The following is a 922,746-nucleotide window of genomic DNA, read 5'->3' as shown; positions in this document are numbered from 1 at the left end:
TTTCGCTGTTTGCGATCCCTATGCCAGATGCCTACAAATTTTCACCGGACGGTGAAGAGCAAGGCACTCCCAAAATTCATGTCGACACCCTCATCAACTTCGCCAAATCACTGTATGACCTGAAGTCTTCGGCCAGCCTCACCAGTGATGACCGCTTCAACAAGTTGCTGAAGGAACCAGGTGACGTGCACGTTTGGGTCAGCTCCGACAACTTCACCGGCGATCTGATGGGAGACGTACTGTCTGCCACCAAGATCAGTGACCTGATCAAAGGCAATATTTCAGCCTTCACCCTCAGCTTCGAAAATGGTAAGATCGATGCCAAATCGACCAGCTATTACAACGAAGAAATGGGCAAGCTGCTCAGCAAATACAAAATGAAAGATATCGACGCCGACATCCTTTCCCGCCTGCCTTCCGAGAACCTGGTAGGTGTTATGTCTTTCAACTATCCACCAGATGGTCTTCGCGAATTCCTGAAAGTGGCTGGCTTTGAAGGCATGGCCAATGGGGGCCTGGGCAAAGTAGGTTATAGTCTCGACGAGTTCGTAAAAGCCAATAAAGGCGATCTGCTGATAGCGGCTTCCGACTTCACATTGACAACCGAACAACGCTCCATTCCCAGCTATGAGGAAGGTGGTACACCATATACCTATACCAAGAACAACCCCAAGGTCAATGTGTTGTTTGCTACCTCGATCAATGATAAGGCAGCATTCGAAAAGCTGGTGAGTGTGGTAAAAGAACAAACAGGTGGCTGGAGCGGCGACAGCACCTTCCCCATCACTTACTCACTGAATGATAAGTGGTTTGCCCTGGGCAATTCGGTAGACCAGGTCAACAAGTTCCTCGCCGGCGACGCGAAGAACAAGCATGCCGCCATCGGCAAACTGGCAGGCCATCCTGTTGGTTTCTATGTAGACCTGAAGAAGATCCTCACCACCTGGGACAATGCCACACCGGCCACTGATAGCACCACCAAAGCTTACCTGACAGAGTCGGTAAACATGTGGGAAGATGTGATCGCTACCGGCAATGGCTATAGCGGTGGATCGGTAACCGGCCACTTCGAGATCAACCTCGTCAACAAGAGCGTGAACAGCCTGAAACAACTGAACCAATACATCGACAAGATGGCGGCGCAGGGCAATAGCGGCAGGACCTTCTCGTTCTAAGCACAACTTATACGAAAAAGGCAGGGCTAACCCCCTGCCTTTTTTTGTTGATACCTTAATGCCTGACTACCGGATTATTATCACCAATCGATTATTTTTGGTTCCTCATGACTATAACCCTACAGGAAGTATTGCCCACCTATTTCGAAGAAAGCCGCCGGCACCAATCGGAAATATGGGGCAAGCAACTCACCTTCAACAAGGGTGAGTACATCAAGATCGTGGCGCCTTCGGGTAGCGGCAAGTCATCGCTGACGCATTTCCTCTATGGACTGCGCAACGAGTACAACGGCAAGTTGTTGTACAACGGCCAGGACCTGCACGGCTATTCGGTAGAAGATTTTGCCCGTTACCGCAAAGACCATGTCAGCATCGTATTCCAGGACCTGCGCCTTTTTCCCGAGCAGAGCGTACGCGATAACCTCGAGCTCAAGCGACAACTGAATCCCTACCATGGTCCGGAGAAGATCACCGAGATGGCCGAGCGCCTGGGCATCGGTAGCAAGCTATCGGTCAAGAGCCGCATCTGTTCGTATGGAGAGCAACAACGGGTAGCCATTATTCGTGCTTTGCTGCAGCCATTCGATTTCCTGCTGCTGGATGAGCCCTTCAGCCACCTCGACGACAACAATTCGAAAAAGGCGATGGAATTGATGCTGGAAGAAGCCGCCGCACGCGGGGCAGGTATTTTATTTGCCGACCTGGAGCGGATCGACTTTTTCCCCTGGCAACGTTTGTATCATTTATAGATCATTAGAAAAACCTACACTGTGGCATTATCCTTTCAGCCCATAAAGCCGCTACTGCAAACAGGCACCAATGCTGCCTCCCGCTGGTTCTCGTATATCGGCCTGGGCATCGGCGTACTGTTGCTGCTTTGTTCGATACAGATGTACATCAACATCCAGCAATTGCTGGGTGGCGATTCACCGCGCAAAGATGGACATGATTTCATCTCGATATCGAAGACCATCACCGACGAAACGATGGGGCAACTGGAGAAAAACCTGTTTACCGAAGCGGACATCAAAGATCTGGAAGGCAAGCCCTTTGTGAGTGGGGTGTCGCCTTTGCTGGCCAACAATTTCCGGTTTCAGCTGAGTGGCGGGTCACTGGTACCCTTTGTAACGGACTTCTTTGTAGAGTCACTCGATGACACGTTTATCGATACAGTACCACCTACCTTCCATTGGCAGGAAGGCGATGAAGTGGTGCCCATCATTATCGCCTCCGACTTCCTCGAGATCTACAATGTATTTGCGCCCAGCTATGGGCTGCCACAGATCTCCGAGTCGACGGCTACCAACCTGGGTTTGCAATTGATCTGTTATTACCCCGATGGCAACCGGGCTACTTTTCGCGGGCGGGTTGTGGCCTTGAGCGATCGCATCAACTCGATCATCGTTCCCAAAACCTTCCTCAACTGGGCCAACCAGCGTTTTGCAACTACGAAGGAACTCCGCGCTTCCCGGCTATATGTAAAGACAAAGGACGCCAACAGTCCGGACTTCCTCAATTACCTCACCGAGAAGCATTATAAGGTCAATAAGGACAAGACGAAATTTGGCCGGGTGAAGCAGGTATTGCAAGGCATCTTTAGTGGGCTCGGGATATTTGGCTTGCTGGTGGTAATACTGGCGTTGATGTTATTCTCCTTTTACCTGCAATTGATGATTGCCCGGAGCAAAGACAACCTGCAGTTGTTGCTGATGCTGGGTTACTCACCCAATTGGCTAAGTACCAATGTAGCAAGGCGATTTATTCCGGTCTATATTCTGGTGGTATTGTTTGCTGTAGCCGCGACGCAGTTGATGCAGTGGGCCTTTCACCACTTTGCCATGTACGATCGCGAGGAGCTCACTACCTGGCTGCACTGGAGTGTATTTGCCACGGCCGGTTTCCTGATCGCCTTGTCGCTATTCACCAACTACCGGATGGTGAAGCGATTGTTGTACAGGATGGCGTGACGGGTTACTCCCCAAACACCTGCCGCCAATGATGTTCCATATGATCGAGGTAATCGATGACAAGCCATTCGAGGGTCTGGTGCTCACCGGCAGAGGTGATGACCTGGTAAGCGAGTTTATCGGCGGGAATGGCGCTGATCACGTATACGATCTGTTGGTTGAGTGACTTCCACACATGCAACAGGTGATCGAGCGGAAGATCCTGGTAGCGGTTGATGATCACCAGGTCGTCTTGCCGGTAAGACTGTATCGTATACGGCTGTGGTTGCGCCTGTACATCCACAAATCGCTTGAGGTTGTTGATGGCCGAATCGATCAGGTGGCCCAGGATCTCCTTTCTCGACCATTTGCCGGGAGCCGGGCGCTCCAGCAATACCTCGTGATCGATCTCGCTATAGCGAAAGGGAATGTTGTTGATGTGTGCAGTAAGTCCGATGACAACTTGTTCTACAGCCATATCTTCTAATTTTGATGAAGGTGCATTTGCTGCCGGATATAATCCCGGGAAAATGCCTCTTTCAATACAAAAGATTTGCCACTGTTTTTCCAGACATCGATAATATGGCAGATGGTCACATAACTGTGGAAATCGCGGATGAAGAACTCAACGCTCCGCGTCTTGCCCTGATGACGGAATGCCAACACGTTATCGTCTCCATTCACCGGCGTATCCTGACTACCCCGATAGTGCCGGAATCCTTTATAACCACCCAGGTAGATGGCCACCGTTTGAATATCGGTAAAGTCGAATTGCTCGGCACCGATGCGAATAAATTCGGGTGTGATCACCAGGGGCCGGTCATCCCAGTAACGGAGATTAAAAATGGATTTTCGCTTCACCGCGGCAATAAGGGGTGGTATCAGCAGGGATAAGGCCCAGATCACCATCAGCCAGGTATTGCCCAGTGCGATAAAAAAGAAGACCACGGCAAATACCATATACAACACCAGTTTACCCGCAGCATAGCGCTGGTTCTTGTAAAAAACGGTATTCAGTTGATGTTCGGCCATATGGTGTTGCGTTGGGTGCAATCCTCTAACGCCGCAGTCCCTATCCTTGGTATACGCTACAGGCCTTCGTAAACGATGGCAGCCCCCTGCCCCACCCCTACGCACATGGAAGCAAGCCCGCGCTTCACATCCCGGCGTTTCATTTCGTGCAGTAAGGTAGCCGAGATGCGTGCCCCACTGCAACCCAATGGATGACCAATGGCAATGGATCCACCATTGACATTCACCCGGGCAGGATCGAGCTCCAGGTCGCGCATACAGGCAATGGATTGTGCGGCAAACGCCTCGTTAAGCTCTACCAGGTCCAGGTCATTGACTGTGATACCGGCACGTTGCAAAGCCTTGCGCGAAGCAGGTACCGGACCAATGCCCATGATAGCTGGATCAACCCCGGCCACGGCCAACGAACGGATAAGCGCCATCGGCTGCAGGTTGTATCGTTTAACGGCTTCTTCACTGGCCAGCAGCAAGGCAGCCGCGCCATCGTTGATACCGGATGAGTTGCCAGCAGTAACAGTACCTTCTTTGATAAAAGCAGGGCGCAATGCCGCCAGTTTATCGAGCGAAGTCTTACGGGGAGCCTCATCTGTTTCGAGGTAGATCTTTTCATTCTTACCACCCAGTATCTCTACCCCGCTGATCTCTTGTTTCCAAAGCCCCTTCTCCAGCGCAGCGAAATACTTCACCTGGCTGCTGAGTGCAAACACATCCTGCTCCTCCCGGCCGATGCCCCATTGCTTCGCCACATTCTCGGCGGTTTCGCCCATGGAGTAGGGATAGTATTGATCGGTGAGTTTCTTATTAACAAAGCGCCAGCCGATGGTGCTGTCGTGTACTTCTGTTTGCCGGCTCCAGCCGCTGGCCGCCTTGGCCATCACGAAGGGGGCACGTGTCATACTTTCAACGCCACCGGCAATGTACAGGTCGCCTTCATTGCACATGATGGCGCGCGCTGCATCCATGATGGCTTGCAGGCCCGAAGCGCAAAGGCGGTTGACTGTATTACCCGCTACGGTAACGGGTAGGCCCGCCAGCAGCGCCGCCATGCGGGCTACGTTGCGGTTGTCTTCACCGGCCTGGTTGGCATCGCCGGCAATCACATCTTCGATGGCGTTGATATCGATAGCCGCATTGCGGGTAACCAAAGATCGTATCACATGGGCCAGCAGATCGTCAGGACGGATAGTGCTGAGGGTTCCACCATATTTTCCAATAGGGGTACGCACAGCATCGATCACATATACAGGTTTCATATTTTAAGCAGATAAGCCGGCAAGATAATGAAATTGGGATTGGCATTGGGCAGTCACACTATTGACCCGTTTCGGCCGGGTGAGTCACCTGTTAACGGTATAACAATTAACAAGGCTATGGCTCCACAACGGGCGAAAGAGCGGTTCCCGATGGAGTATATTTGGTTCCATTAAACCTCTTTTATGAAATTAACACTACACATTGCTTTACTGCCTTTCCTACTCATCGGCGTGGCCTGCAACAGCCTCAAAGACCAGGTAGCCGACTCCCGTCTGCATCATAAGTGGCAATTTAGTTCGGGCGAGATCTTTTATGACAGTGCGCTCAGCATGCCTACGGGTAGAGTAGCCCTGTTGCCGCTCGGCTCTACCTACGACTTCAGCAAGCATAACCTGCTGTACCGGTATATGCCGAACCAACGTGACACGGCTGCATTCAGGTTAGCTGCCGGCGATTCGATGCTGCTGACCTTCGCCTACATCAAGGGCGAATTATGGCAGGAAGCGGACACCAGTTATATACGCAGTCTCACCGATCACCAGTTAACCCTCGCTTATTGTTCCAGAACCGACTCGGTAGTACAGTGGATAGCCATGACCTTTACCAGGAAATAACGGTCATCCGTTTCGATATGCTTATCTTCAAGGACCAAACAACCGCCATGAGAATAATCACCTTATCAGCCTTCCTGTTCCTATCCCTTTTTGCCACTGCCCAGGAGAAAAGGATCGTCTTACACCAGATCAACGTCGTAGATGTAGAGAAAGGCAGCATTCAACCTGCCCAAACCGTCGTCATCAGCGGCGACCGCATCAGCACCATCAGCAAAGCCACCAGCTTCAAGCCAGCCGCCGGCGACAGCGTCGTCGACTGCAAAGGTCAATACCTCATCCCCGGCCTCTGGGATATGCATACCCATGTCTGGGCCCCGGACTACTTCTTTGCCCTCTTCATCGCCAATGGCGTAACCGGCATCCGTGGCATGTTTGAACAACCCTTTATGGCCGATAAATGGCGCACGCAGGGCCTTACCGCTGGCGAGCTGGTGCCCCGCGGTTATTATGCCGGTCCAATCGTGGACGGTCCCAAACCCATCTGGCCCGGTAGTGTTGCAGTAGGCGACGCCGCCCGCGGCCGCAAGGTGGTCGACTCCCTGAAGAACACCCTCAAGGTGGACTTCATCAAAGTCTATTCGTTACTGGAGCCAGACGTCTTTGCCGCCATTGCAGACGAGAGTAAAAAACAAGGCATCGTTTTCGCCGGCCATGTGCCCAATAAAGTGCGCCTGCTGGACGCCGCCAAAGCCGGACAGAAAAGTACTGAACACCTGTATGGTTTCCTGGAGATGGCCTCCGACAGCAGCGACTATTATTATTCGCTGGTCCTTGGCACCATCAAAGACACGGTACGTTATCCCAACAGCCTCGCCCGCCGCGCCATGCTGCAACGGACCTTCAACGAACAAAAACTGACCGATGGCATCAAGGCCCTGAAACAATATGACAGCTATGTATGCCCTACCATGACGGTCAACCGCGGTATCGCCTATATCAACGATACCGCGTTCACCAATGATCCCCGGAAGGTATACCTCGTGCCGATGATGAAGAATATGTGGGACCCTAAGAATGATTTCCGCCTCCGCACCGCCGGACCGGAATTCTTCCAGAGCCAGCAGGCTGAATACGCCCTGAAGAAGAAGGTGGTTACGGCACTGCACAAAGCTGGCATTCCCATCCTGGCGGGTACCGACACCCCCAACCCCTACTGCTTCCCCGGATTCTCCCTGCACGACGAACTGGCCATCTTTACCGAATGTGGCCTTACACCGGCCGAAGCCCTCCAGACCGCCACCCTTAATCCCGCCCGGTACTTTGGCCTCGAAAAAGAGACCGGCACCGTCGCAAAAGGCAAGGCTGCCGACCTGGTGATATTGAAAGCCAACCCTTTAGAGCAGATTTCCAACACCAAACAAATCAGTGCGGTGGTGCTGAAAGGGAAGTTTCTGGGCCCGGAAACGGTCAGCGGACTGCTCCAGAAAGCCCGGAAGATCGCCGGTAACTAATATGTGCCCGGGTTAAAGTACCTTTGCAGCGATGAAAACGGCGACGAAAAATATCCGGCACCTGACGCTGGAGGAATTGAATGGTTATTTTGAAACACTGGGGGAGAAGAAGTTCAGGGCCAAACAGGTATACGAATGGCTGTGGCTGAAGCAAGCACAATCATTCGATGCCATGACCAACCTCAGTAAAGACCTTCGCGCCAAACTCGCCGATAACTTCACTTTGCCCGCACTGACAGTAGACGCTACCCAGTATTCCGCAGATGGTACGGTCAAATCACGCTTCAGGACCCATGACGGTCACCTGGTGGAAGGCGTATTGATACCTGCCGAAGAACGTAAGACGGCTTGCGTATCGAGCCAGATCGGCTGTTCGCTGAGCTGTAAGTTTTGCGCCACCGGCTATATGGCCCGTAAGCGAAATCTTGATTACGATGAGATCTTCGACCAGGTCGTACTGATCAACCAACAGAGCGAACGCGTATACCAGAAAAAGCTTACCAATATCGTATTCATGGGTATGGGCGAACCCCTGCTCAACTACCGCAATGTGCTGAAGTCGATCGAACGCATCACTTCACCCGACGGACTGGGCATGAGTCCCCGCCGCATTACGGTATCGACGGCTGGCGTGGCCAAGCAGATCAAGCAACTGGGCGACGACGATGTACGTTTCAAACTCGCCCTGTCACTGCACGCCGCCAACGATATCAAGCGTAATGAGATCATGCCCATCAATGAAAGCAACAACCTGCAGGCATTGATCGAGTCATTGAACTATTTCTATAAGAAGACCGGGAACGAGATCACGTTTGAATACATCCTGTTCAACAATTTCAACGACAGCCTCAAAGATGCCGATGAACTGATCAGGATCTATCGCCAGGTGCCTGCCGACCTGGTCAATATCATCGAGTACAACCCGATCGATATGGCTACCTTCCGCAAACCGGAAGAGAACGTGGTGAACAATTTCATGGCTTACCTGGAGAAGAACCGGGTAAATGCACGCCTGAGAAGAAGCCGCGGTAAAGACATCGACGCAGCCTGTGGCCAATTGGCCAACAAGGAAGGAATTCTGTAAAGCCATCGATGCAGGAGGCGCCATAAAAGATCGCCACCAGGCAATAGTAATCATACAAGGGCATAGCCCTTTGACTAGTATCTATATTTAATCATACTGTTGTAAAACAGCAAACTACCATCATGAAGGGCAAAAAATCAGCCGCAGGATTCGGAAAATTCATCCAGCAAAAAGAAACAGGCTCCCAGAAAAAAGAAAGGATCCGCCAGGAAAAGAAAGTGGTGCGTAAAGAAACGCAGGCCTACTTCGAACAGAAGAAAGCGGAGGCGCGTGCACAACGTGCTCAATATCGTGCCCAGCAGGCCGATGATCCCCGCAACCGCAAAGGTGCTGGTAGAAAGACCGGTGGGGACGACCAGGGCGAATGGGAAAGCGGCCGCGCAGCAGCAGCCCGTACCCCCGGCAAGAAACCCGCCAACAGAGGCTACAACGTGATGAGCTATCACGAGCGCAAAAAGAAGCAGGCCGATAAGGTCGCCCAGCGCCTGGAAGACATGGAAGGAGGTCGTCCTGCACCCATTAAGAAAACCTTCAAAGGTGCTGGTACCAAACCAGCCGGCCCCAGCGGTTTAGGAGCAAAAACCACCTATAACAAGACTGGTGGCGACAGACCCGCAGCGAAAGCCGGCGACAAAAAGCCTTTTGCCAAAAGCGCTCCTGCTAAAACAGGCTATGATAAAGCAGGCAGCGATCGCAAACCTTTTGCCAAAGGACGCGAATTAAGCATCACCCCGGCCAAAAAAGGCCTTACCAAAGCAACCCCTGCCATTGCAGCCAAGGGCAGCACCATTAAGGCAGTACCAGCAGGCGGCAAGAACATCGCCAAAGCAGAACTTGCTACCGGCAAAGGCAAAGCAAAATCAGACATCATTCCACTGAATAAATTTCTGGCCCACTCGGGTATCTCCAGCCGCCGCGAATCGGCCGATATCATCAAATCGGGTCTGGTGAAGGTGAATAACGTAGTCGTTACAGAACCTGGTACCAAAGTCAGCGAAGCAGATACGGTGACGGTCAATGGCAAACCCATCGCCATCCGCCGCACGATGGTGTATATCCTGATCAACAAACCGAAAGACTTCATCACCACTACCGACGACCCGCAAGGACGTAGAACGGTGTTGGACCTCATCAAGAACGCCACTACCGAACGCGTATACCCCATCGGCCGCCTCGACCGCAACACCACCGGTGTATTGCTGTTAACGAATGACGGCGAGCTGGCGCAAAAGCTTTCGCATCCCAGCTACCAGGTGAGGAAGATCTATGAGGTGAAACTGGATAAGCCCCTGTCGAAAAAGGATTTCGACACCATCCTCGCCGGTGTTACGCTGGAAGACGGTGTCGTAGCACCCGACGTACTGGCCTATGCCGATCCCAAAGACAAAAGTGTGATCGGTATCGAGATCCACAGTGGCCGTAACCGGATCGTACGCCGCATTTTCGAGCACATGGGTTACGATGTACGCAACCTCGACCGGGTGATGTATGCCAACCTGACGAAAAAGAACGTAGAGCGTGGCCGCTGGCGTTTCCTGAGTGAAAAAGAAGTGCGCCTGCTGAAGTTCCTCAATGCTTCGTACACCAACAAAAAACCTGCTACCCGTGGTAAAGACATCTCCTGAAATATTACTGGAAACTGATCAGTTCATTGTACTCAACAAGCCATCGGGCCTGTTGAGTATTCCCGACCGTGAGGGCAAAGAGATCTCCCTGAAGCAGATGCTGCTGGAGCGGTACGAGCAGATCTTCACGGTACACCGCCTCGACCGCGATACCAGCGGTATCATCGTATTTGCCAAAGACGAAACCACCCACAAATTCCTGTCACAGGCTTTTGAGGAAAGAACGGTGGAGAAGTACTACCTCGGTATTGTGCAGGGTGTACCCCCGATCAAGCAACAAACCATCGACGCACCGATCGCCGAGAACATGGCCCGCCGCGGCCAGATGCTGATCCACCAACGCGGCAAACAGTCGATTACCGATTATGAGGTAATAGAAGAGTTTGGCAAGTTCTCGTTGGTACGTTTTCGTATCCATACCGGCCGCACCCACCAGATCAGGGTACATATGCATCACGTGGGGCACCCGATCGTGGTAGACCCGCTGTATGGTGATGGCGCACCGATCCTGGTATCGTCGTTCAAGCGCAACTACAACCTGTCGCGCAGCGAAGAAGAAGAACGCCCTATCCTGGGTCGCCTGGGCCTGCATGCGGAGAGGCTGCTCTTCAAAGATGCACAGGGCAAATCCTATACGGTAGAAGCGCCCTTGCCCAAAGACATGCGGGCATTGGTGCAGCAACTGGGAAAGAAGAAATAATCACGTCAGTTTACTGATAGTAAGGGCTATCTGCGTCGCCGCAGATAGCCCTTTCGCTGTATAGCTTTCGAAACATATCGCTATTCGCTCTTGTACACGACCCCATCCTTCATCACGAATTTCATTTTCCCCATCGCCTGTACATCTTTAACAGGATCGCCTTCAACGGCCACGATATCGGCCAGCTTGCCTTTCTCGATGCTGCCCACGAGTTCACTCATGCCCAGCAAGTCGGCAGCCGCTACTGTAGCTGATTGAATGGCTTCGATCACGGGCATGCCAGCCTCGGTCATATACACAAATTCCATCCAGTTCTTGCCATGCATAAACACACCCGCATCGGTACCAAAGGCAATCTTCACACCTGCCTTATAGGCCTTGCCAAAAGTGCCTTGTATTTTGGGACCAATGGCCAGTGCCTTGGGGGTTACCAGGTCGTGGTATTAGCCGGGCTTTTTAGCAGAGTCAGCGACCGACTTACCGGCCGTGATCGTTGGCACGTGATAGGTGCCGTGTTTTTTCATGAGTGCTATTACTTCATCATCCATATAAGTGCCATGTTCAATGCTGCTGACGCCACCACGGATGGCCCGCTTCATGGCTTCGGCGCCATGACAATGGGCAGCCACCTTAAACCCGTAGTCTTTGGCGGTTGACACGATGGCCTTGATCTCCTCTTCGGTGAATTGGGGGTTCTCACCGCTCTTGGCCATGCTCAATACGCCACCGGAGGCGGTGATCTTGATCAGGTCTGAGCCTTCTTTATAACGTTGGCGTACTGCTTTCATACAGTCATCGGCCCCGTTGACGACGCCGCCTAAAGGTCCCAGATCGAACATCAGGTCTTTGCGGTAACCGTTGGTGAAATCGGCATGTCCGCCCGTGGTAGCGATCGATCTGCCGGCCGTTACGATGCGCGGCCCTTCGATCAGTTTCTTAGCGATAGCATTGCGCAGGGAAATATTTACTCCTGTGCCGCCCAGGTCGCGAACGGTCGTAAACCCGATGGCCAGGGTCCGCTTAGCAAATACCACTGACTGGAAAGCGTAATCGGAGGGATTGAAAGTGATCTTCTGCAAGTACTGACTGGGCGTGGTTTCATCTTCGAGGTGTACGTGACAGTCGATCAAGCCTGGCATCACTGTCTTTTCTTTGAGGTCGATGACTTTATCGGTACCGGTGGCTTTGGTATAGCCAGCTTGTACATCGGCGATCTTATTACCTTCTACGATGATGGTGTATTGGGTGAGCACCTGACCTTTGGTAACATCGACCAGGCGGCCGCAATGAAGCAGGGTGCGCTGGGCGCAAAGGGCTACCGGGATGGTTAGGCCCAGCAGCAGCAGTAGTTTTCTCATACAGTTATTTCCAGTAAGATATTGGGAATTTGGGGGAAAAACAAAAACCTTCCTGCTTGCGCGGGAAGGTTTTTGAACGATGTCAGTTATTGCGACTAAAGACTATTTATCGATATTGGGCTGTGGTGTATAGCGCAGGTAAGGCTTTACCACTTGTACGCCCTTAGGGAATTTCTTGATCGCGTCTTCGGTAGAAACTGCGGGCACAACGATCACATCTTCGCCATGCTTCCAATCGGCAGGTGTTGCCACGCTGTAACCGGAAGTCAGCTGCAGTGATTCGATTACGCGCAGTACTTCGTGGAAGTTGCGGCCAGTAGAAGCGGGGTAAGTGATGGTGAGCTTCACCTTCTTATCGGGTCCGATCACGAACAGGGAGCGAACGGTGAAAGTTTCAGAAGCGTTGGGGTGGATCATGTCGTACAGGGTCGCAACATTGCGATCGGTATCGGCGATGATGGGGAAGCCAACACTACAGTTTTGTGTTTCGTTTATATCGTTAACCCAGCCAATGTGCTTGTCGAGAGAGTCGACAGACACGGCCAGTACTTTTACATTGCGTTTTTCAAATTCACCCTGGAGCAGCGCGGTTTTGCCCAGTTCGGTGGTACAAACGGGGGTATAGTCGGCGGGGTGAGAGAACAGGATACCCCAGCTATTGCCGAGATATTCGTAGAAATCGATATCGCCAGCAGTCGTTTTCGCCTGAAAGTTGGGGGCGATGTCGCCTAATCTTAAACTCATATCAAAGAAATTTATGGTTAAAAAAATCCGCGAACGGAGAACGAAGATACTAATTCCCTACTTACAGAGTAGACTGCTTTGTTAAATTATTCTTGCATTGGGGCGACTGGCGGATGGGGCTGGCTTTCACCGGATTGAATCATTTTTGGGGCTGATTGTTAAAGGACCCCGGCCACGTAGCCGGAAACGAACGTTGGGTAGTTTGGGGAGCGATCGGCAGGGTGCGATTTAGGCATGTTGGTGGAGCTCGCTGCATGTATAGACTATAACCGTTTTCATATTGGTTGACTACATGAGTGTGACATGGTGTGATCTTGCTCCCAATCCTGAATCTGTTATGATTCGATAGATTCCAGCGCAGAGGAGCAATCTTGACCCCATCCTGGCACACACAAACTCTTCGCGATTCTTTTAACAAGATGCAATTTCCCAGTTAGGCACTCGTACCCAATCAGACCTATCTTCAAATGGCTATCGCTTTATCTTACGAACACCTTTCCGCTAATTCGTATCAATATACCCGATCGGGATCCTTTTAGCAGATAACATAAAAAATACACCCGATCGGGTATACTTTTGTATATTTATACATATTTCATCCCGATCAGGTATAATTTTCAATCAATGGGAAAGTTTATAATATCTACGAAGGCAAACGGTCAGTATCAGTTTCGGCTGGCTGCAACGACTGGTGAAATAATTCTGACCAGTGGAAGTTACTCTTCAAAGAGCGGCGCTCTAAATGGCATATCCGCAGTTAGAAGCAACAGTTTTCGGGACGATCGCTACGACAAAAAGGTAGCGGCAAGCGGCAAATATTATTTTAACCTGAAAGGCGCAAACGGAGAAGTAATTGGCACCAGTGAAATGTATGAAACAGAGACTGGAATGAAAGCTGGCATTAAGAGTGTGGCAACAAATACGATAGACTCAGTTATCGATGAAGGCGATAGTGAGGCAAGTGTTGAAACACCTCATGTTACCATTTCAGAGTTTGTTAAAAATAGGCGGAAGCAATCGAACCTGAGCCAGGAAGAATTGTCGTTGAAAGCAGGTGTCGGGGTTCGGTTTGTGCGCGAGCTGGAAGCAGGCGACAAGCAAACACTTCGGATTGACAAAGTAAACCAGGTGTTGCAGTTGTTTGGATTCAGATTGGGACCGGTACCTGGCACAAAAAAATAGTAAGCCATGAGAAAGGCAGAAGTGTTTATGGGAGATATACTTGCAGGGTGGTTGGTTGAAACCACTACAGGCTATGAATATATTTATGACGAGCAATACCGTTCCGATCCAGTCAGTAGACCAATTAGTAGAACGCTGCCTCTTCAGGAAATGCCATTTAAAAGTAAGACCATGTTTGCTTTTTTTGACGGTCTAATCCCAGAAGGGTGGTTATTGGAAATTGCCGAGGCAAGCTACAAGCTTAACCCACGTGACAGGATGGGATTGTTACTTGCCTGTTGCCGGGACTGCATTGGCGCCGTTAGTGTTCACCCTGTAAACGATCCAACTGATGAGCTCTAGAAGATGTCTCTATTGCTACAATGAGCTCGCAGCATCCGAGGTTGATTTTCATACTCGGTGCAGCAAAAAGATATTCGGCTCACCCAAGCCGCCGGAACTTCCGTATACAGAGATGCAGATGCGGGAGCTAGCCGAGAAGATCATCCAGAGTCAGCATGCCGTAACAGGTGTGCAGCCCAAGTTGTCGCTAAAAGTAACAGAGGACACGGTAAAGCACAAAGAACGATTCACCATCGTAGGGGCACTGGGAGAGTACATTCTGAAGCCCCATACGAAAACCTTTCCTACCCTGCCGGAAGTAGAGGATCTGACAATGCACCTGGCTAAATTGACAGGAATAAAAACGGTGCCCCACAGCTTGATCCGTATGCGTTCCGGCACGCTGGCCTATATCACAAAAAGAATTGACCGGCATAAAGGGAAACGCATACACATGGAAGACATGTGCCAAATATCCGGGCGACTTACGGAAGACAAATACAAAGGATCGTATGAGCAGATCGGTAAACTGATTAGTGAACATACCGACAACCCGGGGCTCGATTTGGTGAATTATTTCGAGCAAGTTGTGTTTTGTTTCTTGACGGGTAATGCGGATATGCACTTAAAAAACTTCTCGTTGATTGAAACTTCGAACGGTGAATTTGAGCTTACACCGGCGTACGATATGGTGTCTACCGCACTGGTGATGCCGGAAGATAAAGAGGATCTGGGCTTGACACTGAACGCAAAAAAGAAAAAGATTAAACGTTCGGATTTTGAAGCTGCTTTTCTAACGGTAGGCTTGACGACAATACAAGGGCAAAACATTCTGGCAAAAATGCAGAAATTACTTCCCAAGTGGTTTGCCTTTATTGACAAAAGCTTTTTGAATTTAGAAGAACAGGCTCTGTACAAAGAGATTATTACCGAACGTTCTGCTCGCCTTCATAATTCTTAAAGATAACTCTGTGGAGCTACTCATTATTTGCCTCACTTCCCCCCTTGTACCTACCCGGTTGAACCACACATGAACCTCGAGTCCTCCCCGGCAACCGAGGACCTAACGAGGACCTATCGAGGACCAATCGAGGACCTATAGCTCGGCACCAGCTCGGGATGAGCTCGGCACGAGCTCGGCAGTAACCCGGCAGCCCCTCCCCCATCAGCTGACTACCACTACAATATCCCGGCAGCAATTTCCTAAGGAGTAGGTACGCCAGCCTTTCGCTTTCCCCTCCCTCCACCGCTGTACCCGCCAAAATCTGTAGCTGAAAGCGGTATTAACTAGCTATGGCAGGCATTTCGGCGAATTTGGGTGCGCGGAAAAATTTTCCCTGCCTATACGCGTAACCATCGCAATAATTTCTTATATTTGATTGTAAGGATTTCCGTATCAATAGTTTACTGGATTGTCCTTGGATTGCCTGCTTTATGCCTACACATTGCCTGCACTCTAAGGAAATATTGCCTCTGCTCATTGAGCGGCCAGGCAATACGTAGGCAAGCTGTAGGCAATATGTTGGCCATGTGGAGACAAGGCATGGGCGTACCATGGGCCAATGAGTAATCAGCCAATGATTGCTATTCCCCTTGAAGAAATAGCCAAGTTTTCCAATCTTACCATTAGGATTATTTACCGGTAGCTTTGGAGATGGCAGCTTTGCCAAACCGGTTCTTGACATCATCGATGGCCTTGTACAAACCATTCTTCTTTTCAGTATCTACAAACAGGTTCGTCTGCACCGCTTCATCAGTAAGCTCGCTCAGGCGCACACCCAACAGGCGCACCGGCTGGCCTTTACGCCACAGCTTATGGAAGAGGTCTTTTGCCTGGGGAATCAGCTCATCATCATAGAACGTATAGGGGATGGTCGTTTGCCGGGAAGTCGTCTCAAAATCCGGATAGCGGATCTTCACCGCAATGCATCCGGCGGTTTTATTATCCTGCCTTAATTCATGCGCCACCTTCTCTGTCATATGCACCAGTTCGGTCATCAGTTGCGCGGGATCTTTGATGTTCTCATCAAATGTACTCTCTGTAGAAATGGACTTCGCTTCGTGGTAAGGCGTTACCTCGCCATGATGTATACCCTGCGATTTATTCCACAAGTCAATACCATATTTGCCCAAACGCTTCTCCAGGAATTCAGGTGATTGCTCGCTCAGGTCGCGAATAGTGAAGATGCCCATCGACTTCAGCGTCTCATAGGTAGAGTCGCCAACACCGGGAATTTTGTTGACGGTCAGTGGTGCCAGGTATTCTTTTTCTTTTCCAAACGGGATATGCAGGTAACCATTGGGTTTGGCCTGATCAGTGGCGATCTTGGCGACCATTTTGTTGGAAGCCATCGCAAATGAAATAGGCAATTGCGTTTTATCAATGATCTCCTGGCGCAGGTCGATCGTCCACTGGTAAGGTTGAAAATACTTATCCATCCCAGTGAGGTCGAGGTAGAATTCATCGATGGAAGCTTTCTCAAATAGTGGCGCCTTTTCGGCGATAATATTGGTAACAATGCGCGAGTACTTGCTGTAATCGGCGCGGCTGTTATTGGTAACAATCGCCTGCGGGCAAAGCCGCAGCGCCGTCTTCATCGGCATAGCGGAATGGATGCCGAACTTGCGCGCCTCATAACTACAAGCCGCCACCACGCCGCGTTCGCGGCCACCTACCAGGATTGGTTTCCCCTTCAGGGAGGGATTATTAAGGCACTCGACCGACACGAAAAAAGCGTCGAGATCGAAGTGGGCGATTATACGTTGCGGGACGGCGGACATAGTGGCGCAAAGGTACGGAAATGAATACAAGGCACCGAGGCACCGAGGCACCAAGCCATCTAGGCAACGGGGGAAATACAAGGGCAACCAGGCAACAGAGGCAAAAAGGCAACGCAGGGATACAGGTGAACAGGCGACAGAGGCAAAAGGTAACGCAGGCAAGACCAATAGAAAGACAGAGGCATTTCCCTATTTTTACCATATGGAGCAGGAACTGGCACTATTACGGAAGCAGATCTTCGCCTTGCATCCTTTATCGGACGAAGAATGGCAGGCTTTTTCCGCTATCTGGCAACCCGTACAATACAAACGCAAAACCATTCTTACTACAGCCGGTGAAACCGAGCGGCACCTGTACTTCGTCACCGAAGGTGTACAACGGGCTTTCTACCTCGATGACAAGCATCCGGAAATTACGGTGGTTTTCACCTATGCGCCTTCTTTCTCGGGCGTGGCAGACTCCTTCCTGACGCAACAGCCTTCTCGCTTTTTCCTGGAAACCCTCACCACCAGCAAAATGCTACGCACCACACATCAGCAGGTGCAAGCCTTGATGGACAAGTACCACAACATCGAACGGTGGATCAGGTTGTCGACCTCCTGGGTGATGATGGGATTGCTGGAAAGGCAGATCGAGCTGCTAAGCTATAGTGCAGAAGAGAAGTTCCGGATCCTGCTGAAACGAAGCCCGCATGTGCTTCAATTGATACCGCATAAATACCTGGCCTCCTACCTGGGCATCGATGCGAGTACCTTCAGCAAACTGATGTCGACCGTGAGGATTTGAGAAAGGCATATAGGCATCAAGGCATATAGGCAATCCCGACATCCGTCGGGACAGGCTCCGGGGAAGGCCAGAAGAAAGGCAGCGAGGCAGATGAAAGGCTCCGAGGCATTAAGGCAACCAGGCATCGAGAGAAAGCCAGCAGAATGGCGACGAGAAACAAAGGCAACCAGAGATATAGCTCGATGCGCTCCCTTTCAACGGCGTCAGTTTGAGCGCCCCCAGCAACTGTTCATACCCTCATTCCGGCACTTCATCTGTTTTACCATTTCCCTTTGCCCTACCAGCCGTAGCATTGACCTTCACAATAATCAACCCATGACCCGAACTTTTACCTGCGCTTTATTACTGTTGATCGCTACCGGCACCCACGCCCAGGACAAGACCCTTATCGGCGTGGAGGTCGCCTACTCTGCCGATGTGTTCAAGATCGCCGATCCGGGCGCCCGTATGTCGAAACCCGATGTCAGCGCCGCACTATGGGGCGTCAATATCCGGCGGTCCATCCATAAATATGCTTTCTTTGAAACCGGTGTATATATGCGCGCCTATAAGGTGGGTCTCGCTTTCGATGGTTATTATGGTTCCCAATCCACCGACCGCACGGCTTACCTGCTCCCGCTACGTATTGGCGCCCGGTTGCCCCTGCTCAAAAGTGCCGTCGCCATTTGCCCCGTTGCCGGATTTACTTTTGGCATCACCGATGAAGGCAGTTTGATAAAGTCCGATGGAATCTTTGGCTGGGATGGCGTTGAGAAAATCCAGTACAAATACACTGTGCAGTATCCCTCGCAGGTACTTACACTCGTACAGGTTGGCCTGGGCGTCGATATCAAACTCTGGCCCAAAACCCTGTTACACCTGAACACCAATTACTACGCTGGAATTTCTCCCGCTCTCCGGCAAACGATCCAGTACCAACCACAAAACGGCCAGGTTCACTACGATGCTATCCAGACCTCCAAAGGAAGTTTCGTAGCGGCTGGTATTGGCATCAAATACGCCGTGAACTGGTTTTAGGAAATCTTGGCCTACACCAAGATTTTTCCCGCTGGCCCCGGCTAGCTTTGTAGCATCAAAAAAGTATAGCCATGAAAAAAATGTCCAGCAATCAATTACTCGAGCAACTCACCGCCGATACCAAACGCATCGTGCTGACCATTCACTACCTGCTGCAGGAAGACCCGGCGGTACTGGTAGCGCAGCCAGCGGCCGGTAAATGGAGCGTAGCCCAGGTCATCGAACACCTCAACTCTTATGGCCGCTATTACCTGCCCCTGATGGAGCAGGCACTGAAAGCCTATCGCGGCCCCGCCAGCAAAGATTTTAAACCCGGCTGGCTCGGCGACTATTTTACCAGCTCGATGGCCCCCAAAGAAGATGGCCGGATAACCCATAAGATGCAAGCTCCTAAGGATCACCGGCCATCACGTGATATCGATAGCTATACGGTATTGCAGGAATTCCTGGCGCAGGAAAAACTACTGTTGGAATTACTACAGCTGGCTGGCAAAGCCGATCTCAACCAGATCAGGATTCCCATTTCGATCGCAAAATTCATCAAGATCAAACTGGGTGACACTTTCCGCTTCCTGATCGCGCATCACCAACGTCATTTTGTACAGATCAACAACACCCTGAACGCTGTGAAAGGAAATCATGGCTATACTTATCCTTCGGGTGTCGTGGCGTAGCACAAAACTTAGTGTTTATCGTAGTAGGTCAACCATTTCAGCGGCGACCAGGTATCGCCGATCGCGGTCTCCAGTATTTGTCCGGTCGCGGGCTCAAAATTGTCGCTGTTGCTCAACAGCACGACTGAAATTCCTTTCTCAGGATAGCTGACACAGTAGTTCTGCCATCCTTCTGAGTGCCCACCATGGAAAAACGCCTTACCATGGGGCGTTTTGATCAATCCCCAGCCTAGTCCCCAGGAAAGATCGATGTTGCGAAATTCAGACTTGTTGGTCAGGCTATCGCGCAAAGGACCAAAGCCGCGTTTGCTCGTTACCCTGATCTGTGGTTTGAGGTATTGCTCCTGCAGTTTCGCAGAAAGACCTTTGCCACTGAGCACGCTGGCTACAAAACGGCTGTAGTCTGCGGCCGTCGTCACCATCGATCCTGCACCACGGGCACTGCTGCGCTTTTCAGCACCCAATACTTTGCCGGTATTGTCATGCCCCACCGCATAATCGGCTTCGTATGCCGACTGCCATACCATGGCGGTATGTTTCATACCGAGGGGATCATAAATGTATTCTTTGGCGAGTGTTTGCAGGTCGGTGCCCGTATGATCTTCCACGACAAAGCCAAGCAGGTTCATGCCTTCATTGGAGTAATACATGGCTTTGCCGGGCTTGTTGATCAGCGTGAGCGTAGTACTATCTCCATAGAAGTAACGCAGCACGGGAAGACCTGCACTATGACTCAGCAACATGCGTGCGGTGATCTTTTTGAAGTCAGGTTGCTTATCGAGGTCTTTCCATTTTTCATACTCGGCAATAGGTTTCTTCAGGTAGGTGTATACTGGTTTGTCGAGGTCGAAGAGGCCTTTGTCGACCAGCTTAAGAAATAAATAAGAGAACAAAGGTTTGGTCAGCGATGCGGCATAGGACACCGTGTTGTCGGTAAATGGCTGATTGGTGGAAGCGTTGCGTACACCAAAATAGTTGCGGTAGATGATCACGCTGTCTTTCATCACCACCATCGACAAGCCGGTAACGCGCTGTGCTTCTACAATTGCTTTTATCTTTTGGGTGAGCTGTTCGTTGGTGATGGAAGAACGACCATCGAGCATAGGTACGGTTTCTGTGCGGGGAGCAAATCCTGTTGTAGCGATTGCCATGGAACACAACAGGAGGGCGAACGATTTCATAAAGTTTGTTTTGTTAGTAAAGTTAGAAAAGCGTGCCACAAAAGTCACGCATTGATTTACTGCACGTTACAAAATTACTAGAAAAGAACTGTACGATTACGGACAGTTGTTGTTCTCTTTCGCAACAATACCTGTCGTCATGCTTTAACCGCTTCATAGCCCTACGACCCGAGCAGGGCTCAGGTCGCTCAACGAGGGCTTGTGGACATCAACAAAACCGGAAACTTTTATTGGTATCGATCAGTTGGCTGCTGTTGTTATTCGAACCTGTGCGGCTTATCGGCAATTGTTGTGTGCCGGGTTACGAAGTCTCTATTCCATCTACTGCATCCGGCGGCTTTCACTTTCGATCGCATTCTTACGATTGGTGTTTGCTTTTACATTTTTGTTGCCAAAGCGATACGTGAAAGTGGCTTTTACAAAGCGGGTTTCGGGTTTCACATTGTTATTGGCCTCTACCCCAAAAGACGACACCTTAAACCGTGCATCATACAAATTGAATGGATCTGATACTCTGAGGCTGACGGTACCACTGCCTTTCAGGACCGATTTGGAAGCGCCCAGTTCCATATTGATCCGTGACCGGGTTGTTACCACCCCCAGTGCCATGGGCGACATATAGCTGGCCGACACCTGTACCTTAAAGCTCTTTGGCAGCACGATCGTCTGGTCGGTGTTGACCATCATGGCCAGTTGTGCATTGTTGAAGTCGGGACCACCTGCATTGAATTTTGCATAAGCCAGGCTCAGGTTGACATTCGAGATCCATTTGTTGTTGAAGAAGCTTTTGGAATGGCTGACAGCCGCTTCATAATAATCGGCACTGGCGAGGTTATCGTAGGTAGTCACGACGGCCAGGGAGTTGGGGTCTTTGCGAAACACTTCGGTGACCACATCGTTGTAGCGGGTGTAGACGAGCGAGGCCATCCATTCGTAGTTATAGGAATAAGACAGTTCAAAATTGTGCTGTATGCCGGGATTCAGGTTAGGATTGCCCTGGTAATAGCTATACTGGCTCTTGTACACGATGAAGGGATTGACCACATCGTATTTGTAACGCTCGATGCTCTTGCGGTAAGACAGTCCAAACACATGGGCTTCGGAGGCCTGGTATTGCAGCGCCGCATTGGGGAAGATATTGAAATAGTTGTTCTTATTGACCTGGTCGGCCGTAATAGAATTTCCTTCGGTATAGGTTTGCTCGGCACGCACACCAGCCATTACACTCCATTTCTTTAAACGCTTGTTCATGCTGACGTATCCTGCATAGATGTTTTCGGTATAGACGAAGTGATTGGTACGGGCAGGGTCCTTGGCCCAGTTGCCATTGGCGGCCCGCTCCCACAGTGCATCATTATCAGTAGTTGCCAGTGATGCTTTGAGGCCTGCTTCAATAGCGCCGTTTTTGATCGGGTTGGTATAATCGACCGAAAAGGATTTGATGTCGTTGGAAGCAGGGGCCGCTGCGCGCAGGTAGTCGGCGGTATACTCGGCACCTTTGGGATCGCTGTAGCGGGTGATTATCTGGTCATTCCATTTCTTTTCATACCCCAGGTAGTCGGCATTAAAGCGCAATTCTTTTCCGGTAGAATCGAGGATAGCTTTGTAGTACAGGTTGACCGAAGGCATCAGGTAGCGGATACGTCCGGTTGCGGCCGCAATAGAGAATGAATCGATCGGTGCAGACTGGATGTCTGAAAGAGAACGGATGGCAGACCGACGATCGATGTTGTTGAGCGTTCCTTTCACGAGCCCACCAAAGGTGGAGCGTTTACTGAGGTCGTAATCGAGACCGAGCTTGATGTTGTGGCTGGTGCGGTGATCAAAGCTGTTGGAATGATCGGAGATTTGTTTATCGGCACTCACAAAGCGGGTAAACTGGCTTTCGGTAGACTGCTGGTTGTCGAGGTAATCGTAGCCACCGTATACATTGAGTTTTTTGCTGCGGTAGTTGAGGGTGCCGCCCGTATTCCACGAACCATATTTACCGGCCCGGCCCGAAATAAGGGCGGTACCGTTGGTGCCCAGTTTGGTGTTCTTCGCCATAACAATGTTGATGATGGCGCCGCCCTGTGCTTCGTATTTGGCAGAAGGGTTAGACATCAGCTCGATGCGTTCAATTCCATTAGCGGCCATCGCACTGAGCATATTTTTCAAGTCTTCACCGCTCAGGTTGGAGTAACGCCCGTCGATGAGCACAGTGATCCGTTTTCCTTTCAGCTTGAGGCCGCTGCCTTCTTCAACTACTCCCGGAGCACGCAACAATACTTCCCAGGCAGTGCCACCAGCAGCGATCGGGCTACCAGCGATATTGACAATCGTTTTATCTATTTTTTGTACGATATAGGGTTTGGCTGCCGAGACCGTCACCACCTGCAGGTCTTTCTGGTCGAGTACCAGTCGTACGGCCTGGTTGCTTCCCGGCTGAATTCCGGCGAGCAGGATTGTTTTGTATCCAACGTAGGCTATCTTCAGCGCATAAACGCCTGTGCTGCGGTCTTTAAAACGGAACTGGCCTTTGTTATCCGTAGTGATGGAGGCTAGGACCTGGTCTTGCTGTACCAGGGAAACGGTGGCCTGGGGCAATGCCTGTTTGCTGAGGCTGTCGGTAATGGTACCTGCGATATCCTGGGCGGTAGCAAAACTTACAAAGAACAAGGTCATTACGTAAGCGATGGTTAGTTTAGTATTCCGGTTCATGGTTGGTTGTTTTTCGTTTGTTGATGACACAAACCTACAGCGGGATACCAGGGAGGAGAAGGTGGTTTCGTTGAAGCAAAGGGGTTCTGCGACGTAAAAAGCAGGCTTTTATTTCGTCGAAGAAAGGGCTTATTACATCGAAAGCGGCTATTGGGCCAAACAGGTTATTATATTCTTGCATCTATGTTCAAAGCAATTAAACAACGGCTGGAAGGGCTCAATACCTTTCCGTTCTATTACGAGATAGCCATGTGGTTCATCTTTATCTGTATCTATAAATACAGTGTATTACTCGACCTGGCAGGACTGCCCAATCCCAACCGCGACGATTTCCCCAATCCGGAACTGATCCTTTTCGCCATTGCCCTGTCTCTGTACGTAATTCCCTTTTACCGGTGGATCGCCCCCACCCTGCTCAAAAAGAAGAAACATGGATGGCTGGCCCTGGCGATCATATTCTATTTTGGCATCGTGTGCAAGGTGAGCAACTGGGTCATGTCGAGCATCTTTTACTATATAACAGCTCCCTCGCCCCTCAAGGACTTCTACCATAAGTCAATGCTGTTTACCCGCGGCCTGCTTACCCGGCCGTTTGGCTGGTCACCCAATCCGTTACTGGCAGATATCATTGTGTTCTTATCTGTCAGTTTTATCTGGTTTGCCTATGAGAATGAACGCAAGAAGCATTTACTGGAAAAAGACAATCTCGTATTACAGCTCGAATCGCTGAAAGCGCAGTTGCATCCGCATTTCCTGTTCAATACCCTAAACAATATCTATGGGATGAGCCTGACGGGCAATAAAGAAACTCCCGCCTTCATCCTCAAACTGTCGGACATGATGCGGTTTATCCTGTACGATTGCCAGCGCAACCTGGTATCGCTGGAAAAGGATATAGAATTCCTGGAGAATTACCTGGAGATGGAAAAGCAGCGGTACCCGGCTGCCGAGATTCAATTTACCGTTAGCGGAGATGCCACCGGCAAGCAGATAGCGCCACTCCTGTTTATCCAATTCCTGGAAAACAGTTTCAAGCATGGCGCCCACCGGCTCAATGATACCGGCTTTATTCATGGCTCCCTGCGGGTGGAAGGCAATAGCCTGCATTTTGAGCTACGCAATGATGTATTTGCAGTGGCCACCCCTGCCTCGAATTCGCCCTATGGCGGTGTTGGGATCGAGAATGTGCGGAAACGGCTGGTGTTGTATTACCCCGGGCAACATGACTTGTCGATCGGGAAGACCGACGACGTTTTTGAAGTAAAATTGACCATAACCTCCTTATCTTCATAACTATGACCGCCGCCCAATTTTCTGGCCCTGTGATCCGCTGCCTGGTGGCCGACGATGAATTGATAGCCCACCAGATCCTCGAACAGTATATCCTGCAAACGCCCGGCCTGCAGCTGGTGGCCAAATGCCGCAATGCCCTCGAGGCCTTTGCCAAGCTGGAGCAACACACCATCGACCTTATTTTTCTCGATATTGAAATGCCGCTGGTGAATGGCATCACTTTTCTGAAAACCCTCACCAAACCTCCTCGGGTGATCTTTACCACGGCCTATGCCAATTATGCGCTCGACGGGTTCGAACTGAATGTGACGGATTACCTGCTGAAGCCTTTTTCGTACGACCGGTTTGCGAAGGCGGTGGAGAAGGTAAGGCAAACGCTGCCGGTAGTTGCCGAAGCTTCCGGGGAGCCCGATAGCAGCTCTTTTTTGCTGATCAAGGAGAAAGACGGGTTGATGAAGATCCCGTACGATGACATTGTATACATCGAGGCATCCCGCGATTACATGAAGGTGTTTACGGTGTCGGGGCACCACCTGGTGCACCAGACCATGAAAAAGCTGGAGGAAATGCTCCCGGCCGAAAGATTTGTGCGGACCCACAAATCGTATATCGTGGCGTTGCCACAGATCAAGCTGCTGAAACCAGATGCGGTATTGCTGATGAACAAGGTGGAAGTGCCGGTCAGCATCAACTACGCCGACGCCGTGAAAGGAAAGTTCACCCGGCAATAAACCCTACCGGACGGGCATAGTTTTTATATCACCGAATATAGCTGCCTGTTTACAGGAAATTTCTTAATTTACTGCTGCTTCCTCTTGACCCTTTACGTGGCCCTTTCGTAAAGATATTCAGAACCACCGTACATCTTAATATCGTTACTATGCGGATTATGTCGTTGTGTATTATTGGGTTATTGTCGCTCACCAGCTTCAGGCAGGATATGCCTGTTGTGATCCTGAAGGAAGCAACCGTCCATCTGAAGAATGATTCCCGCCCGGGAAAGGAGTTGAAGATCTATCCCAATCCAGTTATTGACAACCAGTTCAGGATCAACCTGGGCACGCGGTACACGGGTGCCGTGGAGATCCTGGTATTCAGCAGCACGGGCAAGGTGGCACACCAGGACCGTTTGCAGAACACCGGAGAACAGGTGGTGCAGGTAACCATGCCTGCCAAGCTGGCCGGTGGGGTATACACCGTACATGCGGTGATGGGTGATACAGTACTCAAAGGCCGGTTGATCGCCTCCAACTAGGTTCATCGTTCACCCGGTGTGTACCGGCTAAATGCTCAACGAAATACGTCCAGCAGCCCGTCGGGCAATTGTACCAGTACCTGTTTTTTACTGTTGTCTATTTTCTGCAGTGTATCCTGGTGAACAGGGATAAGGGCTTCTTTGCCGTCGAGGTCGATGCGGCAGAGTACCTGGTGGGGCTGCTCTATTACTTCCAGGATCTCTCCGATATCTTCCCCATTATCGATGATATGATAGCCCAATAGGGAGATGGGGGCCGATTTGCCGGCATATTGGTGGAAAGCTTCTTCTACGAGCCATACCTGGCGTTGTACCAGCTTTTGAGCCGCTTCCTTGGTATCGATGCCCTCGAGTTTGATGTATAGCTCCTGGTCGGCCTTGGAGCGGGCCGCTTCGATAAAATAGGGCAGCAGTTCTTCCTTTTTGTCTTCGAGGTATAAAACTTCCAGTCCCTTGAGGGCTGTTCTTTTGCCGAGTTCGTGCCGGAGGATGAGTTCACCGCCGACACCGAAGGTGGCTACGAATTTGCCGATGCTACAGTAGTTTGTCATATAATTAAAAATCCCGACGACAAAGATAGTCATCGGGATTTAATGCGTTTGGCTTTTGGCTATACCGCTTAGGAGGCTTCTCCCTCGCTTCTCCTTCTGATAGGAGCGCCAACACCACCACGGCGAATTCTTCTGTCCTTCGCGTTTGCTTCCTGGCGTTTCTTCACCTGTACCTCATGTTCTGAGTGCCAGGTTTGGAATTTCACCATCGCAGCAGCTTCGTCGAACAATCCCAGCTTCACACCACGTAACAGGTGTTTCAGATACAGCACTCCTTTGAACGACAGAATCCGGCGTACAGTATCGGTAGGCTGAGCACCTTTGTGCAGCCAATCGAGTGCCTTCTGACGGTCGAGCTGAATGGTAGCCGGAACCGTAAGAGGATTGTACGTACCTAATTTCTGGATGAATTTACCATCTCTGGGAGAGCGGGCATCTGCCACTACGATGAAGTAAAACGGTCTTTTCTTAGAGCCGTGACGTTGCAGTCTGATTTTAACTGGCATTTTAAATAGACATTTAAATGCGTGAACAAATAGGGTTACTTTCTACTTTTCAAGGAGTGCAAAGGTAGCAATCCCCTTGATTTTTCCAAATATAATAATTCGCCTGAAATCGCAGCCCGGTTACCTAAAAATTAAAATTAAAAAAATCTTAATCGGTTATTGGGGTCCTTTTTTGAATGTTCTCAAAGATTTCAGCCCTTCTTTACTTTCTGCCTAATCCCATGCGTCCCATGGGCATTTTATTCATCATCTTCATCATCTCCTTCATTTGCTCAAACTGTTTGAGGAAGGCGTTGAGCTCAGCCAGGTCCTTACCGGCCCCCTTGGCGATCCGCGCTTTGCGGCTGGGGCTGATAATATCAGGATTGGCGCGCTCCTGCGGTGTCATGGAGTTGATGAGGGCTTCGATGCCTTTGAAGGAATCGTCGCTGATATCGATGTCTTTTACAGCTTTGCCGACACCGGGTATCATACCCAGCAGATCCTTGATGTTACCCATCTTCTTGATCTGGTCGAGCTGTTGCTTAAAGTCTTCAAAATCAAACTGGTTCTTGCGGATCTTCTTTTCCAGCTTTTTCGCCTGCACTTCGTCGAACTGGGCCTGGGCCTTTTCCACGAGGGTGGTGATATCACCCATGCCGAGGATACGCTGCGCCATCCGCTCGGGATAGAAAACGTCGAGGGTGTCCATCTTTTCGCCGCTGCTGACAAACTTGATCGGCTTGTTGACGGTGTACTTGATGGAGAGGGCGGCACCACCGCGGGTATCACCATCGAGCTTGGTGAGTACCACACCGGAGAAGTCGAGGCGGTCGTTGAAGGCTTTGGCGGTATTGACGGCATCCTGACCGGTCATAGAGTCCACAACGAAAAGGATCTCTTGTGGATTGACGGCAGCCTTTACATTGGCTACTTCGGTCATCATGGCCTCATCGACGGCCAATCGGCCGGCGGTATCGATGATCACGAGGTTCTTATTCTTGCTCCTGGCCTCTTTGATGGCGTTGGTGGCGATGGATACGGCGTCCTTATTCTCCGGTTCGCTGTATACATCTACGCCGATCTGGCCACCCAACACTTTCAGCTGGTCGATGGCCGCAGGGCGGTAGATATCGGCTGCTACAAGCAGGGGGCTGAGTCCTTTCTTGGTTTTGAGGTAATTGGCCAGTTTGCCGGAGAAAGTCGTTTTACCGGAACCTTGCAGACCTGCGATGAGGATCACTGCCGGGTTACCTTTGGTATTGAAGGTACTTTCGGTGCCGCCCATGAGCTCTACGAGCTCGTCTTTCACGATCTTCACCATCAACTGACCGGGGCTTACGGCGGTGATCACTTTCTGACCAAGCGCGGTTTCCCGGATCTTATCGGTAAAATCCTTGGCGATCTTATAGTTTACGTCGGCATCCACCAATGCGCGGCGGATGTCCTTTACGGTAGCAGCAATATTGAGTTCGGTAATCCTGCCTTCGCCTTTTATCTGTTTAAAGGCGGATTCCAACTTCTCCGATAAAGACTCGAACATATTTCAGCGTATTAAAAATGAACCAATTACCGTGGTGATCCTAAAAAAATCAAAGGTGAATGTAATCATACATTCACCTTTGAACGGACTGCAAATCTACAGTAGAAATCAGTATTAAAGTGTAAAGTTTTTCTGCGGGTGGCTTTCTATTTTAAGGTTAAACGCCCAAATAACCGCGTAATTCCCTCGACCGGGAGTTGGTGCGCAGCTTGGTAATGGCTTTGTCTTTGATCTGGCGCACACGTTCGCGGGTCAGGTTGAACTTGTCGCCGATGTCTTCGAGGCTCATGGGATGATCTACGCCGATGCCGAAGAAATAACAGATCACTTCTTTCTGGCGTTCGGTGAGCATTTTCATGGACCGTTCGATCTCCTGTTTCAACGAATCGATGTGTTCGATCTGTTGGTTGGCCCTTTCGGCATTTGGATTTTCCAGCACATCTACCAGGGTATTGTCTTCCCCTTCGGAGAGTGGTGTGTCCATGCTGACGTGGCGGGCGGCAATGCCCAGGGTGGCGGATACTTCTTCGGTCTCGAGTTCGAGCAGTTCTGCCAGCTCTTCGGGCGAAGGTTCGCGTTCATACTCCTGTTCCAGTTGCGAAAAAGCCTTCTGGATCTTGTTGGTGAGGCCCACTTTGTTGAGGGGCAGGCGTACAATGCGCGATTGCTCGGCGAGGGCCTGCAAAATGCTTTGACGAATCCACCAGACTGCGTAGGAGATGAATTTGAAGCCGCGGGTTTCATCGAAGCGTTGTGCTGCTTTAATGAGGCCCAGGTTGCCTTCGTTGATGAGGTCGGGCAGTGAAAGTCCCTGGTTCTGGTATTGTTTTGCAACGGATACCACGAAACGCAGGTTTGCCTTGGTGAGTTTGTCGAGCGCTGCCTGATCACCTAGCTTGATCTTTCGTGCCAGGCGCACTTCTTCTTCGGGGCTGATCAACTCGACTTTACCAATTTCCTGCAGGTACTTTTCAAGACTCTGAGATTCACGATTCGTGATCGATTTCGTGATCTTGAGTTGACGCATACTCATAGGTAGGTCATTTAAAGGGTTTTTAAGGTTTAAAGGCTACTTACTAGGTACCCGGCTACACCTTGTGGCGTGGATCCTTGTACCCGGACTGCCAACTTATAAAAATCGGCCTTCAGCAATTTAATGGTTTCCGGCCCGGAAACCAAATAATTTGTGGGTAAATTACTGGTTGTCAGTAGCTTTAAAGTTTTTCGGGTTGTATTCGTTTTCCCCTACCTTTAACGGGGTTTGCAACAAAAAAATTTTGGGGGTTGCATTATTTTTCTATTATTGCGCATTGGTATTATAAAAAGATCAATTCAAGGAGTAGATGAGTAAGAAACAACAATTTACGTTAGAGTATCCTTTAAGATGTTCTCCTTCCATTTTATACGAATTTCTTAGTACTGCTGCCGGATTGCAGGAGTGGTTTGCTGATAAAGTGGATGAAAGGGATAATGTTTTCAGTTTTTCCTGGAATGGGACAACTGATAAAGCGGAAGTAACAGAAAGTGAGACGGACAAATTCATCCGCTTTCACTGGCTGCATGCACCAACTGAGGAATACTTTGAATTCAGCATCGAGAAATCAGAAGTGACCAACCAAACCATACTTGTCATTAAAGATTTTGCAGAGAAAGGAGAGGTCAAGGATCAAAGCCAACTGTGGGGATACCAGGTAAAAGACCTGTTTCACCGCCTGGGCAATTAATCGTGGCCCAACGCCTGCAAAAGCACCTGATATAGCTGCACCAGTTTCTCATTGGCCGTTTCCCAATGCTCCAAAGAAATTTTAGCAGACAACTTACAGAAATCGTTACCCGATAGCAGCTCATTTATCGAATGATCAGTCATTTGATGTAGCGGTAAATAGTTGCTTTCCCCGAAGTGGTGCTGCCACTCGTCATCTGCAATGCAGATATAGAATGCATGCTCTTTCAATAACGACCAGTGCTTCTGTATTGAACTTTCATACTGTCGTTTCCAGGATCCGCGCAGGTGGAGGGTAATGCTGAAAAAATGTCCCCACCAGAAAAAGGTACGGATGGCCCAGGTATCTTCCCGGCCAAAAAGACGCGGAAAATCGAGCATGACCCAGGGCAATCCTTCATATTTTTCTCCTTTGGATATTTTGGGTGACAACTGCGCCACAGGCTCTGGCAAGGGGTGCTGCAGGCGCCGGTGCAGGTCCTGCATCTGCTCCACCTGCTGCCCCATGAGCGCAACCGCTTTTTCCATGATGTTATTCTTTGTTAAAAGCCAGGCTGCGTTTCTTACCAGGGTTGATTCCTCTGCTGAAAGCTGTATTTTTGCCGCGTTCATTGAATAAAGTTAAACAACCGTTCTGGGTTTAAAGTAAGCGCCGTGTTGATGATAGTTGGTGTGTTGTAACACCAACAGGATGCGGCGACACTGCTGAGCGCCCGGAGCATGAAACGAGAAATTCAAGATAGTGATCAAAAAACTGGATATACTGGTTCTAAAGGCATTCATTGGCCCCTTTATCGCCACCTTTTTCCTGACCCTGTTTGTATTGATCTTACAGTTCTTCTGGCTGTGGATCGACGACTTTGTGGGCAAGGGCATCGATGGCGCCACCATCCTGCGGTTGATCACCTACCTTAGTGCCACGCTGATCCCTCTGGCCATGCCATTGGCTGTGTTATTGTCATCGATCATGACTTTTGGTAACCTCGGTGAGACTTTTGAACTAGTGGCCATTAAATCGGCCGGTATCGGTTTGCTGCGTTTTATGCGCCCCCTGCTCGTAACCTCCTCCTTACTGGCTGTTCTTGCCTTCTATATCAACAACAACGTTATTCCGGTGGCGAACCTCCGGATGAAAACTTTACAGTACGACCTGGTCAACAAGAAACCAGCCTTTGACCTGAAAGAAGGCACTTTCTACAATATGATCCCCGGCTATTCGATCAAAGTGGCCAAAAAAGTGAACGACTCTACACTGAATGACATTATCATCTATGAAAGCAGTCCGAATGTGCAGGACAATATGATCTCTGCCAAGCGGGGCATCATGCGTATTTCGGAAGACAAACGCTACCTGCAGTTCATTTTACAGGATGGCTGGCGGTATGAAGAAGAGGGTGACCGTACTGGTATCAACAGCCGTTTTTATCGCCTGGGCTTTAAGGAATACAAAAAAGTACTCGACCTCAGTGCTCTTCAATTCAACAAGACCTCCGACAGTGTATACAAGGACCGGGCTGAAATGCTGACCGTGAGCCAGCTCAACAAATCGATCGATTCGCTGGAGCGGATGTTAACCCAATTCGAACAAAGACACAAGCAGGAACTGAAAACCTATCTGCCGTTTGTGCAGTACATCGACAGTGGCTGGACCAACGTGACCATTCCCCCCGCCAAAGAAGATACTACCGGCGCCTATAAAAAAGTGCTGGCTGCTAAGCTGCAGCGGGAAACCGATTCTTTGCTGAAGCGGAAGGCTGACTCCACAGCGAAGAGAGATTCGATTGCTATGCGGAAGAAAGGCCTGGCAACTGCGCTGACGAAAGATTCAGCAGCTACTTTGAAGAAGGATTCAGCTGTCCCTGCTAAAGACGTGACTATGGCTGCTGTGAAGCAGGATTCACCGGTTACCAGGAAGACAGCAGCCGCTTCCACGACGAAAAAAGATGCTGACCAAAAGCCTGAACTTACTTTCATCAAGACCCTGCCCGATAGTGCGCGGAACATGGTGGTAGAGCAAAGCACTTCCTATGTCAACTCCATTAAATCCACGTTTGACAGCGCGTTGCCGGAGTATGACAACCGGCGTAAGGAGTTGCGCATACACCTGATGACCTGGCACGAGAAATTCACGATGTCGATCGCTGTACTCGTGTTGTTCCTCATCGGAGCCCCGCTGGGTTCAATTGTACGTAAAGGTGGTATCGGTACCCCTGTGGTGTTTGCCGTTATCTTTTTCGTGATCTTCTTCCTGCTGAACAACTTCGGTAAAAAGTTTGTGAAAGAAGATGTGCTGCAGCCGATTGCCGGTATGTGGCTAGCCACCATCGTATTGCTGCCCATTGGGTTTTTCCTCATCTATAAAGCGCTGCACGACTCGCAGCTATTCAACAAGGAATTCTACGCGCGTTTCTTCCGGCGTATTGGTCTGACCAGGCGCAGCAAGAAAAATGAACAGGCAGCTGCCCCTACGCTCGCCGACGACGCTACCGACTTCGACGACGAAGAGCCGGCAACAGTTTCAGATCCCGAGCGGGATGATCGTAAGGAAGCTTAACAATGGATCGGTAGTATCGTATTGGGATGCAGCGTTACCACTGCATCAGTAACGGATTTTTGCGAAAAAACCTCGCACAGCTAACATCAAGAGCCGGGCTGGAAAGGTTGTTCCACATATCCCTTAGCAGGCACTTTGAGGATGTTCTGGTCGATCTGTTTATTGCTGATGGAGGTAGCGGTGTAAGTGATCTTACCCTTTTTGTATTCGTAGATATATTTCAACACCAATCCGGGTACACAGGCAAATACCGGTTCTACGGAAGCAGGTTCCGGCCGCTGAATCTGTTTGGTATACCAGGCAGTAATTCGCCTTCCATCGGATAATTCAATCACAGCCTTATTGCAGCTATAACCAGACAACTGCACCGTATCATCCGACAGGCTGCAGATCGCATCCTGGTACTTCAAATTATAAGTCCTCCAGTCATCGGATGAGAGATACACCTTGTGCTTGTTCTTGCCGGATTCTTTGACGATGACCGCCATTCTTTCGTCATTCCCCGGGGGCAGTATGAAGATGCTTTGCATGCGCATGAGACTGACGAGGCGCAGCCGCACCAACCCGTTGCTGATAAAAAGGGTCTTGGTGCCTCCGTTATAGGTTTCGCCGATGCCTACACTCCGGTTTCTCGATTTATTCAACTCGATCGTATAGGTGACGGTAAGGTCATCCCCGGAACGTTGTGGAGCGGGTTGCTGTCGGGGTGACGGCGGTGTTTGCGGTGGCCTGGTCAATGCCAGTCCACAAAGTGCCATTAGGACAATACCTATAATCCGCACTGGTGTCATATCTGTAGTTGGCTGTAAAGCCGGTAAGATTGTTTAATAATCGAAAATGAACTCTGCCAGGTCAACCGGATCGAGCGGGTTGCCGGCCCGCTTTTTATCGAACTGCTCTTCGTCTGCTTTCTTCCATTTCTCCAACCTGGCCAGTTCGCGTTTTGCTTTCCGGGTAGGCGCTCCTTTGGCTTTGCGCTGGTACATCTTCCGGAGATTGTTCATCATGTTCTCCGAAATCGTGAAATAACTGTATTGATCGAGGCGCACTGTCAGCTCACTTTCCTCCTCTTCGTACAGGAAGGCAGGCAGATCCTCCCATTCGTAACTGGCGAAGGTCGCCATGAAATCATTGTCGACGAGCGGAAGACCACTGCCATCGGCTACAAAGACATCATTCACAAAATAGTTTTCGGTCCGCGGATTGTCATAGAGCCGGTAGCGGGCCATGGCATTGGTATTGGCCGGCTTGGTGGCGGGGGTACGTTTTGCGGGCTGCTTGGACTGCTTTGGATCCTGAAATGAGGTATGAGCAGGTGTTGTGGCCTTATTGCTGACAATATTGTAGATGGTGTAGGCGCCCATCATCAACAGGATGACGGCTGCTACCGCCCTGAACCGGGGCATGAGCGACCTTACCGGTGCAACACGAACCTGGTTTTTATCAATCGTCTGCGAAGCGATACGGTCATACAGGGTGGCCGGTGGCGTAACGACATGATCCTGCAGCGCAATAAACAACGGTTTTTCCATCGCCGCTTTTGCGACGATGCCCAGTAAGGCAGCGGGAGGTTCTATTTCAAACTCCCGTAAGCCCTGCCAGGCGCCGGGTATTGCTTCTGCACGACCGCTTGCGGCATCCTCCTGCCCCAGCCTGTTCATCAACTGGCTGAACGCAGCATCGGGCGGCGCTACCTCGTAGGCCTGTAAACGGTTCCATATGTCGGTTCTATTCGCCATGTGCCTCTCTGAATGTTTTTTGCAGGTATACCCTGGCCCGGAACAATTGTGACCTGCTTCCTTCTTCAGAGATGTCCAGCATCTCACCGATCTCTTTATGATTATATCCTTCCACCAGGTACAGATTGATCACAGTCCGATAACCATCGGGCATCGTGCTGATCATTTTCATCAACTCATCATTGGTAAGTTTATCGTACCCACTCAATACATCGGCAGCGATATCCATATCGTCTGTGATGGCTGTCAGTACGATCCGCTTCTTTTTGATAAAGTCTATACAACAGCCTACGAAGATGCGGCGCGCCCATCCTTCAAATGAGCCTTCTCCCCGAAATCCGGCGAGGTGCCTGTACAGCTTTACAAAACCTTCCTGAAAACAATCATTGGCATCTTCTGCATTGCCCGCATAACGTAGGCATAGACTGTACATCCTGCCAGATATGTGATTGTAAAGTTCCTGGAAGGCTTTTTCATCACCATTCGCAGCCTTTTGAGTTAAGACCTCAAAAAAGGGTGAGGCGTTGCGTAGAGGTTCCATGGCGCAAATATCTGATTTTTTCTATGTAAGGATTCTTACTATGGGCATTATCCGTGCCAGTAACTGGTAAAAATCCGGGACCACAGATGACGCTGTCATAGCCAATGCAAAAAATAGTTGATTTTTTTTACTGGACGCGAAACGTTTGGAATATCAGGCCGGTCTAACGAATAGACGGCGCCTTATCCATTACGTAGCTTGTTGATCAAACCCTTGCACTTCGGTGCTTACCTCCTTTTAGCAATTGGTATGTTTATGTTAAACAGCGGTCGGATGCTGCCTGTTTCCGGGATAGAACTTGTTTGGCCTACCCGGAATAGGGACGTAGACAATAATAACCCGAGTGGTGGTTTTTCAGGATGTATTAGTTCTCTGGTGAAAAGAATGCCGGTCGGCGGGTCGAGTGGTTTCCCTGCTCCGGCATCTTTTTCACGGTTGTCTTCCTATTGATCCTTCTTTAAAAAAGTAATGCTCCTTCAATAGATTACGGAATAGAATAATCTCTACTTTTACGGCAAATTGGCCGGTTTGGAACAAGGAAAGGAAAATCTTCGCTTACAGAAATGGGTGGTATCGATCGGCGTGTGCCTGTTTCTGATCAAGATCGTTGCGTACTTTCTTACCCGCTCTGTAGCCATCCTCACTGATGCTTTGGAAAGCACGGTCAATGTAATAGCCGGCCTCATCGGCCTTTTCAGTTTATTTATAGCCGCCAAGCCCCGTGATGAAAATCACCCCTACGGTCATGGCAAAGCCGAGTTTCTTTCCGCTGCTGTAGAGGGCACGCTGATTGGTGTTGCCGGGCTGTTCATTATTTACGAAGCCACCGATAACCTGATCCATCCCCGCGCCCTGCAAAAACTCGATTATGGTATCATGTTGGTGGCCTTTACAGCCATCGTAAATTTTGCCCTGGGTAGCTATAGTGTGAAACAGGGCAAGAAAAACAACTCGCTCGCCCTGATTGCCAGTGGCAGACATCTTCAATCAGATACTTACTCCACCTTTGGCATCATCATTGGCCTCGTCCTGATCTACCTTACCGGTATTCAGTGGATAGATGGCGCTGTAGCCATACTCTTTGGGTTTATCCTGATCTTTACCGGGTACCGAATCCTTCGCCATTCCATTGCCGGCATCATGGATGAAGCCGACCAGGAGCTATTGCAGAAAATGGTGGCCTTGTTGAATCAACACCGCCGCGAAAACTGGATCGACGTGCACAACCTGCGGGTGATCAAATATGGCGGTCAGCTACATGTGGATTGTCATCTTACGGTACCCTGGTATTTCAATGTACATGAGGCACACCGGGAGATCGATGCCTTGTCGGAACTGATCAGGGAGGAGTTTGGGTCAACCCTCGAATTATTCGTCCATTCCGACGGGTGCCTGGAATTTTCCTGCCCTATCTGCACGAAGGAAGATTGTACCGTACGCAAACGTCCTTTCCAACAGCAGATCGCCTGGACCCTGGACAATTTATCCCAGAACAAAAAACATCAGCTGGCTGACCAACCCTGACCCAGCCTGCGTTGTACGCCGCCGGGGTTCGGGAAAAGGACCTATATTCGCTTCCCAATCACCTAATTCAGTAAATAAAATCTGTCAATATGCAAGCCTGGAAAGAGTATCAGGAGAAAAATAAGGACAAGTTCCTTAATGAATTGCTGGAGTTGTTGCGTATTCCTTCGATCAGTTCGAACAGCGCCAACAAAGAGGATATGAGACGTTGCGCGGAGGCCGTGAAAAAGAGTTTACTGGAGGCAGGCGCCACTACTGCTACCGTTTATGAAACAGCGGGGCACCCGGTGGTATATGGTGAAAAGATCATTGATCCCAGCAAACCCACGGTGTTGGTATATGGACACTACGACGTTCAACCCCCTGATCCGCTGAATCTGTGGCATAGCGGTCCTTTCGAACCAGTTATCAAAGATGGTAAGGTATATGCCCGTGGATCGGCTGATGACAAGGGCCAGTTCTACATGCACGTGAAGGCCCTGGAAGTATTGACCCAAAGTAATTCGCAAACCACCAATATCAAATTCCTGATCGAAGGTGAAGAAGAGGTAGGATCACCCAACCTGGGCGATTTTGTAGCTTCCCATAAAGACCTCTTGAAGTGCGATGTGATCCTGATCAGTGATACGGCGATGATCAGTATGGAGAACCCATCCATCGATATCGGAGTACGTGGCCTGGCTTATATTCAGGTAGAGGTGACAGCTGCCAACCGTGATCTGCATAGCGGTGTATATGGTGGAGCAGTGGCCAATCCAATTACCATCCTGGCCCAGATGATCGCCTCCTGCCACGACGCAAACAACCACATTACCATACCCGGTTTTTATAACGATGTCATCGAGCCCGGTCAGGAAGAGCGCAACCTGATGGCGCAGGCGCCGTACAGTGAAGACGAATACAAGAAGGACCTGGGCGTAGAAGAGCTTTGGGGCGAAAAAGGATTTACGACCAATGAACGTACCGGCATTCGACCTACCCTCGAGCTGAACGGTATCTGGGGTGGCTATACCGGCGAAGGCGCCAAGACTGTGCTTCCTTCCAAGGCTTACGCCAAGATCTCAGCCAGGCTGGTACCCAACCAATCTTCCGAGAACATCACGGAGTTGCTGTTGAACTATTTCAGGAAGATCGCTCCAACTTCGGTTACCGTGCATGCTGAAAACCTGCATGGTGGCGAGCCTTATATGACCCCCATCGACTCACTGGCCTACCAGGCAGCTGCCAAGGCCATCGAAACCACTTTTGGCAAAAAACCTGTACCCGTACGGGGCGGTGGCAGCATTCCCATTTGCACCATCCTGGAGCGTGAACTGGGCGTGAAGATCGTGTTCATGGGCTTTGGCCTCGACAGCGACAACCTGCATTCGCCCAATGAAAAGTTTGACCTCGCCAACTTTTACAAGGGAATCGAGACCATCCCCTATTTCCATCAGTATTTTGCGGAATTGAATAAAGCATAGTTTATGGGCCGCCCCGGGGCGGCCCTGGGAAATAATACGCGTCCCGGAGTTTTTAAACTCCGGGATTTTTTAATTTTACGGTATGGGTAGTGAAAAAGAAAAATTACGGATAGACAAATACCTGTGGGCCATTCGCCTGTTCAAGACAAGGGCGTTGGCCGCCGCCGCCTGTGATGCCGGCAAGGTAAAGCTCAACGACATGGGGGTCAAGCCTTCCAAAACCGTCAACATTGGCGATGAATACCATGTAAGAACCGAAGCCCGGCGCTGGCGTGTAAAGGTGACAGCGCTGTTGCACAACCGGGTGGCCTACACCGAAGCGATCAAATATTATACGGACATCACCCCACCGGAAGAGTTGGAACGGATAGAGTTTCAGGCAGCCAGCTTTCATACCGGCAAGCGCCTTAGTAAGATCGGACGCCCCACCAAAAAGCAACGCCGTGAACTGGGCGGCCTATTGGACGATGGTGAGTAAATAATAAAGAAGCCCCCGTGTTATCGGGGGCTCTTACCTATACCTTTGAACTAAAAACTACTACTACTTAGTTTCTTCTGCGGCCTTTTCTTTCTTCACTTTCTTCTTGCCGGCCTTGTTCTTGTGCAACACCCCAAAGCGTACGCCGATGTGTGCATCCAGTTGTTTGGATTCATCCAACAAAGCGGTGATAGCGCTGCCCGACCCGATAAACACGGGACCGAACCGGACGGAAATACCTGCATTAAACTTTGTAAGCTCATTGTAATTCAGTGGCAGGAAAGCACTGAACAACCTCGACTCGTACCGTGGTGTAACGGTAAAGGCATTTTGATACTGGCTGTTGTAGGGTTTGTTGTCGCTGCTTACGAGCGAAAATTGTCCTGCGGCGCTTACATAGAACCCATTGTGAATATTGTAATCCACATCGAGTTGGATGGTGGTAGGCAAAGCAACTTTGTATTCATTTTCTGCACTTCCTGCTACCGGTGTAAAGAACTGCGGACGGCTATCGAAATGCTGCTTGTAATCGTCGAGGTCAACATCGTTCAGTTCGGAGAGATAATAACGCTCGGAACCGGTAACGCCCAGGTCATAGGCTGCGCTGCGCGAAAGATCACGTTTGTACCGGATCGATCCGATATCGAGGAGCGCGACGCCTACCCGTAATTTGTATTTGTTCTCATTCCTTTTCCAACCATAGTTATCACTGGTACGGTGTTTTGCATGATCGGGGCGGAACTCGTACACAAATCCCAGGTCGAATCCGAAACCTGAGCTTTCAAATTTGGTCAGGTTGCTGGCTTCGAAATCATCGAAGCTATTACCACCAAACCCTATTCCGATACGACCGGTTGTGTTGGAAAGATAGGCTCTTGAAGAGGCCTTATCTTCATTGATGGTAGCGGCAAAATTCTTGAGTTGAATATAGTTGTTGGCGACCCCTGCGAGGTATTTGAGGGTCAACCCGCCCTTCAGAAAATGTTTATCGCCATCGTACAGGACCTGACCTACGCTGGCGCCGAATTCGGCCCAGGCATTCATATTCACAAACATATTCTTGCCCGACGTAATCGAGTAGGGCAATCCGGCATCGCTGGTATATCCATCTACCACCTGCTGCAGCAAGGTGCCATCTATATCCTGTACATTGGCCATTACCCTGGCCCGGCTGGTAAGTGCTATGGATGTTTTGGGACTTACATTGAATAGGAAGGAGGGGGCCAGAAATCCTACGTTCATAGCTCCACTGGTGCCGCCTGCGTTTTTACCATACAACTGGTTCTCCAGGCTATCTGCATTGAACGAGTCGCCAATTTTGCTAAGTTTGAAAGACGCCTGGTTGTTGCCTGCCAATACACTTACAGAAAACAGATTCACATCCCAACGGTAACGGCTGTCGGCGATATTGGCCGGATTGAAAAAAACGCCGTTTACGCCGGTGTAATTGCCGGTACGGTATCCGGTAAAGTCTTGTGAAAAAACAGGCAGAGAGCTGGTCAACAGAGCGGGCACGATCATTTTACGCAAAAACGATTGACCGTTTAATTGCTTAAACATGTGGTAAGAGGGGGTTTAGGGGTTAAATGGTCAGGTGGTTGCTGACTTTCCATGGCTTAAACGCAAAAGCAGGTAGAATATTTGATAAAGCAGCCAGGTAATTTACTCCATCACATAGCTAAAAATATTAAGATCAACCATTTACGATAAGCAACTCAGGTAATCCGGCAGCGTGCTAAACGGTTACACTTAGTTATCTTTGCGCCATGCGCATCGATATTATTTCAGTTATCCCGGAATTACTGGAGAGTCCCCTGGCCCATTCCATCATGAAGCGAGCCAGAGACAAAGGTTTGCTGACAGTACATATTCACCATCTCCGCCAATGGGCCGTGAATGAATATGGCCAGGTGGACGACTATCAATATGGTGGCGGCGCAGGTATGGTGATGATGCCGGAGCCATTGGCCAATGCCATCGAGTCGCTTTCGAAAGAAACACGATACGATGAGATCATTTATATGACACCGGATGGAGAGGACTTTTCCCAGGGCACTGCCAACCAATTGTCGATGAAGGAAAACCTGCTCATCATTTGCGGCCACTACAAGGGCATCGATCAGCGTATACGCGATCATTTTGTGACCAAAGAAATATCTATCGGCAACTATGTATTGAGTGGTGGAGAACTGGCGGCGGCGGTCGTAGTGGATGCCATAGGACGCTTGCTACCCGGCGTTTTGAATAATGAGACCTCTGCCCTGTTCGATTCTTTCCAGGACAACCTACTGGCCCCTCCGGTATACACCAGGCCATCGGACTTCAGAGGCTGGAAGGTTCCCGACATTTTATTGAGCGGCGATCTGAAAAAGATTGAAGATTGGCGTTATGAACAGGCTGTTCAACGCACTACAGAACGCAAGCCTGACCTGCTAAAAGATTAAGTAGATAGTTATACAAAGCCTCCGGCATTTCCATTCGGTGCTCAGCCCTGTTGACGGAATGCCGGAAGCTCTTTCCCCAGGCACACCCAACTACCAGGCGGCTACCAGATAAACCAATGCATAAAAAACCAGTTGCATAAGCAGGTTGATCATGATTGTTTTTTTCATAGAGGTGGATTTTGGTTGCTCTTTAAATGCATGCTTCGTGCCAAAAGCTTCTTTTCCACATCGCAAAACTACCAGTGTGGGTCAGGTTATATACGCCGTGAACTCCCGCTGATTATTCCCCGTTTGGGAATAGGCAAAAAAAAGTCCGGATAGACATCCAGACAATTTTATAATCCAATATCCTATGAAAAACCGAGGAGAGTATGTCAAATGGTGTACCAAAATGATTTTCAGGCTTCACGGTGAGGAAAAACCGTTTTTAGCTGAAAGTTTTGCGTATTTAGTTCCGCATTGTCCATCCCAGGTCTATTTTATTGTTCAGATACACCCCCACATTCATATTATATTATCACACTATTTAACCAGATCGACTTTGATGGGCTTGCCGGTAAACTCGATCTCCGCTCCGATAAACTTACCAATGGTTACCGTTAGCCCTTTCACATTGGTCGCCGGAGTTGCTGGTTTCCCGTTTACCCGGATATTATTGAAACCAGCCTGGACAGGGATGAGCAAGGTGAATTTTCTGACATTTTTGCGCTTGTACATTGCCTCGTTGTTTGTTTTAATATCGATCGTCACGGTGGCTCCCTGGGGCTGCGCCGAAAAAGTGACCAATTCATAGTCAGCTTTTTCCAGGGTGCGCGTACTCATGCCATCATCATCATAAAACACATAAGAAGAAGCCACTTCACCAGGATAATACAGCAGGCCAAGTTCCTTCGCGTTGTAGGCTTCGGTAGACCTGATCGTATCGGCACGCCATATGGGAATAAAACCACCGGCCCGGGCAAATACAGGGATGCTTTTGATATCGGCCGGATGGTTGATCCATTGCTTACCGTTGGCCGGTGTATTGTCATACAGGTTGTACCATTTGCCTTCGGGTAGGTAGATCATCCGCGCTGTGGCTCCCTGACCAGTGATGGGGGCTACCAACAGGTTATCGCCCCATAAATATTCGTCATCAGCTTTCAACGCATCCTGATCGTTGAAGCTATAGTAATAGAGGGGGCGCATCAGCGGCTTGCCCAACATCGACTGTTCGTATCCCAGTGTATAGTTATAAGGAAGCAGCTGGTATCGCAGGTTTATAAAACTGCGCACGATGGACTTAGCCGGTTCGTCCCAATAAGCGGGTTCTGATGGAATGCTCTTGACTGTTTTGTCGTAATCACCCAGGGCTGTGCCATGTGGCCGGAATACCGGCGTAAAGGCGGCAAATTGTAACCAGCGCGTATATAGTTCTGCATCGGCCTGGTCTGCCGCTGCAAACCCGCCGGCATCGGAATGGACATAAGGCAAACCACTGGCACTCATCCCTAGCAATACCGGTAGCTGCGATTTTAAGCCACTCCAGCTACGGGCAACGTCGCCGGTCCAGGGAAATACACTGTACCGCTGGCTACCGGCAAAACCTGCCCGGTTGAGGTGAAATAACCTGACCGAAGAATAATCGCTCTGGTATTTCTCATACAGCATTTTGCTCCAGTAGTGGCCATACAGGTTGTGTACTTCATCGGCACCCATCAACCGGGTGATGCCCTGGTCTTTGAGGTTGTGCATGATCGCCGAAGGGTGTTTCTCTGGTTCTCCCAGATCAGACCACCAGCCTGCAGCACCATTACCTATTTGTTTTTTGTAGAATTTCCAGATCCAATCCTGTGCGGGTTTACGGAAAACGTCGAGCAAACCACCATTACCGAAATAGAGGTCAGTCAACTCAAAAGGTTTACCCGCTGCATCGGTGGCCAGAAAGGGTGCTGCTTCCGTGTAGTTCTTGGAGCTGCGCAGGATAAACGGCTCGGTAATCAACACCGACTTCAGGTTGTTGGTCGTACGCTGGGTTTCCAGCATGAGTTTGGGATTGGGCCACTTTGTCGTATTCACCCAATCGAGATTACCCAAGGTACCTTTGATATCGTCGCCAAACCAAAAGAGATCAAACACGAGGCCGTCCATCGGAAAACGTTGTTCCTTCATTTTACCTACAACTTCCTTTACCTGTTCTTCGCTGCGATAACCAAAGCGCGATACAAAATTACCCAGCGCCCAGCGTGGCGGTAAGGGTTGGCGCCCCGTGATAGCGGTATAGTTGTTCAGCATCTCGTCCATGTTCTTTCCGAATACTACATAGAAGGTGAGTTCTCCGCTTACAAAGCCGGCTTCCAATACTGACTTATCTGTGAGACCAATATCAAAATAGCCCTTAGAGGGATTATCAAAAAACAAAGCATAGCCATTCGATGAGAGCAGCACGGGTACCGAGAAATTGAGGTTATCAGCACCTAATCCATATCCATAAGCAGGAGCATTGTAGAGATTAAAACGATAACCACGACGATCCATCGGGAGCGCTCGCTCGCCACCCCCAAAGAACTTCTCCTGATCGCTCAACTGAAACCGGAATCCATTGTAATCGCCCTGGGCGAAATGATAAGCGGCTTTCACTTTTATTTCCCGCCCGGTTCTGAAATACAGTCGGTCTTTCTGAATGATCACACTGGAATTGTTCTCCCACTCTACCGTTTGTGAAGTAGCGACGGTAATTTTTGTATTAACGGCCTGCAGTTTTGCGATGGCTGCATCCGATGCCTGCTCGCCCCGGGTATAACCATTTGGCTTATACGTTACTTTGATAACCGGAAATGAATAAGATTGAAAGGTCCACTCTCCTTCTTTTGCCTTATAGATTACCTCTTCGGCTTTTCCATTAAATGGATCTTTACCAACGGTATTGACAGTCACCTTTTGGGCCAGGGAAGCGGTGGTAAACGAGAGTAAGAACAGTGCAACAGTGGTTTTCCGCATAGTTTGTGTGAATATGATGGGTCAATTTATAAAAACAAAAGGGTGCCGTCAAAAAAATTGACGGCACCCTTTTGTTAAAGAAATGATCAGCCGATTAAGGCTTGTCGAATATCTTAGGATCGATCGTGGGGTTGATCGTTACTTTCTTCACGGTTACATTCAAGGTCATGCCGGTAGGAATTTCAATAGCATAGGCAAATGGCATCACATTGCCGGCTTCAGTTTTCTTATAGTCTGTGAAATTGACGCCTTGTTCCATGGGAGTACCTCCCATATCAATCTTGGCAACGGAACGTACTATGTAGTAAGTGGCAGGATCGATATAGTGTACGAAGTTGCCCCCTTCTTTTGTGGTGACCAACAGCTTCCAGGCTTTTACGCCATTTACTTCTTCCTGGCCAGCCAGCTCTACTTTATGGCCATTCGCCGCATAGTCGAACAGGGTGCCACCTGCAGAGAGTTGGGGCAAACTGGCTTTCACCTGTGCATCGGGCATGGGTTCGGCCGAGGTGGAACCAGCCATGGGGTTGATGGCCCAACCACCTTTATCCACCGTAACACAATTGACGATCTTGGTTCCGTTGAAATTGATCTCACTCAGCTGAGCCTTGCCAAATATGATCGTGGTGGTGCTGGGAGCAGCATTACCCATGACATCGATCTCTGATTCGATGATAGCCGATTTAAGCGCATTGATCTTGTCTTTTCCGCCAATTGCTTCAACATGCTTGTTGACTATCTCGTCAACAGATTGTGCCTGTGTGGAAATGCTCAAGGTTAAGGCCGCCAATGCAGCAACAGGCATGCGTAAGAACTTCATGGTTTTTATTTTTTATTTGATAGTAATATAGAACTGACCGGATCAGGGTGGGGTATCCAGGCCCTGCAGCACAGTGGCCGGATGTATCGATCGCCTTGTTAGACGTTAAAGACAGACCAATATTACAATTCATTGACTATTTCACCTTAATAATTAGCACGGCGGGATATGAAATGATCCTATTTTTACCCACAAACCTTTTTTCATGGCTCGTTTTACAGTTACCGGTTTCCTGGCCGACGTATGGCAAAAGAAAGTATATCCTGCTTCCATTACCGTAGAGGATGGGATCATCCGGGGTATTGACCCCGTGCCAGACGGTGCCCTGGTAACAGAGCAGTTTATTTTGCCAGGATTTGTCGACAGCCATGTTCATATTGAAAGCTCCATGCTGATCCCTGCCGCCTTTGCCAGACTGGCAGTAGTTCATGGTACGGTTGCTACCGTCAGCGATCCGCACGAGATCGCCAATGTGTGCGGTATACAAGGTGTTGAATTCATGATCAGCAACGGCCGCACCACACCATTTAAATTCAATTTTGGCGCCCCCAGCTGTGTTCCTGCCACGATTTTTGAGACAGCGGGCGCTTCCATTGATGTACAGCAAGTTGAAAGTTTATTGCAACGCAGGGAGATCAAATACCTGACGGAAATGATGAACTTTCCGGGTGTCCTGCACCAGGATCCTGTCGTCATGGCCAAGATCGCTGCGGCTCAACGTGTGGGAAAGCCGATCGATGGCCACGCCCCGGGCTTACGCGGAGAGCAGGCCAAACAATATATCGATGCCGGTATTTCAACCGACCACGAATGCTTTACCAAAGCAGAGGCGCTGGACAAGCTTCATCATGGTATGAAGATCCTAATCCGCGAAGGCAGTGCTGCCAAGAATTTCGAGGCGTTGATCGACCTTTTGCACGATTATCCCACGCAGATCATGTTCTGCAGTGATGACAAACACCCTGATAGCCTGGTAGCCGGACATATCGATCAGCTATGTGCCCGAGCAGCAGCCAAGGGTGTCGACCTTTTTAAAATACTGCAGGCAGCCTGTGTAAACCCTGTATTACATTATTCACTGGAAGTAGGTCTGCTCCGGGTGGGCGACCCAGCCGACTTTATCCTGGTTCAGGATATCGAGCATTTCAGGGTCCTTGCCACCTATATCGATGGTATCGAGGTTACTGATCCTGAAATCAGCCGGCAATGGCAACTATCGTCCGGCGATGACAGCTTTCCCACACCCCGGTCCGTCAACAATTTCGATTGTAAGCCTGTAACAGCGGCCAATTTGGCCGCGCCTTACGATGGACAGGAAACCGTGCCTGTGATTGAAGCCCTGGACGGACAGCTGATCACCAACCGGCTGGAAATACCTGCGGACCTGTTGCTCAACACGCAGTCTAATACACTAACAGCCAATGTACAGGAAGATATTTTGAAGATTGTTGTGGTGAACCGGTATCAGCCGGCGAAGCCCGCCGTTGCGTTCATCCGGAACTTTGGTTTGAAAACAGGCGCCCTGGCTTCTTCAGTTGCTCATGACTCGCACAATATCGTGGCGGTGGGTACCGACGATGAAAGCCTGGTGCATGCGATCAACCAGGTGATCGAATGCCGGGGTGGCGTAAGTTGCGTAAAAGGAGGTGCCGGCGCCGAATCGCTTGTTATTCCCCTACCCGTTGCCGGGTTAATGAGCGACGAAGATGGCTATGCGGTTGCGGCGGCCTATACCGACATCGATGCCATGGCCAAGGCGCTGGGTTCACCCCTGACGGCTCCTTTCATGACCCTTTCTTTTATGGCGCTGCTGGTGATCCCCCACCTGAAATTAAGCGACCTGGGACTATTTGACGGCGATCAATTTAAGTTTGTATAGTCAAAAAAGACCCCAGGGTCTCCTTCACATGCAGAGAGGGACCGCTTCTTTGCCCCGGTGACCCTACCAGGCTGGTAGATTAATGTTGCAGCGCGGATTTGAAGGGACCGGGACTTTTTAGCCGAACCGGAATACCCCTCATTTAACTGGGTATTTTTCGACTAAAGGCCCCAGTGATTTCAATGGTTCAGCCTACAGACTACCTCTTATGCTTTCAAATTCCCCTGGCTTGACAAACATCATAATCATTCTTTTTATATCTTTAGTACAGTTACGACTATCTCTATAAAAACCCGCCATTTCCATTTACAATACCTCTGAAAATAATTGACTGGCCCGTACCCTCGTGTCAATGAATGCCTGTTTGTGAACCCCAGACTAAACCCGAACTATAGTATGTCATTTAACCATCAGCTTTCAGGTGAATCAGGTATTGTTATTAAAGACTCTCCCCTGGTCAGTTTTGCACTTGCTGTAAATACATTGAGCGAGGAGGCCAGGGAATACGCCAACAAAAAATGCTTTTCACACAGGGTCAAAAAAGGAGAATTTCTCGTTCGCTCGGGCGAGTTATGCTCTTATGTTTATTTCATTCAAAAAGGTATTCTGCGCGGCTACGTACAGGATGGTAAAAAGGAGATCACTACCTGGATCACGGCAGAGAATGAACTTGCCACTTCCATTACCAGTTTTCATACACAGCAAAAGTCTTTTGAAAATATACAGGCCATCGAAGAATCCGAGTTGACCGGACTTCATTATGATGACCTGCAATACCTCTACAACAATCACCCGGAAGTCAATATTACCGGCAGACTATTGCTGGAAAAGTACTATCGTGATGCCGAGGAACGGGCTTATATAGCACGACTCACCGAAGCTACTTCCAAATATCAGCGCTTCATTGCTACCAAGAGCTTTATGCTCAACCGGGTGCCTTTAAAATTTATTGCCTCTTACCTGGGTATGACACTTGAAACCCTAAGCAGGATCAGGAGTAAGTTGTCACACGCCAAATAACAGGACTGCTGCTACCGGCTTCCCCGACTAAAAACCCGGTTTTACCGGTAAAAAGTACGCCGTAACCCAGTCAATATTGCGGGCGGGCTTTTACCTACCTAGTTTTGTGTAAAATAAAGGTTATGCAAAACGAGGATATGGGTCAAGAAGCTGGTAAGCCAATACGTCCGCGAAAAAAGAACAATGTAGTAGCCGGTGTCTTGTTACTGATAGTCGGCTGCGTGCTGATGATGCGCCAGGTAGAACCGGCTCTCATTCCCGGTTGGCTTTTCACCTGGCCGATGATATTGATCATTGTAGGCTTCTTTGTGGGTTTACAAACTAAATTCCGCGATTTTGGCTGGTTGATCCTCATGGGCATTGGCACTTTTTTTCTGTCAGACTATATATTCCCCTATGGCGATACCAGCCGGTTTGCCATTCCGGTCGTCGTTTTCTGCGTGGGATTGGTGCTCATTTTCTCGCCTGGCCGCAGAAAAAAACGACACCGCGATCAGGATATCGTCGATTACTCGAAAGTACCTGCCTATGGAGAAACAGGACAGTCTTCACAAAGCGTACTACGGGACGATGTTATTGAAGTGGTATCTATCTTCGGTAATGTAAAAAAGGTCATCTATACCAAGTCTTTCAGGGGAGGTGAGATCGTATCGATCTTTGGTGGGGCCGAGATCAACCTGAGTCAGGCCGATTTTAAAGGACCAATTGTGGTAGAGATCGTGCAGGTATTTGGAGGTACTAAACTGGTTGTTCCGCCAGATTGGGTGATCCGCTCGGAAGCTGTGGCTATCTTTGGCGGTATAGAAGATAAACGCCCCTCCCAACCGGTGCCCAGCAGCGACAAGGTGCTGATCTTACAAGGCACAGCACTCTTTGCCGGCATCGAGATCCGTAGTTTCTAATGCAAGCTTTATTTCCCGTTCCTTTAATATTGATGCTATGAGTTGGTTTCTATCGAAGATCGTATACCAGATCATTTGCGGAGAGGGCGACCATACGCCCCAATTTGACGAACAACTTCGCCTGATCGAAGCCGATGATGAAGCCACTGCTTTTACCAAAGCACAGACCATTGGCGAACTCGAACAGGAGATCTTCTTCAACCAGCAACAGAAAATGGTACAATGGAAGTTTATCAATGTCAGCGAATTGTACAAACTGTCTGCACTGATCGATGGAGCCGAACTGTATTCGAAAGTGCAGGAAACCGACAATGCGGAACTGTACACCGAACTAGTACATAAAAAGGCGGCACATATCCGATCCAATATTTCTCACCGGTATATTGAACTGTTTTAGTTATCATTATTGATCGAAAAAACCAGCTACCATTGTCTTCTCTACCACTGGGACCCAATAAGAACAAGATGATCTTTGCCGGCTGCTGGCTGGTCTGGAGCCTGGTGCATGTAGCTATTTTGCGCAACTGGCTCCTAAGCTGGCCATCTGCTGTAAACGATGCTTTGATCAGCAATGGCTTGCTCGCAGCGGCTTGCTGGCTCGTCAGCAACAACCTGCGGTATTACCGGCCACGTAAAGGACGGTATGCCTACATGCTCATCCTTTGCGCGGCGCTGAGTGGTCTCTGGGTGTTTATCGTAAAGCTGGTCATGCAGGAGCTGTATGCGCAGGACACCACTTACCTTAACTTCTTGCACGTATCGATGCCCATCCGGTTTACGATCGCCCTGCTGGCAACAGGTTGTGTGGCATTGCTCAGTTTACTGTGGTATTCACAGGAGGAGCAAAAAGAGATTGAAACGCGAAGCGTGGCAGCTACTCAACTGGCGAAAGATGCGGAACTGTTTAAATTACGGCAGCAACTTCAACCTCATTTTTTATTCAACAGCCTGAATTCGATCAGCGCCCTGGTTACCAGTCGCCCCGATCAGGCAAGGAAAATGATTCAGCAATTGTCCGACTTCCTTCGGGGCACGCTTAAAAAGGAAGAAAACCAATGGACCTCCCTGGAAGAGGAGATAGAGCACCTGGCCTTGTACCTCGAGATCGAAAAGGTACGATTTGGTCATCGGTTGCACACAGCGGTTCATTACGACAACGAGGCAGCCAGTTTCCGCATTCCACACATGCTGCTACAGCCGGTTGTGGAAAATGCCATCAAGTTTGGATTGTATGATACGACCGGAGAGGTGACCATTGAACTCCATGCAGAGGCTACGGGGGATGGCCTGTTGGTAACCGTCCGTAATCCTTTTGACCCGGCCACCTCATCACCCAAACAGGGAACGGGTTTTGGACTCACCTCCGTACAGCGCAGATTGTACCTGCTATATGCGCGAACCGACCTGTTACAAACTATCGCCGAAGCATCCATATTTACCACAGTGATCAAAATTCCGACTGCATGATCAAAGCACTGATAATAGACGATGAACCGCTCGCCCGCTCTATCATTCTGGAGTACCTGCAACAGCATCCGGATATTGTAGTTGCGCAGGAATGTGGTGATGGTTTTGAAGGCCTCAAATCAATCCAGGTGCATCAGCCCTCACTGCTGTTTCTCGATATACAGATGCCGAAGATCAATGGATTCGAAATGTTGGAACTGATCGAACAACCTCCTGCCATCATTTTCACGACTGCCTTCGACGAATATGCGCTCAAGGCTTTTGAAAGCCATGCTATCGACTACCTGTTAAAGCCCTTTAGCCAGGAACGATTTGACAAGGCGCTTCAAAAATGGCGGGATCATCAGCAGCCCGCAACGACTATGGCTCCATTGCTGGAAAGCGCTGCTCTTTCACCGCAGCAACAAAACAGGATCGTAGTGAAGACCGGAGGCAGGATCAGGATCATACCTACCGAGGAAGTTGATTACCTGGAAGCCGCCGACGACTATGTGAAAATTCATACGGCAGGAGGCACGTACCTGAAGAATAAAACGATGGGGCATTTTGAGCAATCGCTGGATGCAGCTCAATTTGTAAGGACCCACCGGTCTTACATCGTCAACGTGCAAAGGATCACCCGGCTGGATGTACATGAAAAAGAAAGCTGGCTGGCTTTGCTGACGACCGGTACACGCGTACCGGTCAGCAAAACCGGTTATCTGAAACTAAAGGCTGCGCTTGGCATTTAAGGATAAGGTATAATGGCCGATGGTATCAGACAATATCATATATACTGCTGGCTCCGCTATCAGCAGGCAGACTACAACCCAGCATGTTCTCTGGCAGAATAGATGGTCTACGTGGGATAGAAACAAAGGGAAGCCGGCAATAATACAACCGTTCTTTTGGAACCACCTGTGTCATCCAGTGCGGAATGATCACTTTGGGATCGTATTACTTGTACGGAGCTAACGTGGAATAAAGGGTCCTCAATTGCAAAAAGGATTTTTGTTACGCATTAACCCTCGCACCGCCGGCTACCCAGTTTGTTACAGCTACTTGCGTAGCTATGATTCGATCGACCAAGACTAATTTTTACAAACACCGGAACCAAACCGACCGATCGGGTGTCAGCCAGTCCCGTTTGCTCAGCTGCCGCCTGACGCGGCAAATAAAATACAGAGCCCAACCTCAACATTCGAAACTTTATTACGTGCATGAACTCCAGAGTTGTGTGATCCGGTTCAGCAACTCGATGATGCGTTCCGGATCTGTCGACCGGTTATCATCAACCGGTCATTGCCATCAGCGTTGAGCAAATATACCTGCATCGGATAGCCTGATGTTTTAGGCAACAGGAGTATTTTTTTTATAAATGACCTATATCATTTCTTTCTCCTGTTTGCAACACCATCAGGGCTGCTGCTGATTACATAACAAATATACTTTCGGCATCAGGTGTCTGTTTTAGCTATCAGGATTCTTTTTTCTATAATTGACCAATAAGCCAAAAAAGATCTATCTGCTCCTGAAATATTTGGGAGGATGGCCATAGTATTTTTTAAAGGCCGTAGAAAAATTGGCGAAACTTTGGTAACCAGTCAGTACAGCAATGTTTTCGATGGATGTATCTGTCTCTTGCAGCAACATACCTGCCTGCTTCATACGGATGTCGAGCAGGAAATTATAAAGCTTGGCGCCGAATAAGGTCTGGAAACGTCTTTTGAGGGTCCTGGGTGTAATTCCGTACATTTCAGAGATCACGGCCAGGTCTAACGGCTTTTCTACATTGGCGACCAGGTAGCGCTTCAGATCGTACATGCTTTCTACCTCCCGTGTAGTAAAACGGATGATCTTTTTCAAAGGACGCGCAGCGGTTTCCTGCAGCACCAGGATCAGCAACTCCCTGACCAGGGCATCGTACTGTAATTTCCGTGGGGTACCGGTATAAGGCGAATGCAGCAACTCCTGTATACAATGCATCATTCCGGTGGTGGCTACCTGGTTTACCTTGCACAGCCTTGACAGCGCTGGCCGCTCAGTAATCTGAAGCCATTCAGCCAGGTGCGCAAATCCATCTGCAAATTCACACAGGTATTCTTTGGTGAAGTGTATCTCCAGGCTGGAATAGGTACGGTCCTTAAAACTTACTCTTTCCTGATAACCAGGGGTAAAGACGAAATTGTATCCCCGCTCATGCATCGGAGAGATTGTCCCGGTGGTGTCATAATAATTAAAGCTGTTCTGCAGGGCAAATTGTAAGCGGTAAGTAGGGACATGGCTTATAATCGTCAGTCTGTCACCTCGTTTTACCTGATAGTTGTTGTACCAAACGGAATATTGGTCTCCTAAGGTTTCCTGCAGCAGCAGTTCTCCAAAGGAGCCGGTTCCTGTGATACAACTTGAGTCGGGCAGTTTAAACTCCCACAATCCGATCGGTTCAGCGTCGGTCAGCAGAATAGTACCCTCACTATCCGAAAGGATATGAACGTTCATAAAGAAAGGGTTTAATGGTCAATTGACTGTACAATTTCGGTTATCCTCCCCAATTTTGTGGGTATAAAACGTCGAAATTATTTTGACGACGGTACGATACCCACACTAATGCCTTCGGATAACCGACCTAAGAGTTTACTTGTACACCGATCTAATCATTTAAAAGTATTTCTTTAAAAAAAGATAAGTAACCGATTGAATATCTCTGAAAAAGGATCAAATTCCTTTTCGATTGTCAGCATATCGCATTAGTCGATCGGTTCTCTTGTTGATAATGACCACAACCAGGCATTCGCTTCACTATAACGAGATCACCTAACGACCGTCACCCTTTCATTTTTACATATTGGTTAAGGCTCTGGCTAACATTATTAAAATCAATTGTAATGTCCGCCAGTTTATTATTATCTACGCCGGTAGCGTTAAAAGACCTGGCAGGTCAATTTAAAGAGTCTGCCAAACCTGCTACTATGAATGTCGAGCGCAAATTGTTGTGCAAACCTGTTTCCTACGATTCGGTTCAAAACATTGCTTACAGCAAACATTTTGAGCCCGAACAGGCTATTATTTCCTTGCGGCTGCTATGCCTTTCTTCCGACCTGCCGGTCGTCTATCACTGGCTACCCTGGGAGTATACGCGGCACCTGAAGAAGGAAGCCCATGTCGATCATTTACAGGAGATCTATACCCGGATCGCCAGTTCGGGCACAGCTCAGTCGTTCATGGTGCTGAATAACAATTCCACCTTGGCGCAGGCAGATGTGTACCAGGCGTCGACTGATGATATCAGCCTTCAATACAAAGTCAGTCCGGGAGACTTCAGGTTACAGTTCCTGATCAAGCCAGAGCGGCTGTTGTCCAACAATCATTCCCTCTGTGCCATGTACACTGTACTGGAATTTCTTTTTACGTTCGTAGAGGTCAACCGCGTCGTGATGCTGTTGGATGAGCATGATTTCTTGAATAATAAAATAGAGAAAGCAGGGTTTAGCTTCCACACCCAAACAGGTAGCCGCCAGAAAACTTCGAGGCTCTATATCTGTACAAAAGAAAGTCACCAGCGCTCGGCAGGGGCGCCCAAGCCGTAATGCGGTGGTATTTTACCACCCTGTTGTATTACGTGTGAAAGCTTCCTGAACCTGGCTTTTGGCTTTATCAATGGTGCTATGGGTGCTTTTTCCGGCACCTGTAACGGGAATGTCTTTGGTAGCTTCCAGCGCAGCGAGGTACCAATTGCGCCACACTTCCAGGATATGCTTTTCCTCGCCGGCATTGCCCCCTTTTTGTATGGCCGCTTTACTAAGTTCACCTTCTATATCAAGGCGCTTTACAGCATTGGCTGCGATATCCCGGATCAATGCCCGGGCAGTTTTTTCATTGGCCTGTGTAAGCAGTAACGCCGTAACCATGGAACTTACTCCCACGTGTTTCATTTCATCAGCCGAAACCATGTCGAGCCGGTCACCGTCTGTATGATAGAACACGTCCGTGAAATGCCACATTAATAAGCCTGGAATCTTCGCCTGCAGAAACGGGGTATGGTCGCTACCCCCTTCAAATGGGTTGGTATTGACGACCCATCCGGTGGCCCTGGATTCTTCGAGGCAGCGGTTCAGGAGGAGGTCATTGAAATAGTGCGGAAACATATCAGCTTCTTTCAGTGGTGAGCCGCCCCATTCTGAATGTTTTTCTTTTCCGCGGGTCCAGATGGCTGAAGGATCTGGCATCTTTTCGATGAGGAAGGTGCCACCGGTCTTTTCGGTATTTTCTCCGACCATGTCCAGGCTGAGCCCCCATTTAATACCTTTTGCCCGCACAGAATCGTCTTTGATGTATCGTCCGGTAGAAATGATCTCATCACCCCACAGGAAGGTGATGGTTCGTCCAGGTTTTACTTTACCAGCCTTTACCAGACTGGCTGTTACGCGGGCCATTTCCGCCAGGGTACCAACTCCGGTGGCATTGTCGTTGGCACCCGGTTCCTGCACATGGGCGCTGAACACAAACCGCTCAGCAGGATGAACCGTACCCCGTACATTGGCTACGATCGTCAATTCTTCAGCAGCATATATATTGGATGCCGTAACCACCCGCAGTTTTACGGTACCCTTTGCCAGGGCATCTTTCAGCTTTTGCCGGGCTGCCGATGACAATAGTATTCCCCATTTGCGTTTGGCGCTATCTGTCTCCAGGCGAATAGACTGGAACTGTATGGAATTAATGTGTTTTTCCGGCTGCGTATAGCCAGGCAGCGAATAGGCCAAAGCCCCCAGGGCACCCGTCTTCATGGCTTTTGCATAAGCATTTCCAATGCCGCCATCCGCCAGGAGGATCTTGCCGGAATAGTCTTTCCCCTCAAGGTCTTTTTCCGTGGCTTTGCCGATATCGACCAGCTCACCCGTTATCCCTCCAGGAACCGTGGAAGCAGAATACATGGCCAGCATATTGCGATTGGTAGCAAATTCCAGTAGAGGCTTGCTTTCCCCTTCGATGAATAATTGCGCCTGAAGGGGCTCCCAGGTAGGTCTTTTGAGCGGACGTTTTTCGATCCGGTAGGTCAACACAGCATCCCCCTCACCAGTGGTTTCTTTTACAAAACCGGCCTGTTGCAAGATCTGCTCCACCTGCCATATACTTTCGTTGAACCCTTTGTTACCGGCCACCCGCCAACGCTGCTCCACAAAGGCCACTGTTTTGTACGCGTTGTCTGCGATGAACTCTTTCCGCAGCAGCTTGAATAGTTTTTTTTCTGTCGAAGAGGCATTTTGTCCGTAAGAGGATATACAGATCAGCAATAACAGCAGCATCCCTGGGAATGCAGAGGGTTGAATGGTTCTACGCATTTGATAAGCTATTGAATGGCGACTAGCACGTACAAGATACAAAACTGTAGGGAGTTGTGAGAACTGAAAGCGGGTCCGTGATGACTGACCTCATAAAATGCACCGGACGGCTGATGCGTGCTCAACACTTGCCAGCCGTCCGGAACCAATTATTATTTTATGGAGGCCACTAGGCTTCCTGACCAATCCATACCGCACCGCCGATGCTGTTGCGGCGTGCGCCAGTGACAGAGGCCAACACATTGTTCTCTTCACGCCAGCGCAGTACGCCGATCAACCCCATGATGATGGCTTCTTTAAAATCGACCAGGTCTTTATCAGGAACAGTAACCTCGATATTGTCTTCAAGCAATAATTCGGTTAGGCGCTCTACCAGAAAAGTATTGTGGGCACCCCCACCCGTTACCAGCAGCGAGCGCGTGCCGGCCTCTTCAGCTGTCGCAGCATGCGTGACCACCGGCGGCAAAGCCCTCTTTACCTGCAAAGCGATATGCTCTACATACGTACGCAAAGCATCCTGTATCCAGGTATCCTTTTTGCCAAACCGGAAACCTGCCACCAGGGGATAGATGACATCGGTTCCAAAATCATTGGCCAATGACTTGGGGCCTTTCAATTGATAGTATTCGAGCGAATCGAGGGTTTTAAGCAATTCGGGTTGTAGTGTACCCGACGCCGCCAGCTGGCCGCTTTCGTCAAATGCCTTTCCAGCCTTATTGGCGAGCATATTCAATACCCGGTTGGCAGGGCACACATCGAAAGCTGTGTAAGCATCCGTCATATTACAGGAAACATTGGCAATGCCGCCAAGATTCAGAAATAATGGATACGCTTTCAACAACTGTTTTTCTCCAATCGGTACGATGGGAGCCCCATGTCCGCCCAGGGCTACGTCCATTGCCCGCAAATCGCTCACCACGTTGATGCCCGTAATGGCGGCAATCGCGGCACCGTCACCCAATTGGGCAGTCATTTGCCGGGCGGGCACGTGAAAAGTGGTATGTCCATGGGAAGCAATTAGTTGGACCTTATACTCCAAGCCATTTTCCTCAATAAATGAATTCACCAGCTGACCGGTATAATGCCCATAGGCAGTGTGGAGCAGCTGATAGTCGAGCGCATTAAGGGAGGTCGCCTTTTTTAATTTTTCGATCCACTCTTCGCTGTAGGCATAGCAGGCGGTGGCTTTCACCTCGTAGCTCCAGGTGCCTGCCTGCTCGTGAAATTCTACAAATGCGATATCCAACCCATCCAGTGAACTCCCGCTCATGAGCCCTATTACACGATATACCATAATTTTATTATTTCTGATTTCAGAACGTAGGTTTTAGTTTTGTCCACCAAATGTCAGGCTTCGCCACCAAAATCCAAAACTTAAAGCATGGTAATCAATTTAAGTGATCAAAGTTCACTGGTAACCCAATGGATCAGCGAGTTGCGCGATGTACAGGTGCAAACGGACAGGATGCGCTTTCGTCGTAACCTGGAGCGTATTGGTGAGGTCGCGGCCTATGAGATCAGTAAAGTACTTGATTTCGAGGAGCGGGAGGTTCAGACGCCGCTGGGTATTTCAGTTTGCGATGTTCTCCAAGAACAACCGGTTTTGGCCACCATTCTCCGAGCTGGTCTGCCTCTGCACAACGGATTGTTGAATTATTTCGATAAGGCCGACAATGCCTTTATTTCCGCCTACCGGAAACACAACCGTGACGGCTCCTTTGAAATTAGCCTGGAGTATGTTTCCTGCCCGGAACTGGAAAACCGGGTGGTGATCATTTCCGACCCGATGCTGGCCACCGGCTCGTCGCTGGTCAAAACGATCCAGTACCTGCGCGAAGAGGGGCATCCCCGGGAGATCCATATCGTTGTGGCCATTGCCTGTACTGTAGGGATCGAATACGTGATCCGCAGCGAACCCAATGTGAAATTATGGTGCGGAGCCATCGACGAGGAACTTACCGCCAAAGGCTACATTGTGCCCGGTTTGGGAGACGCAGGCGACCTTTCGTTTGGAGTAAAGGTCCAAATGTAAATTTCATATTGTCTTTCCCTCTTTTTGTCGTATTTTGTAGTCACTAGTAAGTACCAACTATGCGGATGAGGATCTTCACAATTATTTCGGCTGTTTGCCTGATTTTGGCCAATGCGTCTGCAATAGCCCAGGATCCTAATTTTTCCCAATTCTTTGTGTCTCCGCTTACCCTTAATCCTGCCTTGACCGGCAAGTTCAACGGTACCTTCCGCGTTGCAGGCAATTACCGCGATCAATGGCCTGCCATCAGCAATGCATTTGTTACCTCCACCGCCTCTTTCGATATGCCCATTTTGACCGGACGTATCTCGGAACTCGATACCTGGGGGGTGGGCGTCATGGCGATGACTGATAGAACAGCAAATGGAATACTGACCACCAATACGATATCGGTAACCACCGCCTACCACAAGGGGCTGGATGAAAACGGGCTGCATCAACTGGGTATCGGCTTTCAGGGTACGTATTCCAACAAACGCCTGGACGGAACCAAGCTTCATTTCGAAAACGAGCTCGATCCTTTTGGTGGCTGGAGTTTCCCCAGTGGAGAAGCTGTCGATGACCAGGTAGTGAACGTAAAGTATTTTGACTTCAGTCTCGGCGCTTTATACAACGGTTCTACCGACGGATACAATAACTTTTATCTTGGCCTTTCGGCTTATCATATCAACAAACCCCAGGAAAGTTTTACTGGTGTGTATTATACGCTCAACCCCAGGATCACGGCCCATGCCGGTGGTGCTATTCCGTTGGGCGACCGCAGCAAAACGATCTACCTGAGCTCTCTTTTCAGCAGACAAGCCGCAGCCAACAATATCGTACTGGGCGGTGCCGCTGGGTTCAACGTCAATGGGGATGAAGAAAACCCCACCAACTTCTACGCTGGCCTCTGGACGCGTTTCAACAATGTCAACGACGCAGTGATTCCTTATATTGGTCTCGAGTTTGGCGGTTTCCGGCTGGGAGCCTCTTATGATGTCAATATCTCGAGCCTCAAAACTGCATCCCAAAGCCGTGGCGGAATAGAGATCTCCCTCATTTATATTAACCGACCACCAGAATACAAAGGAATTCCCTGTCCCCGCTTCTAAGGCAGTTTATTTTCCTGTACGCTTCTTAGCCAACCCAATCTTCTTTCCACTAACATAGGGATTGTCAGCTATAATAAACCTGTAGGGCAAAGCGGCATCATCGCCGGCATAATCCACCCCTATACGTGGGGTAGCCAGTATGCTGCTTTTCTTTACCTGGTAGCTATCATCGGCAATGTAAATTTCAGGCCCTAACAGGCTGAGTCCCGTATGCCGGGTATAAAACCCCAGCGCCTTCCCCACATTGCCTGGTCCTTTGGTTAGCGTATAGTCTACCACTTTTTTACCGGTACGTTGCATCATGGTGGCTATGCCTTCCATCGGATCCACCGCTCTTATCAGGATGGCGTGGGGAATGTCTTGCTGGTTGGTCACTACATTGAACATCTGGTGAATACCATAACAGAGGTAGACATACGCGGTGCCGCCTGCCTGATACATGACTTCTGTACGATTGGTACGACGGCCGGCCCAGGCATGCGAAGCCCGGTCGATCTCTCCAGCATAGGCTTCCGTTTCTACGATCCTGCCCGAAGTAAATAAGCCATCGAAGTTAGTCACCAGCACCTTCCCGAGCAACTCCCGGGCAATCCGTATTACATCGGCACGCTCATAAAAATCCTGCTCCAGTTTTTTCATTGCCAATTCAATAGATATATTTGTTAAGTTTGACTGCACAAGCATTTCCTTATCCTGTGAGTCATAGCCCAGGGCACCTCAAATTTATTAAACTTGCTGAAAGAAATCGTAATAGCTATCCAGTCCTATTCAAGGGCACACAAGTTCATTTCAAAGCACCGGTTATGGAAGTGGATTATCATTCCAGGTATTTTGTATACCATCCTGTTTATGGTAGGCATGTACTTTTTCTGGACTTCGTCTGGTGCCGCAGTTACTTACCTGAGCCATAGCCTGGGTATAGACCGCTGGTTACACCGCCAGAGCAGTGGTTTTCTGAGCTTCATTTTTATGATGGGCGAGATCATGGTGCGCCTGATCCTGGTACTTTTTTACTTTTCCCTGTTCAAATATCTTTTCCTGATCATCGGCTCGCCGCTGTTTGCTTATCTCAGCGAAAAAACCGAATCGATCATTGCCGGTAAGGACTATCCATTCAGTTGGTCACAGCTTTTCAAGGATATGGCACGTGGTATCAAACTCGCTTTGCGTAATACATTGTGGCAAACAGTGTATTCCGTTTCATTATTGATCCTGTCATTTTTCCCCGTGGTAGGCTGGGTAACACCGGTCATTGTGTTGTTTGTAGAGTGCTACTACTATGGGTTTTCCATGCTGGACTACAGCTGCGAACGTCACAAACTGTCTCCCACAGAAAGTATTGAATTCATTGGTAAACATAAAGGCCTTGCAATCGGAAATGGGATCATATTTTACCTGATGCACCTGGTACCCATACTGGGATGGGTGCTGGCCCCCGCCTATGCCGTGATCGCCGCGACGATCAGTTTGTATTACCAACATAAAGAAGTATAAGTCATGTCTTCAGCGAAAGTATACCTGATACCCTGTTTCCTGCACGAAACAGCCACACAGACCATTCCCGCTTATGTACTCGATGCAGTAAAAGAATGCCAGGTTTTCTTTGTGGAAAATGAGCGTAGCGCAAGGCGATACCTCAAAGTATTGTGGAAGGAAATGGTGATCGACGACTATACCTGGGTTACAATCCACAAAGCAGAAGATGCCGTACGCAACCAGTTCAGGCAACACCTGAAAGCAGGGCGTACCATTGGTATAATCAGCGAGGCTGGTTGTCCGGGAGTGGCCGATCCGGGTCAGATCCTGGCTGGCCTGGCCCATGAGGCCAATGCCGTGGTAAAGCCCCTGACAGGACCCAGTGCTTTATTACTGGCCCTGATGGGTAGCGGCATGAATGGTCAGCAGTTTCAATTTGTCGGCTACCTGCCGATCGATACCGGACACCGTTTCAAAGCGATCCGTGAGATCGAAGCAGCCTCAGCCCTCAAACAATGTACCCAGATTTTTATCGAAACACCCTACCGCAACAATCAATTGCTCGAGGCCCTACTCAAAGGCTGCCAGCCCAACACCCGTATCTGCGTTGCCACTGACCTTACCTCGACTACAGAATTCATTCAAACCAAAACGGTGGCCGAATGGAAGAAAGGCGTGCCCGATCTTCATAAGCGCCCTACTGTATTTTGCCTCCTCGCAGGTTCCAGGTAATAAAAAGCCCGGCAAGGATGCCGGGTGGTTAGTACAATTTTGTTATAAATGCAGGAACTCATGCCTGTTGTAGCACCATAAAACCTAGTTGTTCTTCGGCCGTATGATCGTTTCGCCATTGGCATTCCGGATCTGGTATATACTGTCGACAATGAACGTCTGCATACCACGCCAGGGCAGCGCTCCGAAATAACTCTTATAATGTAACTCCACCTCACGTCCCGAATTCTCCATCAATGTCTTGGCGACACGCTCATTCACTACACTAAATTCAAACTCATTGCTCTGGATATTCGCTTTGAAACCACTTTGTATGATCTTACCCTCATAGGTTTTCCAGATGTACCCTTTTCGTTGGAAGGTGTTGAGTACGCCCGCCTTGGTACCGTCGGCAAAGACCCAATAATAACGGAAGTATACGAACCCTACGATAATAAGCAGTACCGTAATAGTAATGTAGTGTTTGGCTTTCATTTTACAACCCGTATTTATCGACAAGATAAATCAATGCAGCCATATTGACTGCACCCAGCTCCAATTCCCTTTTGTTGACAGCTTCGAATACATCGCTGCGGGCATGATGAATATCAAAGTAACGCTGAGAATCGGGTTCCAGTCCGGCCAACGGCGTCTTGAAGGTTCTGTTGAGCGGACCAATATCTGCACCACCACCACCAGCATTCAATTCAAAAACGCCATACGGCCTGAACAAGGGTGCCCACTGTCGGATCTTCGCCAACTGCTCTTCTGAAGCAGTAAAACCAAAGCCACGCGGCGTGAAACCGCCTTCGTCACTTTCAAGGGCAAAATAATGTTGCTCCCCTTTCTCTTTTGCCTCCTGCGCATATTTAGTTCCACCGCGAAGACCATTCTCTTCATTGGCAAATAATACGATCCGAATAGTTCTTTTGGGTTTGTAGCCGATGGCCTTCAGGGCTCTTAATACTTCAATCGACTGCACGCAACCTGCACCATCATCGTGTGCTCCTTCCGCAGGATCCCAGGAATCCAGGTGCCCGCCAATGGTGATGATCTGGTCGGGAAATTCGGTGCCTTTCCATTCACCAATAACATTATGACCAATCGTATCTGGCAACATCTGCGCGAGGGTCTTTAAGTAGACGGTAGTATTTTTATTAGCGCTTACCAGGCTGGCCAGCTTATCAGCATCGTGTAAGCCAACCGCTGCAGCAGGAATTTTGGGAAATGAATCGTTGTAGTTAGTTCCACCAGTATGGGGATTGTTGTCGGCCGCATTGCTCATCGAGCGTACGAGTACTGCCACGGCCCCATATTTAGCAGCCCGGCTAGGTCCCTGTCCGCGATATTTACCCGCATCGCCGTAGGCCTGAAAGGTTTTGACCAGTTTGTTGTTGAACTTATAGTTGTAAAAAACGATCTTTCCTTTCACCTCTTCTTTCCGTAGCTCCAGTTCATCAAAAGAATTGATGACGATTACCAGGGCTTTGACGCCTTTGGGTCCTGTACCTGCCGAATTGCCGAGGGCCAGTATATCGAGGGGCGTATTGCGGGGCTGTCCTACGATGTATGCTTCATCTTTGCCACCACGCACCCAATGCGGTACCATACAGGCCTGCAGCCACACTTTGTCGGCGCCAGCCTGTTCGAGCGTCTTTTGCCCCCAGGCTTCTGCTTTGTACATGCCCGCCGATCCGGAGAGGCGCGCGCCTACCTGCTTGGTCAACACCCGTAGGTTTTCGTATGCCTTTCCGTTGACTAATATTTCGTCCGAAATGGACCTTATCAGGAGTGAATCGTCCTGCCTGGCCAGCGCCGGAAGGGTAACGATCAGCAAACACAAAGTGAACATTCTGTGCATCATAGGTGTTATTTGGGGCTAAAGTTATTTGCAAACTAATTCATTTACCTTCACATCCTCAAATATAAAAGCAGCGTATGCGTATTGGAATTGTATGTTATCCAACGTTCGGAGGTAGCGGTGTTCTGGCCACCGAGCTGGGTAAAGCCCTGGCCGACAAGGGTCACCAGGTTCACTTTATCACCTACCAGCAACCGGTCAGACTGAGTGAGTTTCACGCAAACATATTCTATCATGAAGTGCGGGTTCCGCATTATCCCTTATTTGACTATCCCCCCTACGAAACGGCCCTGTCGAGCACGATGGTGGACGTGATCGTCAACAGCAATATAGATCTGCTACATGTGCACTATGCCGTACCGCACGCGTCTGCCGCCTATATGGCAAAAATGATCCTGGAAAAGCAAGGCAAGAAGATACCGGTGATCACTACGCTGCACGGCACCGACATCACCCTTGTGGGTAAAGACAAGACTTTCGCCCCGGTGGTCACCTTCTCCATTAATGAAAGCGACGCTATCACCGCCGTATCCAACAACCTGCGCGACGAGACCTATAAGAATTTCCGCATCGAAAAGGAGATCGACGTGATCCAGAACTTTGTCGATGTAAAGCGTTTTAATAAAAAGCCCATTGATGCCTTCCGTCGTGTCATTGCGCCCAATGGTGAAAAGATCCTGTTGCATGCCTCCAATTTCCGCAAGGTGAAGCGTGTGCAGGACGTGGTCAAGATCTTTGCTGAAACGGTGAAAGAAGTACCGAGCAAACTGTTGTTTGTGGGTGATGGCCCTGAAAGGCCTGCCGCGGAAAGCATGTGTCGTGAACTTGGCATTTGTGACGATACCCGATTTGTGGGCAAGCAAGAGCAAATGGAAGATATCCTGGCCATCGCCGATCTGTTCCTGCTCACCTCCGATTATGAGAGTTTTGGTCTTGCTGCGCTGGAAGCCATGGCGGCCGGTGTACCGGTCATTTCAACCAATGCTGGCGGCCTGCCGGAGATCAATGTTCATGGCAAAACAGGTTATCTGGCCAATATAGGCGACATACACACGATGAGCCGCTATGCCATCAGCTTATTGTCGGATGCCGATAAATTGCAGGAGTTTAAAAACAATGCGGCCGCCCACGCACGGCTGTGGGACATCGATAATGTCGTACCACAATATGAGGCCCTGTACAACCGATTCTTATAGTTTTTCCTACATAAATATTATAAAGAACGAACCCTGCCGATGGCAGGGTTTTTTCTTTATGTCAGTTCTTTAAGTTGATTATCTTCTTCTGATCCAGGGCTCGGGATCGAGGTTGCGTGATTCCTGCATCAACAGGAATTCAATTTCGCCATTGCCATCTCCATTGGAAGAGGCTTTCCCCAGCACCTGGTTGGCCCTCACCCGTTGTCCTTTCGATACCGTAATACCGTTCAGGTTGCTATACGAAGTAAAGTATTTACCGTGGGCGATCACCACTGCGCTGGTACCTTCAATCTCGAATACGGAGATTACATCTCCATCAAAGACTGCTTTTACCGGCGCGCCTTCATCTGTTTCCAGCGTAAGTCCCGGATTGTTGCCGGAAATACCTTTCAGTGACTCTACGCGATAAGGCCCGAAGTGGATCTTGATCTGTCCTTTATCTATTGGCCAGGGCAGTTTGCCACGGTTCTTCTCAAAATTATCCGAGATCAGCTCACCCTCTGGTGTAGCAGCAAATACACTCTTGGGCTTTTCAGCAACAGGTTTTGTGGGCACTGGTTTGGCTGGACTGGTAACTGCGGCCGTATTGTTGGGATTGGTAGCAGCGGCCTTTTCAGCAGCGGCCTTCTCACTGGCGCTTCTTTCATTTGCGGCGGCCCTTTCCGCAGCAGCCCGGTCCGCAGCGGCAGCCTTTTCTGCAGCCGCTTTTTTCGCCGCCAGTGCCGCAGCTTCTTTTTCCCGGCGTAGTGCTTCCGCTCTGGCTTTTTCCGCCTCACGCCGAATAGCCGCCATGATACCATCTCTCAGTTTTTTATCAGCCCTTTGCTTGGCAGTTAATTCGCTGGTCAGTTCCTTTTCCCGTGCCTTCAGTTTGGTCACGATCTCATCTTTTTCTTTACGCTCCACAACCAACACCCCTTTTTCCTGCTCTTGTTTTTGCAACGCATCGCTTTTGCTCTTCTGGGAGGTCTCCAGTCCGGTAATTTTCCCCTGCAGTTCCAATTGCTTATTCTTGATCGAAACCGCATTTTGCTCGCGGTACTGGCGATAAGACTTGAGGTATTCAATGCGCTTCAAGGCATCGTTGAAGTTGGACGCGGAGAAAATGAAGTTCAGAAAGTCGTAGTTGCTCCGGTTCTTATAGGCATAGACTACACTTTTGGCATACTGCACCTTCAGGGTATCGAGGTCCTGCTTCAATTTGGTGATCTCATTCTTCGACTGACCAATGTTATTTTGGATCACATCGATCTGGTCATTGATGTTGTTGATCGCCTGCTCGCGCAGCTTGATCTTCCTGTTAACAAGTGATAACTGGCCCAAACCCGCTTTCTTATTCTTTTTGGTGTCGGTCAACGATTGCCTTAATTCATCTATTTCCCGCTGAATATCGGCTTGTTTCTTTTTCAGGTCATCACTGGTTTGAGCCAGCAGGGTGCCGGAAAACGCGAGCACCGCTAAGCAGGAAAATAGTGTTTTGAGCATTACTGATCCATTTTCAAGTTAAAAAAGCGTTTATCCCAAGGCGCAATCTATACAGCAACGTTCCAAATGCGTAAAAGATTGTACTCTCTAACGTTTATTGACGCTTATAATTTTTCGGAATAGGGAAAGGAAAGCTTAATTGTTCGTTAAAGTCAAATTGCTTGAACTGCAATTCAATTTCGAGCTTGGATTTTTCCGAAGCCACGATCTTACGATACTTGGCAAAATTCATCCCATTCTTCGATTCATAGTCTCCGTAGGTAATGTCGCAGGTACGTGCCCTGATCATATCCACATCATCGAGCTTGCTGTGAAGCGGGGCATAATCTCCCCGGTTTACCGTGAGAAAATGCTTGAACAAGGTTCCCACGCTCATCAGGGAAACCGCTCTTTCTTCATTTTTGTAGGATACGATATTGCTATCGAGATAGATGGGATTGCCTATCAACAGGTCTTGCAACTCTTTAAAGGAGAAGGGAATTTTAGTTACTTCCTGTATATACTCGATCGACCGCAACTGCACTGTTTTGTCCAGCTTGTACAAAACCTTCACGCTGTCCTTTGTCACCATGGCCCGGAGGGCTTCGCCCAGAATAGAGCTGATGCTGATCCAGATCGCACTGTCTTTTTGAAGCCGTACGTTGGCTGTAAAGTCGAGTTTCTTGCCATCGGCCCCTTTGTAATCCACTTTTACCTTGGCAGTCATGGTGCGGAAACCGGTAATCCGATTGGCCTGTATAGCCTGGAAAACCTGGTGTATGTATTGGGTCGAATCGGCTTTCCGGTCCACCTCAGGTACCACTACCACGATAGCCGTATCCTTCTTGGTAATGGCTGTTTGGATCTTGCGGGTAGACCGACAACTACTCATTTGTATGCCGAGAACGATAAAAGCCAAGACCCCTAACCACTTGAAATATGTCATAAATGCGAATATGTAAATCTACTATTGGAGTAACTGCTTAGGATTTGCCGGTATGTCCAAAACCACCGTCACTGCGCTGGGTGGAACCAATGGCCTCGACCGTTTCCCAGGCCACCTGCTGTACTGTTTGCACCACCATTTGAGCGATCCGGTCGCCGTGTTGGATGGTTTGTGGTTCCTGTGACAGGTTAATCAATATCACCTTCACTTCTCCCCGGTAATCGGAATCTATGGTGCCGGGTGTATTGAGGCAGGTGAGCCCTTGCTTGATCGCGAGGCCACTTCTGGGGCGCACTTGTGCTTCATATCCTTCAGGCAATTCCATAAACAGGCCGGTAGGAATCAGGGTGCGTTCCAGTGTCTGCAATACGACGGGGGTTTCCAGGTTGGCACGAAGGTCCATACCTGCTGATCCTGGGGTACCGTACTCGGGCAAAGGGTTGCTGGATTGATTAATTATTTTGACTTGAATTTTTGACATGGCGCAAAGGTAAAGTATTTAGGATTTTTGAAGCAGCACGTTGGCATACGCTACCAACCCTTCCTCGCGGCCCACAAAGCCCATTTGTTCGGTTGTGGTAGCCTTTACGGAAACATCCTCCACGGTTATCTCCAGTATCGAAGCAATCACCTGCCGCATGTCGCCGGAATACTTCTTGATCTTGGGAGCTTCCAGGCAGATGGAGGAGTCCACATTCACCACCTTATACCCTTTCGATTTTACCAGCGAATAAGAATGTTGTAAGAGAATCTTGCTATCGATGTCTTTATAAGCAGGGTCGGTATTGGGAAAATGGATACCAATGTCGCCCAATGCCAGCGCCCCCAATAAGGCATCACAAATGGCGTGCAACAGCACATCGGCATCGCTGTGGCCCAAAGCTCCTTTGTGGTGTGGAATATTGACACCACCTATCCATAACTGCCTGCCCTCTACCAACTGGTGAAAATCTATGCCAAAGCCAATCCGGAACATACGCTTGAAATGTATTTAATGGTAAATGAAAAAGCGCCCCAATTGCTTGGGGCGCCCAAATATATTTAATAAATACGTTCTTAGATTAATTGCCGCTGTCGCTGTCCAGGTCAAATATCAGGCCGAAGCGCAATGTGTTGGACAAGGGGTTCCGGTTTACACCAGAGCCTGAAGGCACCAGGTAAGAGAAATTCAAACCAAATACATTGTATTTAAGACCCAAACCTACCGTGAAGTATTTGCGGTTGCCCTTATCCTTGTTTTCGTAGAAGTAGCCGGCACGTGCAAAGAACTGGTCATTGTAGCTATATTCTGCACCTACCGAAACCTGGAACTCTTTTAATTCTTCGCTAAAGCCACCGGGAGCGTCTCCGAAAGAGCTGAACCAGCTGCTGACAACACTCTTGTCCCGATACTGTACGATTTTCAGAGAATCTTCAGAGCTACCATCTCCTTTTAAGCTGGGGGGCGTTGGTACCAGCAATTTGTGCAGGTCCAGACCAAACTGGATCTTATTGGCATCATCAATCGCTGCTGTATACGTAGTACCCAGGCTCAGATTCGCCGGGATATAATCTCTTTGTTGTGCATCGTTGGTATAACCGATCTTGCCACCGAGGTTGCTTAATACAGCACCAAAAGCCCAGCCATTACCAGACTCGAGAACACCATTATAATAGAAAGAGATGTCACCAGCTACCGTGCGACCAGGCTTGTAGGTAGTACCCGTAGAAGGGGCACCTGCTGCCAGGTTCGAATTGATAAAACGCAAGGCGATACCCAGACCCATTTTATCAGAAAGTTTACGGGAGTATCCGGCATCGATGCCGAACTCACGCGGACGACCATCTCCCCAATAATCACCGTTTCCATTGGTGAATTGGATATTACCCAGGCTGAAGTAGCGTACAGAGGCAGAAATTGCCTGCAGATCGTCTAACTTGTAATAGCCTGCCAATGCCAATAAATAAACATCGTTGAGGCCAAGGTCCTTCAACCAGGGAGTATAGGTCAAACCAGCACTAAAATTCTTTTGAGCAAAAGGCGTTTTCGCCAGATTCCAGAAAGCAGAATTTGCATCTGGGGTAGTGGCTACGCCCAAATCGCCCATGCCACCTGCCCGAGCATCGGGTGAAATACGAAGAAATGGAACTGCTGTCGTAACTACATTGATGGGCTGCGTATCCTGAGCAATCAATGAGTTGGCCCCCACCAATAGGCATAGAACGGCAGTCAGTCTTAAGGTCTTAAATTTCATACAAGAGTAATTTGTCGTGTTTTAAGGTAATTCCGCCAACAGCAAATGCAATCAAATAATAAAAAAAAGAATCAGGTTTCGGATCAGGTTAGTTTTGGCAAGATGGCCTTGCTGAGGCAAATAAAACTTTCAGAGTAGAATGTCAATTCAATAGGCGGTTGAAATATGAAGGCCAAAAATACAAATACTAATTACAAAATAAACAATTTTTCTATTTTTTGGGCGGTTTTACCGTCCACTGTTTGTACCCGTAATCGGTAAATGTATACACCACGACCAATTTTGCTTCCATATTCATCGCGCCCATCCCACTCCACCTCACTCGAACGGCTACCGGGGGAAAATATTGTACGGCGGATGTTCTTTACCAGCTTGCCGGTTACGGTATATACCTGAACATCTACCAACAGCTCTTCACCAGGCCGATTGTGCTCAAACCAAAACGTGGTGCGGGTTGTGAACGGATTCGGGTAATTCAAAACATGGTCCAAGGCCAGCTTTTCCTGATTCAATACCCTGAATTCCAGGGTAGCTTCATTGGAGTTATTGACCACATCCCACGCTTTGATCGTAAGCGTATGCGCGCCTTCTGCCATCACCGGCAATTGAAAACGCACCATGCCTGACCGGTAGTTATCCAACTCACTTTCATAAAATTCATTCAGGATATATCGCTGTTGCTGATCATGGTCGAGTATCGCTACCAGATCATGACCAATGCCCGTACCCATGATATTGATGCCTGACGAATCGTTTAGCCGTACCAGCAATATCGGTCTGGCATTGCTGATACTTCCGTTGATAAATCGTTCATCGTTCAGGTAGGCTTTAATATGCGGACCTTCCCGGTCGCGCGTACTATCGCCCGACCCGCCTACAATGATATTCGTAAACACACCATTGCCATCGACCTTCCCATCTTCCGTGTAATAGCTGATCTTTCCATGACCAAATTGATAATTAATGTCTTTGGGCACAACGAACCGGAATGAGAAACTCCCATCTTTCACCGATGCCTTTCCTTTGAAAAGCGTATTCTTCTGCAAGGGAAACGCCACCACCTGGCTACCCGGATCATTACCCAGCGTAGTCATGGTTTGCGATTTGTCGAACACTGTTGCATAAAGAGTGCCATTGAATGATGGAATGGCGGTTCCAGATGCATCTGTGACGACACCGGTGATCGTATACTCCGAAAGCGCCTTGAGCGTATCCGGCCTGGACGCTACCGGTACTCCATTCAACGCGGTGGTCGATACAGCATTGACCGGATAGGACAGGGTCATGGCCGGATCACCCAACAGGGTAAATTTCCGGTTGTTGATCACATCGCCGGATAATGTATAAGTAAGGTTCTTCGCCCGGCGTACGGCATTACCCAGGGAAAGATAGCTACCATCCGCTTGTCGCTGCAAGGCCGTTTCTATATAGTTCTTGTTCATCACCCGGTTACTGAATGCAAACACCAGTCGGGTCGTAGTCATCAAGGCTATAGCGCCGGTCTTCTCGCGCAACAGCAGGTTTTCGCCGATAGAGCTGATCAATGGATTATCATAAGGAGCCACGTCACAGGTCGCTGTGATGAACAGGGGCAATTTAGTGGGGTTATTGATGGTATTAATAATATCCTGGTCCAATACCACTTCCTCTGCCAGCCTGCGGTAGCCACCATGCCCGCTGTAGTTCCAGATCAGTGTACCATTAAATAGCCCATCACTGATGGCCTGGTTGACAGCAGGATAACGACTGCCTCCGGCTCCACTTTCCTGCCTGAAGGCATCGAGGTAGATCTTGTCTATATTAAATACCGGAGCAGTGGCAGCAGCCGATTGTGTAATGATTTCCGCATCCTGCAAGTGCAGGTTGTTGTCTTCATCATCCGCTATAAAACTGAGTTCATTGCGCCAGGGGCCCAGGGAAGAAGGCAGATGATACGCCAGGATCTTGTCTACAATGGCCCGGGCCTCCCGTTCGTTCCGGGCCGGTATGCGGCCAATTCCTATATCCAGCAAATAAGTGCCGTTACCATTAATATGGTCATTGTCATCCAGCAGGCCAAAAAAATCATCCGAGGTGTAAGTGGCCAATGGATCGAGCGAATTGGGGCTTTCCCAGGCCGGGACCAGGTTGGTATTATTGGTGATCCGGTCCTTGTAATCGAAAGAGGCGTCACCCAGCAACAACAGGTATTTCGCACGCTTTGTAGTGTCTGCGCCAGCCCTGTCATGATACATCTTCATGAAATTCCTGATCGCCGAAGGGTCGGGCGATCCCGAAGAAAATTCATTGAACACTTGTGAGGCTGAAACGACCGTAACCCTCAATTGGTTGTTTTGCCGGTGAAAGGCAGCCAACCGCTGAGCCTGTTCCCACAGCGACTCATGAGCAACTATTACATAGTCGACATCGATCCGGGCGTGAAGGTTTTGGTTGGCCACACGACCAATTGCCGTAGGCAACAATAAACCACTGGTATTGAAGGCTATATACTCGCGTAATACGTTGCAGTCATTTACAAACTGCTGACTGGAACCATTGGCCGTCAGCCGCATCCGTATGGGCTCCCGGGCGTTGGTGACCTCCCAAACCTGTGTAGCAGGAGCTGTATTATTAACTACAAAACTGCCGGTATTGCCAGTACCTACACTGAGCCAGTCGCGAAAATGTAATTGCTCATTACCTGCCATTGCCAGGGGCCGACGCGCAAACAACTCAAACCAGTCGAGCCACCCTTGCGCATTGGCACTTCCCGGGGTATAGTCAAACCGAACTGCCAGTTCAGATTGAGTCGCAACAAAGGAACCGGAAGCTTCCCCTATTCGGGCAAATTGATCGTAGGGTCCTGTAGCTACCGGAGGTATATCCATATTTAATACCGATTGGCTATTGACCGACACCTGAAAACGACCAGATGCCCCGAAGGCACGGGATAGGCAATTGGCTTTGACAGTAACGGCCTGGCCGGATATACCGGGTATTGAAATGTTGTAAACGCGGCTTTTGACCTTACCCGGACCATCGGCAAAATCATCTCCAAACCATTGGCGGCCACTGCTTAACAGGTTTACCGTATCGTGCTCGTAGTAATATCTTTCAGAAAAACTATTAATATTGATATTGGCTCCTCCTGACGGATTCGCTGTGGTAATACGCTTGCCCGTTCCGCCTACCTGCAAATAATAAAAGGCCTGGTCCGTATACACATTCTTGGTGTGCGTAAAGCTGCGATTGAGGGGATCCGGTTGCCAGGTATGGGGGCCAGGCGCATAGAATAATAAATAGTCCGGACCATTCAATACCCCATCACCGCCATCTTCGACCCAAAGGGCGTTTTCGGAAAGGTCATCCACTACAGGGGTAATATTATCCTCCGGCAACATTTTACCGCTATTACCAAACAGCCGGATGGAGGTAGAGGCCAGCGAAGCTGTATTGACACCCAGGGATGCCAGAAAAGGGAGGTCTATTTTATAGATTCCGGGGCCTTTAACAGCAATTTTGTACCAACTCCCAACCGCCAACACGGATTGTTCCGTATATGTTCTCTGGCCGGTAGCAACAAAAGTCCCTCCAAAAAGGGCAAAGACCAACAATAGGGGGAAGCAGCAGCGGGGACGCATTACCTCAAAAATAGCTCATTTTAAAGGGAATAAGTGTTCGGCGAAAAAGCTTGGTTACCTGAAAGTGACTATATTCGCCTCTGTGTCAACCCTGTGGATAAACGGCCCGAAAAACTGTACAATATTTGCTTTTAAAGCACGTTTAACTTAATTGAACCAAAGGCAAAAGTTATCAAAATGAATCTGAAAAACCTATTTATCCTGCTCTCCTGTACTGCGGCGGTGTCTTCCTGCAAAAACGGGGGCCTCTTTGGCAAAAAGCAGGAGAAATCTGACGTCACCGGTTGGAATTATAATGATAAGAACATGGGCGGCTATCAGGTATCCCGCGAAAAGGAACAACGCACCGGTCCCGGCCTCGTGTTTGTGCAGGGTGGTACCTTCCAGATGGGCGCTGTAGAAGAGGATGTAATGTCCGACTGGAACAATATCCCTAGTCGTAAAACCGTCAACTCTTTTTACATTGACCGTAGCGAAGTAGCCAATATTCACTATCGTGAATATTTGTACTGGATCAACAACGTGTTCGACGCAGACGAGTACAAAGCCGTTCGTGAAGGCGCCCTCCCCGATACGCTGGTATGGCGTAGTGAGCTGGGTTACAACGAACCTATGGTGGAGTACTACTTCCGTCACCCTTCTTATAACTACTACCCCGTGGTAGGTGTTACCTGGAGACAAGCACACGATTTCTGTCTTTGGCGTTCAGACCGGGTAAACGAAAAAGCCCTGATGGACAAAGGATTTGTCAACAAGAACAGCTTCAAGAATATTCAAGGTCAGGGCGGCGAGTCCTTCAATACGAAAGCGTATTTGCTGGGTCTTACCACACCAACACCGGGCAATCAGGTACGTTCTAAAAAGAACCCGCTGAAAAACCCCAACGGTACCCCTCGTACTACTGTAACCTTTGAAGATGGTATCCTGCTGCCTTCTTATCGTCTGCCCACAGAAGCAGAGTGGGAATATGCAGCCCTCGGCCTGGTAGGTCAAAACCCTTCACCCAGCAAAAAAGAAGGCAAACGTGGTGAAGAGTTGATCACCAACAAACAGGTATACACCTGGAGCCAGAATGTAAACGGCCTGCGTGATAACCGCCGCGGTAGCTGGCAAGGTACCTTCCTCGCCAACTTCAAACGTGGTAATGGTGATAACATGGGTGTTGCCGGTGGTCTGAACGACCGTGCGGTATACACGGCGCCTGTTAACTCTTTCTTCCCGAACGCTTTTGGTTTGTATAATATGTCTGGCAACGTAAACGAGTGGGTGGAAGACGTTTACCGCCCGCTGTCTTCTGTTGACCAGGATGACGTAGCTCCTTTCCGCGGTAACTACTTCCAGAACGATTTCAAGAACGCCGATGGCGAATTTGAAAAAGACAGCCTGGGTCGTGTGAAGAGAGTATACGCAACCGACGAAGAAAGCAAGAACCGTCGTAACTACCAAAAGGCTAATGTAATCAACTATCTGGATGGTGACTCTCTGGTAAGCGGTGTAACCTATGGTACTACCGATGTGGCAGAGAACCTGAAGAATGGTGGTCGTGGTTATGGCTTTACTACCCTCATCAGCGACAAGTCGCGTGTGATCAAAGGTGGTAGCTGGAACGATCGTCCTTACTATCTGTCGCCCGGTACACGCCGCTTCCTGGAAGAAGATCAGGGTAGCAGCACCGTTGGTTTCCGTTGCGCTATGGACCGCGTAGGAAGCCCTGAAGGTAACGGCCGCAAGACCGGTATCGACTACCCACAAAGAAGACAAAATACCAGAAAACGTTAATCAACGCGTTTTCCATCATACTGAAAAACATCCCGTCAACAGCGGGATGTTTTTTTTGCCCCTGCTATATCCTCCCGTATCCGAATCTTTCAACCGATCTCCCAACAAGACCTTCCGGTTTTATTATATTTGTCATATGACGATCGAACAACTCTATAGCATATTCAAACAATACCCCTCAGTTCAAACCGATACACGTAGCCTGAAAGCAGGCGACCTGTTTTTTGCCTTGAAAGGACCCAACTTCAATGCCAATCAATTTGCCGAAAAAGCACTCGCCGCCGGCGCAGCCTACGCTGTCGTTGACGAGGCTCCTACTACTCCCAATGACCGGATCATTCTCGTGGCTGATGTACTGGACACACTTCAGCAACTGGCCAAATACCACCGGCAACAGTTCAGGATACCTTTCATCGCTATCACCGGTAGCAATGGTAAAACGACAACCAAAGAACTGGTCAGTACGGTACTGTCGACTACCTATAAAACCTATACAACCCAGGGCAACCTGAACAACCATATTGGCGTTCCCCTGACCATTCTGCGTGTGAAGGAAGATGCAGAAATGGCGGTCATCGAAATGGGCGCCAACCACCAACAAGAGATTGCCTCATACTGTGCGTATACATTGCCGACCCATGGCATCATTACCAATGCCGGCAAAGCACACCTGGAAGGATTTGGGGGCGTAGAAGGTGTACGCAAAGGAAAAGGTGAACTCTTCGACTACCTGCGCGCACACAACGGAACCGCCTTCGTCATGTGGGACTACGACTACCTTCATAAGATGAGTGAGGGGATTTCTCATATCATTAAATATGGAACTTCCAATGCCGACGTCACTGGCGAACTATTGCAAAGCGAGCCCTTTCTGTCCGTTGCGATCACGGCGGGTACGCCTTTATCCATCCAGACGCAGTTGGTCGGCGCTTACAACCTGCCCAATGTATTGGTGGCGGCCACAGTAGGCAGACACTTTAAAGTTAGCGACACCAATATCCGGCAAGCCATCGAAAGCTACACACCGTCCAATAGCCGTTCACAGCTGATAGAAAAAGGAGACAACAAGATCATCCTGGATGCCTACAATGCCAACCCAAGCAGCATGAAAGCGGCCATTGAAAACTTTGCCGGCATCAAGGCCGACCATAAAATACTGATGCTGGGGGCCATGGCCGAACTCGGTCCCGAAAGTATCGAAGAGCATCGGCAGTTGGTGGACCTCATCAAACGTCACCAATGGGATGCGGTCATACTAGTAGGTGGAGACTTCATGAAGATCGAACACCCCTTTATCCGCAAAGAGAATGCGCAGGAAGCAGCAGACTGGTTTAAGTCACAAAACCTGCACAATAGTTTTTTACTGATCAAAGGCTCACGCAGTATGCAGATGGAGAAAGTACTGGCATAATCAGGTAATAGAGTATATCGCATAATGCAGCAGGCCCCGGAAGTTCCGGGGCCTGCTGCATTATAGTTGCCTTTCAAAATTGGCGACAAGTTGTAGTTGTGAGAGTTGTTCCCCGACCTGTTGCCTGATGACTCCTTTTTCAAAGGACAGATCTGCCCGCCAGGCACGCAACAGATCCTTCTCCACATCGGGCAGTGTATAGATCATGCTTTCGGAAAGAAATGAAAGCGCACGGCAGCGATCATTGTAGTCACCCAACAATGCAGCCACGTCGGTCAGTTTCTTTTCGCTGCGCCAGGCTGTGACGGGAAAGCTGATACCCCAGTCACTGTCAAACAACCGGATATTGAGGAGTATATCTTTTAATTGTTTTCGGATCGAATGTAGCTCCCGATCTTGTTCCAACGCCAGCAGGATCACATGCACCGAAGCGATCTTGCGATGAATGAACCGGCGGATGACCTTATCATCCAACGAGGCAGGTAGTGCCCTCGTCAGCTGTTCAACACCTTTGCCGGCATGCATGTGCTCGATCACCCTGACCAGTGACTCTTTCGCCCGAAACAATCGTTGCTGCAGGTAAGCGCTATATTCCCCCAACACGATACCGTTCAAGGCTTCCCTGTCTGCCACTTGCGGCACGAAGAGTTGCAGATCACGCACCCGGCCCGCGGCATGGTACATATTCTTGATATCGGCAGGCATGTCCAGATCCTTCCCTTTTTTGCCTTCCTGCAGCAAGCGGATAAACGCCCGAAGCTTTTTATACTCTACCCGCAGGTCGTGCACCATTTCCGGATCAAAGCTACCAGGCAGCTGTTTCCCATAGCGCCGTATTCGGCGGCCATGCTTCTTGATCACATCTGCCAGGTAGGCCTTTTTCATACTCCCCGTTTGTAATTAAGGTACACTATTTACACCGGCAATTTAGCTTTTGTCCAAGGCCTGCAGAATGTCCTGGATGATGTCTTCAGCATGTTCAAGACCGGTAGAAATACGGATCAGTCCCGGGGTAATGTTTACCGCCAGGCGCTCCTCCTCTGTAAGCTTGGCATGAGTAGTGCTGGCAGGATGCGACGCAATGCTACGGGTATCACCGAGGTTTGCAGTCAGGGAAAGCATCTGCAGGCTGTCGAGGAATTTACGGCCACTCTCCAGGCCCCCCTTCAATTCAAAACACACAATTCCACCCCCATTTTTCATCTGCTTAACAGCAATGCCATGTTGCGGATGGCTGGCAAGAAAGGGGTACTTGGTCCAGGAAACTTTTGCATGGCCTTCGATAGCCTGCGCCAGTTTGAGCGCATTGTTGGCATGACGCTCCATGCGCACATCCAACGTCTCCAGGCTCTTACTCAACAACCAGGCGTTGAATGCAGACAAGGAAGGTCCAGTACTGCGACAAAACAAGTAAATATCCTTGATCAGATCGGGACGACCTACTACCACACCGCCCAGTACCCTACCCTGGCCATCGATCCATTTGGTGGCAGAATGCACGACGATATCGGCTCCCAGATCGATCGGCCTTTGGCCGATTGGCGTGGCGAAACAGTTGTCGACATTGAGGATGATATTGTGCTTTTTTGCAATAGCCGATACCATTTGCAGATCGATGATCTCGAGGCCCGGATTGGTAGGCGTTTCGATATAGATCATTTTAGTATTGGGACGAATAGCAGCTTCCCAGGTAGCTGCGTCTGCTGCAGCACTCACGTACGATGACTCGATGCCATATTTGGGCAGGAATTTCGTTACCACGGTGTGCGTGCTTCCAAAGATGGCGTTGCAGGACAACAGGTGATCGCCCTTTTTCATCAATGCCATAAACGAAGCAAAGATGGCGCTCATGCCCGATGCAGTAGCATAGCCAGCCTCGGCACCTTCCAATGCACAGATCTTATCTGTAAACTCCTTTACATTAGGGTTGGTAAAACGACTGTATATATTGTCATCTGTCTCATCAGCAAAAGCTGCGCGCATATCTTCCGCCGTATCAAAACAGAAACTGCTTGTTAGAAATAAAGGGGTAGAATGCTCCATTTCGGGCGTTCTGTCAGTCTGCGTACGTATTGCTTTTGTAATGGGATGTTGTGACATGATGATATTTACAAATTGCTCCAAAGCAGCATTGCCTGGAAGTTAAATGGAATGATATTAAATGTAAAGGTAACTACTGAACCGTCGTTTGACCGGCGTTGACCACTACCTCCCATTTCAGGTTACCCCCCGCGCGGCGAAGCGTCTCGGCCACGGAACAGTATTTGTCCATAGACAACTGGCAGGCTTTACGGGCCTTTTCAGGGTCGATATTTCCGGCCAGCTCGAAAACGATGGTAATATCCTGCCAGATAGAAGGCTCTTTGCCGGGTTCCCGCAGTCCTTCGATCTTCATGGTAAAGCTATCGATCGTTTGTTTTTGTTTCTTCAGAATTGACACGATATCGATCCCACTGCAACTTCCCAACCCCATGAGTAACAACTGCATAGGTCTTACGCCAAAGTTGGTACCGCCCGATTCCGGGCTGCTGTCCGTATGTACAACATGGCCGTAAGCGTCTTTCGCAGCAAATCCGTAATCGCCTGCAACCCTTTCTAACTCAATTTTGATCATGGCAAAGATTTTTGCAAATGTAATTCATGCAGACATTTACTTTGCACCCTGAATTAGCTATTCGGTAGAATGAAGTATTTCCATTTTCATCAACGATTTCCGCTCGAAAGCGGCCAGTCATTACCAGGCATCACCATTGCCTATCACACCTACGGCACTTTCCAGGCCGATAGTAAGGTAATCTGGATCTGCCATGCCCTTACCGCCAATTCCGATGTAGCCGACTGGTGGAAAGGCGTTGTGGGGTCAGACTATGCCGTCAACCCGGAAAAGTATTTTATAGTTTGCGCCAATATTCTCGGGTCCTGTTACGGCTCCACAGGACCGCTCAGCGTCAATCCGGAAACAGGGCATCCCTATTACCACGATTTTCCCCTCATCACCATACGCGATATGGTGCAGGCCCATATATTGCTGCGTAAGCACCTCGGCATCGACAGCATTTACCTGCTGATGGGCGGAAGCATGGGCGGTTACCAGGCTCTGGAATGGTGCGTGGCAGAAAAAGAAGTCATCCAACGTCTCTTCCTGCTGGCTACTTCTCCTACCGAAAGTGCCTGGGGCATCGCTGTGCATGCTACCCAACGCCTGGCCATCGAAGCGGATAGCACCTGGCCCGAATCTTCTCCCCAAGCAGGTAGCAAAGGCCTGAAGGCAGCCCGTGCTGTAGGGATGCTTACCTATCGCAACTACGGCATTATGGTCAAGCAGCAAACGGATACCGACGGCGAGAAACTCGACGACTACCGTGCAGCCTCCTATATCAATTACCAGGGTGATAAACTGGTAAAAAGGTTCAATGCCTTCAGCTACTGGACACTCACCAAAGCCATGGATACACACCACCTGGGACGTGGACGCGGTGGTAATGCAGAAACAGTATTACAGAGCATACAGCAAAAGACATTACTCATCGGCATCAGCAGCGATATTCTGTGCCCGCTCGAGGAGCAGCGGCATATGCAATCACACCTGCCCCATGCCACCCTGGTAGAGATCGACTCCTCCTATGGCCACGATGGATTCATTGTAGAAGGTGCTAAAATATCCCAATGCCTGCAAAACTGGCTGAACGACTAGCTTACTAGTATTAATAAACGAAAAGTCCTTGCACCGGTATTGAACCCTGCAAGGACTTTTTTTTATTTGATCAGTAATTATTTCAACAAACCGTCTACCGTAATGGCCACATAATACAGGCCGCCGAGAGATGGACCTCCTGCATATTGCAGGTAACGATGATTCAGCAGATCGGTGCCGCCAGCTTTGATCGAGCTATGCAAAGCAGGAAGCCTGAAAGTTACCTGTGCATCGATTGTCTGATAGGCAGCCACACGACCAGTCACGAGCGGGCTTTCCCACAAGAACGCGTCCTGCCACCTCCAGGTTACATTGAAACCGATATTCGGGGTAATGGCGCGGTTGCCCAATGACAGGTTGCTGGTCCACCTGGGAGTATTAAAGCCAGTCACAAAAAGGTCAGGTGTAGCATTCCCCTTGATATCATTGTAGTTCAGGTTACCCGAAATCGTAAAGGTGCGGATGAAGTTATAGGTAATGCCGAGTGAAGAACCATATGTGGTATACTTGTTCTTGGCATTGGTATACACGCGATAGCGATCCTGACCCTTGCTACCGGCGTTGCCACTACCTGGATTCGTCGCATCACGGTTTCTGTCGATCATGGCAATCACAGCAGCGTCAGAACCGACTGTTTCACCTTTCGGCACATATACCTGCACCTGCCCCAGAAAACCATCATACACATTCGCATAGGCATCGATATCGATCAGGAGTTTATTGTTCAGCAATACGCTCTTATACCCTACTTCAAAAGAATTGATCCCTTCAGGTCGTCCGTCGGGCAGACTGGCGACTTCCAGCAAGTTGCGATTGGCAAGCGCGGCAGCGTCGGTATTACCAGCTGCTTTTACCGCCGTATTGAAAGCTGCAACAGAAGGTTGCGTATAACTGTTCTCACGGAAACCCAATCCTTCATTAATAACAGGCAGGATACCCACACGCTTTACACGACCGTTGTTAACGTAAGAGAGCGCCTCAAACAATGCAGGGAATCGATATCCTTGCTGGAAGGTAGCGCGCAGGTTATGACGTTCATTGAGCGTGTACACTGCCGCCAACCGGGGCGTGAACTTCGGATCAAATTCAGGATTGTAATCCAGGCGAAGCGAAGCAAAGATCTTCAGCTTCTCATTGAAAAAGGTCTTGGTGGCTTGTGCAAAACCGCCAAACTTCTTGTAATAGGTATTGTCACCATAGCTTCCATCCTTTTCGGGCAGGTTACGCTGATCGATCGGGCGGCTAAAATCTACAAAATTATTACCATCAGGGATCAGCTCGTACACGCGCGCATCGGCACCCACCAGCAGGTTCAGCACCTTGGTGTATTTAGTAAGGTCCCACTGACCCTCGATGTGGTAAACATTACTTTTCTGGATCAGCGCAGCACCACCTGTAGCTGGGGCATCGGGAATCAGCGTTGATTTGATATCCCAGTTGTTGATCCTGATGATGGAATCTTTTACCCGGGCAAATCTTTCTGTACCAGGCTCGGCCCGGCCAGCATCTGCCTGTTGCCGCGCATAAGCGGTAGCGGCAGCCAGGTTGGCTGAAGTGAGCTTGCCCCCATTGGCCGCGGCGTAATTGTTCAAGGCCGTTTTATACTTGGCACCCCACGCGTTACCACTACCCCCGGTATACAGATCCATATTGTCTGCCAACGGCTTTACGTTATAAGAATCGCCCGTCCGCTCCCTAATTACATAAGCTTTAATATTGTAGTTCTCGCCTTTCAGCTCCAGGTGATGGTTTTGAACCACCACATTATCCAGTTTAACTTTATTACCACGTTGAAATACACCATCCATTTTACCGATCCGGTAGGTGTACGACAGCAGGGTTTTACTGTTGAGCCGGTAATGCAATGCCAGATCGGCTTTGAGGTTGTCTACTTTCGGGTCTACCAAATCTTTCTCCCAATAGCCAGTACGAGCCACCGTGAGTGTTCGATCGGATACGTTGTCGATAGTAAGTCCGGTGACGGATACAGTATTGCTCAATTGCAAGGCATCATCGCCGTATTTGTTCCAGCCATCGAATGCTGCATTGTTCGCGCCATTCAGGGTCGGAAAGGCGGGGTTTGCAGAGTTCTTGTTGTTGGGGTTTTGATCAAGTCGGGTATCGGAGATCCAATCGATACCTTGCAGGTAACTGAAGTTTACTTTAAAGGCAAACTTGTTGTTGAACGCTTTTGCATATCGAAAGGCGCTTTCGGTCAGGATACCGGCATCGTGGTCTCTGTTGTCGACATGGTTCACTCCCGTCTTCTGATAAAAACTCAGTCCCTGGGTAGTAAACGGGTCTTTGGTGATCAGGTTGGCCATGCCATTGATGGCATTCATGCCATAGAGTGCCGATGCTGCACCCGGCGTGATCTCCACACTTTGGATATCCAGCTCAGTGGGCCCGATCGCATTGCCCAGCGGTACACCCAGTGTAGCCGCCTGCATATCTACCCCATCTACCAATTGCATAAAACGGAAGTTGTTGGGGATATTGAACCCGCGCGTATTGGGCACCTTGAATGTCAGGCTGGAGGTCGTCATTTGCACTCCTTTGATATTCTCTAGGGCATCGTAAAAACTAGGCGCGGCTGTTTGCCGGATCGCCCGAATGTCGAGTTTATCGATCGCCACCGGCGATTTGAGGATGCTTTCCGGTACACGGGAAGCCGTGACCACCACTTCGGTACCGATATAGGTTTGGGTAGCCAAAGCCACTTGCAGGTTAGAACCGAGGCTGGTCACTTCCAACTCCTGGTTCTTATACCCAACGGAAGAAAATATGAGCGTAAAGGGAAGTTTGGTCTTGGTGCGTAAAGTAAACTCACCCGATCGGTTGGTTACAGTGCCTTGAACCGTACCTTTGATCTGGATGCTGACATCGGAAAGCGGCTCATGCTTTTCCTGGTCGGTTACGCGCCCCGCTATCTCTATCAGCGTAATATTCTGGGCATTCAGGGAGCCCAGACTCAACAGGGCTGCGAAGAATAAAACAAAAGGTTTCATGTTGTCGTTGATATTTGCAGGTTAAAGTCTATTTATTTAATAGACTTATATGGTCTAATAAAACCCGGACAAGGGTGTTGATCCGGGTTACGGGATTGAGTAATTATGTTGGAATGATGAACCTGGGCGGCTGCTATTTGTTAGTACAACAATAGCACTCCAAAGCATGGATCGTAGCCACGTAGTATAGTCGTGAGGGAGTCGAATGGTATTGCATCATGGCGCTAATTTAAAGGATATTTTCGAAATACAGTCTATTATTTTAATGGACTATTAATATATAAGAAAGCCCCGGGCGCATGGCCGCGGGGCTTTTTATTTAGTGAAATATCTTCATGCCGTAAATAATCCGAACGCTCCAGAAAATAACCAGTGCACCCAACAGTACCATGGCAGTCTTTCGCGGTAGCTTACCAGCCAGCCTGGCCGCCAGCGGTGCAGCCAGTAAACCTCCAATGATCAGCGCAGCGATCACCTGCCAGTGCGACACCCCTTGGAGGGTGAAAAAAGTGAAAGCACTCGCCAGGGTTACAAAAAACTCCGTCAGGCTCACCGACCCGATTACAAACCGGGGGCTTCTACCTTTGTCGATCAGTGTGGTCGTAACAATCGGGCCCCAGCCACCGCCACCGAAAGAATCCAAAAACCCACCTGCACCCGCCAGGGTACTGTATCGCTTGAACTTCTTTTTTTGTTGCTGGCTACGGAACGCATTGTACAGTATTTTCAAACCCAGGAACATGGTATAGGCAGCCAGTATGGGGCGAACATATTCAATATGCGTCTCTCCAAACGTGGAGAGCAATACAGCCCCCAAAACGGCCCCGATGACCCCAGGAATGACCAAAGCTTTGAAAAGCTTTTTATTGACGTTGCCAAACTTGTAGTGGCTATAGCCAGAAGCGCCACTGGCAAACATCTCCGCCGTGTGGATACTCGCACTGATGGCTACCGGACTCACACCCGCTACCTGCAGCACGGTGGAACTGGTAACACCATATCCCATGCCAAGCGCTCCATCCACCATCTGGGCCAGAAATCCTGCGCCCACCATCCAATGAAAGTTCTTGTCCAGCGTCTGGTACCAGGCAATGGTATCATCGGCGATCTCCTGTAAAGGCAGGTACGAAAAGATAAAATGCCCTACCAGCATCAAGGCAAAAGCCACCAGTGAATAGGTGGCAATTTTACGCCAGCGCCGTTCCTTCTCCGCATTGTCACGCTCTACCAGTATTTTGGTCAGCTCATTGAGCTTCTTAACCTTAAATTCGAAATTTCCGTTCAACTTGTTACGAACCGTATGCAGGTTATTGATCACGTCATTCAACTCAGCAGGCAAAGCCTTGTTCAGCACCTCTTTGATGCGCTTTGCAGCTGTTGGTGACTTACCGTTAGTAGAAATGGCTATTTTCAGATTCCCTTTCTGTACGACAGAGCTCAGGTAAAAATCACACTGATCGGGCTTATCGGCGGCATTGACCAGGATCTTCCTGGCACGGGCAGCTTCACGGATGGCCTGGCTGGCAGCTTTATCATCCACCGCAATGACCACGAGATCTTTGCCGTCTAGGTCGGCTTCTTCAAACGCCCGCTCTTCAATATGAATTTGGTCAAATTGAGCAGCCAGTTCACGCAGTTCGGGCAACACGTTGATCGCCACTACCAGCACCTTCGCCTGCGGCGAATTGTTGAGGATAGCCGTCAGCTTTTCCAACCCTACTTTTCCGCCTCCCACCAACAGCAGTTCCAGGACCTCGAGCCGCAGAAATACAGGGAATAGATGGTTGCCATCCTGCCCATTGGCGGAAGTTCCCTGAACCGGCGTTTGTTGCATTTCCGTCGACATCCTTCAGCTATTGAGTTTAATGATGATCATATACTAAGCGGAAACCCATTGTTCACGTACAGCAAAATCACCAAACGTCTCGCCTTTTTTCCGCTTCTGGCTATAGGCTTCAAATAAACTATCGAGTTCACGCAAGATAGCCGATTCATCCAGGCTCTCCTTGTACTTTTTATTCAGGCGCATACCATCACGGTCACCACCCAGGTGCATATTGTATTGTCCGTAAGCCGTGCCCACAAAACCAATTTCGGCAGCATAGGGTCTGCCACAGCCGTTCGGGCAACCGGTCATGCGTATCGATATCTGGTCATCGGCAATCTTATGCTTCTCCATCAGCGGCTCGATCTTACCGATCAACGTTGGCAGGTACCGTTGGGCTTCTGCCAGTGCCAGCGGGCAGGTGTTGAACGCTACACAGGCAATAGCAGCCTTCCGTACCAACCCGGCTTTGTCTGTATGTGCAATGATACCGAATTGCTCCAAAATAGCTTCTATCGCCTTTTTGTCTTTCGGATCGATATCACTGATTATGACATTTTGATTACAAGTAAAACGGAAATTGGCCTTGCCAGTTTTGGCTACTTCCAGCAGGGCAGTTTTCATAGCTACCTGCTCATCGTCGAGGATTCGGCCGTTTTCGGAGAACACCGTATAGTACCATTTCTTCTCATGGTTCTGGTGCCAGCCATAATAGTCCGGACGATGATTGAATTCAAAGGGTTTAGCTTCTTCCAGTGCAAAACCACAACGCTTTTCCAACTCAGCTTTAAAAGCTTCTACCCCCATACGGTCAACCGTATATTTGAGGCGCGACAATTTACGGTCGCTGCGGTTACCGTGATCCCGTTGAATCGTAATCACTTCATACGCCGCCTTCAGGGTATTCTCTTCACCGCGTACAAAACCAAGGATAGAGCCCAACCGAGGATAGGTACTGGCATTTCCATGCGTAGCACCCAGACCGCCACCAACGGCAATATTGAAGCCGATCAACTTTCCTTTCTCCACAATAGCGATCAGGCCAAGGTCATTGGTAAATACGTCCACATCATTATGTGGAGGTATGGCCAGGGCGATCTTGAACTTACGGGGCAGGTAACGCTCCTGGTACAGCGGATCTTCTTCCTCTTTCTTATCGATCAGCGGCTTCTCATTCAGCCACACTTCATAATAGGCTTTTGTCTTGGGCAACGCCAGCTTACTCAGCTTGTCGGCGTAAGCAAACACTTCTTCGTGCACCGGTGATTGTTTCGGATGCGCACCGCAAACGACGTTACGATTCACATCACCACAGGCAGCAATAGAATCGAGGTGGATAGTATTGAAAGCCTGCAACGTAGGCTTGATATGCGATTTTAGGATGCCATGCAGCTGAATCGTCTGCCGGGTTGTAATTTTGAACACACCGGTAGAATGCTCTCCGGCAATATGGTGTAATCCCACCCACTGCTCCGGTGTCAGGAAACCGCCAGGCAGGCGCAATCGTACCATGTAGGAATACAACCATTCCAGTTTCTTGGCACTCCGCTCCTCGCGACGATCGCGGTCATCCTGTTGGTACATACCGTGAAACTTGATTACCGATTGATCATCTTCACGAAGTGCTCCGGTAATATCATCATGCAAGCTTTGCTTCAGCGTGCCACGCAGTGCGTCACTTTCGGCCTTGATCTTTTCTACGGGCGACAAATTCTTATTCGTACTCATATATTCTGTGATGAATGGTCGTTAGCTGATTAATAAACATCTTTCAGGTACCTGCCTTCCTCTTTCAACTGATCGAGGAATTCGAGCGCTTGTACATCCGTCTTGCTGCCGTAGCGTTGTATCACCTGCAGCAGGGCATACTCCACATCTACACTCATAGGCTCTTTGGCACCGCAGATATAGATGTAAGCACCGCCACTGATCCATTTCCACAGTTCCGCTGCCTTTTCCAGAATACGGTGCTGCACATAGATCTTGTATTGCTGGTCGCGTGAAAAAGCGAGACTGATATTCGTCAATGAACCGGTTTGTAACCAGTTCTGCAACTCCGTTTGATACAGAAAGTCAGATACAAAGTGCTGATCACCGAAGAACAACCAGTTGCGGCCTTCCGCACCGGTAGCATCGCGCTCGGCAATAAAGGAACGGAAAGGTGCAATGCCGGTACCCGGCCCCACCATGATCACATCTTTGCCTGCTTCGGGCAACCTGAACTGGCTATTCTTGTGCACATAAAACTCGATCTCCCTATCGACAGCGAGCTGCTGCGACAGGTAGTCCGAACACAAGCCAAACTTGAGCTCCTGGTTGATGTAGAAGGTATCGCGGGCTACGATAATATGTACTTCTCCCGAATGCGCATTGGGCGAAGAAGAGATCGAATACAACCGGGGCGTTATCGGCTCCAGGATCGACACCACTTCATGAAACTGCTGCAGGTCCTTGACCGGGTAGATCTTCATCAGGTCAACCAGCCCGATCTTCGTTTCAGGAATATCCTGTTTCACGATCGCAGCATACTGCTTCACAACGCGTTCCGGCAGCCAGGCAATATTGATCCGCTTCAGGAGGTGATTGTAGATCGAATCCGACTCGTTGCGGAAAGTGAAAGGGGTATTATTGTTGCTGAACCCCAGCGCAAGAATGGTATCCACCGCTGTTCTGGGATTTTCAGGAATGATTCCGATGGAATCGCCCGGCAAATAGTCTACCTCGTCATCAACACCAATCTCGATGTGATAGGTTTCTTTGGAAGAATCCCGGTCATTCAGGTTGAGGTTGGTCAGTATCTTTCCGGTGTATATTTTCTTACCAGTCGTTTTTTTAGCAACGGGTGCGCCAACAACAGCTACCGCCGCCGCAGGACTGGCCGTTGTCAGCTGGGTCAGCACGTCGGAGAACCAGCTGGTCGCTTCCGAATGATAGTCCGTATCACAACGCTGCAACGTCGCAATGCGCTGTCCACCCAATTTCAGCAACTGTGCATCCACATCTTCGCCGGCCTTACAAAATAGCGGATAAGAGGTATCACCCAATGCCAGTACGCCAAATTTGAGCTGGCTCAGCTTGAAGCCATTCTGGTGAATATGGTCATAGAACTTCTTAGCAGTGGCAGGTGGCTCACCCTCACCTTGTGTACTTATGATGGTAAAGAAGTACTCTTCCTTCGACAGGTCATTGAGCTTATATTGATCAAGGCTCACCAGCTTGGCATTGATGCCTTTCTTCTTCGCTTGTGAAGCGAAATCAGCAGCCAGCTTTTTGGAGTTACCGGTCTCCGTACCGTATGCTATCGTAATTTTCTGTACGGCCGGCTTGGCGTCTGCTGCAGCGACAACCGCGGCTGCCGGAGCCGCAATAGCAGCTTGCGCCGTTTGCGGCTGCGCCAACAAGCCTGCCAGGTACCCGTTCATCCAGATCAGTTCATCCCTGGAGGAACCGTTTACCAGGTCAAGCAACAACTTCAATTTAGGCTCTACTAACATGGTCTTTTACTTTTTCAGTATGGTCAGTAATGGTTGTAAATAATTTGGCTACGGGCTTAAAGTACTCCTCCCGGCTATTGCTGTTGGCCAGCCAGCCAAACTGCTCATGCAGTCCTACTACCCGGCCTATGATCACCAGTGAAGGAGAAATGAATTTCCTGCCTTTCAACTGTTCATTGTAATCGTAAATATTGCACACCTGTAGGTTCTGCAGCGGGGTTGTTGCCTGCTCCACCACAGCCAGTAATTTATCGCCGTTGATACCATGCCGGGTCAGGTTGGCTACCACCCCTTCGAGGGTTTCCGACGACATATAAAATACCAGGGTATCATCCGTGGTCGCCAGTTCCTTCCAGTAAGCGTCGGTAACCACATCGGATTTATAATAGGTCAACAAGCGAACCGCGGTTGAATATCCACGGGCGGTCAACGGAATACCGGCATAGGCCGCGGCGCCCAGGGCCGACGTCACTCCCGGAATGATCTCATAAGGAATTTGATGAGCAGCCAGTATTTGCAGCTCGTCCAGGATATTGGAAAAGATAGATACATCGCCCCCTTTCAGGCGCACTACCAGTTTGCCTTGTTCGGCATATTCCACCAGCAGCTCGTTGATCGTTTCCTGCGGTGTAGAAGCACCGCGGCGACACTGCTTGCCCACATAGATCAAAGTTGCATCCTGCCGTACATAGGCCTTCAGGATATCCTCACTCACCAGCCGGTCGGTCAATACTACATCCGCCTGTTGCAGGTATCGGGCCACCTTGATGGTCAGCAGTTCGGGATCACCCGGACCGGCACCTGCCAGAATCACTTTACCTGTGTGGTTTGCTTTCATTATGTCTACTTTTTTAGTAGATTAAAGGGGCATAAAAATATACTTCCTACTTATCGTATTTTTCAAAGGCCCGGGCAGCGCTGCCGCCCGGGGCAATAATTTTACTGGATCATACAGGCACCAACCGTCACATGACTGGTCTCGTCGATCAGAATAGCCCCACCATTCGCCCGCAGATCCTGGTAAGCATCGTACGGGATGGGGGAAGCCGTCTTGATCGTCGCCTTGATCACATCATTCAGTACTGCCTGCGCCGGCGCTTCGTTACGCTCGAGGGTATTGACATCGAGTTTGAATTCGATGTTCCGCACCACCGAACGCACTACGCGGCTATTGAGTTGTAATAAATACTTGTTGCCGGGCACCAATGGCTTATTGTCCATCCAACACAACAGCACTTCCAACTCCTGGGCTATTTTTACCGGTTGCGTACTGTTGACGATCACATCGCCCCGGCTGATATCGATATTGTCTTCGAGGTGCAGGATCACGCTTTGAGGAGCAAATGCCTCGGGCACTTCCTTGCCGCCCAATTCAATGGCTTTGATCCTGGTGGATATGCCGGCAGGCTGTATAGTCACCGCATCACCCACTTTGTAAATACCACTGATGATCTTACCGGCGTATCCCCGGTAATCATGCAGATCTTCTGTTTGAGGACGGATTACATATTGCACCGGGAACCGGCCATCGGTCAGGTTGATGGTATCCTGAACCTGCACTTCTTCCAGGAAATGGAGCAGCGAAGGACCTTCATACCAACTCATCTTTTCCGATTTCTCCACGATATTATCGCCTTGCAAGGCACTCAGCGGAATATAGGTTACCTGCTTCAGGCCCAGCGATTGCGCAACCTTGGCATAATCGATCACGATATTGTTGTATACATCCTGAGAGAAATCGACCAGGTCCATTTTATTGATGGCCACCACGATATGCGGAATATTCAACAGGGAGGCAATGATCGAGTGACGGCGTGTTTGTTCTGCCACCCCATTGCGCGCGTCGATGAGGATGATCGCCAGGTCGGCATTGGAAGCGCCGGTCACCATGTTGCGGGTATACTGAATATGCCCGGGCGCATCGGCAATGATGAACTTCCTTTTGGGAGTAGAGAAGTATTTATAAGCGACATCAATGGTGATGCCCTGCTCACGCTCGGCACGCAAACCATCAGTCAGCAAGGCGAGATCGATCTCCCCTTCTTCTTTGTTCTTGCTTTGCCGTTCGATCGCTTCCAGCTGATCGATCATGATGCTCTTACTATCATACAGCAGCCGGCCAATCAACGTGCTTTTGCCATCATCAACGCTACCGGCAGTTATGAAACGAAGTAAGTCCATGTTTATAATTTGTTGTGTTTTCTTAATGATTGTTCATCGATTCGCAACGGCCTTCAACGGCCAGGTGCATTAGAAATAACCGTTCTTCTTTCTGTCTTCCATGGCCGCTTCCGATACCCGGTCATCGATCCGCGTCTCACCACGCTCACTGGTCTTGGTAGCCGTGATCTCATTGATGATATCGTCGATCGTGGAAGCACCCGATTCAACAGCTGCCGTACAGGTCATATCACCCACGGTACGATACCGTACTTTACGGGTAAATACCTTATCGGTAGGCTCCAGTTGAATAAACTCCGACATGGCCACCAATTGCCCCTGGTGTTCGATCACTTCACGATCATGCGCAAAGTAAATAGAAGGCAATTCGATCTTCTCGCGACGGATATAGTTCCACACATCGAGTTCTGTCCAGTTGCTGATCGGGAATACCCGTACATTCTCTCCCTTGTGGATCTTACCATTGTAGGTATTCCACAGTTCGGGGCGCTGCAGTTTGGGATCCCATTGACCAAATTCATCCCGTACAGAAAAGATCCTCTCTTTGGCCCGGGCCTTTTCTTCATCGCGGCGTGCACCACCGATGCAGGCATCGAACTTAAATTCCTCGATGGTATCGAGCAGGGTAAACGTTTGCAAGGCATTCCGGCTGGCAAACTTGCCCTTGGGCTCAGTCAGCTGTTTGGCTTTGATGGTATCACCCACATTGCGTACTATGAGCCTTTCGCCAAGTTGAGCTGCCAGGGCATCACGGTAATCAAGCGCCTCCTGAAAATTATGGCCGGTATCGATGTGTACCAGCGGAAAAGGAAACTTACCAGGCCTGAAAGCTTTCAATGCCAGGTGAACAAGTGTAATAGAATCTTTACCTCCCGAAAACAACAAAGCGGGCCGCTCAAACTGACCTGCCACTTCCCGGAAGATATGTATCGCTTCCGCCTCCAACTGATCCAGGTAATCTAATCTGTAAGCACTCATTCGTTCAATATTTTTATTCCTTCAAAAGTATTTCAATTCATAGATGCGATCGTGCCCTTTTAGAGGGCAAACCGCGCTTCAACTGCCCCCCGTCAGGAGTGAACGTGAAGTCCACATTCCTTTTTGCTGGCATCTTCCCACCACCAGCGTCCGGCACGGAAGTCTTCGCCCGGCCTGATTGCCCTCGTACAGGGCGCACATCCGATACTCACAAAACCCTTATCATGCAATGGATTGTAAGGCACATTATTGCTATCGATGTACTGGCGTACCTGCTCGGTATTCCAGTCCAGCAAAGGATTGTATTTGATGACCTGATTGCCTTCATCCCACTCCCACACCGTCAGGTTATTCCTGTCGGGAGAATGCTCGGCACGCAAACCGGTGATCCAAACAGCATTGCCTTGCAACGCTCTTTTCAATGGCTCTACTTTCCGGATAAAGCAACATTTCTTGCGGTGATCGACCGACTCGTAAAATGAATTGGGTCCGTTTTCCTGCACAAACTCTTCCAGCAGCACATTATTGGGATAATAAGCCTTTACGTTCGACCCATATTTTGAATTGGTACTATTCCAAACAGAATAAGTCTCCGCAAACAGACGCCCGGTGTCCAGCGTGAATACTTTCACAGGCAGGCTATTGCTGAAGATCTCATGAGCTACCACCTGGTCTTCAAAGCTGAAGCTGGTAGAAAAAGTCACCTGTGCCGGAAAGGTCCTTGCCAGCAGCGCGATCGTCTCTCCAATCGATAGTCCACTCGACTGGTAGGTTAAATCAGGAATATAATTCTGGAGTGACATATGCATGTAGGTTGACAATTCAGCGGTAATCAATAAAAGTTAGCAGAGAAACAAGCAACAAAATGGAGAATAATGAATCAACAGCAACAACAATAGTTGTAACAATAGGAGGTAATATTGTATTGCATCGCGAAAGAGTGTAGCATGAAAAAATAATCGTTGACTCCAAACAAAGATAAGGTCTGAGGCGGAAACAGACAATTTTTTCTACCCATAAGGTAGACTAATCGGGATTTTAACAAATACGACCACTAATGAATGTTAGTTTGACTACTAAACACATTATCTGGATGCTACGCATCGAAATCCGGTATGCTCCAAACCCGTATCGGGCGAGGTTTTCATGCGGGAAGTAACCCGGTATCCTTTGCAATAAGAGGCATTACAAAGGAAGGATCCGCCACGCACTACCCGCTTGGGGGTAGCAGGCTCCATAGGATCATTGCTTTGCGATGGGCCTTGCGGATTGGTAGACTGTATGTTCTTTTGGGTATTGTACCAGTTGGCATCATACCAGTCGCTGCACCACTCCCATACATTACCCGCCATGTCGAAAAGGCCAAACTTATTAGCCGCAAACGATCGCACTGGTGCCAGCAGGTTGAAATGATCCCAATTGGTGTTCTTATCCGGGAAACTACCCTGCCAGGTATTGGCTTTAGGCTTACCTTTCTCTACATCCTCCGTACCCCAGGGATACAGAACCTGTTGCTGACCGCCACGCGCTGCCAGCTCCCACTCCGCTTCGGTAGGCAATCGCTTGCCTGCCCACCGCGCATACGCATTGGCATCATACCAGGAGATATGAACGACGGGATAGTTGTCTTTGCCTTTGATATCGCTGCCCTCCCCCTGTGGATGTCGCCAGCTCGCTCCTTTTTTCCAGGCCCACCACTGCGAAGCGTCTTCCAGCGGTACCGGCTGTGTAGGAGGCGTAAACACCAATGACGCAGCTACCAGCAACTCTTCCTTTGGCTTGGGGGTACCAGGAGGAAGCTGTTTTTTCATTTCCTCCCAGTCGGGTTTCTTTTCAGCCGTGGTTACATAACCAGTAGCGGCCACGAACCTGGCAAATTGGGCATTGGTCACTTCGGTGGCATCCATCCAGAAGCCACTGATAGTCACCGTATGTTGTGGATATTCATCGGCCCTACCCTCGGGGTCAGTGGCGCCCATGCCGTAAGTAGTGGCGGGTATCCATACCATGCCTTCATGCGATACACTGTCTCCCTGCGGTGCGAGCGAGTCGACGCCCACGGTGGGGAACCTTGCCGGCAAGTTGGCTTCGCACGACATCGCCGTGTCTTTGTGCTCAGCGACAGTCGCCACCTTGTCTGGATCAGTACACGCAACAGCCAACAGGAGGAGGTACAGAAAGCCCTTTTTCATCGGCACAAGTTAAGGGTTCCGGTCGTTTTTAAGAACAGGCAACTTCAATGGTCAGGAGGTTTCCATAGCCTAATTATCCGGCGGGGCGACGACAGCCAGGTTATAGACCACAAACAGGCCCGCCATCATTTACGCTTGCGTTGCCGGGCTATATCGATGGCCTGCAGCAAGCCTTGCTCCGGTTTATCGAGGGTAAGTTCCCAGAACATGATACCATTAAGCCCTTTGTCAAGCGCATACCGGGTTTTCAGGTCGAGGGAAAGACTATCGTCGAAAGTCGCGAATAACTTTTTATCGGCATTGTAGGCATAGGGAGCTTTGGCCACATCATCCCAATAGAATGTATAACCCAGCTCAGGGGTAATTGAGGTAGAGAAATGCTTATAGGGGATAAAGCTCTTGAATTTACCCGGCCTGTTTAGCCCATGACCCACACTATCCACTCCCTCAAACACACGGGCATAAAACGCAGCACCGATCACCAATTTATTGGCAGGTATACCCAAAGCAAGCAGGTAATGAACCGCGTTATCGGCCGACTCCTTTTGCACAGCTGTTGAATACAATCCCGGGTGATGACCGGTAACCGTGCTATAACCATTGATCAGGTCATAACTCATGATGTTGACCCGATCAACCACCGCCATCACCTTCTTCCACTCGATCGACTCCTCGAGGAATTTAGTAAACCCTCCTGCCGCAAAACTGATCTCCTGTTTTTTGCCGAGTGCCTTGCGCAGACTAATGACCAGCTCCGTAAAATTGGCCCGGTCTTCCACCTTGTAAGGATGACCGGGATGCCCTTCGATGGCCGGATACTCCCAGTCGAGATCGATGCCATCCGTTCCCAGCTTATCGGTCCACGCTTTTACAGATCTTGAAAATGCGTCCCTGCCAGCAGCGGTAGCAAATACATCCGAGCAGGTTTTACAGCCGCCCCACCCACCGAGCGACAACAGGATCTTCAGTGAAGGATTCTTTTGTTTGAGTGATACCAGTTTACGGATGATGGACTCTCCCTTGCCAACGAGCAGCTCATTACCATCGAGATGGCAAAAGCTGTATATGATGTGCGTGAGCTGTTGCACGTTGTAAGCATCGATCTCGGTGGCATCGCCGGAGTAATAGGCCAGCACTGCCAGCGGGCGCCTGGCAGTACTATTAGCAGATGGCTGCGCCTGGCATTGGCAGACGATCAGCAGCAAAACAAGCAGTTGGTATAGGCGTAATGGCATCATACAGGGAATTTACAAAAAATATGTGCTCTCCCGTAACGGTTTGTAATGTCATCTCCCCATAGAATCACGATAGAAAGGCGCAAATACCCTTCGTCAAAAATTACTGTGATGACTCTCACGCTCCCAAAATAACCCTCGCCCCGGTTGCGTGTTACCTGCCACCAAAAGAACATCCCCCGCCGATGGCGAGGGATGCGGTATATCATACCAGCATTTTCTTATTGGCCGGCAAACTGCTTCCGGATCACGTTCAAGGCACCACCTGCCTTGAACCATTCGATCTGCTGCTCATTGTACGTATGGTTCATCACCATCGAATCCTGGCTGCCGTCTTTGTGGTGGGCAACCAGCGTCAAAGGGGTACCGGGCGTGAAGCTGGTAACACCCAGGATATCGAAAATATCATCTTCCTGGATCTTATCATAATCTTCCTTGTTGGCAAACGTCAACGCCAGCATCCCCTGTTTCTTCAGGTTGGTTTCGTGAATACGGGCAAAGCTGCGCACGATGATGGCACGCACCCCCAGGTGACGGGGCTCCATTGCGGCATGTTCCCGGCTGCTGCCCTCGCCATAGTTCTCATCACCTACCACCACACTACCTACACCAGCTGCTTTGTAAGCACGCTGCGTGGCAGGCACAGGACCGTATTCGCCAGTCAGTTCGTTCTTAACCGTATCGGTCTTATCGTTGAAATAATTCACGGCGCCGATCAGCATGTTGTTGCTGATGTTGTCGAGGTGACCACGGAATTTCAACCAGGGGCCAGCCATCGAGATATGATCGGTCGTACATTTTCCTTTCGCCTTGATCAGGAGCTTCAGGCCCTTGATATCGGTACCTTCCCAGGGTGTGAAGGGTTCCAGCAATTGCAGACGCTGTGAATCGGGCTTCACAATGACCTGCACACTGCTACCGTCGGCTGCAGGACCCTGGTAACCGGGATCATCTACCGAGAAGCCCTTGGGAGGCAACTCCATGCCCGTAGGCTCGTCGAGCATCACCTCTTTGCCTTCCGTATTGGTCAGCTTGTCACGCAGCGGATTAAATGTGAGGTCGCCAGCGATCGCAAAGGCAGTCACCAGTTCGGGTGATGCCACAAAAGCGTGGGTAGAAGCAAAACCATCATTGCGCTTGGCAAAGTTGCGATTGAACGAAGTGATGATCGAGTTCTTACGGTTGGGGTCGTCGATGTGACGGGCCCATTGACCGATACAGGGACCGCAGGCATTGGCGAGCACCACACCACCGATCTGGTCGAAAGTTTTCAGGAATCCATCTTTCTCGATGGTATACCGTACTACTTCGGAGCCAGGCGTGATGGTGAACTCTGCCTTGGTCTTTAATTTTTTATCGATGGCCTGTTTTGCCAGGGAGGCAGAACGGCTGATATCTTCATAAGAAGAGTTGGTACAAGATCCGATCAGGGCTACTTCCAGCCGCTCGGGCCAGTTGTTGGCTTTTACCGCCTCGGCAAATTTGCTGATGGGCCATGCCAGGTCTGGCGTAAACGGTCCGTTTACGTGCGGCTCCAGCTCGTCGAGGTTGATCTCGATCAGCTGGTCGTAGTAAGCAGCAGGATCGGCATACACTTCCGGATCGGGACGCAGGTGCTCGCGGATACCGTCGGCCAGGGAAGCTACTTCTTCGCGTCCTGTGGCCTTCAGGTATTCGGCCATTTTGGTATCATAGGCAAACAACGAGCAGGTAGCACCAATCTCTGCACCCATATTACAAATGGTTCCTTTACCGGTAGCACTCAGGCTATCGGCACCTTCGCCGAAATACTCCACAATAGCGCCGGTACCGCCCTTTACTGTCAGGATGCCGGCTACGCGCAGGATCACGTCTTTGGCAGCCGTCCAACCACTGAGCTTGCCGGTCAATTTTACACCGATCAGCTTGGGCATCTTGAGTTCCCAGGCCAGGCCAGCCATCACATCTACGGCATCCGCACCGCCTACACCGATGGCCACCATACCCAGCCCCCCAGCATTTGGAGTATGTGAATCGGTGCCGATCATCATACCACCAGGAAAGGCATAATTCTCTAAAACAACCTGGTGAATAATGCCAGCACCTGGTTTCCAGAAACCAATGCCGTATTTATTGGAAATAGAGGCCAAAAAGTCATATACTTCTTTATTTACATCCAATGCCGTCTTCAAATCTTTAGCTGCACCAGTCTTGGCTTGTATCAGGTGATCACAGTGTACGGTCGACGGAACGGCTACCTGCGAACGGCCACAGGTCATGAATTGCAACAGGGCCATTTGCGCAGTCGCATCCTGCATGGCAACACGGTCCGGTGCAAAGTCAACATAGTCTTTTCCACGGGTATAAGCAGCTTTGGCGGGCTCAAACAGGTGGGCGTATAAAATCTTCTCAGATAAGGTCAGGGGCTTTCCAGTCAACTTACGGCCTTCTGCAATGCGGGCAGGCATTGCACCATACAGCTTTTTGATTAGATCCAGATCAAAAACCATGTTAAATATTTTATATTTTAATTATACGATCTACGCTTACAACCCATTTTCCTCGAATCGCGTCATATTGTACCAGTCACATAAAATCCGATACCAAATTTACCTAAAAAATAAATCAATAGGGATAAACAGGGATTAGGACATTGCTTGAAAATGTATAAATTAGTAGTATGAATCGCTTGAGATTTTTCATAGAATGGCAGGCCTACGGTGTATGCACCGCAATCGGTGAACGCATGGGCATTGCCACCTCACGCATTCGTACCTGGTTCGTTTACATTTCTTTCCTAACCATGGGATCCCCCCTTATCGTGTATTTTGTACTGGCTTTTTGGATGAACATCAAACGGTACATCCTGTCCGTGCGCCGTAACCCATTGAAATACCAATAGCAGGTACATTTTCTCTGTATCCAACCGACCGACTTAACAGCTCATCCTGTGATTGAATTGTATTGCGCTTCATTCACTTTGTAAAGCTTGTATTTTGTTTCAATTTGATTACAACACATCGAATTATGAGCAATTGTTGCTCAAACTGTCCGGCCAATTAGGAATGCCGGTACACAACAACCAGGTGGCTTTTCCAGCAGAGGTTGGCGAAGGAAGTTTTCTATTCCTTCCCCTACCCAATGGATTACATGCCTGCATTACAGATTGTAAGTTTAACCAGGATTGGTTGATCCACCGAAAGCGAAGTAACCACGAAGAGTTTTACACGCTGCGGTTTGATGAGCTGTCGATCCCGGGTAGCCTGACGATCACCATCGACGATGAAAAGGTAAAGGAGAACAACACGAGTAAATCGATTGCCTACCTGACCAGCTCCTTGTTCGATTGGTCGTACCTCGGCACCCAGGGTGGCACTTATCACTCCATCGCTGTTATGCTCAACAAGGAATGGCTGGCCAAGTACCTCGACATTCAAACCGTCGAAGATGTCTTGTCCACCTACATCACGCTCAAGGCGGAGAACTTCAACATCGAGCCGCTCGACAGCAAGTATCGCCAGTGGATGCGCACGATCCTCGATACGGATGAAGACAATCCGCTCCGGCTGACGGTGATCCAAAACAGGATCATGCTGATGATCGAGCGTTTCTTCCTGCACCTGATCGAAAAGATGAAGAACCCCGCGTTCCGCATCCCCTTGTCGCAGGAAGACATCAACCGCGTTATGCAGATCGAAGGCATCCTGACGAAAGACATCTTTCAACCCGCCCCCTCCATCCAGCAACTGGCCAAGATGGTCTCCATCAGCGAATCGAAGCTGAAAAAAGACTTCAAGACCATGTATGGTTTTCCGATCTATGAATATTATCAGAAAGCCCGCATGCAGGCCGCGCAGGATAAACTGCTCACCCGAAAGTATTCGGTGAAAGAAGTGGCGATGGAATTAGGCTATGCCAACCTGAGCAATTTTACGATTGCTTTTAAGAAGGAATTTGGTGTATTGCCCAGTCAGTTATTGTCATAATGGAAAGGTTCCGTACTTCCCTTTAACAAACTGTTTCAAACCAGGAACAACTGCAAACGTTTTTATAAAATGTCGTGCAAACGATTGAGTAAATACTTTGTAGGGTGTGTTCTGCCTATATCAGTTAGCTAAACCCGTAATTCGGGTATAGTTTTGTATACAAGAAGGACCACCGAAAGGTTTTGAGCTGAAGTCCCGTTTTTGATCCTGGCAGAAACTATGATAAAACCACCGCTGGTCTGTTTTCATCTGACTGAAACCACGGATTTACCTTTGAAAACTCTTTGAAAGCTTCCTCTGTGGAAGCTTTTTTCGCGGCTAATTTTTAAAGTGCTATAAATGTTCACATGAGAAAAAAGCTACTCGCAACGAGTAGCTTTTTCTTTTATAGCTTGTATTCCTGCCAGCTCATCCGGGAGATGAGCGAGGCAGTCGTAAGGGAGCCCCCTCAACGATTATAGTATCCTTACTACAGTTTTAGACCACCGCTTTGCGCAACTTCACCAGCTGCTCCAGCAGGCCTTCTAACCGGTCCAGTTTCAGCATGTTCGCACCATCGCTCAGCGCCACGGCTGGGTTGGGATGCGTTTCGATAAACAAACCATCTGCACCGGAAGCGATCGCCGCCTTGGCAATGGTACCGATCAATTGGGGATTGCCGCCGGTAACACCAGACGTTTGATTGGGCGTTTGCAGGCTATGGGTACAGTCCATTACCACAGGCGCGCCGTGCTCCTGCATCCAGGGAATGTTGCGGTAGTCGACCACCATATCCTGGTATCCAAAGCTATTACCCCGCTCGGTCAGGATCACTTTATCGTTACCTGCTTTACGGATCTTTTCGGCAGCAAACTTCATCGAAGGACCGCTTACAAACTGTCCTTTCTTCACGTTGACGATCTTACCAGTCTCGGCAGCTGCGACCAACAGATCCGTTTGGCGGCAGAGAAACGCGGGAATCTGGAGAATGTCGATATATTTCGCAGCCAGGGCTGTTTCGTCATGAGCATGTACGTCTGAAGTCACGGGCAGTTTATAGGCTTCGCCGGTCTTTTTCAGCAGTTTCAGGGCTGTTTCATCGCCCAGTCCGGTAAAGGAAGAGGCACTGGTGCGATTGGCCTTGCGGTAGGAGGATTTAAACACATAGGGAATACCCAGCTTTTTGCAGATACCGCTCACTTTATCAGCCACTTCCATCAATAATTCCTCACTCTCCACTACACAGGGGCCAGCTATCAGAAAAAAGTTCTTCTCGTCGTACTGTTGATTGGCAAACAGGTCTTTAAGCATTTTTTCCATGGCGCAAAGATACGAAAGTGCCGGGTTCCGGCAGCATGTACCCCCTCCCCCCCCCGCGACGGTCAATTTGACCAATATGGGTCGCTTCTTCCTACTGGATGGAACCTTCCATCCTAGGGTCATCCTAGGGTCATCCTTGGGTCATCCTAGGGTTTTCCTTGGGTTTTAAGCCTACCATGACCCTGAGATCACCCCAGGATGCCCCTATCAAGGGAGGAGGAAGAGAGGCTCCAGCAAGGCGCTTTATTATGGCTATCCGGCTGCACTCCAACAAGCACCCTAAACCGGTCAATTGCCTACCAGGTTCGGGTAGTACAACCAACCAGACCGCTGTTCAGGATCAGTTTACGCAGGCAACTGTAAATCAATTGTAAATACGGCTCAAGCAGAGCGCTCCGTTGCGCAGTATTTTATTGTTTCCATCAAAATTTTGCGTTCTTTTGCTGCCATTAAAATGCAACCCTATTTATGATCCGCGAAAGAATTCTCGTTATTGGCGCTTCCGGGCAGATCGGTGTGGAACTGACCTTGGCCCTTCGCAAAATATATGGCAATGCCAATGTGATCGCATCTGACCTCCGTGAGGAAAATGAATTATTGAAAGGCACCGGACCTTATGTAAGCATCGATGTTATGAACAAAGAGATGTTGCACGTACAGGTGATCCGCCAGAATGTAACCCAGATCTACCTGTTGGCAGCGATTCTTTCCGCAACCGGCGAAAAGAACCCCAACCTTGCCTGGAACCTCAACATGCAAGGCTTGCTCAACGTATTGGATATTGCCCGTGAAGAGAAGATCTATAAAGTATACTGGCCCAGCAGCATTGCGGTATTCGGCCCTACTTCTCCCAAAAACAATTGTCCCCAACAAACGATCATTGAGCCTGCTACCGTATACGGTATCAGCAAATATGCCGGCGAGTTCTGGTGCAACTACTACCACCAGCGCTTTGGTGTAGACGTACGCAGCATCCGCTACCCCGGCTTGATCAGTTACAAATCTGCTCCTGGTGGCGGCACCACTGATTATGCGGTGGAGATCTTCCACGAAGCATTGGAAGAGAAGAAATATACAGCCTTCCTGAAGGAAGACACTTACCTGCCGATGATGTACATGCCGGATGCTATCCGTGGTACCATCGAGCTGATGGAAGCCCCCGCCGCCAAGATCGGCATTCGCCATTCCTACAACTTGTCGGCTATGAGCTTCTCTCCTAAAGAGATCGGTGCAGAGATCAAGAAACACATTCCTGATTTCAAGCTGGATTATCAGCCCGATTACCGCCAGGCCATCGCCGATGGTTGGCCAGCCAGTATCGATGACAGCGTTGCCAGCAAAGATTGGGGCTGGAAGCCAGAGTTCGACCTGGCGAAGATGACCAAAGACATGCTCGAAAACCTGAAGATCGAATTGGGCGGCGTAGGCATCAAATCCTAATTGACCTAATCACCTGATAAAGAGAAAGGGTTAAAGCACATGCTTTAACCCTTTCTCTTTTATAATATACGCTGTCGCTTAGAGCGGTCTGATCCAGATATTGCGGAAGCTCACGGGATTGCCGTGATCCTGCAGAATGATCGGCTCCTTATCACCATGCTTTTCATAGTTGGCGATACCGATATATTGCGTGGCACCCCAGATGCTCATATTGTTCTGCACCAACACACCGTTGTGGATGACTGTGATGCGGGCCTGTGTCTTTACATTACCATCGGGATAAAACGCGGGAGCTGTGAAGATAACATCATAAGTCTGCCACTCACCGGGTCCGCGGCTGGCATTGACCATGGGCGGCAATTGCTTGTAGATACTGCCAGCCTGGCCATTTGAATACGTTCTGTTGTTGTAAGAGTCGAGCACCTGCAGTTCGTATTTACCCATCAGGAAGATACCGCTGTTGCCCCTGCCCTGTCCGTCGCCTTTCACGACTTCAGGGGTTCTCCATTCGATATGTAACTGGCAATCGCCAAAGCCTTGTTTGGTATGAATTTCACCAGCGCCCGCTGCTACGGTCATAGCACCGTTCTCTACTTTCCATTTGATGGGGCCACCACCCTTGGCTTCCCAGCCGCTGGCGTCGGTGCCATTGAACAACACTACTGCATCTGCCGGAGCATCGGAAGCTGTTTTGCCGGGCGCCACTACTTTCACTTCGGGCTCCCAGTATTCTGATAATTTAGGATCGCCACCATTGCGGTTTACCTTCTGTGCCTGTGCAAACACTGCTGCTGATAGCAAGCAAGCCGTTAGCATTAATCGTTGGGTCATGGTACAAAATATTTTAGGAATAGGGGGTCAAGATAGGGAAATGTCGGGAATCGACAATAGTAATGCAGGAGGATGAGACACCGTTAACATAAATCGACCGGATCGGGACCCGGCAGTTGCTGTAGATGTACACAACACGCCATTAACGCAGAATGGTAAATCCAATAAAGGCCATGGGTTCGATCGTTTCGACCTGTACACTGGTCACGTCGGCGCGGGCAGGTCCCTGCCTGCACCAGGCAACCAGTTGATTCACGGCGGAGGAAGGTCCGGAAGCATAGATGAGTACGCTCCCATCTGCCTGGTTCCTGACAGTGCCGGTAAGGCCGAGTTCAAGTGCCTTGCCGTGTGTGCTCTGGCGGTAATAAACACCCTGCACCTTTCCCGATACTACAATCGTAACTGTCTGGATCATGACGCAAGATACGAAGAACGGCGCTGGCTTCTAATTGATCAGTCCATGTTGGCGCATCACCTTGTCTTCATCACCGGTGATGTACGCAAATATCTTCAGTTCACCTTCCCGCAATTGCAGGAAATAGATCACATCGAATTCAATCTCGAGGTCTGAATTGTCTTTGTTTTTATAGGTGGCCTTCCAGTGGATCTTGACCATAAAATGCAGGTTATCGAGCTGGGTGACATCCTGCGACAACACTTCCATCGAATAGGTTCCGATGGAACGATAGAAGTCCATGCCCTGTGGGATCTTTTTACGAAACTCCGAGTCGTTGCTGCCCCCATGTACGCCGGCCGGACTGGCCTCTACAAAAAAGGGCGCAAAGGCACTGGCCGTACCTTCTACATCCGTATCTCCCTTGAGGGCAGCGTTGAAACGTTGTTCATAAGCGGCAAAGAAATCGTAGATACTGCTTTCCATAGTTCTCGTTTTAAACTATGGTTAGAAGGGCAAATTCTTTGCCATCCGCAGGATCAGGCCATTAGACATCGAAACGACATATTGGGGATGAAAAGCAACAGGCAATATCAGCAGGTAATGTACACGGACGGAACGTTTCGGCCTGCCAGAAGCCGCGCCCATCACTCAGTAAACCAGCTTTTCGGACCAATGCAGCGGCGATGGCAAGGTCGCCTTACTGCATTCGATATGTATCACCCGGCGACGTGCCTCGTTGACCGTACGATTGGAGGCATGTAGTAACAGCGGCCGCATGATCATTACGCCCCCACGCCGCAGTTCACAGCTGTATTCGCGCTCTACCGCCCAGTCGATCGTTTCGGGACGATAAACACCTTTGGCATGCGAGCCAGGCACTACCCGCAGGGCACCATTGTCGCTATTGGTATCGTCGAGATGTATGCGGAGGGTGAAGTTCTGTTGCAGGATTTCTAATGGCGGCTGTACGGCGTATTGTTCCTGCTTCACCGTCCAGGGACCAAAGCCCGGCACATCTGCCTTCTCCCCCACGGAGATGGTCAGGTCCTGGTGCCAGGCCACAAACCAGTTCGACTGTGGCGGCTTGTCGAAGTAAATGGATTTCACAACAAAATAGCCCTTACCAAAGAGGTGATCGATCAGCGCCCGGAGCCGGTCATTGAAAACGTATGGGTGAACACCCGTCACCTGCTTCAGAAACTACCGGATGGCAAACAGGTCTTTGGTTTTACGAAATACAGGCCCGGAATGGTCCGCAGTTTCGATGGCATCGATGATGGCCGCCACTTCGGCTTCGGTATAGATATCGTTAACCAGGGCATAGCCATCCTGCTCAAATTGTTGCATGATCGGGTAATTGAGCTGCATCATTTCTCCTCCTTCTTTTTTGCCTTTGCTTCTTTATAATCAAGGTACATCTCAGTCAACTGATCGAAGTTCAAAATTCCATACAACACCAGTATACCCAGGCCAATAAACTGTATGGCAGGTGTATAGACACGGTGCTCCACCGGACCAATACCCAAGGAGTGGCTGGTCGTAGCAGGAGTAATAGAGAGCAGGTTGAAGGTGAGCAACAACAGGTAGATGCCTGTAAACACCACGCACCAATTACGCCGGGTAAAATAAAAATAGTGCAAAACAATCAACAGGATCAGTGCCAGGTCTTTTTGCATACTGTGTGGGTATCCCTCCAAAACGATCAACGCCCAGGTATATAGTACAAAACCGGTAATGATCAGCAAGGGTATCAGTATGCGCAGTTTGGGGCTCATGCCTTCAGGGATTTAATGGCTGTCAATATACAAAAAAAGCGCTCCGTTTTACGGGAGCGCCTTCTTATATAGCTCAAAAGCGGAATTAAATTCCTACTTTCTTCTTCAGGTTCTGGTCGATCGCGTCGAGGAACTCTTCTGTATACAGGAAGTGCTCACCGTGCTTCACCTTGTTACCATGGATACATACTGCCAGGTCCTTGGTCATCTTACCGCTTTCCACGGTCTCGATACATACAGCTTCAATCGCATTACAGAAGTCGATCAATTCCTGGTTGCCATCAAGCTTGCCACGGAAGGCCAGGCCGCGTGTCCATGCAAAGATAGACGCGATGGGGTTGGTGCTGGTGGGCTTACCGGCCTGGTGGTCGCGGTAGTGGCGGGTAACGGTACCGTGCGCTGCTTCTGCTTCGAGGGTTTTGCCGTCGGGCGTAACCAGTACGGAGGTCATCAGACCCAGTGAGCCAAATCCTTGTGCTACGGTGTCGCTTTGTACGTCGCCGTCGTAGTTCTTACAAGCCCATACGAAGTTACCGTTCCATTTGAGGGCAGAAGCCACCATGTCGTCGATCAGGCGGTGCTCATACACGATACCCGCTGCTTCGAACTGTGTCTTGAACTCAGTTTGATAGATGTCTTCGAAGATATCTTTGAAACGACCATCGTATTTCTTCAGGATGGTGTTCTTGGTGCTGAGGTACAGGGGCCATTTCTTGGCAAGGGCCATGTTGAAACAGCTGCGGGCAAAACCGATGATGCTTTCATCGGTATTGTACATGCTCATGGCAACGCCGTCGCCCTTGAAGTTGAACACCTCGAAAGTCTGTGGTTCACCACCACCTTCGGGGGTAAAGGTCATGGTTAATTTACCCTTACCTTTGATCACGGTGTCGGTAGCCCGGTATTGGTCGCCGAATGCGTGACGGCCAACGATGATGGGAGCAGTCCAGTTGGTGACCAGGCGGGGGATATTATTGATCACGATGGGTTCGCGGAAAACGGTTCCGTCCAGGATGTTCCGGATGGTACCATTCGGGCTTTTCCACATCTGTTTCAGGTTGAATTCTTTTACGCGTGCTTCGTCAGGCGTGATGGTAGCACACTTGATACCTACACCGTACTGCTTGATAGCATTGGCAGCGTCAACAGTTACCTGATCGTTGGTGGCATCACGATACTCGACACCCAGATCATAGTATTTAATATCTACATCTATGTACGGCAGGATGAGTTTATCTTTAATGAATTTCCAGATGATGCGGGTCATTTCGTCACCATCCAGCTCGACTACAGGATTTGCAACTTTGATTTTTTGTGCCATGTGCTGAATTTTTAAGCTATGTTAAGGTTTGCAAACCTAATGCAAATGAAGGTAATACACAAAGCATAGTTGGCCGGGCAGGAGGGCACAGGAAGGTGCAGGAAGGTACAGGAAGCCTGGCTGTTTGGGGGCATTACGTAAATACACGTATTTTTCCAAGGAAAAGGGTGCAAGTGGGGCCGGTTGGTGTTTATAATATCTGATAACCTTTAACTTGCAAGCATGCTGAATATGTTACAACAGTATATCGGCCGTTTCATCACCCTCACCCCGGACGAGCTGGCTGCCCTCACGAAGGCCATGGAAGTGCGTTCGTATGACAAAAAAGTACGACTGATCGAACCTGGCGAAAATGAAGAATACCTCCATTTCATCAACAAAGGATTGTTGCGCAAGTTCTTTTATAAAGGTGGCCAGGAAGTGATCACCCAACTGGGCCGCGAAGGCGAACTGATCTGCTCCTCCGTATCTTTCTTTACCGGGCTACCCTCCACGTACGCTGTTGAAACAATCGAACATTCGATTTTGCTTTCGCTCCATAAACGGGAGCTGGAAAGCCTGTATGACCGGTATCCCCGGATCGAAACCCTCGGGCGATTACTGATCACCGACCTCTTTCTCCAGAAAGAAATGTGGGAGCTGGATAGGATACGGTACGACACCAAAGAACGGTTTGTACGGTTTGTACTGGAAAATACCGACCTGTTTCGCCGTGTACCGCAAAAGTACCTGGCGTCCTATTTAAATATTAAACCCGAAACATTCAGCCGCTTAAAACATCATCTGTCCAAAAGGGTGGCAGAGACGGCTGCTTCGAACTAACCGAGAACTAACCCATTTCATGAGAGAGAGAAAGTTGGATATTAAAAGCTATCTGGAACATGTCTTTGCTTATCTCCAGCGCTTTATGGAGCTAAGCCGTCAAGACTTCGATTTGCTATGCCCCTACCTTGAATTACGCGCCTTCGACAAAAAAGTTGCCCTCCTGAAAGAGGGGGAAGTAGAAGACACCCTGAATATCGTCATGAAGGGAATGGTCAGAAAATACTTCAAGACCAAAAAAGGAGAAGCCACCCTGCAATTGGCTACAGAAGGCCATATCGTACAATCGGAAGTGTCTTTTCATACCCGCCGTCCGTCGGACCTCATCCTCGAGACCGTTGAGCCGACTGTCATGATCACCATCCGGTACGACAACCTGCAGGAAGTACTTAAACAATCCATTGCCCTGGAAAGGCTGGCCAGGACCATTGTCACGCAAATGTTCGTAAAGAAAGACATCCGCTATTTCGAGAACCTGCAGATGACCACCCGCGAGCGTTTTCTGGCCTATGTCACCAATCACCCGCACATGCTGCAGCGCGTGCCGCAAAAGATACTGGCCTCTTACCTGAACATCAAACCCGAAACTTTCAGCAGGCTTAAACACCTGCTCAGACGTAAATAAAGATCATCTACCTGCTTAATCAATGCAGCCGGCGGTAGTACCGCCGGCTGTGTCGTATATTGTATGTAAGCCGCTATAATAGCGCCCTGGCTTGTTGGTTATAATCCGGTCACGGTGACTGCCGGCGGTACTACCCAATCTTTTTCTACCCGGTCTATGGCTGTCGTGTCTGGCATTTGCTGATGGATATAGTAACGATACTGCTGGCGGTACCAGGTACCGGGATTGATCGTAAAGGCGCCATCCACCACCGGCGAATACACAAAGTACGGCATGGTGGGATGCACCCGTACGGGCTGCGGATACCGGAAGTTGACGGGGTGGTCGAATACGGTAACACCCGCTGCCTGACCGTTGATGAGCCCGGATGCATCGATCCAACGGGCATGGGTATGGTTAGCCGCCGAATCCTTTGCCCCTTCACTGGTGAGTACATGCCAATATTGCTGAAAATTCTTTTTATCGTGGTCGTTCCAATGCTTGCTACCCCGGAAACCGAATCCGCCATAGTGGTATTTCTCCAGGAACAGCGTATCGGTTGTCACATTGCGCTCTTCCGAGATCAGGTCAAACAGGTAATAGTCGCTGTACGGATACACCCGCACGATCCACATTTCGCGCAACACTTCGCCATGCAGCAGACTTTTATGGCGCAGCTTTACCCGCAATTCGGTCACGACGGGACCTTCTTTCACCCGGTCTACTTCAATATGCTCCACCGTACCTTTTTTGGAATGCTGGTTCCAGAAGTCGACAAACTCCTTACGGAAAGTTGTTTTGGTCCAGGCATTGAACAAGGCATGCTGGTGCGTATGGCCCGACGGGAAATCATCCGTCAGTACCTGCCCGCCCGGACTGTATACCGGATGAATAAACCCGCTACGCCGGTAATAGGTCGGGGTATCGCCTGGCGGCATCGCCTCGGCCGTATGGTAAAAGAACAAGGGTTTTGCTTTGACATTGACCTGCAACCCATTCTTTTCGCGGGCCACCGTCACCGTATTCTTTGGCGCTGTACCGGTCAGCCTGGTCACCGTATAGGTTTGCCAGGACCCCGGCACCATGCTATCGGGTAATATGAACACCAGGGTAACACTGTCGAGCAGCTGCCCCACGGCGGTTTTACCACTCTTGGTATTTTTCAAGGTGAAGAGGGAAGCGTCTTTGAGTGGCTTGGGCAGGTTTACCTGTACCGGTGTCTGGTAGCGGGTATATTTACCGGCTTTTACTTCAATCGTAAAGGGGTTGGTTTGGGCGGTCAACAACTGGCCCACGGCCAGGAACAGTAAGCACAATACGCCGGTGCGTTTCATCCGAATAGCTTTTTAATGATCGATTAGCTGGGTTGTGCCTACGCCCGCCACTTCGGCGGGCCCTGCACAGGGTCCGCTATAAATGTACACAAAAATGCCACAGTTACTTCTCAGCAGAAGTTAAACTGTGGCAGGTTCCAATTAAAAAGTATAAACGGCTTACAGCTTCACATTCACGGCAATGATAAAGTTGGTGCCCGCTTGTGGGAAGTAATAGTTTTCGGTGATCAACGAACCATATTGATAACTGAACGTATAACCGCTGGCGCTATACTTACGGTTGAAGAGGTTGTTGACCTGGCCGGTCAGGGTAATCTCCCGGGCAACGATATTGCGCAGTGTATAGGAAGCGCGGGCATCCTGTACAAAATAAGCGCTGATGCTGCGCTGCTTGTTGGAGGTATTATCGAGGTACTGACGACCTACATATTTTTCCAGGAAAGCGATCTCCAGATCCTTCACCGGCAGTACACTGATCGTACCGCCGCCTATCAGGTTGGGAGAAAAGGAGATATCGGTATTGCCATGGGCAAAAGCCTTCTGGCCGCCATTGTCATAGTCTTCGTAATACTCGGTGAAGTCTTTGATACGATTACCACTCACGGTTAGGTTGGCACCGATCTGCAACCACTGGGCAGGGCGAACCGATCCCTGCAACTCCAGACCAATCCGGTAGCTGTCATCTACATTTGTACGGGCATTGGCGCCCACATCGTTGATCTTACCGGTCTGCACCAATTGGTCTTTGTACAGCATATAGTAAAAATTACCACTTACCGTATACCAGTCCCCTTTTTGCGAAACGCCTGCTTCGAAATCATGGAGCTGCTCGGCTTTGGGCTGGCTTTCCATCCCCGCTTCGAAGTCATCGCGGTTAGGCTCTTTGTTGCCCTGCGCGTATGAAGCATAAGCCATGAAACCTCCGCGGGCATAGGTAAGTCCCAGTTTGGGGTTGAAGAAGTCGAAGGTGTTACGCACCTGCAAGGTGGGGTTCTTACGGAAACCACCAATATTATACAGTACCCGACGGTATTGCAGGTCAGCAAACACTTCCAGTTCGGGTGTCAGCTTCCGTTGGTATTTCGCGTAAGTGTTCACATCCGTTTTATAGGCTTTCAGGTTGTACCAGCGATAACGGTTGTCGATACCACCTGCCTGCGCCCAAATGATCTCGCCGAAATGTTTACCATCGTAGCGGTTCCAGCCACCACCTACGGTCAACTGGTCTGCTACGCCTTTATACTGCAAAGAGAATATTTGCCCATAGAAACTGTTATCGAGCCATAACTGGCGGATGATATCAGTCTTCTTAATGGCGGTGCCACCACCTGGGCTATAGTTCGGTAATCCGTAGTCGGCATACTCCTCCTGGGGTTTGTATTCTTCATAATACCCTTTCCCTTTGGTGAGCCAGAAGGCGGTATTGAAGGTTAGCCTGGTCGACAGCTCCTGGTTGAAGAAGAGCTGGTAATGATCTTGCTGGTAGTTATCGGTTTGGTTACTGTAGGTGAAATAATTGTACTTGCGCGGATCGGAATTGAACAGGTTGAGCGAATCCTGCGGAGTGAAATAAGCAGTACCAAGGTTGTTGTAATAATGCTCCAGCAGTTTAACGGGGTCATTATTGAGCTTGGCCTCTGGTACCCCATTCCACGATTGGTAGGTCTTCTCTTTACCCGAGAACACGTTCACGCGGATGGAGGTTTTGGGTGCCAGGTAAGCGCCGCTGAGGTAAAAAGACTTCAGGTCGCTGGCGCCACGGTCTACAAAGCCATCGCTCTTGATACGCGACACCCGGGCGTCGATGGTGAAGTGATCGGCAATCAATCCGCTGCCCACTTTCACGGTATTCTTCCAGGTATTGAAAGAACCATAGCTGTTGTTGATCTCTGCGTAGGCCCGGGTATTAACCTCATTGGTGCTGAGGTTGATGGTGGCGCCGAAAGCACCGGCACCATTGGAGGAGGTACCCACACCACGTTGTACCTGGATGTTGTTGACCGAGGACGTAAAATCGGGCATATTCACGAAGAAGCTGCCTTGAGATTCCACATCGTTGTAGGGGATACCGTTCAGGGTAACGTTGATCCGGGTACCATCTGTACCACGAATTCTTACGCCTGTATACCCTACCCCATTGCCGGCGTCTGAACTCACCACGGCCGATGGCAACTGATTGAGCAACATGGGCAGGTCTTGTCCGGTGTTGATCTTTTCGATCTCCTTTTTGCTGATATCGGATTTCGCAAACGGGGCTTTTTCGCCGGCACGGATAGCACGTACCTCTACCGGCTGCATGAACAAATTGAGCTTTTGCAGTTTAATGGCAATGTTTTCACTGCCGGGCGACACCTTGGTTTCTACGGCCTGGTAGCCAATGCTGGTAATACGCAAGGTGTACGTGCCCTGTCTGATGCGATTGAATGCAAACTGGCCCGATTCGTTGGTGACCAGTGTGGCAATGTTGGAAAGCTCTACGGTGGCCGATGCTACGGGGCCTCCGGTGGATGCGTCGGTTACGTGGCCCTTAATCTGCTGAGCCAGTAACCCGTGGGAAATCAATAAGTAGCAAATCCCCAAAAGCATTTTTCTCATCTTCGGAAAGATTTTGAGTGAAAAAATGATTTTAAGAGAAAATGCTGCGAAAGCGAAGTGTAGACAATAGAAGAGGACCTACCTTCCCTGCGCAGGCATTACCCTGGTCAGGTTCTACGGGTATAATCTCAGCCTTTGCCATCCTGCCGCCGGCAGTCTGGGTCAAGCACCCCGGGAATCTGAAAAAACCTCTTTGGCCAAAGAGAGTGCAAAGATAGTGTCAAAAAAACTTTTTTAAAAGATTTGTAACATTCCCGGGCCGATGGCCGTCACACTTTTACACGCACCGGCAGGCAGGAAAACGAGGCCGGATGCAACATTCAACAAAAATTACTGACCATATTTAAAATGCTAATTATGAAAAAGATCGGACTGTTAGGTGTCAGCATTCTTTTCTCCCTGGTACTGTTTGCCCAAAAGCAGATCAATGATCCGCTGGCCCAGGTACGTAAGGTATCCGGCTTCCATTCCATCAAGGTGTCTAATGGTATCAAAGTATATTTGACGCAGGGAGCGGAGGCGGTAGCCGTCAGCGCTTCCAAAGAAGAATACCGTGACAAGATCGTGACCCGTGTTGAGAATGGGGTACTGAAGATCTACTATGACCAGGAAACCCTGAAATTTTGGAAGTACAAGAACATGAAGGGAGTGAATCCGGTCGCCTATGTATCGATCGATAAGGTAGATGGCCTGGATATTGCATCTGGAGCCAGCGTGGTAACAGACGGCACGATCAAAGGCGATAAACTGGACCTCGATGTATCAAGTGGCGGCACGTTCAGAGGCGCAGTTACTTTTGACGGTGTATCAGTGGATCAGAGCAGCGGAGCTGTTGTTAATATCTCCGGTACCGCCAATTCACTGAGCGTGGATGGCAGCAGCGGCAGTGCATTTCACGGATTCGAACTCGTCGTTAATAATTGTAGTGCCGACGTAAGCAGCGGCGCAAGCATACAGATCACGATGAACAAGGAAATGTCGGCCGAAGCCAGCAGTGGTGGATCGGTTACCTACAAAGGCAATGGCGTGATCAGGAATGTAAAGACCGGCAGCGGCGGTGCAGTAAGAAAAGGATAGTCAAGCGTACAACCCACAAATACAGCAATGATGAAAAAGATAGTATTGTTCTTATTGATGACATTGCCACTGGCCTTGCTGGCACAAAAGCAGATCATCAATGATGAAAATGCAGAACCCCGCCAGATAGGAAGTTTCAGCGCCATTCGCGTCTCTCATGCTATCGACGTGTACCTCTCGCAATCGGATGAAGAAGCGTTGGCAGTGAGTGCCATTACTCCCGAATTCCGTAACCGTATCAAGACTGTGGTAGAAGACGGTGTGCTGAAGATCAGCTATGACGATGACGGCAAATGGTGGAAGGGCAATAAGAAGCTGAAAGTATATGTTGCGTTCAAAAACATCAACAAACTGACGGCTACTGGCGCCAGCGATGTGGTGATCAACGGTACACTCAAAGCGGGCGACCTGTATATCTCGATGGGTGGCGCCAGTGACTTGAAGGGAACGATTGAAGCAGAGTCGCTGGAGATTACGCTCAGCGGCGCTTCAGATGCCTCGGTAACCGGGAGAGTAAATGTGCTGCGGATCGATGCCAACGGTGCCAGCGATTTCAAAGGCTTTGAGTTGGTGGCCGACAAATGCGATGCAGACGCCAGTGGTGCATCAGACATCCGGGTAACGATCAACAAGGAGTTGAATGTGCGGGCCTCCGGCGCCAGTAGCATTCACTACAAGGGCGACGGTGTGATCCGTGACATGAAGTCGAGTGGAGCCAGCAGCGTGCGCAAGAATTAGTATGTTTTTAGGCTAGTTATACGGGCCGCCCCATCTGGGCGGCCCTTTTCATATTAAGGATGGAAGGCCCAAACCAGAAATCCGGGCAAGGCACTGCGCCAATCGGGCCAGTCATGACGCCCCCCAGGCAGGATTTTCAGCATTACCGCTCCTGGCGTGCTGATCCGTTTTTTTACCAACTCTATTACATCCTGCGTATCGTCGATGACATCGATGATACCATCTCCGTCGCGGTCGGACGTTTCTTCTGCATCGCCTGCATAGAACCAGTACCGCAGCTGGGGCTTCTTGCGGGAGGCTTTGAGTTTGGCGATCATGATCCTGTTGACGTCGTCATTGTAGCTGCTGTCGGTCGCTTCTTTATCCCGCCACCAGAAAGAACCGGAGAAGATGCCGGCCATATCGATCTTGTCGGGATGATTCCAGGCGATATCGAAGGCCGACAGGCCACCCAATGAGCAACCGGCGACGGCCACGGCCTTGAACTTCCTGACGCCCGTTTTCTTTTTGATGAAGGGATACAGCTCATTGTTCACAAAGGCATCATAATAGCCGGCACGGCTGCCGCGGCCAGCCGCATCGGGTTTGTCGGCGACACCGTATTCCTGCATGCGGTCGTCGGTATGGATCGCCACTACGATGAGCGGACCAATGGCGGATGCTTTATACAGGCTATCGAGCATGGCGGGTAGCTGCAGCCTGTCTACCTCCTGGCCATCGTTGAGCAGGAGGAGATTCAGTTGAGATTTATCATCGGGCAGTGGCGTATTGAAAATGGTGAGGGCTATATTTTTTTTCAGGTGCCTGGAATAGAGCTTATCCTGCTGCACCTTGGGGGCTCTGTTGCAGGCCAGGAGCGTGCTGAGGAGGAAAAGAGCAGTTATCTTCTTCATATCCGTGAAAGTACGATTTGTAAAAAATAGTAAATCAAATTTGGCAGGAATGAATAAAAGCGTACATTTGCACTCCACTACATCGCGAAGTAGAGCAGCGGTAGCTCGTCGGGCTCATAACCCGAAGGTCCCAGGTTCGATCCCTGGCTTCGCAACAATATGAAGAAAACCCGCTTATAGCGGGTTTTCTTCATATTAGGGATCCTCCCCCACCTTCTTCACTGATACCCAACACCACCATTTAGCGCTACATAATATATATGGATGAATTCCGCCGGTGCTTTGCGCCGTCTTCCCGATCTGTTACTGCCCTTCCACCGCGTACAAATAACTACTCCATTTCAGCAATACTGATAAAGTACGACTCATTACAATTAACTACATGTTTTCATTCTATCCATTCAAGAAGGATTTTGATCCAAAATCAGGGTCTTTTCCACACAATACTTCACATAGAATTATTTTACATAATTAAACATTACCAAACAAGCATCCATCGTCCTAATTATATTCCGCTAAACTTTCTTATCAAGTTCTTACGTTCATACGCGCTATGTAACCGCTTAGTCAACGATTTGACCGGCTTTCAGCATGGAAGGTGTAAAAATTAACCTGACATAATCAAATTTTAGCCATGCAATGGTTAAAACATGTTTTTCTTGATAATTAGATTTATATTTCAGTTCGATTTATACTAGTTATTCAACTCAAACCAAAACTCACATGAGAAAAAAACTGCTTAGTTTTTTACTGGCAATGTTGTGCTTTGTCATTGCTGGTAAGTCTCAGGTCCTGACCATCTCCGGCAGGGTAGAAGACGAAAAAGGAGCGCCCATTCCTTTTGTTTCCGTAGTTCTCAAAAACAAACAATCTTCAGGTACCACCTCAGATCAACAAGGTAACTTCAAGGTCGCTGCTTCCAAGGGCGATATTTTGGTGTTTACCGGCGTTGGTTATGCTACCAGAGAAGTAGTGGTAGGCAACAATGCTACCATCGAAGTCAGGTTAATGCCTGGCAAAACCGACCTGTCGGAAGTGGTAGTAACCGCGATGGGTATCAGAAAGACAGAACGTGCCCTGGGTTACGCTGTATCAAAAGTAGATCCTACTACTATGTTGCAGAAATCTGAGTCAAACGTGTTGAACACACTGGCTGGTAAAGTACCTGGTGTGGACATCCGGGCGGGTCAGGGAGCTCCTGGTGCCGCTTCCCGTATCCAGATCCGTGGTGTATCCTCCTTCAGTGGTGGCGATCCGTTGATTGTAGTGGATGGTGTGCCTTACAGCAACCCCATCGTCAACACCAGCAACCCCTTCAGCGGCGGTGGTACTTACGGCTCCGGTATCAACAACATCGACCCCAACGACATCGAGTCGATCAGTGTACTGAAAGGTGCAGCTGCCGCCTCACTGTATGGATCACGTGCATCCAACGGCGTGTTGCTCATCACAACCAAATCCGGCAGTCCCAAGAAAGGCGCTAAGTCATTAAACGTTACTTACCGTGCAGGTTACGCTATCGAAAAGGTGGCCAACATTCCTGAATTCCAGAACCTCTACGGTGCCGGTGCCAATTTCAGGACGCAGGGCTCTAATGGCTCCTGGGGAGCGAGGTTTGGTAAAGGCGTTATTTATGATGCAAACGGTCAGGTGATCGGTCAGTCAGCCTCTGGCGTTGACTCTATTCCCGCTGCTACCTGGTTAACCATGAGTACTGCCTACCCCGAATTGTTCCCGAACGGAAGAGCTCCTTACAAAGCTTATCCCAACAACGTGAAGGACCTGTTCACCACTGGCAACATGATGGAGCATTCAGTAGGCATTAACGGTGGAGAAGGCAAATCACTGTTCAATGTGACGATGTCACATCTTGACCAGAATGGATACATTGTTAATTCCAGCTACCGTAAAAGCAATATCAGCGTAGGCGGACAAACTGCCATCGGTAACCTGACTATCGGCGCCAACGCCACTTACACCCGGTCTAAACAGGTGGGTGGCTTTATTGGTGCGGCACAAAATTTCGTATCGCAGTGGGGCCGTACCTACACCATGGCCCGTAACTGGGATATTGTAGGCTACCCCTCCGTCAACAAAGCAGGTGCGCAAATTGGTTTCAACGATGGCCAGTACACCAACCCGGTATGGGGAGCGTATCACAACGTGATCACCTCCTTTGATGATCGCATCGTGGCCAATCTCCGCGCTTCTTATAAATTCAATAACTGGATCAGAGCCGACATGACTGCGGGTGTCAATAATTATGCCCTTTACCGTGACCAGATCATCGACAAATCATCTTACGGTGGCGCTGATAACCCCGGCGGTAACATGACAGAAGTGGTAAACAGGCAGCAGGAGATCAACGGAAAGTTCCTCGTTGCACTGAACCCAAAAGTCGCTAAAGATTTTACCCTCGACATCAACGTAGGTATAGATATCAACGAACGCAATAGCCGCAACCAACAGATGTATGGAGCGGATTTTGTAATCCCCAATCTATTTGCCGTTTCCAATACCCGTCGCCAAAGGATTGACAGCGACCGCAGGACCAAGAGAAGACTGGTAGGTATTTTCGCTGATGCATCGCTCGGATACAAGAATTTTGCCTTTATCAACTTGCTGGGCAGAACTGACCTTACTTCAACGCTTCCCTATGCAAATGCCCAGTATTTTTACCCTGGTGTTTCCGGTTCGTTGGTTTGGTCTGAGGCGTTTAACCTTAAATCCAACTGGTTCGATTACGGGAAAATACGTGTAGGCTATGCCCGTGTAGGTAATGACGCCCCTGCTCACAGTATTGATCCCATTTTCAACCTCAATGCGACCGGCTTCCTGGGACAACCAACTTCCACAAGAGGTGGTACGGCGATTGACCCAGGCCTTACGCCTGAATTCACCACAGAACTGGAGTTGGGTACAGATGTCCGTTTCTTCCACAGCCGTGTAGGCATCGAAGCAACCTGGTACGACAAGAAATCTACCGATCTTATCTACGGGATCGCCTTCCCCCAAACAACAGGTTATAGCAGTTATCTTACTAATATCGGCGAGATCCGGAATACCGGATGGGAAATTGCCCTGGACGTAACTCCTGTAAGAACAAAAAATGTGGAGTGGAATATCCGTGGTGCATTTACCAAGAACGACAACACGGTCGAGGAACTGGTGGAAGGTCTTACCCGCAGCCAATTGGGTGGTTATAACTGGATCGAAGCCGGTAAACCTTATGGTTACCTGCGCGGTAGCTATTCCGCCCGTTCCGAAGACGGCCAACTGCTGATCAGCCCAGTTTCTGGTATGCCATTGGTTGATCCAAACGACGGTATGGTGGGTAATCCCAATGCCGATTTCAAATTGGGTCTTACCAATACTGTGTCTTACAAAGGGTTTACGCTGAATGTACTCGTAGACTGGACACAGGGTGGTGATTTCTACTCCGAAACCATCAACGGTATGCTGGGGCGTGGTGTAACCAGGGATACTGAAAACCGCGAGAGAAATGCAGTGATCGACGGTATCTACGGTAACTCATCAGCCGTTGTAGGCGCAGATGGTCTTTCCCACTTTACTCCTTTACTGGTAGGTGGTAAAACCGTTCCTAACCAAACAAGGGTTACTTACAATGACTTGTTCTTCACCAGTGGTACGGGTGCGAGCTTCGCTACCAATGGTGCCTTTGAATACTCTGTATTTGATGGTACTGTTTATCGTTTGCGCGAAGTCAGCCTGGCTTACAACCTTCCCAAAACCTGGTCATCCAAGCTGAAGCTGTCCAATATCAACATCTCCCTCAGTGGCCGCAACCTGTGGTACCTGGCCCCCAATGTGCCTAAGTACACAAGGTTCGACCCGGATATGAACTCAGTGGTGGGCAGCGCTACGCAAGGTGTTGAAACCGGTGGTGCACCCAGCTCCAAAAGATATGGTGTGAACTTAAACGTAACCTTCTAATTTCAAAGCAACACGTTTATCATGAGAAGAAAATCATTTATATACGCATTTGCGGCTTCTGTAGCCCTCGCGACAGCAGGATCTGGCTGTAAGAAATTTCTGGATGTTAACAAAAACGTCAACGACCCATCACCTGCTTCGGTAAACCTGGCTTTTGTATTGAGTGCAGCTGAACGCAACATTTCACAAAACCTGGCGCTGGGCAGCGGCCTCGGCAACGTTATGTCGGTTTACACACACCAGCAAACGGGTCGTGTTGGTGCTGACAGATATGGAGCCGGCTCTGCAGGATGGGATGGTCTATATGCCGCCCTCTCCAACCTCAATGTGATCATTAAAAGAGGTATGACAGAACAGAATACCATTTACGCAGGTATAGCCAAGGTACTCAAGGCTTATACAGTTAGTATGCTGGTAGACGTTTATGGCGACGTACCTTATTCTGAATATGACCGGTTTGATGAAGGTATCAGCCAGCCAAAATTCGATAAAGGTGCCGAAATCTATCCGCAGCTTTTCAAGTTGCTCGATGAGGCTATTGTCGATCTCAACAACACAGCCGGTAACCTGACGAAACCTGGAGCCGACGACTATATCTATAAAGGATCAACCACCAACTGGATCAAAGCGGCCAACACCCTGAAACTGAAAATGTATACGCAGGTAAGATTGGTACAGGATGTAAAAGCTCAGGTGGCAGCTTTACTCGCAAATCCTGCTTCGCTGATCAATTCACAAAGCGAAAGCCTCATGATGCCTTATGGTCCGCTCGGGGTTACAGATGACAGACACCCTGCCTATGGTGACTATACAGCTACCCAGCGTGGTGGTCAACTGTTCAGCCCCTGGTTGTATGAGATCATGAAAGGACGTAATCCTAACATTCTGAATGGTCTTGCAGATCCCCGGGTGCCCTACTACGTCTACAACCAACGTTCAGCTACCGGTACTACAGAATCCTGTACCGAATACCGTGACGGTGGGTTTATTAGCATCCTCTTCGGATCATCCGGCTCCTGCCGCGATGGCTCCAACAGCTCAAGCTATTCTTTATTTGGCGTGTTCCCTGCAGGTGGCCGCTATGAAGATGGTGGAGCAAGAACCATCACTGCACTGGGCACTACCGCTGCCGCTACCGGTGCACGTCCGCATGAGTTAATTACGTACGCGGATCGCCTTTACCTGGAAGCAGAACTTATCCTGGCCGGAACAGTTACCGGTGATGCCAAAGCGACGCTCAGCAAAGCATTAGATGCCTCTTTTGGCCACGTAGACAATGTAGTAGCGAATTTTGTAAAACCAGGCACCGCTGGTGCGGCTCAGGTGGTTCCTTTGATCGCCACGCTGCCAGCCACGACTACCTATAAAAATGGTGTATTGGCGGAATATGATGCAGCGAGTGATGCGAAGAAGATGGAATTGGTGATGACGGAAAAATGGATCAACCGCATCGAGAATCCTGTTGACAATTATACCGATTACAGAAGAACCGGCTATCCCGTGCTGTTTGCTCCTGCACCACAAGGCAATGTAAGCATTGTAACTGGCCCCGATGGCAAGCAGACGCCTGTCAGCAACGATCGCAAATACCCCTTGTCCCTGCCTTTCAGCACCGGAGAGATTGGCTTGAACAAAAATGCACCACCACAAAAAGTACCTGAATCATTCAAAGTGTTCTGGATGCCTTAATCGCTCTATCACCTATCTAAACAAAAGATCATGAAACTTAGCAAAATAAACATAATAACAGCCATAGCCTTCGTAACTGCTATTACGTTCACTTCCTGTAGCAAGGACGATGGAGCGATTCCAGACAATGTTTCTTTTCAGGATATTCCGATGATCAGCATCAACCTGGAATCGAGCAGTACCGTTTTCACCGCCCTGATCCCATTTACCGATCAGGCTTCTTTCCAGGGGAAATACAAGTTCTCAATGTACTTTCCTGATAAAACGCCTCCTACCAAGATCGATGTGGTAGCGCGGAAAAGAAATGGTACCACGAGTGCCGTTAAATTGATCAAGGCAGACGTTACCAGCTTACCAGCCAGCTTTACTATTACGGCGGCTGAACTGGTGACCTTGTTTGGTGGTCCGCTGGTGTTGAAAGACTCTATCGACATTGCCCACGACTTTTATGTCGGTTCGAAGAAGTATGAGGCCTGGCCCGCTTCCGGTGTCGTTGGTTCCGGTCCTGGCGTAGTCGGCATGTCCGGCGTAGGCTTCGGAGAAAAGATCACTTACATCGTACGATAATTACAGCCCCACCCCGGATTTTTCGAGCGTGTATCAATTGATACACGCTCTTTTTTTGTCCACCAGGCTATCCTGGCATTTCGCCTGGAAGGCGCCCCAGCATCCGGACCGCCCTATCAACAATTTCCACCACCTACGCAACAATAAGAATATCAAATACTTGCAACACTCCTGAACGATTTCTTTCCAGTTCACTCCAGACAAAGCCTCCCTTCCTTCCCCGCTCGCCCAGCTTTCATTACCTTTGCACTCTTTATGAAATCAGGGTTTGTAAGCATATTCGGTCGCCCCAACGCAGGCAAGAGCACTTTACTGAACGCCATCATGGGCGAAAAACTCGCTATTGTATCACCGAAAGTGCAAACGACCCGGCACCGCATCAAGGGAATTCTTACCACCCCCGAGTACCAGATCATCTTCTCCGATACACCTGGTATCATCGAACCCAAATACAAACTCCAGGAAAAAATGATGCAGGCGGTACAACAGGCCCGGGAAGACACCGACGTGGCTGTTTTTCTTGCCGACATCAACGACAACCTGGAAGAACTCAACACCCTGTTCAGCTCCATTAAACTCAAAGCCCCAGCTATCGTAGCGATCAACAAGATCGATACCGCCAAGGCCGACAAGAAAGAGGCTGCTTTCAGCTTTTTTCAAAGCCAGCCTTACTGCAAGGAAGTAGTGGGAACCTCAGCCCTCAAAGGGTTGGGCGTGGATGTTTTGCTGCAGACCATTGTAAAGTTCATGCCGGAGGGCGAACCCTTCTTTGCCGAAGACGAAATGACTGATCTGCCTACCCGCTTTTTTGTGGCAGAAATGATCCGGGAAAAGATCTTTTACCTGTTCAAAGACGAAATCCCCTATCACACCACCGTCATCGTTCGGGAATTCAAAGAAAAGAGTAGCCTGGTAAAAATCACGGCTGACATCGTCGTACAACGTGAATCACAAAAGGCCATCCTGCTGGGCGAAGGCGGGAAAATGATCAAACAACTTGGCACAGATGCACGCAAAGACATCGAACAGTTCATCAATCAAAAAGTATTTCTGGAGCTCTTTGTGAAAGTGAGGCCCAAATGGCGCGACAACGATTTCATGCTCAAAGAATACGGATATCATTAAAAATAAGAAGCAGTTATGGCTGGTTTTACGGTAGCAATAGTTGGTAGACCCAACGTAGGGAAGAGTACATTTTTTAATCGCCTGCTCGAGCAGCGCAAGGCCATCGTGGATGATGTGAGCGGTGTAACCCGCGACCGCCAGTATGGTGTAGCCGACTGGAACGGTAAATCGTTCAACGTGATCGACACCGGCGGATTTGTACCCCAGAGTGAAGATGTATTTGAACGGGAGATCCGCAAGCAGGTGATGATTGCCCTCGATGAGGCCAATGCCCTCATCTTTATGGGCGATGCCGCGACCGGCATCACCGACCTCGATGAATCGATGGCCGATGTACTGCGCCGTACCTCCAAACCTGTTTTCCTCGTGGTGAACAAAGTCGATAATCCCGAACGCATGCTTGAAGCCACCGAGTTTTACGGACTTGGGTTCGACAATGTGTTCTTTCTGTCTGCCATGAGCGGCAGCGGCACCGGTGAATTACTGGATGCGTTAACAGAATTGATTCCCGCCTCACCCGCAACCGAATCGGAAGAAGATCCAGGGGATACCGGCGAAGAGGGGGATGAAAAACCAGTCGTACCTACCATTCCCAAGTTTGCCATCATCGGTCAGCCCAATGTGGGTAAATCCTCGCTCCTGAACGCGCTGATCGGGCAGGAACGCACCATCGTCAGTGATATCGCCGGCACTACCCGCGATACTATCCATACGCATTACAACCTGTTCCAAAAGGAATTCGTTCTCATCGATACAGCGGGTATCCGTCGTAAGACCAAGGTGAGCGAAGACCTCGAATTCTATTCCGTGATCCGGGCCATCAAGGCCATGGACGAAGCGGATGTATGCCTCCTGCTGCTCGATGCCGAGAAAGGTATTACCGCGCAGGACCTCAGCATTTACAGCCTCGCCGTACGTAAGGGGAAAGGCATAGTGGTACTGGTTAATAAATGGGACCTGATGGAAAAGGTTACCAACACAGCCCGGGACTATGAAAAGGAATTGAAAAAAAGGCTGGCACCTTTCAATGACGTGCCCATTCTTTTCGTTTCTGCCAAGGATAAATTGCGCATACACAAGGCCATTGAAATGGCATTGGATGTATTTGAAAGCAAGCAACGCAGGATATCGACTTCCCAGCTCAACGAGGTGATGCTGAAAGCCATCGAGTCGTACCATCCTCCTGTAGTGCGCGGCAACTCGATCAAGATCAAGTTTGTGACACAGTTGCGCACCCATGTACCAACCTTTGCATTCTTCTGTAATTTTCCGGACGAAGTAAAACAGCCGTATAAGAATTACCTGGAGAATCAGTTGCGGGAAAACTTTAATTTCAAAGGAGTACCGGTAAGATTGTTCTTCCGTAAGAAATAACAACGGCTTATTGTAATATCAACACGTGTCATTGGTCGGTATCAAACGACCAATTGCAAAATGTTTGCATAATAACAAAAAGATATTACTTTTGCGCCCATCTCATCAAACTCAAAAAAGCAATTCCAAATGAAAAAGTTACTCGCTATTTTAGCTGTTGCTGGTTTTTTAACTGCTTGCAGCGACGGTGGTACTGCTGAAGAAGCAAAAGGTGATTCTGTTACAGCTCCTGCTACTACCGCTACTACAGACAGCCTGACTACACCTACGCCTGCTGCAGACTCTCTGATCAAAGCTGACAGCCTGAAACCCGCTGGTGATACAGCCGTTAAGCACTAATAGTAGTCTACCAAGATATTTTACTATTGCACGAATTTGGCCTTCCCCCGGGAAGGCTTTTTTTATTGAGAACCAGTTACCTGAATATGGTTTCCACTACTTATACATTTATAATAACCTGCTGAAAATCATTATTTTCCGAAACATTGCCAAGGATCATAAATTTTTGCCTATATTGTTTCGCTGAAACACAAAGGTTAACCCATAACCCCTTTAAACCTCTGGAATCCATCTTCCTGTGTGTACCATTTCTGGTTACATTATTCTTTGCCTGTAAACTACACTATGTATGAAGCAATTCTACCTGCTCTTAACGGCATGCCTGTGCTTGGCTATGTCCGTCAATGCCCAAACGAAATATTGGATCGGCCCCTCTGGCGGCACCTGGAGTAATCCAGCCAACTGGTCCTCGTCGACCGGCGGTGCTCCGGAAGCAGATGTGCCCAATGGAAACACCTACAATGTTATCCTCGACAAAAACGTCACGATCGACGTCAACATCGGCACCATCAATCTTAACTCCTTATCGGTTACTGGTTCCGTTACGGTTCGTCTGCAGACCACCACTACCGCAAGCGAAATTGTTGTGCGCAATACAGCCGGCAATGCCCTCGATATCGCTAGCACTGCCACACTGGAGCAATATGCCGCAGCGGGTTTCGATTTAGGTATTCGCTTTTTTAACAACGCCAAAGGCCTCGTGGCCGGCAACTGGAATCTCCAGGGCGTCTCTACCCCCGCCGTGGGTGCTGCCTACACTCAACTGCCAGGCACCACCGGCCTGTCTAACCTGGTGACGGTCAGCGGCAGCATTAAAATAGGGACCGAAAGTATTTTCCAATCGAGCGTTCCTGCCTACGTGGCATTTACCAACACCTCCACTTTGGAAATTGCGCGCGATGGCGGCAGTATTCCCCGCGTGACCTGGGATGCGGCTTCCACCTTGTTATTGTCCGGAACTACCACCTCGGCACCAGCCTGGAGCACCCCTGTGGTAGCCACCGGCCTGGGAAACGTCGTGATTAACTGCCCGGGGGCCATAGATGAACTCTCGCTCAACTTGCCCAACAATCTCCTGGTAAAGGGAAACTTCACGGTCGTCAACACCAATAACCAACAATTAATATTGGGTAATGGGGTTACTACAGCAAGCATGAGCTGCACCATTGAAGGCAATCTCGATTTATACGATGATACGTATGTGTCTGTCGGGGGCGATAACCTGCTGAACAGCTACACCCTTCAGATTGGGGGCAACATCCTTATGATCGGAGGTATTCTGGACCTTCAAAGTACCACCGCCGCCGCCACGCAACCGGTTACCCTGCGGGTTAAAGGAGATATTATTCAGTCAGGTAGTTCTCAATTCATCTGCTCTAATAATACCGTTAGTACCACCACCGAATTATTTGTCGTGGAGCTGAATGGAACGGCATCTGCTCAACAGGCATCTTTCGGATCGGAAATCCTCGACAATACCAATCACCAGGTGGTGCTGCGCCTGAACAACGCCCTTGGTGCTACCTTACAATCCAACCTCCAGGTAGGCAAACTCAGCTGGAACTCGGCAGCAAAAGGCATCTTAACAGTAGCTACCGGCAACTATCTCTATGTAGCCAATCCGGATCTGGCCGACCCATTGGTGGTGAACGGCCCTTCGTCCACCGGTTTTGTAGCCGGCAAAATTCGTCGTGCAGTACAAACTACAAGCTATTTCTCTTTGCCGACTGGTAGTGGAACTACCTTAAGAGCTTGTGAGCTGCAACCAGCCTCCAATGGTTTGTCTGTCTATGAAGCAGAATATGTAGCTGGCGCCTACCCCACCACTACAGTAACCGCTCCGCTGACAGCAGTCTCTAACCAGGAATACTGGAACATCTCCAAAATAGCTGGCAGCAATGCCGTCGTACGTCTCACACTTGCAGGTGCAGTGCCTGGCGCCTCAGCCACCGATACGATCGTGATTGCTCATTTTAATGGTAGCACCTGGACCGATGTACGTGGCAGCCAACTCACGCCAGGTAACAGCACCACAGGGAGCTTGACGACCGTTGAAATGTCAAGTTTCAGCCCCTTTACATTTGCCTTCACCGCCAATAGCGCATTACCGATCTTCCTGACCAGCTTTACCGGTCGCCAGGAAGGTACCGGCACCTTACTCAACTGGGCCATCACCGACAATAGCACACCCAGGGAGTTTGAGATATTGCGTTCTACCAACGGCACCAATTACACCAGCATCGGTACTGTACAAGGTGAAGAAAGAAAACTGAACTACAACTTTACGGATACCAAGCTGCCCAATGGGACCGTATATTATCGCCTGCGCATGGTCGACATCAACGGTTCTGCCGAATTGAGCCGGATCGTCACCATCATGAACGGTAGTAAAGGAGTAGTGATCACTTCCATGATGCCAACGCTGGTAACCAGCAGATCCAGATTGCAGATCACCTCTTCCGACAACAACAATATAGAGTTGGTCGTAACGGATCTATACGGGCGCTCGGTACACCGCCAGGTTCATGGAATTACGAGAGGAAATCAGGAAATTTGGCTCAATCTCGCCAACCTTCCTGTCGGCACCTACCAGGTAACCGGTTATCTCCGTGGTGGAGAGAAGACCAGCACACTCCGGTTCATCAAACAATAAATACAGACATCTACATACGAAAATCCTCCGGCTTAAATCGCCGGAGGATTTTTTTTCGTAGCTATGGCTGGCAACATAACTGCCAACCATATACTATGTCAAAATCCAAAACACTGCTCATTTTCTTAATCGCTGCCCACTTTATGGGCATTGGCCAGGTACGTTGGACAGGTCTCGGTGGCGATGGCCGTTGGAACAATGCCGCCAACTGGGTCAACAATTTACTCCCTGCTACCACCAGCGACGTAATTCTTGACAACTCGCAGCAAACGGGCAACTATTCGGTCACGCTGCCCAATGGAAGCACTACCGTCCGTTCTGTTACGATTTCTCCTGCCGGCAGCAACACCATCGAATTGATACTACCAGTCACCAACACCAGCAATCCCACACTCACGCTGAGTAGCAACAGCAATTCGCTAATACTTAACAAAGGCGCAGTTTTCAGGAATTCATCCGGCGCAACCACGGGAGATCCACTATCGCCAGCCGGCACCATCTGGATCGGCAATGGAGGTCGTTACCTGCACAATACAACCCGGTCACATACCCTGGTCGTAAGCAAACTGTCAACTGCTACCGGAACGGAAACAGGCATTTTTGAATTCGACGTGAAAGGAGGAGGCCCCATCATTTCATTTGCAGGCAGAACCTTTGGGACTTTAGTATTATCTGCGAAGGCCAATGGCACCACCAAGGCCTACAATGCTTCCGGCTCCACGGCCACCCTGATCCGCGGCGACCTGGTGATCAATGATGGGGTAAGCTTCAACCTCGATCTGAAAGCGGTCATCACCATCAAGGGAAATTATCAGCAACTGGGTGGCCGGTTCAACCTGGGTTCCAATGCCAACCACACCCTGGTCAAAATAGCCGGACACCTGGAGCAAACAAAAGGAGACATCACAACGAATACCACCGGCGACCTGCCTACCCTCGAACTGAATGGAACGGCACCGCAGCAGGTTACGACTGCCAGCAAAGGCATCGTTGGTACCGTCACCTGCAAGGTCAATAACCCATCCGGTATTGTATTACAAACCCCACTATCGTTACCCTACCGCCTGCAATTGACAGCCGGCCGGATCAGCACCAGCCACACCAACTTATTGACGTTACAGGCAACCGCTTCCATCCAGGCAGACACGCTGGCTACCGGCAATTTCATTGAAGGCCCATTGAGGAAAGAGGGACTGCTGAATACCCCTCAATTTCTGTTTCCCGTCGGTCAGGGCAAAACACAACGTTGGCTGACGTTGATGCAGGCAACGGGTAATTATACCGTAGAATTTCATAGATCCACACCCTATGCCAAAAGCAACAAATACCTGGCGCCGATCCATCACCTATCCTCCATCGAGCACTGGTCAGTCACTGCAGATCTTACCAGTGCTCCGCAGGCAGCCATCAAGCTATCCTTTAACGACCCCAACAGTGGTGGGGTCACCGATCTTTCAGCGCTGCGGATTGCGCGGCTGTTGGCCGGTAACTGGATAGATGCCGGCCTTGCCGGGTTTGCCGGTAGTGCAGGCTCCAACGGGTTTGTAGTCAGCGATCCCATCACCGGGCTGGGAGGCAGTACCCAATACTTTACGCTGGCCAGTACTTCCGGCAGTTTCAATCCGTTGCTGCAAACGCATCGCCTCGCCGCAACATACGAAAGCCACTCTATTACCGGCGCCGTACAACCTACCGTGACGAGCAGCCATACACAACTGAGGCTACACAGCAGCATGAAACTACCCTGTCAGGTACAGGTCATCAATTACATGGGGCAGGTTTGTCAACAGCTCTCCTGGCCATTGAACAAGGGAGTCAATAGTATCCCACTCGACGTATCCGGATTACCGGCCGGCATCTATACGATACGACTGGCGGGCATGAAAGAACGGATGGATCCGATACGGTTGATCAGGCAATAGATTACCCGGTCAATGGGCAGCATCGTTTGAACGCAGCAGCCAGCATACCGCGCTTCCCGGATAACACACAAAAAAACGGCCGCCTCAACGAGTAAGGCGGCCGTTTAATACTATAAAGTGTGTTTACACGAGTTTAAATGTCTCGAGGAACTTGGTATTGAAGTTACCCTTGATGAAGTCTTCGTTCTTCATCAGTTGTTGGTGGAATGGAATGGTCGTCTTCACCCCTTCAATAACGTATTCATTTAATGCACGGCTCATGGTGTTGATCGCCTCTTCCCGCGTACGGGCTACAGCAATGATCTTGGCGATCATGGAGTCGTAGTAAGGAGGGATAACATAGCCTGCATACACGTGCGAGTCGATACGGATACCGTGACCGCCGGGCTGGTTCAATACAGTGATCTTTCCGGGACTAGGACGGAAGTCATTGTAAGGATCCTCGGCATTGATACGGCACTCGATCGCGTGCATTTGTGGTTCATAGTTCAAACCACTGATGGCTTCGCCGGATGCTATTTTGATTTGTTCTTTGATCAGGTCAAAGTTGGTGACTTCTTCCGTTACGCAATGCTCTACCTGGATACGGGTATTCATTTCCATGAAGTAGAAATTGCGGTGCTTGTCGACCAGGAATTCGATGGTACCCACACTTTCATACCCGATGGCAGAAGCCGCTTTGATAGCAGCATCACCCATGCGCTGACGCAGTTCGGGCGTCATGAAAGGAGAAGGAGACTCTTCCACCAGTTTCTGGTGACGGCGCTGGATCGAACAGTCACGCTCGCTCAGGTGACATACTTTACCATAACGATCACCAGCTACCTGGATCTCGATGTGACGGGGCTCTTCCACGAACTTCTCCATGTAGATACCGTCGTTCTTGAAGGAAGCGGCAGCCTCCATCTTGGCAGTTGTATAAGCTTTTTCGATCTCTTCTTCGTTCCATACTACCCGCATCCCCTTGCCACCACCACCGGCAGTTGCTTTCAGGATGACAGGATAGCCAACTTCTTTTGCCAACACCTTGGCCTCATCGAGGCTTTGGAGCAATCCCTCGCCACCAGGTACCACAGGTACGCCGGCTTTGATCATGGTTTCTTTGGCAGTGATCTTGTCGCCCATCGACCTGATCTGGTCGGGTGTGGGTCCGATGAACTTGATATTGTGTTCGCCACAGATCTCGGCAAAACGGGCATTCTCTGCGAGGAATCCGTAGCCGGGGTGAATACCGTCGGCATTGGTGATCTCGGCAGCAGCCATGATGTGAGGAATATTGAGATAAGAATCGGTACTGGCAGCTCGACCAATACAGACGGCTTCGTCGGCAAATTTTACATGCAGACTGTCCTTATCAGCCGTAGAATAAACTGCTACAGTTTTGATACCCATCTCGCGACAGGTACGAATAACCCGTAAAGCAATCTCTCCACGATTGGCTATTAAAATCTTTTTGAACATTCTTTTGGGTTGAGAATTTGAGGACCTGAAGACCTGAAAATGGCTATTCTCCGATGATACACAGGGGCGTCATTCGCACATCAGCACACTTCCAAATATCCGATTAATTAGGTTCTACGAGGAACAGCGGTTGGTCGTACTCTACCGGTGAAGCGTCTTCAACCAGCACTTTCACGATACGGCCTTTTACTTCGCTCTCGATCTCATTGAAGAGTTTCATCGCCTCGATGATACAAACCACTTTACCAGGCAGTACTTCATCGCCGGGTTCTACAAACACAGGCTTGCCGGGTGAAGAGCTACGGTAGAATGTACCGATCATGGGGCTCTTGATGGTGATTAAATTGTCGGCAACAGCTTCAGCCGCTTTGGGCTTATCACTTGTTCCCTGCGCTGCTGGTGCTGCAATGGCCTGGGGTTGTGCAACCGCGGGCAAAGCCACAGGCGAATGAAGAGGAGCAGCAATTACGTGTTGAGCAGGTTCTTCTTTTTGTTTGATGGTCAGTTTGAATCCCTTTTCTTCTATGGTCACTTCACCGATGTTGGACTTGTTGATCATCTTGATCAACTCCTGAATTTGTTTAAAATCCATCTGTTTAATAGTTTATGTTGACGGTTGGTTCGGGCAAAACAGGCGGCTAAGATAAGGATAACACACTAAATATACCCAAAACCCCTTTTTAAATGCTAATATTCAATACAATGCAATAAAAAAATGGACAACAGATAGCTCCATTATCCATTCGAATATGCTAGTATAAGAACACAATAGTGATCATTGTTATTCCTTCACACGCTCCACATACTCACCGTTCTTGGTGTTGACGCGGATCAACTCTCCTTCGTTTACAAACAGGGGCACGTTTACGGTAGCACCGGTTTCAACAGTAGCAGGTTTCAGCGTACGGGTGGCTGTATCGCCTTTCATACCTGGCTCGGAATAAGTTACTTTCAACACGATCTTATCGGGCAATTCCACACTCATGGGCTGCTCGGTTTCTGTGTTAACCAGCATGGAAACTTCCTGTCCGTCTTTCAGAAACTGCGGAGCATCAATCAGTTCTTCGCCCAGCGCGATCTGCTCGAAGGTTTCGTTATCCATGAAGTTGTAACCACTGTCGTCTTTGTACAGGAACTGGAAGGTCTTCCTTTCCACACGCACCGGATAGATCGAGTCACCGGAGTTCCAGGTCTTTTCAATACTGCGTTTGTTGTCAACGCCTTTCAGTTTAGCCCAAACTTTGGCAGCGGCACGGGCGGTTTTATTTTCACCGAAATCAACGATGGAGTACAAGCTGCCATCCAGTTTAATGATCATACCACGGCTGATATCTGAGGTACTTGCCATAAAATAGCTGAAATTTATTAATTACTAATTTTTCGACCTCCGCTCCCAGGCCTAAACCGGGCGGTAGGGGCAGCAAAACTACGGCAAAATTGTCACCACACAAAAGGGAAGTAAAAGTTGGGAATCCGCTCAAAATGAGCCCTTCGGGATCATTGGGGAGGGTTGGAAACAGTCTGCAGAAATCGGCCAGCCATTTGTCAGCACATTTGCCCGTCACTGGAAACCAACAAACGGCAAAGCCGGCGGAATACATCCGTCCGGCCACCCGTTGACTTAATACTAACTGAAAAACTATCGGAACGATCGACCCCTGCATAGGTCAATCGATGAAGTTCAAAAGGCCTGCCTACAGATAAACTGCCCGGAAAGCTTCCATTGCATTGGGAGCCGGAAGAAACTTAACTGCATAGGTCCTGGTTTCCAGCACAACAGGCTTGCTGTTATAGCTGGTTTGCCGGGAAATGGTCAACCTGGCAGTGCCCGGACTAATAGGTTTTATCGAAACGATGCTTCCTTTCATCGATACATGGCCCTGGTCAAGCGATGCCACGAGTTGATCATCGGGTACACCTTTGTATTGAACCGGCAGGTGATTTTCAAGACCAACAAACAGGATATTCTTTTTTTGCGCATCTTCTACCAGCGATTTGATGGCAGAGATCCTGTCTTCTGTTTGGCTCTTTTCCTCCCTGGAAGGCGCTATAGTGATCTTTTCATCTTTCTTCAGGGTAATAAATATCACTCCATTTTTAGCACGGGCACCATAGATGGCTTCCGCATCTGGTCCCTTTACCACCTGCATCGACTGGATACGTTCGGGCTGCAGGTCCAACGCACGAAAACTGGTGCTGTCATATGCTTTGCCTTCTACAATGATCAAACCAGGGAATCCAGGTTGGCCGCTTTTTAACTCGTTGCCATTGATCACGATCCTGGTTTTAGAACCGGGCTCTGAAGAAACACCTCCATCTATCCGGCCATACCCTATCACTTTGAGATCAGTCGCCGGTGATGTGGTAGTCTCGGCGGGATGCCCTTCACGCGTGATCAATTTCAACTTAATGGGCTCTTTGGCTGGTACCGGAGTGGATTTTTCTTTGGCACCTCCTTTCTTGGTCGTAATCAGGATCACCCCATTACGTCCCTTTTCGCCGTATTGAGCAATGGCCGACGCATCCTTGAGAACGCTGATGCTTTCAATGTCGTTGGGATCGAGCGTCTTCAATATATCGTCGTTATGCGGCTGCTCCTCACCATCGACAAAATACAACACTTGGCCGGGGGTGCGCAACCGAACTGTATGCGGGTTAGCTGGCCCATTCCGGCTGGCATCGATAAATATCCGTGTAGAGTCTCCTCCCCTGCCAGTTAGCTGTAACACGATATTACGGGTAGTATCAACGCGTTTCAGTTGCAGGTTCACGGGAACAGTGTCACCGGGCAATGCCTGCATCAGCTTTTCCGATGCCGGATAAGCAGGTACCGGCCCGGCAATCGCTGCCACTTCGGGCGTCAGGATCGTCATCTCTCGCAAGTCCTCCTTGATCGCAGCATTCCGGAAAGCCAGCAACGAAACGGTTACCAAGGGTAACACGAAAAGGAATTTGACCAAATGCACTTTGGCACTACGCATCTTATTCATCATCGCAATACGTTTTTTAAGAGAAGAAAAATTGAACTGGCTGGTAATGGCAAAGGCAGGTACACCAACCACTTTCAGTAACAGGTATTGATATTGTTTCCGATCGAGACCAGCCTTCAGGACATGGTGGTCTGCAATGAATTCGAGGTTCTGACGAATGGCCTTCCGGATCAACCAGGCGAATGGATTGTACCAGTTGAGCAGGCAAAGCAGTTCACTCCAGAGAATATCGGCCGTATGCCGTTGCTTCACGTGGATGAATTCGTGGCGGATGATCTCTTTCAACTCCAGTTCATTGTGCTGGTGCTGGTTGATAAAAATAGAGCGGCCAAATGAAAAAGGAATGATCATCTTATTTACCTGATAGATCTTCACCTGCTCATCGGAAATCAATTCCGAACGTCGCCTGATCTTACGGAGAGAAATATATTGAATCAACAACCTCGTCAGCATCACCAGCATGCCAATGACCAGTACGCCCGATAGCAGTATCCATACATTGGGTATCGAGGTACCACCCTCACCTCCCTGGTAGTGCCCTACAATGGGGATCAACTGTACCACCATGTTCTCATTCCAGGCGCCTTTTTCCAGCAAAGGATTGATATCGACAAAAGGAATAAAGAAACTGATCAAAGAATAGCCCAGCAGGTACCATCGGTTCAACGTATAAAAGGTCAGGCGGCGCAATACGAGAGCATAGAACAAGTAAACCACCGCAAAACTGATCGCTAACTTTAGTAAGTACTGGGCTATGTATGGCATAACTGATCTTTTACTGAATCAATAATTGAGCTTTTGATGGAACGATACCCGTCCATTGGCCACTTTAATGAAATATTTTTCAGGATGTGCTTCGTAGGTATAGATGCCAATCGATGAAAAAGATTCGACTGAAAACATTTCCCGGCTATCTCCATAGCCGATCACACCATCGATGGATACCAGCAAACCATCCTTGAACACCATATTTTTCCACTCCATCGAGTAACCTTTTTTGTTGAGCGTTTGGATGATCTCATCCAGTTGCTCACGGGTGGCGGTGCTTTTGATCTCTACCAGCGGATGAGCGCTCATCGCACCAAAAGCATCCCGCGACGTAGCATCGGGTTGAATTTCCAGTACCCTGCCCGAAATGGTTACCTGCTCGAGCTTAGGGAGTACATTACGCACCTCCACCACATCCGCCACAATTGCAGTACCGGTGACCTGTGTCTTAGCAGGCTGCCCGGTAATAATGACTTCTTTTACTTCCCCGGGGCGTACGGCCTGGCTACCATCTGCCTTTCTCGCAGCCAACACTTTATTGACCAGTTGCGAAGCGCTGGCAGGCTGCTCAGTTACGCTACCCGTACCAGTCACAGCGACATCCTGTACGCTGGCCCTGGCCTGTATGCTTTCACCAGTAGCCTTCGGGAGCGCCACCCGCACATTGGTCACCTCTATTACCTGCCCCTTTCCAGTAATGGCCACATCCTGCACAACAACCGGTGGTTTAGGTGGAGGCGGTGGTGTTGCCCCGTTTTTACCAGGAGCAGGAGGAGGAGTAACGGCCTCTTTGATCAGTACAGGCGGGGCCGGTGGAGCAGGCGGATGAACACCCTTTACAGGAGCTGGTGGCTGTGGCGCTACAGCATCCCGGATGATGACGGGAGGCGTTGGTGGAAGTGGCGGAGTCGCCAGTTCACCATATTCTTTCTCGAAAGCAGCCTTCACGTCGGACTTGGTGAGATCGTATGTTTTGGTGGTACCATCGGCCAGGGTTACCCGGGCCGTTTTTCCATCTTCTTTGATGTGGATATACCTAATGCCCTTTTCTTTGAAGGCTTCTTCAATGGTTTTGCTTTTTTTAGGCAGGGTATCGTTTGTAACGATAGCAACAGGTGCGTTGTTGAAACTGACATTCCGGAAAGCCAGCAATACCACTGCCAGCAATGGAACGATAAACAGGAAGCGCACGAGGTGCACCTGGGCTGTTTTATTCTTGTTCATCATGACAATTCTTTTTTTTAAGGATGAAAAATTGAAATGTGAGGTGAAGCTGAACGGCGCAACGCCAGTTACTTTCAGTAAAAGCAGCTGATATTGTTTTCGATCCAAACCGCTTTGCAACACCTGGTGATCGGCTATGTATTCAAGATTTTGCCGGATGGCTTTCCGGATAAGCCAGGCAAAAGGATTGAACCAGTTGAGCATACACAAGACCTCCGTCCACCAAAGGTCTATCGAATGACGCTGTTTGATATGAATGAATTCATGGCGTATAATTTCCCTTAACTCATTGTCGGCATGAAGATGACGGTTGATGTAGATCGCATTCCCTGTGGAAAAAGGAATGATCTTCTTATCTATATGGAACAAACGTACTACCCCGTCGGATAACAGTACCGCAGATGATAGCAACCTCCGCAGCGAAAGATATTGCAACAGCAACCTTCCCAGCATCAGTACACTGCCAGCCATGATCAGCAGCAGGGTCAAAACACCCCAGCTAATGGCCTGCTGAACCGGTGTGGCCTCCCCACCAGTCACCACGATCACCGGTATGTAGCTGACCATTGGCGCATCCTGCAGGCCGTGTCTTTGCAGCAGATCCCCGATATTGATAAAAGGGATCAGGAAACACGCGGCTGGATACAGCAGCAGGTACCAGCGGTTCCAGTTGTAGAAGGTGAGCCTTCTCAGCAACACCCAATAAAACAAGTACACCACGGCCAACGCTATGGACAATTTCAGAATGTACTGCTGCATGATGGTTTTTAAGGCTTCTTTCCTTCAATCATACTAATGATCTCCTGCAGCTCTTCCGGGCTCAGATTTTTCTGCTCCACGAAAAAGTTGACCAGCTCTTTGTAGCTGTTGTCAAAGTAATTCTTGACAACCCCACTCAAAAAGCTCTTTTTGTATTCCTCCTCCGACCTGGCGGGTGTATACAGATAAGCGTTGCCCACCAGCCTGCTACGCACCATTCCCTTTCGTTCAAGGTTCTTGATCGTAGATGCCAGTGTCGTGTAAGGAGGCTTGGGCTCATCCATATTATCGAGAAATACCTTTACATTACCTTCTCCGGCCTTCCACACAGCCATCATCGCTTCTTCTTCCTGAGGTGTTAATTTCTCCATCTATACGACGTTTTCGTAAACCTACGACAATATCGTAGACCATCCAATTATTTTCTTTTCCATTTTGTTAAAACTGCCTTATCATTGACCAGTCAAATGGTTTACAGGTACTTTTGACGTCTCATCCTTACTGATCAAAATTTCGCCCGCATGAAGAAATGGTACTTATCCGTAGTCTCGCTGTTTGTTGTGTTAATGACTGTCGCCCAAAGCGATACCTCGTCACCTTATAAAAAATTTCCGACCGTCCCCCCCTTTACCCTGCTGCAGGCGGATAGCACCAAGTTTACCAAAGACCAATTAAAAAAAGGGCCCGTTCTTTTAATGTTCTTCAGCCCGGGCTGCGATCATTGCCAGCACCAGATGGAGGATATCATGAAGAAAATAGAGGATTTCAAGCATACTCAGCTGGTACTCGCCACCTATGAGAAATTTGAAGATATGCTGGAGTTTATCAAGTATTTCGAGCTGGAAAGGCATCCCAACATCAGGATTGGCCGCGACGAAAAATTCTTCCTGCCGCCCTTTTTTAATATCAAAAGCCTGCCCTACCTGGCTGCGTATAACAAAAAGGGCGACCTCGTGGATACCTGGCAGGGCAATGTTCCCGTGGATACCCTGATCAAAGCCCTGCAGTAATTCCGGAATTAGATTGCATCTTGTAGTTTCATGGCCTACCTTTGCCCCCGCCTGCCAGATCCGTCTGAAACGGACAGACAGGATTATACATTGATCAACTTTAAAATTGTTTTCTGATGAAAGTAACCGTTGTGGGTGCAGGTGCCGTAGGTGCTACCTGTGCCGATAATATCGCCCGCAAAGAACTCGCTACCGAACTGGTTTTATTGGACATCAAGGAAGGATTTGCTGAAGGCAAGGCCCAGGATATGATGCAGACAGCTACCCTGCTGGGTTTCGATACGCGCATCACTGGCAGCACCAATGACTATTCCAAAACTGCAGGTTCTGATGTAGTAGTGATTACTTCCGGTCTTCCCCGCAAACCTGGTATGACCCGCGAGGAACTGATCGGTACCAACGCAGGCATTGTAAAAGGCGTTTGTGAAAACATCCTGAAATACTCTCCCAACGCGATCATCATCGTGATCAGCAACCCCATGGATACCATGACCTACCTGGCACTGACTGCCACTGGTCTTCCCAAAAACCGCATCATCGGTATGGGCGGTACCCTGGATAGCTCACGTTTCAAATATCAATTGAGCCAACACCTCGGCTGCAGCCCTTCCGACCTGAATGCTGTAGTGGTAGGCGGTCATGGCGACACCACCATGATCCCCCTCATCCGTCTCGCTACCTGGAACAGCGTTCCCGTTACCAACTTCCTGAGCGCTGACCAACAAAAGCAGATCATTGCCGATACCATGGTAGGCGGTGCTACACTGACCAAGCTGATTGGTACTTCTGCCTGGTATGCACCCGGGGCTGCCGGCGCTGCCCTGGTAGAAAGCATCCTGCGCGACGAAAAGAAACTGTTCACTTGCTGCGTATCACTCGAAGGAGAATACGGTCAGAAAGATATTGCACTCGGCGTACCAGTGATCATTGGCCGCAATGGCTGGGAAAAGATCCTGGACTTTGGTCTGAATGCAGAAGAGCAGGCACTCTTCAACAAGAGCGCAGATGCCGTAAGAAGCATGAACGACGTTCTGAAGACTTTATAATACCCTGTTACGGATATCAAAAGGGCGCCATGCGGCGCCCTTTTTTGTTGGTAACCGGGCCACCAACCAGTAGTTGATCACTGTGGCAGCCCTATTCATCTGAAAACAACTTATCGCTTCAGCAGCTTCTGCTGATGTATCTCAGCGTTACCTGCCAGTACCTGCATGACGTAAGTACTCCCCACCAGGCCGGCCGGAAGTTCAATGGTCAGGGCATGCACACCCTTACCCAGCGACTCCATCTGGTGATAGACTACCCGGCCAAACATATCCAACAACCGGAACTGCACCTTTTCAGCCGTCTTCAATTGCAATTGTACAGTCACCTGCTTGTCGAAAGGGTTCGGCAATATCCGATTCACCTGCAGGGTACGCATACTTAACCGGATTACGGAGGAATACATGCTGCCGCCGTTGACACCATATACCTTGATCCGGTAATACCGTGCCACGGCTACCACATTTACTTCGTCGGCAAATTCATAGGTGCGGGTACCTACCAGGTCTCCCTGGCTATTGACCCTGCCGAGCGCCTTAAACTCCTTTCCATCCATTGAATACTCGACCTCGTAGCGATCGACACCATTTTCATCTTGTACGATCCATTGAAGTAAAGATTTATCATCGACTAAACTGGCTTTAAAAGTTAAACTGTTTTCCGGCAATACCCCGTTGGCATAGTAACAGGTGGGTTGCGCACCTGCGCCCGGTAGCGTAGGGTCGTCGGTGTTGATAAAGATGGTATTCCCATTGATATCGAAGAGCGTCACCCGCGATTGATTACACACATAATTATTGGCCGTCGTTTTAACGCGGAAGGTCATCACCACCTTGTGTTGATCGCCCGGCCTTACGATACCATTGGGCTGACCTAGCGTGTTGATCAGGCGCCCACCAGTTAACGAAAAAGGCATTTTCCCACTGACGTCAGGAACTGTGATACCGTTGAGCCTGGTCGAATTGGGAATATAATTGGTAGTGGCCGGAATAGCATCATACAACTTCACCCCGGCCGCGTTGAGGTTACCGGTATTGATCACCTCGATCACATACTCGACCGTATCACCGCCCACAACACCCAAATGACCATTGATGTTATGGTAGGTCTTGTTGGCCACGAGGACAGGCGCCAGCACAGGAAATCCACAACTCGTATAGTCGCCGTTGGTCCACACATTGTTCAAGGAATCACTAACGATCGAAACGCCGCCCATACTCGCCAGGTTCACATTGAATACATTGCGGTAAGCTCCACCTATATAAACATTACCGGCAGGGTCTACCGCCATGGAGTTGGACGTTCCGGGAAAAGGACTTACAGAACCCAGAAACGTAGCCACCTTATTATTGGGATTGATCTTATACAACTTACTGGAATTGGCAATCAGGTACAGGTTACCCGAGCCGTCGCCAAAAATATCACCACCACTTTCATTCAGGATATTGTTCGCACCGTTGTTGGCATCATTGCTCAACGAACCAAGTCGGTTGATAATGGGTGCGCCGGTAACCGGGTTAATAGAAAAACGGATAATGTCACGTCCATTTTGGGTAATGGCGTAGCCATACCCATCCGAACAGAAAGACATCCGGTTGATGTTGTAGCCATCGTTGAGGTTTGTTTCCAGTGGGTAACCTACGAATTGCCGCGCAACAGCGGGCGATACATTGAGATCGATATAACTCAGGTCCTGGTAGTTGTTGCGATAGTTGTTGACAAAATAGATACGGTTGGTATTCTTGTCATAGGCCAGCGCAGAGGCGTAGGTCAATACAGAACCGTTGGCCAGGGCGTTGCCGGTGATGGCATCGAAACAAAGGCCATTGGCGCCATCGTAGATCATCGGGCCTGCTGTACCATCTGTGGTATTGACAGTACGGATATACCGGTAAGGTTTGCTGGGACTACTTTGTGGCAACCCATTGGTAACCTCGGCGGTGGATTGATAGACGATGGTACACTGCGGATCAGGTGCCAGGTTGGTGAAAACAGTATTGGAGCTTTGCGAAAGAGTGGTACTACCACTCTTACACTCGAGCATTGCAAAATTATTGATGTTGCCACCGTTGGCCGTAACCCGTACCCGGAACTTCACGGTAGCTGCATTGTTCGGTAACAAAGTACCGAGCGATGCAGCGGGAGATTGTATCACATTACCGGTATTGGCATAAGGCATCTTGCCACTGGCATCGGCCACTGGATTGCCATTCAACGTGGTAGAGCCAGCAATGTAAGCACTACCTGCCGGAATATTGTCATACAGGATCGCATTGGTATAGTTACCGGTCGAAAGGTTTTTCGCGACAATGGTATACTCCAGGATATTGCCTTCACTGCCACTGGTACCATTACCGCTGGTGCTGATATTGGCCACCGTTTTACTGAGGTCGATGGTTTGGGCCGAGGCGCGCTCCGTCATTCCCCAGAGCAGTAGTAATAAAATAAGAACAATCAGGATAGTAGATCTGGTTTTCATGAGCATGGATTTTCGGTTATTGAATAATCCGAGCAGACTGCCCACCGGGCAGCCCGCAATGAACGTTATTGTTTGATCACCTTGAATATGGCTGTTTCACCCGTCTGGGCATTGCCGGTGTGGATCAGGTACACCTGCGGCGGCAACTGGCTTACTTCGATGCGGTGGTTCACAGTACCCTTGGGCAATTCCACCTGCTGCGCAACATACTGCCGGCCTGCCAGGTCAGTAATCCTCACCAATACCACCGACCGTACAGCATTGTTGAAACGAACAAACACAGCCTGCTGCACGGGGTTGGGATATAACCGTATGCCCGATACGCTCTGATCGACAGGAGGAGGCTGCGCGGTTCCTGTACCCGACGACAATACCAGCGACGTAGCTTTCACGAGTTCTACATTATCGATGTAAAAGCCATCCAGTACGCCCGACCCGTTTGACGTGAACCGAAACCGGAAGTTCACCGATGCATTACCCAGGTAATTGCGCAGGTTGATCACTTCACGAGTCCAGGCATCCCGCATACCTGTCAGTGCAGGCTGGCTACCCAGGGTACCAACATCTTCCGACACCGTTTGCTGCCCGCACAACGATTGATACGAACCACCGGTAGACACCTGCACCTGCAGTTTGTCAAAACTGTTCTCAGCCCGGTGCTTCACCCAAAAAGACAGGTAGGCCGAAGTCGCGTCCGACAGGTCAAACGCATGATTGTAAGTAGCCGTGGAGGTAGTGTTATTGCCATAGTTTCCCCCGGGTGATTCATTGAGCGCGCGCGTACCCTGGTAGGCTGTTGAACTACTGGTGCCCCAGGAGCCAGACAAAGTCCAGCTGGCATTCGCATTCCACTCCATATTGTCCGACAACAAGGAAACAGGTTGCAATAGCTTGGTAATCGTATCCCGCAAAGTGATGCCACCGGCACTGATCTCATACACAAACCGGATGGTAGAACCAGCCGGCAGCAAGGGCGGTAAAGTATAACCGATCCGCCTTTGCACGGTATCGAAATAATTACCCAGGCTGGCTTCGGTGACGCTGTTGGTGATCGACGCGATATTTTCGAGCGGGACGATGGAAACCGACACCGGGCCATCCGTCAGCCCGATGCGCCGCAAACTGAAATCGAAGTAACCGGTTGAGCTGGTGATCGCCACCGGTTGCATATCCTGCAACTCATAATAGGCTCCCGCCATATAGGCCATCTGCATATTGGCAAAGAACATGCTTTTCGCAATTGGAATGATATACTCCGGATCGGGCCAGAAACCAAATCCCGTATTGCCCGAGCCCACTTCTACCGTATAACCATAGGTTTTTTCCTTGGTGCCCATACCGATATCGCCGGAGATATGCCAGTCGCGTGAATTGCCTACGGCATAATAGCCTACCGTAGCCATCCCATCGCCGGTAAAATAGCCGTTGTACCGCGACATCAGGGCCGAAGCGTAAGAATAAAACGACTGGTCAGCCACAGTAAGCGGATGCAAAGCCGGACGACCGTAGGGAGTAACATAATAGTTACCGTAAGCATGGTGATCGATCGCCACCTTGAAATGACGGGTGGCAGAGAAGGCGCGGATAGCCTGCGTTTCCAATTCAGAAAACGCAGACGGACCAACGTACGCGTCATTGACGGGACTATGTGAAGTACTGATATTGGTACCCGTTACGCCCCAGTCAACATTGTAGTTTCTATTCAGGTCTACACCATATTGACTGCCACCGTTGGGCCGGCGGTTTTTACGCCACATACCACCACCACCTGGCTGGCTCACCTGGTTGTAGTAGTAGCCATCGGGGTTTACACAGGGCAGGAAGAACAGTTCCCGGTTATCCACCAGGTCCCTGACACGGTTATCGGTGGCATAGTTCTCCACCAGGTATTGCATAAAGAAAAACAGGTTCATCATGCTCATACCTTCACGGGCATGGTGCAGGCCGGTGTAAAAAGCTTCCGGCTCCGCTTCGTCGATACCCGGGTTATCGGAGATCTTCACCACGATCAGCGGCCTGCCTTCCAGCGTAGGGGTTGGCAAAATGATCTTTTGCACCAGGTGCGGATAGTGATGCACCAGGGAATCTATTCGCTGTTGCATTTCCTGCCAGGTATAATACCCGCCATACGAACCGCTGATAAAGCCTGCAGGTACAGCAATACGATCATAATGTGAACCGCAGGGATTTTCAAATTGCAACTGGCCGTTGAGCATCACGGCATCACGTTGTTTATAGAAATCCTCCTTCCTGGCCGTTTTGGCAAACCGGGCTGCTTCATCATCGATCAGCACGGAATAGGCAATGCCAGCCTTTTTGAGATTGGCCAGCGATACCTCATCGATCGTTGTAATAAAAGTCTTTTCTTCTTTATTCACTTCTCCATGATCAAATTCGACGCCTTGCGTTTCCAGCCAGCCCAAGCCTTCGGGCGGTATTTTCAACACTACACGGCTATAGACCGCTTGAGCATTGACCGACAGGGAAATCCCGGCAAACGATAAGGCAATCAGGTAATGAAAGGGTTTCATAGCTACAGCAATTAGGGTCGTTAAGGAGTTGATGGGGTTAGGTAATGACATGCAGTTGCCCTTACGGTATCAGAACCGTTTCAGCACAGGATGCTGCAATAATTACCAGGGTGTACTAAAAGCCTATAGACACCGATAAAAAGGAGGATGACAGTATTGTACGGTATGACCCTTAAGCCGGTGTCGTGTCCGGATGGAATGAATGGTGAGCAGGTAAACGTGTTTCATAGTACAGATTTTGTACGGGACTAATTGATTATAATGGTTGCCTGTTGGCAGGTCAAGCGGGGGTTATCAGGCCATAAAGATCAGCCTGCGCTCAAGTCTAACAAGCATCTATGTACCACCTCAGTGACCGGGGGAACGGTATGAGGGCTTTCTACGGAAGAGGGTTACCACAAGAGTACTCAATTAACCTGGCGCCTGCAAGGTAAAAGCCCCATCGGAAAAAAACGAAGGAGCTCACACTAGTCGTAAAACACCCTCCACACACCCTATTACGAATGTAACCAGCTGACCGCCGATAGGCTGAGTCTCCGTTTAAAAAAAATATTCCCTTATTTTCTGCGATCATTATCAACCACTTATACGCTGTTTCGTGTAAAACCAACCCCGAAAAAGGCAATTAGCTTTACAACATCATTTGGTTTATGATATAAACTACTTTAGCTTCGCTGTACAAACTACCGCTAACATGATTAAGTTGCTCCCACTCATCCTGCTGCTCCTCACCTGGCTCTGTGGTTCTGCCCAAACCACCGTTTCCGGGAAAGTAAAGGATGCCAAAGGCCGGGTTCTCGCCGGCGCCAGTATAGCCATTAAAGACACCTACGATGGAGGTACCAGCGACTCGACCGGTATCTACCGTTTCCAAACATCAGAAAAGGGCGATCAAACGATCCTGGTCACTTCCATCGGATTTAAACTCTTCGAACAAAAGATCAATATTACCGGTAATGCCATCACCGTCGATGTCTTGCTGAAAGAAGAACCCAGCGAACTGAAAGCCGTAGTGATCACCGCCGGCTCTTTCGAAGCCAGCGATACCAAAAGAACGACCGTCCTGAACCCACTCGATATAGTGACCACCGCCAGTGCCAACGCAGATATCACCGCCGCCATCAAAACCTTACCCGGCGCCCAACAGGTAGGTGAAAGCGAAGGACTTTTTGTGCGGGGTGGTACTGCCCAGGAAACAAAAGTCTTCATCGATGGTACCCTGGTCAACAACTTCTTCTTCAGCAGTGTACCAGATATTGCACAACGCGGTCGCTTTTCGCCGTTTCTGTTCAAGGGAACCGTGTTCAGTTCTGGTGGTTACTCAGCCTTGTATGGACAGGCACTTTCTTCCGCGTTAATCCTCGAATCCATCGACCTGCCAGAACAAACATCTGCCAGCCTCGGTATCTCCACCGTCGGTCTCAATGGCGGCTACCAAAAGCTGAACAAAAAGAAAACCGCCAGCTGGGGTGTCAACTACAACTATACCAACCTCATCGCCTACTTCGCGGTGATCAAACAACGGGTAGATAACTTCCACACCCCCGAGTTTCACAATGGCGAAGGCAATTTCCGGATCAAGACCTCCAAAACAGGTATGCTGAAATTTTATGGTTACTTCAACTACAACCAGCTGGGTGTTCGCCGGGCAGATATCGATTCGGCTAACCTGAAGAATGCCTTTGGCCTGACCAACTTTAATGTATACGCCAACCTCTCGTACCGGGAAAAACTGAGCCGCAACTGGCGGGTGAACCTGGGCGCCTCCTATAGCGAGAACACCGACAAGATCAATAATGAATTGCAAAACCAGGACAATGTTCCGCAGCATATCGTCGACGAGCCGTTTGGCGGCAAGAGTTTCCACGTACAATCAAACGGAAGCCTGTCGCAGGTAAAAGCAGTGTTTGAAAGAAAGTTCCCCGGCCTGAGTGTACTGCGCCTGGGTGGTGAGTACCTCTACTTCCGTGACAAGAACGACTTCACGAACCAGTTCGTTCCCAAAAGCCGCACCGGAACAGACGATCATTTCAAAGCAGCCTTTGCAGAAACCGATATCTATATTACCAATGACCTCGCAGCCAAGATCGGCGGCCGTGTAGAGCACTCCTCACAACTGGAAAAAGCCAATATAGCTCCCCGCCTGTCGCTCGCTTACAAGCTCGGTGACAAAACACAAGCATCGCTGGCTTACGGCGTCTTTTATCAAAAACCAGAAAAAGACTTCTACCTGCGCAACTACGTATACGATAACCTCGCCTATACCAAAGCAACACACTATATCCTCAACCTGCAAAAGGTAACCAAAGATTACACCCTGCGTTTCGAAGCTTTTTACAAAAAATACAATGAGCTGACTAAAACCTTTTCAACGGCCGGCACCAATATCATCGACAGCGTAGGTGGTGGTGGCTTTGGTCACGCAAAAGGCATCGAAATATTCTGGCGCGATCGCAAAACCTTTAAAAATTTCGATTACTGGATCTCTTACTCCTACCTGGATACCAAACGTGATTACCTCAACTTCCCATATGCGATTCAGCCCAACTTTGCTGCCAACCATACGGCCAGCCTGATCGTGAAGAAGTTTGTCACCAAACTCAAAACACAGTTCAACGGTTCCTACACCTTTGCATCCGGCAGACCTTACTACAATATCCGGTACAACAACAGCAGCAACAAGTTCACGATCGCAGATGAAGGAAAGACCATCCCCTACCACAGCATGAGCTTTAGTGTCAACTACCTGCCCAATATCGGCAACCAAAAAGCCAAAAGCTTTGCGGTATGGGTGTTCTCAGTCAACAACGTGATCGGCAACAACCAGATCTTCGGATACAATTACTCCGCCAACGGAATGCACAAAGAGCCTGTGGTACCTACCGCCAAAAGATTCTTCTTTCTGGGCTGCTTCCTGAGTTTCGGTATTGACAGAAGCGATGAAGTCATCAACAGCAATCTTTAAATAAACCAACATAAAACATTCTATATGCAAAACGAAAAAGATCCCCAGGTATGGGAAATTGCCAAACGCCGCGCCAGCTTTAAATACCACCTGGCAGCGTACATCGTCTTCAATGCCTTCTTTTGGATCATCTATACATTTGCCAACGGTCAGCACCGCGAACACAATGGCTTGCCCTGGCCCGTATGGCCCATGCTGGGATGGGGTATTGGATTGATCTTCCATTACCTGGGCGCCTTTGTTCTCTCGAAAGAAGATGCGGCAGAAAAAGAATACCAGAAACTCATGCAGAATAAAAACAAATAACTCATTCCATAAAAAAAGCAATATGAAAAAGATCATCACAGCCATAACCTTCACCGTACTGACCATTGCAGCAAGCGCCCAAAGCGAAAGATATACCAAGGCCATGCAGACCAATGTCGCCAGCCTCGACACCTTGCGTTCTGCAGAAGGCTGGACAACAGCCGCCAACGCCTTTCAACGGATCGCCGATGCAGAAAAAACACAATGGTTGCCCTACTACTACGCGGCCCTGGGTAACATCATGACCGGATTGATGCAGAGCAATCCATCCAGTGGCGGTGGCGGCGAAAAGCTGGATCCTCTTGCCAACAAAGCAGAAGAACTGCTGAACAAAGCAGAGGCGTTGAACAAGGAAAACTCCGATATTTACTGCCTCAAAAAGATGATCGCCACCCTCCGCCTCACCGTAGATCCCATGAACAGGTATATGACCTACGGCCCCATCGGAGCAGAAGCACTGCAAAAAGCAAAGGCACTGAACCCTGAAAACCCACGCGTGTACATGCTCGAAGGCCAGGATAAATTCTATACACCGGAGCAATTCGGCGGCAGCAAGGCAGAAGCCAAAACACTCTTCGAGCTTTCCCTGAAGAAATTCGAGACGGCCAAACCTGAATCAGACATTCACCCACACTGGGGCAAGTCGCAGGTGCAGTATTTCCTGACCCAGTTCAACTAAGTGTATATCATGTGCATTGTCCACGGCCTGCCTTGCGCAGATTTGCCGTGGACAACTTTATATTTGACCCATGGTTAAACACCATAATTAATGCCAGCATGGAACAACAACCTGAATTTACACACGCGCAAAGCCTTGAGCTCATCCAGTCCATGATCGACAAGGCGCGCAACAAGTACAGCGAAAACGGGTTTGCCTACCTGTTGTGGGGTTGGGCCGTATTTGTGTGCAGTGTTACACAGTTCATTTTACTGCGGATGCACTTCGCGCACCATTATGTTGTATGGTTTACGATGTGGATAATACTGATTTTCCAGTTGATCTATGCCCGCAAACGGAAAAAGCAAAACAAGGTACGCACCTATACCGATGAGATCGTTTCCTATGTGTGGATTACATTCGCCATACTCATGTTCCTCTTTGGATTCATGTTTGGGCAGATCATGGGCAAGGAATACTACAAGTATTTTAATACGGCCTTGCTGGCGCTTTACGGAATGCCCACCTTTTTGTCGGGCGTCATCCTCAAGACCAGGGCGCTGGTGATTGGCGGCATCGGCTGCTGGGTGCTTTCGCTGGTAGGCCCTTTTGTTCCGTACGATTACCAGTTATTGATGATCTCGCTGGCAGTAGTGATTGCCTGGATCATTCCAGGGTATATCCTGCAGTCGAAGTACAAAAAAGACAATGCATAAGTAATGGAAGAGAATAAACTATCCGGAGAAGACAGCCTTCAGTTGATACAACAGATGATCCAGTCGTCCAGAGACGAACACCAGGAAAATGGTGATGGCTGGCTGCTGTGGGGCTGGTTATTGTTTTCAGCCTCCGTCATTTCGTGCATTATGGGATATATGGGCTATGGCCGTTATGTGGGAGAAGTATGGCTGGGTATGCTGGTGGTGGGATTGATAGCGTATGCCTTCAATTGGCGCTCAAAAAAAGCCAGAACCAACCGGGTGCAAACTTATATGCAGGGACTGTTGAACAAGATCCAAAGTGCCTTTTTCATCAGTTTGTTGGCCATCCTGGCTGGCTCCTACCTGGGCAATCATTCCTTTTCGTTTGGCTATTTCTATATCCTGTATGCTTTCTGGATGTTCATCCATGGCAGCGCTATCCGATTCAAGCCGTTGATCGTGGGCGCCTGGGTCAACTGGGCTGCTGCGTTGGGTATCTTCCTGGCCACCGATTTCAGGCATGATATGATGATCTCTGCACTGGCGGTATTAATAGGCTACCTGATCCCAGGGTACATGTTGAGAAGTGAATTCAGGAAAAAGATGCAGTCAACAGACAGAATCGCAGCGTAATGGAATTTAAAGATCTAGATCCGATACTACACTCACAGCTCCGGCTGGCCGTTATGTCACTCCTCATCAGCGTGAAGGAAGCAGAATTTACCTTCATCAAAGAGAAGACCAACGCCACAGCCGGCAACCTGAGTGTGCAGATCAACAAGCTCAAAGAGGCCGGATATATAGAAGTGGCCAAACAATTCAAAGACAATTATCCGCAGACAACCTGTAAGATCACCCCCGTTGGGGTAAAGGCCTTCGAAGATTACGTCAACAACCTGCAATCCTACCTCGGTGTAAAAAAATAAACCGGCCATCGCTGGCCGGTCTGCATTTGTAAAACCACTTAGTATTCCCCGTAGTCTTTGTCCCCATTTGTCAGGCAGGCACCTCCCCCGCACTTCACATGTACACCTATTCCTGCCCTCATCCGCTTCTTGGTACTCGTAACCTTTCTTCCCCTCGTTGTCCCGACGAATGTCGCGATTGCCTCTATGCCCCGATGCATTCTTTGCCTCTACGTCATGTTGCCTTCAAAAAAAAGTCCCCCCTTATCCTAACCGTAATACTAAGCAGGACAGGGGGGATGCTTTCTTACCTCTGTTGAAACCTAACCAATTATTCTTTGATCAGCTTAACGACCATGCGTTCTTTGCTGTTGATAGTTACTTCCAGTACATACATACCAGGCTTGAGGCTGCTGCTACCGTCCATGAGGTAGCTGTTGGAACCAGCACCAGCTTTAGCCGATTTGCGCAACACTTCCGTACCAGCTGCATTCAACACTTTCATCACGATGAAAGATCCTTCATTCAGTTGCACATTGACAGCGATGTCGTTCTTCGCAGGGTTCGGGCTCACACTCACACTCTTCAGCGCCTGGGTATTGTACACCCGAACGATCAATAATTTGCTGTAAGCAGAGCGCCCATCGAGGTCAACTTGCTTCAGGCGATAGTAGATATCACGCTTAGCAGCTGTGTTGCGACCTACCTTATCGATGAACGAATAAGCTTTTCTGACGCTGGAGTTCTCACCGGTCTTCTTCGTACCAACTACTGTCCATTTTTCACCGTCGAAGCTTCTTTCAATCTCGAAACGATCACTGTTCTGCTCGAAAGTAGTTACCCAGCTCAGCTCAACCTCACCGTTGTCCTGGTACAATCCTTTGAAGTCTACCAGACTCACAGGCAGTGTGGCAGCCTGGAAGGTAAGCTCTACAGTTACTTCTTCAGAGCACTGAGGTGTGTAACCAAAATCACAGATACGGTACTTGAAGGTCGTGGAAAGGCCCAGGAAACCAGCGTTGGGGGTAAAGGTGAACTGACCATTGGTTTGCAGCTCTACAACACCATCGGGCGATTGCTCGGTCAGGTAGGCATCGAACCACTCAGATTCCGGGTCATTGTCATTGAGCGTTACGTCGCCGGAAGCCGTGCGGTTAGCAGCGCCGTTGAAGTTATCTGCAACTGCAACGGGCGCTGAGTTACAACCTGCTGGATAGTAAAGCGGGACTCCTAAATAAACCTTATCGATCGCCAGTTTGGTGTCGCCACCAGTACCTTGATAAAGCCAGTAAACACGGTATGGACCAGAACCTACCGGACCAAAGTTTTGGTCGAAGTTGATCGTTTGGCCAACCGGCGTATTTTGATCCAGTGTAATCGTAGCCAGTTCAGCACCTGCAGGGATCAGGTCAGCAGTAGCCAGGAAGATCTTGATCGTCCGGGTTTGACCTGCCTGCAGCGCGTCGCTCAGCTTGTAGCTGAATTTCACCTGGATAGAACCAGGTACATCCACTACCTGAGAAAAAATACCAACGGACTGGTCGGTAGAACCGGTAGTAACAGTAGATACCATCGCGCCATCGCCTTCGATACCAGGCGTGTATCCATCATTGATATTAAAATTGTTGAAGATCCAGCATTTGCTCTCGAGGTGTGGTTTTACCATGTACAGAGAAGTGCCTTGACGGGAGTTGAAGTTTTCAGTTACCTGAGCTGTCGCCCCAAGTGAAGTGAGCATCCATGCGGACGCAAGGAGTGTAGAAATTCCTTTCATTGATGTAAGTTTCAGAGTTTAGATAATCGAGATACAGCTGATGAAGAACATTCATCGGGGCATTCAAAGGAAGGAGAATACGAATACGTTGGTTAAAGGGGATACGATCGGGGGAATATGACTCCACTCCAAGCTCACATAGCTATTGGAAAATATACTATAAGTAATAACCTGATAACGGTTATAATTCAGTCTGTTGTCGATGTTGGAAATTGGTGCAAGATTGGAAATCGTGTGGTCTTGCAGGTAACGGAATTGTCAGAGGATGGTGGGAGATGAGGCAAAAGTATAACGACCTCCTGGATTATGCAAGTAATTGAGACATTTTTTTTGGCATGCTACATTGACAAATCGACACTTCACGCACTAATTCTTTTTTAATGCCGCTAACAATTTGGGTTGTAACTTGTAACGCAATATCATTATGTCTGCTATCATTCAGGTTACCCACCTCAGTAAAAGCTACAAAGATCTGAAAGCGGTTGATGACATTTCATTTACCGTTGAGCAAGGCGACGTTTATGGCTTTCTTGGTCAAAACGGTGCCGGTAAATCGACTACCATTCGCATGTTGCTGACACTCATACAACCTTCAGCCGGCAAAATCGAACTATTTGGAATGGATCTCTACAAACACCGGAAAGACATACTTCGACAGGTAGGCGCCGTTATTGAAAGACCCGACCTCTACAAGTACCTGACGGCTTATGAGAACCTCTCCTTGTTCGCCCGAATGAGTGGTATCAGACCTACCAGGCAGCAACTCCTGGATCAACTCGAGCTGGTTGGTTTAAAAGATCGCGTAAACAGTCCCGTTAAGACTTTTTCACAGGGCATGAAACAGCGGCTTGGCATTGCTGTGGCCCTCGTACACGATCCACAACTCATCATGCTCGACGAGCCCACCAATGGACTTGATCCCCAGGGCATCGCCGACATCCGGCAACTGATCATCAACCTTAGTCACCAGCGTAAGAAAACAGTGTTGGTCTCCTCCCACCTCTTGCACGAGATCGAGATGACCGCCAACCGGATGATCATTATCGACAAAGGCAAAAAAGTAGCGGAAGGGGGTGTACATGAACTGTTTGACCCCTCCAGGATGCTCATCCGGGTCGGTATCGATAACCTGGCGACGGTATTGCCGGCCATCCGCAAAAGCCGTTGGCAGGCATTGATCAGGGAGCAAACGGCCGACTCGATCCTGCTGCAGATGGACCAGCAGCAGGTGCCCGCACTGACTACCGAGCTGGTACAAATTGGCGCGGCCATCAATGCCCTGCAACCGCAGCACTCGCTGGAAGCCTATTTTCTTGCTTTAACAACTGCCAACCGACATGTGGACCCTCTTACAAATTGAGCTATTCAAGATATTTAAAAGGCCCCGCACCTATATAGCCTTTGCAGCGATCGCGGCGATCGTGTTATTGATCCAACTGGCCCTTTACGTCGATGCCGATTCTTATATCGATCTGCTGTTGCAATCGATCCGGTCGCATTTCTCCATCGAAGGCAAGATCGCCAACGGCTATTTCGTTTGCTATTTCATCCTGCAGACCTTATTGATACATGTGCCCCTGCTCATCGCCCTCATTGGCGGCGATATGATCGCGGGAGAAGCGAATATGGGCACGTTGCGCCTGCTGGCGACCAAACCGATCAGCAGAACTTCGCTGATGCTCTCCAAGTTCCTGGCAAGCACCATATATACGCTGTTGTTATTGGTGTGGATGGCCTTTCTCTCCTTGTTCCTATCGATGCTTGTTTTTGGTGTCGGCGACCTGGTCGTCGCCAAAAGCCAGGAGATCATATTGCACCGCCAGGCAGATGTGATGTGGCGTTACATTGCGGCATTTGGTTTTGCGGCCATCGCCATGACCACGGTTGCTGCCCTGTCGTTTTTCCTGTCGCTCTTCGCAGAAAACTCTATCGGCCCCATTGTGGCCACCATGAGTATCGTGATCGTGTTTACCATCTTGTCGACGGTCGACCTGCCCTTGTTTGGCCTGATAAAGCCCTTCTTGTTTACCTCCCACATGCTGGGCTGGAAAGGCTTTTTCGACAACCCGGTCAACTATGGCGCCGTGGCACGCTCGGCAGGTATACTGTTATTTCATATTGCTTTTTTCCTGGGCACCTCCATCTATATATTCCGCAGAAAAGATATTCTGTCCTAAGCTGCAAGCAGGCAGCCAATAAAAAAGAACCCGATAGGCAACGCACAGGTGCGTGATCTATCGGGTTCAACTATTTAACAAGCCTGCTTATTTCAGCCGGGCAGTTCAAATCAATTAAGCGGTCGCCAACTTTGCCTTCCGGCGGCGTTTTGTACCTAGCTCTTTCAGAGAAACCATACGACCCAGCTCCTGGTCCCAGGCCTTGAGGCGCAGACAGGCGATAATAGCGCTGGGGCGCAGCGAAGTGGTACGCGCTACCTGCAATTCAGGAAACTTAGCCATCACCTCCGGCAACCGGTAAAAGGGGATCTTGGCATTCAGGTGGTGGATATGGTGGTAGCCGATATTGGCGGTGAACCAATGCATCACGGGATTCATGGTCATATAGCTGGAAGATTCCAGGGCCGCTTTGTCATACGCCCAATCCGCGTTGCTGCAGAAAGTAACACCGGGAAAGTTATGCTGCGCATAGAACAGGTAAGACCCCAGCGCAAACGCAATCAGGAAAGGGACGAAGAACATAAAGAACCAGGCATCCCAACCCCAGAACATAAAAATAGCCACTGCGGCACCTATGTGCAGCAACAGGGCAATCAGCGCATCGAAATGCTTACGCGGGCTGCTGAGAAAAGAACTTACACACATGCCCAGCATAAACATGGTAAAATAGCCCAGGCCAATGGTGAGCGGATGACGGATAGCCAGGTAGCCGATCCGTTCTCCGGCCGACATGCTCAAAAACTTCTGACGCGTAGCAATCGGGAAAGAACCAATGCTGGCGCTGAATAATTTAGAGTTATGCTTGTGGTGATGGTCATGCGAACGCTTCCAGATACTGGTAGGCGCCAGCATATAAATACCAAACACGGTAAAGATCCCGTCTGCGATCACCGATTTATGCAAAATAGTATGATGCTGATGATCATGGTAGATCACAAACATCCTGACCAGCAGCAGCCCGCTGATCACACTGAGTACCACCTTGGCAAGCAACCACGGCACCAGCACCGTAGCAGCCAGCGTGGCAATCAATATCGCCAGGGTTGATAAGGTATACAACCAACTCTTACGTCTGTCCTCTTTGGCATACGGTTTCGTAGCAAGGATCAGCTCTTTTCCACACAGCATATTTGACATTTAATTACTTTAAAATTGATTGATGTTCGGGTCTCTTGTGTTTCCACCGGCGGTGCGTCCATAGCCAGGTATCCGGCTGTGCTACAATATCCGCTTCCAGTCTTTTCGTATGAGCCTTTGTAATATCTCCTTCCTGTGTGCTATTAAAGGGCGGTAACATCAACACATCTGCGCCAAACGTATAATAGCCCCTTTTTATTCTTCTGATGGTAACATAAACTATCGGATAATTCATTTTCTGCCCAATCTTCTCCGTTCCCGGAAACACGGGTGTTTCCTGGTGCAGAAAATTCATCCAGAAAGCCCTGTCCGGAGCCGGTGTCTGGTCCGCTATAAAGGCCGTGGCCGATAAATGGGACCGGTTAGCCACCATTTCCCGGAAAGTGTCCTTCATCGCGATCAGCTTAGTTCCAAATCGCGTGCGCATTTTTATGATCAGGTTGTTAAAATAAGGATGAGAGAGGGGGTGATAGATCACATACAACTGGTGTTTACACAACAGGCTGAAGGTATTACCAGCCCATTCCCAGTTGCCATAGTGCCCCATGACGATCATCAGACTCTGGTCGTTTGCGGCAAAATCTTTGAAAAGCTGTTCAGTCGCAGGCTCCATCTGGCAATGCTTCAGCATGCTGGCGGGGCTGATCGTAAGCGTCTTGAACGTTTCCAGAAACAGATCACAGAAATAACGGTAAAAACGCTTTTCGATCGCTTTGATCTCTGCTGCGGATTTATCGGGGAAAGAATTACGCAGGTTGCTGTTCACTACCTTCTTGCGGTAGCCGATAACACGGTACAATACAAAATAAAAGAAATCCGATACCAGGTATAACACAGGGAAAGGAAGTACAGAAAGCAGGTAAATAAAGGGTAGGGCTATATAATAGCTCAACTTGGCCAAGGTAGCTTGTTGTTTAGTTTTAAAGGTTTGCGCTAAAGATAGGGGAATTATACCTGTTTAACCCGCAAACAGACAACAAAAAACTGTCAGATTAACAAGATATAAGGATTTACCACTATGCGGAAGCCTATGGCAGGCATCGCTAACCGTATACGACCAATAAAAAAGACCACCGCTGAGGTGGTCCTTTTGTCACTATTCGGTAAAACGATTAGAAACCGTATTTGGTAGCACCTGGTACAGCCACTGGATACCAGCCATCTGCATTGGGTAATACGGGTGGCGCTGCCGCAAAATCGTATTGTTTGGGTTGCAGGTTCAGGCCCGAATTGATGGCCTTGTCCCACTCGATCACCTGTCCGGAATAAGTAGCCATACGACCGAGGATAGAGGTCATCGTACTCTTAGCACCGTTTTCCGCGTCGGCGAATTTGTATTGTCCGTTTGCAATCGCTGCAAACAGTTCGTCGTGCTCCGTCTGGTAAGGATTGTTCTCCTGTGCCCTGTCATACTGGTACAGTACCTTTCCTTTATAGTTCACAATATTGGCATCACCGGTGTAGATCTTGCCTTTGGTGCCGATCAGCAACTCATCGACCTTGCTCATGGTGCCGGGAATGTGGCGGCACTGGCTGTTGAGGATAGAGCCGTCGGCATAATGGAATTCTACATAGTGGTGGTCAAAGATCTCACCATTGTCTTTCCCCTTTCGTACCTCGCGACCACCCATACCCTGGGCTTTGACGGGATAGCCACCTTTGAACCAGTTGATCACATCGATATTGTGGATGTGTTGCTCGGCAATATGATCACCACAAAGCCATACGAAATAATACCAGTTGCGCATCTGGTACTCCATTTCCGTTTGGCCGGGCTGACGTTTATTCACCCATACGCCGTCATTGTTCCACCAGGCTTGTGCCGAAGTGATATCGCCGATCAGGTCTTTCCTTTTGAACAGTTCACGGTAGCTGTTCTGGTAATGCCGTTGAAGGCCTACTACCACATTGAGCTTTTTCGCCTTGGCCTGCTCGGCAGCAGCCAGTACTTTCTGCACACCGGCCGGATCGGTAGCCACCGGCTTCTCCATGAACACATGTTTATTTTGCTTGATCGCTTCTTCGAAGTGAATGGGCCTGAAACCCGGAGGGGTGGCCAGGATCACGACGTCTGCCAGGGGAATGGCTTTGAGATAACCATCGAAACCCACAAACCTTCTTTCGGCTGGTACATCGACCTTGTCTTTCACCGATTTATCGCCCGATTTGGAATCGGCCGTCAAAGACTTATAGCATTTCTCCAGGCGATCGCTGAAAGCATCGGCCATGGCTACCAGCTTTACATTTTGCTTGCTCAGCAATGCCTGCATGGCTGCACCGGTACCGCGGCCACCGCAACCCACCAGGGCTACTTTGATCACATCATCGGCGCCGGAAAAATAATTGGCTTTCGAAAACAGGGGAGCAGCGATCAGTCCGCCGGCGATGAGCGAAGACTGTTTCACAAAATCACGACGGGAGGATTGGTTGGGTGCATCTTTGTGCATGGTTGTTATTTTATGATGGAGCAATCTAGTTACCAAGGTGTTTTTTATAAAATGCTTCTGCTTCTTCCGCAGTAGGTGCTTTTGCCGGCCTTACCAGGCGGAACCCCACCTGCATGCCATCTGTCAGCCACCATTTACTTTTAGGTATCTGCGGATCACGTTTGTTCCAGGAAGGGTCGGATTTGCCACGGGCTGCACTACGTGCCGCTTCCGGCTTGTCGAGGTAGCCACCGCCACGTACCACTTTCGGATATACATCTTCTTCCGATAAGGAAGGATCTGTTGCCCCATCAGCCAGATTGTCCAACGCTTTGTCGTTGTACTGATCGAGCGTCCATTCGGCCACATTACCGATCATATCATACAGTCCCCAGGCATTAGGCTTCTTCTGCCCTACCTTCTGGTACTTGTTCTTACTGTTGACAGCCAGCCAGCCATAGTCTTTCAACTGCTTGGCATCGTTGCCATAATAATAAGCGGTATTGCTACCGGCGCGGCAGGCATACTCCCACTCCGCTTCCGTGGGCAAACGGTAAAACACGCCTGTTTTCTTATACAGCCAGCGGCAATACATCAGCGCCGTGCGCTGCGACATACTGTTGACCGGAAATCCACCTGCCTTACCCATACCCCAGCTGAGGTCGATGTACTGCGGCGTAGGCCGTGTAACACCATCCACCTCCGAATTGCGACTGGTATTCTCATCATTGAAGAATAACAGGAACTCATCATATGTCACTTCATAACGGCCCATCCAGAACGCAGATATCTTAACATTTTTTTGTGGGCCTTCATCGGCACTCCTGCCGGGCTCCTTGTCACCGCTACCCATCAGAAACTGTCCCTCCGGAATAGGTTGCATCTTGAAAGAAACCGAAGAGCCTTGGATCGTCGTCTCGTAGGGTTCGAAAGTAGAACTTTGTTGTGCCGTTGCTATGCCCGCTGTGGCAGCACCGCAAAAGAATAGGGCCAGTCTTTTCACGCAATTATGTTTAGATGCTCGAAAGATAAGAAAATAATACCGTACACCCCTGTCCTCTTACAGGAGCGCAATGTGAAAACGTTTGCATTAAAAATAAATTCTCCGCTACAGCCAATAGGTCATACATTTAACCAAACACTCAGAACATGAAACGTAGACAATTTATGCGTAATTCCTTGTTCGCCGGCGCCTCCATCGCAACCTCGACGGTAGCTTTGGGTAAGTCGAACGAACAGGCGGATACCCTAACGACTGCTGAAAAAACATTCAACCTTGACTATGCCTTTCACGATGGTATGTTCAGAAACCACGCCGGTAATGACATCATCGACCAGATCAAATTTGCCCACAGCATGGGTTTCCGCTCCATCGAAGACAATGGCATGATGAGCCGTCCGGTGGAGCAACAAAAAAAGATCGGCGAAACCCTGGCCTCATTGGGTATGCGTATGGGAGTGTTTGTGATCACTTCCGACAACTGGCACTGGAAAACATCCCTCACCACCGGCAAGCAGGAACACATCGACCGCATGATCAAAGACTGCAAAGAAGCGGTGGAAGTAGCCAAACGTTGCGGCGCCAAATGGATGACCGTAGTACCCGGTAACTACGAAAGAAGTCTTTCCTTCGAATACCAGACCGCCAATGTGATCAATGCTCTCCGTAAAGGCAGCGCCATCCTCGAGCCACATGGCCTGGTTATGGTACTGGAAGCCCTCAGCGACAATCCCGACTTGTTTCTCCGCCACTCCGATCAAACCTATATGATCTGCCAGTCGGTAGGCAGCCCCAGCTGTAAGTTCCTGTTCGATATGTACCACATGCAACGGAATGAAGGAGACATTATCAATAACCTCAATAAGTCGTGGGACGAGATCGGTTACCTCCAGATTGGTGATAACCCCGGCCGCAAAGAACCAACGACCGGTGAAATGAACTATAAGAACATCTTTAAACATATACATGCCAAAGGCTGGAAAGGCATCCTGGGCATGGAACACGGTAATGCCAAGCCCGGTAAGGAAGGTGAAGTAGCCCTGATCAAGGCTTATCGCGAATCCGACAGCTTCCTGTAGATCCGGCCAACCGGCTGCACAAACCATAAGGGATGCATTTCTTTGCTGTTTCGTTAAAGTCTTTCAAAGAGCGGCAGCAAGGAGGCGCATCCCTTAACTTTGCTCCGGCAACGGCTTCATGCCTTGCTTCAAAGTACACCCTCGATGAAAAAAATACTCCGGCCGCTCCTCCTTGTAGCCACTTGTGCCTGTATGGCTGTCGCCGGCCAGGCCCAGGAAGCTGACGCCCTCGTAAAAAAGGTAAAAGACAAACTGGCCACCGTAAAAGACTACCAGGCCAGTGGCACCATGAAAGTAGATGTATCGTTTATGAAGATCCCCGAGTCGAAAGTGGTGATCTATTACAAGAATCCCGATAAGTTTCGCATTAAAAAAGAAGACGGCATCGCCATCGTTCCCAAGGGCGGCGGCAATGTGAACCTGGGCGGCCTCTTTGCCTCCAGCAATTACACCGCCGTACCGGCCGGTAAAGGCACCGCTGGTGGGGTGGCCGTTAGCATCGTCAAACTACTGCCCCTCGACGAGAACAGTGATATCGTGGTAGCCACCCTGTACATCGATGAAAAACAATCGGTGACCCGCAAGGCTGTCATGACCACCCGCAGCAATGGTACCTACGAAATGGAAATGACCTATGGCCAGTACATCAATTGGGGGCTTCCCGATAAAGTGGTATTCAGCTTCAGCACCCGCGAATACAAATTGCCCAAAGGCCTTGCCTTCGACTATGATACCGGCGAAAAACCAGCCGCCCCCGCCGCGTCTGACAAAGAGCAGAAAGGACAATTGATCATCACCTATGCCAGCTACACCGTCAACAAAGGCGTAGCCGACAGCCAGTTCAAGCAATAACATAGGCGGTCCGCATTGACCGGTCTATCCTGCAAGGCATCCATGCCCTGTGCAGGTTGCCTTACCGGCCTGCACGCCGTAACTGAATAACAAAAGAGCCCGTATCAGTATCCGATACGGGCTCTTGTTGTATACAACAACGAATGAAAATTATTCGTCAGTTTCTTCCATTTCGATCGCCTCATCCACCGCATTCGCAAGGATCACCGAGGTCATCTTCTTCAGCGGATTACGGCGGTATTCAATATAACCCGCACGGCGGTTGATGATATCGATACACTCGAAGATGGCTGCCATAAACGAGCTGTGGTCGGCTTTGTTCTTACCGGCAATATCGAACGCGGTACCATGATCGGGAGAGGTGCGGATACCCGGCAGACCCGCCGTATAATTAACGCCATCGCCCAGCGCCAGTGATTTGAAAGGGATCAGCCCCTGGTCGTGGTACATGGCCAGTACGGCGTCGAACTTCGTATAATGGTGGCGGGCAAAGAACGCATCGGCGCTGAATGGTCCTGTCACCAGCATCTTGTGTTTGGCGTCCTTGATGGCTGGTTTAATGATATCGTTTTCCTCACTGCCGATCAGCCCTTCGTCGCCGGCATGGGGGTTGAGGCCCAGTACCGCGATCTTGGGTTTTTCGATGCCAAAGTCTTTGATCAGCGATTGGTTGAGAATATAGAGTTTGGACAGGATCCTTTCGCGGGTGATATGCTGGGCAGCTTCGCGCAGGGGTACATGTTCGGTCACCAACCCTACCCGGAAGTTCTCGGCCACCATCAGCATCAGTACATCCTGTACGTTGTAAAAGCTTTTCAGGTAAGGGGTATGCCCGGTGAAATCAAATTCGGCCGACTGGGTGTTCTTTTTGTGAATGGGAGCAGTTACCAGCCCCTGGATCTTACCTTCCTTCAGGGCCTGAACCGCCATGGTAAGCGACTTGATCGCATATTTCCCACCCGTTTCAGACAACTGCCCGGGCGTAATGCCCACCTCTTCTTCCCAGCAATTGACGATATTGACCTGCTTGGGCGTAATGCGTGTCAGGTCTTTCAGACTCTGGTAGTTGAAATTGAGATCAGCCAACCCTTTACGGTAAAAGTTGATCACTTTATTGGAAGCGAAAATGACGGGGGTGCAAATTTCAAGGATGCGATGGTCGGAAAAGGTTTTGATGATCAGCTCGGTACCAATGCCGTTAAGGTCACCAACAGTGATCCCAATAATCGGTTTTTGTTGCGGTGCATTCATATTTTCAAGATTCTGGATGGCTAAAGTACGAATAATTACGCCTTTAGCACTTGCTTTAGCGGGCCAGCTTTTGCCAGCCGGCCACATTACTCGGTCCGCCGCCGTACCTTTGCCCTATGTACACGCTCAAAAAATCACTGGGTCAGCACTTTTTGAAAGATGAGAACATCAGCCGCCGCATTGTGGAAGAACTGCAGAAACATCCGTTCAAACAGTTGCTGGAAGTAGGACCAGGTGGAGGAGCCCTGACCAAATACCTGATCGACCTGCCGGGTGTCGACTTGCAGTGCGTGGAACTGGATGATGAAAAAGTGACCTGGCTCAAGAAAACCTACCCGGTACTGGATGGAAAGATCATTCACCAAAGCATACTCGACATCGACGCTCCTTTTGAAGGACCATTTACCGTCGTGGGGAATTTCCCCTACAACATCTCCTCCCAGATCCTGTTCAAAATGCTGGACTGGAAAGATCAGCTGGAATCGATGACCGGTATGTTTCAGAAAGAGGTGGCCCAGCGGGTAGCGTCAAAAGAAGGATCGAAGGTATATGGTGTGACTAGCGTATTGATGCAGGCTTTTTTCAGTGTGGAGTACCTGTTTGAGGTGAGCGAAGAGGCTTTTAACCCGCCTCCCAAAGTAAAAAGTGCGGTGATCCGGATGGTGCCCCTGGCCGAGCCGGTACCGATGAAAAGCCAGAAAGCATTTTTTGCGCTGGTCAAAACAGCTTTCCAGCAACGTCGCAAGACGTTACGGAATGGGGTAAAATCAATGTTTTCGGCTGAAGTATTACAGGAAGATATCTTTAATAAGAGAGCCGAACAATTGTCGGTGCAGGATTTCGCGGCGCTGAGCTTTAGAATGGGGTCATAGTGGGTAGCCTACCCTACAACGATTTCTCCATAATAAAGTGGGGAATGGAAACTTCTTCAAACTCCTCACCACTAACGGCATAGCCCAGTTTTTCATAAAAACCGACGGCCGACTGCCGGGCATGCATGGTGATTTTCCGGAAACCACGGTCGCGGGCAATGTTTTCGGCAAACTGCATGAGCGCCCGGCCAATGCCTTTCCCCTGCACATTGTTCAGCACGGCCATTTGCCGCAGCCGTACGGTAGCCGGATCGAGGGTGATCAGCATACAACATCCCAGCATTTTCTCTTCTTCGAATGCCCCTATCAGTATTTCCAGTTTTTCTTTTTCCAATTCTTCGGGAGAGAAATGAAGGCCGAGTGGTTTGCGGAGAATATCAGTCCGCAACTGCACCATTTGCTGGTATTCTTTGGTACCGTGGTCAATGATTTTGAGTGCCATGCAACCAATTTTGAGAGGTGTGTCGACATCTGCAATATAAGGATTTACCCTTTACCAGCTGGCCCATATATTACAATTTAAACCAATAACAGGCCGGTCAATCTTCCACAAATGCCATTATTGACGGCCAGTTCCGGCTTCCCCAGCGACCATATATAAATAAGGACAGCTGCCAACCCATCGCCGGTGATGCCCCCGGGCATTGATTTTGACGGAATACGGGGGCGGATAGTACTACAAAACATTGAAACTAAAAAATATCTGCGCCATAATTAAAAACCAGCGATCTATTGTCATTATGCCAAAATCTATATTTTTGCAGCCGTAACTAAACTTTACAAAAATGTCAGACATTGCAACCAGAGTAAAAAAGATCATAGTTGACAAACTAGGTGTAGAAGAAGCAGAAGTTACCAATGAGGCTTCTTTCACCAATGATTTGGGTGCCGACTCTTTGGACACCGTAGAACTGATCATGGAATTTGAAAAAGAATTCAACATTTCAATTCCTGATGAGCAAGCTGAGACCATCACTACTGTAGGTCAAGCTGTTGCTTATTTAGAAGAGCATGCAAAGTAATCTGAACGATCGTTCAGGTGTAATAAATTAAATCCGCCCTTCGATAGCTATGTAACGCCCGAAGGCGGATTTGTTACTTAAAAAACTTCCGGACAAGAATCCTATGCAATTAAAACGCGTTGTTGTAACTGGTATTGGTGCTTTAACTCCCATTGGAAATAGCTTAGAAGCATATTGGAACGGCCTCCTCAATGGCGTTTCCGGTGCAGATTTTATTACTTTATTTGATGCATCGAAATTCAAAACGCGTTTCGCGTGTGAGTTAAAGGGCTTTGATCCTTTACAATACCTCGATAAGAAGGAAGCCCGGAAGCTTGACCGCTTTACACAGATCGCCATCGCCTCCAGCGATCAGGCCGTAGCCGACTCCGGCATCAACAAAGAGACCATGAATCCCGATCGTATCGGCGTGGTGTATGCCAGTGGTATCGGCGGCCTTATTACTTTCCAGGAAGAAGTGATCAACTTTGCCAAAGGAGATGGAACACCCCGTTTCAATCCTTTCTTCATCCCCAAGATGATCCTCGACATCGCAGCCGGTCATATCTCTATGCGGCACGGTTTCCGCGGACCCAACTTTGCGGTGGTGAGTGCCTGTGCGTCTTCTACCAATGCTATCATGGAAGCCTTCAACCTCATTCGCCTCGGTAAAGCCGATATCATCCTCGCCGGTGGTTCGGAAGCTGTGATCAGCGAAGCGGGTGTAGGTGGTTTCAACGCCATGAAAGCGATGAGCGAGCGCAACGACGATCCCAAAACTGCCAGCCGCCCTTACGACAAGGACCGCGACGGCTTTATCATGGGAGAAGCAGCAGGTGGTATCATGCTGGAAGAACTGGAGCATGCCCTGGCCCGCGGCGCCAAGATCTATTGCGAGATCGCCGGTGCCGGTGCTACAGCCGATGCGCATCACGTTACAGCCCCTCACCCGGAAGGACTCGGCGCCAAAAATGTCATGCTCAGCGCCCTGGACGATGCCGGAATGAAGCCCGAAGACATCGATTATATCAACACACACGGCACCTCCACCCCGCTCGGTGACGTAGCCGAAGTGAAAGCCATCGTCGACGTTTTTGGAGAACATGCCTACAATGTAAACATCAGCTCCACCAAATCCATGACCGGTCACTGCCTCGGGGCCGCCGGTGTGGTAGAAGCCATTGCCTGTATCATGGCTGTTCAACATGATATAGTTCCTCCTACGATCAACCACTTCACAGACGATCCAGAGCTGGATCCACGCCTTAATTTTACCTTTGAAAAACCCCAGAAAAGAATTGTGCGGGCTGCCCTCAGTAACACGTTTGGCTTCGGCGGTCACAACGCCTGTGTCATCGTAAAGAAGTACTAATAACAGCTAGCTGCATAATTTTTCACTAACCTTGTTCGTTGTTTGGTATCTTAGTACCAAACCATAGGCCCTATCCCGGTATTGAATTTTTGGCTTAATGAAAAAAATGTAGCTTAACTATTGTGGGAATCCTGGACCGATTTATAGGCAAGGAAAGCAATCTTGCTTTCAAAAAAAATCTCCGTAATGTACTGGGTTTTACGCCGGGCAAGTCTGCTTTGTACCAGGCCGCCCTTACGCATCGCTCGGTACGCGACACGGCAGACGAAAACAACGAGCGACTCGAATACCTCGGTGATGCCATCCTCAGTGGCATCGTAGCCGACTTCCTTTTTAAGAAATACCCTTACAAAGAAGAAGGTTTCCTCACGGAAATGCGTAGTAAAATGGTAAATCGCAACAAGCTCAACGAGATCGCCATCAAGATGGGCTTGAAAAAGATCACCTTCTACAACAAGTTCGACAATTCACTCAAGATGAGCCAGATCTTCGGCAACACCCTCGAAGCCGTAGTAGGAGCCATCTATCTCGATAAAGGATTTGTAAAGACCAAGAAATGGGTGCTGGAATGCATCATCATTCCCCACCTGTACATGGAAGACCTTGAAGCCCTCGAGATCAATCACAAGAACAAACTGTATGGCTGGGCCAACAAGAACGGCAAAAACCTCGAGTTCGAAACCCTCGACGAGCGCATCGAAGGTGGCCGCCGCCTCTTCACCATCGGAGCAGTGGTAGACGGCGCCCTGCTGGCAGAAGGCAAGGCCTACAATAAGAAAGACGCCAGTCAGATCGCTGCCGCCATCGCCATCGACAAACTCGGCCTCAACAAAACGGAAGTAGAAGAAGAATAGCCCGTCCTTTTCCGGTCCGAACCATCCCTCTCCTTTTCATTCATATCCTTGATAACTATTTATTGTAGCTGACGCGGTATACGGCGCCCTGCTTATCGTCGCTGATGAGCAAAGCACCATCTGCTGCCACGATCACATCTACCGGACGACCAAACGCTTCTTTATCGTCGGTACCAGGCAGCCAGCCCGTAGCAAACTCTTCAAACTTCGCCGCTTTATTGCCGTCCAGGCTCACGGTCATCACACGATAGCCTGAAGCAATCTTCCGGTTCCAGCTGCCATGCTGCGCTATGAAGATCTTGTTCCTGTACTCCGCCGGGAACATAGATCCGGTGTAAAAGCGCATACCCAGGGCTGCTACATGTGGCCCCAGTTTCTGAACGGGCGCTGTGTAGTCGGCACAGTTCTTTCCCTTGCCAAATTCCGGATCGAGGTCTGTACCCTGGTGGCAATACGGAAACCCAAAGTGCATATCCTTCTTAGGCGCATAATTCAGCTCATCTTCAGGAATATCCTCTCCCATATTGTCGCGCCCGTTCTCCGTAAACCAAAGCTCTTTGGTATCGGGGTGCCAGGCAAACCCCACCGAATTACGGACACCCTTCGCAAAGATCTCCATACCCGTACCATCGGGATTGAGCCGGGTGATGGTGGCAAATACCGGGTCCTTTTCTTCACATACATTACAGGGCGCGCCTACCGGTACATACAGTTTATCATCGGGACCAAAAGCAATGAACTTCCAGCCGTGATGAGCTTTGTCGGGGTATTTATCATATACCACCACTGGTGCGGGCGGACTGGCCAGGCGGCTTTCGATACTATCCAACCGGATGATCCGGCTCATCTCGGCAATGTACAGACTGCCATTGCGAAAGGCCACACCATTGGGCATGGTGAGTCCTTTGGCAATCGTATACACCGAATCTGCTTTGCCATTCTTGTCGGTATCCACCACCGCATACACATTGCTTTCATCTTTGTTGCCGACAAACAAAGTACCATTGGCGCCCCAGGCCAGGCTGCGGGCATTGGGCACGGCAGCATACACCGATATGCTGAAGCCAGGCGGTAACTTGATCTTATCGAGCTGGAATTTGGCCGCCAGTGAATCCTGCTGTGCGGGTGTTTCAGCCGGTTTGGGTGTCTCATTCGATCCGCAGGCGACCAGCATCAGGGCTGGCAGCACCCACAACAATCTTTTGCGGTTAAAGACGGGAATAAGGGCGGGCTGCTTGACAGATGGGAACAGCCATTCGATCCAGGCAGACATGATTGCATTCATATTTACGATTTAGCTGGTGTATCAATGGGGTGGCCGCTGCAATTCTGAAGCCAGCATCAATTTTATGGGTATTTCTAAATTATTTTCTCGTTTTTCTAATCCCTTGATAATGTGGTTCTCGTATGTATCGTGAAATGATCCGATCATTGTAGCCGGCAAGCAATTGCCCGGCAATGGTTATGGTCAGGAATCCTCTCCGATCTCACTCAAAAAAGACATCATGAACAAGCTGCAGGAACCGATCGCAGGTTATACCTATGGACAGGCAGGCACTTCCCCCATCTCCTTACAGGAGCTCGAATTGTTGAAAGCCACTGTATTATATACCCCGGACGATGAAAAGTATTTACGGATGGCGGGAGAGATCCTGGCAGAGCAAGCCGAGCAGGTGATCGATATCTGGTACGAGTTGGTGGGCAGCCACCCACACCTGTTACAATATTTTAGTAGGAATAATCTGGCAAATCTGGAATATCTTACAGCTGTCAGGAAGCGATTTATTCAATGGGTCAAGGATGTTTGTTACCGCCCAATTGACCAGGACTGGTTGAATTATCAATACGAGATAGGCCTTCGGCATCACCGGATCAAGAAGAACAAGACAGATGAAGTAGAAGCTTCCCCCATCGTCCACTATCGCTATATCACCGCATTCATATATCCTATTACCGCCACCATCAAGCCACTGCTGGCCAATAAAGGGCATAGTCCGGAAGAAGTAGAACGGATGCACCAGGCCTGGTTCAAAGTAGTCGTGCTGACGGCCGTGTTGATGACGTATCCTTATGTTCGTGCCGGAGAATTCTAGCGGCACGCGTTGAGCTACCCGATATACACTATCGACTATGTCATCATTCGATCCTGCACAGCAGTTAGTCAACCTGGACAGTAAGATCATTGCTTCGCTCGGGAAACTGGGAGAAGTATTTCGTGTATTGTACCAGTCCAGCGCCCAGCACCACGGGCTCAGCGCTACGCAACTTCAGTTGCTGCATTATATCCATTACCATCCCGATCCGGCGCACCGCCGCGGTGCGTTCATGTCGCGCGAATTCAACGTGACCAAAGCGACCGTCTCCGACAGCATCAAAGCCCTTGAACAAAAAGGGCTGGTACAAAAGATCACCGATGAGCGCGACACCCGCAGTTTCATACTGTCGTTGACGCCCCCGGGAGAAACCCTGGCCATCGCCACTGCCGGCATTACCCGCCCGTTCGAAACGACGGTGGGCCTTTTGCCCCTGGAGCAGAAAGAGATACTTACCCATACCTTGTTTGAACTGATACATCGCCTCAACCAGGCGGGCGTCATCACTACCCAGCGCATGTGCCTCAATTGCCGCCACTATAGTGGCGATCACCGCCAGGATCATTACTGCAACCTGGTACAACAACCCTTGCTGGCCTTCGATCTGCGGCTGGAATGCCCGGAGTTTGTGGGATGAGGGCAGGCAATGAGGCAACCAGGCATATAGGCAACGGAGGGAGAATACAGGCATGAAGACAAATGTGGATGTTCACCAAAGAAAACGGGCAAATCTGGCCAGGATCGTAAAGGGTAGTAAAGTAAAAAGGGTGATAACGCCTCACGGCATCACCACCCGGTATATATGATACTTATTAAGTCGTAGGAACGCTCAAACTATTGCTATCGGGAGATTAGACGTACACTTCTTCAACAAGGAAACATGTTCGCCTAGATCTTCCGCGACTTCATGGCATCCAGCACTTCCTGTTGCTTCGTCAGCTCTTCAGATTGCTTCTGCTGCTCCACTTTGTTGGCATCGAGCTTCAGCTGCAGGGCTTTGATCTTTTCTTCGAGTTGTTTTTGGTCATCGATCAGCTGGAGGTTTTTCTTCACCGATTTCGACATTACTTCTTCCTGGGCCTTGATCTGTACATCGAGGTGATGCGATTCTACCGAAGGCGTCAGTTGGTTGAGAAATGCCTTTGCCTCATTGATCTTGTGGCGGTCTACCTCCGAACGGGCTCCTACATTCTCGCTGGGACGGCCTACCAGCAGGTATACCAGAGTTATATTACTCTCCTTGCGGCTTTTGCGTTCCACTTTAAAGTGCAGGTCGTTGAGCTCCACTTCTTCATCGCTCACCTTCATATTACGGTAGATCTGGTATCCTTTTACCTTATCGCCTTTGCCACCTTTTTTGGAAAAATGGCTGGCGATGGCCTCCTCCACTTCTTCTACCGGGTAAGGCAGTTCAATCACCGCAGCGATCTTCTGACCTTTTGTATGTTCTACTTTCGCTTCTGTAGCCGCCACCTGGGCCTCTACACGGGCGCCGCATACTGTAATAGCCAGTACGAGCAACAAGGGTAAAGTTCTCTTCATTGTAGTTTAATTTGATATAAGAATAGACACTATAACATAAACGTATAAACCCGGCGTTATACTATCTTTTAGTCGCAAAGTGTGCCTAAAAATTACAGCCGGGGGCCAAAACCTGCACCAGGATAAGGATTAACGATCACTTTGCGACTTGAACCCTTAATTTTGGCATTCAAAATCCTTGTAGTTGAGCATTAAGAAATTAGCAGGTCAAACACTCTGGTACGGCGTACCCCGCATCGTCAGCCGGTTCTTGAACTTTGGCGTCAGCCTGCTGGGCTTCCAGTTGTTTGACCCGAATGGCTCCTACCCTTTCACACAGATCTATGCGGTCATCCCTTTTTTGACCGTCCTCTTTACTTATGGACTTGAAACGAGCTTCTTTCGTTTCGCGCAGACCACCGATAAAAAGAAATTATTTAATACCCTTAACATTTCCATCTGGATAACCACCCTGGCGATGACACTGCTGCTGTTCGCATTCAAAGGGCCGCTTACCCGGTTCATTGAAATGGAAAAATACCCGCAGTTCGTGACCTGGATGATCTGGATCGTCTTCTTCGATACCCTGTACACCATACCGATGGCCAAGCTGCGGCTGGAAGAAAGACCCCGGAAATACGCGTTCATCAACGTCTTTTCGATACTGCTTAATATTGCGATCATCCTGTTCTTCTATTATGTGGCCAAGCCAGCCCATGATGCCGGAGAGAACTCCTTCTTTGCTTTGCTGTACAACCCCGAAATTGGTATCGGCTATTTCATCATCGCCAATGTCGTCGCCAGCGCCGTGTCCCTGCTGCTATTGTACAAAGAGTTTGCTTCCTTCAAATTCGAATTCGATGGCAAGCTCTGGAAAGATGTGATCCATTATTCGTATCCCCTGATCATCGTTGGTTTTGGCGGGCAGATCAATGAAATGCTCAGCCGGGTGATCTACCGCAAGGTGTTGACCGATCCCCGGGCCGATGCCGAAGCAGAGCTGGGTATTTTCGGGGCCAACTATAAGCTGGCCGTACTGGTGACCATCTTTATCCAGATTTTCCGGATGGCGGCCGAGCCTTTTTTCTTCAACCAATCGCGCAATGAAGGGGTGCAGAAAATGTATGCACGGGTCATGAAACTGTTCGTGATCGCCTGTTGCTTTATGTTCCTGATCGTGTCGCTTTTCCTGGACTTCTGGGTGAAATTGATTGCGACCAAGCATCCTGAATATGCAGAAGGTGTACACATTGTACCGATCATTACCATGGCCAGCATCTTCCTGGGCATCTATTATAACCTCAGCATCTGGTACAAACTCACCAACCGCAATATGATGGGCGCTTATGTGACCATCGCCGGTGCCGTGATCACCATTATACTCAATATCATTTTTATTCCGCAGTGGCATTATACAGGTGCCGCCTGGGCCACTTTTATCTGCTATGCCTTTATGATGGCCATCAGCTACGCACAAGGACAGAAATACTATCCAATCCCGTATGCCAAAAAGAAACTGATCACGTATATGGTGATCGTCAGCCTGCTTTACATCATTCATGAATATGCCATCTCACCATTCCTGACCCGTGTTCAAAAACCCAAACACCTGCCAGCGCTTACAGGCGGTTCATTCCTGATCTATTATGGCAGTTCTCTCCTGCTGATTGGCTTGTTCACCTTGCTGATCGTAAAAGTGGAGAAGAAGGAAATGCAAAAACTGCCTTTTATCGGCAAATACTTTTAGTTGTCATAGAGGGTACTTTTTGTAGACCCGCAGCGAGGCGCCGCTCCCGACAAATTTCTTGCTGACCGACAGGATGGACTATAGCACACCTATTAACGCGCTACGATATCCCTACCTTAGGTTGACTTCCGTACTACTCCTATGCTACTGGTATCCCACTGGTGTAGATTCCCTATGTAGCAGTACCAGTTCAGTAGGAGTTCCCGGCCTATCGCCTGGGTATACGCCAGCATATACAGACCAGTAACCATGCACTACTGGCATAAGGCCCCCATATTGCCTGCATTATGCCTACGGATTGCCTACGCATTGCCTGGCTGCACTATGACAGGAGGCAATGTTTTCCCGGTGTGTAGGCAATATGCAGGCATACCGCAGACCATCACCGGGCCGTTTGTAAGCTACTGATCCGTAAAAGCTTACACATAAATATACGAAATTATCACAATGGATGGAAAGAAATTTTGCTAAAAACCTGATTAAACCCTCAAAAAGGGCATTTGTGCCTTTTACAGGTTGTTAATGCCGCTTTTAGCTATAAATAAAATCCGGGGTGGCCCGATCCAACGACTTCTGCGACCTGAGGGTGAGATGGGCTCCCCCTCAGCCGCGGCCGCCGACTACCGAGCACGGCCGCTAACACCACGGTGCGCACCTGGTGGTAGAAAAGAAAATGCGGAATGCTCCGACAGTCGTCGCGGGTTACTGCAAACTCACCATAATCAAATATTAATCAAGCCTTTACAAATGGATTGTGTAATTTCTCGGCGCCGATGGTGGTTTCATCGCCATGGCCGCTGTATACCACGGTTTCATTGGGCAGGGTGTACAGTTGGGTGCGGATGCTCTGGGCCAGCACCTCGAAATCGCCCCCGGGCAGGTCGGTACGACCAATACTGCCCTGGAAAAGCACATCCCCACTCAGGATAAAATGCTGGGCAGGGCAATAGAAACTGATGGAGCCGGGAGAATGGCCGGGCGTAAACAGGATATTCAGGGTATCGTTACCCAACCGAATTGTATCGCCCTCACGTAAGTAGATCAGGTCGCCCTTGTAAGGATCAAAAGGCAACCCCCATTTCAAGCCCGACGTAGGGGCATAATCCAAAACCACCTTTTCCATTTCGTGCAGGTGTAAGGTTAATCCCCAGGTATCGTGGACAAACTTATTTCCAAACACGTGGTCAAGGTGGCAATGGGTATTTAACAGGTATACCGGTTTGAGATGGTGATCTTCGATGTATTCTTTCAGCGCTATTCGTTCGTTACCGAAATAGCAACCCGGATCGATGATACAGCAATCTCCCTGTTCGTTATACACGATATAGGTATTTTCCTGAATAGGACTGAAAGTGAACTTTTCTATTGTCAACATAAAGGGTATCGTATTTTAGCCAATTGATTTTTTTTCACCCGGTAACAGGGTTTGTTTTAACTTTAAAACATTAATGACAGGCTATGCAATTTCAACAGAATAAGGCATCCACAAAAGTATTACTTGGTTTGTTAGTTTCCGTACTGCTTTTGCAAATGGATGTGCGTGCACAGGTGAACACGGTAGAGTTTGGCAAGAACCGGGTCCAGTATCGCAAATTCAAATGGCAGTATTATCAGTCCACTAATTTCAATACCTATTTTTACGAAAACGGGCAGACGATCGCGAACTATGTACTGCAGATAGCCGAAGAAGAACTCCCTGCCATCGAACAATTCGTGGAATACGGCCTCCAACGCCGCGCCAATATCGTTATCTACAACAATTTTAATGAGCTCGAACAGTCGAATATCGGCCTCAACCTCGACTGGCAGACCACGGGCGGCATCACCAAGCTGGTCAACAATAAAATGATCGTGTACTTCAACGGCGATCATTCCGACCTGCGCCGGCAGATCCGTCAGGGTATTGCCCGCATCCTGGTCGATAATATCCTCTTTGGTGACGACCTCGGCGAATTTGCCGCCAACCAGGCCTTGCTCGATCTGCCCAAATGGCTGGTAGACGGCTACGTAGATTATGTGGCCGAAGACTGGAGCACCACCCTCGACGAGCAACTGAAATCGGCCATGCTGGCCGGCACCTATAAGAATTTTTACCAGTTCGCTTTCGAAAAGCCCCTGCTGGCCGGCCACGCCTTCTGGTACTATATCGCCGACAAGTACAAAAAGGAAAATGTTACCTATTTCCTGTACCTCGCCCGCGTATACCGTAACCTCAACAGCGCCTCACAGCGCATCACCAAAAAGAAGTTCAAAGATGTACTGCGCGACTTCATGGAGCAGGTACCAGAAAAATATTACAAAGACATCACCGGCCGTCGTAATGCCCCCAAGGGCAATGTGATCCTGACAGAAGACGTGAAACCCAACCGCGACTTCATCCGCTTTACCCCCAACCCAGCCCCGCGTAGCATGACCTATGCCGTGGTGGAATATGTAAAGGGACAAAACCAGGTCGTGTTGTACGAGAATTTTGTAGAGCGCCGCGTATTGCTGAAAAATGGCATCCGCTCCGTCGACAACCAGGTGAATCCTGCCTACCCCCTGCTTTTCTGGGATGGCAAAGGCACCCGCCTCGGCTGTATCTACTGGGAAGCCGGTAAGGTAAAACTGTTTGTGTATGACGTCGTGAAGCGCTACAAGCCCATCAAAATGGAGATCACCCATTTTGAGCAGATCCAAAGCGCCAGCTTCATGCTCAACTCCAACACCATTCTCATGAGTGCGGTGCGCAAAGGCCAGCCCGATATCTTCATTTACAAAATAGAAGAAGACACCTATGAGCAGGTAACGAACGACGGCTATGCCGATCTCGACGCCTCCTTCGTGGCATTCCCCAACAAAACAGGGATCATCTTCTCCTCTAACCGTCCGGACGCTACCACCATAGGTAAGGATACCGGCGTTGCGACTACCAAATTCAATATTTTCCTGACCGATACCTACAACAAAAGCGATTTCCGGCAGATCACTCAGCTGAGTAAAATGAAGTACGGCAACGCCCGGTTCCCGGTGCAATACAATACGTCGCACTTCACCTTCATCAGTGATGAAACAGGTATCGCCAACCGCTTTGCGGGTTTCTTCACGACCCGCCGGGCAGGTCTCGACAGCGTATACATCGTAGGCGACGAAATCCTCCGCAACCCCAGCGATGGGGAGCTGGACTCGACCCTCAAGGTTTGGGGTAAGCCCGCGCCCGATTCTGTGTTTGCGTTTTCCGTAACGAAAGACTCGGCCTATGTATTCCCCATCACCAACTATCAAAGTGGACTGGTAGAGACCAAGGCAGCAGGCGACAATGGACAGGTAAGTGAAGTGCGCCAGGAAGGCGATCTGAAATTGGTGTATCGCCTTAAGGTAGACCAGGCAGCCCTGCAACGCCGCAATGTGAACCCCAAGCCGACCGAATACCGTCGCAAGACAATCACGAGTGCCAAACTCGCGGGTGGCCAGGATATGCAAACCATTATCCCCGGCGATACCAACCAGCCGGCACGTAAAAAGAACGACGCCTTCGAAACCGGCTTCGAAACGGAGAAACCGGACTCAGTAAGCGCCAATAAACCCGCCACAGTGGTAGACCCCTTCCAGGAGGTGGAACCCGAAAAGGTGTCGGTATTGCAAAAAGCCAAGCTGTTTCCCTACCGCTTGAAATTCTCTATGGATAATTTCACGGGAGGTTTCAATAACGACGTATTGATCACCAAATACCAGCCGTATACAGGGTCGCTGCCTGTTCAATTGCAGAGCGGTGGCGCTTTCAACGGTATGCTGAAAGCATCTGTATTCGATCTGTTTGAAGACATTCGCTTCACGGGCGCTATCCGTCTTCCACTGATTGGTGGTGGCGGCAGTTCTTCCATCGTGGGTGTTGGCACTGGTGGTACCAACCTCTTCATCCCTGCCAGTTCCTCCCTGTTTGATGGTGGCGGCGAATGGTTTGCCCGGGTAGATTACCTGAAAAAACGGATGGACTACTCGCTGGTATACTACCGCAAAACGGAGATCGGTGCGGTAGGCTTCGAGAATGGCAACGTAGTCACTGGCTACGAGGGTAAGTCGTACAGCAACCTGTACCAGGCTGTGATCAAGTATCCGTTCGATAAGGTGCGCAGTCTGCGTCTATCGACCGGTGTAAGGCTCGATCGGGTTACCGTACGTGGTGTTGATACATTCTCCCTCAAGCAGACGGATGTCAACAAGCAGACCTGGGCTGTCAACCGCCTCGAATACGTGCACGACAACGTGATCGAGAAAGCCATGAATATCTGGAATGGTTTGCGTTACAAGGCCTATATGGATGTCAACGCCTTGCTCAACAAGCCTACCCATGCGCAGGTGAAACCTGGCCGTATGATGTTCAACCTTGGCTTTGATGGTCGTATGTACGTACCCATCTACCGCAACTTCATCTGGGCCGGCCGTTTAGCTGCAGACTTCTCCTGGGGCAATGAAAAGATCGTTTATTACCTCGGAGGTGTTGACGGCTGGATGTTCCCCAAATACAACCAGTTCCCTACGGTTGATCCCAGCCAGGATTATTCGTATCAGTCACTCGCGGTCAATATGCGTGGCTTCCGCCAGAACCTGACCAATGGTAACAATTCCCTTGTATTTAATAGTGAGTTCCGTTTCCCGGTATTTTCTACGTTGATCAACCGCCCCATCAACAATGCGTTCATCCGTAATTTCCAGGTGATACAGTTCATCGATCTCGGCAATGCCTGGGATGGCGACCTGTTTAGTGGTGGCCTCAATAAATTCGAGCGTCCGCAACAGATCTATGTTCCTTCCGATCCCAATGGCCCCATCCCCGATCCTACAGCAGTTGTTCGTCTGAAGGCAGGCGGTATTGGTCCTTTGGCCGGCGGTTATGGTTTCGGTGTACGCAGCACCTTGCTGGGCTATTTCCTCCGCCTGGATGCAGGCTGGGAAATGAACGGCATCTTCCGCGGCAAGCCGATCCTGCACTTCGCCATGGGTGTAGATTTCTAAGCACAATCTATTTTACAATAGTGAACGGGGCTCCTGGTGGAGCCCCGTTCTTTTTTTGAGGTTGCCTGATAAGCATTAACTATGGATGGATAGCGGATATCATTGCTGCTGAAAGAGAAAAAGAGGCGTCGTAAGAATACGACGCCGTTGTCCAACTTAAACCAACCGTCATATTTGGAAGGGTATAACGGGCGTATGATTACCAGATCGTCCGACTGATCTTTTTAAGCGTGGTATAGGCGATGTACATGAGTATGGTAAAACAAATGACCATGGCCCAGGCTTCGAGGTATTGCAGTGGATGAATGACCAGGTTGACGATATCGATGACCAAGGCAAAGGGATTGGTCAGCACATCCCAGCTATTGAAGCGCAGGTAACGGCCGATGTATACACCCAGACCATTGAGCAACATGACGGGATACAGAAAACACCATTGCGTTTTGCCCGGTAACCAGGTCTCTACGATCTTTTCCATCTGGCGAACTGACAATACACCGAGCAGCAAGCCATTCCAGGCGAAGGACAGGATTAGCGCCATATCGAACCAGAGTGGCGCGCCATCATGACCACCCAGGTGAAAAAGATCGGTCAGGATATAGAAGGTATTGGGTACAAATAATATCCATACTGCCAACGTTGGCAGGAACCTGCGCTTGTAGGCCGCCCAGTAAGAATTATGGGTGAGGAAAGTGGTAATACCATAGGGAATATATGCCAGGAAGAGATTCCAGATCATGAAGAGAAAATCCCTTTCGCCCGAATAAAGAATACGGGTAGCGACCATGCCCACGCTGCACAGCATAGACAGGCTGAGGATCTTGTCGACCTCACTACGTAACAGGAATTGGCGGTAATGCCAGATAGGTTTCAATATACTTTTCATACAATTAATTTTTAAGTGGGCGTGGCCCGGTTAAGGCCACAGTTTGGGAATGAAAAGGAGGCAACCGGTCATCAGTGCCGCGATGGCGGCTACCAACACAGCTCCGGCAGCTACGTCTTTGATGAATTTGACTTCCGGCTTGCGCTCGGTGGTCATATAATCCATCATACGCTCGATACAGGTATTGATCATTTCAGTGATCCATACGAGGGCGATGACCAATACCAGGGCCAGCCATTCGTGTTTGGAGAGGCCAGTAACCACTGCTAGTATGACCACACCGATGGCAGCCACCGCATGAATCCAGGCGTTGTGCTCACTGCGCAGGAAGGCGCTGATACCCTGCCCGGCGAAACGAAAACTTTTGATACGTGCGCGTATGGAAAACGATTGATGTTTCATGATGCAGAGTTGGTGGGTGACGATGCGACAATCGGGGCATCCGTGCTGGCCGCGGTGTCGGTCTCTTTGTTTTCGAAACCTTTTCGGTTGAGCCATAGCGAAACGAGGAAGGCTGCGATGGTTGCTGCCGTGTAGACCCGGGCCAGATGGCTTTGCAGACCAAAATGATCGTCCGTCACGTATTCGAACAAAGCAAAGTACAACGCCACAACGATCGATTCTATCACGAATACCCATAGCAACCTGCCTATGGCGCTAAAAGGCAGCCGTCGTATAAAACTAACGAACATGAGGGTCAGCAGCAGGAAAGGCAAGCCCAGGAAAAAACCTCCAACCAGCGATGCAAATGCCACACCCAAAGCGATCGCCACGTCCCAATGAAGTTGGTATAAAGTGACCAGTCCTACCAGGAATGCAGTCAGCAGAACCGTTTCGCACCAAACCCCGACACTTGTTTGTGATGAGTCCATATAAGTTCATTTTAGTGTAAGGATTGTTATTGCAGGTGTTGGAGGGTATAGGCATCGGCATAGTTCCAGGATAGCCAGGTCAGCTTCTTTTGCTGCTCCAGGTAATGACTGGTACGCATCCGGATCCTGGCTTCATAACAGGTATCGCAGGCATCCCGGTTACCACTACTCCAGGAATCGCTCTCCGAACCTCGTGAAGAACCATCAATGGCCGCTTGCCTTTGTTGAAAGGCACTCACATTCCCCTGCAGCAAAGGCAGTGTCTTATCCGACAAGCTCAGCAGGAATTCCGCATCCAGGGGCACTTTGTCTTTGTGTTGGAGATTGTATCCGGCGATCAATTCATCCCAATGAATGGTAGAGGCAAGCACGAGTAATATGATACCAGCCCAGGCATTGACACGGAAGAGGAAATAGGTGGTACGTTGTTTCCAGATCTTGATAAAGACGGTTGACAATCCGATGAGCACCATCAGCAAAAAGAACAGTACACCAATCCTTTTATAGGCCAGGCCATAGCGGGCGATATAATAATAGTCGCGCAGCAATACCGATAGCACGAGAATGCTGTTTTGCACGATCCAGGCATAGGCGCCATAGCGCAGCCACTTATTGTTGCGGTAAAAATTAAGATTGCCTTTGAAGAAGAAGAGCAATACGAGCATCGCCAGTACAATGGATACGATCAACAACTCGGTACCATCGTGTACCATCTTCGTCAGGAAGACATCGCCCATATAATCGAAATTGAACCAGAGCAAACTGATATCGATGGCATTGATCACCAGCAACAATACATTCAGCAGCAGCAGGCTGATGACGCCGGTGGTGTTCTCATTTTTGAGTGCCAGCATACCTTTGGCAAAACGTCCCATGACGGTTTCTACCAGCGCATAAAAAGGTGTCTGGTTTCTTTTCTTCCAGCTCATCCGGGTACGCTGTAAGGTATCCTGACTTTTCTTTTCCCGGTTCACGAAATAATCGAGCCGGCTGCGCAATAAAAGGGCTCCAGTCACAAAAATGCCCAGTACCAGGAAGAGGAACCACTCGATGGAGACAGTGCCGAATAGTGCGTTCAGCAAGCGACCGATGTACAGGTCGATGCGCTGGGTCATGGCCTGAAACACGCTGTTGGAAGAAGAGTAGATGATGAAAAACACCGTCAGCAGCAAGAGCGGGAAGATGGCAAATCGAAGGATGGTCGAAAAGCGTTTCGTTTTGGGGCCACGGGTTTTGACACTCCTGAGCTGGTCGCCGAAGGAGGCAAAGCAGAAGATAAAATTCAACAGTACCGAACCGCCGGCAAACCAGGCCGACCGGTGCATGTACTCTGCAAACCCTACGATGAGCAATAGCGTGGTCGCAAAGGCGATCTTGCTCAACAAGGTGTTGTGAATAACGATCATGGCCAGGCAGATGAGATGGCCAACGAGTAGCCACCTCACCACAGCGCTTTGCCGGGCCTGGGCGTATAAGTAGAAAATGGCTGTGAGGATGAAAGCATCAAAAAATACGGTATTGACGCCGAGTTTTTCCTGCCAGAATACGAGGCTGAACAGGATGCCGCCTGCGATAACAAGCAGGCTTTGTGAGATCTTTTTGTTCATAACGGTTGATTGGTGGACAATAGTTGGTTGATCCGCCCCCAGCGTTGGCTGCGGGAGGTTATTTATTAAGTTGCCGGGATTGCTATTGACTTCTTATAAGTTGGCAGAATCGATTGTCCGCGAGGACAGCCATAATTTCCTGTTCCAGCTGCTTTTTGCTGGCAGCAGTTATATTCACCAGACTGAATCGTTTTCTATGGAGGAGTGCATCCGTGCGCCAATCCCATTGACTAATCGTACGCAAAAGGCCGTCGTCGTACCACCAGGCTGTATATAATCTATCCCGCTCCTTTTGTAAAGATGCCCGGTACACGGTTTGCGTTCCTATCACCGCCTCTTCCGTTTGCTTCAATTGATAACCACTTCCTCGCCAACAGATCATCGGATTATGGTCAGCACTGTAGAAACCGGGAATTGGCTTGATGTATACCAGCGACTGGTCATTTTCTAGTTTAACAACATCAGTCCCTATTTTTTGCTGTTTATAACCTGGTACCGGCTTTGACACTACGTCGATGGCCCCTGATTCATTACGTTGCACCAGTTGACGCACCGCTACTGCCATCAGTATAAGCAGGATTGCCTGTATCAACCAGGAAAGTGGCCAGCGCGTGGTAGCTGCCGTAGCCATTATCGTCTGATTGCTGCGGCCAGCGCGCCTGATCATCCACTTTGTGATGAACACAGCAGGCACCAGTACATATGCCGTCCAACACAACAACCCCATTATTTCGTGCATGATGTTATCAGGCAAAATGCTGAAATTCACCAGCATCACGATCCGCAATACATTAGCCACCAGATTGAAGATGAAAACCAGCATAAGCAGTATGCCCGTTTGCCACCAGGCCAGTCTTCTGTGCAGCTTTTGCTGATAAATAGCAATGAGCAATACCAGTAATACCAAGGAGGTAACCATCATATTGAGCCCCATACAGGCAGGGTCTACCGTAAATTCTTTGCCACCCTCGATCAGCATATTCCCTTGTACGGTCACGTTGCTTCCCATCTTTTGCATACCTGCTGCTGTCCAGGCGGTCAGCTTCAATCTTATAGGAAAAGTGAAAACACTGGATACGAACTGAAACAGGGGTGACATCATAGCGGTAATGATGAACGGCAACGAATTCGTTTTCCCCACAAAGGTTTCTATCACGAAAAATATTGCTAACACAGTGGCTTCAAAGAACAGGGTATTTACCGGCAACAGACAACAGACCAAGGCCAGTAGGATAGCCCAGTAACCATATCGTCTATGACCAGTGTCGCCGTAGCGGATGATGGTTACAAATGGCAGCGATAACAGCCCCAGCCAGGTATTCATCAGGGTCCACATGATATGCTGGTGAAGCACGAAATACATCATGGCAGCATAGGTAAATACACCAATCACCAGTGGCAGGCTTTTCCAGGCACCTGTATTTGCGGTGGTCAGCTCAGGAACAGGTTGCCGCCCATCAGGCACCATCGCGTTGGTTTTCTGTACCAGGTTATTTATCCAGATCGTGATCATGCCTGCCTGCTTATAGAAGGTTTATATTTGATGACCAGTATAGCCAGCACACCGATAATGATAAGCGCCCACTCGTGTGGCTCCGGTACAGCACCGTTGGAGTGCATGGATGCATTTTGAAGGCTGTTGTCAGCGCCTTCGATACCGAACCGCTCATAATCTTTTTTCGTTTCCAGCACCACCAGACTGGATACCGGGCTAACCACATAGGCCGTGCGCGCCTCGCTGATAAGCGAATCTTCCACCGGCCGGTCTACGAGCAATCCACTACCAACTTGTTGCATAATGTGATTGTAGGCAAAAAGACGCATCAGGTGGTCAGGTGCTTTCGAAGGTTCAGCACAGGGTCTTTTACTGATCAGCAATCCTGCATCATCGATCACCACCTGTTCGCTGTTTTCAATGCATTGAACAAAATGCCTTTGTTGCATCAGGGATTTCAATTGTTGGAGGTTGCCAAATTCGTAATTAAAAACCCTGTATTCCTTTAACGATTTTAGGTAAGGTGATAGCTGGGAGCCGATATTGAACAAGGCAATCCGCTCCTTATCCGGCAGGTAGGCTTTTAGCTGTTCAGCGAAACGACTATCTCCCAGGTCCTTTAGGTTGGGGGACACTGCGTCACTTTTGCTGATGAGCAGGCTCTGCGCGGGATGGCTGATCTCGAACAGCGGGAACATACTGAATTGTTGCTGCTGCAACTGCTCGAAAATCATACCCCGGTTGCCGGGTGTAACACGCACCATACCGGACAGATACACCAGTACTTCTTTGTCCTTCAGAAGGTCGATCACTGTTTCAAACTCGGGGCGGGTCCAGGAGCTGTTGATATCGAGGTAAACCTGTTTGGGATTGAAAGCCTGTCTTTGCGGTGTGTAGGGATGCACCGTATAGGAACTACCCTCAAAACAGAAGGGAGACAAGGACAGCGGTTGTTCACCGAGCGATATCTGCCAGTTGGGATCATAGGCACCAGACCGTTTCCATGATTTTTCGGTATAGCTGCTAAACACGGCAGCATCGAGGTGATGGGGTGGATGAGCAAACTGCAGTTCTGCATCTTCGGTAGCATGCTGGAAGCCGGGGCCGTCGAACCAGACGTTTTCATAGATCAGCTTGCCTTGCTGGCGGAGCAGTGGGGCTGTGATGCCCAATTTGAACTGGCGGCTCTGACCAACAGGTACGGGGAATACCCGAACGGTAACGGTATTACCTTCCTGCCAGTGTAAAAGAGACGGATCGCGTCTTTCGCGGCCAACAATGGTACGATAGGCCGTATCGGCTTTCCCTTTGGAGGTCAGGATACCTTTTTCTTCCTTCCCTTCTATCCAAAGCGAGAGCGCCGTAACAACGGCCCCTTCGGGCAAGTGAAAGGTGTACAATGCTTCTTCGTCGTTATTACGCCATCCGTCACCCAGGCTTTTATTGCGTACCAACAAGCTCTTTTCCGTATAAGAAAGACCAAACTGTGGCCATATTCGCACGATTGTATTAATATGGTCTGTAACCAGGTTTTCTCCGCTCCAAAAACGTTCCTGGGTAATATGGCGCGCGTCGTAATTCGCTTCCAGTATTTGAATGCTTTCTTCCCGGGTAAGGGCTGGTGCAGGCCGGAAGAGTGCAGCGATCATGACGAGCGGGTCATGTTGTTTTTCCATTTGATTGAAACCAGTCCACCTGAATGAGAAAAAATTGCCGGGAGAAACACTGGGCAGGTCATACAGCATGCCGGCTTTGAATACCTTTTCCGAGTAGTAATTATTGGGCACTTGCCGGGCCACTTCAATAGCTGGTGGCAGACCGCTTCCATCGGAAGCACCAGCCATTCGATAGGCCTTATTGATGGCCGACACAGATACGCTCCATTGGATCACAAATACTATACATACCGTCAGCGCGATGCCCACTCCTGATAGAAATCCAACAACCAGCCGCTTGTTTTGGCGAATGTGATAACGCATGAATTTGAGTACGATCAGGAACAATACCAGTGGTACAAAGATGTGCAGCGAAAAACCCAGGGCCCAGAATACGACCACGGCCTCCGGATAATGTGGCAACAGGTAGCAAGCCAAATACAGGTAAACGGCGGTACCAAGGCCAAGCAGGAGCATACTTACCTGCTGCAACCAATAGGGAAATAGATGAAAAAAGAACAGCAATACCAGATTGATGGATACGATTACCAGCAGTGCAGAGAACCAGGCGGTCGACTCACAAAAGACGTTCATTTCCCGGTTGAGCGCATAACAGCTGATAAGGCAGATAACCGCGAAAAGAAGGAGGGGCATCATTTTGTCAATACCTACTTCTTCCCGGCGGGCGGCAAGCATCACAAAAAAATAGATAACAGCCAGGACAAAATTGGCGATAAAGACTTTATCGGCATTCCCGGAAGACATACGGGTCAGCAACGGAAGGCAGAAAAATCCCGTTGAAAGAAGTATCATGACTACCCCGGTCAAATAATAGGGTGTTTTAAGCCTTGTAATGAATTCACTCATAGTTTATGGTTTGGAAAGCACTTTGCGTTTCAAAGTGTAGGGGCAAAAAAAATAGACCTTACCGTACCCCCTTGATCATGTTCTCCAATGCCTCGATATGCTCCTTGAAGGCCTTCTCTCCAGCCTTTGTAATAGAATACGTTGTATTGGTCTTGCGGCCAATGAACCCCTTGTGCACTTTAATGAATCCATTCTCCTCCAGGTTGACCAGGTGCGACGCCAGGTTGCCATCGGTCACCTCCATCATCGTTTTGAGGTCATTGAAGCTCACTTCCTCATTGACCATGAGAATACTCATGACCCCGAGGCGTATGCGGCTGTCGAATATTTTATTCAGATTTCCAATCGGGTTCTTCATACATCACATATAATTATGGGAAATGTACCTGCCGTTCGCATTTATCGCTCGTATTTATACCACATCACGATCCCATATACGATGTGCAATACACCAAAACCGGCAGCCCAAAAATACAACCCTTCGTTTATTATCCAGAGATTCAGAATGCCCAGCATGATCTGACCGTATCCCAGGTAGCGAATTTCACCCAGCGTATATTTGGAGGCATTGACCAGTGCCAGCCCGTAAAAGATCAGGCAACCAGGCGCCACCAACTCATAATAGCCGAATTCCAGCGCGCGCCAAATAACGATACCACCCACCGCCATCGGCAACAGGGTATTCCAGGTCAATCGCTGAACCGTACGGTCCCAAATGGGTACACCATTCTTCCTGCTGCGTATATAAGTGAATAAAAATGCAGATATAAGGGCTGCGATAAAGGTGATCACAGCAATCCAGATAAGATCGATGAACAATTCGGTAGATGCCTGCCCCGCATTGTAAAGACCACCATCATGGCGATGTTCGCGGTAATACACATTGAAACGGCCCAGGCGGCTGTAGGCGGCCCAGGCCCCAATCAGCGCGCAGACGCCCGCACAAATACCGCTCCACCCGCTTAACGAGATAAAACGCGACGAACGCTCCATCATCCGCTTTATATCCTGTAAGGTCTCCAATGGTTGGTGTTGGCTATCCATAAAAAGCACTTTGTGATACAAAGTAGCGTCAAATTTTTCACATTTGCAAACTTTTGTCCGGATACTGCCATTTTTGGCATTTTTTAACGTCTCAGGATAGGGGTCTTAATCGTATTTTTGATCATAGAACAAAACGCGCGCGTGAAGAAACTTCTACTGAGTATAGCCTGGATAAGTTGTTGTTTTCTATTGTCTCAAGCTACCCAAGCACAAACCAAGATCCTGCGGGGTATCATCAAAGATGCCCACAGCGACGAGCGCATCCCCTTTGCCTCCATGCAGTTCACCCATGCCGGAACCGGTAAACTCAGCGATTCTGCCGGCAGTTTCAGCTTCCAGTTCGACCAATGGCCACTCGATACCATCAGGATCACCTACGTCGGCTACCAGGATTTTCTGCTGGTGATCGACTCTGTGCTCATCCGTAAGGCCAAGAACCAGGTCATCGACATCAGCATTCTACTGGAACGCGGCAAGTATACCGATGAGGTGGTGGTCAAACAAAAGATCGACCGGGGCCTGCTGATGTGGCGTCGCATCGTACGCCGTAAACCCCACAACGACCGTTACCGCTTCGACAATTTCAGCTATGAATTGTACAACAAACTGGAAGTCGATATCAAGAACATCAAACGCGACAAATGGCAGAACCTGCCTTTCATCAAGAAGTTCAACTTCGTTTTCAACAACATCGATACCACCGAAGAAGGTAATCCCTACCTGCCCGTATACCTCACGGAAGCCATATCCAATTACTACTATCAGAAATCACCCAAAAAACGGCGGGAAGTATTTCAGGGTACCAAAACCATGGGCATCAACAATGAAAGTGTGTCCCGCTTTCTGGGAGGTATGGACCAGAACATTAATTTCTACGCCAACTTTATCCCCGTATTCGATAAACAGTTTGTAAGCCCCATCAGCGACAACGGCGATAACTACTACCGGTACAAAGTACTGGATACACAATACGTGAATGGACGACGCCTCATCCATATGTCCTTTACCCCCAAGCGCCGGGGTGAAAACACCTTCGAAGGCGATTGCTGGGCACACGACACCACCTGGGCCATTCAGAAGATGAACCTGCGCCTGTCGAAAGATGCGAATATCAACTACGTCGACCGCCTGAGCCTCGTGCAGGAGTTTAGCCTGCTCAATGACAGCACCTGGTTCCTCACCCGCGATAAATTTGTGGTAGACCTTTCCCTTACGGGCGAAAAATCACTCGCTGCCATCGGCCGTAAAAACACGACCTACCGCAACATTACCGTAAATGACGAATCGGTGGCACGGGAACTGGCCAAAAACCAGATCATGGAAGAGACCATCCTGCCCCCCAATGCACAGCTGGCATCCGATTCCTTTTGGGTGGAATCCAGGCACGAAGAGTTGAATAAAACCGAGCAGGCCATCTACCAAACCATCGATACCCTGCTGAAGATGCCCGCTTTTAAACGGGCCACCAAAACCCTCAATTTTCTCGCCACCGGCTACATGAATATCGGCAACTACGAGATCGGTCCGTGGTTCAACTGGGCCACCGCCAACGTACAGGAAGGCTTCCGTACCCGCTTTGACCTGGCGACCAACAAATACTTCAGCAAGAAGATCCTGCTGCACGGCTACCTGGCCTATGGTTTCAAAGACCAGGAGTTCAAATACATGGCTGATGCGATGTACCTCTTCAACAAAAATCCCAGAACCTATATTGCCGTATCGCATAAACGCGACTTCGACCGTGGCCAGCAATACTATGACGCTATCAGCCAGGATAATATCTTCGCCCTCGCCATCCGTAAGAATGGTGTACCCATCAAGTTCCTGATGGCGGAGGAAACTAAGGTCGACCTGTTTGGCTCCACCAAATCGGGTTTCTCGGTCACCCTCGGCGGTGCGCACAAAAACTTCGATCCTGTCCTCAATCTCCCCTATAAATCATTGTTTGTCGACGACAAGGGCGATTCCTCCATCCGTACCACAGAAGCCACGATCCGCTTCCGGTATGCAAAGCTGGAAAAATTCCTGGAAACGACCTTCAACCGCTATAGCCTGGGCAGCGACTACCCGATCGCAGAAGTCCGCTATACCAGGGGCATCAGTGGTGTACTGCACAGTAAGTACGACTACCATAAGCTGAGTGCCAGTGTTTCGCATTATGCCAAGATCCCGCCTTTCGGGTTATTGTATTACAATGTATTTGCCGGCCGCACCTGGGGCAAGCTGCCTTATATGTTGCTCGATGTGGCTCCGGGCAATGAGATCTATTATTACGATAAGTATGCCTTCAACCTCATGAACCGGTACGAGTACCTGCATGATCGCTATGCCGGTTTGAATATTGAACACAATATCGGCAACGGTCTTTTCCGCTACATTCCCCTTACCCGCAAATTGAAGTTCCGCCAATTCTGGACGGCGAAAGCGCTGATTGGCAGCCTGAGTAAGGAGAACCACGATTACAATATGCCGGCCGGCTCCGACTACCAATTCGAATCGCTGAATGGTAAAACCTATATTGAAGTAGGCACGGGTGTAGACAATATATTCCGACTGTTTCGCGTCGACCTCATCTGGCGGCTGGCGCCCCGTCCCCTGCCGCCAGAGAACGTTAAAAGGTTTGGCGTCTTCTTCAGCTTCCGCCTGGCTTTCTAAACAACCGGGCACCAGCGCAACGGGCCAGGCTCTTCATTCCCCATGCATTCAACGAATAAAAAATGCCTTCCGCGGGGAAGGCATTTTTAGTTTGACTATTATTTCGTTTAGTTATTTCATTGTTCATATTCTTCCCATTCTTTCAGGAGGGCCTTAAAATCGGCATTGACCGTTTTAGCATTGTATTCTTTTGTCCAGTAGATGCCGACCCGATCAGACTCCGTGAGCAGCTTGCCCGCTTTGCTGTTGTAAGGACCGGCAACGCCCAGGTGTACTGCCGTTTCATCTTCATTACTCATTTCCACCTTAAAAAGAAAATATTGCTGACTGACCCCTTTTACGATAATCGTTCGTTCGCCCAGGTAGGTCAACTTCGCATTTTCAGTTTCATCGATGGCCTGTGCATACAAGGCAGCTTCTGCCAGCGCTTTTTGGGTACGGTACTTTACCGGGAAGAGGGTGGTTTTCTTATGTTCGACCAATAAGTCGTACAATTCATTCCGCTGTCCCAGATCAGCAGCCAATTTGAGCAACGCGTCCGGAGCAACTGGCTGTTTGCCTTCCAGCAGAGCTGTTGTGGCTATAAACTTCATATCCAGGTCAGACTGTGCCAGGAATCGGTTGATCAGTTGGTAGGCAGCCGGATCTTTCAGTTTGGCCAGTACACGGATCAGGGAAGGATCGGTGATCCATTGCATTTCACCAGTTTCCCGGGATTTGCCGAGCGCCTGGTGAGCAAGCTGGTACAACTGCGGTTTCCAGGTCGTCAATAATTTCAGGTCCATCAAACTGCTATCGATCAGGTCTTCGATCACCCTTACCAGGTGAGGCCCAGCCAGCGAATCTTTGAGTAATGGCAACATGGAAGGAAGCAAAGGAGCTACCAATTGCAGGGAATCCGACAGGCTCGAAAAATAATAAGAAGCCCTGCCACGCGTAGGTGGCCTTTGCAGGAGGAGGTCGCGGGACAGGGTGACCGAAGCCTGTGTTTTGCAATCGACCAGCAGGTCCAGCAAATCGTACCGGACCGCTTCACGGTTAGCAGGAAGCTCCTGCCACGTTTTTTTCACCATGTCCAACGTACTTCCATCATGCAGTAGTACGATCTCCCGTTGTAGCTGTTTGCTTGTATTGTTGTAATCGGCAGAATCCGGATACACATACGTGAACGCTTCCTGCAACAGGGGCAGTTCTTTTTTCGTAAACGTCACCTGCCCGATGGCTTCTTTGGCCTTTTCGAAGGTCAGCGAGTCGCCCGACCGCAACGCCTTGAACAGGTCATCTGCCTTATTGTTGAAGAGCGTAGAAGCAGTTTGATGCGCCACCGAAAGGTCTGTAAATACCCGACGGCTATCCTCCTGCTCCAGCGCCTCCCGGGAGGTAATACTGTACAGGGTAAAAAGCGAATCACCTACGATGAGCAGCCGCATCTTTTTCAGGTTGTGGTTGCCGGGCAGGCCGATCATCACTTCCACGCCTTTGTAGGAACCATTGGTCACGTGCTCGTACGAGAGCAAGGTATCGGAGTACTCCAGGGTATTCCGCACCATCTGCCGGAGCAAAGCGGTATCGCTTTCATACCAGCTGTAGGGATTGTACGCCTCTTTGCGCAGGTAATAGGTGGCGGGAGCAGCTGGGTCGAATATTTCATATATCGGTACCGTTTCTTCCCCTTCTGCTGCTGTTGAGTCGACATATCGTGAAAGCGGCGTGGTAGACCAGAGGGAAAAGCTCTTATCAGGCGCTTGGTGCAACTGCCATTTTCCCGGATCGACCGGACTTAATGTAAATGATTGAAAGAAATTATTGAGCAGCTGCCGGTGTTTGATGCTGTCTGCCGTCGTGGCCACGACATAGTAGGCCCTGTTACCCCGGTGTATTCGCAGCACCTTGTTGTAATAACTTCCCTGGTTATTGCTGCGAATGAACGACGACCACATCACCGGATAGTCTCCCATATGATCATAGGTATGGGACAGCACCTTACAATCCTTACTATTGTCCAGCAATGAACGGTAACTTTCAAATAAGGCAGTGTCCTTTTCGAGAAAATAACCTTTTCCCATATCCTCCACAACGATCTGGAAATAGATATCATTGACCCCATCGAGCGAGGAATAGACGACCATCGAGGAATTGGGATTGTTTTTGGCAGGCTTTGCAGTCGGCTTGCCCGGGAACCGCACCGAGAATCCATGCTTACCGTTCCGGTATACAGACCAGGGCTCATAAGCCGGCGTGGTCTTGTGGTGCATGACCAGCGACCCCAGAAACCGACCTGCATCTTTCGATTGCAGCAGCGTATCGACGGATGAACCTACCAAGGCCATATAAATGATGGGGCTACGGTAATAACATTGTATGCGGTAATGGGCATCATCACCTTTGGCCAGTACCTCACGCCCTTCTACACTGTCTTTGCGAATGGGCTTGATCGATAACACTTTTGCTTTTTTGGCCACATTTTGTATCGCCATCGCCACCACGCTGTCTACACTCAGATTCTCCCGCCCGGTTGCGCTAACAGTAATGTAAAACAGGTTGGAGCCAATATCGGCATGGATCTTCATGTCCATATTCTCGTCGGTGGCACCCATATCCTGGGGTGCACCGGGCATCTGTACGGTATATTGCCCGTTACTAGCCTGCACAGTGATCCAGGGCAGTTCTTTTTCTTCGAAGTGGTAGGCCGTAGCATGAATCGTACTCCCAGAACGGATGGGTTCTACCGTAAACCCGCGCCTGCGCAAGTGGCTGATCACGCCCGAGTCGCCAGGCAGGTGCGCAGTGCCCACTGCGAAAAAGCTGCTGCGGACATGCGCCAGGCTATCCATCCGCCGGGCCATCTTTCGGTTGCGGCGCAACATCACACTGTCCATTAAGAACTTTTCACTGTCGTCGAAGCCGGCAATGGCCTCCAGGTCCTGGCGTTTGTAGATCGCGATCATCTTCGACAACATTTCCTTGCTCTTGCGGTTGTCGTCGAGGAAATCATCCACATAGTCACTGAGGGAAACGAAATTGTCGGCCCCATCCTGGTCATGCACATCCTCTACCCCTCCCACCCATTTTCCCTGGCGGCGCATAGCGTCGTAGAACCAGGCATCCATGATGGTATGCATCGAGTTCTTATCGATCTTATTGACCTTGTTGATGAAATAGGTCCTGAATTCCTTTACGGTGATGGTAGCGGGATCTTTCTTAAACTGCTCGCGCAACTTCTTCTGTATGCGGGCATAGTCGGCTGCTGACAATTCCTGCTTCAGCAATACCTGATCGTCGCGCAGCTCCTGGAAGGCATTGCTGATGATCGAATCCGGCGCTATTTCCATCGCATATCCCTCACAGCTTTCGAGCGCGGCGTAAACAGCGTCGCCAAAGTCAAATACCTGCTTGTCTGTGAGGTGGATGGTGCCGTATAACCAGGAAGGCTTGGAAAGGCCGTTACCAGTGATGCGCCACAACAGACAATTCTCCATTTTTTTCGGCTGCGCTGCTGCCGTTAGGGTCAGCAAGAGGGCCAGGCACAGCGCCTGGTAGTACAAAGGGGTCGATCGTTTCATTGTAAATAACTTACAACGAAGAAACGGAAACGTTATTACCCGATAAAATTATTGTGGCCTATCGCACGGGAGTGCCCGCCGGAAGCCGCCACCGCTCCCGGAACATTGGGGCATAAAAAAGACCCCGTCTGTGCTAACGGGGTCTGGAATCTGGTTCGCTCAAAATCGCTCTTACTCTTTAATTCCGGTCGTATTGGTTGGTTTTTCGTATGTCCATTCGCTGCGGTCCAGTTTGCGGACCGTGGGATATACTTCGTCGAGGGTATTTCCATTGTAAAGGCGGCCATTCTTCATCACCATCCCGATGGCGTTGGTATTCCGGATATTATCCAGTGGGTTGTTGTCGAAGATGATCAGGTCGGCGAGCTTACCGGCCTGGATGCTACCCAGGTCATTGTCGAGGCCGAGTGCTGTGGCACCCAGGATCGTGGCCGTCTTCAGGGCGTCGTGGGTACTCATGCCCCCGCTCTGCATGGACCACAGCTCCCAATGATAGCCCAGCCCCTGCAGCTGACCATGACTACCAATGCCAGCAATTGCGCCATTTTCCACCATCGCTTTCATCGACCGGGCATGCTTGGTAAATACATGCTCTTCGGGCATGAACCAGGCAGCGCGGCGGCGGGTTTTGGGCGCCAGCTCGTCATAAGGCGTAAAGTTCTGCAGCTTTTTATCGTTGTAAGGCGCTTCTGTTTCATAATAAAAATTTTCCGCCCAGGGGCCGCCGTACGACACCAGCAAGGTGGGCGTAACCGCCATATGCGACGCAGCGATCGACTTGTACACGTCTTTGTACAACGGGTAGATCGGAATGGAATGTTCATGACCGGGATACCCATCGAGCAGGTTGGTCAGGTTCAATTTGTAATTGAGCCCCCCTTCGGTAGTGGGCATCAGGCCCTGGTCTTTCGCCGCCTTGATCACCCACTGCCGTACGCGGCGCGGGCCCGTCAGGTACATTTTGATGTAATTGGTATGATAGTACTTGCTGTACTGGCGCAGGATATTGCTGGCATGTGCCGAGTCGCGCACATTGTACATCCAGAAGCCAACACCGGGCCCCGTAGAATATACGCGGGGGCCTACGATCTTACCCGCATCGACCATATCGGCATACGTGAGCACATCGGTAGTACCGGTTTGCGGATCACGGGTGGTGGTTACACCATATGCCAGGTTGGCCGCGTAGATCCATACCTGGTTTTTATGCAAGCCCCAATTGGGCCACATATGCGAATGAGTATCTATAAAACCCGGTACGATGGTCTTACCTGCTACCTCGATCACTTTGGCATTGGCGGGCACCGTCAACGTACCGGTAGCGCCCACAGCTTTAATACGGTTGTTGACGACCAGTACATCTCCTTTTTCGATGATCTCGTCGCCCTTCATCGTGACGATACGGGCACCTTTCAGCAGCACCGCTGCCTTGGGTATATCTTTCTCGAAATAGACCTTGATGGCAAACTCTTCGGGCTTGTACTTGTACTCCTCTTTCTTCTCCACTACTTTTTTAGCGAGGGTATCGATCAGCTTTTTGGTGGTGTCGGTCTTGATCTTCACCACATCGGTGATCGCTTTGGCCAGCGAATCTTCTTTGCGTTTGGCCTCCTGTTTCTTGGCCAGCTTTACGCTGTCTTCCTGCGCTATGGCTTTGTCTACATCGTACACGAAATGGGCATTGCCCAGCGACCAGTGTATCTTTTTACCATCGGCCTCCCAGGTGGGAAACTCGCCGCCGAGTTCGGTCAGCTTGCGTGCGGGGAAAGCGGCACCGGCTGCATCAGCTACGGAGATGGAGGCTGTTTTACCGGTATTGGGAAGGGTGATCACATAGATATCATTATTGACCTGCGCCAGCGCACGGCCACCCGTGGGCGATATATTGACCTGCGCAGCAGTAGAAGGCATCTGCACTTCCATCGCGGAGGCAATCTTTTCGGTGAGCAGACAGAAGTCGGAGGCGTTGAGTTCGTGCAGGTGTTCGGCATCTTTCCAGTTGCTGATACCATAGGTCGTGGCGCCGGTGATGCGGGCGTGGACCTTTTCATCTTTACCCTGCCAGTTGATGGAGACCAAAGCACCTCCCTGGTTGAGGTAAATGCGATCTTCCTCCCCTTTTACAAAATGCGGGTTATCGCGAAAATCGGCCCGGTGAATGAGGGTGATGTCGCCGCCATTAGCGCTCATCCAGCACAGTTCATTTTCGGTATTGTTGGCGCTGGGTGAAATGGCTTCCTGGTAGCGCTGTAATTTACCGCGTACAAAAACGATGCGGTCGTTCTTGGGATTGAATACGGCGGAAGAATAATAACCCGGCTCCTTCGTCAGCTTTTGTACCACCGGCTTTCCGTTCACATTCACCTTGTACAGATGGCCCCCTTCCGGCGTCCAGGAAGTAAACAGGAGCTGGCTACCATCGGGCGACCAGGCAGGTTCTGCTTCGGTAAACTCGTGGGTGGTCAACCTTTTCGGCGTGCCGTTGGGATAATCCATCAGGTAGAGCCGGTTGAGCACGGTGAAGGCCAGCTTCTTGCCATCGGGAGAGGGCACGGCGCCCCGGATCTGTGTGGCCAGTAGGTGTGAGGTATCGGTAACCGGGTATTTGAAATCGAGTTGTGGGCCCAGTTCGAGGGCAATATCTGCCGAGAAGGGAATCTCTACCGGTTTACCCTGCTCGATGGGAATGCGGAAGAGTTTACCACCATACGACGCGATGAGCGACTTGCTGTCGGGCGTAAACGACATACCGGGCAATACACCCATCACAGCCATCGACTCCTGGTCATCACGCTGTACCGGCCAGGCCAGCCAACGCTCTTCCCCACTGGTGATGTTGCGGATCACGAGGCCTGTCTTGTCTTCATACCGGGAACCATAGACCAGCCATTTGCCATCTTTTGATAACACCGGCGTAAAGGCCGATCCATAGCGCGAAGTGATGGTGCTGGTTTTACCGTTCTCCCGGTCGTATACACTAACCTGGTATTGCGGCATCGGCGCATTGTAGGTCCAGGCGCCATTGCGGGATGAAAAATAAATATACCTGCCATCGGGGCTTACCGCCGGGTCGATGGTCTTGAAGCCGGGCGCATCGATGAGTTGGGTACCGCTGCCTGCATCTTTGTGCATCATCCACAACTTCACATCGAGCCTGCCGCGGGCAGCAATGATGTAGTTGCCATCGGGCGTCCACGCTGCGCCTGGAAAGTTCTGATCCTGGTCTTTGGTCACCTGTACGGTATCTTCTTTCTCCCGGTCGATGTACCAGATATTCTCGGAACCACTGCGGTCGGAAGTAAACAACAATTTCTTACCATCGGGGCTATAGCGCGGGTGGGTGTCGAAAGCCAGCCCCCTCGTGATACGGGTGGCCTTGCCGCCCGTGATGGGCACGGTATAGATATCACCCATCAGGTCGAAGGCGATGGTTTGTCCATCGGGACTTACATCCACACTGATCCAGGTGCCTTCTTCAGTCGGGAAGTTGATGGTGCGCTCGGGTTTGAGCGGCAGGTTCCTGTATTCGGTATACTTAGTGGTGTCTTTGCGAACGGTATCGACCCGTACTTTGGCAGGGGAAACCGGGTAAAAGGCGTGATGGTTTCCTGTGGCGGACCACACAGCACCTGCCAGCAGCAAGGCGGGCATGACGACCAACCCACGGTTGCGGTTTTTTAACAGCGCATTACGCATATACAGTTAGTTTTTTCAGTGATAGACGCAGGAATTTACAACAGCTCCGTCATTCGCCATTTTTATTTGTTATGAATGGCACCAATTGCTTGTTATTTTTCATGAACAGCTGCTGCAAGGCTACCCGGCAAGGATTAATTTGCTTATCTTTTGACATAAATCGATTGCATGTCGTCAAAGTATATCCTGGCCCTCGATCAGGGCACTACCAGCAGCCGGGCCATCCTCTTCGACCGCGCCGGCAGCATCATCTCCATAGCCCAAAAAGAGTTTAAACAATGGTATCCCCAACCCGGTTGGGTGGAGCATGATCCCGAAGAAATATGGGCTACCCAGTTCAGCGTCATGGCGGAAGTCATCGCGCGCAAGGGCATCACCACCGACCAGGTGGCTGCCATTGGTATTACCAACCAACGCGAAACCACCATCGTGTGGGACCGCGAAACCGGAGCGCCCATTGCCCGTGCCATCGTGTGGCAGGATCGCCGTACAGCCGAGTTTTGTGATCACCTCAAAGCCACCGGGCATGGCCCCCTCATTCAGGGCAAGACGGGCCTCATCATCGATGCCTATTTCTCGGCTACCAAGCTGAAATGGATACTGGACAATGTACCCGGTGCCCACGAAAAAGCCGACCGTGGCCAGCTCGCCTTCGGCACCGTAGATAGCTGGCTGATCTGGAAGCTGACCGGTGGTAAACTGCATATCACCGATGTGACGAATGCTTCGCGTACCATGTTGCTGAATATACATAGCTGCGAATGGGATGAAGAACTGCTGAAGCTCTTCAACATCCCCGCGAGCGTGCTGCCTGAGGTAAGACCATCCAGCAAGACCTATGGCGTTACAGAAGCCATCGTGAAGCATGCCAATATTCCCATCGCCGGTATCGCCGGCGATCAGCAAGCAGCCTTGTTTGGCCAGATGTGTACGCAGCCGGGCATGGTGAAGAACACGTATGGTACCGGTTGCTTCATGTTGATGAATACAGGCAGCAAGGCTGTCGTATCGACCAATAACTTACTGACCACCGTAGCCTGGAAGATCCACAACAAAGTGGAATATGCGCTCGAAGGCAGCATCTTTATTGCCGGCGCCGTGGTGCAGTGGCTGCGGGATGGTCTGCACATCATTCGTAATTCGGGCGATGTGGAAGCCCTGGCCGCGAGTGTACCCGACACCAATGGCGTGTACATGGTGCCTGCTTTTGCCGGCCTGGGGGCACCTCACTGGAACCAACATGCCCGAGGCTCCCTGTTTGGCGTTACACGTGGTACCACCAAAGCGCATATTGCCCGTGCGGCACTGGAAAGCATCGCCTACCAGACCAACGATGTACTGAAGGCGATGGTGTCTGATGCCGGTATCGACATCAGGGAACTGCGGGTGGATGGTGGCGCTACCATCAACAACGGGCTCATGCAATTCCAGAGCAACATCTTGCAGGTTCCGGTGTTACGGCCTAAGGTATACGAAACCACCGCGCTGGGGGCAGCCTACCTGGCCGGCCTCGCAGTAGGTTATTGGGACAGCATCGAAGAGGTGCAACAGCAATGGCAGGTAGATGCCCGCTTTACGCCCAATGCTCCTGCAGACCAGGTACAACAACTATTGAAAGGATGGCACCGGGCTGTTAAAGCATCGATCGCCTGGGCCGACGATAAATAAAGGACTCCATCAGCACCATTGTAACCCGTATAGCATGAATCGAAAAGACCTTATAGCACAACTCGAGTCGAATCCAACACCCTGGGACATCATCATCATTGGTGGCGGGGCCACTGGTCTGGGCGCGGCCGTAGATGCTGCTGCCCGCGGCTACCGTACCCTGCTCGTGGAAGGCGCCGACTTTGCCAAAGGCACCTCCTCCCGCTCTACCAAACTGGTACATGGCGGTGTACGTTACCTGCAACAAGGTAATATCAAACTGGTGATGGATGCGCTGCGGGAGCGCGGCATCATGAAGCAGAATGCGCCGCACCTGGTCAAGAACCAGTCTTTCATTGTACCCAATTACAAATGGTGGGAAGGACCTTATTATGGGCTCGGCCTGAAAGTATACGACTGGATGAGTGGAAGCCTGGGGCTGGGCACTTCCGAATGGCTGTCGACCGAAGAAGTATTGCGCCTCGCCCCTACCCTCGATGCCGAGGGGCTGCGCGGTGGCGTATTGTACCACGATGGTCAGTTTGACGATGCCCGGCTGGCCATCAACCTGGCGCAGACCGCTGTAGAGCAGGGCGCCGTCGTACTCAACTATTTCAAAGTAAGCGGCCTGCTGAAGGCTAACGACAAAATAGCCGGTGTACAGGTGAGGGATGAGATCAGTGGTAAAGCATATGAAATAACTGCGAAAGTCGTGATCAATGCTACCGGTGTATTTTCCGATTCGGTACAACAGATGGATGATCCGCAAAAGCCGGTCAGCATTGCGCCCAGCCAGGGCATTCATGTGGTACTGGATAAAGAATTTCTGCCGGGCGAAGCGGCCATCATGATACCCCACACGGATGATGGGCGTGTATTGTTTGCCGTACCCTGGCACAACAAGATCATTGTGGGCACCACCGATACGTCGGTCAACCAGATCGATGCCGAACCCATTGCCCAGGAGGAAGAGATCCGTTTCATTCTCGAACATGCGGCGCGCTACCTGACCAAGGATCCGGCACGCAGTGATGTGAAGAGCATCTTTGCCGGTCTGCGTCCGCTGGTGAAAAGCACCGCAAAGAAAACGGCCGAGATCTCCCGCGACCATTCCATCATCGTATCCGACAGTGGGCTGGTGAGCATACTGGGCGGTAAGTGGACTACCTACCGGAAGATGTCGGCCGATGTGATCAATATTGCAGCCGTACAGGGCGCGTTACCCTACCAGGAGCCGGTGACGAAAGAATTGCCGATCCATGGCGCGATGCCCACCAGCGATTACTCCACGGCCGATTATTACTACGGCACAGACAAAACGGAGTTGCTGCAACTGATCGACAACCAACCGGCGCTGGGAGTATTATTGCATCCCAAACTCCCTTATCAACAAGCTACCATCGTATGGGCGGTGCAGCAGGAGTTGTGTATGACCGTGGAAGATGCCCTGAGCCGCAGAACGCGGGCCCTGTTGCTCGATGCGCAGGCAGCCATCGAAGCGGCACCCCTGGTAGCACAGTTGATGGCAGACACGATGCAGCACGGACCGGATTGGATCGAACAGCAGCTGCGCGACTTTCACGAGGTAGCGAAACACTACCTGCCAAATGGGTAGCCCGGCAATCAGGCCTAACGAGGCGGACAGGTCTTCCGCCACCACGACCAAGCTTAAACCATTGTAGTCATCTATAAACCTTCATCAACCAACTATGGATACGATTGCGCCATACAACCATTTTGTAGGAGAATTCATCGGCACCATGCTGCTCATCATCCTGGGCAGTGGTGTCGTAGCCAATGTAGTGCTCAGCAAAACCAAGGGCAACAACGGCGGACTCATCGTCATCGCCTTTGGCTGGGCCATGGGCGTTTTTGTCGGCGTGTACAGCTCAGTCAAACTGGGCGGCAGCGGCCACCTCAACCCGGCCGTAACGCTGGCACTGGCCTACCTCGACATGTTTCCGAAAGAAGATGTATTGATCTACCTCCTTGCCCAGTTTGCTGGTGCCATGGTAGGCGCCACACTCACCTGGTTGGCCTATCGCCAGCATTTTGAGCAAACGCAGGATGGCGACTTGAAGCTGGCGGTATTCAGCACCGGGCCTGCTATCCGCAGTACGCCCAACAACCTCATCACCGAGATCATCGGCACGTTTGTATTGATGCTGGGGGCCTTGCTGTTCAGCAAACCCGTTAACGGGCTCGGCACTCTCGATGCACTACCGGTAGCGCTGCTGGTACTGGGCATCGGCGTTTCCCTGGGTGGGCCTACCGGTTATGCCATCAACCCCGCCCGCGACCTGGGGCCACGTATTATCCATTTCCTGCTTCCTATTGCACGAAAGCGGGATAGTGACTGGGGGTATGCCCTGGTACCGGTTGCAGGCCCTATTGCAGGCGCGCTGCTGGCTGCTGGTGTGTACAAATATTTTCTATCTTAACGGGATGAAACAATTCCTCCTCACTCTATTTATTTCTTCCGTAGCTATGGGTATTCAGGCACAAGACGTCGAACAAAAACTAAAAGACAAAGGCATTGTATTGACAGCTCCTTCTTCGCCGATCGCCAACTACGTGAATGCGGTGCGGGTCGGCAACCTGCTGTACCTCTCGGGCAAAGGACCTACCAAAACAGATGGCACCAATATTACCGGTAAAGTAGGCAAGGACCTGACGATCGAACAGGGCTATGAAGCAGCGCGCGTAACAGGCATCAACCACCTGTCGGTATTGAAAGCCGAACTGGGCAACCTCAATAAAGTAAAACGCATTGTGAAAGTGCTGGGCATGGTCAATTGCGAAGGCAACTTCACCGACCACCCCAAGGTGATCAATGGCTACTCGGACCTGATGGTGGAAGTCTTCGGCGATAAAGGCAAGCATGCCCGCTCCGCAGTAGGCATGGGTTCCCTACCGGGCAATATTGCCGTGGAGGTGGAAGTGATCGTAGAGGTGGAGTAAGACCCTACGCCGGCACTTTGGCCGTAATGGCTGCCAGTATAATCTTGCAGGCTTTTTTGATCTCTTTGGGTGATATGGTCAATGGTGGTACAATGCGCATACAATTGGCCGCAAAGAGAAACCAGTCGGAGAGTACACCGTTGGCAATACATGCATCGATCACTGCTTTATTGCTTTCATAGCTATCGAATTCGATGGCCATCATCAATCCGTTGGAGCGTATGGCTTTGATGGCCGGATGGTGCAGATGGTCGAGAAACAACTGTTCTTTCTTTTTTACTTCCTGGATCAGCGACTCTTTCAGCAATACTTTCAAGGCCGCGTGGCCTGCCGCGCAGCACACCGGGTGACCGCCAAAAGTGGTGATATGCCCCAGCACGGGGTTATCGGCCAGGTTCATCATCAGTTCCTTGCCGGCAATGAAAGCGCCCATCGGCATACCGCCACCCAATGCTTTACCCAGCAACAACACATCAGGCGTAATATTGAATTGCTCAAAGGCCCAGAGGGTGCCGGTACGGCCAAAGCCTGTCTGAATTTCATCGAGCACAAGCAGGGTGCCAGTCTCCGTACATTTTTTACGCAGGGCCTGCATCCAGGCTTTGGTGGGCGTATAAATACCACGCTCTGCCTGTATGGGTTCCGCGATCACACAGGCAGTTTGCTCTGTAATCGCATCGAGCGCCTCCTGGCTGCCATGATCCAGGTGCAGGATATCGGGCAGCAGAGGCCGGTAAGCCTGGCGCCAGTATTCATCGCCGATGATGCTGAGCGCCCCCTGAGTAGATCCATGATAACTATTTTTGAAGGCTATGATCTGGGTACGTCCTGTAGCGCGTTTGGCCAGTTTCATGGCCCCTTCCACCGCTTCGGCACCGGAGTTGGTGAAATAAACGGAATTCAGGGAACCAGGCAGGTGCTGGGTGATGGCGGTAGCATATTGCACTTCCGGCGACTCGATGAATTCACCGTACACCAGCAGGTGCAGGTATTGATCGGCCTGTTTCTTGATGGCCTTCACCACCCGTGGATGGCGGTGCCCCACGTTACACACGCTGATACCGGCGATCAGGTCGATATACTCCTTACCATCTGCATCCCATAACAGCGATCCTTCCGCTTTCACGATCTCCAGCGCCAGGGGGGCGGTAGAGGTTTGCGCCACATGACTATAGAACAGTTCCCGTTGATTCATGCCGCAAAGATACTGGTTGCAGCGTTGTTGGTGGCAGCCTCCCGCCCGTTGCGACGGGCGACCCGTAGCCGGCCCGCCATTTCAGCAGCAGCCTTCCTATATTTGTACAAATAATCATTTATGCCTGTCATATTACATGTAGAAGGAACCTATCCCAGTTTTGGAGAGAATAATTTTATTGCGCCCAACGCGACGATCGTAGGAGATGTAGTGACGGGCAAAGATTGCAGCATCTGGTTCAATGCCGTGGTGCGTGGTGATGTAAACAAGATCCGCATGGGCAACAAGGTGAATGTACAGGATGGCGCCGTCGTGCATTGCACTTATAAGAAAACAGAAACGAATATCGGCAACAATGTATCCATCGGCCACAATGCTATCGTACATGGTTGTACTATAGAAGACAACGTGCTCATCGGTATGGGTGCTATTGTGATGGACAATGCCGTTATCGGCCATCATAGCATCATTGCTGCCGGAGCTGTCGTACTGGAAGGTACCCAGATACCCTCGGGAACAATTTGGGCAGGTGTGCCAGCGAAAAAAGTAAAAAATATTGACGAATCTCAAATACACGGTGAAATAGACAGAATAGCAAACAATTACATGAAGTATGCAGACTGGTTTCGTGACCAGGTAACCGGGGAATAGTAAGTTCCCTATTGCAACTACCGAAGTTTCGTTATAGTTTACAACAGCGTTTAAAATCCACGGCACCAAGAATATGAAGACCCAAAAACTTGTACTTGTTTCAGCCAGCATTATGATACTCCTGTGCAGCAGTTCCTGTAGCCTGTTCAAGGCTAAATCTGGTTGTCCTTCCAATGGCAAGAATGTGGGTGCCGAACGGATTCTCAGTGGCGAGAAGGTTCCGAAAGCGAAAAAATTCAAGGCGTAATTCCCGATACGAATTCGATTTCGTACCCAATAGATAAACCTCTAAATCCATACTGTATGAGCCTAACGCTACGTACCGACTTCGGCTGCACCGAAGCGATCATAGACGACGATTGCGGTCTGAAACGCTTTTACGAAGTGGCCAACATTCTCTCCGACAACCTGGAGATCCGCTTCACCCAAAAACAGGACGATTTCGATACGCTCACCTGGAGTTTCCTGTACAAGAACCATATACTCACACTGCACTACAACATTTACACCGGCATTTCCCTCTACCCCACCAAGTTTCGTGAAGCCGTGCGCAAAGACAACGACGCGGTAGTGGAAGTCGCCAATTTCCTGGAAAGCAAATTACTGGTACACCAAACCAGGCGCTACGTATCATAGGCCTGTGCTTACCTCTGTCGCTTGCATGCCATAAAAAGTTTTACCGCCCGACAAGCTGATCCCAGGTCATGCTTTGCCTATTGCCTTTGTGGAGGCGATAGCATAGTAGGTTATTGGGCCAGCGTTGGCTTAGCATACAGTTTTTACTTCTGAAACAAAAAAGAGGTCGTTATTTCCATAACGACCTCTTGCTTTTTTTAGCCACTACCCGGCTATTGGTTAATATCCTTTATCGTCGATCGTTTCGACCAACTTAAAATAACTGAAGTATCGTTCTTCGTGAATAATACCTTCTTCCACGGCACGCTTCACGGCACATCCCGGTTCATTGACGTGCAGGCAATTGTTGAACTGGCAATCGTTGATCAGCTTGGCCATCTCCGGAAAATAATGCGATAGCTCCTGTTTGGATATATCCACCAGGCCAAACTCCCGCATACCCGGTGTATCGATGATACGGCCGCCAAAGGGCAGGTCAAACATCTCCGCAAACGTAGTGGTGTGCATCCCCTTTCCGCTCCACCCGCTCACATCCTGTGTCTTCAGGTTGAGATGCGGGAAGATCGAATTGATAAACGTCGACTTACCCACCCCCGAATGACCACTCATCAGGGTCGTTTTATCCTTCAGCATGGCTTTCACTTCCTCCACGCCCTCACCTTTCGGCACCGACATCAATATCGTCGTATAACCGATCTCCTGGTACATGGCACTGAGCTCTTCATATAGCTCCTGCTCTTTCTTTTTGTACAGATCGGCTTTGTTGAACACCAGTATGGCGGGCACATGATAGGCCTCGCAGGTCACGAGAAAACGATCGATAAAACCCGTGGATGTTTTGGGATCACGCAGGGTAGCAAACAACAACGACTGATCGAGGTTGGAAGCAACGATGTGGTGATGCTTTTTATGGGAAGGTGATTGCCGCGTCACATAATTGCGCCGGGGCAGGATATCGGTAACCATGACCGCGCCTTCGGCATCATCTGCTTTTTGGACGATCACTTCATCGCCTACAGCAATGGGATTGGTAGAAGTAATACCATCGATCTTGAAGATCCCTTTGATACGGGCATTCAAGACCTCGCCTGTTTCGGTCTTCACCACATACCAGCTACCAGTGGATTTGTACACCAATGCTTTCATAACTGGTTATTGTAGGTGGTCAATACGATCATATTATCCTGGCGCACGCTGCTCATTACGGAAACTTTTTAAATAGGGTGTACCGAAGTACAATTTCCAGCAAAAGTAAGGCAGCGGCAGCCAATGCGAACGGAAAGTATCGTTCTGTATAGCGTTTCAGGGTCGTGATCTCTATTTTGGACTTCTCCAGCTTATCGATCTCGCGGTAGATACTCTTGAGGCTCTCGTTGTCTCTGGCGCGGAAATACAGGCCCCCGGTCTCCTCTGCAATGAGGCGCATGAGCTTTTCGTCGATATTCACTTTCTGCTGGCGCATCACCGTACCGCCCATGCCATCGGGCACCGGCACCGGTGCGTAGCCATCTGTACCTACACCGATACTATAGACCCGGATCTTATGCGCCCGGGCCATGTCCTTGCCCACCAGCGGACTGATCAAGCCGCCCTGGTTCTCACCATCCGTGAGCAGGATAATGATCTTGGTTTTCGCCGTAGAGTTCTTCAACCGGTCTACACTCAAGCCCAATCCATCACCGATGGCGGTACCATCTTCCAGCAGCCCGCGCTGTATATTGAATATTTGTGCTTTTAAGATCGACTTATCCGTCGTCAGCGGCACCAGGGTAAAGCTTTCACCCGAGAAGATCACAACCCCAATACGGTCGGTGGGCCGCAGGTCCACAAACTCGGCGGCCAGTGCTTTACTGGCTTCCAGGCGGTTGGGTAGCAGGTCCTGGGCCGACATACTGCCACTTACATCCAGGCAAAGGATGATATCGAACCCCTCTCCCATTTTCAACTCCTCGTCGTTGCGCGTTTGCGGCCGGGCCAGTGCCACGATCAGGCAGCTCAGCGCCAGCAGGCGCAATACCAGCTGCAGGTGACGCAGGTTCTTCTTCCAGGAGTTGGCAGGTCGGAAGAAAGCCGTGGACGACACCATGATGGCTCCCTGTTGCTTTTGGTATCCCTTGAAATACCAATACACCAGTGCAGGTAGCAGCAGGAAGAGCGCAAATACCCAGGGATAAGCAAATTCAATATGTTGAAGCCAATTGTACAACAAAGCTTATGCGATATTATTAAGTGTTTTAATAGCCGATTCTATGATAGTATGGTTCTTGTCGTTGTCTTCTGCCGTTGGCTGGTAGCGTGCAAACTTTACGAAATCGGCTACTCGTAAAGCATTCGACAACTCCTGGTAATACTCTTCATGCATCCGTTGCTTTTTCAACTCGCGGATCAGCTCTTCATTGGTCTTCTCGGCAGTCGCGATCTGCAGTTTACGGTGCACGAAGGCGCGCAGGATATCATTGAGGCGGGTATAATATGTTTTTACCTCCCCCTTATTGGGCAGGTCTTCTTTTTTAAGATCGGCCAGCGCTTTCAGGGCTTCGTCATACGGTGTCAACCGGGCAACGGGTGCAGCCACCGGAACTGTTTTCTTCTTCTTTCGCAGGAAGATAAACAGCAGTAGGATAATAGCAAGCAATGTAACACCGCCGATCACCCAGGGGATATAATTGGTGTCGGTATTGGGTACCTCCTGTATCTCTTTGATGTCTTTGTAATCCTGCGTCAGGTCGGCATTGGCATAACCCACTTCTACGGCCACCGAATCGGAGTAGTAGGTCTTATCACCGATCCGGATGGGCAACATGGGAATCTGCCAGGAACCGGAATCATAACTGGTGAGCACTACCTGCTGTACCCATTTCTTACCATCGGCATTATCGGCCGTATCGATCTTGCCTTTGCCGATAAACTCAAAATGGGGAATGGAATCGATGGCAAACCAGGTGATCTCCTGGCCCAGAGGCGCACGCACATCGAGGGTCACGATCAGCGAATCACCTACCACGATTTTATCGCGGTCGATGGATGCCCTGACCAACACCTGGGCTTGCAGGCCCAGTGAAACGGTGAGTAAACAAATCCCAGCTATTATATTTCGTACCAACCGGCTCATGTATAAATTAGTCCATTACTTGTTTCGTCCTACAAAGAATTTCTTGAACACCTTCACATAATCTTCGTCGGTGCGGATGTGCAACAGGTCGCTGCCGGCACTCGTAAAGACACCCTTGCAATAATTGGTATGTTGAAAGAAAGCGCCCTGGTATTGCTGCCGCACACGGAAATCACTGGTATCGATCAACTGCTCTTGTCCCGTTTCCGCATCCTGTACCTGCAACATCCCGGCCGCTGGCAACTCCATGTCGAGTTTATCATACACTTTGATGCCTACCAGGTCATGTTTTTTGCCAGCCACTTTGAGGTCATCGCCAAATTTATCATCGAGAAAATCGCTCAGCAGAAAAGCAATACATTTCTGGCGGGTAGAGTTGTTGAAACGGCGCAGCGCTTCACCGATCCTGGTGCCCTTTCGGGAAGGCTCCATCGTGAGCAGGGTACGCACCATGTACAATACATGGTCTCTCCCTTTTTTGGGTGGAATGAATTTCTCGACCTCATCGCTGAAAAAGATCAACCCTACTTTATCGTTGTTGCTGATCGCCGAAAATGCCAGCACGGCGGCCATTTCGGTGATCATGTCTTTTTTGCGGGCTTTGGAAGTGCCGACCAGCGAACTGGCGCTGACGTCCACCATCAGCATCACCGTCAGTTCCCGCTCCTCTTCAAATACCTTGCTGTAAGGGTGGTTGAACCGGGCGGATACATTCCAGTCGATAAAACGGATATCGTCGCCTGCATGGTAATCACGCACCTCTTTGAACAACATACCTCGGCCTTTGAAAGCGCTGTGGTATTCGCCCGTAAAAATGTGGCGCGTGAGCTTCTTGCTTTTGATCTCGAGCTCCCGAACCTTCTTTAATATTTCGGCGGTGGTGAGACTCATGGTACAGGTATTACGCGGAGGATATCGTCGATCACAGCTTCTACATTCACATTTTCAGCTTCCGCCTCATAGGTAAGTCCGAGGCGGTGACGCAGTACGTCTTTGGAAATGCTGCGTACATCTTCGGGTATCACAAAACCGCGCTTGTTGAGGAAGGCATGGGCTTTGGCTGCCAGTGCCAGGTTGATGCTGGCGCGGGGCGAACCACCATAAGCAATGAGCGGCTTCAGTTTATCCAGCTTGTACCTTTCGGGGAAGCGGGTGGCAAATACGATATCGAGGATATAGTTCTCTACTTTTTCGTCAAGGTATACCTGGCGCACCAGGTCACGGGCCTGCAATACTTCCTCCATGGTCACTACCTGGCCAACTTCCGGTGGGCGGATGCCCATCACATTCTGCCGAATGATAATCTGTTCTTCTTCCTTGGTGGGGTAGTCGACGATCACTTTCATGATAAAGCGATCCTGTTGCGCTTCGGGCAGCGGGTAGGTACCTTCCTGCTCCAGCGGGTTCTGGGTAGCCAGTACGAGGAAAGGCTCATCCAGTTTATAGGTCGTATCGCCGATGGTCACCTGTCTTTCCTGCATGGCTTCCAGCAGGGCGCTCTGTACTTTGGCAGGAGCGCGGTTGATCTCGTCGGCGAGGATGAAATTGGCGAAGATAGGCCCCTTACGCACCATGAACTCGTTTTTGGGCTGATTGTAGATCATGGTACCGATGAGGTCGGCAGGGAGCAGGTCAGGTGTAAACTGGATGCGGCTGAACTTGGCGCGTATGGCCTGGGCCAGCGACTTGATGGCCAGGGTTTTTGCGAGGCCGGGCACACCTTCCAGTAATACGTGGCCATTGCTCAACAACCCGATCAACAATCTGTCGAGCATGGTGTGCTGGCCAATGATCACCCGGGCAGTCTCGTCGCGGAGGCGATCGATAAAGGTGCTATGGTATTGGATCTTCTCGTTGAGTTGACGAATGTCGTCGGCAGTAGCCACCATAAAATGCTTTTAGTATGAACGATTGATAATCAGGTTATGAAAATACGAACAAAGCCGATGCAAGTTACTTGCCAACTTATTAAATCCCTTTAAAAAAACCAAATAACACCGTTGATAAACAATAAAATAGCCCCTAAATCGTTCGTAACGGACCGATATTACTCATAAAACACCAATACATGAAAAAGACCTCTATCCGCCTCGGTTTGGCCGTAGCATTTTCTGCCCTGTTGTTTACTGCGTGTAAAAAGGACGATGAAGCAGCACCGGCAAGCCTGACAAAAGAAAGCATTGCGGGTAAATATAAATTGACAGATGCACAAATCGTACCGCCAGTAGGGCCAACTTACAGCGTGTATACTACCTACCTGAAAGAATGTGAGCGTGACGATATCTATACCCTGAATACTGATTTCTCGGCCAAATATGAAGATGCCGGCAAAGCCTGTGAAGGAACTAGCCCTAAAACCACGACCTGGAAACTGGAAGGCAAGAACATTACCGTACAAGGCGGCACCCTGGAATTCATTGGAGTCGTTAACTCCTGGGACGGAAGCACCTTGGTCATCGATGGTGGTTATGAACTGGGCGGCGTCACGGTAAAGATCCGCGGCACCCTCGTAAAACAATAACTTTTTTCCCTTTCTACTTTGCGAAAGGCCCCAGCTTTATGCCGGGGCCTTTTCGTTTCGTTATGCGAGCACCATCAGCTCAGGTACTTGCCGACAATGGGCAATCTTCTTCCCACTCCAAAAGCCTTGCAGCTCACGCGAATGATGGGGCAAAACTGGTTGCGCTTGTATTCATTGTTGTTGACCATCTTCAGGATACGCGCCACAAGCGCTTCATCGATACCCATCGCAATGATCTCTTTAGGCCCCTGACGCCGCTCGATGTACTGGTACAACACCTTGTCGAGCACCTCATATTCCGGCAGGCTGTCACTGTCTTTTTGATCGGGACGCAGCTCGGCAGACGGTGGCTTTACGATAATATTCTCTGGAATAATAACGCCATTGCGGTTGATGTATCGCGCCAGCGCATATACCTGCATTTTATACACATCACCCAACACACTCAGCCCACCAGCCATATCACCATACAAAGTTCCATAACCTGTCGCCAGCTCACTTTTATTGGACGTGTTAAGCAGAATGTAGCCAAACTTGTTGGCAATGGCCATCAGCAGGTTGCCGCGGCTGCGGCTTTGGATATTTTCTTCGGCCAGGCTGAAAGGCAGGTCCTTGAAGATCGGTTTCAAGGAAGACAGGAAAGCATCATACACCTCCTTTATAGGCACAATATCGTAGGGATTACCCAGTGCCTTGCTCAATTGTTCGGCATCACTCACCGAATGACCGGTAGAGTATTGCGAAGGCATCAGGATGGCGCGTACATTGTCTTTGCCCAGCGCTTCACAGGCAATGGCCAGCGTCACTGCGCTGTCGATACCACCGGAAGAACCCAGGATAGCTTTGGTAAAGCCCATCTTACGGAAGTAATCGCGGATACCCAATACCAATGCCTGGTGTATCTCGCGTATGTTTTTATCGGCTGTGAGGTAATCGATGATCTTATTGGGATCGCTGATCTTCGATACCCGCATTTCTTTGTCGAAGTCGGCATCATGAATGACAGCGGGCCGGGTAGCGCGGGCCTTTACGGCGGTGGTCGTCTTGGCACCGGCATTAGGCTCGAAGCCTGCCTGCGTGGATTTGGCCACATCGTCTTCGTCGAGGATCGCAAAATCCTCTTCAAAGTATTTCATCTCTTTCACTACAGCACCCTGCGCATTCATCACCACGCTGCCGCCATCGAATACGATCTCCGTTTGCGAACCCACCGCATTGCAATAATACAGGGGCAGGTTATACTTCAATACATTGGCGCGCATTACCTCGATTCGGTCTACGTCATGGTCATAATCGAAGGGCGAAGCAGAAATATTGATCATCAGGTCGGGTTGCTGCTTGATCAGCTCGTCCATCGGGGCGATGCGGTAAAGCGGGTTATCGCCCAGGTTCCAGATATCCTCACAGATGGTGAGGGCAATCTTGCGGCCTTTGAAGGGAATCACCGCATGCTCATAGGCCGGTTCGAAATATCGGTATTCGTCAAATACATCATAGTTGGGCAGCAAGGTCTTTTTAGCTACCCCATGCACTTTCTTTTCATACAACAACCAGGCGGCATTGAACAGGTCTTTCCCGGCTACTTCTGGGTTGCGCATCGGGCTACCCACGATCACACCAATATCTTCCGTATGCTCTTTGATGATGTCGATGGCCCGGTAACATTCATTGATGAAATCATTGAATTCGAGAAAGTCGCGTGGTGCATATCCACAAATGCTCAATTCCGAAAAAACCACCAGGTCGGCCCCACGGGATTTGGCATACTGAATGGCACCAATGATCTTCCAGGTATTGTCTTCAAAGTTGCCAATATGATAATTCTGTTGGGCTAGTGCTATCTTCATGTTGCAAATTTAATCAATGTAGCCATAGGCACAAACGCCGCCCGACTACCCGTTACAGACGCAAAGGACTGCAAATAAAGGATGTATAACGAATATTAGGTTTATGTTTACAACATAGTTGTCTCCCAAACGTTTGTCACACATGAAAAGAACCGGATTTTTGGCCCTGGTACTGTGCACCTTGCTCGCCTGCGGCGATAAAAACGCCCCCGACGTATCGCACATCAACGTCACGCTTAACGAGGAGCGTTTTGACCAGGACTTCTTCAAAATCGATACCAACCAGTTACAGCCATCCCTGCAAAAACTGGGTCAGTTATACCCGCATTTCCTGCCCGACTATAGTCAAAACATCCTGGGCCTGCCGGGCTCCCCATTCATGGATGCCCAGTCGGCCGGGTTGCTCGTGCAATTCATCCACGACTATGCACCCGTGCGGGATTCTGTCAACAAAGTATTCCGGTCTACCAAAACCTACGAAACAGAGGTCAAGAACGGCCTTCAATACGTGAAGTACTATTTCCCCGAATATAAAACGCCCGAGCGCCTTATTTTTTACATCGGCCCCATGGACGCCGTTTACCAGGCCTCCCTTGGTTCCTACGGCGATGCGATCACGTCGGCGGGGCTGGCAGTAGGCCTGCAACTGCACCTGGGCCAGAACAATGGCCTTTACACCAACGATATCGGCCGTTCGCTGTATCCGGCGTATATCTCACGCCGGTTTACGCCAGCTACCATTACGGTCAACTGCCTGAAAAATGTGATCGACGATATCTACCCGGAGAAGGTGGCGGGCAAAACCCTGATCGAACAGATGGTGGAAAAAGGCAAACGCCTCTTTGTCCTGGACAAGGTACTGCCCAACACACCCGATACGTTGAAGATCGGTTACACGAAATTACAGCTGGAGGGCTGCCAGAAGAATGAAGGCCTGATCTGGAATCACTTCCTCGCCAATAGCCTGTTGCTGAACAATGATCCCTCTTATACCAAAAATTACATCGGAGAAGCGCCCAACACGCCCGAGTTTGGAGAAGGGTCGCCCGGCAGCATCGGGTATTTTGTAGGCTGGCAACTCGTAAAGAAATATATGGAGCAACACAAAGACATGAGCCTACCTGCCTTGTTGCAGACGCCCGCCATGAACATCTACCAGCAAAGCAAATACAAACCGAAATAAGTGGTCAACCTGTATATAAAAAAAGGCGCCGGATGGCGCCTTTTTTTATAGATATCATTTGTCAGACCATTCTTACTGCCATAGCGGATCGATACGTATTACCTGTTTGGAGCAGCGACCCTTACTTTTTGGCAATCCGGGAGCGGAACATTTCCCGCACCTGCTGCAGCTCGGTAATGTCTTTGAAAGCTTCTTTCGGTACCAGGAAAAAGGAACGTGCGTCGAAATACAGGTGAAAGAAGTAGTGGCTTTCTACGAAATGACTGAAAGCATTCCAGGGCCAGCCTTTGGCACCACGCTCGGTTTCCAGCACCACGGCATCGTCTTCAAAATGCATGATGAAATGGTCTTTAAAAGTAGCGGAGCGCCGGTAAATGCTGCCAGGCAGCAAACGCCAGATGACGAGCATCAGCAGGAACCAAAGCAGCGAGAAAGCCAGGAAACTGATCGGCTGGATCTTCTTGAGGCTGAACATCACAGCCGACAGGATTGCAAACACATTCACCAATACCAGTAATATTTTGATCTCGGGACGGGATAAGAAATGATAGCGCAGCGCCTGGATCACCTCTTTTTTATCATAACCAAATTGGATACTCATTCATACTAGGTTAAGGCGGTAAAAATAAGGAATAGAGAGAAACTGCCATGGCGTAATTTTGAGCCCGCATGAAAAGCATTCACCTGTGGTGGCTATTGTTGCCACTGATATTGACGGCCTGCCAGCCCGCTGCGCAGCGTAAAACCATCACACGCGCATTCTATTACTGGAAATCGACGATGCATTTTACAGCCAGCGAAATGCAGGCCCTGGATACCCTGCATGTACAAAAAATGTACATCAAATGCTTCGATGTGGCCTGGGATCCGGTGGCGCAAAACGCGATGCCCCTCGCCAAAGTGCAGCTGACAGGCTCCGCCACCAATTGGCTGTCCGCACACCCCATCGCTATCATCCCTACGGTATTTATCACCAATGAATGTATGCAGCGCATAGCCCCAGGCCAGGTTGCCGCGCTCGCCAACAACCTGCACGCACTGATGCAGCGTCTGGCACAGCAATTGCCGGCTACTGTACAAATTCCCGAAATTCAATTGGACTGCGACTGGACGGCTACCAGCCAACAAAACTATTTCGCCCTGCTCACCGCACTGCAGCAGCTACCCTTCTTTCAACAGAAGCAGGTATCCGCTACCATTCGTCTCTATCAATGCAAATACAAGGAAAAGACCGGGGTGCCACCTGTAAACCGTGGCCTGCTGATGTGTTACAATATGGGTAACCTCAAGAACCCCGACACCCACAATTCCATCCTCGAGGCCAACGAACTCGCGAAGTACATCGGCAACCTGCAGCATTATCCGTTGCCACTCGATGTAGCCTTTCCGCTATTCGACTGGAAGGTGCTGTACCAGGACAAGACCTACAAAGGACTGATCCAGGGTCTGTCCGACACAGCACTGCAGCAACCCGGCATTGCAGTGCAACAAGGCAATCGATACACCCTGCTCGTAGATACCACTTTACAGGGGTATAGCCTGAAAAAAGGAGACATGATCCGGCAGGAAGATGCTACTTTTGCCGAAGTCATTCGGTCCGCCCGGTTACTCAGATCAAAACTGGTTACTCCTCAGATTACGGTAGCACTTTATCATCTCGATTCATTAACCCTTCATAAGTACTCGACGAATGAACTGGAAACTATGTTTAGTAGTATGTATTAATGTGGTTTGCCTCGCCCTTCCCTACAACATCATTGGTTGTGCTGGCGGCGATGCTGATCCCTATGATTATTACGTGTCTTTCTTCAGCAAGCGTAATACCGATGTGAAAGGCTATGAGCCCTTTTACTACACCAATTACCAGTTTCTCTACCAGGAAGAGGAACCGGTAAAAACGTCCGACGTCACCGCGGCCGAGTGGGTAGGTTACGGCAACAACAGCTTTACAGCCAAAGAAGCGCAGGCGTTTGTTGTGGACTATGCCCGCAAGGACCTTTCCAACCTCTATTTTCATATCGAGAAGAGCCAGCCGCTGCAGGTGCCCGATTCGGTCAGGAATAACGGCATGTCGAAGTTCTTTATGAACAATAAGGACCTCGAAGCGCTCGGCTACATCATGTATGCAAAACAGGTGGAGCCCAATGTCACCGGCAACTGGCAGGCCTGGGAACCCATCGAGCGGGATACCGCCAAAATGGGTAAGCTCATCAAGAATGGACAACAGCTGTATGCCGTGGCAAAAAACAACGCGATCAAACTGCGCTTCGCCTACCAGATCGTACGGCTGGCGCACTATAGCAAGCGTTACACAGATTGTATCCGCTGGTATGATGAACTGGTGCAAACGAACAGCACACCCAGCATATTACACGACCTGTCGCTTGGACTGAAAGCCGGTGCGCTGATGCGCCTGGGCAAAAACAACGAAGCGGCGGTGCTCTTCAGCCAACTCTTCAGTAAAAGCGAAGTAAAGCGTGTATCGAACTATATGAGCTTCGACTGGAGTGTAAAGCGCTTTGATGAACAAAACCGCAACGCCTGCCTCGCCTTGTGCAAGACCAACGAAGACAAGGCCAACCTGCTCGGCCTCTTCGCCCTCGGCAGTCCGCAACGCGAGATGGCCACCTTGAAGAAGATCGCCCAACTTTCCCCCAATGCAGCCATGCTACCCATCCTCACCATTCGCGAGGTAAACAAGGTAGAGGAGAATTATTTCACCCCGGCACTGGAGTTCAACAAGGGCAAAGCATCGGTATCGCTCAACTACAACACGATCGACAAGAACGATACTACCTACAACGCTTATCGCAACGAGGCCAAGGAACTGGCAGCCTTCTGCCAACAGACGGCGGGCAACAAAGCAGTAACCGACAAGGGAATCTACCTGTTGGCAGCAGCGCACACCTCGCTCATCAGCGGCGATTATGCAGCAGCGCGCAAACAATTGGACGAGGCCAAAAAGCAATCGCTCACCACTGCCCAGCAAGATCAGTGGGCGATGAGCAACCTGTTACTGACCATCAATGCCAAAGAAACCATCGATGCTGCTTTCGAAAAGCAAATACTGCCTTCCATACAATGGCTCGAAAAGAAATCGGCCGATGATGCGGAATATGGCCAGTTTTACCGCCGCCTATTCAGCGATATCCTCAGCACCAAATACCGCAAGACCAGCAATGCCAAAGATGTATTGTGCATCGGCGTGGCCGACTGGGCCAACAACCAGTTTGTAAAAGATGGCTGGGGTTATTACAGCAGCCCCCATGCCATCACCATGCTGCGGTACGAGATGACGGCACAGCAGGTAGAAGGATTGATCGCCCTGATCGAATCGAAGAAACTCACCGATTTCGAGCAATACCTGGTGAAGCATAATTCTTTCTCGAAAGACGATGTGAACGATGTGGCCGGTACCACCTGGCTGCGCCAGTTCGATTTCGCTACGGCAGAGAAATGGTTTACCAAAGTGAGCCCTGACTATTACAAGAAAGAAGTGTACACGACTTACCTCGCCGGCAATCCGTTTGCCGACCTGATCGACGATACCCACGCGCCCACCAAACAGGATACGGTGACCTACACCAAACTCAGCTTCAGCCGCAAAATGCGCCAGTTGGAACAGGAAGTGACCACCGGCAACAACCTGGAGAAACAGGCGAAAGCATATTATGAGATGGCCAAGGGCCTGTACCAGATGAGCTACTGGGGCAATAGCTGGATGCTCGTACATTATGACTGGAGTGGCAACGACGGCATCAAAGGCCCCGACGCCATGAAGCCTGGCGATAAAGAATATTACGGGGTGTACAAGGCCGAGGAGTTTTACCAGAACGCTTTCAATCTATCGCAGGACCGCAACTTCAAAGCACGTTGCCTGTTCATGATGGCCAAGTGCGATCAGAAGCAGATAGCCGTTCCAACCTGGGCACAGGCCAAGGACTACAACGAGTATGAGAAGCTGCAAAAGATCTATAGCCAGAACATCCAGACCAATAAGGATCACTTTCCACAGTTGGCCAAAGAATACAGCAATACAGCCTTTTACAAAGAGGCTTTCAATACCTGCAGCTACCTGAAAGACTTTGTGACAAAGAAGAAGAAATAACAGCAATGATCAGTCGGCAGTTTGGCCGGCGACACTTGCGGGTGGTGGGTGAAACGGTAAACGCAGAGGATACTGCTCCCAACAATGGCCGCCTGGTCTTAAACATCATGAACCGCCTGTTAGGCACCTGTTATAAATCAAAAGCCCCGGCTCCGACAAACATCGGGACCGGGGCTTTTTCGTATCTCACACATTTTTCCATTGATTAATCCCCCAACGAAAAGATGCTATCAAGTCGATCTATGGAACACGATGATCGGTAACCTCTATTAGCGCAGACCGCGACCACATTTAGCTTTACCATTAGCAGCCTGGAAGGGGGAGATGAAACGGCTGCAAGAGGTAGAAGTGATTAGGGTGATGACGGCGATGGCGAAGAGTAACTTTTTCATGATGTCCAGAGTTGATTTATTTTATAACAAGGTTTACGAATCCAATAAGTCCAGGTGTAGTTGTGAAAAGTAGGCTGCGTCCAATTAGCGCAGACCACGACCGCATTTAGCTTTACCGTTAGCAGCTTGGAAGGGAGAGATGAAACGGCTGCAAGAAGTAGAAGCAATCATGGTGATAACGGCGATGGCGAAGAGTAACTTTTTCATAACGTCCAGAATTGTTTTTTGTATCAGGGTTAACGAATCCAATTGTACCAGCATAGTTGTGAAAAGGGTGCCAGTTTTTCGACGCATTGCCAGCCGGTACCTAACTGCCTGAAATCGTTTTGGTTCGCCAACCCTATTTGATAAATGATAAACGTGCCAGAACCCGGTTTATTTCCCACACCGGGAATTGGATGGGAAAATGGGAAGCTGGGAATGGGTTCCAGGGCCGGGATTGGCCCCTTTTCAAAGGTACCCTGGGGTTTTTGACCGCCTCCAACCCCATCCCCGGCCGCACCCCCATAGGCCCATAAAAAAATCCGCCCATAGACATGAGCGGATGTAGTTTATGTTTTATAAACCGTCCAATATATTGAGTGGCCTGGCGGCCGGGTGACCATTTCCTTTCAGCCCCTGACAAGCCAGGTCATAGGTTCGTTGCTTAACTGCAGCCCATGCTGTTGCCGCAGTTCAAACACTTGTAGCAGGTACCACTGCGAATGGTAATATGACCACAGGTGTTACAGGCCGGTGCATCGCTCTGCATACTCTTCGCTGCCGCATTTACCGCATCCATGCTGGCCTCCGCCTTGACCGGGCGATAGGAAGACTTTACCGGATCGACATCCGCAGGTTTGTTGCTCCTGGACCCCGCCAGTATCCGCACATCGCTCAACTCCGGTTTCGCCTGATCGTACTCCAGGGAAGTAGGAATATCATCCCAGTCATCAGCACCCGTATTCATCACTTCCGGCTTATCCAGCACATGTACCAGGTCGGTACGGTTCAGGTATTCATAAGCCAATGCCCGGAATATAAAGTCGACGATCGAGGTCGTACTCTTGATATTGGGATGGTCTACCATACCGGCTGGCTCGAACCGGGTGAAAACAAATTTCTCTACAAACTCCTCCAGCGGAACACCATATTGAAGACCAATACTGATCGAAATGGCGAAGCAGTTGAGCATGCTGCGCATGGTAGCTCCTTCTTTGGCCATATCGATAAAGATCTCCCCTACCGTGCCATCGGCATATTCTCCGGTGCGCAGGAACATGGCCTGGCCGTTGATTTTTGCCTTCTGGGTAAAGCCCCGGCGCTTGGCCGGCAGCTTTCTCCTTTCCACTATACGGGCCAGTTCGCGTTTTAGTTTGGTATCGGGAGAGGCTTGTACACGTTTTTGTACTTCTTCTAACAATTCCTCGATCGTAAGCTTACTCATATCGACGATCTGCGACAGCGGCTGCTCTTCGGTCAACACGTCTGCGGCCTTCGCTTCTTCGGCGACATCCGTTTTCTTTTTCTTGTCGCTCTTATTGCTCAGCGGCTGGCTCAGCTTGGAACCATCACGGTACAGGGCACAGGCTTTGAGGCCCAGCTGCCAGCTCATCCTGTAAGAATCGGAAATCTCTTCTATCGAGGCCTCGTTGGGCAAGTTGATGGTCTTGGAAATAGCGCCGCTCAGGAAGGGTTGCGTACCCGCCATCATACGGATGTGGCCATGCGCATGGATATATCGCACCCCTTTCTGACCGCACTTATTGGCGCAATCAAATACGGGCAGGTGCTCATTCTTTAAATAAGGAGCGCCCTCTACCGTCATGGTACCGCACACATAATCATTGGCTGCTTCGATCTGCTCGTCGCTGAAGCCCAGTGCTTCCAGCAGACTCCATTCGAAGTTAAAATATTGCTCGGGCTTGAAGCCCAGGCGTTGCAGGCATTCTTCGCCCAGGTTGTATACATTGAATACAAAGCCGATCTCGAAAGCCGAACCCACCGCCGCATCGAGCTTTTTGATCTCGTCGGCGATAAAGCCTTTTTCGCTGAGGGTCTGGTGATTGATGTGCGGTGCACCGGCAAACGAGCCAGCACCTACCGCATATTTCACGATCGCATCGATCTCATTGTTGCGGTAACCCAGATTTTTCAGCGCCGTAGGCACCGACTGGTTGATGATCTTGAAATAACCGCCGCCGCTGAGCTTCTTGAACTTGACCAGGGCAAAGTCGGGCTCTACGCCGGTAGTATCGCAATCCATGACCAGGCCAATGGTGCCGGTGGGCGCAATCACCGTGGTTTGGGCATTGCGATAGCCATATTGCTCACCGAGCTGTACGGCATCGTCCCAGGCCTTGGTGGCAGCTTTCAGCAGGTATGCCGGGCAATATTGTGCTTTGATACCTACGGGTTTGATGCTCAGCTTTTCGTACTCGCTGGCATCGTAGGCAGCCAGGCGGTGGTTGCGCATAACGCGCAGCATGTCTTGCTTGTTTTCTTCATACTTCGCAAAAGGCCCCAGGATAGAAGCCAGCTCGGCCGAAGTCTTGTACGCCACCCCCGTCATGATCGCAGTGATAGCGCCGGCGATGCCGCGGGCCTCTTCGCTGTCATAAGGGATACCCATTACCATCAGCATGGAGCCCAGGTTGGCATAACCCAAACCGAGGGTGCGGTAATCGAAGCTGAGCTGCGCCACTTCCTTGGAGGGGAACTGCGCCATGAGCACCGACACTTCGAGTACCACTGTCCAAAGGCGACAGGTGTACTCGAATCCTTCTACATCGAACGTGTTGGTTGTCTCATCGTAAAACTTACGGAGATTGGCAGAGGCAAGGTTACAGGCCGTATTGTCTAAGAACATATACTCGCTGCAGGGGTTGGAAGCATTGATGCGACCACCCTGCGGACAGGTATGCCATTCATTGATAGTAGTATCGTATTGCGTACCGGGATCGGCGCAACGCCAGGCGGCGTAGGAGATCTGGTTCCAGACTTCCTTGGCGGGTATACGCTTCATCACGCGGCCATCCATGCGGGCTTTGAGCTCCCAGTCTTCCCCGGCATCCAGCTTGGCAAAGAATTCATTGGGGATACGAACCGAGTTGTTGGAATTCTGGCCACTAACGGTACGGTAGGCTTCGCCCTCATAATCGCTGGCATAACCGGCATTGATGAGCGCGCCTACTTTCTTTTCTTCTTCTACTTTCCAGTTGATGAAATCCATGATCTCGGGATGGTCGAGGTCGAGGCAGACCATCTTCGCTGCACGGCGGGTAGTGCCACCGCTTTTGATAGCACCGGCAGCACGGTCACCAATCTTCAGAAAACTCATGAGGCCGCTGGAAGTACCGCCGCCACTGAGTTTTTCGCCTTCACCACGGATCTGGGAGAAATTGGTGCCTACGCCGCTACCATATTTAAAGATGCGGGCTTCACGCACCCAGAGGTCCATGATACCGCCATCGTTGACCAGGTCGTCACTAACACTGAGGATAAAGCAAGCGTGCGGCTGGGGACGTTCATAGGCAGACGTAGACTTTTTTAATTGTCCATCTTTCTCATCAACAAAATAGTGCCCCTGTGGCTTACCGGTAATGCCGTAGCTTTCGTGCAATCCGGTATTGAACCATTGCGGACTATTGGGGGTACAGGCCTGGTTGATGATACAATACACCAGCTCTTCATAAAAAACCTGTGCATCTTGCGCAGAAGCGAAATAGCCATATCGCTCGCCCCATACCCGCCAGCAATTGGCCATGCGATGTGCCACCTGCTTGATAGAAGTTTCGCGGCCCAGCGAGCCATCGGGTTGTGGTACACCGGCTTTACGAAAATATTTTTGTGCAAGGATATCTGTTGCGATCTGGCTCCACTGCTTGGGCACCTCCACATTTGTCATTTCAAAAACAACCTCACCACTCGGATTACGGATAACCGACGAACGATAATCGTACTCAAACTGATCAAACACGCTGATATCATCCCGCGTAAAACGACGGCTGAACGGCAAGCCCTTCGGAGATTGCTTTTTGGTAGACATAAGGCTAGTAATTAATGAGTTTACATTAAAGAAAATAGTTGCTATCAGGAGGGTAGGAGGAGACGAAAGTATCTTCCTATACCCATAATCCAATCCCATAAATATGCACACTTTGTGGAAAAAGGAACCGTAGAATTCCGTAGCCCACACTGGCAGTGCGTTTCTCGCGACACGCGCTTCTGGCAAGGGTTTCAGCAAAAAATAGATTTGGCTGAGAACGATAAAAAAGTTATGTTATAAGAACCCGATCATAGTAAAATCACTGTCTGCGAAACGTAGATCTTCGACAATCAAAACAGCTCCTCTATCATATTGTTTACCATCATGCACCTTACCAGTGTCATCATCTATTGACGCATTGTATCGTTAGTCGGTGAACATAGGTTGGAGTAAGAAAACGTATGCTGCAATATTGAGGCTAGAAAAACGAAAAGGCCGGTCACCCGCCTAAAGCAGACGCCGCAATGCAGTAAATACGCAGAACCTTAACAGTATTTTAATTGATCACCCAATATTCATGTCGATGCATTAGCCGTTTTATTGTTTTTTTGCACGCATGAACTACCGGAACCTAACTACGCTTGTTTTATTGCTGGCTACCTTCCATGGCCTGCAGGCCCAAACGCCACCGCAAACCCAATTATCCGGCTGGCTGGCCGATTTCAATACCGTCAAGATCAATACCAGGTTCAGCATACATTCCGACTTCCAGTTGCGCAGTACCGACCAGCTGCAGCATGTATCTTCCCTGTTGCTCCGTGCCGGGTTGAACTACCACGCCAGCAAAAAATCGGTTTTTACCGCTGGCTACGCCTATATCCATTATCGCCGCACGGTAGGTCAGGTTACCGGGTACGCTCCTGAACACCGCATTTGGGAACAATTCTTGCTCTCACATCCTTTGACGATCGGGAAGGGTGCCCATGCCAGAAAGGGGACCCTGGCACATCGTTTTAGGGTAGAACAGCGATTCCTCCTCAAATCACAGCCTGATGGCCAGGATTTGAAACACGATGGCAATCTCTACGCTAACAGACTTCGCTATTTCATCAGAGACGTGACGCCCCTGATTCCCTGGTCTGCCTCCGGGAAAGCCCCCTTTCTCGCATTACAGAATGAACTATTTTTCAATTTTGGCGATAAATCGGCGGTAAATGGTAAGTTTTTCGATCAAAACAGGGCCTATATTGCTTTAGGATATCGGTTCCATAAGAGCTTCGATGCTGAAATGGGCTATATGAATCAGTACATAAATGGCCGTGGAGACAACTTTGTAAACAACCACATCGTTCAGCTGGCCACTTACGTACGTTTATAAAGGATTATCCACATACTTAATTAACTGCGTGAAAGCCAAAAACTTTTCGCATTTTTGTAATAGATCCAATAGCTAAGGCATGACGAATCGCATCTATCAATCTTTACTACTACAGAAAGCGAAAGGACATAAGTCGTTTGCCGTACTCATTGATCCCGATAAGGTGAACGCGACAAAAATTGACGAGCTGACCACCCTGGCGGTGGATGCAGGCGTAGATTACCTTTTCGTAGGCGGTAGTTTGGTCATTTCCAATCAGTTGGATGAAGTGGTGCAGCAAATCAAGCGCAACTGCGATATCCCTGTACTTTTATTTCCCGGCAGTCCCTCCCAGGTTACCCGGTATGCGGACGCCCTTTTATATCTCGCGGTCATTTCCGGACGCAATCCCGAATTACTGATCGGTCAACACGTTATTTCTGCCCCTTTCGTGAAGCAAAGTGGCCTGGAGATCATTTCTACGGGCTATATGGTCATCGATGGCGGGGCCCCTACCACCGTTTCTTACATCAGCAATACGGCACCCATACCCGCTGACAAGAACGAAATTGCCATGTGCACTGCCATGGCCGGCGAAATGCTGGGTATGAAAGTCATCTATATGGATGCCGGCAGCGGCGCCCGCCGCCCGATCACCGAAAGCATGATCGAAAAAGTATCCCAGGTGATCGAAGCTCCCCTCATTATAGGCGGCGGCATCACCAACCCCGAAAAAGCTTACCTCAATTGCAAGGCCGGCGCCGACGTTATCGTCATTGGCAATGCCATTGAAAAAGACGCTTCGCTGATCCGTGAAATGAGCGCAGCTATCCACTCGGTTCCCGTAAAGACTTCTTAATCAACGAGCATATACCTTAATAGCAGCGATCTCCCGATCGGCTGACCACTTGCTGCCTGGCCTTGGTAATCTCTCTTCCTTTTCTTACCAATTGTTGAATGGTGGGTATGCTGCAGGTATTCCTGATCCTGCTTGTGCCCACAGCACATTCGCACTGACAATCGCCCCACATTCTTTTTCTGTCAGGCTGGCATTGACCAGCCCGCTGCCTGCTGCTTACCAATAAACCTATGCTGGTATACATGCCCAGGTGCCTTTTCGGGCATCGAACGCCATAGCGGAAGCTACCAGAGTACCCGTACCGCTATCAAGGCGGCCGGTTACGGGCCTTTTTTCGACCTCTCTTCCTTCGCTGTAGGACCTTCCATCCCAGGGTCATCCCAGGGTCATCTTAGGGTCATCCTAGGGTTATCCTAGGGTTTTCCTTGGGTAGAAAGCCTGGCAAGACCCTAAGATGACCCTGGGATAGCCCTAAGAGCGTAGGACCAATCCAGGAGGAACAGGCTTCCTAGCGGGGAATTCGGCAATCCTAGGGAAATCTTATCCGCCATCCATGGCCCCTTTCAAGCATCCTTCCCATACATGCCCTCCAGCCCTTCCGGCAGGTCGCAAATAGCCCTGGCCGGGGATTGGCGAACAAATCTCGCCCGGCCGATGTTTGAATTTTGCAATAGACTGTTTGAAAAGCGTAAGCCGGTGCGCAACCCCGCATCGTAGCTTTGTAGCGCATAGCCACCTCGGAACTCCGCATTATACACCGCTAAAATGTTCGTATTATGATCATGGAGAAAGCAGAAACCTTAGAGGACTTTTACCAAAATAAATTCCAGCACCTGCCCAACAACCTGAAGCAGGATATTGGCCACTTTAATGTGTTCACCATTGAAGACAATATTTATCCCAAGGGGGTGCCGCCCAAATATAGCCGCCGTGAATTTTACAAGGTGAGTATGATGCGGGGCAACAATGTCTGTCACTATGCCGACAAAAGCATCGAGGTATCGGGCACTACCCTTATGTTTTTCAATCCCAATGTGCCTTATGCCTGGGATTGTGCTACGGAGGGCGTCACCGGCTTTTTCTGCATCTTTACCGACGGCTTCTTCAATGGTCGTATGCGGGGCGGTATCCAGGATTTCCCCATGTTTGCCCCGGGCGGAAAACCCGCTTACCCGCTAACGCCGGAACAGGACCGCCAGGTGTCGGATATCTTTCGCAAAATGCAGGAAGAGATCAATTCCGACTACGTGTACAAATACGACCTGTTGCGCAATTATGTGACGGAACTCATCCACTTCGCCCTGAAAGTACAGCCTACCGAGTCGCTGTATCAACATGCCAATGCCAAGGCACGTATAACGGCCGTGTTTACAGAATTGCTGGAAAGACAGTTTCCGATTGAATCGACCTCACAACGATTCACCCTTCGTTCGGCGAATGATTTTGCACAGCAACTGGCGGTACACGTCAATCACCTCAACAGGGCGATCAAGGAAACGACAGGCAGAACGACCTCCGAACATATATTCGAGCGACTGGTGGCAGAAGCCAAAGCCCTGCTCAAGCACACCACCTGGAATATATCCGAGATCAGTTATTGCCTGGGATTTGAAGAACCAGCCCACTTCAATAATTTCTTCAAAAAGCAAGTGGCGTTGACACCGACAGCTTACCGGAATGCCTAGTAGCGGAGTGTTTCGTAATGGGCGCGGTTGACATCCTTAGCTTATCGAAGCAACTAACACCAGAGCATCTCGCAACCGGCTTGCTGGTCAGTAGACACCTGGTCCACACCTGCCCGGAACTCAGGGATCAATCCGGATACCGACGCCCTCGTTCCACTGTTTTTCTTCGGGTGTATAGTATAGATACACATTGCTGGCTTTGCCTTTGAAGGTACCTCCTATTTCGGCCTTCAGGTCGAGACTGATCTTTTTCACTTCAGCCGGTTTGAAATCTGTCCAGTAAAATACCAGCCAATTGTCGAAGATCTCATAATACGACACCTGCTGCTTCTCCGTCATCTCCTTGAGCTGCCAGGTTTGCGCCGTCAACCCCGCCGGAATACCAATGCGGGCTACTACCATGGGCTGTGCGTTTTGCTCCAGGTTGGTTACGGCCACCTCCATGCGCACGGTCGATCCCACCCGGGCAACGGTATCACCAAGTTGTGTAGTCAATGCGACCACCGTGCGGTCGCGGGAAGGCGGCCGGTAAGTATGGTATTGCGCTTCAAACTCATAGGGTACAAAACTGCTGCCCTTGTCATACCGCACCGTCAACACGTTGTCGCCAGTCCGCAACATGAAATTGGAAAAACTGCCCACACTGGTGTAATTCTCATTGACCGAGAAATCGATCACCACATCGTCGGTAAGATCCCTGATAAAGTCCCTGTATTGGGTAACGGCCTCGAGCGTAAGAACGATCGATTGTGTAGAGCCATAAAATCCAGTCACCCGTTTCTCCAGCATTCCCCCAAAGACCTTGTACAGTACCTCCTTGTCGGTCAGCTTGTCGTGCATCAGCGCCATAGCATACAAAGCCAGCACTTCCGTCCGGAGCGATTCGCCATAACTGCCCACCATACCCGTGGAGGCTTTCAACCCGCTATCGCGGTATAGCCTGTTGGCCAGTTTGATCAGCCGCTGGTAATCACTTTCCTTCTTCTGGTAAACAGCTGCATTGGCCATCAACGTCACCAGGTAGCCGTCTTTCAAACGCAACGCCTTTTGCACGGCCGTATCGTACTGTTGGGTGATCTCCGCGCCCATACCTGCGTTGCTCAGGGCATACACAATGTAAGCGTCTGCGGCCGCCGACTGCATGTGCGCGAACCGGCCATAGGCGCCCTTTACATGCTGAAAGCCACCTATCGAATCGCGGTGACGAAACAGGAATTCCCTGGTTCGCCGCAGCATCTTATCATCTACCTCTGTAAACGCTTTCATATCGGTAAACTGCAGCACACCATAAGCCGTAAGGCCCAGGTGACCCGGTGCCCGGCCAAACCATTCAAAGCCACCACTGCTGGTTTCAAATGACAGCAGCTTCCGGTACCCCGAGCGGATATACTTCAGGGCTCTCTGTTCAATGGCCGCAGTGGCCCTGCCCCTGCTTTTCAGGTATTTCAGGATAAAGATATTGGGGTATAGCGTGGAGGAGATGCGCCTGATGACACCATTACACAAAGCCTTGCAAATAAAAATCAGCCCCCGGTTTGAATTTCGTAATGTTTGCTTTGAAAGCCGCAACAACAGCGGCGCCAGGCCATTGTAGCTTTGTATTCATAAAACAAACAACTATGGCAAATTCAAAAGTATGGCTCGTAACAGGCGCCTCCAAAGGCCTGGGTCTTGCACTGGTGCAAGAATTATTGACACAAGGTTATGCAGTAGCAGCCACCTCCCGCAACAAACAGGAACTGATCGATGCGGTCAATACCACCGATCACCATTTTCTTCCCTTACAGGTAGATTTGAACAATGAAGGCAGCATACAGAAAGCCATCGATGAAACGATCAACCTGTTTGGCCAGCTGGATGTAGTGGTCAACAACGCAGGGTACGGATTGGCCGGTAGCCTGGAGGAGCTCTCTGATACAGAAGCCCGCAAAAATTTTGATGTGAATGTATTCGGCACCCTCAACATCATTCGCAGAGTGATGCCTTACCTGAGAGCGCAACAATCCGGTCATATCTTCAACATCTCTTCCATCGGCGGCTTCACCGGCAATTTCCCCGGCTTTGGTATTTACTGCGCCACCAAGTTCGCCGTAGAAGGATTGACGGAATCGCTGTCGGCTGAGATCAGGTCCTTCGGCATACATGCCACCATCGTATCGCCTGGTTATTTCAGAACACAGTTCCTGTCGCAAGGTTCCTTCGCGGTACCCTCCAATCCCATCGAGGCGTATAAGGTAGTCCGTGAAGTACAGGCAGCACACCAGCACCAGATCAATGGCAACCAGATGGGCGATCCTGTCAAAGCAGCAAAAGCACTCATTGAAGTGGCTACCAGCAAAAATCCTCCCCTGCACTTGTTTCTCGGCAGCGATGCCTTTCAACTGGCGGTCGACAAAATCAACGCCGTACAGACCGAAATGGAAACCTGGAAAGCAGTAACCGTCTCCACCGCCTTTACAGAACAACCGGCAGAAGCATAGTCGTTACCTAAAATGTAAAAGATGTATGCAAAGCCGATCTATGTGTTCAGGCTGGAAGAGGAGGATCGGATAGTCCGGTATCCACCTGAAAGCAGCTACTACGCGATCAGTCTGATAGCAATGCCCGCACCGGGCGCTGGTGGAATATTGTGTTTCCATCCCCTGCAAACTCCACAGACAGGAGAAGCCCCGGCTATGCCGGCGACGGGCTTCTCCTGTCTGTTTAATGCGGCGAAGTTGTCACACCACCTGCAGCGCAGTCTACCACTATTGCCCATGTTTAAGAAAGATGGCATCCCCGTGTACTGGTTGCTGCCGGGCCTGCATGCCAACTTGCACGCCTTATTTGAAAAAATGCTGATGGAGCTCAACAACAATTACGCGTTCAAATATGAGCTGCTTGCCAACTACCTGTCGCAGATCATTCACCAGGCATTGAAGTTGCAACCCGAAATGCACCGGCTGCCAACTGATGGATGTCAATTTTAGCCAACCTTACTGGCGGAAACTAGCAGATGCGGCCTTCATTTTTTAGATTTGAACCCTATGGCGCGTTTTCACTATTTTATCATTTTATTACTGATCGGACTTTGTTGTACAGGCTGTTTCCGTCGCTGGGTAATGACCGATAAACAGGTGAAGAAATACTACGCCAATAAACCCGTCAAGCCCACCTATTTTACAATACAGAACGATTCGGCCTCGCTCTTCTGCGCCGCTACCGGCGCCGATACCTTGCCTCCGCTGCTGCTGATCCACGGCGCACCCGGTGCCTGGTACGGCAGCCGCATCTTTCTCGATGACCCCATCCTGCAACAGCATTTTCACATCATCGCCGTCGACCGCCCCGGCTACCACAAATCGCGCTTCAAAGGCAAGCGGAAATCGGTGACCTCCATCAGTACGCAGGCGCACATCATCCACGAAGCGCTGCGCATCAACCGGTCGCACCAACCCGGTGTGGTATTGGGCAGTTCCTATGGAGCGCCCATCGCGGCCAAAGTGGCGCTTTTGTACCCCGAAAACTTCAATCACCTCGTCATGCTGGCTGCAGCCATCGACCCGGACAAGGAAAAATTCTGGTGGTTTCATCCCTGGGTACAAAGTGGTGGCCCACCCTATATTTTCTTCCCCCGGTTTCTGAAGAGTGCTACCGACGAAAAATTTGCGCATGCCGAAGAGCTCCGCAAACTGGCTCCCGAGTGGCATAACCTCTCGATACCTGTTACGGTGGTGCAGGGAGGTAATGACGACATCATCGAACCTTCCAACCTCGACTATGCCCGCGAAGTACTAAACGGCAAGCCCGCTAAGTTCATTTTCCTGCCACGGGCGGGTCACCTGATCCGACTGCAGGCACCCGACCTGGTGCGTTCTATCCTGCTCGATCCCCTGCCCGACAGCAGTGGTACACGAAAAAGCGGCCAGGGCGCCAGGTAGTAGTGACTGTTGGCTGGGACGGTCGATTGTCAACCTGACGCAGCATGACGCCGTACCAGGATGGCCTTAGCCCATGGCCACCTTCCGGAAGCATTCCGGGCGTCGCAGGGAGTGCCTGTATGGTCAGCCGCTCCCGTCCCCTTCGGCAGCCTCTTTTTCTTGAGGACACCTGACCGTGTTTACAACCGGTCGCATCACCAAAGTATCAGTCCAAGCAACTGATTGTTACCCCATTGTGAGACCTTGAGCCTTCATTTATGGGTCGGTTCCAGCATCTGCAAAAGGCCTTTTATGCCCACAACATTGCGGGTTAGTACGGCTGTTGCACGAACGCTTGTTTACTGGTTTTTACGGAATTAGCTAAAATTTTACATTAAAAACTTCCCCACATTTAAAAAATATAGTTTTCTTTGCGGTGACAAAATTGAATCTGACTCAAATACTCATTCAGAGAAACGAAATGCAAAAAAATCTCACCATAATACTCGCTGATGTAGTAGCACAAGTTGCTGGTACTATAGTGCGTGGGGTTTTTCCTGTACAGCTCCGTACAGTTTTTGTTAGCCCCGTCCCCGTCAGGGTACGACGTTGATACTCACTTACCATAGTATCCCCTTTTTTGGAACTATGCTCCCGCCCCGCGGGATTCGTGTCTTCAGCAGTGTACGTCACTGCATTCTTTCACATTTATAGTCTTGTCAAACAATGGAAACGCAACACAAGTTCCAGATACTGATAGCCAATGAAAGCCATTTCGGTTTCGCACAGATCATTTGCGACGAAATGCTTTCTTCTGCCAAAGCACGTGGTACCGGCATCGCCAAGCGCTCACCTGATTATATCAAGGAGAAAATGCGTGAAGGCAAATCGGTGATCGCGTTTAGTGAAGATGGTATATGGGCCGGTTTTTGTTATATCGAGACCTGGAGCCACGGTGAATACGTAGCCAACTCGGGTCTGATCGTATCACCTCACTTTCGCAAAGGCGGATTGGCCAAAGCCATCAAGAAGAAGATCTTCGAGCTCAGCAGAAAGTTGTACCCCGATGCAAAGATCTTTGGCTTGACGACCGGCCTCGCCGTGATGAAGATCAACAGCGAGCTGGGTTACGAGCCCGTTACTTATTCCGAGCTCACGCAGGACGACGCCTTCTGGGCGGGCTGTAAAAGCTGTGTGAACTACGAGATCCTGATGAGCAAGGAAAGAAAGAACTGTATGTGTACGGCCATGCTGTACGATCCCAAAGATCACTATGAGCCTGAAGAGACCAAACAATATTTTGAGGAAAACAAGAGCATCCTCGAAAGACTGCTGCGCATCAAGCAGTGGAAATTCCTACAGCCCTTCCTGAAGAAAGACAAGGAAGACAACATGAAGAAAATGGTACCTGCAACAGTCCGGCGCAAGTCGATCCTGCAGTACTTTTTCAACTTGTAGTACCAGGCGCCTTATCAGTAAACTAGATTTAACACCATAATTACGATACATCAGCAATGAAAAAAGTAGTATTAGGATTCAGCGGCGGACTCGATACGTCCTTCTGCGTAAAATACCTGGGTGAAGACAAAGGTTATGAAGTACACAGCATCATCGTTAACACCGGTGGCTTCAGCGAAGAAGAACTGAAACAGATCGAAGCTCATGCTTACAAGCTGGGCGTGAAGACACACACGACTGTAGACGCCGTAAAGACCTATTACGACCGTATCATTAAGTACCTGATCTATGGCAACGTGCTGAAGAATAATACGTACCCCCTCAGCGTAAGTGCAGAAAGGCTGAGCCAGGCTGTACACATCGCCGAGCATGTACAAAAGCTGAAGGCCGATGCAGTAGCCCATGGCAGCACCGGCGCCGGCAACGACCAGGTACGTTTCGACATGATCTTCCACATCATGATCCCCGGCGTAGAGATCATCACCCCCATCCGCGACCTCAAGCTGAGCCGCGAGGCCGAGATTGAATACCTCAAGGGTAAGGGCGTCGACATGAACTTCGCCAAAGCCATGTACTCGATCAATAAAGGACTCTGGGGTACCAGCGTAGGTGGAAAGGAAACCCTTTCTTCCAAAGGCATGCTGCCCGAAGAAGCCTGGCCCACACAGGTTACCGCTACCGGTAGCCAGGAAGTGAAACTGACTTTCGAAAAAGGGGAGCTGAAAGCCGTTGATGGCAAATCATTCGGTCACCCCACAGAAGCCATACAGTACCTGCAAACCATTGCAGGCCCTTACGGTGTAGGCCGCGACATCCACGTAGGTGATACCATCATCGGTATAAAAGGCCGCGTAGGTTTCGAAGCAGCCGCCCCCATGGTGATCCTGAAAGCACACCACGCACTGGAGAAACACGTGCTTACCAAATGGCAGCTGAACTGGAAAGACCAGCTTGCCCAATTCTACGGCAACTGGCTCCATGAAGGACAGATCCAGGACCCCGTGATGCGCGACATCGAAGCCTACCTGCAGAATAGCCAGCAAAGCGTGACCGGCGACGTATTCGTACACCTGCAGCCTTACCGCTTTCAGGTGATCGGTATCGAATCGCCCTATGATCTGATGAGCAGCAAGTTTGGTAAATATGGAGAGATGAACACCGGCTTTACCGGAGAAGATGTACGTGGCTTCAGCAAGATCTTCGGCAACCAGACCTCTATCTGGACTGCCGTACAGGAAGACAACAAGAAGTAATTAGAATGCGGCCCTTGTGATGATCGATTGACAAGGAATCGCCTGCACAAGGGCCGCATGATTATATCCAGCCGGGCCAACTGGCCCATCGCTACAAACAGGAGATATATGAGCAAGCAGATTAAAGTTGGTATCGTAGGAGGAGCAGGTTATACCGGTGGTGAGCTGATCCGTTTATTGGTCCACCATCCGTATGTAGCTGTTTCTTTTATCCATAGCCGCAGCAATGCCGGCAAACCCGTATACGCCGTTCACGAAGACCTCGTGGGCGAAACCGATTGGCAATTCACCGGCGACCTCAGCCAGGATGTAGACGTGGTGTTTCTCTGCGTGGGCCACGGAGAAGCGAAGAAATTCCTGACCGAAAACCCGTTCGACGCGCGCGTGAAGATCATTGATCTCTCACAGGACTTCCGCCTCACCAGCAACGCCACCCTGGGCGACCGCCAGTTTGTATACGGATTGCCCGAACTCAACCGCGAAGCCATCCGCCAGGCCAACAACATTGCCAATCCCGGTTGCTTTGCTACGGCCATTCAGCTTGGCTTATTGCCCTTGGCGAAAGCAGGACTGCTGCAGAATGTATATACCACCGGCATCACCGGATCGACCGGTGCCGGCCAAAGCCTGAGCGCGACCTCTCACTTCAGCTGGAGAGCCAATAATATCCAGGCCTACAAAACGCTGAACCACCAGCACCTCAACGAGATTGGCGAATCTTTGCTGCAATTGCAGCCGGCCGGTCAGATCGATGTAAGTTTTGTTCCCTGGAGAGGAGATTTCACCCGCGGTATCTTTATCAGCTCACAGCTCGATCTCGATCTGCCGGCGACTGAAGTGACCAGCCTCTATAAGAACTTCTTTGATGGTCATCCCTTCACCACGGTGAGCGACCAGCCCATCTTCCTGAAACAGGCGGTGAACACTAATAAGTGTATCATTCAATTGGAGAAAGTAGGTAGCAAACTGGTGGTACACTCTATCATTGATAACCTGCTCAAGGGAGCATCCGGACAAGCCGTACAGAACATGAACCTGCTTTTTGGTCTGGACGAACGTGCAGGCCTCAAACTGAAGGCTAATTATTTCTAATAAGCTGTGAGCCTGGGGTAGCGGGCGTCGATCACACCCCACCCCTGGTAGCCATCTCGCAGCGCAAACCAGTAGACCATGAAGTTATTTGACGTTTATCCCATCAACGACATCACCATCGTAAAAGCACAGGGCTCCAACGTATGGGATGCAACCGGCGAAAAATACCTTGACCTGTATGGAGGTCATGCGGTAATATCCATTGGCCATACCCATCCGCACTACGTAAAACGCCTGACCGATCAACTTCAGCAAGTAGGATTCTACTCCAACTCCATCCGAATACCCCTGCAGGAAGAACTGGCCACCAAGCTTGGCAAAGTATCCGGCAAAGAAGACTATCAGCTGTTTCTGTGCAACTCGGGCGCCGAAGCCAACGAGAACGCGCTGAAACTCGCCTCCTTCTACAACAACCGCAAGAAGATCATCGCCTTCAAAAAAGGCTTCCACGGAAGAACTTCACTCGCTGTCGCCGCGACGGACAATCCATCGATCGTAGCCCCCGTGAACCAAACCAGCAATGTGATCTTCCTGCCTTATAATGATGAAGCCTCCCTCGAAGCCTGTTTCAAGGCGCAGGGTAGCGACATCTCTTCCGTGATTATCGAAGGCATACAGGGCGTAGGTGGCATCAATGTGGCTACCGAATCCTTCCTGCAAAAGATCCGCACCCTCTGCGACGAATACGGCGCCGTATACATTGCCGATAGCGTACAATGTGGTTATGGCAGAACGGGCAAGTTCTTCTCCCATGACTTTGCCGGCGTAAATGCTGATATCTACACCATGGCGAAGGGCATGGGCAATGGTTTCCCCGTTGCAGGTATCATCATCGCTCCTAAATTCCAGGCAAAGCACTCCATGCTCGGTACTACGTTTGGTGGCAACCACCTGGCTTGTGCAGCGGCACTGGCGGTGCTGGAAGTGATCGAACAGGAAAACCTCCTGCAGAATGCTGCTGAACTGGGCGAATACATCACGGCACAGTTGAAAGCCATCCCCGAATTAAAGAATGTACGAGGCCGTGGCCTGATGATCGGGTTCGATGTTCCTGAGGAGTTGAAAGACCTGAAAAAGAACCTGCTCTGGAAACAGAAGATCTTTACCGGCGAAGCAAAGCCCAATGTGATCCGCCTGCTTCCTTCACTGGCCCTGCAAAAGAAAGATGCAGACCAGTTTATCGCAGCAGTGAAAGAAGAAATAGCTGCACTCGTTGCCGTAGCACAATAATGAACAATAATGGCCCGGCTTCGCCGGGCCTCTTTATATTTCAATCATCATACTTAAAAGTTCTTCCGGGTAAATGAGAAACTTTATTTCAGTACATGATGTTGCCAACATCAACGAACTGGTGGCAAAAGCGTTGAGCTACAAAGCCAACCCGCTTAAAGACAAAACATTGGGATCCAACAAGCGGATCGGCCTGTTATTCCTGAACCCCAGTATGCGTACACGTCTGAGTACTCAGATCGCTGCGCAGAACCTCGGTATGGAAGCCATCGTATTCAATGTGGGCCAGGAAGGCTGGGCATTGGAGTTTGAAGAAGAAGCCATCATGAGCGGCAGTACCGTAGAGCACGTAAAAGATGCAGCACCCATCATGGGCAAGTATTTCGACGTACTCGCGATTCGCACCTTCCCATCCCTGAAGAACCGTGAAGACGACTACAGCGAATTGTTCATCAAACAATTCATCAAATATGCAGGCATACCGGTGGTGAGCCTGGAGAGTGCTACCCTGCACCCGTTGCAGAGCCTGACTGATGTGATCACCATCAACGAGCATGCTACCGCAACGGCTGGTGGCCCCCTGTGGGGCAACAAAAAGAAACCCAAGATCGTATTAACCTGGGCACCACACGTAAAGCCCCTGCCACAATGCGTGGCCAACAGCTTCTCGCAATGGATCAATGCCTGGGGACAAGCCGACTTCGTGATCACCCATCCCGAAGATTACGAACTCGATACCCAGTTCACCAATGGCGCTACCATTACCCACAACCAGGATAAAGCCCTGAAAGATGCCGACTTTGTATATGTGAAGAACTGGAGCACTTTCAACAACGAATACGGCCGTATTTATACCAATGACCCTGCCTGGATGCTCAACAACGCCAAGCTGGCGCTGACCAACAATGCCAAGGTTATGCATTGCCTGCCTGTACGGAGGAATGTAGAGCTCAGCGATGAGATCCTCGATGGCCCCAACAGCATCGTAACACAGGAAGCCTCCAACCGTATCTGGGCTGCCCAGGCGGTACTGTCCGAGATCTTACAAGCAAACTATTAAACTGGCATGTTGGAAAAGCTATTCGTAGTAAAAATAGGCGGCAATATCATCGACGATGAAGCCAAACTGGCTTCTTTCCTCGCTTCCTTCGCGGCCCTGCCCGGTAAGAAAGTGTTGATCCATGGCGGAGGCAAACTCGCCACCCGCCTGGCAGAAGAAATGAAAGTGCCCCAGCAAATGGTAGACGGCCGCCGCATCACCGATGCGGAAACCCTCAAGATCGTCACCATGGTTTACGCTGGTTATATCAACAAGAACATCGTAGCCCAATTGCAAGCCAAAGGCAGCAACGCCATCGGCCTCAGTGGTGCAGATGGCAACGTGATACAGGCGCATAAGCGGGTACATCCAACGCTCGACTATGGTTTCGTGGGTGACGTAGACAGCGTCAATGCCCCTTTGCTGAAGGCCCTGCTCGATCAGGACCTTTCTATCGTGCTGGCGCCCATCACGCACGACAAGCAAGGCTTGCTGCTCAATACCAATGCCGATACCATCGCACAGGAAACGGCCAAGGGGCTCAGCAGCCACTTCGATGTTCAACTCATCTACTCCTTTGAAAAAAGCGGCGTACTGCTCGATGCCAATGACGATAGCACCGTAATCGCTTCCATCACCCCCGACTACTATCAACAGCTGAAAGCGGAGCAGAAGATTTTCGCCGGCATGATCCCCAAGCTGGACAATGCTTTTGCGGCCCTCAATAGTGGTGTGAAGAAAGTGATCATCGGCAAAGCCGAGCAGTTAGCCCAGTTAATTACCGGCCAGGCCGGCACAACTATTCTCCATGAGCAATAATGACCGCATAACCATATTGCAGGACAAGGCCATCGCTTTGTTGAAGCAACTGATTGCTGTGCCTTCTTTCAGCAAAGAAGAAGAGCATACCGCAGAAATACTGCATCAATTTTTGCAGGAACATGACGTACCTGCAGAAAGACACCTGCACAATATCTGGGCTGTCAACCGGCACTTCGATGCCAGCAAGCCTACCCTGCTGCTCAACTCGCACCACGACACGGTAAAGCCCAACAGGGGCTATACCCTCGATCCCTTCAAGCCCATCGAGCAGGACGGAAAACTGTTTGGACTCGGCAGCAATGATGCCGGCGGTCCCCTGGTATCCCTGATCTCCACCTTCCTGTACTACTACGAGCGCACCGACCTTCAATACAACCTGATGCTGGCAGCCACAGCAGAAGAAGAGATTTCCGGGCGAAATGGTATCGAAGCCCTGCTTCCCCACCTCGGCAACATCGAGTCGGGTATCGTAGGGGAGCCTACGCAAATGCAGATGGCGGTGGCGGAAAGAGGACTGATGGTTCTCGATTGCCTCTCCCACGGCAAGGCAGGCCATGCCGCCCGCGAAGAAGGTGAAAACGCTATCTACAAGGCCCTGACCGATATAGAATGGTTCCGCAACTACAAGTTCCCTAAGGTCTCGAGCCTGCTGGGGCCGGTGAAAATGAGCGTAACCGTCATTGAAACAGACAACAAAGCCCACAACGTGGTACCTGCCCAATGCAAATTTGTGGTAGACGTGCGGGTCAATGAGCTTTATACCTTTGAAGAGGTGCTGGACGTGATCCGTGCGCATGTACAATGCGAAGTACAACCCCGTAGTACCAGGTTGCGCTCCACCTCCATTGCACTCGATCATCCGCTCACCCAGGCGGGCATTGCCCTGGGGCGATCCTATTACGGGTCTCCCACCACATCAGACAAAGCCCTGATGCCCTTCCAAACCCTCAAGATGGGTCCCGGCGATTCGGCCCGCAGCCATACCGCCGACGAATACATCCACCTCAACGAGATCAAGGAAGGCATCGAACTATATATAACGTTGTTAGATAAGGTCATTTTTTCCCACCCGGTATCCGACAACCGGTAACCGACAATTATTTTTTATGAAGCTTTGGCAAAAAGAAAATACTTCCGTTTCAGCACAGATCGAAAAGTTCACGGTAGGTCGCGATAAAGAATTCGACATACTGTTGGCCAAATACGATGTGCAGGGCTCCATCGCCCATGTCACCATGCTGGGCGAAGTAGGATTGATGAGTAAAGAAGATGCCGCTAAAGCTGTCAAAGGTCTGCAGGATATCGCACAAGAGATAGAAGCTGGCCAGTTCAGCATCGGAGAAGGCGTAGAAGATGTACACTCCCAGGTTGAATTGCTACTCACCCAGCGCATCGGCGAAGCCGGCAAGATGATCCACAGCGGCCGCAGCCGCAATGACCAGGTAGCAGTCGATATCAAACTGTACCTCCGTGCGGAAGTGCTGTCCGTAAAAGAAGAAGTAAAACAACTCTTCGACCTGCTGATCGCCCAAAGTGAAAAGTTTAAACAGCATTTACTACCGGGATATACCCACCTCCAGATCGCTATGCCCTCCTCATTTGGCCTGTGGTTAGGCGCCTATGCGGAAGGTCTGGTCGATGACCTGGAATTGCTGGCCGCGGCCTACGCCGTTGCCAACAAAAACCCCTTGGGCAGTGGCGCCGGATATGGCTCCTCTTTCCCGCTTAACCGTACCCGCACCACCGAGCTGCTGCAATTTGGGGCACTCAACGCCAACTCTGTGTACGCACAAATGAGCCGTGGTAAAACCGAACGCGTCGTGGCCACCGGCATCGGAGCCGTAGCCGCCACCTTGAGCCGCCTGGCGATGGACTGCTGCCTCTATATCAACCAGAATTTTGGCTTCATCTCCTTCCCGTCCGAGCTGACTACCGGTAGCAGCATCATGCCGCATAAAAAGAACCCGGATGTATTTGAGCTCATCAGGGCCAGGTGCAACCGCATCCAGGCAACCCCCAACGAACTCATCCTGCTCGTCAACAACCTGCCATCCGGCTACCACCGCGATCTGCAACTGACCAAAGAAATCCTCTTCCCCGCCATTGAAACCCTCAAGGATTGCCTGCAAATGACCAGGCTGATGCTGGAGAATATGTCAGTGACGGAGAATATCCTCGACCATGAGAAATACAAATACCTGTTCAGCGTAGAAGCCGTGAATGACCTGGTCAACAAAGGGATTCCCTTCCGCGATGCTTACAAACAGGTCGGTAACGATATCGAAGCAGGTACCTTCAACTTCGACTACAAGCAGCAATTGCACCACACGCACGAAGGAAGCATCGGCAACCTGTACAACGATTATATCAGTGCCGCAATGGACAAAGTGATCGCGAAGTTCTAGTCAAGTAAAGTCTGCCACAGACATAAAAGAAAAAGCCTCCCTGTTTACAGAGAGGCTTTTCTATTCAGATAAGCGCCATAGGCGCTGTTAATGATCTTATACGTCGAGCTTGGCGTATTTAGCGTGGCTCTCGATGAACTCGCGGCGGGGCGCTACTTCATCACCCATCAGCATGCTGAAGATGCGATCCGCTTCTGCAGCGCTTTCGATAGTCACCTGCTTCAGCGTACGCGTGTCCGGATTCATGGTCGTATCCCAAAGCTGGGTAGCGTTCATTTCACCAAGACCTTTGTATCGCTGGATATTGACGCTCTCTTCCTTGCCGGCGCCAAATTTGGCCACCCATCCCTTACGCTGCTCCTCATTCCAGGCATAAGCCTGGTCTTTACCCTTCTTCACGAGGTACAGCGGAGGTTGGGCAATGTATACATACCCTTGCTCTACCAGGGGCGCCATATAGCGGTAAATAAAGGTCAGGATCAGGGTAGCGATGTGGCTTCCGTCCACATCGGCATCCGTCATGATGATCAGCTTGTGATAGCGGAGTTTGACAAGGTTCAGTGCCTTGGGATCTTCAGGCGTACCTACAGTAACACCGAGGGCAGTGTACATGTTCCGGATTTCCTCGTTCTCATAGATCTTGTGTTCCATCGCTTTCTCTACGTTCAGGATCTTACCACGCAGGGGCAGGATAGCCTGGAACGAACGGTCGCGGCCCTGCTTGGCAGTACCACCGGCCGAGTCACCTTCCACCAGGAACAGCTCACAACGCTCTGGGTCACGATCCGAACAGTCGGCCAGCTTACCCGGTAATCCGCCGCCGCTCAGTACACTTTTACGTTGTACCAGCTCACGGGCCTTGCGGGCAGCCGCTCTCGCCTGGGCAGCGAGGATCACCTTGGAGATGATATTCTTAGCTTCTTTGGGATTCTCTTCCAGGAATTTTTCCAGGGCTTTGGACACGGTGCTATCTACCACACCCATCACGTCGCTGTTACCCAGCTTGGTTTTGGTCTGGCCCTCAAACTGAGGCTCTGGTACCTTTACCGAAATGATGGCACTCAGACCTTCCCGGAAGTCATCACCTTCGATCTCTACTTTCGCTTTCTCGAACAGGTTCTCGCGGTCGCCGTATGATTTGAACATACGGGTAAGCGCCCGGCGGAAACCGGATACGTGCGTACCCCCTTCGATCGTATTGATGTTGTTGACGTAGGAGTAGATATGCTCGTTATAACTGTCGTTGTACGTAAGCGCTACTTCTACCGCCACATTGGTCTTCTCATCGCGACCCTCAACATAGATAATGTTTGGGATTAGGGCAGTACGGCCGGCGTTCTTGTCGAGCATGCTGACAAACTCGGTAATACCGCCTTCGCTATAGAAGTTCTTGCTGTAGGTAGCGTCGTTTTCATCCTTCTCGCGCAGGTCATTCAGAGTAATGCTGATACCCCGGTTGAGGTAAGCCAGCTCACGAAGACGACCTTCGAGGATATCCTTTTTATAGATCCCGGTAGTGAAGATGCTGGTATCGGGCCAGAAGTGAACCTTCGTTCCTGTAAGCTCAGATACGCCGATTTCCCGAACCGGATATTGAGGTACACCGATGCGGTATTCCTGTTCGAAGATCTTGCCTTCACGTTGTACTGTTACCTGTAGTACAGTACTGAGGGCGTTTACGCAACTCACACCCACACCATGCAAACCACCCGACACCTTGTACGTATCCTTATCGAACTTACCCCCGGCGTGCAACACGGTCATTACAATTTCCAGGGCACTTTTCTTCTCTTTCGTATTGATACCGGTGGGGATGCCACGACCGTCATCTATCACAGAGATAGAGTTGTCTTCGTGGATCGTAACAATGATATTCTTACAATATCCGGCAAGAGCTTCGTCAATCGAGTTGTCGACTACCTCATATACCAGGTGGTGCAGGCCTTTTTCGCCAACATCGCCGATATACATGGCAGGACGCTTACGAACCGCTTCCAACCCTTCCAGAACCTGAATGCTATCTGCTCCATATCCATTGGTAGCGGGGGTAAGAATTTCCTTGATTTCTGTATCCATAAATGCTTGAGAAAATGCTTGTGAGAGTTAAGAATGTTGATTCCGGCAAATGTACGGAAAATAAGGCTTTTAGCCGCTTTCAGGGCCCCATTTTATACACCTTTTTCCACCATTTAACACCTTGTTTTTGAGCCCCTCAACGCCCCTTTTTTATCCCCCTCACAGATAGCCTTCCAAAGCCTTTTTAAAGTACGTAATTTTACAGCACGATATTTGTTACGGAACTACCGCTATCCCTTTAAAAAAACTATGGAATCCAAGAATCAGTCACAGATCACATTTGACTTTTCCGAAGCACAGGCGGCGGAACACGCAGCCGTAGGGGTACGGGTTAAATCCATCAAGCCCATTGAACAACCGCGGCTCGAAGAGCCTGGGGTAACCGAACCCGAAGTGGAAGAACCGGTGGCAGAAGAAACGTTCACCACACCGGTAACGCTGGAAGAACCACCTATTGCGGCGGTCATCAGCCGGTCGGAACCTGACGTTGCAGAAACCGTACAAAGCAAGCCGCAACCCGTTAAAAAATCTACCCGCGGCCGTAAATCACTCAAGACCCTTGACGCCGAAGCTGATCTTGTCCATATACCAGCCGACGAAGTACTCTTCCAACGGCAGTATTACGCAATCGGCGAGGTGGCAGAAATGTTTGGGGTAAACCAGTCGCTGCTCCGTTTCTGGGAGAATGAATTCGATATCATCCAGCCCCGCAAAAACCGCAAAGGCGACCGCCATTTCAGGCCGGTGGATATCAAGAACCTGGAGCTTATCTATGACCTGCTGCGCCGCCGCAAGTTGACCATCGAGGGCGCCAAAGACTTCCTCAAGAAGAACAAACAAAGCAAAGAAAACTTCGAAATGATCCAGTCACTCCAGAAAGTAAAGGAGTTTCTGCTGGAGATCAAGGCATCGCTTTAAAATCACCCTCTTTTACGACGATCACACCTGGCTCCTTGGCTGCCAGCTTGATGTTCATGTCCTTCATCATACCGATGATCGACAGGTTTACTTCCTGCCGTAAGGCATTGAAGTCGGCGATGGGAATGGTGGCCGTAAAGAACTCCACATTCACCAGTAAGGTATCTTTCACGATGTCCGACATAAACACCGTATAACTCTCTACTACCTGGTTGCGTTGTTGGAAAAACTGCTGAATACGCAATACCAGTTGTTTGATCGACTCTTGCGGGGTTTCACTGCCCAGCTCCAGCTGAACAAAGGCGCGGCGTTGCGTACGCAGGGTCAGGTTGTCCATGATACTGTCCACCATCTGCTTATTGGGCATCGTCACGTAGGTCTTTTGGTCGGTACGGATACGCGTACTGCGCAAACCAATCTTCTCTACCGTACCCGTGACCGATTGCACTTTCACGAGATCGCCCACCATAAAGGGCTTGTCAAAGAAGATGATAAAAGAAGCGATCAGGTTCTCCAGGCTTTCGCGGGTTGCCAGCGCGATGGCGGCACCACCGATACTCAAAGCTGTGATCAGGTTGGTGATCGGATAGTGGAAGGCCAGCTTCAGCACCATCAGCACACCCATGATCACAATGACCGCTTTAAAAAAATCCTTGAAGAAAACCACCAGCTGGTTATCCGTCTGGTCGGCAGTAAGATCAGCCTTGTGTTGCAGGATCATGGCCACAAAGTCTATAATGCGCAACAAAAGCCAGATAAACGTGATGATCAGCACGATAATCGCCACACCATCGATGAAGCTATGCAGCTTCAACTTATACAAGGAGATATCAAAAAGGGAAGGAAAATCAAGCTTGTCAAACGACACGATCACCACCAGCAACAGCAGAAAGGTTTCCAAAGGCGACACCACCAGGTTCACAAAAGATTTCTTGTCTACACCACTGGCCAACCGGCGGATCACACGGTACAAAAGACCAGCAATATATCTTGACAAATATCGCTTGAACAACAGGGCTAACAGTATAGAACCACCTACCAGTAAATAACTCCGAATCGAATTATCAAGAAAAATGATGTCCAGGATCTTCTCCATGGTGCAAATGTAATGAAACCACTAGCGGTAAGTATATATTTCCAACTGCCGGTCTCGCAAAAGATAGAGATAACCAGGCATGATCTTGATCTTACGGGCACTGCGCATCGTAGCAGGAATAGGATATTGCTGCAGGTTGAGTGTACCGGGTTCGTAGCGATACAGGATATCGGCATCACGACCGAAAATAGTATTGTTGATCACGGAGAAATCAGTCCAGCCAATGAAACGGATACGGTTCTTAAAAGCACCGTAATAATCGAACAGGTAAACTCCCTTGGCCGCATCATAGAGATACACTTGCTTGTTCTGGTCAACGATGAACCTCGGCGAGGGCATAGAGTCAAACAGCAAACGGAAATCTGCGGTCTGATCGATAATACGACCATCCTCACCTACCCGCTTCAGCTTGCTTTCCAGTTCGTCAAACACCCAGATGTTATTGTCATAGGCCTGACCAATAGCCTTCACCTGAAACAATTGTCTTCGCCGCAGATCCAGTGTAGAGCGGGTATTGAGAAACCGGTCAAGTGTTACCACCGTACCATAATCCTTGAAGTACAACAATACTTTCAGCGGGTTCGATACATCGATGAACTGGATCTTCCCATACTGACGAACATTGTTGAATACAGCGACCGAGTCACCCGCTGGTCCCATCTTTTTTAACTGACCCGATGCGTTCAACACATAGATATTGCCCAGGTTATCGATCGTAAAATCAGTAAATTCTCCGGCAATGACCTGCTGCAATACAAAGAAACTATCGATGACAGGAGCGGCTTTCTGTGCGCGCAGGGACAAGTTATTGCCCAATAGGCATAGCAGCAGCAGAAAAGATGATATCGTGAACTTGTGTAGCATTATTGAGCAACCTCGCCCCGTACGATCTTGACCTCCTGTTCCGGAAACCTCGATTTCAGTACCATATTGGAACCATCAAACTCAGCATAGGTGTAATAACGGATCCAGTCACCCAGGTTGATATACCGGCTATCCTTATTCATCCTGAAATCGATAGGCAGGTGGCGGTGACCGAAGATCAGGTATTTATAGAACTTTTGCTGCAACACTTCTTTACAGTAGATGATCAGCCACTCTCCCTTTTCGCCAAAGAATTTTTCATCCACAGCGCCCGTCATACGACGGCTGCGCCGACTCAGGTAATTGGCAAGTCCAACGCCCACATAAGGAGGCAGAATGCCAAACAACCATTGGCAAACCGGGTTCCGAAATATCTTCTTGATAAACTTGTAGCCATGATCACCGGGTCCCAGACCATCGCCATGGCCCACGAGGAAGGGCTGGCCGTTGAACTCAAATTCTTTAGGCTCGAAATAGACGGGGATATTCAGCTCCTGCTGAAAATAATCTTTCATCCACATATCATGGTTGCCCACGAAGAAGTGAACAGGAATACCAGCATCCGTAATCTCAGCCAGTTTGCCCAGCAAGCGTACATATCCTTTGGGAACCACCAACCGGTACTCGTACCAGAAATCAAACATATCACCGACGATAAAGATCACCGCCGCATCCTTCCGGATCTCTTCCAGGAACTCAACAATGAGTTTTTCCCTTTGTAAACTGGCAGCCGCATCCGGCGCACCAAGATGAAAGTCGGAAAGAAAATATACTTTTTTACCAGCGGGTATGTTCATAGCAAAACTTAAAAAAATCCGGACTGCCTTTTCTGTTGATCATCGCGGTATTGAAGCACACTACCCGACACGATCGCCGGTTTATCATTAATGTTTCTGTTGTACCAATAGATCCAGGCCAGCGTATCCCGCTCGTTGACCACTACATTCACCGGCTCCCGTCGATAGAGCGGCGTTTCGCCCGGGTCGGGCACTACACCTTCATAATCATCAAGCTGACTGAAAGCCCAGTCAAACTCATCCTTGCTGTTAAGCTGGTAAAGTTCGCCTACGATCCAGGCATCTTCATTGACGGGAATGGCGGCAGGATATTCGCCCATATCGTACAGTTTACCCTGCACCTTAGCAGGGCCGATCAGCGTAAAATAACCACTGATGTATTCGTAAGCCGGGTGATGAAAACCGCTCAGGAGCGATCCATACACAAAGAGTTGATAGATTTCGGAGGCCATAGGAAGTAAAATAGGCTGCACACACGTTGGCGCCGGCACCGCCGGTCCATAGTCGCTCAGCACGTAAAGATAATGGCAAATACAGAATTATGCGGGCAGCATCTATTTATCGACCAGGAATACATAAACTTCCTTGGGGCCATGCACCCCTACCACCAACGTCTTCTCGATATCGGCCGTACGACTGGGACCCGAAGCAAAAGTGATCAGAGTTGGAAGGTCGTTGCCGTACTTTTCCCGGGCCGCCTGCAGGCCGTCACGGATATCGTACACCAGTTGGCTGGTATAGGCAATGCAAATATGGATAGGAGCATAAACGCTGACGGTACGACCACTTTGCTGACCGGTACTCATGACGATGGTACCCGTCCGGGCCACCAACCACTCACAAGTGGTGATCGCCGCATCGCAACTCGCTACGTCACCGTGCTGATGTTGCTGAAAGCCGTTGGCCGACAGCCGCTGTTTCAACGCCTGTTCACGGCAGTAAATATTGGCCCATTGGTTGTGGGACACCACATGGTTCAATTGAACGGCCAGCTCTTGTTCGTTGAGACAGAACACAAACTTGCCCTGGAGCTTTGAAAACTGTTCGGCAAACTGCACTTCCAACTCTTGTTGACTGGGCTGGAATACCGAACTGCTTCCTTCACTTTGCGGAAAAGGAAGAGGCGTTGACTGAGTCAACGCCTTCCGTATTTTCTTGAGAATACTTTCCCTTGCAGGAGAAATCTTCATAATATCAATTAAGAGGCGGAAGTCGCCGGGTGCACATTGCTGTCGTAAGGCGGCACTCCCTGGCTGATGGAACTTTCTTCCGCACCATGACCAGGATTACCATCTACATCGAGCAACTTCTTTTCACCATAAGGACGCTTTCCGATGAGGGATTCAACGTCGCTTTGGAACAATACTTCCTTGCTCAGCAAAGCTTCTGCCAGTTTTTCAACCTGACCTTTCTTTTCAGTCAGCAAACCCTTGGTCTTTTCGTAAGCGTCATCGATCAGTTTTCTGACTTCCTCATCGATCAGCTTGGAAGTTTCTTCCGAATAAGGCTTGGTGAAAGAGTTTTCTGAAGCGGGATCGTAGAAACTTACATTACCCACCTTTTCATTCATACCGTATACGGTGATCATGGAGTAGGCAATGCGGGTCACCTGCTGCAGATCGTTCTGCGCACCGGTCGATATCTTGCCGAAGAAGATCTCTTCGCTGGCGCGACCACCAAGTGTCATGCAGATCTGATCGGTGAGTTGATCGGTATTGTACAGGTACTGCTCTTTCGGCGTGTATTGTGCATATCCCAGTGCCGCCACACCGCGTGGTACGATGGTCACTTTCAACAGCGGATAAGCATGTTCCAGGAACCAGCCGCAAACAGCATGACCGGCTTCGTGGTAAGCAATGATCCGCTTTTCATCGGGAGAAATGATCTTATTCTTCTTTTCCAGACCACCAATAACGCGATCTACAGCGTCCTGGAAGTCTTCCATCTCAACCGATTGCTTGCCTTTACGGGCAGCGATCAGGGCAGCTTCATTACAAATATTGGCGATATCGGCACCGGCAAAACCAGGTGTTTGTTCGGCCAACTTGTAAATATCAACTTTATCGGAGATCTTGATTGGCTTCAGGTGCACCTTGAAAATGTGCTCACGGCCTTTCAGATCGGGTTTGTCGATAGAGATCTGACGATCAAAACGTCCGGGACGCAGCAGGGCGGAGTCGAGTACATCGGGACGGTTGGTAGCCGCCAACACGATAATGCCACTTTCGCCGCTGAAGCCATCCATTTCTACCAGCAACTGGTTCAGCGTACTTTCTCTTTCGTCATTGCTCATCATGGCATTTTTACCACGTGCACGACCAATGGCGTCGATCTCATCGATGAAGATGATACAGGGAGCTTTTTCACGGGCCTGCTTGAACAGGTCACGTACACGGCTCGCGCCTACCCCTACAAACAATTCCACAAAATCGGAACCGCTCATCGAGAAGAAAGGCACCTGTGCTTCACCAGCCATAGCCTTGGCCAGCAAGGTTTTACCTGTACCGGGAGGGCCTACCAGCAACGCGCCCTTGGGAATTTTACCACCCAGGGAAGTATACTTTTTGGGGTTCTTCAGGAAGTCCACGATCTCCATAACTTCCACTTTCGCTTCGTCGAGACCAGCTACGTCTGAGAAGTTGATGTTGACCTTGGTTCCTTTATCGAACAGCGTAGCACGTGATTTACCAATGTTGAAGATACCACCGGGACCACTGCCGCCACCGGCGCCACCACCCATCTTACGCATCAGCATCACCCAGATCAGGATGATCACCACCAGCGGAAGCAGGAATTGGATGATACCGGTAAACCATTCGCCTTCCGTAGCAGGCTTGTTAGAAACCGGCTTTACAGTTGGGTGGTCTTTATACCAGGCTTTCAGTTCTTTGTCAAACTCGTCAGCCTTGATAACACGGAATTCGAAATGAGGTCCTTTTTCAGATACACCGGGCCATTTCTTGGAAAGCTGGTCCTTGTATTTTTGATATCCCTGAGCAGTCAGGGTTACTCTGATAAGGTTCTTATTGGTGATGGTAGTCAGCTTATCGACGTCTCCTTTTTCCAACATGGAGTAAAACTCGATGTCATCAATTTCTTTGGCATCAGGGGCAAAGGAACCGAATAATTGAAAAGCTACCAGTACAGCAAAGATGATCGCCCAAACCCAATAGATATTGAACTTTGGACCTTTACGCTGGCCATTATCATCACCTCGGGGGCGTAGGCGCGGAAAACCGCGTTCATTCTGTCTTGAATCGTCCTGTGACATATTGTACTTGCTTCAGCTTGTTTTTCTAATTAAGGATTATAGCGATGAAATTGTTCAAAAAAACCTGTTGAAATGGCAGATTCTGAACAGCTTCGGGTACACAATATCAAACATCCGGCTTTAAGAATCAAATTATTTATGCTCTTCGGCCTCTGCGTCGCTCCACATTTCTTCCAATTTGTAGAAACCGCGGGTCTCTGGCAACATGACATGAACCACGATATTAACGTAGTCTACGATCACCCATTGTGCACCGGAGTGCCCTTCCTGGTGATAAGGTGCTTCTTCAGCAGCCTCCCGTACATGTTTATCTACAAAATCGGCAATGGCCTTGACCTGGGTGGTACTGCCAGCCTCACAAACGACGATGAAATCAGCAATTGCTTCGGGAATTTTCCGGAGATCGATCGAAATGATATTACTACCTTTTTTCTCCTGGATAGCGTGGATGATAGCTTTGAAAATCTTAGAATTTCTGGTTAACCTGGCTACACTGGTTCGTTTACGACGGGTAGCTAACGTTGAAATTTGTTCCAATAATGAATACTTTTTTTAGATGGTCAATGATGATCCTGAAAGCCCTCAGGATGCGTTGTATCCTGCTTTTACCACCGGGCTATTCCATTATCCCAATATAACAGCACAGTAGCTTAAACGTTCAACAGATATATCTATTTTCGTGCAATCCAAAAATAGTGATCTTTTGCCACATCCTACTATTGGCCAACAGCTTATTATATTACCGGTAATTGACAGCACCAACAACTATGCCATGGCGCAGGCCGTCGCTGGCACGGCCACACATGGTACCGTCTATTTCGCCCTGCAACAAACAGCCGGCAAAGGACAACGTGGCAAAACCTGGCATACCACCGTGGGAGAAAACATCATGATGAGTGTCGTTATTCAGCCTGAAGTACTGAAAACCAGTCAACAATTCCTCCTTTCGGCTGCTATTGCACTCGGCTGTTATGATTTCTTTAAAAATTATGCCGGGGAAGAAACCAGCATCAAATGGCCCAACGACATTTATTGGCGTGACAGAAAGGCAGCGGGAATATTGATAGAATCACGCATTGGAAGGCCCACCCAGCACCTGGCTGTAAACACAGCTGATGCCATTTCCGGACAGTTAGCACCTGAATTGCCCGGCAACGATACAGCCAATCGCAACATAGATGCATCAGGCCCGGGCACCCCGCCCACCGAAGCCGGTACGGGCACTGCCCCAGGCGACACCCCCACCTGGCTATTCGCCGTCGCCGGTATGGGCATCAACATCAATCAGACTGATTTTGCCCCCGGCGCCACCCGGCCGGTATCCCTCAAACAAATTACCGGCAAAACCTATGACATACATGCCCTCGCACGGGAGTTGTGCCAGGCCCTCGAAGAACGTTACCAAAGCCTCAACGATCCCCAACAACTGTTTGCCAGCTATCACCAGGCCCTCTATAAGATCGACCAGCCGGTAAAACTCAAAAAAGACAACTACCTGTTCGAAACGACCATCACCGGCGTTACGCCCACCGGGCAACTGACCACCCGCGACGTCGTGGAACGGCAATTCGATGTAGGAGAAGTAGAGTGGGTACTATAAACAAAAAAGAACCATCTCGAATGGATGATCCTGTCCGTGAAAATTCCCCCAATATTATTTGGTTGACTTTTTCCTGATCGTGAATACCCGCGATAGATTGAAGCCAAACCTGATCTCTCCTTTCCAGAAATCGTCGGTGGTAGTAGTCAGGAATGCCCGCTCATTCATACCCGTAGCATTGGTGAAATGCAATTGAAAGACGTGACCGCCCGTTTCAATATCAAATCCCAGCGCCAGGGGATCCTTCGTTCCGGGCTGCCGCCCCGCAAGGATCGGCGTATAGTCCACCACAAAGGCAGTGCGTTTCGTTAGTTTGATACGGCCGCCAATACCCAATGCCCAGGTATTGTTGTCATCCTCTGCGCCAGGTACGAGGTTGCGGTGCAGGAAGATAGGATTCAACTGCATACTGAAGCCGTCGCTGAATTTGCGGCCTACAATGACCTCCTGAAAGAAAGCCAACCGGTGCTTGAACGCGTACAGCTCCTTGGGTTCGGGAAAATCCTGCGTCCGCAAGGTCATACCGGTGATCAACACCACGGAGAAGGGAAAGCCGTCCGGGCCCGTCGATTGCCATACCGGCCGATACTTGATAAATCCGTCCAGCTCTTTGTTTACGTTACTGCGGCCAATACCCACAGTGAGGCTTTTCCCCAAACCATAATCAAAACCAAAACGCATATTCGCTTCGTCGAGACCAAACAGATCTTTGAACCCATGATTGATGGTACCAAACCGGTGGAGAATGCGTACATCGAGCACCCCCTTACCAATAAACTCCATGGAATGGCTATGAACGATCCGTGAAGATTTAAAAGCATTTTTCACATACTCCTTGCGGACAGAATCCGTCCCCAGTTCCTTTAAAAGATCCTGGTCCTGAGCACGAGCGGCGAGGCCGGCGGTCAACAACAACACAACCGACACGATGCTATAGATTGTTCTTTTCATATTACAGTATGAAATTTGGTTAAGGCTTAAGCGGCTCCAGGGCACAATCGACTGTGATGGCTACCGTGTTCGAAATATTATCCTTCACTACAGCCGGTATCTTGATATGGTAGTCCGACAACAGGATACTGAACGATGCATTGAGTTGCGGCTTGCCGCCATTGACGACAATAGTGCCAGGCACCTCGATCTCTTTGGTCACACCATGCAACGACAAGGTTCCTTTCACCTTTGCCGGATAGCTCCCATCCTGCCCATACCTGATCTCGCTATTATTGGAGACCATGCCTTTGAAATCAGCCTTCGGATATTTGTCACTCTCTACATAATTCTCATTGAAATGCTCTTGCATAAGCGCCTTGGCAAACTCAAAGCCTTTCATAAGCACCGCATACTGTATAGCCCCCGATTTAGAATCGACTACACAGGTCACGCCTTTATGTTTTGCAGTGATCGTTTCGACGGTACCCTTGGAGACAAAAGATATTTTGCCACTCTTCGTAAAGAATTTGTCTTGCGCGTTACCCAGTACGGATAGTAATAACAAAATGGCTACGCCCATCAACCTGTTGTTCATAGTTATGATCAGTTTTAGTAAAGGATCTATTGTTTGGAATCCAGCACACAGCGGTTAAGCTCTACGTCGGACCCCAACAAACCCGTTTCATCTTTTTTAAATCCTGTAATAGCACCTTTGATGGTAATGACATCACCCCGACGGATGTTGCCAACGAACGCAGCCTGGGCACTATCGAGCAAACATCGCACGGACGAAGACATGCCTGTCGTATCTCCCATCACCACCGTACAATCGCCCTCGCTGGTCGTTACTTCTTTTACGACACCTTGTACTGCCAGAATTTTATTTTGATATTTGACATTGGCGACGCTGTCATTGGCTAAAAACTCATTCACCAACGGTACAGCCCCTACGGTTACGTCAGCCTTCACCTCCGCAAGATTTGTGTTGGTGCGGTGAAATTCACGATACGCATAGATTGCCACCACGGCCAGCACCAGTGCGATGCCCAGCAGTATACCAGTCCTTCTTCGCATGATTTAGTTATTGGGAGTTCCTGAATTGACCCAGCAGCGGATGATCCTGATCTGGGCCGACGGTAGCGGCCCACCCCCTTTGGGCATGATGCCACTTTCAACGGCCGCCTGGATACGGGCCGCAACATTGCTGATCTGGGTATAGTTGGTCAAAGGGCCCGGACCATTCGTAGACCCCGCTCCGTGACAGCCCTGGCAATTCGCCTGAATGATAGGCCACACATCGTTGACAAAACTGGCGTTTACCCCCGCACAATCGTGTCCTGAAGGATTCAGTAGTTCTTCTTTATCACTGGTACAGCCAACTAGCAAGGCCAGGCATACAGACAAAGTGATCAGCACTTTTTTCATCATAGTACAAACGTTTCCTATGATACCCTTACGGGCAACCAGCTGCACAGGTTGCCTGTAAAAAAAATCCCTGTCCTGGACAGGACAGGGAACCAAACCCTTAGAACTTTAGATAACCCATGAAGAAGCCTGCTCTCCAGGAGAAAGCTTATCGCCGGCACTCTTCACGTTTATTATTTATTATACGATAAATCTATTTACAGGGTTTCCTTCAGCGACTTATTCATACATGAATTACCATCACCCCGCCGACAAACCTCAGCCAGCTGGCAATATAGCTACGAAGAACCTGGTTAGTATTTTCGGGAAGAGGTGATTCGGATATCGGCCCATTGCCAGGCTTTTTCAAACCGCTGGCGCACAGCTTCCGCTTCCTGGTGTTTTTGCTGCCCTACAAGACTGCTGTACAACCCGCGTAATGCCCAGCCATTTTCCGGAAACGTTTTAAAATCTTCCAGGTATACCTGTTCAGCCTGCACGTACTTTTTGGCCTGCACCAATACATGCCCCAGCGAATGACGTACGGAAAAGAACCAATCCGGTGGCTCCTGGTAACTCAACCGGTCTTCGATGGCTGCTGCTTTTCGGAGCAGTTCAATGGCCGGTTCATACTGCTGCTCACGTGCGAGCAATTCAGCTTCCAGGGTAAGCGCCGCAATACTGATCAGGTCAAGCGAGCTATTGGTTTCCCAAACGAGTAAGGGTCGTAGCGTGGTGTCAGCCGCGTAACCTTGTAATGATGTCAATTCCTGTTGGGCAGCAGACTTATTCCCCTGGGCAGTATAAGCCATACCGCGTGCATAATGCCAGATGGCACGGGGGTACTGTAGCGACTCGCCTGGGGTAGGTATCGACAGGATCTGCTGCCATTCTCCCAAATGCACCAATACATAATAAGGAATAATATAATAATGCTGCACGGTAACATTGGTGGCAAGGTATCGTCGGTCTGCCAACCTGGATACGTTCCAGGCAGCTGCAATGGCTTTTTGACTATTGCCCTCGAGGAAAGCACAGGCCGCGAGGAAGTGAACGTTGTGCGGATAATATAATAAGGGATAAGTGCCCTGTGATTTGCATTGCACGATATAGCTGCTGTCGGAAGCCTGCGCTAGTTCGGTCGACAACACCCCATCATGATAATGCCCGGTACGTATATAGATGTGAGCAGGCATGTGCACCAGGTGCCCCGCCGCCGGCAACATATTGAGCAATCGCCTCGCGGCCGGTAAAGCACGGCTGGCCGTAGGTGATGCCTCTACAGCATGCAAATACATGTGAAGCGCACCGGGATGATCAGGAAAGCGGGCCATCGTTTGCTCAAGTACCTGCTCCACGCCTTTCGTCCAGGGTTGGGGTTGTCCATCCTTCAGGTAAAAATTCCAGGGATGCTCATTCATCAGGGCATCAGCATACAATACAGCTATGTCTGCATCTTCGGGAAAACGTCGGTTCACTTCGCGCATGCCATCAGCATAGGCAGCAGCAAAAGGCCCCATATCACTGACAGGTTCAGCCGGAAAGCGCTTGGCCAAAGCCGCAATCAGTGCCTGCTCTTTAGGGGTCGCTTTGGCCGCATAACGTTGTGCATTGCGCATCGTGGTATTGATCTCTGCGAGACTCGCAGGATTCAACGCTGCGTTGTAATTCGGCCCAAGCACCATGGCCATCCCCCACCATCCCATAGCAGCAGTGGAATCAATACGCAGCATTTCCTGGAACGAACGTGCCGCCTCACCATGATTGAAAGCATAAACGAGGGTGAGCCCCTGGTTGAAATAACGTTGGGCCAGCTTCGATCGGGTCGTCACGGCAAAATGCAGATTGCCCAATCCGTCGATCAAAGGCGCTTTGCCGTTTTTAAAGTTGGTGGTATCGAACGAGGGGGAGCAGTAAACGGCAACGGGGCTATTACCAGCCTGCTCAGGTCGTGCCGCCGGGGTATACCCCAACAGCACGACCACAAAGGCCAGCACCAGGAGTGCCGGGCCCAAAACATAACTACTTCTCATACAATTTTATTTTCAGGTTAAAGTCCGGTGTTGGTAGGTCGCCCAGCCATCTGCGCAGCGGATTCCAACTCCTCGATACTTTTTCCCCTTTTACCGCCTTACTACGGATACACTCTTCCCTTATTGGCCCAGTGCCCTGTTGCCTTGTTTCCGCCTCCACGGGCCTGACCACATTACCGGGCTGTAGCTTTACTGTTTCCATCTGCCCGCAATTAATGATGATACATCGCAATGAATCGGGCAGTGTGGTGCAAGCCTGCTTCCAGTATCCACGCTTGCGCAGTCAACAACTCGAGCGGCAACTTCAAAAGCTCTTCTGTATGATCTTTCTTTTCCTTTCTGCAAGCCGCGAAGGCCAGCAGGCATATCGCATAAAGCAATATCTTTTTCATGGCTAAAAAATTGACAGGTGATACAATGAGGCACAAAGTTGCTCATAGATACCTGTCCATACAATCACCGAACCGAGCCAGGGCCTCCCCGGATAGGGTGATAGCTGCACACTAAACGATCCGCTGATGAATAGCCTTGGCCACCGCCTCCGTCAATGAGGCGACATGCAGCTTCTCGTAGATTTTCTTAACATGGCTGCGTACCGTTTCATAACTGATCGTCAGCCGATCGGCAATCATTTTATAACTGAGCCCTTCCACGATACAAGCCAATACTTCCTTTTCGCGCACCGTGAGCCGGTAATCAGGCGCCTCCTCGGGTTTCACATGCTGCGGGATCTGCTGCAGCTTACCCAACACTTTACGGGCGATCGACGGCGACATGGGCGAGCCGCCATATTGTAATTCCGTGATAGACTCCACCAGCTTCGTATTAAGATGGTTTTTTAATATATACCCCGAAGCCCCAGCGCAGATCGAATCGAATACACGATCATCATCTTCAAACACCGTTTGCATCAACACCTGGATATGCGGCAGCTCCTGGCGGATGGCCCCCACCGCCTCGATACCCGTCATACCCGGCATTTCAATATCCATCAATACGATGTCCGGTTTGCAATGCCGTACATCATCCACACAATCCAGTACATGCGAAAACGCTCCCACGACCTCAAAAGAGGGCACCGTGCTCAGCAAAAGCGTAATACTTTCCCGGATATTCCTGTTGTCATCAAAAATGGCAATACGCAAGCTCATAATATGGAGTTTATCAAATTTCAGATTTATTGACAGCCGGCGCAATCCCCTTTTGTGGTTAGCCGGCATGCCCGTTTCAGACCGTCAAATCGATGCACCCATGCCGTTAGCGCCGTGGGGGCGGCCAATCCCTCGTTTGTGAATCCCTATGCGGACCAACACTCAGACCACCGGAAATCGAAGATGAACCGTAGTTCCCCGACCTGCCAGGCTATCGATATGCCAAAGCCCCTTCATTTCCTCCGCCCGCATTTCCATATTGCGCAAACCATTGCCCGACAGCGACTGGGCTGCCCGGAGCTGAGCCTGCTGCATATCGAACCCAACCCCGTCATCCACCGTCACCAGGTGTAGCTGGTGCTGCCGCAGCCCGATCTTCACCCACAGGTTCTTGCACTGCGAATATTTCAGGGCATTGTTTACCGCCTCCTTATATATAAGGTAGAAGTTCTTGCGCCGGCTCATCTCCAGGTTTACCATCTTCACCGAAGGCTCTACCTCAAAATGGAAGTGAATGCCCTGGGACGCAAGTAACGGCCGGGCAAAAGATTCCATCCTTTGCAATATGGTATCCATACTGTCATGGCGGGGATTGATGGTCCATACGATATCGTTCATTTCGGAGATCATTTCTACCGAAGTAGCACTGATTTTCTCCAGCGTTTGTTGTAATTCGGTCCGGCGAGACTGCTCATGGTAGATCTTGGCCACCTGGCTGTATACGGAAATACTACTAAGCGTAGACCCAACGTTGTCATGCAGGTCCTGCGCAATCTTATTGCGGATGGTCTGTTGCTTCAGCAACTGATCGATCCGGTAGCGGCATATAAAATAGAAGATCACCCCGATCGAACAGCCACAAATGGCGTAAAACCACCAACGTTGCCAGAAAGGAGGCACGATGGATATGGACAGGTGAGCTGCCTGATTATTCCATCGACCGGTATGGCTGGTGGCCCGCACCTTTAAAAGATAGTCCCGGGCTTCAAGATTCGAAAACTCCAACGTATTCCGGGTGCCAATATCGATCCAATCTTCATCTCGGCCCTCGAGCTGGTATTGATAACGCATCGTTCGGCCCGGTTGAAAGTCGGGCGCGGCAAACATCACCGTAAAATAGTTCTGCCCATAGCTCAAGCGGATACAGCTATCCTGCAGCAACTCATTATTCGATTCATTGAAGATCCTGAAATCCGTAAACTGCACCTGCGGGTTGGAATGTAGCTCCTGTACAGCCAGCGGGTCGAAAACAATGAAATAATTGGTACCGGCAACGTACAGCTTACCCTTCCTGTCCTGGAAAATATTGCCGCGTACCCCACCCGATTTATCGATATCTGGCAGTCCGAAAGAAACATAGGAATGCAATTGAGGGTCATACTTGTGCAAATGACCATTACTGATCATCCATACCTGACCACGACCATCGACTTGCAGGCCTTCCAGCAGGTTATTGGAGGCAGATATATGCGCAAAGTGCCGATGATCCTGGTCCAGATAATGCAGTCCGCCCCCATAGGTACTGACCCAAAGCCCGCCCGAAGCATCTTCCTGCACATCCGATACATGGTTACTGGGGAGGCCACGCGCTTCTCCCTCCTGGTTCGAGAAAAACCGAAAAGCCGGCGGATCTTTGCTGACATCCATACCGAGGCCGCCCGACACGGTAGCCAGCCAGAGACGCCCATCACGGGTTTTGAAGGCTTTCCGGATCAGGTGATTATTGCCCAGATTAAACCGGCCGGTGATATTCGCCACCGAATCGTACCGGGAAACCCATCGTTTGGTGACCAGGTCGTAGTAAGCGATATAATGGCCATAGGGAGCCGTCAGCAAAACAGGATGCCCGCCGATCGTATCGCGCACAATCGATACGATCCGGGAATCGATCAGTCGATGCATGACACGATCCTTGCGGGTATTGGGCAGTAGCGTCACTTGCCAACGGGCGATATCAAGCCGGAAAAGAGAGTAATCCGTACCCAGGTATACAGCACCATCAACATCTTCAAAAATGCAGGTGATACGAAGCGGTATACTATTATAAGAAACGGGAAGCAGGATAAAGGACGTACTCCCCGGCCGCCGGACGAAAATGCCCGCACTGGTACCGATCCAGAGCTCATCCCCCCTTTCATAAAAGTCATACAGGATGATATCGCTATTGGAATGACACTTCGATGGCGATGTTACCGGCGCTGGTACTAAAGACCTGGCATAACTATCCCCGGCCCCGGTGCCGAATACCGTAGAGGCCAGACTGGCAGACTGCCGGGAGAGAAAGGTTTGCTCAAACTGCTGTTGTGCAGGACGATGAATACTGATACCCCGGTCGGTGCCAATCCAACATACACCCTCAGGATCGGTATACAGGTAATTGATATGATTGTCCGCCAGGGAACCTTCACGGGCAGGGTCATACCGGTATTGGTAAAACCTGCGTGACCAGGGCTCATAAATATGAAGCCCTTCCTGTCTGCCGCCAATCCATATCCTGTTGCGCGAGTCTGCAGTAAAAGAAGTGATCTCGTCGTTACTGAACGAATAAGCATGGTCCTTCGACCAGGTAAAATGAACCTCTTCGTGTGACAGCAACGATCGCCGGTAAAGTAGCTTATCCCATGAACCAAACCAGAGCTGATTCTGGCGATCAGCATACATAGCCGTAACAGCAGCATGCGGCAATTTCGCATAGAGATCGTCATAACCGGGAGCGGTTGAATACTGTAGTGTACTTGTGTTGATTTTGAGGATACCGCCCCCAACACGACCTACCCACAAGGTATCATGCAGACCAAGTGCCAAAGCCAGTACAGTCCGCGTTCCCGTCAGTACAGGCTGGCTGAATTGCTCCCTACGCCGGTCAAACCGCAGCAAGCCCGCGCCGCCCGACCCGATCCAGAGTAAGCCTTGCCGGTCGAGCAACAGTGTATTCAGCGAATTGACGGGTATCGATTGCGGATTGTTGGCCTGGTGGCGATATTGCCTGAACTGGCGGCTGGGACGTTGCCGGTAGTCATAGCGGCAAAGGCCGCCGTCCGCCGTAGCGATCCACAATACCCCCCGTTCATCTTCAAGTATACTATTAATAATATTACCCGATATAGAAGAACTGTCGCCGGGTCGGTGTTGAAAAATGGTAAATTCGTGACCATCATACCGGTTCAGGCCATCGTTGGTACCAAACCACATAAACCCTCGCTGATCGCGCAGAATACAGTTTACTTTATTGTGAGAAAGGCCGCTCTGTACATTGAGTTTGTCGAAGTACAATGCGGGAGACTGAGCACGCAGCTGATCCTGGCATACCAGGAATAGAAAGCAAAAAAACGTTAGACGGCGATACATAACAGGTAAATTGGTGCGCGGCTCGGAAGAATAAAAGTATTGCAGGCAGGCAGTACGATGTCAGGTGTTTGAGCCAACAGCGCCCCTGCTTGATTGGATAGCCCTGGTAACAAAATACCGCCGGATGCTGTTGACATGCCGGCGGCTCGATAAAACCCCTACCTGAAAAAACGATTGGAATAATATAGTTAAGCTGAGATACGATACCTGTCTCGTTCAGGCGCTGCCTCCTCCTGGGTACTTATAAAATATAGTAGGTCAGCAGCACGACACAAAAGTGCTGAAAAGGCGGCCCCTTACCAATCCCCACAGCCGAGCAAAGGCATCACCATATTCGGGGAGGCGGGAACTCCTCCGATCGCAATGAATCCGGTAAAAACGGCATAGGTGACACCCCATGCTGGCGCCCCTATACCCCACAGCGAAAAGGGCAACGCAAGCTCACCACGCATGAGATAAAGCCCATGATGAGACTAACTTTCCAACGGTACGAGCGGCCGCCGGCCCCCGCCGTTGAAAGACGGGTTATCGTACAGGTTGCAGAGACTCCCAGGCAGCGACTATCTCTTCAGCATGCTGCTTGCTTTTGGGGCGTAGGAAGATTTTGCGAATAACCCCTTTTTCGTCGATAACGAAAGTGGTACGCAACAACCCCATGTATTTGCGGCCATAAAGCTGTTTCTCGCCCCATACGCCGTATTTGTCGATGATGGTATGCTTGGTATCAGCCAGGAGCGTGAAGGGAAGCTGATGTTTTGTTCCAAATCGCTTGTGCCGGGCCATTTCGTCCGGGCTAACGCCCAACACCGCAAAACCGGCCGCTTTCAGCAAAGCGTAGTTGTCGCGTAAGTTGCAGGCTTGCACCGTGCAGGTAGGGGTATCGTCTTGCGGATAGAAATAAAGCACTACTTTTTTCCCTTTCAGATCCTTGAGCGCCACAGCATTGCCATCCTGATCGGTTCCTTTGAATGCCGGCGCTTTATCGCCTTCTTGTAATGTAACCATATAGCCTTTCGAAATTGAAATGGGGTGACAGGTAAAACCTGGCGGTAAAATTGAATGAGGAGCATCACCACCGGGAGCATTGATAGCTGGCGAAACCTTCGCCGCAGGCAGCTGCAGAGTCTACCGGGTTAACCGGAAAGAACGCTCCACGTGGTTGCCCGCCTCGTCATCGGCACTGATAGTAAGAATATGATCGCCGGGAGGACATTGTTCGTCAAACTTGTAGATAAAATAGCGGCCTTTATCATTGGTAAAACGTAACCATTTCCCATCCAGAAGGGTTCGTACGTTCCGGCACTTGCCCAGATTATCAGTCACGGTAAATACGATGCGACTGGCATTCCCCAGATTGGCACCATCCACAAATCCGGAAGGTACGATCACAGGTGGCGTATCATCTGTCAACAGCCGGAAAGAACCGAAATCTCGGTAGCGGGCAGATGCCCAGCCATTCTTCCATTCGACTTTCTGCACGTCATTTTTAGTACCGGCATACCATTGCATCACCGTACGCTGCTGCTCGGCAGCAGAGAGGGAACGCCCGGGTTGAATGCGCACCAGGAAAGATTCCTGCAGGGGAATATTGGGCGCGCCGATGGAATGTACATCCGAAACACCCTGCGGGTGCGTATTCGCCGACCGGCTATGCCGGATGTGCACCGAATCGTACAAGCAACGCTCCCCAATGTAGAATTCGCACTGCTCCGTTTCGAACCCGTCCAGCATAAAAGGGTAAAACATTTTATCTGCAGTCACCAACGGCACAGGATGTTCACCGTTGTATTGAACTGAGTATTCCAGGGTGGAAGCGTTCCCGTAGGCATCCCGTACCACGATCCTGACCGGGTGAACCTGCTGATCACTGATGTCGATCGCGCCGTCGCCCTTGGCTTTCTTATAAATGGAGTTGATATAACCCGGCGGTTCCGACAGGTGTTGCAACCAGGCGCCACCATTGGCCTTGGTCCGGTAGTCGATATGGGCATTGAGGTACCGCGTGTCGTTGTAACTGATATTATCCATGCGGAAACCCACTACCTGCTCATTATCGACATACAGCAGGGCTTCATAAATGCCGTTCAGGTTGGTAGAGCCGGTATGCGTATCGAAAGATGTTATAGCGAAGCTGACTTTGGGAGAACCTACCTTCAACAAACCTGGCGTGGTCGTATAACTGCTGCCAGCTGCTTTGACCGGGATGATCTTGGGCGCCTGCTCATAAATGCTTTTGGTACGGTCGTAAACGGCCAGGCGTAAAATGGTTGGGCGGGTATTGTCAGCCAAAGGGAATCCAAACAGCATAGGGTTCAGGTTCACATCATCCGGCGTGCGCCGGATCTCAAAATGCAGGTGTGGTGCCTGCGAGCCTCCAGTATTCCCACTGTAAGCGATAAAGTCCCCTTTTTTAATAGGGAATTGGCCAGGCGCTAATTCGAGAAAAATATTCCACAATTCCTTGGCGTACTGTTGCTCTTTTACCCATTTCTCCAAAGTAGCATTGAAATCGTTGAGGTGCGCGTAAAGCGTAGTATAACCATTCGGGTGATTGATGTAGATTGCTCTGCCAAAACCAGCCGGCTCGATCTTGATCCGGGAGATATAGCCGTCCGCAGCAGCGTATACCGGCTGATTTTCCACGCGTCGGGTCTTCAGGTCAAGCCCCATATGATAGTGATTAGGGCGCAACTCTCCGAAATTGCCGCTAAGATCCATAGGCAATGCAAGCGGGTTGCGGAAATAGCCCTTTGGATAGTTCACAGAAGGGAACAATTGAGCCTGTACACTTTGAAAGCCGAACAACAGAACAAACGCCAAAACACGCATCAGGACAATACTTTTTTAGGTTAGAAGAGCAGCAAAACTACGTCGAAACTGGTTTATGCTACCGGATAGCACAATTATCCTCGAAAGGGGCAACGAATACTATGATCGGAACAACTATTCACACAGGATATATCTGTTGCCATGGGTTAAATTTGTAGCACATTAGAAGTAGATTATTACCGGCTCGTAAACTGGTCTCAGCAAACGGATTGATGTAGATTGAGTAGTCTTTTAGCCAGCCAGACCAGGAAACTATTGAACACAAGATCCAGCCTTGGTAATAGCCATCGCCAAGGTTCCGGTAAAGGGTCAGGCAAGGGTAATCGAACAGGCCGCGCAGACGTTGAAATCCTGGGATGAATTCCCACCGCTAGAAACCGCTGGGAAACCTTCCAAATACTGGAAACCTCAGTTCACTGGAAATACCATACAATTCACTCGAATTGTTTACTACGGTAACTGAAAAAGCGACTAATTGCACAACAATTCAATGCCTTACAAACCCGATCGAATGACCAGTATTAAACTAATATTAAAAGTTCAGGAATTGGGTTACCCGGCACGCCGTTTTGTATAAAGAATATAGAGATTTTTGATTCGCTATAAGTCTGTTAAGTTTTTGAAAATACCCACTTAGTTGTATAGATTTTTGTGAACCATGAGACAGCGTTTAGCGTATATAAAGTGTCTAAGTAAGTATGAAATGATAGTATAAATCTACAACCTTTGTTTTATGAGTATGATACGTAATAGGACGGTGTTACTACTGGCAGTAGCAGTAGGGTCCATAGTTGGGATGTTTAAAGGCACAGAAGCGAAGCAGAAATGGGTATTCCGTATCAAGAGTCGTTTTGAGGAAAAGCGTCAGGTGGCAGCTGAAAAGAAGTTTGTCCGCCAGGGAGGTGTACCTCTCGATGACATCGAGATCGCTGCTTTTCACAATTCTTAAATCATTAATTTCCGACCAGCAAAATATAGCCCCTGCCAGTCGGCAGGGGTTTTTTGTTGCCCGGTAGGAAAAACAGATGTACCGATCACGACAACGTTATCAAGGCCGCACAGTCGCCTCCCAGGCGACGCGGCATGCTATTGCCCTAACCAATGTCCTGCAGTTAGAGGGCAGCCTCATTTTGCGCGTAGGCTCCGAATCACGCGATATAAAGCGCAGCTACTCCGACGGGATTAACACCCGAATCATTTCACCACTTGCCTTTTTCGGGTTCTTTTCGGCCATTTCCTCCAACCGCCTGACAATCCTTACAGAGACCTTATAGAGACCTTATAGAGACTTTGCTCCCTGTCGGCTCCTTACTGGCTCCGTGTCGCCCCCCTATCGGCCCTATATCAGACCTGTATCAGACAGCATCAAACCTGCCCGGCCAGCAAGTCCACTCCACGGCCCTCATCACCTTCTCTCCGGAATCTCCTCCACCGAAACGCTCGAACTGCTGCAGATCTCCTCACACACTGATATATCATAACTATGAATATCCTATGAAACCAGTATCCTTTCATAGAAGATCCATACCTGTAGTATACAAGCAGTCTAGGTGTAGTAACAACCATGGCATACAGCTGGATAGCTCCCTTAGTACATTCGGCCTCGCCGGAGCTTGACACCTTTTCTGCCAATCGCCTGGTACAGTACGGCCGATATACTGAAACAGCACAGGCAAAAACAGGGATTTAGAGCAGTGCCAGAACTGTGACAGAACTATGCCAGAGCCGTGACAGAGGAATCAGGAACAGATCGCACACTGGTCGACACGTCCGTAGCGCCCCACACACACCACGTAACCCAGACAGCCACCCCCTCCCACTTCATCGATACAAAGCCCCCCCGATCGGAGGTCAAACTTTTCCTAACTCGCTCTAAATGACCACCTTCCTCTGTCAACTTTGCCCTGCATCAAAAAATAATCCGCAGATATCCCCTCATCACCTTACTTTTGCGCAATTTATCCCGCCAAAAAGAGACGGGAATTTTATTAAAAAAGAGAAAAAACAGCGTAAAAGAAGATGCCCAAAGACACCTCGATCAAGTCAGTACTTATCATCGGTTCAGGCCCAATTATCATCGGACAAGCATGTGAATTTGACTACTCTGGTTCCCAGGCTGCCCGCAGCCTGAGGGAAGAAGGGATCAAAGTCATCCTGATCAACAGTAATCCGGCTACCATCATGACCGATCCTATGATGGCCGACAAAGTGTACCTGTTACCCCTAACAGTAGAAAGTATTGAGCAGATCCTGGAAGAAAACCAGATCGACGCCGTGTTGCCCACCATGGGTGGACAAACGGCCCTCAACCTCGCTAAAGAAGCCGAGGAACTGGGAGTTTGGGAAAAATACCACGTACGCATGATCGGCGTGGATGTAGCAGCAATCGACACCGCAGAAGACCGTGAAAAATTCCGTCAGCTGATGGTGAAGATCGGCGTAGCCGTGGCCCCATCCAGAGTGGCCAACTCCCTCCTCGAAGGAAAGGAATTTGCCCAGACGATCGGCTTCCCCCTCGTTATCCGCCCTTCCTTTACCCTGGGTGGTACAGGTGGTGGATTTGTACACGACAAATCAGAACTGGAAGCAGCCCTCGACAAAGGCCTGAAAGCTTCTCCCATCCACGAAGTACTGGTAGAAAAAGCGGTACTTGGCTGGAAGGAATATGAACTGGAATTGCTCCGCGATAAGAACGACAACGTAGCCATCATCTGTACGGTAGAGAACGTAGACCCCATGGGTGTACATACCGGCGACTCCATCACCGTAGCACCCGCCATGACCCTGAGCGATACCGCTTTCCAGGACATGCGCGACCAGGCCATCATGATGATGCGCAGCCTCGGCAACTTCGCCGGCGGTTGTAACGTACAGTTCGCCCTCAATCCCGCCACAGAAGAGCTGATCGCTGTAGAGATCAACCCCCGCGTGAGCCGCTCTTCCGCACTGGCCTCCAAAGCCACTGGCTACCCCATCGCCAAGATCGCCGCTAAACTGGCTATCGGCTATAACCTCGACGAACTGAAGAACCAGATCACCATGACCACCTCCGCGTACTTCGAGCCTGCGCTCGACTACGTGATCGTGAAAATGCCCCGCTGGAACTTCGACAAGTTCAAAGGCGCCAACGACACCCTCGGCCTGCAAATGAAGAGCGTAGGAGAAGTAATGGCCATCGGCCGCAGCTTTACCGAAGCCATCCAGAAAGCTTGCCAGAGCCTCGAGAACAATGCAGTAGGCCTTGGCTACTACGGCCACAGCCGTATGCATGCCGAAGACCTGATCGAATACATCAAAACCCCGAAATGGGATCGCATCTTCCGTATCAAGGACGCGCTGACACTCGGCGTATCCGTAGGTACCATCTCCAAAGCAACCGGCATCGACCGCTGGTTCGTGAACGAGATCCTGAAGATCGTGAACATGGAAAAGGAGATCGCTAAATACAAGCTGACCACCCTGCCCGATGAACTGCTGAAAGAAGCCAAATTCCTCGGTTTCAGCGATCAGCAGATCTCGATCATCATGAACGACGGCAACGACGAAGCCGTCTACGAAAAAAGAAAGGCAGCCGGCATCACCCGCGTATACAAAATGGTGGATACCTGCAGTGCAGAATTCGAAGCCAAAACACCTTACTTCTACTCTACTTTCGAAAGCGGTAACAACAGCGAAAGCAAGCGGAGCGACAAGAAGAAGGTAATCGTACTTGGCTCAGGACCCAACCGTATCGGCCAGGGTATCGAATTCGACTACTGCTGTGTACACGGCCTGCTCGCCCTCAAAGAAAGCGGCTACGAAGCCATCATGATCAATTGTAACCCCGAGACCGTTTCTACCGATTTCGATATGGCCGATAAGCTGTACTTCGAACCCGTATTCTGGGAGCACCTCTGGGAAATCATCGAGCTCGAAAAACCCGAAGGCGTGATTGTACAGCTGGGTGGCCAAACAGCCCTCAAACTCGCAGAACGCCTGAACGAAAAAGGTATCAAGATCATCGGTACCTCCTTCGATAGCATGGATATCGCCGAAGACCGCGGCCGGTTCAGCGACTTGCTCAAAGAACTGAAGATCCCTTATCCTGATTACGGCACCGCTTTCGATGTTGACGAAGCCATCGAAGTAGCCAACAAAGTAGGATATCCCGTACTCGTTCGCCCCAGCTATGTATTGGGTGGCCAGAGAATGCGGATCGTGATCAACGATGAAGAAGTAGAAAAAGCAGTAGTTAGCCTGCTGAAACATATTCCCGGCAACAAGATCCTCATCGACCACTTCCTCGACCGTTGTCAGGAAGCAGAGATCGATGCGATCTGTGACGGCGAAACTGTACACATCATGGGCCTCATGGAGCATATCGAGCCCGCTGGTATCCACTCCGGCGACAGCAACGCGGTACTGCCCCAGTTCAACCTGTCTCCGCTCATCGTAGAGACCATGGAAGAATACGCCAAGAAGATCGCCTTTGCACTGAAGATCAAGGGGCTCATCAACATCCAGTTTGCCATCAAGGATGGTAAAGTGTATGTGATCGAAGCCAACCCCCGCGCATCCCGTACCACACCGTTTATCGCCAAAGCTTACCAGATCCCGTACCTCAACATCGCCACCAAAGTGATGCTCGGTACGCAAAAGCTCCGTGACCTCAAGGTGGTAAAGCGCCTGAAAGGTTATGCGATCAAGGAACCAGTGTTCAGCTTTGAGAAATTCCCCGGTGTAAACAAAGAGCTCGGGCCCGAAATGAAGTCGACTGGCGAAGCCATCCGCTTCATCAAAGACCTGCGCGATCCTTACTTCCGCCAGCTTTACAAAGACAGAAGCATGTACCTGAGCAAATAAGCCAGGCACAAACTATAGGCAAAGGGGCTGACCAGCTGGTCAGCCCCTTTGTATTTCGATACACCTCATTTAAACAGGGAGAAACGATCCCATCAGGCGTACACCCCGATTCCACGATCCCTATGGCATATAATTTTACCACACTACAGTTTATATTTACATAAACCGATGCCATGAATACAGCCATTCAACAAATCAGCAATCACCTGACCGAAATACTGGAGGGAAATCCCTGGTACGGGCGCTCCGCCTACGCGGTGCTGGAAGAAATAGATCCAACCCTGGTATACGTGAACCCCGACGAAAAAGGCCACGCAATGATCGAACTGCTGTACCATATGATCACCTGGGCACGGTTTGTACAAAGCAGGTTGGAAGGAGATCTGGAGAAAGACATGAACTACTACGAAGTATTCGATTGGCGCGAGATCGATCCCACCGTGCATACCTGGCGCAACGGTATACAGGAATTCAAGTCAGCCAACAAGCGTATTCTTGAACTGCTGCAAACAAGAAAAGACGATATCCTCGAAGAACCGGTAGCACTTCGAACCTACAACGTGGGCTTCATGCTAAAGGGGTACCTCGAACACAATATCTATCACCTGGCGCAGATCATCTATGTAAAAAAGTTACTCCAATAAGCCACCAGCCCGGTATCGATCACACAGGACCAGCACCAGGAGCCATATAGAATAGCAGGGCGTCACCAACCTTGGTTACGCCTCTACCATGCCATTGCGGATAGCATACAGTACCAGCCCTACCCGGGTCTTTACTTTAAGTTTTTCGAAGAGGGAATTCCGGTAATCATCCACCGTACGGGGGCTAACGAACATCTTAGCGGCGATATCCTTATAGGTCAACTCTGAGCAAACCCACTGCAAAAACTCCTTTTCCTTTTCGGTCAGGGAAACGGGCTCCTCGGGCTGATCTATATCCTTATGCAAACCGCTGATGATCTTTCCGGAGATGTATTCAGAGAGATAGAAATTCTTTTCCATGACGGAATCCAGGGCCATCTTCAACTCTTCCGGCTCGGTATTCTTCATGATGTAACCCTTGGCGCCAAGACGCAGCATACGAATGATCGTACTTTCATCGCTCGACATAGAAAGCGCCAGTACCTTGATATGCGGATGATTCTTGAAGATCCATTTTACCGTTTCATATCCGTCCATACCTGGCATATTCACATCCAGCAGGAGCACATCGGGAATAATATGCCGGCCGATCTTTTCCTTCACATCGGCGCCATTATCGGCTTCAAAAAGAATGGTGTAATTGTCGAATGTGCTGATCAACCGGGCCAGTGCTTTACGCATCAGCGTGTGGTCGTCGGCAACCGCTACCTGTATTTTTTTTCCAACTGTCATTGAGAGCTGCTTAACTTTCTTGAGGCAAAGATAGTTGAATGGTGACTGTAGTGCCTTTTCCGGGGATACTTTTCATGTCCAGGTCCGCACCGATCAATTTTGCCCTATTGAAGATACTCTTTAATCCAACACCGGAAGAGGAAGACACTGAATTTCTCTTGGCCTCAACATCAAACCCCACCCCATTGTCAGCCAGAATAAGGCTAAACTTGTTGTCGTCTGAGAACAACAAACGCACATCCAGCTGACTGGCCTTGGAGTGCTTTAGCGTATTATTCAGCATCTCCTGAAACATACGAAAAAGGAAGGTGGACTTTTGTCCGTCAAAATGATACTCTGACCCGACCGTTTCAAACTCAACATGCAACACCCCGCTTTTCCGCATATTCTCCACTTCATGCCTGATAGCTTCCACCAACCCAATCTGGGCAATACGGTCGTTGTGCATGCTCTTGGTAAGATCGGAAAGATCCTGGGCCGCTTTGTTCAATATCTGCCGGGAAGTAAAAATAGGCTCATACGCTTCATGGTCTTTGCGAATAGGCAACATGGACAAAGACAGCTTAACAACCGACAAAACCTGCCCGATATTATCATGAAGCTCCTGGCCGATCATTTTAAAAGTCTCTTCCTGGATCTCCAGTTGTGAACGCAGCACTTCCTGTTCATACTGATCTTTCATACGCGTCAGCTCCTTTTCGTGACGGTGCTGCCTACGCTGATATTGCAGTACAATGATGACAATGAACGTTACGACCGCAATTGCCAGTATTCCACCAGCCAGTAACATTACCAGTAATTCCTGTTCCTGATTCTTCATGCGGTTATTTGTATTGACTGAACTAGTGTTGACATGGCTGACGGCAAATTACAAAAAGTTAGGGGCTGTTTGAAGCATGATCTGTTTATGATCGGGAGAGTAACCTGGGAATCCGGACTACACAAAGAAACGCAGCCGTAAAAATAGTGTATAGGAATACATTCATCACCGTCAGGATGACCGATATATTTTCCATAATGCCGGGCGAAACTTTGTACATCAGGTTGTACAAACCAAAGAACGGCAAACTGCATATGTAAAAAAACAACAAAGCCGTACACACCCAAAACGCAGGCTCCTGCAACAAATTACCAATGCCTGGTAAATGAAACAGTTCGTAAAAATAATAGATACAGATCGTCACGATCAATATGCATCCCAGCAGGTAACTGTTGGAGGGAAAAGCGCCTGCCTGCAAATAGTAGATATTGAATACCGCCAGTACCGGGTACAAGAACACGATCCACAATACGACACGCCTGATCCTGGGGGTTTGAATAATGTTGTACAAAGTGAAGATATAGAATTCGATCTCGAAGGCCGAGGAGGGAAACATCAAGGCAGCAGATTCAGCACTTTTTTCATTCATGTTCAACTGCCAGCTCGTGATCTCAAAAGCAAGCGTCAACAACAGGTATGGGGTAAACAACTTTAGAAACAACGGCGTATCCTTCCGGAAGAACAGATTGAAGGAAGCCAGTAAGCTGATAAGTTCTACGTATAGATAGCCGGGAATGTACATCGGTACCAATATAGCATATATTTTGACGGCATGCACCAAAATGAAGAGCCCCTGTTGGGGGTCAACAGAGGCTTTTCAATATGTTCGGGTAAATTAAACGATGGTGAGACCTTTAGCACCACGATCAACGATCGTAACACCAATACCGCCCCAATCATCAGCACTTGGTTCTTCGCCGGGCTTGGTAGGAGGCTTGGTAGAACCACCAGTACCGCAGTTAGGAGGACACAGGCTGCCAAGGTTGTAGGCCAGGATCTGGCCAGGATTGGTATAAAGATCTTTATTGGTAAGACCAGCTTCACTTTCACGGCTGCGGGTAGCAACCATTACAATAGTCTGGCGATTGCTGTATTCAGGTTTTTTATCGAAATTCTCGGGGTATGCTGCGAAATACATCTTAATACCATCTCCTCCGTGTTCCTTGATCTTCGCGATGAATCCTTCCAGTTCCTCTACGCTGTACCAAACACTCAGCGAATCTTCCTTGCCAATATGCTCGGAATTGCGCACCCACCTTTCTTTCTTGTAATTGCGGATTACAGAGTCTACATGGTTCGTGTCAACGTAGCGGCCAACCTTTAAGGATTTTTTTTGAATAGTTGTCATTGCTTTGGGGGATTTAAACATGAATGATTTTGATACCGATGTAAAAGTAATCCCCAAAGGCGCTCGATTTCGGCTACAATAGAATGTTAGCCATATAATTATAAATTAGTAATATTCATAACGTGAAGCTAGTCAAGGAGTCGCGTTGAAAACACCGTCAAAAATCCGTCAAAGCTGCGCATATAAAACCGCAAAAACAACGTAATACTACCCCGTAAAAAAACGGGGGTCCAGACCCCGTGATTGAACTGATGAAAAATCCGTATTTAATAAATCGCCCATTGTATTGGCAGCTTAGAATTTTGTCTGAAATTAGATACCGGAGAGTTGCTATCATCCCGTTTTTCAAAATCCAATACTCCTGTGGAAGCCAGCCGACAGATTTCCTCAAGGCCTTTGTTCTAGAACAAAAACTTGAGGAAATTTTATTCTGATCTTCCCCAACCTGTTTAAAGCACCGCAACTACCTGTTTTTCCATTACCATTGCCTTATCCTTCTATTTCTACCGGAATCGGTGGAAGTGGTGCTTTCTTTTCCTTTCTCAAGATCATAACTATCTTCTTGCAGGCTCTGTTTTCATAACAGCGAATCGTCATTTTTATTATGCACCCAAGCACAATAATTGCCTGGAAAGAAGTACCTTTTTTACGTCTTATAATACCGTTTACAGCGGGCATTCTGGCACAATACAAACTGGCCCTATCCCCACGCCCGGCGTGGATCTTGGCCGCCTGGTGCATCTGCCTGCTGTTGCTGACGGCCCGCCTTTCCGTCAACCTGCGTTTTCGTTATCGACATGCCCCTGCTATTTTATTAAACCTATTGCTTTTTGCAAGCGGTATGCTGGTTGCGTGGTATAACAATCCGGCACATCAAAAAAATTGGTTTGGCTATCATTATCAACCGGGCGATACGATCATGGTACGGATTGCAGAACCGCTTACTGAAAAAGCTAAATCGTACAGTACGATCGCAACCATTGAAGTAGTTAAAGGAAAACAGCACCTGCATCGCGTAAAAGGCAGGCTGGTACTGTATTTCGACAAGCAGCACCTAGCTGCGGGCATAGATTATGGAACAGTCTTAACATTTGTCAAAACACCTGAGCCGATTGGCAATCCAGGCAACCCAAACGCATTCAATTACAAACAATACTGCGGATTTAAAGGAGTATTTCATCAGGTATACCTCCGTGAACACAACTACTTTGTGGCAGAAAAAAAACAAATATTCTCCGTTAAAAAACTACTGTTTGATACCCGTAAAAAAATGCTGGCCATACTCCGGGAAACAATTCCTGACAAAAAGCAAGCCGGATTGGCAGAGGCACTCCTCATCGGCTACAAAAATGACCTCGATAAACCACTGCTGCAATCGTATATAAATACCGGACTCGTCCATATCATCGCCATCTCGGGCATGCACCTGGGCCTCATATACGCCCTGTTACTCTTCTTCGGCAGTCGGCTACCCAGTTCCTGGCAACGATGGGCGGTGCCCGGTGCTATACTGGTGATCCTCTGGTGTTTCGTTTTATTGACTGGCGCCTCTCCCTCGGCACTCCGTTCAGCCATCATGTTTTCTACATTGCTGATTGGGAGCCGCTTACCCATTCACCAATCACCCACTAATGCACTCGCCGTATCAGCCTTTCTCCTCCTTTGGTACGATCCCTGGCTTTGTTTCGACGTAGGCTTTCAGTTGTCTTACGCCGCCGTATTGAGTATTCTATTGTTCTTGCGTCCCATAACCGGGCTGCTCGATCCCACCAATAAATACCTGCGGCAGGTATGGCAGCTAATTGCTTTAACCCTTGCAGCCCAGATTTTGACCCTGCCGATCAGCCTCTACCATTTTCACCAGTTTCCCAATCTCTTCCTCATCGCTAACCTCGTGGCGGTCCCGTTATCTGGGGTCATACTCGTCGGAGAGGTCATTCTTTGCTGTGTTGCCTGGCTCCCCGACCTGGCGTCCTGGCTGGGCTGGCTATTGTCTCAAATGATCGCGTGGTTGAATCGTTTTGTAGAAATGCTTGACCACATCCCGTTCAATACTACCGACAACATTCCCTTCAATCTTCCCCAATTGCTGTTTTTCTATACAATGATCGCTGGTTTCGTTTATTGGCGGTACCAGCAAACGGGCCGTCCGCTCCTGGTTAGCCTATCCGCCGTCTGGGCAATAGTAGCGATAAATTGCTTTTATGCCTGGCAAGCGAATCGTCAGCAGGAGATGATCATATATAATACCCCACGGATGCAGGCACTTGATTTTTTCGCCGGTAGACAGTACCTGTTTCAAGGCGATAGTGCACTTCGGGCCAACACCGCACTCACTTCCTTCCATTTGCAGCCCAACCGCATAGAACATCGGGTTAAGCCGGTTAGCACTTTGCCAGGCATACGACAGGAAGGAAAACTTACCCAGTTCGGCACCCACACCATCCTGCATATCGATACTTCTTTTCAGGCCACCCCCTTTCGAGGTTATACAAGATTGCCGGTCACGATGCTCATCCTCACAGGCAATCCCAGCATCTCCATCGGCCAATTGGCCAACCTTTTTGACTGTTCGCATATAATTGTTGACGGCACCAATTCTCCCTGGAAAACAAGGACTTGGCAACAGGATAGCCGGCGTTTAGGCATCCCCTGTCACGCGGTAGCCACCCAGGGCGCCTTTGTTTTCCCCCGTCATTAAGTTACCTTTGCGCCTCTCAAAGCATTTATTATTCAATTCTGTCGCAGGCCCCCATCCTGCTCCGGAATTCTTTTTAGAAAACTTAAAGATTTATGACAAAAAAGATTCAGTCTGCCCTCATTTCCGTTTTTTACAAAGACGGCCTGGAACCAGTGGTACAGCAACTGCATAAGTTGGGTATTACCATCTACTCCACCGGCGGCACACAAGCTTTCATTGAAAAGCTTGGCATCCCCGTAACCCCCGTGGAAAACCTGACCACTTACCCCTCCATCCTGGGCGGACGGGTCAAAACCCTTCACCCCTCTGTATTCGGAGGAATCCTAGGTCGCCGGGATAATGAAACCGACCTGCAGGAGATGAAACAATACAACATTCCCGAGATCGACCTGGTGATCGTAGATCTTTATCCCTTCGAAGAAACAGTGGCTACTACCAACGAAGAGAAGCTCATTATCGAAAAGATAGATATCGGCGGCCCCTCCATGATCCGTGGTGCAGCCAAAAACTTCCGCGACCTGGTAGTGATCGCCGCTAAATCCGAATACGCACACCTCGAGCAATTGCTGAGAGAGCAGGAAGGAACCACCACCATCGAACAGCGCAAGGCCTTTGCCGCTAAAGCATTCGAGATCGTTGCACACTACGATGTGGCCATCGCCAAATATTTCAACAGCACCGATGCACTCTATTTCGTCGAGTCGATCCCCCACCCCAAGACGATGCGTTATGGAGAGAATCCACACCAGACAGGTGTATTCTTTGGCAACCTGGACGAAATCTTCAACCAGCTCAACGGAAAAGAGCTGTCGTATAATAACCTCGTGGATGTTGACGCTGCCGTACAACTGATCAACGAATTTACCAGCGACACAGCCACCCCTGTATTCGCCATCATCAAACACACCAACGTGTGTGGTATCGCTTCCCGTCCAACGGTAAAGAGTGCCTGGGATGCAGCCCTTGCCGGCGACCCCGAAAGTGCCTTCGGCGGCGTACTCGTTTGCAACGGCACCATCGACAAAGCAACAGCCGAGGCCATCAATGAGATCTTTTTTGAAGTATTGATCGCTCCTGCATTCGATGAAGATGCGCTGACCATCCTGAAGTCAAAGAAGAACCGGATCCTCCTGCAACAGAAAGCAGCCTTCAAAAAAACCAAAGAATACAAATCAGTATTGAATGGTGTTTTGATACAAGGGGCAGACGAAGGCAACTTCGTTGAATGGAAAGAAGTAGGTGGCCGCGAAACGACCGCCACAGAAAAAGCAGACCTGGAATTTGCCAACCTCGTATGCAAGCACCTGAAGTCCAACGCTATCGCATTGGTGAAAGATAAACAACTCATCGGCAAAGGTTGCGGACAAACAAGCCGAATCGACTCCCTGCGCCAGGCAATTGAAAAAGCAGGTCAGTTCAAGTTCGACCTGAACGGAGCCGTGTTGGCCAGCGACGCATTCTTCCCCTTCAATGATTGTGTGCAGATGGGACACGCCGCAGGCATCACCGCTTATATACAACCGGGAGGCAGCGTACGCGATAAAGATTCTATCGAATACAGCCAACAAAATAAATTGGCCATGGTTATGACAGGCATGCGCCACTTTAAGCACTAACAAACTGAATGACGAACCCCTTAACCAAAACACCTTTCCTACATCACCGGGGTAGCCGCATTAAGGCCCTGGTAGCATTGGGAATGGTATGTTTTTTCTGGGGTACCACCTGGATCGCTTCCAGACAAGGCGTCAAATATATGCCCGCAATACAACTGGCCGGCATTCGTCAATCGATTGGCGGCCTGTTGTATGTGTGCTTCTTTCTCAGTAAAGGCCGCGCCTGGCCGCGCGGCAAAGAGTGGGGTCCCATCATCATCCTCAGCCTGCTCAACTTCTTTCTCACCAATGGTCTCTCAACCTGGGGTGTTAAGTATATCTCCGCGGGATTGGGCGCCATTATCGCTGCCACCTTTCCCTTGTGGATCGTGATCATCAACCTCTTTACAGCACGCACCAGGATACCCCTGATGGCCCTTGCCGGGCTCGTACTGGGTTTTGGAGGCGTTTGCGTCATCTTCTACGAACACCTGGCCGACTTCTTTGATCCGGAATTCCGCTTCGGTATCCTCTTATCACTGACAGCATCCTGGACATGGGCCTTCGGAACACTTTATACCAAACAACAGGCGACCGCTTTCAACCCTTATTTCAGTCTCGGATTACAAATGCTGATCTCCGGCATACTGACCAGTATCATCGCCTACAGCACTGGCAACACAGTACCGATACAGGAAATACCCTGGCAGTCCTGGACAGCTATCGCCTACCTGGCCACCTTTGGTTCCGTCATCTCTTTTCTCGCTTACCTATATGCTTTACAGAACCTGCCCACCGAACAGGTATCCATTTATGCCTACATCAATCCAATGGTCGCAGTATTATTTGGGGCTTTGTTGTTTGATGAAAAGCTAACGATATTCATAGCCGTAGGAGGTGCTATTACACTGCTGGGGGTCAACCTGATCAACCGGGCTTACCGGCGATCGAAATAGCTTAAATGTGGGGAAGCGAAGTATTACCTGGCCAACTGTACCATATGCCTGCTACAACTGGTTATCCTCTAATCGGAATAAGCATCCCAATACACCGTCTCGCGCATAAATAACTCAAACATTTCACGCCAACCGGCAAAACGACGGTCTGTGCCTAATATTGAATTGTGCCAAATAGAGATCATCATGCCGTTCAGTTTTCGTATCTGCTCATGGTATAAGACCAATTCGGCGTAAGCCTGTTGCGGTGTGTCTTTCTGTTCATAGTAAGAGTTGGCGTCCATAAAACAGAAAGGATAAAGCACCAGGGAAGTGCTTTGCTCGAGGTTCAGGTCGTACCATACAAACGATGAACAAACAGATGCCCTGAAACCGTTGATACTGCCATAGCCCATGGAAAAATCTTTCTCGATACCAGCTTTTACGAGCAGCCGGTAGGTATCGGGCAATTCAAACCGTATATAGTGCTGACGGCTTCTGGTGATCGGCGTATCGGCCACAACTTCCAGCCACTCCTTTTCCTCCACCAGTAGGTCGGGATCGTCACCGCTTTGCCACGAAGGATGAATGCCCGTCTTATAGGTGTTGGAATAATACTCGATCAGTTGCCGGAAAGCTTTCACATCAGTAGGTGTATTTTTGTCATACCCTACTTGCTTACGCGCCACGAGGAAGAAATAGTAGGGCCGCAACCGGCAATACAAATGCAGCGCATCGAGCCATTCAAAACAGTCATAGGGGTCTTTCTGCAGTCCTCGTAATACATTCCAGCGGTCTTTCACCTCTGTCCATTGCCCCTTGATAACAGAACGGGCAAATCCGCCCGCCGTTCGTACAAACCCTTTATGTAGGTATGACCAGGCGATGTCGATATCGTAAGAGAGAATACATTTAAAATTCTTCTTGCTGAAAGTCAGATTCGGAAACCGTTGCAGCAAGGCCTGCTTGAACTGAAGCAACCAGTAATTGACCAGCGGCTGATCAAGAAACCCCTCCCGGAAGGCCAGGGAATTGGTATGCGCATACCGGCCGTATTCATCCTTATCATGTGGCAGGTATTCTTCGTAGCGGCTGAGCACGTAGAAGGTGGCAGCTAAAAGATCGAAGGGGAGATCTCCCTCGCTCGCAAAAAAGGCTGTCCGCCCCTGCGAGGTAAAGCAATGTATGTCCTGCGGCCGGATGCCTTTTTCAAACAAAAGTCTTACAGGCCGTACAGAGAACACCTCAGCATCGAATGGCTCGGAAGAGTAATTGATACGCGGCCCGACAGCCGTCTGGAAGTGGTGAAGATCAGTGGTGATGGTCACAGTTGTTTCAAACAACTCTTTGTTGAGAAAATCAACAACATATTGCAGTCGGGGGGTGATGGTATAACTAAAAAGCAGCATCCGTAGCACAAAATAAAAAAGTCAACCGATAAAGTTGACTTTCTATATAAAATGTTCTCATTTTTTGACCGAAGGGGGGGCGTGCTTTTCCTGCCATTGCTCATTGAAGGTTTTAGGTGCAAAATCAAGATCACCGCGGTGTGCGGTCCATCCCTTGAAGACCTTGTTAACCATCCAGTTCTTCGTCTTTTGGCTGCCCTTGTTCATCCACTTGCGGTGAAGGCTGGCCATCTTCCAGGCCTTCCAGGCCATGCGCTCCGACCAGCCAGCTGCCCCCTGCTCCACGGCTTCATGCCTGTTCTCCAGCAGCAGCTCATGCAGATTGATCTTCACGGCACATACTTCGGTACAATTACCGCAAAGGGAAGAAGCATAACTCAGGTGCTTCCAATCATCCACGCCCTTCAAATGTGGCGTGATCACAGAACCAATAGGACCACTATAAGTGGTACCATAGGCGTGACCGCCAATATTTTTGTAAACGGGACAGGCATTCAGGCAGGCCCCGCAGCGAATGCAATAAAGGCTTTCACGTGTTTTCTCGTTAGCCAGGATGTTCGTACGGCCATTGTCCAGCAATATTACATACATTTCTTCCGGCCCGTCGGTTTCGCCGGGCTGTCGTGGCCCACTAACAATAGTATTATATACCGTCACATTTTGACCCGTTCCGTAGGTGGCCAGCAAGGGCCAGAACAAGCCAAGATCGTTCATAGAAGGAATGATCTTCTCAATGCCTACAATCGCTATATGAGTCTTTGGATAGGCACAACTCAACCGCGCATTCCCTTCATTTTCTGTGACAGCAATGCCCCCGATATCGGCAATGATAAAATTAGCACCAGTTATACCGACCTCAGCTTCTACGTATTTGGTACGCAGCTTTTCGCGTGCTACCAGGGTAAGCTGGCTTGGCGAAAGATTAGGAGCCGTGTTGAGTTTGTTGTAAAATAGTTTGGCAACGTCTTCCTTACTTTTATGCATGGCAGGCGTTACAATATGGTAAGGAGGCTCTCCATCAAGCTGCTGAATATATTCTCCCAGATCCGTTTCGATACTTTCAATGCCTTTCTTTTCCAGGTAGTCATTGAGATGAATCTCTTCGGTAACCATACTTTTGCTCTTCACCACCGTCTTACAATTCTTGGCAGCGCAGATCTTACCGATTTCCTCCAGGGCTTGCTCAGTCGTCTCGGCCCAGATCACTTTTCCGCCGCGCTTGATCAGGTTGGCCTCAAATTCCTCCAGATATACGTCCAGCATTTCAATGGCCCGCCATTTCACATTCTTCGCACGCTCGCGCGCCAGGTGCACATTGGCAAACTGTTGCTTGCCAACAGGCACCGTTGCATTGTACTTGCTGATGTTGAAATTCACCTTGCGGCGATGCTCCAGATCAGCCGCTTTGACGGTGCTTTTGGCTATAAACGACGAAACGATATCATTCATGCTTCCGGTTGTGAAGTGAAAAACAAGCTTAATGTTACTTGCTGCTCTTGTAAAGCTTTGCAGCAGTATCGAGCGCTTCATAAAAGTCCTCTCCGTATTTCCGGATGATCGGCTCCTTCAGGAATTGATAAACAGGAACTTTCAGCTTTTTACCCAAACCGCATGCCGGTTTGCACAACACCTCGCGTGGCTCGTAGTTCATACGGTCGAAGTCTCCTTCGCGGCCGGTCTTTTGTATAATGGGGAAGAAATGACAACTGATCGGCTTTTTCCAGCCGATAATACCGTCGTTATAGGCCTGTTCAAAAGCACATTTGATAGTACCTTTCGAGTCACGGTAACCGTACACACAAATCTCATTATCGTTGCCCAAAGTAGGGGTAACCCAACCAAACTCGCGGTGATAAACGTATTTACCTTTGCGCTCGATCTCTGCAATCGACTCGGGGGTCAGGTAGGGAAGAACCTTATCGTACAGGTCAACGATCAGGTCCAGTTCAGCATTTTCCAACGGGGCACCAGCATCCCCTTCCTCACAACATCCGCCCTTACACTTCGAAAGGTCGCATACAAATTGCTCCTCCACCACGTCGTTACTGATCAATACATTATCAACTGCTATCAAGGGAATAAATTTTACATCGCAAATTTACGATGTTGGCAGCATCCCGGGCTCATATATTTTGCCCGCCAAAACAACGGGGAACGTCGCCTGTTCTGCACCGCAAAACAAGGAAAGGCTTGGCGGTTGTGCTCCCGCCCAACTTTTAGCCCGGCTCGTAAGTAGTTGACAGTAATAGGAATTATCAATGTTTTACCCCGGGATCGACAGGAGTAGGCTGCGGCTTGGGTGCGGCAACAGTTGGCTTGCTGCTGGTTCCACCCTTCCATTTCAGTGTGTTGATCAGGTGCTTCATATCCTCCTGCAGAAACTGGTTGACAATGCCCAGCGAGTCTTCATTCGGAGAGGCATCAAAGTACAGAGCCCCCCGCAAAAAATGTTTGACAGAATCAGTCACAAAGAACTGCTTGGCAGTAGCAGCATTGCCACCGACATGAAAAAAAAGGCCGCTGATACCATTGGGAGTAAGCATGGCCGAATCGGTGATCTCTGTAGCCTTTTGGGTGTGTTTATAGGTCATCTGAAAAGCGTCATTCACCAGCTTTGTCAGCTCATTTTTACCAATTTCTTTGTAGCTCATATAGATCTTCCCATCGAATTGGGGAAAGTCGACATTGACCCAGTAGTCGTTCTCCGGTTTACCATCAAAGAAAGAGGTGTCCTTTACAACCCTGGCATAAACCGGGTATTCAAAAGTATAGGGATAACCTGGTTGGTCAAACAGCTTGTATTCATGCTTGGGAAAATCTATCTGATAATAACCCTTTTTCCTGATCGTATAGTCGCTGTTGCAAGCAGCCAGAAAAGCTAACACAAGGAAGGGTAAAAGGAAACGCTTAACCATAATACGTATAATAAATCAGGAGTCTACAATAGAAACAGTACTGTTACAGAGGACGAATTATACTGTGCCGGGCTTGATGGTTACCTGCACCTTTTTGATCCGGTTACGGTCCACTTCAAGAATGGCAAATTCAAAGTCACCGATAGGTACCACATCACCAGCCTTGGGAATTTCACCCGCCAGCTCCAGGATCAGACCTGCCAGCGAATCACTTTCCCCCCTTACCTGGTCAAAGGTATCGGCAGGCAGGTTCATGGTATTACAGGCGTCATAGATCATCGTGCGGCCTTCAAAAACATAAGTAGCATCGTCAATCTTCTTATTGCCCGACTCTTCTTCGTCAAACTCGTCCTTGATCTCGCCAATGATCTCTTCCAGGACATCTTCCAGGGTAATGATACCACTCGTACCGCCAAATTCATCTACCACCACCGCAAAATGGATACGCTTGCTTTGGAACTCGGTAAGCAGGTCCTCAATAAACTTCTGTTCATGTACAAAATAGGGCGGTCTCAGCAAACTTTGCCAGTCGTAATTATCGGGTTCGTTTAGGTGTGGGATCAGGTCTTTGGAGTGAATAATACCCTGAATATCGTCCAGGCTGCCTTTGAAAACCGGCATGCGGGAATAATGCGTATCCTTGACAATCTGCTTCAATTCCTTGAAGGATAAATTGTGTTCTACACCATGCACATCAAGGCGGGTACACATCACTTGCTTCACCGTAATATTTGCAAACTTATAGATCCCTGCAAGGATACGCTGCTCCTCTTCTTCATGAATGGTAGAGCGGATCTGCTCTTCCAGTTGTTTTTGAGTAAGTGCCCGCGAAGCTTTACCACCAAAGATCTTTTCCACCCTGTCAGACATGCTGACCATCCACCCCGCCATCCGTTTAAAAAGATAAAAGGTAACTTCAACCAGGAAAGAGGCTTCGTAAGCAGAGCGAAGGTTATTCTGATTGGCCCGGACTTTAGGCAACACTTCGCCAAACAATACGATCACAGCGCTGATCACGATCAGTTTGATGAAAAAGATAACCAGACCTACTATCCAGCTGTCATCTTTGAAAGTAAATATGGGATCGATCAGGAAATTAGCCAGGATAATGATGGCAATATTGATCAGCGTATTGGCAATCATCAACGATGCCTGTAACTTACGCGGCTCATCGAGCAGGTTGGCAATCCGCTTCCAGCCAGAATCCTGCTTCGTCTTCAGCATGTTCACATCCCGGTAAGTAAGGGAAAAGAAAGCGACCTTGGCCCCCGAAATAAAGAAAGAAAGTAGCAACAGGAATAAAACTACTGCAGATAGAATGGTTGTGGCTTGTACATTCACAGCCAGGAAAACGGGCTGCCCTGCTTCGCCTGGTAACAAACACCTGAAAGGATTATCCAAAGCAAAATTGGTTTTTGTTAAAAATGATCGATCAACAGTTTAGGCTGAGCCGCATCAATAAAGGCAGGCCTCAGCCCGCCGGGAAAAACTTGACTTATGCAAAAATATTGTTGCGGGTCGGAATGATCAAAAATGGATTTAGGGGGACTTTATTGCCCTGACACCCCATTAAATCTTGGAAATCCGGAAAATGGGTAATCTAAAACGGAAGGTCTTGCGAAGGCTCGCCCATGGGTGGGATATCGGTATTGCTGAATCCTTCCACATTTTCACCGTGTGAATTGGTATGATTACCGTGGTGTGTACCATCAGTACGTTTATCTAGCATAATGAGGTTATCCCCCACTACTTCGGTAGCAAACTTTTTATTACCTTCTTTATCTTCCCAGCTGCGGGTACGCAGGCGTCCTTCGATATACACCAGGCTCCCTTTATGCAGGTATTTCTGGGCCAGCTCGGCCAATCCTCTCCAAAGTACCACCGTATGCCATTCGGTCTGTGAAATAAGCTTACCAGCCCTGTCTTTGAATGTTTCCGTGGTTGCCAGTGGAAACTTTGCTACTGCAATATTGCCTTCCAGGTACTGCACATCCGGATCCCTTCCCAAATTGCCAATGAGCATAACCCTGTTAACGCCTCTCATAAATGGTGAGTTTATTGTTAGAAATCGTCTACCGGTTTTATTTACTCTTAAAGTTAATTTTTTTTCAAGATATTTTCCATTTTTTTGACCCTACTAAGTGTTAATATAGGGCGCCGATCCTCATCATTGTGAATGCATTAAAATAACTGTGCCAACGACGTTTTTTCGTCCAGAAAGGTGTTAATGATACGCGGAAAGGCCAGACGTTTAAATTGCTTCTTATCGGTGAGCAAATAATCTTTTAAAGCCGTGACCGGCTTTAACGTTGTAACGGTTATAAACTGACCATGAATGAGCTGATGCGTAAGTTGCTGATGATAAACTTTACTAATATGACTGACCGAATAGGAATGTTTGCCAAACAGCTTCTTTAGATAAGGAAGGTCTTGAAACATCGTTTGTACAGGGGTAGCTGATTCAAACAACACAAACTCGTGCAGGTCTTGCCAGATATCTTTCTCGCTACGCTGCCGAACATAAACTTTGTCCTCGTACTGAATGATGAAATAATAGAACCAACGCTCTTTTTTGGCCAGGCTTTTTTCCTTGACGGGCAGCTGTTTGATCAGGTTGTGCTTAAACGCTTCACAATCGGCCTGTTGCGGACACTCGCCGCATAAAGGGTTCTGCGGTTTGCATATAACAGCACCAAAATCCATGATTGCCTGGTTGTATTTACCGGGTTCGTCATAATCCAGTAACGCGGTAGCCAGTTCCTGGTACATCTTCTTACCGGCAGTAGTATCGATCGGCGTAGAAATACCGAAGTAACGTGCAATCACACGTTGCACATTTCCATCCACAACAGCATGTGGTTCATTGAAAGCAAAGGAGGCAATAGCAGCAGCAGTGTAAGGACCGATGCCTTTCAACTTTTTAATCTCATCGTATGTATTAGGAAATATTCCCTTGTAGTCATTCACTACGATCTGTGCAGTGGCGATTAAATTTCTGCAGCGTGTATAATATCCCAGACCTTCCCACAATTTAAATACCTTTTGCTCAGGAGCTTTGGCAAGCTGTTGTATAGTAGGAAAAGCTTTGATAAATTTTTGATAATAAGCCAGCCCTTGCTCTACTCTGGTCTGTTGTAAAATAATTTCACTCAACCAGATTTTATACGGGTTTTTCTCGCCTTTCCATGGCATGGAACGGTCATTTTTGGCCTTATTCCACGCCATCAGCTTCTCAGTGAATATTGGTTTCATGGTAAATATTGAATATATAACCTTTTGATAATGAGTACAGTTAAGGGTAACCGGCACGGAAATTGATACCCCTCAATATCAATTATTTATACCTTTTCTTGCAAATGTGCGAATTAACATTTAATTTGAGTAATGAATTGATTTTGTGACAATTGCCGTTTATCGTAAACATATTTTCAAACCCGTTAAAAATTCAACGACATGAGAAAGGCAGACCTCGTTAACCAAATATCTGAAAAAACAGGTATTCCCAAGGTTGATGTTTTGGTTACGCTGGAGACCATGTTCAAGGAAGTGAAAGATACCTTATCCCAAGGAGAAAACATCTACATTCGTGGGTTTGGCAGTTTCATCACTAAAAAGAGAGCTGCTAAGATCGGCCGCAACATTAAGAAAAACATTGCGGTACACATCCCTGAACATTACATTCCAGCCTTCAAACCTGCCAAAGAATTTGTGGCAGAAGTTAAAAAGTTGCAATCAGTAAAAGAAGATCAACCAAACCCCGACGATGAAATGTAATTTTGCTGCTCATTAAATTGTTCTGATTCGTGAAAAAGCAGCAGATGATCCTCGTTGGCAGTGGAGTTGTTCTTCTTTGCCTGTTATTCTTCTTTGGCCGTACAATCCCCCCGAAAGATAAGACCGTGCCTGTAGCAAGCGCAGCCGCTACAGGTCAGTTGGACATTGAGACTATTCTGACGGCCTCCCGCCAGAAGCTAACCCCGTCCCAGCAAGCTCACGTCAGCAAGCTGGAATCGGCCGTTGTCCGTGGAGACGTTAAAGACCAGCAAATCAAGGTGTACAGACAGCTTGCCGAGTTCTGGAAAGACTCGGCTCATATGCTCCTGCCCTTTGCCTGGTATAGCGGAGAAGCTGCTAAATTGGAAAATTCTCAAAAAAACCTCACCTTTGCTGCCCAATTCTATTTAGACGGTGTTCGCCGCCAGGAAGAACCCGCTCTGAAAAGATGGATGGCCTTAGAGGCTAAAGAGTTGTTTGAGAAGGCTTTACAATTGGATCCGAATGATGATTCACTGAAGATCGGACTAGGTAGCTGCTACCTCCTGGGAGGCATCAGCGACAACCCGATGCAGGGAATTCAAATGATCAGGGAGGTCTCAGAACGCGATCCGCATAATATGTATGCACAATTTATGCTCGGAATCGGCGGTTTGGTCTCCGGTCAATTGGACAAAGCCATTGAACGTTTGAAGAAAGTAGCAGAACATGAACCCAACAACCTGGAAGCAATCCTGATGTTGGCCGATGCCTGCGAACGCAAAGGTGACAAAGCCGATGCGATCAAATGGTACACAGCAGCCAGGCTCTTACTGAAAGATCCAGGCTTTGTAAAGGACATTGATGATCGTATCGAGTCGTTGAAGAAATAAACCTTTTCCAAAGAACTGAAGGAGAGAAATTCGAAATCCCTGTACTATCCGTAGCTATCAAGCGGATTTCGGGTTTTTCACTGTAGATCAATAAAGCAACCCTTTCACTCGGATTTGTTAATCATTGAAAGAAAGCTGAAAATTATTAGTTAATTAAAAATCATTGGTGTTTTATGCCTTGTGGTAAAAAAAGAAAGCGTCATAAGATTGCGACGCACAAACGCAAAAAGAGACTGAGAAAGAACCGTCATAAGAAGAAAAATCGCTAATTTATCTTCTTGCAACGGGTCCCGCTAAAACGGGGCCCCTTTCCTTCTTTAGCTGAATTTATTATTTGTCTTTTATTTTCGGACGTGCTGCTTGCATAACTGACCGCTAGATATTTGACAAATAATGCTGCTTCAGCAAACTTCCTTGTAGTGATGATTGGTAAGACGGTAAAAGATGTAACGCTTGAATAAGGAGCTAATTATAAATGTTGCACCTCAGGGGGTGGAAATCGCCCTATTAGAGGACAAGAAGCTGGTAGAATTGCATCATGAAAAAGCAGATGCAAGTTTTGCCGTGGGAGACCTTTACCTCGGTAAAGTGAAAAAACTCATCCCCGGTCTCAATGCTGCATTTGTTGACGTTGGCTTCGAAAAAGACGCTTTCCTCCACTATACCGATCTTAGCCCCTACGCTCGCTCGTTGTTGAAATTCACCCAACAGGCCATCAACGACAATGGAAAAGACTTCGACTTTGGCACTTTCCAGGTAGAACCCGAGATCATCAAGACCGGCAAAATCAACGAAGTACTCAGCGGTAAACCCAACATTCTCGTACAAATTCTCAAAGAGCCTATCGCCGCCAAAGGCCCACGCCTTAGCTGTGAAATTTCTTTGCCAGGACGATTTGTTGTAATCACCCCCTTCAATGACATTGTAGCCGTATCCCGGAAGATCCATTCCGCCGATGAACGCAAAAGACTCCAGAAGATCGTAGAGGCCATCAAGCCTAAGAATTTCGGCGTCATCGTACGTACCGCCGCAGAAGGAAAAAACACTGCCGAACTACACGAAGACCTTTCCATGCTGGTAGAAACCTGGAAAGCCATCCAGAGTAACCTGAAAGGATCAGTCGCTCCTGCCAAGATACTTAGTGAGCAAACCAAGACCACCAGCATATTGCGCGACCTGCTTAATGAAGACTTTAACAAGATCGTCATTAACGACCGGAATATCTACAACGATACCCGTAGTTACATCCAGCGCATCGCTCCCGAGAAAGCCGATATCGTAGCATTTTACCAGAACGGATTGCCCATCTTTGATCAGTTTGGTATCACCAAGCAGGTAAAAGCAGCATTCGGAAAAACCGTCAACCTGCCCAGTGGTGCTTATCTGATTATTGAGCACACCGAGGCATTGCACGTAATCGACGTAAACAGTGGCTACAAAAGTGTTGGCAACAACCAGGAGCTGAATGCACTGGAAACAAATCTCGAAGCCGCTGCCGAAATATCACGCCAGCTCCGTCTGCGTGACCTGGGCGGCATTATCGTGGTTGACTTCATCGATATGAAGCTGCCCGATAACAAGCGCAAGCTGCTCGAGGCCATGGAGGAATTCATGAAGCCCGATCGGGCAAAACATGCCGTACTACCTATCTCCAAATTTGGTATCATGCAGATCACACGTCAACGCATGAAACCGGAGATGAACATCAATACACAGGAAGTATGCCCTACCTGTGCAGGCACCGGAAAGATCTCCTCTACCCTTCTCCTCGAAGACGAGATCGAAAAGAACCTTAGCTATCTCATCACCCATCAGCACAAAGACCTTACATTGGTGGTTCACCCCATTATGTACGCCTACCTGACAAAAGGTGGATGGCTCTTCAAATCCAAGCAGTGGAAATGGAGAATGAAATATGGGCAAAAGATAAAAATGAGCGAGAACACCAATTACCACCTCACAGAATTTCACTTTTTCGACAAACACGAAGAAGAGATCAAACTCTAACTGATCTCTCTATTCATCGTATTCTGCGTATTGCATACACAATACTGCCCTTCCTATGCCCACCAGTCAACGGTAAGAAGCATTCAGCCGCCATCCCATGGTTGGGCTGAGCCTAATGGCTCAGTAAAGTTTATGTAGAACTGCTCTGCCACTTCATATCCCGCGAAGACTTGGTTCAAAATATTGGAGAACACGCAGTGCTTCCTGGGGCATATTATCCCCTTAATTGCTGACAGGTAGGGCAAAAAAAATCGGGCACCGTAGGGAGGGCACCCGATAGACTATAGAAAGGCGAACCAGAAACGCGTTGTAATCAATCTGTGAAGTGTGAAATTATATACCGCCGCGCATTGCTCCAACAACAAACCAATAGGCGTGTCGATTTCGCCTATAAGTGTGTCGATTTGGCCTGTAACTGTGCAAAGCACTTCCCGAAAAATGACTGTTTTTTCCCCTCCGCTGCAGATTATGGAAGCTTGCCACCCTCAATCAGACAGTGCAGTCCAAAACCCATAAAAAAACTCCGGCTCGAGGGCCGGAGTTCGCGTCACAGTTAGCATTGGTTATTGATAGCCAGGTAAATAGTAGCAGTTTTAACCCGGCGCAGTTAGATATGGTTCCAATCAGGGCAAAAGTCCTAAAAGGGAAAAATTCTTAAATGATTTTGGAGGTATGCGCCCATGGCTGCAGGCGCTGCACGACCAAAAGACAAAAAAGCTGTGCAGGATGCTGCACAGCTTTTTATCATTTTGTCAAATTGTTTAAGAAAAAGTTCTTGTTAGTCCCTGCTACGGCTACCGCTGGCATAGATCAACACATATTGAACCAGGGTCGCGATAGAGGCCAAAGCCGCCACCACATAGGTCAGAGCCGCCCATTTCAGGGCGTCCTTAGCCTTGGGAAATTCTTGCTGGCTGGTCACATTCGTACGCTCCAGCCAGGCCAAAGCCCTGCGGCTTGCGTCAAATTCAACCGGAAGCGTTATCACCGAGAAAAGCGTGGTCAACGCAAAAAGAATAATACCGCCCAATAATAAGGCAGGGAAAGCATTGATCATCAACACTCCAGCCAATAATACCCATTGTACGATACCCGAACTGAATTGTACAAAAGGAACCAGTTTGCTGCGCATCGTAAGCCATTGATAAGCAGTAGCATGCTGAACAGCGTGACCACATTCGTGAGCAGCAACGGCCGCTGCAGCTATTGAAACGCCATTATATACATCCGGACTCAGGTTAACTGTTTTGTTTGCAGGATTGTAGTGATCACTCAGAAAACCATCAACAGAGACCACTTTTACGTCATAAATGCCGTTGTCCCGCAACATTTTTTCGGCCACTTCCCGACCACTCAAACCAGAATAAATAGGCACCCGGCTGTAGGTCTTAAACTTACTTTTCAGTACCCCGGAAACCAGCATACTGATGCCCAAAAAGATCAAAGAAACGATTAAAATAGATGGTGTCATTTTCTACCAGTTTAATAAGATATAACACGTGAACATCAAAACAGTTACCAGCTTTTTTTTGACAATTTTTGGCTGGTTTTATGCAAAAATAAGAGGCATTTTGTCACCATGAAATTTGATCAAAGATAAAGGCTGACATTTTATCACAAAGACTTACCCTTAAATATTAATATGTTTCTAATCTACTGTTTATCTGTTAGTTACAAGGCTTCAATACACCGCCCTCGCACACCTGAAAAGGGGGTTAAAATTTATTCACAACCTCAAAAAATAATTTTGTTATGTGGTGCTTATTTGTAATTTAGTGCAAGAATTTAATGGGTTAGTAAGTAAGGGGTCAACAGCAATGTTGGCCCTTTTACTTTGAAAAAATACTGCCCCCCAATACCCCTCCAAATACTTCATTCCACGACTCTCTTTTGATAAAATAATTGCCCCTATCAATTTCATGATTCATCTGTTTATTCAACAGCCTTTCTATTCCAAAAAGAGACACTGATTTCTACAAGCAAGACATGTCAACGCAATCAAATAAAAAGTAGAATCGGAATTGCAACAACTACAAACCATTCCCGCAACTCACGACGTCACGTTTCTTTTTATACTACTACCTTTATTGAATGAGTAAAGTGAAAACTGCGTTCTTCTGTTCCAACTGTGGTTATGAAAGTGCAAAGTGGTTAGGTAAATGTCCCTCATGCGGATCATGGAACACCTTTGTACAGGAAGTCATACACAAAGAATCTTCCCAGAAAGAGAATAATTGGAAAACATTTCAGGACGATAAAAAAGATAGCAAGACAATAGCGCTCCATGCCGTTACAACCCCCGAACAAAAAAGGATCACTACACCAGATGCTGAACTGAACAGGGTTTTAGGCGGAGGTATCGTTCCGGGTAGCATTACACTGATAGCAGGTGAACCGGGTATAGGCAAATCAACTTTATTCCTACAGGTCGGCCTGATGCTAAAAGATATAACCATCCTATACATAAGTGGAGAAGAGAGCGATCAGCAGATAAAGATGCGGGCCGACAGGTTAAAGATTCAAAACGACAACTTTTACTTGTTGACTGAAACGTCTACCCAAACCATCTTCCAGGAAATAAAAAAGCTAAGGCCGCAACTCGTAATCGTCGATTCCATTCAAACCATCCAGTCGCCCTATATCGACTCATCACCCGGTAGCATATCCCAAATACGGGAATCAGCTTCCGAATTCCAACGATTCGCCAAAGAGACCAACATACCCGTGTTCCTGATCGGCCATATTACCAAAGACGGCGCCATTGCCGGGCCCAAAATTCTTGAACACATGGTGGATACGGTATTGCAGTTCGAAGGAGACCGGCATTATACCTACAGGATCCTCCGGACGATCAAAAACCGGTTTGGCAGCACGGCGGAATTGGGTATCTATGAAATGTCGGGCGACGGCATGCGGGGCGTCAATAACCCGAGCGAGCTCCTCATCAGCCAAAAAGAAGACAGCCTCAGCGGAATTGCCATCGCAGCCTCCATCGAAGGCATGCGCCCCCTCTTGATCGAAGTACAGGCACTGGTTACCCAGTCGGTGTACGGTACACCCCAACGCACAGTTTCAGGATTCGACCTGCGTCGCATGCAGCTCCTGTTGGCCGTACTGGAAAAACGAGGCGGTTTTCATTTTGGCGTCAAAGATGTATTCCTCAATATCGCCGGAGGGCTTAAAGTAGAAGATCCCTCGATCGACCTTGCCGTCCTTTGCGCACTGCTCAGCTCCTATGAGGACATACCCCTTCCCCCACTTACCTGTTTTGCCGGCGAGGTTGGTCTCAGCGGGGAAATAAGAGCCGTGAACCGGATCGAGCAGCGTATCGCGGAAGCGGAAAAACTTGGATTTGAAAAGATCCTGGTCTCACGATACAACCAAAAAGGACTCAACCTGCAAAAGTTCAATATCGAAGTCATCAGCATGGGCCGGGTGGACGAAGTGTATCAATATCTTTTCGGATAGGAAATCTAAAAACGTCAATAACGGGTATATTATGCCATACATACTTAGAGCGGTGAAAATCCGCTCTAAGTCTTCTTACAATGATAGCCGTATGCATATATCCAATATCGCCCGATCACTGTGGCATCTATTCTTTCCCCATACCTGTGCAGGATGTGGAAATGATGCAATCTCCGACAAACAACTACTTTGCCTCTCCTGCATCACCGAACTACCCCTCACCAATTTTCACCTGTATGCCGAAAATCCCGTTCAGCATATCTTCAGGGGCCGACTGCCGGTAAGTTACGCAACCAGTTATACCTACTTCAGCAAAGGATCGCTGGTACAGCACCTGCTGCATGAATTCAAGTACAAAAACCGCAAAGACATAGGCACCTGGTTGGGGCATCGCCTGGGAGAAGCGTTGAAGGCCAGCCCGCATTTTGCACAACCAGACGCGCTGGTGCCAGTCCCCCTGTATCGGTCAAGAGAAAGAAAAAGAGGATACAATCAATCCGAGGTGCTGTGCTCCGCCATGGCCAATTACCTGAATGTTCCCGTACTGGAAAACATAGTCATGCGCAACAGCCCCACCGAATCGCAAACCCGCAAAACACGGATCCAACGCTGGCAGAACATAGAAGGGAAATTTGAGGCCCGCAACCTGAGCTCTTTTGGAGGTAAACACCTGCTTTTGGTCGATGATATCGTTACTACAGGGGCCACCCTCGAATCCTGTGGCAGGGCCTTATTAGCAGCTGGACCGGTTACCCTCAGCATAGCCACTGTGGGGTTCGCAACGAAGTAGAATGGCAATTATTCCCTTCGCCAGCCGTTATTAAAAAGAAGAACAATCATCCCGCCCTGCTCACGCATAGCCGGGATTTCGTATTTTCAAAGATCAGGTATACATTAGCAATTCATGAAGCAAGTACTGATTTTCCTGGTGATCGTAGCCATCGCAGGCACTGCCTGCAAAAAAGATTCCTTTATTACAGGAACTGTCAATCTCAGCACATCTGCAGATACCCTGCATTTTGATACTGTTTTTACGACAACAGGGTCAGTGACTCATTACTTCCGCATCTTCAACAACAACGACCAAAAGCTCCGCATCCACAATGTATCCCTGGCAGGTGGTAACAATTCCTTTTTCCGGATCAATGTCGACGGTACGCCTGGCCCCATCGTCACCAATATAGAAATTGACGCCAACGATAGTGCTTATGTATTCGTTTCTGTAAAGATCGACCCCAATGCGGCCAACCTCCCGTTCGTAGTAAGAGACAGTATACATATCCAATATAACCAGCAGGAACAATGGATACAATTGGAGGCTTGGGGACAAAATGCCCATTTCCTGCGCTCGCATGTAGTAAGCTCCGACGAAGTGTGGACCAACGACAAACCCTACGTGATACTGGGCGGCCTGCAGGTCGACACCAATGCCATACTATCGATAGCCCAGGGATCACGCATCTATTTCCATGCCGACGCGCCATTGGTGGTGGATGGCACCCTGCATGTCGAAGGCGACAGATATGACAGCACAAGGGTGATTTTCCGGGGTGACCGTCTTGACGATCCTTATCGCGACTACCCCGGCGCCTGGCCAGGTATCTATTTCCGCGGCGAAAGCAGTGACAATATACTCCGGTATACTACTATCAAAAACGCCTATCAGGGTATTACCACGATTGGACCTTCTCCCAATAGCAACCCCAAAATCGTTATGTCCGAAACGATCATCGACAATTGTTACGATGCGGGTATACAGGCCGTCCAATCTTCCGTTTGGGCACAGAATTGCCTTATTAGCAATTGCGGCAAGAACATCATCCTTGCCCTGGGTGGCGATTACAACCTGAATCATATTACAGCAGTTGCCTATACCAACAGCTACGCGCAACACAAAGACCCGGTGATACAGATCACCGATTTCATACGGGAGGGCAACACCATTGTTACGGCCCCCTTATATGCCAAAATAACCAACAGTATCTTCTGGGCCGATAACAGTATTGTCGAAAACGAAGTGATCACAAGCAAACAAGGCAGTGATGCCTTCAATGTAGACTTTCAGAACTGTTTGTGGAAAGTGAAGACCAATCCCGCCAATGCAGCCATGAAAGACATCATTGCCAACCAGTCTCCTCTCTTCGACAGCGTAGACAACCAAAAGAGATACTATAACCTTCGCTTGAAAGAAGGCTCGCCGGCACTAAACAAGGGTTTTGCCAGCTCCCTTCCCATAGATCTCGACGGCCTGCCGCGTCCGGTCGGTCTTCCTGATCTGGGTTGTTATGAAAAGCAACAATAGCCAACCAGTCATTTCAGGCAGCTGTAAAATCCTTGTAAAACCAATCAGAACCGCAGCTATTTGCGCTGGTTTGTGCCCAACCAGCCGGCCAAAGGTTAATCAATCGTTATCAGCATCGGGCCCGGTAAATTTTTCACCCTTAGCAACCATTTAACCGCCATCTTTGTATTAGATTTATTGTCATCTTAAAACTTACGTCTATGATACGCCTCTTACTAGCGTCTTTACTGCTGATTGCAGCCAACTCCATTTACGACTTCAAAGTTCCCTCGCTGGAAGGTAAGGAACCCATTAATTTCGAGAAATACAAAGGCAAGAAAATCCTGATCGTCAATACCGCCTCCAAATGCGGCCTGACGCCACAGTATACCGAACTACAACAACTGTATGATAAATACAAAGACAAACTGGTGATCGTTGGTTTCCCTGCCAATAACTTTGCCAACCAGGAGCCCGGCACAGCAGAAGATATCCAGGAAGTATGCCGCAAGAACTACGGTGTTACTTTCCCCATGGCAGAAAAAGTTTCTGTAAAAGGCGATGATATTCACCCCCTCTTCAAATACCTCACCGAAGAAGCGAAAAAGCTGGGTGTGGAAGACCCGATCAAATGGAATTTCACCAAATTCCTGATCGACGAGAAAGGTAAGCTGATCGCTGTTATTCCCAGCAGAACCAAACCCATGAGCGAAGAATTGACTAAGTACCTGAATTAATCGAACTAACACATACAAAGAAAAGCGGATACACACAGTGTCCGCTTTTTTATTGCATTCACTGACCAACCTGGCCTGATTATCCACAATCAAATCTCAGCTCAATCCTTACCGGACCATCATTCCAAAATCGAGCATAAAAGTCCAAAAATCGGACATCTGCTACCACTCGCCGAATAGATTTATTGTTCTCATGACAATTAAACAACTTTATACCAGCAAAACGATCCAACCTCCGAAAAGCCGAAGAACCCAAGATCCAACTGTCCGGAAAAGCCGCAAAGACCGCATCCTTGTGAAATGAGCATCAGTCCATGTCCACCAATTCCTTTGAAATGGCCGCAACCAGAAAAACTGCCAATCCAATGCCCGTGAATCGCTAAAGAAGGTATCCTCGATGAAAAACCACAGAAGATCCAAATACCTACTGACGAAAGCCTATCCTGGAGCGAAGACCCTCAAGAGCAGACTGTACAATCATTAGATAGTAAGTCCGGGATATCCTGTAGTAAGACCCAAGTTGACCCGTTCCGTACAGGAAGATTTTTAAACCGTTCGCGACCACTGCGAACGGTTTATTTTTTACGCCTATCTTCGCCCCATGTCTTTCAAGGATATTATCGGCCAACAGGATACCAAGGAACACCTGGTGGGAATGGTACAACAAAATCGCCTCAGCCATGCTTTGCTTTTCCTCGGCAAAGAAGGCAGTGGTGCCCTTCCCCTCGCTATCGCATTTGCCCAATATATAGTATGTGAAAAGGTGAATGGCAAAAAAGAGGCAGCCCAGGCTGGCCCCTCCCTGTTTGGCGATGCCCCCGCAGCAACCACCGACCTGAAGACTACCCTCTCCGACGCCTGCGGTGTATGTCCCAGTTGTCAGAAAGCGCAGCAGTTGGTACACCCCGATATCCATTTTTCTTATCCTGTAATCCCCCGCAAGCCCGGCGACAAACCCATCAGTACCGATTACATTACCGAATGGAGGGAGTTTATCGTAGAACAGCCGTACGGCAACGCCTACGACTGGCTTCAGTTTATCGGCGCAGAGAACAAGCAGGGGAATATCACCGCTTACGAATGCAATGAGATCATCCGCAAACTAAACCTTAAAAGCTTCGAAAGCGGCTTTAAAGTATTGGTCATGTGGATGCCCGAATACCTCGGTAACGAAGGCAATAAATTGCTGAAACTGATCGAGGAGCCCCCACCGGATACGCTTTTCGTGCTCGTAGCCGAAAACGAGTCCCAGATCCTGGCCACCATCCTGTCCAGAACGCAACTCGTTAAAATACCGGCGCTTACTACGGAAGCCATCACCGAAGCGCTCATGTCGAAGGCCAAATGCACCGAAGAGCAAGCCCGGCCCGTAGCCTCCATCGCAGCTGGCAACTACCGCGAAGCGCTACACCTCATCAAGCATTCGGGCGAAGATTGGCAGGTCATGTTGCGTGAGTGGCTGAATGCTATCCTTAAGAATGGTCCAATTGCCCAGGTCAAATGGATCGAAGACGCCAGCAAACTCGGCCGGGAAAAACAGAAACAATTCCTCCTATACTTCAATCACCTGCTGGAACAGGCCATCCGGCTGCAAGCTATGGGAGCCAATGCAGTATATATGCCTGATAATGAGCGCGATTTTGCGTTAAGGCTGAACAAGATTGCCAATTTCGAACAACAGGAGGCCATCATCGAAGAGCTCGACCGGTCGGCTTACTTCATCGAACGCAACGCCAACGCCAAAATGCTCTTTCTCGCCCTGACGATCAAATTGTACCATATTATTGCCCATAAGCAGACGACCCGCATCATGTGACGGTTTTACACTTAAAAACCTATATTTGTAAATCGGCCTGTGTAGTAGGAGTTTGTGGAAGAGGCTGTAGCAAGTGGATTTGTGTAAGAGGAGCGTTTTACGGGTTATCTTACTTCGCTATATAATTGTGTTGCATTTGCGTATTGATCTGACTATTCCTGCGGTGGATTTCAACCCCATTATCACAGGAGGCAGATTTTGATATTATTTTTAGTCGTTAAAAGGGCTGGATATAATGTATTAATAGCGCCTACGCAATACGATCCCTCCACAAGGTGTTGAACAGCAGCCGTCAACAATTTTTTTCATCGTCAATTACGGATAGAATGGGATGTAGTTCATGTGGAACCACAGGAAAAGTGGCTGGCTGTAAAAGCAATGGCGGCTGCAGCACAGGTAGTTGTAACAGGATGAATGCGTACGATTGGTTGAGAAACCTGCCAATCGCCGACCAGGATACAGCTTGCAAAGTGGTCGAAGTCAGCTTCAATAAAGGAAGCCGGAAAGATTTCTACCGCAACACATCGGTACAGCCTTTTGAAAAAGGAGACTATGTAGCAGTGGAAGGCATCAGCGGATTCGACCTGGGAGAAATATCGCTGACCGGTGAGGTGGTACGCATTCAAATGAAGAAAAGGAATGTGAGCGAATTCGATTCCGACTTCAAAAAAGTACTTCGCCGCGCCAGCGATAAAGATCTTGAGATCTGGCAACTAAATAAAGCCCGCGAAAAAGAGGCCCTCATCCAAAGCCGCGCCATCACCAAACAATTGAACCTCGACATGAAGATGAGCGAGGTAGAAATTCAGGCCGATGGGCGAAAAGCGACTTTCTTTTACATCGCTGATGACCGGGTCGATTTTCGCGAACTGATCAAAATACTCGCCCGCGAATTCAAGGTCAAGGTGGAAATGCGCCAAATCGGTGCCCGCCAGGAAGCCGCCAAGGTGGGCGGTATTGGCAGCTGCGGACGCGAACTTTGCTGTAGCACCTGGCTCACCGATTTCAAATCGGTCAACACCACCGCAGCCCGGTACCAAAACCTTTCCATCAACCAGAGCAAACTGAGTGGCCAGTGCGGTCGCCTCAAATGCTGCCTCAATTACGAACTGGATACGTACCTCGACGCCCTGCAGTCATTCCCCGACAACGCAGATATGCTCCAGGTAGGCAAAGGCAACGCCACCCTTATCAAAAAGGATATCTTCAAGAACCTGATGTGGTATGTATTGCCCGATAGCAATAAACAATACCCCGTATCCATCGAACGGGTGCGTAAGATCAAGCAGCTGAATGCACAGGGTATTACGCCCGACCAACTGGAACCCGTAGAGGTTACCAGCAGCAAACCCAAAGAGGCAGAACCAGCCTTTGTGGACCTGGTTGGTCAGATCAGTTTGCGCAGCCTGGAGAGAGCCGAGAAAAAGAAAAAACATAGCCAGAAAGAAAACCGCCAGCAACAACAACGCCCTCAACAGCCCCGCGGTCAGCAGGGAGGTCAACAAGGTGCACAACAAGGCGGCGGAGGCCAGCAAGGCAAATCACAGCAACCCAACCAACGCCCCCAAAATCAGCAAGGCGGTCAGCAACCCAAGCAACAGGGCGGTCAACAAAACCGTTCGCAGCAAGGCGGCGGCCAGCAGAAAGAAGGTGGTCAACAACAAGGGCAACAAAACCGTCCCCGCCAGGGTGGTGGTAACCAACAAGGCGGAAGTCAGCAAGGTGGCCAACAACGCTCCCAACAGGGCGGCGGCCAACAACGATCACAACAAGGCAGTGGTCGACAAGGTGGCCAGCAAGGTGGTGGTCAGCAAGAAGGTGGCCAACAAGGAAGCCAGCAAAACAGACAACAGAACCAGCCCCGCAGAGACAATCGCCAACAACAACAGCAACCTAAGAAAGATGACCAGCGGCCACCCAATCCGCCGCAGGAAAATAAGAGCTAAATAAATACTTACTACATACAAAACGGAACATCGTGATTCGATGTTCCGTTTTTCTTTTTACACACCTCCCCATTTCATGCTCCACGAATCCTCTGATTTTACCCAATCACACGATACATTATTTCAGCAGAAACACCAGCTAACTACAACCCGGATTAAATACGCATCCATTGTTGCTTTTTAATACCCGTATGAGTTCCATCTACAGTAATTCTTATATATCTTCGCTGGCCAACAGAACACCCTAACGGCGCTCAACGCTCGTACTTTCCCCATAGCCCGCCCCGTTCAGCTATCCAACTTATGAATCTCCTCTTTTAAAATTCGGATGCCGCCACGCCGGTAGCCTGTGGACTTCCATGCCTGAACATAATTCGTTTCACCCAAATCTTTTACATGAGATCTTGTTTACTCATTCTTTTATGTATTCCACTCCTCACACGATCACAGGTTACCACCTACAACGCCGGCCAATCATTTACCTGCATCACCATCGACTCCAATTACAACGTATGGGCCGGTAATGTCAGCGGTGTGTACTACCTCAACAAATCCGGCAATGCCAATGCAACCTTCGCACAAATTGGCGGCACCGACCAATTCAATATCCAGGCACTGGCCGCCGACCACTCGGGCAATGTATGGGTAGGCCATAATGGAAGAGGCGGCCTCACCTCGTCACTGGGCGGCATGGAGCGCATCAACGTCAACACGCTCGATCGCCAGCATCTATCACCCGACCGTAATGCCCAATGCTTCGACTTTCTTTTAAGAGACGGCATCGGCACGCTCAATACAGCTGGCCTGGCTGTAGACATCCAGGGGGGCATCTGGAGCGCACACAAATACCACCAGATCAATACCGGCGACCAATACATCCTCACCCCTGGCACCATCTCATTCAAAGCAGCCAGCAATAATACGTTTTGGTCCAAAGGAACCTGGGTACAATACCAGAACAACATAGACCCTGTTGAGTTTCCTTACCCTGCCGCTACCTGTAACCCTGGCCCTACAGAAACACCACAGGCACGCAATGTATATTCCGTGGCAGCCGACAGCACAGGCGTATGGGCCAATGTGGCCGCCTTCACCGCCAGGAACGGAACTTTCTTCCCGGCAAGACTGATCAAATATGACCTCTTAGGCAACTTCACCGGCCTCTCTTTCAGCTTCGCCGATATCGGCATCCCGGCAGGGGGCATTTTCAACGGATTGTATGCTGCCCCCAATGGTGATGTATGGACCACCATCAGCGCTGGAAAAGGATTTGCCGTACGAAGAGGCGTTAATTGGATATTCCTGAATAGTCAAGCCCTATCCTGCATCATTCCCGCAGGCACCACCTTTAACCCCAACGCCATCTGGGGCAACAAGCTGGGCCAGGTTTTCATAGGTACAACACAGGGGCTAATTGTATACAATGGCATCGGCCCTGTAAACAGCGTCAACTCCTACACCCTCTATACAACGGCCAACAATGCCCTGATCAGTAACAATATTCTCGGTGGAGCTGCTGAAAGAGACTCCGTTCAATGGATCGCAACCAGTGCCGGCATCATGCGCAGCACCCTCGGCAGGAATTACCCGCTGTCCATCGATTCGGTCAATTACACTTCTTGCAACCAGCCCGGCCTTAACAGGATCGAAGAAACATTAAAGCTTTACAACGCATCCTTCCAGGATTACCATGCTTATAAACTGGAAACAGAGGTCTGCTCACAGGAAGGACCCAACGGTGCCAATTGTAATGCACAGTACGTCTATAAGTTGATCAAATCGAATGTTGCACTCAACGCCCCTACACCCATCGACTTCCCCTACGACAACCTCTCACCGATCTTCCTGAATCGCACCAACCGCGAGGAAGTAACACGTGTCGTAGAAGAAAAGATAGCAGCCTGGAAACCTGAAAACTTTGAGACCAATCCGCAGGGTGGTATCAAGTACATCTCCGATATATTGACACCCGGCCTGGCCGCCCTGAACGCACTCTCACCCAACAACGCCAAGATTCCCTTCCTGAGTGAATATGTAGATGCACGTACCAGAGATCATTGGATGAACGAGCAGTTGGCCATTAATCCCAAAGGAGTCGAGGCCTGCGCCAGCTATCGCCTGTACAACAGTCCCTTTATGATCAATGATCGCGCACTGTACGATGGTACGCTCGACAACCAGCTTTGTGGCGACAAACTCCACTCATCTATTTACGATCTGGTTTGGATCTTTCCCGACGACAAGAACCTCACATTTACCAACTACACACAGCCTGGCCATTTCCTCTATCCCGGCAAAGTATTCCGCTATCTCGTGGAAGAATGTGGCAAGGTCAAGATGGTAACCCTGGGTACAGGTGCCAGCTATTGCGGTCCCACTTTCGTAGGCCGTATGAACGCCATCGGGAATGTAGTGGTAGGCTCCATCCTCTTTAAGAACATTGACCTGCGCCTGAAAAAGACCTTCGAAGCAGCAGGCAACTAATCACCACCCAACCATACAACAATGAAATTTATATATACTATACTTTGCCTGTTAGCTGCCGCTACCGTCGCGCAGGCACAGCAGCAATCACTGCTCAATAAAACCTGGAAGATAAAACAGGTCAACACCCTTTTCCATGCTACAGCAACCAACCTGTACCATAAAGACTCTACCAACAACAAAACCGACTACTCCACGCTGGAATTCAACTTCCAGCCGACGAATACTTATTCGGTAAGATCAGCTACCACCAGCAACCAGGGTTCTTATGTATTCAATGCTGCCGGCGACTCGGTTACCATCGATCAGGTCCCTTACAAGCTCATGGGGATTAATGCAGATACATTCGTGACGCGTAGCTACGCACTCCAGGTAGCCAATGAAGCCGGCGACATGGATACGGCCTACATTTTCATGAAAATGTATTCACTCGCTGCTCTGCCCGTCAACTGGCTCAGCTTTACAGGTCAATACCTCAACAGGCAAGTCGCCCTGCATTGGAGTACGGCGCAGGAACAGAACAACGAAGGCTTTGAAATACAACACAGCACCACAGGCGCCGATTTTGAAACCATTGGCAAAATAGCAGGCAAAGGGAATACAACCACGGTCAGTCAGTATAGCTTCAAAACCGGTCATTACCAGGCAGGCAACAACTACTACCGTTTGAAGCAGATCGATCTCGATGGCCGCCTCGAATATAGCCGGGTCGTAACCATCGCCGTAGCAGACGCAAATACAAGCATCACCCTAGCGCCCAATCCGGCGACAGGTAAGGTCACCCTGCGCTTCGGACATCCCCACAGCAAGCCGGTCACAGTGGTGATCACCGATGCCAGTGGACGCCAGGCTAAACAGCAGGTTATCCAGCCAGGCAATACAACAAGCACAATCTACCTCAATAGCTTGAACAAAGGCATCTACTCGCTTACCGTGAAAGATCAGCAAGGCGCTCGGTTATACCAGGAAAAACTGATTGTCCAGTAGTCACGTAATCGCCCCATACCGAATACCCCACCCTGAAAACCGGAACAAGATGGAAAACAAAGTTGCATCCAATGTAATACGCAAAAGCTGGCAATCGTGCTGCATCACGCTGTTACTTTTGCTATTGGGTGCAACTGCCTTTTCCCAGACAGTTGCCAACTTCACCGTTAATAAAACCGCCGGATGCGTCCCGCTCAGCGGTGTCAACTTTACCGATGCCTCCACTGGTAGCACGGTCGTGAATCGTCGATGGGACCTCGGCAATGGCACCATTATCCCCAACGGCGGATCAGTAGCAGGCACCAATTACCTGACCGATGGCACCTACATCATTATCCTCACCACCACCTTCGCGAATGGTGACATACGAACAGCGCAGCAAACAATTACGGTACACCCCAAACCGGTAGCAAAATTCTCGGCCGTTGAAAGAGAAGGTTGCTCACCTCATGCGGTCCAATTTACAGAGGAAGCTTCCAGCAAAACGGGTACCGTTACTAATTACCTCTGGGACTTTGGAGCCGGCGGCAGCAATCAGCCCGACCCGGCCTTCACGTACAATGTGAACGGCAATTACAACGTATCGCTCATCGTCACCAATAGCTGGGGTTGCGAAAGCGAGGCAGCCATACAGCCTCAGTACATAAAAGTTTATCCCAAAGTAGCCGCCTCCTTCAACATCCCCAATAACAGTAGCTGCGAAACACCCTTTACCACCAGCTTCGTCAATACTAGCACCGGAGGGGGTAACATTACTTATCAATGGGATTTTGGCGACGGACAAACCTCCACCGATCCCAACCCCACACACACCTACACTACTACCGGTGCCTATAACGTCACACTCACCGCACGTAATGGTACCAATTGCGTCAGCACCTTTACCCGCTCGGGCAACAATGGCATCCTCGCGGGTAAACCAGTACCCTCCATCACCGCGCCCGCTACCGTATGCGCCAACAACAATACCGCATTCAGTGCTGGCATTACACCCGCGGCTTTTATCTATACCATCAAATGGTTGTTTCCCGATAACGGAGCAGTTCAGTACGGGCAAAATGTAAATCACCTCTTTACCGTCCCCGGCACCTACGATATAAAAATGGTGGCGTTTAATTATGCAGGCTGCAATGATACAGCCACCCACACGATCACCGTACGCCCAGGGCCACAACCCAACTTCACGGTCGACAGGGCCATTGGTTGCGATACCCCTTTTGTAGTCCGGTTCACCAACACCACCTTACCGGCAACGGGGCTTACCTACGAATGGAACTTCGGCGATGGCACACCACGAAGTACAGATCCAGCTCCCGTACATACGTATAAACTCCCCGGGTATTATACGGTAACGTTGGTAGCTACCGATCCCCTTACCGGCTGCCAGACCACCATGCAAAAGAGAGACACGATCCGCATCGTAAAACCGATCGTAGACTTTACCTATACGCCACCGGCAGGTTGCCGCCCGCTACCAGTTAAAGCAACTGCCCGGCTAAGCAATATCGTAATCCCCGTGGCGACCTATATCTGGAACTTCGGCGATGGAACTATCCTAACCACCACCGCCGACAATGCTACACATACCTATACAGTAGCAGGCGATTACAATATCAAACTCACCATCATCACCCAGCAGGGCTGCAGGGATAGCTCGGTAGCAAAGAAAGTGACCATCATTGACCTTTGTGATGACGACGGTTCTGGCGGGGGCGGTGGAGGAGGTGGCGGCGGAGGCTTTACCATCGGCAAGGACTGCGACGATAAATATACCATCACGTTCACCGATACGGTATCCAACTCAGAAACCCTGAGCTGGGATTTTGGCGATGGCTCTCCACTCTATGCCACCCCGCCAGCCAACCCGGTTACACATACCTTTCCCACTACGAATAAAAAATACGTAGTAACCGTATCCCGTCGCAACAAAACCACCAATGTCCCCTCAACAGGACAGGTCCGCGCCGTCATCATTGACGAAAAAGCTAACTTCGTCCCCTCCATTACGGATATATGCCGCAATAAGACGGTTAACTTTTCCACCTTGGGCATCGACTCATCCAATATTGCCCGGTTTATCTGGAACTTCGGAGATGGCACGCCCCGCTATACCATCAACAACCTGAATTACTTTCAGAATTACGGCCAATACCTCAATGGCAACACCACACATACCTATGCCGACACCGGTACCTTTTATGTGAAGCTTATTATCTGGGATAAACTCAATTGCGCAGATTCCTTCCAGTACGCCATACCCGTTCGTGTCAAAGGCCCGATTCCCGGCTTCGAGGCACTACCACGCACTACCTGCGAAAAAGACCTCCTCACTATTTTCCAGGACACTTCCGTCCAAAACGGCAGTACGCCCATTGTAGAGTGGACCTGGAACTTTGGCGATGGCACACCCGCCTATATCACCACACAGGATACAGCCATCAGCCATGCCTACTCCAACAACAGCTATTACCGCTTCTGGACGGTAACACTTAATGTGAAAGATGCCGCCGGCTGCGAAGCACAGGCGGTCTACAACAACTACATTCGCAGCTATCGGCCCAAGGCGGACTTCTTCAGCTACGATACCCTGAAATGTGGCAGCACCAATGTATACCTGTACAACCAGTCGTCGGCTTATAATGCCACCTACACCTGGTATTTTGGTGATGGCACCAGTTCCAGTAGCTACAGCGCCTCTCATACCTACAGCACCAATGGTGAGTACGATATCAAATTGGTGGTGACGGATGAGAACGGGTGTGCCGACAGCATCACCACCGCAGCTTATATCAAACTGGTAAAACCCAAAGCCAATTTTACCGTAGGTGATACCAGCAAATGTGCGCCCATCGCTATTAACTTCTTCGACAGCTCTACCTATGCCAAACAATATGTATGGGATTTTGGAGATGGCGGCACCGGTGCCACCGACAAAGATCCGGCCCCGCATATTTACGCCATGCCTGGCTATTATCCTGTTACACTGATCATAACCGGGGTTAGTGGCTGTATGGATACCGTGGTAAAGACCATTCGGGTAAAAGGCCCCATTGGGCAGCTTACAGTAGGTCCTGCCATCGGCTGCACACCTTATACGTTGCCACTGAAAGTGACAGGTAGTAACATCAGTTCTTATGCCTGGGACTATGGAGATGGTACGCCTGTACAGGCATCGCTCGACGATGTCGTCAACCACGTATACCCCTTGGCCGGCAAATACCTGCCCAATGTCGTATTGACCAGTCCCGAAGGTTGCCCTTACACCCTCAAAGCAACCGACACGGTTATTGTCGACTCTGCACGGGCAAAGTTTTCGGTAGACAGACCGCTGCGCTGTCTCACTGACCGCACCATACAATTCAACAACCTGTCCGAAACTGCTTTTGGGGCTGTGTCCTATAAATGGTTGTTTGGCGACAATCAGACATCGGCCGACGAGAACCCTACACATACCTATACCACCAATGGCGATTATGAAGTGTGGGCGATCGTACAAAGCAGGTATGGTTGTATCGATACGCTAAAATTGCCCAAGGCAGTAAGCATCCGTCAGCAACCAGAAGCCTTGTTCCAGGCAGATAGCATGTATTGCAGTCCCGGCATCAAAACTTTCAACAACCAGGTGCGCAGTGCCGATCCCATCGCACAACTGAAATGGTACGTTGATGGCGCTTTTGCGGGCAATACCGCTCAACTTACCCATCCATTGACGCCGGGTATCCATACCATCGCACTCGCAGCCACCACCATACATGGCTGTGTAGATTCCGCTGCCCATCGGGTGCAGGCAGATCTGCTGTCGGCCGACTATTCCATCAACAAACCGATTCGCTGCGGCGACGACCGCACCATCCCTTTTACCAACCTGTCGACGGCTCATTTCGGAGTGGCGGCCTGGAAATGGCAAATGGGCGATCAGAGCAATGCTACAGATCAGCATCCCGTACACACCTACACAGCTCCGGGAGAGTACCACACGTCGCTCATCCTGTACGGCAACAGCGGTTGCAATGATACCGTTAGCCTCGCGCAGCCCGTGAAGATCTACGCCAAACCACTTTTCAACATCATCGGTGAAATGGAAAAGTGCGCAGAAAACAACATGGATTTCCGGTCGGCCATCTTATCGGAAGATAAGATCACCAGCTATAGCTGGACCCTGAACCAGGTACCTATTGGCACAACAGATCAGGTTAGTCATTATTTTGATCGGGCGGGTAGGTACAACCTGTCGTTTACCGTCAACACCTTGTATGGTTGCCGGGAAACGGCCGACACGACCATCACCATTCACCGTCTGCCGGTGCCGACCGTATCTCCACGGGATACGACCGTCTGTATAGAAAGCCTGGTACCCCTGCAGGCACACGATGGTACACAATACCAATGGTCGCCGGCAATCAACCTGCAATACACAGACAGGCCCGATGCACTGGCCACCGCACTGGTCAATACCCAATATTTTGTACAGGTCACCAATCAATATGGTTGTGTGCAGAAAGATAGCGCCACTATCCGCGTCGATCATAAAGTAGCCTTGCAACACAGTGATAATGCCATCATTTGCCGTGGTCAGCGAACACGCCTCACGGCCAGCGGCAATACCAACCGTTTCGCCTGGTTGCCCGTCATTGGCCTTGACGCACCCCAATCACCAGTTACCTGGGCATCACCCCACCAAACCACCGATTACCAGGTGGTGGCTTACAGCCTCAACACCTGTCCCAATGATACAGGCCGCATCAACGTATTGGTAGGCGATATCCCTACAGTCGACCAGGGTCCCGACTTATCGGTAGATGCAGGGCGTCCTGTTGTACTCAATCCAATCACAAGTTCCGACGTGATCAGCTATCAATGGCAGCCAGCGACCGGACTGAACTGCATCACTTGCAGCACGCCACAATTCATTGCCGATAAGGATGTGGCGTACCGGGTGTCGGTTCGTACGCAATACAACTGTGAATCGTCGGATGAGATCAGGATTACCGTAACCTGCGGCAAGGGGGCCGTATACATCCCCAATGCCTTTACACCAAACGGCGATGGAACAAACGATATATTCTTCATCAAAGGATACGGCATTCAGCAGGTGAATAGCCTGCGCATCTACAATCGCTGGGGTCAAAGCGTTTTCAGCCGCGAAAATTTTCTACCCAATGACAGGAATGCTGGCTGGGATGGCAAGGTAAATGGACAGGTACCGGAATCAGGCGCCTATGTGTACATTGCAGAAGTGATCTGTGCCGAGGGTAAACCATTACCGCTGAAAGGAACAGTGATGCTGATCAAATAAGTGCCCCCTGCTGAAAAGTAGGCTAGTCATTTTTTGCTATACGAGGGAGTTTCACACGCGGAGAGGGTCACCATTACGCACCCACACTTCAAAATCATAATAATATTGTGTTAATATCCATACAGTTATGATACTGCACCTACTTGCAACATCCACCAATTCTACTAATTTTGTATCTTGATCAAACTAAACAGAACCCATATGTCCTTTTTTAAATCTGGCAATCCGACCCTAAGTGAAAAGATCTTCGATCGCACCATGGGAACACAACACGCGGAGGTAATGACTGTACGCGGAACCCTTAACAAATTTGGCATCCTCTTTATCCTGACACTTGGCACAGCAGGCCTCGCCTGGAAAATGGCGAATGACGGCGTCAACATCACTACGTATATGTGGGTGGCCGTGTTTGCGGCATTGGGGATCGCAGTATTGACGACATTTAAACCACAGCTGGCAAACTATACGGGTCCGCTGTACGCATTGGCAAAAGGATTTGCGTTGGGTGGTATATCTGCATTTTACAATTACCGGTTTGATAAAATTGCACCAGGTATCATTACCCAGGCAGTGACGATCACCTTTGGGGTAGCACTGGCCATGTTCGCCTTGTACCATTTCCGAATCATTAAAGCCACGGAGCGATTCAAGTCAATCGTCATCACCGCAACAGTAGGTATATTCTTCTTTTACCTCATAGCTTTAGTACTCGGTGCTTTTGGGGTTACCATTCCCTTTTTGCACGAAGGAAGCACGATCGGAATTATCTTCTCACTCTTTGTAGTAGGCCTGGCTGCGCTCAACCTTATCCTCGACTTCGATATGATCGAGCAGGGAGCAGCTCAGGGAGCCCCCAAATACATGGAGTGGTACGGAGCTTTTGGATTATTGGTAACCATCGCATGGCTCTACCTCGAGATCCTGCGACTGCTGGCGAAACTATCCGACAGGAAGTAACCAACGAATTCTACATAACAACAAGGGCCGTATCGAACGATACGGCCCTTTTAGGTAAAAAGTATACACAGATAAACCACTAAAAAAATGCTTCTGCCAATTCTTTGTTGATCCAGGCGCCCGCTTTATTACCACCAGCAACAGCAGCCGCCACCGAGCGCATCATACTCACAGCGTCACCCACCACAAAAACACCCGGCACATTCGTCTTACCCATATCATCAGCCTGTAAGTAACCATGATCCGTTAACACGCAGCCCAGCTCCACAGGTAAAGGACAATGCTGTTTAAAGGCCGGCCGGTGAAACAAGGCATCGACCCGCTCCGCCTGGCCATCTCCCAATTCGACCGCTTTAATAGAACCACCTTCCTGCTGCAATTCCGCAACCGGCGACTCGATCACAGGTATCCGATACTGCTGCAGTTTATCCCGATAAGCATCAGTCATGGTCGAGGGCCCATTGGTAAACAACACGATATTTTTACTCCATTGGTGAATCAACCGCACATATTCAAAAGCCATATCCCCGTTGGCCATAATGCCGAGTTTTTTACCATGCACTTCATAGCCATGGCAATACGGGCAATGCAGCACAGAAATACCCCAGCAGTCGGCGAAACCCGGTAGATCCGGTAGCTGATCATTGAGCCCGGTAGCAAACAATAGCTTCAACGCAGAAAACTGCTCCCCCGCCGCTGTACCGATCACAAACCGATCACCGTCCCGGCGAGCTTCCGTAGCTAGCCCCTGCTTCCAGGCAACAGTAGGATAAGCCAGCACCTGCTCCTTCGCCTTTCCGGCAATCACGGCGGGAACGACGCCATCCTGGGTAATAAAGTTGTGAGAATGGGGCGTTTGCCGGTTACACGGCAATCCACTGTCAATCACCAAAACCCGTCGCAGAGACCTCCCCAGGGCCATCGCCGCCGATAGACCGGCATAACTTCCTCCAATAATTACTACCTCATAATCCGGTTGTTGCGTTTGCAGTGTCGCTTCCATGGCTCAAAAATAGGGGATTTTTTTATTTGCAACAATATTGCATTTACACAATTTCCTAATACCTCCCGCCCACCCTGCCCACCCAGGCAAAAAAGCGCCAACCTTTACTCACTCAGGTCCGTCAATTATCCCGCAACAACGCAAATAGCTCATTCTGCCCGGTACAATCCTGCAGAATTAGGTAGTTTTAATGCCGGGAACTGCAAGCTTCTTCGGCGAACCCGGGAACTGAAACTTATGCTGCGACTCATATCACTAATATTTATACTATCGCTGACAGCCATCAGCCTATCGGCCCAACAGCCCGATAGACCTACCATAGACGCACTGAAAATCCAGCTCCCCACCTTAACAGATAGTGATAAAGTAACCTGCCTCAACCGCATTGCATCCCGCTATACCTATGCAGGTGTCATCCGGTCAGACTCCGCTATTGTATATGCACGACTAGCAATAGAAGAGGCGCAACGCATCGGCTTTAAACGAGGATTATGCCGCGCCTACGATCTCTACGCTAATATCTGCCTGCAGCAATCGAAACCAGACGAAGCCATTCGCTATTTCCGATTATCCACACAGGTGGGCACAGAGATCAGGAATGATACCATGGTAGCACTTGGCTACCGCGGCGTAGGACAGTCGCTTTGGTACCGCGGCGATTTTGAGGAGGCCATCCCCACCATTGGGATTGCCATCAATTATTTCAGGCAACTGGGCATGAAACGAGATATCACCGACGCCACCATGACCATCAGCAGCATCTACGGCAACCAGGGCAATTATGAGAAAGCCTTCGAAATCGCCCAGGAAGCACTGGCACTTAGCCTCGAAATACGTGACCGCTCCAACACCGTATTGTCACTGGTAGAGATAGGAAAAGCTTACCGGAACATTGGCGATCATACCAGCGCACTCGACTATTACCGGAAAGCAGCAGCCTGGCAACCGGAAAAAGTATATTGGGCCTATCGTCACCTTTCCCAATCCCTCGGCGATCTCTACTGCGACAGAAAACAATATGACTCCGCCTGGTATTATTACCAGGAAAGTTTCACCGGCAATGCCGCCAGCAAATCCACCAAACACAGACTGGCAGAGTATTACTACCAGCGCCAGCAATACGACTCTGCCCTCGTACTGTTTAGCGAACTGGCCAGTGTCCTGAAGGCAGGAGGAGAAGGTCATATCTATACATACGCCATCCTTGGATTGGGAAAAGTACACCTGGCTCAGCAACACTACCGACAGGCAAAGCAATATGCAGAACAAGCACTCGCCTGGTCGACGGAGAAGAATGCGCGACTCAACAAGCTCCATGCCTGCGAACTGCTGGCCAATATCTACGACTCGCTGCACCAGCCTACACAATCCTATTTTTACTACAAACAATACGTACAACTGAAAGAAGCCGTATTGAATGACCAGCTGAAAGGTAAGCTATACGAATTCCGGCGTATCGCAGAAGATGAAAAACGCCTCGCCCAGATACAATTGCTTAAACAGGAAAAGCAGATCAACGAACAGGAACTGAAATCGAACCAGTGGTTGAAAAACATATTATTGGCTGGCCTGGCATTGCTTGCCTTTCTGAGCATCATGGTATTGGGCAATATATCGCTGAAGCGGAAAAACGAAAAGCTGCGAACCGACAAGATCCAACGTGACCTCGAGCTCCGCACCACCGAATTGGAGATGCAGGCGCTACGCGCCCAGATGAACCCACATTTCATCTTCAATTGCCTCAGCTCCATCAACCGCTTTATATTAAAACATGAAGCCGAAAAGGCGTCCGACTACCTCACCCGCTTTTCGCGTTTGATACGGCTAGTACTTATCAACTCACAAAAACCGCTGATCGTACTCGAAGACGAGGTTGAAATGTTGCGCCTCTACCTGGAGATGGAACAATTGCGTTTTAAAAATGCATTCGACTACAGCATCACCTACAACAACGACATCGAGCCAGCCAACATCCTTCTCCCTCCTATGCTGCTGCAACCCTTTTGCGAAAATGCTATCTGGCATGGCCTCATGCACAAAGAAGGACACGGGCAGCTATCGGTCGCATTCAACATGCAGGGCAGCACCCTGCAATGTATCATTTCCGACAACGGTATCGGCAGGGCTCGTGCCGGGGAGATTAACAACAGCTCAGGAGAGAAGATCAAATCGATGGGTATCAAACTCACTGCCGATCGTCTCGCCTTATTCAACGAACACAGATCAGTGCAACATTACTATAAAATAGAAGACATTACCGATGCTCAAGGCAATATCACCGGCACCCAGGTTATTCTCGAGATCAGGTACAAAGAATATATGAACGCCACCATTTGAAAAGACAGCCATGATCAAAGCAATTATCGTAGACGACGAGCCGTACTGTTGTGAAATGCTTAGCACATTGCTGGAGAAATACTGTCCCAATGTCAGCGTCGAGGCCGTTTGCGGCTCGGCAGCAGAAGCACTCAGGGCCATCGAGGCACATCCCGTTCAACTGGTATTCCTCGATATAGAAATGCCACACATCAACGGATTCCAGTTTCTCGAGCGGGTGTCCACAATCGACTTCGACCTGATCTTCACCACCAGCTACGATCAGTATGCCCTCAAAGCTATCAAGTTCAGTGCCCTGGACTATTTGCTGAAACCCATTGACCGCACCGAACTGCAGGCGGCCGTCCGCAAAGCACATGACCGCCTTCATAAACCGCTGCCACAGCAACTGCAAATACTGTTGCAAAAGATGCATCAGCCGGCTCAACAGGTCAATCAGATTGCCTTACCAACCATGGAGGGCCTCCAACTCGTACCATTAGAGTCGATCATCAGCTGTGCTTCGAGTAGCAACTACACGATCATATCCCTTAAAGAGCAGCAGAAGATCACCGTGTCCCGTACCCTCAAGGAGGTAGAAGAGATGCTCGAAGATTATATGTTCATGCGTGTACACCATTCGTTCCTGGTAAACCTGAATGAGATTAGAAAATACATCAAAGGAGAAGGCGGCAACCTGGTCATGAGTGATGGATCATCGGTCGATGTGTCCCGGAGCAAAAAGGACCAGCTGCTCAGAAAACTCCAGCCGCATAAGAGTTGATAAGTAGGCAACCCCCATCCGACCCTGGAATCTTTTAACAATTACAATCCGGACAGTATGTTCAAGAAAGAAAGGCAAGCCTTTATACTCCGCCAGATCACCGAACACCAGAAGGTGATCTCTGCCGACATCTCCACACAAATGAATGTATCGGAAGATACCATCCGCCGCGACCTGCAGGAGCTGGCCAGCAAAGGCAAACTCATCAAAGTACATGGAGGCGCACTTTCACTCGACTATACCGAAGCCATGGTACCCGCCCCCAGGGAGGAAAGATCAGCGGCAGAAATGCCCCTCGAATTGCCTGAGCAGATCATTGCACAAAAAGTAGCCAGCCTGATACACCGCGGCATGTTTATCATGACCAGCGGAGGCAGTACAACAAGTCAACTGGCGCGTACCCTACCGGAAGACCTGAAAGCAACCATCATCTCCGGAAGTATACAGGCAATCGTAGAGTTCACCCGCCACCCCTCTATCGATGTGATCATCATTGGCGATAAAGTATCCAAGAACGGTAAGCTTACCGTGGGCAGCGAAGCTATTTCCAAGATCAGGCAGATCAAGGCAGATATTTGCCTGCTGGACATTCAGGCCATCGATGCCCAACACGGCGTCAGCGAAGTCGATTGGGAAATTGCACAGATCAAAAAAGCCATGCTGGAAAACGCTCAAAAAGTAATTGGCCTATGCAAAACAGAGCGCATCAACCAGATAAAACCAGTGCAGCTTTGTCCTGTCAGTTCCCTGCACTTGCTGATCACGGAACAAGACCCAAACGATGAGGTCTTCCGCGCCTACCGCTCGGCCGGGCTTACGATATTATAGGCAACTTACCTACCTTTACGATCCTATGCCACCCACCTCAACAGGTAAGACGCAGATCGTTTTCGTGGTACCGCCACAGGTACACCTGCTCGATATTACCGGGCCTGTCCATATCTTTTATGAAGCTGCCTGTTATGGCGCTCCGGTCAATCTCGTATATACCAACCTACAGACCAGCCAGCGACAGATAGACAGCAGCAGCCAGCTCTCCCTCGCCGGCATGATCGATTACAACACCTTATCACTCCAGGCGGGCGACATCATTTTTGTTCCGGGCCTGGCTGCCGAACTGCTGCTCGACGAACAATTCCTCACACACACTACCCTTCCATTTCAGCAATGGCTGGTTCAGCAACACCAACAGCAGGTAACGATCTGCTCAGTATGCACCGGCGCTTTCTTACTGGCAGCAGCAGGCCTGCTCGATCACCGGCCTGCCACCACGCATTGGAAATACCTCGATCGCTTTACGCAACGCTATCCACGCATTCAGGTACAGCACAATCGTTTATTTGTGCGTACAGAAGGGCTGTATACCAGCGCAGGCGTGGCCTCCGGCATCGACCTCGCACTCTTTCTGCTCGAGCAACAATTCGGATCCCGCTTTGCGGCCAACATAGCCAAAGAAGTCGTAGTGCATATACGCCGCACCAATCTTGATCCGCAGCTGAGCGTTTTCATGCAATACCGCAACCACCTCGATGACCGCATACACCAGGCACAGGACATCCTGGCTCAATCACTGGACAAGAAACTCAATATCGAACAACTCGCTGCACAGTTGCATATGAGTGGCCGCAACCTAACCCGCCTGTTCAGGAAAACCACGAATATATCCATCAGTCAGTATATCAATAAACTGCGTACCGAACGTGCTCACCAATTGAAGCAGGAAGGGCATACCATGCAATCCATCGCAACCGTCTGCGGATTAAAAAGTACCAACCAACTCAGGCAATTGCTTAAAAAGGTCAGCTAACCACAGGCGTCTGCCTGTTTTACCTCCTGCCCCTCTGCTCTGCGGCTAATCCATCCATACTCCGCCGTGCTTGTCCCAAAACTGCGCATAGATGGCCGGGACCCAACAGCGCAACCATCCTACTTTTGTGGAAAGTAAAGCCATGAAACACTTCATCAACTTACTGCTGGTCGCCTGCCTGATCGTATCCGGCCAGCCAGTAACAGCCCAAGCCGCCAAAGCGTGGTATTGCATGCCCTGCAACAGCGCCTGCGATAGTATACAATTCTCCCAGGCAGGTAAATGCGCCCATTGCGAAATGGCATTGGTTGAGCAAACAGCAGCCGAACACCAAAGAACCATGACAAACACAAAAACACGGATCGCCTTCTACCTGCAAAATGGCGTAGAGGTGCTCGACTTTGCCGGCCCTATGGAAGTATTCTCCTACGCCCAGTTTGAAGTGTTTACCGTTTCGAAGACCAAAGACCCGATCACCTCCCAGGGAATCCTGAAAATATTACCCGACTACAGCATTGATGATGCGCCACCCGCAGATATCATCGCTTTCTTCGGTGGCAATGCAGGGGTAGCCTCCAGCGACCCCAAAGTCATTGCCTGGCTAAAGCGTCAACCAGTACCCGACTACTATTTCTCTGTATGTACAGGCGCCTTTATTTTGGGAAAGGCCGGCATACTCGACAACCTGACCATCACCACTTTTCATGAAAGCATTGACAACCTGAAAAAAGCAGTACCCACAGCGAAGGTGCTGTCCAACGTCCGCTTTGTCGACAATGGAAAAGTGATCACCACGGCAGGCATCTCTGCCGGTATCGATGGAGCCCTGCACCTGGTAGCTAAAATGAGGGGAGAACAAACGGCGCGCAATGTAGCCACCTATATGGAATACGATAAATGGGTTCCTGGCCAGGGCTTGGTATTGAAACGTGCAGCCAGCACAGCGAAGCAGTAAAATAAATGCCCCAGTCATCCGACCGGGGCACCCTATACAATGAAGGTTAAGCACGCAACATAATATCCCGGATCTCGCGGATGCACTCAAAGTGTGCCGGCGTCAGGTTTTCATGCCAGGCCAGGCCCATTTTCTTCAGGTCGAAATGCCGTAGCATCGTCCCCGCCTGAATAGGTTGACCATTGTCGTCGGCTGCATATCCCAAAATATAAATGGAATCGGCCAGCTCCACGGCCAACTCTATATCATGCGTACTGAAGATGATGGTATTGAGATCATGTCGTTGACTGATCAACTCAAACGATTTCTTCACACTCATGATATTACCAATATCCAGACCGGAGAAAGGTTCATCCAGCACCATGTAAAACCCTGAACTCAGCAACTGCTCCAGGATCGCCGTTCGTTGCCGTTGACCGCCCGACAAAAAACAGGGATACTGGTCTTTATGTGGCTCCAGGCCCCACTCTTTCAGGTAATGCATGATCTCCTCCTGCTTCTCTGCAGCAGAAAACTTGCTTTTGCGCAAAGCAAACCACAAGGCCTGGTAAACTGTTTTGTGCCGGAACAAGGTGTATTTCTGGTTCACAAAACCAACATCCCCTTCTTCCACCAGTTTTGCCGGCTGCCGGCCATTACTGACTGCCTTCGCGAAATCGGGAATCAACACACGGCCATCACTGGGTTTCTCCAATCCGGTCAATGCACGAAACAACGTAGACTTACCCCGGCCCGAACGTCCCAGCACCGCAATCACCTGGCCTTGCGTTTTATCTTCACGGATCGTATCTTTTTCCAGCATGTTTACCTGATGCAGAATGAGCCGGTCTCCATACTTTACCGTGAGGTTCTCCACATGCAGGATCGTATCTTTTTGTTCGTAAGGAATCATCTTCAGCAGTTTTAGAAAGTTGAGTATTTAAAGAAAGCCTTGCGCCCCAGGTGCAATACCCGGTCCAGTAAAAGCCCCACCAGTAATATCACCAGCTGCAGGGCCACGATGCGGCCATGGTTCATAAACTTATCGCTGTTCTTGATCAATACACCCAAACCACCGGCCGCTACCAGGATCGACTCCACTGTCACCAGCATCATCCAGGTGATCGACAGGTTCTGTCGCAGTACATCGATCACATAATCCAGCCTGCCCTTGATCACCACTTCCCACAAAACCTCCCAGCGGCTGCATTTCAAACTGCGTGCATGATCGATCTCTTCTGCCGGTATGTCCTTTAGCACCGACAACAGGGAAGTAATAAAATACAAGCTCATGAAGATGAACAATACGCTGACCTGCATGGTACGCGCATCCTTCACCAGTATCGCGAGATAGAAAGTAATGCCGGTCAAAGGCAGGTACCGCAGCTTGCTGAAAGCTTGGGCCACCGGCCGAATGACCGGCAAGGGAGACAGGTATACAATGAGCAACGAAACCAGGATCGACAACAACGTAGCCTGCAAACAAAGTCCCAGTGAACTGACCACATGCACCACCAACCCTTCGTTGTACAGAGAACGGAATCCCTCCCACACTTGTCCCGGCGTGGGGAACAAATGCTTGCTCCCCGCCGACGACAAGAACCAATAGCCCATCACAAGCAACAACCAAACGCCCGCGATCAACAACTGCTGCTTACGATCAACCGACTCGAAAGGCCGCAGCCATCTTTTTATATCCATTAGTTTGAATAAAATTTAAATAAAACAATCCCTACACGTTGAAGCCTACAATCAAGGAATCACCGTCTTTCGCAGCCAACTCTTTGCCCTTGATCCGGAATCACCCCGCCGTTGGCTCCCCAAAGCCTCTCGCACAGTCATTCCTACTTCAACGATCTGGTCACTTCCTTGCTAACAGCCGTTTTGTAATCGGCAGCAGGTGCATCCACACTCTACCCTACTTCAACAAGCTGATCACTACCCGCCTGTTCTGCGCCTTGCCGGCCGCCGTATTGTTATCAGCAGCAGGCTCATCCTGACCACGGCCATCGATCTTCTGGAATCGGTCAGCAGGAATACCCTTTTGGATGAGGTAGTTCTTCACGGCTTCCGCCCTGGCGGTCGACAGTGCATAGTTACCGTCCTGCGTACCGGTATTATCCGTGTGACCTATCAATTCCAACTTCGAGTCTTCTGCCTGTATCAACAGGTTGTAGATCTGCTCCAATACATCTTTACCCTCCGGCCGGATGGTGGCACGGCCCGACTCGAAGTTGATCCGCCATTCGCCCGACGCCATCACACTCGTCGCCTTCTTCGAATAGTCGGTGACATAAGTCGCACCGGCATCGATGTCTTTTACTTCCTTCAGGAACGAAAGGTTCACCGCTTCATCATATGGCACAATGCGCTTCACGTTCTGGTTGAAACCAGCAGGATTCAACTCCTTCAGGTAACGCGACACCTGCTCATACACCGCCTTGTAACGATTGGTACCATCCGATACCCCGTAATACTGATTCGCATCGGCCAGGTTGAAGACACGTGACCCACCCATATTGTAGGAGATCCCGCCTTTTTCACCCTGCTGTCCCTTGAACATGGCATACCAGTAAGCCGCGTTCTCTACATTGAAGGCCTGCGTTGTGGTTTCAGATGCCCGCTTACGCCAGCTATCGTATTGCTTCATTTGGTTGGAAGCCGTGTACGATGCCTTCAGGATACTGCTCACCATCGCTTTGTTGCTCTCCGCCCATTGACGCAGGAAGATCAGCGAAGTAGCCATCTGGTTATTGAACTCTTTGGTAGATACCACATCGGTAAAACCAGTGAGCGCATCAAACACCATTTTATCGCCAGGCGTCCAGGTAGCACAACCATCTACCTTCTTATTGATCGACTTACCGGTCAGCTTACCATTCTTAACCTCTTTCAGCGGAACGGTCCATCCCTGTGTTTGCGACTTGATCAGTTCCTTGGCCGATTCGATATAGTCGTCATTGGCAGAAGCCAGGAAGTTCAAGGCTTCCGCGTCGTAGGTAGCAGGATCGGGGTTGACTTTGATACCATTGGCCGAAGCATAGTTCACTGCCGTCACCCAGTCTCCATCACCGATAACAGCCGACACCAGGGCTCCCTTCATCGATTGTGGATTCATCTTCCAGCTCGGTGGCCCGATCAGTTTGTCTTCACCATAGCTTAAGCCCACAGCACCGATCACCTGCAACTGGTACTTACCCGCACCATATTTATCATCGAGCGCCTGCTGGGCCGAACTGATATAGAAAGGCACTCCATCACCCATGATCATGATGCCGGCAACACCCTCTTTGGGATAGTTGACACCCTTGTCGTATTCATCCACAAACTTCATTTGCAGGTTGCGCAATTCCGACAACCAGTCCTGGCGAACGATCTCCAGATTCACACCGCTCTTTTCCATCATCGAACCCGCTGCCGTTTTGGCACCACCATTGGCTACGATGATACCCGACTGCGCATTCCAGGCATAACCCGCAATACGTACCGCAGGTTTGGAAGCTACCGTTTGCGACAACGCATCGCCTGGTAAAGGCAGCTCTGCCGAAGTGACCATATTATTCACATCCTTACCTGCTACTTCCAACTTCTCCAGTTGTTTCGACTCATCTACCCGTAAGCCGGGAGAGAGATAGTAAACAGCGCCACCAATACCACCGGCCAATGCCAGCGCGATCAGTGATTTAGAAAACAGGGTTAAACTTGACCATTTCATTGTTATAATTATTTACGTTGTTAGTTAAAAATGTCTCCAAAGCCTTTGCTCTCCAGTTTATCATCCTGCGAAAGCTTGTAGTTTGGATTGCTGTACTGCTTGGAGGCAGGTACTTCATAGTTATCGGTTCTGATTTGATCGGCCAGCTTGTCCAGCTTCGAATACAATTCATCACTGTCCAGCGAATACTGGCTCGTCAACGAGTCGAGGTCGAGCAGGTTCTCACGGGTGGTGGCCAGGTCGAGCGAGATGGTATCGGTGACCACATCCAGCGCATACTCCAGTTCCCATCCCTTGGTAAAGAGCATCGCACTCTTTGCCTGATCCGTAGCATGCCGGGCAGCCTGCGCAAAAGCGTACTCTTTCTTCAGCATATCAATGCTGACCTCAAAGTCGGCCACCTTGATCTCCATGGCAGTATCTACCATATTGAGCTTGCGGTCGAGTTTGCCGATCACATGGGCACGGCTACCGTACTTGCGTACCAGGCCGGTGCTTTGGTTCAGCATATGACTTACGCGCTGCGCTTCACTCAGCGTTTTCATCAGGTTGGTTTGCATGTCGACGTATTCGTCCGACTCTTTGGCTGCGGCCTCGCCCTTGCGTTGCTCCAACTCCTGCATCTTCTGCTTGGTGGTAGCAGCACGCGATTGCAAGGTGATCACCTTGTCCTGGTAGTCCTTAGCCTCCTTCTCGGCCTTGATCGATTCCGACTCCATACTGGACTTGATCGCCTTGATCTTAGCCTTTGCTTCTTTAAACTCAACCCGGTTCTGGATCATCTTCTGCTTTTGTACTTCCAGCTCACCAAAAGGATCATGTTTAATCAGCATTTTGTGCGTGGCACGCGCTGTCTTTTTAAGTCCTTTGATGAGTACCGGCAGCATGATGAAGAATGCAATCACCAATACCGCGGCTGAAATAGCGCCCAGGGCCTGACCTATCCAGGTAAATACAATGGGCAAGATGAACTGGTATAAGCCCCAGGCAATGGTCCCGAGTAATACAAGGGCCACTATCCACGCTATACCTTTTTCCCCCTTTCGCCAATTTTTGGGATTGAGGGTGATCTGATTTTTTTCAAAGTGTTTGAGAATAGGTAACTCAAGCACTTTGTTTGATTCTGCTGACATGTTTATGTGGGTTATTATGGTTACTGTTTAATATACCGGGCAATCCCCTCCCGTATCTGTTGCAGCTTGCCGATACTCAGCGAACGCGCCGAATCGTTGGCCTGCAGCTTTCCACGAATAGCCTGCTCCTGCGGACGAAACCCGTCATCGATCTTCCCCAGCATCCCCTGCTTTTGCTGCAGGCCCGATTCCAGTTGTTGCAACTCGGCTTTTAACTGCGTGATACGGGCCGTAGCATGATCGATCTCTCCCTGCAACTGTCCTTTCTCCTGTCGCTTCTGCTCTTCAAGCGCCTGCAGCTTCGATTGCCCCTGACCTACATATTGACCATGCACCTCGTTAATCTTACTGATGTAGAACTCGGCGTCCTGCAGCAGCTTCTGTACGGTGATGGTTTTATCCATCGAACGTGCCATCTGGAAAGCCAGTTGGTACGTATGTTCACTCGTTTGTCCGGTGCTCGAGATGGCTTTATAAAATTCATAGAAGTCATATCCAGGCATATTGATCGACTCAAGGCCCGATTCATAAACCTCGATCACTTCACTCACCACCGCGTCTGCTACTGGTGTCGCCGGCAGCGGTGTGTTGCTGCTTTTGGCCGCAGCAGGCACAAAGGTTTCATTGGCCGGGAAAGAGATAGCGTCGTTGGCTTCCTCTTTTCCAGCGGTGGGTTCATCTGTTTTCACAAACAGATGTTTCCAACTTTTAAGCATGGAATGGAATGTTTATGTAAAAATTAGCGTGTCATAGTTGCGAAGTATTCATACTGAACTTATGCATCATCAGTGTGGAGTGTTACAGAAATGTTACAAAGAAAATATCTAATTATTTATTTACAACCGCATGCAACCCACACCGTTACGTCGCAGTAAAAACAAAATATTACAGTTGCCGGGTAAAATATTTTACTACCGTGCAAGTGGCTCATCACGAGCAGATTCCACAGGCATGGACAAAAAAAGCCGCCCGACGCACATGGCGCCGGGCGGCTATCTATTTTTTCCTGCAGGAAAGAATATTCAAATGCGATCACCGTACACGTTAGTGCGGCAACCGCTCTCTAAAGCGGCCATATACCCAGGTGCCTACCACGGCACTCAGCAGCACCACCACAATGACCGTCGCACCTGTACCGATCTGGGCGAATAGCGGCCCCGGACAAGCGCCCGTTATTGCCCAACCCAGTCCGAACAACAAACCGCCATATACCTGTCCTTTATTAAACTTTTTAGGCAGGAACACCACCGGCTCTCCGTAAATAGTTTTGATGTTAAAGCGCTTGATCAACAGCACCGAGATCATACCTACTACCACGGCAGACCCGATCACACCATACATATGAAAGCTCTGAAATCGGAACATCTCCTGGATACGAAACCAGCTAATGATCTCCGCTTTTACAAACACGATCCCAAACAGGATACCTACAATAAGGTATTTGATATTGTGGTACCACTTGTGTGTCAGTTGTGATTCATTCACACATCCTGTATCCTGTGTACGTATTTCAAAATCCGTATCGATCATTGGTGTCATAGTTTATAGAGATAAGAGGAAGGGCAAGATAAAATTGGCCATTACAAGGCCGCCTACCATGAAACATATCGTCGCCACCAGGGATGGCCATTGCAACATACTGAGGCCGGTGATGGCATGGCCGCTGGTACAACCACCGGCATACCGCGTACCGAAGCCAACCAGGAAACCACCACCGATCATCATCAACAATCCACGCACAGTCAGCAATTGACCCCAGCTGAAAAGATCAGCCGGCACCAGCTGGCTGTAATTGGTGATGCCATACCCCGCCAGGTCATTGGCCAACAGCGGGTTTACCTGCACGGGTTGCGGATTGCTGAGCAAACCGGCAGCAATCACCCCGCCCAGTAAGATGCCAGCAACAAATACCAGGTTCCATACTTCCTTTCGCCAGTTGTATTGGAAGAAGGGGATTTTGGCAGGCAGACAGATCGCGCAGATATGCCGCAGATTGGCGGAGATGCCGAAGTTTTTGTTACCAAGCAACAAGAGGGCGGGTACTGTCAGCCCGATCAAGGGGCCAGCCACATACCAGGGCCAGGGTTGCCGGATCCAGTCGATAAATGAATGCATGTATTCAAGTAGGTTTTTATAACATGGTCGTAGGACAAACGTAATCGGTGATCGTAAAACGGCCGCTATCTTTCATCGCTTTAAAGCCACCTTTCACATCGATCAGTTGATCAAAGCCTCTGGCCCGCAAGATAGAATTAAAGATCATCGAGCGGTAGCCTCCGGCACAATGAATATAATAGGTTTTGTTTTTATCCAGTTTCGCCACCTGGTCATTGATATAGTCCAGCGGCAGGTTTTCCGCACCCGACACGTGTTCAGATACATATTCACTTTCTTTCCGCACATCGGCAATGGCCAGCGACGGATCTTTCGCCAGGCGCTCTGCCAGTTCGTCGGCTGAAATACTGGTGATCGAATCGATCTCTTTTCCGGCCTGTTTCCACGCGTCGATGCCACCTTGCAGGTAGCCAATCGAATGATCATATCCCACCCGCGCGAGCCGGGTCACCACTTCTTCTTCACGGCCGGCATCGGCGATGATCAATATGGGTTGGTGAATATCCGGGACCAGCGCACCCACCCAGGGAGCAAAGCTGCCATCGATACCAATGTTGACCGAGTTGGGAATAAACCCTTGCGCAAACAGCTCGGGTGCCCGCGTATCGAGCAGCAAAGCACCGGTTTCATTCGCCGCCACTTCAAATGCCTCGACACCCAACGGCTGTGTACCTTGTTTCAACACATCGGCAATATTCTCATACCCTTCTTTGTTCATCTTTACATTGAGTGGGAAATAACCTGGCGGCGGCATCAGCCCCCTGGTCACCTCGCGTATAAATTCCTCCCTGCCCATATTGGCACGCAAGGCGTAGTTGGTTAACTTCTGATGACCCAGCGAGTCCGTTGTTTCTTTCGACATGTTCTTGCCACACGCAGAACCTGCCCCATGCGCCGGGTATACGATGATGTCATCCGCCAGCGGCAGGATCTTGTTGCGCAAAGAATCGTACAAGGTACCCGCCAATTCCTCCTGCGTCATGTGTGCTGCTTTCTGGGCAAGGTCTGGCCGTCCTACGTCGCCGATGAAAAGGGTATCGCCCGAAAACAGGGCAATGTCCTTACCCGTTTTATCCGACAACAGGTAGCAGGCTGATTCCATCGTATGACCGGGGGTATGCAATACCTTGATCGAGAGATCACCCAGCTTCAACTCTTCCCCATCGGTCGCAATATGTGCCGCAAAAGCCGGAGCTGCCAGTGGGCCATACACGATCGTGGCGCCTGTTGCTTTTGCCAGGTCGATATGGCCCGACACAAAATCGGCATGAAAATGCGTCTCAAAAATATACTTGATGGTGGCGCCGTTGGCCGCCGCCTTGGTGATATAGGGTTGAATTTCCCGCAACGGATCGATAACAGCGGCCTCGGTACCCGATTGGATATAATAAGCACCTTGTGCAAGACATCCCGTATAGATCTGTTCAATTTTCATCATGACGATTTAAGTTGATAATAATTCTATGGGTAAAATTGTTCAATTCCTACCAGTCAAACCATGACCTGCGTCAGGTGGTCAGCTAAGAATCAATCAATTGAACAGAGAAATGCAGCATCTGCCCTGGAAATGGCAGACCGATCCGGATGGAAGGAAGCGTTGAGGTGGCATGGACAGCCCGTTGCCTGAAGTTACAACTAATCACGGGTTCAACCCTACGCGCCAAAAAACAGAAAAGGCCACCCGGGGGCGGCCTTTTCAACGGCGCTGATTATCATTCATTCATTCATGGCTATGAGGAGGGGGAATAAGCCGCCTTCAACTGTTGCCGGATCTTTTCCTTCGTCGCTTCATTGGTAAAGGCATGATCGATGGCTTCCAGGTTACAACGCAGGAAGCGATCCTTTTTCCAGCCAAATAGTTGTTCCAGCAAGGTATATTCCGAAGACAGCGTTACGTCCGAGATGGTACGAGCATCGGTATTGATACTCATCGATACTCCCGACGCATAGATCTTATTAACCGTATGGTTTTCGAGCCTATCGTAAATGGCTGTTTGAATATTGCTGGTCAGGCATACCTCCAGGTGAATCCCTTCCTTTTTGAGGTGGCGCATCAGCGCTTCATCTTCCGTACTGCGTACCCCGTGACCGATCCGGCTGGGCTTGAAATATTGTAAGGTTTCCCACACACTGGATGCTCCTTTGGCCTCACCGGCATGTGCCGTACAGGGAATGCCTTTTTGATGGGCATAGTCAAAAGACGCAATATGATTCGTGATCGGAAAACCTGCTTCATCGGCCGCGATATCAAAACCTACGATATGCGTTCCCTTAAACCGCTCCACCAGTTGCACCGTCTGCATACTCTGATCAGCCGAGTAGTGCCGCAGCGTACAGAGGATCACGCCTACTTCAATGCCTGTTTCACGCATGCCTTCCGTTACTGCGTCATTCACCGTTTTCACCACCTGCGCCGGCGTCAATCCTTGTTGCAGGTGCAGCAAAGGCGCAAAACGTATTTCGGCATAGATCACCTGGTCGTGCTTTAATTGGCGTATTACATCGAGGGTCACCAACCTGAGCTGCTCTTCGGTCTGCATCAGGTTTACCGCTTTGATGGCGCGGGAGATATAATCGGCCAGGTCCATACATTTGGCGGGCGCTACAAAATCACGACGCCAGGCTTCGTAGGTCACCGTAGGATCGAGCTGCTTGACGACAGCATAACTCAGGGAGCAGTCGAGGTGGTGATGCAGTTCTACTTTGGGCAGTCCTGCCACCGAGCTGTCTTTTATCTGAGCCATTGAAAAGAGGGGGAATAATAAGGATACCATGATCAGGGAAGTAATCACCGGGCACCCATGGGTTGTTTTCATTACACGCATAATTTCTCCGCAAAAATAATGGCCGCTCCAAAAAAAGATGGGACATTTGTCCCGACCACTATGATTAGGACCAACCAGGAATTCCTGCAGCTCATCAAGCAATTGCCGGATATGCAAATGCTGACGGTACCGCCGGGCAAACAACTATTCAAACAGGACGAGCGCGCCCATCATGTTTATTTCATCAGCAGGGGTATTGCCAAATGTTATATCACGGAAGACAATGGCAAAGACTATATCCTCGAATTTTTCGGAGAAGGAGAGATCATCGGCGAACTGGAGCTGTTGCGGGATGCTCCTATTTTGAGCAATGTAGATGCCCTGACCGAGCTCACTTTATACAAAGCCGATAAGTATACCTTCTGGCAACTGATCGATACCAACAAAGATTTTAACCGGGTCATGCTGAAAGAGCTGGCTACCCGCGTCAGTCAGCTGGCCATCAGGGTATCTTACCAGCAATTGTATCCCGTTGAATACTCGGTATTGAAACTATTGTCGCTCTTTTCGCACGAGGAATTACCGCTGTCCAAACAAGACCTGGCAGATTATATGGCGATCACGGTGCGCAGCCTCAATCGCTCCCTGAAACAGTTGAAGGAAAGGCAATTTACGCCTCCCGAAGAACTCGAACTCTCGATCAGCAGCCAGGAAATAGAGAAACTGTTGCGGCGGTTTGAGGAAGCGTAGATGAATTCACCCCATGACCTCCTGAAAGGCCGACAGGTACTTATCGATGTACAGCTGCTTCGATTTTGATTTATACTGCACGATAAAGCGCGGATGCTCCAGCGCTACGATCTTCCCAAAGAAGTGTTCCTTGTCATTCAACTGGCGGAGAAACTTTTCATTCTTGCCGGTGCCAAAACAAAAACACACATCGGTCTTCACGCCCAGCGCAATCTGTTTGCGGATATTATCCACTATGAAATCATACACAGCATCCGTCAGCGCCGCGCTGTCGTAATAATTGTAGTTGACCTCTTTTCCATTCGGCGCTACCGAAGTAAACCCCAAGGGGCTCATGGAGTTGATATACATCTGCCCATAGAATTTCTCTACGCCGCCAAAAGCCTCGATCATCTCATACACAAATACCGAAGAGGGTTCATGCGTTTCTTTGCCTTCATAGGGAATACCACACTCTTTTTTCAATCGCTTCGTATCGGTAAAAGGAATACCGGTTACGCCGCCACCAAACCGGCCCGGATTGATGCCCAGGATCAGGTGACGCGGTTGATGATCGTCGTAAAACTTCTTGTAAAAGATGGAAGAAAGAGGCAGGATGTTGGGATCTTCCTGAAACGGATTCATGATGCGTATCCCTTTGGGCAGCTTACCATCGAAATGAACATGCTTATTGAAATAGATCACGCGGTCGGCAAAGCTGGCACTGGCCGGCAACTTTTTTTGAGCCATTTGATTACTTTGATTCTGCGAAAATAGCGCGTTTCCCTGGAGTCGCCTGCCTGGACAGATACGTTCCGCTGCCGGTTATTGACAAGAGTACCACACAAAACATTTGCACACCGGCACCAGGCAGACGAATCCCGCAACAATCCCAAAAGTTTATTGGATTTTAAGTGCCCGTGTATACTTTCATCTGGCGCCGCGTGTATCTTTAATCCTTTACCATCAACCGCCATTATAATACAGCAACATGCTCAAGAACATTCTATCCATTTCCTGCACCCTGCTGTTGATTGCATCGATCGCAGCCTGCTCGGCCACTAAAAAGCAAGCGCAGCAACCCGCCTCTACGGCTACGCCTGCCACTGGTCCCAAAGCTGCGCGGGAATTCCGCGCCGCGTGGGTCGCCACCGTCGCCAACATCAACTGGCCCAGCAAACCAGGCATACCCGTCGATCAACAGAAAAAAGAAGCCATTGCCCTGCTTGATTACCTCAAGACCAATAACTTCAACGCCGTCATATTCCAGGTAAGGCCGCAGGCCGATGCCCTGTACCAAAGTTCACTGGAGCCCTGGTCCTATTACCTCACCGGCACCCAGGGCAAAGCACCGAGTCCCTATTACGACCCGCTTCAATTTTGGGTAGAAGAAGCCCATGACCGCGGTATCGAACTGCACGTATGGCTCAACCCCTATCGGGCACACCATACCGTTGGCGGACCGGTATCCGACAGTTCCATCGTCAAAAAGAAACCCGAACTGGTCGTCAAGCTGAAGCAAGGCAATTACTGGTGGTTTGACCCCGCCCTGAAGGGCACACAAGACCATTCAGCAGCCGTAGTCATGGATATCGTAAAACGGTATGACATCGACGGTGTCCACTTCGACGATTATTTCTACCCTTACCCGGATTATAACGAAGGCGCCGACTTTCCGGATAGCGCCAGCTACGCCGCGTACAAGGCCGGTGGTGGTAAACTCGACCGGGGCGACTATCGCCGCAACGCGGTAAATGCGTTCATCGAAAGATTGTATAAAGAGATCAAGGCAGAAAAGAAACACGTAAAATTTGGACTGAGTCCCTTCGGCATCTGGCGGCCCGGCTATCCGGAATACGTTGCCGGTTTCGATCAATACAATGTATTGTATGCGGATGCGAAGCTTTGGCTCAACAAGGGCTGGATCGATTATTTCTCACCACAACTCTATTGGCCCATTAGCCGCCTGCAACAAAGCTTCCCCATCCTGCTGGGATGGTGGGCCGGGGAAAATACCGAAAACCGCCACCTGTGGCCCGGCATGAACGTAGGCACCGATACCAGTGTGCGCAATGTCAATGAGATCATCGGACAGATACTGACCACCCGCGCCATGGTCCCCAACAGCGTCGGCGCCATTCATTGGAGCATTTCGCAGCTTACGCAAAGTCCGTCCATGACTAAAGGGATCATTACAGGTCCTTATAAGCAGCAGGCCCTGGTGCCCGCCAGCCCCTGGCTCGACAACAAGGCTCCCGAGTCGCCCAACGTCACGATCGATCAATTGGGCGCCAGCATCAAAGTCAGCTGGACACATGCCGATGACAAAGATGTGTTCCACTACGTCGTATATGCCAAATACAAAGACCGCCTGGGCAAAGAATACTGGAAATACCAGATCATGAACCGCAAAGACCGCTCGACGGTACTGGAACTACCCGCCGACAAAAACCTGCCTTCCCATATCGTGGTGACGGCGGTAGACCGTAACGGCAATGAAAGCGCTTTTAAGGAAATAGAGAATACGATCAAATTTATCAATACGTCTGCCATCATCGTGCCCCGCGCGGGATGGCAGGCGGCTGCCGCGAAACCCTTTCGCACGCACAAGCCCGTACAATTGACCATTCACCACGAAGGCACCTTTTTCGACTCCACCAAGGATGCAGCAAAACACATTAAGAATGTACAAACCTGGGGTATGGGCAAAGACAGGAACTGGACGGATATTCCTTACCACTTTCTCATCGCACCTGATGGCACCATCTATGAAGGAAGAGATGTGTACACAGTAGGAGAAACCGCTACAGAGTACGATCCCGCCGGTCACCTGCTCATTTCCTGTCTGGGCAATTTTGAGACACAGGAAGTACCTAAAAAACAGCTGGAAGCGCTGACACAACTCATCGCCTGGTGTGTGAAAAAATATGATCTGCCTTTTGAGACCATCGCTTCGCACAAAGACCATTCGACGAAAACCGATTGCCCGGGCAAAAACCTCTACCAGTATTTGCAGAACGGATACATCAAAACAAGGGTCAAACAAATATTGAATTAAAGTCACTTTAGCATAGTATATCCATGCCCAACACGTAAAACCTTCATAGCATTGTACTTTGGCGAGCTTTCCACATCATTACCGCTACAAGTCACTTTCACCATCGCCATCCAGGCCTGCCGCTCGGGCAGGTCGATGGCGAGCAGGCAATTAGTATAAGCCCCCTTACCTTCATCAAACCTGTAGGTATCAGAAGTGATACTATCTACACGCAGCTCCTTATCACTACCCGGATCACCCCACAGCAGGATCAACTCAACCCAATAGCCGGTGGGTAGTTTGCTGTGTTTCGTCACACTTTTTCCCCCAACAGTAATACTCAGGTGAAGGCGACCGTTTTCGATATGCTCCTGGAGATGTCCTTTCGCCAATTTAGAGAACGTGTAATCGTCGGGCTGAAAATCGAGCTTACGCAGATGATCGTAGTTCATTTCGCCGTACTGTAAAAGCGATTTTTTGAATGCTCCGGCCATCTTCGTGATCAGACTTCCGGTATTCAAACAGGAAGTAACTGGTAATAGCCGGGCCGCCACTCTTTTGGCAGCCTCATTGGTGACGGCTGTATGGGCGGCACTTGCCTGCATGGCTGCATTCAGCGGACGATTGGTATTGTTCTTCCGCCAATACCCTGTACCATCTTTTTTCATAACCCAATGATGTCCGGCTTGAGAAGGTGGTCGATGTCCAGGTTTTTTCTTCTTAGGATTGAACTTCATGATTTGCAGTATCAATTACCACAATGTAATCAAAATACAAATAACTTAAAAACAAAATATGACGATTTACTGCCGAGCTCGTGCCGAGGTCATGCCGAGCTGATGCCGAGGTGCTGCACCGCTTTAGGTGGCCGGTTGGTCCTTGTTAGGTTGCCGGATCATCCCCTGTGCTCCGTCAGGGACGCCTCAGTAACCAGCCTACCAATCGCCTCTTAGAAGAGGGCGTTTAGGCAATATGTAGACAAGCTGGAGAATAACTTCAGGCATTATGCAGCGCTCTTGTACACAATCGGGCTGCGTACATATCCACTGCGAAGTACAAGATTTCGATCATGAACCATGATCGCCCCGCCCTCAAACACCTTACCGCCTTCGCAACCTCAGCTGCCTGCTTACCACTTTCCCATCAAAACATAATTTCCTGATAACATACTGCAATCATTCAATCCAGAAAACTGGGAGCATCTCCTTTATTAAAGCGCTGTTTTCGGTCCGAAACTTTACTGGTTCGAATTCGCTTCCACACTTTCCGCAAGCATGAAATGCAAGCAGCGAAAGATGCCTAAAAAAACGCTGCTTGGTAAATAGGTTCATTTACGAAACCGGTTTCGCAATAAGATAAAAGATAATATTTAGTTCTCATTAACTTAACCCATTGATAATCCGGTAAACGATCCATACCCCTGTTTTTCTAACAACTTTGCACCTCATTAAAAATTTAACGCCAAATGAAATTTATCAACCCACGGGTAACCATGTGGGGTGGACTGCTATTGCTGCACCTGCTCATGTATGCTACGGCATTTACCCAACAAAACCCAGCTACAGCCACTGGTATTGTACAAAATGAAACAGGCGCACCGATGCCCGGTGTTACTGTAGTCATTGCCAGCGAAAAATCATCTTTCAAGAAATCTGCACAGACCAACAGCAAAGGAGCATTCGAGTTTACACAACTCGATCCTACCGGCACTTTTACGTTTACCTTTTCACACATTGGTTATGCAGAGAAAACAATTACCGGCAGCAAGCCCGGCACAGCCAACACGATCACACTCCAGGTGACATTGGAACCTGCGGCCTCCAATACGGCCGCAGAAGTGGTAGTAGTAGGTTATGGTAAAGCATCCAAACGCGATGTGACTGGTGCCGTTAAATCGGTAAAAGCAGCCGACTTCAACCGTGGTATCATCAACTCGCCCGAAGAACTTCTGCAAGGCAAGGTATCCGGCGTAAATGTTACGTCTTCTACCGGTGAGCCCGGCGGCATGCAAAAAGTGACCATCCGTGGCCCGGGCACGTTGCGTGCAGACGCTCAACCTTTATATGTAGTAGATGGTATGGCCCTCGACAACAGCTCTACCGGCGGCGCTACCAATCCCCTCGCTTTTATCAACCCGCAGGATATTGAATCAATGGACGTGCTGAAAGACGCTTCTGCTACCGCCATCTACGGCTCAAGAGGCGCCAATGGCGTTGTAATTGTTACCACTAAACGTGGTAAGGCTGGCGCAAGCAACACTACCTATACGTTCGGCGGCGGTATCAGCAATATATCGCGCAAACTGCCCGTGTTCAGCGCTCCCGAGTTTCTGACACAAGTTGCGGCACTCGGTGGTACCGTAACCGACTTCAAAGGCAATACCGACTGGCAGGATGAGATCACCCGCACCGCCTATACCCAAAACCATAACCTGAGCATGGCAGGCGGTACCAACCGCTTCAACTACTTTGGCTCACTGGGTATGCAACAACAACAGGGTATCCTCAAAGGCAACGAGATCAAGCGTTATACAGGCCGTATCAACCTGACGCAAAAACTGCTCGACGATAAACTGACCATCGAAGTCAACCTGAGTGCCAACAACACTGTCAACAGACGCCCTAATATCGGCGGACTGATAGGTGGTGCGCTCTCCACCAATCCTACCCTGCCTGCTTTCGATGCGAATGGCAAGCCAACTGTATTCCTGACCGGCGTAAACCCCATGGCAACGCTCGCGCTCGAAAAAGACCTCACCACCATCAATCGCGTGTTGGGTAATATCAGTGGATCGCTGACCCTCGCCAAAGGCCTGGTATACAAACTCAACTTTGGTATCGATAACGCTACAGGTACCCGCGACATCCAATCACTGCCCAGCACAGAACTGGTGCGTCCGGGCCGTCTGGAAACATACAACAACGTTAACCGCAACCACCTGATCGAAAACTACCTGACCTATTCCAACAATTTCGGTCTGCACAAAATATCGGCATTGGCCGGTCACTCTTATCAGAAGATCTTTATTCAAACAAGAGCTACCAGCATCAACAACTTCGCCGTATCCGATATCGAGCCTATATACAATCCAGGCCTCGGTCAGGAACTGACACTGGCAAGTAACAAACCTTCCGGTTCTGCCTACGCCAATGAGCTGCAGTCATTCTTTGGAAGAGCAACTTATCAATACAATGACCGCTACCTGTTGACGGCAACCGTGCGCGCAGATGGTTCGTCGAAGTTTGGTGCCAACAACAAGTACGGTATATTCCCGTCCTTCTCGGCAGCCTGGATACTCTCTAAGGAAGCGTTCCTGGAAAACTCGATCTTCTACAACCTGAAATTGCGTGCTGGCTGGGGCCAGACGGGTACCCAGGAAATTCCACCCAAGATCACACAGGCCCTGTTTACCTCTACGGTATCAGGTACCACCAGCTATCCGCTTAATGGTACTGCCACCTTTCCTGCCGGCACCACTTATAGCCGTCTCGCCAACCCCGATCTGCAATGGGAAGTGTCTACCCAAACCGACCTCGGCGTAGATTTCGAATTCCTGAAAGGCGCCCTGAGCGGTACGGTAGATTACTTCAGAAAGGTATCTGAGAATATCCTGCTGCTTGTCATTCCTTCTGATCCCATCCAACCGGCTCCCGACACCTGGACCAATGAAAAGAACATGAACATCATCAACCAGGGTGTGGAATTGGATCTGAACTATCGTGGCAGCACGCGTGGCGGCTTCACCTACAATGTAGGCGGTAACATCACCTTCATCGACAACAAGGTGAAAAACTCACCTTACACGGTGATCACTTCAGGATTTGCGCAAGGGTCCGGTCTTACCAATAGCCCGGTGAACGGCTATGTGAACGGACAGCCCATCGGCACCTACTACCTGAGAGAGTTCATTGGCTTTGACAATACCGGTAAGAGCGTATATGCAGATATCAACAAAGACGGCAACTCCAATGACTATGACCGTGTTCCTGTAGGCACTGCGCTGCCAAACCGCACTTATAACCTCTATTTCACCCTGGGTTATAAAGGCTTCGATTTCTCTGCCAACTTCAACGGCGTTTCCGGCAATAAGATCTATGACAACACGGCCAATACCAGCTTTTACAAGTTGCTGTTGTCGAAAGGCGTAAATACAACCCCTGAGGCGATCAAGTATCCGGAAGAAGCGGTTACCAACAACGCACCGATCTCTTCCCGCTTCGTGAAAGACGGTAAGTACTTCCGCTTCAACAACTGTACACTGGGTTACAACTTCAACCCAGAATCGCTGGGCCTGTCCAAATGGGTATCTTCCCTTCGCCTGTCCTTTACCGGTCAAAACCTCTTCGTGATCACTCCGTACGACGGATATGATCCGGAAGTTAATATCGATCGCCAGGACAAGGGTGTATCCTCTTATGGCATCGACTACCTCAGCTATCCCAAGGCAAGATCATTCCTTGTTGGTGTTAACGTAACATTCTAAAGCGCACGATCATGAAAAAGAATAAACTTATACTTCCCGTCATTATAGCTGCGTTGGCAGCCGGTACTGGTTGTACCAAACTGAACGAAACGATATTGGATGAAACCTCCTCATACGGTAAAACCGATAAGGAAATAGCAGAAGGCATCATCGCCCCCGTGTACGCCAACCTGCCCAGCATCTTCCAGCATACCACTTACCTGACCATGCAGGAAATATCTACCGACGAGGCGATCCTCCCTTACCGGGGCGGTACCGATTGGGGTGATAATGGTATTTACCTCTCGATGCATACGCATAACTTTACCACCACCGATCCGAATATCCGCAACACGTGGACCTTTTTAACCCAGTCAATCTCCCGGTCGCTGACAGCCATCACCACGCTGCCGACCACCAAAGATCCTTCTGCCAAAACATTCCTGGCGGAAGCGAGAGGGATGCGTGCGTACTACAATATGATGCTGCTCGATCTTTTTGGTATTGTGTTCGTAAAAGAAGACCCTACCGCCTTGTCGAAGATCGTTCGTGGTAGTGAAGCTGTAGAATACATCAAATCTGAGTTGCTTGCCGCTGAGCCTAACCTGGAAAGCAATGTTACACAAGGACGTCTGTCGAAAGAAGCCTGCTGGGGTTTACTGGCACGCTTGTACCTCAACAGTGCTGTGTATACCAATATTTACGGTGCCCAGTTTACCTTCGCTGCAGCCGATATGGACAAGGTGATCGAATACACCGACAAGATCATCGCCAGCAATAAATACCAGCTTTCTGCAGAGTATTTCTCCATCTTCGACGACAACAACGACACCAACAAGGAGATCGTTTTTGCTGTAGACCAGCGTGCCGAACTCAACGGTCACAACCGGATGGCTTATTTCTCCCTCTCCGGCGACCAATGGCCCCTGCCCGACTACATCAATGCCAACGGAACGGATGGCCCTGCCATTACCTCCGATTTCTACCGGAGCTGGGTAAATGCCTATGGCGCTGTTGATCCTGCCGTAGCCGACCCCCGCTTTTATAAAGAAAACCTCTCGATCTATAGCAATCCGGCCGACAGCTGCGTACCCGCTGCGCAGTTCAAGATCAACCGCGGCATCCTGCGCGGCCAGCAATATGGATTGATCAAGAGAAACAGCGCCTTCGTAAAATGTGCGAATGGCAATATGAAAGTAGGTCCGTTGTTCCACGATTCCCGCAACCGGGGCACATTGGCGGTGAACTTTACCGAAAAAGTTGACTACACCACCGATGGCAGTAACTATCCATCCGGCTACCGGGTATCGAAATATGAGTACAGCCGCAAATCGGTGAGTGGCCGTAACTTCGGCGAAGCCAATATCGTGATCCTGCGCCTGGCGGATGTATACCTGATGCGTGCAGAAGCCAAACTGCGTAAGAACAATGATGCAACCGGAGCGCTGGCCGATGTAAACATTGTAAGAGCTGCCCGTACCGCCCGTCAGGTACCGCCAGCATTGACCAGTATGAGCCTCGACATTCTCTTCCGCGAGCGCGGCTTCGAATTGTATTGGGAATGCCTGCGCAGAACCGATATGATCCGTTTTGGCAAATACGAAGGCACCTGGACGGAAAAGAACAACACTGATGTTAAGAAGCGCATCTTCCCCATTCCGCAAACGGCTGTTGATGCTGCTGCAAACATCCCCGGTTACATGAAGCAAAATGATAGCTATTGATACGATGGTCTGCCTGCCGCTAAGGATCAGGCAAAGCTCATTCATCATGTAGTGGTACAACATAAACAAAGGCCGCCCCGGATCCGGGGCGGCCTTTGTTTATTGAAACAGTCAGTGTCTGCCAGTTATTATTGAGCGAGATATCCCCCATCTACATTGTAGTAGGAGCCCGTTACGAAGGAAGCCTTGTCGGAAGCCAACCACAAAGCCAGCTCAGCCACTTCTTCCGATTTGCCGAGCCGGCCCATGGGGTGCAAACCAACCAGTGCTTTCATTTGTGCTTCATTCAGATTTTTGGTCAGCAACGGGGTCGTGATATAACCCGGCCCGATGGAATTGACTCTGATATTTTTGTCGGCATACTCGAGGGCTGCTGCTTCGGTAAGACCGATCACACCATGTTTCGCAGCGGCATAAGCCGCCGAGAACTTTGTACCGACCTTTCCCAGGATAGAAGCCATATTCACAACATTCCCGCCACCCGATGTCAGGATCGCAGGCAGCTGATACCGCATACCATAAAATACACCGGAGAGATTGATCCCGATCACCTTATCCCAGCCATCAATAGGATACTCACCGGTTAATGCCTGTGGACCACCAATACCAGCGTTGTTCACTGCAATATGCAAACCGCCAAAGGCCTTCACCGTCTGCTCTACCAATGCCTTGCTATCACCCGGCATTGAAGTATCCGCCTTGACGAAAATGGCTTCTCCTCCTTTGGCTTTGATCGCAGCCACTACCGATTCACCATGTGTTGCGTCAATATCAGATACTACCACCCTGGCACCCTCACTGGCAAACAATTCAGCAATAGCCTGACCAATGCCGGAGCCGGCGCCTGTAACAATCGCTACTTTCTTGTCTAATGTTTTCATCGTTGTAGATTTAAATGAAGTATTGACCAATTGACGGCGGGAAGAGTGGTTGATAGAAAAACAGGCAGGCAACTTACTGAATATTATTACTGGCACCAGATCCTGTTGCATGCTGCCGTCAATTAAATAAATAACGTATCAACAAGAAAAATGATCGTTGTTGCAGCTACTAAATGAGGCAGCCCACTGCCTGTATCCGACAAAGAAAGAAGCCGCCCTACAATGCGGACGGCTCTTTGATGCATACACACATGTGACCAAACTACTTATTGATACCCGCCGAAATACTTTACCGGACTCCAGGAAGGAATCACGGGCAGCGCAGCGGGTGCTATTGTCTTGAAGTGGCTATCCCCATACACCACCTTTCCATCTACGATCGTCAGCGAAGCGGCAATGGATTTGATCTCTTCGTCCGTCACACTGAAATAATCTTTATTGAGGATAACCAGGTCTGCGGCATTACCAGCTTTGATGCTGCCTTTTCCTTTTTCCTTGATCAGTCCCCAGCCACCTGCCGTCAGCAATTGCAAGGCGGTATGTCGGTCCAGCGTTTTGTCCTTTGCCATCACAGCAGTGCCTCCAATGGTATTACCTGATGTGATCCAGTACAAGGCTATCCAGGGATTGTAGCTCGCTACCCGTGTACCATCCGTACCCAGGCCAACTGGCAGCCCCAGTTCCAGCATCCGCTTTACGGGTGGTGCCGCCAGTGCGGCTTTCTTTCCGTAACGGTGAATAAAACTCTCACCCTGGTACGCCATTCTGTGTTGTACGGCGATACCACCGCCAAGGGCTTTGATACGTTGCAGATTGGCCTCACTGATCGTTTCCGCATGATCAATAAACCATACCAGGCCATTCAAGGGTGTTTCTTTATTAACTGCTTCTATTACATCCAGGTCGCGGCTGATGCTTTCATTGTAGGTCGCATGCAGGCGGAACGGCCAGCGTTTTTGTACCAACAGGCTAATAACATTTTTGAGGTTGCCTTCCATACTGGCCGGCAGCTCGGGGCGGGGGAATTGAAAATTCTCGAAGTCGGCGGCGTCTGCCACCAGGTTCTCTCCACCTCCACCAACATAATAATCGACTTCATTCACGCCATTATGGCCATGATGGTCGATCTCCACCATGCCTGTCCATCGCTGGTAATCGTTCAGTTCGGTTCCTTTCTTCTGGGCGAAGAGAAAATAGGGAAGTCTTACCGTGATCTTGCCCAGCTTGTTCAATGAATCGGTGATGGCGTAGTCATCCGGAAAATTCTGGAAGCCACCACCCGCATCCATAACAGCCGTCACACCCAGGCGATTCAGTTCAGTCATGTATTGGAGCGTAGAGTTAACTTTCTCTTCGGTCGTCAACTCAGGCAATTTGGCCAGCGTAGAATACAGGATAAAAGCGTTGGGCTCTGCCACCAACAAGCCGGTCGGGTTACCATCGTTGTCTTTCTCGATCAAACCACCAGGTGGGTTGGGCGTATCGCCATTGATGTTGAGTTGAGCAACACCCGCCTTGTTGAGCCAGGCTTTACCATACAGGTATAATACAAACGTGGGCACATTGCCGGTGGCGGCGTTGATCTCTTCCAGGGTCGGCAATCTTTTTTCGGCAAACTGGTATTCGTTCCAGCCACCAACCACCCGTATCCATTGACCCGGCGGCGTACGTTGCGCCTGTTCCTTCAGCATGGCCAATGCACGTTGCAAGCTGGTCACACCATCCCAACGCAACTCCGTATTGTAAAAACGTCCGCCGCGGATCACATGCAGGTGACTGTCGAACAGGCCCGGGATGACCCGCCTACCGCCGGCGTCAATAATTTTTGTTTGTTTGGTCTTCAGTTTCAGCACTTGTTGGGCGGTACCCGTCAGCAGTATTTTGTTGCCGGCAATGGCCACAGCTTCTACTTCTTCTTTTCCTTCACCCGTGGTCACCTTAGCATTGGTAACAATGATGTCTGCTTTTTGCTGTGCCAGAGTTGGTTTAGTGCCCAACAGCATAGCAGGCAGCAAAACACCCAGGATCATTCGTATCGTATCATTCGTTTTCATTGCAGTAATATTCACTCGTCTAAAAATCCGTAATCATGCTATTGAAACATGTAGCTCTTTAAAAACAAGAGGGCAGCCGTGCTGCCCTCATTACAACATCAACTTATCATTAGTGTTTCAGCATTTCATGAGCATACTGGATGCCGATGCCATAAGCACCGCCGTATTTCTTAACAAGGGTTGTAACAGGTCCATAGGTTTCAGCTCTTGCCCAGTCACGTTGCAGTTCGAGCAGGTACTGGATCGCAGTGATGGGTTTTACACCAGCCTGGATCATCCGTTGAATAGCCATTTCATGTGCTTCCGTGCTGACGTCGCCGCTGGCATCGGTGATCACATAAACGTCATATCCTTCTGCTTTGGCCGAAAGGGCGGGGCCTACGATACAAACACTGGTCCAGAGTCCAGCCAATACGATCTTCTTTTTGCCTTTATCAACGATCGCTTTGTGTGCATTCACATCTTCCCAGCTGTTCATCGTGGTGCGATCGATGTAATTCGTTTTATTGGCGGGGTAAAACTCAGTTACTTCCGGAAACAATGGACCGCTGAATGATTTCTCTGCCACCGTTGTGACAACCGTAGGCACTTTAAAGATGGTGGAAGCGCCTGCAACCAACCCTGTATTGTTTCTCAGTTGTTCGATGGCAATGTTCTTCACCGCAAAACCCATCTGACTTTCGTGATCGATCAGTACCAATGCGTGGTTGGTGGGTGTCAGTAACTCGGGTGAAGGTTTTTGAGCGGTGGCTGTAAATCCAATAACAGTCAGTGAGAGCAAGGCGGCGATTGACTTCAAGGTCGTTTTCATGATCTTCTTATTTAAGTTTTGTTAGGTTTATTATCTGTTTCATTCAATTTGATAACACAAAATTATATCAGTGCGTAACCGGCAACAAGTGACAATTGGGGGATAGTGTTGTATAATTTATCGAAGCCAAGAAGTAGATTATCAAACTCTTAATGTAGATTAAGAAATCGCCTGCCAGAGGTCGCTTCATCACTATCAACCATAAAAGATTACCTTAACAGTATGGTGAACAGAGATACTCCGGCGATCATCAGACTCTTTAATGCGAACAGGGAGCAAGCAGTACTGCCACTGAAGTATGAGGCGATGGCCATCGATGCCTTCCGGTTCTTTCGCGGTACCTGCCACTTGTTTTACCATGACCTGCTGCAGGCATATCCGTTTTCCACTTCGCCAGGCACCTGGATCTGTGGCGATCTTCACCTGGAGAATTTCGGCAGCTATAAAGGCGGCAATAAATTGGTGTACTTCGACATGAACGATTTCGATGAAGGTATGCAGGCCCCGTTGCTATATGATCTGTCGCGTTGCCTGGTATCTTTAGAGCTCGCCACCGCCGAAATAGGTCTTACCTACAAAGAAAAAAAGAAGCTGGTACAGCAGTTACTGCAACAATACCGGTTTGCATTGATCCGCAACAAGGCTTTCAACATCGAAAAGGAAACTGCCGCAGGGCTTATCAAAAAGCTCATCAACAAAGTGAGCGAGCGTAAACGGGGCGACCTATTGCGTGAGCGAACCAACAACAAGGCCTCCGGCGCCAAATTGCTGTTGGATAAAAAATTGCTGGCAATCGACGCCCCCCTGAAAAAAGACCTGATCAAAACATTTGCAGCAACGGCTGCCACAGGCTATCACGCAGGCTATAAAATGGTAGATGCCGGCTTCCGTATTGCAGGCACCGGCAGTATTGGCCTCAAACGATATCTCTGCCTGTTGGAAAACAAGGAAGACCCACGCAAAAAAAGATTGATCGACCTGAAGCTGGCCACAGCTTCCTGCATTCCACTACCGGCAGGAGTTGTTCAACCCAGCTGGCAGCAGGAAGCGGACCGTATCATTGGCGTACAGGACATGATGCAACATGTAACCCCCGCTTACCTGACGCCCTTCGTATTCCGGGATGAATGGTATGTAGCACGTGCCATCCAGCCCACTGCCGATAAGATCGATCTCGATAGTGCCTGGCAGCAAACCAATCGTGTAGTTCAATACCTCTCGGACCTGGCCATGCTGATAGCATCTGCCCACCTGCGCAGCAGCGGCAGACAGGGAGCTGCCACCGCCGATGCATTGAAGGCATTTGCCGTCGATGCCGCCTGGGAAAATACGGTGCTCGACTGGGCTTCCGCTTATGCCAAACAAGTTGCCAAAGACTACACCATTTTCTGCGAAGCCTTGAAAGATGGTTATTTTAATTAATAGGGGCATTGATCAAAAAAGGGTGCCTCTTTTGCAGAGACACCCTGGATTGAATGGGAGATTAAACCTTAACCTAACATAAACTATTATTTTGCGGCCTTCTTCTTATTTGCCTTATAACGCATGTCTGGAGTACCATCTTTCTTGGCAGGTCCGGATGCTTTGGCCTGATTGGCTTTGTAGCGTTTATCCGGTGTACCATCTTTCTTTACAGGGCCTGCTGCCTTTTCGTCTTTGGCAGGCTTTTCGGGGATAGCCGGTGTGGTTGCTTTCGCATGTTCCTTGTTGACGGACGCTTTATCTTCTTTTTTTGCCTGTGTTGTGGCGGTCTTGGTGGCAGGTGCCGTTTGAGCTACTGACGCCGCATGGAAACCGATGATGACGAGGATGGCTAAGAGTACTTTTTTCATGTTATGTGATTTATCGTTTTGTAAAGATACTGGTACAAAATCCCGGCTTTTCAACCATTCGGTGAATCGGCAAAATCAGTCGTTTTATGATGCCATAGTTCCGCTCAGTTGCTTGACATTTCCTGTCCGCTTGAGTACACCCCAACCCTGCCCTTCTCCCTTCACAGCCTTCCGGATTGACCGGAACAGGATCACGTACATCAGCTGACGGTATACCAACCGTTGCGGTATGAGCCAAACCAGCTTCGCTGGCTTCTCTTTCTCAAAAATGAAGGCCACCACACTCACCAGTACGTCTACGGCGAAAAACACCAGGTAATAAAACAGGATCTTGTGCATACTACCCGGGTCGTGCCGGTTCCAGAACAGGCTCAGCACGAACATAACATCTGCTAACGGCGCCAATACCGGCAATATTATCTGGAACAGCAGAATATTGGGCAGCGATACCATACCCAGCGCCTTATAGCGGGGATTGAAACAAGCGTCCCTGTTCTTCCAGAATGCCTGCATCACCCCATACGACCAACGGAAACGTTGTTTCATGAACTGCTTTAATGTTTCCGGCGCCTCTGTGACCGCGATGGCTTCGGGACAATTCACCACGTGATAGCCACTACGTAAGATCCGGATGGTAAGATCGCAATCTTCCGCCAGCGTATCGGTGGTAAACCCACCGGCTTCTTCAATGGCTGCTTTACGGAAAGCTCCGATAGCTCCAGGTACTACGGTAATGCCATTAATGAGATCGAAGGCCCGGCGATCGAAATTCTGCGCAGTCGTATATTCGATGCTTTGCCAGCGGGTCAACATGTTATTTTCATTACCCACCTTCACGTTACCGGCAACGGCACCAATGAGCCGTACAGTATTGCCGGCCGTTTCGGGCACCTCAAACTTCCGCATCAACTGGCTTACTGCATCCTGCTTCAATTGTGTATCGGCATCGATACAGATGACAAACGCCCGGGTTGTTTGGGACAGGCCATAATTGAGGGCCGATGCTTTGCCGCCATTGGGCTTGGTCAACACACGTACACGTTCGTTGCCCGCAAAGGCTGCTGACACGATCTCAAAAGTCTTGTCTTTGGACCCGTCGTCTACAAACAGGATATCGAAATGGGGGTAGTCTTGCTGCAGCAGGGTTTCGATGGTCTTCACCGCATTGATCGCTTCATTATAGGCAGGCACAATAATGCTGACTGTCGGCTGAGCTGCTGCATTGGCAAATGGTATTGCAGACAACTGCCTTGCTGCCCTGCTCGATCTGATCCTCTGCAGGATGGCCATCACAGCCATCGCTCCAATACGCACAAAGCCCAGTACGATGGCCACCCAGAAGGCGGCAGTCAGGAAGTGGCCGAGCCAATAACCAACTGTAGCAATACGTCCGTTCCAGGCAACCAATGAATTGTTCACCGGCGGCATCACCTCATCCCGGGTTTTACCCAGCAGGCCAGCAATGGTAGTAAAGGCAATACCATGTTGCTTGAAATAATGAATAATACGGGGCAATGCATCCACCGTTGCCTGCCGATTGCGACCAGCATCGTGTAAGAGAATAATGCCCTTGGAAGGATTTTCCTCATACTCCCGGATGGTTCGGTTGTACACACTATCCGCATTCACACCCGGCTCCCAATCGTTGGGATCGATGCTTTCTCCGATCGTATAATAGTTTTGTTGTTTACTGAGGCTGATGGGGCGCAATTCCGCGTCGGTAGACGGCTCCGAATCGGCATTATAAGGGGCTCTGAACAGTACTGTACTCCTGCCGGTAATGGCTTCTATCAGCAATCTGGTGGCTTCCATTTCCGTTCCTGCCCGCTCTGCGCTGACGGCAGCAATGTTGGGATGGGTGAAAGTATGGTTACCGATCTCATGTCCTTCCCGGTAGATCCTTTTCAACAAAGGCAGGTTGTTCTCCGCCTGCACACCGATCACAAAAAAGGCAGCGGGTACCTGCTCCTTTTTAAGAATGTCCAGTACCTGGGGAGTATAGGTAGGATCAGGTCCATCATCGAAGGTGAGGGCAACCTGCTTGTGTACCACACCATATTTCCTGATCACATAGCGGGTAGGTAACTGCACATATTGTTGTTCACCGATCAGCCCCTCGGTAGTATCTACCGACAGATTGATCTTACCTGGTTGTGGGTCGGTAAGTACATTGAGCACTTCGCCATCTCCAATATAATCGGGCCGCTCTACCGCTGTCTTGACCAGTTTTAATTTACTGTAGTCGAAAGGATGTGCTGCCAATGCTTTATTGGTCAGGTTACGACTGTAGAAGGTCCAGATGCGGTCATCTTCGCTACCCAGCCGCCACAAAGCGGTACCGGCTGTTCCGTATTCATCAGCAAACCGCACCGTGTTGAAATTAGTAGCTGCATCATTGAAGTACACGTCATGCGGCAACCCATTTGCATCGGTATATTGATAGTGGTTGGAATAGGAAGTATTGTCGAATCCGATCATCGCGTTGTACTGCCTGGCACCCGCCAGCGCCTGCTGGTAAGTAACCGTTCCGCCTTCCATATGCCGGGGCCAGTCATATCCGTAGGCGGCTACACAAAGTATCAATTTATCGGTGGGCACACCACTGGCTGTTTCATCCAACACCTTTTCGACCCATTGCTGGCCGCTGACGCTGCCCGGCACGCTGGTCGCATAATGTTCATCATAAGCCATCAGGAACATGTAATCATTGTGGGCCTGCAATGCCTTTACATTGAAGTCGGCATCATGCGGCATTATATCCTGTGTTACCAGGTACCCTTTGGCATGCAATCGCTCATACAATGCTTTCTGGAAAGCAATAATGGGTTCATCGCTGTTTTCCTTAAAATCTTCGAAGTCGATATTGATGCCCTGAAGCTGGTACTGGTCAAGGTACTTTACGATATCGTTGATCAGTCTTTCCCGCTTTTGGGGATTGTGCAGTATGCGGTGCATCATATCACCATCGAAAGCACCTTCGCCCAGGGATTCGTTGGTGTTGTTGATCAGGGGAACGATCCTCACCTGCTTTTGCTTCATCAACTCCAAAGCCTCCTGGTCTATTTCCACCCGGAGGGTATCGGTTGCCGGGTCGATGAAGAACCATTCCGGTACCACCATATTGAGTTGATCGATGTGCTGCTGCAGAGAGTAAAAAGACTGCGGGTCCCAGTCTACATAAAAAGCGGCCCGTACCTGGTGTTTGGTCAGGTGCGGGGCCGTCGGATGCTTTGTCAATTGTTCATTCTTATCCTTCGCCCTCAAAAAAGCATCAAAGCCTTTGTATTTCTTAGTTTCTTTTTTATTGAAGCCGGCTGGCTCTACCGGATGTGGCAATTCATGTAATGCATCGGCTTTACTGGCCAACAAGGGCAAGCCGGGCTTTAATCCACGCGCAAGGGTGACGATCACCACAGGTATCATCAATACCAGGGCAAACACTACCAGGCGGCTGGTCCACTGAAAGGCCCGCCAGCGCCATTTACTAGTTGTTTGGAAGACCTGTTTTTCGCTGCTCATACTAGGTTAAGTTTTGTCCGTTCAATCCGGAGTCAAAACTATCTCTCCTTACAGGTGTGTCAAAGCCGCAATCGGTGGGCGGGCAAAAACGGTCGTCGGAAGCCTTATTCGTTCACCATGCCACTGGAAAGGTTGGCAAAGGTACCGGATGTGCAACCGGCCTTGTCGGAGGCCATAAAGGCGGCCATATATCCCACTTGCGCCAGGGTAGGATGTTTGCCGCCCACCAGGTTGCGGTGCACAAACTTCCACTCTTTCATACGCTGATCGGCTATGGGATCGTTCACAAAAGTTTGGTCGATGCTCTCCTGCGACTCAGGCGATCCGGAAGAGTGTAAGTAGACGGTCCTTACGCCGTGCGGCCCCAACTCAGCCGCCAGTGTTTTAGAAAGGGCCTCGATGGCGGCCCAGGCAGGGCCAAACCCCGTAGTATACGGGATGGGAATATGGCTGGGGATGGCAGTGATCATCATGATCACGCCGGCGCTTTGTTGTACCATGTATTTGGAAGCGGCATTGGCCGTGAGAAATTGCGACTTGGTATAATGTTCCAGCGGCAGGAAGAAATCCTCCCAGGTGATTTCATTCAAAGCCGCTCCCTGCTTGCCGCCTGTTACGTTGGTGGCACAAAAGGTAATATCGATCCGGCCAGCCTGGGCTGCCACCCCGGCTACGAAAGTAGACACAGACTGCTGATCAAGTACATCTACCACACCGGCTGTCGCTTGCCCCCCCTCCTGCTGGATAGCCGCCACCAGTTTAGCGGCTCGCCCTTCCGTGCGGGCACCGATGAATACCCGCGCACCTTCTCTGGCAAAAGCCTGGGCGATGGTACGCCCGATCGATCCGGCGCCATAGACGATGGCTACTTTGTCTTGCAGTAAACTTTCCATGGTCATGCTCCGCGTTGTTTATACGCGGTCACTAAATATAAGACAGCCGATGTGACCACACAGGGGTCAGGCACGACAATCAATAGGGGCAATTATGCCATCGAGAGGTTATACGCCATCAGACCGGTTTATGCCGGGCTTGTCCCGCAGCCGTTTGCCCGTTAGTTTCCTACACGACCTTCTTCGTCTGTTGTTCGGTTTTGCCGTGATTTGGTCTTTGCTTTACCGAAACTATAGTTCACCGACAACGCCAGCCGCTGTACGTATACACGGTGGTAAAAACGATTGTTGATGATCTCCTCTCTCCTGAACCGCAAATGTGGTATATAGGTATTGAAGAGATCATAGAAATTCAGTTTCGTATTCAAGGTGCCCTTCAGCCAGCTTTTCTGTACACCCAGGTCCAGTGCTCCTATTGGTTTGATATAATAAAGACTGTTACCTGTCCAGGATTTATACCGCCAGGAAGCATCTACTGTCCACCCTTGCGGCAAGGTAAAGACCTGGCTACCGTTGATGACGAAGTCGAACACGGGGTTGGCAAATAACTGTCCGAAATAAGGCATCAGGTCTTTGCTGTAATAGACGCCACCATTGTACATCGACTTCCACCATTTGGTAACCGCCATGGTGTAGGCCACTTCGATATTGGCAAAATCATTGTGCGGCAGGTTGGTGCCCAGGTACAACAGATCATTGGTCACCGGATCATATTCGGGATAACGCGTCATACGGTCTTTTTCCCGGCCTGCAACAGCCGATATACGCCAATCCTTATTGGTGTACGTAAAGGCCAACTGTGTCGTCACAGAGGCTTGCAGATAGGGATTGCCTACCCAGTAGTTACGTGGACTATAATAGAAACGGAAGGGATTCAGCAACTCTACCGTCGGGCGGGTGACCCGCCGGGTGAAAGCCAACCCGATGGTCTCTTTGGACCGTATGGTGTAGTTGATGCTGGCACTGGGTAGCCAGGTCAAATAATTGCGTTTCCTCATCTCGCGGGTGGTCACGGCGTTGGCATTGGTGGCCGTATGTTCGGTACGCAGACTTAGTTTGTAACTAAGCTGTTTGCCCGTCGCGCCATACGATAAATAGGCTGCACTGATGTATTCGTCATACAGGAACCGATTGGTACGCCCACCATCGGGAACAAACGTGTTGTCTTTAGTGAGTGTATCATACCGCAGGTCATTGCTGGTGGTGATATGGGCAAATTTACTGCCGGCTTCTACGGTTCCTTTGCCGAATGGCACGGCATAGTCGAATTGCACTGTTCGTAACCTGATGTCATTCTGCATCGCTGTTTTCCAGTACCCGGTAAGCGCCCCCGAGAAACCATTGAAGTGCCGGAGATCCTCGTGCTGCCCGTTGCGTATCTCGCTGAAGGCACCGAAGACATTGAGCCGATGTTTACCGAGCACTGCATCATAACTAATATTGACCGAGTTGTTGCGCTGTGTCGGATCGGCCGTGGTGAAGCTTTGGGAAGCGCTGAGCAAGGTTTCGCGCCGGGGATCGGAAAACTCCAGCGTGTTATCGCTGTACCGATCCCGTTTTGCCTGCCATGATTTGAAGGTAATGCCCAATACCTGGTCTTTATGGAGGTGGTAATCGATACTGGCCAGCAGGTTGAGGTTATCCTGTTTGGTACGGGTGTCGGTCAGGGTAGCCATCAATTGTTTACTGGCCAGGTGCTGCAGCGCTTCATAGCGATAGGCGTCGCTGCCGTTGATATAACCCAGGCGTATGCCATAGACCAGTTTGGGCGTTGCCAGTGAAATGTTAAGGCTGTTATCCGCCAGGAAGTATTTGTTTTGGCGCAAGAGCGTGCTGAGGTTACCTTTCCAGCCTAATCCCTGTTTCTTCAATCGTACATCGATGATGCCTTTGTATTGACCATCGTACCGGGCAGACGGGTTGGCAATGATCTCGATCGATTCGATCTGGTCGGGGGTGAGGGCCGATAACCAGGCCAGTTGTTCCTCTGCACCCATGGTAGATGGCTTGCCATCGACAAATAACGTAGGCGGGTTTCTGCCCTGCAGCAGCATGGTACCATCGCCGTTTACGGTAAGGCCCGGAACTTTGGACAATATATCCAGGGCATTCATGGAGGACTTGTACAATACGTTGCCGGCCACCTGCATCACCATCTTGTCGTCGCGGTACTGGATGGCCCTGCGTTCACCGCTTACTACTACCGCCTGCAGCGTGTTGTGGTCGGGCTCGAGCGACAGGAGACCGACAGCTATTTCCTCCGCCCCGGCGCTTACCTCGAGGCGATGGAATTGTCGTTTGTACCCAACGGCCGTAAACTGCAGGACATACTTGCCCGCAGGAATGTTTTTTAACAGAAAACCGCCCGTCGAATCCGAGCGGTCATTCATCACGATTACAGAATCCGGCAGTGCCCGGAGGATAATACTTACCACGGGTATGCCGGCGCGGCTGTTGCTATCAATCAATTTACCGGAAACAGTTAGCTGCGCCCCGGCCATCAGAGAAAGGAGTACACAAAGAAGGCTCCATAAAACAGGTCTGACCATACAATACATTTAGCCGTTGCCGATTGGGCAACGACCAAAAGTAGCCGGGAGGCCAACTGGTGGGGTCCGGTACTATTAATCCGGAGGTTCGGAATTATAGATCCGTACACGACATTAAATTAACCACCTACTAATAAGTCGATTATATAGTATCCATTTTCTCCAGACCTTCCTTGTACAAAGCCGGCGTAGTAGCCATGACCTTGCGGAAAGCGGTGTAAAAAGTGGACTTAGAATTGAAGCCAACCTCGTATCCGATGGCTTCCAGCGAAAAAGGATGGTTGCCGGCGATCATCGCGCAGGCTTTTTTAATACGGTATTCGTTGATGTAGAAAGTAAAGTTCTTGCCCAGGTTATCATTCAATACCTGTGAAAGCTGGTGGCTCGACACGGCAACGGATGCGGCCAGCTCGGCCAGGGTGAGATCGGTATTTTTATACAGTTCCTGTTCTACCATGAGCTGATCCAAGCGGGCTAACAGCGCCTTCGCTTCCCCCTCCTCCACCTTTTTATTGGCGTATTTGGGCGGTGGGGGTGCCTGAACGGTAACAGGTTCTTTCTTTTTATACATGACCCATAAGGCCACTGCATAGAGCACAAACGTGAAGATGAGGGAGCCGCTTAGGTAAAGCTGGCATTGCCGACCCACGAGACTAAGAAAAAAGGTCGTAAAAATGACCACATTGGCCAATACGATCGTCAGCAGCCACTTTTCCTGCTTTTGCAGGCCCAGTTTTTTCCAGACTGCCCTTTTCACCGACTTGACCATGACAGGCCAAAGCTTCACGAGGGTCGCCACGACATACACCAGCCAAACCGTATAGATGGCGCGGATAATGTACGTGCCCCAGAATTCGGGATATACAGGGTAGGGCGCAAAGCCTCCTACCAGTACGATGGCTGCCAACAACAGGCCGATCTGCCATTTCCAGGACCGGGGAATTTCCGTGATCTGCTCCATCGCAGAACGGGTGTAGAAGTACAGGGCCGGACCGATGAACAAACAGGCAGACAATCCCAGTTGTAGGTATATTTTTGCCAGGTCCGGGTTGAAGAAAACAAATACCGACTTACCGATCCGAATGCTGAGTGCCAGGAGCAGGCTTCCCAGAAACAGGTCGGACAGCTGTTTCTTGCGGGACCGGATAATCAGCCAGATCCCGAAAACAATACCATTGAATGCCCCCAGGCATCCGAAAAAGAAAAGGATATACTTGCTGTCTGTCATGCGCTTATAGAGCGTTTTAGATTCCACCCGACTGCCTTTACCGGCATAGCCCACTGGTCGTACTAAGATACCGGTGTGGCTTATGGGTAAAGGTAGGATTTTGTGGTACCTGACACCAGCCACTGGTCCATTTGTTCCGATTTTTACAATGCGCAACGCAGTGCCTCGTTTAATTTTGGGGTTGTACAGCTGGCAATGCGTAATTTTAAAGAAGCGTGGTCTGTACGCAAAAACATCAGTATATGTTCTACCAGGAGTACCAACCGGGGCCGCCACTGAGACAGTACGTAAAATGCTATTATTTGTACGAATCCGATTCGGCAGTGGCATTTGATGATACGGTATTGCCCAGTGGACATATGGAGATCATTTTTAACCTGGGCGACGGCCAATGGCAAACAGCCCCCGACAGCGATTTCCTCACGCACCCGGCGATTGAGCTATGGGGGCAGATCGTGCGGCCGTTGCCGGTACGCTCCATCGGCCGGAACAGTATGCTGGGCATCCGCCTCTTTCCACAGGCAGCTCCATTCTTCCTGAGCGACAAGGCTGACCTTTTTACCAACCAGGTGGTAGACTATAGCCAGGCAGCGGATCACGCCGTAAGACAACTCCATCAGCGATTATTGGATACAACTGTCCGGCAGCAACGCATCCAACTCGTAGAAGATTATTTGCGGGCACGGCTTACCCGGTTCGAGCGGAAGTTCAATAAATTATCGATCGTCAACGATGTCATGCGGGAGATCGGCAGCAGGGATTTCTTCGACAACCTCGATAATGTGGCTGCACGCTATGGCATTACCGCACGTTATCTCCAAAAACTCTTTCTCCAGTATACCGGGCTTACGCCAAAATTATACAGCAAGATCAACCGGTTTCAGCACAGTTTGCGGCTGGTGAACGAGCAGCGATTCTCCCTCACTTCCATCGCCTACGACTGTGGGTATTTTGACCAATCCCATTTCATTCGGGAATTCAAGTCGTTTACCGGCTACGCTCCTTCTCTATATCCCAACGGCATGTCGCCGATCACCCAGGCGCTTTCGGGGCTCAATTGATTCCCTGATGGGGAATTAATCCCATTATGGCTAACCCGGCACAATAGCTGCCCGGTTAATGTCATTATTCCAATTTTAGGAACAATATAACATTCGCGGAATCCGTTACCCAGTACTAATACTCCGTCGGCAGCAGTTGGCGGGACCATAATCCTCTATTCCATGATAAAAACTGTACCCCCGTTTTTTTTATCGTCGCTATCCGGTAGTAAAGTAAGGTCATTGGTTACCATGGCTTCACTGTTTGCAGTTTGTGCCACCAGCGCTCACTATGCTACCTTCTCCGGAAAACCTCCGGCAGATAAAAGAGCAGGAGCCGTCAGTAGTCATAATGGCACACAAAGGAATTCGACAGCCTCGGAAGACCTGGCCATCACCGAATTGGTGCCCGAATACAAAACCTTCAACAGGTTATGGTCGGGAGAGAACAAGATCTTCGTGACGGTTACCAACAACGGCTCTGGTGATAAAACGGATATCGCCGTTGCCCTGACGATTGCAGGGGCCAATGCAGAAAGTCTGACGGAAACGATCGCCTCGCTGCCGGCGGGCGAATCTACTACCCTCACTTTTCTTGGCTCAGTAACCAATTCCGGTTCGCAGCAAATCGAAGCCGCATTGCCGTTTGATGCCAATGACGAGGATCATAGCAACGACAGTAAGCAGTCGGCCCAGGAGATCAGCTGTAACAAATATGGTTTTACAGGCACCGAGCCCATCACTACCGGTTTTGGATTCGGTTCCGGCACGGGTATCGTCAGTGCCCGGTATACTGCCCCCACTATTCCTGTATATATAAAAGGCGTGACGGTACACCTGTCGGATGACCCCACCAATGTTGGCAAGTCAATTACCGGTGTGTTGCTCGACGAAGTCGGTAATATCATTGCCGACTCCGAACCTTTTTATGCAAGCAGCGGTGATCTGAACAACGAGGTTACCCTGACCTTTTACCAACCAGTACTGCCTGAAGCTGGTGCCGTATTCTTTGCCGGCGTGCGAATGGATGAAGCTGATCAATCGCCGGTAGGCGTGGCTGATCCCGCGATCACGCCTGCCAATCGTTATTTTACATTTGCTGCCGAAGGCGGTGCTGCTACGCACTATACCACCCTGGGGAGCCTGAAGATCGGTATCTTGGCAGGGCCCGGAGCCGAATTGCAGCGGTCGGAAGAAGGTGAAATAGTAGCAGGCACCCCTGTAACCTTTACCGCAACGGAAGGGTTCGAAACATATACTTTCATGATCAATGGAGTAGCGGCACAGAGTGGACCGGAAAACGTTTATACCTATCACCCGGCCAACAATGACAATGTATATGTAGAGGTGCACAACAATGGTTGTATATCCGACCCCATTGGCAATTTTGTGATGGCGGTTAAAGGTATCAACCCTGTCGGCAATATTATTTATGTAAACAAGCAAAATTTCAATTCCGGTGATGGCGGCACCTGGGCTACGTCTGTTCGGGAACTTGCCGACGCCCTGCGTTATGCCAAGCTACGGGAAGCAGATTGGACCAGCGAACATCCATTACAGATCTGGGTAGCCGGAGGCACGTACAAACCCTTGTATAGCCCCGCCGACAACCTGTTTGGTATTGCCGACGGCTCTTACAATTCTTTCTTACTGGTGAAGAACGTTCAGGTGTATGGTGGTTTTGCCGGCACGGAAAGCAGCCTTGCAGAACGCAATCGGTCTTTAACCATCAACAAGTCAATCCTGAGTGGTGATTTCAACGACAACGATGTTATCAGCGGTACCGGTGCCGATCTTACGATCAATAACACCATCGACAATGCTTGTCACATCGTGGTGGCGTCCGGAGATGTAGGTAGCGCTTTGCTGGATGGGTTTACCATTACAGGTAGCGGAGGCAACAGCGAAGTGCTCGAAGACATTATAGTAAATGGTGAATATGTTACCAGGCTGGGTGGCGGTGGTATCCACAACTATATGTCTTCTCCTGCCTATAGCAACCTCATTATTTATGGCAACCGGAGCATGTTCTACGGAGGCGGCATTTATAACGATCAGTCTTCACCGGTCTTTACCAATTTGCTGGTCTATAACAATTTTACCGACTTCCAGGGTGGAGGTATAGCCAATACCAACATGTCGCAACCTGTATTGACGAACCTCACGATCACCGGAAACTTCGCAGGAGTAGAAGCAGGTGGCTATATCAATATCAACTCCAACCCGCTGATCCGTAACACGATCGTTTCGGGCAACAGCTCCCCCATCTATGATGACAACAGCTATCCGGTAGTATTGTACAGCCTGATCGAGGGCATGCCGGAAGATGTTGACAATGGTAATATCGATGGTGCGCTCGACCCAGGGTTCACCAATCCCGCAGCTGGCAACTATACACTCAAGCCTGGCAGCATCACCATCAACACCGGCAGTTTCTTCTACTATATGTCTGGACAATCACCCGATCTTACTCATATTACCACCGACCTGGCGGGCAAGCCGCGTATCGGTGGCAGTACACCAGATCTTGGTGCCTTCGAGACCAACAGCAAAGACCAGGTTATCACAGCAGAAGATATTACACTTACTTATGGTGATGGTGATACCACCCTGACAGCCACTGCCAGCTCAGGCTTACCGATCACCTATACCCTGAACAACTATGATGTGGCAGACCTCTACCAGGACCCGATCGATGAGCACAAATGGCATATCAGGCCCAAAAAGGCCGGTGCAGTGACCATCACAGCCAGCCAGCCTGGTGACGACACCTACGATGCGGCTCCCAGTGTAGACATCCAATTGCTGATCAACCGCAAAGAACTGACGGTGACAGCAGACAACAAGACCATGGCTTTCGGAGAACCTATACCCGAGTTCACGATCAGCTACGAAGGTTTTGTATTGAATGAAAATGTATCGAGTATTACAAAACCGACTATTAAAACAACTGCAACAACTGCCAGTGTACCGGGCGACTACCCAATCATACTCCAGGGAGGCGATGCAGCAAACTACGAAATGAAGCTCGTACATGGCCTGTTGACCATTGAAGGGGCCACCATCCACATCCAGCATCAACCGGAAGAACAAACGGTTTGTGCAGGTACCGCGACCAGCTTTGTTACGGAGGCCAATACAACCATCCAAATACCGGTAGGCTACCAATGGCAGCAAAGCTCCGACAGCAGCAACTGGACCAACATCTCTGGCGCTACGCAAGCACAGTTGTCGACCACGGCAGACCATGACGTTTATTACCGATGTGCCTTGACAGCTCCCGGCCGTATTACGCACACCCAGGTTGTCAAGTTGCGGGTGAAGCCTGTAGAGAAACCAGTGATCGATCTGCCTAATATCCTGTGCCTGTCTGATGGTCGGGTTAAACTAACCGCCAATTTACCAGGCGGCGTATTCTCCGGACCCGGCGTGTATGGAAATACCTGGTTTATCGATACCCTGAAGCCTAGCCTTCAATCTGTTCAGTACACCTACGTAAATCCCAACGGTTGCTCCGTGACGACCAGTAAAGCCGTCAACCTCTCGCTTTGCGGAGAGAAGACACTTGTCACGTCAGCCAAAGCCAACCCGAACCCCACTACGGGCCGCGTAACCGTGAAGATCTTATTGACCGACAATACCAAACAGAACGTCGTGGTCACAAACAGTTTTGGCCAGGTCGTGCTTCAGCAGTCTGTTCAGTTCCGTAAAGGATGGAACCAGGTTCCTCTCGACCTCAGTCGTTTGGGTGCGGGCTTGTACTTTATCTCGATAAATGGTTACGGACAAAGCACACCATCTGTTATATCGGTCCTGAAGCAGTAACAACCACTTCATTCGACATTCCCAGCAAGCAATGATATACTCAAAGCTACCCACGAGGGTAGCTTTTTTCTTGGGTAGCTATCATGGACTTCCCGATAACGGGTTACCTTTTGGTGGATGGCAGAATCAATATTAACCGCTAACCTTTATCTCTGTATGAGGAAACTACTCAAGTACACCGGATATACCCTGCTAACATTCGTAGCCCTGGTATTGCTATACCTGGGAGCAGCCTGGGCCTTGTCGCGTATCCTGGTGAAAGGGATCGCCGCTACGGGCACAACCGTGGATATCTATTTGAAAACGAATGGTGTTCACACGGATGTAGTAGTACCGGTAAGAAGTAGTCAAAAAGACTGGAGCCTGGAGTTCCCTTATAGCAATACCCGTCAGGGAGATTCGTCATACAAATATATCGGGATTGGCTGGGGCGATAAAGGCTTTTACCTGGAGACACCTACCTGGTCGGACCTCAAAGCACGGACTGCTTTCAATGCAGCCTTCGGTCTGGGTAGCGCGGCCATACATGCTACCTATTACCAGGAACTACAGGAGAACGAACGCTGCGTAAAACTTAGCATTGGCCAGGATCAATATGAAAAACTCATCGCTTTCATAGAACAATCTCTGCAAAAGGATAGCACGGGAAAGACGATCATGATCGGTGCCGATGCCCGGTACGGTAAGCACGATGCCTTTTACGAGGCAGGTGGAAGCTATAGTCTTTTTCATACCTGCAATACCTGGACTAATAATGCGCTGAAGGCGGCGGATCAAAACGCCTGCTTGTGGACGCCATTTGATAAGGGCATCTTCTATCATTACAAGCAAAAGCCCTCCGTTAACGACCAGTTAACCACCCATTAACGATTGGATAAACATAATTACATTGCTTAAGATCAGGAAACTTCTGATTTTTGCATGCTCGTGGAATTGGTTTTCCGAAACATTCTTTCACGACCTTTATCAAGCAAGCAATGAGAACCGTGTTATTTTTGATATGCCTGTGTTCACTCCTGTTGAAGGGGTCCCAGTATGTATATACAGGCATACACCATTACTCGGTGGGTTATTATGCCGCTCAGCAAGCTGATAAAAGAAACCAGGTCAAGCAGGCTGGCCACAGCCACGATCTGGCGCAATACAGGGATATAGACCTCGTTTATGAGGAAGGCCTTGTTTGCGAGGATGCAGAAGATGAGGAAGCCGGCAATGCCTACAGCCAACTGAGCCGCACGGCCTTATGGGTGGCCCGGGGCAATCCTCCGCCCTCTCATATTTCCGGCCTTCATTACCTGAGCAGTTACGCCAACAACCTGCTGCCCTTCTGCAGCCGCCTACCCGATATTTATCTTACACAAAGAGTTTTGCGGATCTGACCGATTGCATCGGCCATTCAGTTGCTTTCAGCAACCGGACCAGGTGCCCATTCTCCATAGCCAGGCAAGGCTAACAATATCGCCAAAACCCATTTAAGTCATACAGGAGTTGAACCCTCCTTGCATTTTATCGTTTCAATTGCACAATCAGTCATGAAAAAAATAGTTGTAGCGGCGAGCCTCCTCGTCGTGTTGTATCAGACAAGCTGCACCACAAGGGCAGAAGAAAAAGAAGAAGTCAGCAAGTTTTCCGTTACCAGCCCCGTACAGGTAGACACAGCGTTTACGAAAGAATATGTGTCGCAGATACGGTCTATCAAGAACATTGAAATACGTGCGCAGGAAAAAGGCTTTCTTGAAAATATATTTGTTGACGAAGGCCAGTATGTACGGGCAGGACAGGTTTTATTCAAGATCATGCCCAAGGTATATGAAGCCGAGTTGTTGAAGGCAGAAGCAGAAGCAAGGGCTGCCGACATTGAGTTACAAAACACGACCTCTCTCGTTGAAAAGAACATTGTTTCCAAGAATGAACAGGCTGTTGCTCAGGCAAAATTAGACCAGGCCAAGGCTGAAATGGCATTGGCCAAATTACACCTGTCGTTTACCGAGATCAGAGCCCCGTTTGACGGTATCATTGACCGCATTCCTAAAAGACTGGGAAGCCTGATCGATGAAGGTGAACTGTTGACCAGCCTATCGGACAACAGCCAGATGTTTGCTTACTTCAACGTGTCTGAACCAGAATACCTCGATTACCAAACCAACACCAAGAGCCATAACAATACCAAGGTCAACCTGCTGTTGGCCAACAATACCGTATTGCCTTACGAAGGCAAGGTGGAACTTATTGAAGGTGAGTTTGACAATGAAACCGGCAACATTGCCTTCCGGGCAAAGTTTCCCAATCCCGACAAGCTGCTGAAACATGGCGAAACAGGCAAGGTATTGATGACCATCCCCATGAAGAACGCACTGATCATTCCCCAAAAAGCAACTTACGAAATACAGGATAAGAAGTATGTGTTCGTCGTGGACAAAGACAACACCGTCAAGTCACGGCTGATCACCATTGCCGGCGACCTGCCCGACCTGTATGTAGTAGCCAGTGGCATCGAGGCTACCGACAAAATACTCCTCGAAGGAGTACAGAAAGTAAAAGACAACGACAAGATCAATTTTGAATTTCACGACCCACACGAAGTGATTGCCCATTTGAGATTGAAAGCTGAATAGATAAATCCTAATAGCGTAGCAATGTTTAATAAGTTTATACAGCGACCGGTGCTGTCTATAGTGATATCCCTCATCATCGTATTCCTGGGCATATTGTCCATCACACAGTTACCCGTAACACAGTTTCCCTCTATTTCACCGCCCAAGGTAAACGTGGTGGCCGAATATCCCGGAGCGAATGGCGAGTTGATGATCAAATCGGTAGTTATTCCCCTGGAAAGAGCCATCAATGGCGTACCAGGGATGAAATACATGGCATCAGATGCCGGTAACGATGGAGAAGCTACCATCCAGGTAGTATTCAACCTCGGCACCGACCCCAACGTAGCATCTCTCAACGTACAGAACAGGGTGGCTTCCGTAGTCAACAAACTACCACCACTCGTCGTACGGGAAGGGGTAAAGATCACCCGCGAAGAGTCGAACATGTTGATGTACATCAACCTGTATAGCGACGATCCCAATACCGACCAGAAGTTCCTGTTCAACTTCGCCGACATCAATATCCTTTCCGAGTTGAAACGGGTGGATGGCGTAGGTTATGCCGATATCCTGGGTAATCGTGAGTATGCCATGCGGATCTGGCTCAAGCCCGACCGTATGCTGGCCTACAAGATCTCTGCCGAGGAAGTGATGAAGGCATTGAGTGACCAGAGCCTGGAAGCATCACCCGGCAAAACGGGCGAAAGCTCGGGTAAACGGTCACAGTCTTTCGAGTATGTATTGAAATACTCAGGACGTTTTACCACCAAAGAGCAATATGAAAATGTCGTACTTCGCTCCAATCCCAATGGCGAACTGCTTCGCCTGAAGGATGTGGCAGAGGTTGAGTTTGGCAGTTCTATGTACGATATCTACTCCAACCTGAATGGCAAACCGTCTGCGGCGATCGTATTGAAGCAATCGTACGGAAGTAATGCCAGCCAGGTAATCAAGAACGTGAAGGCCAAGATGAAAGAGATTCAGGCCAACTCGTTCCCGAAAGGTATGGAGTACGAGATCAGCTATGACGTATCGAAGTTCCTCGATGCTTCGATCGAGAAAGTGGTGCACACGTTGGTGGAGGCCTTCATCCTGGTAGGTATTGTGGTATTCCTGTTCCTTGGTGACTGGCGTTCTACCCTGATCCCGGCCATGGCTGTGCCGGTGTCATTGATCGGCACCTTCCTCTTCATGCAGTTCTTCGGCATCACGCTCAACCTCATCACCCTGTTTGCGCTGGTACTGGCCATCGGTGTGGTGGTGGATGATGCGATCGTGGTGATCGAAGCGGTGCACGCCAAGATGGAGGAAGAACACCTGTCCGCCTTCAAAGCCACGAAGAAAGCCATGCACGAGATTGCCGGTGCCATCATCGCCATCACCTTTATCATGGCAGCAGTGTTTATCCCAGTGGCTTTCATGTCGGGACCGGTGGGTATCTTCTACCGCCAATTCTCCATCACCATGGCCACTGCGATCATTCTTTCCGGTGTCGTGGCGCTGACCCTGACACCCGCGCTTTGCGCTATGATATTGAAGAACATGCATGGTAAAAAGAAAAAGAAATCACCGGTAGATAAATTCATCGACGGGTTCAACAATTCTTTCAACCGTGCTTCCAATAAGTATACGAGCATACTCGGGAAGATCGTCAACCGACGCCTGGTTACCTTCCTCATGTTGGGCGCCTTCTGTGCGGGCATCTATTTCCTGAATGGCAAAGTGCCTTCCGGTTTTATCCCGAACGAGGACCAGGGCATGTTCTACGCCATCATTCAAACGCCTCCCGGGTCTTCGCTGGAAAGGACCAACGAGATCGCAGAAAGATTACAAAAGATCTGTGAGGAAGTGGATGGCGTATCTTCTGTTTCATCACTGGCGGGATACGAGATCCTGACGGAAGGTACCGGCGCCAACTCAGGTACCTGTTTGATCAACCTAAAACCCTGGGAAGAGCGGAAACATTCCGTAACGGAGATCATCGAGGAACTGGAAAAGAAATCGAAGGATATCGCCGGTGCCAACATCGAATTCTTCCAACCACCAGCCGTACCTGGTTATGGCGCCGCGGGAGGTTTCGAATTGCGGTTGCTGGACAAAGCCGGTTCGGGCGATTACAAGAAAATGGAAACGGTGAGTAATGACTTTGTGAAAGAACTCAGCAAACGCAAGGAGCTTTCTTCCGTCTTCAGTTTCTACAGCGCCAGCTTCCCGCAATACATGCTGAAGGTCGACAATGATATAGCCCAGCAAAAAGGGGTAAGCATCGACAATGCGATGAACACCCTTTCTACGCTGTTGGGTAGTAACTATGAGATCAGCTTTATTAAGTTTGGCCGGCAGTATAAGGTGATTGTACAGGCAGCGCCCCAATACCGCGCACTGCCCGACGACATCCTGAAACTCTACGTGAAGAATGACAAAGAGGAAATGGTGCCCTTCTCAGCCTTTATGAAGATGGAGAAGGTATATGGTCTATCGGAAATTACGCGTCACAATATGTATACCGCGTCGGAAATCAGCGGTGCTGCGGCGCCGGGATACAGTAGTGGTACGGCCATCAAAGTGATCAACGAGGTAGCACAGAAAACGCTGCCACGCGGTTACGGTATCGACTGGGCTGGTATCTCCAAAGACGAAGTGGCGCAAGGCAACCAGGCGGTGTATATCTTCCTGATCTGTCTAGGGTTCGTATACCTGATCCTCGCTGCCCAATACGAAAGCTTCATTCTGCCATTGTCGGTGATCCTATCACTGCCGGCAGGCATCTTCGGCGCCTTCCTGTTATTGAAGTTAACCGGACTGGAGAACAATATCTACGCCCAGGTAGCCATGGTCATGCTGATTGGTCTGTTGGGTAAAAATGCCGTACTGATCGTCGAGTTTGCCGTGCAGAAACACCGGTCAGGGTCTACGGTACTGGAAGCAGCCATGGAAGGTGCGAAGGTGCGTTTCCGCCCCATCCTGATGACTTCCTTTGCCTTTATCGCTGGTCTGATCCCATTGGTCTTTGCCTCCGGTCCCGGTAAGATCGGCAACAGAACAATTGGTACAGCCGCCTTAGGAGGTATGTTGTTCGGTACCATTTTCGGGGTATTGATCATACCTGGTCTTTACTACATATTTGGTAAGATCGCGGCGAGAAGAAGATTCATAAAGGAAGAAGAAGAAAATCCGTTAACTGAAGAAATCGATCACAATGTTTAACAGCAGGATATACCCCGTCCTGGTTGCTGCAGGCTTTTTTCTGGCTGTTGCCAGCTGCAAGGCTCCGGCAGTAACCATACGGGAAGCGAATAAAACAGTGCCCACTGCTTTCGACAATAAGCAGGACACGACCAATACAGCGGCCATCGACTGGCGCAACTATTTCACCGACAAGAATCTTTTGAAGTTGATCGACACTGCCCTGAAAAATAACCAGGAGTTGATGATCACCTTGCAGGAGATCGAGATCGCTCGTAATGATATTCGCATGCGGCAACAGCCCCTGCTCCCCACCGTGGGAGCGCGGGCTGGCGTGGGCGTGGAAAAGGTAGGCCGCTATACCAGCCAGGGTGCCGGTGACGCCTCTACAGAGATCACTCCTGGCAAGGAAGTGCCCGACCCACTCACCGACTTTACAGCAGCGGTATTTGCCAACTGGGAAGTAGACATCTGGAAAAAGCTGCGCAATGCCAAGCAAGCAGCCATTACCCGTTATCTCTCTACAGTGGAAGGCAAAAACTTTGTATTGACCAACCTGGTAGCAGAGGTGGCCAATTCTTATTATGAGTTGCTCGCCCTCGATAACCAATTAGCGATCGTAAAGCAGAATATCGCGTTACAGCAGAATGCCCTGGGTATAGTTAAGATACAGAAAGAAGCCGCGCGGGCTACAGAATTAGCGGTACAGAAGTTTGAAGCGGAAGTGTTGAAATCACAAAGCCTCGAGTATGATATCCTGCAGAAGGTCAAGGAAACGGAAAACAGGATAAACTTTCTGCTTGGTCGCTTCCCGCAGCCCATCGAACGGGAGCAGGGCAGCTTATTGGACGTATTACCTGCAGTTGTCAATACAGGCATTCCCTCCCAGCTACTCGCCAATCGTCCCGACATCCGACAGGCTGAGCTGGAATTGGTGGCGGCCAAATTGGATGTAAAAGTTGCCCGTGCCGAGTTTTATCCATCTGTTGGTATTACAGCAGCATTGGGTTTGCAAGCCTTTAAGCCCTCCTATTTTTTCCGGCTGCCGGAATCATTGCTCTATAACCTGGCTGGCGATCTGGCAGGTCCGTTGATCAACAAGAATGCGATCAAGGCCGAATTCTATACAGCTAATGCCAAACAGGTGCAGGCGATGTACAACTACGAACGTAGTATTCTCAATGCCTACGTGGAAGTAGCTACACAGCTATCCAATATTGGCAACCTGGAAAAGAGCTATGACCTGAAGACCAAACAGGTCAATGCGCTGACACGGTCAATCGACATTTCGAACGACCTGTTCAAAAATGCGCGGGCCGATTACTTAGAAGTATTGCTGACCCAGCGGGATGCGCTCGAAGCGAAGCTTGAATTGATTGAAACAAAGAAACAACAACTGAATGCTGTAGTGAATATCTACAGGAATCTCGGTGGCGGTTGGAAATAATAAGTGTCTATCCAGTAGTAAAAGCCGGCCACTGCGTCGGCTTTTTTTATACCTGTCTACTTCAGCGGTGTATTTGTCCACCTCGCTGGTATTCACAGCTGCCGGTTGCTTGCTCCGCAGCAACTTTGTGTCATCAATCAATATTAAAACGCAATACCATGACACAAAAAACAGTTAAAGCAATTTATTGGGCAGGTGTATCTTTGACTTCACTTTGGTTCGGTTCCAGCGGCTTTTTCGAGCTCACCCGTAACCCTATCGTTTGGGATATTACCGTGCAACTCGGTTATCCTACCCACTTCATCTACCTGCTGGGTGTAGCCAAATTATCGGGCATCGCTGTGCTGCTCACTCCCAACAAGTTCCTGCGCTTGAAAGAGTGGGTGTTTGCCGGCATCTTCTTCGACATTACTTTCGCCTTTTTCTCTAAGATAAGTGTACTGGGCTTTGCTTCCACGATAGACGCCATCATCGCCTTTGCCATGGTGGCTACCACTTATGCGATGTTCAGAAAACTCTATCCCGCCACTTACCAGGGAGATGCCTCATCCGCTGCTTCCCTGGCCTTGGCATCTACCAGGAAACCAGTATAAGCGCTCAACCATTAACAAATAGATACAGCCTGAGATCAGCTCTCAGGCTTTTTTGTGTGCGGTATGCTAAGTGGCCACCCAGGCGGAAATCAACGTAGCCTTCATAGAGCGAACTACAATTGATAAATACATTACTGTTAAGAAAACAGGAAGCTGGTTAAAACTCGTACCATACATCGTACAGGCAGTTTCATTTACTGCAGAATGCCCAAAAGCAAAGCGAGCGTGCCAATCAAATTGACACGCTCGCTTTGCTATTGACGATCATCTGCTTCTTAACCGATGGCTATGCGGCTGGCGGCTGTTGCATCTCCGGCGCCTGCCTGTTGCACCAATCCGATCACTTCCCACTCTGTCGTATTGAATCCAGCAGGCAGGGATATCATGACCTGACCTGTCGCGGCCGACTTAAGATCGTAGGTTCGGAAATCCCGTACAATCTGAGCATGTGGCAAAGTACGTCCAGCGTTCTCGCCACGCTCTACTTTGCTGATGGCATGCTTCTGCACAAACGCGATCAAAAGCCGGCTGCGTTGTGTTTTACCTGTCACCTCATAACTTACTGCCAACTTACTGCCGTCCACATGTCCTGTAGCCTGCAAGTTGGCGATGGCAGGCCTGCTCAATGCTTTTGCGACTTCTGCTTTCACAGCGGATTCATCCGACCCGACCATTTCAGCATTTCCATTCACCACCAGCTGTGGGGTATATACCTGGGCACCGAGGTGTTGACCGTAAGCATATTGTCTCTCCGAATACCGGTGATCGCTGAATATGTCTTTCCAACCCTGACGATCCCAATAGTCAACATGATAGGCCAAAACATATACGGGTTTTCCGGCAGACTCCTTAGCTATCCGTTCCAGTAACGCATCCGCCGGAGGACAACTGGAACAACCTTCCGACGTAAACAATTCAAGTACCGCAAATCCGCTGTCCGACACTGCCGGTGCAGGCTCGGCTATCTCTGCGTTTCTGGCAACGACTACACCCGCTGCGAGCGTGAGCACCAAACTGGCTCCGATCGCCACTAATTTTACGTATTTCATTTCTTTTGATTTTTATTGAATCCAAAATTACCAGTGGCTGGCAGGGTAGATAAGCAAAAAGGCGCCGAAGCAGACAACTTCGACGCCCAAAGCGGAATATATAGCCGGGAAGATCAGCGCTCTTCCATCCAGCTTAAAAAGCTATGTGACTTCTCTTTATTGACGAGTAATTTATCGGCAGTTTCGATCGTCAGGCGCACATACAATTTACGCAGAAAGTAAGGCTCTACTTCTTTGATCGCCTTAAAATTAATCAGGTACTGCCTGTTGAGCCTGAAAAACTGCTTGGGAGATACGGCGTTGGTTACCTGGTCGAGGGACTGGTTGATAACATATTGCTGTTTGTCAAAACAAACGATCCAGGTTGCATCATGGCGGATGCAGAAGTAAGCAATGTCCTCTACCTGTATGGTCTTATACTTCTGGTTCATGAATACGAGAAAGCTGGTCTTACCCGTACTCGCAGGCGCACCCAGCTTCGACAAAAGATCACCCAGATCGGGCATTACCTTTTGCTGAAAGAAGTTCTTCAACTCGTCGACCTTTCGGAGTGCCTCTTGTATATCTGTCTTCGAAAACGGCTTCAGCACATAGTCCACGCCATTGTTTTTGAATGCCTCCAGAGAATATTCGTCGTAAGCGGTACAGAATACCACGGGACAGGTGATCTTCACCGCCTTGAATATTTCAAAGCTCAATCCGTCTGCCAGCTGGATATCCATAAACAACAGATCGGGTTGAGGCCCGTTCGACAAGGCTTCCACAGCACTTACAATGCTCTGGTACTGGCCAACGATCTTCGCACCAGGCCTGCTGTCAAGAATGATCTTTTCCAGCGATTTGGCGGTCTTCAACTCGTCTTCAATGATGATGATATTCATAGATCAGTGGCAGTTTTATTTGAAAAAGTTGATCATTCTGAACAATACCGATGTGTTTTTGCAGGAGATGATGATAACGCAAATCGATGTTATTAAGTCCCACACCCAATGACTCGATGTTCTCCCCCGACTTCAATTGAACCTGGTTTTCCACGACCAGGACACCCTCTTCCTCATAAATTCGAATATGCAACGGCTTCGCCAGGGATACTACATTGTGTTTGATACAGTTTTCGACCAATAGTTGCAACGTAAACGGCGGCATCAACGATTGGAGGGTCTTGTTGCTGATGGTGCTATTGAAAGTAAACCCGTCATCGAACCGGGCTTTTTGCAGGTACAGGTAAGCATTGAGTATCTCCATTTCTTCGTGCACATGGATCAGGTCGAGCTTACGACTTTCCAGGGTGAAGCGATAGAAGTTGGAAAGCTTGATGATAAAGTCGCCCGCTGCTTCATCACCACTATCGACCATGGCCTTTAAGGTGTTGAGGCTATTAAAGAGGAAATGCGGGTTGACCTGCTGTTTCAGCAATTCATACTGCGCGCTTAGGTTATCATTCTTGATCTGCTCCAGCTCTATATTTACCTGCTGGTTCTCGTAATTTTGTTGCAGCAGGTGAAGGAACATATAGAAAACCAGGTTGATCAGAATGCCACGCACTTCGACCATCAACATCGTAGGGCCAAAATTGATGTGCGACAAAATGAGTTGCTGGATATACGCTAGCGCCAGCATCACCACCAAACCAACACCCAGACTGCTGATCAGCCTGCTGTAGGAAATTCGCTGAGTACGGGGTTTATCGGTTTGGCGGTTCAGCATGTAGATGTTAAAATACCACATTACCACTGCGAAGGAAGCTGTAATGGCAGCATTGACGATCGCTTCTGCCGCATTGAATTGATGCGAAGCCAGCTGTGGCACAGACGATAACAAGCCCAGCACGAGGGAGCTGATCCAGATCGTAGCGTGTGATATCTTAAATCCAGGTTTCTTTTTCATTCGTTTGCGGAAATTTTTCACCTGCAACAGCAAGCCTTGTAGTCTCAAAATTAGCCATTATTGCTTCATAGATTAATGCTATCCTCTATCTGTATACCGCTATACGGCGACATCGATCCGGACATTGATATTGCCCCGTGTTGCCTTGGAATATGGACAGGTTTGGTGCGCGGCCTCTACCAGTTCCTTTGCCTGCTCTACCGTCAAACCCGGGAGGTGAACCTGCAGCCTGGCTTGCAGACGGAATCCCGCATCTCCTGTTGCAAGATCGACCTCCGCTTCCACATGCGTATTGCCGGGTACTACAACACCTAGTTTGGGCGCATTGAGACGCATAGCCCCAATAAAACATGCCGACCAGCCTGCGGCAAAGAGTTGCTCCGGATTGGTGCCTTTTCCAGGCCCACCGGGTGTGGAGAGACTGATATTAAGATGTCCATCTTCACTAACCGCTGCGCCTTCCCGGCCACCGGTAATGGTCACTTTGCCTGTATATAATACCTTGCTGACTGATCCCTGAGTAGCTGTGGCTGTAATTGCATTGTACGATTCCATGATTCTGATTTTTAAGTTTGCTTTTGTGCCATTTGGCAGGTCAAAAGTAGCAGGAGATCTACACGGCGGGAATGGTTATACCGGCGGATCAGACAAACTAAACCGTCAAATGGACAATGCGGGTGCCCAGTCTATTTCGCTTCCAGCAGGCGCTGTTTCATGATGCGGGCCCGATGTTGTTTACCCCAGGTAATCATTTCCAGGATGATATCACCAAAAGAACGGCAGTAATCGGTTGCCGTATACTGAACTTGTGTGGGGCTATTGGGGTCTTCCGTTCTTTTGATCAGCTGGTTGACCTCCATTTCCTTTAATTCACGCGACAGCATCCTGGTGGTAATACCGGGAATACTGCGTTCGATCTCCCGGAACCGGTGGTTACCATTACAGATCGCATTGATGATGGGCAAGCGCCATTTACCGCCAATCACATAGATCGTATCCTGTAGCGCCTGAACTTCCGTCTTCTGACTGCGCGGGTTGGATAGTGCATCCGCGACGAGTTTGAGTCTTTTGCTATTGTCCATTTGGTATCACGTGTTATACTGGTTACAAAGTTATACCAATCTACGGATACCTTTGAGCTGTTAAAAAAACAAATAGTCATGGATACATTAAAAGGTAAAGTCGCCGTAGTAACCGGCGGAAACAGCGGAATCGGATATGCAACAGCAGCCGTTCTTCAACAACAGGGAGCCACCGTTATCATAACCGGGCGGCGCAAAGAGGCGATCGATCAGGCAGCTTCCACACTTGGGGTAACCGGCCTCGTGGCAGACCAGGGTAAAGTAGCCGCCATCGAAGAACTGGCCACGAGTGTTGAAAAACAGTTTGGCAAGATAGATATTCTCTTCGTCAATGCAGGGGTACTGGGTGGGGCAGATATAGAACATGCCACCGAATCGGCGTTTGACGAAGTAATGGACATCAACTTTAAAGGCGCCTATTTTACACTTAGTCGGTTCATACCGATACTTCGTGATGGTGCGTCTGTCGTGTTTCTGTCATCAAACACAGCCAGCATGCATGCCGCGAATACCTCGATCTATTCCTCCAGTAAAGCTGCGTTGAACAGTGTGATGAAGATCGCCGCCGTGGAATTGGCGCCGCGTAAGATCAGGGTCAATGCCGTTAGTCCTGGCCCGATCGAGACCCCGATCTTGTCTAAGATCGGCATGGATGAAGCCCAATTGAAACGATTGAAGGACAATATTACCGATCGTGTCCCTCTACGGCAATTTGGTGATCCAAATGATGTAGGCAGGATGGTGGCCCATCTTTCGGGTGATCAGTCGTCCTTTATTACCGGCGCAGAGTTCATCATGGATGGCGGCATGAGCTTGCGGTACAACTAGTTACAACACAATGTATAAAAATGGGCCCCTGGCCCATTTTTATTGTTACGCTTAGCCTGACAGACGTTATATTAGTAGGGTCATTTACGACCATGGAACATTACTACGAAACGCTTTTCAGCTATATTGAACAGACCATCGAATTGCCCGAACACGACCGGGCGCAATGCCGCGATAGTTTCAAGCCATTATGGTTTGCAAAAGATACTATGTTGGAGGTAGCAGGCAAGATACCCTTGCACCACAACTTTATCGTATCGGGTCATATGCGCAAATTCTACGTCAACGACAAGGGAGAGGAGGTCACTGTAGATCTGAACAACGGGCCGCGGTTCTTTACCTCCTACTATGCTTTTGTGAAACAAACCAGTTCCGAAGAGTTTCTGCAGTGTCTGACGGATTGCGAGCTGCTGCGCATTACCAAAGACGATGCCGATAGAACCGCGAAGACTAGCTATACCCAAAAGGATTATACCATCCGGCTGTTCCATCAGATCATGGAGGAAGATAAACAGCGAATGGACGACCTGGCCAACCTTTCGGCCGATCAGCGCTACTTGAAGCTGGTGCGGAATAGTCCCAATATTATACGGCATGTACCACTCAAATACATAGCCTCCTTCCTGGGCATCAAGGCAGAAAGCCTGAGTAGGATCAGGCGGGAGATCAGTTCTTAACAAATGTTAAGTGGTTTTCATGGCGAGGTCGCTAACTTTAGCCACCCCTTTTTATTAGCCATGAAACAAGCACCTACCACAGTAACCTCCAGGCTGTTCCGCAGCATTGTCCGGTTTTGGTTTGTCGTTACCTTCCTCAGTCAGTTGGTCTTTGCCTATTACGTGCTGATGGTTTACTGGCGATCCATTGCAGCCAGAAACTGGGAACATTGGAATACCGTCAACTCCCATTTCTTCGTGCGCAGCGACCGTACTGGTAACCTGGTTTTTGCCCTGCATGTTTTCTTTGCAGCAATTGTTACGCTCCTGGGACCACTGCAATTGGTACCGCAGATCAGGAGCCGTGCCCCGCGTATACACAGATGGTGTGGCAGGGTTTACATTTCTACGGCCATACTGATGGGTTTATCGGGCCTGTACCTTACCTGGGTACGCAGCGCTATTGGCGGGCTGCAAATGTCTATCGCGATCACCTTCAATGCCCTGATTATCCTTACCACGGCTTTTTTTGCCATCCGTTATGCACGAGCCCGAAATTTCAAACTGCACCAGCAATGGGCCGTGCATCTATTTGTCGCCATGAGTGGCGTATGGATGTTCCGGGTGTTCTTCATGTTGTGGATGGTTATTCACCAGGCGCCTGTAGGATTTGACCCCGACACGTTTACCGGACCTTTCCTGACTGCACTGGCAATAGGCGTCTATATTTTTCCGCAGGCCATCGTAGCCTGGTATTTCAGTGCCAGGCAAACATACATCCGTTGGATAACATGGGGTTTTACGCTGTTCTTGCTGCTAACTACCCTTGGCATCTTCGTGGGTACAATAGGCGCCACCCTGGGCATGTGGTTACCGAGAATTTAGTAAAAGCTAATGACTGCGGGCATACTCAATCGCTTTGCCGAGCATATAATCCCTACTTTGTACCAGCGCATCCTGCGTAAGCATGATGGGAACATCGATCTTTACCCCCCTTCCCTGGACGAAGCTATTTTGCACACCTGTAACCCCTACCCCGGTATAGCTAACTTCTATACCGCCTGGAAGTGAAAACCAGGTAATATTGCCCGTAGTACCGGCAGTTTGCCGCCCCATGGTAGTGGTGTTGGGCCTTAATTGTAACAGGGAGCTAACCGACTCGGACAGACTTTGGGTATGTTCATCGACCAATAGGATCAAGGGCCATTTGTATACCTCGACCGTTTTCCCACCTGGTGTAAAATGATAAGGGCTTTTGATAAACGTACCCGGATATTGATCAGAGGCATTACGCTCTTGCGTGACCACCATTCTATCGGGGTACAGGTATTGCCCCAGTTGCGTGGTTACCTGGTAACTGGGATAGTCTCGCATATCCCAGATCACGCTCTTTGCCTGCCGGATATCCTGAAACAGCCGTTGCAACGTATCAGCCTTGCGAATAGCACAGAACCGCACATACCAAATACCTTTTTCAACCTCTTGCCACTGCGGTTTCTCATGGGTTCTTGGAATATTCTTATACACTTCCCAGCTGTTCAATGCCACCTGTCGGGTCGTGACTAGCCCGTCTCTTTTAAAGCCTACCTGCAACACGGTATCGCCGGTTTTCAACAGCGAGCCCGCAATATTCCGGTGAAGGGAAAGTTTATTGGTGCCCGTGGTCGTAGCCAGTAGCTCTTTTACCCGCTCCCCGACAGGCTTCCCGCTGACCGAGACGATCTCATCCCCTATTTGATAGCCATATTTTACAGACATGCTGTCGTCACAGTCACCGATAAGGTATTTACCCTCTATGTAATCGATGCGGAAAGGATAGAAATAATACATTTCTCCGGGCAGTTGAATAAATGAATGTGAATCGGGCAACTCATGTATCAGCTTCCGGACGGCGTGTTGATAGGCGCCAGCGCTACCTGCCTGTGAAAAATCGTCGATATAGTCAGGCAGTAGGTTGTTCCAGTAGGAGATTCTATGTGGATAGAAATAAGCGATGGTATTCCAATAACGGAAGAGGGCGAGCAAACGCATGGATCGGTCGGGGAAGGCAGGCGTAGCATGGTCATCCTCCATATGAATAATATGATCATAATTGATCCCGCGATAAGTACGGGTAATATAGCGGCTCGTATCTGGCTGGTGGTAGTCATAAAGGCGTTTAAATTCGGAGACAAGTGGAACGGGAATTTTAAAGGCATCAATATCTTTTGTTGTAAAGACCCTGTCGAGTGAGTCGGCAGCCCAGTTGACTGGCGTGGAGGCTAATTGGGCAACCGGTAGTGAACGGTACCAGCTTTCCAGGAGCATCCCGGCTTCTTTTACGGAGGCAGCTTGTTCAATCAAAGGGATCATGCGGACCAATTCTTTGTCCCAATCGGGTTGGCCTTTCGCAGCCGAAGGATGGTAGTACTTCAGGAATCCCCATACTTTGCCAAGCGTTGCCAGGTTGGCAACCTGGGTTTTGTTTTGGGCCACGGCGCCATTAGCAACTAGGGCAATCAGCATCAGCCAGACTAATTTTTTCATGTGTCAATTTGAACACAAATTTGTCTCCCCTTTTGGTCTCTTTACCCGCTTATTAGCCCAACACGGCAATCTGCGGGTCATACAAATACCATTACATTGGGCGGGCAAAACTGCAAATTGGGCGAAATAAGTCACCGGAAACATGGAATCCATGTTTAATTTGTGTCATGTTCGAGCGCTTCAATAGCTGGAGTTATAGCAGTAAGTCGAGGTTGGTGGAAATACTTTACCTGTTTATTCTGTCGGTGATCGTCCCATTCTCCATGGGTTGGCAGATATTCGACAAGCTTTCGTTCATCCTGAGTCTCGTATTGCTGAGCATACTGGAAACCCCCTCTATCATGCTATTCTACCGGTGGCTGCTTCCTCGCACCCTATTCAGTAATCGGGTGGGGTGGTTCCTCGCCAGCCTTCCTGCATACATCGTGATCTATGAACTCAATATCCGGGCAGCCTACCTGCTGGAGATCAATCTGCCCATTATCCCGGCTAAATACCAATCCAACCTAGCCTCCGTCAATCCCTGGGGATGGAGCGGCCGGTTGATCCAAAATATGGGGTATACTGTATTGATCATGTTGACGGCGGTGGGAGTAGTTTTCTTTCGGGAACTATTCAAACGTCAGCACCTGTTAGATCAGTTGCAAACCGAGAAACTACGGCTGGAGCTCGATCAGCTGAAGTCTCAAATACAACCTCACTTCTTTTTCAATACGTTGAACAACCTATACTCGCTCAGCTTACAGGGTTCCCCGAAGACATCTGTTTCCATTGCTAACCTTTCCGGCATCATGCGTTATGTACTGTATGAAGCGCGGGATGAGAAGGTATTGCTGGCAAAAGAGATCGCCTTTTTACACAGCTATCTGGAGCTGGAACGTATCCGGCACAACGACGAGAACCTGATCCTGTTTGGCGTGCAGGGTAATCCCGCCAGTATATTGATAGAACCCTTATTGTTCCTGCCGCTGATCGAAAATTGCTTTAAGCATTCCCTGCAATACAAGATACCAGGCAACCAGGTACAGGTATTCATGACCGTCGATGACGAGGAGATCACCTTTCAAACGTCGAACCTGATAGCGCCCAGGGAAGAGGTACCCGCCAGGGAAGGAGGCATAGGATTGTACAATGTGCGAAAGCGCCTGGAGTTATTATACCCCAGTCGCCACCAGCTGCTGGTGAGCGAGGAGGATTCAAGATTTATCGTTACTTTAAGCGTTCAACTAAAGCCGGCTACATGATCAGGTGCCTTATCATCGACGACGAACCGTTGGCGCGCCAGCTGATGGAATCACATATACGGCAGGTAAAAAACCTGCAGCTGGTAGGCACCTGCGAAACGGCGATCGAGGCGTTTGAGTGGTTGCACCGGGAACAAGTCGATCTGTTATTCCTGGACATTCAAATGCCGGGTATCACGGGACTTAATTTCCTGAAATCACTCAAAAGTCCGCCGAAAGTGATCTTCACAACGGCTTATATGGAGTATGCTGTAGAGGCCTTCGAGCTGGAAGCGGTAGATTATTTGCTGAAGCCGATTACTTTCGAACGGTTTATCAAAGCGATCCAAAAGATCAACCCACCCCGTGAGCAACCAACCGCAACTCCACCTTCAATGCCCGACGAAGCGATCTTCATCAAGGTCAATAAACGGCTGGTACGTATTGCCTACCCAGACATTTACTATATCGAAGGTTCTGGCGATTATATCAAAGTGGTCACTGCTGCTGTAACCCATACCTCTTACCATTCGCTGAATAAGATCGAAGAGCTGTTACCGGAACAACGCTTCCTGCGCATCCACAAATCTTATATCATCAATTTGCAGCATATTCAGTTTATTGAAGGCAACCTGTTGCGCATACTGGATAAGGAACTGCCGGTAGGTGTCACTTACAAAGATGCCCTGTTCAGGAAGCTTGGCCATGAATAGGCAACCGTAGGGACTCAAGGTTTATAACCTCGGATCCACCGGCTCACATTCCATGGCCAGCACACCAAATACGCATTGGTGTACACGCCGCAACGGTTCTTTATCAACAAAACGCTGTAATCCTTCTACCCCAAGTGCAAACTCACGCATGGCCAGGCCACGTTTTGCATGGAGTCCTCTTACCTTCAATCGCTCCAGGTTTTCCGGAGAAGTATATTCCGGCCCATAAATGATCCGAAGGTACTCCCGGCCCCTGATCTTGATAGCAGGCTGCACAATACCCTTTGCATACTTCTCTATGAAGTTATACGGCTTTACGACCATACCTTCACCGCCTGTAGCTGTGGAAGACAACCACCACTCCGTTGCTTCATGGATGCTCGCTTCGTCATTTAACGATACTACTTTGTAAGGCGTTGTTTGCATAATAGCAGGATCGGCCAGGCAAATCTTGCTGATGTTTTCCATATGCCATTCGTGGTGCTCGCTGGTCCATTGTTTCCCTTCAGTAGCGAGGATATGGAAAGGTGCCAGTTTATAGTCCTCGATGCTATTTACCGGCCAGCAGTATTGACGGTATGCGGCAATAAATTGTTCAGCTTCTTGTTCCCTCGATTGGTATTCGACTAATAATGCCTGCCCGTTCGGGTCTCTGTCAGCCAGCTGTTGTAATACGACGTTCACGTCTTTCAGGGCATTGGTGGCGGCGGTACCTACAGCAGCGTACTGCGATTGAAGCAAGGCCTGTGCTTTGGCACTCCAGGGCATTAACTCGACGTCCAAACAAACCCAATCGGAACGAAAGGTCTCATAAAAGGACGAAGCATGGAGCGCCGTATTGACTCTTTGCAGCAAGGCTTGTTCCATGGCCTTGTCGCTGAAAAAGGCCCGGCCAGTTCGTGTGTAGATCGTGCCGATGCCCTCTCCGGTAATACCAAACGCCCTACTGATGGCGTTTTCATCCTTCCCGACGATCACAACGGCCCTCGACCCCATGTGTTTTTCCTGGCAAACAACCTTACTGATACCTGCTTCTTTGTAATAATCAAAGGCCTCGGTGGGAAACTCCAGGTAATCTTTTAATGTACTGGTCTTGGCCGGACTCATGGTCGGCGGCAGGTAGATCAGCCATTGGGGGTTGATGGCAAAACGGCTCATCACTTCGAGAGCTGCCATCGAATGCTCTTCACGAATGGTAATATTTCTTCCCAGACTGGTTTCTACGATCTGTCTGCCAGTAAAATCGGCGATATCCAGCACGCGGTCGCTTTCCTGTTGCATGGTAAGTGGTACGCCAACTTCTTTCACAGGATATAAAGGTTTAGCCGGTACGCAGTAGACCTGTGCAGCCGCTACCGACACCAGTTCTCGTTCGGGGTAACGCAAGGCCGTTAACTGTCCACCAAAAACACATCCGGTATCGATATCGATGGTATTGTTGAGCCACTGCGCCTCGGGTACGGGCGTATGACCGTATACCACGGTAGCTTTGCCTTTATATTCTATAGCCCAGTTATATCGTACAGGCAGGCCAAACTCATCGATCTCGCCCGTTGTTTCTCCATACATACAAAACTCCCTCACAGCTCCTGATCCACGGCCGTGCATATTTTCTTTCAACCCGGCATGGGCCACCACCAGTTTTCCCTGATCGAAAACATAGTGGCTGACGAGGCCGTCCAGGAAATCTTTCACCCGGTCACGGAACTCCTGGGTTTGAAGGCTTAACTGATCGATCGATTCCTCCAATCCGTGCCGTGCCTGCACGTCTTTCCCCTTCAGCCACTTCAATAGTTTTGCATCGTGGTTACCCGGCACACAATAAGCACTACCGGCGGCAGTCATGTTCATCACCAACTCTAATACAGCCGGCGTCTTAGGCCCACGATCCACCAGGTCGCCTACGAAAACCGCTTTTCTACCGGCAGGATGGTTCCATAAGTTGTCATTATACTGGTATCCGAGCCTGGTTAATAAGGTAGCCAACTCATCGTAACATCCGTGCACATCGCCTATGATGTCAAAAGGACCAGATACGGCTTTCTTATCATTATACAGCGGATCGCGCACGATATCAGACAGGGCTTCCACTTCTTCTAGCGACCACAATTCAATGATTTGCCGGAAGCCTTCATATTTGAGTTTTCTGAAGCTACGCTTCAATTGGGAGATGTGTTGTGGAATAACATGCCTTCCGAAATTCCTGTCGGGCCTTGCGGCATTGCGCTGTGCGCATAACTTCTCAGGCATATTGAGGATGATCGCAATGGGCAGGCAATGGTATTCCCGGGCAAGCCTGATCCAGTCTTTTCGCCCTTCCTCCTGCACATTGGTGGCATCGACGACCGTCAATAAGCCGTTTTTTAGCCGCATGCCTACCAGGTAACGCGCCAAGGCAAAAGCATCTGCAGAGGCCGTCTGGTTGTTTTCGTCATCACTGACCAGGCCCCTGCAGGTGTCGGATGATACGATCTCTGTTGTTTTAAAATACTTGCGGGCGAAGGTCGACTTGCCCGACCCCGTGGCCCCGATGAGCACCACCAGGCAAAAAGCGGGGATATGTATATGGCTGTTTGTTGACATCTTGTTGTGGTTGATTTGATTTTACTCCAGCCCAGGTTGCGGTACTGGTTGACTGAACACCGCCATCTGGCTGATGGCACCTACTACAGGATCGGCATCACCGACTGGTTTGAAACTAACATGGTATCCATAGCGTACCGCAATAGCGGTTGCCCAGGTCTCGAACTCTTTCCGCGTCCATTCGAAGCGATGGTCGCCGTGGCGCAACTGGCCTGCAGGCAGGTTTTCAAAGCGAATATTGTATTCAGCATTGGGGGAGGTAATTACCACCAGTTGTGGTTTGGCAAATTCAAATATGGTTTGTTCCAGAGCCTTCAACCGAGGCGCATCGAGGTGCTCGATTACCTCTACCAGTGCCGCTGCATCGAACCCTTCCAGGCGCTGATCCCGATAGGTCAGCGAACCGTGGATCAGTTGTATACGCTCCCGCTGCTTATCCGTCATCCGGTCCATCTTCAATTTGTCCTTCGCTATTTCCAATGCACGATAACTCACGTCCATACCGAGTAGATAGCCAAATTGCCTTTCGGTCATCAACAATTTCAGCAACTTTCCTTCTCCACAGCCCAGGTCTACCACTCTTTTGGCTCCAGCAACCAGGAGCTCATCTCTAACCGCCTGGAGCCGACGTTCGTGAATGGGCAGAGAAGTGGGCTCCTGGTCTTCCTCCGCTATATTATCTGGTTCCTGCACATTGGTTCCTTCGTGTTGAAATAATACTTCCAGTACCTGATTGGCCAGTACGCGTTGGTTTTTGAGGTAGCGCCGTACGATCAATTCCCGGGCAGGATGCGTTTCCAGCCAATCCTTTCCCTTCTGCAGCAGCTTATCGACTTCATCTTTGGCCACCCAATAATGTTTGCTGTTATCACACACCGGGATCAACACATATAAATGAGACAACAGTTGCTGCAGCGTAAGGGTATGGGTTAGCTCGACCGTAAAATACCGGCTACTACCCCATTCCGGAAAGGCGGGATCAAGCGGATGCTGAACGGCATTGATCGTATACCCCAGCGGAGCAAACAACGACTGGAGCAATGCTTCGCCACCCCGTACCGGGAGTACCGAAACGCGCACTGTGAAGGGCATGGCAACGCCAATCAACTCAGGCTTATCCTTACAGCGGCCATTGAGCGCCGAGCTCAACCCTTTGGCTATTCCGGCACTCATCAATGAGCTGCACACATAGGGACGGTCGTTGACGTATTGTTCAAGGGCAAAGTCACTTCCTTGGGGGCCAGCATTTCTTACCAGGGCTACCGGGTCCATATCGAGCAATAGCGCTACGGTACAACGTTCCGCACTCACTTCCGGGTAGAAGATGTGCACCTGGCCAGCCGTGAGTGCTACCGATTGGATTTTGGCTGGATGTTTATGCAATAAAAAACCCAGGTCATCTGCCGGCATATGCGTGGTGGTAATGGTCAATAACACAACGAGAAAATATTAAATGATAAATAATTACCAGACTCTTTGCTAATCAGCCGCTTAACGGCGACAAGACAAAGATTGAACAATACTGCGCAGTCTTTTTGCGCAGTTAATAATTTCTACTAAAATTGGTGAAAATTTGCACGATGCCTGTAAATCGAAATGCCTTGATCCGCTACCGTACCATTGACAACTGTTTGCAAAACCGCTTGCGGAAGTGGACATTGGAAGACCTGATAGAGGCTTGTTCGGCCGCCCTGTATAACATGGAAGGCATCGATAAAGGGGTGAGCCGGCGCTCCGTGCAGGCAGATATCGAGATGATGCGCAGCAATAAGCTGGGCTATGAAGCACCGATCATCGTGATTGACCGAAAGTATTACACCTATGCAGATAAGCACTATAGCATTACCAACAGCCCCATCAACCAGCAAGATCTACAGGTCTTGAGTGAGGTATCGGGCTTGCTGCAACAGTTTAAAGCCTTCAACCATTTTACCGACCTGAGAGAGATGGTGAGCAAACTGGAGGATAAAATCTATTCGCAGAAAACGCATAGTCTGCCGGTGGTGGAGTTTGAAAAGAATGATCACCTGAAAGGGCTTGAACACATCGAAGTGATCCGGAAAGCCATTGTTGCCGAAAAGACATTGAGCATTACCTATCGGTCTTTCAAGGCCAGGGACGCGAGTAGTTTTTGCTTTAGTGGATACCTCCTGAAAGAATACCGCAACCGCTGGTTTGTGCTGGGCGTTCGGCATGGCCAAGCCGGTCAGTTGCTCACTCTTGCGCTGGACAGGATGGAAAAGATTGAAGAGCACCAGGAAGCTTATCAGGAAAACAAGGTCGTTGATCTTTCCACCTTTTTTAATGACGTCATTGGTGTTACCAAGAATACCGGGCAGCGCGATTGTGAAGTAGTATTTTGGATCGACAATGCCAATGCCCCCTACCTCATCACCAAACCCTTGCATCACACGCAGAAGATGCTGGGTGAAGAAAACGGTGGTAAGATCTTTCGCATCAAGGTGGTGCTCAACTTCGAATTGGAGCGGGAGCTGTTGGGCTTTGGCGCAAAGATCAAAGTGCTGCGGCCGCGCATCCTGGTAAAGCAGCTGAAAGGACACCTAAAAAAGGCATTGGAGAGATATGCCAACTAGCTTTTGTGCGCACCCTGAATAACGATCGCCCCAGTACCCTGTGGATAGTACGCCATATCCTTCTCGTATCCATTAAAGCGGGAGATACCCCAGCAACATTGCTAAGTAGGTACGAATTCTCATTTGTGCTATAGGTTTTGTACGTAGTAAACAGGTTGAAGATATCTAAATTTGCCCCGCTCATCTCCTGATTTTTGGCTATATTTATCTGCATAGGCAATTCTCCATCCGTAAGCCAAATCAACCAGCACTCTTCCACCGTACCCCCCGAAAAGCCGGAAAACCATTAACGCTATATGAACCTACAGAAAATGCTCGCTTTGCTATGCTGCACTGCCTTTCCCGTATTGCTGTCTGCCCAGATCGACGAGCAACTAAAACGGGATATTATCAACACCGGGTATGTACACAGTCCTTTGCCACTGGATTACAGTAAATCATTTGAAACCTATGGCGTCACCAAAAAGGTATTGTCCTCGGCGATGTTGTGTGACATGGAGACTCTGGATAAATGGACACATAAAGGGTTCGGTGGCATGCGCCTGACCAACGAAAGAAGTAAATCTGGCAAAAACAGTTTGCGCCTTGTGGGTCAAACCACCAACCCAACCTTCCTCGACTGGGGTATCGGATTGGGAACATCCATGGCCAGCTATGAGGTGGGTGGTGCCAATTGGGAAAAATACAACCGGATACATTTCTTTATCTATCCCCATTGCGAAGGCGCCCGCAGCATCTACCTCAACCTGTATATTGAAAATGACGGCGCGATCAAAGTGCCCGACAAATACGAGCGTGAGGGCATTCATGAGATCAACCTGATCAACGGGCAATGGAACGAGTGTTTTGTAGAAATGCCTGATCTGCCGCGCGACAAGGTCACCAAACTATCCTTTGCCATGGAGATCTTCGGCAAAGAGCGCACCATGGGCGACTCTCTCAAATTTGACATCGACGCGGTATCCCTGCAAACGATAGAAAATCCGGAAATAGCCAGTGGATGGGTGCCGGCGCCAAACCGTATTATCCATTCGACGACTGGCTACGGCACAGAAAGTGAAAAGACAGCTATTATTCATGTTAAGAACCACAACGGCAGTTTTCAACTCATCGACAATACCCGGAAAGCAGTAGTGTACGAGGGAAAGGTCAATGCGGCCAAAACGGCCATCGGGAGTTTTGAAACGGTCAATTTCAGTGACTTCAAGAAAGAGGGCCAATATACCATTCGTGTTGGCAATGTTACCACCAAGCCATTTTACATCAGTAAAGACATCTGGGACAACTCGGCCTGGCGCATGCTCAATTATATTTTCTGCGAACGTTGTGGTTATCCCATTCCCGGTAAACATGGCGCGTGTCACAGTGACCTCAATGTAACCTTTCAAGGTAAACTATTTCCCTTCAATGGCGGTTGGCACGATGCGGCAGATATGTCGCAACAGGTATTACAGTCGGGAGAAATCATATTTGGCCTATTGGAAATGGCGAAACGTGCGAAAGAAAAGGGTAACCAACAGCTGTTCCTGCGGTTACAGGAAGAAGCGGGATGGGGCATTGATTGCATATTGAAAGCAAGGCTGGGCAATGGCTACCGTGCGCAGACCTGGGGCACCAATTTATGGACAGACGGCATTATCGGAACCAAAGATGATTCGTCGAAACGCAGGCAGGTACGTGTACACAACCGGGCGTTTGAGAATTTCCTGTTTGCGGGTATCGAGGCATTCGCATCGATGAACATGGATAACGATCCGATGCTGAAAGAGTTCCTGGGAAAAGTAGCGGTGGAAGATTTCAACTATGCCAGGCAACGATTCGACAGCCTCGGCTTTGCCGACCTAAGCAGTATTGGTGGCGGTGGTGATCATGCAGCGATGGCTTCCAATAGCCAGTACGCGGCCAATATATCCTTTGCAGCCACTCAACTGTACAAACTAACCGGAGCTAAGATCTACGCCACTGAAGCTGCCAAAGCCATTGAGTATTCACTACAGTGTCAACGTACGGAGCCGCTGAATGATAAAAACAAAACACGCGGCTTCTTCTACCGGGATCTGAACAAGCAATCAATCGTGCATTATACGCACCAGTCCCGCGACCAGGCCTATATGCAGGCGTTGACAGCACTGTGCTCAACACAACCCAATCATCCTGATTACAAAAAGTGGGAGGCATCTATCAGGCTGTACGGTGATTACCTTAAAAACATCATGCAGTATGTGCAGCCCTATGGACTGGTCCCTAGTGGCGTTTATCACGTTGATGAGGTGAAAGACTCGGTAAACTTTTACAAAGTACAGGTGGGCATTTACAAGGGGGCTGCCAATGACTACAAAGAGCAGCTGGAGAATGGTATCAAGTTGGATGAGGAGCATTCCCTGCGCGTTTTCCCTGTGTGGTTTTCTTTTAGGGGAAATGCTGCGGTACAGCTGTCCACCGGTAAGGCAGCAGCTTTGGCGGGCAAATTTTTGCGAGACAAACAGCTGCTGAACATTGCAGAACAACAGCTGTTTTGGATCGTCGGCAAAAATCCATTTGGTCAGTCCATTATATGGGGAGAAGGAAGTAATTATCCTCAGTTGTATACCGCACTACCCGGAGAAACCGTAGGCGGCATACCGGTAGGCATGCAATCGCGGTTTAATGACGATAAGCCCTATTGGCCGCAATTCAATACGGCCACATACAAAGAATTATGGATTGGGCCGGCAGCACGGTGGTTTTCGCTGATTGCGGAGTTCTAGTGAAACACTACTTTCCGGTGAAAATGATAAAGCCTGAAATGCTACAAGATCGTAGCATTTCAGGCTTATTTAATATTTACAGTGTATTTTATCTTCTTCCACCACCTATACAAACGCCCACTTTGATACCCAGGTAGCCGTTCTTGGTCTTAAGCGTAGTTTTTGCTTCTGTGTTGTAATCAATGTACTCTGTCGTAGTAGCAGGCACAATGTTATACTCCACTCCTAAACGGAAGTGGCTGATCTCTACACCACCTCTGATCAATTGACCAAACTTCGAACCTGCGCTGACAGCGGTCGTGTTTTCGTCGGCGGAAGCAGACGCCAGGGAGTAAATACCCAGACCGATACCTACGAATGGGCGAACCGTGGTTTCTGTGAAATAATAATCACCGGTTAATAAATAAGAACCGGCAGCTTTTACATCAACCTCTGAGGCATACCCTTGTGCGTCAACGGTACCACGGGCCATGACAGCCGCTTCGATGCGAAGACCCACTGAAAGATTGGGGATTACCTCATACTTAGGCTCCAGGGCAAATAGAACACCGCCTTTAGCACCTGTTCCACCAGGCATGGCGTAGCCCAAACTAAGATCTACTTTAAAAGGCTTGAAAGCTGATTCCGATTGCGCGTTAGACACAACAACAATGGCTAAAAAAAGAATACTGAGAGCAACCTTTTTCATTAATAATGGATTTAGGGGTTATTGGACAAAATAGACGGGATCACCTGTACATGCAAGCGAAGTCCGCATTAATTTTTGAATTCGAGTAAATACACAAGCTCAAAATGTGGTTTTTACTACCAAGCCAAGCCATTACTTGCATCATTCCCGCCAAAAAGCACTTATACATTCAGGTCATTGTTAGGTATAAAAATAAAATTCCGGTATCAGGTTTAGGGGTATTTTTATCAGATAAACAATAACTGTGAGAGCCACCAATTATACCGCAGCCGACATACTGCAACAACTGGACATGTGCGCAGACGAATTCCAATTTCCAATGTTTGATAACGGATATGTATATTTAGTGGATTCGAGATTATCTGCCTACAGAAATGAAAAAGAGTGGGCCTTATTGATCGAAGTGGTGGGCTATAGCTACCGCGGTGGCGGCCACGACGGCATCACTAATTGTCTGCATGTGTACGGCAATTGCCTACCGTTTGGTCCAGGAACCAGGAATGAAAATTTTCTTTACTTAACTGCGGATAGCGAGGAAGGGGAAACCTTCGACGAAGAATATGAGCAAGCACTGAATCCTACAACGAATTCAATGCAATTAAGAGAACAAAAAATAACTATACCCCACGATATCGATTATTACAAGTCGGCCGGAGTGGATTTGGAAAACCCTCCAAAAGTCAATATCTGGGAATTTTTACGTGGGATTAACCTTGGGTATAAAGAACAATTCCTGGCGACTGAAAAGGAAATAAGACAAAGAATTCCTGCTGATTTGCCTCGGGTGTTGTTATTGGACGAGTGGTTTCATCCTGATCTCGCAAGCGAAGAAAAGCCCGGTAATCACAGAACCTTTCAGATGATAGCGCAAGTATTGGAAACTGGCAACCCAAGACTATACCAACCAACAGAGCAACCTAATAACCATTGGAAGAACTGGCCGTTAGGAGGAACACTGTAAAATGAAACGCCCGCAAAAACTTTCGTTTTTACGGGCGGTGTAGTCTCACCCGGACAATTATCTAACCAATTACTGAATGATTTATTAAATTTTTAGCGAATTGCCAGACTGTTAATCTTCTACCCAACCGAACTTTCGAGGCTATGTATACCAGCAACGGCCAGTGCTTCCTAAAAGGCCAATACGTTATCAGATCCAGCCTTATGGGCCGCAAATTATTATGAAGCAGCGTGATACTACAACTTCATAAAATTAAAATAAATAGCCATCCCCTTCTTATTGCGTAAAATGGCCACATGCATCCCACGCCCCAATGTCGATAGAGGCACCGTTATCTGAGTCCGGCTGCTTATTGGTATCTTTATGGATGTTCGCCTTCCGTCTATCTGAGTAATAACTAGTTCTTGCCATTGATCCTGTAGGCGCAAACTGTCAACAACGAGAAATTCCTGTGCAGGATTGGGATAAAAGCGTATGCCTGATTGAGTCGCAGGAACTGGCCCCACACTGGTGATGGTATTTACGACAAACTGCATTGGTTGGCTATAAACCGGATTATTGGCTGCGCATTCCAGGGTAAGGAAAAGCTTAGCCCTGACTTTATCGCCTGACTTTTGGGGCCTGTATTCATAGGAAAGAGGCGATCCGGATGCGGGCAGATCCTGCCAGCCTGGTACGCCTGTACTATCCTGCCAGGTAACCCGATACCCGGTACCGGCATTGGTTGGCAACGCGTTGACCGTAGCTTTTTCCCCTGCATTTACTATAGTACCCCCTTCGATTGAAATAGTTGCATTGACTTTTTCCATCACGGTCATGTAGACCTTGTTACTGTGGGTAACAGGAACAGAAGCACATACATTGTCGTTGACAACTGACAGCGAAACGCCGTCGCCATTTTTCAGGGAGTCGGTGACATACGTGTCGGTATTGGAACCGACGTTTATGCCATTAAGTTGCCATTGGTAGGTGGGCGTCTGACCGAGAAAGTAAGACAGAGCATTGAACTGCACCGTAGCCCCCTTGCAAATAGTATTGTTGGTAGTCTGGACAGCGACAACAGGCTGATCAGCTGGTATCGTAGCTATCCTGACGGTATCATAGGCCGGGCATCCATTGGGGCCAAGGACCCTTACTGCATAGGCAGTGGACCAGGTTGGGTTCACCGTAAACTGCGCTACCCGTTTGTCGATCGGGCCAAATGTAACTTCGAACCATTGGTAACTGTTGCCTGCTATAGCAGGAGAACCGATGAGTACACTGCTTCTTGAACAAATGGTCGTATCCCTTCCCGCATCGGCTATAGGCGATTGTTTGACGGTAACATAAACGGTATCGTACGCCACCGAACCATTTTCACTGGTTACCTTTAAAAAGTAATGGGTATTGACACGGGGCCTCGGCGTAGGGTTAGGCTGTGTGGAAGTAAAGCCCACCGGATTAGACGACCAGGAATAGATATTACCACTGGCCATGGATCCGATGCTGACCGTATCGCCCGAACAGCTAATCTTGTCTGGACCGGCATCGGCGGTTACAGCCTGGTTGCAGAAGTCTGTATTCATAGACATGAAATAACCGTCGCCATTCAATACCGCATGTGGCCAGATCACTCCGAAAGAACGATTGATGATCCCGCTTAGATAGGCCCGCGCATAGCCCCCAAACACAAGCTTCTGTTTATGATTGATAAACATACTGGTTATGGAAAAGTCCTGAGCATTGTAATTATAGCCACTGGTATAAACCCGCTTGAAGCGACCTGCCGTATCATACCTGGCTACCAGGCCCTCGCTTGAAAAAATGGAAAGGTTTCTTTGGTTACCGTCCGAAGAAGTCAACACGAAGGACCCGAACGATTCACCATTATTGGATACTTTACCCGATACGAAAATCTCATTGCCATTCAGGCACAAGGCGCTGGCCTCCCCGTAGTATGGATACCGGCTACCCACTCCCCACTGGCGTTTTCCGGCATTATCAAATTTATAGAGCGCAAACGCCGCCAGGCTGTCTCTTACAACTGTGCCATCGCTGTGTTGGATATCAATTCCTACGGGCCGCCCCCAATTGAACATGCTACCGGCCAGATAAGTATTACCAGCTTCATCGGCGATGACAGCCTTTAACCCGGTTTCTCCGTATTCATAGGAAGAGAGGAAGTTATTATACCACCTGACAAATCCTGTTGCACCAAAACTGACAAAGAACGCTTTGTGCCTCGCTACCGTCCCTTTTAACTTTACCTGCTCTACCGACGCAGCATCATAAATACCCAGGTATTCTTCATAAGAACCCACGAGGTAGCAATTACCGGTTTTATCGATGGCTATATCCGACAAGCTATGCCAGTTGTTGGCCTGAAAACTCAATAATCCATTCCAAAGCAAGGTACCGTCGTCTTTGATTTTCAACACCGCATAGTTCTGGTATCCGCGGTAATAGGTACCCGGCATGTCATATAACTGCTTTGCAACTTTGTTCTGTACGTAAGAAAGCTTGGACAGAAAAGCTCCAATTACGACAATATTATCATCCTTGATCGCAATACGATGCCCACTGGCGCTTGCTATATAACCTTGATACAAGGATGTGTGATCAAATAGGATCGTATGCCACAAGTATTGACCATTGCGATCAAGTTTCATCACGAATCCATGGGTTCGTTCTCCCAAATTGGTCGTATCCGCTGCCGACACATAAATACGCATCGAATCCCCATTTCTGAAATAGAACCATTGCGTGGAAATCGCATAACCCGTGAGGTAAATATTTCCCTGTGCATCTGTTTGCCCCGCCGTGATGACGCCACCGTTGGGTTTAAAGTATTGGGCCCATTTGAGCACACCATGCTCCGTATACCTGGCCAAAAAGCTATGACTCCCTGGTTCAAACTTTTTCGACAACCCGATATTACTTCTCAGTTCGGTCGCCTGCTCTGTCGCTCCGATTACATAGGTTCCATTATCATGACTGCCCATGACCTTGACCATAGACATTCCATTTTCACTGTATGTTTCCAGGGGATTAATGGAGCAATCGACTGCCATACCAGGATCCTGGAATACAAATACCGCACTGTTGGTGGCAGTATCTGCGCAGCCATTGGCACTTACACTGATCAGGCGGAGAGTCTTTTGTCCCGGGGTACTGTATCTGATGTCAGCGATCTTTGTTCCGGATGCCGTTGTGGTACTCGCATCCTGGTAGAAGGTCCAATAATAGTTTTGTGCGTCACCATGTAAGCCGGCAAATGATACCGCCTCCCCAGGCGTAATATTAAGTTGATCTGCCACAAACCTTGCCGTAGTATGCTCAACAAGAATATTGAATCTTTTCTGAAAAATGTCGCCACTGGTGGTACCTGTGCGGGATGCTACGAGGGAGTAAATACCGCTTTCCGATACGGGATCGGTCACCAACGTCACTGTACCGCCATTGCCGGTAACGGTTCCTCCGATTACATTGATTTTCGGCCCCATTAGATAATAATAGACCCCAGGTTCTGTACGCTCTATGGAGATTTTGATCCGTTCCGATTTACACAATATAGAATCGGCAATGGAGGTTGGCAGATCTGTACGGGGGTCGCCGAGGTAGGTAAACCCGCCCAAAGTACCTACGCCACGCGGTGCAAATACTTCTATATTGCCCGATGCGCCATAACCCACTACCGCTTTTAGCTGGGTATTGGAAACCACAGTGAATGAACTGGCGGGAACGCCACCAAACCGGACCTGCGTTGTCCCGGTAAAATTGTATCCGTTGATCGTTACCGTCGCCTGCTGAGCAGCCGTCGTTGGCGTAAAAGAAGTGACCCAAACTGCGGGGAAGTACATTTCGCTGGTCATTGTATCGCTGTTCACCCCGTTGGACACGATCAGGGTGACAGTGTCGACATGCCTCAATTTATCGTGCTTATAATTGGCGTGATAGCCCGTACTGATAAGTGTATCGTTGAGATACCATTTGTATTGATAGTTGGGTTTTGAATAATTGCGAAGGCTTACCGTCCCGGTAGCTCCCACTCCGGTGGTATCTGTGCGGAAGAAGGACCTTGGCAACGCAACACCGCCCCCATTGGTACTTATTTCAACCAGTCCATGGCCTCCACCGGCCCACAACTGATCGGCATTGATCACTTGCAGGTCGTTGTGTGAATAGTTGAGGTAGGTATAGCGTTGCTCACGCTGCAATGGCTCCCATACTTTCCCCGAGTCGCTCGTTTTGAATACGTCGAATGCGCCGGATATACCATACCCGGTACTGTCGTTTACAAAGCGCATCTTGATGGCACCAAATGGCGTAATGGACGCATCGTTTTTTAAGGTCCAGGATCGGCCACCATTGGAAGTATAATATACTTCGCCGTACCGCCCGTCATTGCTCAGGTTGAGCCAGCCCTTATTGGCGGTCAAAAAGCTGGAATAAATTATACGACCAGCCGGCGTCACCACCTCGGCCCAGGAGTTACCCCCATCGGCTGTTTTAAACATTTTACTGGTGTTGTATTGCTTACTGAACGCAAACACGTTGTTGTTGTCGACAGCTTCCAGGTGGTCGTAGAATCTGCTGACATCCAATTTCACCACCGACCAGCTCACGCCCTTATTGCTCGTTCGCAATATTCTATCGGCATCAACCGCAAAACCTACGTTGCTATTTTCAGGAAAAACCATATCGGTGATCCCGGTCTTAAAGGTCATTGGATCGTACCGCGCATGATAGATCAGCTTGAATGTATTACCCTGATCGACAGAATAAAGAATAGATGGCACGAGACCATAATCACCATAGACAACCAAAGTATCTTTGTTGAAAGCACAGACACCGTTGATGCCAAATCCAAAAGTCAGATTAACCGGGTATCCGTTGAAATTCACATTACTTAAAGTGATGTTCTTCCTGATAAAGCTGCGACCGCTATCAGTCGTATAGCCAATCCATCTCGTAAAGGCTGCATAACCTTCCTTGGCCGTATAAAAGCTAAACTTCTTCAACTCATTATCCGGATTTGCTTCGTCCATGGACAGTTGGCGCATCTGGGCCTGTGGTTGGTTGGACACACTGAAAAACAAGGTGGCGAGGAGCAGTAAGTAAAAAAATTTCATGGTCGGGCGGGTAATGTAGATCGTTAAAATAGGAAAAAATAGGCCGTAAACCCAATGCCCTTGCCAGAATTTCCGCAAGACTTCAATGAAGCACTCGACTTGTATCGAAAAAATAAAAACCCGCTGTATTACAGCGGGCTTGTCATACTTGTAGTCCGGACAGGAATCGAACCTGTATCAAAAGTTTAGGAAACTTCTATTCTATCCATTGAACTACCGGACCAGGAAACAAATCAGGTTCCTGAAAGAACCTGCACTCGTTTTCCGGGCGCCAAAAATAAGAAAACAAAGCATTGCTTTCAAGGAGAAGGTGAAAAAAGGCCAAATTGCACTAAATCAATCACTAAAAGCAGGCAAAAGCAAACATTCCCCCTAGGCGAACAGGTCGGTAATCGGCGGTCGCCAGCCATACCACGATTAAAGCAGGCATCTAATGAAGCGGGTACCCGATCCAGCCTCCTACCCCATCCATTCGCATCCTGTACAATTTTACTGGACTGCACCTGAATTCCGCCTATCTTTGCTACCCCTAAAAAAAGTACGTTTTTATGAAGTTTTACACTTGGCTTATCCGTTACCGCCTTTACCTGGGCATCGCCCTGGTGGTACTGGGTATCGTGGCGAATATCTACAGCAGCTTCTGGCCTGCTTTCCCGTTGTATTTTATCGGCGCCATCCTCATCTTCGGTCACTTTTTCATCGGCCCCCTCCGCCTGATCCAGGAGCATATGGAAGCCGGCGACATGGAAGGTGCAGAAAAAGTGCTCAACTCCGTTAAGTTCCCCAGCCTGCTCTATAAACCCATCCGTTCTGCCTACTATACCATCAAAGGTCAGCTGGCTATGATGAAACAGGATTTCGACGGCGCTGAATCTGCGATGAAAAAAGGCCTCTCCCTGGGTACCCCCATGAAAGAGGTGAAAGGCGCAAACCTGCTTCAAATGGGTATGATCTCCCTGCAGAAAGGTGACCTGAAGCAAGGCGAACAATATATCCGTGGAGCCATCCGCGAAGGCTTGCCCGATAAAGAAAACGAGGCGGCAGCCTATCTGCAGATGTGCAGCATCATGATGAACAAAAGCCAGTTCAAGGCTGCCAAGGAGTTCTTCCGCAAAACGAAGGCCCTCAAGCCCACCACGCCCGAGATCGTCAAGCAGATCAAAGAGATCGAAAAATATATTTCCCGTATACCCGGCTAATCACTGGCACAAAACGGAAAAAGGTTGACAGGAGCCCTGTCAACCTTTTTTATTTTCGGTCGTCGCTGTTCAACATGGTACCCGTAGCGGAAGATTCAGTCCTGTTCAATCGCTCCATGCCGGCCACTAAAACCATTCGCTTTCCTGGGTAGCATTGCCGGCTATCCCATTACCCTTTCCAGGGTCCAAATAGCGCCTCTACCTTCTCCCGCCTGAAGTCGAATATTTTCTTAAGCTTTTTACCCACGATCAGCGAGTTCATCAGGTCGCCGACAATCCAGCCTGGAACCTTGTAGTGCACGATATCCGTCATCTCTACTCCGCCCGTCACTTCTTTAAAATGATGCTGATGGTGCCAGAGACTGTAAGGGCCATATCGCTGCTCATCAGCAAAATACTTCCCAGGCTCCACATGCGTGATCTCCGTCATCCAATACCATTCAATACCCCATAGTGGCTTGATCTTGTATTCGATGATCTGACCAGGATAGATCCTGTCGCCATGGTTAGTGGAGGTTACCCGGAAATGCACATCCGCCGGAGTAATAGCCTGTAAATTGTTTGGAGTAGAAAAGAAGTCCCACGCTTCCGTTATCGGGACAGGAAGTAACTGTATTGCCTTAATGGAGTATACGCCCATATTGTTCCAGTCTTAAACAACCACAAAGATACCCCCTTTTACAAGCGATAATCTTTTTTCACCTGCTCCGCACATTCCAGCATCACCTTTGTCACCAACTGCACATCTGCCGCTATCCCAGCCGTCTCTTCTTCCTTTTTACCGTTCTGCTCGATTTGCCGGATCACTTGCTTCAACGACACGATACCCATGGAATCCACTGTAGACTTTAGTTTATGGGCCAGCTTGCCCACCTGCTGCCAGTTTTCAACGCCGGTTTCCCGATGCATGTCCTGCAGGGTGAGGGGCATGGTGTCGAGGAACAACTGCAGCATCCGCAATACGAATGACTCATCACCACCGGCGATGCTATACACCAATGCCAGATCGTACAGCTTGTCTGTTGTAGGTACGTCTACCGGCTCGGCATGTTGTGATTCTATGGCTACCTGGGTATCAAACTGAATGGGCGACATATCGGTCAGGTTCCTGGCAATGATCTCGTACAGATCTGCCTCGTTAAAAGGTTTGGAGAGGTAATCGTTCATACCGGCTTCGAGAAACCGCTCCCGGTCTCCCTTGAGGGCATTGGCAGTCAGCGCAACAATAGGCACCGCTGCTTTGGCGGGTACTACGATTTGCCTGATTTGCCGGGTCGCTTCCAACCCGTCCATTTCCGGCATGTGGATATCCATCAACACCAGGTCATACTCCCACTGCTGCACCTTGCCAAGTGCTTCGCGGCCATTGGAGGCTATGTCTACTACAACACCCCAGGCTTCCATCATATGACGGGCCAACTGCTGGTTGAGCTCTACATCTTCTGCGATCAATATCTTTTTCTGCGCCAGGCTCCGTTTTTTGGATGTTTGCATGTGCCGGTTATTTAGTAGTTAATTCGCCGGCCTGTATCATTCGGTAGATGGTCGACTTGCCGATATCAAGTTTTTTGGCTACCAGCAATACGTCTTTGTCGTATTTATCCAGGTAATGCTGAATAATATGTATTTCAAAATCCTTCAGGGTACGTTCCTTGCTCAGGAGGTCATTCACCGTCGCAACGGTATTGATGGTAATATGCTCCGGATTGACGACATCTCCATCGGCCATTACAGCCGTCAACTCCATCACAGACTTCAGCTCACGCACATTACCCGGGAAAGAATACTGCAACAGTTTTTGCTGCGCCTCCTGCGTAAGGGTTTTCTTGGTGATGCTATTGTCCTTGCAGAAAAGGTCCATGAAGTGACGCGCCAGCATAATGATATCATTACCCCGCTCCCGAAGCGCTGGCAGGTGTATGGGTAAACCGATCAGGCGATAATAAAGGTCCTCACGGAATGTTTTACGCTGTACTTCTTCCAACAGGTTGCGATGCGTAGCCACGATGATGCGGGCATTGAGGGGCACCACTTCGTTGCCACCAATACGCGTCAATTCCCGCTCCTGCAGTACCCGCAGCAATTTTGCCTGCAGACTGATGTCCATCTCACCGATCTCATCCAGGAAAAGGGTTCCCCCATTGGCTTCTTCAAACTTACCGATACGTCGGGTAAGCGCTCCTGTAAAAGCGCCTTTTTCATGACCAAACAATTCACTTTCGATGAGGTCCTTGGGAATAGCTGCCACGTTCACGGCCACAAAGGGCTTTTTCTGCCGGTCGGAATTGTAGTGAATGGCCTTGGCCACCATTTCCTTACCGCTACCGGTTTCACCGGTGATCGACACCGTAATATTCGTTTTGCCAGCCTTTTCGATCAGGCCGTATATCTTTTCCATGACCTCGCTCTTGCCGATCAGGAATTTGGAGAAATCATATTTTTTGGCCACCTGCTCTTTCAGCTGCTCCACTTCCTGCCGCAGCCCCACGATCTCCCGCAGGTGCAACAACGTGTTCCACAACCGGTCCTTTACGTCGTCGTCCTTCACGATATAATCGAATGCCCCGTTCTTGAGCAGGTTAATGGCCGTACCTACATCTTCTTGTCCGGAAATAATGATGACCTGTACATCGGGATTGACCTCGCGGATCTTTTTCAAAACGGCGCTCCCATCCATGTCGGGCATGGAATAGTCGAGCGTCACCACGTCAGGTCGTTCGTGCAGTTGACTGAAAAAAGCACTGGAGCTATCAAAGCGCTTTACTTCGTAGTCGGGATTCAACGAAAGATAGTGTTCGATCATTGAACCGTACCAGACGTCATCCTCGAGTACGAAGATTTTAAGGGCATGCTGATTTTTCATGTGTAAAGGACTAAATAGTACTATATAAACGTATGGAAGCCAAAAAAGTATTCCCAAAATGAATATTTTTTCCGCGAATGAGAAATATCCAGGAAACTGCACTATTTAAATTCCCTTGAAACTCAATCCCTCACAGCATTTCAGGTTCATTTTTCGGGCCCAACTTTGATCATACGCAGTTTTGAAAATTATGTAGCAGGTCGACTTACGGACGCTGAATTACTGGCAGAATGACATATTCCAACGTTGGGAATAGCGTAGAATCAGGTAGGGTCTGGCTCCGGCTGAGGTAGACTTGTCCCAAAACCGGAAAACACACATCGTTCCCGATTGCCTGTCAAACTGGCTGCAGAACAAGTACCTTTGGGCATGCCCCACCAGTTTCTCCCGATAACGGCCCTGGAAAAGATCGACCTGTTCACCCGACTGATCGATGACTTCCCGGAAGGGCACCCCCTCAAACGTTACCGGGGAGATGTATACTTCGAGATCGTGAACTTTCAGCGCCTTTTTTCACTGATGATGAAAGAGGGGTGGACCTCAGAACAGGTTAACCAGGCCATCGACCAACATCTCAAAACACCAGGTCAGGAAGTGCTGCCCGATACGATCGAATGGACGGATAAGCTCAGGGCCGCCGTGCATGAATACGACAATTACCAGTCCTTGCTGGTGCAGTATCAACGGTATGATGCAAGCCCGGTTACAGCAGTAGAAGCAGGCATCCCTTCCCTGGCATCGCAGGTTGGTGTGACATCGGAGTTTTCAATAACCACCTTAGCCCCCCAGGGGGAAACAGGCTACGACGAAGAGGATCCAGCCACGCTGCTCGAGCATCCCCTCATCGAAAAGATCGTCGTAGTGCTCAACTACCTCGCCGCAGAAAAGGAAATACCTTCCAGCGGAGAGGCGCTGTTATTTGAATTGTTACACGGCCCCTGGTTCGGTATTCCTGTGCAGGAGATCAACAACCTGGTACTGGAAGTGGCCGACCGCCAATACACCGAATACATCACTTCCCTTCGCCGTTTGCTGTACGAAAAATCACATACCCCTCCCAGCAACCTTTTCGCCACCGGTCCGCATCCTGGCTTGCAGCAAGCCTGTCAGGCTATCGAGCAACTGCTTACCATCGCCGACCAAGTATCTTTATTCGATCTGTTGCAGACGCTGCTACAGGAAACGGGTATTGCCAATTATATCGACCGCAGTGCAGACAAAGACTCCCTGACCGCTGTCCTTAACAGCTTTACCTGGCTGTTGACCGTAGAGGTACAACGGAATCCATTGCTCGGCCTGTCGCGATTTGTACATCAACTCGCCCTTCTGCCCTATTCCCGGTGGGCGGTATCTTTACCGCCTATCGACAAAGACAGCGATGTGCTGGAAACCCTGGCCATTTTCTACCGCCCTGCTGTACGCGCCTATAACTCCTTCGACGGATCTCCCGACGAAGTTATCCCTGCCCACCAGGGCCCCAGCATCGCCAGACTGGAGTTGTCTATCGAAGACAAGCTGGTGCATCGCTTTGTGATGCATGCCACGGCACTCAACAGTTATTTACGTTGCCCCCTCGACTTTTACTTCCACATACTGCTGCGCACGCCCTTCCCACGTAATGAGGCCACGGAGTTTGGATCGGCCGTGCATTGGGCACTCGAGCTGTTGTTCCGCAAAATGCAATCGAACCACGAAGCCTTTCCACCCGGCGAATCGTTGGTCAAAGACTTTGAAGACTATCTGCACCGGCACCGGGCGAGCTTTACGACAGAGCAATTCAACCGCAGGCTGGCATATGGGCGCGTGGTATTAAGTAACTATTATGAGGAGTATGTTCGCCGATGGAATACGATCGTCACGGTGGAAAGGAATTTCCGCAACGTGGTGGTACAGGGGGTACCGCTGAAAGGAAAGATCGACAAACTCGAATTTGACGGCCGGTCCGTCAACCTCGTCGATTATAAGACCGGTGATCCGGAAAAGTCGATCGAGCGGCTATCACCTCCTTCGCCAACCGTTCCGTTTGGGGGCGATTACTGGCGACAGGCCGTTTTTTACAAGATCCTGGTCGATAACTACCAACAAAAGACCTGGACGGTCAACAGCGCCGAATTTGACTTCATCGAGCCGGATAAGTCGGGAGCCTACCATAAAGAAAAGTTATTCATCGAACCACAGGATGTGGAAACGGTCACCCAACAGTTCCGGGCAGCCTGGCAGCGCATCAGTGACAGGAACTTTTATACAGGCTGCGGCAGGCCTCATTGCCATTGGTGCCATTTTGTTAAATCATATGGCCTGTCAACCACCCCTCATGAATAAATCGGCCAAACAAGTTATGTTTGCAGCTTATTGAAGTTGTAAATTTCCATGAAGCAGGTTTTATCCATTCTTCTTATTATAGTTGCGATCGCTCAATTCCAGGTGCTTACGGTAGGATGTGCCAATATGGCCGCGCCCCAGGGAGGACCAAGAGATTCTTTGCCTCCTCTTCTCGTGGAAGTAAGACCAGCAGACTCTGCACGGCATTTCAACGGCAAAAGGATCGTGTTTGAATTCAATGAATACATTGCTCCGCCAGACAATATTCAGGAAAACCTGCTGGTATCGCCTGTACCCAAACTAGCGCCCAATGTGACCACCAAACTGCGCACCATGACCGTGGTGATCAGGGATACGCTGGAAGCGAACACGACATATTCTCTCAATTTTGGCAATGCCATCAAAGACATCAACGAGGGCAATGTGCTGCGAAACTTCACGTATATATTCAGTACAGGAGATGCCATCGACTCCCTGTCCGTCTCCGGAAAGGTAATCATAGCCGAAACAGGCAAGGCCGATTCCACCCTGATAGCGGTGCTTCACCCCAACCTGGCCGATACCGCAGTGATCAAAGACCGCCCCCGGTATATGGCCAAACTGGACAAAGAAGGCCAGTTTACCTTTCACAACCTACCTGCGGGGACCTATGCGCTCTATGCGTTCAAAGACGAAGGCGGTCAGCGTAAGTTCAGCAATCGCGGACAACTATTCGCTTTCTCCGATTCGCTGGTCAACACTACAGCAGGAAAATCTTATACACTGTACGCCTATCCGCAAACAGAAGAGGAAGAAGCAGATACAAGTACGGCCAAAAAACCTGCCTTGCCGCCTGTACGGCCAGCCGTCAGTAAGAACGCAACCGCCGTTCAGGACAAGCGTCTGCGGATGGAGACCAATCTTGCCGGTCAGGAACTCGACATCCTCGGTCAGCTGGAGATCAACTTCAAAGCAGCACCGCTCAAATATTTCGACTCTTCAAAAGTACAGTTCGTAGGAGAGAAGTTTGAGCCGCTCACCGGCTACCGGTTCATCAAAGATTCTTCCGACAAAAAGATCACCCTGGAATACAATTGGGTGCTCAATACACCGTACAACCTGATCTTCGATCCTGCATTTGCAGAAGACTCACTGGGGCATAAACTGGCCCGTATCGACACGCTTGAATTCCGCACGAAGAAAGAAGCCGACTATGGCATGGTCAGACTACGGTTCCTCAACCTCGACCTCACCCAACATCCCGTTCTTCAGTTTATTCAGGGCGACAAAGTGGTAAAGAGCCATGTATTCACCAACAATACCTTTTATGCCAAGCTATTTACACCCGGAGAATACGATATGCGCATTCTTTTCGATACCAATCAGAACGGTGTATGGGATGGCGGTGAGTTCTTTGGTAAGCGGCGCCAACCCGAAAGAGCCGTACCCGTACCGCGCAAATTAAACATCAAGGCCAACTGGGACAACGAAATAGATATTACCCTGTAGAGTCCACCACCAAAGCATTCACCACCGACAACTTAATATGACAAGAGGCGCCTTCATCAGGCGCCTCTTGCTGTTTATATATTTCGTTTGAACCGGTACCCGACCCGAAGGCCGTAGATAGTAGGTTTGGCGTTGATCAGCATCATATTTTCGAACGAGCCGGCGACCTTACCGACCAATCCTATTTCCAGTTTATTTCCTATGATAGCACCGATACGGGCAGAAACAGACATCCAGTTCTTTTCGAGTTTCAGGTAGTTTTCCCTTTCATTCTCTTTATCGTAGTTGATCCATTTCAACCGGTAGGTATTGTCGGAATAAGAAGAGAAATTGTAGTCGACGCCAAGCCCTGCATACAACTTAAATTTGGGCGCTCTTACGAAACTGTACAACAGAGACAGTGAGGGGGTCAGATTGTTATGCTTTAAGGTATAAGTACCGATGGCGCCTTCCGGCAGGTAGTCAGTTAATTTACCGGAGCCTTCATACTTTGTAGACGTGTAGAAAAGTTCGAATCGGATGAGCAGGTCCTGCAAATTCCGTGAAGAGGCAAAGTCAATACCCGCTCCGATCGTAAATCCGGTATTGGTCTTGAAGTCAAAGTCTGCCAGGTCGGTGGTGCCAGTTGTTTTGAGGGTGGTCATCACCGGGCCTGCCGCTGCGAAGTAATTGATCAATGATCCTTTCTTTCTTTCCACTTTTACCTTGTTGATCGCCGCTACCACCTTCATCAGGTCGCGCTCATTGTAGTTGATGGTTGCCAGGTAACCGAGTAGCCTGTTTTCGTCGGAATGACCGAAGGCAAATTTCTGCAATTGATTGCGGTAGGTGTACTTGTACTCCAGGTTGGAGGTGTTGGCATTATAGCTTACTTTATAAGTCAACTCCTGGTAGTCGCCGTCTTTTTCCCGGATATAAAAATGGGGCTTGGTATCATACAGCTCATACAATTCCACAGCATGTCCTTTTGTAAGTATCCGCAGGAATACGGTATCTGTCACGGTTTCCCCAGGACTGCCATCGATCACCTCCTGCTGCTCAACGGGGGCCATGTCTTTGGTTACCACTGCCCGCGTAAAGGAGTCTTTACCGTCTACCTTAAAGGAAGCGAGCTCGGCCACTGAGAAGGCGAGAGTTTCGCCACCGAGCGTCTTAATAAAACTAATCTTCCGGGGGTTGACCCGCCATTCGCGGTAATCGATCAAGCCGGTTTGCTCTTTCCCGTCGAGCGAGACCACAGAGCCGGGCTGGAAATTGCTCTGCGCTTGTGAAGATTGGGCTGCGCCGAATAGGGCGGTCAGCAGGAATACGGACGCATGTTTGAAGTTCATAAACCAATGTTGGTTAAAGGGTATATAATGAATAAAAAATGTAAATGACTTTTTTAAATGATAGTGGCCCACATTTGCCGTCAACATTAAAAGCGGCAAAGCGTAGATGACCGTCGAAAGCGCTCTTTAAACTACAACTTGCGCTTGAACCGGTATCCAACCCGGAGACTATAGAGGAATGGATTGGCGGCAAAATAGCTGGAACGTTCCAAGTTGTAAACGATATTTTCCGGGGATTGAGTCGCCATTCACGGTAATCGATATGGCCGGTTTGCAGTTTTCCATCGAGTGTGACAACAGTTCCAGGCAGGTAATTTCCCTGGGCCTGCGATGTGTGTACCAGCGTAAGCAGGCACGCAAGCACCAATAATTGTCTAAGTTTCATACGTTAGATTGGTTAGGGGGTGCGCAAATATGCAACAAAAACGTTGATAAACAAACGCCATTTACTATCGGAAATGGGTAAACCGGAGTTCCTGATAGGTGAAAACCGGCATTTTTTAATCGGGATCGATCAACAGCAGGCAGGTCGCTTAAACAAAAAATGCCATACATCCTGCCAGGCAGGCGAGCCTCGAAAATTGTATCTTTGCCTTATGCAATTCTCTTCTGTGTTACTGGAAAATGCTGTCAATGAATTTGCCAAACTACCGGGTATTGGTAAAAAGACGGCTTTGAGGCTGGTGTTGCACCTGATGAAGCAGGAACCTGAAAAAGTGTCACTTTTTGGGGAATCGATCATGAAGATGCGCCGGGAGATACGGTTCTGCCAGCGATGCTTTAATGTGGCCGACGGCGATATCTGCTCCATCTGCGCCAATTCGCTGCGGCGCCAGGACCTGGTATGTGTGGTAGAGAATATCCGGGACGTGATCGCTATCGAGGGCACCCAACAGTTCAGCGGTACCTACCATATCCTGGGAGGCATCATCTCCCCCCTGGACGGCATTGGACCCGACCAGCTTCATATCGAAGCGCTGGTACAAAGGGTCCAGAAAGAGAAGATCGAAGAGATCATTTTTGCCCTCAACCCTAATATTCAAGGAGATACGACGATTTATTACATACAGAAAAAGCTTCAGTCCCTGCCGGTGCGCATCACCACCATCGCGCGCGGTATCGCCTTTGGCGGCGAGCTGGAATATGCGGATGAAATGACCCTCGCCCGGTCGATCACCAACCGCTTACCGGTCGAAAGCTACGTGGCCAACCGGTAATATCCTCAGTTCCAGCCTTGTTTTGATATTAACCTTTCTTAACTTAACTTTGCGACCTGATCGCAGGCGGATTTGTTTATTGTTCGGCCTGGTGCCCACAGGGGCAGCGCTCCGGAAGAGCGAATTTTCAACAACAGAACTAATAAACGACAGGAAAACCTTCTTACCATTTTCCCTACGTTTATGATGTTCTGCCAAACGAACAGTAGCCACCCAACTGCCTGACTATCTTATGCATCACCCGTTTTGCCATTGCTGCCATTGTTGAGATGGCGGGACAATAAATTATAGCATATGGACATCAGGAATCAATTAGAAAAGCGCATTTTGATCATCGACGGGGCCATGGGCACCATGATCCAGCGTTATAAACTGGAAGAAGCCGACTACCGAGGTGAACGTTTCAAGGACTGGCACCTGGATGTAAAGGGCAATAACGATATGTTGTGCATCACGCAACCTCATATCATTGAAGAGATACACGGCCAATACCTCGAAGCTGGTGCAGATATCATCGAGACAAATACTTTTTCGAGCACGACCATCGCGATGGCCGATTACGAAATGCAGGAATACGCCTACGAGCTGAATGTGGCGGCCGCCCAATGTGCCCGTCGCGCTGCCGATAAATATACCGCTATGGACCCTTCCAAGCCACGTTATGTAGCTGGCGCGATCGGCCCATTGAACAAAACCCTCAGCCTGTCGCCGGACGTCAACAACCCCGGCTTCCGCGCCCTCACATTCGACGAGGCCATGACGGCCTATTACGAGCAGGTGAGCGGACTGGTGGAAGGTGGCGTGGACATCATACTGATCGAAACCATTTTCGATACCCTCAATGCCAAGGCGGCGATCTATGCTACCAAAAAGTTCTTCCAGGATACCCAGAAACCGGAGCTGCCCATCATGATCAGCGGTACCATTACCGATGCATCGGGCCGTACCCTGAGCGGACAAACTCTTGAGGCTTTTTACACATCGGTATCACACGCCAAGCCCCTGAGCATTGGCCTGAACTGTGCCCTGGGTGCCGCAGAAATGCGCCCGCACATCGAAGAGCTGAGCCAGATTGCTTCCTGCTTCACCTCTGCTTACCCCAACGCAGGCCTGCCCAACGCCATGGGTGAGTATGACGAGCTGCCCGAGCAGACTGCACACTTCATTGAAGAATGGGCCGAGCAGGGATTTGTGAACATCGTTGGTGGCTGCTGCGGTACCACCCCCGATCACATTAAGCATATTGCCGACCACATGAAGAAGATCAAACCAAGGCCGCTGCCCGTATTGGAAGCAACCTTGAAATAACAACTTTACTGGGGCGTTCTTCGGAATGCCCCTATTGATATAGTTTACCCGATTCCCAACAGGAAAAAAGCATATGTCCGAACAAATTGTTATCAAGCCTTACTTACGGCTCTCCGGCCTGGAACCACTCGTAGTACGCCCGGAAACGAATTTTGTGAATGTTGGTGAGCGTACCAACGTAACCGGATCGAAGAAGTTTGCCCGTCTTATCAGGGAGAACAAATACGAAGAGGCCCTGAGCGTGGCCCGCCAACAGGTGGAAAGTGGCGCCCAGGTGATCGATGTGAACATGGATGATGCCCTGCTCGACGGGGTAAAAGCCATGACCACTTACCTCAACCTGCTGCAGAGCGAACCCGATATCGCCAAGATCCCCATCATGATCGACAGCTCGAAGTTCGAGATCATCGAAGCGGGCCTCAAGTGCGTACAGGGAAAGTGTATTGTGAACTCCATTTCCATGAAGGAAGGTGTTGACAAGTTCATCCGTGAAGCACAGATCTGTAAACTCTTCGGCGCGGCCGTGGTGGTGATGGCCTTCGACGAACAAGGACAGGCTGATACTTTTCAACGCCGGGTAGATATTTGTACCAAGGCCTACCAGATTCTTACAGAAGAAGTAGGTTTCGCTGGCGAAGACATCATCTTCGACCCCAATATCTTTGCGGTGGCCACCGGTATCGAAGAACACAACAACTACGCTGTCGACTTTATTGAAGCTACCCGGGTAATTAAGCAACGGATGCCATTGGCCAAGATCAGCGGTGGTGTCAGTAACGTATCGTTCTCTTTCCGGGGTAACGACCACGTGCGGGAGGCGATACACAGCGTATTCCTCTTCCACGCCATCAAGGCAGGTATGGATATGGGTATCGTGAATGCCGGCCAGCTGGTCGTGTATGACGAGATCGAACCGCAACTGCGTGAGCTGTGTGAAGATGTGATCCAGAACCGCCGTCCTGATGCTACCGATCGCCTCATCACTTTTGCCGAAACGGTGAAAGCCAAGGGCAAGGTGGAAGTAAAAGACGAAGCCTGGCGGAATGGTACGGTGCAGCAACGCCTTACCCACTCGCTGGTAAATGGCATCACCGATTATATCGAAGCAGATACGGAAGAAGCCCGTCAGCAATACAGCCGGCCACTGGAAGTGATCGAAGGTCCCCTGATGGACGGAATGAATGTGGTGGGCGACCTGTTTGGCAGCGGTAAGATGTTCCTGCCCCAGGTGGTAAAAAGTGCCCGTGTGATGAAGAAGAGCGTGGCCGTACTGACGCCCTTTATTGAAGAAGAAAAAAGAAACAACCCGAATGCGCAGGCAGGCGGAGCTGCTAAAATACTATTGGCTACGGTGAAAGGCGATGTTCACGATATCGGTAAGAACATCGTTGGTGTTGTACTCGGCTGTAATGGTTATGACATCATCGACCTTGGGGTGATGGTGCCCGCCGACAAGATCCTGGAGGCGGCCCAGCGCGAAAAGGCGGATATCATTGGCCTCAGCGGATTGATCACCCCTTCGCTCGACGAGATGGTGCACGTTGCCAAGGAGATGAAGCGCCGCAACATGAAGCAGCCGCTCCTGATAGGTGGTGCCACGACTTCGCGTATGCACACGGCGGTAAAAATCGCTCCCGAATATGACCTGGGGGTCGTGCATGTACTGGATGCCTCCCGGAGTGTAACGGTAGCCGGTTCCCTGCTGAGTGATGAACAAAAACCCGATTTCCTGGGTAAGATCAAAAATGAATATACCAAGCTGAAAGAGGACTTTGGCAATAAGAAATCAGCCAAGCAATACCTTCCTTTTGGTGAGGCACAAAAGAATAAAGTAAAGATCGACTGGCCGGCATTTACCCCCGTAAAGCCAATGTTCACCGGCACGAAGGTATTCGATACCTACGACCTGGCCGAGATCGCCCAATACATCGACTGGGGTCCCTTCTTCATTGCCTGGGAGTTGCATGGCAAGTTTCCGCAGATCCTGGAAGATAAGGTGGTGGGACAGGAAGCAACCAGGCTGTACAACGATGCGCAGGCTTTGTTGAAACAGATCATCGACGAGAAATGGTTGACCCCGCGCGGCGTGATCGGCTTCTGGCCTGCCAACGCCGTGGCTGATGATACCGTGGATGTATATACCGATAAAGGCCGGTTCCAGCTCGACTTCCTGCGTCAGCAGATCAAGAAAGCAGCTGGTCAGCCCAACCTAAGTCTGGCCGACTTTATCAAGCCCGGCAAGGATGCAGCGGCTCCCGCCGATTATATCGGAGCGTTTACAGTTACCATGCAGGGCATCGAACCGCATATCGAGCGGTTTGTAGCGCAAATGGATGACTACAACAAGATCACGCTTCAGGTATTGGCCGATCGTCTCGTAGAAGCGTTTGCTGAACTGCTGCACGAGCGGACGCGTAAAGAGTTCTGGGGTTATGCGCAGGAAGAGCACCTGAGCAATGAGGAACTGATCAGCGAAAAGTACCTGGGTATACGTCCCGCGCCCGGCTATCCTGCCTGTCCCGACCATACGGAGAAGTACAAGCTGTTTGATATGCTGGGCGGCAAGGAAGCAACCGGCATCACCCTCACAGAGTCGCTGGCCATGTACCCGGCATCTTCTGTCAGCGGCTGGTATTTTGCTCATCCGGACAGTAAGTATTTCGGTATCGGCAAGATCGAGAAAGACCAATTTGAAGACTATGCCAAACGCAAAGGCATGGACCTCGACGAAGCGGAAAGATGGCTGCGCCCTGTATTGGAATAATAAGCAGTAAGCTTCCTCTATACGCAAAGAGCCGGATCAGTTGATCCGGCTCTTTGCGTATAGGGAGTAATCTATTACTGACGCGATTTGCGGAGCTCCATCCAGTTTTGTACCTCTTTGGCATTTTTGAGGCCACTGATGAGTAATGAAAAGGCAATGATCTTGAGGATGATGCCTTTTATGATCGTCTCAGGCTCCAGGATGGCCGACAAGAGGACCAGTGCGCCGTAGATGATCAGTCCGGTAAGAATGGCGGTATAAGGTTTCCATTTCGTCCAGAAGGCAAGGCCAGCAAACAAGACGGCAAAGAATATATATACACCCGCAGTGATGTACAGCTCGGTATCATATAGGTCACGAATGGTAAAAAGACCTACCAACTGCAAGGCCCCTATTATATACAGAATATTACGCGCTTTACGCACGGGCTTGTCATAGCCTTCCATCGAATCATCGTATACGTCATCCAGCAGGTTTTCGGGCTGGGGGGCTGCTGTTGGTTGCGGCTCTGCCGGCTTCGGGGCATCGGCTGCTTGGTTTTGGGGTTGAGGATTTGGGTCCATGGGGGGGTAGTTTATGACCTCCAATATAGTGTTTTTTTACCCAGCTCACAACGGTACCGGCTACCAGCCTGAACAGGCTGGTAGCCGGTGTGCCTTTCATCGTTCATGGCTAGGCTCTATTTGATCTTACCGGCCTTTTGCATTTGGAGGTCCAGGTCTTTCAATTCCACCACATTGAATTCGGGAGAGCTGACAAAACAATGCTTCAGGATCGGCATGTGGCCCGCACCGAAAAGGACCACGATACGGTCGTTGGAAGCCGGTCTCGTTTGAAGTATCTTGTTAAAGATGCGCAGGTTGCGGTCGTACCAGCCAATGGCCTGTCCATCGGCGCCTTTGTGGTCAGTAGTGTTAAAACCCGCCGTGAGGTAATGACCATGCATATAGCGGAGCGTGCGGGGATCAGCCATGGCGAGAAAGTTTTCGAGCATGGTCATTGTAAGCTCCATGGAATCGCCTGCTTCATACAGTTTAAAATAGCGCTCATCGAACTTCTTATCGCGTACCGTATCTACGCGGGTCTTGTTGTACCAGATGGAATCGATAAAAGTGTATTTCTTATAATTTTCCTGCGCAAAACCGAACGCATCCACGGCATAGATCTTTTTATGGCCCAATTCTTTGGCCAACCGGAATGCGATCTGGTCGATCTCATCCCGTTCGAGGCTATAGGTACCCGCCAGGTAAGCATTGTATAGCGAGTCGGCATATCGTTGGCTTTTCATCTCTATATAAAAACGAGTCGGTTTAAAAGAAACGATCACATCATTGAGCTGGCGGATCTCCTTTTGCCGTTGCGGTGACAGCACGTCGATCATCTTCAGCGAGTCTGTTTTATGGGCATCCAGCCCCGGGTAGCCAAAGTGAAAAGCGCCCAGCAACAAGGCCTGGGTAGGGGGCTCTGCCGGATCTACGAGTATTTTAGCGGGGTCCAGTTGTTCCAGCTTCTTCCAGTTCACCGGTTGACTAAATCCCTGTAGCACGCTTAATAACAGGATAGGGATTACAGGTAAGATCTTCATGTCGATTAATTTTCAGCAAAGGAATAACAGGGGCAATGGCTGCGCTTTTCTGATCTGCTAACAGGCTGATTCTGTCTTCCAGTCCGTTACCGGGCAACCTGCGCATTGGAAGACGAAAGGCAGGCGTTGGCAGACAAAGGCCCTCCGCCGTGCATATCGTACATGGCCATTCATTGCAAGTACCCTAGATTTGGGTATGCGCAGGCATCTATTAAGAATATTCCTGATCTACACGGTTTTTGAGGTTTTACGCGAACTGGGTTCCTCCATCGCTTTGTACGTACGGGGACAGTACCCCTTCAGGTGGATTGTGGGCGGCCCCCAGGATCATGCGTTGATGGTGAGCGGCTATTTTATCTTTATCCTATATCCGCTGTTCTCCTTCATCATCTTCGAGACCCAGTTCAGAAAGAGCAAGAAGCGTACGCAGTTATACTGGTTGCTGCTAAGCCTGGTGGTGGTTACCCTTCGTTTTCTTGTGGAGGAACGCCTCTACCCCGCCCTCTATGGCTTTCGGAACTACCGGGCCGATGTTTCGTTGTTCTACTATTATCTCGACAACCTGTATTTTGCTGCCCTGTATTCTGCATTTGGCATCATCTATTTCTTTTTGATCAGCGATCACCAGCACCAGCTGCATCAAAAGAACCTGATGCTGATCAACAAGCAAACGGAGCTTTCCTTTTTGCGGTCGCAGGTCAACCCGCATTTCCTGTTCAACAGCCTCAACAATATTTATTCGCTCGTTTACCATAAAAGCGATCAGTCGTTGACGGCCATCGCCAAGCTATCCGACCTGTTGCGGTATATGCTGTACGACTCCAACGAACTGGTGCCCTTGCAAAAAGAGCTGGACTATATCCATAAATACATGGAGCTGCAGCAGCTGCGGTTCGACTATACCCTGCCAGCCACGCTGGAACTCTCCGGCAATCCCGGCAAAGCCAGTATTCCGCCCCTGCTGCTAATCCCTTTCGTGGAAAACGCGTTCAAGCATGGCGATGTACGCAAAGGCAGCACGATCCGGATGCGTCTGCATGTTGATGACCAGGTGATCCGGTTTGGGATCAGCAATCACATCGGTGTACAGCAGAAGGATGCCGGCGGTGGTATCGGATTGGAAAATGTGCGCCGCCGGTTGGAATTGCTATATCCCGATCACCACAAGCTGGAGGTACGGCAAACAACCAATATTTTTGAAGTAGAATTGGAGATCAGCAGATGAGTACTGTCAAGACTATATCCTGTGTTGTCGTCGATGACGAACCGCTGGCGCTGAAGCTGCTGGCAGACTATGTCAACAAAACGCCTTTTTTGCAATTGAGAACACAGACCACCAATCCCTTTGAGGCGATAGAGCTGATACAGGCGGGTGGTGTAGACCTGCTGTTTCTCGATATCCAGATGCCAGAGCTGACGGGCCTGCAGCTGATGAAGGTGATTGGTCATAAGTGCAAGGTGATACTGACCACGGCCTATCCCGACTATGCCCTCGACGGCTATGAATTTGATGTGATCGACTACCTTTTGAAGCCCATCACCTTCGACCGCTTCCTGGTAGCGGCCCATAAAGCGCGAGAGCGGCTTGTTACCGAACCTGCGGTGGTAATACAGGCCGCGCCCCCAACAGAACCCGTAGCGGGCTATATATTCGTAAAGACCGAATACAAGATCCAGAAGATCGACCTGGCTGATATTCTTTATATGGAAGGCCTGCGGGATTATGTGGCCATTCATACGCCGGCGGGCAAGGTGCTCACCCTGCAAAGTATGAGAAGTTTCCAGGAGCAATTGCCCGAGCGCCAGTTCATGCGGGTGCACAAATCGTACCTGGTGGCGCTGGACAAGATCGAATTCATCGAACGCAACCGCATCGTGATTGCCGGCCAGTATATTCCGGTGGGCGAAACCTACCAGGAGCAATTTCAACAGCGGCTCAACATTAAGTGAGCAAACACGGGCACGATGTTCACGTTAAGCACATTCGCCAGCCAATTGGCAGGGCGCCAGCGACCGCCTAGTTCTTCTCAAACAACCACCATTTCTTTCTGGCTGGTTTTATGGTATAATTCTTCTGTATATAGGTTTGTATATGCTGCATGGCTTCGTCGACGTCGTCGGTGAGCAGTACCAGGTTCAGGTCTTCTTTGGCAATAGTGCCCTCTTCTGCCATATACATGATATAGTCCCACAGATCTTTGTGGTAATCTTTGCCAAACAATACGATGGGAAACTGGGTGATCGTTTTGGTTTGTACCAGGGTGAGTGTTTCGAAGAACTCATCGAGGGTACCAAAGCCACCCGGCATGATGATGAAGGCATACGAGTACTTCACCAGGATCACCTTGCGTACAAAGAAGTATTCGAACGTAATGGACCTATGCAGGTAGGGGTTGGGCTTCTGTTCAAAAGGCAGTTGGATATTGCAGCCGACCGATTCACCACCGGCCTCGAAGGCGCCCCGGTTGGCAGCTTCCATGATACCGGGTCCACCGCCTGTCATGGTGGAGAACCCTGTTTCGGCAATTCTTCGCCCAAATTCCCGGGCCTTTTCATAATAGATATGATCTTCCTTGAACCTGGCCGATCCAAACACGGTGATACAGGGGCGCAGGAAGTGCAGATTGCGGAACCCCTTGATAAACTGGGTGAATACTTTCCAGGCAAAGGACAATTCATAGATCCTGGGCTTGGGTCCATCAAGATAGAAATGTTCTTTGGGCGGAATGATCGGCTTATTAGCGGTCTTCTGTTGTGATGCTTCCATATCAATACTGTAAATTGCTGGCCAAATGTAAATATAAATACTCATGCGTATCCTCAGCTATAATGTCAATGGCGTACGGGCAGCCATGAACAAAGGATTCACCGATTGGTTGAAGACTGATCCCGCCGATATTGTTTGTCTTCAGGAAACCAAGGCACACCGGGATAATGTAGACCACAAGCAGTTTACAGACCTGAAGTATTATGACTACTGGTTCAGTGCGCAGAAAAAGGGGTACAGTGGTGTGGCTGTACTTACGAAAATCAAACCAGACAATGTGGTGTATGGTACGGGGCACCAGGTCAGTGATGACGAAGGTCGTGTGATACAGCTCGACTTTGGCGATCTGCGGGTGATCAATGCTTATTTCCCTTCGGGCACGAGTGGCGATGAGCGGCAGACCTACAAATACACCTGGCTGGAAGAGTTTTTTGCCTATGTGAACGACCTACGTAAAACAATTCCCAACCTGATCTTGTGCGGTGATTACAATATCGCTCACAAGGAGATTGATATTCATGATCCGAAGGGAAACAAGAACAATTCCGGCTTCCTGCCCGAAGAGCGTGTCTGGATGGACAAGTTTCTCGGCAGTGGTTGGGTGGATACGTTCCGTGAACTACACCCCGAGCCACATCGTTATAGTTGGTGGAGCCAGCGTTTTCCTTCTGTACGCTTGCAGAATAAGGGTTGGCGTATTGATTATATCAATGCTACGGAACCTTTGCGTGGTCGCATCAAGGCTTCCGATATCTATCATGATGTGAAGCACAGCGACCATTGTCCGGTGTACCTGGAGTTAAAATAAAATAATTGTGAACGTATGTATATCTATAACGTAACAACTTTCGTTCATTGGGGGATTCATGAATCGTGGGTAAAATGGATGCAGGAGAAACGTATTCCTGCAGTGATAGCGACGGGCTGTTTTGATCGTGCTCAATTTGTAAAGCTGCTGGATACTGATGAAACGGAAGGGCTGACTTATGCAGTACAGTATTTTTGCGGTGCGAAAGACGACTATTTACGATACGTCGATGTGCATGATGCTGCTTTCAAGCAGGAAGGTCATGAACGATGGGGAGAATATTGTATTGCCTTCAGTAGTTTGATGGAGCTTGTGAAATGAGTGTGGAAAAAATATTTTAACATTCTCCCAATGAAAATCAGGTCTTATTTCGCCGAAACCCACTGCTGGCCAGCCTTTCAGGGCACATCGCGTGAAACGCAGGCGTACAAAGGGTTTCAGCCGACAACAATACTTGATGCAGTTGATCAGCGAGTGGACTGATGGCTTACAAACCTTGCCCCCAGCGGGTTATAGCACATTCGTCATTTGTTAATTTTAGCGTAGATTAATTTTGTTTCAATAAAAAAGCGACTACATTTGTCGTGCTTAAATTTTAAAACATTACACTATGAACAAAGCTGAGTTAATCGCAAAGATTGCAGACGACGCTGGTATCACCAAGACGCAGGCAAACGCTACTTTGGATTCTTTTGTAGAGGCAGTTACCAAGACCCTGAAAGGTGGTGGTAAAGTAACCCTGGTTGGTTTCGGTACTTTCTCAGTTTCTAAAAGAGCTGCCCGTAACGGTCGCAACCCGCAAACTGGTGCTGTGATCAAGATCAAGGCAAAGAAAGTTGCCCGCTTCAAGGCTGGTAAAGAGCTGCAAGCTAAATTATAATTGCTGCACCAACTTTATTAAGAGCTCCGATACAACTCCCATTACAGTGGGTAAGCCGTACCGGAGCTTTTTTATGCCCGTAAACGCCGGAATGGAGGGTATAAGTGCCAGCGCTGGCAGACCTACCTATTAGAGGCAGATTAAACGGCCGGAGGGTACATTTAAGAAAGCGTTTTGTTTGACCTTCCCGAAATACTATTTTTGCACTTTATTTCATTCATTAAAATGTACCATCATGGGCAGAGGTGATAAAAAAACCAAGAAAGGCAAGACTTTCAAGGGTTCTTACGGCAAAAGCAGACCTGCTAGAATTAAGAAGGTTGCTGCTCCCAAGAAAGAGAACTAGTTGATACGTTGATAGGTTAATAAGTTAAGGCGGTATCCGTTTTGACTTATCAACCTTTCAACACCTCAACCCTTTTCTTCCACGCATACCCCGGGTTGGCGCTTCCCACCTGCGCACCCGTTTCTGATCTGATAGCTGGTATTGGCTACTCAGGCTTTCCCCTCCTATTCTTTCCTGTTTTCTTACATTGAAAAGGCAATGCCGCCCCATCAAGCGCGGTCTATCGATTGTGTGGCGGCCATAGTACGCCCACTATTACCTGTTGGGTAACTGTTGCTGGTGGTTTGCTGCACTATGGAGCGAGCCTTTTCATGCTCCAGTTGCCCTGCTGATCCAGGGCGTAGTACAACCGATCGTGCAGGCGACTGGGACGTCCCTGCCAGAACTCGATGTGTTGTGGCTGTACGCGGTAGCCTCCCCAGTGATCGGGGCGGGTGATGGGCTGTGCGCGGAATAGTTCGCGGTATTTGAGGTCTTCTTGATCGAGCCATTCCCGGTTTTCGATGGGCTGGCTTTGGGGGGACGCCCAGGCGCCGATGCGGCTGCCTTCGGGGCGGCTGTTGTAGTAGGCATCGCTTTCGGCATCGCTGACATGGGTCACGGTGCCGCTGATGCGTACCTGCCGCTCCAGCTCTTTCCAGAAGAATACGAGGGTGGCGTGGGGGTTGGCCTCGAGTTGCTGTCCTTTGGTGCTGGTATAATTGGTAAAGAATACAAAGCCCTGCTGGTCATATTCCTTCAGCAATACGATGCGTGCGTCGGGGATGCCGTCGGTGGAGGCGGTGGCGAGGGTCATGGCGTTTACCTCATCGAGCTGGGAAGCGATGGCTTCCTGCCACCAGATAGTGAATTGCCGGATGGGGTCCTTTTGTGCTTCTTCTTCAGAGAGTGCTTTCAGTTTGTAGTCCTTGCGGATGTCGGCGATGGATGACATGGCTATATAGTGTGAGATTAGAACACAAAATTAGCCCATGTGGTTGAAAACGACCAGAGAAAGGTTAGGTCGGGGGGTGATTGTCATCAGGCTGAGGGTGAAGTGGCTGGGGTAGCTACAGCGGGAAATGGATGGGCGATAGTCGATGAGAGCGGCGGAGCCGAGTGGACCTATCAGGATTTCTTGTCTGCGTTGCCTTTTTCGTCGGACAGGCGCGAGAGCAGGGTTTCTATCTCGGAGATACGTTTGAGCTGAATATCGAGCTTCTTATTGTGTTCTGCGACCTGCTGGAGGTCGGTATTGAGATCTTCGAGGTAATTGACCTTTTTGTGCAGTTGCTGGCGCTGAAAATTGGATTCGCGGAGCTTGTCTTCCGTGTCGGCGAGCAGGCGGGCGAGGCGCTGGTGTTCTTCGAGCATGTTGACCTGCTTGGTCTTCAGGTCATCGAATTCGCGGGTGATCTTGAAATAGGACTGCTGCAGCTCTTCGTAATCGTAGTTCTTGTGCTGGGGCGCGGTAGAAGACTCGATCTTCTGGAGCCTGTCTTGCAGTACACCGAATTCTTCATAGGCTTTTTCCAGGCGGCCTTTTACTTCGTTGCTCAGCAGGAGCTGCTGGCGTACCTGCTTCAGTTCGGCTTCCCGGTCCATGAGGTGGCGGCGCGATTCGCGGAGCTGGTTGCCGAGCATGTCATTTTGCTGCTGGAGTTCGGCATAGCGTTGTTCGGATTCTTTGAGCAGCTCTACCTGGCGCAGGAGGCGGCTGATATCCTGGTTGTGGGCGTGGAGGTGGTCCTGGGCATGTTTGAGCTGGGACATCAGGTTGCCGGGGCCGGTGGTATCGGGCTCCTGGTAGGCTGGGGCGGCTGGTGTGGCTGCCTGGGCGCGTGCCAGTCCGGCTTTCAGGTCTTCGATGTCGAGTTCGAGCAGTTCTGCCTGTTCTTTGGCATTGGCGAGTTGGCGTACCAGTTGTTCGCGTTGGTCTACTTCTTCGTAATATTTGAGGCGCCATTCGTCGAGGCCACCGATTGGCTCGTCGGCCAGTACGGGGGGCTCTATGGTGGCGGAGGGCAGTATCTTCTTTTGGGTAAGGTAAAAATGGATGGCAAAGCCTAATACAGCTGATACAAGCATGAAGACGATGATCTCAGCCAGTCCGGCGGTGTAGGTGGATGCCAGTAAGGTGTGTAGTAGGGTCATAGCAGTTCGGAAATCATTTCCTGTACGCACGGATTATTCGTGGATACCGCATCTTTCAAGGGACAGTTGGGGAGTGCGACTGAATACACGCCAGGGGTCAGGGCGAAAATTCCCCGGAAAATTAGGGAGCCCCGGGCAGATATACAAGTTCCCGGGGGTCTAATATTTTGTGTCGTTGGTTATCAGGATTTTACCAGCGTTCCTACCTTCTCACCACACACTACTTTGCGGAGGTTGTCTGCTTTATTCATGTCGAATACGATGATGGGCAGGTTGTTTTCCATACAAAGGGTGAAGGCTGTCATGTCCATTACCCGGAGGTTTTTGGAGATACATTCCTGGAAGGTGATGGTTTCAAACTTTTTGGCGGTGGGGTCTTTTTCGGGGTCGGCGGTATAGATACCATCGACGCGGGTGCCTTTCAGGATCACATCGGCTTCGATCTCGATAGCGCGGAGCGAGCCGGCTGTATCGGTGGTGAAGTAGGGGTTACCGGTTCCTGCACCGAAGATCACGACGCGACCTTTTTCGACGTGGCGGATGGCGCGACGGCGGATATAGGGTTCTGCGATCTGTTCCATCTTGATGGCGCTTTGGAGACGGGTGTATACGCCTACTTTTTCGAGCATTGCCTGCATCGCCATACCGTTGATGACGGTGGCCAGCATGCCCATATAGTCGCCGTGTGCGCGTTCGATGCCTGTTTCAGCTTCATTCATGCCGCGGTAGATATTACCTCCACCGATCACGATGGCAACTTGTACGCCCAGGTCTACGATCTCTTTGATATCGCGTGCATAATGTTCCAGTACAGCGGGATCCATGCCGTAGCTTTTATCCCCCATCAATGATTCACCACTCAGTTTTAACAGGATGCGTTTGTACTTGGGCAGCATGAAATTAATATAAAATTAAACGATGAAAGTTGCCTGATAGCGGCATTTGCTGTGCAAAGGAACGCTTTTTTACGAATAAAAAAAGCGGAAAAAAACGAGGTGGCCCTTGTATGTTTCATTAATAATCATAAGGAAACGAAGGATATAGGAAGCTAATGAGCGTGTACGGGGAAGTTGTTGAATGCCTTGTACGGCGGGCGCTGTGGGCTTTGTACCCGGAACCTGGCCAACCTGGGGTGGATATGCCGGCAGAGGTGTAGAGCGGTGTTACTAAGGCGACGCAGACAGGTAGGTGGTGGCGTTATAAGCTAGCGGGAGATCGCTTGCGGGCATGAAAAAAGGGCGCTGTTGCGCCCCTTTTTATATGTTGACGGTAGTATGGGATTAGCCCAGAGCTACGCGTTTGAATTCGATAACAGTGAGTGAACTGTCGATGCTCTTCAGGTACTCACCTACGCTCTTACCGCTGTCTTTTACGAAAGCTTGTGGGAGGAGGGTTTGTTCTTTGAAGAATGCATTGAGTTTGCCTTCTGCGATCTTGTTGATCATTTCGTCGGGCTTACCGGCCATCTTGGGATCGTTCTTGATCAGCTCGGTGATCACACCTCTTTCACGCTCGATGGTTGCAGCAGGTACTGAGTTAGCGTCAACAGCTACGGGGCTCATAGCAGCGATCTGCATGGCTACGTCGCGGCCGGCATCACCAGCATCTTTGTTGAAACCTACGAGTACACCGAGACGGTTGGCACCGTGGATATAAGAAGCAACATAATCGGCATCGATACGCTCGAACTTGGTGATACCGATCTTTTCGCCGATAGAAGCGAGTTTATCGTTTACCAGGTCAGCGATCTTAGCACCACCGATGGTTACGCTATTGAGGTCTTCGAGGCTTTTTACATTGGCTTCCACAGCAGCATCGATGATGGTTTGTGCGAAGGCAACAAAATCAGCGTTCTTGCTTACGAAGTCGGTTTCACAGCTAACGCAGAGTGCGATACCTGTTTTGTTGTCGGCAGTAGTTTTAGCCAGCACAACACCTTCTTTCGCTTCGCGGTCGCCACGGAGAGCAGCCACTTTAGCACCTTTCTTACGGAGCCAGTCGATGGCAGCTTCGAAGTCGCCGTTGGTTTCAGTTAAGGCCTTGCGACAGTCCATCATACCAGCGCCGGTCATTTGGCGCAATTTGTTAATATCAGCGGCTGTAATAGCAACAGATGACATAATAGTAATTTGAAGATTTGATAATTTGAAATGTTGAGAATGCGCTTGTGCAAGTTGCTTCACAGATCCAGGGTCGCACGCAGTTCTCAGTTACTAAATTATTAAGCTGGGAGAAGTATCGAATCAGAATTCAGAATCCAGAATACTGAAGGTTGTTCAGCGTTCTGGATCCGAATATTATTGAATGCTGAGTGTCAATTATCTTCCACCACCTCTGCGGGCACCACCACCGGGTACGCGACGCTTAGCAGCGTGACCACCGGGGCCGCCGGGACCACCTTGACCACGGGGAGCACCACCGCGGCCACCACGACCAGCTTCAGATTCAGCTTCCGCTTGCATGCGGGCTGCTTTCCGTTCTTGTTCGTCGTCGGTTGTTTCTTCTACTTCTTCGTCTTTAGCAGCCTGACGCTCGGCCAGACCTTCAGCGATAGCAGCAGTGATGTATTGTGTGATGATAGCGATAGACTTGGTAGCATCATCGTTGGAGGGGATCGCAAAGTCGACCTTGTTGGGATCGCAGTTGGTATCCACCATACCGAAGGTCAGGATGCCCAGGCGCTTAGCTTCAGCGAGCGCGATGTGTTCGTGACCGATGTCGATGATGAAGAGAGCAGCGGGTACGCGGCCGAGTTGTGCGATACCACCGAGAACTTTGTCCATCTTATCGCGGTCGCGACCGAGGGTCAGTTTCTCTTTTTTGGTAAGGCTTTCTGCGCCGGTTTCGCCGAGGAGTTTGTCGATGCTCTGCATCTTCTTCACGCTCTTACGAACGGTGTTGAAGTTGGTGAGCATACCACCGAGCCAACGTTCTGTAACGTAAGGCATGTTGATGCGTTTTGCGCATTCGGTAACGATTTCCTTAGCTTGTTTCTTAGTTCCTACGAACATGATCTTTTTACCGCTACGAGCGATTTGCTTGAGGGCGGCAGCAGTTTCCTGCAGGTGCTCGGTAGTTTTGTTCAGATCAATGATGTGAATACCTTTCTTCTCAGCGAAGATGTAAGGCAACATCTTTGGGTTCCACTTCTTCCGCAGGTGACCGAAGTGTACACCGGCTTCGAGGAGCTGCTGTTGCAATGAAGTGTTATTTTCCATTTTATTATTTCAGCTTTTAGCTATCAGCTTGCGGCCTTTAGCAATTTGATGATGATTTTTCTCACAATGGCATTTGCCGGAGGTGAATAACAACCGGCAAATAGCCAGGGTGTATTAACGTTTAGAGAACTGGTAGCTTCTACGCGCTTTCTTGTGACCGAATTTCTTACGTTCAACAGAGCGGGGATCGCGTTTCAGTACACCAGCAGCCTTCAGCGCGGGGCGCAGTTCGGCGTTGAGCTCAACGAGGGCGCGGGCGATACCGAGCTTAGCGGCTTCAGCCTGGCCTTTCATACCACCACCGGCAGCATTGATCTTAACATCAAATTTGTCCAGGGATTGAACTGTCTTCAGGGGCAGTTCTACCTGATTTTGCAGGTATACCAGAGCGAAATATTCTTTGTAGTCTTTGTCGTTGACTGTGATCTTACCGTTTCCTTTGCTCAGGAAGATCCTGGTCACAGCTTCTTTACGACGGCCTACTGCGTTTTTCTGCTTTTCCATGTATTTGGTACAATTAGAAAGTTAATGGTTGAGGTTTCTGTGCAGCGTGCTCGTGCTTGTCGCCGGCATACACAAACAATTTCTTGAACATTTTGCGACCGAGACGGTTCTTAGGCAACATGCCTTTTACTGCGCGCTCAACCACTAATTCGGGTCTGCGTTTCAGCAGATCTTTTGCTGCTTCGCCTTTTTGACCACCGGGATAACCTGAGAAGGTCAGGTATTCCTTGTCTTCCAGCTTGTTACCGGTAAACTTTACCTTTTCGGCGTTAATAACGATAACATAGTCTCCGCAATCAACATGTGGCGTATAATATGCTTTGTTCTTACCACGAAGAACAGCAGCAATCTTAGCGCACACGCGTCCCACGGTTTGATTGGTACCATCCACAACATACCAGTTGTGAGTAACGGTAGCCGCATTCGCATGCTTGGTAGTGAAATGTAATTTGCTCATTGTAATTTGTTCTTTTTAAATGTTTGCCTTCCTTTCGGAAGACCACCGCCAACCCGGTGAAATGAAAATGGAGCGCAAAGGTACGGTGATGTAAGTCGATAAACAAAGAATTGCGAACGTTATTTTCGCGCACACCTTTCCAACTTGCTGGTTTTCAATAAATATTTTGCATTAAAGTTTTTGAGGAGGCCCGAAAGTGGCGAAAATACTGGGTTTTGGGAGGAATTGGTCGGTCAACCATCGCTCAGCGATCGCTCTACCATTGGTAAAGTATCGGTTTTGAGCGATGGATGGCCGATGGATGAGCGGTGGATGGTGGGAGGTTCGGAGGCGGGGGAAGCCAGGTTTATAGCCTGTCGGCAGCCCGAAAATGGCCTACAGGTAGCACTCACATAGCCTAAATATGGCCTCTACCATTGAGGAGCGAGTGCGACCTGCAGGCAACCGGCAGGCAAAGCGCAGGCAGGCAGGCGGCTAATGGAGGATCGGCTGGGAGCAGAAAACCGACCAGGGTCCAGGGCTGATCGGGGCAAATCAGACTGCCATACCGTTGAACCTGTATAGAATTATCGGTACTACTCCTGGACTGCTTGTATGGAACTGGTATGCAACTGGTATGGGGCCCTATGAAGGAGTACCAGTTTCTTAGGATATCCCTACCTATTTGCAAGCAATAACCAGCCTGCTTCATCGAGGTGAGGAGGTAGCCAGGTCGTGTAATCGGGCTTAAAAAGCATGACATTTATGCCATTTTAGCATCAAATTTGCTGTATAGTAGGTACTCTACAGCATGTTTATTATGTATCCGCTCCTACTACGCTTCCCCTACTTCAGCGCCACCGCGCTGGCCTGCCACCCGCATAAAAGGACTCTCGGTTTACTCTAGGTTTACTTCCTGTTTACTCTCGCTTTACTTTAGGTTTACTTGAAACACGGGAACACTACGCGTCAGGCTCTTTATCGCTACCAGACGGAGTACCTGTTGTCGCACCAGCAAGGCCAGCGGCCCGATACACCGCGCAGCCAGTTTGTCAGCTTTTCGAATTCGCGGCTCATTTGAAAACCGACACTTGCCAAAACCCGTAGATGTGCTGGCGCCATGCTACTGCGCCGTCACCAAACTAACGATTATGGCCAAGCAAATTGGAATTGTCAAGATTACTGGCATGCTGGAAGACCTGGTCTTTTATGAGCATCCTGAAGATGGGGCGTTGGTGCGCACGAAATCGCGTAAGACCAGCGAGCAAATGAAGGCATCGCCCGACTACCAGCAAACCCTGCAAAACGCTGCCGAATTCACCAACAGCATTCACAGCGGCGAATTGCTTCGGAAGGCATTTAGACCGCTCCTGTTTCCCATCGCTGATGGCAAACTGAGCAGCCGCATGAATAAGGTAATGTTGGAGATCATTCAGCTAGACACCCTGCAAGATTTTGGGGAGCGGATGGTGCAGCCCGGCAGTGCGGCGATGCTGGAGGGTTTTGAGTTTAACTGTCATAGTCCGCTTAAGACCTCTTTTCTTGCGCCCTACACCATTACAGCCGACGCGACGGCCGGACTGATCCATATCGATATTCCCCCTTTTGCTCCTAACAAGGCAGTAGTAGCCAACGGCTATGTAAAAACCGTCAAGCTGGTAAGCGGTGCGGCCACGATCGATTTTGAACGGGAAAGCTATTCGAACGACTTCTGGAAAACCGAGCCCATCACCCTGGACAACGAGCCGGTGGAGCCCCTGCGGTTTTCATACCCCTTCCAACTCGCTCCCGGGCAGGTATTCTTCCTGACGCTCGGCCTGCAACAATGGGTGCATATGGACGAACTGCCGAAAAAAGACATCAGCAAACGCAAATACTGGCTTGTGCGAAAAATGCGGGATGCGCATAAGATGATGCCGTTTACGGGAGGGATGGTGGTTGTGCGGGTAGCCATTTTTGGAAATAGCACCCGGCTTTCTTAATATTACAGCATGTCTATTCACCAGCTCGGCAGAAGTAGTTTCGGCGATCCGGCCAACGCCGGCAAGCTCATGACCATCCAGGAAGCACATCAACTATTGGAAGCATGGGTACCCAATGAACGCCTGCGCCTGCACATGAAACAGGTGGCCGCCGTCATGAAAGCCTGGGCCATCGAACGGGAAGGCGCCGATGAACAAACAGCCCTCAAATGGGAGCTGGCCGGCCTGCTCCACGACGCCGACTGGGAAAAAAGTCCTAACGACCACTGCCGCATCATCATCGAAGAACTCGAACGCCACAACATCGACCCCGACGTGATCCATTGCATTGCCTCGCACGGTCCCCGCTACTTCGGTGTAGAGCCCGTCAACTCCATGGACAAAATGATCTATATGTTTGACGAGCTCTCCGGTTTCATCCACGCCGCGGCCCTCATACGCCCCACCCGCTACGAAGGCCTTGACCCCAAAAGCATCCTCAAAAAACTGAAGACGCTCAACTTTGCCGCCCAGGTGAACCGCGACGATATCACCGACGCCCAATCACGCATCGACACACCCCTGGAAGAGATCATTCAATTCGTGATCGATCACCAGAAAGACGTCGCCTAGATACGTACGCAGCCGCACCAGTCAATTCGCCACCCCCTTATCCGCATTTCCCGACCATCGTTTAAGCCACCGATATGAACAGACTTGTCATCGCCCTCATCATGGGTCTCATCATTTTCCTGATCGTACCCTACCTATACATCCCTTCCATCATCCGAAAATCGATGATAGCCATCGCGCCCGCAGCACCATCCGCTGCACAGGTAGCGCTCCTCGATGAATCGCACTGGAAAAACTGGTGGCCCTATTATGAAGCTGACAGCAGCAAACCCAATAACGGCACCTACTACTACAACGGGCACCCCTTCCGTGCAGGCAAGAAATTCGTATCCGGCATCGAGCTCATCTCCGACCATGCCGGAGACAGCACCAAAGGCCTCCTGCTCTTCATCCCCCATGGCAAAGACTCCGTACGCATCACCTGGGAACTGGTCGTTAACGCGGGGAAAGACCCTATCACCCGTATGTTGCGCAACAAAAGAAGCAAGCAACTACAAAAAGACATGAGCGTGATCCTGCAAAAGATTGCCACCTATGTCAGCAATCCCGAAAATATTTACGGTATCAAAGTAGAACACCGCAGACTGTCCGACAGCCTGCTGCTGATGACACGCACCAATCTCCCGCACGACCCGACGCTCACCGACGTATATAACATGGCCTCTACGCTGCAGCAATACGCCGCCAAAACCGGCGCCACCGTCGCCAACGCCCCCATGCTCCATGTACGTCAGACCGACCGCAACGAAGTGGAGGTCATGGTGGCCCTGCCCATCAATAAAGTAGTCAATGGCGCAGGCCGGGTCGAATTCAAACGCATGTATCCCGGTAATGTATTGATCACCGAAATACAAGGCGGCCCCTACACCATCAACAAAGCCTTTCAACAACTACAACAATACGCCTACGACAATCAATACACTTCTCCCGCGATCCCTTTCGAATCGCTGGTCACCGATCGCACCAAAGAAGCTGATACCACCAAGTGGATCACCCGTATCTATTACCCGGTATTTTAAAGGAAAGATGCCGCAGTGTACGCGGACTTATCGTTGTGGCGCCCATCGCAGCACCACCGTACTATCGTTGTTCTTTGCCAATACAAATGCCTCCTTACCGCCTATGCGAACAGAACTGATACGGCGCACCTGGCCATTGATCGGCTTGCCATTGACAGCCGCCGCCCGCCAGCCCGCTTTGCCGCCATTCACCAATATGGTACCCAAATCGGCATCGTACCGTCCCATCTGTATATTGTTATCGTAGAAATTGCCTCCCAACAAGATATCGGGCAATGAATCGCCGTTCGCCTGTACCACCACTGCATCTTTATAAGGTGTCAGCTGTGCTTGCCAGGGCATTGCCTGTAGCGCGAACTTCCCGCTGCCTTCATTGATCAGGATAGCATTGCTGAAATAATCAGCCAAAAATTTCTCCGACGCATTCAGCTTCTCTACCGTCAACAACTCATCCAATGTCGCCTTAGCAAAGTCGCCCGCATACAAAAAGCGCTTCTTCAACACCGGTATCTGCCGCTGCAATTCATCTTTATTGGCAAAGGGTATCTCTCGACCATCGACGTAATAGGTCATTACGGTTTCCTTGCGCCCATTGTCATCGAAATCCGCATAATACAGGCGCACCGGTTCTTTTTCTGAAGCAGTCAGCCGACTATTGAGTCCGAGGTTGCCCGCCACGAAGTCGATATCACCATCCTGATCAACATCTACCGGCAACAGGAAATTCCACCACCCCTTGCGTTGCGTGATCCACTGGCGGGTAAACTTCCCCTTGTCATTAATGTAAGCCGCAATACCATCCCACTCCATGGAAATCACGAGGTCCTGGTCACCGTCTTTATCGATATCGACCCACTTGCCCTGGGTGACGAAACCCGGCTGCTGCAGATCGGGCGCCTGCTTCGCCGTGACATCGCTGAACTTACCCGAACCGTCGTTCTGTAATAAATAGGATCGCGGCAGCTTACCAAACTCAAACGGAAACGCCCTGCCGCCCACAAAGAGATCGACAAACCCGTCGCCATTGAAATCGCAAGGTGCCACGCAGGAGGCTGTCATGAATATATCGGCAAAGGCATCGTCCTTCTTTGTCAAATGCCCCTTGCCGTCGTTGAGGTACACGCGCGGTAAGAGAAAAGCATCGTGCCCGTAATATTCATTGCCGCCACTGGCTACCACCAGGTCGGGGTATCGATCATTGTTGACGTCTACCCAGCAGGCATCTACATCTTCATAGGTGCTGTCATTTTCCAGCGCCGGTTGCAGCGATCGCTGAAAACGTCCGCCCTTGCTTTGCAGGAACAGTACGTTCTTTTTCCATTTGGAATCTCCAATAAACACATCGTCCAATCCGTCTCCATTCATATCGCCCACCGCCAATGCCGGCCCTTCGGTGGAAACCATATGCGGAATGAGCGGCTCGCGATCAAACTCTACAAAGTTGTTTTCCTGGTGCCGGTATTGCAAACCCGTACCGGCAGTAATATCCTCCAGTGGATGTAAGTCGCTTTTTATGACTGAAAGACGTTTGTAGTCGAAGGCCGGCCACTTACCGGGCACGTACTGAAGTTCCAGTTGGTGACTAGGCTCCAGGGTCAGTGGCTGGTAAGTATTATCAGGCCATACCACGAACGCTGAATCGATCTCAGCGCTATCCAGGCCGATGTGCAAGGGCAACTCCATCGAAGACTGAAAGCCATGCACCGGGAACTTTTCATAGGTCCGGACGCCATCATGGGCATATACGATCACCTTAGTGCCAATGGCTTTTGTGTTACCAGCGGGGCCCTTTAACTGTACCGATAGATAACCATGTGGCTGCTGGTCGTTGCAGGTATTGCGGTATACCAGGGCCGGCTCGTCGATGTTGTTGACGACGATATCGAGATCTCCGTCATTATCGAGGTCGGCATAGATGGCCCCATTGGAATAGGTCTTCTGACTGTTGGCAATCCGCTTGCCCTCGTCGACAAACGACAGGTTGCCTTTGTTGTGGAAGAACCGGTTAGGCAGCTTGATCTCCGGAAACTTATTGACCAGCGACATTTCCTTATCGTCCATCTGCCCTGCGCGGATCTTTTGCTGTATCTCCTCATTGGATACATACGTCACGTAATCGATATCGTTGAGTCGTTTGGGAATACCGTTGGAGACGAACAGGTCTTTCAACCCATCATTGTCAAAGTCCATCCACAGGGGCGCCCACGACCAGTCCGTGGCATACACGCCGGCATACAATCCCACTTCACTAAATTGCCCATTGCCCCGGTTGTACTGCAAGGCATTGCGGGCATACTGGTAATTGTATCCATGTTTCACCTTGGCAAAGAACACATCGTAGGCGTCCTCTCCCAGCGATCGCTTCAGGATATACGGATCGGAAGGCAGCATGTCCATGGAGATGATCTCGGGCCAGGCATCATTGTTCACGTCGGCCACATCTACGCCCATGGAAAACTGGCTGGTGTGCATGATGCTTCCCGTCAGCGTATCACGGAATGTACCGTCATGCTGGTTGATGTACAGGTAGTCGTTTTCGTGAAAGTCGTTGCCGATGTAGAGGTCGGGCCAGCCATCGAGGTTGATATCCGACACCGCTATCCCCAGGCCATACCCGATAATGGAGCTGTTGATACCCGACTCGCGGGTTACATTGGTAAAATGCCCTTTATCGTTGCGAAATAGTCGATGCCCCGAGAGGCTGTCATAAGTACCGGCATAAGCGGTACGGGGCTGAAAAGTGCTGTTGTACCGCAGTGAATGATTGAGCAGGTACATATCGAGGTCGCCGTCGAGGTCATAGTCGAAAAAAGCCGCCTGGGTACTGAAGCCGGAGAAATCGAGCCCGTAGGCTTTTGCCTGCTCCTGGTATTGGGGAATGCCCTGCTGAATGCCCGTGCAGATAAGCAGCTGGTTGTGGCTTTGCAGGGTTTCGTAGTTGCCTACCCGGCAGATATAGATATCGAGCAAGCCGTCGCCATTGACATCGGCCACCGACACGCCGGTACTCCAGGCTGTATCCCGGGGAATGTTGGCTTCGGCAGAAATATCCCTGAAATGCAGGTTGCCTTCGTTGAGGTATAACTGATTGGGTTGCTGGTTGGCGGCAAAAAAAAGATCTATCCGTCCATCGTTGTTGAAATCGCCTGCCCCGACACCGGCGCCATTGTAGAAGTACATATACTTCAACATGTTAACGGCATTGCTGGGGGTGAGTTTGTTGGCGAAATGCAGGCCGGTGCTGTTGTGGTCGAGTACTTCGAAGAGGGGATCTTTGACCGTTTCTTCATTGCTTCTACAGCCCGTTGTCAGCAGGAGGTAATAACCGAGGCAGACTGTCAACGCGGTGCGTAATTGGGTCGGGCTCATAGCAGCAATGTTCGTTTAAACAAACATAGGAGAAATTATCGGGAATGGGAAGGGGAAAGGCGGCCGTCGAGGAAGGCGGGTGGGGAAGGAGTCGAGGCGGCGGGGAAAAGACCCGAAAGCTCAAACTTTGATAGGCATCGAACGGATGCGCCTACGGTAGTGAACCTGCACCGCGAGACCTTGCGAAGGACAAGTAGCAGCGGGCTACGCTAAAATCTACAAAAAAGCCTGTACCGAAAAGTCGATACAGGCTCAGAAACGTTATGCGGAAACGATGCATTATCCGATCAGGTGGGTCAGCAGGCCGTCGCGCAGCTTCGGCTCAAACCAGGTGCTTTTGGGCGGCATTACATTGCCGCTGTCGGCAATATCAAACAACTGCTGGATGGTAACGGGGTGCAGGCTGAAGGCCACCGCCATTTCGCCGCTGTTGACGCGCTTTTCCAGTTCGCCCAGACCGCGGATACCGCCTACGAAATCGATGCGCTTGTCGGTACGCTGGTCTTTTATGCCGAGCAATTTATCGAGCACATTATTGGAGAGGATGGAGACATCCAGCACGCCGATAGGATCGGTGGTGTAGGTACCTTCTTTGGAGGTCAGCTTGTACCACTGGCCTTTGAGGTACATACCAAACTCGTGCAGGTTGGCTGGCGCCAGGGCCGATCCGATTTTCTCCACGGCAAAATCAGCTTCGAGCTGCTTCAGCAGTTCAGCCTCTGTCAGTCCGTTGAGGTCTTTCACCACGCGGTTGTAATCCATGATGTACAACTGATCCGAGGGGAAGAGGGTCGTCAGGAAGTAGTTGGCTTCTGGTGTAGCCTGTGCACCGAGCGCTTTGCGCACCTTGGCAGCAGAGGCTGCGCGGTGGTGACCATCGGCGATATAGGTAGCCGGTACCAGGGTCGCGAAAATATCGGTGATCGCCTTGATGGCCTGGTCACTGTTCACCACCCAAACGGTATGGCTGATGTTGTCGTCGGCGGTGAAGTTGTACACCGGGTGGTGCCCTGCCTTCCAATCGTCGATGAGCTTATCGAGCTCTTTTACGTTGCGGTATGCCAGGAATACATTGCCTGTTTGTGCACCGGAGGTCTTGATATGGTTGATACGGTCCTGTTCTTTTTCAGGGCGGGTGAATTCATGCTTCTTGATGATGTCCTGCTCATAGTCATCGACGGAACTGCCGGCTACGAGACCCGTCTGGCTACGACCGTTCATGACGAGCTGGTAAATATAATAGCAAGGTTTGTCTTCACGAAACAGCACATTGCGCTGTATAAAGGCGTTGAGGTTTTGTTTAGCCTTGTCGTATACTTCCTGGGTATGGATATCGACCGACTCCGGCAGGGAGATCTCTGACTTGGTGATGTGCAGGAAGCTGTTGGCATTGCCGGCGGCTTCTTCACGGGCCTCTTTGCTGTTGAGTACATCATAAGGGCGGGAAGCTACCTGGCTGGCCAGTTCTGGTTGTGGTCTTAATGCTTTAAATGGTTGTATGGATGCCATATGGTTATCGTTGTGTTTATCCTTTACGTTGTGCGAAATCTTTCATCAATGCCGTGAGGGCCTGTACGCCTTCCAGTGGCATCGCGTTGTACAAGGAGGCACGGAAGCCACCGATGGTGCGGTATCCCTTCACGCCCACCAATCCGTTTTCTTTGCAGAGTGCCAGGAATTCTTTTTCCAGGTTGGCATCGTCCATCACAAAGGTCACGTTCATCTTACTACGGTCTTCTTTGGCGGCGGTGCCTTTGAAGATGGGCAATTGGTCGATGGTGCTGTACAGGAGGGCCGCTTTCTGGTCGTTGATCTTTTCGATGGCTGGTACTCCACCCTGCTCTTTGAGCCAGCGGAGGGTCAGCATACAAACATATACGGCGAATACCGGCGGGGTATTGAGCATGGAACCATTTTCAATGTGGTTGCGGTAGTCCATCATCACCGGCAGCTTGCGATCCACTTTACCCAGTATATTCTTGTTCACCACCACGAGGTTGACGCCGGCCGCACCCACATTCTTCTGCGCCCCTGCGTAGATGAGATCGTATTTATTGAAGTCGAGTGAACGGCTGAGGATATCGCTGCTCATATCGGCTACAATGGGTACGCCTGCGTCATAAAAAGGCTGCAGGTCCTGCCATTGGGTACCGTAGATGGTATTGTTGGTGGTGATGTGAACGTATTTCGCCGTTTTGGGAATGATCATGTTCTTGGGCAGGTAGGTGTAGTTGTCTTCTTTTGAACTACCCACTACTTCCACATGGCCATACAGGCGTGCTTCTTTGATGGCCTTGGCACCCCAGATATCGGTATCGGTGTAGGCCGCCACCTCGTTGTCGTTGAGCAGGTTCATAGGGATCTGAAAGAACTGGGTAGAGGCTCCGCCGTGGAGGAACAATACTTCATGGTCGGCATCTAGTTGCATCAGTTCCTTCACCAGTGACCTTGCTTCGTCCATGACGGCCTGGAAGGTTTCAGTACGGTGACCAATTTCGAGGATGGAGAGCCCGGAGTTGTTGAAGTTCAGGACTGCCTGTGCGGCTTGTTCGAATACTGTTTTGGGCAAGATGCTGGGGCCAGCATTGAAGTTGTAGATCGCTGATTTCACGGCACTAATGTTTCCTTGTTAAAAAAAAGAATGGCGAAGGTACTAATAGTTTCCGGCTTTCCGGTCCCCAAAAGGGGTAGTTTGGAGGCCAGCTGCAGAATATTCCATTATATATGTAGACTAATTCGCTCAAACCCATCTCAGTCGCAGGACCTGGCTGGTGAAGGCGCTTTTTTCCATTGCTGGTTGAGGGCTTCGAAGGCAGCCAGATCGGCCGCAGTAAAAGGCCGGTCGACCAGCTGTTTCAGGTCGGGTTGGCCTGCATTGACCCAGGCCGTATACCAGCAGGAGGCGACGGCGAAGATGGATTGCCTCATCCGGCGCTCCACCATCCTATTGAGCCGGTCATTGTACCGGCGGCAATAGGCGGCGGCATACTGCCGGGTAATGACTCCGTTGCGGTCTTCGAACGAAAATTTCTGATCGGCCGGAAACTCCCGGGTCAGCAGGGCTTCCGATCGAAGTACGGTATCGGCTGCCGCTGCACTTTCCAGCACCCGATCCTATATAAAATCGCCGACCTTATCGATATAGGCAGCCTTGCCGATCCATAGATCCCACTCCTTATCTGCCAGCAGTTCCGGTATACGTGACTCCCAGAAGCCGTGTATGCCGTGTTGCCCGGTATGCTGGCCGTTGTGGTTGCTGCAGGCATGCAGGGGTACATGTGCGTCGCCGATATAGTGGCCCAGGTCGGCGGAGAACTTGAGTATCTTATTCCGGTCCTTTTCGCGGAAAGCTTCGGTAAGTCGGTGCACCATCGTTTGTATCCACCAGGGCACAACGCCATATCGCATCAGGGTATCTTCGGAGTATTTAGCCACGGCTTTGTGCCACTGGCGCGGCAAGGAATCGTAGGGAAAGGTTCCATAGTGATCGATGTCGATGTAGTGCCGTGGACCTTCGACGGCGACTATATAACGTCGCTTGTCCGGGTCTACCGCATGTTCACGCAGGAAAGCACTATGCGGCTTGTACAGGACCATCATTTCGGGCGGGAGCAGGTAGATGGCCATTTCATTGATCTTGCGGTGGGCAAAGAAGCCCCAGCAATAGCTGTACAGAGCAAGGCACAGCAACAAGGCTGTGCAGGTGGTTTTCTTCATAAGCAATCGATATATTGGTATGGCCACGGGCAGGAGGTACACGTACTGCCCGTGGCTTCTCTGGTCCTATTTCTTGTTATCGTGTTCGTCGTCGATATGGGTAACGCCTCCGGATATGGCAAACTTCATGGCATCGGTGGAGCTGATATCCGTTAATAAGCGTACGCGGTCGCGTTTTACGAAATAGAGGCGGCCGGTGAAGGCGTAGGATTGGGGCACGTAGACGGCCACGTGTTCTGCCAGGCCAAACTCGCCCAGTTCCTGTTGGGTGATAAAGCCGATCTGCCATACGTCGGTCGATTCTACGCTTACCAGTACCGACTGATCGAATTTGCGTTTATCGCCGGCAAAGGCCTCAAAGAAATCTTTCAGGGTGCTGTAAATAAGCTTGATACCCGGGGTGCGCTCGAGTATTTTATCAAACAGTTCCACTAACCTGCTGACAATAAAGGACGGTGAGATATAACCTACCAGGATGACGATCAGCATGACCAGCGCGAATCCCAAACCGGGAAACCGAACGGCGTTTCCGTCCTTGTCGGTTTCGATCAGGTGCGGGAATATTTTCTGTATCAGGCTGGGCAGGATACCATCTACGAAATTAAATAATGCTGTTACTGCATATATGGTGATGGCGATGGGCGCGAGGATGATGAGACCCTGTAAAAAATACTGAAACGACTTCCTCAATAAATGCCTGGTCTTCATGTATAATGGTGATTTGCGACAAAATTACCGATGATGAGCGGTAAAAAAAAGTGACGGAAACTTTCGTAACGCAAAAAGTTTCCATAGTTTTATGCTTTCTTAATTCTATGAGCGCCGAACCAACTCCGAAGACGCGGATACGACAGAAGGCTGAAGAGCTTTTCATGAAGTATGGTATCCGTAGTGTAAGCATGGATGACATTGCTAATGCGCTGGGCATGAGCAAGAAAACGATCTATCAGTACTTTGTGGACAAGGACGAACTGGTGGCAGCGGTGGTGGAAGCGGACGTGCTGGATATGCAGCAGGACTGCACGGATATTGCTCACCATGCCAAGGATGCTGTGCACGAGATTTTCCTGACCATCGACCGGGTGATGGTTCAGTTACACCACATGAACCCCATGCTGATCTATGACCTGGAAAAATTCCACTTCCGGGCTTTCCAGAAGTTCATGGATCACAAGAACAAGTTTTTGCTCCAGACGATCAAGGCTAACCTGGACCGGGGTTTGGCAGAGGGTTTGTACCGTGAAGACCTGCCAGCTGATATGGTGGCCCGTTTCCGCCTTGAATCGTTGATGATCCCCTTCAACACCGACCTCTTCTCTCCTACCAAATATACCGTGGCTGATGTATCGAAAGAGATATTGGAGCTGTACGTTTTTGGCCTGGTATCTCCTAAAGGATATAAGCTCATCGTTAAATACAAAGAAGAACGTTTAAAACAAGCAAAACATGATACCGTATCGGGTAAGACGAAGTAAGCACTGGCTGTTCCTTTTCCTGGCCAGTCTCATCACGAACTGGAGCGTGGCTCAGCAACGGCACGAGCTTTCTGCCAAGCAAGCGGCCGACTACGCCCTCAAGAACAGCGTCCAGGTACAAAATGCCTTGACCGATATTAAGATCCAATTACAGACCAACCGGGACATTACTTCGGCCGCTTTACCGCAGGTCAACGGTTATGTGTCCGGCACGAAGTTCATCGACATCCCTACGCAATTGATTCCGGGCGAGGTTTTCGGCGGCCAGCCCGGCACCTTCATTCCGGTGCAGTTCGGTACCAATTACAATGCGACCTATGGGGCCGACCTGCAGCAACTGCTGTTCGACGGCCAGGTTTTTGTTGGCCTGCAGGCAAGGGATGCTTCGATCGAATATGCTACCAACAACGCGGGTATTACGCAGGAAGCTATTAAAGCCAATATCTACAAGATCTATTACCAGCTGGTAGTAGGCAACAAGCAGGCGCAACTCATCGACATCAATATTACCCGGACGGAAAAGTTGCTGCACGATACCCGCGAGCTGTTCAAGAACGGTTTCCAGGAACAGCTGGATGTCGACAAAGTTTCCGTCAATCTGTCGAACCTGAAAACTGAAAAAGTGCGGATCAGCAACAAGCTAAAAACCGGTAATGTAGCCCTGAAATACCTGATGGGTATGCCGGTAAAAGACGAGCTGGTGCTGACTGATACGCTCAACGAAACGACTATCAAAAGCGATCTGCTGCCGGCCGACAGTGTGGTGTTTTCCGACCGGAAGGAATACCAAACCCTGCAATCAATCGAGAAGCTGAATAAATATAATATCAAACGCTACCAGCTGGGTTACCTGCCGACGGTATCGTTTAACGCTTCCTATAGCCAGAACGCCCAACGTAATAGTTTCAACTTCTTCAAAAGCGGCCAACCCTGGTTCAAAAACACGTATATAGGGTTACGGATCGACGTTCCCATCTTCGACGGCCTTTCAAAAGATGCCAAGATCAAAACCGCCAGACTGGAATTACAGAAAACGCAAAACAACCTGGAAGGGTTGAAGAACAATATCCTGGCCGAGACCGATACGGCCCGTATCAGTCTGGCGAATGCGCTTTACACGATGGATACGCAGCGGGAAAATATGGAACTGGCCGAGCGTGTGTACAACCAGACCAAACTCAAGTACGAACAGGGTTTAGGATCGAACCTGGAAGTGACCAATGCCGAAGCCGATCTGAAAACTGCGCAGAACAACTATTTCGCTTCCCTGTACGACGCGGTGGTGGCACGTATAGATTACCTGCGTGCAGCCGGCCGACTACCGTAACAATTAACCCAATTAACAGCATTATAAAATCAGCATCATGAAAACGATATATAGCATAGGCGCAATGGTTCTATTGGCGACGCTGGCCTCCTGCGGCTCGGGCGACAATGATCTCGCCAAGAAAAAAGAAGAACTGGCCAAACTCAAAGAAGCTCAAAAGACGAACGCTGTAAAGATCGACTCACTGGAAGCGCAGATCCAGCGTATAGACCCGACAGCCGTTAAAGAAGAAAAACTGAAGCTGGTAGCCGTAGCTCCCATCAACACCCAATCATTCACTCACTATATTGATTTGAAAGGAAGGATCGAGGCACAGAATATGAGTTTTGTCACTCCGCGTGGTCAGGGTGGCCAGGTAAAGGAGATTTATGTAAAGCAAGGAGATCCCGTGCGAAAAGGACAGCTACTGATGAAGCTCGACGACCCGTTGACGCAACGGCAGATCGAACAGCAAAAAGTGAATCTCAGCCTGGCAAAAACTACTTATGATCGCCGGAAAAACCTGTGGGACCAGAAGATCGGTACTGAAATAGAGCTGCTGAATGCGAAAGCCAATGTGGAGAACATCGAAAAGCAGATCGAACTGCTGAATGAGCAGGCCAGTCTTTCCAATGTGTATGCAGAGATGAGTGGTGTGGCAGACATTGTCAACATCAAGGTGGGCATGAGTTTCTCCGCCCAAACGGCAACTCAATTTGGCATCTCTATCGTGAACTCGAGTGACCTCAAGATCGTCACCGATGTGCCCGAAGCCTACCAGGGACGGGTGGGCGTTGGCAGCAACCTGTTGGTGACCCTGCCGGAGCTCAACAATGATACCCTCCGGGCCAAGGTAAATGTGGCTGGCCGCATCATCAATCCCGATACCCGTTCTTTTCCGATAGAGGCTAAAATTGCATCCAACAGCAAACTGCGCCCCAATCAGCTGGCGCTGGTACGCATCCAGGACTACCAGGCCCCCAACGCCATCACGGTACCCATCAGCACCCTGCAGAGTGATGAACAGGGCAAATTTGTGCTCGTAGCTGTCAAAGAAAACAATAAACTGGTGGCCAGGAAGAAGACGGTGGCCGTTGGAGAACTTTATGGCAACAGGCTCGAGATCAAGAGCGGTTTGCAGCAAGGTGATCAACTGATCACCGAAGGTTTCCAGGGACTCTATGACGGACAGCTGATCACCACTGACGTAAAATAACAGGCTGGATCTGACGAAGGAGGATTCTACAATTTCTAAATCAATCTTATGAGTGTTCTGGAAAATATACAGGAGAAGTTCAAGCACTTCCGGCCAACGACCTGGAGTATCAAGAACAAGACTTCTATTTACCTGGTGATGTTGTTCGTTACGCTGGCGGGCGTGTACCAGTTTGTTACGCTGCCGAAAGAACAATATCCCGATATCGTTATCCCGACGATCTATGTACAGACGATCAATGTCGGCAACTCGCCCAAAGACATTGAAAACCTGGTGACCCAACCCATCGAAAAACAGATCAAGGGCATTACGGGCGCCAAGATCAATAAAGTCACCAGTACTTCGGTGCAGGATTACTCGGCGATCACGGTGGAGTTCGATACCGACGTAAAAACGGATGTGGCCCTGCAAAAAGTGAAAGATGCCGTTGACAAGGCCAAGCAGGACCTGCCCACCGACCTGACGGAAGAGCCTACGGTCATGGAGGTCAGCTTTTCGGACCAGCCCATCATGTATGTGAATGTGAGTGGCAATTTCGATGTGATGAAGCTGAAGGAATATGCCGACGAGTTGCAGGACCGCCTGGAGGAATTACCCCAGATCAATCGCGTTGACCTGGTGGGTGCTCCTGAAAGAGAGTTTCAGATCAACGTCGACAACTACCGCATGCAGGTTGCTGGTGTTACTTTCGACGATATCGCCAATGCGGTTTCCAGGGAGAACATGGACATCTCGGGTGGTTTGCTGGATGTAGGCGACACCAAACGTAACCTGCAACTGAAGGGGCAATTCAAGACCTCTTATGATATTGAAAAGGTGGTGGTGCGCAACTCGAAAGGAGCCCCCATCTACCTGAAAGATATTGCTACGATCAAAGATACCATCAAGGAAAAGGAAAGTTATGCGCGCCTGAATGGCAAGAATGTCATCACCCTCAACATCATCAAACGTTCTGGTGAAAACCTGATCGAAACGTCGGATGATGTGAAGAAGGCGGTAGATGAGTTGCGGAAAGAGCAGTTTCCCAAAGAGCTGGATGTGGTGATCACCGGTGATATGAGTAAGGCGACCAGAACTTCTTTCGACGAGCTGGTGAATACCATCGTTATCGGTTTCGTGCTGGTGTTGTTGATCCTCATGTTCTTCATGGGTGTTACCAATGCCTTCTTTGTGGCGTTGTCGGTACCCTTGAGTATGTTCGTGGCCTTCATCTTTTTACCGGCGGCCGACCTGATCGTGGGGGCCAATGTGACGCTCAACTTCATGGTGCTGTTTGCCCTGGTGTTTGGGCTGGGTATCATTGTGGATGACGCTATTGTGGTGATCGAGAACACGCACCGGATCTTTGTGCAATCAAAAGGCAAGCTGAATGCCGAGAAATCGGCCATGATGGCTGCCGGTGAGGTATTTATCCCGGTATTGTCTGGTACCGTCACCACGCTGGCCCCTTTCTTCCCGCTGTTGTTCTGGCCGGGTATCATTGGTAAGTTCATGATCTACCTGCCGACGATGCTGATCTTTACCCTGACGGCCTCACTGATCGTGGCCTTCATCATGAACCCGGTATTTGCCGTGGACTTCATGAACCACGACGAGCATGGTAAGAAATCCAAAACGGCGATCTTCCGCAGCCCTACTATGTGGATTGCGTTGGGGGTGGGCATCCTGCTGGACCTTGGGGGCTATACCTTCCTGGGTAATTTGCTGATCTTCTTTGTACTGGTAGCCTTGCTGAACAAGTTTGTGCTGGAAGGGCTGATCCGCCGTTTTCAACATAGTTTCCTGCCCTGGCTGATGAACCATTATGAAAGCCTGCTACGCTGGGCTTTGAAGGGCTGGCGGCCGGTATGGTTGCTGATTGCCACTTTTGGCTTGTTCCTGTTCTCGCTGTTCTTGTTTGGGGCGGCGAAGGTACCGGTGATCCTGTTCCCGACGGGTGACCCTAACCAGATCTATGTATACCTTAAGCTGCCTGTGGGCACGAATGTCAACTATACCGATTCGGTCACCAGGATGCTGGAAGGCCGTGTTTATAAAGTGCTGGGCATCGATGGCGGCAAGACCAATCCCATTGTAGAAAGCGCCATCAGTAACGTGGCGGTGGGTGCGGGAGACCCGATGAGTGGCGACCGCAGTACGCGTCCTGAACTGGGTCGTATACAGATCTCTTTTGTAGAGTATGAAAAACGTCACGGGCATTCTACGGCGCCTTATCTCGACTCTATCCGTAAAGTCGTGAAAGGCATTCCAGGCGCCGAGCTATCGGTGAACCAGGAGCAGGGCGGACCGCCTACCGACCCGCCCGTGAACATCGAGGTGGCGAGCGAGAATTTCGACGATCTGATCAAAACGGCTACCGTGTTGAAGAACTACCTCGACTCAATCCAGACGCCGGGCGTGGAAGAGTTGAAGATGGATGTGGACCTTACCAATCCTGAGATCACTTTTACCGTAGACCGGGAACGAGCATTGATCGAGGGTGTATCATCGGCACAGATCGGTATGGAACTGCGTACGGCCTTGTTTGGACGCGAAGTATCGAAGATCAAGGATGGCGAAGACGAATACAAGATACAGCTGCGCAACCTCGAGTTGCAGCGGAAGAACCTGGTGGACCTGCTGAACATGAAGATCAGTTTCCGGGATATGGCCACCGGTGGTTTCAAGAGCATCCCTATCAGTTCGCTGGTGAAGGTGGATTATACGAGTACGCTGGGTAGTGTGAAGCGTAAAAACCAGAAACGTACCATTTCGCTGGTATCGAACGTGCTGGAATCGCAAGGGTATAACACAGCGGCGGTGAATGAAGAACTCAAGGGGCATATCGACAACTTCAAAAAGAAGCCAGATAATGTGACCATCCGTCAAACCGGTCAGGGCGAGCAGATGGCAGAGACCTTCAACTTCCTGACGATGGCGCTGGTCATTGCGTTGATGCTGATCCTGTTTATCCTGGTGTTACAATTCAACTCCATCAGTAAGGCGGTGATCATTTTGATGGAGATCATCTTCAGTGTGATCGGTGTACTGATCGGCTTTGCACTAACGGGCATGGAGGTATCCATCGTTATGACGGGTATCGGTATCGTTGGGTTGGCGGGTATTGTCGTGAAGAACGGTATCCTGGTGATCGAGTTTGCCGAAGAGTTGCGTGGCCGGGGTATGAAGACGCGGGAAGCAGTTGTTGAAGCGGGTAAAACGCGGATCATCCCTGTATTGCTAACGGCGATCGCCGCTATTCTGGGATTGATCCCGCTGGCGATTGGGTTTAATATCAACTTCCTGTCGTTGTTCTCCGACCTCGATCCGAAGATCTTCTTTGGTGGCGACAATGCTGTGTTCTGGAAGCCGCTGGCCTGGACCATCATCTTTGGCCTGGCGTTCGCCTTCTTCATGACGCTGATCATTGTACCGGGTATGTACCTGATTGCGGAAAGGCTGAGAAGGCCCATGCGCAGGATCTATGGTGGGAAGTGGATCTCCTTCCTGGGTATCCCGCCGTTTACCATCCTGTTCATGTTCCTGATGCTGATCACCATGGTGGTGCACCGTTTCGACAAAGCGCGCCGTCGTCGTAAACTGGCCGGACAGCGTGTAAATGAGTCCTTTATCGGCAGTTGGTTTTAAGTCTATCATAAATGTGTTTTCTGAGAGGGTCGGCCGCGAGGCTGGCCCTCTTTTTTTGACTGGCTCCTTGTAACATTTTTTACTTTTTACTACTTATGTTGTATTAAATGCATTGGGCACTTGCCCTAACTTTGAATAAACAATTGACTTTGATATGAAAACAAACCATGAAATAGATTATCGCATTTACGGTGAAGAAATGCAATATGTGGAGGTGGAGCTCGATCCCAACGAAACGGCGATTGCAGAAAGCGGCGCCTTTATGATGATGGACGACGGCATTCAGATGCAGACCTTGTTTGGCGATGGATCGCAACCGCAGCAGGGCTTCCTTGGGAAACTGATGTCGGCGGGCAAGCGTGTACTTACGGGTGAAAGCCTGTTCATGACCGCTTTTACCAACGTGGCTCATGACAAAAAGCGGGTAAGCTTTGCTTCTCCGTATCCGGGTAAGATCATTCCGCTCGATCTTTCCCTGCTGGAAGGTAAGATCGTAGCTCAGAAGGACTCTTTCCTGTGTGCTGCCAAAGGTGTATCGATTGGCATCGAGTTTCAGCGTAAACTGGGCACCGGCCTCTTTGGTGGGGAAGGATTCATCATGCAAAAGCTGGAAGGTGATGGCATGGCCTTTGTGCACGCGGGTGGTCACGTGTTCGAAAGAACACTGCAACCCGGGGAAACGCTGAAGATAGATACGGGTTGTATCGTTGCCTACACCCGCCATATCGATTATGATATCCAATTTGTGGGGGGCATCAAGAATACCCTGTTTGGAGGTGAAGGATTGTTCTTCGCGACCTTGCGTGGTCCTGGCAAGGTATGGTTGCAGACCCTGCCCATCAGCCGCCTGGCTGGCCGTATCCTTGCTTATGGTACTTACAAGCGTAAGGAAGAAGGCAGCATCCTCGGCGGCATCGGCAATATGCTCGATGGTGACGGCTGGAAATAGTTTCCGCCACTTACTGAATAAAAAATGCCCGTGTGCTGTTGCACACGGGCATTTTCTTTATGCTCAGTTGGCGCTAGTATTTGTTGCGTACGTCGGTGAGGAAGGCCTCTACACTGCGCCGTATACCGGTGGCGGCACCATTGTGGTTGTTGACCAGTACAGAGAACAGGAGGAGCTTGCCTTTTTTCGTATACAGGTAGCCGCTCAAGGCCAATACACCGGATAAAGAGCCTGTTTTGGCGTAAATAAAACCGCTGTCTTGCTTGTAATAGTTGCCCAGGGTGCCTGTACCGCCTGTGGGGAAGATCTTTTTGAGGCGGTCCATCCCAAACTGCTCCCGCATTTTATTGAGGATGCTCACGAAATCCTGTGGCGTGAACAGGTTGTACCGGCTAAGGCCGCTACCATCGACCCAGCGTGGCGCCTGGGGCAGGTCGGCGAGGTCGGTTTTCAGGAGTGTGTCGATGATCTGTCGGTCGCTCATGATGCCCAGCCTGGTGTTGCTGACCATCAGCAGGGATTGCTCTGCATAGAAATTATCGCTGCGGTGCATCATTGGTCTCAGCAGGGAATCCGTGCGCTGGGAATGTATGGCCCTGGGTTGGCCACCCCGGATCATGGGCTGCAGGTTACGGGTATTCTTCCAGTTTTTATACACGACTTCTTTTTGCAGGGTATCGGGCAGTAGTTCCAGGGCAGACTCCAGTCCCTTGGTAGCAAATGGAACGTCTTGTTCTTTCTTCTTTTCTTTACCCTGCGAAATATGGTACACGTTATCGGCCTGGTCGCGCTCTACATAAAATGCTTTGATGCCGGTATCACCGTTGAATCGCACTTTCCAGTCGACTTCCGGCATGGAATAGATACTTGGGCTGGGCGCGAAAAGCGGATCGGGATTTTGAACTTCCTCTGCTCCTTCCTGTACCCATTTGATCGTATTGCCGAATACGGGGAGCGGGCTGCGCTCGGCCATATAGGTTTCGTTGTAATCGCTCCAGCTCCAACCGGAGCCGAGCGCTTTGTCTTTCCAGTTCACATCGGTGATGTAAACATGCTTGGGGGTCTGGCGCAGCCAGTCGATCACCGGTTGCGTTTTGAATTCCGGGTGCAGCAGGGTGGGATCGCCGGCTGGCAGCAGAAATAGGGCGGTATCATTTTCATAGTAGTTGAGGCCGGTGAGGCTATCACCGAGGTATTTCATGGCGGCGAAACAGGTAACGATCTTGGTATTGGAGGCGGGTACGAAATATTTATCGGCCTGGTGGTTGTAGAGGTATTTACCAGTCTCAACATCATACAGGCTGACGCCGATATGAGCCCGTTCGATCGACGGATCTTTGAGTATGGTTTGCTGCGCCTGCTTGTTGATGGCTTTTTGCGTGGAACAGGCTGCAAAAAACAGCACAGCACAAAGGAGAAGGAGGCTATTCGTTTTCATCCCCCAATATACACCAATGTGACTATCCTGCAGTATGGATTTGCCCCTGCAGTTGCCTATCGAACCTGATTAATACCCTTTAATCTCTTTCCTGTGCCCGCAACCAGCGTTCGGGTATTTCATTGCGGCCTGCCAGCAGGTAATCTTTGTAAGAGCAGGGGATGTATTTTTTATCGGGTAACTGCATCCACCAGCGGCCGGTCTTTTTGCTTTGCAGAAATACCGACTCGATCTCGGCGAAGGCCATGTGAAATTCGTTGAAGTATTCTTTTTCGGTCAGCTCGGCTTCTCTTTTACCCCGGGCGCGCCCATCGATGAGGTACCAGAGCATATGGCTGATCTGTTTGGCGGTCAGGTTGTCTTTATCCTTGTGGGGGAGATAACCGTAAATACCCACGGTGTTGTTAGTGGTGCTCATCCCCGCATAACGCATCAGGATACAGGCTTCTTCGCCGGTTAGTCCATTGGGGGTAATGGTATTGGAGGGTGCGTAAGCATGTGCGATGGCAGCGATATCGAAGCTGAACAGTTGGCTTTCGCGGATCACGGGCTCCATTTCTTCGATCTGGTCTTTGACCATGCCGACGCGGAAACAATCGAACCGCAGTTTATCCATGGTTTCGAGCATGTGCGGGTGCACGTAGTAGCTCTGGAAACCGATGTGGTTGTAATGCTTGATGAAATTGGGCTCACCCGTCAGCATTTCCATGAGGAAATTCTTATCCCGCTGGGGGGTATCCATGGACAGGTCGATCAGGGCGTCGACACAGACGGCGTCGATCACCCGTTGCTGATCGGCGTACATGCCGTATTGGGCCAGGGTGAGGTCGTGTGACCCGCCCAGAATGACGACCATCTTGCCGGCATCTGTCAATTCTGCCAGTACGGTTTTGAGGGCGGCGTAGGTGTCTTTGAGGGACGCGCCTTTTTTGATGTTGCCGATGTCGGCAATGGTTACGTCGGTATGCCAATAGAAAAGCTGGTAGAATTCGGCCCGGATGCGGTCGGGGGCGGGGTGCGTGGGGGGCACAGCTGCTCCCCTCATTTCGCCACAGCCTACGAGCACGATATCCACTCCGGCCAGGTCGGGCATTTCTTCTTCGTATACCAGCAGGGTTTTACCCAATTGTCCATCCTTGTACGACTCGTCCTGTGACAGCACCACCCGGTTGACGGGGTCCAGAAAGTCCTCAATATTAAACATATCCGACATGGCCGCAAGATAGAGCGAAAGTTGGAAAGTTAGAAAGCCGGTTTCCTTCATTATCTTTGCAGACATGGAACAATTGTTACAACAGATAGCGGCCTACAAGCAGGAGATCGAGCAGACCGCTCAGGATGGTGCTGAGGCGCTGGAAGCGTACCGTATTAAGTTTCTGGGTACGAAGGGTATTGTAAAAGGCCTGTTTACGGAAATGAAAAACGTAGACGCCGATAAGAAGAAGGAATTTGGTCAGATCCTGAACGAGTTCAAGCAGCTGGCTGAAAACAAATATGATACCTGGAAGCAGGGACTTGAAAGCGGTAGCACAGCTGCCGGTTCTACCCTCGACGTGACCTTACCCGGCGAACCACTGCCTTTGGGCACCCGCCACCCCATCAACCTGTTCCTCAACCATGTGATCAGCATTTTCCAACGCCTGGGCTTTTCTGTAGCCGAGGGGCCGGAGATCGAAGACGACTGGCATAACTTTACTGCCCTGAACCTGCCCGAGCACCACCCGGCCCGGGACATGCAGGACACTTTCTATATTCAGCAGAAACCCGATTACCTGTTGCGTACGCACACGAGCAATACGCAGATCAGGGCTATGGAAACGAACCCGCTGCCGATCCGGATCATCTGTCCGGGACGTGTATACCGCAACGAGACCGTGAGTGCGCGCAGCCATTGCTTCTTCCATCAGATCGAAGGCTTATATATCGACGAAAACGTATCCTTTGCCGACCTGAAGCAGACGCTTTACTTCTTCGTACAGGAGATGTACGGCAAGGATATCAAAGTGCGTTTCCGCCCCAGCTATTTCCCCTTCACCGAGCCCAGTGCCGAAATGGACATTCAATGCCAGATCTGTGGCGGCGAAGGTTGTGCGGTATGTAAGCGTACCGGCTGGCTGGAGATCCTGGGTTGTGGCATGGTACATCCGAAGGTGTTGGAAAACTGTAAGATCGATTCCAATAAATACACAGGCTTTGCCTTTGGTATGGGCATTGAAAGGCCGGCGCTGCTGAAATACGGCATCAACGATATCCGCTTGTTCAGCGAAAACGATGTGCGGTTCCTTCGACAGTTTACCAGTGCGATCTGACGACGCTATCCAATAAATCTTCATGATCCTGGCTCAGACCATCCAATCGGTATGTATATGTGGTGCCGGCACCATGGGTAGCGGTATTGCGCTGCTCACTGCCCAGCAGGGCGTACATACCATCCTGTACGATGTACAGGCGACAATGCTGTCTGGCGCCAGAATGGGTATGGAGCAATCGTTGCAGCATCTGGTAGAGAAGGGCAAGATCACGGACCAACATCGGTTGGACACGCTGGCCCGTCTGCGGTTTACGAATGATATCAATGACTGCCTCGCAGATATCGTTATCGAGGCGATTGTAGAGAAAGCTGCGGTCAAAACTTCTCTTTTCAACCAACTGGCCGAGATCAACCATAGCGAGGTGATCTTTGCGACCAATACCTCTTCCCTTTCCGTGACCGAGATTGCCCGGCAGGTGATACGCCATGAGCGGGTGGCCGGTATGCACTTCTTCAATCCTGCGCCGGTGATGAAACTGGTGGAGGTAGTAGCGACCCCCTTCAGCAATGATTTTACGTTGCAATGTATCACAGATTTTGCCCGCCAGTTGGGAAAGACACCTGTGCTTTGCCAGGATGCTCCCGGTTTTATCGTCAACCATGTGGCGCGCCCGTATTACCTGGAGGCGCTGCGGCTGGTGGAAAGCGGTATTACAGATGTAGCCGTGATCGATAGCCTGTTGGAGGCGTCTGGTTTCAAAATGGGGCCTTTCCGTTTGATGGACCTGATCGGAAACGATGTGAACTACGCAGTGAGCTGCTCCGTGTACGATCAGCTGCAACAGCCGGAGCGGTTACAGCCTTCTGCGCTACAACGTGAAAAGGTAGCAAAGAACGAGTTGGGCAGGAAGTCGGGTAAAGGATATTACCAATATTGAGTGGCCGGCGGAAATAAGTGAGAGGCTATTTAACCGGTGAACTATACAGCAATTAATTTTTCGTTTTGGCTAAAAAAGTACTTGTAACAGGCGGGACGGGTTTTCTGGGAGCTTATATCATCCAGGACTTGATCGGAAAAGGATATTCGGTGCGCGCATTGCGCCGTAGCCGTAAACTGCCTTTTTATATTCCCGCAACTATTTTGGACCGCGTGGAGTGGGTGGATGGCGATGTGCTCGACATCGTGTCGCTGGATGAAGCCATGGAAGAAGTAGATGCCGTTATACATGCTGCTGCCAAGGTATCCTTTGACCCCAAAGAGAAGCGCGATCTCTTTCACATCAATATCGACGGAACCGCCAATATGATCAATGTGGCCCTCGAAAAAGAGGTATCCCGCTTTGTACATATCAGTTCTGTTGCTGCGCTGGGCAGAACAGCCAGCGGCGACCATGTGACTGAAGAAAAGAAATGGCAACACAGTAAGCTCAACACGCAATATGCCATCAGTAAGTATCATGCAGAGCGGGAAGTGTGGCGCGGCATGGGTGAAGGACTGAATGTATTGGTACTGAACCCCAGTACCATACTGGGATATGGCGATTGGAACACATCGAGTTGCGCCATCTTCAAGAACAGCTTCAAAGAGTTTCCCTGGTATACCAATGGCATCAACGGCTTTGTGGATGTAAACGATGTAGCCCGTGCAGCGGTGTTGCTGATGGAAAGCGAAATCCGTGCAGAGCGGTTTATCGTAAACGGGGAAAACTGGTCATTCCGCCAACTGCTGGAGACCATTGCCGGCGGATTCCAGAAAAAATTGCCTGGCAAGGAAGCAACGCCCTTTCTCGGCGAGTTGGCCTGGCGTATGGAGAAATTCAAATCTTTCTTCTCTGGCCAAAAGCCCTTGCTGACACAGCAAAGTGCCCGGGTTGCCCAGAGCAGGACCTACTTTGACAACAGTAAATTGCTGAAAGCTTTGCCCGGTTTTTCATTCACGCCGTTATCACAAAGTATCCAACAGGCTTGTGAGCAATACCTGGCTCATCCCCAATCGCTATAACTGGCAAAGTTGTTGCCTCTTTTTAACTTTCGGCTCAGCGATTTTTATAGTATTTTGGTTATCTGGAACGCTGCTGTTCATGCAGGCTGCTTTTCAAGACCTTGTATATACTCAATTTATTCTCTATTCAAGCGATCAATAGTATCCGTATGAAAAATGCCTTTACTGCGCTTCTTTTAACCTGTTTTACGCTTGCTGGCTGGGCCCAACAAAAGGATTTTGCCATACTGGGCAAGGTGGTGGATTCAGCCTCCCGACAGCCATTGTTAGGCGCTTCTGCTTTTTGCCAGAATACAACACACGGTACCACGACCAATCAGGAAGGCCTGTTCTTTCTGCGACTACCTAACGGCGGATACGACCTCGTTGTATCCTATATGGGATACAACAAACAGGTGTTGCGTATCAGCAGCAATCAGTCGCTGGCAGACACCCTGTTGATCGAGTTGGTGAAGGAAGAAAAGGCAATGGCGGAGGTCGCTGTGGTGGCCAGCAACGAGGTGGCCGACGGCCTGTCCAAATATGGTTCCTTCTTTACGGAGCAGTTTATCGGCACTACGCCCAATGCGGCTCAATGCGTACTGCAGAACCCGGAAGCCCTGCGCTTTTTTTATACAAAAAAGCGCAACCGGTTGAAGGTAACCGCCAAAGAAGATCTATTGATCACGAATTATGCGCTGGGTTATACGATCCGGTACCAACTGGACTCTTTCAGCTACGATTACAATACCAATGTAAGTCAGTATACGGGTGCACCCTTGTTTCAGGAAATCGACAGTACGGAGACAATGCAGGAAACCTGGACCAAAAACAGGGCGAAGACCTACCTTGGATCCCGTCTTCATTTTATGCGTTCCCTGTATGACAGTACGGTGATCGAAGACGGTTTTATCGTTGAGAAGCTGGAAGACGATCCCCAGAGTGTCAAAGGCAGCATTATCCACAAGCTATACGATGGAGAGCAGTATATTGCCGACAGTAGTGATGTGACGGTCAATTGGGCAGGTCGCTACCGTATCAGCTATAGAACGGTGTTGCCCGACAAGCGTTTTCTCCAGGAATTCAAGTTGCCGGCCGGCATGAAGATGCAGGTAACCCTGCTCAGTTTAACCAACGGTTTTGTGATCGAAGAGAATGGCTATTTCTACGAACAGTATGACGTGATCAATACGGGATACTGGGCCTGGAAAAAGCTGGCAGAGCTGTTACCCTACAATTACGAATACGAGTAGTTGCTTTTCATCCAAAAATAAGATAGCTACTGGCCGGTAGATGTAGGTTTTTTAGCTACCTTCAGCGCACCCTGACCGTTCTAATAATTTGTGCTTTGAAGTCGACCTACATTCATGCCTTTGAAACCAGCTCATTGCCTGTACCAGTGCCCAGCCCAAGGCCTGCTACAGGGATTATACGAAGGCTGCGTTGTCTGTTGTTACTATTTTTCTATGCTCTTGTCTCCCCTACTATTACTTCCGCTCAGGAGTACAATTATATCCGTTATGATACCAAAGACGGTCTTGCAGGCTCCACCGTGTATGATATGGTGCAGGATCAGGAGGGTTTTATGTGGTTTGCTACAGAGGCAGGCCTGAGCCGCTTTGATGGTACACGGTTTAAAAATTTCACCACGGCAGATGGGCTGCCGGATGTAGAGGTCATCAAGCTATATGTAGATTATACGGGGCGCGTGTGGATCGCTCCGTTTAAAAATACCCTTTGCTACTATTACAAGGGGAAAATTCATACAGCAGCCAATGACAGTTTGCTGAAACTGGTGAAGCTTGATGCTGCCGTTGAGGTGATCACGGGAGATTATGCTGGAAATATTTTCATGAGTGGAGGTCGTTTTGCGTATATCCTGCAGACAAAGCCTGGTCAAGAAAAACTATTAAGACTGCTGCCGTTTCAACGACATTTTGTTAACGCAATTCCTAACTTCAATAGTACAAAAGGGATTTTGTTGTTTACTGAGGACTCCTCCTTTTTATGGCGGGAAGGTCAACTGTCCTATTGGGCTTCGCTTGTAAACTCAAGTCGTAAAAAAATGTTCCCTGCTCAATTATCATCGGACAAATCCGCGAAATACATCTCCTACACAAATGCCATTACCTCCTTTTATCGAAAATGGAGTATAGACAAAAAAAGCATTAATACCTTTCTTATTGGCAATTTTGACGGAGCTTATTCTATTGATTCCGTGAATTTTGGGCAGTTGGAGGAAAAGTTCTTAGCAGGCAAGAAAGTGAATGCTGTATGGATCGACTATGAGAATAACTTATGGTTTGGCACTAACGGCCAAGGCATTTATAAATTGACCTCCCGCAATTTCAAAACATACGGCTTTACCGGCAACCAAAGTCCGGAGATCTTTTCCATTGTGAAAGTTGGCAATGCTATGCTAATCGGCGGCGACTATAATAAACTCTATGAATTTAGCGCAGGAACAGTAAAATCATCTCCCTTGGTCAAGACCTTTGAAGAGGCGACACAAGGAAGCTATTCCAGCAATCGGCTATTGACGATATTGCCAACCAGTAATGGAAGCCTGGCTTTTGGTTTTGACTTATATCTTTTTCTTAAGAAAGGTGTTCATGAGAAATTCAGCATTTTGTCTCCAATTAAAGCTTTGCTGGAGGTGAACCGGGATACGCTATTGGTCGCTACCGGCCGGAATGTTGTACATGTAGACGCAACAAATCTTGCCGTGTTAGATACCATTTGGCCGTCTCGGGCTACCAGTGTGGGTTACCACAATGGCCAGGTATATATTGGAACAGTGGACGGGCTGAACTTTCTTGAAAGTGGGCACCAGGCACGCTATTTAGGAACCGACGAACCTGCCCTCCGCTATCGCATAGCAGCTATAAGCAAGGCAAATGATGGTGTTGTTTGGGTGGCAACGTTTGGCGGGGGTATCATTGGATTAAAAGGCGACCGAGTTTTTGCCCGAATCAGCTCCGGCGATGGCCTTACCAGTGACGTTTGCAGGTCCTTATTCATAGGCAAGGATCATTTGTGGGTAGGGACAGATAAAGGCGTCAATAAGGTTGACCTGAATAACCTGTCGTCTCCTCCCCGTCAGTATACCGTCTCCGATGGATTGCCGTCTAATATTATCAATGCGATCTATGTTGACAGGGGCCAGGTTCATATAGGATCGCCAGCTGGGCTGACCACATTCGATGAAAGGCAGGTGTCGAACTTTTCCCGTTGCGACCTGAAGTTGCTCGGCGTTTCGATATCGGGGCAGCCGGTTAACCCAGACTCTATTGGTCATCTGGCCTACAAAGACAATAATATTGCCATCGATTTTGTAGCCATCTCTTTCAAATCGGCAGGTGATATTTTATACCGGTACCGGTTGCAGGGATTGAAAGAGACCTGGGACTCTACCAGGCAAAACTCCCTGAGCTACCCCTCACTGCCTTCCGGGCAATATCAACTGGAACTCACGGCGGCCAACAAATTTGGGGTTGTCAGTGCCCCCATCATTATCCCATTTACCGTCGATGCTCCCTTTTGGCAAACCTGGTGGTTCCTGACTATTGTCGCCCTACTGACAATTACGCTTACTGCCCTATTGGTAGGGGCGCGGTTCAGTGTTCTGAGAAAAAGGGAGCGGGAAAAGGCCAGCCTGGAGCAGAAAGTCAGTAAGCTGGAACAATTGGCTCTGCTGGCTCAAATGAACCCGCATTTCATCTTCAACTGCCTTAATTCGATCCAGGCGTTCATCATTCAAAACGACCTGTTGGCCACCAATCAATACCTGACAGAATTTGCCCGTCTTATCCGCCAAACCATGGATAGTGCAGCTAAAGGAACCATCACCCTCGAAGACGAGATCAGCTATTTATCCCGTTACATAGAGCTGGAACGCATGCGTTTTGGTAAATCATTCGATTTTGAGATCTCGATTGACGAGCAGATCGATGTGAGCTACCTGTCCATTCCGAGCATGATGTTACAGCCCTATGTGGAGAACAGCATTCGTCATGGGATACGCTACAAAAAAGGACAAGGGGGATTGGTGGAAGTAAAGTTCAGGCAGTATGGATCACAACTCAGCTGTATCGTTGAAGACAATGGGATTGGCCGACAGGAGGCGTTGCGGCTCCGATCAAAGGTGCATGTAGAGTACCAATCGAAAGGTATGACCCTGGCAGCCAACAGGATCCAGGCATTGAACCGGCAATTTAATGAAACTATCAGCATAAACATTGTCGATAAAGTCGACGAAACAGGTAAGGCCAGCGGTACCCGTGTAGAGATCACGTTTCCGCTGTCATTACTTCCAAAACTAAGTTGATATGATCAAGACCGTACCTTTCGATGTTGACCTCATAAATATGAACGTATACCAACATTACCGATAGTTACGAATACGGGTAGTTGCTTTCAGCCAAAAATAAGATAGATACCAGTCGTATGGTGTAGCTTTTTTAGCTACCTTCAGCGCACCCTGACCGTTCTAACATTTTGTGATTTGATGTCGACCTACATTCATGCCTTTGAAACCAGCTCATTGCCTATGTCAGCGCCTTGCCTGGGGCCTGTTAGAGGGATTATTCAATGGCTGGGATGTTTGTTGTTCCTAATTTTCTGCGCTCTTTTCGCTCCTACCGCTACTTCGGGTCAGGAGTACAATTACATCCGCTATGATACCAAAGATGGACTTGCAGGTTCTACCATTTACGATATGGTGCAGGATCAGGATGGCTATATCTGGTTTGCTACTGAGGCGGGCCTTAGCCGTTTCGATGGCACGCGGTTTAAGAACTTCACCACGGCTGATGGGTTGCCAGATGCGGAGGTAATTAAATTATTTGAAGATTACCAGGGACGACTTTGGATCTCACCGTTTAAAAATACCCTTTGTTATTATTACCAGGGGAAAATGCACACTGCAGACAATGACAGCCTGTTGAGGCGGGTAAAAATAGAGGGAGTCATATCCTTTATGACAGGCGATCGTGATGGCAATTTATTGCTGCTCGATGGCGGGTTTGGATATATCCTCCATACGAAACCAGGGAATCAGCAATTAGTCAGTCTTCGACATTTCAATAGAATTTTTAAAGGTGGTATGCCCAACTTTAATAATCCAGGAGGCTTGATATTATCGACCTACGACTCTTCATTTCTTTGGCAAGACGGACGACTTAGCTTCTGGAAGGCTGGCGAAAACGCCTTGGCGGGTAAAATCGTTATGTCAAATGTTACCGCGGATGGAGTGGTCAAAACAATCAGGTACAAGAAAGGTATTACTTCAAATTTCTATGGAAGATTCAGTGCTGACAGGAAGGAACTACAATTATACCTGATTGGCAGCAACGATGGAGCGTACCTGGTAGACACCATAAGGCAAGACCGGTTCGCCGAGAAATTTCTACCGGGAAAAATGGTGAATACTGTGCTGATCGACTTTGAAAAGAATATGTGGTTTGGAACAACCGGCGAGGGGGTTTATAAGCTAACATCGCGCAACTTTAAAACTTTCACCTTTCCGGATAACAAACACCCTGAAATATTCTCGCTGGCAGCCAGCAACAATACCATCCTGGCAGGTGCTGGCTTTAATAAGCTGTATGAGATCAACGGTACTACGATCAAGCTCGCCTCATTTCTTGCACCTATTGAAAAGGCCAGCCAGGTATCTTATACCAGCAACCGACTGGTATCCATTGCTCCCCTCACCAACGGCAGTCTTATGCTGGGATATGACCTCTTTGTATATCAAAAAAGCAAATCCGCTGGACGGTTTTGCTTTATCGAGCCGGTTAAAGCAGTTCAGGAGATCAGCAGGGACAAGTTGTTGATAGCTACCGGCCGGAATGTGGTGCATGTGGACGCAACGAAGCTCGCTGTTTTAGATACCATCTGGACAACCCGGGCTACCAGTGTCGGATACTACCAACAGCAGACCTATGTGGGAACGGTTGAAGGGTTGTATTATTTGCAACAAGGCCAGAAAGAAAAATACCTGGGGGCAAAAGAGCCCAACCTGCGCTATCGCATAGCGGCAATCAGCCAAACAACAGATGGAACCATTTGGGTAGCGACGTTTGGCGGAGGTGTTATTGGGTTGAAAGGCGACCAGGTATTTGCCCGAATCACCACCCGCGAAGGGCTTACAAGTAATATCTGCAGAACCTTATTTATAGACAAAGATCATTTGTGGGTTGGGACCGACAAAGGCGTCAATAAGATCGACCAGAGAAATTTGTCGTTACGTCCGCGCCAGTATACTTTTTCTGATGGGTTGCCATCCAATATTATCAATGCCATCTATGTGGACAGCGGCCTGGTATATATCGGATCGCCGGCCGGACTTACTACTTTCAATGAAAGGCAGGTATCGGATTTTTCGCGTTGCGATCTGAAGTTGCTGGGGCTATCTGTATCGGGTCGACCTGTCGACCCCGATTCGATAGGCCATTTGGCTTACAATGACAATAATATTACTATCGATTTTGTCGCGATCTCGTTCAAATCGGCTGGTGATATAATTTACAGATACCGATTAAAGGGGTTGAAAGATTCCTGGGACTCTACCCGGCAAAACACATTGAGCTATCCCTCACTGCCTTCCGGGCAATATCAACTGGAGCTCACGGCAATCAACAAATTTGGGGTTGTGAGCGCTCCAATTATTATTCCCTTTACGGTCAAGGCTCCATTTTGGCAAACCTGGTGGTTCCTGGCAATTGTCGCCATATTGACGATTATGCTGACCGCGCTGCTGGTAGGCGCCCGGTTCAGTGTATTGAGAAAGCGGGAGCGGGAGAAGGCGAGCCTTGAGCAAAAAGTCAGTAAGCTGGAACAACTGGCCTTACTGGCCCAGATGAACCCACATTTCATCTTCAACTGCCTCAATTCTATCCAGGCATTTATCATTCAAAACGACCTGTTGGCGACCAACCAATACCTTACGGCGTTTGCCCGCCTTATCCGCCAAACCATGGATAGTGCAGCCAAAGGCACGATCACGCTTGAGGAAGAAGTAAGCTATCTGTCGCGTTATATGGAACTGGAGCGGATGCGTTTTGGTGATTCATTCGACTATAAGATCACCGTGGATGAGCAAATCGATGCCAGTCATCTCTCAATTCCCAGTATGATGTTACAACCCTATGTGGAGAACAGCATCCGCCATGGTATTCGCTACAAAAAAGGAGAAAAGGGGTTGGTGGAAGTAAAGTTCAGGCAGTATGGGGCATCCCTGGCCTGTACGGTAGAAGACAACGGCATTGGTCGCGTAGAAGCGCTGCGCCTGCGATCAAAAGTACATGTGGAGTATCAATCCAAAGGAATGACCCTGGCAGCCGAAAGGATCCAGGCATTGAACCGGCAATTTAATGGAACGGTCACGATAAACATTGTCGATAAGATCGACGAAACGGGTAAGGCAATCGGTACGCGTGTAGAGATCGCGTTTCCGCTGTCATTGCTTTCAAAACTTAGCTGAAATGATCAAGGTTGTATTAATTGACGATGAGCCCAACAACATTAATACCTTACAACAGCTGCTGTTGCGGTTTTGTCCGCAGGTACAGATCGTAGGCACTGCCGAAAGTGCCATAACAGGTGAAGAAGTCATCAGGTCCACCATGCCCGATCTCGTTTTCCTGGATATCGAGATGCCCTACGGCAATGCCTTCGATCTCTTAAATACCCTGTCTCCGGTCGGTTTTGAAATCGTATTCGTTACTGCTTTTGACAGTTATGCTATCAATGCCATCAAATATGCTGCTCTCGACTATTTGCTAAAGCCTATCAATATCAAAGAATTGCAGCGAGCTGTGATAAAAGCGGTGGAGCGACTGGAAAATAAGCATATTCATAAGCAGATCGAAACCCTGCTATTCAACCTCCAATCGCAGAAAAACAGCTATCAACGGCTGGCATTGCCCACCCTTGACGGGCTGGTTTTTATCAACACGGACGATTGTATCCGCATGGAGGCCAAAAGTAATTACACCACGATCTTCCTAAAAAGCTCAGCGCCGCTTATCGTATCCAAAACCCTGAAGGAGTTTGAGGACATTTTAAGCGCCGACGAGTTTTCGCGCATCCACCACTCGCACATCATCAACCATTTGTTTGTACGGAAATACCACCGCGGAAGGGGGGGCTATATCGAAATGGAAGACGGTACCATGATTGAGGTGTCGATCCGTAAACGGGATGAGTTCCTTGCCAAATTCAGCTAAGCACTACCCCTATTTCAGGTTTTTCAGCTTTTCCCAGATCTCAGGGATGCGTTTAATCCAGACGAACTCCCGCTTTTTCAGGGATGCATCCTCTGCCGGGTAACCGAAGTATACCTTACCGCCTTCGAGTGAGGCTGGAACACCACTCTGGGCCAATACAACGGCATTGGCGCCGATGGTCAACGTTTTGGACACACCAACCTGTCCCCACAGTACGACTCCGTCTTCGATGGTCGTAGCGCCTGCAATACCTACCTGGCTGGCAAACAGGCAGTTTTTTCCAACGACGGTATCATGGCCGATCTGTATGAGGTTGTCCATTTTAGTACCACGACCGATTCGGGTATCATGACTAACACCGCGATCGATGGTACAGCCTGCACCGATCTCTACATCGTCTTCGATGACCACACGGCCACCACTTTCCATTCGTTTATACCATACTTCACGGTCCTTTTTGGTATTGTAGTAGAACGCATCGGACCCGATAACAGTTCCGGCCTGAATAACAACGTTATCCCCGATCACACAATGGTCCATAATGGTAACATTGGGGAAGATCCGGCAGTTCTTGCCGATGGAAACGTCGCGACCGATGAAGACATTGGGCGCTATATAGGTTCCTTCGCCGATAACCGCCTGTTCACTGATTGACTGGGTGGCTGGCTGAAAGGGCCGGAAGTGCCGGACTATGGTTTGATAAGCTTCGAAAGGCTGATCGACGATGAGGAGCGCCTTGCCTTCCGGGTAGGCTGTTTCTTTATTGATGATCACAAAGGTGGCTGCAGAATGGATACACTTATCATAGTATTTAGGGTGATCGACGAAGACGAGGTCGCCAGCTTCTACCTTATGAATCTCATTGATCCCGGTTACCAACCCGTTTACATTACCAACCAATCGGGCATTGATCATTTGTGCTATTTCCTGTACAGCTATCGGAGCGGGAAACTTCATGATTTGTGATTTTCGCAAAGGTAACGTGGAATCAATGAAGTATAACAGTCTTGTTGAAATGCAGGGCTGATCAGCCTTTCAAAGGTATCTCACAACATTCGTTCTGTTCGATATCACGGAAGCCATCTCGATTGATAACGCTGGAATGTCTTTAACTGACCCCATTCAGGGCCGAGGATTTCCACAGCATTAAAAAAAATGTGAATAAAAATTGTTGCAAAATTTTTCCAGATAGAAAAAATTATTTTTAATATTGTGTAGGGAAATTTATTTCCCGGTACTTACTAACCCATCCACATAATAAATCTCCCGGTTCACCGGGAGATTTTTCTTTTAGTATGCTTCAGTATTTCATCATCTATAAGCCGTTTCAGGTATTATCCCAATTCTCACCAGAAGGTGACAAACGTACTTTAAAAGATTGCTTTGCCGTACCTGCAGATGTATATCCCGTAGGCAGGCTGGATTATGATAGTGAAGGATTGTTGATCCTTACGAATGACAAAACCCTCAATCACCGTTTGCTCGATCCACGCTTCTCCCACGAACGGGAATACTGGGTACAGGTAGAGGGCGCCATTTCCGATCAGGCCTTACATGCCCTCTCTACCGGAGTCGACATAACGGTTGATGGCAAGGTGCATCGTACGAAACCCTGTAAAGCGAGCGCCTTTCAGGAGCCTCCGGTTGTTCCTGAACGCACCCCTCCTATCCGATATCGCAAATCGGTTCCGGATAGCTGGATGAGCCTTACGCTTACGGAAGGAAAAAACCGGCAGGTAAGAAAGATGACCGCACAGGTAGGTTTCCCAACCCTCCGGCTGATTCGCTACCGGATTGAGCGTCTTACAATCGATGGATTGCAGCCTGGCGAGATGCGAAACCTGGACCGATCCGGCATATATAGTTCCCTATTCTCTTAATTGCTCACTAACAACTATAAACTAATTCCTTACCTTGCTGTAAAATCCATAATATGCTGAAATCTATGACCGGTTTTGGGAGAGCAGAGCAAGTAGTAGGCGATAAGACCTTTCTGGTGGATATCAAATCACTCAACGGAAAGCAGTTTGAACTATCGCTTAAGATGCCTGCATTTCTGAAGCCTTTTGAATTTGATATCCGCGCACTGTTATCGAAAAAGCTGGGACGTGGTACTGTAGACTGTTCGATCAGCCTGAAAGAAAGTGGAGCAGCAAAGCCGGTCAGTATTAATACAGACCTCGCCAAGGCATATTACAAACCTATTGCAGAGCTTTCGAAGGCACTCGACCTTGACCCGGCGCATATTCTCAGCACACTTATCAAACTTCCCGAGGTGATCACACCTACCGGCGAAACCCTGACCCCCCAGGAATGGAATGGGCTGGAGGCAGTAATCGGGAACGCTATCGATAACCTGAACCATCACCGCCAGGAAGAGGGTAAAGTATTGCAGCAGGACCTCCTGTTACGCATCAGCAATATCCGCAAGCAGCAGGAGCAGGTGATCTCCCTGGAACCACTTCGTAAACAAAAGATCCGGGAAGGGCTCGTTAAGGTACTGGAAGAGAATGTAGGAAAAGAAAGCTATGACCCGAACCGCCTGGAGCAGGAGTTGATCTATTACATTGAGAAGATCGACCTGACGGAAGAACAGGTACGCCTGAAGAACCATTGCGACTATTTTGTATCGATACTACAAGAGGAGGATGAGAACAAAGGCAAGAAGCTATCCTTCATATTGCAGGAAATTGGCCGTGAGATCAATACCACCGGAGCCAAGGCCTACGACTCCAGCATCCAGAAATGTGTAGTAATGATGAAAGATGAGATGGAGAAGGCAAAAGAACAAGTATTAAACGTTCTATAATGAGATGGTAAAACAGCCGGGCTCCGCCTTTCCCGGCTGCTTAGCCCTAAGACCGTCACTTGCGGCAAAATGCCCGATGTGTATATTTGTAAAAATTATTGTCCATTGAAAAGGAACCACCTGTTTTGCATTCTGCCCCTTTCCCTCCTTGTATCCTGTTTCTTTCTCATAGCGTCCTGTGATACAGTAGATGTATTTGAAAAGAATGTGGCGATCCCCAACCATGCCTGGAGCAGCCAGTTTACCCCTGAGATCAGCTTCGACATCAACGACACTACCAGCCTTTACAACATCTACGTTGTGCTCCGGCACAGCGATGCTTACCGCTATAAAAACATCTGGATGTCGCTCTCCCTCATGCAACCCGATAGCACGGTAAAGACCCAGAAGCTGGAGTTGCAACTGGCTACCGACAGCAAGGGATGGCTTGGCACAGGAATGGACGATATCTTCGAGCACCGTATCCCTGTAACAACGCTGCAAAAGCCCCTTACATTGAAAAAAGGCACCTACCGCTTCAAGCTTTCCAATATCATGCGGGAAGATCCCCTGGAGCATGTCATGAATGTAGGCATCCGCGTAGAGAAAGCGAAATAGGTCATCATGGAAGCTGCAGCCAAAAAAAGACTTTATTTCATCAGCACCATTTACTGGTTCCTGTTGTTGTACATCATTGCAGCCATGGTATTCTGGTTTATTGCCCTGGAAACCCAGAATCGCCAGATGAACAATTATAAACTACAGGAGCTAAAGCTCGATGACCCCCGTTATCAGGCCCATTATGACCTGATCAATGACGAACGCAGGCGCAAATCAGCCCAATATATGTGGGAGGGGGCGACATCCCTCGTTCTAACGCTGGTGGGCGCTTTCCTGGTGTACCGGCTGTTCCGCCGTCAATGGAACTTCCAGCAACAACAGCAGAACTTTATGATGACGGTCACCCACGAGTTGAAGACCCCGATCGCCGTAGCCAACCTCAACCTCGAAACCCTGCTGAAGCATTCTCTGGAGGAACCCAAGCGCCAAAAGCTGTTAAACATGACGCTGACAGAGGTAAACCGGCTCAATACACTGGTGAACAATATTCTCGTATCGACCCAACTGGAAGGTGGGCGGTACCGCAAATCGGATGAAGAACTCGACTTCTCGGATCTTGTAAAAGGAAGTTTTTCTGATTTCAGCCATCGCTTTCCTGACCGTATCTGGCAATCAGCTATCGACCCTGAAATAGACATCAAAGGCGATCCCTTACTGCTGCAGATCCTGGTGAACAACCTGCTTGAAAATGCCATGAAGTATTCGCCCAAAGACAAGCCTATCCTGTGTAAGCTGCACGAAAAAGGCAGGCAGGTAGTTTTGGAAATAATAGATCAGGGTCCCGGCATTCCCGATGCCGAAAAAAACAGGGTGTTTGAAAAATTCTACCGCATCGGCAATGAAAATACCCGGACAGCCAAAGGCACCGGTCTTGGACTGTACCTGTGTCATAAAATTGCAAAAGATCACAAAGCGCATATCCGATTGACTGATAATACTCCCAGCGGCTGTAACTTTAGCGTTAGCTTTACGAAGTAAATTCTTACTATGAGTACGAGGCCGTCCATTTTGCTGGTTGAAGATGAAGAAAACCTACACGAAGCTTTAAAGCTGAACCTGGAGCTGGAAGGATATGAAGTTACTTCTGCTTACACCGGCAGTGAAGCCTTGCAGAAAGTGCAGGATGAATATTTCGACCTGCTGATCCTGGATGTTATGCTGCCCGAACTGGACGGCATTGCTGTTACAGAAACCATACGGGTCCAGAACAACGAAGTCCCAATCCTGATCCTAAGTGCGAAGAACGCCAGTTCTGACCGGGTGCTGGGATTGAAAAAAGGAGCAGATGACTACCTGACCAAGCCTTTTAACCTCGAAGAACTGTTGCTGCGGGTACACAAGCTGATCGATAAGAATAAGAAGATGCTTGACAAAGATACCGTTGGTGATACTTACAGCTTTGGTAGCAATACCGTTGACTTTAAGGCCCAGGAGGCCACGACCAAGGGCGGAGAGCGCATCCAGCTCAGTAAAAAAGAAGCAATGCTGCTAAAGTTGCTGATAGAGAACAAGAACGAAGTAGTACCCCGCGAAAAGATCCTGCAGACCGTTTGGGGCTATAACGTATATCCCACCACCCGTACCATCGACAATTTCATCCTTAACTTCCGGAAATACTTTGAAACGGATAGCCGCAATCCCGAATACTTTCACTCGGTAAGAGGGGTAGGCTACAAATACACGGAATAGCTTTATACCTGTTGCAGTTGCTGCAGGAGGTCTTTGGTTTCGTAAAAAATACGCTTCATATCGTCGACCTGCTCACCAGGCGTATACAATGCCCATTCGCATTCATTCAACACCCTGATCAATTGCTGAACAGTTTCAGCAGGCACTCCCCGCTCAGCCAACGCACCGGCAATATGCTGCTTGTTCATAGCAGATGGCGCCACCTGGCATTTTTCTCCAATAGCTTTCCACAATACCTGTTGAATTTCCTGGCAGAACAAACGTTTATCGTTGTTATGCAAAGCCTCCCTGGCGGTGGCCAGGCGTTGCTCCGGACTGACTACTGTTAAAGCCACTTCCACGGGCTTGGGTGCTGGCACCAAAGGCTTTGCCGTTTTGCGCGATCTGCGCAGCTGCCAGGACTGGTAAAATATCCAACTGGCTATTGCCAACACCACTGCCCCAAAGAAATACAGGTGTCGGGGAATTCCTCGCTCGTTGGCGCGCTCCAGCACATCATTTCGTTCCTGTTGCTCCGCCTTGCTGACCCCAGGCATGATCTGCATAGTGACTGGCTGGCTGCTGGAAAATTTATATTCTTTCAAATAGGGATCATAATAGGCCAGCTCAATGGCGGGAACCGTACAAGTACCGGTATCGGGGGCAGCAAACGAATATTCGAATTCCTTACTGCCGGTAAGCGGATATATGTACTTGTTGACATTTTCCCGCACGGCCGGATCCGCGGTATCTACACCACGTGGCCATTGTACCACCGGTGCAGTGATCAGGTTAAGGTTACCGGTTCCAGAGATCACCACCTGTATCTTCACGAGATCGCCTTGCCTGATAGGGCCGGCAGGCGCTTTTACCGCAATATCAAATTTGCCCACCGCTCCGGTATAGTGTTCGGGCTGGTTCTCGACTGGCAGTGGTCGGATGGTCATTTCTACCGGGTCGGACTTTACCGATACCGGATAATCTGCCGCAGTCCATGAACCCGATTGCAGGTCCTTTTTCCTAAAATGGACCATGCCCTCTACTTCTGCCGGATCGAGTGAAAAACTGCCCTCCTGCAGAGGAATGAGCTGCACTTTTCGGATGACGTTGACGTAATAAGCTTTGCCTTTGTAAACTTCAATTTCCTGCTTGTTATCGTATCCATCTACCATCTCGATCACACTGAAGCCATTGAGTGATGGCCGTTTGGTCACCTGCGCAGTTGTGCTAAGCCTGGAATAGGCTTTGTATACTGCCATGACCGGCTCGCCCACATAACAATCTTTCTTATTGACTTCTGTGCGCAGAAAAAAGTTACGGTGTATCTCTTCCGTAACGTCCTCTCCGGGCTGTAACTCTGTGGCCGATTCCATATCTACCTCTTCTTCCGCACGGGGAGCCCCGGCAGTAGAAAGCCCTGTGCGTTGCACCACCACCTTCACGGCAGTTGAGGTCATTTTCTTCCCATCGACGATAGCAACAGCTCCGGGAATCGTAAACTTTCCAGTACGACGGGGGGAGAGGATCACGATCTTCACATAAGACTCTAGCAATTGACGGGTTTGTGCCTGTATACTGGTTGTATTCTGGTAATCGAATGTTCCATCCACGCGAAAGTCGCTGAACTCAGGTACCCGGAAGTCCTGCACACTTTTGGCCCCTTCGATCACATATTGCACCTGGAATGTTTGTGGAAACTGTACGGTCGACTCGTTGAGCTGGGTATAGAACTTGACCTGTCCGCTGGCAAATTGCCAACCCAAAAGGCATGTCGCAAATAGAAGTATGTAAAGTTTTCTGCTGATAAATGGTTGGTTTTACGCCGGTGGCTGGCCGGTAGACAAATATAATTTTTGTTACGAAGGCTTTCGGAATTTGTACACGTTAAATGTCAGTTAAAGGATGAACGGTGGCATCCTGTTATAAATCACCCAATTGCGGACGCAGGATGATATCTTCCACGCAAGCCTGGGGCGATAACTGCGCTGCCGCATAGATCATGGTGGCGATATCTTTGGATTGCATGATACGTTGTGGATCGACACCACTGCCTGCCCAGGAATCGGTGTAAGCTGCGCCGGGGTAAACAGCCGTTACTTTAACCCCATAGGGCTTCATTTCCTCGCGCAGGTTTCGGGAAAACCCGGCTAGTGCGTATTTGCTCACGCTATAAGCGCCTCCATTGGCATAGGCCTTCAACGATGCGATGGAGCACATATTGAAAACATGGCCGCTTTTACGTTCCATCATTGTGGCAATCAAGGTGCGGGTGAGGTGATAGGCGCTCATCAGGTTTACATTCAGCATCTGCTCTAGTGTGCCATCTGGTTCATTGTGTACACTTCCCGGTTCAAAAAGCCCCGCGTTGTTGATGAGCACATCGACCGGTTTTCCGAAGCTAAGCACCCATTGTCCGAATGCGATCGCCTGTTCTTTGACGGAAAGATCGAATGCGTTTGCTTTAATTTGACTATCAGGATAATAGCGCATCAACTCCTCCACCGTCCGGTAAAGGTTGGTTTCATTGCGCGAACAGAGAAACAGGTTATGACCATGAGCAGCGAATTCTTCTGCGAGCGATTTACCAAACCCTTTGGAAGCACCGGTAATGACTACATTCATAACATGAAATTAGGGATAGGAAGGCAGAACCTGGTAATGGAGTTGTTATTTTTGCGGGATGAAATATGAGCACCTTTTCTTTGATCTTGACCATACCCTTTGGGACTTTGAAGCGAATAGCCGAAAAACCCTGACTGATATCTATGAAGAAATGGCCCTGCAGTCCCGTGGCGTGCACGATTTTGATCAATTTCACAAAAGCTACCTGGTGCACAATGACAAACTGTGGGCCCGCTATCGCAACGGATATATCAAAGTAGATGAGCTGAGGTGGAAAAGAATGTGGTTGACGTTGCTCGATTTCAAGATTGGCGATGACAAGCTCGCCCGTAAAATGGGAGAACGCTTTCTTGAATTGCTCCCTTCCCGCAATTTGCTGTTTCCCTACACAATAGAAATACTTGGGTATTTGCAGGCAAAGGGGTATCATCTCCACCTGATCACGAACGGATTTGAACACACCCAGCACAGCAAGCTGAAAAACAGTGGCATCGATAAGTATTTTAGCCAGGTCATTACTTCTGAAGGCAGCAATAGCCTGAAACCGCACAAAGAAATTTTTGATTACGCCATGCAGCGGGCGCGTGCCTTACCGGCCAACAGTATTATGCTGGGCGACAATATCGAAGTAGATATCCAGGGCGCCATCAATGCGGGCATCGACCAGGTATTTGTAAACCATATCAATGATAGCACCCCTGTAAAAGCCACCTATACGGTTTATCATTTGAAGGAATTGGAACACATATTTTAGTCGCTGACCTATTGACCGGCACCCGCAAAAAAAGATCCCGGCCTTAACAGACCGGGATCAATTATTTATACGTGACTCGCTTTTTTAAAGGGTAGCCAGTACGGTTACACCACCTTTAACGACTTCATTGAGTTGGACATTCACTTTAGTACCGATGGGCAACAACAGGTCAACGCGGCTACCAAACTTGATGAAGCCATATTCGGCATTCTGCTCTACTTTCTGACCTACGGTGAGGTAATTGATAATTCGCTTTGCCAGTGCGCCCGCGATCTGCTTTACCAGGACCTCTCCTTTTGAACTACGTATCACCACGGAGTGACGCTCGTTTTCGGTAGAGGATTTTGGGTGCCAGGCCACCAGGAACTTCCCTTTGTGGTATTGATTGTATACGATCTCCCCGGCAATAGGATTGCGATTCTGGTGTACATTGGCGGGACTCATAAACACAGATATCTGCAGTCGTTTGTCTTTAAAATACTCTTCATCGTACACTTCTTCGATCACCACCACCTTTCCATCAGCCGGACTAATGACCAATCCGTCGCCTTTGGTGAGCTGGCGATTCGGCACTCTGAAGAAAGACATTATAAAGAGCAGCAGACCCAGGGTAAGTACGAATATGACCCAACTGAGCCAGGGAAGGCTGTAACTAATGAAATAAAACGACAACAGGTTGATAACGGCAAAGATGATCGCCGTAATGAGAATGCTCTTGTATCCTTCCTTGTGAATGGTCATTTAAAATTGAGTTAAGAGTGCAAATGTAATTAATTAGTAATTATTGAGTTCCGGAGCTGTTATTTCATGAAGATCATGACATACAGCCATACAAAAGGAGTCGCGATCAACAATGAATCGAAACGGTCGAGAAAACCGCCATGTCCCGGCATCAGGGTACCGCTGTCCTTGACATTGGCCATCCGTTTCAGTTTGCTTTCCAGCAGGTCGCCGGCGGTACCCGCCACAGCAGCGATGGCGGCAATGGCGATCCAATCATAAACGGTATAAGTATTTATCAGCCAACCGATCGTAGAGATCACCACCACACAGAGTATAGCGCCCCCAACCGTTCCCTCCCAGGTCTTCTTGGGAGAGATCGCCGAGAAAGGAGTTTTACCGATCAACGACCCGACGATGTAGGCCATCGTATCATTGATCCAGATGGAGAAAATGAGTCCACATGGAATAATGGGGCCCAGGTCCATTACTGCATTGTCGCCTTGAAAGAGCATACTTACGCCGCGCAGATCGATCATAAGCCCCCAACTCAAAGAGATATAGATCAAACCCAAAGCCGAAAGCCAGATGTTCTTTAGCCGGATATTGCCGGCAAACAACAATTCGATAATGGGCAACATAAAAACACAGATGAGCCCAACCCACCATCCGACGGCATGCAGGGAAAAGTCGCCGATATTATAGGCATTGTTGGTAAAGAACAAAACGATACACCAGCCCGCAACGCGTACACCGTATTTATGCGCTGGGGTAATGTTTTTATATTCAGGATCGATTTTAGCAATTAGCTTCTGGTATTCACTCCAGCATCCAAAATGAATAATGGTGAAGAGGAAGAAAAAAGTCCAGTGGCTCCACAGCAAGCCACCCAGCATGACAACGACGAAGATGACGGCTGTCAGCGATCTTGTTTTTAATGTGGCCAGGTTTAGTGCCATGTAATGTGCTTAAGCAATGAATTGGTTTGTAGGTGTAAGATCGTCGACCTGGTACACTTTGGCATAGGTAGTAGATGATTGACGGATATAGTACCAAAGGATAGCCCAGACAGCCACGCCACTGGCTACAGCTGCCATCAATGGTATATCCGGATTGGTATTGATGAATTTGGGAGCAAAAGATACAGCAATGACCTGAACAGCGTTGTATACAAAGTGGGCCAATACACAAGTCCACAGGCTACCGCTGTACCAGTACAGAGCGCCCAATACAATACCGAGGAACATACGGGGAAAGAAACCCTGGAATTGAAGGTGCAGGGCTGAAAACAGGAATCCGGTGATAATGATACCTGCCCAGGGGTTACGGGTGATCTGTATTACGATTCGTTGCAAAGCTCCCCGAAAGAATAGCTCTTCACAAATTGCCGGTAGCAGCCCGACCAGCAACACGTTCACCAATACATCCTTGGGCTTGTTGGATTTGAAAAAGGCCTCCATTTGACCGGATGCTTTTTTTTCCATTTCCATCATGGAAGTTGGCAGGTTGATCTTTTGATTTAGCTCACCCAGCCAGGAAACAAAAGGGAATGCCAGTAACACGCAAAGGATGGCCAGTACGTACATATTCGAATGTTCGGCCGATTTGAACCCCAAAAAAAGCATTTGTTTGCCTGTAAAGGTGTAGGCGACATAAATGAAAGTGGGGATCACAAAAAGGATAACAGAAGAGAAAGCCTGCGCCCATTTCAGGCTTGTAATGACCTTAGGATCAGACAGATCGACCTGAGGTTGACCCGATGTCGGCCAAAACGCGTTCAGAACGACCAGTGCGACGGGAAATGCCAGTAACAGAACTAGCTGTGTCCAGGGTGACTTTATACGTAAATGGCCGATCATAATCTGGTATAAACGAATATTAAGATGTAAATTTGCCGCCGCTCGGGCCGCAAGTTACGGGATACGAAGATAATTGATCCCGAATCATATACGATAACCCGGGTAGTTTTATTATGCCAGCCATCGGTCAAATATCGCTTCCGGAATTCCCTTTACTCCTCGCCCCCATGGAGGATGTGAGCGATCCCCCTTTTCGCTACGTATGTAAGCAGAACGGTGCTGACCTGATGTACAGTGAGTTCATCTCAAGCGAGGGCCTGATCCGTGACGCCATCAAAAGCCGTCAAAAGCTGGATTTCTCCGAATTTGAGCGCCCCTTTGGTATTCAGATATTTGGAGGCGATGAAGAAGCCATGGCTATGAGCGCCCGCATTGTAGATACCGTGCAGCCAGACCTGGTAGATATCAACTATGGATGTCCGGTAAAAAAAGTAGTCAGCAAGGGTGCCGGTGCAGGGGTACTCAAAGACATAGACCTGATGGTACGCCTCACCAGTGCGGTGGTTAAATCGACCAGCTTACCGGTAACCGTTAAAACCCGACTGGGGTGGGACGACAATTCCAAAAACATAGAGGAGGTGGCAGAACGGCTGCAGGACGTTGGTATTAAAGCACTGACTATCCATGGCCGCACCAGGGCTCAGCTTTACAAGGGTGAAGCCGACTGGTCATTGATCGGTAAGATCAAGAACAATCCCCGCATGCAGATCCCGATCTTCGGAAACGGAGATATAGACTCCCCCCAGAAAGCCCTGGAATATAAGAACCGGTATGGCATTGATGGTATTATGATCGGCCGTGCCGCGATTGGTTATCCCTGGATCTTTCGGGAGATCAAACATTTTATGCAGACAGGGGAGATCCTCCCCCTCCCCACCATCGAGGAACGCGTAGAGGTTTGCCGTACCCACCTTCGTAAATCCATTGAATGGAAAGGAGAGATCGTGGGCATCTTTGAAATGCGTCGGCACTATACCAACTATTTAAAAGGTCTTCCCAATATCAAGGAATACCGCACCCGACTGGTGACTGTCAAATCCAAAGAAGAAATCGAGCAGATCCTGGAAGAGGTGAAGGTGGCTTATGCCGGAATGGTACCTGAGCGCCAGGTGGCAGGCTTCTCGCAGGACCAGCTTTCCTCCTGCGCTTATTAAATCGCGTTGTTACCCTAACTTTATTGAAAATCTTTTTCTATGATCACAAGTATGTTCCGGGTATCCTGTTGGGCACTTGTAGTTTCAATTAGCCTGTTGGCCTGTAAAAACAAAGCCAGCAAAAACCCCGATGGTGGCAAGAAGACCGCAACGACAACCGCATCGCTGGATAGCGCTGCATTGATCAATGACCTGGCATACCTGTCGTCGGGGGCATTGGAAGGCCGGGAAACCGGCAAGCCTGGAAATGCGCTTGCCCGCAAGTATATATCCCATCTATTCGATTCGTTGGAATTAAAGCTGCCCCCAAATGGCCGGTTGCAGCCTTTTTCTGTAGGCAAAGCTAAAGACACCGCCACCGGACAAAACGTCATCGGTATTATTACCGGATCTACCTATCCAGACCAATATTATGTCATTTCAGCCCACTATGACCACCTGGGAAAAAAGGGAGACAACCTATTCTTTGGAGCCGATGACAATGCATCAGGTTCCGCTTGCCTGTTAGCACTCGCCCGTTATTTTAGACAACATCAGCCCAAACATTCGTTGATCTTAGCCTCCTTCGATGCCGAAGAAAAAGGCCTCGTGGGATCAAGGTATTTTGTAAAGAATATGCCTGTGGAAAGCGCCCAGGTTTTGCTGAATGTGAATATGGACATGATTAGCCGCAACGACAAAAATGAGATCTATGCCAGCGGCACCTATCACAATCCATTCCTGAAAAAGTATATCGATAGTATCCGCCTCACTACACCGTTAACTGTATCATTTGGACATGATACGCCAAACAGCGGGCACGACGACTGGACCAGCCAATCGGATCATTTACCCTTTCATCAGGCAAAGATCCCCTACCTATATTTCGGCGTGGAAGACCATCCTGATTACCACAAACCGACCGATAGTTTTGAAAAAGTAAACAAGGAGTTTTATTACCGCGTATGTGAGATGATCAAAAGCACAATCGTATTGCTCGACAGTCAGGGGAAGCTTCAATAACACTCCTATAAGAGACAGAAAACGTACAGTCAACCAGCCGCCAAAGTGCATTGCTGTTATATCACGCAGTATCTATTTAATAGGTAAACTCCTTTAATTGCTCATGATAGCCCTTTGTCTGCTTTTCGGCGACAAATTCAGCCCCAAACATGAAAACTGCCTGCAAGGCCAATGCAACACCCAGACCTGGCCATATTGATTGGTCAGCGCGGGATCGATACAACAAAAAAAGTGTAATGCCCGCCAACAGTAGAAAGACTGCCCCCCATTTAAAAGTGGCAATACCGGTAAGCGCTTTTGCCACCCTCGGCAACTCCTTATCTTTCAACTCCTGAGGATTCATATCGAATGCATAGACATTTCGAACCCGGCTCTTATCACTGCTCGTGTAGTGCGAAAACCCAATAAAACACTGTATTGCGCCAATCAAAACCAGGGGAATGGCTGCTCCTTTGTAAAAAGGGGCCCGTAATACGAAATAACATACAACCGCCAGTATCAGAGCGATAATCCCGACTATAAAAATGACCAACCCGACCTGTTTCTCGGCCAGGAAGTACTTTTCTATATCTACCTTCGTCAGCATGGTGATTATTTTAAGGGATGCTATTTTTCTACGGCAGCAACAACAACGGAGCTCATCGGTGATACCGAAGGATCAAAATAATGAGTGAGCACTCCCCGCTCATTGATCAGGTATTTTGAAAAGTTCCAGGAGGGCTGCTGTTCGTTCCATCCGTTTCGGGACTTGCTGGTTAGCCAGGCAAAGACAGGATTTTGCTCCGAAGAACTGATGACAACACTTTTCTTCGCCAGGGGAAAACTTACACCGAAATTAACCTTACAGAACTGACCGATCTCATCATCTGTTCCTTTCTCCTGTTCCTGAAAGTCATTAGCTGGAAATCCCACAATGACCAGCTTGTCGTGGAATTGTTCGTAGAGCTTTTGCAGGTCGGCGTATTGGTTGGTATAACCGCAATCGCTTGCCGTATTGACCACCAGTATCTTTTTGCCCTTTAGTGAGGAAAGCGCCAATTGGTTACCATTGTTGAGCGTAACGGAAAGATCGTACACAGACTGCGGTGCGGGTGTCATAGCGCTGTTGCTCATAACTTTATTGTTTTTACCGAATAGTTTAGTAACCCCCATAAACAGGGGATATACAGCTTTCAATATTTTCTGTTTACTGGTCATATCAGGAGTGGTTCGATTAACATACGCAACATACGTCATAAATGCCAAGATCAGCAATGATAGCACGATCAGTGCCCGTTTCCATCGGCGATATCCTGGTAATCGTTTCATAATTTATCGAATGATCCATTTAAACCATTTTAGACGGCCTTTGAACGGTGGATACTTGATGTCCGGATCAAACCAGGTGGGTGTTTTCAGTACGGACTTCCGGTGACTAAAGGTTTCAAAACTATAATGGCCATGGTAGGCTCCCAGTCCACTAGGTCCTCGCCCCCCAAAGGGCAAGCGGGGGTTGGTCAGGTGCCAACTGCAGTTATTGATGCAGGCCCCTCCTGAAGGGACCCATTTGATCCAGGTTTGCTGAACGGTGTTGTTGGATGCGAAAATGTAGAAGGCCAGGGGATCGGGACGCAGATCGATGATCGCTTTCGCCTCTTCCCTTGTATCGAATGGAATAACTGGTAAAATGGGCCCAAATATCTCCTCCTGCATAACTACATCATCCAGGGCTACACCAGTCAAAATAGTAGGGGCTATATACAAAATGGCCTCATCGTGCTGCCCTCCAAATGCGACTTCTCCGTTTTCTATCAAACTGATCAATCGTTGAAACTGCCGCGCATTGATGATCTTTCCATAGTTGTAGCTATTGGCAGGATCTGGTGAAAAGAATTGCTGCACGGTTTGCTTCAATTTCAATAACAAATCGTCGTATACAGAACGATGTACCAGCACATAATCCGGCGCCACACACATTTGACCTGCATTGGAAAACTTGGCCAGGGCTATTCGCCGTGCAGCTACCTTGATATTGGCATCCCCTTCCACCACACAGGGACTTTTCCCTCCCAGCTCAAGGGTAACCGGAACAAGATTTTTCGCCGCCTGCTGATAGATGCGTTTACCGATCGCCGTACTACCAGTATAAAGAACATGATCGAACCGGAACAGCTCCATCAGCTGCGGCACAACAGTTGCCCCCTCTCCTTCAATATACAGGATATACTCACGTGGAAAGGTCGCTTCGATAAGCTGCTTCACTACTGCGGCTGTAGCGGGAGCATACTCGCTCGGCTTCAGCACTATACAATTGCCAGCAGCCATTGCACCAACCAGCGGTGCCAGCAGCAGTTGCAATGGATAATTCCACGGACTGATGATCAATACCGTGCCCAGAGGCTCCCGATAAACATAACTGGATGATGGAAGATTGACTAAATTGGTGCTGACAGACGCCGGTTGCATCCAGGCTTTGAGCTTCTTCAAAGCTGTATTGATCTCGGTTAGCAAAAAGCCCGTTTCTGTCACCCAGCTTTCTTCCGCACTCTTCTTTAGATCCGTATGAAGAGCCTCATGCAAGGGCACTTCAAATTTGAGCAAAGCTCGTTTCAGGTGCAACAGTTGCTCTTTCCGGAACTTATACGACCTAGTGACCCCACTCTCGAAGTAGTGGCGCATTCTCAGCATAGCATCTTTCAGGAGCTCATTTTGCATAGATCGTTGACCTGAAATTACTTATTATTTGACGATTAATAAAAAAGGCAGAAACGCCTGGGGCAACCGGGCTTTCAAACAGCGCATTCACCGACCTATAGTTCTGCCCATGCACCTTATCAGCCTGGCTTACCAACAAGTAGCATGACCACTGCACTCCATCGGAATCAGCACGCCTTAACCTGGCCAACTCAGCCGAAATCGGAGATGAGGGATGCAAAAAGTAAAGTATATAAAGTAGGGATCGTTACGATGCGTGAAGTCAAAAATTGGTGAAAGTGCAGGACTGCCTTCAGTGCCCTTACTTTCACCAATAGCATAAGTAGACCTATTAAGAATTAAAAATGATGCCAAAAATTGAACATGCGCCTTCACCAGGCAATGCTGCGATCGAACTTTGTAGAAATATTGCTACAGGAATGGCATCGCCATATTAGCACGCGATACAACAAAAGCATGATATTCAGCACCTAATTCTTCTCTTGACTTCTAACAAATACTGGTAGGCTAATCTTTTGCTTACCGAACATTAAAATACAGCTCATGAAATATCGACACTTACTGTTTGCAATAACCCTGTCTATCACAGCACTCTCTGTGCAGGCAACTACCAACTCCGAAGGTTTCAACAAAGAAAAGATTGCCCGAATGACGGAAGACGAGAAGAAAGCACGGGTGGAAGAAATTAAAAGCCGGGTGGAGGAGATCAGGAGCATGGATCGATCTTCCCTTACCAGGGCAGAACGCAAAGAGCTCAGGCACGAACTTAAGGACCTGAACAAAGAAGCGAAAGCTATTGGTCGCGGCGGAGTTTATATTTCACTCGGCGGCATCCTGTTAATAGTCCTTATACTCATTCTCATTCTTTAATTCATTTCATAATATAGCTACGCGGGGCGGCTACTTCGCCCCGCATGGCTATTTCATCTATTCATTGATCACTTCCAATATCGTAAAGGTGCGTTTACCAGAAGGCACCAGCCAACTTACCTGTTGACCCTGCCGGAAACCAATGAGCGCAGCACCCACGGGAGCCACTACTGATATTTTCCGCTCTTTCATATCAGCCTTATCAGGCATTACCAGTACCAGCTCCATAACATCTTTACGGCCATCGGCCATGATCTTTACCCGCGAGTTTAGTCTTACGGCATCTGCCGGAAACTCGTCCCGCTCTACCAGGCGCGCACGCTTTAGTTCCTCCTGGAGATCCAGCGCACTTTTTCTTTCTACAGGGGTATTACCATACCAATTATTGAGGAAAGCTGTCAATAGCTTATAGTCATCCAAACGGAGAATAAGCTGTGCATTTAATGGTTGCATATCGCATATATTTAAGTTATTGAATAAACAAACAGATCCGGACGTCTTGTAAAGACGCCGGTAAATCGAATAGGGCAATAAAAGCTATTTATGTTTGTTGAAAACCCTGAATCGAACGTATTCCCTGGTGTCGCGTTTCTTACGCAGCCGCCCCCGAAAAACCGGCTCGGTAGTATAACGGATTTCACGTTTCAGTTGCAAAACAGCTTTAGCGCGATGCCGTACCCGCCGTGTTTTTCTTATCGATAGGAATAATAGAGGAATAGTAAAGCACAATAGCCAGTTCCAATCGCTATTGACCGTAAAGCCATATTTAATGACAATGACATTGAGTAATACCAATGGCAAAAGGAATGGGCTATTGGACGCCACTACACGGTAATTCTTAATCATGAAAAAGAGTTGAGCCATGGATCGTCAGCTGGCATAAGCCATGTACAGCGCCGGTCCGTAATAACAACCTACAGTACATACCAGGAACCGCTCGATCCATTGAAATAATAGATTTCCGGCGTCTCCTAACGAAGACACCAGGCGTTATCGCTATGGTGACATGATTAACCCCAGCCCGGGAAATGATGGATAGGCCGGGGGCTACTTATGAAAATCCTTACAGGTGGGAAAATAGTTCGACTTTTTACCGAAATTGAATAGCAGGCAGGCACAAGAGGTTTGTGCCTCAAGCATAACCTGCTTGCAGAACAAAGCGCGTGTATGATTAATAATGCCCGACATGTTATAAAGATAGCAAAAATATTCTACCTGGACAGACACCACCGCAACATCCATCTTTCCACCTAAAAATGGCATAAAATACAGGCGTTTCGTATCTTTTGTACATGAAATGTTTTTCTGCAACCTTACTGGTGCTAACCATGGCATTTATGGCCTTCAGCCAGCAAAAAACCGACACCTGGCTCGACCAGCTGCTGCGGGAAAAAGCCAGCCCAGGTTTACTCCATGTGTTGAATAATCCTGATAGTTTTCAATACCAGCTTATCTATACCAAGATAGACCGCAATAAAAACAATCTGCCGACCTTTAAGCATTATTTACTGCATGTTGACGGTAGCCGCTATTTCAACCCGGCATCGATGGTAAAGATGCCTACAGCCTTCTGCGCACTGGAAAAGCTACATGAACTGAACAAACCCGGCGTCGACAAGTACACCGCCATGCTTACCGACAGCAGTTTTGAAAGGCAGACCAGGGTATGGACCGACACCTCGGCAATCAGTGGATTTCCATCTATCGCACAGTACATCCGGAAGATATTCCTGGTAAGCGATAACGACGCCTACAACAGACTCTACGAATTCGTAGGACAGCAATCGCTAAACGAGCGGTTGTGGCGAAAAGGGTACCCCAATAGCCGTATCACCCGTCGATTTGTGAGCATGAATGAAGAACAGAACCGGCATACAAATGTTATCAGGTTTATGCAGGATGGTAAGTTGCTATACGAGCAACCCGCGACCTATAACCCCCTCCCCTTCGACTTTACCAAAAAAATACTTATCGGTAGCGGCCATTGGGACCGCAACGACAGTCTGATAAAAGCCCCAATGGACTTTACTACCCACAACAATATGCCGCTGCAGGATCTGCAACAGATCGCGCAATCTGTTTTGTTTCCAGCGTCTGTTAAGCCAGCCCAACGATTTAATCTTACTGAGGATGACTATCAATTCCTGTATCGGTATATGTCGGAGCTCCCGTCCGAAAGTCAATATCCCAAATACGACACAAGCGAATACTTCGACAGCTATACCAAGTTTTTCTTCTTCAAAGCAGGACGCAGCCCTATACCAAGTTATATCAGAGCTTTTAATAAGACCGGATGGTCGTACGGGTTTCTTACAGATGTTACCTATATAGTAGATTTTAAACACCAGGTGGAATTTATGCTGAGCGGAGTCATCTATGTAAACAGCGACGGAATACTGAACGATAACAGATATGAATATGAGCAGGTCGGGTATCCTTTTTTCAAAGAAACAGGAGAGATCATCTATCAATATGAACTGACACGACCGCGAAAGTATAAACCCGATCTGACAAGATTCAAGTTAAATTACCAGGATCAATAAACGACGTATCATGACTTGCCGCCTATTATTGCTGCTTATCACGCTTATGCTGGCCTGTATAAAACTTACAGCACAGTTGACCAAACCCGTTGACACCAAAGCCTGGATCAGGATTAATCAACTGGGGTACCTGCCCGACGGTCCGAAAACGGCTGTATGGTGCAGCAAAAAGGATCAGATCATTACCTCATTTTATGTAATCGAGATCAATACAGGCAACACCGTACTCAAAGGCAACACAGGTCCCGCTTTTGGTGCATATGGTCCTTTTGCACAAACGTACCGGCTTAATTTTTCAAGACTGAAGAAGCCCGGCAACTATGTTATCCGGGCCGGCGATGCTGTTTCTCCGGAGTTTATTATTGAAGAAAAGGCTTATGAAGGAGTTGCAGATTTTTGTCTGCGCTATATGCGTCAGCAACGTAGCGGCTACAATCCATTTCTAAAAGACTCCTGCCACACGTACGATGGCTACACCATGTACGGGCCCATGCCCGACAGCACGCATATCGATGTTTCCGGCGGCTGGCATGACGCTTCTGATTACCTGCAATACGTAACCACCTCCGCCAATGCCACCTGGCATTTGCTGGCTGCCTACCGCGACTTTCCGGAAGTGTTTAGCGATCGACACCTCGCCAATGGCCTGGCCGGCAGCAATAACCGGCCCGATGTACTGGATGAGGCCAAATGGGGACTCGACTGGCTGCTGAAGATGCATCCCCGTGAAGACTGGATGTTTAACCAACTGGGCGACGACCGTGACCATGCTGGTATGCGCATTCCAAAAGAAGACAGCTTTTACGGGAAAGGGTACGAAAGACCAGTTTATTTTGCCACCGGCCAGCCACAGGGATTGTTTAAGTATAAAAATCGCGCGACCGGCGTTGCATCCACAGCCGGAAAATTCTCCAGCGCGTTTGCACTCGGCTTTCAATTAATGAGCGGAGAGCAAGCCGACTACAAAAACTTGCTATTCCAACGTGCACGATCGGCCTACCGATTGGGTATTGCCAATCCAGGTGTTTGTCAGACAGCGCCCGGGCGGGCGCCCTATTTTTACGAAGAAGACAACTGGACAGATGACATGCAGCTGGCAGCCGCGAGCCTTCGGCAAATGGAAATGGCCAATGGACAATCGCCGGACGATGGCCTGCTGAAGGCCGCTCTTCAATTTGCTAAAATGGAAAAGATCACTCCCTGGCTCGGTGGTGATACAGCCCGCCACTACCAATGGTATCCATTCATTAACCTGGGGCATTTCGAACTCGCGAAGCAACTAGTTGGTAAACCACAAAAGGAAACGATTGAATACTTTAAACAAGGGATTGAAAAGGTATGGCAACGATCTGCCAACAATGCATTTTACCGTGGCATCCCCTTTATCTGGTGTAGCAATAACCTAACCACTGCTTTTGCCATCCAATGCTACTGGTATCGTCAGTTATCTGGAGATGCAGACTTTCTCGAACTCGAGCAAGCCAATTTTGATTGGTTGTTCGGCTGCAATCCATGGGGAACGAGTATGGTCTACGGATTACCGGCCAATGGCGATACTCCAACTGATCCCCACTCCGCATTTACCCACCTGAAGCAATACCCCATAGATGGCGGATTGGTTGACGGGCCGGTTTACGGCAGTATTTTCAAGAACCTGATCGGCATTACACTGAATGAGCCAGATGAATACGCCGCCTTTCAAAGCGACCTGGTGGTTTATCACGATGATTATGGTGACTACAGCACCAATGAACCAACCATGGATGGCACAGCATCGCTCATCTATTTATTGGCAGCCAAAGAACAAAACCGAACACATAGCAAGCCAGCGGCCACCGGGCGCATAAAAAGGCAAGTTCCGAGGGGGTATAAAATGCCGGTAAGTAAGAATACGTCAACCCGCATATCATACAACCGCGAAAAGGGCGGAGTTGCGCGCGCTATCACGAGGGGCGATACAAGCCGAAAACAGTTGGCGATTGTCTTTACAGGCGACGAATTTGGTGACGGCGGACCTGCAATCATCAATACTTTAAAGAATAAACAGGTGAAGGCTTCCTTCTTTCTGACGGGACGTTTCTATAGAACACCGTCCTTTGGCCCGATAATCAGGCAACTCAAAGAGGGTGGTCATTATCTTGGTGCGCATAGCGACCAACACTTGCTCTATTGTGACTGGAATAAAAGAGACAGCTTGCTGGTCACCCAACAGGAATTCGAATCAGACCTACTTTCCAACTATACGGCTATGAGCCCATTTCTTATTGAGCCCGCCGCCGCCCCTTATTTTCTGCCGCCTTACGAGTGGTACAACGACTCCATCTCCAGCTGGACCAAACAGGCGGGTTTTCAATTAATTAACTACACACCCGGCACCATCAGCCACGCAGATTATACAACACCCGACATGAAGAACTACCGATCATCTGACCAGGTCCTTCAATCGATCTATGGCTACAACCGTAAATCACCTGCCGGACTGAATGGTTTTATACTGCTGCTACACATAGGAACGGCACCACAACGCACAGATAAATTGTATAACCGCCTCGACGAATTGATCAATTACCTAACACGTGAAGGGTACGAAATGGTAAGGATCGACCAGTTACTCCAAAATCATTGATCGTTTCATTGTCACCTTTTGCGGATTCCCGCCGCTAGTACCATTGCTATATGATTTTTGGCAAGTGGAGGACTGATTTTCGCCTGTAATTATCGAACAATACCCACCCACATAAGTTATGCACTGAAGAAGCTGCCTACCGGCAGCTTGCACTTTTAACCCCTCCCATCGAAAAAACCCAGATCGGAAAAGCATTAAAAGTGTATCATCATGGAAAAGGTATCCAGGCCCCAATACATGAAAAGTGGCCATGAAAAGATCTTTCACCAGTTGCGGCAGGACGTGCATTTTCTGGTAGCACAACTGGAAAAGAAACGCAAACCAGGCATTATACTCAAAGCGCTGGTATTTCCCATTTTGTATCTTGTAACATATCTATGCCTGATCGTTTGGGGTAATAACCCAGCGGTGATGTATATCTCATACAGCGGTCTTGGACTCTTGCTGGTGGTTATCTTCCTGAATATCATTCACGACGCAGTACATGGCACCATCTTCACCAGCAAAAAGCTCAATGACTGGTACGTATACCTGTTTGACCTGATGGGTGCCAACAGCTATACCTGGAAAATGCGTCATGTCCGTTTTCACCACAATTATCCCAACGTTTCGGGGTGGGATACCGATATCGAACAGAGCTTACTGGCACGGATCTTCCCGACAGACAAAGCGTTGCCCTTACACCGTTTTCAGCATATTTATCTTCCGATGCTGTATCCATTGTACCTGTTAAACTGGCTTTTGATCAGAGACTTCAGGGACTTTTTCAATAAGAAACGCACCTTGTGGAAACTCACCACCATTCCGCCTATCGAGTATATCAAATTATTCGTATTCAAATCCATCTTCCTGCTATACCTGGTCATCGTACCCGGCCTGTTGTTGAAAGTTGGCTGGACCCATGTCTTACTTGGCTTTCTACTTATGATGTTTACGGCCAGCATCTTTTCCCTGATCGTGTTATTGAGTCCGCATGCAAACACCAGTGCAGACTTTCCGCAGCCGGACGAGCACAATCAACTTCCCCATGATTGGATGATACACATGTTAAGGACAACCAATGATGTGCAATCTGACAATTGGTTCACGAGGTCCTGCATGGGTTGCTTCAACTTTCACGTGGTGCACCACCTATTTCCCAATGTCAACCACATTTATTATCCTGAGGTAACGGGGTTATTGAAGGAATATGCGGCACGTTACGACCTTCCCTACAAGGCTTATTCGTTGACAGGCTCCCTGAGGAAGCACTACCAACTCCTGAAGCGGAATGGTGCCGCTGAAGATATCTTTGAAGAAACGATGTAGATATTATGAAATCTATACTTATTTGACCAGTTCAGACTAGGAGGATACTTAACAACTAGAAAATCTTTAAATAAGTTCGGTGCACTTTATCCAGTTTGGCACCCGTTGCGGCATGAATAGCCAGCATTTTGTCATTAAAATCTCCCACCCACGCCAATTCAACCCCTTTTACTGTCCCCCTTGGAACGACTTCGAGTTGTAGGCTGCGGACGAGGGCTGATTCTATACCATGATTTTGGTACTTCTTTTTGCAGCCCATGATAATGATGCGGAGACGATCGATCGTGGTGGTCTTTTTATACCAAAGGAACTTAAGCTTCCCCCAAAGGTTAAGCTTTCCATTTACGTGTTTTAAAACCTGGTTGATATCGGGCAGGCAGAGCACACAGGCAATTGGCTCTTCATTATAATAGGCAAACCAGATGATACGCTCATCCATGATTGCCTTCATTTGTCTGAAGGATTCCTTGATAACCCCCATCTGGATAGGGGTAAAATTGTCAAATGTACTCCAGGCATCGTTGTAGATCTCCCGGAAATCCTCTGCATATTTAGTGAAGTTGTTCTTGTCGAAATGCCTGAAGGAATAGCCAGGCTTCTTCATCACCCAATCTGCAATCTTGGTGAAACGCTCGGTGAAAGGAATTGTGATATCCAGAAAGTTCGTCAGCTGATCATATTCTTTTTCAAACCCATACGACTCAAAGAATTGTTGGTAATACGGCGGATTATAGTTCATACCGAGACTTGGCGGTTTGAATCCCTCGATAAGCAATCCCCAGAATTTGTCATTCTCGCCGAAATTGATGGGACCTTCCATGGCTTCCATACCCTGTGATTGCAGCCAGTTTTTAGCCGTATCCAGCAATAAACGGGCAGCTGTCATGTCATCGATGCAATCGAAAAAGCCTACTCCGCCCGTTGGACGGGCATGTTTATAAGCTTTTTCAAAATTGACGAAGGCAGCCACACGTCCAATGATCTCTCCCTGTGCATTCTGCAGCAGCCAACGCGTACAAACGCCATGCTCAAAGAAAACATTCCGTAAGGGATCAAATACCGATTCCACATCGTTATCCAACGGACTGATCCAGTTCGGATCTGCCTTGAATAGCTGCTTGGGAAATTCGATGAATTCGCGGGCCGTACGGGGACTGTTAACCTCAATCAAGTTCATTCGGCGAACTTAGCAATTATTCACCATTTTTCGTCATCGGGGATATCCTTTGAAGACCGGTACGCGTTTCGAGTTCGGATTTTCTCCAGTTGCCGCTCAACCATCAACCGGGCAATCAATATCCCGGTATCAGTGCCAGGCTTTCCCGCCAATAAAGCCTTGAGCTTCGATTCACTCACATCCATTTGGTAAAGCAGGTTCACGAGGGCTGGAAAATCAGTCTCGATCAACCGGCTGACCCTTGTCGCGACAGTCTGCATCCATTCATTCCAATCGGCATCGGGCCGGATAGCCAAAGCCGGGGAAAGCAGGTGCTGCACTTGAATTTGGAACTCTTTTTCAATCAAAATGGAGTAATTTTAGACTGGGCCTCAATTGCAATAGACCAATCTTATCCGATAGAATTATGCGTTCTATTGCCGGCCTTATTGTGTTTACCTTAATCCTGCTTTTTCATACACAGGCGCAACGCGCCCAATATGCCAGCCTTAAAGGTACAGTTATTGACTCAACCAGTCGCCAACCTATAGAAGCCGCCACCGTTTCAGTCTTTCTCCTGTCCGACACCTCATTGATCACCTACGCGATCACTAACAAAAAGGGAGAATTTGTTTTGAAAGATATTCCCCAGGCTAAACCTTGTCGGGTATTGATTTCATATAGTGGATTAAATAGTTATGCTCAGGACTTCGTCATTTCACCCCCAACCAGGGAGTTGATCATCAATACGATTCAGCTAACTAAGGATTACACTGAAATGAATGAAGTGGTGGTATCCGCCCAACGCCCGCCGGTACTCGTAAAAAAAGACACCCTTGAATTCAACGTAGGATCCTTCAAAACACCGGTTAATGGAGTAGTCGAAGACTTGCTAAAACAGCTACCTGGTGTAGAAGTAGATAATGAAGGTAATATTACGGTAAATGGAAAACGCGTGACGAAAATAACCGTCGGGGGAAAAGACTTTTTTGGCAGCGACTTCAAGATCACCTCTAAAAACCTTCCCAAGGATATTATCGATAAGATCCAGATCGTAGACAATAAGACCAGGGAAGCCGACTTTAGAAAAACAACTACAGGCAATGAGGACAAAGCCATCAACATAACGCTCAAGAAAAACAGCAGAAACGGCCTCTTTGGGAGGGCAAGCGGTGGTTACGGATCCGAAAGAAGATACGAAGCAAACAGCAGCATTAACTACTACAAGGGATCCATGCAGTTGAATTTCATCGGTTTTGCCAACAACATCAACCGCTCTGGAGGTTCGGGAGGCGAATTCTCCATGTCAAATCCGATCAGCAGTTTCAGCGGCAGTAACAACGGTATTACCAATACCAGGTCCGCCGGCATCAACTTTGGGAATGATTTCAAACGAGGGCTTCGGATAGGAGGCAGCTATTGGTATGGAAATAGCCAAACAGTCAACCAGACAAGTGCCCGTCGTCAGAATATATTACCGGATACGAGCTTCATATACCGCGGAGTTACCAACACCTCCCGCAAAAGACAAAACCACAGGGCAAACCTTGGCATCGAATATAAACCCGACACCCTCACCAGCCTATACATCAATGCCAACATTGCCGGGGCCACCAACCATTCCATTACCAGTAATGACGCACTGTCAACCAGCATGTCGGGCATAAAGCTCAACGACGCAAACAACCGCTACAAAACGGTATCTGACGACAAAAGCGTTTCAGTAGAATCATTTTTCGGCAGGCGCTTTAATAAGCGGGGAAGCGCGTTGACGGTTAATGTCTATTACGCCAATAACACCCGGCAGGCAAACGATTCAAATAAAGGTAATTCAACCTTCTATAGTCAGGATGGAAATACAAGCCTGGATACTATTGACCAGGTTTCAAACGCCAATGACCGCAGCAAACAAATTACAACCAATACGATCTGGACCGAGCCGTTCAGCCCAAAGTTATTTTTACAGATGGGATACACGTACAGCGACAACCAAACGTTTGCCGAAAAAAAAACCAACAACCACAACCCTGCTACAGGGCAATACAGCCTGGAGGACACCATGTTTTCCAATGCCACCAATAGCAGAGTAACTTCTCACACGCCACAACTTTTATTAGGGTATAAATCAGATATTCTTTCCGCCAATATTGGCACTTCTGTTCAGTGGCTCAATCAATCGACCGGTTCGATGCGCTCAAGCAAAGTACTTGATCAGCGTTTCGAAAACCTTTTTCCAACCTTTAATATGAATTACAGGTATAGCAAAACCGGCAATATGAACATCAGTTACCACGGGAGAAGCCAGCAACCGACCGTTGGTCAGTTACAACCGGCAGCCGACAACAGCAACCCCTTGTACATAAGGATCGGCAATCCCGAACTCAAGCCTTCATTTCAGCATTCAGTTAATTATAACATACAACGATACCAAAGCAGTGATTACTGGAACGTCGGGGTAGCGTTTAATAGTGCTACCAACCAGATCGTTAATGAAACATGGTTCGATAGCGTACAATATACCAGGCCAATAAATAGCAACGGAAACTGGGGTCTCTCCACCAACTTCACCTATAGCATCAACTGGAAAAAGAAGGACTGGTCTTTACGCATATCCCTTTCCAATTACAGCGCCTTTAACAGAAATACATCTTTCAGCAATAAGATCGCCAATATCACAAAAGCATACACTATTTCGCAGCGATTTTCCCTGACGTACAATTATAAGGATCTACTTACGATACTTCCATCGTATGCGATCCAATACATGGATACTAAGTATTCCATCGGGCTTGAACAGTCCACAGAAAACATCAACCATACGATATACGTCAGCACCTTTGTCAACTGGCCCAAACGATTCATCCTGGAAAACCTGCTACAATACTCATATAACAGCAGAACGGCCCCGGGATTTCCCAAATCAGTAACGCTATGGAATATTGCTTTCAATTACCAATTGTTTAAAAAACAACAAGGATTGCTTCGCCTGACTGTTGTCGACCTCTTAAAACAAAACACCAGTATTTTCCGGTCTATCACACCAACCTATATTGAAGACACACAAGTACAGGTACTTCGGCAATATTTCATGTGTTCTTTTATATATACATTAAAACAATTTTAGGGACATTTTGGGCAAAGACCGGCTTGGGTGTCCATCCTCATAAATGGCCTTTCATCCATCCTTTATGATTTCCTTTACAAATTAATTTTGAGACATTTACGAATTGTTCGTAACATTACGGAAACTTCGTAGCCGCTTATGAGATATTCAGTTTTACTCCTCACCCTATTACTGGTTGTCAGTCAAACCTTTGCACAGGAGAAAGGATCCGTGACCGGTAAATTGGTCGACTCGGCAGGCAAACAAGCGCTCGCGCTAGCCACCGTCACTGTGTTTAAAGCTAAAGACACCTCAATCATCACTTATCGCCTTAGCGATCCACAAGGTGTATTTAAAGTTCCTGGTCTCCCGACCAACATACCATGCCGCGTGGTTATCTCCTTCTCCGGTTATGCGGTCGTTCGCCGGGAGTTTGAATTGACCGGAACCTCCCCCAACCTCGACTTGGGAACATTGAAAATGATACCCGATGGCCAATCATTGGACGAAGTACTGGTAATAGCTGAACGCCCACCAGTGATAATAAGAAAAGACACCATCGAATTCAATGCTGCAGCATTCAAAACCCTTCCTACCGCCCTGGTAGAAGACCTGCTTAAAAAGCTGCCAGGTGTTGAAGTAGATAAGGATGGCAACATCATTTTCAACGGCCGCCCCATAAACCGAATTACCATCGAGGGTAAGGACTTTTTCGGGGGTGATCCCAAATTAGCCACCCGTAATCTGCCGGCTAACATTATCGATAAGATCCAGGTCGCAGACGATAAAGACCAGTTGGATCAAAACCCGGATATTAATAAAAGCCAGTTAGGGCAAGTGCTGAATCTGAAACTGAAGAGAAGCATCAAACAGGGATTATTCGGAAAACTATACGCTGGTGCAGGCACCGACGACCGCTATGAGGCCGGTGGTATTGTCAATATGTTCCGCGATACCCTCCAGGTTAGTTTGTTGGGCTTCACCAACAACCTGAATCGCCCAGGTTTTGGAATTGGAGACGTGATGTCCATGGGAGGATTTAATCGCGCAGGGGTAAACAGTATGATGGTGTCATCAGACGGCGGTTTCGCCCTCAATGGTGTAAGTTTTGGCGGTCTGGGTGGCGGTATCAACAAAAGTACTGGCGGAGGCATCAACCTCAACAATGAATTTGGCAAAAAGGTGACGATGAATTTGCAGTACTTCTATGGCCAAAACAACACCAGGATGGATCAGCTGAACAATACACAGCAGTTCTTTAACGACACCTCGCTCACCACGCGCAACGATTCACGATCAGTCGCCAATGAATTTACACATCGTATAGGCGGAAGTATACGTTGGAAAGTAGATTCCTTTTCAACCTTTCGCTTTTCGCCATTATTGACAAAGCGAAACAACAGTTCCGATAGGCTGCTTGAATCCTTTGCTGGCAGCAATTTCGAGCCGCTGTTGAATGAAAGCCACAATACCCAACGCATCGATGGAAGCCAGCTGGGCTATAGCCACACTATTGCCTTTAACCGCTCCTTCCGAAAAAAAGACCGCTCACTCTACATAGGACAGGATTTAAACATCAGCGATGGGACGGAAGATCAATACAACAACATCGTCGACACGTTTTACAAGTCAGCCAGCAAACGCACCCTCGATCAGCTGCGCGACAGAAACAACAGGAATATTAAAGCCAGCATTACTTTCAACTACAATGAACCCATCGCCAAAAACCTGGGCATCAAACTGTCTGGGTATGGTGAATACTTTAAAGACAAAGATGCTTTGAACACCTATAACATGGACCTTGGTAACAAGCAATACACCGTCCTTAACCCAGACCTGTCCAATACGGTGAATCGTAGCGGAACCCGCACTACGCTGACCACCCAGTTGAACTGGAAAATTAAGCAATGGTCCATCCTGCCAGGAGTTTCCTACAAATCGCTGAACATCGATAATGAGTTTGCCAAAAACCCTGCCATCGACCAGCAATTCAATTATATCCTACCTGCATTGAACATCAATTACAAGGAATGGGCTTTCAGCTACAATGTCAACATCAACGAGCCACAGGCGACAGACCTGCAACCTGTAATTGACAACACCAATACCCTTTATCAGCAATTGGGCAACCCCTACCTGGTACCGACCAAATCGCACCAGCTTTATCTCCGTTACAATAAATTCAACCCGAAAAGCCTAACCAATTTTAATGGTTACTTAAATGGAACCATTAGTGATGACGCCGTGATCCGCGAGCGTTGGGTTGACGATAAAGGCGTACAAATTACCCGCCCCATCAACCTGAACGGTGTCTGGCGTTTTAGCGGTAGTATGAATGCCAGCAAACAATGGAAATTCCAGAACAAATGGCAGTTCACCCTCCGTGGCTCCTTCTTCGGAAATTACAATAGAAACCTGGTGCTGGTCAACAACAATAGCAGTGAAGTAAAGACATGGGGATTGCAACCAGGCCTGAACTGGGCATTCAACTACAATGATAAAGTTGAATTCAACCAGCGCTATTCGGTTAACTTTAACAAAAGCAGCTACGAAAACAACATCTATCCCAACCTGGAAGTGGTTACACATTACTCCAGCTCAGAGATCGTGATAAGAATGCCCAGGCATTTCGTGTGGGAAAGTTCTATTGACTACACCTACAATCCGCAAACAGCACCTGGTGTGAGAAAAAGTAATCTTCGCTGGAATGGCGGCATTAATTACCTGTTCCTGAAAGATGACAAAGGACAATTGAAATTATCGGTATATGACCTGCTTAACCAGAACATCAGCGTCTCCCGTACGACCCGTGAAAACTATATCCAGGACAATCAGACAACAGTATTACGCCGGTACTTCCTGCTCACATTTACCTATAACATTCGCAATTTTGGGGCACCACCAGCACAGAAGGTAGGAGGCAGAAATTCGTTATTTATGTTCTAACAGATGTTTTCTCATGTGCCTATCGGGGCCGGTCATTGTGCTGGCCCTTTTTTGTGCGGTAACCGGTCGGATTTAAAACTTCTCCACAACACCCAGACCAAAGAGCGCAAAATCGTACTTCGCAGGGTCCACTTTATCCAGCTTTTTGAGGTAGCTCGTTAGCTCCAAAGCAGCAAGCCAGTCTACCGGGTCACGCCGCAACAAATTGAACCGCTTGGCTACACGAGCTACATGCAAATCTATTGGGCAGATCAATTGACCGGGGCTAATGCTGTTCCAAATGCCGAAATCGACTCCCCGGTCGTCATTCCGAACCATCCAACGGAGATACATATTGAGGCGCTTACAGGACGAATTCTTTTCAGGAGACGCAATATGTTTACGGGTACGGGAAGGCACCTCTTCCAGAGAAAAAAAATAGTGGTAAAAGCCAATCAAAGCCTGCTCGATGTTTTCATCCTGTGGCGACATCCATTTGGTGAAGGCTGATTCGAGACTTTCGTTACGGGAATAGTGGTATTGCAGGAAACTGACAAAATAGAGTAGATCAGTGGCATTGAAGGTACGGTGCTTGAACCCTTCCAGTTTTCGCAAATCCTGATAGGTATGGTGCAATACAAAATCATGCGGGGCATTATTCATGAGCTGCATGAGCTCTTTAGCCTTTTTGATGATCGTAGTGCGGTTACCCCAGGCAAAGATCGCGGCAAAAAGGCCCGCAATTTCAATATCTTGTTTTTTGCTAAACAGATGCGGTATACAAACAGGGTCGTCCTTAATGAAATCAGGCTGGTTGTATTCGCTGACTTTCTTATTGAAAAATTCCGACAGGTCCTTGGGCTTTGCGCTCATGGCGCAAATATCCGAATTCGGCGCGATTACATTTTACCTTTACACAGGCTTTAGTGGCAGACAGAACCGCAGTTCAAGCCTCCCCTAAAAATAAGGGCCGGTCACCATACCAGCCCTTAAAAGACAAATTCAATATTAACCTACTTCCCAATAGCCTGCTCCAGGTCCAGTACCAGGTCTTCCAGGTCCTCGATACCGACACTCAAACGGATCAGGGAATCGCTAAGTCCATTTTTAATACGCTCTTCCCGGGGTATAGAGGCATGCGTCATGGAAGCAGGATGATTGATCAAAGATTCTACACCACCAAGGCTTTCGGCCAACGAAAAGATCTTGGTAGACGACAGTACCTTCATGGCTGTCTCTACGCTGTCGTCCTTCAAGGTAAAGCTCATCATACCACCGAAGCCACGCATTTGCTTTTTAGCCACTGCATATCCCGGCTGGTCCTCAAAACCACACCAATACACCTTACCGACGCCCGGGTGCTGGCGTAAGAACTGGGCGATCTTTTCGCCATTCTCACAATGTCGCTGCATACGCACATGCAAGGTCTTGATACCACGTAATACAAGGAAGCAATCCATCGGCCCCGGCACTGCCCCACAACTCTTTTGAATGAAATACAGCTGCTCACGCAAGGCAGGATCATTCATCACCAATGCCCCCTGGATCACATCGCTGTGGCCACCCAGGTACTTCGTGGAAGAGTGCATAACTATATCCGCGCCAAAATCCAACGGATTCTGCAAATAGGGAGAAGCGAAAGTGTTATCGACGCACACCAACACCTGGCGCTTTTGGGCCATAGCCGTTACTGCACCAATATCGGTGATGTTCATTAACGGGTTGGTAGGAGTCTCCGTCCAGATCAATTTTGTTTGATCGGTAATGGCAGCTTCGATTGCCGCATTATCAGTCATGTCCACATAACGGAATCGAATACCAAACTTCTCATAAATCTTGGTAAACAACCGGTAAGTACCGCCGTACAAATCGTTGCCGGTCAAGACCTCATCACCTGGCGACAGCAACTTCAATACGGCGTCTGTCGCCGCTACGCCACTACTAAAAGCCAGGCCATATTTTCCATTCTCGATAGCTGCCAATGCCTCCTCCAGCGCCTTACGCGTCGGGTTCTGGGACCGGGCATATTCAAACCCTTTATTCTTACCCGGAGCTTCCTGTACATACGTGGATGTTTGGTATATAGGCGTCATGATGGCTCCTGTAGAAGGATCCGGTTCAGCACCGGCATGTATAAACTTGGTCGCTGGCTTCATATATTCTTAATATTGGTGAATAACTGACACAAAGATGCAGAATAATCCCTAACTCTGCCCCGTCACGGTTGGCAACTTTTAATGGCTACAACTTATCGCCTAATGCCGTCCACAATCCCGGATTTCCAGTTTAACACAAGCTTAACCTACATTCAAAAATAAGGTGTAACATTTCTGAAACACAGTACCCCACTATGTTTCACGCCTTCAGGCACTCCCTTCAAACCCCTTCCATCTGCGAAATACTTCGTAGTACTTATCATGTGCGTTCCGCCCCTACCAATTGGCTTGTTGCGCGATAATACAGCGATTACATTTGGGGGGTAATTAACGTTACACCCAGTTCACCAATAAAAATTATAGCCATGAAAAAAGTATTAATGATCGTTTGCGCAGCATTTATAGCCGCTGCCGCTTATGCAGATCCCAACGAAAAAGTGCTCAAATCCTTCCGCGAAACATTCACACAGGCAGAAGATGTACGATGGGATGAAACAGACAACTATTTTACCGTTAGCTTCGTAAGTGCAGGTATCCGCTCCAAGGTCAACTACAACAAAGAAGGGGATATGATGAGCTCCATCAGGTATTATTCACCCCAAATGTTACCACTCAATATTTTCAATAAACTGAAAAAGGAGAATCCAAAAAAGAACCTGTTTGGCGTAACAGAACTGACCGTAGGCAATGACGTTTCCTACTTTGTAAAAGTGGAAGACGGCAAAAACTGGTATACATTCAAGGTCGATGAATCTGGTAACTATCAGATCACTGAAAAATATAAGAAAGGATAACCGGAAATGGGGAGCGTATTCAGCCACTTATTAGTCTACTGTAGTAAAATTCCGGCCACGAAATACCTCCAATCATAATTGTCAGCCGCATGTGAATCCTGCGGCTGATTTTTTTTGTTCAATACCGAAGACCTCAGGATACCTTTATCTACCAGTACGGAACGAGCGTGATGTCTATATTCCGAAACCCGTTTGTTCGCCATCCAGGATTTTTGTGGCGGCTCAAAACCAATTTTATCTTTCCGCCATACTGTTTCCGCCGGCAGTCGCTGGTCCATAGTTTTCCGCAATATCCACTTAGAATACCCATCCTGTATCTTCCATTTCGCAGGCAGAGAAAAAACAAAACTGACCAGCTCATGAAACAGAAAAGGCAGGCGCACTTCCCGGCCATGGGCCATGGAATTCCGGTCGGCATATTGCAACAACTCCTCGAGACCATTATGAAAGGTGTTATAATGCAGCACACCATTTAGGTGGGGATCGTGCGGTAGCGCATAGTGTGAGCGGCCGGAAGCGTATACAAATTCCGGGTGCAGGTCCAACTGCTCCTTTTGCGAGCGTACTCGTTGCCTGATTTGCCACGCGGCGGCCAGGCGCGGAAAGCGTGCAGCCACCTGCTGTTTCCAGCCCCATTCCCGACGCCAGGCATTATCCATAGATTGACTCAGCTCACTGCTCAACAAACGCTTATCACTACGATACAGCTCACGCCAAAACCAGGGGTAATATTTGCTATAACCAGCCAGCAATTCATCAGCTCCCTGCCCATCCAGTAAAACAGTAACGCCGTATTGCCTGGCTAGTTGAAAAACGCGGTATTGCGCTACCACACTGGCGGATTGGAAAGGCTCTTCGAGATGATAACAAATACGGTCAAAATCATCGATAAGGTCGCTCGATGACGGTTCAACCTGATAGTTCTCCGCCCCCAGGAAATTGGCCGTCTGTGCTATCGCTGCCGACTCATTACGCTCAAAACCCGGGAACACAGCAGAGAATGATTGCAGGCGGGATGGCCTGCCAGTCGAACGCGCCACATAACTAAGTATGGTCGCACTATCCAGCCCACCACTGAGGGATGTACCTACCGGTACATCGCTACGCAAACGCCGCTCCACTGAAAGGGAAAGCAGGCTATCGAGTTGCTCAGTGGCTTGCGAAGCAGAAAGCGATTGGCCCTTTTCGGCCAGCGTAATTTTCCAGTAAACATGCTCACTCAGTTTCCTGGTTGGCAGGTCGTAAAGGAGGTAGTGGCGGGCGGGCAATTTTCGGATTCCCGTGTAAAAGGTAGCCCCCTGGTCGCCCGGGTGCTGAATATAACCCAGGGTCAGGTAATTGTAAAGCATGGAACCTTCCATATGCTTATTGACACCTGCCGCCCACAGCGCTTTCATTTCACTGGCAAACAGAAAACGCTGTTCATCCTGATAATAATAGAACGGTTTTTCGCCAAACCGGTCACGCGCAGCAAAAAGACGCTGTTCTCGGTCGTCCCAGATGGCAAAAGCAAACATTCCATCGAAGTAGTCAAGGCATTGTACCCCCCAGGCAGCATAGGCAGCCAGGATCACCTCCGTATCCGAAGAGCTGTGAAAAGAATAGCCTTTTTTGATCAGGGATTGTTGAAGCTCTCGGTAATTATAGAGCTCGCCGTTATATACAATGGAGAACCGGTCGAGATAATGCATTGGCTGCCCTGCCACAACCCGCAAATCGATAATCGATAACCTGCGATGACCAAGACCCACCCGTCCGCTGGCATCAATCCAGCAACCCTCGCCATCTGGTCCGCGATGTGCAAGTACATCGGTCATACCCTTAACAGCCTGTTCCGACACCAGCCCCGGCTGGGCAGCTATAATGCCTGCAATACCACACATAGTGGCTCAATATACAACACTAAAAGGTAAACGGAAGTTTCGCCCGGACACTATCCCATTCTACGATAAGCTCAGCCCCTTTGCCTTGCTTGTCAAATTCCATCGTGAAAAACTCAAAGGGATAATTGGTCTTGTTGATCGGTATGGTAAACCGGTAGGCATCTTTAGTCGAATCAATCTTAAGGCCCCAGGTATACAGGTCGTTATTTAACACCACCGTCCATTTGTCTTCGTAAGGAATACAGTACATAACATACCGGCCCTTGGCAACTTTCTGGTTTTCGATCACTACATCCTTGAAGAACTCCAGCTCTGTGGCTTCGTTGGCCCCCAGCCGCCAGGGGTTACCATACTTCAATACGTCCCCAAAAATGGCCCGGCCGCTCTTTTGAGGCCGGCTATAGATCACCCGGGCGATTAGCGGCTCCTGGTTGTTGTGCGACATATTCAGCTTGGGGTAATCGACCGGATAATAAGCCATATCCATTGGAGATTTGTCGACACCCAGCGGCACCTGCTTATCGCTGGTGGTACCGATTGCGGGATTGATCGTCACCTGGTTACTACCCGGTGCTTTCGGCTCATGGCCACAACCAGTCACCAGACCTGAAAACATACCCATGAAAAGCAATCCGAGCAAATGATTTGTTGTACGCATATTGGGGCAAATAATCAATTATTCTGGAAGTTGAAAGGAACCAGGGCTTTTACATTATCCCACATAATGGCCAGGTTGATACCTGAACTATCCTTCTCAAACTGCATGGTAAACGCCTCTGCCGCCTCCGGCATCTTTTGTGTAGGTACATCCACCCGCAATACGTCTTTCTTCACGTCGTACTGAAATGCACCCCAGCTATCTGTATCCTTGTTGAAAATAACCGTCCATTTGTCTGCAAAAGGAATAGCATACATAGTATACCTCCCTTTTTTCAACTTCGTTTCCGAACCACACTTCGCATCTTTGTACAACTCGATCTCCGTCGCTTCGTTGGCACCAAGTCGCCAGATATTGCCATATTCCACCAGTTCTCCGAAAACCGAACGGCCATTCTTCAAAGGTCGGCTGTAGATTACCCTGGCCATCAACGGTTCCGACACCTTGTTCTGGATCTTTAAAACCGGGTAGTTGACCGGGTAGTAAACCATATCCATCGGCGACTTATCAAAAGAAGAAGCCTTGTATTGGGCCTGGCAAATGCCAAATACCAGTAACATTGGGAGGAGAATCGTCACATGCTTCATTTCCTGCGGTGTTTAATCGGCAAAAATAAAAGATTACAACGGAACCTGATGGGTTTTATAGGACAAGAGGAATTAGGGTCCATCTTCCCCGAAAATATCCCTGTCCCGCTCTCGACAACCAAACCGGAACGCCCCCATAATAGGACTCCGGGCAGCAATTTACCCCTACTGTTCAGCCATTAAAACTGGATTAAACTGCTTTATGGTCAAAGCTTTGCAGGGTTGCCAACGCGTGGGCCCTCAAGGAAGGGAAAAAATCATCATAACATGCCCGTAACTCATCATACTGATCTTCGAAAAGCTGGTAGGCAGTCCGGCTTTCCGTAAGGTAAGCCGCGCGTCGCACTACCCCTTCGAAACTTTTTTCGATCCCATGGCGCTGCCGGTAATTATACAACCAGTTATGCTGCTTCATGTAGGGAAACATCATCTTAAACGGAGTTGGAAAAAAACGCTCCTGCTGGTCCAGCGTATGGTATACCTGCTGCGAGAAGTCGAACAGATCGTTGCCGGCAAACTGCGTAGGATCATTCGCCAGGAAATGGTCATAGACTACATCCACAAAAGCACCGCTGTATAAACGGTAAAAAGGCCTGAAAACTTCCTTGGCACGGGCAGTAGCAGTATGCTCATCCGTAAAAGTATCGATGGCCCGGTGCAGCACAATACCTTTCTGTATGTCCGGCGGATAATCGAATTGCTTTTTCCCTTTCACAAAATCGCTGATCAGGTTACCAACTAAAATGCCAGGAAGGTTAAAAGAGAGATATGCATGGGCGAGATAGTTCACAACTTATATGTTTTGAGGCCTTTATATTACAATTTACAGGATTTTGACTGCCTGTATAGCCAAAATTTACAGTGAAGACCGTTAAAATTTTGTGATGAATGGTAATCCAGGTTAATCGATTGACAAAGGCAAAAATACATCACATCATCATGTGAGATGTCCTACCCGATTCTGGTGATCATGTGATCAACAACGGTACATCATTCAATTGTTAAACTAAACCAAACAACATCTAACAGCTTTTGTTCCTGCAAGCAGAAAAAGTTTAGGATCAGCCCTTTCCAAATAGGTCAATTGACCGTCAGCAATAACATTGGCCAACCATGCTTAACCTTACTTAACATTGGCCTCCACCTGTCACTATTCACTTTTCATCCACTGACCCCCATTCTATTTTTGTGCTGGCTTAATAAAAAGCCGAATATCATTAAACCAGTTACAAAAGTAAAGTCATGAAAAATTTATTTCTTTCTCTGCTGATGTTGATCAGCGTTGTTACTTATGCCAATCATCCTGAACCAGGAGACAAAGTATCTCCACGCCTGAAAGCAGCATTGGAAAAAGAGTTTACAGGAGCTCGAGGCATTGTCTGGGAGTCGATGGACGAGCACCAGTTGTACCATGCCAGGTTCATCTACAACAATGAACGGGTCAATGCTTTCTTTGCAAAAGAAGGAGAGCTCGTGGCAACGGGCCGTTATATCGATCCGGCCAACATGCCCATGAACATTGCCCGTCAGGTAGCCAACAAATACGGTAGCTATGAAATACAGGACGTCATCGAGTACAGCCGCAACGGAGAGACGAGTTACGTAATCTCCATTCACAATGACAAGCACCGTGTCGTACTCGAAGCCTATAGCAGCGGCAATATGTATGTATTCAAAAAAGAAAAAAAGAATTCTTCGGCAAAGCTGTAACATTCGCAAAAAGCCTGCGTCGTATATAGTGTAGAGGATGCGATACTGAAGATGCGGAGACAACAACTCAATTCACACAATAATATTTACGCCATGAAAAAGATGATGTTAGTATGGGCTTTAATGTTAACTGTTGGACTTAGCTCAACATTTGCCAATGTAATCGAAACAGTTAGCCAGCAAGTAGTCAACGCCTTTAAAAAAGACTTCTCCGATGCACAAAATGTTAGCTGGGAAGTTGGTAAAACCTTCGCCAAGGCTACCTTTAAAATGAACGACCAGGTATTGTACGCGTATTACAGCAAAGAGGGAGAATTGACAGCGGTAACCCGCAACATCCTGTCAGAGCAACTACCTATCAACATGCTGACCTCGCTCAAAAAAGGCTACACCGGGTATTGGATCACAGACCTGTTCGAACTCGCTGCCGGCGGTAACACCAGCTACTACGTTACACTGCAGGACGGTGAGCAACAACTGATCTTAAAATCAAGTGGTTCTGCGAGCTGGGAAGTGTTCAAGAAAGAAAAGAAGAATATTCAATAAGAATACAAGTTGGTTTTAGTTGGAAAAGAGAACGGGTGGGTCGCGAAAGTGACTCACCCTTTGTTTTTTAATAATAATAGTAAATCTCCCAATTGTGTTAACTTTGCCGCCACAAAATTCCGAAAGATCATGGCTAAAGGACCTGTTTCACAGTTTATCCAACATCACTACCGGCACTTCAATGCAGCTGCGCTGATCGATGCCGCTAAAGGTTATGAAACTCACCTACTCGAAGGTGGCAAAATGATGGTTACCCTGGCAGGAGCCATGAGTACGGCAGAGCTCGGCATTTCATTGGCCGAAATGATCCGCCAGGACAAGATCCAGATCATTTCCTGTACCGGTGCCAACCTGGAGGAAGACGTTATGAACCTCGTAGCCCACAACAGCTACAAGCGTGTTCCCAACTACCGCGACCTTACCCCCCAGGATGAGTGGGACCTGCTCGAAAACCACTATAACCGGGTTACCGATACCTGTATTCCCGAAGAAGAGGCTTTCCGTCGTTTGCAGAAACACCTGGAAAATGCCTGGAAAGACGCAGAAGCCAAAGGCGAGCGTTACTTCCCGCACGAATTCCTCTATAAAGTGGTACTCAGTGGCGTATTGAAAGAGCATTATGAGATCGACCCCAAAGACAGTTGGATTGTAGCCGCTGCAGAAAAAAATATTCCTATTGTAGTACCAGGTTGGGAAGATAGCACCACCGGTAACATTTTCGCCAGTTACGTCATCAAAGGCCAATTGAAGGCCAGCACCGTAAAGAATGGTATCGAATACATGGTATACCTCGCCGACTGGTATCGCCAAAACAGCGGCGGCAAAGGCGTGGGCTTCTTCCAGATAGGTGGTGGTATCGCCGGAGACTTCCCGATCTGCGTAGTGCCAATGATGTACCAGGATCTTGAATGGCACGATGTTCCATTCTGGAGCTATTTCTGCCAGATATCCGATTCAACGACCTCTTATGGTTCGTATTCAGGTGCAGTCCCCAACGAAAAAATCACCTGGGGCAAACTTGATATCAACACACCGAAATTTATCGTAGAAAGCGATGCCACGATCGTAGCGCCACTGATCTTCGCTTACCTCCTCGGCTGGTAATTATAGACAAGACATCAAACAACAATGCCGCAATGCGTAGTAAAATACGAATTGCGGCATTGGTATTGTAAGGCAGGCTCTGGTATCATGGCCTGCTATTCCATCATCTTAGCTGCAGGAAATCTTATTCACGCGTGTTTGGTGACGCCCTCCCTCAAACGGGGTTTCTATAAACAGGTCGACCATTTCCCGGGCCACATCCACAGACACAAAGCGGGCAGGAATACAGATCACGTTGGCGTCATTGTGTTGACGGATCAGTTTCGCTACTGCTGGCTCAAAAGACAGTCCGGCACGGATACCCTGGTGCTTATTGGCCGTGATGGCAACCCCATTCGCGCTACCACAGATCAGGATACCAAACGCCGCCTCACCTTTCTCCACGGCATCAGCCACCGGATGCGCATAATCGGGATAGTCCACCGACTTGTTTTCATGTACTCCGAGATCACTTACAGCCAGGCCTTTGTCCTTCAAATACTGAACAAGGGCAACTTTATAGTCGAAGCCGGCATGGTCGCCACCGATGGCGATAGGCTTGGAAAGATCGAATGAAGAGGCCATACTTGAAATTATTGGGTCAATTAGGGATAAACCGATGTAGCCATTAATGGCTAGCGAAACAATTACCAGTTCTTGTCTTTCTCCTGCTGCCGTTTAAATACCCGCACAGAGATAATGACACTAAACTCATACAGGAAGGCTAGTGGCAGGAACACGATCATCTGGCTCATCCAGTCGGGCGATGGCGTAATGATCGCTGCAATAACCAGAATAGCCACATAAGAGTATTTGCGATAGGTCTTTAGAAAACTGGGGGTGATCAGACCGATACGCGTTAATACATAAGAGATGACTGGCAACTGGAACGCCAGCGCAGATCCGATCATAATATCAATCAGATTTTCCATGTAGTCAGCCAATGTCGGCCGGGCTATGAGGATATGGCTGGTGCCGATCGTATAATTGGCCAAAAAGCTGAATGTGAAAGGCGCTAATAGGAAATAGCCGAAGGAGATACCCAGGAAAAAGAAGATGGAAACGAAAAAGATCGCACCACGGGTACTCTTCAACTCCTTGGGACTCAACGCCGGCTTCACAAAACGCCAGAACTCCCAGAATATATAGGGGAAGGCAAAAATAAATCCACCAACAAAAGCAATAGTGATACTTGTCATGAACTGCGAGCCAAAGGTTGTTGTCTGCAATCCACCTTCGGTTGAAGGGGGCGGCAAACACAACGAATCCCCTACACCGAGCCAGGTACTTAAGTCACACAAAGCTTTGTAAGTATAGAAATCCTTCTGCAAAGGGCCTGCAATGATCTGGTCAAAGATCCAATCGATATTTATAAATACCACAATTGCCCCAACGATCACCGCGATCAGCGACCGCATGATATGCCAACGCAACTCCTCCAAATGATCCACAAAGGTCATCTCCGGATTGTCGGTCTTTCTCCTGTTAAATAACGATATCGCCATTGATTACTAGAGGAATTAACTTATAAAACGGGGCAAATGTACGGGTTATCACGTTGGATTGGACAAGAAAGCTTGTTAATATGTGGTGATTGGCAATTACGGGATATTGCAGGTAGCTTTTATTCCCATCTTTGGTGTATAAGGCTTATTTACATGCCATTACAGGCTATTTGAGGAGCTTCAGACGCACTGTTTCAATACGGGTGTCACTGACCCCCATAACGTCAAACTCATAATCGCCGATAATAATACGTTCCCGGAGTTTGGGAATGGTTTCGTGCTGCTGGATAATGAACCCCGATAAAGTCTCCGACTCATGGTCGGGAAACTCCAGCCCATATTTTTCTTTCAGGTAGTCGAGCTCCAACCGTCCGCTGAGGATAAATTCGTCTTCGGCTACGCGCTTGTCTTCAAATTCTTCCACATCAAACTCATCTTTGATCTCGCCGAAGATCTCCTCGAGCACGTCTTCCATGGTCACAATACCCGCCGTACCGCCAAACTCGTCCACTACCCAGGCAATGCTCTTGCGCTCCTTGCTGAGCTTACTGATCAGGTCCGTGGCACTCATACTTTCCGGAATAGCCGGTATCTGCAGCATCATATCTTTGATCGTAGCAGGCTGCTTGAACAGGTCGAGTTGGTGTACATATCCCAGGATATGATCGATATCGCCATCATATACCACTAGCTTACTCAGCTTGGTATTGACAAAGGCCTTGCGCACATCCTCTACACTCATCTTAATATCAATGGCCTCGATTTCCTTACGGGGTACCAGACACTCCCGCACCCGGATCTTTGGCAAAGAGAGCGCATTCTCAAACAGCTCGGCTTTCAGGTCCTGGCTTTGGTTATGATGTTCGTTGTTTTGCGTATAGAACAGGTCGAGATCCGCCCGGGAAAAAGGCGCCTTCTTTTTGTCGATACGCATATCGAATATAATATTCAGGATAAAAATGGAAAACTTGACGAAAGCAATGCTGATCCAGTTGAAGACATAGTCACAAAGCCCCAGCAAGCCTGTCCGCGCGGAAAAAGACAAAAGGCTGTCCGATTTGGCACGGAAAATCGCTTTGGGAATAAATTCTCCCAGGACTACAATCACCACCCAGGAACAAAAGGCTTCGCAAATGAGACGTAGTGGCACCAGGTAGGCCTCCGATGGACTGATCTTTTCGTAAGGGATCAGGTAATTCCAACCAGCACTGCCCAGCAATACGGCAACAACGAGAAAGGTGTTATATCCAACGATCGTAACACCAATGAAACGTGATGGATTTTCAAACAGGTTACTCAGTAGCAAACTGCTTGTAGAGCCCTGCTTCTTCTTCAGTTCAATATTAAGCCGGTTTGCCGAGGTAAAGGCCACTTCAATACCGGAAAACCAGGCTATAAAGAAAACCGCGACGACAATGGCTATTATGACAAATAAACTCATAGTTAGAATACGAATTTATAAAAAGAACGATGGATTACATAACTTATTGGGAAAGATTGGCATTTCTCAGTCCCTGTATTACAATTACCGTGCAAAGGCTTCCTGTTTTATACACAAAAATGAAGTGCCAGCCCCAATACCAGGCTCAGCCACCAATAAAATCGCCCCCCAGTCAGCCGGGCGAACTTGTACTGGCCAAGCCAAGCGCAAATCGATAATGGATCGTGGCAATTAAATAAGGCACGGACCAAACCCTCCCTCCCGATCATTATCGTAGCACTATGATACTTGATTTCGGGTAAATTTTAGATAGCTAGAAAGTCGCGTACGATCTCCATAGCCTCAGCACGGGCCTTGTCCAACTGGGCATTGATGACAATTCGGTGAAAGTGATGTTTGAAAGAGATCTCGTAAGAAGCCTTATTAACCCTGGCCTGCAGGCTTTCGGCAGTTTCTGTACCACGCGACTCCAGGCGTCGCTTTAGCTCATCAACGGACGGAGGTTCAATGAACATCGACAAAGTAGTATTCGGATACTGCGATTGCACATGTATGGCGCCTTTAACATCGATGTCTAAAACCGGCACCTGGCCATTAGCCCAAATACGGTCAAGCTCGGATTTAAGCGTGCCATAATACTTTCCCTCATACACCATTTCCCACTCCACAAAAGCCTGATCCTGGATTTTCTGCTGAAAATCTTCTACGTCCATGAAATAATAATCTACACCGCTCTTTTCATTGCCCCGGGCTTGACGGGTAGCCGCTGAAACCGAAAAAGCCAATTGAGGAAGCTTTTCCAGCAGGTAACGGGTAATAGACGTTTTTCCCGCACCGGAAGGTGCAGTAATAATCAGGATCTTGTTGCCGGGATCGAAGGCCATAGTTTACAATAAAGCTGCAAAGAAAACCAAAAACTCCGACTTTACAGCTTCAGCCTGCTAAATACTTCCTCCCTGTAAGAAGCACCAATGGGAATATCCCTGTCCGAAATTCTTACATAGTTACCCTCAATAAAAACAATCTTGCTGCGCACAATGATAAAGCTCTTATGCACCCGTATAAATTCACCGGCAGGTAGCTGTTCCTGCATCCCTTTCATCGTATCGTGTACCAGGTAAGAGCCTTCCCCGGTCACAATCTTCACATAATCATCCAACGCTTCGATATACTCGATCGCTGAAAGATTGATCTTATAGACCTTCTTATCCGCTTTTACAAAAATGAAAGGCTCATGAAAGCCAACGTTGCTGATTGGTTGCCTTACCAGCTTTTCCAACGCTTTGTTTACTGCTTTCAGGAAACGATCTACAGAAAAAGGTTTTACCAGGTAATCAACCGCATCCAGCTCAAATCCCTCCGCAGCATATTCGGCATACGCCGTGGTAAAGATGACCAGCGGCGGGCGTGATAGGCTTTTCAGAAAACTGACCCCCGACAAAACAGGCAGGTTGATATCCAGAAATAGCAGATCAGCACGGTGCTGCACCAACCATTGCTGGGCCTCCAGCGAATCGCCACAAAGACCAGCCAGTTCCAGTAACGGATGTGAGCTGATATAATTCTTCAATACATTTTGAGCCAACGGCTCATCTTCCACCACCAGACAACGGTATAAAGTACTCATAAGTTCAGTTCAAGGGTTACAACAAAATCATCCTGCAGATCTTGAATGTCCAATTGGTAGCGATTGCTGTACAACAGGTCAAGCCGGCGCCTTACATTTCCCAACCCTACGCCATGGTGCTTGACATCACCTACAACCGCAGCCTGCCCGCGTGTATTTTTTACGCAGAAACGAAGCTGCTGTGGCATTACCTCCAGGTTCACGTCTATACGAACATGGCCGGCGCTACCTTTGGCGCCATGCTTGAAAGCATTTTCCAGAAAAGTGATCAGCAGTAAAGGAGCAATGCGCTGCTCTCTGATCTCCCCTTCCACCACGACATACAACTGCAACTGCTGACCGGAGCGAATTCTTTGTAACGAAATATAATCTTCCGCGATCTGCCACTCTTTTTCCAACAACACAAAATGATCGCCAGACTCATATAGAAAGTATTTCATCAGCTGCGACAACTGCAGGATCGTTTCAGGAAGTCGCTCATCTTTATCAAGCGTCATCGAATAAATCCCATTCAGGGTATTCAGGAAAAAATGCGGATTGACCTGTTCCCGCAAGACGTCCAGTTCCATTTGCGCTTTTTCGGACTCCACTTGTAACAACCGACGCTGCATATCCAACACTGTGAACCATGATTTCGAGAGCTTAAGCAAAGAACTGATACCAATATACACCACAAAGAAGAGGCAGACCTCCCACCAGGAGAAATAGCTGATAAAAAAATAATCAGGCAACACCAGTTGAGACCAGTCCTGAAAAAAAGAATAATTCAACCAGGAAAAGACCGTCACCAACAACACCAGCGCCACCAGGTACCACACCCATTTATTGATCCGCATAAAACGCGGCAGCAAAAAATAGAGATTGATATAAACAGCCGGAAGAATAGTAAGGTGAAAGAGGCCCGCATACAAAAAGTCTCCTTGCAACGGTGCCGCACTCGACTTGAAAAGCTGCACAAACACGACGAACGACAGCACCCAGAAGACCAGGTGCTGCGTAAACCGGATAACCGGATGAAAGATAAGGCGACGTCTGCTAAGCATACGAGATTATCCTTTGCGGTTTAATACGACAGGTTTCGCATCGAACAAGCGATTGTCATGGCCATACTTCTCCAAAAACATATACCAGTCCTTTGAGGAGGCAGTGATGAGAAAATTATCAAAAAGCGGTTCATGTTCATGCTTCAGCAACATCCTACCGGCAAGTATCTGCTCTTTCATAAAATCACCACGCAGGAACTGCAAAAAAAGCTGGCCATTTTGCCCAAACCCAACCTTGGCAATATTAAAAGTCGAAAAATAGTTGGAATTGAACTCGAAACCCAGCCCCTCATTACCCTGGGTATCCTTTTTTCCGGCAGTAACAGACAGTACGTCCATAAATAGCTGCCCCTTGATATTGGTCAGGGCACCTGCCAGGATATATTGCAGATCCCCCTGCTCAATAGTAATGATATAAGCTTTTGAGTAAAACGCGATCTCTTCTTTTGAATCACCATAAACAGAGATCTTTTTACCATCTTTTCTTTCTGCTTCAAACAACTTACTATCCTTTACCGGCAATATCGAAATAGTAGCACCACCATCCTGAAACGAACCCACGATCCGCTGATCGGTAACGATCGTCTGCCCGGTTGCAATTGGTTGAACCGAATTGATTCCTTGCGATTGAGACAGCAATTGAAATAAGCCGCCAATCAGTAAACTTAAGTTGAACATATAATAGAGTTGAATAAATTATTTAATGCTGGTATAGGTTTCACGATCGTCATAGGCCGCATCCAGTTCACCATACTTACGAACATACTGACGAAGGTCTTCCGTTGGAGCCGTGATCACGGTAGTACCATCCATCCTGGTTTCACGGCGAATCCGTATCTGCTTGTTCCTGACGAGGTCTTCGAGAAAGCTTTCTTTCAAACGCATGATAGTCATGGATTCGCCATTGTTGGCAAGTTGAACCCGGAAAAAGCTGTGCAACGGAATATAGTTCCTGGTGTAAAAGGCTGCATAGGATTTTCCATGTTGAGCTTCAGACGGGAAATAGTCCAGATAAAGATGCTTGCCGATCCTGGACATAAAAACAAAAAACCGGGAAGGATAATCGTCTGCCCCTTCCTTAATGGTGAGCAGGTAACCCCGCGAAGCAAGGTCACGTATCCCCGTCGGCAATTCGGCAAAGCTTTGGGCATTGCCTTGTTCGAAGGAATAAACAGGACCATCAGCACCTTTTTTCCAGGAACCAAGCAGCCTGGCATCGTAAACAATATCCTTTTCCGTAAACAGCGGGTTAAATGCAGACAAGCACCCGCTCAATAGAACAATGGCAGTTAAACAGAGCGCTGGTAATAATTTTTTCATGACTTTGGGGTTTGTCGTAATAGAATACCACAAAACTATCTGTCCCCCGCCGCAGCTGGAAACCAATTCGGCAAACCACTAAAAACAGACGGTAAACACAGTTACGGAAATCGCAACCAGCCACGCGAACGCGCTCTCAATAAAGACTACGCACAAAACGGTATAAATTGAATTGATTGTCCTTTAGTTGCAATAGGATATCTTGCTGTAGCAAGTCTTTGCGGATATCTTTCATACGCCTTTGCTGAACCAGGTAATAAGCACGCTCAGCCAGTAACCACGCCTTTCTTGTATCATCATGATGCAGTAGCAATTGCTGCCGGATAGCCTCGTACAAAGGCTCAACCCCTTCCTGCCGGGAAGCAACAGTTTTGATCACAGGCACTTCCTGTGTGTGGTTACGGAAAGCGGGAGCCAACATAAGGCGCAAATTCTTGACAAACTGATCGGCATCGGGCCGGTCGGCCTTGTTCACTACAAAAATATCGGCGATCTCCATCAATCCTGCTTTCATGGTTTGCACTTCATCACCTGCTTCCGGTACCACAACCACGACCGTTACATCAGCCAGGCCGGCGATCTCGATCTCGCTTTGACCTACTCCCACTGTTTCCACGATGATGAAGTCGAAAGCAGCTGCTTTCATCAGTTCGGTGATCTCGATAATGCGGGGATGCAATCCACCCAATGAACCGCGGGTGGCCAAAGATCGGATGAAGACATTAGGGTGATTGTACCAGTCGCTCATCCGGATTCGGTCGCCCAATAGAGCTCCCATATTGAAAGGAGAAGAAGGATCGACACACAGAACACAAACGCGTAGCCCCGATCCGGCAATGACGCCGATCAACGCATCTACCAGCGTGCTTTTCCCGGCCCCGGGTGGACCGGTAATGCCAATGATCTTCGTGGTCGTATTGGGAGGCAAACTCAGGAGCAGGTCTTCATAACCAACAGCTTCATTCTCGACGAGCGAGATACCACGGGCAATCTGCTTCACGACATGCGCCCGGATGTCCCGAAGTAATGCTGGCCAGGAAGCGGTTGCCCGTTGCTCCATTATTTATCGTTTCAGTAAAGTGTAGTTTTTGAATCCGCCGATCTGCCGGCCCCCCAGCCACTCCTCCACAATGGTCAGTAACCGGTATTTCAGACGATCATGTTTTTGTTCCATACCAGGTGGAGGCACAGCACCGATCTGGTCAGCCCAGTTGAACCGGCCGATAAATTCCCGCATCACAGCAGGATGACTGTCCCGGAAAACGCCCAACCTGGCCAGTGTACCATAATCGAAAACACTTTCCTGGGTCTCGAAGATCTGTCCTGCTTTCTCCTCGCCATGAATATCAGCGGCAAATGATTGCCGGCGCTTTTGCATAAGATACGGAGGTCTTACCCAACCGTAATGATAGATGGCCGCGTCGACCGAAGCCACCTTTAATTTATAGGCACCTTCCCGCTGAAAGTAGTTTTTCCCATCAAAATCGGGTATACGCCTGAAAGACTGTGCATCCTTCCAAGAATGAATGTCACGATCATTGCGTATGATGCGGATCTCCTTTGGATAAAAAGCGTGTGACACGATGTACCGTGAATAGCTACCCCAAAAATGCAGGTAGTCGAACACAAGACCTTCTATCGACCGGTCATGCAACAATTCTTCACAACGAGCCTTGATGACAGGTAGGTATTTCTCGTGAACCACTTCATCGCTTTGAAGGTAGAATAGCCAATCCCCTGTACAGGCCGCTTTGGCTACATCTGTTTGCTGAGCATAAACCGCAGCATGCGAGTAGGTCTCCCGATCCCACTCCGTATGAATGATCTTTATTTTATCAGATGCGATCTGCCGGATTTCCTCAAGCGTACGATCATCCGCATCGCCCTTTCCTACGGCAATCACAAACTCGTCGACGATCGGCAAAATCGACTCGATCGACTCCCGCACCGGATAGTAAAGCTTGGTGGCATTGCGAACAAAACTAAAACCACTGATCGTCATGAAAAATTATCATTTAATAATATATACACTTCCTGCCAGACAAAGAAAGCCGCCCCTACCGCCCCGACTGACGCCAGATCTGCCGTAGTTTGGCATATTTGGCAAAGGTCTGGTAAGATACCGACCGGGCAATCATCAGCCCATCGATACCATCCAGAAACCCCCTCCGGAATATATACCCCGATACAAATGCAGCCAGGGGACTCAGTAACAATTTAGCCAGCGACGCCTTCTTACCCTGCTGGTGCATGGCGCTTGCCTGGATAGTCGTAAACTTATTCAACTGAGCTATATGTTCGCCGTAGTTATAATAAGAATAGTGGAGAATCTCCCCTTTCAGGCGCAACAGGCTGCCACCGCCCTCCAGGGCAACATAATCATGTGGATTAACCCCCGTAAACCGTCCTTTGCGACGATGAAAAATCCGCAACTTTCTATCCGGATACCAGGTTCCGTGTCTGATCCAATGGCCACAATAATTGGTACAACGGTTCATCGTGTAGCCATCGGCAGCAGTAAAACCTTCATTTTTTATCCGTAAAATTTCGGCACGTAATGTTTCATCCAACGCCTCATCCGCATCCAGCGATAAGATCATTTCGTGTGACGCCTGGTCAATGGCGTAGTTCTTCTGCTCCACATAACCGAGAAAAGCCTGCTCGATAAAGCGTACGCCATATCCAGCACAGATATTCCTGGTATTGTCCGTACTCAGCGAGTCGACCACCACCACTTCATCGGCTACCCCCTGCACACTGGCGAGACATCTGCCTATATTCCTTTCTTCATTGAACGTGATAATGGTTACCGATAAATGCGTCATACATACCTCTTTACGAGGCCATAAAAATAGGCAATTCGGCCGTCTGTGGATTGTGCTTTTTTAGCGCGTACGATTTCGTTACTTTGTACCATGACCAATTTCATTCCCATATTTCCCCTGGGGATTGTAGTGTATCCGGGTGAAAAAGTACATCTTCACATATTTGAACCCCGGTATAAACAGCTCGTCACAGAAAGTGTCGAAAACAAAAAGCCATTCGGAATCCCCACCGTAGTAAACAACCGATTACAGGAAATGGGAACCCTTGTACAGATCACCGAGATCGTACAGACCTACGAAAATGGGGAGATGGATGTAAAAACACAAGGACTGAAAGTTTTCCGCATACTCGAGGTCATAAAAGCAGTACCAGAGAAATTATACAGCGGCGCAATCGTCAATTATCCCGAAAACGACGAAGATGTTGGCAGCCGCGAGATCATGCAGAAAGTGATCAGGGGCGTAAAAGAACTGCACCGCCTGCTTAACATCTCCAAAGATTTCAAAAAGCCGGAAGACCACCTTCAATCCTACGATGTGGCACACCATGCTGGCCTGTCTCTCGAGGAAGAATATGAGTTGCTCGGGCTGCTGCGGGAAGTACAAAGGCAGGAATATATAAAACGGCACCTCCAGAAAGTGCTCCCCATGCTGATGGAAATGGAGCAGCTGAAAGAAAAAGTGAAGCTAAACGGCCATTTTCGTAACCTATCGGCTTTTGATCTCGACATTGATCCTTAATATGACCGGAGAAGCAGCGATCGATGACCACATGCTGCCCAATAAACACTGCACCAAAAACTTGGCTGCTGAATTCTGTGAATAGCAGGTTATATTCGTGCACGCAAAATCCATAGTTTGTCAACAACAACCCTGTGCTTCGACTTTGGAAATACCCGGCTCAAATGTGCCGTATTTGAGGGAGAAACACTCCTTGACCTCATCGTGATGGACAACGATCAGGATGATACCATACAGGATCTGATTGCCCGGTACCAGCCAACAAAATCGATCCTGTCGTCGGTAATCAACCACAATCCGGCCATGGAGACCATCCTGGCAGCGAATACGCAATACCACCGACTCTCCCACGATTCCAAACTGCCTATTACAACACCTGTCGGCAAACCCCAGGATATCGGAGCCGACCGCCTTGCCCTGGTTTCGGCAGCAGTACACTATTTTCCAGGAAAAAATAACCTGGTGATCGGCCTGGGTACAGCCATCACCTATAATTTTATCAACAAATACCACGAGTTTGTAGGTGGCAGTATATCACCCGGCATGGAGATGCGGTTTAAATCGCTTCACCACTATACAGCCAAGTTACCCCTGGTCGAAAAAGACTGGAACCTGAGCCTTATTGGGTACGATACCCGGACCAATATATTAAGCGGCGTTATCCTTGGAATGGCCAAAGAGATCGATGGGATAATAGATTATTATGACGAAAAATATGACAACTTTAACGTCGTCTTAACCGGGGGTGATACACCCTTTTTTGTCTATCATTTGAAAAACAAGATATTTGCAGACCCTAATTTAATCTATAAAGGCCTTTATGCCATTAGTGAGCACAACAATGTATAAGAAAATCAATCTCTTAGGAATAGTCTGCTTATGTTGGCTCTCCTTTGCACAGGCACAAAACGAGAACTCTCCTTATTCGCGTTACGGACTGGGGGACCTGGTTCCCACCCAAAATATGTTGAACAGGGGTATGGGTGGAGTTTCCGCTGCTTACTACGATTTCAACACCATCAACTTTGTCAATCCGGCCTCCTACGGCAGGTTACAGGCTACCACCCTCGATCTGGGGGTAGAGGTGTCAAACAGGACCCTTCGCGCCAACAACCCAGCCCGTAAATATTCAAATTACAGCCCCAACATCTCCTACATTCAACTGGGCTTTCCGCTCAAGAAAGGTGGTGGCTGGGGTCTGAACCTTGGATTACGCCCGCTGACCCGCATTAACTATAAGATAGGACAGGCCAACCGCGAATACCTGGGTACACCGGGCGATACTTTCAATATTAGCACGATCTATGAAGGCAATGGTGGCGCCTACGAAGCATATGTTGGTACCGGCGTATCGATCACCCGCGATTTGTCAGTCGGTGTTAATTTCGGCTACATGTTTGGCAGCAAGGATTACAGCACCCGTAAAGCAATACCCGATTCGCTATACTACTATTATAAATCCAACCACGAGACAACCACCAGTTATGGTGGCGTATTGCTGAATGCCGGCATTCAGTATACAGCAAGGCTCGACAAAAAGCACTGGTTGCGTTTTGGTGCCTATGGCAACCTCAAACACACGATCAATGCGAGGAAGGATTATGTGGCCGAAACCTTCGAATACAACGCCAATAGCGGAGCAACCGACACCATCGACGTAGCCTACCGGGAAAACGATGTTAAAGGCAAGATCATCTACCCCGCCTCCTTTGGCGCAGGAGTGCTCTTCGACAAACTCGGCAAATGGCAGATCGGCGTAGATTATACGCAACAAAAATGGAACGAATACCGGTTCTATGGCGCCAAAGATTCGGTACAGGATGCCTGGACCATGAAGATCGGAGCACAGTTGACCCCGTCCGGTGGTAAAAGCTACTGGAATTTCGTTAGCTACCGGGCCGGCTTCTCGTTTGGTCAGGATTATATTAAGGTCAACAACGACCTGCCCACCTGGACAGTATCCTTTGGAGCAGGTTTTCCGATGCGCAAACCCGCTTACACGAACCAATTCTCGGTAATCAATACAGTGTTTGAATTCGGTCGCCGGGGTGATAACACCAGTCCCGTACGCGAGAGCTTCTTCCGTATTGGTATTGGCCTGTCTTTGAGCGATATTTGGTTCCAGAAGTACAAGTACGATTAATATATGCAAAGGCATACACCAACATATTTTATACAATGGGCAGCCCTGGTACTGGGCTGCTTTTTTGTTTTGACCGCTTGCGAAAACGATCAGAAAGAGGTAGACAGTCTCTTTACCCGTAAGGTAATGATGGAAGAAGCCAAAAATATAGAGAGCTACCTGAGCGAAAAAGGAATAGTGAAAGCGAAACTCACCGCACCGTTTATGCTTCGCCGCCCTGTCGATTCGGCCTATATGGAGTTTCCCAGATCACTGCATGTTGACTTTTACGACAGCACCTCCCGCATAGAAAGCATACTGGACGCCCGTTACGCCAAATACTATCAATTTGAGAACAAAGTGCTGCTGAAAGACAGCGTAGTAGTCATCAATATGATCAATGGGGACACTTTACGAACCTCCGAACTTTGGTGGGATCAGAACAAGCAGGAATTCTATACCACCGCCCCGGCACGGATACACCAGCGTACGCAGGCTATGTTCGCACGTAAAGGGTTGCGGGCTGCCCAAAATCTATCCTGGAAGGAATTCAACGAGGCATCAGGCACTTTCCAAACCAACGATTCCACGTTCATGCAATAGAAGCATTTTCCGGATTTATTTCTCCAATGGCGCAACTTCCCGCAGCCAGAAATGGTCTTAATACCCCCACCTACTCCGCAAGGAAATATCGCCCCTTTTAGGCTTCCCAGACCATCCACCGCCCCATTTCACACATACCCTTATCGAGACCTTATAGAGACCTTATGGGGACCTTATAGAGACCTTATAGAGACCCTGTTAGTCGTCAGGCCCCTATCAGACAGGTATCACACTCCCCTCAGACACTACTATACCCCGGCGCCCATTTGACCCATCTCTTTCCCCAACAGGTCAGGCATCCTCCAATCACGATCTTTTTACCAGGCACCACGCAGTCAAAGACATCCGCACAATACGTCTTTCCTGACCTGCATTCCCAAAAATGGACAACCCTAGCCAGACCCTAGCTGGACCCTAGCCAGGCCCTACCGGAACTGCAACGATTCCCGATTCGGGAACCATCAGCCCGGGATCCATTACGCCCACTTCCGGCCAGGCCCGCGATCACTTATACCTACCCACCTCCGGCTCCTCCGGAGAATCCGCTACCTTGTGGCCGAAAAAATAATTTCACCAGGTTTCCAACCTTTCTGCCAACCCAGCCTCTTATTATCAGCACGGCATTGGAAAACATAGCACACATACTAACGGCAATTGTGAGAAAAGCAACCCAGGGCGATGAAGAAGCCCGGAGTCTGCTGTATGAGCAATTCGCACAAAAAATGTTCAGTATCTGTGTTCGGATGACCGGCAACAGACCCGATGCAGAAGACATACTCCAGGATTCTTTCATTACGGCATTCAAAAGCCTGCACCAGCTGAAAGAGCAACACCTGTTCGAACCCTGGTTACGGCGCATTATCGTGAATGAATGCATCCGCCACGTGAAGAAGGTAATGCGCTGGCAGCCCGTAGAAGAAGAGCACCTGCCCGACGCCATGATAGATGGCGATAACTGGCTGCAGAGCATCAGTTTTGAACAAATACACGGGGAGATCAAAACCCTGCCTGGAGGATGTCGGGAAGTGTTCAACCTCTATGTGATAGAAAACTATTCACACCAGCAGATCGCCGAATCCCTGGAGATCACCATATCGACCTCAAAAAGTCAATACCACAGGGCCCGGCAATTATTGAAAGAAAGGTTATTAAAACAAATGGTTCGCCATGGATGAATTCAGGAAATACCTTTATGACCACCGCGATGAGCTGGATCTGGAAAAACCTCCACGTCCACAGGTATGGATGCATATCAAGCGGGAAACACAGGAGCCTCCACGCAAAGTAATCCCCCTGGTGTTGAAATGGACTGCTGCAGCGGCAGCAGTAGTACTGGTATCACTGTTCACCTACCAGTGGTTCACCCCCGCCGGACCCGCAACACCCAAGCCTGCACTGGCAGAAGCAACCGAACAACCGGCTACCAGCCCGGAGTTGACTGGCCAGGTGGACTCATCTGTTGGTACGGCCTCCAATCAGGAGATTGATGTGCCCGTCGTTGAATCACCTGGCGAAACCCGAAGCGCCCCAAAACCAACTGAACGAACAAATCGCAAAGCCGCTGCTCCCAAAGAACAACCGGCAACGAGTAAAGCAACATCACCGCTGAAGCTGATCGAAGACAACTATGCCACCATCATCAGCTATCAGCTCGAAAAATTAGAGAAGACACCTATCTATATAGAAAGCGCTGGTTATTTCCACGTGTTCAAAAAGCAGTGGCTCGATCTGGAGCGAGACGAAAAGAAAGTAAAACAGGACGTACGCCTGTATGGACTTAACGACAACCTCGTCAACCAGCTTATCCAACTGTACCAGCAAAAGCTATGGCTATTGAAAGAACTGCAAACAGAGATCAACAAAATGAACGTGCGGGCAAAACAATATCCCGACATTCAACGGCCCACGCCGGCTTATTTAAAATTGTAAAGACCAAAGCATGAATAACAAAAAGATCATTCCTGCCCTGTTGCTCACAGGATCACTCATCCTGACAGCGACTGCCATGCAGGCCCAAAAAACACTGACCAAAGAAGTTAGCCAGGAAGTACCCTCACAAAAAGGAGCACTCATCCGGCTCGTAACCTCTTCCCGCAAAGTCGTATTGAAACCCTGGGATCAGTCGAAAGTAAAGGTTACCATGGAAGTTAGCTATGACTCCGGCTTTGCCCGCAAAGCGAACAGTGACGCTGACTGGTTCGAGACTTTCGGGGTGAATATCAAGCCCTTCAGCAACCGGGTAGACATCCTCACAGGCACTGGTTCAGGTATCGCCAATACCCGCGTATACAACAACGCAGGAAAGCAGGTATTTGTGACTGACCTGCAAACGCTCAAAGCAAAAGCCGGCACCATAAACGGCCAGGGCAACTTCAGCAGCACAGACGGCGTAACCGTACAGGGATACAAAGCAGGCAAACCCGCAGTCGAACTCATGACCATCATGGTGCCTGCTGGTTGCAAGCTCGACCTGGAAAACAAATATGGTGATATCGTGATCGGCATGAATGTAGACGAGGCTAAACTGAAAGTCAGCAACGGCGCACTCGATGCACAGGACATCAAAGACCTGAAATTGGAAGGAACATTTTGTAATGCCAACCTCGGCAATATCGATAAAGCCGAGATCGAGTTTACCAACGGAACGTTCAGGGCCCAGAACATCAACGACCTCGATATGGATACAAAATCGTCGACGGTAGAGTATGAAAAGGGCAAATACCTCTACCTCCGCAGCCAGAATGACAACCTGACGATCGATGCCATCGATAAGATAGACGGTCGCAAAGTATATGGCAGCATCAAGATCGACCAGCTCAACAACAGCTTCGACCTGGAAGGCAATAACGTAGACATCAAGTTCCGCAACATATCACAGGATGTTACGCTGATTAAGATCAACAACAAGTACGGCGACGTGCGTCTGCCGGTGAAAGGACTTACCAACTACTATGTCGACTTTATTGGCAACTACTCCACCGTATTTGCACCATTCCAGAAAGAGGTCGTTAAAGAAGAAGAGAAGAAACCAGCGGAAGGAGAGGCGGCAGCCAAAAGTACGCTTGAGGATGTTCGCATCACTTATGCCCGGAAAGGCACCGGGACTAGTCTGGGAGAAGTAGCACCGCGCCACTTCACCAGTACGGTTGGCGATACCAAAGGAAAACACACCCGTATTGAGCTGACCTGTCATTCCTGTACCGTAGACTTTAAGTAAGCATCAATTCGCCTCTCGCCATAATTCGTCGCTTAAGGGAGCGGCCCTGCCGCTCCCATTTAAACTGCCAGATACCGCATTGTGCACCATCGTATTTTCGTCAAGGATCCATACCCATTGATCAAGTTCGATAACGATCCACAGCCTGTAGCTTTAACTTAGCATGAAGACAAAATTGATCCCGCAGCCAGGCAACATTTAGTATAGCAGGACCGACTTTCTACAAACACAACCAAAGTATAGCCATGATTTTTACAAACAAAGCTTTGTACAGGATCGCCATGTTCCTGACAGCCGCTCTGTCCTTCAGCCAGTCCTTCGCCCAACAAAAGGGCCATATAAAAGGATCAGTTCAGGACAGCACCACCAGCAAAGCTTTGCCCTATGCAACCGTCGGCCTCTACGCCGAAAGCAACCAGCAGAAGCCACTGCGCAATATATTCACCGACAGCAAGGGCCATTTTGAATTCACGAAAGTAGATACCGGCCACTACATCATCTACGTCACAAACAGTGGCTTTGGCGAAAAGGCCACCCAAACCTTCCACATTTTTCAAGAAGCTACTATTATCGAGTTACCGGTATTGCAACTGGCCCCGGCCAGTAAAACATTGACAGCAGTAACTTTCACCGCCCGCAAACCACTTATAGAGCACAACGAAGACAAGCTAACCTACAACGCGGAAGCAGATCCGGCCAATGCCGGGCAAACGGCCATCGACGTGCTGCGCAAAACACCATTCCTGTCGGTAGACGGAGAAGGTAATGTGCAGCTCAACGGTCAAAGTAACTTTAAAGTACTGCTCAATGGGAAAGAAACAGCCATGTTTACCCGCAACGTAAAAGAAGCCCTCCAATCATTTCCCGCCAACCTCATCAAAAGTGTAGAAGTAATTACTACACCATCGGCCAAGTACGACGGTGAAGGAGTTGGAGGGATCATCAACATCATCACCAAAAAGAAAGTAGTAGGCTACAATGGCAATATAGGCGTATTCCAGACCACCCTCGGCAACTTCAACCTGAACGGAAACGGTAGTGTAAAATTGGGCAAAATAGGGATCAGCGGCTATTATGGAATGAATCGGTCAAATGGTATCAAGAGCAGCAATGCAGCCATCACCGAATCTTTCAATCCGGTCGCCTTTTCAAAAAGGATATCCGCAGGCCAACGCTCCAGCGACAATTTTTACAAGTACGGCAATATGGAGCTGGGCTGGGACATCGACAGCGTGAACACATTGAGTGCCTACGCTTCTATAAACAGTGGCGGCAATAAGAACCGCAACAACCGCTACTTCGACCTGGTAAACCCTGCAGGAACAGAAGCAGTTCGGACCACTTTCGACGATAACTTCAATTTCAGGTATCCCTCTTGGAGCTGGGGCACCGACTTCATACATAAATTCAAGCGAAATCCCGAACAGGAGCTGACCTTCAAAATGCTGCACGACTACAGTCGCGACAACAACCTGCAGCACAGCAACCAGCAAAGCCCATCAGGCCTAAGATCGGTCATCAACGACAACCGATCCAACAACCAGCAAAGCACCTTTCAGATGGATTACATACAACCCCTCAAAAACAAGATGAAGCTGGAAACAGGCGTCAAGATCATCACCCGCGAAGCATCCGCCAACTACATCAGCCAGCAGCGTTTCTCGCCCAATGATAAATTCATAGTTGATAGCTCCAACTCCGACAACTTCAACTACCGTCAGTTTGTATATGGAGCATACGCAACGTTTCGTTTTACAGCCCGCAAGTTCAGCTTCCGCATTGGTGGCAGAGCAGAGAGAACCGTAATAGACGGTAACTTTGTAAAATCAAAAACACAAGTACAGCAGGATTACTTTACCGTCATGCCTTCCTTTTTCGTATCGCGAAAACTGAACCCGGCACATACACTTTCCCTCTCCTATTCCAAGCGGCTTACACGCCCCTACATCTGGGACCTCAATCCCTTTGTAAACAATACAGACTCCCTGAACCTCAACTTCGGCAACCCCAACCTCGACCCGGAGATCTACCATGCAGTAGAATTGGGCTGGACAGTCCTCAAAGGAAAGACCAATATCAATATCCGCTTGTCAGAGAATTTCAGTAATACACAGATTGCCCGTTATTCCTATTTCAACGACGAATCTGGCATCACCTACTATACAATGGATAATATTGGCAGCTACTCCTCCACAGGCGTTAGCGGCAACGTATCCTTGTCCCTTAATTCAAAGTGGCGCCTGTCCAGCAACCTCGGTCTACGGTACGACTTTGTTAAGAATCGGCTCAACCCGGTACAGCGTAACAACGGCCTGGGTGGATACGGATCCTTCAATACCAGCTATGACGTCCTCAAAAAATTAAGTGTATACATCAATGGCAACCTTAGTCGGGCCCCTGCACAGCTGCAAGGATACTATGGTTTGAATTACTGGTATTCCCTTGGAGGAAACTTGAAATGCCTGAAAGACAAATTGACCCTGACCATCAATATCAACAACATATTTCATGACCGGCTCGATTGGAAAAGCTCCATCGGAGATACCAACTTTCACACCACCTCATGGTTTTACAGACCAGGACGATCGGCTAGTCTTGGTGTAAGGTGGAATTTTGGAAAGCTCACCGAAAGTGTCTCACGCAAGCGGGGCGTAAGTAACGATGACTTGAGAGCCAACAGCAACTAATGTAAAGACAGTTTTTTTCTCATAGCCGAGATTCTGGTAGTCTTGCCGGAATGCTAAAAGGCCGGGTGTCTACCCGGCCTTTTTAAATGCCTTTGTGACAGAACAAGCATTTTTCGTCCTAACATTACTTATCAAATCGAAAAAGAAGCGCCTTGTACTAATGCATGCGCACATACATTCCCAATTGACCACCACGGTTCATATTGGTAACATTGTTGTTCTTACTGATGTCGGTAAGGCCGGCATTATAGCGGGCATAAAAACCCAATTGACGGGTAGCTGCAATACCAACACCCAGGTTAACACCGACATCTGCTTTTCGGTAGGCGTTGTCTACCTCTGCATCATTGTTTCCGCCCTTAACCTTGGCTGAAGTAAGGAAGGAGACCTGTGGACCAAATTCAAGATACAGTTGCTTTACCGGATAATATTGAACCATGACAGGCACCTGAATATAGCTCAACGCCAGTGTTCTTTCGCCTTCACCGGTTTGATACTTTTGTCCTTGTCCGGAATATAGTATCTCAGGTTGAATACACCAGCGGGAGTCCAGCGAATGGTGCAGGAATAAACCCACGTGACCGCTTACGCGATTATCTCCATTGAAATTAGATACGTCTGTCAGGTTAACACCACCTTTAATGCCTACTGCTGTTTGCGCTTGAAGTACACCTGCTGTACAGCAGGCAAGCGACGCTATAACTACAAACTTTTTCATAATGATCGTTTTTACTGACCGTACTTAAACAAAGTGCATGCCATGTCAAAAACACAGGCAATATCGCAGTGGTTTACAATAATATACAAAGCAAATAAACACAACAGCATTTTCTACAATGCAGCGATGTTAATTGTGGAGAATGCTGGGGAATTGGGCATCATCATGCACAAAAGAGGTAGCAACTCAAGAATAAGTGCAACCACAAGGCAAAACAGGCCACTTACTCAAAGTGCTACTGTAAAATGGTAAAGGCAAATTTACTTTGCACCTGCAAAGAAAATCGTGGTGGTATGAGATCAGTAATAATCAGGGGGTTGCTGTCACAGTTCTCATATGGGCTACTTGCTTACTGATGGTATCAGAAAAAAAACACGCAGGATGGTATTGCGAATAATACAGCGGTTGTAAAAGAGACGACATCACATGACCAACAGGATTTCGATACATGGATAAGTATTGAAACTACCAATTCATCGTTGCGATCCGTAGGTTTCCGGGAAAGATACACGGAAAAAGTACGTTGGTAAAATGTATACGATGCACGGCAATATGGCGTAATTCATCTTTTACCAATTACACTTTGGAAAAGAAGCGCATAAAAAACCTGGAAGATCAATTGAAACGAGAATATGGAAAAGATAACTGGGCAATGGGAGACCGCATATATCATTAGTTGTTATTTAGCCCTCATCGATTCTACAAAAACTGGATAAGAAAAGGCAACTCCAATAGAAGTCAGTTTAATTCAGGCGTTAGGTGTGTTTTTTTAAAAGCCCTGCCCCGCACCCCGGAGGCAGGGCTTTATGTTACCGGCAATCAATTTCGGCTAAAACCAGTACTGCATTCCCGGGTTCCGTACACGCCAACCTGCTATTAATTAACTCCAAATCAGGTGAAAATTTGCCGCGTTAATCCGATTTTACTTTCATTGGCACAAAAGGTAGACTCACCTCTGCGCAACCTATCTTATTGTTTTACAATAGTTAACCGCATCATTATCAGAGTGGATAACAACTCAATAACAAAGTTTATCAGTTAAACGATTGTTTAGTTTAAACGTTTGTTTAGTTTTGCCTCGTAAAGCATTGCCCAATGAGCTCAGCAGAAAAAACAGACAAAAGGGAACATATCTTAGTTACGGCAGAAGAGCTTTTCGCAGTAAAGGGATTCGATGGAACCTCGGTTCGTGACATAGCCAACCAGGCCGGTGTTAACCTGGCCATGATCTCTTACTATTTTGGATCCAAAGAGAACCTGCTGAAAGAATTGATCGAATTCAGGTTTAGGTCATCAGTGGAGGCACTCGAAGAACGGTCCAACGACCAGTTGCAGAGTCCCTGGGAAAAGATAGAATGGATCATCGACTTCTACGTAGATCGTATTGTAAATAACCGCCGCTTTCACAGCATCATGAGCCAGGAGTACAATACCGATCGTTCGCAGGATATCAAAGAGCTGATCACCAATATCAAGATGCAAAACCTGGAGAGGGTTAAGAAGATCATCGCTGATGGCCAACAATTGGGCGTATTCCGTCAGATTGATGTAGAAATGACCCTGGCAACCCTGATGGGAACCATTACTCAGGTGATCAACACCAAGAACCTGTATTGCGCCCTGCTTCGGATAGATAAAACAGACGAAGAGGGATACAGAAGTCAGATCAATCAAAGATTAAAAATACACCTGAGATCACTGTTTCATGCCCATCTTATCGGCAAATAAAGTATAAAGCACATAGTCATGGAAAATCAACCAAACACCCCCACCCCGGCAAAAAAGAAGTCTCCTTTAAAACTGATCATATTCTTGGTAATATTGGTAGTTGTCGGATACTTTGGCTACAAGAAAGCAAGCTTCGCACTCAGCCATGAAAGCACCGACAATGCACAGGTCGAAACGCAACTCATCCCTGTTTTACCCCGTGTGGCCGGCTATGTGAAAAGCATTGCAGTTAAGGATTACGACTCCGTTAAAACCGGACAACTTATCGTAGAACTGGATGATGCAGAACTGCAGACACAGCTACTGCAACTGCAGGCTGATTATCAGGCAGCACAGGCTGACCTTAGCAATGCAAAAGCTGCGCTCAATAATGCACTTATTTCACTCCGCGTTAACAAAGGTGATATCGATATCAACAAAGTGAAACTTGAGAAAGCGCAAAAAGACTACACGCGTAACAAGAACTTGTTTGCAGAATCGGCGGTCACGCAAAAGCAGCTCGATGATGCCCGCTACGACTTTGAAACACTCTCCAAAGAACTGGATAATAGCCACAATGATCTGGCCAGTGCTGAAAGCCGCATCAGTGTACTACAGGCTGCCGTGCAAAAAGCAGAAGCCAATATACTGGTAAAAAAGGCCCAGATCGATCAACAACAGCTCAAACTCTCATACACCAAAGTATATGCACCCCAGGCAGGTAAGATCGGTAAGAAAAATATCTCACTTGGCCAGTATGTACAGGCAGGCGCTCCGTTGTTCACCATTGTAAATGATACGACCTATTGGATCGTAGCCAATTTCAAAGAAAACCAGATCAATCGTTTACACCCGGGAATGGCCGTAGACATCGAGGTTGACGCATATCCCGACCTTAAACTGAAGGGATCGGTAGAAAGCCTTAGCGATGCTACGGGCGCCAGATTTGCGCTCCTGCCTCCCGACAATGCCAGCGGCAACTTCGTAAAAGTAACGCAACGTGTACCCGTTAAGATCGCCATCAATGATCTGACACAATATAAAGAAGTACTCAGAGCAGGCCTTAGCGTATTTGTAAGCGTACCCCTGCATTAAACACCCACGGCATAACGAAGTCTTCAGCATAAACCTGAAGAACACGATGCACACACAGCGCATCGGCCTGGGAACTTTTGTGTCAACAACCATTGATTTTCTTGCCAAATCAAGCATAACAAGAAACGTATGTCCAGTCCAAAAGGATTCGCCAAATTTATAATAGTCCTCACCACCGTAACGGCCGCCGTTATGGAGCTGATAGATACATCTATCGTAAACGTGGGATTGAATGACATGGCCGGCAGTCTGGGTGTCAATATTGAAGATGTCAGCTGGGTGATAACCTCCTACGCCATCGCGAATGTGATCATCATTCCAATGACCGGTTTTCTTGCCGAATACTTCGGTCGAAAAAACTACTACATAGCATCGATGATCATATTTACGATCGCCTCCTACATGTGTGGGCAAAGCACCAACCTGGTAGAGTTGATCATCTGGCGTTTTATTCAGGGCATTGGCGGCGGCGCCTTACTGTCCACTTCACAAGCCATTCTCTTCGATGCCTTTAAGCCAGAAGAAAGACCGATGGCAGCCGGCATGTTTGGGATGGGGCTCATCCTCGGCCCCACATTGGGACCCACGGTGGGTGGTTACCTGATCGAGCACTTTTCATGGCCCTGGATGTTCTTGGTAAACCTGCCCGTAGGATTTATTGCCACGATCCTGGCGATGGTATTTATAGATAAGAAGGAAGGGGAAGGGAAAAAGAAGTCTCAGTTGTCCGTCGACTATATTGGAATAGCCCTGCTGATGGTAGGTATAGCCTGCTTGCAATTCGTACTGGAGCGGGGTGAATCGGAAGACTGGTTCAGCAGTGATGCGATCAAGGTGTGTTCTGTGCTCGCAATAGTAGCCATCGCTGGCTTTATCTACTGGGAGTTGAAGACGCCTTCACCCGTAGTCAACCTGCGTATAATGGGCAAGCGCACCTATGCGTTCACCATTATATTCACTTTTGTCGCAGGCCTCGGCCTCTTCACATCAGTTTTTGTCTATCCTGTATTGGCACAACGGGTACTCGGCTTCTCCGCACTGGAAACAGGCCTATCGCTATTGCCACCGACTTTGGCAGGTGTAGTGATGATGCCCATCATAGGACGCATGATGAGTAAAGGGGTTTCCCCGATACCATTCATCGTTGTTGGCTTTATCTTGTTCGCCATCTACTGTTGGACTAGTGCCGCCATTAGTCCGGAAGTAGGACGATGGGCATTTTTTATCCCCTTGCTTATCCGCGCCATGGGTATCTCGATGTCGCAATTGCCGCTGATCAACCAGGCAGTGGCGGGTTTGGCCCCCAAAGATTATGCGGCAGGCATATCACTCAACAATATGATCCGTCAGATTGGTGGCGCCTTTGGCATCGCCATGGCCAATAATTTTATCAGTCATAGGTACGCACAACACCGCAACGACCTGGTGGTAAACACCTATGATGGTGCACCCGCCTTTACACAAGCAGTAAATGGCATCACGGGCAATATGGTAAACAGCGGCAGCGATCTGGCATCCGCAACAGCCAAAGCACACAAGTTAATCGACCTCACCGTCGACAAACAGTCCTATTACCTGGCCTACCTCGATACATTCAGACTGATCGGCCTTTTCTTCCTCATGGTACTGCCACTCGTAGTATTTCTTCGCGTGAAGAAAAAGCCGGTTGTAGATACAAAAGCGGTCAAAAAAGCGATGGAGGCCGCACATTAACCCCTCAACTGGTATTACCATGAAGAATAGAACAAACATATCAAGTAGCATGAAAAAGATAATCGGTGCACTCCTGCTGCCATTGCTGGTACAAACAGCCTTTACGCAGGAAGCCCCAATAAAAGATGAACAACTGAGAAGTCTGATACAATCGGCCGTCACCAACTACCCTCGCATACACGAGCTGGAAGAGCAACTGAAAGCCGATGATGTGAAAAAGGAAATGATCAAAGCTGGCTACCTGCCAACTGTAAATGCAGACCTGACCTACAATTTTCTGGCGCCCTCACCCAAGGTGGAGTTTGAAACACCCACCGGAAAAAACTCATTGGCCTTTCAGCCATACAATAACTATAACGCAGCTGTATCCATACGCCAGCTGATCTATGACTTCGGAAAAACCAAGCTCAAGCTGGAACGCAACGAAGCAGAGCGAACACTCAACATCAATGGTATCGACAATACCCGGAATGCCATCGCTTATCAGGTAGCACAGATCTACTACAACATACAATTCCTGCAAAAAAGCATCCATGTACAAAATGACCAGATCAGTTCGCTGAAAGAAAATGAACGACTCATTCAGGCTAAGATCAGGAATGGAGATGCCCTTGAGTACGATCTGCTGACGACTCAGGTTCGTACCGCCAATGCAACCAACCGGCAGAGTGACCTGCAAACCCAATTGGAAAAACAATATGTATTAATGGAATGGTTATCCGGGGTAGATACCAGAGGCAAAATTGCCGCCAGCTATGCCGGCACATACCGGGAAGATGAACTCAACCTCATATTGGAACCCGGAGATTGGAAGAAAACCAACTATGATGCCCAACAGATCGAAAAGCAGATCGCCGTTTATGAGCTCGATAAAAAGGAATCCACTATCGAATCCCGCCCCAATATCATGGGCACCGCCAGTGGGGGCGTCCGCAATGGCATTCAGCCCGATATTGACCAGTTCAGGCTCAATGGGGGATTTGGTGTTGGGGTATCCATCCCTATTTTGTCTGCCGACCGGCCCAAACTTCGTCAGAAGATGACGCAGGTACAAATCGAGACCGCCAAGAAATCAATGCAAACGCTGGAGGCCACTATCCGCAAAGACCTGGCAACCGTTCAAAAAGATTTCCAGGGCATACAGGAAAAGCTGGGCAATACGAATGTATTGGTAACGCAAGCGCAACGAGCTTATAAACTGGCCCAGGTACGTTTCAAAGAAGGCCTGATCACCAATGTCGAGCTGTTGGATGCACAAACAAATGTTGAAAACGCCGAGCTACAACAGGTACAGTTACAATACCAGGCACAGCTGGACAAACTTGAAAGCCATAAAGTAGTAGGTTCTAAGATATTCTAAAGCTTATTGGTCCTTACTGAGAGGGGACCATGTTTTAAAGGTGACGGCTACGTTTTACGTGGCCGTTTTTTATTGCCTGGAACAGCTTTGTGCGCCATATGGTAGACCATTCACAATAATCGGTAGAATGGGAAATACCCGTTAATAACCTCACCTCCGGTAACAGGCCAACCTAATGGACCGAGTATGGGTACTTTACAATAAATAGCATATTTTAATATACATTCATTGCAATAGGAAAACCAATTACGCAAAAAATACGTTGATTTCAATAGGTCTGCATTTCATGCAGATCATGGTTTTGAGTGAGGACGGCCGCGCAGTCTTAGCGTGGCCGTTTTGTATTGACATATGCGGGAAAATATACCCGCATATGGCCAAGCTCTTTTTAGCGATAAAGGTTTAATATCCCGGAATAACATAGCCTGTGGCTGGTATTTATTACATATCCCGCTAAGACCTGACCTGCTTATTTGTTCTGAACGGTGGGTTAAGACACTGACGGAGATAGTTATGGAAAACGACGATCGCAGCCCCCATACAGGTATATTACTTCATACACGATATGCACATGGGGTAGGTAGCAAAAAAAGGAGCAGCCCTGAGGAAAAGCAGGACTGCTCAAAAACTTTTGTACGAAACCTTACCAACAAAACTGGGTCATCAATAGGTACAAATTTTACTTCTTTCGTAGGATCTTGGACAACTTGGATTTCTGGATGCTTGGATTTTAACAGTGCTCATTGATAGATAAAAGACCCGGGATTTCTTTGGATTTTTGGATGGTCTTACCCGAAGGTTCGACTGGTTCTTTTCAAAGGAATTGGCCTGGATATTGGATTCGGTTTTCTGGATATTGGCGCCTTATCATCAATCAATCAACAGTACAAACATAGAGACTAAGCCATTAAGATGCAATAGGATATTTGCTGCGATACAAAATTTCGTTAAATACCGGCAGCTTCGTATAAATACGGACAGCCATTTTCGTATAACCACTCGAAATTTTTAATCCTACGACAAACGGATTATATTTAATACTGAAACCAAAAGACGTACAACATCAAATCATTTGTCATATGTCATTTGAAAACAAAACGGTACTCATTACCGGCGGTAGTCGGGGAATAGGTAAAGCAATTGCATTGCGGTTAGCGAAAGAAGGAGCCAATATTGCCATTGCAGGTAAAACGGCAGAACCACACCCCAAACTGGATGGGACCATCTATACTGCCGCCGCCGAAATAGCCCAAGCAGGGTCGGGAAAGGTATTGCCGCTGCAGGCAGACATCAGATCCGAAGAAAGCATTCATCATATTGTTCAATCCACCGTCGACACATTCGGAGGTATCGACATCCTGATCAACAATGCCAGCGCCATAAACCTAAGCCCAACCGAACAAACCGAGCCCAAGCGCTGGGATCTGATGCACGACATCAACGTTCGGGGTACCTTCTTCATGAGCCAGGCGGCGATCCCTCACCTCAAAAAGGCTCATAACCCCCATATACTCAACCTCTCTCCTCCCTTAAACATGGAACCTGGCTGGTTTGCTAAGCACCTTGCCTATACCATGAGCAAATACGGCATGAGTATGATCGTCTTGGGACTGGCGGAGGAAATGCGGGCACACAGGATCGGGGTAAATGCCTTATGGCCCAAAACGACAATCGCCACCGCAGCGGTACAGAACCTGCTGGGCGGCGATTTTCTGATGCAGCGAAGCCGCACACCGGATATCGTGGCCGATGCTGCTTACTATATCCTCAGTAAGCCATCTTTCGAATGCACCGGTAACTTCTTTATTGACGAACAAATCCTGGCCGAGCAGGGAATAACCGATCTAACGCATTATGCCGTCAATCCCGACCAGAAGCTGATGATGGACCTCTTCATCTAGCTGAATATTTCGGGACGCATCTGCGGGAACAGCAGCACATCCTGGATGCTGGACTGATTAGTCATCATCATGCACAAACGGTCGATCCCAATACCGATACCGGCAGTGGGCGGCATGCCGTATTCCAATGCACGCAGGAAGTCATAGTCGATGTACATGGCTTCATCATCGCCGCGCTCCATCAGTTTTACCTGCTCCTCAAAGCGTGTACGCTGATCGATCGGATCATTTAACTCACTGTAAGCGTTGGCGATCTCCTTACCGTTCACCATCAATTCGAAGCGCTCTACCAGACCTGGTTTGTCGCGGTGTTTCTTGGTCAGCGGACTCATTTCCACCGGGTAATCAATGATAAAGGTTGGTTGCACATATTGTCCTTCTGCTTTCTCGCCAAAGATCGCATCGATCAGTTTTCCCTTACCCATGCTAGCCTCAACGTGGATTCCCAGTGTTTTACAGGTTTCCCGTAAACCAGCCTCATCCATTTGGCTAACATCGATACCGGTATGCTCCTTGATAGCATCAAAAATGGTTACCCGTTTGAAAGGAGCTTTGAAATCGATGACCTTGTCGCCCAATGGTACTTGCGTCGTGCCATGTAGCGCAATGGCGATCTTCTCCATCAACTGCTCGGTGATCTCCATCATCCAGTAATAATCTTTATAGGCAGTATACCACTCCAGCACGGTAAATTCGGGATTGTGCGTACGGTCCATCCCTTCATTGCGGAAATTGCGGCTGAACTCATATACCCAATCGAAACCGCCTACGATAAGACGTTTCAGATATAGCTCATTGGCAATACGCAGGTAAAACGGCACATCCAACGCATTGTGGTGTGTGATGAAAGGGCGCGCAATCGCCCCACCGGGAATAGACTGCAGTACAGGTGTATCCACTTCAATGGCCCCCTGACCGTTCAGGAAATCACGAATGGTATTGATTAGCTTGGTTCTTTTCAGGAAAGTATCTTTCACATCGGGGTTCACGATCAGGTCGGCATAACGCTGACGGTAGCGGAACTCTGGATCAGTTACCTCATCGAAGGTCTCTCCTTCCTTGTTTTCCTTTACGATCGGCAATGGTTTCAGCGACTTGGTCAGCATCACAAACTCAAGCACGTGAACAGAGGTCTCACCGGTCTTCGTAGTAAACACATATCCCTTTACCCCGATGATATCGCCAATATCAACCAGGTGTTTCCACACTTTATCGAACATGGATTTATCTTCTCCCGGCGCAATTTCATCCCGTTTGATGTACAACTGGATTCTGCCCGTGGCATCCTGCAATTTGGCGAAATTAGCTTTACCCATATCCCGGCGTGTCAGTATACGACCAGCCAGGCATACATTGGCAAAATCAGCCTTGTTCTCTTCACCTTTGTAGGTAGCCAGAATATTGGCAGCAGTATTGTTTACGGGAAATGTTGGCGCTGGGAAAGGCTCGATACCCAGTTGCTGTAATTCCTTCAGTTTCTCTCTCCGGATAATCTCCTGTTCTGATAATTGCATGTAATAAATTTGAAATTAGTCTACCAATGCAGGTACGCAGCGGTAAGGCGGCTGCAAAAATAAGTATTTCGGGGAAGTTGCCGGTATTCTTGACAAGGAGCCTTCCCAAACTGCCCCGCCTAATTTACTGATATCCAATAATAAGCTTTAAGCACTATTTTTAGCTCATGGAATTCCTTAATAACCAATTACCCATCGATGAGTTGCCAAGGGTGGAAAATGTAGCCCTTTCGCCGATAGAGCGCAACTACCTCAAGGTATTACGTTGGGAATGGACCATTACCACCCTATTGCTGGCCGTAGCCATCGGCTTCCTGCTTTATTTTGTACCTGCTTTGAGACGCCCATTACCCCAGGTTTTGCTACCAGGAGCCTGGGTATTGCTGACCGGAGCCTGGTTTTTTATACAGGAGAAAGCCTTCGCGGTAAAAGCCTTTGCCATTCGGGACAGGGATATCATTTACCGCAGCGGCTGGATCATTCAGCGAACCCACACTTGTCCTTTCAACCGAATACAACATAGCGCCGTAACGATCGGCCCGCTGGAAAAGCAATTCGGGCTCGCCAGCCTCGTTTTGTACACCGCCGGCTCCAACGAAGCCGATCTCAGGGTTCGCGGCTTGACCGAATCGACTGCCTGGGAACTTAAAGAGTGGATCACCCAAAAAATTGTCGATGAACCAGCTGACTGAACATAGCTGGAGTACACCCCAGCGGCAGGCCAAAGCAGGCTTGGTCATAATCCTCTTCAAAGCCACGGTAAGCATTGTAAAAACCGTTTGGCCACTCATCCTCGTATTGCTCTTCAAGGAAAACAAGAAGGGCATGGATATATATGAGATTATCATACTCGCTTTGCCCGCCATCATATTGACCCGATCGCTAGTAGAATATTTTTACTTCCGATTCTACATTGCACAGGAAGACCTGATTATCAGAAAAGGGTTTATTCGTAAGCAAACCATTACGATCCCGCTAGGAAAAATACAGGCTGTGCACATCGAGCAAAACCTGATCCACCAATTGGCCAATGTGGCCAAACTGAAGATCGATACAGCAGGTACCGAAAAGACCGAAGCCGAGATCGACGCCATCCAGGTACCCAAGGCAGAGCTTTTAAAGGCTTACCTTCTCAAGGAAAAACCACAGCAGCCCGCAGAATCAACTGTTCAGCAACCACCGGTAGATATCCCTGCCATACGCCTGTCCTTCGGCGATTTGCTCAAGCTGGGTATTTCTGCCAATCATATCCAGGCATTTTTTATCGTATTGGCCTTTGCCATTACCTGGCTCCAAAACCTCGAAGAGATATTTGGCGACCGCGTGATCAGGATCGTAAAGGATTCTTCCTCCCAGGTGGGTATATCAATAGCCTCCATTTCATTTGCCGTTGCTTTCGTATTGCTCGTCTCGGTCGTAGTTTCCATGATCCGGATCTTCCTAACTTATTTTGATTTTCAGTTAGCACAAACGGAAAAAGGCTTCAAGATCAAGTCAGGACTGATTAACACCCGGCAAAACCTGGTCCCGTTTACCAAGGTGCAGTATATCTCATGGGAGGCAAACTGGGTCCGGCGAAAAATTGGCCTGTACAACCTCGAGTTTCACCAGGTCATGAGCGACGACGCCAGCAACAAAAAACGTCGGGTAAAGATCCCCCTTACACAACCGCAATACATCGAAAACTTATTGGCACATTATAATTCGTTGGTGGCCCCGCAATCAAAAGGAGCCTTTGGCATTCACACTTCATACATAAGCCGGCATACCCTGCTAAATGGAGTATTACCTATTGGCCTTTTCCTGACAATATTTTTACTGATCAGTTGGCAGCCATGGTGGTTGCTGCTGTTGCTACTGATACCCGCAATTGCCCTGCACGCTTATGTATACCAGCGCAATTTCCATTTCTATATAAGTTCGGAAGCCCTGCAGGTTGATAGCGGTACCTGGGGAAGAAAAACGCAGATTGTAAAATGGTGCAAGGGTCAGCAGGTAACGCTGCGGCAGTCGATTTATCAGCGTGCCCATGAATTGGCAACATTGCAGCTATCTACAGCGGGTGGCACGATTACCATCCCCTTCATCCCACTAGAATTGGCCAGGCAAATACAGAACTATGCCCTCTTTGAAGTAGAGAAAAGCGATAAACCCTGGATGTAGGCGGTTCAATTGTTGGCCAGCAATATCTGCCAGGCAGCATCCACCTTGCCATGTTCCAGGAGTTCTTTGGCATACAGGTGTAGCTCTTTTTCCATTTCGTCGGGACTCACTGAATAATACTGGATAATATTCTTCAGTCGGTCATCGTAGAACGCAGGATCGATAGTTGGCGGATCACATACATTTGCCAATTGTCCCAGGTTATTACCGGTAAGAATAGCGCTGAAGCGGATGGGGGCAGGTAATGCATCTATACCGATACCCAATTTTACATTGGGCTTCTCGACCTTGAAAAGGTTGCTCTCATCTACCCGGCAATACCAATCGCCACCAAGACGGGCAATATGATGCATTTTCTTTTGATCGATGAATCCTTGCTCATCCAACACTGCATCGTCAATATGCATGACTTGTACCTCGCACAACACAAGATTACCAGAACCGCCCTCTTCTCCCAGTACTTTTACCTCGCGAACAACACACTCCAGCTTCACCTTACTTTCTTTCACCATGGGTGGTCGAATCGAAGTAGCAGGTTCCGCGGAGAATCCGGCTTTGGCAAATTCATTTACTTCCTTAGGGAAATCGCAGCTGGACAAACTCACCTGTTGAACCATGTTATAATCAACAATATTGATAACCACCTCTGGCACTTCCAGTACGTTTTGCAAGGTATGCTTGGTGGTATTGTCACGTACCCTTCTTGAAGGGGAAAAAATCAGGATAGGGGGTTGAGTAGAAAATAGATTGAAGAAGCTAAACGGACTAAGATTTACCTGCCCTTGCAGATCGATAGTACTGGCAAAACATATAGGCCGTGGGGCAATAGCATGCTGCAGATAATTTTGTTTTTGTACAGTAGTAAGCTGGCTGAAATCAAGAGTCATATACAATCCATTGAAAGTTGCGATATGAAGGGCTGGCAACAGCTCACTGCACATCGACTGTACTTAAAATACTAAGGGTGTGCGGAGCCAGTCTTCTTTCTGGCCAATATCGAAAAATCTTCTTCTTCTTTCACGATGGTATTGGAAAGCAAGCCTAGCCCATCTATTTCCATTTCAACCACATCGCCTTCCTGCAGCCATTGTTCCGCATACTCGGGATCATTGAGTTTGCCAGTGCCATTTAGTTCGAGAAAACAGCCTGTACCAACAGTACCGCTACCAATAACGTCTCCAGGAAATAGATTGACGCCATAAGAAGCACGCTCAATGATTTCAGCAAACGTCCAGTCCATATCGCCCACATTGCCATCACTGACCTGCACACCATTGACGCGGCATTTCATACGCAGATTCCAGTTCTTGCCGGTGTGACCATTTCGGGCGGGAACCTCATAGGGTTCCAATTCATCCAAAGTCACCAGACATGGGCCAATAACGGTAGAAAAATCCTTTCCTTTTGCTGGCCCAAGGTTGAGCAGCATTTCTTCCATTTGCAGTGTCCGGGCACTCATATCATTCATGATCATCAATCCGCCAATATATTGGTCTGCGTCTTCAGCCCGGATATTACGGCCCGGCCTACATATAACGATTGCAGCCTCCAATTCAAAATCGAGCTTATGGAAGTGATCGGGCATGCAGGTAATTTGACCTGGTCCCTGAATAGCCTGATGATTGGTAAAATAGAATATCGGGTATTGATCAAACTCAGGGATCATGGGAACCTTCCTGTTACGACGGGCAGCTGCAACGTGTTGCCTGAACGCATACCCGTCTCTGCAGGAGGTAGGAAAAGGTACCGGAGCCAATAAATGCACGTTCTCAACGGCAATTCCAATTCCAACACCTGTTCTTCCTTCACGGATCAATGTGTCGTATCGCTTGGCCAGCGGAAAGGAATCATCCCAATAGTTTAAAAACATACTCATGCTGGTTGGCAATTCAGGATCAAGCCTTTCAGTATCGTATAGGGTTCCATCGACTAATATAGCAAGCTTGTCGCGACCTTCGCTGAGATAAGAAACCAGTTTCATTGCAGCAAGTTTTGAAGCTGCAATATAGCAAAAGCAGCGTGGATATCCGATCGATGGATGGAGGTCGGATATCCACACTGCTAAGTTCGGTGAGGCTACTTCCTTTTTTTCTTACGAGTCTTAAGCTTAGCCCGCTTTCCGTATTTCAGGTAGGCCGCCTCAGCCAGCTTTTCAAGATTTTCATATAAGAAGATCAGGTTGCTTCTGTCGCTTCCGCGGGAATAAGTGCCGTTGTCGGAGCTAAGCGCTGTCAGGAGCCAATCCCAAAGCAGCTCACGTAGATCTTGTAAATGATAACATTCGAAAAAATAGCGAATGACTGCAGAAGGATCAGCTTGCTGCGACTGATCAAGACGCATTAACTGATTGGTGATTTCTTTTTGAGGGTGACAGATTTCCATTGCCCATTCATTTTAATAGGATTGAAGAAATAGTTGACCACAATAACTTGGAATGAAAAGATCGCTTAGCGATCTAGAGTCTTTAAGTCCATTAAAGAGCCCCTTTTTCTATGAACAACATAGAAAAACAAATTACTTGCGCTTAAATATCCCGGCGGGTAATACGCTTAAAATGATCGATTTTAAGGTTATATCATCAATGCGGCAGCTTCAGGATTTTTTCATGGCCAGGTAGTTCGTGTGTAGGATGATAATGTATGCTCAAACCTGGATTCGTGTAAATTATTTATACTGCTGCACTCATTTTACAAATATTAAATATATTTATAAATGTAAATTTAATTAAACCCCTAAAGCCTGCCAATTTTTTTAGTACTAATTTAAAAAATTATGGAGCAGTCTTTAAACTGTTTTGGGAGAAATCTCCAGTTCCTACGAAAAGAAAAGAAGCTGAAACAGCATCAAATGCATGAAAATCTTGGCTTTTCACGGACCACATGGTCCAACTATGAGCAATGCCGTACTTCGCCTTCGCTGGACGGCTTAATCAAAATATCCAAGTTTTTTGGCGTAAGTCTGGATGAACTGATTGCCGAAGACATCGAGCAAAAGCGTGACAACAGGCGATACAAGCGGTATGGATATAATGATTCGTCATCTATTGTTGAAGAATGCCCCGATGGGTTTGAATACCTGAAAAGCCGTATTGACAGGCTCGAATCAGAGATTCAATTACTTAAAGACGCTAGGGTGGAATCGCCCTTCTAGCCAACAAACAAATCCGTATCTGATATATTGGCCCCCGAAAACACGTCTGCGCATTACCTTCGTAGTATATGACAGATGAGTTTTACATGCAACATGCGTTGCGTGAAGCACAAAAGGCATTTGGCGAGGGGGAAATACCGGTTGGGGCTGTCGTGGTTCTGAATGGTAAGATCATTGCCCGTGGGCATAACCAGGTAGAACGACTAAACGATCCAACTGCACATGCAGAGATTATTGCCCTAACTTCAGCCTTTAACTTCCTGGGAGCGAAATATCTTCCGGAAGGAACCCTATATGTCACTGTTGAACCTTGCCTCATGTGTACGGGTGCACTGTATTGGAGTAAGATCACGAAAGTAGTATGGGGCGCTGATGACGAAAAGAACGGTCATAAAAGGATTACTGGCGAAAACTGGCCATTTCATCCTAAAACAACCATTGTCAAAGGTGTACTTAAAGAAGAATGTGCTTCACTCATGAAGAGTTTTTTCCGTGATAAGCGCTAGTAACCTGTCACTCGGCTGAAAGCTGGCAGTCCTATACCTGTAGATCTATTGGCCGGGGTTTAGAACAACGTTTTAATAAGTGTGGGCTGACCGATGACCGGTCAACCCACATTAAATGAATAGGTTATAATCAGATATTATAGTGGGCGCAATTTGATGTTCTTAAACCAAACTCCACCCCCATGGTCCTGCAGGGCAATATTTCCCTTCTTTATCATACCATATAGCTTCGCGTCTTTCCACTTACTTTTTGCCTTCAGCGCTTCCCATTCTGATGTCCACAAATTGAAATCGACTACTTTTTTACCATTCAGCCAATGCTCAACATGTGCCCCGTTGACAACGATCCTGGAATGATTGTATTGGCCCTGAGGATTTGCCGCAATCACAGCAGGTGGATGCATGGCATAGTCTGACCCGCTCTTTTGCCAGTCTTCCAGTTTTTCCGGATACCCATCGTCATCGATAAGCTGGTATTCAGGGCCTGTTTCGTAAGAAGCTCTGTCCCCCTCTTCTACTCGGTAGATAACGCCACTGTTGAATCCCTTTTCGATCTTCCAGTCGAAGACCAGTTCGTAGTTGTCGTACTGACCAGCGGTTATAAGGTCACTACGGTGATCCAGTTTTCCCTCCTTGCAGCGAAGCTGACCATCCTTCACTTCCCAGCCTTCTGACGCTTGATTGCGGTATGGTCGCCAGCCCGTAGTGCTTTTACCATCAAACAGCAGTTGCCAGCCAGCTTTCTTTTCTGCAGCAGAAAGTACATTGTCCTTCGTCTGATATGGTTCAAACGCCATAAGACCGACAGCCAGCAATCCCGTGGAAATGGCCGATACCAGGAGGTTTCTTTTGAGCAGGTTCATAGACAGGTGTTGTGTGAGTATTTAAATGGACAGTAATTTACTACAAATTCTCATGCCTGAAAACAGGGCTGGTCCCTATTACAATTCCATTAATTCCATATACAAATCCTATTTGAATTGGCCAATCAATGAATGACCTGTAAATTTGTTTTCCTTTCACGATTATGGGAAAGACAATTAAACATTTTAAAACTTTATAGCTATGGCATTTACATTACCCGCGCTACCATATGCACACGAAGCTCTGGAGCCGCATATCGACACCCTGACAATGCAAATCCACCACGGAAAGCACCACCAGGCTTATGTCGACAACCTTAATAAAGCGATCGCCGGAACTCCCAACGAAAACAAGTCTCTGGAAGAACTGGTAAAGGCTGCCGGTACGATTAGCCCCGCTGTTCGTAATAACGGTGGTGGTCATTGGAACCACACGTTCTTCTGGGAAAGCCTCGCGCCCAATGCTGGTGGTGCTCCCACTGGCAAACTGGCGGAAGCGATCAATGCTACTTTCGGTTCATTCGATGAGTTCAAGGAGAAGTTCAACGCTGCCGGTACCACCCGTTTTGGTAGCGGATGGGCATGGTTACTTGTAAAGGATGGTAAACTCGAGATCTCTTCTACTCCCAACCAAGACAATCCCCTGATGGACGTGGCAGAAGTGAAAGGAACTCCGGTATTGGGTGTTGACGTTTGGGAACATGCTTATTATTTGAAATATCAAAATAAGCGCCCAGACTATCTGAAAGCATTCTGGAACGTGGTGAATTGGTCCAAAGTAGCTGAGCGTTTTGATGCTGCTTCTAAATAAGTAAATGAAAAAATTTCCGTTACTTAGTAATCCCGGTCACGGCCGGGATTACGTTTTTTATCCATTCACTCTTTCAATTGTTATCTCATGAAATTATTCTCGACTCTTGCGGTATGCTTGTCTGTAACTGTATTCATTTCCTGCTCGCAGGAGAAAAAAGAAGGAAAAACCTTGGTAGTAATGACCAGTGGTAAGATGCAGGTTGACAAAACCAAACCTGAGACCATCAGCTACGAGCCAGGCAACCAACATAACGAAGAGATCCTGACCTATATCGGCGAAGGTAAAACCACAGTTACGGTAAAGACATCTGCAGGCGACAAAACGTTCGAGCTTCCGGATAACGGCACCTACCTGCTCAATCTGAAGAAAGATACCATGATCGGTAGTATTGTCAACTTCGGTAATAGCGGAATGCCCACCAACATCAGCACAGTACAATTGGAGCACATCATTGATAGCACCCAACAACTGCTGCTCGGTACCAATGCGAGCGATGCAAACAAAACATACTTCCTGACACCCGGTTCTATAAAGAAGCTGACCGCGACAGATGGCGCGAAGATCCTCGGCCCCTACAATGCTATTCCAGGTTCAGTGGAAGTGGGTGCGGATGGAAAAGCTCCGGAATACTTCAAGTTCTCTACCAACACCCAAAAAAGAGAGTCGTTGAACGAGTTGTTACAACGTCTTCAGAAATAAGTTGATTACATACTTTTCAACTCAATGGGCGTATCGTCACTGATATGCCTATTTTTTGCCAATCACCCTAAAAATAATGCTTATGGAACGGGGTCATATCCCTTTCCACCCCAAGGGTGGCAACGACCGATTCTTTTGATGGCCAGCCAGCCTCCTTTGAAGGGACCATATTTCTTCAAAGCCTCGGCAGCATAGTGAGAACAAGTAGGCGTAAACCGGCACTTATTAGCCCCAAGGATGGGAGAAATGCCCCACTGATAGATCTTTATCAATGCCAGAAAAGGAAGGCTAAGAAGCCGAAGAAGGGATTTCATGGGCTGCCTTTATTAGTCGATTCAAAATTAAGCCGATCTTCTCAGTTACCGCACCGTAATCGGGTAACTCCCGCCCAGTATAGATAAGGAAAATGGCCATAGAGCAATCTTTTCCGAAAATCAATTCCTGCAGCTCGTTTTTTTGCTGACGGTAAGCCTCACGAGTCAGCCTTTTAATACGATTGCGGTCAACGGAATGTTTGAAGTTTCGGGTGCTGACTCCCACTCCACACTGCAGCAACCCGCTACCGCCAATAGGCCATTTGCCCGACGAAAAAAGATAGTAAACACGAAAAGGAAATGCATTGAAATTCTTTCCTTCCGCAAAGACCTGGTCGATCAGTTTGCGACTCTTAAGCCTTTCCTTGCTTCCCAATGTAAACTTCTTCACCATACAAATAAAAATAGCCCTGTACGCTGCAATGCTTGATACAGGGCTATCGGCTAATATCGTTTTATTACCGGAAGTCTGTTGATGTCAACATTTCCGGAAACAGGTTACTTCAGCTTTCTTTCGTCAGAAACAGTCAGCTTCTTACGGCCTTTCGCACGACGACTAGCTAATACTTTACGACCGTTAGCAGTTTGCATACGCTTACGGAAACCATGTACGGTCTTACGACGACGGCGATGAGGTTGGAATGTACGTTTCATAATATCTTACACTTTTTTCACTTTTTTGAAATAAGGATCGGGAGAAGCGATCCGGGTTTCAGCTTCAGACCTGCGGGTCACCACACCTACAGGTTTGTGAAAGGACGGCAAAGGTAACAAATGGACACCAGATGTGGAGAACATCTGAGTATTAATTTTTAACCCTACCCAAGAAGTTGATTTTCTTTCAGTTATGCCTGAGTAGGCGTTTACCTGATATCGAGGTGTTTAGACTCCAGGGGCTCTCCGAAAAAGATATTCGCCTGGTTATCAAAATCTTTCACGTCATCAGTCGTGTAAAAGGTACGGGTACCATGCTGGCTGCACCGTTGCTCGATTTCCGGATGGCGTTGCAAGTAATCGACCAGACTTTCGGCCACGATCCCCCCTTGAGCAACGACTTGAATGCCATCCGGCAAAAATGTCTTGATCTTGTCCAATAACAAGGGATAGTGTGTACAGGCCAGCAATAACACATCAATAGCCGGCTCCTTTGCAAGTATATTATGAAGATGCTTTTGTACAAAAAAGTCAGCCCCAGGACCGTTGTGCTCATTATTCTCAATTAACGGCACCCAAATAGGACAAGCTTCCTGGAATACCTCCACCTCAGGAGAAAACTTCTCGATCTCAATGCTGTAAGAAGCTGAGTTGACAGTGCCCTTCGTGGCGAGTATCCCAATCTTTTTGTTGGTACTGATTTTACCAATGATCTCAGAAGTCGGCCGGATCACGCCCAATACCCGGTTGTCAGGATTAAGCCTTTGAAGATCATTTTGCTGAATGGTACGCAGTGCTTTTGCAGACGCCGTATTACAGGCAAGTATTACCAGCGGGCATCCTTGTTCAAAGAACCACTCCACGCACTGCAATGTATACCGATATACAGTCTCAAAAGAACGATTGCCGTAGGGCGCCCGCGCATTATCACCCAGATACACGTAGTCGTATTGTGGCAGCTTCCTGAGGATTTCCTTCATGACGGTTAATCCGCCGTATCCGGAGTCAAATATTCCAATGGGCTGTGTTGTCGGCATATTCAAATGTAGCTATATATGCTTTAAAAAGCCTGAGGGCCTGGAAAGGCATAAGCCTAACCAAACCCTCAGAGCAAAAATAGTTTGTATCCATTACGGCTTACCACCAGTTGCAGGCTTGGCAGGCGTTGCCGCAGGCTGCGTTTGGCTGGGCAGTTTAACGCCGAGTTTTTTAGCCACCAGTGGCAGAATGTCTTCTGCAGGAGGAGCTACCAGCAGGGCTTCTTTTTCGAAAACAAATACATAGCTGTTTTCTTTAGCCACAGCCTGGATAGCTTCGTAAGCTTTTTTATTGATAGGCTGGATCAACTCTTGTTGTCTTTGTTGAAACTGTTGTTGAATACGCTCTTCTTCGCCACCCAGTTCCTGACCCATTTTAGTGAGTTCAGTCCTCTTTACGGCTTTAACTGCCTCAGACAAGGTAGCGGAATCCTTGTTAAATTTCTCTATCGCTGCGTAGAATGCGTTTTGCTTCTCTTGCGCATTTTGAACCAATGCGGTACGGAAATCGTTCAGGGCAGAATCTGCCTTGCGCGTCTCAGGCATAATGCTTACCACTTCCTGTGAGCTGATATAGCCAATCTTGGTCTGAGCGTTTACTTCACCAGCCACCATCAGGCCCAGGGCAAACAACATACCTGTAAAAAACTTTTTCATGCGTTTCAATTTTGTTGTTAAGGCCACCCAAAGCCTTATGATTTGCTGCTTCAGGTGTTCGGTTTTATTTTAAATTCAAGTTGAAAATTGCCTATATGAGGTTGTTCCCTGGCTAATGGTTTCACGTTTATTTAACACCCAATTCCTTCAAAACGTCTTCGCTCCGGTCAAGTTTGGGGTCCGCAAAGATAACTGTAATTCCCTCACTTTTGTCCAAAATAAAATCGAATGCACGGTTCACCGCGATCTTCTGAATGGCGTTGTAAACCTTGTCCTGTATGGGTTTTATCAGTTCCTGACGTCTTTTGAACAGATCACCTTCAAAACCAAAGCGTTTACGTTGCAGGTCGCGCAATTCCTTCTCCCGCACAAACAACTCATCCTCCCTTTTCTTTTTCAACTCTTCACTCAGCATGACCTGCTCAGCATCAAAATCCTTATACATTTTGTCCAGCGCTGCTTGCTTATCGTCAATCTCCTTCTGCCACTGAACACTGAACTGATCCAGCTTTTTTTGTGCCTCTTTATAATCAGGCATCTTATCGAGAATATACTTGGTATCAACGATGCCATACCGTTGTGCTACGGAAACGCCGGCAAGCAGGAACAGGGCAAAACAGGTGAGCAGTATTTTTTTCATAGTCTTTTGTTTAGCTAATAAGATAATAAAGTACAAGGGAATATGGCTATCTGTTGTAGTAGCATACAGATAACCAGGCTTATAAATATCCTTATAATCCAGTTATTCGCAAAAAAACCATGCGCCCTCAGCGGCAGAACCGCACCTATTCCGGCTCGAATCCGAGCATGAAGGTGAAGCGGGCAGCATCGCGCAGCTTGCCATTGGGTTTCAGACGATCGAATCCGACACCATAGTCGAAGCCAAGCAAACCAAACATGGGCAGGAAGAAACGCATACCCACACCGGCACTTCTACGGAGGCGGAATGGATTATAATCTTTGTAATCATACCATCCGTTGGCTGCCTCAAACCAGGCCATACCATAGATAGTACTATTAGGATTCGTCGTAAATGGATACCGCAATTCAAGAGTGTACTTGTTGAACATGGTAAAGAACTGACTCGCGTTCTGCTGATCAGGATTGATCTTGGGATCGGAGTTCTCATACACGGGATATCCGCGGTGAGCGATGATGTCGTAACCCAGGATCATATTACCATTGGCCAAACCGGCATCCCCTACCTGGAAGCGCTCGAATGGCGAATAACCCAGTTTGCTGTTGTAACGGCCCATAAAGCCGTATTTAGCAGCAGCACGCAATACGAACTGACGGCTTCTGTCGGCCCCCATGGGTTTACCGATCGGAATGAACCACTCGGCATTGAAACGCCATTTATGAAACTCAGGCAGTTTGTAACTGTCTTCTGTAGTAATACTTTTATTAAATAATGAATATGGTGGTGTCAGCTGGAGGCTGGCCAGGAAATTAGAACCACTGGTCGGGAACATCGGGTTGGGGCCCGCTGAGTTCCGGTTGAGCGCAATCTTAAAGCTCAGGTTGTTTGATGTGCCATTGGTAAAGTCTCTGCTAAACAACAGATAGTTTTCCAGTTTGTACTGGGTAAAATTGAGCGAGTACACCAGTGTGAAATAGTCATCAGGCCATTTCAACTGCTTGCCCAAAGAAATGGTAGCACCAAAGTTTTTCAACCGGTTAGAATCGCTGAAGAAATATCTACCAGTGCTATAGTCGATACCACCAGTACGGAATGTACTATTATATAATGCAACTGTAAGCGAGTTACGCTTCTTACCACCTAGCCATGGTTCGGTAAATGAGAAGTTGTATGACTGGTAAGCGCGCCCATTTGACTGCACACGCACGCTCAGCTTTTGCCCATCACCTGTTGGTAACGGATCCCACGCTTGTTTACGGAAGATATTCTTGATCGAGAAGTTGTTGAATGACACACCGAGTGTCCCTGTCAAACCAATACCACCACCCCAGCCTGCGCTAAGCTCGAGCTGATCGGAAGATTTTTCTTCCAGGGTATAGTGAATATCCACTGTACCATCTTCCTGGTTGGGTACCGGGTTGATACCAATCTTTTCCTGGTTAAAGAATCCAAGCTGGGCGATCTCACGGTTGGAACGGACGAGATCCGAACGGCTAAATTTATCGCCAGGCAGTGTACGGATCTCACGGCGGATTACGTGCTCTTTTGTCTTCTCGTTACCAGATATCGTAATATTCTTGATGGTTGCCTGAGGGCCTTCCATCATACGAATCTCGAAATCGATCGTATCATTATATACGGCTGTTTCAACCGCATCTGCTTTGAAGAACAGGTAACCGTCATCGAGGTAAAGGCTGCTAATGTCACCACCTTCTGGTGAAGCTGCCTTACCCAATTTATTATTGAGTATTTCAAGATTATAGGTATCCCCTCTCTTAATTCCCATCAGGAAGTTCAGAATGGAATCGGAGTATTTGGTATTACCCTTCCAGGCAATGTTGCCGAAATAATATTTATGACCTTCGTCAATCTTGAGGCCAACGCGCAGGTTACCTTTCTTATTATAAGTTTGAGGTTTAGCCTCAATGGTCGCATCCCGGAAACCCAGTGAATTATAATAGGACAGGATACTCTCCATATCTTCTTCGAACTTCTTTTCATTGAACTTCGCAGAACTGAATAATTTGAAGCGGAAATAAGGATCCAGGAAATCCTTGGTTTTGGTCATTGACAGGAATCCAAGGTCACCAACATACTCTTTGAAACTGGTGCGTTTTTGACCAGCCGTATCGACGGAATCAGTAGATGGGAACAAGGTCAGTTTACTCATCTCCTTGGTGCCCTTCATCTTTTTCTTCAGCTTCAGGTCATTAACACTTTCGTTGCCCTCAAACAGGATATTATCGATACGTACTTTATGACCTCTCTCGATATAAAAAGTAAGAATGACAGAATTAGGCAGCGCAGGATCGGGCGATTCGTCAATATTAACTGCAGCACTCTGGTAGCCCTTTTCCGTAAAATAACTCTGGATCAGCTGAATGGCGCTGATCTTGGTATTTTCAGTTACTACCCTACCTACAACCAGGTTCAGTTTGTTGCGTAAATCTTCTTCCTCTGATTTTCGAACACCTTTGAAGTAATACTTAGATAATGCCGGACGTTCTGTGACATTGATCTCTATATAAAGGTTCATGCCATCGAGGCGGGTGAAATATATCTGTACATTGGAGAAAAGACGCTGATTCCAGAGATTCGTGATCGCCTTACTGAACTGGTCACCGCCGGGAATCATAATATGATCGCCCACGTTGATACCAGCGATAGAGATAAGCAGTTGCTCATCGTATCTTTTAGTACCGGTTACTTTAATCCCGGCAATGGTATATTCTTTAGGTGTTTTAGCATGAGGAAGTGCTTCCAGCTCCGGATCGATAGAGGTAGGGATGGTATCGGTCTTTTCCTGGGCATATGTTGAACTCACGAAAATGGTCATCAAAGCCAGTAAAATAGCAGAAAATGTAAACGTACGCTGCATTCCGGGTTGTTTAAGCTGGGGCAAATTAAAGGGATTTAAGTAAGATTAACTTAAAAGTGTTTGTTAAAAGAAATGCGGCCTGTATGTTTTGTAGGTAGGTTATTGTCAACTTATTGGCTGATGGCATCCTGCTGTATTTGGTCCCCTGTTTTCCCAAAGCGCCTTTCCCTCGCTTGAAAGTCGAGGATAGCCTCGTAAAGGTTTTCCTTGCGGAAATCAGGCCAGCGCACATTGGTGAAATAGAGTTCGGCGTAAGCCAATTGGTAAAGTAAGAAATTACTGATCCTGTATTCACCGCTGGTGCGGATCATAAGCTCCGGATCCGGGAAATTGCTGGTAACAAGGTATTTCTGAAGCGTATCCTGTGTGATGGCAGCTGGATCGATCTTTCCGGCCTTCACATCCGTCGCGATAAGTTTAACAGCATTGACCAGTTCCCAGCGACTGCTGTAGCTGAGTGCCATAATAAGGTTGAGGCCCGTATTGCGGCTGGTGATCTCCAGCGATTCGTTCAGTTCCTTCTGCGCATATGCAGGCAGCATATTCATGTCACCGATGACATGCAGCTTGATATTGTTCTTATTAAGGGTCTCCGTTTCCTTGCGGATCGTGTCAACCAGGAGCTCCATGAGGCCACTTACCTCATATTCGGGACGGTCCCAATTTTCAGTGGAGAATGCATACAGGGTAAGGTAACCTACCCCCAACTCTGCACAACCTTCCACAATGTTGCGTACGCTCTCTACGCCATGAAAATGGCCATAGAGGCGGTCTTGCCCCTTTTCCTGCGCCCAACGTCCGTTACCATCCATGATGATGGCAATGTGCCGGGGCAACCGCTGCAAGTTAATTTGCTCCTTAAGGCTCTGCATTACCCTGTTTTTTGAAGTGCACGAAGGTACAAAAAGATTAAGAGGGAAGCTACTTTTGATAGTTTTTAATATTAGGTCAGATCCCGGTGCTATTCGCTGGAAAACAATTGCTAGCCTCGTTTACATCCCTGCCACGACAGGTTTTCTTCGACCGTTTTACCTGTCAACTTAAATCCTATTCTACAATTCTGACGGAATAAATACGTGAACTGTCGGGCAATTCATTGATACTGCCGACTTTAACAAGATTATGGGCCTCAACCCGCCAATAGTTTACCCATTCATGAACCAACAGTGGCTTAATTGGGCACAAAGCGTACTTTGGCAGACAGAATCAGCCAATCTGCACACCCGGCAATGGGGGCAAGTTTAAAAGGAACCAACTAAAGCGTTCTGAAAAAATCAATAAGCTGTAGGACAGCGATAAGAGGTCAGGTTGAAAGAAAGGGTTACCTCCGCAAAAATGTACTGGTCTTTTTGCTTGGCAAAACCACGTTGACGTCCTTCTGTACCAATTCGTTCCCCCAACTCGTAGGATCTGTCTTGCAACAGGGCTGCCTGAGAAAGCGAATTATCCGGCATCAAAGGGAATTTACCCAGGCCGACATAGGTCTTACTGACATCATCGAGGTAATCTGTATTCGTGAAGCGGTGAACGATTTCGAAGCCGATGTTCATTCGATCGGATAATGCATACTTTACCCCTACACCCAGTGGAAGACAGATTGCCATACTATTATAGGGCTTATCATATCCAACCATCCCCTGGCCCTCTGTTCCCAGCGGGCGCAAAAACACCTTCTGCCCATTGAGGTAGGCATAAGGATCATAACTAAATACACCTACACCCAACGTTACATAGGGTGTAAAGCGGTGATCCGGATCTCCGGGTACAAACTTGAAGAAGTTGAAGTCCCCTTGGAGCGCCAGTTCGAAAATATTGCTGTTGAAACTAAGGTTACGCCTGCGTTGGTACTCATTCTGATCGTTGTAAATATCAGAATAACCCAGCTGAGCAAAGTGTGCGCTTACCCTCAGACCGATATAGTTTCCAAATTGCTTGCGGAAAAAGGCCCCTACCGCCAGTTTAGGGCGATTGATCCTGCCCCGGGTGTTGAGGTCGCCGAAGTAATGAGCCGCACCGGCTGATATACCAAATTCACCTTCCTGCCGAATGGCCTCATATTGTGCGTCAGCGGTTTTCGCCAATGACACCCCCACGAGGAGCAGTAATGCAACAGCCAGTTTGTTCATACTCGCAATATAATGATTAAAGTATTTGGGTTTAACGCAATAAACGGCCTTTTTCTTTCTATACGGTTTGTTAATTCCGGGTGTCCAGTCCCCAGGACAGCTTATTACGCAGCGTTTGCAGAAAATTCCGCTCATTGAGCCTTACCAGACTGAATGTAAATGCCTCGCGTTGAACGGCAAGCTGTACTTTTTTGTCTACGATCTCCTTGCGTGAATCCAACGCACAAATAAAATGATCCGTTCGTCCTTCCACTTCAAATGAAATAATATTATCATCTCCTACCACGATCGGTCTGACATTAAGATTATGCGGAGCCACCGGGGTGATCACAAAGCTGGCAGACTCTGGAAATACTACTGGTCCGTTGCAACTCAATGAGTAACCGGTCGACCCGGTTGGGGTGGCAACAATCAGGCCATCTGCCCAGTAGGTATTTAAAAACTCACCATTGAGATAAGTGTGGATCTTGATCATTGGTGAGGTATCTGTTTTGTGGATCGCAAACTCGTTCAATCCATATGGGATATCCCCAAAAAGCGGCTTATTGGCATCCAGGTGAATCAGCGAGCGCTTGTCAATAATGACATTCCGAGTGACGAGCGACTGCACGGTAGCCGCCAATTCTGTGCGGCCAATGCTGGCAAGGAATCCCAGCCTGCCAAAATTGATCCCCAGTACGGGAATATTTTTATTCCGTACCAATGTAACCGTATCGAGCATGGTACCATCACCACCGAGACTAATCAAAAAATCAATCTCACTCGTTAGGTCATTCGAGTCCTTAAACAAAGACATCTTATCTGGAAACCGGAAAGAAGAACGAATGGTTTCAAAAAATGGTTCGTAGATCACCAGTTCCATCTTTTCCCGGCTCAGTTCATCAAACAATAGCTGAACATCTCCTTTCTGATCGTAGTCAATAACCCGACTATATATAGCTACTTTCATAATAAAAAACAAGCATTAAGAATACGGTTAACAGGAAACCCTATAACCCGCTTTCCTGTGCGGGTTCAAAGATACAGGATATGGTACACAGGAATATCAGCCCGGGAGAACGATGGTAACAGGTATCAAAAATCGTTCTTGACATGGAAGAACACGCCGCTTTGGCCCATTTGGTTAAAGCTATAGTCAAAACGTAGGATAATATCGTAAAAGGTCACCACGTCCATACCAAACCCTCCAGTATATAACATCCGGTTGGTGAGAGAATTATCAGTGAAGTTTTTATTATATGAATACCCCATGTCACCAAACGTCCGGGCATAGATGCGGAAAGGAATTTGGTCGTGTGAACGCGTTCTCAAAGGGTTATTGATATTAAAACGGAACAGTTCATACCGCAGGGTGTTGCGAACCATTCCCGCAGCGACGCCATCTACCACATATTTTTCCAATCCCCGCAGGAACATATCGCCATACCCAAACATCCGGTGATTGATGTATGGCTGATCGAACGGATAGCGTAACACGGCCGCTCCCTGCAGGGCATAGTAAGTCTTTTTAGCCACGCGCCAACCTTTATTGGCCTTACCATTGATCTGCCACATGTTCATGTGTTTGTCGATCCCACGCCTGAGAATACCCCCTTCTGCAACCCATCCGGTCAAGGGGAAATGTACATAGTCAACATTGACGTAGCGTATATTATAAGATAACTCAGGATAGGTAACGGCGCTATTGCTGGCAGTTAAATATTTTGGATTGAGGCCCAGCAGCTGGCTATCCACCACCTGACGCGCGACAGATAATCGCACGGTATGGAACGTTCGAAGGCCAGGTCGGTAATTGTATTGAAGGCTTCCCTCCCAGCGTTTGATGCCATCGGTGAGCGAATCAGTAAACATCTGCTGGTTGTTGACTGTCGCATAATTGATCTCCTTGTTGAATGAGTAGGAAAAACCAACCCCAAAGCCATGCTTCAGTTTTTTGTCAGCATAGGGTTGTTCATATTGAAACTGGATCTGTTTGGTATATCCCGTAAGCAGGTAAAAGCGGAGCTTGTCATTCCGTCCGGAAAAATTATACTGGGTGAATTTTAGACCGTAGTTGACACGATCCAGCCCATATCCCTGGCGTGCCCATTCGGATAGATTCCTGTCTACCGGCTTCAAATACGGAATCGGGAAAAAATACCAGCGTTCTTTTACCTGGATGATGATATCGACCTCGTACCCGCGGAACGACTTGAGCGCAACAATCACTTCGTTGAACAGTCCTGTATTGAACAACTGCTGCCGGGAAATCTCGAATCCCTTCACCAGTTCGGGCAGAAAGATTGAATCCCCACTTTTAAAGGGTAGCTCTCTTTCAATGATGTATGACTTGGTGCGCTTATTCCCTTCTACGTACACTTTACCAATGTAAAATGGCGTACTGCGTGGTTCCTGCAACTTGGGTACAGCAGGTTCTTGCCGGTTGGTGGTGGAAGGAAGTGGTTGTGCCTGGAGATGGTTCATTACCAGCAACAGGAGCATTACTACAGCACAATATATGGTTGTCGTCCGCATGCAGGGTGTCTGTTGCAGGTACCGGCGATTAAAGGTTGACTGAATTCTGACGAAGATAACAGAATCCTGCTATTTGCGCTAAATGCTGAGGTAATTCATTAAATGATCGTAGTTGCTGCGTAGTTCATTTTCGTAGAGCTCCTCGCCAAAATAGTATTTGACCTGATATTCATACCGTTGGAAAGTGGCGATGATGTCTGAGATTTCAAACTTATTGATTTTCAATGTCACAATAAAGGTTCCACCGTTGGCGTCCCAATAGGTATTGAGCTGTGTCACCTGCGCATCGTTGGTTTCTACCAGCTTGCTGATCTCCGAAAAAGAGAAACTCCGCTGTTCCATTTCCAGCACAATGACGCCACCTGGTTCGCTGGCCCCAGTTACCTTTCCCAGTTGCCGGAGCAGGTCACTCGTGGTAATTACCCCTACAAATAACTGCTCGGGTTCCACCACCGGAACAATGGAAAGATTATGGTCATTCATCATCTGCACAGCCTCCATAAAATGGGTGTTGGCCTTTACAGCTGCCCGTGAAAAATGAGGCTCCAAAGTCTGGAGAGCCAGGTTTTCGTCGACATTCATCAGATCGTCTTCAGAAACCATACCCAACAATTTCTCCTCGGCTACTACAGCCAGTTGCATCACATGGAACTCTGCCATCATTTCAAGGGCCTGAAATACGGTGTCTTTCAGAGTGAGTGTGGGAATGGCGGCTGATATGAGTTCTTTGTTTAGCACTTGATCAGGTTTTGAAGGAATAAATCTGTTGATGAAACGCGTGGCTATCCAAGCCAGAAACAAAACAAGTTCTGATAAAGGCAATACTAACCCCCCAGTGGTGCGAGCAGTTGTTGGTCGTTGCAGCGAGAGCAACAAATCCGGGGCACTTACTTATATAGACGATAAAAATCAGGCTACCGCTGCCGGCTCATTCAATTTTGTCAAAAATTTATGGAGGATCCGGTTAAATTCGTCCGGCACTTCCATCATTGGGGCGTGACCGCACTTGTCGATAAAGTGTAGCTCACTGTTGGGGATCAGTTTTTGAAACTCTCTGGCAACGAATGGAGGGGTTACTGCATCGTTGTTTCCCCATATTAATAACGTGGGTTGTTTGATCTGATTGAGTTCTTCACCAAGATTATTACGGATAGCACTTTTGGCCAGGGCAATCACCTTAATAGCCTTGAGACGGTTATTGACCGTTTCGTACACCTCATCAACAATCTCTTTGGTAGCCACATTTGGATCGTAGAATGTTACTTCGGCTTTCTTTTTAATATATTCATAATCGCCCCTTTTGGGATAAGTATCGCCCATCCCATTCTCAAAAAGGCCCGAACTTCCTGTCAGGATCAAAGATTTAACCCTTTCAGGATGCTTCAATATGTATAACAGGCTAACATGGCCGCCCAAAGAGTTACCAAGCAGGTGTGCATTCTTATAGTCACGGAACTCCAGGAACTTGTGCACAAACTTCTGCAAGCCTCCTACTGAGGTATGCAGCAGGTCAAGATCAAGTAAAGGGAGCATAGGCACCACTACCTTGTAATGATGCTTGAAATAGCTGATCAAATCATTGAAGTTGCCCAAAGCGCCGAACAAACCGTGTAACAATACCAACGGTTCACCCTCACCCTCTTCAATAAATTTGAACTTGTCCACTTGTTTGATCTCGTAATTCATCTCTTAAATCGGTTCAGTTCAGTCAATTATTCGCTAAAATAAACGTTTTACCTCAATTATAGCATCTTGGGCATTTTACGGTGTAATATTTACCGTAAACTACTGATTATTTTGGCTTTTCGCGGCCCTATCAAAATCGCTAAGATGCACAGATTATTGTCCGGACCGCTGTGCAATTTGAGCAAAAAATCCTTCCAATTGCGTAAACATGTCTTTAAACCAGGGGATCAGTTTACCAAAGGTATTTATTACCAAAGGAGCCAATGGCTGTATCCTGGAATAAACCACCGAACCCGCAATGGTCTCTTCGTTCAGGAGCTTGAGCTGGGTGGCATAAAAAAGAAACACACTAAAAGCCAGTGTATATACTATGATATATAACACTATCCCCCCCAACCGGTTCACCCATCCTAATAAAGTTACTTCCATCGATGCCTCGATCAGGTTAGCCCCTAATCGAATCAACAGGATGACTCCGATCAACACTATGGCAAAGGAAATAAAAGGCAGCCATTGCACCGACACATTGGTAGAGTCTTTCAACCAGTCTGCTACCAGGGTCGACAGTTTCATGGCAGCTGCAAGCCCTACAATGATCGCTACTACTGAAAATACAGCAATTACAAGACCGCGCCGGAATCCTTTGATAACGGCCAGCAACATCAGGATACCAAACAGTATATCGATGATCATTATTTAGCCAGCAATTCCTTGACAGCCGTACTGATGGACTTGCCATCAGCTTGCCCGGCCAGTTGTTTAGAGGCGACACCCATTACTTTGCCCATTTCGGCTGGAGAAGTAGCACCGACCTCCGCAATAATCTTTGCCAACAGGGGCTTCAGCTCTTCGATACTGAGTTGCTTTGGCAGGAATTGTTCGATTACTGCAATCTCTTCCTGCTCTTTCTTCGCCAGGTCTTCCCGGTTCTGCTGTTGAAAGATCTCCAGGGAATCCTTGCGCTGTTTAACCAGCTTCTGCAGCAATTTTACTTCCTCTTCCTCTTTCAACTCACCACCTGCACCTTCAGAAGTTTTTGCCAGCAAAATGGCTGCTTTGATGGCGCGAAGACTACGCAGTCCCACCTCATCTTTGGCAAGCATGGCTGTTTTCAGCGCAGTCTGTATCTGTTGTTCTAAAGCCATAATGGTATTTTTATGCCTTGTTTTCTTTTAATTGGATGTCCTGGAACTTGCGGTAGAAGTTTTGAGCAAAGTTCCTGATATCATCGACCAGCTCCTGCTGGTGGGTTGACCGTTCATAAGAGTCGGCCATGGTCATAAAGGTCTGGTAGTAGAAGTCGGCCATTTCGTCGACCATCATTTCTTTGGTCCAAAGGTCCATGCGCAGGGCCGACTTATCGGCACCATCCCAAAACGACAACATCAGCGCCTTGGCCGGGCGTGGTTCATCGGCAGTACTCGCGGTGGCACTCCAGGTAATTCGTTCCGGCACATTCTTTTCGTCCAGCTCTACGTCGACAGTGATTGTAGACTTCTTCATGCTTTATTGACTATCAGTTTTTTGTAAATAGAATCACAAAAATACGCCGAATAATGGTTTTTCCCGAACAAAACCAGCCAAAGCGCCTGTTTCCCCGTGATTCTCACCAAAATGAGGGCCAAAACGACTTTCATTTTATTAATTTAGTTTGCTACTTTTGTTGGCATGTCAAAAACTATCGGGGAAATGGAGTATAATACCGAGAGAAACCTCCTCATCTATAGGGAGTATGGCCGCCATATTCAGAAGATGATCGAATACCTGTTGAGCCTGGAAGACCGTGAAGCTCGCCAGCGTAATGCTTATGCCGTGATTGAGTTGATGGGCTTTCTGAATCCGCACTTGAAAAATGTCGAAGATTTCCGTCATAAACTATGGGATCACCTGTTCCTTATATCCGACTTTAAACTGGATGTGGACTCGCCCTATCCCATCCCTACCCGGGAAACTTTGAAGGCAAGGCCCAAGCCGCTGCCTTATCCCAAACGCTACCCCAAGTTCAGCCACCTCGGCAAGAACCTGGAATTGGTGATCAACAAAGCGCTCAAAGAAGACAACCCGGAAAAACGCCAGGGCTTCGCCAACGCCGTAGCTTATTATATGAAGCTGGCTTATAACAACTGGCATAAAGAGATGGTACATGACGACGCTATCCAAAGCGAACTCACTAACCTGACCGAAGGCCAGCTGACCTTTACCAATACGCCTTACGTGCGTCAGAATCGCCCCAACGAAGGTCGTGAGCGCGACAACAACCGCGGCGGTGGTAACTATGGTGACTACCGCAACAAGCGCAACCAGAAGTTCCAACACCAGGGACGTGGTGGCAGCGGCGGCGGAAACAACAACCGGAATGATCGGAACGATCGCAATGACCGGAACGACCGTGGGGGCAACAACAAGTTCAAGAAACGCTACAAATAACCTTCAGTAAAGTAACTTATTAATAAGTTGATCAGGAGGCTGGTCAACTTTTTTTATTTTGCACTCCTTTTAATCATTCACCATTCAACTTCCAGCCAATCTATGCTTTCCTTTGAAGTAAACGGCGGTAAGAAATTGCGGGGCGATATTCAACCGCAAGGCGCAAAAAATGAAGCGCTCCAGATCATCAGTGCAGTTTTGCTAACGCCGGAAAAAGTTACGATCACCAACATTCCCGATATCCTCGACGTAAACCTGCTGATTGAGTTGTTGGGTGAAATGAATGTAAAGATCGAACGCTCACAGCGCGATACCTGCATTTTCCAGGCCGATAATGTAAACGTAGATTACCTGCGCAGCGAAGATTATAAAAGGAAAAGCGGTCGCCTCCGTGGCTCCGTCATGCTGGCCGGGCCCTTGCTGGCACGCTATCGCAAGGCATTTATTCCCCGCCCCGGCGGTGATAAGATTGGCCGCCGCAGACTCGATACCCATATTCTTGGTTTTGAAAAGCTTGGCGCTACTTTCAATTACGAGTCCGGCGACGGCTTCTTCCACCTCGAAGCATCCAACTTACGTGGCACCTACCTCCTGCTCGACGAACCTTCAGTAACCGGCACCGCCAATATCGTGATGGCAGCCGTCATGGCCAAAGGCACCACAACGATCTACAATGCCGCCTGCGAACCCTATCTGCAGCAGTTGTGTAAGATGCTCATCCGCATGGGTGCTAAAATCAGTGGCGTCGGCAGCAACCTCCTCGTGGTCGAGGGAGTAGACTACCTGGGCGGTACCGAGCACCGCATGCTTCCCGACATGATCGAGATTGGCTCATTCATCGGATTGGCAGCCATGACCCAAAGCGATATTACCATCAAGAATGTCAGCCTGGACAACCTGGGCGTCATCCCCGACAAGTTTAAGCAGCTGGGCATACAAATGGAGTTTACAGGCGACGATATTCATATTCCCGAGCAGGACATCTATGAAGTGCAGACCTTCCTCGATGGATCGGTACTGACCATCTATGATCATCCCTGGCCAGGATTTACGCCCGACCTGATCAGCATTGTGCTGGTAGTCGCCACCCAGGCAAGGGGCAGCGTGCTCATTCACCAAAAGATGTTTGAAAGCCGCCTATTCTTCGTCGATAAGCTGATCGACATGGGCGCCCGTATCATTCTTTGCGACCCACACCGCGCTGCCGTGATTGGACTGGGCCGGGAGCAAAACCTGCGGGGCATTACCATGAGCAGCCCCGATATCCGGGCAGGCGTATCCCTCCTGATCGCCGCGTTGAGTGCCGATGGTAAGAGTGTAATCCAAAATATCGAGCAGATCGACCGCGGTTACCAGCATATTGACGAACGCCTACGCAAACTGGGGGCAGACATCCAACGGGTGTCCTAAGCGAACGGTTTATACAAGGCCTTTATACAAGAAAGCCGGAAGAGGATGATCATCCACTTCCGGCTTTTTATCGTGATTACACTGTATCGATGTATTTGCCTAGGCTATCCGATTGCTCTTCCACCAGCGGTAGCCAACATACCCCATAATCGCGAGCGGGGCAAAAGCCAAATAAATAATTCCGGTATTCAGCGCTTTTGCGGGACGCTCACCCAGTTGGGAGGCTGTTTTTGTGCAAATTGAACATTGTGCCGCAGCTCCTAAGGTGCAGGCGACCAATATTAATAAAGTTGCGAATATCTTACGGCACTGTTTCATAAATCAATTGAGGACACAAAAGTACACGCATTTCAGTAACCGGACAAGTGCCAATGTGGCAAAGAAAAACCCCGCCAATTGGCGGGGCCTTATGTAGTTGCACAATTACGATGTTGTTATTTCTTGTCTTTCTTGAAGGTTTCCCAGGAACTCAGACCGGAAGACTTCAGGACGATGCTCTGGTCACCATTCTCGAGGGTAACATAATAAGAGGTCGTGTCGTCAGAAGCCATTTCAAACAGGTCGCTGATCCAGTAACCGTTGTAATTCTTCTTCAGGTCGCTCAGCAGATTGATAGGCAGCTGGGTTGAAACAATGTTCCTGATCACAGCCAGCAGGTTACCACCTTCTGCGTAATAAGCGAACATTACCTGATCATTGAGTTTGAAAGTTGCCTTAGAGATCTCTTTGGTCTTTTCCCAGCTTACATCCTGAGCAGTACCGAAATCTTTCTTAAATGCGGAGATAACTTGTTCGTTGACGTTTTCTTTGATGTTAGCGAAAGTGCTTGTAAGACCTACTGTTAACAACAGTACCCAGGTTAAAATACTCTTTTTCATTTTGAATGTTTTTTTGTTTTTATGGCTATTTATTTCTTAAGTGCTGCTTTGTTGCTCATGCATCACACTTTATAAGACGCCGTTTGTTTTCAAATGTTACAACCTGATCTCTCTTTTTTTTAGCTTACCATTTCCTTAACAATTGCATCACACTGCTGTAGAAATCGTAGCTCTTGTACCAGATTGCGCCGCAAAGTTAGCAAGGATTTTTTCCTGTGCAAGTGATCTTTGAGTGAACGGTAGTGTTCTTTGAATGAATTGAGTGATTGTTCTATTAAAATGCAATCAAGCAGTGAAAGCCAGTGGGGTTGGGCATTACAGCCGACGATAAAATTATCAATCTGATTCTCAAGCAGATAATTTATTCAACACAGATAGGCTGTATCGAAAGCGAACAGTTGTGTCACGTGGTTTTACCAACATTATGACAGTAGTTACTGCTGCTTAAAAAATAATGTTAAAATACAGGACTTGCTTTTATGGATTTTATAACACTACCACATGATATACCCGGTTAGTGGTATATCGTATCAAAACTTCGAGAACAACTCCATAAACTCCTGCCTGCGTGAGCGAGATATACTAATGATCGCGTTATCATCCATGACAACATATCCTCCTTCACCTCGTACAAACTTCTTGATGTGGTTGATGTTGATGAGGAAAGAGTTGTGAATGCGGAAGAAGTCGGGGCCCGACAGTGCTTCATCGATATCCTTCAGCACCTTTGATACCATGACCTTCTTACCACCCGACAGTACGATATTGGTGTAATTACTTTCTGCTTCACAGTATACAATATCCTGTGTCGATACGAATATCATTCCATCGTTTGTCGTCAAGGCAATACGTGGCACTGTATTCTTGCTGATGTTCTTGACATGCTGTAGCAGCAATTCTATTTGTTCGCGCGTTGGAATAGATTTCTTCTCTTCCAGTCTTCTTATAGTTTCTTTCAAGTCATCCGGATCGATGGGCTTCAGGAGATAGTTCAATGCGCTATAGCGAAAAGCCTTGATGGCAAACTTGTCGTAGGCTGTCGTGAACACCACATCAAACTCCAGCTTATCAAACTGCTCCAGCATATCAAAGCCATTCATGCGCGGCATTTCAATGTCGAGGAACACCACATCGGGCTGATGCTGGCGAATCGCCTTCAACCCTTCCTCCGCAGAAAGACACATCTCGCTAATCGTAACCTGCGGGCAGTAGGTCTTCAGTAACCACTCCAGCATCTCGATGCAGTTCTGCTCATCGTCCACAATAACACAGTTGATCATAATCGTCTATTTTGAAATTAAGCAAGTTGTTTGTTCAGGACCTATACGGGCATTTTCAATATTACTTTGGTTCCACTGGCAGTCCCCTGTTCACCGTGCAGGTCTACGATGGTAATGCTGGCGTTGGTAGCGGTATGTTTATTCAGGATCGCTATCCTGTCTTCCGTCAGCTTCATGCCCAATGACTTCTTCGTCGTAGCCGATTTGCTTTTAAACTCCATGGCCCGCTCGCGGCCTACTCCATTGTCTTCGACGACACATTGCAGCATATTGTCTGCCACCAGGCTCAGGTGTATGATCAAATGGCCAGCCGTTTCTTTGTGCAGCAAACCATGCCATATGGCATTCTCCACGTAGGGCTGAATGATCAATGGCGGTACTTCCATAATCTCTGGCACCACATCCTCATCGACCAGAATCTCGTACGTGAACTTGTTATTGAATCGAAGCGACTCCATCTCCATATAGATCCGCAATGCTTCCAGTTCGTTCGCGAGCAGCACATTCTTGCTGTTTGAATTATCCAGGATCAGCCGTATGAGTTTAGAAAACCGGGTGAGGTATAGTGATGCTGTAGCATGATCGCTTTTTACGATATACCGGTTGATGGAGTTCAGGCAGTTGAAGATGAAGTGCGGGTTCATCTGGGCACGCAGCGCCTTCATTTCTATTTCTGCAATCCGTTGGTTGTATTCAGAACGCATCATTTCCTTCTCCCGCACCTGCTTCAGTCGCCAGCGATACAAGGTATACATGATCAATGCCAATGCTATGACGGCAGCCGTGATGAACCACCAGCGTTGCCATATCGGTGGCACGATCGTAATCGATATCTCATTGTTGGCGTTGGTCCACTTTACCCGGTCTATACTGGCCCGCAGCTGGAAACTGTATTGACCAGCGGGTAATGAGGGATAACGCGCCTCCCGTATATCTGTGCCCGCATGCCATTCCCGGTCGTAGCCCTTCAACATATACTGGTACTCGATATTGCGCGAGCCATTGAGGTGAACGGCTGTGAAATGAAAGGTTATGTCATTGTGGTTGTAAGGCAATGAAAAACGAGCATTGCTGCCGAAGTATTGCAGCGAGTCGTTGGTGTCGATCGCATATACACTGACCTGCAGCAAGGAAGGGGTAATCACCAGCCGATCGGGATAAAAAGCGTTGATCCCTTTTTCGGTACCCAATAACAGTTCGCCATTGGTCGTTCTGATGGCTGCATTGCTAATAAACCCATCGATACTGAGTCCGGAATTTTGTTCAAAATGAGTGATCTGGCGCTTCACCGGATCGAATCGGACCAATGATTTGCTGTTGGTAATCCAGATACTTCCGCTGCTGTCTTTCAATAATGACTCGCATCGTTCGTAACTAAGGCCATTGCGCCGGTTGTAGATCTGCAAAGCCCCTTTTTCCGGAATGATCACAAATCCATGGGCTGTGCCAGCATATAAAGCTCCACTGTTATCCTGGGTAAACCCGTAGATAATATCTCCTGGCAAGCCTTCTTTCGTAGTCAGGTGGCTCAACTGGTTGGTGCGGCCGTCATAACTGTAGATACCATTTCCATGGGTGCCTATCCATATTCGCTGTTCGCGATCCTGGAACAATGCGATGATCATCTTACCCATCAACTCTTTCAATACAGCGTGTTGTGCAAAAGCAGTAGCCTGCCCTGTTACCGGGTTCAGTACATATGCTCCACGTGCTGTACCCACCCATATCGTCCCATCGGCCACGGTATGCAAATCGTATATATAGGGCGAACGGATAACCTGATCGGTATCGTGCGGGAAACTGATCTTTTTAAACTGTCCCTTTTGCTGGTCAAACAGGCAAAGCCCGTCGCCAGCTGCCGATAACCATAGCTTGCCAGCCCGGTCTTTGGCCATGGCCCGTATCTCCAATGGTCTTGTTCCATCGGGCGTCGTAACGTAGTAATGATAAAACTCGGAACGATTGGTACGCCTGTTCCATTTGATGAGGCGATCGTTGCCCCCTACCCAAAACACCTCTGGTGCTGCCTCTACGATCTTCGTGATATAATTGTCATACAGGTTGCCTTTTTCATCACTGAATATCCTCGTGAAGGCAGCCGGCCTGTTGTACACATTGGCCATATTGATGCCGGCAGACTTGGTACCTACGATGATCTCCCCGTTCTTACCGGCATAGGCCCTATAGATATTATTACCCGAGATAGAGCTGGGGTTGAGCGGATCGTGTATATGTGATGTTATATGCCCTTTGGCATCGATAATGGTGAGACCGGCAAAATCAGTGGCCACCAGCAAGTCGCCATTAGCGGCACGGCGCACTTCCGTCAGGTTGGCATTAATCGTTTTACCCCCCAATTGGTTCACGAGCTGATAGGTGGCGATATGCCGGCCATTACTGATGTTGACCAGCATGACCTTGCCTTTTTTCAGGCCCACGGCAATGGACGTGTCCGTTGCCCGGCAAGCACTCAGTGGGATTTCAAATACCTGTCTGAAAACCAGCTTCCTGGTCTTATAATCGAGTATACTGACTACCGAGTCGGTGATGAAGATCACCTGGTCGGCTTTGACTGGCTCTGCATCGACAAACCCACCTTTGCCGATGAGATCGGGCAACCACTCCAGTTGCTTCCATTTGCCGGCGGTGCTATCGAAGTAGTATTGCCCTTTACCGGCGTGCAGTACCACCCCATAGCTGGCTGTCTCGAAAATAGAAGGGCAGCGGAAACGGGTGACCGTATCGCGTATCGTTACCCGGTGAAAGCGCCTGTTCTCATCCACCCAGGCAGCTCCTGAATAGGTGCCCAGCCAGGTGCGGTTTTGCCGGTCATTCATCAGGTGCAATACCACATCGGAAGGCATTTCCGGATACTTGTCTTTTACAAAGTTGGTGACCGTATAGCCGTCAAATACATTGAGGCCATCGTTAGTGCCTATCCAGAGAAAGCCATTTTTGTCCAGTACGACAGACTGGCCATTGTTGCCCGTAAGACCCTGGGCCGTGCTAAGGCGGGAAAAGCTGATCTCCTGCCCGGTAACGGTGCAGGTAAACCCTAAGAGGATAAAGCTTGCTATTAGTAGCCTCGGCAGTAACATTTTCGAATTATTCTTAATAAGACAGGTCTTGGTCAAGTAAAACTAGCAAACAAAAGAGGGACGCCCAACGGCGACTGCGTATGCGGCAGGTTTTATGAGTAAACGGTGTAAAATACCAAGTCATTATACATTGACTGTCAGACGCTGGGCAATTCTTGTCGCTTTACTGGGTTAAATAGATAGACCACAAGGCAAAATCGACCAATTACTCAAATGGGCCTGTATTATCTCTTTTTGTGCGCTATTTTGGGATACGGTTTAAGGCACCTGTTAAAATCCAAGCAACTTTGACAACTAATTATCTGATAATAGCTATTCTTGTCGCCATCATATTGTACCTGGTCTGGCGACTTGTGCGGCAACACAAATCCAATCAATCCGATGATCTCGAAATTGAAAGGACCATCAACTATTTCGCCACCTCCCTTTTTGGCAAGAACACCATCGACGAGATCCTCTGGGACGTCACCAAGAACTGCATCTCTCACCTGAATTTTGAGGATTGTGTTATTTACCTGGTCGATGAAGACCGTAAAGTACTGGTGCAAAAAGCAGCTTACGGCCCTAAAAATCCCAAAGACTACGAGATCTACGAACCGATAGAGATACCGCTCGGCAAGGGTATTGTGGGTAGCGTAGCCGTCAGCGGCATTCCCGAAATGATTGGCGATACAACTACCGATCCCCGCTATATCGTAGACGATGATATGCGTTATTCCGAGATCACGGTACCGATCATCTACCAGGGTAAGGTTTTGGGCATTATCGATGCAGAGCACCATGAGCCCAATTTCTTTCAGTCCAAGCACCTCTTCATTCTCAATACCATCGCTTCCCTATGTGCCAATAAGATCGTGCGGTACCAGGTAGAGGAGGCTTACCGGGCAACTACCATTCGCCTGCACGAAAACAACCGCAAGATCGCCGAGAACCGGCTTGCTGTGTTAAGGCTTCAAATGAACCCGCATTTCGTTTTCAATAGTCTAAACTCCATCGGTAATTTCATTCTCCGCAACGAGTCGATGAAGGCATCGGGCTACCTGACCAAATTTTCCAAATTGATCCGCCTGATCTTCGACAGCGCGCAATCGGAATGGGTGTCGCTTGAGCAGGAGATCAAGTCACTGGAATTGTACATCGAGCTGGAGCAGCTCCGCTTCAACAACAGGTTCGATGTGATCATCAATGTCAGTGATGAGATCAACCGGGGCAGCCTGATGGTTCCGCCGCTGTTGTTACAACCTTTTGTAGAAAATGCTATCTGGCACGGATTGATGTCTAAAGAAGGAGAACGGGGCGAGCTGTACCTGCATTACTGGCTTAACAAGGACCGCCTTTGTATGAGCATCGAAGACAATGGCATCGGGCGGGCAGCGTCGATTCAATCGCGTACCGGTCGCATCAATACTTTGCAGAAACAGGGCATCAAATTAACCGACGAGCGTATCCAGATCATCAATGAGATCTACCACGCGCAGATACAGGCCGAGGTCAAGGATCTAACAGACGACGAGGGCGAGCCTGCCGGTACACGGGTCATTGTATCGATGGGCATCAAACAGGCCTGATCAGTGAGTGGTTTCCCCGCCACCGATCAGGCAGTATCATCAACGATTTATCAGGCAGTCAACCAATCTTCGCGGTCATGATCCGCTTCGTTAAAAGCTTTCTCCCAGCTATCGACATACACTACCGTTGTACTGGTGGTGGTATCGTGCCAGTTGCGCCCCATTAAAAAAGACAGGGGATCGAAGGGGATCCAGCGGCCAAAGCTGCGGATCAGGATCCGGCCTGCTGTGGGTTTATAACCGATGCCGGCAACACAGGAACGGGTCATCATCTTGCCCAGGGTTTGACCAAATATCCATTCAGACAAAAAGGAATACATAAAATAGCAGAGCAGGAAAACCAGCTGCATGAGTAAGAAATGCTCGGAATAAAACTGTACGATCAGGGCGTAGGTGGTCAGGAATACCGGCAGCACAAATATCGTATCGACCAGGTAGTGCACAAAACGATGCCCCGTCGAGGTATAAGAGACCAGTTCATACTCGGCCAGGTCAATCGCCGGCGGCTGGCTTTGGGGCCTGGCCATCAGGAAGAGCACTACAGCAGCCAGTGTCAGTATACGGCTTGCATAGAGCATGATCATCGTAGAAGTGGATGCCATGGCAAAAGCAGATGAATTGGCCATGAACACAAAGAACGTAATCGGCAGGTACATGATGAAGATCATTACGGTCAGGTAACGCAGTATCTTATACGCCCAGTCTTGCCTGGGACCGGTGGTGGCGAGGGCCATCACTCCCAGCACCAACTCGAACAATACCAACATCATCATCAACAGCTGCGGCAGTAAGCCTATCATATTCCTTAAAGAGAAGTAATCTGAAAAATTGCTGAAAAAGCGGGCATAAGAGCTTGCATTCATGTAGATCATCAAGCCGGTGGAGAGTAGTGACAGGATGACCGCGATGGTCTGGATCTGTTTATTCATGGGTGGATTTTAACGACAACCAATATACTACCTTCTTTTTCCAAATCAAAGTACCGCCAATAAAAAAGGGGCTATCCTGGCGGATAACCCCTTTCGGTATACACTGAGCTGATTATTAAACAGCTTCTGTTTTCATTTGCTTGGACACTTTGTTACGCTCATTTTCGTCCAGGATCACTTTACGCATTCGGATGAAGTTGGGCGTCACCTCGATACATTCGTCCTGTTGGATATACTCCATACATTCTTCCAGCGTCAGCAAGGTTTTGGGGGCGATGCGGGTGGCATCATCACTTCCGCTTGCACGGTGGTTCGTGAGCTTCTTGGCTTCCGTTACGTTTACAACCAGGTCACCGGGCTTGATGTTCTCAGCTACTACCTGACCAGCATATACTTCTTCACCTGGATCTACAAAGAAGGTTCCCCTGTCTTGCAGCTTATCGATGGAGTAAGCGGTTGTTCTTTCAGCGATCTTGGAGATCAATACACCGTTGTTACGGCCGGGAATATGACCTTTCCAGGGCTTGTAGTCGATGAAACGGTGTGCCATTACTGCTTCACCGGTTGTAGCGGTCAGCATTTGCGTACGCAGACCGATCAGACCACGTGAAGGAATTTCGAATTCCAGGTGTTGCATTTCACCTTTTGTTTCCATGATCTGCATTTCGCCTTTACGACGGGTAACGAGGTCGATTACTTTGGAGGCGAATTCCTGGGGTACATCTACTACCAGGTTTTCGTATGGCTCAGATTTCACACCATCGATCTCTTTTACGATTACCTGAGGCTGACCTACGGTGAGCTCATAGCCTTCGCGGCGCATGGTTTCGATGAGGATACCGAGGTGGAGGATACCACGACCGTATACCAGGAAGCTATCACCACCACCTTCTGCTTCTTTCACGCGGAGGGCGAGGTTCTTCTCTGTTTCTTTCATCAGGCGATCGCGGAGGTGACGGCTGGTTACGAACTTACCATCGCGGCCATAGAAAGGTGAGTTATTGATCGAGAAGAGCATGTTCATGGTTGGCTCGTCTACGCTGATAATGGGCAGTGCTTCTGGGTTTTCTGCGTCGGCGATGGTATCACCGATACCGAAATCTTCGATACCTACCACAGCGCAAAGGTCACCGGCTACTACTTCGCTTACACGTTTCTTACCCATGCCTTCGAATACGTACAGTTCCTTTACACGTGATTTCTTCACGGTACCACCGGTTTGCATCAGGGCAATCGGCTGGTTTTCCTTGATGACACCACGGCTTACTTTACCTACGGCGATACGGCCCAGGAAAGAAGAGTAGTCGAGGGATGTGATCTGCATCTGCAGTGGTCCTTCGTTCACCTTGGGTGGTGGTACGTGCTTGAGGATACCGTCGAGCAGGGGATCGATGTTGTCGATCTGTGTGAGGCTGTCGTTGAACCAACCGTTCTTGCCCGAACCGTAGAAGGTGGGGAAGTCGAGTTGTTCTTCGGTAGCATCGAGGTTGAAGAAAAGCTCAAATACAGCGTCGTGCACTTCATCGGGACGGCAGTTGGGCTTATCTACTTTATTGATGATCACAATCGGCTTCAGGTTGAGCTGAAGTGCCTTTTGGAGTACGAAACGAGTTTGAGGCATGGGACCTTCGAAGGCGTCTACCAGTAAGCATACGCCATCGGCCATTTTCAATACCCGCTCTACCTCACCGCCGAAGTCGGCGTGACCAGGGGTATCGATCACATTGATCTTAACATCCTTGTAAGTAACGGAGGCGTTCTTACTGAAGATGGTAATACCTCTTTCGCGTTCCAGGTCATTGTTATCCATGATCAGTTCTCCAGTATCCTGGTTGTCACGGAACACCTTGGTGGCGTGTAAGATCTTGTCTACCAGGGTAGTTTTACCGTGGTCAACGTGGGCGATAATCGCTATGTTTCTGATTTCCATAATTAACTTATTAATAAGTTGACTCACTGACAAGCAAGCGATTAGCTTCTATACAGGTTTTCAACGGGCAAAAGAGGCGCAAAAGTACGCCAAATCGGTGGCTGGGACAAAGATTTAACCAAACTTATTATTTTGTTAATCAGTTATACCTAGCAGGCGTTTCCGGGGGCTAGAAAAACTTCCTGATGAGGGCCAGTATCCCGCTAACAATCAGGCTTACCAGGATCATCGTTGTGATCGGGAAGTAGAACCGTACGTTTTCTTTTTCTACCCGGATATCGCCCGGAAGGCGTCCGATCCAGTGCAACTTATCGTGGAAGAAGTAGATCAGCACACCCACCACAACGACACCCAACCCGATGAGTATAATGATCTTACCTGTATCGGAATTCATATATTGATAATTTACGGGGTCCTTTGTTTTTGCCTTAATTTAACGTACAAATTTACCACATGCTTAAGAAGAAATGGTGGCTTATTACTTTGCTGGTCCTTGTGATCGTTTACCTGATGGGTCCCAAACCCGCCGACCCCTTGTACCTGGCCGCTATGCCTGCTGTTCCTTCCTCACTGGATTCTCTCCCCCAATTTGTGGCTACGGGGGAGGCTGCGCACAAGGTAAAACCCGACAATGAGGCCCGTATCATCTGGGCCAATGATTCTACCCGCGGCAAAACGCCCTATTCGCTGGTATACCTGCATGGTTTCTCCGCTTCGCAGGGAGAAGGCGATCCGGTGCATAAGGATATTGCCCGCCGGTTTGGCTGCAATCTATACCTGTCTCGGCTGGCCGAGCATGGCATCGATACGTCGGAGCCACTGGTCAACCTTACCTCCGATAAGTATTGGGAGAGTGCCAAACAGGCGCTTGCTATTGGCGAGCAATTGGGGGAGAAAGTCATCCTGGTCGGCACCTCGACCGGCGGCACCCTGGCCCTTAAGCTGGCTGCGGAGTACCCGGATATTCATGCCCTGGTGCTGCTATCGCCCAATATTGCCATCAATGATCCCAATGCGTGGCTGCTGAACAATCCCTGGGGGCTACAGATTGCCAGATTGGTTACCGGCAGCAAGTACATGGAATCGGCAGACAAACGCGCTATCTACAAACAATACTGGAGCAGTCCGTATCGGCTGGAAGCCGCGATCAATCTCGAAGAGTTGTTGGAAACGACCATGGACAAGAACACCTTTAACCGGGTGAAACAGCCTACGCTGCTGCTGTACTATTTCAAGGACAAGGTGCACCAGGACAGCGTGGTGAAGGTGGATGCAGCGCTACAGATGTTTGACGAGCTGGGAACGGCGGCCACCGCCAAAAGATCTGTGGCGATGCCCCTGACCGGTAACCACGTTATTGGTTCCTGGATCAAGTCGAAGGATGTGCCTGGTGTGGAGCGTGAGATAGCCGGTTTTATGCAGGATGTTTTGCATATTGCGGCAGTAACCCGTCCGTAGTGGGACGCTACGTGGTTGCGAAGATTTATCCGGTCCTATTGACGGAAAAGGGCCCTGCGGCAATGTATCTTTACCTGAATGTTATGTCCACATCTTCAGCTTGTTACCTGTCTTCTGCCCCGGTCTGCGACTGGCGGTCGATTCGGTAGTTTCCTTTTCAAAAAACTGACCAGGAACAGGCATTTTCCTTACTTCCTGCCGGCTTCCGCCCACTCTCGGTTTACTCTCGCTTTACTCCAGGTTTACTCTCGGTTTACTCTTGGTTTACTCTAAACACGGGATAGCTACCCTTTAGCAGCGCCGTAAATACCTGACAGCTATCACCTCTTCGCACCAGGTCGGGTACAGCACCTGTTAAATCCTGTTAATTTAGTTCAGTTTGCAACCGTTTCATTTCATCCGCAATGCCCTTTTTCATTAACTTGTTCAGCTAAAATGCCTTGCATATGACACGTTCACGGATTGCCGGCATCGGCATGTATGTACCCGAACAAGTAGTAACCAACCAGGACCTCACGAAATATATGGAAACCAGCGATGCCTGGATCCAGGAGCGGACAGGCATCAAAGAACGACGCTATGCCCACCGTACGGAGGAAACGACGACGACCATGGGCGTGGAGGCAGCCAAAATAGCCATCGAACGGGCTGGCATTACGCCACAGGATATCGACTTCATCGTATTTGCCACCCTTAGCCCGGACTACTATTTTCCCGGCTGTGGGGTATTGGTTCAAAGAGCCATGAAGATGAAAGAGATCGGTGCACTGGATGTACGCAACCAATGCAGCGGCTTTGTGTATGCCCTCAGTGTAGCTGACCAGTTCATCCGGGGCGGCATGTACAAGAACGTACTCGTGATCGGCAGCGAAAAACATTCCTTCGGGCTCGACTTCAGTACCCGCGGGCGCAATGTGAGCGTGATCTTCGGTGATGGGGCCGGCGCTGTGGTATTGCAACCTACTACCAGCGATAACCAGGGCATTCTCAGTACGCACCTGCATAGTGATGGCGAAAGCGCTGAAATACTCGCTATGTACAATCCCGGCACGCATGCCAATCACTGGATGGAGCAATCACTGGCCGCCTTCGACGAGGCCGAGATTGGACAGATGTTCATGAGCCATGAGATGATCGATAAAGCCCAGAACTTTCCGTTTATGGATGGCCCTTCGGTTTTCAAAAAGGCCGTGGTAAAATTCCCCGAGGTCATCATGGAGGCACTGGATGCGAATGGATGTACACCCGCAGATCTCAAACTACTCATTCCCCACCAGGCCAATTTACGTATCGCCCAATTCGTACAACAGAAGCTGGGTCTTTCGGAAGACCAGGTGTACAACAACATTCAAAAGTATGGCAATACCACGGCGGCATCTGTTCCGCTGGCGCTTTGTGAAGCGTGGCAGAATGGAAAGATCCAGGAAGGTGACCTGGTATGCCTGGCAGCCTTTGGCAGTGGTTTTACCTGGGCCAGCGCGCTATTGAAGTGGTAAATTAATTTTTCTTTATGCAGCAGGTTCTACCCGGCTTTCCATGCCGGCAGGACCACCCAGGGTAGCGGCGGCGTTCCGCGCAACCGTGGCATTGACTGCTGTTGCCGTATCTGCAGCGGCCATAGCAGCTATTCTTTCACCACCAGCCGTACCCACGCGCTCCAAGAAGGATACTTCGCTATTCTCGTGAATGGTTTCGGCGGGTGTATTGATGGCAGGGGCCATTTTTCGTATTTCCATGCGCTTGATCAACCCCTGCATGACGAGGTATACATGCTGCAGTTTTTCTTCGACTATCACATTGCCTTCGAGGTCGTATACCGACAGTTGAACGTCTACTACGATATTACCTTCTGCATCATTGCTGTAGCTGATGGGTTCCACATGTGGATCGATCATATGCCATTGCCGCACCCAGTAATCGTGCACGGCCTTGTGTCCATATAAGTATCCGCCTTCCAACCCATTGGGCCAGTCGACATCGGGATCCATGCAACCAAGCGCTGCTTCTACGTCGCGGTCGTTGAATGCATCGTAAGATCGCCTTACAATTTCACAGCAAAGGCTGTCTACATCAGGGGCTATGTGGGTATTGACCGACATAATTGTTCTTTTGGGGTACTATTGAAAATCTCATGCCACAAACCGCCTGGAGGGATATGCCTATTCTAACCATTTGATGAACAAGCTGCCATACAGACGAAGGGAAAGGATTGTTGGTGTGGAGTGTGGTAGACCTGTGGCATTTAATTGTTATCCGCCCAACTTATTTACAACAGAAAGGTTATCTCCAATGAAAGGAATTTTGAATATGGCAGTGTTGCTGGCTATGCTAACTGGTACTCTAAACGAATCCTTCGGACAGCAAAAAGACCGCGAATATCTATTCAGGATCTATGTAGACAATCAGGAAGGCCGTCAATATTAAGTCTTTAGTTTGTGCTTTTAGATTTGCCTTATTTATTGGACTTTTGCCCCGCATGTCAAGAAAGCTCATATATCTCATTAACCCGATATCCGGCACGAAAGGCAAAGACAGCCTCAAAAATACGATCATCAAGCGTACCATGGCTGCTGAAATTCCTTTCGAGATCATGGATACGGATATTGCCGGAAAGTACTATGCTGTCCGTAAAAAGGTGATGGCAGAAGGCATTACCGATATCGTGATCTGCGGCGGCGACGGGTCTGTTAACCAGGTGGTACATGCGCTGGCCGACCTGGATGTGCGGTTTGGCATCGTGCCGATGGGTTCGGGCAATGGACTTGCCCTGGCAGCCGGTATACCTAAATCGAGTGACAAAGCGCTGGACGTAGTGTTTACCGGTGAGGCGAGAATGACAGATGCCTTTATGGTCAATCGCCAATTTGCCTGCATGTTGTGTGGCTTGGGTTTCGACGCGCAGGTAGCGCATGAGTTTGCCCAGCAGCCCAAGCGTGGTCTGGCGACCTACGCTTCTCTTACGACCCGCAACTTCTTCTCGGCAGGATCTTATCTGTTCAAGATCGAAGCCAATAAGCTGACTTTTACTACAGAGGCTTTTTTTGTCAGCGTTGCCAACAGCAACCAGTTTGGCAACAACTTTACGATTGCGCCACAAGCCATCCTGTCTGACGGACTGCTCGATGTCGTGATCGTGAAAAAGATTGCCAAACCCTTATTGTTGTTGACGGTAATGAAGCAGGTATTGGCTGGTAAACTGAAGCGCATTGAAAATTCGCTCAACTCGCCCGTGATCTATTTTCAAACCGAAGAGCTCATCATCTCCAATGTAGGACAGGCCCCTATGCACATCGATGGTGAACCCAGAGAAACTCCCAAACAATTGCACATTAAGGTACTTCCCCAATTCTTTTCGCTGATCCACGGTACCTGAGTGTGGTTAAGTGACGGGCAGTGTACAGCTACAGCCGAGGCATTGGAAGCCAGCTTACCTACGCTTTTACCGTGCCGGCGGATTGGTACGCGGCAGCAGTAAGGTTTTGAAAAACTCAAAGCCCTGTTGATTATTGGGGGTATAGATGGCATCGCGTATATCCACCTTTTCGCTTTTGGTGAGGTGGAAATTGAGTGCTGCCCGTGCATCCTCCTGTTTGGGCAGGTATTGGAAGGACAGTTTATAGAATTGCTGACCAAAGATCTCCTGCGATAGACACATCAGTTCTGTTTGCGCGTATTCCTGCATCTTGAACCAGTTGTATTGCAACAACAGCATGGGTTTAGTGGCGATCTCCGTAATGTTTTCCTGCTCGAAGGGTTCCCAGCCTGCAATCTTTCTATCCCGTATCTGCAGCAATACCACGCCGCTGGTGTTTTCCTTGATCCATTTCTGAAATACCTGAAGGAAGCGGATGGTGGTTTCGAGGCCATAGTTATCCCTTAATCCCGCGTCCATTACATCGATAACCGGTTGGGAGGGCAACCATACATTGGGCAACACATACGGGAAGGTGGCATTCATGCGTAGGGCTGTCAACAACCGGAGGTTCATGGCTCCCTGGCCGGCAAACATCGATTGGAAGTCGACGGCATCGGGTTCTATCTCCCGCAGTTTATTCGTATCGTATACGGGCTTCATTAGAAAGCTCATAGGCTGGGTGCTGATGAGCATTTTACGGCTATCCTGTGTGATCACGGAACTGAACAACATGAGGGGCGTTCGCGCCTGGCGTTCATCTTCTTCCAGGTCCTTCAATTGCTTGTCCAGGAGGCCGTGTGTGTTGGCATTCAACTTTTGTTCGAAAGCGTACCCTCTGTCTTTGACGTACTCATAACCATTCACCTTGAACTTCTGAGCGGGTGAAGCCAGGTCGCGCGCTACAAAGGAAGTGAACAAGGCATTGAGCAGATCGCCTGAAATGTCGTCGACATAGCGGCTATCCTGTAACCTTATAGGCTTCCCCTGGTTGCGTTCACGCGTCAGCTCCCGAAAATAGGCAGCGCCCAACATGCCACCGGAAGCGCCGGTGATGAATGCGGTGCGATTCATCAACTGACCATCGCTCAGGCTATCGAGGTGCTGCAGGATGTTCATGGTAAAGGTGGCGCTCCTGTTACCACCGCCGCTGGTGTTGATCACGAACATGATCGGCTTACGCGTTTGTTGACGGGACTTCCAACGCTCTAGGATGGCGATGAGGCTGTCTTTATCGCGCTGCATCTTATCCGGGGCACACATTTCGAAGAGGCGTTCGCGGGTATAAGGCGGCCGGTCCTGCTTGTTGACATAGTTCAGCCCGTAGGCTTTGTTGCTGGGATCGATGATGCCTTTTTGGTAAAGTACATTCAACACAAAAAACAGCAGTACCAGCACGGGTATACTCCAGCTTTGCAGAAAATAGGTAAATGCGCCCGATACGGCGATCAGGATGGCAAAAAACAGGGTGATGCCCGAGGCAGCCGGCAGCTGAAATAAAGGATCGTCGAGGCAAAAGCCCAGTAGTATCAGGAATATAAAAGCTACGAAGATGGACAATACGGCGGCAAAGTGGTGGCGGTTAAACACCGTTTCTACAAACTCTCGGCTGTAGTGTGATACATCCCGCACTTTGCGCAGGGTAAACAACGAGTTGAGGTACCAGTGTACTTTTACCAGGCGGCTTTGTGTGAGCTTGTCCTCGCCCCGGCGAAACTGTGCTTTGAACAATTGCGGGTTGCTGATGACGGGGGTTAGTCTGCGTATGATGGAGCGGTCGGCCCGGAAAAAGTAAAAGAAAGAGATGGCTATGATGAGTATAAGGCCGCCCAGGAAGCCGGCCACCAGCAAGCATATATCGGTGGTGCTCATCAGTTCTTTGGCCCCGGCAAATTCAATCACCTTGGTAAGGTAAAATACCAGGAAGAGCAAAGGAATGATGCCGTTGTTGATACAGTATTTGAGAAATGGGTTGGAAGTGGTAGCGAGAAAACGAAAGTGGCGGCTGAACAGGATAAAGGTGGTAATGTTCCAGCTCATGATGAAAATGCCGATCGCCACGCCTACAAATGCACCTGCGATGGCATTCACCTTACCCAGGTATTCAGGCGCCAGGTAGAGTGAATCGGCCCCGAAACTCTTCATGAACGTTCCATTGGCAGTACTGAACAACACGTACCAGAAGATCAGCAGTACCTGGAATTTCTTAAAATGCAGCAGGAAAAGCTGTATCGGGAAGGAACAATATAATCCGCGTAAAAAAGGTTTCATGCTGCAAGGATACTTTTCGTACTCAATTTACTATCAAAAACGAAAAGTTATCGGATTCATTATACGCCGGCCGTCAATCGTTTGGGCATCAGGTACAACATCGCGACAAAACTCAATAGCAGCAGCATACCTACCACCTGGTGTAATTGTGCCATCCATTCAAAAGTACCCCAGCGTTGCGGCACAATACCAGGACTGGTCAACACCGTAACGATACCCAATACCACCTGCAGCAATACAAATACGAGCGGATACGGGCGCGCTTTACGAAATGAATCACTGGTGGTGGTTACTTTATACGCTTTCAGGGTATAGACGATCACCAATACCAATAGCAGGTACGCCAGTCCGCGGTGTACAAAATGTATGGTGATCTTATTCTCGAAGAAGTTCAACAACCAGGGTTTTTCTGCAAACAGGCTGGCGGGTACCATATCGCCATTGATATCGGGCCAGGTGGGTGCGGAAAGGGCTGCTTTATGCCCCGCCATGAGCGCACCGAAGATGAGTTGCAGAAAGAGGAGGCCGATGATCCACCAGGTCCATTTGCGCAGGGCGGGTACCACGATCCGGTTGCGTGCAGGCACCCGCAATTGCAGGGCAAACCAAAACGCATAGGAAATGAGGGCCAGGGCAAAAATAAAATGCAGGGCCAGGCGGGTCGGTTTTACGTAGACCGCATCGCCTGTGAGTCCACTGGCTACCATGATCCAGCCAATGGCACCCTGGAAGGCGCCAAAGAAGAACAGGAAGAGCAAGGGTTGCTGCATTTCCTTCTTAAGGTATTTCTTTGCAATGAGGTAGACGAATCCAACGAGGAATACCACGCCAATCATTCTTGCCCAGAAACGGTGAAACCATTCCCAGAAAAAGATGAATTTAAAATCAGCAAGTGTGAATTCCGAATTGAGCAGGCGGTATTGGGGTGTTTGCTGGTATTTACCAAACTCTGCTACCCATTGTTGCTCGCCGAGTGGCGGCAGTGCGCCGGTGACTACATTCCATTCTGTGATGGATAAGCCCGATCCCGTCAATCGGGTGATGCCACCGAGTATTACTTGTACCAGCAGCATAAACACACCGATCAGTATCCAGGTAGAAACATAACGGCGGGCTTTGTGATCATGGGCCGACAGTTCTTTTGCATCCGACGCCGGGAGTTGGGTATTGGTATCCATAGCGCCCGCAAAGGTAGTACAGGATTGTTGTTTTGGCGGATCAGGGGGCGGGTTTATTCTTTTCGCGGTAATCGACGATGGGTTGAAAGGGGCCGTATTTGTGCTGCCGGGCCGAAAAGGTATCACTGAATGGACCGAATGGATGATCGACCGGCTTGGTACTGATGCGGGGCCAGTCGCCGGGAAAAGTTTTCTCCGGCCGCGGTTGCGCATTGATATAAGCGGCTACGTGCCACGCTTCTTCATCCGTCAGTACCGGCTTATGGTGATAGGCCTCCTCGTAGGGCATATTATCGCGTACATAGCCAGCCAGCTTCGACAACCGGTAGATGCCGGCAGCGGTATTGAAACTGTGCGGGCCCCATACCGGGGGATATAAGTAGCCCGGACCGGTGCTGTCGCGCAAGCCTTGCCCATCTTTGCCATGACAACGCTGACAATACCGGCTATAGACGCCCTTACCCGCTACAGGATCAGCTGGCAGATTGGGATAAGGCAGGCTGCTGATGCCTGCGCCCACAGGCTTCCGCTTGGCCGGCACATTACTGCCTACCCACATCAGGTAAGCCACCATCGCTTTCAGCTCGCGGCTATTGCTATCGAGTGGCTGGCCATGGAGGCTGCGTTGTAAACAATCATTGACCCGTTTCTCGACCGTTTCGATCGTGCCACTGCGATCCCGGAAACGGGGATAGGTAGTGGCCACGGCACTGTAGTTATTGCCCCAGGGGCGTGTGCCTGCATCGAGGTGACAGTTCTGGCAGTTCATGCCATTGGAAATAGCCCGCACAATGCCCTGCGGCCCCAGGTAACGGGCCGTATGTACAATGAGGTTGCGGCCATATCGTACCAGGTCTCCATTGGGTGTTCGTGGTATGGTGGCCGTATCGGGCGCTTCCCAGGGCCAATCGGGCCTGGCGAGGGTGTCGGCCATTCCCGAAGGCGTACTGGTTGCGTGTATACTTAGATTGATAATGCCGGTCAAAGCGATGAGGCTGATCAACAGTATTACCCATTGTATGGTGCGTGGCATGCTGCGGCATTGATTTAGCCTGCGAAGCAATAGGTACAGCCATGTTCCTGAGCGCGGCTGACGGCCCATACACCGGAGGGCATGGGTTGGATATTGGGCAACAGGCCGGCCACCCACTCTTTCTTCACCTCTGCGGCATCTTTGTTCAATTGTGCAGCAATGGCACTGCTGTATACGGTCATGGCGGCATCGCATACGCAGAACATGACGCCACTATCCTGCAGCTCATTGATACCAATGGCTACCGGACCGAAACCTGGTATTTTGAAATCGCCGTGTTTGGGATTCCAGAATGGGTTGCGGGTGGCAGGCTGTTTCGTAGCCGGGTCGGCTGCTTTGAATACCTCGCCAAATTTATATTTAGTCCAAAGGTTGTCCTGCATGGCATACGGGATGGCATCATGTCGCAGTACGACCACGACATTGCAATCTTTTTCAGTAGTACCGGTTGCAGCGTTCGTCAGCAGAAATACACGGGGCCAGGCGAAGGGATAGATCTCGTGGGGGCGTGTGGCATCGAACACGATGCGGTGTTTGCCTTTGATCTTATTGAACCAGGCATCGGCATTCCTGAGTTCCTCCGGTGAAAAGTTGGTGGCAGCCATGCCCGCGAAGGGCGTAGCGAGGGTGGTGATACCCAGGGCTGCTGCTCCTGTTGCCAGTGTGCCCAGGAAGCCGCGGCGGGATGATACGTTGACGTCTTTGTTTTGCATAAACTTACTTTTAAAGTCTATGCAAATGTGCATTGGCGATGGCCGCTAATCAATCCCCAAAGTCATGGGGACTGTCACCAAAACCGGGGGTGGCCCAGCGATTTTTATTTGGAAGGGAAGACCAGCTCATGTACCAATACCAGGATGGCGAGCGAAAACACAAACCAGCCAAATCCTTTGCGCAGGGACGCGCCCGATATGCGGTCGGATAGTTTCATGCCGATGAAGATACCTGCTACGGCAATGGCGGTGAAGCTGACCAGGAACGGCCACTCTATGGTGTATTGTCCCATCGTACTGAAGAATCCGAAGAGGGAACTGAAGGTCATGATGGTGAGCGATGAGCCCACGGCTGTTTTCATGGGCAATCTGCCAAACAATACCAAGGCGGGAATGATCAGGAAACCGCCACCGGCACCCAATAACCCCGTGACGATACCTACACCGACGCCCTGCAAAAACAGCGGTAGCATTTTGCGTGTTTCATGGCTCTTGGGCACGATGCTCATCTGGTCTCTGCGTGCATTGCGGATCATGGACAGTGAGGTCAGCAACATCAGCACGGCAAATAACAACATGAGGAAAACAGGCTTGGTCACTTCAAAAGAACCGATGGTGAAAAAGTGATTGGGCAACAACGGCACCAGGTGGTGACGGGCGATGAACACGGAGAGCATGGAGGCGCTGCCAAACACAAATACGACGGGTACATCGACCAGGTCTTTGCGGTAAGCACGGACGGAGCCGATCATACTGCAACAACCTACCACAAACAGGGAATACATGGTGGCGAGCACCGGCTCGACCTTTAACAGGTATACGAGTACCGGCACTGTAATGATGGAACCTCCACCTCCTACCAGGCCCAGGGAAAGGCCGATCAATACCGCAATTATGTAGCCCGCAATCTCCATATTGAAAAAAGTGCGGAAAGGTACAGTTAGTTTCTGAGGTGCCGCATCACCTTTTCTGTTAAGATGTGGGTAAACTAAACTTTCCTTACCGTATTTTTGGCCAAAGTTTATCCATTGCTCAAACCATTTCACCAGGATGTATTCATCGAAGCGGGTTGTGACGAAGCTGGAAGAGGTTGTCTGGCCGGTGCTGTATTTGCGGCGGCTGTGATCCTGCCCAGGGATTTTTACCACCCGCTGCTCAACGACTCGAAACAGGTGACGGAAGAGCAACGGTATGAGCTGCGCCCCATTATCGAAAAAGAAGCGATCAGCTGTGCCGTGGGTATCGTACACCAGGAAGAGATCGATACCATCAATATCCTGAAAGCTTCCTTCAAAGCGATGCACCTGGCGATCGCCCAACTGAAAGTGGCGCCTGAGCTGTTGCTGATCGACGGCAACCGGTTTACGGTATACCCCAGCATCAAACATGAATGTATCATCAAGGGCGACGGCATCTATGCTTCGATTGCTGCCGCCAGCATCCTGGCCAAGACATACCGGGATGATTATATGATGGAACTGCACACTGCTTATCCGCAGTATAAGTGGAACTCCAATAAGGGCTATGCGACGTTACAACACCGCAACGCGATCAGCGAACACGGCATGAGTCCCTACCACCGCAAATCTTTCCAGTGCCTACCTTCCCAGCTTGAGCTGGATATGTAATCCACAGTTTTTAGTACATCATTTCCGGGAAAAAACTGGCCGCGCGTTCGGGCCATTCACCGCGTAGCAGGCTGAAGTAGATGGTGTCGCGACGTCGGTCGTGGTGCATTTGCATATGGCTGCGCAACACGCCTTCCGGTATCATCCCTACTTTGAGCAGGGCGGCCTTGGCGCGTTCGTTGAGGTTGTCGGTCTTGATCTCTACCCTTTCCATCTTCATGACACCGAAAGCGTAACTCAGCAGTGCAAATTTTGCCTGCTTGTTGACGCCCATTCCGATATAGTCGGGCCCCAGCCAGGAGGAACCTATTTCCAGTCGCTTATCGAAAAAGGAGATATTGAGGAAGCTAGTACAGCCGCAAATGGCCTTCGTGTCTTTGTCGATGATCACAAAGGGCATACGTTTTACCTGTTCGCGCTCACGCAAGAGATCCTCTATCCAGGTACGCAAGGCAGCTGGCTGGTCGAGTTCCTGTACAAAATATTGCCAGGTTTCTTTGGACTGTGCCAATGGCAGAAGGGCCTCGAAATCTTCCGGGCGCAATAGCCTTAACAGCACCCGCTGTGTTTCCAGTTCAAAAGAATCGGGAAAATAACGCTGGTATTCCTGGAGTGGGGATGACATAGGTGCGCAATATTAGGGGGGCGAATATACAGCCAATTATTCAGCCACGAATTCGCCGGCACCTTGCCTTACCACTACCGGTTCTTCGCCGGTACAGTCAATCACCGTGGAGGGAACCATTCCGCCGATGCCACCGTCGACTACGATATCGACCAATTTTTCGAAATTGCGGTACATCAATTCGGGGTCGGTATATTCTTCTACCATGTCGCCCGGCAGGGTGGTACTGAGGATCGGGTGGCCCAGCTGCCTGACGATGTCGCGGGCAATATTGTTGTCGGGCACCCGGATACCGATGGTGTCTTTTTTGCTTTTCAGGATCTTGGGTACTTCCTTACTGGCCGGCAAAATGAAGGTGTAGGGGCCGGGCAGGTAGCTCTTCAGCATCCGGTAGAGCGGGGTGGAAATGCTCTTTGTGTACTGGCTGAGGTCGCTCAGGTCGTGGCAGATAAAGGAAAAATTGGCTTTCTGGGGGTTGATCTGCTTGATGCGGCAAATACGTTCGATGGCTTTCTGCTGGAAGATATCGCACCCCAGGCCGTAGATGGTATCGGTGGGGTAAATGATCACTTCTCCCTTCGACAAACCGGATACAATTGTTTGAATATTACGGGGCTGTGGATTGTCGGGGTGAAGATGTAAGAGCATATGGGTAAAATTAACGGTAAAGTCCAGAAACAGCAAAAACCAGTCCCGGGGGTGCAGCAGAAATCCACCTCCACCTGTCACATTATCAACATATTCGGGGAGGCCATACGCCGTACCTGCTTTTAATATTAAATTTGCGCAAAATCTAGCCAATGCGTTTACAACCTGTTGATAGCGTAGACAGTATAAGTGGCGAGGAGTTTCAGCAGCGGTACTACAGACCCATGAAACCCGTTGTTATTAAGAATCTGGCCAAGGATTGGCCTGCTTACCAGAAATGGAACTGGGATTATTTTAAGCAGATCGTAGGCGACAAGCGGGTTGGTCTGTACAACAATGTGAAAAGTGACGCCTACACCCCTATCAATACGGCCGACGATTACAAAACCTTTGGTCAGTATATCGATATGATCAGCGCGGGCCCTGCGGCCTGGCGTATCTTTCTGTTCAACATCTTTGACCATGCTCCGCAGTTGACGCAGGATTTTACCTGGCCCGACCACCTGATGAAAGGTTTCGTGAAGAAGTTTCCGATGTTGTTTACCGGCGGCGCCACCAGCATCACGCACATGCACTTCGACATCGACATGTCGCATATCCTGCACACCCAGTTTTCCGGCAGGAAGCGGGTGCTGTTGTTTCCTTTTGAAGAGCAACATAAGTTGTACCGTAAGCCTTTTGAAGTGCTGAGCCTGGCCGACTTCTCCCACTACAATGTAGATGGCAAGATCGATTACGAGAACTTCCCGGCCCTGAAACTGGCGCAAGGATATGAAGTGATCCTCGGTCATGGAGATACGCTGTTCATGCCTGCCGGTTACTGGCATCATATGGAGTACCTGGACAGCGGTTTTGCGATGAGCTTGCGCGCTTTGCAATCTTCTTTCGGCGGCAAGCTGCAGGGAGCCTGGAATCTTTTCGGCATGCGCAGCATCGATACCCTGATGAAGAAGACGGCTCCCAAATGGTGGTATGATTATAAAAAAGAGAAGTTGTTAAAAGCGGCAGAAAAAGAGTTGATCGTACACTCGATCTCTTAGCATTTTTTTATTCGCCATACCCTATTAGTAGTATTTATTGATCGTTGACCCATTTGACAGGTTCTGTTGATCTATCGTAATAAATAGGTCTAAATACTCTATTCATTAAAAATTCTTTAGGAAAATATTGATTTTTAAGAAAACAGTGATTACTTTTACCCTGCTTATGTGCTGAACCACTATTCACACCCGCAAAGCACCAGAATCTCCAATCTCCTCTTTCCAACCGACCATCCAATTTCCAGGTTACATTTCCGGTACTATCGAAAAAAGAAAGAACGAGTTAGTCTCGTAACTATAGATTGTCCGCGACCCTTATAAATGCTTTTTACCTCTGTCACGTTACGTTGTTTACGACCCTGTGAGTTCTGGTAACTCATGTGTTAATGGTTGATATCGCCAGAACCAACTGCCTTTACTCCACGGTAGCGGCAGGAAAAAATCTAAGTGAAGTCGTTTAAAGTGCTCACCTGAACAAGAAGAATACACCTACAAGGTATACTGCCTGTTATGCTGAGCTACTTCTATGATCTCTTCACTGCTTGATGGAGAATCCAATTCAAGACCAATTTTGAGGTTCCTTTTAAACTGATTTATATATAGTCACTATATAATTACCTTCTTTCTTTTTGTGGTTTCAGAGGTAAGCACAGGCCGGCGATTTCCATCGCTGGCTTATTTTTTTTATCCCCTTGCAGTAATGGATTTATTGATCAGGTGATGGTCCAGGTTTCGTTGCCCCGTAGCAGTTTGTCAAGGTCACCTTTGCCTTTTGACTGGATCACTTCTTCCACCTGTAATGTCATCATCTCTTCATAACAAGGCCTCTCTGCCTGATAAAAAACGCCGAATGGCCGGGGCAGATGCCCATCTATACGTGGATCGTCAAACAGCCTCACCAATAACTGTGCCTTGTAGAAGTCTTTCTCATCGTGTACCCATAAGTCGTCTACACTGTATTGATCGCCCAGCGTAACGGCCACCGGTCGTAAGCCATCCAGACGAATTCCCTTGTCGCGTTGCGCACCAAACACCAATGGTTTGCCCTGCTCCACCAGGAGGGCATTATCCGCCTTCGTTGTTTTTTCGGTGAAGGGTTCAAAAGCAGCGTCGTTGAAGATGTTGCAGTTTTGGTAAATCTCGAGAAATGAGGCGCCCTTGTGTTGATGGCACCGAATCAATATTTCCTGCAGGTGTTTTGGATCGCGGTCCATGCTACGCGCAACAAATGTCGCATCGGCACCCATTGCAAGGGCCAATGGATTGAAAGGATGGTCGATGCTTCCATAAGGGGTTGACTTGGTTACCTTCTGTGTTTCGGAAGTAGGGGAATATTGCCCTTTGGTAAGCCCGTAGATCTGGTTGTTGAACAGCAGGATGTTGACATCGAAATTGCGGCGCAATAAGTGGATGGTATGATTGCCGCCGATGCTGAGGCCATCGCCATCACCGGTTACGATCCACACACTCAGTTCGGGCCTGGCGGCCTTCAGGCCGCTGGCCACGGCGGTAGCCCTCCCATGGATGGAATGCATACCATACGTGTTCATATAATAGGGAAAGCGACTGCTGCATCCAATGCCCGATATGATCACAATACGTTCCCTTGGAATACCCAATCCCGGCATGATCTTCTGTACCTGTGCCAGGATCGAGTAATCGCCACAGCCCGGGCACCACCGCACTTCCTGGTCGGTGGCAAAGTCTTTGGCCGTCAATACCGGAGCAGCAATCGGATCGCTCATATCCTAAATTTACGAAATCCGGGGCATCTTACCCCGCGATCAGTTCTTCCCAGTATTCGGCAGCCCGGCGCGTGTGGGGGATCACAATGGTACCACCTACGATGTTGGCCACTGCAAACAACTCATACATCTCTTTCGTATTGACACCTAGTTCGTGGCACTTGCCCAGGTGGTATTTGATGCAATCATCGCAACGCAGTACCATGCTGGCTACCAATCCCAGTAATTCTTTGGTCTTTTTATCGAGCGCGCCCTCCTCATAAGTATTGGTGTCGAGGTTCCACAGGCGCTTCATCACAAGATTATCCTTACTCAGGATCACTTCATTCATCTTTTCGCGGTAGTCGTTGAATTCCTGTACTAGCTGTCCCATAATTTCTATTTAGGGATCAAATGTAAGAAAGCTGTCCGTTCTTCATTTAACTGTCAGCCGATAGGGCATCCTGTCGTACATTCAACGCTACAAAAAATCATACATGAGAAAAATCCTGCATGCCTGTATCCTCTTCACTGCCACTACCCTGTCGGCCCTGGCGCAACCCAAAGAACCGGTGAAAGTGACCGATATGGTCAGGATTAAAACCCTGGGTGCCGTTGCCCTGAGCCGTGATGGCAGCAGGGCCGTTTTCAACGTTAACAGCATCGAACCCGATAGCGATAGCAAGACCGATTATAAATACGCGCTTCATTTATGGCTGGTGCCTACCGATGGCGCTGCGGCGCCCCGGGCACTCACCAGCAAAGAGAGCGCTTCGCAACCGTCCTGGCATCCGGATGGCCGGCAAGTGGCTTTTGTACGTGGGGTGGATGGCAAATCGCAGATCTTCCTGCTGTCGCTGGATGGTGGCGAAGCGATCCAGCTGACCAAGTTTAAATACGGCGCATCATCACCTGTTTGGAGCCCTGATGGTAAGCAGCTGTTGTTTTCCGCAAGTGTGCCCCTCAAAGAGCTCCTCAAAGACGAAGAACTCAATCCCGGCAAGCGGCTGCCCGCCTGGCCTGCCGAAAAACCTGGCTTTGATAAGAACGAGCAATTACAAACGTCTGCCGCCAAGGCAGATCCCGATGGCAACCTGGATGAAGTGCGCGCCTATCTCGACAACAATGCCAGTGACCGCAAAGCGAAAGTGCTGAACAAGCTCAATTTCCTCGATGAGATGAATATTTCGGGCGATATGAGCTTCAGCCACTATTATATCGTGCAAGCTGTACCCGGCGCTATGCCGGTAGCTATTACGAAAGGGTTTTACCGGTTCAACAGCGCTGCCTTTACCCCCGACGGTAAGCAGATCGTGATGGCAGGCGATGTCGATTCACTCGAACATCCCGACCGTTCACTGGAGAGTCAGCTGTACCTGGTCAATACCAACGGCAGCGGTTTAAAAAAGCTGCTGGGCGAACCTGGTAAAGTATATTCCAGTCCGCGCCTTTCGCCTTCGGGTAAATGGCTGGCCTTTCAATATGGCACTACCTCTTTTGTAAGCGTTCCTATGCTGGCCATCATGCCGGTTAATGGAACCAGCAAGGACATCATCGATATTCCACTCGACCGCAGTAAGGGAATCGCTACCTGGAGTGCCGATGAGCAATTCCTGTACTTCACCGCACAGAGCAATGGCGGCGCTCCGTTGTACCGCGCCAACGTCAAGACCCGTAAAGTAGAGCAGCTAACCGATTACAACAGTGGCATTGGCAGCTTTGACGTAGCAGGCAACAAGCTGGTGTATGTTAAAACGGAAGTGGCCAATCCATTCGAACTGTATGTAGCAGATGCATCGGCACAAAATGCCAAAGCGATTGGGCATTTCAATGATTGGGTGAAAGACAAGAAGCTTTCTTTTCCCGAGAAGAAGACCTTTACCAACGAAAAAGGCATGACGGTAGAGTATTGGGTGATGAAACCCACCAACTACGAAGCAGGGAAGAAATATCCTGTTGTGCTTAATATCCACGGCGGCCCCTCTGCGATGTGGGGTCCCGGCGAAACCAGTATGTGGCATGAGTTCCAATACTTCTGCAGCAAGGGGTATGGTGTCGTATACTGTAATCCCCGTGGCAGTGGCGGTTATGGGGTCGACTTCCTGCGGGGTAATATCAACGACTGGGGAACCGGCCCAACCAGTGATGTACTGACGGCCCTCGATAAAGCTGTCGCCGAGGGATGGGCAGATACCTCCAATCTGGTGGTTACCGGCGGCTCTTATGCCGGCTACCTGGTAGCCTGGATCATTTCGCACGATAAGCGTTTCAAAGCTGCCTGTTCGCAACGCGGGGTATATGACCTGGCCACCTTCTTTGGTGAGGGGAATGCCTGGCGCCTGGTACCCAATTACTTTGGCGGCTATCCCTGGGAGCCCGCCACCAAGGCCATTCTCCAGAGAGAGTCGCCCATCAGTTATGTACAAAACATTACTACGCCCTATATCATTTTCCACGGAGACAATGACCGTCGTACCGGCTTTGTGCAAAGTGAAATGTTGTACCACAGCCTGAAGGCCCTGGGCCGGCCAGTGGAGTATGTGCGCCATCCCAATGGCACACACGAACTGACGCGCAGCGGCGACAACCGCCAACGGATCGATCAGATGCTGCGCACCTGGGAGTTTTTCGAACGCTATATTCAGCATTGATTACGGCCAACGCCATCAAAGACGTCATTCATCGGATAATACGGCATTGTGCCGGATGAGGCTGGTTGTTTTACAGGGCTATCGGTAGCTTGGGTAAAACAGCCAGCTTTTTTTATGCCTACAAGGAATACTATGTTGGGGGCTAAGGGCCTGATCCTGTCCCTGCTGTTCACCTGTTGCGGCAAAAATCCGGGTGAGCCTCCTGGCAGTAAGCCGGTAACAGATCGCTACACGGTGTTGTTGAAAGCGATCAACGTGCGGCAAACAGCCAGTCCTTTTTATCATTTTACCTACGACGATTCAGGGTACGTAACCCGGATTTCCTATAACGAAGACCTACACGTTTATCATTATTACTATAAAGGTGGGCGCATCGATAGTGTGACCAGCAGCTCGACGGATGCCCGGTATTTCCTGTACCGATACAGCCGGCAGCAAGTGAGTGAGGTGCTGCAATACGATGATACGGGGCTACGGCTGAAGGTATTGGTGCGTTATGACGCCAAAGGGCGGGTTAGCAGGATGGACTGGCAACCAACCGGATCGGGACCCGACGAAAAACACTCGGTGTTCACCTACTACGACAATGGTAACCTGCAACGCGTGGAAAATACTTACCCGGCTACAGCGCAGGTAACGGTTGTTGACTTTGAAGCTTATGACAATGGAAAAGCGGTGGATGACTTCGGTATCTGCAAGGGCTTTCTCGAACATCTGGTCTTGCTGCCAGGCGTACGGTTCTATCACAACAACCCTACGCGGGTGAAGGAGACGAATGGCGTGGATGTTCGTATGATCACACTTCAATACCAGTACCAGGGATCGCTGCCGGTGGAAAAACGATCTGCGACACAGGTCACGGGAGGGCCTGCGACCGGTGATCACTATACCGGCTTAACGTCGTATACCTATTATTGATTTTACTCTATCGTGCCGTCGATCTTGATGGTCTCCAGTTGCTGGCGTTGCTCCTGCTTGTACTGGTCAAACACAGGCTTTGCCGATTGGGAGATGGGCTCGGCCGAAGGAAATTTCTGCGACAGCGGATCTACCTGTTTGTTGTTTTTCCAGAAGCGATAACAAACATGCGGACCGGTAGCTAAGCCGGTGCTGCCCACATACCCGATCACCTGCCCCTGGCGTACATGCTGCCCGCGTTTTACAGCGCGGCGGCTCATGTGCAGGTATTGTGTGGTGTAAGTATTGTTGTGCCTGATCTTGACATAATTGCCATTGAAGCGGGAGAACTCCGATTCGAGCACCACGCCATTGCCAGTGGCAATAATGGGGGTACCCGTGCTGGCCGCGTAATCCGTACCCAGGTGCGCTTTCCAGCGTTTCTGTACGGGGTGAAAGCGGCGCAGGGAGAAGCGGGATGTAATATGGCTGAACTTCAGCGGCGCTTTGAGGAAGAAGCGACGCAGGGTTTTTCCCTGTTCATCGTAGTATTCACCAGCCTGTGTACTGTCGGGCTGAAAGTAAAAGGCGTAGAAAGGTTCGCCATCATGCGAGAAAATGGCCGATTGTATGGAGCCCAGCTCTACCGGTTCGTCTTTCACATATTGCTGCTCATACACCACCTTGAACCAATCGCCTTCATGGATGGAATAGAAATCAATGGACCAGGCGTAGATATCAGCCAGCTTCATGGCCAGACTAGGGTCGGCGCCTGCTTTCCTGAACGTTTCGTACAGGGAGCTCTCGATCTTGCCCGAAGCGGTTAATATCTTAGAAGTCACTTCCCGTTTGCCGGCGTATATGCGGATGGAGTCGCGCAGGTCGTACACGATATAATCAATGGCATTGGGCTGGTAGACGAAGTATTGGGCTTTCTGCACGCTGTCTTTGGTACAGAACACAGTGTATTGGTTACCGGCCCGGATATTACGGATATCGAAAATCCCTTTCGACTTGATGGCCAGCAAACCTACGGTGGCTGCATCGACCTGGTACAGGTCGAGTATGTTGGACAGGAATTCGTTCTTTTCGATGGTCTTTTCAATCACGGCAAAGGAATCGACCGGGAGGCCAAACTTGCGGGGGGATGGAGCTGGTGGGGCGGCCACGGTGGCCGAATCTGATTTTGTGTTAGGTGCCGGCGACTGCGGGTCTTTGCAGCAGGCGAAGGCGATGGCCAGGATGGCAATAACGGAAAAGCAGATCCTGAATGGGTGGGGTCTTTGCATCTTTTGGTTGATTGAACGCGGTTAGACAATTGCTGGCTACACTTTATCAGTCGCCCCTGCCGCGTCCGTATACTTAACTGCTTTAACGATCAACAAAAGACAATAGCAAGGATTGGGAACACATCTATGGGCAATAACGCAAGGATATCGCATTTCTTATGTAAGCCGGGAAACCCGGGATTAAAATTATGTGAAAAAGCAGGCTGTTACCAGATCACGTCGCGGCTGAAGGGCATGAAGGACAACTCCATGAGCTTTACATGCTGCCGGGCAAAAGGGATGCCGATGATCGTGATAAATAGAATGGCGGCAAACACCAGGTGTACAAAAGCGGTGTACAGCCCGCCGCAGAGCAGCCAAACGATATTGGCAAACAGCGAGAGGCAACCCGTGCTGCTGGCCTTGGGTACGATCTTCTTACCAAAAGGCCATAACACAACGGCGGCCAGTTTAAAACACTGCAATCCCCAAGGCAGGCCTACAATGGTCAGGCACAATACGAACCCACCAAACAGGTAGCCCAACGCAGACCAGAAGCCGCCAAACACCAGCCAGATAAGATTGCCGATCAGATTCATGATAATAAATAGAGTTGTTGAATGACTGGTTGCAAAATAAGTGGTTCGGGGCAGGCAGCCAAAAAAGGCGACGAGGGTCGTGAGCTCTACCGGCATACGGTGACCCGCCAGAGCACAAAAAAGCCCTTCGCAAGCGAAGGGCTCAAAACAATTATATCTGACTAGAGATTAATAACGGTTGTTGTTGCCACCGCGAGAGAAAGAGCGACGATCGCCACCGCCGTTGCCAGCAGGACGCTCTTCACGGGGACGAGCTTCAGTAACCTTGATAGCACGACCTTCTACGATACCACCATCCAGCTCAGCGATTGCTTTGCGGGCAGCTTCGTCGTCAGACATTTCCACAAAACCGAAACCACGGCTCTTTTGGGTGAATTTGTCGGTGATTACTTTGGCAGAAGAAACTTCGCCGTAGTCAGCAAAAAAATCGTGGAGGTCTTCATCATTGACATTGAAGCTTAAATTCGAAACATAAATGTTCATAACTAATAAACTGATTGATTTATAAATGATCTGAGAAAAAAGCAGCGTATTAACAGACTAACTAACTCTTAGCAGAAATGCGTAGCAGACTTTATACTAAATGCTAAAACTCAAATTGACGCCGCAAATATACGACGTTTTCTTTTCCGCCTGCACCTTCGTATAATAATCATTTGTTAAGCAAGTAGCTTGTTAACCTGTCGTCAAATGTCAGAGAATTGTCAAATCTGATACCACAATTCCCTATTTTTCAGACCTTAAATGAATCATAACTATGCTGTTTAACAAGAAGATGACGGTTATTGGCGCTTTGGCCCTGCTCGTACTGGCCGGTATTGCGGCTGCCAGCCCGCCCAAAGGGATATACAAAAACCTGAAAGTGCTGCCGAAAAACATCAGCGCTGAAGACCTGGACAAAGTGATGGATTCCTGGAAGGCTTCGCTGGGTGTACGTTGCAGCTTTTGCCATGCGCCCAGCAAGACTGAAGCCCGGAAGATGGACTATGCCAGCGATGAGAAGCCAGAAAAAGATATTGCCCGTAAGATGTACCTGATGACCGGGAAGATCAACAAGAAATATTTCGACTACAACGCCAAAGACACTGCCGTTAAAGCGCCTGTTACCTGTATGACCTGCCACCATGGTAAGGAGCATCCGGAGAGCACGCTTCCTGCCAAAAAATAAACGAAAACGTTATCGGTCAGGCCCGTACTGTGTTTGCACAGACGGGCCTTGCTGTTTTTGGTACGGATCAGCAAGGGGAATATATGAAATAGCCAACAGTTCTTATTTTTTGTTACCATCCTCACTACCTAATTTTGTTACTCATCTTATAATATAGACATGGCTGCACAACAATTCGACTTTGGAATGATCGGCCTGGGTGTAATGGGCAGGAACCTGTTACTGAATATGGCAGATCACGGATTTAAAGTAATCGGATTTGATAAAGACAATCAAAAGACTACAGCGTTTGAAGAAGCTGCCAATCCAGGCACCACGGTAAAAGGTGTGGTGTCGCTCCAGGATATGGTGAGCCAGCTGGCAACTCCCCGAAAGATCATGATGCTCGTGCCTGCCGGTAAACCGGTAGACGATGTAATTGAAAGCCTATTGCCCCTGGTGCAACCCGGCGATATCATCATCGATGGTGGCAACTCGCATTATACAGATACCTTACGCCGGGTGACCTACCTGCAGGGCAAAGGCCTCCATTTCATGGGGGTAGGTGTATCGGGTGGTGAACAAGGAGCCCGTACAGGCCCCAGCATTATGCCGGGCGGTGACCAGGAAGCCTATCCACACGTTCAGCCCATGCTGGAAGCCATCGCGGCCAAGGTGAATGGCGAACCCTGTGTAGCCCACCTGGGTAAAGGCGCAGCCGGCCACTACGTAAAGATGGTGCACAATGGGATTGAATATGCGATCATGCAACTCATCAGCGAAAGCTACGACCTGCTGCACCGCGGTGCTGGCCTTTCCAACGACGAACTGCACCAAGTATTCGATACCTGGAACAAAGGCGACCTGCAATCTTTCCTCATCGAGATCACGGCAGACATCTTCCTGCAACCCGACGAGAAAGACTCCTCCAAACGCCTGGTAGACCTGATCCTGGACAAGGCCGGCGCCAAAGGCACCGGTAAATGGACCTCGCAGGATGCCATGGATATTGGCGTGCCCATCCCCACCATCGATATGGCTGTCACCATGCGCAATATCTCTTCCCTGAAAGACGAGCGCCTGAAAGCTGCCGCTGTGTTCAACACGGTGCAAGGCAAGATCGATACCGACAAGGAAACATTCATCAAACAGGTACACGATGCCCTCTATTTCGGTATCCTGATGAGCTATACACAGGGCCTGGCCATGCTGCACAGAGCATCGACCGAACTGGACATGCAGATCCCGCTGCAAAAGGTGGTAGCCGTATGGCGTGGTGGTTGTATCATCCGCTCTACCCTGCTCGATCTTTTCACCAAGATCTATACTGCCAATCCCCAGCTGGAAAACCTGCTGCTGAACGAGCAGATCGCCGGCTTGCTGCAAGACAAGCAACAGAACCTCCGTACCGTAGCTGCAGCTGCTATTCAGCACAACTACGCGGCCGGATGTTTGCTGGCTGCCATCAGCTATTTCGACGCTTACCGCAGTGGTCAGTTGCCCATCAACCTGTTGCAGGCACAACGCGACTATTTCGGTGCGCACACTTATCAACGTATTGACCAGCCAGGCACTTTTCACACGATTTGGAATAAATAGTCCGGCTCAAACTAACCTATATGCAAAATCATAAACGTCCACCAGCTTCCCTGTTGTTCATTTTTGGTGGCAGTGGTGACCTGAATCACCGCAAACTTTCTCCCGCGCTCTTCAATTTGTTCATCGATAACTGGATGCCCGATAAGTTTGGCATCGTAGGTATTGGCCGCCGCCCTTTTAAGAACGAAGATTACCGCAAGCACCTGCTGGATGGTATCACGCAGTTCTCCCGCCGTAAAGACGAGCATATCGACAAGTGGGATACTTTCTCTCAAAGCGTATCTTACTTGCAAATGGACGCTTCGAATGAAGCCGACTACCAGAAGATTGCCGATATCGTCAAGGAGAAAGAACAGGAATATGGCGAGCATCCCAATGTGATCTTCTACATGGCGGTAGCGCCCGGTCTGGTACCAGAAATTGCCAGCAAACTGGGGCCGCTCAATATCTGCTCCGATACCAAGTGCACCCGCATCGTGGTGGAGAAACCTTTTGGTCATGACCTCAAGAGTGCACACGAGCTGAATGAGCTGCTGCTGAGCATGTTTGACGAAAAGCAGATCTACCGCATCGACCACTACCTTGGTAAAGAGACGGTACAGAATATCCTGGCACTGCGCTTTGCCAACGCCTTGTTTGAGCCCATCTGGAACAGGAACTATATTGAGCACGTACAGATCACCGCTGCTGAAACCGTAGGTGTGGAAGGTCGTGGCGACTATTATGAAACCTCCGGCGCCCTGCGCGACATGGTGCAGAACCATATCCTGCAGCTGATGTGTATGATCGCGATGGAAGCACCAGTGTCATTCGAAGCCGATGAGATCCGCAATAAGAAGGTCGATGTACTGAGCGCCATCCGCAAGATCACCAACGAAGACGTACATGCCCATGCCGTGCGTGGCCAGTATTCGGAAGGTTGGATGAAAGGCAAGCAGGTGCCCGGCTATCGCCAGGAGAAGAATGTGGCCCCCAACTCACCCACCGATACCTTTGCCGCGGTGAAATTCTATATCGACAACTGGCGCTGGCAGGATGTGCCTTTCTATGTGCGTACGGGTAAACGCATGCACCAGAAGTCGACCATCATTACAGTACAGTTCCGCCCAGCGCCTTATTATGCCTTCCCGCCGGAAGCCGCTGATACCTGGAGGCCCAACCGCCTTACCATCAGCATTCAGCCGGAAATGGACATCCGCCTGCGCTTCCAGGCCAAGCGTCCTGGTCAGTCTATGACGCTGAGCCCGGTAGATATGACCTTCAGCTACAACGATGCTTACGATGAAGAGGAACCAGAAGCATACGAGACGTTGTTGCTCGATGTGATGGAAGGCAATGCCACCCTGTTCATGCGCAAAGACCAGATCGAAGCTGCGTGGAAGATCATCATGCCGATCCTGGAAACCTGGGAAGCAAGACCACCGGTAGATTTCCCCAACTATGCACCCGACAACTGGGGCCCCGAAGATGCGGAAGCATTGATCGCCCGTGACGGATACAATTGGGTTAACCTGCCTGCACAAAAACCAAAGTCGAAATCGGAAGTAGGCTCTAAATAAGCGCACATGCAACTGCATATACAGAAAGACTCCACGGCTGTCAGCCATGAGCTGGCGGAATGGATCACCAGCAATATTGAAAAGACCTTAGCGTCGAAAGACCGCTTTACCTGGGTCGTCACCGGCGGTAATTCGCCCAAGCTGTTGTACGAACTGTTGGCCAAAGCCCCTTACCGTGACCGGATCGACTGGAGCAAGCTCCATATCTTCTGGGGCGATGAGCGTGCAGTACCCTTCGATGATAGCCGTAACAATGCCCGTATGACCTACGAACAACTGCTGAGCCATGTGCCGGTGGTAAAAGAGCAGGTGCATATCATGAAAACGGACATCAGTCCCGAAGCCAGTGCCGCGGATTATGAAAAGGTCCTGCATGGCTATTTCGGCGATAGCGGAGAGACCTTTGATCTCGTACTGAATGGTATGGGAGATGACGGCCATACCTTGTCTTTGTTTCCCGGCACAGAAGTGATCCACGAAACGAAGGCCTGGGTAAAATCCTTCTGGCTGCCCGCACAGGATATGTTCCGCATTACGTTGACGGCTCCCGTCGTGAACCGCGCGCATCAGGTAGCCTTCCTCACGTTTGGCGCCAACAAGGCCCACGCTTTACAGGAAGTACTTAAAAATGCCGGTAATGTAGACCAGTATCCTTCACAGATCATTCAACCTGCCTCTGGCGAGTTGCATTGGTTTGTAGATGAAGCCGCAGCAGCGGGTATTCAATAAGCAGTACCGCTTTAATGATAAAAGACCGGTGAAGGGTATCTTTCACCGGTCTTTTTTATGCTTTATCCAAAGATGTCTGCTATTATTTGATTGGTGATCTTGCGGTCGCCCTTTGTCCAAATCGGATTGGGATCCGGAAATTCATTGACGCTATACCCACGCTGATGTTCGAAGTCGAATAGCGCGTGACATTGTGCGTTCACCACCAACGCGCATTTGAGCCAATCCCGGGACCAGATGATCTTCACCGCCAGGGGGCCATCTTCCACAACCTCCTCCACATTATAGATATGCAGGGCATCGAGTATACGTTGGCCACCTGTTTCCGGAGTCATTTCTACTGCGTAGAAATAACCGGTCGAGGTATCGTCTTCAAATACCACCGCAAAATTATTCTCACTCGAAACACTGTCGATGAAGGAGTTGTCTCCCGGCGTCACGGTCTTTTCTGCTAGTAAGTATCCTTTCATTTTGCATCTACTGAATCGTACACGGTTACCTTGCTCCACAACGATGAACACTCGTCAATGAACTTGAGGTGAATAGGATCGGTCTGGTAGCTGGCCTGGTCGGCGTCGTTGTTGAACATCAGGCACCAGGATATGGAATAGCTACTGTCGATCACTTCGCGGTGGGTATTGGCGGGCTGGCCAATGTGGAACCAACTGATGGTCTTAACGGCAGCTAATTTCTTCAGTCCGGCAATGAGCTTTGCTTTGTCTTCTTTGCTTTCGGGATTCTTGAGCCAGAAATATACGTGGTGGATGAACTTGTTGTCGGCCATATCGGTCTGGTTATTTTCTGCTAATGTAATCAATCCACCGGCAACAACCGCCTTACCGGTGCTGGCAATGAACTCACGACGGGTAGTACTCATATTAGAACTATTTATTGTTTACTTCCTGTTCGCTTTGAGCCAATCCCGGATACCACGGTAGATCTTTTTTGCAACAGCCTTGTGGAAGGCAGGGTCCATGATCTTTCGCTCGTCCTCTTCATTGCTAAGGAAAGCGATCTCTACCAGGCAGTTGGGGTATTCTGTGGGGCCGCTCAATGCGAAATTGAAGTTGCCGATATTTCCGTAATTATCCAAACCCAGTTCCAGCATGCGGTCGAGGATCGTTTCGGTAAGCGGGCGGAAACCGATATACCGGTAGTAAGTGCTGGTTCCTTTTGCTTTGGGATTACCGGCCGAGTTGAGGTGCAGGCTGATGAGCAGGGAGGGGTCCTGGGCGCGCAATGCCAGTGTGCGGTCGGGCATAGGGAGGTCGATATCCGCAGTACGTGTCATGTAGACCTGTACACCTTTGCGGCCAAGATATTGCTGCAGTGCCTGGGCAAACTGCAGGGTATACACTTTCTCTTTTCCTTTGCCCGTGATTCCGGTAGCCCCTTCGTTGCTACCACCGTGGCCTGCGTCGACAGCGATCACCAGGTTCTTTACAGACAGTTTAGCCGGTTGCCTTTTGATGCGGATCATCAACCTTTTGCCGGCGCTGTCGTAGGCGATATAATGCCCCCAATGCTGGCGATGCTTGAGCTCGATGAATACGCGTACCACATCATCCTCCACCTGTTCGTACCAGGCGTTCTTTATTTCCTTTACCGATTTCAGTTGGGTGATCCAGTTGGTATTGCTGGTTGCGCCAAAGAGGTCGATCACCAGGCGCGAAGGATTGATCTGCTGTACTGCGCGGTAGGGCAGGCGCTCTTCCATCGCCACGGCCACATAATCGTGCGTATCATTACCAAATACCCGCCAGCTATTGGTGAGGTAATAAGGCCTGACTTTTATGGTGGTGTCGGGTTTCACATTGCTCTTGGCTACATAGGCCGTGTGGTATTTCGACAACTGCACCTTGTAATCCGTGCCCACCGAATCGATCACCTTCAATACCACATTGGTATCGAGGTAGGTCATCTTGGCGCCGCCCAACCGATCATCGCCCAACCCATATTCGAGAAATGGAAGTTGGCCGGTGGTCCTTACAAAAAAATAAGTGGTGGAGTCCTGGGCTTTCACAGAAGACAAGAGACAGAAGAAGACTACAAGCGAGGCTATTTGTTTCATACGGCAAAATACTACGCATTGCAATACCAAATTCATTTGCAGCTATTTGCGGCACACGCATACAGGGTGGTCACCATGTGTGGCTGGCAGAATCCTGCAAACCCTATTTTGAATGCTTCACGAGCATCAAGTGTAACTGTGTATTCAGCAACGGGGCGGGCCTGCCCACAATAAAAAAGGCAGCAGTGAAAACTGCCGCCCTGTAAGTATAGCCATGATTCTAAACGTTGCACGTATCCTATAATGGATACTTATTGTCTTTGATCAGTTTTTCTGCAATGCGACGGCGGGCGTCTTTGGTATTGAACGGATCCACCTTGGTGAAGCGCTTGATACCCAGCAGCATCATGCGTTGCTCATCACCTTCTGCAAAGGCATTGATCGCTTCCCGGCCGTAGATGTTGATCTTATCAGCAGCTTCGTACAGGTAGGTGCGCATGATATCGAGTTCATATTGACAGGCCGCTTCTCCTTTTTTGTCGACCAGCCTGATGGTGCGCAGCAAGGCACTTTCGGCGTGGAAGGTTTCGATGGCCATATCAGCGATATTCATCAGGATCTCCTGTTCGTGCTCGATCTTCATCATCAGCTTTTGGACGGCGGCGCCTGCTGTGATGAGGATTGCTTTCTTGAAATTGGCGATGGCTTTTTTCTCTTTCGCAAAGGCTTCCTCTTCCCCGCTGCCAAAATCAGGAATACTCATCAGCTCTTTCTGCACAGCCATGGCCGGGCCCATCAGGTCGAGGCGGCCTTTCATGGCGCGTTTCAATACCATATCTACCGTCAACAGGCGGTTGATCTCATTGGTGCCTTCATAAATGCGGTTGATACGGCTGTCACGGTATCCTTTCGAAATAATGTATTCATCGCTGAAACCATTACCGCCGTGAATCTGCACGCCTTCGTCTACGACAAAGTCGAGCATTTCACTACCATATACTTTGAGGATGGCGCACTCGATCGCATATTCTTCCGCGGCCCCCAGCAATGCTTCATTGAATGGTTTGCCCGCAGCCAGCAGCTCTTCTTCTTTCTCATCGATCCATTTGGCGCTGCGGTACAAAGCACTTTCGGCCACCCACATCTTCATCGCTATTTCGGCCAGCTTGTGTTTGATGGCACCGAAAGTGGAAATAGGTGTTTTGAATTGCTCGCGGGTATTGGCATAAGTAACAGATTCGGAAGCCGCTCTTTTCGCACCTCCCAGGGCAGCAGCACACAATTTCAGACGGCCGATATTGAGGATGTTGAAGGCGATGATATGCCCTTTACCAATTTCGCCGAGTACGTTCTCCACGGGTACTTTACAGTCCTGGAAGTAGAGTTGCACGGTGGATGATCCTTTGATGCCCATCTTGTGTTCTTCCGGTCCCTGGGTAAATCCTTCAAAACCTCTCTCCACAATAAAGCCGGTAAACTTATCGCCATCGACCTTGGCAAATACCGTATACACATCGGCAAATCCGCCATTGGTGATCCAGCATTTCTGGCCGTTGAGCAGGTAGTACTTACCGTCATCGCTCAGCTTGGCCGTTGTTTTGGCCCCCAGGGCATCACTGCCACTGTTGGGTTCCGTAAGTCCATAGGCCCCTTTCCATTCGCCGGAAGCCAGCTTGGGGATGTATTTTTCTTTTTGGGCATCGGTACCAAAATAAAGGATTGGCAACGTGCCAATACCCGTATGGGCAGCCACCGCGACGGAGAAAGAATAACCACCGCCAAGTCCTTCATTGACGAGCGTAGAGGTGATAAAGTCTTTACCCAGGCCACCGTAGGCTTCCGGAATGGAAGCGCCCAGCAGTCCTTGTTCGCCGGCTTTGGCTACCAGCGACGGCATCAGACCAGCTTCCATTTTGTCGATGCGATCGATGATCGGCAAAACCTCCGCTTCCAGAAATGACGTACACATATCCTTCACCATCTGCTGCTCCTCGTTGAAGTCTTCGGGGATGTAGGTGTCGAATGCATTACCTTCTTTGATCAGCCACTCGCCGCCTTTCAGGCTCGTTTTTGTTTGTGTTGCGCTGCTCATACAAAATGTTTTTAGAATGAATAGTCAATCGTTAATAATATGTGGCGCCGCTTCCTTATCCACTTTGCACCGGCACCTGGGCCTATTTAAGATTATCGTATACAATTTGTAAAACCTCCTTACAGATCTCGATCCGCTCGGCGGGTACACCCTCCAGGGCTTCGTTGAGCGTTTCTTCGGCAATGCCCATACTCTGCTCCTGCAGCTTCTGTGCCTGCCGGGTCAGGTAGATCAGATTCATCCGACGGTCGGCATCAGACGATACCCGCTTCACCAATTGGAGTTTTTCCAGGTTATCTACCAACCGCGTAATACTTGGTTTATCACGGAAGGTCGCATTGCACAACTCCTGCTGGCTGATACCATCCTGCTTCCACAGGTGATACAGCACACTCCACTGCTCGATGGTCAGGTTTAACCCCGCTGTATTGAACTTCTTCTGCAATCGCCGGGCGATCGCAATCGAAGCTTTACCGGTGATAAAGCTGTAGAGCTCTCCTTTTCTGAATTGGTTGTTTGACATATAGTTGTTTATACAACTAACCAAACTTACGCAATTTCCAGGTCTCCTGCAAGTTTTTGTCGTTAAATGGCGGTGAACAAGATTTCTTTTATAACCCGTTGTGAATCAGATAAAGTTGTAGTTTTAGCGCAGCCAGTTATGCAGTCGGCCATCCTTTCATATAAACATTCGCAGATCCATTTCAGCGCAGGCGGCGCCGGCGAAAAGCTATTGCTTTGCCTGCATGGATACGGCGAATCGGAAAAGACCTTTCACTTTTTGGAGCGCCACCTGCCAACCGGGTACCAGCTCGTGGCTCTCGATCTTCCTTTTCACGGCGGCACACAGTGGCAGGAAGGGTTAGATTTTTCCATGGAGGATCTGTTGTCTATACTGGCTGGCATCCGGCAGCACCTGGGCATACCCGCAGCGCGTTTGTCGCTGATGGGTTTCAGCATGGGGGGTCGTGTAGCACTCAGCCTGCTGGAAACCATCCCTGACCAGATCGACCGAGTATTGTTGTTGGCGCCGGATGGATTGAAGGTTAATTTTTGGTACCGCTTTGCCACCCGTTCGGTAGTAGGCAAACAACTATTCCGGTTTACGATGCAACACCCTGGTTGGTTTCATCAGTTTCTCAAAGCGGGTAATCGGTTAAAGCTGATCAACCAGAGCATATTCAAGTTTACCAACTACTACATCAACGATCGCCGCGTACGGGATGAGTTGTACAACCGCTGGACCTGCATGCGCCATTTCCGGCCACACCTGCAGGTGATCAAATCACTGATCGTGCAATACCGGATACCCGTTCGCTTGTTATACGGTAAGTATGACCGCATTATCCGGTATGAACGCGGTGAAAAATTCAGCGCCGGTATTGAATCTTTCTGTACGTTGCAGGTGATTCCAACTGGTCATCAGGTGCTGCAGGAAAAAAATGTGCCGACGATCCTTTCCATGCTGGAATCTTAGATCCTTTCACCAATTGCCGCTACATGCCAGTATTCCTTCTTGTTTTCTTTTTACTCATGGTGGGTTATGCCTTCCTCATCAACTATTACCATCGTGCCTGGAATGAGCTGCCTGTGTACAAACTCCTTGAAACCCGGGCCACCACTGCCATTTCCGTAGTAGTGGCAGCGCGCAACGAAGAGAACCATATCGTCGCCCTGCTCGATGCGCTTAACCGGCAGCGCTACCCGCAATCATTGTATGAAGTGATCGTGGTAAACGATCATTCTACCGATAATACCTGGTCCATCCTGCAACAAAGTGCTTACCCCGAGCTGCGTTTGAAGCCGCTGAATCTTGCAGCCTATGTGGGGTCGGAAGGAGCCCTGCGTTCGTACAAGAAAAAGGCGATCGAAACCGGCATCCGGGAGGCTACCGGCAAACTGATCGTCATCACCGATGCTGATTGCCGGCCCGGCGATCAGTGGCTGCAAAGCATCGCTTCTTTTTATGAGGCGACGCAGGCCAAATTCATTGCGGCGCCGGTCAGGATCGACGCCGGCCGCAGTCTGCTCGGTATATTCCAATCGCTTGATTTCATCACCCTGCAAGGCATCACCGGTGCTTCTGTATACCGGCGATTTCACAGCATGTGCAATGGCGCCAACCTGGCGTATGAAAAAGAAGCATTCGAAGAAGTGAATGGCTTCGCCGGCATCGACAACATTCCATCGGGTGATGATATGCTGCTGATGCATAAGATCTATTCGAAGTATCCTGACCGCGTGTTTTACCTGAAGGCGCCGGAAGCCATCGTATCGACCGCACCTGCCGCCAGCTGGAAAGCATTTTTCAACCAACGCATCCGCTGGGCCAGCAAAGCCGATAGCTACGATGACAAGCGTATTTTCTGGGTGCTGCTGCTGGTGTACCTGGTCAATGTATGCTTCCTGGTGAGCGTTGTCGCGTCGTTCTGGAAAGATATCTGGTTGTTCTTCACCTTGCTCCTGCTGCTGGCCAAGGTGTTGATCGAATTCCCTTTTGTACACGCAGCTGCTATTTTCTTTGGGCAATCGTCGCTCATGAAGTATTTTCCGTTCTTACAGCCATTGCATATTTTTTATACGATCATTGCAGGCTGGCTGGGCAAGTTTGGCAAGTATGAGTGGAAGGGCAGGATCATCACCAAACAGCCGCAGGCATAACCAAACCCGATTTATTATCCATGGCAACGGCCTCCACACGCAATATTGGGCGAAGATTGAAACGCAACAAAGGTGCCATGCTGGGCATCGTCATCATTGCGCTCTCGTTGTTCATCGCCTTGTTTGCTTACCTGCTGGCACCGGATGGTACACCCAATGCCAACCGCATGATCGTGGAAATCGGTGGTCAGAAGCCCGGATTTTCACAACAATTCCTGTTGCTCCCCAAAGGCAGGCAGGTAGCCTCCACCAGCTTTATCAGCCGCCTGTTGGGCGGACGGGAAGATCGTTACCAGTATATTCCGATCCAACGTTATTCCGCATCCAAAGACAGCCTCGTCATTCAACAGTATATCGATGAAGGTATCACCGAGCGGGTGGCCTACCCCCTTGCCCTCACCAGCTGGGAGGAGGGGGCGCAAAAAGGGGACTACCGGATCGAAACCGTCACGTTTTATCTCGGCACCGATAAGTACGGTCGCGACATCCTCAGCCGCCTCCTGGTAGGCGTACGCGTAAGCCTGAGTGTAGGCCTGGTGACCGTGTTGATCTCGCTGAGTATTGGTGTGCTGCTGGGGGCATTGGCTGGTTATTTCCGGGGTTGGGTAGATGATGCGATCATGTGGTTCATCAACGTGATCTGGAGCATCCCTACCCTGCTGCTGGTCTTTGCCATAACGCTTGTATTGGGCAAGGGCTTCTGGCAGGTATTTATCGCGATCGGTCTTACCATGTGGGTAAGCGTAGCCCGTATCATCCGCGGCCAGGTATTGAGTGTGCGTGAAATGGAATATGTAGAAGCGGCCCGGGCCCTCGGCTTTGGGCATCCGCGTATCATCGTACGCCATGTATTGCCTAATGTGATGGGTCCGGTGATGGTGGTCGCTGCTTCCAATTTTGCCTCTGCCATTGTGATCGAGGCAGGCTTGAGCTTCCTCGGGGTAGGTGTGCAGCCGCCACAACCCAGCTGGGGGCTTATGATCAAGGAGAACTATAACTTCATCATCACCCACAATCCCATGCTGGCCCTGGCTCCGGGTTTTGCCATCATGCTACTCGTACTCGCTTTCAATATGCTGGGCAACGGCCTGCGCGATGCTTTGCAGGTAAAGGCATAAAAAAACCTGCTGCAAAAATGCAGCAGGCTGAATATGTGTACCGCGGTACAGCCTGGATAACCAGCCTGCGCAGTCAATCTATTTCTTCGAATACCGGTAGCTGCCCGTCCATTTATTGGTGTTGCAACCTTTGGATGTAACCGTAATATCCACCTTGCTGGCAGTGGTAGCCGGTGTATTGGTGATCGTGAATGTGCTCACGTTCGTTTTTACATCGCTGAGCGTTTGGGTATAGAACGCTGCGCCACCCGCTTCAGGGGCAGCGGTCACTTTTATTTCCACCCCAGCCGAAGGCAGGTTGGCAGTAATGTTGACCGTTAAGGTGAAATTGGGGCCTATCCCCGGGGCCTGGGTACTGCCATTCGCCGGATCGGTACTAACGATCATAGCGGTTTCCGAACAGGGCTTGGGGTCATCTTTACCTTTACCGCCGCAGGCAGGGGTAATGGCTATGATCGAAAGGGCGAGAAGTCCAAAGACTACGATCTTTTTCATGGTGCAATGGTATTGTAAGTCTGCTAAAGCTAATATTAAATCGGGTTATGAGGAAGTATAATTTTATTGTGTATTATACCTGATTTCCCGCCATCACCTGTACATTGCGGTTAAAGCTTTCTTCCAGGGATATGAAGGTTTCCGTTCGTTCAATACCCTTGATCTTTTGCAGCTCGTCGTGCAATACGTACCGTAATTGATTGATGTCGCGGCAAATGATCTCTGCAAACATGCTGTAATTGCCCGTGGTATAATTGAGGCGGGTGATCTCTGGAATTTTTTGGAGTTCTTTGGCTACGGAATCATAGAGGGAGCTTTTTTCGAGGTATATACCGATAAAAGCGATCACATCGTATCCCATTTGTTTCAGATCAACATTCAATTTGGTACCTTTAACAATACCTGCTTCCTGCAGTTTCTTGATACGTACGTGAATGGTTCCACCGGATACGAACAGTTTCTTTCCAAGATCGGCATAGGATATCTCTGCATTATCCATCATCTCATGGATGATCTGTAAGTCGAGTTTATCAAGATTCAATTTAGATCCCATTTAGCAATCGTTTTTTGTAAAACATCAAAGATTTATACAAATATTTATAGAATATCGAAACTTTCAAAATTTTTATTGAATATTTCTCAATGAATGGCAGAGTTTCTTTAATATTGCACTGTAATCGTTCTTTAAAAGTCAGTATATACTGTGGAGTGATGGAATTTTGGCAGACATGCCCCCTTGTCTCGGGGGTGGGGGTCACAGGATAAACATAGTGTAATGCCGTCCTTCGGGATGACTGGGGTTGACCACCACAGATTGCGCTATAGCTAACTGCCCCGTGGAGGTTCGAGTCCTCCCTCTACAGCCAGAGCAAGCAACACATAAACCCTGTCGGATTCTTCCGGTAGGGTTTCACTTTTTATTCCCATTTTGGTAATCTCCGCAACGCTTACTATCTTTATTGCCTACACGAACGGCGACCGCTACTGTCGCCTAGCCAATTTCCCCTTTATCCTGTTCATTCCGACCCTGTTGTTCCAATAACCTTCTTTCTTTTTACCGGCTGATCTTACAGGCCAGTACCGCCGTTACCTACTTATAACAATCTACATATTACTCATAATTAAATAATTGCGCTTAGCTGTTTGAGTTAAAATTATAATTATCTTCGGTCAAGCCCTTACCTTCAATTAATTAAACCTTTTTCATGAAATTAATGAAACCTCTCCAGCTAACGGTGCTGGCGGGTCTTCTATTCACCCTTTCGTGCAAAAAGAGAGGTGATTACGAGGTTCCCTGCAGGATCAAAACGATCACTGAAAAGTATTCCTCCAATCCCGACGACCCCTATGAAATCACCACCCTTCATTTCAATTATACGAGTTGGGGAGATCCCCAAAGCCTCCTGTTTGATCAGGTCATTACCGGCAGGCCGAACTATTACTTTTATTACGACAACCAGCGCCGCCTTATCAAATACAAGCAGGAATATTTCCCCGGCAATGTGGAGCTGGTATCGAAATACAAGTACAATAGCAACAATTTCATCGTTTCCGACTCCACCTGGTTTGCCGGTTTCGATGAGAACGATCCCTCCGGTTTTGCGGACTGGTGGACAACCCTTTATTCATACGATTCACAGGGACGCGTTTCAAAAACGGTGATGAACTACGCTAACGGACAGGTTCAAGTCGATACTTACAATTACGACGCCAGGGGCAATCTGAACGGTGACGGAAGTGGTTACGACAATAAGAAAAACTTTTTGCGTACCAACCTGATACTGGCATTTATACACCGTAATTACAGCATGAATAACGCGACGCAGGCCTTGTCGTACAATAGCAAGAACCTGCCCACTTCATTCTCGACCGACTGGCGCAATCATTGGGCTCCCTCGTTCAAGAACCTGACAGCACATGAGATAACCTATACCTGCGATAGTCCCAGCCCCGACAACTTTTGATCATACCTTTTTCATAGCCCTGTTCCATCCAAGGCAGGGTACCTCTGCGGCCGGCAATCACCCGTTGAAAGAACTTGCTTCTTCTCAGCGGGTTTTTTATTTCGCTATTTTTGCGGCTTATGGGTCATAAGAAGTTAATACGCTTTGCAGAGATGAGCACGTTTCCCAATGTGCTCCAGTATCCGGAGAACATGCCAGGACGATGGAATGAATTCTTTCACAACGATAACCCGATCGTGCTCGAGCTGGCTTGTGGTAAAGGGGAATACGCCCTTGGCCTGGGCCGTTTGTTTCCGGACAAGAACTTTCTGGGAGTAGACCTCAAGGGCAACCGCATCTGGGTAGGGGCTAAAAAAGCCCTGCAGGAAGACCTGAAGAATGTGGGTTTCCTACGCACGCAGATCGACCAGATCGCTCAGTATTTTGCCCCTGGCGAAGTGTCGGAGATCTGGATCACCTTTCCCGATCCCCAGCTACGCACCGGCAAAGCCAGAAAACGCCTTACCCACCCCAAATTCCTGCGGCTGTACCAGCAGTTCCTGCAGCCAGGCGGTTTTATCAACCTCAAAACCGACTCACCCAGTCTCTACCGCTTTACCAAATGGGTGATCGACCTGCAGGAGCTACCCGTGGCACAGGAAATGGACGATGTCTATGCCAACCCCAACATCACCGATGTTTTGAAGATCAAAACACATTACGAAGGGTTGGATATCGCGCAGAGCAACCGCATTCATTACCTGCAATTCAGTTTGCCTGCTACCCCATTACCAGATAAAGATGACGCGTTAAAAGAGTTATTGCTTGAAGAAGGAACTGATAGAAGGAGTTGATTTTTATTTCAACGAGCAGGGGTATATGGTGTTGACCGCCAAATTTCACCTCGAGCGTGGACGTTGCTGCGGCAATGGTTGTCTGCACTGCCCCTTTAAATACATCAATGTGGCAGAGCCGCGGCGCACCGAATTGCTCTCTAAAAGAAAACAAGATGGCAACCCGTAAAAAAGCAGCGAAAAAAACAGCCACATCCGCGAAACCTGCAACAGCCAGCCGGAAGGCCGCAGGTAAAAACAGGGTCGCTGCCACTGGTAAGTTCGGTGACAGGCAGGCATCGCCCGCTAAAAACGCTGCCGGGAAGAAAGGGAACGCATCAGCTGCCAAATCCAGCGGCTTCTTACCCAGCTCAACAACCGCGCGAAGCAGTAAATCAGCAAGCTCCTCCACCCCCAGGGTCAAGCCTGGAATCGCTAACAAAAAAACGCGCTCCGCCAGCACAACCCGACAACCCCCAGCAACGAAAGCACTTCGACCGGTTGCAGAAAAGCTCCACGCGCTTACGCCTGCAGGCCGCAAAGAATCCTTTTTTGAATTGGTGTTTGAAGTTGCCCGTCAGATTCCCCGTGGCCGGGTCACCTCCTATGGCGCTATAGCAGCCAGCCTGGGCGCCCGCTCCTCATCCCGGATGGTTGGCTGGGCCATGAACGGCGCCGGCAGGGTAAGGCCGGTGGTACCCGCACACCGGGTCGTCAACCGCAATGGCATGCTTAGTGGCAAACATCATTTTGCTACCCCCACCCGTATGCAGGAGTTACTGGAAAAAGAAGGCATTCAGGTGAAGAAAGATACCGTCGTCAACTTTAAGGAGCTGTTCTGGGACCCTGCCCAGGAAGGTTTCTAGCTGGGTAAAGCCGACCACTCACTACTCAAGCCGGTTAGCCCTTTCCTTCCAGCATTGCCACATCGTCACTGGTGAGCCGCAGCAGTACAATGATATTCGCCTTCCGGGGGCGGAACAGTAACAACAAAATGGCATGAAAACCGGCCAACACCAGGAAAGCATAGTTGCCGGTCAGGAAGAAACAAATAGCCGCAAACAAACCAGGCAACTCGATCATCGCCCACCAGATAATATAGGCGGTACGGAACAAACTCAATCGTACAGGCCCGGCTTCGGAGCTGTTTCGAGCTGCCAATAGTTTTCGCTTGAACAGATTGAACCCCATCCAGATCACACCCACCGATAATACGACCGACACCGCTTGCAGGGTGCGACCCATAGCAGCATCCACCACCGGACCATCCGCTACCAGTGCCAGCACCAGGATGCCTGCCACCAGACTACCTGCAATACTCAAGTGAAGTATCTTTAGCGCCTTGATTGCGTCCTGTTTCATACTGGTGAGTTATCGCTGAATTAATAATAAGGGCTGATAAGGAGATAGACCAATACACCGGTCACCGCTACATAGAACCATACCGGCCAGGTGATCCTTGCCAGTTTGCGGTGACGGGGATACTCTCCGGTCAATGCCCGGTACGCCGTAAACAGGATGAAGGGCAGCACGATCGCCGCCAGGGGAATATGGGTGATGAGAATAATTAAATAAAATGCACGCAGGCCGCCTGCAGCAGCCTTTTCGGCCTCACTGACGATTCCATCATGGTCCACATCACCAAAGCGCGTATCGCCGGCAAACAGGTGATGGCAGATATACGATACCAGGAAGAGGATGGAGAGGATCATAGCCGTCAGCATGATCTTCTTGTGTACTTCGTAGCTCTTGCGTTTGGCAGTCAGCAATCCTGCGATCAGCAGCACGCTGACGATGGAGTTGATCACTGCGTTGATCGTGGCAAACAGGTGTACATTGAAGCCCAGGTTTACGTCCAGCTTGATCTTGCTCAGCAATACAACGGCGGTAAATACCACTACCGATACCACGCCGATCAGCAACCAGGCTTTCTTATCGTTCTTCTGCAATACAGGAGCTAACATATACTCAGGATTTCTTGTTTTTGGGTTTACGGGCAATGGTCACAAAAATGGCCACGGCAGCAATCACAATGAGGTAGATGGGCCATAACGACAACAGCTCGGCCAACACGGGAGAAGATTCCTTTTTGTCTTTCTCCAGCATCAACAGGGTCAGGTCTTCTGCCAGCCTGGAGAGCGCAGCCGTATCCAGGCCATTGTAATAGCCGCGGATGATTCCCTTCCGGTCAATCAGGGCAAACTTCTCGGTGTGGATAAAAGCGGTGTCTACCGTGCCTCCATCCTGTACCGGCAACTTGATCTCGTTGATGGCAAAATCGTAGATCTTTTTCTTTGGACCTGTCAGCAACCACCACACATCATGGTTCACGCCATAGCGATCGGCATATTGTTTCAGTACAGGAACCGAATCACGCTCAGGATCCACACTGAACGAAAGAAATTGAACGAAGGTGGTATCGATCCGCTTGGTGACGTCCTTCAGCCGCAGGGCATCCTGAAGGTCCTTCATATTGCGGGTAAGGTAAGGGCAGATGGAGGGGCAGCGGGTGAAGAAGAAATCGGCAATAATGATCTTCCCACGGAGGTCATCGATCTGGATCTGCTTACCCAATTGATTGGTAAACGTATCATTAGCCAGCTCGTACCAGACGGTATCAGATACCTGTTTGCCCCTGATCACGGTATCGACTGTATACTCGGGATAGTATTTACGGGGCATCGCAATGGCATCCTTGCTGACCGTCTTTACAATAAAATAGCTGGCGACCGGCAACAGGAGCACTATACACAACCCTAACAAAGCTTTCTGACTCACGGTGTTGAATTTGCTCCGCAAAGGTACCACACGAATCGATGCAATACCGGTTTTGCCAGCAAAAGGCCGGAAATAAAAAACCATCCCGCCTGGCGGGATGGTTCAGTTATGTAGCACCCTGTACAGGGCGATTAATGTACTGCTTCAGGTTTTTCTTCAGCACCATGTTCGCTGTGCTCACCATGACCAGCTTCTGCTTTCTTGGGCAGCGGTGTAGTCGTAGCTTCTTTGTGGTAGCGATCGTAGTTGTTGCGCAGGTTCTTGTAAGAGTTGCCATCCCAGAGGAAAGCAGCAATGAACCAGATAAACAACAGCGCTGGTACCGCAATGGTCATGATCATGTTCTTGATCTCATGACCAAGGTGCATGAACTCGGCAATGATATAGAAAGCTTTTGCACCGGTAAAGATGATGTACAGAATATTGAACATCAGCTTCAGGTTATGGAAGTGAGGAGCAATGAACATACCTACGATCAACTCGATCGCCGTGATGATCAACAGGATCCAGAACGTTCTCCAGATTGGCTTGGTATCGAAATGCTTCTTCTCGCCGTGGCCATGCGCTTCAGTATGTGTAGTCTCGTGATGTGCCATAATAAGTTGTATTGCAATTAACGTTATTCCAATCGGTTTTTAGAACAGGTAGAAACAGGTGAATACGAATACCCATACCAGATCTACAAAGTGCCAGTACAAACCAGCCTTCTCGATCATCAGGTAGTGACCTCTGCGGTCGAATACCCCTCTGTAGGTCATGATGAACATGATGATATTGATCACCACACCCGACAATACGTGGAACCCGTGGAAGCCGGTGATGGTAAAGAAGAAGTTGGTAAAGTTGGTAGAAGCTTCTGTACCGTCGAAGTTATGGAAAGGGTTGCGACCCCACCAAGCCCCTTCAGCATGCAGGTGAGCCCACTCCCAGGCCTGACAGCCAAGGAAAGCAGCACCGCCCACGATGGTCCAGGCCAGCCATTTCAATACAGATTTACGATCATTCATATGACCCGCACCTACAGCCAGTACCATGGTTACGGAACTCATGATCAGGATGAAGGTCATTACACTCACAAATACCAGCGGCATGTTTGCATGGCCCATACCAGGGAATGACTTGAACACCTCGTTCGGGTCAGGCCAGCCATTGCTTGAAAAACGTACCGTGCCATAGGAGATCAGGAACGCGCCAAATGTGAAGGCATCGCTCATCAGAAAATACCACATCATCAGCTTGCCATATTCCACATTGAAGGGACTTTTTCCGCCACCCCACCATTTTTGATTCGCTGGTACTGCTTGTGCCATGTGTTGCTATTAGTTTAAACTCAATAAAATTTTAAAAGCCAGTTTTTGATGCCGCTTTAGGGCCGGCAGCCCCCGGACTTACCGGTCCGTTAGGACTTCACCAGGAAGAAAACGAACAGGTATACCCACAACAAATCTACAAAGTGCCAATAGGTACTGATTACCTCTACCGGAATAGCATTGTAATTGCGCACCCTTGCACTGAAGGCCTTCAGGAACATTACCAGGAGCGCGATAGCACCACCCAGTACGTGCAATCCATGCAGGCCAAATATGATATACAGAAACTGAGCCGCACCTGCACCACCTTCCAGCTTAACACCCGAATTAAAGAGCTGCTGGAAACCCAGGATCTGCATCACCAGAAACGCCAGGCCAAGGGTAGCGGTTACGGTAAGCAGGATCCGGTACTGCTGCATATTGCGCTCTTTGAATGATTTGAGCGCCATTTGCATGGTCAGACTGCTGATCAGGATCACTCCTGTAGAATAATAAAAGATCTTCGGCACAACCACTGTGCTCCAACCCGGTTGTTCGCCTTTTACGATATAGGCGCTGGTCAACCCGGCAAACATCATAATAATGCTACCGATCGCAAGCCACAAGGTAAACTTGTGGGGATGGATTTTTTGTGGACGCGTACTCACGACATTCATTTCTAAATCAGTTCAATATAATAATCAGTTGCACAAATCAAACTCGCTGTATTTCTTTACCGATCTGATACTTAGAGTTTATCCGCCAGGAGTGCCAGTAGCACGATGGGCAGATAAATATAGCTGCTGAACATTACCCGGCGGGCCGCTTTCAACTCCATTTCCCGGTAAAGCCTTACGCTTTGCCAGATCATGAAGACATTGGCCACGAATACGATCCATAAGCTAATCATTCCACTCATACCAACCAGGTAGGGCAATATACCCACCGGGATCAATACCAGCGAATAAATGATCGACTGGATGGCTGAATATCTTCCCGGCCCTTCTACCGAAGGCATCAGCTTGAAGCCTGCCTTGCTGTAGTCGTTGTGTGCAATCCAGGCGATAGCCCAGAAATGCGGGAACTGCCAGAAAAACTGGATACCAAACAGTACCCACCCACCCACACTCAGGTCATCCTGCCCGGCTGCCCAACCAATGAGACAAGGTAAACCACCGGGTACTGCACCCAGCAGTACGGCAATGGCACTCACCTTTTTCAAGGGTGTGTACATGAAGGCATAGATGAACCAGCTCACGATCGCTACTGCCGCAGACAGGAGATTGAAGAAGTAAGCCAGGATCACCACGCCCGCAACTACGGTAACGATGGCAAAGGCCCAACCTTCTGCAACACTCATCCGGCCGGATGCTACGGGGCGTTTGGCCGTCCGTTTCATCATCGCGTCGGTATCGCGTTCCACCACCTGGTTCACCGCGTTGGCGCTACCTGTTACCAGCATACCACCAACAAAGAGCCAGATGATCTGGGTCCAGTCGAATTCAACCACTTTTGGCGCCAGCAGGTAACTGATCACTGCAGAGAACACAACCATGAAGCTGAGGCTGAACTTAATCAGCATCATATAGTCACGCACCTTGCCGGCCATTGTAAAAGAACTTGTTTGCTTCACGGTTTCCTGCGGCGTCATGTAAATATATTTAGTCGGTGCAGGGCCAGGTTAATGGCCCTGCCAGGCAACATTAATGATGGCTCTCATTGGGGCCAATAGGCTCCGTCTGAGGAATGAAGTCACGACCGTCTTTGCTATAGTCATAAGCCCAACGGTGTACTTCAGGAATCTCACCAACCCAGTTGCCGTGTCCGGGCCTGATGGGGGTAGTCCATTCCAGGGTGGTAGCACCCCAGGGGTTCATCGTCGTTACTTTTCTACCCTTGAAGATAGAATAGAAGAAATTGAACAGGAACAGCAGCTGTACAGCGAATACGATGATCGCTACTGTTGAGATGAATTTATTCAGTTCAGCAAATTGCTTGAAGGATTCCCAGTTGGAATAGTCGAAGTAACGACGGGGCATACCAGCCAGACCTTCGTAGTGCATTGGCCAGAAGATCATGTAAGCGCCTGCCAGGGTTACCCAGAAGTGGATATACGCCAGGGTATTGTTCAGGAAGCGACCATACATCTTGGGGAACCAATGGTACACACCGGCAAACATACCGAAGAACGCAGATACACCCATTACGATGTGGAAGTGCGCAATTACGAAGTACGTATCGTGCAGGTGAATATCGAGGGTAGAGTTACCCAGGAAGATACCGGTAAGACCACCAGAGATGAACAGGCTCACAAAACCGAGGGCGAACAACATGCCCGGCGTAAACCGGATGTTCGCTTTCCAGATCGTCGTCAGCCAGTTGAATACCTTGATCGCAGAAGGTACGGCGATCAGCAGCGTCAACAGTACGAATACAGATCCCAGGAACGGATTCAGACCGGTTACGAACATGTGGTGCGCCCATACAAGGAAGGCCAGGATAGTGATGGCAAACATCGAACCCACCATCGCCATATAACCAAAGATCGGCTTGCGCGCATTCACAGAGATGATCTCAGAAGAAAGACCCATCGCAGGCAACAGGATGATGTACACCTCGGGGTGACCCAGGAACCAGAACAAGTGCTGGAAGAGGATCGCGCTACCACCTTCATTAGGCAGGGCCTGCTGGGTAGTAGCAATATAAATATCAGACAGGTAGAAGCTGGTACCACCATGACGATCGAACAACAGCAGGATGAAACCAGACAACAACACAGGGAATGACAGGATACCGAGTACGGCCGTGAAGAACAGCGCCCACATGGTCAGCGGCATTCTCGTCATCGACATACCCTTGGTACGCATATTCAATACAGTAGATACGTAGTTCAAACCACCGAGCAGTGAAGACACTACGAACAGCGCCATCGCTGTGATCCAGAGGTCCATACCGACCTTGGAACCAGGCGACGCATCACCGAGGGCACTCAAAGGAGGATAAGCCGTCCAGCCACCGCTGAAAGGACCGGTTTGTACGAACAACGAAGAAACCATCACGATGCTACCACCGAAGAAGAACCAGTACGACAGCATGTTCATCATCGGAGAGGCCATATCGCGCGCACCGATCTGCAAGGGAATAAGGAAGTTGGCAAAGGTGCCACTCAAACCACCGGTCAATACAAAGAATACCAGTACGGTACCGTGCATGGTCACGAGGGCATAATAGTTTTCGGCACTGATCTTACCACCCTTGGCCCAACGACCAAGAATGTCTTCCAGCCAGGGGAAAGCCTGGTCGGGGTAACCCAGTTGCAGACGGAACAGTACAGACATCAAACCACCCAAAACCGCCCATACCATACCCGTGATCAGGAACTGCTTAGCGATCATCTTGTGATCCTGGCTGAAAACGTATTTGGTGATGAAAGTCTCTTTATGATGGTGCACGTGATGCTCATCGTGATGCGCATCATGCGTCGTTACTACCTCAGGATGCCCGTGCAAAGCGTCGTTGCTCATGATAAATTATTTATTCGATGTTAATGCTGTTTCAATTCTTCACAAAGCCATTACTACTTGTGGCTTGCCAATGATGCACTGTCTTTTTTGGCAGTCGTGCTATCTGCTGTAGGCTGAGCTGCTGCCGGTGCAACCGCTTCAGGCGTTTCGCTTGGGAACGCATTGGCGTAGGCAGGCTTTTGCTTGGCCTTCCACAAAATGAACTCCTCGGGAGTTACCACTTTGATCATACCCTTCATCGCATAGTGGCTGTTACCACACATCTGATCGCAAGAGATCTCGTAATCAAACTTGGGATTATTGGTGATCTTCCTCATTTCTTCGGTTGTGTACTGAGGCGTGAACCACAGGGTGGTAGGCGTACCAGGTACCGCGTCCATCTTCAGGCGGAAGTGAGACAGACCTACGTCATGGATCACATCACGCGAGTTGATGATCAGTTTTACAGCCACACCTTTTACCAGGTACATAGCAGTATTGTCAACGAGATCGTCAAAACCAGCAGGGTCCGCTTTCAGTACAGCATGACCAGCTACGTTTCCGTCTCTGTCTTTCTTGGCAATAGTGGTGTCTTTCCACAGCATACCGAGCTGGTTGCCCTTGGCTTCGTTGATGTTGCGGAAATACTTCTTTCCGAATACGCCATCCTTACCTGGGTAGCGATAGATCCAACCGAATTGCTTACCGGTGATCTCTACCTGCATAGCATCGGAAGGAGCGTCGCCGGTCATCCGGAACCAATAGAACAATCCAAAACCTACCAGTACGCAAAGCGTGATGGCTGGAACCGTGGTCCAGATGATCTCCAGCTTGTTATTGTGGGGATAGAAAAATGCGGTTCTCTTCTCGCTGTGCTGGTATTTGAAAGCAAACCAGAACAGGATGATTTGTGTTACCAGGAACACGAAGCCGGTAATAGCCAGTGTGATCCACAACATGGTATCGATGTTCTTACCATGCTCAGAGGCGGCAGGATGTGGCAACAGGGTTTTGGGATAGAGGAGCGAATTGCACCACCAAACACCCACCAGTCCCAACACCAGGAACACCACCATCAAAAATGCATTGATCCTGTTGTTTTGCTCGAAAGCCTTCTTCTCTCCTTTCAGCACTGATACGTACTCACTGGCCTTGGCAATCTGAAAGGTGATCAGAAAGCCCAGGATGAGAATCGCTAACAGAAGTATTCCAGTAGTTGTCATGATCTATCAATATATTTAATTCAGACCTATCAAAGTTTATTCTATTGAACAGGGTATACAGCCCACCGATTAAGTGTGGTGTATGATACTTTCTTTAATGAACGGATGGTTCTTCGCGATCAACGGTGTTTTGCTCATCGCTTTACCCACAGAGTTCATGATGATACCTACGAAACCGGCACCAATACCCAGGCTCAGCACCATCATACCTACATTCACATGCTCGGGATCGATACTTGCAAATACCATTTGGTAGAAGTCGAGCCAATGGCCAATAATGATCACCACCGCCATGAATACGATCGAAGTATAGTTACGTTTCGCACCACGACGCATCAGCAGCAACAGCGGCGCCAGGAAGTTGATGATAAAGCTGAACCAGAAGATTCCGCTATAAGCACCAGACTTGTGACCTTGTGCAGAAATACGTGATTTGAAGTAAACAGTTTCTTCAGGAATGTTGGCATACCAGATCAGCATGTACTGAGAGAACCACAGGTATGTCCAGAAAATAGAGAAGGCGAACATGAACTTACCAAGGTCATGCAGGTGCTCCTGGTTGGTGTACTCCAGGTAACCCTGGTTCTTCATGTATACCACGAAGATGCCGATCAATGCCATACCCGAAACGAAGGTGCTCGCAAAAGTGTACCAGCTGTACATGGTAGAATACCAGTGTGCATCGATACTCATCAACCAGAACCAGGGCAGGGTAGACATGGTGGTAAGACCAAACCAGGCAATGAACAAAGAGGCCCAAACGGTGTTCTTAAAGATATACTTGCGGCCAGATTCAACATCAGGCAGCGGGTTGTTGTCGAGTTCCTGAGACAGCGCACGCATTTTGCGGCCCAGTACGATCCACAATACGATGGTGAGGACCGTAAAGGTTACATAAAAAGGCAGGTTCAAAAATCCTTTCTTGTATTGGAGGATAGCATCGTTGGGATCGGGATGCAACCAGTGGTAGATATGCGTACCGGGTACGAATACGATCGCCAGCATCACGATACCGGAGATAACACCCAATGGCACTACTGCAGTTGAAATGGCTTCAGGAACCCTCCTGAATGACATCTGCCAGCCACCCATGGCTAGGGTAGTCGCACAAATAAAGAACATGGAAGCATTTACTACCAGCAGGAAGAAAGCTGCGTTCTGCAGCAGGCCGCCCCAAAACAGTTGAGGGTGCTCTCCTCTTCCGTAAGCGAAAAACGCGATGATCACTGACAGTACACCTACTCCCATCAAAGCTGTTGACCAGGTCTTATATCGCTTGGGTATTTCGAAAAATTCTCTTGAAGCCATTATCAACTATTTATAAGTTCAGTATCTCGTATCAATTATTTCTTGGCAGCTGTGTCAACAGCAGGTTTTGTTGCTTTGGCAGAATCAGCAGGAGCAGCAGCGGCAGCTTCGCCACCATTCGCTTCAGCTTGCTTCGCCTTGATGTACTGGATCACCATCCAGCGTTGAGTGGTGCTCAGTTGTGATGCATAGCTACCCATCTGGCCTTTACCATAAGTAACAGAGTAGAACATCTGGCCGGCAGGCATAGCTACGAATGCAGCACCTTTCACCAGGTTGGCAGGAGCAGCACCGTAAGGGCCGTCGGAACCATCGCTTCTCTTATGCAGCACACCCTGACCGTCAAGTTTCGCACCGTGGCAGATACCACAGTTTACGAGGTACAGACGCTCAGCTTCTTTCGACTGGGCTGCGCTCATAGTAGGAAGCGGATTGGCAATTGTCTTGGACAGTTCATAATTGACCAGCTCGCCTTGTTTGTCCTGTGCGATAGGGAAAGGAAGCAGTTCGCCTCTTTTCACCGTTCCGGGAACAGGCTTGGCATTGTAGTTAATACTTTGAGCGCGGAACGTATCGAGGTCGGTGTACGTTTCAACTGCCCGGCTATACGCCATATCAGGCATGTACACCCTACCAGGACTTCTCCGTACATCATTGCAACTCCAGGCTACCAGGGCTACTAAAACAACTATGATTGATAATTTTTTCATCGTACTGAATATTCAGAGATTATGCTGTAACAGTTTCCGTTTTGCTTTCGTAAAGTTTTTGCTCCTTGTCGTAAGTACCGAGCCACCAGCCGGTTTCGGCAGTCTGCACGTTTACTTCGGTACCGCCTACGCCCGCCAGGAAGTTACTCACTTCAGACTCGTTGGTCTTGTCGGTGCATTCGATCACCATGACAAACTTGTCGTCGGTAGCGCGCAGGTGGAAGTGGTGTTTCTTTACGAAAGGAGCCAGCTGGCAGAGATAACAGAAGGTCAACACCATACCTACCGCAGCACACAATACAGTGAACTCGAAGGTGATGGGGATCCAGGCTGGAATCGCCAGGTGCGGTTTACCACCGATGTTGAGCGGCCAATCTTTGGTAAAGATCCAGGAAATGCTGCTCAGGGCGATGGTAGTACCGGTGATGCCGTATACGAAACCCGCAGTGTGCAGGCTGGTATCCCGTAAGCCCATCGCGGTATCCAGTCCATGGATGGGCATGGGTGTATATATATCATGCAGCTTATAACCGGCTTTACGTACTTGCTTTACTGCTTTGAACAGTACATCCTCCTCATCGAAGCAAGCCACTACAAATTTTTTAACCGCCATATAAGAATTTTATTATTTCTGTTAGGTCAATATCTGATTTCTGAATTCCGGTCCTGCCTCGTCTGCCGGCCGGGTTATAACAGCCCGCCGATTAGTGGTGGGCATGTTGGGTTTCGTGGTAATACGCGTCGGCAGTTTCGCCTTCAACAGCCACCATCTTTTGCTTGTAGTTTTCACCAGAGCGCTTCAGGATATGCTTGATCTCAGCGATCGCGATAACCGGGAAGAACTTGGAGAACAGGAAGTAACAAGTAAAGAACAGACCGAACGTACCCATGTAGAAGCCTACTTCCCAAATGGTCGGGCGGTAGTAAGTAGCCCAGCTACTGGGGATATAGTCACGGTAGATAGAGGTTACGATGATCACGAAGCGTTCGAACCACATACCGATGTTTACGATCACCGACATGAAGAAGGTAACAACGATGTTCCTTCTCATTTTGCGGAACCAGAAGATCTGCGGAGAGATCACGTTACAACCCATCATCAGCCAGTAGCTCCAGCCGTAAGGGCTCAGCAGGTTCAACCTGTTCTGGAAGAACGCCCAGTTTTCGTACTTGTTGGCACCATACCAGGAGATGAACAGCTCGGTGAGGTAGGCGATACCTACGATAGAACCGGTCAATACGATAACCTTGTTCATCACCTCGATGTGCTCCATGGTAATATAATCTTCGAGCTTCAGCACCTTACGGGTAACCAGCAGCAGCGTTTGTACCATCGCAAATCCGGAGAAGATCGCACCCGCTACGAAGTAGGGAGGGAAGATGGTCGTGTGCCAGCCGGGAATCACGGAGGTGGCGAAGTCAAATGATACGATCGTGTGTACAGACAATACCAGGGGCGTACTCAAACCAGCCAGAACCAGTGAGAGACTTTCGTGGCGTTGCCAGTGTTTGGTAGAACCAGTCCAGCCGAAAGAAAGCAGACCATACATCTTCTTTCTCCATTTCAGCTTGGCGCGGTCACGGATAGTAGCCAGATCGGGCAACAGACCAGAGTACCAGAACAACAGTGATACCGTAAAGTAAGTAGAGATCGCGAATACGTCCCACAACAGCGGCGAGTTGAAGTTAACCCAGAGCGGTCCGCGGGTATTGGGGTAAGGCAGTACGAAGAAGGCCATCCATACACGACCCATGTGCCAGATCGGGAACTGACCCGCACACATTACCGCAAAGATGGTCATCGCTTCCGCAGCACGGTTTACACCGGTACGCCAGCCCTGACGGAACAGTAAGAGGATCGCGGAGATCAGTGTACCGGCGTGACCGATACCTACCCACCATACGAAGTTGGTGATATCCCAACCCCATCCGATGGTTTTGTTAAGGTTCCACTGCCCCACACCATATGTCACCTCACGATAGATGGAGTATACACCAAACATAAGCAGGACCACAGAGATAATGAATCCTATCCACCAGCTACGCGTAGGCGGCGCTTCGATAGGACGTACTATATCTTCCGTTACCTGGTGATAAGTCTTGGAACCATCCACCAATGGGGCTCTTACTAACGATTCGTACTTTGATGCCATGTTTATTAGCTTTTAGCTATCAGCTTTTAGGCTTTCGCTGAAATTTTTTACTTGTTAAGACCTTATCTACGCTTCAGTTCAAATAATCCTTAGTGATGACCGGCAGCCTCTTTCTTTTCTTCGCCGTGTGCAGCACCGTGGGCTTCTGCCAGTACAGCTTCACCACTCAATACACCCTGGTTGCTGATCTCGTCCGAGTTCCGCACTTTCGCCAGGTAATTGATGTTGGGCAGTACGTGAATTTGCTCGAGTGCATGGAACAAGCGCAGCTTGTTTTGTGTACGAGCCTGGCTCACAGCACTGTTCGGGTTGTTGGCATTACCAAACACGATCGCATCGGCAGCGCAAGCCTGCTGACAAGCAGTCTTCACGTCTTCATCCTCCAGCGGACGGTCGGCTTTCTTGGCCTTCAACTTACCTTCCTGCAGACGCTGTACGCAGAAAGAACATTTTTCGATCACACCACGGCTACGTACGGTAACGTCTGGGTTCAGTACCATGCGGGTGAGGTCGTCATTCATCATCAGCACCACATCATCCAGTTTGCCTTCTTCTACCAGCGGACGCTGGTTGTCGGCGAAGCTGTCGGCGCCGGTGTAATCGGCCCAGTTGAAGCGGCGTACTTTGAAAGGACAGTTGTTAGCGCAATATCTTGTCCCGATACAACGGTTATAAGTCATTTGGTTCAACCCTTCACTGCTGTGGTTGGTCGCTGCCACCGGACAAACGTTTTCGCAAGGCGCGTTGTCGCAATGCTGACACAGCATGGGTTGGAATACAGTCTGGATCGACTCGGGATCATTGGGGTTACCACTGAAGTAACGGTCGATACGCAGCCAGTGCATATCATGGTAGCGCATTACTTCACGCTTACCAACCACGGGGATATTGTTCTCAGCATTACAAGCTACCACGCAGGCGCCGCAACCGTAACAGCTGTTGAGATCGATACTCATACCCCACTTGATACCCGGACGGGCATGTGTAGGATACAGGGTACCTTCTTTTTCGTAATCATCAATACCACCCCAGGGGGCCAGTTCCTTCGCTCTTTCTTTATAGATCACTTCAGGATCTTCCTGGAATTCTTTCAGGGTTACTTCCTTCAGTACCTCCACACGACCTTCATAGCTGTTGTGCGTTTGCGTCATCGCTATTTTGTAGGTCTCTTTCGTATCCGTTACTTCAGCATTGGCGGCAAACCATTCGATGGTAGCACCGTTGTAGCTGGTCAATGGATAAGCGTTTTTGCCGAGGGAAGTGCCATCCATGGTTACCACCGAACGACCAATTTCTTTGGCCCTTCCGTAACCTACTGCGATAGCGACAGTATCATTCTGCATACCAGGAATAACGATCACTGGCAGAGAGATCTCCTTGCTGCCAACTTTTACCTTGACAACAGGCTTTTCAGGAGTGATCTCGTATTTATCAGCCTCCCAGCGATCGCCCAGGTCGATACCATATTTCTTGGCGAGTGTGGGAGAAATAATTGCATAGTTGTCCCAGCTTACGCGGGTGATCGGATCGGGCATTTCCAGCAGCCAGGGGTTGTTACCTTGCTTACCGTCGCCGATTGCTACTTTCTGGTAGATCACTACTTCTGTACCGCTGGCTTTCTTCAGGCCAACAGCGGCAGTGGTTGCCTGGGCAACACCTGCACCATTGAAGGCAGGAGCAGCGCCGGTACCAGCACCTTCTACCACACCATCCTGCAGGGCTTTCACATACAGCTCACCGCTGCCGAGGCGGGCAGTCCAGTAATTCTTGAAGAATACATCATACGCCGTTGTTGCGTTACCAGCCCATTTCAGGAGAGAATCCTGGAACGGCCTTGTCTGGAACAAGGGGTTGATGGTAGGCTGGATCATGCTGAACAGACCAGCTTTGGGTTCTGCATCACCCCAGCTTTCCAGGAAGTGAGGAGCGGGCAATACATATTTACAAGCCGCCGTGGTTTCGTCCAACCGGTCGTTGAACGATACGGTCAGTTTTGCACGTTGGAGGGCTTTTTTGAAACGTTCGCCGTCGAAGTACTCGTAAGCGGGGTTCACACCGTACAACAACAGGGCGCCTACGCGACCACCTTCAAGGTCGGTAACGAGGGTAGCCATTTCACTGTCCAGACCCTGGTGGGTAAGGATCGGTGTGCTGAAGCTGATGGTAGAACCATAAGAACCGATCGCTTCGTTGATCGCGTTCACGAGGATCTGTACGTTGGGGTTGTTGCTACCGGAAACGACCAGGCCTTTGCCGCGGTTGGCAATGAGGTCTTTCGCCGCTTTTTCGATGCCGGCTTTCAGTTTGCCTTCAACACCGGTTGCACCCTGACCTTGTACTGCACTCAGCAGGGCTGCAGCAACAGCACCTACTTCGGAAGGACGGTGGGTGAAACGCTCGTCTGCATTGGCGCCGGTCATGCTCATCATGCTTTCGAACTGATAATGCTTGCTGAGCTTGGGGTTCTTGGGGTCTACCCTTCTGCCGGCAGTATAACCGCGTTGGAACTCAACGGGGCTCAACCAGGAACCGAGGAAATCGGCACCGATGCTGATGACTACATTGGCATTTTCAAACTGGTAAGAAGGAATGGCTTTTACACCGTGTGTCGCTTCGTTGGCCAGGATGAGACCGCTATAAGAGATGGCATCGTACTGAACGTGGCGGCTACCGGGGTATTTCGCCAGGAATTCAGTGATGAGTTGTTTGGTGGTGGGGGAAGTAATAGTGCTGGTCAGCAATACTACAGGAGCGCCGCTCAGGGCATTCAGTGCATCACCGATCATTTTGTCGATCGACTCATAGCTGGCGGCAGTGCCGTTGGCCATGGGATGCTTGAGGCGGGCTGTATCGTACAGGTCGAGTACAGAAGCCTGTACACGAGCCGTGGTGGCACCTTTGGTGATGGACGAGAGGGTGTTGCCTTCGATCTTGATCGGGCGACCGTCACGTACCTTGGCTATTACCGGGATGGCTTCTCCGCCGCTGATATAGGTAGTTGCATAGTAATCAGCCACACCGGGTATCATGTCCTGGGGCCTGTTTACGTAAGGGATTGCCTTGCGTACAGGCGTTTCACAACTGGCAGCTACCATCGCAGCAGCGGTGCTGAAACCAAGATATTTCAGAAAGTCCCTGCGGGTTGCGGAAGAATCAGACAGATCACTGCCTTTTGCTTCCTGGGGTGCCTGGGGAAATTCATCATTGGCCAACTGCTGATGGGCTTCACTGTTATTGAGCTCTGTAAAACTCTGCCAGTACTTTTTTTTAGCCATTTATATTAATTTGAAAAATTAGTCAATTTGAAAATTTGAAAATGGGTCGCTGGTTGTTTTAAGAGGCGGACGTCATTTCAAACTGTGATCGTACAGACTGCAAGATCAACATCCTGCAGGGGTCAAATTTTAGTAGTGACATTTCTGACACTCGAGGCCGCCGATATCCGCTACGGTTACACTGTCTCTTGTGCCGGCTTTGATCTCGTGGTGGTACTTCTCGTAAATGCTGTAGAATTTGTTTCCTTCGCCTTTATCGTTGTTGAAGTCAACCTTGGTCTCGCGGTGACAGTTTACGCACCAGCCCATGCTCAGCTCGCTCACTTGCTTCACTTCGTGCATAGCGGTGATCTCGCCGTGACAGGTTTGACATTGTACCTTTCCAGCTCTTACGTGTTGTGCGTGGCTGAAGAATACGTGGTCGGGCAGGCTATGGATCTTAACCCACTCTACAGGTTTCGTTTTGCCGGTGTAAGATTTAGCTTTCGGATCGTAGCCAGCTGCTGCATAGATCTTCTGGATCTCGGCAGTACCGTCTACTTCTGTACCGTCTTCTTTGTGGATGGGGGCACCTGTATACTCGTTGATGGTGAGGTGACAGTTCATACACACATTCACAGAAGGAATGGTAGCGTGTTTACCTTCCCAGGCGCTGCCGTGACAATACAGACAGTTGATCTGGTTGGTACCCGCGTGCACCTTGTGCGAGTAGAAGATAGGTTGCTCGGGCTGGTATTCGATCTGACGACCAAGGCCGATCGCACCTTTTACCACGAAGAAACCACCTACTACGAAGAGCAATAAAGTGATGAGGGTGATATACGTTTTGTTACGGTAGAAAGGAACAGGCTCACCGGAAGGGATGCCTTCTTTCTCGTCGGACAGTCTCTTCAGGTTGGCATTCACCTGCAGCATCACGAAAGCAACGACTGCGAGGATGAGCGTCAATACACCGTAGAGGATCGCGTTATCGCTTTCACCCATTTTGCCGTGAGGAGCAGAGGGATCAGCACCGGGAGTGCCAGTAGGAGCAGGCGATTTGTAATCGGCGATATACTTGAGGATCGCATCGATATCCGTGTCAGACAGGTTGGGGAATACGCTCATGGGCGTTTTGTTCCACTGCTGATAAAGTTTTGTAAAGTAGGGATCTCCGGAAGCGATTACAGCCTGGTTGTTCTTGATCCACGCGTGCAACAGCTTTTTGTCTTTAACACGGTCTTCAATTCCTTTGAGTGCGGGTCCGGTCAGATCTTTGTCCACCTTGTGACAAGAGGCACAATTTTCCTGAAACAGGGTTTTTCCATCCTGCGCTGACACCTTATTCCCGAACGACAATACAACAATCAATAATGCACTGAGAAGAGTTCTTTTGACAATTGGTCTATGGTCAATCATATCAGTTGAATATGATGAGATTATGTGGAAAAATTTCCTGAATTGGCTGCAAAAATAAGTCAGGATTTCAACAAAATATCAACATGTTTAAATTTTTTTTAACGCAGGCTGGGCGCGGGTTTCAGCCGATTTTTAGTAACGTTTTACAAACTGTCATGACAATTGTGTCATGTTTTTGTCACCCGTTTTTGGGAACGGACTGCTGCAATTTTTACTCGAATAGCGTGAAGTAATAAAACCATATAAGAGATTTAGGGTGATCGTCACTTTAAAATCCCCTGTAAACGTTGGAGGCCCAACCTTTTATTGTAGGCAGGCGGAAATTATTACGAACAGCGCGTGGAAACAGCTCTTTAAGTGTAGAAATGACGCTAATCAGACATCGGAACCACCGAAATGGGTAAAAACCTGAATTTACTGTGCACGATGACCTGAACCAGGCTTTGGAGGGCCACAACATACGGATGAATAGCTTTCCGACTCCGGTTCTAGTCCCTTTATACTACCTTTCGTACTGCGGTACAACTGGTATAACACTGGTATACTACTGGTATGGATCCTCTATATAGCAGTACCAGTTGGGTAGGAGTGCCCGGCCAGTTTCGTAGAAGTAGTGAGCCAGCCCCGGGCCAGTAACATCGGTTTGCCACCAGGCTGCCAGCGAATTTTCTTCTAATTGCCTGAAGTATGCCTGCGCGCTCAATGAAAAAGACCCGGCTTTTCCTAGTATCCAGGCAATCTGCAGACATACCGTAGGCAATCCGCAGACTATCAGCAATTAATTGATAGGCAATACATTACAATTAAATATATAAATTTATTAAATACAATTGAAAAATTAATAATCGCCCGAAATCCACCCGTTCAATAAATCCATGAGGAGACCTTTAGCGATCCGATGCGGGCATTTATCCCGCTTATCTTTTGGCGACTCAAGCCTGGTGTATAGTTTCCAAAACGGCCAATCCCTCGGTCAACCATCGCTCAAAGTTCGCTCTTCCATTGGTGAGGCCCCCGTTTTGAGCGATGGATCACCGATGAATGAACGATGGTTGGCCGGTCTTTGGGAGTTTCACCAAACCGGGTCGGGCGAATGGCAGCTGTTACTTTGCCCCCTGATTGCCGGCACATGGCCAGCACCTGTTCTACACCTCTTCTTCATATCCTCTACACATCCTCTGCCCGCTCAATGAGCCAAGAGCATGTTACGAAGGGGTGTAGAGCATGTGTAAAGCAACGCCCGACCATCCAGTTAGGGGATGCCGACCGGGAGCCGGCCTCCAATTTATCTGGCTGAAACTCTTTCATCTATGGTTAATTTACTGCACTTTTGCGTGCATGTTCGAGCGGCTCCAACAGAAATGGAAGGTCAGCGGATGGCGGTTACTGCTCATCCTCGTCACTTTTGCACTGGGTGGCAGCCTTTGCGGCTACCTGGGCAGGCAGCTATTGGGTCTACTACAGATCGATTCGGCCGTGATCCGCATTCCCCTGTACATCTTATTGGTTACTATCTTATGGCCCTTCTGTGTACTGCTGATCAGCCTGTTCACCGGCCAGTTCAAGTTCTTCCGGACCTACCTCAAAAAAATGGGTGCCCGCATGGCCGGTAAAAAACGGGCAGATCACCTGGTGCCCCAAGCGCCCCCCACCAACGTGAATAACGACACTTTGATACAACCAGCCACACAGCCAGTCAACCAGTCCGGTGCGCAGGGATCTGTTACCAGGATCGCCGTATTTGCTTCCGGCGCAGGTTCCAACGCGCAGAAGATCATCGATTATTTTCGCAACAGCACCACCATACAGATCGCCCTGATCGTTTGCAACAAACCAGGAGCGGGTGTACTGGGCATCGCCGAAAGAGAGCATATTCCCACCTTATTAATAGAAAAAGAAGCTTTCTTCCGCGGCAACGGCTATGTCGATGAGCTCAAGGCTGCCCACATCGACTTCGTCGTACTGGCGGGTTTTCTCTGGAAGATCCCCGCAACGCTGACCGCTGCTTACCCCAATAAAATGGTAAATATCCACCCGGCTCTCTTGCCCCGTTATGGTGGTAAGGGCATGTACGGCATGCATGTACACGAGGCCATCATTGCTGCCGGCGAACCCGAAAGCGGCATCACCATTCACTTTGTCGATAATGTGTACGACAATGGCGCGATCATTTTTCAGGCAACCTGTGCCATCGCACCGGGTGACACTCCTGCCGACCTGGCCCAAAAAGTGCACCAACTGGAACATGCCCATTACCCACGAATCATTGAACAGGTGATCGAACAACTGCAAAATCAACGTTAATTTGGGGACTGGCGGGAAACTTGTCGCAATCTTCCCGTAATATCACAACCTTAACTTTACCTGTTTGCAACGGACGGCACTGATCATATTATCTATTTTATTTCTTTCCATCGTCGGTAGCAACGTGGTGGCACAGGTCAGGATCTCAGGCCGGGTATATGACATGTCGCAGAAGTATCCGATGCAAGCCGTGAGCGTCATGAGCAATTCAGGAGCAGGTACCATGACCGACTCGCTGGGCCGCTACTCGCTGGTAGTACCGGAAACCGACTCCCTATGGTTCTCGTACCTGGGCAAGCCCACCCCCAAATATGCTGTCGCGAACATCCGCAACATGCAGGCCTTCGAGGTTTCCTTGCACGTGAATGTGACCGAACTGAAGCAGGTCATGGTGCGCCCACCCAATTACAAACTCGATTCTATACAGAACAGGCTCGACTACGCCAGGGCCTTCGACTTCCAGAAACCAGGCATCGGCATTTCCACCGGGCCAGTCACCAGTGGCAGTGCACCGGCCGGCGTGGGACTCGACATCAACGAGTTCATTAATATGTTCCGTTTCCGGCGCAACCGCAATATGCTGGCTTTCCAGGAGCGGTTACTGCGCGAAGAGCAGGACAAATTCATCGATCACCGCTTCAGCCGGGCGCTCGTGATCAAGCTCACCAAACTGAAAGGTCCCGACCTCGATACCTTCATGATACGCTACCGCCCGCCCATGTTCCTGGTACAGCAAGCCACGGAATATGAATTCCAGCTCTACATCAAAAAATCATACGAGAAGTTTCACAAACTGCAGCTCATCATGGGCGAGTTGAAAAAAGACGACGAGCCATAGCGGTTCATGCCACCGACAGCCCCTGATCACCTCGTCGGGGTGCAAATAGATGACCACATCGCCTTAACCTGGTTACCGATCATTTTATCGCTACCAACATTCTCCGTAGCGAGGTGCAGGGAATTTTGCGCTTCATATATAAATAACATTCTTACACTCCGCTGGCAGCTCCTGCTATTCGTGCGACAGCAGAACGACCGATCAATACCCCGTCTGGTTGCATGAACTTAAATTGGTATCTTGATTCCCTATTAATTTCCCCGGCATATGAAAAAACTCACCTGGCTACTGGCCTGCCTGGTATATACCGGCATCGCCCTGGCCCAACCCAACACCAAGGCAGTACTCATTACGCCTTCCGCTACACCAGCAGCTGCCGGCTTTTCGGCCGAGCGGCTCCAGCGCATCGATCACCTGTTGCAACAATACGTAGACAGTGGCCGCATGAACGGAGCCGTAGCGCTGATCATCCGCAACGGCAAGATCGCGTATTATAAAAGTCTGGGATATGACAAAAGCCCTTCGGACCCGCTGAAGAAAGACGCGATCTTCCGCATCGCTTCTCAAACGAAGGCGATTACGAGTGTCGCCGTCATGATGCTGTATGAGGAAGGAAAATTCATGCTCGACGATCCGATCAGCCAATATATACCGGAGTTCAGGAAACCAGGTGTGCTGGATAAATTCAACAAGGCCGACTCGACCTATACCACCGTTCCTGCCAAACGTGAAATAACCATCCGCGACCTGCTTACGCATACTTCTGGTATTGGTTATGCACAGATTGGTTCGCCCGAAGCGAATGCTATTTATGCCAAAGCCGGCATCGTTGGCGGTATTGGTGTAGGGAAAATCCGACTGGCAGATAAAATGAAGGCACTCGGCAAGCTGCCCCTCTTCCACCAGCCCGGTGAACGCTGGACCTATAGCCTCAGTGTAGATGTGCTGGGCTATCTCGTAGAGGTCGTATCGGGCATGCCACTCGATGAATACTTTCGCAAACGCATCTTCGACCCGCTGGGCATGAAAGATACCTGGTTCTACCTGCCAAAGGATAAATACAACCGGCTGGTGACACTGTACACCGAAGACACCGCGACACAAAAAGTAGTCCCCATGCCCGCACGCACGGGTATCAATGGAGAGTTTGCCAGTGACTATCCAGCCATGGAAGGCACTTATTTCTCTGGTGGGGGTGGACTTTCTTCTACCATCTACGACTATGCCGTCTTTCTCCAGATGCTGCTCAATGGTGGCGAATACAATGGCAAACGATTGCTGAGCCGCAATACGGTGCGCATGATGACGATGAACCAGATTGGCGACATCAACCGCGGACCGAATAAATTCGGACTCGGTTTTGGCATCACCACCGAAAAAGGAAGTGCAGTATTACCGACCCAGGAAGGTACTTTTGAATGGGGCGGCATGTTTGCCACCACCTACTGGGTCGATCCCAAAGAAAAACTGGTAGCCCTGATCTATCGCAATGTATACCCTACGCGCTGGGGCAACCTCGCCAACCTATACAAAGTACTTGTATACCAGGCGATCAATGATTAATAGCTTTGGACCTATAAAATGTGATTATGAAAAGTAGCTGCCTCTTGTTTTGCTTTGTTTGTCTGATCGCCGTGGTAAGAGCACAGGACCAGGTGCCCAGCTTTGTAAAAGATAGCCTGGATAGTTATATAGAAAAAGCCATGCGCGATTGGCAGATACCTGGTGTGGCGGTTTGTGTGGTAAAAGACGGCAAAGTAGTGGTGATGAAAGGGTATGGAGTGAAAAAGACCGGGAGTGCCGACAAGGTGGATACCAATACCCTGTTCATGATCGGCTCCAACACCAAGGCCTTTACCGGCACGGCACTGGCCATGTTGCAGGCCGACAAAAAACTATCGCTCGACGACCATGTGCAAAAATGGTTGCCCGACTTCAAACTCTATGATCTCTGGGTAGCCAAAGAAGCGAGTATTCGTGACCTGCTTTGCCATCGACTGGGCTTCGAAACCTTTCAGGGTGATTTCATGTACTTCGATTCTGACCTGACGTTGCAGGAGGTACGGGAAAAGTTTGGCAAAGTGAAGCCCGAGTACAGTTTCCGCAGTAAATGGGGTTATACCAATGCCGCCTTCCTCACGGCTGGCGAGATCGTTCCCAAGGCCACGGGCGGAAAAACCTGGGCGCAGTTCCTGGAGGAGCGCATCTTCAAACCCTTGCAGATGACCAATACACTCGCCCTATCGAAAGATATCGCCAAGGCCAATAACAAGGCTGCCGCTCACACGGTAGACAAGGACGTGCTGAAGGAAATTCCCTACGGAAATATCGATAATATGTATGCGGCCGGCAGCATCAGCTCATCCGTGAGCGATATGAGCCACTGGGTGCTGGCACAACTGGCTGCGGGCAAATACAACGATACACAGGTAATTCCTGTCGCTGCTATCGCACAAACGAGATTGCCGCACTCCATACTGGGCAATGGCGGCCATCTGTATAATAAAGCCCATTTCTCGCTCTATGGCCTGGGCTGGTTTATCGAGGAGTATGCCGGACGCAAGTTCGTGGGGCATACCGGCGGCGTCAATGGTTTCGTCACCAGCGTGGCCATGATTCCCGAAGAGCGGCTGGGCATTATTGTGCTCACCAATACCGATGCCAACAACTTTTACGAAGCGCTGCGCTACGAGATCCAGGATGCCTATCTGGGGTTACCTTATCGCAACTACAGCCAGGTATACCTGGCCAACAGCAAAGAGAATCACCAGGAAGAGGCCGCCTGGCTGAAAGCCAAACGCGACACCATCGATACCAAGCCCGCCACGTCGTTGCCGTTGGCCTCTTTTGCCGGGGAGTATACCCACAATGTATATGGTAAATTGAGCCTGGGGCTCGAAGGCGGCAAACTGATTGCCCGGTTTGAACACCACAAAGGACGCTATGCGACGCTGGAGCCATTGGGAGGAAGTCGATTCCTGGCCACCTTCAATGAATCATTGTACGGCGTGAAAGAATGGCCCTTTGCCATCGCAGGCGGAAAGGTAAAGTCCGTGACGGTCACCGTGGCCGACTTTGTCGAGTTCACCCCTTATGAGTTCTATAAAAAATAAATAATATACCAGTCAGACAGGGAGGCCCATTGATCGTGGGGCAAACAGGCTGATAAGCTGCAAAAATTACATATATGGATCAACTTATGTTAGGAATTGGTACCCGCCTCCAGCATACGCAATACGGACCAGGCGTAATTGTTGGCGTTCGTTTCGCCACCTACCTCATTTCGTTTATCAATCATGGCATCAAAGAGGTCGACAAGAACGATACCCACCTCGATGAGATCATTCCGGAAAACGTAACAGAAGAGATTGAAACCCATTCGGACGTTGAAAAGTCGCTGCTGAAGATACTGCGTCTTTGGGGTGGCATATCGGAAGTTGTGCCGTTGGGAGATCGCTGGCAAGGCGGCGTGATGCTGTTGCAACCGGCCGATAAGACCCAAAAGCCTAAAGACATTCCCATCGAAGCGTTTTTCCACAAGATCGTCATGCTGCGCGACCGGCTCCGTGTGCTGGAACAACAGATCAATGCGCACAAGCAACTAAGCGATGCAGACAAAGTAAACCTGCAGCAATACATCACGCGTATTTATGGATCGCTGACGACCTTCAATGTTTTGTTCAGGAATAAAGAACAATGGTTTGTTGGTGAGAAGGGAGCCAAAGAAGACTAATGACTGTTAACCTTATCAGCTTCTGCCTATTGCGGCTAATTGTTTATACTTAATAGTGTAAAGAGCACCATAAAACATTTTTCATTAATCATTTTGAGCTTGTATCTTTATGCTTTCATAGGATAAGGTTTAATGGTTAATGGTATTTGATTAGTGTGACCCCAACTTTCAAGTTGGGGTTAATTTTTTCCAGGACTGCCTCCAAACTGCCGGTATCTGCCCTACCACTCCATCTTTTTAGCACCAATCTCCACCTGCAACCCGCGCAATGCCGCACAAACGCTTCGATTTTATTTACTATATATTGATTGAACGGCCATTCAGTAAGCCTTTTTTTCGCCAGACCGATGATGGGCTTACCTGATTGCAATACTTTAATAACCGATTCGGCGTGCCGATACGCCGTGATGACTCCTGATGACAACAGCCAGGAAATTGCTGCACCCAGGATTACCGGTTACCTACCCAGTGACACCGCCTGACCTATAGCATCAACAACACCAACAATGTCACCATACCGCAACCTGCCGACAGGAAGAACCGCTACGGCCAACCTGGGCCCAGCCCGCGCTGCTGCTGATTTTGGAACAAATATCCCTGCTCAAATAGGGCCTTAGTAGAAAGAATTCCACACACCAATAGTCATGCCCGGAGGTGGCAGTTGGCACGCACTTTTTATAGGGATTAGTATAAAATATACGATCATGGACAAACTTGAATTAAAAGGAAAATGGAATATCCTGAAGGGTAAAGTGAAGCAAGCTTATGCCGACCTCACCGACGATGATCTGAAATATGAAGAAGGCAAAGACGACGAGCTGCTGGGCCGCTTGCAGGAAAAAACCGGTAAAACCAAGGATGACCTGGTTAAATGGTTGAAGGACCTGGGCTAACGATATTTACTCTATATATACCAGAAAAGGGGTCTTTGTGGATCCCTTTTCTATTTTGGATAATCGTGTGCGACAGCTGCCCGCAATCCACTTCGCCGGTCACCACATTTATTACAGGCCGATTGTAAAGTGTTGTTTAAATTGAGCACAGTTATCCACCGCACATGAAAAAACTACTGCTGCCCTGCTTATTCGTCTTAGCCTTTTCTATGGTTTATGGCCAACAGGCCAGGAAACTTCACTTCAGATCAATACTCGTAGATACGCACAACGACATTCTTACCACGGCCATCGACGACAAGCTATCGTTTGACCAGGACCTGAAAGGGAAAACACATTCTGACCTGGACCGGTTCAGGGAAGGTGGTGTCGATGTGCAGATCTTTTCCGTGTGGAGCGACGGCAGCTATGGCCCTGGCAAGGGCTTTAACCATGCCAACCGGCAGATCGATACCTTGTATGCCGTCATCGACCGCAACCCTGACAAGATCGCCCTGGTGACCAATCCATCCCAACTGAAGAAAGCAGTACGCCAGCACAAGCTGGCGGCCATGATCGGCGTAGAAGGAGGGCATATGATCGAAGACAGGATCGATTACCTCGACAGCCTCTACCGCCGTGGCGTACGGTATATGACCCTCACCTGGAACAACAGCACCAGTTGGGCTACCAGCGCCATGGATGAAACGCCCGGCTCACGCCGGCAGTTTGGTGCCGACTCTGCCGCCACCGATCTGTCACAACGTAAAAAGGGATTGACGGAGGCCGGTAAGCAGATCGTACGCCGCATGAATGAACTCGGCATGATGGTAGACCTGAGTCATGTAGGCGAACAAACCTTCTGGGATGCGATCCAAACCACTTCACGCCCGGTATTGGTGTCGCACAGTTGCGTGTACAATATCTGTCCTGTGTTTCGCAACCTGAAAGATGACCAGATCAAAGCGGTGGCCAAAAACGGCGGAGTCATTCACCTCAATTTCTTCTCCGGCTTCGTCGACAGTGGTTTTGCCGCCCGCAACCGGGTCTTCAATGCCCGGCACAAAGCAGAACGTGACTCACTCCGCAAAACGGTGACCGACCCTTATTTTACCGATAACTATCTCTTTCAAAAATATGCCGATGAGGTAAAAGACCTGCGCCCCCCCCTGTCCTTGCTGATCGACCACCTCGATTATATCGTGAAGCTGGTAGGCGCCGATTATGTGGGACTGGGCTCCGATTTCGATGGTATCAACTCATCGCCCCAGCAACTGGACGATGTTACCTGCTTTCCCCTGATCACGGAGGAACTGGTGAAGCGGGGATATAGCAAAAAGGATATCCGCAAGATCCTGGGCGAAAACCTCCTGCGGGTATTTAAAGCCAATTCGGCACACTAACAATTGTTGACACCATGAGACTATTATTGATACTCTTATGCCTGTGTGTACAGGTCACTGCTCAGTCGGTTGATCCAACAGCCATCAGCCGCTGGAAAGCACAGGCAAGCCGTGTTACGATCATACGCGACAACTGGGGCATTCCGCATGTGTACGGCAAGTCGGACGCCGATGCAGTATTTGGCTTGATGTATGCCCAATGCGAAGACGATTTCAAACGCGTTGAATACAATTACATCGATATCCTGGGCCGCACGGCAGAGATCACTGGCATCGACAATATATACAGCGATCTCTATACCCGCCTGGTGATCGACTCCGCAGGTGCTATCGCTGACTATGGTACAAGTCCGGCCTGGTTGAAAAAACTATTGAATGCGTGGGCAGATGGCATGAACTATTACCTGTACAAGAATCCGCAGGTGAAACCTGCTTTGCTGTCTCATTTTGAACCCTGGTACCCGCTCATGTGGACCGATGGCAGTATCTCGGCCATCAATACAGGAGGGATCACAGCTGGTGAGCTCCGTAACTTTTACACCAATGATCCTTCTGTAGCGGCTATTGAACCCCTGCATCATGAAGATATTCATACGGGATCCAATGGGTTTGCCATCGCCCCGCAACTATCAGCATCGGGCAAACCTTTATTGTACATCAATCCGCACGTAACCTTTTATTTCAGACCCGAGGTGCATATGGTGAGCGAAGAAGGGCTGAATGCCTATGGCGCCGTTACCTGGGGCCAGTTTTTCGTATATCAGGGCTTCAACGAGCACTGTGGCTGGATGCATACCTCGGGTTATGCGGATGTGGCCGACATCTATGCTGAGAAAGTAGAACAACAGGGCAGCAACTATTTCTATCAATACGATGGGAAACAATTGCCCTTAAAAAAGAGCACCTATACACTATCGTATAAAGATGGTAGCCGCATCAGTATTAAACAGGTAACGACCTATGCCACGCACCACGGCCCCGTAATGGCCAAGCGCAATGGGCAGTGGCTGACCGTAAAAGCTGTGAACCGCGATATGAACGGACTGATACAAGCCTGGCAACGCACCCGCAGTACCGACTTCGCCAGCTTTAAAAAGAATATGTCGCTATTGGCCAACGCCTCCAACAATACGGTCTATGCCGACGACAAAGGCAATATTGCTTACTGGCATGGCAACTTTGTGCCCAGGCGCGATACCAGCTTTGACTGGTCGAAGCCCGTAGACGGGACTATCAAAGCCACTGAATGGCAGGGGCTGCATCCATTGGATGAGACCATTCATTTATTCAACCCGGCCAGCGGCTGGATACAGAACTGCAACTCTACGCCGTACACCGCTTCTGGCAGCAGCAGTCCTAAGAAAACAGATTATCCTTTTTACATGGCCACGGAGCCAGATAATTTCCGCGGCATCAATGCCGTGAAAGTATTGCGCAGCCAGCGGGACTATACGATCGATAAATTGATCGCAGCAGGATATGATACCTACCTGGCAGCTTTTGAAGACCTGGTACCGGCGCTGGTAAAAGCGTATGCGAGCCTGCCGTCGACAGACTCCTTACGAACTTCACTGGCCGGGCCTGTGAACGAGCTGAGCAAATGGGATTTGCATTGCGGGGAACAGTCCATCGCCACCTCGCTCGCCGTAGAATGGGGGCAACGATTACAGGCGGCTATCAACCGTGCTGCAGGCGGTGATTTTGTGGCACGTACAGCGTCGTTTGCGCAAACAGCATCTGCCAAAGAGCTGCTGGAGCCATTGCAGGCAACCGTACAACACTTGCAACAACGCTTCGGAAGCTGGTCAACACCCTGGGGCTCCATCAATCGTTATCAACGGCTGACCGGCGGTCTGCAGGAAGTGTATGATGACAGCAAACCCAGCATCCCGGCGGGCTTTGTAGCTTCAACCTGGGGTTGCCTGCCCTCTTATGTTAGCCGCACCATGCCGGGCGGTATAAAGCGATACGGCTATAATGGCAATAGCTTTATCTGTGCGGTTGAGTTTGGCAAAACAGTAAAGGCCAAATCGCTGCTGGCCGGTGGCAATAGCAGCAACCCACAATCACCCCACTTCGGCGACCAGGCAGCCATGTACACCAAAGGACAATTCAAGGACGTGTTGTTCTACAAACCGGATGTGTTGAAGCATGCCGAAAGGACTTACCATCCGGGCGAATAGTTGGTGCCGTGGCATATAGAGACCTGTTACCCCTGATGAATGCCGTGCCCAAAAAACAACCATTCAAAACTGCGCTTATGTACAAATACCTTTTCCTATTACTGCTGTTACCGGTTACACTCCGGGCACAACCTGTTGCCGACATCATCATCCGCAATGGCAAGGTGATCGATGGCGCGGGCAACTCCTGGTTTTATGGCGATATCGCTATCAAAGACGGACGGATACTCGCCATCGGCAAACTTGGCCAATACAAAGCAGCTCGAGAGATCGATGCGCAAAAGAAGATCGTAGCACCAGGATTTATCGATGTACATGGGCATATTGAAAGTGGTCTCTTTGACCAGCCTACTGCCGACAATTATATTTATGATGGGGTGACCACGGTGGTAACCGGCAATTGCGGAGGCTCGGCAGTCAGTCTCAAACGTTTCTTTTACCGGGTCGATAGTTTGCAGCCTTCCATCAATGTAGCCTCACTGGTGGGGCATAATACGGTGCGTGAGCAGGTCATGAAACGCGACAACCGGCTGCCCACCCCAGCTGAACAGCGTAAGATGGACAGCCTGGTAGAACTAGCGATGCAAGAAGGCGCAGTGGGCCTGTCGACAGGGCTTATTTATATTCCCGGCGCTTTTGCCAATACCGTAGAGGTGGTCAGCCTGGCGAAAGCAGCGGGCCGGTACAATGGCATTTATGCATCGCATATCCGCAACGAAGAGAACAGCGCTGTAGAGGCCATCAACGAAGCGATACAGGTAGGAAAAGAGGCCAATGTGCCGGTACAGATCTCTCACTTCAAGATCGGTGGCAGAAGCAATTGGGGCAAAAGCCCGATCACACTTGGATTGGTGGAGCAGGCGCGGAAAGAGGGATGGGATGTAACAATCGATCAATATCCTTATACGGCGAGCAGTACCAATCTCGGCGTAAGGTTACCAGAATGGTCATTGGCCGGCGGGCAAGACTCGGTAAAGGCCAGACTCCACAACCCGGTCGTACGTGCACAGATCAAACGGGAAATGCTGGAGCAACTGGCGCGGTACAAATTCAAAAACTATAGCTATGCGGTTGTCGCCAATTATAGTGCCGACAGCAGTTACAATGGCAAAAGCATCACCGAGATCAACCAACTGATGGGACGTAAAAGCAAGGCCAGCTATGAGGCCGAAACCATCATGGACATGATCGAAAAAGGTGGTGCGCAGATGGTGTACCACAGCATGAACGAGGAAGATGTAAAGTTCATCATGAAATACCCCTTCTGCATGGCGGGGGCAGATGCCGGTGTACCGGTACCCGGCAAAGGCATGCCGCATCCCCGGGGATATGGCACCAATGCCCGCATATTGGGTCGCTATGTACGGGAAGCCAAAATAATGTCACTGGAAGAAGCTATCCGCCGCATGACCTCGCTGGCCGCCCAGAAGTTTCAACTGAAAGACCGGGGCCTGTTGAAAGAAGGGATGGCTGCGGATATTGTGGTATTTGACGAGGAGGCTGTGAATGACAAAGCCACCTTCGAGCAACCGCATCAATATTCGGTGGGCTTCACGTACATCCTGGTAAATGGCCAGGTAGTCGTAGAAGCGGGAAAGCATAATAAAAGCCGGCCCGGAAAGGCGTTGTACGGACCGGCCAGGTTGTGAGGGTACGGTTATCAGATTATCGGTCTTGCTGCACATACTGATCATTGCAGCGCCGCGGAAATTATTGGATCTGTATCTTCTTCATTCCCTCCCTGCCAAAGAACACGGGGAAGTACATCATTTCTGCCTTTGCCGGGTTGAGGTGATACACGCCCGAATACCGGGGTATCAGCGACACCGAGAAGGTGTACGTTCCTTTCTGGAGACGCTTGCAAAACAGGCTGACCTTGTTCTTGAAGTACTCCCGGTGTACCTCACTGTACAGGCCCGACTGCGGTTTGCCGGCGTACGAACACCCTGCCGGAATGGGGATCTCTACCATCACATAATCAGCATCTGCTTTCACCTGTACGGTAGCCTTCAGCTCTACTGCCTGTCCGCCTTTTAGGGAAGTGACGGGCTGTCCCCCGGCCTCGAAAAGCGTGGTCACTGCAAAATCGCCGGCCAGCTTTTCCGGAACAGGATTCCAGCTTTGCTGGTAGGCCGTGAAGTACACGGGCATGCCCTGTTGCTTCTTTACCTTCACGCTCTCTCCAGGTTGGAAGCTGGCGGTATAGGGGAATGTATTGATGGTGGCGGTCTGCTGCCCTGCTATAGTAAAAGTTGTCGCCTGCGAAGACTGCTCATTGCTCAGCAGGTCAGGTAATATAGCCTCGAGTATCAACGACGACTCGTAGGTATTGCGCCATTTACCGTCTCGACGCTTTTCCAGGAAATAGTACCGGATCTTTTTCAGAATGGCCTCCTGACCGCCCTGGGCTTTCAACAACCGGTACATCGCCAACGTGGCCTGCATTGAGTTGTCGACCAGGTGATAGCTGTCTTCACCCCAATACACATTACGCATCATCGTGAAACGCTGCTTGGCTATGAATGTATCGAGCACAATAGGCATACCAGCCCGCTGCTTCAGTGCCAGTATCTGCAATTGCTGGGTGAGGCTACCCGCCCGGAAATGTTTATTGACCGAATCGATGTAGCGTGCATAATCTACTTTGGCATCCAATCGTTGCAACAAGGCAATGCTGCTGATCCTATCGGCTTGTTCAAACCGGTTGAACTCCAGCACGAGGTAATCGATCATGGAGCGCTTATCCATCGTGATACGGAATCCCTGCTCTTCCGCTTTCAGCAATGCATCGGTGACATGCAGTGATACCCACCAGATAGGGTCATTGTTGCTCCACCAGCCCCAATACCTGCCCTGCCAGCGGTTCTGACCCAACTTGACCACGAGATCGCGGATCGTGCGTTCTTCTTTAAAATCTTTGTTGAGCCTGGCGTATACGGTCTTCTTCAACAAGAGGGCTTTGAGTTTGGAGGCCAGCTGTTCATTGCAACCGTATTCATAGTTGCGCAGGTTTTCTATTTCATCGAGCAGTACCGGCATTACTGCGGATTCGGCATGAATGGTCAGTTGGCCGAGTGAAGGATCGGCCTGCACGGTAAAAGAAGTATCCTGGTCGAGCACAGCAAATAACCCTTTCGTTTGCTGCACGCCGGGCTTGAATACTGGAATGCTGCGCTCTTCTCCATCAAAATAGCCGTCGGGTTGTTGTATGGTATATTTGAAACGAACAGAGTCCTGGGCAGCTATCGTCAGGGCGAAGCTATCGATATGGGCATTGCGAATGCCCAATGTTTCTTCCTTGCGTAGAAGGCCATTGACGCTAAAGCTCCGCTTAACGGATACACTGTTGATTCCGTAGTGCATGGTTTTGCCGATCAGGTGCATGGAATCACCGGCAATGGCAAACTGGGGAATAGCGATGGAAGCACTTAGTGCTTTGAATGCATTGACACTTCCTTCTTCCATACCCGTTCTTTTGTCACTCGCCATCGCGATCACAAAAGTGCGCCAGCTGGTCATATCGTCGGGGAAAGTGGTGGTGAAACTGGCTTTGCCTTGCTGGTCGGTGCGCAGGCGAGGTTGCCAAAAGGCATAGTCCCGGAAGTTGGTACGGAATTGATTGCCTGGCACAGGCGCTTCACCCTCCACAGTGACTGGCGCAGCAGTTTTTCCTTTTTTGGTAGATACCAGTATTACTCCATTGGCTGCATTATTGCCATAGATGGCCATGGCGGCTTCTGCATTGAGCACTTCGATATTCGTTATCCCAGCAGAGTCTGGCATATTTAAGGCACTGACCGGCACACCATCAATTATATACAGGGGGCCATTGCTATTGCTGAAAGTCGCGTAGCCACGCATCATGATTGGCTTGCTCAAACCCTGAACGTGCAGCCCTGCCACGCGGCCTTCCAATAATTGTGAGCTCATTTCTAAACTCCGGTCATCTCTCATATCATCTTCGTGGCGTAAACTTCTTTTGACCTTGGTACCATATCCCGTTACCACCACATCGCTCAAACTGAATTTGTTCGCCGTCAACTCGATCTCTACCATATTTCTGTCCGTGTAATTGGTATACACCACATCGTAACCGATATTCGAGGTAACCAACATACCGCTTTCAGGCACTCGCAACTGGAAGTTGCCGAGCCGGTCCGTTAGCGTACCCACGCCTGCACCTTTCACCACAACGCTGGCACCAGGCAAGGGCAGGCGCGTTTCACGATCTATCACCCGACCGAACAATACCTGCTTAAACCTGGCGGTGTCCACATATTTACTATTGAATACTGCTTTGATGAGCTCCGCATCCTCGGCATACGCGTTACCCCGGTAGCGATCACGGTTTCTGAATAAGTCGGATAGCCGGATACTTACGCTGTCTTGGGGCAGTAGTGTTATTTTGCCTGCATCGAAATAATTGATTCCATTCTTGTGTACCAGCACACTGTCTTTTACATAATAAGCGTCCTGCTTAAACAGGTATACGATCCTGTACTGACCCGGCTTTACATATCCTAGATTGGTAGCGCCACCCCTATAGATGCGAAGAAAATCAGGGTTATCATGTCTGAACAAGAGAATGTTTTTTACAAACAGCGGCTCGCCATCCATCTGCCGGGGTGGAGCGATCCTCAGCTGACCATTGCCGGCGCTATTCAGGTATTCGTTGGTAAACAACTCTTCGTTGGCGCTGCGGTGATCCAGAAAATGGCTCCATAAACTATCGATATCGGCAGCAGACCATACAAAATCCCTAAAATTCGGAGCGTGTACGCTACGGTTAAAACCATTCGGGAATACGAAGGAGCCAGGTGGCAGCTGTTTTTGCCTGATCTGCCCTTTCATGAACTTGTACAAATAATTTCCTTCCAGCTCAAAAGGCTGGGAATACCTGTCATACACCTTTAAGACGCCATCGGAAGGCGTCAGTGGGCCAACCAGTACTACTGGCTGGTGGTTGGGGCGAATGGTGGTTTGGTGCCAGTATCGATAGGCTGTGTGTAAGCCATACCCGTTGAAAGATGTACCATACTGATATGGAGTGAGCGCAAAGTTGAGCGGGAGAGTCCGCACGCCATCGTTTAAGGTAGCGAGCCGCTCTCCAAAATTGTTTTCTACCAGGATCATGTACCTGCTCCACAACAGTTTTTCATACTTCGATAGGGTTGAAGGCATTTTCTCCTGCATGATGGCGCTATTTTCTTTGCCGGCATTGATGGAGAGGATGGTCTTCTTTCCGGCTGCTGCCTCTACACCATAAATGGTGAGCTGGCTGTTGTGGATCCTGATACGCAGCGTATGTTTACCCGGCTTTACCGCAAAACTGTATTGCTGCAGATTTCCTGCCTGGTTAAAGAACATCGGCTCTTCATCGATGTACAACAACTGCACGGGCACCAGTTGGCCGTTCAATACCACGAATGGCGCAAGCTGGGTAGTGCGATGCGGGGCAGGTTCTGTATTGGTATAGATCGTGGCAGGATGCAGGAACTTATAGTATTCGATGGTATCCAGGTGCATCTCCCGGCTCCAGCGTTCCCAGTTCATCAGGATGGCAGCTGAGTCGCCCTGCTGTTGGCGAAGGACAAAGTTCTTGCCTCTTCGCGGCCCACTGTAGGCAGCACCCCAGGAAGGAATAGCAGGCAACGACGCGTTGGTGAATTTTCGGGTAAAAGCATAAGCCGTGAGATCTGCATCGGCGACGGGTTGCCCCTCGGCATCCGTCACCTCGAAAGAGATGGAGGCCTGCTGGCCGGGATAAACCTGGGCAGGTTGCTGTACCTGAATCTTCAGCTCACGCGGATTGTACGTGATAGTGTGAAAATCTGATCCGGCCTTATTGCCATCGATGTATTGTACGGACAAGGCGTAATCACGGACCGTACGGGATCTCTCTTTAAAATACAGCGTATCGCTTTGCCCCTGCTGTATAAGCTTGCGGCCGGCATACAGGGAATACCAGAAATGCACCTTGCGCGGATTGATCACTTCCACCATTACGGAGTCTTTGCTGCGGGAAGACCGGAATTGCAGCAGTCCGGCATTGGCACTCCTGCTATACGTTTTGGAAAGACTGTCGGTGGCCACCACGTAGTCGGCAACGAAAGGGTCCAGGCGGATATTGGCCGGCAGTTGGATCGATTGGCTATAAAGGGTATCGCTTTGTGCTGCGAGTGCATAGAGTTGTGCCCGGGCCGGAACGGACTTGCCAGCTTCCAATACGGACAGCTGCAGGGAATCTTTGCGCGGGGCAATACTGAGCTCGCGCCGCTGGTCTTTATACTCCTGAGAAAGTGACACTATCTTCTCTTCATTATTGCTGTTCAGGAAACGACATCGGATCGTATACCGAAAAGACACCCGGGGAAACAGGCTGTCGGGAAGAACGATCCTGGTTTCGCCAATAGCGTCGAGCCGTTGTTCGTGTCGCCAGATGGTGTCGGCGATAAATACTTGTGGCGCCTGAAACCCATTGACACTATATGGATCGGTGACCATCGTCAATTCTACCCTGCCGTCCATGACGGACAGATCATTTTCGTCGACAGCTTTACAATAGATCGAAACCGGTGTGCCACGGGTGTGCTCTTTCTTATCACTTCTTGCTGTGAAGGTTACTTGTGCCAGCTGGTAATCTTCGTATTTGAAATTACCCCGCATGAGTACTTTACGCTTCAGGGCGTATTCATTTTCGCGTAGCTTTCCACTATAACCTACCAGATCGTATTTACGACTGCTAGGCTCTTCGAGTGTCAGGAGATATTGTTTATCGAGGGTTAGATCGGGCGAGTCGGTTAATACAAAACTCGTCTCGTATCCCCCGGGTTGATAAGGGCTAATCGTTGTGAGTATCGTATCGGTATCCAGGTTGCGGTCTACCAGGCGCAACAGCAGCGGCCTGTTGACCGGCTTACCATTGGTTGTCGACACCCAGGCCTTCAGCCGGACCGTATCGCCGGGTTTATAAATGGGTTTGTTGAATACCATAAAGCCGCGGAAACTTTGCTCATGAGAAGTTTTGCCATTAAAAAAACTACGGCTCTGGTACCGGTCGTTTCCGCCAATAAGGCGCTCTACGCCCTGGGTGAACCTGCGAACCAAAGAAGGTTTATGCCAGGAATAGGATGGGTATTCATCGGTTACCCTGGACAGGTGCAGGATACCTTCATGGCTCACAGCGATCAGTGCCGGCCTCGATGTACGGGCATGAAATGCCTGCAGATTATCATCGAACGGCAGCTTTCTGCTCCCCGCCTTTACGGTTGCCTGGGTGATGGGCTTACCGGTACGGTCGTGCAAAACGATATGCAGGTCGCGCGCATTCCGTAGTAATTTGATCTGCAGGTCACCGATTGTTTTCAGTTCACCTCGCAGGTGATTGCCAACGGCTTTTACAAAAATATAGTTGCCCGGCGTCAAAGCCGGTGGTTGGTTGCGATCGGTAACAAAGGAATCGACCCGGGTGTGCAGGTATTGTTCTGTCAGTGCCCGCATATTTGACTTGAACAGGCGAATTGCCTCCTGGGGTGAGATGCGGTAAACATAGGTATAAACACCAGACTGCCGGCTATCCGACAATAGCTGTTGCGCAACAGTCTGCATGGTCCACAATAAGACGATCGATAAGAGTAGAGCCTGTCTTCTCATGCAAGCAGGGGGTTTGGAAGAAGATGCACCCAGGCGATGGATTACACAGGCCCGCTGAAAGAAGTTTAATAGTTGATCAGTTTGCGAACGTATTCATCCAATCTCGATTTCGCCAGGAAATTATTTTCCAGTTCAATATTGAACGGTACTGGCGTATCCAGCGAAGCGCAGCGCATGACGGGCGCATCGAGCAGATCGAAGCAGTGCTCGCCGATCCAGGCACCGAGCTCGCCACCGATGCCGCCTACCAAGGTATCTTCATGCAGGATGAGCACTTTGCCGGTACGTGCTACTGCCTGCCGGATGGAAGGATAATCGAGTGGCAACAAAGTACGCAGGTCAAGTATATGGAATGAAATATAGTTGTGTGCATGGGCATATTCACTGGCCCACTGTACGCCGCTACCATAGGTAATGATCGAGATATCGACGCCTTCCTGTACCACCCGTGCTTTGCCAATCTCCACTTCATAGTAATGCGGAGGTACCTGGCCGGAAATACTCCGGTAAAGTGCCTTGTGCTCGAAGAATAACACAGGATTGGGATCATTGATGGCCGCAATCAGCAAACCTTTGGCATCCATCGGCGTGGATGGATATACCACTTTAAGGCCGGGGGTGTGGGTAAACCAGGCTTCATTGCTTTGTGAATGGAAGGGGCCTGCGCCGACACCGCCTCCTGTGGGCATCCGTATCACGACATCAGCGGCCTGCCCCCAACGGTAATGTATTTTGGCCAGGTTGTTGACGATCTGGTTGAAACCTACGGATACAAAATCGGCAAACTGCATTTCCACCATGCTTTTGTATCCTTCCAGGCTTAGCCCCAGGGCACTGCCGATAATAGCACTTTCGCAGAGCGGCGTGTTGCGTACGCGTGCCTTACCAAATATTTCTACAAACCCGTCCGTGATCTTAAAGGCACCTCCGTATTCGGCGATGTCCTGACCCATCAATACGAGATTGTCATGGTGCTCCATCGACTGCCGCAGGCCTTCGCTGATGGCATCGATCACCCGCTTCTCCGGATACCCTGCCGCCTCCTCCATCAACCGGGGGGTGGCATTATCGATCACTGCCGCGCCTGCAGTCGGTGCCGGGGCGTAGATATCATGCAGCTCTTCGTCGGTGTTGGGTATGAGGGGCGCGCTGTTGGACGCTATGGACAATTCGACTTCTATGTATTCTTTCAAATCCTGGCGGATGATCGCCAATTGCTCCTGGTCAACTACCTGCTCGGCCAACAGGAACTGTTCATAATTCCTGATGGGATCTTTCATCTCCCATACATCGAACAGGTAGGCAGGTACATATTTGGTGCCGCTGGCCTCCTCGTGCCCACGCATGCGGAAGGTGGCACACTCGATGAGGTAGGGCTTTTGCTTTTCGATGCAGTAATCCCGTATGCCCCTGATGGTATCGTACACAGACAGCAGGTTGTTGCCATCGATACGCACACCTTCAATACCATATCCTTTTGCCCGCTCTACCAGGTTCTCACAACGGTATTGCTCAGCTACCGGGGTACTTAATCCATAACCATTGTTCTCGATCAGGAAAATGACCGGCAGGTCCCAGACGGCCGCCGTATTGAGGGCTTCATGAAAATCGCCTTCACTGGTTCCGCCTTCCCCGGTAAAAGCCAGGGCCACTTTATTTTCTGCACGAAGTTTATGCGCCAGGGCCACACCATCGGCAATCGCCAGTTGCGGACCGAGGTGAGAGATCATACCACATATATGGTGCTCTTTGCTGCCAAAATGGAAGCTTCTTTCCCGTCCTTTGCTATAGCCTTCGCGACTGCCCTGCCATTGCAGGAACAGTTTACTGAGCGGCATACTGCGGGTAGTAAAGACCCCGAGATTGCGGTGAAGTGGCATGATCCATTCGTCGGCCTCCAGCGCCAGGGTGGCGCCTACTGCAATTGCTTCCTGCCCGATACCGCTGAACCACTTGGATATCTTGCCCTGTCGCAACAACACCAGCATTTTTTCCTCGATCATGCGGGGAAGCAACAGGCTTTTGTAGAAATGGACCAGTTGGTCGTTGGATAGGTCTTTACGGTTGAATTGCATACAACAAAGATATAGATCATCATGAAGCCCGGAAAGGTTCCATTTTAAGTTTAAGATAACTACAAATGGGCACAAAAAAGGGAAGTGTTTTGAAACACTTCCCCGTAGTATCGTTTTATGTAGCCCCGATTTAGTCTTCCTTTTCCCGCCGTTCCTGCCGGCTCAATACCGAGGTTATGATCGATAACAGCAAACTGAACAGCAGCGCCCACCAAAACCCATCAACCCTAAAGCCATCTACAAACTCTGCCGTCAGCAAAATCAGGGCTGCATTGATCACAAAAAGGAACAAGCCAAAGGTGACCAGCGTAATGGGTAACGTGAGCAAAATAAAGATCGGACGCAGGATGGCGTTGAGAATGGCCAGTACAACAGCAAAAATAATAGCCGCCCAGAAAGAATCGATGTGAACCCCCTTCAGGATATACGATAGCCCGAAAGCAATGATGGAGGTCACGATGATGCGCATGATAAAGTTCATAGCCTGCAAATTTATTCCGGCGTGCATGACGCTGGGATACTACTGAAGGTAATACTTATTCACTATTCTGGTTATGGCGTTCTATATAACGACCAACTCGTAGAAATCTTCGGGATTTAAATATTTCTTCGACAGCTCCTGTAACTCTTCTGCAGACACTTTCCGGATCGTTTCGAGACTGTTGTAGAAATAGCTTTCATCAAGGTTGTTAAGCACCATGGTCTTCCAACGCCCGATCACCTGGAAGGGTCCGTCCAGGTCGCCCAGGATGGTTCCGATCATATAGTTACGGGTCATCAGCAGCTCTTCTTCATCGACCGGCTCATCGCGCAGCAGCTCCATTTCATTGTACACTTCGGTGATCGTAGCCTCGCTCACATCCCTGCCAGCCTCGGTGCTGATCATCCAGCCGCCATCGTGTACGTGATTAAGGAGATAACTATAAATACCATAGGTATATCCTTTGTCTTCCCGGATATTGGCCATCAGGCGAGATCCAAAGAATCCGCCAAACAGGCTGTTCAGCACCATGACCTTGGGGAAGTCGGGGTGGTGTCTGTTGGGAAATGGCCTGGCGATACGGATGGCAGCCTGTACACCAGCGGCATCGTTGATGATATGGCTTTTCTTCTGCATGGCCGGCTGTACGGGATGTACGATCATCGAGTCCTGGCGATGCGTACGCAATGGCAGGGAGCCGAAATGCTTTTCGAGATCGGCCAACAAATTGGCCGGCAGTTTACCCGCGGCAAAGATCACACAACGGCCATTGCGGTAAAACTTATCATAGAAGGCCGATACATCTTCCCGACTTACGCCATCATAATCTTCCGCGTTATTGTATTTACCATAGGGATGCTCCTCGCCATAGAGGTAAGCGTCGATCAGGCGACCGGCTACAAACTCGCATTTCTGCAAGCTGACGGTGAGTCTCTGCTTGGCGTTTTGCTTATAGATGGCCAGTTCTTCTTCGGGAAGTACTGCATCGGTTACCAACTCGGCTACTACGGGCAGCAGCTCGTTGATATGGCGATTGAGGCAATGCAGTGTGATCTCTGATGTTTCGCTGTAGCAGGACCTGCTGAGGTAGGCGCCATGGTACTCGAAATGTTCATTGATCTCGAAGGCAGTCCTTTTGGAGGTACCGTTCTTCAACAGGAAGTTTGTAGCAGCAGCAACGGCTTTCTTATCCTCGTACCAGTTGCCGGCAACGAATACCCAATTGATCATGAGGGCCTCTTCACTGCCCATATCCACGGAATACACTTCGATGCCGTTGGAAAGGATGTTTTTTTGACAGCCCGGCAGTGCTATCGAGAAATCGACCGGTTCCTTTATTGGAGGAGCAATTGTTCTATTAACCATTGTATGGATCGGGATCACTAATTAGTAAACTTGTTTCTTGAGACGGCGCCAGCAGCTTTCGGCCTGTGACGCGGCCCGCAGGTAGCAGGTATTTCACCTGCCCACACTTAGTTATTGCTGTAATAACAGAGCGTATTCGAATTATTGACGTCGAAGATCTTCCGGCTGTATTGCAGGATATCTTCCCGCGTTACGGCAAAATACTTCTCACGATCGGTATTGAACAGGTTGGCATCACCCAGCAGTTCATAGAATGCCAGGTTATTGGTACGGGTCATCACGCTCATGTCTTCAAAAGCGATGGATGACTCCGTCTTGTTCTTGATCTTGGTGAGCTCTTTTTCCGTAATACCTTCCAGCTTCAGTTTCTCCACTTCTTCGTCAACCGCCTTTTCAGCATCTTCCATCTTCACGCCTTTTACCAGCTTGCCTTCGATGGCCAGGAGGCCTCTGCCTACAGAACCAAAATGGTAACACTCGATATGGCTGAACAGCTTTTTCTCCTTCACCAACGTTTGGAACAGGCGGGAAGATCCACCACCACCCATCACTTCGGTAATGAGGTCGGCTACATAATAGCCGTGGTCGAGCCGGTCATCCATATGCCATACCTTATACAAAGCATCGAGTGGCACATCAGCTTTCACTTCCATACGACGGGGAGCTGTTTGTGGCAGCTCTTCCGGTATATGGCGTTCGTATTTTTCACCGGCAGGAATATCGGCAAACCATTTCTCCACCAGGGTTTTTACCTCGGCAGTCTTCACATTACCACCTACTACGAGAATAGCATTGACAGGGCGGTAATGTTTGAAGAAGAATTGCTTGACGTCTTCCAGCGTGGCATTTTCGATGTGTGATAATTCTTTGCCAATCGTCATCCAGCGATAGGGGTGGTTGGGATAGGCCATTTCACGGAGCTTGAACCAAACATCGCCATAGGGCTTGTTGATGTAATGTTCTTTAAACTCTTCGCAAACCACTTTGCGTTGTACCTCGAGGCTCTTCTCATCGAAGGCCAGCGATAGCAAACGGTCACTTTCCAGCCACAGCGCCGTTTCCAGGTTCTCTGCCGGCAGCTGTACATAATAATTGGTGACGTCGTTGGAGGTATAGGCATTATTCTCTCCACCGGCCATCTGGAGGGGCGTTTCAAAATCTTCAATGTTGATGGACCCGCCGAACATCAGGTGTTCGAACAAATGGGCGAAACCGGTCTTGCCGGGATCTTCATCGCGCGCACCTACATCATACATAATATTGACAACCGCCATGGGAGTGGAGGGGTCTTCATGTACTACCACGCGCAGACCATTGGACAACGTAAATTTCTCGAATTGTATCATGGATTATTCCTTTCTTTTGCTCACAGACCGACCTGACAATCACGAAACTACCATTTCGATTATTCCGGTATATGATCGTCTGTCGCCGGCAGTAAGGGGGACAGCAAATTAACGACAAGTTGGGGTATAAAGTTTAAATCCGACCATTATTGGCGCAATTAACCCATAAGGCTCTGATTATTAATCTACTACCGACCAGTCAGGATGTTCTTCACTTTCAGCGTAAGCACCACCGGCCCGCCGTCGCGCAACACGAGGATCTTCAAGCGCTCGCCCGGCGTTTGCATCAGGTTCTTGTACGTTTGGATATTCTTGGAAAAGTTATTCTGCACCGCAATGATCAGGTCGTCTGGTTTGAACCCAGCTACTTCTGCGGGAGAACCCGGCATGACATCTACCACGAGGATCTCCCCGTCGACCACATACATGCCCAGGCCGGTATAGGCGTAGTCGAATACGTCCTTGAAATGCGAATTCGGCAGCAGGTGTATCTCGGGCCTGTCGTAATTGATGATCAGGTTGAATCGGCGCAAGAGGTCGTTGCCAATGAGGCCGCCTAAAGCCGGGTATTGTATCACATTGTATTCGTCGTCGAATATATAGGTGGGCACATTCCGGAACTTATAAGGCCCCAGCCTTACCTGCTTAACGATACCTTGCTTCATGGGCGCTTTGCCGCCCAAACCTTCAGCCTGTGTAGCATACCACTTACGGCGCTTGCCGACGACACCACTGTCGTTGACATAGTCGGAGGTCATGAGCAGGCACATACCGGCGCCGGTATCGAAATAAACCCTTGTCGACAGGTCGCGGGCATCTTTTACCCCGGCGCTCAATATCGGGATGTACTGCAATTGCGGTTTCAACATAAAGCCACCCCGTGGATACTTGATCGATCCTTTGGTAAAGACGTGGATCTTTGAGCTGTCGTAGTCGATCTTAACAATATACCGCGAAAGGAAGCTATACCCGATGATGCCATCAATTTTTTCTCCGTAGGCGCTGGTGAGGATATCGTAATCGTTGATGTGAAAGTTAAGGCTGTCTACATCGAGGCCCGGCAGGTGCAGGGTATGGTTATTCGCAAAGCGAACGATCATACTGCCGGCAATACCCCGGATGGTACGGTCGCTGGGAACGGATGGGATCTTTTTTTCTGCCACCGTGGCCGAATCGAGCGAAATACCGCCGCTGCCGGTATCCAGGATGAAAGTCAGGGAGTCGGAAAAGTTACCGAGCTTGGCCCGGAGGGTAACGATGCCACCGGTCAGCATCCTGAATCCAAAGCTGGTGATGTGCCTGGCGGGAGGGGGAACAAAGACTTCCTGCGCTGACAGGGATAGGCTGGCCAGGGTCAAACATAGCAGAGTAGTGATGGAGCGCAATCGCATAGGCTATTTTACTAATTTTCCCGGGTACGCGCTGGATTTGTCTGCCAAATGCAGTTATCGTCCGATAAACGACGATTATTGGTTATTGTCATTAAGTTACTGGTTTTGGGGCAAAAGAAGTTGCCGGCGGAATAAAAAATACCTGCGCACGGGTAAAACCGATCGTTTAGTACTTTTGTTCTTTAATGTGACGATATGAAAACAGACGATCTCTATTCGAAAGCCCTGCAGTTTGAGTTCCTGACCATTGAGGAAGGCATGCATTTATTTGAGGAAGCTCCGCTCAGCGAGCTGATGTTTGTGGCCAACGAGCTCAGAAAGAAACAGGTACCGTATAATAAGGTAACCTGGCAAATAGACCGCAACGTGAACACCACGAATGTATGCACAGCCAATTGTAAGTTCTGCAACTTCTACCGCATCCCTGGGCATGCCGACGCATATATTACCGATATAGATACCTATAAGAAAAAGATCGATCAAACCATTCTTTGGGGCGGAGATCAATTGTTGTTGCAGGGCGGTCACCATCCCAAGCTGGGGCTGCAGTTTTATGCCGATCTTTTCCGCGAACTGAAGCAGTTATATCCCAACCTGAAGTTACATACCCTCGGGCCACCCGAAATAGCGCATATCACCAAACTGGAGAAATCGACGCACCGGGAAGTGTTGGCGACCTTGAAGGAAGCTGGCATGGATAGCTTGCCCGGCGCCGGCGCAGAGATCCTGGTGGATCGTGTACGCCGGTTGATCTCTAAAGGCAAATGTGGCTCGCAGGAATGGCTGGATATTATGCACGAAGCCCACAAACTGGACATTACCACCTCTGCTACCATGATGTTTGGTCATGTGGAAACCCTACGGGAGCGCTTTGAGCACCTGGTCAAGCTCCGCGAAGTACAAAGCCGCAAGCCCGAATCAGCCAAAGGGTTCCTGGCTTTCATCCCCTGGACTTTCCAGGATGTGGACACCTTGTTGACCCGGATTCGCGGCGTGCACAACCTGACCACTGCCGACGAATACATTCGCATGATCGCCATCAGCCGTATCATGTTGCCCAATGTCAAGAATATCCAGGCGTCCTGGCTCACTGTGGGTAAGCAAACGGCCCAGATCTGCCTGCATGGCGGCGCCAATGACTTTGGTAGTATTATGCTGGAAGAAAATGTGGTAAGCGCTGCCGGGGCACCCCACCGCTTTACCTACAAGAGCATCCAACAGGCCATCCGCGAAGCCGGTTTCGAACCCCAATTGCGCAACCAGCAATACGAATTCAGAGAAATGCCACGTGTGATCGAAGAGCAGGTAATCGACTATTAACGCGCTATCGCTTTGACAGATATCAAACTTTATTGACAGAACGCCGGGTGGATACCTTCCATCCGGCGTTTTACGTTATGTGCTGGTGTTGGCCAAAAGCGCCCCTGTTAGTACCTACCCCGTCTTTTCTGGTGAATTATGGCAGTGTTTTTACGGTAAATCTCTTATTCTGCGAAAAAAAGCGGGCGGGCGTTCAATAGAAATCATTGTTTTGCAGTTATTTACTATTCGAATATCCCATCAAAAACCATGAAGAATCCGCGTAAGTTGGTGCGTATTGCCATCGTGCTCCTGGCAACCGTGTTGTTGTTCAACTTCACGGGTTACTACCTTATCTACCTCCGTAGTCAGGAAAATGAGCAATATGTACAAGTGCATCGCATTGCTAATGAGCAACGTATGCTAAGCCAGATCATCAGTAAGGACATCGTATTGCTCACCCGGCCACGCCTCACCAACGCCGATATCAAAGAATTAAGACAGGAATTACAGGCCTCCGTCGACACCTTCATCGTCAACAACGACTTTCTCCAAAGCAAGGTCAATACCCTCGTCCACCAACGGCAATTCGAGATCAGGCGACTACATGCCAACGCCCAGATCCACTTCAAAGATATCATTGCCGTAAGCCGGCAGGTGTTGGCAGCGGATAGTTCGCACCTCAATGATAACCGCCATGCCATGCGGAAGGAAATATTGCAAAAGGAGAAAAACTACAGTCCGCTGTTGGGCACCATGTCCCATCACTTCTCCAATATCATTTACGACCAGATAGGAGAGTCGAAAACCATCAATACCGGAAAATTCGTTTCGCTCATCATCGCTTTTGTCTGTCTCGTCTTCCTGGTACTGGAGCCCTTATTCCGTACCAATCAACGCAATTTTGAAGAGCTGCAGCTCGCCAAAAATGAGCTGCTGAAGGAAAAGACCTATTTCTCTTCCATCCTGAACTCCCAGACCAACTATGTGATCCGGATCGACCAGGACGGCAATTTTACCTATGCCAACCCCCAATTTCTGCAGGCATTCGGCTACCAGGAGAAATTTCTGATGGGTGACCCCTATTACAATACCATTTATCCTAAAGACCTGTACCGCTGCCAGCAAATGGCGGAGGAATGCTGGAGAAACCCCGGCAAGGTGCAAAAACTGCTGATCAGAAAACCGATCCAGCATACCAAAATGTTTCAGTGGACCGAATGGGAATTCATCGCATTGCAAAACGAGAAAGGACAACTGGAGATACAGGGTATTGGCTTGAATGTGACGGATAAGGTAATGGCTGAACAACTCAAGGAGGAAGCAATCCGAACCTCCTCCTACGCCATGACCTATGCCCGCATGGGTAGCTGGAAACTTGATTTCTTCTCGCAGGAAATGACCATGAGTAAGGAATTTGCCACCCTGCTGGAGCATGAGGACCAGGAAGAACTCACGATGACCTTCGAACAGTTCCTGCACCAATACGTACTACCCGAAGACCATAACCAGGTAATACGCGAACTGACAAACTCCATCCACAACAAATACAACCACGACTACGAGACCAATTTCAGTTGCCAGATCGTAACCCACAAGGGAAACACCCGGCACCTGTATATCCGGGGGAAGATGGTGGACGCCACCAGTGGCTTTGGGATCGCCCAGGACGTTACCACCCAAAAAGAAGCCGAACAGGCGCTGCAGGACAGTGAACAGCAGTTCAGGTTGCTCGCAGAACACTCGGAAGACATCATTACTGTCAATGGATTGGATGGCCTGCTGTTGTATGCCTCCCCTTCGATGGAAAAGACCCTTGGCTACGCACCAGAAGAGATCCTCAACCAATCTGTTCTCAACTATATTCACCCCGACGATCGCTACAAATTTGCCCCGCAGGAAGGTGGCCCTACCATGGAAGACATGGAGAACGTCACACTCCGGTACCGCATGCGCAGCAAACGGGGCGACTATATCTGGCTGGAAAGTATCATCAAACCCATGCGGGAAATGGGCGAAGTGACCCGCCTCATCTGTACCTCGCGGAACATCACCGAAAGAAAGCAATCAGAAGTAGAAAGAGAGCAACTGCTGGCAGAAGTGAAACAATCGGAAGAACTGCTGCGTACCGTGATCAACTCTACCCCCGACTGGATCTTCATCAAGGACCTTGGCCACCGGTTCCTGCTCGTGAACCAGGCTTTTGCCGACTCCATGAACCTGGCGCCACAGGATTTCATTGGCAAAAATGATCTTGAGATAGGCTTCCCGGGCGATGTGGTAACCGGGGATGCAGAAAAGGATATCCGCGGATTCTGGCAGGATGATGAGGAGGTGGCCCAAACCGGCAATGCCAAATTCATCCAGGAAGAACCTTCCTCCATTAACGGCAAAGAGCAGGTAATGACGACCGTGAAAGTGCCCCTGCGCGATTCGGATGGAGCTGTATGGGGCGTACTTGGATTTGCCCACAACATCACAGAACAGAAGAAATCGGAGGAAAGGTTGCTGCACAAAGATCTGCTGCTGCAAGCCATGGCCGAAGCAACGCACCAATTGATCAGTAATAACCACCTGGAAGAAGCGATCGGTGAAGCCATTCAGCTGCTGGGCGTGAAACTGCAGGTAAGTTCCGTTAACGTATATAAGAACGAATACAGTTACCAGAACGATAAATGGTATTCGAACCAGCTGTTGCACTGGAACAGCACCACGGGTGAACTCGTACACAAAGATCCTATCTATCAGCAACTACAGATGAGAGATACGGGAGTGGTATTCGAAACGCTTAAAAAAGAAGAGCTGTATTGTGGGCTGGTTAAAGACGTTGAACATGAAGATGAGCGGGCTTACTTCGAATACCTGGGTGTACGCAGCATTGCCATCGTACCGATCTTTACCCTGCACCAGTTTTGGGGAATGGTGGGATTTCACGACAAAGAAGAGCGTAGCTGGACCATCCCCGAATTCTCCATCCTCCAGTCTTTCGCTGCTACACTCGCTGCTGCCATCGAAAGAAAGCAAATGGAACAGGAGCTGGTACTGGCGAAAGATGCTGCAGAATCGGCCAGTCAGGCGAAGAGTGAGTTCATGGCCAATATGAGCCACGAATTGCGTACGCCGATGAATGGTATCATCGGGTTTACCGACCTGGTGCTAACTACAGATCTGCAGAAAAGCCAGCGCGACTACCTGCACAACGTAAAGAAATCGGCCAACGGCCTGCTTGATATCATCAACGACATCCTCGACTTCTCCAAGCTGGAAGCCGGCAAACTGCAAATCGATCACGTTCCGTTCCGGTTCGATGAACTCGTGGAAGAAACGGTCGACATATTGATGGTAAAAGCTTTTGAGAAGAACCTGGAATTGATCTGCCATATCGACCCGGAATTACCTGTCCAGTTTGGTGGTGACCCCGTACGAATCCGGCAAGTACTGGTCAACCTGCTGGGCAACGCCATTAAGTTCACACCACAGGGAGAGATTCTGATATCGCTGGCAAAAGCAGGTAGCATTTACCAGAAGAACGGGAAATCTTACCTCGACCTGGAGCTGTCGGTGCGCGATACCGGCATTGGTATCTCTCCCAAAAAGCTACGCAAGATCTTCGAAAGTTTCACGCAGGCGGACTCCTCCACCACCCGCAAATATGGCGGCACGGGGCTGGGACTTACGATCTCGAAAAGCCTCGCCGAACTGATGCATGGAAATCTTACGGTAAATAGTGAACTGGGCAGGGGCAGTACCTTCACCCTGCATGTTCCGCTGGAAGTAGTTAAAGAACACAGCGAAATAGCCGCCGCCAACAAGCCGCCGCTGCGCAAAGTACTGGTAGTGGACGACAACGGCACCAACCGCTGGCTCATGCAGGAAATATTCCGCTTTTTCAGCATCCCCTGTGAAGTAGCTGGTAGTGGAAAAGAAGCCCTGATGATACTGGAGCGGGTAAAAAGCACGGGAGAACCGCTGGATCTTATCATCACCGATCACCACATGCCCGAAATGGATGGTTTACAGCTGGTGCAGGAATTGAGAAACCACGAGCGAGGCTTTGATCAACCAACCCTCCTCATGTTGTCGTCGCTTGAAAAGAATCTCTTCCAACACGAAGCCGACAGACTGGGCATTCGTCAACTGCTCTCCAAGCCGGTAAAAATGTATGAGCTATATGCCACATTGTGTGCCATGTTCATTCCCGGCCACGAGGTGGTAAAACAAGACCTCTCGGCTACACAGATCGAACATATCGCCGACGCCGCCACGATCATGGTGGTGGAAGATGACCCGATCAATATGCTATTGATCACGGAAGTATTGCGTAAAATGGGCTTTGAAACAGTCCGTGCGAACAATGGAAAGGAGGCGCTCGAAATACTGCCGCATTATGACCCGGTGCTGATCTTCATGGATGTGAACATGCCCGAAATGGATGGTTATACAACCACCCGCCACATCAGGGCAATGGGCGAGCCCTATGATCACCTGCCGATCATTGCCCTTACGGCAGACGCCATGCAAGGCGACCGGGAAAAATGCCTGGCGGCAGGTATGGATGATTATGTTTCCAAGCCGTTCCGGATTGAAGAGATCATTGGCGTATTGAAAAGCAGGACTTTACTGGTATAATTGTTCCGGGAGGCTGGCGATACAACTATTGACGGCTTTTATGCGTCTTCCTAAAAAACGCTAACAGCCGATGAACAGCAACACTGCCAGACCTTCTCTGATCTTATGTATCTTATTGGATCTCATTGGGTATGCCAGTTATGCGTTGCCGATTCTCGGAGAATTCGGCGATATTATCTGGGCTCCTATCTCCGGCCTTATTTTCTACCGCATGTTTGGTGGATGGAGAGGCGCTTTTGGAGGCTTGTTCAACTTCATAGAGGAAATATTGCCCGGCCTCGATTTCATTCCCAGTTTTACGATCATGTGGGTATGGCAACGGCGCGCTGCCTTCAGCAAGACTTCTGTAGCCAGGCCTTAACGCAGTTCATTACGCAATGATGAAGCGATAGCCAATCCCTTTAATGGTGATGATGGCGAGGCTATCGTCGTCTTTCAGGTAACCGCGCAATTTGGTGATGTACACATCCAGATTACGTGAGTTGAAGAAGGAGTCGTTGCCCCATAGCAAGGTGAGTATGTCTTTTCTATCTATGATCTTATCCCGGTTCTCGTACAGCAATTTGAGCAATTCGCTTTCCCGGAATGATAGTTTTTTTTCTTCCCGGCCGGCCATCAAAGTTTGGCGGGTGAGGTGAAACTGAAACTTCCCCAGCTTCACTTCATCCGGATTGCCTGATATAGGCCGGTCATTGCGGCGGTAACGCATGGCATTGTCGATACGCACGATCAACTCCTCCATACTGAACGGCTTTCTGATATAGTCATTAGCGCCGGTAGAAAACCCTTTGACAAGGTCATCGGTCTGCGTCTTGGCAGTCAGGAATATGATCGGCACTTTCTGATCTACTTCCCGGATCTCGCCTGCCAGGGTAAAACCATCTTTGTTGGGCAACATCACATCCAGCACACAAACCTCCGGGTTGATTCGTTTAAACGTCTGCAGCACATCTGCTCCGTCGCTTTCCATCACCACTTCAAATCCGCGGCTTTCGAGACTTTCCTTGACGATCTTTCCGAGAAACATTTCATCTTCTACGTAGAGTATTTTGGTCTTGCTCATGCGAGTTTGGGCAATTTGGTGGTGAAGCGGGTTCCGATACCGGGCTGACTTTCCACATTGATCAGGCCATTGTGCCGATCCATGATGTAAGCCACATAGCTAAGGCCCAGGCCATATCCTTTTACATTGTGCGTATCGCCAGTCGGTACGCGGAAAAACTTATCGAATATCTTACGCTGGTACTCTGCCGAGATACCGATACCATTATCAGTGACACTCATTTCCACGTACTGCTGTTGTGATACCAGGTCGATCTGTATCGTAGGGTTTGCTTTGCTGTATTTGAGTGCGTTATCCAGCAGGTTAAAGATCACGCTGGTAATGTGCATGCGGTCGCCGCGGATAACAAAATCGCTCCCCTGCATTTCCAGGCTTACCTTGGCCCTGTACTTCTCAAACTGGAGCCTCATAGAGGCGACCACTTCGTCGACCAGTTCTTTGAGATCGAAAGGCTCTTCACTCAACTCGATCTGCTGTTTCTCAAACATGGATAGTTTCAGCACTTTATCCACCAGCAAGGACAGCCTTTGCAATTCATTGGCAGAGATATCCAGGTATTCGGCGGTTCGTTGCGGATCGTGCAGCGCATTAAAGTTTTTGAGCGCCTCGATCGCTACGCTAACCGTGGCAATAGGCGTCTTCAGTTCATGGGTAATATTGCTGATGAAATCATTCTTTAGCCTGGTGAGCTTGTGTTGCCGTCGAAGGCTGCGATACATCAGTACAAATGAAAATATGGTGAGCGTGATCAGCAACAAGGAAACCAGTAGCTGCGGGGTGAGTTTGTTGATCAGATAAGGTACCGTGTTCTCCAATTGCAAAATCAACGTATAGGGGTTCGAAAAACCCATAGTGATCCGGTTGTCGTTGATGACCTCATCCGGTCCGCTGCTGACACCATTCTCCCGTAAAATGACAAATGGAATCGAGAGCTTTTCCGATTGCAGCATCTTACCATACCGCAGCGTCGCTTCTTTCACGGTGATAGAATCCTGAAGAGAATCAACACCCTGCAGAAATTGAAGAATATGATCTCCGGGTTGCCTTCTGGCAGTAATAGCCCCTACTGCTCCAGGTGGCGGTTCGATCCGGATCGAATTGATATGCCCCTTTAGCGAATCCAGGTTATTGGACCGAAAAGTCTTATTAAGTGTATAAACTATTGATGCGATACGTGGCTTCCGCTGCCGTACAGAGTCTCTGTAAGAGAATGTTTCAAAAGTGGCATTTGCATCGCGGCGACGGTCGGTGACCCGGAACTTCATGTTGGTATCCAACTTCAATTTCTCTATCTGGTACTGCTGGATCGTTTCCCTGAAAAGCAAGTTGGTACGAAGCTCGAGGTTTTGGACTTCGTCGCGGTAGTTATTGCGCAGCCAATATCCCTGAAAAATGACAATGGCCAGGATGGCCAGTACCATGAGCACAAGCGAAAAAGAAGCTGATATTTTGGAGCGGATAGCCGACATGTGTTACAAATGTAAGTTTTTGCCAATTTCAGAGATGGCAGCTTTAACCTTAATTAACATTAAACCAAGGTGTATTAACCTGCCTTGCGGATGCCCCCCTGTAGCTTTGAATTCAAAATCAAGCAACGATATGAAAAAGATATGGATAGGATGTTTCGCCCTATTGGGTGCAATGAATTCCCAGGCACAGCAAACCGAAGGCAAGATACTATACGAAAGAACCGTAGAGATGACCATCCGGTTTCAGGGCGGCGATGAACGACTGCAGCAGGCAATTCCGCGTACCAGAACGGATAAAGTGGAGATCTTGTTTACCAATGGGAAGTCTTTACGCCGGCAGTTACCGCCTGATGAATCGGACGAGCAGGCTTTTCAAAATGCAGTGGGTGGTGACGGCAGGCAATTACAGGTGCGGGTGATGGCAGCTGGTCAGGATGACGTAACCTATACCGACCATAACAACAGTACTGTTGTGGAGCAGCGGGAACTGGGCACCAAGAATTTCCTGATTGCCGACAGCATCTCCAAACTCAATTGGAAGCTGACCGGTGAAACGCGTAAGATACTGGGTTACACATGCCAGCAAGCTATCGCCCAACGCATCGCTACCAGGTTTACGATGAGTATGTCGAACGGAGAAGCCACCCGCCAGGAAGTGCAGGATACCGCGAATATCACAGCTTGGTTTACCACGGCGGTTCCGGTATCCGTGAGCCCCGATTTTGCCGGTCAGTTGCCCGGCCTGGTATTGGCCATCGATATCAACAACGGGCGTACCGTTTACAAAGCGCTCGAAGTATCTCCTAAAATAGATGTAGCCCTGGTCAAAGAGCCTTCGAAAGGAAAGAAGGTTACCCGCAAGGAGTTTGACGAAGAGAGGAACAAACTGATGAAAGAGATGCAATTGAATGCGCCCAACACAAGGGGCACCATTCGCTTCTCGAACTAGATCGCTACCAGTTAGTCTCATTTCTCATGCCAATAGAAACAGGAGCCCGCTTTGCGCAGGTTCCTGTTGTCTTTTAACGGCACTCCGATCAGTTGGTCAGTTCTTTGGGCCAGTGCCGGGTGATATTGTTTTCGAGTGTGGGCTGGCGGTACTCATCGGGCGCCAGAATGGGCAACCCGTAAATGATCGGATACTGCCGATTACAGTGGGCGCAATGCAGCATACCTTCAATAATATTTCCTGTTGTGTCGCGGGTATAAATGTTCAGCGACAGATCGCCCTTATCCATCGGGCAAGCCAGTTTATCGAGCAATGATGGTTGCATGATTATCGTTGTTTTAATTGCTGTACTAGAGTTTGTTTATAGGCAGCCGAAGCCTTGGCTGGATCTGCTGCACGCATGATGCCACTGATCACGGCGATGCCATTCATAGGTGTGGCCACCAGTCCCGGTAGATTGTCGAGCGTAATACCACCTGCCAGGAAAATAGGCAGGGCAGTAATACGGCGTGCCGCCTGTACCGTTTCAATGGTCACCAACTCACAGGTGCCTGCCGAAGTGGAAGGGAACATGGAGCAAAAGGAAATGTAATCCAGTTGGTTGCTTTCGGCCCAGGTTACTTTCTCCAGATCATTACCACAGGTAATACCGATCAGTAGGTCACGACCAACCAATGCCCTGATGGAGGCAAGATCAGCAGGCGGCTCGTCGAAGTGCACACCATCCAATTGGGTATCCTGCGCCAATGACCAATCTTCATTGATCAATACCGGAAGATCGTGTTGGTGCGCCAGGGCGCATATTTTCGATACCAATGAGCGCTTATCCTGCCCATGCAGCCAATGATCCCAGATCTGCACGATATCTACGCCACCCTCCATGGCGGACCGCAGGGCCGGCAGCAAATAGTCTTCGCCCGTAGCCGGATCGACGACCAGGTACAGTCCACCGTTGATCTTTCTTCTTTTGTTACTCATGTCCATCCGTTGTTGAGTGCGTTACAATAGGCTGCCCAGTAGGGGTCGGCACCAGGATACTTCCATAGCTCTGGTCCGCTGCCATGTCGGGTGAGGTTGACCGATTTGCTACTGGTAAAAGACCCGATGGCTGTTGCCCGGATACCTTTCCCGCTCAGCGAATGGATCAGGTTTTCCGCTTCATCCGGGGCAACTGACATGATCATCGCACCTGCCCCAACGATGTACAAAGGATCTAAGTCAAATAACCGGGCAATAGTTTGCTGTGCCACCCCCACGGGAATCCTGTCGGCATCGACGGTTGCACCGAGGCCAGCAGCTTGCGCCATCTCGTAGATAGCCCCCAGCACACCTCCTTCGGTTACATCGTGCATGGCCGAAACACCACGGTCACAGGTATTAAAAGCCGCAGCCGCCAGTCCTGCTTCCAGCGAACTGGTTTTATAAAACATGTCACAGGCATGCAGGTAATTTTCCTGGCCACATTGGTCTTGTACTATGTTGGGAAAGCTCATGGCGAGTATGGCCGTTGAAAGCATCGCCGCTTCCTGGGTAAGCACAATGGTGTCGCCTGGTTGGGCATAGCTGCTCAACAACATCGTACCTGCCGGCGCTATGGCCACCATGGTACCGCCGCCTGCCAGTGTAGAATGTTGCCCAACAGCCAGGCCGGTATGTCCACCTGTGATCGCCACGCCGATGCCGGCACAATACTGGTGAATATGCTGCCAGTAAGTTTCGAATTGCTGCATGGTCGTATGCTCGGGAAGGTTTAATACCAACTGGGCATACATGGGAGCAACGCCCGTAGTGGCCATATCATTCGCCATCAGGTGTACCGACAACCAGGCCGACTCCTGCAAACCAAGTGTGGGGATCAGCGATAGCGGGTCGCTGGTAAGCGCCATATCCAGCCCATTGGGCAGCTGAATGATGGATACATCTACGCCATATGCAGGACCTGCCACCACTTCGTTTCGCGGCGTACCACATTGCGGGTAGATGGTACGCTGAAAACTGGCGTCAACGATCTTACCGCCACTGGAAAAGAGGGCTGTCATACGTCATTGAATTGAACGTGCAGGCCAAAGAAATCTCCATACGGAACACCCCATTGTTGTACAGGAAACCAGGCAGGCAATCCAGTACAGGTCCACTCAATCGAATAGTCCCTGCCTTGCAAAGCCTCGCGGATCACTGCGCTCAAAGCAGCGGGTGTATAAAAAGTAGCTGTGATGTAGAATGGATTCTTCCCAAACAGTTGTTGCACCCTTCGTCTGACGACTTTGGTAGAGTTGCGGTTCATCATGCCGAATACGATACCGTACTTCCCTACCCGGGCTGCCTCACGGATTACTTTTACCGGATCGCGGTAATACTCGAAGGTGGTGATGAAAGCAAGCGCATCGAATGTGTGGTCTTTGAATGGCATGTGGTGTGAGTCGGCCAGCACGAGGTTTCCATCAAACAGGTGAACACCTTGCCCCAACATGAAAGGAGAGATATCGCCGCCGGTTGCCTCGATGCCGATCTGGTGCCACCATCGTGTGAAGCGGGTAGTGCCGCAACCAAACTCCAATAAGGTTTTTACGCGGTTGTCTTTTTTGATGAGGCCACCGATGACTTTCTTCTGCCATATTTCGGCCCTTTTATAGCGGCCTTCATACCATTGTTCATAAGTGTCGGTATGCTCGCGGTTGAAGAACCATTCCTTACGCCCCTGCCAGTTGGTAAGGTCGGTAGTAAAGTGTTGTATATCCATATCGCCGTATTTTGTTAAAACAAAAGCCACATTACCTGTGCAGGAAATGTGGCTTACTATATTAATAAAATATACGACGAGCCTGTTGCATTTCCTCCGCTGGTATTAACCAGATCAGGTTCCCGGGTATCATCTCAGCCTTGTTCAGGCACCCCGATGCATGTGTAGTCAAAAGTATTATTGTTTGCCCAACCGGCAAAACTTATATACTAAAAAGCACCAGGCCCGCGATGGCGGGCCTGGCTGGATGGTGTAAGGGTTGTTTTCTGGCTATACTTAACGGGTAATACGAATGCCATTACCACCTGCCCCTCCTGCAGGGCCAAGGCCCATCTTGCTGAGGCTATAAGTAAAGGACAGCAGGAAATACCTGCGCAAGGTAGTGATGCGGCTATCCTCTATGTAATTCTGATTGCTGCTCCGGCTTACGTTGACGTTTTCATTCAGGATATCGAAGGCCGACAACTTCAGCTCACCGCGATTGAACCGCAGAAACTGCTTGCTGATGGAGGCATTCCACAACGGCACACGCAGGTTGAATCCATTGGCCAGCCGGTTGTTGACAGTATAGGAGAATTCTGTGTTGAAGTAGAAGCTTTTGGGCAATTGCCAGTTGACCTCACTGCCATAGTTCTGTGAAAAATAAGTGGTGTTGAGGCTGGATTGCAGGGAATAGGAACTGCGGTTATAGTTGATGCCTGCATTCAGCGACACATCAAATTTAGTACTGGGGTTCATGTCTACCCGGATGGAGGGGCCGGCTGTTGCGGTATTGATTGTATTACCCACCCCGTTGATGAATTGCTTGCCCCGGTCATAACCAAAATTAGAAGATACATTCACCGAGCCTTTCAGGAAACGTACTGGTAATCCCACACTAATACTGCCATTCACATTGTACACACCGTCGACGTTGACTGGCCTTGTTCGCTTCACCCCCTGGGCATTGATGGTATCGTAGTTGACGATCTTATTGTTGGTTTGCCGTAGGTTGACGAAGGCAAAAAGGTTCCTGTTTTTGAACGGGTTTACCGACATAAAATTAATACTGGCCATTTGTGTATACTCCTGTTTCAAAGAAGCATTACCATCCCGGATATTGAGGGGATTGCTGATATCCGGTACCGGTGACAATTGGGTCATCGTGGGCTGGTTGGTGCTGGTGTTGTAATTGATCTGCAGGTTCTTGAACTTGGTGAAGTTGTACTGGAACCGTGCGCTGGGTAGCACATTGTTAAAGGTTTGGTTGATGAGGCTGTCTTTGGTGCCCGCAATGATACTTCCTTCCAGGTCTGCCTTTTGCCAGTTGCCACCTATTGCAAAATTCCATTTCTTAAACTGACTGCGCCAGCGGATACCTGCATTGGTGAAGCCATAGGTATTCTCGTAATGATTGGACAGGTCTTCATTGATGGCATCATGTTTTCCGCTGAGCTTGTTATAATCCCAGGTCGTCTTCTCGGAGGTGCTTTTGCTCTGGCTATTGCTGACACTGAACTCGAGCAAGGTATTCTTCATAATGGGCTCTGTATAAACCGCCCGTATATTATAACTACGCAGGTCGTTGCTGGATGCGTTGTGCTGGTTGATGGAATCGGTCCTCAAAGCAGTACCATCGGGGTTGAAGAATTTATTGACCGACAACTGCTCTCCGTCTCCATCGCTGGCATTTAAATTGGTCTGCAAGCTGAGTGATAAGGTGCGGCCCCGGGTGCGGAAGCGTTTCCGAAACAGGATATCGTTGCGGAAATTATAGCCATTGCTATTAGACAAACTGTTGTTGAATCCTTCATTGGCCAGCACACCGTTCTGGTTGCGGGTAGCATACCGGCTGGCTACGTTGTTCTCAGACGATTGGTAGCCCAGCGAAGGCGAGATCTTAATGGAATGGAAAGAATCAAGCCGGATGTCTGCGCCGAGGTTAACCCGGTGACTGTTGTTGGTATTGTTGGTAACGCTATTGGCCAGGCGGGTTAACGTGGAGCCATCTGGCAGGAAGTTTTGTTGCTGGGTTTCTTTTTCGATCATCGGGCTATACCTGTTGTAGAAATAGTTGCTCGTGAAGTCTGTATTGTTGCCGATGATATTGTTGTAGTTGAGGCCACCTCCCCAGATGGTGCGAATACTGTTGTTGTTATTGAGACCAGAAAATCCGGCCATGGCAGCCTCGCTGCCCGAAAGGGTGATGACCCCGCCATTCTGCCGTGCATTGTTTAATGCCCCGGAGAAACTTAGCATGTCACTGAATGAAAAGCCTTCCGCATTGGTATTGTTGCCCAACCCGATCACCGACAGTTGCCGCGCGCCTTTAAAGGAGTTGACGTTGAAACGGCCCTCATAGCGGTCTGCGGTACCTCCGCCCACAGATGCTTTCCCGAAAAGGCCTTTCTTCTTGTCTTTTTTAAGTTTGAGGTTGATGGTCTTTTCGCTATTGCCGTCATCGAAGCCAGTGAGCTGGGCAGCGTCGCTGGTTTTATCGTAGACCTGCACCTTATCTACGGCATCGGATGGCAGGTTTTTGGTGGCGATCTTGGGGTCTGCGCCAAAGAACTCTTTGCCATCAACCAGTACCCGCTTTACTTCCTGCCCCTGTGCTTTTACGGTTCCATCCTTTTCTACCTGGATGCCCGGCATCTTCTTCAGCAGTTGTTCTACATTGGCGTTAGGTGGGGTTTTAAAGGAGCCGGCATTGTATTGGACCGTATCGCCGATAAGTGTTACAGGCGGTGCTTCGGCAGTGACCACCACCTCGTCGAGCATTTGCGAGGCGTCACGCATGACCACGTTTCCCAGGTCATTGTTCTTATGGGCATCCGCTATCGAAAAGTATTTATTGCTGCCGTGGTAATTAACATGGGTGATCAGCAGCCGGTAGTCCCCATTGGCCAGACCGGATACTTCAAACCGGCCCTTGCTATCGGACATGGTGAATGAAATCAGGGCCGAATCCTTTTTCTGCAGGATGGTGATGGTAGCGGAGACCACCGGTTGTTTGGCCACAGTATCGTAAAGCACACCCTTTACCGATCCGTTCTTTTGCCCCATCGCAGCCAAACAGCCAAGACAGGTTATTATAAGCAGGTAGACGTTTTTCATGCCGGTTCTTTTTTCGAAGATTTAGTGCTACGAAATTATTAGTACCGGCATGGAAAGCAGGTTAACCAGCCTTGCTTTAATGTTAATGAAGGTTAATAAATAATGCGCGGGGTTACCAGTCAGGGCTGTTGCATGGCTACATCATATTGTTTCTCCTGGTCATACACAGCCAGTATGATCTTCCACTCGGTGGTGTATTGCAGCGTCAGCTCTACTTTGAGGGTCAGCACCGCTTCGGGGGCCGAAAGTAATTCGAACCGCACTGCATGGAGTTTCTTACCAGCTTCGGGCACCTGGTATTTTCCGTTCAGAATGAAAGGCTTTTCGCCCTCTATCTTGATGATGGTATTGGAGATCTGGTTGAACAGGTCCTGGAAAGTAGTCCTGGCTCTTTCAAAGCTATCTGATCGTGCCAGCTCGCAGCTCCACGCAAATTGTTCTTTGGGGGAGGTGCTGTATTGAGTAATAACGGGATTGGCGGCACCCGCAATGACGACACGTGAGTGGTAATCGACAGTCCGGGTATGCTCGGCCAGGCGATCACCTTTTATGTTCCTGAACCGGTTGGGATAATCTTCAATGACCTTTTGGAGTGCGGTGGTGGTTTTTGTGCTAAAAACGCCCTGCGCTTGACCGGAAACGCTGCAGGCAGCTAACCACAGGAGCAGGAATATCTTTTTCATGGAACGGATTTATTAACGAAAAGTACACATTCCGTCGGTCAGATGGAATAGGAAATCTACTTTTTTGCGGGGTACACAATAAAACAATTAAAGCGTCGTTGAATGTGGGTTAATCCTAAACTTTTGTTCCTAAATCCACTATTCCATGCAGAAAAATACCATGTATTATGACACCCGCCGGGCCAGGATCCATAAAGATATCTACCGCCCGTCTTCCAACATTGTCCGGATCGTCAGAAGCTTTTTAGCCGTTCTGATGGTTGGCAGGTCTCCCATATCTTCTCCCATTACTAAATACCGTTTACACCAACACTAACCAATTCAGTGCATGACAACCACCAGGCGTGCTTACTGCGGCGCATTGCCAGGTTCATATAGTTCAGCACTTACCTCTGAAACCACAATCAGTATGTGCTGGCCCCCTGTGTAAACGGGGGGCTTTTGTTTTTATCCTGGCCGGGGCATCCTATAAAACAGCAAAGCCTCCCGAAGGAGGCCTGCTACTATGTGAAGGGGGAAATTCCTTTTAGTTACGCATTCTGAACTGACGGGGCATTTCTCCACCAGGTCCGCCCTGGCCACGTTGCTGTTGCTGACCGGCCCTGTTGAGGTTGTACGTAAATGTCAGCATGAAGTAGCGCTTCAACACCAGCGAACGGGTATCCTTGATGTTCAAACCGTCTACTGTGCGGTTGATGCTCTGGTTCTGGTTGAGCAGGTCATTCACGGACAACTTGATCTCTCCGTTTTTATTCTTCAGCACCTGCATGGCAATACTGGTATTCCACAGCGGAATATTCTGATCGAATCCGCCACCGCGGCCTGTGTTGATGATATAGTCAAAGTCGGACGAGTAGACAATTCTCTTCAGGAAGGTATAGCTGAGGTCGAGACCATAGTTCTGTGTGTAGTAGGTCTGCGCAGCTGCTCCGCTGTAGTTACCGGAATAGGTAATATTGTTGTAGGTAAAGCTACCATTCACACCTACATTCAGGCCTTTGTAATCGATGTTCACACTGGCGGTCTGTGTTACTACAAAGCTGTTGGTGAAGTAGGTTTGGCCCGACTGGATACCTGCGTTGCGGTTGTACGAGGCATTGTTGTTGAAGTTCAGGTTACTTCCTTTCAGTACACCTTTCAGCGGCAGCCCCAGGGTGATGAAAGACGATGCATTGAACGACCCGTTCAGGTTCACAGGAACGATGTATTGTGCACCTGGTGTGTTGTTGAATTTCTTGAACCTTTCGGGAACTGTATCTACGTTGTTAACAATCTTATTGCTGGTGTTGCTGAAGTTCAGGTTGGCCGAAAACAGCTTGAAAGTAGAGATGTTGAACGAGCTATAGTTTACGTTCACGTTGTTGGAATACTCTTGCTTCAGGAACGGGTTACCATTGGTAACGGAGAATTGGCTCGAGAAATCAGGAGCATCCTGCAATTGGTTGATGCTGGGCTGGTTGGTGCGTCCCTGATAAGAAATACGCAGGTTCTTGGTACGCGTAAAGGTGAAGTTCAAGCGCGCAATGGGCTGGAAATTCAAAAAGCTCTGCTGCACCGTTGTATCTCTCGCCGTGAGCGGGCGAATGGTATGGTTAGTGATGTCGGAGTATTCGACTGCACCACCAATCTGGAAATTATACTTGGTCGTTTGTATCCGGAAATTGGCGCCGCCACGGTGCTTGATGTTATCGCTTTCGAAATAGTTGGTCTGTGCCAGGTTGAGGATAGTGTATCCTTTGCTGCCCAGGCTATCGTAGTTGTAGGCTACCCGGTCAGATGTGCTATGACTATTGGTATAGGCATAGTTCAACTCCAGGATCTTGTTGTGCCCAATGGGTTCGGTGTACGAGGTGCTCACTACCGTATTCATCGACTTGGTCTTGGCCGTGCTGATGAAGTCCTGGAGTGAATCCTGGATGATATTACCGGCAAAATCGTACGAGCGTATGGGTGACCAGGTCTGACCATTGGTGGTATTATTATTAATACTGTTGTTTAGGCCCAGGGTAAAGGTTCTTCCGGGCTTAACGAATTTCCGGCGGTACAACAGGTTGTTGTTGATATTATACCCCTCCCGTTCATTGCTGCTCACGGTATTGATGGTATTCGCGCGGTAGTTGCCACCGTTGGCAGGTGAATACCGATAGATGGTATCGATCTGTTCATTGAACGTTTGTGACCGTTGGATAGTAGCCGTGGGGGTATACAGGATCGAGTTCATGGAATCGATCGCTGCTTCCAAACGCAGACTAAAACGGTGGTTTTGGTTTTTGGTATCTGTAGCTGCCAGTTCGGTTTGCACGGAGGCAGAGTCGGGCACAACCTTACCACCAAGACTTTTGCTGAGATCCGTTTGTTGACGGATCGTTTGTTCAGCATGGTTGTTGGTATTGGAATAGAAATAACTTCCGGTAACGTCTATCTTGGGGGACCATTTATCGGTGTAGTTGATACCTCCCGACAAGGTTTTGGTGATACCACCGGTAGCGCCACTGGACAACAGGCCAAAGCCCATCCCACCGCGACCGCCGCCGCCACCACCGCCACGGAAGCCACCACCGCCGCCGCCACCGAAGCCGCCGAAACCTCCGCCACCAAATCCACCACCGCCAAATCCACCGCCGCCGCCGCCAGAGATGTCGTTGAAGCTGAAGCTTTGTTTATTGATGTTGTTGGCCTGGCCGAGGATCGAAATACGGCGATCGCCATTAAAACGGCTGAAGTTGAAACTTCCATCGTAGCGGAAGTCTTTGTTTTCTTCACTATAGCCACCACCCATAACGGCGCGGCCGAAATATCCTTTTCGTTTATCTTTCTTCAACCGAATGTTGATAGTTTTTGCACGGCTACCATCATCGATACGGGTAAACCTGGCCTGATCACTCATGTCGTCAAATACTTGGATCGACTCGATCATATCGGCCGTGATATTCTTGGTAGCCAATTTGGGGTCGGAGCCAAAAAACTCTTTACCATCGACGTACACCTTTTGAACATCTTCGCCCTGGGCTTTTACATTACCATCTTTATCCACCTGCATACCAGGCACTTTTTTCAGTACGTCTTCCGCGGTGGAGTTGGGCTTGGTCTTGAAGGCACTGGCTTTGAACTCTACCGTATCCTTCTTGACCTGGATCGGTGGGGCCTCCACGATCACTTCATCTAGCAGGGTCGACTTTTTATCCATGTATAGGGTAGCAAGATCGAGGATCGGTGCGTCTGTCTTGATGGTGATACGCCGGGAAATGGGTTGGTATCCCTGGTAGCTAACGGTTAACCGGAAAGAACCGGTATCAATATTATTCAGTTGGAATTCGCCTTTGGCGTTGGAAATAACAAAGGCGACTATCGAAGAGTCTTTGATATCCAATATGGTAACAGTAGCGTCGGACAGTATTTCCTTAAAGGTGGAATCGGCGAGCTTACCTTTCACAACACCCTTCTGTGCCAGGGCGGCGCTTCCCAATCCAATCAATAAAATCAAGAGGGTCAATATCTTGCTCATGCAGGTTGTATATAAAATGTTCGAATGATAAAAAGTTAGACGCCGGGGTTGTGGGAAACTTGTGTGGTACTTTAATCAGAAATTAACGAGAACATGCCCAAAACTACCTGAGTATCGACGGCCGGGACATTTGTACCGGCGAACGGGCACAAACTTTTTTTGCTCCCACCGAGTGATGGAAGGAGTGGCAGATCTGGCCTCCTGCTTAGGAGGATAACCATTCACAGTGCCAGGCAGTTGAACAGTCGACGATAAACAGAGACGTGTTGACCATTATGAACAACAGTAGCTAACACAAAAACGGCGCGGCTCTGGGGCCACGCCATGCAAATGAAATATTGTCTATGCTTAGCTGAACAGGTATTCGACATCTTCCCGCGTAAGGCTTTTGACAAAACCTTCATCGTCGGTGATCAGGTCTTTGGCTAGCAGGCGCTTCCTGTCCTGCAGCTGCAGGATCTTATCTTCAATGGTGTCTTTACAGATCATTCGATACGCAAAGATATTTTTCGTCTGGCCGATACGGTGCGTACGGTCGATGGCCTGTTGTTCCACAGCGGGGTTCCACCAGGGATCTACTATATAGACATAATCGGCCGCCGTGAGGTTAAGACCCACACCACCCGCTTTGAGCGAAATTAGGAATACGCGGCACTCTTTATCGTTCTGGAATCGCTGGATGGCTTTTTCCCGGTCGACTGCCGATGTACTTCCATCGAAGTATTCATACTCTACCCCCAACTCCTTCAGTTTTTCCCGTATCAGTCCCAGCATGCCGAGGAACTGTGAGAATACCAGGGCTTTGTGATCGCTGATGTTTTCGGTGATCTCCCGGCCTATTTCTTCCAGCTTGATGGAATGGTTGGGGAATTTCTCCGTTTCATTGAGGATTGCCGGCGAATCACAGATCTGGCGAAGTTTCATCAAGCCTTGCAGGATGGTCAGCTGTGAACGCTGTATGCCCTGCGACTCGATGGTGCCAAGGATCTTATCGCGGAAATCGTTGCGGTAAGCATCATATATATTACGTTGCTCGTCGTCCATTTCACAGTACAGGATGGTCTCTGTTTTTTCGGGCAGGTCTTTGGCCACCTGTTCTTTGGTACGGCGCAGTATGAAGGGGAACAATAGTTTACGCAAGTGATCTTTACGGTCTGCTTCACCAAACTTGTCGATCGGAATCGCAAACTCCTGCCGGAAGAACTCGATACTACCCAGCATACCCGGGTTGAGGAAGTTCATCTGTGCGAAGATGTCGAAGGTGTTGTTTTGCAGGGGCGTACCACTGAGGCAAATGCGGTTCTTCGCATTCAACAAGCAAGCCGCCCGGGTTACCTTACTGGCGGGGTTTTTAATCGCCTGCGACTCATCGAGGATTACATAGTCGAAGGGAATATCTACCAGCAGTTTAATATCGCTGCGCAATGTGCCGTAGGTCGTGATCATGATCTCGGCATGGGTAAACTGCTCTTTATTGCGTGTACGCTCTCCCCCATGGTGAATATAGCTGGTCAGGTTGGGGGTAAATTTATTGATCTCATTCTGCCAGTTGAACATCAGCGTAGTGGGACATACTACCAGGGCCCTCAACTTTCCATAATGGGCGCGGAAATAGTGCATGTACGACAATGCCTGGAGGGTTTTACCAAGACCCATGTCATCGGCCAGGATACCGCCCCATCCAATGTCGCGCAGGTAGTTGAGCCAGTGAAAGCCATGTTCCTGATAAGGGCGTAAGATCGGTGCCAGGTGTTCCGGCACGGGAATCTCTTTGATCTTATTGAAGGTTCTTAGCTGGTCGTATTTCTCTTCGAGCTTCAACACGAGTTCTTCTTCACTGCGCCCATCGTACAATTCATCGATCACACTCATATGGTACTTCGAGAGGCGGAGCTGGTTTTGCTTGCCCTCGCCTACCCTGAACAGCAATGAATATTTCTTGATCCACTCTTCGGGCAGGATACCCAGTGTACCATCATTGAGTTGTACAAACTGTTGGCGGTTGGCCAGGGCTTTTTTCACATCGGCCACCGTTACCTTTTGTTCACCAAAAACGATATCCACCCGGGCATCGAACCAATCGGTATTGCTGCTGATGTGGATCTTGGTTTGTGGCTTGGCGGTATTGAAGCGGAAATTCTTCAGGGCGTCGAAACCAAAGACAGGCACTTTCATGTCTTTCATCGCATCAACAAACAGGAAGAACCAGTTGTTCTTGAGCACATCGCTGCCTTTCAACGCCAGCTGCTGTCCGCCTTCGGGGCGGATAAAATTGGAGTGCAGCGCCTCCAGTTTCTGGATAAACTGCTGTTCCTTTTCTTTATCGCGGTGTACGATCAGCACCTTATCGCCATCGGGGATAATGAGCTCGTCTTTACCACCGGGCTTGGTCTCGAAGCCTTTATAGGAAAAATAGGGTTGAAAAACGAGGTAGTCTCCTTTCTCCTGGAGGATGATACGCTTTTCCGGATCGCCTTCTTTGATCTCGCTGATAAGAGTGCCATCGAACTCTACATGATGTTCTTTGGTCAGCGGCAGTACAAATTCACGCAGCTGTTCGGCCCATTTAGATTTGGAAACGGTGATCTTTCCTTTTCCATGAAAGCGATTTACCAGGTTCACTTCTTCCGGACTGTTCCAGAGGAAAAGGTTATCCTGATAGAAGAACAGGAGGCTGCTGTTGAGCATGTTCTCCGTCACGGGTACCTGCTGGCCATTTAGCTTTACCCAGCACTCGATATCATAGCTGCTTTTCCCCGCCACCACCTTGAACCAGGGCGAGATGGGATCGGTTACCACACCTACCGTACGCAGGTTATCGGTCTTGAAGGGTTTCTTATCGTCGAGGAAGTAAACAAAGGGGCTGGCCGCTATGTCTACAAACAGCTTTTTTAGTTTGGGATGCAGGTATTCAACCATGAGGGCCTTTGTCTCATCCGGCAGTTCGTCTTCTTCATGGTGAATGATGTTTTCCCAGATACCACTGAAGGGGGAGTTGCGGTTCAGGTACTTCGTGATCTCACCTTCCTGCATTTTGCGCAGCGGAGCGATCAGGTGTTTATCATTGTCGTTGTAGACGTCGAGGTTGATGAACTTCGACAGGTCGAGCTTTTCTACTTTCCCCACATAGGCGCTGACTTCCTCATTCGACTCGCCGGTTACGGCATCGATGGCAAAGCCGGGATAACCTTTCTGGTTGAGGTTGAAAACGATACCCAGCCGCTGGGCAGGTGTCTCGGGTTTTTCGGTAGGTACACCAATTCCGTTGGTACTGTCTTCCTGTTGGGGTTCTGCTTCGGCCACGGGTAGCGGCTTGGAAACCGGGCGGGCATTGGCCGCCTGTACGATCCGCTTGATGCTGGTATCCAGTACACGCAGAAAAGGTTTTCCGTCCTTATAGGTAAATTCAAATTTGCCTTCGAGGTTATCGCTCAGGCTGTAGCCATAGGCTTCCAGCAGCTTGTTCTTTTCTTTATCCCAGTTGCGGATGCTGTCGAAATAAAAGGGGCCGTGGTTGTTGAGCAGTTGGAGAAATACGATCACCTTGGGCAGGCCTAGTGGATGGAGGCGGTCTTCGTAATCGCAACTGGTATCGAAGTTGCGCTCCTCGTTCTTGCGGATGACCACTTTCCAGTCTTTTCCTTCCAGGTTGACGGTGGCTTTGACGACTTCGTCTTTCGCATATTCGATATCTGCACGCTGTGTACGCAGGTGCATTTCTGCGGCGGTATAGCTTTCCGGCGAGCACAGCAACCGCAGGGTCTTGAGGTCGATGGTCTTCATTTTCACCACGGTATGCCGTTGATCGTAGTCGGCGTCCTCTGCCTTCAGCATGTTCTTGTCCAGCATTTCCTGGAGCTGGATGAGGGCAGCGGCCTCGTGCCGGCAGATATCGCCCAGGTTGTAGGGGCAGGCGCATCGAACGGAGAGGGTACGTGGATCTTTGAACTTGGTAATGTTGACTTTATAATAGGTCGAGTAACTATCGTCCTTTACACGGAACACAACTGAATCTGTGAGCTCATCATAATCAACCAACTCGACGTACCCGATGGCATGTATCTTTTTGCCGCGACGGATCACTTCATCTGTTCCATTGGTGTAGACGTACTTTATGAGATGGGGTAGTGCCATGCTATGCGTTAAAATTTACGGTTGCCCGGGTCAAAAACGGTAATTGGCGTCAAGGGGCCGGAATTTCGTCCTAATCCAGGTTTTGCCCTATCCGTTGGGGAAAGGGCAATCTGCAAAAGTAAAGGAAAAAAAACGAGCTTAAAAAGAGGAAAATCAATTATTAATAGCAAAATAAGGTTTTTAATGCCTGTAGGAACGAGACATTCTGCGGCTGCCTGCCAATCAAGGATATAGACAGGCTCCCTGGTTGACCGGAAACGGGAATTTCTTCATAAAATTCTCCGAACATTTATTGGTATGGCCTTTGTCGGATATACCTTTGTCCTCGCTCTATTCTGCCGATAAAATTGTTTAGTATGTCGAAGACCCGAACCTTGCGTTTGTCTCTAGTCTTTTTCCTGTTTTCTACCCCATTACTGGCCCAAAAACTCAAGAAAGCCGATAAGGCCGGGATCGATGCATTGCGGGCACATATTGGCTACCTGGCCGACGACAAGCTGGAAGGCCGCCGGGCGGGCTCTGCAAGTGAGCAACTGGCCAGGGAATACATCAGCAAACAGTTTGAACAAGCGGGTCTTCAACCCAAAGGGAACGCCAATGGCTGGTACCAGGCTTTCGACATCAACGATGGTAAACAGCTGGGTAGCAGCACCTTCTTCTTCATCAACAACCATGAATTGAAGGTCAACGAGGAGTTCTTCCCCCTGGCTGGCAGCCCCAATGGCAGTCTGGAAGAAGCGGTATCCATCGCCCTGCCCGAGCAAGGCGTACCCTGGTTCTTCGACCTGAGGGAACTGCTCGAATCCAATAAGGACAATCCTCATTTTGACCTGATCCCGGAAATCCGCACCAGGGCGGAGAAAGTGGCCGCCAAAGGCGCCAGTGCTCTGATCATCTACAATACCTCATCGATTGTTGACGGGCTGAAATATGACGGTAAAGACCGCTCAGAAGCCACCAAAATACCGATCATCTATGTATCGGAGAAGGCGCGTAAATCCTACCTGAAGGACGAGTCGGCCACCTATGATATCAAGCTAAGGGTTACCATTGCCGATAAAAAAAGGACCGGCCACAACGTGGTTGGCTTTATCGACAACGGCGCGCCGACGACCATCGTATTGGGCGCCCACTACGATCACCTCGGGTATGGCGAAGACAACAACTCCATGTTGCGTACCGGCGAAAAGCTGATCCACAATGGTGCCGATGACAATGCCAGTGGCACGGCTGCCCTTATCGAGCTGGCCAAATTGCTGAAGGTTTCCAAAAACAAGGGCAATAATTACCTGTTCCTGGCCTTCTCGGCCGAAGAACTGGGTCTGAATGGTTCCAAATATTACACGGAACACCCCACGGTCGACCTGGGCCAGGTGAGTTTTATGATCAATATGGACATGGTTGGCAGACTCAACGATTCGAGCAAAACGGTGACCGTGGGCGGCTATGGTACATCGCCTTTCTGGGGAACCACCTTCACTAAATTGACGGGCAAAAAGCAGCCCCTGACATTGAAATACGATAGCAGCGGCACCGGTCCCAGCGATCACACCTCTTTTTACCGCAAAGACATTCCCGTGCTCTTTTTCTTCACGGGGCTTCATACCGACTACCATCGCCCTTCCGACGATGCCGACAAGATCAATTATGCCGGCGAGTGGCAGATCATCAAGCTGATCGATGAGATCGTCGCAGCTGCCAATGCGCAGGGTAAACTGGCCTTTACCAAGACCCGGGAAGTACAAACGAACACATCCACCCGTTTTAGCGTTACCATGGGTATTATGCCCGATTATACCTTTACCGGTGCCGGCGTACGTGTGGATGGGGTCAGCGATAACCGTCCTGCTCAAAAAGCCGGTATCAAGATCGGGGATGTGATCCTGCAACTGGGCGATTTCTCTACCTCCTCCATGGAAGGTTATATGCAGGCCCTTTCCAAGTTCAAAAAAGGCGATAAGGCCCGGGTGAAATACAAACGCGGCGAGGAAAGTCTCGAGACCGAGGTCGTATTCTAATACCTGGTCAGGCACCGGGATATCATCCAGTTAACCTCTGTATACGCATGAAGCTGAAGCTCGACCTGGACGAAATGACGGACGACTTTTTCGACAATACCCGGTTGATGGGTATTGTGGCGCCCGTTAAGAACTACCAGTTCTGCTGGCAGCTGAACCAGCTTTTGCGGTTTGACTTTCGCCTCAACAACGACATCGAGATCCAGCTGTTCAAGAAACAGCGGCATTATTATTTCTCCATCTTCGAGTACCGCGAACCCAACAGCTCCCTGGTACACTATTTATACAACAATCAATTCGACGGAGAATATCTTCTGCCCGAATTCAGGCACCTCGACTTTTTGTGGCTATTGAAAGGCGACCTGGTGGCAGATGAATTCCTGCAAAACCTGATGCTGGCCATCAAGGGCATCGGTCCGGTGCAACTGGTGACTGAGTTAACCAACGAGAAGATCAGGAATAAAGGGCACCTGATCTTTTAGGCGGACGGTAGCGTCGGGAGCTGATGGAAGCCACGCCCGGTTGGGCTTTCCTATTCGTGAACACTTTCAACGAAATCTATATGTGGAAAGAAGAAAACAACAAGCTGTACCGCAAATTCCAGTTCAAGGATTTTTCGGAGGCATTTGCCTTTATGACCCGCGTGGCGCTGGAAGCGGAGAAAATGAACCACCACCCTTTGTGGACCAATGTTTACAATACCGTTGAGTTTTGGCTCTCGACCCATGATGCGGGCGATACGGTGACCGACAAGGATCGTAAGCTGGCGGACAAGATCGACAAACTGGCCGCCTAAGGCCGCTCTCCGTTACTGCGCAGGCAATATCTCAAATAGCTCCACATACCACCCCAGCAGGATATGCCAGAGCAAATAGTGGCCCATCCTTACACATAGGGTGGCCAGGAAGCCGTATTTGCGGAGCAGCCAGGCCTGGATAAAATTGAAGGCAAACCCAGACAGGAAACAATAGGCCACAAACCAGGCAGGCCCCTGCGGCCATTGATCCAGGGGTTCCCAGACCGCTGTAAGCAATGCAACCACCACAAATAGCGTTTCAACATAGCGCCGGGCAATTTTTTGGATGAGGACCATGGCAAGTGTCAGCGGAATGAGCCTGTACCAGACCTCCGAGAAGATAGCGCCTGTGGTATAATGTAATACCGAGTACGGGAATGGCTGGAACCAGGGGGGCAGGCTGTTGTAAGGCCCGGGATTTCGTATGCCTTTGACCAGGATGATATCGGGGATGGCGAAGGCCATTCCGATCAGGAGTGGGTATAGGTAACGTTGACGATTGGAAATGTTGCGTTGCAACAGGCCTGGAAAACCTGCCTGTTCCTGGAAAGCGATGGCGGGTAGACCTAGTGTGATCACCAGCAGCAGTTCCCAGGAGAAGGCCCCATAGCCACTCATCACGGCAATCATCTGTGTGCACACGGCGAAGACGAGGAGTGCAGCGTAAAGGATCAGCGATCGTTCTCTGTCAATGTGCCTATAGGTTATTCTGGCCATATCGTTGCAGCAGCATTTTGGTCAGCAAAGAACGTGTTTGGTCAATCGGGAACGTATCGCATGATCATGTGATTTTTGAGCGGTCTTAACGGCGCGTTAAAGGAGCATCCCTGGCCAGTGGTTTGTAGTATCTTGAAACCAGTCAATATATCGACCATGCGTATATTCCGATTTAGTGTATTCATTGCCTTGCTGTTTATCATTGCCTGTAAGGACGAACCGAAACAGGAGCCAGAAGCCCCGGAAGACTCAACCGATTCGCTGGTGGTAGAGTCAGTCGACACGGTGTTGTCTGCCGATGCGATCCAGACTTTCAGCACTTCGGGTATAGCTGACTATGCCAGGAAAAAATCGCCCTCGTTCGACTGGGCGAGGTTCCGCATGGTGAGCACTTACGAGGAAGATTCGCTGCTGGCAAGCGCCTTTACGCCGGAGAAAGACTTTTACAAGAACTATGGTCCTTTCCTGAAATACTCGCCGGACAGTTCCCATTTTATCGACCTGGATAGCTACAACATCGATATCACCCGTGATGCACAAGGGCGGCTTACCGGTGCAGAGATTGGCCCTGATACTGAGATCGGCCTGGTGGACCTGACTGGCAAAACCCGGTCGCGGTTGCTCTTTATGGGGCCTGGTGGTAATGTGGAAGATGGCTTATGGCTCGATAACAGTACCGTGGTGCTGATGGGTACACAGGAGAATCAACAAGGTGAAAGAGTACCCACCATCTGGCGATACCATATCCCCACGAAGACCTTCTTTGTTTATGAACTGCCCGATCCTTCGATGGCAGGTTCCCTGGCCGATTACTGGAAAACGGAACGGCTGAAAGGGGTAGCGATCAAATAGGGAAGCAAGGCATCGAGGCCAGGAAATGGCACCGAGGCAATCCCGCCATTCGTCGGGACAGGCTCCGGCGAAAGGCAGAGGACTCATATTCCAGTTTCCTGCGCCCTGGAGGTATCGAAGCAACAATCTACGGCTACTATAACTAAGAAGGCCCTGCAGTCATCGCTGATTACAGGGCCTTTTTATATTGACTTCTACAGGAGAAGTGTATAATCTATCCGTTCATGCTGGCCAGGAACTCCTGGTTGTCTTTGGTTCCTCTCATGCGGCGCAGCAGTTCGTGCATGGCTTCTTCCGTGTTCATATCTGTGAGATATACACGGAGCAGGTTCATGCGCTGCAGTACTTCTCTTTCGAGGAGCAGGTCATCGCGACGTGTGGAGGAGGCAACGAGATCGATGGCGGGGAAGATCCTTCTGTTGGCCAGGCGACGATCCAGTTGCAATTCCATGTTACCGGTACCCTTGAACTCTTCGAAGATCACTTCATCCATCTTCGAACCAGTGTCGATCAGGGCCGTTGCGAGGATGGTGAGTGAACCACCGTTCTCGATCTTACGGGCTGCACCGAAGAACTGCTTGGGCTTTTGCATCGCGTTGGCTTCCACACCACCCGACAGTACTTTACCAGATGCAGGTGCCACGGTATTGTGTGCTCGGGCAAGACGGGTAATGGAATCGAGCAGGATCACTACATCGTGACCGCATTCAACCAGTCGCTTGGCCTTTTGCAGGGCGATGGTAGATACCTTCACGTGCTTTTCGGCTGGTTCGTCGAAGGTAGAGGCAATTACCTCTGCTCTTACACTACGTTCCATGTCGGTAACTTCCTCAGGGCGCTCATCTACGAGTACCACCATCAGGTAACACTCGGGGTGGTTAGCCGCAATGGCGTTGGCCACTTCTTTCAGCAATACCGTTTTACCGGTTTTGGGCTGTGCAACGATCAGGCCACGCTGTCCCTTACCGATAGGTGTGAACAGGTCCATGATACGTGTGCTATAAGCGTTGGGGGCAGTGAAAATGTTGAGCTTTTCAAAGGGGAAAAGCGGTGTGAGATAATCAAACGGAACACGGTCACGAACATCTTCGGGGGCCTTTCCATTGATATGCTCTACTTTCAGCAGGGCGAAGTACTTTTCACCTTCCTTGGGAGGGCGAACGGCACCGTAAACGGTATCACCGGTCTTGAGACCAAACAGCTTGATCTGCGAAGGGGATACATAGATATCATCGGGTGAAGAGAGATAGTTGTAATCGGAGGAACGGAGGAACCCGTATCCGTCCGGCATCATTTCCAGTACACCTTCACCGAGGATAACGCCGTCGAACTCAATGTTGAAGGCTGCTTCGCGGTGACGGGGATATGATTTATGTTGTTGATCCTGATGACCGCCATTTGTCTGTACTTCTTCTACATGTTGTTCGCCTTCCTGTTCTACACCGTTCTGCGTTTGTTGTGTAGGCTGTGTCATTTCTTCATCGTCATCATCTTCTTCGTCTTGTACAACCGGGGGAAGGTCGAGCACTTGTTGCTCATCGTCGCTTTTCTTGCGGGCGACTTTCTTTGCCACGATTACTTTTTCGGCGGCTTTCTTCTTAGGAGCTTCTTTCTTGATCTCTTTTGGCTTCTTCTCTTCGCCAGTGCTCATGACGTCTGCTTCTTCAGTTGCATTGGCGGTAGTAGCTTTTACGATGCGTTTGCGTTTGCCTTTATCTTCTGTGGCGGAACCTTTCTCATCGCTAGCCAGGACGGCTTGTTTATCGAGGATTTTGTAGATGAGACCCTGCTTGTCGAGCTTTTTTGGATTGGGGATTTTAAGCTGCTCAGCTATATCAAGCAGTTCGGGAACGAGCATGTCGTTCAGTTGGAGAATATCATACATAACAAAACTTGAAAGTTTAACACTTGATTAGAGGACCAATCTTTGTGTGTGTTGAAAAAAAATCTTTTGAAATGAGTTTATATTGTGTCGGAATGCACAAAAACTGATGAGTAGCAGAGATCGGGTATGACTTATCAGTCCTATTCCGCCACAATAATACATCAATTTTATAAAAAGCAAAAATTTTTGCCCTTTGGGATAAGGGTTTCCTGTTATGAACGGTAAAAAGGGTATAACCAACGTTCAATTTGACTAAAAGCCTGATCTGTGCTGCAATATATGCCAATTCATGGTACCCCCGGAAGGAATATTTTACCCCCCGCCAACGGTCATTTACCGCGGTGTATGTACCACCAGCTTGCCATCTTCATAAAAGGGCAATACATTGGCTACATCCGGTGTCAAGCAATACCGGATATCCTTTTCAAGCCCAAAGCCCGTAAGCCGATTGAAGTGTGAAGCATTCTTTTCCTGCATGAAACCATAGAGGTCTTTGCTTGCTGCAACATACATGGTTTCTGCCATTTGCGATGAGTCGCAATTGATGGTGAAATGCTCTTTGATACGATTGATCACCGCTCCAGCGAATAAGGTATCCTCGATGTTTACACGGTCTTTCCAGGCTGCGCAGCCCAATACCACCGGCATGTTCTGTGCAACCAGGTACTCGCAAACTGCTGACAGATTGGGAAATGAACCGGTAACGATCTGTCCCGCTCCCCTATCCAATGCCATATGTAACAATTTCGTGCCATTGGTGGTGGTCAGCACGAGGGTCTTGTTGCGAATAAAGGTTTCGGGATATTCGAAAGGAGAGTTACCATACTGAAGCCCTTCTGCAACCTGCCCATCGCGCTCACCGGCGGTGATGGAGTCGATGCTTTTGCCGAGCTCTATACACCTGGCCACACTGTCTACCGGAATAACACATTTAGCCCCATTGTACAGGGCAGTAGCGATGGTAGACGTAGCCCGAAGCACGTCGATGATCACTACAATGGTATTGTTAAGATCATACAGGTGTAATAAGGCCGGAGACAGGGTAGTGTACAGTGCTGGTTTATTGGTGCTCATGAAGGGATTAACGATTTAAAATCAGCTGCAATGTTAAGATGCAGATACCAGCTAAAAAAACAAAATATGCGAAAAGTAGTTCGGGCGGGCGTTTCCGGCGATCGTTAATGCTTTGCCAAAATGGTGCTCATTTCTGTAAAATAAATTTCCATTTGTCGCTCTCTGCATATTCGCGGATGGTTTGGTTGCGTTGATTGAGGAGTTGCTCCATGTAGTTGCGCAGGTATAGTATGTTGACCATTTTGCCCAATACTCCCCAGGGCGTTTCGAAGGAAAACAAATCGATGGCCAGCGTACCGTTTTCGATCTGCTTGAAATGATGTTCGTGCTTCATGCTTTTGAAAGACCCTTCTACCATTTCGTCGGTAAAGCTATAGGGCTTTTTCATGTCGGAAATGCGCACCTTCATGATGCGGGTCTTGAAGAGGTGTTTGGCTTTCCAGGTAACCGTCTCATCCTGACCGATCAACCCCATGGTAGTGCCGGCCACGGCTTGTTCACCAGTATGTGACATTGATTTTTTATGCAGATCGATGCTACGGCTAAGATCGAATACGCGTTCGACTGGTGCGGCAATAAAGGTCGTCAGGTGGATGATGGGCATGGGATAGCTGGTTTGCTTGAGGTGCCGAATAAATAGCAAGAAATAAGCCAGATTGTGCGCCCCGTGCGGGATTGCAGCACCTTCCTTCCCAGCTCTCCGGTATGTTGCCTATCAACGCTACGGCCCATGGCCCATTTCTCAGGCAAAAAAAAGAGCGCTGCAGCTGATCTGCAACGCTCCCATTTGTACATATCATTCAACCATTACAGGAAGGGGAACTTCACCACCTTGGCCTGCAGGAGCTTGTCTCTTACTTTGATGTAGATAGCCGAGTCGATCGGCGCATAAGCTGTTTCCACATAGCCCATACCGACGGCTTTGCCGAGGCTGGGTGCCTGTGTACCCGACGTCACTTTACCAATAGCGTTACCATTTGCGTCGGCGATCACATAATCATGACGGGGAATACCTTTATCGATCATTTCAAAGCCTACCAGCTTGCGGCTGAGACCGGCTTTCTTTTGCTCTTCCAGTATTTCTTTGGCGGTAAAGTCCTTGGTAAACTTGGTTATCCAACCCAGACCTGCTTCCAGCGGTGAAGTGGTGTCGTCGATATCATTACCATAGAGACAGAATCCCATTTCGAGGCGCAGGGTATCGCGGGCACCCAGGCCGATGGGCTTCAATCCTTGCGGACCGCCAGCGGCGAAAATGGCATCCCAGATCTTATCTGCTGCACCATCTTTGTCTTCAAAATAGATCTCGATACCACCTGCACCGGTATAGCCGGTAGCACTTACTACGACATTATCTACCCCGGCAAATTTACCCTTACCAAAAGTGTAATACTTCAGGTTGAGGATATCGATGTCGGTGAGTGGCTGCAACATCTTCGTGGCATTGGGTCCCTGTATGGCCAGCAGACAGGTTTTGTCGCTCACATTGTGCATCTCCACATTGTCTGTATTGAACTGGCTGATCCAGTTCCAATCCTTTTCGATATTGGAGGCATTCACCACCAGCATATATACCTTGTTCTCTTCGATGCAGTACACCAAAAGATCGTCTACGATACCGCCTTGCAGATTGGGCAGGCAGCTGTACTGTGCTTTTCCGGCAGTCAGTTTGGAGGCGTCGTTGGAAGTTACGCGTTGGATGAGATCAAGTGCTTTTTCTCCTTTCAGGATGAATTCACCCATGTGGCTAACGTCAAAAATACCGGCATTGTTGCGCACGGCAGCATGTTCATCATTGATTCCGGTGTAGGATATTGGCATATTATAGCCAGCAAACTCCGCCATTTTTGCCCCCAGGGCAATGTGTTTCTGTGTGAAAGGAGTATTCTTCATTTGTTGATTTTGATCGGCAAAAATAAAGGTTGCCGCCAAGGTCGCCAATAAAAAGAGGACTGGCATACGGGTAAGTTTACTTGAATGCAGGGGCCACGCAAGCCGCATGGCTCGAACCACAGATCAGGAACACACGCTCTTGCCGGGCGGCCAGCTCTTTCATGGTAGCTACGAGGTGCTGGTTGCGCAGATCGTTGGTTATGTTCATCATATCTGCCAGGTAGCCGGGCAATGCCTGCTCATCGGAAGTATTGCGCCAATCAGGTTCTAGCGGGAAATACCGCTTCCAGCTCCGGTCGACATCGTTTACTGACCGGAACTTTTGTGTCTGTTGTACATAGCTGGCCCGATGCAGGCACTGCTCTACAAACCCTTCCGGAGAGATCGGCTTGCCAAATCGTAGCTGGCTGAAATAGGGATTCAGGATCTGGGCAAGGGCGATCTGTTCGGGACTGAACTTTTCCTTCAACCGCATGGCCAGGTCTTCTTTAGACAGGTCCCAATTGTACAGGGGGATACCGTCTTTCCTTGCCAGTTGACTTACTTTGCCGCCCTCGCCCAGTGTACTGACGGGATCCATGAGGCCGGGGAAGAGAAAACCCAGGCGACCTTCTACCAGTGCCACCGTGGGCTTCAATTGCTTCCAATGCTTTTCTATTTCAGCGATCTGGGGATGTTGCGGATTGCGGGTATGTTCGGCGCCGATGATCACAAAACTTTTGCCCTCCAGGATATAGGGCCGGGGGTGGTTGGCGATGAGCGGATAATTGGCAAAAGGGGTGATGGAGTCGCGAACGGTGATGGTATGGCTAAGCTTGTAATAACGGGGCGATTTCCAGGCAATAAGGTAGATCGTTCCCAATAAGGCAACAACAATGACCAATAGCCAGATGGCTATACGAAATACTTTTTTCATGGCTATACTTTATACTATTAAGGGAAAAACGGACGAGGGGGATGTCCTAATGAGCGGGTAGCGGAAGGGTACGAGGGAGGGAAAAAAATGGGGCCGTAGTGTAACCGGCCCCGTTGTTCCAACTTCAACCAGGTCCTGGATAGAAGATCCGTGACCAAAATCTTAAAAGAGCTTTGCGAGCGAGGCGACGGGACCTGCCATATCTGCCAGCAAGGGCTTTCTGGTGTTGCTTCCGTGCTCTTCGTCAGCTGCTTTGGAGCGGTAGGTGGTGCGGGTGTCTGCTTTTTTAACAGGGCCGGCCGTATCTACTGCTTCTGTTTCTTTGTTGCGACGGTAACGATAGCCGCCGGTGGTGTCAGCCTTGGGCTGGGTCTGAGGCTGTGTGTCCTTCAACTCGCCTTCGATGTTCAGCTCATTATCGCCGTCTTTTATTTTCAGTTTGAATTTTCCGGACTTCAGTTCTTTCTCTTCGTATTTATCAACAGACTGCAATCCCTCATCCGGTGTCATGATCATATCGCGATCGCTGCTCCAACCGAAGGAATTGTCCCAGTCGAAGTCGTTGTTGCGGTATCCGCGACGACGATTGATGTTGATGCTGAACCACTCATAGTTCTCTACTTTACTATCGATGCGGATGCGTTTGCCTACAGGTACTTCAACGATCACCAGTACTTGTTGATTCCTGAACTTTTCGTTGCGGCTGATGGCAAATCCTTTGGGCAGCAGCAACACGCTATCCTGCTGTTCTACGTTGAAAGCAATCTTCCCGGCCAGCTCGCGGGCATCGGCGAGGTCGCTACCGCGGCTAAACTTCACCCGGCGTACGTGGAATTTATCGTCTTCACTTTTCTTGATGTTGACGCGAACGGTGTTGAGCATCACGGTATCCTGGTTGATGGCGTAGAAGGGCCATTCTTCCCAATCGATGCCGTACCAATCGCCACCATAGTATTTATCGAAGGTATCGGCTACATCGACGATCAGGCGGCCACCGGCAGGTTGCGTCAGTTGCACTTCTTCTTCAGGCGCATAGCCTGATGCTTTGAAATCGCGGCCGAGCGTCATCCCCAATATAAAGGCGCAGATCAGACCGGCAAACCAAAGGGTTGCGAATACATACCGGAGTGAGTGGTTCTTGGAACGTACACCCATGATGCGGCGAACCAGCCAGGTGAGTACAGCGATGAGCGGTATACCCAGGAAGAGGATCAGGGTTGCCCAGGCGAGCATGTTCTGTCCAAAACCATCGAGGATAAAATCCTTCACGGGGAACACGGTGAATCCTCCGAAGATGAACGCTGCGGCCACGGTAATCACCGAGATCAGGATGATGGCAAAGATGAACATGAAGAAGGCTTTGAAGATCACGCCAATCGCGTGGCCTACTCCGCTCCCGGCATGGCGGGCGGCAGGCCCTGCTTCTGCGGAAAAGGTCTTGGCGCGTGAGCCGGCTGTTTGTCCGAACTCTCTTGCTTTTTCCCCAAACTGCTGGGCAGATTCTTTTACTTCTTTACCCCATTTTTCTGCGCGGACCTTAAATCCTTCGAGATCTTCCTTAACGGTATCCCGGATGGAGTTAAGGTCTACCTTCTCCCCCCGCATTTCCAGTTTTTCGGCTGAAGTAACAGCGATGGGAACGGTGATCCACAGAATGATATAGGTCAGGAAAAGGGTGCTGCCGAGTGAGCTGGTGATGATCTTAGGTCCCCACCAGAAATCCCAATCGTGCCACCAGAAGTTGTTGAATACACCAGAGATGAGCCCGAAGATCAAAGGCAAAGCGAAGATCAGGCGGGGTACCCAGTTGGGGGTATTGAAGTAGGCAGCCAGACCGCCACAGACACCGGAGATCACCTTATCTTCTGCACTGCGGTACAGTCGTTTGGTGATATTGGTTTCGATGGACTGGGAAGGAATGATCACCCACAATAATATATATACCCAGAAGAGGGGTGCAAACAACACCACGAAGATGATCCGCATGATCACGGGGTCGATACCGAGGTAGTTCGCCAGTCCGCTGGCTACACCACCGAGGATCTTGTCATCGGCATTGCGGTAGAGACGTCCACGACCAGGGCGGTTGTATGTACCATAGCTTTGCGAGCTGCTGCTGGTATGGCTCTGGCTGCTTTGTTGCTGCTGCTGTTGTTGTTGCGTATTGCTTGTTTCGGTACCGGCGGTTTCTGCTTCGAAATCTTCGGGGCGGCCCATGCTGGCGATCACGGCGTTGACGTCGTCATCGGTGATGCAGGTAGCACCCTTTTTGATCCTTTCAGAAAACAGTTCGGCGATACGGCCTTCGATGTCGTTGATGATCTCATCACGACCTTCTTCCTTGGCGAAGTACCTTCGGAGGCTTTCGATGTATTGTTTCAGGAGTTCATAAGCGGTCTCCTCGATGGGGATCACTCTGCCCTGAAAGTTTATATTGATTACCTTTTTCATGATTACGCTGGTTTGTCGGTTGAAGTGTTGGTTGGTGTGCTGGCAGAATCGGGTCCGAAAGAAACGCTACCGGCCGTGGAAACGAGTGACTCTTTTTTGGTGGTTAACAGGGTGACCGCGTTGGCCAGTTCGTGCCAGGTGGCTTCCAGTTCGCCGTAGAATTCCTCGCCTTTCGGTGTAAGCGAGAAATATTTTCTGGGTGGCCCCGAGTTGCTTTCTACCCAGCGGTAGGTGAGCATATCGGCATTTTTCAGCCGGGTTAAGAGGGGGTAAAGGGTACCTTCCAGTATCTGCAGGTTGCAACCTCTCATTTCATCCACGATATCACTGGGGTAAGCTTCACCCCGGCGGATGATGGAGAGAATGCAGAACTCCAGGATCCCTTTCCGCATCTGGCTCTGTGTGTTCTCGATATTCATATGATGCGTTTGTTGTTAAAAACTGGCAGCAGGGGCTTCATGGCTATACTGTGAACGTTTTGTTTTAAGGCTATACTTGTTTTTACCCCTTGCTGCCAGTGTATTGTTTCATTGACAATACAAATGTATGGAGTTTTTTAGTACTATGCAACATATAGTACCTACCGAGGTAAGGTAATTTTGATAAGCCAATAATGAGTTTTGCCCGAAATGCAGTACCGGCGGCCTTTAGCCAGGATTGGCCGTTTAGGTGCAGCCAACAGAATCTGGATGAATGGTAAAAGGAGCGGGTTGAGTGGGGGTGATTTTATCAAACATAGGCTGCTACGGCGTTGCAATCATTTGCTTTCGCCCAATTGCGTCATTCTGGCATTTCAGGAGGTATCTTTGGGGCCTGCTTTCAATATCTTCTATAATGTGTCATTCAGTGGCTGAATCGGTCGGGCAACCCGCCCTCTACTACCGCCAAACAGCGTTGCCGCTGGGATTGAAAATCAATCCGATTGTTAGTTGCGGTTTACTCTAGGTTTACTTCAGGTTTACTGGTGCTTTAGGCGAAACACGGGAACGGTACGCCTTAGCCAGGCGGTGGGTGCCTGATGAATGCCTGCTCGTAAATCGCACCAGGACATACCTTGGCTTGTTAGAAATTTGGGTTATTCAGGTTTCACCATTCAGCAACTACGCCATTTTGACACAATAGTTACCTTAATCGTGTAGCTGGCAAACCGGCCTTGTAGCTATGGCATTCGGAAATGGGGTAATGGGCGCCTATCGGAGTGTGCAGATATTTTGCACCTGGATGCTTCCATTGCCTTCGGCGACCACATTGAATTTTTGGGAGGATTGGCCAGAAACGGTCACCTGGAGCACATTGGTGCCCCGGTTGAGCGGTACGCGCAGGTAAGAAATGGTATGGGGCAGACTTTGCCAGTTACGGGTGTCGGCTTTCTCGGAGGCGAAGTTGAAGACCTGGATGGCAAAAGCGATGGCTTCTTTGGTGTCTTTGTTTTTGTCGTCGCTTTTGGGTCGGGCGGCGATCTCTGCCAGCTTTTTGACGGCGGCCCGGCTGAGGGCGGTGGACATTTCCCGCAGGAAGCGTTCTTTTAAGGTCGCGAAAGCGATGGCATTGATGTTTTCAGCCGGCTCGAAATGATAGTCGACATTGTTCAGGGCCACGGTTGCGTTGCGATAGTACACCGGTTGTTCCTGGTAGCGTGGAAAAGCGATGCGCAGGGATCGCAGGTCGGTCAGCTTCAGGTCTTCGGCTTTGGCATTGGTGCTGGCAAAATCGAAGGGGATATTGAAGGCCCCGGCGGGGTCTACAAAGGCGAAGTTGCCAAACCCGTCTTTGGTCAGGGCAAAAAAGAAATCCTGCTGCACCTTGATGGGCGCCAGTCCATTTTCCCAGAACAATACCAGTTCGCCTGCTTCGGAGGGGGCGGTACGCTTGTAGGTCGTTTTCAGCAATTGCTCATAGCGGCGTATCTCGTCCTGAAAACCCATCCCGTCGGCGGTACGGAAAAGATCCTGCACCAGCTGTGCCGGCAGCTGGGTTCCATAGTACTGGTCGTTATTCTTCAGGTAAATATCTACGGCGTTGCGATACGAAATGAACGCGTTGTTGATATCGCGGCTTTGCTCGTAGATGATACCCTGAATGGTAAGCGAGAAGGCATCATCGCTGTATTTGCGGTCACTTTTCGTTTTATCCTGCTGGGCATAGCTACGCAGCGAAATACGACGCGCCTCCACCATGGCTTCATCCGACTCGCCCAGGTAGAGGTAGTTGAGCGCCTTGTAATAATGGATCATGAACTTTTCAAAATCCTCCCCTTTGTAGGTCTGCATCATGGGGTTGAGCAGGGTACCCAAGGCGATGTCACCGGCTGAGGTGCGCGTGTCTTCGATGAAGTTGTCGGCGAGGTTGAAATAGTAGTTGCTGCTATCGTATTTCTTTTGTAGGTGGGTGATCTTTCCTTTTTCGAAATAAAAGAGCAGCCGGTTGCGATTGGCCTTGATCAGCTTGATCTTGTCCAGGTCCGATTCAGCTTTTTCGTAGTTACCATTCATGACATTGGAATAGTAACTGCCTATACGGGTATTGTACGTAGCGCAGGAAAACAATAAGAGCATCAGCGGTACTACAGCCAATGCTCTTATCATATGATTAGATGATAAAGACATGCCGGTGGGATCTTCCGTTGAACGGAGTGAAGTCTAAATTAGTTGGTCACGTATTTGGCAATCTTCTTATCACCGATCCATACCACTTCGTTGGTTTGGATGTTGGTGAGTTCGAGATTCACCTGGTAGTACACCACTTTTTTCTTCTTCTGTGCGTCAACGATGGAGTTGATGGACCCCTGGAGAATAAAGTCGGCGCCTTGTTCAAGACCGAACTTCTTCATGCTGGAGGCTGATGCGTTGGTTTGCTGATCGGCTTTTTCTGCCCGTAGCTCTTCGCGTTTTTTGCCGCCTTGCACAAGTCTTACTTTACCCGAGCGGATAAAAGACTGTTCAACGTCTTTTACAAAAGTTTCTGCGTCGATGTGTTCTGTGCTTTTGTTGGTGACGAAACCTACAATCACAACGGGTTTTGCGCCATTTTTAGATTGCTGGTAGTCGCTTATCCACTTGTCGCCGAGTACGTCGTCGATCATCTTTTCAGCGGTAAGGCGGGAATCAGTATTGTTCCAGCGGCCGCTGAGGTCGATCTGCTCGCCCGGGTCGATGCGGGTTACTTTGCGTGAACAGGATACACTTGTAACGCTTACAGCCACGGCGGCTGTAACAATCCATAGAATTCTTTTCATAAAAGACTATTTGTAAAAGAGGTTATTGCTTAAAAATTATCTGCACCAAAATGCAAGTGAAGCTGCCAGGGGGAGGGTTGACCACAGGTAATTGCCCCAACCAGTACCGCCAAACGGGCGATAATAGGAGTTATAGGGGTAGTAGTAATCATTGCTGTACCCATTATACCATCCGTTATTACGTGCACGCTCCATACGGAGTTCGCGGCGCCAGGCTTTGCGGTTGGCGCGGAGCGCCAGTTTATCTTCGTAATAATCGATGGCTTTGTAAGTATCCTGTACGGTGGTACCATGCCAGCTGTTGATCGAATCGGCCATTTGCATATAGCGGGCCTGGCTCACCATGAAGCTGGGATTCTGGTCGGGGGCTAAGGTTTGTGCTGTAGCAGCGATGGCTGTTACCAGGACAAAAGAAGCTGTAAGTAGAAAACTTTTCATAACTATAGCTTTAAGTAAGTCCAATTGATGATGCAAAGCTAATCAGCGATGCGTTAACCGGGCGTTAAATTGGAACACCATCTGTGCAAGATAGTGTTAAACCGTAGGTTATGCAAGCTGTATACATAAATATACATCTTTATGTGATGTTAAATGTGGTAAAATGCAAAAGCCGGCAGTTGACCCACCGGCTTTGTTGTATAAATCATTGCATTAACAATGCTACTTCTTCAACCCGATCTCGCGCAAACGTTCGTCGAGGTATTCGCCGGCTGTAGCGTCGGGATAAGCTTTGGGATGATTGGCATCGATACAGCTGTCGAGGCTGGCCAGGCTCATCTGACTTTTGGGATGCAGGAAGAAGGGGATCGAGAACCGCGATGTATGCCACATTTCGCGGGGTGGATTGACCACGCGGTGTGTCGTACTCTTAAGCTTGTTGTTGGTGAGGCGTTGCAACATATCGCCCACATTCACCACGATCTGTTCGGGCAAAGAGGTCACCCCTACCCACTCGTTTTGCTTGGTCAGGATCTGCAGGCCATCGGCCGAGGCGCCCACCAGCAAAGTGATGAGGTTGATGTCTTCATGTTGCTCAGCACGGATGGCTGACTTTGGCTCCTGTGTGATCGGCGGGTAATGGATAGCCCGCAGGATGGAGTTGCCATTGTGGATGTATCCATCAAAATAGTGCTCGTCGAGCCCCAGGTAAATGGCAATTGCCTGCAGCAATGATTTGCCCGACTTTTCAAAAGCCCGGTAGGCTTTGTCGAAGGTGTCGTTGAAAGCTGTTACGTCTTTCACTTTTACGTTATCGGGGTATTCACTCTTAACGGGATCATTGTCTTCGACGATCTGCCCATATTGAAAGAACTCCTTTAAATCCGGCGCATCGCTTCCTTTGGCGTGTTCCTTTCCGAAGGAGGTATAGCCACGCTGCCCGGCCAGTCCTGGCACTTCGTATTGCTTTTTGGTATCGGAAGGTAAAGCAAAGAACTGCTGTACATATTTATACAGATCGGCAATGAGCGCATCGGATATGCCGTGATTTTTTACGGCCACAAAGCCAACATCTTCATACGCCTTGCCCAGTTGTTGTACAAAGGCCTGTTTCAATTGAGGATCGCCGGAAGTAAAGTCGGCGAGATTGACGACTGGTATAGCCATACGACAAGTTTAATTTTATCAATGTAGTTAATGGATGATAAAATTAGTTCTTTTTCATATAAAAGCGCAGACAGCACCTCGTAAAGGATGCTGCCTGCATTGCTATAGTTATACACAGTGGGGCGCTTTGTGGGGTATCGGTTTCGGGCCGTGCACGCCCGATTCCCTGTCGGTCTGGCTGTTGATCCAGGCCGGGCCCAGCTGTCATTACAAGCCACCGCTTTTTGTCGCCGCTGCCTGCTTTTCTTCGTCCGTTATATCCATCAGGGCGTAGCGGCTCAGCCCATTGATCTTGACCTCATCGATGATATCTACCACGTTCTGGTAATTCGATGCGGCATCCGGTTTGATCATCAGCGTGAGGTCTTTCCGGAAGTCCGGTTTTATCCTATCCATCGCGATCTGTTTATCGCGGATAACCTGGCCAATACCGTCTTTCATGCCATAGCCGGTGACGCCAAATGCGCCTGTTTTGAGGGCAACATCCATACTCCCGTGGTAATAAAATACCTTATTGCCCGCGATGGGAAGTACGGTCAGTGCAGATGTTTCACCCACTGTACCCGGAGGAGCCGGTTTTGTATCATCGGGCATGATCAGTTTGGTCACCACCGGATTGGACATGGTCGTCGTAAATATGAAAAAGGTAATGAGCAAAAAACCCAGGTCGACCATGGGCGTGAGGTCGACACGGGTAGATAATTTCTTACTACGGCGCACGCCGGGTTTGTCGCTTGTCGTAGCGGTATTTATTTCAGCCATACAGGTAGATTTTAGTATAAGATGTAGGCTGTAACAAATTCCATAAAGTTTTCCTGCGTGTTGTGCCAGGCATGCAAGGGAGAATCGCCTGGCCTTTGTGTGGCTGCTAAGACCTTCCCGGCCCAAACCGAAAAACAAAAAGAGCCGCCGAAGCGACTCTCTGGTAAATATGTTCAATGCACTTAAAGCGCACGAAGGTTAAAACTCTGCGTTCTTGGGTGTACGTGGGAAGGCGATCACATCGCGGATATTGGTCATACCGGTTACGAACAACACCATCCGCTCAAAGCCAAGTCCAAAGCCGGCATGGGGAACAGTACCATATCGACGCGTATCGAGGAACCACCACATTTCTTCTGTCGGAATGTGCAACTCTTCCATACGTTTGGTGAGCTTGTCCAGGCGCTCTTCGCGCTGTGACCCACCTACGATCTCACCGATACCGGGTGCCAGGATATCCATGGCGGCGACCGTTTTACCATCTTCGTTCTCGCGCATGTAGAAGGATTTGATCTCCTTGGGATAGTTGGTCACGATGACGGGTTTCTTGAAATGCTTCTCCACCAGGTAGCGCTCGTGCTCGCTCTGCATATCTACCCCCCATTTCACTTCATACTGGAATTTCTTCTTTTTGTACGCGGGTGACTGCAACAGGATATCGATCGCTTCTGTATAGGTAATGCGGGTGAAATCGTTGTTCAGTACAAACTCCAGTTTCTCGATAAGCCCCATCTCGCTGCGCTTGTCTTGCGGCAATTGCTTCTCTTCCTCTACCAGTCGCTGCGCGAGGAACTCGAGGTCTTCGCGGTTATTTTCCATGGCGAAGCGGATCAGGTGTTTGATGAATTCTTCAGCCAGGTTCATATTGTCTTCCAGGTCATAGAAGGCCATTTCGGGTTCTATCATCCAAAACTCGGCGAGGTGACGCGCGGTATTGGAGTTTTCGGCACGGAAAGTTGGTCCGAAGGTATAGATCTCGCTGAAAGCCGTAGCCGCCAGTTCGCCTTCCAGCTGACCGCTCACGGTCAGGTTGGTAGAGCGGCCAAAGAAATCTTCTTTATAGTTGATGGTGCCATCGTCGTTCTTCGGTGCATTTTCGGGAGGCAGGGTGGTTACACGGAACATTTCACCGGCACCTTCCGCATCGCTGGCGGTGATGATCGGCGTATGCATGTAGACAAATCCTTTCTGGTGAAAGAACTGGTGAACAGCAAATGCCAGGCTATGGCGTACGCGGAATATGGCGCCAAATGTATTGGTGCGGAAACGCAGGTGAGCGATCTCACGCAGGAACTCAAGGCTGGGCCTGTTCCGCAGCTGCAAAGGATATTTTTCAGGATCGCTATCCCCCAGTATTTCCACCGCTGTTGCTTTTACCTCTACTTTTTGTCCTTTGCCCTGTGAAGGGATCAGCTGGCCGGTTACTTTCATCGAAGCACTCGTCGTAATCCGTTTGATGGTGGCCTCGTCGAGTGAGCCGAGCTCTGCTACGATCTGGATATTATTATTGGTAGACCCGTCATTAAGCGCTATGAATTGGTTGTTACGGAAGGTGCGTACCCAACCCATTACTATTACTTCCTGGCCCGTTGCTTCGGTGGTCAACAAATCTTTGATCTTTGTCCGTTTGTTAAACATGATTTTTAGCTTAATACGATTACCAATAATTGCCATTTTTTGGCAGTTTGCAAAGATAAGGATTGGGCAGGCAATGTTATATAGGATAACTTTGAACGAAAGGAATAGTAGATTATCCATCAATCCCCGGTTTGTACCATGAGAATTGCTTTTTTTTCTACCCAATCATACGACCGCACGTATTTCAGTCAATTCAACAATGGCCATGAGCTGGTGTTTTTCGATGCTCAGCTCAATGAGCAAACGGTGGAGCTGGCCAGGGACTTTCAAGCCATCTGCGCCTTTGTGAACGATAAACTGACAGCGCCCGTCATCAACCAGCTGGCGGCGCAGGGCACCCGGATCATCGCGATGCGTTGCGCCGGTTACAACAATGTAGACCTGGCGGCGGCCCAGGCCAACCAGGTGGCAGTGGTGCGGGTGCCGGCCTATTCGCCCTACGCGGTAGCCGAACATGCCGTGGCCATGATCCTGACGCTTAACCGCAAAACGCATAAGGCTTATAACCGGGTGCGGGAAGGTAATTTTTCGCTGGAAAGACTGACGGGATTTGACCTGCATGGCAAAACGGTGGGCGTGATCGGCACCGGTCAGATCGGCCAGGTGTTTGCCAGGATCATGCTGGGCTTTGGCTGCCGGGTGCTGGCCTTCGATGTGATCGCCAACCGCGACCTGGAAGCAGCCGGCGTGGAATACCTGCCACTCATTAAGCTGCTACCCGAATGTGATATCATCTCTTTGCACTGCCCCCTGAACGACCAGACCAAGCACATCATCAATGACCAAACCCTGGGCATGATGAAGCCGGGGGTAATGCTGATCAATACCAGCCGTGGCGGCCTGGTCGATACGCGGGCCGGCATCGAAGCGCTGAAAAGCGGCCAGTTGGGCTATCTGGGCATCGATGTATACGAGCAGGAAGAAAAGCTGTTTTTCCACAACCGATCGGAGGAGATCATCGAAGACGAGGTGATCATGCGGCTCATGAGCTTCCCCAATGTGCTGGTCACCGCGCATCAGGGCTTTTTCACGGATGAGGCATTGACCCAAATCGCCCAAACTACCATACAGAGTATCAACGACTTCGAGGCCGGACGACCCCTAATCTATAAAATAGGTTAATTGTTGGCGGGCTGGCGCCCTTTTTACCTAAATCGTAAAGCGCCTCCATTTCATTTCGGTAATTTCGCGGCCTTGTTTCCCGCCAAAAGCGGGCAGGCTCTATATTATCATGAGGGAAACGATTCAAATTGCATTGGTAGGCAACCCCAACAGTGGAAAAACATCCCTGTTCAACGCCCTGACCGGATTGAACCAGAAAGTCGGCAATTTCCCCGGTGTTACCGTGGATAAGAAATCTGGCCAAACGACCATTTCTGAATCCATGACGGCCACCATCATCGACCTGCCTGGCACCTACAGCCTGTACCCACGCCGGGAAGATGAGTGGGTAGCTTACCGCGTATTGATGAACCAGGATGCTGAAGTGAAGCCTGAAATGGTGGTACTGATCGCCGATGCCAGCAACCTGAAACGCAACCTGCTTTTCGCCTCCCAGATCATCGACCTGAAAATGCCGGTGGTGATCGGGCTTACCATGATGGACCTGGCCAAGCAAAAAGGCATCAAGATAGATATTCCCGAGCTGGAAAGAGAACTGGGCGTACCGATCATCCCCATCAACCCCCGCAAAAACAAGGGTATTCCACAACTTAAAAAGGCCATCGAACAAACGGCCTTACATCTTTATAAGACGCCTGTACGGGACTTTATCAACAACGCGGCGCTGGCGCCCGCAGCGGTAAAGGATGTACAGGAAGTGGTAGCCGACCTGAGCGACTACGAAGCGATCCACTATCTCATCAACCATGAATCTTTTGCCCTGGCAGATGGACTGCAGGACAAGATCGAGTCGATCGAGGTGTCGCACAAATTCAATCATACCAAAACGCAGGCGGAAGAGATCCTTCAACGCTACCAGCGTATTGGCACCATCCTGAAGCAATCGGTTTCTGAGCCGTCGCCTTTGCAAAAAAGCCTGCTCACCGAAAAACTCGACGATATCCTGTTGCACCGCAGGTGGGGCTACCTGATCCTGCTGTCGGTTCTCTTCCTGCTGTTTCAAAGTGTGTTCTGGCTGGCAGAGTACCCGATGAACTTCATCGAATGGAGCTTTGCCGAGATCGGCGGTTTCTTCAATCGCGTGTTGCCCGAAGCCTGGTGGAGCGACCTGATCATCAACGGGCTTATCGCCGGTATCGGCGGTATCGTGATCTTCATTCCGCAGATCATGATCTTGTTTGGCCTCATTACTATATTGGAAGACACCGGTTATATGGCCCGGATCAGCTTTTTGACCGACAAGCTCATGCGCAAAGTGGGGCTCAACGGCAAAAGTGTGATGCCCATGATCAGCGGTTTTGCCTGCGCGGTACCCGCCATCATGAGTGCCCGCAATATTGAAAGCAAGAAAGAACGCCTGCTCACCATATTTGTGACGCCGCTGATGAGTTGTAGTGCCCGTCTGCCGGTGTACACGATCCTCATCGGCCTGGTTATTCCTAAAACCAACCTGCTTGGTTTTATTGGTGTACAGGGCCTGGTCATGATGGGACTTTACCTGCTGGGGCCTGTGATGGCGCTGGTAACTTCTTATGTAGCGCGGTTCTTCATCAATATCAAAGAGAAGAGTTATTTCATTCTTGAACTGCCGGTATACCGTGCACCCCGTTGGAAGAACGTACTGGTGACAATGGTCAGCAAGGCGAAGATTTTCGTCGTCGATGCCGGTAAGGTGATCATGGTGATCAGCCTTATTTTGTGGGTACTGAGCAGCTATGGCCCCGGCGATCGTATGGCCAATGTACATGCCAAATACGAGCAGCTGGCGCAGCAGCACCCCGAGCAAGCCGATGAACTCGACAGAGAAAAAAGCTCTGAATTGCTGGGTAATTCCTACGCCGGCATCCTGGGTAAAAGCATCGAACCGGCCATCGAACCCCTGGGTTACGACTGGAAGATCGGCATTGCCCTGATCACTTCTTTTGCGGCCCGTGAAGTATTTGTGGGTACGATGGCCACTTTGTACAGCGTGGAAGGTGGCGATGACGCCGACGAATCGACCCTGACGGAAAAGCTACATGCTGCCACCCGGGCAGATGGCAGCAAGGTCTATACCCTGGCCACCGGAGTTTCGCTCATGATATTCTATGTTTTTGCCATGCAATGTATGAGTACGCTGGCGATCGTGAAGCGCGAAACCCGGAGCTGGAAATGGCCGATCTGGCAGCTGGTCTATATGACCGGTCTTGCGTATGTCATGAGCCTACTGGCCTTTCAGTTACTCAGGTAGAAGCAGCTACACATATCCCAATTTTTACAGGGGTTTGCGCTACGTCAATAAGCGGTGGCCGAAGCCTGGTTACGCAACAATCATTTCGGTTGGTCGTTTATAGGGTTACCCAAATCCCCTCCCTATGAAAAAGATAGTCAGTATCTTTTTTGCATGCTTGTGCGCCTATGTCTCGAATGCCCAGACACCTGCCTCGTGGTATCACTACACGGAGGAGTTCTGGTTCGTGAAAGAAGTACCTGCGAGCTCCCTGCAGGGCAAGAATTTCCGGTATGAAATTGCGGTAAAAGCCGATCCGGCCGACTCGCTGTCGAGGGCGAGGATCCATGGCGTTGGTATCGATGCCGGTCAGCAGCATTTGTTGAACAGTGGCTTTACGGTAGAGACCCGCACCGAACAGGAATGGACCATTTACACAGTGGTCGGCAAGGTATTGCCCACCATGCACAAACTCAGCTTTTACGCTTCGGTCAATGGCAATGGTCAATTTTACTTCGACGATATCAGCTTTTATGTGGAAGAGCAACCCGGCCGCTGGAAACAGCAATCGCTGTTCAATGCCTCCTTTGAAGAAAAGCAGCCGGATATTTTCGCTGGTTTTGCCGTGAACAAACGCCGGTCATTCAATATTCAGACGAGGCTGACATCGGACGTTTATAAAACCGGGCAGCAGTCGTTGCTGGTGATCACCAAGGGGGCCTCTCCCATCATTGCCACGGCCCAAACTGAATAACGATCCAACAACTTTAGCATACGCCCAAACAACCAACAGGAAAGGAGCTCACGAGGAGCTCCTTTACGTTTTCTACCCATTCAAACCTTAGAAAATAAAAACCAACCGTCTTTGAATATCGTTAGCTGGCTGCCTGTTCGATCCTTCTGCGCAGATCGGGGTACATCCTTTTCATCAGGTTGTCGAGGATCTGTTCTTTGGAAGGTCCGAAATTGCTGTTCCTGTTACGGATGAGCAACCAGTCGTTGTTGTCGAGTGCACGGGAGTCGCCAGTATAAGTGGCGTAGCTATCGTCCCAGCTCAGGTTTTGCGTCAATAAGCCCTGGTCGATGCTGAGGTTATTGACAATATCATTGACCCGGTAATCGAGGCCGCCGTTTACCGTAAAGGTGCGGCGGGTGATGTGCAGGGTGGCGCGGACGGTTTTGTACACGGGTTTGCCGGTTGAGTCCTTTCCTACTTCCACGTTGCGTGATACTTCGCGGTTGAACTGGTAGGGCATGGATGCGTTGGCATCGATACTTCTCCATTTCACATCTACGACCCAGTCTACATCGATGTTTTCGCGGCTGGCATCACGGTCGGTATAGAAGCGGGCGGGTACGATGTTCGCGTTTCTGCCTCCCAGTTCGCGCACCAGTGACTCCTGGTAATCTTCGGGGCGGTACCGGAATCCGGTATTGCCCCAGGTATTGAAAAACAGGTTGTCGTTGTCGATCCGGTTTACCACGACGTCTACTACACTTTGTTCGTAAGAACGTGCCATCAATGCCCGTGTATCCTTGTAGCCATTGACATAGGCGTTGGATCTGCGGAAAGCTTCATTGGCCTGCAGGTTTTGTTCGCGTTCGTTCGCGGCCATCAGGCTGGTGCCTTTGTTGTAAAAGTAATCGGCTGCGTCTTCCCGTACATCCTGCAGTTGCTGCAGGTAGTTGTGCGGCTGCACAAAGTTCAGTAAGGCCGGTACCGTTTGGGCACTGGTGTACATCTGTTGCAGTGCTTCATATTCCCGCAGTATTTTATCCCAGCGCTTTTCATCGGTGCTGGTGCGGTATACGGCAATAGCTTGTTCGTGCCGGTCTACCGACAGGGCGTACAGGCTCTTCACATCCTGTTGGGCTTTTGCATTGTCCGGGTGTTTGATCAGCTCGTTCACGGCGGCATACAGGGGCTTGTCTTCTGTAAAAGAAGCCTGGAATTTCTGGGTGCCGCGGCAGGCAGTAAACAATACTGCGGCGAGCGACAGGGTTATCATCAGGCGTATCATAATTTGGTTCTCCTTCCCTACATTGACTGCAAAAGGGTTCAAAAGATTGTTAGCGGATTCTTAAATCATGCAGGCTTTCTGGCGCAGGGTTGATTGACAGGTAATTGTGTGTTCGGCTTGTTTTGCCGGGAGCATGTAGGTAGTGCATAGGCGCTGCCGGACAGGCATCAGGGGAAGGTGGATTTCGGTTCGGGGTTACTGCGTTGGCCTGGGCCTCAAACCCGTCAATCGGGCAGGCAAATCCGACCACTGGTACAAGTGAGCCGGATCGCCTGCCGCAAAAGGAATAGCTTGGTGGACTAAAGCAATAACCTGAATATGAAAAAGCTTCTGGTTTTCTGTGTGGCTTTTATAGCCAGCGTCGCCGTGCAGGCGCATCAGTATACCGCGGCGCCGGACAGCATCCCCGCGCAGGCAAAGGACGTTCAATCGATGGATGCCATTATCGGTGCTTTGTATGATGTGATCTCGGGCCCGGCGGGTCAAAAGCGGAACTGGGATCGTATGCGCACCTTGTTTTTACCGGAGGGCAGGTTGGTTGCTACCGGCATCCGCCCCGATGGCACTACCGGTAAGCGGGTGATGAGCGTGGAGGACTATATCAATACTTCGGGGCCTTACCTGGAGAAGAATGGCTTTTTTGAACGGGAGATTGGCCGTAAAACGGATCAGTTTGGCTGCGTGGCGCATGTGTTTAGCACCTACGACTCCAAGAAAACCCAGGCGGATGAAAAGCCGTTCATGCGCGGCATCAACAGCATTCAGCTGTATCATGACGGCAAACGTTGGTGGGTATTGTCGGTGTTCTGGCAGCCGGAAACGCCACAATTGACGATACCGGATCAATATCTGCGCTAGGCGCTGGCTGTTTTTGCCTTTAACGGCTTTCGGCCGCTTCGGCGTTGTTGGCCGTCCGCTGCTCGCGGAATGGCCTTCGGCTGTTCACCTGATCTTCTCCACATTGCCTAAATGGCTTCTCTATAGGAAGGCTGTGCAGAGGGGTGCCCGGCCGGATGCAGAGGATGTCTTGAGGATGATCAGCGAATGTATCGGCCACCTAAACCGGATCCAGACCTCGGCACCGGCTCGGCACCAGCTCGGGAGTAGCTCGGCATGAGCTCGGCAGCAAATGTTACATAGTGATTTTGTTGATTTGTAACTAGTTGATAAGGTTCGTGCTGGAAGCCGCGTCCTCCTTGTCAGGCACACCGAATTATCATTCTAATGAGCTTATCAAGGAAGCGTGACGCCGAGGGCCTCCAGGTCGGAACGAAATTGCGCGGGTGATTTGAAATGGATGGTTTGCATGCCGAGTTCTTTGGCGGGATGCAGGTTGCGCGCATTGTCATCGATGTACACTGCTCGGGTGGGATCGATGTCGAAGCGGCTGAGGAGTGTTTGATAGATGGGGAGGTAGGGTTTGCGTGTTTTTTCATCGCCGGACACGACGATGCCTTCAAACCAATGCAGGAATTCGTATCGCTGTAAGGCAATGGGAAATGTTTCGGAGCTCCAGTTGGTGAGGGCGTAAAGCCGATAATTGGTGTCGTGCTTGAGGTGACGCAGGATATCGACGGTGCCCTGGATGGGGCCACCCAGCATTTCTTCCCAACGGCCATAGAAAGCGCGGATATTGGCCTCATGATCGGGAAACTGCTTTACCAGTATGTCTGTTCCTTCGGCGAGTGAGCGACCTGCATCCTGTTCTTCGTTCCAATCGCCGGTGGTGATGTTTTGAAAGAACCAGCGCATGTCTTCTTCTTTGTCGAATATAGTCTTGTAGACATATTCAGGATTCCAATCTACCAATACGCCGCCGAGGTCAAATACGATGGTGTCGATCCTGCTCATAGTGTTGTGGGGTTGAGGCACGAAAATAAACGTTTCGAAGTAAGTGTGAAAAGCAGTGGATGAGATAACACCGTCATACACCAACAGATTGACTCCGCCGCTCGAGCATGACGGTGGTACGCCAGATTCCATCGAGTTGCGCCACGCGTTCGCGGTACCCGATATAGCGAAAGGAGCACTGCTCATGAAGATGGATGCTGGCGCGGTTCTCTTCGTGAATGACGCTGAGCAGGGACCAGATTCCGTTCCGCTCACTTTCGGCGATCAGTTCCAGCAGCAGGGCACGACCTATTCCTTTGCGCTGGTGTGCCTGGGCCACATAAACACTTACCTCTGCCACGCCGTGGTAGCAATCGCGGGAAGAAACGGGTGCGAGGGCCGCCCATCCCGTTATTTCGGGGCCCTCTTTTGACATGATCCGGGTGTGTGGGAGGAATTTGTTGTCGAATTCGGTCCAGTCGGGTACCTGGGTTTCGAAGGTAGCCATTCCGGAAAGTATGCCCTGGCGGTAGATGTCGAGTAGTATGGGGGCCTGACTGGCTTGCATGGGTTCGATCGTGATCATGCTCCTAAATTATCGATCGTAAACAATTTAAGACGGGGTAAAAGCGTTTTTGTCCGTTATTTAATGTGTCGGGTGTAAGATAATTGCGCCTGATGGAGTAGAAGGAATTGCGGAAAATACGATCTGGCCAAGCATTTTTGCTGATTTTAAAGAAAAGTTAACACTGGCTGGTATTATTCTCCTATATTCGCGGGGCCTTTTTAAAAGAAAAAAGGTCCACTGTAGAAACAGCTGACCTCTAACGATTGCTTGCCATATGAAAAAAGGTAATAAAATCTATCTCTATTTGTGTGGGTGAACGTATTTTTGCTCAATTTCACCCCGGCCTCTAACTCACTTGCCTGCGATACTCAAAGCCTCATCTTGTTCTTGTGATACAAAAATAAGATGAGGTTTTACTTAACTCAAAACATCTTATGGGGGATTTGATTATGCCTAAGGGGTGTGTTTAGCGCAGAATCCTTACTGGAACTGTGTTTCAGGAAAATTTCATGATGATGGCCAACAGATTAACAGATACCTTATTCCAATTAGTTCACTCTTTAGAGAAATCGGAGAAGCGACATTTCAAGCTCTATATAAAACGTAGTTCGGGTAATGAAGACCTGAAAATCATACAGTTATTCGACGCACTCGATAAGCTGAACGAGTACGACGAAAAGCTCCTTCTCAAAAAACTTCCCTCCATACAAAAGCCGCAGCTCAACAACCTCAAGACACACTTGTACAAACAGTTGTTAGCGAGTTTGCGTCTATTGAAAACGGCCGACAATACCGATCTTCAATTGACAGAGCAGCTGGATTATGCACGCATTCTGTATACAAAAGGTTTGAAGATCCAGGCATTGAAGATCCTCGAGCGCGTGAAGGAAATTGCCCGTCAGAACCAGAAGTTCAACTTCCTGGCGCAGGTGATTTCGCTAGAGAAGAAGATCGAAACGTTGCACATCACCCGAAGCTCGCAGGAGAAGACCGATGAGCTGGTGCAGGAGTCGCTGGAGATCGCTGGTCACATCGACCGTGTAACACGGCTGTCGAATCTTGCTTTGAAATTGTACCGTTGGTATATCAAGAACGGCCACGTGCGCGACGAAGCCGATGAAAAGGATATCCGTGAATTCTTTAACAAGAACCTTCCGCCCGATGATGAGATCACCGGGTTTTACGAAAAACTTTACCTCTACCAAAGTTATTGCTGGTACGCTTTCGTACGCCAGGACTTTCTGATGTACTATCGCTATAGCCAGAAATGGATTGACCTGTTTGATGCCGATCCGTTTATGATCACCGTAGAGACGGGTCACTTCATCAAGGGCATGCACAACCTGCTCAATGCGCATTTTGACCTCCGCAACTTCGAGAAATTCGAGATCACCCTCAAGAAGTTCGAAGAATATGCGAAGACGCCCACTGCCAATATGCACGACAATTTCAGAACGCATACTTCTATATATATCAACGGCGCCAAGCTGAACCTGAACCTGATGCGGGGCACGTTCAAAGAGGGCTTGCTGGAACTGCCCAAGATCGAGCAGGACCTTGAAACCTATCAATTGTATGTAGATGGGCACCGTATCATGGTGTTCACGTATAAGTTTGCCACCTTGCATTTTGGCAGCGGCGATTTCAACCGATCTATCGATTACCTCCAGAAGATCATTCATGGCAGTACGGAGATCCGCAATGACCTGCAATGCTACGCCCGCCTGCTGCACCTGATGGCGCATTATGAACTGGGCAATTTTGAACTGATGGAGTCTTTGACGAAATCGGTATACCGCTTTATGGCCAAGATGGGTAACCTGACCGTCGTGGAAGAAGAGATGTTCAAATTCCTCCGCCACTCCTTCGGTGTATCGCCCCGCCAGTTGAAACCAGAGCTGGAGAAGTTTCTGGAGAAGATCAAACACCTCGAAAAAGACCGCTACGAAACACGCGCTTTTGCTTACCTGGATGTGATCTCGTGGGTAGAAAGTAAGGTGTCGGGCAAGCCGATGAGTGAGATCATCTACAACAAATACCTCAAACGCCGCGTGCGGCGTTATGTGGAGCTGGACGTTCCCCAAAAGATATCAGCTTAATCAATGAATACAAGCGCCCCCTGCCGATGGCAGGGGGCGCTTTCGTTTATGGGCATCTGCTGCCTTTATTTGATCAGGGATATTTTGACCAGGATCGATTGAATCCAGTAATCGTTCGGTTGGAAAAGGCTTTGGGTTGACTTCAGCCCGAGGCGCCTTATTCCCGGTATACGCCTGCATTTCCACGCTATCAAATCTTCCGCAACCGTTCTACTGCCTGCTCGAGGGTCGACTCCTTTTTTGCAAAACAAAACCGGATGACGTGGTTGTCTTTACCGGATTGGTAGAAGGCCGATACGGGAATAGTGGCGATCCCATACTCCTTGGTGATGCGGATGGCAAAATCCTTATCGCTTTCATTACTGATCCTGTCGTACTGGTAGCATTGAAAATAGCTGCCGTAGCTGGACAGGGGCGTGAAGCGCGTGTCTTTCATCAGCGAAGCGAAATAATCCCGTTTCTGCTGCATTTCAGGAGCCAGCCGCAGGTAGGTGTGGCTGTCTTTGAGGTAGGTGGCCAATGCTACCTGTGAGGGGGTATGGCAACTGAAGCAATTGAACTGATGTACTTTCCTTAACTCTGTCGTAAAGGCGGCGGGAGCGATGCAATAGCCCAGCTTCCAGCCGGTACAATGATAGACCTTACCGAAGGAGAAGCAAACGAAGCTGCGTTGCAGCAGTTCCGGATAGCGCAGTATGCTCTGGTGGGGGATATCGTCGAAAATAAGGTGTTCGTATACCTCATCAGACAGGATGAGGATGTTGGTGTCTTTGACGATTGCCGTCAATTGCTGCATGTCTGCCTCCCGTAATACGGCACCTGTCGGGTTGTTGGGCGTATTAATCATGATCAACCGGGTGCGCGGTGTGATCCTGGCCCGGACTTCGTTCCAATCGATCCTGTAATCGGGAAACTGCAGGTCGATCAGCACCGCCTTGGCGCCATTGACCTCGATATTGGGGATATAGCTGTCGTAACCGGGTTGAAACACGATGACCTCATCACCCGGTTGCAGCACGGTGGTCAGCGCTGTATAAATCGCATAGGTGCCGCCGGGGGTAATGGTAATCTCTGTATCGGGATTCACGACCGTGTTGTAGAGCAACTGGATCTTCGCTGCCAGCGATTCGCGCAGGGGCATCCATCCCGGCATGGGCGCATACTGGTTGTATCCGTCCTGCATGGCTTTATCGACGAGGGCGGTCAGTTCTTCGGGCATTGGATAATCGGGAAACCCCTGACCGAGGTTGACGGCTTTGTGTTCTGTTGCCAGGGCACTCATAACCGTAAATATGGTGGTGCCCACATTGGGTAGCTTTGATTGGATCTGCAAGGTACCTTGGATTGAAATGAATACCAGATTGGTGATATGATTAAATGTCTGTGTTATTCGCTGATGACAGCAGTGGCTTCTATCTCGATGAGGTAGTCGGGCTCTATGAGTCCTTTTATCTCGATCATGGAAGTACAGGGCTTGATGGTGCTGAAATATTCGCCGTGTGCTTTGCCGTATTCTTCCCAGCGACTGATGTCTGTTACAAACATACGGGTGCGCACGACGTCCGCGAGGGAGGCTCCTGCCTGCTGCAGTATCCTTTCTATCTTGCCAATAATAAAATGGGTTTGGGCATAGGCATCTCCTTTGCCCACCAATTGGCTGTTTTCATCTACTGCGACAGTCCCGGTTACTTCTACCGTGTTGCCGATCTTTACGGCGCGGCTATACCCTACAATATCCTCCCATTTGGCGCCGGAGGATATATTGATGCGTGTTGACATATACAAGGTTTTATTGTGCGGAAACGGGTGGTTGTTTGATCTCGATGTTTTCGGGCAGGATGAGGCTTTCGCCATTGAAGCGGAGGTATACCTGTGCTACGGTGACCACATCTTTCTGGCAATAGTTGGCGATGCGGGCGAGGTTCTTCTCTTTCCAATACACCTCTCCTACCATACTTCCATCGATATCATCTTTGGGGGTGGGAATACCGAGTGTATGGGCCAATAAATTGAGTGAGGTAAAGTTTTTGAAGTCGCCAAACTTCCAGAGCTCCATGGTGTCGAGGTGCGCTATTTCCCAGGGCTTTTTGCCGGCGATGTTCAATACCGGTGGAATGGGCAGCGCGTTGATGATGAGGCGGCGGCAGAGGTAAGGAAAATCGAATTCCTTGCCGTTGTGGGCGCAGAGGAATTTCTGCTGGTCTACGGCCCATCGGCGAAGCATGTCGGTGAACTGTTGCAGCAGCTCTTTTTCATCCTCGCCATAGAATGACTTCAAGACTATCTTTTTATTGTCGCCATTGCCGTTGATGATGCCGACGCTGATGCATACGATCTTACCGAATTCGGCATAGATGGCTGCCCGGTTATACACCGATTCGGCGGTCTCCAGCTCCTTATTGCGCATAATGATATTGGCCTTGGTTTCCCAAAGCTGTTTCCAGTCATCCGGCACTTCGTTGAAGGAGGGATACTGAGAAACTGTTTCAATATCGAGGAAGAGAATATTATTGATGGCCGTCAGCATATAGTAATACGTTGCAAATATCGGGAAAAAGGTAAGTAACTTTTGGCAAGTTACCATTCCCAATTCTTCACATGGCTGTGCGGACGGCCTTTGAAGCTTGTATACAGGTTACAGGAACTTGTCGCCTTTGTTCCTTTTCACTTCTGCTACGTACTCTTTAATTTCCTGTTCTTTGTCTTTTTTGCAGATGAGGAGTACATCTTTGGTATCTACGACGATGAAATCTTCGAGGCCTTGTAACAGTACAAGACGGTCGCGCTGTGCGTGTACCATGTTGTTGTGGGCATCGAATACCATAACCTGGTCGCCTGCCACAGCATTGCCGAGATAATCCTTTTCCAGGTTTTCGTAGGCGCTGTTCCAGGTTCCGAGATCGCTCCATCCGAAGGAGGAGGGTATGAGGTATACGTTATCTGCTTTTTCCATGATACCCACATCGATGGAGATGTTGGTGCAAAGTGGATAGATATTGTTGAGGGCAGTAACTTCCTCGGTGGTGTTGAACTTCTCTTTTTCGGCAGCAAATACCTCGTACATCTCCGGCAAATGCTTTTCGAAGGCAGCGACGATATTCTTCACCTGCCATACGAAGATGCCGGCATTCCAGAGGAACTCGCCACTGGCGATAAAGGTCTTTGCCATTTCCAGCTTGGGCTTTTCGGTAAAGGTTTTCACCTTGTACACGTTGTCCGATACGGCGTGTTGCTCGTACTGGATATAGCCATAACCGGTATTGGGATACGTAGGCTTAATGCCCAGCGTAATGATCGCATTGTGTTTATTGACAAAACTGAGGGCCTCGAGGCTGACCTTGGTAAAACCAATGGGGTCCAGGATCAGGTGATCGGAAGGCGCTACAATGAGGGAAGCCAGCGGATCGAGCTGCTGCAATTTGAAGGAGATATAGGCGATACAGGGTGCCGTATTCTTACGGGAGGGTTCACCCAGGATGTTTTGCAGGGGCAGTTCGGGCAGTTGGTGTTTTACGATATTGATGTATTCGTTGGAAGTAACAACGTATATATTCTCTTTTGGAATAAAACCTGCAAAGCGTTCGTAGGTAGACTGGATAAGGGTTTTACCCGTATTGAGGATATCGAGGAACTGCTTGGGATAATTGGTCCGGCTCATCGGCCAGAAACGGCTACCGATCCCTCCGGCCATGATGGCTACATAATGGTGCTTATTCCCTACTGCAGGTAGTTGTGTTTTTGTCATAGTTTCAAAGTCTAAATAAGGCCTTCTCTTACGAGATCGTGCAAGTGAATAAATCCGAGATAAGTGGCTCCTGCGGTTACCACCAGTTGTGTAATATCGTATTGCCGTAACATGTCGAGGGCTTCCACCGCCAATGCCTCTGCACTGATTGCTTTGGGATTCCTGGTCATTATATCGGCTGCTTTTACTTCATCCAACTGGAGGGTAATGCTTTTTTCCAGCATACGGCGTAGGTCGCCGTCCGTAATAACGCCCAATAAATGATCGTTCGTATCTACAACAGCAGTAGCACCCAATCTTTTTTTTGAGATCTCTACGATCACTTGCTTGAGAGAGGCTGTCGACAATACTTTGGGGCATTCATTGTTTACATACAGATCGGAGACATGCAGGTAAAGCTTCTTACCCAATGTGCCGCCTGGATGGAAGCGGGCAAAGTCATCGGTGCCGAAGCCTTTCATCTCCATAAGTACCACAGCCAGAGCATCTCCCATGACGAGTTGTGCGGTTGTGCTGGAAGTGGGGGCGAGATTATTGGGGCAGGCTTCCTGCGACACGGTGGTGTTGAGTATGATATCTGCCTGGCGTGCCAGGTAGGCCTCTATATTACCCACCATGGCGATGAGTGTATTGCCGAAGTTGCGCACCAGGGGTACGAGTACTTTTATTTCGGGGCTTTCGCCGCTTTTGCTGATGATCAACACGACGTCTTCCTGCTGGATCATCCCCAGGTCGCCGTGGATGGCATCGGCCGCGTGCAGGAAGATAGCGGGTGTACCGGTCGAGTTGAGGGTGGCAACAATCTTTTGAGCGATGATGGCGCTTTTGCCAATGCCGCTGATCACGAGCCGTCCTTTGGATTCATAAATAGACCGTACGGCCTTTTCAAAATCGTCGTTGATCATTGGCTTGAGGGAGGCTACAGCCTCTGCTTCCCGAGCGATCGTTCGTGTTGCAACTGATTTAATATCAAGGGTAGACACTGAAGACATAATAATTAAATGACAAACCTACTTGAAAATTGTTGGCCGGCAAAACGGTTACCAGCCTGCTAACCGGCTACAGACGGTATAAGGGTATTCACTCAGGGCAGGGGGTTAAGTATTACTTCGTTACCAGCACTAAATTTCTGCAATTTATATGATTTACAAGGGAATAGGCGTAAAAAAACAAGACTTATCGATTATATCATATTTGTTAAAGCGTACGTTATTGATTGACGATCGGCCAAAATGAGTTAAATTCGCCACCCTTTAGAACAACCCGGTCCCTGTTGATTTTTTGGGACGAATCTAACCAACGCTAACTACCGATCCGACGACCTGGCCATTCATGAGACGCTACTATACTGCCCCGTCCAAAGCGGGTGTATTTGCTATATCCTTAAGGCACCATTAACATTAAAACCTTACATCTTATGCATATTTACGTCACTTATAGTGTGAAGGAAATCATATGAGCATGGGAACAACAACCAAGAAAACGGCAACGAAAGCTGAAAAAGCTACGAAAAGCGGCGCTGTTAAAAAAAACGGGACTGCTAAGTCCACCGGAACCATTTCTAGTTCTTACCTGACAGAAGCCTTACAGGAACACTTCGGCTTCAATGCCTTTAAGGGAAACCAGGAAGCCATTATCAAAAATTTATTAAGCGGTAAAGATACATTTGTCATCAAGCCTACCGGCGGTGGCAAGAGCCTCTGTTATCAATTGCCAGCCATGATCAGCGAAGGTGTTGCGATTATCGTAAGCCCCCTGATCGCGCTGATGAAAAACCAGGTAGACCTGGTACGCAGCTACAGCAGCAAAGATGATGTGGCGCATTTTCTCAACTCGACCTTAAGCAAAAAAGAGATCCGTGAAGTGCAGGATGACCTCACCAGCGGACGTACGAAGATGCTGTATGTTGCTCCTGAAACATTGACGAAACAAGAGAACCTGGAATTCTTTTCTGAACTGAAGATCTCTTTTTTCGCTGTTGATGAGGCGCATTGTATTTCGGAGTGGGGCCATGATTTTCGTCCTGAGTACCGCCGTTTGCGCGAGATGATGACGCAGATCAACCCTGATATTCCTGTGATCGCGCTGACTGCCACCGCCACACCCAAGGTGCAGAGCGATATCATCCACAATCTCGACCTGCGCGATCCAGCCATCTATATTTCTTCTTTCAACCGCCCCAACCTCAATTACGAGGTGCTTCCCAAGATCAAAAAAGACCAAACGAACAAGAGCATTGTGCGTTTTATCGTTTCGATGAAGGGTAGAAGCGGTATTATCTATACGCTGAACCGGAAAACGACGGAAGAGCTGGCAGATATGCTGGTGGCCAATGGTATCAAGGCAGTCGCCTACCATGCTGGTCTCGACAGCAAGCTGCGCGCCGAACGTCAGGATCTTTTTCTGACAGAAGAGGTGCAGGTGATCGTAGCCACGATCGCTTTTGGGATGGGTATCGACAAACCGGACATCCGGTTTGTGATCCACTACAATATTCCCAAGAGCATCGAAAACTATTACCAGGAAACCGGCCGTGCCGGCCGGGACGGGCTGGAAGGAAAATGTATTCTGTATTATTCCCATAAGGATGTGGCCAAACTAGAGCACCTGATGCGTGACAAACCGCTTAGTGAGCGCGAGGTTGGTGCACAGCTGATCAACGAAACCGTGGCTTATGCCGAAAGCGGCGTATGTCGTCGTAAGGTGTTGATGAGCTATTTTGGAGAGGAGTACACCGAAAAGAATTGCGGAGAGTGCGATAACTGTTTACATCCGAAAGAAGAAGTAGAGGCAAAAGACAATGCCGTGAAGGTGTTGAAAGCCGTGAAAGCCCTGGACGAGCGTTTTGCGACCGATTATATTGTCAATATTATCATTGGGCGGCTTACCCCGAATATCAGCATGTTCCGTCATGAGGGTATTGCAGAATTCGGTATTGGTAAAAACGAACCTGACCATTATTGGAGCACCCTGATCCGCCAGCTATTGCTGGGCGGTTTGCTGAGCAAGGAAATCGAAGACTATGGTGTGCTGAAGATCACCAAGGCTGGTGAAGCCTTTGCCAAGAAGCCCAAATCTTTCAAGATCGTTCTCAACAATTTATACGAAGAGGCGAATGCCGACGATGATGAAGGTGCAGAAAACCCGACGGGTACGGCTGCTACCGATGAGAAACTGTTTGAAATGCTGAAAGAGCTGCGGCAGAAAGAAGCTAAAAAGAAGGCATTGCCTCCTTTTGTGATCTTCCTGGAAACTTCGCTGCAGGATATGGCAACCTTGTACCCTACTAACCTGCAGGAGCTGGAAAAATGCTCGGGCGTGAGTAAGGGCAAAGCCATCCGCTATGGCAAACCGTTTATTGAAATGGTTTCCAAGTATGTTGCCGATAACAATATCGAGCGCCCGGATGATTTTGTGATGAAGAGCGTGGTGAATAAAAGTGGTAATAAGGTATATATCATTCAGCAAACCGATAAGAAGATACCGCTGGAGACCATTGCCCGCAACAAGAGCTGGCGAATGGATGAAATGCTGGAGGAGATGGAAACCATTGCCGCGAGTGGTACAAAACTGAACCTGGATTATGCCATCGACGAAATGCTGGATGACCATGAGCAGGACGAGATACTGGAATATTTCAAGGGTTGTGAGACTTCGTCGCTGCAGGTGGCAGCTGAAGAATTGAGTGATGGCAACTATACCTGGGAGCAGTTGAAGATCATGCGTATCAAATTCCTGGCGCAGTACGGTATGTAGTGAGCCGTGGGTCTTTGATTTTGAAGAATTTATTGTCAGAAACCGGCTCTGGGCCCCGGGGCAAGAAATAAAATAAAGAAAAGTGGCAATTAATTTTTTGATTTACATAGAATTGCTATTTTTGCAACCCCAATCGAGACGATGCCTTCGGGACATTAAATCTTGAAAGGAGTTAGGAGGTGCGGTAGCTCAGTCGGTAGAGCAAAGGACTGAAAATCCTTGTGTCGGCGGTTCGATCCCGTCTCGCACCACGAAAAAGGTCTCTGATATGATCAGAGACTTTTTTTATGTCCCCAATAAAGCGACCACTACTTTCGTAGCGGTCGCTTTTTCGTTTATTACGGGATGCAGGGAGATCGGTACTTAGGTTGTTGCCAGGGGGCAGGTTGAAAACCAGGCGCATTTGAAACTCAAGAGCTGTTTGGACCCCGTTAAAAAATGAGTGCATTTTATCGCTGGGTGCAAGTTTATTCCCGGGCGAATTGAAGTGCAATCAATCAGGGATACAGCAAGTACTTTTTCCGCATCACCTTGTATTGACTCAATCCAGGTTCCCAACTGGCCCGAATCTCTTCTTCTGATTTACCATCGATGATCTGCTGACGGAAAAGACCGGAACCGATCTGTATTTCAATCCTGTTCATCTCCTTGCTGAGTTTGGTATCAAAAAACTTTTCCTTGTGCGGATGCGCTTTATACAGCTCCATGATCCATTGCAGGTTGATCTTTTTGCTTTTGCGCAGAAGGTTTACATCATAATTGCGGAGATCAATTCCATAGCATACCTGGTCCATGAACAATGGCGTTGCAGACATTCCCTTTATGCTGGTAGGTGTATAAGAGAATTCATAAACTCCTTTGAGTTCCGGGCTACCAAAAACGGTGAAGGGAAAATAAGTCCCTCTGCCGTGATTGAGATAAGTGGCTTCAAACATGCAGACTGAAGGATACAGCATGATCGATTGCTGCGTGTTCAGGTTGGGAGAGGGCTTTACCGGCAGCACATACTCCATATCGTGGTTATAATTGGCCACCGGGATTACCTTGATCTTGCATTTTGCTTTGTCAGTCAACCAACCTTCGCCGTTGGCCATCCGGGCAAACTCACCCACTGTCAACCCGTGTGACATCGGGATGGGAAACATGCCAATGCCTGATTTATACTTCATATCCAGTACCGGGCCATCTACGAGGTATCCATTGGGATTGGGTCGGTCGAGGATCAGCATTTCTTTACCGCTTTCATAACAAGCGTTCATCAATCGAACCAGTGCATTGATGTTCGTATAGAACCGGCAACCAACATCCTGCAGATCATAGATTAGGATATCCACATCGGCCAGGTCTTGTTTGCTGGGTTTGTTCTTGGGGCCGTATAAAGAAATAATCGGGATGCCGGTAGCCGCATCTGTTTCATCTTTTACTTCCACACCAGCGCCGGCATTACCCCTAAAGCCATGCTCAGGGCCAAATACCTTTACGATCTTTATGCCCAATGATTGGAGGCTGTCGACCAGGTGTTTCTTGCCAATGACGGTTGTTAAGTTGGCCATGATCGCCACCCTCTTGCCTTTCAGATAGGGCAGGTATTTATTCACCTGTTCTGCCCCGGTAAGAATGGGTTTCTTTTTGGCAAACTGGCTTTGCGAGGAAGTAACAGAAAAGACTAAAATACTAATGATGAGTAAGAGGCGCATACTGATTCGTTTTGGAAAAATAGCTGTCAGGTGTGTCTTGCCTACCTGAACATTCAATCAGTAAGGTACTTACTTAATTTTGTTAATATACCAGCAGAAAAACGCAATGTGATTTTATCGGTTTTATTTCTTCTGTGCCTGTCGGAATCTACCAGTTCAGATCAGATCGGCTAATGAGGATTGATAAGAATGCGCATATTTCCGCATAGTCAGCCAGGCGTTGATGTGATTGCCAGTTCATGAATGACGTCTGTTTACTGCTGGGCCGGCACCGCTAAGTCTTTTCAAATCCTCTATTTCCGGATAATTTGTATTAATGCCGGGTTAATCCCGGTATCGTTTCAATTGGTGATTTATCGATAAATTGCCGCATGCATTTCAAACTATTCGAACAATCGGTATATAGCAGCCGGCGCCAGGCGCTGATGCAGCAGGTAGGTACAGGTCTTATTGTGTTGATGGGCAATGACGAGACGGGCATGAACTACAAAGACAACTGGTATCCATTCAGACAGGATAGCAGCTTTCTGTATTATTTTGGACTGGATGTGGCCGGACTGGCCGCCGTGCTTGACCCTGAGAGTGGCGATGTCGTGATCTTCGGCAATGAGCTGAGCATCGACGATATTGTTTGGACGGGGCCTTTACCCTCCATTAAAGAAATGGCCGCCGCAGTAGGTGTGCAGCAAACTGCTCCTTATAACGATATGGCCGTATGGGTGCGGAAAGCTCATGGGCTGGGTCGTACCATTCACATTCTCCCACCCTATCGCGCTGAAAATAAGATCAGATTAGGTGAGTGGCTTCAAATTCCGGTACAAGATGTAGACCGGCAGGTATCGCTTAAGCTGGTGAAATCAGTGATCCGTCAGCGAATTATCAAAGAGGATATCGAAGTAGCGGAAATCGAGAAAGCAGTATCTATCAGTGCAGACATGCACCTCGCAGGCATTCAATATGCCCGACCTGGTATGAAGGAGTACGAAGTGGCAGCCAAGGTTCAGGAAATCGCCTATGCCGCTGGAGGATGTCTTTCTTATCCGATCATCTGTACGGTAAATGGTGAAACGCTTCACAACCATTACTATGGCAACACTATTCAGGAAGGCCAGATGCTGTTGTTGGACGCCGGGGCGGAGAACGAGTTGCACTATGCCGGTGATCTGACCAGAACCTTCCCGGTCGGGCGCCAATTTACCACGGAACAAAGAGAAGTATATAACACGGTGATCAACTCGTTGGACTATGCCGTTGGTTTATTAAAGCCCGGCGTCCGTTTCCGGGACGTTCATGCAGGGGCCTGTGAAAAGCTGGTAGAAGGCCTTACGGCCATGGGAATCATGAAAGGCAATGCTGCAGAAGCGGTAGCTGCCGGCGCACATACTTTATTCTTTCAGTGTGGACTTGGCCATATGATGGGGATGGATGTGCATGATATGGAAGACCTGGGTGAACAGTATGTTGGTTATTCGGACGATCTCCAAAAAAGTAAGGAGTTTGGCTGGAAATCTTTACGCCTTGGCCGGGCTGTGGAGCCAGGTTATGTGTTGACCGTGGAGCCAGGCGTGTATGTGATCCCTACATTAATTGACCAATGGGCAGCAGAAAAGAAACACACCCATTTTATAAACTACAAAGCGCTTGAGTCTTTCCGAAACTTCAGTGGTATTCGTGTGGAAGATAATTTCCTGGTGACTGCTGATGGTTGTCATAAACTGGGCAAAGATCTGCCAAAGACAGCAGATGAGATCGAAGCTTTGCGGGGATACTAAGTAAGCAAATGATCTTCTTTAGATACCTGTTTTTGTCAGGTTTAAAAAGGGAAAGGGTGTGTCAATGTCGCACACCTTTTCCTTTTTAAGTTCTGTCTATCATTGTTATTCTTTAGCGCGCAGGTACTGCGACGGCCAGGCGATCTCGGCGCCAAGTTCCTTCGCTGCGTGTAATGGAAAATAAGGATCACGCAACGACTGACGAGCCAGCAGTATCATATCTGCCTGACCATTGGCAAGGATTTCTTCTGCCTGTTGTGCGTTCGTAATGATACCCACCGCTCCAGTCAGTATTCCCGCTTCTTTTTTTACTTGTTCTGCGAACCTGACCTGGTAGCCCGGTCCCACCGGAATGGTAGCACCTGGAACAGCTCCACCCGATGAGCAATCGATCAGGTCGACGCCTTTCGTCTTCAATATACGGGCAAGTCGCACGGCATCTTGTTCATTCCAACCACCCGGCACCCAATCTGTAGTAGACACGCGAACGAACAAGGGAAGCTCTGCCGGCCACTCGGTTTGTACTGCCTCCATTACTTCCAGCAGAAAACGGACCCGGTTTTCAAAACTTCCGCCATACTCATCGGTACGCTGGTTGATCAAGGGAGACAGGAACTGGTGGATCAAATATCCATGGGCTGCGTGAATTTCCAGGGTCTGGTATCCGGCTTTTAAGGCACTTGCTGCGGCAATCCTGAAATCGACGATCACTTTTTCGATACCGGCGCTGTCTAGTGCAAGTGGAGTCTCGTCTGCCGGACGGAATGGAATGGCTGAAGGAGCCACCGTTTGCCAGCCTCCATCGGCGACTGGTATTTGCTTTCCCCCCTTCCAGGGGCTTTGTGTACTGGCTTTACGGCCTGCATGGGCCAATTGAATACCTGGTACACATCCTTGTTCCTTTATGAAGCTTGTAATGGTTTTTAGCTTCGGAAGATGTTCGGGCCTCCAGATACCTAGATCATCGGGACTGATACGGCCTTCGGGCGAAACGGCAGTAGCCTCTTGAATGATAAGGCCCGCTCCTCCCACAGCGCGGCTGCCAAGGTGCACCAGGTGCCAATCGGTTGCAAAACCATCGACACAGGAATACTGGCACATCGGAGATACAACAATGCGGTTGCGGAAAGTGATGTTTTTTATCGTAAGTGGTGTAAATAAGATCGGCATATTGGTACGTATATATGCCAAAGGTATCGATCCCTAACAAAACCAAAAAAACCTCCTCCCAAAGCGGGAAGAGGCTCCTATTGGTATATGGTACTGTTTTATTGGTATTCGTATTTCACCGTTGCCTGGCCGTCGGTAGAAGTAAGTGGATAGCCACTTGCATCGTAGGTGTAAGTATTGGTGAATCCGTATTGGCCCATACCAGGCGTTACGTAAGCAGCTGTTTTCAGATCATTTTTAGAACTGATCATTAATGAAAAGCCAGCTTCATCGAGCACATACTTGGTTAACTGGGGGAAGGGAGATTTCTTGTCGCCGAAAGTGAATGTGGCATTATAGGCATAGTCGCTTCCTGCTGTGGTCTCCACCTTGGTCAGGTTGCCATTTGTATAGGTCAGTGCAAGGTTTAAGGTGAGGTTTTCTTCCGCGTCTTCGCCTTTAATCAAACGTACGATCTTTGTAACCTGGCCATTGACAACCGTAAAGGTTAGTTCGCTATCCATGTCCAGATCTCCCACCGTTGTACCGTTCATTTCCCACGATTTCATGGTTCCGCTAACAGGAATATTGTTGGCGTAGGTGTACGTGAACACTGTCTTACTATCCTCATCGGTGATCTCGATTTTTGTAAGATTGCCGGCAGCGTCATAGGTGAAAGCCGTCTTATCTTTCCCGTCGGCGCTGGCATACGAGGTGAGTCTTTTGTTGTTGTCGTAGTTAAAGTTGAAAACCGTTGTAACGCCGTTTTCTGTCTCCGTCGTCTTTTTCAGCAGCTTGGTAGTACCAGGATTACCACCGCCACCGCCAGGGTTATCATTGCCGTTGTCTTTGTCTTTTTTACAGGAAGTAAATACGAGTGTTGCGAGCAAACTTGTAAGTAAGAATACTTTTTTCATGACTTGTTTTTTGTTTTAAATGGTTATACTTTTTATTGCCAGTAGTGAACCGGAGAGCAATATTAGCAGCGATACCTGGGCGGAAGAATAGCATAGGGAATCAGTTGCACAAAATGATTACCCAATTGTCAAAATGATTGCTTTGGGTGATGGCTTACCCGACTTATACACATGGTTGGGATTGTTAAAGGGGATTAACAGGTCGGGGTATCATATGGCCGTAAGGAGAAATGTTTCATCGAGAAATTGCGATCTGTCATAAATTATAGAATGGCTGGTTTTTTAACACGAAATCGCTTTGCATGCTGGGTACCCGGTATTATCTTGTCATCGCGAGCCTCGTTGGGGAATTGTGGTGAAGAGGCAAATGGATATTCGGCGGGAAAAAAATATGGCCCGTTTTTCCATTAACATCTCTTTTTGCTAATATTTTGTAAACGTTCCCAACTTTCATAAACCACTAACAGCTTTCATCGTCTAACGACTGTAACTTGATCTTAATAAAAAACCCAACGGGGAATTTTCAAACGAAAACTGCCTCTTTTATGAAATCCTTTTTTACTTATTTATGCGTGCTGGGCGGGGTTATTCTGTCTGGCTTTTCTGTGCAAGCCCAGGACGCATGGCCCAAAACCTTTACTACGCCTGAGGGCTCTGTAATAAAAATGTATCAATGGCAGCCAGAGTCTTATTCCGGTAACAGCCTTCAGGCCAAAGCAGCCATCTCGGTGCTCGAAAGTGGAAAAACTGATCCGGTGTTTGGAATGACCTGGATCAAAGCAACGACCAGCAACAATGGAGCCCGGGTTACTGTAACGGGTGGTGAGATTCAAAACATCAAGTTACCGGGAGAGATCGCCGAAGCACGGCTCGAAAGTTATTCAGATGTTTTAGAACAGCAGATCAACCGGGGTACGTTCAGCTTTGCCCAAAATGACCTGCAATCGTCCCTCGACCTCAATAAGCAGGAAACACAGTTATCGCAGCAGATCAGTAACAATCCCCCCAAGGTATTATACAGCAATAGTCCATCGATCCTTGTATTGATCGACGGTACTCCTCAGTTGCAACGTAATAACGAGTGGGGTTTGGACGCAGTTGTCAACACACCCTTTACTATCGTAAAAAATAGTGATGGTCGATTTTATCTCTATGGAGGTAAACACTGGTATTCGGCCACGTCGGCCACGGGTCCTTACGCGATGACCACACAGGTAAATCAGACCCTGCAGAAGATCGCTCAGCAGGTGAATGATGCAGGCAAGGACGATAATACAGAAAAAGAGACGGATGAGAATACGATGTATAAGATCATTGTGAGTACTGAGCCTGCAGAACTGATCCAATCTAATGGTGAAGCGAATTTCGCACCGGTAACCAGTACAGACCTTTTGTATGTTTCCAATTCTGATGATGACATCTTCATGGATGTTCTGTCACAACAATACTATGTTTTGATCTCCGGTCGTTGGTTTAAATCAAAGACCTTGAGTGGACAATGGCAGTTTGTAGGGTCGGATAAATTACCGGCAGACTTTGCCCGTATTGCTGAAGGATCGCCCAAAGACAATGTATTGGCGAGTGTTGCAGGGACTTCGGCTGCACAGGATGCTATTCAGGATGCTGAAATTCCACAAACTGCAAAGGTAGATCGGCAGCAAGCGAAGGCTGATGTAATGTACGACGGAGAACCGCAGTTTAATGATATTGTCGGAACGGAAATGGAATATGCGGTCAATACGTCGGCTTCAGTCATTCGATGGAGAGGTCGCTACTATTCTGTAGACAATGGTATCTGGTTCGAGTCGTATAGTGCAATGGGTCCGTGGTCTGTAGCCGTTGTTCGTCCTTCCGTTGTTTCTCTGATCCCTCCCCGCTACCCGGTGTATCATATGAAATATGTTTACATCTATGATGTTACACCCGACTATGTATGGATGGGATATACACCTGGTTATCTCAACAACTATATCTGTGGTTCTACGATCGTGTATGGTACAGGTTATTACTACAGGCCCTGGGTGGGTCACTATTATTTCCCCCGCCCTTACACCTGGGGTTTCAATATCCGGTACAACCCCTGGTTTGGTTGGGGCTTCGGCTTCAACTACAACAATGGCTGGTTTCATAGCAGTATAGGCTATGGCAACCCATGGGGTTATGGATACGGAGGGTGGTGGGGTCCCCGGGTATATCGTCCTTCGTATTGTTATTCACCCTATAGAAACTATGGCGGCTATTATACGGGCGGTTTCTATGGCAACGGGTACAGAAGCAGACCCAACGTGAATATTGTACGCATCAACAGAACCAATAACGTGTACAACTATTACGGTGGTCGTGGCGTGGTAAGTCGTGACAACCAGCGCGTCAATCCTGGCAGGGGTCGTGACTTCAACGGACGGGGTTATGCCAACAGGAACTATAATAATGGCATCGGTAGTCGCAATGGCGGTCCTGGTGGCCGATATGATAATAACAATGGTAATCGCCCTAATGATGGTGGCCGTATCAGCAGGCCGACTCCGGGAGATCGTAGCTCCTCCATTTCGCGTGACAACAATCGCTTTGGTAACAATGGAGGACGTGACTATGGTAATCAGCGACCTAACCGTGACTGGAGAGCGGGTGAAGGCAATGGAGCCAGCACAACGCCTAATAGTGGAATACCCAGTCCAAGAGAAAGAGTATACCGGGACAACAACAGCAACAGGGGAGAAAGCAGGCCAGCAAGTCCATCCACCGGTAAAAGGGAACCAAGGACTTATCAGCCGCCTGCCCGTTCCGATAATAGTGAACGCCAATGGCCTACAAGGCCGAATAGTGGTGGCAGCAGCGGCGGCGGCGTAGAACGCAGTTATCCTGGAGGACGCGCTCAACAGGCCCCCTCTCAATCATCGCGCCAACGTGAAGCGCCATCTGCACCTACGCAACGATCTTATGACCGTCCACAAAGCAGTGGTGGCCACCAGGGTGGTGGTAACCCCGGTGGAGCTGGCAGACCTAGCCGTGGTGAAGGTGGAGGCACGGAGCGACCCGGACGAAGAGGATAGTGTAACTTTTCTTACTCACTATAGCAACAGCCCCCGCCTGACAGGTGGGGGCTGTTGATTTTTACAACTTTTTGGATAACAGGCTGTCTTAACATTTCTTCAACCTTTAGCCGTTAACTGATGAATTGGTTTGGCACAGTGTTGGTAAAAGATAGATGTAGGTACCTTATTAATCACGATAAACTATATATCATGAAAGCAAAGCAGATTCTTGTAGGCATGATTGCAGCAGCAGCTGTTGGTGCATTGGTGGGCACATTATTTGCACCCGACAAAGGAACAGATACCAGGAAAAAGATCAGAGATACGGCAGACGACCTGATGAATAAAATGCGGAAAGGGCTACTGCGTAAGAATAGCTCAACCGGAGCCATGGAAGTTGGTTAATATAATGGGGTACAATAACTCAATATATATCGGTTCTTTCATTATCGTTTAGAGACTGTCTTATAAGTCAAGTTTGATACCGGAATAGTATTTCGGCGAGCGCAAGCGAAGCTGCCTGGCATGGCCAGGCTTTCATTGTGATAGACTTTTAAGACAGTTTCTTTTTTTTTATGCAGGCTAGTGGGTTGCTACCTGTGCTTAGTAGTAGCCGCGTACCAATAGTTTTTTCGATTCAACGATCCTTCCTGTTGGTGACAGGAAGCTTACCACATAGGTTCCTGGTATCGGTAAATAGAATTCTATAATATTCCTGTCGCGCACCAATTCTTCTTTGATCTTTCGGCCAACGGCATCCCATATAACAATGGTTTTAATAGAGGATGCTATTCCAATACCCACGAAGAATCGACCAGTGCTGGGGTTGGGCCATAGCAATAGTTGGTTATCCGGCGTTCTGCCAACAGCTACTATATTCGAATAAGTTAGGCGCCCACTGAAATCGACCAGCATCAGGCGATAATAGGTGATCCCCGTATAGCTGTTGGGATCCATCATATCATAATTGAGAAAGTCCTGGCTGTTGCCGTTGAGCGCCTTGGAGACAACAGTATCTATATTGCTGAAATCAGTTTGATTGCTATACCTGCGCTGAACTACAAAGTAATTGTTATTGACTTCTGGTTTGGTTGTCCAATATACTTTGACATTGTGGTAGTCGGTGCGAATGGCGCTGAGCCATACCTGGGTCAGGTTTATGCCGCGATCACCTTTGTAGACAAACTTGGTGTAATAGGCAGCGTTGGGCATTCCATTGTTGAATGGTCTGAAATTAAGTCCGCTGTTGTTCAGGATACTTCCCGAAGTCAGGATCCCAGGCACAGGTGCCATCATAGGGGCTGCTGTATCCCAAATTCCGTTCTGGTATTGCGATATATAAGTCAGCTGTCTGCCGGCCCTGAAGTTGGTGCCTTCCTGGTCCAGCAAATGTTGCAGGTATACTTCTGCGGCACCTTGATTGGGTTGCCGGAGCTTTCCTATCTCCCAAGTCTTGTTGACTGATTCTTCTCTCAAATTAGTTCCCGTGATGGCATGTGATTTTACACTATCAAACACGGAAGCATAAAAATCATCTCCCTGATCGGAAAGGCTTCGAATGGCGGCTGGCGTGTACTGGTGCAGACGACTGCCAATAGGGAACATGACGAGATTGTTGGCTGCCCGAATATTCTCCCGGATGAGCAAGCCTGCTCCCGGAGCATTTCCGGTTACAATGTAGCGGGAAGAATCAAAACCTGTGATTTGTCCGGGATTTCCGTTGCCCACCACCAATATGTTGTTATTGAGGAAAATATGGCCGGTAGATAACCTTAGTTCATTACGGATCTTGGTGGTAGAGCCGAGCAGATGAACGCCATTGTTATTTAATAGTTGCAAATTAGCAAAGCCGGGGCCTGTACGGCTGGCGGCATTATACCCACCAACAATATACTGACGGGTGGTATCTGTTGCGAGAAACCTGATCATTCCACCCACTCCGGAAGTGCCTTCTCCCCCCTCGCTTTCATCTGTCAACAACGCCTGGGTTTCATTTTCCCAAACCCTTCCTTTAAAGTTTACTATTGCGTTGCGACCAACCCCCAGCTTGCCTCCATTGGTGATGTTGGAAAAGATCGTGGCGGTATCACCCACGAAGAATATTTTTCCCTGGTTGGGGATATATAACCCCTGTTGGGCAAGCACATGCGAAGCACATGAAAGTAGCAGGAATAAGACTCCATATTTCATGCAGTTCGGCATAGGGTGCTAAAACTCGGTTATGGTGAAGTAAAGGTTGCCGGCAATGGATATTGGGGTATTTGTACTAGTATTCATAAAGCGAACTTTTATTGTACTAGTAGTTACGACCCTGGCAAAGGCAATGGACACATATGCTGGTAGGTCAAAAGCTGGAGAAACTACCACTGTTGCTTGCGTAGTAGTAGGTTGCAATGCTGCAGGAATATTGATAGTAACATCCGTCGAGGCTGAGGTGTAAGTCAGGCCTAAGAGTCCGGCTGTCCCCCCAAGAACAGTAGTACCTGCTGGAATCGCCGCCACAAAACTGATCTGATTTTTATTGACCGATCCCCTTGCACCCATTTTATAGGTGCCTCCCACATCCATCTTTGCCGTCGGCGTCGTAGTAGCCACACCAACGTTTCCAGAGGCGTCAATACGCATTCTTTCACTATTTGTGGTAAACCCTCCCGTAAATAATATCAGATTACGAGTAGCATTTCCATTTCCGATAATGAAATCATTGCCGGTACTGTAGAGGTAGCCATTATTGACGCCACCAATTATGGGAAACACAGTATTATTAAATCCACTCGAGTTTATACCAAGATCGACAAAATTGGTGGTCTCCGTTCCATTGTCGGCAGTAGCTACCAGGTCAGAACTGGCAACATCTCCGTTGGAGCGATTTTGGATATTCAGCTGCAGGTAGTTGTTGACGGTACCTTTTCCACTAATCACATTATAGGAGTTGCTCGTACCCGCATCAACCAGTAATTTCTCCCTGGCTCCGGATGTAAAGGTTTGTGATCCGATACCGACCGACAAAGAACTGTTGTTGAGGTCTCCAAGAATAATGGCATCAGATTGCGTGACCGCTGTGTTGTAACCGATGGCCGTAGAATTTGCTCCGGAAACGGTCGCATTGGCGCCAAGCGCTGTAGCATTAGCGGCAGAAACCGACGAACTGAATCCTAATGCTGTTGCGTTAGCACCGGTTATAGAAGTACTTGAACCTAGCGCCGTACCATTGTTTACGGTTCCTATGGTTACTGTTGTACCAATTCCTACTGAATTGGAGCCATTAATCACAGTTTTTCGTCCAATGCCGATAGATGGATTTGATACAAATGCCACGATAGCCGAATCACCCAGGGCAATACTTGAGGTAGCATTGGATACCGAAGACCTGCCGATCGCAATACTGCCAACCCCATTGGCCGTTGTTCTGAAGGTGTTGGCGGCATAGCTTCCGATAGCAATGCTATTCAGAGCATTTGCCGCTGCGTTGGAACCCAATGCCATGGCGTCTTGTACGCCAAATGGTACCGTGGCGCCACTGCCCAGGGCAAAAGAAGTAGGGCTATTGGCTAAAGCATTCTGTCCTATAGCGAAGGAATTCGACCCGCTAACCGTAGCGCCAGTTCCAAAAGCAAAGGCATTGGTCAGACTAAAAGCAGTTGTTGCTCCGTTGCCGAATGCGAAGGAGTGTGTGGCATTATTGACAGTGGCACTAGTGCCTATTGCCAGGGAGTTTTGATCGAAGCGGGCAATTGGAGTATTAAATGTCCTGATTACAAAAGATTGCGCATCCGATGTACCCACAAAATTCGTAGTCGGGTTAGTTCCTGCATTGCCGGTCAATAACCAGCCGCTGGTTGATCCCGTCAGCAAAGATGGATGGATCTTTTTGACGGTGCCATTCAAAATAGTCACGATACTATCGGTAGCAGCACCAGCCGGTAAGCCAACCACTGTGAGCGGGTTGCTGCTGGCAATGTGCAACGAACTGGATGGCACATTAGTGCCAATGCCCAAGCGGGTATTGGTCGCGTCCCAAAAGAAGTTTGTATTGTTTTGTGTCAGCACTCCTGAAGCACCGATAAAAGGAATCGATCCTTGCGTAAATGAAGATATCGCAGGTGCGTTGGAAAAAGTCTTAGCCCCCGCAATAGTTTGGGTGCCTGTTGTAACCAACCCTCTGGCTGTTGCTGAGGCATCTGGCAGGTTGTAGGTATGGGCTGTTCCCGATGAAACAATATTGAAGTCGGTTCCTGACGTGCCGATCGCAAATGACTGGATGGCTGCTGTAAGTCCATTCAGGCTGGTGATAGCGGGTGTAGCCAGCAAAGAAGGATGAATCTTTTTGACGGTGCCGTTCAAAATAGTCATAATACTATCGGTAGCAGCACCTGCTGGTAATCCTGATATCGTAAGCGGGCTGGCCCCTGCAATGTGTAAAGTGCTTGATGGTACATTAGTACCGATACCCAAGCGATTGTTGGTTCCATCCCAAAAGAAATTTGTATTGCTTTGCGAGAGGGCTCCGGAAGCTCCTATATATGGCACAGATCCTTGGGTAAAAGATGAAAATATGGGTGGACTTGAAAAAGTCTTACTCCCTGCAAAGATTTGCGCACCGGTTGTAACCAGCCCCCTGGCTGTAGCTGAGGCGCTGGGCAAATTAAATGTATGGACCGTTCCCGCCGATGCAATATTGAAATCTGTACCAGTCGACCCCGTCGCAAAAGTCTGGGCAGTTCCGGTAAGGCTGTTCAGGCTGGTGATGCCTGGCGAGTTTTGAATGATGCGCCAGCCACTATTCGCTCTAAGCAATAATTGCCGGAGTGGTATAAAAAATACTACCATGCCATCAGGTGGTGATAGAACATTGATCAACGCAGTATCCGCAATCCGCGGAAACAGTAGCCCCTGGTTACTGGATTGCAATTCCAACACCGCCGATTTCTCGACGGTGAAAGGATTGTTACCCAACCTTAGCTGTTGTGCGTACACCTGACCGAATAGCAATAAGAAAACCAGTCCTGCGCCAAGACTTTTTGCACGTTGCATAGGCATATGCTTTTTTCGACCCTATTTCTTGATCACATACCAGTTACTACCATCTGTCTGCAGCGTTACGTAGGTCCAGTCGTTGTAGATGATGTAAGAGGATCCACCATCAATCGTACCACCTGAAGGACTAATGGTCAATTGGTTGTCGATACCGCCGGTACCTATCTTTTTAATCGTATAGATACGTCCCTTGATGGCCCCGGGGCTGGGAAGGGTTACGGTAATTGCGCTTGTTGTGGTATTGGCGAGGATGGTATTATCTGTAGCCGATGCCGAATAGTTGGATGCTGTTGTTGTAATAGCTGTTGCAAAAGACCCTTCCACCTGCATGGTCGAATTTGCTGCACCCGTTGTACCAACTAAAACCGCTTTCGTAGCTGTGATGCTATCCTGGAAGGTCTTGGTTCCTGCAAAGGTTTGCGCCGCCGTTGTTACCACACCGCGCGCAGTTGTGCTCGCATTAGGTACATTGAGGTAAACACTGTCAGTTCCATTCGTCGATACCGTCAGGTCAGTACCAGTATTTCTAAATGCAAAAAACTGTGCCGAATCGCGGTTTCCGTTTATACTTCTGATAGCATTTCCAAATGCGGAAGCGCTCACCTGCCTTTTTTGAACAAGACCATTATTTATTACCAACACGGAGTCTGCCGTTGTATTGTTGGCAACTGTGTTCAGTCGGAGATTTCCATTCACAGTAGCATTATTATTAAATGTCTTGTCACCACCAAACGTCTGGGCTCCGGCAGTCACAATACCAGGGTTGGTTGCATCGGCCGGATGCAGAATTAATGTACGCGATGTGGAGTCAACCACAATAGAGGCGCCATTGATGTTTGATGCTGTTGCAACAGCACCTACCGCCAGTGTCTGGATACCGCTTTGTATTTTCTGCCAATCCGCATAAGTGAGAAACCCGTAGGGTTTGCTGGCACCCGCGCTCCCGTTCTGTACAGGCAGAAATAAAGCAATGGTACTATCTGCATCGCGGTTTTGTATCAATACATTGTTGGATGTATCGCTGGCGGCAGCTGTTACCGACAATGTTTGCCTTTGAATACCATTGATGGCGCGTATGGCATTCTGGAAAGCAGCAGATGAAATGGATCGCTTGGTAACGGATCCGTCTGCTGCAATCACCAAAACATCTGTTTCTGTTGTGTTGGTGGCCAGGTTCTGCAATTTAACTGTGCCATCCACATTCAATTTAGCAGTGGGATTATTCGTACCAATGCCAACATTACCTGCAGCGTCAACACGTAAGCGTTCTGCATTGTTGGTACGTACCACCAACGGCTGTCCATCGATGGTTCCAATGAAGTTGGTCGCAGGATTGGTACCGCTGTTGCCGGTAAGCGACCAATTGGAACTGGCTTCTGAAAGATCTGCTATCTTTTTCCAGCTTCCATTACTCCGCAGACGTAAACTCTTGTCTGAGTTGAGGTAGATGATCATACCATCTGGCGGAGTCAATGCATTGATGGCCGTTGTGTCTGCCAATCTGGGAAGCAGCAAACCTTGCCTGGAGCTTTCGAGCTCGAGAATAGATGATTTCTGAATGGTAGTCGGATTGTCGCCGATCTTTAACTGGGCATGAGCCGCGATGCCTGTTCCGAAAATGAGCAATAACAATGCAGCCCTGCGGAATAGAGTAAGCATAGGTTTCATAAGAAACTGTTTAACAAGGATTGAATGTTGTTTTTTGTTCCGGTGTTGGGTGGGAGGACAAACGTAACAAAAAAACATATCAGGTTTAACTATTATTTAGGGAATTATTTGAATTTCTTCGAAGCTTTCAACAATGTTGCATCACTAAAGTAAACATATACCCGAAACTGATCAAAACGCACCATGAATGCCCGTTACAGACCAGGCCACTTCTGATAAATTGAAATTTCTGCGCAGACCTCTTTCGGGCATTTTTATGCGGCAGTCTCTCTCGCAGTTTGTAAATTTGCCAGCATATCATTTGATTCAGTACGATGACTATATACTATTGTTATGATGCTTATTGTGGCTGGTGCTACGGATTCAGTCCGGTAATGAAGAAGATTGCCGATGATTACAAAGGCAAGTTTTTCTTTGAAGTACTTTCAGGGGGCATGATCATTTCGGATCAGCCAAGTCCTATCGGTGTTATGGCTGGTTATATCCGGCAAGCCTACAAGGTGGTGGAAGAAAGGACGGGTATTCGCTTCGGTTCGGATTTCCTGTGGCATATTAATAATCCAGATGACAGTGATTGGTTTCCCAACTCAGAAAAACCGGCCATTGCCCTCTGTGTTTTGAAGGACCTGTTTCCTGAGCGCCAGGTGGAGTTTGCCGCCGATCTACAATATGCGCTGAATTTTGAAGGTCGCGACCTTTGCGATGATGAGGCATATCGCCATTTGCTGGAAAAATACAGTATCCACGCGGATCAATTTTATGCTTCCCTGCACAGTGACGCTTACAAAGAAAAAGCTTACTATGAATTTGCACTTTGTAAACAATTGCAGGTGACCGGCTTTCCGGCGGTGCTGTTACAAGCTGCTGACACAAAGTTTTACCTGCTGGCAAGAGGGTTTACTGAATACGATGTTTTGAAAGAGCGGATTGAAGCGGTGACCAAGGAGCTAGGTCAATCCAAGTAAACCAATTACAAACGATGGGAAAAGGGGGACCAGTATCCTATCGGTCCCATTTCCCAAACAATTCAGTAAGGCTGCATAGTACTCGCCTGAGATCAACAATTTTATAGAGTGCCAATACTTCTGTAGTGCTGTATTTTACGCTCCAAAGGCGGGTGCAGGGCTTAAGGCGTCTACTTGCTCATCTGATTGGTCTAAACGGTTCGGGAATTTTTCGGCTGTCATTTACAGCAGGAATGTTAAGTTTGACTACTGGTGACTGTAATGAACCGGTAACTCGTATTTTCCCTAACCAAAAACCTATTCATGCGAAAGCTAGCCTTTTTCTGCTATGCCCTAATGGCTACCGTTGCCGCTGCTGGACAATCTGGCCGGGGTATGGACTTCGAAAAATACAACCCTACTTCTACACTGGTTGTACCCGAGCACCCTATTCAACGGGCAAAATTTCCTTTTATAGATGTGCATAACCACCAAAATGGATTAAGGTCGAATGATATTACCCGTCTGCTTCAGGATATGGATAAGCTCAACATGAAAGTCATGGTCAATCTAAGTGGTGGGTATGGAAACGCTTTACAAAACATGACGAGCTCGGTAAAAAACAATGCGCCTAAAAGGTTCATCGTCTTCGCCAACGTCAATTTTTCCGGGATTGGTGAGCGCGATTGGACTGAAAAAGCAGTACGGCAGCTGGAGGAGGATGTTAGGGCTGGAGCAAATGGTTTAAAGATCTTCAAGTCGCTTGGGTTTTCCGTAAAAGATGTTGATGGTAAGCGGGTGATGGTTGATGATCCGCGCCTGGACGCTATTTGGGCCAAATGCGGCGAATTAAAAATCCCCGTGCTTATCCACACGGCAGATCCCAAACCTTTCTGGGATGAGCAGGACGATCACAACGAACGATGGCTTGAGCTGGCAACACATCCGGGACGAAAGCGTAGCGATACGAACCCCGCATCCTGGGAAGCCCTGATCGAAGAACAGCACCGTATGTTCAAGAAACATCCCCGTACAACCTTTATCGCAGCTCATTTTGGCTGGTACCCCAATGACTTGACCAAACTGGGCCAGTTGTTGCAGGAAATGCCCAATGTAGTGGTTGAGTTTGGTGCCGTCATCGCAGAACTTGGACGCCAACCTAAGGCTGCACGCAAATTCTTTGAACAATTTCAGGATCGGATCCTATTTGGCAAGGATAGTTGGGTTCCTGAGGAATACACAACCTATTTCCGCGTTTTGGAAACCGAAGACGAATACTTCCCGTATCATAAAAAATATCACGCTTTTTGGCGTATGTATGGTCTTGGCCTGCCTGATAACATCCTTAAGAAGGTGTACTATAAAAATGCCTTACGCATAATACCCAATATTGATAAAACGCAGTTCCCCGATTGATGTATCAACATAGATAATTGATATGCCAGGAATAGGTCCTCCTTTTTTTGTTGAAGCTTTCATGTTACCTCCAAATACAAATACTTGATTTTGGGGTCGTCAGACATTTTGATACCTTTTCAACAAATTACCTAATTATGAAAAGGCTAACCTTTATTGTTTGTTCTTCTGTAATGCTGGCTATTTCAGCCTGCAACGATACGCCGAACACCAACAGTCCGGCCAAGAATGATTCAACGGTAACGACAGGTACTGATTCCGGCACGACTGCAGGCAACACGCCTGTTACGGCACCGGATACGGCTGCCGTGCGTATTGCCATGGAAACCTATGCCACCCCAGGCAATATGCACAAGATGCTGGCGACCCAGGACGGTAAATGGAATGCTGAAATAACAACCTGGTGGGCACCAGACGGGCCACCACAAAAAACTATCGGAGTTTCGGTCAACAAGATGGTATTGGGCGGGCGGTACCAGCAATCTTCGTTCACTGGCAAATTCGACAACATGCCATTTGAGGGTAAAGGAACATTAGCGTATGACAACACAAAGAAAGTATTTGTCAGCACCTGGATAGATAATATGGGTACTGGTGTTATGATCCTGGAAGGCCCCTGGGACGCTGCTACTAAAACAATATCGCTTAGTGGCAGTATGACAGATCCTTCCACGGGAAAAGATTGCAAGGTAAGGGAGATCATGACGTTCACAGATGATCAACATCAAAAGATGGAAATGTTTGCTGCCCCTGGCGGTCAAAAAGAGTATAAGACCATGGAAATTTTATTCTCCAGAAAATAGTTGATCATCCCCTGCGGTGTTGTAGTAAATAATAATTCAGCGGGTTTGTATTCTCTTTACCCCGAAAAATAAAAAAGCCCTGGCGTTGCGCCAGGGCTTTGACATATCGGTACGGCTAACAATTAGTTATTACCACCGCCGCCACCGCCTCTGCGTTGGGGACGTGTAGTGGGCTCAATCTCATCTTTCCATTTTTTGAATTGTGCCTCATCGAATATCTTTTTCAATTCTTCGTCACGGTCGTTAGCCAACTTCTGGCTCTTTTCGCGCATAGCGTCACGATCGCCGCCTCCACCACGCATTTCTTCGAACAGTTTGTCGCGATCTTTATAAAATTTTAGGAAAACTGCGTCGGATTTTGTCGTTTGGTCCGTGGACAGCTTCAGATCGACCAGCTTTTCTTTTACAGCTTTAACCTGCTCTTCTGGGGTGCGACGTTGAAAACCGCCTCCGCCACCTTGTGCATTGGCCGTATAGATACCGGCAACTACAACGGTTATCAATAGGAAAATCGCTTTTTTCATTGCAATAATTGTTTATGTGAGTGAATATTGACTGTAATAAATTGGAAGGCATTGGGGACAAAAACCTGCGGGCAGGGGGGGTGAAATTAACCGGCGATTAACACTATTTTAGATTCTTCGATGCTGTAAACGGATCAAAATGCCAGAAATTTCGGACAAAAAAGCCCTATAAATTGGGTAGTCCAGGCAATTTTTGGAACAAGGTTTGCCGAATTCCGTTTATCTTGCATATCCTTTAAAATTTCAGCCCGATATGGAATATGGAAAAATCATAGCGGTAACAGGATTACCCGGTTTGTTTGAGTTAGTAAGTAGTAAAAGCGATGGTGCTATTGTCCGCTCCCTGGATGATAAGACTACCCGGTTCGTATCCAGCCGCGTGCATAACTTCTCACACCTTGAAAGCATTGAGATATATACCGTACGTGACAATGTGAACCTGGCGGAGATCTTCCAGGCGATGCAGGCAAGTAGCGAAAAACGCCCTGATGGAAAAGAGAACGGAGGTTTGAAAAAGTACTTTGAGAAAGTATACCCCGATCTGGATTTTGAGCGCGTATATGCCAGTGACATGAAGAAAATGGTTAAATGGCTGAGCATTCTTGATGCTAACAACGTGGAAATCAAGCTTCGCGAGTTCTCCGAAGAGGGTGAGCCAGTTGTAGCCGAAGAAACTGTGGCAGCTGAAGCTCCTGCTGAAGAACCTGTAAAGGCTCCGGCAAAGAAGGCAGCCACCAAATCCGCCAAAAAGGAAAAGGCTGAAGCGGGTGAAGATGGAGTTGAGGAGGCTGAAAAGCCTAAAAAGAAGGCTGCTCCAAAGGCTAAAAAGGCCGAAGATGGTGCTGAAGAAGCTCCAAAAAAGAAAGCCGCCCCCAAGAAATCAAAAGAATAGTTTAGTTATATTACATAACCAAAGCTACAACCAGCCGGAAGCAGTATTTGATCCCGGGGTTGTAGCTTTATTATTTAAATAATGACCAATGAGCTATAATGCAGATATACAGAAAGTGCCCAGACACTTTTTGTCTTCGGATTTTATTGTCACCGACTGGAATTCACTGGAGCCCTACTTTAAAAATTTGTTGGATAGGACAATCGATAGTTACAGCGACCTGGAATTGTGGCTGAAAGATATGAGTGAATTGGAAGCAGTAGTGAGTGAAGACGCTTGCTGGCGCCAGATAAAAATGACCTGCGATACTGAAAACAAGTCGCTCGAAGAAGCCTTTGTATTTTTCGTAACCAACCTGCAACCACACATTCAGTTGTATGGTGATAAGCTGAACCGTAAATTGGTGGAATGTCCGTTTACCAGCCAACTTGATCAACATAAATACTTTACCTATCTACGCAGCGTAAAAAAGAATATTGAGCTCTTTCGGGAAGAGAACATTCCTATTCAAGCGGAATTAAGCGTTTTGCAACAGCAATATGGAGTTATCTCTGGTAAAATGACCATAGAGGTCAATGGCCAGGAATATACCCTGCAACAAGCTGCTAAATTGCTGGAAAACCCAGATCGCTCTCTGCGCGAAACAGTTTACAGAAAAGTAAATGACAGAAGGATCCAGGATAAAGAGGCTCTCAACGCCCTCTTCACCCAACTGATAGAAAAAAGAAACCAGGTAGCAAAAAATGCCGGTTTTGACAACTACCGGGATTATAAGTTCAAGGAACTGGGACGATTCGACTACACGAAGGAAGATTGTTACCAGTTTCACGAAGCGGTTAAACAGCATGTACTACCCCTGGTAAATAGCATATATAGCGGCAAAAAGGAACAACTTGGACTTGAGCCATTAAAGCCTTGGGACCTTGAAGCCCAGCCGGCGGGCATCAAGCCACTTACGCCATTTAAGACTGGCAATGAGCTGTTACAGAAAAGTATTAGCTGTTTTCAGGAAGTGCGGCCATTTTTTGCCGATTGCCTGCGTAAGATGGATGAAATGAAACGTTTTGACCTGGACAGTCGTAAAGGCAAGGCTCCAGGAGGCTACAATTGCCCATTGGCAGAAACAGGCGCACCGTTTATATTCATGAATGCCGCAGGACAGATGAGTGATGTTACTACCATGGTGCATGAGGGTGGTCATGCAGTACACTCCTTCCTGGCCCATCCGCTTGAACTGAGTTCATTCAAGGAATATCCCATGGAAATTGCAGAAGTGGCGAGTATGGCCATGGAGCTTTTCAGCATGGATTCGTGGAATGTTTTTTTTAATAATGAGGAAGACCTTCGGCGCGCCAAAGAACATCAACTGGAACGTGTTATTACTATATTTCCGTGGATCGCCACTATCGATAAATTCCAACATTGGGTCTATGAAAACCCCAATCATACGGAGGCAGAACGTGCCACCCGCTGGATGGAAATCCTCAATGAGTTCTCCTCAAATGTAATCGATTTCAGTGGCCTTGATAATTATCGTACCCATAGCTGGCAACGTCAACTGCACTTGTTCGAGGTACCATTGTACTATATTGAATATGGTATAGCACAACTCGGCGCCATTGGCTTGTGGATGCAATTCAGAAAGAACAAAGAGGCTGCTTTAGATAACTATATGAGAGCGTTGAGTCTTGGCGGAACAAGAACCTTACCTGACCTTTACCGGGCAGCAGGCTTGGAATTCAATTTTTCTCCACAGCGTATAAAAGTGTTGATGGAATTTGTGCAGGAAGAAATGGAAGCAATAAAACGTTAAGCAGTAGTCGGTAAAAAAATACCCAGTTAGTGGTATATGGTTTTTTCGTTGTAACAATTATCTTTGTAAGGAAACTATGTATAAGATAATAGGGTGATACGTCACCTGAACATCATAAAATAGCTACTAATCAGAGCCTTAACCAAAAGTCCCGGTGTTTCTACATCGGGGCTTTCTTTTTTATGCCCGTATTAGCTCATTGAGTTTTGTTAATCAGTTGCAAATACAATTGCTAAATCAGGCCAGGCAAGGAGTTTGGCGTAGTACTGATAGGGAAAATAAGTTCAATGGCAATCTTTACAAACACCACGCACGACCATTTGGCATTCTTCAGGTTGAAATCCTTCAGGCAGCTTCACTTCCGGAATTAGCACGGTATCAAGGCAGATCGTATTGCTACACACGCTACACACAAAGTGAACGTGGTTGTCGTGGTGGTGGCCACCTGCGCAAGTTTCCTTGCACATCGCATAACGTACTGAATTATCTACGGTGGGTATACTATGAATGATCCCTTTCTCGAGAAAGGTTTGTAATGTACGATACACTGTTACGCGATCGAATTTTTCGCCTGTCTTCTTTTCAATATCGCCATGAGCCAATGCACCTCCGGTTGATGTTAAAAAAAGTTCCAGTATCCTTTTCCTACTACCCGTAACGCTTAATTGATTTTTCTTCAGAATAGCATCTATTTGTGTGTCCATAGCAGGTGTGTTTACTCGTGATCAATTACTGATTAGTTTCCGAAAAGGTTATTACTAAATCTTTTTTGATTTACGGGTTCATCCAGCAATCCTGTGATGTCCCTCTTCAATTCGTCTAATTCTTCTTTCTTCAACCCGTCATAAATTTTACGAACCTGACCGCTTTTATCTACCAACGCGAAAAACTGTGTATGCAAAAATTGATCGTCAATATTGGCCAGGTTGTTTTTGGGATCATCCAGCAAATAGCTTGTGCGTGCGGTGTTGTACAAGCTGTCTTTCCGCCCCGTTAAAAACCACCAATGCCTGGTGTCAGCCTTAATCGAATCTGCATAGACTTTCAATCGGGCACTGCTATCAGTTTCTGGGTCGCAGGTATGCGACACAATCAGGAACCGGGGCTCGTTAATAAAAGCCTGATGGATAGGTTTAAGATTGGTGTTCATAATAGGGCAAATACTTTTGCAAGTTGTAAAAAAGTATTCTGCCACATATACCTTTCCCTCAAGATCTCGTTCCGTTACAAGTTTACCATCTTGATTAACGAACTGAAAAGGAAGAACATAGCTTAAAACAGGCAATTTCACCTTACCGTAGCCCGGAATGACCTTAGTTATCACGAAGTAGAATCCAAAAACAAGCACGAGGAAAAAACCAATATAAAATACGATCTTTTTTGACATGGCTGCAAAGTTAGGAAACAATGGGCTAGGCATAATCTTCTACAGTGGTAGGGTTGGTACCGCTAAAGTTATTTTATGATTTTGTTTGCAACTCGGTTGCATATGAAAATTTCCCTTATCTTCGCCTCATGAATTTCAGGTTCAATTGGGATGCGTTAGGAATTGCGACTTCTGTTGCGTGTGCTATTCATTGTGCCATACTCCCACTTTTACTGACAAGCCTGCCAGTGTTTGGAATCAATATCATCGAAAACTTGGCTTTGGAATACTTGATGATTTTCATCGCATTTGCCATTGGAATGTATTCCCTTTGGCACGGCTATAGAAAACATCACCATAGCCTAACCCCCGCCATTGTTTTCAGTATTGGCATTATTTTATTGATTGCCAAGCAAATATGGCACGAATACCAATTCTGGTTACTACCATTTGCCGTTCTTTTTATCGTTTGTGCTCACATTATCAACTATCGCGCTTGCAGGGTTCATAACCACGCCCATGCGGAAGACTGCGATCATTAAAAAGTCCATAGCCAAAAAAGAACAATTGCTGGCTGGGGTTTGTTATTTTTGTACTTTAAAATTCTGGAAGTTATGATTAAAACAGGCAGCCCGGTTATAAGTATCTATACAGAGATGACACCCAATCCGGAGACTATGAAATTTGTGGCCAACAAGTTATTATACCCGGGCAAAAGCATCGATTTTCCAGATGTTGAAAGTGCAAAACCATCTCCCCTCGCGACTGAGCTTTTTGGTTTTCCTTTCATCAGGGCAGTTTTTATCGCCAGTAATTTTGTAACGCTTACCAAGACCTCCGACACAGAGTGGACCGATGTGATCCCGACTATCCGCCAGTTTCTCAAAGAATACCTGGAAGAAGGAAAGGCTGTGATCAATGAAGAAGAAGTAGCGGTAATTGTTCCTCAGAGCAGCAATGCTGTATCTGCCGATGATGACGACGTTGTAAAGCGAATTAAAGAATTGCTAGAAAACTATGTTAAACCAGCTGTTGAAATGGATGGTGGCGCTATACAGTTTAAAAGCTATGACGAAGGTGTGGTAAATCTTATGTTACAGGGTTCCTGCAGTGGTTGTCCTTCGTCGATGATCACCCTCAAGGCAGGCATTGAAAGCATGATGAAACGCATGATCCCTGAAGTGAAAGAAGTGGTTGCCGAAGCAGAATAGTCATATTTAGAACCATATTGAAGACCTTTCGCCTGCTGCGGAAGGTCTTCGCTTTTAGTCAGATCCAATCTAATATATAGTTTGAAAGTCCCCTTTGGTTTCGCAAAAAACTTGTGCCGGTAGCAGCCATCCGACTTAATTACTTTTCTAACTACCTTCCCAGTCACTTTTACTTTCGCCTCATTGGGCCTGCATTAGACTAATTCTTTCATCCGCTTGACTTTATTACTTGCTTGCAGTAAATTACACCAACAACTTCCGTCAATGCTGGCACTATACATAATATTTGGGTTTGTAGCCATCATTATTGCAATGCTGGTATTCGCCTTGTTTTTGCCATCGAGGTATCATATCGAGCGATCGCTGGTGATCCTTAAGCCGGTAGAAGAGGTTATGTTACGGGTATCAAATCTCCATTATTACTCCCAATGGAATCCCTGGCAGCAAAAAGAAGCGGGCAGCAAAATGGAGATCAAAGGTTCGCCGCAAACTCCAGGGCATGAGTACTGGTGGAGCGGAAAGAAAATTGGTGAAGGTCGATTAATTCTGCAAAGTATAGACTCCAAACACGTGCATTTCAATCTCCAGTTCATTAAGCCGTGGAAAAGCTCAGCCAACGACAACTGGCTATTTGAAGCATGGGGTAACGGCGAAACCAAAGTGACCTGGCAAAATTATGGGTTACTCCCCTATCCAATGGCTCGTCTTATGGGACCACTGATCAGCAAAAACCTAAACAAGCAGTTTGAAGAAGGATTGCGCAATCTAAAAAAGCTTTGTGAGGAGCAATCACCAGCATGAGTATTTCAGAGATCTATGAAAAGTTTATTGATGGCATGCTTCGTACTACGCTCCTTGAATACGTTGCCGTATTCACAGGCATAGCCAGCGTTTGGTTTTCCCGCATCGAAAACATTTGGGTATATCCGGTTGGATTAGTAAGTACCATTATCTACACTTATTTAAGTCTGACTGTTCATTTACCGGGTGAGGCAACCGTAAACATTTACTACTCGGCCATGAGTGTTTATGGCTGGATTTTATGGGCCAAAAAAGATCGATCCAACCATCATGTGGTAGTAATACAGCATGCAACTGGTAAGGAATGGCTTCATCACCTGCTTTTCTTCAGCAGTTTTTATCTTGGGCTTTTCAGCGCACTCACCTGGCTGCACTCCTTTTTCTCCACTGAGATCATTCCTTGGGCCGATGCGTTGGCGTCTGCCACTGCTTTTACCGGCATGTGGCTTATGGCGAAGAAAAAGGTGGAAAGCTGGTTTTGGTGGATTGCTACCAATATCTCTTCTATCCCCTTGTACTTTGTCAAAGGATACGTCTTTACCAGCGTATTTTATTTTATACTATTGTTGATGGCTGGTTTTGGATGGGCAGAATGGAATAAAAGAGCGTATCAGGCACGGCAAGGACGCGCCTGATAAATCCTCAGTATATTTGGGTTTTAGTAGTATGGTCAAAAGAGTGGTAGTATTAGGACCCGAATCAACGGGAAAAAGTACGTTGTGTGAGCAACTGGCTAGCCATTTTAATACCAGCTGGGTACCGGAGTTTGCCCGTGATTATCTTTTGCAACGTGGCGCCCGGTATAATTATGACGATCTATTGTATATCGCTCAACAACAAATTAAGCTGGAGGATCAATATGCCGAAAAACTTGCGGAATGTAACCCCCCGACTTTGCTTTTCATCGATACGGACCTATATGTGATGAAGGTTTGGTGTGAATATGTTTTTGGAAAATGCCACAGCTGGATTCTCGATCAGATAGCGATCCGGTCTTACGACTTATACCTGCTTTGCGATACCGACCTACCATGGATGAAAGACGAATTGCGGGAGTATCCCGATCTGAAAAGCAGAAGAGAATTGTATTACATATACAAAGACATTATGCTGAACCAGCCAATACCCTGGATCAATATCTCGGGCAGTTATGAACATCGATTGGCAAAAGCTGTTAAAGTTGTTGACGATTTATTGATAAACTGAGTGCGTTCCATTGAAATGCTCCTTTGCCTTCCGCTATGCTTAATTTCATTAAGAAAAACCACCAGCTATTATTTTATGCGACATGGTGCTCGCTAAACCTGATCCAGGCTAGCTGCACGGAGCTTTTCGATGATGAAGCATATTATTGGGTTTATACCCGATTTCCAGATTGGGGCTATTTCGATCATCCCCCATTGGTAGCTTTCCTTATTAAGGCGGGATATAGTTTGTTTCCCAATGAACTCGGAGTGCGATTCATGATGGTTTTGTTGAATACTGCGACCATTTTCATTACCCAGCAGTTACTTGATAAAAAAAATCCCTGGTTATTTTATGCTATTGCCAGCTCCATAGCCATTGTACAAATTGGTGGGTTTATGGCTGTTCCGGATATTCCCCTATTGTTTTTTGTTGCCTTGTTCTTTTGGGTTTACAAACGATTTGTCGGAAATATGGATTTGCGATGGTCTGTTCTCCTCGGCATAAACATAGCCTTTCTATTGTATAGCAAATACCATGGCTTGTTAGTTGTGCTTGCGACGCTTGCCTCCAACCCCAGGTTGTTCCGTCGTTACCAGACCTATATTGTCGCAATCGTTGCGTTGATCGCCTTTAGCCCTCACCTTTATTGGCAGTATACGCATGATTTCCCCTCAGTTCAATATCACTTGTTTGAACGAAATGCTTCAAGCTACGATGTCCGGTATACTATTGAATACCTTGTGGGGCAAGTGGCGCTTGCTGGCCCCTTAATGGGTTGGCTTTTACTAAAAGCGGCTTTTGATTATAAACCCCAGGATGTGCTGGAAAGAGCTCTTAAATACACTTTGGTCGGATTTTACTCCTTCTTTTTGATAAGTAGTTTCCGGGGCAGAATTGAGGCTAATTGGACTGTTCCCGCATTCATCGCACTGATTGTATTAAGCCACCAATTTTTAGTGGCGCATTCTTCCTGGCGTAGCTGGCTTTTTAAAAGCCTGCCAATTTCATTGATCTTCATTTTTTTTGTCCGGGCTTATATGCTGCCGATCATTCCCAAAGCCAATTGGTTTCCCAAAGATGAGTTTCATGGTAATAAGACCTGGGCATCATTCATAAAGAGCAGCGCAGGGGAGCTACCGGTAGCATTTATTGGAACCTATCAAAAAGCGTCCAAATATTGGTTTTATGCGCAAAGGCCTTGTCTCTCGATGAATAACATAGAGTATCGCCGAAATAATTACAACTATTGGCCTGTGGAAGACTCACTAATTGGCAAGCGTGTATTGGTAGTTGGTAATTTCGACAGTTCGAGCCATATTGATGGTAATCTAAATTGGGATCCTATGGCTATGCATATTTGTATGCCGTATTACTCCTTTTCAAAGATTAATATTAAAGCTGCAGGTAGACCTACTTATAACAATCAAAGATTTAAAATAGCAGCAACAATCAATACGCCGGCAAACTATTTGGCCTGGTTCCGGCAGACTCCCTATGATACAGTATCGATTATGCTGGCTTTCGAAAATGAAAAAGAGAAAGTGATAACTTATCCATCCGGACTGTCGCTCCGCGATATACAATCGGTTGACCAGGAATTCAGGATCAATACGTCAGTTGATCTTCCAAAAGGGAACTATACCTTCAAATTTGCCATCAATTCCTGTACACACCAGGTACCATCAATGAATAGTACTGGCCAAAAAATCATCGTCGAATAAGGGTGAAAATCATCCCATTTACTGCAACAAAGGCTGAATTTCTTCGTCCTCCTGGAGATTGTTCATTTGACGAAGAACCCATGGATATTTATTGGCCACAAAAGCAGATAGTGGTTTTACTGTATAGACCTTGGGATTCGGAAGACAGGCTGCGATCATGGCTGCTTCCTGACGGGTAAGTTTTTTTGCAGGCTTTTTAAAGTAAGCTTGAGCGGCAGCTTCTATCCCAAATACGCCTTTCCCCATCTCAGCAACATTCAGGTACACCTCCAGAATTCGCTTTTTGCCCCAGATCAACTCGATCATGAAGGTAAAATACATCTCAAGCCCTTTTCTGAACCAGGAACGCCCCTGCCAAAGGAACACATTTTTGGCAACCTGCTGACTAATGGTAGAAGCACCTTTTATCCGATTGGGCCTTTTTTCGTTATTCTTCATCGCCTTCTCGATGTTCTTCCAATCGAATCCATTATGATCCGGAAAAAGTTGGTCCTCCGAGCAAATTACCGCCAATCGTGCATATGGCGACATTTCCTTAAAGCTTACATAGTCTCTCTTAAGACCATTTCCAGTTACCCAGCTACCTAGTTGGGTAATAGTGACAGGCGGGTCAACCCACTTTAATAAGAGGATATAAAAGAGTTGAAAAATGAAAAGAAATAAAATGATTCTTTTCAGAATTCTCCAGACACGTAGACCCAATCCTTTGGTTTTGATGGCCATTCCGGGTTAAATTACTTGGCCTGCAAGATAGTCCGAAACTGGATAAACAGAAAGTTCGCATATGATTTTGCTGAAAGAGGTTGATGGCAAATCAGTAGCGTGTAGTGATTTAGCTAGCTGGCGCTTGTGATCCGTAAAAGATTGTCATCTTGAAAGTGAAAAATTAGCGGATTGATGCCTCCTGATTGTAGCTCATTGTGTAGGCCTGGATCTTAGAAACCCTTTTTGAGATCAGCTGCTTTAACATATACCACTTTGTACTTTTTACCAGCATCTTTATTTTTGTCCTGTATATGCTGAATAAAGTAACCGCCTAGCGCCACACCAGCTGCAATGCCCAGGCTGAGTAGTTTCCCGCTATCGTTAAATGATTCTTTCCGGTAAATTGTATTTACAGTTTCCAGGATAATAAAACCGGCACCAGCGATCATCATGATCTTAGGCAAAGCAACCTGCACGAACCCTTTCTTCCCACCCCAGACATAATTGCTGGTATAGTTAAAGCGTTTGATTTCCCGGTAATCGATTCCTATTTGGAACTTAATGGTATCCATAGTCGATCCAAATTCAGTACCAACCAACTGTGTTTGCTCCTGTCTGATAAATACAGAGTCATTCCGGATATCTGTAATGAACCCGTTAATTCGAAAACTGTTGTGCGTTTCGCCCGAAATAAAAGCGCCGGAATAATATGTCTTTATTGTCCGGTTGTTTCGCTTTTTCAACACGAGAAAATCGGATTGCTGAGAGTATGTAAATATTGAGCAGGAAAGAATGGTTATAAGAAGTATAATTGTTTTCATGAGAGGCCAAGTTACTGCGATGAGCTAATTAATTCAACTAAGGATTTGTTAAGACTATCCCTATCGTCCTCATTATGAACTGCATCAAGATCCCAGAGCACCCTCTTGCTAAGGTATTTCTTTTACCAGAAATATGGTTCCGTACAAAAGTACCAGGCCAAAGCCTACAAGGATCAATCCTGAAACCTTATTAATCACAGAGATATTGTGTAACGTAAGTTTTGTCCTCAATCGACCTGCCAGAAGAACTTTAAAACTGTCGGCAGCAATATTGAAGGCGATACAAACGGCAAATATGATGATGCGCTGTTGAAAGTTAAACTTAGCAGCCATTGCTGTAGCTGTAGCCAGCCAAAATACAAAAACACTGGGGTTGAGCGTATTGATGAAAAATCCGCTGGAGAATATCTTAAGCATATCCCGTTTGCGAAAACGGGCAATAGCACTATCACCTTCCGGCCGCAGAATAACCTTCTTAAAAAACAGATAATAAATTCCCATTATAACGAGGAAGGCGCTGCCGATATACCCTATTATGCTTTTGTATTCCAGTAGCTCTGTTACCAAAGCAGAAAAAGCATTACTGATGATCACCAGCAATATATCGCTGACCCAGACCCCTGCCACAAAACTTAGTCCGCCAACATGCCCGTTGTTAAGACTTTGTTTTATAACTGTAAAGATTACAGGGCCTACCGACAAGGCAAGGATACACCCAAGCATTAATCCGTTGATGATAGCTTGCCACATGCTTTATCTTAAGTCGTAGTTTAATAAAGCGACAATTTACAAATAATCAGACTTCTGGAAAAGAACAGGTTATGTAAGAATTGTTTTGTGTATAAGAAAGGCCTACAGGCAGGTCGGTGGAAGCTATAGTTTACCTGTTTCGAGGAATTTTACCCAATCTTCATACATTTTACCTTTCATCACCCGGGGGAACTTGTGCTGACCACCAATTTTTCCTTTTAGCCGCATAAACTCCATAAAGCTGGATTCGGGTAGTATTTTAAGGTAAACGTCTTTCAGAGCACTGTTTCTTTCCACAGCGTAGTCGTCATTTAACTCCTTGAGCTTTTCATCGATCTTTTTTCCGACTACCTCGGCATCTACCTTGTCATCACAGGCAATCCACCACTGGTGTGCAAAGAAAAGGCCGTGGGGCACGCCTGCAACCGTAAATTCTGGAATGCAGATATTCATTTCGTCCGCCACCAATTGCACAGCTTTATTCATGTTGTCTACGCTCAGGTGCTCACCTACCAGGCTAAGGAAATGTTTGGTACGACCCGTGATGATAATTTCACAACGCTCCTTGTCTACAAACCGAACGGTGTCGCCGATCAGGTAACGCCAGGCTCCGGCCGTCGTGCTAATTAGAATGGCATAATCTTTCCCTTCTTCTACTTCATGGATCATTAAGGCTTCGGCGTTTTCCACAATATTTCCGTCGCTATCAAAGTTTTTGTCGTTGAACAGTACAAATTCAAAAAAGATATGATCATTCAGCGATAGGTGCATTCCTTTTGCATACTGCCGGTCCTGGTAGGCAATAAAGCCCTCTGAAGCCAGATAGGTTTCGATGTAGGTAAGCGGCTTGGCAACCAGTTTTTCAAAACCTTTCTTGTATGGTTCGAACGATACGCCACCATGTACAAAAAATGCCAGGTTCGGCCACATGTCATGGATTGACTTGAGGTTGTACCGTTCTATGATCTTTTCCATACACATTTGGATCCAAGCGGGAACACCCACCACAAAACCAATATCCCAATTAGGTGCTTCTTCGACAATCGCCTCGATCTTGCTATTCCAGTCCTTCGTTCGGGCAATTTTTTTCCCGGGCTTATAGAAAGGTGAAAACCAAAAAGGCACCTTTTTAGCAGTGATGCCACTAAGATCGCCAGCGTAGTACCCTGGGCCTTTTTGAAGGTCGGTACTACCGCCCAACATCAGCCAACCTTTTCCGATGCTTTTTACAGAAATATCATGATAGGTCCGCAGGCTTAACAACTGTTTGATCATCACGATCTTGTTTCCCCGCATCAGATCGTTGGTGATAGGCAAATATTTACTTGCTGATTCTGAAGTACCAGAACTCAGGGCAAAAAATTTAATCTTTCCAGGCCAGCAGATGTCCGGCCTGCCTTCAAGTGTCTTATGCCACCAGGCGTCGTATATTTTGTTATAGTCGTAAGTAGGAACTAATTGCTGAAACTTCTTCCCGGCATGCTTACTCAGCAGAATCTCATCAAAACGATAGGTTTGCCCAAATTCAGTAAATCGGGCTTTTTTGAGCAATTTCCTCAATACCCTTATCTGCTGCCTCCTGGGAGAGCGGGCAGGCAATCGCAATGCTTTAGCTAATGTTGAGGGTAAGGAAATATCTATTAATGCCATTAGGTTCTTAGCCGGTTTGGTCAGGCAAATTCAAAATTAAGGGATTACGGGGAATTGTAATGCCTAAATGGCCGCTAGTAAAGGTTATTCCCGAGAAAGTCGGCTATACTTTAGGTTTTCACCGGACACACAGCGTCGTTTAAGCGTAAAACCTGTCAAATACCGGGTTCATATCTCAATTCCAGTAAGATAGCTTTTCTCCATGAGGTTCAAAGGTCCTAAGCCGGGACCTTTCAGCTGATAATTGTTCCCTGCCAATTTTTCGAATCACTACCTACTGCACTTCCAGTATCCGATCCATGAACCAGGATCAGTCGCTCCGCTCCCCTTGAAGCCACCTCATTTATGACTTTCCGATAGCTAAACGATGAGCCCTCGCATATAATCAGGGGTACCCGGTTTCCTTCAACTATTCCAAATCCGTTGGGTACAATAGTCTTCATCTGTTCCTTGGAATCACTATCGCCGAAAAGTTCCGCGGAAGTCGGCTTATACTTATGTGCCTGGGTCAACGATCTCTTTTTACCGGTTGCCATCAGTTTTATACCGATGATAAACTTCAACAATCCCTTGTAGATAAACGCACCTAAACCCTTATAATGTTTTTCCACAAAAAGGATCATGGCAGTATAAAACAACCTTACGTAACGTGCGTCACGGCTAGTACTTTCACCTTTAAAATGGATAATCCGTGGTTCGGGCAGGTAGTAATTAATATAGCCGGCCAACTGGATGCAGTAGCTTAGGTCAATATCTTCCGCATACATGAAAAACCGTTCATCAAAACCTCCAATTTGATTCAACACTTCCTTACGAACCCACATAAAGGCACCAGACAACACATCCACTGCATGTTCATTGTCATTGGGTAAATGCCCGAGATAATAAGTTCCAAACAAACGGGAGCCAGGAAACAACTTCGTCAATCCAATCATTTTACAAAAAGATACCCAGGGAGAAGGAAACCCTCGTTTGGACTCCGGTAGAAACTTGCCCGATCCGTCGATCATTTGTAAACCAAGCGCTCCAGCCTGGTCGTGTTTTTCCATAAAACTGGCACATTCCTGAAAACAGTTCTCCGGGAGGATGGTATCTGGATTCAAAAATAATATGTACTTGCCCTGGCATTTAGATAACGCTTGATTGTTGGCTCGGGAAAACCCAACGTTTTCGTCATTGGCCAGGAAGTTTACAGCAGGAAACCTGGACCGTAAAAACTCCAGGCTACCATCGGTGGAGTTATTGTCCACGATCCAAACCTCCACCTGGTCAGTTAAAGTATGACCTTCAGACGCCCTTCCATAGGCAATTGCTTTGTAGACCGAACAAAGGCACTGTTCCAGAAAGTACTTTACATTATAATTAACTATAATTACTGATAGCAGCATTACCTGACGAAAATACGGCTGAACATCCATTTTCTCAGTACCCGAAAAGGGAGAAATCTGGTCCTGGACTTTTATTACCTCCCCTAGTCGGCCTTATTTGACGCAAATACCACGCATCAATCCCTTCTTAGGTCTTCAAATAGACGTAATTGTGACTATTTGTTTAAAAATATACGGCGGAGCGTATTGTTCATAATTCTATATTTGCTCAAATCTTTAACCAGCTTATGAAGTTCATCGTTTCTTCTTCGGCTTTATTGAAACAGTTACAACAGATTAGTGGCGTTATTAACGCCAACACGGTTCTGCCTATTTTGGAGGATTTTCTATTTGAGATCGATAAGAATAAACTTACGGTGGTTGCTACTGACCTTGAAACAGTGATGAAGGTGCAGATGGACGTTGAAGCCAAGGACACCGGCCGTGTGTGTATTCCAGCCAAAATCCTGATGGATTCGCTGAAAAACATTCCCGATCAGCCCCTTACATTCAATATTGATAAGAATTACAGTGTTGAAATAACCAGCGATAATGGTAAGTATAAGGTTATGGGGGAAAATCCAGACAATTTTCCAAAGGAACCTGTAGCAGATGACACCTCAACCTTTACCGTCAGCTCGAACGCCCTCGTTACAGCGATCAATAAAACACTTTTTGCCGTAAGCAGTGACGACCTCCGTCCTGCCATGACAGGTGTATTCTTTGAGATGGATAAGAAAGGCCTGCAGTTCGTTGCAACCGACGCACACCGTCTCGTACGCTACAAACGCAAGGATGTAAGTTGCCCTAAGAACGATTCTTTGATCGTTCCCAAAAAGCCGCTGAACCTCCTGAAGGGGGCATTGCCTTCCAACGACGACGAACTTACTGTAAGCTACAACAGCAATCACCTGTTTGTTAAACATGGTACTACCCAAATGAGCTGTCGTCTGATCGATGCTCGTTTCCCAGACTATAAAGTAGTAATCCCTTCTGACAATCCTTATAAACTGACCATCACCAAGAGCGACTTCCAAAGCGCTCTTCGCCGGGTTAGCGTGTTCAGTAACAAAAGCACCAACCAGGTCGTACTGAATATTAGCGGTAGCGAACTTCAATTGGCTGCACAGGATGTCGACTTTTCTTTTGAAGGTACAGAAAGAATGAAATGTCAATATGATGGTGAAGACCTGGCAATTGCTTTTAATGCCAAGTTTCTGATTGAAATGTTGAATGCTGCAGAGAGCGATGAAGTTGTTGTTGAACTTTCTACGCCCACAAAGGCCGGAATTATCAAACCAACCGAACAGGACGAAAATGAGGAAATGTTAATGCTTGTAATGCCGCTCATGTTAAACAGCTAAGTTTATGATTCAAGGCGCCTTTTTCAAATGTGAAGGCACCATTAAAACGATACAAGCCGGATTAGTAATCCGGCTTTTTCTTTTAACTTACAGGGTGTTCATTATACATGTTAAATAGGATACCTGTGTTTGTAATTCTCCGCACTTACGATAATTATATCCCGGCCAACTTGATGTTGCAGCGATTGGAAGAAGTGCATATTCGTGCTTATTTGCAGAATGAACTTACCGATCCCATTTTTGCAAATTCGGTAGGTGGCATCAAACTAATGGTTCATGAAGGTCAATTAAATCGGGCAACAGAGCTTGTTGAGGGTTTTGAAAATCTTTACCGGGAAGCAATCAGCTGTAGACAATGTGGATCGCACGAAGTGCAGATCGTTGACCGCGGTGCCAGACCGGTAAACTGGATTGTCGGGCTTTTGGCAAGACTTAAGGGACGATGGACTACAGCACCGGCCACCTATTATAAGTGTTCTACTTGCGGTCTAGAATTTGACGAACAATTCGCACAACAGGATAGTATATATCGTCCCTTTAAAGCAGACCTCCGGGAAAATCAGCAGAATTAATCCCCCTTTCATTAAAACTTCGTCGAACGCAGCACCTGATTCTGACATTCAGGCTATTATCAGTAAATCCAGGCTGGTCGGGCATTTCAGTAATTTAATGTAAATTACCTGAAGAAACGATGCTGGTGCCTATGGAGTCCTTCATGCATTTCTGGGAAAATATTGAAAGTTGGCAGCGAATGGCAATCCTTCTGGGTGGAATGGCCTTCTTTTGGATACTCGAAGGCTATTATCCCTTGTTTAGGTTTTCATTCAGGCGATACAAACATGCCGGGGTAAACTTGCTTTTCCTGTTCACCACTGTTGTGTTGAATATATTATTGGGTAGCATTACTATTGCAATTTGCAGCTGGGTCTCGAAACATCAGATAGGTTTGTTGAATTGGCTTTCGCTCCCCATTTGGGCCAATATTCTGGTGGCTCTCTTCTTCATGGATTTTTTCGGTCAATACCTGCCGCATTTTGCTATGCACAAAGTCAAATTCATGTGGAAATTCCATATGATCCACCATAGCGATACTAAAGTTGACGTTACTACAGGTACCCGCCACCATCCCGGAGAATGGATTTTCAGAGAGGCAACTACAATTATCGGTACACTAATCCTTGGACTACCTATCGGTATGTATTTCCTATACCGCAGCGTGTCTGCAGTTTTCACCCATTTTAATCATGCCAACATCAGGGTTCCTCTTTGGCTCGATAAACCAATTAGTTGGGTACTCGTTTCTCCCAATATGCATAAAGTACATCACCATTATAAGAGGCCCTACACAGATACAAATTATGCTAATATTTTTTCTCTTTGGGATCGTATCTTTGGCACCTTCGCATATGAAGATCCAAAGAACCTGCAGTACGGGCTCGATGTACTGGACGGTAAAACCGATGAGAACCTGAAATACCAACTCCGACTTCCTTTTGACAATACCATTAAGACAGATTATTGATTCCTTTATCTGAACGAGGGCCCTATTCTTAGAAAAGGTTACCATGAAAAAATTGTGCTGCATCATTTTATGGATGATATGCTGTGTCCCTGCATTCTCACAGGCATTTTCACTCATTGCCGACTCAATACGTAAATACCGGGGGGTTCCGGGTTTGGTATATGCAGTTTTCGATGCCGATAATATTCTGGATGTAGGCGTTTCCGGTGTTCGCGAATTTCGTACCAGGGACAGCCTGCGTATTACTGACCGATTTTATGCAGGCTCGAATTCAACCGTTTTTACAGCTTATCTGGCTGCCAAGCTGGTGGAAGCCGGCAAATTATCCTGGAATACCTCAATTGTTAAGGCGCTTCCCGAAATAAACGGGAGAACAATGAAAATCTATCATGCTATGACGATGCGCCAGCTATTAGCGCAAAAAGCTGGTGTGCGTCCTTACACCCAGCCCGAAGACTTAAAGCAATTACCAATCTTCTCAGGATCCCGGACAGAACAACGAAGAGCCTTTGCCACCCTGGCGTTAAAACAATCCCCAATCTTGATCATCGACAGTAGTCAGCCTATATATTCGCTGGCGGGCACCGTGATAGCAGCTTCCATGATGGAGAAAATTACAGGTAAAGCCTGGGAAGAGTTGATCGGATCGTATATTAACAAACCCCTTCATATCGCAGCTCGATTTGGCCAACCCAGGTTGACTGATTCGCTGCAACCGTCCGGACATATTGAAAAATATGGTAGCCTGCAAGCTTTGCCCGTTGCCGCAACAATGCCAGTCATTGCGCCTGCGACTGATATCAACATATCGCTAAATGATTTTGTGGTTTTCATGCAGGACATGCTTAAAGCTTTGCAGCATAAAAAATCAAATATCAGCCAGGTTTCAGCCGAATTGCTCCTCAATCCTACGCCAGGAAATGCTATGGGCTGGGAAACCGATTACTGGAAAAAGATGCGAATTCATTATTTCCTTGGCAAAAGTGACCTATTTAGCAACTATACTACGATCGTAAGAGAAAAAAACATAGGAATAATAGTGTTGTGCAATAGCGGAACCGTTAGCGGAAAATCAGCAGTACTCAATTTTGGGCGCCTGTTAAGAGAATACTATTGCCAATAATGTTCCATTAACCAAAGCCTTGAACCCCTCTTTTCTGTAAAGAAGCCAACAATCACAATACTACCAGTGACTGCCGTTCCGATATTCAACGCTTCTGTTATCTTTACAGCCAGAAATATTTATTATGGCGAAAGTGATTGCAATGATCCCGGCACGATATGCTGCAACAAGGTTTCCTGCAAAGCTAATGCAGCAGCTAAAAGGTAAAACTGTCATCCGGCATACTTATGATAATACAGTGGCGACCGGCCTTTTCGATGAAGTGTGGGTTGTTACCGATAGCGATATCATTTATCAGGAGATCGTCTCTAATGGAGGAAAGGCCCGCATGAGTGTGAAGGAACATGAAAGTGGAAGCGATCGGATTGCTGAAGCTATTGCCGATATGGATGTGGACATCGTACTTAATGTACAGGGTGATACGCCATTTGTCAAACAAAAACCACTACAAGAATTATTAAAGTGTTTTCAGGACCCTGGCGTTCATGTCGCATCCATGATGCAGGTTTTGCTGGAAAAGGAACAAATCGAGGACCCCAACTACGTGAAAGTAGCTGTAGATCGAAATATGAACTCACTGATGTTCAGTCGCAGCGTAATTCCTTATCCCAGAAATAAAGAAGTCCCCGTTACCTATTATGAACATATCGGCGTTTACGCATTCCGAAAAGAAGCCCTGTTGAATTTTACAAGTTGGCCCATGACACCGTTGGAAACAGCAGAAAAGGTGGAATGTCTTCGCTACCTGGAGTATGGTGTTCCTTTGCGTATGATCATTGTAGACTATATGGGTGTAGAAATCGATACACCGGAAGATCTGCAGCGAGCCGAAAAATTGCTTTGATCTTGTCAACCGTTTATTAAATAAATCCTTGCTATGAGCAATCCTTTATGGGGTATTGACCTCGGTGGAACCAAAATCGAAGGTGTCATATTACCATCGGCTAACGATGCACGGCCGATATTGCGAACGCGAATCGACACGGAAGCAGAAAAAGGCTATGGCCACATCGTTCACCAGATCAAAAAACTGGTTGACATCATGCACGAACAGTCCGGACTCGTCGCAACTCGAATTGGTTTTGGAACACCTGGCGAACTCGATCCAAGCTTGCAGACGATGAAAAACTGCAACAGTACCGCCTTGAATGGACAACCGCTTAAAAAGGACCTGGAAGAAGCGCTGAAGGTTCCGGCAATTCTTGCCAACGATGCAAATTGCTTTGCGTTGGCAGAAACACATTGGGGGGTCGTAAAGCAAGAGGTTCCAGATGCCCATATCGTTTTTGGAATCATCATGGGCACTGGTGTTGGGGGAGGTATTGTAATCGATGGACAAGTCTGGAACGGACGGCATGGCATTGCCGGAGAATGGGGACATAACTTCCTTGATGAGTCCGGCGGACCTTGCTATTGTGGCAAGGTTGGATGTGTTGAAAAAGTACTTTCTGGTCCGGCATTGCAGCAGTATTACACTAGCATAACAGGTAAGCACTATACCTTAAAAGAGATCGTAGCTGCTTTTTCCGCTGGAAATGATCCGGCAGCAAAGCAGACTATTGATCGTCTAAATCATTTCTTCGGCAAGGCAGTTTCCGTTATAACCAACCTCCTTGACCCAGACGCTATAATTATTGGTGGGGGAGTAGGAAATATAGAAACCATCTACTCAACGGGGGTTGAATCGCTTAAAAAACACATATTTAACAATGGCTTGGATGTCCCGGTCCTCAAGCCAACGCTCGGTGATAGTGCCGGGGTATTTGGCGCCGCAGCACTGGCGTCATCCCTATAAGTATTCCGCATAAATATTCAGGTTAATAATAATGCATGATTGTTGCAGCTTTTTGCTCCTACTATGACAAACACAATGGTTTGCACTTGTCAAATCCTGCAGTTTCCGACAGTTTTTCGCCCTATTTTCCCCGATTTCAAAAAAATATCAATTGTTACAAGATTGTATGCGCTAAAAAGAATTACTTTTATTCTATTCCGTTAGTCTACTGAAAACTTGCTAAATCGTTTGTCTACCGGCTCATTTAGCAATCCACTTAGAACCTTATCTGCCTTTTACAATCCAATAAGTCATTTAGAATCGATATAAGATGCTTTTCCGATTGCCTTCGCAACGGAATGAATGCGGTTATCATTCACTCGAAACTCAGCATTTTGGTTTAGGCTCTCCAAAAACGCAGCAGTTGGCTGCGTTTTACTTTCCCTGCCTCCATCACCTCCCAAAGGCTTTCTCTACGCACACGTTTTGTTACTTTGTTTTCTACACTTACCTTCATCCTGCCAATCGCAGTAGTTTGGCAGTGATTGACATCACTCAACGAAATAATAAAAGTTTACATAACAAACGAAGCGGCTATTACAATGGTTTATTGACCCGCATTGTTTACAGCAAACTGACAACAATAACTCTAATATCATAGGGATGAAATTCAGAAATTTTAAAATGGTAGACTACGTGGTATATGGCCGCGGAAGTTTTGATCAGCTCGATGAAATTTTAGCGCCGCGGCGCCAGGGAGATGCGCCCATTATCTTTTTCGTGGATCATTTTTTTGAAGGAGCCCCACTGGTAAACCGCATTCCATTAAGGGGAAAAGACAAGATTGTATTTATTGATGTAACATATGAACCCAAAACAACTTATGTCGATAAACTGGCCGCAGATCTTAAGGCTGAGTTTGGAACTGTCAGTGGTATCATAGCCATTGGTGGCGGATCAACCATGGACATGGGGAAAGCTGTATCCCTGATGATGACCAATCCAGGTTCCTCTGCCGACTACCAGGGATGGGACCTCGTTAAGTTGCCTGGCGTATACAAAGCAGGTATCCCCACGCTAAGTGGTACAGGTGCAGAAGTTTCACGTACCACCGTGTTGACCGGTCCCACCCGTAAACTGGGCATGAACTCTGACTTTACGCCGTTTGATCAAATCGTATTGGACCCGGAACTGACGACCAATGCACCAGTCAATCAGCGCTTCTATACAGGCATGGATTGTTACATCCATTGTATTGAAAGTCTGGAAGGCACATATCTCAATGAATTCAGTAAATCGTATGGGGAAAAAGCATTGGAGCTTTGCCAATATGTATTTCTCGAGAAGGATCAGTGGGATGAAGAGTGTGATGATAAACTGATGATGGCTTCCTATGCGGGCGGCATGAGTATCGCCTATTCTCAGGTTGGCGTAGCCCACGCGGTAAGTTATGGCCTTAGCTACTTGCTGGGAACAAAGCATGGAATCGGGAATTGCATAGTCATGAATCACCTTGAAGAATACTACCCTGCTGGTGTAGAAGAATTTAAGAGGATGGTAGACAAAAACAAAATTGACATTCCTGTAGGCATTTGCAAGGGGCTTACCGACGAACAATTCGACACAATGATCAATGTTTCTCTTGGTATGAAACCCTTATGGGAAAACGCGCTTGGAAAAGATTGGGAAAAGGTGATGACCCGTGAAAAGCTGCGGAAACTATATGAAAGGTTGTAAAAACCTGATCACCAGTAAGGCTGCCGGCCACAGATAGGGCTGCACGTCTTACCTTTTTGTTATTTGACGTGAAAAAGGATGCAGCCTGTACGGTCAGTCATGGTTGTATTTTATGTTTAAGGTATATTCGCTAACACAACAACCAAAACCACCATGAAAAAAATGCTGTTGGCTTTTTGCGTTTTAAGTTCTGCATGTCTCTTTGCACAGGACAAAGTAAATCCTGTGATTAAAAAGGGAGCACGCTTGAGTTATACATTGCTAACCAGTGGACAGAACATTCCTTTCACCGCTGTTATTGACTCCTTGAGCAGCGAATATGTTAGGATTGGATGGACGATCGAGGGGATGGGTACTGGTGGATGGGTAATGAAGAAAAAGTCACTTGAAAGCGCCAAAAATGGGTATTGGACACAACCAACTGCAGGTACCGATGAAGAATTAGGTGAAGAAACAGCCGTTTTATTGATATCAAAACAGCAATGGAATATGCTTCAACAGGATAAAAAGTTTTTCTATAATGACGCCACGTTTACAGTTAAGGCAGATCAGCCTGGTTTGAAGGTAGGTGGCAAAAATATAGATGCTATCCTGGTAGAAGGCCCCGGCGGTTCCACTCGACTCTGGATATTGAACAATCCTGCATTTCCGGCACTTGTAAAAGTGGAAGGTAATCCTCATGGTGTAGACCTGGAATTGAATACAATAGACTAGTAATAATATAACTACGTAAAAAAATGCCCCATTAATATCTGGGGCATTTTTTTTGGGTTATGGTTATTATGCTTAATTTTTCATTGATATACCAATTATGAGCCCGCAGAAATATCTACGTTATCTTGGATTGCCTTCGCTATTTGGAACCCACCGGACCAAAGAGATATTTAATATCAATCCAACCGCTGCCCCGGAACGTGAAGAGGCAAAACAAATCTTCATCACCGTATTTAACTACAATGCAGAAAAGGTTGAGGAAAGAAAGCTTGATAAGATCGAAGAATGCTTTGCTTACCGGGATAGTAATCAAATTAGTTGGATCAATATAGATGGCATCCGTAAAAAAGATGTTGAAGCCGTCTCGACCCAATTTGGTATACATGCCTTGTTGATTGAGGATATTTTAAGCATGCACCAGCGCCCTAAAATGGACGAAGTCGAGGGTGTTTTGTATTGCCTGTTAAACATGCTGTATTTCAATAGCACGACAAGAACGGTCGAAACGGAACAGATAAGTATTGTGCTGGGTAGGCACTTTGTGGTTTCCTTCCAGGAAGATGCGGACCGGGATGTATTCGATCCGATTCGGTTCAAGCTGCGTATGGCTAATAGCAAGATCCGACAACGAACAGCTGATTATTTGTTGTACGCCATGCTGGACATCATTGTCGACAACTATTTTATAGTGATGGAGAAACTGGGAGAACAGGTCGAATTGTTGGAAGAAGAAGTGATCAGGCGAAGCAATACGAAATCGTTGGCTCGCATCAATCAATTGCGCAAGGAATTGATCGTACTTAAAAGAAATATAGCACCAGTTCGAGACCTCCTCAATGGCATTATACGAAGCGAAAGCGACCTGCTCGACGATCGAACTACTAAATACTTCAAAGACGTATACGATCATATTATCCAGGCGTATGACCTAAGTGAGAACTACCGGGATATGATGACCAGTATGCAGGACCTATACATCAACAACGTCAACCTCAAACTCAATGAGGTCATGAAGGTAATGGCTATAGTTACCTGTCTGTTAGCTCCGGCTACCGTAATTGGTGGAATCTTTGGTATGAACTTCGATTTTATACCATCCATTCATAATAAATGGGGATTCTTTAGCGCCGTAGGATTTATGTTGCTAATTCCCATCTGGATGTTATGGGCTTTCAGGAAACGAGGTTGGTTTTAAACGTTGCTTTGTGCACAACAGACCAGACAGGGTATAAGAGGTTAATCTTTGGCGATATTGTTGTATTTTCAGTTTACTGAGATCTGATTTTTTGCTATCTGAAAAAACTTATTATGTCAACCAATCGTCGTCAATTTCTGCTACAGCTGGGTGGTCTTACTGCTGGCTTAGGAACTGTTGCTGCCGGCGTGGCCGGTTGTAATGATGGCTCCGAACCATCAAAAACCGCCACTCAAGATTCCGTTTCTGGCACCAGCACTGCCTCTGCCCAAAAGTTATTCTTTGAAATTTCACTGGCCCAATGGTCGCTCCACAAATCTTTTTTTGATAAAAAACTGGACAACCTGGATTTTCCAATTGTCGCGAAACGTGATTACGGGATAAGGATCGTTGAATATGTTAATCAATTTTTCAAAGACAAAGCCAAAGATGAAAAATACCTGGCCGAACTGCTAAAACGATGCAATGACAATGGTATTAAAAATCACCTGATCATGTGTGACGGCGAAGGTTCACTGGGATCCACCAATGACAAAGAACGCATAACTGCGGTTGAAAACCACTATAAGTGGGTAGATGCTGCTAAATTCCTCGGTTGTGCTACCATTCGTGTAAATGCACATGGCGAAGGTAGTCGCGAAGATGTGCAAAAAGCCGCCATCGATGGCCTCGGTCGTTTGGGTGAATATGGCGCCAAGGCAGGTATCAACATCATTGTGGAAAATCACGGTGGTTACACATCCGATGGGAGCTGGTTGGCAGCAGTGATGAGAGGTGTGAATAAACCTAATATTGGCACCCTCCCTGATTTTGGGAATTTCTGCGTAAAGCGGGATGGAAAAGATATGTATGCTGGTAACTGTGTCGAAGAATATGATCGTTACAAAGGTACCCAGGAACTGATGCCTTTTGCAAAGGGTGTCAGCGCGAAAACTTTTGATTTTGATGCAGCAGGTAATTGCATAGAAACTGACTATTATAAAATGTTCAAAATTGTGAAGGATGCAGGCTTTACCGGTTATGTCGGTATAGAGTTCGAAGGAGACAAATTAAGCCCGGAAGAAGGTATCAAAAAAACCAAGGCCCTGCTGGAGAAAGTAGGGTCAAGTATATAAAAATAAGGGCGGCCATGTGGGCCGCCTTTATTCCTTAATAACTCATTTCGTCCAGTTTTACTTTTCCCTTGAAGGTCCAGAAAACAAAAGAGGTATAAATAGCAACCAACGGTGTCCCGATCACCGCGATCGTAAGTAATATTTTCATTGTTTTGTAAGAAGAAGCGGCGTTTTCAATGGTGATACTATTGGCAGGGTTCTCTGTAGAGTACAGTAGATAAGGATATACTTCCATAGCAACCATGATTAATAGCAGCGCAATTGTCAGCGCAGAACTGATAAAAGCATATCTATATTTTCCTTTCTTGATCTGCCGTGGAATATTTGCAATGCTTAAAACCATAAATATTGGAATGATGAACGCCACAGGGTTTGCCCGGAAAAAATCGCTGAGGTGTGGTACATATAGAAGTGTATACAGTGTCGTGATGACGAAGCTAAGTACGAAAAAAATGATGAAATTCCGCGAAAGGATACGTAGTCTGGCATATAATCGTTTCTCAGTTTTCATGGTGAGGTAGATCGCACCGTGCACCATGAACAGTGCCAGCGTCGTAATGGAAACCATGATCGAAAAAGGATTAAAAAACGAAAGCCAGTTTCCGGAAAACTCACGTTGTTCATTGAGGGGAATTCCAAGGGCTACATTGCCCAGCATCAGTCCCAACGATAACGCTATGGTAATCGATGCAGCGCAGTAAACAACATCCCAGGTTTTACGCCACCACAACATGGGTTCTTTACTCCTGAATTCAATAGCAACTGCTCTAAAAATAATTCCCATCAGAAAAACCATGAAAGGCACGTAGAAGGCAGAAAAAATGGCGGCATAAGCAACCGGAAAACCAGCAAACAATGCACCGCCAGCAATGACGAGCCATACTTCATTGCCATCCCAAACCGGACCTATCGCATTCAATGCAATGCGACGGCTCTGTTCCTTTCTCAACAAAAGATGAAGTGCCCCGGCTCCCAGGTCAAAGCCATCGAGAATAGCATAGCCGCTGATCACCCCACCAAAGACAAGAAACCACCATACGTTGAAATCTAGTCCAAGAAATGTTTCCATACTGTAAAACTGTTAATGAGCTAATAATGGGTTATCACGTTTGGTTCCTTCCTCGATGGATTCTTTTGTACCATAGTCTACAGGGCCATGTTGTATTTTCTTGTTGAGTAGGTAAAGAAATAATACCAACAGCAATAGGTAAACAACCGTAAACATGATCAATGAGAAAAGAACCTGGTTCGCCGTTACAGCTTTTGAAAGGGCATCAGAAGTTTTTAACAACCCATACACGACCCATGGTTGCCGTCCCATTTCTGCGGCAAACCACCCGGATTGATTGGCAATTTGTGGTAGCAGTACAGCCCATACGAATACCCACATCAGCCATCGCTTGTCAAACAATTTGTTTCTGAAATAAAGCCAGGTAGCAAATACAGTCAGGCCAATGAGCGTCATACCAATGCCCACCATGATATGGTAAAACTGAAAGACGGCGTTTACCTGTGTTGGTCGTTCGTCGGCTGGAAATGCATTCAGGCCTTTGATCGGTGTGTTGAAATTCCCATGTAAAAGGAAAGACAATCCGCCGGGAATCCGGATGCCAGCTGTTTCCTGTGTTTTATTATTCACGTAACCCATCAAATACATATCACCGGTCGCCAGGGAATCATAATGACCCTCGAGCGCCGCCAGTTTTGCAGGTTGGTTCTTGGCCACCCCATCTGCGCTTTTGTGTCCAACTGCCAGTTGCAACAAAGAACATACGGTAGCAGTAAATAAAGCCAGTTTAAAGGATGGTTTCGCTATTTCAAGATACTTGTTCTTTAATATATACCAGGCGTTGACGCTCAATACCAAAAAAGCACCGGCAAGGAATGCACCGATCCACACGTGCGTCAACCTTTCCACACTGGAAGGGTTAAATACCATTGCCCAAAAATCTGTGATTTCAGCACGCGCGTTCAAGCCTTCGCCGACAATCCGAAATCCTGCAGGCGTTTGTTGCCAGGAATTCGCTACGACAATCCATACAGCAGAAAACATAGAGCCTAGAAATACCATTACCGCAGAAAAAAAATGCACTTTAGGACCTACCCTGTTCCAGCCAAAAATGAGAATGCCGAGAAAACCAGATTCCAGGGCAAAAGCAAAGATGCCCTCAGCTGCCAGGGCACTGCCAAATATATCACCCACGTATTTAGAATAAGTAGCCCAGTTGGTGCCGAACTCAAACTCCATGATAATGCCTGTGGCAACTCCAATTCCAAAAATGAGGGCGAAGATCTTGATCCAGAACCGGGTTATCTGTTCATACCGTTTATCGCCGGTTTTTAAATACATCCCCTCGAAAATGACAAGTAACAATCCTAGTCCAATACTGAGTGGCGGATAGATGTAATGAAAGGCAATAGTAAAGGCAAACTGAATTCGGGATAAAATTTCTACATCCATGGGAAGAAATGTTTCTGTTACAATGCATTTTTCCTATAAAAAAAAGTCCCACCAAATATGGCAGGACGTTTATGCAATCATTTCTTTTTATAAATGGGAACCGTGCTACAAGGTTCTCCGTACATGATACTTTTCGCTACAGGTCTCAATTTCCTGGTTATCTCCAGGTAGGCAAACTCTCCGATGGGTATATCACCGCATCCTTTTACGACTATCCGTTGATCCATAAAAGCATCGGTAGGTATCGCCGATATATTCCTGAGGAATATTTGTTGCCTGGCCGTTTTTTCGTCTCCAAAAACAATGTCTTTTGATACAGGCTGCAGATAAGTGGCTACCAGCATATATGCCCACATGGGAATAATGGCATCAGCCGAGCAGGTTACTGCCACTATTTTATCCTGATAAACAGACCAGTCGTATTGTTGCAAGGTGGCTCTAAAATCCTTTTCCTTGAGAATCATTCCCATGAAAAGATGAGGTTGCAGGTCAAATACTGAAATCTCTTCTTTTGGGTAGTATTCCTCCAGATCCAAGGTGATGAGCCCACTGGCCGCTATTTTATTGACGATTTCTTCACTCATGCAATACGCTGTTTCGGAATAATAACAAAGTTACAGCGTAATTGGTTGATAAGAAAGCAAAACGACGGATTATAGTCAAAATGAAAATCCCGTTCTCCAGCTTTACGCTTCGGAACGGGATTCCCATAATATTATAGACTAGAATTGTTTAGTAGAACTTATACCGATTATCAGTAATGTCTGCTGCGCGCTTAAGCGTTTCGATTACCAGGTATCCCATGCGCTGAGCTTGCTGGGCTGCCATCTGTTGCTGGGTCTTGACATCCAGACCAACACCAGGAAGAGCACTGATACTATTTACCTTGATATAGTAAACCCCAATCTCTCCAAAAATAGGATCAGATACCTTGCCCTGGTAGTTCTTGTTGAAAGCGGCGCCCATAAGCCTGCTTTCATTGCCGAGGTTTGGAATATAAGGCGAAGAAAACTGAATGCTATCCAGCTGTTGCACAGGCTGGTTCATGGCTGTAGTAATTGCCTCCAGTGATGCAGGTGTACCTACTTTCTGAACAATTTGTTCCGCTTTCTTTTGATTACGGATACGTGCTTCCAGCATAGGTCTTGCTCTTTCTACAGATATTGTTCCTTTTTCGTAGCTGTTAACAAGAATCGGAACAATGTATTTGTCGCCGATGAAGAATGGCTGATTGGCGACATCGCCGAGTTTGGCGTCGTTATATACCCAACGAACCAGTTCACGGCTGGTACCGATACCAGGAATATTTGCCTCGAGCGGAGCAATGTCATAAGCATTGAACTTATTAAGACCCTGCTTTTTGATGTTATCTTCAAATTGTTGTTTGTTACGGCTCTCAGCAGCAAAAGTTGATGCTAACTGGTGAGCAGTATTAGTGGTCAGTTCACTGGGATAAACCGGTTGAGTGAAATAGGCAATATTGTAGGCAGGAGAAGATCCTTTCTGAGAGAGGATTTCCACATAATGGTATCCGAACTGGGTTTTCACTACGCCTTTGGTTCCCGTAGGATTACCAAAAATGAAATTGTTGAATTCAGCCACCATACGACCGGTAACTACATTTTCATACACACCACCGGTTTCTTTGTTACCGTCGTCAGAATATTTGCGACAAAGAGTGTCGAAACTAGCACCGCCACGGATAGCCAATTCAACACTGTCAGCAATACGCTGTGCTGTAGAGTCTAATCTGATAGGAACAAATTCGCCGGTACGTGGGTCTTGTGTGCTGGTGCCAATCAGGATGTGACGGATCTTTACACTATCGGGCCACTGTGTCGCGCTGATTACACGTGCCAGCGTATAAGAACCGCCATCCAGGTAAGGTCCATACACACCACCTACGGGTGTTTTTACAATGGAGTCGATTTTTTCAATCTTGATTTCTTTACGGGAAATGTTTCCATCATAATAAGCTGTTTGGCTGTTCTCACGAACGAGGAAGCTTTTCACGTCGCTGGTCGTTGCGAAAGAATCTCTCAGTTTCTCCACACGGGCAAGCACTTCCGCAGAATCCGCAGCACTGGGGGCAGCGTTGACCATGACATATTCGATACCACGTGATTTTTCTTGTTTGAAAGCCTCTTTGCGCTCATCGATATACTTTTGAATATCAGCGTCGGTTACTTTAATGGTAGAGTCCGAGATGGTGATGTAAGGTATATTAACATACGAAATGCTGGAGACCTGGCTGTTGTCTGCATTTCTTTTTTCAATGAGCCATTTTGGAACATAGTAGCTCTTGGCGATCATACCCACGAATTTCTCACGGATACGTTGTTTAGCCAACGCGGGTACGAACTGGCCCCAAAAGCTGTTATATTCATTTGATCCTTTCTTCAGTGATTTAATTGCATTATAGGCAGCATTAACATCGTACACACCTTGCTCATTGGTAAACTGCTGACGCAATTGCTGAGGAGGATTAGCTCCATATATTATATCAGACTTTTCCTTATCGCTTAACTCAAAGCCAAGCTTGTCCATTTCTTTGTCAAGTACCGCGTTTTCCACATACTCATTCCAAAGGCTCTCACGGATCTGCTGACGTGTGTTTTCATCTACAGGTTGTCCACTGGCTGTATAGTTGGCTTCTGCCTGCGCAAGCTTTTTCTCAAACTCGATGTAATCAACCTTGGTTCCGTCTATCTTTCCGAGCGTAGTTGATTGGCCACTGAACAATCCTCCACCTCTTCCACTAAATGCATCCTGAACGATGAAGGCGATCAATGCTAAAGCAATCGCTGCGATAATGATCCATGCGGCTTTGTCACGAATGGTCTGAATAATAGCCATATAATATTATGTTACTCCCATTGTTTTAAGGGGATGGCAAAAATAGGGTAAAAATTATTATGAACAAATTGTGGAAAACAGGGTCAAATATGCACCAACACAGCGTTTTATGATGTTGAGGTAATGACAATTATTATTATCCGTCAATCACTATTTTACAGCCTGTTGGCAGCTCCTGCAGGAGCTTTGACCTTATACGGTGGTCAGGTGCGCTTTTTTTAGAGAACATCTCCGCCAGTACCAGGCACTATTGTTTATTTCCTATTGTGATTTTCCTGGGATTTTAGACAAACCAGTGTCCCATTTTCCGCAGGTATGATTATTTCGGCTAGTTAGAGGAGAGAATTGCTTTTGAACAGTTGGTTGATGCTACCTGCAACAAGGTGTTATTAACATCGATGGGCTATAACCAGTTTTTTTGTGGTTTTTACTGTCTGTGGGGGTGGATTTTTACGTGAAACGTCCATGTGGAAACAGTTTCCCCGGACTTTCGTTAATAACTCCCGATTACAGTGGAAAACCCCGGATTTGATACCTTGGATTTCGTGGATAGTTGGGTAAGAAGTTACGGAGAGCGCGGACAGGTTCCAAGCCCTGTATAAAAACCGATAGTTATTCTATCTCCATTAACACTAAAATTGCGTTGTGAATAGGATGTTTTTATACCGTACTTTTTTAATCCACCAAGGTGGAAAACCGCCTGAGAACCGCAACCAGCGGGATATTCTGATTGTTAATGAATTGTGGAAAACAGTGGATAAACGGGTTGTTGTAACTTTACCAAAAATTGGACGCGACGTTTTATCCACGAATCCACAGCCGTAATAGTAATAGGTTATTTTAAAAATAATAGAAGTAATAATAAATACTATGGGAGATATACACATAGGAGAAGCAAAAGAGAATATCAGCAACAGAGGATTTTTAGATGTTGAAGTTGATCCGACAATTGATTTGTTTGGTGAGATCGAGCGATTGAAAAAAGAGAAAAATGCGATCGTGCTGGCGCACTATTACCAGGAGCCTGATATTCAGGATGTTGCCGATTATATCGGGGATAGCCTTGGATTAGCGCAAAAGGCCGAGAAGACCGACGCTGATATCATCGTATTTGCGGGTGTGCACTTTATGGCTGAGACGGCGAAAATTTTGAATCCGAACAAAAAAGTGTTGTTGCCGGATCTTAAGGCAGGTTGTTCCCTGGCAGATAGTGCTCCGCCTGATCTCTTTAGGCAATTTAAGGCCCAACACCCGGATCATCTGGTTATATCCTACATCAATTGCACGGCGGATATTAAGGCCCTTAGTGACATCATATGCACGTCTAGCAACGCCGAGAAGATTGTGGAGAGCATTCCTGTCGATCAACCCATCATTTTTGCGCCTGATAAAAATCTGGGATCTTACCTGATCAAGAAAACCGGTAGGAACATGGTCCTTTGGAATGGCGCTTGCATGGTGCACGAGATATTTAGTCTGGAGAAGATCACCAGACTCAAAATAAGGCACCCTCAGGCGAAGATCATAGCCCACCCTGAGTGTGAGGAGCCAATTCTTAGGATCGCCGATTTTATAGGCTCTACGACTGGATTATTGAAGTACAGTCAGGAAGATGACGCAAAGGAGTATATCGTCGCTACAGAAACAGGGATTTTGCACCAAATGCAGAAGGCGAGGCCGGATAAGACGTTTATTCCTGCGCCTCCGGATAATAGTTGCGCCTGCAATGATTGTCCACACATGAAGTTGAATACACTCGAAAAGCTTTACTTGTGCATGGAGTATGAGCTGCCTGAAATAACTATGAACGAACAATTGCGTTTGGCTGCCCGTAAACCAATAGAGCGAATGTTGGAGATCAGCGCAAAGTATGGGTTGTAAGCATTGTGGATAGTGGAAAGGAAAAAGTGGATATGGTAGAGGAAATGTGGATATAGCCTAATTATATTATATTTAATACTAATGTAAGTTAATAAGTTTATTATGGCAGAAGATTTGGTTTTGGCGGAGGGAAGTAAGGAAGAGCAATATGAAGTTCTTATACCACAGATAAAAGGTTTACTGGACGGCGAACCGGATTTGGTAGCCAACCTCGCAAATGTTGTGGCCGCGCTGAAGGAACAGTTCGGTTGGTTTTGGGTCGGGTTCTACCTGGTGAAAAATGACGAGCTGGTGCTGGGACCATTTCAGGGACCAGTTGCCTGTACGCGTATTCGTTTTGGAAAAGGTGTTTGCGGTAGCAGTTGGGAGCAGCAAAAAACATTGATTGTTCCTGATGTCGAAAAGTTTCCTGGTCACATTGCTTGCAGTAGTTTATCCAGGTCAGAGATTGTAGTTCCGGTAATGCGTGATGGAAAGGTCGTGGCGGTATTGGATGTGGACAGTAGTGCGTTGAACGAGTTTGATGTTGTGGATGCAAAGTTCCTGGAGGAGATCGTAGAGGAGATTGCTTTTTAATTTTTGTGTGCAATAAAAAAAGTCACCAGGGCACAGATGCGCTGGTGACTTTTTTTATTGCTCTTAGGCTAACGTCCCATATAGACCATTAGAATTTGAACATCGCTTGGATTAACACCACTGATGCGGCTTGCCTGTCCAAGTGTTCGTGGACGTATGCGTTTGAATTTTTGCAAAGCTTCATTGGAGAGTGCAGCCACCCGTGCATAGTCAAAGCTATCTGGTATTACCAGGTCTTCGAGCTGGCTCATTCTTTTTACGATCTCTTTTTCTTTCTCGATATAGACGTCGTACTTGATCTGTATTTCTGCCTGCTCGATAGCATCGCGGTCAAAACCTACCAGAGCGTTTTTTATTGTGGGCAGCTGTTGCTGCATGTCGACCAGTGATATATTGGGACGAAGCAAGACCTGGAGACTTTTTTGTTTGTGGGGCATCGGAGCTGAGTTTTTCGACTGGAGAAATTCATCAGCCTCCAAAGGATCCAGCGATAGGTCTTTTAGTATGGATTTTATCTTTTCGGTGCCTTCCCTTTTTTCGATGACTTTATCCATTCGCTGCTGATCGGCCAGGCCCAGCTTGTAGCTGAGTTCTGTCAAACGTAAATCCGCATTGTCTTGTCTTAACAAGGTCCTGTATTCCGCACGTGAGGTAAACATGCGGTAGGGTTCTTCGGTACCCTTGCTTATCAGATCATCTATCAGTACACCAATGTAGGCATCACTCCTTTTCAGAATAACTGGTTCCAAGGCTCTTGCTTTTTGGTGGGCGTTGATACCTGCCATCAATCCCTGGCATGCGGCTTCTTCATATCCGGTCGTTCCGTTAATCTGTCCTGCGAAGAATAGGTTGCTGATGATCTTGGTTTCAAGTGCATGAGTAAGTTGAGTAGGTGGAAAGTAGTCATACTCGATGGCATAGCCAGGACGAAACATTCTTACAGTCTCAAAACCCGGTACAGTCTGCAGCGCCTTGTATTGTACATCTTCTGGTAGGGAGGTAGAGAAGCCGTTGACATATATTTCAACAGTGTTCCAGCCTTCCGGTTCTATGAATAACTGGTGTCTGTCTCTTTCGGCGAAGCGATTGATCTTGTCTTCAATGCTTGGGCAATACCTTGGCCCTACACCTTCAATTCGGCCGGTGTACATAGGACTGCGATCGAACCCGGTTTTGAGGATGTCATGCACATCCTGATTTGTATAGGTGATCCAGCAACTTCTTTGTTCGGTAGGTTTTGCTACATGTTTGTAAGAGAACCCGACAATTTCCTCGTCCCCTTTTTGCTCCTCCATTTTAGCGTAGTTCAAACTACGACCATCAACACGGGGAGGAGTTCCGGTCTTTAACCGATCACTTTCGAAGCCCAGTTCAACCAGTTGTTCTGTGATACCAGTGGCGGCTGTCTCTGCTACTCTACCCCCGCCGAAACGTTTTTCTCCAATGTGGATGACCCCATTGAGAAAAGTTCCGCTGGTGATCACTACCGACTTGGCTTTTATTTCATGTCCTAACCCGGTGATAACACCACAAGCTCTTTTGTCTTTTATCAGGAGAGACTTGACCATATCCTGGTAGAAGTCAACGTTGGGAGTTAGTTCGAGCATTTCCCGCCAGGTAGCAGCGAAGAGCATGCGGTCATTTTGGGTTCTTGGACTCCACATCGCTGGTCCTTTGCTCTTGTTGAGCATGCGGAATTGGATCATACTTTTATCAGACACTATACCGGAGTATCCTCCTATAGCATCGATTTCTCTCACTATTTGACCTTTTGCGATTCCGCCCATGGCAGGATTGCAGCTCATCTGTGCGATGGTCTGCATGTTCATGGTTATCAAAAGGACCTTTGAGCCAAGGTTGGCTGCAGCTGCTGCTGCCTCGCAACCCGCGTGTCCGGCACCTGCTACTATTACATCGTATTCTGGAAACATAGGGTGCAAAATTACACTAATAGCTGGGTTTCTCTATTTCACTGTTCCACGTGGAACTGATTTATTGTGGCTGTAAGAGTAAGGTATTAGCTGAAACGAATTCTGCCTCTGTTAGCTTTTTGGTTGGCGCTGGACTGGAATGATGATGTTAGATAATCTGTAGATACTTTCTAGTTGATATGGTTATAACCCGTAGATAAGCCGTATCTATATAAGGACGGCTTATCTACGGCTTATCTACAGCTTATCTACGGGTTATGTACGGCTTATCCTCTCTTTCGTAGACAAGTAAAAGATGGTCTTGTGTGAAATTTTTGGGGCCTGGGCCATCAGTTTTATAACCAGTCGAATGATATGGAGGTGAATAATCGTAGCGTGATGTATGTTCTAATATCTGTTTGAATGGCTTATCTGATAGCCGTAGTAGGGTCATGTAGATATACCGGATAGTTTTTTATAGGTACCTGTTACCCTATGGTATTAATTTGGAAAGGTGGACACATATACGTCTTTCATGTGAGTGGAGTGAATCTTCGTTTTAAGAATGTGATGAACCACTGTGCTATAACCCTGGTGTTGGGCTGTTCTTTTGTGTGTCTTGGAGGTGTTGTTTGTCTTAATTACCTCTGGTATGTACGGACTCCTGGGATTTGGACGATCGATTGCAGGACCTTCTATAGGTTTCTTTGATCTTTATTGTTGGGAGAATTGCTAGTGGGCCTTTTAACGACCACAGAGAGGACCTTGCTTATAGATATTGGAATTGGTAGGGTTTTACTAGAGTTGAAAGTTGTCCGATTGTGATTTTTACCAGGGATAATGTTATATAGAGGGATTGTCTGTTTTTTGAATACCACGGGTTTATAGTGGGGACGATGGGATCGTTCCACGTGGAACGAATACAATTTCACAGTGTTACGGGAGTAGTTCCAAAGCTTTCTTATTATCCTAGTCTTCAGGTTTAGCAGCCGACGCCAGTAGTAGATACTTCTATGCCTGGGCGAAGTCTTTAAGTAAAGTATAAGCCTTCCCTATGAGGTAATTGGTGCGCTTGTAAGAATCCCGTGAGCGTCTGGGCTAACATCTTCTCCCATTACCTTGAATTGAAATAGAGCCTTTAATCCCTCCGCTACCTAGTACTTATTCATCACGGAGAATCTACCCAACTCATAGTATATATTGATGGGTTTATATTCCATTCAGGAAGTTAGTGGTAGAAAGGTTCTTCGCCTTCTGTAGATATTTCCAACTCCTTAAAAGGTCATTGGAAAGCAAGTTAGCCAGGTAGATATAGCATTCGATAAGGTTGGCTTTACCTAAATCGGTTCCCATTTCTTTAGATTCACTCTGCAGGATGGCTTTTTCGAGGTATTTAATGGCTAAATCCTTGAGACCAATCCTATTGTAATGCATGCTAAATTGAAGATTATACCAACTCTTTCCACGCCCATCGTCGTAATAGTTCAGTAAGCTTTTAAGCTTGTGGTATCGTTATGCTCAATGGCTAGGGGTAAAAACCTATTGTAATAGGTTGGGGTTTTAAGTGGCGACATGTGATATATCCTAACCACTTCATCAAGGACTACTTCAAATACCTTTCCTGCATGATCGGTCGGCCCTACCTCCTGGTAAGGGGTGTAAAATTGATACAAATGATTAATAGCCCTTTGAAGTGACAGGGTAATAATGTTGGTGTGGTCGCCACCCTCGATAGTGTCAAACCGGAAGGCGAAATGCGTGGAGTCCGGGGCCTTTACTTTATCCGCTATTTCCTTTCCATAGTTCAGCCTTCGTTCCATATCACTCTTCCCTACGCCCAGATAATAGAATGTGTGGCGCTTTTGAACCCAGTTTTTCATGGCTGGGGTTAATTCAAACGCAGGAGATTGCGGGCCTATTCTTTCCGCTCCCATCAAAAGGTAACCACTAAACAGGGAAGGCTCATATTGAAACAGATAATTGCCATAACTGGCCGCATAGGAATGGCCCAGATAGGATCTAAAGGGGATAGTATGGTACTTGCTTTCTACAAAGGGAATAATCTCATCCCGAATGCAATCCACCATTCTTTTCCGGTAGGAGTCAACCGTCCATCATCGTATACAAATCCTATACGATCCATATTAGCCAGGATGTTTACGACGATAGTGGGCGGAAATGGATAGTTGGCGCTTTGAAAATAATTGAGCTGGGCTGCTATGTAATCTCCACTTACCATTCCATAGCCGAATGAATACAGTGCAGGTAAGGTTTGAAGGGTATCTCTATCCGCTGGTACGTATACTGTAAACCTGACCGGGGCCTTCAAGGCCGTTGAATAGAGCTGTTCTTCAACCTTTTGCTGAGCATTGACAGCTAAACCCGTAGCGATAAAAAAGAAGATTGACAGGTATCTCATGATTGCAAATAAGGCATCAGCAACCGGCCAAATTGTACTAATCAGACAGTAGAGAAAACAGATTACTGGTTCCTTTCCTATTAAACGATGGTATCAAATTGCCTTGTAATCACCCACCTCTGTAGTGTGAGGGCTTCAAGATCTTAAACGAACACAAAGAGGGACCGCAACAATGCTAATCTTTTTAGATTGATATTTGACGATAGCATAGCCAATTAAGTCCAGGCCAAAGATGTGGGATTTTGTAGGAAGATGGTGTATAAAGACAAGCCATCACTATTTAGCCAGATACTTTTTATATGCCGTTAAACAGCTACTTTCCTTAGACCGCATTAACTCCTCTTCCTTCTTCGTTTTGTCTTTATAACCACAGAGGTGAAGTACGCCGTGAAATATCACCCTGTGTAGTTCATCTGTAAGGGTAGTTTCAAACTGCCGGGCATTCTCTTTAACCCTGTCAATACTGATATAGATCTCGCCTGCTACTGCATGCTTAGGTTCGGCGAGGTTAAAGGTGATGATATCCGTATAATAATCATGCTGCAGGTACTGACGATTGATGTCAAGCAGATAATCATCGGAACAAAAGATATAGCGCAGCGATTCCATCGGAATACCTTCTTTCTTAAACAGTTTACGCAAGAAACTCTTCAATGTCAATCTGTTCTTCAGGGTAACCGATTCAAGGAAATGAAAATCTACAGGTTCAGTATTAGCCATAAGTTTTCGAAAATCGTAAGCATTATTAAAGTATACAAAGCTACATTTGTTGTTGGATCAACCAGCAGATTATAAGCATTGCGTAACGATCAATTTCCTTACACAGATGTTATTAGATATGTTGTTTGACTATAAATAAGGGAAAATGAAAAGATTATCGGAGTTAAGGTCGGGTGCCAGGGCAAAGATTATGTCTTTTGAAGATAATGACCTGTTCTTAAAGCTAATGGAAATGGGCTGTGTGCCGGGGGAGATGGTAAAAGTAGAGCAGATCGCACCGCTTGGTGATCCGATCTCTATCAGTGTTGCGGGCTACAACCTGAGTCTTCGCCTCAACGAAGCCGATAATATCTTTATTGAGGAACTCGCATCATAGTTGCCCTATCAGGCAGGTATGACTTGCCCGAAATGATTATGTACGATGTTATTATTCCAGCTTCCAATTTTTAGCAGCCTCTTATTCATCTGCCAGTTATGAAAGTCGGATTGTATTTCGGTTCATTTAATCCTATTCATCACGGTCACCTCATCATTGCACAACATGTAGTGCAAAACACCGATCTTGAACAGGTATGGTTTGTTGTATCCCCACAAAATCCATTGAAACCTTCTGCAGGTCTGTTGAATGAATTTCACCGCTTATACCTGATTCAATTATCAATAGAAGATACACAACATTTAAAAGTCACTGATATTGAGTTCCGCTTGCCCCGCCCCTCTTATACAGTAGATACCCTCACCTATCTCCGCGAAAAATATCCGCAGCATGAATTTGCAGTGATCATGGGGAGTGATAGTTTCGAAAACCTCCCGCGATGGAAAAACTACCATCATATTTTAGACAACTATCCCCTGTACATTTATAAACGGCCTGGCCATGAGGTAGAAGATCACTATGAAGGCAGCCGGGTATCAGTGCTACAAGCTCCTTTGTTGGAGATATCCGCAACACATATCCGGAATACCATCAAAGCTGGTAAATCGATCCGGTATCTGGTACCAGATAAAGTAGCGGAAGAGATCGAAAGAAACGGGTATTACAAGTCTTAGCCCGGGTATCTATTACAATACCTGGTACAGCGCTTTTCATGCTGTAACACCACCATAAATAAATTCGTTTATTACTAACGGTAATATATTACCTATTGGATGCTATAGTGCCTATGGTAGCGGGATAGTGGAACACTTCGTTTATACTACGGAGAGTAATGACCGATTTTTCGAAAGCCAATTCATTACTTTATTGACTTACTCAACATTTGCATCTAACCACTTATATTAGCTACAACTTCCCAAAAAATGCCATTTACTATGCAAAAGTGCAAGAGTCTACTCCTATGCCTGCTTTCCGGAATACTAATAAGCAACCTGTCGGCACAAACACGCACCGACAATCGACTCCAGCAAAAAATAGTCCATTTGGTACAACAGCAGCAAGTAAAGGGTACTGTAGGCATCTATGTAAAAAACCTACGCACGGGAAAGACTGCTGCTTATCAAGCCGACTCCATTTTTCCAACGGCTAGTATTGTAAAAGTTCCTATCCTCATTGGGATTATGGATAAGCTTGAAAAGGGTGAGCTAGCCTATAACCAGGAGCTCGAGTACAAAGACTCCTTATTGTACGAGGGCGAGGATATACTTGGCTCTTTTAAAAACGGGGAAAAGATTACCTTGGGTAAGGTGATCATGCTGATGTTGACCATGAGTGACAATACAGCCAGCCTTTGGCTGCAAAGCCTGGCCGGAACCGGTAACAGCATTAACCAATTGATGGATTCATTAGGATTGGCCAACACACGCGTCAATTCACGGACCGTGGGAAGGGAGCAAAACAGAAAACTTTTTGGATGGGGACAAACAACGCCCCGCGAAATGACCAGCCTGATGGAAATGATCTTTCGCGGTGAAGTAGTCAGCAAAAAGGCCAGTGAACGCATGCTACGCGTACTGGGTAGAAATTTTCATGATGGTAATGGGATTTCCCAGGTACCACCCTATGTATTCGTCGCATCAAAAACAGGAGAGGTAAATCAGTCCAGGAATGAAACAATCCTGGTCATGGCGCCCAGCGGCCCTTATGTATATACGATCCTCACTAAAAATCTGGAAGACCAAAGCTGGAAAGCATCTAACGAAGGTTGGGTTTTGTGTCGAAAACTGGCCGCCCTCCTGTGGACTTATTATGAACCGCACTCAAAGTGGAAACCTGAATGATCAAAGGCTTAGATAAGTTTAGTACCTTTCCTCCTTTGCCCGGATCATTTTAATGGTACTGTTACGACATATTTCCTTTTTAAAAGCTGTCTTTCTACACAGCATTTCGGCTTTCGGTGGCCCCCAAGGGCATTTCGGTATGGTAATGAAAACCTTTGTTCACCAGCGCCGGGATGTAACAGAAAAAGAAGTACTTGACTACAATTCATTTTGCCAGTTATTACCCGGCGCATCCTCTACACAGGTTTTAACGCTGATAGGGTATAAAAGAGGGGGCGTGCCATTGGCAGTGCTGACCCTGGCCATCTGGATCTTTCCTGCTTGCTTTCTCATGGGTGCTTTTTCATTCTTACTTCAGTATTTCGACACCAGGGCCCAGGGCGCCAGCATTTTTAAGTTTATACAACCTATGGCGGTGGGCTTCCTCGCATTCGCTGCCTCAAAGTCATTCAAACTAGCCATTCACAATACGATCACCATTGTGATCCTGATCGTAAGCGCGATCGTCACCTTCTTTCTGTTTAAAAGTCCATGGGTATTTCCGATTCTGATCGTTGCAGGTGGTTTTGTGACCAACCTTAGCGATAAGCGCATTCCACAAAAAGGGATTCCACCGAAACAGATCAAATGGGGAAATATCTGGTTGTTTGCAATATTGTTCATGGCTGCAGGTCTTGTGAGTGAGCTCGCCCGGACACAGGATTGGCCAAATCGGCGTCCGCTCAACTTATTTGAAAATACCTACCGCTTCGGAAGCCTTGTTTTTGGAGGGGGACAGGTACTAATCCCCATGATGTATGAACAGTATGTAGAAAGGCCCAAATCTGAAATGGTAATCAGAAAAAACCAGGATAAGAAGGAAAATGTAATTAGCATCGAGCGCGATGACTTTTACACCGGGGCAGGTATTGTTCGTGCCATCCCCGGGCCCGTGTTTTCCATTTCTTCCTTCATGGGTGGAATGGCTATGAACGACAAGGGACCAGCCTGGCAAATGCTGGGCTGTCTGATAGGCTCGATAGCGATCTTTTTGCCAAGTGCTTTATTAGTATTATTCTTTTTCCCCATATGGCATAACCTCCAACGCTATGCCGTTGTATTTCGTGCACTGGAAGGAATCAATGCAGTAGTAGTGGGAATCATGGTAGCTTCTACCTGCTACATGATGAAAGACATTTCCATCACGGAATTCAAAAGTATCAGTATACTAAATATCGGAGTCATCATTGGAACCTGGCTCTTACTTTCCTTTACCAGGTTGCCTTCACCGCTTATTGTATTCACCTGCCTCTTGCTAGGCTGGCTATCTGGCTTCTGGGCATAAAAAATCCCGCCTTACGGGACGGGATAGTAAACCACCCTTTGAGAAAAAACTGTCTGATTAATATTGTTGTTATATGATTCTATGGAAAAATCGGGCGTGAAAAACCAATTCATCAGCTCCATCGGCCCATCGACTCGCCACTTCGTTCATAACCCGTTCTGTATTGTTTTCGGTATCTCCGGGAGCTTCTGTTTTGTGCCATTCTTCTCCACATCCTTCCTGCGCTTTAGCCTTTTCGCTGCCGGCAGCAATGGCCAATAGAGCAAAGCAGCCAAGGAATGCTGCCATCGCAATTACCTGCATCGATTTTTTCATGGTGTGTTGTTGAGATACAAAATTACCTTTCAACCCCACAGCCGACAATAGCATAAAGATGTGAATTAAGGATAGGCTCCGAGGGGCAAATTCTTATGGCGGAGAATTGACGAAAATGATTCGGGAGCTCAAATTGGCCACTGCTGTAGGCAATGAGGGAAATACTGCCAGATATTGATAACGCTAACGGACACCTTTTACCGAAGAGTACCGGCAACCAAGTAAATTGTACTTGTTGGCTACCGGTTTAAACGATCTTATCCTTGAAGGCCTTGGCTACAGCTTCGCTTTTTGAATTGACGTGCAGCTTTTCATAGATCTTCTTAATATGGGAGCGGACTGTATCAATGGAGATAAACATTTCCGAAGCAATCATCTTATAGCTATACCCATTCACCAGCCATTGCAGCACCTGCTTTTCACGATCCGAAAGATGGTAATCGCTGCCAGTCTGGTTATGCACCTGGGAAAACATTTTCAATACCTGGGTGGCAATGGAAGAACTCATCGGAGCACCACCGGTATGCGCTTCCTGAATATACTCCAGAAGCTTGGCGGGAGGGGTCTTTTTGAGTAAATAGCCGTTGGCCCCAAACCTGATAGCGTCAAAGACATTTTTATTATCATCAAACACCGTGAGCATCAATATCTTAACATCCTGATTGCCCTGGCGGATCAATTGGAGACCCTCGATGCCATTGGTGCCGGGCATGTCAATGTCCATCAGGATCACATCAGGCTTCAAGGCCTCTACTTCGCTCACTACATTATTGCAGTTTTTGAAGGTTCCAATCACCTCAAATCCCTCAGAACCATTGAGCAGCATAGCCAGGCCTTCTCTCAATTGGGGATTGTCTTCGTATAAAATGATGTTGATCATCCCAGGTGTTATTTATCGCAAAACTACTTATTTATTGACCGGTCGGCAATCACATAATTATGTCACCGGCACATCCAGCAAAACCTTGGTACCCTTACCCGGCGCAGATTCAATCGTCAACGTTCCGCCCAGTGACTGGGCTCTTTTTTTCATATTGAATAAGCCATTTCCACCATCAGCCGACTGTACGTCAAAACCAATTCCGTCGTCTACTATTTTCATTACAAGACGTTCTTTCTGAATGGTTATGTCAATGCTGGCATTTTTACACCGGGAATATTTAGCCAGGTTATTCACGGCCTCTTTGAATAACAGGAAGAAGTCCCGGCGTGCCTCCATATCAAGTTTCAAGTGCTGCACTTCCTCATCCACGCGGAAGGTAAAGTCTATATTCCGTGCTTCCAGTACACCCGTAGCAAATTCCCGCATACGGGCAGCTATTCGTTGCATACTATCATTCATAGGGTTGATGCTCCACACGATGTCATCCATGGCTTCCATCATGCGACTACTGTTATCGCTGATCTTACCGAGATACTCGCTGGTCTTGGCGGTATCTTTATCCACCTTCATCTTCGCCATTTCACTTAGAATATTAATGGTGCTCAATGTCGAGCCCATATCGTCATGCAGGTCGCGCGCAATCCTTGTGCGTACCCGCTCCATGCCCAGCAATTGGTCAACCCGCAGCCTGTGAATAAAATAGATTAAAGCAGCGATGGCAATAACTACCAAAGAAAGAAACCACCAGGTTTGCCAGAAGGGGGGGCGAATATGGATCTTTAGATTCGTAATACTTTGCGATTGCACGCCATCGGCATTTTCACACATTACCCTGAATGTGTAGCGTCCTGGCGGCAAAGAGGTATAGTTCGCAAAAAGCCCTTTGTCGGGCCTGATCCATTGCTCGTCGATACCTTCCAATTGATAAGAGTAGACTATCTTGTCCCGCTGCAAAAAGCTGAGTGCTGCAAATTCAATCGTAATTGAATTTTGTGTATGGTCCAGTTCCACGCTTTCAAGCTTCATGATGGAATCGGGCGGAAGGTAATTATTGAACAACTTGAAATCCGTAATCGTGACATCCAGGGGTGGCGAAGAACTATAAGCCTTTTGTGGCTGGAAGAATACAAAGTTATGGGGATTACCAAAGACAAGTTTTCCATTGTGTAACCTGGTACTGGCATTGTGCCCGAAATTGCCATAGATAATGCCATCTTTCTGGTTGAAAAGCGTGAAGACTTTTCGTCTATGGTTATAGCGGCATATACCATCCGAAAGGCCCAACCATAAATTATTGTCGGCATCTTTCTCCATACTGGTAACACTCATACTGGGTAGGCCATCATCCGTAGTAATGTGCTGTATTTTACCGCTCCGTTGATTGAGTAGGTCCAATGCGCCCGAGCTGATAAAGAAAAGGCTGTCGTCATATTGGATGATATCGCCGGCAATGTCGGAATACAGCGATTGACCTTTACCACCTTGGGTATCGAAATGCGCCAGAATTTTTCCCGTACCCGGCTCCAATTTGTATACCCCTTTCATATGGGTACACAACCAAATAAAACCTTCGCTGTCGACCAGCATCTTGTAAACGATGGTATTTACATTTTGCATCAGGCGGAAGCCCTGTAGAAATGTTTTGCCATAACCTTTTTCGGGATTCCACTTAATGATATTTCCATATTGGGTAGCCAACCAAATATTTCCCATTTTATCCGCTGCCATTTGACGGATGGTTCGTCTATCTGTTTCCGGAACCTGGTAAAAATCGGAGTGTTGGGTCTTAGGGTCGTGAACGATCAAACGGCCATCCTGACATCCAACCCAGATACGGCCTGTCTTCTTCTCTTCCAATAAATCCCATTGCAGCGTAAAACCAGTCTCTCCAACCGGCATACCCTGCAGTATATTGTTTTTCACCGGCAGTAAATTACTGTCGCAGGAAAGTGTGCCCAGCCCCCAGGAAGCAATAAGTAACCCACTGTTGCTGGTTTGCAGAAAGGCATTGGGTTGCAGGTTTTGCCGGGAACTGGCAGTGGAGGTACCATCCATAACGATGCTGTGAAACAGTTGGCGGGCAGGATTAAATACATATACTCCTTCATTGGTACCGATCCAGGTGTTTTGTTCCCGGTCTTCATACATGCAATACACAACATCATACTTGATATCATAGTCATCAAAATAATCACTGCGCAGGTATTGAAAACGTTTGGAAAGCGTGTCTTGCACCATGAGCAATCTTTCACCATAAGTCCACAAAGCGCCGTCGGTCTGTTGTTTGAAACCATGCATTTCTTTGTATACACCTGTAAAAACAAACAAACCTGCCGTATCCCGGCTTAGGATATTGGAGCGGAGGTCATAGCTATAAAATTTTTCGTTGCCTCCGGGTTGCCAGGTGGTTAACCAAAAAAGCTGCCTGTTATCGATGTACATGACCGTAACCGGATCCCGGAACTTCGGATTTTCCAATATCGCCAGGCCCTCCTGGTTATGACCATAGTAACTCAGGTTTTTGGTGCGGGGGTTGAATAAGGCCAATCCAGAATCGGCTGCCAACCAGTAGCTACCGGTTTGTGGGTCTTCCAGGATACTGCGTACGCTCCATCCACGCGGAGTACGTATACGTGCTTCGTCCTTCCTAAAAGAATTTGTCTTCCAGTCGTAAGCAAGCACTCCGAGTTTTGTGATGATCAGGAAAATATTGCCTTTGCTATCCAGCCACAGAAAATACTCCGATCGCGGGGCCACCTCCCCACCCGTCTCGATGACGGCTTTTTTATACCGGAAGTTGACCGGATCAAAAATACCGACCTCTCTTTCCGTACGCACCCAAAAATGCTGGTTGATATCGCGGGCAATTTGACGGATAGGGGCCGCCGGGAGATAGTTCTGATCTCCAGCCGGTGGGCGAAACATCACCGCCTTTCGGCCATCGTATCGCTGAAGGCCATTTCCCGTGGCAAGCCAAATAAATCCTTTTTGATCCTGCAGAATGCTATAAACATGGTTGGAAGCAAGGCCATCTTTAGTCGAGAGCCTGGTAAAAACGTACTTCCGGTGCTGGGCCTGTAGCAGGCTGGGCAAAAAAGCCAGCAATACGCTATATGCTGTTAGTCTCAACAATGGGGGTGTATGTATAACCAAAAATAACTATCCCTGTATTCATTTTTGAATTTGTTTGACCAAACCACACAGATATGTGATACCACATAGTTGTATAATAGTACCAAATCCGGGGATAAATGGAGCTTTCTGGATATCAGGTGTAAGCGGAAGGCAAACAGTACAAAAAGCGAACACCTGTTTGTGACGATTCTCACATCTTCATGCTATTGTTACAAGCTGATCTAAAGCGCATTTTTGCTATGTCAAATGATTGAGACAAGCAGTATAGTTTACAGGACAGTAGTTTGAAAAGTGCCGTGAAAACGTAAAGCAATCACCAGCTACCAACGGGTGAAGGATGAAGTTGGTGATTGCTTTTAACCTTAGCCATTAGACTTTTCCTATAAAATAGCTATAACACAGGCAAGCAAGGTGTGCGTTAGATTTTGTGCGTCTGTTAAGGTGTCGGTAGAGGGTGGCCGGCACCTTATTTTTTATACAGCGTCCTAAACCACCAGCAAATCCAATTGAAGAAGTAGTATAAGCAATAGTTACAGGCAGGCCTTTTCCGGCGGGAAGAGGCCTTTTTTGTTTTTTAAACCTCGGTAAAGCCGTAAATTCACAATCATAAAACCTTATTCTTCAACGATGTTTGCCTGATTTGGCGATTGGCCCTATTTTACATTGTGGATTGTAGACTGAAAACATCATCATGATTACTGCAGAACATCAACGATTATCCGTCAACTCGACTAAAAAAATACCCCTCGAACAATGGGGACCCTACCTGAGTGAGCGCCAGTGGGGCACCGTGCGCGAAGACTATAGTATGAATAGCGATGCCTGGAATTATTTTCCCTTCGATCACGCACATTGTCGTGCCTATCGGTGGGGAGAAGATGGACTGGCAGGCATTTCAGACTTTTTCCAAAACCTGTGCTTCGGTCTCTCCCTTTGGAACGGTAAAGACCATATCTTGAAAGAGCGCCTGTTTGGTTTGGGCAACTATGAGGGAAATCATGGGGAAGACGTGAAGGAACTGTATTACCACCTGGACAACCTGCCCACGCATTATTACATGCAGTATTTGTACAAGTACCCGCAGCAGGCATTTCCGTATAATAAGTTGAAGGAAGAAAGCCGGCATCGGTCACGGCAGGAGCCGGAATATGAATTATTGGATACCGGCGTGTTCGACAACGATGAATATTTCGATGTACTCGTGACCTATGCCAAAGAGAATTCGAAAGACATATTTATAAAAATAGACATAACCAACCGATACAGCAAGGCAGCTGATGTGACCCTCGCCCCCAATCTGTGGTTTTACAATCGGTGGGCCTATGACCAATCTGAGAAGAAACCACTGATAACACGCCGTGATAAAACATCGGTTAAAGCTACCCATGGCCGGCTGGGCTCCTATTATCTATATTATATGCCGGCATCGGATAGCCTGATGACGGAAAATGAGACCAACCTGGAAATCGTATCTGGCCAACCCAATATCACCCCTTTCACCAAAGATGCTTTTCACCGGGCTATTATCAAGGGTGAAGACCTGGGTCCGCTTCGTCAGAAAAAGTCAGGAACCAAATTCGCCCCGGTGTACAAATACACCATCGAAGCCGGAGCCACCAAATCCACTTACCTGCGGTTAAGTGCCAAGATCTTCGAAAACCCCTTCCCAACGGGATTTACCAATATTTTCAACTCCCGTAAGGAAGAGGCAGATGCTTTCTATAATGCCGTATTGCATACGACGAAAGATGCCGAATGGAAACGCATCCAGCGTCAGGCACTGTCGGGTATCTTATGGAGCAAGCAATACTATCATTACGATGTGGAACGCTGGCTTACCACCAGTGATGGGATTACCGACGTCAATCCGGGTAAACTTCACGGACGCAATGCAGACTGGAAGCACCTCAAGAACCAGGATATTATTTCAATGCCCGATAAATGGGAGTATCCCTGGTATGCCGCTTGGGACCTGGCATTTCAGTGTATCCCCCTGGCGATGGTCGATCCCACGTTTGCCAAACACCAGCTCGTTCTTATCATGCGGGAGTGGTACATGAAACCAGATGGTCAGCTACCTGCCTACGAATGGAACTTTGGGGATGTCAATCCACCAGTTCAGGCATGGGCAGCACTGCAGGTATACCATATCGAAAAGAATCGTACCGGCAAGGGCGACATTGCCTTCCTGAAAAGGATCTTTCAGAAGCTTATCATCAACTTCACCTGGTGGATCAACCGCAAGGACTCCAACGGTAATAACATGTTTGAAGGGGGCTTCCTCGGGCTCGATAATATAGGCGTTTTCAACCGAAGCAGCGTATTGCCCGGTACCATGCAGCTGGAACAGGCGGATGGTACCAGCTGGATGGGGATGTACGCCCTCAACATGATGGACATGGCCCTTGAAATTGCCATGAAAGATGAGGCCTTCGAAGATACAGCCACAAAATTTTTCGAGCACTTTGTACTGATCGCAGAGGCGCTCAATGAAGCGGGGATGTGGAATGCTGAGGACAAGTTCTTTTATGATACCTTGTCGATTGCTGGATCCGCCCCACTCCACCTACGCGTTTATTCGATCGTCGGTCTCACCTCTTTGTTTGCCGTATCGATCATCGAAAAGAAAATACTGGATAAACTCGGCGACTTTAAGAAGCGGATCACCTGGTTTGAAACCTACCGGTTGAAAAATGGCCGCTTCTGGCCCAACGAAGAAAGAGCAGGTGGCGAACAGGTCTTGTTGTCGCTGGTACCCAGGGAAAAGCTGGTACAACTGCTCGAACGTTTACTGGATGAAGCGCAATTCCTGTCAGACTACGGTATACGGGCTTTGTCCAAGTACCATGAGCAAAATCCTTATGAGGTAACCATCAACGGGGTAGACTATAAAGTGCAATACGATCCGGGTGATTCTACCTCCGATTTTTTCGGTGGCAATTCCAATTGGCGTGGCCCCGTGTGGATGCCCATCAATTACATCATCATTGAGTCTATCAGACGCTTTGGAGAGTTTTATGGCGATGACCTGCTGGTAGAATGCCCGGTAGGATCTGGCAACAAAATGAACCTGGTACAGGTAGCAAATGAGCTTACTGTACGCCTTATAAAAATATTCGAAAAGAACGGGGAGGGCAAACGGCCTACCAACGGAGCCGAAGGCTGGTTTTACGAAAAGCCGGCTAACGAGCACCTTGTTCTTTTTTATGAATATTTCCATGGAGACACCGGCAGTGGTCTGGGAGCCAGTCACCAAACAGGCTGGACGGCCCTTGTAGCCAAACTGGCTCATATTCTTGGTGATGAAGAAGGTGAACGGGCCCGCAAAGCACGGGCGGCGATGGAAGATGCAGCCACTGATGCATCCGGCACCGATGTAATACATTAATGACTAGTCGAAGTACTGGGGATAAACGGATTTGTATCCCGCTATTTTGGCAAAAGGTGTTAGCAAAGTGAAAATGATCCGCTGAAGCAGATAGGGAGGCTTTGCCAGGCGGAAAACCGATGCATACCGATTGCCGATCAATGCAATCTGTAACAATGCCGGCTTTCCTTCAGCGGAGGTTTTACCATCAGCTGCCAGGCCGGTAGATGTTTCCAACAGGTATTCGGTTTGCAAAGCGGGTCTTACCTGCCAGTTCATGGCGGTAATACCCTCCGAAGCATTCCACATGCTGTGGATCGTTCCTCTGGGTATATGAAAGCTTTCGCCCGCCCGATAGATCCTGGTCCGGTTGTTCATGCACACAGTGAGCTCACCTTCAAGAACCAGAAAGTCTTCTTCCTGGTACGGATGGTAATGGGATATTGGTTCTTTCGACCGGTTGTTATAAACAGACTTCATCTCCAGCAAACTACCGCCGGTATCTTTGGAAATTTGCAGGAAAATAATATCCTGGCCGGTCACCTGGTTGCGGAGTATTTTTCCCTTATAAGCCATTGTGATCTGAATAGAGGATGAAATTAAAGCCCGAAATCAGGCAACGCGTCGGCTTACGGCTGGAATGTTATTTTTACATACCGAATTGCAAATAAAGATGTCTACACTTACCATTACCACCATACAAACCTCCCTTCACTGGGAGGATAAGGCAGCGAATCTGCAAAAGCTGCAAGAGAAGATCGACCAGATCGGCCAGAAAACTGAAGTCGTAGTGTTGCCCGAAATGTTCAGCACCGGGTTTAGTATGAAGCCGGAATTACTGGCAGAGACAATGGAGGGTGACTCCGTGGCGTGGATGAAACGGGTGGCGCAGCAGAAAAAGATCATCCTTACCGGCAGCCTGATCATTGAAGACAACGGTCAGTATTATAACAGACTTATATGGATGTTGCCAAATGGTCAATTCGGCTACTACGACAAAAGGCACCTCTTTGCCTATGCCGGCGAAGATGAACACTATACACCTGGTCGTAAAAGGTTGATTGCTTCGGTAAAAGGTTGGCGGATCAATTTGCTGGTGTGCTATGATCTGCGCTTTCCCGTATGGGCCCGCCAGGCAACACCATTGACAGAAGAAGAAGCATTGAAGACGGAACCGGAATATGATCTCATGATCTATGTGGCCAATTGGCCAGAGCGGAGAAACCACGCATGGAAAACACTGTTGCAGGCAAGGGCTATCGAGAACCAAAGTTATGTAGTGGGAGTAAATCGAATCGGCAAGGACGGCAACGATATTTACCATAGCGGCGATAGTATGATCATAGATCCGATGGGTGAAGTGCTGTACACGAAGGCCCATGAAGAAGACATACACACGCTGACCTTGCAAAAAGAAAAGCTCAACGAGATCAGGACGAAATTGCCTTTTCTCGAAGATGCCGATAACTTTATCATTCAATCCTAGCCCCACACAAGAACTACCATGTCTATTGCCTATACCAACGCACGCATCTATACCGGTCAATCTGTAGAAACAGGGAAAGCTGTTCTCGTCAACGATGGTATCATCGAAGACCTGGTTCCCGACCAGGCAATACCTGCACACTATTCGATAAAAGATCTGCAGGGACAGCAACTGGCACCAGCCTTCATGGACCTGCAGATTTATGGGGGCAATGGAAAATTATTCTCTCAGGAGATCACCTTCGAAGCGATAAAGGCAACTTATGAATATTGCCTGTCTGGCGGTTGCAGCCATTTCATGCTCACCATGGCAACCAATACCATCGACAAATTTCTCAAAGGCATGGAAGTTGCGTGGGCGTACCAGCAACAAGGGGGAAAAGGATTATTGGGCGTACACCTGGAAGGTCCTTATATGAACCCCAAAAAACGCGGAGCCCACCTGCTGGAGTGCATTAAGGTGCCTACGGTAGAAGAAGTACAACTCCTGATCGACCGGGGCAATGGTATTTTTAAGATGATCACCCTCGCCCCCGAGCAATGCGATCCGGCAGTCATTCAAATGTTGATCGATAATGGGATCATTGTATCTGCGGGTCACTCAAACGCCACTTACCAACAGGCATCCGCAGGATTTGCCCAGGGTATTCCTGCTGCTACACACTTATTCAATGCCATGTCGCCTTTTCAGCATCGTGAACCCGGTATGGTAGGTGCTGTTTTCAACCACCCAAAGGCTATGAGCAGCATTGTGTGTGATGGAATCCATGTGGATTATGCAGCAGTAAAGATTGCGCATACGATCATGCAGGAAAGATTGTTCTTTATCACAGATGCGGTGGCAGAGACGAGATCCGGCGAATACCAGCATATATTTAAGGGCGATCATTATGCCCTGCCCGACGGTACGCTTTCAGGGTCTGCGCTGTCGATGATCCAATGTGTGAAGAATGGGGTGGAGCACGTTGGCATTCCATTGGACACCGCCCTGCGAATGGGATCGACATTTCCGGCCCGGTTACTGGACGGTAAAAAAATGGGCCTGATTGCCAAAGGCTACCAGGCCAATATGGTGGTGTTTAACGAGGTCTTGGAGGTGCAAAATGTAATTACCCACTAAGGAGAATAGGCAGTTCTACCCACTAATATCTATAGGAATACTGAATTCCGCACACGCTATTGATGTGCTAAACCTGCTTTCTGCATGATGATCTTTCGAACTGTATCAATCTTGGGATCGACACCCTGGCGAATGGTCTCGATCGTAGGAGCAGCTTCAATGTCAGGCATAATACCACGGCCTTCTTTTACCAGGTCTTTATTCATCACCAACCTGAATCTGGGCAGGCGAAAACGTACACCAGAATTAGGAAGGGTTACGTCGGGGATCATCCAGGCAGAATTACCATAAGCACCTCCCCCGGTTTCTTCACCAACAACTTTTACGTTATCCTGTCCTTGCACGGCAGCAGCAAACATCGTGGTGGCAGAGAAGGAGTTTCCGCCCGTGATGATGTACACTTCTCCGTCAAAATGGTTCTTTTTTTTCGGTTTGAACACATGTCGCTCAAAATAACCGAAATGATAAAGGCCATCTTTATGCTTACTCGTCACAAACTGCATCATGAGCCAGTAGGCCGGTTGCCATTGGATATATTTAGTGTAGTGGCTTTTTCTGCTGGGTGTGTACAGGGAGTCTGCAAGCTTAAAGGACTTTTTGGCAATATACCGGGTCAGTTTTGTTGAAATTCCGGCATCTCCACCACCATTTGAACGAACATCGATCACCAGGTAACGGATATTCCGTTCTTTCATCTCCCGGAACGACCGTCGGAAGAATCCGCGCAACCTGTTACCGCGGGAAAAGGTATTGATCGTCATATAAGCGGAATTCAACGTGGTATCGATCTGGATATTTCTCACCGCATTCAGCATGGGTGGTTGTGGGGCAGATCTTGGTTGCCTGCCAGCGGGCTTTGCCGGCGTGGGAGGACGGTTTAGCGTATCAGCACGGGGATCGTAGACGGGGATGACGGTTTCCCGTTCATTGCCATCAGTGTCGCGGTAGGTAATGGAAAACTGATCAGTAAGACCCAGCACATTGCGGTACAAGCTGCCGAAACTACCCCGGTTGCTCAGCACCTGGTATTTACCAGACAAGATATGTCCATCACCAGAGATATAGTTGAAAAGCGTATCAGTAAGCTGAGCCGCCGTCCTGCCATTGACACCCGTAACAACAGTGCCCCGTTTCAATACTACATCCTTGCGGTTGAGGTTGGTGATCACCGACATGCTATCGGGCCACACTTTGAGGTGCAGTGGAAATACTGGTAACCGGGCAGTATCCAGGTAATCACTATATTTTTTGGAAAAACGCACCGTGGTATGGCCGCAGTGAATTTTCTCCGTAATATAGGAAAGCAGGTTCCTGAACTGCGGTTCGGTCAAAGAATCGGTGATCGAAGCCAGGCCGGCGTCGAAATATCGATCCATACTGTCCTTTGTGGTAAACCAGTACAGGCTGGGGTGCGATTCTTCCAGAATGTTGCGGAAATAGTGATAGTCCTGCCGCAATTGATCGGCTGCCATCTTTCTATCAGGATTGAATGGCTTCCGGGAAGAAGCACATCCTACGGAAAATATAGCTGAAAGGACCACCACAATGCCGGTAAGCCGTTGCCTCATGCAATAACCGTTTAGACTCAGGTATTCTTAAATGCGTTCCAGCCCTGGGCAGTTATATCGTGCAGTCCGCCTCCTTTAGTAATGATCTTGGTTCCTTCCGAAGCCTCTGTCATATAACCGATCACGCTGATCTGTTCATTAAGAACGAGTTTTTCGTAATCAGATTGTGACAGGGTAAACAGCAGTTCGTAGTCTTCTCCACCACTCAGCGCACAAGCCGTTGGGTCGATCTCAAATTTAAAGGCGGCCCGCTTCATTTCCTCCGCAATGGGTATTTTTTCTTCGTATAACCGGCAACCGAGGTTGCTGTCCTGGCAAATGTGCAGGATCTCGGAGCTCAGCCCATCACTGATATCCATCATAGCGGTGGGTCTGATATTGTTTTCGGCCAGAAATTCAATGGTCTCTTTTCTGGCTTCCGGTTTCAGCAAACGGCCGATCACATAAGATTCTCCCTCCAGATCGGGCTGTATTTTGGGATTTTCAAGGTAAATGCCCTTTTCGCGTTCCAGGAAAAGCAGGCCCACATAGGCAGCACCCAGGTCCCCGCTGCAGCATATCAGGTCGCCCTTTTGCGCAGTACTCCTTTTTACATAGGTATCGGGTGTTACCTCGCCAATGGCTGTAACGGAGATGATAAATCCTTTCTGGGAGGTACAGGTATCCCCGCCGATAAGGTCCACGCCGTATTTCTCGCAAGCAGCATACACGCCCTCATAAAACTCTTCCAGGGCTTCGATGGGAAAGCGATTGCTGAAAGCGATACTCATGGTGATCTGCGTAGGCGTTGCATTCATCGCATAGATATCGCTCAGGTTCACGATGACGCTCTTATAACCCAGGTGTTTCAACGGCGTATAGGCCAGGTCAAAATGTACCCCTTCTACCAGCATATCGGTAGAAACCACTGTCTGTTTGCCAAAATGATCTATTACAGCAGCATCATCGCCCACACCCAATAAGGACGATACATTTTGAAGCTCGATATTTTTAGTAAGGTGATCGATCAATCCGAACTCACCCAGGTCATTGATTTCAGTTCTTTCGCTCATATACGATTGGCTTTATGTGAAGGCCTTCAAAACCAGTAAGTTATTACAATTTGTCGTTGATCCAAAGCAGGATCTCGTCATGGATCTTTCCATTGGTCGCCACCAAATGCGGTTGATAGGGCGAATAATGGTCACCTTTAAAATCAGTCACTTTACCGCCAGCTTCTTCCACCATCAAAAAGCCCGCGGCACTATCCCAGGCCTGTAACTTATGCTCATAGAATCCATCAAACCGGCCAGCCGCCACCCAGCAAAGATCGATCGCGGCAGATCCGAGACGGCGCACAGGAATACCCTGGCGAATAAACCGGCTGAATACTTCTACCGGTCCGTTGGGTTGATTGATATAAGTATAAGGGAAACCGGTTACCAGGCAGGCTTTGCTGACCGACGTCTCGTTACTCACCTGTATAGGTTGACCATTCAGGGTAGCGCCCTGGCCACGTTCCGCAAAGAAAAACTCTTTCAGGAAAGGGTTGTATACGACTCCCATGATCATATTACCTGCTTTTTCCAGTCCAATGGAAATACAGCAGAGCGGGATACCATGCGCGTAATTCACCGTACCATCGATCGGGTCGATGATCCATTTGTATTCGCTGTCCATAACAATCTCACCAACTTCCTCACTGACGATGAAATGATCAGGAAAGGCCAGTTTAATGATCTCGATAATAGCCTTTTCCGATGCATGGTCGGCCTCGGTAACCAGGTTGTTGACACCTTCTTTATTGCTGATTTGCAGGTTTTTATTGTTGAAGTAGTGCTGGATCACCTGGGCGCCGGCCTCAGTGGCGTTGATGAGTGTTTCTTTTAGCATCCCGCAAAGATAAGGGGGTTAAGACAACCAAATTTCTCCTCTGGAGGCACAATAAACTAATTATCCTCAGCGAATTGCAAATATGCCACGAAATTAAATACCTTCATTTCCGTAAGCCTGCCCACTAAAATGGGAAGGTTCAAATACTAATTTATGTTCGATAAACTTTTTGGCTGGGGTAAAAAGAAAGCAGATGACCCTGTTATTCCATTAGGCCGGTATTCTGACAACAACAAAACGGTAGAAAAAGTAGATCGGTGGACGGTAGCAGATGACCTGTTCAAAAAACAACAATATCCGGAAAGCATTGACGCATTTTTCGATTACCTGCGTGATGAAGCAGAGCAGAATGTCGTATTGGAGCGAAATGGCTCAGAAGGACGCTTCCATCTGTACCAGGGCTCTAAAATCGTGCGCGGAACATTCAACCAGGACCGCGTAGTCGCTGAAGTCACACTCGCTAAAATGGCGCAGCCCAGCGTGCCTGTGATGCGCAGGCTCCTTGAAATGAACTTCAATCTGTACTACAGCCGCTATGCACTCGATGGCGACCGCTTGTGTATGCGCTTCGATAGCAATATCCGCTCGGCCAATCCCAATAAACTGTATTATGGGCTGAAGGAACTGGCGATCAAGGCAGATAAACTCGATGACCTGCTGGTACAGGAGTTTACTTCCCTGCAAACCATCGATACCGATCACGTAAAAGAGATGTCCGATCAGGAGAAGGAGGTTAGGTACACCTACCTGATTAAATGGATTACAAATACCCTCGATTATATAGCAAGCCTCGATGCAGATAAATTTGCCGGTGGTATCTCTTATTATCTGCTCACCCTCGCTTTTCGCATCGACTACCTGCTAAGCCCGGAGGGGAAACTGCAGCTGGAATTGGAAAAGATCATCGATATCTATTTCCGGAAAGATGACAAGCAAACGACAGAGAAAAATCAGACGATGATAGAGGCTTACCGGAAAGTCGCCGCCAAAGCCAGAGAAGATGTATTCCCTTATTTCTTTCGCTCAAAGCATACTTTCTCGATTGTTGCGCCCCAGAACCATAAGGCGGTGATCGACTCCATCAACGCGGCCGCAGGCAATATGCTGTGGTACCGCGACAACCAATATCCCATGATCGCCAACACGATCCTGGAATACGGGTTCTCCTACTGCCAGAATTCCTATAGTCTGCCTAAGCCATTAAGCGACCTTTTCAGGCTGTTTATGCAGGTGAATCACGGCGACTATTTTGCGGCGCTTGGCTTTACAGCCCGATATTATGATGCGGCATCCAATGAGTTTGATGATGACGCGATCCGCCAGCGAATAGAAGATATTGTCACCGTTTGGAAGCACAAGTTCAATAAACTCGATTTCAAAGTGAATAACCTGCGTTTCGACTCGCTGGTAAATTTCAATACCACATTCACTTCCGAGATTACATCACTCAATTTCGACTAATCCAGCAACTCAATACACATGCCTACACAGGAAGTAATAGAAAAGTTTCATCCTGCCATAATACAAATAGCCACACAGGGTGGTACCGGTACGGGCTTTTACTTGCACGAGTATGACCTGATCGTCACCAACGACCACGTAGTAGCCGATAACCCCGAAGTAACCATCGCCGGAAAAACCTTCGAAAAGGCGCTGTCGCGCGTATGGTATACCGACCGTAAACATGACCTGGCTTTTCTGCAGCCGCCTGCGGGTGTAGAGTTGCCCACACTACCGTTGGGTCGGTACGAGGCGCTGAAGGATGGAGATGAAGTGATAGCCATTGGCCACCCCTTCGGGTTGAATTATACGGCCACACAGGGCGTGATCTCCAAAGTAGATCGTATCCGCGATGGCCTCAAGTTTATTCAGATCGATGCCGCCATCAATCCGGGTAATAGCGGTGGGCCCCTGGTCAATGAACAGGGCGAAGTGATTGGTGTCAACTCATTCATCATACGTGGAGGCGATAACCTGGGTTTTGCCCTGCCAGTAGTATACCTGCAGGCTGCGCTCAATCTTTATGTGCCGCATAAAGGAACACCTTCCACGCGCTGCCCGAGCTGCGATTCGCTCGTGTTGCCCGATACCATCGAGTCTGCCAAGTACTGCCCGGCCTGTGGTACCGAAGTGAAGCTGCCCGAGATGCCGGAAAAAGAAGTAGAACCAGTAGGAGTGGCAAAGACCATCGAAGATATTCTGAAAGAACTGGGAAAAGATGTAAAACTGGCCCGCTCCGGAGCCAACCGCTGGGAAGTAAAAGAAGGGAGCGCCAAGATCAAGATCAGCTACAATCCTGAAAATTACTTTATAGCCGGCGATGCTTATCTGTGTCAGTTGCCCCCGGATGGTACCCGCATCAAACCACTCTATCAGTTCCTGCTGCAGGAAAATTACCGCATGAATGGAATGGTACTTAGTTGCGCCAGCCAGAATGTGATCCTTTCCTGTATCATCTATGACCTGGATATCTCCAAAGAGATTGGTGCCGATATGTTCAACACCTTATTTAAGAACGCCGACCACTATGATGATCTGCTCAAAACAGATTATGGCTGCGTAGACCGCCTGGAAGAAGTTTAACCAGACTGTCCGTAACTTTGGCTTCCATGTTTCAACGAAAACAACTATCCAAAGAGCAGGCACTGCAAAAAGCCCGGCATTATTGCGGGTATGCAGAACGCAGCCACCAGGATACGAAGGAAAAATTATACTCCTTTGGCCTGCATAAGCAGGATGTGGAAGAATTGTTGTCGCAACTCATTGAAGAGAATTACCTCAACGAGGAACGATTTGCGGTCCAGTTTGCCGGAGGCCACTTTCGCATGAAGCAGTGGGGCCGCGTCAAGATCCGGTACGAACTGAAGCAAAAACGCATCAGCGAATACTGTATTAAAAAGGGGATGAGCGAAATAAATGAGGAAGATTACCTCAAGACCCTTCAACAACTGGCATCAAAAAAGTGGAGTTCTGTCCGCGGTGAGGGCGTCAACCATTACGTGAAACAAAGTAAAACCACTGATTATCTACTCCAGAAAGGCTATGAGCCCGAACTGATCAGGCAAACCATAGCCACCCTTCGGAAAAAAGAAGGATAAACCGTCCAGCTTTCTGTAAATCAGCTGGCTTGGCCGGGAGACAAATGCTCCTGCCTGGCTTATCAGATGGTCTTCCACGCCAATCTCCTGAACCATATCTCCTAGGCTCAAATCCTGCAACTAATCAAAATCAGTCGTCCCTGGCACCATTCTTTTATCCCTATCGAAAAAAGGGGATTATGAAATTACTAACCTCACTGGCGGGCGGACTGGCTGGCGCATTGGCCGTAACGCTGTTGCATGAACTGACGAGGAAAATGGGGACGTCAAACGCTCCCCGTCTGGATACCCTCGGCGAGCAGGCTACCGCAAAGCTGATCGAAAAGACAGGCCACGATGCGCCTACTGGATCAAAACTGCACAATACGGCGTTAGCAGGTGATATCCTTGCAAATACCCTGTACTATAGCCTGGCCGGAGCCAGAATGAACAAAGCGATGTCGACAGGTGGAATATTAGGCCTAAGTGCAGGAATTGGCGCACTCAAATTGCCGGGTGTACTGGGCCTCAGTGAGGATAAGACAAATTCCTCGCCAAAGCAGCGTTGGCTCACAATTGGCCTGTATGTTGCAGGAGGATTGATAGCTGCTGGTGTTACCAGGTGGCTCGAAAAGAAAGCAAAGAGGAATAATACCGGTGGGCCTGCTTATTCGCCCGAAAAATCTTACAAGCCGGTGCTGGATATCACCGCGTAATGCATCCCCCGAGACCGTAGCAACTTATTGAATCCATATCTGTCACACCTGTAAAATCCAAACGCTATGGACCTCGGAGAACAATTACTAAAGATCCTCAACAAAAAGTACGCACCTACCTCACTCATCGAAACAAGATGCCAGCAATATGACCTGGCCTTTAAAACCGATCGCGAGGGATTGCCGATGGTCGCCTTTGTAGGTCATAAAGACGAAAAAGGGCGGCTATTCGGCGAACGCTTTGCACGGCGTTTATGCCAGCTGGTCAACGGAACCATCATCAAAAAGAACTGGGAGAACAAAGGTGAGGTACAAATGGAATGCAACATGGGTACGGGGTAGCGCTACCCTCTCTTACTGAAAACAAAATACCCGGCACAAATGGTACCGGGTATTTTTTTTATGGTGTAGACGTAATTATCTTTTCGCCTTGAATTCCGAGCCTTCTTTCCAGGAAGGTATCTTATCTCCCAAAGCAATCCTGCGTCCTACTTCAAAGAGAAGTTTGAGATCATCGAGGCCGCCAGCCATTGTCCACGTAGCAGCATCGAATTCGTCGGATGGGCGGTGGTAATGATTCTTCGTGTATTCTTCGTGGATCTTCTCTCCATACTCCTTGCCTTTGCCAACTACGTCGGATCCTCTTTCGGTGTACAAAGCCGGAATGCCTACTTTGGCAAAATTGAAATGGTCCGAGCGGTAGTAGTAACCAGCTTCAGGATGGTTTTCAAAAGCGATATACCGACCCGCTTTTTCCGCCGCTTCTTTAAGGTAATCTTCCAGTTCCGACTGGCCCTGTCCTACCACGATAATATCCTTGGTCGACTCAAACGGACTGAGTCCATCCATATTGATGTTGGCAATCGTCCTGGCAGCAGGATAAACCGGGTTCTGTGCATACCACGCAGAACCCCACAGGCCTTGCTCTTCGGCTGTTACGGAAAGGAATACGATGGTACGTTCAGGTTTTTCCGGCAAACTCTTGAAGGCACGTGCCAGTTCGATCAGCCCGGCTGTGGCACTGGCATTGTCGAAGGCGCCATTGTATATGGAATCACCTTTTTCATCTGGCTTGCCAATGCCCAGGTGATCCCAGTGTGCCGTGTAAATGATATACTCGTCGGGGCGTTTACTGCCGGTAATTTTTCCAATCACGTTGTTGGACTTGTTATACACTGATTTCACCTGCATGGTGGTGGATAGCTGAACGTTTAAAGGTGTTCCTGTAAAGCCACGAACATCGGCCTTGGCAAGTAAAGAGCTGTCATACCCGGCCGCACCAAGCAGCTTGTTGGCAGCAAGCCCCGAAACCCAGCCAATAACGTCGCAAAGCTGCTCGCTTTTGCCACGGTTGTCCAGGCGCAGGCGAGATCCGTTCCAATTGTTCTGCACTACAGAGAAGGGATAGCTGGCAGCCTGTGTATTGTGAACGATCAGGCAGCCTTTGGCGCCTTGCCGGGCCGCTTCTTCAAACTTATAGGTCCAGCGACCATAATAAGTCATCGTTTTGCCCTTGAACAGCGTACTGTCACCACTATTATAGCCAGGATCATTTACCAATACCAACACCACTTTGCCCTTCACATCGAGCCCTGCATAGTCATTCCAATTGTATTCCGGAGCTACCACTCCGTAACCGGCAAATACAAGATCACTTTTATTGAGGGCGATCGACGAATCCGTCTTATCCGTCCAGATCACGTAATCATCAAAGCCCTTCAACGTAAAGTTGCCCTTGCTGCTTTGCACTTGCATGGACGGTGCTGCAGCAGTGGTGATGTTCACCATCGGCACCTCTTGAAAATAGCTCTCACCATTACCTGGCTCCAGGCCAGCCAGACTAAATTGTTCTTTCAGGTAATTGATGGTCTTGGTTTCACCTTCCGTAAAAGGTTTACGGCCCTGGTATTCGTCAGATGCCAGTATGGCGATATGTTTTTTAAGGCTATCGGCACTCATGACCGATGCCCCGTTACCGCTTCCGGTAGATGATTTGTTTTCACCACAGGCAGCGATCAACAACAGCCCGGCCAGGGAAAAAGGAATGGTGTAGGAACGCATAAGTAAGTATTTTTTAGAAGAGTAAAAGGTAAGACAAAACGTCAAGAAACGATCGGGATCTATGTTCTTCGGGTCTATGCATTTACAAATGGGGTATAATCAGACCGAATTGAAATACAGGAAGATGGCCAATTCGGGCAACCCGACACCTTTTAAAGGCAGTGTGAGTGCTGAAATTAAATGACCATTAAAAGCACCGTTAAAGTCCATAAATCTGGCATACTACGGCACGCTTATTGACTTACTATGTTTGTAATTCATCACATAAAAACGGAGGTGTTATGAAAACTAGAACTGAAATATTCGAATTAACGGTAGATGGAAAACCTCTTGTAGTAAGAGCAACCCCTTTCCAAACACTTGCAACAGAAACACGTTTCAGGGTGAGTGTAAATGATAGTCCTGTTCATATATTCGGATGGGATAAAGACCTCAATCGCCTCACAGCGATCGATAGCAGCCAAGCTGCAAACAATATAAATGATAAGATAGACGAAGCCATTGGCCGGCAGCTGTATCAGCGCATAGCCGCCTAAAAGAATATAATCCATATTTCAGAAAAACACACGCAGGACATACGTCCTGCGTTTTTATGTTTAGCTGATACACGCGTCATAAATTATCTGGCCGAAATAAACAAAGCAGGCACCTCATCGGCCAGCCACACGCCATTCGCAGAAAGGTAAAATAAATGCCCAGCTGCCTGCATAGCCTTCGCGTCAATTTGCAATAACACCGGTTTACCATGCCTGCCACCAACGGCTACTGCAGTCGACGGATCGGCCGAGAGATGCACGTGATGTCGCTGTTGCCGCTTCAGGCCGGCAGCCAATACTCTCTTTACCGTTTGAACCGCAGTACCATGGTACAAAACATCGGGCGCCACAGCAACAGGTAGTTGTAGGTCTACGTCAACGGAATGCCCCTGGCTGGCCCTGATCATGGAGTTGTCTTCGTTGAAAGCAAAACGTTTTTTATCATTGGTGTCGACGATCTCCTGCAATAGGGCAAAGTCGATGGTTTGTCCCTGTTCGTTCATGTTGCGCAGCAACTCCGCAACGTCCACCCATCCCCCTTCTTCCAGGGTAAGGCCGAGCAGTTCGGGCCGGTGACGCAATACCAGGCTCAGGAATTTGCTGACCCTGGCCAGTTCTTTATGCATGTTGAAATGATTAATAGTTTAAAAAATGATGCTGCAGGATTTCCCGCGTACGTACAAAACGCTCCTCCCAATTGCCGCCCACTGTCACATAACTAATACCAACCTCCTGCAGCTGTCGCTCATGATAGCCACTGAGCCTGTTCCGCTCCGCCTCCCCCAGTCGGGTACCATCCTGCACATACGTGCAGTCTGTATTTAGGAAAATGTGCAGGTCAAACCGGTTGGCTTCATCGATCCAGTCAGGTACGACCAACTCACGGTCAAATAAAAAACGCGCATACGACTTGGTTATATGTACATCCGTATCGCAGATCAAAAGCTTATTGGCCTGCAGTACACGCTCATTGATCGTTTTGGCGTGCAGGGTAGCTATCCTGAGCAAGTCGTCAAATACGACCTCCTCGGTAGTTTCGATTACCTCCCTGGCCATTTCCGGTACGATAGCGGTATTGAACCACGCTCCCAATCGCTCCGTCAGGGTAGATTTGCCGGTAGATTCAGAACCGCTGATGCAGATTTTTTTCACGAACCAGGGCCTGGCGGCAGGGGCGATCAGCTCCCAATGCTTAAAAGGGTTGGAGAGGATCGCGCTGGCGCATACCGGCACCAACTTACGCTCACGGTCAAAACACCGGTGCTCTATACCCAGGTATTCGGCCACATAATCGCCATAAGGTTCAGAACTGATGAAAACAGCTACTCCCGGAAAATGATCCTTGATATAGTCAGCCCACAGGCGCGAAATCTCCCGCGACGAAACAGAGCTATTCGGCAACACTGCTTCATCATAGGCTACCAGCCTGACTAGCACCCGGGGATCACCGGCGAAACTCTGCTCCATCCAGGCCATACGTATCGGGGCGCCAATGGTCTCTTTGTCAGATACGCATACCATGACCACCACTTCTTCGCAAAACTGTAGCGCATATTCGATCATCGCCCGATGCCCGGCATGCGGAGGCATAAACTTGCCCAATACCAATCCTCTGTGCTTCATACCATACAACTTACCATTTTACACGCACCCCCGCATAGAAATTTACCGGTGCCTGAATAAAATATCCCGGAGCACCCGAAGCAGTGATCAGGCCATTCGTGAAATATACCCGGTTGGTGATATTATTCGCTACCCCAAACAGAGTCAGTTTGCCCAATTGCCAGCTGGCATCTGCATTAACAATAAAGAAGTCCGATAGGCGCATGGTATTGGCGAAGTCGATATAAGACTTGCCCTGGTAGCGGCAACCAATACCTGCCTGCCAGCGGGGTTGTACCATCCTGCACTCCTGGTTGATGATCAGACTGGGTGTCAGCACAGGCTGCAGATCGACGCCGGCTTCGTTGATACGATTGTACGACACCGACGATTGATTGCGCCACTCGATACCATTTTCCCAGCGCCACCAGGCATCTATTTCCAGTCCGCTGCGATGACTTTTCGCAGCGCTGCTATGCAAGGGAACACCCGTAGGGCCGATCTGGCCGTTCAATGTGATCTCATTGCGGAAACGCATGTAGAACAAATTGGCATTGATAAAGGCCCTCCGCGCAGCATATTTGATGCCCAGCTCCTGGTCGATCACCCGTTCGGGTTTTACCGGGTTGAACAACAGGTTTTCATCCACATCGCGGGTCAGGTCGTCATTACCCAAGAATAGGTCATTGCGGGTAGGCTCGCGATGGGTTTGCCCCAGGGAGTAGTACAACCGTAAGCCCTCCTTCAGTCGATAAGCTACGCCCAACGTACTGTTCAAGAAGTTCCAGTATTGACCCGGCATTGACTCGCCCCCCTTGTAGGTGAAACTGCTGTAGCGGAATTGTACATCACCCATCAGCTCCCAGGCACCTGCCGTGTAGGCGGCTTTCGTAAACAAACTGGCCTCGTTGCGGTAACCGGTATTGGTATACAGTTCGCCCAGCGATCTTTCACTACCTACGTGCCGCCGTTGATACCACTGCGATTGTACGCCGCTGTACCAACGTAAGTTCCTGGCGGAGTAAGTATGGTAGGAGAAAGCCCCCACAAAATTCGACCGGAAAGCATAATTGTACAGTTCGGCCGTAGCAGGCATTCCGAGAAAATGATTGAGGTCAAAATCATAGTTGCCGTCCAGGTAATTGTAAAAAACGCCCGAATGCAATTGGTGACGACTGTTCAATTGCCATTCGTGGTGCAACTGAGCATGCGCTTGTAAAAAGCGGTCGTACTCCTGCGGGCTATTGGCATTAAAACGCTTGTTCCTGACAATACTGTCCATGGGGGCGCCTATCCAGGCCAATTCGTTTTTCTGCTCACCAAGAAAAGCAACCAGGTATACCTTGTGCCGATCGCTCCAATAACCAGGGTTGATGAACACCGAACTGGAGGTATTGGCCGAATGATCGCGGTAACCATCCGAATGCAGTTGAGAGCCCCGGGCATACAGTCCCCACCCTTGCTTCAAGCCGGTATTCACACTGCCGTTGAGGCGGTAAAAATTAAAGGACCCAAAGCCTGCCGAAGCCTGCCCGCCCGCACTGTCCCGAAAACGCAGCGACTCAAAATACAAGCTGCCACCATAGCTCGCCACGCCTTGCTTGGAGTACCCGGCACCACGCTGTATTTGTACGCCCGACACCGACTCCAGGAAGTCAGGGTAGTTGGAAAAATATACGCCCTGATCTTCCGGCTCATTCAACGGAACGCCGTTCAAGCTCATATTGATCCGGGTTTGATCGATACCGCGCACGCGGAAATAGGAATACCCGGAGGCACTACCGGCATCGGTATAGAAAGTCACAGAGGGTGTTTGGGAGAGGATCGCAGACGGTTCCTGTCCATAATTCTTGCGCTCCAGTTCCTTGCGGCCGATATGGCTCAAAGTAACGGGCGATTTGGCCGGAACCGTAAAAGCAGAGCTGACGACTACTTCCTGCAACAACTGTGAAGAATCGGATTTATCCTGACTATAAAGGAAGGAGGTGCTCAGGAGCAGCACACCCAGTAAGGTTTTCTTTTTCATGTAAAGAGAATTTGAGAAAGGGCTTAGGAAAAGGAAACAAACATCAACTCACACAGATCGGTAATATCACCGGCCCGGCGAATGTCTGTTCGCCATTTTTCGGGAATAGCAGCATGTCCGTAATGCAAACCCGCGAGGCCACCGGCTACTGCGGCAGTGGTATCGGCATCATCACCGAGGTTTACTGCCTTCAATACCGCATCCTGGTAGTTATCGGTGGTCAGAAAGCAATGCATCGACGCCTTCAGCGTATTCATCACATAGCCCGACGAGCCGATGTTTTCGATGGGAGTGGCGGCGATATTGCCATCTGTCAACGGGGCAAACAGATCTATTTCGGGCTGAACAATCTGCTGGTCGTTCATGATTTGACGCAGTAATTGTCCGGCCTGCAAATAAGCAGACTGCTTGCTTTGTCCCTGTAATAAGGCAAGAGCACACTCCAGGTAGAAGAAACAAGCGAGCACAGAACGGATATGACCATGGGTGATGGAAGAAACGGCCTTCACATGCTCAAATCGTTGTTCTATGGGCATCTCTTTGATATGGAACAATAAAGGAAGGATACGCATCAGCGAACCATTTCCGTTGGAGTCCTCGTCAAAGTCGCCGGCAAATGAAGTCTCTGTTCCTTTGCGCAACCTGGCGATGGCATTGCTGGTCGTCATCCCGATGTCAAAGACATTACCGCCTGCCGTCCAATAGCCTTTGTGGTACCAGTCTACAAAGCGGTTACCGATATCGTATAAGTTGTACCCATTACAAAGAGAGGCAGCCAGACAAAAGGTGAGAGAGGTATCGTCCGAAAACGTACCGGGAGGCTGGTTATGACTTCCATAGCCAATGAACCCTTTAATAGGTTTGCTCCGCAGTATCGTACGGCTTTTAAATTCGGCCGGTACGCCGAGCGCGTCACCGATGGCTACGCCAAACATAGCGCCATATACCTGATCTCTGGTCATAAAAAGTACTTCATGAAGGGTTCAATAATGCTGTCTTTATTGGTCTTTACGGCGAAAACGACCTTGCGGAACTGGCCGGCAAATGGACCGGTCAATGCCTCATGAAACAAGGCCGCGATCTCCTCCGGGTTATTGCGGAATACGCCGCATCCCCAGGCACCCAGTACCAACGTGTCATGGCCATGAGTTGCGCAGAGTGCTAGTAGCTTGGCAGTCCTGACACGCATCACGGGAATGATCTGTTCTTTGTTTTCTTTTTCACGCTCCACCACGACCCCCGCATTGACGGCGGGTGAAGTAACGATGGCAGTCAGAACGATCTCGTCCAGCAGCACGCCCAATTCATCTTTGAGGATGGGAACTGCAGGCGAATAGATCATATGGTCCGAGTAGAGACAGCTCCATTGTTTGCGATGAAAGGCGTAGTAGGCAGGCGCCTTTAAAAGGCAGGGGTAAAGCCCGGAGGCCCTGGCAATACATTCTTCCTGCGCGATGGCGCCGCCGAGAAAGCCGCCACCGGCGTTCTTGGCAGAGGCGAAATTGAGGCATAGGATATTACCGGCACCAGCTGCAGCCAGTCTTCTAACGGCATCCAGCGTTGTTTCATTGGTCACTTCGTAAGTGGTGGTAAAAGACCCACCGACGTCAGGTCGTTGGTCCAGCATGGTTTGTAACGCTTCCGGCGTATAGAGCGTTGTATGCGCAGTGGCATGCTCCATGGCTTGTTGCAGGTCGACCCTGGCCCCCGTAGTATTGACATAATATTCCTGTTCGAGTAGCTTCAGCGTGTCTTCCGCGATAGCTACCCGTGCTTTCTGATTCATGATCTGATCTTAATTGTTAATACTTATTGTCTCAATTGGTCTCTGGCTTCCATGAGGGCAAAGCCAAGTAAGTTCTTACCCCGCCAGGTATTTTGCGATAGGCCGATGCCCCAGATACGGTCCGTCGGACTAGCTTCCACGATGACCCGACTGCCAGTCCGCAACAATAATTCCCGCATAGCCGAATGTTGCGAAAACTTATGATAAGAGCCCTGTACAACGACCTCATATCGCTTGGCATGCCACAGCTCATCATCGAAATTCCGTACTTTCCTGCCGATGGCCTTGGCCGTGCCTGGCTTATCTGCTTTCAGTATGTCATGGAAAGCGTCGTCATCACCAAACAACAAGGCCTTTTGTGCCATCATCCAATGCTCTGCGGTAGAGTAGGTCACGCCATCAACTACAAAAGGCGCAGGAAACCATTGGCTCAGGCACGAATTGTCAACAACATCCGTGCGTTTGGGCGTATGACCCCAAAAAAAGAGGTACTCGATTTGGTCACCGCGCTCTATCTGCTGCTTTAGTATGTCGAGTGAATATTTCATAAATCATATACCGTTACAGGTATGCCCTGTCTGCTCAACGTCTCTTCAACAATGTCTTCAATCACATCCCAGGTTCCGCCTGCGAGGCCGAAGCCCTTTTATTTATTCGCCTCGGCAAATGCAACTTCTGTAAAGACTGCTCTTTCGCGGATATCCTCGTATTTCAGGTCGCAGGTGATCTCGCCATTCTCAAAAACAGTGATTAGTTGATCCTCTGCTTCAGGCTCCAGTTCTTTGCGTACAGTCTGATAAACACCGTCCGTCAGGATCAGCTTCAGTTGGCCCGCTTTCGATTTCTTGAAAGAACTTACCAGTCGTCCATGAGAGTCGATCTCGATAGGATTCTTTTGAACGTCTACAGCCTCTCCGTTCACCTCGGCGTAAGAACATTTGAAAGCAAACTTTTGCGTATCACGGTCAACTTTTTGCAACAGCGCACCACCCATGCCCAGTACGAGGTTCTCGGCACTGATACCGTTTATCTTAAGCGCATTGTAGATATGCCGGATAGAGTCCACATTGATACCGTCGCCCTGGATCACCCGCACCTGGGAAGGCAATACCCGGAAGCCTTTTTCATTGATGGTGAAACCAAACTTCTCAAACAAGATATCAAACACCTTCAGCAGGGTGAAAACAGGGTCGCCACTATCGGGACGGATCACCAGCACGCCATCACGGCTCAGCACCAGTTCCTTCAGGTCGGCACCCCAGTATTTGCTGCATGCCCGGAAGATATCGTAAGAGTCAGAAACACAAGCCACCGTGCCAGTAGGGAACGTGCGGAGAATATGTTTGAACACTTCCAGTTCACCTTCTTCACCCAGCAGCGTACAGATACTGTGCTCCGTAGCAGGAATGGATAAACCATACACCTGGTCTGCACCGTAGTACCTTTTGGCCAGCACACTGCCCATGATATTGTCACTCCCGCGGAAGTTCAGCAAGTGGGCAGCACCGCCAATGCCCGCACTCTCTACCGAGCTCACACCCCGGAAACCAAAATCGTTCAGCATGAAATCCATCCCGGCATTGGCAGCAGCCGAAGCGGTCTCCTGGAAATATTCAGTTGTGATCTTCCTGATCTCGCGCGATACAGAAGCTACGGTGCAGGGATACCACACTTGCATCAGCAACGTTTCCAGGAAATTGGTAAGCCAGAAACATTCGGGATCGGTATTCTCGATGGTGACCAGCACATTGTTGACAGGAACAACCGCGCCTTCACGTACGGCTTTGATCCGCACAGGCAATTTACCGCCGTGTTTTTGAACGATATGGTCGAATTTACTGCGGTCAAAAACATCGTTGCGTCCAAACACATCCACCAGAAACTTTTCAGCAGCATCGATTTTTTCAGTCGTAATCACTTCTCCCTCCAGGTAATACTTTAGAAAATACTGCAGTCCGAAAAATACCGTTTCGTCAAATTGACCACCACGGCTTTCGAGGTACGAATAGATCTTGGTGGTTCCTGGGTAGTATAATTTATGGTGTGAGTATTTATAAGCGTCGGCGAGCAGTAAAAGGTTCTCTTGCGTTTTCATTGTATCCGTTTTAAGAATAAAAAGTATAAAGGTTTAAGTTATTGCTTGGTCAGATGGGTCGTTATCGACAATTGGTCGTGCAGCATCCGGGCCAGCACACTGTGTTCTGGAGTGATAGCTCCTTCTTCGATCATGGCGGTAAGTTTATCTACCGTAAACCAGGCCAGTTCGGCCAGGTCATCATTGGCAACCGCTTCCCCACTGATCAACGACGTTTTAAAGAACAGGGTCATAATTTTATCCGCCTCTTTGCGGTAACGCCAGTCATCGATCCTCGCCGATCCGATGTATTGCAGGGGGCCCGTCACCAGTTCACCACATTCTTCCTGTAATTCACGGGCAGCCGAATCCTCATACGATCCGTCGGTAGGATCAGCAAAGCCACCGGGAAACCGCCAGCCCGCTGCACCAGGCTTCTTGCCCAACAGCACCTCCGTTCCGCCATTCCGAAGTACGGCAATGTCCACGGTTGGATGAACAGCGTCATATTTATTGTGGTACGCATAATTGATGCCCATTCTGAAATCTACACTGTCCAGCACCTTATCGGCATTTTCATCACGAATGGTGGTCGCCGAATGATTACCCAACTCTGGCAAAGCCACCACCGCCAGCGAACCACTGTAATAGGGAATAAAACAGTCCCGGCTGCCATACAACACAAACGACTCCTGGGGAAAGGTGTTTCTCAGCAAATTGTCGAGCCGCTCACTCCAAATCCGGTCATCCGGGTGGTCGCCCAGTGGCAACACGATCAGCTCAGGGGCAAATTGTTTCAGCATGCGTTCCCGGGTGTAAAAGTCAAACGGATTGCGGCCGCTGCCCTTAACCGGGGTAACACCCAGCACAATGATGATCTTATTATGCTTGGACCTGATCTCATTCAAAAGGTATTTATGCCCTTCGTGGAGATAAGGTGTTTGAAAGCGTGCGATGATAACTCCTGTATGTTTCATTTTGCGTCAATTCTACACAAATATAAAAAGCCCTAATGGTATCTGCAAATTATTTGCGTAAAAAAAACGCAAAATGGGATAAAATTTTTGCCGATAGCCATAATCCCAGATTTTCTAAACCCGCTATTGAATACCTCTACCTTAGCTGATCCATCAACGCTTCAGCTCGCCCGGCAGTCTGTCCACATCGTATTCGATACCGGGAATGGGAGTCTGGCAAGACTACGCTTATGGTCTAAGTTCCAGCTTCCTACATCAAATTACCATTCTTTATCAGGTCTGGTACCTGTAAAATAGGTAAAGGGTAGCGAACCCCACTGTCAAGTAAACCAAAAGTAAAGCTGGAGTAAACCGGAAGTAAACCTAGAGTAAACCGCAAGTAGGGAAAAATAGAGTCAAATGAGCCGTAGCCACGCAATGTTGGAGTGTAGTGGCCGATCGATCAGCCGGAAACGAAAAATGGTAGGTGAAGCTCATAGAAGAAGTACAATTTACCACAAAGCAGTAGCCAAAACCAAAAATAAAACTGGAAATAAGGCAACTGTTTAGATCTCGAAGTGCATTCCTTCTTTCTCCAGTTGCTGGTAGCGTTGCTCGTTGAACCGGTACATTTTGCTCGGCCGGCCTTTGCCCTCAGGCTTGGCAAATTCTTTGGTCTCGTCCAGTATGCCCAGCGCCAACACCTTACGGCTGAAATTGCGCCGGTCGATGTCACGACCAAGTAAAGAGGTATATAGGTGTTCAAAATCAGCAAATGGAAAGACCTTGTCCAATAACTCAAACCCAATTGGTTGGTACCGGATCTTGGCCTGCACACGCTCCACAGCCATTTTCAGAATGTCCTGGTGGTCAAAAGCCAGATCGGGCAATTCTTTGATGCTAAACCATTGCGCATGCTCCGCATCCGTACTCGCCTTCAGTTGCTGAAACTGGGCCGATTTCACCAGCGCGAAATAAGCAATGGAAATAATACGCTGGCGCGGATCACGACCAGGTTTGCCAAAGGTGTATAGTTGTTCCAGGTAGTTCACACTGATGCCCGTTTCTTCCTGCAGCTCCCGGCGCACGGCTTCCTCCAATGACTCGTGTTCCAGCACGAAGCCACCAGGTATAGCCCAGCTATTCTGAAAAGGAGGATACTTCCGCTGTATCAATAATACAGATACCCCTTCCTGTTTGGAATACCCAAATACGACCGCGTCTACGGCCACTTTCATATGCTGTTCGAAACTGCTCATTCAACCTGCAAGATAAAAATTGCCGCGAGTATTTGCATACCACTTTATAAAACAAGCCTCAATCCAAGAAACCTGGCGTACCGCCTGGCAGCAGCTTGTACAGCCGCAATCACAGTTTGCGCAGGCGGCTCGAAGTATTCCAGCTCCACTACTACCTCCTTGCCTTTAATAGTTCTTTTCCAGATGCCCACCACCTGGCCACCCACTACGATGGTGGCGCTGTATTGACCATTGGCCGTCATGGCCAACCGATGCTGGTATTGCTCATTGACCACGGCGCTCCGATCGGTATAGCCTAAAAGAAATTCATCGAAACCTGGAAGGAGATATACCGCACTTTTCTTGGCCGCCGCTACCACCTCAGCTCCTTGCCAGTAGGTCTCTCCGACTACATTGTCTGCCATCAGCTCCTGTTGCACCAGCTCGATACCCTTTCGGGCTTCTGTCAGCGTGATGCCCGCCCACCACATAAAGTCTTTGGCGGTAGCAGGGCCATGGCTGATAAAATAACGCCGGGCCAGCTCTGCCAGCGGCTCATCGGGGGTAAACCGCTGCGCTGTCGGAGCCCATTCGTCCAACAATACGTGGGTGAATTGTTTACCCTTGCGCGGGCCCATGCAGATCAGTCGCTCCTGACTGGCATGCAGCAGCAAATAGCCCACACCGTAATTGGAGGTTTTGATGCCCTTTTTTACAAATAGTTCAGCCAGTTCATCCCTGGTCAGGGCAGCTCCTCCCTCCAGCGATTTATTTAATACCGAATGGCTCTTTCTGATCATCGCCTTATCGATCCCCTCATCCCGCAAGTGTTTGGCATATTTCTGATGCACCCTGGGTGCCACAAATGACAGCATCCAATGCACATCAACAGGCGATACCCAATGCCAGGTGCCGCGTAAAGCCCAGGTGCGAATGATCTTACCGCTATCGATAGCCTGTTCAATAGCCCCGTCCGTAATGCCTGGCAGGCGCGTTCCAATACTCCACTTGGCACCGGCAAAATCCTGCGCCTGCATGGCACCCAGCCAATGCACCACCTCTGCAGGTTCGGTAAAACTGGAAGAAAACAGGCGTTGGTTTACCAACCGGCGTTGAGCAATAGCAGTTACAGTCATAGGTCAGCTCTTATGATGGGTAAGATAGTAAAGAACAGAATGGTAATTTACCTGTTGAAGAAGTTGATGGCCAAAAAAGGCCTGCGGCTGGTATCGTCTGTCACCCTGCTCCCACCACGCTCCTGCTCCCGTGTCTGTAGGTCCGGCTTTTTCACTTTCAGACAGTAAAACAGGTAGTCGGTCAGGGGGGCATCCTTTAAACCAAGCTGGTGTCCGATGGTTACCACCTGTCCGCGATGGTAAACACTATGGTTGATACAATGTTGAAGAATGTCTTTGCGGGCAAGGTTCATCTCTCCGGCAAGTAGCAGTTGCCAGCTGCATTCGGTTTCCAGAGCGTCCGTGCTCAGCTTGCCAACATAGTCCTGCAATAACCTGCCCTGCTCCAGCAAACTGTCCAGTATTGCCTCCAGCTCATCTTCCAATCCCTCCTGCAACAGGCTGTGCGATACACCCAGGTGACCCATCCATTCCCGCTCCACCTCGACCATATGCAGCAAAGTAGCCTTGATACCCGGAAAACTCGAACTGGCCCTGTTTTCCAGCAACAAACCGGGTTTGGTCCGCAACCAGTCGGCAATACGGGTAAGCGCCCAAACATGATAGGCGGTTAGTTCTTGAAAATGAGATAATAAGGCGTCATTATGGGTGGTAGCGTGAAGCATAGGTTGTCTATTTACCCTACAAAGCAACAACCAGGTACTGACAGCAGTATGTCAGCAGCAAAAAGCTTTTTCGAATAATATATTATCTCCATGGTATAGCTGCTAACAATTCATGCAACTAAAACCCCAATTCATACAAAAACTTATGGGGCTGCGGTGAGCGTGGGTTTTCTTTGCAAATTGGTAAAACGCCTCACCCGGGCTGTAAATCCTTGCTGCATTGATAAAGGTTCGTGATAAGTGGTTCCGCATACTCGTCATAGTGCTTCCCTTCATCCTGGTGCTCTATACCAATGACGTGTGTTTTCGCGCCGACGGCGCAAAACTTTTGCGTACACTCATTTCCCTTATTTCCATCATCGCCATTTGTGAAGGCGGCCGCTGGCTGATCTACAACAGCCGTAAATGGAAGATCCGGTGGTTCCGCAGCTGGAACCGCACTGCAGTTGTGATTATTGGTGGCGTAGCTTTCACGACCCTGATGTTAGCCCTCAGCAGCTGGCTCCGGCTGATCATTATGGGCGGAAAAGCCCCCAGCTCTCTTTTTACGGGAACTGTGCGCTTCAACAACAGCGAGCTGGCAACCGGCCTTTGGGGGTACTCGTTTTTCAACGCTATTTTCGTCTACCTTTTTCTTTTCGCAGGCTTTGAAACCATCTATCATTTCGCCAAACTGAAGTATACCGAAAAACAAAAGGAGCAACTGGAGAAAGAAAAGCTCCGGGCCGAGCTCAACCAGCTCAAGGGTATCGTCAACCCCCACTTTTTGTTCAATAACCTCAATTCCCTGTCATCGTTGATCAGCGAAAACCCGGCCCGCGCCGAATATTTCCTCGACGAACTCACCAAAGTATTCCGGTACCTGCTCCGCAACAACCAGGCAGAGCTCACCACCCTCGGACAGGAGTTGCTCTTCATCCAGTCTTACTACCACTTGTTACAAACCCGCTATGGCACAGGTGTTCGCCTCGATATGCGCATCGACCGGAAATACGAAGAATGGTTGGTGCCGCCGATGACGCTGCAACTGCTCGTTGAAAATGCGGTAAAACACAACCGGCTGCAAAAAGAACATCCGCTCGAGATCGAATTGGTGTCCGCACCCAACCATACACTCGTCGTTCGAAATACCCTGTTCAAGCGCGAAGGCGTGGTGGAGTCGACCGGCCTCGGACTGCAAAACATTAATGCCAGGTATAAAATGTTGCAGTTACCGGAAGTGAGGATAGAAAAAGACGAAAAATACTTCACCGTTACGGTACCCCTGATCCAACCGCCGACAGATGACAAAAACTTCCCTACTTTCGCGCCATCAATAACAAGTTATGGCAACTACAAAAGTGACAGTTAACAGCAATGGGTCCCTCAAGCTGGAAGGGGATTTCGAAATTGTGGACAAGCACGGCAATAAATATGACCTCGGTGGGCGAGAGATCATTTCTATTTGTCGTTGCGGCCTCTCGCAAAACAAACCATTTTGCGATGGTGCCCACAAGGGACATTTTGAACACGAAGCCGTGGCATTCAACCTGCCTCCCAAAAAGCAGTAGTCGATGATTGCCCCCAACAGGGCAGATTGAATAGACCCGGAATGCGGCCACTAGCCCTTCCGGGTTTTTTTTGTTGCGCAAATCAGCTGCCCCGATGCCTGGTTGACTATGATAGCCCTGCAACCGGTTCCAGTACCCCCTCCTTGGCACAGGATTTACAGAAGAATTCGAAAAACGGTCATGACAGAGAAACTTACCATCAACGGAAAAGAAGTATGGGTCGTCATAGAACCACACGTAGTGCCCAGGGAAAATCCCCATGTTATTCCTACCGAATACTTTACAGCCACCTACTATTACCAGGAGCCGGGAGAAGGTATCTCCGGGGAGGTATTTATCGACGGAACCGAACCACGCCTCTTCGAATCGCCCGTCGCTGCGCTCGAATATGCCCGCGAAACGCTGGAAGAACTGATCTGATCGCTAAATTGCGGCATGACCCGTGAAGAAAAGATCCTTTACAAGCAACAACTTAAGCAGGCAGGCCTCGACCTGATCGGGCAGCGTATTGCCAACACCCGCCAGCAAATGGAAGAAGCCCAGGAGGCCGCCAACCAGGAAGGAAAAAGCTCGGCGGGCGACAAATATGAAACGGCCCGTGCCATGAGCCACCTCCAGAAAGATATGTTCGCACGGCAACTGGCCGAGCAGACCAGGGAGCAGGCCGCCCTGCATGCAGTAGAGACAGACAGGCTCTATGACACCGCCAGGGCCGGCGCCGTACTGCAGAACGAAAAGCTGACATTCTTTATCGCCGCCGGTCTCGGAAAACAAACCATAGGGGGTAAAACCATCCTGTTTCTCGCTCCACAGGCGCCCCTCGCCCAGCAACTACAGCACAAAAAGCAAGGCGATCATTTTGTTTTTAATGGCATACAGACTATAATTGCCGATCTGTTCTGATTGCTGCCCCACCCAGTAAATACCTTTTATGCTACTAGTTTTAAGGATTATCACCATCATCATAGCGATAGCATGTCTCGTCGGCGGTGTTTGGCTTATTGTAGCAGGCGTGTTGGAAACACCTGCTGATTCAGAGGCGATATTAATTGGGGTTGGTATTTGCCTGTATTACCTGGCCGATCTGTATTTGTTGAAGCGGAGTTATGAGAAGAAACATACACCAGCGCATTGGGCAGCCTTCCTGTTGGGGCTGCTGCCGGTACTGATTGTGTTGCTTATGATTGTGATCGCGAGTTTGGTAGATCAAATCTAGTTGGAAGGCTCATAGATCTTTCTAAAGGATACATTACGGGCCCGTGACACCGATATCTTCAATTCCATGATGCCTCGTTTCAGGTCACGTACAAAGACTTCATGGAGCCGGTTGTTCGTACCGGTATCTTTCAGGTGGATTACCTGGTCCTGTCTGCTGATACCGATCACACGGATACCCTTGGACCTGAGCTGCAGCGAATCGGAGTTCCTGCTTAATAATTTGTACCTTTCAAACTCTTGCTGGGTGATGCCCAGCTTCTCGTGGTAAGGAAGGTTTTCCCCAAACTCGCCGTGTTTTTTCGTGTATTCCTTATACCATTTCAGGTCCTTGTTGATAGCTGCTTGTAACCTACCGGCGATCTCGGTATAATCGGACGGAAAGTAGAGATCACGCTCCTCAAATGTCAACGAATGGCCCGTAAAAAAAGAATCGACAAACGCAAAGCCAGGACTGAGCCGTATCTGGGCTGCAGGTTCCTGGCAACTCAATAACGACAAAAAGACCAGCAAAAGTAGGTACAGGTAGCTTTTCATAATAGGATGCAGTAGTGGTAAGAAAAGTAAGGAAAAATCCGAATACCTGCCATTTCCGCTGGCCTGCAAATGGTAATCACTGAACCGGATGCCATACCAATCGTTTATATAAACAATTATGCACATTCTTTGGAAGTATCTCCGCCCGCAACGCTGGCTGGTATTGTTCTCGCTGCTGCTGGCGGCCGTCGCCCAGGTCCTCTCCCTCATCGATCCGATCATCTTCGGTAAGATCATCGATGACTATGCAGGGCAGATCAACTTGCGGCCCCGCGAAGAACTGATCAGGGGAGTGTTGTGGTGGCTGGGGGTAGCAATCGTCATTGCACTGCTCGCCCGCGTGGCCAAAGCCTTCCAGGATTACACCACGCGCCTGGCCGTACAGAAATTCGGCATGCAGATCTTCAACGACGGTCTGCGCCAGACCCTGCGGCTTTCCTTCAATGAGTTCGAGGAACAGCGTAGCGGCGAAACCATGGCCGTACTCCAAAAAGTACGCACCGATACCGAGCGATTTATCAACTCGTTTATTAATATCCTGTTTTCATCGCTGGTCGGGGTAGGGTTTCTGATCTGGTATGCCATCACCAAACATTGGGCGCTCATACCGGTTTTTGTGATCGGGGTGCTCGTACTGGGCTCACTGACCGGCATGCTGAGCCGCAAAATGAAAGCTACCCAGCGCTCCATCAACCGCGAAACCAATCGTATGGCGGGCATTATTACCGAGTCGTTGAGGAATATCGAACTGGTACGTAGCCTGGGCCTCACTTTTCCGGAAATACGCCGCCTTCGGGAATACACCTACCGCATCTTCCAGCTCGAAATGGAAAAGACCAGGCAGGTCCGCACACTCAGTTTTTTCCAGGGCACCGTTCTGAATGTGCTCAAGCAATCCATTTTGTTTATCCTGCTCTGGCTGATCTTCGGTCACGTGCTCAGTACCGGCGAGCTCATCACTATGCAGTTTATTTCCAATGCCATCTTTGGTCCCCTGCAGGATGTGGGCAACATCATCATCTTTTACCGCGAAGCAGAGGCTTCCCTCCAAACCTTCGATACGCTGATGAACAAGCCAATCGAGCAGCGTCCGCCCGAACCGGTAGCCCTCAACCAGCTCAACAGCCTGCGTTTTGAAGACGTGGTGTTCCGTCACAATACGGCCCACCAGAATGCCATGGACGGCATATCCTTTTCTGTGAAGACGGGCGATACCATAGCATTTGTGGGTCCTTCAGGGTCCGGAAAGTCTACCCTGGTCAAATTGCTCGTAGGTCTCTACCGCCCGATCGAAGGCATGATCTATTTCAACGACATCCCGGCAACAGAGATCCGCTACAACGAGCTGCGCCGGCAGATAGGGTTTGTCACCCAGGATACGCAACTCTTTGCCGGTACCATTCGCGAAAACCTGCTCTTCGTAAAGCCTGATGCCACAGACGAAGACATGTTGGAGGCCATGGAAAAAGCGTCTGCCAGCCGGCTCGTCACCCGCACCGGGCAGGGGCTAAATACCATCCTCGGCGAAGGGGGACTAAAACTATCAGGGGGCGAAAAGCAACGGCTGTCCATTGCCCGTGCTTTGTTACGGCATCCGCGGCTGCTTATTTTCGATGAAGCCACCTCCGCCCTCGATTCACTCACCGAAGAAGCTATCACTGAAACGGTGCGCAGCATTTCTGCCGAGCGCCAGCAGATCACCATACTGATCGCACACCGCCTTAGCACGATCATGCACGCAGATACCATCTATGTGTTGGAAAAAGGGAGGATCACCGAGTCGGGCTCGCATGATCAGTTACTGGAACAAAAGGGCCTGTATTACGCCATGTGGCGCCAGCAGATCGGAGAAAGAAGAATGGAAGTGTCGGAGGGATAAATAAGGCGCCCGGTGCAGGAATATCATTCATTGAATATCCCCAACCGGGCGCCGGTAGAAAATATCTTATTTAGCTACATCGATCTTTATTTTCTTGCCTTTGATCTTTTCGTTCTTGATGAGGTTTACCGTGTGAGTTGCTTTCGACTTCCGTATAGCCACGAAAGAAAAGAAATCCTTCACTTCGATCAGGCCAATGTCTTCTTTCTTCAATTCTCCCTTATTGGTAAGGAACCCAACGATGTCCACTTTATTCACCTTGTCCTTTTTACCGGCAGCGATGAACAACGTTGTCCATACAGGCTTTTGTGGTAGCTCAAGGTCATCGGGCAGTGTGATCAGTTCCGGTTCAGGCGTGATGTATTTGGGAACATATTCCTTAGGTCCCACCAGCAGTACCACAGTTCCACTGGCTTCCTGACGGGCCGTGCGGCCGTTGCGGTGGGTATAGGAATCTTCGGTGTTGGGTAGTTGGAAGTGAACGATATACCGGATATTCGGAATATCCAGGCCCCGGGCAGCAAGGTCGGTCGTTACAAGCACATTCGAAGTGCCATTGCGGAACTTACACAGGGCAGCGTCACGCTCCTGCTGTTCCATGGCGCCGTGGTAAAATACACTGACAATGCCCTTCTCTTTAATAAACGTATTAACCTGTTCTACAAATTCGCGCTGGTTACAAAAAATAATCGTAGAACGGTTGTTGATCCGGCAAAGTAACCGGAAAAGAGCTTCTTTCTTATCATCCTCCGTACTCCTCACCTGCTGAATAGCCAGCATTTCCTTTTTCTCGCCAGTCAGGAAATTAACCCTGACAGGATCTTTCAGTCCTACGAAGCCAGGAACTTTTACAACCTCCGTGGCGGAGGTCAGAATCCTTTTATTTAAAGCAGGCAGCGAGCCTACGATAAAAGACATTTCTTCTTCAAACCCCTCTTCCAGCGACTTGTCAAACTCGTCCAGTACAAGGGTCTCGATATCGGCCGTCGTAATATTACCACGACGGATATGATCGGCCAGCCTGCCCGGCGTGCCAATGATCAGCGCGGGGGCCTGCAGCAGGTTGTTCTCTTCAATTTCCCGTTTATGACCGCCATAACAGCAGGTGACCTTGAAGCCCGTACCCATCTTTTTGAAGACCTGGTCGATCTGTAACGCCAGCTCTCGTGAAGGTGTAATGATCATTGCCTGCGTAACCTTGGAGCCCTTCTTTAAAAGCTGCAATACGGGCAACAAAAACGCGATCGTTTTTCCCGATCCTGTATCTGACAATAAAATAACCGCATTGGATTGTTGATTGGCCTCCAGGGAAGCCACTTGCATCTCGTTCAGTGCCTCGATATTGAGGTTACGGAGCGATTGTTCGATCTGTTCTGAAAATTCCATCCCCCAAAAGTACGGTATCGGGTACAAACGGTACCATATGCCTTCCCTCCTAGTAAATGTCACCCTGTACGCCTATCTTCCGTACAACCAGTTTTACCGGTTTGTTATTTTGGAAACGACCTTCATTTCCATGCCCTAATAAAATAAGCTGACCGTCTGACAGGGACCGCGCACTGACGGGATAGGCGAACGACTGCTGCCATTTTCGTTCGCTGGCTGTTGCCAGTTTCACAACAGAGCCTGAAGTTTGGGAAGATTTGTTCGACAGTAGCAACAGCGAGAGGTTGTCGGAAGTGGCTACCTGGTAGCCTGGGCCATAACTGTCTGTGTACAATTGCTGCCTGTCCAGGAACTGTCCATCTCCCGTAAAATTGAATAGGACGCTTTCGTAACGCGTGCTTACCTGGTATGTTGCCCCTGTTCGCACAATTCGTGTATTTCCCAAGGCCCGACTATTATACCACTGCATGGCCCTTGACCACAACGGCAAGCCACTGGTGATCAGGATCTTGGTGATGAAGACAGAATCACATTTTCCGCCACATTGAACCCCGGGTTTATTGCCGGCAAACACCACCGCATCATTTTCCACCAAAAAGTTCTCAGCACCCCACAACGGACCGATATCATCAAACCCTTTTTCTGAAAGCAAACTACCATCTGCCGTCGTCGTAATAATGGTATTGCGCAACCCGACAGTATCGGCTCCCTGCAGGATCGGCTTTTGGCCGATGGCGATGATATTGCCGTCGGCTGTACCGGCTGCATACGAAATAAGTCCCCTGCCCAGGTCATAAGCCTTGCTCCAAAGCACAGTCCCCTGCTCATTGATACAGGTTAGGCCATATTGCTCGGAAATGCCATCTGAATGGCCGGTTAAGATATACCTGTCTGCCGTAATGGGTTGGATGGAAGACAGGTTTACCATACCCGAAGGCAGTTCCCTGACCCACTGTTGCTGCAAGGCAGCATCCAGCTTGAGTACAAAATAGCGACGACGCACGTCATTCGCGGAAGTTGGGCGGTATCCTATTATAAGTATACCCTTGTCGGAAGTTTCCACAAGATCGACACCAAAGGCGGGGAGCGCCGCGTCAGGAGCAAAATATTGATCGCCTGCATACACCTGCAGAGTTTGCCGGATGGTATCGATGGAATGCTCCCCTTTTTTAACAAAGAGCGATACGGTATAGCTACCTCTTTTCGTATAAGTATGTTGGGGATAGGGTTCTGCTGACGTTGTACCATCCCCCAGATCCCAGGAATAGATGTATGGGAAATTGGCGGGTTGACACAAGTTGAACTCAACAGGTAATCCTGCTTTCGCGGAGTTTTTTTTCATCCCCGTATAGACAAATTCATCGAAGTTGGGTTTGATCTCGAAGCAAAAGCGTGGTTCCGCGACGTAGACCGTCTCAGTTTTGGTGCAACTGCTATGTAACCCCAGCACGACGACAGCACCAACTAAATTTCTCATTAGATGCATGACTAAAAATTGATTTTTTGTATGTAGTAGTTGGAGTGGATCGTTTCACTTGTTCTGCCAGTTTGGTCGGATAGAATGGAGTATAGCTGTTTGCCATCGGTGAAAAGCTTGGCAGGATAGAGCGACGTGGTCAATACACCAGTTTGTGCACCGGAACCAAAATCATAGGTTTCAATGGTGGTCTGATACTCCCTGGAGCAATACACAACGCTGCCCGATTGATTGAATACCATGTCTTTATGGGATCTTGGGAGCTGATTGGGACGGTTAACATACAGGTTGTAGCGGTAGATTAGTGAGGTATCATAAACCATCCCATTACCCCCACTCACGAAATGTTTGCCATTTGGCGCCACCTGAAAAATATCCACCTGAGCATTTCCGGCACTGATATATTTACTACGTTCGGGAAGCAGTTTTCCGGTTTGATCGAATGAGTTTCGTACAAAGGCCCGGTTGGGATAATCGTTCACTACGCCAACAAGCTCGGTACGTTGACCGCTGCCTGGTATTAATAGAAAGCGCGTATTGATGTATCCGCTTACCCGTTCCACCAACGCTTTGGTATCGCGTCGGAATACTTTGGTGGGAAGCTGCGACCCCCCAACGAGTGCGCTATCCGAAGTGGAAACAAACAGCAAATTGTTGTGGTAGATTACGGAGGTGACTTTTTGCCCTCCCACATAGAGTCTATCTTCAAGCTCAAGTGATACGCCATGGTAGATATCAACCCAGCCATCATGGCGTGGCACATACAATTCAGGCTGGCCATTTACATCTGCTATGGAACAATACCCAATGTTGCCGGGAATTGTCAACTCTTTGACACGTAGGTTTTCCTGGTATTTATATTGCGCGATCGTCCCCGTCCAGTGTCCAATCACATAAGCATATTTTCGGACGGTATCAACCACAACATCCTGAACCAGCCCATAAAACGATCCCTGCTTGCGCTCGTGGATCACCTCATTCGACCTAAATAACCCCGACTTGGTCTCTACCTCCAACTGATAGGTAAACTTGTTACCAAGGGGCACGGACTCCTGGATTCGCAAACCTTCATGATAATGCAGGATAGGGATCGTGTCGGTTCGATAGGCCGATTGCCACCAGCTTATATGCCGGCCGGAGCGTAAAAGTCGATACGCTTTAACGTCTTTGTCGGGTAGTGCTTTCCATTGAAACCTGATCGTCGAGTCGTTCACCACCTCCGAGATGCGGAGATCCAGGGCAACAGCCTCATACCGGGTTTCTTTTTTACAGCTTAGGGAGAATAATACCAATGTAGAGGCTACGAGTAGTGTTCTAACCATAACGGATGGATATGAACGCCAAGATAATAGCGGCTCGCCAATATTAAAAGGCCAGGGAGGGTTGTTTAACAACTTCTTCTGACAGAAACCTGTTAAATAGCGACTACTTCAGCAGGCGGTGGAATTTCTCAAGTTCGGTCACCTCGCCGGGTGCCAGGGTTTCGTTGTTGTTGTATTTATTGAGAAAGAACAGTACCCGTTTGTGTTGGGGATATTTGGCCAGGATGGCATCGATCATCTGTCCCACCCGCTCATCTTTCTGGTAAAACGGCTTTGGGGGCGGTGGTGCCGATTTATATTTGGTTGGCTTTTTACGAATGACAGCCTCGAGGGTCGCTAGTTTGTTTTCGGGAATGCCCTCCACTTTCAACGCTTTCTGATAAAGACCCTCCAGTTGCTTTTTACTCAATCCGCCCCGCTCCTCGTATTGGAAGGCCAGGCTTTTGACAAAGGTAGAATCGGGCCGGGCCACGAGCATAGCATCCAGCACATCCTTGATCACATCTACGTCTACTTTCTTTTTCTGTATCATATTTCCACCGCCGAAAATAAGCAAATCATCTTGAAAACAGGCTCCACAACAGGATGGCCAACCCCTGACCCAGTACACTGCCAATGGCAGAAAACACCGCATCCATGAAATCATAGATGCCCCAACCCGTCACTTTGGAGAATAGTTCAAATCCATAGCTGATGAAGATCCCCAACAAGAATACCGATACGATCACGATGCCCGGTTGGCCTGGCCACAACCAGTACCCCATGGCCTGCAATACAAAGCCCATGAGGATACCAACATAAAAATGACGTTTCTTATCAGGAGCAAAAAAGCCAGACAATGTTGACGATTTAGGTAATGTATGCCGGTAGACCTGTAATATCCCTACAGAACAGGCTGTGGCAGCGCTCCTGTAAGGTAAGTCAAAATTAATTGTGGAAAAGCTAATCTGTGTTGTTCGTGGCAACCACAAAGGCTATACGCCTTGTGGATACCAAACTACTCAATCTCCTCAAAAATCCCTGTCTGGCGGTTCTTGCGAACATTGTCCCAGTTGAAAAAGCGGCCATTCATAGCTACATATACGCCGGGAGGCAGCGACTGCACGAAAGCCATGGCGCAGCCCATATTAAACAGTCCGTCAGAGCTACCAAACTTAATGGGGATCATCGCGCCGGTGAGGACCACCGTCTTGTTCTTAATGTGCTCAGCGAGCACCTTGGCCGTAATAGCCATGGTATCGGTTCCGTGGGTGATGATGATCTTGTCTTCTTCACACTGTACACACTGGTGTTTGATCAGATCACGGTCTTCAGCCGTCATATCCAGGCTATCGATCATCATCAGGGTCCTGATCACCACCGGCACCTTGTTTCGGCCCATTTCCAGCAGATCATGCATTTGTGTGTCTTTAAAGAATAACTGGCCGTTCAATTCATTATACTCCTTGTCGAATGTTCCTCCGGTGATAAAAATACGGATCGGCTTAATAGGCATAGCTGGCAATTTAGACCGGTGAAATTAAATCAATATATAATGGACGATACCAGATTTCGAAAATCTGCACCATCCTTTCCAATTGGTTCGTCGCCGTTCAAGAAGCTGACAAATATGTTAAATGCTTTAAAGTGTTCCCCGTAAAAAATCCCCACATCCTCCCATCTTTTTATAGATTAGCGTCAGCAAAAAATCAACAGATGAAAAACCGCTTTCGCCACCTGGTGGCAGGTGTTATCCTTTTAGTACTCACCCTGACCACCCATGCACAAGATTCAGCCAGATTCAGACAGGAAAAACCATCCGGCCACGCCGACTCCACCCGCAACCCCTCAGATACCAGCAGGCCACGGCGTGGTGGTATGGGAGCCTTATTTGCCGATTCGGCCAAACTAACCTCAAGCGATTACCAGCTGCAGATCGAGAAAACCTACGTGGTGCTGGATAATATCGACAACAAGAGTGAACTGGGGCTGGCTGTCGGGCAGGTGAAAGACCAGCTTGCCAATGCCGATACCGTGCTCACAGTACTCAAAGACAATATCGTCAACAATAGCCGTGCGCTCAACCTGCGCAACCTGCAGGTCTTTCGGAGCTTGCTGCTGAATATGCAGCGCGAGCTCAAAGACCATCGCGAATTGCTCGACAGTACGGAAAAAAGGCTCGAAAGCCTTCGGGGCTCCATGCGGACGCTCATTACCGACACAGTTCTCCGTCAGTTGATGCGGGATTCGGTATTGAGACAGGAGTTTAGTACACAATTGAAGGATATGCGGGAGAACTGGCGCAAGAGCACCCGACACCTGCGGGAGAGCATCGCTGAGATCAACCTGTTGCAGACACGCAACTCTTCCAATGCAATTACCACGGCACAATTGCTCGAGAAGGTAAATACACTATTAAACACCTCAGCCTCCCGGATCTTTGGCAAGGAATACAATTACCTGTGGGAAAAAGATGAACATGACCTCAGTGCCAGTGCCCGCTCTTCATTTGGCAAAGCTTACGAAGGAGAAAGAAAAGCCCTGCGGTATTACTTCGAAGACAGCGGCAACAAAAGGCTGTTTCTTCTGCTGATAGGCCTGTTGTTCTTTTTCTGGATCTACCGCAATATCCGCACACTAAAGAAGTACAAGGCACTTCCGGCTATCCACGACCTCGATTTCGAATACCTGCCCAGTGGATACATCGTTTCCAGCTTTGTGATCATGTTTTCCATTGCACCCTTGTTCGATCTGCACGCCCCGGCAGCCTATATCGAATCCATGCAGTTCCTGCTGCTCGTTATTCTCACGATCATCTGCTGGAAAAAATGGCCACGTAATCTTTTTTGGGCCTGGGTAGGCATCGCCTTGTTGTACATCTGTTTCTCTTTTACACACCATATCGTAGATCCGGGATTCTGGCAACGGGCTTGGCTCATACTCCTGAATGTGCTATCGGTGGTATTTGGTATGCGCTTCCTTTCCCGGATGAAAGACCATTTGAGCCTGCGGGGTTTCCTGCGGTTCATAATAATCCTGCACAATGTGATGAACGTACTGTCGATCCTCTGTAACCTTTTTGGCCGCTTTTCGCTGGCACAGATCCTGGGCAACGCAGCGATCTTCTCCTTCACCCAAGCGGTGGGCCTCGCGGTGTTCAGCAAAATATTCATGGAAGCGATTATCCTGCAGATCGTAACCGGCCGTATTAAGCGCGGCATTCAGACACGCATGGATTTTCAGCCTGTCCTCAACGGTTTCCGTAAACCCCTGCTTTTCCTGGTAGTCGTGTTGTGGATGATCGTTTTTACCACCAACCTCAATGTGTATACCACTGTGCTGACGGGGCTCTCTGAATTCCTGACCAGTTCCAGGGCTATCGGCAATGCCACCTTTACCGTAGGAGGGGTATTGCTATTTTTCCTGATCATCTGGATCGCCCATCTACTGCAACGATACGTAGGGTATTTCTTTGGAGATACCGGCAATGACGATGAAGTACACGACAAGAGCCAGCGGTCCCGCCTGCTGATTGCGCGCTTGGTACTTCTTTGCCTGGGATACTTCCTGGCAGTGGCAGCTTCAGGGGTGCCGGTAGATAAGATTACCATCGTGTTAGGTGCCTTGGGTGTAGGTATCGGTCTGGGCTTGCAGAATATCGTGAATAACTTTGTATCGGGTATCATCCTCATTTTCGATCGTCCGCTACAGATCGGTGACTCGGTAGAAGTAGGAGATAAGACGGGCCGCGTTCGGGAGATAGGCTTGCGCTCCAGTACTTTGCTGACGGCCGATGGCGCCGAAGTGATCATTCCCAATGGCGATATACTGTCGCAACAGATCGTCAACTGGACACACACCAATACACAGATGAGGCTGGATATGGAGCTTTCAGTAAGTGGCAGTCGTGATATGGAAGTGGTGTCCACCGCAGTAAAAAAGGCCATCCAGGAGTCGAAATATGTATCGGATTACCGCGAACCCCAGGTGCTGTTCACCAAAGTGAACGACGATGGTTTCGACCTGAAGGCCTATTTCTGGTGCGCCGATGTTTTCAAGGCCGAAGAAGCAAAAAGCCAGGTTTTACTCCTGCTTCATGAAAAGCTGGAGGCCGTCAACCTGAAGATAGGTTGATCGGTACAACCGTGTTTTATCAGCAAGTTAATGGACCATATTTACCGTGCATACAACGGCTGCCGATGTAAAAATCCGGCAGCCGTTTTTTATTGGTAATGGTTCCGCCATCGCCTTTTCAACATTTACTGTGCCGGCAGTTTCACGGTAGCAAGCCCTCGCCTGTAAATCGACTATTGATATATCTTCCTCGCACCTACGGAAGGCGTTAGATGGAGGCTTGTCTTGCTGCATTGAGGGTGCGCGTTACGGCCAATGGGCTAAAAATGTAGAACTGCTCGAAGATCCGGATGTCAGAGAGTATCGACGCAATGGTGAGATTATCCTGTCTGGCTGCCAGTCAATAAGCAAGATAATGCGCCCGGTACTGCACGCTGTTGCACTGCCATGGCCCCCAACGTTGGGGCCGGTTACGGGTATGTGCTTCAAAGGCGTGTCTACACGAAGCGTTGGGTTGATGGATAGGAAATGTGGAAAACGGGTATTCTTAACTGTGGCATAGCTTTCGCATGATAAATAATCGTATCTTTTAAATTGTTATTGGTATTTATTAATTACGATTGCTTAACATGGAACCGGTATCGATAATTTTGTTGGTCGCAGTGGTGGTAGGATATTTTGCCTTTTACAGACCAGTATTTCTGCTAAAGCCCGCCAGGCAACGTAAGGAGCTGATTGCCAAGTTTGAGAAAGTAGCGGCCTTAAACCGCCACTTGATTCCCGAGATCCGGCAGTTTGCGGAGCAATACAACCTCCTCGATCAACCTTTTATGAATCAGGCAACCTTTCGTAAAAAGATCGTGGAGCTGGAGGATGCACGCGAAGAAGTGTTAGCCGAGGAAAATCTGTTCCTTGTCCGTGCACGAAATCCGCGCAATTTTGATCTTCAGTTACTCAATTCAAGTCTCGACGATCAGTTGATCTATCATAAAAAGATACAGAAAGCGCTGGAACAATATAAAGCCACCAACGGACTTCAGTAATAATCAACCCATTTGCTCCAAAAGAAAAAGGAGCCAGAAGCTCCTTATATAATAATTGCGTTTGTTTATGAAGTGGGCCTGAGAGGGCTTGCCTGCTGCAAACCCCACTAATAGCCATGTGCACAAGCGATCAATGCGCCACTAACCAGTTCTCCCCACTACCAATTTCGGCCTCTACGGGCACCTCATTGGGTAGGGGCAAGGCAGATCGCATACACTCCACGATAATCGGTTTGATGATCTCTGCTTCCTCACGGGTAGCGTCGAAGATCAATTCATCATGCACCTGGAGGATCATCTTCGACTTGAACTTATGCTCCTTGAAGGTGTGGTGGATCTTCGTCATAGCCAGTTTGATCATATCGGCAGCAGTACCCTGGATAGGCGAATTGATGGCGTTTCGCTCAGCAAATCCTCTTACCGTAAAGTTGGAGGAGTTGATGTCACGCAGCCAACGTTTACGTCCCATCAGTGTTTGAACGTATCCTGTCTCCCGGGCAAAATTGATCGTGTCATCCATGTACTTCTGGATATTGGCAAATTGCTTCTTGTAATTATCGATGATCTCTTTCGCTTCGGTTCTGCTGATGCCAAGATTATCGGCAAGTCCAAAAGCTCCTTGGCCATAGATAATCCCGAAATTTACGCTCTTGGCTTTATAGCGCATTTCCTTGGTCACATCCTTCTCGTCTACACCATATACCTTGGCCGCTGTGGCTGTGTGGATATCCCGGGCGTTTTTGAACGCATCACACATGGCGGGGTCGCCGGATATGGCGGCCACGATCCGCAACTCGATCTGCGAATAGTCGGCGGAAAGCAATACGTGGTTACTGTCTCGCGGAATAAAGGCCTTGCGGATCTCCTTACCCCTTTCCGTACGTACAGGAATGTTTTGCAGGTTGGGATTATTGCTGGATAAACGGCCGGTAACTGCCACTGCCTGGGCGTAGGAGGTATGGACCCTTCCGGTTTTACGGTTGATCATTTCCGGCAAGGCATCTACATAGGTCGATTTCAGCTTGGTCAGCTCGCGGAAGGCAAGGATGTCTTCCACGATTTTGTTCTCCCCGGCCAGCTTCAGCAAAACATCCTCACCGGTAGCATACTGACCTGTTTTGGTTTTCTTTGCTTTAGGGTCCAGCTTTAGCTTTTCAAACAACACTTCCCCCAATTGCTTGGGCGACGCCAGATTGAATTTAAGTCCGGCCTGTTGGTACACGTTCTCTTCCGCCTGGCGGGCTTCCTTGTCGAGTTGCAGTGAATAATCCTTCAGAAAATCCACATCGATCCGGACGCCTTCAAACTCCATATCTGTCAGCACCTTGACCAGCGGATTCTCTACCTCGGCGAATACCTTCTCTACCTCTTTGCTTTTAAGTTGGGGGGCAAAGATCTGCTTCAGCTGTAGTGTGATGTCGGCATCTTCGGCGGCATAGTCGGTTATCTTATCGAGGGGCACGTCACGCATATTGCCCTGGTTCTTACCTTTCTTTCCGATCAGTTCATCGATATGAACGGGTTCGTATCCCAGATACTGTGCACTCATGATATCCATGCTGCGTTTACCATCCGGCTCGATGACATAATGGGCAAGCATGGTATCGAAGGTTTCCCCTTTCAGTTCATAGCCATACCATTTCAACACGAGCATATCGTACTTAAGGTTTTGGCCAACCCATACAATGTCTTTCTTATCAAACAAGGGTGCGAAGTTTTGCAGAATGGCCTTGGTTCCAGCTTCGTCACCAGCCAGTACCGGTACATAATATGCTTCGCCGGTCGTATAGGAGAAACTCATGCCAACCATTTCGGCATCGTTGGCATCCAGGTTGGTCGTTTCCGTATCAAAGCAAACTTCCTTTTGCTCCAGCAGTTCTTTAACCAGGGTCTGGATGGCTGCTTCGCCCTGTATCGCGATGTATTTGTGCGGGGTATTGTGTATGGTCTTGCCCGCTACAATCGCTTCTCCGCTTTCTACCCGATCTTCGTCATTGGCTACTTCTGCTTTTGGAGCTGTTTTTTTCGCTTCCACGACATTGCCGAAAAGATCTGTTTGCACGCCTTCCGGTGCGGTTGCTTTGCCCGCAACAATAGCAATGTCTTCATTTAATATGCGCTTAGCTACTGTTTTAAATTCCAGATCGGTGAATACTTCACGCAACAGTTCTTTATTCAATTCCTTGATACGGAAGTCCTCGGCGTGAAAAGAAACGGGGACGTCGGTAATGATCGTTGCAAGCTTTTTGGAAAGGATGGCTGCATTTTTTCCATTACGTACCTTTTCGCCCAGCGCTCCTTTTATGTTGTCGGCATTATTCAGCACGTTCTCGAGCGTACCGTATTCATTCAACAGCTTGGCAGCCGTTTTTTCACCTACACCGGCAATACCTGGGATATTGTCCACAGCGTCACCCATCAGTCCGAGAATGTCGATAACCTGGTGAACTTCTTTGATATTCCATTTTGCGCAGACCTCTTCTGCACCCAGGATCTCCGCGTCGCCTCCCTGGTAACCGGGTTTGTAGATCTTGATATTGGTTTCCACCAATTGACCATAGTCCTTATCGGGCGTTACCATGTATACTTCAAAACCCTCTTTGGCCGCTTGTTTGCTAAGGGTGCCGATCACATCATCCGCTTCGTAGCCGTCCAGTTCCACAATGGGAATATTAAAGCCGCGTATGATCTTTTTGATATCGGGAATAGAGGCCGTGAGGTCTTCGGGGGCTTCCTGGCGGTTTGCTTTATAGTCAGCAAACTCAGTATGGCGTTCCGTCGGCGCATGGGTATCGAAGGCCACGGCCATATGGGAAGGTTTTTGATTATTGAGCAGGTCGAGCAACGTGTTGGTAAAACCGAACTGCGCATTCGTATTCTTTCCTTTTGAAGTGATACGTGGATTGCGGATCAGCGCGTAATAGGCGCGAAATACCAGTGCGTAGGCGTCGAGAAGAAATACTTTTTGACTCATGCTGCTAAGTTAACAACAATGGGTATATCTGGGCAGGGAGTTTGTCTGTTTTCTACGGGTGTTTTGCGACATATAAATGGGCTAACAGCCACAGATGCTGTAGCAAGTGTCCCTAATGCCAAAAAAAGAGGCTGCTCACGGGAGACAGCCTCTTTGAATTAGGTTGAAACTATTTGGTGGCTTTCATATTCTCCAGCTTTTTCTGCATCTCAAACATGGAGTCGCGAAGTTTAGCTGCCTCCATAAAGTCCAGGTCACGTGCCGCTTTTTCCATGTCCTTTTTCGTCTTGGCGATGGCTTTCTCCATCTGTGGGATGGTCTGGTATTCTGCTGCACTTTCAGCGGCAATATGCGTTACGAGGCCCTCGTCGGGCTGTATGGCATAAGGACTATTGGTATCGTATCCCTTTATATCCAACACGGAAGTCTGGGCAAATACCTGTTCCTTCGATTTCGTTACGGTCCTGGGAGTGATATTGTGTTCGACATTATAGGCTACCTGCTTTTCACGGCGTCGGGTGGTTTCATCGATAGTCCGCTGCATACTCTCGGTCATCGTGTCGGCGTAAAAGATGACCAGCCCATTGACGTTACGGGCTGCTCGGCCGGCAGTTTGGGTCAGGGATTTTTCGTTACGTAAGAAACCTTCTTTGTCGGCATCCAATATGGCCACCAGCGATACTTCGGGCAGGTCAAGGCCCTCCCGGAGGAGATTCACGCCTACCAGCACATCGAACTCGCCAAGGCGCAATTGGCGAAGGATCTCTACTCTTTCAAGGGTATCGACTTCGCTGTGTATATACTTTGATTTGATATTGATCCGCGCCAGGTATTTGTCCATTTCCTCCGCCATTCGTTTGGTGAGGGTGGTAACCAGCACGCGATCACCCATATTGACACGTTTATCGATCTCGTCCAGCAGGTCATCGATCTGGTTCACACTGGGCCTGATCTCGATGGGAGGGTCGAGCAAGCCCGTGGGCCTTACCACCTGCTCCACAACAACACCCTCGCTTTTTTCCAGTTCATATTCACCAGGCGTTGCAGACACATACACTGCCTGATCGATTATCTGCTCAAATTCGTGGAAGTTGAGCGGACGGTTGTCCAGTGCCGAAGGGAGGCGGAATCCATAATCTACCAGGATCAACTTGCGGCTGCGGTCGCCTCCGTACATACCACTGATCTGCGGAATGGTCTGGTGACTTTCATCGATAACAGTCAGGAAATCCTTTGGGAAATAGTCGAGGAGGCAGAACGGACGTGTGCCGGGGTACCGGCGATCGAAAAAGCGGGAATAGTTTTCAACGCCATTACAATAGCCCAACTCGCGGATCATTTCCACATCATAATTGACACGCTCACTCAACCTTTGTGCTTCAATATATTTTCCTTGCCTTTTGAAGTATTCCACCTGGGCATTACTCTCATCCTGTATTTCTGCCAGTATCTCCTGGATCATGTCTTTGGGGGCCAAATAGAGGTTAGCCGGGAATATGGCCGCGTTGTCTACGGTGCCGATTCGCTTTCCTGTTGTGATCTCGAGGGTCTCAATGCTCTCGATCTCGTCGCCAAAGAAGGTAACGCGATAGCCCCAATCCATATAGGGAAGGTTGATATCAACCGTGTCTCCTTTCACCCGAAACGAGCCACGCGTGAAATCCAGTTGGCTCCTGGTATAGAGAGCGTTGACCAGGCCATGAAGAAACCCCTGGCGGGAAATAATCTGTCCCTGGTGGATGCGGATGATCCCGTTCTCAAACTCAGCCGGGTTACCGATACCATAGATGCAGCTCACACTGGCTACCACGATAATGTCGCGGCGGCCACTGAGGAGCTCCGTGGTGGCGTGTAATCTAAGCTTATCAAGCTCTTCATTGATGCTAAGGTCTTTTTCTATATAGGTGTCACTTACTGGGAGGTAGGCCTCTGGTTGATAATAGTCGTAGTAGCTCACGAAATAGCCAACCGCGTTCTCAGGAAAGAACTGCTTGAACTCTCCGTAAAGCTGCGCTACCAGGGTTTTGTTGTGGGTTAGCACCAGCGTAGGTCGTTGAACCTGCTGGATGACGTTGGCCATCGTAAAGGTCTTACCGCTACCGGTCACCCCCAGTAAGGTTTGATGCTGTTCACCATTTAGAATTCCCTCCGTCAGTTGACGGATAGCTTCCGGCTGATCTCCTGCCGGCGGAAAAGGCGCATGTAGTTTGAAAGGCATAATGATATTATGGTTGCTGGCGCTCGTCAGACGCACAGCGGCGGGTAAGTTAAGATTTAGCTGTGTGTTGACAAGAAATCAGTCTTTTAATAACAAAAATCATACGAGGAAGTTGGCGGTATTATGGGGAATGTATTGTTGCCGGGCCGTTGCTTTTGGCAAGCAATGGATGGACTGCCAATGGCTGGTTGTCTGGCGATACCCACGGGTTGTAGGGTACGACTTCAGGTCGCTTTATTGTAAACATTAGTCCGTGGTTGGGTTAAGCTGGAAGATCAATTCGGCGCCGCGGATTCCTGCAAGAGCCTGAACTGCTATGTGGCGGTGTAGATGGTTGGATGGTTTTCGTCACCAAGGTTTTAACATGCAGCGGTTATGAGGGACTTAGGCTGTTTATGGACATTGTTTCCGGGAAGAGCCGGGGAGGCGCTTCTTTCAAACCCAACGTCCATCACGGTTTAGGGAGTAAGCCATGCGGAAAGGGGGCTCAGCCAAAAACCTCCGGAGATGTTGTTTAATTAATTGACGGTTAGTGAGTTACGGCTGCTGATGAATCTCCGGAGATTGAATTTAAGTTTATGTGTATTATTTGGTTTCACCCTCAATTGGCCGTTTTAGATAGCCGGTATAGTCGGGAAGGTTGATGGTATAGCTGGAATGCATCAGCGGGGATGTGAGTACAAAATCGGCCGTGGCCCGATCGTTGGCTACTACACAGTTCCAGGCGATGGCTACGCGGAGGAGGGCTTTTACATCACTGTCGTGGGGTTGGGCTTCCATTGGATCCCAGAAGAAGATCAGGATATCGATTTCTCCCTGGGCGATGAGCGCACCTATCTGTTGGTCGCCTCCCAGGGGGCCACTCAGCAGTTTTTTTACAGGGCGATCCAATTGTTCTTCGAGGAGCTTGCCCGTAGTACCGGTTGCCAGGAGCTCATGTTTGGCTAAAACAACTTTGTTGAATTCTGCCCAATCTATCAGGTCTTTCTTTTTGTTATCGTGCGCTACTAAAGCAATACGTTTACGGGCCTCTATTCTCCGTGTTGTCACCATGTCGATTGAATTATTGGTTTTGGGTTGAAAAGGTAGTTGGATTTTGAAGAAACTTTAACGTAAGGCGGATAATTTTCAGCAAGATATCACGTTTTCCACATTCGGGCACAGAAATTGTTAATAACTATTTCCCATTTACATTCCCGTTAAATTCTATGTACAAAGGTTTGCTGACAATACTGGTAAGCCTGTGGGCACAATTTTGTGTTGCACAGGATACTTCGGCCGGATCTGCCTCGGCGGAATTTGAAGTCAGCGTTCCAGACTCTGCCATTTTTTTAACAGACCTTAGTGCGGCTATCCGAGACAATTCCAAAGTAATATTGAACTGGCGTATGATCAATACGTCCTCGGCCGATTTCATTGCCGTAGAGCGTAGCAGCAATAACCGGGACTTCGAGACAGTAGCGGTTATCAAGCAAACCGCCACCGGTCTTTGGTATGAATGGGTCGATGATGCGCCGGCAAAGGGGCGTAACGTCTATCGGGTAAGATTTGCAGGCAAGCAGGGGGCAATCCAGTTCTCCCGGACCATTCCTGCCGTCATTGCCGGTGATATTTCTTTCCGCTTTTATCCCAATCCGGTCGACAATGTTCTGATCATTCGCTCAGAATTTATGCTCGATGTTCAGATTGTAGATGGAAACGGAAAGGTCCGCGTGACGCAAAACAAGCTGCAGGGGCTGCAAACTGTGAATGTCTCCTCGCTTGAAAAAGGACTGTATGTTTTACGCATAAATAACCTCACCACCGGGCTGATCAGTCAGGAGCGACTATTAAAAAATTAAGATCCGTTAGCAAATAAAGGCCATCATAGCCTGTTGGGGCCTGAGGTGTTCGCGGGAGTGCACCTACCTAATGACCATTTTCTTTAAGTGGGTAACTATTTTTTGTGGGATGCTTTAGTGTTATCCGTGGTACGGTCTCTTTCCAATCATCCTGCCGTTGCTCGCATTGTAGGCGTATCGGTGGCCGTACCCCTAGCCAAGTACTGAATGTACGGTGAAGGATTTCACTCGCCTGTCATCTATTAGGCAGGGAATAGGCTATTTTTCACTTTGTGGCTTGTAAGTCCGTCAATAACCTATTTCCCCATTTTCTGTCTGGTACATTTTGCTGCTTTGGTCCAGGACTTATTACTCATTTGTACTATGGGTTTGTGGCCCATGGATTGATTCGTATGAGGAGTTTGCAGGTAAACTTCGAAAGGTATCGTCTACTGTTCTTCTTCATCAAGAATCAATTCCTTTCTCGCACACGCCCCTGTTTTCCTGGAAATACCCATCGCAAGTGGCACGTTTTGCCCCGGTAAGGCCCTTTTAGCCTGATTTGGGCGGCCGGCGCACCAATGCGCTGGATTGTGGGCGGTACCGATTTAGGTTGCCAAGTATAACGAAAATGCTGAAAGTGTCGGGAAATAACTGGATAATGACCCACTTTGGAGACCCGTAAACTACGTTTGACTGAGTATTTTTACTATAACCACAAAATGGTATTGCGCATGTCAAAAATCACCCTTATTTTTACCTCGGTTTTTCATAGGATATTGGATTTTAAAGCGGGGTTGAATGTCTATTCAGACCCCTTTTTTATTTCTTCAAGTTCTACATCCTATAGTTGACGCTCTCTCCTTCCCCTTTTCGGTTTTGCGCTATAAATACATTCCAAAGCTGGTTAGGCTATGCTGCATGCAGATAAGCAATAGTCAATTTGCTACTTTTGTAGACGAGGTTTTGGGTATCCCGCTGTAATCCCTTCTGCTTAGTATTCTATTTTTTTGCTTCCGTTGAATCGTTTCTTGCGCCAGTTGCTTCTGTTATAAGGCAACTACAGGCTAGTCGATCAGCTGTGTCAGACGAGTTTTGGAGACCGCCGTGTGTTCAGCTTCTCACAGTAGTCTATTTTAGCTTTCGTTAAAAGGATTCTATCTGCATTTGGACCAGCAATCAGCTTATTTGAGGCTAGTCAATCGGCTGTGTCAGATCAAGTTTTGAGGGCTGTGCTGTATTCGCCTTTCCCCCAGTACCCATCTTTATAGCTTTCGTTGATAAGGCTTCTTTCGCCGGTTGGCTCAGCTACCGGGTTATTATGGGATAACTCTTGGCTATGTTAGATGAGATTTTTGAGGCCTGTGGTGCCTTTTTCTTTCCCAATATCCTATTCTTTTTAGGCTTCGTCGATATCATTTGTTGGTCTTTTAGGCCAGTAATCAGACAATTACAAGCTAGTGGAGCCGGTTGCCGATGAAAATGAGGTAGCTCCACCACTACTTCCAGGGCGATGAATTGGGTCCAGCCGTATTGGTATCTATTGTGAACTGCTGCTAAATGGTAGCTTCCGGTTGTATGACCGCCTCAGGTTGATCATCCAGTAACGGATAATTCTTTTGTGTTTACGATCACCTGCCCCATGGTTTTCTGGGGCCAGGACAAAAAGAAGAGGTCCTGAAGAATCAGGACCTCTCATTTACTAACCCCTTAGTATTCACTTACTATAACATTCTTTATGCTGAAGGCGCATTTTGCATTTCTTTGATCTTTTCTCGGATCTTTACTTCGATCTCGTTAGAAAGCTCGGGATTGTCCATGAGCAGTTTCTTAACCGCATCACGTCCCTGACCCAGTTTGTCTCCATTGTAGCTAAACCAGCTACCGCTTTTTTGTACAACACTCAATTCCACACCCATGTCCAGGATCTCACCGGTTTTGGAGATACCTTCTCCGAACACAATATCAAACTCTGCGGCGCGGAAGGGAGGAGCTACTTTATTCTTTACCACTTTTACCTTCACACGGTTACCAATTGCTTCATCACCATCCTTGATCTGTGCCATCCGGCGGATGTCCAGACGGATCGTTGCATAGAACTTCAGGGCGTTACCACCAGTGGTTGTTTCAGGATTACCGAACATGACACCGATCTTTTCACGCAGCTGGTTGATGAATATACAGATGGTATTGGTCTTATTAATAGTAGCGGTGAGTTTACGCAGCGCCTGTGACATCAGTCTTGCCTGCAGGCCCATTTTGCTGTCACCCATTTCTCCTTCCAGCTCTCCTTTTGGTACCAGTGCAGCTACTGAGTCGATCACCACAACGTCGAGGGCTCCGGAGAGGATAAGACGGTCGGCAATTTCGAGGGCTTGTTCGCCATAATCAGGCTGGGAAATCAGCAGATTGTCTACATCAACCCCAAGCTTTTGAGCATAACCGCTGTCGAAAGCGTGCTCCGCATCGATAATGGCACACATACCACCCTTTTTCTGGGCTTCTGCGATAGCGTGGATTGCGATCGTAGTTTTACCAGAAGATTCAGGTCCATAGATTTCTACAATACGGCCTTTGGGAAAACCGCCGACGCCCAGCGCAGAATCCAGTCCGATAGAACCGCTCGATACTACTTCCGTAGGCTCGGTCGACTTTTCGTTCATCATCATCACACTTCCTTTTCCAAAGTCCTTTTCAATCTTATCGATCGTCAGTTTTAGCGCCTTGAGCTTTTCGTTATTTGCAGACATAATGGGTTTGTTTTTGTTGTATTCAAAATTACCGAATGTCAAATGTAGGGGAAATTATCTTATCAACACTAATTTTATTAGCATTTATTGGCTAATTATTTTGGGCGCCCGGGAATTCAATGAATTAGATCGGTTGAGAAAATCAATCCAACTTATGGAGAAGACCGAAAGGGACCCCGCGGCTCGTTGGGATGCGGGGGCCCAGAAGGAGCGAAGCCCCGCCTTCGCTCCCGGAACATTGTTGAGCCAGGAATAGGGTCACCCCCTGGAATTCCGTCTCCGGATGTAGGTGTTGCAGAAGGGGAGTAAACCTGGTAGCTTGCCTAATGACCTTTGTACCTGAGAGGAGCCTGCCAGCCTGCCCGTCCGGGATGCTGGGGCCCACACGGAGTGTAGACCTGAACATCGGCGCTCCGAGCGGACGATAAACCTGGTGGCTTGCCTAATGACCTTTGTACCTGAGAGGAGCCTGCCAGCCTGCCCGTCCGGGATGCTGGGGCCCAGAAGGAGCATCGCCACGCTGCCACTCCAGGAACATCGTAGCACCGGGAGGAGGCCAAAGACTGCAGCCCCGTCCCCAAAAGATCTCGGTCGCAGGATGGGACATAATCCTGGTAGCCTGCCTCGGATAATCTCTGTCGTCGAATGGGGCATACCCTTGATAGCCCCCGAATAGTATTTGCTCCTGGAGTGGTGCAACCCTGCTGCCCGACCAAAAAGGTCGCTGCAGCATTGGGATCGCAACGTGACGGTAGTGCCCAACGATTGTTGGCTCAAGAGGGGCGTAGCCCTGGCGCCGCTCCCAGGATGATCGTTCCTGCGAGGGAGGCCCAACCGATGACGATCATCCTCCGGATTCAATGTTGTTCCGTAGCGCGCCCCAATAATGCGCAATCTGGTAGTCCACGGAGTAGCAAATTGGCCATAACATTGCCCGAATATCCTCTGCACATGACACTCTACCGGCCTAAAACTGGCACTTTTCCCTTTTACAGAGTGTCAGGTGTAGAACAGTGGAGTGTGGTGCGACGAGGATGTACAGGCAATGGCAAGCACATATGCACGGAAGGAGGAAATACCACTAAATCCATAATTCCCAAATAATTGCACTAGGGGCGACCCTGAATTTCCCGCGGGTTTAACGATGTATTGGCTACTTGGGGTGATCAAGCCCATTGCGACGGATACATAATGCGTGGAACGAATAGCCTGATTGGGTGAGTCTATGCCAATGAAATCGGGCTGTTTGCGGCCAATGACTAGCAACACGTGTTTGTTGCTGGCGAAGCGCCGTGGAGATGAGGCCGGAAAAACTGATCTAAAAAGAATGGGTGTCAAAACATCCGCCGCTCTCCGAAAATAAAAACCCCGCCACTGATAATGCTCGTAGCGGGGAGACTACAGTAGGAAACTACCGTAGGTAATGTTTTAGAACTAATTCAGGAAAAGGCGATGGCTGAAAACCATGTGCAAAAAGACTACAAATCTCTAAATACAGCAATACCACTTTGTGGTAGTTTCACGCTTTCAAGCCCTTGGGGTTTACTCTTATTCATAGATAACACGCTTGAGGTAAAAGCCCCGGTCGTCGATCAGTAACGATGTTCCCGACCCAATCTCAACCCCTTTCTTATCGATGTTTTTTCGTTCTACCCCCCGGCTGGTGGTGACTTCCAGGGGTAAGGCTCCATCATAGTTCAGTAATTTAACCAGGTAGGTCGTGTCACCGGTACGGACAACCCCTACCTCCAGTTTATTGATCGTTCTCAAATAGAAATCAAACAAAGGTTTCAGATTGGTACCAGATTCCCGGCTGAAAAGTTGTTCCACATCATCCGTGGTTACCAGGTTGTCGTAAGTATATTGAGGCGAAGTGGCCAGTTTCTTTAAGGTTGGAAAAAAGAGATCATCGCCCAGGATAAACCGCAACGTGTGCATAAAGAATGCCCCTTTGCCATAAATATCTCCATGATAGGCTTCGTCTGAATCGATATTCGTACCAAGCACCACAGGCTTTTTATTGGCCACTCCCCGTGCGACCCGTTGCATGTGTTTCAGGTGTGACTGCTCGCCCTCCAGCTCTCGTACGATCAAGGCATCTCCATACGTACATATTCCTTCCTGCACCCACATATCGCCCCAGTCTTTACCCGTTACTTTATTGCCCCACCATTCATGGCCAAATTCATGGTGCATGAGGCCGTCGAAATCCAGTCCGCCCAATTGCGCATATCTGAACTTATTACCATAGGCATTTAAAGTCTGGTGCTCCATACCCAGGTGAGGCGTTTCGCAGATCCCAATCTTTTCTTTTATCCATGGATATTCACCAAAGTATTTTTCCTGCGTTCTGATGGTACGCTCAAAGATCTCCAAATGATGAGCTGCCTTTTGAACATGTTCTTCCAGCACATAAAATACAATGGGCACCTGGTTACCGCTAACGGTCGTATAGGGCTTACTAACGATCTTGTATTTGCCGATGTTGAAAAGAATGCTGTAATTGTTGATGGTATAATTCGTCTTCCAATGATAGGTCGAGCTGGCTTTTTTATAGGTGGTCTTTTGCAATAAACCAGGGCCCGCCACCACCAGTCCTTTGGGTACCGTTATAATGAGATCGGCTCCTTCATTGGGCTCATCGGACGGATGATCTTTGCAGGGGAAAAATATCTTGGCTCCTTCCATCTGACAACTGATAGCAATCCAGTCATTACCGGTTGAATCCTTCGCCCATTGAAATCCCCCATCCCACGGCGGACGAACAGCCACACGGGGCTTTCCTGCGTATTGGATCTTAACTAGGGCCTTACCGCTGATCGCAGCAGGCAGATTGATATGAATGAGGTCCTTTTCATGCGTGAAAGGTTTTGCTTTATTATTCACCCATACCCCGCTCACTTTAAAAGTATTTAACAAGTCAAACAATAAAGTCGTTGAAGGTTGAGCCAATACAACCTCTATCTGGGTAAATCCGTCAATAGCTTGTTGAGCTGGATCAACAGACAACGACACTGTATAATGCCGAACATCCATATTGGCTTGTTCCGGTTTCAGTAGTCCTCCCGATAAAATACTTTGTGCAAACGTTTGCAGGGTTGTCAATAGAAGAAAGGCGTAAAGCAACGGCGTGCGCATATCATGGTTTTGCAGTAAGGTAATCAATTTGTGTTGCGCAAGGCCTGTATTTGATTGCAAACAACTGCATCATGAGTGTGGACATATTATAGAAAAGACGATAGAGTATTCAAAAAATCTTAAAAGCATCTTAAAATGAAAGTAGATTTTATTCGTTCTTACGTATTTTATCATGATGCTATACCTTTGGACGCCTTTATAGGCACACAAGTTGTAATAAGAGGTGCCGAACAAAAGGAGAAATAGATCAGCATTTAACAACATCTAACAAAAACCAATTAATATGAAGTTCAGACACGTTCTGTTAGTAGCATTAACCCCCGTAGCACTTTTCTCGTGCGTTAGCACCAAAAAATTCAAAGCAGAACAGGAAAAGTACAACACACTCAACGATTCTTACGCCAAGCTGCAAGGCGATTTGAAGGCGTGTGAGGATGCAAAGGCTGAAGAAGCACGTAAGAAGGCGGCATTGCAATCAGAGATCGATGCCCTCAACAAACAAATTGCCTACCTGAAAGAAAACAATACGCAAGCCTTGAAGCAACTCCAGGACCTGTCTGTTATCTCCAGCTCTCAGGCAGAAAGCATCAAGAAGTCTATGGAGAACATGGGCGCAAAAGACAACTATATCCAGACCCTGCAACAACAAATTGCTCGTAAGGACTCTTTAAACATGGCCCTGGTGATGAACCTGAAAGGCGCTATCGGTAACCTCGACGACAAAGACATCAACATTAAAGTTGACAAAGGCGTGGTGTATATCGACATCTCCGACAAACTGTTGTTCAAGAGCGGTAAGTTTGATGTAACCGAAGAAGCCAAAGTTGTGCTCGGAAAAGTTGCGACTGTGTTGAAGAACCAACCCGATATCGAGTTCATGGTAGAAGGTCATACCGACAATGTAGCTTACAAAGGCAATGCACAATTGCTCGACAACTGGGATCTCTCAGTTAAGCGTGCAACCTCTGTAGTACGCATTCTGCAAAACCAATATGGTCTCGATCCTATGAAGATGTCTGCTGCCGGCCGTGGTGAATACCTGCCTGTAGTGCCTAACGATACTCCAGAGAACAAAGCGGTTAACCGTCGCACTCGTATCGTTATCCTGCCTCAGCTGGATCAATTCTTCAAATTGCTCGAAAGAAAATAATCTTTCATCCTCTTATACAAACAAAAGGGGCTGACCATTTGGTCAGCCCCTTTTGTTGTGACATATGTCGGCTAGTGTATTACGATCCAATAAACTTTTTGATCATGGCTCCCAACGCCACCATGTCTACCTGCTCCAATGCATGTGGTGTGGCCGGCAATACGCCCAATTGGGCTACCGGTAATTGTTTGTATACCTGTGTGGTCTCATCAAGTGAAACCATTTTATCCCGGTCTCCCAACAGCAGCAGGCAGGGAGCGCTGATAGCCGGATAATCGGCCGCTTGTAAAGGATTGCCTTTTCCCATCTCCAACAGCATGCCCGCGGTCCTTTCCAACACATCCTTCCATTTATGGCTGCCATGTCGTTTTTCCAGCTCTTCGGCAAAGGCGGGTACTTTTTGCCGAATAGTCTCCGCATGCAGCATCCTGACTTCGCGTGTAGCCACTTCCTCATCCCAATTAAACTTGGTGGCCAGTGTAATGGCCCGACTAATCCGTCCCGGATAATGTCGACAGATGTACATGCCCACATATCCCCCCATACTATATCCGAATAGATGGACCGGTTCTCCTGCCGGAACATAGATATCCATATAAGTAACCACATCCTGTGCAAAGGAAGCTATTGACCAGGCATCTGCAAGAAGCGGCTCTCCACCATGCCCGGTAAAATTGAGGCGATGTACATAGTACTCATCAGCAAGCTGGTCTCCCAATGGCACCAGTTGATCCCGGTCGCCGAGAGCGCCGTGCAAAAGCAATAAATGTTGCATACGTTTGAAGATACAAAGGGAAGGCAGGGCTACAAAGAGAAAGCAAAGGGTACGGATCGAAAGTGAGATGAACAGGCAGATCAAGGTTATGGACCTGCCATCAATACTATTTCAACAGGCTTAGTGCACTCAGCCAGGCCGGACGCTGGGAAGACCAGGCGCTCGTGAAAGCCTCGGGCTTCAGTCCACCTTCGAGGTTCTTGAGCAAGCCGGCTGCACTGGATACGGTTTTTACGGTGTTGGCCGTTTTTACCAGGTTGGCCACATTGAACCCACTTTTAAACAGGTTGGGCTTCAGGAAACCCGCCAACGAGGCGATGCTGCCGCCCAAACCCGAGCCGGTTGTCACTTTCGCGGCTGTACTTAACCAGTCGGTCTTGCCGCCGCTGGCCCAGCTGTCGAGGAATGAGGTTGGCTTGAGGCCATCGGTGAACTGGCTCAGGACGCTGCCGATATTAGCTCCAGCAGATCCGGTTTTGGGTAATTTCAATTGAGCCTCTGTGCTGATAACCCCCATGATTGTTACGACCAGTAACAAAAGAAAACTCCTTTTCATAATGATTCTGTTTTGCCCGGACTGTGGTGACCTTTGCCCGGGATTGATTGAATGTTGGTAGGAAATAAATAGTAAGCCATATTAATATATAGCCATTGACCAGCCAAACTCTGTTTAATCTTTGATTGGCAATACCAGCAAATCCTACGACTGATTGTGGGGCGAGGTAAAACGCCTCCTGCTTTAGCGACCCTCACCTTCTGGAGTATGTAAAAATGCGACACCCTTTTTCAATAGGTGGGCCATTGGACTTTCACCCGCTACTGCCCGTATAGAATCACTACGAAGCGGTTCGTTTTATAGGAATATTTGCTGCTTAAATAGCTGTATGCGCAAATTGATTTTGATAGGGTGTGGCTTATTGGCTTGGGTTTTTACACAGGCTCAGGTTCAGCGGGGTAAGATCTCGACGACCCTGGCTTCCGGTGATCAGGCGATTGAAAATGCTACAGTAGAATTGCTGAAGGCGAAGGATTCCAGCCTGGTTAAGGCGGCCATCAGCGACAAAGGTGGCGCTGTGTCGTTTGAAGAAGTTGTTTTAGGTAATTACCTGCTCAGGGTGTCTGTAATCAACTACCGTCCTTACCTGTCACAGGTATTTTCGTTGGATGCGTTTCAGCCTACGCTATCATTACCAGCCATTCAGCTTTCGGCTGCCAGCACGGCAAATATGAAAGAAGTAACCGTCACGGCCCGCAAACCCTTTATCCAAAAGCTCAGTGACCGGATCGTGGTGAATGTCGATAATAGTATTGTCAATGTGGGCGCCTCGGCGCTCGATGTACTGGAGCGTTCACCGGGTGTATTGATCGATCCCAATGATGTGATCAGCCTGCGTGGCCGCCAGGGCGTGGTCATCATGATCGATGGGAAGATAACGCCCATGTCGGGTGCCGACCTGGTGAATATGTTAAGAAGCCTTCCTTCCAATAGTATCGAGCGAATCGATATCATCACGAACCCTTCGGCGCGTTATGATGCTGCGGGCAACTCGGGCATTATCGATATCCGTTTAAAAAAGGACCAGCGACTGGGTGCCAACGGAACGCTCACGGCTGGTTATGGCCAGGGTGTATTTCCCAAAGCCAATACAGGCGCCAACTTTAATTACAGAAGCAAGAAAGTAAACCTGTTTGGCAGTTATAATTATTCATACCGCAAGCTGTTGAATCACCTCTTCCTCAAAAGGGAGTTCTTTAAAGAGGGCAAATATGATGGCGCCTATGACCAGGACAACTACATGAAATTCCCCATCAGTTCCAACACGCTTCGCCTCGGGGCAGACTTCTCCCCCAATAAGCGATCCATCATCGGCTTCGTTGTAAACGGTACCCTGACCAATATCCGACGCAACAACAACAATGCGTCGCTGGTACTGGACGAGGGAAAAGTGCCTGCCTCGAAATTCCTGACCACCAACCATGAAAAAGCAAGGCCACGGAATTTGCTGGCGAATATCAACTATAAATACAGTTTCGACAGTACAGGACGTGAGGTAACGGCAGACCTGGATTACGGCATTGTCCGCAACCAGACATTATCACAATTCAATACCGGATTCTTTGACCTTGATGGAACAGTAGCGCAGCCGGCCTATAAACTCAACGGTGACCAACAGGGAAAAATTACCATTGCCACGGCCAAAGCAGACTACATACACCCCATCAACAAAACCACGCGCTTTGAAGCGGGTTTCAAAACCAGTTTCGTGGAGACTGATAACGATGTTGTTTTCTTTGATGTCAGTAACCAGACCCCTGTTTACGACTCTGCCAAAAGCAATCGATTCAACTACAAGGAAAACAACAACGCGCTTTACGTAAACCTCAATAGTGAGTTCAAAAAGTTCTCCCTGATGGCAGGATTGCGGGCTGAGCAAACCAATATGGAAGGGCACCAGGCGGTGAACAATATCCGGTTCGATTCTTCTTATCTCCAACTGTTTCCCAGCCTGTTCCTGAATTATAAACTGGGGGCTGAGCAAGCCCTGGGCGTTTCATTGAGCCGCCGTATCGACAGGCCCAATTATTCAGAGCTCAATCCTTTCCGCTTTTTCCTTGATCCAAGCACCTATAGTTCCGGGAACCCCTACCTGAAACCTCAACTTACCTGGTCGTATGAATTGAGCTATACTGTCAAACAGCTCAGTTTCACCCTCGGGTATAGCCACACAAAACAAAACACCACTGTGGTCATCAGGCCCAGTGAAACGGAAGAAAAAGTAACGGTGCAGATGCCGGTAAACCTTCACACCTACGATTACTTTGGGTTGACGGTAGCTGCGCCGTTCCGTTTTACCAAATGGTGGAACGCCATCAACAACGCCAATATTTACTATGGTCACTATAATGGCAATCTGGCCGGAACTACCCTGGATAATGGTACGCCAGCTGCCAATGTCAGTACGAATCATACGTTCACCCTTGCTCATGGCTGGACGCTCGAGTTGAATGCCAGTGTCAATACCGGTGGGCAATACGGATTCATGAAACTGGACCCGCAATGGCAGCTGTCGCCCGGTGTGCAGAAGACGGTTTTACAAAAAAAAGGAACGATCCGCTTTAATGTCACGGATATCTTTTGGACCAACTTACCGCGTGCGGTGGTTGCATTCAATAATTATGTGGAGCATTGGCATGCCCAGCGCGAAACGCGGGTGGCCAACCTTTCATTCACCTACCGTTTTGGAAAGAACACGGTAGCGGCAGCTCGCCGGCGTGCTACGGCTTCTGAGGAAGAAAGAAGAAGGGCGGGCAGTTAATGTGCAATTGGGCTGGAGGTGTGATCTATGCAGGCACTGGAAATCTGTAGATCATCAAAACACCGAGGTGCATGGTCAACTGCCTCCATTGGTATTCGCTGCCTGTCTGATGCGGATGGGGAGTTCCATCGGCTCTGTCTGGCGCAAATAGTACCGTGAAAGCGAAAACATTAGTGCTTTTTAAAGTACTGTATCTCACGTTCATGCTTTTTAGCGGCCTCCAGGGAGTCGAATGTACCTAAGTTGCGACGCCTGTTGGTTTTAGCGTCTTTTTTCCGGGAATAGATCCGGTATTCGCCCGATTTTAACTTGCGTATCATATAATATAGTTTACTGGGAAAGGCACAATTTATATGCCATCGACCCGCTGCTTTTTGTGCAGGGCCTGCAGTAGTTTTAAATGGGGCTGCAGGTTCTGCAGGGTATTTCTGGTCAGAAATTGACGGAGGTGCTTGTAGAAGTGGCTATGGTCGTAATAGCCATATAGTGAGTGATGGAAGCTGTGGGGCGATTGCGCAATATGGGCCGCTGCTTTGCGGATGCGCATGATCTGTAAAGCGTTTTTGCTGCTGATGCTGGTTGCCCGCTCAAAATAGCGCTGGAGTGTTCGGGTTGAGATGCCGTATTGCTCCGCCAGCGTTTCGATGGTCGTTTTAAAATCATTTTCCCGGAAACACCGATCAAGGATCTCGGTAACGATCTGTATCTCCTGCAGGGAGCCTGCATGTTCTCTCACGATGGGGTGATAGTAGTTGCTGATGATCCTTACTCTTTCTTCAAAAGAGGACGCTGTCTTGATGGCATCGATCAATGACTGATCGACGAGATAGCTGAGTGGAAAAATATACTCTCTATACTCTGCAAAGTTTACCTTCTTTAGAAAGAGTACTGGCGATATCTTGAATTTAATACCAAAAAGCTGGTTACCCGGCCGGTGGAAGCATTCAATACTACGATGCCGCGGAAGAAACCCATCCGACCGCATATCGAATCGCTGGTCGGCTACCTGCATAACGAATGGCGTGCCCAGGTTGATCAGGTAAGTGTAGCCAATATTGGGGAAAAGGGCGTCGGAAAACCCTTGTGGATGAATATCCCAGAGATGGGCAAAATCTGTTTCCCAGACAAAATCAATGAAGTGGTTAAGACCAGCCGACGGTGGCGTTCGGTGGTAGTTGTTTTCAAAGTGGTCTTTATGGAAGAATTCTACATGCTGCACAGTACATCTTATGGGATAAAGCTACGCTGGGCCTGCAATCCGGGAGGAAGGAATGCGATGATCCGCAATAGGATGGGAGGAAAGGTAATGGGGCAAAAGACCTTAGCACCGGTGCTGCCAGGGGTAGGGGCACTGGGGGCCCTATCGCTTTTGGTGTAAGTGATTGATTTAGAAAAGTTGTGCTATTTTCATTACACTTCCATGGGAGCGAGTAGGGAGCGGCATGGAAGCGAGTAGGGAGCGCCTCCCTTGGGATATCCGCGCAACGATGCTTCTTTACTCTTGGTGGTCGACACTGCCACCTCCCCAAGGCAACCCGGCAACTCCCTGTTGGTTTACCTGCCAGTATCCGAGGCTCAAGGTGCTGTACTTCTGACACATCAGTCCCTTCCGTTTTTGGTGAAAATGGCGTTGTTTTGAAAGTTGAGCTATTTATACGGGATCGATACGCGAACCGTACGGGATGGGTACGGGAACGGTACGGGTAAGGTTGGCGACAATTGTCCCTTCAGTACGGATGAACTACTTGTTATAAATGTGTTCCGGTGGGTTAAGTGACCTGCACAACAAGGTCAAAACGGGGCAAATGTACAAACCCAAGGAGGGCTGTTCCAAATTCTGGGTAAAATGTCATGACATGCTGCAACGGATGATGCCCAATTTATTAACAGCATCGGAGATGGCTGGGAAAATCTTGAAATGCCAACGGTAGAAGAAGCCCAATGTATGACTGTCACCGTAGATGCCTTGGAACCACTAGCCAGTGCCTACAGCACACAGGTCTCAATTGGAAGATACTCATTCCGGGTAAGTGACCATTGACAAGGTGGATAAGAGGGTTAAACCCAAGGGCAGGCATGTTAATGAAAAGGGCCGCACGGTACGGCCCCTGTTCATTTTATTTTCTCAATCTGGCCTCTTCCAGGTCAAGTTCTGTTTCGCGTTTGCGGATCAGTTCATCGGGGAATTCGCGGGAACGGCTCATCTTAGTAAGCTCTGCCCTGCGAACATGTACGGCGTCCAGTAGCATCTGCCGGTATTTAGGTACAAAATGCCCTTCGGCATGTACCCCGTCTTCCTGGTTGAGTTTACTGGTGGCAATATCTGCCATGCGTTGGTAGCGCTCTCTGAGGCGGACAAAGGCGTCAATGGAGGTGGCCTCGTCGGCGTATGACTTTTCCAGCATATTTAAGACGGCCGTTGCAAGCCGCAGTCGGATGGCGTGTTCATGAGCTACTTCGGGTTCTGGTGCTTCTATTTTCAATATACGGATCAGCCAGGGCAGGCTGAGGCCCTGAATGACAAGGGTAAAAAGAATGACGATGAAGGTGATGAAGAGGATAAGGTTGCGCTGCGGAAAGGCCTGTCCATTGCTCATGGTGATTGGGACGGCCAGGGCAGAAGCCAGTGACACCACCCCACGCATGCCGCTCCAGCCAACTATAAAAACAGAGGCGGAACTGGGCCGTGGTTCCCGTTTCCGGATCTTCTCACTCACCAGCCTGGGCAGGTAAGCACCAGGATATACCCATAGTATCCGGATAATGATGGTGACCAGGCTGATCACTACTGCATATTTTATCGCATCCAGGATAGAACTTTGACCGAGCTCTTTGATGATATAAGGCAACTCCAGTCCGATCATGATGAACACCACGCCATTGAGCAGGAACACGAGTGTTTCCCAAACACTCACGGCCTGCAGGCGGGTGCTGTAGGAAAAAACTTCATGTGACCGAAAGGAGAGAAACAAGCCGCCACTCACCACCGCTAATACGCCGGAAAAATGGAAATGCTCGGCCGCGATATACATCAGGTAGGGAGAGATCAACGTGATGGCCGTATCGATACTGGGTGTGGTGGGGAGGAACCGGTGAATCAGATACACCACATGCGCGATGGCCAGGCCAATCACCACGCCCATCACCGAAACCAATACAAAGTCTCCGCCCGCTTCCCAGATGGAGAACTGACCGGTAAAGATCGCTGCCAGGGCAAACCGGAACACGATCAAGCTCGATGCATCGTTGATCAGGCTTTCTCCTTCCAGTATCGTGGTGATCCGCTTGGGTACTTTGAGGTGTTCCAATACGCTGGTTGCTGCAATGGCATCGGGTGGTGATATGATGGCTCCTAGCAGAAAGCCAAGCGGCAGGCTAAAGCCGGGGATCAAAGCATGGGAAATAAACGCGACCGCCGTTGCTGTAAAGATCACCAGTCCAAAGGCCAGCATAAACACCGGGCGTCGATAACGCCAGAAATCATTCCAGGACGTGTACCAGGCAGCCGCGTAGAGCAGCGGCGGCAAAAAGATAATAAAGACCAATTCCGGTTGTAAGGTGATCGACGGGACCCCGGGGATAAACCCAATTCCCAAGCCGGCAAGTACCAGTAATATGGGATAAGAAATGCGCAGTTTGTTGCTCAACATGGTGAGCATCGATACAACTAGCAGCAAAGAAATGATCAGCAATAAATTGTCCTGGAGCATGTAGCCTGGGTTGATAATAATTGATTGTGTGACAATTTAGAATATTTTCTCAAAATGCTCCGAAGCGTGGCCTCCCTTACCCACGCCGCTTGTAGAATAAGACCTACAAAAGGGCACTGGGGCTATTTACAGCACAATTAAAAACGACTGAAGCTAATTGCTTAAGCATAAGTGATTTTTGAGTCATATCACTATATGTTTGAAACAGGGTGGCAAAGTAATTGAAACAGGTGTTCGTAGAAAACATCATTGAGTAACACCAAGCTTTTATTTTATGAAAAAGATCCTTTGCATTGTGGCCGTCGCGGCCTTGTTCAGCACATTTGCCTGCGAAACACCAGAGCCTGCAGCGGGTAATCCGGATAACGATTCAACCGTAAATAATACAACTACACAGCCTGATTCCTCGGTCAACAGACCGGATAGTTCGCGCTAATATCCAGCCTATAAATAACAGATAATGAAAAAAATAATGATCCTGTTGTTGATTACAGGAGCTTTCGCTGCCTGTGGAGATGGCAGTAATAATGCTGAGCGTATCAATAGTGGGTCATCGGGCAGTACCAACAACCTGCCTGTGCCCGATACCTCGCACCAGCATACCGATTCAGCTGGCGGTCGCAATAATCCAAACAGTAACCAGGATTCTTTACGTTATAATTAAGAGGTCAATACTGGTTATTGATGTTTAGCTCAGGATGGCATACTTATTATGCCATCCTTTTGGGGGTTTATACCTCAGCAAATAAAAGCCTTAGTAGTATGGAAAACTTTATTGCTTCTATCGCAGCCTGTGCATTACTTGCAGGTACCTTATTGACGGCAAGGCCAATTTCGGGCCCCCTTGTTGCCGACCAGAAAAGAGACACCATGCTGAATGGTGAATGGTTTCTGCAGCCCGTACTGGCTTCCGATACGGCAGCAGGAAAATATCCCTCTATCAAGTTTGATGTTGCCAAAGGACATTTTACCGGACATACCGGTTGTAACCGAATGAGTGGCGCGTTCAAGCGCACCGATTCTACCCTGATATTTGATGAGCGGATACAAGTTACTGAGATGGCTTGCCCGGGATACAATGAGACGGCGTTTCTAAAAACCTTACTCAATACCAACCGTATTAAACGGGATGGTTCCGTGCTGATACTGATGTTTGATCAGACTGAACTGTCGCGGTGGACGCGCAAACCATACAAGGCGCCTCTAAGCAAGGGAACTTAAAGGCCTTTGTTGCTACTGGTTATTTGACCAAACAGTATTGACCTGGTGGACGCCAAAGCCATACAAGGCGCCTTTAAGTAAGGGGCTAAATGGAGGGTGACGGAAAGAATATTTGATCAAACCGAAGTGTGTCGATTTGTGGTCGGATAAGTAAAGAGCATTTCGGGAAAGTGCATGTCCAAAGGATGGTGGCGTGTGCTTCAGGCTACAATTCCGGGAAGCTGATCAATTGCAATAGACTTATACAGAACTAATTTATGTGCCCTGCTGCTGCAGGCGGCTCTTGTACTGCATGACAGCTTTAATCTCTCCGTAAGAATAGTCATCTCCCAGTTTTTCCTTTACAGGCGTGCTGCTATGTCCGCCTGTTTCTTTCAGGGCTAAGAGGATGGGACCGATCTTGTGCTCGGGAACCAGTTGAGATACTTCCAGCTCGCCACTGGCGATGAACTGGATCAGATGGCCCTCGATGGTGCTAATAGCCATGCCGCGCTGGGCAGCGATGGTATCGATACTATTACCTTCTTTGAACAACCGTAAACTGATGAAGCGGGTCTCGCCTTTGGCTGGTTTGCCATTGACGTCTGCCGCCTCCTGTACCAGTTGGTTGACAGCTTTCTTTTTTTCCTCGAGCATTTGCAGTACTTCGTCAGCGTCTACGCCGTCTGCCAGTGCACTGGCGGTGGCGCCGGCTTGTTCCAACAGCTGTTGCTGCCGGTCAAACAATAGCTTCAGGGCCTGCAATTCTTTTACGTATTTCTTTACTTTGGGCTTCACCTTGATCTCTTCGAGGTGTTGCACCAAAGCGCTTGTCACTTCTTCCAGCTGTAGCTTGAAGTAGGCGGCGGCGGCCTGTAATCGCTGCTGTACAGCTGCGTATCCGTCTTTACTGCTGCCTGCCAGCAAGTGGTCCAGTTGTCGCATGAACTTTTGAGCAACCTCCTGTTGCTCGGACAACCGGATTACCTGTCCACGAGCCCATAATACGGCTGCGTTTTGATCGGGCAATTGCCGGTCTTCGTATCCGTCATAGTGGGCTTCCCAGGCGGCGGTGAGTTTTGTCCAATCGAAACACTGCACGATCGTACGGCCGATATAATTTTTACGATCTTCCTGCAAGGCCTGTTTTAACTGGTCGGCCGCCAGCTCGGCGCTGGTAAAGGCAATCACCCGCTCGTCGGTGGTGATGCACTGTGGCTCGATGCGGGAATACAATACCAGACCCTCCATGGAAGTAAGCCGGCTCAGGGCCACATAGACCTGACCGGGGGCAAAGGACTGGCCTGCATCAACAATGGCCCTGCGGAAGGTAAGTCCCTGGCTTTTGTGGATGGTAATGGCCCAGGCCAGGCGAATGGGATATTGTTTGTAACTGCCCAACTCCTCCTCGTCAATGCTGTCTTTATCTTTATTATAGGCGTACCGGATGTTTTTCCAGGTTTCCTGTTCTAGCTCCAGTTCGATATCTTCTCCGGGAAAGGCTACCGTGATCTTGTTGTCTTTGCTAATCGATTGAATAATGGCGAGCTTGCCATTGTAAAACCGCCTGAATTCGCCCTTGTCGTTTTTGATGAACATGATCTGGGCTCCCACCCGCAGGTTGAGTACCATATCAGCCGGGAGCGCTTTTTCATTGAATTCGCCCGTGATCTCGCCGCGAAACTCATGCAGGTCGCCTGGAAGCCGCGCCAGCTGGTATTGATTGATCTTGTCGGCCTTGTAGTTGTGGGAGGTCAGGGTGATGAAATGCTCGTCTTCATCGGGCACAAACCCGGGGATATACCGCATGTGCAATTGACGAAGGTCTTCTTCGGTGGTCGCATTCGTGCGGAGATTGTTAAGTATCTCAATAAAGTTGGCCTCGTTCTGGCGGTAGATCTTTTTCAGCTCCAGGTAGAGGGGCGGCGCCGCTTTTACTGCCTGGGCGTCGAAAAAGAAAGGGCTGGCGTAATGGTATTTCAGGATGCCGTCCCATTCTTCATTGGTGACCACCGGGGGCAACTGGAAAAGATCGCCAATAAATAATACCTGCACGCCGCCAAAAGGCGTGTGCGGCTGTCGCCGAAAATGGCGCAGGATGAGGTCGACGGCATCGAGCATGTCGGCGCGTACCATACTGACCTCATCGATCACCAGCAGCTCCAACTCGCGCAGTAGTTCGCGCTTGGCACTGTTAAACCGGAGGTTTTTGATGAGGGTGTGCTGATCGGTAGCGGCGATGTTCGGGTCTTGCCAGCCACCAGACTGCCGGGAAGGCAAAAAGGGGCCAAAAGGCAATTGGAAAAAAGAATGCATGGTCACTCCACCCGCATTGATCGCCGCCACGCCCGTGGGGGCTACGATCGCCATTTTTTTGCTGCTGTGCGCCTGGATATATTTAAGAAATGTCGTTTTGCCGGTACCGGCGCGGCCCGTCAGGAAAATATGCCGGTTGGTCTGGTTCACAAACCGGGTGGCGAGCTGAAAATATTCATTGGATATATCCGGGGATGACATCAGCCCGCAAGTTAGCCAATGCGGCGGGGCGCCAGATGATTATTTTTTCCTCCATGTTGTGAACAATTTCGCTGCGGCGAATACTAACTGCCGGCCGCCCAATAAGTTTTCAACGCCTCCCTGCTAATCGGGCACGATAACGTAAATTGCAGGCTTGATTATTCCGTTCGGAATGATTACTAATCTATTATGCAAGACTACTTACAAGGATTGAATGACCGCCAGCGCGAAGCGGTGCTGCACATCAACGGTCCGTTGATGATCGTGGCCGGCGCCGGCAGTGGAAAGACAAAAGTATTGACCACCCGTATTGCCCACCTGATGCGTACCGGCGTGGATGCCTTCAATATCCTGGCACTCACCTTTACCAATAAGGCGGCCAAGGAAATGAAAGAACGTATCGAGAAGATCCTCGGGGGCTCGGAAGCCCGTAACCTGTACGTGGGGACCTTCCACAGTGTGTTTGCCCGCATTCTGCGCAGCGACGCACCCCTGCTGGGCTACCCCGCCAACTTTACCATTTACGATTCGGACGATTCCAAGAGTGTGGTAAAGACTGTCATCAATGAAATGAACCTTGATGACAAGACCTACAAGCCTTCTGTAGTTTATAACCGGATCTCTTCTGCCAAGAACGCCCTGGTAAGTCCGGCGGAATATGCCAACGATTACGCCCTGCAACAGGAAGACCTTCGTGGCAACCGTCCGGCCATTGCACAGATCTATGATGCCTACGTAAAACGTTGCTTCAAGAATGGCGCGATGGATTTCGATGACCTGTTGTTGAAGTTTTACGAGCTGCTGAAGAATTTTCCGGAATCACTGAGCAAATACCAGCGCAAGTTCAAGTACATCCTAGTGGATGAGTACCAGGATACCAACCCTGCCCAGTACGAGGTGATCAAGCTGCTGGGTGCCATGAATGAGAATGTGTGCGTGGTGGGTGACGATGCGCAGAGTATCTATAGCTTTCGTGGCGCCACCATCCAGAACATTTTGCAGTTCCAGAAGGATTATGATGATGCCAAGGTGGTGATGCTGGAGCAGAATTACCGCAGCTCCAAAGCGATCATCGCTGTTGCCAATGAAGTAATCGCCAATAACAAAGGACAAATACCCAAGGCCCTCTGGACCGACAACAACGAAGGCGAGAAAATCAGGCTGGTACGTACCATGACCGATAACGACGAGGGTAAATATGTGGCGGATACGATCCAGGAGCAGAAGCTGCGCAATCATTACAACAATAAAGATTTCGCGATCTTGTACCGCACCAATGCCCAGAGCCGTGCATTTGAAGAGGCGCTCCGCCGCATGAACATTCCGTATACGATGTTTGGTGGTACGAGCTTCTATACCCGCAAAGAGATCAAGGACTTTGTAGCCTACCTGCGGATCATCGTGAACCCGCGTGATGAGGAAGCGCTGAAGCGCATCATCAACTACCCTACGAGAGGGATTGGTAAAACGACGATCGACAAAGCTGTATTGGTGGCCAATACTAACGACGTATCGATGTGGGAGGTGCTGGAAAGAGCGCGTGAGGCAGGATTTAAAGGGGGAACAGCTGAGGCGATCGAAGAGTTTGTGACCATGATCAAGAGTTTCAACAGCATGCTGAAAACCAAGAATGCTTATGAAGTAGCAGTGCATGTGGGCAAGCAGACCAACCTGGTAAAAGAACTGTTCAACGATAAAAGTACCGAAGGCGTTGCCCGTTACGAGAATATCCAGGAGTTACTGAACTCGATCAAGGAGTGGGTGGACACACAAACCACGCTGTCGCAGATCGATGAAGAGGGAACCATGCTGGAGTCTACAGAAAATGAAGCCGCCGGTACCGGAGAGATCACGCTGGGTGCTTATCTGCAACAGATCACCCTGCTTACCGATGCGGATGACAAAGACCCCAATGCCGATACGGTAAAGCTCATGACCATTCACGCCGCCAAGGGGCTGGAGTTCGGGTGTGTATTTGCGGCCGGTTTGGAAGAAATGCTTTTCCCCAACGGTATGGCAGTGAATACCCGCGAAGAGCTGGAGGAAGAACGCCGGTTGTTCTACGTGGTGATCACCCGTGCCCGTCAGCGCTTGTGGATCACCTATGCCAATACCCGCTATCGTTTTGGTCAGTTGGTGCAAAATGAACCCAGCCGTTTTATTGAAGAACTGCCCCAGGATTACCTGGACCGTAGTTACGCCGGTGGCGGTTTCCGCAACCAGAGCCAGGCTACCCGTTCCAATACAGGTGGCTTCGACCGAGCCAATGGGAATGGCGGCGGCTGGGGAGCAGGCGGCAGACAGTCTGCAGCCGATGCGGAAAAGAGATATGGTGCTCCGCCTTCCAAGAAACCAGCGGTGCCTTCGTATGTAACTCCCAAACCACAACAAGCCAAAGCCGTTGAGCATGTGCCTAGCCCGGACTTTGTGGCCAGCGATACTTCGGCCTTGCAGGAAGGTCAGCGGGTCGAGCACCAGAAGTTTGGTTTCGGAACTGTATTGAAAGTAGAAGGTTCTGCGCACAACCCGGTGGCTACGGTGAAGTTTGAGCAGAATGGAGAAAAGAAGATCATGCTCAACTATGCTAAGTTGCGCATCATTCAATAAGATCATACAGGCGGGTTCAAAATTGCTATCGACCTTAATACACTGGCCGGATCATAACGATCCGGCCTTTTTTTGTCTGGTAACATGGTGGAGGGAGTGGTCGTAACACGACCACGTTTTCCGCAAACGACATGTTAAAGTGTAGCAGGAATGGGGCTTCTCACATATTCATGCGATTGCCTTCGGTTTGCCCGCAGTCTATTTTCGTGTTATAAAAATACACGCATATGATCAGGTCGATGATGGTCGCAGCATTTGGGTCGATGGTTTTGATGACTGCTTGCGCACCAGTTAAAATAGGTGTGAGCGATTCGCTCAGGCAAGCCCATGATGAATACAAGGTAGCGGGCAGGCAAGGAGTGCTCATCAGGCAAAAGCTAAGCTTTGGCGAGTTCAACACTACTGTTGTGAGCCGGTCCTGGACCAAAGGCGGCGGCTCTAAGTTTGGCATCGGCCAGATGGGTGCTACTGCCGAGGATTTCCAGAACCTGATTTCCCTGGAGTACATCAAGCGGAAACAAACAGTTCAGTTTGACCTGGGCGATGGCCGTCAATCAGCCTCTACATATTGCGTAACGCAATTCAATGCAAAAGATCTTGAACTGGGGCGCCATACCAACAGCGTGTTGAATATCGGTATGGACCTGCTCAAGCTGGGTGGCTGGTCAAAGCATACTTATTATGTACAGATCTATACACCTACTGCCGCCAGGCCCTGGGAAATGCTGATCGATAACCAGGCCGTAGATGCACGTAGCAAAACCTACACCGGGTTGTTATCGCTCAGCAAGGACCAATATTACTCCATCGTACCCGTGACGACTGTGGAAAAGAAGAATGGTAATACGGGCAGTGCCTGGGCCGTACTTGGTTTTGAGTTTCGAGACTCTGCAGGCAAGGCGGTAGCCGCGGTATCGCTTGTGGACAATGGGATGGTGATCATGGGAAAAGTAGGCGCTGAAGAGCGTTTGTTGCTGGCGAATGCCTGTGCGGCCTTGTTGCTACAGCAGGATATCAGCGAAAAGGTGTAGTGTTAAGATAATATTTTCAGGACGCCATTGCGATACAGTTTACCAATTGGGATCTCTGCGGCGTCTATTTCTATCAGCTCATTCGTATAAGAGCGGATCTTATCGATGGCCACGATGAATGAGCGGTGTGTGCGTACAAATTGTTTCTCCGACAACATCGACTCCACCGAGGTAATGGATTGCTTGGTAATGATCGTGCCCAGCGTTGTATTGATCTTCACATAATCTTTCATGCTTTCGATGTACAGGATATCGTGTAACATCACTTTCTGCATTTTTCGATCGGCCCGGAAATAAACAAAAGAGTCACTCCGTTTTTCATCGGCTTGCGAGAGTGTCTCCGCGGGCGCTGCTGTAACCGCAGCAAAGGACGGTTGGGAGGCGGCCGGTGCACAGGCTTTGTTGACTGCTTTCAGAAACCGGTCAAAACGGACGGGTTTGAGCAGGTAGTCGATGATATCCAGTTCGTATCCTTCCAGGGCGTATTCAGCGTAGGCTGTGGTGAAAATCACTTTGGGAGGGTTCTTGAGTGTTTTCAGAAAAGTGGTGCCGTCCAACTGTGGCATACGGATGTCGAGAAAGAGGAGGTCTATGGGCTGTTGTTGTAAAACGGTCAGGGCCTGTACGGCGTTGGCACACTCTCCTACCAAATGAAGTGTGGGCACTTCCTGCACATAACGCCTGATCACTTCCCGGGCGGGCGGCTCATCGTCTACGATCAGGCAGCGTATGGGTTTCAGTTCAAGCATAATTGTCCTGCAATTTAATATCTATTGCGCGACGCAGACCCCTCACCTGTTCCAACTGCACAGAAAGGACTACCACAAATACTTCTTCTTCATCCGCAATCTTCAAGGTATGCTTACCGGGATAGAGCAGCTCTAACCGTTTACGTACATTATGAATGCCGATGCCAAATCCTGCGGTGTGCGTAGGTGAGGCGGGCTTTCCGTTCATGAGCCGCATTTCCATCGTTTCGTCCTTGAGTTGTATCTGCAGGTTGAGCCACGGCTGCTCCAGCATATTGCTGGCGCCGTGCTTGAAGCAGTTTTCTACCAGGGGTAACAGCAGCAGTGGTGCGATATGCAGGTTGCCCGTGTCGGCCGGCGTATCGATGTGGATATCGAACCGGTCATCATAGCGTATCTTTTCGAGCGAAATATAATCCCTGATCATGGCCAGTTCTTTCGACAGCGGTACCAGTGGCTGGTTGCATTCATGCAGGATAAAGCGGAGCATGTCTGACAGGCCCATTACCAATTGTGAGGCTATCGGTGCTACGTTCTGCGTGTGCGAGTAGATGTTGTTGAGGGTATTGAAGAGGAAATGGGGATGGATCTGTGCTTTGAGCAATTGCAGTTGCGCTTCCGCATTTTCTTTTTGCAGTTGCAGGTTGCGCTGTTCTTTGACATACCAGTGCTTCATCAGTTTGATGGAGGCGGCCATACCGCCAATGGTAATACCGCCGCGAAGACCTGCCAGTAGCCCCTGAAAGAAAGTAACAGCACGTGGGCGTGTAATGGGTTGCAGGTAAGCGGGCAATACGAAGTTCCTGACCGGGTCGACGATGACCAGGGACAACACCGAAGAAAGTGCTCCCGTTGCAATGAATAGAATAAACACCCAAATGCCTGTTGCGAGGTACCTGTTCTTCAGCAGCAACCTGGGCAGCACAAAGTACATCAGTGAATAAGCGAGAAACATATGGGCTATCAGGTAAATGGCCGACTCTACCAGCGAATACGGCAATCGCTCCCATACGGCAAAGGCCGGACCCAGACTGGCTGGCAGGGGTGTAAATGAATAAAGCACTGCCTGAAAGATCCACCAGAACGCCCAGAAGTACAGGTGCCGCTGTATGCGGTACTGTGGCTGATCGGAGAATATAAAGGGATATTTATTCATGGCTTACTATAAAGATAACACCTCTTGTTGCGCGGGTTATGCCCACTCCTCCCATTGTAGCCAGAAAGGTTTTTTTCGTCGACAAAAGGAGTTTGGGCCGCTCTCCATATTACGGAAACCTTTTGGCGCCCTACTTGTTATTTACCTACTATGTCATTGCAACTAAGTGTATTAGATCAAACTCCCATACGTCGGGGCAGCAATGCTTCGGAATCTTTGCAGGAATCCATCCAGCTAGCCCGCCTGGCCGACAGACTTGGATTTACCCGCTACTGGCTGTCGGAGCACCACAACTCCACCACGCTCGCCATGGCGGCGCCCGAGATCATGATTGCCCGGCTGGCCAGCGAAACCAATTATATACGGTTTGGGTCTGGCGGCATTATGCTGCCCAATCACAGTGCCTTTAAGGTAGCCGAGAACTTTCGCTTGCTCGAAGCACTGTATCCCAACAGGATAGATCTGGGCATCGGACGGGCGCCGGGTGGTGACCGCATATCGGCCCGCCTGCTCAACCCCTCCAATAACTTCGATCCACAGGAGTATATTCAGCAGATCAAAGACCTCAATGTATTTCTACACGATATTCCTGATGAGACGAATATTGACGGAAAGATCAAGGCGATCCCCGTAATCCCTACCGCTCCCGAAATGTGGATGCTGACTTCCAGCGGGGAAAGCGGATTCCTGGCTGCGCATGCCGGTATGGCCCTATCGTATGCCCAGTTCATCAACCCGAGAGGAGGTGTAGAAGCAGTTGCCAACTACCGTCGCCGTTTTCAGCCTTCCAAAGGACTTGCGGCGCCCAAAGCCAATGTGGGCATTTTTGCCTTCACGTCAGACAGTGAGCGGAGGGTAGCAGAAGTGCAGGCGGTCATGGACTACCGGCTCCTGAGTTTCGAAAAAGGCCAGTACAATGAAATGCCTACTTATGAGGTTGCGAAAGCGTACAATTATACGCCTGGCGAATGGCAGCGGGTGCTGTACAACCGTGACCGGATGGTGATTGCCACGCCCGATGTAGCGAAAGAAAGGATTGGCGCGCTGGCGGCTGAATTTGATGTGGAAGAAGTGGTACTCGCCACCTTTGCAGAGTCGGCGGAGGATCGGTTCAGGAGTTACGAGCTCTTCTCCGAAGTGTTTGAACTGGCGGAGCGGCATACCCGGCAATTTGCCTAATAGTCAATACAAGCCATAAAAAAAACCGGGAAGCAATTCCCGGTTTTTCTTTTTATTATCCTGCCTTTCTTGGCGTAGTGTTGACTGTAGCGCCTTTTTTGCCGGAAGTTGCTGTTTTGCCAGGTATCATTGATGATCCTTTAGATTGACTACCGGATGATGTACTTTTGACCACCATTCCCGAAAGCGGCTGTGCCTTTTTCGTGGTGGCTTTGCCTTTTTTGGATTTAGACTTGCTCATACTATAACTTGTTGTTATTGTAAACTAATAAATTATACATAAACAACGAGTATTTGGCGCCAATATTTTTGATGCCGGCAGTATCATTAACAATTTTTAATGCCCTTTTTGATGTCCGACGAATCGCTACAACCCAATCCGGAACTCCTGCTCGACCTGGTCAATATGAAAATGCCTTTTGGCAAATACAAGGACACCCGTCTTTGTGACCTGCCGGTTTCGTACCTGGAATGGTTTCAGCGTAAAGGATTTCCGAAGGGCAAGTTGGGCATGTTGCTGCAAACGATGTACGAGATCCAACTCAACGGTCTCGGCTTTCTCCTTGATCCCCTGAAGAAAAGGGCTTATTGAGGAGTAACCCAGAATGTGGGGTGCCGCAGGTTCGTGAGGAAGCAATTGTTTGCTAATCTTTTAAAGCACTGGTGGCCCCGTCGTAGCGAGGCAATAAACATCCTGCTCCCATCAGCATCGATGCTGTGGGCTGAGGTCGCACCTGTAACATCCTGGTCAGGAAGCGACATCCCTGTTGTACGAAACGCTTTCCACGAATTGTCTGACTTCTTCGTGCGTTCTGTTCATCTTTCTGGCCAGCCGTTCCAGCAATTCGGCTTCATGGCCTGGGGAATATGCCAGGTCCTCATCGGTAAGGCCGATATTTCTTTCTTTGATGCGTTCCTTTACCTCCTCCCAGGGGGCATGTAATATCAGTTTGTTAGTGTCCATAATGGATGCTATGCAATCGACAGGCCAACCAGGGCCTTGTTGCTCAGGGTATGGCACCGTGTTGCGGCCGGTAAAAGGGGGGAGGAAACCTTCTGGCGGCATGTGCATAAACGAGCCTTGTCTCAACGCGCATTTTTTATCAAATTGCGGCGGATATGGAGAATCAAAAACCGGCGCAGAAGACGATCATTATTACTGAACAGTACAAGAAGCCCCTGGAGATATCCGGATTGCTGCTCAACCTCGACCCGCGCAAAATGGCGGGTTTTTATGTTGAAGCAGTTGTTTTGAAAGATCCTAAACAACCCCAAAGCATTTCCAAACAGCCACTGCTCGAAAAAGTGTCTGTAAAAGGACTGAAGCCGACTCCTTACCTGCTGCAGGGTATCCTGAAGCAGCTAACCGGTATTTCAGCAAAAAATGAGTACGATCGTCTTCAACTACGCTATAAAGAAGAAAATATTACGACACCCGACACCGATACCTGGGTACGGCATAAAATGTTCCTGTATTTCTATAATGCCATGCAGGCGGTGAAGCCATTTGCCTCGGTGATCAAATGGTATTTTGAAACCACCGACGAGCAGCTGAGCACGACCCGGGTGGTAAAACCTGCCAGCATGAGCAATTATAGTCCGGTAGTGAGCATTCAGCTACTGCGTACACCCGGCGACGTGCTGCGGATGTTGCTGCATGTGAACATCAACCAGCACCTTTTTCCGCTGACCGATTTCAAACGGCACGGATTTCTGCTCCGGAATAAGAATGAGTTCTTCCTGCTGAAACCGGAAGACGCCGTTCTTTGTGAGCGCTTTCCTGAAGGATATTATGATGTTCCGACGGCACGGGAAAACGAGTTCCTGCAACAGGATGTACCGAAGCTGGAACAGTATTATGGGGTAGATCGTACTTTGTTGCAACAGTTGGAAACCGTGAGCGTAACACCGCAATGCCGCATTCACCTGAGCGAGCTCAACGGCAGTTTCCTGATGATCCGCACGCGGTGGCAATACGGTGATTTTGAGCTGGACAATGCCACGACTGCCGACGAAGAGATCAATACGCCCAACGGCCGCTATAAGATCGTCAAGGATTTTACCACAGAAAAGGAAACGCTGGACTTTATCCAAACGCAGCACAAGAAGTTTAGCCAGCAAAACAATGGCTACTTCTACCTGCCCTTTGCAGATGCAGAGAAAAGCCAGTGGTTCGTCAAGTTCTACCGCAAACTGAACGACCGCAATATTCCGGTATACGGCATGGAGTCCATGCAGCATTTCCGGTATAACTCCAACCCGCCCAAAATCGAGTTCATTCAAAAAGGAAAAAGCATCGACTGGTTCGATCTGACGGTGCACATTTCTTACGGCGATCAAACGATCACGCTGCTGGAACTGCAAAAGGCCATTCAGAATAAACAGCATTTCCTGTTGTTGAAAGACGGTACGCTGGGTGAGATCCCGGAAGAATGGCAACAACAGTTTGGGTTGTTGCTGCAAATGGGGGAGATCGACAAGGATAAGCTGCGGTTGTCGAAACTGCACTGGACCCTCACGGAAGACCTGGCAAAAAATGGCCAGCTGACCGTTACTGGTAATGTGGAAACCAGTCGCCAGAAATGGGAGCGAATGCAGCAAGCGCCAGAAGCTTTTGCGGTACCTGCTGCTATCCGGGCTACCCTGCGTGATTATCAGCAGGCTGGGTTTTCCTGGTTGTGTATGCTCGATGAAATGCAATGGGGCGGTTGCCTGGCGGATGATATGGGTCTGGGTAAAACCCTGCAAACCATCTCCTTTCTCCAATACGTGCACGACAAATATCCGGGCGAAACGCACCTGGTCATTACGCCGACCTCACTCATGTACAACTGGGAAAATGAACTGAAGAAATTTGCCCCCGACCTGCGGTACCTCATTTATCACGGCAGCGTACGAAAAACGGCCGACTGGAAAAACTATGACCTTATCATCAGCAGCTATGGTAGTGTACGCAATGACATCGATACCATGAAGGGGTTCACCTTTGGCTATATCGTACTCGATGAAAGCCAGGTGATCAAGAATCCATCTTCGCAGGTGACGATCGCGATGAACCAGCTGCAAAGCCGCAACCGGGTCATTTTGAGTGGTACACCCATCCAGAACAATACGTTTGACCTGTATGCCCAGATGCAATTCGCTAATCCAGGATTGCTGGGTAGCCATAACTTTTTCAAGACGACTTTCGCCCTGCCGATCGATAAATACGGCGAAGCTGAAAAAACAAAGCAGCTCCGCAAGCTCATTTACCCCTTCTTGCTGAGGCGTACCAAAGAGCAGGTAGCCAAAGACTTGCCGCCTAAAACGGAGATCACATTGTTTTGCGAAATGGGCGAAGAGCAACGGAAGGTGTATGATGAACTGAAAAACTACTACCGGGAAAATCTGCTGGAAAAGATACAGCAGCAAGGTATGGGTAACAGTACGATCCTGGTACTGGAGGGCCTTACCCGACTTCGGCAGGTATGTAATTCTCCCAAGTTGCTCAACGGCGGGGAGAACAACCATACCGACGAATCGGTGAAGCTGGAAGAGCTGTTGCGGGAGATCGAGAACAATACGGGTCAGCACAAAGCGCTCGTGTTCTCTCAATTCACCGGCATGCTGCAGCTGATCGCCAACGCCATGAAGGAGCGCAATATTCCGTTCCTCTACCTCGATGGCAGTACGAAGGCAGAGGACCGTCAGCACCTGGTGCAGCGATTCCAGACAGAAGAAAATCTGCCTGTGTTCCTGATCAGTCTGAAGGCAGGTGGGGTTGGTCTTACGCTTACAGCAGCCGACTATGTGTACCTCGTGGATCCCTGGTGGAATCCGGCTGCCGAACAACAAGCCATCGACCGGGCTCACCGGATCGGGCAGCAAAGCAAGGTGTTTGCCTACAAAATGATCTGTAAAGACACGGTGGAGGAAAAGATCCTGGCCCTGCAGCAACGCAAAAAAGCTTTGGCGGAAGAACTGATCACCGAGGATACCGGTTTTGTGAAGAATATGACGGCGGATGATGTGGACTTCCTGTTTAGCTAGAAACTGGTGGCCGACGGAATCCAGGGTAGTTGATGTGGAAATGCTGGTTGGAAATGGAGTAGCCTTACGTCAGCAGACCTGGCTTAGAGGATGACAAATAAGACTTGTTTTCCCAGACAGAGACAAGCCTAGCTGGACCCTAGCTAGACCCTAGCTGAAAACCACCCATTCCCTATTTGGGAAGACCTGAAATGGTGCCTCGACCTGTCGCCACTGACACCCTGCTACATTCAGTTGTTTTATACAGCCTATCATAGTAAGAGCGGACCCGATCAGGTCCGCTCTTACTATGATAGCAGGTTTTTCGAATTATGTTATTCTTTACTTCAGCGTCACATCTGCCATTACGGGGAAGTGGTCGGAAGGGAACTTACCATAGTAACTATCGGTCAAAATGCCCCAGCGTTTTACCGAAAACTGTTTTGTAGCAAAGATGTGATCAATGATCGACGGACTGCTGGGTGTTTTAAAGCTGTTGAAGGAGCCATTGTTGGCATAGGGTTTTTTCACGGAGCGATAAGTATCGATGAGTACATTGGAGTTAGCGATCAGTTGGTACCATTCATCGTTGTGGTTGCCGTTGAAATCGCCGGTAAGCAGCACCGGATTGCTGCCGGCAATGGTCCTGATCTTTTCCAGGATCAACTTGCTACTTTCTTGTCTGGCCTTTACTCCCTGGTGGTCATAGTGTACGTTGAATACGTAGAATTTCTTCTTGCTCTTCACGTCCTGGAGCTGTACCCAGGAGCAGATGCGGTTGAGGCGGGCATCCCATCCAGGGCCTGGCTTCTCCGGCGTTTCAGACAGCCAGAAGTCTCCTTTGTTCAGCAATTTGTATTTGGCGGTCTTGAAGAAAATTGCGGAGTGCTCTCCTTTCGCCTGGCCGTCGTCGCGGCCCAAACCGTACCAGGTAAAGCCGGGCAGGTTGGCGGCCAGGGTGTCGATCTGGTGGCGCAGGCCTTCCTGAGTACCGAAAATGTCGAAGTCATGAAACTCGATAAGGGCACTTACGATGGGATAGCGGCTTGTCCAGAGATTGCCCGAATCTCCTTTGCTATCATAGCGAAGGTTATAGCTGGCGATACGAATGTCCTGCGCGACGGCCTGACCGGCAATCAGCAGTAAGGCGAAAATGGTGGCTTTGATTTGTTTCATAGTCTTTATTATAGTGTGTATCCAATGCGCAACTTAGCAACAACTGCGGTGGAAATAACAATTTTCTTCACCTGCTGGCACGGGGGCGGCAAGTTAAGGAAGAAGGATAGTCTGCGTGATTAACTGATTGTTAATCCTTTAGGGAATAGCAGGGGTTAATAGGTTGGTGAATTGGTCAATGCCGCTTGGCATGTGTGGCCGGGGTGGAAGCTGACGGGCCATTGTCAGGCTGTTGGTTAAACGACATTTCCGGAGAATAAGGTCGGCAGGAGTGAAAGCCGCTCTGTTGAATGCACAAAACCCCATTTTAATTTGCTTAAAAGGACCGATCGGTCTATTTTTGGCCTCTAATGGCGACCAAGGCAGAACGAACCAGGGAATTCATCATCGAGAAAGCGGCCCCGCTTTTCAATAAGAAGGGCTACGCCAATACCTCCATGCAGGATATTATGGAAGCGACTGGTCTTGCCAAAGGCGGGCTCTACGGTAATTTCAAAAACAAGGATGAGATTGCGACTGCCGCCTTCGAATACTCCTACCAACGGCTCAAAGAAGACCTGGGTGCCCGGGTAGGCCCGAAGAAAACTGCCCTGGAAAAGCTCCAGGCGATATTACAGTACTACCGCAATTATACCGTCAATCCGCCTATTGAAGGTGGCTGCCCCCTGATCAATACCGGGGTAGATGCGGACGACAATTACCCTTTCCTGAAAAAGAAGACCAAGGAAGCTTTGCTTGAAATGCTCCATACCCTGCAACGCATCTTTAAAAAAGGGGTAGATAATGGGGAGTTTGCCCCGGACCTCGATCAGCGCCGGGAAGCCGAGATCTTCTACGCCCAGATCGAAGGGGCCATCATGATGGCGAAAGTTTCAGACGATGTTTCGCTGCTTAATCGCATGCTCGACAACCTGAAAGACCGCCTGAAGGACATTTACGCCAGGTGATTTTTTTTGCTCAATTAAAGACCGATTGGTCTATTTTATAAACACTCAAAAGTATCAGCCATGGAACTGAAAAGTAGTTATAAGGTTCGTTTCAATGATTGTGACCCGCTGGGTCACCTCAACAACAGCAGTTATATCGATTATATGCTGAATGCCCGCGAGGATCACCTGTCGCAATATTACCAGCTTAGCCTGCCTGCTTTTCACCGTCAGGGCTTAGCGTGGGTTGTGCGCAGTCATGAGATCCAGTACATCCGCCCCGCTTTTTACAACGAGACCGTATCCATCGTGTCGCGCTTGCTGGAATTGACGGAAGGGCATTTGCTGGTAGAAATGCTGATGTATGATGAGCAATTGCAGTCGCCCAAGGCGGTGTTATGGACCAATTTTACCTGCGTGGACCCTCAAACAGGCAAAAGGAAGGCGCATACCCCTGCATTCATGGAATTGGCTGGCACTATGGACGTGCATCCGGAAGATCACCAGGCCGGGTTGGCCGAGCGTGTCAAACAACTGCAAGCGCAGGCCCGGGCGCATGCCGCCTAAAGCCAACGCTGCGTTATCAAATCTTAAAAGAGACCGCTAACCGGCAACCGTTGCCAGGTGAAGATTGCAAGTTTATCTGTCCGTTAAAGATCTCTACCCGGTGGTAAATATTGGTAAGGCCAATGCCTTTGCGTGGCTGCCGGAGGTCAAATCCCCGACCATCATCGGTGACGTTGAGGGTCAACTCCTGCTCAGACTGGACGAGGGCGATGCAGACCTGTGTTGCCTGGGCGTGCACCTGAATATTGGTCATATGCTCCTGAAGGATGCGGAAGATCGTCATCTTGAGTTTGTCGCTGATCAGTTGCTCGTTAGCCAGGTCAAAATTGGCCACTATCGCAAAGGGCTTGCCCAACCGGATGCTATCGAGCAGGTTTTCGATCGATAACTGCAGGCCGATCTCCTGGCGGAAAACCTGGATCAGCGATCTGGATAATTCCCGCAACTCGTTGATAGCCTGACTGATGATGGTCTCGGCGCGGCCGATCATATCGAGTTGTTCCGCAGGCTTTTCCCGTCCATATTCCAGATAGGCTTTAGCAGTGCTGAGCACCTGTTTCACATTGTCGTGCAGTTCCCGGCCAATATAGGCCCTTTCCTGTTCCTGGGCATCCATGGCGGCTTGCATGATCTCCGTTTGCCGCAGCAGTTTTTCTTCCATCAGCTCCCGGCGTAATTCCTCCGACTCCAGCAGCAGGCGATCCGATTTCTGGCGTTCTCCGATGTCCCGGAAGTTGGCGACGAGTGCCTGGATGCCTGGCGTTTCTAGCAAGTTGGTGGCAATGCCCTCTACCCACACTTCGTGTCCGTTTTTGTGCAGCAGCTTCAGGTAGATGGTGAAGGGTTTTCCGGGGTTCAGCGACAAGGCGCCCAACAATTTTTGCGAATCGGCAATGCTATCCGGGTGGATGAACGTGAAAACGCTCTTATACAGATACTCCTCGTCACTATAGCCCAGGTATCTTTTGACAGAGGGCGAGCCATAAATGAATTCGCCTACTCCGTTCGCCATCATGATGAAATCGGCGCAGTTTTCGATCAGCGACCGAAAGCGTAGTTCGCTTTCCTGCAGCATGCGGCTATTGTGCAGCGATTCGGTCACGTTTCGCGCAAAACAGGAAATACCTTTTACGATACCCTCTTCCCGCATGGGATTGATGGCCACTTCAAAATAGGCTGGCTTTCCTTCGATTTCGAATTGAGACACGAAGCGTTGGCCATTTCCCTGAAAAGCCTGCAGGTAGAAGGCATTCCATTCATTCTTTTTAGCGGGATTGAGAATCTCGAGGATGTCGAGCATCCGGTCGCCGGGGCGGGCTTCGACACCTATCACGTCTTTGATGAGCTTGACGAGGGTGCTGTTGAGTACGATGTACCGCATTTCGGTATCGACACTCCATACATAGCCGTCGAGGTTTTCGACCAGTGCATCGAGGTTGGCAGCTTTCTTGTGTATCTGTTGGACGCGTTGCCGTACGCCCGGGTGGTGTTGGTGTTCCGTCGGGATGACGGTGGAGCCAGGAGCAATCATAAAAACACAGGTATTAATGTGTGTGCAATGGTTAATTAAAACTACCTGAATCAGAAAGTCTTAACCTATAAATACCTTATGTGTACCGGTGGTTGGGTAAATGGAGCAGTTGCTAAAATTAAAAAACTATACAGAAAAATGCTAATATTCTTTTAAGGGAAACCCTGTAGCGTTGATTTGACCTAGGCTGCTTTTTTGCGCTGAACGAGATAAAGGCCTCCTATAACCAACAGCATGCCCATAACTGCATATAAGCCAATGGGTTCTTTCATCAGTAAACTGGCAATGATATAACCTGACACCGGGCATAGAAAGAGCCAGAAGGCAGCTTTCACCGGATTGTCGCGCAGGAGAAACAGCCAAAGCTGCACGGCCATGATCGATACGGGTATGGCCAGCCACAACACCGAACCGAAGAAATGACCATCCCAAACATTCTTTGATGGCTGAAAAGTGAAGATGGCCACTGGTAGCAGAAAAACACCGCCGAGCAAGGTTTGCCAGCCATTGATGGTGAGTATGTGCAGATCGCTCCAGGACTGGCGGGAAAAATACAGGGTGCCGATAGAGTACACCAACATGCTACTCATCAGCAAGCCAATACCCAACGGCGTAGCCATGCTGTTTTGTAACAGTGGCCAGGCGGCCAGCGTAACACCCGCACTGCACAGCAGTAAACTGATGATGATAGCGGGGCGAAGTTTTTGACCGAAGAAAAGAGAGGAGATGACGCTGATGAACACCGGATTGGTGGCGATGGCCAGCGAGCCCAACCCCGGAGAAACCTGCTGCATGGCTACGATGTATACCCCGAGGTAAATAGACACATTCAGTAGGCCATAGATCGATAACTGTTTCCATTCTTTGCCCGTTGGCAGTCGCTTACCCATGGCGACATGGGCAATCAACAACATGACTGTACCTGCCAGAAAAAAACGGGCAATACAGATGGTAAATGGCTGGGCAGATTGCAGGCCAATTTTGGTGGCTACGGCTGCCGAAGACCACAGGATCGCAAAGAAAAGTCCGGCTATAAATAATATCAGGCCTTTCGATCTGGTCGATGTGATGGTCGCTGCTTTTTCTGCCACTCCTGTTGTTTTGATCCCTGACTGGTGCAGGAAGTTTAATGATCCTGTTTTACGAATAAGGCGCAAAAATAACGCGGGAATCATTAATAATAAGTATACAATAAGAAGGGTCAGCGTTGGCTGCATTATCCTGGCTGGACAGTGGCCGCTTCGGTAGATCATGATAAGCCTTAAGGTCATATGCGGTCATGATTAAACCGAATTGGGTGAATCATGTCGCTTTATGTGGTTTCTATGTGGTCGGCTGGTGTATTACCACGCAGAAGTATAATTTTGCGGACCATTACTCCGTTCATACGCTGCTTACGATTGCGCTATGTTAATATTTTCTAAATGGTATGCCCTTCGTAGGGGTAAGTAGATCTTACGTTGTCATACTCCAAACAAACTTCTTGTATGTTACGTTCCTCCTTTCGAATTTTATCCATGATCCTAACCCTGTTGACCTGTCACGCATTGGTGCATGCGCAGGTCGCAAAAGCACTGACCATCAGCGGTTATGTACGCGATGCCGCTAATGGAGAGGTGCTGATCAATGCCACTGTTACCGTAAACCCGGCGGGCGCCACTGTGCAGACAAATGCCTATGGGTATTTTTCAGTAAGCCTGCCAGCCGGAAAATATACCGTCAACGTCAGTTATGCCGGCTATGGCATCAATAAAACAGAAGTCGATCTTACAGCCAATAAAACACTCGAAGTATCGTTGTCGACCGCTGCCGTAGAAATGGACCAGGTTGTGGTGACCGGTGAAAAAAGATTGCGCAGAACCAATACCGTGGCCCTGGGTATTCAACAACTCAGCATGGGGCAGATCAAAAAGATCCCTGCCTTCATGGGTGAGCCGGATGTCGTAAAAGCATTGCTGACACTTCCTGGTATCACCTCGGTAGGGGAAGGTGCTTCGGGATTCAACGTTCGGGGTGGTAATGTAGATGAAAACCTCATCGTGATGGACGAAGCTCCTGTCTACAACAGCTCGCACCTGCTGGGTTTTTTCTCGGTATTCAATCCGGACGCTGTCAAGAATGTTACCTTATACAAAAGTGCTTTCCCGGCTGAGTATGGTGGCCGCACCTCTTCGGTACTGGACATCCGCATGAAGGAGGGCAATAACCAAAAGCTCGCCGTAAATGGCGGTATCAGCACTATTTTCAGTCGCCTGTCGATCGAGGGGCCGCTGCAAAAAGACAAATCCTCCTTTATCATCGCCGGCCGTCGCTCCTACATCGACGTATTGTCTAGGCCGTTCCTGAAAAAAGACGACCGCGACAACAAACTATACTTCTACGATCTTACCGCCAAAGCCAATCTCGCGATCAATGATAAAAATACCATCTACCTCAGTGGTTATTTTGGCCGTGACGTTTTCGGATTCGGTAGTGAAGCGGGTTTCGAATGGGGCAACACTACGGGAACCTTCCGGTGGAACCACCTTTTCAGCCCCAAGCTGTTCCTGAATACGAGCGTGTATTACTCCAAATACGATTACAAGCTCTTCTTCAGTTCTGCCACCAATGCCGATGTAAGCGAGCAATATGACTGGAACTCCAATATTCAGACCTACGGTGTCAAGCCGGCCCTGACCTGGTTTGTAAATAACAAGCATACCGTGAAGACTGGTTTGAATGTAACGTACTACGACTTCTATCCCGGTAAAGGGGTTGCTACCAGCGAAGGGGAGAAGAACGACATTACACTGAAGAAAAGGTTCGGTTCGGAAATGGCTGCTTATCTCGAAGATACCTGGAAGGTTAATCGGAAGTGGCAGATCCAGGGTGGCGTTCGCCTGAACCAATACGCCTACCTGGGCAATACGACGGTGTATTATTTCCGCGACACCACCGCCAACGTGCGCAAACCACTCGATCGTGAAGAAGAGGTGACCAGCAAAAAGAAAGTGGTGGACTGGACTTTCTTCGAACCACGCCTGTCTTTGCGGTATGAGCTGAAGAAGAATACCTTTATCAAAGCTGGCTACGCCCGCAGCACCCAATACCTGCACCTGCTGTCGAACACCGCTTCGCCCACGCCGGTCGATCTATATTTCCCTAGCACCAATAACATCAAACCTTCTCTGACCGATCAGGTATCTGCCGGTGTGGTCACCATTCCCGAAGGATTACCGTTGGAGTTCTCCGCTGAAGTGTTTTACAAGAAAATGGATGATGTACTCGATTATATCGACAATGCGAACCTCGAACTGAACCAATTGGTAGAAGCCGACCTGGTCACCGGAAAGGGACGCGCCTGGGGTCTCGAACTGGAAGTGCGTAAGGAAACCGGTAAATGGCAGGGCTGGGTGAACTATACCCTTAGCCGCTCCGAGCGTCAAACGCCCGGCATCAGCAAAAGTGAATGGTACCTGAGCCGTTATGATAGAACCCATGTAATTAATGCGGCGCTAACCTATTCGCACAACAAGAAATGGGACTTCTCGGCCAACTTCAACCTGGGTTCCGGTACACCGGCTACCTTCCCCGATGTGCGCCTCGATATCCAGGGTATTCCCGTTCCGTACAACAGCACTGAAAAGAGAAACAATTACCGCTTGCCGGCCTACCATCGCCTAGATCTCTCGGCTACCATGAAAGGCCGTCAGGACAAAAAGTTCAAACAGGAGTGGGTGTTTGGTATCTATAATGTGTATGCCCGTCAAAACGCTTACACCATCTTCTTCCGCCAAAATGAAGATCAGCCACAACAGAAAGAAGCGGTGCGCTTGTCGATCCTTGGCTCTATCATCCCTTCTATTACCTGGAACTTTAAATTTTAATGAACCATGAAGAACTTCAAACTATATATCGTTGCGCTGATCGCTTTATACACCTTCTCGTCTTGTGAAAAAGTGGTGGATGTGAACCTGCCTGATGGGCAAGCGTTGCCTTACCTCGATGCCTGGATCACCAACCAGCCCGGTAAGCAGACGATCAAGTTTCTGCGCGCCGTGAATTACCTGGACAGCAAAGCTCCAGAAGTGGTAAGTGGTGCACAGATCGTGCTCACCGATATGACGGACAACAAAACGTACGACTTTACCTTCCAGAATGGCGCCTATGTATACGATGCAGGTGCGGCGTCCATCGGTATAATTGGACATACTTACAAACTGTCTATCAACTGGGATGGCCAGCAATTCGAAGCGACGGATGTGCTGAACCGGGTAACCAAGATCGACTCGATTGCCGTTGAATTCAGGGGGAAAGACGATATCGAAGGCGACGAGAAAGAAGGATACTATGCCGAAATGCATGCCCGTGACCTGGCAGGTGGCACAGACTACACCTGGATCCGCACGTACCGCAACGGCAGCCTCAATTACCATGTGACGGAAATGGTGGCCATCGATGCTTCTTTCTATGAGAATGTTTCAGACGGCTATACATTTATCGAACCTTTCCGCGAAGGCATCACCAATGGCGAGCACCCCTACCTGAAAGGAGATGTGGTAACGGTAAAGTTGCGGTCATTGAGCAAACCTTCTTACGATTTCCTCGATCAGCTGATCGATCAATTGTACAGCGGTGGCCTGTTTGCCAAAGTATTGCAAAACGTACCCTCCAACATATTCAATAAACAATCCAACAGCACTAAAAAAATATACGGCTGGTTTGGCACCGTGGCAGAGTCTGAACTGTCCAGGGCCATCAACTAACAGACCTGGCAGGTCAGCGGGGCATGAACAGTAAACACCCTCGCCGCGCATTCTTCGCTGACCTGCCTGTATGATCATGTCAAATAAAACAAACAATAAAAGCCATGAAAAAGAGCATGCTCATGCTGGGCGTTCTGTCAATGTTCGTGTTGACAATGTCCTGCAAAAAGAAAATTACCGGCGAGGGGCCAACCGTAACACAGACAAGAACCTTCAGTGGTTTCAACAAAGTAGCCCTAAACGTACCAGCGAACCTGCTGGTTACTCAGGAACCAGGCTACAAACTCCAGATCGACGCGCAACAAAACATCCTCGACATCCTCCATACGTCGATCAAAGGTGATGAGCTAACCATTTATTTCGATTGGGACAAGCGCATCGGCTCACACGATAAAATCGTTATGCGGGTCAGTGCACCGTTGTACCATGGATTAAGCATCAGCGGCACCGGTGATATCAGCGCCAACAGCCAGATACAAACAACCGGTTTAAAACTCAGCCTCAGCGGTTCAGGATCGATCATGCTCGCAGATGCGGTGGTCGATGGTACCCTGGAATCTGTCATATCCGGATCGGGCAATATTCAAGTCAATACCGGTACAGCGAACAAAGGCAATTTCACGATCAGCGGAAGCGGTAATATTAATATGCTTGGTTTTACAGTTAAAAATGCAGATGCGCGCATCAGCGGATCGGGAAATGTTAAAGTTGGCGTAACAGATGCGCTGGAAGCTCATATATCGGGCAGCGGTTCTGTGTATTACAATGGTAATCCGGCCGTTAATGCACAGGTTTCCGGCTCTGGCAAAGTAAGGAAGGCATCCTAGCCACTCACCACCCAATGCAACGGCAGAGAATGGTTTCTTGTCAAGAGGGGTAGACAAAAACCATGAGGCATGAGATCCATGAAGTATTGGGTGGTGATCGCTTTATTAGCGACGGTATCCTGTAAAAAAGACCAAGCAACCACATTACGTTATTTTGAAGTGGGGCTTCACCAGATGCCCCAGGACTGGCGCGACAGTTCTTTTGTCGTAGCCACTTCCAATCCCTCTTTATTGTACCAGGTAGACGAGCAACTGAAGCTTCCTGTCGATAAAAGAAGCAATGTGAGCGGGAAATTGCTGGAGGGCAACGCCGGCTACAACAAGAATGGCGAACACTGGTTTACCTGGCATTTTGATGAAAATGACTGGCAACTGGTCAGCCTGAGCGTGGAAATTTACGACGGAAGTCCACACTCCGACCTCGACAAGAACCAGGGCTATTGGTTCAGCAACCTGAAGCGATTTGCTCCCTGGGGTTCTTACATCAAACGTGAAATCGCCCCGCGCTGATCAATACGTGTAGTACATCCCTGGTCAGATAGTTATCTGTGTAGGCCGTTTGGGATGTGCTACACATAATAAAAAACCCTATATCGTAAGGCATAACCAGCACGAGTATCGTACTTTTGAAGCGCACAAGCTCCTGTGCCACCTAAATGCCTTGTTATGTCATCATCCTTTAAGAGGATAACCGTTAAATTTCTCAAGCTCGCCGGTATTTCTTTTGGTATTGCCGTTTTTCTGATGTTTGTACTACCCTATGTTTTCCCGGGTCTCGTCTCTAACAAGATCAAGCAATGGGCCAGGAGCAGCATCAACTCCGAATTGGATTTTTCCCGGGCGCGACTCTCTTTCTTTCGCCACTTTCCCGCACTCACCCTCACTTTGTATGACCTGTCGGTAAAAGGTTCCGTCCCTTTTCAGCAGGAAACCCTGGTGCAGTCAGAAGAAATCTCCCTGGGGGTAAATGTGCTGAGTCTCTTCAGCAACCAAACGAGCGTAGACAAGATCTTTCTGACCAATGCCAACATCAACATCCTGGTAGACAGTGCCGGGCAGGCCAACTACAATATTTACAAATCCAACAGCACCGATACCTCAGCTGCTTCCGACTCTTCTTCCGTAGCACTTCGCATAGAACAGATCCTGATCGAAAAAAGCCATCTGGTGTACAACGACCAGTCGTTGCCCATGGTGATCAATATGAATGGACTCAATTACAAGGGTACGGGCGACCTTAGTAAGGCGATCTTCGACCTGCACACCCATATGCAGGTGGATTCCTTCGATTTTTACTACGCCGGGCAACCGTACGTGCAATCAAAAAAGATCGATGCGAAGCTGATCACCAAGATAAATACCAACTCGCTGGCCCTGCTGTTTGAGCAAAATGAGCTGATGATCAACAAGCTGCCCATTCGCTTCAAAGGTGCCTTTGAAATATTGAGCAGTGGCTACAAGATGGACTTCTCCCTGCAGTCGGCAGAAACCGATCTCCATGATATCTTTACCGGTTTGCCGCCGGAAGTAACCCAGTGGCTGGATAAGACTGATGTGCGCGGCCATGGAGACATCGACGCCACGCTGAAAGGTAAATACAATGCCGACAGTAGCCACATGCCCGATCTGACTTTCAATATGAAGGTGCGCAACGGCTTCGTACAACATCAGGGGGCACCCGACGCCATCTCCAACCTGTTCCTCAATTTCCAATCAAAGTTGCCCCAGCTCAACACCGATAGCCTGCAGGTAACTGTTGATTCGATCTTCTTCAACATCAACAAAGATTATTTCAGTTCGGTGATCCGCCTGAAAGGATTGACGGAACCGGTCGTCTATGCTAAGATCAACAGCGAGATCGACCTGGAGCAGTGGGATAAAGCGATTGGTTTTGCGCCGCTGGATCTGAAAGGAAAATACAAGCTGCACTTGCTGGCCGATGGTAAAATTGCCCGGTCGGTAGTGCCCAAAGGACTGCGCGGCACCGATACGGTATTGAGCAGTATACCGGTTTTCACGCTGCGGTCATCCCTCTCCAACGGATACATCAAATCGGCCGAGCTTCCGCAGGCGGTGGAAAATATCAGCTTTGACCTGAATGCGGCTTGTCCCGATCACGATTATAAACATACCAGCCTGGCTATCGAGAACCTCAACGCCCAGGTGCTCAGCAACTACATCAAAGGCTTTTTCAGGATGGGCAACAGCAAAGACTTCCCCATCAATGCGCAGCTAAAGACCATTTTCAACCTGGCGGATATTAAGTCGTTTTATCCGCTCGACAGTATGAGCCTTGCCGGAAACCTCGATATCGATATACAGACCAACGGCAAGTACATTCCTGCTAAGAAAATATTCCCCGTAACGGAGGCTAAGTTCAACCTGCAGAACGGCGCGATCAGCACCAAATATTATCCGGCTCCACTGGAGAAGATCCAGGTCAGTGCGCTGGTGTCCAGCAAAAAAGGGTCGATGAAAGACCTGGCCGTACAGATCACACCGGTATCGTTCACGTTCGAAGGGCAGCCTTTCTTTGTAAAGGCCGACCTGCAAAACTTCTCCGACCTCAGGTACAATATCGCCTCGAAAGGAACGCTGGATATTGGTAAGATCTACCAGGTGTTTGCGCTGAAGGGATACAACGTCACCGGACTGGTGTACACCAACCTCGCGCTGCGTGGCCTTCAAAGTGATGCTAGCGCGGGCCGCTATGATCGGCTGTTCAACAGTGGTACCATGAAGGTGAATAACCTGGAAGTACGCGCCGACATGTTTCCCAATCCCTTTTACATACATACCGGCAATTTCCGGTTCGAGCAGGATAAAATGTGGTTCGATGCCTTTAAAGTCAACTATGGCAAAAGCGAGCTGACGATGAACGGCTATCTCAACAATGTCATCAATTACATGCTGGTGCCCGGATCGCCGCTCAGGGGGAACTTTGACCTGCAAACCAATTATTTCCTGGTCGATGAATTCATGGCATTTGCCGATACGAAGAATCCGCCGGTAGCAGCACCCGCGGGATCGCCAGCTGCCGCCGATGGCGTGGTACTCGTGCCCACCGATCTGGCAGTCACATTCAAGGCCAACGCCAAAAAAGTTCACTACAACGGTACCGACCTCAACAACTTCAAAGGGCAGGTAACCATCGATAGTGGCGCTGTCAGGTTACAGGAAACAGGCTTCGAACTGGTAGGGGCACCGGTGGTGATGAATGGCAGTTATAAAAGCCTGACACCCCGCAAAGCCGTTTTTGATTACCAACTGGATGCTAAAGAATTCGATGTAAAGAGAGCGTATGAAGAGATCAAGCTGTTTCACGACCTCGTGCCCGCTGCTGAAAAAGCGGAAGGTATTATCTCGCTCAATTACCAATTGGCTGGCCGGCTCGACGAGCACATGAGTCCGGTATATCCATCGCTGAAAGGCGGCGGAGTGCTGTCGGTGAAGAAAGTGAAAATGAAGGGCTGGAAGCTGATGAACGTGGTAGGTAAAGAAACTGAGAAAGAAATAGCCGATCCGGACCTTTCAAAAGTAGATATCAAATCAACGATCGAAAACAACCTCATCACCATCGATCGTACGCGGGTACGCGTTTCCCCCTTCCGCCTCCGCTTTGAAGGGCAAACCAGTTTTGATGGCAAGCTCAATCTCAAAATGAGGATAGGATTACCGCCCTTTGGCATATTCGGTATTCCGGTTAGTATTACCGGCACACAGGACAATCCGATGATCAAGTTGAAGCGCAACAAGGATGGTAAGCTGGAAGAAACAGAAGACCTGGGAGAAACAGAAACGGAAGGCCAATAACATCCATCATCCTACTGCTCAAACAGGATCGTAAATTCCGTGTTGCCTGGTGCGGTGGTTTGCAACGAAAACTCAAACCCATGGTTCAGTAAGATCTCCCGGGTAAGGGTAAGGCCAATACCCTGCCCATCTTTGCGCGTGCTGAAGAATGGGGAGAATATTTGATCGGCTACCTCCGGTGCAATGCCCTTGCCCGAATCGCGGATCACCAGCTGCCTGGGCCAGGCCTGGGTGATAAACTGAATAGATCCTTTGCCCGGGATTGCTTCGATAGCGTTTTTCACAATATTGATCAATGCCTGCTCCAGTTGCAGGTTGTCGGCCTGGATCATGATAGGGCCATTGGCCAGCTCATAGCGGAAGCTAATCTCTTTCTCTCCGGCACTCAGCGCCATCAGTTGTCCCGTTTGCTCCACCAGCTTGTTAAGGTCGATGGTTTTTACCTGGGGAGCCGGAAGCCGCACGATATCGGCAAAATTGCGCATGAACTGGTTGAGGTGCAGGTTGCGGTCGATGGCCACCTGCAACGCATTGTTGATAACCGGGCTGTTCTGCTGACTTTGCAAGGTGGATTGCAGAATGGAGTTGACAGGACCTATCGTATTGTTGACTTCGTGCGCCATCATCCGGATCACTTTTCCGTAGGCTTTCTTTTCTGCTGCGAGGATCTCTATGGTCAACTCTTCCAGCATGATGAAGTAACGCGCAAAACCCCGGTCGATGAAGTGCGATTTCTGCAACTTGTAGGTTTCAATCCCATTCACATGCACGGTTTTGCTTTCTCCCGAATGCAGCCGGCTGATCTCTTGTAGCAAGGGGTGGAAAATGCTGTGTACAGGTTTGCCGAGCAAAACCTTTTCCTCCAGTCCCAGCAGCTTCAAGGCCAGTGGGTTTACCTGGTGAATGCTTTCATCGAAGTCAAGGATAATAATACCTGTAGGTGAGGTATTGATGAGCTTTTCCAGGAAAAAATGTTGCTGCTCCTGTTTGGTCCTTTCTTCCCGCAGCTCGTCGATCATGGCATTGTATACCTTTATCAATTGGTCCATTTCATACTTGCCGGTGGTGACGAACTTGACATTGAAGTCGCGATCGCGGATGGCATCGATACCCTGCATCAACGTTTTCAGCGGACTGATTAATTGCCGGTATAGCTGCCAGAATATGACCAGTGAAACGATCACCACCACTTCGGAGGCTATAAAGAGAATCCTGTTCTCCTGGAAGATGATAAAGGTCAAAACCAGCGCGACCAGGTGTATGAGGCCGACAAAAAGAATGTATTTAGTCCGTAGCTTCATCAAAAGGAATATTGTATTTCTCCAAACGCCTGTACAGGGCACTGCGCGTAATGCCCAGTGCTTTGGCCACCCGGGTGATGCGTCCTTTGTGAAAATCCATCGCTTTGCGGATCATTTTAACTTCCAGCTCTTCAAGGGTTATGCTGCCCACTTCGGGCAGGTCGATATTACCTTTCTGGCGTGGCGAGGTTTCGAGTTGTGACTGGAGGTCGGCTACATCGAGCAGGTCTTTTTTGCTCACCAATACCGAGCGTTCTACCAGGTTCTTCAACTGCCGGATATTACCGGGCAGGGGTAATTGTTGCAGCCACTTCATGGCTTCGCGGCTGATGCTGAGTGCAGGCCGGTTGTAGATCTCCCGCAGGTTGTTGACAAAGAAATCTACCAGCAGGGGGATATCTGACGGGCGTTCGCGCAGTGGTGGCAGGCGGATGGTGATGAGGTTGATGCGGTACAGGAGGTCTTCGCGGAAACCACCCTTGGCCACCATCTCCTCCAACGGGCGGTTGGTGGCACAGACCACCCGTACATCCACAGTTTTGGTGCGGCTGCTGCCCAGTATTTCATACGTACGGTCCTGCAATACCCGAAGCAGTTTTACCTGGCTACCGGGATCCAGATCTCCGATCTCATCCAGAAAGATGGTGCCTTTATTGGCCATCTCAAAACGGCCGGTACGGTCAAAGCGGGCGTCTGTAAAAGCGCCGCGTACGTGGCCAAACATCTCACTGTCGAATAAAGAGGTGGATATACCGCCCAGGTTTACTTTTACGAAGGGCTTATTGCTGCGGAGGCTATTCTGGTGTACGCTTTCGGCGATCAGCTCCTTGCCGGTACCACTCTCGCCCATGATCAATACGCTGGCATCGGTCGAGGCTACCCGCCCGATGGTTTCGAGAATATCGAGCATGGCAGCATCTTCGCCGATAATATGTTGAAAATTGTACAGGTTGTCCAGCTTTTTACGGCTCAGCTTCTCCGTTTTCTTCTCCTGCAGGTTGAGCAGGGTACGTACGGATTGCAATAAATGATCGTTGGTCCAGGGCTTGTTGATAAAGTCATTCGCGCCCAGCTTCATCCCTTTTACGGCCAGTTCGATAGTGGCCCAGCCGGTAATGAGGATCACGGGCACTGTCGGGTGCAGCTGTCTGATCTGTTGCAATAAGGCCATGCCTTCATTGCCCGAGGTGTCGATAGAAAAATTGAGGTCGAGTATGATCAGTTCCGGTCGTACTTTTTCCACTACAGTCATCGCCTGCCCCGGGCCATCGGCAGTATCCGTGACAAAACCCTGCTGCTCCAGCAACAGCTGGAGCGAGGTACGTACTGCGATATCGTCGTCAATAATGAAGATCATAATCCCTTAAAGGTGGTCAAGTTAGGCATTTTTTGTTCAGTCGCTAATCTTCGTGCAAGGCCACTGCCGGATAAATGGCTGCTGCCTGTTTGCCGGGATACAGGGAACAGATGATCACCAGCAGGTATACAAATAACACCGCGAGTACGATGGCATAGATATAGACGGAGGCAGGCAGGTCGAATACATTCAACAGGGGAAACTGCACAGCAAAAAAGCAACCGACGATCAATGCCAGTGTTGCCAGCACCATCGCTTCGCTGACCAGCTGCCTGGAGATAGAGCCAGCAGGAGCGCCGATGGCGCGGCGTAACCCGATCTCGGCTTTGCGGCGGTTGATATTGTACCAAAGTACCCCAAACAAACCTAGCGCCACATTGATCACCAGGAACCCAGCTACCACCATCATGATGATGATGGGTACGAGTGTCATGCTGTTCTTAGCCTGGCGCTTATTGGTCAGGTGCTCTATTTCAATGGTGGCATTGGTCAGGTGACTGGCCAGGGCTTTGTACAGCCTGCCCTCGAAGGCAACGCCGGTTCCTGGTTTTACGCGAATAAGCGCCTGCTCCATCCAACGCAACGCATTGGTGTCGGCCCGGCGAAACATGGCCGACTCAATAGCCTGGTAATCGCCATGATCCTTTATATCCTTTACGACCCCTACAATACGGCGCGGGTGATCCGATTCTTTATCCAGCACCTGACCAACAGCTTCCCCGGTCCCAAACAGTTTATCCTTTAAAAACTCGCTGATCACGATCGGTTGGTAGCGGCTGGCGTCATCTTCCTTCGAAAACCAGCGGCCGCTGACCAGCGATAGCTTCAACACCTTGGCATGGTCATCACTTACGGTATAGTCGTGAATGCTACGTACATGACGGCCTTCATAGTCGAGGGAGTTCTGCGAAGTGCTCATCGAAAAAGGAATGTTGTGACCGGAAAAACTCAGCTGCTCCACCTCGGGCATCGACTTCACCTGGTTCTTCAGCGCTTCAAAGAAAACATAGAGCGAATCATTGCTTTGCGGCCTGTCCTGCATCTTGAAGCCAATGGACCATACCTGATCATACTCGAAGTTCATCGGTTTGCGGTAATTCTTATAGTAGTATACCAGCATCGTAAACACCGCGAAGATCACCAGGAACGACACTAAGATCTCCAGCATCAGCATGAAGTTTTGCTTCTTTTTGTTCCAGATCAGTTTGAATAAATGCGTGAACATATTGACGATTAAAAAGATGATTAATTATTGAGCTTTCAGGGCAGTTACTACCTGCAGTTTCGACATACGCCAGGCCGGATAGACGCCCGAGAAAAAGCCAAATACGAGGCACACGATAAATGCCCAGGCGAGTACGGTGAAATTGATGGCCAGGTACATATGCGGGATCAGCTGGCTGCTGTTGAGTACCAGGATGACGATGGCAGACAGCGCAAGTCCCAGCAGGCCGCCGATCAGTGTAAGAATGATATTCTCAATGATGAACTGGTACACCAGCGTTTTCGAAGAAGCTCCAAATGCTTTGCGAACACCAATCTCGGAGGAACGCTCCATGATCCGGCTGATGTTGATATTGATCAGGTTCAGGGTGGGCAGCAGCATAAAGAACAAGGCAAACAAACCAATACTCAGTACAAATTTGCCTACGCCCGAACTGTCGTCCTTGCCCAATAATATGCGGGTAAAACTGGCCAGGTACGTGTCGGCATAACTATGAAGCTCATTAAACTCTTCTCCCTTCAGGGGAATACGGGCAATCGTTTGCTGGTACTCGTCCTGAATGGCCGGCAGGTCGGCCTTCGAGCGGGCCAGTATAATGGCTGTGTACATGCCTTCGAAGCGGGTATCGTTACGACCGGTCTTGGAGAGAGTGTAAGGCAGGTAAACATTGGCATACGAGAAGATCAGGGTAATGGGCACATCCTTCACTACTCCACAGACGCGGTACTTCACATTGTCGGTCTCAAAGTATTTTCCGACGGCAGTGGTCTCGCCAAAATAATCCCGCCTGGTTTGTTCGGAGATCACCACCACATGGTCGCCGTTCGTGATCTCCTGGGCAGTATAGGGCCGGCCTTCGAGGAATTCGAATTCCTGGACCTCCCAGAAATCGGCATTGGTGTACTTCATGTCAATTTCCAGTTTCTTATTGTTGATATACGTGTTGGTCGTGATGAAGATCGATCCGATGCCTACGCGCTCCGGCGTTTTCATGGAGGAAACATATTTATTCAGGAAATGGTAGCTCAGTGGCCCATTACTTTGAAAGCCTTTTCCGGAATGCGTGCGGGTAGCCGTGTTGATGTACAGACTGCGGGCACGTTTGGTGTCGGGATACTGGGGGCTGATCAGGTGGTCCAGAAAAGCAGTCAGCACGATAAGGATGGTGAGGGTAAAGGCGATGCCAAACAAGCTGATGAACGTGAAGAACTTCCTGCGCTTTAGCACCGCGATGGCTATTTTGAAATAATTCTTTAACATAAAGCAATTGATTGTCCTTGATTGATGTTGAATACGTCGACCCGGGCTTACTGGTCATGGTGGTGGTGCCAGGTCGGGATACACGGGAGAGACTTCGGCATACGCGTGGCCTTCGTCGGGGGTATCCGCTTAACTCACCTGCGATCCGTCGAACAAGCGAACCAGCCGGTGCGTTCTGCGCGCCATGTGTTCGTCGTGCGTGACCATCACGATAGTGGTCTTGTCGATATTGTTCAGCTCCAGCAGGATGTCCATGATCTCATTACCCATCGCGCTGTCGAGGTTGCCGGTCGGCTCATCTGCCAGGATGATCTCCGGTTCACCAACGATCGCGCGGGCAATAGCGACCCGCTGTTTTTGACCACCGGAGAGCTGGTTGGGGAAGTGTTTCATCCGGTTGCTGAGACCTACTTTTTCCAGTGCAGCCTTGGCCAACCGGGTGCGCTCTTTGGCGTTGCTGTTGCGATAGAGCAGCGGCAGCTCCACATTGTCGAGCACCCGCAGGTCATTGATAAGGTGATAGCTTTGGAATATAAAGCCGAGCTTCTTGTTCCTGAAATGCGCCATCTGTTTATCAGACAGGCTGGTCGTCGCCTCGTTGTCGATCCTCACCTCCCCTTTTGAAGGAGCATCGAGCAGACCCATGATGTTGAGCAGCGTACTCTTGCCGCAGCCCGAAGGACCCATGATCGAGAGAAATTCGCCCTTGTTGACGTTGAGGTTGACATTGTTGAGTGCCAGGGTTTCTACAGCGCTGGTGCGATATACTTTTTCAATGTTTTGTAATTGTATCATGATGATATGCTTTGAAGGTTTTATTGATAGATGATCTTTTCGTTTTTCTCAAAATCGTATAAGGAAAGGTAACGTAACTGGTAATAAGCTCCCCAGAGATCGCGCAGCGCAAATACATAGTCGCGTTTGGCCTGGTCTTTTTCCTGAAAGGCAATGCTCAGGTCGGTAATACTCAGTTTGCCGAGCACATAGCGCTCCCGAGCGATCTGGTATTTCTCCGAAGCGATGCTGTCTGCCTGCTCGGTCAGGGATACCTGTTCCTGCATCATATCAAACAGCGTTACCTGGGTAAAGATCTCCTGACGAAAGACCTGCTGATCCTGCTCTACTGCATATTCTACGAACTTCTGATTGGCCTGCGCTGTCTTCATCCGGCTGCGCGAACGGCCCCAGTCGAGGATGGGGATATCGAACTCCAGCTGAAACAACTGCTGGTTATTGGGTGATTTATATACCCCCGGCAAATTAAGCGAGCTATTGGAAAATCCCAATCGGGCCGTCAACCGCGCATTCAAACTGTTATCGCCCCGTGCCTTCGCCACATCCCGTTTCGCTTCGGTGATCTTGCGCCGAAAAGCGATCGCATCCGACCGGTTGGCATACGCTTCGGTCAATACCTTATCGGCCGATACTTCGATCGCAATGGCGCCTTCCGGCAGATTGAGGGCCACTTTTTCCTCTCCCTTGAGCCCAACATAGGCTCGCAGGTTCAACACGGCAATTTCCATTTCCCGTTTGGCGCTGGCCACCGATTTTTTCGACTTCAGCAACTCGAGTTGTAGTTGCAGGATCTCATTGCGGGATACACGGCCCAGTTCAAACTTCTCGTTGGCAATGCGCAGGATGTTGGTGGTATTGTTGAAATTGGTCTCGGCGATCTGCAGGTTGACCTGTGCCAGCAACAGATCGAAGAAATAACCAGAAGCGCGTATGGCGATCTGCTCCATCGATTCAATGTATTCCTGCCGGCTTTCATTGTACTTTAAGGGCTCGATGCGCTTGTCCCATTTCAGGTTGTTGAACATGAACAGGGGTTGTGTATACCCTACTGCGTAAGGCACCCCATTGTACAGGGTTGTCTTCCGGTCAAAATCATCGAAGCGCTGTAACAGGGTGGTGCCGAAAATGGTGCCGCCCGTTTGTGCGATGCTTTGTTCCAAAGAGAGGTTGAGCGACGAGTTGTTGTTTTTGACCGGCTGAAAGGAGATCGTTCCGTTGGGCTGCAGGATCTCCTGGTAGGTCTTGCTATAAGCAGGCAGCCGACCATCGAGCACCAGTTGTGGCTTGTAATTGGATTGATAGGTGCGCCATAACCAGTACTTGTTCTCCTTCAGGGTGACTGCTTGCCTGGCCGCAATAGATTGCTCTTTGGCCATGGCCACCACTTGCGATAAAGATAGCCGTAGCGTGTCGTCGTAATGGGTAGTGGCAGGCTTCGTTAAATTGGTACGTACATGCTGGCCCATTGTCCAGGGGCGTCCAAATCTGGCAGGCGGGGGCGCTCCCGGCACGAGTACTGCCATCGGTGTGGTTTCCGTCAATTGGGCTTTCAGGCTTTGTCCCCCACAGCTTATCAAAAGGGCTATGCCCGGTAAATAGATCCTTGCTTTCATGGGGTTTAGTCTTTGATGGTTAATTCCTGCAGGTGCTTGTACTGGCTCATGTCACTGGTAATGATCACGTCTCCGGGCTGTACATTGTTTTTGAGTTCCACGAAATCGAAATTCGACAGGCCGATGGGCACACTCCTGCGTATCGCCTTACCGTTTTGTACCACAAACAGGTCCTGTATGGTCACTCCTTTAAAGGCCGGACCATTGGCCACCCGCAGCACGTCACTGCTGGTAGCCGTCACCAGGTAGATGTCGAGCTTCATATTGGGCCGCAGCAGCTTGCTGTTGCGGTTATCGAGCTGCACATCAAATGACAGGATGTTGTTTTGAATGGCGGGGTGAATGTTGATGACCATGCCCTTGATCAGCGAGTCATTGATCTTTGCCACCACGGGCATTCCGGTATGAACCTGGTCGGTAAAAGCATCGGAGATGCTGCCCACGATCTTATAGCTGCCGAGGTCGGCTACTTTCACCAGCGATGCTCCCTCTCCGATCTGCGAACCGATATTCTTATTGACCCAGGTAATGACCCCATCGCGGGAGGCTACTATATTGGCTTGTTCCAGTTTGCGTTCCAGTTCGTCCAGGTCCTTGCGTTGTATCTTGGCGGCTATCTGCGATTCGCGCATATCCGTACGCATGGTCATTTGCTTGTTGTGGATCTCATTTTCAAGTTGACGTTTTTCCAACTGGGCAATCTTCAGGTCCAGCTCGGCCTGCTCTACTTCTTCGCGGGTGCCGCCGCCAGCTTTAAACAGTCGCTTGGCGTCCTGCACAGCTGCTTGCAGGCTGTTGATGCGAAGCTGTTTGATCGAGTCGTTGGCTTTGAGGTCATAAAAGCTTTTGTCGAGCTGCAGGGTCAGGCGGGCGATGCTGTTTTCTTTCAGCTCCAGTTGAAACCGCAGTTTTTCGAGTTCGATCTGCGTGAAAGCTTTGTCCAGTTCCAGAACCGACTGGCCCGATTTCACCGGGGTACCGGCTTCGAGCAATACATTTTTGATGACGGCATTGATGGGGCTGGTGATCACTTCTTCAAATTCAGGCTGTATCTCTCCCGTGGCGGTAAGTGTGTTGTCGACATCTCCTTTCTCTACTACGGCCGTGATGATCGCCGATCTACGGATCGAAGAGGAGAGGGAAAGCCGCAGCACCCAGGTGGCAGCGACCAGCGCGATCAGGATAACTACGATCGAAATGATCCTTTTTCTTTTGCGTTGTTGTATAATCTGGGGGGCGATTGCGCTATCCATGGCTTACTTCGGTTTGCTATAGGGTTCCAAGCTAAGTGCCAATCGTACAAGACACATTATCAACGAGTTGTCAAAAGATCAGGAAGAGAAAATGTCCGGTTTCGGACATTTTGTTCGCCGTGTTTCTCCAAAAGCCAACAAAAATGCTTGGCGCGGCGATGCCAAAAGAGTAGATTTGAAATCTCAATTCCATTGTAATATGATGCTCATCACATTCGCCGGAAACAAGGGCAAGTAGCGCGGGCTCCCGGCGACATTTACGGTTCACCCCCTTTGTCCGCTGCTGAAGCGGTCTTCACTGATCTATTATCATAATTCACTCAACTCCCAAAAGAGTAACGTATGCCATTGAATGCAACAAACAGCAAAACGTCTGTCTGGTCATTTATTAAACAATCACTGACAAGCGAACACCAGGATTTTACCCAGGGCAGCATCCGAAGAGGGGTGCTGATGCTGGCCATCCCCATGATCCTCGAAATGATGATGGAGAGCGTGTTTGCCGTAGTCGATATATACTTTGTAGGCAGGATCGAGCATGCCCGGCAGGCGGTATCCACCGTGGTACTGACAGAGTCGGTATTGACGATCCTGTATTCCGTAGCCATGGCGCTCAGTATGGGTGCTACGGCCGTAGTAGCGCGCCGGGTGGGCGAAAAGAACATCGACCTGGCGGCCAAATCGGCTGCACAGGCCATCAACCTGGCGCTGATCATTACCGTCGTTATCAGCCTGGCCGGTGGCTTTGGAGCACCCTGGGTACTCAAGCTGATGGGCGGATCGCCCGAAGTGGTGGAGATGGGTACGCCCTACACCCGCATCATGTTTGGCGGCTCAGCCGTGATCATGCTGTTGTTCCTCATTAACGGGATCTTCCGCGGCGCAGGCAATGCCGCCATTGCCATGTGGTCCTTGTGGCTGGCCAACGGCTGTAATATTATACTGTGTCCGATACTCATTCACTACTACGGGCTTACCGGTGCCGCCATAGCTACCACCATTGGCCGGGGTGTGGGTGTGTTGTATCAGCTCTACCACCTGTTCAAGGGGAAAAGTCTGTTGCGCATCAGGCGCCCGCATTTCGATCTCGACCTGGGTATCTTCAAAACCCTCTTCGATCTGTCGTGGGTGGTGTTCTTTCAGTTCTTCATAGCGTCGGCCAGCTGGATGTTCCTGGCCAGGCTGATCACCCGCTTTGGCGATGAAGCGGTGGCAGGCTATGGTGTCGCCATACGGATCCTGATGTTTTTCTTATTGCCCGCCTGGGGTATGAGTAATGCGGCGGCGACCCTGGTGGGTCAAAACCTGGGCGCACAACAGCCCGAACGGGCGGAGCAATCGGTCTGGAAGACAGCCAAATACAACGCCATTTTTATGGCGGGCGTTATCCTGCTCTTCCTGCTAGGCGGTGATCTCATCACATCCTTTATGAATAAAGATGCGGGTGTGGTAAAGGTGGCGTCGCAGGCATTGCACATCGTGAGCCTGGGTTATATATTTTATGGGGTAGGTATGGTAGTAACTAGTGCCTTTAATGGGGCTGGTGATACCAAAACACCCACTTATATCAACTTTGTTGGTTTCTGGTTGTTCCAGATTCCCCTGGCTTATTTCCTGTCGGTTTATTTGGGCTGGGGACCTACCGGTGTGTTTACCGCTATCCTGACGGCTGAGGCAGGCATCAGTATTGCTGGTGTGATCATCTTCCGGCGGGGCGCCTGGAAAAATGTAAAGATTTAAAACAACCCGCTGGTTGCCGGATTCTGACAGTTTATGTGTAGCTTGTTGGTTCAAAATCAGCACGCAATACATTAACCAGATTCGGCAACCAGCAACCAGTAAACGCGTATGAATTCCATTCCAAACAATGCCATCCGGCAGCTACTGTTACTGATCCTTATCCTGCTCATCGGTTACGTGCTCTTCATTTACCTCAAAACCTTTTTGCCCGCCTTTCTCGGAGCCTATACCCTGTACGTGCTCATGCGCAAGTACATGTTCATCCTGCAGGGAAAGCATAAATGGAACAAGAACCTGGCAGCTGCGCTCTTGATGTTACTATCTTTTCTGATCATCATGGTGCCCATCCTGGTATTTGCCAATATGATGACCTCGAGGGTTGCCTGGGCCATCAATCATTCTTCAGAAATCCTCACTTCCATCAAGAACTTTATCGCTCAGTATGAGCGGAAGTATGAGATACAGATACTGACCGATGAGAACATCAAACGCATTTCGACGATGGCGGCAGAAACCCTGCCCAAAATACTCGGCGCCACCTTCGAAACGCTGACCACCATACTGATCATGTATTTCATCCTGTACTTTATGTTGGTGGATGGTCGCAAAATGGAATCGCATTTCTACGAATGGGTGCCCCTGAAAGATGAGAATATCCTGTTGCTCCGCCGGGAATTGAACATGCTGGTCAACTCCAATGCCATCGGTATTCCCCTGATCGCTCTCATTCAGGGCCTGGTAGCGCTGATTGGCTATGTCATATTGGGCGTGGATAAACCCATTTTCTGGTTCGTCATTACCTGTATCGCTGCCATGTTGCCCGTTGTAGGGGCTGCTGCTGCCTATATTCCCATCAGCGTGGTGTTCTTCGCAAACGGTGCCACCGGCAAGGGCATCATCATGATGATCTATGGCCTGGGCGTGATCGGTGTTTCCGACAACGTATTCCGTTTCTGGCTGCAGAAAAAGCTCGGCGATGTACATCCGCTGATCACCGTGTTTGGGGTCATAATAGGCGTCAGCATGTTTGGATTCATCGGCCTCATATTCGGCCCCATCCTCATTAGCCTCTTCTTGCTCATGATCAAGATTTACGCAAACGAGTTCAGCCCCAACAAGCCACATCAGTAGGGAGCATTCCGGTAACCTGTTGATTGTTATTGTGTTCTAACCTGACTATACGTCTGTGCGCGTCGTTTCCCAGCAGCCCGGCCAAGCGCCTGTCACTATTCGCAGCACAATAAAATATTGGGGTGTATCGGCTACACCGTGCTATACTAATTCGTTCCTGAGCACCGTTTAATATCCGTCAGCGACCGGCGCCAGTCAAAGGTTTGACGCAGATCAAACCACTGCCGCAAAAAGTTGAACCGTGCAGCAGGAATCCGAAGAGAGACAGGTTGGATATTGATGTTAACAAGAGGCTGTTGCCCCTGTGAAAACCCGAGCACCATGTATCGCCCATTACAATCTATAGTGACTGTAATACTGATATTGATTTTAGCCAGCTGGCCCGTATTTATGTCGGGCAGCAGCAGAGAGTTGAAGATCGCCACCGCAGTGCCCAAGCCGTTCGTATTGTACGATTCACCGTCCAATACGGTCACCAAAAGTGCAGAAGAGCGGCTGCAGGATGATATTGCTTATTTGTTCGACAGCCTGCGACTGGAAAAGATCGGCCTTACCCGCGAAGCCCTGGAGTATGGGTTGAAAGGGTATCGCAAACTGATGGCAGAAGAAGGATTAACCAACGATAGCGTACTCTCGATCGTCGACTTCAGTCAATCGTCCCGTAAGAAGAGACTGTATGTGATCGACCTGGCACGCACCAAACTACTGATCAATACGTATGTGGCACACGGAAAGCGCTCGGGCAAAGAATACGCCCAATCATTTTCCAATGTTCCCGAATCATTCAAAAGCAGCCTGGGATTTTACATAACCCGTAATACCTACCAGGGCGCCAACGGACTTTCACTCAATATTGATGGACTCGAACAAGGGATCAACGATAAAGCCTTCGAGCGGCGGATAGTGGTGCACAGCTCGCGGTATGTAGGAAACAATTGGTTGAAGGAAAACAAGATATCGGGTACCAGCCTTGGCTGTCCCGCAGTGCCGGTGAAAGTCCTGAATAAGATAATCGAAACAATTAAAGGTGGTTCATGCCTGTTCATTTACCACCCTACAAAATACTATCTGACAAGGTCCAACATATTGAACGGCTAGATTGGACATGAACTTCAGATGGTTTGAAGGCGGGAAAGCTCAATATAGGTTCGTACCCTATGTTCGGGCTTTTCTTTTTTTTATATCCACCACGCTACCAGCTGGCAAGCCATACCGGTAAACAGGCCAAGATAGATCTCCACTTTACTATGGTCACTCACAATCAGGCGGGAGGTACAGACAACACCGGTCACCAGAAAAGCCATGGCCAGGTATTGGGCAGTAGTATCGTTACCGGAAAGCGCCTGTATCAGGAAGAACATCATCAGGCCGCCAACGCCAGTAGCATGCATACTGATCTTTAACTTGATATTCCACATCCAGGCGCTGCAAACTCCCAGAAAACTACCCAACAAAAACTGAACAAAGGGAATAGGCGTACGCTGCTGATTGCGAAATACATACCAGATCCAGAAGTAGAATATAATGGCCGCAGCATAGGGAATGATGCGTTCACGTTGTGTACGGAGAAAGAAAGAAGAGACAAAACCCAATCGCTCCATCAGGAAAACGGAAAACGCCGGCAGAAAGCCGCTGCTGAAAAACACCGCGACCATGATGAAGAACTTTTCCCGGTCGCCATAACCGGCAAATGCCATTGGGTGCAGGTACAACAGAAAGGCGGCAACATAGGTAGGGATCAGGATCGGGTGCAACAAAAATGAGAAAAGATGCGCGAAAAAGCGGATCACCGCCGGATGCCGGTCATGACCGTTGCCATTCGCAGAAGGAGCCGGAATACTGATATTGTCCATTATAATTCTTTACGCAGCCGCGCTACCGGAATATTGAGTTGTTCGCGGTATTTGGCCACTGTTCGACGTGCAATATTATATCCTTTTTCCTGGAGCATGTCGGTTAATTTTTCGTCGCTCAGGGGCTTTTTCTTGCTTTCGCCTTCGATCATATCGCTGAGAATCTTTTTCACCTCACGGGTACTTACTTCCTCACCGCTATCGGTGCTCAACGATTCACTGAAGAAGAACTTCAGCCGGTAGGTGCCGAATTCCGTTTGCACGAACTTACTGTTGGCCACCCGGCTTACTGTAGAGATATCGAGTCCGGTACGCTCTGCAATGTCTTTGAGGATCATGGGGCGCAGCGAGGTTTCGTCGCCCGACAGGAAGAATTCCAGCTGGTATTCCATAATGGTTTCCATCACACTCGACAGCGTATGTTGTCGCTGTTTGATGGCATCGATGAACCATTTGGCCGCGTCGATCTTTTGCTTGATGAACAAAACGGCTTCTTTCTGCCGTTTGTCCTTTTTGCTGCCTTTGTCGTATTCCTTCAGCATGTCCCGGTAGCCTTCGCTGATGCGCAGGTCGGGGGCGTTCTTGGAGTTGAGGGTCAGTTCCAGTTTGCCGCCGTTGTTGTAAATGAAGAAGTCGGGCACCACATAGCTTTCTGCTTTGTTGATGTCGCCGTGATTGCCACCTGGTTTGGGCGTTAGCCGGATGATATGGCCGATCACGTCTTTCAGCCCTTCGTCGGTTAGGTTCAGGCCGCGCTGGATCTTATCGTAGTGTTTTTTGGTAAACTCGTCGAAATAGTTGGAAAGCACTTCAATGGCCATGTCCACCTTTTTGCCGGCAAACTGCTGTCTTTTCAGCTGCAGCAACAGACACTCCTGCAGGTTGCGGGCGCATACACCAGCAGGGTCAAATTGCTGGATCAGGCGGATCACGTTTTCCACTTCCTGCTCGTTGCTGTCGATATTTTGCCGGAAAGCCAGGTCATCGACGATCGCTGAGGCCTCGCGGCGCAGGTAACCATCGTCATCGATGCTGCCCACGATCTGTTCTGCAATTCTTCGTTGCCGATCGTCGAGCTTTAGCATACCCAGCTGTTCCAGTAAGTGCTCGTGAAAGGAGGTCTCGATCCGGTAAGGAACGGTTTTATTGTCGTCCGCCTCCGGATAGTTGTCGTCCTTCATCTTATATTCCGCAATCTCTCCGTCGTCATCACCCACATATTCGCTGATATCGATATTGTCGTATTCTTCCTCGCTGCCATCCGGCTCAAAATCGTCATCTTTGCTCTCAAATTCGTCCTTGATCTCGCCTTCAAACTGATCCTCGTGATTTTCGTCTGAAAGCTCAAGGGCCGGATTTTCTTCCAGTTCTTCTTTTAATCGCTCCTCCAGATTGGCAGTAGGCACCTGCAGCAACTTCATCAACTGAATTTGCTGGGGAGATAACTTTTGAAGTAGTTTTTGTTGTAAACTTTGACTCAGTGCCATTATTCGTCAGGGGTTTTTTTAACCAGCCGTTTGCCAAAAAACTTGGAAAATCGGCCGGAACCACAAAAATCAGGCCGTAAATTTACGGACAAAAGTAAGAAACGTGGACCAACGATTTTATAAAATTATTGTTGCCCTGCTGATTTCTTTTAAAGTGTTAATGTCAGCAGCTTGGACTCAACAACCGCAGCCTACATCAATTGCAGTGCCAGGGCCGCTTTCGATGAAACTGTCTAAAACCTGGTACGCCCCAGCCGCCAGATATTTTAACATTTCACAGCACTTGCCCGATACCTCGTACCCGGTGACCCTGCCCTTGTTGAGGGTAGCACTACCTGTGCAAAACTTTACCAGTTCCCCCTCCTCCATCACGCGCGATTACTATACAAAACACTTCGGCTTTTTCTGCCGGCAAGAGCTGCAGTTCGAGAAAGCTTCCGGCCTGCCGCTCCGCTTCCGCATGGGCTCGCTGCAAGATTGTGATTACCTGGAAGGGAAGTAAGTTCCCGGGAAATCCATGTAGTAGCCACAAAGCTTCATATTTCTGTAAACCAGGAGTTATCGACCCTACGGTTGCTGCAGAATAGATGCAGCCATCCAGATGGTGTTTACTGGCCTTGATATGGCCAAAAGGTCGCACTGCATAGTACGTAAGGTCGCACTCCACTGGCCTAAACAGTGCTACAAGCCCTGTATAGCGATGCTGGGCAAAGGCCGGTTGTAGGCTTATTATCAGCCGGTTAGATGCAATTAAGTCCTTGTCGCCAACATTTATCAGTGCGACTTGCACGATTTTTAGCCATATCTAATGTACTTAAGCGCGCCCAACAAAAAAGGGGTGACCATTTCGGTCAACCCTTGAATATATTGAGTACGAACTACACTTTTAGCCAGTTGAAAACTGCCTGAAGTCAGACCTGGCAATAAAGCCCGGTAAGTTTCTCCAAACCAGTCTCGGATTAAGCAGTAGCCGTCTGCGCAGCTAACACCTTTTTCACCGCGGCTACGATCTTCTCACCACGCTCCTTGATCTGTTCCTCTGTCCACAACAAGCTGATGGCAGAAGAGATGACCCGGCTCATGATCGCATCGCTCGCCGAAAAGTCCTTGGTAGCATGATGGATCACCGCAGCTTTCAGGTCAGGATGCAGCGCATTGAGGGTGATCGACTGTTTCAGGTGATCCCACTTGCGGATATAGTGCCAGTTGTTGTTGTACCAGTAGAAATTACCTGCCAGGATGTTCTGGGCTTTCAGTTCTGCTACTACTGCTTCTGTAATTTCAGCCGTTGGCAGAAACCAGCTCAGGAACGTGCAGCTGTCACCAGCCGGATCGGGAATGCGGCGAAAGCTGATTTCCGGCACCTGCGACAAGATCGCTTTCAGCGCGCTGTGGTTTTTGTGCTGGATGGCCAGAAACTCGGGCAACCTTTGCACTTGCGCAAGGCCCACAGCAGCATGCAGCTCGGAAATACGGTAGTTATAACCAATAAAAGGGTGCAGGTCTGCACCACGGTCTACACCGAGGTGGTCGTGACCATGGTCACTGTACCCGTCACTCGTCGTATACACGTCTTTATGGTTGGTCAACACCACGCCGCCTTCGGCACAGGTGATCGTCTTGACGAAGTCGAAGGAGAAAGTGCCGGCATCACCAATCGTGCCCAGGTATTTTCCGTTGAATTTGGCGCCGATGCTCTGGCAGGCATCTTCCAGCAACAACAGCTTGTGCTCTTTGCAAATAGACTGGAGAGCCTCCAGGTCGGCCATACTGCCACACATATGCACGGGCATGATGCACTTCGTTTGCGGAGTGATCGCTGCACGAACAGCTACCGGATCGAGGGTCAGGGTGTCATCTACATCCACCAGTACAGGAACTGCGCCTACGCTCAACACGGCTTCAAAGCTGGCAACAAACGTAAACGATGGCATAATCACCTCATCGCCATACCCAACGCCCAAAGCACTCAGGGCCGTGGTCAGCGCAGCGGTACCACTGGAAACCAGTTGGGCGTATTGAGCGCCAAACGTATCGCAAATAGCAGCTTCCAGCTCTTTCGCTTTCCAGATACCCTTGCGCGGACCATCGAAGCCATAGCGCATCAGGATCCCCGTTTCAATCACATCGTTCACATGTTTGCGCTCGGAAGCGCCAAATAATTCAAAACCAGGCATATAACTAATTTTTTAAGAACGTAATAAGAGCCCAAAGGTAAACCGAAATCATTACCGTACAATCCAGGCTTCCTCCTCCAGTTTCACAAAGTCGAGCCGGATCGGCCAATTACTGTTGGGAAGGCTTTCATTGCCATCGGCATCGAGCGTTGTTACATAGATCCGCGCATATCTTTTGTTATCGGGCAACTGCACCCGGAAAATGCAGGAATCACCACCCGGTTCGGTACCGATCGGCTTAGCGCTGTAGAAGTTCACAAACTTTTCGGTGGTATCCGCACTCACATACAGCTTGAACTGCTTGATGGGTGCCTTCGCCAGGGCCGATTTGGCTACAGTGATATCGAAGGTTGAGCTGTCTACCACATCAAAAGATTTTACCACGGGTGATGCCGGCCGCAGCGAGTCGATCCAGGGCATGCCGGGAATCATCGCTGGTTCTTTATAATAGTTCAGGCGCAGACTGTCGCCCCATCCGTTGGGATTGCGGTTGAAAGAGGTACTACTGAAATAGATGGCGCCCTGAATCTCTTCGGGATACTTGCGGAGCTCCGCGATCTGCCTGGGCAGCAAGGTTTTATCGCGCCAGGTGGCGTTGCTGTTGGCACGGAAAGGAGCCAGTCCGATATAGCAATGACGGCCATACGTATGTTTGGCCCACCAATCAAGTAGTACTTCGTACGCAGCGGCGCGGAAACCGAATTCCCAATACAACTGCGGCGCCACATAATCGATCCATCCTTCTTCCAGCCAGAGCAAAATATCGGCATACAGGTCGTCGTAGTTCGTAACACCAGCGGTGGTGGCACTGCCCTCCGGATCGTCGCGCTCATTGCGCCACACACCAAAGGGAGAAATACCAAAACGGCAGTACTTCTTTTCTTCCTTGATGGCCTTGCTCAACGCCACGATGATCGAGTCCACATTGCTTCTGCGCCAGTCATCGCGGCTCATGCCTTTGCCGTACTGCGCGTAGGTCTTGTTATCAGGAAAGTCTTTGCCTGGTACTTTGTAGGGATAGAAGTAGTCGTCGAAATGGATCGCGTCGATATTGTAGCGCTTTACGACATCTCGGATCACCTTCACCACAAACTGCTGTGCATCTTTATTGCCTGGGTCGAAATAGCGTTTGCCGCCGTAAGCGAGGAACCATTCGGGATGCAGTTTGGTAATATGATTGGCTGCGATAGAAGATTTGCCGATCTGGAATTCGGCGCGGTAGGGATTACACCAGGCGTGAAATTCCATACCCCTCTTGTGCGTCTCTTCGATCATGAATTGCAGCGGATCGTAATAAGGAGAAGGAGCCTTGCCTTGTTTACCAGTAAGCCATTCGCTCCAGGGTTCGTGGGGCGAGGGGTAGAATGCGTCTGTGGCGGGTCTGATCTGAACGATCATCGCATTGAGCCCATTGCGTTTGTGCATGTCCAGCTGGGCAATGAACTCGGCCCGCTGGCGGGCAGGATCAAAATTACCTTTGCTGGGCCAGTCGATGTTGTCGACAGTTGCGATCCACGCGCCCCTGAATTCATAATTGGGTTGGGAAAAAGCGGTCATCGATGCCCAGATACAGGCAGCAAAAGTCAAAAAATGTCTTTTCATAATTCGGATAAACTAACCTCGCATTTTATCGAGTAGTTGATTCAGGGTAGTAGCTTCTTCTTCAGTAAGATGGCCTGCAGACGCATCCATTTCTTCATTGCTGTTGTCGAGGCTGTCCAGTAAACTTAATCCTTTATCGGATATAGTAACGTCAACAAGGCGCCGATCTGTCTTACAGATTACTTTTTTAACAAGTTCTTTCTTGACGAGCCGGTCAACGATCCGGCTGGTATCGCTCATTTTGTCGAGCATGCGCTGCCTGATCTGCAGGGTCGACAAGGGATCCCCTGCTCCGCGCAGGATGCGCAGGATATTGTACTGCTGTGGAGTGATGTCGGCATTGTCAAAAAACTTCTTATGCTGCTCCATCATCCAGTTGCAAGTAAAAATGAGATTCACCGATACCTTATGGTATTCGTTCCGGAACTTCGTTTGTTGGATGTCATTTTCAAGACTCATATTGCATCAGTAGTTGGGGTGTAAAAGTAGCAAATTTGCCGGTGTGGCAGTCTACGCGAAAGCCATACCAGGTGTCAAAAAAATCCACTGAGCATAGGGTAGGGAGCAGGATCAGGTTTATTCACTCCACACTTTGGTGCCTTCACTGCAATTGGCGCAGATGTCGATATTCTTCCTGCTTTGGAGAATCTGCCGGCGAAAGCTGACGTATTCATCGCTGTGCCATACCTCTTTGAAAGGTTTGCCTTTAAGGTCGCCCAGTTTGTGCTGGGCATCTTTATCGAAACAACAGGGCACCACCAGGCCGTCCCAGCTGATCACCGTGGCATGCCACAGGCGCCAGCAATGATTTTCAAGGTTGTTCTTGACTTTAATTTCGCCCTGGCTATTCCGGCGATACCGGCTGAATTTATCGATGGTAGGTATCAGGTTATTGGGGTCCTGTTCATAATCGTATACCTGGGCGGTCTTGAAGCGTACATCATCCACCCCTATCTCTGCCGCCAGCTTTTTCACATCTTCTATCTGGTGCTCATTGGGCTTTACCACCAGGAACTGGAAGAAAACGAAGGGCGTTGTGCTGTTCAGTTCCTTTTTCCACTTCATGATGTTTCGGGCTCCCTCCAGTACCTTTTCGAGCTTACCGCCTACTCGGTACTGCTGGTACACATCCTGCGTAGTGCCATCGATCGAAATGATGAGCCGGTCCAGCCCACTCTCCACCGTGCGCTTCGCATTGGCATCATTCAGGTAATGGGCATTGGTCGATGTGGCGGTATAAATACCCTTATCCGACGCATACTTCACCATGTCCAGAAAGCTGGGGTTCAGATAAGGTTCGCCCTGAAAATAGAAGATCAGGTACATCAGGTCGCGGGAAAGCTGGTCGATCGTATCCCGGAAAAAATCCTTCTGCAACATACCCGTAGGCCGGGTAAACGCCCTCAAACCACTCGGGCATTCCGGGCAGCGCAGGTTGCAGGAGGTCGTGGGCTCAAAGGAGATGGAAACCGGAAAGCCCCACTGTACGGGCCGCTTGGTCCACTTGCTTAAATAGTAGCTACTCAGCACCTTACCGGCGTTCCACGCGCGGCGAAAGGTAAGCTTGGATACTAAATTGACGCTATCGTGCCAGTTAAATGAGGGCATTTGTATTATAAAAATAATGACACTTACTTAATGTACAATGTTTTATAATCACTAACGTTTAAATAATAGGATTGTTGGGGCATCTGGATAACGCAAACCTCGTATATAGTATAATGCTAATCCACCCGGACAATGCGAATGGTGCTATGAAAAAAATATACCTACTACTATTACTGGCCACGGCCGGCAGTACCCAGGCCCAGCAATATGAAACCCGGCAAATAGCCGCCGCGGAAGAGCGATCCTTTCAGCGCCGGCTCGACGGGCAGGGCACAGACGGTACCAGCAGCACGGTAGCCTCCCCCAACTTCAACGTCACCTATTACCGCTGCGCCTGGAAAGTCGACCCCGGCGTAAAGTTTATTGCAGGCGATGTAACATCTCATTTCCGGGTTACCCAGGCCACCAACACCATTACCTGGGACCTGAGGCAATCACTTACAGTCGATAGTATCGTCTATCACCATACCAAACTATCTTTCCAGCAAACGGAAAGCCACGGCCTGATCGTCAACTTTCCGGCTGCGATCAGCGCTGGTACCCTCGACTCCATGTGCATTTACTACCAGGGTGTACCCGATCCAGCCAACAGCGGGGCCTTCGTGCAAAGACTGCACAGCGGGGTGCCGGTTATCTGGACACTTTCCGAGCCATTCGGTTCCAAAGAGTGGTGGCCCTGTAAAAATGGGCTCGACGACAAAGCCGATTCCATCGATATCAGCATCACCTGTCCACAACAATACACCGCCTCCTCCAACGGCCTGGTCATAGCCGAAGAAACACAGGGCGCCAACAAGACCTTTTATTTTCGCCACCGGTATCCCATCGCGTCCTACCTCGTAGCCCTGGCCGTAACCAACTATCAGGTCTGGAATGGCTCGGTAACCCTGGGGAATAAAACCCTGCCTTTGAAGAGCTATTTCTATCCGGAGGGCTATTATTTGTCGGGTAATGAGGTGAATACGATCAATGCCATGAAGATCTTTCATGAGAAATTTGGCGAATACCCTTTCATCAACGAAAAATATGGACATACCCAATGCGGTATTAATGGGGGGATGGAACACCAGACCAATAGTTTCATGGGCAGTATGGGCCATTCACTGATAGCGCATGAGCTCGGCCACCAGTGGTTTGGCGATCGCATCACCTGCGCCAGTTGGAGCGATATCTGGCTCAATGAAGGATTTGCCACCTATGCGCAACACTTGTTTACCGAGGTTAACTTTCCCAACTATGTACCCACCGGCTTGCGCGATATGATCAGCAGCATCACATCTGCGCCCGACGGTGCTGTATATGTGGCGGATACAACCAATTCATCCCGCATCTTCAGCAACCGCCTCAGCTACAACAAAGGGTTCTATGTAGTGTACATGCTGCGCTATCTATTGGGCGACTCCACCTTTTACCGGGGCGTACGCCGCTACCTCAGCGATCCTGCCCTGCAATATGGGTTTGCCCGTACAGCCGATCTGCGCAGGAATCTCGAAGCGGAGTCTGGCAAAGACCTGCTAACTTTTTTTAAACAATGGGTATATGGAGAAGGATATCCGAATTACCAGCTCAACTGGTCGCAGAATATGAACCAGTGGGTCACCTTAAAACTAAACCAAACCACGAGTCACCCCTCAGTTCCTTTTTATAACATGCCGGTGATGCTTACGTTGCGAGGCGCCGGCAAAGATTCAACCATTACGGTCGATCACCAGTTCAGCGGGCAGGAATTTTGGTTCAACCCGGGTTTTGCAGTTGATACGGTGATCATCGACCCTAAGTTGTGGATACTGTCAAAAACAAAGACATCGCAAAAAATAGGCGGTCCCACAGCCGTCAACGACCTTAAGATATACCCCAACCCTGCCCCTTCGTTATTGACGATCGAGTTGAGCAACCCGCGCCTGGAGCGGCTCACCATCACCCTGCACAACATGCTGGGGCAACAGGTGCTGCACAAAGAAGTGACGATTTCCGGACGCGACGAGCGCATACAGATACCCACGTACGGATTGGCGCGGGGTATGTACCACCTGCGGATACGCAGCGGCAATACGATAAATATTAACCGCCAAATCATGCGATAAAAGACATGCAGACGACTATATTTGCAACCGCGGGTATGGCAGATAAGAAAAAAGGAAATATAGGTTGGAAGATACTGATATCCCTCATCCTCACCGGCATTCTGGTCATGTTGGGATTTCAGATCTATGAATGGTGGTCGGCCCGCCGGGCACACTTCATCAAATACGAAGCCTTCGGCATCGAAATTCCCACCAATTACGGCATCCATGGCATCGACGTTTCCAAATACCAGGAAACCATCGACTGGCAAAGCGTCAAAGAAATGCAGGTGGAAGATGTCCAGATCGGTTTTGCCTTCATGAAAGCGACCGAGGGCAATGGCAACGAGGACCGCCAGTTCAAACGAAACTGGAAAAGGTCGAAAGAAGCCGGATTACCGCGCGGCGCTTATCACTTCTTCATAGCCTCCAAGAACGGAAAAACGCAGGCCGAGAACTTTATTTCTACCGTACAATTGGAGCCAGGCGACCTTCCCCCGGTATTGGATGTAGAGCAAACCAACGGCGTCAAAGGTGAAAAGCTGCGGGAGCGTGTGAAAGAATGGTTGACGACGGTCGAAAACTACTATGGCGTAAAACCAATCATCTATACCAACGTCGACTTTTACAAACAAATACTGAAAGACGAGTTTGACCACTATCCGCTCTGGGTGGCCCATTACCTGCAAAAAGAGAAACCCCGTATCTACCGCGACTGGCATTTCTGGCAACACAGCGAACAGGGGCATGTGAACGGGATTCTGTACAAAGTGGATTTCAATGTATTCAATGGCGACTCCACCGAGTTTAAAAACCTCCTGATTCATTAGTCACTGCGCAGCCCGCTGAAGACCCCAATAATAGGAATTCTCCGTAATTTTAGGTATGCCGTACGAACAAGACGATCCCCGTGATTTTCTGAAAAGAATAGGCTGGACGATATCCCTCGGCTTCTTGTGGCTGATGTCGACCTTTGCCATCGGCATGTACAATGACCTGATGGTGCCGGTAAAAGGAATACACCTCGCTAACATCATTTTTTACTGTTGGATGATCGGCAGTCTCATTGCACTGGTATGGGTGAATATCAGGATCTGGAAAAAGAAATTCCCCCACGGATAGCTGCCCGGGATAGAATGTCTGCTTACTTCGACAGGCGCCCCTGCCATCAATTGTACTTCCGGAGAATATACAAAGCCTTTTGATTGACCGTAACACCATCGTCTACAGCCCGGCCGCTGAACAGGTAGTCGTATTCCTTTTCCCAGATGCCGGCATCATGCCGTTGCTTCATGAAATCCCTGTCATACGACAGGCGGGAGTAATAGGCCATGACAAACACGCCCATGAGTACATAGCCGGTTAGATAAACAGCCGCCAGTCGGCGCTGGAAGATGCTGGATTGACCCAGGTGCTGCAGGTAAACCGCCAGCATGAACGGAAGGATGGGGAAAAAGAACCGGGCTTCGAAAAAGGGCCAGTTAAAGATCAAAAGGAGGTAGAGCACCAGGTAAAAAGAAATGAAAAGCGGAATTCGGGTGCGATGCTTTATCAGGCACCAGATGAGTATGCCAAGAAACAACAGTCCGGTCACCAAATAGACCGCACCCGCCACGGAGGGAGCAATCAGCCAAGCCACCTTGCTATACGGAGTATTGATGAACAGTTCCGCAAGGTCCATAGCGTGCAGGCGCAGGTTGCCGGCGAAAAAACTACCACCATCTGTTGCCAATGGGCGCCAGAAATAACCGAGGTAGGTAATGAACTTGGGTCGGGTGACCAGCAAGGCCAATCCGGCCAGCAAAGTGATCAGGACCAGCCCACTCATTAAAGGGCGTTGTCGCAACCCGCCAGTAAGGGCTTGCCGGTGTGATACCAGGAAAGACAATAGCAGCGCGGCGATCAGTACAATGCCGGCCGTACGGGTAACAAAGGCGATCAGACAAAGCACCACGGTCAGTACCAGTTGAGCCGGTCTTTTGTTGTGCAGGAACCGGTGATAGGAATAAAGGGCTGCACTGGTGAAGAACAGGAACTGAAGCTCCGACAGGGGCGTCATTACCAGCTTGATCGTCGTCCAGTTGAGGAGGGTTAGACAGGCAAAAAGCCAGGTGTTGATGGAGGTACCAAAGAGTTTTTTAATAAAATACAGGCTGCCGCCCAGGTATAGCAACTGGCATAAAGCTATGGTGAAAGGGGTCAGGATATGCAGCCGGGCTAATCCTTCCAGAAAGAAAACATAGCCATAAGGCAGAAAATCGTTGGAAGAGCCAAAGGAAGCAGGCCAGGTCCCCAAACGTTGTTCCAGCAAAGCAAAATACCGGACGGTATCATTCGTGAGCCGAAAGGGCGTAAAGAAATCAAGGAGGTATACAACGACTACAACGCCCGTTGCGGCCATCCATACCTGCCTGTTCAAACGAGGAAACGCAAAATCGACCTTTAACTGCATAAGGCGGTGAAGATACTAACTGCTGTGATCGGAAATGATCACCCACTGCCCTTTGATCTTGCGGAAAATGAGGTCGTAGTGTCCGCCAACATCACCGGCGTTGCGTTTCAAGTGCCATTTGCCCACTACAAAGAAATAATCGGCGCTCAGTCGCTGTACTTTAACGAGGTTGAAAGTCAGGGTTCCCATCTGGTCGGGGCCGTTGTAGCCTTTCTTGTAATTATTGAGTGTGTTCTGATAACCATACGTAACGCCGCTCTTGCCGATGAACATCAGGGAGTCATTGTTCCAATATCCTTTCATGAAGTCTTCGAGATCGCCCCGGTTCCAGGCTTCCGTCTGGTTGTGCAGGATCTGGCGGATCGCCTTTTCGTCGGCCGATTGAGCATACGTCGTGATGGCGCAGATGAAGAGGATGCAGGCGGAAAGGAGTAGTTGTCTCATAAGCATGATTATTCCCGTAAGTTACTACACAATCAAACAGATCGGCCGGCCGGCAAAAACCGGTCATAAAAAAGCGAAAATGCGCCAATACTACCGAAAAAAAGAGGGCATACCAATTAAGGTACACCCTCCGACCAATGAAGTCTATTAAGATCAGATACTGAGCTTCTTCATGTAAGCAGCATCCACTTCCGCAGCTTTCAGCGGCGTGGTGCCCGCATAGCGCTCCTGCTCTACGATGAAATACTCCATGTTGAGCTTTTTGGCTTCTTTCAGGATCTTCGCAAAATCCAGTGAGCCGGTGCCCAGGTCTACAGAGGCGTCATGCTCTTTGGGGTCTGCGCCTTTCTGACGATCCTTTACATGGCACAGGCGCCAGCGTTTGGGATACTTTTTCAACCAGGCGATCGGATCTTCACCGGGCGTTGCTACCCAGTATATATCCATTTCAAAATCGACGGTGTCGGCATTGGTATTTTGCATCAGGGTGTCCTGGGGCATTACACCATCCAGCTTGGTAAACGTGTAACCGTGGTTGTGGTAGGCAAAGCGCAGGCCGTTCTTTTTACAGATATCACCACAGGCATTGAACTTGTCGGCATACCGCTTGTAGTCGTCCAGTGTCTTTTGAGGGCCGATATAAGGGCAGATCAGGTACTTCATCCCGATCTCTCCGGCTTCAGCCGCTTTCTTTTCAAAGTCTTTGTTGATATCGCAGTGGGTGGAGACCATGGTGATACCCAGGTCGTCGCCAAACTTCTTGAATTCCTTATTGCTCATGCCCCAATAGATACCCTGGCCGCCTTCATACCCTTCGATCTGTTTGTAACCGAAAGCCGCAACTTGCTTCAATATTCCCTTGGGATCTTTGGGAAGATCGTCCCGCAGCGTATACAACTGCAGTCCAAATTGCTTGAGTGGTTTGTAAGCAGCAAAAAGGTCTGTAGTGCCGCCCAATGCCAGGGCAGACGCAAAAACACCACCGGTCTTTATAAATTGTCGACGATTGTAGCTCATAGTGAAAAGGCAATTGAATTAGTTAGAGAAAAAGCAAAGCATAAAAAACGGCAACAATCCCCGGTGGGGATTGCTGCCTATAACATTTCAGGAGAAAACATGTTTTAGGTGGCCCAGGCACGGTCGCCTTTTTTGTAAGGCATACATCCGTCGTAACGGCCGGGAACAGCTTCGTAACGCAAAGCTTCGGTAGCACCGATCTTCGAGGTAAAGTAACCCAGCAGCGTCAATTGCTTCATCAGCGAGAAGTAATGCGACGGGTCTTCCTTTTTCTTATTCTTATTGTATTCCTTCTGCTCAGTGTCGAGTGTGATCAGCAAGGCTTTCCGCTGCTCGGGGGTCACGCTCATGAACGACTTGTCATGTGCTTTGTGACAGGCTTCGTCCAGCTTGCTCATGCCTTCCAGGAAGATCTTCTGATTCTTCTCATCATAGCAATCCTTCACCATCACCGTCATGAACGTACCAACACCAGCAGCCTTGGCCCCGGGCGTATTGGTAGTAGGGATGATGGTTTCGGCAATCTCGTCCAGGTAGGCAACATCAGACGGCTTAAAGTCCAATGTAGTTGTGATCTTGTCATCACTGGCCTTACAGCCCGACAGAAAAAACTCAGCTCCGATCACCGCGGTGCCCAGCAACAGGGCAACCCTCGATACGGCTTCTCTTCTGTTCATATACTTTGTTTTAAAAGTGCTTGATAATAATAAAACAATTACAGATTCCCTTTCTTCAACTCACTTACGGCAAAATCGGCCGCGCGGGCTGTCAATGCCATATAAGTCAGGGAAGGGTTCTGGCAGGCTGATGAGGCCATGGCCGAGCCATCTGTGATAAACACGTTCTGCACTTCGTGCATTTGATTCCACTTGTTCAGTACAGAGGTCTTCGGGTCTTTACCCATCCGGGCCGTTCCCATTTCATGGATACAGAAGCCGGGAGGTGGCGCATTGTCAAAAGACTTGATGTTCTTGGCGCCTGCTACTTCCAGCATTTCGATGGCACTATTCTTCATATCCTCACGCATCTTCATCTCGTTCTCCTTGAACTCACAGTCGATATCCAGCGTGGGCAATCCCCATTTATCTTTCTTGTCTTTATTGAGCGTAACCTTGTTCTCGTAGTAAGGGAGGTGCTCACCCCACGAGCCCATGCCCATCGTCCACACACCAGGTTCCACCATGCTTTCCTTCAGTTCCACACCAATGCCATCGCCCGAACGACCACGGCCGCGGTTGGCGCCGCCCTGGTAGCCAAAGCCACGCACATAGTCTTTGCGCATAGAGTCGTGACTGATATTGCGGAAACGGGGCACATAGATACCATTGGGGCGACGACCAAAGAAATACTTGTCATCAAATCCTTCCATCTCCCCGTTGGCGCCCACGCCATAGTGGTGGTCCATCAGGTTATGCCCTACCTGGCCGCTGGAGTTACCCAGGCCTTGTGGAAAGGCATCCGAAGTGGAGTTGAGCAATATAGAAGCAGTACCCAGCGTGGAAGCGTTGATGAACACGATCTTCGCATAATACTCTTCAGTCTTCATGGTTTCCGCATCCATGATGCGTACACCTTTCGCTTTCTTCGTATCCTTGTCGTATATGACTTCCAATACGATCGAGTAGGGACGCAGTGTCAGGTTGCCGGTTTTCACAGCAGCTGGCAGTGTGGCCGAATTGCTGCTGAAATAGCCCCCGAAAGGACAGCCTTCATGACAGCGGTTGCGGTATTGGCAGGGACCACGGTCGCCTACTTTCGCGGTATGGTTGGCAGAACGGCCCATGATCATGGCGCGTCCGTTGAGTTTTTCTTTGAGCCGCGCTGCTACGTGTTTCTCCACGCAGTTCATTTCCATCGCAGGCAGAAACTCGCCGTCGGGCAACTGGATCAGTCCGTCTTTGTTACCATTGATGCCGGCAAACTTTTCGACATAGCTGTACCAGGGCTCCAGGTCCTTATAGCGAATAGGCCAGTCTACGCCGTGCCCATCCTTCGCATTTTCCGAAAAGTCGATCTCACTCCAGCGATAGCTTTGGCGGCCCCACATCAGCGAGCGGCCACCAACATGATATCCCCGGATCCAGTAAAAAGGCTTGGTTTGGTTATAAGGATGTTCGTTATCGTCTACAAAGAACTTCTTGGACACTTCATTAAAAGCATAACACTTACTCTGGATGGGACTTTTTTCACGGTCTTCCTGCGTAAGGTTATTGTGATGCGGCAGCTCCCATGGATCTTTATTGGTGTCGGTATAATCGGTGATATGCCGCACATCACGTCCACGTTCCAGCAAAATGGTTTTGAGGCCTTTTTCACAGAGCTCCTTGGCGGCCCAGCCGCCACTGATGCCGCTGCCCACTACGATCGCGTCATAGGTGTTTTGGGCAGCCGCCTTGTTGTTAATGTTTACATTCGATGAATCCCCGGGCATAGATTAAATTTATAGATAATTATAGATTACCTTTTTTCAGTTCACTGACAGCAAAGTCAACTGCCCGCGCTGTCAGCGCCATATAGGTAAGGGAAGGATTCACGCAGGAAGCCGAAGTCATACAGGCCCCGTCCGTCACGAATACATTCTTACAATCCCACACCTGATTATGACCATTTAAAACAGAAGTCTTAGCATCTCTGCCCATGCGGGCGGTACCCATTTCATGAATGCCCATGCCCAGCGCATAATCGCCCCGGAAGCCATGTACATTCTTCACGCCGGCAGCTTCCAGCATTTCAACACCGTCATTGACCATATCGTCCTGCATCTTCTTTTCATTGTCACCGATCTCGGCGTCGATATCCAATACAGCAAGTCCCCATTTATCCTTTACCTGCTTGTTGAGGGTGATCTTGTTGTTGTGGTAGGGCAGGGTTTCGCCAAAGGCCGTCATCCCAATGGTCCAGTTGCCTGGTTCAGTCAGAGCGTTCTTAAGGTCGGCACCAATGCCCAGTTCGGCTACGTTACGGCCCCAGCCTTCGCGGCTGGCAGCGCCCTGGTAACCAAAACCACGCACGTAATTCCGCTTTTCACCAAACAGGTTGCGGAATCGGGGGATATAGAACCCGGTTGGCCGGCGTCCGAAATAATACTTGTCTTCATAGCCTTCCACCGTACCGGATGCACCCACACGGAAGTGGTGGTCCATCAGGTTATGGCCGAGCTCGCCGCTGCTGCTGCCCAGGCCACCTTCCCACACATCGGTGGCGGAATTGAGCAATACCCAGGTACTGTTCATGGCCGAAGCGCATAAAAACACGACCTTGGCGGTATATTCTACGGTCTTGTTGGTCTCGGCGTCCATCACTTCCACGCCCTTGGCTTTCTTAGAGTCTTTATCGTACAGGATCTTGTGAACAATAGAGAAAGGACGAAGCGTAAGATTGCCCGTAGCCCGCGCCGCAGGCAAGGTAGAAGACTGTGTGCTGAAATAAGCGCCAAACGGGCAGCCCAACCAGCACTTGTTGCGGTACTGGCAATTGGTACGGCCGGGTAAGGGCTTGGTAATATTGGCCACACGGCCGATAGTCAGCAGGCGCTGACCTTTATAATGTTCTTTCAGGCGGGCTGCTACATCCTTCTCCACACAGTTCAGGTCCATGGGCGGCATGAACTGACCGTCGGGTAGTTGCGGGATACCATCGCGATTACCGCTGATGCCGGCAAATTTCTCGACGTAATCGTACCAGGGAGCAATATCATTGTAGCGGATGGGCCAGTCGACGGCGATGCCTTCTTTACCATTGGCTTCAAAGTCGAAATCGCTCCAGCGGTAGCTTTGACGCCCCCACATCAGCGAACGGCCACCTACATGGTAACCCCTGAACCAGTCGAAGCGCTTGGTTTCGGTATAGGGACAATCTTTTTCGTTGGCCCAGTAGTCGAGGTTCGTTTCGTTCAAGGGATAGTCCCGGTTGAGGACGGGATAGTTCTTGATCATTTCCTGGGTTTTGCCGCCACGGTGCGGGAAATCCCAGGGATCTTTATTAGCATTTACATACCCTTTTACGTGCTCGATATCGTTTCCGCGTTCCAGCAGCAAAACCTTCAATCCTTTTTCACAAAGTTCTTTCGCTGCCCAGCCTCCGCTGATGCCGCTTCCCACCACGATAGCGTCATAAGCATTATCTGCCATAGTTTACCGTTTTAATTGATTATCTCATATGGTTTCTTCGTTATTGACAAGCCCAGCGCTACCTTACGGTAACGCTGGGTCTATTAAAAGCTATCTTACGAAGCATCGATAGATGGCATGCCTTCTTCCTACTCGTTGCCTTGCTGCCTCTGTGCCTTGTTGCCTCTCTGCCTTTCCTACACGTCGCAAATCTTGATCGCTTTCTCCAGTGAAACCAACCGCTCTTCATTGGTCTTACGGGCGGGAATGAACTCCTGCGCCACATACCCTTTAAAGCCGGTAGCCAGGATCGCCTTCATGATAGCAGGGTAATAAAGCTCTTGCGTTTCATCGATCTCTGCACGGCCCGGTACACCACCGGTATGGTAATGCGAGATATACTGGTGATTGGCTTTGATCGTAGCGATCACATCCCCTTCATCGATCTGCATATGATAGATATCGTACAATAATTTGAAGTTCTCCGATCCTACACGCTTACACAGCTCCGCACCCCAGTTGGTCTTATCACACTGGTAGTCTTTGTGGTTGACCTTGCTGTTCAGCAATTCCATCACCAGCGTCACTTTATGCTTCTCTGCCAGAGGCATCAGTTGCTTCAGGCCTTCGGCACAATTTTTCCAACCCGTTTCATCATCGATACCCCGGCGGTTACCGCTGAAGCAGATCAGCTGCTTGTAACCCGCCTGGGCCACCAGGGGAATCATTTCTGTATAGTTCTTGATCAGCTGCGCATGAAACTTCTTGTCGTTGAAACCGTCGACGAGATTGATCTCGGCGCCATTGCACATCGAAGAGTATAAGCCATACTGCTTCAGTACCGGCCAGTCTTTGGGACCCACTAGGTCAATAGCTACAATACCCATCTTCTTGGCGGCGGCACAAAATTCTTCCAGGGGGATGCTGCCATAACACCAGCGGCATACCGAGTGATTGATATTTCCTTTCAATTTGGTTGATTTAGTCTCGTCGTCAGGTGCAGAAAAAGAGGACAGCATTCCAGCTGTACCGAGGGCTGCGGTGCCCGCCACAAGATTCTTCAGGGCATGCCGGCGTGATTGATTGTTGGACATGAGGATCGAAAAAATTGAATGTACAAAAAATGTTACTACACGAATATGAAAAACGAATCATTAACAAATTACTAAGCACCTGCAACAGCCAATTGCTGTGGCTTCTTACGACCGCGCATATAGAATACCAGGCCTGCAAACGCCACGACCAGGATGATTGGGATCACCAGGGTAGCATTCAATACACCAGGACCAGCCGCTTTTTTAGCTTCACCCAAAGCAATGGCCATTTCGGACCCACCAGGTGCTGCAGTATAAGCAGCGAGGTCGGCGCCAGCAGGCAGCTTCTCCGCTACCAGCTTATCATAGTATCCGCCCATGAACATCATATAGATAGATACCGCAAACATGCCGGCCCCACCCATCAGGTTCAGTCCTACGGCACCGGTCTTCGGCATATTCTCCGCCACAAAACCCAACATCGTTGGCCAGAAATAACAAACACCCATACCAAATACCAGCGCGCCAACAAAAACCATATTGCCCGTGGTATGTCCGAGCAAATAGATACCCGCGGCTGCCAGTACGGAAGAGATCAGCAATACACCTTGTGGCGAAAAGCGATGCACCACCGGTTCAGCAAGTCCACGGCCTACCACCATCACACCGGTAGACACGGCGAGTATTAAAATGGCGTTATCGGTTACGTTCTTCAGTAACACATCGATCCACTGGCCAGTAAATAATTCCGTGATAGCCGTTCCGAACATACAGATGATCATGAAAATGAACAGCGGCTGCCCCAGTGATTTGTACATCTCGGCAGTAGACACACCAGCTGCCACCCGCTCGGTAACAGGAAACTTAAGGCGGAAAGCCATAAGACCGTAAAGGATAGCGGGAACCAACATGGTTCCTACCATGATCTGCCAACTGATGCCGGCTTTTTCGAAGAAGAACGTGATAAGGGTACCAATAACAATACCTCCGGGAAACCAGAGGTGGAAGTGATTGAGCTTGGTCGTTTTATTTTCAGGATATAACGAGGTAACCAGGGGGTTACAGGCAGCTTCAACAGTTCCGTTCGCAATACCAACAAGAAGTGTTGAAAGAAAGAGCGTCCAGTAGCCGCTGGCAAAAATGGTGAGTAAGATACCTGCCAGGTGAAAGACAAATGCAAGGATCAGCAGGCGTTTCATGCCAATGGCATCTACAACGAGACCGCCGATGATCACAGCCAATGGGAAGCCCCAGAACGCGGTAGCGGCGATTACGCCAAGTTCGGAAGCATTTAATTGAAACTCGACACCGAGTTTATTGAGAATACCCGCACGAATACCAAAAGACAAAGACGTTACTAAAAGGGCAAGGCAACTGGCCCAGAATAATTGACCACGTTGGATGGTTGATTGCATGGCAAGGAGTTTTTATGGTGAAAATCGTTAGGAAACAATTGATACTGCAACACTCAAAACCTTATCCACCCGTCGTCGGATCATACGCACGTCTCCCACGATTCACAGCCCGTCTGCACAAAAGCCCAACTCACAACATCCTTAGTCGGAATAACAGCGTACATCCCTAAACCAGCGTAAGCATTATTCCATTCTTATTAATATTCCTTTAATTTGCAAAACTCATCCTAACCTGCTTACCTTTAGCGCTGTGACGACTTTATTGAATAAATTTCAATATACGGTCGTAAATGTAAATTTTTTATTTTTAAATCACATTGTTCTTTTAACAATTTATAATACTTTCTAATCATTCTTACATGAACCGAAAACTTCGAATGGGAATGGTGGGTGGAGGAAAAGACGCCTTCATCGGAGCCGTTCACCGCATTGCAGCCAATATGGACGGGTTGATAGAACTCGCAGCAGGAGCACTCAGCATCAATCCAGAAATAGCGAAAGAGTCAGGTAAAATGTTGTTCCTTCCCGAAGACAGAACATACCTTACCTACGAGGAGATGATTAAAAAAGAAAGCGAACTACCCGCTGATAAACGCATAGATTTTGTTACCATCGTAACGCCCAACTTCGCCCACTTCGCACCAGCCATGATGGCCCTCGATCACGGTTTTCACGTGGTCATCGAAAAGCCCATCACCTTCACACTCGAGGAAGCAAAGCAGCTGAAGCAAAAAGTAGAAGAAACAGGATTGATACTGGCGCTTACCCACACCTACTCCGGTTACCCGATGGTGAAGCAGGCCCGTGCCATGGTACAGGGCGGCGAATTAGGAAAGATCAGAAAAGTTTGGGTAGAGTATCCCCAGGGATGGCTCAGCAAATTGAGCGAGCGCGAAGGCAATGCACAGGCAGCCTGGCGCACCGACCCCAAAAAGTCGGGCAAGAGCGGCTGCATGGGCGATATCGGCACCCACGCCGCACACCTCGCAGAATACATCACCGGCAATAAGATTACCCATCTCTGCGCAGACCTCAACGTCATGGTAGCAGGTCGTGCACTTGATGACGACGGCAACGTACTGCTGAAGTTCGACAACGGCGCCTCCGGCGTACTGATGGCTTCGCAGGTAGCAGCCGGCGAAGAAAACGCCCTTAAGATCCGCGTATACGGTGAAAAAGGTGGTCTCGAATGGCAACAGCACGAGCCCAATACCCTCCTGGTAAAATGGCTCGAGGCGCCCACACAGATCCTCCGTGCCGGTGCCGGATATACCGATCGCCTTTCCAGCTATGCTACACACAACTGCCGCACACCAGGAGGTCACCCCGAGGGATACCTGGAAGCATTCGGCAACATCTACCGCAACTTCGCCCTCACCCTCGGTGCCCGCATCGATGGTACACAGCCCACCAAAGAAATGCTCGACTTCCCCACCGTGGAAGATGGCATCCGCGGTATGGCCTTCATCGACAATGTGGTGGCCAGCAGCACCTCCGATGTAAAGTGGACAGCCTACCAGGCATAAAACTATACAAGCCTTTGGCCGGCCGTTAGCCGGCCAAAGGCCTTTTTAGCCAAACAGGCTACAGAGAAGCCTTCTACATTAACACAGAAACAAGCGCTATATGAAGACAATCAAAGGACCCGGCATCTTCCTCGCCCAGTTCCTCGGCGATAAAGCCCCCTTCAATGACCTTATTTCCATCTGCAAATGGGCCAAAGACCAGGGTTTTGTAGGCGTACAGATCCCCACCTGGGATAGCCGTGTGATCGACTTGCAGAAAGTGGCGGAAAGCAAAACCTTCGCTGATGAATACAAAGGAAAAATAGCAGAAACAGGCGTACAGATCACCGAACTGTCTACCCACTTGCAGGGGCAGCTCGTAGCCGTACACCCTGCTTATGATACATTGTTTGACGGGTTTGCGCCAGCAGCCGTCCACGGCAACGCCAAAGCCCGCACAGAATGGGCAGTCCAACAACTGAAATGGGCCGCCAAAGCATCCCAAAACCTGGGTCTCAACGCGCACGCCACCTTTAGCGGCGCCCTGCTATGGCCCACCGTATATCCATGGCCACAACGTCCTGCCGGATTGGTAGAGACCGGTTTCAAAGAATTGGCCAACCGCTGGTTGCCCATCCTCAACGAGTTCGACGCCAACGGCGTAGACCTCTGTTACGAGATTCACCCCGGCGAAGACCTGCACGATGGTATCTCCTACGAAATGTTCCTCGAGCATACCGGTAATCACCCCAGGGCCTGCCTGCTGTACGATCCATCCCATTTCGTATTGCAGTGTCTCGATTACCTGGAGTATATTGACAACTACCACGAGCGCATCCGTATGTTCCACGTAAAAGATGCCGAGTTCAACCCCACCGGCAAACAAGGCGTATACGGCGGCTATCAATCCTGGATCAACCGCGCTGGCCGCTTCCGCTCCCTGGGTGACGGACAGGTCGATTTCAAGTCGATATTCAGCAAGCTCACTGCTTACGACTATGCCGGTTGGGCAGTCATGGAGTGGGAGTGCTGCATCAAGCACCCCGAAGATGGAGCCCGCGAAGGCGCCCCCTTCATCAAGGACCACATCATCCGCGTGACCGAAAAAGCCTTCGATGATTTCGCAGGTACCGGAAGCGATGAAAAATTTAATCGCTCGGTGTTGGGTTTGTAGATTAAATTGCGCCCGCTTGCGTCATCCATTTGTCATTTTAATAAACAAGTTGCACATGAAAAAGCTGATGATCGCTTTTTTGATCTCCGGTGGCCTGATCGCCTGCGGCGGAGGTACAGAAAAGCCCGCTGATGAAAAAAAAGAAGAAAAGAAAGCCGATCCCATGGCGGTCGATAACCAAAAAGGGCTCGAGCTGATTGGTTCCAACGACTGTACCACCTGCCACAAGATCTCCGAAAAGAACATCGGACCTGCTTATACCGATGTGGCCGCCAAATACGAGAACACACAAGCCAACATCGATATGCTGGTCGACAAAGTGATCAAGGGCGGACAAGGTAACTGGGGCGCTGTTCCCATGACACCTCACCCCACTTTGAGCAAAGAAGACGCTACTGAGATGGTTAAGTACATCCTCGGACTGAAGAAGTAACTGATACCAGGTAATATATTTCAACAGGTTTTGCTGTTCTTTGGGTACCCCCTCACAGCAAAACCTGTTTTTTTATGCCCCTACTCGCCGCAGGGATGATTTTTTTCCCGCATCCGGCCCAACTTGTCACTGGTATCACATTTTTCCCGTACTTTGAACCAAATTTTTACCAATGCTAAAACGGTTTTGCCTTCTGTTTGCCATCACAGGCGCCATCGCCTGCTCTTCCTCCAAGAATACCACCAGCACCCCGTCCCTCAATACGCTCTCCAAAGCGGAGAAAAAAGACGGCTGGCAGCTCCTTTTTGATGGCACCACCAAAAATGGTTGGCATGTGTTCAATAACCGTACAGACGGCTCCGCCTGGAAAGTAGCCGACGGAACACTCTATTTCGATCCCAAAGCCAGAGGCCCCAAGGGCGAAGGGGCCGGTGAATTCATCACCACCGACTCTTTTGAAAATTTTCACCTCAAGCTCGAATGGAAACTCTCTGAAGGCGGCAATAGCGGAATCATCTTCCTGTCGCGCGAAGACCTCAAATACCGTTGGGCATTCCAATCGGGTCCAGAAATGCAGATCATCGACAACGATAAACACGCCGACGCCAAGAACATCAAGCACCGTGCAGGTGACCTGTACGACCTGGTATCCGCTAAACCCGAAAATGCCAAGCCCATCGGCGAATGGAATACCGTGGAGATCATCCTGAACAAAGGCAAGCTCGACCTCTTCCAGAACGGCGTAAACGTAGTATCCACCACCATGTGGGACGATAACTGGAAAGAACTCGTTTCCAAAAGCAAATTCAGGAACTCCTCCGAATTCGCTGCTTTCCGCAAAGGACATATCGTACTCCAGGACCATGGCGACCTGGTATGGTTCCGCAACATCAAGATCAAAAACCTCTAACCCGAGGTTCCCAACACATTAAAAAAAGAGGCTGTTCACGAGTGTGAACAGCCTCTTTTGTTTTATCGGGTTTTTCTGAAATTATGTCAGTAGTATTGCTTCTCGCGATTGATTGCTGCGTCCGCCAACCATCCTTCACTCTTTGCTCGATTGGGTATCGTTCCCGTACCGTTCCCGTGTTTTGCGTAAAGCAAGAGTAAACCTAAAGTAAACCTGGAGTAAACCGCAACTGATTTTTAGCCGCTTCAGGATCCGCATCCTGCTGTAAAGTAGACCATGTCATCCTAAAAGAATAGCGAAAGACTGCTAACATCCATCAAATTTCTTCATCTCAATTTACTGATAAAATGGCAGCGATTCCAAATACTGTGTGAAATATTTCCGGGCAAACCTGTAACTTGAAGACACAAAATAAATCTACACTTATGCGATTCCTGCTTGCTGCATTTTCGTTGGCATCAGCCTTTTCCGCATGCCAGTCCAATCAACAACCCGCCACAACCGACGACACTAAAAAAGACTCTATGGCGGCCACCACACCCATTCCACCAGCAAACAACACGCTCACCGCAGCCGAACAGGCCGACGGATGGCAACTTCTCTTTGATGGCAGCACCACCAAGGGGTGGCATGTTTTCAAACAACAAAGCGACGGCGCTGCCTGGAAAGCAGTCGACGGAACCCTGCACCTCGATCCCGCACAAAAGAAAGACGGCAAAACCGTAGGTGGTGGTGACATGGTCTCCGATGAAGAGTACAGCAACTTCCACCTCAAAGTAGACTGGAAAGTCGATTCCGCCGGCAACAGCGGTATCATGTTCTATGTAAAAGAGGATCCCAAGATCGAAAAGAGCTACCATACCGGACCCGAAATGCAGGTACTCGACAATGCGGCCCACCCCGATGCCAAGATCATTAAGCACCGAGCTGGAGACCTCTACGACCTCATCACCAGCTCGCCCGAAACGGTGAAGCCCGCCGGCGAATGGAACCAGGCCGAGATCATCGCCAAAGACAGCACCCTGGAGTTCTTCCTCAACGGCAGCAAAGTCGTCAGCACCAAAATGTGGGACGATAACTGGCGCAAGATGATCGCCGGCAGCAAATTCAAAGACATGCCACTGTTCGGTACACTCACCTCAGGAAGGCTTTGCCTACAGGATCATGGCGACCCTGTTTGGTACCGCAATATCAGGATCAAAAAATTATAACCACGGTCACCGGTCAGCCGGTCCGTCGATAAAACAAAACCGGGTGCGCTGTTCAGTAACAACGCACCCGGTTTTTTATATTCAGGTAGAGGCAAATGGCGCCCGCCGCCAACTACCTTACACTTTAGATCTTCGGCAACTTATACCCGTTCTGGTATTCCTTCAGCAGGTATTGCTTGTTCACCTTGCTGTCCGTAAACTCGCCCTTGGCGCTGTCCCACGTCAGCTTCTGGCCTGTTTTGAAAGCGATATTGCCCATCTGCGCCACCGTCGCCACATGCGCACCGGCCTGAATGGAACAATGCAGGTCATCCAGCTTCCTCGACTTCACTACAGAAACAAAGTTTTCCCAGTGCTTATTGAGCCCATTGTCAGATGCTTTCACCAGTGGCTTGGAAACCTTGCTCTTACTTTGCTTCTCCTCGATCACTTCCCAGCCACCACGGTCCAGCACCAGCGTACCATTATTACCGATGAAGGCAATGCCATGGTTGCGGCCGTAGGAGCCGTTATCGATACCCATCGCAGAATCCCACACCATGTTGAAACCGTCAAACTCGTACAGGGTGGTCAGCGTATCAGGCGTCTCTTCATACAGGTCGGGGTAAGCAAAACGGCCACCCAGCGCTGCGATCGTTTTAGGCGTAGGCGCCTTCATACCGATCAGCGCATAGTCGATCAGGTGCACACCCCAATCAGTCATCAGGCCACCGGCATAATCCCAGAACCAACGGAAATGGAAGTGGAAGCGGCTCGCATTGAACGGACGTGTAGGCGCAGGACCCAGCCAGGCCTTGTAATCCACGCCTGCAGGTGGTGCACTATCGGCACGTACCGGCTCGGGCCGCATCCAACCCTGGTAGCACCATACCTTCACGGTACGGATATTACCCAGCTGACCGCTGTGTACAAAGTCTACCGCATCACGGAAATGCTGCTGGCTTCGCTGCCATTGACCGGCCTGCACCACTTTATTGTAGCGCTGCTGAGCCGCTACCATGGTACGGCATTCGATGATCGAGTTGCCGACAGGCTTCTCCACATACACATCTTTACCGGCTTCACATGCATGGATCATTTGCAGGGCATGCCAATGGTCGGGCGTACCTATGATCACCACATCGATATCCTTTTGCTCCAGCAGCTTCCGGTAATCGGTATATTCTTTCACCTTCGAGGCGTCGATATTCAGTTTGGCAAATTCACCCTTACGCTTGTCCAGTACATTCTGGTCGACATCACAGATCGCTACCAGGTTTACTCCCGGCACTTTCAGGGCGGCTACCACATTGCTCCAGCCCATGCCATTGATGCCAATGGCGCCAACGTTTAGCTGGTCGGAGGGCGCAATACGACTGCCGAATATCGAAAAAGGATGATCGTCGAAAGAGGAGAAGACAGTAGCTCCCGCCACCAGGGCGGCAGACTGCTGCAGGAATTTTCTGCGATGGCTCATGATCGTTGAATTGGTTTGAAAGGATGGTTTACAATACAGGCGCTTCATAACAACAAAGCCCCGGAATCAATGATATACATAAATTCCGGGGCTTCCTGCTGATTGGCCTACAAAATATTATTATTGAGATAATTGATACTCTTTTCAATACTGACGAAGGGCGAACCTGGACACACGTCCTGCTCTACAAAGAAATACTTCATGCCGCTCGTCTTGGCATTGGCAAAGATGGTCTTGAAGTCGATGGAGCCATTGCCCACCTCGGTAAAGAACTTCTTATCGGTTTTGTCCATATCCTTCACATGCCACATCACAATACGGCCGGAATGTTCCCTGAACAGTTTTACCGGATCGAGACCCGCCTTAACGGCCCAATACAGATCCAGCTCGAATTGAACCAGCTTTTTATCGGTATTCTTCGTGAGAATGTCAAAGCCTGTTTGTCCATCTACTGTAGCAAACTCGAAGTCGTGGTTGTGATAGGCCAGCTTGATGCCACCCTGGTGGGCCATCTCTCCGGCTTTGTTCAGCCCCTCGGCAATCTTCTTGTAGTTGTCGGCGCTGTTGCGGTAAGCTTCTTCCAGCCAGGGAATGGTGATATAGTCCTGACCCAGGGCTTTAGAATCCTCCACAGCTACCTTCCATTGGTCTTGCCAGCCATCTTTCAGGAAGAAGCTGCCAGGAAAAGTGTGACCGCTGGGAGAAGTCAGGCCATTGTCTTTTAATACAGATTTAAGTTCAGCTGCGGTAAGACCAAACCATTTCCGGTTGCCGTAACCGAAGGTTTCCACCTGCTTGTAACCCAGTTGAGCTACCTTGGCAAGCGTGCCTTTAGGGTCCTTACCAATATCATTACGCAGCGTGTACAGTTGTACGCCTACAGGCTTCTTCTTGAAAAAATCATCTATGGGCAGAAAGAAACCAGCGGCAAGCAGAGAGGATTGTTTGATAAAATCCCGACGGGTAGCAGGCATCGTAAATATTTTATTTGGTACAGGACCAAATTACTAAAAAATACCACGTCGGGGAGAATGCAATACTATTTTAACCTATTCAACATCTTCCATCTGGTTCAGCAGGCTTTTCAACTTATTGATATGGCGTCCGTACAACCGGTTTACAAACCAGATGTTCAGGAAATAACCGCCTATAGCCAGCGCCACACCCGAAATGGTGAACAATACAAAATAATCCTGTCCCGTGATATGCGCCATGACTGCCGGCATACGATCGGGCGTCTTGGAGGGCGATTTGAAGAATAAGATCAACCCGGCTACAAAATAGGTTACAGGGGTAAGCACTGTACCAGAAACAAAATAGATACGAACGTACTTCTCCAGTGTATGCAACCGCAGTTCCAGGTTCTCTTTCACACCATTCTCCACCAATTGCATCTCTTTCAGCAAACGGCTCTTTCGGAAATAATACACGACGAAAGAGGCGCCAACGATACCCAGCAGTACGGCGATCTCCCAGTACTTGCCGTGCCAGGCCGTGATATAATAATAGATCGTTACCGTGTACAAAACAATGATGATGGCCAACTCCCAGCCCAGATTCCTCTTGATCTTGGCAATCGGATTTTGAGAACGTTTCCTGAGAATCGCGGCAATCTCCTCGTTGTGACTGGTCACAGCTGGCCCTGGCCCTCTCTTGACAGCCGGCTGGAGATCGGTCTCATCCAGCTCCTTCCACAGCTCTTTGAGGTTATCCAAATCCATGTTCAACTACTTTAGTAAGTTTACGTAATTTTTCCTTGATCCGGTTCATCTTTACCCGCAGGTTGTTCTGATTAATACCCAAAATCTCCTCCATCTCATCATAACTCTTGTCCTCCAGGTACAACATAACAATACCCCTTTCAATTTCAGGAAGCTGGTGAATAGCCCGGTATAACTGTTGAATTCTTTCTTCTTTCTCTTTATTGTACTGAATATCCTGTATCTCCGTTGGCAGTTGGTCTGGCTCTACGCTTTGAATATGCTTCTTTTGCTTACGCAGGTCCGAAATAGCAGTGTTAAGAGCAATTCTATACAACCACGTGCCAAACTTGGAGTCGCCGCGGAATCGTGGATAAGCTTTCCACAATTGGATCACGATCTCCTGGAAAAGATCCTGTTTATCGTACTCCGATGAACAATACAGGTTACATACTTTGTACAACATACCCCTGTGCTGGTTTACCAGCACAATAAATTCATTTTGGTCAGGCCTGGACTGCAAACTTGGGTGGTTTTAGCGAAAAGATACTAATTGGTCGGCGAATGTCGGAAAATATTACAGTTCCAACATCCGATGACTCCATCCAGACGCATAACTATTACCATTCAATGAATTAACTTGCGCCTTATGAAGAAATTCTATCATTTAGGAACCTGCACTACCTGCCAGGCCATCATCCAGGAAGCCGGGGTCGATAAAGCAGGCTTCGAGATGCAGGACATTAAAACCGAGAAGATTACACCGGCGCAACTGGCAGAAATGAAGAAAATGACCGGCAGCTACGAGTCCCTCTTCAGTCGCCGTGCCCTCAAATACAAGGAATTCGGGCTGAAAGACAAAAAGCTAACCGAAGACGACTACAAAAACTATATCCTCCAAGAATATACCTTTCTGAAACGTCCGGTGGCCATTCTCAACGACAGGATATTTGTCGGCAACGATAAAAAGACAGTCGCAGCCCTCAAAGCCGCCATCCAATAAAAAAGGGCCCACAAAGGCCCATATCAGTAAATACGGCAAATTGATCGGCGGCAACACTATCCGGCCCCGCCATTCCTGATCAATCCCCGGATCAGCGCTTCCATGTCGATGACCTTGACATTCACCAGGCCCCGTCGCCCCTGGTAATCACCGGCCGAGCTGAATACGTAATCCTCCGGCATCCGCACGATCCGGTCCCGCACCGGGTTATCATGCAGATAATTAAGGTGCTCCCGCAATTTCATGGGCTCCCGGAAATCAACGAACTCCGGATTGCTGCAGCTCTGCCACACCTGGTATTTCTCTAATTTCTTCAGGCTTTGGCTCGAGTGTTCAAAACGCTCCAGCATCCACTGCCGGCGTAGATCAGTCTCCAGCTCGATCGCCTCCAATATATGGGTAGAAGTAATACGTTTAAAATCGCGCTCGATCATCGCAAGCCCCGTTCCGTCCTTGGCTTGTAGTAGAAGATGAAGGTGATTGGTCATGAGGCACCAGGCGTTCACCGTCAGGCCCCGCCTGCCGATGAATTCATTCAGGGCATCCACGATCACATATTTGTACACGGGTTTGATGAAGATGTCAACCCAGTCTACCGTGTTGAACGTGATATAGTGGCATGCATGCTGGCTGGTTTCACTGTTTGTTTCCTGCTTCATAATTGGCTCGGTTTTAACAATGTGTATCCTTGATAACCAGTTAGAATTGCACCAGTAAAATTACAAATACCATTCCGTTCCACACCTGTCCCCACATTAAAAACCAAAGAAGGCTCCCCCGTCTGCGTGAGGCGGGTAAGCTACAATTTCACATGTTTGTGGGATTGTCCGGCATCGCGTTTCCCGATAGGTTTGCAGTGAATATCATTAACCAACCCAGGAAAAAAAGGGAAACAACATTTAGCCATGAAAAAAATTAGCATCCTCGCACTGGCCGTCCTATTGATGGCCGCCACCGTCAAAACAGTCTTTGAGGACCTCGAAATGTCGGAAGACAAAGCCAAAGAATACATTGTGTCTTCTCTTGGCGGCGGATTTTTAAGCTCCTCTTATGAAGTGCTCAAATTGGCCAAAGCGATGCCCACCGATGTAAAAGTCGCCAGCACGCGCCAACTCATTCAATTCGCCAAAGAATACACCAAAAGCCCCGAATTCCAGAAAAAATACACCAAGTGGCGCAACGAACGCCTGGGCTATAAATCCAAAAAGTTTGGCATACCCAATCTATCCAAAGCACTCGACAATGCCGTCGACAAGCAACTCAACAAAGCTGATGACGAAAAGAAATACCCGGCCGATGCAAAAGACCTGATCAAAAAGCGCCTGGAGAAATTCCTGGCCCTGTCTGCAACTGTCGACTTCGACGCCCAGCTCAATGGCAGCATGTTCGCCAATCCCGAATACGAATCGAAGTCAGGAGAATGGAAAGCCATCTTCCGCGCCGGCAAACCCGTAGTCACCGCCGCCCGCGAAGAAGCGCAGGCCTGGCTCAAGGAACTTGAATAGCCTTACAACAACCTATAAAAGATTCCCGCGCAAAGGAAGAGGTGATGCCCCCAGGCATCACCTCTTCTCGTTGGTACCCACAATACCTCTTCAACTTATCTAAGCCCCACAGTAACAGTCGACAAACGGCCTTCGTCGACACAATGAACTTTAGCAGTATACTTAAGGCAGTCTGTCGCAACAAAAGTCGTCTCCATCCACTTTGTATTTTCTCTGCAGGGGTTAATGATAATTTTAGATCAGTTACTAAAAACAAAAGTATAAGCCATGAAGAAGTATTTCAAGATACTCGCGGTCCTCGCCCTCATGATGATGGGCCAGGCCAAAGCATTCGCACAGGACGAAGAAACCACCAGTTCAACAGCCGCTCCCACAACACCACGGTGGGTGTCTGAAAAGGGATACTGGATCATCGAATCGAATATCCATGTGCCGAAGCAGTATACAGTTCGTTTCTACAACAACGACCAGGTCATGATCTACAAAGAAGAAGTGAAAGGAGTAGCCCTGAAAGTGGAGCGCCGTAAAGTGAAAATGCACCTCAAGCGTGTATTGGAAACAGCACTGATAGCCTGGAACAAACAACAGCAGGCGAAAGAGAATGAAGGATGGGTAGCCAACGCGATCCGCTAAATACCATCCATCTTAGAAGCATTGTTAAGCTTATATCTTGCGACTAGATGAACGATAAAAAATGATGACAAGATCTCATATATGCGTGTTATCATTACCTCTTCCTGTTCCCACGAAGAGGTCTTTTTTTATGGCTGTTTCACGGAGAAGAACTTGAGCTGGCGCTTTAGTTTCGCCCCCGGCACAAACCGGTAACCTATAATTGCCCGCACGTTGCCCGTGCTGATAGAATAATCCCCCTTCTCCGCCCTTGTCTGTACCGAACTGTTCACCCAAAGCACACTCACGTGAAAGCGGTCACTGTTGTAGCCCGCACCCACACGCCATAAGAGATCCGGGCTGATGGATACCTTGTGTTCCTTCTCGCCATTACGAACCTGCGAATGAAAACTCAGCGGAAAACTGGCTGTAGCGCCTGCCATAGCATAGAAATGAGAGTTGATCACCAGGGTATACGCGTACCCAATACCTGGCCCGATATCGTAATAATGCATCTTCGTCACACCAGCCTGTTCATAATCTGCGGCTAATGACGAAGGCACCAGCGAACTATCTCCCTTATTCTGGCCAAAATACATTTCCGCACCAATGAGTAAACTGCCCGCTGATCTTTTCTGCCATTCATTTTGTAACATCGCCGCCCGCATCGAAAATCGTTTCCAGTTTAAAATATAGTAGCCCGCCCCACCAAAATGCCGCACCTTCAGATCGGGCCGTACGTACCAGTCTCCATTTTCTTGCGGCAACAATGATTTGGGGTATCCATAAAACCCCTTATAAAATTGACCAAAAAGATCGATACTCATTTTCCGTGTATATACATGCGATTGAAGGTCGAGATACCTGGTCTTTCCCTTGGCCTCATCTACCCGGTTCAGGAAATCAAAACCATAAGCCAGGTTCAGGGTAAACCAGCCATAGGTAGCACCCACACCCATATTCAGCGTGGTATTGGGGCGGTATTGGAGGTCATGGTCCTTATCGGCACCTCGCAGCCATAAAGAGGTATACTTCTGGGAAAAATAAAACCTTGAGGTAAGCTGGTCGGTATACGACTCGTAATAGGCCCTATTGAATCGTTGGCTGGTGTCTGACTGCGCCAAAACGTACACCGGCATTAACAGCCAGCACAATACAACCGACATCGTCCATAAAACGCCCCGTGGGCAAATAACTACGCTTTCACTCTGCCTAAAGTGCATATTGCTGCAATATCATGGTTTTGCGTGATACAGATTATGTATATGCAATATTGTTGCCTATCCTTTGACGAGGTATTCAAAGAATAACGGTCGCCTGGTGCCATCTTCAGTAGTGATCATGATATCGGATTCGCTGTAGCAGCTGTTGAAATCGTCGAGTTGCTGTTTGGTAGGCCGTACGCCGGTAGGTAGATACTTGGTATCTCCTACCAGTACGCTTCCCTGGTCGAGCCGAATGATGCGGCTTCTTGTTTTTTCCTGCAAACGCTGGTAGAGGTCTTCAGCCGGCATCTTCCAGCCTTTCTTCCCCTGTCGCTTTGCCACTGCCTCGTCAACCGGGATCATCGCCACCAGCTCGTCGCTCGTCATCAACTCCAGGCCATGTTTGCGGGCCGTAGCATTGTGACTGGCATGATGCCCTACCTTGTAGAATACGGTTCTACGCAACAGGTCTTCGGCGGTGACGGTAACGGGTTTACCGGCTTTCTCGATCTGCCAGCGCAATTTGGGCGTAGTCCCATCTGCCTGGGTTTCGGTCCAGCTCAGCCAGTTGCCGATCTGCGCATCAGCCGGAAACAGCAACACCTTGTCACTACCTTCCAGTTCGATGGCGATCACCAGGCTCGTGTTATTGGTATAGGAGTCCAGGTTAAGGGCAAGGGCTCCGGCATTGTGGAGCCAGTCTGTATCGATGCCCCGCCAGTCATGTTCTTTTTGATGGTAGAGATTCCACGGGTTTTTGGGGTCGGTAAGCTGATCACGTGTCAGATCATCCTTTTTCCATTGGTAACGCCGATGAAAAGGAGATAGCGCTTCGCTGTTTTCTGCTTCCTCATTAGTCAGGGCCATAAAGAAATTGTCCGACATTCCCATTTCCGTCAGGTACATCTCGATATGATCCGTGTCTTCCATCACCCGTAGCTGGTTGTAATCCTTCGGTGGCCCCAGGAAATAGAAGTTGATGCCCGGCAGGCCAGTCATTTTCGCATCGGCCAGTTCGCCAGGATTCCAGAAATTGATATCCGTGTTGCCCTTGTTCACGCTGCGCTGAATAAAATAATTCATCGCATCCTTCATCGTAAGGCCCAGCTCTGCGCCATCGGCGCCCAGTGCGGCAATATCCTGCTCACTGATATCGAAGAAGCCGAGGATCTGCTGTAACGCGGTAGCATACCGCTGTTGGGCGGCCCAGTAATCGGAGCCTTGGTATTCCTTGTTCAGCATCTTGCGATGGTCGTCCTGGTGGATGGCGGTGTTATACAGTTGCAGCGCCTTCGCCAGCGCTTTTTTCTTTTGCTCTTGCTTTTGCATCAATTGGATCGCCAACTCATCGCCATTGTCACCCGTATTCTCTGTCCAGGCCAGCCACACGCGGCCCACCTCGATACCATCCCACAACAGCTGTTTCTGATTGTCCCGCAGATTGAAGCCCGAAATATGATCCTTATGCTGGTGCGTTTGAACCACCAGGTCAAGCCGGCCGTCGCAAGATGCTTTGATATGGGCGATCACCTGCCGCAGCCTGTCCGTATCACCAGTCAGCATGCCGCAGTCGATCAGCATCCGGTATACAGGTGCACCGCCGCTCAGGAAGGTGAGTAAAAAGCAATCACCAAACCCGTGTGCATACATGCGTACCGATACGCTGTCCGCTTTGGGCAAGGTGGCGGTCGTCCCCTGGTTTGCAGAAAGGGTAGGTGCTGTGGCAGGGTTTACGTCAGCCGCCAGGCGCTGCTTCCCCTGGCCTGTGCCAGCTTCATGCGCGCTAGCCATAGGAGCAGGAGTGCTCGTTTTTTTGTCGGCAGACTTTTTCGCTCCAGACTTCCCGGCGACGGTTGTCCCGCGCCGGGCAGCCACCACCTTTGTTGATCTGGTCGCCTTCTGCACGGACGCCTTACCAGCACCGCTCTTTGCAGAAGTTGTGCGGTTTGTGGTCACGCTCTTTTTCATCCCGGTTGTATCCTTACTCGCCTTCGGGTTGGCGCTTGATCGATTGGCCACCACCTTTGTTGATCCGGTCGCCTTCTGCGCCGAGGGCTTGCCCGCCCCGTTCTTAGCAGAAGTTGCACGGGCAGTGGTTGTTTTTTTTCCAACCTTGCCAGGCAATCCCTTGGCAGCAGCTTTCTTGACGGTAGCCATATTAACTATAGGATTTTATGAATAATGGCAAAGGGCTCGGCTTCGAGATTGCCATAGGCAGTTCCAAAATAGGTAGCGTTGAGTGAAAAGTCTTTGTTGTTGAATAGCATCTTGAATTGACGCTTCATGCGCTCCCGGTCGTTGATATCCTTCTTGATAATGTATTTCAACTTCACATTGTCTTTGCTCAAGGCATAGTCCAGGTCGAAGATCAGGGTACAGCCGCCCCGGAATACAAACCAGCCCTTGGGCAACACCTTCTCGCTTCCCTCTCCCGTTAGCCCTTCCTTTTTTTCAGGATAGGGTCGGTGTTCAACCGGCATCCCCTCTTTTCCCGGCAGGGTATAATAACCTTTTTCAGGGTTATCGGGCACAAAGAATCCTTTGATGATCGCATTGCCATAGCGATCCAAATCACATACTACGCCCCTGCGCTGTGTCAAGGTGACCAGTATCTGATTCACCACATTGCCATTAGGGCCCACGCGGCTGGCCAGTTTTAAATTGTGTACTTCCAGTTTGGGAGCGCCCAGGGTATTCGTTCCTTCAGAGCGGCCGATGCCCTGCTGGTCGATCAGTTCATCATCCAGCAACAAACCGGTCAGCTTAATGAATAGTTGCGTCTTTTCCGCCCCCAGGAATTTAATATTCAACCGTTGGTGCAGGCCCATCACCCGTTGCTCGGGTTTGGTGCGTTGCTTCCGCTTTTCCGCCGCAGAGCGCTGGGCTGCGCCCGTTAACGGTTTACGGTAGTTGCTGCCATCGTTCGCCGCATGCTCGTTGTCATCTTCATCATTGCAGGCATTGTTGATGTCGCCCCCTTTTATAAAGACCCGCGTCAGGTTGTAGAGGTCCCGGCGCTTATTGATATAACTTACCTTTTCTTTAAACAATTTGAAGAACTCGATCAGGTCCTTGAACTGCTCCTCAAACAGGTCTGCTTCGTCATCCACCTTACACAACAGACTTTCCACACTCATGTTTTTCACATTGTCGGGGAATATGCCCCGGCGTTGAAAAGCCTCGATGATCGCAATCCGGTAATCCAGGTTATCCTCCTCCACCAGGTCAAAGTCGGCCGTGATCATTGCCCGCAGATAGTCTCCAAAGTTGATGTCCATCGGTGGACAATAGTCCAATGCCCGGATACAGATCTTCAGGATCTGCCCGGCCGATTTGCTCGCTTCCGTCGCCATCCTATTGACCAGATCCGGATGTAAAGCCCCCGGCGACAACATGCCTGTACCGCCTGTCGCTATCCGCAGCAGGTCTGCCACGCGACGGCGGTAAATATTGCTGAACACATCGAAGATAGTAGCTACCAGTATTGAACCCCGCTCATGGGGTTCCACCACCTTTTGATAGGTGATGGGGTTCGGTACCAGGGGCTCCCATTTGCCCGTGGCCTCATTGACCTTACCCAGCGCATCGCGGAGGCTACCGTAATGACCAATCGCTTTTCCGAACTCCTGCGCCAGTTGGCCCAGTAGGTTCTGGCTGGCCAGGTCGCCGCGGGTACGGGCAATCTGGTCTTTCAACACTTCAGGAAAAGTAAAATGCTGGAACAGCGCCACGATGTCTGCAAACGCCTCATGGAAGGCCAGCGAATCGGGGTGGGTGGCTTCAACATATCGTCGGTGCATGCCGTCCAGCAAGGCATGGGTGATCTCGTGCGCGATGATATCGTGACTCAGGCAGGTGTATACCGTTCCGCCCGGCATCAGCATGCTCGGCGTATCAGGGGCTGCATTGAAATACCCGAAGAGCAACGCTTTTTTCTGGGGACTGTAATACGCATTGGCCTCGCGGAGTGCGTGCGGATAGATGCGCAGCCGTTGTACATAACCTTCCTTATAGCCGGCCTTGTCCCGGCTGGGGCTCCACAGGATCTTCCGGCCCAGCGCCCGCTCAAAGTTTTTGATCGTCACCATCGACACTGCGTACACCATTTGCTGGTGAAACTGTGGATTGCTTTCTGCGGGCTCCAGGCCATCCTGGGCCAGCGTATAGGCATCATCCAGGTTCACGGGCTTGTAGAAGCATCCACTCGAAGGGTCATAGTCCACCACCTCGATATACTCTCCAACAGGCCCTGGCCGCAACGATTCCCAGGGAACCTTGTAGACGAGGTTGTTGATAACACTGGTGTCGAGCTTTAAAGACAGCGAGGGATCAAAAGTAAAAGCCCGCAACTTTCGGAAGGCAGGCTTTAAACTGGTAATGTTGGCACAGTCTTTCATGACGGTTGCGTTAGTGTAGGGCAGTATAGCCTCACCTGCAGTTCCGTGAGGTTGGCCGCCTGTATAGCAAGGTAAGTAAGTTCTTCCTTAGATAGCGGCGTTAAATTGGTGCCTACATTACGGGCAATGGTCAATTGTGGCGGCTTCAGGTTACGTTGAAAGATCTCGCGATAATTGACCTCGTTTTCTAGATAGGTCGTCAGTTCCTGCCGGTACCTGGCCGGATCGGCCACCCATTCGGGCTTGAACTGATGGGCATCGATCACTTCATCGGTGATCTTCCCTTTGGCCAGGTTATCGATGAAGCCTGGAATACACTGTTCCAGATTCCACCCCAGCGACAAATAGGCGATCTCACGGTTTCCCTGCGCGGCATTATCATATACATCTTGTATCAATTGAAAGTTCTTGATCCGTGCCATGAAAACATCCATGGTCCTGATCAACAGGATCAACAGGTTATTATAGGATCCCTGAAAGGGCAGTTTATTCCCGGCATCACTGGTAATAACGATATCGCAATTGTACATACTGCCCTTCTGTGTGATCTTGTGGATACCCTGGTTGTCATAGACGCCGCCATCCACCAGCTGCGGCTGTACCCGCAGTATATCGGCCTCGTCTGCATAAAAAGCCTTGTCGATATGCACCGGGGTAAAGGCGAAAGGAACGCAGGAAGAAGCCATAACAGCCCGCGCCACCGGAAAATCATCCTGCTTGAAACGAACCGGAGGCGCCATGAAAGCATAAGAGGAATCTTCCATTTTTAGGCGGGAGAAAGTAAATGGTCGGGCACTCTGTAAATTGGTGGAGCCTATAGCCAGCAAGGGCTTGTTGCATAGCTGTGAGAGCGTAGCTTGTTGGTAGAAAAACTTGTTGTAGGCACGTTCCACTTCTTTGCTTACCGGAAAAATGGCAAACTGAAAGCGAACAAACAGGTAAAGCATCAAGCCGATCAACACCAGGGATAACCAGGCATGTGGTGTAAACAACACATAAACAGCTGGCACCAGGAAAAGCAACAGGAATAAAACAGTTCTGATAAAAGTAAAGGAAAGAAAGACCTGCCTGATCACATTTTTAGACCCCAGCGCCTCGGTTATATAGCGATCAAAGGCATCAAAGTTTTTATTGTTCAGGCAATAATAAGCGCCAGTAATAGACCCTCCGGAAATAGTACTCATTACATCTACCTTTTCCAAAACTCCCATCTCGTGCAATTTGCGCAATGTACCCAGATGGAAAGCAGCAGCACGATAGCCCCCTCCCGACAAGGAAAGACCTAGTTTTTTTTCAGCAGCCATACAGTTTTTATCAGTTAAGTTATTAGACATTGGACATATAGGACAAGGCGCTTGGTCAAGGCTGCTAAACTGACGCTTTTTTAAACGACGGGCAATAGTATAAGTACTGAATCTTGGGGAGAAAGCCGTTGTAATTGTATGATTAACAGGCAGAAAGCGAAAAGTGCGCTCCGTAGGGAACACACTTTTCATGAACGCTTATTCCATTTTGTTAATCGCCTATCTTTTATTTGATAGTTGACATCGTTTCCTGGAAATCATCGTTCGTTGTACTATTTATAGCATAAATTCCGTGCCAAATTCATCGAAGAGCCTACCTTCTTTGAAATTCAACGCCTTAAGGCAAAAGGTACCTGGTGGCTCTATATCATTGTGCCGATATACCCCATGTAGGCACATTGTGTAGAAAACCTGGTCCAAAACCCAACGCTTATTGCCCACATACGACGCTCCGTCCGCCAAATAAGCCACACGCTAGTGCAAATCACTTAGCCTCAATAAGGCCATCTTGTTAAAATTATTATAACGCATGGGAACGTCGAACCAATCAGGGCTATCAGGCGTCTTTGACTTTGGTTACTTATTCGAATCATTTTAAAATACAATAATCTATGCAGCGGAAGCTTAAACCAATTGTGATTTCATGTGTATTGATCGCCTGCGTAACTGCAGTATTAGGAATGACGGTTTTAGCCGATACCTCTACAAAATCCCCTGCCACCACAGTAGCAACAATAGACCCCAAACCAGAAAGTAAGATTGCCTTATATGAAAGCCTTCGGCTCGACACTTTATCCCTCTCCAAAGAAGCATTTCTCTATGCGATGCAAGGATACAAAAGCTTGCAGGAGAAAGGAGAGCTGGGCAATGACAAGATCCTGACCATCGCTGATTTTTCCCTTCCTTCATCGAAGAAAAGATTGTTCATCATCGATATGGAAACCGGGAAATTACTCTACAACACCTTCGTGTCACACGGCCGTAATTCAGGTACCGACATGGCCACCAACTTCAGCAACAGAATGGAGAGCCACCAAAGCAGCCTCGGGTTTTATGTTACCCGTACTACTTATAGCGGCAGAAATGGTTACTCCCTTAAGCTCGATGGCATGGAAGCCGGTATTAACGACAACGCCTTAGCTCGTGCCATTGTGGTGCATGGCTCCAATTACGTCAATGAAAAAATGATCAACGCCAAAGGATACATCGGCCGCAGTTATGGTTGCCCCGCTGTGCCGTCCAAGCTGGCTAAGGTGATCATCAACACCATCCGCAACGGCAGCTGCCTCTTTATCTATGGCAACGATACACATTACCTAGGCATGTCGAAGATGCTATCACAACCCCAGCCGACGTTGATGGACACCATGTTAGCCGATACCATGGGCTAATCCCCTTTTTTGTCCCAATAATTTCCCTGTTACCGTGAAGCCAGTGGTGTTGATGATTGAGCTGGGACAAACATTTTTTTCGCCAGCCTTTCATCATGACCATAAATATCTTCCCTGAATTGAAGATGCTTGCCATTGTCGGCCCAGGCCGTGTAATAATAGATCAGCACCGGTACAGGGTCTTTTACCTTCACATATTTTTCCTTACCGCTGTTCATGGCGCTATCCATTTTTTCAGGCGTCCATTCAGGCTGGTTGACCAATAGGTACTCTGCCAACTTCTTTGGCTCGCGCAAGCGGATGCAGCCATGGCTGTAGGCACGCTTATCCTTATTGAATAATTCTTTGTAAGGGGTATCGTGAAAATAGATGTTGAAGCGGTTCGGGAACAAAAACTTAATCTTACCCAATTGATTCTTATTGCCGGGTAGTTGTCGTACAACCGGCAGTCCGCCTTCCTCGCCCGTCACCTCCATATTATGGTCTGCCAAATAACCGCGGTTCTTTTCAATGCCAGGAACGATTTCGTTGCGCACAATACTGGGAGGAATGTTCCAGTACGGACTGAAAACAACCTGGTTGAGGTTGCCGGAGAACATAACTGTACTATGCCCCTCCTTGCCTACCACGACATCCATATTGAACAGCTCTTTCGTGCCATCCTGGACATATAGTTTAAAGGCAGGAATATTTACCAGGATGAGATTGCCGGAAGGTTCACTTGGCATCCAGCGCATGCGCTCGAGGTTCACCACCAATTGTTCGATGCGGCGCTGTACCGGTATATTCAGCTCTTTGATCAGTGCAGGCGTAACAACACCGTCTGCGGTAAAGCCATACATCGTCTGCGCTGACTTGACAGCCGCCTCCAACTGGTCGTTGAATACGGAACTGGAGTCTGCAGCCGGCAACTCTCCGGTTACATGCAGCCGGCGCTTCAGGAATACCACCGCCGTATCGATCACGCCTTTCTTCAATTTCTTCTTGCTATCCGGGATGAAACCCCAGCCGCCTTTGTCTTCGATAGCCAGATAGGTGGCTAATTGTTGTTGCAGGCCCTTGAAGTTCTGGTTGGCAGATTCTTTATCCTCCTGCATCAGCTTCGCCCATGCGCGATGGGGAAGTTTTTGTGAAGGCACCAACTCCTCCAGGGCCACGCGCCTGGCTTTCTTGCCCTCATATTGGTCCCAGACATAATTTACATAGCGCCAGGTCAGGAGCAATTCTGTTTTGCGCAAATCAGCATCATCTTCACTAACAAGGAAGCTATCCTTGGCCATCAGGTTTTCCAGGCGGCCATCCAGCGACTTCCGTGTAGTTGCACTGTCTTTGGTATAATCGTACAGGTTGCGAAAGGCCAGCGCCTGTTCAGTGAGGCCATCGCTGGCAAACCAGGCATACTGGTAATTGCGGGCATTGTAGAAATTGCGCATGCCGGTACTGATCGTGTCGTTGAGTTTTTGTTCGGCGATAAAAGCCTCCATCGCTGTGCTGTCGAGGAATACATCGGTGTAGGAATTGGCTTTTGTGATCGCGAAGTTGCGGGGAGTTAATTCTTGGGCATGTGCTCCCTTGTGTTCCTTTGCCTTGTCGCCATCGCTACAGGCATAAAGGCAAACCAGGGTGGCGGATATAAATAAAGATAGTTTCTGCATACCGCTCACCATTCAAAAGCCTTGCCTGGCATGCTATTGCTTGAAAATCAATTGCCTGTTGTAGATCAGATTGTGGCGACGCCGCTACAAAAGCAGAACTTCCTTAATTTACAGCCTGCAAAACAAGCACCATGACATACCGATCGATCCTGCTATTCGCTACATTACTGGCCACAGCCTGCTCGTCCAACAAATACAAGAATCCGCATATTGAGATTGAAACAGCCTTGGGCGATATCGAGATCGAGCTCTACCCCGACCAGGCACCCAAATCGGTAGCAGCGATTCTTTCTTATATAGATTCAGGCTTTTACAAGAATGGAAGTTTTTACCGTGTTCTAAATACCGATAACCAGCCATCTAATGCGCCCAAGGCTGAATTGATCCAAGGCGGCCTCTACGGCCACAAAAGGCCCGAATTGCCAGGTATTCCCCACGAAACGACCGAACAAACCAAGATCCTGCACAAAGACGGCACCATATCCCTGGCCCGCCTGGAACCAGGTTCGGCCAACACCGAGTTCTTTATTTGTATCGGCGATCAACCCGGCTTCGATTTTGGCGGTGAGAACAACCCCGACAAGCAAGGGTATGCTGCTTTTGGAAAAGTAATAAAAGGAATGGAGGTGGTCAGGAAGATATACAGGGCTCCGGAAGATGATCAGCGCTTCGATCCCCCCGTTTCTATTTATGATATAAAAAAACTATAAGTTAATTTCTTTCACTTTTTGATAAATGATGTTTAAGTGTAATGGGTTTCAATTTCCCGTTAAACTATCACCTTTATCTGCGTTATATTATTGATAGACAATTTTTTAAAATAATTCAGGCTATCCTGTACCGTACTGTATTATCTCATTTGGCGCATGTAATTTCTAGTGGTTCCACAAATAGCAATCAAATGATATTTGAGGTTAAAAATACGTTGGACATAGGGGTTAAACTGCACTTATTTATTTGTTAATCAGCATCTTGAAAAGATGAAAAATAGCTTTGACATCATTAAATCGGCAAAAACTTGATTTACTCAGCATGAAAAAGCGCATTACTTTTACATCAGAAACAGAGACGATAGATAAGCAGAGCAGAAAAAGAGAAGTGACGAAAGAAGAAGCTTAAGCAAGGCGGTAAAAGAGGCCGCAACAAAATAGATTTTTACCTTTTTTCATATGGCAAGCAATCGTTAGAGGTCAGCTGTTTCTACAGCAGACCCTTTTTTTTTCTACCCCTTGGGTATTTTGCCAAACACTTCAAACACATATGCTGCCAAACGCATAGCTGAACGTCCGCTCCGCCATTGTACGATTGCCCGATACACTACAGATTGCTTGTTTCCCCGATTGCACTCGATTGAACCATTACGGTATACTCGCTTATGACCTGTTGTCTGGCTTCGGCCTGGGCATCAGCTGGTAAATCCATGTATTATATAATCAAGAAAATAAGAAACCATGAAATCGATCATCAAACAACTGTTCTTCGACAAAGAACTGGTCAGCAACATCAAAAAGACAAAGACCAATAAGGCCGTTTTGTATAATGCGCTGCTCGAAGGTCGTATTACGCTGTCTGAATATATCGCTGCCACTAACGAATAAGTGATTCACTGTCTGTAGGCTCCGGTCGTCGGGCGTTTCGCCCGACCCGGCACGATACAGATGCTGTCAAAGTCTTCCCGGGCGCTTATTGACTGGCGCAAAATAATGACGTATATTAGGGATATCGTACACCCCTTAAAAAACCTATATGTCATTCCTTACTCGATTGTCCAACGGTTGGCAGATCACCATGAATAGCTTCAAGGTGCTCAAAGAGAACAAGCAGCTTATCATTTTTCCCATATTGTCTGGCGCATCGATGTTGCTCGTAATGGGCTCATTTTTCGTCGCCATGCTCGGCACCTCCAGCTGGCAGATCGAATTGATAGAGACCCACGGCGATGCGTATTATTGGGGCTTCACCCTGCTGTTTTACCTGGTAAACTATTTTGTTGTCATATTTTTCAATGTGGCCCTCACGCATTGTACCCGCCTGTATTTTCATGGAGAAGAGGTGACCATCCGTAAAGGCATAGAGTTTAGCCTTACGCGCATAGGCGCTATATTTTCCTGGGCCTTGTTCGCAGCTACCGTAGGCACCTTGCTCAGGTACCTGCAGGAAAACACAGGTTGGCTCGGTAGGATTATTATTGGGTTATTGGGTCTTGCCTGGAGCGTTACCACCTTTTTTGTAGTACCAGTTATTGCTTATGAAGACCTTGGCCCAATCGGCGCATTCAAAAGGTCGGCAAGCATTATGAAAGATAAATGGGGTGAGAGTGCTGCTTCTACGTTTAGCATCGGCCTGATACAGTTTTTCGCCATTCTCCTCATATCGGTACCACTCCTGATGGTAGGTGCAGCAGTGCACATCATCCTGGGTGTGGCATTGGGAGTTTTGAGTGCTTTGTTGATTATGGCCATTATCAGCGCCACCCAAACGATATTCATCAGCGCGGTCTACCACAATGTGAATGGTGATCCGGTCGAGCATTTCAACGACGCCTTTGTGGACAATCTCTTCGAGAAGAAATAAGGTCTTTTTGTATTAATAAGAACGGGCGCATCGGCAACGATGCGCCCGTTCTTATTTAGGGTCTTAACAATCCACAACTATTATTTGCCCCGCTCCAAATGGGCTATGCCCGCGGCCACGGTTTGCACGGCCCGGTCGTATAGCTGGGGATTTCCCATGGTCATCTTTTTCAACAACGCCCGACACTCCCGCAGAAAAACTTCGGCAAAGTCCGTGTCCAGGTAAGCCAGCTCTTTGCTGTTATCGATAATGTCCGCGTATTTAACCGTCTGTGCATCTCCGCTGATCGCCTTCAGGCGCTCTATTTCATGGGCCTTTCTTTTTTTGCGGTTCCATTCTGGGAACTGATGATGCGTATAAGTGTCGGTCAGGTCAATTACCAGCTGCAAAGTGCGTTTAGCGGCCTCTTCGGGCAGCACATGGCGCAAAAAAGCAAGCAGTTCGTCAGCCTCAACAGGTGTGTCCTCCAGCACATCGTGCAAGAGGGCAGCAGCCAGCAGGGTCTGGTCTTGTGTCACCGATCGGCAGATCTCCATCACCCGGATAGGGTGGGTAATATACCGTTCCGGTACAAATTTGCGCATCTGCTCACCATGCGCCCAATCCGCATAGTCCTGTATTTGAAGTAACACATCACGCATGAAGGGTTCCTTGATATTTGTCATGTTTGACCGGAGTTAATACTTCGGTAATTTTAATTTAATACTGCGGTAACGATGATCATATAGGTTGCAGCCCATTTAATATAATGAAATATGACCATTAGAAACCTACTACTGCTCACGGCCGCTGTTTGTTTATTTAGCTGTAAAAGAGACCATGACGATGACTATGTTCCCGAAGATCCAGCCTCTTTTGCTGAAGTTGGCTCCATAGACATCGGCGATGTCGGTGCTGCTGAGATCACTGCCTACGATCCTGCCACCAAAAGGCTGTTTGTGGTGAACAACGACGCCAAAGAGAACAGGATCGATATCTTGGACTTCCAGGATCCTACCCAACCCAAAGTGATCGGTAAGATAGCTACTGCCCCTTACGGTGGATATGTAAACAGTGTATCGGTGAAGGATGGCCTGCTGGCTGCCGCCATCGAGTCTACTGTAAAACACCAAAATGGGAAAGTAGTTGTATTCAATACCAGCACCTATGCTGAAGTGAAAAGTGTTACCGTAGGCGCCCTGCCCGATATGGTAACTTTCAGCCCCGATGGTCGTTACATCCTGTCGGCCAACGAAGGGGAGCCTTCTACTGACTATAAGAATGACCCCGTAGGTTCGATCTCGATCATTGCTGTAAAAGAGAACTATGCCGTAACAACGGTCGACTTCAGCGCATTTGCCAGCCAGCAGGCTGCGTTGCAGGCAAAAGGCTTCCGGGTGTTTGGTCCCAGCGCCGCATTTGCCACGAACGTAGAGCCGGAATACATTACTGTTGCATCCGACTCCAAAACAGCCTGGGTAACACTGCAGGAAAATAACGCCATTGCAAAGCTGGACATTGCGTCCAAGACCATCACAGCGATCTATCCCCTCGGCTTTAAGAACTACAACGAAGATGCCAACGCGATCGATCCCAGCGACAAAGACAATGTGATCGCCTTCAAAAAATGGCCGGTGAAAGGTATGTACCAGCCCGACGCTATCGCGGTACTGGAAACCGGTGGTATCCCCTACCTGTTTACTGCCAACGAAGGCGATGTACGTGAGTGGGACGCTTATGTAGAATCAAAGCGCGTGGCTTCCCTCAAGCTCAACACCAAAGTATTCCCGGATGCAGCAACTCTCCAGCTCCCCGAGAACCTTGGCCGTCTCAATGTAACCACTACCCTTGGTGACGCAGACAATGATGGAGTCTACGACGAACTGTATTCTTTTGGTGCCCGTTCTTTCTCTGTATGGAATGGCAACAATGGTAGTCTGGTATTCGACAGCAAAAACGACCTGGATAGCCGCGCTAAGGCGGGCAATTTTTACGATGATAACCGCAGCGATGACAAAGGCGCAGAGCCAGAAGGCATCGCAATTGGTGAGGTGGGCAAAAAGAAACTGGCATTCGTTGGCCTGGAGCGTGCAGATGCCGTAGCCATTTACGATGTTACCAACCCTTCCAGCCCGGTGTTCCTGCAAATGCTCGCTTGCGGCGATGCGCCCGAAGGCGTACTGTTCATTGCTGCAAAAGATAGCCCAATCCAGCAGTCCTTACTCGTGGTAAGCTCAGAAAATGATGGAGTTATAAAAGTGTATAAACCAAAAAAGATATAACGCCCCATTTCCTTACATTTGCCCAAAATCGTATATGGACATCAGCGGAAAGATCTTAACAATGCTGCCACTGCAAACGGGACAGGGCAAAAACGGACAATGGAAAAAACAAGACTTCATCCTGGAAACAGGCGACCAGTACCCCAAGAAGGTATGTATCGCCGTATGGGGTGATAAAATTGATATGAGAAGCGTAGTGCCTGGTGCACAGGTGACCGTTTCTTTCGATGTGGAAAGCCGCGAATTCAATGGCCGCTGGTATACTGATATCAGAGCCTGGAAGATCGTAACAGGCGGACAGGCCGGAGCTCCAGCTTCCGAACCAGCCCCCACCTTCCACAACGCCCCCGGCGGAGCAGATGATGACCTGCCCTTCTAAGTAGCATTCTTTCTGCAAAAAAATTATATGCCGGCTGTAACGAATAGTTGCGGCCGGCTTTTTATTAGATTCGCTCCACGATGAAAGCAGCCACCGTACACGAGCTAAAAGACGAACTACAACAACTTTCTCCCAAGCAACTGGTCGAATTGTGTCTTCGGCTGTCCAAGTTCAAAAAGGAGAACAAGGAACTGCTCACCTATCTCTTGTTTGAGGCGCATGACCTGCCGGCCTACATTCATAATGTAAAAGAGCAGATGGATGAAGCCTTTACAGCCCTGAATAAAACACAGGTCTTTCTGGCGAAGAAAACCATCCGCAAGGCGCTGCGCATTGCCAACAAACATATCCGGTTTACGGGAAGTAAGATCGCCGAAGTAGAGCTGCTCATCCATTTTTGCACGCTGCTGAAGGACTGTGGTATCAACCTGTCCAGAACGCCGGTGATGTTGAACCTCTACCAGGGACAACTGAAGAAAGTGCAGGCCGCATTGAAAGGACTACATGAAGAAGAGGCGTACGATTATAAACGGATCGTGGATAAACTGAAAATGTAAAAAGGGCAGCGTTACCTGAACGCCGCCCCATATATCGCCGCTTTCCTATAGCATTGGCTTAAGGGCCAAAGATAAGGGGAAACCGTAAAAACAGTGTGCTTATTGGTAGGCTTCCCGGGCTTTTTCCAGCCTTTTTTGAATATTCGTTTGAAGCGCACGGGGAGCCACCACCCGCATATGCTCGCCAAACCCAAGAATTTCGCGTTCCAGTTCAAAATTGACAATTACGTCGATGCTCACCAGCATCCCATTTTCATCATTTTTTAATATATGTTGCGAATGATGCAATGGCTTCGTCTGTACATAAGGCGTATGGTATTGGTCGATCCACAACAAGACTTTCTGCGGTTTGTCCTTTTCTGTGCGCGTAACACCCAACACTTCGTCGTAGTAAATGTCCAGGTCAATCCCGTCATAATCTACAAACGGTTCTTTGGGTAATTCCTGGAAGCTTACGATGCGGTCAAGCGCCATGGTCAATAAGAGCTTTCCTTTTTTTGCACGGGTGATTACGAACCAGCGGTTGCGGTACTCCTTTAGCAGATAAGGATAATATACCTGCTCCTGCGCGGCAGTCGCCTTGAACGATTTGTATTCGATCAGCAGCGGCCGTTTGTGGAGGATAGCCTGGTACAGCGGAGTTATGTGCTCTAGCCCCTTGAGCTGTCGGTTATTTTCCAGTTGAATATAGTTTCTTCCCTGCGGAATATTTTTATATAGGTTGTTTTCCAGCCGGGCGATCATATCGCTCATTTCCTCGAAATAGCGGAATCCGTTAAACTGCTTCAGTACAAAGACCACCTCTTTCATCTTCTCCACATCAGAGGGGTTCAAGGGTGCTCTGAAAATACTGTATTCACTATCGGAGTAGGCATAGTAACATTTATCTACAACTATGATGGGTGCATTGTATCCCAGTTTATCGCTTCGCATCACCTGGATATCCATTTGAACGGTTCGTTTGCTGACTCCTGAAGTAATGCCTTCCATTTCATATAGAACCGACGAGACCTTCTCGATCAATGCATCCAGCGTCCATTTGCGATAACGGTTACGCAGGCATTCGTCGATGGTCTTATAACGGATTAGCGCGAGTTTATTGATAGCCATGGTCTGTGGTTTGGGTTGATAAAGATAAAGTTCTCCGGCATCTGCGCAATAGAGCTGCGTAGATTGTAGCAAGGGGTAGGTATTTTTAATGTATTTCATCTTTAAAGTATTAAAAACCAATCGGTCTGACTTTATTTAAAAAAATGTTTTCGCTACGCAATTCCTTTGCGTAGGTGGGTGGCCATATTTGTGAAGCAAGCAGGTCAAGAAGGAGTTACTTCAAAACTATCATCTCCAATGACTACCACTTCTTCCAATTACCGCTTGTTTTTTTAAAAACAACAACAATGAACCAGCTTCTTACCGTCAGCCTGCGACAGAAAGCCATTTACATCCCGGCACACGGGACCTCCATACAGGAGGCCTTTCCAAATCATGAAGCCATGAGATCAAACATACTAGAACGAATAGATGCCATAGCCCATGAGCAAAGCATAAACATACTGTTTGCCTGTGAGTCTGGCAGCCGGGGATGGCAATTTCCTTCGCCGGATAGTGACTACGATGTAAGGTTCATATATCTAAGATCAGGTAACGACTATTTGTCGGTAGCCGGAAAGACGGACGACATGAGCTTCCCGATCAACGATGAATTGGATATCCATGGGTGGGATCTGCGCAAGTTGCTGAGGCTGATGCTGAAGTCCAACACCACACCTTTCGAATGGATACAGTCGCCGATAATTTACAGGCAGAAGGCCGAATTCCCGGAAGCACTGTGGAGCCTGAGCCAACATTATTACAGCCGCCGGTCCAACATACATCATTATCTTGGCATTGCTTCAGGAGCAAGGGCATCGTTCGGCGCGGATGGCAGAATAGGCATAAAAAAACTGTTTTATGTATTGCGTCCTCTGCTGGCAGCTAAATGGTGCCTGGAAAGAAACTCCATAGCACCGATGACTATCGGGCCACTGATGGAGTTGTTGCCCCGGGGCCTGCGGGAGGAACTGTCGGACCTGATTGCGCTGAAAGCAGATCGGCCGGAGGCTTTCCTCATCAATGTTAGCGCGCTCTTGAAGGCATTCATAGATGCTGAGATGAAATCGATCGATGAGGCCTCCAAACAACTATCCAGGGATTTTTTTGATCCTGGTAGGCTGGATGATTTTTTTAGGCAAATGCTGAAACAACATGACAATTGAAGCAATAAAAGACAAAGGCTTGCTGCTGCTGGAATGTATCAGTGGTAGCAAAGCTTATGGTCTCGATACAGAAAGATCGGACACGGATATCAAAGGTGTTTTCTACCTGCCGCGCGATCAGTATTACGGGTTGGAGTACATACCGCAGGTAAGTAATGCGAGTAATGACATCGTTTATTTTGAGCTAGGACGATTCGTTGAATTGTTGCTGCGCAACAATCCCAATATGCTCGAACTGGTGGCTACGCCTCCAGACAGTATTTTGTACCGACATCCATTGATGGAAGAGCTGCCCATAGGCCTTTTCCTGTCGAAGCTGTGCAAAGATACCTTTGCTGGATATGCACTAACTCAGGTACGCAAGGCGAGAGGTTACAAGAAGAAGTTTGTGAACCCGGTGGAGAAGGAACGGAAGTCCATATTGGATTTTTGTTTCATGGTCAGTGGCATAGCATCGGTCCAGGTGCAGGAGTGGCTGCATGCAAACGGACTACAGCAGGAACGCTGTGGGTTAACTAGCTTGCCTCATGCAAAGGGACTGTATGCCCTGTTCTATGATGTGGATGGCGCTAAGGGCTACCGCGGCATCGCCAGCAGCGATGTCGCCAATGAGGTATCGTTGACGTCCATACCCAAAGGCGAAAACCCGATAGCCCACCTGTTCTTTAACCAGGAAGGGTATTCTGCCTACTGTCGCGAATACCGCGAGTATTGGGACTGGGTAGATAGGCGCAATGAAGACCGCTACCTCGGCAATGTAGAACATGGTAAAGGATACGATGCCAAGAATATGATGCACACAATACGCCTGTTGCAGGTGGCGGAAGACATCCTGGCAAGCGGCAAGTTGACGGTTCGGCGGTCAAACAGGGCAGAGTTGCTGAGCATCAAGAGCGGTCAATATCAATATGAAGACCTGCTTTCGATGGCCGACAGCCTGATGGAGCGTATAGAGGCAGCTGCTTTGATCAGCCAACTACCCGAACAGCCAGACAGTCTGCTGGTCGAAGCAGCCTTGGTCAACATCCGCACAATATTATATCAGTAAATAGGTCGCCTTTCCTTCGCCGGCTGTTTCCTGTCGCCCCAGTAATGGCCGACCAGGAGCAGCCGGTTTTTTATTGTTGTGGATGAAGGTAAAAAGGATTTATGCTTGACTCCTGTTGAGTTTCATACTTAAGTATTCGTAGAGCCTTTTAAGGATGAGCAACACCACCCAGCCGCAGGAAAGTCCGCCCAATATGCCGGCGGGGATTCCCCAGGTTAGCAGTTTCTTCAACGGATAGCCGGTGTTCCCATAGCTGTGGGTCATAATGGCCATCAGCGATACGCCAGCTGCGCCAACTACGCAAAAACAGAGGTATACGAACGCTTTGAAGCCTGCATAAACAGACTTCCTGTATAAGCCGGTGATAACGGATACGGATAGAATACCGGCAAAGGTAAGACCAGCGAGGATGGCGGCTACGGCTCCCGTGGCCAGCAAGCCAAGGATTAAGGCGGTAGCAAATCCAAGAATCAGGACCATACCCATATAAATCAGCCAGGTATCGTCCTCAATAGGCTGAGCGGCTACAGTCCCTGGATGTGCGCCAGATGTGTCGACTTGAGCCAATAGCAGCAAGGCTGGTGACATCAATAATAGCAGGGCGATGAGCTTTTTCATGATCGTGTTTGTGAAGCGGTTAGACTTCATGCACAACTAAAATAATAAAATGGAAGTAACGGGGGCGTTATTTTCTGTTGTTATCACCTATCGACTAAACTTCTTCGCGTCATCCATGCCCATCTTGAACCCACCGGCACAATGGTACAGCAGGTACAAGGCTGCCGCAGCAGCTATAACCAGTACGATAACTCTGATAATAGGATTTTTGATCATACGGGGCATATTTAAATAGCTTCGTCACCGTGAGGAAAAGTCAGTAGCTACAATTTACCACAAAATTCCGCCCATTGCAATGGCTGGAAACGATATTTCTACCCCTGGGGCACTAAAAATCAATCGATAATAGATTACGCCTAATAACCCCAATGACCGCAATTTTATACCCGTTTACAGGCAAAATCTGCCTATCCGGCGAAAAGATTATACCCCTGTAAACGGTAAAACCTTGTATTGTGCGCACTTACGAATATTTATTTCTCCTGTACTATTCGTTTTTCACCGTATTTATACGCACCTTTGTAGTAGCTGCACTTTATCTTTGAAAATTCGCCCGACACAGCCGTACCAAAACGCCTGCCTGCCGATAGCATACAAACAAGTAAAATTAAGTAATAGATGTACACAACAGTTTGGGCTAAGTACCTGCCAATCGTCAAGATCCTGATGAAGAAGTCTCTCCAGGCTGATCAGGAATTACCTTTGAATCGCATTGACTTTGAAAAACTCGGACTTGCCCGCAAAGCAACCACCAAATTCGCAATTGGTTTCGAAAACGGTAAGCCTACCAATACCATTGGTACTACCCAGATCGCCCGCGACCTGGTAACCGTACTTTCGGAAAACAATGATACCAAGTTCCTCTTCAAACACAACGACTACGATTTGACCCTCACTTCGAAGTTTGTGTTGCAGATCGTCAACAAGACCAAGAACCCGGTTCCCCTGCCCAGCGCAGAGCCTGAAACAAACGAGCCGGTAGAAGAATAAGCTACGTCAACTTTTTACGGGGGCGGCACACGGAACGTCATTCATTTGACAGCCGTCTGCCGCCCCCGTTGCGTTAACTGACCCCTATCGGGTATTACCCTCTGATTTATTCTTCATAGCCCCCATCCAGCGTGGATCTTGCCTCACTCGCCCCCTTACACCACACCCTCGTACGCCCATCGCCGCAACTCATGTTGTTATTTTGCCAAACCATCACCCCCGTGCAACGAAGGCCTTCCTTTCCGTTGTTAATTGCATAAAATATAGCCATGAAACAAGTGATCGTGTTGGCCCTGGTTGCCGGCCTGGCAGCCTCGTGCAAGAAAGATGGAGCGCCCATCCCTCCCAAGTTCCCGGATAGCAAAGACCCGGAAATGATCTATACGGACCTGCAAAACCGTGAACTCAAATTCCAGCAATCCCAACTCATCGACCTCAACCAGGACCAGCACCCCGATATCGGCTTCTCCACCTGGTACATCGGTGATCCCATTGAAAAAGAAGATGAAGTCCTGTTCTTTGCCGGATCTTACCTCCACAGCCAGCTGCTCGTAGGCGAAAGCAACAACTCCCCCATTTTCCAGCAAGGGGACGCCATCCCGGTTAAAAACTACCCCGGTATGGAGTGGTATCATAGTGCCCAGGTTGAAATGGTGTATAAGAACACGCCAGAAACTGGTATGCCCTACTGGGAAGGTGCGTGGAAGAATGTCAGCCATAAATACCTCGCCATACAGGTTACACGCGAAGGCAAACGCTACAACGGTTGGATAGAAGTATCCTTCGATACCGCAGGGGAAAGACTCATCCTGCACAAGTCGGCCATCAGCAAAGTGCCCGAAAAAGCCATCATTGCCGGCAGATAAGGTACATACAAGAAAAACCCATAGCGCTAACCCATAAATGAAATACCTGTCATCGCGAATAAAGAAGCGAGACAGGTATTCTCATTATACAGTAACTGATAGTGATCAGCCAGATTTGTCCGTGGCTTTCAGTTTAATCGCCTGTACGGCACTCATTACTTCCGAATAAAAGGTGTCGGCCACTGTACCCAGGGCCACGAGGCGTTCATCCTGCTCGTCCTTCGGTCCCGAATACCATCCCTTGCTGCTGCCAGCGTGGATGAACAACAAACGTCGTAAGGACGGTTCCATATCTGTGTCGAAGCCTGTTGCAAAAACTCCCTGTACCTCCAGCACGGCTTCTACCTTGCGGTCGTAATCCATAAAGTAAAACACCGGGATCATGCCTCCATCCTCGGCCTGGCCTTTGCGCCACCCATAACGCTCTAGCGTCCCGCGGATAGAACCCGGCTCCGTGAGCTTTCCATCGAAATCGGCTATGATCTTTTTGGTCCGATCGGCCTCTTCGAGGCGGTAAACAGGTCGGTCCAATTGCGGGAAGATCGCCTCGATCGATCCATCGAAGAACTTGCGTTGCCAGGCCTGTAATAGATCTGCCGTAAGATGCAGCGGATGAACGATCCGGATAACAGCTCCTTCCGGAATATCGATCTCTTCGTCTTCGATATTCACCAGGGTGGTATCTTCCTGACACACAAAACAATCCTTTAACTCACCATCGATGTAAATACCCCATAGCAGCCTGGTCGCATAAATGAACATCACCGGGTTGTTCAGGAAGAACGATTGCCAGGCCTCAGGCGCCCAGGATCGTTGTACTACCAGGTAATGCTCCAATCGCAATGATTGCGATTTCACCACATCCCGTATCTCCTTTGCCAGATCTTTAAACTCTTCCTTCAGTGTGGCGGAAGCGCCGGAAGGCAGGGCCTTCAACGATTTATTGTCTTCGTCGAAGAAACAGATCTTAAACTTGCTATCGACAAAAGCGCGGTATTCATCTTCGCCTATCTTGAAGTGCCGGAACAATCCATCAAAACCAAAGTCAGGCACCACGCGATCACCCAATTCCTGGGTCGTAATGCCGAGTTCTTCAGCCGCATCCTCCAGCGCCTGCAAGGCTGTGGCTCCAATCACCGCCTTCTTATTGCGGTATTTCCGGCTGTACCATTCCACCCACCGCAAAGCTTTGTTGCTGCCCTGCAGCGCCAATGCGCCGACTCCATACTCCGCCATCTTTGACCGGTTTTCATCCAGCCAGTTATTGGTAGTCGTGCGGAGTTTGTCGACCGTATCATCGTCACCCAATAAGGCGGATAAAGCAATCAGGTATTTGTGCTCGGCCTTGGCGCCATTGTCCAGCAATAACTGAAACAAATGCCTGGCCCACTCACCAGCTCGCTCGCGGTCTATCTGTGCCAGCAGCATCCGTGCCTCGATATCCGAACGCATCGTCTTCACACGGCTCATCCGGTACACGAGAAAGCGAATCGCCTCCACGCCCAACCTACTACCATCTTTATAATGGAGTGCAGGCATGCCTGATTCCTCGAGCCACGGTTCCTGCGGCGTATCGAGTTTGCCCCTCGACTGTGCCCCGGCGATCATCTCCTGCACAAATGCTGCGTCTGCGTTGGCTTCCAGATCGGCACCCACGGTCTGCAGCAGCATATCGCGGGCATTGTCGTTGGCTTCTTTTTGCAGTGCCCTTTTTACCGCCTCCATCGCTGTCGGCGAGGCCGTGCGTTGTAAGATCGTCGCAGCTGTCAAACGGGTTTCAGCCTGTTTATTGTCAAGCAGGGCGATGGCTTTCGATTCTACCTCCGGGTCTTTGTCCACGAGCAGACTGATTATATAACCTTTGATCGTCTTCGATTTGCTACTCACCACCTTCCACACGAAAGGAATGTAGTCGGTAGGTTCAAATGAATGCTTCATCAGGTCCAGCATCCCGGCATAGTGCGGAGGTCCATCCACCGGCGTGTCATTTTGCAAGTCGGCTTGCAGCAAGGGCAGCGCCTCCGGACCCAACACCTGGTGCAAGGCTGCCATAGCAGAAAAAGGCAGGTATCTTTTCTTTGCGAGCCATCCCTGTATCTGCGAAAGGATTTCGGTCCGGTCATATTGCAACAGGTAATACACCGCGCAGCCGCTAAGCCCCAGACGTTCCTTTTCAAATCCCGGCTCTTTGATCCAGTAAGTGGTCTCCCAGCTCCTGAAGAGCTTTTGGTTCACCATAAACAGGATATACTGTTTGGCCAGGCTCGACAGCAACGGAGCAAATTGCGTCCTGTCGAGACGGTAAAGCGCCATGACCAGCATAAACCGTTGCTGTATATCCGATTCGCTGTATATACCTAGTTGCTCCAGGTGGGCAACGATCGCCGGTATATACTTTCCGCCACGGTAGGTATGGAGAAAACGCAGTACGGTATGGTCATACGTTACCATCTGAATCAGGTGGTCCTGCGCTTTTTGGTCCTGTTGGTTTTCCTCCATCAGCAATAAATAGAGGTAATTCCAGGTGTATTTAAAATGGTGGCGGATCGATGTATAGCTCAACTTGTGTTGCACCATGTATTCCGACAGGAATTGCTTCAACTCCGTGCCTTCCAATTGTTCCTTCACAAAAGGCTCTTCCTTACCCTCAAAATAAGCCATGAGGTCTTGCCATACCCGGTCGGTAGTAAATCCCAATTGCTGGTAGTATTGTGTCATCGCATTCACTGCCGACAGACTGCGGTCCATAGCTGTGAGGGCAGCAAACCGATTGATCAATCCAACTTGTACATATTGCACCATGGTAGCATCCATGCAGAGGTCGATCACCAACTGGTCTGTAACCGACGGGTGCACAATGTTCTCGACCAGCAAACCAAACACCTGGTAGTCATAAAGGGCCCATTCACCTTCGATGGTACCCAGCGAAGGTGTTTTACCCGTCAGAAAATCAGTAACCGTTCTATAATTCTTTTGTGTCCGGAGGTCGGCCAGTTGAATGTATCGCCTGCTGTCGACTAGTTTCTCTGTCAATGCCTTTTCTAATGCTTCAATCGTAAAAGCCATACCAATCAGTTATTTTTTGAGGACGAGATCTTCTTTAGCAGCCCACATCCCTACATCCTGTTTGCTCAGCGCGGCGGCCATCAGGTCGGGAAATTTGTCGGGCGTACAGGCAAATACCGGTATGCCCAGGTTCGAAAGAAACTGCGCATTGCCATGGTCATAAGAGGGCGCTCCATCGTCATTCAGTGCCAGCAATACGACCACCTGTACGCCGGCCGCAACGAGCTCGGTGGCCCGTTTGCGCATATCGTTTTCATTGCCCCCTTCGTAGAGGTCGGTGATCAATACCAGTACGGTATCGAGCGGCTTGGTGATGATCTGCTTGCAATAGGTCAGCGCGGCGTTGATATCCGTGCCCCCACCCAACTGTACACCAAACAAAAGCTCTACGGGGTCTGTCAGGTCCTCCGACAAATCCGCTACCGCCGTATCGAATACCACCATGCGCGTTTTGATGGCGGGTATAGAAGCCATCACCGATCCGAAGATGCCAGAATAAACCACGGAAGTGCCCATGGAACCACTCTGGTCCAGGCACAATACCACGTCTTTTAGCGAGGAGCGCTTGCGGCCGTAGCCGATCCTGGTTTCGGGAATAATCGTTTTGTATTCTGGCTGATAATGCTTCAGGTTCTTTTGAATGGTTGCATGCCAGTTGATCTCGTTGTGGCGGGGACGTCGATTGCGCGCGCTCTTGTTCAGGCTACCCACGATAGCTTGCTGCGTAGGCTGCGCCAGCTTTTGCATCAGTTGATCCACTACTTTGCGAACTACCTGTCGTGCCGTATCCTTGGTCTTGTCCGGAATGACATGGCTCAAGGTCATCAAGGTAGCTACAAGATGCACATCCGGTTCTACGTTCTCCAGCATTTCCTTTTCAAACAACATTTGCGTCAGGTTCAGCCGCTTCATGGCATCCTGTTGCATCACCTGCACTACACTCGATGGAAAGAACGTGCGGATATCCCCCAGCCACCGGGCCACATTGGGCGATGAAGCGCCCAACGATCCTTTGCGGTCATTGTCGTACAAGGCCTCCAGCGTTTTATCTATTTGCACGTCTTCGGGCTGCAGGCTAAAACCGGTGCCGTCGTTTTGCTGGCCGCCCAGTATTAATCGCCATTTGCGCAGTTGCTCATCGTTCATCATACCGTAGTATTTTGCGTGATACCCAATAATTGTAGCACCACAGGAATGCCCTGCAGTGCTCTTTCCGAATCGATATCGCCACTGGTCGCGATAGGGGATACTTGCTCTACGCCACCAGCCCGCACTTTTTCTCCCAGCTTTCTTCTTTCAGGCTGCGAGAAATTAGCAAAGGTGCGGCGCAGCAGCGGCAGCACCTGGGTAAAAGTTTCTTTGGGTACAGACGCCACCCAGTTGTTGACCAGGTTCCAGAGCGCCTGGTCGAGCAGTAGCAGGGTGCCGCTCCCTTTCAGAAAACCTTCCAGCCAGGCAGCAGCGACCTCTGGCGGCGTTGCCACCGACATCGCATAACTGAACGCATTGATCAGCGCATCCCCTTCCAATAATTTATGGTCTGTTAATAGGCGGGTAGCATAACCCCGGATGACCGGGGCGCTATGGGCAGACGCGGAAATCGCTTTCAGGGTATCCTGCCACTGGCGCGTGATCTCATCTTGTTGTAATAAACTGACAGCGTCGTTGAGTTTGAAGAACAGGTCCAGTAACTGGTAGGCTGCTTCTTCATTGACCGCAGTGGTAGCCGCAGGAAGGTTCACACAGATGCGGGTAATCATGCTGTCAACGATGCCCAGCACCAGTTCGGTATCCGTTTTACGCACGTTGCCATACCGCGTCACACTCACCAGGGAGGGGATCACGCCCATCAGCTGGATCACATCTCCACTGGCTGCTGCCATATTGCTGATCTGGTTGATGAGACCGGCAGTAGCGCCATGCACCTCAGCCGGTATCGCCATATCAAGCAACTCGCAAACGGTGCCTAATGAATCGGCTGCCGCAGCTCTATCCAGCGTATATTTTTCGGCAGCTTCCGCCACCGTATTCCCCCAATTCCCTTTCTCGATCACCTGGATGGATAATTCCGGATCCCATTGCAGCCGCCAGGCTTCTTTAAATGTTCCCTTGCCCGACGCTCCCTGCGGATGTCCCCATTCGATGCCGAGCAATTGAAGCCGGTGCAGCAGGATACTGCGCTCCAGGTCGGTGTCTTTTCGCAGGTCGAGTGTATAGTCTTTCCAGTCGGCCGTCGCCGGGAGGCGTAGCCGCTTTTGGTGTTTTTCAATATCGAGTTGTAAAGGCGGTTTGGGGATCGCCTCGGGCACTTCGCCCATCCGGTTGCTGACGATCAGCTCCCGCTGAATGAGTTGCATTTGCATTTTCTCTCCGCCACACAATACACTCAAGGTGGCTTCATTCAGTTCTTCCAGGCCCGCCTTCGACAGATTACGCAAGGCAGCCAGCGACTCGGCCAGCCGGATAGCTTCGATCACATGCGCGACGGAAGTGTCCATGCCTTGTTTGCGAAACAGCTGGGCCACTTTGGCCATCCATCGCGTACCATCATCCGCCGGGTATTTCCATACATGATCGTACCAACCGGGTGATTGAATACCGGCACCATAGCCGCTGAAATAACCCAGGCGGTCATAGGTCCAGGGAATCCAGGTACAGTCGATCTTTACTTTGGGCAACCCCTTCAGCAGGTCGTTGTCATCTTTTTGCTTGGGCATCTGCTGTAAGGCTGGCGCATGCCAGGCGCCACAGATCACCGCTATGTTTTGAAACATTTCTTTTTCTGCCTGCCGGATGCATTTGCGCATCCAGGCTTCCCGGCAAGCCTCCAGCTGGTCATCGGGCTGTGGTACCAGCTCACGCAATACCTGCATCGCCTCAGATACGGCATCGAATACCTGCTCGGAACCCAGGCGGTGTTCAAACATATGCTCCCACCACTTCTCTCCGTCTTCAAAGCCAGCCACCTCGGCGAGGTAACTGATCGGGTCACGACGGATAGCCCGGGCTGTAGCCGGTGAGGCGTCAACCAGGGCTTCTTCGTCAATGGGTATGTCCGGGGTATTGGTGGCAGCTGTTGGTGCATGACCAGTTGCCGCTTCTTTAAGGAATTCACCGTTGCCCGTTTTCGGTTCATATAAGTCTTCGCTTTCTCCAGGTGCCAATTCGTCGGATGCTGCTGCTGCACGCCCGGCATTCGCTGCCGCCATCGCTGCCGCCATCGCTTCCGCTTTTTTCCGCAGTGCTTCCCGCTTCTCCTGCTCCAGGGCAAACTGGTGTCCGGCTGGCAGATCCATAAAGCGTACGTGGATCTTGTTGTTCCGCGCATATTGGATCGCCTGCCACTCGGGCGAGAATTCCGCAAAAGGATAGAACGCTCCCTGCTGCGCATTGTCGGGCTGATACACCAATATAGCTACTGGTGGCTTCAGTCCCGGGTCGTTGGCCCATTCCAACAGTCCGTCGGCTTCCGGTGGACCTTCCACGAGCACGATATCCGGCTTCGTCGCTTCGAGAAATGCCTTCACATTCCGCGCCGATCCCGGTCCATGGTGCCTGATTCCAAGAATATGAATTGCCATAATGAATACTCAATAATTTATGTCTCCAAACAAACCCCTCTTCAGCTTAAGTCGGCATCGCTTCCGCTAAAGCTCCCTGCACGCACGATAAATATCTTTCCAATCTTCCCGTGGTTTCACCACCGTTTCGAGATATTCCTGCCATACCAGTTTGTCCTGCACCGGGTCTTTTACCACCGAACCAAGTATGCCCGCTGCGAGATCGGTAGCTTTCAACTGACCGTCGCCGAAATAAGCCGCCATCGCCAATCCGCTATTCACAACTGATATGGCTTCCGCGGTACTCAGGGTGCCACTAGGCACCTTGATCTTCGTTTTGCCATCCAAGGTTACACCATTGCGCAACTCGCGGAAAATGGTGACGATACGCCTGATCTCCTGCAGGGCTGGCGGCTCTGCGGGTAGTTCCATCACCTTCTCGAAACTGGTTACCCGGCGTTTCACGATGTCGATTTCCTCCTCGATGGAATCGGGCACGGGTAAGATCACGGTATTGAAGCGTCGCTTCAGGGCGCTCGACAATTCATTCACGCCTTTATCACGGTTGTTGGCCGTAGCGATCACGTTAAAGCCTTTTACTGCCTGCACGGCGATATTGAGTTCGGGTACCGGTAAGGTCTTTTCCGATAGAATGGTGATTAGGGTATCCTGTACATCGGCCCCGATACGGGTCAGCTCTTCGATCCGTACGATCTTGCCGTCCTTCATCCCCCGCATCATCGGTGTTTCTACCAAAGCTCTTTCCGAAGGCCCTTCCGCCAGCAGCTTTGCATAGTTCCAGCCGTAACGGATGGCTTCTTCACCAGTGCCTGCTGTGCCCTGAATGATCATAGCCGAGTCGCCGCTGATGCCCGCCGCGAGGTGTTCACTCACCCAACTCTTGGCCGTGCCGGGTAATCCATACAGCAGCAGTGCGCGGTCGGTCGTCAAGGTGGCCACAGCGATCTCCATCAGGCGTTTGTTGCCGATGTATTTGGGCGTCACTTCAAAACCGTTCTTCAATTTACCGCCTACGAGATACGTGACGACAGCAGCAGGTGTCAGTTTCCAATTGGCAGGACGCTTTCCGCTATCCTGTTTTTGCAGTTCTTCCAGTTCCTGGGCAAACAGCTCTTCGGCGTTCTGGCGTAAAATGGCAGACATGTGTATAGTTTAATGCGTTAAAAAGATTGGTGTAGTTGATTTTTTAATCCGGCCAGTTTAATGATATGGGTACTGATATTCGTCCACATCGTCTTGAAATGCTCTTCTGCCGGCTGCAGGCCTGGTAGATCGGCGGTTATAGCAAGTGGTAGTTGTTCAATGACCTGGCTGTAAAAAGTCCGGTTGTACTGATACGGATGCCTGGCGGTATACCGGAAAATTGCCTGCGTGAGTTCCAGGCTCCAGGTACCACTGCGTGAAGCGCACCAGGCAATGGCTTCATCGGCATGTCCCTTGCCCAGGGCTTTCAGTATATAATCGTCTTGGTCGCGTACCGGCAACAGCGGTAACAAGTCGACGTGTACCGTGTCGACTGTTTGTACCAAAGCCTGCGCCCAGTCGCGATGGCCAAAGGTGACGGTAGCACTGGCGATCTCCCCGAGCAGGTGTTTCCCTTTGGAATCTTTTTTCAAAAGCGTCAATACTTCGGAGGGAGTCATGCCCAATTGCTGTTCCCAAAATGTGGGGGGCACGGAGCGCACCAGCTGATACAGAATATGGTCTTCGTCAGAAACCCCTTTCGTAGAGCTCAGTTTTTCAATACCCGATTTGAAGATGTTTTCATCAACATTGGCTGGTAATTGGATCTCCAGCACCTGTTTGCTCGATAGCCCCAGCAAGGCTTTCTCTTTTTTCAGCACCACAGCGTTGCGCAACACCTCCAGGTATTGCTGCACGATGGAAGAGGCTGGTATTCTTTTCAGCAGCACAATGGCGAGCTCTTTAACTTTCTTACTCTTTTCGGTGGCCAGGCTTTCCAGGAATGGCATATCTGCTTCGCCAATGCCATCAACCAGTATCCCCAGCAGTTCGGTTTTGGTATTCGCGTCTTCCTGCGGCCAGGTAGCCTGTACCCATTGCCTGGCAAGGTCGGGCGTAGCGGTTCTTACGGATTGCAATACCGCCTTGCGTTGTTCGGGGGCACCTGTTTGCCATATCTCTTCATCGGTAGCATCGATGGAGAAGTTCCATTCGGGGTTGAGGCGGCTTAGCCAGGCGCCCCGCTTTCCGCAGCTATTGGTCAGTAAGGGCTGTAGCTTTTTATACTGTCGACCTAACGACAACAGCGCGGGCAACAGATCGGGCTGTACCAACTGTCCTTTCTCCGCACACAGTTGCAGCCACCTGGACAGCAGCGGAAAATTATCTTCTTCCATGATGTCTTTCAGCACTTGCATAGCCCGGGTGGAACAGTAAGGTTTTTCCTCTGCTTCAGCGACATCCGCCAAAGGGGCTACTGCCTGCTGCAAAGCGGATACGCCGCATTGCCGGTAGTTGAAAACCAGGGAGGCGATCCGCAAAAACTGCTCTTCTCGGTCGATGGGTTGCTGCATCACCAGGGTCGCGGCTTCCTTCAGCGGAGCTGGCAGCGTGTCTACTGCTGCCGTTTTTTTATCCGTACCCAGCATGGCGTTATTTACAAAGTCTTGCCACAGTTGCATAACGATTACAATAGTTTATAAAGCTGATCATGCCACACGCCAATGGGCATAAAGGATTTTTCTTTTCCGATCACCGCTACATTGAGCGGAGCGCCACCACTCAAAGCCAACAGCTTCCAGATATTGCGGAAGTCGGCGCTGATGGGCATCAATGCGTGACTACTGTCTTGTAACCACCATTGTTGTTGGTGCTGCACCGGCCGCAATTGCTCGATGATATAGGGGCGATCGCTGCGAAAGGGAACCAGGCTGCTGTAGCTTGTTTCTGCGTTGGTCACTTCCTGCCAATTAGCAAAGCCTTTGTATTTGGCTACACCGTTGGAGTTGATCTGCTTTTTAATGATAGCACGCAAAGGGATGGCCGACGGGTAAAAGACGAGTTCGGCTTCGATGAAGATGCCCGGTGTAAGCGGTACGGCAACGGCTCCCTGTCCGCGTACGGTAAACTGCAGGATCAGCGCATACGAATTGCTGTTGACGCCATAGAGCCAGCTACGGTCGATGGTGAGGTTGTCTTCCTCGGTCGTTTGCTTGCCCATTACCAACCAGGTGTCGAGTACCCCGGCCTGTTCTTTAAGGGCTTCCTGGTTTTGGGTAAAGCCAATAAAATTGCGCAGGTCTTGCTGCAACCCTTCTGGCAATTGCTCACTGTGCGTGTAGCCGGTAGTGACGAGGTAAATGCGGAGCAGCTGGTCAAGGAACTCGGATTGCCAGCCTTCGCGGTAGAAGTTGAGCTCGCCAAGGGACCGTACCATATTGGCGAGGCCGGGAGCCTGGGCATCCACCATGCGCCGGGCGATATTCTCGAAAAAGGCCGCGTCTTTATCGGGCATATTCAGCAGGCCATTGCGTATGATGTCTTTGACCCAGAGGAGTAACTCACTGATACCATCAGCCACTTTTTGTTGCCGCGCTTGTTGGCGTTTGGCCTGGGCGGCTTCGTCGACGGGTTTTTCTTTTTTCTCGGTCTGTTTCTCCTGTTTTTCGGTACGCTTGTTGATCCACTCCGATACCCAGGCCGGAGCCTCCGTATCGGTAAAGCTGGCTGCCTGGCGGGCATGCAGGAGCAGCAAACCGATGCCGTGTTTACAGGGAAATTTCCTGCTGGGGCAGGAACATTTAAAAGCGATGTTGGCACGGTCGACCTGCGTTTGGTAGGGTTTGCTGCCGCTACCCTGGCATTCGCCCCAGAGCGCTGCCTCGTTGGCACCTTTGCTCACCCATTTGGACGGGTTAGAAAGGTCCTTGCCGGATTTCTTCGACGATTCATCCGGCGCCAGCGCGAGTACCTGTTCTTCGGATAAGTGCAAGAGGATGTGTTTGAATTGAAAGAAATAAAAACAGCAGTAAGATAAATAAACCTGCCAATCAGAAAAATTAATACCATTGCTTTACCAAAACACAATATTTAATGGCTGCTTCGCTGAAGATCGACTTCAATAACCTGTATGAAATAGATAATATATCCGAGGATCTGCGGGTAAGTACTTTTCAAACCAAGCTCAACAACGGGCAGGCCATGCCGTTAATCGTGCGGATCAGCAACCAGTCACATGCCTTGCTGCCCAATGTGTACAACCTAGCCTTCGGACCGCTGAATGCAAAAGGGAAGATCGACGATCGGGCCGAGCTGACGCATGAAGATTACTCCAAGGTGTTTTCCACGATCCTGTTCTCCGCACTAGCCTACCTGAAGACCAATCCCGACCATTACCTGGGCATCGACGGGTCCGACAATGCGCGGGCTTACTTCTATTACCGGGCCCTGCAGCGAAATTTTAACTATTTGAACAAGCATTTCCGGATGTTTGGCGTTAAATACTTCGTGCGCATCACGCGGTTTGGGAAAACGCAATACGACAATCCCTTTGATTTTGAGGATATTATGCCGTATCCGTTCCGGATCGAAAAGGGAGCCCTGGTATCGCAGGATGTCATGTACAATTATTTCATTTTCAACCTCAAGCAGGATTAGCAGCTGGGGTGTATAATTCAGAAATTCTACCTAAATTTGATGTCATGGAAAAGACCATTGAACGCAAAGTAGCGGCGCTCACCAAAAAGGCAAAAGGCTCGGGCAAAAAGGCGGAGGCCAAGTTGGCTGTCAGTTCGTCCCTGCACCAGGTGATCAAGACCAAAGAGCAGGCTGCTATGTTCATGAAGTTGTTAAGAGAAGCATAGACAATAACAATCTTCCACATATTGACCCGCCGCCGGCGGGTTTTTTATTGAATGCTTACGACGGGTGCTTACAACACTTAAAAGGATACCCATGATACAATCAAGGATAGTAACGGATATACTGGAACTCGCGCTGGACGGCGACGAAGCAGATCGCCTGCTATATGCGCAACTGCCGTTTCTGCAAGAGGATGATTACGAGTACACCGGGTATGGCCTTTTTATTTCATTTACGCACACAGCGGGCATAATGCAGCATAAATATGTAAAATCGCAAGCACGGCTTAACGGCGTTGAACTTGTTTCCAAAAAAGTGGAAGGGGTGGCACAGGTTGATGTGGTGATCGCCGACTATCTGATCAAATACATAGAAATATCGATGGTTGAGCACTATCCTAACCACGAATTGCAGGAATACACCTTGACGCAAACATGGATCGGCTCTCCTGGAAGGCAGATCACGCGGTAGTCGTTTTTCGCGCTACATACACAAGTTTCCATTTCTTATCTCCGCAATTGTTAGTCGGAAGAACATAATGTTCTATATTTGTAGCGATCATTACAATATTGTATGAAAGGAAGACCCAACATTCACCAGGACAAAGAATTGATACTAAAAGCCCAGGAAGTATTCTGGAAGCGGGGGTATAATGCAACCTCACTATCGGATCTGACAAGCGCCACAGGCGCAGGTGCTGGTAGCCTGTATAATACATTCAAAGGGGGCAAAAAAGAGCTGTTCCAAAAGGCTCTGCAACAACGGCGGCAAGAGCTAGAAGCATTCAAACAAACTCTTGAGAACAGCGACACCCCAGTCTCCGTGATCAAAAAATTCTTTTTGGAGATTGCTAATGCTGACGGCGAAGCGCACCAGAAAGGTTGTATTGTGGCAAATACGATCGTTGAAATGACCTTTGTGGATGCAGAGCTGCAGTCGGAGGCTGCGCAGATACTACAGGACACAGAACGAATGTACACAATGGCCATTGCCAAAGCGCAGAAGAAGGGAGTAATGACGGCAAAGGTGCCGGCCAATACATTGGGTAAGGCCTTGGTAACGATTTGGTGTGGTATCAATTCGATACGCCGCATATATCCTGACAAAAAGCTGCTGCGGGAACAAATACAATTGCAGCTACGAATACTCGACTAAATTTTTTACTCATTAATTGAGTGATCATTACAAAAGTGCTTAATCATGGATTTACAATTACAGGGAAAGAAAGCATTCATCAGCGGTTCAACGCAGGGCATTGGCTTTTCAATCGCCCGCCAATTATTGCAGGAAGGTGCAGCCGTGACGATCAATGGGAGGAATCCGGAAAAGATAGATCAGGCCATAGAACGTCTCAAAAAAGAATACCCCGGGGCTGTACTTTCAGCGATCACCGCCGATTTTTTTAATAAAGAAGACGTGAACAGGTTACTCGCCGAATTGACTGATGTTGATATTCTGATCAATAATGTAGGCGTATTTGGACTAGACAATTTCTACGAGACGGAGGATGCTGATTGGTACCGGTATTTCGAGATCAACGTCATGAGCGGAATGCGGCTGTGCCGCAAGTTGCTTCCTGCCATGATCGATAAAAATTGGGGTAGGGTTGTTTTTATCAGCAGCGAGTCTGGGATTAATGTGCCAGGGAACATGATCAACTATGGTGTTACTAAAGCGGCCATGATTGCAATGAGCAACGGATTATCCAAACTCACCAGGGGGACCAATGTTACCGTTAATACGATTATTGGTGGGCCAACTTATTCCGATGGAGTTGCTGGTGCGGTTGAGCCAATCGCCCAGGCCCAAGGCATAGATGTTGAGCACATGAAGCAAGCTATCATTCAGCAAACCAACCCGCATATACTACTTCAGCGGTTTATCGATCCAGAGGAAATAGCCAGCCTGGCCGTTTATCTTGCCGGCGGGCTCTCCACAGCAACAAATGGGTCAATGTTACGGGCAGATAGCGGCGTGTTGAGGGTATAATACTTGTAGACCGGGGTCAGAGGGCCGCCGGCCACCCCCTATTTCAACAACGCATCAATCCGCTTGACGTACTCCACCGGGTTGATTTTCATCGCTTCCAGGTGGGCACCATTATAATCCCAGATCGACTTGGCGGCAGGTGCTGCTTCGTACACCACTTCACTTTGGTAAAAAGGCACTTCCTTGTCGCCCTTGCTGGCCACCACCAGTACAGGGATATTGCCAATCTGTGTGATATCGGTTTTGGCCGAATACGGACTGACCAGGCCCATTTTGATCATCGCATGCTGCTCCTTGGGGGCATAGTGGATGGCAATATCGGTGAAGGACGACATGGGGCCGTCGAGTACCAGGGCCGACACCCGGGCGGCATTGTCGTGCGTCAGTTTCGTGGCGATCTGGGTGCCGATGGACGCGCCGAACACGATCAGGCGAGTGTCTTTCACCTCCGGTCTTTTAAGCAGGTAATCGAAAAAGAGCTGACCATCCTTGGCAATGTTGAGGTGGGTGGGCGTGCCGGTGCTATGGCCATATCCCCGGAAATCTGTCATTAGTACTTGGTAGCCTGCCTGCACCAGTGGACGTGTCATAAATATATAGGTACTGATATTGCCGCCTGCCCCGTGGCAGAATAGGATGGTGGCTTTGGGCTTGCCGGCAGGTTTCAGGAACAGACCGGAAAGGCTGACCGTATCGGTACGCAGGGTGATCCATTCGGCGTTCAGGCTGCTGTCGATTGGGCGAACGGTTTTGGAAGGGAAATAGAATTTGTCATCAAACTGGGCAACACTGATCAGGGTCATGGTCAGGAGAAAGAAGCAGAGAGTGGTGAACTTTTTCATTCTTTTGAGGGTAGTTTTTTTAATGTGAATTGGCTGATTGGCCGATACAAAATTACCCCTGAAAACAGCCGGCTGCAAATTGATGGGGCCAGTTGCACGCGCTTTGGGGCGAATGGAACGGTTCAGTATCAATTGTTTGTGCTGCTGGGGCGAATGGCAACCGGTGGATAGGTTGTAGGGCCAGCCGGGAGCTTTCCGAAGTTAACGTGGGTCAGCCAGCAGGTAAAACGGAAAGTTGGAATGAACCGCCGACAGTGACCTTGCAGGGCGTCAGGTATTAAATGTACTTAGAAGTTGACCCTCCCTTTTGCCTTGGTCAAGCTCATTTTGTCGAAAATAAATTTCAGGGGCTATGTGGGCATCTACGTCGGTCTGGCCAAGTTTGATATCATAATAATGTACTCAAACGGCCGCCTTAGCTCCCGCCCCCAGCTTTTCCCGCAGCTGGGCGTTCAGGCTTCTCGATACCGGGATCGTTTCTTCCATGCCCACAATTTCCAGGCGGTAGCCCTGGGCTGTGCCGCCAACCCCACGGATGGCTTCCAGGTTGACGATGGCCGTCCGGTGGCAACGCCAGAAACGAACATGTGCCACCAGCATTCCCTCCAATCTTTTTAATGGACTCCGTAAGATGACCGCTTTCACCCGGCCGTCTTCCCGCAGGTACACCTTACAATAATTGTCCGCCGAGGTGATGGCCAGCAAGTCGGCTGGTGCAACCGCTACCTGTTCCTTGCCAATCTCTGCAGACAAAACGATGGGTGCGTTGGATGCTATTTCTTGCTCGATTTTCTGTTGTGATATATGGTGCGACTCCCCAGTCAAATGGTCAACAACCGCTTGCGCCTGTTCTTTTGGGTCCGATGCCGCAGCGCCATCTATTGGTTCAACTACCTGATTGAGTGAGGCAGGCGCTGAACTTGTGCCAACTTGTTCTGTCGGCTTCGCTATCGGCTCCCCTACATTGGGTTGCTGCTCCACATCCACTCCCGGCCGGTGCATCACCTGGTTCAGTGCCAGCGCCTGCCGACGGTACCGGCGCAGCAGTCTCGCCTGGTTGATGAGTATGCTGACAGTGGCTGGCGCAATACCGATGATCGCCGTATCGATGATCACGAGCCAGAGATTTTTCCAGGTAACCGGAAAGCCACCCCAAATCGCAATCACCGCCATATTGCTTATGGCAATGCTGATGATGACGATCATCGTCCAGATCAATTCCCGCGCAATCGTCCAACGTTCCTCCCGGAAGAACCGCGGAAACAAGGGAAACAAAACCAGAAAATGAAAGTAGATCGTCACCAATACCGTAGCTCCACCGATCAATGCTGTTGACAATGCTTGCGTCGTATTTTCATGTTGGTTAAAGGGACGAAACACGAAGAGAAACAGCGATACCACCAGGCTCAGGAGCACGGCCATCTTAAACTGACTGCCCCTCGATTCGGGCAAAGGGTATGGTTTTTGAAGCCAGGAGAAAAAGTAGTTCATGCGCTACAATGTTAAAGGTTAACACTGCTGCCACAAAAAATAATTCGCTCCCGAAAAATAGCTGTAATATCGTAGGACCCATTCTTAAATTACTAACCCATGACTATACTCTATGTGCTGCTGGCAGTAGTGATACTGCTGCTGATCGTCGCGGTCGTGCTGTTGATGAAGATGGCTGGTAAAGGTGATAGTAGTCAGCTATCGGATATCAGGTATAAGATCAGCGCCTTCTCGGGGGATATCAACCGCATTGAAGCGGCCGTCAGGTCGGAGATCAGCATCAATCGTACGGAAGCTAATGCGACCAACAAAGATACCCGCCAGGAACTCACCCGCTCGCTGCACCTTTTTGGCGAGCAGCTGAGCAGTGCCATGAAAGAAAATGCCACCCGACAGAAAGAACAACTGGAAGTATTTACCCGATCGCTCACGGATTTCAATACCACACAAAAGGATAACTTCTTTGCATTGCTCAACAAACAAGCCGAGCAAAATACCGCTACTTCGCAACGGCTCGATCAACTGCGGGAGACGGTAGAAAAGAAGTTGTGGGAGTTGCAGACAGGCAACGAAAAAAAGCTCGAAGAGATGCGCGCCACAGTCGATGAGAAGTTGCAGAAAACGCTGGAAAGCCGCCTGGGCGAATCTTTTAAGCTGGTCAGCGAAAGACTCGAAGCGGTACACAAAGGCCTGGGAGATATGCAACAGCTGGCTACCGGTGTCGGCGACCTGAAGCGCGTATTGACGAATGTAAAAACACGCGGCATACTCGGCGAATACCAGCTCGAAAGTATACTCGATCAGCTACTAACACCCGAACAGTATGCGAAAAACGTGAAGACTAAAATAGGTTCAAATGCGTTGGTGGAATTTGCGGTGAAATTACCGGGTAAAGAGAATAAGGATAAAGTACTCTGGCTACCCATCGATTCCAAATTTCCCAAAGAAGATTTCGAGTTGTTGTCGGATGCTTATGACCTCGCCGACCCGGAGTTGGTAGAAGAGCGTCGGGCCAACTTCGTTAGAAGCATCAAGAAATGTGCTGTCGATATTTCTTCCAAATACATCGACCCACCCAATACGACCGATTTCGCCATCCTCTTCCTGCCTTTCGAAAGCTTGTTTGCAGAAGTGTTACGGGTATCCGGACTCTTTGAATTGTTGCAGCGCGAGCACAAGGTCATCATCACCGGTCCTACAACGCTGTCTGCTATTTTGAACAGCTTCCAGATGGGCTTCCGTACGCTGGCCATCGAACGGCGTTCCAGCGAAGTATGGCAATTGTTGGGGGCTGTGAAGACCGAGTTTGGCAACTTCGGTGGCATTCTCGATAAAACACAGAAGAAGCTGCAGGAAGCGAGCAATGTGATTGAACAGGCAGGGGTACGTACCCGGGCCATCGAAAAAAAGCTGCGCAATGTGCAGGAGTTGCCCAAAGAAGAGGCCGCCGGCTTGCTCGATGATATCGTCGATACTTCCTACTCGGATGAGTCCGTGATCAGATAAATGCGCTGTCTTACATACGCGGCCCTGTTTTGTGGTGCAGTGATGGCTTCTCAAACGACCAGGTAATCAGGTAAAATCTCCATTTCCATGTTGACGCCACGCGCCCGATCTTGTGGCGACCCGACCAACTTAGATCGCAGGCATTGCTGCGTTGTCACTGACTGTACGTGGGGCAGGTGTCGATCTTTAACTGTTTGAATTTCAGATATATACTTCGCTCGAAAGTTGCACCCCAGCGATTACTTCCTGCTGCCGTCACCTTGGCCAGTATTGCCCACTTTTTGTACGTCAGCTATCTACTACATGGGTAGGTGCTGTCCAACTTGTTGATCGTTGTCAGCTTCCATTTTTGTCCCTTTTTCGGTCGGCAAACCATCGCTCACCCTTCGGTGATCCATCGCTCAAAAGCGGTGCTTCGCCAATGGAAGAGGCCAGTTTGACCGATGGTTGACCGAAGGATTGATCCGTTTTTGATGGATGAGATGCGGATAGATTCCCGTAACGGCGGGGCAGCGTTCGATGGGCCAGCCATCAGTTAGGGTTGGCGTTTTATCGACTGAGCACGCTGGTTGGATGCCAAGGTTTTTGTAGATCAGGCCTCAGGTCTGAACCCTGTTTCGTGCAAAAGAGTAGCTATCTACGGGGCTTAAGCACGGCGAATGTATGCGGACTGTATGTGAACTACTCCGGGATAGTTCTGGAATAGCGGCGGTACTGTACTGGGAATATACAGGGGTTTAGAGCACTGCCAGAGCTGTGCCAGTGCTATGCCAGTGCACTACCAGAATACCCTTTACCCATTCCGCGTCCACCATCCCTACAGCATTTTCGCCACCCCAGTGCCTGTGTATTGCCTACACATTGCCCCCGGATTGCCTACGCATTGCCTGGCCCCTCTATGACAACAGGCAATAATTCCCTGGTGCGTAGGCAATCCGGGACTTTTCCGCCGGCAATAAGGCGCCCCCATAAACCTGCTCATCGCTAAACCCTTACGTAGTAAATCGGGAATGACCGCCTTAAACCGGGTCTAAAAACAGGACCGATGCCCGGATCGGGTCGTTGCTGGCTTCCTACGCGCGAGCTGTTGCCGGAACCTAAAGTTGTCTTGGGCGGGTAAGGGGATGGTCGGTTCCGGGATCTTCGGATTCGTTTTTTGGGGAGTTGGGCAGTTTTTTTCGGGTCCCGGTCGGTGTGCAAACATCCAGGAAACATTTTGCCGGCCCTTTTTTTGAAAAAATGTTCGATTTGGGGCAATTCGCTGAAACCCTGTCTGGGATTGATTTTCAAACGATTTGGAGATCGTGATCGGGAGATCTTTTCAAAAAAACTTTCAAAAAAAGCAAAATAGATTTGGTGGGGTTCGAAATATTTCTACCTTTGCAACCCCAACGACGAAAAGCGGGAAGCGAAAAAAGAGCCGAAAGGCGCCGAAGTCACTGAAAGCTAACGAAAACGAGGGCAGCGAAAAAGAAGCCGAAGGGCAAATGAAGTAACTGAAAGATCTTTGAAAGTTTGGAAAGCAATAGCACATAAATGTTGAATTTATGGTAGATTCTGAAGCGTAACTCATTATTAGATCAAACGTTAATTTTCCAAGAGA

General features: G+C 49.1%; 768 protein-coding genes, 3 tRNA genes, 1 pseudogene and 2 riboswitches (1 of these 774 only partly in view). Of the genes and pseudogenes, 352 read left to right on the top strand and 420 right to left on the bottom strand.

From position 1 onward, the window contains the following. The 3 genes from P2W70_RS03870 to P2W70_RS03860 form a co-directional block, all read left to right on the top strand. On the top strand, nucleotides 1–1,175 hold the 3' portion of the coding sequence (locus P2W70_RS03870) for a DUF4836 family protein (protein WP_276480105.1). Its footprint begins 457 nt before the window's first position; the window shows 1,175 of its 1,632 coding nt (coding positions 458–1,632); the start codon falls outside the window, past its left edge; it ends in the stop codon at nucleotides 1,173–1,175. 107 nt (nucleotides 1,176–1,282) lie between these two features. Continuing rightward, the gene (locus P2W70_RS03865; RefSeq protein WP_276480104.1) at nucleotides 1,283–1,924 is read left to right on the top strand and encodes an ATP-binding cassette domain-containing protein; all 642 of its coding nucleotides are present in this window, start codon (nucleotides 1,283–1,285) and stop codon (nucleotides 1,922–1,924) included. 21 nt (nucleotides 1,925–1,945) lie between these two features. Beyond that, complete coding sequence (locus tag P2W70_RS03860) at nucleotides 1,946–3,142, top strand: hypothetical protein (RefSeq protein ID WP_276480103.1); 1,197 nt, start codon at nucleotides 1,946–1,948, stop codon at nucleotides 3,140–3,142. Between the two features lie 4 nt (nucleotides 3,143–3,146). Here the strand turns inward: P2W70_RS03860 and P2W70_RS03855 are convergent, their stop codons facing one another. From P2W70_RS03855 to P2W70_RS03845, 3 genes are read right to left on the bottom strand one after another with little or no spacing between them, the layout of a single operon-like run. Further along, entirely contained in the window at nucleotides 3,147–3,599 is a 453-nt protein-coding gene (locus tag P2W70_RS03855; protein WP_276480102.1) for a DinB family protein, read from the bottom strand. A gap of 5 nt (nucleotides 3,600–3,604) precedes the next feature. Next, on the bottom strand, nucleotides 3,605–4,153 hold the full coding sequence (locus P2W70_RS03850; RefSeq protein WP_276480101.1) for a hypothetical protein: 549 nt from the start codon (nucleotides 4,151–4,153) through the stop codon (nucleotides 3,605–3,607). 56 nt (nucleotides 4,154–4,209) lie between these two features. Beyond that, nucleotides 4,210–5,406 carry a thiolase family protein gene (locus tag P2W70_RS03845; protein ID WP_276480100.1) on the bottom strand — a complete coding sequence of 399 codons (1,197 nt, stop codon included), beginning with the start codon at nucleotides 5,404–5,406 and terminating at the stop codon, nucleotides 4,210–4,212. Between the two features lie 183 nt (nucleotides 5,407–5,589). Between P2W70_RS03845 and P2W70_RS03840 the strand changes: the two genes are divergently transcribed. The 5 genes from P2W70_RS03840 (at nucleotide 5,590) to P2W70_RS03820 (ending at nucleotide 10,881) form a co-directional block, all read left to right on the top strand. Then, nucleotides 5,590–6,021, top strand: a complete 432-nt coding sequence (locus P2W70_RS03840; RefSeq protein ID WP_276480099.1) for a hypothetical protein — start codon at nucleotides 5,590–5,592, stop codon at nucleotides 6,019–6,021. A gap of 47 nt (nucleotides 6,022–6,068) precedes the next feature. Then, entirely contained in the window at nucleotides 6,069–7,472 is a 1,404-nt protein-coding gene (locus P2W70_RS03835; RefSeq protein WP_276480098.1) for an amidohydrolase family protein, read from the top strand. A gap of 31 nt (nucleotides 7,473–7,503) precedes the next feature. Next, entirely contained in the window at nucleotides 7,504–8,556 is a 1,053-nt protein-coding gene (gene rlmN, locus P2W70_RS03830) for a dual-specificity RNA methyltransferase RlmN (RefSeq protein ID WP_276480097.1), read from the top strand. A gap of 122 nt (nucleotides 8,557–8,678) precedes the next feature. Continuing rightward, on the top strand, nucleotides 8,679–10,181 hold the full coding sequence (locus tag P2W70_RS03825; RefSeq protein ID WP_276480096.1) for a pseudouridine synthase: 1,503 nt from the start codon (nucleotides 8,679–8,681) through the stop codon (nucleotides 10,179–10,181). After that, nucleotides 10,162–10,881 carry an RluA family pseudouridine synthase gene (locus P2W70_RS03820; protein ID WP_276480095.1) on the top strand — a complete coding sequence of 240 codons (720 nt, stop codon included), beginning with the start codon at nucleotides 10,162–10,164 and terminating at the stop codon, nucleotides 10,879–10,881. Before P2W70_RS03825 ends, P2W70_RS03820 begins: the two co-directional genes overlap by 20 nt. Before the next feature lie 80 nt (nucleotides 10,882–10,961). On the opposite strand, the pseudogene P2W70_RS03815 reads toward P2W70_RS03820, so the two are convergent. After that, nucleotides 10,962–12,020: pseudogene (locus P2W70_RS03815) on the bottom strand (metal-dependent hydrolase family protein). A gap of 321 nt (nucleotides 12,021–12,341) precedes the next feature. Then, nucleotides 12,342–12,983, bottom strand: coding sequence for a peroxiredoxin (locus P2W70_RS03810; protein WP_276480094.1), 642 nt, complete (start codon nucleotides 12,981–12,983; stop codon nucleotides 12,342–12,344). A 624-nt stretch (nucleotides 12,984–13,607) separates the two neighbouring features. Between P2W70_RS03810 and P2W70_RS03805 the strand changes: the two genes are divergently transcribed. The 3 genes from P2W70_RS03805 to P2W70_RS03795 are packed head-to-tail and all read left to right on the top strand — an operon-like array spanning nucleotide 13,608 to nucleotide 15,447. Beyond that, nucleotides 13,608–14,165: a DUF1508 domain-containing protein gene (locus P2W70_RS03805; protein ID WP_276480093.1), complete on the top strand. Its 558-nt coding sequence runs from the start codon at nucleotides 13,608–13,610 to the stop codon at nucleotides 14,163–14,165. 6 nt (nucleotides 14,166–14,171) lie between these two features. Beyond that, nucleotides 14,172–14,507, top strand: coding sequence for a HipA N-terminal domain-containing protein (locus tag P2W70_RS03800; protein ID WP_276480092.1), 336 nt, complete (start codon nucleotides 14,172–14,174; stop codon nucleotides 14,505–14,507). Further along, complete coding sequence (locus tag P2W70_RS03795; protein ID WP_276480091.1) at nucleotides 14,497–15,447, top strand: HipA domain-containing protein; 951 nt, start codon at nucleotides 14,497–14,499, stop codon at nucleotides 15,445–15,447. The genes P2W70_RS03800 and P2W70_RS03795 overlap by 11 nt, the downstream gene beginning before the upstream one ends. Before the next feature lie 671 nt (nucleotides 15,448–16,118). Here P2W70_RS03795 and dinB read toward each other — a convergent pair. Continuing rightward, entirely contained in the window at nucleotides 16,119–17,267 is a 1,149-nt protein-coding gene (gene dinB, locus P2W70_RS03790; protein WP_276480090.1) for a DNA polymerase IV, read from the bottom strand. 202 nt (nucleotides 17,268–17,469) lie between these two features. Here dinB and P2W70_RS03785 point away from each other — a divergent pair, with 202 nt between their 5' ends. The 3 genes from P2W70_RS03785 (at nucleotide 17,470) to P2W70_RS03775 (ending at nucleotide 19,745) form a co-directional block, all read left to right on the top strand. Then, the gene (locus P2W70_RS03785) at nucleotides 17,470–18,054 is read left to right on the top strand and encodes a Crp/Fnr family transcriptional regulator (protein WP_276480089.1); all 585 of its coding nucleotides are present in this window, start codon (nucleotides 17,470–17,472) and stop codon (nucleotides 18,052–18,054) included. A gap of 315 nt (nucleotides 18,055–18,369) precedes the next feature. Further along, on the top strand, nucleotides 18,370–19,071 hold the full coding sequence (locus tag P2W70_RS03780; RefSeq protein WP_276480088.1) for a hypothetical protein: 702 nt from the start codon (nucleotides 18,370–18,372) through the stop codon (nucleotides 19,069–19,071). A gap of 71 nt (nucleotides 19,072–19,142) precedes the next feature. Beyond that, nucleotides 19,143–19,745 (top strand): DinB family protein, encoded by a 603-nt coding sequence (locus tag P2W70_RS03775; RefSeq protein WP_276480087.1) that lies wholly within the window; start codon nucleotides 19,143–19,145, stop codon nucleotides 19,743–19,745. Between the two features lie 8 nt (nucleotides 19,746–19,753). On the opposite strand, the gene P2W70_RS03770 is transcribed toward P2W70_RS03775, so the two are convergent. Together P2W70_RS03770 and P2W70_RS03765 are read right to left on the bottom strand one after the other, a co-directional pair. After that, nucleotides 19,754–20,926, bottom strand: a complete 1,173-nt coding sequence (locus P2W70_RS03770; RefSeq protein ID WP_276480086.1) for a serine hydrolase domain-containing protein — start codon at nucleotides 20,924–20,926, stop codon at nucleotides 19,754–19,756. Between the two features lie 321 nt (nucleotides 20,927–21,247). Next, nucleotides 21,248–23,626 (bottom strand): outer membrane beta-barrel family protein, encoded by a 2,379-nt coding sequence (locus P2W70_RS03765; protein WP_276480085.1) that lies wholly within the window; start codon nucleotides 23,624–23,626, stop codon nucleotides 21,248–21,250. 183 nt (nucleotides 23,627–23,809) lie between these two features. On the opposite strand from P2W70_RS03765, the gene P2W70_RS03760 reads away from it, so the two are divergent. The 3 genes from P2W70_RS03760 (at nucleotide 23,810) to P2W70_RS03750 (ending at nucleotide 26,174) form a co-directional block, all read left to right on the top strand. Next, nucleotides 23,810–24,919, top strand: a complete 1,110-nt coding sequence (locus P2W70_RS03760; protein ID WP_276480084.1) for a sensor histidine kinase — start codon at nucleotides 23,810–23,812, stop codon at nucleotides 24,917–24,919. A gap of 2 nt (nucleotides 24,920–24,921) precedes the next feature. Continuing rightward, nucleotides 24,922–25,650, top strand: a complete 729-nt coding sequence (locus P2W70_RS03755) for a LytR/AlgR family response regulator transcription factor (RefSeq protein WP_276480083.1) — start codon at nucleotides 24,922–24,924, stop codon at nucleotides 25,648–25,650. Nucleotides 25,651–25,808: 158 nt separating this feature from the next. Continuing rightward, nucleotides 25,809–26,174, top strand: a complete 366-nt coding sequence (locus tag P2W70_RS03750; RefSeq protein WP_276480082.1) for a T9SS type A sorting domain-containing protein — start codon at nucleotides 25,809–25,811, stop codon at nucleotides 26,172–26,174. A gap of 35 nt (nucleotides 26,175–26,209) precedes the next feature. Here P2W70_RS03750 and rimM read toward each other — a convergent pair whose 3' ends face one another. From rimM to P2W70_RS03730, 4 genes are all read right to left on the bottom strand, one after another. Then, nucleotides 26,210–26,725 (bottom strand): ribosome maturation factor RimM, encoded by a 516-nt coding sequence (rimM, locus tag P2W70_RS03745; RefSeq protein WP_276480081.1) that lies wholly within the window; start codon nucleotides 26,723–26,725, stop codon nucleotides 26,210–26,212. A 68-nt stretch (nucleotides 26,726–26,793) separates the two neighbouring features. Then, on the bottom strand, nucleotides 26,794–27,231 hold the full coding sequence (gene rpsP / locus P2W70_RS34505; protein ID WP_338119797.1) for a 30S ribosomal protein S16: 438 nt from the start codon (nucleotides 27,229–27,231) through the stop codon (nucleotides 26,794–26,796). Nucleotides 27,232–27,433: 202 nt separating this feature from the next. After that, a complete protein-coding gene (gene ffh, locus P2W70_RS03735) occupies nucleotides 27,434–28,753 on the bottom strand; it encodes a signal recognition particle protein (RefSeq protein ID WP_276480080.1) in 1,320 nt (439 codons plus the stop codon). 157 nt (nucleotides 28,754–28,910) lie between these two features. Next, nucleotides 28,911–29,786, bottom strand: coding sequence for a sigma-70 family RNA polymerase sigma factor (locus tag P2W70_RS03730; protein ID WP_338119796.1), 876 nt, complete (start codon nucleotides 29,784–29,786; stop codon nucleotides 28,911–28,913). A gap of 310 nt (nucleotides 29,787–30,096) precedes the next feature. Between P2W70_RS03730 and P2W70_RS03725 the strand changes: the two genes are divergently transcribed. Continuing rightward, the gene (locus P2W70_RS03725; RefSeq protein WP_276480079.1) at nucleotides 30,097–30,477 is read left to right on the top strand and encodes an START-like domain-containing protein; all 381 of its coding nucleotides are present in this window, start codon (nucleotides 30,097–30,099) and stop codon (nucleotides 30,475–30,477) included. Here the strand turns inward: P2W70_RS03725 and P2W70_RS03720 are convergent. Further along, a complete protein-coding gene (locus P2W70_RS03720) occupies nucleotides 30,474–31,004 on the bottom strand; it encodes a hypothetical protein (RefSeq protein ID WP_276480078.1) in 531 nt (176 codons plus the stop codon). The two genes, P2W70_RS03725 and P2W70_RS03720, sit on opposite strands and share 4 nt — an antisense overlap. A gap of 214 nt (nucleotides 31,005–31,218) precedes the next feature. Between P2W70_RS03720 and P2W70_RS03715 the strand changes: the two genes are divergently transcribed. Beyond that, nucleotides 31,219–33,030, top strand: a complete 1,812-nt coding sequence (locus P2W70_RS03715) for an LptF/LptG family permease (protein ID WP_276480077.1) — start codon at nucleotides 31,219–31,221, stop codon at nucleotides 33,028–33,030. Between the two features lie 86 nt (nucleotides 33,031–33,116). Here P2W70_RS03715 and P2W70_RS03710 read toward each other — a convergent pair whose 3' ends face one another. From P2W70_RS03710 to P2W70_RS03700, 3 genes are read right to left on the bottom strand one after another with little or no spacing between them, the layout of a single operon-like run. Next, on the bottom strand, nucleotides 33,117–33,821 hold the full coding sequence (locus P2W70_RS03710) for a hypothetical protein (protein WP_276480076.1): 705 nt from the start codon (nucleotides 33,819–33,821) through the stop codon (nucleotides 33,117–33,119). Between the two features lie 33 nt (nucleotides 33,822–33,854). Continuing rightward, on the bottom strand, nucleotides 33,855–34,769 hold the full coding sequence (locus P2W70_RS03705; RefSeq protein ID WP_276480075.1) for a hypothetical protein: 915 nt from the start codon (nucleotides 34,767–34,769) through the stop codon (nucleotides 33,855–33,857). Continuing rightward, on the bottom strand, nucleotides 34,759–35,310 hold the full coding sequence (locus tag P2W70_RS03700) for an RNA polymerase sigma factor (protein WP_276480074.1): 552 nt from the start codon (nucleotides 35,308–35,310) through the stop codon (nucleotides 34,759–34,761). The genes P2W70_RS03705 and P2W70_RS03700 overlap by 11 nt, the downstream gene beginning before the upstream one ends. A 528-nt stretch (nucleotides 35,311–35,838) precedes the next feature. On the opposite strand from P2W70_RS03700, the gene P2W70_RS03695 reads away from it, so the two are divergent. The 3 genes from P2W70_RS03695 (at nucleotide 35,839) to P2W70_RS03685 (ending at nucleotide 38,775) form a co-directional block, all read left to right on the top strand. Continuing rightward, nucleotides 35,839–36,834 (top strand): cation diffusion facilitator family transporter, encoded by a 996-nt coding sequence (locus P2W70_RS03695; protein ID WP_276480073.1) that lies wholly within the window; start codon nucleotides 35,839–35,841, stop codon nucleotides 36,832–36,834. A gap of 89 nt (nucleotides 36,835–36,923) precedes the next feature. Beyond that, nucleotides 36,924–38,297, top strand: coding sequence for a dipeptidase (locus tag P2W70_RS03690; protein ID WP_276480072.1), 1,374 nt, complete (start codon nucleotides 36,924–36,926; stop codon nucleotides 38,295–38,297). Between the two features lie 82 nt (nucleotides 38,298–38,379). Further along, nucleotides 38,380–38,775, top strand: coding sequence for an RNA-binding S4 domain-containing protein (locus P2W70_RS03685; protein WP_276480071.1), 396 nt, complete (start codon nucleotides 38,380–38,382; stop codon nucleotides 38,773–38,775). Between the two features lie 63 nt (nucleotides 38,776–38,838). Here the strand turns inward: P2W70_RS03685 and P2W70_RS03680 are convergent, their stop codons facing one another. Beyond that, the gene (locus P2W70_RS03680; protein WP_276480070.1) at nucleotides 38,839–40,335 is read right to left on the bottom strand and encodes a DUF5723 family protein; all 1,497 of its coding nucleotides are present in this window, start codon (nucleotides 40,333–40,335) and stop codon (nucleotides 38,839–38,841) included. A 206-nt stretch (nucleotides 40,336–40,541) separates the two neighbouring features. Here P2W70_RS03680 and trmD point away from each other — a divergent pair, with 206 nt between their 5' ends. Beyond that, entirely contained in the window at nucleotides 40,542–41,219 is a 678-nt protein-coding gene (gene trmD, locus P2W70_RS03675) for a tRNA (guanosine(37)-N1)-methyltransferase TrmD (RefSeq protein ID WP_276480069.1), read from the top strand. 522 nt (nucleotides 41,220–41,741) lie between these two features. Here trmD and P2W70_RS03670 read toward each other — a convergent pair. Both P2W70_RS03670 and P2W70_RS03665 read right to left on the bottom strand, forming a co-directional pair. Continuing rightward, a complete protein-coding gene (locus P2W70_RS03670) occupies nucleotides 41,742–44,198 on the bottom strand; it encodes a TIM-barrel domain-containing protein (protein ID WP_276480068.1) in 2,457 nt (818 codons plus the stop codon). Nucleotides 44,199–44,292: 94 nt separating this feature from the next. Continuing rightward, entirely contained in the window at nucleotides 44,293–45,018 is a 726-nt protein-coding gene (locus P2W70_RS03665; protein WP_276480067.1) for a hypothetical protein, read from the bottom strand. Nucleotides 45,019–45,223: 205 nt separating this feature from the next. Here P2W70_RS03665 and ade point away from each other — a divergent pair, with 205 nt between their 5' ends. From ade to P2W70_RS03635, 6 genes are all read left to right on the top strand, one after another. Beyond that, entirely contained in the window at nucleotides 45,224–46,897 is a 1,674-nt protein-coding gene (ade, locus tag P2W70_RS03660; RefSeq protein ID WP_276480066.1) for an adenine deaminase, read from the top strand. Nucleotides 46,898–47,293: 396 nt separating this feature from the next. Then, complete coding sequence (locus P2W70_RS03655) at nucleotides 47,294–47,917, top strand: Crp/Fnr family transcriptional regulator (protein WP_276480065.1); 624 nt, start codon at nucleotides 47,294–47,296, stop codon at nucleotides 47,915–47,917. A 137-nt stretch (nucleotides 47,918–48,054) separates the two neighbouring features. Next, a complete protein-coding gene (locus P2W70_RS03650) occupies nucleotides 48,055–48,819 on the top strand; it encodes a LiaF transmembrane domain-containing protein (protein ID WP_276480064.1) in 765 nt (254 codons plus the stop codon). Nucleotides 48,820–48,856: 37 nt separating this feature from the next. After that, nucleotides 48,857–49,216 carry a DUF4288 domain-containing protein gene (locus P2W70_RS03645; RefSeq protein ID WP_276480063.1) on the top strand — a complete coding sequence of 120 codons (360 nt, stop codon included), beginning with the start codon at nucleotides 48,857–48,859 and terminating at the stop codon, nucleotides 49,214–49,216. A gap of 32 nt (nucleotides 49,217–49,248) precedes the next feature. After that, nucleotides 49,249–50,286: a sensor histidine kinase gene (locus P2W70_RS03640; protein WP_276480062.1), complete on the top strand. Its 1,038-nt coding sequence runs from the start codon at nucleotides 49,249–49,251 to the stop codon at nucleotides 50,284–50,286. Continuing rightward, nucleotides 50,283–51,017: a LytR/AlgR family response regulator transcription factor gene (locus P2W70_RS03635; protein ID WP_276480061.1), complete on the top strand. Its 735-nt coding sequence runs from the start codon at nucleotides 50,283–50,285 to the stop codon at nucleotides 51,015–51,017. The genes P2W70_RS03640 and P2W70_RS03635 overlap by 4 nt, the downstream gene beginning before the upstream one ends. A gap of 769 nt (nucleotides 51,018–51,786) precedes the next feature. On the opposite strand, the gene P2W70_RS03630 is transcribed toward P2W70_RS03635, so the two are convergent. Beyond that, nucleotides 51,787–52,764 (bottom strand): helix-turn-helix transcriptional regulator, encoded by a 978-nt coding sequence (locus P2W70_RS03630; protein ID WP_276480060.1) that lies wholly within the window; start codon nucleotides 52,762–52,764, stop codon nucleotides 51,787–51,789. Nucleotides 52,765–53,150: 386 nt separating this feature from the next. On the opposite strand from P2W70_RS03630, the gene P2W70_RS03625 reads away from it, so the two are divergent. Further along, nucleotides 53,151–53,852 (top strand): GNAT family N-acetyltransferase, encoded by a 702-nt coding sequence (locus P2W70_RS03625; RefSeq protein WP_276480059.1) that lies wholly within the window; start codon nucleotides 53,151–53,153, stop codon nucleotides 53,850–53,852. Between the two features lie 12 nt (nucleotides 53,853–53,864). Here the strand turns inward: P2W70_RS03625 and P2W70_RS03620 are convergent, their stop codons facing one another. Both P2W70_RS03620 and P2W70_RS03615 read right to left on the bottom strand, forming a co-directional pair. Beyond that, nucleotides 53,865–55,607 carry a M28 family peptidase gene (locus P2W70_RS03620; RefSeq protein WP_276480058.1) on the bottom strand — a complete coding sequence of 581 codons (1,743 nt, stop codon included), beginning with the start codon at nucleotides 55,605–55,607 and terminating at the stop codon, nucleotides 53,865–53,867. A gap of 169 nt (nucleotides 55,608–55,776) precedes the next feature. Next, on the bottom strand, nucleotides 55,777–56,901 hold the full coding sequence (locus P2W70_RS03615) for an anhydro-N-acetylmuramic acid kinase (protein WP_276480057.1): 1,125 nt from the start codon (nucleotides 56,899–56,901) through the stop codon (nucleotides 55,777–55,779). 87 nt (nucleotides 56,902–56,988) lie between these two features. On the opposite strand from P2W70_RS03615, the gene upp reads away from it, so the two are divergent. Together upp and P2W70_RS03605 are read left to right on the top strand one after the other, a co-directional pair. After that, nucleotides 56,989–57,639 (top strand): uracil phosphoribosyltransferase, encoded by a 651-nt coding sequence (upp, locus tag P2W70_RS03610; RefSeq protein WP_276480056.1) that lies wholly within the window; start codon nucleotides 56,989–56,991, stop codon nucleotides 57,637–57,639. Nucleotides 57,640–57,704: 65 nt separating this feature from the next. After that, nucleotides 57,705–58,730 carry a PorP/SprF family type IX secretion system membrane protein gene (locus P2W70_RS03605; protein WP_276480055.1) on the top strand — a complete coding sequence of 342 codons (1,026 nt, stop codon included), beginning with the start codon at nucleotides 57,705–57,707 and terminating at the stop codon, nucleotides 58,728–58,730. Between the two features lie 6 nt (nucleotides 58,731–58,736). On the opposite strand, the gene P2W70_RS03600 is transcribed toward P2W70_RS03605, so the two are convergent. After that, on the bottom strand, nucleotides 58,737–59,369 hold the full coding sequence (locus tag P2W70_RS03600; RefSeq protein WP_276480054.1) for a DNA-3-methyladenine glycosylase: 633 nt from the start codon (nucleotides 59,367–59,369) through the stop codon (nucleotides 58,737–58,739). Between the two features lie 93 nt (nucleotides 59,370–59,462). Between P2W70_RS03600 and P2W70_RS03595 the strand changes: the two genes are divergently transcribed. Both P2W70_RS03595 and P2W70_RS03590 read left to right on the top strand, forming a co-directional pair. Then, nucleotides 59,463–60,224 carry an EI24 domain-containing protein gene (locus P2W70_RS03595; protein WP_276480053.1) on the top strand — a complete coding sequence of 254 codons (762 nt, stop codon included), beginning with the start codon at nucleotides 59,463–59,465 and terminating at the stop codon, nucleotides 60,222–60,224. A 3-nt stretch (nucleotides 60,225–60,227) separates the two neighbouring features. Further along, complete coding sequence (locus tag P2W70_RS03590) at nucleotides 60,228–60,938, top strand: SAM-dependent methyltransferase (protein ID WP_276480052.1); 711 nt, start codon at nucleotides 60,228–60,230, stop codon at nucleotides 60,936–60,938. Nucleotides 60,939–61,022: 84 nt separating this feature from the next. Here the strand turns inward: P2W70_RS03590 and P2W70_RS03585 are convergent, their stop codons facing one another. Both P2W70_RS03585 and P2W70_RS03580 read right to left on the bottom strand, forming a co-directional pair. Beyond that, nucleotides 61,023–61,412 (bottom strand): hypothetical protein, encoded by a 390-nt coding sequence (locus P2W70_RS03585; RefSeq protein WP_276480051.1) that lies wholly within the window; start codon nucleotides 61,410–61,412, stop codon nucleotides 61,023–61,025. A gap of 1 nt (nucleotide 61,413) precedes the next feature. Next, nucleotides 61,414–62,781 carry a M20/M25/M40 family metallo-hydrolase gene (locus tag P2W70_RS03580; RefSeq protein WP_276480050.1) on the bottom strand — a complete coding sequence of 456 codons (1,368 nt, stop codon included), beginning with the start codon at nucleotides 62,779–62,781 and terminating at the stop codon, nucleotides 61,414–61,416. A gap of 74 nt (nucleotides 62,782–62,855) precedes the next feature. Here P2W70_RS03580 and bshA point away from each other — a divergent pair, with 74 nt between their 5' ends. Beyond that, a complete protein-coding gene (bshA, locus tag P2W70_RS03575) occupies nucleotides 62,856–63,974 on the top strand; it encodes an N-acetyl-alpha-D-glucosaminyl L-malate synthase BshA (RefSeq protein ID WP_276480049.1) in 1,119 nt (372 codons plus the stop codon). Nucleotides 63,975–64,052: 78 nt separating this feature from the next. Here the strand turns inward: bshA and P2W70_RS03570 are convergent, their stop codons facing one another. The 6 genes from P2W70_RS03570 to porU form a co-directional block, all read right to left on the bottom strand. Then, entirely contained in the window at nucleotides 64,053–65,462 is a 1,410-nt protein-coding gene (locus tag P2W70_RS03570) for a murein hydrolase activator EnvC family protein (protein ID WP_276480048.1), read from the bottom strand. Nucleotides 65,463–65,556: 94 nt separating this feature from the next. Next, entirely contained in the window at nucleotides 65,557–66,387 is an 831-nt protein-coding gene (lolB1, locus tag P2W70_RS03565) for a lipoprotein insertase outer membrane protein LolB1 (protein ID WP_276480047.1), read from the bottom strand. A 37-nt stretch (nucleotides 66,388–66,424) separates the two neighbouring features. Then, nucleotides 66,425–66,868: a dUTP diphosphatase gene (dut, locus tag P2W70_RS03560; protein ID WP_276480046.1), complete on the bottom strand. Its 444-nt coding sequence runs from the start codon at nucleotides 66,866–66,868 to the stop codon at nucleotides 66,425–66,427. A gap of 18 nt (nucleotides 66,869–66,886) precedes the next feature. After that, on the bottom strand, nucleotides 66,887–67,363 hold the full coding sequence (ispF, locus tag P2W70_RS03555; protein ID WP_276480045.1) for a 2-C-methyl-D-erythritol 2,4-cyclodiphosphate synthase: 477 nt from the start codon (nucleotides 67,361–67,363) through the stop codon (nucleotides 66,887–66,889). An 85-nt stretch (nucleotides 67,364–67,448) separates the two neighbouring features. Continuing rightward, the gene (gene porV, locus P2W70_RS03550; RefSeq protein WP_276480044.1) at nucleotides 67,449–68,621 is read right to left on the bottom strand and encodes a type IX secretion system outer membrane channel protein PorV; all 1,173 of its coding nucleotides are present in this window, start codon (nucleotides 68,619–68,621) and stop codon (nucleotides 67,449–67,451) included. Nucleotides 68,622–68,812: 191 nt separating this feature from the next. Beyond that, the gene (gene porU, locus P2W70_RS03545) at nucleotides 68,813–72,241 is read right to left on the bottom strand and encodes a type IX secretion system sortase PorU (protein WP_276480043.1); all 3,429 of its coding nucleotides are present in this window, start codon (nucleotides 72,239–72,241) and stop codon (nucleotides 68,813–68,815) included. 177 nt (nucleotides 72,242–72,418) lie between these two features. On the opposite strand from porU, the gene P2W70_RS03540 reads away from it, so the two are divergent. Together P2W70_RS03540 and P2W70_RS03535 are read left to right on the top strand one after the other, a co-directional pair. After that, on the top strand, nucleotides 72,419–74,020 hold the full coding sequence (locus P2W70_RS03540; RefSeq protein WP_276480042.1) for an SUMF1/EgtB/PvdO family nonheme iron enzyme: 1,602 nt from the start codon (nucleotides 72,419–72,421) through the stop codon (nucleotides 74,018–74,020). Between the two features lie 136 nt (nucleotides 74,021–74,156). Further along, nucleotides 74,157–75,431, top strand: coding sequence for a UDP-N-acetylmuramoyl-tripeptide--D-alanyl-D-alanine ligase (locus P2W70_RS03535; RefSeq protein WP_276480041.1), 1,275 nt, complete (start codon nucleotides 74,157–74,159; stop codon nucleotides 75,429–75,431). A 60-nt stretch (nucleotides 75,432–75,491) separates the two neighbouring features. Here the strand turns inward: P2W70_RS03535 and P2W70_RS03530 are convergent, their stop codons facing one another. The 3 genes from P2W70_RS03530 to P2W70_RS03520 form a co-directional block, all read right to left on the bottom strand. Further along, the gene (locus P2W70_RS03530; RefSeq protein ID WP_276480040.1) at nucleotides 75,492–76,316 is read right to left on the bottom strand and encodes a CHAD domain-containing protein; all 825 of its coding nucleotides are present in this window, start codon (nucleotides 76,314–76,316) and stop codon (nucleotides 75,492–75,494) included. Between the two features lie 42 nt (nucleotides 76,317–76,358). Next, complete coding sequence (locus tag P2W70_RS03525) at nucleotides 76,359–77,531, bottom strand: trans-sulfuration enzyme family protein (protein ID WP_276480039.1); 1,173 nt, start codon at nucleotides 77,529–77,531, stop codon at nucleotides 76,359–76,361. Between the two features lie 73 nt (nucleotides 77,532–77,604). Then, nucleotides 77,605–78,045 carry an OsmC family protein gene (locus P2W70_RS03520; RefSeq protein WP_276480038.1) on the bottom strand — a complete coding sequence of 147 codons (441 nt, stop codon included), beginning with the start codon at nucleotides 78,043–78,045 and terminating at the stop codon, nucleotides 77,605–77,607. Between the two features lie 69 nt (nucleotides 78,046–78,114). On the opposite strand from P2W70_RS03520, the gene P2W70_RS03515 reads away from it, so the two are divergent. After that, complete coding sequence (locus P2W70_RS03515) at nucleotides 78,115–79,125, top strand: homoserine O-acetyltransferase family protein (RefSeq protein ID WP_276480037.1); 1,011 nt, start codon at nucleotides 78,115–78,117, stop codon at nucleotides 79,123–79,125. Nucleotides 79,126–79,202: 77 nt separating this feature from the next. On the opposite strand, the gene P2W70_RS03510 is transcribed toward P2W70_RS03515, so the two are convergent. From P2W70_RS03510 to P2W70_RS03460, 11 genes are all read right to left on the bottom strand, one after another. Beyond that, nucleotides 79,203–82,133, bottom strand: coding sequence for a TonB-dependent receptor (locus tag P2W70_RS03510; RefSeq protein WP_276480036.1), 2,931 nt, complete (start codon nucleotides 82,131–82,133; stop codon nucleotides 79,203–79,205). A gap of 319 nt (nucleotides 82,134–82,452) precedes the next feature. Next, the gene (locus tag P2W70_RS03505) at nucleotides 82,453–83,979 is read right to left on the bottom strand and encodes a TSUP family transporter (RefSeq protein ID WP_276480035.1); all 1,527 of its coding nucleotides are present in this window, start codon (nucleotides 83,977–83,979) and stop codon (nucleotides 82,453–82,455) included. 33 nt (nucleotides 83,980–84,012) lie between these two features. Further along, on the bottom strand, nucleotides 84,013–85,686 hold the full coding sequence (locus P2W70_RS03500) for an NADPH-dependent assimilatory sulfite reductase hemoprotein subunit (RefSeq protein WP_276480034.1): 1,674 nt from the start codon (nucleotides 85,684–85,686) through the stop codon (nucleotides 84,013–84,015). Between the two features lie 29 nt (nucleotides 85,687–85,715). Continuing rightward, on the bottom strand, nucleotides 85,716–87,452 hold the full coding sequence (locus tag P2W70_RS03495; RefSeq protein WP_276480033.1) for a diflavin oxidoreductase: 1,737 nt from the start codon (nucleotides 87,450–87,452) through the stop codon (nucleotides 85,716–85,718). Continuing rightward, the gene (gene cobA, locus P2W70_RS03490; RefSeq protein ID WP_276480032.1) at nucleotides 87,436–88,290 is read right to left on the bottom strand and encodes a uroporphyrinogen-III C-methyltransferase; all 855 of its coding nucleotides are present in this window, start codon (nucleotides 88,288–88,290) and stop codon (nucleotides 87,436–87,438) included. The genes P2W70_RS03495 and cobA overlap by 17 nt, the downstream gene beginning before the upstream one ends. A 101-nt stretch (nucleotides 88,291–88,391) precedes the next feature. After that, nucleotides 88,392–89,633, bottom strand: coding sequence for a sulfate adenylyltransferase subunit 1 (locus tag P2W70_RS03485; RefSeq protein WP_276480031.1), 1,242 nt, complete (start codon nucleotides 89,631–89,633; stop codon nucleotides 88,392–88,394). A 69-nt stretch (nucleotides 89,634–89,702) separates the two neighbouring features. Continuing rightward, complete coding sequence (gene cysD / locus P2W70_RS03480; RefSeq protein ID WP_276480030.1) at nucleotides 89,703–90,611, bottom strand: sulfate adenylyltransferase subunit CysD; 909 nt, start codon at nucleotides 90,609–90,611, stop codon at nucleotides 89,703–89,705. 92 nt (nucleotides 90,612–90,703) lie between these two features. Beyond that, entirely contained in the window at nucleotides 90,704–91,420 is a 717-nt protein-coding gene (locus P2W70_RS03475) for a phosphoadenylyl-sulfate reductase (protein WP_276480029.1), read from the bottom strand. Nucleotides 91,421–91,696: 276 nt separating this feature from the next. Further along, nucleotides 91,697–92,803 (bottom strand): formylglycine-generating enzyme family protein, encoded by a 1,107-nt coding sequence (locus tag P2W70_RS03470; protein ID WP_276480028.1) that lies wholly within the window; start codon nucleotides 92,801–92,803, stop codon nucleotides 91,697–91,699. A gap of 125 nt (nucleotides 92,804–92,928) precedes the next feature. Beyond that, nucleotides 92,929–94,041 carry a glycoside hydrolase family 18 protein gene (locus tag P2W70_RS03465; protein ID WP_276480027.1) on the bottom strand — a complete coding sequence of 371 codons (1,113 nt, stop codon included), beginning with the start codon at nucleotides 94,039–94,041 and terminating at the stop codon, nucleotides 92,929–92,931. 218 nt (nucleotides 94,042–94,259) lie between these two features. Continuing rightward, the gene (locus tag P2W70_RS03460; protein WP_276480026.1) at nucleotides 94,260–96,527 is read right to left on the bottom strand and encodes an aconitate hydratase; all 2,268 of its coding nucleotides are present in this window, start codon (nucleotides 96,525–96,527) and stop codon (nucleotides 94,260–94,262) included. A gap of 170 nt (nucleotides 96,528–96,697) precedes the next feature. Here P2W70_RS03460 and P2W70_RS03455 point away from each other — a divergent pair, with 170 nt between their 5' ends. After that, nucleotides 96,698–96,919, top strand: coding sequence for a PspC domain-containing protein (locus P2W70_RS03455; RefSeq protein WP_119052007.1), 222 nt, complete (start codon nucleotides 96,698–96,700; stop codon nucleotides 96,917–96,919). Nucleotides 96,920–97,013: 94 nt separating this feature from the next. Next, nucleotides 97,014–98,003 carry a helix-turn-helix domain-containing protein gene (locus P2W70_RS03450; RefSeq protein WP_276480025.1) on the top strand — a complete coding sequence of 330 codons (990 nt, stop codon included), beginning with the start codon at nucleotides 97,014–97,016 and terminating at the stop codon, nucleotides 98,001–98,003. A gap of 477 nt (nucleotides 98,004–98,480) precedes the next feature. Here the strand turns inward: P2W70_RS03450 and kdsA are convergent, their stop codons facing one another. Further along, nucleotides 98,481–99,302 (bottom strand): 3-deoxy-8-phosphooctulonate synthase, encoded by an 822-nt coding sequence (kdsA, locus tag P2W70_RS03445; RefSeq protein WP_276480024.1) that lies wholly within the window; start codon nucleotides 99,300–99,302, stop codon nucleotides 98,481–98,483. 468 nt (nucleotides 99,303–99,770) lie between these two features. On the opposite strand from kdsA, the gene P2W70_RS03440 reads away from it, so the two are divergent. After that, on the top strand, nucleotides 99,771–100,742 hold the full coding sequence (locus P2W70_RS03440; protein ID WP_276480023.1) for an NAD-dependent epimerase/dehydratase family protein: 972 nt from the start codon (nucleotides 99,771–99,773) through the stop codon (nucleotides 100,740–100,742). Between the two features lie 78 nt (nucleotides 100,743–100,820). Here the strand turns inward: P2W70_RS03440 and P2W70_RS03435 are convergent, their stop codons facing one another. From P2W70_RS03435 to P2W70_RS03405, 7 genes are all read right to left on the bottom strand, one after another. After that, nucleotides 100,821–101,573: a 3-keto-disaccharide hydrolase gene (locus tag P2W70_RS03435; RefSeq protein WP_276480022.1), complete on the bottom strand. Its 753-nt coding sequence runs from the start codon at nucleotides 101,571–101,573 to the stop codon at nucleotides 100,821–100,823. 142 nt (nucleotides 101,574–101,715) lie between these two features. Continuing rightward, a complete protein-coding gene (locus tag P2W70_RS03430) occupies nucleotides 101,716–101,988 on the bottom strand; it encodes an acylphosphatase (RefSeq protein ID WP_276480021.1) in 273 nt (90 codons plus the stop codon). 30 nt (nucleotides 101,989–102,018) lie between these two features. Further along, nucleotides 102,019–102,453, bottom strand: a complete 435-nt coding sequence (locus P2W70_RS03425) for a hypothetical protein (protein ID WP_276480020.1) — start codon at nucleotides 102,451–102,453, stop codon at nucleotides 102,019–102,021. A 165-nt stretch (nucleotides 102,454–102,618) separates the two neighbouring features. Further along, on the bottom strand, nucleotides 102,619–103,158 hold the full coding sequence (locus P2W70_RS03420) for a phytanoyl-CoA dioxygenase family protein (protein ID WP_276480019.1): 540 nt from the start codon (nucleotides 103,156–103,158) through the stop codon (nucleotides 102,619–102,621). Between the two features lie 12 nt (nucleotides 103,159–103,170). Continuing rightward, nucleotides 103,171–103,341: a hypothetical protein gene (locus P2W70_RS03415; RefSeq protein WP_276480018.1), complete on the bottom strand. Its 171-nt coding sequence runs from the start codon at nucleotides 103,339–103,341 to the stop codon at nucleotides 103,171–103,173. Then, a complete protein-coding gene (locus P2W70_RS03410; protein WP_276480017.1) occupies nucleotides 103,338–103,745 on the bottom strand; it encodes a hypothetical protein in 408 nt (135 codons plus the stop codon). The genes P2W70_RS03415 and P2W70_RS03410 overlap by 4 nt, the downstream gene beginning before the upstream one ends. Before the next feature lie 85 nt (nucleotides 103,746–103,830). After that, on the bottom strand, nucleotides 103,831–105,066 hold the full coding sequence (locus tag P2W70_RS03405; protein ID WP_276480016.1) for an isocitrate dehydrogenase (NADP(+)): 1,236 nt from the start codon (nucleotides 105,064–105,066) through the stop codon (nucleotides 103,831–103,833). Between the two features lie 222 nt (nucleotides 105,067–105,288). Between P2W70_RS03405 and P2W70_RS03400 the strand changes: the two genes are divergently transcribed. Both P2W70_RS03400 and P2W70_RS03395 read left to right on the top strand, forming a co-directional pair. After that, a complete protein-coding gene (locus P2W70_RS03400) occupies nucleotides 105,289–105,888 on the top strand; it encodes a Crp/Fnr family transcriptional regulator (RefSeq protein WP_276480015.1) in 600 nt (199 codons plus the stop codon). A gap of 19 nt (nucleotides 105,889–105,907) precedes the next feature. Further along, on the top strand, nucleotides 105,908–106,513 hold the full coding sequence (locus P2W70_RS03395) for a Crp/Fnr family transcriptional regulator (protein ID WP_276480014.1): 606 nt from the start codon (nucleotides 105,908–105,910) through the stop codon (nucleotides 106,511–106,513). 98 nt (nucleotides 106,514–106,611) lie between these two features. Here the strand turns inward: P2W70_RS03395 and P2W70_RS03390 are convergent, their stop codons facing one another. Further along, nucleotides 106,612–107,826, bottom strand: coding sequence for a DUF6807 domain-containing protein (locus P2W70_RS03390; protein ID WP_276480013.1), 1,215 nt, complete (start codon nucleotides 107,824–107,826; stop codon nucleotides 106,612–106,614). Between the two features lie 159 nt (nucleotides 107,827–107,985). Further along, the gene (locus tag P2W70_RS03385) at nucleotides 107,986–110,421 is read right to left on the bottom strand and encodes a TonB-dependent receptor (protein ID WP_276480012.1); all 2,436 of its coding nucleotides are present in this window, start codon (nucleotides 110,419–110,421) and stop codon (nucleotides 107,986–107,988) included. 66 nt (nucleotides 110,422–110,487) lie between these two features. After that, a riboswitch (TPP riboswitch) is annotated at nucleotides 110,488–110,605 on the bottom strand. A gap of 173 nt (nucleotides 110,606–110,778) precedes the next feature. Here P2W70_RS03385 and P2W70_RS03380 point away from each other — a divergent pair. Together P2W70_RS03380 and P2W70_RS03375 are read left to right on the top strand one after the other, a co-directional pair. After that, nucleotides 110,779–111,498 (top strand): head GIN domain-containing protein, encoded by a 720-nt coding sequence (locus P2W70_RS03380; RefSeq protein WP_276480011.1) that lies wholly within the window; start codon nucleotides 110,779–110,781, stop codon nucleotides 111,496–111,498. 30 nt (nucleotides 111,499–111,528) lie between these two features. Next, nucleotides 111,529–112,236: a head GIN domain-containing protein gene (locus P2W70_RS03375; protein ID WP_276480010.1), complete on the top strand. Its 708-nt coding sequence runs from the start codon at nucleotides 111,529–111,531 to the stop codon at nucleotides 112,234–112,236. Between the two features lie 53 nt (nucleotides 112,237–112,289). On the opposite strand, the gene P2W70_RS03370 is transcribed toward P2W70_RS03375, so the two are convergent. Next, nucleotides 112,290–113,129 (bottom strand): alpha/beta hydrolase, encoded by an 840-nt coding sequence (locus P2W70_RS03370; RefSeq protein WP_276480009.1) that lies wholly within the window; start codon nucleotides 113,127–113,129, stop codon nucleotides 112,290–112,292. A gap of 83 nt (nucleotides 113,130–113,212) precedes the next feature. Between P2W70_RS03370 and P2W70_RS03365 the strand changes: the two genes are divergently transcribed. From P2W70_RS03365 to P2W70_RS03325, 9 genes are all read left to right on the top strand, one after another. Further along, nucleotides 113,213–113,284 (top strand) — tRNA-Met (locus tag P2W70_RS03365). A gap of 568 nt (nucleotides 113,285–113,852) precedes the next feature. Continuing rightward, nucleotides 113,853–117,083: a SusC/RagA family TonB-linked outer membrane protein gene (locus tag P2W70_RS03360; RefSeq protein WP_276480008.1), complete on the top strand. Its 3,231-nt coding sequence runs from the start codon at nucleotides 113,853–113,855 to the stop codon at nucleotides 117,081–117,083. A gap of 21 nt (nucleotides 117,084–117,104) precedes the next feature. Continuing rightward, entirely contained in the window at nucleotides 117,105–118,772 is a 1,668-nt protein-coding gene (locus P2W70_RS03355; RefSeq protein WP_276480007.1) for a SusD/RagB family nutrient-binding outer membrane lipoprotein, read from the top strand. 30 nt (nucleotides 118,773–118,802) lie between these two features. Beyond that, nucleotides 118,803–119,339: a hypothetical protein gene (locus P2W70_RS03350; protein WP_276480006.1), complete on the top strand. Its 537-nt coding sequence runs from the start codon at nucleotides 118,803–118,805 to the stop codon at nucleotides 119,337–119,339. A gap of 255 nt (nucleotides 119,340–119,594) precedes the next feature. After that, nucleotides 119,595–120,464 carry a GTPase Era gene (era, locus tag P2W70_RS03345; protein ID WP_276480005.1) on the top strand — a complete coding sequence of 290 codons (870 nt, stop codon included), beginning with the start codon at nucleotides 119,595–119,597 and terminating at the stop codon, nucleotides 120,462–120,464. Between the two features lie 15 nt (nucleotides 120,465–120,479). Further along, nucleotides 120,480–121,838, top strand: a complete 1,359-nt coding sequence (der, locus tag P2W70_RS03340) for a ribosome biogenesis GTPase Der (protein WP_276480004.1) — start codon at nucleotides 120,480–120,482, stop codon at nucleotides 121,836–121,838. A gap of 129 nt (nucleotides 121,839–121,967) precedes the next feature. Next, nucleotides 121,968–122,177, top strand: coding sequence for a hypothetical protein (locus tag P2W70_RS03335; RefSeq protein ID WP_276480003.1), 210 nt, complete (start codon nucleotides 121,968–121,970; stop codon nucleotides 122,175–122,177). A 289-nt stretch (nucleotides 122,178–122,466) separates the two neighbouring features. Continuing rightward, nucleotides 122,467–124,830 (top strand): hypothetical protein, encoded by a 2,364-nt coding sequence (locus P2W70_RS03330; protein ID WP_276480002.1) that lies wholly within the window; start codon nucleotides 122,467–122,469, stop codon nucleotides 124,828–124,830. A 95-nt stretch (nucleotides 124,831–124,925) separates the two neighbouring features. Next, nucleotides 124,926–126,752: a hypothetical protein gene (locus P2W70_RS03325; RefSeq protein ID WP_276480001.1), complete on the top strand. Its 1,827-nt coding sequence runs from the start codon at nucleotides 124,926–124,928 to the stop codon at nucleotides 126,750–126,752. Nucleotides 126,753–126,875: 123 nt separating this feature from the next. On the opposite strand, the gene accC is transcribed toward P2W70_RS03325, so the two are convergent. The 6 genes from accC to P2W70_RS03285 form a co-directional block, all read right to left on the bottom strand. Continuing rightward, nucleotides 126,876–128,213 (bottom strand): acetyl-CoA carboxylase biotin carboxylase subunit, encoded by a 1,338-nt coding sequence (gene accC, locus P2W70_RS03320; protein ID WP_276480000.1) that lies wholly within the window; start codon nucleotides 128,211–128,213, stop codon nucleotides 126,876–126,878. 103 nt (nucleotides 128,214–128,316) lie between these two features. Continuing rightward, nucleotides 128,317–128,805, bottom strand: a complete 489-nt coding sequence (gene accB / locus P2W70_RS03315) for an acetyl-CoA carboxylase biotin carboxyl carrier protein (RefSeq protein WP_276479999.1) — start codon at nucleotides 128,803–128,805, stop codon at nucleotides 128,317–128,319. A 189-nt stretch (nucleotides 128,806–128,994) separates the two neighbouring features. Beyond that, a complete protein-coding gene (efp, locus tag P2W70_RS03310) occupies nucleotides 128,995–129,561 on the bottom strand; it encodes an elongation factor P (protein WP_276479998.1) in 567 nt (188 codons plus the stop codon). A 346-nt stretch (nucleotides 129,562–129,907) separates the two neighbouring features. After that, the gene (locus P2W70_RS34375) at nucleotides 129,908–131,968 is read right to left on the bottom strand and encodes a M56 family metallopeptidase (protein ID WP_338119794.1); all 2,061 of its coding nucleotides are present in this window, start codon (nucleotides 131,966–131,968) and stop codon (nucleotides 129,908–129,910) included. Nucleotides 131,969–131,986: 18 nt separating this feature from the next. Beyond that, nucleotides 131,987–133,954, bottom strand: a complete 1,968-nt coding sequence (locus tag P2W70_RS03290) for a M56 family metallopeptidase (RefSeq protein ID WP_276479997.1) — start codon at nucleotides 133,952–133,954, stop codon at nucleotides 131,987–131,989. An 8-nt stretch (nucleotides 133,955–133,962) separates the two neighbouring features. Continuing rightward, the gene (locus P2W70_RS03285) at nucleotides 133,963–134,325 is read right to left on the bottom strand and encodes a BlaI/MecI/CopY family transcriptional regulator (RefSeq protein WP_276479996.1); all 363 of its coding nucleotides are present in this window, start codon (nucleotides 134,323–134,325) and stop codon (nucleotides 133,963–133,965) included. A 150-nt stretch (nucleotides 134,326–134,475) separates the two neighbouring features. Between P2W70_RS03285 and P2W70_RS03280 the strand changes: the two genes are divergently transcribed. Both P2W70_RS03280 and mdh read left to right on the top strand, forming a co-directional pair. Further along, nucleotides 134,476–134,964 (top strand): TlpA family protein disulfide reductase, encoded by a 489-nt coding sequence (locus tag P2W70_RS03280; protein WP_276479995.1) that lies wholly within the window; start codon nucleotides 134,476–134,478, stop codon nucleotides 134,962–134,964. Between the two features lie 116 nt (nucleotides 134,965–135,080). Continuing rightward, complete coding sequence (gene mdh / locus P2W70_RS03275) at nucleotides 135,081–136,010, top strand: malate dehydrogenase (protein WP_276479994.1); 930 nt, start codon at nucleotides 135,081–135,083, stop codon at nucleotides 136,008–136,010. A gap of 110 nt (nucleotides 136,011–136,120) precedes the next feature. Here mdh and P2W70_RS03270 read toward each other — a convergent pair whose 3' ends face one another. After that, complete coding sequence (locus P2W70_RS03270; RefSeq protein ID WP_276479993.1) at nucleotides 136,121–138,487, bottom strand: hypothetical protein; 2,367 nt, start codon at nucleotides 138,485–138,487, stop codon at nucleotides 136,121–136,123. 65 nt (nucleotides 138,488–138,552) lie between these two features. After that, nucleotides 138,553–141,018 carry a M14 family metallopeptidase gene (locus P2W70_RS03265; RefSeq protein WP_276479992.1) on the bottom strand — a complete coding sequence of 822 codons (2,466 nt, stop codon included), beginning with the start codon at nucleotides 141,016–141,018 and terminating at the stop codon, nucleotides 138,553–138,555. A 694-nt stretch (nucleotides 141,019–141,712) separates the two neighbouring features. Between P2W70_RS03265 and P2W70_RS03260 the strand changes: the two genes are divergently transcribed. The 6 genes from P2W70_RS03260 (at nucleotide 141,713) to P2W70_RS03235 (ending at nucleotide 146,574) form a co-directional block, all read left to right on the top strand. Continuing rightward, nucleotides 141,713–143,983 carry a TonB-dependent receptor gene (locus tag P2W70_RS03260; protein WP_276479991.1) on the top strand — a complete coding sequence of 757 codons (2,271 nt, stop codon included), beginning with the start codon at nucleotides 141,713–141,715 and terminating at the stop codon, nucleotides 143,981–143,983. 24 nt (nucleotides 143,984–144,007) lie between these two features. Beyond that, the gene (locus P2W70_RS03255; protein ID WP_276479990.1) at nucleotides 144,008–144,289 is read left to right on the top strand and encodes a 2TM domain-containing protein; all 282 of its coding nucleotides are present in this window, start codon (nucleotides 144,008–144,010) and stop codon (nucleotides 144,287–144,289) included. 22 nt (nucleotides 144,290–144,311) lie between these two features. Further along, nucleotides 144,312–144,968, top strand: coding sequence for a hypothetical protein (locus P2W70_RS03250; RefSeq protein ID WP_276479989.1), 657 nt, complete (start codon nucleotides 144,312–144,314; stop codon nucleotides 144,966–144,968). A 98-nt stretch (nucleotides 144,969–145,066) separates the two neighbouring features. Beyond that, nucleotides 145,067–145,663, top strand: coding sequence for a hypothetical protein (locus P2W70_RS03245; RefSeq protein ID WP_276479988.1), 597 nt, complete (start codon nucleotides 145,067–145,069; stop codon nucleotides 145,661–145,663). A 3-nt stretch (nucleotides 145,664–145,666) separates the two neighbouring features. Further along, nucleotides 145,667–146,281 (top strand): hypothetical protein, encoded by a 615-nt coding sequence (locus tag P2W70_RS03240; protein ID WP_276479987.1) that lies wholly within the window; start codon nucleotides 145,667–145,669, stop codon nucleotides 146,279–146,281. After that, nucleotides 146,281–146,574 (top strand): winged helix-turn-helix domain-containing protein, encoded by a 294-nt coding sequence (locus P2W70_RS03235; RefSeq protein WP_276479986.1) that lies wholly within the window; start codon nucleotides 146,281–146,283, stop codon nucleotides 146,572–146,574. The genes P2W70_RS03240 and P2W70_RS03235 overlap by 1 nt, the downstream gene beginning before the upstream one ends. Before the next feature lie 310 nt (nucleotides 146,575–146,884). Here P2W70_RS03235 and P2W70_RS03230 read toward each other — a convergent pair whose 3' ends face one another. Next, the gene (locus P2W70_RS03230) at nucleotides 146,885–148,327 is read right to left on the bottom strand and encodes an Ig-like domain-containing protein (RefSeq protein ID WP_276479985.1); all 1,443 of its coding nucleotides are present in this window, start codon (nucleotides 148,325–148,327) and stop codon (nucleotides 146,885–146,887) included. 424 nt (nucleotides 148,328–148,751) lie between these two features. On the opposite strand from P2W70_RS03230, the gene P2W70_RS03225 reads away from it, so the two are divergent. After that, the gene (locus tag P2W70_RS03225) at nucleotides 148,752–149,687 is read left to right on the top strand and encodes an ABC transporter ATP-binding protein (RefSeq protein ID WP_276479984.1); all 936 of its coding nucleotides are present in this window, start codon (nucleotides 148,752–148,754) and stop codon (nucleotides 149,685–149,687) included. Then, nucleotides 149,665–150,504 (top strand): ABC transporter permease, encoded by an 840-nt coding sequence (locus P2W70_RS03220; protein WP_276479983.1) that lies wholly within the window; start codon nucleotides 149,665–149,667, stop codon nucleotides 150,502–150,504. The genes P2W70_RS03225 and P2W70_RS03220 overlap by 23 nt, the downstream gene beginning before the upstream one ends. A 114-nt stretch (nucleotides 150,505–150,618) precedes the next feature. Here the strand turns inward: P2W70_RS03220 and P2W70_RS03215 are convergent, their stop codons facing one another. The 4 genes from P2W70_RS03215 to P2W70_RS03200 all read right to left on the bottom strand — a co-directional run bounded on the left by P2W70_RS03215 (nucleotide 150,619) and on the right by P2W70_RS03200 (nucleotide 155,070). Beyond that, nucleotides 150,619–151,641, bottom strand: coding sequence for a fatty acid desaturase family protein (locus P2W70_RS03215; RefSeq protein ID WP_276479982.1), 1,023 nt, complete (start codon nucleotides 151,639–151,641; stop codon nucleotides 150,619–150,621). Nucleotides 151,642–151,645: 4 nt separating this feature from the next. Next, nucleotides 151,646–152,542, bottom strand: coding sequence for a lysophospholipid acyltransferase family protein (locus P2W70_RS03210; RefSeq protein WP_276479981.1), 897 nt, complete (start codon nucleotides 152,540–152,542; stop codon nucleotides 151,646–151,648). Nucleotides 152,543–152,753: 211 nt separating this feature from the next. Then, a complete protein-coding gene (locus P2W70_RS03205; protein ID WP_276479980.1) occupies nucleotides 152,754–154,088 on the bottom strand; it encodes a Gfo/Idh/MocA family protein in 1,335 nt (444 codons plus the stop codon). A 25-nt stretch (nucleotides 154,089–154,113) separates the two neighbouring features. Beyond that, a complete protein-coding gene (locus P2W70_RS03200; RefSeq protein ID WP_276479979.1) occupies nucleotides 154,114–155,070 on the bottom strand; it encodes a formylglycine-generating enzyme family protein in 957 nt (318 codons plus the stop codon). A 146-nt stretch (nucleotides 155,071–155,216) separates the two neighbouring features. On the opposite strand from P2W70_RS03200, the gene P2W70_RS03195 reads away from it, so the two are divergent. Beyond that, nucleotides 155,217–156,146: a hydroxypyruvate isomerase family protein gene (locus tag P2W70_RS03195; RefSeq protein WP_276479978.1), complete on the top strand. Its 930-nt coding sequence runs from the start codon at nucleotides 155,217–155,219 to the stop codon at nucleotides 156,144–156,146. 144 nt (nucleotides 156,147–156,290) lie between these two features. Beyond that, nucleotides 156,291–156,998, top strand: coding sequence for a LolA family protein (locus P2W70_RS03190; protein ID WP_276479977.1), 708 nt, complete (start codon nucleotides 156,291–156,293; stop codon nucleotides 156,996–156,998). Nucleotides 156,999–157,148: 150 nt separating this feature from the next. On the opposite strand, the gene pdxA is transcribed toward P2W70_RS03190, so the two are convergent. After that, on the bottom strand, nucleotides 157,149–158,249 hold the full coding sequence (gene pdxA, locus P2W70_RS03185; protein ID WP_276479976.1) for a 4-hydroxythreonine-4-phosphate dehydrogenase PdxA: 1,101 nt from the start codon (nucleotides 158,247–158,249) through the stop codon (nucleotides 157,149–157,151). Nucleotides 158,250–158,365: 116 nt separating this feature from the next. Between pdxA and rsmA the strand changes: the two genes are divergently transcribed. Next, nucleotides 158,366–159,121: a 16S rRNA (adenine(1518)-N(6)/adenine(1519)-N(6))-dimethyltransferase RsmA gene (gene rsmA / locus P2W70_RS03180; RefSeq protein ID WP_276479975.1), complete on the top strand. Its 756-nt coding sequence runs from the start codon at nucleotides 158,366–158,368 to the stop codon at nucleotides 159,119–159,121. Between the two features lie 13 nt (nucleotides 159,122–159,134). Here the strand turns inward: rsmA and P2W70_RS03175 are convergent, their stop codons facing one another. Then, a complete protein-coding gene (locus tag P2W70_RS03175; protein WP_276479974.1) occupies nucleotides 159,135–159,563 on the bottom strand; it encodes a GNAT family N-acetyltransferase in 429 nt (142 codons plus the stop codon). Between the two features lie 343 nt (nucleotides 159,564–159,906). Here P2W70_RS03175 and P2W70_RS03170 point away from each other — a divergent pair, with 343 nt between their 5' ends. The 3 genes from P2W70_RS03170 to P2W70_RS03160 all read left to right on the top strand — a co-directional run bounded on the left by P2W70_RS03170 (nucleotide 159,907) and on the right by P2W70_RS03160 (nucleotide 162,348). After that, nucleotides 159,907–160,143: an acyl carrier protein gene (locus P2W70_RS03170; RefSeq protein ID WP_081146706.1), complete on the top strand. Its 237-nt coding sequence runs from the start codon at nucleotides 159,907–159,909 to the stop codon at nucleotides 160,141–160,143. Nucleotides 160,144–160,246: 103 nt separating this feature from the next. Beyond that, nucleotides 160,247–161,494, top strand: a complete 1,248-nt coding sequence (fabF, locus tag P2W70_RS03165; RefSeq protein WP_276479973.1) for a beta-ketoacyl-ACP synthase II — start codon at nucleotides 160,247–160,249, stop codon at nucleotides 161,492–161,494. A 122-nt stretch (nucleotides 161,495–161,616) separates the two neighbouring features. Beyond that, nucleotides 161,617–162,348, top strand: a complete 732-nt coding sequence (locus tag P2W70_RS03160; protein WP_276479972.1) for a ribonuclease III family protein — start codon at nucleotides 161,617–161,619, stop codon at nucleotides 162,346–162,348. A 55-nt stretch (nucleotides 162,349–162,403) separates the two neighbouring features. On the opposite strand, the gene P2W70_RS03155 is transcribed toward P2W70_RS03160, so the two are convergent. Beyond that, entirely contained in the window at nucleotides 162,404–163,633 is a 1,230-nt protein-coding gene (locus P2W70_RS03155; RefSeq protein ID WP_276479971.1) for a PQQ-dependent sugar dehydrogenase, read from the bottom strand. 220 nt (nucleotides 163,634–163,853) lie between these two features. On the opposite strand from P2W70_RS03155, the gene P2W70_RS03150 reads away from it, so the two are divergent. Next, a complete protein-coding gene (locus P2W70_RS03150) occupies nucleotides 163,854–164,441 on the top strand; it encodes a protoglobin domain-containing protein (RefSeq protein WP_276479970.1) in 588 nt (195 codons plus the stop codon). Nucleotides 164,442–164,478: 37 nt separating this feature from the next. After that, entirely contained in the window at nucleotides 164,479–165,078 is a 600-nt protein-coding gene (locus tag P2W70_RS03145) for a MarR family winged helix-turn-helix transcriptional regulator (protein ID WP_276479969.1), read from the top strand. 251 nt (nucleotides 165,079–165,329) lie between these two features. Here P2W70_RS03145 and P2W70_RS03140 read toward each other — a convergent pair whose 3' ends face one another. Next, entirely contained in the window at nucleotides 165,330–165,983 is a 654-nt protein-coding gene (locus P2W70_RS03140; RefSeq protein WP_276479968.1) for a hypothetical protein, read from the bottom strand. 184 nt (nucleotides 165,984–166,167) lie between these two features. Here P2W70_RS03140 and P2W70_RS03135 point away from each other — a divergent pair, with 184 nt between their 5' ends. Further along, entirely contained in the window at nucleotides 166,168–167,709 is a 1,542-nt protein-coding gene (locus P2W70_RS03135; RefSeq protein ID WP_276479967.1) for a lipopolysaccharide biosynthesis protein, read from the top strand. Nucleotides 167,710–168,442: 733 nt separating this feature from the next. Here the strand turns inward: P2W70_RS03135 and P2W70_RS03130 are convergent. Further along, entirely contained in the window at nucleotides 168,443–169,084 is a 642-nt protein-coding gene (locus P2W70_RS03130) for an MBL fold metallo-hydrolase (protein ID WP_276479966.1), read from the bottom strand. Between the two features lie 83 nt (nucleotides 169,085–169,167). On the opposite strand from P2W70_RS03130, the gene P2W70_RS03125 reads away from it, so the two are divergent. Continuing rightward, nucleotides 169,168–172,704 carry a hypothetical protein gene (locus P2W70_RS03125; protein ID WP_276479965.1) on the top strand — a complete coding sequence of 1,179 codons (3,537 nt, stop codon included), beginning with the start codon at nucleotides 169,168–169,170 and terminating at the stop codon, nucleotides 172,702–172,704. Between the two features lie 199 nt (nucleotides 172,705–172,903). Here the strand turns inward: P2W70_RS03125 and P2W70_RS03120 are convergent, their stop codons facing one another. The 8 genes from P2W70_RS03120 to P2W70_RS03085 form a co-directional block, all read right to left on the bottom strand. Continuing rightward, complete coding sequence (locus tag P2W70_RS03120; protein ID WP_276479964.1) at nucleotides 172,904–173,590, bottom strand: DUF1361 domain-containing protein; 687 nt, start codon at nucleotides 173,588–173,590, stop codon at nucleotides 172,904–172,906. 30 nt (nucleotides 173,591–173,620) lie between these two features. Continuing rightward, nucleotides 173,621–173,992 (bottom strand): diacylglycerol kinase, encoded by a 372-nt coding sequence (locus P2W70_RS03115; RefSeq protein ID WP_276479963.1) that lies wholly within the window; start codon nucleotides 173,990–173,992, stop codon nucleotides 173,621–173,623. Next, nucleotides 173,989–174,462, bottom strand: coding sequence for a hypothetical protein (locus P2W70_RS03110; protein WP_276479962.1), 474 nt, complete (start codon nucleotides 174,460–174,462; stop codon nucleotides 173,989–173,991). Before P2W70_RS03110 ends, P2W70_RS03115 begins: the two co-directional genes overlap by 4 nt. Before the next feature lie 26 nt (nucleotides 174,463–174,488). After that, a complete protein-coding gene (locus P2W70_RS03105; protein WP_276479961.1) occupies nucleotides 174,489–176,069 on the bottom strand; it encodes a DUF4153 domain-containing protein in 1,581 nt (526 codons plus the stop codon). Nucleotides 176,070–176,151: 82 nt separating this feature from the next. Continuing rightward, nucleotides 176,152–177,582: an exosortase N gene (xrtN, locus tag P2W70_RS03100; protein ID WP_276479960.1), complete on the bottom strand. Its 1,431-nt coding sequence runs from the start codon at nucleotides 177,580–177,582 to the stop codon at nucleotides 176,152–176,154. Next, nucleotides 177,579–180,086 (bottom strand): XrtN system VIT domain-containing protein, encoded by a 2,508-nt coding sequence (locus tag P2W70_RS03095; RefSeq protein ID WP_276479959.1) that lies wholly within the window; start codon nucleotides 180,084–180,086, stop codon nucleotides 177,579–177,581. Before P2W70_RS03095 ends, xrtN begins: the two co-directional genes overlap by 4 nt. Before the next feature lie 58 nt (nucleotides 180,087–180,144). Then, nucleotides 180,145–180,444 carry a winged helix-turn-helix domain-containing protein gene (locus P2W70_RS03090; protein WP_276479958.1) on the bottom strand — a complete coding sequence of 100 codons (300 nt, stop codon included), beginning with the start codon at nucleotides 180,442–180,444 and terminating at the stop codon, nucleotides 180,145–180,147. 41 nt (nucleotides 180,445–180,485) lie between these two features. Then, a complete protein-coding gene (locus P2W70_RS03085; RefSeq protein ID WP_276479957.1) occupies nucleotides 180,486–181,130 on the bottom strand; it encodes a hypothetical protein in 645 nt (214 codons plus the stop codon). A 141-nt stretch (nucleotides 181,131–181,271) separates the two neighbouring features. Here P2W70_RS03085 and P2W70_RS03080 point away from each other — a divergent pair, with 141 nt between their 5' ends. Beyond that, nucleotides 181,272–183,785: a DUF5686 family protein gene (locus P2W70_RS03080; protein WP_276479956.1), complete on the top strand. Its 2,514-nt coding sequence runs from the start codon at nucleotides 181,272–181,274 to the stop codon at nucleotides 183,783–183,785. A 116-nt stretch (nucleotides 183,786–183,901) separates the two neighbouring features. Here P2W70_RS03080 and P2W70_RS03075 read toward each other — a convergent pair whose 3' ends face one another. Both P2W70_RS03075 and P2W70_RS03070 read right to left on the bottom strand, forming a co-directional pair. Beyond that, nucleotides 183,902–187,348 carry a TraB/GumN family protein gene (locus P2W70_RS03075; protein ID WP_276479955.1) on the bottom strand — a complete coding sequence of 1,149 codons (3,447 nt, stop codon included), beginning with the start codon at nucleotides 187,346–187,348 and terminating at the stop codon, nucleotides 183,902–183,904. 171 nt (nucleotides 187,349–187,519) lie between these two features. Further along, a complete protein-coding gene (locus P2W70_RS03070; protein WP_276479954.1) occupies nucleotides 187,520–191,044 on the bottom strand; it encodes an amidohydrolase family protein in 3,525 nt (1,174 codons plus the stop codon). A 168-nt stretch (nucleotides 191,045–191,212) separates the two neighbouring features. On the opposite strand from P2W70_RS03070, the gene glpK reads away from it, so the two are divergent. From glpK to P2W70_RS03050, 4 genes are all read left to right on the top strand, one after another. Then, nucleotides 191,213–192,712, top strand: a complete 1,500-nt coding sequence (gene glpK, locus P2W70_RS03065; RefSeq protein WP_276479953.1) for a glycerol kinase GlpK — start codon at nucleotides 191,213–191,215, stop codon at nucleotides 192,710–192,712. A gap of 34 nt (nucleotides 192,713–192,746) precedes the next feature. Further along, nucleotides 192,747–194,306, top strand: coding sequence for a glycerol-3-phosphate dehydrogenase/oxidase (locus P2W70_RS03060; RefSeq protein ID WP_276479952.1), 1,560 nt, complete (start codon nucleotides 192,747–192,749; stop codon nucleotides 194,304–194,306). Nucleotides 194,307–194,400: 94 nt separating this feature from the next. After that, on the top strand, nucleotides 194,401–195,132 hold the full coding sequence (locus P2W70_RS03055; protein ID WP_276479951.1) for an MIP/aquaporin family protein: 732 nt from the start codon (nucleotides 194,401–194,403) through the stop codon (nucleotides 195,130–195,132). Between the two features lie 4 nt (nucleotides 195,133–195,136). Then, a complete protein-coding gene (locus tag P2W70_RS03050) occupies nucleotides 195,137–195,652 on the top strand; it encodes a RidA family protein (RefSeq protein ID WP_276479950.1) in 516 nt (171 codons plus the stop codon). Between the two features lie 4 nt (nucleotides 195,653–195,656). On the opposite strand, the gene P2W70_RS03045 is transcribed toward P2W70_RS03050, so the two are convergent. After that, nucleotides 195,657–196,847 carry an aspartate aminotransferase family protein gene (locus P2W70_RS03045; RefSeq protein ID WP_276479949.1) on the bottom strand — a complete coding sequence of 397 codons (1,191 nt, stop codon included), beginning with the start codon at nucleotides 196,845–196,847 and terminating at the stop codon, nucleotides 195,657–195,659. Nucleotides 196,848–196,967: 120 nt separating this feature from the next. Here P2W70_RS03045 and P2W70_RS03040 point away from each other — a divergent pair, with 120 nt between their 5' ends. Together P2W70_RS03040 and P2W70_RS03035 are read left to right on the top strand one after the other, a co-directional pair. Then, complete coding sequence (locus P2W70_RS03040; protein ID WP_276479948.1) at nucleotides 196,968–197,498, top strand: gamma carbonic anhydrase family protein; 531 nt, start codon at nucleotides 196,968–196,970, stop codon at nucleotides 197,496–197,498. A 303-nt stretch (nucleotides 197,499–197,801) separates the two neighbouring features. Continuing rightward, a complete protein-coding gene (locus tag P2W70_RS03035) occupies nucleotides 197,802–198,134 on the top strand; it encodes a DUF3630 family protein (RefSeq protein WP_276479947.1) in 333 nt (110 codons plus the stop codon). Nucleotides 198,135–198,353: 219 nt separating this feature from the next. Here the strand turns inward: P2W70_RS03035 and rsgA are convergent, their stop codons facing one another. Genes rsgA through P2W70_RS03010 form a run of 5 tightly spaced genes read right to left on the bottom strand, consistent with a single transcriptional unit; the run spans nucleotide 198,354 to nucleotide 203,135 of the window. Further along, nucleotides 198,354–199,280, bottom strand: a complete 927-nt coding sequence (rsgA, locus tag P2W70_RS03030; RefSeq protein WP_276479946.1) for a ribosome small subunit-dependent GTPase A — start codon at nucleotides 199,278–199,280, stop codon at nucleotides 198,354–198,356. A gap of 55 nt (nucleotides 199,281–199,335) precedes the next feature. Beyond that, the gene (locus P2W70_RS03025) at nucleotides 199,336–200,343 is read right to left on the bottom strand and encodes a vWA domain-containing protein (RefSeq protein WP_276479945.1); all 1,008 of its coding nucleotides are present in this window, start codon (nucleotides 200,341–200,343) and stop codon (nucleotides 199,336–199,338) included. A 3-nt stretch (nucleotides 200,344–200,346) separates the two neighbouring features. After that, nucleotides 200,347–201,246, bottom strand: coding sequence for an LPXTG cell wall anchor domain-containing protein (locus P2W70_RS03020; protein ID WP_276479944.1), 900 nt, complete (start codon nucleotides 201,244–201,246; stop codon nucleotides 200,347–200,349). Nucleotides 201,247–201,261: 15 nt separating this feature from the next. Further along, entirely contained in the window at nucleotides 201,262–202,137 is an 876-nt protein-coding gene (locus P2W70_RS03015; RefSeq protein ID WP_276479943.1) for a DUF58 domain-containing protein, read from the bottom strand. Then, the gene (locus P2W70_RS03010; protein WP_276479942.1) at nucleotides 202,134–203,135 is read right to left on the bottom strand and encodes an AAA family ATPase; all 1,002 of its coding nucleotides are present in this window, start codon (nucleotides 203,133–203,135) and stop codon (nucleotides 202,134–202,136) included. The genes P2W70_RS03015 and P2W70_RS03010 overlap by 4 nt, the downstream gene beginning before the upstream one ends. A gap of 179 nt (nucleotides 203,136–203,314) precedes the next feature. Between P2W70_RS03010 and P2W70_RS03005 the strand changes: the two genes are divergently transcribed. Beyond that, nucleotides 203,315–203,767, top strand: a complete 453-nt coding sequence (locus P2W70_RS03005; RefSeq protein WP_276479941.1) for a lipocalin-like domain-containing protein — start codon at nucleotides 203,315–203,317, stop codon at nucleotides 203,765–203,767. A 74-nt stretch (nucleotides 203,768–203,841) separates the two neighbouring features. On the opposite strand, the gene P2W70_RS03000 is transcribed toward P2W70_RS03005, so the two are convergent. Then, on the bottom strand, nucleotides 203,842–205,614 hold the full coding sequence (locus tag P2W70_RS03000) for an NAD+ synthase (protein ID WP_276479940.1): 1,773 nt from the start codon (nucleotides 205,612–205,614) through the stop codon (nucleotides 203,842–203,844). Between the two features lie 142 nt (nucleotides 205,615–205,756). On the opposite strand from P2W70_RS03000, the gene gldB reads away from it, so the two are divergent. Then, complete coding sequence (gldB, locus tag P2W70_RS02995; protein ID WP_276479939.1) at nucleotides 205,757–206,797, top strand: gliding motility lipoprotein GldB; 1,041 nt, start codon at nucleotides 205,757–205,759, stop codon at nucleotides 206,795–206,797. Nucleotides 206,798–206,918: 121 nt separating this feature from the next. Here the strand turns inward: gldB and P2W70_RS02990 are convergent, their stop codons facing one another. Further along, nucleotides 206,919–207,398: a YcxB family protein gene (locus P2W70_RS02990; protein ID WP_276479938.1), complete on the bottom strand. Its 480-nt coding sequence runs from the start codon at nucleotides 207,396–207,398 to the stop codon at nucleotides 206,919–206,921. Between the two features lie 68 nt (nucleotides 207,399–207,466). Between P2W70_RS02990 and P2W70_RS02985 the strand changes: the two genes are divergently transcribed. Together P2W70_RS02985 and P2W70_RS02980 are read left to right on the top strand one after the other, a co-directional pair. Next, nucleotides 207,467–208,522: a hypothetical protein gene (locus tag P2W70_RS02985; RefSeq protein ID WP_276479937.1), complete on the top strand. Its 1,056-nt coding sequence runs from the start codon at nucleotides 207,467–207,469 to the stop codon at nucleotides 208,520–208,522. After that, nucleotides 208,488–210,905 carry a hypothetical protein gene (locus P2W70_RS02980; RefSeq protein ID WP_276479936.1) on the top strand — a complete coding sequence of 806 codons (2,418 nt, stop codon included), beginning with the start codon at nucleotides 208,488–208,490 and terminating at the stop codon, nucleotides 210,903–210,905. The genes P2W70_RS02985 and P2W70_RS02980 overlap by 35 nt, the downstream gene beginning before the upstream one ends. A 269-nt stretch (nucleotides 210,906–211,174) precedes the next feature. Here P2W70_RS02980 and P2W70_RS02975 read toward each other — a convergent pair whose 3' ends face one another. From P2W70_RS02975 to P2W70_RS02965, 3 genes are all read right to left on the bottom strand, one after another. Then, the gene (locus tag P2W70_RS02975; protein ID WP_276479935.1) at nucleotides 211,175–211,297 is read right to left on the bottom strand and encodes a hypothetical protein; all 123 of its coding nucleotides are present in this window, start codon (nucleotides 211,295–211,297) and stop codon (nucleotides 211,175–211,177) included. 84 nt (nucleotides 211,298–211,381) lie between these two features. Next, a complete protein-coding gene (locus tag P2W70_RS02970) occupies nucleotides 211,382–211,504 on the bottom strand; it encodes a hypothetical protein (protein ID WP_276479934.1) in 123 nt (40 codons plus the stop codon). 439 nt (nucleotides 211,505–211,943) lie between these two features. Then, nucleotides 211,944–215,324 carry a vitamin B12-dependent ribonucleotide reductase gene (locus tag P2W70_RS02965; RefSeq protein WP_276479933.1) on the bottom strand — a complete coding sequence of 1,127 codons (3,381 nt, stop codon included), beginning with the start codon at nucleotides 215,322–215,324 and terminating at the stop codon, nucleotides 211,944–211,946. 556 nt (nucleotides 215,325–215,880) lie between these two features. On the opposite strand from P2W70_RS02965, the gene P2W70_RS02960 reads away from it, so the two are divergent. The 3 genes from P2W70_RS02960 to P2W70_RS02950 all read left to right on the top strand — a co-directional run bounded on the left by P2W70_RS02960 (nucleotide 215,881) and on the right by P2W70_RS02950 (nucleotide 219,165). Beyond that, nucleotides 215,881–216,642: a DUF2490 domain-containing protein gene (locus tag P2W70_RS02960; RefSeq protein ID WP_276479932.1), complete on the top strand. Its 762-nt coding sequence runs from the start codon at nucleotides 215,881–215,883 to the stop codon at nucleotides 216,640–216,642. Between the two features lie 79 nt (nucleotides 216,643–216,721). Continuing rightward, the gene (locus P2W70_RS02955; RefSeq protein WP_276479931.1) at nucleotides 216,722–217,480 is read left to right on the top strand and encodes a phosphoglycerol geranylgeranyltransferase; all 759 of its coding nucleotides are present in this window, start codon (nucleotides 216,722–216,724) and stop codon (nucleotides 217,478–217,480) included. A gap of 782 nt (nucleotides 217,481–218,262) precedes the next feature. Next, entirely contained in the window at nucleotides 218,263–219,165 is a 903-nt protein-coding gene (locus tag P2W70_RS02950; RefSeq protein ID WP_276479930.1) for a helix-turn-helix domain-containing protein, read from the top strand. A gap of 120 nt (nucleotides 219,166–219,285) precedes the next feature. Here the strand turns inward: P2W70_RS02950 and P2W70_RS02945 are convergent, their stop codons facing one another. Then, on the bottom strand, nucleotides 219,286–220,671 hold the full coding sequence (locus P2W70_RS02945; RefSeq protein WP_276479929.1) for a prenyltransferase/squalene oxidase repeat-containing protein: 1,386 nt from the start codon (nucleotides 220,669–220,671) through the stop codon (nucleotides 219,286–219,288). Nucleotides 220,672–220,784: 113 nt separating this feature from the next. Between P2W70_RS02945 and P2W70_RS02940 the strand changes: the two genes are divergently transcribed. The 11 genes from P2W70_RS02940 (at nucleotide 220,785) to argH (ending at nucleotide 232,363) form a co-directional block, all read left to right on the top strand. Next, the gene (locus tag P2W70_RS02940; RefSeq protein WP_276479928.1) at nucleotides 220,785–221,645 is read left to right on the top strand and encodes an oxidoreductase; all 861 of its coding nucleotides are present in this window, start codon (nucleotides 220,785–220,787) and stop codon (nucleotides 221,643–221,645) included. Between the two features lie 21 nt (nucleotides 221,646–221,666). Next, entirely contained in the window at nucleotides 221,667–222,134 is a 468-nt protein-coding gene (locus tag P2W70_RS02935; protein WP_276479927.1) for a hypothetical protein, read from the top strand. Between the two features lie 57 nt (nucleotides 222,135–222,191). After that, nucleotides 222,192–223,085, top strand: a complete 894-nt coding sequence (locus P2W70_RS02930; protein WP_276479926.1) for an alpha/beta fold hydrolase — start codon at nucleotides 222,192–222,194, stop codon at nucleotides 223,083–223,085. 705 nt (nucleotides 223,086–223,790) lie between these two features. Further along, nucleotides 223,791–224,522, top strand: coding sequence for a GNAT family N-acetyltransferase (locus P2W70_RS02925; RefSeq protein ID WP_276479925.1), 732 nt, complete (start codon nucleotides 223,791–223,793; stop codon nucleotides 224,520–224,522). Between the two features lie 56 nt (nucleotides 224,523–224,578). Continuing rightward, nucleotides 224,579–225,775 (top strand): argininosuccinate synthase, encoded by a 1,197-nt coding sequence (gene argG / locus P2W70_RS02920; protein ID WP_276479924.1) that lies wholly within the window; start codon nucleotides 224,579–224,581, stop codon nucleotides 225,773–225,775. A 108-nt stretch (nucleotides 225,776–225,883) separates the two neighbouring features. Then, nucleotides 225,884–226,867 carry an N-acetyl-gamma-glutamyl-phosphate reductase gene (gene argC, locus P2W70_RS02915; protein WP_276479923.1) on the top strand — a complete coding sequence of 328 codons (984 nt, stop codon included), beginning with the start codon at nucleotides 225,884–225,886 and terminating at the stop codon, nucleotides 226,865–226,867. Nucleotides 226,868–226,945: 78 nt separating this feature from the next. Beyond that, a complete protein-coding gene (locus tag P2W70_RS02910; RefSeq protein ID WP_276479922.1) occupies nucleotides 226,946–228,097 on the top strand; it encodes an aspartate aminotransferase family protein in 1,152 nt (383 codons plus the stop codon). A gap of 73 nt (nucleotides 228,098–228,170) precedes the next feature. Next, nucleotides 228,171–229,157, top strand: coding sequence for a Rossmann-fold NAD(P)-binding domain-containing protein (locus tag P2W70_RS02905; RefSeq protein WP_276479921.1), 987 nt, complete (start codon nucleotides 228,171–228,173; stop codon nucleotides 229,155–229,157). Nucleotides 229,158–229,163: 6 nt separating this feature from the next. After that, nucleotides 229,164–229,955, top strand: coding sequence for an acetylglutamate kinase (gene argB / locus P2W70_RS02900; RefSeq protein ID WP_338119792.1), 792 nt, complete (start codon nucleotides 229,164–229,166; stop codon nucleotides 229,953–229,955). Next, nucleotides 229,945–231,048 carry a M20 family metallo-hydrolase gene (locus tag P2W70_RS02895; RefSeq protein ID WP_276479920.1) on the top strand — a complete coding sequence of 368 codons (1,104 nt, stop codon included), beginning with the start codon at nucleotides 229,945–229,947 and terminating at the stop codon, nucleotides 231,046–231,048. Before argB ends, P2W70_RS02895 begins: the two co-directional genes overlap by 11 nt. A gap of 16 nt (nucleotides 231,049–231,064) precedes the next feature. Then, the gene (argH, locus tag P2W70_RS02890) at nucleotides 231,065–232,363 is read left to right on the top strand and encodes an argininosuccinate lyase (protein WP_276479919.1); all 1,299 of its coding nucleotides are present in this window, start codon (nucleotides 231,065–231,067) and stop codon (nucleotides 232,361–232,363) included. A gap of 96 nt (nucleotides 232,364–232,459) precedes the next feature. Here argH and gyrB read toward each other — a convergent pair whose 3' ends face one another. Beyond that, a complete protein-coding gene (gene gyrB, locus P2W70_RS02885) occupies nucleotides 232,460–234,439 on the bottom strand; it encodes a DNA topoisomerase (ATP-hydrolyzing) subunit B (RefSeq protein WP_276479918.1) in 1,980 nt (659 codons plus the stop codon). 249 nt (nucleotides 234,440–234,688) lie between these two features. Here gyrB and P2W70_RS02880 point away from each other — a divergent pair, with 249 nt between their 5' ends. Beyond that, nucleotides 234,689–235,357 (top strand): MerR family transcriptional regulator, encoded by a 669-nt coding sequence (locus tag P2W70_RS02880; protein WP_276479917.1) that lies wholly within the window; start codon nucleotides 234,689–234,691, stop codon nucleotides 235,355–235,357. Here P2W70_RS02880 and P2W70_RS02875 read toward each other — a convergent pair. The 7 genes from P2W70_RS02875 to rsfS all read right to left on the bottom strand — a co-directional run bounded on the left by P2W70_RS02875 (nucleotide 235,341) and on the right by rsfS (nucleotide 241,922). After that, nucleotides 235,341–236,453, bottom strand: coding sequence for a mechanosensitive ion channel family protein (locus tag P2W70_RS02875; RefSeq protein WP_276479916.1), 1,113 nt, complete (start codon nucleotides 236,451–236,453; stop codon nucleotides 235,341–235,343). The two genes, P2W70_RS02880 and P2W70_RS02875, sit on opposite strands and share 17 nt — an antisense overlap. A gap of 21 nt (nucleotides 236,454–236,474) precedes the next feature. Beyond that, entirely contained in the window at nucleotides 236,475–237,317 is an 843-nt protein-coding gene (locus P2W70_RS02870) for a hypothetical protein (RefSeq protein ID WP_276479915.1), read from the bottom strand. After that, nucleotides 237,317–238,114, bottom strand: coding sequence for a UDP-2,3-diacylglucosamine diphosphatase (locus P2W70_RS02865; RefSeq protein WP_276479914.1), 798 nt, complete (start codon nucleotides 238,112–238,114; stop codon nucleotides 237,317–237,319). The genes P2W70_RS02870 and P2W70_RS02865 overlap by 1 nt, the downstream gene beginning before the upstream one ends. A gap of 8 nt (nucleotides 238,115–238,122) precedes the next feature. Then, nucleotides 238,123–238,566: a gamma-glutamylcyclotransferase family protein gene (locus P2W70_RS02860; protein WP_276479913.1), complete on the bottom strand. Its 444-nt coding sequence runs from the start codon at nucleotides 238,564–238,566 to the stop codon at nucleotides 238,123–238,125. Nucleotides 238,567–238,668: 102 nt separating this feature from the next. Continuing rightward, nucleotides 238,669–239,304, bottom strand: a complete 636-nt coding sequence (locus tag P2W70_RS02855; protein WP_276479912.1) for a LutC/YkgG family protein — start codon at nucleotides 239,302–239,304, stop codon at nucleotides 238,669–238,671. Nucleotides 239,305–239,312: 8 nt separating this feature from the next. Beyond that, nucleotides 239,313–241,385, bottom strand: coding sequence for an ATP-dependent zinc metalloprotease FtsH (gene ftsH, locus P2W70_RS02850; protein ID WP_276479911.1), 2,073 nt, complete (start codon nucleotides 241,383–241,385; stop codon nucleotides 239,313–239,315). Nucleotides 241,386–241,517: 132 nt separating this feature from the next. Next, nucleotides 241,518–241,922: a ribosome silencing factor gene (gene rsfS / locus P2W70_RS02845; protein WP_276479910.1), complete on the bottom strand. Its 405-nt coding sequence runs from the start codon at nucleotides 241,920–241,922 to the stop codon at nucleotides 241,518–241,520. A gap of 166 nt (nucleotides 241,923–242,088) precedes the next feature. On the opposite strand from rsfS, the gene P2W70_RS02840 reads away from it, so the two are divergent. After that, a complete protein-coding gene (locus P2W70_RS02840) occupies nucleotides 242,089–242,985 on the top strand; it encodes a biotin--[acetyl-CoA-carboxylase] ligase (RefSeq protein ID WP_276479909.1) in 897 nt (298 codons plus the stop codon). A 54-nt stretch (nucleotides 242,986–243,039) separates the two neighbouring features. Here the strand turns inward: P2W70_RS02840 and P2W70_RS02835 are convergent, their stop codons facing one another. The 10 genes from P2W70_RS02835 to P2W70_RS02790 form a co-directional block, all read right to left on the bottom strand. Beyond that, nucleotides 243,040–243,936, bottom strand: coding sequence for a DUF5777 family beta-barrel protein (locus P2W70_RS02835; protein ID WP_276479908.1), 897 nt, complete (start codon nucleotides 243,934–243,936; stop codon nucleotides 243,040–243,042). Between the two features lie 19 nt (nucleotides 243,937–243,955). Beyond that, nucleotides 243,956–244,513, bottom strand: a complete 558-nt coding sequence (locus P2W70_RS02830; RefSeq protein ID WP_276479907.1) for a YceI family protein — start codon at nucleotides 244,511–244,513, stop codon at nucleotides 243,956–243,958. A 26-nt stretch (nucleotides 244,514–244,539) separates the two neighbouring features. Next, nucleotides 244,540–244,992 carry an OB-fold protein gene (locus P2W70_RS02825; protein ID WP_276479906.1) on the bottom strand — a complete coding sequence of 151 codons (453 nt, stop codon included), beginning with the start codon at nucleotides 244,990–244,992 and terminating at the stop codon, nucleotides 244,540–244,542. Nucleotides 244,993–244,995: 3 nt separating this feature from the next. After that, nucleotides 244,996–245,346, bottom strand: coding sequence for a c-type cytochrome (locus P2W70_RS02820; protein WP_276479905.1), 351 nt, complete (start codon nucleotides 245,344–245,346; stop codon nucleotides 244,996–244,998). Nucleotides 245,347–245,636: 290 nt separating this feature from the next. Continuing rightward, nucleotides 245,637–247,355 (bottom strand): tetratricopeptide repeat protein, encoded by a 1,719-nt coding sequence (locus P2W70_RS02815; protein ID WP_276479904.1) that lies wholly within the window; start codon nucleotides 247,353–247,355, stop codon nucleotides 245,637–245,639. Between the two features lie 212 nt (nucleotides 247,356–247,567). Further along, nucleotides 247,568–247,747, bottom strand: coding sequence for a hypothetical protein (locus tag P2W70_RS02810; RefSeq protein ID WP_276479903.1), 180 nt, complete (start codon nucleotides 247,745–247,747; stop codon nucleotides 247,568–247,570). A 111-nt stretch (nucleotides 247,748–247,858) separates the two neighbouring features. Continuing rightward, nucleotides 247,859–248,506 carry a response regulator gene (locus P2W70_RS02805; RefSeq protein WP_276479902.1) on the bottom strand — a complete coding sequence of 216 codons (648 nt, stop codon included), beginning with the start codon at nucleotides 248,504–248,506 and terminating at the stop codon, nucleotides 247,859–247,861. A 162-nt stretch (nucleotides 248,507–248,668) separates the two neighbouring features. Next, nucleotides 248,669–251,854 carry a sensor histidine kinase gene (locus P2W70_RS02800; RefSeq protein ID WP_276479901.1) on the bottom strand — a complete coding sequence of 1,062 codons (3,186 nt, stop codon included), beginning with the start codon at nucleotides 251,852–251,854 and terminating at the stop codon, nucleotides 248,669–248,671. 525 nt (nucleotides 251,855–252,379) lie between these two features. After that, nucleotides 252,380–252,859: a thioredoxin-dependent thiol peroxidase gene (bcp, locus tag P2W70_RS02795; RefSeq protein ID WP_276479900.1), complete on the bottom strand. Its 480-nt coding sequence runs from the start codon at nucleotides 252,857–252,859 to the stop codon at nucleotides 252,380–252,382. A 120-nt stretch (nucleotides 252,860–252,979) separates the two neighbouring features. Further along, complete coding sequence (locus P2W70_RS02790) at nucleotides 252,980–254,617, bottom strand: M23 family metallopeptidase (RefSeq protein ID WP_276479899.1); 1,638 nt, start codon at nucleotides 254,615–254,617, stop codon at nucleotides 252,980–252,982. Nucleotides 254,618–255,416: 799 nt separating this feature from the next. Between P2W70_RS02790 and P2W70_RS02785 the strand changes: the two genes are divergently transcribed. From P2W70_RS02785 to P2W70_RS02775, 3 genes are all read left to right on the top strand, one after another. Beyond that, nucleotides 255,417–255,632, top strand: a complete 216-nt coding sequence (locus P2W70_RS02785) for a hypothetical protein (protein ID WP_276479898.1) — start codon at nucleotides 255,417–255,419, stop codon at nucleotides 255,630–255,632. Between the two features lie 1,070 nt (nucleotides 255,633–256,702). Next, nucleotides 256,703–259,525: a carbamoyl-phosphate synthase large subunit gene (gene carB / locus P2W70_RS02780; RefSeq protein WP_276479897.1), complete on the top strand. Its 2,823-nt coding sequence runs from the start codon at nucleotides 256,703–256,705 to the stop codon at nucleotides 259,523–259,525. Between the two features lie 173 nt (nucleotides 259,526–259,698). Continuing rightward, nucleotides 259,699–260,169 (top strand): DinB family protein, encoded by a 471-nt coding sequence (locus P2W70_RS02775; RefSeq protein WP_276479896.1) that lies wholly within the window; start codon nucleotides 259,699–259,701, stop codon nucleotides 260,167–260,169. A 75-nt stretch (nucleotides 260,170–260,244) separates the two neighbouring features. Here the strand turns inward: P2W70_RS02775 and P2W70_RS02770 are convergent, their stop codons facing one another. The 4 genes from P2W70_RS02770 to P2W70_RS02755 form a co-directional block, all read right to left on the bottom strand. After that, the gene (locus P2W70_RS02770) at nucleotides 260,245–260,901 is read right to left on the bottom strand and encodes a response regulator transcription factor (protein ID WP_276479895.1); all 657 of its coding nucleotides are present in this window, start codon (nucleotides 260,899–260,901) and stop codon (nucleotides 260,245–260,247) included. Between the two features lie 10 nt (nucleotides 260,902–260,911). Beyond that, nucleotides 260,912–261,721: a sensor histidine kinase gene (locus P2W70_RS02765; protein WP_276479894.1), complete on the bottom strand. Its 810-nt coding sequence runs from the start codon at nucleotides 261,719–261,721 to the stop codon at nucleotides 260,912–260,914. A gap of 85 nt (nucleotides 261,722–261,806) precedes the next feature. Further along, nucleotides 261,807–262,463, bottom strand: a complete 657-nt coding sequence (locus P2W70_RS02760) for a hypothetical protein (RefSeq protein WP_276479893.1) — start codon at nucleotides 262,461–262,463, stop codon at nucleotides 261,807–261,809. Between the two features lie 93 nt (nucleotides 262,464–262,556). Then, nucleotides 262,557–263,069 carry a hypothetical protein gene (locus P2W70_RS02755; protein WP_276479892.1) on the bottom strand — a complete coding sequence of 171 codons (513 nt, stop codon included), beginning with the start codon at nucleotides 263,067–263,069 and terminating at the stop codon, nucleotides 262,557–262,559. A gap of 754 nt (nucleotides 263,070–263,823) precedes the next feature. On the opposite strand from P2W70_RS02755, the gene P2W70_RS02750 reads away from it, so the two are divergent. The 3 genes from P2W70_RS02750 to P2W70_RS02740 all read left to right on the top strand — a co-directional run bounded on the left by P2W70_RS02750 (nucleotide 263,824) and on the right by P2W70_RS02740 (nucleotide 268,321). Then, on the top strand, nucleotides 263,824–265,770 hold the full coding sequence (locus tag P2W70_RS02750) for a ComEC/Rec2 family competence protein (RefSeq protein WP_276480287.1): 1,947 nt from the start codon (nucleotides 263,824–263,826) through the stop codon (nucleotides 265,768–265,770). Nucleotides 265,771–265,862: 92 nt separating this feature from the next. Then, the gene (purH, locus tag P2W70_RS02745) at nucleotides 265,863–267,386 is read left to right on the top strand and encodes a bifunctional phosphoribosylaminoimidazolecarboxamide formyltransferase/IMP cyclohydrolase (protein WP_276479891.1); all 1,524 of its coding nucleotides are present in this window, start codon (nucleotides 265,863–265,865) and stop codon (nucleotides 267,384–267,386) included. Nucleotides 267,387–267,394: 8 nt separating this feature from the next. After that, nucleotides 267,395–268,321 (top strand): DMT family transporter, encoded by a 927-nt coding sequence (locus tag P2W70_RS02740; RefSeq protein WP_276479890.1) that lies wholly within the window; start codon nucleotides 267,395–267,397, stop codon nucleotides 268,319–268,321. Nucleotides 268,322–268,389: 68 nt separating this feature from the next. Here the strand turns inward: P2W70_RS02740 and P2W70_RS02735 are convergent, their stop codons facing one another. The 7 genes from P2W70_RS02735 to mutY form a co-directional block, all read right to left on the bottom strand. Then, a complete protein-coding gene (locus P2W70_RS02735; RefSeq protein WP_276479889.1) occupies nucleotides 268,390–269,709 on the bottom strand; it encodes a polysaccharide deacetylase family protein in 1,320 nt (439 codons plus the stop codon). A gap of 57 nt (nucleotides 269,710–269,766) precedes the next feature. Next, nucleotides 269,767–271,158, bottom strand: a complete 1,392-nt coding sequence (locus P2W70_RS02730; RefSeq protein WP_276479888.1) for a LutB/LldF family L-lactate oxidation iron-sulfur protein — start codon at nucleotides 271,156–271,158, stop codon at nucleotides 269,767–269,769. Nucleotides 271,159–271,192: 34 nt separating this feature from the next. Beyond that, nucleotides 271,193–271,783, bottom strand: a complete 591-nt coding sequence (locus P2W70_RS02725; RefSeq protein WP_276479887.1) for a DUF3109 family protein — start codon at nucleotides 271,781–271,783, stop codon at nucleotides 271,193–271,195. A gap of 181 nt (nucleotides 271,784–271,964) precedes the next feature. After that, entirely contained in the window at nucleotides 271,965–272,594 is a 630-nt protein-coding gene (gene gldD, locus P2W70_RS02720; RefSeq protein ID WP_276479886.1) for a gliding motility lipoprotein GldD, read from the bottom strand. An 87-nt stretch (nucleotides 272,595–272,681) separates the two neighbouring features. Next, nucleotides 272,682–274,025, bottom strand: a complete 1,344-nt coding sequence (gene gldE, locus P2W70_RS02715) for a gliding motility-associated protein GldE (protein ID WP_276479885.1) — start codon at nucleotides 274,023–274,025, stop codon at nucleotides 272,682–272,684. A 199-nt stretch (nucleotides 274,026–274,224) separates the two neighbouring features. After that, nucleotides 274,225–274,668 carry a single-stranded DNA-binding protein gene (locus tag P2W70_RS02710; RefSeq protein ID WP_276479884.1) on the bottom strand — a complete coding sequence of 148 codons (444 nt, stop codon included), beginning with the start codon at nucleotides 274,666–274,668 and terminating at the stop codon, nucleotides 274,225–274,227. A 137-nt stretch (nucleotides 274,669–274,805) separates the two neighbouring features. Continuing rightward, nucleotides 274,806–275,876 (bottom strand): A/G-specific adenine glycosylase, encoded by a 1,071-nt coding sequence (gene mutY, locus P2W70_RS02705; protein ID WP_276479883.1) that lies wholly within the window; start codon nucleotides 275,874–275,876, stop codon nucleotides 274,806–274,808. Between the two features lie 201 nt (nucleotides 275,877–276,077). On the opposite strand from mutY, the gene P2W70_RS02700 reads away from it, so the two are divergent. The 3 genes from P2W70_RS02700 (at nucleotide 276,078) to P2W70_RS02685 (ending at nucleotide 279,277) form a co-directional block, all read left to right on the top strand. After that, nucleotides 276,078–276,398, top strand: coding sequence for an HU family DNA-binding protein (locus tag P2W70_RS02700; protein WP_014221934.1), 321 nt, complete (start codon nucleotides 276,078–276,080; stop codon nucleotides 276,396–276,398). 29 nt (nucleotides 276,399–276,427) lie between these two features. Continuing rightward, a complete protein-coding gene (locus tag P2W70_RS02695; protein ID WP_276479882.1) occupies nucleotides 276,428–277,270 on the top strand; it encodes a tetratricopeptide repeat protein in 843 nt (280 codons plus the stop codon). A gap of 453 nt (nucleotides 277,271–277,723) precedes the next feature. Continuing rightward, complete coding sequence (locus tag P2W70_RS02685) at nucleotides 277,724–279,277, top strand: Rne/Rng family ribonuclease (RefSeq protein WP_276479881.1); 1,554 nt, start codon at nucleotides 277,724–277,726, stop codon at nucleotides 279,275–279,277. A 778-nt stretch (nucleotides 279,278–280,055) separates the two neighbouring features. Here P2W70_RS02685 and P2W70_RS02680 read toward each other — a convergent pair. Next, nucleotides 280,056–280,748: a zinc metallopeptidase gene (locus P2W70_RS02680; RefSeq protein WP_276479880.1), complete on the bottom strand. Its 693-nt coding sequence runs from the start codon at nucleotides 280,746–280,748 to the stop codon at nucleotides 280,056–280,058. A 620-nt stretch (nucleotides 280,749–281,368) separates the two neighbouring features. Here P2W70_RS02680 and radA point away from each other — a divergent pair. From radA to P2W70_RS02630, 10 genes are all read left to right on the top strand, one after another. Further along, nucleotides 281,369–282,745: a DNA repair protein RadA gene (gene radA, locus P2W70_RS02675; protein ID WP_276479879.1), complete on the top strand. Its 1,377-nt coding sequence runs from the start codon at nucleotides 281,369–281,371 to the stop codon at nucleotides 282,743–282,745. Between the two features lie 31 nt (nucleotides 282,746–282,776). Beyond that, nucleotides 282,777–283,535 carry a ComF family protein gene (locus tag P2W70_RS02670; RefSeq protein ID WP_276479878.1) on the top strand — a complete coding sequence of 253 codons (759 nt, stop codon included), beginning with the start codon at nucleotides 282,777–282,779 and terminating at the stop codon, nucleotides 283,533–283,535. Nucleotides 283,536–283,649: 114 nt separating this feature from the next. Further along, entirely contained in the window at nucleotides 283,650–285,047 is a 1,398-nt protein-coding gene (locus P2W70_RS02665) for a choice-of-anchor Q domain-containing protein (RefSeq protein ID WP_276479877.1), read from the top strand. Nucleotides 285,048–285,247: 200 nt separating this feature from the next. Then, the gene (locus P2W70_RS02660; RefSeq protein WP_276479876.1) at nucleotides 285,248–285,763 is read left to right on the top strand and encodes a glutathione peroxidase; all 516 of its coding nucleotides are present in this window, start codon (nucleotides 285,248–285,250) and stop codon (nucleotides 285,761–285,763) included. 601 nt (nucleotides 285,764–286,364) lie between these two features. Further along, nucleotides 286,365–287,579: a DNA polymerase III subunit gene (locus P2W70_RS02655; protein ID WP_276479875.1), complete on the top strand. Its 1,215-nt coding sequence runs from the start codon at nucleotides 286,365–286,367 to the stop codon at nucleotides 287,577–287,579. Between the two features lie 410 nt (nucleotides 287,580–287,989). Further along, the gene (locus P2W70_RS02650) at nucleotides 287,990–289,525 is read left to right on the top strand and encodes a PSP1 domain-containing protein (RefSeq protein WP_276479874.1); all 1,536 of its coding nucleotides are present in this window, start codon (nucleotides 287,990–287,992) and stop codon (nucleotides 289,523–289,525) included. 396 nt (nucleotides 289,526–289,921) lie between these two features. Beyond that, the gene (locus tag P2W70_RS02645) at nucleotides 289,922–292,009 is read left to right on the top strand and encodes a ligand-binding sensor domain-containing protein (protein WP_276479873.1); all 2,088 of its coding nucleotides are present in this window, start codon (nucleotides 289,922–289,924) and stop codon (nucleotides 292,007–292,009) included. A 21-nt stretch (nucleotides 292,010–292,030) separates the two neighbouring features. After that, nucleotides 292,031–292,996: a T9SS type A sorting domain-containing protein gene (locus P2W70_RS02640; RefSeq protein WP_276479872.1), complete on the top strand. Its 966-nt coding sequence runs from the start codon at nucleotides 292,031–292,033 to the stop codon at nucleotides 292,994–292,996. 49 nt (nucleotides 292,997–293,045) lie between these two features. Further along, nucleotides 293,046–298,292: a PKD domain-containing protein gene (locus tag P2W70_RS02635; protein ID WP_276479871.1), complete on the top strand. Its 5,247-nt coding sequence runs from the start codon at nucleotides 293,046–293,048 to the stop codon at nucleotides 298,290–298,292. Nucleotides 298,293–298,493: 201 nt separating this feature from the next. Then, nucleotides 298,494–299,249, top strand: coding sequence for a Bax inhibitor-1/YccA family protein (locus tag P2W70_RS02630; RefSeq protein WP_276479870.1), 756 nt, complete (start codon nucleotides 298,494–298,496; stop codon nucleotides 299,247–299,249). A gap of 79 nt (nucleotides 299,250–299,328) precedes the next feature. On the opposite strand, the gene P2W70_RS02625 is transcribed toward P2W70_RS02630, so the two are convergent. Beyond that, nucleotides 299,329–300,252: an NAD(P)/FAD-dependent oxidoreductase gene (locus P2W70_RS02625; protein WP_276479869.1), complete on the bottom strand. Its 924-nt coding sequence runs from the start codon at nucleotides 300,250–300,252 to the stop codon at nucleotides 299,329–299,331. A gap of 237 nt (nucleotides 300,253–300,489) precedes the next feature. Between P2W70_RS02625 and P2W70_RS02620 the strand changes: the two genes are divergently transcribed. The 5 genes from P2W70_RS02620 (at nucleotide 300,490) to P2W70_RS02600 (ending at nucleotide 306,114) form a co-directional block, all read left to right on the top strand. Further along, complete coding sequence (locus P2W70_RS02620; protein ID WP_276479868.1) at nucleotides 300,490–302,589, top strand: tetratricopeptide repeat-containing sensor histidine kinase; 2,100 nt, start codon at nucleotides 300,490–300,492, stop codon at nucleotides 302,587–302,589. Between the two features lie 10 nt (nucleotides 302,590–302,599). Next, nucleotides 302,600–303,352: a LytR/AlgR family response regulator transcription factor gene (locus P2W70_RS02615; RefSeq protein WP_276479867.1), complete on the top strand. Its 753-nt coding sequence runs from the start codon at nucleotides 302,600–302,602 to the stop codon at nucleotides 303,350–303,352. Nucleotides 303,353–303,409: 57 nt separating this feature from the next. Then, nucleotides 303,410–304,180 (top strand): DeoR/GlpR family DNA-binding transcription regulator, encoded by a 771-nt coding sequence (locus P2W70_RS02610; RefSeq protein WP_276479866.1) that lies wholly within the window; start codon nucleotides 303,410–303,412, stop codon nucleotides 304,178–304,180. Between the two features lie 25 nt (nucleotides 304,181–304,205). Continuing rightward, nucleotides 304,206–305,159, top strand: a complete 954-nt coding sequence (locus P2W70_RS02605) for a GlxA family transcriptional regulator (protein ID WP_276479865.1) — start codon at nucleotides 304,206–304,208, stop codon at nucleotides 305,157–305,159. A 91-nt stretch (nucleotides 305,160–305,250) separates the two neighbouring features. Beyond that, nucleotides 305,251–306,114: a DJ-1/PfpI family protein gene (locus P2W70_RS02600; protein ID WP_276479864.1), complete on the top strand. Its 864-nt coding sequence runs from the start codon at nucleotides 305,251–305,253 to the stop codon at nucleotides 306,112–306,114. A 46-nt stretch (nucleotides 306,115–306,160) separates the two neighbouring features. On the opposite strand, the gene P2W70_RS02595 is transcribed toward P2W70_RS02600, so the two are convergent. The 9 genes from P2W70_RS02595 to add all read right to left on the bottom strand — a co-directional run bounded on the left by P2W70_RS02595 (nucleotide 306,161) and on the right by add (nucleotide 315,872). Continuing rightward, on the bottom strand, nucleotides 306,161–307,006 hold the full coding sequence (locus P2W70_RS02595; RefSeq protein ID WP_276479863.1) for an ATP-binding cassette domain-containing protein: 846 nt from the start codon (nucleotides 307,004–307,006) through the stop codon (nucleotides 306,161–306,163). Between the two features lie 11 nt (nucleotides 307,007–307,017). Beyond that, nucleotides 307,018–307,794: an ABC transporter permease gene (locus tag P2W70_RS02590; RefSeq protein WP_276479862.1), complete on the bottom strand. Its 777-nt coding sequence runs from the start codon at nucleotides 307,792–307,794 to the stop codon at nucleotides 307,018–307,020. Nucleotides 307,795–308,011: 217 nt separating this feature from the next. Continuing rightward, nucleotides 308,012–309,808 carry an OmpA family protein gene (locus P2W70_RS02585; RefSeq protein ID WP_276479861.1) on the bottom strand — a complete coding sequence of 599 codons (1,797 nt, stop codon included), beginning with the start codon at nucleotides 309,806–309,808 and terminating at the stop codon, nucleotides 308,012–308,014. 20 nt (nucleotides 309,809–309,828) lie between these two features. Continuing rightward, on the bottom strand, nucleotides 309,829–310,941 hold the full coding sequence (locus P2W70_RS02580) for an Asp23/Gls24 family envelope stress response protein (RefSeq protein ID WP_276479860.1): 1,113 nt from the start codon (nucleotides 310,939–310,941) through the stop codon (nucleotides 309,829–309,831). 20 nt (nucleotides 310,942–310,961) lie between these two features. Further along, the gene (locus tag P2W70_RS02575; RefSeq protein WP_276479859.1) at nucleotides 310,962–311,630 is read right to left on the bottom strand and encodes a hypothetical protein; all 669 of its coding nucleotides are present in this window, start codon (nucleotides 311,628–311,630) and stop codon (nucleotides 310,962–310,964) included. Nucleotides 311,631–311,985: 355 nt separating this feature from the next. Continuing rightward, nucleotides 311,986–312,471: a DUF6691 family protein gene (locus P2W70_RS02570; protein WP_276479858.1), complete on the bottom strand. Its 486-nt coding sequence runs from the start codon at nucleotides 312,469–312,471 to the stop codon at nucleotides 311,986–311,988. A 12-nt stretch (nucleotides 312,472–312,483) separates the two neighbouring features. Further along, nucleotides 312,484–313,056, bottom strand: coding sequence for a YeeE/YedE family protein (locus tag P2W70_RS02565; protein WP_276479857.1), 573 nt, complete (start codon nucleotides 313,054–313,056; stop codon nucleotides 312,484–312,486). 16 nt (nucleotides 313,057–313,072) lie between these two features. Beyond that, entirely contained in the window at nucleotides 313,073–314,491 is a 1,419-nt protein-coding gene (locus tag P2W70_RS02560; RefSeq protein ID WP_276480286.1) for an MBL fold metallo-hydrolase, read from the bottom strand. Nucleotides 314,492–314,786: 295 nt separating this feature from the next. Further along, nucleotides 314,787–315,872 (bottom strand): adenosine deaminase, encoded by a 1,086-nt coding sequence (add, locus tag P2W70_RS02555; RefSeq protein ID WP_276479856.1) that lies wholly within the window; start codon nucleotides 315,870–315,872, stop codon nucleotides 314,787–314,789. A gap of 69 nt (nucleotides 315,873–315,941) precedes the next feature. Between add and P2W70_RS02550 the strand changes: the two genes are divergently transcribed. Next, nucleotides 315,942–316,571: a Crp/Fnr family transcriptional regulator gene (locus P2W70_RS02550; RefSeq protein ID WP_276479855.1), complete on the top strand. Its 630-nt coding sequence runs from the start codon at nucleotides 315,942–315,944 to the stop codon at nucleotides 316,569–316,571. A 6-nt stretch (nucleotides 316,572–316,577) separates the two neighbouring features. Here the strand turns inward: P2W70_RS02550 and P2W70_RS02545 are convergent, their stop codons facing one another. Next, entirely contained in the window at nucleotides 316,578–317,300 is a 723-nt protein-coding gene (locus P2W70_RS02545) for an SMUG2 DNA glycosylase family protein (protein WP_276479854.1), read from the bottom strand. A 241-nt stretch (nucleotides 317,301–317,541) separates the two neighbouring features. On the opposite strand from P2W70_RS02545, the gene P2W70_RS02540 reads away from it, so the two are divergent. Next, complete coding sequence (locus tag P2W70_RS02540) at nucleotides 317,542–319,608, top strand: family 10 glycosylhydrolase (protein ID WP_276479853.1); 2,067 nt, start codon at nucleotides 317,542–317,544, stop codon at nucleotides 319,606–319,608. Nucleotides 319,609–319,610: 2 nt separating this feature from the next. On the opposite strand, the gene P2W70_RS02535 is transcribed toward P2W70_RS02540, so the two are convergent. Further along, nucleotides 319,611–320,255, bottom strand: a complete 645-nt coding sequence (locus tag P2W70_RS02535; protein ID WP_276479852.1) for a hypothetical protein — start codon at nucleotides 320,253–320,255, stop codon at nucleotides 319,611–319,613. Nucleotides 320,256–321,052: 797 nt separating this feature from the next. On the opposite strand from P2W70_RS02535, the gene P2W70_RS02530 reads away from it, so the two are divergent. Together P2W70_RS02530 and P2W70_RS02525 are read left to right on the top strand one after the other, a co-directional pair. Next, a complete protein-coding gene (locus P2W70_RS02530; RefSeq protein WP_276479851.1) occupies nucleotides 321,053–324,070 on the top strand; it encodes a SusC/RagA family TonB-linked outer membrane protein in 3,018 nt (1,005 codons plus the stop codon). A gap of 11 nt (nucleotides 324,071–324,081) precedes the next feature. Next, on the top strand, nucleotides 324,082–325,773 hold the full coding sequence (locus tag P2W70_RS02525) for a RagB/SusD family nutrient uptake outer membrane protein (protein ID WP_276479850.1): 1,692 nt from the start codon (nucleotides 324,082–324,084) through the stop codon (nucleotides 325,771–325,773). 128 nt (nucleotides 325,774–325,901) lie between these two features. Here P2W70_RS02525 and P2W70_RS02520 read toward each other — a convergent pair whose 3' ends face one another. From P2W70_RS02520 to P2W70_RS02510, 3 genes are all read right to left on the bottom strand, one after another. Further along, nucleotides 325,902–326,654 carry an SDR family NAD(P)-dependent oxidoreductase gene (locus P2W70_RS02520; RefSeq protein ID WP_276479849.1) on the bottom strand — a complete coding sequence of 251 codons (753 nt, stop codon included), beginning with the start codon at nucleotides 326,652–326,654 and terminating at the stop codon, nucleotides 325,902–325,904. A 266-nt stretch (nucleotides 326,655–326,920) separates the two neighbouring features. Next, nucleotides 326,921–328,708: an amidohydrolase gene (locus tag P2W70_RS02515; RefSeq protein ID WP_276479848.1), complete on the bottom strand. Its 1,788-nt coding sequence runs from the start codon at nucleotides 328,706–328,708 to the stop codon at nucleotides 326,921–326,923. Between the two features lie 109 nt (nucleotides 328,709–328,817). After that, the gene (locus tag P2W70_RS02510; RefSeq protein WP_276479847.1) at nucleotides 328,818–329,519 is read right to left on the bottom strand and encodes a hydrolase; all 702 of its coding nucleotides are present in this window, start codon (nucleotides 329,517–329,519) and stop codon (nucleotides 328,818–328,820) included. Nucleotides 329,520–329,741: 222 nt separating this feature from the next. Here P2W70_RS02510 and P2W70_RS02505 point away from each other — a divergent pair, with 222 nt between their 5' ends. Continuing rightward, nucleotides 329,742–330,941, top strand: coding sequence for a DUF2252 domain-containing protein (locus P2W70_RS02505; protein WP_276479846.1), 1,200 nt, complete (start codon nucleotides 329,742–329,744; stop codon nucleotides 330,939–330,941). Nucleotides 330,942–331,027: 86 nt separating this feature from the next. Here the strand turns inward: P2W70_RS02505 and P2W70_RS02500 are convergent, their stop codons facing one another. From P2W70_RS02500 to P2W70_RS02480, 5 genes are all read right to left on the bottom strand, one after another. Further along, nucleotides 331,028–331,351, bottom strand: a complete 324-nt coding sequence (locus tag P2W70_RS02500) for a hypothetical protein (protein WP_276479845.1) — start codon at nucleotides 331,349–331,351, stop codon at nucleotides 331,028–331,030. Nucleotides 331,352–331,435: 84 nt separating this feature from the next. After that, the gene (locus P2W70_RS02495; RefSeq protein WP_276479844.1) at nucleotides 331,436–334,870 is read right to left on the bottom strand and encodes a trifunctional glycoside hydrolase family 18/polysaccharide deacetylase/glycosyltransferase family 2 protein; all 3,435 of its coding nucleotides are present in this window, start codon (nucleotides 334,868–334,870) and stop codon (nucleotides 331,436–331,438) included. 104 nt (nucleotides 334,871–334,974) lie between these two features. Beyond that, nucleotides 334,975–335,763: an SDR family NAD(P)-dependent oxidoreductase gene (locus tag P2W70_RS02490; protein ID WP_276479843.1), complete on the bottom strand. Its 789-nt coding sequence runs from the start codon at nucleotides 335,761–335,763 to the stop codon at nucleotides 334,975–334,977. A 161-nt stretch (nucleotides 335,764–335,924) separates the two neighbouring features. Continuing rightward, the gene (locus P2W70_RS02485) at nucleotides 335,925–338,312 is read right to left on the bottom strand and encodes a TonB-dependent receptor (RefSeq protein WP_276479842.1); all 2,388 of its coding nucleotides are present in this window, start codon (nucleotides 338,310–338,312) and stop codon (nucleotides 335,925–335,927) included. Between the two features lie 142 nt (nucleotides 338,313–338,454). Further along, nucleotides 338,455–339,540 (bottom strand): helix-turn-helix domain-containing protein, encoded by a 1,086-nt coding sequence (locus P2W70_RS02480; protein ID WP_276479841.1) that lies wholly within the window; start codon nucleotides 339,538–339,540, stop codon nucleotides 338,455–338,457. 242 nt (nucleotides 339,541–339,782) lie between these two features. On the opposite strand from P2W70_RS02480, the gene P2W70_RS02475 reads away from it, so the two are divergent. The 8 genes from P2W70_RS02475 to P2W70_RS02440 all read left to right on the top strand — a co-directional run bounded on the left by P2W70_RS02475 (nucleotide 339,783) and on the right by P2W70_RS02440 (nucleotide 352,228). Further along, nucleotides 339,783–340,601, top strand: coding sequence for a DUF6597 domain-containing transcriptional factor (locus tag P2W70_RS02475; protein ID WP_338119784.1), 819 nt, complete (start codon nucleotides 339,783–339,785; stop codon nucleotides 340,599–340,601). Nucleotides 340,602–340,832: 231 nt separating this feature from the next. Continuing rightward, nucleotides 340,833–344,405, top strand: coding sequence for an MBG domain-containing protein (locus tag P2W70_RS02470; protein ID WP_276479839.1), 3,573 nt, complete (start codon nucleotides 340,833–340,835; stop codon nucleotides 344,403–344,405). A gap of 156 nt (nucleotides 344,406–344,561) precedes the next feature. After that, complete coding sequence (locus P2W70_RS02465) at nucleotides 344,562–345,272, top strand: TIGR02117 family protein (RefSeq protein WP_276479838.1); 711 nt, start codon at nucleotides 344,562–344,564, stop codon at nucleotides 345,270–345,272. 110 nt (nucleotides 345,273–345,382) lie between these two features. Then, nucleotides 345,383–345,784, top strand: coding sequence for a hypothetical protein (locus P2W70_RS02460; protein WP_276479837.1), 402 nt, complete (start codon nucleotides 345,383–345,385; stop codon nucleotides 345,782–345,784). A 153-nt stretch (nucleotides 345,785–345,937) separates the two neighbouring features. Beyond that, nucleotides 345,938–347,020, top strand: a complete 1,083-nt coding sequence (locus tag P2W70_RS02455) for an efflux RND transporter periplasmic adaptor subunit (RefSeq protein ID WP_276479836.1) — start codon at nucleotides 345,938–345,940, stop codon at nucleotides 347,018–347,020. A 21-nt stretch (nucleotides 347,021–347,041) separates the two neighbouring features. Further along, nucleotides 347,042–350,209, top strand: a complete 3,168-nt coding sequence (locus P2W70_RS02450) for an efflux RND transporter permease subunit (RefSeq protein WP_276479835.1) — start codon at nucleotides 347,042–347,044, stop codon at nucleotides 350,207–350,209. Next, nucleotides 350,202–351,635: a TolC family protein gene (locus P2W70_RS02445; RefSeq protein ID WP_276479834.1), complete on the top strand. Its 1,434-nt coding sequence runs from the start codon at nucleotides 350,202–350,204 to the stop codon at nucleotides 351,633–351,635. Before P2W70_RS02450 ends, P2W70_RS02445 begins: the two co-directional genes overlap by 8 nt. Nucleotides 351,636–351,793: 158 nt before the next feature. Beyond that, nucleotides 351,794–352,228, top strand: coding sequence for a DoxX family protein (locus P2W70_RS02440; protein WP_276479833.1), 435 nt, complete (start codon nucleotides 351,794–351,796; stop codon nucleotides 352,226–352,228). Nucleotides 352,229–352,503: 275 nt separating this feature from the next. Here the strand turns inward: P2W70_RS02440 and P2W70_RS02435 are convergent, their stop codons facing one another. The 5 genes from P2W70_RS02435 to P2W70_RS02415 all read right to left on the bottom strand — a co-directional run bounded on the left by P2W70_RS02435 (nucleotide 352,504) and on the right by P2W70_RS02415 (nucleotide 356,246). After that, nucleotides 352,504–353,277, bottom strand: coding sequence for a DUF1223 domain-containing protein (locus P2W70_RS02435; RefSeq protein ID WP_276479832.1), 774 nt, complete (start codon nucleotides 353,275–353,277; stop codon nucleotides 352,504–352,506). Nucleotides 353,278–353,390: 113 nt separating this feature from the next. Next, the gene (locus P2W70_RS02430) at nucleotides 353,391–354,158 is read right to left on the bottom strand and encodes a LytR/AlgR family response regulator transcription factor (protein ID WP_276479831.1); all 768 of its coding nucleotides are present in this window, start codon (nucleotides 354,156–354,158) and stop codon (nucleotides 353,391–353,393) included. Continuing rightward, a complete protein-coding gene (locus P2W70_RS02425; RefSeq protein ID WP_276479830.1) occupies nucleotides 354,139–355,164 on the bottom strand; it encodes a sensor histidine kinase in 1,026 nt (341 codons plus the stop codon). Before P2W70_RS02425 ends, P2W70_RS02430 begins: the two co-directional genes overlap by 20 nt. A gap of 99 nt (nucleotides 355,165–355,263) precedes the next feature. Beyond that, nucleotides 355,264–355,719, bottom strand: coding sequence for an organic hydroperoxide resistance protein (locus tag P2W70_RS02420; RefSeq protein ID WP_276479829.1), 456 nt, complete (start codon nucleotides 355,717–355,719; stop codon nucleotides 355,264–355,266). Between the two features lie 131 nt (nucleotides 355,720–355,850). Next, nucleotides 355,851–356,246: a winged helix-turn-helix transcriptional regulator gene (locus P2W70_RS02415; RefSeq protein ID WP_276479828.1), complete on the bottom strand. Its 396-nt coding sequence runs from the start codon at nucleotides 356,244–356,246 to the stop codon at nucleotides 355,851–355,853. 78 nt (nucleotides 356,247–356,324) lie between these two features. Between P2W70_RS02415 and P2W70_RS02410 the strand changes: the two genes are divergently transcribed. The 3 genes from P2W70_RS02410 to P2W70_RS02400 all read left to right on the top strand — a co-directional run bounded on the left by P2W70_RS02410 (nucleotide 356,325) and on the right by P2W70_RS02400 (nucleotide 358,615). Then, the gene (locus P2W70_RS02410; RefSeq protein WP_276479827.1) at nucleotides 356,325–357,074 is read left to right on the top strand and encodes an SDR family oxidoreductase; all 750 of its coding nucleotides are present in this window, start codon (nucleotides 356,325–356,327) and stop codon (nucleotides 357,072–357,074) included. A gap of 92 nt (nucleotides 357,075–357,166) precedes the next feature. Then, nucleotides 357,167–357,751 (top strand): Crp/Fnr family transcriptional regulator, encoded by a 585-nt coding sequence (locus tag P2W70_RS02405; RefSeq protein WP_276479826.1) that lies wholly within the window; start codon nucleotides 357,167–357,169, stop codon nucleotides 357,749–357,751. A 60-nt stretch (nucleotides 357,752–357,811) separates the two neighbouring features. Next, the gene (locus P2W70_RS02400; protein WP_276479825.1) at nucleotides 357,812–358,615 is read left to right on the top strand and encodes a DUF2306 domain-containing protein; all 804 of its coding nucleotides are present in this window, start codon (nucleotides 357,812–357,814) and stop codon (nucleotides 358,613–358,615) included. Nucleotides 358,616–358,621: 6 nt separating this feature from the next. Here P2W70_RS02400 and P2W70_RS02395 read toward each other — a convergent pair whose 3' ends face one another. Beyond that, a complete protein-coding gene (locus tag P2W70_RS02395; RefSeq protein WP_276479824.1) occupies nucleotides 358,622–360,256 on the bottom strand; it encodes a S41 family peptidase in 1,635 nt (544 codons plus the stop codon). A 167-nt stretch (nucleotides 360,257–360,423) separates the two neighbouring features. On the opposite strand from P2W70_RS02395, the gene P2W70_RS02390 reads away from it, so the two are divergent. Beyond that, entirely contained in the window at nucleotides 360,424–361,500 is a 1,077-nt protein-coding gene (locus P2W70_RS02390; protein ID WP_276479823.1) for a sensor histidine kinase, read from the top strand. Beyond that, a complete protein-coding gene (locus P2W70_RS02385) occupies nucleotides 361,497–362,192 on the top strand; it encodes a LytR/AlgR family response regulator transcription factor (RefSeq protein WP_276479822.1) in 696 nt (231 codons plus the stop codon). Before P2W70_RS02390 ends, P2W70_RS02385 begins: the two co-directional genes overlap by 4 nt. A 21-nt stretch (nucleotides 362,193–362,213) precedes the next feature. Here the strand turns inward: P2W70_RS02385 and P2W70_RS02380 are convergent, their stop codons facing one another. Then, on the bottom strand, nucleotides 362,214–364,775 hold the full coding sequence (locus P2W70_RS02380) for a polynucleotide kinase-phosphatase (RefSeq protein WP_276479821.1): 2,562 nt from the start codon (nucleotides 364,773–364,775) through the stop codon (nucleotides 362,214–362,216). A 21-nt stretch (nucleotides 364,776–364,796) separates the two neighbouring features. Beyond that, a complete protein-coding gene (locus P2W70_RS02375) occupies nucleotides 364,797–366,212 on the bottom strand; it encodes a 3' terminal RNA ribose 2'-O-methyltransferase Hen1 (protein ID WP_276479820.1) in 1,416 nt (471 codons plus the stop codon). Nucleotides 366,213–366,355: 143 nt separating this feature from the next. Here P2W70_RS02375 and P2W70_RS02370 point away from each other — a divergent pair, with 143 nt between their 5' ends. After that, a complete protein-coding gene (locus tag P2W70_RS02370; RefSeq protein ID WP_276479819.1) occupies nucleotides 366,356–367,369 on the top strand; it encodes a helix-turn-helix transcriptional regulator in 1,014 nt (337 codons plus the stop codon). Between the two features lie 296 nt (nucleotides 367,370–367,665). Next, nucleotides 367,666–370,116: a glycoside hydrolase family 9 protein gene (locus P2W70_RS02365; protein WP_276479818.1), complete on the top strand. Its 2,451-nt coding sequence runs from the start codon at nucleotides 367,666–367,668 to the stop codon at nucleotides 370,114–370,116. Between the two features lie 88 nt (nucleotides 370,117–370,204). Here the strand turns inward: P2W70_RS02365 and P2W70_RS02360 are convergent, their stop codons facing one another. After that, nucleotides 370,205–370,804, bottom strand: coding sequence for an OmpW family outer membrane protein (locus P2W70_RS02360; RefSeq protein ID WP_276479817.1), 600 nt, complete (start codon nucleotides 370,802–370,804; stop codon nucleotides 370,205–370,207). 244 nt (nucleotides 370,805–371,048) lie between these two features. On the opposite strand from P2W70_RS02360, the gene P2W70_RS02355 reads away from it, so the two are divergent. Continuing rightward, nucleotides 371,049–371,765 carry a DUF7003 family protein gene (locus tag P2W70_RS02355; RefSeq protein WP_276479816.1) on the top strand — a complete coding sequence of 239 codons (717 nt, stop codon included), beginning with the start codon at nucleotides 371,049–371,051 and terminating at the stop codon, nucleotides 371,763–371,765. A gap of 236 nt (nucleotides 371,766–372,001) precedes the next feature. Here P2W70_RS02355 and P2W70_RS02350 read toward each other — a convergent pair whose 3' ends face one another. Continuing rightward, nucleotides 372,002–376,876: a WD40/YVTN/BNR-like repeat-containing protein gene (locus tag P2W70_RS02350; protein ID WP_276479815.1), complete on the bottom strand. Its 4,875-nt coding sequence runs from the start codon at nucleotides 376,874–376,876 to the stop codon at nucleotides 372,002–372,004. Nucleotides 376,877–377,027: 151 nt separating this feature from the next. After that, nucleotides 377,028–377,099 (bottom strand) — tRNA-Arg (locus P2W70_RS02345). 325 nt (nucleotides 377,100–377,424) lie between these two features. Here P2W70_RS02345 and P2W70_RS02340 point away from each other — a divergent pair. Beyond that, a complete protein-coding gene (locus P2W70_RS02340; protein WP_276479814.1) occupies nucleotides 377,425–378,075 on the top strand; it encodes a tetratricopeptide repeat protein in 651 nt (216 codons plus the stop codon). Between the two features lie 169 nt (nucleotides 378,076–378,244). Here the strand turns inward: P2W70_RS02340 and P2W70_RS02335 are convergent, their stop codons facing one another. The 3 genes from P2W70_RS02335 to P2W70_RS02325 all read right to left on the bottom strand — a co-directional run bounded on the left by P2W70_RS02335 (nucleotide 378,245) and on the right by P2W70_RS02325 (nucleotide 380,938). Further along, nucleotides 378,245–378,607, bottom strand: a complete 363-nt coding sequence (locus P2W70_RS02335) for an SRPBCC family protein (protein ID WP_276479813.1) — start codon at nucleotides 378,605–378,607, stop codon at nucleotides 378,245–378,247. Nucleotides 378,608–378,753: 146 nt separating this feature from the next. Beyond that, complete coding sequence (locus tag P2W70_RS02330) at nucleotides 378,754–379,569, bottom strand: response regulator (protein ID WP_276479812.1); 816 nt, start codon at nucleotides 379,567–379,569, stop codon at nucleotides 378,754–378,756. Nucleotides 379,570–379,576: 7 nt separating this feature from the next. After that, on the bottom strand, nucleotides 379,577–380,938 hold the full coding sequence (locus P2W70_RS02325; RefSeq protein ID WP_276479811.1) for a sigma-54-dependent transcriptional regulator: 1,362 nt from the start codon (nucleotides 380,936–380,938) through the stop codon (nucleotides 379,577–379,579). A gap of 330 nt (nucleotides 380,939–381,268) precedes the next feature. Here P2W70_RS02325 and P2W70_RS02320 point away from each other — a divergent pair, with 330 nt between their 5' ends. Both P2W70_RS02320 and P2W70_RS02315 read left to right on the top strand, forming a co-directional pair. Then, nucleotides 381,269–383,260, top strand: coding sequence for a RecB family exonuclease (locus P2W70_RS02320; protein WP_276479810.1), 1,992 nt, complete (start codon nucleotides 381,269–381,271; stop codon nucleotides 383,258–383,260). A 48-nt stretch (nucleotides 383,261–383,308) separates the two neighbouring features. After that, complete coding sequence (locus P2W70_RS02315; protein WP_276479809.1) at nucleotides 383,309–384,748, top strand: Ig-like domain-containing domain; 1,440 nt, start codon at nucleotides 383,309–383,311, stop codon at nucleotides 384,746–384,748. A 74-nt stretch (nucleotides 384,749–384,822) separates the two neighbouring features. On the opposite strand, the gene P2W70_RS02310 is transcribed toward P2W70_RS02315, so the two are convergent. Both P2W70_RS02310 and P2W70_RS02305 read right to left on the bottom strand, forming a co-directional pair. Beyond that, entirely contained in the window at nucleotides 384,823–386,079 is a 1,257-nt protein-coding gene (locus tag P2W70_RS02310; protein ID WP_276479808.1) for a hypothetical protein, read from the bottom strand. Nucleotides 386,080–386,092: 13 nt separating this feature from the next. Continuing rightward, entirely contained in the window at nucleotides 386,093–386,464 is a 372-nt protein-coding gene (locus P2W70_RS02305) for a hypothetical protein (RefSeq protein ID WP_276479807.1), read from the bottom strand. A gap of 211 nt (nucleotides 386,465–386,675) precedes the next feature. Here P2W70_RS02305 and recR point away from each other — a divergent pair, with 211 nt between their 5' ends. The 3 genes from recR to metH all read left to right on the top strand — a co-directional run bounded on the left by recR (nucleotide 386,676) and on the right by metH (nucleotide 391,368). Next, nucleotides 386,676–387,296, top strand: coding sequence for a recombination mediator RecR (gene recR, locus P2W70_RS02300; RefSeq protein ID WP_276479806.1), 621 nt, complete (start codon nucleotides 386,676–386,678; stop codon nucleotides 387,294–387,296). Between the two features lie 294 nt (nucleotides 387,297–387,590). After that, nucleotides 387,591–388,604 (top strand): homocysteine S-methyltransferase family protein, encoded by a 1,014-nt coding sequence (locus P2W70_RS02295; RefSeq protein ID WP_276479805.1) that lies wholly within the window; start codon nucleotides 387,591–387,593, stop codon nucleotides 388,602–388,604. 73 nt (nucleotides 388,605–388,677) lie between these two features. After that, entirely contained in the window at nucleotides 388,678–391,368 is a 2,691-nt protein-coding gene (gene metH / locus P2W70_RS02290) for a methionine synthase (protein ID WP_276479804.1), read from the top strand. Between the two features lie 74 nt (nucleotides 391,369–391,442). On the opposite strand, the gene P2W70_RS02285 is transcribed toward metH, so the two are convergent. Both P2W70_RS02285 and P2W70_RS02280 read right to left on the bottom strand, forming a co-directional pair. After that, the gene (locus P2W70_RS02285) at nucleotides 391,443–391,931 is read right to left on the bottom strand and encodes a hypothetical protein (protein ID WP_276479803.1); all 489 of its coding nucleotides are present in this window, start codon (nucleotides 391,929–391,931) and stop codon (nucleotides 391,443–391,445) included. 116 nt (nucleotides 391,932–392,047) lie between these two features. Beyond that, nucleotides 392,048–392,953 (bottom strand): DUF5694 domain-containing protein, encoded by a 906-nt coding sequence (locus P2W70_RS02280; RefSeq protein ID WP_276479802.1) that lies wholly within the window; start codon nucleotides 392,951–392,953, stop codon nucleotides 392,048–392,050. A 196-nt stretch (nucleotides 392,954–393,149) separates the two neighbouring features. On the opposite strand from P2W70_RS02280, the gene P2W70_RS02275 reads away from it, so the two are divergent. Both P2W70_RS02275 and P2W70_RS02270 read left to right on the top strand, forming a co-directional pair. Then, entirely contained in the window at nucleotides 393,150–394,178 is a 1,029-nt protein-coding gene (locus tag P2W70_RS02275) for a sensor histidine kinase (protein ID WP_276479801.1), read from the top strand. Continuing rightward, nucleotides 394,175–394,903, top strand: a complete 729-nt coding sequence (locus tag P2W70_RS02270; protein ID WP_276479800.1) for a LytR/AlgR family response regulator transcription factor — start codon at nucleotides 394,175–394,177, stop codon at nucleotides 394,901–394,903. Before P2W70_RS02275 ends, P2W70_RS02270 begins: the two co-directional genes overlap by 4 nt. 67 nt (nucleotides 394,904–394,970) lie before the next feature. On the opposite strand, the gene P2W70_RS02265 is transcribed toward P2W70_RS02270, so the two are convergent. Then, nucleotides 394,971–395,720 (bottom strand): LOG family protein, encoded by a 750-nt coding sequence (locus P2W70_RS02265; RefSeq protein WP_276479799.1) that lies wholly within the window; start codon nucleotides 395,718–395,720, stop codon nucleotides 394,971–394,973. Nucleotides 395,721–395,763: 43 nt separating this feature from the next. On the opposite strand from P2W70_RS02265, the gene P2W70_RS02260 reads away from it, so the two are divergent. The 4 genes from P2W70_RS02260 (at nucleotide 395,764) to P2W70_RS34395 (ending at nucleotide 397,754) form a co-directional block, all read left to right on the top strand. Beyond that, nucleotides 395,764–396,528 (top strand): exodeoxyribonuclease III, encoded by a 765-nt coding sequence (locus P2W70_RS02260; protein WP_276479798.1) that lies wholly within the window; start codon nucleotides 395,764–395,766, stop codon nucleotides 396,526–396,528. 15 nt (nucleotides 396,529–396,543) lie between these two features. Next, nucleotides 396,544–396,849 (top strand): DUF4286 family protein, encoded by a 306-nt coding sequence (locus tag P2W70_RS02255; RefSeq protein WP_276479797.1) that lies wholly within the window; start codon nucleotides 396,544–396,546, stop codon nucleotides 396,847–396,849. A gap of 289 nt (nucleotides 396,850–397,138) precedes the next feature. Further along, nucleotides 397,139–397,408 (top strand): HU family DNA-binding protein, encoded by a 270-nt coding sequence (locus tag P2W70_RS02250; RefSeq protein ID WP_119052270.1) that lies wholly within the window; start codon nucleotides 397,139–397,141, stop codon nucleotides 397,406–397,408. Nucleotides 397,409–397,643: 235 nt separating this feature from the next. Beyond that, nucleotides 397,644–397,754, top strand: a complete 111-nt coding sequence (locus P2W70_RS34395; RefSeq protein WP_420832382.1) for a 30S ribosomal protein THX — start codon at nucleotides 397,644–397,646, stop codon at nucleotides 397,752–397,754. Between the two features lie 292 nt (nucleotides 397,755–398,046). Here the strand turns inward: P2W70_RS34395 and pdxH are convergent, their stop codons facing one another. From pdxH to rplM, 7 genes are all read right to left on the bottom strand, one after another. Next, on the bottom strand, nucleotides 398,047–398,688 hold the full coding sequence (gene pdxH / locus P2W70_RS02245) for a pyridoxamine 5'-phosphate oxidase (RefSeq protein WP_276479796.1): 642 nt from the start codon (nucleotides 398,686–398,688) through the stop codon (nucleotides 398,047–398,049). A gap of 173 nt (nucleotides 398,689–398,861) precedes the next feature. Further along, complete coding sequence (locus P2W70_RS02240) at nucleotides 398,862–399,887, bottom strand: coiled-coil domain-containing protein (protein ID WP_276479795.1); 1,026 nt, start codon at nucleotides 399,885–399,887, stop codon at nucleotides 398,862–398,864. Between the two features lie 182 nt (nucleotides 399,888–400,069). Beyond that, nucleotides 400,070–400,783, bottom strand: coding sequence for a UMP kinase (gene pyrH, locus P2W70_RS02235; protein WP_276479794.1), 714 nt, complete (start codon nucleotides 400,781–400,783; stop codon nucleotides 400,070–400,072). Nucleotides 400,784–401,167: 384 nt separating this feature from the next. Next, a complete protein-coding gene (gene tsf / locus P2W70_RS02230) occupies nucleotides 401,168–402,007 on the bottom strand; it encodes a translation elongation factor Ts (protein WP_276479793.1) in 840 nt (279 codons plus the stop codon). Between the two features lie 198 nt (nucleotides 402,008–402,205). Continuing rightward, on the bottom strand, nucleotides 402,206–403,105 hold the full coding sequence (rpsB, locus tag P2W70_RS02225; protein ID WP_276479792.1) for a 30S ribosomal protein S2: 900 nt from the start codon (nucleotides 403,103–403,105) through the stop codon (nucleotides 402,206–402,208). Nucleotides 403,106–403,219: 114 nt separating this feature from the next. Further along, a complete protein-coding gene (rpsI, locus tag P2W70_RS02220) occupies nucleotides 403,220–403,609 on the bottom strand; it encodes a 30S ribosomal protein S9 (RefSeq protein WP_276479791.1) in 390 nt (129 codons plus the stop codon). 13 nt (nucleotides 403,610–403,622) lie between these two features. Then, the gene (rplM, locus tag P2W70_RS02215) at nucleotides 403,623–404,066 is read right to left on the bottom strand and encodes a 50S ribosomal protein L13 (protein ID WP_276479790.1); all 444 of its coding nucleotides are present in this window, start codon (nucleotides 404,064–404,066) and stop codon (nucleotides 403,623–403,625) included. A 1,130-nt stretch (nucleotides 404,067–405,196) separates the two neighbouring features. Between rplM and P2W70_RS02210 the strand changes: the two genes are divergently transcribed. The 3 genes from P2W70_RS02210 to P2W70_RS02200 all read left to right on the top strand — a co-directional run bounded on the left by P2W70_RS02210 (nucleotide 405,197) and on the right by P2W70_RS02200 (nucleotide 407,658). Beyond that, nucleotides 405,197–406,027 carry a hypothetical protein gene (locus tag P2W70_RS02210; RefSeq protein ID WP_276479789.1) on the top strand — a complete coding sequence of 277 codons (831 nt, stop codon included), beginning with the start codon at nucleotides 405,197–405,199 and terminating at the stop codon, nucleotides 406,025–406,027. Nucleotides 406,028–406,036: 9 nt separating this feature from the next. Continuing rightward, nucleotides 406,037–406,639, top strand: a complete 603-nt coding sequence (locus tag P2W70_RS02205) for a hydrolase (RefSeq protein WP_276479788.1) — start codon at nucleotides 406,037–406,039, stop codon at nucleotides 406,637–406,639. A 74-nt stretch (nucleotides 406,640–406,713) separates the two neighbouring features. Then, nucleotides 406,714–407,658, top strand: a complete 945-nt coding sequence (locus P2W70_RS02200) for a GyrI-like domain-containing protein (protein ID WP_276479787.1) — start codon at nucleotides 406,714–406,716, stop codon at nucleotides 407,656–407,658. Between the two features lie 27 nt (nucleotides 407,659–407,685). On the opposite strand, the gene P2W70_RS02195 is transcribed toward P2W70_RS02200, so the two are convergent. The 6 genes from P2W70_RS02195 to P2W70_RS02170 form a co-directional block, all read right to left on the bottom strand. Next, nucleotides 407,686–411,027, bottom strand: coding sequence for a VCBS repeat-containing protein (locus P2W70_RS02195; protein ID WP_276479786.1), 3,342 nt, complete (start codon nucleotides 411,025–411,027; stop codon nucleotides 407,686–407,688). A gap of 279 nt (nucleotides 411,028–411,306) precedes the next feature. After that, nucleotides 411,307–412,536 (bottom strand): DUF1015 domain-containing protein, encoded by a 1,230-nt coding sequence (locus tag P2W70_RS02190; protein ID WP_276479785.1) that lies wholly within the window; start codon nucleotides 412,534–412,536, stop codon nucleotides 411,307–411,309. 16 nt (nucleotides 412,537–412,552) lie between these two features. Next, a complete protein-coding gene (gene serC, locus P2W70_RS02185; protein ID WP_276479784.1) occupies nucleotides 412,553–413,638 on the bottom strand; it encodes a 3-phosphoserine/phosphohydroxythreonine transaminase in 1,086 nt (361 codons plus the stop codon). A gap of 140 nt (nucleotides 413,639–413,778) precedes the next feature. After that, a complete protein-coding gene (locus tag P2W70_RS02180; RefSeq protein ID WP_276479783.1) occupies nucleotides 413,779–414,135 on the bottom strand; it encodes a phospholipase C/P1 nuclease family protein in 357 nt (118 codons plus the stop codon). Nucleotides 414,136–414,141: 6 nt separating this feature from the next. Beyond that, the gene (locus P2W70_RS02175; RefSeq protein WP_276479782.1) at nucleotides 414,142–414,744 is read right to left on the bottom strand and encodes a zinc dependent phospholipase C family protein; all 603 of its coding nucleotides are present in this window, start codon (nucleotides 414,742–414,744) and stop codon (nucleotides 414,142–414,144) included. A 66-nt stretch (nucleotides 414,745–414,810) separates the two neighbouring features. Beyond that, nucleotides 414,811–415,452 carry a DUF502 domain-containing protein gene (locus tag P2W70_RS02170; protein WP_276479781.1) on the bottom strand — a complete coding sequence of 214 codons (642 nt, stop codon included), beginning with the start codon at nucleotides 415,450–415,452 and terminating at the stop codon, nucleotides 414,811–414,813. A 107-nt stretch (nucleotides 415,453–415,559) separates the two neighbouring features. Between P2W70_RS02170 and P2W70_RS02165 the strand changes: the two genes are divergently transcribed. The 5 genes from P2W70_RS02165 (at nucleotide 415,560) to P2W70_RS02145 (ending at nucleotide 423,317) form a co-directional block, all read left to right on the top strand. Then, nucleotides 415,560–416,219 (top strand): TetR/AcrR family transcriptional regulator, encoded by a 660-nt coding sequence (locus P2W70_RS02165; RefSeq protein WP_276479780.1) that lies wholly within the window; start codon nucleotides 415,560–415,562, stop codon nucleotides 416,217–416,219. Next, nucleotides 416,191–417,546: a TolC family protein gene (locus P2W70_RS02160; RefSeq protein ID WP_276479779.1), complete on the top strand. Its 1,356-nt coding sequence runs from the start codon at nucleotides 416,191–416,193 to the stop codon at nucleotides 417,544–417,546. Before P2W70_RS02165 ends, P2W70_RS02160 begins: the two co-directional genes overlap by 29 nt. Before the next feature lie 37 nt (nucleotides 417,547–417,583). Next, nucleotides 417,584–418,741, top strand: a complete 1,158-nt coding sequence (locus P2W70_RS02155) for an efflux RND transporter periplasmic adaptor subunit (protein WP_276479778.1) — start codon at nucleotides 417,584–417,586, stop codon at nucleotides 418,739–418,741. Between the two features lie 48 nt (nucleotides 418,742–418,789). Next, entirely contained in the window at nucleotides 418,790–422,368 is a 3,579-nt protein-coding gene (locus P2W70_RS02150; RefSeq protein ID WP_276479777.1) for an efflux RND transporter permease subunit, read from the top strand. A 154-nt stretch (nucleotides 422,369–422,522) separates the two neighbouring features. Then, nucleotides 422,523–423,317, top strand: coding sequence for a TIGR00266 family protein (locus tag P2W70_RS02145; protein WP_276479776.1), 795 nt, complete (start codon nucleotides 422,523–422,525; stop codon nucleotides 423,315–423,317). A 73-nt stretch (nucleotides 423,318–423,390) separates the two neighbouring features. On the opposite strand, the gene P2W70_RS02140 is transcribed toward P2W70_RS02145, so the two are convergent. Then, a complete protein-coding gene (locus tag P2W70_RS02140) occupies nucleotides 423,391–424,755 on the bottom strand; it encodes a D-alanyl-D-alanine carboxypeptidase/D-alanyl-D-alanine-endopeptidase (protein WP_276479775.1) in 1,365 nt (454 codons plus the stop codon). A gap of 79 nt (nucleotides 424,756–424,834) precedes the next feature. Continuing rightward, entirely contained in the window at nucleotides 424,835–426,034 is a 1,200-nt protein-coding gene (locus P2W70_RS02135) for a formimidoylglutamase (RefSeq protein WP_276479774.1), read from the bottom strand. On the opposite strand from P2W70_RS02135, the gene pheS reads away from it, so the two are divergent. The 7 genes from pheS to P2W70_RS02100 all read left to right on the top strand — a co-directional run bounded on the left by pheS (nucleotide 426,033) and on the right by P2W70_RS02100 (nucleotide 437,218). Beyond that, on the top strand, nucleotides 426,033–427,064 hold the full coding sequence (gene pheS / locus P2W70_RS02130; protein WP_276479773.1) for a phenylalanine--tRNA ligase subunit alpha: 1,032 nt from the start codon (nucleotides 426,033–426,035) through the stop codon (nucleotides 427,062–427,064). The genes P2W70_RS02135 and pheS overlap by 2 nt on opposite strands. A gap of 22 nt (nucleotides 427,065–427,086) precedes the next feature. Beyond that, the gene (locus P2W70_RS02125) at nucleotides 427,087–427,944 is read left to right on the top strand and encodes a 3-hydroxyacyl-CoA dehydrogenase NAD-binding domain-containing protein (RefSeq protein ID WP_276479772.1); all 858 of its coding nucleotides are present in this window, start codon (nucleotides 427,087–427,089) and stop codon (nucleotides 427,942–427,944) included. A gap of 65 nt (nucleotides 427,945–428,009) precedes the next feature. Continuing rightward, nucleotides 428,010–429,008, top strand: coding sequence for an NAD-dependent epimerase/dehydratase family protein (locus P2W70_RS02120; protein WP_276479771.1), 999 nt, complete (start codon nucleotides 428,010–428,012; stop codon nucleotides 429,006–429,008). A gap of 149 nt (nucleotides 429,009–429,157) precedes the next feature. Further along, entirely contained in the window at nucleotides 429,158–430,240 is a 1,083-nt protein-coding gene (locus P2W70_RS02115; protein WP_276479770.1) for a carboxypeptidase-like regulatory domain-containing protein, read from the top strand. 95 nt (nucleotides 430,241–430,335) lie between these two features. Next, entirely contained in the window at nucleotides 430,336–433,314 is a 2,979-nt protein-coding gene (locus P2W70_RS02110) for a sensor histidine kinase (protein WP_276479769.1), read from the top strand. A 276-nt stretch (nucleotides 433,315–433,590) separates the two neighbouring features. Continuing rightward, nucleotides 433,591–436,473, top strand: coding sequence for a sensor histidine kinase (locus P2W70_RS02105; RefSeq protein ID WP_276479768.1), 2,883 nt, complete (start codon nucleotides 433,591–433,593; stop codon nucleotides 436,471–436,473). Nucleotide 436,474: 1 nt separating this feature from the next. Then, nucleotides 436,475–437,218, top strand: coding sequence for a LytR/AlgR family response regulator transcription factor (locus P2W70_RS02100; RefSeq protein WP_276479767.1), 744 nt, complete (start codon nucleotides 436,475–436,477; stop codon nucleotides 437,216–437,218). A 9-nt stretch (nucleotides 437,219–437,227) separates the two neighbouring features. On the opposite strand, the gene P2W70_RS02095 is transcribed toward P2W70_RS02100, so the two are convergent. Further along, nucleotides 437,228–438,175, bottom strand: coding sequence for a UDP-3-O-(3-hydroxymyristoyl)glucosamine N-acyltransferase (locus P2W70_RS02095; protein WP_276479766.1), 948 nt, complete (start codon nucleotides 438,173–438,175; stop codon nucleotides 437,228–437,230). A gap of 338 nt (nucleotides 438,176–438,513) precedes the next feature. Between P2W70_RS02095 and P2W70_RS02090 the strand changes: the two genes are divergently transcribed. From P2W70_RS02090 to P2W70_RS02070, 5 genes are all read left to right on the top strand, one after another. Then, complete coding sequence (locus P2W70_RS02090) at nucleotides 438,514–439,098, top strand: pseudouridine synthase (protein ID WP_276479765.1); 585 nt, start codon at nucleotides 438,514–438,516, stop codon at nucleotides 439,096–439,098. Nucleotides 439,099–439,151: 53 nt separating this feature from the next. Beyond that, on the top strand, nucleotides 439,152–440,027 hold the full coding sequence (locus P2W70_RS02085; protein ID WP_276479764.1) for a YicC/YloC family endoribonuclease: 876 nt from the start codon (nucleotides 439,152–439,154) through the stop codon (nucleotides 440,025–440,027). 105 nt (nucleotides 440,028–440,132) lie between these two features. Further along, nucleotides 440,133–440,624, top strand: coding sequence for a gliding motility lipoprotein GldH (locus tag P2W70_RS02080; RefSeq protein ID WP_276479763.1), 492 nt, complete (start codon nucleotides 440,133–440,135; stop codon nucleotides 440,622–440,624). 6 nt (nucleotides 440,625–440,630) lie between these two features. Continuing rightward, complete coding sequence (locus P2W70_RS02075; RefSeq protein ID WP_276479762.1) at nucleotides 440,631–441,605, top strand: sensor histidine kinase; 975 nt, start codon at nucleotides 440,631–440,633, stop codon at nucleotides 441,603–441,605. Between the two features lie 9 nt (nucleotides 441,606–441,614). Beyond that, nucleotides 441,615–442,316 (top strand): response regulator transcription factor, encoded by a 702-nt coding sequence (locus P2W70_RS02070; protein ID WP_276479761.1) that lies wholly within the window; start codon nucleotides 441,615–441,617, stop codon nucleotides 442,314–442,316. A 2-nt stretch (nucleotides 442,317–442,318) separates the two neighbouring features. Here the strand turns inward: P2W70_RS02070 and P2W70_RS02065 are convergent, their stop codons facing one another. Continuing rightward, on the bottom strand, nucleotides 442,319–444,058 hold the full coding sequence (locus tag P2W70_RS02065) for a BatD family protein (RefSeq protein ID WP_276479760.1): 1,740 nt from the start codon (nucleotides 444,056–444,058) through the stop codon (nucleotides 442,319–442,321). A 157-nt stretch (nucleotides 444,059–444,215) separates the two neighbouring features. Next, nucleotides 444,216–444,917 (bottom strand): SDR family oxidoreductase, encoded by a 702-nt coding sequence (locus P2W70_RS02060; RefSeq protein WP_276479759.1) that lies wholly within the window; start codon nucleotides 444,915–444,917, stop codon nucleotides 444,216–444,218. 58 nt (nucleotides 444,918–444,975) lie between these two features. On the opposite strand from P2W70_RS02060, the gene P2W70_RS02055 reads away from it, so the two are divergent. Then, nucleotides 444,976–445,671, top strand: coding sequence for a YjjG family noncanonical pyrimidine nucleotidase (locus P2W70_RS02055; protein WP_276479758.1), 696 nt, complete (start codon nucleotides 444,976–444,978; stop codon nucleotides 445,669–445,671). An 84-nt stretch (nucleotides 445,672–445,755) separates the two neighbouring features. On the opposite strand, the gene P2W70_RS02050 is transcribed toward P2W70_RS02055, so the two are convergent. Genes P2W70_RS02050 through P2W70_RS02040 form a run of 3 tightly spaced genes read right to left on the bottom strand, consistent with a single transcriptional unit; the run spans nucleotide 445,756 to nucleotide 448,250 of the window. Then, nucleotides 445,756–446,412, bottom strand: coding sequence for a phosphatidylserine decarboxylase family protein (locus P2W70_RS02050; RefSeq protein ID WP_276479757.1), 657 nt, complete (start codon nucleotides 446,410–446,412; stop codon nucleotides 445,756–445,758). Between the two features lie 59 nt (nucleotides 446,413–446,471). Beyond that, nucleotides 446,472–447,350: a phosphatidate cytidylyltransferase gene (locus P2W70_RS02045; RefSeq protein ID WP_276479756.1), complete on the bottom strand. Its 879-nt coding sequence runs from the start codon at nucleotides 447,348–447,350 to the stop codon at nucleotides 446,472–446,474. Nucleotides 447,351–447,359: 9 nt separating this feature from the next. Beyond that, entirely contained in the window at nucleotides 447,360–448,250 is an 891-nt protein-coding gene (locus tag P2W70_RS02040) for a CPBP family glutamic-type intramembrane protease (protein WP_276479755.1), read from the bottom strand. Nucleotides 448,251–448,363: 113 nt separating this feature from the next. Here P2W70_RS02040 and dusB point away from each other — a divergent pair, with 113 nt between their 5' ends. Both dusB and P2W70_RS02030 read left to right on the top strand, forming a co-directional pair. Next, complete coding sequence (gene dusB, locus P2W70_RS02035; RefSeq protein ID WP_276479754.1) at nucleotides 448,364–449,404, top strand: tRNA dihydrouridine synthase DusB; 1,041 nt, start codon at nucleotides 448,364–448,366, stop codon at nucleotides 449,402–449,404. Between the two features lie 39 nt (nucleotides 449,405–449,443). Beyond that, the gene (locus tag P2W70_RS02030; RefSeq protein ID WP_276479753.1) at nucleotides 449,444–450,406 is read left to right on the top strand and encodes a M28 family peptidase; all 963 of its coding nucleotides are present in this window, start codon (nucleotides 449,444–449,446) and stop codon (nucleotides 450,404–450,406) included. 76 nt (nucleotides 450,407–450,482) lie between these two features. Here the strand turns inward: P2W70_RS02030 and P2W70_RS02025 are convergent, their stop codons facing one another. The 3 genes from P2W70_RS02025 to P2W70_RS02015 all read right to left on the bottom strand — a co-directional run bounded on the left by P2W70_RS02025 (nucleotide 450,483) and on the right by P2W70_RS02015 (nucleotide 453,100). Further along, complete coding sequence (locus tag P2W70_RS02025) at nucleotides 450,483–450,992, bottom strand: hypothetical protein (RefSeq protein ID WP_276479752.1); 510 nt, start codon at nucleotides 450,990–450,992, stop codon at nucleotides 450,483–450,485. Nucleotides 450,993–451,012: 20 nt separating this feature from the next. Further along, nucleotides 451,013–451,519: a glutathione peroxidase gene (locus tag P2W70_RS02020; protein WP_276479751.1), complete on the bottom strand. Its 507-nt coding sequence runs from the start codon at nucleotides 451,517–451,519 to the stop codon at nucleotides 451,013–451,015. Between the two features lie 198 nt (nucleotides 451,520–451,717). Continuing rightward, entirely contained in the window at nucleotides 451,718–453,100 is a 1,383-nt protein-coding gene (locus P2W70_RS02015; protein WP_276479750.1) for an aldehyde dehydrogenase, read from the bottom strand. Nucleotides 453,101–453,643: 543 nt separating this feature from the next. On the opposite strand from P2W70_RS02015, the gene P2W70_RS02010 reads away from it, so the two are divergent. Beyond that, entirely contained in the window at nucleotides 453,644–453,970 is a 327-nt protein-coding gene (locus tag P2W70_RS02010; protein WP_276479749.1) for a hypothetical protein, read from the top strand. Nucleotides 453,971–454,027: 57 nt separating this feature from the next. Here P2W70_RS02010 and P2W70_RS02005 read toward each other — a convergent pair whose 3' ends face one another. Beyond that, nucleotides 454,028–454,423: a GreA/GreB family elongation factor gene (locus tag P2W70_RS02005; RefSeq protein ID WP_276479748.1), complete on the bottom strand. Its 396-nt coding sequence runs from the start codon at nucleotides 454,421–454,423 to the stop codon at nucleotides 454,028–454,030. A gap of 839 nt (nucleotides 454,424–455,262) precedes the next feature. Here P2W70_RS02005 and P2W70_RS02000 point away from each other — a divergent pair. The 3 genes from P2W70_RS02000 to P2W70_RS01990 all read left to right on the top strand — a co-directional run bounded on the left by P2W70_RS02000 (nucleotide 455,263) and on the right by P2W70_RS01990 (nucleotide 460,447). Continuing rightward, nucleotides 455,263–456,513 carry a serine hydrolase gene (locus tag P2W70_RS02000; protein WP_276479747.1) on the top strand — a complete coding sequence of 417 codons (1,251 nt, stop codon included), beginning with the start codon at nucleotides 455,263–455,265 and terminating at the stop codon, nucleotides 456,511–456,513. Between the two features lie 10 nt (nucleotides 456,514–456,523). Next, a complete protein-coding gene (locus tag P2W70_RS01995) occupies nucleotides 456,524–459,139 on the top strand; it encodes a bifunctional glycoside hydrolase family 9 protein/polysaccharide deacetylase (RefSeq protein WP_276479746.1) in 2,616 nt (871 codons plus the stop codon). 210 nt (nucleotides 459,140–459,349) lie between these two features. After that, nucleotides 459,350–460,447 (top strand): fatty acid desaturase family protein, encoded by a 1,098-nt coding sequence (locus P2W70_RS01990; protein ID WP_276479745.1) that lies wholly within the window; start codon nucleotides 459,350–459,352, stop codon nucleotides 460,445–460,447. A gap of 55 nt (nucleotides 460,448–460,502) precedes the next feature. On the opposite strand, the gene P2W70_RS01985 is transcribed toward P2W70_RS01990, so the two are convergent. Both P2W70_RS01985 and P2W70_RS01980 read right to left on the bottom strand, forming a co-directional pair. Beyond that, nucleotides 460,503–461,624 (bottom strand): GNAT family N-acetyltransferase, encoded by a 1,122-nt coding sequence (locus P2W70_RS01985; protein ID WP_276479744.1) that lies wholly within the window; start codon nucleotides 461,622–461,624, stop codon nucleotides 460,503–460,505. Between the two features lie 20 nt (nucleotides 461,625–461,644). Next, nucleotides 461,645–461,971 carry a hypothetical protein gene (locus P2W70_RS01980; RefSeq protein WP_276479743.1) on the bottom strand — a complete coding sequence of 109 codons (327 nt, stop codon included), beginning with the start codon at nucleotides 461,969–461,971 and terminating at the stop codon, nucleotides 461,645–461,647. 59 nt (nucleotides 461,972–462,030) lie between these two features. Here P2W70_RS01980 and P2W70_RS01975 point away from each other — a divergent pair, with 59 nt between their 5' ends. Both P2W70_RS01975 and P2W70_RS01970 read left to right on the top strand, forming a co-directional pair. Then, nucleotides 462,031–464,727: an outer membrane beta-barrel protein gene (locus P2W70_RS01975; RefSeq protein ID WP_276479742.1), complete on the top strand. Its 2,697-nt coding sequence runs from the start codon at nucleotides 462,031–462,033 to the stop codon at nucleotides 464,725–464,727. A 138-nt stretch (nucleotides 464,728–464,865) separates the two neighbouring features. Further along, the gene (locus P2W70_RS01970; RefSeq protein ID WP_276479741.1) at nucleotides 464,866–467,652 is read left to right on the top strand and encodes an outer membrane beta-barrel protein; all 2,787 of its coding nucleotides are present in this window, start codon (nucleotides 464,866–464,868) and stop codon (nucleotides 467,650–467,652) included. A gap of 72 nt (nucleotides 467,653–467,724) precedes the next feature. On the opposite strand, the gene P2W70_RS01965 is transcribed toward P2W70_RS01970, so the two are convergent. Both P2W70_RS01965 and P2W70_RS01960 read right to left on the bottom strand, forming a co-directional pair. Further along, entirely contained in the window at nucleotides 467,725–468,504 is a 780-nt protein-coding gene (locus tag P2W70_RS01965) for a TIGR02757 family protein (protein ID WP_276479740.1), read from the bottom strand. A 140-nt stretch (nucleotides 468,505–468,644) separates the two neighbouring features. Next, entirely contained in the window at nucleotides 468,645–469,787 is a 1,143-nt protein-coding gene (locus P2W70_RS01960; protein WP_276479738.1) for a cystathionine gamma-synthase, read from the bottom strand. Nucleotides 469,788–470,152: 365 nt separating this feature from the next. Here P2W70_RS01960 and P2W70_RS01955 point away from each other — a divergent pair, with 365 nt between their 5' ends. After that, entirely contained in the window at nucleotides 470,153–470,581 is a 429-nt protein-coding gene (locus P2W70_RS01955; protein WP_276479737.1) for a hypothetical protein, read from the top strand. A 35-nt stretch (nucleotides 470,582–470,616) separates the two neighbouring features. Here the strand turns inward: P2W70_RS01955 and asnB are convergent, their stop codons facing one another. The 4 genes from asnB to P2W70_RS01935 form a co-directional block, all read right to left on the bottom strand. Further along, nucleotides 470,617–472,464, bottom strand: coding sequence for an asparagine synthase (glutamine-hydrolyzing) (asnB, locus tag P2W70_RS01950; RefSeq protein ID WP_276479736.1), 1,848 nt, complete (start codon nucleotides 472,462–472,464; stop codon nucleotides 470,617–470,619). Between the two features lie 19 nt (nucleotides 472,465–472,483). Beyond that, nucleotides 472,484–473,122 (bottom strand): DUF2911 domain-containing protein, encoded by a 639-nt coding sequence (locus P2W70_RS01945; RefSeq protein WP_276479735.1) that lies wholly within the window; start codon nucleotides 473,120–473,122, stop codon nucleotides 472,484–472,486. A gap of 14 nt (nucleotides 473,123–473,136) precedes the next feature. Continuing rightward, complete coding sequence (locus P2W70_RS01940) at nucleotides 473,137–473,709, bottom strand: DUF2911 domain-containing protein (protein ID WP_276479734.1); 573 nt, start codon at nucleotides 473,707–473,709, stop codon at nucleotides 473,137–473,139. A gap of 190 nt (nucleotides 473,710–473,899) precedes the next feature. After that, nucleotides 473,900–474,499, bottom strand: coding sequence for an acyl carrier protein phosphodiesterase (locus tag P2W70_RS01935; RefSeq protein ID WP_276479733.1), 600 nt, complete (start codon nucleotides 474,497–474,499; stop codon nucleotides 473,900–473,902). Between the two features lie 452 nt (nucleotides 474,500–474,951). Here P2W70_RS01935 and P2W70_RS01930 point away from each other — a divergent pair, with 452 nt between their 5' ends. The 3 genes from P2W70_RS01930 (at nucleotide 474,952) to P2W70_RS01920 (ending at nucleotide 477,069) form a co-directional block, all read left to right on the top strand. Next, nucleotides 474,952–475,419, top strand: a complete 468-nt coding sequence (locus P2W70_RS01930) for a hypothetical protein (protein WP_276479732.1) — start codon at nucleotides 474,952–474,954, stop codon at nucleotides 475,417–475,419. Nucleotides 475,420–475,512: 93 nt separating this feature from the next. After that, nucleotides 475,513–475,965: a hypothetical protein gene (locus P2W70_RS01925; RefSeq protein WP_276479731.1), complete on the top strand. Its 453-nt coding sequence runs from the start codon at nucleotides 475,513–475,515 to the stop codon at nucleotides 475,963–475,965. Between the two features lie 129 nt (nucleotides 475,966–476,094). Continuing rightward, nucleotides 476,095–477,069, top strand: a complete 975-nt coding sequence (locus P2W70_RS01920; protein ID WP_276479730.1) for a deoxyhypusine synthase family protein — start codon at nucleotides 476,095–476,097, stop codon at nucleotides 477,067–477,069. A 108-nt stretch (nucleotides 477,070–477,177) separates the two neighbouring features. On the opposite strand, the gene rpiB is transcribed toward P2W70_RS01920, so the two are convergent. The 11 genes from rpiB to P2W70_RS01865 all read right to left on the bottom strand — a co-directional run bounded on the left by rpiB (nucleotide 477,178) and on the right by P2W70_RS01865 (nucleotide 486,809). Then, on the bottom strand, nucleotides 477,178–477,633 hold the full coding sequence (rpiB, locus tag P2W70_RS01915; protein WP_276479729.1) for a ribose 5-phosphate isomerase B: 456 nt from the start codon (nucleotides 477,631–477,633) through the stop codon (nucleotides 477,178–477,180). A 62-nt stretch (nucleotides 477,634–477,695) separates the two neighbouring features. Then, a complete protein-coding gene (gene tatC / locus P2W70_RS01910; protein WP_276479728.1) occupies nucleotides 477,696–478,553 on the bottom strand; it encodes a twin-arginine translocase subunit TatC in 858 nt (285 codons plus the stop codon). Nucleotides 478,554–478,719: 166 nt separating this feature from the next. Then, nucleotides 478,720–479,994 (bottom strand): hemolysin family protein, encoded by a 1,275-nt coding sequence (locus tag P2W70_RS01905; RefSeq protein WP_276479727.1) that lies wholly within the window; start codon nucleotides 479,992–479,994, stop codon nucleotides 478,720–478,722. A gap of 305 nt (nucleotides 479,995–480,299) precedes the next feature. Continuing rightward, nucleotides 480,300–480,878 carry a guanylate kinase gene (gmk, locus tag P2W70_RS01900; protein ID WP_276479726.1) on the bottom strand — a complete coding sequence of 193 codons (579 nt, stop codon included), beginning with the start codon at nucleotides 480,876–480,878 and terminating at the stop codon, nucleotides 480,300–480,302. Between the two features lie 41 nt (nucleotides 480,879–480,919). Further along, on the bottom strand, nucleotides 480,920–481,621 hold the full coding sequence (locus P2W70_RS01895) for a LytR/AlgR family response regulator transcription factor (protein ID WP_276479725.1): 702 nt from the start codon (nucleotides 481,619–481,621) through the stop codon (nucleotides 480,920–480,922). After that, a complete protein-coding gene (locus P2W70_RS01890) occupies nucleotides 481,618–482,664 on the bottom strand; it encodes a sensor histidine kinase (RefSeq protein WP_276479724.1) in 1,047 nt (348 codons plus the stop codon). The genes P2W70_RS01895 and P2W70_RS01890 overlap by 4 nt, the downstream gene beginning before the upstream one ends. 6 nt (nucleotides 482,665–482,670) lie before the next feature. Next, nucleotides 482,671–483,342, bottom strand: coding sequence for a hypothetical protein (locus P2W70_RS01885; protein ID WP_276479723.1), 672 nt, complete (start codon nucleotides 483,340–483,342; stop codon nucleotides 482,671–482,673). An 18-nt stretch (nucleotides 483,343–483,360) separates the two neighbouring features. Next, nucleotides 483,361–483,984 carry a hypothetical protein gene (locus tag P2W70_RS01880; protein WP_276479722.1) on the bottom strand — a complete coding sequence of 208 codons (624 nt, stop codon included), beginning with the start codon at nucleotides 483,982–483,984 and terminating at the stop codon, nucleotides 483,361–483,363. Between the two features lie 136 nt (nucleotides 483,985–484,120). Next, nucleotides 484,121–485,044, bottom strand: coding sequence for a methylmalonyl Co-A mutase-associated GTPase MeaB (gene meaB, locus P2W70_RS01875; RefSeq protein WP_276479721.1), 924 nt, complete (start codon nucleotides 485,042–485,044; stop codon nucleotides 484,121–484,123). Between the two features lie 3 nt (nucleotides 485,045–485,047). Beyond that, nucleotides 485,048–485,986, bottom strand: a complete 939-nt coding sequence (locus P2W70_RS01870; RefSeq protein WP_276479720.1) for a glycosyltransferase family protein — start codon at nucleotides 485,984–485,986, stop codon at nucleotides 485,048–485,050. Nucleotides 485,987–486,041: 55 nt separating this feature from the next. Next, nucleotides 486,042–486,809, bottom strand: coding sequence for a glycosyltransferase family 2 protein (locus P2W70_RS01865; RefSeq protein ID WP_276479719.1), 768 nt, complete (start codon nucleotides 486,807–486,809; stop codon nucleotides 486,042–486,044). A gap of 90 nt (nucleotides 486,810–486,899) precedes the next feature. Here P2W70_RS01865 and P2W70_RS01860 point away from each other — a divergent pair, with 90 nt between their 5' ends. The 8 genes from P2W70_RS01860 to P2W70_RS01825 all read left to right on the top strand — a co-directional run bounded on the left by P2W70_RS01860 (nucleotide 486,900) and on the right by P2W70_RS01825 (nucleotide 496,179). After that, nucleotides 486,900–487,550 carry an LON peptidase substrate-binding domain-containing protein gene (locus P2W70_RS01860; protein ID WP_276479718.1) on the top strand — a complete coding sequence of 217 codons (651 nt, stop codon included), beginning with the start codon at nucleotides 486,900–486,902 and terminating at the stop codon, nucleotides 487,548–487,550. A gap of 117 nt (nucleotides 487,551–487,667) precedes the next feature. Beyond that, nucleotides 487,668–488,399 carry a type III pantothenate kinase gene (locus P2W70_RS01855; protein WP_276479717.1) on the top strand — a complete coding sequence of 244 codons (732 nt, stop codon included), beginning with the start codon at nucleotides 487,668–487,670 and terminating at the stop codon, nucleotides 488,397–488,399. Then, the gene (bamG, locus tag P2W70_RS01850; protein WP_476704108.1) at nucleotides 488,371–489,693 is read left to right on the top strand and encodes a BamG family beta-barrel-assembly machinery protein; all 1,323 of its coding nucleotides are present in this window, start codon (nucleotides 488,371–488,373) and stop codon (nucleotides 489,691–489,693) included. The genes P2W70_RS01855 and bamG overlap by 29 nt, the downstream gene beginning before the upstream one ends. Before the next feature lie 3 nt (nucleotides 489,694–489,696). After that, nucleotides 489,697–490,275 (top strand): LPS export ABC transporter periplasmic protein LptC, encoded by a 579-nt coding sequence (gene lptC / locus P2W70_RS01845; protein ID WP_276479715.1) that lies wholly within the window; start codon nucleotides 489,697–489,699, stop codon nucleotides 490,273–490,275. A 656-nt stretch (nucleotides 490,276–490,931) separates the two neighbouring features. Then, complete coding sequence (locus P2W70_RS01840) at nucleotides 490,932–491,450, top strand: RNA polymerase sigma factor (protein ID WP_276479714.1); 519 nt, start codon at nucleotides 490,932–490,934, stop codon at nucleotides 491,448–491,450. Further along, on the top strand, nucleotides 491,443–492,204 hold the full coding sequence (locus P2W70_RS01835) for a hypothetical protein (protein ID WP_276479713.1): 762 nt from the start codon (nucleotides 491,443–491,445) through the stop codon (nucleotides 492,202–492,204). The genes P2W70_RS01840 and P2W70_RS01835 overlap by 8 nt, the downstream gene beginning before the upstream one ends. Before the next feature lie 10 nt (nucleotides 492,205–492,214). Beyond that, the gene (locus P2W70_RS01830) at nucleotides 492,215–493,492 is read left to right on the top strand and encodes a DUF4097 family beta strand repeat-containing protein (protein WP_276479712.1); all 1,278 of its coding nucleotides are present in this window, start codon (nucleotides 492,215–492,217) and stop codon (nucleotides 493,490–493,492) included. A gap of 245 nt (nucleotides 493,493–493,737) precedes the next feature. Then, on the top strand, nucleotides 493,738–496,179 hold the full coding sequence (locus P2W70_RS01825) for a TonB-dependent receptor domain-containing protein (protein ID WP_276479711.1): 2,442 nt from the start codon (nucleotides 493,738–493,740) through the stop codon (nucleotides 496,177–496,179). Nucleotides 496,180–496,336: 157 nt separating this feature from the next. On the opposite strand, the gene P2W70_RS01820 is transcribed toward P2W70_RS01825, so the two are convergent. Continuing rightward, a complete protein-coding gene (locus P2W70_RS01820) occupies nucleotides 496,337–496,897 on the bottom strand; it encodes a porin family protein (protein WP_276479710.1) in 561 nt (186 codons plus the stop codon). Nucleotides 496,898–497,992: 1,095 nt separating this feature from the next. On the opposite strand from P2W70_RS01820, the gene P2W70_RS01815 reads away from it, so the two are divergent. The 5 genes from P2W70_RS01815 (at nucleotide 497,993) to P2W70_RS01795 (ending at nucleotide 504,673) form a co-directional block, all read left to right on the top strand. Continuing rightward, nucleotides 497,993–498,625, top strand: a complete 633-nt coding sequence (locus tag P2W70_RS01815) for a TetR/AcrR family transcriptional regulator (protein ID WP_276479709.1) — start codon at nucleotides 497,993–497,995, stop codon at nucleotides 498,623–498,625. An 18-nt stretch (nucleotides 498,626–498,643) separates the two neighbouring features. Next, nucleotides 498,644–499,699: an HlyD family secretion protein gene (locus P2W70_RS01810; RefSeq protein WP_276479708.1), complete on the top strand. Its 1,056-nt coding sequence runs from the start codon at nucleotides 498,644–498,646 to the stop codon at nucleotides 499,697–499,699. A 129-nt stretch (nucleotides 499,700–499,828) separates the two neighbouring features. After that, nucleotides 499,829–501,412: a DHA2 family efflux MFS transporter permease subunit gene (locus P2W70_RS01805; RefSeq protein WP_276479707.1), complete on the top strand. Its 1,584-nt coding sequence runs from the start codon at nucleotides 499,829–499,831 to the stop codon at nucleotides 501,410–501,412. Nucleotides 501,413–501,461: 49 nt separating this feature from the next. Beyond that, nucleotides 501,462–502,772: a TolC family protein gene (locus P2W70_RS01800; protein WP_276479706.1), complete on the top strand. Its 1,311-nt coding sequence runs from the start codon at nucleotides 501,462–501,464 to the stop codon at nucleotides 502,770–502,772. Between the two features lie 1,079 nt (nucleotides 502,773–503,851). Then, nucleotides 503,852–504,673, top strand: a complete 822-nt coding sequence (locus P2W70_RS01795) for an SDR family oxidoreductase (protein ID WP_276479705.1) — start codon at nucleotides 503,852–503,854, stop codon at nucleotides 504,671–504,673. Here the strand turns inward: P2W70_RS01795 and lysS are convergent. Then, on the bottom strand, nucleotides 504,670–506,187 hold the full coding sequence (lysS, locus tag P2W70_RS01790) for a lysine--tRNA ligase (protein ID WP_276479704.1): 1,518 nt from the start codon (nucleotides 506,185–506,187) through the stop codon (nucleotides 504,670–504,672). The genes P2W70_RS01795 and lysS overlap by 4 nt on opposite strands. Nucleotides 506,188–506,354: 167 nt before the next feature. Between lysS and P2W70_RS01785 the strand changes: the two genes are divergently transcribed. Together P2W70_RS01785 and P2W70_RS01780 are read left to right on the top strand one after the other, a co-directional pair. Further along, the gene (locus P2W70_RS01785; protein ID WP_276479703.1) at nucleotides 506,355–506,879 is read left to right on the top strand and encodes a PH domain-containing protein; all 525 of its coding nucleotides are present in this window, start codon (nucleotides 506,355–506,357) and stop codon (nucleotides 506,877–506,879) included. Continuing rightward, nucleotides 506,863–508,350, top strand: a complete 1,488-nt coding sequence (locus tag P2W70_RS01780) for a PH domain-containing protein (RefSeq protein ID WP_276479702.1) — start codon at nucleotides 506,863–506,865, stop codon at nucleotides 508,348–508,350. The genes P2W70_RS01785 and P2W70_RS01780 overlap by 17 nt, the downstream gene beginning before the upstream one ends. A 5-nt stretch (nucleotides 508,351–508,355) precedes the next feature. Here the strand turns inward: P2W70_RS01780 and P2W70_RS01775 are convergent, their stop codons facing one another. From P2W70_RS01775 to P2W70_RS01765, 3 genes are all read right to left on the bottom strand, one after another. Beyond that, entirely contained in the window at nucleotides 508,356–509,237 is an 882-nt protein-coding gene (locus tag P2W70_RS01775) for a flavin reductase family protein (RefSeq protein ID WP_276479701.1), read from the bottom strand. A 71-nt stretch (nucleotides 509,238–509,308) separates the two neighbouring features. After that, nucleotides 509,309–510,331 carry a fumarylacetoacetate hydrolase family protein gene (locus tag P2W70_RS01770; RefSeq protein WP_276479700.1) on the bottom strand — a complete coding sequence of 341 codons (1,023 nt, stop codon included), beginning with the start codon at nucleotides 510,329–510,331 and terminating at the stop codon, nucleotides 509,309–509,311. 95 nt (nucleotides 510,332–510,426) lie between these two features. Then, nucleotides 510,427–510,732 (bottom strand): hypothetical protein, encoded by a 306-nt coding sequence (locus tag P2W70_RS01765; protein ID WP_276479699.1) that lies wholly within the window; start codon nucleotides 510,730–510,732, stop codon nucleotides 510,427–510,429. A gap of 390 nt (nucleotides 510,733–511,122) precedes the next feature. Between P2W70_RS01765 and P2W70_RS01760 the strand changes: the two genes are divergently transcribed. Both P2W70_RS01760 and P2W70_RS01755 read left to right on the top strand, forming a co-directional pair. Further along, complete coding sequence (locus P2W70_RS01760; RefSeq protein ID WP_276479698.1) at nucleotides 511,123–511,500, top strand: helix-turn-helix domain-containing protein; 378 nt, start codon at nucleotides 511,123–511,125, stop codon at nucleotides 511,498–511,500. 68 nt (nucleotides 511,501–511,568) lie between these two features. Then, nucleotides 511,569–512,006 carry a nucleoside deaminase gene (locus P2W70_RS01755; protein ID WP_276479697.1) on the top strand — a complete coding sequence of 146 codons (438 nt, stop codon included), beginning with the start codon at nucleotides 511,569–511,571 and terminating at the stop codon, nucleotides 512,004–512,006. A gap of 137 nt (nucleotides 512,007–512,143) precedes the next feature. Here the strand turns inward: P2W70_RS01755 and P2W70_RS01750 are convergent, their stop codons facing one another. Beyond that, nucleotides 512,144–512,869, bottom strand: coding sequence for a 3-keto-disaccharide hydrolase (locus P2W70_RS01750; protein ID WP_276479696.1), 726 nt, complete (start codon nucleotides 512,867–512,869; stop codon nucleotides 512,144–512,146). Between the two features lie 202 nt (nucleotides 512,870–513,071). Here P2W70_RS01750 and P2W70_RS01745 point away from each other — a divergent pair, with 202 nt between their 5' ends. Both P2W70_RS01745 and P2W70_RS01740 read left to right on the top strand, forming a co-directional pair. After that, nucleotides 513,072–513,680 (top strand): superoxide dismutase, encoded by a 609-nt coding sequence (locus P2W70_RS01745; protein ID WP_276479695.1) that lies wholly within the window; start codon nucleotides 513,072–513,074, stop codon nucleotides 513,678–513,680. Nucleotides 513,681–513,767: 87 nt separating this feature from the next. Continuing rightward, nucleotides 513,768–514,382, top strand: a complete 615-nt coding sequence (locus tag P2W70_RS01740; protein ID WP_276479694.1) for a hypothetical protein — start codon at nucleotides 513,768–513,770, stop codon at nucleotides 514,380–514,382. A gap of 80 nt (nucleotides 514,383–514,462) precedes the next feature. Here P2W70_RS01740 and yidD read toward each other — a convergent pair whose 3' ends face one another. The 17 genes from yidD to gldC all read right to left on the bottom strand — a co-directional run bounded on the left by yidD (nucleotide 514,463) and on the right by gldC (nucleotide 528,391). Further along, on the bottom strand, nucleotides 514,463–514,696 hold the full coding sequence (gene yidD, locus P2W70_RS01735) for a membrane protein insertion efficiency factor YidD (protein WP_276479693.1): 234 nt from the start codon (nucleotides 514,694–514,696) through the stop codon (nucleotides 514,463–514,465). Then, the gene (rnpA, locus tag P2W70_RS01730) at nucleotides 514,671–515,090 is read right to left on the bottom strand and encodes a ribonuclease P protein component (RefSeq protein ID WP_276479692.1); all 420 of its coding nucleotides are present in this window, start codon (nucleotides 515,088–515,090) and stop codon (nucleotides 514,671–514,673) included. Before rnpA ends, yidD begins: the two co-directional genes overlap by 26 nt. A 104-nt stretch (nucleotides 515,091–515,194) precedes the next feature. Then, entirely contained in the window at nucleotides 515,195–515,350 is a 156-nt protein-coding gene (gene rpmH / locus P2W70_RS01725) for a 50S ribosomal protein L34 (protein WP_026309617.1), read from the bottom strand. A 6-nt stretch (nucleotides 515,351–515,356) separates the two neighbouring features. Next, nucleotides 515,357–515,494 (bottom strand): hypothetical protein, encoded by a 138-nt coding sequence (locus P2W70_RS01720; protein ID WP_276479691.1) that lies wholly within the window; start codon nucleotides 515,492–515,494, stop codon nucleotides 515,357–515,359. 65 nt (nucleotides 515,495–515,559) lie between these two features. Next, nucleotides 515,560–516,387 carry a glutamate racemase gene (murI, locus tag P2W70_RS01715; protein WP_276480285.1) on the bottom strand — a complete coding sequence of 276 codons (828 nt, stop codon included), beginning with the start codon at nucleotides 516,385–516,387 and terminating at the stop codon, nucleotides 515,560–515,562. Nucleotides 516,388–516,480: 93 nt separating this feature from the next. Further along, nucleotides 516,481–517,044 (bottom strand): OmpH/Skp family outer membrane protein, encoded by a 564-nt coding sequence (locus P2W70_RS01710; protein WP_276479690.1) that lies wholly within the window; start codon nucleotides 517,042–517,044, stop codon nucleotides 516,481–516,483. Nucleotides 517,045–517,171: 127 nt separating this feature from the next. Continuing rightward, the gene (locus tag P2W70_RS01705) at nucleotides 517,172–517,684 is read right to left on the bottom strand and encodes an OmpH/Skp family outer membrane protein (RefSeq protein ID WP_276479689.1); all 513 of its coding nucleotides are present in this window, start codon (nucleotides 517,682–517,684) and stop codon (nucleotides 517,172–517,174) included. Between the two features lie 145 nt (nucleotides 517,685–517,829). Continuing rightward, nucleotides 517,830–520,562 carry a BamA/OMP85 family outer membrane protein gene (locus P2W70_RS01700; RefSeq protein ID WP_276479688.1) on the bottom strand — a complete coding sequence of 911 codons (2,733 nt, stop codon included), beginning with the start codon at nucleotides 520,560–520,562 and terminating at the stop codon, nucleotides 517,830–517,832. Between the two features lie 110 nt (nucleotides 520,563–520,672). Beyond that, nucleotides 520,673–521,434, bottom strand: a complete 762-nt coding sequence (locus P2W70_RS01695) for an isoprenyl transferase (protein WP_276479687.1) — start codon at nucleotides 521,432–521,434, stop codon at nucleotides 520,673–520,675. A gap of 402 nt (nucleotides 521,435–521,836) precedes the next feature. Next, the gene (porG, locus tag P2W70_RS01690; protein ID WP_276479686.1) at nucleotides 521,837–522,688 is read right to left on the bottom strand and encodes a type IX secretion system protein PorG; all 852 of its coding nucleotides are present in this window, start codon (nucleotides 522,686–522,688) and stop codon (nucleotides 521,837–521,839) included. A gap of 70 nt (nucleotides 522,689–522,758) precedes the next feature. After that, nucleotides 522,759–523,637, bottom strand: coding sequence for an NAD kinase (locus P2W70_RS01685; RefSeq protein ID WP_276479685.1), 879 nt, complete (start codon nucleotides 523,635–523,637; stop codon nucleotides 522,759–522,761). A gap of 125 nt (nucleotides 523,638–523,762) precedes the next feature. Next, a complete protein-coding gene (locus tag P2W70_RS01680) occupies nucleotides 523,763–525,202 on the bottom strand; it encodes a POTRA domain-containing protein (RefSeq protein WP_276479684.1) in 1,440 nt (479 codons plus the stop codon). A gap of 78 nt (nucleotides 525,203–525,280) precedes the next feature. Continuing rightward, nucleotides 525,281–525,940, bottom strand: a complete 660-nt coding sequence (locus P2W70_RS01675) for a CBS domain-containing protein (protein ID WP_276479683.1) — start codon at nucleotides 525,938–525,940, stop codon at nucleotides 525,281–525,283. 171 nt (nucleotides 525,941–526,111) lie between these two features. Then, on the bottom strand, nucleotides 526,112–526,888 hold the full coding sequence (locus P2W70_RS01670; RefSeq protein WP_276479682.1) for an alpha/beta fold hydrolase: 777 nt from the start codon (nucleotides 526,886–526,888) through the stop codon (nucleotides 526,112–526,114). A 153-nt stretch (nucleotides 526,889–527,041) separates the two neighbouring features. Continuing rightward, a complete protein-coding gene (locus P2W70_RS01665) occupies nucleotides 527,042–527,581 on the bottom strand; it encodes a CvpA family protein (protein WP_276479681.1) in 540 nt (179 codons plus the stop codon). Further along, nucleotides 527,581–528,033 carry a GatB/YqeY domain-containing protein gene (locus P2W70_RS01660; RefSeq protein ID WP_276479680.1) on the bottom strand — a complete coding sequence of 151 codons (453 nt, stop codon included), beginning with the start codon at nucleotides 528,031–528,033 and terminating at the stop codon, nucleotides 527,581–527,583. The genes P2W70_RS01665 and P2W70_RS01660 overlap by 1 nt, the downstream gene beginning before the upstream one ends. A 10-nt stretch (nucleotides 528,034–528,043) precedes the next feature. After that, the gene (gldC, locus tag P2W70_RS01655; protein ID WP_276479679.1) at nucleotides 528,044–528,391 is read right to left on the bottom strand and encodes a gliding motility protein GldC; all 348 of its coding nucleotides are present in this window, start codon (nucleotides 528,389–528,391) and stop codon (nucleotides 528,044–528,046) included. Between the two features lie 165 nt (nucleotides 528,392–528,556). Between gldC and P2W70_RS01650 the strand changes: the two genes are divergently transcribed. Continuing rightward, entirely contained in the window at nucleotides 528,557–529,315 is a 759-nt protein-coding gene (locus tag P2W70_RS01650; protein ID WP_276479678.1) for a DUF4290 domain-containing protein, read from the top strand. A gap of 102 nt (nucleotides 529,316–529,417) precedes the next feature. After that, a complete protein-coding gene (gene murA, locus P2W70_RS01645) occupies nucleotides 529,418–530,725 on the top strand; it encodes a UDP-N-acetylglucosamine 1-carboxyvinyltransferase (protein WP_276479677.1) in 1,308 nt (435 codons plus the stop codon). Nucleotides 530,726–531,159: 434 nt separating this feature from the next. Here the strand turns inward: murA and P2W70_RS01640 are convergent, their stop codons facing one another. From P2W70_RS01640 to P2W70_RS01630, 3 genes are all read right to left on the bottom strand, one after another. Then, nucleotides 531,160–531,603, bottom strand: a complete 444-nt coding sequence (locus P2W70_RS01640) for a hypothetical protein (RefSeq protein WP_276479676.1) — start codon at nucleotides 531,601–531,603, stop codon at nucleotides 531,160–531,162. A gap of 530 nt (nucleotides 531,604–532,133) precedes the next feature. Then, nucleotides 532,134–532,883, bottom strand: coding sequence for a LytR/AlgR family response regulator transcription factor (locus P2W70_RS01635; RefSeq protein ID WP_276479675.1), 750 nt, complete (start codon nucleotides 532,881–532,883; stop codon nucleotides 532,134–532,136). A 41-nt stretch (nucleotides 532,884–532,924) separates the two neighbouring features. Then, the gene (locus P2W70_RS01630; RefSeq protein WP_276479674.1) at nucleotides 532,925–535,981 is read right to left on the bottom strand and encodes a ligand-binding sensor domain-containing protein; all 3,057 of its coding nucleotides are present in this window, start codon (nucleotides 535,979–535,981) and stop codon (nucleotides 532,925–532,927) included. A gap of 287 nt (nucleotides 535,982–536,268) precedes the next feature. Here P2W70_RS01630 and P2W70_RS01625 point away from each other — a divergent pair, with 287 nt between their 5' ends. Beyond that, complete coding sequence (locus tag P2W70_RS01625) at nucleotides 536,269–537,549, top strand: histidine kinase (RefSeq protein WP_276479673.1); 1,281 nt, start codon at nucleotides 536,269–536,271, stop codon at nucleotides 537,547–537,549. A gap of 50 nt (nucleotides 537,550–537,599) precedes the next feature. Here P2W70_RS01625 and P2W70_RS01620 read toward each other — a convergent pair whose 3' ends face one another. The 3 genes from P2W70_RS01620 to P2W70_RS01610 all read right to left on the bottom strand — a co-directional run bounded on the left by P2W70_RS01620 (nucleotide 537,600) and on the right by P2W70_RS01610 (nucleotide 540,802). Then, nucleotides 537,600–538,478, bottom strand: a complete 879-nt coding sequence (locus tag P2W70_RS01620; RefSeq protein WP_276479672.1) for an RDD family protein — start codon at nucleotides 538,476–538,478, stop codon at nucleotides 537,600–537,602. A 115-nt stretch (nucleotides 538,479–538,593) separates the two neighbouring features. Next, entirely contained in the window at nucleotides 538,594–540,408 is a 1,815-nt protein-coding gene (gene typA, locus P2W70_RS01615) for a translational GTPase TypA (protein ID WP_276479671.1), read from the bottom strand. A gap of 169 nt (nucleotides 540,409–540,577) precedes the next feature. Then, entirely contained in the window at nucleotides 540,578–540,802 is a 225-nt protein-coding gene (locus tag P2W70_RS01610; RefSeq protein WP_276479670.1) for a DUF2905 domain-containing protein, read from the bottom strand. Between the two features lie 59 nt (nucleotides 540,803–540,861). Between P2W70_RS01610 and P2W70_RS01605 the strand changes: the two genes are divergently transcribed. Both P2W70_RS01605 and P2W70_RS01600 read left to right on the top strand, forming a co-directional pair. Further along, on the top strand, nucleotides 540,862–541,866 hold the full coding sequence (locus P2W70_RS01605; RefSeq protein ID WP_276479669.1) for an alpha/beta hydrolase: 1,005 nt from the start codon (nucleotides 540,862–540,864) through the stop codon (nucleotides 541,864–541,866). A gap of 446 nt (nucleotides 541,867–542,312) precedes the next feature. Then, nucleotides 542,313–543,362 carry a 3-oxoacyl-ACP synthase III family protein gene (locus tag P2W70_RS01600; protein WP_276479668.1) on the top strand — a complete coding sequence of 350 codons (1,050 nt, stop codon included), beginning with the start codon at nucleotides 542,313–542,315 and terminating at the stop codon, nucleotides 543,360–543,362. A 12-nt stretch (nucleotides 543,363–543,374) separates the two neighbouring features. On the opposite strand, the gene P2W70_RS01595 is transcribed toward P2W70_RS01600, so the two are convergent. Beyond that, complete coding sequence (locus P2W70_RS01595) at nucleotides 543,375–543,965, bottom strand: nuclear transport factor 2 family protein (protein WP_276479667.1); 591 nt, start codon at nucleotides 543,963–543,965, stop codon at nucleotides 543,375–543,377. A 190-nt stretch (nucleotides 543,966–544,155) separates the two neighbouring features. Here P2W70_RS01595 and P2W70_RS01590 point away from each other — a divergent pair, with 190 nt between their 5' ends. Together P2W70_RS01590 and P2W70_RS01585 are read left to right on the top strand one after the other, a co-directional pair. Next, complete coding sequence (locus P2W70_RS01590; RefSeq protein ID WP_276479666.1) at nucleotides 544,156–544,290, top strand: hypothetical protein; 135 nt, start codon at nucleotides 544,156–544,158, stop codon at nucleotides 544,288–544,290. A 52-nt stretch (nucleotides 544,291–544,342) separates the two neighbouring features. Beyond that, the gene (locus P2W70_RS01585) at nucleotides 544,343–545,239 is read left to right on the top strand and encodes a diacylglycerol/lipid kinase family protein (protein ID WP_276479665.1); all 897 of its coding nucleotides are present in this window, start codon (nucleotides 544,343–544,345) and stop codon (nucleotides 545,237–545,239) included. Nucleotides 545,240–545,305: 66 nt separating this feature from the next. Here the strand turns inward: P2W70_RS01585 and P2W70_RS01580 are convergent, their stop codons facing one another. The 5 genes from P2W70_RS01580 to P2W70_RS01560 all read right to left on the bottom strand — a co-directional run bounded on the left by P2W70_RS01580 (nucleotide 545,306) and on the right by P2W70_RS01560 (nucleotide 551,387). Beyond that, a complete protein-coding gene (locus P2W70_RS01580) occupies nucleotides 545,306–547,549 on the bottom strand; it encodes a hypothetical protein (RefSeq protein WP_276479664.1) in 2,244 nt (747 codons plus the stop codon). A 59-nt stretch (nucleotides 547,550–547,608) separates the two neighbouring features. Beyond that, nucleotides 547,609–548,727: a COX15/CtaA family protein gene (locus tag P2W70_RS01575; RefSeq protein WP_276479663.1), complete on the bottom strand. Its 1,119-nt coding sequence runs from the start codon at nucleotides 548,725–548,727 to the stop codon at nucleotides 547,609–547,611. Nucleotides 548,728–548,767: 40 nt separating this feature from the next. Beyond that, nucleotides 548,768–549,760: a c-type cytochrome gene (locus P2W70_RS01570; protein WP_276479662.1), complete on the bottom strand. Its 993-nt coding sequence runs from the start codon at nucleotides 549,758–549,760 to the stop codon at nucleotides 548,768–548,770. Between the two features lie 14 nt (nucleotides 549,761–549,774). After that, nucleotides 549,775–550,473 (bottom strand): twin-arginine translocation signal domain-containing protein, encoded by a 699-nt coding sequence (locus P2W70_RS01565; RefSeq protein ID WP_276479661.1) that lies wholly within the window; start codon nucleotides 550,471–550,473, stop codon nucleotides 549,775–549,777. A gap of 104 nt (nucleotides 550,474–550,577) precedes the next feature. Beyond that, on the bottom strand, nucleotides 550,578–551,387 hold the full coding sequence (locus tag P2W70_RS01560; protein WP_276479660.1) for a sulfite exporter TauE/SafE family protein: 810 nt from the start codon (nucleotides 551,385–551,387) through the stop codon (nucleotides 550,578–550,580). A 96-nt stretch (nucleotides 551,388–551,483) separates the two neighbouring features. Between P2W70_RS01560 and P2W70_RS01555 the strand changes: the two genes are divergently transcribed. Beyond that, nucleotides 551,484–552,101 carry a ribonuclease HII gene (locus tag P2W70_RS01555; RefSeq protein WP_276479659.1) on the top strand — a complete coding sequence of 206 codons (618 nt, stop codon included), beginning with the start codon at nucleotides 551,484–551,486 and terminating at the stop codon, nucleotides 552,099–552,101. 10 nt (nucleotides 552,102–552,111) lie between these two features. On the opposite strand, the gene P2W70_RS01550 is transcribed toward P2W70_RS01555, so the two are convergent. Both P2W70_RS01550 and P2W70_RS01545 read right to left on the bottom strand, forming a co-directional pair. Then, nucleotides 552,112–552,726 (bottom strand): GNAT family N-acetyltransferase, encoded by a 615-nt coding sequence (locus P2W70_RS01550; RefSeq protein ID WP_276479658.1) that lies wholly within the window; start codon nucleotides 552,724–552,726, stop codon nucleotides 552,112–552,114. Nucleotides 552,727–552,762: 36 nt separating this feature from the next. Beyond that, a complete protein-coding gene (locus P2W70_RS01545; protein ID WP_276479657.1) occupies nucleotides 552,763–553,374 on the bottom strand; it encodes an L-threonylcarbamoyladenylate synthase in 612 nt (203 codons plus the stop codon). Nucleotides 553,375–553,526: 152 nt separating this feature from the next. On the opposite strand from P2W70_RS01545, the gene P2W70_RS01540 reads away from it, so the two are divergent. Continuing rightward, a complete protein-coding gene (locus P2W70_RS01540; RefSeq protein ID WP_276479656.1) occupies nucleotides 553,527–554,414 on the top strand; it encodes a cupin-like domain-containing protein in 888 nt (295 codons plus the stop codon). A 713-nt stretch (nucleotides 554,415–555,127) separates the two neighbouring features. Here the strand turns inward: P2W70_RS01540 and P2W70_RS01535 are convergent. Both P2W70_RS01535 and P2W70_RS01530 read right to left on the bottom strand, forming a co-directional pair. Beyond that, complete coding sequence (locus tag P2W70_RS01535; RefSeq protein ID WP_276479655.1) at nucleotides 555,128–556,159, bottom strand: 2-oxoacid:ferredoxin oxidoreductase subunit beta; 1,032 nt, start codon at nucleotides 556,157–556,159, stop codon at nucleotides 555,128–555,130. 28 nt (nucleotides 556,160–556,187) lie between these two features. After that, entirely contained in the window at nucleotides 556,188–556,532 is a 345-nt protein-coding gene (locus P2W70_RS01530; protein WP_276479654.1) for a carboxymuconolactone decarboxylase family protein, read from the bottom strand. Between the two features lie 103 nt (nucleotides 556,533–556,635). On the opposite strand from P2W70_RS01530, the gene P2W70_RS01525 reads away from it, so the two are divergent. Further along, on the top strand, nucleotides 556,636–558,789 hold the full coding sequence (locus tag P2W70_RS01525; RefSeq protein WP_276479653.1) for a S9 family peptidase: 2,154 nt from the start codon (nucleotides 556,636–556,638) through the stop codon (nucleotides 558,787–558,789). 114 nt (nucleotides 558,790–558,903) lie between these two features. Beyond that, nucleotides 558,904–559,707, top strand: coding sequence for a hypothetical protein (locus tag P2W70_RS01520; protein ID WP_276479652.1), 804 nt, complete (start codon nucleotides 558,904–558,906; stop codon nucleotides 559,705–559,707). A 2-nt stretch (nucleotides 559,708–559,709) separates the two neighbouring features. Here P2W70_RS01520 and P2W70_RS01515 read toward each other — a convergent pair whose 3' ends face one another. The 3 genes from P2W70_RS01515 to P2W70_RS01505 all read right to left on the bottom strand — a co-directional run bounded on the left by P2W70_RS01515 (nucleotide 559,710) and on the right by P2W70_RS01505 (nucleotide 562,036). After that, nucleotides 559,710–560,975 (bottom strand): M23 family metallopeptidase, encoded by a 1,266-nt coding sequence (locus P2W70_RS01515; protein ID WP_276479651.1) that lies wholly within the window; start codon nucleotides 560,973–560,975, stop codon nucleotides 559,710–559,712. A 206-nt stretch (nucleotides 560,976–561,181) separates the two neighbouring features. Next, complete coding sequence (locus tag P2W70_RS01510) at nucleotides 561,182–561,553, bottom strand: YccF domain-containing protein (RefSeq protein WP_276479650.1); 372 nt, start codon at nucleotides 561,551–561,553, stop codon at nucleotides 561,182–561,184. A gap of 168 nt (nucleotides 561,554–561,721) precedes the next feature. After that, nucleotides 561,722–562,036, bottom strand: a complete 315-nt coding sequence (locus P2W70_RS01505) for an RNA recognition motif domain-containing protein (RefSeq protein ID WP_276479649.1) — start codon at nucleotides 562,034–562,036, stop codon at nucleotides 561,722–561,724. A 274-nt stretch (nucleotides 562,037–562,310) separates the two neighbouring features. On the opposite strand from P2W70_RS01505, the gene P2W70_RS01500 reads away from it, so the two are divergent. The 4 genes from P2W70_RS01500 to pgl all read left to right on the top strand — a co-directional run bounded on the left by P2W70_RS01500 (nucleotide 562,311) and on the right by pgl (nucleotide 566,587). After that, the gene (locus P2W70_RS01500) at nucleotides 562,311–562,721 is read left to right on the top strand and encodes a c-type cytochrome (protein ID WP_276479648.1); all 411 of its coding nucleotides are present in this window, start codon (nucleotides 562,311–562,313) and stop codon (nucleotides 562,719–562,721) included. Between the two features lie 159 nt (nucleotides 562,722–562,880). Next, a complete protein-coding gene (gndA, locus tag P2W70_RS01495) occupies nucleotides 562,881–564,299 on the top strand; it encodes an NADP-dependent phosphogluconate dehydrogenase (protein WP_276479647.1) in 1,419 nt (472 codons plus the stop codon). Between the two features lie 20 nt (nucleotides 564,300–564,319). After that, entirely contained in the window at nucleotides 564,320–565,858 is a 1,539-nt protein-coding gene (zwf, locus tag P2W70_RS01490) for a glucose-6-phosphate dehydrogenase (RefSeq protein WP_276479646.1), read from the top strand. Between the two features lie 6 nt (nucleotides 565,859–565,864). Next, on the top strand, nucleotides 565,865–566,587 hold the full coding sequence (gene pgl, locus P2W70_RS01485) for a 6-phosphogluconolactonase (RefSeq protein WP_276479645.1): 723 nt from the start codon (nucleotides 565,865–565,867) through the stop codon (nucleotides 566,585–566,587). A gap of 62 nt (nucleotides 566,588–566,649) precedes the next feature. On the opposite strand, the gene P2W70_RS01480 is transcribed toward pgl, so the two are convergent. The 5 genes from P2W70_RS01480 to P2W70_RS01460 all read right to left on the bottom strand — a co-directional run bounded on the left by P2W70_RS01480 (nucleotide 566,650) and on the right by P2W70_RS01460 (nucleotide 571,213). Beyond that, on the bottom strand, nucleotides 566,650–567,057 hold the full coding sequence (locus tag P2W70_RS01480) for a DUF2251 domain-containing protein (RefSeq protein WP_276479644.1): 408 nt from the start codon (nucleotides 567,055–567,057) through the stop codon (nucleotides 566,650–566,652). Beyond that, a complete protein-coding gene (locus tag P2W70_RS01475) occupies nucleotides 567,054–567,464 on the bottom strand; it encodes a Dabb family protein (protein ID WP_276479643.1) in 411 nt (136 codons plus the stop codon). The genes P2W70_RS01480 and P2W70_RS01475 overlap by 4 nt, the downstream gene beginning before the upstream one ends. A gap of 18 nt (nucleotides 567,465–567,482) precedes the next feature. After that, entirely contained in the window at nucleotides 567,483–568,658 is a 1,176-nt protein-coding gene (locus tag P2W70_RS01470) for an N-acetylmuramoyl-L-alanine amidase (protein WP_276479642.1), read from the bottom strand. A 238-nt stretch (nucleotides 568,659–568,896) separates the two neighbouring features. Next, complete coding sequence (locus P2W70_RS01465) at nucleotides 568,897–570,690, bottom strand: acyl-CoA dehydrogenase family protein (RefSeq protein ID WP_276479641.1); 1,794 nt, start codon at nucleotides 570,688–570,690, stop codon at nucleotides 568,897–568,899. 82 nt (nucleotides 570,691–570,772) lie between these two features. Beyond that, nucleotides 570,773–571,213: a MarR family winged helix-turn-helix transcriptional regulator gene (locus tag P2W70_RS01460; protein ID WP_276479640.1), complete on the bottom strand. Its 441-nt coding sequence runs from the start codon at nucleotides 571,211–571,213 to the stop codon at nucleotides 570,773–570,775. A gap of 138 nt (nucleotides 571,214–571,351) precedes the next feature. On the opposite strand from P2W70_RS01460, the gene P2W70_RS01455 reads away from it, so the two are divergent. Genes P2W70_RS01455 through P2W70_RS01445 form a run of 3 tightly spaced genes read left to right on the top strand, consistent with a single transcriptional unit; the run spans nucleotide 571,352 to nucleotide 574,469 of the window. Next, on the top strand, nucleotides 571,352–572,167 hold the full coding sequence (locus P2W70_RS01455; protein ID WP_276479639.1) for an alpha/beta fold hydrolase: 816 nt from the start codon (nucleotides 571,352–571,354) through the stop codon (nucleotides 572,165–572,167). Between the two features lie 23 nt (nucleotides 572,168–572,190). Continuing rightward, a complete protein-coding gene (locus tag P2W70_RS01450) occupies nucleotides 572,191–573,351 on the top strand; it encodes a glycosyltransferase (protein WP_276479638.1) in 1,161 nt (386 codons plus the stop codon). A 20-nt stretch (nucleotides 573,352–573,371) separates the two neighbouring features. Further along, nucleotides 573,372–574,469: an ABC transporter permease gene (locus P2W70_RS01445; RefSeq protein WP_276479637.1), complete on the top strand. Its 1,098-nt coding sequence runs from the start codon at nucleotides 573,372–573,374 to the stop codon at nucleotides 574,467–574,469. A gap of 78 nt (nucleotides 574,470–574,547) precedes the next feature. Here the strand turns inward: P2W70_RS01445 and P2W70_RS01440 are convergent, their stop codons facing one another. Then, nucleotides 574,548–574,964, bottom strand: a complete 417-nt coding sequence (locus P2W70_RS01440) for a hypothetical protein (protein WP_276479636.1) — start codon at nucleotides 574,962–574,964, stop codon at nucleotides 574,548–574,550. Nucleotides 574,965–575,037: 73 nt separating this feature from the next. Then, nucleotides 575,038–575,517 carry an Lrp/AsnC ligand binding domain-containing protein gene (locus P2W70_RS01435; RefSeq protein ID WP_276479635.1) on the bottom strand — a complete coding sequence of 160 codons (480 nt, stop codon included), beginning with the start codon at nucleotides 575,515–575,517 and terminating at the stop codon, nucleotides 575,038–575,040. Nucleotides 575,518–576,169: 652 nt separating this feature from the next. Between P2W70_RS01435 and P2W70_RS01430 the strand changes: the two genes are divergently transcribed. The 4 genes from P2W70_RS01430 to P2W70_RS01415 all read left to right on the top strand — a co-directional run bounded on the left by P2W70_RS01430 (nucleotide 576,170) and on the right by P2W70_RS01415 (nucleotide 578,606). Continuing rightward, nucleotides 576,170–576,928 (top strand): hypothetical protein, encoded by a 759-nt coding sequence (locus tag P2W70_RS01430; RefSeq protein ID WP_276479634.1) that lies wholly within the window; start codon nucleotides 576,170–576,172, stop codon nucleotides 576,926–576,928. Nucleotides 576,929–577,047: 119 nt separating this feature from the next. Further along, nucleotides 577,048–577,761 (top strand): tRNA (guanosine(46)-N7)-methyltransferase TrmB, encoded by a 714-nt coding sequence (gene trmB / locus P2W70_RS01425; RefSeq protein ID WP_276479633.1) that lies wholly within the window; start codon nucleotides 577,048–577,050, stop codon nucleotides 577,759–577,761. A gap of 25 nt (nucleotides 577,762–577,786) precedes the next feature. Continuing rightward, the gene (locus tag P2W70_RS01420) at nucleotides 577,787–577,930 is read left to right on the top strand and encodes a DUF5522 domain-containing protein (protein ID WP_276480284.1); all 144 of its coding nucleotides are present in this window, start codon (nucleotides 577,787–577,789) and stop codon (nucleotides 577,928–577,930) included. Nucleotides 577,931–578,300: 370 nt separating this feature from the next. Next, the gene (locus P2W70_RS01415; RefSeq protein WP_276480283.1) at nucleotides 578,301–578,606 is read left to right on the top strand and encodes an MGMT family protein; all 306 of its coding nucleotides are present in this window, start codon (nucleotides 578,301–578,303) and stop codon (nucleotides 578,604–578,606) included. A 34-nt stretch (nucleotides 578,607–578,640) separates the two neighbouring features. Here the strand turns inward: P2W70_RS01415 and P2W70_RS01410 are convergent, their stop codons facing one another. The 15 genes from P2W70_RS01410 to P2W70_RS01340 all read right to left on the bottom strand — a co-directional run bounded on the left by P2W70_RS01410 (nucleotide 578,641) and on the right by P2W70_RS01340 (nucleotide 595,377). Beyond that, on the bottom strand, nucleotides 578,641–579,102 hold the full coding sequence (locus tag P2W70_RS01410; RefSeq protein WP_276479632.1) for a hypothetical protein: 462 nt from the start codon (nucleotides 579,100–579,102) through the stop codon (nucleotides 578,641–578,643). Between the two features lie 20 nt (nucleotides 579,103–579,122). Then, nucleotides 579,123–579,704: a DUF420 domain-containing protein gene (locus tag P2W70_RS01405; RefSeq protein WP_276479631.1), complete on the bottom strand. Its 582-nt coding sequence runs from the start codon at nucleotides 579,702–579,704 to the stop codon at nucleotides 579,123–579,125. A gap of 4 nt (nucleotides 579,705–579,708) precedes the next feature. Continuing rightward, a complete protein-coding gene (locus tag P2W70_RS01400) occupies nucleotides 579,709–580,518 on the bottom strand; it encodes an SCO family protein (RefSeq protein WP_276479630.1) in 810 nt (269 codons plus the stop codon). A gap of 131 nt (nucleotides 580,519–580,649) precedes the next feature. Next, nucleotides 580,650–581,114 carry a cytochrome C oxidase subunit IV family protein gene (locus tag P2W70_RS01395; RefSeq protein WP_276479629.1) on the bottom strand — a complete coding sequence of 155 codons (465 nt, stop codon included), beginning with the start codon at nucleotides 581,112–581,114 and terminating at the stop codon, nucleotides 580,650–580,652. A 39-nt stretch (nucleotides 581,115–581,153) separates the two neighbouring features. After that, complete coding sequence (locus P2W70_RS01390; RefSeq protein WP_276479628.1) at nucleotides 581,154–581,828, bottom strand: cytochrome c oxidase subunit 3; 675 nt, start codon at nucleotides 581,826–581,828, stop codon at nucleotides 581,154–581,156. An 89-nt stretch (nucleotides 581,829–581,917) separates the two neighbouring features. After that, nucleotides 581,918–582,484 carry a cytochrome c oxidase subunit 3 gene (locus P2W70_RS01385; protein WP_276479627.1) on the bottom strand — a complete coding sequence of 189 codons (567 nt, stop codon included), beginning with the start codon at nucleotides 582,482–582,484 and terminating at the stop codon, nucleotides 581,918–581,920. A gap of 71 nt (nucleotides 582,485–582,555) precedes the next feature. Further along, nucleotides 582,556–583,458, bottom strand: coding sequence for a heme o synthase (gene cyoE, locus P2W70_RS01380; RefSeq protein WP_276479626.1), 903 nt, complete (start codon nucleotides 583,456–583,458; stop codon nucleotides 582,556–582,558). A 52-nt stretch (nucleotides 583,459–583,510) separates the two neighbouring features. Next, nucleotides 583,511–585,331 (bottom strand): cytochrome c oxidase subunit I, encoded by a 1,821-nt coding sequence (locus P2W70_RS01375; protein WP_276479625.1) that lies wholly within the window; start codon nucleotides 585,329–585,331, stop codon nucleotides 583,511–583,513. 53 nt (nucleotides 585,332–585,384) lie between these two features. After that, the gene (locus tag P2W70_RS01370) at nucleotides 585,385–586,533 is read right to left on the bottom strand and encodes a cytochrome c oxidase subunit II (protein WP_276479624.1); all 1,149 of its coding nucleotides are present in this window, start codon (nucleotides 586,531–586,533) and stop codon (nucleotides 585,385–585,387) included. 69 nt (nucleotides 586,534–586,602) lie between these two features. Beyond that, a complete protein-coding gene (locus P2W70_RS01365) occupies nucleotides 586,603–587,841 on the bottom strand; it encodes a quinol:cytochrome C oxidoreductase (RefSeq protein ID WP_276479623.1) in 1,239 nt (412 codons plus the stop codon). Nucleotides 587,842–587,876: 35 nt separating this feature from the next. Further along, nucleotides 587,877–588,551 carry a c-type cytochrome gene (locus P2W70_RS01360; protein ID WP_276479622.1) on the bottom strand — a complete coding sequence of 225 codons (675 nt, stop codon included), beginning with the start codon at nucleotides 588,549–588,551 and terminating at the stop codon, nucleotides 587,877–587,879. A 19-nt stretch (nucleotides 588,552–588,570) separates the two neighbouring features. Next, nucleotides 588,571–589,164 carry a DUF3341 domain-containing protein gene (locus P2W70_RS01355; protein WP_276479621.1) on the bottom strand — a complete coding sequence of 198 codons (594 nt, stop codon included), beginning with the start codon at nucleotides 589,162–589,164 and terminating at the stop codon, nucleotides 588,571–588,573. A 91-nt stretch (nucleotides 589,165–589,255) separates the two neighbouring features. Then, nucleotides 589,256–590,704 (bottom strand): NrfD/PsrC family molybdoenzyme membrane anchor subunit, encoded by a 1,449-nt coding sequence (gene nrfD / locus P2W70_RS01350; RefSeq protein ID WP_276479620.1) that lies wholly within the window; start codon nucleotides 590,702–590,704, stop codon nucleotides 589,256–589,258. A gap of 89 nt (nucleotides 590,705–590,793) precedes the next feature. After that, on the bottom strand, nucleotides 590,794–593,979 hold the full coding sequence (locus P2W70_RS01345) for a TAT-variant-translocated molybdopterin oxidoreductase (protein ID WP_276479619.1): 3,186 nt from the start codon (nucleotides 593,977–593,979) through the stop codon (nucleotides 590,794–590,796). A gap of 129 nt (nucleotides 593,980–594,108) precedes the next feature. Then, nucleotides 594,109–595,377 (bottom strand): c-type cytochrome, encoded by a 1,269-nt coding sequence (locus P2W70_RS01340; protein WP_276479618.1) that lies wholly within the window; start codon nucleotides 595,375–595,377, stop codon nucleotides 594,109–594,111. Nucleotides 595,378–596,715: 1,338 nt separating this feature from the next. Between P2W70_RS01340 and purN the strand changes: the two genes are divergently transcribed. The 9 genes from purN (at nucleotide 596,716) to P2W70_RS01295 (ending at nucleotide 608,359) form a co-directional block, all read left to right on the top strand. Beyond that, complete coding sequence (gene purN / locus P2W70_RS01335) at nucleotides 596,716–597,681, top strand: phosphoribosylglycinamide formyltransferase (protein ID WP_276479617.1); 966 nt, start codon at nucleotides 596,716–596,718, stop codon at nucleotides 597,679–597,681. A gap of 64 nt (nucleotides 597,682–597,745) precedes the next feature. Further along, nucleotides 597,746–598,519: a peptidase associated/transthyretin-like domain-containing protein gene (locus P2W70_RS01330; protein ID WP_276479616.1), complete on the top strand. Its 774-nt coding sequence runs from the start codon at nucleotides 597,746–597,748 to the stop codon at nucleotides 598,517–598,519. A 267-nt stretch (nucleotides 598,520–598,786) separates the two neighbouring features. Then, nucleotides 598,787–600,082: a serine hydrolase domain-containing protein gene (locus tag P2W70_RS01325; RefSeq protein ID WP_276479615.1), complete on the top strand. Its 1,296-nt coding sequence runs from the start codon at nucleotides 598,787–598,789 to the stop codon at nucleotides 600,080–600,082. A gap of 26 nt (nucleotides 600,083–600,108) precedes the next feature. Next, nucleotides 600,109–601,632, top strand: a complete 1,524-nt coding sequence (locus P2W70_RS01320) for a serine hydrolase (protein ID WP_276479614.1) — start codon at nucleotides 600,109–600,111, stop codon at nucleotides 601,630–601,632. Nucleotides 601,633–601,706: 74 nt separating this feature from the next. Continuing rightward, the gene (locus tag P2W70_RS01315) at nucleotides 601,707–602,252 is read left to right on the top strand and encodes a hypothetical protein (protein ID WP_276479613.1); all 546 of its coding nucleotides are present in this window, start codon (nucleotides 601,707–601,709) and stop codon (nucleotides 602,250–602,252) included. A 704-nt stretch (nucleotides 602,253–602,956) separates the two neighbouring features. Continuing rightward, on the top strand, nucleotides 602,957–603,145 hold the full coding sequence (locus P2W70_RS01310) for a CsbD family protein (protein ID WP_276479612.1): 189 nt from the start codon (nucleotides 602,957–602,959) through the stop codon (nucleotides 603,143–603,145). A 164-nt stretch (nucleotides 603,146–603,309) separates the two neighbouring features. Next, nucleotides 603,310–604,527, top strand: coding sequence for a dipeptidase (locus tag P2W70_RS01305; RefSeq protein WP_276479611.1), 1,218 nt, complete (start codon nucleotides 603,310–603,312; stop codon nucleotides 604,525–604,527). 14 nt (nucleotides 604,528–604,541) lie between these two features. Next, the gene (locus P2W70_RS01300; RefSeq protein WP_276479610.1) at nucleotides 604,542–606,710 is read left to right on the top strand and encodes a penicillin acylase family protein; all 2,169 of its coding nucleotides are present in this window, start codon (nucleotides 604,542–604,544) and stop codon (nucleotides 606,708–606,710) included. Nucleotides 606,711–606,787: 77 nt separating this feature from the next. Beyond that, on the top strand, nucleotides 606,788–608,359 hold the full coding sequence (locus tag P2W70_RS01295) for an N-acyl-D-amino-acid deacylase family protein (RefSeq protein ID WP_276479609.1): 1,572 nt from the start codon (nucleotides 606,788–606,790) through the stop codon (nucleotides 608,357–608,359). Nucleotides 608,360–608,420: 61 nt separating this feature from the next. On the opposite strand, the gene P2W70_RS01290 is transcribed toward P2W70_RS01295, so the two are convergent. The 6 genes from P2W70_RS01290 to P2W70_RS01265 all read right to left on the bottom strand — a co-directional run bounded on the left by P2W70_RS01290 (nucleotide 608,421) and on the right by P2W70_RS01265 (nucleotide 621,021). Beyond that, the gene (locus P2W70_RS01290; RefSeq protein ID WP_276479608.1) at nucleotides 608,421–614,363 is read right to left on the bottom strand and encodes an alpha-2-macroglobulin family protein; all 5,943 of its coding nucleotides are present in this window, start codon (nucleotides 614,361–614,363) and stop codon (nucleotides 608,421–608,423) included. A gap of 65 nt (nucleotides 614,364–614,428) precedes the next feature. Continuing rightward, nucleotides 614,429–616,438, bottom strand: coding sequence for an alpha-ketoacid dehydrogenase subunit alpha/beta (locus tag P2W70_RS01285; protein WP_276479607.1), 2,010 nt, complete (start codon nucleotides 616,436–616,438; stop codon nucleotides 614,429–614,431). 130 nt (nucleotides 616,439–616,568) lie between these two features. Next, nucleotides 616,569–616,919 (bottom strand): phage holin family protein, encoded by a 351-nt coding sequence (locus P2W70_RS01280; RefSeq protein ID WP_276479606.1) that lies wholly within the window; start codon nucleotides 616,917–616,919, stop codon nucleotides 616,569–616,571. Nucleotides 616,920–617,000: 81 nt separating this feature from the next. Beyond that, nucleotides 617,001–618,284 (bottom strand): M16 family metallopeptidase, encoded by a 1,284-nt coding sequence (locus P2W70_RS01275; RefSeq protein ID WP_276479605.1) that lies wholly within the window; start codon nucleotides 618,282–618,284, stop codon nucleotides 617,001–617,003. 107 nt (nucleotides 618,285–618,391) lie between these two features. After that, a complete protein-coding gene (locus P2W70_RS01270; protein ID WP_276479604.1) occupies nucleotides 618,392–619,630 on the bottom strand; it encodes a M16 family metallopeptidase in 1,239 nt (412 codons plus the stop codon). Nucleotides 619,631–619,818: 188 nt separating this feature from the next. Next, nucleotides 619,819–621,021 (bottom strand): aspartyl protease family protein, encoded by a 1,203-nt coding sequence (locus tag P2W70_RS01265; RefSeq protein WP_276479603.1) that lies wholly within the window; start codon nucleotides 621,019–621,021, stop codon nucleotides 619,819–619,821. 195 nt (nucleotides 621,022–621,216) lie between these two features. On the opposite strand from P2W70_RS01265, the gene mqnC reads away from it, so the two are divergent. The 3 genes from mqnC to P2W70_RS01250 all read left to right on the top strand — a co-directional run bounded on the left by mqnC (nucleotide 621,217) and on the right by P2W70_RS01250 (nucleotide 627,310). After that, nucleotides 621,217–622,341, top strand: coding sequence for a cyclic dehypoxanthinyl futalosine synthase (gene mqnC, locus P2W70_RS01260; protein ID WP_276479602.1), 1,125 nt, complete (start codon nucleotides 621,217–621,219; stop codon nucleotides 622,339–622,341). 249 nt (nucleotides 622,342–622,590) lie between these two features. Next, the gene (locus P2W70_RS01255) at nucleotides 622,591–626,949 is read left to right on the top strand and encodes a PAS domain S-box protein (protein WP_276479601.1); all 4,359 of its coding nucleotides are present in this window, start codon (nucleotides 622,591–622,593) and stop codon (nucleotides 626,947–626,949) included. Nucleotides 626,950–627,019: 70 nt separating this feature from the next. After that, on the top strand, nucleotides 627,020–627,310 hold the full coding sequence (locus tag P2W70_RS01250) for a hypothetical protein (protein WP_276479600.1): 291 nt from the start codon (nucleotides 627,020–627,022) through the stop codon (nucleotides 627,308–627,310). 9 nt (nucleotides 627,311–627,319) lie between these two features. Here P2W70_RS01250 and P2W70_RS01245 read toward each other — a convergent pair whose 3' ends face one another. Both P2W70_RS01245 and P2W70_RS01240 read right to left on the bottom strand, forming a co-directional pair. After that, the gene (locus P2W70_RS01245) at nucleotides 627,320–628,012 is read right to left on the bottom strand and encodes a response regulator transcription factor (RefSeq protein ID WP_276479599.1); all 693 of its coding nucleotides are present in this window, start codon (nucleotides 628,010–628,012) and stop codon (nucleotides 627,320–627,322) included. Then, nucleotides 628,009–629,481 (bottom strand): sensor histidine kinase, encoded by a 1,473-nt coding sequence (locus P2W70_RS01240; RefSeq protein WP_276479598.1) that lies wholly within the window; start codon nucleotides 629,479–629,481, stop codon nucleotides 628,009–628,011. Before P2W70_RS01240 ends, P2W70_RS01245 begins: the two co-directional genes overlap by 4 nt. A 130-nt stretch (nucleotides 629,482–629,611) precedes the next feature. Here P2W70_RS01240 and P2W70_RS01235 point away from each other — a divergent pair, with 130 nt between their 5' ends. After that, entirely contained in the window at nucleotides 629,612–630,430 is an 819-nt protein-coding gene (locus P2W70_RS01235; RefSeq protein ID WP_276479597.1) for a GLPGLI family protein, read from the top strand. Nucleotides 630,431–630,518: 88 nt separating this feature from the next. Here P2W70_RS01235 and P2W70_RS01230 read toward each other — a convergent pair whose 3' ends face one another. The 8 genes from P2W70_RS01230 to P2W70_RS01195 form a co-directional block, all read right to left on the bottom strand. Continuing rightward, complete coding sequence (locus P2W70_RS01230; RefSeq protein ID WP_276479596.1) at nucleotides 630,519–630,755, bottom strand: Trm112 family protein; 237 nt, start codon at nucleotides 630,753–630,755, stop codon at nucleotides 630,519–630,521. A 2-nt stretch (nucleotides 630,756–630,757) separates the two neighbouring features. Beyond that, complete coding sequence (locus tag P2W70_RS01225) at nucleotides 630,758–631,408, bottom strand: thiamine phosphate synthase (protein ID WP_276479595.1); 651 nt, start codon at nucleotides 631,406–631,408, stop codon at nucleotides 630,758–630,760. Then, complete coding sequence (locus tag P2W70_RS01220) at nucleotides 631,405–632,469, bottom strand: AIR synthase-related protein (protein ID WP_276479594.1); 1,065 nt, start codon at nucleotides 632,467–632,469, stop codon at nucleotides 631,405–631,407. Before P2W70_RS01220 ends, P2W70_RS01225 begins: the two co-directional genes overlap by 4 nt. After that, complete coding sequence (locus P2W70_RS01215) at nucleotides 632,466–633,170, bottom strand: class I SAM-dependent methyltransferase (RefSeq protein WP_276479593.1); 705 nt, start codon at nucleotides 633,168–633,170, stop codon at nucleotides 632,466–632,468. The genes P2W70_RS01220 and P2W70_RS01215 overlap by 4 nt, the downstream gene beginning before the upstream one ends. A 74-nt stretch (nucleotides 633,171–633,244) precedes the next feature. Then, nucleotides 633,245–633,336: riboswitch (TPP riboswitch) on the bottom strand. A gap of 110 nt (nucleotides 633,337–633,446) precedes the next feature. Next, nucleotides 633,447–636,266, bottom strand: coding sequence for an outer membrane beta-barrel family protein (locus tag P2W70_RS01210; protein ID WP_276479592.1), 2,820 nt, complete (start codon nucleotides 636,264–636,266; stop codon nucleotides 633,447–633,449). 119 nt (nucleotides 636,267–636,385) lie between these two features. Continuing rightward, nucleotides 636,386–636,949, bottom strand: coding sequence for a hypothetical protein (locus P2W70_RS01205; protein WP_276479591.1), 564 nt, complete (start codon nucleotides 636,947–636,949; stop codon nucleotides 636,386–636,388). Nucleotides 636,950–637,475: 526 nt separating this feature from the next. Next, the gene (locus tag P2W70_RS01200) at nucleotides 637,476–640,454 is read right to left on the bottom strand and encodes an outer membrane beta-barrel protein (RefSeq protein ID WP_276479590.1); all 2,979 of its coding nucleotides are present in this window, start codon (nucleotides 640,452–640,454) and stop codon (nucleotides 637,476–637,478) included. 348 nt (nucleotides 640,455–640,802) lie between these two features. Continuing rightward, nucleotides 640,803–644,588 carry a DEAD/DEAH box helicase gene (locus tag P2W70_RS01195; RefSeq protein ID WP_276479589.1) on the bottom strand — a complete coding sequence of 1,262 codons (3,786 nt, stop codon included), beginning with the start codon at nucleotides 644,586–644,588 and terminating at the stop codon, nucleotides 640,803–640,805. A gap of 356 nt (nucleotides 644,589–644,944) precedes the next feature. Between P2W70_RS01195 and P2W70_RS01190 the strand changes: the two genes are divergently transcribed. The 3 genes from P2W70_RS01190 to P2W70_RS01180 all read left to right on the top strand — a co-directional run bounded on the left by P2W70_RS01190 (nucleotide 644,945) and on the right by P2W70_RS01180 (nucleotide 647,402). After that, a complete protein-coding gene (locus P2W70_RS01190) occupies nucleotides 644,945–646,606 on the top strand; it encodes a M20/M25/M40 family metallo-hydrolase (RefSeq protein ID WP_276479588.1) in 1,662 nt (553 codons plus the stop codon). Between the two features lie 47 nt (nucleotides 646,607–646,653). Continuing rightward, complete coding sequence (locus tag P2W70_RS01185) at nucleotides 646,654–647,088, top strand: IPExxxVDY family protein (protein WP_276479587.1); 435 nt, start codon at nucleotides 646,654–646,656, stop codon at nucleotides 647,086–647,088. Nucleotides 647,089–647,168: 80 nt separating this feature from the next. Continuing rightward, the gene (locus P2W70_RS01180; RefSeq protein WP_338119778.1) at nucleotides 647,169–647,402 is read left to right on the top strand and encodes a 4a-hydroxytetrahydrobiopterin dehydratase; all 234 of its coding nucleotides are present in this window, start codon (nucleotides 647,169–647,171) and stop codon (nucleotides 647,400–647,402) included. 12 nt (nucleotides 647,403–647,414) lie between these two features. On the opposite strand, the gene P2W70_RS01175 is transcribed toward P2W70_RS01180, so the two are convergent. Beyond that, nucleotides 647,415–648,119, bottom strand: coding sequence for a hypothetical protein (locus tag P2W70_RS01175; RefSeq protein ID WP_276479585.1), 705 nt, complete (start codon nucleotides 648,117–648,119; stop codon nucleotides 647,415–647,417). A 156-nt stretch (nucleotides 648,120–648,275) separates the two neighbouring features. Between P2W70_RS01175 and P2W70_RS01170 the strand changes: the two genes are divergently transcribed. Next, entirely contained in the window at nucleotides 648,276–648,971 is a 696-nt protein-coding gene (locus P2W70_RS01170; protein ID WP_276479584.1) for a hypothetical protein, read from the top strand. A 214-nt stretch (nucleotides 648,972–649,185) separates the two neighbouring features. Here the strand turns inward: P2W70_RS01170 and rho are convergent, their stop codons facing one another. From rho to asnS, 13 genes are all read right to left on the bottom strand, one after another. Next, nucleotides 649,186–650,856, bottom strand: a complete 1,671-nt coding sequence (rho, locus tag P2W70_RS01165) for a transcription termination factor Rho (RefSeq protein ID WP_276479583.1) — start codon at nucleotides 650,854–650,856, stop codon at nucleotides 649,186–649,188. A 333-nt stretch (nucleotides 650,857–651,189) separates the two neighbouring features. After that, nucleotides 651,190–651,930 carry a 2-phosphosulfolactate phosphatase gene (locus tag P2W70_RS01160; RefSeq protein ID WP_276479582.1) on the bottom strand — a complete coding sequence of 247 codons (741 nt, stop codon included), beginning with the start codon at nucleotides 651,928–651,930 and terminating at the stop codon, nucleotides 651,190–651,192. A 127-nt stretch (nucleotides 651,931–652,057) separates the two neighbouring features. Continuing rightward, complete coding sequence (locus P2W70_RS01155) at nucleotides 652,058–652,534, bottom strand: SRPBCC family protein (protein ID WP_276479581.1); 477 nt, start codon at nucleotides 652,532–652,534, stop codon at nucleotides 652,058–652,060. A 203-nt stretch (nucleotides 652,535–652,737) separates the two neighbouring features. Next, nucleotides 652,738–653,889, bottom strand: a complete 1,152-nt coding sequence (gene gcvT, locus P2W70_RS01150) for a glycine cleavage system aminomethyltransferase GcvT (RefSeq protein WP_420832381.1) — start codon at nucleotides 653,887–653,889, stop codon at nucleotides 652,738–652,740. Between the two features lie 10 nt (nucleotides 653,890–653,899). Then, nucleotides 653,900–654,739, bottom strand: a complete 840-nt coding sequence (locus P2W70_RS01145; RefSeq protein WP_276479580.1) for a hypothetical protein — start codon at nucleotides 654,737–654,739, stop codon at nucleotides 653,900–653,902. Nucleotides 654,740–654,901: 162 nt separating this feature from the next. Continuing rightward, nucleotides 654,902–657,190 (bottom strand): PspC domain-containing protein, encoded by a 2,289-nt coding sequence (locus P2W70_RS01140; RefSeq protein ID WP_276479579.1) that lies wholly within the window; start codon nucleotides 657,188–657,190, stop codon nucleotides 654,902–654,904. Between the two features lie 2 nt (nucleotides 657,191–657,192). Continuing rightward, nucleotides 657,193–657,609 carry a PadR family transcriptional regulator gene (locus P2W70_RS01135; protein WP_276479578.1) on the bottom strand — a complete coding sequence of 139 codons (417 nt, stop codon included), beginning with the start codon at nucleotides 657,607–657,609 and terminating at the stop codon, nucleotides 657,193–657,195. 771 nt (nucleotides 657,610–658,380) lie between these two features. After that, nucleotides 658,381–659,775, bottom strand: a complete 1,395-nt coding sequence (locus P2W70_RS01130; protein WP_276479577.1) for a COG3014 family protein — start codon at nucleotides 659,773–659,775, stop codon at nucleotides 658,381–658,383. Between the two features lie 59 nt (nucleotides 659,776–659,834). Beyond that, nucleotides 659,835–660,425 carry a penicillin-binding protein activator LpoB gene (locus P2W70_RS01125; protein ID WP_276479576.1) on the bottom strand — a complete coding sequence of 197 codons (591 nt, stop codon included), beginning with the start codon at nucleotides 660,423–660,425 and terminating at the stop codon, nucleotides 659,835–659,837. Nucleotides 660,426–660,461: 36 nt separating this feature from the next. Then, a complete protein-coding gene (locus tag P2W70_RS01120; protein WP_276479575.1) occupies nucleotides 660,462–660,863 on the bottom strand; it encodes a hypothetical protein in 402 nt (133 codons plus the stop codon). A gap of 222 nt (nucleotides 660,864–661,085) precedes the next feature. Then, on the bottom strand, nucleotides 661,086–662,030 hold the full coding sequence (locus tag P2W70_RS01115) for an isopenicillin N synthase family dioxygenase (protein WP_276479574.1): 945 nt from the start codon (nucleotides 662,028–662,030) through the stop codon (nucleotides 661,086–661,088). Between the two features lie 207 nt (nucleotides 662,031–662,237). Next, a complete protein-coding gene (locus P2W70_RS01110; RefSeq protein ID WP_276479573.1) occupies nucleotides 662,238–662,792 on the bottom strand; it encodes an ExbD/TolR family protein in 555 nt (184 codons plus the stop codon). 198 nt (nucleotides 662,793–662,990) lie between these two features. Beyond that, nucleotides 662,991–664,430 carry an asparagine--tRNA ligase gene (gene asnS, locus P2W70_RS01105; RefSeq protein WP_276479572.1) on the bottom strand — a complete coding sequence of 480 codons (1,440 nt, stop codon included), beginning with the start codon at nucleotides 664,428–664,430 and terminating at the stop codon, nucleotides 662,991–662,993. A 138-nt stretch (nucleotides 664,431–664,568) separates the two neighbouring features. Between asnS and P2W70_RS01100 the strand changes: the two genes are divergently transcribed. From P2W70_RS01100 to P2W70_RS01090, 3 genes are all read left to right on the top strand, one after another. Then, on the top strand, nucleotides 664,569–665,552 hold the full coding sequence (locus tag P2W70_RS01100; protein WP_276479571.1) for a 2-hydroxyacid dehydrogenase: 984 nt from the start codon (nucleotides 664,569–664,571) through the stop codon (nucleotides 665,550–665,552). Nucleotides 665,553–665,661: 109 nt separating this feature from the next. Beyond that, on the top strand, nucleotides 665,662–667,782 hold the full coding sequence (gene feoB, locus P2W70_RS01095; protein WP_276479570.1) for a ferrous iron transport protein B: 2,121 nt from the start codon (nucleotides 665,662–665,664) through the stop codon (nucleotides 667,780–667,782). A 124-nt stretch (nucleotides 667,783–667,906) separates the two neighbouring features. Beyond that, nucleotides 667,907–668,515, top strand: a complete 609-nt coding sequence (locus tag P2W70_RS01090) for a hypothetical protein (protein WP_276479569.1) — start codon at nucleotides 667,907–667,909, stop codon at nucleotides 668,513–668,515. Nucleotides 668,516–668,636: 121 nt separating this feature from the next. Here P2W70_RS01090 and P2W70_RS01085 read toward each other — a convergent pair whose 3' ends face one another. Then, a complete protein-coding gene (locus P2W70_RS01085) occupies nucleotides 668,637–669,770 on the bottom strand; it encodes a hypothetical protein (RefSeq protein ID WP_276479568.1) in 1,134 nt (377 codons plus the stop codon). A gap of 330 nt (nucleotides 669,771–670,100) precedes the next feature. Here P2W70_RS01085 and P2W70_RS01080 point away from each other — a divergent pair, with 330 nt between their 5' ends. Continuing rightward, complete coding sequence (locus P2W70_RS01080) at nucleotides 670,101–670,640, top strand: hypothetical protein (RefSeq protein ID WP_276479567.1); 540 nt, start codon at nucleotides 670,101–670,103, stop codon at nucleotides 670,638–670,640. 375 nt (nucleotides 670,641–671,015) lie between these two features. Here the strand turns inward: P2W70_RS01080 and P2W70_RS01075 are convergent, their stop codons facing one another. Together P2W70_RS01075 and P2W70_RS01070 are read right to left on the bottom strand one after the other, a co-directional pair. Then, nucleotides 671,016–671,633, bottom strand: a complete 618-nt coding sequence (locus P2W70_RS01075; RefSeq protein WP_276479566.1) for an HAD family hydrolase — start codon at nucleotides 671,631–671,633, stop codon at nucleotides 671,016–671,018. A 73-nt stretch (nucleotides 671,634–671,706) separates the two neighbouring features. Next, the gene (locus P2W70_RS01070; protein ID WP_276479565.1) at nucleotides 671,707–672,198 is read right to left on the bottom strand and encodes a GNAT family N-acetyltransferase; all 492 of its coding nucleotides are present in this window, start codon (nucleotides 672,196–672,198) and stop codon (nucleotides 671,707–671,709) included. 497 nt (nucleotides 672,199–672,695) lie between these two features. Between P2W70_RS01070 and P2W70_RS01065 the strand changes: the two genes are divergently transcribed. Continuing rightward, the gene (locus P2W70_RS01065; protein WP_276479564.1) at nucleotides 672,696–674,279 is read left to right on the top strand and encodes a hypothetical protein; all 1,584 of its coding nucleotides are present in this window, start codon (nucleotides 672,696–672,698) and stop codon (nucleotides 674,277–674,279) included. Nucleotides 674,280–674,469: 190 nt separating this feature from the next. Here P2W70_RS01065 and P2W70_RS01060 read toward each other — a convergent pair whose 3' ends face one another. The 5 genes from P2W70_RS01060 to P2W70_RS01040 all read right to left on the bottom strand — a co-directional run bounded on the left by P2W70_RS01060 (nucleotide 674,470) and on the right by P2W70_RS01040 (nucleotide 679,016). Further along, nucleotides 674,470–675,612, bottom strand: a complete 1,143-nt coding sequence (locus P2W70_RS01060) for a methionine aminotransferase (protein ID WP_276479563.1) — start codon at nucleotides 675,610–675,612, stop codon at nucleotides 674,470–674,472. Nucleotides 675,613–675,665: 53 nt separating this feature from the next. Beyond that, the gene (locus P2W70_RS01055; RefSeq protein ID WP_276479562.1) at nucleotides 675,666–676,058 is read right to left on the bottom strand and encodes a RidA family protein; all 393 of its coding nucleotides are present in this window, start codon (nucleotides 676,056–676,058) and stop codon (nucleotides 675,666–675,668) included. Nucleotides 676,059–676,068: 10 nt separating this feature from the next. Then, a complete protein-coding gene (locus P2W70_RS01050; RefSeq protein WP_276479561.1) occupies nucleotides 676,069–676,806 on the bottom strand; it encodes a 3'-5' exonuclease in 738 nt (245 codons plus the stop codon). A gap of 108 nt (nucleotides 676,807–676,914) precedes the next feature. Then, nucleotides 676,915–678,024 (bottom strand): mannose-1-phosphate guanylyltransferase, encoded by a 1,110-nt coding sequence (locus P2W70_RS01045; protein WP_276479560.1) that lies wholly within the window; start codon nucleotides 678,022–678,024, stop codon nucleotides 676,915–676,917. A gap of 11 nt (nucleotides 678,025–678,035) precedes the next feature. Further along, nucleotides 678,036–679,016, bottom strand: a complete 981-nt coding sequence (locus P2W70_RS01040; protein WP_276479559.1) for a KpsF/GutQ family sugar-phosphate isomerase — start codon at nucleotides 679,014–679,016, stop codon at nucleotides 678,036–678,038. A 469-nt stretch (nucleotides 679,017–679,485) separates the two neighbouring features. Between P2W70_RS01040 and recQ the strand changes: the two genes are divergently transcribed. Next, complete coding sequence (gene recQ, locus P2W70_RS01035) at nucleotides 679,486–681,780, top strand: DNA helicase RecQ (RefSeq protein WP_276479558.1); 2,295 nt, start codon at nucleotides 679,486–679,488, stop codon at nucleotides 681,778–681,780. Nucleotides 681,781–681,958: 178 nt separating this feature from the next. Beyond that, nucleotides 681,959–682,031 (top strand) — tRNA-Phe (locus P2W70_RS01030). 246 nt (nucleotides 682,032–682,277) lie between these two features. Here P2W70_RS01030 and P2W70_RS01025 read toward each other — a convergent pair. Beyond that, a complete protein-coding gene (locus P2W70_RS01025; RefSeq protein ID WP_276479557.1) occupies nucleotides 682,278–683,477 on the bottom strand; it encodes an exo-beta-N-acetylmuramidase NamZ family protein in 1,200 nt (399 codons plus the stop codon). 371 nt (nucleotides 683,478–683,848) lie between these two features. Between P2W70_RS01025 and P2W70_RS01020 the strand changes: the two genes are divergently transcribed. Then, the gene (locus P2W70_RS01020; RefSeq protein WP_276479556.1) at nucleotides 683,849–685,249 is read left to right on the top strand and encodes an aminopeptidase P family protein; all 1,401 of its coding nucleotides are present in this window, start codon (nucleotides 683,849–683,851) and stop codon (nucleotides 685,247–685,249) included. 105 nt (nucleotides 685,250–685,354) lie between these two features. On the opposite strand, the gene P2W70_RS01015 is transcribed toward P2W70_RS01020, so the two are convergent. Together P2W70_RS01015 and P2W70_RS01010 are read right to left on the bottom strand one after the other, a co-directional pair. After that, complete coding sequence (locus P2W70_RS01015; RefSeq protein ID WP_276479555.1) at nucleotides 685,355–686,419, bottom strand: NADH:flavin oxidoreductase/NADH oxidase; 1,065 nt, start codon at nucleotides 686,417–686,419, stop codon at nucleotides 685,355–685,357. Between the two features lie 98 nt (nucleotides 686,420–686,517). Continuing rightward, nucleotides 686,518–687,315 carry a hypothetical protein gene (locus P2W70_RS01010; protein ID WP_276479554.1) on the bottom strand — a complete coding sequence of 266 codons (798 nt, stop codon included), beginning with the start codon at nucleotides 687,313–687,315 and terminating at the stop codon, nucleotides 686,518–686,520. 545 nt (nucleotides 687,316–687,860) lie between these two features. Between P2W70_RS01010 and P2W70_RS01005 the strand changes: the two genes are divergently transcribed. Next, the gene (locus tag P2W70_RS01005; protein ID WP_276479553.1) at nucleotides 687,861–690,368 is read left to right on the top strand and encodes a hypothetical protein; all 2,508 of its coding nucleotides are present in this window, start codon (nucleotides 687,861–687,863) and stop codon (nucleotides 690,366–690,368) included. 192 nt (nucleotides 690,369–690,560) lie between these two features. Continuing rightward, nucleotides 690,561–690,755, top strand: coding sequence for a YtxH domain-containing protein (locus tag P2W70_RS01000; protein ID WP_276479552.1), 195 nt, complete (start codon nucleotides 690,561–690,563; stop codon nucleotides 690,753–690,755). 198 nt (nucleotides 690,756–690,953) lie between these two features. Here P2W70_RS01000 and P2W70_RS00995 read toward each other — a convergent pair whose 3' ends face one another. The 3 genes from P2W70_RS00995 to P2W70_RS00985 are packed head-to-tail and all read right to left on the bottom strand — an operon-like array spanning nucleotide 690,954 to nucleotide 697,055. Next, nucleotides 690,954–692,540, bottom strand: coding sequence for a T9SS type A sorting domain-containing protein (locus P2W70_RS00995; RefSeq protein WP_276479551.1), 1,587 nt, complete (start codon nucleotides 692,538–692,540; stop codon nucleotides 690,954–690,956). Between the two features lie 18 nt (nucleotides 692,541–692,558). Beyond that, entirely contained in the window at nucleotides 692,559–695,384 is a 2,826-nt protein-coding gene (locus tag P2W70_RS00990) for a beta strand repeat-containing protein (RefSeq protein ID WP_276479550.1), read from the bottom strand. A 21-nt stretch (nucleotides 695,385–695,405) separates the two neighbouring features. Further along, on the bottom strand, nucleotides 695,406–697,055 hold the full coding sequence (locus tag P2W70_RS00985) for a hypothetical protein (protein ID WP_276479549.1): 1,650 nt from the start codon (nucleotides 697,053–697,055) through the stop codon (nucleotides 695,406–695,408). 314 nt (nucleotides 697,056–697,369) lie between these two features. Here P2W70_RS00985 and P2W70_RS00980 point away from each other — a divergent pair, with 314 nt between their 5' ends. The 3 genes from P2W70_RS00980 (at nucleotide 697,370) to P2W70_RS00970 (ending at nucleotide 700,218) form a co-directional block, all read left to right on the top strand. Next, nucleotides 697,370–698,020, top strand: a complete 651-nt coding sequence (locus P2W70_RS00980) for a DsbA family protein (protein ID WP_276479548.1) — start codon at nucleotides 697,370–697,372, stop codon at nucleotides 698,018–698,020. 303 nt (nucleotides 698,021–698,323) lie between these two features. After that, entirely contained in the window at nucleotides 698,324–699,415 is a 1,092-nt protein-coding gene (locus tag P2W70_RS00975) for an amidohydrolase family protein (protein ID WP_276479547.1), read from the top strand. A gap of 137 nt (nucleotides 699,416–699,552) precedes the next feature. Beyond that, on the top strand, nucleotides 699,553–700,218 hold the full coding sequence (locus P2W70_RS00970) for a DUF1579 domain-containing protein (protein ID WP_276479546.1): 666 nt from the start codon (nucleotides 699,553–699,555) through the stop codon (nucleotides 700,216–700,218). A gap of 122 nt (nucleotides 700,219–700,340) precedes the next feature. Here P2W70_RS00970 and P2W70_RS00965 read toward each other — a convergent pair whose 3' ends face one another. Further along, nucleotides 700,341–700,742 carry a hypothetical protein gene (locus P2W70_RS00965; RefSeq protein ID WP_276479545.1) on the bottom strand — a complete coding sequence of 134 codons (402 nt, stop codon included), beginning with the start codon at nucleotides 700,740–700,742 and terminating at the stop codon, nucleotides 700,341–700,343. 253 nt (nucleotides 700,743–700,995) lie between these two features. On the opposite strand from P2W70_RS00965, the gene P2W70_RS00960 reads away from it, so the two are divergent. Together P2W70_RS00960 and P2W70_RS00955 are read left to right on the top strand one after the other, a co-directional pair. Further along, nucleotides 700,996–701,634: a DUF5606 family protein gene (locus tag P2W70_RS00960; RefSeq protein WP_276479544.1), complete on the top strand. Its 639-nt coding sequence runs from the start codon at nucleotides 700,996–700,998 to the stop codon at nucleotides 701,632–701,634. Between the two features lie 88 nt (nucleotides 701,635–701,722). Further along, the gene (locus P2W70_RS00955; protein WP_276479543.1) at nucleotides 701,723–703,447 is read left to right on the top strand and encodes a M3 family oligoendopeptidase; all 1,725 of its coding nucleotides are present in this window, start codon (nucleotides 701,723–701,725) and stop codon (nucleotides 703,445–703,447) included. A 284-nt stretch (nucleotides 703,448–703,731) separates the two neighbouring features. On the opposite strand, the gene P2W70_RS00950 is transcribed toward P2W70_RS00955, so the two are convergent. Then, nucleotides 703,732–704,151, bottom strand: a complete 420-nt coding sequence (locus tag P2W70_RS00950; RefSeq protein ID WP_276479542.1) for a Fur family transcriptional regulator — start codon at nucleotides 704,149–704,151, stop codon at nucleotides 703,732–703,734. A gap of 32 nt (nucleotides 704,152–704,183) precedes the next feature. Further along, nucleotides 704,184–704,834 (bottom strand): SCO family protein, encoded by a 651-nt coding sequence (locus tag P2W70_RS00945; RefSeq protein WP_276479541.1) that lies wholly within the window; start codon nucleotides 704,832–704,834, stop codon nucleotides 704,184–704,186. Nucleotides 704,835–704,962: 128 nt separating this feature from the next. On the opposite strand from P2W70_RS00945, the gene P2W70_RS00940 reads away from it, so the two are divergent. The 6 genes from P2W70_RS00940 (at nucleotide 704,963) to P2W70_RS00915 (ending at nucleotide 709,734) form a co-directional block, all read left to right on the top strand. Beyond that, a complete protein-coding gene (locus tag P2W70_RS00940; RefSeq protein ID WP_276479540.1) occupies nucleotides 704,963–705,355 on the top strand; it encodes a MerC domain-containing protein in 393 nt (130 codons plus the stop codon). Nucleotides 705,356–705,427: 72 nt separating this feature from the next. After that, the gene (locus P2W70_RS00935) at nucleotides 705,428–706,024 is read left to right on the top strand and encodes a NifU family protein (protein ID WP_276479539.1); all 597 of its coding nucleotides are present in this window, start codon (nucleotides 705,428–705,430) and stop codon (nucleotides 706,022–706,024) included. 264 nt (nucleotides 706,025–706,288) lie between these two features. Further along, a complete protein-coding gene (locus tag P2W70_RS00930; protein ID WP_276479538.1) occupies nucleotides 706,289–706,825 on the top strand; it encodes an SRPBCC family protein in 537 nt (178 codons plus the stop codon). Then, nucleotides 706,822–707,460, top strand: a complete 639-nt coding sequence (gene pnuC / locus P2W70_RS00925; RefSeq protein ID WP_276479537.1) for a nicotinamide riboside transporter PnuC — start codon at nucleotides 706,822–706,824, stop codon at nucleotides 707,458–707,460. The genes P2W70_RS00930 and pnuC overlap by 4 nt, the downstream gene beginning before the upstream one ends. Before the next feature lie 16 nt (nucleotides 707,461–707,476). After that, nucleotides 707,477–708,031: an ATP-binding protein gene (locus P2W70_RS00920; protein WP_276479536.1), complete on the top strand. Its 555-nt coding sequence runs from the start codon at nucleotides 707,477–707,479 to the stop codon at nucleotides 708,029–708,031. Between the two features lie 35 nt (nucleotides 708,032–708,066). Further along, nucleotides 708,067–709,734 carry an ArnT family glycosyltransferase gene (locus P2W70_RS00915; RefSeq protein ID WP_276479535.1) on the top strand — a complete coding sequence of 556 codons (1,668 nt, stop codon included), beginning with the start codon at nucleotides 708,067–708,069 and terminating at the stop codon, nucleotides 709,732–709,734. An 18-nt stretch (nucleotides 709,735–709,752) separates the two neighbouring features. On the opposite strand, the gene mtgA is transcribed toward P2W70_RS00915, so the two are convergent. The 5 genes from mtgA to P2W70_RS00890 form a co-directional block, all read right to left on the bottom strand. Then, a complete protein-coding gene (mtgA, locus tag P2W70_RS00910) occupies nucleotides 709,753–710,457 on the bottom strand; it encodes a monofunctional biosynthetic peptidoglycan transglycosylase (RefSeq protein ID WP_276479534.1) in 705 nt (234 codons plus the stop codon). A 212-nt stretch (nucleotides 710,458–710,669) separates the two neighbouring features. After that, the gene (locus tag P2W70_RS00905) at nucleotides 710,670–711,260 is read right to left on the bottom strand and encodes a hypothetical protein (RefSeq protein ID WP_276479533.1); all 591 of its coding nucleotides are present in this window, start codon (nucleotides 711,258–711,260) and stop codon (nucleotides 710,670–710,672) included. A gap of 108 nt (nucleotides 711,261–711,368) precedes the next feature. Next, complete coding sequence (locus P2W70_RS00900; protein ID WP_276479532.1) at nucleotides 711,369–712,010, bottom strand: LysE family translocator; 642 nt, start codon at nucleotides 712,008–712,010, stop codon at nucleotides 711,369–711,371. A gap of 123 nt (nucleotides 712,011–712,133) precedes the next feature. Then, on the bottom strand, nucleotides 712,134–713,660 hold the full coding sequence (locus P2W70_RS00895; RefSeq protein WP_276479531.1) for a GH3 family acyl-acid amido synthetase: 1,527 nt from the start codon (nucleotides 713,658–713,660) through the stop codon (nucleotides 712,134–712,136). Nucleotides 713,661–713,893: 233 nt separating this feature from the next. Next, complete coding sequence (locus P2W70_RS00890) at nucleotides 713,894–715,048, bottom strand: glycosyltransferase family 2 protein (RefSeq protein ID WP_276479530.1); 1,155 nt, start codon at nucleotides 715,046–715,048, stop codon at nucleotides 713,894–713,896. 227 nt (nucleotides 715,049–715,275) lie between these two features. Between P2W70_RS00890 and dnaN the strand changes: the two genes are divergently transcribed. The 10 genes from dnaN (at nucleotide 715,276) to P2W70_RS00840 (ending at nucleotide 725,571) form a co-directional block, all read left to right on the top strand. Next, on the top strand, nucleotides 715,276–716,391 hold the full coding sequence (gene dnaN, locus P2W70_RS00885) for a DNA polymerase III subunit beta (RefSeq protein WP_276479529.1): 1,116 nt from the start codon (nucleotides 715,276–715,278) through the stop codon (nucleotides 716,389–716,391). Between the two features lie 125 nt (nucleotides 716,392–716,516). Further along, nucleotides 716,517–716,963, top strand: a complete 447-nt coding sequence (locus tag P2W70_RS00880; RefSeq protein WP_276479528.1) for a DUF2007 domain-containing protein — start codon at nucleotides 716,517–716,519, stop codon at nucleotides 716,961–716,963. Nucleotides 716,964–717,094: 131 nt separating this feature from the next. Continuing rightward, nucleotides 717,095–717,913 (top strand): sterol desaturase family protein, encoded by an 819-nt coding sequence (locus P2W70_RS00875; RefSeq protein WP_276479527.1) that lies wholly within the window; start codon nucleotides 717,095–717,097, stop codon nucleotides 717,911–717,913. A gap of 43 nt (nucleotides 717,914–717,956) precedes the next feature. After that, the gene (locus P2W70_RS00870; protein WP_276479526.1) at nucleotides 717,957–719,036 is read left to right on the top strand and encodes a serine hydrolase domain-containing protein; all 1,080 of its coding nucleotides are present in this window, start codon (nucleotides 717,957–717,959) and stop codon (nucleotides 719,034–719,036) included. A gap of 124 nt (nucleotides 719,037–719,160) precedes the next feature. Next, nucleotides 719,161–719,880: a 3-deoxy-manno-octulosonate cytidylyltransferase gene (gene kdsB / locus P2W70_RS00865; protein ID WP_276479525.1), complete on the top strand. Its 720-nt coding sequence runs from the start codon at nucleotides 719,161–719,163 to the stop codon at nucleotides 719,878–719,880. A 33-nt stretch (nucleotides 719,881–719,913) separates the two neighbouring features. After that, nucleotides 719,914–720,831 carry an ROK family protein gene (locus P2W70_RS00860; RefSeq protein WP_276479524.1) on the top strand — a complete coding sequence of 306 codons (918 nt, stop codon included), beginning with the start codon at nucleotides 719,914–719,916 and terminating at the stop codon, nucleotides 720,829–720,831. Nucleotides 720,832–721,473: 642 nt separating this feature from the next. After that, the gene (locus P2W70_RS00855; RefSeq protein WP_276479523.1) at nucleotides 721,474–722,547 is read left to right on the top strand and encodes an iron-containing alcohol dehydrogenase family protein; all 1,074 of its coding nucleotides are present in this window, start codon (nucleotides 721,474–721,476) and stop codon (nucleotides 722,545–722,547) included. A 153-nt stretch (nucleotides 722,548–722,700) separates the two neighbouring features. Continuing rightward, nucleotides 722,701–723,261, top strand: coding sequence for a hypothetical protein (locus tag P2W70_RS00850; RefSeq protein WP_276479522.1), 561 nt, complete (start codon nucleotides 722,701–722,703; stop codon nucleotides 723,259–723,261). 97 nt (nucleotides 723,262–723,358) lie between these two features. Further along, a complete protein-coding gene (corA, locus tag P2W70_RS00845) occupies nucleotides 723,359–724,456 on the top strand; it encodes a magnesium/cobalt transporter CorA (protein ID WP_276479521.1) in 1,098 nt (365 codons plus the stop codon). 113 nt (nucleotides 724,457–724,569) lie between these two features. Continuing rightward, a complete protein-coding gene (locus P2W70_RS00840) occupies nucleotides 724,570–725,571 on the top strand; it encodes a sugar phosphate isomerase/epimerase family protein (RefSeq protein WP_276479520.1) in 1,002 nt (333 codons plus the stop codon). A 34-nt stretch (nucleotides 725,572–725,605) separates the two neighbouring features. On the opposite strand, the gene cydB is transcribed toward P2W70_RS00840, so the two are convergent. The 4 genes from cydB to P2W70_RS00820 form a co-directional block, all read right to left on the bottom strand. After that, a complete protein-coding gene (gene cydB, locus P2W70_RS00835) occupies nucleotides 725,606–726,640 on the bottom strand; it encodes a cytochrome d ubiquinol oxidase subunit II (protein ID WP_276479519.1) in 1,035 nt (344 codons plus the stop codon). A gap of 12 nt (nucleotides 726,641–726,652) precedes the next feature. Continuing rightward, the gene (locus P2W70_RS00830) at nucleotides 726,653–728,032 is read right to left on the bottom strand and encodes a cytochrome ubiquinol oxidase subunit I (RefSeq protein WP_276479518.1); all 1,380 of its coding nucleotides are present in this window, start codon (nucleotides 728,030–728,032) and stop codon (nucleotides 726,653–726,655) included. A gap of 77 nt (nucleotides 728,033–728,109) precedes the next feature. After that, complete coding sequence (locus P2W70_RS00825) at nucleotides 728,110–728,616, bottom strand: DUF2480 family protein (RefSeq protein ID WP_276479517.1); 507 nt, start codon at nucleotides 728,614–728,616, stop codon at nucleotides 728,110–728,112. 148 nt (nucleotides 728,617–728,764) lie between these two features. Next, nucleotides 728,765–730,888 (bottom strand): peptidylprolyl isomerase, encoded by a 2,124-nt coding sequence (locus P2W70_RS00820; protein ID WP_276479516.1) that lies wholly within the window; start codon nucleotides 730,886–730,888, stop codon nucleotides 728,765–728,767. Between the two features lie 870 nt (nucleotides 730,889–731,758). Between P2W70_RS00820 and nadA the strand changes: the two genes are divergently transcribed. Beyond that, nucleotides 731,759–732,769 carry a quinolinate synthase NadA gene (gene nadA / locus P2W70_RS00815; protein ID WP_276479515.1) on the top strand — a complete coding sequence of 337 codons (1,011 nt, stop codon included), beginning with the start codon at nucleotides 731,759–731,761 and terminating at the stop codon, nucleotides 732,767–732,769. A 102-nt stretch (nucleotides 732,770–732,871) separates the two neighbouring features. After that, the gene (locus P2W70_RS00810; protein ID WP_276479514.1) at nucleotides 732,872–733,345 is read left to right on the top strand and encodes a GAF domain-containing protein; all 474 of its coding nucleotides are present in this window, start codon (nucleotides 732,872–732,874) and stop codon (nucleotides 733,343–733,345) included. A 68-nt stretch (nucleotides 733,346–733,413) separates the two neighbouring features. Here P2W70_RS00810 and mnmG read toward each other — a convergent pair whose 3' ends face one another. The 4 genes from mnmG to ybeY all read right to left on the bottom strand — a co-directional run bounded on the left by mnmG (nucleotide 733,414) and on the right by ybeY (nucleotide 738,394). Beyond that, on the bottom strand, nucleotides 733,414–735,276 hold the full coding sequence (gene mnmG, locus P2W70_RS00805; protein ID WP_276479513.1) for a tRNA uridine-5-carboxymethylaminomethyl(34) synthesis enzyme MnmG: 1,863 nt from the start codon (nucleotides 735,274–735,276) through the stop codon (nucleotides 733,414–733,416). Between the two features lie 1,463 nt (nucleotides 735,277–736,739). Next, on the bottom strand, nucleotides 736,740–737,342 hold the full coding sequence (locus tag P2W70_RS00800; protein WP_276479512.1) for an alpha/beta hydrolase: 603 nt from the start codon (nucleotides 737,340–737,342) through the stop codon (nucleotides 736,740–736,742). Continuing rightward, on the bottom strand, nucleotides 737,303–737,674 hold the full coding sequence (locus P2W70_RS00795; RefSeq protein WP_276479511.1) for a hypothetical protein: 372 nt from the start codon (nucleotides 737,672–737,674) through the stop codon (nucleotides 737,303–737,305). Before P2W70_RS00795 ends, P2W70_RS00800 begins: the two co-directional genes overlap by 40 nt. A gap of 276 nt (nucleotides 737,675–737,950) precedes the next feature. Continuing rightward, nucleotides 737,951–738,394: an rRNA maturation RNase YbeY gene (gene ybeY, locus P2W70_RS00790; RefSeq protein ID WP_276479510.1), complete on the bottom strand. Its 444-nt coding sequence runs from the start codon at nucleotides 738,392–738,394 to the stop codon at nucleotides 737,951–737,953. 145 nt (nucleotides 738,395–738,539) lie between these two features. Here ybeY and P2W70_RS00785 point away from each other — a divergent pair, with 145 nt between their 5' ends. The 4 genes from P2W70_RS00785 (at nucleotide 738,540) to P2W70_RS00770 (ending at nucleotide 741,935) form a co-directional block, all read left to right on the top strand. Further along, a complete protein-coding gene (locus P2W70_RS00785; RefSeq protein WP_276479509.1) occupies nucleotides 738,540–738,770 on the top strand; it encodes a FeoA family protein in 231 nt (76 codons plus the stop codon). A gap of 98 nt (nucleotides 738,771–738,868) precedes the next feature. Further along, nucleotides 738,869–739,444 carry a nicotinate (nicotinamide) nucleotide adenylyltransferase gene (gene nadD, locus P2W70_RS00780; protein ID WP_276479508.1) on the top strand — a complete coding sequence of 192 codons (576 nt, stop codon included), beginning with the start codon at nucleotides 738,869–738,871 and terminating at the stop codon, nucleotides 739,442–739,444. A gap of 249 nt (nucleotides 739,445–739,693) precedes the next feature. Then, nucleotides 739,694–740,611, top strand: coding sequence for a serine hydrolase (locus tag P2W70_RS00775; RefSeq protein WP_338119776.1), 918 nt, complete (start codon nucleotides 739,694–739,696; stop codon nucleotides 740,609–740,611). 52 nt (nucleotides 740,612–740,663) lie between these two features. Then, nucleotides 740,664–741,935: a chromate transporter gene (locus tag P2W70_RS00770; RefSeq protein WP_338119775.1), complete on the top strand. Its 1,272-nt coding sequence runs from the start codon at nucleotides 740,664–740,666 to the stop codon at nucleotides 741,933–741,935. A gap of 69 nt (nucleotides 741,936–742,004) precedes the next feature. Here P2W70_RS00770 and P2W70_RS00765 read toward each other — a convergent pair whose 3' ends face one another. The 3 genes from P2W70_RS00765 to P2W70_RS00755 all read right to left on the bottom strand — a co-directional run bounded on the left by P2W70_RS00765 (nucleotide 742,005) and on the right by P2W70_RS00755 (nucleotide 746,262). Then, nucleotides 742,005–742,250, bottom strand: coding sequence for a hypothetical protein (locus P2W70_RS00765; protein WP_276479505.1), 246 nt, complete (start codon nucleotides 742,248–742,250; stop codon nucleotides 742,005–742,007). 247 nt (nucleotides 742,251–742,497) lie between these two features. Next, entirely contained in the window at nucleotides 742,498–743,130 is a 633-nt protein-coding gene (locus tag P2W70_RS00760) for a response regulator (protein WP_276479504.1), read from the bottom strand. A 57-nt stretch (nucleotides 743,131–743,187) separates the two neighbouring features. Then, the gene (locus tag P2W70_RS00755; RefSeq protein WP_276479503.1) at nucleotides 743,188–746,262 is read right to left on the bottom strand and encodes a ligand-binding sensor domain-containing protein; all 3,075 of its coding nucleotides are present in this window, start codon (nucleotides 746,260–746,262) and stop codon (nucleotides 743,188–743,190) included. Between the two features lie 697 nt (nucleotides 746,263–746,959). Between P2W70_RS00755 and P2W70_RS00750 the strand changes: the two genes are divergently transcribed. Beyond that, the gene (locus tag P2W70_RS00750) at nucleotides 746,960–749,656 is read left to right on the top strand and encodes an MGH1-like glycoside hydrolase domain-containing protein (protein WP_276479502.1); all 2,697 of its coding nucleotides are present in this window, start codon (nucleotides 746,960–746,962) and stop codon (nucleotides 749,654–749,656) included. Nucleotides 749,657–749,659: 3 nt separating this feature from the next. On the opposite strand, the gene P2W70_RS00745 is transcribed toward P2W70_RS00750, so the two are convergent. Next, complete coding sequence (locus P2W70_RS00745; protein WP_276479501.1) at nucleotides 749,660–750,211, bottom strand: cupin domain-containing protein; 552 nt, start codon at nucleotides 750,209–750,211, stop codon at nucleotides 749,660–749,662. 97 nt (nucleotides 750,212–750,308) lie between these two features. Between P2W70_RS00745 and P2W70_RS00740 the strand changes: the two genes are divergently transcribed. Both P2W70_RS00740 and nagA read left to right on the top strand, forming a co-directional pair. Then, nucleotides 750,309–751,121, top strand: coding sequence for an amidohydrolase (locus P2W70_RS00740; protein ID WP_276479500.1), 813 nt, complete (start codon nucleotides 750,309–750,311; stop codon nucleotides 751,119–751,121). Nucleotides 751,122–751,139: 18 nt separating this feature from the next. Continuing rightward, nucleotides 751,140–752,240: an N-acetylglucosamine-6-phosphate deacetylase gene (gene nagA, locus P2W70_RS00735; protein ID WP_276479499.1), complete on the top strand. Its 1,101-nt coding sequence runs from the start codon at nucleotides 751,140–751,142 to the stop codon at nucleotides 752,238–752,240. 56 nt (nucleotides 752,241–752,296) lie between these two features. On the opposite strand, the gene P2W70_RS00730 is transcribed toward nagA, so the two are convergent. From P2W70_RS00730 to P2W70_RS00720, 3 genes are read right to left on the bottom strand one after another with little or no spacing between them, the layout of a single operon-like run. Beyond that, nucleotides 752,297–753,808 carry a S41 family peptidase gene (locus tag P2W70_RS00730; RefSeq protein ID WP_276479498.1) on the bottom strand — a complete coding sequence of 504 codons (1,512 nt, stop codon included), beginning with the start codon at nucleotides 753,806–753,808 and terminating at the stop codon, nucleotides 752,297–752,299. 17 nt (nucleotides 753,809–753,825) lie between these two features. Then, on the bottom strand, nucleotides 753,826–754,860 hold the full coding sequence (gene thiL / locus P2W70_RS00725; protein WP_276479497.1) for a thiamine-phosphate kinase: 1,035 nt from the start codon (nucleotides 754,858–754,860) through the stop codon (nucleotides 753,826–753,828). Between the two features lie 43 nt (nucleotides 754,861–754,903). Then, nucleotides 754,904–755,680, bottom strand: a complete 777-nt coding sequence (locus P2W70_RS00720) for an inositol monophosphatase family protein (RefSeq protein ID WP_276479496.1) — start codon at nucleotides 755,678–755,680, stop codon at nucleotides 754,904–754,906. 153 nt (nucleotides 755,681–755,833) lie between these two features. On the opposite strand from P2W70_RS00720, the gene P2W70_RS00715 reads away from it, so the two are divergent. The 5 genes from P2W70_RS00715 to P2W70_RS00695 all read left to right on the top strand — a co-directional run bounded on the left by P2W70_RS00715 (nucleotide 755,834) and on the right by P2W70_RS00695 (nucleotide 759,815). After that, nucleotides 755,834–757,141: a type III secretion system chaperone family protein gene (locus P2W70_RS00715; protein ID WP_276479495.1), complete on the top strand. Its 1,308-nt coding sequence runs from the start codon at nucleotides 755,834–755,836 to the stop codon at nucleotides 757,139–757,141. A gap of 18 nt (nucleotides 757,142–757,159) precedes the next feature. Beyond that, nucleotides 757,160–758,263: a trypsin-like peptidase domain-containing protein gene (locus tag P2W70_RS00710; RefSeq protein ID WP_276479494.1), complete on the top strand. Its 1,104-nt coding sequence runs from the start codon at nucleotides 757,160–757,162 to the stop codon at nucleotides 758,261–758,263. A 26-nt stretch (nucleotides 758,264–758,289) separates the two neighbouring features. Beyond that, nucleotides 758,290–758,778 (top strand): regulatory protein RecX, encoded by a 489-nt coding sequence (locus P2W70_RS00705; protein WP_276479493.1) that lies wholly within the window; start codon nucleotides 758,290–758,292, stop codon nucleotides 758,776–758,778. A 179-nt stretch (nucleotides 758,779–758,957) separates the two neighbouring features. Further along, complete coding sequence (locus P2W70_RS00700) at nucleotides 758,958–759,473, top strand: hypothetical protein (RefSeq protein WP_276479492.1); 516 nt, start codon at nucleotides 758,958–758,960, stop codon at nucleotides 759,471–759,473. Nucleotides 759,474–759,539: 66 nt separating this feature from the next. Continuing rightward, nucleotides 759,540–759,815: a hypothetical protein gene (locus P2W70_RS00695; RefSeq protein ID WP_276479491.1), complete on the top strand. Its 276-nt coding sequence runs from the start codon at nucleotides 759,540–759,542 to the stop codon at nucleotides 759,813–759,815. A 75-nt stretch (nucleotides 759,816–759,890) separates the two neighbouring features. Here the strand turns inward: P2W70_RS00695 and P2W70_RS00690 are convergent, their stop codons facing one another. Continuing rightward, nucleotides 759,891–761,534 carry a M28 family peptidase gene (locus P2W70_RS00690; protein ID WP_276479490.1) on the bottom strand — a complete coding sequence of 548 codons (1,644 nt, stop codon included), beginning with the start codon at nucleotides 761,532–761,534 and terminating at the stop codon, nucleotides 759,891–759,893. A gap of 281 nt (nucleotides 761,535–761,815) precedes the next feature. Between P2W70_RS00690 and P2W70_RS00685 the strand changes: the two genes are divergently transcribed. After that, nucleotides 761,816–762,070 (top strand): hypothetical protein, encoded by a 255-nt coding sequence (locus P2W70_RS00685; protein ID WP_276479489.1) that lies wholly within the window; start codon nucleotides 761,816–761,818, stop codon nucleotides 762,068–762,070. A gap of 83 nt (nucleotides 762,071–762,153) precedes the next feature. Here the strand turns inward: P2W70_RS00685 and P2W70_RS00680 are convergent, their stop codons facing one another. From P2W70_RS00680 to P2W70_RS00630, 11 genes are all read right to left on the bottom strand, one after another. Further along, on the bottom strand, nucleotides 762,154–762,696 hold the full coding sequence (locus P2W70_RS00680) for an RNA 2'-phosphotransferase (RefSeq protein WP_276479488.1): 543 nt from the start codon (nucleotides 762,694–762,696) through the stop codon (nucleotides 762,154–762,156). A gap of 10 nt (nucleotides 762,697–762,706) precedes the next feature. After that, nucleotides 762,707–763,693, bottom strand: a complete 987-nt coding sequence (locus tag P2W70_RS00675) for an AAA family ATPase (protein WP_276479487.1) — start codon at nucleotides 763,691–763,693, stop codon at nucleotides 762,707–762,709. 10 nt (nucleotides 763,694–763,703) lie between these two features. Further along, nucleotides 763,704–765,698, bottom strand: coding sequence for a TonB-dependent receptor (locus P2W70_RS00670; protein WP_276479486.1), 1,995 nt, complete (start codon nucleotides 765,696–765,698; stop codon nucleotides 763,704–763,706). A 23-nt stretch (nucleotides 765,699–765,721) separates the two neighbouring features. Next, a complete protein-coding gene (locus tag P2W70_RS00665; RefSeq protein WP_276479485.1) occupies nucleotides 765,722–766,660 on the bottom strand; it encodes an ADP-ribosylglycohydrolase family protein in 939 nt (312 codons plus the stop codon). Continuing rightward, a complete protein-coding gene (locus P2W70_RS00660) occupies nucleotides 766,657–767,484 on the bottom strand; it encodes a TIGR02452 family protein (RefSeq protein WP_276479484.1) in 828 nt (275 codons plus the stop codon). The genes P2W70_RS00665 and P2W70_RS00660 overlap by 4 nt, the downstream gene beginning before the upstream one ends. 23 nt (nucleotides 767,485–767,507) lie before the next feature. After that, on the bottom strand, nucleotides 767,508–768,032 hold the full coding sequence (locus P2W70_RS00655) for an NADAR family protein (protein ID WP_276479483.1): 525 nt from the start codon (nucleotides 768,030–768,032) through the stop codon (nucleotides 767,508–767,510). 98 nt (nucleotides 768,033–768,130) lie between these two features. After that, nucleotides 768,131–769,579: a nicotinate phosphoribosyltransferase gene (locus P2W70_RS00650; protein ID WP_276479482.1), complete on the bottom strand. Its 1,449-nt coding sequence runs from the start codon at nucleotides 769,577–769,579 to the stop codon at nucleotides 768,131–768,133. A gap of 38 nt (nucleotides 769,580–769,617) precedes the next feature. Beyond that, on the bottom strand, nucleotides 769,618–770,535 hold the full coding sequence (locus tag P2W70_RS00645; protein ID WP_276479481.1) for an NUDIX domain-containing protein: 918 nt from the start codon (nucleotides 770,533–770,535) through the stop codon (nucleotides 769,618–769,620). A 545-nt stretch (nucleotides 770,536–771,080) separates the two neighbouring features. Next, nucleotides 771,081–771,773, bottom strand: a complete 693-nt coding sequence (locus P2W70_RS00640) for an NUDIX hydrolase (protein WP_276479480.1) — start codon at nucleotides 771,771–771,773, stop codon at nucleotides 771,081–771,083. A 44-nt stretch (nucleotides 771,774–771,817) separates the two neighbouring features. Further along, the gene (locus P2W70_RS00635; RefSeq protein WP_276479479.1) at nucleotides 771,818–772,888 is read right to left on the bottom strand and encodes a winged helix DNA-binding domain-containing protein; all 1,071 of its coding nucleotides are present in this window, start codon (nucleotides 772,886–772,888) and stop codon (nucleotides 771,818–771,820) included. A gap of 47 nt (nucleotides 772,889–772,935) precedes the next feature. Beyond that, entirely contained in the window at nucleotides 772,936–773,553 is a 618-nt protein-coding gene (locus P2W70_RS00630) for a DinB family protein (protein WP_276479478.1), read from the bottom strand. A gap of 220 nt (nucleotides 773,554–773,773) precedes the next feature. Between P2W70_RS00630 and P2W70_RS00625 the strand changes: the two genes are divergently transcribed. The 5 genes from P2W70_RS00625 (at nucleotide 773,774) to P2W70_RS00605 (ending at nucleotide 776,319) form a co-directional block, all read left to right on the top strand. Next, a complete protein-coding gene (locus tag P2W70_RS00625) occupies nucleotides 773,774–774,904 on the top strand; it encodes a sensor histidine kinase (protein WP_276479477.1) in 1,131 nt (376 codons plus the stop codon). After that, nucleotides 774,879–775,103: a CDGSH iron-sulfur domain-containing protein gene (locus tag P2W70_RS00620; RefSeq protein ID WP_276479476.1), complete on the top strand. Its 225-nt coding sequence runs from the start codon at nucleotides 774,879–774,881 to the stop codon at nucleotides 775,101–775,103. The genes P2W70_RS00625 and P2W70_RS00620 overlap by 26 nt, the downstream gene beginning before the upstream one ends. Before the next feature lie 180 nt (nucleotides 775,104–775,283). Next, the gene (locus P2W70_RS00615) at nucleotides 775,284–775,523 is read left to right on the top strand and encodes a hypothetical protein (RefSeq protein ID WP_276479475.1); all 240 of its coding nucleotides are present in this window, start codon (nucleotides 775,284–775,286) and stop codon (nucleotides 775,521–775,523) included. Nucleotides 775,524–775,538: 15 nt separating this feature from the next. Beyond that, complete coding sequence (locus P2W70_RS00610; RefSeq protein ID WP_276479474.1) at nucleotides 775,539–776,006, top strand: hypothetical protein; 468 nt, start codon at nucleotides 775,539–775,541, stop codon at nucleotides 776,004–776,006. Between the two features lie 28 nt (nucleotides 776,007–776,034). Continuing rightward, entirely contained in the window at nucleotides 776,035–776,319 is a 285-nt protein-coding gene (locus P2W70_RS00605; protein WP_276479473.1) for a hypothetical protein, read from the top strand. Here the strand turns inward: P2W70_RS00605 and P2W70_RS00600 are convergent. Next, entirely contained in the window at nucleotides 776,316–776,855 is a 540-nt protein-coding gene (locus P2W70_RS00600; protein WP_276479472.1) for a hypothetical protein, read from the bottom strand. The genes P2W70_RS00605 and P2W70_RS00600 overlap by 4 nt on opposite strands. A gap of 118 nt (nucleotides 776,856–776,973) precedes the next feature. Here P2W70_RS00600 and P2W70_RS00595 point away from each other — a divergent pair, with 118 nt between their 5' ends. Continuing rightward, nucleotides 776,974–778,734 carry an ABC transporter ATP-binding protein gene (locus P2W70_RS00595; RefSeq protein WP_276479471.1) on the top strand — a complete coding sequence of 587 codons (1,761 nt, stop codon included), beginning with the start codon at nucleotides 776,974–776,976 and terminating at the stop codon, nucleotides 778,732–778,734. Nucleotides 778,735–778,800: 66 nt separating this feature from the next. Here the strand turns inward: P2W70_RS00595 and P2W70_RS00590 are convergent, their stop codons facing one another. The 6 genes from P2W70_RS00590 to P2W70_RS00565 form a co-directional block, all read right to left on the bottom strand. Further along, nucleotides 778,801–780,120, bottom strand: coding sequence for a DEAD/DEAH box helicase (locus P2W70_RS00590; RefSeq protein ID WP_276479470.1), 1,320 nt, complete (start codon nucleotides 780,118–780,120; stop codon nucleotides 778,801–778,803). Between the two features lie 49 nt (nucleotides 780,121–780,169). Next, nucleotides 780,170–781,597 (bottom strand): PKD domain-containing protein, encoded by a 1,428-nt coding sequence (locus P2W70_RS00585; RefSeq protein WP_276479469.1) that lies wholly within the window; start codon nucleotides 781,595–781,597, stop codon nucleotides 780,170–780,172. Nucleotides 781,598–781,608: 11 nt separating this feature from the next. Further along, a complete protein-coding gene (locus P2W70_RS00580; protein WP_276479468.1) occupies nucleotides 781,609–782,919 on the bottom strand; it encodes a cytochrome D1 domain-containing protein in 1,311 nt (436 codons plus the stop codon). Between the two features lie 103 nt (nucleotides 782,920–783,022). Continuing rightward, nucleotides 783,023–783,451, bottom strand: coding sequence for a hypothetical protein (locus P2W70_RS00575; protein WP_276479467.1), 429 nt, complete (start codon nucleotides 783,449–783,451; stop codon nucleotides 783,023–783,025). 25 nt (nucleotides 783,452–783,476) lie between these two features. After that, entirely contained in the window at nucleotides 783,477–783,758 is a 282-nt protein-coding gene (locus P2W70_RS00570; protein ID WP_276479466.1) for a hypothetical protein, read from the bottom strand. 158 nt (nucleotides 783,759–783,916) lie between these two features. Continuing rightward, on the bottom strand, nucleotides 783,917–784,414 hold the full coding sequence (locus P2W70_RS00565; RefSeq protein ID WP_276479465.1) for an asparaginase domain-containing protein: 498 nt from the start codon (nucleotides 784,412–784,414) through the stop codon (nucleotides 783,917–783,919). Nucleotides 784,415–784,614: 200 nt separating this feature from the next. On the opposite strand from P2W70_RS00565, the gene P2W70_RS00560 reads away from it, so the two are divergent. Further along, a complete protein-coding gene (locus P2W70_RS00560) occupies nucleotides 784,615–787,032 on the top strand; it encodes a mechanosensitive ion channel family protein (protein ID WP_276479464.1) in 2,418 nt (805 codons plus the stop codon). 569 nt (nucleotides 787,033–787,601) lie between these two features. Next, on the top strand, nucleotides 787,602–788,015 hold the full coding sequence (locus P2W70_RS00555) for a hypothetical protein (RefSeq protein ID WP_276479463.1): 414 nt from the start codon (nucleotides 787,602–787,604) through the stop codon (nucleotides 788,013–788,015). Between the two features lie 130 nt (nucleotides 788,016–788,145). Here P2W70_RS00555 and polA read toward each other — a convergent pair whose 3' ends face one another. The 3 genes from polA to P2W70_RS00540 all read right to left on the bottom strand — a co-directional run bounded on the left by polA (nucleotide 788,146) and on the right by P2W70_RS00540 (nucleotide 794,260). Beyond that, nucleotides 788,146–790,989, bottom strand: coding sequence for a DNA polymerase I (gene polA, locus P2W70_RS00550; protein ID WP_276479462.1), 2,844 nt, complete (start codon nucleotides 790,987–790,989; stop codon nucleotides 788,146–788,148). A gap of 169 nt (nucleotides 790,990–791,158) precedes the next feature. Then, a complete protein-coding gene (gene uvrB, locus P2W70_RS00545) occupies nucleotides 791,159–793,207 on the bottom strand; it encodes an excinuclease ABC subunit UvrB (protein ID WP_276479461.1) in 2,049 nt (682 codons plus the stop codon). 585 nt (nucleotides 793,208–793,792) lie between these two features. After that, nucleotides 793,793–794,260 (bottom strand): methylglyoxal synthase, encoded by a 468-nt coding sequence (locus P2W70_RS00540; RefSeq protein WP_276479460.1) that lies wholly within the window; start codon nucleotides 794,258–794,260, stop codon nucleotides 793,793–793,795. Between the two features lie 335 nt (nucleotides 794,261–794,595). Between P2W70_RS00540 and P2W70_RS00535 the strand changes: the two genes are divergently transcribed. Continuing rightward, the gene (locus P2W70_RS00535) at nucleotides 794,596–795,048 is read left to right on the top strand and encodes a T9SS type A sorting domain-containing protein (RefSeq protein ID WP_276479459.1); all 453 of its coding nucleotides are present in this window, start codon (nucleotides 794,596–794,598) and stop codon (nucleotides 795,046–795,048) included. Between the two features lie 1,715 nt (nucleotides 795,049–796,763). On the opposite strand, the gene recA is transcribed toward P2W70_RS00535, so the two are convergent. Together recA and P2W70_RS00525 are read right to left on the bottom strand one after the other, a co-directional pair. Continuing rightward, entirely contained in the window at nucleotides 796,764–797,777 is a 1,014-nt protein-coding gene (recA, locus tag P2W70_RS00530) for a recombinase RecA (protein ID WP_276479458.1), read from the bottom strand. Between the two features lie 1,548 nt (nucleotides 797,778–799,325). Next, on the bottom strand, nucleotides 799,326–800,915 hold the full coding sequence (locus tag P2W70_RS00525; protein ID WP_276479457.1) for a M1 family metallopeptidase: 1,590 nt from the start codon (nucleotides 800,913–800,915) through the stop codon (nucleotides 799,326–799,328). A gap of 283 nt (nucleotides 800,916–801,198) precedes the next feature. On the opposite strand from P2W70_RS00525, the gene P2W70_RS00520 reads away from it, so the two are divergent. After that, on the top strand, nucleotides 801,199–802,065 hold the full coding sequence (locus tag P2W70_RS00520) for an OmpA family protein (RefSeq protein WP_276479456.1): 867 nt from the start codon (nucleotides 801,199–801,201) through the stop codon (nucleotides 802,063–802,065). 79 nt (nucleotides 802,066–802,144) lie between these two features. On the opposite strand, the gene P2W70_RS00515 is transcribed toward P2W70_RS00520, so the two are convergent. Both P2W70_RS00515 and P2W70_RS00510 read right to left on the bottom strand, forming a co-directional pair. Then, complete coding sequence (locus tag P2W70_RS00515; protein ID WP_276479455.1) at nucleotides 802,145–802,840, bottom strand: alpha/beta fold hydrolase; 696 nt, start codon at nucleotides 802,838–802,840, stop codon at nucleotides 802,145–802,147. A gap of 106 nt (nucleotides 802,841–802,946) precedes the next feature. Continuing rightward, nucleotides 802,947–803,396 carry a hypothetical protein gene (locus P2W70_RS00510; RefSeq protein WP_276479454.1) on the bottom strand — a complete coding sequence of 150 codons (450 nt, stop codon included), beginning with the start codon at nucleotides 803,394–803,396 and terminating at the stop codon, nucleotides 802,947–802,949. A 328-nt stretch (nucleotides 803,397–803,724) separates the two neighbouring features. On the opposite strand from P2W70_RS00510, the gene P2W70_RS00505 reads away from it, so the two are divergent. Then, complete coding sequence (locus P2W70_RS00505) at nucleotides 803,725–806,157, top strand: TonB-dependent receptor (RefSeq protein ID WP_276479453.1); 2,433 nt, start codon at nucleotides 803,725–803,727, stop codon at nucleotides 806,155–806,157. 170 nt (nucleotides 806,158–806,327) lie between these two features. On the opposite strand, the gene P2W70_RS00500 is transcribed toward P2W70_RS00505, so the two are convergent. The 3 genes from P2W70_RS00500 to P2W70_RS00490 all read right to left on the bottom strand — a co-directional run bounded on the left by P2W70_RS00500 (nucleotide 806,328) and on the right by P2W70_RS00490 (nucleotide 809,867). Beyond that, nucleotides 806,328–806,477: a hypothetical protein gene (locus P2W70_RS00500; RefSeq protein ID WP_276479452.1), complete on the bottom strand. Its 150-nt coding sequence runs from the start codon at nucleotides 806,475–806,477 to the stop codon at nucleotides 806,328–806,330. A 29-nt stretch (nucleotides 806,478–806,506) separates the two neighbouring features. Further along, nucleotides 806,507–807,376 carry a helix-turn-helix transcriptional regulator gene (locus P2W70_RS00495; protein WP_276479451.1) on the bottom strand — a complete coding sequence of 290 codons (870 nt, stop codon included), beginning with the start codon at nucleotides 807,374–807,376 and terminating at the stop codon, nucleotides 806,507–806,509. Nucleotides 807,377–808,274: 898 nt separating this feature from the next. Continuing rightward, the gene (locus tag P2W70_RS00490; protein WP_276479450.1) at nucleotides 808,275–809,867 is read right to left on the bottom strand and encodes a Na+/H+ antiporter; all 1,593 of its coding nucleotides are present in this window, start codon (nucleotides 809,865–809,867) and stop codon (nucleotides 808,275–808,277) included. 460 nt (nucleotides 809,868–810,327) lie between these two features. Here P2W70_RS00490 and P2W70_RS00485 point away from each other — a divergent pair, with 460 nt between their 5' ends. Continuing rightward, on the top strand, nucleotides 810,328–810,531 hold the full coding sequence (locus P2W70_RS00485) for a hypothetical protein (protein ID WP_276479449.1): 204 nt from the start codon (nucleotides 810,328–810,330) through the stop codon (nucleotides 810,529–810,531). 98 nt (nucleotides 810,532–810,629) lie between these two features. Further along, complete coding sequence (locus P2W70_RS00480; protein WP_276479448.1) at nucleotides 810,630–811,088, top strand: META domain-containing protein; 459 nt, start codon at nucleotides 810,630–810,632, stop codon at nucleotides 811,086–811,088. A gap of 255 nt (nucleotides 811,089–811,343) precedes the next feature. On the opposite strand, the gene P2W70_RS00475 is transcribed toward P2W70_RS00480, so the two are convergent. Continuing rightward, nucleotides 811,344–813,584, bottom strand: a complete 2,241-nt coding sequence (locus P2W70_RS00475; protein WP_276479447.1) for a helix-turn-helix domain-containing protein — start codon at nucleotides 813,582–813,584, stop codon at nucleotides 811,344–811,346. A gap of 189 nt (nucleotides 813,585–813,773) precedes the next feature. Here P2W70_RS00475 and P2W70_RS00470 point away from each other — a divergent pair, with 189 nt between their 5' ends. Both P2W70_RS00470 and P2W70_RS00465 read left to right on the top strand, forming a co-directional pair. Then, complete coding sequence (locus tag P2W70_RS00470) at nucleotides 813,774–816,191, top strand: ATP-dependent helicase (protein ID WP_276479446.1); 2,418 nt, start codon at nucleotides 813,774–813,776, stop codon at nucleotides 816,189–816,191. Between the two features lie 227 nt (nucleotides 816,192–816,418). Beyond that, the gene (locus P2W70_RS00465) at nucleotides 816,419–817,222 is read left to right on the top strand and encodes a hypothetical protein (RefSeq protein WP_276479445.1); all 804 of its coding nucleotides are present in this window, start codon (nucleotides 816,419–816,421) and stop codon (nucleotides 817,220–817,222) included. A gap of 2 nt (nucleotides 817,223–817,224) precedes the next feature. On the opposite strand, the gene P2W70_RS00460 is transcribed toward P2W70_RS00465, so the two are convergent. Next, nucleotides 817,225–817,971, bottom strand: coding sequence for a LytR/AlgR family response regulator transcription factor (locus tag P2W70_RS00460; protein WP_276479444.1), 747 nt, complete (start codon nucleotides 817,969–817,971; stop codon nucleotides 817,225–817,227). Beyond that, the gene (locus tag P2W70_RS00455) at nucleotides 817,964–819,127 is read right to left on the bottom strand and encodes a sensor histidine kinase (RefSeq protein ID WP_276479443.1); all 1,164 of its coding nucleotides are present in this window, start codon (nucleotides 819,125–819,127) and stop codon (nucleotides 817,964–817,966) included. The genes P2W70_RS00460 and P2W70_RS00455 overlap by 8 nt, the downstream gene beginning before the upstream one ends. A gap of 150 nt (nucleotides 819,128–819,277) precedes the next feature. Here P2W70_RS00455 and P2W70_RS00450 point away from each other — a divergent pair, with 150 nt between their 5' ends. Continuing rightward, nucleotides 819,278–820,306 (top strand): LLM class flavin-dependent oxidoreductase, encoded by a 1,029-nt coding sequence (locus P2W70_RS00450; RefSeq protein WP_276479442.1) that lies wholly within the window; start codon nucleotides 819,278–819,280, stop codon nucleotides 820,304–820,306. A 55-nt stretch (nucleotides 820,307–820,361) separates the two neighbouring features. Here the strand turns inward: P2W70_RS00450 and P2W70_RS00445 are convergent, their stop codons facing one another. Continuing rightward, nucleotides 820,362–820,547 carry a hypothetical protein gene (locus P2W70_RS00445; protein ID WP_276479441.1) on the bottom strand — a complete coding sequence of 62 codons (186 nt, stop codon included), beginning with the start codon at nucleotides 820,545–820,547 and terminating at the stop codon, nucleotides 820,362–820,364. A 99-nt stretch (nucleotides 820,548–820,646) separates the two neighbouring features. Between P2W70_RS00445 and P2W70_RS00440 the strand changes: the two genes are divergently transcribed. Next, nucleotides 820,647–820,898 (top strand): DUF3820 family protein, encoded by a 252-nt coding sequence (locus P2W70_RS00440; protein ID WP_276479440.1) that lies wholly within the window; start codon nucleotides 820,647–820,649, stop codon nucleotides 820,896–820,898. 156 nt (nucleotides 820,899–821,054) lie between these two features. Here the strand turns inward: P2W70_RS00440 and P2W70_RS00435 are convergent, their stop codons facing one another. Continuing rightward, complete coding sequence (locus P2W70_RS00435) at nucleotides 821,055–821,270, bottom strand: hypothetical protein (protein ID WP_276479439.1); 216 nt, start codon at nucleotides 821,268–821,270, stop codon at nucleotides 821,055–821,057. Nucleotides 821,271–821,425: 155 nt separating this feature from the next. Here P2W70_RS00435 and P2W70_RS00430 point away from each other — a divergent pair, with 155 nt between their 5' ends. Then, nucleotides 821,426–824,335: a DEAD/DEAH box helicase gene (locus P2W70_RS00430; protein ID WP_276479438.1), complete on the top strand. Its 2,910-nt coding sequence runs from the start codon at nucleotides 821,426–821,428 to the stop codon at nucleotides 824,333–824,335. 321 nt (nucleotides 824,336–824,656) lie between these two features. Here the strand turns inward: P2W70_RS00430 and P2W70_RS00425 are convergent, their stop codons facing one another. Beyond that, complete coding sequence (locus P2W70_RS00425; protein ID WP_276479437.1) at nucleotides 824,657–825,490, bottom strand: endonuclease/exonuclease/phosphatase family protein; 834 nt, start codon at nucleotides 825,488–825,490, stop codon at nucleotides 824,657–824,659. Nucleotides 825,491–825,840: 350 nt separating this feature from the next. On the opposite strand from P2W70_RS00425, the gene P2W70_RS00420 reads away from it, so the two are divergent. Both P2W70_RS00420 and P2W70_RS00415 read left to right on the top strand, forming a co-directional pair. Then, nucleotides 825,841–826,437: a TetR/AcrR family transcriptional regulator gene (locus P2W70_RS00420; protein ID WP_276479436.1), complete on the top strand. Its 597-nt coding sequence runs from the start codon at nucleotides 825,841–825,843 to the stop codon at nucleotides 826,435–826,437. 60 nt (nucleotides 826,438–826,497) lie between these two features. Continuing rightward, nucleotides 826,498–826,983: an acyl-CoA thioesterase gene (locus tag P2W70_RS00415; protein WP_338119772.1), complete on the top strand. Its 486-nt coding sequence runs from the start codon at nucleotides 826,498–826,500 to the stop codon at nucleotides 826,981–826,983. Between the two features lie 16 nt (nucleotides 826,984–826,999). On the opposite strand, the gene P2W70_RS00410 is transcribed toward P2W70_RS00415, so the two are convergent. Then, a complete protein-coding gene (locus tag P2W70_RS00410) occupies nucleotides 827,000–828,514 on the bottom strand; it encodes a PAS domain-containing sensor histidine kinase (RefSeq protein ID WP_276479435.1) in 1,515 nt (504 codons plus the stop codon). A 182-nt stretch (nucleotides 828,515–828,696) separates the two neighbouring features. Then, entirely contained in the window at nucleotides 828,697–829,605 is a 909-nt protein-coding gene (locus P2W70_RS00405) for a DMT family transporter (protein ID WP_276479434.1), read from the bottom strand. Nucleotides 829,606–830,001: 396 nt separating this feature from the next. Between P2W70_RS00405 and P2W70_RS00400 the strand changes: the two genes are divergently transcribed. The 5 genes from P2W70_RS00400 (at nucleotide 830,002) to P2W70_RS00380 (ending at nucleotide 837,899) form a co-directional block, all read left to right on the top strand. After that, nucleotides 830,002–832,380 carry a TonB-dependent receptor gene (locus P2W70_RS00400; protein WP_276479433.1) on the top strand — a complete coding sequence of 793 codons (2,379 nt, stop codon included), beginning with the start codon at nucleotides 830,002–830,004 and terminating at the stop codon, nucleotides 832,378–832,380. Between the two features lie 6 nt (nucleotides 832,381–832,386). Next, on the top strand, nucleotides 832,387–833,259 hold the full coding sequence (locus P2W70_RS00395; protein WP_276479432.1) for a DUF4249 family protein: 873 nt from the start codon (nucleotides 832,387–832,389) through the stop codon (nucleotides 833,257–833,259). A 104-nt stretch (nucleotides 833,260–833,363) separates the two neighbouring features. Then, entirely contained in the window at nucleotides 833,364–834,086 is a 723-nt protein-coding gene (locus P2W70_RS00390) for a head GIN domain-containing protein (protein WP_276479431.1), read from the top strand. A gap of 69 nt (nucleotides 834,087–834,155) precedes the next feature. Continuing rightward, nucleotides 834,156–834,596, top strand: coding sequence for a BP74-related protein (locus P2W70_RS00385; RefSeq protein WP_276479430.1), 441 nt, complete (start codon nucleotides 834,156–834,158; stop codon nucleotides 834,594–834,596). Nucleotides 834,597–834,752: 156 nt separating this feature from the next. Beyond that, nucleotides 834,753–837,899, top strand: coding sequence for an AsmA family protein (locus P2W70_RS00380; RefSeq protein WP_276479429.1), 3,147 nt, complete (start codon nucleotides 834,753–834,755; stop codon nucleotides 837,897–837,899). Nucleotides 837,900–837,910: 11 nt separating this feature from the next. On the opposite strand, the gene P2W70_RS00375 is transcribed toward P2W70_RS00380, so the two are convergent. The 7 genes from P2W70_RS00375 to P2W70_RS00345 all read right to left on the bottom strand — a co-directional run bounded on the left by P2W70_RS00375 (nucleotide 837,911) and on the right by P2W70_RS00345 (nucleotide 846,703). Next, nucleotides 837,911–839,200 (bottom strand): sensor histidine kinase, encoded by a 1,290-nt coding sequence (locus P2W70_RS00375; RefSeq protein ID WP_276479428.1) that lies wholly within the window; start codon nucleotides 839,198–839,200, stop codon nucleotides 837,911–837,913. Continuing rightward, the gene (locus P2W70_RS00370; RefSeq protein ID WP_276479427.1) at nucleotides 839,184–840,557 is read right to left on the bottom strand and encodes a sigma-54-dependent transcriptional regulator; all 1,374 of its coding nucleotides are present in this window, start codon (nucleotides 840,555–840,557) and stop codon (nucleotides 839,184–839,186) included. Before P2W70_RS00370 ends, P2W70_RS00375 begins: the two co-directional genes overlap by 17 nt. A gap of 43 nt (nucleotides 840,558–840,600) precedes the next feature. Then, a complete protein-coding gene (locus P2W70_RS00365; RefSeq protein ID WP_276479426.1) occupies nucleotides 840,601–841,782 on the bottom strand; it encodes an ABC transporter permease in 1,182 nt (393 codons plus the stop codon). 24 nt (nucleotides 841,783–841,806) lie between these two features. Beyond that, nucleotides 841,807–843,042: an ABC transporter permease gene (locus tag P2W70_RS00360; RefSeq protein ID WP_276479425.1), complete on the bottom strand. Its 1,236-nt coding sequence runs from the start codon at nucleotides 843,040–843,042 to the stop codon at nucleotides 841,807–841,809. A 129-nt stretch (nucleotides 843,043–843,171) separates the two neighbouring features. Beyond that, nucleotides 843,172–843,837, bottom strand: a complete 666-nt coding sequence (locus P2W70_RS00355) for an ABC transporter ATP-binding protein (RefSeq protein WP_276479424.1) — start codon at nucleotides 843,835–843,837, stop codon at nucleotides 843,172–843,174. A 20-nt stretch (nucleotides 843,838–843,857) separates the two neighbouring features. Further along, nucleotides 843,858–845,450, bottom strand: coding sequence for a TolC family protein (locus P2W70_RS00350; RefSeq protein ID WP_276479423.1), 1,593 nt, complete (start codon nucleotides 845,448–845,450; stop codon nucleotides 843,858–843,860). 5 nt (nucleotides 845,451–845,455) lie between these two features. Next, nucleotides 845,456–846,703 carry an HlyD family secretion protein gene (locus P2W70_RS00345; protein WP_276479422.1) on the bottom strand — a complete coding sequence of 416 codons (1,248 nt, stop codon included), beginning with the start codon at nucleotides 846,701–846,703 and terminating at the stop codon, nucleotides 845,456–845,458. A gap of 342 nt (nucleotides 846,704–847,045) precedes the next feature. On the opposite strand from P2W70_RS00345, the gene P2W70_RS00340 reads away from it, so the two are divergent. The 3 genes from P2W70_RS00340 to P2W70_RS00330 all read left to right on the top strand — a co-directional run bounded on the left by P2W70_RS00340 (nucleotide 847,046) and on the right by P2W70_RS00330 (nucleotide 850,672). Further along, complete coding sequence (locus P2W70_RS00340) at nucleotides 847,046–848,443, top strand: MATE family efflux transporter (RefSeq protein ID WP_276479421.1); 1,398 nt, start codon at nucleotides 847,046–847,048, stop codon at nucleotides 848,441–848,443. A gap of 108 nt (nucleotides 848,444–848,551) precedes the next feature. Beyond that, nucleotides 848,552–849,574, top strand: coding sequence for an AI-2E family transporter (locus P2W70_RS00335; RefSeq protein ID WP_276479420.1), 1,023 nt, complete (start codon nucleotides 848,552–848,554; stop codon nucleotides 849,572–849,574). A gap of 321 nt (nucleotides 849,575–849,895) precedes the next feature. Then, the gene (locus P2W70_RS00330) at nucleotides 849,896–850,672 is read left to right on the top strand and encodes a murein L,D-transpeptidase catalytic domain family protein (protein ID WP_276479419.1); all 777 of its coding nucleotides are present in this window, start codon (nucleotides 849,896–849,898) and stop codon (nucleotides 850,670–850,672) included. Nucleotides 850,673–850,752: 80 nt separating this feature from the next. Here the strand turns inward: P2W70_RS00330 and P2W70_RS00325 are convergent, their stop codons facing one another. Next, nucleotides 850,753–851,427, bottom strand: a complete 675-nt coding sequence (locus tag P2W70_RS00325) for a hypothetical protein (RefSeq protein WP_276479418.1) — start codon at nucleotides 851,425–851,427, stop codon at nucleotides 850,753–850,755. After that, nucleotides 851,427–852,914 carry an RNA polymerase factor sigma-54 gene (gene rpoN, locus P2W70_RS00320; RefSeq protein ID WP_276479417.1) on the bottom strand — a complete coding sequence of 496 codons (1,488 nt, stop codon included), beginning with the start codon at nucleotides 852,912–852,914 and terminating at the stop codon, nucleotides 851,427–851,429. The genes P2W70_RS00325 and rpoN overlap by 1 nt, the downstream gene beginning before the upstream one ends. A 103-nt stretch (nucleotides 852,915–853,017) precedes the next feature. Between rpoN and P2W70_RS00315 the strand changes: the two genes are divergently transcribed. After that, a complete protein-coding gene (locus P2W70_RS00315) occupies nucleotides 853,018–853,416 on the top strand; it encodes a hypothetical protein (protein WP_276479416.1) in 399 nt (132 codons plus the stop codon). Nucleotides 853,417–853,873: 457 nt separating this feature from the next. Here P2W70_RS00315 and P2W70_RS00310 read toward each other — a convergent pair whose 3' ends face one another. The 4 genes from P2W70_RS00310 to P2W70_RS00295 all read right to left on the bottom strand — a co-directional run bounded on the left by P2W70_RS00310 (nucleotide 853,874) and on the right by P2W70_RS00295 (nucleotide 858,301). Next, a complete protein-coding gene (locus P2W70_RS00310) occupies nucleotides 853,874–855,091 on the bottom strand; it encodes a DegT/DnrJ/EryC1/StrS family aminotransferase (protein WP_276479415.1) in 1,218 nt (405 codons plus the stop codon). Between the two features lie 51 nt (nucleotides 855,092–855,142). Then, the gene (locus tag P2W70_RS00305) at nucleotides 855,143–856,693 is read right to left on the bottom strand and encodes a glycoside hydrolase family 10-like protein (RefSeq protein WP_276479414.1); all 1,551 of its coding nucleotides are present in this window, start codon (nucleotides 856,691–856,693) and stop codon (nucleotides 855,143–855,145) included. Between the two features lie 12 nt (nucleotides 856,694–856,705). After that, nucleotides 856,706–857,152 (bottom strand): MarR family winged helix-turn-helix transcriptional regulator, encoded by a 447-nt coding sequence (locus P2W70_RS00300; protein WP_276479413.1) that lies wholly within the window; start codon nucleotides 857,150–857,152, stop codon nucleotides 856,706–856,708. A 117-nt stretch (nucleotides 857,153–857,269) separates the two neighbouring features. Beyond that, nucleotides 857,270–858,301 (bottom strand): radical SAM/SPASM domain-containing protein, encoded by a 1,032-nt coding sequence (locus tag P2W70_RS00295; RefSeq protein ID WP_276479412.1) that lies wholly within the window; start codon nucleotides 858,299–858,301, stop codon nucleotides 857,270–857,272. Nucleotides 858,302–858,447: 146 nt separating this feature from the next. Between P2W70_RS00295 and P2W70_RS00290 the strand changes: the two genes are divergently transcribed. Genes P2W70_RS00290 through P2W70_RS00280 form a run of 3 tightly spaced genes read left to right on the top strand, consistent with a single transcriptional unit; the run spans nucleotide 858,448 to nucleotide 861,486 of the window. Then, nucleotides 858,448–860,385 (top strand): M1 family metallopeptidase, encoded by a 1,938-nt coding sequence (locus P2W70_RS00290; protein ID WP_276479411.1) that lies wholly within the window; start codon nucleotides 858,448–858,450, stop codon nucleotides 860,383–860,385. Between the two features lie 5 nt (nucleotides 860,386–860,390). Next, the gene (locus tag P2W70_RS00285; RefSeq protein ID WP_276479410.1) at nucleotides 860,391–861,194 is read left to right on the top strand and encodes a glycoside hydrolase family 25 protein; all 804 of its coding nucleotides are present in this window, start codon (nucleotides 860,391–860,393) and stop codon (nucleotides 861,192–861,194) included. A gap of 55 nt (nucleotides 861,195–861,249) precedes the next feature. After that, the gene (locus P2W70_RS00280; RefSeq protein WP_276479409.1) at nucleotides 861,250–861,486 is read left to right on the top strand and encodes a hypothetical protein; all 237 of its coding nucleotides are present in this window, start codon (nucleotides 861,250–861,252) and stop codon (nucleotides 861,484–861,486) included. Nucleotides 861,487–861,532: 46 nt separating this feature from the next. Here the strand turns inward: P2W70_RS00280 and P2W70_RS00275 are convergent, their stop codons facing one another. The 8 genes from P2W70_RS00275 to P2W70_RS00240 form a co-directional block, all read right to left on the bottom strand. Further along, nucleotides 861,533–862,816: a hypothetical protein gene (locus tag P2W70_RS00275; protein WP_276479408.1), complete on the bottom strand. Its 1,284-nt coding sequence runs from the start codon at nucleotides 862,814–862,816 to the stop codon at nucleotides 861,533–861,535. Nucleotides 862,817–862,831: 15 nt separating this feature from the next. After that, nucleotides 862,832–863,260 carry a YybH family protein gene (locus P2W70_RS00270; RefSeq protein WP_276479407.1) on the bottom strand — a complete coding sequence of 143 codons (429 nt, stop codon included), beginning with the start codon at nucleotides 863,258–863,260 and terminating at the stop codon, nucleotides 862,832–862,834. A 153-nt stretch (nucleotides 863,261–863,413) separates the two neighbouring features. Then, entirely contained in the window at nucleotides 863,414–864,277 is an 864-nt protein-coding gene (locus tag P2W70_RS00265) for a TIM barrel protein (protein WP_276479406.1), read from the bottom strand. Between the two features lie 104 nt (nucleotides 864,278–864,381). Beyond that, the gene (locus P2W70_RS00260; protein WP_276479405.1) at nucleotides 864,382–864,954 is read right to left on the bottom strand and encodes a gluconate 2-dehydrogenase subunit 3 family protein; all 573 of its coding nucleotides are present in this window, start codon (nucleotides 864,952–864,954) and stop codon (nucleotides 864,382–864,384) included. Nucleotides 864,955–864,992: 38 nt separating this feature from the next. Continuing rightward, nucleotides 864,993–866,708, bottom strand: coding sequence for a GMC oxidoreductase (locus P2W70_RS00255; RefSeq protein ID WP_276479404.1), 1,716 nt, complete (start codon nucleotides 866,706–866,708; stop codon nucleotides 864,993–864,995). A 19-nt stretch (nucleotides 866,709–866,727) separates the two neighbouring features. Then, complete coding sequence (locus P2W70_RS00250; RefSeq protein ID WP_276479403.1) at nucleotides 866,728–868,407, bottom strand: GMC oxidoreductase; 1,680 nt, start codon at nucleotides 868,405–868,407, stop codon at nucleotides 866,728–866,730. A gap of 176 nt (nucleotides 868,408–868,583) precedes the next feature. Further along, nucleotides 868,584–869,480: a hydroxypyruvate isomerase family protein gene (locus P2W70_RS00245; protein ID WP_276479402.1), complete on the bottom strand. Its 897-nt coding sequence runs from the start codon at nucleotides 869,478–869,480 to the stop codon at nucleotides 868,584–868,586. 71 nt (nucleotides 869,481–869,551) lie between these two features. Beyond that, nucleotides 869,552–870,835 carry an MFS transporter gene (locus P2W70_RS00240; protein ID WP_276479401.1) on the bottom strand — a complete coding sequence of 428 codons (1,284 nt, stop codon included), beginning with the start codon at nucleotides 870,833–870,835 and terminating at the stop codon, nucleotides 869,552–869,554. A gap of 359 nt (nucleotides 870,836–871,194) precedes the next feature. On the opposite strand from P2W70_RS00240, the gene P2W70_RS00235 reads away from it, so the two are divergent. The 5 genes from P2W70_RS00235 to P2W70_RS00215 all read left to right on the top strand — a co-directional run bounded on the left by P2W70_RS00235 (nucleotide 871,195) and on the right by P2W70_RS00215 (nucleotide 876,068). Then, the gene (locus P2W70_RS00235) at nucleotides 871,195–872,361 is read left to right on the top strand and encodes a Gfo/Idh/MocA family protein (protein WP_276479400.1); all 1,167 of its coding nucleotides are present in this window, start codon (nucleotides 871,195–871,197) and stop codon (nucleotides 872,359–872,361) included. A 100-nt stretch (nucleotides 872,362–872,461) separates the two neighbouring features. Further along, complete coding sequence (locus tag P2W70_RS00230) at nucleotides 872,462–873,514, top strand: sugar phosphate isomerase/epimerase family protein (protein ID WP_276479399.1); 1,053 nt, start codon at nucleotides 872,462–872,464, stop codon at nucleotides 873,512–873,514. A 55-nt stretch (nucleotides 873,515–873,569) separates the two neighbouring features. Continuing rightward, a complete protein-coding gene (locus tag P2W70_RS00225; RefSeq protein WP_276479398.1) occupies nucleotides 873,570–873,947 on the top strand; it encodes a c-type cytochrome in 378 nt (125 codons plus the stop codon). Between the two features lie 172 nt (nucleotides 873,948–874,119). Further along, the gene (locus P2W70_RS00220; protein ID WP_276479397.1) at nucleotides 874,120–874,857 is read left to right on the top strand and encodes a 3-keto-disaccharide hydrolase; all 738 of its coding nucleotides are present in this window, start codon (nucleotides 874,120–874,122) and stop codon (nucleotides 874,855–874,857) included. Nucleotides 874,858–875,282: 425 nt separating this feature from the next. Continuing rightward, nucleotides 875,283–876,068, top strand: a complete 786-nt coding sequence (locus tag P2W70_RS00215; protein ID WP_276479396.1) for a 3-keto-disaccharide hydrolase — start codon at nucleotides 875,283–875,285, stop codon at nucleotides 876,066–876,068. A 124-nt stretch (nucleotides 876,069–876,192) separates the two neighbouring features. Here P2W70_RS00215 and P2W70_RS00210 read toward each other — a convergent pair whose 3' ends face one another. The 4 genes from P2W70_RS00210 to P2W70_RS00195 form a co-directional block, all read right to left on the bottom strand. Then, nucleotides 876,193–877,524, bottom strand: coding sequence for a Gfo/Idh/MocA family protein (locus P2W70_RS00210; protein ID WP_276479395.1), 1,332 nt, complete (start codon nucleotides 877,522–877,524; stop codon nucleotides 876,193–876,195). A 107-nt stretch (nucleotides 877,525–877,631) separates the two neighbouring features. Further along, a complete protein-coding gene (locus tag P2W70_RS00205; protein ID WP_276479394.1) occupies nucleotides 877,632–878,498 on the bottom strand; it encodes a sugar phosphate isomerase/epimerase family protein in 867 nt (288 codons plus the stop codon). Between the two features lie 75 nt (nucleotides 878,499–878,573). After that, a complete protein-coding gene (locus tag P2W70_RS00200) occupies nucleotides 878,574–879,245 on the bottom strand; it encodes a hypothetical protein (RefSeq protein WP_276479393.1) in 672 nt (223 codons plus the stop codon). Further along, on the bottom strand, nucleotides 879,232–879,714 hold the full coding sequence (locus P2W70_RS00195) for an RNA polymerase sigma factor (protein WP_276480280.1): 483 nt from the start codon (nucleotides 879,712–879,714) through the stop codon (nucleotides 879,232–879,234). The genes P2W70_RS00200 and P2W70_RS00195 overlap by 14 nt, the downstream gene beginning before the upstream one ends. Nucleotides 879,715–879,873: 159 nt before the next feature. Between P2W70_RS00195 and P2W70_RS00190 the strand changes: the two genes are divergently transcribed. Continuing rightward, complete coding sequence (locus tag P2W70_RS00190; protein WP_276479392.1) at nucleotides 879,874–880,227, top strand: arsenate reductase family protein; 354 nt, start codon at nucleotides 879,874–879,876, stop codon at nucleotides 880,225–880,227. A gap of 56 nt (nucleotides 880,228–880,283) precedes the next feature. Here the strand turns inward: P2W70_RS00190 and P2W70_RS00185 are convergent, their stop codons facing one another. Continuing rightward, on the bottom strand, nucleotides 880,284–880,886 hold the full coding sequence (locus tag P2W70_RS00185) for a transposase (RefSeq protein WP_276479391.1): 603 nt from the start codon (nucleotides 880,884–880,886) through the stop codon (nucleotides 880,284–880,286). Nucleotides 880,887–881,132: 246 nt separating this feature from the next. Between P2W70_RS00185 and P2W70_RS00180 the strand changes: the two genes are divergently transcribed. Further along, nucleotides 881,133–881,732, top strand: a complete 600-nt coding sequence (locus tag P2W70_RS00180; RefSeq protein WP_276479390.1) for a hypothetical protein — start codon at nucleotides 881,133–881,135, stop codon at nucleotides 881,730–881,732. A gap of 267 nt (nucleotides 881,733–881,999) precedes the next feature. Continuing rightward, entirely contained in the window at nucleotides 882,000–882,365 is a 366-nt protein-coding gene (locus tag P2W70_RS00175; RefSeq protein ID WP_276479389.1) for a hypothetical protein, read from the top strand. A 128-nt stretch (nucleotides 882,366–882,493) separates the two neighbouring features. On the opposite strand, the gene P2W70_RS00170 is transcribed toward P2W70_RS00175, so the two are convergent. The 4 genes from P2W70_RS00170 to P2W70_RS00155 all read right to left on the bottom strand — a co-directional run bounded on the left by P2W70_RS00170 (nucleotide 882,494) and on the right by P2W70_RS00155 (nucleotide 889,250). Further along, a complete protein-coding gene (locus P2W70_RS00170; protein ID WP_276479388.1) occupies nucleotides 882,494–883,468 on the bottom strand; it encodes a DUF4421 domain-containing protein in 975 nt (324 codons plus the stop codon). Nucleotides 883,469–883,624: 156 nt separating this feature from the next. Next, on the bottom strand, nucleotides 883,625–885,706 hold the full coding sequence (locus tag P2W70_RS00165; protein WP_276479387.1) for a hypothetical protein: 2,082 nt from the start codon (nucleotides 885,704–885,706) through the stop codon (nucleotides 883,625–883,627). A gap of 5 nt (nucleotides 885,707–885,711) precedes the next feature. Then, on the bottom strand, nucleotides 885,712–887,946 hold the full coding sequence (locus tag P2W70_RS00160) for a gluzincin family metallopeptidase (protein WP_276479386.1): 2,235 nt from the start codon (nucleotides 887,944–887,946) through the stop codon (nucleotides 885,712–885,714). Next, nucleotides 887,943–889,250: a patatin-like phospholipase family protein gene (locus tag P2W70_RS00155; protein WP_276479385.1), complete on the bottom strand. Its 1,308-nt coding sequence runs from the start codon at nucleotides 889,248–889,250 to the stop codon at nucleotides 887,943–887,945. Before P2W70_RS00155 ends, P2W70_RS00160 begins: the two co-directional genes overlap by 4 nt. A 680-nt stretch (nucleotides 889,251–889,930) precedes the next feature. On the opposite strand from P2W70_RS00155, the gene P2W70_RS00150 reads away from it, so the two are divergent. After that, a complete protein-coding gene (locus tag P2W70_RS00150; protein ID WP_276479384.1) occupies nucleotides 889,931–890,641 on the top strand; it encodes a murein L,D-transpeptidase catalytic domain family protein in 711 nt (236 codons plus the stop codon). A gap of 29 nt (nucleotides 890,642–890,670) precedes the next feature. On the opposite strand, the gene P2W70_RS00145 is transcribed toward P2W70_RS00150, so the two are convergent. Continuing rightward, on the bottom strand, nucleotides 890,671–892,296 hold the full coding sequence (locus P2W70_RS00145; protein WP_276479383.1) for a L,D-transpeptidase family protein: 1,626 nt from the start codon (nucleotides 892,294–892,296) through the stop codon (nucleotides 890,671–890,673). Between the two features lie 131 nt (nucleotides 892,297–892,427). On the opposite strand from P2W70_RS00145, the gene P2W70_RS00140 reads away from it, so the two are divergent. From P2W70_RS00140 to P2W70_RS00130, 3 genes are all read left to right on the top strand, one after another. Beyond that, nucleotides 892,428–893,006 carry a peptidylprolyl isomerase gene (locus P2W70_RS00140; protein WP_276479382.1) on the top strand — a complete coding sequence of 193 codons (579 nt, stop codon included), beginning with the start codon at nucleotides 892,428–892,430 and terminating at the stop codon, nucleotides 893,004–893,006. A gap of 741 nt (nucleotides 893,007–893,747) precedes the next feature. Continuing rightward, complete coding sequence (locus P2W70_RS00135; protein WP_276479381.1) at nucleotides 893,748–893,894, top strand: hypothetical protein; 147 nt, start codon at nucleotides 893,748–893,750, stop codon at nucleotides 893,892–893,894. A 148-nt stretch (nucleotides 893,895–894,042) separates the two neighbouring features. Continuing rightward, complete coding sequence (locus P2W70_RS00130) at nucleotides 894,043–894,870, top strand: DUF6159 family protein (protein WP_276479380.1); 828 nt, start codon at nucleotides 894,043–894,045, stop codon at nucleotides 894,868–894,870. A gap of 80 nt (nucleotides 894,871–894,950) precedes the next feature. On the opposite strand, the gene P2W70_RS00125 is transcribed toward P2W70_RS00130, so the two are convergent. Beyond that, entirely contained in the window at nucleotides 894,951–895,535 is a 585-nt protein-coding gene (locus P2W70_RS00125; RefSeq protein WP_276479379.1) for an HD domain-containing protein, read from the bottom strand. Nucleotides 895,536–895,625: 90 nt separating this feature from the next. Here P2W70_RS00125 and P2W70_RS00120 point away from each other — a divergent pair, with 90 nt between their 5' ends. The 3 genes from P2W70_RS00120 (at nucleotide 895,626) to P2W70_RS00110 (ending at nucleotide 898,067) form a co-directional block, all read left to right on the top strand. Continuing rightward, nucleotides 895,626–897,131 carry a choice-of-anchor I family protein gene (locus P2W70_RS00120; RefSeq protein ID WP_276479378.1) on the top strand — a complete coding sequence of 502 codons (1,506 nt, stop codon included), beginning with the start codon at nucleotides 895,626–895,628 and terminating at the stop codon, nucleotides 897,129–897,131. A gap of 34 nt (nucleotides 897,132–897,165) precedes the next feature. Then, the gene (locus P2W70_RS00115; RefSeq protein WP_276479377.1) at nucleotides 897,166–897,510 is read left to right on the top strand and encodes a DUF3127 domain-containing protein; all 345 of its coding nucleotides are present in this window, start codon (nucleotides 897,166–897,168) and stop codon (nucleotides 897,508–897,510) included. A gap of 80 nt (nucleotides 897,511–897,590) precedes the next feature. Then, nucleotides 897,591–898,067: a hypothetical protein gene (locus P2W70_RS00110; protein WP_276479376.1), complete on the top strand. Its 477-nt coding sequence runs from the start codon at nucleotides 897,591–897,593 to the stop codon at nucleotides 898,065–898,067. A gap of 99 nt (nucleotides 898,068–898,166) precedes the next feature. Here P2W70_RS00110 and P2W70_RS00105 read toward each other — a convergent pair whose 3' ends face one another. Further along, nucleotides 898,167–899,276 (bottom strand): helix-turn-helix transcriptional regulator, encoded by a 1,110-nt coding sequence (locus P2W70_RS00105; RefSeq protein WP_276479375.1) that lies wholly within the window; start codon nucleotides 899,274–899,276, stop codon nucleotides 898,167–898,169. Nucleotides 899,277–899,464: 188 nt separating this feature from the next. Between P2W70_RS00105 and P2W70_RS00100 the strand changes: the two genes are divergently transcribed. Together P2W70_RS00100 and P2W70_RS00095 are read left to right on the top strand one after the other, a co-directional pair. Beyond that, nucleotides 899,465–900,322, top strand: a complete 858-nt coding sequence (locus tag P2W70_RS00100; RefSeq protein WP_276479374.1) for a nucleotidyltransferase domain-containing protein — start codon at nucleotides 899,465–899,467, stop codon at nucleotides 900,320–900,322. Further along, on the top strand, nucleotides 900,312–901,370 hold the full coding sequence (locus P2W70_RS00095) for a DNA polymerase beta superfamily protein (protein WP_276479373.1): 1,059 nt from the start codon (nucleotides 900,312–900,314) through the stop codon (nucleotides 901,368–901,370). The genes P2W70_RS00100 and P2W70_RS00095 overlap by 11 nt, the downstream gene beginning before the upstream one ends. A gap of 99 nt (nucleotides 901,371–901,469) precedes the next feature. Here the strand turns inward: P2W70_RS00095 and P2W70_RS00090 are convergent, their stop codons facing one another. Both P2W70_RS00090 and P2W70_RS00085 read right to left on the bottom strand, forming a co-directional pair. Then, a complete protein-coding gene (locus P2W70_RS00090; RefSeq protein ID WP_276479372.1) occupies nucleotides 901,470–901,988 on the bottom strand; it encodes a hypothetical protein in 519 nt (172 codons plus the stop codon). Between the two features lie 87 nt (nucleotides 901,989–902,075). Beyond that, on the bottom strand, nucleotides 902,076–902,204 hold the full coding sequence (locus P2W70_RS00085) for a hypothetical protein (RefSeq protein WP_276479371.1): 129 nt from the start codon (nucleotides 902,202–902,204) through the stop codon (nucleotides 902,076–902,078). 402 nt (nucleotides 902,205–902,606) lie between these two features. Between P2W70_RS00085 and P2W70_RS00080 the strand changes: the two genes are divergently transcribed. Together P2W70_RS00080 and P2W70_RS00075 are read left to right on the top strand one after the other, a co-directional pair. Further along, nucleotides 902,607–902,978, top strand: coding sequence for a hypothetical protein (locus tag P2W70_RS00080; protein ID WP_276479370.1), 372 nt, complete (start codon nucleotides 902,607–902,609; stop codon nucleotides 902,976–902,978). A 269-nt stretch (nucleotides 902,979–903,247) separates the two neighbouring features. After that, on the top strand, nucleotides 903,248–903,844 hold the full coding sequence (locus tag P2W70_RS00075; protein ID WP_276479369.1) for a hypothetical protein: 597 nt from the start codon (nucleotides 903,248–903,250) through the stop codon (nucleotides 903,842–903,844). A 105-nt stretch (nucleotides 903,845–903,949) separates the two neighbouring features. Here the strand turns inward: P2W70_RS00075 and P2W70_RS00070 are convergent, their stop codons facing one another. From P2W70_RS00070 to P2W70_RS00045, 6 genes are all read right to left on the bottom strand, one after another. Further along, the gene (locus tag P2W70_RS00070) at nucleotides 903,950–906,910 is read right to left on the bottom strand and encodes a DUF4132 domain-containing protein (RefSeq protein WP_276479368.1); all 2,961 of its coding nucleotides are present in this window, start codon (nucleotides 906,908–906,910) and stop codon (nucleotides 903,950–903,952) included. Between the two features lie 9 nt (nucleotides 906,911–906,919). Next, nucleotides 906,920–908,059 (bottom strand): VWA domain-containing protein, encoded by a 1,140-nt coding sequence (locus P2W70_RS00065; RefSeq protein WP_276479367.1) that lies wholly within the window; start codon nucleotides 908,057–908,059, stop codon nucleotides 906,920–906,922. Beyond that, nucleotides 908,056–910,491, bottom strand: coding sequence for a DUF5682 family protein (locus P2W70_RS00060; RefSeq protein ID WP_276479366.1), 2,436 nt, complete (start codon nucleotides 910,489–910,491; stop codon nucleotides 908,056–908,058). The genes P2W70_RS00065 and P2W70_RS00060 overlap by 4 nt, the downstream gene beginning before the upstream one ends. Nucleotides 910,492–910,557: 66 nt before the next feature. Beyond that, complete coding sequence (locus tag P2W70_RS00055) at nucleotides 910,558–911,634, bottom strand: ATP-binding protein (protein ID WP_276479365.1); 1,077 nt, start codon at nucleotides 911,632–911,634, stop codon at nucleotides 910,558–910,560. A gap of 17 nt (nucleotides 911,635–911,651) precedes the next feature. Continuing rightward, on the bottom strand, nucleotides 911,652–913,136 hold the full coding sequence (locus tag P2W70_RS00050; protein ID WP_276479364.1) for a DUF5691 domain-containing protein: 1,485 nt from the start codon (nucleotides 913,134–913,136) through the stop codon (nucleotides 911,652–911,654). A 5-nt stretch (nucleotides 913,137–913,141) separates the two neighbouring features. Further along, the gene (locus tag P2W70_RS00045; RefSeq protein ID WP_276479363.1) at nucleotides 913,142–914,446 is read right to left on the bottom strand and encodes an SWIM zinc finger family protein; all 1,305 of its coding nucleotides are present in this window, start codon (nucleotides 914,444–914,446) and stop codon (nucleotides 913,142–913,144) included. Between the two features lie 101 nt (nucleotides 914,447–914,547). On the opposite strand from P2W70_RS00045, the gene P2W70_RS00040 reads away from it, so the two are divergent. From P2W70_RS00040 to P2W70_RS00020, 5 genes are all read left to right on the top strand, one after another. Then, nucleotides 914,548–915,111, top strand: a complete 564-nt coding sequence (locus P2W70_RS00040) for a DUF6934 family protein (protein ID WP_276479362.1) — start codon at nucleotides 914,548–914,550, stop codon at nucleotides 915,109–915,111. A 44-nt stretch (nucleotides 915,112–915,155) separates the two neighbouring features. Continuing rightward, on the top strand, nucleotides 915,156–915,317 hold the full coding sequence (locus P2W70_RS00035) for a hypothetical protein (protein ID WP_276479361.1): 162 nt from the start codon (nucleotides 915,156–915,158) through the stop codon (nucleotides 915,315–915,317). A gap of 91 nt (nucleotides 915,318–915,408) precedes the next feature. Next, nucleotides 915,409–915,786: a hypothetical protein gene (locus P2W70_RS00030; protein WP_276479360.1), complete on the top strand. Its 378-nt coding sequence runs from the start codon at nucleotides 915,409–915,411 to the stop codon at nucleotides 915,784–915,786. Nucleotides 915,787–915,888: 102 nt separating this feature from the next. Next, nucleotides 915,889–916,470: a TetR/AcrR family transcriptional regulator gene (locus P2W70_RS00025; protein WP_276479359.1), complete on the top strand. Its 582-nt coding sequence runs from the start codon at nucleotides 915,889–915,891 to the stop codon at nucleotides 916,468–916,470. A gap of 45 nt (nucleotides 916,471–916,515) precedes the next feature. Continuing rightward, a complete protein-coding gene (locus P2W70_RS00020) occupies nucleotides 916,516–917,304 on the top strand; it encodes an SDR family NAD(P)-dependent oxidoreductase (protein WP_276479358.1) in 789 nt (262 codons plus the stop codon). Between the two features lie 38 nt (nucleotides 917,305–917,342). Here the strand turns inward: P2W70_RS00020 and P2W70_RS00015 are convergent, their stop codons facing one another. Both P2W70_RS00015 and P2W70_RS00010 read right to left on the bottom strand, forming a co-directional pair. Then, on the bottom strand, nucleotides 917,343–918,146 hold the full coding sequence (locus tag P2W70_RS00015) for an alpha/beta hydrolase (protein WP_276479357.1): 804 nt from the start codon (nucleotides 918,144–918,146) through the stop codon (nucleotides 917,343–917,345). 402 nt (nucleotides 918,147–918,548) lie between these two features. Next, complete coding sequence (locus tag P2W70_RS00010; protein ID WP_276479356.1) at nucleotides 918,549–919,637, bottom strand: LytR/AlgR family response regulator transcription factor; 1,089 nt, start codon at nucleotides 919,635–919,637, stop codon at nucleotides 918,549–918,551. Nucleotides 919,638–919,736: 99 nt separating this feature from the next. Between P2W70_RS00010 and P2W70_RS00005 the strand changes: the two genes are divergently transcribed. Beyond that, nucleotides 919,737–921,143 carry a DNA recombination protein RmuC gene (locus P2W70_RS00005; protein WP_276479355.1) on the top strand — a complete coding sequence of 469 codons (1,407 nt, stop codon included), beginning with the start codon at nucleotides 919,737–919,739 and terminating at the stop codon, nucleotides 921,141–921,143. Nucleotides 921,144–922,746: the final 1,603 nt, after the last annotated feature.

It is taken from the genome of Paraflavitalea pollutisoli, from assembly GCF_029360705.1.
GTDB lineage: Bacteria > Bacteroidota > Bacteroidia > Chitinophagales > Chitinophagaceae > Paraflavitalea > Paraflavitalea pollutisoli.
Note: the sequence above shows the minus strand (reverse complement) of the source record. Positions and strands in the feature narration are given on the sequence as shown.

Coding starts and splice junctions, on each gene's coding strand:
- P2W70_RS02825 (WP_276479906.1), bottom strand. CDS start 244,992: ATGCGAAGAAGGACTGGTATACTGCTGGGCATCGCACTGGTGCTGGCC.
- P2W70_RS00765 (WP_276479505.1), bottom strand. CDS start 742,250: ATGAAAAAATCGATGCAGGTAATTGCGATGGCAGCATTCCTTGGCTGC.
- P2W70_RS03865 (WP_276480104.1), top strand. CDS start 1,283: ATGACTATAACCCTACAGGAAGTATTGCCCACCTATTTCGAAGAAAGC.
- P2W70_RS03045 (WP_276479949.1), bottom strand. CDS start 196,847: ATGAATCAACGGGAACTGTTCTATAGTCATGTGGCGCAAACCTCTACC.
- P2W70_RS03775 (WP_276480087.1), top strand. CDS start 19,143: ATGAAAAAAATGTCCAGCAATCAATTACTCGAGCAACTCACCGCCGAT.
- P2W70_RS02125 (WP_276479772.1), top strand. CDS start 427,087: ATGATCCTGGCTCAGACCATCCAATCGGTATGTATATGTGGTGCCGGC.
- P2W70_RS01390 (WP_276479628.1), bottom strand. CDS start 581,828: ATGGCACAAGCAGTACCAGCGAATCAAAAATGGTGGGGTGGCGGAAAA.
- bcp (WP_276479900.1), bottom strand. CDS start 252,859: ATGGTTACATTACAAGAAGGCGATAAAGCGCCGGCATTCAAAGGAACC.
- P2W70_RS03780 (WP_276480088.1), top strand. CDS start 18,370: ATGACCCGAACTTTTACCTGCGCTTTATTACTGTTGATCGCTACCGGC.
- P2W70_RS01680 (WP_276479684.1), bottom strand. CDS start 525,202: ATGCGGACGACAACCATATATTGTGCTGTAGTAATGCTCCTGTTGCTG.
- P2W70_RS03760 (WP_276480084.1), top strand. CDS start 23,810: ATGTTCAAAGCAATTAAACAACGGCTGGAAGGGCTCAATACCTTTCCG.
- P2W70_RS00870 (WP_276479526.1), top strand. CDS start 717,957: ATGAAAAAATTGTGCTGCATCATTTTATGGATGATATGCTGTGTCCCT.
- P2W70_RS01925 (WP_276479731.1), top strand. CDS start 475,513: ATGAAAAAGATGATGTTAGTATGGGCTTTAATGTTAACTGTTGGACTT.
- P2W70_RS01040 (WP_276479559.1), bottom strand. CDS start 679,016: ATGTCTTCAGTGTCTACCCTTGATATTAAATCAGTTGCAACACGAACG.
- P2W70_RS01125 (WP_276479576.1), bottom strand. CDS start 660,425: ATGAAAAGAATTCTATGGATTGTTACAGCCGCCGTGGCTGTAAGCGTT.
- P2W70_RS02875 (WP_276479916.1), bottom strand. CDS start 236,453: ATGGAGAAGATCCTGGACATCATTTTTCTTGATAATTCGATTCGGAGT.
- P2W70_RS01050 (WP_276479561.1), bottom strand. CDS start 676,806: ATGCTGACGGCCATCAATAATATTCTCTTCCTCGATATTGAAACAGTT.
- P2W70_RS02440 (WP_276479833.1), top strand. CDS start 351,794: ATGACACAAAAAACAGTTAAAGCAATTTATTGGGCAGGTGTATCTTTG.
- P2W70_RS00695 (WP_276479491.1), top strand. CDS start 759,540: ATGGACCTCGGAGAACAATTACTAAAGATCCTCAACAAAAAGTACGCA.
- P2W70_RS03590 (WP_276480052.1), top strand. CDS start 60,228: ATGTCTTCAGCGAAAGTATACCTGATACCCTGTTTCCTGCACGAAACA.
- gcvT (WP_420832381.1), bottom strand. CDS start 653,889: ATGCCAGTCCTCTTTTTATTGGCGACCTTGGCGGCAACCTTTATTTTT.
- P2W70_RS02960 (WP_276479932.1), top strand. CDS start 215,881: ATGAACTACCGGAACCTAACTACGCTTGTTTTATTGCTGGCTACCTTC.
- P2W70_RS01805 (WP_276479707.1), top strand. CDS start 499,829: ATGTCCAGTCCAAAAGGATTCGCCAAATTTATAATAGTCCTCACCACC.
- P2W70_RS01010 (WP_276479554.1), bottom strand. CDS start 687,315: ATGAAAAAAGTATTCTTACTTACAAGTTTGCTCGCAACACTCGTATTT.
- P2W70_RS03240 (WP_276479987.1), top strand. CDS start 145,667: ATGGAAGAGAATAAACTATCCGGAGAAGACAGCCTTCAGTTGATACAA.
- P2W70_RS00730 (WP_276479498.1), bottom strand. CDS start 753,808: ATGAGGCAACGGCTTACCGGCATTGTGGTGGTCCTTTCAGCTATATTT.
- P2W70_RS03375 (WP_276480010.1), top strand. CDS start 111,529: ATGAAAAAGATAGTATTGTTCTTATTGATGACATTGCCACTGGCCTTG.
- mqnC (WP_276479602.1), top strand. CDS start 621,217: ATGAAAACAGACGATCTCTATTCGAAAGCCCTGCAGTTTGAGTTCCTG.
- P2W70_RS01570 (WP_276479662.1), bottom strand. CDS start 549,760: ATGCCACGCACCATACAATGGGTAATACTGTTGATCAGCCTCATCGCT.
- P2W70_RS00595 (WP_276479471.1), top strand. CDS start 776,974: ATGCACATTCTTTGGAAGTATCTCCGCCCGCAACGCTGGCTGGTATTG.
- P2W70_RS01750 (WP_276479696.1), bottom strand. CDS start 512,869: ATGAACCTGCTCAAAAGAAACCTCCTGGTATCGGCCATTTCCACGGGA.
- P2W70_RS03530 (WP_276480040.1), bottom strand. CDS start 76,316: ATGAAAAAGGCCTACCTGGCAGATGTGATCAAGAAGCATGGCCGCCGA.
- P2W70_RS03105 (WP_276479961.1), bottom strand. CDS start 176,069: ATGAACAAAAAGATCTCACAAAGCCTGCTTGTTATCGCAGGCGGCATC.
- P2W70_RS02810 (WP_276479903.1), bottom strand. CDS start 247,747: ATGAAAAAGATATTGCTTTATGCGATATGCCTGCTGGCCTTCGCGGCT.
- P2W70_RS01780 (WP_276479702.1), top strand. CDS start 506,863: ATGAACCAGCTGACTGAACATAGCTGGAGTACACCCCAGCGGCAGGCC.
- P2W70_RS01505 (WP_276479649.1), bottom strand. CDS start 562,036: ATGAACATTTATGTTTCGAATTTAAGCTTCAATGTCAATGATGAAGAC.
- P2W70_RS00970 (WP_276479546.1), top strand. CDS start 699,553: ATGAAAAGGCTAACCTTTATTGTTTGTTCTTCTGTAATGCTGGCTATT.
- P2W70_RS03710 (WP_276480076.1), bottom strand. CDS start 33,821: ATGACACCAGTGCGGATTATAGGTATTGTCCTAATGGCACTTTGTGGA.
- P2W70_RS00900 (WP_276479532.1), bottom strand. CDS start 712,010: ATGTGGCAAGCTATCATCAACGGATTAATGCTTGGGTGTATCCTTGCC.
- P2W70_RS00370 (WP_276479427.1), bottom strand. CDS start 840,557: ATGATCTTCATTATTGACGACGATATCGCAGTACGTACCTCGCTCCAG.
- P2W70_RS00895 (WP_276479531.1), bottom strand. CDS start 713,660: ATGGCATTAATAGATATTTCCTTACCCTCAACATTAGCTAAAGCATTG.
- P2W70_RS00125 (WP_276479379.1), bottom strand. CDS start 895,535: ATGACAAATATCAAGGAACCCTTCATGCGTGATGTGTTACTTCAAATA.
- P2W70_RS00480 (WP_276479448.1), top strand. CDS start 810,630: ATGGAAAACTTTATTGCTTCTATCGCAGCCTGTGCATTACTTGCAGGT.
- P2W70_RS01860 (WP_276479718.1), top strand. CDS start 486,900: ATGACCAATTTCATTCCCATATTTCCCCTGGGGATTGTAGTGTATCCG.
- argG (WP_276479924.1), top strand. CDS start 224,579: ATGAAAAAAGTAGTATTAGGATTCAGCGGCGGACTCGATACGTCCTTC.
- P2W70_RS00200 (WP_276479393.1), bottom strand. CDS start 879,245: ATGGATTTGGATAACCTCAAAGAGCTGTGGAAGGAGCTGGATGAGACC.
- P2W70_RS03390 (WP_276480013.1), bottom strand. CDS start 107,826: ATGAAACGCACCGGCGTATTGTGCTTACTGTTCCTGGCCGTGGGCCAG.
- P2W70_RS03085 (WP_276479957.1), bottom strand. CDS start 181,130: ATGGATAGCCAACACCAACCATTGGAGACCTTACAGGATATAAAGCGG.
- P2W70_RS02610 (WP_276479866.1), top strand. CDS start 303,410: ATGTTCAAGAAAGAAAGGCAAGCCTTTATACTCCGCCAGATCACCGAA.
- P2W70_RS03150 (WP_276479970.1), top strand. CDS start 163,854: ATGAACAAGCTGCAGGAACCGATCGCAGGTTATACCTATGGACAGGCA.
- P2W70_RS00380 (WP_276479429.1), top strand. CDS start 834,753: ATGTCATCATCCTTTAAGAGGATAACCGTTAAATTTCTCAAGCTCGCC.
- feoB (WP_276479570.1), top strand. CDS start 665,662: ATGAGGGAAACGATTCAAATTGCATTGGTAGGCAACCCCAACAGTGGA.
- P2W70_RS01115 (WP_276479574.1), bottom strand. CDS start 662,030: ATGGCTATACCAGTCGTCAATCTCGCCGACTTTACTTCCGGCGATCCT.
- P2W70_RS02010 (WP_276479749.1), top strand. CDS start 453,644: ATGAAATATCGACACTTACTGTTTGCAATAACCCTGTCTATCACAGCA.
- P2W70_RS01445 (WP_276479637.1), top strand. CDS start 573,372: ATGGCAACGGCCTCCACACGCAATATTGGGCGAAGATTGAAACGCAAC.
- P2W70_RS03825 (WP_276480096.1), top strand. CDS start 8,679: ATGAAGGGCAAAAAATCAGCCGCAGGATTCGGAAAATTCATCCAGCAA.
- P2W70_RS02000 (WP_276479747.1), top strand. CDS start 455,263: ATGAAATGTTTTTCTGCAACCTTACTGGTGCTAACCATGGCATTTATG.
- P2W70_RS02535 (WP_276479852.1), bottom strand. CDS start 320,255: ATGAAAAAAGATGGTACAGGGTATTGGCGGAAGAACAATACCAATCGT.
- P2W70_RS02210 (WP_276479789.1), top strand. CDS start 405,197: ATGGCCAAGCAAATTGGAATTGTCAAGATTACTGGCATGCTGGAAGAC.
- P2W70_RS03280 (WP_276479995.1), top strand. CDS start 134,476: ATGAAGAAATGGTACTTATCCGTAGTCTCGCTGTTTGTTGTGTTAATG.
- P2W70_RS01190 (WP_276479588.1), top strand. CDS start 644,945: ATGTCGAAGACCCGAACCTTGCGTTTGTCTCTAGTCTTTTTCCTGTTT.
- P2W70_RS00210 (WP_276479395.1), bottom strand. CDS start 877,524: ATGAGCCATCGCAGAAAATTCCTGCAGCAGTCTGCCGCCCTGGTGGCG.
- P2W70_RS03655 (WP_276480065.1), top strand. CDS start 47,294: ATGTCATTTAACCATCAGCTTTCAGGTGAATCAGGTATTGTTATTAAA.
- P2W70_RS03175 (WP_276479974.1), bottom strand. CDS start 159,563: ATGGCACTCAAAATCATTGACCACGGTACCAAAGAATACCAGCAAATG.
- P2W70_RS03810 (WP_276480094.1), bottom strand. CDS start 12,983: ATGAGTTTAAGATTAGGCGACATCGCCCCCAACTTTCAGGCGAAAACG.
- ade (WP_276480066.1), top strand. CDS start 45,224: ATGGCTCGTTTTACAGTTACCGGTTTCCTGGCCGACGTATGGCAAAAG.
- P2W70_RS03685 (WP_276480071.1), top strand. CDS start 38,380: ATGGGTAGTGAAAAAGAAAAATTACGGATAGACAAATACCTGTGGGCC.
- P2W70_RS01565 (WP_276479661.1), bottom strand. CDS start 550,473: ATGCAAAACAAAGACGTCAACGTATCATCCCGCCGCGGCTTCCTGGGC.
- P2W70_RS00810 (WP_276479514.1), top strand. CDS start 732,872: ATGGCAGAAGATTTGGTTTTGGCGGAGGGAAGTAAGGAAGAGCAATAT.
- P2W70_RS01710 (WP_276479690.1), bottom strand. CDS start 517,044: ATGAAAAAGTTTTTTACAGGTATGTTGTTTGCCCTGGGCCTGATGGTG.
- P2W70_RS03435 (WP_276480022.1), bottom strand. CDS start 101,573: ATGACCCAACGATTAATGCTAACGGCTTGCTTGCTATCAGCAGCAGTG.
- P2W70_RS01140 (WP_276479579.1), bottom strand. CDS start 657,190: ATGAAAAAGGTAATCAATATAAACTTTCAGGGCAGAGTGATCCCCATC.
- P2W70_RS03245 (WP_276479988.1), top strand. CDS start 145,067: ATGGAACAACAACCTGAATTTACACACGCGCAAAGCCTTGAGCTCATC.
- P2W70_RS01760 (WP_276479698.1), top strand. CDS start 511,123: ATGGAGCAGTCTTTAAACTGTTTTGGGAGAAATCTCCAGTTCCTACGA.
- P2W70_RS02865 (WP_276479914.1), bottom strand. CDS start 238,114: ATGAACATACCCGCTGGTAAAAAAGTATATTTTCTTTCCGACTTTCAT.
- P2W70_RS02015 (WP_276479750.1), bottom strand. CDS start 453,100: ATGCAAAATGAGCTCCTGAAAGATGCTATGCTGAGAATGCGCCACTAC.
- P2W70_RS02970 (WP_276479934.1), bottom strand. CDS start 211,504: ATGAAAAAGTTACTCTTCGCCATCGCCGTTATCACCATGATTGCTTCT.
- P2W70_RS01275 (WP_276479605.1), bottom strand. CDS start 618,284: ATGGTTAATAGAACAATTGCTCCTCCAATAAAGGAACCGGTCGATTTC.
- P2W70_RS01535 (WP_276479655.1), bottom strand. CDS start 556,159: ATGAGCGATCCGATTGCTGCTCCGGTATTGACGGCCAAAGACTTTGCC.
- P2W70_RS03475 (WP_276480029.1), bottom strand. CDS start 91,420: ATGCATATGTCACTCCAGAATTATATTCCTGATTTAACCTACCAGTCG.
- P2W70_RS01455 (WP_276479639.1), top strand. CDS start 571,352: ATGCAGTCGGCCATCCTTTCATATAAACATTCGCAGATCCATTTCAGC.
- P2W70_RS02475 (WP_338119784.1), top strand. CDS start 339,783: ATGTTCTACCAGGAGTACCAACCGGGGCCGCCACTGAGACAGTACGTA.
- rsgA (WP_276479946.1), bottom strand. CDS start 199,280: ATGAAAGCATTGGTGTACAAATCCACTGGTAGCTGGTATGTGGTGAAG.
- P2W70_RS00955 (WP_276479543.1), top strand. CDS start 701,723: ATGAGCTATAATGCAGATATACAGAAAGTGCCCAGACACTTTTTGTCT.
- P2W70_RS01065 (WP_276479564.1), top strand. CDS start 672,696: ATGGCCAACAGATTAACAGATACCTTATTCCAATTAGTTCACTCTTTA.
- P2W70_RS03040 (WP_276479948.1), top strand. CDS start 196,968: ATGCCTGTCATATTACATGTAGAAGGAACCTATCCCAGTTTTGGAGAG.
- P2W70_RS00685 (WP_276479489.1), top strand. CDS start 761,816: ATGAAAACTAGAACTGAAATATTCGAATTAACGGTAGATGGAAAACCT.
- P2W70_RS00285 (WP_276479410.1), top strand. CDS start 860,391: ATGCAGACGACTATATTTGCAACCGCGGGTATGGCAGATAAGAAAAAA.
- P2W70_RS03260 (WP_276479991.1), top strand. CDS start 141,713: ATGATTAAGTTGCTCCCACTCATCCTGCTGCTCCTCACCTGGCTCTGT.
- P2W70_RS00360 (WP_276479425.1), bottom strand. CDS start 843,042: ATGTTAAAGAATTATTTCAAAATAGCCATCGCGGTGCTAAAGCGCAGG.
- P2W70_RS03700 (WP_276480074.1), bottom strand. CDS start 35,310: ATGGAACCTCTACGCAACGCCTCACCCTTTTTTGAGGTCTTAACTCAA.
- kdsB (WP_276479525.1), top strand. CDS start 719,161: ATGGCGAAAGTGATTGCAATGATCCCGGCACGATATGCTGCAACAAGG.
- P2W70_RS01405 (WP_276479631.1), bottom strand. CDS start 579,704: ATGTTAGCTCCTGTATTGCAGAAGAACGATAAGAAAGCCTGGTTGCTG.
- P2W70_RS00775 (WP_338119776.1), top strand. CDS start 739,694: ATGCCATTTACTATGCAAAAGTGCAAGAGTCTACTCCTATGCCTGCTT.
- P2W70_RS02395 (WP_276479824.1), bottom strand. CDS start 360,256: ATGAAAAAATTAGTCTGGCTGATGCTGATTGCCCTAGTTGCTAATGGC.
- P2W70_RS03720 (WP_276480078.1), bottom strand. CDS start 31,004: ATGGAAAAAGCGGTTGCGCTCATGGGGCAGCAGGTGGAGCAGATGCAG.
- ispF (WP_276480045.1), bottom strand. CDS start 67,363: ATGTTCCGGATTGGCTTTGGCATAGATTTTCACCAGTTGGTAGAGGGC.
- P2W70_RS00085 (WP_276479371.1), bottom strand. CDS start 902,204: ATGATCAAAAATCCTATTATCAGAGTTATCGTACTGGTTATAGCTGCT.
- P2W70_RS00440 (WP_276479440.1), top strand. CDS start 820,647: ATGCCCTTTTTGATGTCCGACGAATCGCTACAACCCAATCCGGAACTC.
- P2W70_RS01830 (WP_276479712.1), top strand. CDS start 492,215: ATGAATAACAAAAAGATCATTCCTGCCCTGTTGCTCACAGGATCACTC.
- P2W70_RS03195 (WP_276479978.1), top strand. CDS start 155,217: ATGAAACGTAGACAATTTATGCGTAATTCCTTGTTCGCCGGCGCCTCC.
- P2W70_RS00390 (WP_276479431.1), top strand. CDS start 833,364: ATGAAAAAGAGCATGCTCATGCTGGGCGTTCTGTCAATGTTCGTGTTG.
- P2W70_RS02740 (WP_276479890.1), top strand. CDS start 267,395: ATGACGAACCCCTTAACCAAAACACCTTTCCTACATCACCGGGGTAGC.
- P2W70_RS00400 (WP_276479433.1), top strand. CDS start 830,002: ATGTTACGTTCCTCCTTTCGAATTTTATCCATGATCCTAACCCTGTTG.
- P2W70_RS02205 (WP_276479788.1), top strand. CDS start 406,037: ATGTCTATTCACCAGCTCGGCAGAAGTAGTTTCGGCGATCCGGCCAAC.
- rho (WP_276479583.1), bottom strand. CDS start 650,856: ATGTATGATATTCTCCAACTGAACGACATGCTCGTTCCCGAACTGCTT.
- P2W70_RS02620 (WP_276479868.1), top strand. CDS start 300,490: ATGCTGCGACTCATATCACTAATATTTATACTATCGCTGACAGCCATC.
- P2W70_RS01865 (WP_276479719.1), bottom strand. CDS start 486,809: ATGACGCATTTATCGGTAACCATTATCACGTTCAATGAAGAAAGGAAT.
- P2W70_RS03410 (WP_276480017.1), bottom strand. CDS start 103,745: ATGAGCCCCAAACTGCGCATACTGATACCCTTGCTGATCATTACCGGT.
- P2W70_RS02085 (WP_276479764.1), top strand. CDS start 439,152: ATGCTGAAATCTATGACCGGTTTTGGGAGAGCAGAGCAAGTAGTAGGC.
- P2W70_RS02520 (WP_276479849.1), bottom strand. CDS start 326,654: ATGAAAACATTAGACAAGAAAGTAGCGATTGTTACAGGCGCCGGCTCC.
- P2W70_RS03370 (WP_276480009.1), bottom strand. CDS start 113,129: ATGAAGAAGATAACTGCTCTTTTCCTCCTCAGCACGCTCCTGGCCTGC.
- P2W70_RS01370 (WP_276479624.1), bottom strand. CDS start 586,533: ATGACAACTACTGGAATACTTCTGTTAGCGATTCTCATCCTGGGCTTT.
- lolB1 (WP_276480047.1), bottom strand. CDS start 66,387: ATGACATATTTCAAGTGGTTAGGGGTCTTGGCTTTTATCGTTCTCGGC.
- P2W70_RS00445 (WP_276479441.1), bottom strand. CDS start 820,547: ATGAGCAAGTCTAAATCCAAAAAAGGCAAAGCCACCACGAAAAAGGCA.
- P2W70_RS02285 (WP_276479803.1), bottom strand. CDS start 391,931: ATGGACCCAAATCCTCAACCCCAAAACCAAGCAGCCGATGCCCCGAAG.
- P2W70_RS01975 (WP_276479742.1), top strand. CDS start 462,031: ATGCGTTCTATTGCCGGCCTTATTGTGTTTACCTTAATCCTGCTTTTT.
- P2W70_RS00475 (WP_276479447.1), bottom strand. CDS start 813,584: ATGTCATCCCCGGATATATCCAATGAATATTTTCAGCTCGCCACCCGG.
- P2W70_RS00930 (WP_276479538.1), top strand. CDS start 706,289: ATGCTGGCACTATACATAATATTTGGGTTTGTAGCCATCATTATTGCA.
- P2W70_RS01355 (WP_276479621.1), bottom strand. CDS start 589,164: ATGGCGGTTAAAAAATTTGTAGTGGCTTGCTTCGATGAGGAGGATGTA.
- P2W70_RS01360 (WP_276479622.1), bottom strand. CDS start 588,551: ATGAAAAAATTATCAATCATAGTTGTTTTAGTAGCCCTGGTAGCCTGG.
- trmB (WP_276479633.1), top strand. CDS start 577,048: ATGGGTCATAAGAAGTTAATACGCTTTGCAGAGATGAGCACGTTTCCC.
- P2W70_RS00620 (WP_276479476.1), top strand. CDS start 774,879: ATGGCAACTACAAAAGTGACAGTTAACAGCAATGGGTCCCTCAAGCTG.
- P2W70_RS00935 (WP_276479539.1), top strand. CDS start 705,428: ATGATTAAAACAGGCAGCCCGGTTATAAGTATCTATACAGAGATGACA.
- bamG (WP_476704108.1), top strand. CDS start 488,371: ATGCCATTAGTGAGCACAACAATGTATAAGAAAATCAATCTCTTAGGA.
- P2W70_RS00520 (WP_276479456.1), top strand. CDS start 801,199: ATGAAGTTCAGACACGTTCTGTTAGTAGCATTAACCCCCGTAGCACTT.
- P2W70_RS00785 (WP_276479509.1), top strand. CDS start 738,540: ATGAAAAGATTATCGGAGTTAAGGTCGGGTGCCAGGGCAAAGATTATG.
- P2W70_RS01795 (WP_276479705.1), top strand. CDS start 503,852: ATGTCATTTGAAAACAAAACGGTACTCATTACCGGCGGTAGTCGGGGA.
- nrfD (WP_276479620.1), bottom strand. CDS start 590,704: ATGGCATCAAAGTACGAATCGTTAGTAAGAGCCCCATTGGTGGATGGT.
- P2W70_RS02835 (WP_276479908.1), bottom strand. CDS start 243,936: ATGAAAAGAACAATCTATAGCATCGTGTCGGTTGTGTTGTTGTTGACC.
- P2W70_RS02540 (WP_276479853.1), top strand. CDS start 317,542: ATGCTCAAGAACATTCTATCCATTTCCTGCACCCTGCTGTTGATTGCA.
- P2W70_RS02950 (WP_276479930.1), top strand. CDS start 218,263: ATGGAGAAAGCAGAAACCTTAGAGGACTTTTACCAAAATAAATTCCAG.
- P2W70_RS03380 (WP_276480011.1), top strand. CDS start 110,779: ATGAAAAAGATCGGACTGTTAGGTGTCAGCATTCTTTTCTCCCTGGTA.
- P2W70_RS02595 (WP_276479863.1), bottom strand. CDS start 307,006: ATGATTCCTTACGAACAAAAAGATACGATCCTGCATGTGGAGAACCTC.
- xrtN (WP_276479960.1), bottom strand. CDS start 177,582: ATGATCACGATCTGGATAAATAACCTGGTACAGAAAACCAACGCGATG.
- P2W70_RS02895 (WP_276479920.1), top strand. CDS start 229,945: ATGAGCAATAATGACCGCATAACCATATTGCAGGACAAGGCCATCGCT.
- P2W70_RS01720 (WP_276479691.1), bottom strand. CDS start 515,494: ATGTTCTCCACATCTGGTGTCCATTTGTTACCTTTGCCGTCCTTTCAC.
- P2W70_RS03795 (WP_276480091.1), top strand. CDS start 14,497: ATGAGCTCTAGAAGATGTCTCTATTGCTACAATGAGCTCGCAGCATCC.
- P2W70_RS00055 (WP_276479365.1), bottom strand. CDS start 911,634: ATGTCTGCCATTTTACGCCAGAACGCCGAAGAGCTGTTTGCCCAGGAA.
- P2W70_RS00610 (WP_276479474.1), top strand. CDS start 775,539: ATGACCCGTGAAGAAAAGATCCTTTACAAGCAACAACTTAAGCAGGCA.
- P2W70_RS01080 (WP_276479567.1), top strand. CDS start 670,101: ATGAAAAAGCTTCTGGTTTTCTGTGTGGCTTTTATAGCCAGCGTCGCC.
- pdxA (WP_276479976.1), bottom strand. CDS start 158,249: ATGAATGCACCGCAACAAAAACCGATTATTGGGATCACTGTTGGTGAC.
- P2W70_RS03845 (WP_276480100.1), bottom strand. CDS start 5,406: ATGAAACCTGTATATGTGATCGATGCTGTGCGTACCCCTATTGGAAAA.
- P2W70_RS01305 (WP_276479611.1), top strand. CDS start 603,310: ATGAAAAAACTACTGCTGCCCTGCTTATTCGTCTTAGCCTTTTCTATG.
- P2W70_RS01215 (WP_276479593.1), bottom strand. CDS start 633,170: ATGGATATACAACACTTTACTACCGACCTTACCAACTGGCAGGGGCGT.
- P2W70_RS00235 (WP_276479400.1), top strand. CDS start 871,195: ATGAACCGAAAACTTCGAATGGGAATGGTGGGTGGAGGAAAAGACGCC.
- P2W70_RS02385 (WP_276479822.1), top strand. CDS start 361,497: ATGATCAGGTGCCTTATCATCGACGACGAACCGTTGGCGCGCCAGCTG.
- P2W70_RS03730 (WP_338119796.1), bottom strand. CDS start 29,786: ATGAGTATGCGTCAACTCAAGATCACGAAATCGATCACGAATCGTGAA.
- P2W70_RS02155 (WP_276479778.1), top strand. CDS start 417,584: ATGAAAACGATATATAGCATAGGCGCAATGGTTCTATTGGCGACGCTG.
- P2W70_RS00060 (WP_276479366.1), bottom strand. CDS start 910,491: ATGGCAATTCATATTCTTGGAATCAGGCACCATGGACCGGGATCGGCG.
- P2W70_RS02985 (WP_276479937.1), top strand. CDS start 207,467: ATGAAAAGCATTCACCTGTGGTGGCTATTGTTGCCACTGATATTGACG.
- P2W70_RS01145 (WP_276479580.1), bottom strand. CDS start 654,739: ATGAAAAAAGTATTTCGTATAGCCATCTGGCTATTGGTCATTGTTGTT.
- P2W70_RS01200 (WP_276479590.1), bottom strand. CDS start 640,454: ATGAGCAAGATATTGACCCTCTTGATTTTATTGATTGGATTGGGAAGC.
- P2W70_RS01540 (WP_276479656.1), top strand. CDS start 553,527: ATGCGTTTACAACCTGTTGATAGCGTAGACAGTATAAGTGGCGAGGAG.
- P2W70_RS03855 (WP_276480102.1), bottom strand. CDS start 3,599: ATGGCTGTAGAACAAGTTGTCATCGGACTTACTGCACACATCAACAAC.
- P2W70_RS03055 (WP_276479951.1), top strand. CDS start 194,401: ATGGATACGATTGCGCCATACAACCATTTTGTAGGAGAATTCATCGGC.
- P2W70_RS02680 (WP_276479880.1), bottom strand. CDS start 280,748: ATGACACCATCTATTTTAATCGTTTCTTTGATCTTTTTGGGCATCAGT.
- P2W70_RS01785 (WP_276479703.1), top strand. CDS start 506,355: ATGGAATTCCTTAATAACCAATTACCCATCGATGAGTTGCCAAGGGTG.
- P2W70_RS01375 (WP_276479625.1), bottom strand. CDS start 585,331: ATGAGCAACGACGCTTTGCACGGGCATCCTGAGGTAGTAACGACGCAT.
- porU (WP_276480043.1), bottom strand. CDS start 72,241: ATGCGTCCCCGCTGCTGCTTCCCCCTATTGTTGGTCTTTGCCCTTTTT.
- P2W70_RS03230 (WP_276479985.1), bottom strand. CDS start 148,327: ATGAAAGGAATTTCTACACTCCTTGCGTCCGCATGGATGCTCACTTCA.
- P2W70_RS01120 (WP_276479575.1), bottom strand. CDS start 660,863: ATGAAAAGTTTTCTACTTACAGCTTCTTTTGTCCTGGTAACAGCCATC.
- P2W70_RS02990 (WP_276479938.1), bottom strand. CDS start 207,398: ATGAGTATCCAATTTGGTTATGATAAAAAAGAGGTGATCCAGGCGCTG.
- P2W70_RS00505 (WP_276479453.1), top strand. CDS start 803,725: ATGCGCAAATTGATTTTGATAGGGTGTGGCTTATTGGCTTGGGTTTTT.
- cydB (WP_276479519.1), bottom strand. CDS start 726,640: ATGGAAACATTTCTTGGACTAGATTTCAACGTATGGTGGTTTCTTGTC.
- P2W70_RS03800 (WP_276480092.1), top strand. CDS start 14,172: ATGAGAAAGGCAGAAGTGTTTATGGGAGATATACTTGCAGGGTGGTTG.
- P2W70_RS02630 (WP_276479870.1), top strand. CDS start 298,494: ATGTCCTTTTTTAAATCTGGCAATCCGACCCTAAGTGAAAAGATCTTC.
- rnpA (WP_276479692.1), bottom strand. CDS start 515,090: ATGGTGAAGAAGTTTACATTGGGAAGCAAGGAAAGGCTTAAGAGTCGC.
- P2W70_RS02410 (WP_276479827.1), top strand. CDS start 356,325: ATGGATACATTAAAAGGTAAAGTCGCCGTAGTAACCGGCGGAAACAGC.
- P2W70_RS03330 (WP_276480002.1), top strand. CDS start 122,467: ATGAAGCAATTCTACCTGCTCTTAACGGCATGCCTGTGCTTGGCTATG.
- P2W70_RS00100 (WP_276479374.1), top strand. CDS start 899,465: ATGAACCAGCTTCTTACCGTCAGCCTGCGACAGAAAGCCATTTACATC.
- accB (WP_276479999.1), bottom strand. CDS start 128,805: ATGGATTTTAAACAAATTCAGGAGTTGATCAAGATGATCAACAAGTCC.
- P2W70_RS01020 (WP_276479556.1), top strand. CDS start 683,849: ATGCATTTCAAACTATTCGAACAATCGGTATATAGCAGCCGGCGCCAG.
- P2W70_RS02275 (WP_276479801.1), top strand. CDS start 393,150: ATGCGCAGGCATCTATTAAGAATATTCCTGATCTACACGGTTTTTGAG.
- P2W70_RS03070 (WP_276479954.1), bottom strand. CDS start 191,044: ATGCGTAATGCGCTGTTAAAAAACCGCAACCGTGGGTTGGTCGTCATG.
- P2W70_RS03690 (WP_276480072.1), top strand. CDS start 36,924: ATGCAAGCCTGGAAAGAGTATCAGGAGAAAAATAAGGACAAGTTCCTT.
- P2W70_RS03355 (WP_276480007.1), top strand. CDS start 117,105: ATGAGAAGAAAATCATTTATATACGCATTTGCGGCTTCTGTAGCCCTC.
- P2W70_RS00905 (WP_276479533.1), bottom strand. CDS start 711,260: ATGAAAACAATTATACTTCTTATAACCATTCTTTCCTGCTCAATATTT.
- P2W70_RS02350 (WP_276479815.1), bottom strand. CDS start 376,876: ATGAAATTTTTTTACTTACTGCTCCTCGCCACCTTGTTTTTCAGTGTG.
- P2W70_RS03170 (WP_081146706.1), top strand. CDS start 159,907: ATGTCAGACATTGCAACCAGAGTAAAAAAGATCATAGTTGACAAACTA.
- P2W70_RS02435 (WP_276479832.1), bottom strand. CDS start 353,277: ATGAAATACGTAAAATTAGTGGCGATCGGAGCCAGTTTGGTGCTCACG.
- P2W70_RS01170 (WP_276479584.1), top strand. CDS start 648,276: ATGCGTATATTCCGATTTAGTGTATTCATTGCCTTGCTGTTTATCATT.
- P2W70_RS01325 (WP_276479615.1), top strand. CDS start 598,787: ATGAAAAAACTCACCTGGCTACTGGCCTGCCTGGTATATACCGGCATC.
- P2W70_RS01470 (WP_276479642.1), bottom strand. CDS start 568,658: ATGAAACAAATAGCCTCGCTTGTAGTCTTCTTCTGTCTCTTGTCTTCT.
- rlmN (WP_276480097.1), top strand. CDS start 7,504: ATGAAAACGGCGACGAAAAATATCCGGCACCTGACGCTGGAGGAATTG.
- P2W70_RS01290 (WP_276479608.1), bottom strand. CDS start 614,363: ATGAGAAGACAGGCTCTACTCTTATCGATCGTCTTATTGTGGACCATG.
- P2W70_RS01085 (WP_276479568.1), bottom strand. CDS start 669,770: ATGATAACCCTGTCGCTCGCCGCAGTATTGTTTACTGCCTGCCGCGGC.
- P2W70_RS00540 (WP_276479460.1), bottom strand. CDS start 794,260: ATGGTGACAACACGGAGAATAGAGGCCCGTAAACGTATTGCTTTAGTA.
- P2W70_RS02910 (WP_276479922.1), top strand. CDS start 226,946: ATGAAGTTATTTGACGTTTATCCCATCAACGACATCACCATCGTAAAA.
- P2W70_RS03500 (WP_276480034.1), bottom strand. CDS start 85,686: ATGAGTACGAATAAGAATTTGTCGCCCGTAGAAAAGATCAAGGCCGAA.
- P2W70_RS02640 (WP_276479872.1), top strand. CDS start 292,031: ATGAAATTTATATATACTATACTTTGCCTGTTAGCTGCCGCTACCGTC.
- P2W70_RS03485 (WP_276480031.1), bottom strand. CDS start 89,633: ATGGACTTACTTCGTTTCATAACTGCCGGTAGCGTTGATGATGGCAAA.
- P2W70_RS00140 (WP_276479382.1), top strand. CDS start 892,428: ATGACATACCGATCGATCCTGCTATTCGCTACATTACTGGCCACAGCC.
- P2W70_RS01605 (WP_276479669.1), top strand. CDS start 540,862: ATGCTTAAGAAGAAATGGTGGCTTATTACTTTGCTGGTCCTTGTGATC.
- argC (WP_276479923.1), top strand. CDS start 225,884: ATGAGCAAGCAGATTAAAGTTGGTATCGTAGGAGGAGCAGGTTATACC.
- P2W70_RS03290 (WP_276479997.1), bottom strand. CDS start 133,954: ATGCAGCAGTACATTCTGAAATTGTCCATAGCGTTGGCCGTGGTGTAC.
- P2W70_RS03585 (WP_276480051.1), bottom strand. CDS start 61,412: ATGAAAGCCAAACACTACATTACTATTACGGTACTGCTTATTATCGTA.
- P2W70_RS01685 (WP_276479685.1), bottom strand. CDS start 523,637: ATGAAAGTAGCTATATATAGTCGGGTTATTGACTACGATCAGAAAGGA.
- P2W70_RS02445 (WP_276479834.1), top strand. CDS start 350,202: ATGTTTAACAGCAGGATATACCCCGTCCTGGTTGCTGCAGGCTTTTTT.
- P2W70_RS02860 (WP_276479913.1), bottom strand. CDS start 238,566: ATGGCCTCCGAAATCTATCAACTCTTTGTGTATGGATCGCTCCTGAGC.
- P2W70_RS00150 (WP_276479384.1), top strand. CDS start 889,931: ATGACGGTTTTAGCCGATACCTCTACAAAATCCCCTGCCACCACAGTA.
- P2W70_RS01090 (WP_276479569.1), top strand. CDS start 667,907: ATGAAAAAGATAGTCAGTATCTTTTTTGCATGCTTGTGCGCCTATGTC.
- carB (WP_276479897.1), top strand. CDS start 256,703: ATGCCCAAAGACACCTCGATCAAGTCAGTACTTATCATCGGTTCAGGC.
- P2W70_RS03060 (WP_276479952.1), top strand. CDS start 192,747: ATGAATCGAAAAGACCTTATAGCACAACTCGAGTCGAATCCAACACCC.
- P2W70_RS02515 (WP_276479848.1), bottom strand. CDS start 328,708: ATGAAAACGAATGATACGATACGAATGATCCTGGGTGTTTTGCTGCCT.
- P2W70_RS00075 (WP_276479369.1), top strand. CDS start 903,248: ATGAAACAAGTGATCGTGTTGGCCCTGGTTGCCGGCCTGGCAGCCTCG.
- P2W70_RS01650 (WP_276479678.1), top strand. CDS start 528,557: ATGTCAAAAACTATCGGGGAAATGGAGTATAATACCGAGAGAAACCTC.
- P2W70_RS02240 (WP_276479795.1), bottom strand. CDS start 399,887: ATGACCCTACTACACACCTTACTGGCATCCACCTACACCGCCGGACTG.
- P2W70_RS03190 (WP_276479977.1), top strand. CDS start 156,291: ATGAAAAAAATACTCCGGCCGCTCCTCCTTGTAGCCACTTGTGCCTGT.
- lptC (WP_276479715.1), top strand. CDS start 489,697: ATGCAAAGGCATACACCAACATATTTTATACAATGGGCAGCCCTGGTA.
- purN (WP_276479617.1), top strand. CDS start 596,716: ATGTTCGAGCGGCTCCAACAGAAATGGAAGGTCAGCGGATGGCGGTTA.
- P2W70_RS02660 (WP_276479876.1), top strand. CDS start 285,248: ATGATACGCCTCTTACTAGCGTCTTTACTGCTGATTGCAGCCAACTCC.
- P2W70_RS02965 (WP_276479933.1), bottom strand. CDS start 215,324: ATGTCTACCAAAAAGCAATCTCCGAAGGGCTTGCCGTTCAGCCGTCGT.
- P2W70_RS03120 (WP_276479964.1), bottom strand. CDS start 173,590: ATGAAAAGTATATTGAAACCTATCTGGCATTACCGCCAATTCCTGTTA.
- P2W70_RS01990 (WP_276479745.1), top strand. CDS start 459,350: ATGGAAAAGGTATCCAGGCCCCAATACATGAAAAGTGGCCATGAAAAG.
- P2W70_RS02265 (WP_276479799.1), bottom strand. CDS start 395,720: ATGGAAGCATCACAACAGAAGACCGCTAATAAGCCGATCATTCCGCCC.
- P2W70_RS02325 (WP_276479811.1), bottom strand. CDS start 380,938: ATGAAAAATCAGCATGCCCTTAAAATCTTCGTACTCGAGGATGACGTC.
- P2W70_RS01135 (WP_276479578.1), bottom strand. CDS start 657,609: ATGAATATCGAGAACACACAGAGCCAGATGCGGAAAGGGATCCTGGAG.
- pheS (WP_276479773.1), top strand. CDS start 426,033: ATGGAACAATTGTTACAACAGATAGCGGCCTACAAGCAGGAGATCGAG.
- P2W70_RS01100 (WP_276479571.1), top strand. CDS start 664,569: ATGAGAATTGCTTTTTTTTCTACCCAATCATACGACCGCACGTATTTC.
- gldC (WP_276479679.1), bottom strand. CDS start 528,391: ATGAAGAAGTCTACAATCACTGTCGACGTAGAGCTGGACGAAAAGAAT.
- P2W70_RS02250 (WP_119052270.1), top strand. CDS start 397,139: ATGAACAAAGCTGAGTTAATCGCAAAGATTGCAGACGACGCTGGTATC.
- P2W70_RS02025 (WP_276479752.1), bottom strand. CDS start 450,992: ATGCTGACGAAGGTAGATATAGAAAAGTACTTCCTGGCCGAGAAACAG.
- P2W70_RS01435 (WP_276479635.1), bottom strand. CDS start 575,517: ATGGGATCTAAATTGAATCTTGATAAACTCGACTTACAGATCATCCAT.
- P2W70_RS02775 (WP_276479896.1), top strand. CDS start 259,699: ATGAATACAGCCATTCAACAAATCAGCAATCACCTGACCGAAATACTG.
- P2W70_RS01160 (WP_276479582.1), bottom strand. CDS start 651,930: ATGAGCACCAATAAACCAGCACTGTACACTACCCTGTCTCCGGCCTTA.
- P2W70_RS01410 (WP_276479632.1), bottom strand. CDS start 579,102: ATGAAACAGGACGCAATCAAGGCGCTAAAGATACTTCACTTGAGTATT.
- P2W70_RS03525 (WP_276480039.1), bottom strand. CDS start 77,531: ATGTCACAACATCCCATTACAAAAGCAATACGTACGCAGACTGACAGA.
- P2W70_RS00770 (WP_338119775.1), top strand. CDS start 740,664: ATGGTACTGTTACGACATATTTCCTTTTTAAAAGCTGTCTTTCTACAC.
- typA (WP_276479671.1), bottom strand. CDS start 540,408: ATGGAAATCAGAAACATAGCGATTATCGCCCACGTTGACCACGGTAAA.
- purH (WP_276479891.1), top strand. CDS start 265,863: ATGACAAAAAAGATTCAGTCTGCCCTCATTTCCGTTTTTTACAAAGAC.
- P2W70_RS00515 (WP_276479455.1), bottom strand. CDS start 802,840: ATGCAACATTTATTGCTTTTGCACGGCGCTCTCGGCGACCGGGATCAA.
- P2W70_RS01945 (WP_276479735.1), bottom strand. CDS start 473,122: ATGCGTACAACAAATCATTTGCTCGGATTGCTTTTCATGGGTATGTTT.
- P2W70_RS00110 (WP_276479376.1), top strand. CDS start 897,591: ATGAAAGCAGCCACCGTACACGAGCTAAAAGACGAACTACAACAACTT.
- P2W70_RS00250 (WP_276479403.1), bottom strand. CDS start 868,407: ATGGCAGATAATGCTTATGACGCTATCGTGGTGGGAAGCGGCATCAGC.
- P2W70_RS03155 (WP_276479971.1), bottom strand. CDS start 163,633: ATGAATGCAATCATGTCTGCCTGGATCGAATGGCTGTTCCCATCTGTC.
- P2W70_RS03125 (WP_276479965.1), top strand. CDS start 169,168: ATGCAATTTCAACAGAATAAGGCATCCACAAAAGTATTACTTGGTTTG.
- P2W70_RS00975 (WP_276479547.1), top strand. CDS start 698,324: ATGCGAAAGCTAGCCTTTTTCTGCTATGCCCTAATGGCTACCGTTGCC.
- P2W70_RS03235 (WP_276479986.1), top strand. CDS start 146,281: ATGGAATTTAAAGATCTAGATCCGATACTACACTCACAGCTCCGGCTG.
- meaB (WP_276479721.1), bottom strand. CDS start 485,044: ATGGAGCAACGGGCAACCGCTTCCTGGCCAGCATTACTTCGGGACATC.
- P2W70_RS03095 (WP_276479959.1), bottom strand. CDS start 180,086: ATGAGTGAATTCATTACAAGGCTTAAAACACCCTATTATTTGACCGGG.
- P2W70_RS02525 (WP_276479850.1), top strand. CDS start 324,082: ATGAAAAAGAATAAACTTATACTTCCCGTCATTATAGCTGCGTTGGCA.
- P2W70_RS03255 (WP_276479990.1), top strand. CDS start 144,008: ATGCAAAACGAAAAAGATCCCCAGGTATGGGAAATTGCCAAACGCCGC.
- P2W70_RS02615 (WP_276479867.1), top strand. CDS start 302,600: ATGATCAAAGCAATTATCGTAGACGACGAGCCGTACTGTTGTGAAATG.
- P2W70_RS01430 (WP_276479634.1), top strand. CDS start 576,170: ATGAAATTAATGAAACCTCTCCAGCTAACGGTGCTGGCGGGTCTTCTA.
- P2W70_RS01300 (WP_276479610.1), top strand. CDS start 604,542: ATGAGACTATTATTGATACTCTTATGCCTGTGTGTACAGGTCACTGCT.
- rpiB (WP_276479729.1), bottom strand. CDS start 477,633: ATGGCCTCTTCATTCGATCTTTCCAAGCCTATCGCCATCGGTGGCGAC.
- P2W70_RS02735 (WP_276479889.1), bottom strand. CDS start 269,709: ATGCTGCTTTTTAGTTATACCATCACCCCCCGACTGCAATATGTTGTT.
- P2W70_RS00415 (WP_338119772.1), top strand. CDS start 826,498: ATGGAACTGAAAAGTAGTTATAAGGTTCGTTTCAATGATTGTGACCCG.
- P2W70_RS03115 (WP_276479963.1), bottom strand. CDS start 173,992: ATGAAACATCAATCGTTTTCCATACGCGCACGTATCAAAAGTTTTCGT.
- P2W70_RS02305 (WP_276479807.1), bottom strand. CDS start 386,464: ATGAAACTTAGACAATTATTGGTGCTTGCGTGCCTGCTTACGCTGGTA.
- P2W70_RS02400 (WP_276479825.1), top strand. CDS start 357,812: ATGAAACAAGCACCTACCACAGTAACCTCCAGGCTGTTCCGCAGCATT.
- P2W70_RS02160 (WP_276479779.1), top strand. CDS start 416,191: ATGATACCGTATCGGGTAAGACGAAGTAAGCACTGGCTGTTCCTTTTC.
- P2W70_RS02785 (WP_276479898.1), top strand. CDS start 255,417: ATGAGTATGATACGTAATAGGACGGTGTTACTACTGGCAGTAGCAGTA.
- P2W70_RS03765 (WP_276480085.1), bottom strand. CDS start 23,626: ATGAACCGGAATACTAAACTAACCATCGCTTACGTAATGACCTTGTTC.
- P2W70_RS00605 (WP_276479473.1), top strand. CDS start 776,035: ATGCTACTAGTTTTAAGGATTATCACCATCATCATAGCGATAGCATGT.
- P2W70_RS00655 (WP_276479483.1), bottom strand. CDS start 768,032: ATGAAATATTCACTCGACATACTAAAGCAGCAGATAGAGCGCGGTGAC.
- P2W70_RS00010 (WP_276479356.1), bottom strand. CDS start 919,637: ATGAACTACTTTTTCTCCTGGCTTCAAAAACCATACCCTTTGCCCGAA.
- thiL (WP_276479497.1), bottom strand. CDS start 754,860: ATGAGCGAAAGAACTGAAATCAATGACCTGGGTGAGTTCGGATTGATC.
- P2W70_RS02530 (WP_276479851.1), top strand. CDS start 321,053: ATGAAATTTATCAACCCACGGGTAACCATGTGGGGTGGACTGCTATTG.
- nadA (WP_276479515.1), top strand. CDS start 731,759: ATGGGAGATATACACATAGGAGAAGCAAAAGAGAATATCAGCAACAGA.
- P2W70_RS03755 (WP_276480083.1), top strand. CDS start 24,922: ATGACCGCCGCCCAATTTTCTGGCCCTGTGATCCGCTGCCTGGTGGCC.
- P2W70_RS01525 (WP_276479653.1), top strand. CDS start 556,636: ATGAGAAAAATCCTGCATGCCTGTATCCTCTTCACTGCCACTACCCTG.
- lysS (WP_276479704.1), bottom strand. CDS start 506,187: ATGCAATTATCAGAACAGGAGATTATCCGGAGAGAGAAACTGAAGGAA.
- P2W70_RS01320 (WP_276479614.1), top strand. CDS start 600,109: ATGAAAAGTAGCTGCCTCTTGTTTTGCTTTGTTTGTCTGATCGCCGTG.
- P2W70_RS02165 (WP_276479780.1), top strand. CDS start 415,560: ATGAGCGCCGAACCAACTCCGAAGACGCGGATACGACAGAAGGCTGAA.
- P2W70_RS02815 (WP_276479904.1), bottom strand. CDS start 247,355: ATGAGAAGTAGTTATGTTTTGGGCCCGGCACTCCTGGTGCTGGCCTTT.
- rsmA (WP_276479975.1), top strand. CDS start 158,366: ATGTACACGCTCAAAAAATCACTGGGTCAGCACTTTTTGAAAGATGAG.
- P2W70_RS02270 (WP_276479800.1), top strand. CDS start 394,175: ATGAGTACTGTCAAGACTATATCCTGTGTTGTCGTCGATGACGAACCG.
- P2W70_RS02100 (WP_276479767.1), top strand. CDS start 436,475: ATGATCAAGGTTGTATTAATTGACGATGAGCCCAACAACATTAATACC.
- P2W70_RS00465 (WP_276479445.1), top strand. CDS start 816,419: ATGATCAGGTCGATGATGGTCGCAGCATTTGGGTCGATGGTTTTGATG.
- P2W70_RS02060 (WP_276479759.1), bottom strand. CDS start 444,917: ATGAATGTAGTCATTACCGGTGCTTCCAAAGGGTTTGGTAAATCGCTC.
- P2W70_RS00670 (WP_276479486.1), bottom strand. CDS start 765,698: ATGAAAAAGAAAACCTTACTGGGTGTGCTGCTCCTGAGCACCTCCTTC.
- P2W70_RS03395 (WP_276480014.1), top strand. CDS start 105,908: ATGAGAGAGAGAAAGTTGGATATTAAAAGCTATCTGGAACATGTCTTT.
- P2W70_RS01665 (WP_276479681.1), bottom strand. CDS start 527,581: ATGATCATCGATATACTGTTTGGTATCCTGATGTTGCTGGCCGTTATC.
- P2W70_RS01295 (WP_276479609.1), top strand. CDS start 606,788: ATGTACAAATACCTTTTCCTATTACTGCTGTTACCGGTTACACTCCGG.
- P2W70_RS00455 (WP_276479443.1), bottom strand. CDS start 819,127: ATGAATAAATATCCCTTTATATTCTCCGATCAGCCACAGTACCGCATA.
- P2W70_RS02980 (WP_276479936.1), top strand. CDS start 208,488: ATGAACTGGAAACTATGTTTAGTAGTATGTATTAATGTGGTTTGCCTC.
- P2W70_RS02930 (WP_276479926.1), top strand. CDS start 222,192: ATGGCGCGTTTTCACTATTTTATCATTTTATTACTGATCGGACTTTGT.
- P2W70_RS03285 (WP_276479996.1), bottom strand. CDS start 134,325: ATGGAGAAATTAACACCTCAGGAAGAAGAAGCGATGATGGCTGTGTGG.
- yidD (WP_276479693.1), bottom strand. CDS start 514,696: ATGAAATCCCTTCTTCGGCTTCTTAGCCTTCCTTTTCTGGCATTGATA.
- P2W70_RS03325 (WP_276480001.1), top strand. CDS start 124,926: ATGTCAAAATCCAAAACACTGCTCATTTTCTTAATCGCTGCCCACTTT.
- P2W70_RS01905 (WP_276479727.1), bottom strand. CDS start 479,994: ATGAGTTTATTTGTCATAATAGCCATTGTCGTCGCGGTTTTCTTTATA.
- P2W70_RS01775 (WP_276479701.1), bottom strand. CDS start 509,237: ATGACTCTTGATTTCAGCCAGCTTACTACTGTACAAAAACAAAATTAT.
- P2W70_RS02135 (WP_276479774.1), bottom strand. CDS start 426,034: ATGTCTGCAAAGATAATGAAGGAAACCGGCTTTCTAACTTTCCAACTT.
- rpsP (WP_338119797.1), bottom strand. CDS start 27,231: ATGCCAGTTAAAATCAGACTGCAACGTCACGGCTCTAAGAAAAGACCG.
- P2W70_RS02730 (WP_276479888.1), bottom strand. CDS start 271,158: ATGAATGATATCGTTTCGTCGTTTATAGCCAAAAGCACCGTCAAAGCG.
- P2W70_RS00260 (WP_276479405.1), bottom strand. CDS start 864,954: ATGAACAGAAGAGAAGCCGTATCGAGGGTTGCCCTGTTGCTGGGCACC.
- P2W70_RS00090 (WP_276479372.1), bottom strand. CDS start 901,988: ATGAAAAAGCTCATCGCCCTGCTATTATTGATGTCACCAGCCTTGCTG.
- P2W70_RS02425 (WP_276479830.1), bottom strand. CDS start 355,164: ATGAAAAAGAAACCTGGATTTAAGATATCACACGCTACGATCTGGATC.
- P2W70_RS01465 (WP_276479641.1), bottom strand. CDS start 570,690: ATGAGCAGCGCAACACAAACAAAAACGAGCCTGAAAGGCGGCGAGTGG.
- radA (WP_276479879.1), top strand. CDS start 281,369: ATGAGTAAAGTGAAAACTGCGTTCTTCTGTTCCAACTGTGGTTATGAA.
- P2W70_RS00105 (WP_276479375.1), bottom strand. CDS start 899,276: ATGAAATACATTAAAAATACCTACCCCTTGCTACAATCTACGCAGCTC.
- P2W70_RS02360 (WP_276479817.1), bottom strand. CDS start 370,804: ATGAAAAAGGTTGCTCTCAGTATTCTTTTTTTAGCCATTGTTGTTGTG.
- P2W70_RS00850 (WP_276479522.1), top strand. CDS start 722,701: ATGAAAAAAATGCTGTTGGCTTTTTGCGTTTTAAGTTCTGCATGTCTC.
- P2W70_RS03455 (WP_119052007.1), top strand. CDS start 96,698: ATGAATCGCTTGAGATTTTTCATAGAATGGCAGGCCTACGGTGTATGC.
- P2W70_RS02365 (WP_276479818.1), top strand. CDS start 367,666: ATGAACCTACAGAAAATGCTCGCTTTGCTATGCTGCACTGCCTTTCCC.
- metH (WP_276479804.1), top strand. CDS start 388,678: ATGTCCGAACAAATTGTTATCAAGCCTTACTTACGGCTCTCCGGCCTG.
- P2W70_RS00030 (WP_276479360.1), top strand. CDS start 915,409: ATGATACAATCAAGGATAGTAACGGATATACTGGAACTCGCGCTGGAC.
- P2W70_RS01365 (WP_276479623.1), bottom strand. CDS start 587,841: ATGGCTTCAAGAGAATTTTTCGAAATACCCAAGCGATATAAGACCTGG.
- P2W70_RS02975 (WP_276479935.1), bottom strand. CDS start 211,297: ATGAAAAAGTTACTCTTCGCCATCGCCGTCATCACCCTAATCACTTCT.
- P2W70_RS03705 (WP_276480075.1), bottom strand. CDS start 34,769: ATGGCGAATAGAACCGACATATGGAACCGTTTACAGGCCTACGAGGTA.
- bshA (WP_276480049.1), top strand. CDS start 62,856: ATGCGTATTGGAATTGTATGTTATCCAACGTTCGGAGGTAGCGGTGTT.
- gldB (WP_276479939.1), top strand. CDS start 205,757: ATGAAAAGAACCGGATTTTTGGCCCTGGTACTGTGCACCTTGCTCGCC.
- P2W70_RS00640 (WP_276479480.1), bottom strand. CDS start 771,773: ATGAGCAGTTTCGAACAGCATATGAAAGTGGCCGTAGACGCGGTCGTA.
- P2W70_RS00450 (WP_276479442.1), top strand. CDS start 819,278: ATGTCATTGCAACTAAGTGTATTAGATCAAACTCCCATACGTCGGGGC.
- rimM (WP_276480081.1), bottom strand. CDS start 26,725: ATGACAAACTACTGTAGCATCGGCAAATTCGTAGCCACCTTCGGTGTC.
- P2W70_RS00590 (WP_276479470.1), bottom strand. CDS start 780,120: ATGGAATTTTCAGAACAGATCGAACAATCGCTCCGTAACCTCAATATC.
- P2W70_RS01155 (WP_276479581.1), bottom strand. CDS start 652,534: ATGCCCATCATCCACCTGACGACCTTTATTGCCGCACCAGTCGAACGC.
- P2W70_RS00645 (WP_276479481.1), bottom strand. CDS start 770,535: ATGAAACATACAGGAGTTATCATCGCACGCTTTCAAACACCTTATCTC.
- P2W70_RS01045 (WP_276479560.1), bottom strand. CDS start 678,024: ATGACAAAAACACAACTACCTGCAGTAGGGAATAAGCACCATTATGTA.
- P2W70_RS02055 (WP_276479758.1), top strand. CDS start 444,976: ATGAAATATGAGCACCTTTTCTTTGATCTTGACCATACCCTTTGGGAC.
- P2W70_RS02670 (WP_276479878.1), top strand. CDS start 282,777: ATGCCATACATACTTAGAGCGGTGAAAATCCGCTCTAAGTCTTCTTAC.
- P2W70_RS03680 (WP_276480070.1), bottom strand. CDS start 40,335: ATGTTTAAGCAATTAAACGGTCAATCGTTTTTGCGTAAAATGATCGTG.
- P2W70_RS01270 (WP_276479604.1), bottom strand. CDS start 619,630: ATGATACAATTCGAGAAATTTACGTTGTCCAATGGTCTGCGCGTGGTA.
- argB (WP_338119792.1), top strand. CDS start 229,164: ATGTTGGAAAAGCTATTCGTAGTAAAAATAGGCGGCAATATCATCGAC.
- P2W70_RS00185 (WP_276479391.1), bottom strand. CDS start 880,886: ATGAAGCAGGAAACAAACAGTGAAACCAGCCAGCATGCATGCCACTAT.
- P2W70_RS03495 (WP_276480033.1), bottom strand. CDS start 87,452: ATGTTAGTAGAGCCTAAATTGAAGTTGTTGCTTGACCTGGTAAACGGT.
- nagA (WP_276479499.1), top strand. CDS start 751,140: ATGTCTATTGCCTATACCAACGCACGCATCTATACCGGTCAATCTGTA.
- era (WP_276480005.1), top strand. CDS start 119,595: ATGAAATCAGGGTTTGTAAGCATATTCGGTCGCCCCAACGCAGGCAAG.
- P2W70_RS01700 (WP_276479688.1), bottom strand. CDS start 520,562: ATGCAGCGTACGTTTACATTTTCTGCTATTTTACTGGCTTTGATGACC.
- P2W70_RS03670 (WP_276480068.1), bottom strand. CDS start 44,198: ATGCGGAAAACCACTGTTGCACTGTTCTTACTCTCGTTTACCACCGCT.
- P2W70_RS00840 (WP_276479520.1), top strand. CDS start 724,570: ATGTCAACCAATCGTCGTCAATTTCTGCTACAGCTGGGTGGTCTTACT.
- P2W70_RS00950 (WP_276479542.1), bottom strand. CDS start 704,151: ATGGACACACAAATAGATGCTATTCTGAAGAAAAATCAATTAAGCGTT.
- P2W70_RS01515 (WP_276479651.1), bottom strand. CDS start 560,975: ATGCAAAGACCCCACCCATTCAGGATCTGCTTTTCCGTTATTGCCATC.
- P2W70_RS01255 (WP_276479601.1), top strand. CDS start 622,591: ATGAAGAATCCGCGTAAGTTGGTGCGTATTGCCATCGTGCTCCTGGCA.
- P2W70_RS02600 (WP_276479864.1), top strand. CDS start 305,251: ATGGCCGGGACCCAACAGCGCAACCATCCTACTTTTGTGGAAAGTAAA.
- P2W70_RS02605 (WP_276479865.1), top strand. CDS start 304,206: ATGCCACCCACCTCAACAGGTAAGACGCAGATCGTTTTCGTGGTACCG.
- accC (WP_276480000.1), bottom strand. CDS start 128,213: ATGTTCAAAAAGATTTTAATAGCCAATCGTGGAGAGATTGCTTTACGG.
- P2W70_RS00580 (WP_276479468.1), bottom strand. CDS start 782,919: ATGGTTAGAACACTACTCGTAGCCTCTACATTGGTATTATTCTCCCTA.
- mnmG (WP_276479513.1), bottom strand. CDS start 735,276: ATGTTTCCAGAATACGATGTAATAGTAGCAGGTGCCGGACACGCGGGT.
- P2W70_RS03570 (WP_276480048.1), bottom strand. CDS start 65,462: ATGCTCAAAACACTATTTTCCTGCTTAGCGGTGCTCGCGTTTTCCGGC.
- P2W70_RS00340 (WP_276479421.1), top strand. CDS start 847,046: ATGCCATTGAATGCAACAAACAGCAAAACGTCTGTCTGGTCATTTATT.
- P2W70_RS02310 (WP_276479808.1), bottom strand. CDS start 386,079: ATGAACTTCAAACATGCGTCCGTATTCCTGCTGACCGCCCTATTCGGC.
- P2W70_RS02955 (WP_276479931.1), top strand. CDS start 216,722: ATGACGAATCGCATCTATCAATCTTTACTACTACAGAAAGCGAAAGGA.
- P2W70_RS02070 (WP_276479761.1), top strand. CDS start 441,615: ATGAGTACGAGGCCGTCCATTTTGCTGGTTGAAGATGAAGAAAACCTA.
- P2W70_RS00800 (WP_276479512.1), bottom strand. CDS start 737,342: ATGGTGGATTGCATTCGGGATGAGATTATTCCCTTTGTAGAAAGCAAG.
- gndA (WP_276479647.1), top strand. CDS start 562,881: ATGGCTGCACAACAATTCGACTTTGGAATGATCGGCCTGGGTGTAATG.
- P2W70_RS00980 (WP_276479548.1), top strand. CDS start 697,370: ATGACTATATACTATTGTTATGATGCTTATTGTGGCTGGTGCTACGGA.
- P2W70_RS01055 (WP_276479562.1), bottom strand. CDS start 676,058: ATGTCAACACGCATCAATATATCCTCCGGCGCCAAATGGGAGGATATT.
- P2W70_RS02565 (WP_276479857.1), bottom strand. CDS start 313,056: ATGCATTCATTTATCGACTGGATCCGGCAACCCTGGCCCTGGTATGTG.
- P2W70_RS02645 (WP_276479873.1), top strand. CDS start 289,922: ATGAGATCTTGTTTACTCATTCTTTTATGTATTCCACTCCTCACACGA.
- P2W70_RS00690 (WP_276479490.1), bottom strand. CDS start 761,534: ATGCGTTCCTACACCATTCCTTTTTCCCTGGCCGGGCTGTTGTTGATC.
- P2W70_RS03020 (WP_276479944.1), bottom strand. CDS start 201,246: ATGAGCCGGTTGGTACGAAATATAATAGCTGGGATTTGTTTACTCACC.
- P2W70_RS02460 (WP_276479837.1), top strand. CDS start 345,383: ATGAGAACCGTGTTATTTTTGATATGCCTGTGTTCACTCCTGTTGAAG.
- polA (WP_276479462.1), bottom strand. CDS start 790,989: ATGAGTCAAAAAGTATTTCTTCTCGACGCCTACGCACTGGTATTTCGC.
- P2W70_RS02855 (WP_276479912.1), bottom strand. CDS start 239,304: ATGAAGATTTCTCCTGCAAGGGAAAGTATTCTCAAGAAAATACGGAAG.
- P2W70_RS03405 (WP_276480016.1), bottom strand. CDS start 105,066: ATGGCACAAAAAATCAAAGTTGCAAATCCTGTAGTCGAGCTGGATGGT.
- P2W70_RS00305 (WP_276479414.1), bottom strand. CDS start 856,693: ATGAAAAGACATTTTTTGACTTTTGCTGCCTGTATCTGGGCATCGATG.
- P2W70_RS03620 (WP_276480058.1), bottom strand. CDS start 55,607: ATGCGTAGAACCATTCAACCCTCTGCATTCCCAGGGATGCTGCTGTTA.
- ffh (WP_276480080.1), bottom strand. CDS start 28,753: ATGTTCGAGTCTTTATCGGAGAAGTTGGAATCCGCCTTTAAACAGATA.
- P2W70_RS02315 (WP_276479809.1), top strand. CDS start 383,309: ATGAAGCAGGTTTTATCCATTCTTCTTATTATAGTTGCGATCGCTCAA.
- P2W70_RS03425 (WP_276480020.1), bottom strand. CDS start 102,453: ATGGAAAGCAGTATCTACGATTTCTTTGCCGCTTATGAACAACGTTTC.
- P2W70_RS00510 (WP_276479454.1), bottom strand. CDS start 803,396: ATGAAAAGGAGTTTTCTTTTGTTACTGGTCGTAACAATCATGGGGGTT.
- P2W70_RS01930 (WP_276479732.1), top strand. CDS start 474,952: ATGAAAAATTTATTTCTTTCTCTGCTGATGTTGATCAGCGTTGTTACT.
- P2W70_RS00225 (WP_276479398.1), top strand. CDS start 873,570: ATGAAAAAGCTGATGATCGCTTTTTTGATCTCCGGTGGCCTGATCGCC.
- P2W70_RS01175 (WP_276479585.1), bottom strand. CDS start 648,119: ATGGCCAGAATAACCTATAGGCACATTGACAGAGAACGATCGCTGATC.
- fabF (WP_276479973.1), top strand. CDS start 160,247: ATGCAATTAAAACGCGTTGTTGTAACTGGTATTGGTGCTTTAACTCCC.
- P2W70_RS00740 (WP_276479500.1), top strand. CDS start 750,309: ATGTCTACACTTACCATTACCACCATACAAACCTCCCTTCACTGGGAG.
- P2W70_RS01835 (WP_276479713.1), top strand. CDS start 491,443: ATGGATGAATTCAGGAAATACCTTTATGACCACCGCGATGAGCTGGAT.
- P2W70_RS00325 (WP_276479418.1), bottom strand. CDS start 851,427: ATGGACAATATCAGTATTCCGGCTCCTTCTGCGAATGGCAACGGTCAT.
- P2W70_RS03650 (WP_276480064.1), top strand. CDS start 48,055: ATGGGTCAAGAAGCTGGTAAGCCAATACGTCCGCGAAAAAAGAACAAT.
- P2W70_RS00940 (WP_276479540.1), top strand. CDS start 704,963: ATGAATTTCAGGTTCAATTGGGATGCGTTAGGAATTGCGACTTCTGTT.
- P2W70_RS01310 (WP_276479612.1), top strand. CDS start 602,957: ATGGACAAACTTGAATTAAAAGGAAAATGGAATATCCTGAAGGGTAAA.
- P2W70_RS01985 (WP_276479744.1), bottom strand. CDS start 461,624: ATGAACTTGATTGAGGTTAACAGTCCCCGTACGGCCCGCGAATTCATC.
- P2W70_RS01130 (WP_276479577.1), bottom strand. CDS start 659,775: ATGATAAGAGCATTGGCTGTAGTACCGCTGATGCTCTTATTGTTTTCC.
- P2W70_RS00760 (WP_276479504.1), bottom strand. CDS start 743,130: ATGATCAACATCATTTTATACGAAGACAATCCCCAATTGAGAGAAGGC.
- uvrB (WP_276479461.1), bottom strand. CDS start 793,207: ATGCCTTTCAAACTACATGCGCCTTTTCCGCCGGCAGGAGATCAGCCG.
- P2W70_RS00710 (WP_276479494.1), top strand. CDS start 757,160: ATGCCTACACAGGAAGTAATAGAAAAGTTTCATCCTGCCATAATACAA.
- P2W70_RS02450 (WP_276479835.1), top strand. CDS start 347,042: ATGTTTAATAAGTTTATACAGCGACCGGTGCTGTCTATAGTGATATCC.
- P2W70_RS01230 (WP_276479596.1), bottom strand. CDS start 630,755: ATGCAACCATCATTGCTCGATAAACTGGCTTGCCCGATGGATAAGGGC.
- P2W70_RS02585 (WP_276479861.1), bottom strand. CDS start 309,808: ATGAAATGGTCAAGTTTAACCCTGTTTTCTAAATCACTGATCGCGCTG.
- P2W70_RS00985 (WP_276479549.1), bottom strand. CDS start 697,055: ATGAAACCTATGCTTACTCTATTCCGCAGGGCTGCATTGTTATTGCTC.
- P2W70_RS01810 (WP_276479708.1), top strand. CDS start 498,644: ATGGAAAATCAACCAAACACCCCCACCCCGGCAAAAAAGAAGTCTCCT.
- P2W70_RS03540 (WP_276480042.1), top strand. CDS start 72,419: ATGAATCTGAAAAACCTATTTATCCTGCTCTCCTGTACTGCGGCGGTG.
- P2W70_RS00745 (WP_276479501.1), bottom strand. CDS start 750,211: ATGGCTTATAAGGGAAAAATACTCCGCAACCAGGTGACCGGCCAGGAT.
- P2W70_RS00410 (WP_276479435.1), bottom strand. CDS start 828,514: ATGATTGCTCCTGGCTCCACCGTCATCCCGACGGAACACCAACACCAC.
- P2W70_RS02870 (WP_276479915.1), bottom strand. CDS start 237,317: ATGCTACACAAGTTCACGATATCATCTTTTCTGCTGCTGCTATGCCTA.
- P2W70_RS00175 (WP_276479389.1), top strand. CDS start 882,000: ATGAAGAAGTATTTCAAGATACTCGCGGTCCTCGCCCTCATGATGATG.
- P2W70_RS01015 (WP_276479555.1), bottom strand. CDS start 686,419: ATGCCGATCTTATTTACACCACTTACGATAAAAAACATCACTTTCCGC.
- P2W70_RS01240 (WP_276479598.1), bottom strand. CDS start 629,481: ATGTCGGCTATCCGCTCCAAAATATCAGCTTCTTTTTCGCTTGTGCTC.
- P2W70_RS03075 (WP_276479955.1), bottom strand. CDS start 187,348: ATGAAACGATCGACCCCTTTGTACTACCAGGCGCTGTGCCTGGCCCTC.
- P2W70_RS00535 (WP_276479459.1), top strand. CDS start 794,596: ATGATCAATACGTCCTCGGCCGATTTCATTGCCGTAGAGCGTAGCAGC.
- P2W70_RS00965 (WP_276479545.1), bottom strand. CDS start 700,742: ATGAAAAAAGCGATTTTCCTATTGATAACCGTTGTAGTTGCCGGTATC.
- P2W70_RS01965 (WP_276479740.1), bottom strand. CDS start 468,504: ATGAGCGCAAAGCCCAAGGACCTGTCGGAATTTTTCAATAAGAAAGTC.
- P2W70_RS01075 (WP_276479566.1), bottom strand. CDS start 671,633: ATGAGCAGGATCGACACCATCGTATTTGACCTCGGCGGCGTATTGGTA.
- P2W70_RS00500 (WP_276479452.1), bottom strand. CDS start 806,477: ATGATACGCAAGTTAAAATCGGGCGAATACCGGATCTATTCCCGGAAA.
- P2W70_RS02340 (WP_276479814.1), top strand. CDS start 377,425: ATGAAGTTTTACACTTGGCTTATCCGTTACCGCCTTTACCTGGGCATC.
- der (WP_276480004.1), top strand. CDS start 120,480: ATGGCTGGTTTTACGGTAGCAATAGTTGGTAGACCCAACGTAGGGAAG.
- P2W70_RS03225 (WP_276479984.1), top strand. CDS start 148,752: ATGTCTGCTATCATTCAGGTTACCCACCTCAGTAAAAGCTACAAAGAT.
- P2W70_RS00860 (WP_276479524.1), top strand. CDS start 719,914: ATGAGCAATCCTTTATGGGGTATTGACCTCGGTGGAACCAAAATCGAA.
- gyrB (WP_276479918.1), bottom strand. CDS start 234,439: ATGGATACAGAAATCAAGGAAATTCTTACCCCCGCTACCAATGGATAT.
- P2W70_RS03470 (WP_276480028.1), bottom strand. CDS start 92,803: ATGAAAAAGGGCTTTCTGTACCTCCTCCTGTTGGCTGTTGCGTGTACT.
- P2W70_RS01560 (WP_276479660.1), bottom strand. CDS start 551,387: ATGGAGATTGCGGGCTACATAATTGCGGTATTGATCGGCCTTTCCCTG.
- P2W70_RS01480 (WP_276479644.1), bottom strand. CDS start 567,057: ATGAAAGGATACTTACTAGCAGAAAAGACCGTGACGCCGGGAGACAAC.
- P2W70_RS03605 (WP_276480055.1), top strand. CDS start 57,705: ATGAGGATCTTCACAATTATTTCGGCTGTTTGCCTGATTTTGGCCAAT.
- P2W70_RS00355 (WP_276479424.1), bottom strand. CDS start 843,837: ATGATACAATTACAAAACATTGAAAAAGTATATCGCACCAGCGCTGTA.
- P2W70_RS01210 (WP_276479592.1), bottom strand. CDS start 636,266: ATGAAAAACGTCTACCTGCTTATAATAACCTGTCTTGGCTGTTTGGCT.
- P2W70_RS00245 (WP_276479402.1), bottom strand. CDS start 869,480: ATGTCCAACAATCAATCACGCCGGCATGCCCTGAAGAATCTTGTGGCG.
- P2W70_RS02490 (WP_276479843.1), bottom strand. CDS start 335,763: ATGGAAAGTTTACTGCAAGACAAAGTAGCCATCGTCTATGGCGCCGGA.
- P2W70_RS03835 (WP_276480098.1), top strand. CDS start 6,069: ATGAGAATAATCACCTTATCAGCCTTCCTGTTCCTATCCCTTTTTGCC.
- P2W70_RS01450 (WP_276479638.1), top strand. CDS start 572,191: ATGCCAGTATTCCTTCTTGTTTTCTTTTTACTCATGGTGGGTTATGCC.
- P2W70_RS01460 (WP_276479640.1), bottom strand. CDS start 571,213: ATGTCAAACAACCAATTCAGAAAAGGAGAGCTCTACAGCTTTATCACC.
- rpmH (WP_026309617.1), bottom strand. CDS start 515,350: ATGAAACGTACATTCCAACCTCATCGCCGTCGTCGTAAGACCGTACAT.
- P2W70_RS00070 (WP_276479368.1), bottom strand. CDS start 906,910: ATGGCTTTTACGATTGAAGCATTAGAAAAGGCATTGACAGAGAAACTA.
- P2W70_RS00220 (WP_276479397.1), top strand. CDS start 874,120: ATGCTAAAACGGTTTTGCCTTCTGTTTGCCATCACAGGCGCCATCGCC.
- P2W70_RS02480 (WP_276479841.1), bottom strand. CDS start 339,540: ATGACAGACAGCAAGTATATCCTTTTCTTTTTCGGATGCCTGGGGGCA.
- P2W70_RS00585 (WP_276479469.1), bottom strand. CDS start 781,597: ATGAGAAATTTAGTTGGTGCTGTCGTCGTGCTGGGGTTACATAGCAGT.
- P2W70_RS01005 (WP_276479553.1), top strand. CDS start 687,861: ATGAAATCCTTTTTTACTTATTTATGCGTGCTGGGCGGGGTTATTCTG.
- P2W70_RS03515 (WP_276480037.1), top strand. CDS start 78,115: ATGAAGTATTTCCATTTTCATCAACGATTTCCGCTCGAAAGCGGCCAG.
- P2W70_RS01385 (WP_276479627.1), bottom strand. CDS start 582,484: ATGAATGTCGTGAGTACGCGTCCACAAAAAATCCATCCCCACAAGTTT.
- pdxH (WP_276479796.1), bottom strand. CDS start 398,688: ATGTCATCCATCGCCGACATCCGCAAGGACTACAAACTGAAAGCACTC.
- P2W70_RS02405 (WP_276479826.1), top strand. CDS start 357,167: ATGGAACATTACTACGAAACGCTTTTCAGCTATATTGAACAGACCATC.
- P2W70_RS00680 (WP_276479488.1), bottom strand. CDS start 762,696: ATGCATAAAGAACTGGCCAGGGTCAGCAAATTCCTGAGCCTGGTATTG.
- P2W70_RS03505 (WP_276480035.1), bottom strand. CDS start 83,979: ATGTCGACGGAAATGCAACAAACGCCGGTTCAGGGAACTTCCGCCAAT.
- P2W70_RS00830 (WP_276479518.1), bottom strand. CDS start 728,032: ATGGATGTAGAAATTTTATCCCGAATTCAGTTTGCCTTTACTATTGCC.
- kdsA (WP_276480024.1), bottom strand. CDS start 99,302: ATGGAAAAAATGCTTAAAGACCTGTTTGCCAATCAACAGTACGACGAG.
- dusB (WP_276479754.1), top strand. CDS start 448,364: ATGCCAGCCATCGGTCAAATATCGCTTCCGGAATTCCCTTTACTCCTC.
- P2W70_RS00240 (WP_276479401.1), bottom strand. CDS start 870,835: ATGCAATCAACCATCCAACGTGGTCAATTATTCTGGGCCAGTTGCCTT.
- P2W70_RS01740 (WP_276479694.1), top strand. CDS start 513,768: ATGAAATTATTCTCGACTCTTGCGGTATGCTTGTCTGTAACTGTATTC.
- gmk (WP_276479726.1), bottom strand. CDS start 480,878: ATGGCCTTCGATCCCGGCAACAAGATCCTGATTATTACTGCACCTTCC.
- P2W70_RS01395 (WP_276479629.1), bottom strand. CDS start 581,114: ATGGCACATCACGAGACTACACATACTGAAGCGCATGGCCACGGCGAG.
- P2W70_RS03215 (WP_276479982.1), bottom strand. CDS start 151,641: ATGTCAAATATGCTGTGTGGAAAAGAGCTGATCCTTGCTACGAAACCG.
- P2W70_RS00180 (WP_276479390.1), top strand. CDS start 881,133: ATGAAAAAAATTAGCATCCTCGCACTGGCCGTCCTATTGATGGCCGCC.
- asnB (WP_276479736.1), bottom strand. CDS start 472,464: ATGTGTGGTATTGCAGGCATTATAGCTGCCCAGCCGGGGCTGGTGTCG.
- P2W70_RS02560 (WP_276480286.1), bottom strand. CDS start 314,491: ATGAAAATTGAACAGATCTATACGGGATGTCTTGCACAAGGTGCTTAT.
- P2W70_RS00165 (WP_276479387.1), bottom strand. CDS start 885,706: ATGGCTACCGTCAAGAAAGCTGCTGCCAAGGGATTGCCTGGCAAGGTT.
- P2W70_RS02280 (WP_276479802.1), bottom strand. CDS start 392,953: ATGAAGATCTTACCTGTAATCCCTATCCTGTTATTAAGCGTGCTACAG.
- cobA (WP_276480032.1), bottom strand. CDS start 88,290: ATGAAAGCAAACCACACAGGTAAAGTGATTCTGGCAGGTGCCGGTCCG.
- P2W70_RS00615 (WP_276479475.1), top strand. CDS start 775,284: ATGACAGAGAAACTTACCATCAACGGAAAAGAAGTATGGGTCGTCATA.
- mdh (WP_276479994.1), top strand. CDS start 135,081: ATGAAAGTAACCGTTGTGGGTGCAGGTGCCGTAGGTGCTACCTGTGCC.
- P2W70_RS00660 (WP_276479484.1), bottom strand. CDS start 767,484: ATGAATCAGAAAGCACGGGTAGCTATCGCGGAAGACACGCTGAAGCTA.
- P2W70_RS02415 (WP_276479828.1), bottom strand. CDS start 356,246: ATGGACAATAGCAAAAGACTCAAACTCGTCGCGGATGCACTATCCAAC.
- P2W70_RS03630 (WP_276480060.1), bottom strand. CDS start 52,764: ATGAACGTTCATATCCTTTCGGATAGTGAGGGTACTATTCTGCTGACC.
- P2W70_RS00470 (WP_276479446.1), top strand. CDS start 813,774: ATGCAAGACTACTTACAAGGATTGAATGACCGCCAGCGCGAAGCGGTG.
- P2W70_RS00915 (WP_276479535.1), top strand. CDS start 708,067: ATGCTTAATTTCATTAAGAAAAACCACCAGCTATTATTTTATGCGACA.
- P2W70_RS03250 (WP_276479989.1), top strand. CDS start 144,312: ATGAAAAAGATCATCACAGCCATAACCTTCACCGTACTGACCATTGCA.
- P2W70_RS02430 (WP_276479831.1), bottom strand. CDS start 354,158: ATGAATATCATCATCATTGAAGACGAGTTGAAGACCGCCAAATCGCTG.
- P2W70_RS03770 (WP_276480086.1), bottom strand. CDS start 20,926: ATGAAATCGTTCGCCCTCCTGTTGTGTTCCATGGCAATCGCTACAACA.
- pnuC (WP_276479537.1), top strand. CDS start 706,822: ATGAGTATTTCAGAGATCTATGAAAAGTTTATTGATGGCATGCTTCGT.
- P2W70_RS00990 (WP_276479550.1), bottom strand. CDS start 695,384: ATGCAACGTGCAAAAAGTCTTGGCGCAGGACTGGTTTTCTTATTGCTA.
- P2W70_RS03270 (WP_276479993.1), bottom strand. CDS start 138,487: ATGAAAACCAGATCTACTATCCTGATTGTTCTTATTTTATTACTACTG.
- corA (WP_276479521.1), top strand. CDS start 723,359: ATGAGCCCGCAGAAATATCTACGTTATCTTGGATTGCCTTCGCTATTT.
- nadD (WP_276479508.1), top strand. CDS start 738,869: ATGAAAGTCGGATTGTATTTCGGTTCATTTAATCCTATTCATCACGGT.
- P2W70_RS00160 (WP_276479386.1), bottom strand. CDS start 887,946: ATGAAAGACTGTGCCAACATTACCAGTTTAAAGCCTGCCTTCCGAAAG.
- P2W70_RS00335 (WP_276479420.1), top strand. CDS start 848,552: ATGAATTCCATTCCAAACAATGCCATCCGGCAGCTACTGTTACTGATC.
- P2W70_RS03400 (WP_276480015.1), top strand. CDS start 105,289: ATGCTGAATATGTTACAACAGTATATCGGCCGTTTCATCACCCTCACC.
- P2W70_RS02075 (WP_276479762.1), top strand. CDS start 440,631: ATGGAAGCTGCAGCCAAAAAAAGACTTTATTTCATCAGCACCATTTAC.
- P2W70_RS00350 (WP_276479423.1), bottom strand. CDS start 845,450: ATGAAAGCAAGGATCTATTTACCGGGCATAGCCCTTTTGATAAGCTGT.
- P2W70_RS00310 (WP_276479415.1), bottom strand. CDS start 855,091: ATGCCTGGTTTTGAATTATTTGGCGCTTCCGAGCGCAAACATGTGAAC.
- P2W70_RS02195 (WP_276479786.1), bottom strand. CDS start 411,027: ATGAGCCCGACCCAATTACGCACCGCGTTGACAGTCTGCCTCGGTTAT.
- P2W70_RS00255 (WP_276479404.1), bottom strand. CDS start 866,708: ATGCCCGGGGATTCATCGAATGTAAACATTAACAACAAGGCGGCTGCC.
- P2W70_RS00265 (WP_276479406.1), bottom strand. CDS start 864,277: ATGAGCTACAATCGTCGACAATTTATAAAGACCGGTGGTGTTTTTGCG.
- P2W70_RS00155 (WP_276479385.1), bottom strand. CDS start 889,250: ATGGCTGCTGAAAAAAAACTAGGTCTTTCCTTGTCGGGAGGGGGCTAT.
- P2W70_RS00120 (WP_276479378.1), top strand. CDS start 895,626: ATGACCATTAGAAACCTACTACTGCTCACGGCCGCTGTTTGTTTATTT.
- P2W70_RS03600 (WP_276480054.1), bottom strand. CDS start 59,369: ATGAAAAAACTGGAGCAGGATTTTTATGAGCGTGCCGATGTAATACGG.
- P2W70_RS02090 (WP_276479765.1), top strand. CDS start 438,514: ATGCTTCAGTATTTCATCATCTATAAGCCGTTTCAGGTATTATCCCAA.
- P2W70_RS02710 (WP_276479884.1), bottom strand. CDS start 274,668: ATGAGAGGCGTTAACAGGGTTATGCTCATTGGCAATTTGGGAAGGGAT.
- P2W70_RS02420 (WP_276479829.1), bottom strand. CDS start 355,719: ATGGAATCGTACAATGCAATTACAGCCACAGCTACTCAGGGATCAGTC.
- P2W70_RS00115 (WP_276479377.1), top strand. CDS start 897,166: ATGGACATCAGCGGAAAGATCTTAACAATGCTGCCACTGCAAACGGGA.
- P2W70_RS00365 (WP_276479426.1), bottom strand. CDS start 841,782: ATGTTCACGCATTTATTCAAACTGATCTGGAACAAAAAGAAGCAAAAC.
- rpoN (WP_276479417.1), bottom strand. CDS start 852,914: ATGGCACTGAGTCAAAGTTTACAACAAAAACTACTTCAAAAGTTATCT.
- P2W70_RS01705 (WP_276479689.1), bottom strand. CDS start 517,684: ATGAAAAAAATACTGCTCACCTGTTTTGCCCTGTTCCTGCTTGCCGGC.
- P2W70_RS02370 (WP_276479819.1), top strand. CDS start 366,356: ATGCCTGTAAATCGAAATGCCTTGATCCGCTACCGTACCATTGACAAC.
- P2W70_RS00425 (WP_276479437.1), bottom strand. CDS start 825,490: ATGAAACAAATCAAAGCCACCATTTTCGCCTTACTGCTGATTGCCGGT.
- P2W70_RS01820 (WP_276479710.1), bottom strand. CDS start 496,897: ATGAAAAAGTTTGTAGTTATAGCGTCGCTTGCCTGCTGTACAGCAGGT.
- P2W70_RS03635 (WP_276480061.1), top strand. CDS start 50,283: ATGATCAAAGCACTGATAATAGACGATGAACCGCTCGCCCGCTCTATC.
- P2W70_RS01340 (WP_276479618.1), bottom strand. CDS start 595,377: ATGATTGACCATAGACCAATTGTCAAAAGAACTCTTCTCAGTGCATTA.
- P2W70_RS02020 (WP_276479751.1), bottom strand. CDS start 451,519: ATGAGCAACAGCGCTATGACACCCGCACCGCAGTCTGTGTACGATCTT.
- P2W70_RS02570 (WP_276479858.1), bottom strand. CDS start 312,471: ATGATCGATACGGATTTTGAAATACGTACACAGGATACAGGATGTGTG.
- P2W70_RS01285 (WP_276479607.1), bottom strand. CDS start 616,438: ATGCAATTCAACCGTAAAGACCTATCCAACGACCAACTGGTCCATTTC.
- P2W70_RS02625 (WP_276479869.1), bottom strand. CDS start 300,252: ATGGAAGCGACACTGCAAACGCAACAACCGGATTATGAGGTAGTAATT.
- P2W70_RS01550 (WP_276479658.1), bottom strand. CDS start 552,726: ATGTCATCCCCACTCCAGGAATACCAGCGTTATTTTCCCGATTCTTTT.
- P2W70_RS00485 (WP_276479449.1), top strand. CDS start 810,328: ATGAAAAAAATAATGATCCTGTTGTTGATTACAGGAGCTTTCGCTGCC.
- P2W70_RS00890 (WP_276479530.1), bottom strand. CDS start 715,048: ATGCTGCTATCAGTAATTATAGTTAATTATAATGTAAAGTACTTTCTG.
- mutY (WP_276479883.1), bottom strand. CDS start 275,876: ATGAAACCAATATTCACTGAGAAGCTGATGGCGTGGAATAAGGCCAAA.
- P2W70_RS01630 (WP_276479674.1), bottom strand. CDS start 535,981: ATGTTACTGCCGAGGCTACTAATAGCAAGCTTTATCCTCTTAGGGTTT.
- P2W70_RS02800 (WP_276479901.1), bottom strand. CDS start 251,854: ATGTATCGCCGTCTAACGTTTTTTTGCTTTCTATTCCTGGTATGCCAG.
- P2W70_RS00650 (WP_276479482.1), bottom strand. CDS start 769,579: ATGAAAACGCAAGAGAACCTTTTACTGCTCGCCGACGCTTATAAATAC.
- P2W70_RS02030 (WP_276479753.1), top strand. CDS start 449,444: ATGATCACAAGTATGTTCCGGGTATCCTGTTGGGCACTTGTAGTTTCA.
- P2W70_RS02390 (WP_276479823.1), top strand. CDS start 360,424: ATGTTCGAGCGCTTCAATAGCTGGAGTTATAGCAGTAAGTCGAGGTTG.
- P2W70_RS00345 (WP_276479422.1), bottom strand. CDS start 846,703: ATGGATAGCGCAATCGCCCCCCAGATTATACAACAACGCAAAAGAAAA.
- upp (WP_276480056.1), top strand. CDS start 56,989: ATGGTAATCAATTTAAGTGATCAAAGTTCACTGGTAACCCAATGGATC.
- P2W70_RS02700 (WP_014221934.1), top strand. CDS start 276,078: ATGAGAAAGGCAGACCTCGTTAACCAAATATCTGAAAAAACAGGTATT.
- P2W70_RS01880 (WP_276479722.1), bottom strand. CDS start 483,984: ATGAAAAAATTATTACCAGCGCTCTGTTTAACTGCCATTGTTCTATTG.
- P2W70_RS00795 (WP_276479511.1), bottom strand. CDS start 737,674: ATGAGATACCTGTCAATCTTCTTTTTTATCGCTACGGGTTTAGCTGTC.
- P2W70_RS00230 (WP_276479399.1), top strand. CDS start 872,462: ATGAAGACAATCAAAGGACCCGGCATCTTCCTCGCCCAGTTCCTCGGC.
- P2W70_RS02465 (WP_276479838.1), top strand. CDS start 344,562: ATGAGGAAACTACTCAAGTACACCGGATATACCCTGCTAACATTCGTA.
- P2W70_RS02455 (WP_276479836.1), top strand. CDS start 345,938: ATGAAAAAAATAGTTGTAGCGGCGAGCCTCCTCGTCGTGTTGTATCAG.
- P2W70_RS01280 (WP_276479606.1), bottom strand. CDS start 616,919: ATGAACTTTATCATGCGCATCATCGTGACCTCCATCATTGCTTTCGGG.
- P2W70_RS00130 (WP_276479380.1), top strand. CDS start 894,043: ATGTCATTCCTTACTCGATTGTCCAACGGTTGGCAGATCACCATGAAT.
- P2W70_RS01510 (WP_276479650.1), bottom strand. CDS start 561,553: ATGAATCTGATCGGCAATCTTATCTGGCTGGTGTTTGGCGGCTTCTGG.
- P2W70_RS01585 (WP_276479665.1), top strand. CDS start 544,343: ATGTCAAGAAAGCTCATATATCTCATTAACCCGATATCCGGCACGAAA.
- P2W70_RS03130 (WP_276479966.1), bottom strand. CDS start 169,084: ATGTTGACAATAGAAAAGTTCACTTTCAGTCCTATTCAGGAAAATACC.
- P2W70_RS01195 (WP_276479589.1), bottom strand. CDS start 644,588: ATGGCACTACCCCATCTCATAAAGTACGTCTACACCAATGGAACAGAT.
- ybeY (WP_276479510.1), bottom strand. CDS start 738,394: ATGGCTAATACTGAACCTGTAGATTTTCATTTCCTTGAATCGGTTACC.
- P2W70_RS01235 (WP_276479597.1), top strand. CDS start 629,612: ATGAAAAAGATATGGATAGGATGTTTCGCCCTATTGGGTGCAATGAAT.
- P2W70_RS00215 (WP_276479396.1), top strand. CDS start 875,283: ATGCGATTCCTGCTTGCTGCATTTTCGTTGGCATCAGCCTTTTCCGCA.
- P2W70_RS00575 (WP_276479467.1), bottom strand. CDS start 783,451: ATGATACAGAAAAAGAAAGTAGACGTAGATGTGATCAAGGATGTGCTG.
- P2W70_RS00960 (WP_276479544.1), top strand. CDS start 700,996: ATGGAATATGGAAAAATCATAGCGGTAACAGGATTACCCGGTTTGTTT.
- P2W70_RS03625 (WP_276480059.1), top strand. CDS start 53,151: ATGTCCGCCAGTTTATTATTATCTACGCCGGTAGCGTTAAAAGACCTG.
- P2W70_RS00295 (WP_276479412.1), bottom strand. CDS start 858,301: ATGCCCTCATTTAACTGGCACGATAGCGTCAATTTAGTATCCAAGCTT.
- P2W70_RS00600 (WP_276479472.1), bottom strand. CDS start 776,855: ATGAAAAGCTACCTGTACCTACTTTTGCTGGTCTTTTTGTCGTTATTG.
- P2W70_RS01660 (WP_276479680.1), bottom strand. CDS start 528,033: ATGGCTTTAGAACAACAGATACAGACTGCGCTGAAAACAGCCATGCTT.
- P2W70_RS01000 (WP_276479552.1), top strand. CDS start 690,561: ATGAAAGCAAAGCAGATTCTTGTAGGCATGATTGCAGCAGCAGCTGTT.
- P2W70_RS02500 (WP_276479845.1), bottom strand. CDS start 331,351: ATGAAAAAAGTACTCTTAGCCATCCTCGTCATCATCGGTTTCCATGCG.
- dnaN (WP_276479529.1), top strand. CDS start 715,276: ATGAAGTTCATCGTTTCTTCTTCGGCTTTATTGAAACAGTTACAACAG.
- efp (WP_276479998.1), bottom strand. CDS start 129,561: ATGGCAAGTACCTCAGATATCAGCCGTGGTATGATCATTAAACTGGAT.
- P2W70_RS01995 (WP_276479746.1), top strand. CDS start 456,524: ATGACTTGCCGCCTATTATTGCTGCTTATCACGCTTATGCTGGCCTGT.
- P2W70_RS00095 (WP_276479373.1), top strand. CDS start 900,312: ATGACAATTGAAGCAATAAAAGACAAAGGCTTGCTGCTGCTGGAATGT.
- P2W70_RS01205 (WP_276479591.1), bottom strand. CDS start 636,949: ATGAAAAAGATATTCCTGCTCCTGTGGTTAGCTGCCTGCAGCGTTTCC.
- trmD (WP_276480069.1), top strand. CDS start 40,542: ATGCGCATCGATATTATTTCAGTTATCCCGGAATTACTGGAGAGTCCC.
- P2W70_RS00460 (WP_276479444.1), bottom strand. CDS start 817,971: ATGCTTGAACTGAAACCCATACGCTGCCTGATCGTAGACGATGAGCCG.
- P2W70_RS02200 (WP_276479787.1), top strand. CDS start 406,714: ATGAACAGACTTGTCATCGCCCTCATCATGGGTCTCATCATTTTCCTG.
- P2W70_RS03350 (WP_276480006.1), top strand. CDS start 118,803: ATGAAACTTAGCAAAATAAACATAATAACAGCCATAGCCTTCGTAACT.
- P2W70_RS00145 (WP_276479383.1), bottom strand. CDS start 892,296: ATGCAGAAACTATCTTTATTTATATCCGCCACCCTGGTTTGCCTTTAT.
- P2W70_RS00270 (WP_276479407.1), bottom strand. CDS start 863,260: ATGAGACAACTACTCCTTTCCGCCTGCATCCTCTTCATCTGCGCCATC.
- P2W70_RS01940 (WP_276479734.1), bottom strand. CDS start 473,709: ATGAAGCATGTGACGATTCTCCTCCCAATGTTACTGGTATTTGGCATT.
- P2W70_RS01970 (WP_276479741.1), top strand. CDS start 464,866: ATGAGATATTCAGTTTTACTCCTCACCCTATTACTGGTTGTCAGTCAA.
- add (WP_276479856.1), bottom strand. CDS start 315,872: ATGAAAACAACCCATGGGTGCCCGGTGATTACTTCCCTGATCATGGTA.
- P2W70_RS01185 (WP_276479587.1), top strand. CDS start 646,654: ATGAAGCTGAAGCTCGACCTGGACGAAATGACGGACGACTTTTTCGAC.
- P2W70_RS00630 (WP_276479478.1), bottom strand. CDS start 773,553: ATGCTTCACGCTACCACCCATAATGACGCCTTATTATCTCATTTTCAA.
- asnS (WP_276479572.1), bottom strand. CDS start 664,430: ATGTTTAACAAACGGACAAAGATCAAAGATTTGTTGACCACCGAAGCA.
- P2W70_RS03440 (WP_276480023.1), top strand. CDS start 99,771: ATGATCCGCGAAAGAATTCTCGTTATTGGCGCTTCCGGGCAGATCGGT.
- P2W70_RS01530 (WP_276479654.1), bottom strand. CDS start 556,532: ATGGGACAGCTAGTACAGGAATTCAACGACTACCGCGAAAAGATGAAT.
- P2W70_RS03110 (WP_276479962.1), bottom strand. CDS start 174,462: ATGGACTCATCACAAACAAGTGTCGGGGTTTGGTGCGAAACGGTTCTG.
- P2W70_RS02755 (WP_276479892.1), bottom strand. CDS start 263,069: ATGACAACTATTCAAAAAAAATCCTTAAAGGTTGGCCGCTACGTTGAC.
- P2W70_RS01575 (WP_276479663.1), bottom strand. CDS start 548,727: ATGGATACCAATACCCAACTCCCGGCGTCGGATGCAAAAGAACTGTCG.
- P2W70_RS00825 (WP_276479517.1), bottom strand. CDS start 728,616: ATGAGTGAAGAAATCGTCAATAAAATAGCGGCCAGTGGGCTCATCACC.
- P2W70_RS03385 (WP_276480012.1), bottom strand. CDS start 110,421: ATGAGAAAAATGCTTTTGGGGATTTGCTACTTATTGATTTCCCACGGG.
- P2W70_RS02770 (WP_276479895.1), bottom strand. CDS start 260,901: ATGACAGTTGGAAAAAAAATACAGGTAGCGGTTGCCGACGACCACACG.
- P2W70_RS01610 (WP_276479670.1), bottom strand. CDS start 540,802: ATGAATTCCGATACAGGTAAGATCATTATACTCATCGGGTTGGGTGTC.
- P2W70_RS00275 (WP_276479408.1), bottom strand. CDS start 862,816: ATGCAGTTAAAGGTCGATTTTGCGTTTCCTCGTTTGAACAGGCAGGTA.
- P2W70_RS00715 (WP_276479495.1), top strand. CDS start 755,834: ATGTTCGATAAACTTTTTGGCTGGGGTAAAAAGAAAGCAGATGACCCT.
- P2W70_RS03050 (WP_276479950.1), top strand. CDS start 195,137: ATGAAACAATTCCTCCTCACTCTATTTATTTCTTCCGTAGCTATGGGT.
- P2W70_RS01440 (WP_276479636.1), bottom strand. CDS start 574,964: ATGAAAAAGATCGTAGTCTTTGGACTTCTCGCCCTTTCGATCATAGCC.
- P2W70_RS03805 (WP_276480093.1), top strand. CDS start 13,608: ATGGGAAAGTTTATAATATCTACGAAGGCAAACGGTCAGTATCAGTTT.
- P2W70_RS00035 (WP_276479361.1), top strand. CDS start 915,156: ATGGAAAAGACCATTGAACGCAAAGTAGCGGCGCTCACCAAAAAGGCA.
- P2W70_RS00205 (WP_276479394.1), bottom strand. CDS start 878,498: ATGCCTGCTACCCGTCGGGATTTTATCAAACAATCCTCTCTGCTTGCC.
- P2W70_RS03665 (WP_276480067.1), bottom strand. CDS start 45,018: ATGAAGTTCTTACGCATGCCTGTTGCTGCATTGGCGGCCTTAACCTTG.
- P2W70_RS02115 (WP_276479770.1), top strand. CDS start 429,158: ATGAAAAATGCCTTTACTGCGCTTCTTTTAACCTGTTTTACGCTTGCT.
- P2W70_RS03850 (WP_276480101.1), bottom strand. CDS start 4,153: ATGGCCGAACATCAACTGAATACCGTTTTTTACAAGAACCAGCGCTAT.
- P2W70_RS00065 (WP_276479367.1), bottom strand. CDS start 908,059: ATGATGAACGATGAGCAACTGCGCAAATGGCGATTAATACTGGGCGGC.
- argH (WP_276479919.1), top strand. CDS start 231,065: ATGAAGCTTTGGCAAAAAGAAAATACTTCCGTTTCAGCACAGATCGAA.
- P2W70_RS01800 (WP_276479706.1), top strand. CDS start 501,462: ATGAAAAAGATAATCGGTGCACTCCTGCTGCCATTGCTGGTACAAACA.
- P2W70_RS02505 (WP_276479846.1), top strand. CDS start 329,742: ATGGTGAACAGAGATACTCCGGCGATCATCAGACTCTTTAATGCGAAC.
- P2W70_RS02830 (WP_276479907.1), bottom strand. CDS start 244,513: ATGAACAACAGGTTGATGGGCGTAGCCATTTTGTTATTACTATCCGTA.
- P2W70_RS02805 (WP_276479902.1), bottom strand. CDS start 248,506: ATGAGCTTGCGTATTGCCATTTTTGATGACAACAGGAATATCCGGGAA.
- P2W70_RS02635 (WP_276479871.1), top strand. CDS start 293,046: ATGGAAAACAAAGTTGCATCCAATGTAATACGCAAAAGCTGGCAATCG.
- P2W70_RS02650 (WP_276479874.1), top strand. CDS start 287,990: ATGAATGCGTACGATTGGTTGAGAAACCTGCCAATCGCCGACCAGGAT.
- P2W70_RS01895 (WP_276479725.1), bottom strand. CDS start 481,621: ATGAGTACTTTATACCGTTGTCTGGTGGTGGAAGATGAGCCGTTGGCT.
- P2W70_RS02760 (WP_276479893.1), bottom strand. CDS start 262,463: ATGTACATTCCCGGCTATCTATACGTAGAACTTATCAGCTTACTGGCT.
- P2W70_RS00025 (WP_276479359.1), top strand. CDS start 915,889: ATGAAAGGAAGACCCAACATTCACCAGGACAAAGAATTGATACTAAAA.
- porG (WP_276479686.1), bottom strand. CDS start 522,688: ATGAACAAACTGGCTGTTGCATTACTGCTCCTCGTGGGGGTGTCATTG.
- P2W70_RS01955 (WP_276479737.1), top strand. CDS start 470,153: ATGAAAAAAGTATTAATGATCGTTTGCGCAGCATTTATAGCCGCTGCC.
- P2W70_RS02580 (WP_276479860.1), bottom strand. CDS start 310,941: ATGTCAGCAGAATCAAACAAAGTGCTTGAGTTACCTATTCTCAAACAC.
- P2W70_RS00040 (WP_276479362.1), top strand. CDS start 914,548: ATGGCTGCTTCGCTGAAGATCGACTTCAATAACCTGTATGAAATAGAT.
- P2W70_RS02095 (WP_276479766.1), bottom strand. CDS start 438,175: ATGAAGTTTCCCGCTCCGATAGCTGTACAGGAAATAGCACAAATGATC.
- P2W70_RS01595 (WP_276479667.1), bottom strand. CDS start 543,965: ATGTCGGTCAATACCCACATAGCCCCTGATGTAGACAGCCTTTGCTGT.
- P2W70_RS02050 (WP_276479757.1), bottom strand. CDS start 446,412: ATGACCATTCACAAGGAAGGATACAAGAGCATTCTCATTACGGCGATC.
- P2W70_RS01755 (WP_276479697.1), top strand. CDS start 511,569: ATGACAGATGAGTTTTACATGCAACATGCGTTGCGTGAAGCACAAAAG.
- recR (WP_276479806.1), top strand. CDS start 386,676: ATGCAATTCTCTTCTGTGTTACTGGAAAATGCTGTCAATGAATTTGCC.
- P2W70_RS00435 (WP_276479439.1), bottom strand. CDS start 821,270: ATGGACACTAACAAACTGATATTACATGCCCCCTGGGAGGAGGTAAAG.
- murA (WP_276479677.1), top strand. CDS start 529,418: ATGCTTTCCTTTGAAGTAAACGGCGGTAAGAAATTGCGGGGCGATATT.
- P2W70_RS02190 (WP_276479785.1), bottom strand. CDS start 412,536: ATGGCATCCATACAACCATTTAAAGCATTAAGACCACAACCAGAACTG.
- P2W70_RS00665 (WP_276479485.1), bottom strand. CDS start 766,660: ATGACCAGAGATCAGGTATATGGCGCTATGTTTGGCGTAGCCATCGGT.
- P2W70_RS01250 (WP_276479600.1), top strand. CDS start 627,020: ATGAACAGCAACACTGCCAGACCTTCTCTGATCTTATGTATCTTATTG.
- P2W70_RS00700 (WP_276479492.1), top strand. CDS start 758,958: ATGAAATTACTAACCTCACTGGCGGGCGGACTGGCTGGCGCATTGGCC.
- P2W70_RS01070 (WP_276479565.1), bottom strand. CDS start 672,198: ATGATCACGATCGAACCCATGCAAGCCAGTCAGGCCCCCATACTACTC.
- recA (WP_276479458.1), bottom strand. CDS start 797,777: ATGTCTGCAAATAACGAAAAGCTCAAGGCGCTAAAACTGACGATCGAT.
- P2W70_RS01825 (WP_276479711.1), top strand. CDS start 493,738: ATGATTTTTACAAACAAAGCTTTGTACAGGATCGCCATGTTCCTGACA.
- P2W70_RS00015 (WP_276479357.1), bottom strand. CDS start 918,146: ATGAAAAAGTTCACCACTCTCTGCTTCTTTCTCCTGACCATGACCCTG.
- P2W70_RS03140 (WP_276479968.1), bottom strand. CDS start 165,983: ATGAAGAGAACTTTACCCTTGTTGCTCGTACTGGCTATTACAGTATGC.
- P2W70_RS01600 (WP_276479668.1), top strand. CDS start 542,313: ATGACACGTTCACGGATTGCCGGCATCGGCATGTATGTACCCGAACAA.
- P2W70_RS00555 (WP_276479463.1), top strand. CDS start 787,602: ATGGAACCGGTATCGATAATTTTGTTGGTCGCAGTGGTGGTAGGATAT.
- recQ (WP_276479558.1), top strand. CDS start 679,486: ATGGGAACAACAACCAAGAAAACGGCAACGAAAGCTGAAAAAGCTACG.
- P2W70_RS03725 (WP_276480079.1), top strand. CDS start 30,097: ATGAGTAAGAAACAACAATTTACGTTAGAGTATCCTTTAAGATGTTCT.
- P2W70_RS03645 (WP_276480063.1), top strand. CDS start 48,857: ATGAGTTGGTTTCTATCGAAGATCGTATACCAGATCATTTGCGGAGAG.
- P2W70_RS01345 (WP_276479619.1), bottom strand. CDS start 593,979: ATGGCTAAAAAAAAGTACTGGCAGAGTTTTACAGAGCTCAATAACAGT.
- P2W70_RS03750 (WP_276480082.1), top strand. CDS start 25,809: ATGTCGTTGTGTATTATTGGGTTATTGTCGCTCACCAGCTTCAGGCAG.
- P2W70_RS02255 (WP_276479797.1), top strand. CDS start 396,544: ATGTATATCTATAACGTAACAACTTTCGTTCATTGGGGGATTCATGAA.
- P2W70_RS00705 (WP_276479493.1), top strand. CDS start 758,290: ATGTTTCAACGAAAACAACTATCCAAAGAGCAGGCACTGCAAAAAGCC.
- P2W70_RS00995 (WP_276479551.1), bottom strand. CDS start 692,540: ATGAAATATGGAGTCTTATTCCTGCTACTTTCATGTGCTTCGCATGTG.
- P2W70_RS02380 (WP_276479821.1), bottom strand. CDS start 364,775: ATGTCAACAAACAGCCATATACATATCCCCGCTTTTTGCCTGGTGGTG.
- cyoE (WP_276479626.1), bottom strand. CDS start 583,458: ATGACGCCGCAGGAAACCGTGAAGCAAACAAGTTCTTTTACAATGGCC.
- P2W70_RS00420 (WP_276479436.1), top strand. CDS start 825,841: ATGGCGACCAAGGCAGAACGAACCAGGGAATTCATCATCGAGAAAGCG.
- P2W70_RS01640 (WP_276479676.1), bottom strand. CDS start 531,603: ATGAAAAAGAGTATTTTAACCTGGGTACTGTTGTTAACAGTAGGTCTT.
- murI (WP_276480285.1), bottom strand. CDS start 516,387: ATGCCGACAACACAGCCCATTGGAATATTTGACTCCGGATACGGCGGA.
- P2W70_RS02510 (WP_276479847.1), bottom strand. CDS start 329,519: ATGAAAACGACCTTGAAGTCAATCGCCGCCTTGCTCTCACTGACTGTT.
- P2W70_RS00635 (WP_276479479.1), bottom strand. CDS start 772,888: ATGACTGTAACTGCTATTGCTCAACGCCGGTTGGTAAACCAACGCCTG.
- P2W70_RS00080 (WP_276479370.1), top strand. CDS start 902,607: ATGTACACAACAGTTTGGGCTAAGTACCTGCCAATCGTCAAGATCCTG.
- P2W70_RS02820 (WP_276479905.1), bottom strand. CDS start 245,346: ATGATGAAAAAAGTGCTGATCACTTTGTCTGTATGCCTGGCCTTGCTA.
- P2W70_RS02495 (WP_276479844.1), bottom strand. CDS start 334,870: ATGAGCAGCGAAAAACAGGTCTTCCAAACAACTAGTAAATGGCGCTGG.
- P2W70_RS01265 (WP_276479603.1), bottom strand. CDS start 621,021: ATGCGATTGCGCTCCATCACTACTCTGCTATGTTTGACCCTGGCCAGC.
- P2W70_RS03335 (WP_276480003.1), top strand. CDS start 121,968: ATGAAAAAGTTACTCGCTATTTTAGCTGTTGCTGGTTTTTTAACTGCT.
- P2W70_RS00375 (WP_276479428.1), bottom strand. CDS start 839,200: ATGAAGCTACGGACTAAATACATTCTTTTTGTCGGCCTCATACACCTG.
- P2W70_RS00300 (WP_276479413.1), bottom strand. CDS start 857,152: ATGAGTCTTGAAAATGACATCCAACAAACGAAGTTCCGGAACGAATAC.
- P2W70_RS02545 (WP_276479854.1), bottom strand. CDS start 317,300: ATGGCTCAAAAAAAGTTGCCGGCCAGTGCCAGCTTTGCCGACCGCGTG.
- P2W70_RS03205 (WP_276479980.1), bottom strand. CDS start 154,088: ATGCACAAAGATGCACCCAACCAATCCTCCCGTCGTGATTTTGTGAAA.
- tatC (WP_276479728.1), bottom strand. CDS start 478,553: ATGGCGATATCGTTATTTAACAGGAGAAAGACCGACAATCCGGAGATG.
- P2W70_RS02550 (WP_276479855.1), top strand. CDS start 315,942: ATGATTAGGACCAACCAGGAATTCCTGCAGCTCATCAAGCAATTGCCG.
- rplM (WP_276479790.1), bottom strand. CDS start 404,066: ATGAGCAAATTACATTTCACTACCAAGCATGCGAATGCGGCTACCGTT.
- pyrH (WP_276479794.1), bottom strand. CDS start 400,783: ATGCTGCCCAAGTACAAACGCATCCTGTTAAAACTGAGTGGTGAATCA.
- P2W70_RS00005 (WP_276479355.1), top strand. CDS start 919,737: ATGACTATACTCTATGTGCTGCTGGCAGTAGTGATACTGCTGCTGATC.
- P2W70_RS02905 (WP_276479921.1), top strand. CDS start 228,171: ATGAGAAACTTTATTTCAGTACATGATGTTGCCAACATCAACGAACTG.
- P2W70_RS02040 (WP_276479755.1), bottom strand. CDS start 448,250: ATGATCGGCCATTTACGTATAAAGTCACCCTGGACACAGCTAGTTCTG.
- P2W70_RS00490 (WP_276479450.1), bottom strand. CDS start 809,867: ATGCTCCAGGACAATTTATTGCTGATCATTTCTTTGCTGCTAGTTGTA.
- P2W70_RS01500 (WP_276479648.1), top strand. CDS start 562,311: ATGCTGTTTAACAAGAAGATGACGGTTATTGGCGCTTTGGCCCTGCTC.
- P2W70_RS02765 (WP_276479894.1), bottom strand. CDS start 261,721: ATGAAGAATCAGGAACAGGAATTACTGGTAATGTTACTGGCTGGTGGA.
- P2W70_RS03415 (WP_276480018.1), bottom strand. CDS start 103,341: ATGATGCAGCTCAATTACCCGATCATGCAACAATTTGAGCAGGATGGC.
- P2W70_RS02045 (WP_276479756.1), bottom strand. CDS start 447,350: ATGGCACTAAACCTGGCCACATTAAAAACAAGATCGCTGACAGCCGTC.
- P2W70_RS02140 (WP_276479775.1), bottom strand. CDS start 424,755: ATGAAAACGAATAGCCTCCTTCTCCTTTGTGCTGTGCTGTTTTTTGCA.
- P2W70_RS03015 (WP_276479943.1), bottom strand. CDS start 202,137: ATGAGTCTCACCACCGCCGAAATATTAAAGAAGGTTCGGGAGCTCGAG.
- P2W70_RS03000 (WP_276479940.1), bottom strand. CDS start 205,614: ATGAAGATAGCACTAGCCCAACAGAATTATCATATTGGCAACTTTGAA.
- P2W70_RS02295 (WP_276479805.1), top strand. CDS start 387,591: ATGGACATCAGGAATCAATTAGAAAAGCGCATTTTGATCATCGACGGG.
- P2W70_RS02665 (WP_276479877.1), top strand. CDS start 283,650: ATGAAGCAAGTACTGATTTTCCTGGTGATCGTAGCCATCGCAGGCACT.
- P2W70_RS02485 (WP_276479842.1), bottom strand. CDS start 338,312: ATGGTCAGACCTGTTTTATGGAGCCTTCTTTGTGTACTCCTTTCTCTG.
- P2W70_RS03580 (WP_276480050.1), bottom strand. CDS start 62,781: ATGATGCACAGAATGTTCACTTTGTGTTTGCTGATCGTTACCCTTCCG.
- P2W70_RS03090 (WP_276479958.1), bottom strand. CDS start 180,444: ATGAAGAACCCGATTGGAAATCTGAATAAAATATTCGACAGCCGCATA.
- P2W70_RS02145 (WP_276479776.1), top strand. CDS start 422,523: ATGAAAACAAACCATGAAATAGATTATCGCATTTACGGTGAAGAAATG.
- P2W70_RS01890 (WP_276479724.1), bottom strand. CDS start 482,664: ATGCTTAGCAGACGTCGCCTTATCTTTCATCCGGTTATCCGGTTTACG.
- tsf (WP_276479793.1), bottom strand. CDS start 402,007: ATGTCATCTGTTGCTATTACAGCCGCTGATATTAACAAATTGCGCCAA.
- P2W70_RS01695 (WP_276479687.1), bottom strand. CDS start 521,434: ATGCAGAGCCTTAAGGAGCAAATTAACTTGCAGCGGTTGCCCCGGCAC.
- rpsI (WP_276479791.1), bottom strand. CDS start 403,609: ATGGAAAAGCAGAAAAACGCAGTAGGCCGTCGTAAAGAAGCTGTGACC.
- P2W70_RS01245 (WP_276479599.1), bottom strand. CDS start 628,012: ATGAGCAAGACCAAAATACTCTACGTAGAAGATGAAATGTTTCTCGGA.
- P2W70_RS01960 (WP_276479738.1), bottom strand. CDS start 469,787: ATGAAGCCAGCGACCAAGTTTATACATGCCGGTGCTGAACCGGATCCT.
- P2W70_RS01545 (WP_276479657.1), bottom strand. CDS start 553,374: ATGCTCTTACATCTTCACCCCGACAATCCACAGCCCCGTAATATTCAA.
- P2W70_RS02170 (WP_276479781.1), bottom strand. CDS start 415,452: ATGAAGACCAGGCATTTATTGAGGAAGTCGTTTCAGTATTTTTTACAG.
- P2W70_RS00720 (WP_276479496.1), bottom strand. CDS start 755,680: ATGCTAAAAGAAACACTCATCAACGCCACTGAGGCCGGCGCCCAGGTG.
- P2W70_RS03265 (WP_276479992.1), bottom strand. CDS start 141,018: ATGAAACCCTTTCATTACCTGATTGCCTTATCGTTTGCCGGGATTTCC.
- P2W70_RS00385 (WP_276479430.1), top strand. CDS start 834,156: ATGAGATCCATGAAGTATTGGGTGGTGATCGCTTTATTAGCGACGGTA.
- P2W70_RS01670 (WP_276479682.1), bottom strand. CDS start 526,888: ATGAATTACGAGATCAAACAAGTGGACAAGTTCAAATTTATTGAAGAG.
- P2W70_RS02150 (WP_276479777.1), top strand. CDS start 418,790: ATGAGTGTTCTGGAAAATATACAGGAGAAGTTCAAGCACTTCCGGCCA.
- P2W70_RS00750 (WP_276479502.1), top strand. CDS start 746,960: ATGATTACTGCAGAACATCAACGATTATCCGTCAACTCGACTAAAAAA.
- P2W70_RS03010 (WP_276479942.1), bottom strand. CDS start 203,135: ATGGTGGCTACTGCCGACGACATTCGTCAACTCAACGAGAAGATCCAA.
- P2W70_RS01870 (WP_276479720.1), bottom strand. CDS start 485,986: ATGACGATCAGTGGTTTTAGTTTTGTTCGCAATGCCACCAAGCTTTAC.
- P2W70_RS02330 (WP_276479812.1), bottom strand. CDS start 379,569: ATGCAAACATCCAAAAAACGGAGCCTGGCGCAGAAAAAGATATTGATC.
- P2W70_RS00050 (WP_276479364.1), bottom strand. CDS start 913,136: ATGCAACTGTGGCAAGACTTTGTAAATAACGCCATGCTGGGTACGGAT.
- P2W70_RS00820 (WP_276479516.1), bottom strand. CDS start 730,888: ATGGCTATTATTCAGACCATTCGTGACAAAGCCGCATGGATCATTATC.
- dinB (WP_276480090.1), bottom strand. CDS start 17,267: ATGTCCGCCGTCCCGCAACGTATAATCGCCCACTTCGATCTCGACGCT.
- P2W70_RS00560 (WP_276479464.1), top strand. CDS start 784,615: ATGAAAAACCGCTTTCGCCACCTGGTGGCAGGTGTTATCCTTTTAGTA.
- P2W70_RS01520 (WP_276479652.1), top strand. CDS start 558,904: ATGCCTACAAGGAATACTATGTTGGGGGCTAAGGGCCTGATCCTGTCC.
- pgl (WP_276479645.1), top strand. CDS start 565,865: ATGCAACTGCATATACAGAAAGACTCCACGGCTGTCAGCCATGAGCTG.
- P2W70_RS02005 (WP_276479748.1), bottom strand. CDS start 454,423: ATGCAACCATTAAATGCACAGCTTATTCTCCGTTTGGATGACTATAAG.
- porV (WP_276480044.1), bottom strand. CDS start 68,621: ATGAAATTTAAGACCTTAAGACTGACTGCCGTTCTATGCCTATTGGTG.
- P2W70_RS01315 (WP_276479613.1), top strand. CDS start 601,707: ATGGATCAACTTATGTTAGGAATTGGTACCCGCCTCCAGCATACGCAA.
- P2W70_RS02940 (WP_276479928.1), top strand. CDS start 220,785: ATGGCAAATTCAAAAGTATGGCTCGTAACAGGCGCCTCCAAAGGCCTG.
- P2W70_RS03465 (WP_276480027.1), bottom strand. CDS start 94,041: ATGATGCCATTACGCCTATACCAACTGCTTGTTTTGCTGCTGATCGTC.
- P2W70_RS01225 (WP_276479595.1), bottom strand. CDS start 631,408: ATGAGTAACAAAAGAAGAAAGATCAACGGTGGACTGTACCTGGTCGTC.
- P2W70_RS01885 (WP_276479723.1), bottom strand. CDS start 483,342: ATGTTCAACTTAAGTTTACTGATTGGCGGCTTATTTCAATTGCTGTCT.
- P2W70_RS03520 (WP_276480038.1), bottom strand. CDS start 78,045: ATGATCAAAATTGAGTTAGAAAGGGTTGCAGGCGATTACGGATTTGCT.
- P2W70_RS01770 (WP_276479700.1), bottom strand. CDS start 510,331: ATGAAACTGGTTTCTTATCTCAGCGAAGGTCGCGACAAGCTTGCTATA.
- P2W70_RS00290 (WP_276479411.1), top strand. CDS start 858,448: ATGAAAAAAATATACCTACTACTATTACTGGCCACGGCCGGCAGTACC.
- P2W70_RS01180 (WP_338119778.1), top strand. CDS start 647,169: ATGTGGAAAGAAGAAAACAACAAGCTGTACCGCAAATTCCAGTTCAAG.
- P2W70_RS03785 (WP_276480089.1), top strand. CDS start 17,470: ATGGAGCAGGAACTGGCACTATTACGGAAGCAGATCTTCGCCTTGCAT.
- P2W70_RS02590 (WP_276479862.1), bottom strand. CDS start 307,794: ATGGATATAAAAAGATGGCTGCGGCCTTTCGAGTCGGTTGATCGTAAG.
- P2W70_RS00855 (WP_276479523.1), top strand. CDS start 721,474: ATGAAATTCAGAAATTTTAAAATGGTAGACTACGTGGTATATGGCCGC.
- P2W70_RS02655 (WP_276479875.1), top strand. CDS start 286,365: ATGTCTTTCAAGGATATTATCGGCCAACAGGATACCAAGGAACACCTG.
- rpsB (WP_276479792.1), bottom strand. CDS start 403,105: ATGGAAAATAACACTTCATTGCAACAGCAGCTCCTCGAAGCCGGTGTA.
- P2W70_RS00330 (WP_276479419.1), top strand. CDS start 849,896: ATGTATCGCCCATTACAATCTATAGTGACTGTAATACTGATATTGATT.
- P2W70_RS00430 (WP_276479438.1), top strand. CDS start 821,426: ATGGAGAATCAAAAACCGGCGCAGAAGACGATCATTATTACTGAACAG.
- P2W70_RS00565 (WP_276479465.1), bottom strand. CDS start 784,414: ATGCCTATTAAGCCGATCCGTATTTTTATCACCGGAGGAACATTCGAC.
- P2W70_RS03535 (WP_276480041.1), top strand. CDS start 74,157: ATGACGATCGAACAACTCTATAGCATATTCAAACAATACCCCTCAGTT.
- P2W70_RS01745 (WP_276479695.1), top strand. CDS start 513,072: ATGGCATTTACATTACCCGCGCTACCATATGCACACGAAGCTCTGGAG.
- P2W70_RS00395 (WP_276479432.1), top strand. CDS start 832,387: ATGAAGAACTTCAAACTATATATCGTTGCGCTGATCGCTTTATACACC.
- glpK (WP_276479953.1), top strand. CDS start 191,213: ATGTCGTCAAAGTATATCCTGGCCCTCGATCAGGGCACTACCAGCAGC.
- P2W70_RS01620 (WP_276479672.1), bottom strand. CDS start 538,478: ATGAATAAACAGATCCAGACCATCGCGGTCATCCTGTCACTACTCTCC.
- P2W70_RS03220 (WP_276479983.1), top strand. CDS start 149,665: ATGTGGACCCTCTTACAAATTGAGCTATTCAAGATATTTAAAAGGCCC.
- P2W70_RS00190 (WP_276479392.1), top strand. CDS start 879,874: ATGAAGAAATTCTATCATTTAGGAACCTGCACTACCTGCCAGGCCATC.
- P2W70_RS03430 (WP_276480021.1), bottom strand. CDS start 101,988: ATGATCCAGACAGTTACGATTGTAGTATCGGGAAAGGTGCAGGGTGTT.
- P2W70_RS01220 (WP_276479594.1), bottom strand. CDS start 632,469: ATGACAGCCCTCTTTTCCAGTGGCGGTAAGATCGTTGACGCCAGTTTT.
- P2W70_RS00525 (WP_276479457.1), bottom strand. CDS start 800,915: ATGCGCACGCCGTTGCTTTACGCCTTTCTTCTATTGACAACCCTGCAA.
- P2W70_RS01420 (WP_276480284.1), top strand. CDS start 577,787: ATGGTGTTGACCGCCAAATTTCACCTCGAGCGTGGACGTTGCTGCGGC.
- P2W70_RS03615 (WP_276480057.1), bottom strand. CDS start 56,901: ATGGTATATCGTGTAATAGGGCTCATGAGCGGGAGTTCACTGGATGGG.
- P2W70_RS01580 (WP_276479664.1), bottom strand. CDS start 547,549: ATGAAACCTTTTTTACGCGGATTATATTGTTCCTTCCCGATACAGCTT.
- P2W70_RS01765 (WP_276479699.1), bottom strand. CDS start 510,732: ATGGAAATCTGTCACCCTCAAAAAGAAATCACCAATCAGTTAATGCGT.
- P2W70_RS03145 (WP_276479969.1), top strand. CDS start 164,479: ATGTCATCATTCGATCCTGCACAGCAGTTAGTCAACCTGGACAGTAAG.
- P2W70_RS01475 (WP_276479643.1), bottom strand. CDS start 567,464: ATGAGTACTACCCGTCGTGAGTTCATTGCCAGCACCGGTAAGGCGGTT.
- dut (WP_276480046.1), bottom strand. CDS start 66,868: ATGTCAAAAATTCAAGTCAAAATAATTAATCAATCCAGCAACCCTTTG.
- P2W70_RS02175 (WP_276479782.1), bottom strand. CDS start 414,744: ATGAAGAAAACCACCTGCACAGCCTTGTTGCTGTGCCTTGCTCTGTAC.
- P2W70_RS03360 (WP_276480008.1), top strand. CDS start 113,853: ATGAGAAAAAAACTGCTTAGTTTTTTACTGGCAATGTTGTGCTTTGTC.
- P2W70_RS00135 (WP_276479381.1), top strand. CDS start 893,748: ATGAAATCGATCATCAAACAACTGTTCTTCGACAAAGAACTGGTCAGC.
- P2W70_RS02880 (WP_276479917.1), top strand. CDS start 234,689: ATGGAATCCAAGAATCAGTCACAGATCACATTTGACTTTTCCGAAGCA.
- P2W70_RS34395 (WP_420832382.1), top strand. CDS start 397,644: ATGGGCAGAGGTGATAAAAAAACCAAGAAAGGCAAGACTTTCAAGGGT.
- P2W70_RS34375 (WP_338119794.1), bottom strand. CDS start 131,968: ATGCCATACATAGCCCAGTACTTACTAAAGTTAGCGATCAGTTTTGCG.
- P2W70_RS01815 (WP_276479709.1), top strand. CDS start 497,993: ATGAGCTCAGCAGAAAAAACAGACAAAAGGGAACATATCTTAGTTACG.
- P2W70_RS01635 (WP_276479675.1), bottom strand. CDS start 532,883: ATGATCAACTGTGTTATTGTGGACGATGAGCAGAACTGCATCGAGATG.
- P2W70_RS01110 (WP_276479573.1), bottom strand. CDS start 662,792: ATGGCTGAAATAAATACCGCTACGACAAGCGACAAACCCGGCGTGCGC.
- P2W70_RS01590 (WP_276479666.1), top strand. CDS start 544,156: ATGAAAGGAATTTTGAATATGGCAGTGTTGCTGGCTATGCTAACTGGT.
- P2W70_RS03510 (WP_276480036.1), bottom strand. CDS start 82,133: ATGAAACCTTTTGTTTTATTCTTCGCAGCCCTGTTGAGTCTGGGCTCC.
- P2W70_RS02935 (WP_276479927.1), top strand. CDS start 221,667: ATGTATGCAAAGCCGATCTATGTGTTCAGGCTGGAAGAGGAGGATCGG.
- P2W70_RS01920 (WP_276479730.1), top strand. CDS start 476,095: ATGGCTAAAGGACCTGTTTCACAGTTTATCCAACATCACTACCGGCAC.
- P2W70_RS03005 (WP_276479941.1), top strand. CDS start 203,315: ATGAAAAAGACCTCTATCCGCCTCGGTTTGGCCGTAGCATTTTCTGCC.
- P2W70_RS02260 (WP_276479798.1), top strand. CDS start 395,764: ATGCGTATCCTCAGCTATAATGTCAATGGCGTACGGGCAGCCATGAAC.
- ftsH (WP_276479911.1), bottom strand. CDS start 241,385: ATGTCACAGGACGATTCAAGACAGAATGAACGCGGTTTTCCGCGCCTA.
- zwf (WP_276479646.1), top strand. CDS start 564,320: ATGCAAAATCATAAACGTCCACCAGCTTCCCTGTTGTTCATTTTTGGT.
- P2W70_RS03460 (WP_276480026.1), bottom strand. CDS start 96,527: ATGGTTTTTGATCTGGATCTAATCAAAAAGCTGTATGGTGCAATGCCT.
- cysD (WP_276480030.1), bottom strand. CDS start 90,611: ATGAGTGCTTACAGATTAGATTACCTGGATCAGTTGGAGGCGGAAGCG.
- P2W70_RS00945 (WP_276479541.1), bottom strand. CDS start 704,834: ATGTCAAAAAAGATCGTATTTTATATTGGTTTTTTCCTCGTGCTTGTT.
- P2W70_RS00675 (WP_276479487.1), bottom strand. CDS start 763,693: ATGAAGCACAGAGGATTGGTATTGGGCAAGTTTATGCCTCCGCATGCC.
- P2W70_RS02925 (WP_276479925.1), top strand. CDS start 223,791: ATGGAAACGCAACACAAGTTCCAGATACTGATAGCCAATGAAAGCCAT.
- P2W70_RS00280 (WP_276479409.1), top strand. CDS start 861,250: ATGCCGTACGAACAAGACGATCCCCGTGATTTTCTGAAAAGAATAGGC.
- P2W70_RS02470 (WP_276479839.1), top strand. CDS start 340,833: ATGGCTTCACTGTTTGCAGTTTGTGCCACCAGCGCTCACTATGCTACC.
- P2W70_RS00875 (WP_276479527.1), top strand. CDS start 717,095: ATGGAGTCCTTCATGCATTTCTGGGAAAATATTGAAAGTTGGCAGCGA.
- mtgA (WP_276479534.1), bottom strand. CDS start 710,457: ATGGCCATCAAAACCAAAGGATTGGGTCTACGTGTCTGGAGAATTCTG.
- P2W70_RS00020 (WP_276479358.1), top strand. CDS start 916,516: ATGGATTTACAATTACAGGGAAAGAAAGCATTCATCAGCGGTTCAACG.
- P2W70_RS03840 (WP_276480099.1), top strand. CDS start 5,590: ATGAAATTAACACTACACATTGCTTTACTGCCTTTCCTACTCATCGGC.
- P2W70_RS03035 (WP_276479947.1), top strand. CDS start 197,802: ATGAGCCTAACGCTACGTACCGACTTCGGCTGCACCGAAGCGATCATA.
- P2W70_RS01025 (WP_276479557.1), bottom strand. CDS start 683,477: ATGCGCCTCTTACTCATCATTAGTATTTTAGTCTTTTCTGTTACTTCC.